874 protein-coding genes, 36 tRNA genes, 9 rRNA genes, 2 other RNA genes, 7 pseudogenes and 1 CRISPR repeat array (2 of these 929 only partly in view) are annotated in these 922746 nt (G+C 36.0%); of the genes and pseudogenes, 528 read left to right on the top strand and 400 right to left on the bottom strand.

Going from position 1 to position 922746, the window contains the following annotated elements:
• The 3 genes from QW060_RS13450 to QW060_RS13440 form a co-directional block, all read left to right on the top strand.
• Positions 1-310, top strand: the final stretch of a protein-coding gene (locus QW060_RS13450; protein ID WP_290363993.1) for a histidine kinase. It extends 410 nt beyond the left edge of the window; 310 of the gene's 720 nt are visible here — the last part of the coding sequence; the start codon falls outside the window, past its left edge; it ends in the stop codon at positions 308-310.
• Positions 294-1007, top strand: a complete 714-nt coding sequence (locus QW060_RS13445) for a LytR/AlgR family response regulator transcription factor (protein WP_290363992.1) — start codon at positions 294-296, stop codon at positions 1005-1007. Before QW060_RS13450 ends, QW060_RS13445 begins: the two co-directional genes overlap by 17 nt.
• Positions 1008-1129: 122 nt before the next feature.
• Positions 1130-3394, top strand: a complete 2265-nt coding sequence (locus QW060_RS13440) for a cation:proton antiporter (protein WP_290363991.1) — start codon at positions 1130-1132, stop codon at positions 3392-3394.
• A 184-nt stretch (positions 3395-3578) separates the two neighbouring features.
• Here the strand turns inward: QW060_RS13440 and QW060_RS13435 are convergent, their stop codons facing one another.
• Entirely contained in the window at positions 3579-3968 is a 390-nt protein-coding gene (locus QW060_RS13435; RefSeq protein WP_290363990.1) for an SPOR domain-containing protein, read from the bottom strand.
• A 219-nt stretch (positions 3969-4187) separates the two neighbouring features.
• Here QW060_RS13435 and QW060_RS13430 point away from each other — a divergent pair, with 219 nt between their 5' ends.
• From QW060_RS13430 to tsaB, 27 genes are all read left to right on the top strand, one after another.
• Positions 4188-5462, top strand: coding sequence for a c-type cytochrome (locus QW060_RS13430; protein WP_290364765.1), 1275 nt, complete (start codon positions 4188-4190; stop codon positions 5460-5462).
• A 31-nt stretch (positions 5463-5493) separates the two neighbouring features.
• Positions 5494-8541, top strand: coding sequence for a TAT-variant-translocated molybdopterin oxidoreductase (locus QW060_RS13425; protein WP_290363989.1), 3048 nt, complete (start codon positions 5494-5496; stop codon positions 8539-8541).
• A gap of 35 nt (positions 8542-8576) precedes the next feature.
• Positions 8577-9980 (top strand): NrfD/PsrC family molybdoenzyme membrane anchor subunit, encoded by a 1404-nt coding sequence (gene nrfD, locus QW060_RS13420; RefSeq protein ID WP_290363988.1) that lies wholly within the window; start codon positions 8577-8579, stop codon positions 9978-9980.
• Between the two features lie 6 nt (positions 9981-9986).
• The gene (locus tag QW060_RS13415) at positions 9987-10511 is read left to right on the top strand and encodes a DUF3341 domain-containing protein (protein WP_290363987.1); all 525 of its coding nucleotides are present in this window, start codon (positions 9987-9989) and stop codon (positions 10509-10511) included.
• Between the two features lie 7 nt (positions 10512-10518).
• Positions 10519-11067 carry a c-type cytochrome gene (locus QW060_RS13410; protein WP_290363986.1) on the top strand — a complete coding sequence of 183 codons (549 nt, stop codon included), beginning with the start codon at positions 10519-10521 and terminating at the stop codon, positions 11065-11067.
• A 27-nt stretch (positions 11068-11094) separates the two neighbouring features.
• Positions 11095-12438 (top strand): quinol:cytochrome C oxidoreductase, encoded by a 1344-nt coding sequence (locus QW060_RS13405; protein ID WP_290363985.1) that lies wholly within the window; start codon positions 11095-11097, stop codon positions 12436-12438.
• A gap of 18 nt (positions 12439-12456) precedes the next feature.
• On the top strand, positions 12457-13665 hold the full coding sequence (locus QW060_RS13400) for a cytochrome c oxidase subunit II (protein WP_290363984.1): 1209 nt from the start codon (positions 12457-12459) through the stop codon (positions 13663-13665).
• Between the two features lie 40 nt (positions 13666-13705).
• The gene (locus QW060_RS13395) at positions 13706-15514 is read left to right on the top strand and encodes a cytochrome c oxidase subunit I (protein ID WP_290363983.1); all 1809 of its coding nucleotides are present in this window, start codon (positions 13706-13708) and stop codon (positions 15512-15514) included.
• A 52-nt stretch (positions 15515-15566) separates the two neighbouring features.
• Positions 15567-16592, top strand: a complete 1026-nt coding sequence (ruvB, locus tag QW060_RS13390) for a Holliday junction branch migration DNA helicase RuvB (RefSeq protein WP_290363982.1) — start codon at positions 15567-15569, stop codon at positions 16590-16592.
• Between the two features lie 25 nt (positions 16593-16617).
• Positions 16618-17514 carry a tRNA epoxyqueuosine(34) reductase QueG gene (gene queG, locus QW060_RS13385; RefSeq protein WP_290363981.1) on the top strand — a complete coding sequence of 299 codons (897 nt, stop codon included), beginning with the start codon at positions 16618-16620 and terminating at the stop codon, positions 17512-17514.
• A gap of 78 nt (positions 17515-17592) precedes the next feature.
• Positions 17593-19878: an NADP-dependent malic enzyme gene (locus tag QW060_RS13380; RefSeq protein WP_290363980.1), complete on the top strand. Its 2286-nt coding sequence runs from the start codon at positions 17593-17595 to the stop codon at positions 19876-19878.
• Between the two features lie 89 nt (positions 19879-19967).
• On the top strand, positions 19968-20549 hold the full coding sequence (ruvA, locus tag QW060_RS13375) for a Holliday junction branch migration protein RuvA (RefSeq protein ID WP_290363979.1): 582 nt from the start codon (positions 19968-19970) through the stop codon (positions 20547-20549).
• Position 20550: 1 nt separating this feature from the next.
• The gene (gene sov, locus QW060_RS13370) at positions 20551-27894 is read left to right on the top strand and encodes a T9SS outer membrane translocon Sov/SprA (RefSeq protein ID WP_290363978.1); all 7344 of its coding nucleotides are present in this window, start codon (positions 20551-20553) and stop codon (positions 27892-27894) included.
• Between the two features lie 58 nt (positions 27895-27952).
• The gene (gcvH, locus tag QW060_RS13365) at positions 27953-28333 is read left to right on the top strand and encodes a glycine cleavage system protein GcvH (protein WP_290363977.1); all 381 of its coding nucleotides are present in this window, start codon (positions 27953-27955) and stop codon (positions 28331-28333) included.
• Positions 28326-28706, top strand: coding sequence for a VanZ family protein (locus tag QW060_RS13360; RefSeq protein WP_290363976.1), 381 nt, complete (start codon positions 28326-28328; stop codon positions 28704-28706). Before gcvH (QW060_RS13365) ends, QW060_RS13360 begins: the two co-directional genes overlap by 8 nt.
• A gap of 25 nt (positions 28707-28731) precedes the next feature.
• On the top strand, positions 28732-29478 hold the full coding sequence (gene deoC, locus QW060_RS13355) for a deoxyribose-phosphate aldolase (RefSeq protein WP_290363975.1): 747 nt from the start codon (positions 28732-28734) through the stop codon (positions 29476-29478).
• Between the two features lie 93 nt (positions 29479-29571).
• Entirely contained in the window at positions 29572-30474 is a 903-nt protein-coding gene (gene cyoE, locus QW060_RS13350) for a heme o synthase (protein ID WP_290363974.1), read from the top strand.
• An 8-nt stretch (positions 30475-30482) separates the two neighbouring features.
• On the top strand, positions 30483-31058 hold the full coding sequence (locus tag QW060_RS13345; protein ID WP_290363973.1) for a cytochrome c oxidase subunit 3: 576 nt from the start codon (positions 30483-30485) through the stop codon (positions 31056-31058).
• A gap of 64 nt (positions 31059-31122) precedes the next feature.
• Complete coding sequence (locus QW060_RS13340; protein ID WP_290363972.1) at positions 31123-32106, top strand: cytochrome c oxidase subunit 3; 984 nt, start codon at positions 31123-31125, stop codon at positions 32104-32106.
• Between the two features lie 18 nt (positions 32107-32124).
• On the top strand, positions 32125-32478 hold the full coding sequence (locus QW060_RS13335; RefSeq protein WP_290363971.1) for a cytochrome C oxidase subunit IV family protein: 354 nt from the start codon (positions 32125-32127) through the stop codon (positions 32476-32478).
• Between the two features lie 68 nt (positions 32479-32546).
• Positions 32547-33209, top strand: coding sequence for a hypothetical protein (locus QW060_RS13330; protein WP_290363970.1), 663 nt, complete (start codon positions 32547-32549; stop codon positions 33207-33209).
• A 16-nt stretch (positions 33210-33225) separates the two neighbouring features.
• A complete protein-coding gene (locus QW060_RS13325) occupies positions 33226-33888 on the top strand; it encodes an SCO family protein (protein WP_290363969.1) in 663 nt (220 codons plus the stop codon).
• The gene (locus QW060_RS13320) at positions 33888-34433 is read left to right on the top strand and encodes a DUF420 domain-containing protein (protein ID WP_290363968.1); all 546 of its coding nucleotides are present in this window, start codon (positions 33888-33890) and stop codon (positions 34431-34433) included. Before QW060_RS13325 ends, QW060_RS13320 begins: the two co-directional genes overlap by 1 nt.
• 15 nt (positions 34434-34448) lie before the next feature.
• On the top strand, positions 34449-34679 hold the full coding sequence (locus QW060_RS13315; RefSeq protein WP_290363967.1) for a hypothetical protein: 231 nt from the start codon (positions 34449-34451) through the stop codon (positions 34677-34679).
• Between the two features lie 87 nt (positions 34680-34766).
• Positions 34767-36203, top strand: a complete 1437-nt coding sequence (locus tag QW060_RS13310; protein ID WP_290363966.1) for a TolC family protein — start codon at positions 34767-34769, stop codon at positions 36201-36203.
• Position 36204: 1 nt separating this feature from the next.
• Positions 36205-37500, top strand: a complete 1296-nt coding sequence (locus QW060_RS13305; protein WP_290363965.1) for an efflux RND transporter periplasmic adaptor subunit — start codon at positions 36205-36207, stop codon at positions 37498-37500.
• A complete protein-coding gene (tsaB, locus tag QW060_RS13300) occupies positions 37501-38163 on the top strand; it encodes a tRNA (adenosine(37)-N6)-threonylcarbamoyltransferase complex dimerization subunit type 1 TsaB (protein ID WP_290363964.1) in 663 nt (220 codons plus the stop codon).
• A 6-nt stretch (positions 38164-38169) separates the two neighbouring features.
• Here the strand turns inward: tsaB and QW060_RS13295 are convergent, their stop codons facing one another.
• Genes QW060_RS13295 through QW060_RS13285 form a run of 3 tightly spaced genes read right to left on the bottom strand, consistent with a single transcriptional unit; the run spans position 38170 to position 41828 of the window.
• Positions 38170-38853, bottom strand: coding sequence for a hypothetical protein (locus QW060_RS13295; protein ID WP_290363963.1), 684 nt, complete (start codon positions 38851-38853; stop codon positions 38170-38172).
• A gap of 43 nt (positions 38854-38896) precedes the next feature.
• Positions 38897-40870, bottom strand: a complete 1974-nt coding sequence (locus QW060_RS13290; RefSeq protein WP_290363962.1) for a thioredoxin domain-containing protein — start codon at positions 40868-40870, stop codon at positions 38897-38899.
• A gap of 55 nt (positions 40871-40925) precedes the next feature.
• The gene (locus QW060_RS13285) at positions 40926-41828 is read right to left on the bottom strand and encodes a NifU family protein (protein ID WP_290363961.1); all 903 of its coding nucleotides are present in this window, start codon (positions 41826-41828) and stop codon (positions 40926-40928) included.
• A 118-nt stretch (positions 41829-41946) separates the two neighbouring features.
• Here QW060_RS13285 and QW060_RS13280 point away from each other — a divergent pair, with 118 nt between their 5' ends.
• Genes QW060_RS13280 through QW060_RS13270 form a run of 3 tightly spaced genes read left to right on the top strand, consistent with a single transcriptional unit; the run spans position 41947 to position 48900 of the window.
• The gene (locus QW060_RS13280) at positions 41947-47298 is read left to right on the top strand and encodes a T9SS type B sorting domain-containing protein (RefSeq protein ID WP_290363960.1); all 5352 of its coding nucleotides are present in this window, start codon (positions 41947-41949) and stop codon (positions 47296-47298) included.
• Positions 47299-47301: 3 nt separating this feature from the next.
• A complete protein-coding gene (locus QW060_RS13275; RefSeq protein WP_290363959.1) occupies positions 47302-48339 on the top strand; it encodes a PorP/SprF family type IX secretion system membrane protein in 1038 nt (345 codons plus the stop codon).
• 48 nt (positions 48340-48387) lie between these two features.
• The gene (locus QW060_RS13270; RefSeq protein WP_290363958.1) at positions 48388-48900 is read left to right on the top strand and encodes a gamma carbonic anhydrase family protein; all 513 of its coding nucleotides are present in this window, start codon (positions 48388-48390) and stop codon (positions 48898-48900) included.
• A 29-nt stretch (positions 48901-48929) separates the two neighbouring features.
• Here the strand turns inward: QW060_RS13270 and murI are convergent, their stop codons facing one another.
• The 8 genes from murI to QW060_RS13230 form a co-directional block, all read right to left on the bottom strand.
• Positions 48930-49715: a glutamate racemase gene (murI, locus tag QW060_RS13265; protein WP_290363957.1), complete on the bottom strand. Its 786-nt coding sequence runs from the start codon at positions 49713-49715 to the stop codon at positions 48930-48932.
• 65 nt (positions 49716-49780) lie between these two features.
• A complete protein-coding gene (locus tag QW060_RS13260; protein ID WP_290363956.1) occupies positions 49781-50290 on the bottom strand; it encodes an OmpH family outer membrane protein in 510 nt (169 codons plus the stop codon).
• A gap of 38 nt (positions 50291-50328) precedes the next feature.
• On the bottom strand, positions 50329-51492 hold the full coding sequence (locus tag QW060_RS13255; RefSeq protein WP_290363955.1) for an OmpH family outer membrane protein: 1164 nt from the start codon (positions 51490-51492) through the stop codon (positions 50329-50331).
• A gap of 27 nt (positions 51493-51519) precedes the next feature.
• Positions 51520-54234: a BamA/OMP85 family outer membrane protein gene (locus QW060_RS13250; RefSeq protein ID WP_290363954.1), complete on the bottom strand. Its 2715-nt coding sequence runs from the start codon at positions 54232-54234 to the stop codon at positions 51520-51522.
• Between the two features lie 9 nt (positions 54235-54243).
• Positions 54244-54984, bottom strand: coding sequence for an isoprenyl transferase (locus tag QW060_RS13245; protein ID WP_290364764.1), 741 nt, complete (start codon positions 54982-54984; stop codon positions 54244-54246).
• The gene (gene porG, locus QW060_RS13240) at positions 54984-55670 is read right to left on the bottom strand and encodes a type IX secretion system protein PorG (RefSeq protein ID WP_290363953.1); all 687 of its coding nucleotides are present in this window, start codon (positions 55668-55670) and stop codon (positions 54984-54986) included. Before porG ends, QW060_RS13245 begins: the two co-directional genes overlap by 1 nt.
• Positions 55671-55794: 124 nt before the next feature.
• On the bottom strand, positions 55795-56679 hold the full coding sequence (locus QW060_RS13235; RefSeq protein WP_290363952.1) for an NAD kinase: 885 nt from the start codon (positions 56677-56679) through the stop codon (positions 55795-55797).
• Between the two features lies 1 nt (position 56680).
• The gene (locus tag QW060_RS13230; protein ID WP_290363951.1) at positions 56681-57340 is read right to left on the bottom strand and encodes a CBS domain-containing protein; all 660 of its coding nucleotides are present in this window, start codon (positions 57338-57340) and stop codon (positions 56681-56683) included.
• 94 nt (positions 57341-57434) lie between these two features.
• Between QW060_RS13230 and QW060_RS13225 the strand changes: the two genes are divergently transcribed.
• The 8 genes from QW060_RS13225 to clpX all read left to right on the top strand — a co-directional run bounded on the left by QW060_RS13225 (position 57435) and on the right by clpX (position 65669).
• Positions 57435-58148 carry a pyridoxine 5'-phosphate synthase gene (locus tag QW060_RS13225; protein WP_290363950.1) on the top strand — a complete coding sequence of 238 codons (714 nt, stop codon included), beginning with the start codon at positions 57435-57437 and terminating at the stop codon, positions 58146-58148.
• Between the two features lie 5 nt (positions 58149-58153).
• Positions 58154-58921 (top strand): alpha/beta fold hydrolase, encoded by a 768-nt coding sequence (locus QW060_RS13220; RefSeq protein WP_290364763.1) that lies wholly within the window; start codon positions 58154-58156, stop codon positions 58919-58921.
• A gap of 120 nt (positions 58922-59041) precedes the next feature.
• Positions 59042-60292 carry an OmpP1/FadL family transporter gene (locus QW060_RS13215; protein WP_290363949.1) on the top strand — a complete coding sequence of 417 codons (1251 nt, stop codon included), beginning with the start codon at positions 59042-59044 and terminating at the stop codon, positions 60290-60292.
• An 11-nt stretch (positions 60293-60303) separates the two neighbouring features.
• Positions 60304-61875, top strand: a complete 1572-nt coding sequence (locus QW060_RS13210) for an SGNH/GDSL hydrolase family protein (protein ID WP_290363948.1) — start codon at positions 60304-60306, stop codon at positions 61873-61875.
• A gap of 28 nt (positions 61876-61903) precedes the next feature.
• Complete coding sequence (locus QW060_RS13205; RefSeq protein ID WP_290363947.1) at positions 61904-62245, top strand: phage holin family protein; 342 nt, start codon at positions 61904-61906, stop codon at positions 62243-62245.
• A gap of 107 nt (positions 62246-62352) precedes the next feature.
• A complete protein-coding gene (gene tig / locus QW060_RS13200) occupies positions 62353-63675 on the top strand; it encodes a trigger factor (RefSeq protein ID WP_290363946.1) in 1323 nt (440 codons plus the stop codon).
• Between the two features lie 84 nt (positions 63676-63759).
• Entirely contained in the window at positions 63760-64419 is a 660-nt protein-coding gene (gene clpP / locus QW060_RS13195; protein ID WP_290363945.1) for an ATP-dependent Clp endopeptidase proteolytic subunit ClpP, read from the top strand.
• A 17-nt stretch (positions 64420-64436) separates the two neighbouring features.
• Positions 64437-65669, top strand: a complete 1233-nt coding sequence (gene clpX / locus QW060_RS13190) for an ATP-dependent Clp protease ATP-binding subunit ClpX (RefSeq protein WP_290363944.1) — start codon at positions 64437-64439, stop codon at positions 65667-65669.
• A 79-nt stretch (positions 65670-65748) separates the two neighbouring features.
• Here the strand turns inward: clpX and QW060_RS13185 are convergent, their stop codons facing one another.
• The 10 genes from QW060_RS13185 to tamL (QW060_RS13140) form a co-directional block, all read right to left on the bottom strand.
• Positions 65749-66462, bottom strand: coding sequence for a head GIN domain-containing protein (locus tag QW060_RS13185; RefSeq protein ID WP_290363943.1), 714 nt, complete (start codon positions 66460-66462; stop codon positions 65749-65751).
• Between the two features lies 1 nt (position 66463).
• Positions 66464-66832, bottom strand: coding sequence for a hypothetical protein (locus QW060_RS13180; protein WP_290363942.1), 369 nt, complete (start codon positions 66830-66832; stop codon positions 66464-66466).
• A 66-nt stretch (positions 66833-66898) separates the two neighbouring features.
• Complete coding sequence (locus tag QW060_RS13175) at positions 66899-67624, bottom strand: GIN domain-containing protein (RefSeq protein ID WP_290363941.1); 726 nt, start codon at positions 67622-67624, stop codon at positions 66899-66901.
• A gap of 104 nt (positions 67625-67728) precedes the next feature.
• A tRNA-Leu gene (locus QW060_RS13170) sits at positions 67729-67814 on the bottom strand.
• 61 nt (positions 67815-67875) lie between these two features.
• A tRNA-Leu gene (locus QW060_RS13165) sits at positions 67876-67961 on the bottom strand.
• Between the two features lie 9 nt (positions 67962-67970).
• Positions 67971-68043, bottom strand: a tRNA-Gly gene (locus tag QW060_RS13160).
• Positions 68044-68121: 78 nt separating this feature from the next.
• Positions 68122-68207: transfer RNA gene (locus tag QW060_RS13155), tRNA-Leu, on the bottom strand.
• 182 nt (positions 68208-68389) lie between these two features.
• On the bottom strand, positions 68390-69244 hold the full coding sequence (gene accD, locus QW060_RS13150; protein ID WP_290363940.1) for an acetyl-CoA carboxylase, carboxyltransferase subunit beta: 855 nt from the start codon (positions 69242-69244) through the stop codon (positions 68390-68392).
• A gap of 25 nt (positions 69245-69269) precedes the next feature.
• Complete coding sequence (gene fbaA / locus QW060_RS13145; RefSeq protein WP_290363939.1) at positions 69270-70337, bottom strand: class II fructose-bisphosphate aldolase; 1068 nt, start codon at positions 70335-70337, stop codon at positions 69270-69272.
• 52 nt (positions 70338-70389) lie between these two features.
• Entirely contained in the window at positions 70390-72942 is a 2553-nt protein-coding gene (gene tamL / locus QW060_RS13140; protein ID WP_290363938.1) for a translocation and assembly module lipoprotein TamL, read from the bottom strand.
• 37 nt (positions 72943-72979) lie between these two features.
• Here tamL (QW060_RS13140) and QW060_RS13135 point away from each other — a divergent pair, with 37 nt between their 5' ends.
• Positions 72980-73714, top strand: coding sequence for a TrmH family RNA methyltransferase (locus tag QW060_RS13135; RefSeq protein ID WP_290363937.1), 735 nt, complete (start codon positions 72980-72982; stop codon positions 73712-73714).
• On the opposite strand, the gene porT is transcribed toward QW060_RS13135, so the two are convergent.
• Together porT and ubiE are read right to left on the bottom strand one after the other, a co-directional pair.
• Positions 73711-74424 carry a type IX secretion/gliding motility protein PorT/SprT gene (gene porT, locus QW060_RS13130; RefSeq protein WP_290363936.1) on the bottom strand — a complete coding sequence of 238 codons (714 nt, stop codon included), beginning with the start codon at positions 74422-74424 and terminating at the stop codon, positions 73711-73713. The two genes, QW060_RS13135 and porT, sit on opposite strands and share 4 nt — an antisense overlap.
• Before the next feature lie 2 nt (positions 74425-74426).
• Positions 74427-75155, bottom strand: a complete 729-nt coding sequence (gene ubiE, locus QW060_RS13125) for a bifunctional demethylmenaquinone methyltransferase/2-methoxy-6-polyprenyl-1,4-benzoquinol methylase UbiE (RefSeq protein WP_290363935.1) — start codon at positions 75153-75155, stop codon at positions 74427-74429.
• Between the two features lie 163 nt (positions 75156-75318).
• On the opposite strand from ubiE, the gene QW060_RS13120 reads away from it, so the two are divergent.
• A complete protein-coding gene (locus QW060_RS13120) occupies positions 75319-76056 on the top strand; it encodes a YoaK family protein (protein ID WP_290363934.1) in 738 nt (245 codons plus the stop codon).
• A gap of 25 nt (positions 76057-76081) precedes the next feature.
• On the opposite strand, the gene QW060_RS13115 is transcribed toward QW060_RS13120, so the two are convergent.
• From QW060_RS13115 to QW060_RS13100, 4 genes are all read right to left on the bottom strand, one after another.
• Positions 76082-76606 carry an inorganic diphosphatase gene (locus QW060_RS13115; protein ID WP_290363933.1) on the bottom strand — a complete coding sequence of 175 codons (525 nt, stop codon included), beginning with the start codon at positions 76604-76606 and terminating at the stop codon, positions 76082-76084.
• A 90-nt stretch (positions 76607-76696) separates the two neighbouring features.
• On the bottom strand, positions 76697-79186 hold the full coding sequence (locus QW060_RS13110) for a DUF5686 and carboxypeptidase-like regulatory domain-containing protein (RefSeq protein WP_290363932.1): 2490 nt from the start codon (positions 79184-79186) through the stop codon (positions 76697-76699).
• 52 nt (positions 79187-79238) lie between these two features.
• Positions 79239-80216 carry a pyruvate dehydrogenase complex E1 component subunit beta gene (locus tag QW060_RS13105; RefSeq protein WP_290363931.1) on the bottom strand — a complete coding sequence of 326 codons (978 nt, stop codon included), beginning with the start codon at positions 80214-80216 and terminating at the stop codon, positions 79239-79241.
• Positions 80217-80335: 119 nt separating this feature from the next.
• Positions 80336-80458, bottom strand: coding sequence for a hypothetical protein (locus QW060_RS13100; RefSeq protein ID WP_290363930.1), 123 nt, complete (start codon positions 80456-80458; stop codon positions 80336-80338).
• Positions 80459-80625: 167 nt separating this feature from the next.
• Between QW060_RS13100 and QW060_RS13095 the strand changes: the two genes are divergently transcribed.
• The 9 genes from QW060_RS13095 (at position 80626) to QW060_RS13055 (ending at position 87717) form a co-directional block, all read left to right on the top strand.
• Positions 80626-81375, top strand: coding sequence for an electron transfer flavoprotein subunit beta/FixA family protein (locus QW060_RS13095; RefSeq protein ID WP_290363929.1), 750 nt, complete (start codon positions 80626-80628; stop codon positions 81373-81375).
• 36 nt (positions 81376-81411) lie between these two features.
• Entirely contained in the window at positions 81412-82380 is a 969-nt protein-coding gene (locus tag QW060_RS13090) for an electron transfer flavoprotein subunit alpha/FixB family protein (protein ID WP_290363928.1), read from the top strand.
• Positions 82381-82470: 90 nt separating this feature from the next.
• The gene (locus QW060_RS13085) at positions 82471-83106 is read left to right on the top strand and encodes a bifunctional nuclease family protein (RefSeq protein WP_290363927.1); all 636 of its coding nucleotides are present in this window, start codon (positions 82471-82473) and stop codon (positions 83104-83106) included.
• Positions 83107-83116: 10 nt separating this feature from the next.
• Positions 83117-83941 carry a thymidylate synthase gene (locus QW060_RS13080; RefSeq protein WP_290363926.1) on the top strand — a complete coding sequence of 275 codons (825 nt, stop codon included), beginning with the start codon at positions 83117-83119 and terminating at the stop codon, positions 83939-83941.
• Between the two features lie 2 nt (positions 83942-83943).
• A complete protein-coding gene (locus QW060_RS13075; RefSeq protein ID WP_290363925.1) occupies positions 83944-84438 on the top strand; it encodes a dihydrofolate reductase in 495 nt (164 codons plus the stop codon).
• A gap of 1 nt (position 84439) precedes the next feature.
• Entirely contained in the window at positions 84440-85231 is a 792-nt protein-coding gene (locus QW060_RS13070) for a hypothetical protein (RefSeq protein WP_290363924.1), read from the top strand.
• Entirely contained in the window at positions 85232-85846 is a 615-nt protein-coding gene (locus tag QW060_RS13065) for a deoxynucleoside kinase (RefSeq protein WP_290363923.1), read from the top strand.
• Positions 85847-86980 (top strand): acyloxyacyl hydrolase, encoded by a 1134-nt coding sequence (locus tag QW060_RS13060; protein WP_290363922.1) that lies wholly within the window; start codon positions 85847-85849, stop codon positions 86978-86980.
• Positions 86977-87717 carry a head GIN domain-containing protein gene (locus QW060_RS13055; RefSeq protein WP_290363921.1) on the top strand — a complete coding sequence of 247 codons (741 nt, stop codon included), beginning with the start codon at positions 86977-86979 and terminating at the stop codon, positions 87715-87717. The genes QW060_RS13060 and QW060_RS13055 overlap by 4 nt, the downstream gene beginning before the upstream one ends.
• A 28-nt stretch (positions 87718-87745) precedes the next feature.
• Here QW060_RS13055 and QW060_RS13050 read toward each other — a convergent pair whose 3' ends face one another.
• Positions 87746-88774, bottom strand: coding sequence for a hypothetical protein (locus tag QW060_RS13050; RefSeq protein WP_290363920.1), 1029 nt, complete (start codon positions 88772-88774; stop codon positions 87746-87748).
• Between the two features lie 110 nt (positions 88775-88884).
• Between QW060_RS13050 and idi the strand changes: the two genes are divergently transcribed.
• From idi to QW060_RS13020, 6 genes are all read left to right on the top strand, one after another.
• Positions 88885-89412: an isopentenyl-diphosphate Delta-isomerase gene (gene idi / locus QW060_RS13045; protein ID WP_290363919.1), complete on the top strand. Its 528-nt coding sequence runs from the start codon at positions 88885-88887 to the stop codon at positions 89410-89412.
• Positions 89413-89414: 2 nt separating this feature from the next.
• A complete protein-coding gene (locus tag QW060_RS13040) occupies positions 89415-89825 on the top strand; it encodes a 6-pyruvoyl trahydropterin synthase family protein (protein ID WP_290363918.1) in 411 nt (136 codons plus the stop codon).
• A 122-nt stretch (positions 89826-89947) separates the two neighbouring features.
• Complete coding sequence (locus QW060_RS13035) at positions 89948-90949, top strand: type I phosphomannose isomerase catalytic subunit (protein WP_290363917.1); 1002 nt, start codon at positions 89948-89950, stop codon at positions 90947-90949.
• Positions 90950-90969: 20 nt separating this feature from the next.
• Entirely contained in the window at positions 90970-91236 is a 267-nt protein-coding gene (locus QW060_RS13030; protein WP_290363916.1) for a hypothetical protein, read from the top strand.
• Positions 91237-91316: 80 nt separating this feature from the next.
• Positions 91317-91393: transfer RNA gene (locus QW060_RS13025), tRNA-Thr, on the top strand.
• Positions 91394-91419: 26 nt separating this feature from the next.
• Positions 91420-91493: transfer RNA gene (locus QW060_RS13020), tRNA-Thr, on the top strand.
• Positions 91494-91618: 125 nt separating this feature from the next.
• Here QW060_RS13020 and QW060_RS13015 read toward each other — a convergent pair.
• Entirely contained in the window at positions 91619-93190 is a 1572-nt protein-coding gene (locus QW060_RS13015) for a tetratricopeptide repeat protein (RefSeq protein WP_290363915.1), read from the bottom strand.
• 208 nt (positions 93191-93398) lie between these two features.
• On the opposite strand from QW060_RS13015, the gene QW060_RS13010 reads away from it, so the two are divergent.
• Complete coding sequence (locus tag QW060_RS13010) at positions 93399-94517, top strand: T9SS type A sorting domain-containing protein (RefSeq protein ID WP_290363914.1); 1119 nt, start codon at positions 93399-93401, stop codon at positions 94515-94517.
• Here QW060_RS13010 and QW060_RS13005 read toward each other — a convergent pair.
• The gene (locus tag QW060_RS13005; RefSeq protein ID WP_290363913.1) at positions 94462-94689 is read right to left on the bottom strand and encodes a hypothetical protein; all 228 of its coding nucleotides are present in this window, start codon (positions 94687-94689) and stop codon (positions 94462-94464) included. The two genes, QW060_RS13010 and QW060_RS13005, sit on opposite strands and share 56 nt — an antisense overlap.
• A 13-nt stretch (positions 94690-94702) precedes the next feature.
• On the opposite strand from QW060_RS13005, the gene QW060_RS13000 reads away from it, so the two are divergent.
• Positions 94703-97381: a choice-of-anchor L domain-containing protein gene (locus tag QW060_RS13000; protein WP_290363912.1), complete on the top strand. Its 2679-nt coding sequence runs from the start codon at positions 94703-94705 to the stop codon at positions 97379-97381.
• A 108-nt stretch (positions 97382-97489) separates the two neighbouring features.
• Here QW060_RS13000 and QW060_RS12995 read toward each other — a convergent pair whose 3' ends face one another.
• Positions 97490-98002: a YceI family protein gene (locus QW060_RS12995; protein ID WP_290364762.1), complete on the bottom strand. Its 513-nt coding sequence runs from the start codon at positions 98000-98002 to the stop codon at positions 97490-97492.
• On the opposite strand from QW060_RS12995, the gene QW060_RS12990 reads away from it, so the two are divergent.
• The 7 genes from QW060_RS12990 to QW060_RS12960 all read left to right on the top strand — a co-directional run bounded on the left by QW060_RS12990 (position 97962) and on the right by QW060_RS12960 (position 104206).
• Positions 97962-98192, top strand: coding sequence for a hypothetical protein (locus QW060_RS12990; protein WP_290364803.1), 231 nt, complete (start codon positions 97962-97964; stop codon positions 98190-98192). The two genes, QW060_RS12995 and QW060_RS12990, sit on opposite strands and share 41 nt — an antisense overlap.
• 141 nt (positions 98193-98333) lie before the next feature.
• Complete coding sequence (locus QW060_RS12985; RefSeq protein WP_290364761.1) at positions 98334-98873, top strand: nucleotide exchange factor GrpE; 540 nt, start codon at positions 98334-98336, stop codon at positions 98871-98873.
• A 24-nt stretch (positions 98874-98897) separates the two neighbouring features.
• Complete coding sequence (gene dnaJ / locus QW060_RS12980; RefSeq protein WP_290363911.1) at positions 98898-100016, top strand: molecular chaperone DnaJ; 1119 nt, start codon at positions 98898-98900, stop codon at positions 100014-100016.
• 170 nt (positions 100017-100186) lie between these two features.
• On the top strand, positions 100187-101107 hold the full coding sequence (locus QW060_RS12975) for an ABC transporter ATP-binding protein (protein ID WP_290363910.1): 921 nt from the start codon (positions 100187-100189) through the stop codon (positions 101105-101107).
• Positions 101107-102402: an ABC transporter permease gene (locus QW060_RS12970; RefSeq protein ID WP_290363909.1), complete on the top strand. Its 1296-nt coding sequence runs from the start codon at positions 101107-101109 to the stop codon at positions 102400-102402. Before QW060_RS12975 ends, QW060_RS12970 begins: the two co-directional genes overlap by 1 nt.
• A gap of 6 nt (positions 102403-102408) precedes the next feature.
• Positions 102409-103572, top strand: coding sequence for a sigma-54-dependent transcriptional regulator (locus tag QW060_RS12965; RefSeq protein ID WP_290363908.1), 1164 nt, complete (start codon positions 102409-102411; stop codon positions 103570-103572).
• A gap of 1 nt (position 103573) precedes the next feature.
• Positions 103574-104206: a DEAD/DEAH box helicase gene (locus QW060_RS12960; RefSeq protein ID WP_290363907.1), complete on the top strand. Its 633-nt coding sequence runs from the start codon at positions 103574-103576 to the stop codon at positions 104204-104206.
• Positions 104207-104240: 34 nt separating this feature from the next.
• Here QW060_RS12960 and QW060_RS12955 read toward each other — a convergent pair whose 3' ends face one another.
• The 6 genes from QW060_RS12955 to QW060_RS12930 all read right to left on the bottom strand — a co-directional run bounded on the left by QW060_RS12955 (position 104241) and on the right by QW060_RS12930 (position 111552).
• On the bottom strand, positions 104241-104615 hold the full coding sequence (locus tag QW060_RS12955; RefSeq protein ID WP_290363906.1) for a hypothetical protein: 375 nt from the start codon (positions 104613-104615) through the stop codon (positions 104241-104243).
• A 3-nt stretch (positions 104616-104618) separates the two neighbouring features.
• Entirely contained in the window at positions 104619-105689 is a 1071-nt protein-coding gene (locus QW060_RS12950) for a hypothetical protein (protein WP_290363905.1), read from the bottom strand.
• 11 nt (positions 105690-105700) lie between these two features.
• Positions 105701-107494, bottom strand: a complete 1794-nt coding sequence (locus QW060_RS12945; protein WP_290363904.1) for an HSP90 family protein — start codon at positions 107492-107494, stop codon at positions 105701-105703.
• Positions 107495-107497: 3 nt separating this feature from the next.
• Positions 107498-110008 carry an SEL1-like repeat protein gene (locus QW060_RS12940; protein ID WP_290363903.1) on the bottom strand — a complete coding sequence of 837 codons (2511 nt, stop codon included), beginning with the start codon at positions 110006-110008 and terminating at the stop codon, positions 107498-107500.
• 136 nt (positions 110009-110144) lie between these two features.
• Positions 110145-110552, bottom strand: a complete 408-nt coding sequence (locus tag QW060_RS12935; RefSeq protein WP_290363902.1) for a hypothetical protein — start codon at positions 110550-110552, stop codon at positions 110145-110147.
• Positions 110553-110721: 169 nt separating this feature from the next.
• Positions 110722-111552, bottom strand: coding sequence for a hypothetical protein (locus QW060_RS12930; protein WP_290363901.1), 831 nt, complete (start codon positions 111550-111552; stop codon positions 110722-110724).
• Between the two features lie 261 nt (positions 111553-111813).
• Here QW060_RS12930 and QW060_RS12925 point away from each other — a divergent pair, with 261 nt between their 5' ends.
• The 5 genes from QW060_RS12925 to QW060_RS12905 all read left to right on the top strand — a co-directional run bounded on the left by QW060_RS12925 (position 111814) and on the right by QW060_RS12905 (position 121352).
• Positions 111814-112560 (top strand): hypothetical protein, encoded by a 747-nt coding sequence (locus QW060_RS12925; protein ID WP_290363900.1) that lies wholly within the window; start codon positions 111814-111816, stop codon positions 112558-112560.
• A gap of 301 nt (positions 112561-112861) precedes the next feature.
• Complete coding sequence (gene cas9, locus QW060_RS12920; RefSeq protein ID WP_290363899.1) at positions 112862-117277, top strand: type II CRISPR RNA-guided endonuclease Cas9; 4416 nt, start codon at positions 112862-112864, stop codon at positions 117275-117277.
• Positions 117278-117280: 3 nt separating this feature from the next.
• A complete protein-coding gene (gene cas1, locus QW060_RS12915) occupies positions 117281-118168 on the top strand; it encodes a type II CRISPR-associated endonuclease Cas1 (protein WP_290363898.1) in 888 nt (295 codons plus the stop codon).
• Positions 118165-118503, top strand: a complete 339-nt coding sequence (cas2, locus tag QW060_RS12910; RefSeq protein ID WP_290363897.1) for a CRISPR-associated endonuclease Cas2 — start codon at positions 118165-118167, stop codon at positions 118501-118503. Before cas1 ends, cas2 begins: the two co-directional genes overlap by 4 nt.
• Positions 118504-118609: 106 nt before the next feature.
• Positions 118610-119219: a CRISPR direct-repeat array (repeat unit 50 nt; unit sequence GTTGTAACTCTATACTGTAAATCTACAAAAATTTGAAAGGAATTCACAAC).
• 123 nt (positions 119220-119342) lie between these two features.
• Complete coding sequence (locus QW060_RS12905) at positions 119343-121352, top strand: BCCT family transporter (protein WP_290363896.1); 2010 nt, start codon at positions 119343-119345, stop codon at positions 121350-121352.
• A gap of 71 nt (positions 121353-121423) precedes the next feature.
• On the opposite strand, the gene QW060_RS12900 is transcribed toward QW060_RS12905, so the two are convergent.
• The 3 genes from QW060_RS12900 to QW060_RS12890 all read right to left on the bottom strand — a co-directional run bounded on the left by QW060_RS12900 (position 121424) and on the right by QW060_RS12890 (position 123594).
• Complete coding sequence (locus QW060_RS12900) at positions 121424-121762, bottom strand: hypothetical protein (protein ID WP_290363895.1); 339 nt, start codon at positions 121760-121762, stop codon at positions 121424-121426.
• 199 nt (positions 121763-121961) lie between these two features.
• Complete coding sequence (locus tag QW060_RS12895; protein WP_290363894.1) at positions 121962-122936, bottom strand: catalase family protein; 975 nt, start codon at positions 122934-122936, stop codon at positions 121962-121964.
• Between the two features lie 106 nt (positions 122937-123042).
• A complete protein-coding gene (locus QW060_RS12890) occupies positions 123043-123594 on the bottom strand; it encodes a type 1 glutamine amidotransferase domain-containing protein (protein ID WP_290363893.1) in 552 nt (183 codons plus the stop codon).
• A gap of 467 nt (positions 123595-124061) precedes the next feature.
• Here QW060_RS12890 and QW060_RS12885 point away from each other — a divergent pair, with 467 nt between their 5' ends.
• Positions 124062-125108 (top strand): hypothetical protein, encoded by a 1047-nt coding sequence (locus QW060_RS12885; RefSeq protein ID WP_290363892.1) that lies wholly within the window; start codon positions 124062-124064, stop codon positions 125106-125108.
• Between the two features lie 248 nt (positions 125109-125356).
• Here the strand turns inward: QW060_RS12885 and QW060_RS12880 are convergent.
• Positions 125357-125430 (bottom strand) — tRNA-Met (locus QW060_RS12880).
• A gap of 206 nt (positions 125431-125636) precedes the next feature.
• Here QW060_RS12880 and QW060_RS12875 point away from each other — a divergent pair.
• Together QW060_RS12875 and QW060_RS12870 are read left to right on the top strand one after the other, a co-directional pair.
• Positions 125637-126023, top strand: coding sequence for an START-like domain-containing protein (locus QW060_RS12875; RefSeq protein WP_290363891.1), 387 nt, complete (start codon positions 125637-125639; stop codon positions 126021-126023).
• A 51-nt stretch (positions 126024-126074) separates the two neighbouring features.
• Positions 126075-126917 (top strand): aminotransferase class IV, encoded by an 843-nt coding sequence (locus QW060_RS12870; protein WP_290363890.1) that lies wholly within the window; start codon positions 126075-126077, stop codon positions 126915-126917.
• Here the strand turns inward: QW060_RS12870 and QW060_RS12865 are convergent.
• The 5 genes from QW060_RS12865 to QW060_RS12845 form a co-directional block, all read right to left on the bottom strand.
• Positions 126914-127471, bottom strand: a complete 558-nt coding sequence (locus QW060_RS12865) for a YqgE/AlgH family protein (protein ID WP_290363889.1) — start codon at positions 127469-127471, stop codon at positions 126914-126916. The genes QW060_RS12870 and QW060_RS12865 overlap by 4 nt on opposite strands.
• A gap of 68 nt (positions 127472-127539) precedes the next feature.
• The gene (locus tag QW060_RS12860) at positions 127540-127830 is read right to left on the bottom strand and encodes an HU family DNA-binding protein (RefSeq protein WP_290363888.1); all 291 of its coding nucleotides are present in this window, start codon (positions 127828-127830) and stop codon (positions 127540-127542) included.
• Positions 127831-127973: 143 nt separating this feature from the next.
• Positions 127974-128918, bottom strand: a complete 945-nt coding sequence (gene fmt / locus QW060_RS12855) for a methionyl-tRNA formyltransferase (RefSeq protein ID WP_290363887.1) — start codon at positions 128916-128918, stop codon at positions 127974-127976.
• On the bottom strand, positions 128915-130822 hold the full coding sequence (locus QW060_RS12850) for a RecQ family ATP-dependent DNA helicase (RefSeq protein WP_290363886.1): 1908 nt from the start codon (positions 130820-130822) through the stop codon (positions 128915-128917). Before QW060_RS12850 ends, fmt begins: the two co-directional genes overlap by 4 nt.
• 42 nt (positions 130823-130864) lie before the next feature.
• Positions 130865-131398: an ATP-binding protein gene (locus tag QW060_RS12845; protein ID WP_290364760.1), complete on the bottom strand. Its 534-nt coding sequence runs from the start codon at positions 131396-131398 to the stop codon at positions 130865-130867.
• Between the two features lie 115 nt (positions 131399-131513).
• Between QW060_RS12845 and QW060_RS12840 the strand changes: the two genes are divergently transcribed.
• From QW060_RS12840 to murA, 3 genes are read left to right on the top strand one after another with little or no spacing between them, the layout of a single operon-like run.
• Entirely contained in the window at positions 131514-131801 is a 288-nt protein-coding gene (locus QW060_RS12840) for a DUF493 family protein (protein WP_290363885.1), read from the top strand.
• Position 131802: 1 nt separating this feature from the next.
• Positions 131803-132519: a DUF4290 domain-containing protein gene (locus QW060_RS12835; RefSeq protein WP_290363884.1), complete on the top strand. Its 717-nt coding sequence runs from the start codon at positions 131803-131805 to the stop codon at positions 132517-132519.
• Between the two features lie 6 nt (positions 132520-132525).
• Complete coding sequence (murA, locus tag QW060_RS12830; RefSeq protein ID WP_290363883.1) at positions 132526-133842, top strand: UDP-N-acetylglucosamine 1-carboxyvinyltransferase; 1317 nt, start codon at positions 132526-132528, stop codon at positions 133840-133842.
• Between the two features lie 32 nt (positions 133843-133874).
• Here murA and QW060_RS12825 read toward each other — a convergent pair whose 3' ends face one another.
• Together QW060_RS12825 and aroQ are read right to left on the bottom strand one after the other, a co-directional pair.
• Positions 133875-136364: a DUF5686 and carboxypeptidase regulatory-like domain-containing protein gene (locus tag QW060_RS12825; protein ID WP_290363882.1), complete on the bottom strand. Its 2490-nt coding sequence runs from the start codon at positions 136362-136364 to the stop codon at positions 133875-133877.
• Position 136365: 1 nt separating this feature from the next.
• Positions 136366-136782 (bottom strand): type II 3-dehydroquinate dehydratase, encoded by a 417-nt coding sequence (gene aroQ, locus QW060_RS12820; protein ID WP_290363881.1) that lies wholly within the window; start codon positions 136780-136782, stop codon positions 136366-136368.
• A 254-nt stretch (positions 136783-137036) separates the two neighbouring features.
• Between aroQ and QW060_RS12815 the strand changes: the two genes are divergently transcribed.
• The 3 genes from QW060_RS12815 to xerD all read left to right on the top strand — a co-directional run bounded on the left by QW060_RS12815 (position 137037) and on the right by xerD (position 139553).
• Positions 137037-137648 carry an outer membrane beta-barrel protein gene (locus QW060_RS12815; RefSeq protein ID WP_290363880.1) on the top strand — a complete coding sequence of 204 codons (612 nt, stop codon included), beginning with the start codon at positions 137037-137039 and terminating at the stop codon, positions 137646-137648.
• Between the two features lie 125 nt (positions 137649-137773).
• Positions 137774-138577, top strand: coding sequence for a porin family protein (locus tag QW060_RS12810; protein WP_290363879.1), 804 nt, complete (start codon positions 137774-137776; stop codon positions 138575-138577).
• Positions 138578-138626: 49 nt separating this feature from the next.
• Positions 138627-139553, top strand: a complete 927-nt coding sequence (gene xerD / locus QW060_RS12805; RefSeq protein ID WP_290363878.1) for a site-specific tyrosine recombinase XerD — start codon at positions 138627-138629, stop codon at positions 139551-139553.
• A 50-nt stretch (positions 139554-139603) separates the two neighbouring features.
• On the opposite strand, the gene rny is transcribed toward xerD, so the two are convergent.
• From rny to QW060_RS12785, 4 genes are all read right to left on the bottom strand, one after another.
• Positions 139604-141169: a ribonuclease Y gene (gene rny / locus QW060_RS12800; RefSeq protein WP_290363877.1), complete on the bottom strand. Its 1566-nt coding sequence runs from the start codon at positions 141167-141169 to the stop codon at positions 139604-139606.
• A 46-nt stretch (positions 141170-141215) separates the two neighbouring features.
• A non-coding RNA gene (gene ssrS, locus QW060_RS12795) (6S RNA) lies at positions 141216-141325 on the bottom strand.
• Positions 141326-141411: 86 nt separating this feature from the next.
• On the bottom strand, positions 141412-141702 hold the full coding sequence (locus QW060_RS12790) for a cell division protein ZapA (RefSeq protein WP_290363876.1): 291 nt from the start codon (positions 141700-141702) through the stop codon (positions 141412-141414).
• An 8-nt stretch (positions 141703-141710) separates the two neighbouring features.
• A complete protein-coding gene (locus QW060_RS12785) occupies positions 141711-142013 on the bottom strand; it encodes a hypothetical protein (RefSeq protein ID WP_290363875.1) in 303 nt (100 codons plus the stop codon).
• Between the two features lie 150 nt (positions 142014-142163).
• Here QW060_RS12785 and QW060_RS12780 point away from each other — a divergent pair, with 150 nt between their 5' ends.
• The 3 genes from QW060_RS12780 to QW060_RS12770 are packed head-to-tail and all read left to right on the top strand — an operon-like array spanning position 142164 to position 147095.
• A complete protein-coding gene (locus QW060_RS12780; protein WP_290363874.1) occupies positions 142164-143846 on the top strand; it encodes a M23 family metallopeptidase in 1683 nt (560 codons plus the stop codon).
• 9 nt (positions 143847-143855) lie between these two features.
• A complete protein-coding gene (locus QW060_RS12775; protein WP_397386094.1) occupies positions 143856-146318 on the top strand; it encodes a TonB-dependent receptor in 2463 nt (820 codons plus the stop codon).
• A 54-nt stretch (positions 146319-146372) separates the two neighbouring features.
• The gene (locus tag QW060_RS12770; RefSeq protein WP_290363872.1) at positions 146373-147095 is read left to right on the top strand and encodes a hypothetical protein; all 723 of its coding nucleotides are present in this window, start codon (positions 146373-146375) and stop codon (positions 147093-147095) included.
• 51 nt (positions 147096-147146) lie between these two features.
• On the opposite strand, the pseudogene QW060_RS28480 reads toward QW060_RS12770, so the two are convergent.
• Together QW060_RS28480 and QW060_RS12750 are read right to left on the bottom strand one after the other, a co-directional pair.
• Positions 147147-148509 (bottom strand): annotated as a pseudogene (locus QW060_RS28480) (IS3 family transposase).
• A gap of 61 nt (positions 148510-148570) precedes the next feature.
• Positions 148571-150076 (bottom strand): sodium:solute symporter, encoded by a 1506-nt coding sequence (locus QW060_RS12750; RefSeq protein WP_290363869.1) that lies wholly within the window; start codon positions 150074-150076, stop codon positions 148571-148573.
• An 81-nt stretch (positions 150077-150157) separates the two neighbouring features.
• On the opposite strand from QW060_RS12750, the gene recR reads away from it, so the two are divergent.
• Entirely contained in the window at positions 150158-150778 is a 621-nt protein-coding gene (gene recR / locus QW060_RS12745) for a recombination mediator RecR (protein WP_290363868.1), read from the top strand.
• Between the two features lie 319 nt (positions 150779-151097).
• Here the strand turns inward: recR and QW060_RS12740 are convergent, their stop codons facing one another.
• A complete protein-coding gene (locus tag QW060_RS12740; RefSeq protein ID WP_290363867.1) occupies positions 151098-151229 on the bottom strand; it encodes a hypothetical protein in 132 nt (43 codons plus the stop codon).
• 223 nt (positions 151230-151452) lie between these two features.
• On the opposite strand from QW060_RS12740, the gene QW060_RS12735 reads away from it, so the two are divergent.
• The 8 genes from QW060_RS12735 (at position 151453) to QW060_RS12700 (ending at position 163734) form a co-directional block, all read left to right on the top strand.
• Positions 151453-152298, top strand: coding sequence for an RteC domain-containing protein (locus QW060_RS12735; RefSeq protein ID WP_002996078.1), 846 nt, complete (start codon positions 151453-151455; stop codon positions 152296-152298).
• Between the two features lie 248 nt (positions 152299-152546).
• The gene (locus QW060_RS12730; protein WP_002996076.1) at positions 152547-152900 is read left to right on the top strand and encodes a helix-turn-helix domain-containing protein; all 354 of its coding nucleotides are present in this window, start codon (positions 152547-152549) and stop codon (positions 152898-152900) included.
• 11 nt (positions 152901-152911) lie between these two features.
• Complete coding sequence (locus QW060_RS12725; protein WP_002996071.1) at positions 152912-153220, top strand: helix-turn-helix domain-containing protein; 309 nt, start codon at positions 152912-152914, stop codon at positions 153218-153220.
• 85 nt (positions 153221-153305) lie between these two features.
• A complete protein-coding gene (locus QW060_RS12720; RefSeq protein ID WP_002996066.1) occupies positions 153306-154769 on the top strand; it encodes a DUF3945 domain-containing protein in 1464 nt (487 codons plus the stop codon).
• Between the two features lie 6 nt (positions 154770-154775).
• Positions 154776-156860, top strand: coding sequence for a type IA DNA topoisomerase (locus QW060_RS12715; protein WP_002996062.1), 2085 nt, complete (start codon positions 154776-154778; stop codon positions 156858-156860).
• Positions 156860-157738, top strand: coding sequence for an ORF6N domain-containing protein (locus QW060_RS12710; RefSeq protein ID WP_002996058.1), 879 nt, complete (start codon positions 156860-156862; stop codon positions 157736-157738). Before QW060_RS12715 ends, QW060_RS12710 begins: the two co-directional genes overlap by 1 nt.
• Positions 157739-157769: 31 nt before the next feature.
• Complete coding sequence (locus tag QW060_RS12705; RefSeq protein ID WP_450091476.1) at positions 157770-158321, top strand: DUF1896 domain-containing protein; 552 nt, start codon at positions 157770-157772, stop codon at positions 158319-158321.
• On the top strand, positions 158308-163734 hold the full coding sequence (locus tag QW060_RS12700) for an N-6 DNA methylase (RefSeq protein ID WP_024567728.1): 5427 nt from the start codon (positions 158308-158310) through the stop codon (positions 163732-163734). The genes QW060_RS12705 and QW060_RS12700 overlap by 14 nt, the downstream gene beginning before the upstream one ends.
• Positions 163735-163780: 46 nt before the next feature.
• Here the strand turns inward: QW060_RS12700 and QW060_RS12695 are convergent, their stop codons facing one another.
• From QW060_RS12695 to QW060_RS12610, 18 genes are all read right to left on the bottom strand, one after another.
• Positions 163781-164608 carry an RteC domain-containing protein gene (locus QW060_RS12695; RefSeq protein ID WP_024567729.1) on the bottom strand — a complete coding sequence of 276 codons (828 nt, stop codon included), beginning with the start codon at positions 164606-164608 and terminating at the stop codon, positions 163781-163783.
• 75 nt (positions 164609-164683) lie between these two features.
• Positions 164684-165931 (bottom strand): MFS transporter, encoded by a 1248-nt coding sequence (locus QW060_RS12690; RefSeq protein WP_024567730.1) that lies wholly within the window; start codon positions 165929-165931, stop codon positions 164684-164686.
• 83 nt (positions 165932-166014) lie between these two features.
• Positions 166015-168417, bottom strand: coding sequence for a TonB-dependent receptor (locus tag QW060_RS12685; protein ID WP_024567731.1), 2403 nt, complete (start codon positions 168415-168417; stop codon positions 166015-166017).
• 72 nt (positions 168418-168489) lie between these two features.
• Positions 168490-168858, bottom strand: coding sequence for a hypothetical protein (locus tag QW060_RS12680; protein ID WP_024567732.1), 369 nt, complete (start codon positions 168856-168858; stop codon positions 168490-168492).
• 57 nt (positions 168859-168915) lie between these two features.
• Positions 168916-169239: a DUF6122 family protein gene (locus QW060_RS12675; protein ID WP_024567733.1), complete on the bottom strand. Its 324-nt coding sequence runs from the start codon at positions 169237-169239 to the stop codon at positions 168916-168918.
• A gap of 25 nt (positions 169240-169264) precedes the next feature.
• A complete protein-coding gene (locus QW060_RS12670) occupies positions 169265-169423 on the bottom strand; it encodes a hypothetical protein (protein ID WP_290363866.1) in 159 nt (52 codons plus the stop codon).
• Positions 169380-169802: a hypothetical protein gene (locus QW060_RS12665; protein WP_024567734.1), complete on the bottom strand. Its 423-nt coding sequence runs from the start codon at positions 169800-169802 to the stop codon at positions 169380-169382. The genes QW060_RS12670 and QW060_RS12665 overlap by 44 nt, the downstream gene beginning before the upstream one ends.
• 34 nt (positions 169803-169836) lie before the next feature.
• The gene (locus QW060_RS12660; protein WP_024567735.1) at positions 169837-171675 is read right to left on the bottom strand and encodes a heavy metal translocating P-type ATPase; all 1839 of its coding nucleotides are present in this window, start codon (positions 171673-171675) and stop codon (positions 169837-169839) included.
• Between the two features lie 12 nt (positions 171676-171687).
• On the bottom strand, positions 171688-171897 hold the full coding sequence (locus tag QW060_RS12655) for a hypothetical protein (protein WP_290363865.1): 210 nt from the start codon (positions 171895-171897) through the stop codon (positions 171688-171690).
• A gap of 18 nt (positions 171898-171915) precedes the next feature.
• Positions 171916-173106, bottom strand: a complete 1191-nt coding sequence (locus QW060_RS12650; protein WP_024567736.1) for an efflux RND transporter periplasmic adaptor subunit — start codon at positions 173104-173106, stop codon at positions 171916-171918.
• Between the two features lie 21 nt (positions 173107-173127).
• Positions 173128-177522: a CusA/CzcA family heavy metal efflux RND transporter gene (locus QW060_RS12645; RefSeq protein ID WP_024567737.1), complete on the bottom strand. Its 4395-nt coding sequence runs from the start codon at positions 177520-177522 to the stop codon at positions 173128-173130.
• 21 nt (positions 177523-177543) lie between these two features.
• Positions 177544-178152, bottom strand: a complete 609-nt coding sequence (locus QW060_RS12640) for a hypothetical protein (RefSeq protein WP_024567738.1) — start codon at positions 178150-178152, stop codon at positions 177544-177546.
• Between the two features lie 11 nt (positions 178153-178163).
• Positions 178164-178847, bottom strand: coding sequence for a HupE/UreJ family protein (locus tag QW060_RS12635; RefSeq protein ID WP_024567739.1), 684 nt, complete (start codon positions 178845-178847; stop codon positions 178164-178166).
• Between the two features lie 124 nt (positions 178848-178971).
• Positions 178972-179235 carry a hypothetical protein gene (locus tag QW060_RS12630; protein ID WP_024567740.1) on the bottom strand — a complete coding sequence of 88 codons (264 nt, stop codon included), beginning with the start codon at positions 179233-179235 and terminating at the stop codon, positions 178972-178974.
• An 86-nt stretch (positions 179236-179321) separates the two neighbouring features.
• Positions 179322-179729, bottom strand: coding sequence for a hypothetical protein (locus QW060_RS12625; protein ID WP_024567741.1), 408 nt, complete (start codon positions 179727-179729; stop codon positions 179322-179324).
• Positions 179730-179839: 110 nt separating this feature from the next.
• Positions 179840-180718 carry a helix-turn-helix domain-containing protein gene (locus QW060_RS12620; protein ID WP_024567742.1) on the bottom strand — a complete coding sequence of 293 codons (879 nt, stop codon included), beginning with the start codon at positions 180716-180718 and terminating at the stop codon, positions 179840-179842.
• Between the two features lie 27 nt (positions 180719-180745).
• Complete coding sequence (locus tag QW060_RS12615; protein WP_133147453.1) at positions 180746-180994, bottom strand: hypothetical protein; 249 nt, start codon at positions 180992-180994, stop codon at positions 180746-180748.
• A 79-nt stretch (positions 180995-181073) separates the two neighbouring features.
• Positions 181074-181256, bottom strand: a complete 183-nt coding sequence (locus QW060_RS12610; RefSeq protein WP_048498773.1) for a hypothetical protein — start codon at positions 181254-181256, stop codon at positions 181074-181076.
• An 80-nt stretch (positions 181257-181336) separates the two neighbouring features.
• Here QW060_RS12610 and QW060_RS12605 point away from each other — a divergent pair, with 80 nt between their 5' ends.
• Positions 181337-181477: a hypothetical protein gene (locus QW060_RS12605; protein WP_290363864.1), complete on the top strand. Its 141-nt coding sequence runs from the start codon at positions 181337-181339 to the stop codon at positions 181475-181477.
• On the opposite strand, the gene mobC (QW060_RS12600) is transcribed toward QW060_RS12605, so the two are convergent.
• On the bottom strand, positions 181434-183434 hold the full coding sequence (gene mobC, locus QW060_RS12600) for a conjugal transfer protein MobC (RefSeq protein WP_024567744.1): 2001 nt from the start codon (positions 183432-183434) through the stop codon (positions 181434-181436). The genes QW060_RS12605 and mobC (QW060_RS12600) overlap by 44 nt on opposite strands.
• Before the next feature lie 213 nt (positions 183435-183647).
• On the opposite strand from mobC (QW060_RS12600), the gene QW060_RS12595 reads away from it, so the two are divergent.
• Positions 183648-184205 carry a hypothetical protein gene (locus tag QW060_RS12595; RefSeq protein WP_024567745.1) on the top strand — a complete coding sequence of 186 codons (558 nt, stop codon included), beginning with the start codon at positions 183648-183650 and terminating at the stop codon, positions 184203-184205.
• 18 nt (positions 184206-184223) lie between these two features.
• On the opposite strand, the gene mobB (QW060_RS12590) is transcribed toward QW060_RS12595, so the two are convergent.
• Positions 184224-185510, bottom strand: coding sequence for a conjugal transfer protein MobB (gene mobB / locus QW060_RS12590; protein ID WP_024567746.1), 1287 nt, complete (start codon positions 185508-185510; stop codon positions 184224-184226).
• Complete coding sequence (mobA, locus tag QW060_RS12585) at positions 185507-185953, bottom strand: conjugal transfer protein MobA (protein ID WP_002996037.1); 447 nt, start codon at positions 185951-185953, stop codon at positions 185507-185509. The genes mobB (QW060_RS12590) and mobA (QW060_RS12585) overlap by 4 nt, the downstream gene beginning before the upstream one ends.
• A gap of 186 nt (positions 185954-186139) precedes the next feature.
• On the opposite strand from mobA (QW060_RS12585), the gene QW060_RS12580 reads away from it, so the two are divergent.
• The 5 genes from QW060_RS12580 to QW060_RS12560 all read left to right on the top strand — a co-directional run bounded on the left by QW060_RS12580 (position 186140) and on the right by QW060_RS12560 (position 188528).
• Positions 186140-186292: a hypothetical protein gene (locus tag QW060_RS12580; RefSeq protein ID WP_290363863.1), complete on the top strand. Its 153-nt coding sequence runs from the start codon at positions 186140-186142 to the stop codon at positions 186290-186292.
• 105 nt (positions 186293-186397) lie between these two features.
• Positions 186398-186604 (top strand): hypothetical protein, encoded by a 207-nt coding sequence (locus tag QW060_RS12575; RefSeq protein WP_002996033.1) that lies wholly within the window; start codon positions 186398-186400, stop codon positions 186602-186604.
• Positions 186605-186674: 70 nt separating this feature from the next.
• The gene (locus QW060_RS12570) at positions 186675-187442 is read left to right on the top strand and encodes a ParA family protein (RefSeq protein WP_024567747.1); all 768 of its coding nucleotides are present in this window, start codon (positions 186675-186677) and stop codon (positions 187440-187442) included.
• Between the two features lie 4 nt (positions 187443-187446).
• Positions 187447-187881 (top strand): DUF3408 domain-containing protein, encoded by a 435-nt coding sequence (locus QW060_RS12565; RefSeq protein WP_002996029.1) that lies wholly within the window; start codon positions 187447-187449, stop codon positions 187879-187881.
• Between the two features lie 11 nt (positions 187882-187892).
• Complete coding sequence (locus tag QW060_RS12560; RefSeq protein ID WP_002996027.1) at positions 187893-188528, top strand: hypothetical protein; 636 nt, start codon at positions 187893-187895, stop codon at positions 188526-188528.
• A gap of 16 nt (positions 188529-188544) precedes the next feature.
• On the opposite strand, the gene QW060_RS12555 is transcribed toward QW060_RS12560, so the two are convergent.
• Genes QW060_RS12555 through QW060_RS12535 form a run of 5 tightly spaced genes read right to left on the bottom strand, consistent with a single transcriptional unit; the run spans position 188545 to position 192670 of the window.
• Positions 188545-189357, bottom strand: a complete 813-nt coding sequence (locus QW060_RS12555) for a hypothetical protein (protein ID WP_002996025.1) — start codon at positions 189355-189357, stop codon at positions 188545-188547.
• Complete coding sequence (locus tag QW060_RS12550; RefSeq protein WP_002996024.1) at positions 189358-191133, bottom strand: DUF2326 domain-containing protein; 1776 nt, start codon at positions 191131-191133, stop codon at positions 189358-189360. It abuts the gene before it with no gap.
• A complete protein-coding gene (locus tag QW060_RS12545; protein WP_002996022.1) occupies positions 191123-191413 on the bottom strand; it encodes a hypothetical protein in 291 nt (96 codons plus the stop codon). Before QW060_RS12545 ends, QW060_RS12550 begins: the two co-directional genes overlap by 11 nt.
• Entirely contained in the window at positions 191410-192348 is a 939-nt protein-coding gene (locus QW060_RS12540; RefSeq protein WP_035576162.1) for a hypothetical protein, read from the bottom strand. The genes QW060_RS12545 and QW060_RS12540 overlap by 4 nt, the downstream gene beginning before the upstream one ends.
• The gene (locus QW060_RS12535; RefSeq protein WP_227533391.1) at positions 192314-192670 is read right to left on the bottom strand and encodes a helix-turn-helix domain-containing protein; all 357 of its coding nucleotides are present in this window, start codon (positions 192668-192670) and stop codon (positions 192314-192316) included. Before QW060_RS12535 ends, QW060_RS12540 begins: the two co-directional genes overlap by 35 nt.
• Positions 192671-192786: 116 nt before the next feature.
• Here QW060_RS12535 and QW060_RS12530 point away from each other — a divergent pair, with 116 nt between their 5' ends.
• From QW060_RS12530 to QW060_RS12475, 12 genes are read left to right on the top strand one after another with little or no spacing between them, the layout of a single operon-like run.
• Positions 192787-193092, top strand: coding sequence for a DUF4134 domain-containing protein (locus QW060_RS12530; protein ID WP_002979435.1), 306 nt, complete (start codon positions 192787-192789; stop codon positions 193090-193092).
• 10 nt (positions 193093-193102) lie between these two features.
• Entirely contained in the window at positions 193103-193435 is a 333-nt protein-coding gene (locus tag QW060_RS12525; RefSeq protein ID WP_002996016.1) for a DUF4133 domain-containing protein, read from the top strand.
• Entirely contained in the window at positions 193432-195936 is a 2505-nt protein-coding gene (locus QW060_RS12520) for a TraG family conjugative transposon ATPase (RefSeq protein WP_290363862.1), read from the top strand. Before QW060_RS12525 ends, QW060_RS12520 begins: the two co-directional genes overlap by 4 nt.
• Before the next feature lie 27 nt (positions 195937-195963).
• Complete coding sequence (locus tag QW060_RS12515; RefSeq protein WP_002996013.1) at positions 195964-196596, top strand: DUF4141 domain-containing protein; 633 nt, start codon at positions 195964-195966, stop codon at positions 196594-196596.
• A 2-nt stretch (positions 196597-196598) separates the two neighbouring features.
• Positions 196599-197594 (top strand): conjugative transposon protein TraJ, encoded by a 996-nt coding sequence (gene traJ / locus QW060_RS12510; protein ID WP_002996010.1) that lies wholly within the window; start codon positions 196599-196601, stop codon positions 197592-197594.
• A gap of 25 nt (positions 197595-197619) precedes the next feature.
• Positions 197620-198243 (top strand): conjugative transposon protein TraK, encoded by a 624-nt coding sequence (gene traK / locus QW060_RS12505; protein WP_002996009.1) that lies wholly within the window; start codon positions 197620-197622, stop codon positions 198241-198243.
• Positions 198244-198254: 11 nt separating this feature from the next.
• A complete protein-coding gene (locus tag QW060_RS12500) occupies positions 198255-198689 on the top strand; it encodes a hypothetical protein (RefSeq protein WP_002996007.1) in 435 nt (144 codons plus the stop codon).
• A gap of 38 nt (positions 198690-198727) precedes the next feature.
• Complete coding sequence (locus tag QW060_RS12495) at positions 198728-198991, top strand: nitrogen regulatory IIA protein (RefSeq protein WP_450091475.1); 264 nt, start codon at positions 198728-198730, stop codon at positions 198989-198991.
• Entirely contained in the window at positions 198978-200318 is a 1341-nt protein-coding gene (gene traM, locus QW060_RS12490) for a conjugative transposon protein TraM (RefSeq protein ID WP_002996003.1), read from the top strand. Before QW060_RS12495 ends, traM (QW060_RS12490) begins: the two co-directional genes overlap by 14 nt.
• A gap of 23 nt (positions 200319-200341) precedes the next feature.
• Complete coding sequence (gene traN / locus QW060_RS12485; protein WP_002996001.1) at positions 200342-201235, top strand: conjugative transposon protein TraN; 894 nt, start codon at positions 200342-200344, stop codon at positions 201233-201235.
• A gap of 27 nt (positions 201236-201262) precedes the next feature.
• Positions 201263-201823, top strand: coding sequence for a conjugal transfer protein TraO (locus QW060_RS12480; RefSeq protein ID WP_002995999.1), 561 nt, complete (start codon positions 201263-201265; stop codon positions 201821-201823).
• Positions 201824-201836: 13 nt separating this feature from the next.
• Positions 201837-202286, top strand: a complete 450-nt coding sequence (locus QW060_RS12475) for a DUF3872 domain-containing protein (protein ID WP_002995997.1) — start codon at positions 201837-201839, stop codon at positions 202284-202286.
• Positions 202287-202359: 73 nt separating this feature from the next.
• Here QW060_RS12475 and QW060_RS12470 read toward each other — a convergent pair whose 3' ends face one another.
• Positions 202360-202491: a hypothetical protein gene (locus QW060_RS12470; protein WP_290363861.1), complete on the bottom strand. Its 132-nt coding sequence runs from the start codon at positions 202489-202491 to the stop codon at positions 202360-202362.
• 27 nt (positions 202492-202518) lie between these two features.
• On the opposite strand from QW060_RS12470, the gene QW060_RS12465 reads away from it, so the two are divergent.
• The 5 genes from QW060_RS12465 to QW060_RS12445 all read left to right on the top strand — a co-directional run bounded on the left by QW060_RS12465 (position 202519) and on the right by QW060_RS12445 (position 205152).
• Positions 202519-203055 carry a GNAT family N-acetyltransferase gene (locus tag QW060_RS12465; RefSeq protein ID WP_002995995.1) on the top strand — a complete coding sequence of 179 codons (537 nt, stop codon included), beginning with the start codon at positions 202519-202521 and terminating at the stop codon, positions 203053-203055.
• A gap of 52 nt (positions 203056-203107) precedes the next feature.
• Complete coding sequence (locus tag QW060_RS12460) at positions 203108-203389, top strand: hypothetical protein (protein ID WP_002995992.1); 282 nt, start codon at positions 203108-203110, stop codon at positions 203387-203389.
• Between the two features lie 174 nt (positions 203390-203563).
• The gene (locus QW060_RS12455; RefSeq protein ID WP_002995989.1) at positions 203564-203875 is read left to right on the top strand and encodes a helix-turn-helix domain-containing protein; all 312 of its coding nucleotides are present in this window, start codon (positions 203564-203566) and stop codon (positions 203873-203875) included.
• 28 nt (positions 203876-203903) lie between these two features.
• A complete protein-coding gene (locus tag QW060_RS12450; protein ID WP_430827366.1) occupies positions 203904-204149 on the top strand; it encodes a helix-turn-helix domain-containing protein in 246 nt (81 codons plus the stop codon).
• 280 nt (positions 204150-204429) lie between these two features.
• Positions 204430-205152, top strand: coding sequence for a response regulator (locus QW060_RS12445; protein WP_002995984.1), 723 nt, complete (start codon positions 204430-204432; stop codon positions 205150-205152).
• Between the two features lie 250 nt (positions 205153-205402).
• On the opposite strand, the gene QW060_RS12440 is transcribed toward QW060_RS12445, so the two are convergent.
• The 8 genes from QW060_RS12440 to QW060_RS12405 form a co-directional block, all read right to left on the bottom strand.
• Positions 205403-205798 carry a penicillin-binding protein gene (locus tag QW060_RS12440; protein ID WP_290363860.1) on the bottom strand — a complete coding sequence of 132 codons (396 nt, stop codon included), beginning with the start codon at positions 205796-205798 and terminating at the stop codon, positions 205403-205405.
• Positions 205759-206196, bottom strand: coding sequence for a hypothetical protein (locus tag QW060_RS12435; protein ID WP_002995976.1), 438 nt, complete (start codon positions 206194-206196; stop codon positions 205759-205761). Before QW060_RS12435 ends, QW060_RS12440 begins: the two co-directional genes overlap by 40 nt.
• 4 nt (positions 206197-206200) lie before the next feature.
• Complete coding sequence (locus QW060_RS12430) at positions 206201-206689, bottom strand: DUF1281 family ferredoxin-like fold protein (RefSeq protein WP_002995973.1); 489 nt, start codon at positions 206687-206689, stop codon at positions 206201-206203.
• Between the two features lie 2 nt (positions 206690-206691).
• A complete protein-coding gene (locus tag QW060_RS12425; RefSeq protein WP_002995970.1) occupies positions 206692-207102 on the bottom strand; it encodes a hypothetical protein in 411 nt (136 codons plus the stop codon).
• Positions 207103-207154: 52 nt separating this feature from the next.
• Positions 207155-208228, bottom strand: a complete 1074-nt coding sequence (locus tag QW060_RS12420; protein WP_002995967.1) for a DUF932 domain-containing protein — start codon at positions 208226-208228, stop codon at positions 207155-207157.
• Between the two features lie 42 nt (positions 208229-208270).
• On the bottom strand, positions 208271-208663 hold the full coding sequence (locus QW060_RS12415) for a single-stranded DNA-binding protein (RefSeq protein ID WP_002995963.1): 393 nt from the start codon (positions 208661-208663) through the stop codon (positions 208271-208273).
• Between the two features lie 31 nt (positions 208664-208694).
• The gene (locus QW060_RS12410) at positions 208695-208817 is read right to left on the bottom strand and encodes a hypothetical protein (protein WP_290363859.1); all 123 of its coding nucleotides are present in this window, start codon (positions 208815-208817) and stop codon (positions 208695-208697) included.
• 260 nt (positions 208818-209077) lie between these two features.
• Positions 209078-210328 (bottom strand): site-specific integrase, encoded by a 1251-nt coding sequence (locus tag QW060_RS12405; protein ID WP_002995959.1) that lies wholly within the window; start codon positions 210326-210328, stop codon positions 209078-209080.
• Between the two features lie 501 nt (positions 210329-210829).
• On the opposite strand from QW060_RS12405, the gene QW060_RS12400 reads away from it, so the two are divergent.
• The 7 genes and pseudogenes from QW060_RS12400 to QW060_RS12370 all read left to right on the top strand — a co-directional run bounded on the left by QW060_RS12400 (position 210830) and on the right by QW060_RS12370 (position 218662).
• Positions 210830-213880, top strand: a complete 3051-nt coding sequence (locus QW060_RS12400) for a sensor histidine kinase (protein ID WP_290363858.1) — start codon at positions 210830-210832, stop codon at positions 213878-213880.
• Positions 213881-213997: 117 nt separating this feature from the next.
• On the top strand, positions 213998-214762 hold the full coding sequence (locus tag QW060_RS12395; protein ID WP_290363857.1) for a LytR/AlgR family response regulator transcription factor: 765 nt from the start codon (positions 213998-214000) through the stop codon (positions 214760-214762).
• A gap of 434 nt (positions 214763-215196) precedes the next feature.
• A pseudogene (locus tag QW060_RS28475) lies at positions 215197-215349 on the top strand (T9SS type B sorting domain-containing protein); the annotation flags it as partial.
• Between the two features lie 135 nt (positions 215350-215484).
• Positions 215485-216417, top strand: coding sequence for a PorP/SprF family type IX secretion system membrane protein (locus QW060_RS12385; protein WP_290363855.1), 933 nt, complete (start codon positions 215485-215487; stop codon positions 216415-216417).
• Between the two features lie 11 nt (positions 216418-216428).
• Positions 216429-217820 carry a tetratricopeptide repeat protein gene (locus QW060_RS12380; RefSeq protein ID WP_290363854.1) on the top strand — a complete coding sequence of 464 codons (1392 nt, stop codon included), beginning with the start codon at positions 216429-216431 and terminating at the stop codon, positions 217818-217820.
• An 82-nt stretch (positions 217821-217902) separates the two neighbouring features.
• Positions 217903-218328, top strand: a complete 426-nt coding sequence (locus QW060_RS12375; protein WP_290363853.1) for a transposase — start codon at positions 217903-217905, stop codon at positions 218326-218328.
• A gap of 4 nt (positions 218329-218332) precedes the next feature.
• The gene (locus QW060_RS12370) at positions 218333-218662 is read left to right on the top strand and encodes a helix-turn-helix domain-containing protein (RefSeq protein ID WP_290363852.1); all 330 of its coding nucleotides are present in this window, start codon (positions 218333-218335) and stop codon (positions 218660-218662) included.
• Between the two features lie 47 nt (positions 218663-218709).
• Here the strand turns inward: QW060_RS12370 and QW060_RS12365 are convergent, their stop codons facing one another.
• Complete coding sequence (locus QW060_RS12365) at positions 218710-220302, bottom strand: peptide chain release factor 3 (RefSeq protein ID WP_290363851.1); 1593 nt, start codon at positions 220300-220302, stop codon at positions 218710-218712.
• 161 nt (positions 220303-220463) lie between these two features.
• Between QW060_RS12365 and QW060_RS12360 the strand changes: the two genes are divergently transcribed.
• From QW060_RS12360 to QW060_RS12335, 6 genes are all read left to right on the top strand, one after another.
• A complete protein-coding gene (locus QW060_RS12360) occupies positions 220464-222413 on the top strand; it encodes a peptidylprolyl isomerase (protein WP_290363850.1) in 1950 nt (649 codons plus the stop codon).
• Positions 222414-222503: 90 nt separating this feature from the next.
• Positions 222504-223868: a peptidylprolyl isomerase gene (locus QW060_RS12355; protein WP_290363849.1), complete on the top strand. Its 1365-nt coding sequence runs from the start codon at positions 222504-222506 to the stop codon at positions 223866-223868.
• A 285-nt stretch (positions 223869-224153) separates the two neighbouring features.
• On the top strand, positions 224154-226427 hold the full coding sequence (locus QW060_RS12350; protein ID WP_290363848.1) for an aconitate hydratase: 2274 nt from the start codon (positions 224154-224156) through the stop codon (positions 226425-226427).
• Positions 226428-226525: 98 nt separating this feature from the next.
• The gene (locus QW060_RS12345; RefSeq protein ID WP_290363847.1) at positions 226526-226864 is read left to right on the top strand and encodes a hypothetical protein; all 339 of its coding nucleotides are present in this window, start codon (positions 226526-226528) and stop codon (positions 226862-226864) included.
• A 5-nt stretch (positions 226865-226869) separates the two neighbouring features.
• Positions 226870-227436 (top strand): hypothetical protein, encoded by a 567-nt coding sequence (locus QW060_RS12340; protein WP_290363846.1) that lies wholly within the window; start codon positions 226870-226872, stop codon positions 227434-227436.
• Positions 227437-227868 carry a hypothetical protein gene (locus QW060_RS12335; protein ID WP_290363845.1) on the top strand — a complete coding sequence of 144 codons (432 nt, stop codon included), beginning with the start codon at positions 227437-227439 and terminating at the stop codon, positions 227866-227868.
• A gap of 37 nt (positions 227869-227905) precedes the next feature.
• On the opposite strand, the gene QW060_RS12330 is transcribed toward QW060_RS12335, so the two are convergent.
• Both QW060_RS12330 and QW060_RS12325 read right to left on the bottom strand, forming a co-directional pair.
• Positions 227906-229354: a glyceraldehyde-3-phosphate dehydrogenase gene (locus QW060_RS12330; RefSeq protein ID WP_290363844.1), complete on the bottom strand. Its 1449-nt coding sequence runs from the start codon at positions 229352-229354 to the stop codon at positions 227906-227908.
• Between the two features lie 128 nt (positions 229355-229482).
• Complete coding sequence (locus QW060_RS12325; RefSeq protein ID WP_290363843.1) at positions 229483-230877, bottom strand: trypsin-like peptidase domain-containing protein; 1395 nt, start codon at positions 230875-230877, stop codon at positions 229483-229485.
• Positions 230878-231018: 141 nt separating this feature from the next.
• On the opposite strand from QW060_RS12325, the gene dapF reads away from it, so the two are divergent.
• Genes dapF through mltG form a run of 3 tightly spaced genes read left to right on the top strand, consistent with a single transcriptional unit; the run spans position 231019 to position 233371 of the window.
• Positions 231019-231810: a diaminopimelate epimerase gene (gene dapF / locus QW060_RS12320; protein ID WP_290364759.1), complete on the top strand. Its 792-nt coding sequence runs from the start codon at positions 231019-231021 to the stop codon at positions 231808-231810.
• A complete protein-coding gene (locus tag QW060_RS12315; protein ID WP_290363842.1) occupies positions 231810-232337 on the top strand; it encodes a GNAT family N-acetyltransferase in 528 nt (175 codons plus the stop codon). The genes dapF and QW060_RS12315 overlap by 1 nt, the downstream gene beginning before the upstream one ends.
• Positions 232334-233371, top strand: coding sequence for an endolytic transglycosylase MltG (mltG, locus tag QW060_RS12310; protein WP_290363841.1), 1038 nt, complete (start codon positions 232334-232336; stop codon positions 233369-233371). Before QW060_RS12315 ends, mltG begins: the two co-directional genes overlap by 4 nt.
• Positions 233372-233403: 32 nt before the next feature.
• Here mltG and QW060_RS12305 read toward each other — a convergent pair whose 3' ends face one another.
• Entirely contained in the window at positions 233404-234099 is a 696-nt protein-coding gene (locus QW060_RS12305; RefSeq protein ID WP_290363840.1) for a hypothetical protein, read from the bottom strand.
• A gap of 39 nt (positions 234100-234138) precedes the next feature.
• Between QW060_RS12305 and QW060_RS12300 the strand changes: the two genes are divergently transcribed.
• The 4 genes from QW060_RS12300 to QW060_RS12285 all read left to right on the top strand — a co-directional run bounded on the left by QW060_RS12300 (position 234139) and on the right by QW060_RS12285 (position 237516).
• Entirely contained in the window at positions 234139-234738 is a 600-nt protein-coding gene (locus tag QW060_RS12300) for a DUF1684 domain-containing protein (RefSeq protein ID WP_290363839.1), read from the top strand.
• The gene (locus tag QW060_RS12295) at positions 234728-235390 is read left to right on the top strand and encodes a TatD family hydrolase (protein WP_290363838.1); all 663 of its coding nucleotides are present in this window, start codon (positions 234728-234730) and stop codon (positions 235388-235390) included. Before QW060_RS12300 ends, QW060_RS12295 begins: the two co-directional genes overlap by 11 nt.
• A 24-nt stretch (positions 235391-235414) precedes the next feature.
• Entirely contained in the window at positions 235415-236137 is a 723-nt protein-coding gene (locus tag QW060_RS12290; protein ID WP_290364758.1) for a tRNA threonylcarbamoyladenosine dehydratase, read from the top strand.
• Between the two features lie 119 nt (positions 236138-236256).
• A complete protein-coding gene (locus QW060_RS12285) occupies positions 236257-237516 on the top strand; it encodes an Nramp family divalent metal transporter (RefSeq protein WP_290363837.1) in 1260 nt (419 codons plus the stop codon).
• A 168-nt stretch (positions 237517-237684) separates the two neighbouring features.
• Here QW060_RS12285 and QW060_RS12280 read toward each other — a convergent pair whose 3' ends face one another.
• Both QW060_RS12280 and QW060_RS12275 read right to left on the bottom strand, forming a co-directional pair.
• Entirely contained in the window at positions 237685-238356 is a 672-nt protein-coding gene (locus QW060_RS12280; RefSeq protein ID WP_290363836.1) for a thioredoxin family protein, read from the bottom strand.
• Between the two features lies 1 nt (position 238357).
• Entirely contained in the window at positions 238358-238882 is a 525-nt protein-coding gene (locus tag QW060_RS12275; protein WP_290363835.1) for a TlpA family protein disulfide reductase, read from the bottom strand.
• A 195-nt stretch (positions 238883-239077) separates the two neighbouring features.
• On the opposite strand from QW060_RS12275, the gene QW060_RS12270 reads away from it, so the two are divergent.
• The 3 genes from QW060_RS12270 to QW060_RS12260 all read left to right on the top strand — a co-directional run bounded on the left by QW060_RS12270 (position 239078) and on the right by QW060_RS12260 (position 242501).
• Positions 239078-241045: an endonuclease gene (locus QW060_RS12270; RefSeq protein WP_290363834.1), complete on the top strand. Its 1968-nt coding sequence runs from the start codon at positions 239078-239080 to the stop codon at positions 241043-241045.
• Positions 241046-241076: 31 nt separating this feature from the next.
• Positions 241077-241634 carry a hypothetical protein gene (locus tag QW060_RS12265; protein WP_290363833.1) on the top strand — a complete coding sequence of 186 codons (558 nt, stop codon included), beginning with the start codon at positions 241077-241079 and terminating at the stop codon, positions 241632-241634.
• Positions 241635-241847: 213 nt separating this feature from the next.
• Complete coding sequence (locus tag QW060_RS12260; RefSeq protein ID WP_290363832.1) at positions 241848-242501, top strand: lysozyme family protein; 654 nt, start codon at positions 241848-241850, stop codon at positions 242499-242501.
• A gap of 270 nt (positions 242502-242771) precedes the next feature.
• Here the strand turns inward: QW060_RS12260 and fumC are convergent, their stop codons facing one another.
• Positions 242772-244172, bottom strand: a complete 1401-nt coding sequence (gene fumC / locus QW060_RS12255; RefSeq protein WP_290363831.1) for a class II fumarate hydratase — start codon at positions 244170-244172, stop codon at positions 242772-242774.
• Positions 244173-244318: 146 nt separating this feature from the next.
• On the opposite strand from fumC, the gene QW060_RS12250 reads away from it, so the two are divergent.
• Complete coding sequence (locus QW060_RS12250) at positions 244319-244477, top strand: hypothetical protein (RefSeq protein ID WP_290363830.1); 159 nt, start codon at positions 244319-244321, stop codon at positions 244475-244477.
• 270 nt (positions 244478-244747) lie between these two features.
• Here the strand turns inward: QW060_RS12250 and QW060_RS12245 are convergent, their stop codons facing one another.
• Both QW060_RS12245 and QW060_RS12240 read right to left on the bottom strand, forming a co-directional pair.
• Positions 244748-246298: a PspC domain-containing protein gene (locus QW060_RS12245; protein WP_290363829.1), complete on the bottom strand. Its 1551-nt coding sequence runs from the start codon at positions 246296-246298 to the stop codon at positions 244748-244750.
• A gap of 3 nt (positions 246299-246301) precedes the next feature.
• Positions 246302-246631 carry a PadR family transcriptional regulator gene (locus tag QW060_RS12240; protein ID WP_290363828.1) on the bottom strand — a complete coding sequence of 110 codons (330 nt, stop codon included), beginning with the start codon at positions 246629-246631 and terminating at the stop codon, positions 246302-246304.
• A 165-nt stretch (positions 246632-246796) separates the two neighbouring features.
• Between QW060_RS12240 and QW060_RS12235 the strand changes: the two genes are divergently transcribed.
• Positions 246797-247249 carry a DUF4442 domain-containing protein gene (locus QW060_RS12235; protein ID WP_290363827.1) on the top strand — a complete coding sequence of 151 codons (453 nt, stop codon included), beginning with the start codon at positions 246797-246799 and terminating at the stop codon, positions 247247-247249.
• A 1-nt stretch (position 247250) separates the two neighbouring features.
• Complete coding sequence (locus QW060_RS12230; RefSeq protein WP_290363826.1) at positions 247251-248162, top strand: TIGR01777 family oxidoreductase; 912 nt, start codon at positions 247251-247253, stop codon at positions 248160-248162.
• On the opposite strand, the gene QW060_RS12225 is transcribed toward QW060_RS12230, so the two are convergent.
• On the bottom strand, positions 248159-248878 hold the full coding sequence (locus QW060_RS12225; protein WP_290363825.1) for a Crp/Fnr family transcriptional regulator: 720 nt from the start codon (positions 248876-248878) through the stop codon (positions 248159-248161). The two genes, QW060_RS12230 and QW060_RS12225, sit on opposite strands and share 4 nt — an antisense overlap.
• Before the next feature lie 75 nt (positions 248879-248953).
• Between QW060_RS12225 and QW060_RS12220 the strand changes: the two genes are divergently transcribed.
• From QW060_RS12220 to QW060_RS12185, 8 genes are all read left to right on the top strand, one after another.
• Positions 248954-251326 carry a heavy metal translocating P-type ATPase gene (locus QW060_RS12220; protein WP_290363824.1) on the top strand — a complete coding sequence of 791 codons (2373 nt, stop codon included), beginning with the start codon at positions 248954-248956 and terminating at the stop codon, positions 251324-251326.
• Between the two features lie 87 nt (positions 251327-251413).
• Positions 251414-251596 carry a cbb3-type cytochrome oxidase assembly protein CcoS gene (gene ccoS, locus QW060_RS12215; protein WP_290363823.1) on the top strand — a complete coding sequence of 61 codons (183 nt, stop codon included), beginning with the start codon at positions 251414-251416 and terminating at the stop codon, positions 251594-251596.
• Between the two features lie 6 nt (positions 251597-251602).
• Entirely contained in the window at positions 251603-253792 is a 2190-nt protein-coding gene (gene ccoN, locus QW060_RS12210) for a cytochrome-c oxidase, cbb3-type subunit I (protein ID WP_290363822.1), read from the top strand.
• Between the two features lie 6 nt (positions 253793-253798).
• Positions 253799-254002: a CcoQ/FixQ family Cbb3-type cytochrome c oxidase assembly chaperone gene (locus QW060_RS12205; protein ID WP_290363821.1), complete on the top strand. Its 204-nt coding sequence runs from the start codon at positions 253799-253801 to the stop codon at positions 254000-254002.
• Positions 253999-254949: a cbb3-type cytochrome c oxidase N-terminal domain-containing protein gene (locus tag QW060_RS12200; RefSeq protein ID WP_290363820.1), complete on the top strand. Its 951-nt coding sequence runs from the start codon at positions 253999-254001 to the stop codon at positions 254947-254949. Before QW060_RS12205 ends, QW060_RS12200 begins: the two co-directional genes overlap by 4 nt.
• Before the next feature lie 131 nt (positions 254950-255080).
• Entirely contained in the window at positions 255081-256499 is a 1419-nt protein-coding gene (gene ccoG / locus QW060_RS12195; RefSeq protein ID WP_290363819.1) for a cytochrome c oxidase accessory protein CcoG, read from the top strand.
• A gap of 12 nt (positions 256500-256511) precedes the next feature.
• Entirely contained in the window at positions 256512-256961 is a 450-nt protein-coding gene (locus QW060_RS12190; protein WP_290363818.1) for a FixH family protein, read from the top strand.
• Positions 256962-256968: 7 nt separating this feature from the next.
• Complete coding sequence (locus tag QW060_RS12185) at positions 256969-257664, top strand: sulfite exporter TauE/SafE family protein (protein WP_290363817.1); 696 nt, start codon at positions 256969-256971, stop codon at positions 257662-257664.
• 35 nt (positions 257665-257699) lie between these two features.
• Here the strand turns inward: QW060_RS12185 and rsmG are convergent, their stop codons facing one another.
• Positions 257700-258332, bottom strand: coding sequence for a 16S rRNA (guanine(527)-N(7))-methyltransferase RsmG (gene rsmG, locus QW060_RS12180; protein ID WP_290364757.1), 633 nt, complete (start codon positions 258330-258332; stop codon positions 257700-257702).
• Positions 258333-258442: 110 nt separating this feature from the next.
• On the opposite strand from rsmG, the gene QW060_RS12175 reads away from it, so the two are divergent.
• Positions 258443-259633: a pyridoxal phosphate-dependent aminotransferase gene (locus tag QW060_RS12175; RefSeq protein ID WP_290363816.1), complete on the top strand. Its 1191-nt coding sequence runs from the start codon at positions 258443-258445 to the stop codon at positions 259631-259633.
• A 51-nt stretch (positions 259634-259684) separates the two neighbouring features.
• Here QW060_RS12175 and QW060_RS12170 read toward each other — a convergent pair whose 3' ends face one another.
• From QW060_RS12170 to QW060_RS12145, 6 genes are read right to left on the bottom strand one after another with little or no spacing between them, the layout of a single operon-like run.
• Positions 259685-260338: a DUF6705 family protein gene (locus QW060_RS12170; RefSeq protein WP_290363815.1), complete on the bottom strand. Its 654-nt coding sequence runs from the start codon at positions 260336-260338 to the stop codon at positions 259685-259687.
• A gap of 35 nt (positions 260339-260373) precedes the next feature.
• Complete coding sequence (locus QW060_RS12165) at positions 260374-261027, bottom strand: DUF6705 family protein (RefSeq protein WP_290363814.1); 654 nt, start codon at positions 261025-261027, stop codon at positions 260374-260376.
• A 35-nt stretch (positions 261028-261062) separates the two neighbouring features.
• Positions 261063-261722: a DUF6705 family protein gene (locus QW060_RS12160; protein ID WP_290363813.1), complete on the bottom strand. Its 660-nt coding sequence runs from the start codon at positions 261720-261722 to the stop codon at positions 261063-261065.
• A 35-nt stretch (positions 261723-261757) separates the two neighbouring features.
• Positions 261758-262414, bottom strand: a complete 657-nt coding sequence (locus QW060_RS12155) for a DUF6705 family protein (protein ID WP_290363812.1) — start codon at positions 262412-262414, stop codon at positions 261758-261760.
• 35 nt (positions 262415-262449) lie between these two features.
• Positions 262450-263109: a DUF6705 family protein gene (locus QW060_RS12150; protein ID WP_290363811.1), complete on the bottom strand. Its 660-nt coding sequence runs from the start codon at positions 263107-263109 to the stop codon at positions 262450-262452.
• 1 nt (position 263110) lies between these two features.
• Entirely contained in the window at positions 263111-264802 is a 1692-nt protein-coding gene (locus QW060_RS12145) for a hypothetical protein (RefSeq protein ID WP_290363810.1), read from the bottom strand.
• Positions 264803-265223: 421 nt separating this feature from the next.
• On the opposite strand from QW060_RS12145, the gene QW060_RS12140 reads away from it, so the two are divergent.
• A complete protein-coding gene (locus QW060_RS12140; RefSeq protein ID WP_290363809.1) occupies positions 265224-267080 on the top strand; it encodes a TonB-dependent receptor plug domain-containing protein in 1857 nt (618 codons plus the stop codon).
• 139 nt (positions 267081-267219) lie between these two features.
• Here the strand turns inward: QW060_RS12140 and rodA are convergent, their stop codons facing one another.
• The 6 genes from rodA to purH are packed head-to-tail and all read right to left on the bottom strand — an operon-like array spanning position 267220 to position 274329.
• Positions 267220-268494 carry a rod shape-determining protein RodA gene (gene rodA / locus QW060_RS12135; protein WP_290363808.1) on the bottom strand — a complete coding sequence of 425 codons (1275 nt, stop codon included), beginning with the start codon at positions 268492-268494 and terminating at the stop codon, positions 267220-267222.
• 2 nt (positions 268495-268496) lie between these two features.
• Positions 268497-270374, bottom strand: coding sequence for a penicillin-binding protein 2 (gene mrdA, locus QW060_RS12130; protein ID WP_290363807.1), 1878 nt, complete (start codon positions 270372-270374; stop codon positions 268497-268499).
• Positions 270371-270877 carry a rod shape-determining protein MreD gene (locus QW060_RS12125; protein WP_290363806.1) on the bottom strand — a complete coding sequence of 169 codons (507 nt, stop codon included), beginning with the start codon at positions 270875-270877 and terminating at the stop codon, positions 270371-270373. The genes mrdA and QW060_RS12125 overlap by 4 nt, the downstream gene beginning before the upstream one ends.
• Complete coding sequence (gene mreC / locus QW060_RS12120; protein WP_290363805.1) at positions 270877-271704, bottom strand: rod shape-determining protein MreC; 828 nt, start codon at positions 271702-271704, stop codon at positions 270877-270879. Before mreC ends, QW060_RS12125 begins: the two co-directional genes overlap by 1 nt.
• Before the next feature lie 15 nt (positions 271705-271719).
• Positions 271720-272748, bottom strand: a complete 1029-nt coding sequence (locus tag QW060_RS12115; protein WP_290363804.1) for a rod shape-determining protein — start codon at positions 272746-272748, stop codon at positions 271720-271722.
• Positions 272749-272802: 54 nt separating this feature from the next.
• Entirely contained in the window at positions 272803-274329 is a 1527-nt protein-coding gene (gene purH / locus QW060_RS12110) for a bifunctional phosphoribosylaminoimidazolecarboxamide formyltransferase/IMP cyclohydrolase (RefSeq protein ID WP_290363803.1), read from the bottom strand.
• Positions 274330-274499: 170 nt separating this feature from the next.
• Between purH and QW060_RS12105 the strand changes: the two genes are divergently transcribed.
• Complete coding sequence (locus QW060_RS12105; protein WP_290363802.1) at positions 274500-275747, top strand: ABC transporter permease; 1248 nt, start codon at positions 274500-274502, stop codon at positions 275745-275747.
• 75 nt (positions 275748-275822) lie between these two features.
• Here the strand turns inward: QW060_RS12105 and QW060_RS12100 are convergent, their stop codons facing one another.
• On the bottom strand, positions 275823-277046 hold the full coding sequence (locus QW060_RS12100) for a 3-deoxy-D-manno-octulosonic acid transferase (protein WP_290363801.1): 1224 nt from the start codon (positions 277044-277046) through the stop codon (positions 275823-275825).
• Positions 277047-277164: 118 nt separating this feature from the next.
• Here QW060_RS12100 and QW060_RS12095 point away from each other — a divergent pair, with 118 nt between their 5' ends.
• Positions 277165-278295 carry a DegT/DnrJ/EryC1/StrS family aminotransferase gene (locus QW060_RS12095; protein WP_290363800.1) on the top strand — a complete coding sequence of 377 codons (1131 nt, stop codon included), beginning with the start codon at positions 277165-277167 and terminating at the stop codon, positions 278293-278295.
• 114 nt (positions 278296-278409) lie between these two features.
• On the opposite strand, the gene QW060_RS12090 is transcribed toward QW060_RS12095, so the two are convergent.
• The 9 genes from QW060_RS12090 to QW060_RS12050 form a co-directional block, all read right to left on the bottom strand.
• Positions 278410-278793, bottom strand: a complete 384-nt coding sequence (locus QW060_RS12090; RefSeq protein ID WP_290363799.1) for a DUF3037 domain-containing protein — start codon at positions 278791-278793, stop codon at positions 278410-278412.
• Positions 278771-279556: a HipA family kinase gene (locus QW060_RS12085; RefSeq protein WP_290363798.1), complete on the bottom strand. Its 786-nt coding sequence runs from the start codon at positions 279554-279556 to the stop codon at positions 278771-278773. The genes QW060_RS12090 and QW060_RS12085 overlap by 23 nt, the downstream gene beginning before the upstream one ends.
• A 43-nt stretch (positions 279557-279599) precedes the next feature.
• Positions 279600-280472 carry an ACP S-malonyltransferase gene (gene fabD, locus QW060_RS12080; RefSeq protein ID WP_290363797.1) on the bottom strand — a complete coding sequence of 291 codons (873 nt, stop codon included), beginning with the start codon at positions 280470-280472 and terminating at the stop codon, positions 279600-279602.
• A gap of 127 nt (positions 280473-280599) precedes the next feature.
• Positions 280600-282711: a peptidylprolyl isomerase gene (locus QW060_RS12075; protein WP_290363796.1), complete on the bottom strand. Its 2112-nt coding sequence runs from the start codon at positions 282709-282711 to the stop codon at positions 280600-280602.
• A gap of 93 nt (positions 282712-282804) precedes the next feature.
• Positions 282805-284061, bottom strand: a complete 1257-nt coding sequence (locus QW060_RS12070; RefSeq protein WP_290363795.1) for a hemolysin family protein — start codon at positions 284059-284061, stop codon at positions 282805-282807.
• A gap of 2 nt (positions 284062-284063) precedes the next feature.
• Positions 284064-284261, bottom strand: coding sequence for a hypothetical protein (locus tag QW060_RS12065; RefSeq protein ID WP_290363794.1), 198 nt, complete (start codon positions 284259-284261; stop codon positions 284064-284066).
• Positions 284258-284809: an LPS export ABC transporter periplasmic protein LptC gene (gene lptC / locus QW060_RS12060; protein ID WP_290363793.1), complete on the bottom strand. Its 552-nt coding sequence runs from the start codon at positions 284807-284809 to the stop codon at positions 284258-284260. Before lptC ends, QW060_RS12065 begins: the two co-directional genes overlap by 4 nt.
• Before the next feature lie 4 nt (positions 284810-284813).
• Positions 284814-286073 (bottom strand): hypothetical protein, encoded by a 1260-nt coding sequence (locus QW060_RS12055; RefSeq protein WP_290363792.1) that lies wholly within the window; start codon positions 286071-286073, stop codon positions 284814-284816.
• Positions 286045-286800, bottom strand: a complete 756-nt coding sequence (locus QW060_RS12050) for a type III pantothenate kinase (protein WP_290363791.1) — start codon at positions 286798-286800, stop codon at positions 286045-286047. Before QW060_RS12050 ends, QW060_RS12055 begins: the two co-directional genes overlap by 29 nt.
• Before the next feature lie 118 nt (positions 286801-286918).
• Between QW060_RS12050 and QW060_RS12045 the strand changes: the two genes are divergently transcribed.
• From QW060_RS12045 to QW060_RS12030, 4 genes are all read left to right on the top strand, one after another.
• Positions 286919-286991: transfer RNA gene (locus tag QW060_RS12045), tRNA-Phe, on the top strand.
• Between the two features lie 27 nt (positions 286992-287018).
• Positions 287019-287091, top strand: a tRNA-Phe gene (locus QW060_RS12040).
• A gap of 26 nt (positions 287092-287117) precedes the next feature.
• Positions 287118-287190: transfer RNA gene (locus QW060_RS12035), tRNA-Phe, on the top strand.
• Positions 287191-287217: 27 nt separating this feature from the next.
• A tRNA-Phe gene (locus tag QW060_RS12030) sits at positions 287218-287290 on the top strand.
• Positions 287291-287344: 54 nt separating this feature from the next.
• Here QW060_RS12030 and trxB read toward each other — a convergent pair.
• Positions 287345-288292, bottom strand: coding sequence for a thioredoxin-disulfide reductase (trxB, locus tag QW060_RS12025; RefSeq protein ID WP_290363790.1), 948 nt, complete (start codon positions 288290-288292; stop codon positions 287345-287347).
• Between the two features lie 159 nt (positions 288293-288451).
• Here trxB and QW060_RS12020 point away from each other — a divergent pair.
• Together QW060_RS12020 and QW060_RS12015 are read left to right on the top strand one after the other, a co-directional pair.
• Positions 288452-288529: transfer RNA gene (locus tag QW060_RS12020), tRNA-Pro, on the top strand.
• A gap of 27 nt (positions 288530-288556) precedes the next feature.
• Positions 288557-288631, top strand: a tRNA-Pro gene (locus tag QW060_RS12015).
• Positions 288632-288713: 82 nt separating this feature from the next.
• On the opposite strand, the gene QW060_RS12010 is transcribed toward QW060_RS12015, so the two are convergent.
• The 4 genes from QW060_RS12010 to QW060_RS11995 form a co-directional block, all read right to left on the bottom strand.
• Positions 288714-289019, bottom strand: a complete 306-nt coding sequence (locus QW060_RS12010; protein WP_290363789.1) for a hypothetical protein — start codon at positions 289017-289019, stop codon at positions 288714-288716.
• A 306-nt stretch (positions 289020-289325) separates the two neighbouring features.
• Positions 289326-289775, bottom strand: a complete 450-nt coding sequence (locus QW060_RS12005; protein ID WP_290363788.1) for a hypothetical protein — start codon at positions 289773-289775, stop codon at positions 289326-289328.
• A gap of 4 nt (positions 289776-289779) precedes the next feature.
• Positions 289780-290469 (bottom strand): response regulator transcription factor, encoded by a 690-nt coding sequence (locus tag QW060_RS12000; protein WP_290363787.1) that lies wholly within the window; start codon positions 290467-290469, stop codon positions 289780-289782.
• The gene (locus QW060_RS11995; protein WP_290363786.1) at positions 290466-291830 is read right to left on the bottom strand and encodes a sensor histidine kinase; all 1365 of its coding nucleotides are present in this window, start codon (positions 291828-291830) and stop codon (positions 290466-290468) included. Before QW060_RS11995 ends, QW060_RS12000 begins: the two co-directional genes overlap by 4 nt.
• Before the next feature lie 208 nt (positions 291831-292038).
• On the opposite strand from QW060_RS11995, the gene QW060_RS11990 reads away from it, so the two are divergent.
• Positions 292039-294441: an outer membrane beta-barrel family protein gene (locus tag QW060_RS11990; protein WP_290363785.1), complete on the top strand. Its 2403-nt coding sequence runs from the start codon at positions 292039-292041 to the stop codon at positions 294439-294441.
• A 261-nt stretch (positions 294442-294702) separates the two neighbouring features.
• Here QW060_RS11990 and QW060_RS11985 read toward each other — a convergent pair whose 3' ends face one another.
• The 7 genes from QW060_RS11985 to rsfS all read right to left on the bottom strand — a co-directional run bounded on the left by QW060_RS11985 (position 294703) and on the right by rsfS (position 300218).
• Entirely contained in the window at positions 294703-295467 is a 765-nt protein-coding gene (locus QW060_RS11985) for a superoxide dismutase (RefSeq protein ID WP_290363784.1), read from the bottom strand.
• Positions 295464-295724: an acyl-CoA-binding protein gene (locus QW060_RS11980; protein WP_290363783.1), complete on the bottom strand. Its 261-nt coding sequence runs from the start codon at positions 295722-295724 to the stop codon at positions 295464-295466. Before QW060_RS11980 ends, QW060_RS11985 begins: the two co-directional genes overlap by 4 nt.
• On the bottom strand, positions 295724-296383 hold the full coding sequence (locus tag QW060_RS11975) for a phosphatidylserine decarboxylase family protein (protein WP_290363782.1): 660 nt from the start codon (positions 296381-296383) through the stop codon (positions 295724-295726). The genes QW060_RS11980 and QW060_RS11975 overlap by 1 nt, the downstream gene beginning before the upstream one ends.
• A complete protein-coding gene (locus QW060_RS11970) occupies positions 296383-297243 on the bottom strand; it encodes a phosphatidate cytidylyltransferase (protein WP_317623177.1) in 861 nt (286 codons plus the stop codon). Before QW060_RS11970 ends, QW060_RS11975 begins: the two co-directional genes overlap by 1 nt.
• Complete coding sequence (locus QW060_RS11965) at positions 297179-297781, bottom strand: LUD domain-containing protein (protein ID WP_290363781.1); 603 nt, start codon at positions 297779-297781, stop codon at positions 297179-297181. The genes QW060_RS11970 and QW060_RS11965 overlap by 65 nt, the downstream gene beginning before the upstream one ends.
• Positions 297782-297887: 106 nt before the next feature.
• Positions 297888-299834 (bottom strand): ATP-dependent zinc metalloprotease FtsH, encoded by a 1947-nt coding sequence (gene ftsH / locus QW060_RS11960; RefSeq protein ID WP_290363780.1) that lies wholly within the window; start codon positions 299832-299834, stop codon positions 297888-297890.
• Positions 299835-299837: 3 nt separating this feature from the next.
• Positions 299838-300218, bottom strand: a complete 381-nt coding sequence (gene rsfS, locus QW060_RS11955; RefSeq protein WP_290363779.1) for a ribosome silencing factor — start codon at positions 300216-300218, stop codon at positions 299838-299840.
• A 95-nt stretch (positions 300219-300313) separates the two neighbouring features.
• On the opposite strand from rsfS, the gene QW060_RS11950 reads away from it, so the two are divergent.
• Positions 300314-301042: a biotin--[acetyl-CoA-carboxylase] ligase gene (locus tag QW060_RS11950; protein ID WP_290363778.1), complete on the top strand. Its 729-nt coding sequence runs from the start codon at positions 300314-300316 to the stop codon at positions 301040-301042.
• On the opposite strand, the gene msrB is transcribed toward QW060_RS11950, so the two are convergent.
• Positions 301039-301425: a peptide-methionine (R)-S-oxide reductase MsrB gene (gene msrB, locus QW060_RS11945; protein WP_290363777.1), complete on the bottom strand. Its 387-nt coding sequence runs from the start codon at positions 301423-301425 to the stop codon at positions 301039-301041. The two genes, QW060_RS11950 and msrB, sit on opposite strands and share 4 nt — an antisense overlap.
• Before the next feature lie 85 nt (positions 301426-301510).
• On the bottom strand, positions 301511-302413 hold the full coding sequence (locus QW060_RS11940; RefSeq protein WP_290363776.1) for an alpha/beta hydrolase: 903 nt from the start codon (positions 302411-302413) through the stop codon (positions 301511-301513).
• Positions 302414-302510: 97 nt separating this feature from the next.
• On the opposite strand from QW060_RS11940, the gene QW060_RS11935 reads away from it, so the two are divergent.
• The 7 genes from QW060_RS11935 (at position 302511) to QW060_RS11905 (ending at position 311298) form a co-directional block, all read left to right on the top strand.
• Complete coding sequence (locus tag QW060_RS11935; protein ID WP_290363775.1) at positions 302511-303320, top strand: M48 family metallopeptidase; 810 nt, start codon at positions 302511-302513, stop codon at positions 303318-303320.
• 47 nt (positions 303321-303367) lie between these two features.
• The gene (locus tag QW060_RS11930; protein ID WP_290363774.1) at positions 303368-304684 is read left to right on the top strand and encodes an MFS transporter; all 1317 of its coding nucleotides are present in this window, start codon (positions 303368-303370) and stop codon (positions 304682-304684) included.
• 74 nt (positions 304685-304758) lie between these two features.
• Positions 304759-305355, top strand: coding sequence for a hypothetical protein (locus QW060_RS11925; protein ID WP_290363773.1), 597 nt, complete (start codon positions 304759-304761; stop codon positions 305353-305355).
• A gap of 193 nt (positions 305356-305548) precedes the next feature.
• Positions 305549-308002 (top strand): endopeptidase La, encoded by a 2454-nt coding sequence (gene lon, locus QW060_RS11920; RefSeq protein ID WP_290363772.1) that lies wholly within the window; start codon positions 305549-305551, stop codon positions 308000-308002.
• A gap of 109 nt (positions 308003-308111) precedes the next feature.
• Positions 308112-309125, top strand: coding sequence for a type IX secretion system protein PorQ (porQ, locus tag QW060_RS11915; RefSeq protein WP_290363771.1), 1014 nt, complete (start codon positions 308112-308114; stop codon positions 309123-309125).
• 19 nt (positions 309126-309144) lie between these two features.
• Positions 309145-309831 (top strand): (d)CMP kinase, encoded by a 687-nt coding sequence (cmk, locus tag QW060_RS11910; RefSeq protein ID WP_290363770.1) that lies wholly within the window; start codon positions 309145-309147, stop codon positions 309829-309831.
• Positions 309832-309921: 90 nt separating this feature from the next.
• Entirely contained in the window at positions 309922-311298 is a 1377-nt protein-coding gene (locus QW060_RS11905; RefSeq protein ID WP_290363769.1) for a nucleoside permease, read from the top strand.
• A 76-nt stretch (positions 311299-311374) separates the two neighbouring features.
• On the opposite strand, the gene QW060_RS11900 is transcribed toward QW060_RS11905, so the two are convergent.
• The 10 genes from QW060_RS11900 to ccsA form a co-directional block, all read right to left on the bottom strand.
• Positions 311375-313111 (bottom strand): amidohydrolase, encoded by a 1737-nt coding sequence (locus QW060_RS11900; protein ID WP_290363768.1) that lies wholly within the window; start codon positions 313109-313111, stop codon positions 311375-311377.
• A gap of 132 nt (positions 313112-313243) precedes the next feature.
• Complete coding sequence (locus QW060_RS11895) at positions 313244-314485, bottom strand: DUF445 domain-containing protein (RefSeq protein WP_290363767.1); 1242 nt, start codon at positions 314483-314485, stop codon at positions 313244-313246.
• A 48-nt stretch (positions 314486-314533) separates the two neighbouring features.
• A complete protein-coding gene (gene fabV / locus QW060_RS11890) occupies positions 314534-315730 on the bottom strand; it encodes an enoyl-ACP reductase FabV (protein ID WP_290363766.1) in 1197 nt (398 codons plus the stop codon).
• A 121-nt stretch (positions 315731-315851) separates the two neighbouring features.
• Positions 315852-316094, bottom strand: coding sequence for a putative signal transducing protein (locus QW060_RS11885; RefSeq protein WP_290363765.1), 243 nt, complete (start codon positions 316092-316094; stop codon positions 315852-315854).
• Positions 316095-316250: 156 nt separating this feature from the next.
• Positions 316251-316391 carry a hypothetical protein gene (locus QW060_RS11880; protein WP_290363764.1) on the bottom strand — a complete coding sequence of 47 codons (141 nt, stop codon included), beginning with the start codon at positions 316389-316391 and terminating at the stop codon, positions 316251-316253.
• A 92-nt stretch (positions 316392-316483) separates the two neighbouring features.
• Positions 316484-317200 (bottom strand): DUF4197 domain-containing protein, encoded by a 717-nt coding sequence (locus QW060_RS11875; RefSeq protein ID WP_290363763.1) that lies wholly within the window; start codon positions 317198-317200, stop codon positions 316484-316486.
• 59 nt (positions 317201-317259) lie between these two features.
• A complete protein-coding gene (locus tag QW060_RS11870) occupies positions 317260-317607 on the bottom strand; it encodes a DUF2853 family protein (protein WP_290363762.1) in 348 nt (115 codons plus the stop codon).
• 50 nt (positions 317608-317657) lie between these two features.
• Entirely contained in the window at positions 317658-319313 is a 1656-nt protein-coding gene (menD, locus tag QW060_RS11865) for a 2-succinyl-5-enolpyruvyl-6-hydroxy-3-cyclohexene-1-carboxylic-acid synthase (protein WP_290364755.1), read from the bottom strand.
• Between the two features lie 61 nt (positions 319314-319374).
• Positions 319375-319965: a glutathione peroxidase gene (locus QW060_RS11860; protein WP_290363761.1), complete on the bottom strand. Its 591-nt coding sequence runs from the start codon at positions 319963-319965 to the stop codon at positions 319375-319377.
• 202 nt (positions 319966-320167) lie between these two features.
• Positions 320168-323326: a cytochrome c biogenesis protein CcsA gene (gene ccsA, locus QW060_RS11855; protein WP_290363760.1), complete on the bottom strand. Its 3159-nt coding sequence runs from the start codon at positions 323324-323326 to the stop codon at positions 320168-320170.
• Positions 323327-323522: 196 nt separating this feature from the next.
• Here ccsA and QW060_RS11850 point away from each other — a divergent pair, with 196 nt between their 5' ends.
• Positions 323523-324713 (top strand): pyridoxal phosphate-dependent aminotransferase, encoded by a 1191-nt coding sequence (locus tag QW060_RS11850; RefSeq protein WP_290363759.1) that lies wholly within the window; start codon positions 323523-323525, stop codon positions 324711-324713.
• Positions 324714-324753: 40 nt separating this feature from the next.
• Here QW060_RS11850 and QW060_RS11845 read toward each other — a convergent pair whose 3' ends face one another.
• Positions 324754-325560, bottom strand: coding sequence for a ZIP family metal transporter (locus tag QW060_RS11845; RefSeq protein WP_290363758.1), 807 nt, complete (start codon positions 325558-325560; stop codon positions 324754-324756).
• Complete coding sequence (locus QW060_RS11840; RefSeq protein ID WP_290363757.1) at positions 325561-326292, bottom strand: SAM-dependent methyltransferase; 732 nt, start codon at positions 326290-326292, stop codon at positions 325561-325563.
• Between the two features lie 98 nt (positions 326293-326390).
• On the opposite strand from QW060_RS11840, the gene QW060_RS11835 reads away from it, so the two are divergent.
• From QW060_RS11835 to QW060_RS11825, 3 genes are all read left to right on the top strand, one after another.
• Positions 326391-327560: a THUMP domain-containing class I SAM-dependent RNA methyltransferase gene (locus QW060_RS11835; RefSeq protein WP_290363756.1), complete on the top strand. Its 1170-nt coding sequence runs from the start codon at positions 326391-326393 to the stop codon at positions 327558-327560.
• Entirely contained in the window at positions 327511-327789 is a 279-nt protein-coding gene (locus tag QW060_RS11830; protein WP_290363755.1) for a hypothetical protein, read from the top strand. The genes QW060_RS11835 and QW060_RS11830 overlap by 50 nt, the downstream gene beginning before the upstream one ends.
• A 62-nt stretch (positions 327790-327851) precedes the next feature.
• On the top strand, positions 327852-328406 hold the full coding sequence (locus QW060_RS11825; RefSeq protein ID WP_290363754.1) for a hypothetical protein: 555 nt from the start codon (positions 327852-327854) through the stop codon (positions 328404-328406).
• Here QW060_RS11825 and QW060_RS11820 read toward each other — a convergent pair.
• Positions 328394-329323, bottom strand: a complete 930-nt coding sequence (locus tag QW060_RS11820; RefSeq protein ID WP_290363753.1) for a DnaJ domain-containing protein — start codon at positions 329321-329323, stop codon at positions 328394-328396. The genes QW060_RS11825 and QW060_RS11820 overlap by 13 nt on opposite strands.
• Before the next feature lie 74 nt (positions 329324-329397).
• Here QW060_RS11820 and QW060_RS11815 point away from each other — a divergent pair, with 74 nt between their 5' ends.
• On the top strand, positions 329398-329958 hold the full coding sequence (locus QW060_RS11815; RefSeq protein WP_290363752.1) for a hypothetical protein: 561 nt from the start codon (positions 329398-329400) through the stop codon (positions 329956-329958).
• Positions 329959-329967: 9 nt separating this feature from the next.
• On the opposite strand, the gene QW060_RS11810 is transcribed toward QW060_RS11815, so the two are convergent.
• The 4 genes from QW060_RS11810 to QW060_RS11795 form a co-directional block, all read right to left on the bottom strand.
• A complete protein-coding gene (locus QW060_RS11810; protein ID WP_290363751.1) occupies positions 329968-330681 on the bottom strand; it encodes a DUF6048 family protein in 714 nt (237 codons plus the stop codon).
• The gene (locus QW060_RS11805; protein WP_290363750.1) at positions 330656-331159 is read right to left on the bottom strand and encodes a DUF6452 family protein; all 504 of its coding nucleotides are present in this window, start codon (positions 331157-331159) and stop codon (positions 330656-330658) included. Before QW060_RS11805 ends, QW060_RS11810 begins: the two co-directional genes overlap by 26 nt.
• A gap of 96 nt (positions 331160-331255) precedes the next feature.
• On the bottom strand, positions 331256-332659 hold the full coding sequence (lpdA, locus tag QW060_RS11800; protein ID WP_290363749.1) for a dihydrolipoyl dehydrogenase: 1404 nt from the start codon (positions 332657-332659) through the stop codon (positions 331256-331258).
• 91 nt (positions 332660-332750) lie between these two features.
• A complete protein-coding gene (locus QW060_RS11795) occupies positions 332751-333212 on the bottom strand; it encodes an Lrp/AsnC family transcriptional regulator (protein ID WP_290363748.1) in 462 nt (153 codons plus the stop codon).
• A gap of 160 nt (positions 333213-333372) precedes the next feature.
• On the opposite strand from QW060_RS11795, the gene QW060_RS11790 reads away from it, so the two are divergent.
• Entirely contained in the window at positions 333373-334569 is a 1197-nt protein-coding gene (locus tag QW060_RS11790) for an aminotransferase class I/II-fold pyridoxal phosphate-dependent enzyme (protein ID WP_290363747.1), read from the top strand.
• Positions 334570-334643: 74 nt separating this feature from the next.
• On the opposite strand, the gene QW060_RS11785 is transcribed toward QW060_RS11790, so the two are convergent.
• The 4 genes from QW060_RS11785 to gldJ form a co-directional block, all read right to left on the bottom strand.
• Positions 334644-335435 carry a hypothetical protein gene (locus tag QW060_RS11785; RefSeq protein WP_290363746.1) on the bottom strand — a complete coding sequence of 264 codons (792 nt, stop codon included), beginning with the start codon at positions 335433-335435 and terminating at the stop codon, positions 334644-334646.
• 257 nt (positions 335436-335692) lie between these two features.
• Entirely contained in the window at positions 335693-337435 is a 1743-nt protein-coding gene (locus tag QW060_RS11780; protein ID WP_290363745.1) for a mechanosensitive ion channel family protein, read from the bottom strand.
• A 46-nt stretch (positions 337436-337481) separates the two neighbouring features.
• Positions 337482-338759 (bottom strand): UDP-N-acetylmuramoyl-tripeptide--D-alanyl-D-alanine ligase, encoded by a 1278-nt coding sequence (locus tag QW060_RS11775; RefSeq protein ID WP_290363744.1) that lies wholly within the window; start codon positions 338757-338759, stop codon positions 337482-337484.
• Positions 338760-338816: 57 nt separating this feature from the next.
• On the bottom strand, positions 338817-340424 hold the full coding sequence (gene gldJ, locus QW060_RS11770; RefSeq protein WP_290363743.1) for a gliding motility lipoprotein GldJ: 1608 nt from the start codon (positions 340422-340424) through the stop codon (positions 338817-338819).
• 193 nt (positions 340425-340617) lie between these two features.
• On the opposite strand from gldJ, the gene porU reads away from it, so the two are divergent.
• The 18 genes from porU to QW060_RS11680 all read left to right on the top strand — a co-directional run bounded on the left by porU (position 340618) and on the right by QW060_RS11680 (position 364064).
• Positions 340618-344472, top strand: a complete 3855-nt coding sequence (gene porU / locus QW060_RS11765; protein WP_450091474.1) for a type IX secretion system sortase PorU — start codon at positions 340618-340620, stop codon at positions 344470-344472.
• 53 nt (positions 344473-344525) lie between these two features.
• Positions 344526-345737, top strand: a complete 1212-nt coding sequence (porV, locus tag QW060_RS11760) for a type IX secretion system outer membrane channel protein PorV (protein ID WP_290363741.1) — start codon at positions 344526-344528, stop codon at positions 345735-345737.
• Positions 345738-345821: 84 nt separating this feature from the next.
• Positions 345822-346304 carry a cytidine deaminase gene (cdd, locus tag QW060_RS11755; protein ID WP_290363740.1) on the top strand — a complete coding sequence of 161 codons (483 nt, stop codon included), beginning with the start codon at positions 345822-345824 and terminating at the stop codon, positions 346302-346304.
• An 86-nt stretch (positions 346305-346390) separates the two neighbouring features.
• On the top strand, positions 346391-346816 hold the full coding sequence (locus QW060_RS11750) for an adenylyltransferase/cytidyltransferase family protein (RefSeq protein WP_290363739.1): 426 nt from the start codon (positions 346391-346393) through the stop codon (positions 346814-346816).
• Between the two features lie 64 nt (positions 346817-346880).
• Positions 346881-348221 (top strand): nucleotide sugar dehydrogenase, encoded by a 1341-nt coding sequence (locus tag QW060_RS11745; RefSeq protein WP_397386093.1) that lies wholly within the window; start codon positions 346881-346883, stop codon positions 348219-348221.
• A 1-nt stretch (position 348222) separates the two neighbouring features.
• The gene (rfbB, locus tag QW060_RS11740) at positions 348223-349272 is read left to right on the top strand and encodes a dTDP-glucose 4,6-dehydratase (protein ID WP_290363737.1); all 1050 of its coding nucleotides are present in this window, start codon (positions 348223-348225) and stop codon (positions 349270-349272) included.
• 135 nt (positions 349273-349407) lie between these two features.
• On the top strand, positions 349408-349956 hold the full coding sequence (gene rfbC / locus QW060_RS11735; RefSeq protein WP_290363736.1) for a dTDP-4-dehydrorhamnose 3,5-epimerase: 549 nt from the start codon (positions 349408-349410) through the stop codon (positions 349954-349956).
• A gap of 2 nt (positions 349957-349958) precedes the next feature.
• The gene (rfbD, locus tag QW060_RS11730) at positions 349959-350819 is read left to right on the top strand and encodes a dTDP-4-dehydrorhamnose reductase (protein WP_290363735.1); all 861 of its coding nucleotides are present in this window, start codon (positions 349959-349961) and stop codon (positions 350817-350819) included.
• Between the two features lie 46 nt (positions 350820-350865).
• Complete coding sequence (gene rfbA, locus QW060_RS11725; RefSeq protein ID WP_290363734.1) at positions 350866-351723, top strand: glucose-1-phosphate thymidylyltransferase RfbA; 858 nt, start codon at positions 350866-350868, stop codon at positions 351721-351723.
• 102 nt (positions 351724-351825) lie between these two features.
• A complete protein-coding gene (locus tag QW060_RS11720; protein ID WP_290363733.1) occupies positions 351826-352587 on the top strand; it encodes a polysaccharide biosynthesis/export family protein in 762 nt (253 codons plus the stop codon).
• A 1-nt stretch (position 352588) separates the two neighbouring features.
• Positions 352589-354973: a GumC family protein gene (locus QW060_RS11715; protein ID WP_290363732.1), complete on the top strand. Its 2385-nt coding sequence runs from the start codon at positions 352589-352591 to the stop codon at positions 354971-354973.
• Positions 354974-355151: 178 nt separating this feature from the next.
• Complete coding sequence (locus QW060_RS11710; protein WP_290363731.1) at positions 355152-355562, top strand: 5-fold beta-flower protein; 411 nt, start codon at positions 355152-355154, stop codon at positions 355560-355562.
• Between the two features lie 676 nt (positions 355563-356238).
• A complete protein-coding gene (locus QW060_RS11705; protein ID WP_290363730.1) occupies positions 356239-357207 on the top strand; it encodes an SDR family oxidoreductase in 969 nt (322 codons plus the stop codon).
• 28 nt (positions 357208-357235) lie between these two features.
• Positions 357236-358534, top strand: coding sequence for a nucleotide sugar dehydrogenase (locus tag QW060_RS11700; RefSeq protein WP_290363729.1), 1299 nt, complete (start codon positions 357236-357238; stop codon positions 358532-358534).
• Positions 358535-358541: 7 nt separating this feature from the next.
• Positions 358542-360059 (top strand): MATE family efflux transporter, encoded by a 1518-nt coding sequence (locus QW060_RS11695; RefSeq protein WP_290363728.1) that lies wholly within the window; start codon positions 358542-358544, stop codon positions 360057-360059.
• 8 nt (positions 360060-360067) lie between these two features.
• Entirely contained in the window at positions 360068-361057 is a 990-nt protein-coding gene (locus QW060_RS11690) for a glycosyltransferase family 2 protein (RefSeq protein WP_290363727.1), read from the top strand.
• A complete protein-coding gene (asnB, locus tag QW060_RS11685; protein ID WP_290363726.1) occupies positions 361057-362871 on the top strand; it encodes an asparagine synthase (glutamine-hydrolyzing) in 1815 nt (604 codons plus the stop codon). The genes QW060_RS11690 and asnB overlap by 1 nt, the downstream gene beginning before the upstream one ends.
• Positions 362872-362906: 35 nt before the next feature.
• Positions 362907-364064, top strand: a complete 1158-nt coding sequence (locus tag QW060_RS11680; protein ID WP_290363725.1) for an EpsG family protein — start codon at positions 362907-362909, stop codon at positions 364062-364064.
• A 77-nt stretch (positions 364065-364141) separates the two neighbouring features.
• On the opposite strand, the gene QW060_RS11675 is transcribed toward QW060_RS11680, so the two are convergent.
• Entirely contained in the window at positions 364142-364360 is a 219-nt protein-coding gene (locus tag QW060_RS11675; protein ID WP_290364802.1) for a hypothetical protein, read from the bottom strand.
• A gap of 84 nt (positions 364361-364444) precedes the next feature.
• Positions 364445-364627, bottom strand: coding sequence for a hypothetical protein (locus QW060_RS11670; RefSeq protein WP_290364801.1), 183 nt, complete (start codon positions 364625-364627; stop codon positions 364445-364447).
• Here QW060_RS11670 and QW060_RS11665 point away from each other — a divergent pair.
• The 5 genes from QW060_RS11665 to QW060_RS11645 are packed head-to-tail and all read left to right on the top strand — an operon-like array spanning position 364539 to position 369422.
• Positions 364539-365150 (top strand): glycosyltransferase, encoded by a 612-nt coding sequence (locus QW060_RS11665; protein WP_290364754.1) that lies wholly within the window; start codon positions 364539-364541, stop codon positions 365148-365150. The genes QW060_RS11670 and QW060_RS11665 overlap by 89 nt on opposite strands.
• Positions 365151-366308: a glycosyltransferase gene (locus tag QW060_RS11660; RefSeq protein WP_290363724.1), complete on the top strand. Its 1158-nt coding sequence runs from the start codon at positions 365151-365153 to the stop codon at positions 366306-366308.
• Positions 366305-367684: a right-handed parallel beta-helix repeat-containing protein gene (locus tag QW060_RS11655; protein WP_290363723.1), complete on the top strand. Its 1380-nt coding sequence runs from the start codon at positions 366305-366307 to the stop codon at positions 367682-367684. The genes QW060_RS11660 and QW060_RS11655 overlap by 4 nt, the downstream gene beginning before the upstream one ends.
• On the top strand, positions 367685-368818 hold the full coding sequence (locus QW060_RS11650; protein ID WP_290363722.1) for a glycosyltransferase family 4 protein: 1134 nt from the start codon (positions 367685-367687) through the stop codon (positions 368816-368818).
• Positions 368811-369422 (top strand): sugar transferase, encoded by a 612-nt coding sequence (locus tag QW060_RS11645; RefSeq protein WP_290363721.1) that lies wholly within the window; start codon positions 368811-368813, stop codon positions 369420-369422. The genes QW060_RS11650 and QW060_RS11645 overlap by 8 nt, the downstream gene beginning before the upstream one ends.
• On the opposite strand, the gene QW060_RS11640 is transcribed toward QW060_RS11645, so the two are convergent.
• Positions 369399-369527, bottom strand: a complete 129-nt coding sequence (locus tag QW060_RS11640) for a hypothetical protein (protein ID WP_290364800.1) — start codon at positions 369525-369527, stop codon at positions 369399-369401. The two genes, QW060_RS11645 and QW060_RS11640, sit on opposite strands and share 24 nt — an antisense overlap.
• Between QW060_RS11640 and QW060_RS11635 the strand changes: the two genes are divergently transcribed.
• The 15 genes from QW060_RS11635 (at position 369466) to QW060_RS11565 (ending at position 389141) form a co-directional block, all read left to right on the top strand.
• Positions 369466-370164 (top strand): GNAT family N-acetyltransferase, encoded by a 699-nt coding sequence (locus tag QW060_RS11635; RefSeq protein WP_290364753.1) that lies wholly within the window; start codon positions 369466-369468, stop codon positions 370162-370164. The genes QW060_RS11640 and QW060_RS11635 overlap by 62 nt on opposite strands.
• A 1-nt stretch (position 370165) precedes the next feature.
• Positions 370166-370774, top strand: a complete 609-nt coding sequence (locus QW060_RS11630) for a DegT/DnrJ/EryC1/StrS family aminotransferase (protein ID WP_290363720.1) — start codon at positions 370166-370168, stop codon at positions 370772-370774.
• A gap of 143 nt (positions 370775-370917) precedes the next feature.
• Entirely contained in the window at positions 370918-371082 is a 165-nt protein-coding gene (locus QW060_RS11625) for a hypothetical protein (protein ID WP_290363719.1), read from the top strand.
• Positions 371075-372136: a GNAT family N-acetyltransferase gene (locus QW060_RS11620; protein ID WP_290363718.1), complete on the top strand. Its 1062-nt coding sequence runs from the start codon at positions 371075-371077 to the stop codon at positions 372134-372136. The genes QW060_RS11625 and QW060_RS11620 overlap by 8 nt, the downstream gene beginning before the upstream one ends.
• 2 nt (positions 372137-372138) lie before the next feature.
• On the top strand, positions 372139-373275 hold the full coding sequence (locus QW060_RS11615) for a DegT/DnrJ/EryC1/StrS family aminotransferase (RefSeq protein WP_290363717.1): 1137 nt from the start codon (positions 372139-372141) through the stop codon (positions 373273-373275).
• A 143-nt stretch (positions 373276-373418) separates the two neighbouring features.
• Positions 373419-374444 carry a UDP-glucose 4-epimerase GalE gene (gene galE, locus QW060_RS11610; RefSeq protein WP_290363716.1) on the top strand — a complete coding sequence of 342 codons (1026 nt, stop codon included), beginning with the start codon at positions 373419-373421 and terminating at the stop codon, positions 374442-374444.
• Complete coding sequence (locus QW060_RS11605) at positions 374444-374647, top strand: hypothetical protein (protein WP_290363715.1); 204 nt, start codon at positions 374444-374446, stop codon at positions 374645-374647. Before galE ends, QW060_RS11605 begins: the two co-directional genes overlap by 1 nt.
• A gap of 491 nt (positions 374648-375138) precedes the next feature.
• A 16S ribosomal RNA gene (locus QW060_RS11600) occupies positions 375139-376654 on the top strand.
• Positions 376655-376717: 63 nt separating this feature from the next.
• A tRNA-Ile gene (locus QW060_RS11595) sits at positions 376718-376791 on the top strand.
• 97 nt (positions 376792-376888) lie between these two features.
• Positions 376889-376962, top strand: a tRNA-Ala gene (locus QW060_RS11590).
• Between the two features lie 124 nt (positions 376963-377086).
• Positions 377087-379968: ribosomal RNA gene (locus QW060_RS11585) — 23S ribosomal RNA — on the top strand.
• A gap of 82 nt (positions 379969-380050) precedes the next feature.
• Positions 380051-380162, top strand: a 5S ribosomal RNA gene (rrf, locus tag QW060_RS11580).
• Together the 16S, 23S and 5S rRNA genes with 2 tRNA genes alongside form the textbook arrangement of a ribosomal RNA operon.
• Positions 380163-380330: 168 nt before the next feature.
• A complete protein-coding gene (locus QW060_RS11575; protein WP_290364752.1) occupies positions 380331-385364 on the top strand; it encodes a translocation/assembly module TamB in 5034 nt (1677 codons plus the stop codon).
• Positions 385345-387654: a translocation and assembly module lipoprotein TamL gene (gene tamL, locus QW060_RS11570; RefSeq protein WP_290364751.1), complete on the top strand. Its 2310-nt coding sequence runs from the start codon at positions 385345-385347 to the stop codon at positions 387652-387654. Before QW060_RS11575 ends, tamL (QW060_RS11570) begins: the two co-directional genes overlap by 20 nt.
• A gap of 86 nt (positions 387655-387740) precedes the next feature.
• The gene (locus QW060_RS11565) at positions 387741-389141 is read left to right on the top strand and encodes a sigma-54-dependent transcriptional regulator (RefSeq protein ID WP_290363714.1); all 1401 of its coding nucleotides are present in this window, start codon (positions 387741-387743) and stop codon (positions 389139-389141) included.
• Here the strand turns inward: QW060_RS11565 and QW060_RS11560 are convergent.
• Both QW060_RS11560 and QW060_RS11555 read right to left on the bottom strand, forming a co-directional pair.
• A complete protein-coding gene (locus QW060_RS11560) occupies positions 389138-391600 on the bottom strand; it encodes an ATP-binding protein (RefSeq protein ID WP_290363713.1) in 2463 nt (820 codons plus the stop codon). The genes QW060_RS11565 and QW060_RS11560 overlap by 4 nt on opposite strands.
• Before the next feature lie 77 nt (positions 391601-391677).
• Positions 391678-392817: an acyl-CoA dehydrogenase gene (locus QW060_RS11555; protein ID WP_290363712.1), complete on the bottom strand. Its 1140-nt coding sequence runs from the start codon at positions 392815-392817 to the stop codon at positions 391678-391680.
• A 107-nt stretch (positions 392818-392924) separates the two neighbouring features.
• Between QW060_RS11555 and QW060_RS11550 the strand changes: the two genes are divergently transcribed.
• From QW060_RS11550 to QW060_RS11540, 3 genes are all read left to right on the top strand, one after another.
• Positions 392925-393983 (top strand): anhydro-N-acetylmuramic acid kinase, encoded by a 1059-nt coding sequence (locus QW060_RS11550; protein ID WP_290363711.1) that lies wholly within the window; start codon positions 392925-392927, stop codon positions 393981-393983.
• Positions 393984-394077: 94 nt separating this feature from the next.
• Complete coding sequence (locus tag QW060_RS11545; protein WP_290363710.1) at positions 394078-395304, top strand: Glu/Leu/Phe/Val dehydrogenase dimerization domain-containing protein; 1227 nt, start codon at positions 394078-394080, stop codon at positions 395302-395304.
• 34 nt (positions 395305-395338) lie between these two features.
• The gene (locus tag QW060_RS11540) at positions 395339-396220 is read left to right on the top strand and encodes an energy transducer TonB (RefSeq protein WP_290363709.1); all 882 of its coding nucleotides are present in this window, start codon (positions 395339-395341) and stop codon (positions 396218-396220) included.
• Between the two features lie 57 nt (positions 396221-396277).
• Here the strand turns inward: QW060_RS11540 and QW060_RS11535 are convergent, their stop codons facing one another.
• The 3 genes from QW060_RS11535 to QW060_RS11525 form a co-directional block, all read right to left on the bottom strand.
• Positions 396278-396925, bottom strand: coding sequence for a hypothetical protein (locus tag QW060_RS11535; RefSeq protein ID WP_290363708.1), 648 nt, complete (start codon positions 396923-396925; stop codon positions 396278-396280).
• A 118-nt stretch (positions 396926-397043) separates the two neighbouring features.
• Positions 397044-397403, bottom strand: a complete 360-nt coding sequence (locus tag QW060_RS11530) for a PUR family DNA/RNA-binding protein (protein ID WP_290363707.1) — start codon at positions 397401-397403, stop codon at positions 397044-397046.
• Positions 397404-397468: 65 nt separating this feature from the next.
• Positions 397469-399226: an ABC transporter ATP-binding protein gene (locus tag QW060_RS11525; protein WP_290363706.1), complete on the bottom strand. Its 1758-nt coding sequence runs from the start codon at positions 399224-399226 to the stop codon at positions 397469-397471.
• Positions 399227-399400: 174 nt separating this feature from the next.
• On the opposite strand from QW060_RS11525, the gene QW060_RS11520 reads away from it, so the two are divergent.
• The 4 genes from QW060_RS11520 (at position 399401) to yajC (ending at position 402378) form a co-directional block, all read left to right on the top strand.
• Positions 399401-400501 carry a Glu/Leu/Phe/Val dehydrogenase dimerization domain-containing protein gene (locus tag QW060_RS11520; RefSeq protein ID WP_290363705.1) on the top strand — a complete coding sequence of 367 codons (1101 nt, stop codon included), beginning with the start codon at positions 399401-399403 and terminating at the stop codon, positions 400499-400501.
• A gap of 94 nt (positions 400502-400595) precedes the next feature.
• A complete protein-coding gene (gene nusB / locus QW060_RS11515; RefSeq protein WP_290363704.1) occupies positions 400596-401540 on the top strand; it encodes a transcription antitermination factor NusB in 945 nt (314 codons plus the stop codon).
• Positions 401541-401565: 25 nt separating this feature from the next.
• A complete protein-coding gene (locus QW060_RS11510; protein WP_290363703.1) occupies positions 401566-402072 on the top strand; it encodes a DUF1573 domain-containing protein in 507 nt (168 codons plus the stop codon).
• Between the two features lie 21 nt (positions 402073-402093).
• Positions 402094-402378: a preprotein translocase subunit YajC gene (yajC, locus tag QW060_RS11505; protein ID WP_290363702.1), complete on the top strand. Its 285-nt coding sequence runs from the start codon at positions 402094-402096 to the stop codon at positions 402376-402378.
• Between the two features lie 38 nt (positions 402379-402416).
• Here the strand turns inward: yajC and QW060_RS11500 are convergent, their stop codons facing one another.
• Together QW060_RS11500 and pepT are read right to left on the bottom strand one after the other, a co-directional pair.
• A complete protein-coding gene (locus QW060_RS11500) occupies positions 402417-402875 on the bottom strand; it encodes an energy transducer TonB (protein ID WP_290363701.1) in 459 nt (152 codons plus the stop codon).
• An 11-nt stretch (positions 402876-402886) separates the two neighbouring features.
• Positions 402887-404143 (bottom strand): peptidase T, encoded by a 1257-nt coding sequence (gene pepT, locus QW060_RS11495; RefSeq protein ID WP_290363700.1) that lies wholly within the window; start codon positions 404141-404143, stop codon positions 402887-402889.
• A gap of 853 nt (positions 404144-404996) precedes the next feature.
• Between pepT and QW060_RS11490 the strand changes: the two genes are divergently transcribed.
• The 6 genes from QW060_RS11490 (at position 404997) to kynU (ending at position 411464) form a co-directional block, all read left to right on the top strand.
• Positions 404997-406512: ribosomal RNA gene (locus tag QW060_RS11490) — 16S ribosomal RNA — on the top strand.
• A 60-nt stretch (positions 406513-406572) separates the two neighbouring features.
• Positions 406573-406646, top strand: a tRNA-Ile gene (locus tag QW060_RS11485).
• Between the two features lie 96 nt (positions 406647-406742).
• Positions 406743-406816, top strand: a tRNA-Ala gene (locus QW060_RS11480).
• A 124-nt stretch (positions 406817-406940) separates the two neighbouring features.
• A 23S ribosomal RNA gene (locus QW060_RS11475) occupies positions 406941-409822 on the top strand.
• An 82-nt stretch (positions 409823-409904) separates the two neighbouring features.
• A 5S ribosomal RNA gene (rrf, locus tag QW060_RS11470) occupies positions 409905-410016 on the top strand.
• Between the two features lie 167 nt (positions 410017-410183).
• Positions 410184-411464, top strand: a complete 1281-nt coding sequence (gene kynU, locus QW060_RS11465) for a kynureninase (protein ID WP_290363699.1) — start codon at positions 410184-410186, stop codon at positions 411462-411464.
• A 29-nt stretch (positions 411465-411493) separates the two neighbouring features.
• Here kynU and QW060_RS11460 read toward each other — a convergent pair whose 3' ends face one another.
• The 3 genes from QW060_RS11460 to QW060_RS11450 form a co-directional block, all read right to left on the bottom strand.
• Entirely contained in the window at positions 411494-412312 is an 819-nt protein-coding gene (locus QW060_RS11460) for a DUF4249 domain-containing protein (RefSeq protein ID WP_290363698.1), read from the bottom strand.
• Between the two features lie 3 nt (positions 412313-412315).
• A complete protein-coding gene (locus QW060_RS11455) occupies positions 412316-414709 on the bottom strand; it encodes a TonB-dependent receptor (protein ID WP_290363697.1) in 2394 nt (797 codons plus the stop codon).
• Positions 414710-415001: 292 nt separating this feature from the next.
• Positions 415002-417473, bottom strand: a complete 2472-nt coding sequence (locus QW060_RS11450) for a TonB-dependent receptor domain-containing protein (RefSeq protein ID WP_290363696.1) — start codon at positions 417471-417473, stop codon at positions 415002-415004.
• Positions 417474-417554: 81 nt separating this feature from the next.
• Here QW060_RS11450 and QW060_RS11445 point away from each other — a divergent pair, with 81 nt between their 5' ends.
• Both QW060_RS11445 and QW060_RS11440 read left to right on the top strand, forming a co-directional pair.
• Entirely contained in the window at positions 417555-418598 is a 1044-nt protein-coding gene (locus tag QW060_RS11445) for a sensor histidine kinase (RefSeq protein WP_290363695.1), read from the top strand.
• Positions 418595-419314, top strand: a complete 720-nt coding sequence (locus tag QW060_RS11440) for a LytR/AlgR family response regulator transcription factor (RefSeq protein WP_290363694.1) — start codon at positions 418595-418597, stop codon at positions 419312-419314. Before QW060_RS11445 ends, QW060_RS11440 begins: the two co-directional genes overlap by 4 nt.
• Positions 419315-419489: 175 nt before the next feature.
• Here QW060_RS11440 and QW060_RS11435 read toward each other — a convergent pair whose 3' ends face one another.
• Positions 419490-421712 carry an NADP-dependent isocitrate dehydrogenase gene (locus QW060_RS11435; RefSeq protein ID WP_290364750.1) on the bottom strand — a complete coding sequence of 741 codons (2223 nt, stop codon included), beginning with the start codon at positions 421710-421712 and terminating at the stop codon, positions 419490-419492.
• Between the two features lie 111 nt (positions 421713-421823).
• Here QW060_RS11435 and QW060_RS11430 point away from each other — a divergent pair, with 111 nt between their 5' ends.
• Positions 421824-421961, top strand: coding sequence for a hypothetical protein (locus QW060_RS11430; RefSeq protein ID WP_290363693.1), 138 nt, complete (start codon positions 421824-421826; stop codon positions 421959-421961).
• A gap of 14 nt (positions 421962-421975) precedes the next feature.
• Here the strand turns inward: QW060_RS11430 and QW060_RS11425 are convergent, their stop codons facing one another.
• A complete protein-coding gene (locus QW060_RS11425) occupies positions 421976-422368 on the bottom strand; it encodes a DUF1573 domain-containing protein (RefSeq protein ID WP_290363692.1) in 393 nt (130 codons plus the stop codon).
• Between the two features lie 205 nt (positions 422369-422573).
• On the opposite strand from QW060_RS11425, the gene QW060_RS11420 reads away from it, so the two are divergent.
• The 3 genes from QW060_RS11420 to QW060_RS11410 all read left to right on the top strand — a co-directional run bounded on the left by QW060_RS11420 (position 422574) and on the right by QW060_RS11410 (position 426991).
• Positions 422574-425207 (top strand): valine--tRNA ligase, encoded by a 2634-nt coding sequence (locus tag QW060_RS11420; protein WP_290363691.1) that lies wholly within the window; start codon positions 422574-422576, stop codon positions 425205-425207.
• Between the two features lie 104 nt (positions 425208-425311).
• Positions 425312-425824: a ClbS/DfsB family four-helix bundle protein gene (locus QW060_RS11415; protein WP_290363690.1), complete on the top strand. Its 513-nt coding sequence runs from the start codon at positions 425312-425314 to the stop codon at positions 425822-425824.
• A 132-nt stretch (positions 425825-425956) separates the two neighbouring features.
• A complete protein-coding gene (locus tag QW060_RS11410) occupies positions 425957-426991 on the top strand; it encodes an NAD(P)/FAD-dependent oxidoreductase (RefSeq protein ID WP_290363689.1) in 1035 nt (344 codons plus the stop codon).
• Positions 426992-427072: 81 nt separating this feature from the next.
• Here QW060_RS11410 and QW060_RS11405 read toward each other — a convergent pair whose 3' ends face one another.
• A complete protein-coding gene (locus tag QW060_RS11405) occupies positions 427073-428128 on the bottom strand; it encodes a helix-turn-helix transcriptional regulator (protein WP_290363688.1) in 1056 nt (351 codons plus the stop codon).
• An 89-nt stretch (positions 428129-428217) separates the two neighbouring features.
• Here QW060_RS11405 and QW060_RS11400 point away from each other — a divergent pair, with 89 nt between their 5' ends.
• Both QW060_RS11400 and QW060_RS11395 read left to right on the top strand, forming a co-directional pair.
• The gene (locus QW060_RS11400; RefSeq protein WP_290363687.1) at positions 428218-429582 is read left to right on the top strand and encodes an MATE family efflux transporter; all 1365 of its coding nucleotides are present in this window, start codon (positions 428218-428220) and stop codon (positions 429580-429582) included.
• 136 nt (positions 429583-429718) lie between these two features.
• Complete coding sequence (locus tag QW060_RS11395) at positions 429719-429853, top strand: hypothetical protein (RefSeq protein ID WP_290363686.1); 135 nt, start codon at positions 429719-429721, stop codon at positions 429851-429853.
• A 95-nt stretch (positions 429854-429948) separates the two neighbouring features.
• Here QW060_RS11395 and QW060_RS11390 read toward each other — a convergent pair whose 3' ends face one another.
• Complete coding sequence (locus QW060_RS11390; RefSeq protein WP_290363685.1) at positions 429949-432399, bottom strand: outer membrane beta-barrel family protein; 2451 nt, start codon at positions 432397-432399, stop codon at positions 429949-429951.
• 94 nt (positions 432400-432493) lie between these two features.
• Positions 432494-432832: an arsenate reductase (glutaredoxin) gene (gene arsC, locus QW060_RS11385; protein WP_290363684.1), complete on the bottom strand. Its 339-nt coding sequence runs from the start codon at positions 432830-432832 to the stop codon at positions 432494-432496.
• A gap of 54 nt (positions 432833-432886) precedes the next feature.
• On the opposite strand from arsC, the gene QW060_RS11380 reads away from it, so the two are divergent.
• Together QW060_RS11380 and QW060_RS11375 are read left to right on the top strand one after the other, a co-directional pair.
• Positions 432887-433777, top strand: coding sequence for a CPBP family intramembrane glutamic endopeptidase (locus QW060_RS11380; protein ID WP_290363683.1), 891 nt, complete (start codon positions 432887-432889; stop codon positions 433775-433777).
• Positions 433778-433784: 7 nt separating this feature from the next.
• Entirely contained in the window at positions 433785-434816 is a 1032-nt protein-coding gene (locus tag QW060_RS11375; RefSeq protein ID WP_317623175.1) for an AMP-binding protein, read from the top strand.
• Between the two features lie 31 nt (positions 434817-434847).
• Here QW060_RS11375 and QW060_RS11370 read toward each other — a convergent pair whose 3' ends face one another.
• The 6 genes from QW060_RS11370 to QW060_RS11345 all read right to left on the bottom strand — a co-directional run bounded on the left by QW060_RS11370 (position 434848) and on the right by QW060_RS11345 (position 441753).
• Positions 434848-435759 carry an AEC family transporter gene (locus QW060_RS11370; RefSeq protein ID WP_290363681.1) on the bottom strand — a complete coding sequence of 304 codons (912 nt, stop codon included), beginning with the start codon at positions 435757-435759 and terminating at the stop codon, positions 434848-434850.
• Positions 435760-435802: 43 nt separating this feature from the next.
• Entirely contained in the window at positions 435803-437116 is a 1314-nt protein-coding gene (gene rimO, locus QW060_RS11365) for a 30S ribosomal protein S12 methylthiotransferase RimO (protein WP_290364749.1), read from the bottom strand.
• Between the two features lie 59 nt (positions 437117-437175).
• Positions 437176-438009 (bottom strand): hypothetical protein, encoded by an 834-nt coding sequence (locus QW060_RS11360; RefSeq protein WP_290363680.1) that lies wholly within the window; start codon positions 438007-438009, stop codon positions 437176-437178.
• Positions 438010-438099: 90 nt separating this feature from the next.
• Positions 438100-439269 (bottom strand): formate-dependent phosphoribosylglycinamide formyltransferase, encoded by a 1170-nt coding sequence (purT, locus tag QW060_RS11355; protein WP_290363679.1) that lies wholly within the window; start codon positions 439267-439269, stop codon positions 438100-438102.
• A 131-nt stretch (positions 439270-439400) separates the two neighbouring features.
• Positions 439401-440930, bottom strand: coding sequence for an OmpP1/FadL family transporter (locus tag QW060_RS11350; RefSeq protein ID WP_290363678.1), 1530 nt, complete (start codon positions 440928-440930; stop codon positions 439401-439403).
• 10 nt (positions 440931-440940) lie between these two features.
• On the bottom strand, positions 440941-441753 hold the full coding sequence (locus QW060_RS11345) for a hypothetical protein (RefSeq protein WP_290363677.1): 813 nt from the start codon (positions 441751-441753) through the stop codon (positions 440941-440943).
• Positions 441754-441854: 101 nt separating this feature from the next.
• On the opposite strand from QW060_RS11345, the gene proS reads away from it, so the two are divergent.
• The 7 genes from proS (at position 441855) to typA (ending at position 446101) form a co-directional block, all read left to right on the top strand.
• On the top strand, positions 441855-443333 hold the full coding sequence (gene proS / locus QW060_RS11340) for a proline--tRNA ligase (RefSeq protein ID WP_290363676.1): 1479 nt from the start codon (positions 441855-441857) through the stop codon (positions 443331-443333).
• A gap of 203 nt (positions 443334-443536) precedes the next feature.
• Positions 443537-443608 (top strand) — tRNA-Glu (locus QW060_RS11335).
• A 33-nt stretch (positions 443609-443641) separates the two neighbouring features.
• Positions 443642-443713, top strand: a tRNA-Glu gene (locus QW060_RS11330).
• Positions 443714-443746: 33 nt separating this feature from the next.
• Positions 443747-443818 (top strand) — tRNA-Glu (locus QW060_RS11325).
• A 33-nt stretch (positions 443819-443851) separates the two neighbouring features.
• Positions 443852-443923: transfer RNA gene (locus QW060_RS11320), tRNA-Glu, on the top strand.
• Between the two features lie 42 nt (positions 443924-443965).
• Positions 443966-444217 (top strand): 30S ribosomal protein S20, encoded by a 252-nt coding sequence (rpsT, locus tag QW060_RS11315; protein ID WP_290363675.1) that lies wholly within the window; start codon positions 443966-443968, stop codon positions 444215-444217.
• Between the two features lie 84 nt (positions 444218-444301).
• Positions 444302-446101 carry a translational GTPase TypA gene (gene typA / locus QW060_RS11310; protein ID WP_290363674.1) on the top strand — a complete coding sequence of 600 codons (1800 nt, stop codon included), beginning with the start codon at positions 444302-444304 and terminating at the stop codon, positions 446099-446101.
• Between the two features lie 76 nt (positions 446102-446177).
• Here typA and QW060_RS11305 read toward each other — a convergent pair whose 3' ends face one another.
• On the bottom strand, positions 446178-447806 hold the full coding sequence (locus QW060_RS11305; protein WP_290363673.1) for an acyl-CoA carboxylase subunit beta: 1629 nt from the start codon (positions 447804-447806) through the stop codon (positions 446178-446180).
• Between the two features lie 191 nt (positions 447807-447997).
• Between QW060_RS11305 and QW060_RS11300 the strand changes: the two genes are divergently transcribed.
• The 6 genes from QW060_RS11300 to QW060_RS11275 all read left to right on the top strand — a co-directional run bounded on the left by QW060_RS11300 (position 447998) and on the right by QW060_RS11275 (position 456125).
• A complete protein-coding gene (locus QW060_RS11300) occupies positions 447998-448642 on the top strand; it encodes a DUF47 domain-containing protein (protein ID WP_290363672.1) in 645 nt (214 codons plus the stop codon).
• A gap of 19 nt (positions 448643-448661) precedes the next feature.
• On the top strand, positions 448662-449756 hold the full coding sequence (locus QW060_RS11295) for an inorganic phosphate transporter (protein WP_290363671.1): 1095 nt from the start codon (positions 448662-448664) through the stop codon (positions 449754-449756).
• 133 nt (positions 449757-449889) lie between these two features.
• Entirely contained in the window at positions 449890-450288 is a 399-nt protein-coding gene (locus tag QW060_RS11290; protein WP_290363670.1) for a hypothetical protein, read from the top strand.
• Between the two features lie 133 nt (positions 450289-450421).
• Positions 450422-451504: an efflux RND transporter periplasmic adaptor subunit gene (locus tag QW060_RS11285; RefSeq protein ID WP_290363669.1), complete on the top strand. Its 1083-nt coding sequence runs from the start codon at positions 450422-450424 to the stop codon at positions 451502-451504.
• Positions 451505-451531: 27 nt separating this feature from the next.
• On the top strand, positions 451532-454696 hold the full coding sequence (locus QW060_RS11280; RefSeq protein WP_290363668.1) for an efflux RND transporter permease subunit: 3165 nt from the start codon (positions 451532-451534) through the stop codon (positions 454694-454696).
• Positions 454689-456125, top strand: a complete 1437-nt coding sequence (locus QW060_RS11275; RefSeq protein WP_290363667.1) for a TolC family protein — start codon at positions 454689-454691, stop codon at positions 456123-456125. The genes QW060_RS11280 and QW060_RS11275 overlap by 8 nt, the downstream gene beginning before the upstream one ends.
• A gap of 25 nt (positions 456126-456150) precedes the next feature.
• Here the strand turns inward: QW060_RS11275 and prfB are convergent.
• A protein-coding gene (gene prfB, locus QW060_RS11270; protein ID WP_290363666.1) for a peptide chain release factor 2 occupies positions 456151-457246 on the bottom strand; the annotation gives its coding sequence in 2 pieces (ribosomal slippage) (positions 456151-457182 and positions 457184-457246; 1095 coding nt in all).
• 77 nt (positions 457247-457323) lie between these two features.
• Between prfB and QW060_RS11265 the strand changes: the two genes are divergently transcribed.
• Both QW060_RS11265 and QW060_RS11260 read left to right on the top strand, forming a co-directional pair.
• Entirely contained in the window at positions 457324-457719 is a 396-nt protein-coding gene (locus QW060_RS11265) for a DUF6146 family protein (RefSeq protein WP_290363665.1), read from the top strand.
• Positions 457720-457750: 31 nt separating this feature from the next.
• Entirely contained in the window at positions 457751-458074 is a 324-nt protein-coding gene (locus tag QW060_RS11260; RefSeq protein WP_290363664.1) for a DUF6787 family protein, read from the top strand.
• 5 nt (positions 458075-458079) lie between these two features.
• Here QW060_RS11260 and QW060_RS11255 read toward each other — a convergent pair whose 3' ends face one another.
• Genes QW060_RS11255 through dnaA form a run of 3 tightly spaced genes read right to left on the bottom strand, consistent with a single transcriptional unit; the run spans position 458080 to position 460720 of the window.
• Positions 458080-458790: an SAM-dependent methyltransferase gene (locus tag QW060_RS11255; RefSeq protein WP_290364748.1), complete on the bottom strand. Its 711-nt coding sequence runs from the start codon at positions 458788-458790 to the stop codon at positions 458080-458082.
• A gap of 28 nt (positions 458791-458818) precedes the next feature.
• Positions 458819-459265: a low molecular weight protein-tyrosine-phosphatase gene (locus QW060_RS11250; RefSeq protein ID WP_397386079.1), complete on the bottom strand. Its 447-nt coding sequence runs from the start codon at positions 459263-459265 to the stop codon at positions 458819-458821.
• A gap of 12 nt (positions 459266-459277) precedes the next feature.
• Entirely contained in the window at positions 459278-460720 is a 1443-nt protein-coding gene (dnaA, locus tag QW060_RS11245) for a chromosomal replication initiator protein DnaA (RefSeq protein WP_290363662.1), read from the bottom strand.
• Between the two features lie 181 nt (positions 460721-460901).
• On the opposite strand from dnaA, the gene QW060_RS11240 reads away from it, so the two are divergent.
• Both QW060_RS11240 and QW060_RS11235 read left to right on the top strand, forming a co-directional pair.
• Positions 460902-461303, top strand: coding sequence for an acyl-CoA thioesterase (locus QW060_RS11240; protein WP_290363661.1), 402 nt, complete (start codon positions 460902-460904; stop codon positions 461301-461303).
• Between the two features lie 76 nt (positions 461304-461379).
• Positions 461380-462099, top strand: a complete 720-nt coding sequence (locus QW060_RS11235) for a hypothetical protein (protein ID WP_290363660.1) — start codon at positions 461380-461382, stop codon at positions 462097-462099.
• Here QW060_RS11235 and QW060_RS11230 read toward each other — a convergent pair whose 3' ends face one another.
• Positions 462100-462714: an IMPACT family protein gene (locus tag QW060_RS11230; protein WP_290363659.1), complete on the bottom strand. Its 615-nt coding sequence runs from the start codon at positions 462712-462714 to the stop codon at positions 462100-462102. It lies immediately after the preceding gene.
• 1 nt (position 462715) lies between these two features.
• On the bottom strand, positions 462716-463756 hold the full coding sequence (gene ribD / locus QW060_RS11225) for a bifunctional diaminohydroxyphosphoribosylaminopyrimidine deaminase/5-amino-6-(5-phosphoribosylamino)uracil reductase RibD (protein WP_290363658.1): 1041 nt from the start codon (positions 463754-463756) through the stop codon (positions 462716-462718).
• A gap of 39 nt (positions 463757-463795) precedes the next feature.
• On the opposite strand from ribD, the gene prmC reads away from it, so the two are divergent.
• Positions 463796-464644, top strand: a complete 849-nt coding sequence (prmC, locus tag QW060_RS11220; RefSeq protein WP_290363657.1) for a peptide chain release factor N(5)-glutamine methyltransferase — start codon at positions 463796-463798, stop codon at positions 464642-464644.
• 112 nt (positions 464645-464756) lie between these two features.
• A complete protein-coding gene (locus tag QW060_RS11215) occupies positions 464757-465371 on the top strand; it encodes a hypothetical protein (protein WP_290363656.1) in 615 nt (204 codons plus the stop codon).
• 79 nt (positions 465372-465450) lie between these two features.
• Here the strand turns inward: QW060_RS11215 and QW060_RS11210 are convergent, their stop codons facing one another.
• Positions 465451-466692, bottom strand: a complete 1242-nt coding sequence (locus QW060_RS11210) for an ABC transporter permease (protein ID WP_290363655.1) — start codon at positions 466690-466692, stop codon at positions 465451-465453.
• A gap of 132 nt (positions 466693-466824) precedes the next feature.
• On the opposite strand from QW060_RS11210, the gene hisS reads away from it, so the two are divergent.
• The 3 genes from hisS to QW060_RS11195 all read left to right on the top strand — a co-directional run bounded on the left by hisS (position 466825) and on the right by QW060_RS11195 (position 469408).
• Positions 466825-468195 carry a histidine--tRNA ligase gene (hisS, locus tag QW060_RS11205; protein WP_290363654.1) on the top strand — a complete coding sequence of 457 codons (1371 nt, stop codon included), beginning with the start codon at positions 466825-466827 and terminating at the stop codon, positions 468193-468195.
• Between the two features lie 172 nt (positions 468196-468367).
• Positions 468368-468805 (top strand): hypothetical protein, encoded by a 438-nt coding sequence (locus QW060_RS11200; RefSeq protein WP_290363653.1) that lies wholly within the window; start codon positions 468368-468370, stop codon positions 468803-468805.
• An 18-nt stretch (positions 468806-468823) separates the two neighbouring features.
• Entirely contained in the window at positions 468824-469408 is a 585-nt protein-coding gene (locus tag QW060_RS11195) for a globin family protein (protein WP_290363652.1), read from the top strand.
• A gap of 110 nt (positions 469409-469518) precedes the next feature.
• Here QW060_RS11195 and QW060_RS11190 read toward each other — a convergent pair whose 3' ends face one another.
• From QW060_RS11190 to recF, 4 genes are all read right to left on the bottom strand, one after another.
• A complete protein-coding gene (locus QW060_RS11190; RefSeq protein ID WP_290363651.1) occupies positions 469519-470082 on the bottom strand; it encodes an RNA polymerase sigma factor in 564 nt (187 codons plus the stop codon).
• Positions 470083-470086: 4 nt separating this feature from the next.
• Complete coding sequence (locus QW060_RS11185; protein ID WP_290363650.1) at positions 470087-471178, bottom strand: glycosyltransferase; 1092 nt, start codon at positions 471176-471178, stop codon at positions 470087-470089.
• 65 nt (positions 471179-471243) lie between these two features.
• The gene (gene murB, locus QW060_RS11180) at positions 471244-472263 is read right to left on the bottom strand and encodes a UDP-N-acetylmuramate dehydrogenase (protein WP_290363649.1); all 1020 of its coding nucleotides are present in this window, start codon (positions 472261-472263) and stop codon (positions 471244-471246) included.
• 35 nt (positions 472264-472298) lie between these two features.
• Positions 472299-473378, bottom strand: coding sequence for a DNA replication/repair protein RecF (gene recF / locus QW060_RS11175; protein WP_290363648.1), 1080 nt, complete (start codon positions 473376-473378; stop codon positions 472299-472301).
• 130 nt (positions 473379-473508) lie between these two features.
• Between recF and QW060_RS11170 the strand changes: the two genes are divergently transcribed.
• The 7 genes from QW060_RS11170 to QW060_RS11140 all read left to right on the top strand — a co-directional run bounded on the left by QW060_RS11170 (position 473509) and on the right by QW060_RS11140 (position 480198).
• Entirely contained in the window at positions 473509-474279 is a 771-nt protein-coding gene (locus QW060_RS11170; RefSeq protein ID WP_290363647.1) for a tetratricopeptide repeat protein, read from the top strand.
• 7 nt (positions 474280-474286) lie between these two features.
• A complete protein-coding gene (gene ribH / locus QW060_RS11165) occupies positions 474287-474772 on the top strand; it encodes a 6,7-dimethyl-8-ribityllumazine synthase (protein WP_290363646.1) in 486 nt (161 codons plus the stop codon).
• 135 nt (positions 474773-474907) lie between these two features.
• The gene (mutL, locus tag QW060_RS11160; RefSeq protein WP_290363645.1) at positions 474908-476809 is read left to right on the top strand and encodes a DNA mismatch repair endonuclease MutL; all 1902 of its coding nucleotides are present in this window, start codon (positions 474908-474910) and stop codon (positions 476807-476809) included.
• Positions 476809-477552: a rhomboid family intramembrane serine protease gene (locus QW060_RS11155; RefSeq protein WP_290364747.1), complete on the top strand. Its 744-nt coding sequence runs from the start codon at positions 476809-476811 to the stop codon at positions 477550-477552. The genes mutL and QW060_RS11155 overlap by 1 nt, the downstream gene beginning before the upstream one ends.
• A complete protein-coding gene (locus QW060_RS11150) occupies positions 477552-478403 on the top strand; it encodes a rhomboid family protein (RefSeq protein WP_290363644.1) in 852 nt (283 codons plus the stop codon). The genes QW060_RS11155 and QW060_RS11150 overlap by 1 nt, the downstream gene beginning before the upstream one ends.
• 1 nt (position 478404) lies before the next feature.
• Positions 478405-479442 carry an endonuclease/exonuclease/phosphatase family protein gene (locus QW060_RS11145; RefSeq protein WP_290364746.1) on the top strand — a complete coding sequence of 346 codons (1038 nt, stop codon included), beginning with the start codon at positions 478405-478407 and terminating at the stop codon, positions 479440-479442.
• A 63-nt stretch (positions 479443-479505) separates the two neighbouring features.
• Complete coding sequence (locus QW060_RS11140) at positions 479506-480198, top strand: GNAT family N-acetyltransferase (protein WP_290363643.1); 693 nt, start codon at positions 479506-479508, stop codon at positions 480196-480198.
• A gap of 55 nt (positions 480199-480253) precedes the next feature.
• Here QW060_RS11140 and QW060_RS11135 read toward each other — a convergent pair whose 3' ends face one another.
• The 8 genes from QW060_RS11135 to bshC all read right to left on the bottom strand — a co-directional run bounded on the left by QW060_RS11135 (position 480254) and on the right by bshC (position 488097).
• Positions 480254-480871 carry a WbqC family protein gene (locus QW060_RS11135; RefSeq protein WP_290363642.1) on the bottom strand — a complete coding sequence of 206 codons (618 nt, stop codon included), beginning with the start codon at positions 480869-480871 and terminating at the stop codon, positions 480254-480256.
• An 11-nt stretch (positions 480872-480882) separates the two neighbouring features.
• Positions 480883-482436 carry a signal peptidase I gene (gene lepB / locus QW060_RS11130; protein WP_290363641.1) on the bottom strand — a complete coding sequence of 518 codons (1554 nt, stop codon included), beginning with the start codon at positions 482434-482436 and terminating at the stop codon, positions 480883-480885.
• A 38-nt stretch (positions 482437-482474) separates the two neighbouring features.
• Positions 482475-483179, bottom strand: coding sequence for a 4-hydroxy-tetrahydrodipicolinate reductase (dapB, locus tag QW060_RS11125; RefSeq protein WP_290363640.1), 705 nt, complete (start codon positions 483177-483179; stop codon positions 482475-482477).
• 3 nt (positions 483180-483182) lie between these two features.
• Entirely contained in the window at positions 483183-483761 is a 579-nt protein-coding gene (locus QW060_RS11120; RefSeq protein WP_290363639.1) for a DUF5683 domain-containing protein, read from the bottom strand.
• Positions 483761-484663 carry a ParB/RepB/Spo0J family partition protein gene (locus tag QW060_RS11115; protein WP_290363638.1) on the bottom strand — a complete coding sequence of 301 codons (903 nt, stop codon included), beginning with the start codon at positions 484661-484663 and terminating at the stop codon, positions 483761-483763. The genes QW060_RS11120 and QW060_RS11115 overlap by 1 nt, the downstream gene beginning before the upstream one ends.
• A 3-nt stretch (positions 484664-484666) precedes the next feature.
• Positions 484667-485434 carry a ParA family protein gene (locus QW060_RS11110; RefSeq protein WP_290363637.1) on the bottom strand — a complete coding sequence of 256 codons (768 nt, stop codon included), beginning with the start codon at positions 485432-485434 and terminating at the stop codon, positions 484667-484669.
• A gap of 82 nt (positions 485435-485516) precedes the next feature.
• The gene (locus QW060_RS11105; RefSeq protein ID WP_290363636.1) at positions 485517-486404 is read right to left on the bottom strand and encodes an SDR family oxidoreductase; all 888 of its coding nucleotides are present in this window, start codon (positions 486402-486404) and stop codon (positions 485517-485519) included.
• Positions 486405-486507: 103 nt separating this feature from the next.
• Positions 486508-488097 (bottom strand): bacillithiol biosynthesis cysteine-adding enzyme BshC, encoded by a 1590-nt coding sequence (bshC, locus tag QW060_RS11100; RefSeq protein WP_290363635.1) that lies wholly within the window; start codon positions 488095-488097, stop codon positions 486508-486510.
• A 119-nt stretch (positions 488098-488216) separates the two neighbouring features.
• Here bshC and QW060_RS11095 point away from each other — a divergent pair, with 119 nt between their 5' ends.
• On the top strand, positions 488217-490415 hold the full coding sequence (locus QW060_RS11095) for a B12-binding domain-containing radical SAM protein (protein WP_290363634.1): 2199 nt from the start codon (positions 488217-488219) through the stop codon (positions 490413-490415).
• A 53-nt stretch (positions 490416-490468) separates the two neighbouring features.
• Here QW060_RS11095 and QW060_RS11090 read toward each other — a convergent pair whose 3' ends face one another.
• From QW060_RS11090 to htpG, 12 genes are all read right to left on the bottom strand, one after another.
• Positions 490469-491785, bottom strand: coding sequence for a serine hydrolase domain-containing protein (locus QW060_RS11090; RefSeq protein ID WP_290363633.1), 1317 nt, complete (start codon positions 491783-491785; stop codon positions 490469-490471).
• 129 nt (positions 491786-491914) lie between these two features.
• A complete protein-coding gene (locus QW060_RS11085) occupies positions 491915-492457 on the bottom strand; it encodes a pyridoxamine 5'-phosphate oxidase family protein (protein ID WP_290363632.1) in 543 nt (180 codons plus the stop codon).
• 93 nt (positions 492458-492550) lie between these two features.
• The gene (locus tag QW060_RS11080; RefSeq protein WP_290363631.1) at positions 492551-492895 is read right to left on the bottom strand and encodes an SdpI family protein; all 345 of its coding nucleotides are present in this window, start codon (positions 492893-492895) and stop codon (positions 492551-492553) included.
• Between the two features lie 3 nt (positions 492896-492898).
• Complete coding sequence (locus tag QW060_RS11075) at positions 492899-493324, bottom strand: DUF3784 domain-containing protein (RefSeq protein WP_290363630.1); 426 nt, start codon at positions 493322-493324, stop codon at positions 492899-492901.
• Positions 493321-493812, bottom strand: a complete 492-nt coding sequence (locus tag QW060_RS11070) for a hypothetical protein (RefSeq protein ID WP_290363629.1) — start codon at positions 493810-493812, stop codon at positions 493321-493323. Before QW060_RS11070 ends, QW060_RS11075 begins: the two co-directional genes overlap by 4 nt.
• A 130-nt stretch (positions 493813-493942) precedes the next feature.
• Positions 493943-494872, bottom strand: coding sequence for an alpha/beta hydrolase (locus QW060_RS11065; protein ID WP_290363628.1), 930 nt, complete (start codon positions 494870-494872; stop codon positions 493943-493945).
• Between the two features lie 3 nt (positions 494873-494875).
• Positions 494876-495448: a YIP1 family protein gene (locus tag QW060_RS11060; RefSeq protein WP_290363627.1), complete on the bottom strand. Its 573-nt coding sequence runs from the start codon at positions 495446-495448 to the stop codon at positions 494876-494878.
• 5 nt (positions 495449-495453) lie between these two features.
• Positions 495454-495723 carry a DUF2089 family protein gene (locus QW060_RS11055; RefSeq protein WP_290363626.1) on the bottom strand — a complete coding sequence of 90 codons (270 nt, stop codon included), beginning with the start codon at positions 495721-495723 and terminating at the stop codon, positions 495454-495456.
• 51 nt (positions 495724-495774) lie between these two features.
• Entirely contained in the window at positions 495775-498357 is a 2583-nt protein-coding gene (locus QW060_RS11050; protein ID WP_290363625.1) for a toxin-antitoxin system YwqK family antitoxin, read from the bottom strand.
• Between the two features lie 42 nt (positions 498358-498399).
• The gene (locus QW060_RS11045; protein ID WP_317623174.1) at positions 498400-498723 is read right to left on the bottom strand and encodes a DUF2805 domain-containing protein; all 324 of its coding nucleotides are present in this window, start codon (positions 498721-498723) and stop codon (positions 498400-498402) included.
• Between the two features lie 56 nt (positions 498724-498779).
• The gene (locus QW060_RS11040; RefSeq protein ID WP_290364744.1) at positions 498780-499733 is read right to left on the bottom strand and encodes an EamA family transporter; all 954 of its coding nucleotides are present in this window, start codon (positions 499731-499733) and stop codon (positions 498780-498782) included.
• A 109-nt stretch (positions 499734-499842) separates the two neighbouring features.
• Positions 499843-501726, bottom strand: coding sequence for a molecular chaperone HtpG (htpG, locus tag QW060_RS11035; protein WP_290363624.1), 1884 nt, complete (start codon positions 501724-501726; stop codon positions 499843-499845).
• A gap of 165 nt (positions 501727-501891) precedes the next feature.
• On the opposite strand from htpG, the gene QW060_RS11030 reads away from it, so the two are divergent.
• Together QW060_RS11030 and QW060_RS11025 are read left to right on the top strand one after the other, a co-directional pair.
• The gene (locus tag QW060_RS11030) at positions 501892-502329 is read left to right on the top strand and encodes a lipocalin family protein (protein WP_290363623.1); all 438 of its coding nucleotides are present in this window, start codon (positions 501892-501894) and stop codon (positions 502327-502329) included.
• Positions 502330-502371: 42 nt separating this feature from the next.
• The gene (locus QW060_RS11025) at positions 502372-503070 is read left to right on the top strand and encodes an OmpA family protein (RefSeq protein WP_290363622.1); all 699 of its coding nucleotides are present in this window, start codon (positions 502372-502374) and stop codon (positions 503068-503070) included.
• A 47-nt stretch (positions 503071-503117) separates the two neighbouring features.
• On the opposite strand, the gene QW060_RS11020 is transcribed toward QW060_RS11025, so the two are convergent.
• On the bottom strand, positions 503118-503357 hold the full coding sequence (locus QW060_RS11020; protein WP_290363621.1) for a hypothetical protein: 240 nt from the start codon (positions 503355-503357) through the stop codon (positions 503118-503120).
• A gap of 91 nt (positions 503358-503448) precedes the next feature.
• On the opposite strand from QW060_RS11020, the gene QW060_RS11015 reads away from it, so the two are divergent.
• The 12 genes from QW060_RS11015 to QW060_RS10960 all read left to right on the top strand — a co-directional run bounded on the left by QW060_RS11015 (position 503449) and on the right by QW060_RS10960 (position 512333).
• Positions 503449-505014, top strand: a complete 1566-nt coding sequence (locus tag QW060_RS11015) for an NAD(P)/FAD-dependent oxidoreductase (protein WP_290363620.1) — start codon at positions 503449-503451, stop codon at positions 505012-505014.
• A gap of 76 nt (positions 505015-505090) precedes the next feature.
• Complete coding sequence (locus tag QW060_RS11010) at positions 505091-505864, top strand: 3'-5' exonuclease (RefSeq protein ID WP_290363619.1); 774 nt, start codon at positions 505091-505093, stop codon at positions 505862-505864.
• Positions 505865-505882: 18 nt separating this feature from the next.
• Positions 505883-506494, top strand: coding sequence for a fumarylacetoacetate hydrolase family protein (locus tag QW060_RS11005; protein WP_290363618.1), 612 nt, complete (start codon positions 505883-505885; stop codon positions 506492-506494).
• A complete protein-coding gene (locus QW060_RS11000) occupies positions 506495-506839 on the top strand; it encodes a hypothetical protein (RefSeq protein ID WP_290363617.1) in 345 nt (114 codons plus the stop codon).
• Positions 506839-508092 (top strand): CinA family nicotinamide mononucleotide deamidase-related protein, encoded by a 1254-nt coding sequence (locus QW060_RS10995; protein ID WP_290363616.1) that lies wholly within the window; start codon positions 506839-506841, stop codon positions 508090-508092. The genes QW060_RS11000 and QW060_RS10995 overlap by 1 nt, the downstream gene beginning before the upstream one ends.
• Before the next feature lie 74 nt (positions 508093-508166).
• Positions 508167-508403, top strand: coding sequence for a 50S ribosomal protein L28 (gene rpmB, locus QW060_RS10990; protein ID WP_290363615.1), 237 nt, complete (start codon positions 508167-508169; stop codon positions 508401-508403).
• Between the two features lie 28 nt (positions 508404-508431).
• Positions 508432-508614 carry a 50S ribosomal protein L33 gene (gene rpmG / locus QW060_RS10985; RefSeq protein WP_026981158.1) on the top strand — a complete coding sequence of 61 codons (183 nt, stop codon included), beginning with the start codon at positions 508432-508434 and terminating at the stop codon, positions 508612-508614.
• Positions 508615-508624: 10 nt separating this feature from the next.
• Positions 508625-508777, top strand: a complete 153-nt coding sequence (locus tag QW060_RS10980; RefSeq protein ID WP_290363614.1) for a DUF4295 domain-containing protein — start codon at positions 508625-508627, stop codon at positions 508775-508777.
• A 176-nt stretch (positions 508778-508953) separates the two neighbouring features.
• The gene (ftsY, locus tag QW060_RS10975; protein ID WP_290363613.1) at positions 508954-509907 is read left to right on the top strand and encodes a signal recognition particle-docking protein FtsY; all 954 of its coding nucleotides are present in this window, start codon (positions 508954-508956) and stop codon (positions 509905-509907) included.
• 1 nt (position 509908) lies between these two features.
• Positions 509909-510334 carry a lipocalin family protein gene (locus QW060_RS10970; protein ID WP_290363612.1) on the top strand — a complete coding sequence of 142 codons (426 nt, stop codon included), beginning with the start codon at positions 509909-509911 and terminating at the stop codon, positions 510332-510334.
• The gene (locus QW060_RS10965; protein ID WP_290363611.1) at positions 510327-510641 is read left to right on the top strand and encodes a DUF721 domain-containing protein; all 315 of its coding nucleotides are present in this window, start codon (positions 510327-510329) and stop codon (positions 510639-510641) included. The genes QW060_RS10970 and QW060_RS10965 overlap by 8 nt, the downstream gene beginning before the upstream one ends.
• 108 nt (positions 510642-510749) lie before the next feature.
• Entirely contained in the window at positions 510750-512333 is a 1584-nt protein-coding gene (locus QW060_RS10960; RefSeq protein WP_290363610.1) for a T9SS type A sorting domain-containing protein, read from the top strand.
• Positions 512334-512446: 113 nt separating this feature from the next.
• Here the strand turns inward: QW060_RS10960 and QW060_RS10955 are convergent, their stop codons facing one another.
• Positions 512447-513523: a glutaminyl-peptide cyclotransferase gene (locus tag QW060_RS10955; RefSeq protein ID WP_290363609.1), complete on the bottom strand. Its 1077-nt coding sequence runs from the start codon at positions 513521-513523 to the stop codon at positions 512447-512449.
• A gap of 88 nt (positions 513524-513611) precedes the next feature.
• Between QW060_RS10955 and ffs the strand changes: the two genes are divergently transcribed.
• From ffs to QW060_RS10925, 6 genes are all read left to right on the top strand, one after another.
• Positions 513612-513710: signal recognition particle sRNA small type (gene ffs / locus QW060_RS10950), an RNA gene on the top strand.
• A 23-nt stretch (positions 513711-513733) separates the two neighbouring features.
• Positions 513734-513889: a hypothetical protein gene (locus QW060_RS10945; protein ID WP_290363608.1), complete on the top strand. Its 156-nt coding sequence runs from the start codon at positions 513734-513736 to the stop codon at positions 513887-513889.
• Between the two features lie 106 nt (positions 513890-513995).
• A complete protein-coding gene (locus tag QW060_RS10940; RefSeq protein ID WP_290363607.1) occupies positions 513996-515585 on the top strand; it encodes a hypothetical protein in 1590 nt (529 codons plus the stop codon).
• A 21-nt stretch (positions 515586-515606) separates the two neighbouring features.
• Positions 515607-516239 carry a DUF6705 family protein gene (locus QW060_RS10935; protein ID WP_290363606.1) on the top strand — a complete coding sequence of 211 codons (633 nt, stop codon included), beginning with the start codon at positions 515607-515609 and terminating at the stop codon, positions 516237-516239.
• Positions 516240-516352: 113 nt separating this feature from the next.
• Positions 516353-516985, top strand: a complete 633-nt coding sequence (locus QW060_RS10930) for a DUF6705 family protein (protein ID WP_290363605.1) — start codon at positions 516353-516355, stop codon at positions 516983-516985.
• Between the two features lie 114 nt (positions 516986-517099).
• Complete coding sequence (locus QW060_RS10925) at positions 517100-517732, top strand: DUF6705 family protein (RefSeq protein ID WP_290363604.1); 633 nt, start codon at positions 517100-517102, stop codon at positions 517730-517732.
• 65 nt (positions 517733-517797) lie between these two features.
• On the opposite strand, the gene QW060_RS10920 is transcribed toward QW060_RS10925, so the two are convergent.
• A tRNA-Arg gene (locus QW060_RS10920) sits at positions 517798-517871 on the bottom strand.
• Between the two features lie 24 nt (positions 517872-517895).
• A tRNA-Arg gene (locus QW060_RS10915) sits at positions 517896-517969 on the bottom strand.
• Positions 517970-518176: 207 nt separating this feature from the next.
• On the opposite strand from QW060_RS10915, the gene QW060_RS10910 reads away from it, so the two are divergent.
• From QW060_RS10910 to secA, 5 genes are all read left to right on the top strand, one after another.
• Positions 518177-518680 (top strand): hypothetical protein, encoded by a 504-nt coding sequence (locus QW060_RS10910; protein ID WP_290363603.1) that lies wholly within the window; start codon positions 518177-518179, stop codon positions 518678-518680.
• Positions 518681-518720: 40 nt separating this feature from the next.
• Positions 518721-519410, top strand: coding sequence for an ABC transporter ATP-binding protein (locus QW060_RS10905; RefSeq protein WP_290363602.1), 690 nt, complete (start codon positions 518721-518723; stop codon positions 519408-519410).
• A 6-nt stretch (positions 519411-519416) separates the two neighbouring features.
• Positions 519417-520001 (top strand): cob(I)yrinic acid a,c-diamide adenosyltransferase, encoded by a 585-nt coding sequence (locus QW060_RS10900; RefSeq protein WP_290363601.1) that lies wholly within the window; start codon positions 519417-519419, stop codon positions 519999-520001.
• A 101-nt stretch (positions 520002-520102) separates the two neighbouring features.
• Positions 520103-520324 carry a DUF2795 domain-containing protein gene (locus QW060_RS10895; RefSeq protein ID WP_014166495.1) on the top strand — a complete coding sequence of 74 codons (222 nt, stop codon included), beginning with the start codon at positions 520103-520105 and terminating at the stop codon, positions 520322-520324.
• Positions 520325-520408: 84 nt separating this feature from the next.
• The gene (gene secA, locus QW060_RS10890) at positions 520409-523498 is read left to right on the top strand and encodes a preprotein translocase subunit SecA (RefSeq protein ID WP_290363600.1); all 3090 of its coding nucleotides are present in this window, start codon (positions 520409-520411) and stop codon (positions 523496-523498) included.
• A 250-nt stretch (positions 523499-523748) separates the two neighbouring features.
• Here the strand turns inward: secA and QW060_RS10885 are convergent, their stop codons facing one another.
• Genes QW060_RS10885 through QW060_RS10875 form a run of 3 tightly spaced genes read right to left on the bottom strand, consistent with a single transcriptional unit; the run spans position 523749 to position 527285 of the window.
• On the bottom strand, positions 523749-524798 hold the full coding sequence (locus QW060_RS10885) for an SRPBCC family protein (protein WP_290363599.1): 1050 nt from the start codon (positions 524796-524798) through the stop codon (positions 523749-523751).
• A 36-nt stretch (positions 524799-524834) separates the two neighbouring features.
• Entirely contained in the window at positions 524835-525023 is a 189-nt protein-coding gene (locus QW060_RS10880; protein ID WP_290363598.1) for a hypothetical protein, read from the bottom strand.
• 24 nt (positions 525024-525047) lie between these two features.
• On the bottom strand, positions 525048-527285 hold the full coding sequence (locus QW060_RS10875; RefSeq protein WP_290363597.1) for an FUSC family protein: 2238 nt from the start codon (positions 527283-527285) through the stop codon (positions 525048-525050).
• A 148-nt stretch (positions 527286-527433) separates the two neighbouring features.
• On the opposite strand from QW060_RS10875, the gene def reads away from it, so the two are divergent.
• The 3 genes from def to mazG all read left to right on the top strand — a co-directional run bounded on the left by def (position 527434) and on the right by mazG (position 529560).
• The gene (gene def / locus QW060_RS10870; RefSeq protein WP_290363596.1) at positions 527434-528021 is read left to right on the top strand and encodes a peptide deformylase; all 588 of its coding nucleotides are present in this window, start codon (positions 527434-527436) and stop codon (positions 528019-528021) included.
• A gap of 57 nt (positions 528022-528078) precedes the next feature.
• A complete protein-coding gene (locus tag QW060_RS10865) occupies positions 528079-528630 on the top strand; it encodes a DUF5606 family protein (RefSeq protein WP_290363595.1) in 552 nt (183 codons plus the stop codon).
• A 144-nt stretch (positions 528631-528774) separates the two neighbouring features.
• Positions 528775-529560: a nucleoside triphosphate pyrophosphohydrolase gene (mazG, locus tag QW060_RS10860; RefSeq protein WP_290363594.1), complete on the top strand. Its 786-nt coding sequence runs from the start codon at positions 528775-528777 to the stop codon at positions 529558-529560.
• Between the two features lie 82 nt (positions 529561-529642).
• Here mazG and frr read toward each other — a convergent pair whose 3' ends face one another.
• From frr to QW060_RS10845, 3 genes are read right to left on the bottom strand one after another with little or no spacing between them, the layout of a single operon-like run.
• The gene (gene frr, locus QW060_RS10855; RefSeq protein WP_290363593.1) at positions 529643-530206 is read right to left on the bottom strand and encodes a ribosome recycling factor; all 564 of its coding nucleotides are present in this window, start codon (positions 530204-530206) and stop codon (positions 529643-529645) included.
• 24 nt (positions 530207-530230) lie between these two features.
• Positions 530231-530935 (bottom strand): UMP kinase, encoded by a 705-nt coding sequence (gene pyrH / locus QW060_RS10850; RefSeq protein ID WP_290363592.1) that lies wholly within the window; start codon positions 530933-530935, stop codon positions 530231-530233.
• A 52-nt stretch (positions 530936-530987) separates the two neighbouring features.
• Complete coding sequence (locus tag QW060_RS10845; protein ID WP_290363591.1) at positions 530988-531776, bottom strand: patatin-like phospholipase family protein; 789 nt, start codon at positions 531774-531776, stop codon at positions 530988-530990.
• Between the two features lie 58 nt (positions 531777-531834).
• Between QW060_RS10845 and QW060_RS10840 the strand changes: the two genes are divergently transcribed.
• Complete coding sequence (locus QW060_RS10840; RefSeq protein ID WP_290363590.1) at positions 531835-532428, top strand: thioredoxin family protein; 594 nt, start codon at positions 531835-531837, stop codon at positions 532426-532428.
• Positions 532429-532458: 30 nt separating this feature from the next.
• Here the strand turns inward: QW060_RS10840 and QW060_RS10835 are convergent, their stop codons facing one another.
• On the bottom strand, positions 532459-533190 hold the full coding sequence (locus QW060_RS10835) for an SIMPL domain-containing protein (RefSeq protein ID WP_290363589.1): 732 nt from the start codon (positions 533188-533190) through the stop codon (positions 532459-532461).
• A 233-nt stretch (positions 533191-533423) separates the two neighbouring features.
• Between QW060_RS10835 and QW060_RS10830 the strand changes: the two genes are divergently transcribed.
• From QW060_RS10830 to QW060_RS10790, 9 genes are all read left to right on the top strand, one after another.
• On the top strand, positions 533424-534758 hold the full coding sequence (locus QW060_RS10830) for a peptide-N-glycosidase F-related protein (RefSeq protein ID WP_290363588.1): 1335 nt from the start codon (positions 533424-533426) through the stop codon (positions 534756-534758).
• 40 nt (positions 534759-534798) lie between these two features.
• Positions 534799-534972, top strand: coding sequence for a hypothetical protein (locus QW060_RS10825; protein WP_290363587.1), 174 nt, complete (start codon positions 534799-534801; stop codon positions 534970-534972).
• A gap of 518 nt (positions 534973-535490) precedes the next feature.
• Positions 535491-537006 (top strand): 16S ribosomal RNA (locus tag QW060_RS10820).
• Positions 537007-537069: 63 nt separating this feature from the next.
• Positions 537070-537143: transfer RNA gene (locus QW060_RS10815), tRNA-Ile, on the top strand.
• 97 nt (positions 537144-537240) lie between these two features.
• A tRNA-Ala gene (locus QW060_RS10810) sits at positions 537241-537314 on the top strand.
• Between the two features lie 124 nt (positions 537315-537438).
• A 23S ribosomal RNA gene (locus QW060_RS10805) occupies positions 537439-540320 on the top strand.
• A gap of 82 nt (positions 540321-540402) precedes the next feature.
• A 5S ribosomal RNA gene (rrf, locus tag QW060_RS10800) occupies positions 540403-540514 on the top strand.
• A 171-nt stretch (positions 540515-540685) separates the two neighbouring features.
• Positions 540686-541042, top strand: a complete 357-nt coding sequence (locus QW060_RS10795) for a CoA-binding protein (RefSeq protein ID WP_290363586.1) — start codon at positions 540686-540688, stop codon at positions 541040-541042.
• Positions 541043-541046: 4 nt separating this feature from the next.
• Positions 541047-541586, top strand: coding sequence for a DUF3828 domain-containing protein (locus QW060_RS10790; protein WP_290363585.1), 540 nt, complete (start codon positions 541047-541049; stop codon positions 541584-541586).
• Between the two features lie 24 nt (positions 541587-541610).
• On the opposite strand, the gene QW060_RS10785 is transcribed toward QW060_RS10790, so the two are convergent.
• The gene (locus QW060_RS10785; protein ID WP_290363584.1) at positions 541611-542003 is read right to left on the bottom strand and encodes an ExbD/TolR family protein; all 393 of its coding nucleotides are present in this window, start codon (positions 542001-542003) and stop codon (positions 541611-541613) included.
• On the bottom strand, positions 541984-542697 hold the full coding sequence (locus QW060_RS10780; RefSeq protein WP_290363583.1) for a MotA/TolQ/ExbB proton channel family protein: 714 nt from the start codon (positions 542695-542697) through the stop codon (positions 541984-541986). The genes QW060_RS10785 and QW060_RS10780 overlap by 20 nt, the downstream gene beginning before the upstream one ends.
• Before the next feature lie 147 nt (positions 542698-542844).
• Between QW060_RS10780 and QW060_RS10775 the strand changes: the two genes are divergently transcribed.
• From QW060_RS10775 to QW060_RS10740, 8 genes and pseudogenes are all read left to right on the top strand, one after another.
• Entirely contained in the window at positions 542845-544035 is a 1191-nt protein-coding gene (locus QW060_RS10775; protein ID WP_317623186.1) for a bifunctional folylpolyglutamate synthase/dihydrofolate synthase, read from the top strand.
• 85 nt (positions 544036-544120) lie between these two features.
• Positions 544121-544195 (top strand) — tRNA-Val (locus QW060_RS10770).
• Between the two features lie 152 nt (positions 544196-544347).
• Positions 544348-544422: transfer RNA gene (locus tag QW060_RS10765), tRNA-Val, on the top strand.
• A gap of 137 nt (positions 544423-544559) precedes the next feature.
• A tRNA-Val gene (locus QW060_RS10760) sits at positions 544560-544634 on the top strand.
• A 247-nt stretch (positions 544635-544881) separates the two neighbouring features.
• A tRNA-Val gene (locus QW060_RS10755) sits at positions 544882-544956 on the top strand.
• A 59-nt stretch (positions 544957-545015) separates the two neighbouring features.
• A pseudogene (locus QW060_RS10750) lies at positions 545016-545087 on the top strand (GIY-YIG nuclease family protein); the annotation flags it as partial.
• Between the two features lie 10 nt (positions 545088-545097).
• On the top strand, positions 545098-545268 hold the full coding sequence (locus tag QW060_RS10745) for a GIY-YIG nuclease family protein (RefSeq protein WP_290364799.1): 171 nt from the start codon (positions 545098-545100) through the stop codon (positions 545266-545268).
• 448 nt (positions 545269-545716) lie between these two features.
• Positions 545717-545869, top strand: a complete 153-nt coding sequence (locus tag QW060_RS10740; protein ID WP_290363582.1) for a hypothetical protein — start codon at positions 545717-545719, stop codon at positions 545867-545869.
• Positions 545870-545977: 108 nt separating this feature from the next.
• Here QW060_RS10740 and QW060_RS10735 read toward each other — a convergent pair whose 3' ends face one another.
• The 4 genes from QW060_RS10735 to QW060_RS10720 all read right to left on the bottom strand — a co-directional run bounded on the left by QW060_RS10735 (position 545978) and on the right by QW060_RS10720 (position 550768).
• Positions 545978-546730 carry a hypothetical protein gene (locus QW060_RS10735; protein WP_290363581.1) on the bottom strand — a complete coding sequence of 251 codons (753 nt, stop codon included), beginning with the start codon at positions 546728-546730 and terminating at the stop codon, positions 545978-545980.
• Between the two features lie 453 nt (positions 546731-547183).
• Positions 547184-548140 (bottom strand): hypothetical protein, encoded by a 957-nt coding sequence (locus QW060_RS10730; protein WP_290363580.1) that lies wholly within the window; start codon positions 548138-548140, stop codon positions 547184-547186.
• Between the two features lie 85 nt (positions 548141-548225).
• Positions 548226-550544, bottom strand: coding sequence for an AAA domain-containing protein (locus tag QW060_RS10725; protein ID WP_290363579.1), 2319 nt, complete (start codon positions 550542-550544; stop codon positions 548226-548228).
• A gap of 86 nt (positions 550545-550630) precedes the next feature.
• Entirely contained in the window at positions 550631-550768 is a 138-nt protein-coding gene (locus QW060_RS10720; RefSeq protein WP_290363578.1) for a hypothetical protein, read from the bottom strand.
• Positions 550769-550926: 158 nt separating this feature from the next.
• On the opposite strand from QW060_RS10720, the gene QW060_RS10715 reads away from it, so the two are divergent.
• Positions 550927-551124 (top strand): hypothetical protein, encoded by a 198-nt coding sequence (locus QW060_RS10715; RefSeq protein ID WP_290363577.1) that lies wholly within the window; start codon positions 550927-550929, stop codon positions 551122-551124.
• Positions 551125-551257: 133 nt separating this feature from the next.
• On the opposite strand, the gene QW060_RS10710 is transcribed toward QW060_RS10715, so the two are convergent.
• The 9 genes from QW060_RS10710 to QW060_RS10670 form a co-directional block, all read right to left on the bottom strand.
• The gene (locus QW060_RS10710) at positions 551258-552520 is read right to left on the bottom strand and encodes an McrC family protein (RefSeq protein WP_290363576.1); all 1263 of its coding nucleotides are present in this window, start codon (positions 552518-552520) and stop codon (positions 551258-551260) included.
• On the bottom strand, positions 552521-554569 hold the full coding sequence (locus tag QW060_RS10705; protein ID WP_290363575.1) for an McrB family protein: 2049 nt from the start codon (positions 554567-554569) through the stop codon (positions 552521-552523).
• 3 nt (positions 554570-554572) lie between these two features.
• Positions 554573-554743 carry a hypothetical protein gene (locus tag QW060_RS10700; protein WP_290363574.1) on the bottom strand — a complete coding sequence of 57 codons (171 nt, stop codon included), beginning with the start codon at positions 554741-554743 and terminating at the stop codon, positions 554573-554575.
• 102 nt (positions 554744-554845) lie between these two features.
• On the bottom strand, positions 554846-555244 hold the full coding sequence (locus tag QW060_RS10695) for a hypothetical protein (RefSeq protein WP_290363573.1): 399 nt from the start codon (positions 555242-555244) through the stop codon (positions 554846-554848).
• A gap of 82 nt (positions 555245-555326) precedes the next feature.
• Positions 555327-557276 (bottom strand): ATP-dependent nuclease, encoded by a 1950-nt coding sequence (locus QW060_RS10690; RefSeq protein ID WP_290363572.1) that lies wholly within the window; start codon positions 557274-557276, stop codon positions 555327-555329.
• Position 557277: 1 nt separating this feature from the next.
• Positions 557278-557496 carry a hypothetical protein gene (locus QW060_RS10685; protein WP_290363571.1) on the bottom strand — a complete coding sequence of 73 codons (219 nt, stop codon included), beginning with the start codon at positions 557494-557496 and terminating at the stop codon, positions 557278-557280.
• Positions 557497-557508: 12 nt separating this feature from the next.
• Entirely contained in the window at positions 557509-557799 is a 291-nt protein-coding gene (locus QW060_RS10680) for a WYL domain-containing protein (protein ID WP_290363570.1), read from the bottom strand.
• Positions 557800-557956: 157 nt separating this feature from the next.
• Positions 557957-561691 (bottom strand): AAA family ATPase, encoded by a 3735-nt coding sequence (locus tag QW060_RS10675; protein WP_290363569.1) that lies wholly within the window; start codon positions 561689-561691, stop codon positions 557957-557959.
• 1 nt (position 561692) lies between these two features.
• Positions 561693-562928 (bottom strand): exonuclease SbcCD subunit D C-terminal domain-containing protein, encoded by a 1236-nt coding sequence (locus QW060_RS10670; protein WP_290363568.1) that lies wholly within the window; start codon positions 562926-562928, stop codon positions 561693-561695.
• 904 nt (positions 562929-563832) lie between these two features.
• Between QW060_RS10670 and QW060_RS10665 the strand changes: the two genes are divergently transcribed.
• The 3 genes from QW060_RS10665 (at position 563833) to QW060_RS10655 (ending at position 566944) form a co-directional block, all read left to right on the top strand.
• The gene (locus QW060_RS10665; protein ID WP_290363567.1) at positions 563833-564108 is read left to right on the top strand and encodes a hypothetical protein; all 276 of its coding nucleotides are present in this window, start codon (positions 563833-563835) and stop codon (positions 564106-564108) included.
• 29 nt (positions 564109-564137) lie between these two features.
• Entirely contained in the window at positions 564138-564608 is a 471-nt protein-coding gene (locus QW060_RS10660) for a hypothetical protein (RefSeq protein WP_290363566.1), read from the top strand.
• A 167-nt stretch (positions 564609-564775) separates the two neighbouring features.
• Positions 564776-566944 (top strand): S9 family peptidase, encoded by a 2169-nt coding sequence (locus tag QW060_RS10655; protein WP_290363565.1) that lies wholly within the window; start codon positions 564776-564778, stop codon positions 566942-566944.
• A 72-nt stretch (positions 566945-567016) separates the two neighbouring features.
• On the opposite strand, the gene QW060_RS10650 is transcribed toward QW060_RS10655, so the two are convergent.
• The 7 genes from QW060_RS10650 to QW060_RS10620 all read right to left on the bottom strand — a co-directional run bounded on the left by QW060_RS10650 (position 567017) and on the right by QW060_RS10620 (position 571914).
• Entirely contained in the window at positions 567017-567436 is a 420-nt protein-coding gene (locus QW060_RS10650; RefSeq protein WP_290363564.1) for a nucleoside-diphosphate kinase, read from the bottom strand.
• A 103-nt stretch (positions 567437-567539) separates the two neighbouring features.
• Positions 567540-567899 carry a VOC family protein gene (locus QW060_RS10645; protein WP_290363563.1) on the bottom strand — a complete coding sequence of 120 codons (360 nt, stop codon included), beginning with the start codon at positions 567897-567899 and terminating at the stop codon, positions 567540-567542.
• Complete coding sequence (locus QW060_RS10640; protein ID WP_290363562.1) at positions 567896-568360, bottom strand: hypothetical protein; 465 nt, start codon at positions 568358-568360, stop codon at positions 567896-567898. The genes QW060_RS10645 and QW060_RS10640 overlap by 4 nt, the downstream gene beginning before the upstream one ends.
• A gap of 2 nt (positions 568361-568362) precedes the next feature.
• Positions 568363-569058 carry a DUF2971 domain-containing protein gene (locus QW060_RS10635; protein WP_290363561.1) on the bottom strand — a complete coding sequence of 232 codons (696 nt, stop codon included), beginning with the start codon at positions 569056-569058 and terminating at the stop codon, positions 568363-568365.
• Position 569059: 1 nt separating this feature from the next.
• Positions 569060-570244, bottom strand: coding sequence for a nicotinate phosphoribosyltransferase (pncB, locus tag QW060_RS10630; protein WP_290363560.1), 1185 nt, complete (start codon positions 570242-570244; stop codon positions 569060-569062).
• Positions 570245-570334: 90 nt separating this feature from the next.
• Positions 570335-571369 (bottom strand): AI-2E family transporter, encoded by a 1035-nt coding sequence (locus QW060_RS10625; protein ID WP_290363559.1) that lies wholly within the window; start codon positions 571367-571369, stop codon positions 570335-570337.
• Positions 571370-571488: 119 nt separating this feature from the next.
• The gene (locus QW060_RS10620; protein ID WP_290363558.1) at positions 571489-571914 is read right to left on the bottom strand and encodes a hypothetical protein; all 426 of its coding nucleotides are present in this window, start codon (positions 571912-571914) and stop codon (positions 571489-571491) included.
• 100 nt (positions 571915-572014) lie between these two features.
• Between QW060_RS10620 and QW060_RS10615 the strand changes: the two genes are divergently transcribed.
• The 3 genes from QW060_RS10615 to QW060_RS10605 are packed head-to-tail and all read left to right on the top strand — an operon-like array spanning position 572015 to position 575605.
• Entirely contained in the window at positions 572015-573991 is a 1977-nt protein-coding gene (locus QW060_RS10615) for an alpha-ketoacid dehydrogenase subunit alpha/beta (protein WP_290363557.1), read from the top strand.
• A gap of 18 nt (positions 573992-574009) precedes the next feature.
• The gene (locus tag QW060_RS10610) at positions 574010-574966 is read left to right on the top strand and encodes a phosphoribosylaminoimidazolesuccinocarboxamide synthase (protein WP_290363556.1); all 957 of its coding nucleotides are present in this window, start codon (positions 574010-574012) and stop codon (positions 574964-574966) included.
• Between the two features lie 6 nt (positions 574967-574972).
• A complete protein-coding gene (locus QW060_RS10605; RefSeq protein ID WP_290363555.1) occupies positions 574973-575605 on the top strand; it encodes a nitroreductase family protein in 633 nt (210 codons plus the stop codon).
• A 36-nt stretch (positions 575606-575641) separates the two neighbouring features.
• On the opposite strand, the gene QW060_RS10600 is transcribed toward QW060_RS10605, so the two are convergent.
• The 3 genes from QW060_RS10600 to QW060_RS10590 form a co-directional block, all read right to left on the bottom strand.
• The gene (locus tag QW060_RS10600) at positions 575642-576433 is read right to left on the bottom strand and encodes a glucose 1-dehydrogenase (RefSeq protein WP_290363554.1); all 792 of its coding nucleotides are present in this window, start codon (positions 576431-576433) and stop codon (positions 575642-575644) included.
• Between the two features lie 83 nt (positions 576434-576516).
• Positions 576517-577578 (bottom strand): nucleoid-associated protein, encoded by a 1062-nt coding sequence (locus QW060_RS10595; RefSeq protein WP_290363553.1) that lies wholly within the window; start codon positions 577576-577578, stop codon positions 576517-576519.
• An 84-nt stretch (positions 577579-577662) separates the two neighbouring features.
• A complete protein-coding gene (locus QW060_RS10590; RefSeq protein WP_290363552.1) occupies positions 577663-578208 on the bottom strand; it encodes an IS1096 element passenger TnpR family protein in 546 nt (181 codons plus the stop codon).
• Positions 578209-578424: 216 nt separating this feature from the next.
• Between QW060_RS10590 and QW060_RS10585 the strand changes: the two genes are divergently transcribed.
• The 4 genes from QW060_RS10585 (at position 578425) to QW060_RS10570 (ending at position 581345) form a co-directional block, all read left to right on the top strand.
• Complete coding sequence (locus tag QW060_RS10585) at positions 578425-579741, top strand: histidine kinase (RefSeq protein ID WP_290363551.1); 1317 nt, start codon at positions 578425-578427, stop codon at positions 579739-579741.
• A 5-nt stretch (positions 579742-579746) separates the two neighbouring features.
• Entirely contained in the window at positions 579747-580040 is a 294-nt protein-coding gene (locus tag QW060_RS10580) for a 2TM domain-containing protein (RefSeq protein ID WP_290363550.1), read from the top strand.
• Positions 580037-580771, top strand: a complete 735-nt coding sequence (locus QW060_RS10575) for a LytR/AlgR family response regulator transcription factor (protein WP_290363549.1) — start codon at positions 580037-580039, stop codon at positions 580769-580771. The genes QW060_RS10580 and QW060_RS10575 overlap by 4 nt, the downstream gene beginning before the upstream one ends.
• A 76-nt stretch (positions 580772-580847) precedes the next feature.
• Entirely contained in the window at positions 580848-581345 is a 498-nt protein-coding gene (locus QW060_RS10570; RefSeq protein ID WP_290363548.1) for a thioredoxin family protein, read from the top strand.
• A gap of 54 nt (positions 581346-581399) precedes the next feature.
• Here QW060_RS10570 and QW060_RS10565 read toward each other — a convergent pair whose 3' ends face one another.
• Complete coding sequence (locus QW060_RS10565; protein WP_290363547.1) at positions 581400-583232, bottom strand: ABC transporter ATP-binding protein; 1833 nt, start codon at positions 583230-583232, stop codon at positions 581400-581402.
• Complete coding sequence (locus tag QW060_RS10560; RefSeq protein WP_290363546.1) at positions 583232-584959, bottom strand: phospho-sugar mutase; 1728 nt, start codon at positions 584957-584959, stop codon at positions 583232-583234. Before QW060_RS10560 ends, QW060_RS10565 begins: the two co-directional genes overlap by 1 nt.
• Positions 584960-585020: 61 nt before the next feature.
• Here QW060_RS10560 and QW060_RS10555 point away from each other — a divergent pair, with 61 nt between their 5' ends.
• Positions 585021-585170: an SsrA-binding protein gene (locus tag QW060_RS10555; protein ID WP_290363545.1), complete on the top strand. Its 150-nt coding sequence runs from the start codon at positions 585021-585023 to the stop codon at positions 585168-585170.
• Positions 585171-585184: 14 nt separating this feature from the next.
• Here QW060_RS10555 and QW060_RS10550 read toward each other — a convergent pair whose 3' ends face one another.
• Both QW060_RS10550 and QW060_RS10545 read right to left on the bottom strand, forming a co-directional pair.
• A complete protein-coding gene (locus QW060_RS10550) occupies positions 585185-586135 on the bottom strand; it encodes a glycosyltransferase family 2 protein (RefSeq protein WP_290364742.1) in 951 nt (316 codons plus the stop codon).
• A gap of 2 nt (positions 586136-586137) precedes the next feature.
• A complete protein-coding gene (locus tag QW060_RS10545) occupies positions 586138-586680 on the bottom strand; it encodes a DUF4199 domain-containing protein (protein WP_290363544.1) in 543 nt (180 codons plus the stop codon).
• Between the two features lie 490 nt (positions 586681-587170).
• Between QW060_RS10545 and QW060_RS10540 the strand changes: the two genes are divergently transcribed.
• On the top strand, positions 587171-587422 hold the full coding sequence (locus QW060_RS10540; RefSeq protein WP_290363543.1) for a type B 50S ribosomal protein L31: 252 nt from the start codon (positions 587171-587173) through the stop codon (positions 587420-587422).
• Between the two features lie 89 nt (positions 587423-587511).
• Entirely contained in the window at positions 587512-588696 is a 1185-nt protein-coding gene (locus tag QW060_RS10535) for a GlmU family protein (protein ID WP_290363542.1), read from the top strand.
• A gap of 54 nt (positions 588697-588750) precedes the next feature.
• Here QW060_RS10535 and QW060_RS10530 read toward each other — a convergent pair whose 3' ends face one another.
• The 3 genes from QW060_RS10530 to QW060_RS10520 form a co-directional block, all read right to left on the bottom strand.
• On the bottom strand, positions 588751-591030 hold the full coding sequence (locus tag QW060_RS10530) for a choice-of-anchor L domain-containing protein (RefSeq protein WP_290363541.1): 2280 nt from the start codon (positions 591028-591030) through the stop codon (positions 588751-588753).
• 62 nt (positions 591031-591092) lie between these two features.
• Positions 591093-592952 (bottom strand): hypothetical protein, encoded by a 1860-nt coding sequence (locus QW060_RS10525; protein ID WP_290363540.1) that lies wholly within the window; start codon positions 592950-592952, stop codon positions 591093-591095.
• Positions 592953-592985: 33 nt separating this feature from the next.
• Positions 592986-593429: a DUF4268 domain-containing protein gene (locus tag QW060_RS10520; RefSeq protein ID WP_290363539.1), complete on the bottom strand. Its 444-nt coding sequence runs from the start codon at positions 593427-593429 to the stop codon at positions 592986-592988.
• A gap of 59 nt (positions 593430-593488) precedes the next feature.
• On the opposite strand from QW060_RS10520, the gene QW060_RS10515 reads away from it, so the two are divergent.
• A complete protein-coding gene (locus tag QW060_RS10515; protein ID WP_290363538.1) occupies positions 593489-594136 on the top strand; it encodes an NUDIX hydrolase in 648 nt (215 codons plus the stop codon).
• Positions 594137-594172: 36 nt separating this feature from the next.
• On the top strand, positions 594173-595006 hold the full coding sequence (locus tag QW060_RS10510; RefSeq protein ID WP_290363537.1) for a lysophospholipid acyltransferase family protein: 834 nt from the start codon (positions 594173-594175) through the stop codon (positions 595004-595006).
• A 10-nt stretch (positions 595007-595016) separates the two neighbouring features.
• On the opposite strand, the gene tpiA is transcribed toward QW060_RS10510, so the two are convergent.
• The 5 genes from tpiA to QW060_RS10485 are packed head-to-tail and all read right to left on the bottom strand — an operon-like array spanning position 595017 to position 599107.
• On the bottom strand, positions 595017-595769 hold the full coding sequence (gene tpiA, locus QW060_RS10505) for a triose-phosphate isomerase (protein WP_290363536.1): 753 nt from the start codon (positions 595767-595769) through the stop codon (positions 595017-595019).
• A 3-nt stretch (positions 595770-595772) separates the two neighbouring features.
• Positions 595773-596366 (bottom strand): TlpA family protein disulfide reductase, encoded by a 594-nt coding sequence (locus tag QW060_RS10500; RefSeq protein ID WP_290363535.1) that lies wholly within the window; start codon positions 596364-596366, stop codon positions 595773-595775.
• Between the two features lies 1 nt (position 596367).
• The gene (locus QW060_RS10495) at positions 596368-597444 is read right to left on the bottom strand and encodes an ABC transporter permease (RefSeq protein ID WP_290363534.1); all 1077 of its coding nucleotides are present in this window, start codon (positions 597442-597444) and stop codon (positions 596368-596370) included.
• A gap of 1 nt (position 597445) precedes the next feature.
• Complete coding sequence (locus QW060_RS10490) at positions 597446-598549, bottom strand: BT_3928 family protein (protein WP_290363533.1); 1104 nt, start codon at positions 598547-598549, stop codon at positions 597446-597448.
• A gap of 12 nt (positions 598550-598561) precedes the next feature.
• Complete coding sequence (locus QW060_RS10485; RefSeq protein WP_290363532.1) at positions 598562-599107, bottom strand: DUF1599 domain-containing protein; 546 nt, start codon at positions 599105-599107, stop codon at positions 598562-598564.
• Between the two features lie 107 nt (positions 599108-599214).
• On the opposite strand from QW060_RS10485, the gene folP reads away from it, so the two are divergent.
• On the top strand, positions 599215-600042 hold the full coding sequence (folP, locus tag QW060_RS10480; RefSeq protein ID WP_290363531.1) for a dihydropteroate synthase: 828 nt from the start codon (positions 599215-599217) through the stop codon (positions 600040-600042).
• Positions 600032-600631: a hypothetical protein gene (locus QW060_RS10475; RefSeq protein ID WP_290363530.1), complete on the top strand. Its 600-nt coding sequence runs from the start codon at positions 600032-600034 to the stop codon at positions 600629-600631. Before folP ends, QW060_RS10475 begins: the two co-directional genes overlap by 11 nt.
• On the opposite strand, the gene rlmH is transcribed toward QW060_RS10475, so the two are convergent.
• The 3 genes from rlmH to QW060_RS10460 form a co-directional block, all read right to left on the bottom strand.
• Positions 600632-601105: a 23S rRNA (pseudouridine(1915)-N(3))-methyltransferase RlmH gene (gene rlmH / locus QW060_RS10470; protein WP_290363529.1), complete on the bottom strand. Its 474-nt coding sequence runs from the start codon at positions 601103-601105 to the stop codon at positions 600632-600634.
• 336 nt (positions 601106-601441) lie between these two features.
• Positions 601442-601606, bottom strand: a complete 165-nt coding sequence (locus QW060_RS10465) for a hypothetical protein (protein WP_290363528.1) — start codon at positions 601604-601606, stop codon at positions 601442-601444.
• 64 nt (positions 601607-601670) lie between these two features.
• On the bottom strand, positions 601671-602030 hold the full coding sequence (locus QW060_RS10460; RefSeq protein WP_290363527.1) for a helix-turn-helix domain-containing protein: 360 nt from the start codon (positions 602028-602030) through the stop codon (positions 601671-601673).
• Between the two features lie 784 nt (positions 602031-602814).
• On the opposite strand from QW060_RS10460, the gene QW060_RS10455 reads away from it, so the two are divergent.
• The 16 genes from QW060_RS10455 to ligA all read left to right on the top strand — a co-directional run bounded on the left by QW060_RS10455 (position 602815) and on the right by ligA (position 622374).
• Positions 602815-604773: a hypothetical protein gene (locus QW060_RS10455; protein WP_290363526.1), complete on the top strand. Its 1959-nt coding sequence runs from the start codon at positions 602815-602817 to the stop codon at positions 604771-604773.
• Between the two features lie 99 nt (positions 604774-604872).
• The gene (locus tag QW060_RS10450; protein ID WP_290363525.1) at positions 604873-605532 is read left to right on the top strand and encodes a hypothetical protein; all 660 of its coding nucleotides are present in this window, start codon (positions 604873-604875) and stop codon (positions 605530-605532) included.
• A 20-nt stretch (positions 605533-605552) separates the two neighbouring features.
• The gene (locus QW060_RS10445) at positions 605553-608645 is read left to right on the top strand and encodes a hypothetical protein (RefSeq protein ID WP_290363524.1); all 3093 of its coding nucleotides are present in this window, start codon (positions 605553-605555) and stop codon (positions 608643-608645) included.
• 11 nt (positions 608646-608656) lie between these two features.
• Positions 608657-609940: a gliding motility-associated C-terminal domain-containing protein gene (locus QW060_RS10440; protein ID WP_290363523.1), complete on the top strand. Its 1284-nt coding sequence runs from the start codon at positions 608657-608659 to the stop codon at positions 609938-609940.
• A 15-nt stretch (positions 609941-609955) separates the two neighbouring features.
• Positions 609956-610888, top strand: coding sequence for a PorP/SprF family type IX secretion system membrane protein (locus QW060_RS10435; protein WP_290363522.1), 933 nt, complete (start codon positions 609956-609958; stop codon positions 610886-610888).
• Between the two features lie 11 nt (positions 610889-610899).
• Complete coding sequence (locus tag QW060_RS10430) at positions 610900-612855, top strand: OmpA family protein (protein WP_290363521.1); 1956 nt, start codon at positions 610900-610902, stop codon at positions 612853-612855.
• A 225-nt stretch (positions 612856-613080) separates the two neighbouring features.
• Complete coding sequence (locus QW060_RS10425; protein ID WP_290363520.1) at positions 613081-613656, top strand: DJ-1/PfpI family protein; 576 nt, start codon at positions 613081-613083, stop codon at positions 613654-613656.
• Positions 613657-613742: 86 nt separating this feature from the next.
• Positions 613743-614603: a carboxylating nicotinate-nucleotide diphosphorylase gene (nadC, locus tag QW060_RS10420; protein WP_290363519.1), complete on the top strand. Its 861-nt coding sequence runs from the start codon at positions 613743-613745 to the stop codon at positions 614601-614603.
• Between the two features lies 1 nt (position 614604).
• Entirely contained in the window at positions 614605-615519 is a 915-nt protein-coding gene (locus QW060_RS10415) for a YihY/virulence factor BrkB family protein (RefSeq protein ID WP_290363518.1), read from the top strand.
• Positions 615520-615529: 10 nt separating this feature from the next.
• Entirely contained in the window at positions 615530-615949 is a 420-nt protein-coding gene (locus QW060_RS10410; RefSeq protein WP_290363517.1) for a DUF2147 domain-containing protein, read from the top strand.
• A gap of 86 nt (positions 615950-616035) precedes the next feature.
• The gene (priA, locus tag QW060_RS10405; protein WP_290363516.1) at positions 616036-618486 is read left to right on the top strand and encodes a replication restart helicase PriA; all 2451 of its coding nucleotides are present in this window, start codon (positions 616036-616038) and stop codon (positions 618484-618486) included.
• 192 nt (positions 618487-618678) lie between these two features.
• Complete coding sequence (rpsF, locus tag QW060_RS10400; RefSeq protein WP_290363515.1) at positions 618679-619020, top strand: 30S ribosomal protein S6; 342 nt, start codon at positions 618679-618681, stop codon at positions 619018-619020.
• A 5-nt stretch (positions 619021-619025) separates the two neighbouring features.
• The gene (gene rpsR, locus QW060_RS10395) at positions 619026-619322 is read left to right on the top strand and encodes a 30S ribosomal protein S18 (protein WP_290363514.1); all 297 of its coding nucleotides are present in this window, start codon (positions 619026-619028) and stop codon (positions 619320-619322) included.
• A gap of 15 nt (positions 619323-619337) precedes the next feature.
• Positions 619338-619778: a 50S ribosomal protein L9 gene (rplI, locus tag QW060_RS10390; protein ID WP_290363513.1), complete on the top strand. Its 441-nt coding sequence runs from the start codon at positions 619338-619340 to the stop codon at positions 619776-619778.
• 103 nt (positions 619779-619881) lie between these two features.
• A complete protein-coding gene (locus QW060_RS10385) occupies positions 619882-620355 on the top strand; it encodes a DUF6495 family protein (RefSeq protein WP_290363512.1) in 474 nt (157 codons plus the stop codon).
• 9 nt (positions 620356-620364) lie between these two features.
• A complete protein-coding gene (ligA, locus tag QW060_RS10380) occupies positions 620365-622374 on the top strand; it encodes an NAD-dependent DNA ligase LigA (protein ID WP_290363511.1) in 2010 nt (669 codons plus the stop codon).
• 51 nt (positions 622375-622425) lie between these two features.
• Here ligA and QW060_RS10375 read toward each other — a convergent pair whose 3' ends face one another.
• The 5 genes from QW060_RS10375 to QW060_RS10355 all read right to left on the bottom strand — a co-directional run bounded on the left by QW060_RS10375 (position 622426) and on the right by QW060_RS10355 (position 628477).
• Complete coding sequence (locus QW060_RS10375; RefSeq protein ID WP_290363510.1) at positions 622426-624222, bottom strand: acyl-CoA dehydrogenase family protein; 1797 nt, start codon at positions 624220-624222, stop codon at positions 622426-622428.
• Positions 624223-624236: 14 nt separating this feature from the next.
• Complete coding sequence (locus QW060_RS10370; RefSeq protein WP_290363509.1) at positions 624237-624374, bottom strand: hypothetical protein; 138 nt, start codon at positions 624372-624374, stop codon at positions 624237-624239.
• Between the two features lie 4 nt (positions 624375-624378).
• Positions 624379-625560: an acetyl-CoA C-acyltransferase gene (locus tag QW060_RS10365; RefSeq protein WP_290363508.1), complete on the bottom strand. Its 1182-nt coding sequence runs from the start codon at positions 625558-625560 to the stop codon at positions 624379-624381.
• Between the two features lie 71 nt (positions 625561-625631).
• Positions 625632-628022, bottom strand: a complete 2391-nt coding sequence (locus QW060_RS10360; protein ID WP_290363507.1) for a 3-hydroxyacyl-CoA dehydrogenase/enoyl-CoA hydratase family protein — start codon at positions 628020-628022, stop codon at positions 625632-625634.
• Between the two features lie 14 nt (positions 628023-628036).
• A complete protein-coding gene (locus QW060_RS10355) occupies positions 628037-628477 on the bottom strand; it encodes a MarR family winged helix-turn-helix transcriptional regulator (protein WP_290363506.1) in 441 nt (146 codons plus the stop codon).
• Between the two features lie 236 nt (positions 628478-628713).
• Between QW060_RS10355 and QW060_RS10350 the strand changes: the two genes are divergently transcribed.
• The gene (locus QW060_RS10350) at positions 628714-629286 is read left to right on the top strand and encodes a hypothetical protein (protein WP_290363505.1); all 573 of its coding nucleotides are present in this window, start codon (positions 628714-628716) and stop codon (positions 629284-629286) included.
• A 38-nt stretch (positions 629287-629324) separates the two neighbouring features.
• On the opposite strand, the gene QW060_RS10345 is transcribed toward QW060_RS10350, so the two are convergent.
• On the bottom strand, positions 629325-631100 hold the full coding sequence (locus QW060_RS10345) for an AMP-dependent synthetase/ligase (protein WP_290363504.1): 1776 nt from the start codon (positions 631098-631100) through the stop codon (positions 629325-629327).
• A 307-nt stretch (positions 631101-631407) separates the two neighbouring features.
• On the opposite strand from QW060_RS10345, the gene QW060_RS10340 reads away from it, so the two are divergent.
• From QW060_RS10340 to QW060_RS10330, 3 genes are all read left to right on the top strand, one after another.
• The gene (locus tag QW060_RS10340; RefSeq protein ID WP_290363503.1) at positions 631408-631728 is read left to right on the top strand and encodes a DUF3892 domain-containing protein; all 321 of its coding nucleotides are present in this window, start codon (positions 631408-631410) and stop codon (positions 631726-631728) included.
• A gap of 49 nt (positions 631729-631777) precedes the next feature.
• On the top strand, positions 631778-632302 hold the full coding sequence (locus tag QW060_RS10335) for a DUF4269 domain-containing protein (protein WP_290363502.1): 525 nt from the start codon (positions 631778-631780) through the stop codon (positions 632300-632302).
• A 199-nt stretch (positions 632303-632501) separates the two neighbouring features.
• Positions 632502-633380, top strand: coding sequence for a hypothetical protein (locus QW060_RS10330; RefSeq protein ID WP_290363501.1), 879 nt, complete (start codon positions 632502-632504; stop codon positions 633378-633380).
• Here QW060_RS10330 and QW060_RS10325 read toward each other — a convergent pair.
• Positions 633363-637067, bottom strand: coding sequence for a metallophosphoesterase (locus QW060_RS10325; protein WP_290363500.1), 3705 nt, complete (start codon positions 637065-637067; stop codon positions 633363-633365). The two genes, QW060_RS10330 and QW060_RS10325, sit on opposite strands and share 18 nt — an antisense overlap.
• A 24-nt stretch (positions 637068-637091) precedes the next feature.
• Here QW060_RS10325 and QW060_RS10320 point away from each other — a divergent pair, with 24 nt between their 5' ends.
• Positions 637092-638279, top strand: a complete 1188-nt coding sequence (locus tag QW060_RS10320; protein WP_290363499.1) for a Pycsar system effector family protein — start codon at positions 637092-637094, stop codon at positions 638277-638279.
• Here QW060_RS10320 and QW060_RS10315 read toward each other — a convergent pair.
• Entirely contained in the window at positions 638244-640640 is a 2397-nt protein-coding gene (locus QW060_RS10315) for a GAF domain-containing protein (RefSeq protein ID WP_290363498.1), read from the bottom strand. The two genes, QW060_RS10320 and QW060_RS10315, sit on opposite strands and share 36 nt — an antisense overlap.
• 113 nt (positions 640641-640753) lie before the next feature.
• Here QW060_RS10315 and serC point away from each other — a divergent pair, with 113 nt between their 5' ends.
• The gene (gene serC / locus QW060_RS10310) at positions 640754-641827 is read left to right on the top strand and encodes a 3-phosphoserine/phosphohydroxythreonine transaminase (RefSeq protein ID WP_290363497.1); all 1074 of its coding nucleotides are present in this window, start codon (positions 640754-640756) and stop codon (positions 641825-641827) included.
• Between the two features lie 102 nt (positions 641828-641929).
• Here serC and QW060_RS10305 read toward each other — a convergent pair whose 3' ends face one another.
• On the bottom strand, positions 641930-642844 hold the full coding sequence (locus tag QW060_RS10305; protein WP_290363496.1) for a helix-turn-helix domain-containing protein: 915 nt from the start codon (positions 642842-642844) through the stop codon (positions 641930-641932).
• A gap of 224 nt (positions 642845-643068) precedes the next feature.
• On the opposite strand from QW060_RS10305, the gene QW060_RS10300 reads away from it, so the two are divergent.
• Positions 643069-644700 carry a gliding motility-associated C-terminal domain-containing protein gene (locus QW060_RS10300; protein WP_290363495.1) on the top strand — a complete coding sequence of 544 codons (1632 nt, stop codon included), beginning with the start codon at positions 643069-643071 and terminating at the stop codon, positions 644698-644700.
• Positions 644670-644948: a hypothetical protein gene (locus QW060_RS10295; RefSeq protein ID WP_290363494.1), complete on the top strand. Its 279-nt coding sequence runs from the start codon at positions 644670-644672 to the stop codon at positions 644946-644948. The genes QW060_RS10300 and QW060_RS10295 overlap by 31 nt, the downstream gene beginning before the upstream one ends.
• Here QW060_RS10295 and QW060_RS10290 read toward each other — a convergent pair.
• On the bottom strand, positions 644904-645944 hold the full coding sequence (locus QW060_RS10290; protein WP_290363493.1) for a formimidoylglutamase: 1041 nt from the start codon (positions 645942-645944) through the stop codon (positions 644904-644906). The two genes, QW060_RS10295 and QW060_RS10290, sit on opposite strands and share 45 nt — an antisense overlap.
• A gap of 202 nt (positions 645945-646146) precedes the next feature.
• On the bottom strand, positions 646147-647385 hold the full coding sequence (gene hutI, locus QW060_RS10285; protein ID WP_290363492.1) for an imidazolonepropionase: 1239 nt from the start codon (positions 647383-647385) through the stop codon (positions 646147-646149).
• Positions 647386-647450: 65 nt separating this feature from the next.
• Between hutI and corA the strand changes: the two genes are divergently transcribed.
• Both corA and QW060_RS10275 read left to right on the top strand, forming a co-directional pair.
• Entirely contained in the window at positions 647451-648533 is a 1083-nt protein-coding gene (gene corA, locus QW060_RS10280; RefSeq protein ID WP_290363491.1) for a magnesium/cobalt transporter CorA, read from the top strand.
• 212 nt (positions 648534-648745) lie between these two features.
• On the top strand, positions 648746-651157 hold the full coding sequence (locus tag QW060_RS10275) for an alpha-ketoacid dehydrogenase subunit alpha/beta (RefSeq protein ID WP_290363490.1): 2412 nt from the start codon (positions 648746-648748) through the stop codon (positions 651155-651157).
• Positions 651158-651219: 62 nt separating this feature from the next.
• Here QW060_RS10275 and QW060_RS10270 read toward each other — a convergent pair whose 3' ends face one another.
• Positions 651220-651459: a hypothetical protein gene (locus QW060_RS10270; protein ID WP_290363489.1), complete on the bottom strand. Its 240-nt coding sequence runs from the start codon at positions 651457-651459 to the stop codon at positions 651220-651222.
• A gap of 380 nt (positions 651460-651839) precedes the next feature.
• On the opposite strand from QW060_RS10270, the gene QW060_RS10265 reads away from it, so the two are divergent.
• A complete protein-coding gene (locus QW060_RS10265; protein WP_290363488.1) occupies positions 651840-653105 on the top strand; it encodes an aminotransferase class I/II-fold pyridoxal phosphate-dependent enzyme in 1266 nt (421 codons plus the stop codon).
• A gap of 52 nt (positions 653106-653157) precedes the next feature.
• On the opposite strand, the gene QW060_RS10260 is transcribed toward QW060_RS10265, so the two are convergent.
• From QW060_RS10260 to QW060_RS10250, 3 genes are read right to left on the bottom strand one after another with little or no spacing between them, the layout of a single operon-like run.
• Positions 653158-654042 carry a transporter gene (locus QW060_RS10260; protein WP_290363487.1) on the bottom strand — a complete coding sequence of 295 codons (885 nt, stop codon included), beginning with the start codon at positions 654040-654042 and terminating at the stop codon, positions 653158-653160.
• 33 nt (positions 654043-654075) lie between these two features.
• On the bottom strand, positions 654076-654738 hold the full coding sequence (locus QW060_RS10255; protein ID WP_290363486.1) for a fused MFS/spermidine synthase: 663 nt from the start codon (positions 654736-654738) through the stop codon (positions 654076-654078).
• Between the two features lie 28 nt (positions 654739-654766).
• Positions 654767-655261, bottom strand: a complete 495-nt coding sequence (locus QW060_RS10250; RefSeq protein ID WP_290363485.1) for a helix-turn-helix domain-containing protein — start codon at positions 655259-655261, stop codon at positions 654767-654769.
• A 342-nt stretch (positions 655262-655603) separates the two neighbouring features.
• Between QW060_RS10250 and QW060_RS10245 the strand changes: the two genes are divergently transcribed.
• The 3 genes from QW060_RS10245 to QW060_RS10235 all read left to right on the top strand — a co-directional run bounded on the left by QW060_RS10245 (position 655604) and on the right by QW060_RS10235 (position 657961).
• Complete coding sequence (locus QW060_RS10245; RefSeq protein WP_290363484.1) at positions 655604-656206, top strand: NDR1/HIN1-like protein; 603 nt, start codon at positions 655604-655606, stop codon at positions 656204-656206.
• Between the two features lie 64 nt (positions 656207-656270).
• Positions 656271-657404, top strand: coding sequence for a M14 family zinc carboxypeptidase (locus tag QW060_RS10240; protein ID WP_290363483.1), 1134 nt, complete (start codon positions 656271-656273; stop codon positions 657402-657404).
• Between the two features lie 77 nt (positions 657405-657481).
• A complete protein-coding gene (locus QW060_RS10235; protein WP_290363482.1) occupies positions 657482-657961 on the top strand; it encodes an Lrp/AsnC family transcriptional regulator in 480 nt (159 codons plus the stop codon).
• Positions 657962-658009: 48 nt separating this feature from the next.
• On the opposite strand, the gene QW060_RS10230 is transcribed toward QW060_RS10235, so the two are convergent.
• From QW060_RS10230 to porX, 4 genes are read right to left on the bottom strand one after another with little or no spacing between them, the layout of a single operon-like run.
• Positions 658010-658384 carry a DUF4258 domain-containing protein gene (locus tag QW060_RS10230; protein ID WP_290363481.1) on the bottom strand — a complete coding sequence of 125 codons (375 nt, stop codon included), beginning with the start codon at positions 658382-658384 and terminating at the stop codon, positions 658010-658012.
• A 42-nt stretch (positions 658385-658426) separates the two neighbouring features.
• A complete protein-coding gene (locus QW060_RS10225) occupies positions 658427-659623 on the bottom strand; it encodes an alanine dehydrogenase (RefSeq protein ID WP_290363480.1) in 1197 nt (398 codons plus the stop codon).
• Positions 659624-659630: 7 nt separating this feature from the next.
• A complete protein-coding gene (gene tsaE / locus QW060_RS10220; RefSeq protein WP_290363479.1) occupies positions 659631-660038 on the bottom strand; it encodes a tRNA (adenosine(37)-N6)-threonylcarbamoyltransferase complex ATPase subunit type 1 TsaE in 408 nt (135 codons plus the stop codon).
• Position 660039: 1 nt separating this feature from the next.
• Positions 660040-661590: a T9SS response regulator signal transducer PorX gene (gene porX, locus QW060_RS10215; RefSeq protein ID WP_290363478.1), complete on the bottom strand. Its 1551-nt coding sequence runs from the start codon at positions 661588-661590 to the stop codon at positions 660040-660042.
• A gap of 253 nt (positions 661591-661843) precedes the next feature.
• On the opposite strand from porX, the gene QW060_RS10210 reads away from it, so the two are divergent.
• The 4 genes from QW060_RS10210 to QW060_RS10195 all read left to right on the top strand — a co-directional run bounded on the left by QW060_RS10210 (position 661844) and on the right by QW060_RS10195 (position 665847).
• Entirely contained in the window at positions 661844-662839 is a 996-nt protein-coding gene (locus QW060_RS10210; protein WP_290363477.1) for a glycosyltransferase, read from the top strand.
• Positions 662839-663423, top strand: coding sequence for a dephospho-CoA kinase (coaE, locus tag QW060_RS10205; RefSeq protein ID WP_290363476.1), 585 nt, complete (start codon positions 662839-662841; stop codon positions 663421-663423). Before QW060_RS10210 ends, coaE begins: the two co-directional genes overlap by 1 nt.
• A 70-nt stretch (positions 663424-663493) precedes the next feature.
• The gene (locus tag QW060_RS10200; protein WP_290363475.1) at positions 663494-665104 is read left to right on the top strand and encodes a sensor histidine kinase; all 1611 of its coding nucleotides are present in this window, start codon (positions 663494-663496) and stop codon (positions 665102-665104) included.
• Between the two features lie 26 nt (positions 665105-665130).
• The gene (locus QW060_RS10195; RefSeq protein ID WP_290363474.1) at positions 665131-665847 is read left to right on the top strand and encodes a response regulator transcription factor; all 717 of its coding nucleotides are present in this window, start codon (positions 665131-665133) and stop codon (positions 665845-665847) included.
• A 32-nt stretch (positions 665848-665879) separates the two neighbouring features.
• Here the strand turns inward: QW060_RS10195 and QW060_RS10190 are convergent, their stop codons facing one another.
• The gene (locus QW060_RS10190) at positions 665880-666974 is read right to left on the bottom strand and encodes a M42 family metallopeptidase (protein WP_290363473.1); all 1095 of its coding nucleotides are present in this window, start codon (positions 666972-666974) and stop codon (positions 665880-665882) included.
• A gap of 80 nt (positions 666975-667054) precedes the next feature.
• On the opposite strand from QW060_RS10190, the gene QW060_RS10185 reads away from it, so the two are divergent.
• The 3 genes from QW060_RS10185 to QW060_RS10175 all read left to right on the top strand — a co-directional run bounded on the left by QW060_RS10185 (position 667055) and on the right by QW060_RS10175 (position 669522).
• The gene (locus QW060_RS10185) at positions 667055-667750 is read left to right on the top strand and encodes a DUF4294 domain-containing protein (protein WP_290363472.1); all 696 of its coding nucleotides are present in this window, start codon (positions 667055-667057) and stop codon (positions 667748-667750) included.
• A gap of 48 nt (positions 667751-667798) precedes the next feature.
• A complete protein-coding gene (dnaX, locus tag QW060_RS10180; protein ID WP_290363471.1) occupies positions 667799-668884 on the top strand; it encodes a DNA polymerase III subunit gamma/tau in 1086 nt (361 codons plus the stop codon).
• Between the two features lie 80 nt (positions 668885-668964).
• Positions 668965-669522, top strand: coding sequence for a DNA polymerase III subunit gamma/tau (locus QW060_RS10175; RefSeq protein WP_290363470.1), 558 nt, complete (start codon positions 668965-668967; stop codon positions 669520-669522).
• 12 nt (positions 669523-669534) lie between these two features.
• Here QW060_RS10175 and QW060_RS10170 read toward each other — a convergent pair whose 3' ends face one another.
• The gene (locus QW060_RS10170) at positions 669535-669843 is read right to left on the bottom strand and encodes a hypothetical protein (RefSeq protein WP_290363469.1); all 309 of its coding nucleotides are present in this window, start codon (positions 669841-669843) and stop codon (positions 669535-669537) included.
• 139 nt (positions 669844-669982) lie between these two features.
• Here QW060_RS10170 and QW060_RS10165 point away from each other — a divergent pair, with 139 nt between their 5' ends.
• Both QW060_RS10165 and QW060_RS10160 read left to right on the top strand, forming a co-directional pair.
• The gene (locus tag QW060_RS10165; protein ID WP_290363468.1) at positions 669983-670810 is read left to right on the top strand and encodes a CvfB family protein; all 828 of its coding nucleotides are present in this window, start codon (positions 669983-669985) and stop codon (positions 670808-670810) included.
• A gap of 54 nt (positions 670811-670864) precedes the next feature.
• Positions 670865-671710 carry a hypothetical protein gene (locus tag QW060_RS10160; RefSeq protein WP_290363467.1) on the top strand — a complete coding sequence of 282 codons (846 nt, stop codon included), beginning with the start codon at positions 670865-670867 and terminating at the stop codon, positions 671708-671710.
• 101 nt (positions 671711-671811) lie between these two features.
• On the opposite strand, the gene QW060_RS10155 is transcribed toward QW060_RS10160, so the two are convergent.
• Together QW060_RS10155 and QW060_RS10150 are read right to left on the bottom strand one after the other, a co-directional pair.
• A complete protein-coding gene (locus QW060_RS10155) occupies positions 671812-672603 on the bottom strand; it encodes a DUF4261 domain-containing protein (RefSeq protein WP_290363466.1) in 792 nt (263 codons plus the stop codon).
• A 156-nt stretch (positions 672604-672759) separates the two neighbouring features.
• Positions 672760-673359 carry an NAD(P)H-dependent oxidoreductase gene (locus tag QW060_RS10150; protein ID WP_290363465.1) on the bottom strand — a complete coding sequence of 200 codons (600 nt, stop codon included), beginning with the start codon at positions 673357-673359 and terminating at the stop codon, positions 672760-672762.
• A gap of 96 nt (positions 673360-673455) precedes the next feature.
• Between QW060_RS10150 and QW060_RS10145 the strand changes: the two genes are divergently transcribed.
• The gene (locus tag QW060_RS10145; protein ID WP_290363464.1) at positions 673456-673803 is read left to right on the top strand and encodes a winged helix-turn-helix transcriptional regulator; all 348 of its coding nucleotides are present in this window, start codon (positions 673456-673458) and stop codon (positions 673801-673803) included.
• A 20-nt stretch (positions 673804-673823) separates the two neighbouring features.
• Positions 673824-674423 carry a Crp/Fnr family transcriptional regulator gene (locus QW060_RS10140; protein WP_290363463.1) on the top strand — a complete coding sequence of 200 codons (600 nt, stop codon included), beginning with the start codon at positions 673824-673826 and terminating at the stop codon, positions 674421-674423.
• 256 nt (positions 674424-674679) lie between these two features.
• Here the strand turns inward: QW060_RS10140 and QW060_RS10135 are convergent, their stop codons facing one another.
• Positions 674680-675189, bottom strand: coding sequence for a nuclear transport factor 2 family protein (locus tag QW060_RS10135; RefSeq protein ID WP_290363462.1), 510 nt, complete (start codon positions 675187-675189; stop codon positions 674680-674682).
• A gap of 199 nt (positions 675190-675388) precedes the next feature.
• On the opposite strand from QW060_RS10135, the gene QW060_RS10130 reads away from it, so the two are divergent.
• The 3 genes from QW060_RS10130 to QW060_RS10120 all read left to right on the top strand — a co-directional run bounded on the left by QW060_RS10130 (position 675389) and on the right by QW060_RS10120 (position 677206).
• Positions 675389-675826, top strand: a complete 438-nt coding sequence (locus QW060_RS10130; protein WP_290363461.1) for a bleomycin resistance protein — start codon at positions 675389-675391, stop codon at positions 675824-675826.
• A gap of 92 nt (positions 675827-675918) precedes the next feature.
• The gene (locus QW060_RS10125) at positions 675919-676491 is read left to right on the top strand and encodes a Crp/Fnr family transcriptional regulator (protein ID WP_290363460.1); all 573 of its coding nucleotides are present in this window, start codon (positions 675919-675921) and stop codon (positions 676489-676491) included.
• Between the two features lie 43 nt (positions 676492-676534).
• Positions 676535-677206: a hypothetical protein gene (locus QW060_RS10120; RefSeq protein WP_290363459.1), complete on the top strand. Its 672-nt coding sequence runs from the start codon at positions 676535-676537 to the stop codon at positions 677204-677206.
• Between the two features lie 158 nt (positions 677207-677364).
• Here the strand turns inward: QW060_RS10120 and QW060_RS10115 are convergent, their stop codons facing one another.
• Positions 677365-677889, bottom strand: coding sequence for an NAD(P)H-dependent oxidoreductase (locus tag QW060_RS10115; RefSeq protein WP_290363458.1), 525 nt, complete (start codon positions 677887-677889; stop codon positions 677365-677367).
• An 89-nt stretch (positions 677890-677978) separates the two neighbouring features.
• Between QW060_RS10115 and QW060_RS10110 the strand changes: the two genes are divergently transcribed.
• The 5 genes from QW060_RS10110 (at position 677979) to QW060_RS10090 (ending at position 680542) form a co-directional block, all read left to right on the top strand.
• Positions 677979-678335 carry a winged helix-turn-helix transcriptional regulator gene (locus QW060_RS10110; RefSeq protein ID WP_290363457.1) on the top strand — a complete coding sequence of 119 codons (357 nt, stop codon included), beginning with the start codon at positions 677979-677981 and terminating at the stop codon, positions 678333-678335.
• A gap of 477 nt (positions 678336-678812) precedes the next feature.
• Positions 678813-679550: a DUF6597 domain-containing transcriptional factor gene (locus QW060_RS10105; protein ID WP_290363456.1), complete on the top strand. Its 738-nt coding sequence runs from the start codon at positions 678813-678815 to the stop codon at positions 679548-679550.
• A gap of 36 nt (positions 679551-679586) precedes the next feature.
• The gene (locus QW060_RS10100; RefSeq protein WP_290363455.1) at positions 679587-680009 is read left to right on the top strand and encodes a VOC family protein; all 423 of its coding nucleotides are present in this window, start codon (positions 679587-679589) and stop codon (positions 680007-680009) included.
• 2 nt (positions 680010-680011) lie between these two features.
• The gene (locus QW060_RS10095; protein WP_290363454.1) at positions 680012-680365 is read left to right on the top strand and encodes an MmcQ/YjbR family DNA-binding protein; all 354 of its coding nucleotides are present in this window, start codon (positions 680012-680014) and stop codon (positions 680363-680365) included.
• A gap of 12 nt (positions 680366-680377) precedes the next feature.
• Positions 680378-680542: a hypothetical protein gene (locus tag QW060_RS10090; protein ID WP_290363453.1), complete on the top strand. Its 165-nt coding sequence runs from the start codon at positions 680378-680380 to the stop codon at positions 680540-680542.
• 52 nt (positions 680543-680594) lie between these two features.
• On the opposite strand, the gene QW060_RS10085 is transcribed toward QW060_RS10090, so the two are convergent.
• A complete protein-coding gene (locus QW060_RS10085) occupies positions 680595-681383 on the bottom strand; it encodes an alpha/beta fold hydrolase (RefSeq protein ID WP_290363452.1) in 789 nt (262 codons plus the stop codon).
• 173 nt (positions 681384-681556) lie between these two features.
• On the opposite strand from QW060_RS10085, the gene QW060_RS10080 reads away from it, so the two are divergent.
• From QW060_RS10080 to budA, 6 genes are all read left to right on the top strand, one after another.
• Positions 681557-682465 (top strand): helix-turn-helix domain-containing protein, encoded by a 909-nt coding sequence (locus tag QW060_RS10080; protein ID WP_290363451.1) that lies wholly within the window; start codon positions 681557-681559, stop codon positions 682463-682465.
• A 31-nt stretch (positions 682466-682496) separates the two neighbouring features.
• Positions 682497-683081 (top strand): Crp/Fnr family transcriptional regulator, encoded by a 585-nt coding sequence (locus QW060_RS10075; protein ID WP_290363450.1) that lies wholly within the window; start codon positions 682497-682499, stop codon positions 683079-683081.
• 75 nt (positions 683082-683156) lie between these two features.
• Positions 683157-684047, top strand: coding sequence for an MBL fold metallo-hydrolase (locus QW060_RS10070; RefSeq protein WP_290363449.1), 891 nt, complete (start codon positions 683157-683159; stop codon positions 684045-684047).
• Entirely contained in the window at positions 684016-684513 is a 498-nt protein-coding gene (locus QW060_RS10065; protein ID WP_290363448.1) for a hypothetical protein, read from the top strand. Before QW060_RS10070 ends, QW060_RS10065 begins: the two co-directional genes overlap by 32 nt.
• Before the next feature lie 69 nt (positions 684514-684582).
• Entirely contained in the window at positions 684583-685590 is a 1008-nt protein-coding gene (locus QW060_RS10060; RefSeq protein ID WP_290363447.1) for a zinc-dependent alcohol dehydrogenase family protein, read from the top strand.
• A gap of 4 nt (positions 685591-685594) precedes the next feature.
• Positions 685595-687178, top strand: a complete 1584-nt coding sequence (budA, locus tag QW060_RS10055) for an acetolactate decarboxylase (protein WP_290363446.1) — start codon at positions 685595-685597, stop codon at positions 687176-687178.
• Positions 687179-687280: 102 nt separating this feature from the next.
• Here the strand turns inward: budA and QW060_RS10050 are convergent, their stop codons facing one another.
• The 4 genes from QW060_RS10050 to QW060_RS10035 all read right to left on the bottom strand — a co-directional run bounded on the left by QW060_RS10050 (position 687281) and on the right by QW060_RS10035 (position 689932).
• A complete protein-coding gene (locus QW060_RS10050; RefSeq protein WP_290363445.1) occupies positions 687281-687670 on the bottom strand; it encodes a hypothetical protein in 390 nt (129 codons plus the stop codon).
• Between the two features lie 144 nt (positions 687671-687814).
• Complete coding sequence (locus QW060_RS10045; protein WP_290363444.1) at positions 687815-688231, bottom strand: DUF5367 domain-containing protein; 417 nt, start codon at positions 688229-688231, stop codon at positions 687815-687817.
• Positions 688232-688358: 127 nt separating this feature from the next.
• A complete protein-coding gene (locus QW060_RS10040) occupies positions 688359-689216 on the bottom strand; it encodes a nuclear transport factor 2 family protein (RefSeq protein ID WP_290363443.1) in 858 nt (285 codons plus the stop codon).
• A 137-nt stretch (positions 689217-689353) separates the two neighbouring features.
• A complete protein-coding gene (locus QW060_RS10035; protein WP_290363442.1) occupies positions 689354-689932 on the bottom strand; it encodes a TetR/AcrR family transcriptional regulator in 579 nt (192 codons plus the stop codon).
• A 102-nt stretch (positions 689933-690034) separates the two neighbouring features.
• On the opposite strand from QW060_RS10035, the gene QW060_RS10030 reads away from it, so the two are divergent.
• Positions 690035-690157, top strand: coding sequence for a hypothetical protein (locus QW060_RS10030; protein ID WP_290363441.1), 123 nt, complete (start codon positions 690035-690037; stop codon positions 690155-690157).
• A gap of 4 nt (positions 690158-690161) precedes the next feature.
• On the opposite strand, the gene QW060_RS10025 is transcribed toward QW060_RS10030, so the two are convergent.
• The 8 genes from QW060_RS10025 to QW060_RS09990 form a co-directional block, all read right to left on the bottom strand.
• Complete coding sequence (locus tag QW060_RS10025; RefSeq protein WP_290363440.1) at positions 690162-692426, bottom strand: multicopper oxidase family protein; 2265 nt, start codon at positions 692424-692426, stop codon at positions 690162-690164.
• Positions 692427-692444: 18 nt separating this feature from the next.
• Positions 692445-692894 carry a heme-binding domain-containing protein gene (locus QW060_RS10020; RefSeq protein WP_290363439.1) on the bottom strand — a complete coding sequence of 150 codons (450 nt, stop codon included), beginning with the start codon at positions 692892-692894 and terminating at the stop codon, positions 692445-692447.
• Between the two features lies 1 nt (position 692895).
• Entirely contained in the window at positions 692896-693468 is a 573-nt protein-coding gene (locus QW060_RS10015; RefSeq protein ID WP_290363438.1) for a DUF3347 domain-containing protein, read from the bottom strand.
• Between the two features lie 63 nt (positions 693469-693531).
• Positions 693532-694392 (bottom strand): DUF3347 domain-containing protein, encoded by an 861-nt coding sequence (locus QW060_RS10010; protein ID WP_290363437.1) that lies wholly within the window; start codon positions 694390-694392, stop codon positions 693532-693534.
• A gap of 90 nt (positions 694393-694482) precedes the next feature.
• Positions 694483-694851, bottom strand: a complete 369-nt coding sequence (locus QW060_RS10005) for a hypothetical protein (RefSeq protein ID WP_290363436.1) — start codon at positions 694849-694851, stop codon at positions 694483-694485.
• 253 nt (positions 694852-695104) lie between these two features.
• Positions 695105-695851: a hypothetical protein gene (locus tag QW060_RS10000; RefSeq protein WP_290363435.1), complete on the bottom strand. Its 747-nt coding sequence runs from the start codon at positions 695849-695851 to the stop codon at positions 695105-695107.
• 88 nt (positions 695852-695939) lie between these two features.
• Positions 695940-697124, bottom strand: coding sequence for an MFS transporter (locus tag QW060_RS09995; protein ID WP_290363434.1), 1185 nt, complete (start codon positions 697122-697124; stop codon positions 695940-695942).
• A gap of 169 nt (positions 697125-697293) precedes the next feature.
• Positions 697294-697545 (bottom strand): hypothetical protein, encoded by a 252-nt coding sequence (locus tag QW060_RS09990; protein WP_290363433.1) that lies wholly within the window; start codon positions 697543-697545, stop codon positions 697294-697296.
• Between the two features lie 67 nt (positions 697546-697612).
• Here QW060_RS09990 and QW060_RS09985 point away from each other — a divergent pair, with 67 nt between their 5' ends.
• The 3 genes from QW060_RS09985 to QW060_RS09975 are packed head-to-tail and all read left to right on the top strand — an operon-like array spanning position 697613 to position 698735.
• Positions 697613-698134, top strand: a complete 522-nt coding sequence (locus QW060_RS09985; protein WP_290363432.1) for a GNAT family N-acetyltransferase — start codon at positions 697613-697615, stop codon at positions 698132-698134.
• Positions 698135-698157: 23 nt separating this feature from the next.
• A complete protein-coding gene (locus QW060_RS09980; protein WP_290363431.1) occupies positions 698158-698511 on the top strand; it encodes an SH3 domain-containing protein in 354 nt (117 codons plus the stop codon).
• Positions 698508-698735 carry a hypothetical protein gene (locus QW060_RS09975; RefSeq protein WP_290363430.1) on the top strand — a complete coding sequence of 76 codons (228 nt, stop codon included), beginning with the start codon at positions 698508-698510 and terminating at the stop codon, positions 698733-698735. Before QW060_RS09980 ends, QW060_RS09975 begins: the two co-directional genes overlap by 4 nt.
• Here the strand turns inward: QW060_RS09975 and QW060_RS09970 are convergent.
• The 3 genes from QW060_RS09970 to QW060_RS09960 all read right to left on the bottom strand — a co-directional run bounded on the left by QW060_RS09970 (position 698714) and on the right by QW060_RS09960 (position 701381).
• The gene (locus tag QW060_RS09970; RefSeq protein WP_290363429.1) at positions 698714-700132 is read right to left on the bottom strand and encodes an MFS transporter; all 1419 of its coding nucleotides are present in this window, start codon (positions 700130-700132) and stop codon (positions 698714-698716) included. The two genes, QW060_RS09975 and QW060_RS09970, sit on opposite strands and share 22 nt — an antisense overlap.
• A gap of 425 nt (positions 700133-700557) precedes the next feature.
• Positions 700558-700878, bottom strand: coding sequence for a MerR family transcriptional regulator (locus tag QW060_RS09965; protein ID WP_290363428.1), 321 nt, complete (start codon positions 700876-700878; stop codon positions 700558-700560).
• A 14-nt stretch (positions 700879-700892) separates the two neighbouring features.
• The gene (locus tag QW060_RS09960; protein ID WP_290363427.1) at positions 700893-701381 is read right to left on the bottom strand and encodes a GNAT family N-acetyltransferase; all 489 of its coding nucleotides are present in this window, start codon (positions 701379-701381) and stop codon (positions 700893-700895) included.
• Between the two features lie 102 nt (positions 701382-701483).
• On the opposite strand from QW060_RS09960, the gene QW060_RS09955 reads away from it, so the two are divergent.
• Together QW060_RS09955 and QW060_RS09950 are read left to right on the top strand one after the other, a co-directional pair.
• Positions 701484-701957, top strand: a complete 474-nt coding sequence (locus QW060_RS09955; RefSeq protein WP_290363426.1) for a nuclear transport factor 2 family protein — start codon at positions 701484-701486, stop codon at positions 701955-701957.
• Positions 701958-701967: 10 nt separating this feature from the next.
• On the top strand, positions 701968-702618 hold the full coding sequence (locus QW060_RS09950) for a cysteine hydrolase (protein WP_290363425.1): 651 nt from the start codon (positions 701968-701970) through the stop codon (positions 702616-702618).
• Positions 702619-702751: 133 nt separating this feature from the next.
• On the opposite strand, the gene coaD is transcribed toward QW060_RS09950, so the two are convergent.
• Both coaD and QW060_RS09940 read right to left on the bottom strand, forming a co-directional pair.
• Positions 702752-703210 carry a pantetheine-phosphate adenylyltransferase gene (gene coaD, locus QW060_RS09945; protein ID WP_290363424.1) on the bottom strand — a complete coding sequence of 153 codons (459 nt, stop codon included), beginning with the start codon at positions 703208-703210 and terminating at the stop codon, positions 702752-702754.
• Positions 703207-704187 carry a D-alanine--D-alanine ligase gene (locus QW060_RS09940; RefSeq protein ID WP_290363423.1) on the bottom strand — a complete coding sequence of 327 codons (981 nt, stop codon included), beginning with the start codon at positions 704185-704187 and terminating at the stop codon, positions 703207-703209. The genes coaD and QW060_RS09940 overlap by 4 nt, the downstream gene beginning before the upstream one ends.
• Before the next feature lie 113 nt (positions 704188-704300).
• Between QW060_RS09940 and QW060_RS09935 the strand changes: the two genes are divergently transcribed.
• The 13 genes from QW060_RS09935 to QW060_RS09875 all read left to right on the top strand — a co-directional run bounded on the left by QW060_RS09935 (position 704301) and on the right by QW060_RS09875 (position 718668).
• On the top strand, positions 704301-704927 hold the full coding sequence (locus QW060_RS09935) for a PASTA domain-containing protein (RefSeq protein WP_290363422.1): 627 nt from the start codon (positions 704301-704303) through the stop codon (positions 704925-704927).
• Positions 704928-704935: 8 nt separating this feature from the next.
• On the top strand, positions 704936-705982 hold the full coding sequence (locus tag QW060_RS09930; protein ID WP_290363421.1) for an RluA family pseudouridine synthase: 1047 nt from the start codon (positions 704936-704938) through the stop codon (positions 705980-705982).
• Positions 705972-706508 (top strand): NADPH-dependent FMN reductase, encoded by a 537-nt coding sequence (locus QW060_RS09925; RefSeq protein WP_290363420.1) that lies wholly within the window; start codon positions 705972-705974, stop codon positions 706506-706508. Before QW060_RS09930 ends, QW060_RS09925 begins: the two co-directional genes overlap by 11 nt.
• Complete coding sequence (locus QW060_RS09920) at positions 706509-707801, top strand: anthranilate synthase component I family protein (RefSeq protein ID WP_290363419.1); 1293 nt, start codon at positions 706509-706511, stop codon at positions 707799-707801.
• Positions 707802-707835: 34 nt separating this feature from the next.
• Complete coding sequence (tilS, locus tag QW060_RS09915; RefSeq protein ID WP_290363418.1) at positions 707836-709167, top strand: tRNA lysidine(34) synthetase TilS; 1332 nt, start codon at positions 707836-707838, stop codon at positions 709165-709167.
• Entirely contained in the window at positions 709167-711137 is a 1971-nt protein-coding gene (locus QW060_RS09910; RefSeq protein ID WP_290363417.1) for a protein-disulfide reductase DsbD family protein, read from the top strand. Before tilS ends, QW060_RS09910 begins: the two co-directional genes overlap by 1 nt.
• A 6-nt stretch (positions 711138-711143) precedes the next feature.
• Positions 711144-711989, top strand: coding sequence for a DUF2911 domain-containing protein (locus QW060_RS09905; RefSeq protein WP_290363416.1), 846 nt, complete (start codon positions 711144-711146; stop codon positions 711987-711989).
• A gap of 131 nt (positions 711990-712120) precedes the next feature.
• Positions 712121-713461, top strand: a complete 1341-nt coding sequence (gene purB, locus QW060_RS09900) for an adenylosuccinate lyase (protein WP_290363415.1) — start codon at positions 712121-712123, stop codon at positions 713459-713461.
• Positions 713462-713813: 352 nt separating this feature from the next.
• Positions 713814-715511, top strand: a complete 1698-nt coding sequence (locus QW060_RS09895; RefSeq protein WP_290363414.1) for a hypothetical protein — start codon at positions 713814-713816, stop codon at positions 715509-715511.
• Positions 715512-715517: 6 nt separating this feature from the next.
• Positions 715518-716174 carry a DUF6705 family protein gene (locus QW060_RS09890; RefSeq protein ID WP_290363413.1) on the top strand — a complete coding sequence of 219 codons (657 nt, stop codon included), beginning with the start codon at positions 715518-715520 and terminating at the stop codon, positions 716172-716174.
• A gap of 92 nt (positions 716175-716266) precedes the next feature.
• Positions 716267-716899 (top strand): DUF6705 family protein, encoded by a 633-nt coding sequence (locus QW060_RS09885; protein ID WP_290363412.1) that lies wholly within the window; start codon positions 716267-716269, stop codon positions 716897-716899.
• Positions 716900-717014: 115 nt separating this feature from the next.
• Positions 717015-717650, top strand: a complete 636-nt coding sequence (locus tag QW060_RS09880) for a DUF6705 family protein (RefSeq protein WP_290363411.1) — start codon at positions 717015-717017, stop codon at positions 717648-717650.
• A gap of 253 nt (positions 717651-717903) precedes the next feature.
• On the top strand, positions 717904-718668 hold the full coding sequence (locus tag QW060_RS09875; protein WP_290363410.1) for a TIGR02757 family protein: 765 nt from the start codon (positions 717904-717906) through the stop codon (positions 718666-718668).
• A gap of 144 nt (positions 718669-718812) precedes the next feature.
• Here QW060_RS09875 and QW060_RS09870 read toward each other — a convergent pair whose 3' ends face one another.
• From QW060_RS09870 to QW060_RS09860, 3 genes are all read right to left on the bottom strand, one after another.
• The gene (locus QW060_RS09870) at positions 718813-719790 is read right to left on the bottom strand and encodes a cation diffusion facilitator family transporter (RefSeq protein ID WP_290363409.1); all 978 of its coding nucleotides are present in this window, start codon (positions 719788-719790) and stop codon (positions 718813-718815) included.
• A 63-nt stretch (positions 719791-719853) separates the two neighbouring features.
• Positions 719854-720648: a porin family protein gene (locus QW060_RS09865; protein ID WP_290363408.1), complete on the bottom strand. Its 795-nt coding sequence runs from the start codon at positions 720646-720648 to the stop codon at positions 719854-719856.
• Between the two features lie 503 nt (positions 720649-721151).
• Positions 721152-722279: a DEAD/DEAH box helicase gene (locus QW060_RS09860; RefSeq protein WP_290363407.1), complete on the bottom strand. Its 1128-nt coding sequence runs from the start codon at positions 722277-722279 to the stop codon at positions 721152-721154.
• A 216-nt stretch (positions 722280-722495) separates the two neighbouring features.
• On the opposite strand from QW060_RS09860, the gene QW060_RS09855 reads away from it, so the two are divergent.
• The gene (locus tag QW060_RS09855) at positions 722496-723164 is read left to right on the top strand and encodes an alpha/beta fold hydrolase (protein WP_290363406.1); all 669 of its coding nucleotides are present in this window, start codon (positions 722496-722498) and stop codon (positions 723162-723164) included.
• 52 nt (positions 723165-723216) lie between these two features.
• On the opposite strand, the gene QW060_RS09850 is transcribed toward QW060_RS09855, so the two are convergent.
• The 4 genes from QW060_RS09850 to QW060_RS09835 form a co-directional block, all read right to left on the bottom strand.
• Complete coding sequence (locus QW060_RS09850; protein ID WP_290363405.1) at positions 723217-724593, bottom strand: hypothetical protein; 1377 nt, start codon at positions 724591-724593, stop codon at positions 723217-723219.
• Between the two features lie 359 nt (positions 724594-724952).
• Positions 724953-725954, bottom strand: a complete 1002-nt coding sequence (locus QW060_RS09845; RefSeq protein ID WP_290363404.1) for a glycosyltransferase family 2 protein — start codon at positions 725952-725954, stop codon at positions 724953-724955.
• 1 nt (position 725955) lies between these two features.
• Positions 725956-726861, bottom strand: coding sequence for a hypothetical protein (locus QW060_RS09840; protein ID WP_290363403.1), 906 nt, complete (start codon positions 726859-726861; stop codon positions 725956-725958).
• Positions 726862-726871: 10 nt separating this feature from the next.
• On the bottom strand, positions 726872-727306 hold the full coding sequence (locus QW060_RS09835) for a type I restriction enzyme HsdR N-terminal domain-containing protein (RefSeq protein WP_290363402.1): 435 nt from the start codon (positions 727304-727306) through the stop codon (positions 726872-726874).
• Between the two features lie 59 nt (positions 727307-727365).
• Here QW060_RS09835 and holA point away from each other — a divergent pair, with 59 nt between their 5' ends.
• Together holA and QW060_RS09825 are read left to right on the top strand one after the other, a co-directional pair.
• Positions 727366-728382 carry a DNA polymerase III subunit delta gene (gene holA / locus QW060_RS09830; protein ID WP_290363401.1) on the top strand — a complete coding sequence of 339 codons (1017 nt, stop codon included), beginning with the start codon at positions 727366-727368 and terminating at the stop codon, positions 728380-728382.
• Between the two features lie 13 nt (positions 728383-728395).
• A complete protein-coding gene (locus QW060_RS09825) occupies positions 728396-728578 on the top strand; it encodes a CAL67264 family membrane protein (RefSeq protein ID WP_290363400.1) in 183 nt (60 codons plus the stop codon).
• Positions 728579-728635: 57 nt separating this feature from the next.
• On the opposite strand, the gene QW060_RS09820 is transcribed toward QW060_RS09825, so the two are convergent.
• From QW060_RS09820 to QW060_RS09800, 5 genes are all read right to left on the bottom strand, one after another.
• The gene (locus QW060_RS09820) at positions 728636-730411 is read right to left on the bottom strand and encodes an AMP-dependent synthetase/ligase (RefSeq protein ID WP_290363399.1); all 1776 of its coding nucleotides are present in this window, start codon (positions 730409-730411) and stop codon (positions 728636-728638) included.
• Between the two features lie 114 nt (positions 730412-730525).
• On the bottom strand, positions 730526-730978 hold the full coding sequence (gene smpB, locus QW060_RS09815; RefSeq protein ID WP_290363398.1) for an SsrA-binding protein SmpB: 453 nt from the start codon (positions 730976-730978) through the stop codon (positions 730526-730528).
• Between the two features lie 41 nt (positions 730979-731019).
• The gene (locus QW060_RS09810; protein ID WP_290363397.1) at positions 731020-732675 is read right to left on the bottom strand and encodes an ABC1 kinase family protein; all 1656 of its coding nucleotides are present in this window, start codon (positions 732673-732675) and stop codon (positions 731020-731022) included.
• Positions 732676-732731: 56 nt separating this feature from the next.
• Positions 732732-735278: an ATP-dependent Clp protease ATP-binding subunit gene (locus QW060_RS09805; RefSeq protein ID WP_290363396.1), complete on the bottom strand. Its 2547-nt coding sequence runs from the start codon at positions 735276-735278 to the stop codon at positions 732732-732734.
• A gap of 276 nt (positions 735279-735554) precedes the next feature.
• On the bottom strand, positions 735555-736037 hold the full coding sequence (locus QW060_RS09800; RefSeq protein WP_290363395.1) for a hypothetical protein: 483 nt from the start codon (positions 736035-736037) through the stop codon (positions 735555-735557).
• Positions 736038-736256: 219 nt separating this feature from the next.
• Between QW060_RS09800 and fabG the strand changes: the two genes are divergently transcribed.
• Genes fabG through QW060_RS09785 form a run of 3 tightly spaced genes read left to right on the top strand, consistent with a single transcriptional unit; the run spans position 736257 to position 738284 of the window.
• The gene (fabG, locus tag QW060_RS09795) at positions 736257-737003 is read left to right on the top strand and encodes a 3-oxoacyl-[acyl-carrier-protein] reductase (RefSeq protein ID WP_290363394.1); all 747 of its coding nucleotides are present in this window, start codon (positions 736257-736259) and stop codon (positions 737001-737003) included.
• A 48-nt stretch (positions 737004-737051) separates the two neighbouring features.
• Positions 737052-737447 (top strand): acyl-CoA thioesterase, encoded by a 396-nt coding sequence (locus tag QW060_RS09790; RefSeq protein ID WP_290364741.1) that lies wholly within the window; start codon positions 737052-737054, stop codon positions 737445-737447.
• 3 nt (positions 737448-737450) lie between these two features.
• The gene (locus QW060_RS09785; protein WP_290363393.1) at positions 737451-738284 is read left to right on the top strand and encodes a restriction endonuclease; all 834 of its coding nucleotides are present in this window, start codon (positions 737451-737453) and stop codon (positions 738282-738284) included.
• Positions 738285-738313: 29 nt separating this feature from the next.
• Here the strand turns inward: QW060_RS09785 and QW060_RS09780 are convergent, their stop codons facing one another.
• From QW060_RS09780 to QW060_RS09730, 11 genes are all read right to left on the bottom strand, one after another.
• A complete protein-coding gene (locus QW060_RS09780; RefSeq protein ID WP_290363392.1) occupies positions 738314-739060 on the bottom strand; it encodes an SDR family NAD(P)-dependent oxidoreductase in 747 nt (248 codons plus the stop codon).
• Positions 739061-739084: 24 nt separating this feature from the next.
• Positions 739085-741382, bottom strand: coding sequence for an AsmA family protein (locus QW060_RS09775; RefSeq protein WP_290363391.1), 2298 nt, complete (start codon positions 741380-741382; stop codon positions 739085-739087).
• A 72-nt stretch (positions 741383-741454) separates the two neighbouring features.
• Positions 741455-741802, bottom strand: a complete 348-nt coding sequence (locus tag QW060_RS09770; RefSeq protein WP_290363390.1) for a hypothetical protein — start codon at positions 741800-741802, stop codon at positions 741455-741457.
• A gap of 287 nt (positions 741803-742089) precedes the next feature.
• Positions 742090-742779 carry a LytR/AlgR family response regulator transcription factor gene (locus tag QW060_RS09765; RefSeq protein WP_290363389.1) on the bottom strand — a complete coding sequence of 230 codons (690 nt, stop codon included), beginning with the start codon at positions 742777-742779 and terminating at the stop codon, positions 742090-742092.
• Positions 742779-743813, bottom strand: a complete 1035-nt coding sequence (locus tag QW060_RS09760; protein WP_290363388.1) for a sensor histidine kinase — start codon at positions 743811-743813, stop codon at positions 742779-742781. Before QW060_RS09760 ends, QW060_RS09765 begins: the two co-directional genes overlap by 1 nt.
• 116 nt (positions 743814-743929) lie before the next feature.
• Positions 743930-744880, bottom strand: a complete 951-nt coding sequence (locus QW060_RS09755) for an isopenicillin N synthase family dioxygenase (protein ID WP_290363387.1) — start codon at positions 744878-744880, stop codon at positions 743930-743932.
• A gap of 124 nt (positions 744881-745004) precedes the next feature.
• Positions 745005-745928, bottom strand: a complete 924-nt coding sequence (locus QW060_RS09750) for a T9SS-dependent choice-of-anchor J family protein (protein WP_290363386.1) — start codon at positions 745926-745928, stop codon at positions 745005-745007.
• Between the two features lie 113 nt (positions 745929-746041).
• The gene (locus tag QW060_RS09745) at positions 746042-746188 is read right to left on the bottom strand and encodes a hypothetical protein (protein ID WP_290363385.1); all 147 of its coding nucleotides are present in this window, start codon (positions 746186-746188) and stop codon (positions 746042-746044) included.
• Between the two features lie 21 nt (positions 746189-746209).
• Positions 746210-746437, bottom strand: a complete 228-nt coding sequence (locus tag QW060_RS09740; protein WP_290363384.1) for a hypothetical protein — start codon at positions 746435-746437, stop codon at positions 746210-746212.
• Between the two features lie 312 nt (positions 746438-746749).
• Positions 746750-747322: a DinB family protein gene (locus QW060_RS09735; RefSeq protein WP_290363383.1), complete on the bottom strand. Its 573-nt coding sequence runs from the start codon at positions 747320-747322 to the stop codon at positions 746750-746752.
• A 30-nt stretch (positions 747323-747352) separates the two neighbouring features.
• Complete coding sequence (locus tag QW060_RS09730) at positions 747353-747883, bottom strand: Crp/Fnr family transcriptional regulator (RefSeq protein ID WP_290363382.1); 531 nt, start codon at positions 747881-747883, stop codon at positions 747353-747355.
• A gap of 440 nt (positions 747884-748323) precedes the next feature.
• On the opposite strand from QW060_RS09730, the gene QW060_RS09725 reads away from it, so the two are divergent.
• Positions 748324-748836: a hypothetical protein gene (locus QW060_RS09725; protein WP_290363381.1), complete on the top strand. Its 513-nt coding sequence runs from the start codon at positions 748324-748326 to the stop codon at positions 748834-748836.
• 220 nt (positions 748837-749056) lie between these two features.
• On the opposite strand, the gene QW060_RS09720 is transcribed toward QW060_RS09725, so the two are convergent.
• The gene (locus QW060_RS09720) at positions 749057-749971 is read right to left on the bottom strand and encodes a helix-turn-helix domain-containing protein (RefSeq protein ID WP_290363380.1); all 915 of its coding nucleotides are present in this window, start codon (positions 749969-749971) and stop codon (positions 749057-749059) included.
• Positions 749972-750018: 47 nt separating this feature from the next.
• Positions 750019-750858, bottom strand: coding sequence for an SDR family NAD(P)-dependent oxidoreductase (locus QW060_RS09715; protein ID WP_290363379.1), 840 nt, complete (start codon positions 750856-750858; stop codon positions 750019-750021).
• 291 nt (positions 750859-751149) lie between these two features.
• Between QW060_RS09715 and QW060_RS09710 the strand changes: the two genes are divergently transcribed.
• Together QW060_RS09710 and QW060_RS09705 are read left to right on the top strand one after the other, a co-directional pair.
• A complete protein-coding gene (locus tag QW060_RS09710; RefSeq protein WP_290363378.1) occupies positions 751150-751671 on the top strand; it encodes a hypothetical protein in 522 nt (173 codons plus the stop codon).
• 647 nt (positions 751672-752318) lie between these two features.
• On the top strand, positions 752319-752825 hold the full coding sequence (locus tag QW060_RS09705) for a lipocalin family protein (RefSeq protein WP_290363377.1): 507 nt from the start codon (positions 752319-752321) through the stop codon (positions 752823-752825).
• Between the two features lie 184 nt (positions 752826-753009).
• On the opposite strand, the gene QW060_RS09700 is transcribed toward QW060_RS09705, so the two are convergent.
• The 7 genes from QW060_RS09700 to QW060_RS09670 form a co-directional block, all read right to left on the bottom strand.
• On the bottom strand, positions 753010-753402 hold the full coding sequence (locus tag QW060_RS09700; RefSeq protein WP_290363376.1) for a hypothetical protein: 393 nt from the start codon (positions 753400-753402) through the stop codon (positions 753010-753012).
• Between the two features lie 106 nt (positions 753403-753508).
• A complete protein-coding gene (locus QW060_RS09695) occupies positions 753509-754123 on the bottom strand; it encodes an alpha-ketoglutarate-dependent dioxygenase AlkB family protein (protein ID WP_290363375.1) in 615 nt (204 codons plus the stop codon).
• 11 nt (positions 754124-754134) lie between these two features.
• Positions 754135-754986: a bifunctional helix-turn-helix domain-containing protein/methylated-DNA--[protein]-cysteine S-methyltransferase gene (locus QW060_RS09690; RefSeq protein WP_290363374.1), complete on the bottom strand. Its 852-nt coding sequence runs from the start codon at positions 754984-754986 to the stop codon at positions 754135-754137.
• Positions 754987-755109: 123 nt separating this feature from the next.
• Positions 755110-755778: a DUF2490 domain-containing protein gene (locus QW060_RS09685; protein WP_290363373.1), complete on the bottom strand. Its 669-nt coding sequence runs from the start codon at positions 755776-755778 to the stop codon at positions 755110-755112.
• A gap of 38 nt (positions 755779-755816) precedes the next feature.
• Entirely contained in the window at positions 755817-756836 is a 1020-nt protein-coding gene (locus QW060_RS09680; protein ID WP_290363372.1) for a COX15/CtaA family protein, read from the bottom strand.
• 50 nt (positions 756837-756886) lie between these two features.
• Entirely contained in the window at positions 756887-758314 is a 1428-nt protein-coding gene (locus tag QW060_RS09675; protein WP_290363371.1) for a CCA tRNA nucleotidyltransferase, read from the bottom strand.
• Between the two features lie 19 nt (positions 758315-758333).
• Entirely contained in the window at positions 758334-758903 is a 570-nt protein-coding gene (locus tag QW060_RS09670; RefSeq protein WP_290364740.1) for an L-threonylcarbamoyladenylate synthase, read from the bottom strand.
• A 138-nt stretch (positions 758904-759041) separates the two neighbouring features.
• On the opposite strand from QW060_RS09670, the gene QW060_RS09665 reads away from it, so the two are divergent.
• The 5 genes from QW060_RS09665 (at position 759042) to QW060_RS09645 (ending at position 761534) form a co-directional block, all read left to right on the top strand.
• Positions 759042-759467, top strand: a complete 426-nt coding sequence (locus QW060_RS09665) for a PaaI family thioesterase (protein WP_290363370.1) — start codon at positions 759042-759044, stop codon at positions 759465-759467.
• Between the two features lie 2 nt (positions 759468-759469).
• Entirely contained in the window at positions 759470-760534 is a 1065-nt protein-coding gene (locus QW060_RS09660; RefSeq protein ID WP_290363369.1) for an isochorismate synthase, read from the top strand.
• A gap of 7 nt (positions 760535-760541) precedes the next feature.
• Positions 760542-761258, top strand: coding sequence for a bacillithiol biosynthesis deacetylase BshB1 (gene bshB1, locus QW060_RS09655; RefSeq protein ID WP_290363368.1), 717 nt, complete (start codon positions 760542-760544; stop codon positions 761256-761258).
• Positions 761259-761344: 86 nt separating this feature from the next.
• Positions 761345-761420, top strand: a tRNA-His gene (locus tag QW060_RS09650).
• 38 nt (positions 761421-761458) lie between these two features.
• Positions 761459-761534: transfer RNA gene (locus tag QW060_RS09645), tRNA-His, on the top strand.
• A 137-nt stretch (positions 761535-761671) separates the two neighbouring features.
• Here the strand turns inward: QW060_RS09645 and QW060_RS09640 are convergent.
• Entirely contained in the window at positions 761672-762634 is a 963-nt protein-coding gene (locus QW060_RS09640; RefSeq protein WP_290363367.1) for a TolB-like translocation protein, read from the bottom strand.
• A 426-nt stretch (positions 762635-763060) separates the two neighbouring features.
• Here QW060_RS09640 and QW060_RS09635 point away from each other — a divergent pair, with 426 nt between their 5' ends.
• From QW060_RS09635 to QW060_RS09620, 4 genes are read left to right on the top strand one after another with little or no spacing between them, the layout of a single operon-like run.
• On the top strand, positions 763061-766975 hold the full coding sequence (locus QW060_RS09635) for a response regulator (protein WP_290363366.1): 3915 nt from the start codon (positions 763061-763063) through the stop codon (positions 766973-766975).
• 4 nt (positions 766976-766979) lie between these two features.
• Positions 766980-767339: a response regulator transcription factor gene (locus QW060_RS09630; protein ID WP_290363365.1), complete on the top strand. Its 360-nt coding sequence runs from the start codon at positions 766980-766982 to the stop codon at positions 767337-767339.
• A 3-nt stretch (positions 767340-767342) separates the two neighbouring features.
• A complete protein-coding gene (locus QW060_RS09625; RefSeq protein ID WP_290363364.1) occupies positions 767343-768413 on the top strand; it encodes a HEAT repeat domain-containing protein in 1071 nt (356 codons plus the stop codon).
• The gene (locus QW060_RS09620; protein ID WP_290363363.1) at positions 768410-771832 is read left to right on the top strand and encodes a sulfatase-like hydrolase/transferase; all 3423 of its coding nucleotides are present in this window, start codon (positions 768410-768412) and stop codon (positions 771830-771832) included. The genes QW060_RS09625 and QW060_RS09620 overlap by 4 nt, the downstream gene beginning before the upstream one ends.
• A gap of 88 nt (positions 771833-771920) precedes the next feature.
• On the opposite strand, the gene QW060_RS09615 is transcribed toward QW060_RS09620, so the two are convergent.
• Entirely contained in the window at positions 771921-773150 is a 1230-nt protein-coding gene (locus QW060_RS09615; protein WP_290363362.1) for a YaiO family outer membrane beta-barrel protein, read from the bottom strand.
• Positions 773151-773405: 255 nt separating this feature from the next.
• Here QW060_RS09615 and QW060_RS09610 point away from each other — a divergent pair, with 255 nt between their 5' ends.
• Entirely contained in the window at positions 773406-775025 is a 1620-nt protein-coding gene (locus QW060_RS09610; RefSeq protein WP_290363361.1) for an LVIVD repeat-containing protein, read from the top strand.
• A gap of 159 nt (positions 775026-775184) precedes the next feature.
• On the opposite strand, the gene QW060_RS09605 is transcribed toward QW060_RS09610, so the two are convergent.
• The 8 genes from QW060_RS09605 to QW060_RS09570 all read right to left on the bottom strand — a co-directional run bounded on the left by QW060_RS09605 (position 775185) and on the right by QW060_RS09570 (position 780999).
• Positions 775185-775880 (bottom strand): lycopene cyclase domain-containing protein, encoded by a 696-nt coding sequence (locus QW060_RS09605; protein WP_290363360.1) that lies wholly within the window; start codon positions 775878-775880, stop codon positions 775185-775187.
• Positions 775877-776335, bottom strand: coding sequence for a sterol desaturase family protein (locus QW060_RS09600; protein ID WP_290363359.1), 459 nt, complete (start codon positions 776333-776335; stop codon positions 775877-775879). The genes QW060_RS09605 and QW060_RS09600 overlap by 4 nt, the downstream gene beginning before the upstream one ends.
• Before the next feature lie 34 nt (positions 776336-776369).
• Complete coding sequence (locus QW060_RS09595; RefSeq protein ID WP_290363358.1) at positions 776370-777206, bottom strand: phytoene/squalene synthase family protein; 837 nt, start codon at positions 777204-777206, stop codon at positions 776370-776372.
• 3 nt (positions 777207-777209) lie between these two features.
• Positions 777210-778682 (bottom strand): phytoene desaturase family protein, encoded by a 1473-nt coding sequence (locus QW060_RS09590; protein WP_290363357.1) that lies wholly within the window; start codon positions 778680-778682, stop codon positions 777210-777212.
• Positions 778682-779344, bottom strand: a complete 663-nt coding sequence (locus QW060_RS09585) for a MarR family winged helix-turn-helix transcriptional regulator (RefSeq protein WP_290363356.1) — start codon at positions 779342-779344, stop codon at positions 778682-778684. Before QW060_RS09585 ends, QW060_RS09590 begins: the two co-directional genes overlap by 1 nt.
• 101 nt (positions 779345-779445) lie before the next feature.
• Positions 779446-780000, bottom strand: coding sequence for an HD domain-containing protein (locus QW060_RS09580; protein WP_290363355.1), 555 nt, complete (start codon positions 779998-780000; stop codon positions 779446-779448).
• 122 nt (positions 780001-780122) lie between these two features.
• Complete coding sequence (locus QW060_RS09575) at positions 780123-780668, bottom strand: DUF4142 domain-containing protein (RefSeq protein ID WP_290363354.1); 546 nt, start codon at positions 780666-780668, stop codon at positions 780123-780125.
• Positions 780669-780696: 28 nt separating this feature from the next.
• A complete protein-coding gene (locus QW060_RS09570; RefSeq protein ID WP_290363353.1) occupies positions 780697-780999 on the bottom strand; it encodes a hypothetical protein in 303 nt (100 codons plus the stop codon).
• 532 nt (positions 781000-781531) lie between these two features.
• On the opposite strand from QW060_RS09570, the gene QW060_RS09565 reads away from it, so the two are divergent.
• The 25 genes from QW060_RS09565 (at position 781532) to sucD (ending at position 806555) form a co-directional block, all read left to right on the top strand.
• A complete protein-coding gene (locus tag QW060_RS09565; RefSeq protein ID WP_290363352.1) occupies positions 781532-781675 on the top strand; it encodes a hypothetical protein in 144 nt (47 codons plus the stop codon).
• Entirely contained in the window at positions 781650-781853 is a 204-nt protein-coding gene (locus QW060_RS09560) for a hypothetical protein (protein ID WP_290363351.1), read from the top strand. Before QW060_RS09565 ends, QW060_RS09560 begins: the two co-directional genes overlap by 26 nt.
• 113 nt (positions 781854-781966) lie before the next feature.
• Entirely contained in the window at positions 781967-782743 is a 777-nt protein-coding gene (gene ku, locus QW060_RS09555; protein WP_290363350.1) for a non-homologous end joining protein Ku, read from the top strand.
• Between the two features lie 69 nt (positions 782744-782812).
• Positions 782813-783424, top strand: coding sequence for a DNA polymerase ligase N-terminal domain-containing protein (locus tag QW060_RS09550; RefSeq protein ID WP_290363349.1), 612 nt, complete (start codon positions 782813-782815; stop codon positions 783422-783424).
• Between the two features lie 77 nt (positions 783425-783501).
• Positions 783502-785349 carry a DNA ligase D gene (ligD, locus tag QW060_RS09545; RefSeq protein WP_290363348.1) on the top strand — a complete coding sequence of 616 codons (1848 nt, stop codon included), beginning with the start codon at positions 783502-783504 and terminating at the stop codon, positions 785347-785349.
• A gap of 64 nt (positions 785350-785413) precedes the next feature.
• Positions 785414-785638, top strand: coding sequence for a hypothetical protein (locus QW060_RS09540; RefSeq protein ID WP_290363347.1), 225 nt, complete (start codon positions 785414-785416; stop codon positions 785636-785638).
• Between the two features lie 110 nt (positions 785639-785748).
• Positions 785749-786480: a DNA-formamidopyrimidine glycosylase family protein gene (locus tag QW060_RS09535; protein ID WP_290363346.1), complete on the top strand. Its 732-nt coding sequence runs from the start codon at positions 785749-785751 to the stop codon at positions 786478-786480.
• Positions 786481-786482: 2 nt separating this feature from the next.
• Positions 786483-787202 (top strand): DUF72 domain-containing protein, encoded by a 720-nt coding sequence (locus tag QW060_RS09530; RefSeq protein ID WP_290363345.1) that lies wholly within the window; start codon positions 786483-786485, stop codon positions 787200-787202.
• A gap of 285 nt (positions 787203-787487) precedes the next feature.
• Positions 787488-787958: a hypothetical protein gene (locus tag QW060_RS09525; protein WP_290363344.1), complete on the top strand. Its 471-nt coding sequence runs from the start codon at positions 787488-787490 to the stop codon at positions 787956-787958.
• 243 nt (positions 787959-788201) lie between these two features.
• Positions 788202-788603 carry a hypothetical protein gene (locus tag QW060_RS09520; RefSeq protein WP_290363343.1) on the top strand — a complete coding sequence of 134 codons (402 nt, stop codon included), beginning with the start codon at positions 788202-788204 and terminating at the stop codon, positions 788601-788603.
• Positions 788604-788727: 124 nt separating this feature from the next.
• Positions 788728-791277: a DNA gyrase subunit A gene (gyrA, locus tag QW060_RS09515; RefSeq protein WP_290363342.1), complete on the top strand. Its 2550-nt coding sequence runs from the start codon at positions 788728-788730 to the stop codon at positions 791275-791277.
• 3 nt (positions 791278-791280) lie between these two features.
• Positions 791281-792519 (top strand): tetratricopeptide repeat protein, encoded by a 1239-nt coding sequence (locus tag QW060_RS09510; protein WP_290363341.1) that lies wholly within the window; start codon positions 791281-791283, stop codon positions 792517-792519.
• A 104-nt stretch (positions 792520-792623) separates the two neighbouring features.
• The gene (locus QW060_RS09505) at positions 792624-793148 is read left to right on the top strand and encodes a hypothetical protein (protein WP_290363340.1); all 525 of its coding nucleotides are present in this window, start codon (positions 792624-792626) and stop codon (positions 793146-793148) included.
• Positions 793149-793360: 212 nt separating this feature from the next.
• The gene (locus QW060_RS09500) at positions 793361-795550 is read left to right on the top strand and encodes a glutamine synthetase III family protein (protein WP_290363339.1); all 2190 of its coding nucleotides are present in this window, start codon (positions 793361-793363) and stop codon (positions 795548-795550) included.
• Positions 795551-795719: 169 nt separating this feature from the next.
• Entirely contained in the window at positions 795720-796727 is a 1008-nt protein-coding gene (locus QW060_RS09495) for a metal-dependent hydrolase (RefSeq protein WP_290363338.1), read from the top strand.
• A 3-nt stretch (positions 796728-796730) separates the two neighbouring features.
• Positions 796731-797495 carry a peroxide stress protein YaaA gene (yaaA, locus tag QW060_RS09490; RefSeq protein WP_290363337.1) on the top strand — a complete coding sequence of 255 codons (765 nt, stop codon included), beginning with the start codon at positions 796731-796733 and terminating at the stop codon, positions 797493-797495.
• Between the two features lie 111 nt (positions 797496-797606).
• Positions 797607-799100, top strand: a complete 1494-nt coding sequence (hutH, locus tag QW060_RS09485) for a histidine ammonia-lyase (protein ID WP_290363336.1) — start codon at positions 797607-797609, stop codon at positions 799098-799100.
• A gap of 97 nt (positions 799101-799197) precedes the next feature.
• Complete coding sequence (locus QW060_RS09480; RefSeq protein ID WP_290363335.1) at positions 799198-800439, top strand: HD domain-containing protein; 1242 nt, start codon at positions 799198-799200, stop codon at positions 800437-800439.
• A 20-nt stretch (positions 800440-800459) separates the two neighbouring features.
• Positions 800460-801473, top strand: coding sequence for a UDP-3-O-(3-hydroxymyristoyl)glucosamine N-acyltransferase (gene lpxD / locus QW060_RS09475; protein ID WP_290363334.1), 1014 nt, complete (start codon positions 800460-800462; stop codon positions 801471-801473).
• Between the two features lie 37 nt (positions 801474-801510).
• The gene (locus tag QW060_RS09470; RefSeq protein WP_290363333.1) at positions 801511-802899 is read left to right on the top strand and encodes a bifunctional UDP-3-O-[3-hydroxymyristoyl] N-acetylglucosamine deacetylase/3-hydroxyacyl-ACP dehydratase; all 1389 of its coding nucleotides are present in this window, start codon (positions 801511-801513) and stop codon (positions 802897-802899) included.
• A gap of 23 nt (positions 802900-802922) precedes the next feature.
• Positions 802923-803708: an acyl-ACP--UDP-N-acetylglucosamine O-acyltransferase gene (gene lpxA / locus QW060_RS09465; RefSeq protein WP_290363332.1), complete on the top strand. Its 786-nt coding sequence runs from the start codon at positions 802923-802925 to the stop codon at positions 803706-803708.
• A gap of 23 nt (positions 803709-803731) precedes the next feature.
• Positions 803732-804298: an elongation factor P gene (gene efp / locus QW060_RS09460; protein WP_290363331.1), complete on the top strand. Its 567-nt coding sequence runs from the start codon at positions 803732-803734 to the stop codon at positions 804296-804298.
• 12 nt (positions 804299-804310) lie between these two features.
• Positions 804311-805231: a UDP-3-O-(3-hydroxymyristoyl)glucosamine N-acyltransferase gene (locus tag QW060_RS09455; protein ID WP_290363330.1), complete on the top strand. Its 921-nt coding sequence runs from the start codon at positions 804311-804313 to the stop codon at positions 805229-805231.
• A gap of 2 nt (positions 805232-805233) precedes the next feature.
• Positions 805234-805599 (top strand): nuclear transport factor 2 family protein, encoded by a 366-nt coding sequence (locus QW060_RS09450; RefSeq protein WP_290363329.1) that lies wholly within the window; start codon positions 805234-805236, stop codon positions 805597-805599.
• Between the two features lie 83 nt (positions 805600-805682).
• Positions 805683-806555 (top strand): succinate--CoA ligase subunit alpha, encoded by an 873-nt coding sequence (gene sucD, locus QW060_RS09445; RefSeq protein WP_290363328.1) that lies wholly within the window; start codon positions 805683-805685, stop codon positions 806553-806555.
• Between the two features lie 102 nt (positions 806556-806657).
• Here the strand turns inward: sucD and pheT are convergent, their stop codons facing one another.
• The 3 genes from pheT to QW060_RS09430 all read right to left on the bottom strand — a co-directional run bounded on the left by pheT (position 806658) and on the right by QW060_RS09430 (position 811768).
• Positions 806658-809096, bottom strand: a complete 2439-nt coding sequence (pheT, locus tag QW060_RS09440) for a phenylalanine--tRNA ligase subunit beta (protein ID WP_290363327.1) — start codon at positions 809094-809096, stop codon at positions 806658-806660.
• Positions 809097-809177: 81 nt separating this feature from the next.
• Positions 809178-809588, bottom strand: coding sequence for a thiol-disulfide oxidoreductase DCC family protein (locus tag QW060_RS09435; protein WP_290364739.1), 411 nt, complete (start codon positions 809586-809588; stop codon positions 809178-809180).
• A 5-nt stretch (positions 809589-809593) separates the two neighbouring features.
• Entirely contained in the window at positions 809594-811768 is a 2175-nt protein-coding gene (locus QW060_RS09430) for an endonuclease MutS2 (RefSeq protein WP_290363326.1), read from the bottom strand.
• 80 nt (positions 811769-811848) lie between these two features.
• On the opposite strand from QW060_RS09430, the gene ung reads away from it, so the two are divergent.
• Positions 811849-812496 carry a uracil-DNA glycosylase gene (gene ung / locus QW060_RS09425; RefSeq protein ID WP_290363325.1) on the top strand — a complete coding sequence of 216 codons (648 nt, stop codon included), beginning with the start codon at positions 811849-811851 and terminating at the stop codon, positions 812494-812496.
• 1 nt (position 812497) lies between these two features.
• On the opposite strand, the gene QW060_RS09420 is transcribed toward ung, so the two are convergent.
• The 3 genes from QW060_RS09420 to QW060_RS09410 form a co-directional block, all read right to left on the bottom strand.
• Positions 812498-813844: a DEAD/DEAH box helicase gene (locus tag QW060_RS09420; protein ID WP_290363324.1), complete on the bottom strand. Its 1347-nt coding sequence runs from the start codon at positions 813842-813844 to the stop codon at positions 812498-812500.
• A gap of 55 nt (positions 813845-813899) precedes the next feature.
• The gene (locus tag QW060_RS09415; protein WP_290363323.1) at positions 813900-814661 is read right to left on the bottom strand and encodes a C40 family peptidase; all 762 of its coding nucleotides are present in this window, start codon (positions 814659-814661) and stop codon (positions 813900-813902) included.
• Between the two features lie 73 nt (positions 814662-814734).
• On the bottom strand, positions 814735-815913 hold the full coding sequence (locus QW060_RS09410) for an acetyl-CoA C-acyltransferase (protein ID WP_290363322.1): 1179 nt from the start codon (positions 815911-815913) through the stop codon (positions 814735-814737).
• 258 nt (positions 815914-816171) lie between these two features.
• On the opposite strand from QW060_RS09410, the gene QW060_RS09405 reads away from it, so the two are divergent.
• The 6 genes from QW060_RS09405 (at position 816172) to QW060_RS09380 (ending at position 817252) form a co-directional block, all read left to right on the top strand.
• Positions 816172-816258: transfer RNA gene (locus tag QW060_RS09405), tRNA-Ser, on the top strand.
• A gap of 2 nt (positions 816259-816260) precedes the next feature.
• Positions 816261-816335: transfer RNA gene (locus tag QW060_RS09400), tRNA-Pro, on the top strand.
• Between the two features lie 26 nt (positions 816336-816361).
• A tRNA-Arg gene (locus tag QW060_RS09395) sits at positions 816362-816438 on the top strand.
• Positions 816439-816469: 31 nt separating this feature from the next.
• Positions 816470-816556, top strand: a tRNA-Ser gene (locus tag QW060_RS09390).
• Positions 816557-816558: 2 nt separating this feature from the next.
• Positions 816559-816633, top strand: a tRNA-Pro gene (locus QW060_RS09385).
• A gap of 445 nt (positions 816634-817078) precedes the next feature.
• A complete protein-coding gene (locus QW060_RS09380; RefSeq protein WP_290363321.1) occupies positions 817079-817252 on the top strand; it encodes a hypothetical protein in 174 nt (57 codons plus the stop codon).
• Here the strand turns inward: QW060_RS09380 and QW060_RS09375 are convergent.
• A pseudogene (locus QW060_RS09375) lies at positions 817211-817549 on the bottom strand (recombinase family protein); the annotation flags it as partial. The gene QW060_RS09380 and the pseudogene QW060_RS09375 overlap by 42 nt on opposite strands.
• On the opposite strand from QW060_RS09375, the gene QW060_RS09370 reads away from it, so the two are divergent.
• On the top strand, positions 817464-817691 hold the full coding sequence (locus QW060_RS09370) for a hypothetical protein (RefSeq protein ID WP_290363320.1): 228 nt from the start codon (positions 817464-817466) through the stop codon (positions 817689-817691). The pseudogene QW060_RS09375 and the gene QW060_RS09370 overlap by 86 nt on opposite strands.
• Before the next feature lie 56 nt (positions 817692-817747).
• Here QW060_RS09370 and QW060_RS09365 read toward each other — a convergent pair.
• From QW060_RS09365 to QW060_RS09355, 3 genes and pseudogenes are all read right to left on the bottom strand, one after another.
• Positions 817748-818149: pseudogene (locus QW060_RS09365) on the bottom strand (recombinase family protein); the annotation flags it as partial.
• Between the two features lie 253 nt (positions 818150-818402).
• Positions 818403-819884, bottom strand: coding sequence for a recombinase family protein (locus QW060_RS09360; protein WP_290363319.1), 1482 nt, complete (start codon positions 819882-819884; stop codon positions 818403-818405).
• Positions 819874-820041, bottom strand: a complete 168-nt coding sequence (locus QW060_RS09355) for a hypothetical protein (RefSeq protein WP_290363318.1) — start codon at positions 820039-820041, stop codon at positions 819874-819876. Before QW060_RS09355 ends, QW060_RS09360 begins: the two co-directional genes overlap by 11 nt.
• 367 nt (positions 820042-820408) lie before the next feature.
• Between QW060_RS09355 and QW060_RS09350 the strand changes: the two genes are divergently transcribed.
• From QW060_RS09350 to arsB, 16 genes are all read left to right on the top strand, one after another.
• A complete protein-coding gene (locus tag QW060_RS09350; protein ID WP_290363317.1) occupies positions 820409-820591 on the top strand; it encodes a hypothetical protein in 183 nt (60 codons plus the stop codon).
• Between the two features lie 268 nt (positions 820592-820859).
• Positions 820860-821252 carry a single-stranded DNA-binding protein gene (locus tag QW060_RS09345; RefSeq protein ID WP_290363316.1) on the top strand — a complete coding sequence of 131 codons (393 nt, stop codon included), beginning with the start codon at positions 820860-820862 and terminating at the stop codon, positions 821250-821252.
• 43 nt (positions 821253-821295) lie between these two features.
• Positions 821296-822369 carry a DUF932 domain-containing protein gene (locus QW060_RS09340; RefSeq protein ID WP_290363315.1) on the top strand — a complete coding sequence of 358 codons (1074 nt, stop codon included), beginning with the start codon at positions 821296-821298 and terminating at the stop codon, positions 822367-822369.
• Positions 822370-822424: 55 nt separating this feature from the next.
• Positions 822425-823036: a PRTRC system protein E gene (locus QW060_RS09335; RefSeq protein ID WP_290363314.1), complete on the top strand. Its 612-nt coding sequence runs from the start codon at positions 822425-822427 to the stop codon at positions 823034-823036.
• Positions 823037-823054: 18 nt separating this feature from the next.
• Entirely contained in the window at positions 823055-823273 is a 219-nt protein-coding gene (locus QW060_RS09330) for a PRTRC system protein C (protein ID WP_290363313.1), read from the top strand.
• Between the two features lie 18 nt (positions 823274-823291).
• Complete coding sequence (locus QW060_RS09325) at positions 823292-824461, top strand: hypothetical protein (RefSeq protein ID WP_290363312.1); 1170 nt, start codon at positions 823292-823294, stop codon at positions 824459-824461.
• Positions 824433-825173 (top strand): PRTRC system protein B, encoded by a 741-nt coding sequence (locus tag QW060_RS09320; RefSeq protein WP_290363311.1) that lies wholly within the window; start codon positions 824433-824435, stop codon positions 825171-825173. Before QW060_RS09325 ends, QW060_RS09320 begins: the two co-directional genes overlap by 29 nt.
• A complete protein-coding gene (locus QW060_RS09315; protein WP_290363310.1) occupies positions 825173-825979 on the top strand; it encodes a PRTRC system ThiF family protein in 807 nt (268 codons plus the stop codon). Before QW060_RS09320 ends, QW060_RS09315 begins: the two co-directional genes overlap by 1 nt.
• A 476-nt stretch (positions 825980-826455) precedes the next feature.
• Positions 826456-827991 (top strand): SulP family inorganic anion transporter, encoded by a 1536-nt coding sequence (locus tag QW060_RS09310; protein WP_002978310.1) that lies wholly within the window; start codon positions 826456-826458, stop codon positions 827989-827991.
• 111 nt (positions 827992-828102) lie between these two features.
• Positions 828103-828432, top strand: coding sequence for an ArsR/SmtB family transcription factor (locus tag QW060_RS09305; protein ID WP_002978307.1), 330 nt, complete (start codon positions 828103-828105; stop codon positions 828430-828432).
• 66 nt (positions 828433-828498) lie between these two features.
• The gene (locus QW060_RS09300) at positions 828499-828972 is read left to right on the top strand and encodes a DUF6428 family protein (RefSeq protein ID WP_002978305.1); all 474 of its coding nucleotides are present in this window, start codon (positions 828499-828501) and stop codon (positions 828970-828972) included.
• Positions 828973-828984: 12 nt separating this feature from the next.
• Positions 828985-829416 carry a DoxX family protein gene (locus tag QW060_RS09295; protein WP_002978304.1) on the top strand — a complete coding sequence of 144 codons (432 nt, stop codon included), beginning with the start codon at positions 828985-828987 and terminating at the stop codon, positions 829414-829416.
• Positions 829406-830533, top strand: coding sequence for a chromate efflux transporter (gene chrA / locus QW060_RS09290; RefSeq protein WP_002978301.1), 1128 nt, complete (start codon positions 829406-829408; stop codon positions 830531-830533). The genes QW060_RS09295 and chrA overlap by 11 nt, the downstream gene beginning before the upstream one ends.
• A gap of 43 nt (positions 830534-830576) precedes the next feature.
• Positions 830577-831350 carry a metallophosphoesterase family protein gene (locus QW060_RS09285; protein ID WP_002978299.1) on the top strand — a complete coding sequence of 258 codons (774 nt, stop codon included), beginning with the start codon at positions 830577-830579 and terminating at the stop codon, positions 831348-831350.
• Positions 831351-831366: 16 nt separating this feature from the next.
• On the top strand, positions 831367-831744 hold the full coding sequence (gcvH, locus tag QW060_RS09280) for a glycine cleavage system protein GcvH (RefSeq protein ID WP_002978297.1): 378 nt from the start codon (positions 831367-831369) through the stop codon (positions 831742-831744).
• Between the two features lie 2 nt (positions 831745-831746).
• Entirely contained in the window at positions 831747-832787 is a 1041-nt protein-coding gene (gene arsB / locus QW060_RS09275) for an ACR3 family arsenite efflux transporter (protein WP_002978295.1), read from the top strand.
• A gap of 2 nt (positions 832788-832789) precedes the next feature.
• Here the strand turns inward: arsB and nhaA are convergent, their stop codons facing one another.
• The 8 genes from nhaA to QW060_RS28040 form a co-directional block, all read right to left on the bottom strand.
• Positions 832790-833977 (bottom strand): Na+/H+ antiporter NhaA, encoded by a 1188-nt coding sequence (gene nhaA / locus QW060_RS09270; RefSeq protein WP_002978293.1) that lies wholly within the window; start codon positions 833975-833977, stop codon positions 832790-832792.
• A 221-nt stretch (positions 833978-834198) separates the two neighbouring features.
• Positions 834199-835278 carry an IS110 family RNA-guided transposase gene (locus QW060_RS09265; RefSeq protein WP_002978291.1) on the bottom strand — a complete coding sequence of 360 codons (1080 nt, stop codon included), beginning with the start codon at positions 835276-835278 and terminating at the stop codon, positions 834199-834201.
• A gap of 246 nt (positions 835279-835524) precedes the next feature.
• Positions 835525-835971 carry a response regulator gene (locus QW060_RS09260; protein ID WP_290363309.1) on the bottom strand — a complete coding sequence of 149 codons (447 nt, stop codon included), beginning with the start codon at positions 835969-835971 and terminating at the stop codon, positions 835525-835527.
• Between the two features lie 283 nt (positions 835972-836254).
• Complete coding sequence (locus QW060_RS09255) at positions 836255-836548, bottom strand: helix-turn-helix domain-containing protein (RefSeq protein ID WP_290363308.1); 294 nt, start codon at positions 836546-836548, stop codon at positions 836255-836257.
• Positions 836529-836873, bottom strand: coding sequence for a helix-turn-helix domain-containing protein (locus QW060_RS09250; RefSeq protein WP_290363307.1), 345 nt, complete (start codon positions 836871-836873; stop codon positions 836529-836531). The genes QW060_RS09255 and QW060_RS09250 overlap by 20 nt, the downstream gene beginning before the upstream one ends.
• Before the next feature lies 1 nt (position 836874).
• Complete coding sequence (locus tag QW060_RS09245) at positions 836875-837024, bottom strand: hypothetical protein (RefSeq protein ID WP_290363306.1); 150 nt, start codon at positions 837022-837024, stop codon at positions 836875-836877.
• Between the two features lie 20 nt (positions 837025-837044).
• Complete coding sequence (locus tag QW060_RS09240) at positions 837045-838595, bottom strand: hypothetical protein (protein WP_290363305.1); 1551 nt, start codon at positions 838593-838595, stop codon at positions 837045-837047.
• A 52-nt stretch (positions 838596-838647) separates the two neighbouring features.
• Positions 838648-838806 carry a hypothetical protein gene (locus QW060_RS28040; RefSeq protein WP_317623173.1) on the bottom strand — a complete coding sequence of 53 codons (159 nt, stop codon included), beginning with the start codon at positions 838804-838806 and terminating at the stop codon, positions 838648-838650.
• 96 nt (positions 838807-838902) lie between these two features.
• Here QW060_RS28040 and QW060_RS09230 point away from each other — a divergent pair, with 96 nt between their 5' ends.
• Positions 838903-839040, top strand: coding sequence for a hypothetical protein (locus tag QW060_RS09230; RefSeq protein WP_290364798.1), 138 nt, complete (start codon positions 838903-838905; stop codon positions 839038-839040).
• Here QW060_RS09230 and QW060_RS09225 read toward each other — a convergent pair.
• The 13 genes from QW060_RS09225 to QW060_RS09165 are packed head-to-tail and all read right to left on the bottom strand — an operon-like array spanning position 839037 to position 848808.
• Positions 839037-839486 carry a DUF3872 domain-containing protein gene (locus tag QW060_RS09225; protein WP_185213532.1) on the bottom strand — a complete coding sequence of 150 codons (450 nt, stop codon included), beginning with the start codon at positions 839484-839486 and terminating at the stop codon, positions 839037-839039. The genes QW060_RS09230 and QW060_RS09225 overlap by 4 nt on opposite strands.
• Positions 839487-839498: 12 nt before the next feature.
• Positions 839499-840059, bottom strand: coding sequence for a conjugal transfer protein TraO (locus tag QW060_RS09220; protein ID WP_185213533.1), 561 nt, complete (start codon positions 840057-840059; stop codon positions 839499-839501).
• A gap of 21 nt (positions 840060-840080) precedes the next feature.
• Positions 840081-840983, bottom strand: coding sequence for a conjugative transposon protein TraN (gene traN / locus QW060_RS09215; RefSeq protein ID WP_185213534.1), 903 nt, complete (start codon positions 840981-840983; stop codon positions 840081-840083).
• A gap of 25 nt (positions 840984-841008) precedes the next feature.
• Positions 841009-842349 carry a conjugative transposon protein TraM gene (traM, locus tag QW060_RS09210; RefSeq protein ID WP_290363303.1) on the bottom strand — a complete coding sequence of 447 codons (1341 nt, stop codon included), beginning with the start codon at positions 842347-842349 and terminating at the stop codon, positions 841009-841011.
• Entirely contained in the window at positions 842336-842623 is a 288-nt protein-coding gene (locus QW060_RS09205) for a nitrogen regulatory IIA protein (RefSeq protein WP_091100957.1), read from the bottom strand. Before QW060_RS09205 ends, traM (QW060_RS09210) begins: the two co-directional genes overlap by 14 nt.
• A gap of 20 nt (positions 842624-842643) precedes the next feature.
• Positions 842644-843075 (bottom strand): hypothetical protein, encoded by a 432-nt coding sequence (locus QW060_RS09200; protein ID WP_185213536.1) that lies wholly within the window; start codon positions 843073-843075, stop codon positions 842644-842646.
• A 10-nt stretch (positions 843076-843085) separates the two neighbouring features.
• Positions 843086-843709 carry a conjugative transposon protein TraK gene (traK, locus tag QW060_RS09195; RefSeq protein ID WP_091100950.1) on the bottom strand — a complete coding sequence of 208 codons (624 nt, stop codon included), beginning with the start codon at positions 843707-843709 and terminating at the stop codon, positions 843086-843088.
• A gap of 26 nt (positions 843710-843735) precedes the next feature.
• Entirely contained in the window at positions 843736-844731 is a 996-nt protein-coding gene (gene traJ, locus QW060_RS09190) for a conjugative transposon protein TraJ (RefSeq protein ID WP_091100947.1), read from the bottom strand.
• A gap of 3 nt (positions 844732-844734) precedes the next feature.
• Positions 844735-845367, bottom strand: coding sequence for a DUF4141 domain-containing protein (locus tag QW060_RS09185; protein ID WP_290363302.1), 633 nt, complete (start codon positions 845365-845367; stop codon positions 844735-844737).
• Positions 845368-845387: 20 nt separating this feature from the next.
• Complete coding sequence (locus QW060_RS09180; RefSeq protein WP_290363301.1) at positions 845388-847916, bottom strand: TraG family conjugative transposon ATPase; 2529 nt, start codon at positions 847914-847916, stop codon at positions 845388-845390.
• Positions 847913-848245 (bottom strand): DUF4133 domain-containing protein, encoded by a 333-nt coding sequence (locus QW060_RS09175; RefSeq protein ID WP_091100936.1) that lies wholly within the window; start codon positions 848243-848245, stop codon positions 847913-847915. Before QW060_RS09175 ends, QW060_RS09180 begins: the two co-directional genes overlap by 4 nt.
• Before the next feature lie 11 nt (positions 848246-848256).
• Entirely contained in the window at positions 848257-848562 is a 306-nt protein-coding gene (locus QW060_RS09170) for a DUF4134 domain-containing protein (RefSeq protein ID WP_002993181.1), read from the bottom strand.
• Positions 848563-848574: 12 nt separating this feature from the next.
• Positions 848575-848808 (bottom strand): hypothetical protein, encoded by a 234-nt coding sequence (locus QW060_RS09165; RefSeq protein ID WP_290363300.1) that lies wholly within the window; start codon positions 848806-848808, stop codon positions 848575-848577.
• A 77-nt stretch (positions 848809-848885) separates the two neighbouring features.
• Between QW060_RS09165 and QW060_RS09160 the strand changes: the two genes are divergently transcribed.
• The 3 genes from QW060_RS09160 to QW060_RS09150 all read left to right on the top strand — a co-directional run bounded on the left by QW060_RS09160 (position 848886) and on the right by QW060_RS09150 (position 852121).
• Positions 848886-849062: a hypothetical protein gene (locus QW060_RS09160; RefSeq protein ID WP_290363299.1), complete on the top strand. Its 177-nt coding sequence runs from the start codon at positions 848886-848888 to the stop codon at positions 849060-849062.
• Positions 849063-849149: 87 nt separating this feature from the next.
• Positions 849150-851321 carry a TonB-dependent receptor gene (locus tag QW060_RS09155; protein ID WP_091100932.1) on the top strand — a complete coding sequence of 724 codons (2172 nt, stop codon included), beginning with the start codon at positions 849150-849152 and terminating at the stop codon, positions 851319-851321.
• 5 nt (positions 851322-851326) lie between these two features.
• Positions 851327-852121: a cation transporter gene (locus QW060_RS09150; RefSeq protein ID WP_091100928.1), complete on the top strand. Its 795-nt coding sequence runs from the start codon at positions 851327-851329 to the stop codon at positions 852119-852121.
• Positions 852122-852181: 60 nt separating this feature from the next.
• On the opposite strand, the gene QW060_RS09145 is transcribed toward QW060_RS09150, so the two are convergent.
• The 3 genes from QW060_RS09145 to QW060_RS09135 are packed head-to-tail and all read right to left on the bottom strand — an operon-like array spanning position 852182 to position 854010.
• On the bottom strand, positions 852182-852817 hold the full coding sequence (locus QW060_RS09145) for a conjugal transfer protein TraD (RefSeq protein WP_091100925.1): 636 nt from the start codon (positions 852815-852817) through the stop codon (positions 852182-852184).
• Positions 852818-852819: 2 nt separating this feature from the next.
• A complete protein-coding gene (locus tag QW060_RS09140; RefSeq protein ID WP_091100921.1) occupies positions 852820-853230 on the bottom strand; it encodes a DUF3408 domain-containing protein in 411 nt (136 codons plus the stop codon).
• A gap of 12 nt (positions 853231-853242) precedes the next feature.
• A complete protein-coding gene (locus tag QW060_RS09135; RefSeq protein WP_091100917.1) occupies positions 853243-854010 on the bottom strand; it encodes a ParA family protein in 768 nt (255 codons plus the stop codon).
• Between the two features lie 43 nt (positions 854011-854053).
• On the opposite strand from QW060_RS09135, the gene QW060_RS09130 reads away from it, so the two are divergent.
• Positions 854054-854194: a hypothetical protein gene (locus QW060_RS09130; protein ID WP_290363298.1), complete on the top strand. Its 141-nt coding sequence runs from the start codon at positions 854054-854056 to the stop codon at positions 854192-854194.
• Between the two features lie 55 nt (positions 854195-854249).
• Here QW060_RS09130 and QW060_RS09125 read toward each other — a convergent pair whose 3' ends face one another.
• Positions 854250-854426 (bottom strand): hypothetical protein, encoded by a 177-nt coding sequence (locus tag QW060_RS09125; protein WP_290363297.1) that lies wholly within the window; start codon positions 854424-854426, stop codon positions 854250-854252.
• Between QW060_RS09125 and QW060_RS09120 the strand changes: the two genes are divergently transcribed.
• The 19 genes and pseudogenes from QW060_RS09120 to QW060_RS09030 form a co-directional block, all read left to right on the top strand.
• Positions 854421-854618, top strand: a complete 198-nt coding sequence (locus QW060_RS09120; protein WP_290363296.1) for a hypothetical protein — start codon at positions 854421-854423, stop codon at positions 854616-854618. The two genes, QW060_RS09125 and QW060_RS09120, sit on opposite strands and share 6 nt — an antisense overlap.
• An 89-nt stretch (positions 854619-854707) precedes the next feature.
• Positions 854708-855151: a conjugal transfer protein MobA gene (gene mobA / locus QW060_RS09115; protein WP_091100914.1), complete on the top strand. Its 444-nt coding sequence runs from the start codon at positions 854708-854710 to the stop codon at positions 855149-855151.
• Positions 855148-856428: a conjugal transfer protein MobB gene (gene mobB, locus QW060_RS09110; protein WP_290363295.1), complete on the top strand. Its 1281-nt coding sequence runs from the start codon at positions 855148-855150 to the stop codon at positions 856426-856428. The genes mobA (QW060_RS09115) and mobB (QW060_RS09110) overlap by 4 nt, the downstream gene beginning before the upstream one ends.
• Before the next feature lie 96 nt (positions 856429-856524).
• Positions 856525-856899, top strand: coding sequence for an ArsR/SmtB family transcription factor (locus QW060_RS09105; RefSeq protein ID WP_290363294.1), 375 nt, complete (start codon positions 856525-856527; stop codon positions 856897-856899).
• Positions 856896-857489: a mercuric transport protein MerTP gene (gene merTP / locus QW060_RS09100; protein WP_002993200.1), complete on the top strand. Its 594-nt coding sequence runs from the start codon at positions 856896-856898 to the stop codon at positions 857487-857489. The genes QW060_RS09105 and merTP overlap by 4 nt, the downstream gene beginning before the upstream one ends.
• Positions 857490-857496: 7 nt before the next feature.
• Positions 857497-857703, top strand: coding sequence for a GDCCVxC domain-containing (seleno)protein (locus QW060_RS09095; protein ID WP_002993202.1), 207 nt, complete (start codon positions 857497-857499; stop codon positions 857701-857703).
• A gap of 201 nt (positions 857704-857904) precedes the next feature.
• On the top strand, positions 857905-859905 hold the full coding sequence (gene mobC, locus QW060_RS09090) for a conjugal transfer protein MobC (RefSeq protein ID WP_290363293.1): 2001 nt from the start codon (positions 857905-857907) through the stop codon (positions 859903-859905).
• A 205-nt stretch (positions 859906-860110) separates the two neighbouring features.
• On the top strand, positions 860111-860446 hold the full coding sequence (locus QW060_RS09085) for a DUF6660 family protein (RefSeq protein WP_209023052.1): 336 nt from the start codon (positions 860111-860113) through the stop codon (positions 860444-860446).
• Between the two features lie 129 nt (positions 860447-860575).
• Complete coding sequence (locus QW060_RS09080) at positions 860576-864934, top strand: CusA/CzcA family heavy metal efflux RND transporter (RefSeq protein WP_094258246.1); 4359 nt, start codon at positions 860576-860578, stop codon at positions 864932-864934.
• Positions 864935-864942: 8 nt separating this feature from the next.
• Positions 864943-866202, top strand: a complete 1260-nt coding sequence (locus QW060_RS09075) for an efflux RND transporter periplasmic adaptor subunit (protein WP_094258247.1) — start codon at positions 864943-864945, stop codon at positions 866200-866202.
• An 11-nt stretch (positions 866203-866213) separates the two neighbouring features.
• The gene (locus QW060_RS09070; protein WP_290363292.1) at positions 866214-866636 is read left to right on the top strand and encodes a Fur family transcriptional regulator; all 423 of its coding nucleotides are present in this window, start codon (positions 866214-866216) and stop codon (positions 866634-866636) included.
• Positions 866603-867403: a transglutaminase-like domain-containing protein gene (locus tag QW060_RS09065; RefSeq protein WP_237219449.1), complete on the top strand. Its 801-nt coding sequence runs from the start codon at positions 866603-866605 to the stop codon at positions 867401-867403. Before QW060_RS09070 ends, QW060_RS09065 begins: the two co-directional genes overlap by 34 nt.
• 5 nt (positions 867404-867408) lie before the next feature.
• Complete coding sequence (locus QW060_RS09060) at positions 867409-869442, top strand: heavy metal translocating P-type ATPase (protein WP_094258249.1); 2034 nt, start codon at positions 867409-867411, stop codon at positions 869440-869442.
• 481 nt (positions 869443-869923) lie between these two features.
• Positions 869924-870235 carry a hypothetical protein gene (locus tag QW060_RS09055; protein WP_002993211.1) on the top strand — a complete coding sequence of 104 codons (312 nt, stop codon included), beginning with the start codon at positions 869924-869926 and terminating at the stop codon, positions 870233-870235.
• 132 nt (positions 870236-870367) lie between these two features.
• Complete coding sequence (locus QW060_RS09050) at positions 870368-870934, top strand: DUF3347 domain-containing protein (protein WP_232046363.1); 567 nt, start codon at positions 870368-870370, stop codon at positions 870932-870934.
• Between the two features lie 9 nt (positions 870935-870943).
• Complete coding sequence (locus QW060_RS09045; protein ID WP_002993214.1) at positions 870944-871369, top strand: hypothetical protein; 426 nt, start codon at positions 870944-870946, stop codon at positions 871367-871369.
• An 18-nt stretch (positions 871370-871387) separates the two neighbouring features.
• Entirely contained in the window at positions 871388-871966 is a 579-nt protein-coding gene (locus QW060_RS09040; RefSeq protein ID WP_290363291.1) for a DUF3347 domain-containing protein, read from the top strand.
• A gap of 93 nt (positions 871967-872059) precedes the next feature.
• Complete coding sequence (locus tag QW060_RS09035; protein WP_290363290.1) at positions 872060-875911, top strand: efflux RND transporter permease subunit; 3852 nt, start codon at positions 872060-872062, stop codon at positions 875909-875911.
• Positions 875898-876350: pseudogene (locus QW060_RS09030) on the top strand (TolC family protein); the annotation flags it as partial. The gene QW060_RS09035 and the pseudogene QW060_RS09030, both read left to right, overlap by 14 nt.
• Here QW060_RS09030 and QW060_RS09025 read toward each other — a convergent pair.
• Positions 876350-876526 carry a hypothetical protein gene (locus tag QW060_RS09025; protein ID WP_290364797.1) on the bottom strand — a complete coding sequence of 59 codons (177 nt, stop codon included), beginning with the start codon at positions 876524-876526 and terminating at the stop codon, positions 876350-876352. The pseudogene QW060_RS09030 and the gene QW060_RS09025 sit on opposite strands and share 1 nt — an antisense overlap.
• A gap of 31 nt (positions 876527-876557) precedes the next feature.
• Between QW060_RS09025 and QW060_RS09020 the strand changes: the two genes are divergently transcribed.
• The 10 genes from QW060_RS09020 (at position 876558) to QW060_RS08975 (ending at position 888704) form a co-directional block, all read left to right on the top strand.
• Entirely contained in the window at positions 876558-877364 is an 807-nt protein-coding gene (locus QW060_RS09020; protein WP_290364738.1) for a TolC family protein, read from the top strand.
• Positions 877365-877389: 25 nt separating this feature from the next.
• Positions 877390-878973 (top strand): efflux RND transporter periplasmic adaptor subunit, encoded by a 1584-nt coding sequence (locus tag QW060_RS09015; protein WP_290363289.1) that lies wholly within the window; start codon positions 877390-877392, stop codon positions 878971-878973.
• A 23-nt stretch (positions 878974-878996) separates the two neighbouring features.
• Entirely contained in the window at positions 878997-879470 is a 474-nt protein-coding gene (locus QW060_RS09010; protein ID WP_290363288.1) for a heme-binding domain-containing protein, read from the top strand.
• Positions 879471-879472: 2 nt separating this feature from the next.
• Positions 879473-880039: a DUF305 domain-containing protein gene (locus tag QW060_RS09005; protein ID WP_214649527.1), complete on the top strand. Its 567-nt coding sequence runs from the start codon at positions 879473-879475 to the stop codon at positions 880037-880039.
• 68 nt (positions 880040-880107) lie between these two features.
• Positions 880108-881121, top strand: coding sequence for a type II glyceraldehyde-3-phosphate dehydrogenase (locus tag QW060_RS09000; protein ID WP_091097028.1), 1014 nt, complete (start codon positions 880108-880110; stop codon positions 881119-881121).
• Between the two features lie 12 nt (positions 881122-881133).
• Positions 881134-882195 carry a class I fructose-bisphosphate aldolase gene (locus QW060_RS08995; RefSeq protein ID WP_290363287.1) on the top strand — a complete coding sequence of 354 codons (1062 nt, stop codon included), beginning with the start codon at positions 881134-881136 and terminating at the stop codon, positions 882193-882195.
• A 45-nt stretch (positions 882196-882240) separates the two neighbouring features.
• The gene (locus QW060_RS08990) at positions 882241-883095 is read left to right on the top strand and encodes a restriction endonuclease (protein ID WP_091097024.1); all 855 of its coding nucleotides are present in this window, start codon (positions 882241-882243) and stop codon (positions 883093-883095) included.
• A gap of 36 nt (positions 883096-883131) precedes the next feature.
• Positions 883132-885285: a heavy metal translocating P-type ATPase gene (locus QW060_RS08985; protein ID WP_091097022.1), complete on the top strand. Its 2154-nt coding sequence runs from the start codon at positions 883132-883134 to the stop codon at positions 885283-885285.
• A gap of 129 nt (positions 885286-885414) precedes the next feature.
• A complete protein-coding gene (locus tag QW060_RS08980; RefSeq protein WP_290363286.1) occupies positions 885415-887817 on the top strand; it encodes a multicopper oxidase domain-containing protein in 2403 nt (800 codons plus the stop codon).
• A gap of 65 nt (positions 887818-887882) precedes the next feature.
• The gene (locus QW060_RS08975; protein ID WP_286651219.1) at positions 887883-888704 is read left to right on the top strand and encodes an RteC domain-containing protein; all 822 of its coding nucleotides are present in this window, start codon (positions 887883-887885) and stop codon (positions 888702-888704) included.
• A gap of 9 nt (positions 888705-888713) precedes the next feature.
• Here QW060_RS08975 and QW060_RS08970 read toward each other — a convergent pair whose 3' ends face one another.
• From QW060_RS08970 to QW060_RS08955, 4 genes are read right to left on the bottom strand one after another with little or no spacing between them, the layout of a single operon-like run.
• On the bottom strand, positions 888714-894149 hold the full coding sequence (locus QW060_RS08970; RefSeq protein ID WP_290363285.1) for an N-6 DNA methylase: 5436 nt from the start codon (positions 894147-894149) through the stop codon (positions 888714-888716).
• The gene (locus tag QW060_RS08965) at positions 894136-894573 is read right to left on the bottom strand and encodes a DUF1896 domain-containing protein (RefSeq protein ID WP_290363284.1); all 438 of its coding nucleotides are present in this window, start codon (positions 894571-894573) and stop codon (positions 894136-894138) included. The genes QW060_RS08970 and QW060_RS08965 overlap by 14 nt, the downstream gene beginning before the upstream one ends.
• Before the next feature lie 9 nt (positions 894574-894582).
• Positions 894583-894723: a hypothetical protein gene (locus tag QW060_RS08960; RefSeq protein ID WP_290363283.1), complete on the bottom strand. Its 141-nt coding sequence runs from the start codon at positions 894721-894723 to the stop codon at positions 894583-894585.
• Complete coding sequence (locus tag QW060_RS08955; RefSeq protein ID WP_290363282.1) at positions 894689-895276, bottom strand: MT-A70 family methyltransferase; 588 nt, start codon at positions 895274-895276, stop codon at positions 894689-894691. Before QW060_RS08955 ends, QW060_RS08960 begins: the two co-directional genes overlap by 35 nt.
• A 177-nt stretch (positions 895277-895453) precedes the next feature.
• On the opposite strand from QW060_RS08955, the gene QW060_RS08950 reads away from it, so the two are divergent.
• Positions 895454-895630 carry a histone H1 gene (locus QW060_RS08950; protein ID WP_034727134.1) on the top strand — a complete coding sequence of 59 codons (177 nt, stop codon included), beginning with the start codon at positions 895454-895456 and terminating at the stop codon, positions 895628-895630.
• Between the two features lie 27 nt (positions 895631-895657).
• On the opposite strand, the gene QW060_RS08945 is transcribed toward QW060_RS08950, so the two are convergent.
• From QW060_RS08945 to QW060_RS08925, 5 genes are all read right to left on the bottom strand, one after another.
• The gene (locus QW060_RS08945; RefSeq protein WP_450091473.1) at positions 895658-896566 is read right to left on the bottom strand and encodes an ORF6N domain-containing protein; all 909 of its coding nucleotides are present in this window, start codon (positions 896564-896566) and stop codon (positions 895658-895660) included.
• 12 nt (positions 896567-896578) lie between these two features.
• Complete coding sequence (locus QW060_RS08940) at positions 896579-898657, bottom strand: type IA DNA topoisomerase (RefSeq protein ID WP_290363281.1); 2079 nt, start codon at positions 898655-898657, stop codon at positions 896579-896581.
• A gap of 2 nt (positions 898658-898659) precedes the next feature.
• Positions 898660-900120 carry a DUF3945 domain-containing protein gene (locus tag QW060_RS08935; protein WP_290363280.1) on the bottom strand — a complete coding sequence of 487 codons (1461 nt, stop codon included), beginning with the start codon at positions 900118-900120 and terminating at the stop codon, positions 898660-898662.
• 97 nt (positions 900121-900217) lie between these two features.
• A complete protein-coding gene (locus tag QW060_RS08930) occupies positions 900218-900511 on the bottom strand; it encodes a helix-turn-helix domain-containing protein (protein ID WP_290363279.1) in 294 nt (97 codons plus the stop codon).
• Between the two features lie 260 nt (positions 900512-900771).
• Positions 900772-901617: an RteC domain-containing protein gene (locus tag QW060_RS08925; RefSeq protein WP_290363278.1), complete on the bottom strand. Its 846-nt coding sequence runs from the start codon at positions 901615-901617 to the stop codon at positions 900772-900774.
• A gap of 634 nt (positions 901618-902251) precedes the next feature.
• Here QW060_RS08925 and QW060_RS08920 point away from each other — a divergent pair.
• From QW060_RS08920 to QW060_RS08850, 14 genes and pseudogenes are all read left to right on the top strand, one after another.
• The gene (locus tag QW060_RS08920) at positions 902252-902779 is read left to right on the top strand and encodes a restriction endonuclease subunit S (protein ID WP_290364736.1); all 528 of its coding nucleotides are present in this window, start codon (positions 902252-902254) and stop codon (positions 902777-902779) included.
• A gap of 1 nt (position 902780) precedes the next feature.
• The gene (locus tag QW060_RS08915; protein WP_290363277.1) at positions 902781-904310 is read left to right on the top strand and encodes a type I restriction-modification system subunit M; all 1530 of its coding nucleotides are present in this window, start codon (positions 902781-902783) and stop codon (positions 904308-904310) included.
• Positions 904311-904312: 2 nt separating this feature from the next.
• The gene (locus tag QW060_RS08910; RefSeq protein WP_290363276.1) at positions 904313-905590 is read left to right on the top strand and encodes a nucleotidyltransferase domain-containing protein; all 1278 of its coding nucleotides are present in this window, start codon (positions 904313-904315) and stop codon (positions 905588-905590) included.
• Positions 905583-906044: a hypothetical protein gene (locus QW060_RS08905; protein WP_290363275.1), complete on the top strand. Its 462-nt coding sequence runs from the start codon at positions 905583-905585 to the stop codon at positions 906042-906044. Before QW060_RS08910 ends, QW060_RS08905 begins: the two co-directional genes overlap by 8 nt.
• A pseudogene (locus QW060_RS28470) lies at positions 906022-906528 on the top strand (restriction endonuclease subunit S); the annotation flags it as partial. The gene QW060_RS08905 and the pseudogene QW060_RS28470, both read left to right, overlap by 23 nt.
• A 105-nt stretch (positions 906529-906633) precedes the next feature.
• Positions 906634-907248, top strand: a complete 615-nt coding sequence (locus QW060_RS08890; protein WP_290363272.1) for a restriction endonuclease subunit S — start codon at positions 906634-906636, stop codon at positions 907246-907248.
• Positions 907245-908267, top strand: coding sequence for a CBASS cGAMP-activated phospholipase (locus tag QW060_RS08885; protein ID WP_290363271.1), 1023 nt, complete (start codon positions 907245-907247; stop codon positions 908265-908267). The genes QW060_RS08890 and QW060_RS08885 overlap by 4 nt, the downstream gene beginning before the upstream one ends.
• A 91-nt stretch (positions 908268-908358) precedes the next feature.
• On the top strand, positions 908359-909138 hold the full coding sequence (locus QW060_RS08880) for a DUF1883 domain-containing protein (RefSeq protein WP_290363270.1): 780 nt from the start codon (positions 908359-908361) through the stop codon (positions 909136-909138).
• 9 nt (positions 909139-909147) lie between these two features.
• Positions 909148-909387, top strand: coding sequence for a DUF2188 domain-containing protein (locus tag QW060_RS08875; protein WP_250067040.1), 240 nt, complete (start codon positions 909148-909150; stop codon positions 909385-909387).
• 96 nt (positions 909388-909483) lie between these two features.
• Positions 909484-911775, top strand: a complete 2292-nt coding sequence (locus QW060_RS08870; RefSeq protein WP_290363269.1) for a Piwi domain-containing protein — start codon at positions 909484-909486, stop codon at positions 911773-911775.
• Entirely contained in the window at positions 911763-912647 is an 885-nt protein-coding gene (locus QW060_RS08865; RefSeq protein ID WP_290363268.1) for a hypothetical protein, read from the top strand. The genes QW060_RS08870 and QW060_RS08865 overlap by 13 nt, the downstream gene beginning before the upstream one ends.
• A 4-nt stretch (positions 912648-912651) precedes the next feature.
• A complete protein-coding gene (locus QW060_RS08860; protein ID WP_290363267.1) occupies positions 912652-915942 on the top strand; it encodes a type I restriction endonuclease subunit R in 3291 nt (1096 codons plus the stop codon).
• Between the two features lie 20 nt (positions 915943-915962).
• Positions 915963-916646: a M48 family metallopeptidase gene (locus tag QW060_RS08855; RefSeq protein WP_290363266.1), complete on the top strand. Its 684-nt coding sequence runs from the start codon at positions 915963-915965 to the stop codon at positions 916644-916646.
• A gap of 45 nt (positions 916647-916691) precedes the next feature.
• The gene (locus tag QW060_RS08850) at positions 916692-916910 is read left to right on the top strand and encodes a hypothetical protein (RefSeq protein WP_290363265.1); all 219 of its coding nucleotides are present in this window, start codon (positions 916692-916694) and stop codon (positions 916908-916910) included.
• A 5-nt stretch (positions 916911-916915) separates the two neighbouring features.
• On the opposite strand, the gene QW060_RS08845 is transcribed toward QW060_RS08850, so the two are convergent.
• Positions 916916-917491, bottom strand: a complete 576-nt coding sequence (locus QW060_RS08845) for an NAD(P)H-dependent oxidoreductase (RefSeq protein ID WP_290363264.1) — start codon at positions 917489-917491, stop codon at positions 916916-916918.
• A gap of 86 nt (positions 917492-917577) precedes the next feature.
• On the opposite strand from QW060_RS08845, the gene QW060_RS08840 reads away from it, so the two are divergent.
• The gene (locus QW060_RS08840) at positions 917578-917952 is read left to right on the top strand and encodes a winged helix-turn-helix transcriptional regulator (RefSeq protein WP_290363263.1); all 375 of its coding nucleotides are present in this window, start codon (positions 917578-917580) and stop codon (positions 917950-917952) included.
• Positions 917953-917975: 23 nt separating this feature from the next.
• On the opposite strand, the gene QW060_RS08835 is transcribed toward QW060_RS08840, so the two are convergent.
• Positions 917976-918356, bottom strand: a complete 381-nt coding sequence (locus QW060_RS08835; protein WP_290363262.1) for a winged helix-turn-helix transcriptional regulator — start codon at positions 918354-918356, stop codon at positions 917976-917978.
• A 91-nt stretch (positions 918357-918447) separates the two neighbouring features.
• Here QW060_RS08835 and QW060_RS08830 point away from each other — a divergent pair, with 91 nt between their 5' ends.
• The 3 genes from QW060_RS08830 to QW060_RS08820 all read left to right on the top strand — a co-directional run bounded on the left by QW060_RS08830 (position 918448) and on the right by QW060_RS08820 (position 921421).
• Positions 918448-919455, top strand: coding sequence for an alpha/beta hydrolase (locus tag QW060_RS08830; RefSeq protein WP_290363261.1), 1008 nt, complete (start codon positions 918448-918450; stop codon positions 919453-919455).
• An 18-nt stretch (positions 919456-919473) separates the two neighbouring features.
• Complete coding sequence (locus QW060_RS08825) at positions 919474-920616, top strand: MFS transporter (protein ID WP_290363260.1); 1143 nt, start codon at positions 919474-919476, stop codon at positions 920614-920616.
• A 319-nt stretch (positions 920617-920935) separates the two neighbouring features.
• Positions 920936-921421, top strand: coding sequence for a DNA alkylation repair protein (locus QW060_RS08820; protein WP_290364735.1), 486 nt, complete (start codon positions 920936-920938; stop codon positions 921419-921421).
• A gap of 11 nt (positions 921422-921432) precedes the next feature.
• Here QW060_RS08820 and QW060_RS08815 read toward each other — a convergent pair whose 3' ends face one another.
• Both QW060_RS08815 and QW060_RS08810 read right to left on the bottom strand, forming a co-directional pair.
• Positions 921433-921765 carry a hypothetical protein gene (locus QW060_RS08815; protein ID WP_290363259.1) on the bottom strand — a complete coding sequence of 111 codons (333 nt, stop codon included), beginning with the start codon at positions 921763-921765 and terminating at the stop codon, positions 921433-921435.
• Positions 921710-921913 (bottom strand): hypothetical protein, encoded by a 204-nt coding sequence (locus tag QW060_RS08810; RefSeq protein WP_290363258.1) that lies wholly within the window; start codon positions 921911-921913, stop codon positions 921710-921712. Before QW060_RS08810 ends, QW060_RS08815 begins: the two co-directional genes overlap by 56 nt.
• 305 nt (positions 921914-922218) lie before the next feature.
• Between QW060_RS08810 and QW060_RS08805 the strand changes: the two genes are divergently transcribed.
• Positions 922219-922461 carry a hypothetical protein gene (locus QW060_RS08805; RefSeq protein ID WP_290363257.1) on the top strand — a complete coding sequence of 81 codons (243 nt, stop codon included), beginning with the start codon at positions 922219-922221 and terminating at the stop codon, positions 922459-922461.
• 7 nt (positions 922462-922468) lie between these two features.
• Positions 922469-922746: the start of a GLPGLI family protein gene (locus QW060_RS08800; protein WP_290363256.1), read on the top strand. Its footprint extends 466 nt past the window's final position; 278 of the gene's 744 nt are visible here — the first part of the coding sequence; it begins with the start codon at positions 922469-922471; its stop codon lies beyond the right edge, outside the window.

Raw genomic sequence — 922746 nt, 5'->3', positions numbered from 1 at the left:
TAAAAGAATTTTAGCGCCGCTTATATCAGTAGATTTAATTGAAAATGCCTTTAAACATGCTGATATTCTAAGTCCTGACTCTTTTATCTCCATTCTGATTGAATTAAAAAATGGTGTGTTTTCGCTTACTGTATCCAACAAAACTTATGAAAGGAAACCAATGAGGAAAAAGAAAGGTGGTTTCGGAGCTAATAGTCTGGAAACCCGTTTGGGAATCTTATATAAAGACCAGTACAAGCTGGAGAAATTTATAGAAAATGATGTTCATATTGCTTATCTAAAAATTAAATTACTTGAAAACAACGATTAAATGTATTTTGCTTGATGATGAATTGCTGGGGCTGCGGTATCTGAAAATGCTGTGTGAGCAGATTCCGGAAATTGAAGTAGTCAAGTCTTTCGATAATCCTGAGAAATTATTAAAAGAAGCTCCTGATCTGGATTTTGATCTGTGCATACTTGATATTGAAATGCCGGGAATAAATGGTTTAAGTGTTGCCAATCTTTTAAATGATAAACCTGTAATTTTTACTACAGCATATAAGGAATTTGCAGTTGAAGCTTTTGAACTGGATGCGATTGACTATATCACGAAACCCGTAAAAAAAGAACGGCTTCAAAAAGCAATTGATAAAGCAGTACGTTTTGTTGAAAAGCAAAAACCTAAGAAAGAATTTTTTAAAGTAAATACAGACAAAGGAAAAACCTTGTTGTATTTTAATAATATTACTTATATCAAAGTGTCTGATGTAGATAGTAGAGATAAAGTTACTTTTTTGCAGGATGGTACAAAAGTATTGCTCAAAAACATTTCTTTTGAGAAGCTACAGGAGATACTTCCTAAACAGCAGTTTTGCAGAATTAATAAAGGGGAACTTATTTCGATGGGTATCGTAAATTTCTTTTCTCATGACGAAATTGTGACGACTATTGTCAATGAAAATCAAAAACCGATTTCTTTGGTTTTAAGTACTAATTACCGAACTGAATTTCTGAACAGGATGTAAGTTTTTTTGTTACAAAAAAACAGGGCTTCATTACAAAACGGTTCCTGTTTTATTACACTACAACTGATGGAATCGAATTAATCTTCAAATTTGCAGCATTATTAAAGTAATTATCAGAATTCATGAAAAAATATAAAAATACTATTTTTTATACCACTATCATTCTTGTGTTTTCATACATTATGTATTGGGCTGCTGTTGAAGGAAAGCAATTAGAGAAAGATGTGGTAGAAGCTACTTCAGATAAAACGAGTTGGTTTGAATTTATCGATTCTCTACAGATCAATTTGCACCATCCATTAGCGATCTTATTATTACAAATTATAACGATTGTGATTGTTGCCCGTTTTTTTGGCTGGTTTTTTAATAAGATTGGTCAGCCTTCTGTTATTGGAGAAATCATTGCGGGTATAGTCTTAGGACCTTCTTTATTCGGGATGTATTTTCCTGAAGCATCCGCTGCCTTATTTCCGGCAGCATCTTTAGGAAATCTCCAGTTCTTTAGTCAGATAGGACTTATTCTGTTTATGTTTGTTATCGGGATGGAGCTCGATCTTAAGGTGTTGAAAAGTAAAGCGCATGATGCTATTGTAATCAGTCATGCGAGTATTATTATTCCTTTTGCCTTGGGAATGGTACTGGCATATTTTATATACGATTCGTTTGCTCCGGAAGGAATTAATTTTCTTTCGTTTTCCCTCTTTATGGGAATTGCAATGAGTATTACTGCATTTCCGGTATTGGCAAGAATTGTTCAGGAACGCGGTATTCATAAAACCAAATTGGGAACGGTAGTATTGACTTCTGCAGCAGCAGATGATATTACGGCTTGGTGTATACTGGCAGTAGTAATTGCTATAGTGAAAGCGGGCTCATTTGTGAGTGCCTTGTATGTAGTGGGAATGGCTTTGGTGTATGTTTTTTTAATGATGAAGCTTGTACGACCTTTTTTAAAAAGGATAGGGCAGTTGAATGCCAATAAAACTACTTTGAGTAAGCCTGTAGTGGCCATCTTTCTTTTGGTTTTGGTTTTATCGTCTTATGCTACCGAAGTAATAGGGATCCATGCTTTATTCGGTGCATTTATGACCGGTGCCATTATGCCCGATAATAATCGTTTCAGACATATGTTTGTGGAAAAAGTAGAGGATGTCGCTGTTGTTTTGTTCTTACCCCTGTTTTTTGTCTATACAGGTTTACGTACAGAAATTGGATTGCTGAATGATATCTATCTGTGGAAAATTGCCGGATTAATCATTTTAGTGGCAGTTACGGGTAAATTTATCGGAAGTGCACTCGCTGCGAAATATGTAGGGCAGTCATGGAAAGACAGTTTAACAATTGGTGCCTTAATGAATACCCGTGGATTAATGGAGTTGATTGCGCTGAACATCGGTTTTGAACTGGGAGTGCTTACTCCGGAAGTATTTGCTATGATGGTTATTATGGCACTTGCAACAACTTTTATGACAGGACCTGCTATTGATTTTATCAATAAAGTATTTAAAAATGATAAAGGTGAAAGCGTTGCGGAAGAGATTGTCAATGACAGCAAGTATAAAATTTTGTTTTCATTTGGTAATCCGGATCGCGGAAAAAAGATGTTAAAGATTGCTAACAGTCTTTCAAAGAAACAACAGGATAATTCAATCGTTACTGCATTACATTTAGGTTCGAGTGATCAGATATATGCTTTTGATCCTGATTATGAGCAAAAGCAGTTTTTACCAATTGTCGAAGAATCTAAAATGCTTCATCAGAAAGTATCAGCACTATACAAAGTCTCTATCGATATTGATTCTGATATTGTGGAAGTAGCTAATAAAGGCGAATATGATTTACTGCTTATCGGACTCGGAGAATCTATTTATGAGGGCACCCTCTTAGGGAAACTTTTAGGATATACTACCCGATTTATCAATCCGGATGTTATCGTCGATAAAGTAATGGGTAAAGAGAAATTTTTCGAAAACTCACCGTTTGACGATCGTACCCGTCATATTATTGCAAACAGTAAATTGCCGTTAGGCATATTTATAGATAAAGGAATGCAGGCAGTAGATAAAATATTCATTCCGTTCATGCGCAAGGAAGATGTCTTTCTGATTGAATACATTCAAAAGTTTATTCATAACAATGACAGCCAGATTGTGATCATGGATTTTAATGGTGTAATTAAAAAGCATTCTTTTATTCGCGAAAGTATTCGGGCTATTGAACAAATGAAACCTAATAATATTTCTATCATACCGGAGCGGGAAATTCAGAAAGATTTTCTGGAGCAAAAAGATCTGATGATGATCAGCCTCGGAAGCTGGAAAAAAATCATAGATAATCGAAAGGAATGGATTAAATACTCACCTTCCATTTTGGTGATGAAGCCATAAACCGAAACAGTGAGATCATGCAATTTTGGATATTCATAAACAGTTTTTAGATTGCTATTGTATATGCGTTATAATATTCTCTATTTGTTTATTGAAGGTTAGTGTATGCCTATTGTTTCCTACTTCAATTATTATATTTTCTAAAATTTTGCAATAAAAAAAACGGCTAATCAAGCCGTTTTTTTTATTTTTTTAGACGTACCAGAAAAGCTCCCGGATATTTTTTTGAAAATATTTTTAAATTTCTTTCTGCGTCAATTTTGTTCTTGTAGTTTCCAACCACTACTTTGTAATTGGGATTGCTGTAAATAATAGTAGCATCTACAGCAGGGTACATTTTTTTAAATTCATAATAATGTTCCTCTCCGACACTTTTCTCTCCGTGAAATATCTGAATAGAAAAATTTTTATAAATAGAAAATGAATTATTGATCTTTCTTTTTTCTAAAAGGAGTTTCTCAAAATTGTTATCTTGAATTATTTTAAATTTGGACTCCTGAGCATATCCATTATTACTGATGGTAAATGTTAAAATTGTGATAAAAACGAAGATTGAATTTCTTAAATTATTCATAATGAATGTTATTTGAAACAAAAGTATAAAATCTTTTAAAAATCCTCGCTATAACGATTTATTTAGAATTGATATAAATTGCATTTTGGACTTCATAAGGGTTTTGTTAGTGCTTCTTATGTTGTATTTTTGTCGGAGTTTATAAAAAAGATAAGTGTTTTTAGTAGTCATACCGAGCATTTATCTCTTAGAAAATTAGATGATAATCATTCTTTAACTATGAAAAAAGTGGGTAACCATAATTCGTTTTCAAGGATTCTTTTCTTGTGTTTAGCATTTATGCTAACATTCTCTACGCTATCTTATGCGCAAGATGCGGCAAAAGGTAAGGAGTTGTTTAATTCTCAGTGTGCGGCTTGTCATAAGTTAGATGCTAATTCAACGGGACCTGCACTTCGTGGTGTTGTTGAAAGACACTCTACAGAGTGGTTGCACAAGTGGATTAGAAATAGTTCTGCATTAATTAAGTCAGGAGATGCAGAAGCTGTAAAATTATTTAATGAATGGAAGCAGGTTCCTATGAACTCTTTTCCTAACTTGTCTGATGAGGATATTGATAATATTTTAGCGTATACTTCAGAAGAGAAGGCAGCACCGCCTGCTGGTGGGCCGGGAGCAGCAAATGCTACTGCAGCTGCATCAGGAGACGGGATTTCTAATACGGTAATTTTAGGAGCTTTGGCGATCGTTTTGGTAATGCTTGTTGTGATGCTTTTCTTTGTTAAGAAAGTGTTAGATAAAGTAATTGATAAAAACGATTTGACAGTAAGAGAGAAAAAATCTCTTCCGTTGTGGAAAGCATTTGTTAAAAATCAATTCGCAGTTATTGCTTCTGTTATTGTTTTGATGTTGCTTGGAGCTTACTTTGCATTTGGTTATATGATGCAGATAGGTGTTGATAAGGGTTACGAGCCAATTCAGCCAATTCACTTTTCACATAAAATTCACGCAGGTGAAAATGGTATTGACTGTAAGTATTGTCACTCTTCTGCAAGAACAAGTAAGACTTCAGGTATCCCTTCTTTGAATGTTTGTATGAACTGTCATAAAAATATTTCAGAGTTTACAGGAAGTGCAGATTCTACTTATGTAGATTATTCAAAAGAATTTTATACAGCTGAGATCCAAAAAATATACAATGCTGTAGGTTGGGATCCGGCAACACAATCATATACAGGTGAGGAGAAGCCGGTTAAATGGGTTCGTATTCACAATTTACCAGATTTTGTGTACTTTAATCACTCACAACACGTTTCTGTTGCAGGTTTAGAATGTCAGACTTGTCACGGTCCGGTGGAAGAAATGGAAATCATGAGACAGCACTCTCCGTTAACAATGGGATGGTGTGTTGATTGTCACCGTACAACAGAAGTTAAGGTTCAAGACAATGAGTATTATGCGAAAATTCATGAAGAATTATCAAAGAAATACGGTGTTGAGAAATTGACTGTGGCTCATTTAGGTGGGTTAGAGTGTGGAAAATGTCACTATTAATAATAATTTAAGAAGCTAATATATATATACAATGGCATCAAACAAAAAATACTGGAAAAGTGTTGAGGAGCTTAACGAGAACAGTTCTATTGTTGAGAGGCTAAGAAACAATGAGTTTGTTGAAGAAATTCCTACAGAAGATTTTCTTGGGGATAAAAACGCCTTGTCTTCGTCATCAACTTCTCGTAGGGACTTTTTGAAATACGTTGGTTTTTCAACTGCAGCTGCATCGTTGGTTGCTTGTGAGGGACCTTTGAAAAAATCTATTCCATATGTAATTCAGCCAGAAGAAATTATCCCTGGAGTTGCAGATTATTATGCAACGACTATCGCTGATGGTTTTGATTTTACAAATGTTTTAATCAAAACACGTGAGGGTCGTCCTATTCAGATTCAAAATAACTTTATGGAAGGTGCTTTGAGCGGAGCAAATGCTCGTGTTCATGCTTCTGTATTGTCTCTATATGACAGTTTACGTTTAAAGCAGCCTAAGATCGACGGTAAAGCAGCGTCCTGGTCTGAGGTTGAACAAAAAATTAAAGCAAGTATAGATACCGCAACAGGTCAGATCGTTTTACTGACTAATTCTATGGCTTCTCCTTCTACTGATAAGTTGATCGCAGAATTTGTTGCAGCTTATCCTAAGGCTAAGCATATTGTGTATGATGCTGTTTCTTGTGATACAGCTATTGATGCATACCAACAGGCTTATGGAGAAAGAGCTTTGCCGGATTACGATTTTGGTCAGGCAGATGTAATTGTTTCTGTTGGAGCAGATTTTCTGGGTGACTGGAATGGTGGTGGTTATGAAGGTAACTATGCAAAAGGACGTATTCCTAAAAACGGAAAAATGTCTAAACATATCCAGTTTGAATCAAACATGACTTTATCAGGAGCTAATGCTGACAGACGTGTGCCAATGACAGGTGCTGATCAGAAGCTGGCTTTAGTAAAATTATATAATATTATTACAGGTTCAAATGTAAGTGTTGCCAATACTGCTGCAGATGCAGAAGTTGTAAAAGCGGCTCAACAATTGAAATCTGCTGGTTCTACTGGAGTTTTAGTTTCAGGTATTGATGATGTAAACGCTCAGTTATTAGTGTTTGCAATCAATCAGGCTTTAGGTTCTGCAGCTTTTCAACCGGCAAAACCTAAATATACCAGAACAGGTAATAATAAAGAGGTTACTCAACTGATAAAAGATATGAATGCAGGAGCTGTTTCCACATTGATTATGTCTGGAATCAACCCTGTATATACTTTATCTGATGCTGCTGCTTTTGCAGAAGGATTGAAAAAAGTAAAATTATCTGTTTCATATGCTCTTAAAGAAGATGAAACTGCCGGACTGACAACTATTGCAGCTGCAGCTCCTCATTATTTAGAGTCATGGGGTGATGTTCAAATGAAAAAAGGACATTATTCAGTAACACAACCAACTATACGTCCATTATTCAATACCAAACAGTTTCAGGAAGGTTTGATGGCTTTATTAGGTAAAACGGAGTCTTACTACGATTACTTAAGAGCTGTTGGTACCTCGATTGCTGCAGGAACTACATGGAATCAATTAGTTCATAATGGTTTCTATACATACGAAGCGTCAAATACAGGTTCAGGTTCAGCTGACTTCAACGGTGCTGCTGCTCAGGTAGCTGCTGCTAAAAAAGCAAACGGACTTGAATTGGTTCTTTATACTAAAACAGGTATGGGAGACGGACAACAGGCAAACAATCCTTGGTTGCAAGAATTTCCTGATCCTATTACTCGAGTATCGTGGGATAATTATGTAACGATTTCACGAAAAGATGCTGAACAGTTTGGTCTTAAAAATTATCATGTTGCCAATGGAGGTCTTAACGGAAGCTATGCAACGATAAAGGTAGGAGACAAAACCTTAGAAAATGTTCCTGTTTACATTCAGCCAGGTCAGGCTGTAGGAACAATGGGGTTAGCTTTAGGTTACGGACGTAAAGCAGCCTTAAAAGAAGAAATGCAGGTAGGTGTTAACGCTTACTCATTATATAAAGATTTCAATAATACACAGGTAGCAACTATTGAGAAAGGAAGTGGAGATCACGAATTTGCTTGTGTTCAGTTGCACAATACCTTAATGGGTAGAGGAGATATCTTAAAAGAAACTACTTTAAAAGTATTTAACAGTCAGGATGCAAAAGAGTGGAACATCACTCCGATGGTTTCCTTAGACCACCAGTCTGTTCCTGCTAAGTCAGTGGACATCTGGGAATCTTTTGATAGAAAAGTAGGACATCACTTCAATTTATCTATCGATTTAAATGCATGTACAGGTTGTGGAGCTTGTGTGATTGCTTGTCATGCTGAAAATAACGTACCGGTAGTTGGAAAATCAGAAGTAAGAAGAAGTCGTGATATGCACTGGTTGCGTATTGACAGATACTATTCTTCTCAGGATGATTTTGCAGCTGATATTGAGAAAAAAGAATCTGCTAAAGGTTTGATGGACAATATCGATACGTTCCAGGGATTAGAAAATCCATCTGACAATCCTCAGGTTGCATTCCAGCCTGTAATGTGTCAGCACTGTAATCATGCACCATGTGAAACAGTTTGTCCGGTTGCGGCAACTTCTCATGGTCGTCAGGGACAAAACCATATGGCATACAACCGTTGTGTGGGTACCCGTTACTGTGCGAATAACTGTCCTTACAAAGTACGTCGTTTCAACTGGTTCCTATACAATCAAAATGATGCGTTTGATTATCATATGAATGATGATTTAGGACGTATGGTATTGAATCCGGATGTAGTTGTACGTTCTCGAGGAGTTATGGAAAAATGTTCATTCTGTATACAATCTACTCAGGCTGTAATTTTGAAAGCTAAGAAAGAAGGTAGAAGAGTGGCTAAAAACGAATTCAATGATGCATGTGCATGTTCGGCAGCTTGTTCTACAGGAGCAATGGTTTTTGGAGATGTTAACGAGCCGGAAGATGCAATTGTTGAATTAACTCAGGATCCAAGAGCTTATCATTTGTTAGAGCATTTAGGAGTAAAGCCTAATGTTGTATATCAGGTAAAAGTAAGAAACGTATAAAAGTATTTTATTAATTAGAAACATTATAAAGGATTATGTCGTCACATTACGAAGCACCCATTAGAAAACCTTTAGTTGTCGGAGATAAATCATATCACGATGTAACTGTGGATGTGGCTAGACCTGTAGAAGGGAGAGCTAATAAACAATGGTGGATTGCGTTCTCAATAGCATTAGTTGCATTCCTTTGGGGAGCTGGTTGTATGGTTTATACAATCAGTACAGGTATTGGTACTTGGGGATTAAATAAAACCGTAGGCTGGGCTTGGGATATTACCAACTTTGTATGGTGGGTAGGTATTGGTCACGCGGGAACACTTATTTCAGCCGTATTATTATTATTCAGACAAAAATGGAGAATGGCGATCAACCGTTCTGCAGAGGCAATGACTATTTTCTCTGTAGTTCAGGCGGGATTGTTCCCAATCATTCACATGGGACGTCCTTGGTTAGCTTTCTGGGTATTGCCAATGCCTAACCAGTTTGGTTCGTTATGGGTTAACTTTAACTCGCCACTTCTTTGGGACGTATTTGCAATTTCTACGTATTTATCTGTATCATTGGTTTTCTGGTGGACAGGTCTTTTACCGGATTTTGCTATGTTACGCGATAGAGCTATTACACCTTTTACAAAGAGAATTTATTCTATATTATCATTTGGTTGGTCAGGTAGAGCTAAAGACTGGCAACGTTTTGAGGAGGTTTCTTTGGTGTTGGCAGGTCTTGCTACTCCATTAGTACTCTCTGTACACACGATTGTATCTTTTGACTTTGCTACATCGGTGATCCCGGGATGGCATACAACGATCTTACCACCTTACTTCGTGGCAGGAGCTATCTTCTCAGGATTTGCAATGGTTAATACACTGCTTATCATCATGAGAAAAGTATCGAATCTTGAAGATTATATCACAATTCAGCATATCGAATTAATGAATATTATTGTAATGATTACAGGTTCTGTTGTAGGTATCGCTTATATTACAGAGTTGTGGGTTGCATGGTATTCAGGTGTAGAGTATGAACAATATGCATTCTTAAACCGTGCTACGGGACCTTACTGGTGGTCATACTGGTTGATGATGACATGTAACGTAATTTCTCCACAGGTAATGTGGTTCAAAAAAGTACGTACAAGTATCATGGCATCATTCATCATTTCCATCATTGTAAACATCGGTATGTGGTTTGAACGTTTTGTAATCATCGTTACATCACTTCACAGAGATTACTTACCATCATCATGGACAATGTTCCAGCCAACATTTGTTGATGCGGGTATTTATATAGGAACAATCGGATTCTTCTTTGTATTATTCTTGTTATATTCAAGAAGTTTCCCTGTAATTGCTCAGGCAGAGGTTAAAACAATTTTGAAATCTTCAGGAGACAATTACAAGAGAGCGAGAGAAAACGGGAACCATTCACATAATCATTAATAAGATATGAGTACAAAAGTTATACATGCACTATACAATGATGATGATATTTTAATGGACGCTGTTAAAACAACACGTGCAGCACATCATCATATTGAGGAAGTTTATACTCCTTTTCCAGTTCACGGATTAGATAAAGCCATGGGATTAGCTCCAACGCGTCTTGCGATTTGTTCTTTTATCTATGGATTATGCGGTTTGTCTTTTGCAACCTATATGATGAACTACATCATGATTCAGGACTGGCCACAGGATATTGGTGGTAAACCAAGTTTTAGTTATATTCAGAATATGCCTTCATTTGTGCCTATTATGTTTGAATTAACAGTGTTTTTTGCAGCCCATTTAATGGTTATCACCTTCTTCTTGAGAAGTAGATTATGGCCTTTTAAACAAGCTGAAAATCCGGATGTAAGAACAACAGATGACCATTTCTTAATGGAAGTTGCTTTACACGGAAGCGAAGATGACGCAGTAGAATTCTTTAAAAATACTGGTGCAGTAGAAGTTAAAGTAATTGAAAAACAATAATAGTAGAATGAAGACTTTATATAAAATAGTAGCATTAGCAGGAGTTTCAGCACTAACTACTTCTTGTTTTCATAAGGAAAAACCTAACTTTCAGTTATTTCCTAATATGTACGAGTCAGTAGCTTACGAAACGTACTCTGAGTCAAGTGCTTTTAACAACGGAAAAGAAGGTCAATTACCAGCAAAAGGTTCTATACCTCGTGGTTTTGATCCTTACGAGTATGAAAATACTCCTGAAGGGCTTGCTTTGGCAAAAGCTAATTTGAAATCACCATTAGATTCTTTAACAGACAGCGATCATGCAGAGGCAAAACAATTGTTTACGATCTATTGCGCTATCTGTCATGGTGATAAAGGAGACGGAAAAGGTAATTTAGTAAAAAGAGAAAAATTCTTGGGAGTTCCTAACTATGCTGAGAGAGAATTAACCGAAGGGGGAGTCTTTCACGTGATAACTTACGGACTAAATTCAATGGGATCGCACAAAAATCAGTTAACACAACATGAACGTTGGTTAGTTACAGATTACGTGTTGAAATTGAAATCAGAATTATAATTGTAAAACTTATTTGAAAGTTTAGATATGTACACATTTTCGAAAAAATTAAAAACCTTTGCCTTTATTCTTATGATTCTTGGAATTGTTGGTATCGCATACGGTTTTTTAACTGCTCCAAAAACAGTCCAGGATGTTGAGACTCTTTTAGCAAATGATCATCATGGTGATCACGGCGATGCCCATGCTACTCCTGATCATAATGCTCATGCAGAACACGCAGCTGCTGGTTCTCATGAAAAAGTTGATGCTCATCAGGAACATCAAAAACATTTAGAGCATGTTTTACATCAATTACAAAACAAGCCTTGGGCAGCAGTTTATGTAGCATGTATATTTTTCATGTTGATTTCTTTAGGAATCTTGACATTTAATGCTATCCAATACGCTGCTTCTGCAGGTTGGTCTCCGGTACTTTTTAGAGTTATGGAAGGTTTATCTGCTTATTTATTACCAGGTTCTATTATCTTCTTTGGACTATTGGTATTGAGTTCAGCTCATATCAATCACTTGTTCATTTGGATGGATGATGCTGTAGTTGCAGAAGATACAATTATTCAGGGTAAAACAGGTTTTTTAAACATCCCTTTTTTCCTTATCAGAGCGGTAATATTCATTGGAGGTTGGAATTTATACAGATACTTATCCCGTAAGAATTCTATTGCATTAGATGAAACCAATGATATTTCGTATTATAAAAAGAACTTTAAATATTCGGCTGGTTATTTAGTGTTTTTTATCATTACTGAATCAATTATGTCTTGGGACTGGATTATGTCAATTGACACACACTGGTACAGTACATTATTCGGATGGTATGTTTTTGCAAGTTTCTTCGTATCTGCTATAACCGTTATAGCACTTACAACAATATATCTGAAATCAAGAGGATTTTTAGAATATGTAAATACAAGCCATATCCACGATTTAGCTAAATTCATGTTTGGTTTATCTATTTTCTGGACTTATTTATGGTTCTCACAATTCATGTTGATGTGGTATGCTAACATTCCTGAGGAGGTTACATATTTTATCTTTAGAATTCAGGAATATAATTTACCATTCTTCGGTATGCTGGTATTAAACTTTGTATTACCACTTCTATTATTAATCAATACAGATTTCAAACGTTTGTCTTGGATAATCATAATGGCAGGTACATGTATTTTAGTAGGTCACTATTTAGACTTCTTCAATATGATTATGCCAGGTACAGTAGGTGGTTCATGGTTCATCGGTATTGCTGAAATAGGTTCAGTTATGTTCTTTGCAGGATTGTTTATTTTTGTTGGTTTCAACGCTTTAACTAAAGCACCGTTATTAGCTAAGAATAATCCAATGATTGGAGAGAGTAAACATTTTCATTATTAATATTTAAATAATAAACAAATGACGAGTTTATTAATTTTTGTTATCGTAGCATTATTAGGAATTGCAATATGGCAGTTAACTAAAATATTTGATTTGACCAACTCAACTAAAGTATATAGTGAAGATGGCGAGTATAAATCTGAAGTTGCTACTGATAAAGACAATAATATCAATGGTTATTTATTATTTGGTTTCTTAGCCTTTATTTATATCCTTACTATTTATTGTTGTGTGAAATGGGGGTATATGCCTCTATTGGATAATGCTGCATCTGAACACGGAAAAGATGTTGATAATTTGATGTGGATCTCTTTAGGATTAATCCTTTTTGTACAGGCATTTACTCAATTTTTATTGCACTACTTTTCTTTTGTTAACAGAGGTCGTAAAGATAAGAAAGCACTGTATTTCTCAGATAATGATAAATTAGAGATGATCTGGACGATTATCCCGGTAATTGTTTTATCAGGTTTAATCTTGTACGGATTATTTACATGGAACAGTATTATGAACGTCAAAGAAGACGAAGATGTAATATATGTAGAGGTTTATGCTAAACAATTTGGTTGGGATATCCGTTATTCAGGAGATGATAACACCTTAGGAAAAGCTAACGTTCGTTTTATTGAAGGTGTAAATGCAACGGGTGTTGATATGTCAGATCCGAATGCTCAAGATGATAAATTATCAAAAGAATTACACTTGCCGGTAGGTAAAAAAGTAGTTTTCAAAATGCGTTCACAAGACGTATTACACTCTGCTTATTTCCCTCACTTCAGAGCTCAGATGAACTGTGTTCCTGGAATGGTAACTCAATTTGCAATGACACCTACGATTACTACCGAAGAAATGCGTGAACGCCCTGAAATCGTTAGTAAAGTAAATAAGATCAATAAATTGCGTTCTGAAAGAAGCGTTGATTTGGTAGCAAAAGGTGAAGAAGCATTATCACCATACGTTTTTGATTACGTACTATTATGTAACAAAATATGTGGTCGTTCTCACTACAACATGCAGGCAAAAATCGTAGTTCAGTCAGAAAAGGAATTTAAAAAATGGTTGAATGGTTTACCTACATTAGGACAACAGGTAGCGGAAGAAAAAGCTCCTAAAGCAGAACCTGCTGCGGAAACTCCGGCTGCTCCGGCTCCTGATGCAGGGGTTGAAAGCAAACTAGATACAAACCAGATGAAAGCAGATTCAACGAAAGTTGTGGCTGCAAAATAAATTGAACCAGTAAAAATTTGTTTACACAAAAATTATAATTATGTCAGCAGTAGGACACGATTTAGCACACGGCCATGACCAAGAGCATGAGCATCATCATAAAGAAACTTTTGTAACGAAGTATATCTTTAGTACAGACCATAAAATGATTGCCAAACAGTTCCTTATTACAGGAATCTTTATGGGAATCATTGGAATAGGGATGTCCTTATTATTTCGTATGCAAATTGCATGGCCGGAAGAATCCTTTAAAGTTTTTTCCTGGTTATTAGGAGATGAATTTGCTCCGGGAGGAGTAATGAGAAACGATATTTATCTGGCTTTAGTTACAATTCACGGAACCATTATGGTATTCTTTGTTTTGACTGCCGGATTGAGTGGTACATTTTCAAATTTATTAATTCCATTACAGATTGGGGCAAGAGATATGGCGTCAGGTTTTATGAACATGTTGTCTTATTGGATTTTTGCTTTATCATCAGTAATCATGTTGTCTTCTTTATTCGTGGAATCAGGACCGGCATCAGCAGGTTGGACTATTTATCCTCCGCTATCGGCAGTTCCTGAAGCAATTCCGGGTTCTGGTACAGGAATGACTTTATGGTTGATTGCAATGGCTTTGTTTATTGCACAGTCATTAATGGGATCATTAAACTATATTGTAACGGTTTTGAATTTGAGAACAGAAGGTATGACAATGACGCGTCTGCCTCTAACGATCTGGGCTTTATTTGTGACAGCAATCATTGGGGTAGTTTCATTCCCGGTATTATTATCTGCTGCTTTATTATTAATCATGGATAGAAGTTTTGGTACATCTTTCTTCTTATCAGATATCTATTTAGCAGGAGAAGTATTGCACTATCAAGGAGGATCACCGGTATTATTTGAACACTTGTTCTGGTTCTTGGGACACCCTGAGGTATATATCGTAATCTTGCCTGCGATGGGTATTGCTTCTGAAGTTATTGCTGCTAATGCAAGAAAACCTATCTTCGGATACCGTGCGATGATCACATCAATTCTTGCTATCGCATTTTTATCTACAATCGTTTGGGGTCACCATATGTTCGTTTCGGGAATGAATCCTTTCTTAGGGTCTGTATTTACCTTTACAACCTTATTAATCGCAATTCCTTCTGCTGTAAAAGCATTTAACTATATCACTACCATCTGGAAAGGAAACTTACAGTTAAACCCTTCTATGTTGTTCTGTATTGGTTTCGTATCAACTTTCATTTCAGGAGGTCTTACAGGAATCATCTTAGGAGATTCAACATTGGATATCAACGTACACGATACATATTTCGTTATTGCTCACTTCCACTTAGTAATGGGTATTTCTGCTCTTTATGGAATGTTTGCTGGTATCTACCACTGGTTCCCTAAAATGTTTGGTAGAATGATGAATAAAAACTTAGGATATATTCACTTCTGGGTTACTGCAATCTGTGCTTATGGTGTTTTCTTACCAATGCACTTTATCGGATTAGCTGGTTTACCACGTCGTTATTATACAAATAGTGCATTCCCTATGTTTGACGATATGGTTGATGTAAACATTATCATTACCATGTTCGCATTAGTAGGAGCAGCCTTTCAATTGGTGTTTTTCTGGAACTTCTTTTACAGTATTTTCTACGGTAAAAAAGCTTCTCAAAATCCATGGAGAGCTACTACATTGGAGTGGACTACACCAGTGGAACATATTCATGGAAACTGGCCTGGTAAAATACCAACAGTTCACAGATGGCCTTACGATTATAGTAAGCCAGGTTATGAAGAAGATTTCGTTCCTCAGACAGTTCCTTTACGAGAAGGAGAAAAAGACGGAGGACATCACGCATAAATATTTAAAGCCACTTTTTTTAAAGTGGCTTTTTTAATTTTATCTTTGTAAGATGAATGAGAATTTAAATCCGACAAATCAACATTTTTCTTCTGAAGAAATGGAAGCAGAAAAAAAACTGCGGCCCTTGAGTTTTGATGATTTTTCGGGGCAGGCACAGGTTTTGGAAAACCTTCAAGTCTTTGTTAAAGCCGCTAATTTGCGGAATGAAGCTTTGGATCATACCTTGTTTCACGGACCTCCGGGACTTGGAAAAACAACATTGGCAAATATCCTTGCCAATGAGTTGAACGTCGGTATTAAAATTACATCGGGTCCGGTTTTGGATAAACCCGGAGATTTGGCAGGTTTACTGACCAATCTCGAAGAGAGAGATGTATTATTTATTGATGAAATACACCGATTGAGTCCTGTTGTTGAAGAGTATCTCTATTCAGCTATGGAAGATTTCAAAATTGATATCATGATTGAATCCGGACCTAATGCCCGTTCCGTTCAGATTCATCTGAATCCATTTACATTGGTTGGGGCAACAACCCGTTCAGGATTACTTACCTCTCCGATGCGTGCTCGTTTTGGAATACAAAGCCGCTTGCAATACTACAATGTTGAACTTTTAAGTACAATAGTTGAGAGAAGTTCGGGTATACTTAAGGTACCTATTACTATGGAAGCGGCGATCGAAATTGCTGGTCGTAGCAGAGGTACACCGCGTATTGCCAATGCACTTTTACGCAGAGTACGCGATTTTGCACAGATAAAAGGTAATGGTAGTATCGATATTGAAATCGCAAAATTTGCACTCAATGCACTTAATGTAGATAAGCATGGATTGGATGAAATGGATAACCGTATTCTTTCCACTATTATTGATAAATTTAAAGGAGGTCCTGTAGGACTTTCAACACTGGCAACTGCCGTATCTGAAAATGCAGAAACCATAGAAGAAGTTTACGAGCCGTTTCTGATACAGGAAGGATTTATATACAGAACTCCGAGAGGTAGAGAGGTAACGGAAAAAGCATATATTCATTTAGGTAAAATAAAACCCGGATTAGGAGGTTTGTTTAATGAATGAAACAATAAAACATAAGTATACACAAATGATAAAAAAGGAGGCTCAGCGACTGGGCTTCCTTTCTTGTGGTATATCAGAAGCAACTTTTCTGGAGGAAGAGGCACCGAGATTAGAAAAATGGCTTAATAATAATATGCATGGAAAAATGCAGTATATGGAAAACCATTTTGATAAAAGATTAGATCCGCGACTTCTGGTTGATGGTGCTAAATCAGTAATATCTCTTACATTGAATTACTTTCCTTCCGAGCTTCAGATAGAAGGTAGCTATAAAATTTCTAAATACGCTTATGGTTCAGATTATCATTCTGTAATCAAAGAAAAACTGCGACATCTGTTTGAATTCATAAATGAAGAGATAGGAGAAATCAACGGCCGTGTTTTCGTGGATTCTGCTCCTGTTTTAGATAAAGCATGGGCTGCAAAAAGCGGTCTTGGCTGGGTCGGTAAAAACAACAATCTCATTTCTAAGAAAAATGGATCCTTCTTTTTTATTGCAGAACTTATTTGTGATATAGAGCTTGAATATGATCATCCTGCAACGGATCATTGTGGTACATGTACAGCATGTATTGATGCATGTCCCACACAGGCAATTGAAAGTCCTAATGTAGTCAATGGTAGTAAATGTATTTCTTATTTTACCATTGAATTAAAAGACAATATCCCTGAAGAAATGAAAGGTAAATTTGATGACTGGATGTTTGGATGTGATGTTTGTCAGGATGTATGTCCGTGGAATAGATTCTCTGCTCCTCATTCAGAACCTTTACTTAAACCGAGGGAAAATCTGCTGACAATGACAAAAAAAGACTGGGAAGAAATCACCAAAGAAACATTTGATAAAGTCTTTAAAAATTCTGCTGTTAAAAGAACCAAATACGATGGACTTCTTAGAAATATCCGCTTTTTAAACACGTAAATTCCAAAAAAATAACAAATCTTTATTCTCAGAAAACGATCTTAGTGGTATATTTGTCTCTTACATAAAACATAAATTATGCATAAAGATAGCAAACGAAGAGAAGCATTACTGTATCACGCAAAACCAAAACCGGGTAAAATAGAAGTTGTGCCAACAAAGGCATATGCTTCTCAAAGAGACTTATCATTAGCTTATTCACCGGGTGTAGCAGAACCTTGTCTGGAAATTGCAAAAAATGTAAAGAATGTCTATAAATATACCGCCAAAGGCAATCTTGTGGCTGTTATTTCTAACGGAACAGCAGTTTTAGGATTAGGTGACATCGGTCCCGAAGCATCTAAACCTGTAATGGAAGGAAAAGGACTCCTGTTTAAAATCTTTGCAGATATAGATGTATTCGATATTGAAGTTGATACTAAAGACATTGATAAATTTGTAGAAACTGTAAAAAATATAGCGCCAACTTTTGGAGGAATCAATTTAGAGGATATCAAAGCCCCTGAATCATTTGAAATCGAACGCCGTCTAAAGGAAGAATTAGACATACCAGTAATGCATGATGACCAGCATGGAACGGCAATAATTTCTGCTGCTGCTCTGTTAAATGCTCTTTTATTGGCCAATAAAAAAATAGAAGACATTAAAGTGGTGGTTTCCGGTGCAGGATCTGCTGCTTTGGCTTGTTCTAACCTTTATTTACAATTAGGGGTAAGACTTGAAAATATTATCATGTTCGATAAAGACGGGGTATTGCATACCAGAAGAACTGATTTGTTGCCTATTCAGATGCATTATGCAAAAGAAGTGCAGGGTATGAGTCTGGCTGATGCAGTAAAAGGAAGCGATATGTTTCTGGGACTGTCTGCTCCGAATGTATTGACCCCGGATATGCTCTTGTCTATGAATGAAAATCCGATTGTGTTTGCAATGGCAAATCCGGTACCGGAAATTGATTATGATTTGGCAATAGCGACCAGAAATGATATCATCATGGCAACAGGTCGTTCAGATAAACCCAACCAGGTAAATAATGTGTTAGGATTTCCTTTCATTTTCAGAGGTGCGCTTGATGTAAGAGCAACCAAAATAAATGAAGAAATGAAAATGGCTGCCGTATATGCTTTGGCAAATCTCGCAAAAGAAACGGTACCTGAGCAGGTAAATATTGCTTATGGTGAGAAAAAGCTTGTATTTGGTAAAGATTACATCTTGCCAAAACCTTTTGATCCCCGATTAATGACTGAAATTCCGCCTGCAATCGCTAAAGCAGCAATGGAATCAGGAGTAGCAACAGAACCTATACTTGACTGGGAAAAATATAAAAACGAATTATTTGATCGCATGGGGTCGGATAATAAAATGGTTCGTTTACTCATCAACAGAGCTAAAACCGATCCTAAAAGAGTTATCTATACAGAAGCAGATCAGCTGAATGTACTAAAAGCAGCCCAGATTGTTCATGAAGAAGGAATTGGAGTTCCAATTTTGCTGGGAAATAAAGAAATAATTTTAGAACTCAAAGAAGAAATCGGATTTGATGCTGATGTAGAGATCATCGATCCAAAAACTTCCGAAGAAAAAGAACGAAGAAATCGTTTCGCTCAAAAATTCTGGAAAGCAAGAGAACGAAGAGGGGTTACATTATTAGACGCGCAGAAAATCATGAGAGACAGAAGTTATTTTGCCTCCATGATGGTATTAGAAGGTGAAGCAGATGTTATGTTATCCGGATATTCGAGAAACTATCCTTCCTCCCTGAAACCAATTTTGCAGATGATTCCGAGAGCTAACGGAGTTTCTAAAGTCTCTACTACCAATTTAATGATGACGCAGCGTGGCCCTTTATTTTTGGCAGATACAGCAGTAAATCCTAATCCGACAGCAGAAGAATTAGCTAAAATCGCCTTAATGACCAGCTATACAGTCAAAATGTTTGGTTTAGATCCGGTGATGGCCATGGTGTCTTTCGGTAATTTTGGGTCTTCAAGTGAAGAATCTCCCGTAAAATTGAGAAAAGCGGTTCAGATTCTTCATGACCAACATCCTGAAATGATTGTGGATGGTGAAGTACAAATGGATTTTGCCTTAAATCAGGAAATGCTGAAAGAAAAATTTCCTTTTTCAAGATTAGTAGGTAAAAAAGTAAACACATTATTATTTCCTAATTTAGATACTGCAAATACAACGTATAAAATGCTTAAGGAGCTAAACGGTGCTACCTCAATCGGACCAATTATATTGGGACTGGATGAAGCAGTTCACGTATTTCAGTTAGGAGCAAGTGTTGACGAAATGGTAAATATGTCAGCAGTAGCTGTGATTGATGCACAGGAAAAACAAAAAAGAAAGAAAAAAGCATAAATATTTAATAAAATTTTTACCAATCTCTTTTGGACAAATGAAGTGAATAACGTTAATTTTTTTGTTACTTTTGGAGAAAATATACAAAAATGATTTCGTTTGTAAAAGGGAGATTGGTAGAAAAATCACCAACAGAATTAATTGTCGACTGTAATGGAATAGGATATTCACTCCATATTTCTTTACATACTTATACCTCATTACCAGACTCAGAAAATATACTGCTTTATACCTACCTTCAAATCAAAGAAGATTCTCATACCCTATACGGTTTTCTGGAAAAAATAGAACGTGAAATTTTTAAATTGCTCATTTCTGTTTCCGGAGTTGGAGGAAATACTGCACGTAATATGCTGTCTTATATACCTCCTCAGGAACTATTACACGCCATTTCAAACAATGATGTCAAAACCATCCAGTCTATTAAAGGAATTGGTTTAAAAACAGCACAGCGTATCGTAATAGATCTGCAGGAAAAAGTCATTAAATTATATAATTTAGAAGATTTAACTTATACAATCCACAATACAAACGCAGAAGAAGCGTTATCTGCTTTAGAGGTTTTAGGATTTTTAAGAAAATCTTCAGAAAAAATTGTTAAAAAAATCGTTGAATTATCCCCAGATGCAACGGTTGAAATGATTATAAAACAAGCATTAAAAAACTTATAAATTGAACGTATATCGTATATTTAATTTTTTAAATAAATATGTTTTAGCAATACTATGTCTGTTTATTGCGCCATTAGCTTTTGGTCAGATAGATGAAAATGAGCAGGTACAGGATACTTTAAATAATGTTTTTAAAGGAAAGATAGAGCTTAAGGATATAGATGCAATTATTGCTGGTTACGAGTATGATGCTGTAACCGATACCTACGTATACACAAAATCAATTGAAGGGTTTGATATTGAGTTTCCTTTAGTTTTAAACCGTGAGCAATATGAAGATTTATTACTCAAAAGGAATATGCGTGATTATTATCGGGCAAAAATGAGTGCTGTTGATGGTCGGGCGAGTGAAGAAGAACAGAAAGATTTGCTGCCGCGATACCGGGTTAATTCAGGTTTATTCAAGTCCATTTTTGGTAGTAATACGATTGATATTAAACCTACAGGTTCTGTTGAAGTTGACTTAGGTATGCGCTATACCAAACAGGATAATCCTATGATTTCTCCAAGAAACCGTTCTACTTTGGCTATGGATTTTAATCCACGGATCAGCATGAGTATGCAGGGAAAGGTAGGAACCAATATGGATGTGAATATCAATTATGATACACAGGCAACTTTTGGTTTTCAGCAGCAAATGATAAAATTGAATTATCAGCCTGATGAAGATGATATTCTACAAGCTATTGAAGTAGGTAATGTAAGTATGCCTATCAATAACTCATTGATTCGTGGTGCACAAAATCTTTTTGGTGTAAAAACGCAGCTTCAATTTGGAGCAACAACAATTACAGGCGTTTTTTCCAAACAAAATTCAGAAAGAAAAACCATTGTTTCAGAAGGCGGTGGTACCGTTCAGAATTTTGAATTATTCGCGTTGGATTATGATGCCAACAGACACTTTTTTCTTTCCCAGTATTTTAGAAATAAATATGACAATGCGTTAAGAAACTATCCATATATTGATAGCCGTGTGCGCATTACCCGTGTAGAAGTCTGGATTACCAACCGTCAAAACAGGGTTGCGCAAAGAGATAACAATACAAGAAATATTGTGGCAATTCAGGATTTGGGAGAAGCCCGTTTAAGTAATGTTCCGGCAGAACAAATTATCGGTATCGATTTAGGTGCGTTTCCTGATTTCGTTCTCACTACTCCTATAGATGCTCCTACCAGTAACAAAAATAATAAGTTTGATCCTGGACAGATAGGTTCCAATTTTTTAAACAATACCATAAGACAGATCAATACTGCTTTAGGCGGGTTTAATATTCCGGTTACGGAAGGAAGGGATTTTGTAAAATTGGAAAATGCAAGAAAACTGACTGAACAGGAGTTTAAGTTTCATCCTCAGTTAGGATATATCTCATTAAACCAGCCGATGAATAATGATGAAATTGTAGCTGTTGCTTATGAATATACGATTGGTGATCAGGTATACCGGGTGGGAGAATTTGGTACGGATGGAGTAGATTCAACGGTCATAGGAAATGACGCTGATGATAATGAAATACCAACAACACAGAGTTTGATTGTAAAGCTTTTGAAGAGTTCCTTGACTTCTACTGAAGAACCGGTCTGGGACTTGATGATGAAAAACATCTATCAGTTACCAGGGGCTTATCAATTAGCGCAGGATGGTTTTAGATTCAATATACTTTATACCGATCCACAACCTTTAAATTACATACAGCCGGTTGCCGGAACAACATTACCGGCAGGAGTAGCCAATACACCACTTTTAAATGTATTCAACCTGGACCGTTTGAATAATACGAATGATCCACAGGAAGGCGGAGACGGATATTTTGACTTTGTGTCATCAGCATTGAATACAGATCCTTTTCAATCTGGCAATCAGTCCCAAACAGGCGGTGGTGGTTTTGGAAATAATAATTCCAATCAGGGAATGCAAAGCAATAATAAACTGACGGGTATTACAGTTGATGCTCAGACAGGTAGAATTATATTTACTACTGTTGAGCCTTTCGGGGAGCACCTGTTTAAAAAATTATCGGATAATCCGAGTCAGAACTATGAAATAGATGCTTCTTACAACGAAAACCAAAAAAAATACGTATTCAAAACCATGTACCGTAGTACCTATGCGCGGGCATTACAGGAAAGTGACAAAAATAAATTTCAATTAAAAGGGCGTTTTAAGAGTGAAGGAGGAGATGGTATTCCAATTCCGGGTTTCAATCTGCAACCAGGCTCTGTAGTGGTAACTACAAGTGGAAGAACATTAGTAGAAGGACAGGATTATACAGTCGATTATCAGCGCGGAAGAGTCAATATACTTGATCCGGGATTGGCTGCATCAAATGCTCAGATTGAAGTGTCTGTAGAAAGCAATAATAATTTTGCTCAAAAACAGCGTACATTCTTTGGAACTCATATAGAGCACAAATTCAGTGAAAACTTTGTATTAGGAGGTACCTATTTAAGATTGTCGGAAAGACCTATGACGGTAAAGTCTAACTTTAATGATGAATCGGTTAACAATACCATTGTAGGTTTAAATGCCAATTTCAGTTCAGAAGCGCCGTTTCTTACGCGTTTAGTAAACAAACTGCCTAATATAGATACCGATGTTCCTTCAACCATCAGTTTTAAAGGTGAGTTTGCTTATCTTATGCCGGGAGCTTCTAAAATTGATCAACTCAATGGAGAAGCTACTTCTTACATAGACGATTTTGAAGGTACCAGTACCAATATGGATATTTCTGCACCAAATTCATGGTTTCTTTCCAGTGTACCGGTTGGTTATGGAGAAATGAATACAGATGTCAGTTCCGGTTACAGACGGGCGAAACTTTCATGGTATAAAATTGATCAGGTATTTTACTCGCCATCCAGAAGACCAAATGGAATCAATGAATCCGATTTGTCATCAAACCGTACACGTCGTATCTATAAAGAAGAATTATTTCCTTCAATGGATATCGCTGCGGGTGAATTACTTACGTTGAATACTTTAGATCTTACGTACTATCCAAAAGAGCGAGGTCCGTATAATTACAACCCTCAGTTTGTAGCGACAAATGAACTGCCTAATCCGCAAAACAACTGGGCAGGTATTATGAGGTCTATACAATCAACGAATTTTGAACAATCTAACGTAGAGTATGTTGAATTCTGGATGATGGATCCGTATACAGGAAATCCGGGAGATACTTTTAACCCGAGTAATCAGGGAGAAGTCTATCTGAATTTTGGATATATATCAGAAGATATTCTTCAGGATGGTATGAAACAGTATGAAAACGGTTTGCCGGGAGCAGATGGAAACGGACCTACCATAAGCACTATTTGGGGAAAAGTACCCGCTTCAACAGCTCTTATCTATGCATTTGATAATAATGCTAACAATCGTATCTATCAGGATGCCGGTTTGGACGGTATTCTGGATGAAGAAGAAGCTGCAAAATTCCCTGATTTTGCTTACTTACAAGATCCGGCAGCTGATAACTATGAATTTTTCCTTACAGCTTCCGGGAACGTTGTAGAACGCTATAAAAATTATAATGGATTACAGGGAAATACACCTGTGGAATTTTCTGACAGCAACCGTGCTTCAAGAAATTTACCGGATGTAGAAGATATTGATGGCGACAATACTATGAATACCATTAACGCATATTTTCAATACAAGGTTCCGGTAAAACCAAATCCGATCATTGGTGAAAATTATGTTGTAGATGTTCGTACGACTACTGCAACCATGCAAAACGGTGAAACAACACCTGTAAAATGGGTACAATATAAAGTTCCGATTACACCAAATCCGGCCAATGCCATCGGAGCAATTTCCGATTTACAATCCGTTCGTTTTATGCGTATTTTCCTGACAGGTTTTACAGAAGAAGTAACACTGCGTCTGGCAACTTTAGATCTTGTAAGAAGTGAATGGAGAAAATATGAAAAGACACTGGTTGAAGATCCTTCTGTTATTATCGCTGGAACAAATACAGGTTTTGATGTACGTACCTTAAATATCATAGATAATTTCTCAAGAGAGCCAATTCCGTATATTATGCCACCGGGTATAGAACGAGAGCGTGTCAATCAGAATAATACCATTATCAATCAGAATGAGCAGTCCTTATCATTAACTGTTTATAAACAAAACTCAAGCATTGCAGCTCCATCAGGATTAGAGCCTGGAGATTCAAGAGCTGTATTTAAAAATGTAAGTGTTGATATGAGGCAATACAAAAAACTTCGTATGTTTTTACATGCTGAAGCATTAGAGCCTCAGGGAGATTCAGAACGATTGCGGGATGATGAACTCGTTGCCTTTATTCGATTTGGTAACGATTTTACACAAAACTTCTATCAGGTAGAGATTCCGCTAAAATTAACAGAATGGGATGAGAGAACTGCAGAACAAGTGTGGAAAATACAAAACGAAATAGAATTATCTTTAGACTTATTGACAAAACTAAAGTTAAGTAAAAATAGCGATCCTGCTTTTAATCCGAATCTCATCTACTTTAAAAATGAAGATGAAATTGATCCGGCTCTTGCAGGAAAAATTAATAAACTGCGTTTAGGAATTAAAGGAAATCCAAATTTTGGAATGGTGCGTACCATCATGCTTGGTATTCGTAACCAGACCGATGTATTATATGCTTCTACGAGCCAGCGTCCAAGAGATCTTAGGGGAGAAGTGTGGTTCAATGAATTGCGTGTTTCAGATATGAGCAACAAAGGCGGTTGGGCAGCTGTTGCGGCTTTGGATACCAAAATAGCCGACTTTGCCAACCTATCTGTTACGGGAAACAAATCAACAATTGGATTCGGAGCTTTAGAACAGGGACCGCAGGAAAGAAGCAGAGAAGATATTTTTCAATACAATGTCTCTACAGCAGTTAATGCAAATCAGTTGCTTCCTAAAAAATGGAACCTAACCATTCCGATAAGTTACTCCATATCTGAAGAAACAATTACGCCGGAATATGATCCGAACAACCCGGATGTAAAACTGAAAGTGGCTATGGATTATGCAAATTCAGAATCGGAGAAAAAAGCGATCAAAAGCCGTGCAATTGATTACACCAAACGGACAAGTATCAACTTTATCGGTGTAAAAAAACAACGAAGTGAGGGACAAAAAGAGCGTTTTTATGATGTAGAAAACCTTACGTTTTCCCACTCCTATAACAGAGTTGTTCAGCATAATTTTGAGATAGAAAATATGGAAGATCAACAGGCACGCTCTTCTGTAGATTATAATTACAGCTTTAAACCATGGTCAATAGAACCCTTTAAAAAAGCAGAAAAATTCAAAAAGAACAGCTATCTTAAGCTGATCAGCGATATTAATCTGAATATAATGCCAACAAACGTTATGTTCAATACCAATATTTTGCGCCAGCTCAACCAGCAGCAATTCCGTTTAATGGATGTTCAGGGAATAGAGATCAGTCCGCTGTACAGAAGAAACTACTTCTTCAATTATAATTACGGAGCTAATTTTAATCTTACAAAAAAATTAAACATTACCTATTCCGTATCCAATAACAATATTGTGAGAAATTATATTGATAATTTCAACAGAGTAGATAACAGTATGGGTATCTGGGACGGATATTTTGATCCGGGTGAAGCAAATACACGCACACAGCAATTTTCATTGAATTATCAGTTACCGTTTGATAAAATACCATTTTTATCTTTTGTAAACTCTACCTATTCTTATACCGGAGATTACAGTTGGCAGCGTTCTTCAGATGCTTTTTCTTCCATTGATTATGAAGGTCAGAATTATGCATTAGGAAATACCGTACAGAATGCGAATACCCATCGTTTAAACACGAGTTTTTCAATGGATAAGTTCTACAAATATGTAGGATTGGTACCGAGTAGCCAGCGAAAAAAGACAACAGATAAAAATAAAAAACCGGTAGAAAAGCCGCAACCGGGGCAGCGTATTGAACGCAATAAAGAAAATGCAGCCAATAAAAAAGAAGATGAAAAAGATCATGCGTTTACCGATGCTTTAATTGGAGTAGCGACTTCGTTAAAAACGGTTAGAATAAACTATAATGAAACTAATGGTACGGTTCTTCCGGGGTATTTGCCGGGCTTAGGTTTTTTTGGATCTTCAAAGCCTACTTTGGGGTTTGTATTCGGAAGTCAGGCTGATATCCGTTATGAAGCAGCAAGAAACGGCTGGCTTACCAACTACCCGGAATACAACCAGCAATTCAGCAGAGTCAAGACACAGAATTTAGATTTTTCTGCAGAACTGCGTCCTATTACCGATTTGGTTATAGAGTTGAGCGCAAACAGACAATATTCCAATAATATGTCTGAACAGTTTGATGTATCAGCTGATGGAATGTATAACTCACGTTCCCCTTATGAATATGGAAATTTTTCTATATCAACCATTATGATAAATACAGCTTTTGGCACAAGTGATATCAACGGTTCAGCGGCATTTGATGCTTTCAGAGAGAATAGGCTCGTTATTGCAAATCGTCTGGCAACTGAACGTGGAATAGACATCAACGACCCTTCTAATCTGGATCAGTACGGTTATCCGAAAGGATACGGAAGAACCAGTCAGCAGGTTTTGATTCCGGCTTTTCTGGCAGCTTATACAGGTGGTGATGCCGGATCTGTGTCAAAAGGATTCATGAGAAAGATTCCGCTTCCGGGTTGGTCACTAAAATATACAGGTTTAATGAAGATAGGTTGGTTCAAAGAACGTTTCAATAAATTTTCAATAAACCATATGTACCGTTCTTCCTATACGGTAAATGCATTTCAGACGAACTATGATTATTATCAGAATCCGGATGGATTGAATGCGGCAGGTGATTACGTATCTGATATTGTAGCAAGTAATATAAATATGATTGAGCAATTCAATCCGCTTATCCGTGTAGAGTTTGAAATGAAAAATGCGATGAGCATCAGAGGAGAGGTCAAAAAAGACCGTGCGCTTTCCATGAGTTTTGATAATAACCTGTTGACAGAAGTGACGGGTAACGAATATATTTTCGGTGTGGGATTCCGTATAAAAGATGTCGCTTTTGAAACCGATTTTGAAGGTGTTGCAGGAGGTAGAATCGTGAGTGACATCAATGTAAAAGCTGATTTTAGCTGGAGAAAAAACAATACACTCATCCGTTATCTGGATTATAATAATAATCAGATCGGAGCAGGTCAGGATATATGGTCTTTCGGTTTAAAGGCTGATTATACTTTCAGTAAGAATTTTATGGGTATTTTTTATTACGAACATAGTTTTTCAAAAGCCGTTATTTCTACCATGTATCCGATTACCACTGTCCGATCAGGATTTACGTTACGCTATAATTTCGGAAATTAAAGCCCAATTATTTTAGAATCATCAATAAAGTTATACATTTGCTAAAAACAAATTAAAAATGAATATACCAGCTAATTTAAAGTACACTAAAGATCACGAATGGGTAAGTGTTGACGGAGACGTTGCAACTGTAGGAATCACAGATTTTGCTCAGAAAGAATTGGGAGACATCGTTTATGTTGAAGTAGATACATTGGATCAGACTCTTGATCAGGATGAAGTATTTGGTACTGTTGAAGCCGTAAAAACTGTTTCTGATTTATTTTTGCCTGTATCAGGTGAAATTATTGAATTCAATGAAGAGTTAGAATCACAACCTGAATTGGTAAACTCAGATGCTTATGGTGCTGGTTGGATGGTAAAGGTAAAAATGGCTGATGCTGCTCAGATTGAAGGTTTAATGACCAGCGAGCAATACAAAGAACTAATCGGTGCCTGATAAAAAAATAGGTGTTGCTGTCTTTTGGGCTGTATTTATATCCGTGGTTTGCTTAATGAATTTTAATGAGGTACCTCAGGTAAATAAAATAAACATTCCGCATTTGGATAAAATGGTTCATTTTGTTTTATATTCCATATTTGCCATTTTGTGTTTATGGAGCATTAATTCAAATCAGCAATTTCTAAAAAAAGCTGTTGGGGTCTTTTTGTTTTGCGTTGCATTTGGTATTCTTATTGAATGTTTACAAGACTATTTTACAACCACCCGTTCAGCAGAATTATTAGATGTTCTGGCAAATACATTCGGAGTAGTCTGCGGTATCTTGCTGACGGCATTGTTTAAAAATAAAAACAAAACCTCACCTTTATAAGTGAGGTTTTTTTATACCACAAAAAATGACAAATCTTAGTAAATATATCGATGCTACTTTTTTAAAGACAACTGCTAATTCTGATCTTAGTGCCAAAGAAGTAGAAAAGGAAGTGCTTTCTCTCATCGAAGAATCTATACTGGAAAAGTATAAACTGGTAATGATTCCGTTGGAATATGTAAGTACAGCAAGAAAACAGATATCTGCTTCAGTCTCTAAAGTTCTTGTGGGCACAGTAATAGACTTTCCGGATGGAGACGGCGGTATGGAAAAAAAGCGTGTGGAAGCGACAAAAGCTATTGAAGATGGAGCTGATGAATTAGATTTCGTGATTGATTACAAAGCCTTTTTACGGGGAGAAACTAAAAAGGTTAAAGAAGAAGTCGTTGACTTATCGGAAATGGTATTGGAGCAGGGAAAAACCATTAAATGGATTATTGAAACCGCAGCCTTAAATGTGCAACAGATTGTACAGCTTACAGCACTGATAAAGAATTGTATTGTTAGTAATTTTGAAGAAGATGTATATCAGCGTGTATTTGTGAAATCATCTACGGGATTTTATAAAACGGCTGATGGAGTGCCCAACGGAGCTACAATAGCTTCAGTTGTTTTGATGCTCGAAAATGCGACTCCGTTACAGGTCAAAGCTTCTGGAGGCATAAAGAATTACGAAGATGCTTTGAAAATGATTGCATTAGGAGTAAAAAGAATTGGTACATCATCTCAGAAAGCTATTCTGAATCAAAAAATTGCAGAAAATGATTATTAAAGAAGTTTAACAAATAGTTTTTTGTAAAGAATTATTAATCTACTTTTTTAAAGTATATTTGCAAATCGAGTATTCTTACCAAATTGTAACATTTTGGAGACAATAAAACAAAACAATAAAACATTTTCTGTTTTTAGTGAATTTAAACAACTTACCAAATCTGGTCTGGCAATCAGTGTTGTTTTTTCTACCATTGCCGGGTATATTTTAGCAGTAAACGATTGGAGTGATATTGATTTTTCTGTATTGGTAATGCTGGCTATTGGCGGTTACTGTATGGTTGGAGCATCCAATACCTATAATCAGATCATAGAAAAAGATTTTGATGCCAAAATGGACCGTACTAAAAACCGGCCTATTGCATCGGGCAGAGTAGCGCCAAAAACAGCTTTTATTCTGGCTACTTTCCTGACCGTTATCGGACTCACAATTTTGTATATAGTAAGTCCAAAGACAGCAATGTTCGGTGCTATTTCCATCTTTTTATATACAAGCGTTTATACCCCTTTGAAATTAAAAACGCCCTTATCTGTATTTGTAGGGGCTTTTCCGGGAGCAATTCCCTTTATGTTGGGATGGGTGGCGCAAACCAATGAATTTGGTATCGAGGCGGGAACCTTATTTTTAATCCAGTTTTTTTGGCAATTCCCTCATTTTTGGGCAATTGGGTGGTTTTTGTTTGATGATTACAAAAAAGCCGGCTTCTCTATGTTGCCAACAGGAAGAAAAGATACTAAAACGGCCTTACAGACCATTTTATATACCATCTGGCTGACTATTGTTTCTGTTTTTCCAGTTTTGGGGCTTACAGGAAGACTTTACTTAAGTCCCGTTTCAGCTGTAATAGTATTTATATGCGGTATGTGGATGCTATGGGCGGCAATTCAGCTTTATAAAACTAGAACAGCAAAAGCAGCTCGATCATTAATGCTGGTTAGTGTAAGTTATATTTCGCTTATACAGATTATATATATATTGGATAAATTTTTGAGATAGTTAATTACATGGATTTAGTAAAAGAAAGAGAGAAAAAAGATAAAGCCTATAAAACCATGCTGATTTTTGGTATGGCAAGTATAGTAATGATCTTTGCTGGACTTACCAGTGCTTATGTTATCAGTAAATCAAGACCAGACTGGTTGAAAGATTTTGTTTTGCCTCAGGCATTTCTATGGAGCACAATAACCATTGTTGTTAGTAGTGTTACCTTTCATTTGGCAAAAACAGCTATCAAAAAAGACAACCGTTCCAAAACGAGTCTGTTTCTGTTTCTTACCTTATTACTTGGAGTAGCTTTTGTAATGCTTCAGTTTTATGGTTTTGATCAGGTAATTCAGGCAGGTTATTATTTTACGGGTAGTGAAAGTACTATCACAACTTCATTTTTATACGTTGTAGTTTTAGTGCATATAGCCCATCTTGCAGGTGGCTTGATTTCATTGTTGATTATAATTTATAATCATTATAAACAAAAGTATAATTCTTCTCAAAGTCTTGGAATTGAATTAGGTGCGATGTACTGGCACTTTCTCGACTTTCTTTGGATTTACTTATTTTTATTTTTTACATTTTACAAATAACCTTTTTGCTTTTCTTGAAAAGAAAAAAGGTGTAAATTTGGGAACTTTTTAACTTAAAATTTTTATGGGAGCGACAGTTATTACATCGACGACTAAAGAGAAAGTCTGGGGTGGTGGTGACAAATCACCGTTTGGTGCAAGTTATGGGAAAATGATGATGTGGTATTTCATACTATCAGATTCTTTGACATTTTGTGGATTTCTTGTAGCCTATGGTATGACAAGATTTAAATTCATCGATTCTTGGCCAATTGCAGATGAGGTATTCAATCACTTTCCATTTTTACATGGTGTTAACGCACCAATGTATTATGTGGCATTGATGACCTTTATTTTGATTTTTTCTTCTGTTACTATGGTTTTGGCTGTAGATGCAGGTCATCAGATGAAAAAAAATAAAGTAGCTGTATATATGTTTTTAACCATTATCGGTGGTATGGTATTCGTTGGATGTCAGGCATGGGAATGGAAAAACTTTATCACAGGTACTTATGGTGCAGTTGAAACAAAAGGAGGAGAGATTCTTCAGTTTGTAGGTAAAGACGGAAAGCAGGTAGCTTTGGCTGACTTTGCTGATACTTCAGTTGCGCGTCAGGATGAAAAATTGACAAGAAGTAGCGGTTCCTGGTTCTTAGGTAATTCTACACCAACAAAATATTCATTAGAGCAGGTTAAAAAAGGACTTGAAAAACATCCTGAAATACAAATCCGTACTCAGTTTGATGTAAAAAGACATCATAAACAAATTTTGTCAAGAGAAGAATCTTTAGCACGTATTGATGATTTTAAATATGTGGTAGAAGGAGCTAATCTGGTAAGAAACGAGTTTGGTCATAAAGTATTTGCAGATTTGTTCTTCTTCATTACCGGTTTCCACGGATTTCACGTTTCAGTAGGGATTCTATTAAATATCATTATTTTCTTTAATGTTCTTATGGGAACTTATGAAAGAAGAGGGAGTTATGAGATGGTTGAAAAAGTTGGATTGTACTGGCACTTTGTCGATTTGGTATGGGTGTTTGTATTCACATTCTTCTATTTAGTTTAATATTTAAAAGTTTAAAAAATGGCAGCAGATACACATGGGTCAAACGTAAAAAGAATTTGGACCGTTTTCGTTATACTCTCCTTGATTACAATTGTTGAAGTTGTATTGGGAATTTTTAAACCTGACTTTTTATTTCATCCGACTTTCTTACATTTAAGTCTTTTAAACTGGATTTTTATCTTGTTGACTATATGGAAAGCATATTACATTATGTGGGCATTTATGCACTTAGAAGGTGAAAAAGCAAACTTTAGATGGTCAATTGTTGGTACAATGATTTTCTTAATGTTATATATGGCAGCGTTGATTCTGATTGAAGGAGATTACATATATGATGTATTCCATAATTCAAGCTACAGATGGATATTTTAATATATAAATAAGAGTTAAAAAGGCGGTTATTCAACCGCCTTTTTTTATTTTTGTAAAAATTTTTTCTAATGAAAAAAACACTACTTTTTATTGCACTGTTTGTAGTTCCTATTATGGTGTATCTATTCTTTGCCTCCGGCGTTAATTCGTTTGTGAAATTACCCACTTTGACAAAAAATGTTCCCGAAATCTCTTCTGCATGGACAACATCAGCAAATCATAATATCCAATTAAAAGATAAGATTACTGTACTTGGATTTTCAGGAGATCTTACCAGAGAAGCAAAAGTAAATATTGCAAATCTGTGCCATGAAATCTATACCAAAAATAAAAAATATGCTGACTTTCAGGTCGTTTATGTTGTTCCTCACGGAAATGAGGCGGAAGTAGCTGAACTTATAAAAACACTTAGTCGAGATGCTGATTTGTCAAGTTGGTTTTTTGTTTTTGCAGATAAAGAAGATATTAAAGAATACTATAATAAACTTCAGTTAAAAGGGAGTTTAAACGCGAATACAGGTACACCTTATGCTTATCTGATAGATAAAGAGCTTAATTTACGAGGCAGAAAAGGAAAGAACAAAAAAGGCGACGAAGAGTATAAAGAAGGGTATTATACCATTTCTCCTGCTGATTTGCATAACGAAATGGAAGACGATGTAAAAGTAATACTGGCGGAATATCGTTTTGCTCTCAAGAAAAATTATAAAATAGAAAATGCAGCTAATTAATACAATATTATAAAACATGAAAAATAAATCTTATATCTGGATCTCGTTTATCATATTGGTTTTCGGAATCTATTTTATCCCTAAGATTGTAAATAGGTTCAAGGATGGGGCAGTAGTAGAAGCCGATCGCTTAAATAAAACCAATAATGCTCTTATTGAGATTGCAAAAGTGCCTTCGTTTGAGTTTATCAATCAAAACCGGGACACCATAAATCAGGATTTTTATAAAGGAAAAGTATATTTAGTAGAGTTCTTCTTTACTTCATGCCCTACAATTTGTCCGATTATGAATGAAAATATGGTTAAGATTCAAAATGAATTTAAATTCGAAAACAACTTCGGAATAGCATCCTTTACTATTGATTCTGTAACGGATACTCCGGAAGTGTTAAAAGAACATGCGGCAGAAATTGGTGCTGTAAGTAAAAACTGGAATTTTCTTACGGGAAATCAGGATGATATTTTCAGTGTGGCTAAAAAATTCAATATGTATGTGGGAAAAAATGATGATGCTCCGGGCGGTTTCGAACATTCAGGCTTGTTTGCAATCATAGATAAAAATGGAAAAATACGTTCAAGACTTGACGAATCCGGTAATCCTGTAATTTACTATGATGGTACTGAAGAAGCCGGTGTTGAAATGATAAAAGAAGATATTAAAAAATTATTAGCGGAATAATGGAATATAATCAGACTTTAGAAAAAAAATATAACTTTTGGATCAAAGTTTTATCAATTGCAATTCCTTTAGTTGTTGCAATTCTCTTTGGAGTGAAGCTTAAAGATTTTGGTATTGATGTAGAACCTCTGTCCTTTTTACCACCAATTTATGCGACTATTAATGGTATCACTGCTCTGTTGTTGATCAGTGCTGTAATAGCTGTAAAAAACGGTAACAGAAAACTGCATGAGATGCTGATGAAAACAGCTGTAGTATGTTCGTGCTTATTTTTAGCCATGTATGTAGCGTATCACATGACGGCTGATTCTACCAAATTTGGTGGTGAAGGAATCATTGCTTATGTATATTATTTCATTTTAATAACACATATTGTTCTGTCAGTTATTATCATTCCTATCGTATTGGTTACGTATGTAAGAGGTATTTTAGGGAAATATGAATTACATAAAAAAATTGCTCGTTACGCATATCCGTTATGGTTGTATGTAGCGGTAACAGGAGTAGTGGTATACTGTATGATTTCTCCTTACTATAACTATTAATTAATATACAGAGAAATGGTAAAATATTCTAAATACCTTTTAGTAGTATCTTTGCTGTTAATTGCAAATTCGACAAGTGCTCAATGTGCAATGTGCAGAGCTGTTTTGGAATCTGAAGAGTCGGGAGTGCCTGCAGCAGCAATAAATGATGGAATTGTGTATTTGATGGCTTTTCCGTATCTGTTGTTGATTGTTGTAGGATGGGCTGTATATCGGATATATAAAAAGAAAAAAGCAATTGCTTAAAAAATTTAAACCGCTTTTGCGGTTTTTTTTATGGAACAGTGTAACATAATACCTGTCTTAGCTACTTATTTGTAAATAACATTAAACATGAATGTGAAGTTTTTTATAATTACCAGCTTTTGCCTGTTAGGAATAAAAGGATTTTCTCAGAACAGTCATTGGACATTGGAAGCATGTGTTCAATATGCGAGAGAACATAATATTTCTATCAAAAAAGCTGAGCTTGATGAGAAATTGGCGGTTGTTGATAAAACAGGAGCTAAGGGAGCTTTTATGCCAACAGTAAATGCTTCCGGGTCACATTCTTGGACAATAGGTTTGAATCAAAATATTACAACCGGACTTTTGCAAAACCAAACTACTCAGTTTACTTCTGCCGGATTGGACGTAGGGTTGGATATTTTCAAAGGAGGTCAGAATCTAAACAGATTACGCAGAGCAGATCTGGCTGTTTTAGCAGCGCGTTATCAGTCAGAAAAGATAACTGATGATATTTCACTTAATGTGGTAAATGCCTATCTCCAGGTTATTTTTAATAAAGAATACTTAAAAGTAAATAAGGCGCAATTGATCTATGATTTACAACAGGAAGAGCGTATACAGGCGTTAGTTGATGCGGGATCTGTTCCTGCAGGAGATTTGTTGGATATACAGGCTACAGTGGCAACAACCAATCAGAATGTAATCCTTGCTGACAATAATCTTAAAATAGCGAAACTCAATTTAGCTCAGATATTACAAATTGAAGATTATAATAACTTCGATGTGGCTGATGAAACATTTGATACCGCTAATTCAATGCTTCTGTTAGAAAATCCACAAACATTTATAGATAATTCTAAAGATGTATTATTAGATTATAAGATATTAGAAACTCAGGTTAATCTTGCTGAAAAAGACATTGCTATTGCTAAAGCAGCTTACTATCCTACGATAAGAGGTTTTTATAGTTTTGCAACCCGTGCAGCCTATGCACAGGTAGTGAAAGGTTACGAATTGAATGCAGCAGAACCTACGAAAGAAATAGGATTTGTAGAAGGAACAAACCAAAAAGTGGTTACTCCAAATTTTACAAGTATATGGGGATCGCCGGAGTCTTTATGGAATCAGTTCGATATGAATAAAGGACACAATTTTGGTATCGGTTTGTCTATTCCGGTATTCAACGGTTTTACTACAAGAAATAATGTTCAGAAAAGTAAAATTGCTTATGAAACCGCAAAATTGAATTTAGAGGAATCAACATTGCAGTTAGAACAAAAAGTGTTTACGGCCTATACAGATACCAAAGGTGCATTAGAAACGCATGAAGCAGCTAAGAAAGCTTTTAGAGCAAGACAACAATCTCTTGAGTATGCAAGACAGAGATATGAGGTAGGATTGATTAACATTTTTGATTTAAATCAAAATCAAAATCTTTTTATTGCCGCACAGTCAGAAGTATTAAGAACCAAATACGATTATATTTTCAAAACTAAAATACTGGAATATTATTTCGGATTACCTATTTTTAAAGCAGAATAAAATGAAAAGAAAAAAACTTTATATCATTCTATCCATAATTGTAGTTGCATTGTTAGCCATTGTTTTTTTTATTCAAAAAATGGGTAAAAAACAAGAAGGAATAGAAATTGAAACAACAAAATTGACAAAGAATACAATTGTTGAAAAAGTTTCTGCAACCGGAAAAATTCAACCTGAAGTGGAAGTGAAAATATCTTCAGAAGTTTCAGGAGAAATTATTGAATTGAGAGTAGTAGAAGGGCAGGTAGTAAGCAAAGGAGATTTATTGGTGCGCATAAATCCGGACCTTTACCAGTCCAGCATCGATAGATCTGTAGCTACTTTATCAACATCAAAAGCCAGTATGAATCAGGCCGATGCACAATTAAAAGAAGCAAAGCTGAATTATGACAGAAATAAAGTCCTTCTTGAAAAAGGAGTCATCTCAAAATCGGAATGGGATAAAATTGTTTCTGCTTATGAAGTTGCTGTAGCTTCTAAGAATTCAGCTTATTATAATGTTCAGGCATCAGAAGCGACTGTAAAAGAAGCAAAAGATAACATGAACAGAACCTCAATTTTTGCACCTGTTGCAGGAACCATTTCGCGATTAGATGTTGAATTGGGAGAGCGTGTTTTGGGAACTCAGCAAATGGCAGGAACAGATATGATGCGAGTGGCCAACCTTAATAACATGGAGGTTGAAGTTGATGTGAATGAAAATGATATTGTAAAAATTGCTGTAGGAAATGAAGCAATAATTGAGGTTGATGCTTATCTGAAAAAAGAGTTTAAAGGAATTGTAACTTCTATATCTAATTCTGCGGATGATAAATTAACAGCCGATCAGGTAACAAATTTTAAAGTAAAAGTACGTTTATTAAAAGAATCATACGCAGATTTATTATTGGGAAAACCAGATACATATTCTCCTTTTCGTCCGGGTATGACCGCTACTGTTGATATCATTTCCAGTAAAAAGGAAAATGTTTATACCGTGCCTATTAGTGCGGTTGTTATGAAAAGTAAGTCAGAGGCTGCTACTAAGAATAAACAGGAAAAAGAGAAAAATTCAATTGCTGAAAAAAATAAAGAAAGCGACAAAACAGATAAAAAATTCGAAGCTGTTTTCGTGAAGAATGGAGAAGTAGCGGAGATTCGTTTTGTTACTACAGGAATTCAGGATGATGAAAATATAGAAATAATCAGTGGTCTGAAAGAAGGAGATGAAATTATTTCAGGACCATACTCTACAGTCAGTAAAGAATTAAAACAGGGAGACAAGGTTTTTACAAAATCTGAAAAGAATAAAAAATAAATGGCACTTATTTTAAATATTGAAACAGCTACAAAAAAGTGTTCTGTTGCTCTTGCTAAAAGCGGGAAGTTAATAGCTATAAAAGAAATTGCAGAAGAAAACTTCAGTCATGCAGAAAAGTTGCATGTCTTTATAGAAAGTTTATTAAAAGAAAATGCTATTGATATAAAAGAATTAAACGCAGTTGCTGTAAGTAAAGGTCCTGGGTCTTATACTGGTCTGCGAATAGGTGTTTCTGCTGCGAAAGGCCTTTGTTATGCTTTAGAGATTCCTTTAATAGCTATCGATACATTAGAGGTTATAGCCCGTCAATTGGTTATAGAGCATGATGCTTTAATTGTTCCGATGATTGATGCCCGGAGAATGGAAGTATTTGCCCGTTTTTATGATGCCGACTATAAAGCTGTTTCTGAAACCAAAGCAATAATAATTGACAAAGACACTTTTAATCATATCGATAAAAAAATGTACCTAATTGGTGATGGAGCTCCTAAATGCAAAGAAATTTTAAATACTTCTAAGTTCTTATATTGTGAAGAAATCATTTTTCCTTCAGCGAATGAAATGACAGCTATTAGCTATGAGAAATATCAAAAAAGCGACATCGAAGATGTCGCCTATTTTGAACCTTTCTATTTGAAAGATTTTATGCTGAATAAGTAAATAGTATTATAGAATAGAAGTAATATATCTTCCTAATTTAATTAAATCGGCATCATCCGTAAAGTTTACTTTATTGGATTTAAAATACTCTTTTAATTCTTTTTCCTTTCCAGGAAAAAGTTTGATGATATCTTTAGATTTAGTAGGGGCTACAAAAGTATTTTCTCCTAATTTCATAAAATATTCATCTTTTGCTCTTCTGTATTCAGCCGGAGCTGCCTGATCATAACTGTTAGTAGGAACTTTAGCAGGAATTAAATCCACTTTTTCTAACTTATAAAAACCAACTTCTGGAGTATCATAGATAGATTTCATATAATCTTCTTTACTTCTCGAATTTTTATCTTTATAAGTTAATAATTTATATGTAGCACCATTTAGAAACTCTACTAATGTGTTTTTATCTTTTGTCAATACAACTTCCTGATTGTCATTGTTGTATTCCATTGTATTGTTATAAGGGTTAAATCGGATCATAAAAGTTTGGGTTCCGCCATTAACTCTTGCCGTGCTGTATTTTTCATTGATATACATGCTTCCGCTGATATTAGCTTTGCTGAAGTCATCTTTTCTGGAAAAAGTGAGCATGCCCAAATTACCGCTCTGTCCACCCTGTAAATTAACTTGTGCATTGGCGTCAACTATCGAAAATAATGCTAATCCTATAATTGACAGAACTGTTTTTTTCATTTTAATTGTTTTTATTTTAGATAAATTATTTCACTAAATTATATTATTTAATTGAGATCATGTCTAATAATTCGTTAAAATCATTCAACAAGATGCATTTATTACTTGAACATACCTCTATTTTAGGTGAATTCTCTAATTCTTTATATAAAAGTAACGTATTTGGTAAATATTTATTTCTTAAAGTCTCCATGTTTTTTTTGTACAAATTACTCCCAACAGTTATCATTTTAAACGTATCTTTTGTCTTAAGATAAGCCAGTAGCCAATGTGAAAAAGCGGAAGCATAGTCAATAGTATGAATAATATTCTCCAACATTTTAAGAGCTGATTTGTGATAGTGAGGATTATAGTCTATACTGTTCAATAGGAGCAGATTGTTAGTCATAATAGAATTAGAAGCTGGAATTACATTATCTTCTATGTCAAAATGATCCATTATTAAAGCAGGATTTTTTTGATGTGCTCTGAAGCAGTTCTGACTTTCATCATAAAAAAGATCAAACGCTATGTTTGAAAACTTTTTTGCATTCAATAGATATTCTTCTTTTCCATAATAGCTATAAAGATCAATATTAGCCTGAATCACAAAAGCATAATCTTCCATAAGTCCATCAATGTATACCTTGTTATTTTTATATGCATGCCCTAATTCAAAGTTTTCATTTGTAAGTACATTATGAATGAAATGTTCTAACTTGAAAATGGTTTTTTCTATGGCCTCATTTTTTAAAACCGAATTTGCATGAATCATTCCTGATAATAATAGTGCATTCCAGGAAGTTAAAATCTTATCATCTAAGCGGGGATAAGCTCTTTTTTTTCTTTCTGAAAAAAGTTTCTGTTCCCATTTTCTCTTCTTTATTTCCAGTTCTTCTACTGGTATGCTGTAATGCTGTGCGAGATCTTTTAGAGGTTTGTTTTGAATTAATACATATTCACCATCTTCCCAATGACCAAACTCATTAATATTATAAACCTTACTAAATAGTTCAAAGTCTTCTTTTAAAAGATCTTTTAATGCATCTTTTCGCCACGTATAATAAGCTCCTTCTTTTAAAATATTTTTTTTATCAAGGCTGTCAGCATCTAACGCACTGTAAAAACCACCTGATGAGTCTTGAAATTCATCTGTTATAAAGGAAATTGTTTTTTGCAGTACTTGTTTATATAATGGATAGTTTGTTCGTTTATAGGCATCGGCATATGTTTTTAAAAGTTGCGCATTGTCGTATAACATTTTTTCAAAATGGGGAATATGCCATTTTTCATCTACTGAATAACGGCTAAAACCGCCATGTAGAGTATCGAACAAGCCTCCCCATGCCATTCTTGTAAGTGTTGTATCTATGTGATTTAGTAATTCGTTATTATTCGTGAGTGTTCCATAAGCTTGCAAAAAATCAAGATTAGTTGGCATCATGAATTTTGGAGATCTGGCATAACCACCATATTCAAGGTCAAAGCTTCTCTGCCATTTTGAAACCAGTTGCTCTATGCTAAAAGATAAGTCGGGTTCAACATGAGCATTTACATTGCCCAATACTTTCATACCTTCGTGGAGTCGGTCTGCATATTCATACATTTTAGCAGTATCACTCTTATATAATTGTTGCAGCTGAGTAAGCACTTCTGTCCATTGTCGTTTGTTTACATAAGTAGCTCCCCATACAGGCCTCCCGTCCGGAAGAGCAACTATATTTAATGGCCATCCACCCTGACCGGTCATAATCTGTAAGGCTTTCATGTATATAGCATCTACTTCGGGTTGCTCCTCTCTGTCTATTTTTATAGAAATATAGTCAGTATTCATAACTGAAGCTACATCATCATTTTCAAAACATTCTTTTTCCATTACATGACACCAGTGACAGGCAGCATAACCGATGCTGATAATGAGTAATTTATCGGATTTTTTAGCTTCTTCCAATACCTCTGTACGCCACATTTTCCAATGAACAGGATTTTCTGAATGTTGAAGCAGATAAGGAGAATTAGCATTTATTAATTCATTCATAATAATCTATATTAATAACGAGAAATAAAAAAGAGCTTAAAAAGCTCTTTTTTGATTATGCATTGTGTGCCTCAACCATAATTTCATTATCATTGAGCATTTGCCTTAGCATGTTTTCAATTCCGTTTTTAAGGGTAAAAGTTGATGATGGACATCCGCTGCATGCTCCTTGAAGTGTTACACTAACCTTTTTACTTTCGGCATCAAAATTCTCAAAAGCAATATTTCCTCCGTCACTTGCAACGGCTGGTTTTATATATTCTTCCAGAATATTGATGATCTGTTGGGAGGTAACATCCAGTTTGTCAAAATATTCATCTTGTTTTTTCTCATGAGCAGTAGTAGTAACTATTTTGGAATCATCAATTACAGTACCGCCATTCTCAATATAATTCTTAATAAAACTACGTATTTCTACCGTTATTTCATTCCAATCATACGATTCGTATTTGCTTACCGAAACATAATTTTCATCAATAAACACTTCTTTTACATAAGGTAATTTAAAAAGTTCCTTTGCAAGTGGTGAAGCATCTGTTTCATCTATGTTTTTAAATTCGATAGAGGTTTTTGTAAATAGCTTATTAGATACAAATTTTAGGACACCAGGATTAGGTGTAGATTCACCATATACGGTTACCGGTATCTTTTTGTTAGTACTTTCTTCAGTTTCAATCAATACTTTTCCTCCATCCTGAATAAATTGTTCGATCTGATTTTTTACCTCCTCCTGAACATCAGACCATTCCACAATAGAGAAACGCTCAATAGCAACGAAATTTCCTGAAATATAAACCGTTTTTACAAAGGGTAAATAGAATAATTTCTTTGCGAGAGGAGAGTTTTTTGTTTCGTCTATATTTTTATATTCAAAATTAGATCCGTAGCTTATAAAATCTGGAAATTCAAACTTCAGTATAGCAGGGTTTTGGGTCTCTTTTATTATGATATTAAACATTTTTTTAGTTTTTTTTCAAAATTAACAAAGAAATATCGATTGATTATTTATATTTGGAATTTAAACGTAAAATTAACATTTGTTTAGGTTTATTAATTCCAAAAGGATCTATATTTTTATGAAAAAACATTTACTGATAGTTTTTCTCCTCGTCCCGTTTTTACATGTATTGGCACAACCAATTACTGTAAATACAACGCAATATACCGTGCCGCAATTAGTGGAAGATATTCTTGTTGATACACCTTGTGCTGAAATATCAAATATTACTTGGACTACGGGTACCACTTTCGGAGGAACTAACCAGATCAATAATGGTATTGGCTATTTTCAGAATACCAATCCTAATTTCCCGATGAGTGCCGGCGTTGTATTAAGTACAGGAAGAGCTACAGCTGCTCCTGGTCCAAAAGTAGGGACGCAGGGTAACGGAAATAATTTATGGTTAGGAGATACACAGTTACAAGATTATATGAATAATATTCTGAATCGGAATGACAACTATCTTAATGCTACTATTTTAGAATTTGATTTCAAGCCTTTTACAAATGAAATGAGTTTTAATTTCTTATTCGCTTCAGAAGAGTATGGGCAGTATCAATGTACTTTTCCAGATGCTTTTGCTTTTTTTCTTACGAATACAGTAACAGGTGATGTTGTTAATCTCGCATTGGTGCCGGGTACTACAGATCCGGTTTCTGTACTGACTATTAGAGATCAGCAGTGGAACCCAGTAGGATCTACAGATTGTCCTTCAGTAAATCCGGAATATTTCGGGAGTTATAATATAGCAAATGCAACGATTGCTGCTCAGTCAGCAATTAATTTTCGAGGACAGACTGTAAAGTTGACTGCACAATCTGATGTTATTCCTAATACAACTTACCATATAAAATTAGTTATTGCAGACAGACAGGATAGTAGTTTTGATTCCGCAGTATTTATTGAGGCTGGTAGTTTCAATATCGGGGAATTTAAAATTGGGGAAGATAAACTTTTGGTAGATGATACCGCTCTTTGTGATGAGCAGTCTTATTTATTAGATACAGGATTAAGCCCGGATGAGTATGTTTTTGTATGGAAAAAAGACGGTGTTATTATACCGGGTGCTACAGGGCCTTCTTATGAAGTAACGGAACCTGGTGTATACAGTGTAGAAATTGATGTACTTACCGGATCTTGTGCATTTAACCCTGAACCGGTTACTATAGAGTTTTATAATGATATTACCATTATACAGGATCCTGCTAATTTAGAACTCTGTAAAATGCAGGGTGGAGAAACTACTTTTGATCTTACGCAGGCTGTTGAAGGTATTACTTTTGATCAGGTAATGTATACCTATCATTTGTCAGAAGATGATGCAGAAAACGAAACAGGGGCTATTGATGAATTTTATTCTATTCCAAATGATTCTAATCCGGTAACAATCTGGGTACGCATTCAATCATTAAACAATCCATGCTATAAAATAAAATCTTTTACAATCTCAGTTATTGATTGTCCATTGAACTTGGTGTATTTGCCAAATTTAGCAATATGTGCAGATCAGCCAAATTCATTTGATTTAACTGTTCAGTCCGCTATTGTATATCATGGAGCATTAGGATATACGGTAACATATCATCATTCAGAAGATGACGCTAACTCGAATACAGGAGCGATTCAGGAACCTGAATTATCCAATTATCAGGCAACAGATGGTGAAACCATTTGGGTGCGTGTTGAAAATGATCAGAATGTAGATGAGTTTGGTGTAACCTCTTTCCGTTTGTTTATCCATCCGCTACCGGTAGCGAATACCAATCGCCTGCCTATGTACGGTTGCGAGATCAACGGTTCCGGTTTTGCTAACTTTAATTTAGCGCTAAATCAGTCTAATATCATCGGCACGGCTACAGGTATTAACCTGAGCTATTATCAGACCGAGGCAGAAGCGGAAAACGGAGGACCTTCTCTTCCATTGAACTATACAGGACCTCAGGGTACTTTATATGTGAGAGTAGAATATGCAGCTACAGGGTGTTTTATAGTTGTAGAACAGCAATTACTCATCAGAAATACACCAATTGCGAATCCTGTTGGACCTGTTACGTATTGTGATCCTAACAATGATGGTTTTGGTATTTTCAACCTTGAAGCCTTAAAAATCCAGATAGCAGGTAATCCTATTCCAGCGGGTATCCAGGTAAGTTACCATGAGACACTTAGCGATGCTCAAAACAACGTATTACCGATCAATCAGGTGGTGAACTATGTAAACATCACACCAAATGCACAAACCATCTATGCAAGAGTAGGATATATTAACTCTTCCTGTTCGAGTATTGTTCCGGTAACTCTCATAGTAAACCCAACACCAGATGTTATAGGTAATTTAGAATATTCGATTTGTGACGACAACAACGACGGACTGGCTGTTTTTGATCTTACAAGTCAGGCAGGAGTTATTCTGAACGGATTGAATCCGGCAGATTATACCCTGAGCTATCATACCACTTTCGACAATGCGACTTTTGACGTATTCCCAATCAGTAACCCAACAGCTTTCTCTAACCTTACTTCAGAAACTGTTTATGTACGTGTAGAAAATAATACAACGGGATGTTTCCGTGTGGTAACGCTTCATTTAGTAGTGAATGCGAAACCGGTTGTCCCTAATCCGGTACCTACTTACCAGTTGTGTGATGATAACCATGATGGTTTTATGATCTTCAACCTGGCGAGCCGAATACCTGCGATCACCAACAACCAAAGCAACCTCCTGGTTACATTCCACTATACAGCAGCAGATGCACAGAATGATGTTGCCCCTCTGCCAATGAACTACCAGAATGCGGTACAAAACGTACAGACATTACATGTTCGTGTAGAAGATGCACGTACGGGATGCTTCACCCTAACCACAATGGACATCCGTGTAAGCCCGGCGCCTGTGCTTCATATTCCTGCAGCTCCAATTGCAGTTTGTGCTTCAGGACAAGGTGGATTCGGAACCATTGATTTAACCTCTTATGCTGCTTTATTGCTGCAGGGAGAAAACTATACGCTTACGTTCTTTGAAACCGAGAGCAACGCTTTGAACAACCAGGCTCCTATTCAGAACCCTGCGCAGTACAACAACCTTCAGGCGAACAATCCTGTGGTATGGGTACGTGCTACAAACCCTGTAACGAACTGTTTTTCAGTATATGCTCTTGCGTTCAAATTAGAGATAGCGCCTATTATGCCGTTGACACTTCCAAACTATGTATCGTGTGATACGGTAGGGGATTTATTTGATGGGTTAACGAGTTTTGATCTTACCCAGCAAAGTGCAGCGATCATCGCTTTCCAGCCACAGCCTGGTAACTATACGGTTCGTTATTATACGAGTTTGGCATCTGCTACGGCAGGTACGGGATGGATTGCAGATCCTACTGCCTTTGTCAATACCACTAATCCACAAACAATCTGGGTTCGTATCGACAATGCGAATGTCTTATCAGGCGGTTGTTTTGCATTAGGCAGCTTTACCATAGAAGGAAAAACGGCATTGCCATTAGGTACACCTACACCAATTGTATTGTGTAACGAAGCCTTGCCAAACGATTTCCAAACGGTATTTGACCTTACCATCCGTGAATTACAGATCTTACAGGGAGAGGTTTTTGAAGCGGTAGTTACCTACCACTTAACAGAAGCAGAAGCGCGCTCCGGTTCTAATGCGATCGGTAACCCTACAGCATATACCAATACCTCTGCTACACAAACGATCTGGGTTTCTGTTATCAACCAATACGGATGTAGAAGTGTAGTGCCGCTTACCCTTCGTGTGCTTCCTTTACCGGAGCCGAACATGACCCCTGCACCTTTAACAGAGTGTGAGATAGAAGACGGAGAAGCAGAGTTTAACCTTAGAGATGCAGAAGCAGATATCAGTAACTTTGATAACAACCTAAGCTACGAATACTATTTAACCTTTGGAGATGCCCAATTGGGTAACACAGCTGCAGCGTTAACATTGGAAGAAGCGGAAGCGTTTACCAGTGCGAGTACAACCGTTTATGTACGTGTTTCTACCAAAACCGGAATTCCAAGTGAAAGCTGTTCAGTAGTAGTACCATTAGACTTGATCGTAATCCCTACTCCTGCAGTAGGACCTATGACGCCTTTGTTTGTTTGTATCGAGAATGCCCCTGAATACTATAAATTCAATCTGCACGATAAAGACGCTCAGGCGTTGGCGGGACAAGATGCTTCCTTATTCAGTGTACGTTATTACCTTACTGAAGAAGATGCTACGGATGCAATCAATCCATTGCCTTATCTGTATACGAACGTTACCCCAACCGAACAAACGATTTGGGTACGAGTAGAGAATATCGAACACGGATGTTTTGCTATCGCTTCTTTCAACCTTAAAATAGAAGAAGCTGTAAAAGCCTTTACTCCAACTGATGTTACTTTCTGTGATATCGATGGTGTAAACGACGGATTAACGGTAGTGGATCTAACCGTTATGAGTGCAGATATCATCGGTACTCAACCGGTAACAGGGTTACAGGTACGTTACTATGCCTCTGTACAAAACTATCAGATGGGTATTGTGATCGGTACGCCGACCGCTTACCAGACGGTGAGCAACCCTCAGACGATCATTGCTGAAGTATACAACAATGATTCAGATGAACTGTGTACTGCAACCATCCAATTCGATATCAATGTTATCGACGGTCCAATCATGAAAGATATTCCAGACGGATTCATCTGTATTGATTACCGTACACAGGAACGTACGGGTTACTTAATGGATACGGGGTTACCAGCAGCGGGTCATACTTTTGTATGGACAAGAAACGGTACGGTAGTAGGAGGTAATACTCCAACTTTCACGGCAACAGAAGCCGGTACTTACACAGTAGAAGTAACAGTAAACGCTACAGGTTGTAAAGCGATACAAACCATCATTGTACAGGATGCACCTGCATTGACTATTGATGTTGTAAACCTTACAGATGGATTCAGTGATACCAATGCCATCGAAGTGATCGTAAGTGGCCCTGCGGGTTACCAATACGAATATGCTTTGGATGAAGGACCTTACCAGGAAGAAAACATCTTTATGAATGTTTCACCAGGAGATCACACAGTTTGGGTACGTGTTAAAAATCAGGCTGGAAACGAGGCTTGTCCTGCGAGTTTAGTAGTAACAGTTTTGAATTACCCTAAATATTTTACACCAAACGGAGATGGTTATAACGATACATGGAATATTCCTGCGTTAAAGAACCAACCAAAGTCAAAAATTTATATCTTTGACCGTCAAGGAAAATTATTAAAACAGATCAGTCCTGCAGGAGCAGGGTGGGATGGAACGTTAAACGGGAAACCACTGCCATCGACTGATTACTGGTTCAAAGTAGAATACATAGAACCAAACACCGGATTACAAAAAGAAGCAACAGGTCACTTTACATTAAAAAGATAACGTATGAATATTTTTAAAAAGCCTTTATTACTATTAGTGTCATCACTTTTTATATCACAATTTAGTGTTGCACAGGAAGGAATGTCTGTTTACTCAGACTATCTGACAGATAATTATTATTTAATACATCCTTCTATGGCAGGTGCTGCTAATTGTGCCAAAGTACGTTTAACTGCGAGACAGCAATGGACAGATGAGAATAATTCACCGGCTTTACAAACTTTAAGTTTCAACACCCGAATTGGAGAGAAATCAGGGATTGGTTTTATCGCTTATAATGATAGAAACGGGTATCATAAACAAATGGGAGGAAAAATTACATATGCACACCATTTAAATTTTTCAAGAACAGACTATGATTTGAATCAATTGTCATTTGGTTTAAGTGCCGGTTTGGGACAAACAACGCTGGATGAAAGTGATTTCTTAACAGGAGGTAATTTTGACCCGAATGTGCATGGTGGGATGGAAGTAAAAGATTCCTTTTTCAATATCGATGCCGGAGTTTCTTACCACTATCTTGATTTTTATACGCATGTTACAGTTAAAAATCTTATTGGTTCTAAAAGTGATATATATTCTGATGTAGAAAGTGATAACAGAAGAAAATATTTAGCATCTGTTGGTTATGTTTTTGGAAATTCAAGAAGTATTTATGCAAATGATAATGGATTTACATGGGAGCCTTCTGTTATGTTCCAGTATACAGAAGAGACAGAGGAGAAAATTCTGGATGTAAATATGAAAATGTATAAAGAATTCACAAACGGACAATTATTTGCCGGAGTTTCTTACAGAACAGCATTTGATGGTGCTGAATATATGAAGGGAACAAATGGTAAAGTGAATAAGCAATACTATCATTCTGTATCTCCTATATTAGGTGTAAAATATAAGAGTATTATGGTGGGCTACACCTACTCTCATCAGTTTGGTGATGTAACATTTGCCAACGGAGGATTTCACCAGATTACTTTAGGATTTAATTTCCTATGTAGAAATACAAGTTATAAGTGTAACTGTCCATCCGTAAACTTTTAATAAAAAAAATCCCGATATTTGTCGGGATTTTTTATTTAATAATAACATATGGCTTTAATAAAAGAACTTAATAATAAGCAACCTAAAATACCTCAGAGTTGTTATCTGGCCGAAACTGCAACTCTTATAGGAGATGTTGTTTTAGGCGAAGAATGCAGTATTTGGTTTAATGCCGTTATCCGTGGAGATGTCAATAAAATCACTATTGGTAACAAGGTGAATATTCAGGATAATGCTATGGTACATTGTACCTACTTAAAACATCCTACTGTAATTGGTAATAATGTTTCAGTGGGGCATAATGCTATTGTCCATGGTTGTATAATTGAAGATAATGTGCTTATTGGGATGGGAGCTATTGTTATGGATAATTGTGTCGTTAAATCAAATGTTATTGTGGCGGCAGGAGCTGTAGTAACTCAGAATACCGTATTAGAATCAAATGCTATTTATGCCGGTATTCCCGCTAAAAAGGTGAAGGATTTAAATGCATCAGATTTTAAAGGAGAAATAGAGCGCATTGCTAATAATTATGTGCTATATTCCAGTTGGTATAAATAAAAATATAGGGGTTTGAAACCCCTATATTTTTAAAAATTCATTCGTTGAATGATATAATTTTCCTTATTGGAAATAAGGCTTTTGAGTACTGTTTCATCTGCATTTATGTAAAATTCTTTAATTCCGGTGGTTTTCTGACTATTGAGTAATCCACATCTTTCTAATAAAAGTTTTCCATGTTTTGCTACTGGTATACCCGAATCAATGATCTGTATATGATCAGGAATCATCGTCTTGATTAAATCGGTTAAAAACGGGTAGTGGGTACATCCGAGAACCAGATAATCAATATCTTGTTGTACCATTACAGAAAGATACTCTTTTAAAAGGCTTTTAATCTCTTCTGAATCAATTTTTCCAGCTTCTATAAGTGGAACTAACCCAAATCCGATTTGATCGATTATTTCTACGTTATTGTATGATTTTACTGCCTTGTGGAATAATTTACTTGTAAGCGTTCCCTTTGTTGCTAAGACACCTATTTTTCCAGTTTTTGAGTTCAATGCAGCAGGTTTTATTGCGGGTTCGATACCAATAAAAGGAACTTTATATTTTTCTCTTAAGTAATCAATTGCATTTGTGGTAGCTGTGTTGCACGCTACTACAACCATCTTGGAATTTCTGTTGAGTAAATATTCCGTATTTTTTTCTGATAGAAAAATAATTTCTTCAGGTGTTTTTTGTCCATAAGGAGCATTTCTGCTGTCTGCTAAATAAATTGTATTTTCATGAGGCAGAATTTTATCAAATTCTTTCCAAATGGTAATTCCTCCAATTCCGGAATCAAAAAAGCCAATGGGATTTTCATTTTTCATAAAAACAAATTTAAAAAAAAACTGCCTATTATGAGGCAGTTAGTCGTTTGAGAAATAAGGTTTTCTTATTTTATCGCTAATTCTTTTTTTACATCATCCATTAAGTTAGGACCATCTGCCAAGATAACTCCAGAACCAACAGTAGAATCTAATACATATTCATAACCTTTTGCTCTTGCTACTTTATGAATTGCTTTTTGAGCTTTTTCTAAAATAGGAGTTTTAAGGGTTTCGTCTTTTTTCGCTAACTCATTTTGTGCATTTTGTTGAAATTGCATAATTCTGTCCTGAGACTGTTGCAATTCAGCTTCACGTGTTGCATTTACAGCATCACCTGCAGTAGGAGCCTCTGTCTGATATTTCTGAGCTTTAGTCTGTAATTCTGTTACCATAGTCTGGTAATCTTTTTCAAACTTATCTTTAGCTTTTTTTACTTCATCATTTGCTGTTTTCATTTCAGGCATTGCAGAAAGCAATTCATACACATTAATATGAGCTATTTTTTGAGCATTTCCAGATACATTAGCTCCTATAACAAATAATGCAGCGATAAATAGTTTTTTTAAATTTTTCATTAGATCTGATTTTGTTTTAATATTTATTTGTTTTCGATTTATTTATTTTTAAGTGCCTCTTCACGTTTTTTCAGACTTTCCTGACGACGTATTTCAGCTTCTTTTCTTCTTTCCTCTTTCAGGCGCTCAATTTCTTTTTTACGATCTTCAACTTCTTTTCTGCGTTTATCAAGTTCTTCCTTTTTCTTTCTTTGAATTTCCTCCTTTTTACGTTGAATTTCTTTTTGGGCGTCCGTCAGATTTTGTGAAGAAGTGTTTGAAGCTGCTGTATCATTTTTGGCATTTTCAATTTTTCTCTGACGATCAGCCAATATTTTTTCTTTGCGGGCTTCAGCTTCTTTTTGTGCTTTTTCTCTCGCTAATTTTACTTCTTCCTGCTTGCGCTCGATCTCTTTTTTGCGTTCTTCAATTTGTTTCAGTTTGGCAGCTTTGATCTCTTCCTGCTTCGCTTTAATGGCTTCCAGGCGTTCTTCTGCTTCTTTTTTTCTTCGGTCGGCTTCAGAATAAATAGGAGTTGTACTTGCGTGGTTATCACCGGAAGCTAACCCTTCGTTTTCCTCTTCAAGCAATCTTTGTCTTTCTGCTAATTCCTCTCTTTTAGTTCTTTGTCTTTCTTTTATTTCCAGTTGTTTTTCCTGCTCCTCCATCTGTGCAATTTCCTTTTTGGACAATTTGCCTCTGTTGCGCGTTTTCTCAAGTTCTCTGAGTATAAGATCCGTGATATCACTATTCTTTTTAGCGTATAACATAGAATTTGAGGTATCGTTTTTATCAAGCACCATCGTATATCTCTTTTTTTCTGCTATATCATTGACGATTGTGTAAATCTGATCTTGTATAGGCTTTGCGAGATTAATTTTTTGTGCAAAATAATCACCATCAACACCAAATTTTGATTGTTGATAGTTGAGCAATTCAACTTCTAAAAGCTGTATTTCTTCATCTTTTTCGTCAATCAATTGTTGTGTCAACAGAGGTCTTTCAACAGATAATTGATCTCTTAATTTTTTTATCTCAGCTTTTCTTTTTTGAACTGCCAGTTCCCATTCTTTTGCTCTTTTCTGAAGTTCTTTATTTGCTTCGACATATTCCGGAGATTTCTTTAAAATAAAATCCATATCCACAACAGCAACCTTATTGCTCGTTTGAGCAAATAAAAACGAATTACTGATTAAAAAAAGTGAAACAAATAATTTCTTCATATATGATATGGTTCAAATTTTATGCCATTAAAACTGTTGCCCCAAGATGAAATGGTATTGAACACCACCTTTGCGATTGGTACCTGGAATATTGTCAAAACCGTATCCAACGTCCATCCCAAGGAGACCAAACATAGGCATACTTACTCTAATTCCTGCTCCTGCAGATCTTTGAAGCTTGAACGGATTATAGTCTTTGAATGAGCTATAAGCAGCACCTGCATCAGCAAAAGTAAGCACATATGCTTTCATCTGAGCTTTTAAACTAATAGGATAACGTAATTCTACCGAGAATTTATTGTACACGGTACCACCAATTTCAAAACCGGCATCGCTTCGAGGTGATAATGAGTTGTCTTCATATCCTCTTAAAGCTATATTTTCTCTACCATCCATCGAGTAATTCATCATTCCGCTTCCTCCTAAATAAAAACGTTCAAACGGAATTACACCACGATCATTATTGTAAGCTCCGAGAAAACCAAACTGTCCTGTAGTTCTTAATACAAGATTGCCTGCAATAGCGGTATACCAGTCTCCTTTAAAATTAATTTTATAATACTCTAACCAATTGAATCTTTTCTGATCAATTTTTTCCTGATCTGGAGCGGCATCTCTATAATCCGAAACCGGCAATCCGTTTGCATCAAGATAACTTCCAATTGGAATATCAGCTCCAGTCTGAGGATTGGTCATAAGTTCAGTGGTCTTTGTCTTATACGCTTCCAGATTACCTAAATTAGCATAATCTACATTATTAAACAAAGAATAAGGTACTGTAAATTTACCTGAAATACTGAACATTGATCCATAAGTAGGATAGATAGGGTCATTACCTCTGTTATCTCTGGTAAGATCAATGGTGTAATTTAAGTTTCTAGCAGTACCGTTGCTGAAATTAAACAGTCCGGTTGTATAGTTTCTTAAATCATAATACTGAAACTCTAAAGAGTGTGATAAGGTAAATTTATCATCTGGTGCAGCCAATCGTTTCGCAATACCAATTCTTGCAGAAGTAATTCTTAAACCTTGACTTCTGTCCGTTTCAAATGTTCTGAAGTTGTAAGCACTTTGTCTACTGTGGGAAATACTACCGAATAAAGAGGTTGGTTTTTTTCCTCCAAACCATGGTTCCTGAAAACTCAAACTGTAGGTCTGAAAATACGTACTTGCCTGAATACGTAAAGACATTTTTTGAGCATCGCCCATTGGAAATGGTTTATAAGCATTTTTGTTAAACAGATTTCGCACAGAGAAATTATTAAAAGAAAGTGCAACTGTACCAATGATGGTACCACCTCCGTAACCTCCCTGAAGTTCAACCTGACTTTGTCCGTTTTCAACTACTTCCCATTCAACATCAACTGTTCCGTTTTCCGGATCAGCATTTTTTACATTAGGGTTGATGGATTGGGCGTCAAATATTTGCATGCTTCCCAGACGTCGGATACTTTCAATTACTTCAGACTTTCTCCATATTTTTCCGGGAACCGTATATACTTCTCTTAAGATGATATCATCGCGTGTTTTCTCATTTCCGGTTACTGTAATGTAATTATAACGGGCCTGAGGACCTTCCATAATACGAACATCAAAATCGATGATATCATTGGTAGTTTTAGTTTCGACTAAAGTAACACGTGACCATAAATAACCATTGTTTTGATACAAGTTGGTAAGGTCATAAGCATCCGGATTTTTTACATCCTGAATACGTTTGTCAAGCAATACACCATTGTATACCTCACCTTTGCTTATACCTAAAAGGTTTCTTAAATCACGATCACTGTAGGTTTTATTACCGATAAATCGAATATCACCGATATAATATTTTCTACCTTCTTCTAATGCAATGTCTATTTTCATTGCATTCTTTTTCTCATTATAAACGACAGTATCCGATGTTATTCTGGCATCTCTGTACCCTTTTTCTTTATATTTATCAATGATACTGGATAAATCTTCTTTATAGTTTGTCTCAATATATTTGGAAGGCTTGAAAATTCTGAGCGGATTTAAAGGACTTTTTTGCTTGGTGTTTTTCATGGCTTTTCTCAGTTTTGCATTTGAGAATTGCTTGTTACCTGAAAAATTAATAGAAGAAATACGAACCTTTTTTCCTTTATCAAAACTGATAATCATATTTTTCGTCTCTTTTCCTTCCACAGGAACCACATCAATATTAACTTTAGTTTTGTAATAACCTTCCTTTCTATATTTATTAGCAATATAGTTTTTAGTAGTGGTAATTAAGTTCTCATTAATGATTCTGTTCGGTTTTATACTGAGTTCTTTTAAAAGCGTTTCTTTTTTCGCTTTCTTTAAACCTGTAATCTGTATTTCGTTTAAGCGGGGTAATTCTTTAAGATTTAATTCTAAGTTGATTACATTTCCTACAATTGAGTCTTCGTAGAAATTTACATCACTAAAATATTCTGTATTCCATAGTTTACGAACAGCATCTGCAATATCTTCTCCGGGTATAGCAACGGTTTGTCCTTTTTCTAAACCGGTAAAAGTAAGAATGGTAAGCTCGTTGTATTTTACATTTCCGGTGATTTTAATATCACCTAAAATATACCTCTTTACACCTTTTGAATCTGCTACAACTTCACTTGGGGTTTCTCTTTTAATAGTATCGGTTGCTGTAGCCGGAATAGGATTAACAGGTTCTTGAGCGTTAGCAAGACTTACAAATCCTAAACACAAAGGAAACAGATATTTTATGCTTTTTATAAACATATCTTGATTTTAATTTTTTACTTGTTCACTTGTTTTACCAAATCTTCGTTCACGGCTTTGATAATTAAGCAAAGCTTCTATTAAATGTTGTTCAGAAAAATCAGGCCATAATATATCAGTAAAGTAAAATTCTGCATAGGCAATCTGCCATAATAAAAAATTACTGATTCTTTGCTCTCCGCTCGTTCTGATAACTAAGTCGACATCTGGTAAATTTCGGGTGTAAAGATGATTATTTATAACGGATTCGTCAATATCCTCAATTGAAATTATATTATTTTTAACTTTATCACATAGCTGTTTTGTCGCAGAAATCAGTTCCTCACGTGAACCATAGCTCAATGCTAATGATAATGTCATTTGACTGTTTTCTTTGGTTTTTTCTAAAACTTCTGTTAATTCTTTGCGAACAGATTCAGGTAGGTGATTCAGTGAGCCAATTGCATTGAGACGAATATTATGCTTCATCAATGTTTTTAGTTCTTTCTTCAAAGCTTTAACCAAGATGCGCATTAAAGTTTGTACTTCTACTTTAGGACGGTTCCAGTTTTCTGTTGAAAAGGCATAAAGAGTGAGGTATTTAATGCCCATTTTAGTACAGGACTCAATCGTTTTTTTTACGGTTTTGGCACCATTTTCATGCCCTAAAGTCCGTAAAAAACCTTTCTGTTTAGCCCAACGTCCGTTACCATCCATAATAATTGCTAAATGGGTAGGCAGCAATTCTTTTTTTAATTCTTGATCATTCATTAATTCGGTGCGCAATAACAAGGGTTTTTACCAAAAGTATAGGAAAGTGTAAGGCCAGTAAATACATACCAGTCATTACTATTTGTATTTCCAAATCTCGAACCCGCATATTTATTTGAAGATGGATTGTTTCCGTCCAGATTATCTGTAAATGTATATCTCAATCCTATTTCAGTGCTTAATACAATGCGTTTGTTTATCTGAGCTTTAAATCCTGCAGATAAAGGAATCGCCAGTGAATAGGTATCTTCTGTTTTTTCTTGTTTCTTTTTGTCAAAATATGTTTCATCATATTTTAAACCTGTAATTCCTGTATATAAATAAGGTGTAAAAGAGAACCATTCATTGTGTAAATCGAATTCAAAAAAATTGAACTCAATACCAACAGATAGTTCATGTATATTATTTTTAAAGGATAAATTTCTGGCTTTGCGCATCATCATATCTGATTTTGCATCATCTCCGGATAATTTCAGATAATTGTAAGAAGCCCTCCAGGAATGTCTCGGACTCCTGTTCCAGCGATACTGAATTCCATAACCAAGATCTTTCGGAGAAATATAATTGGTAGCCCCGATGTCTCCGATAAAATTCGAAGCACCTATGGTAACACCTATTTCGTTGATCTGAGCGTTTGAAACGCTGCATATCGACAGAAGGAATATGGTTAATAGATTTCTAAACATAGTTCTTAATAATTTGCAAATATACTAATGTAAATGAATAAATGGTTCTCTCAAAATTTAAAATAACGAATTAAAATTCCTTGTATTTGATATATCTAACGCTAAAATGTAGCAATTATTATCTTTAGTTTCTTCTGTCTTCAGCCCAGTATAATTTGTTTCTGAGCGTTTTTATAAAGGTAATTTCAGGGAATTCTACCATGTTTACAGTATGCGATGCAAGAGCTACTTCAATGATTGTTTCATTGTCCATAGCGCGTGTTTCCGAGTCAACAGATAACAGAAACTGCGGCTCTCGTCCGTCGATCTTCATTTTTATGGTACTACGGTCATTTATAATAAGTGGCCGTGTAGTAAGATTATGTGGCGCAATCGGTGTTATTACCAGACAATTTGAATCCGGTGTGATAATTGGACCGCCACAGCTCAGTGAATAACCGGTAGAGCCTGTCGGAGTTGAAATGATGATACCATCTGCCCAATAGGTTGCAAGAAATTCTTCGTTTATATGCGTAACTATTGAAATCATCGAAGCGGTATTTTTTCGTGAAATCGTAATTTCATTCAATGCAAAATTGATATCAAATGGTGAGGTTTCCTGCGCTGGGTTTTTTAGTTCCAAAAGAGTTCTTCTGGAAAGAGTATAGGCATTTGAAAACAAAGAAGGGATAAGGGCTTCAATTTCCTGTTGTTGCACATTGGCTAAATACCCCAGCCGCCCGGCATTAATTCCGATAATGGGAATATTTTTACTTTTTACAAAATTGGCTGCCCTGAGCATTGTTCCGTCACCACCAATGCTTACAAAAAAATTAATATTTTCCTCAAGGTCATTATGATTTGTAAATGTGTTATATTGTTGCTCAATAACACTTTCCTTTAGCAAAATATCATAATAATCCTTTTCAAATATCAGAGTACCGGAATTTTGTTCAATTACATGAATCAATTGTTCAATTATGTCCCTGTTCTCAGGTTTGTAAGTCTGAGCGTAAATAGCAAATTTCATACTATATATTTAAATATTTATCTAAATAAGCCGAACGTGATTTTAGTTCGCTTAGATAATTGTCTTCTGTGTGTTCGGAAATGATCTCATATCCGTATCTTCTGAAAGTTTGTATGATTTCATTAATATTGGATGCAGTAGATTTTACTGTTATTTGTACTTTGTCATCCTCTATTTTAGAAAGAATAACCCCGATAAGTTTTGCATTATTGGTCTCTACAATTTGAGCAATCTGACTAATACTGTAATCATGAATATTTTTTTCGATAACAAAAATGTTTCCCGGTTCTTTTAGGAAAGGAGTATCATTAAAATAACCTGCTACTTCGTTATAAATATAAAATCCCTTATACGAATTATTTTCTCCCAAAACTGGTACAATATTCGTCTCGTTTTTAGAAAAAATTTCCAATACTTCCAGCCAGTTCATTGACTCACGTGCGAAGAAGGGTTCAAATACCATTCGGTAATCCCCTAAAGAATGAAAATTTTCAATTGTTTCTGCATCTTCTAAAGCTATATTTCCTAAAAAAACAGTTTCCTCAACAATCGGAAAGTGTGAAAAATGCTTTTTAGTTAAAAAAGTTTTCGCATCTTCAAAAGAAGTGCTTAATTGAAAAGGCTTGATACGATGTTTGATATGCTGTGGGAGAGAATTCATAGCTTGGTATTAAATCTTACTTTGCAAAATAATTAAAATTATATCAATTATACTTAATCTTTACTTTGTATTTTTGTCTTAAATCAAGAAAAAAATGACAAAATTATCTGTAAATATAAATAAAATTGCAACGTTACGTAATTCAAGAGGCGGGAATGTTCCTGATTTATTGAAAGTTGCTGCTGATGTTCAGCGATTCGGTGCTCAAGGTATTACCATACATCCGAGACCTGACGAAAGACACATACGTTATCAGGATGCGCGTGATTTGAAAAGTGTGGTGTATACAGAGTATAATATTGAAGGGAATCCGATGGATAATTTCATTGACCTTGTATTGGAATGTAAGCCTACTCAGGTAACACTCGTACCAGATGCTGTAAATGCACTAACTTCTAATGCAGGATGGGATACTGTAAAGAACGAAAGTTATTTAAAAGAGGTCGTATCAGAATTTCATAAAAACCATATCAGAGTTTCTGTTTTCGTAGATCCTGTATTGGAAATGATCGAGGGAGCTAAAAAAACAGGAGCAGATCGTATTGAATTGTATACAGAGATGTTTGCTCATGAATATGGTCTTGGAAATGAAAAAGCAATTGTCCCTTATACTAATGCTGCGGTTTTGGCTAATGAATTAGGATTAGGTGTCAATGCAGGGCATGATCTGAGTCTTCAGAATATTACTTTTTTTAAAAAAAACATTCCGGATCTCTTGGAAGTTTCTATTGGACATGCTTTAATAGCGGAGTCTATCTATCTCGGAATAGAAAATGTGGTTAATATGTATCTTAATAAATTGAAATAATGGAAATGCTGTATTCAAAAGTTATAGGTGAAGGAAAACCATTGATTATTTTACATGGTTTTTTAGGAATGTCAGATAACTGGAAAACCCTCTCCGGGAAATATGCTGAATCCTCACTTCAGGTACATGTGTTGGATTTGAGGAATCATGGAAGAAGTTTTCATGCAGATGAGTTTAACTATGAGGTAATGATGGAAGATGTAGTGCGCTATTGTCAACACAATGAGTTGACAGATGTTTTTCTTATGGGGCATTCTATGGGTGGAAAAGTGGCAATGAAAGTGGCGTGTCATCATTCTGATCTGGTAAGTAAGCTGATTGTTGCTGATATGTCACCGAAAGGATATAAACCCCATCACCAGTCCATTATGCAAGCACTTAATGCAGTAGACTTTACAGTTCAGACTACTCGTACTGAAATTGAAGATAAGGTACGGGAGTATATTGATGATGAAGGAGTGGTGCAATTTCTTATGAAAAATGTTTACAGACAAACACCTGATAAATTAGCGTTTCGATTTAATTTGGCTGCTTTTAATGCGGATGACCGGGCTATTGGTGAAGCTTTAAAAGAAGATGAGAGGTATGATGGTCCAACCTTGTTTCTCAAAGGTGAACAATCTAATTATATCACAAAAGAGGATGAAACTCTTATACCGAAGCATTTTAAAAATGCAACGATACAAACAGTTAGCAATGCAGGGCATTGGCTGCATGCCGAAAATCCGGATGAATTTTACCAATTAACCATTGATTTTATAGAAAAGTCTTAAATAGGAGTTAAGTGGTTTAGTATTAGTTTGTTGTCGTAATTAGTTGTATATTTTAACTATAAATTGTTTAAAAAATCATAATTTTTTTTAAATTTGAGTATGAACGTTAAAATGTAGGACATGAAAAAACTTTTATCTATATCTGTAATGTCTTTGATGGCATCTACCGCCATTGCAGGTGGTTATCGGATAAGTATGCAGGGACAGCGACAGCTTGCTATGGGACATACGGGTGTTGCTGTGATTGGTCAGAATGCAGAAAGTATCTTTTTTAACCCGGCCAGTGGTGTTTTTCTTAATGACCGTTTTAGTTTTGCTGCAGGAGCAACGGCATTATTCTCGAATACAAAATTCCAGAATACTACTTTTAATTGGCAAAATAAATCAGAGAATATGGGTACGCCGTTTTATGTGTATGCCAATTACAAATTCTCAGACCGTTTTGCTTTTGGTGTAGCGGTGTATTCACCTTATGGAAGTGCTGTTGACTGGGATCAAGACTGGGAAGGATCACACTTGGTCAATAATATTGATTTAAAAGCTATTTTTGTTCAACCTACATTATCTTTTAAATTAACTGAAGATGTAAGTATCGGAGCTGGATTAATCTATGTAAATGGTGGGGTGGAGTTCAATAGAAACCTTAGCCGTAGTTTAACTGATGAAAACGGAAATCGTTCTGATATTACTGTAAAAGCAGCAGGCGTTTCTGCTTGGGGATATAACCTTGGTTTGACTGCTAAATTAGATGATTATGTCACTTTTGGTGTCAATTATCGCTCTCAGATCGATGTTGAAGCTAAAAACGGAGATGCAACTTTTCATGATCTTCCCGCATTTGCACAAGCGATATATAAAGACGGAAAATTTGATGCTACGATGCCATTACCGGCAGAGTTAACGGTAGGTTTTTCTTATAAAATAAATGAAAAATGGCTTGCAGCAGTAGATTACAATCTTGCCTACTGGAATGCCTATAAATCGTTGAATATCTATTTTGCAGATCCGAACATCCCTGCTTCAATTAATCCGAGAAACTATAAAAATTCCAGTACTTATCGAGTAGGAATGCAGTTTACGCCCAATGATAAACTCTCTGTAAGAGCAGGTGCTTATTATGATGAGAGCCCTGTGCAAAATGGATATTTTGCTCCTGAAACTCCGCGGAATGATTCTATGGCAGGAACTTTCGGATTTACGTACCGCATCACTCCCAAATTGGGAATTGACTTTGCTGCCACCTATTTGCATTTTCAGGAAATCGATAATTCATATGACCACTATAAAGAAGACGGCAATGATGTTTCTTTTGGAGGTACTTATAAATCAAATGCCTATTCATTCGGATTGGGATTATCTTATAACTTTTAAAACCCCGCAAAATGAAAAATAAATTTTTATATATACCTTTTTTAGCCTTAGGTTTAGGCTTGGTAGCATGTGAACCGGAGTTTAAAGATGAAATCAATGCCGGAACGTATACAAACGGAGAAGCAGATTTTACCACCTATGTCGCTATCGGAAATTCTCTTACAGCCGGATATATGGATGGTACTGTTTTCAGATCCGGGCAAAATAATTCTTATCCGAATATTTTAGCAAAACAATTTAAATTAGTTGGAGGAGGAACATTTACACAACCTTCATACGAAGATGACGTAAATGATTTAGGTGGATTAATATTAATGGGAACTCCACAGACACTTACCAGAATGGTCATTAATATGTCTACCGGAGGGCCTCAAAATTTAGCAGGAACACCAACAATAGAAATTTCAAAACTACAGCAAAAAGCCTATAACAATATGGGAATTCCCGGAGCAAAATCTTTTCATTTGCTGGCTGCCGGTTATGGAAATTTACAGGGATTGGCTACAAAAACAGCAAATCCGTATTTTGTACGGCATGCAACAACTCCTACAACAACTGTTTTAGCAGATGCGATGTCTATGAATCCTACCTTTTTTACTAACTGGATCGGATCAAATGATGTACTCGCTTATGCGTTGTCTGGTGGGACGGGAGTAGATCAAAAAGGGAATACTAATCCGGCCACCTATGGTTCAGATGATATTACTGACCCGAATGTGTTCGCACAGGTGTATGCCACTATCATGAACACACTCACGGCCAACGGTGCAAAAGGAGTGGTAGCAACTATACCGTCAGTAACTTCTATTCCATATTTTACAACTGTTAAGTATAATCCTTTATCAGTTGCAGCTTTAGGAGAAACAGCAGGGATTAATACCATCAATCAGAGTTTATATGGCCCTATGAAAGCGATCTTAACAGCTGTTGGAGCCGGAGACAGAATTGAACTTTTAAGTACAACTTCTGCTAACCCGGTTATTATTGTTGATAAAACATTACCTAATCTTTCTGCACAGATAACAGCTGTAGCCTCTCAGGTACCGGAATTGGCTCCCTTAGCAGGTTACCTCGGAGCTACTTTCGGTCAGGTAAGACAAGCGAATAAAAATGATTTAATTTTACTTACAGCAAGTAGTGCTATAGGTAAAACCACTACTTTACCAACAGGTGTGCCGGAAACTTTGGGAGTTGTTGGAGTGACATATCCTTTAGGAGATGCTTTGGTACTATTGCCTTCAGAGCAACAGGCTATTACAGAAGCTACAACAGCTTTTAATCAGATCATACGTCAGATTGCCGCTTCAAAAAACATTCCGGTGGCGGATATGAACAGAATAATGAATGATCTGGTTGCCGGTTTGAGAAATTCTGATGGTCAGATATATACAGCTGACTATTTTAAAGGAACAGGAAATTTGAATACTGTAATGTTTTCATTAGATGGTGTACATCCAAACTCAAGAGGATATGCTTTTGTCGCTAATGAGATTATTAAAGTAATCAATCAAAATTATAAAGCAAGAATTCCGTTTGTGAATGTTGCCGATTATCAGGGACCGAAATTGGTTCCTTCCAATTAATGAATGTTTAACCCAATAAAAAAATGTTATGAGAATTTTAATCAGTTTATTAGTAACCGCTATTATCGTTTATGTATTAGCTAATTTTTTACCCGGAGTAAGTGTGGATGGATTTGGATCATCTATTATTGTAGTTATTGTTCTGGCAATACTCAATATTTTTGTGAGTCCAATCCTTAAGATTATTTCTTTGCCGATTACCATTTTAACCTTAGGGTTGTTTTCTTTTGTAATCAATGCTATTATCATCATGCTTTGTGCTTATTTTGTTAATGGTTTTCATGTAGAAAGTTTTTGGTACGCATTACTCTTTAGTTTGATTCTGTCATTTGTACAGTCATTAGTAGGAGGTTTGTCTGCTCAAAGCTAAAAAACACTTTTTTATTAATATTTGAATTACAAATACTTAAAAAGTTGGTTGGCTTGCAAAAATGATTTATTTTTGCAAGCCAATTTTAGTATGTAAATTATCCAAAAATGAATATTACAAGAAATAATGTTGATGCTCAAAATGCCATCATCACAATTGAGTTAGCAAAAGAAGATTTTCAGGGAAATGTTGAAGCAGTTTTAAAAAACTATAAAAAAAGTGCTACTATTCCCGGGTTCCGTAAAGGAGCAGTACCAATGTCATTGGTGAAAAAACAGTACGGAACAGCTGTAATGTTTGAAGAAGTAAATAAATTACTTCAAGATAATTTGAATAAATATCTTACAGAAGAAAAAATCGATATTTTAGGAAATCCATTACCAGTTGCAAAAGATATTAATTGGGATGCAGACACCCTAAGCTTTGAATTTGAATTAGGTTTAGCACCTGATTTCACAGTTGATTTGGGAGCAAAAAATAAGATAACTAAATTTAATATTGTTGCTGATGATGCTATGTTGGAGGAGCAGGTTGAATTTATTCAGAAACAATATGGTAAGGTTACAGCAAAAGACAAAGTTGAAGAAGGAGATGCAGTACGTGTAAAAGCTGTAAACGAAGCAGAAGGAATCAATGCTGAATTCAATTTGAATTTAGAAGATATCCGTACTAAAACCAATCAAAAGAAATTTATTGGAAAAAAAGTAGGGGATGTTGTTACTCTAAATACAAAAGGATTATTTGAAGATGATCATAAATTAATGGATACATTAAAAGTTGATCATGATAAGGTTCATGGATTGGAAGTTGATGTAGATTTTACAATTGAAGAAGTAACGTCTACTGAAAAAGCAGAATTAAATCAGGAATTTTTTGATAAATTATTTGGAGAAGGAAAGGTAACTTCAGTTGAAGAATTAAAAGAAAAAATCAAAGAAGATGCTGAAAAACAGTTTGCTCAACAGGCAGATCAAAAATTTACAAATGATGTAGTTGAATTTTTAGTAGAAGAAACAAAGTTTGATTTACCTGAAACATTCCTTAAAAAATGGTTACAAACAGTAGGTGAAACTCCTTTAACGGAAGAACAGGCAGCTGAAGAATATGAAAAATCAGAAAAAGGACTTCGTTATCAGCTGATTGAAGGTAAAATCATTACTGAAAATGAATTACAGATTACTTTTGACGAAATAAAAGACTATACTTCAAACCTGATCAAAGATCAAATGGCTCAGTTTGGACAAATGGAGCCTTCCGAAGAAGATGTAGAAAACATTGTTTCAAGAGTATTATCTAATCAGGAAGAAGTAAAACGTATTTCTGAGCAATTAATGAACGAAAAAATGGTGAAATTATTTGCTGAAAAAGTAAACGTAAAAACGAAAGATGTAAATTATAAAGATTTCATAAAGGAATCTTACGGGGAATAATATCTCGAAAAAAATAATTAAATTTGAGTGTCGGAATTTGCTTTCGGCACTCATTTTTTTTAACATATAAAAAATAAAAATTTTATGGATTTCGGAAAAGAATTTAAAAAATACGCGACTCAGCATCAGGGAATAAATAGTATGTATTATGACAAGATAGTGAGTAGCATGACGCCTTATATTATTGAAGAACGTCCTATGAATATTGCATCAATGGACGTTTTTTCACGTCTGATGATGGATAGAATCATTTTTTTAGGAACAGGAGTAGATGATTACGTAGCTAATATCATTCAGGCTCAGTTATTATTTCTGGAAAGTGTTGATGCATCAAAAGACATCAGTATCTATATCAACTCGCCTGGAGGAAGTGTTTATGCAGGATTGGGAATATATGATACCATGCAATTTGTAAAACCAGATGTTGCTACTATCTGTACAGGTATGGCTGCTTCTATGGGAGCTGTATTATTGTGTGCAGGAGCAGACGGAAAACGTTCTGCTTTACCGCATTCGCGAGTAATGATCCACCAGCCTTCAGGAGGTGCTCAGGGAGTTGCTACTGATATGGAAATCAACCTGAAAGAAATGTTGAAATTAAAAGAAGAATTATATCAGATTATCGCGAAACACTCTAAACAACCTTATGAGAAGGTATATAAAGACTCTGAGCGTGACTATTGGTTACGGGCAGATGAAGCTAAGGAGTACGGTATGATTGATGAAGTATTAATAAGAGAATAATCCGAAAGGAAAAGAGAATGAAAAATGAAGGTTACGAATGTTCATTTTGTGGACGTACAAAAGCAGATACGCAAATACTGATTGCAGGTATTGATGCTCATATTTGTGATCGTTGTGTAGAACAGGCACATGGAATTGTGATTGAGGAAATCAAGAACAACCATGGTAAAGCTTTTGCAGACGAAGTATTGCTTGAAAAACCAGTAAAAATAAGAGCTTTTCTCGATCAGTATGTAATTGGTCAGGAGCAAACTAAAAAAGTAATGTCAGTTGCTGTTTATAACCATTACAAACGATTGTTACAGCAAGAAAGCAATGATGATGTTGAAATTGAAAAAAGTAACATTATTGTTGTGGGGCAAACCGGTACCGGAAAAACATTGGTAGCAAAAACAATTGCTCGTATGCTTAATGTTCCGTTAGCGATTGTAGATGCAACAGTACTGACTGAAGCGGGGTATGTAGGGGAAGATGTAGAAGGAATTCTGACTAAACTTTTACAGGCTGCAGATTATGATGTAGAAAAAGCAGAACGTGGTATTATTTTTATAGACGAGATTGATAAGATCGCTCGTAAGAGTGATAATCCGTCTATAACCAGAGATGTTTCCGGTGAAGGTGTTCAGCAGGCTTTATTGAAGCTGTTGGAAGGGTCTGTGGTAAATGTTCCGCCAAAAGGAGGACGTAAACATCCTGACCAGAAATTTATCGAGGTAAATACTCAGAATATTTTATTCATTGCAGGGGGTGCTTTTGATGGTATTGAAAAAATCATTTCTAAACGAATGAACTTTCAGGCTGTCGGATACGGTACTTCAAGAGATATGAGTAAAGTAGATCAGGCAAATCTGTTGCAATATATCATTCCTAAAGACATAAAGGATTTTGGGCTTATTCCTGAAATCATCGGTCGTTTGCCGGTATTAACTCATATGGATCCGCTTGATAAATCTACTTTGCGTTCTATTCTTACTGAGCCTAAAAATGCTTTAGTAAAACAATATCAGAAGTTATTCGAGATGGATGATGTAAAGTTGAGTTTCACTGAAGATGCGCTTGATTTTATTGTTGATAAGGCATTGGAATATAAATTAGGGGCTCGTGGTCTTCGTTCTCTTTGTGAAGCTATTCTGACTGATCCCATGTATGAATTGCCTGGAACGGGAATTGATGTGTTGGAAGTAGATCGAGAATTTGCAGAAAATGCATTGAACAGAAATCTGATGAACCGTTTAGAATTTACCGTCTGATTGCTTACTGTTTGATAAAAATAAAAGAACCGAAATATTCATTTCGGTTCTTTTATTTTTGATCTGTTAAAAAAGAAGATTAATACTTCAGTATTTGTCCGCTTCCGTTTTGTTTTACATTAATGGTTTTGGTGTGTTTTAGATACAGATTCCCTGAACCGTTTATTGATCCGTCAATACCGTTAATGGTATTAGAGTAAATATTTCCGGAACCCTTTGCCTCAACTTCGGTATAAAAGGCAGATAAATCTTTAGCGTCAATATTACCGGAACTGTTTTGGTTGATTTTTACGGTATTCGAGTTGCCTGATAAAACAATGTTTCCGCTTCCTTGCTGATCTATGCTCAGTTCATCCGTTTTTAATCGTAAAACCACTTCAGCACTTCCCTTATTGATGAATTTAAAATTAAGAATTTCTATAGCTCCTAAATTGTAAAACTTTCCGCTACCTTCTACAGAGATTTCTTTAATCGTTTTGCTTGTAATAGAAACTTTTAGCGGTGCATTAGAAGAAAGAATTTCAAAGCCTGGTTTTTTGTTGATAATCAGAGTTCCGTCTACAACTTTTGTCTCAATCAATTGATGCAGATTGGCATCTCCGCTCACCGAAATCGTTTTGTTATAGTCGTTAGTTAACAAAGCTACTTCAAAGTCACTGTTAATGGCTACTTTGTCGTATACAGGTACTCTGCGCGCTTTTTTAATTACATTTCCATTTCCCTTGACTTTTCTCTGAGCAATTGTGTTTTGGGTTGAAATTACTGCTAAAAACAATAATAAAATATATTTCATATTATAGAGTTTGTGGGTTATCAAATGGTATTTCTTCAAAGATATTATCTGTGAAATCTAATACTTCCGAATTTACAAAATTCTTTTTAAAATCGGCAATACCTTTCTCAATTAATAAAGGAGTGGTAAATTTTCTGCTGTTTCCTAAAATAAACCCATTGAGTTCCAGTTTGAAAAACATTTTTCCGGAAGGTGTTTTAAATTTCATGAAATTCAATACGGCAAAATGATTTTTAATAACGTTTATATCACTAAAACATTGAGATTTATGTGTAAAACTGTTGCTTGTAAATATCGTATTCCCCTTTCTGTTGTTGTAGGTATATTTATATTTTCCGTTTTCTTTAATGCTTATAACAAGTGTTCCCATGGCTATTTTGATGGATCAAAACTAACGAAAACATAGTCGTTAAACTATTTTTAAATTTGTAAATAATTATTTACGTTCCTTTACTTTTCCTAGGCCGTCAATAGAAGAGGTAATGATGAGGTTAGGTTCTGGTTTGTATTCTAAATTGCCAATACCTGTGATGGTCACATTGATCTTTTGTGTAGACCAAATAGAAGCATTCCCGATGCCGGAAATATCGTTCAGGCTTGTGTTGGACTGTAATTCTTCAGCGTTAAGATTACCAGTACCATTAATTTTTGTCGATAAATGATTTGTTTTTCCGGTAAGCGTAATGCTGCCGATACCATCGATCACAATATCGGTATTTTCATTGTTAAGTGGTAATTCAATACTTCCGGTACCATTAACTTTGATTCTCAATACAGGACTTGTCTGATCTTTCATTCCTTTGATTGATCCTATTCCGTCCAATATAATCGATTTTAAATGACTGTGATTGATTTTTACAACCAGATAGTCAGCGTTGTCAATATTTACGATGCCTCTTGAATTTTCAAGATATAAGGTGTTAATATCTACAGTTTTGTTTAAAGATTCAATAAGTCTTTTACTCCCGATCAGATGAATTTCATCTTCGGGTACTTCGTCGGATATCTCAATATTTGCAAATGATTTATTGACAATATTTTCAAAAGACTGCATTTTATAAATAATAATCTCAGTAGGAGAATTATTGCGGTTGTTTTTTGAGTTACAACTTATTACAACGAGTAGAATAGAAGGAAGCATCAGGTGTAATAATTTTTTCATATTGTTTTTTGTGCAATTTATTAATATAAAATGAGATGAATGAAAAAAAATAGTGAGATTCTAAATAAAAAAAGAGAGATTTTTAATTAAAAATCTCTCTTTAGTACTCAAGGCGGGACTTGAACCCGCACGGGCATTACTACCCACTGGATTTTAAGTCCAGCGTGTCTACCAATTCCACCACTCGAGCGAATGAGGATTAAATTAACGTTTTATAAAATAAAGCCTTATTAAAATAAGGCTTTATTTAGTACTCAAGGCGGGACTTGAACCCGCACGAACATTACTGCTCACTGGATTTTAAGTCCAGCGTGTCTACCAATTCCACCACTCGAGCGTTAATTTGAGCGAAAAACGGGGTTCGAACCCGCGACCTCAACCTTGGCAAGGTTGCGCTCTACCAACTGAGCTATTTTCGCATTTTTTTAAAGAACTTTTGTGAGTGCAAATATAAAATGTAATTTTTGTATTTGCAATAATAATTTTTATTTTTTTTGTACTCAAGGCGGGACTTGAACCCGCACGAACATTACTGCTCACTGGATTTTAAGTCCAGCGTGTCTACCAATTCCACCACTCAAGCATATTGACAGTTTAGGGTCAACGTTTTGTGCTAACTTTCGTATTGCGAGTGCAAATATAAAAGGATTTTTTAATTAATCAACCTGTAAGCCATGATAAATGACGAACTATTTTTTAACTTATTGATAATGAAGAAAGGGAGTATGTAAAAAAAAGCATCTCTTTTACGGAGATGCTCTGTTATTAACGTACTGGTCGATTGAGAATAAGATCGAGGTACATATTGATATTGTTTTTTAGTTTTTTTCTGTGTGTAATAAAATCTAAAAAGCCGTGTTCTAATAAAAATTCTGACGTCTGAAAACCTTCCGGTAATTCTTTTCCTGTAGTGTCTTTTACAATACGCGGACCTGCAAAACCAATAAGAGCTCCTGGTTCAGCTATATTAATGTCTCCCAACATAGCATAAGAAGCAGTTGTACCTCCTGTAGTAGGGTCTGTACATAAAGAGATATAAGGAATTTTTGCTTTAGCCAGTTGCGCTAATTTAGCAGATGTTTTAGCCATTTGCATAAGAGAAAAAGCAGCTTCCATCATTCGGGCACCTCCGGATTTTGAAATCATCACGAAAGGAATATTGTTCTGTATAGAATAGTCAATACCTCGGGCAATTTTTTCACCCACAACAGCTCCCATTGAACCTCCGATAAAGGCAAAATCCATACATGCTACCACCAAATCTTCACCTTTAGATTTTCCTACAGCTACACGTACCGCATCTTTCAATTTGGTTTTTTCCCGAGCTTCTTTTAATCGGTCACTATATTTTTTTGTGTCAAAAAATTCCAAAGGATCTTTAGATACAATCTTTTCAAATAATTCTTTATACTTATTGTCGTCAAAAAGAATTTGGAAATATTCTTTACTACCGATACGAACATGATAATCATCTTCCGGGCTTACCCATAGATTTTCTGCTAATTCGTCTGCTTCAATTACCTTTCCAGTAGGAGTTTTGTACCATAAACCTTTTGGAGTATCTTTTTTCTCTTCTGTTGGTGTCTGAATACCTTTTTGTGTTCTTTTAAACCACGCCATATGTACTGTTTTACGCTTTTTAGTGTTATAATGTATTCACATTATTTAAATCGGAAAAAGCTTGTTCTAATCTTTTATTAAATGTTAATTCTGCTTCACGAAGCCATTTACGGGGATCGTAATATTTTTTATTAGGAACTTCTTCTCCTTCCGGATTTCCTATTTGTGTTTTTAAATATTCAATGTTATTTACAACATAATCTCTTGCGCCTTCTGTAAAGGCAAACTGAAGATCGGTATCGATATTCATTTTGATTACTCCGTATGAAATGGCCTCTCTGATTTCTTCCAGAGTAGAACCAGATCCGCCATGGAATACAAAATCAATAGGGTTGGAGATTGTATTGTATTTTTTCTCAATGAATTTTTGAGAATTATCAAGAATTTTAGGAGTAAGTTTTACATTACCAGGTTTGTAAACCCCATGTACATTTCCAAAAGCTGCTGCGATTGTAAATCTTGGAGAAACTTTCATAAGCTCTTCATAAGCATAGGCAACTTCTTCCGGTTGAGTATATAATTTAGAGCTGTCAACATCCGAATTGTCAACACCGTCTTCTTCACCACCTGTAATTCCTAATTCAATTTCCAGTGTCATACCTATTTTGCTCATTCTCTCTAAATATTTTTTAGAGATCGCAATGTTTTCTTCAATAGGTTCTTCTGATAAATCGATCATATGAGAAGAAAAAAGAGGTTTTCCTTTTTCTTTATAAAAGGCTTCGCTGGCATCAAGAAGTCCATCAATCCATGGCAAAAGTTTTTTAGCACAATGGTCTGTGTGTAAAATAACTGTTGCTCCATATAACTCCGCTAATTCATGGATATGTTTTGCTCCTGAAATACTTCCCGCGATTGCTGCACGCTCATTTTCATTTGACAAACCTTTACCAGCCATAAACAATCCGCCTCCGTTAGAGAATTGGATGATTACCGGAGCATTCAATCGTGCTGCAGTCTCCATAACACCATTGATAGTGCTTGAACTTGTAACATTTACTGCAGGTAATGCAAAACCTTTTTCTTTTGCATATTTAAAGATTTCTTGAACTTGATCACCTGTTGCTACTCCAGGTTTGATATTATGACTCATAACTGTTGTGTGTTTTCAATAATTAAAAATTGATACAAAAATAATAATTTTATTAAAAAGGATAATTAATTCCAACGTTAAATACCGCTTTACTGAAATTGAGCTCTCTGAACCATTGGCTGCCTTGTTTAATTCCTGGATTATATGTTTTAAATCCGGTATCAAGACGGATAACAAAGAAACTGAAATCATAACGGATTCCAATACCTGTACCCAATGCCATATCTTTTAAAGAGCTTAAACCGTTAAAAGTCATTTCTTTATCTTCTACGTTATCGAGTGCATTCCATATATTTCCGGCATCGGCGAAAAGAGCCATATTCCATGGGCCTGTAACATTGAAGCGATACTCTGCTGAAAGTGCGATTTTCATATTGGCTTCATTGAAATCATTGATACCGCCGCTTCTCCCCGGTCCAAGTCGGTATGACTGCCAGGCACGGTTATCGTTTGATCCTCCAGCAAAATAACTGCGCGAAAAAGGAATACTTCGAGAGTTTCCGTAAGGAATGGCAATTCCTCCGAAAGCACGGAGTGCAATTACATTTTTATTCCCTAAATCGAAATACTTGATAAAGTCAATTTCTGTTTTTATATACTGTGAGTAAGCTACATCTAAAAAAGTCCGCGTACCATCTTCTCTGCGGTTGTTTTGTGTTTGCGCGATAAGCCCCATCACATTTCCTGCTGTTTCAATTTTTGTTCTGAAGGTGTAAAAATCATTATCGTTAAGATTGAAACGGGATGATTTGGTATAGGTTACATTACTGGCAAGAATTAAGTTGTTTTCAGACAACCTGTTTTTTCGCTCCGCGATACTTCTTACTACTCTGTAATTATCTTCATTAGGCTGCAAATCCGTATTTCCGGTTAATACATCTTTGATAAATGATTCTCCTCCTTCCGGAATGGTGAGATTACCATTGGTGTCAAAATACTCAGGATTGGTATTGGTTTCATCGGCTATTTCATTTAGCCTGTCATAAGATGATTTATACACTCTGAAATAATTGGCAGGATTCATATTTCTTACGTATTGAAGATTCATAATGTCAACGCTGATATTGTTTCTTCTCTGCGGAGTCCAGTTGTAATTAAATACTGCCGTAAGATTTTGCTTGTCGAGCCCTATATTTTGCTGACTTGAGTACCCAATACTAAGATTCGTGGTAGGGAACATTCTGCGAGGTATAATGCGATCTGTCTGAGTGAAAAATACAAAACGTGGAAATGATAATTTGATATCAGCACCATATTCCAGAATGTCAAAAAACATGTTTTCCTGATTACGGTATTTAGAGGTAGATGATCCTATATTACCCCGTACACTTACATCAAGTGTTTCAGCACCTTTAAAAACATTTCGGAAAGACATTCCTATTGTTGCCTGGGTTCCGACTTGTTGTATGTTGGAGTGGGTAATGTCAAAAGATGGATTAAAAGAATATTTTTTCTTCGAAATCAGATATACATTTGCATTTAAAGTGGTACCAGTTGAGTCTGCCGAATCTTTAATATACTCTATTGAAGGGTAATTAAACACCTTTAAATTACCTATTGATCGTGAAGTAAGGGTTCTTCTGAAATCGCTGAAAACGCCTCCGGGTTCAATAAAGTTAGCGTTAGCAATCGTTTTAGGCCGATAATTTAGCGGACCCTTACTGTGGATGGTAATACCATTGTATCGAACGCTGTCTGTAAGTTCGCTTTTTGAACTAACAGCGTCTGAAACATAATAGTTTACATTTTTTACCCGATATATTCGAAAAGGTTCTTTAATCAGTGAATCTCCTTTTTTTATTGTTTTATCATCAATCAGTACCGTGATATCTGCTCTTTGTGGAGTGTTGAGTGTATCTACTTCATAATTAATGTATGTTTTCTGAAAGTCATAACCGCCATTGTTTCGGAAATAAGTAGTAATACGGTCTCTTTCAAGATCCAGATTGGTAGCATTATATTGTTCTCCCGATTTCAAGAGTGAAGCCCTAATACTTTTAGTATAGAGGTTTCGGAACTCTTCAGAGGCTACCTGAGCATAAATACTATCGAGATAATATGGATGTCCCGTATTGATAACATATTCTACTGCGGCTTTTTTGTATTCGGCAGAATCTATTTTATAGGATATTTTAGTATTGAAATATCCCTGATTGAAAAAGTAATTTTTTAAGCGTAAAACTGCTTTTTGAGTTCGGCTTTCATCTAAGATAACGGGTGCTTCCCCTAAACTTTTAAAAATTTCACTATATCCTGCAACAATAAATGAGTTTCCCAATCTGTTTACCTGTTTGGCGGAAAGAAGTGCAGTCAGTGATTTTTCCGTCTTGGGATGTCTTTTAAGCCATTCCTGATAAGAAGAGTCGGCATCTACTTTTGCTAAGTTGTAAAGATTCAGACGTATTCTGTACCCTAAAAGATTGCTGTTGGGGTGTTGGTATAATAACTTGGATAATTCTTCAGAATTATCTTTTTTATCGTTTTTTATAATTTCATTTTTCATTAATAGCCGTTCACCATCCTTTACTCTTTTGGTTATAGAACAGGAGTATAAAACAATGCTTATTACAAGAATAAATGCTATTTTTGATAAAATATTTTTCAAAAGTTAATTTCTAAAAGTCTGTAAAAATACAAATTTAATGCTAAGTAAAAACCAAATCAAATTTATAACCAATTTAAAGCAAAAAAAACATAGAGAAGTAAATAAAATGTTTTTTGCTGAGGGCGTTAAAGTTGTTCCCGAATTAATACAGTCATCTCTGAAATTAGTACATATTTACACGACAGAAAAAAATGATTTTGGTGTATCAGAAAATCTTGTAACGATTATTACAGAAGCAGAGCTAAAAAAAATAAGTTCGTTGACAACACCAAATCGCTGTTTGGCGATTTTTGAAATGCCTGAAGAGCAACTTCCGGCTGATAAAGGTCTTATTTTAGTATTGGATGACGTTCGTGATCCTGGTAATTTAGGTACTATTATTCGTTTATGTGACTGGTTTGGAATTGAATCACTGGTATGTTCTTCAAATACAGTAGATGTATATAATCCTAAAGTTGTTCAGGCTACTATGGGTTCGATTACCAGGGTTGGGATTCATTATGTAGACCTATCACATTATTTGCAGAAAACCTCTCTGCCCGTGTATGGTACTTTTATGGATGGAAGTAATATATATCAGGAAAAATTGCCTCAGAATGCCATTATCATAATGGGTAATGAAGCAAATGGTATTTCGTTTGAAACTGAAAAAAGAGTTACTCACAAAATTACAATTCCACGTTTTGGAGCTTTACAGCAGACCGAAAGCCTGAATGTAGCTACTGCCACTTCAATTGTATTAAGTGAATTTAAAAGGATACTGATTTCTTAATGGAATGTAAAGTTAATTAATATCGCACGGGTTTTCATAGATTCAATATTACCTGTCCATGGGCTTGATGCGTTATTGTCTCTGATGAGTTCATCCTGTAATCCGAATACTCCTCTGATAGAAGGGGTGAACTTAAAGTGTTGGAAATAAAAATCAATTCCTAAACCGATTTCATAGTTTGTAGTCCATTTTTTCATACGAAATGTTCCCTCATAATTATCTTCCCGAGAAGTAGCATTACTGCTTAAATTTAAAGATTGAGATAGACCTCCAACCACATACGGTCTGATATTACCGGTACGCAGTGCAGAAAATTTCAGCAATAAAGGAAAGTTGATATAAGTAGAGGCTACATCTCTATTGGCTAAATTAGGGTTTGTAATATGTGGATAAAAAAGCGTTCGTTTATTGTAGTACAAACCAGGCTCAAAACGCAGATCTATATATTCCATGATGCGCAGGTTACCTACCAATCCAACATTAAATCCGGTTTCAGAATTTACAATTATCTCATTACTGCCGTGTAATTTTAAGTACTCTTCTGTATAATTGATCTTGAAATTATAGGAACTGAATCCGATAAAATAGCCATAATGGATTCTTTGTTTATCCCAGTCTTGTTGATTTTTAAAAGGATTTTTTCCAAATAAATTCTGTGCAACACTTGAGATAGAAGTGGTTAATAGTACTATTACAAACAGTTTTTTCATACTTATTTTGATGATGTATAAATTGTTGCCACTCCCATGGTTTGTGGTAAGTGCTTTACATTTTTAAACCCGATTTTCTTTAAAATATTGTTTAATTCTTCACCAAAAGGAAAGTTTTTTGCAGATTCTGATAAATATGCATAGGCTTTCTGGTCTTTGGAAAATAATTTGCCCATGAAGGGAACAATTGATTTTGTGTAAAAATTATACCCTTGTTTAAACGGAAATTTCGTTGGAACCGAGGTTTCTAATATAATAAAAATTCCGTTTGGTTTTAATACTCTTAAAATTTCTGAAAGACCTTTTTCTAAATCTTCAAAATTTCGTATACCAAAGCCTACAGTAATTGCATCAAACGAATTGTCTTCAAACGGTAAATTTTCTGAATCCCCTAATACCATTTCAATTTGGTGGTCGAGTTTCAATGCTTTGATTTTTTCTATACCTACATCAAGCATTCCCTGAGAAAGATCGAGTCCTACAATTTTTTTAGCATTGGTTTTAGACAGATAGATAGCCATATCGCCGGTTCCGGTAGCAATGTCTAAAATAGAAGAAGGATTTGTTTCTGATACCATTCGCAATACTTTTCTCCTCCATCCCTGATCAGTACCTAAAGAGATCATTCGGTTGAGGTTGTCATAATTGCCGGAAATGGTATTAAACATTTGGGCAACCTGTTCTTTTTTGCTTAAATCGGAATCTTTATACGGGTTGACGTTTTTAGACATATTGTATTACTTTTTGCAAATATAAGGAAGTTGCTTCTATTGATGATTTATTAGTTTGAAAATATAAATCAGTCTATTAATGGTTATTGTTTTATTCTGATTGTTGTTGTATATTTCGTAAGTGCAGTTATAAAATAATAAATTTGCATCATACCATACAGCGATGTTACGACATATAGGAAAACTCAGAACATTTGAGCACAATTTAAAGCTGGCTTCTATGCTTTCATTTGTTGCAGGCATTGTTAATGTAAGCGGTTTACTTGCTTTAAGAGTATTGACAACAAATGTTACAGGACATTTTGCCTACTTTTCTGAAGAGATGACTTTTAAAAATTATGCAGCAGCTCTTGTTTATCTTTTATACATTATTTCTTTTCTTATAGGTGCATTTATGTGTAATGTAATGATACAGCTGGTGTACAGAAAAAATAAGAAATTTACATTTGCAGTACCTATGCTGGTAGAAGTATTAATTTTAGTTGCAGTAGGTTTTATTGTAACTAAGACAGACGGGTTACAGCTTAAAGAAATCACGGCTTGTGTGTTACTCTTTGCTATGGGATTACAGAATGCTTTGGTTACTCAGGTTTCCAAATCAGTAGTAAGGACAACGCATTTAACAGGATTGTTTACAGATTTAGGTATTGACCTTTCTCAGCTGATTTGGGTACAGAAAGGAATGGAGCAAAAAAAGGTTGTAAAAAGCATTTATCTGAAACTTGCCATCATTCTTTGTTTCTTTCTCGGTTGTACTACAAGTGGGATACTGTTCAATCAGTTTTATTTGAAAACATTGTTTATTGGTGCTTTGGTTCTTTTAGCAGCTCTTTATTATGATTATATATTATTTCAATACTACCTTCTTAAGAGAATGTTAGGGCATCGCTTAAAAAAATAAATCCACCCTAAGGTGGATTTATTTTTTAGCAAATGCTATATTCTGTTTGTTGTTCTTCTGTCAATGTTTTGAAACGATCCTGACATTCCTGAATCATTTTTAAAGCAGCGGCTTTATCTCCGAAACCGTTTGTCTCTACTTTTTTGTTTTCTAAATCTTTATAAACTTTAAAGAAGTGCTCGATTTCTTTTAATAAATGTTCGTTAATGTCTTTCAGATCATTCAGTTTGTTCATCAAAGGATCACCTGTAGGAACACAAATGATTTTTTCATCATTTCCTTTATCATCAGACATATAAAAAATTCCAATTGGTTTTACTTCCATTACAAGTCCCGGAATAGTAGGTTCTGTTACTAAAACAAGGGCATCCAGCGGATCATTGTCTAATGCATACGTATTAGGAATGAATCCGTAATCAGTCGGATATTTCATAGATGAAAATAGTAAACGGTCGAAACGCATTTTTTTTAATTCAAAATCGTATTCGTATTTGTTTCTGCTCCCTGTTGGTATTTCGATAAAAACATCGAATTTTTCTAAACTTGTCATATTAAATATATCTTTATTTTAATTGTCAAAAAAATTGGATGCAAAAGTAAGTAAAATAGGTCTTATTACCAACATATTATATTAATTACATTAGAAATGAAAACCAAAAACAGCTTTTACTCCAAATTTTCTGGCATTAGGAGTATCAAGATAGTTGCCACGCCATGTAGCATCTATTCTTAAACATTTAAAAATATTGCCTATACCAACAAAATATTCATAATAAATATCATCTTGCGGTGCATTGTATTGGATATTAGATGCATTTAATGCCCTGTTTTCATCAGAAATTCTCCCATATACTCCTCTGATTCCTACAATTTCGCGTAAGTTTAAATCCCTTAAATAGGGAATCCTTGAAAATAAGCGACCATTAAAATTATGTTCTAAATGCAGTGCGGCATATTCATCTGTTACAAACTCATAATAATCCAGTTGACTGAAAGCATTTTCAATAATAAAATAAGATTGGTTACCGGGAATTACATTCAATAATCCCAACGGTACATTTCCAAAAGTTTTTCCTATTTCCAGAGTAGGCGTCAGTCTGCCGAAACCTCCAACCAGAATCGGATGTCTGTAAAGCAGTTGTAATTTTTTATAATCAAAATCACTTCCAAGCATACCTTTGACTCCCAAACCATAATTTACAAAAATCCTTGCGTAGTTGAAATCAACATCAGTTCTGTCTACTCCGTAGCCCACCGTTTTTCTTCCGGGCGTATAATCAAAGGATAGATTGATTTCTGCTTGTTTCAGATCTCCTTTTACAACCTGATTTTCTATATCTGTATAGTAATCTAAATTAAAGGTAGGTGAGCCTGATTTTAATGTCTTGTAATTAACAGCAGCCGTTAATTTTAAATTTTTTAGAGGCTCAATTTCCAAACCTGCTGTAGTAAGATTTATTGATGATAGTTTAGAGTTGTCACCACTTGCCAGTAAGGAGCTTGAAGCAAAACTTCTTCCTAACACATCGGTTATAGGGGAGAGGCTTGCGGCAATCTGTTCAATGTCTCTTCTGTTTCCGGCAAAGGCAATAAGTCTTCTTTCTTTGTCGAGCATCAGCTTTCCGGAAATTCCATACTTAATCTGGTCATCTTTAAATCCGTATGCCATGTATCCTTCCAGTCGCCAAGGGTCATTTTGTCCAAAATATGTTCTGCCTCCTACGCGAATTCGTGTTCCTTCCACATCATTAAATCCAAAGGAAGAAAAAATAGGTCCGTAGTCAAAATTACCGATTTGCCAGTATCCGCTTGCGAGAACCGTACCGAGATTCATGTAAGATTTAAATGTTTTATTCGTTTGCAGAGAATCCAGCATTTTATAAATCCCTATTTCTTCTGTTGTAAGGGGCTCATATCGATATGTGTTCCAGAATTCATCTGAGCGGTTCATGATGTCCTGATTAAAGGTATTGACTTCACTTGTATAGAAACCTTCCGGCTTTTTTACGTCAAATTTATGATTGCTGAAATAGGTAGTTCGTTTTCCGTATATTCCTTTTGAATCCTCCTTATTTCGTATGCTGAAATCCGTCATCATATGATCTTTAGTCAAAAGAAAAACAGAATCGTTCAACACATTGAATTCCTGTTCAATGTAAATGTCTTTTACCCAGTTAATATTGGCGCCTTTACTGGCGGTCATGTTTATTTTTTTGATGGCCCACGTTGAATCATTTACCCAGAAGTCTCCTTTAAAGGTAAGTTCTCCTTTTCTCCTTGGGTAAAATATGATATTGTAACACCATTTATTGTCAATATACGTGCTGTCAGCCAATACATAATTATATACATTAATTCCGGTGCGGGATAAGGGGCTTACAAAATCTTTGTCAAAAAACTTGAGGTAATTGTTGTAAATATTGTATTCTACATACAGGTCATTGATAAAAGCTTTGATGTGTTGGTTGTCATTGAAACCAGAGTTTTTATTTCCTTTAATGAGCTCTTTCTTACGGTTAAGTTTGTTATCTCCGTATACTTCAGAGGCTTGTTCGTTAATAAAAATAGGCAGGTACGTTTTTCCTGTAACACTGGATGTATCTACGTGATCAAAAATAAACTCCATTCCTTTGAATATTCTCTTTTTCATAAAGGCACTATCAATGGAATTCATATCGAATTCTACTTTCTCATATTTATCGTATTTGTACTGATCAAATTTGTAGAGACCGTTTTTCTTTTTGTTCTCCCATATTTTTCGAAGGATATCGAGGGCGGGGTTATTTTTTTTAGAAGTCTTTCCTGTGTAAATTTTCAGTTCCTCCATCAGATTGTCTTCCTTCATCTGAATGTTCATATCCAGAGTAGTTCTGCTTGATAGTGGAATAAGAATATCTTCATAGCCCGTAAGAGAAATAACTAATGTATCATAGGAAGATTTAGATTCAAGATAGAATTTTCCTAATTCATTAGTGATAATTCCTTCTGAAGAGTTTTTAAAATAAACGCTTGCATAAGCAAGGGGTTGTTTGGTTTCATCTTTTACAATACCGGATACTTTGGTTTGCGCCAATAAGGAGAGAGGCAGGAGAAAACCAATAACTATAAAAAGTATTTTTTTCGCTTTCATATAAAAAAAACTCCAACAATAAAGTTGGAGTTTCAAAGATATTAGATATTTTCTATTTATACGTTACTTTTTTTACTGCTTTGATGACATCCTGCGCATTAGGAAGCCATTCTTTTAATAAAGCAGGTGAGTAAGGTGCCGGAGTATCGGCTGTAGTAATGCGTTGTACAGGAGCATCGAGATAGTCAAATGCTCTCTCCTGTACCATATAGGTTATTTCAGAAGCTACTGACGCAAAAGGCCATGCTTCTTCCAATACGACCAAGCGGTTGGTTTTCTTTACAGAATTTATGATTGCATCGTAATCCATCGGGCGTACGGTTCTCAAATCAATAATTTCACAAGAAATACCTTCTTTTTCTAATTCCTCAGCAGCAATTAAAGCTTCTTTGATGATCTTTCCGAAAGAAACAATTGTTACATCTTTTCCCTCTCTTTTGATATCAGCAACTCCTAATGGTATTAAATATTCACCATCCGGCACTTCACCTTTATCGCCATACATTTGCTCAGATTCCATGAAAATAACAGGGTCATTGTCACGTATTGCTGATTTTAATAAACCTTTTGCATCGTATGGATTAGAAGGCACCACTACTTTCAGACCCGGAGTATTTGCAAACCAGTTTTCAAAAGCCTGCGAGTGAGTTGCTCCCAATTGTCCTGCAGAAGCGGTTGGTCCGCGGAAAACAATAGGCATTGAAAATTGCCCGCCAGACATCTGTCGCATTTTTGCTGCATTGTTGATGATTTGGTCAATACCAACCAAAGAGAAATTGAAAGTCATGAACTCTACGATAGGACGTAAACCATTCATGGCAGAACCAGCAGCAATTCCTGCAAAACCAAGCTCGGCGATCGGAGTGTCGATAACGCGTTTTGCGCCAAATTCATCCAGCATGCCTTTTGAGGCTTTATAAGCACCATTATATTCTGCTACTTCTTCACCCATTAAGTATATTTTATCGTCGCGACGCATTTCTTCGCTCATCGCTTCACAAATAGCTTCTCTAAACTGTATTGATCTCATAATTTTTACATAAAAATGATAGTTGACAAAAATAGAAAAAAATAAATTAATTATTCCTACATTAACTGATTATTACATGATATATCTATGAAAAAAGTACAATATAAATTGTAAAGTGTTCATGATTTTCCTGTAATGCTTCTCTGATAAATCGTGCTATTGTAGAATTTTTTTTGGTTAGAGGAATTAATAAAGTATTTCAGAGCATTACTGAATTTGAAGTATCCCGTATCTAAGCGCAAATTTTTTATTTAATCTTCATGATTGCCTTATTAATGATAGATTAAATTTAAAAACTGTCCAAAAACAGAGGTTAAAAATTTGTTTATTTTATATGCTTGCATAGTATTTATTTTAATTTTTTTTTTATCTTCGTTGCTAATTAAGAATAATTCTAAAAACGGATAAAATGAAAATATTAGTTTGCATCAGTCATGTACCTGATACTACTTCAAAGATCAATTTTACGAACGGAGATACAGAGTTCGATACTAATGGTGTGCAGTTTGTTATAAATCCTAATGATGAATTTGGTTTAACAAGAGCAATTTGGTTCAAAGAAAAGCAAGGAGCACATGTTACGGTAGTAAATGTTGGTGGACCGGAAACTGAAGCTACCATCCGCAAAGCGCTTGCAATCGGAGCTGATGAAGCAATTCGTGTTAATGCTGCACCTGTAGATGGTTTTTTTGTGGCAAAACAATTGGCTGAAGTAATAAAAAACGGAAGTTACGATTTGGTAATTGCAGGTAAAGAATCATTAGATTATAATGGAGGTATGGTACCTGGTATGATTGCAGCAATTCTTGGATATAATTTTGTGAATTCATGTATTGGAATTGAAGTAGATGGTACAAATGCGAAACTAGTTAGAGAAATAGACGGAGGTAAAGAAACATTAAGTGCTTCATTGCCATTGATTATTGGGGGACAAAAAGGAGTTGTTGAAGAAAAAGACTTGAGAATTCCGAATATGCGTGGTATTATGACAGCACGTACAAAAGCTTTAACAATTCTTGAGCCTGTGGCTGGAGCAGCTGCGAAAACGAAAGCAGTGAAATTTGAAAAACCAGCTCCAAAATCAGCAGTAAAACTGATAAGTCCTGATAATATAGATGAATTGGTAAACTTGTTGCACAACGAAGCTAAAGTAATCTAATTGTAAATTATTGATCTCAATTTAAAAAGTAAGAATATGTCTATCTTAATATATGCTGAATCAGCAGAAGGAAAATTTAAAAAAGTAGCGTTCGAATTGGCTTCTTATGCGAAAAAAGTAGCTGAATCAATGGGTACTACAGTGACGGCAGTAACTGTAAATGCTTCAGATGTTTCTGAGTTAGGGAAATATGGTGTTGATAAAGTTTTAAAAGTATCAGATGACCGTTTGACTAAATTTAATGCAAAAGCGTATGCAGATGTAGTAAAACAAGCAGCTCAGAAAGAAGGTACAACTTTAGTGGTTCTATCATCAACTACAGATTCTTTATACCTTGCGCCAATGGTAGCTGTTAGTTTAGAAGCAGGTTATGCTTCAAACGTAGTGGCATTACCGGTTTCAACTTCACCGTTTCAGGTAAAAAGAAATGCCTTTTCAAGTAAAGGATTTAACGTTACAGAAATATCATCTGATGTTAAAGTAATTGCGGTTGCAAAAAACTCTTTTGGATTGGTAGAAGCATCCGGAGCCGCAGCAGCAGAAGATTTTGCACCATCATTAAATGATGCGGATTTTTCTATCAAAGTAGAAAATGTAGAAAAAGTATCCGGTAAAGTAGCTATTGCGGACGCTGAAATTGTTGTTTCAGGAGGACGTGGATTAAAAGGTCCGGAAAACTGGGGAATGGTAGAAGAATTAGCGAGTGTTTTGGGAGCAGCAACTGCTTGTTCAAAACCTGTATCTGATTTAGACTGGAGACCTCACTCTGAGCACGTTGGGCAAACGGGAAAACCGGTAGCAGCGAATTTGTATATTGCAATCGGTATTTCGGGAGCTATCCAGCATATTGCAGGAATCAATGCGTCTAAAGTAAAAGTAGTTATCAATTCTGATCCGGAAGCACCTTTCTTTAAAGTAGCTGACTACGGAATCGTAGGTGATGCTTTTGAAGTTGTTCCAAAATTGATCGAAAAATTAAAAGAATTTAAAGCACACAATTCGTAGTACTTTTTTTCAGATAATAATAAATTAAGGCAATTAAATAAAGAATTACTATCTTTGTTTTAATTGCCTTTTTTGGCGTTTTAAAGATTTATGAGTTTAGTCAGATTAACAATAAAAGGAATATCATACAGCCATACTCAGAATGGCGCTTACGCACTAATTTTGAACGAAGTGGAAGGAGAACGAAAGCTGCCGATTGTTATCGGTGCTTTTGAAGCGCAGTCAATTGCCATTGCCATTGAAAAAGAACTCAAACCACAGCGGCCTTTGACCCATGATTTGTTTAAAAATTTTGCAGACAGATTTGATATCATCATCAAACAGGTCATCATTCATAAATTGGTAGACGGTGTCTTTTTTTCCAGTATTATTTGTGAAAGAGATGGTATAGAAGAAATCATTGATGCACGTACTTCAGATGCTATCTCATTGGCAATAAGGTTTAATGCGCCTATTTTTACCTATAAAAATATTCTGGATAAAGCAGGAATTTATTTAAAAGAGCAGTCAGAAAGTGAAGACCATCCATCAGAGGAAGAAACAGAAGAAGATTTTGATGAGGTTTTGGAAGAATTTCTCAGTGCTGCTCCGAAAACAGACGCTACAAACGAATATGCTCAATATACTTTAGAGGAGCTGTACAATCTTCTGGAAGCAGCCGTATTGAGTGAAGATTATGAAAAAGCGGCCCGTTTACGGGATGAAATTTCAAAAAAGAACCTTTAAAATTCAGCAAATGAAACAATACTTAGATCTCGTAAAACACGTGATAAAGGAAGGTGTTCAAAAAGGAGACAGAACCGGAACCGGAACAAAAAGCGTTTTTGGCTATCAGATGCGTTTCGATCTAAATCAGGGGTTTCCTCTTGTTACTACTAAAAAAGTACACTTAAAATCCATTATATATGAGTTGTTATGGTTCTTAAAAGGAGATACCAATATCGCATATCTCAAAGAAAATGGTGTAAAAATATGGGATGAATGGGCAGATCCGCAAGGCAATCTCGGACCTGTTTACGGGGCGCAGTGGCGCAACTGGAACAGTCAGGAAATAGATCAGATTACAGAGCTTATCGATACCTTAAAAACCAATCCAAACAGCAGACGTATGCTTATTTCTGCATGGAATCCTGGTGTACTTCCTGATACAAAAGCTTCGTTTGAAGAGAATGTTGCAAACGGAAAAGTAGCTTTACCACCTTGTCATGCTTTCTTTCAGTTTTATGTAGCAGAGGGTAAACTATCATGTCAGTTATATCAGAGAAGTGCAGATATATTTTTAGGAGTTCCTTTCAATATTGCTTCTTATGCTTTATTGACGATGATGATTGCACAAGTATGTGGGTTGCAGTATGGTGACTTTATTCATACCTTTGGTGATGCACATATTTATAATAACCATATCGAACAGCTTGAGTTACAGCTTTCACGAGAACCAAAGCCATTACCATTGATGAAATTGAATCCTGAGATAAAAAACATCTTTGATTTTACATATGATGATTTTACTCTGGAAAATTATGATCCGCATCCTGCCATAAGAGGACAGGTGTCTGTATAGCTATGGAAATTCTATTGATTGCTGCCATTGCAAAAAATAATGCGATAGGAAAAGACAATAAATTATTATGGCATCTGCCCGATGATTTTAAATATTTTAAAGCACAGACAACCGGACATTATATTATCATGGGTAGGAAAACATTTGAAACTTTTCCAAAACCTCTGCCCAACAGAACACATATCATTATTACAAATCAAAAAGACTATGTCGTTCCGGAAAATTGTTATATAGTCAATTCTGTTGCAGATGCTTTACACCTTTGTGAAGAGCATCAACAGCAAAAAGTATATGTAATAGGTGGAGGACAGATCTATGAACAGATGATGAATGTTGCCACAGGGCTTGAGATAACACATGTTGATGTCACTCCGGATGCTGATGCTTTTTTTCCGCAAATTGATCCGGAAAAATGGCAACCCGTATCGGTAGTTACACATGCCATTGACGAAAAGCATTTATATGCTTTTAATATCACCGTTTATAAGAAAAAATAATATGCAAAAACTCATCGTCCTTGTGTTTTTCTTTTTAGTAAATAACCTGGTAAATGCACAAGGCGATAAGTATATACTGCTCTCCGAAAAACCTCAAAAAGACGGTTTCTGCTATTATACCATTGATCATCTTGGTGATGAATACCAGATCGTCAACAATGAAGTTGTAAAGCTGAGTAATAACCGTCAGAAAAGATCTTATAAAAACGTTTTATTAGGAACCTTATCGTCGATGGATGTCAGAAACCCGTTACAGATTGTATTGTTCTATAAAAACTTTAACAGCGTTGTCTTGTTGGATAATCAGTTGTCAGAAGTAGCTGTATATAATCTATCTGATTTTTTTCCACAGCTGGATGTGAAAACGGTAAGCAGTGCCCAAAAAAACAGCGTTTGGATTTTTGACAGTCTCACTAAAAGAATCTATTTATTAGATTTGGCACAGATGACTCTGAATTCTGTGAGTGTTCCATTGGAACAGGAAGTTGTTGTGTGGAACTCTGATGCCAATTTTTACTATTGGACAGATAACACGTCCTTTAATCGCTGCGACCGCTATGGAAAAGTTATGACTACTCCGATTTCTTTTTCGTTTGATTCGATAATTGCTATTGACCAGAATACCATCTTTTACCAGCAAAAACAAAAGTTTTATGTATGGAAAGTGAAAGAGCAAAAAAAAGAAGAGATTATTATTTCTGAGGATTCTGTTGAAAGAGGTTTTTTAAACAACCAGATTTTAACTATTTTTACAAAAGAAAGCGTTTATATATTCACCCAAAACCACCTTTAAATGCAAGTTGCGATCGCAGGAAATATCGGAGCCGGTAAAACAACACTTACCAGATTATTGGCGAAACACTATAAATGGGAACCTCATTTTGAAGATGTGGTAGACAATCCGTATCTCGATGATTTTTACCATCAAATGGAAAGATGGTCATTTAACCTTCAGGTTTATTTCCTGAACAGCAGATTCCGTCAGATTTTAAAAATGCGTGAATGCGGTAAAAATACCATTCAGGACAGAACTATTTATGAAGATGCCTATATCTTTGCACCCAATCTGCATGCGATGGGGTTGATGAGTAATAGAGATTATGAAAATTACCGGTCATTATTTGATTTGATGGAGCAACTGGTAGGGCCACCTGATTTGCTGATTTACCTGAGAAGTTCAATATCTAATTTAGTAGGTCAGATTCATAAGCGTGGACGTGAATATGAGAGCTCAATCTCTATTGATTATCTTAATAAACTCAATGAGAAGTATGAAGAATGGATTAAAACGTATGACAAAGGAAAACTGCTTATTATTGATGTAGATAATGTGAATTTTGTTGATATTCCCGAAGATTTAGGAGCCATCATTCATAAAATTGATGCAGAAATAAACGGTTTGTTCTAAATGGCAGGATATAAAATTCCTTTTAATCAGAAAAAGAAGGGCAAGATAAATTTAAAGTATTACCTGCTTTTATTCTTTTTCAATCTTTACGGTTCATTGTTTTCTCAGAACAACCCTTGGTATTTTGAAGCGAATTACTATCAGGGATCTATCCTTCCGCATAGTTCACAGATAGCGCATCTGTTGACGAATAAACCCGAAGGTTTTTTGTTTTCTGCTAATCTTAAAACGGATGGTAGTCAATACTGGCACAGGCATTACAATTTTCCTGATATCGGTTTTTCATTACACTACCAGAATAATAATAATCCTGTTTTAGGTGATTTATACGGTGCTTTTGCACACTATAACTTTTATTTTTTGAACAGAAACCTGCAATTCAGAGTAGCACAAGGTATTGCCTATGCAACCAATCCGTATGATAAGGAAAAGAATTTCAGAAACTTGGCGTATGGTACCCATTGGATGCCATCTACCTACTTTATGCTTTCCTATACAAAAGAAAATCTTTGGAATAACTTAGGTGTAAATGCGGGGGTTTTCTTTATTCACCATTCCAATGCTACAATAAAATCACCTAATACAAGCACTAATACACTGGCACTTACAGCAGGTTTAACTTATTCTCTTGATGAAAATTTCAGACGTTCTGCCAATGCTTCTCCGGAATCGTATGATACCGATATGAAATATTCATTTGTATTCAGAACTGGTGTCAATGAAAGCCATATTTTGGGAATGGGACAAAAACCGTTTTATCATTTGAGTTTTTTAGCTGATAAAAGGATTGGTAGATCGGGCTCCATACAATTGGGAACGGAACTCTTTCTGTCCAATACTTTAAAAGAACTGATACCATTTATTGCAGAATCTTTTGAAGAAACGGGTATCAAAAAAGAAGCAGATTGGAAAAGAATAGGCCTTTTTGCGGGATATGAAATGTATATGAATAAATTATCAGTTGAAGGTCAGCTAGGATATTATATATATGATCAGTACAAGCAAAACGGCAATCTGTACCAAAGATTGGGAATGAAGTATTATATTACAGAACAGATTTTTGGCTTAATGTCTTTAAAAACACACTACGCAAAAGCAGAAGCTTTTGAAGTGGGATTAGGAATAAAATTATGATGAAGCACTATTTCTTGTATATTGTTTGTTGTATTTCGCTTATTGCGTGTCAGGAGGACGGCTCTTGTCTGAAATCTGCCGGAAAAGCAGCTGAAAAAAGTATATTGGTCAATTCGTTTAAGAACATAAAAATCGATGCTGGGCTTTCTGTAGAAATCATACCGGACGATGTTTATAAAGTTGAGATCTTTTCCTATGAAAATCGCATAGATCATATCGATGCTGTTGTAGCAAATGAAGAACTCATACTTACTAATAACAACAATTGCAATCTTATACATCGCTACAAAGCAGCAACCATAAAAGTTTATACACCAACTTTGGAAAAAATTTTTTCCAATACCCAGTTTGAAGTCTATTCGGAAAAAGTGCTCACCTATCCTGAACTGTATCTCATCAGCAGTATGAGCGAGAAAAATGCCTCATCATCCTATCGTTTCAAAATAGACAACCAAAAGCTGATTATAGAAGATAATCAGATAGCCTATTATCAACTATCAGGAAAAACACGATTGTTTAATGCAAGACTATACGGAGGTAATGGCAGGGTAGAAGCACAAAATTTAATTGCAGATGATGTTGAAATTTTTCACAGAAGCAATAATGACATGCTGTTAAAACCGCTTAATTCATTAAAGGGAACACTTTATGCTACTGGAAATGTGATTTTATACAGTAATCCTAAGGAAATATATGTCGTTCAGAAATATACGGGTAAAATCATCTATAATAAATAAAAAAAACCACCGATAAGTGGTTTTTTATTTATTCAGAAATTACTTCTACTGAAGATGTTTCCTGTATATCTCTGTTTTGCAAATCGTATTCTTTCTTATAGTTTTCGTGTCTCGGATCAAATTCATCAATGGCTCTGGTATTACAGTTCTTTTCATACGTTTGAATGATTTTATTCAAATCAAACAAATACGTGCTCATAAATAAATCTACAGTCGCATTTTTTCTTTTGCTGGCAATGGCCTGTTTGAATTTTTTACGGTTCAGAAGTAACTTTTTATTATAAGCTTTTGCCATTTCTTTTCTTTTTGATTTGTCTTCTATACGTTTTATATAAAACTCATCAATAAGTTTTTGAGATTCGGGACAATCACCAAATAGGACTTCCAGACTGTTATGATTTAAATGATTGTTTTTCTCCTTGCGTTTTTTTGCTTTTCGGGCGCTCAACGCTTTTTCTTTTATAATGTAGTTGTATGAGATCACCGTATTCTTTTCTTTGTTTTCCAGGTAAATAATTCCAGCTGCATCCGGAACCGTAAGTTCAAAAATAAACGGACCTACTAATAGAAGATTGCGTAACGGGATGAGAACTCCGTACGTATTAATCATTTTACCCTGTGTGGCGATAGGAAGTAAAGCCTTGTCCTGAACGTTTTTTCCTGCTTTTTTTCTTTTATATAGGTTTTCGCCTACAATTGCTTTATAAGTAACTTCTTCATTTTTCAGTACAGTATATTTTTTCTTAGAAGCGTGTACGATTACCTTGTCGAGTTCTTCAATAGGTATTTTGGTAGCTTTTGTTTCATTATCCAATTTGATCTTTAAATTATTTTTTAAAAAACCGCTATTGTCAAACGGATTTGAATACTCTCCGTTAAAAAGACTGATGAAATAGTAAAAAGGAGATATTTTTGCGAAATCAGGTTGCTGGTTCATTCTGTTAATTCTGCCTTTTGCAACTCTTCCGTCATTATATATCGCTGTAGCCTCTATTTTTTGAGCACTGAGATTAAACGCTATAACGAATGATAGTAATAGTGTAATTTTTAGTTTCATGTGTTTTTATTTATGTTAATGCAGGCAAATATAACGCAAAACTTTTATAAAATAATTGTCTAATACCGCTGAAAAGTAGTAATTTTGGTATTCTTTGAAATGAAATTTTGATGAAAGAAGAACTCGTAGTTTTAGTAGATGAAAAGGATGTGCAGATTGGCTTAATGCCAAAGTTAGAGGCTCACGAGAAAGCCCTTTTGCATCGGGCATTTTCTGTTTTTATTTTAAATGATAAAAATGAAATTATGCTCCAGCAACGTGCAGCCGGTAAATATCATTCTCCTTTGTTGTGGACTAATACCTGCTGTAGCCATCAAAGAGAAAACGAAACAAATATTGAAGCCGGTAAGAGAAGATTACAGGAAGAAATGGGATTTTCGGTGCCTCTGAAAGAATTGTTTTCTTTTATATATAAAGCTCCTTTTGATAATGGATTGACGGAACATGAGTTTGATCATGTCATGATTGGTTACTATAATGAAGCTCCCGTTGTCAATTCAGAAGAAGTTGAAAGCTGGAAATGGATGACTATTGAGGCTATAAAAGAAGATATGCAAAAGCATAAACAGTTGTATACAGAATGGTTTAAAATTATCTTTGATAAATTTTATCATTATATCGAAGCACAAAAAAAATAATTATGCGAGTAACGGTCAGTAGAAAAGCGCATTTTAATGCAGCCCATCGTCTCTTTAGAAAGGAGTGGTCGGAAATACAGAATGAAACTGTTTTTGGAAAATGCAATAATCCCAATTTTCACGGACATAATTATGATGTAATTGTCAATGTTACCGGTGAAGTAGATCCGGAGACGGGTTATGTCATCGATATGAAAATATTAAAAGATATTATTTACGAACAGGTAGAACTGCCCTTTGATCATAAAAACCTGAATCTGGATGTTCCGGAGTTTGCAAATCTTATTCCTACTGCAGAACATATCGCTTATGTAATTTGGCATAAGATAAAAAAATGCCTCTCTGAGGAATTAGAACTCAGTGTGGTTTTATACGAAACTCCTCGCAATTTCGTGAGCTATAGCGGAGAATAATTCTCTGTTTTTTAGAATTTTTTATGAGATAGTATTATAAAAAGTATAATTGTTTTTAGCGAATATTAAACATTCAAAAGCTTTTTGTAACTTGCAGCGCATTTTGTCATAAAATAAAAAACTTGGATTCTAAAGATATAAACATAAGCCCAACAAAAACAACCAATTTTATAGCCTATCCTTTGCAATTTACTCCTATTCTGAAAGATAGAATATGGGGGGGTAAAAAGTTAGCGACGCTTGGCAAACAGCTTCCTTCAGATACTATCGGAGAAAGTTGGGAAATTGCTATGGTTGGAGATGACTTAAGTTATATATCAAATGGGGTATATGCAAATCTTGATATAGAAAAGCTTATCACTGCATTTCCTGAAGAAATTTTAGGGACAAAAATTTACGAAACGTATGGAAAGCAATTTCCACTTTTGTTTAAATTTTTAGATGCAAAAACAGATTTATCCATTCAATTGCATCCAAACGATGTACTGGCAAAAAAACGACATAACACATTCGGAAAAACTGAAATGTGGTATATCATGCAGGCAGATGAGGGAGCAAGAATTATTTTAGGATTTAAGGAAAACAGTTCTGCAGAAGAATATCTATTACATTTAGATAATAAAACTCTTCCTACCATTCTCAAAGAATATCGCGTAAAAGCAGGGGATGTATTTTTTATTGAAACAGGAACAATTCATGCAATAGGTGGCGGAATCGTACTGGCAGAAATTCAGCAAACTTCTGATATCACGTATCGCGTATACGACTGGGATCGTGTTGATGAATCCGGTAATCAGAGAGAACTACATGTAGATATGGCTTTAGAAGCTATTAATTATAAGGTTAAGCAAACTAAAATAGACTACTCAAAAGATACCAATGAAGCTAATTTACTGGTAAAAAGTCCGTTTTTCGTTACCAATTATATTCCCTTACAAGGAACAAAAGAAATCATCACAGACGGCAGCTGTTTCAGAGTTTATATCTGTACGTCAGGAACGTGTGATATTATAGCAGACGGACTTGTTTATACCCTTAAAATGGGTGAAACCGTATTGATGCCTGCAATCATTCGCGAATTTGATTTAAAGGGTAATGCAGAAATTTTAGAAGTATATATATAATAATTATAAAAAAGGAAGTTATGGCAAATGTAAGAAACTTGAAAAAAGATATCAATTATGTTTTAGGGGATATTATTGAAGCAGTGTATATCTGGGAAATGTCTACTACAGGAAAACCAACTGAGCAATCATCAGCTATCATTGATGAAGCTATCGAAAAATTCGACGGATTGATCGAAAGAGTGAATCAAAGAAACGTAGAAAATAAAAAAGAACATTTTAAGAAAATTTATTCTGATTTAGAAGAATCTGCTAATCAATTAGTTGATAAAATCAACGCTTTGTAGTAGAAAAAAAAGCTAAAAAAAATTACGAGTGCTATTGTAGATATTAAAAACTGTACTATATTTGCACTCGTAAATGAGTCGCCGGTGTAGCTCAGCTGGCTAGAGCAGCTGATTTGTAATCAGCAGGTCGTGGGTTCGAGTCCCTCCATCGGCTCCATTTTTTTAGAAAATTCAATACACCTTGCCGGTGTAGCTCAGCTGGCTAGAGCAGCTGATTTGTAATCAGCAGGTCGTGGGTTCGAGTCCCTCCATCGGCTCAAAAAAACTCCTAATTTAGGAGTTTTTTTATTTTAATCTATGTGGTATTGACGAAATTTTTCTCAAAAGAATAAGAGTATGCTATCTGTCACCACTTTCAGATAAAATGATTAAATTCTTAATCTTATTTTCCCAACCTTATCAGATAGTGAATAATATTTTCATCATTATTAATTCCTAACTTCTTGCGTAATCGTGATCTCGCAACAGTAATACTATGCGGTGTTTGTTGAGTTATGGCCGAGATTTCCTTTGAAGTTAAATTTAATTTTAAAAATGCGGAGAGTCTCAATTCATTCTTTGTAAGATCAGGATGTTTGTTCAATAGATTTTTGTAAAACTCATTGTCGATTTCCAGAAAAAGCTTTTCAAACTCTTGTTTATTGAAAGCCTGTGTTCCGTTTTTCAGATCGTTAAGTATTTTTGAAAAATCAGTATCTGAAGTTTTACCTGGATTGTCTCTTAAAACTTCTAATTTTTTTTGTGCCGATTTGATAATCTCTGTGTTCTGAATAATCTGTAAGGTATTACTTCTTATTTCCTTATTCTTCTTTTCAATTTCTCTGGCTAATAGTTCTTTCTCTATCTTTCTTTTTTGTGCTTTGCTTTTTTGTAGTTTAAACATTAAAAAAACGATAGATGACAAAAGCAAAAGCAGAAGAATACCGGCGGTAAGATACATTTCTCTTTTTTGCTGTTGTGTTGTCAATTCATACTGATGTATTTTTTCCTGTTGCTCGAGTTCGAGCATATTTACTTTTTTCTTATTTTCATTCAGCGTTATCTCTTCTGATAATCCTTTTGCAATACGCAAGTATTCATAAGCTTTTTGGTATTCTTTATTCTTTTCATATAGCAGAGCTATTCCTTCAGAGCTTTCCAAGCTCATCTTTATAAATCCTTTTTCTTTACTTAATTGAAAGGCTTTAACTAAATAGTGTAAAGATGAATCTGTTGAAACGGGATGATGTTTTAAATATAACAACCCCGATTTTAATGATAAACTGGCTATATCAAAGTCAGAATCCAGTTTTTTTGCCAGCATCAACCCCCTGTGAATATTTTTTAGAGCTTTTGAATGGTTTCCCATTTCAGAATATACATCGGAGATGTTTTCTTCTGCCATAATAATGTTTAAGGTGTCTTTTAGTAATTCATTCTTAGTTTTGAATTTATTAAGAATTTCGAGGGCTTTTTGATAATTGCCTTCTGTTTTTTCTAATACTCCTAAATTATTATAGATTAATGTACCTTCAAGATTTTGGTCGTTTTTTGGGTTGTTTTTAAAAAAAAGCTCATATGCAGAAAGCGATTTTTCCCAAAAAAGCCTTGCCTTTTTATAATCTTCGAGAAAAAAATAACATGCTCCTATATTGTTCTCTATGAAGAACGTCTTCTTAGGATCTATTTTTTTCTGAATTTCTAATTCTTTATAGTAATAATTCAAAGCCATATAATGTGCACCACCTTCTTTATAAAACAAAGCGGTTGCATTATAAATATCCATATAGGCAGAGTCAGATAAGTTTTGTGTTTTTACAGCTTCCTGCAAAAGATGTAGAGATTCAGCACGATTAGTATTTACCAGTTTCTTACTTTTCTCAATAAGCTGTTTGTGGGATTCTTTAGTCTGACCGATAAGAAGAGCAGGGGAAAAAAGAAGTATTAACAGTAATAGGCAAATAGGTGTTTTCATTATGGTAAATAATTATTTTTTAAAGGTAATAAAAAATAATGCAATAAAAAAAATGTTAAAATATTAATACTTGTTGGATTAATGTATAATTGTATATAAAATGTTACTACTATTTTATTTGATTGTATATGTATTGTTATTCAAAAAAATAATGATTTAATAAAGAGGAGGGTAATTTAGTGTTGTTTAATTAATACTATAATTTACTATGACAAAAATTTACCCTTTCATTGCTTCATTACTGATAAGTACTGTTGCATTATCACAAGAAAATGAGTTATCATGTACTATTAACTGTCCTGAAAATATCAGTGAAACAGTAGATTCAGGGGTTACATCAAAGATGATTAACTATGCTATTGATTTCGATTGTGCCAATCTTACCACAGATTGTCAGATTCAATATACAATAGATAGCATTAACGCTCAAGATGATGTTAACCATGCCATAAATACCAACTGGGCGGGCCTTGAGTGGATTGTTGCAAATGACTTTGATGTACCTGCAGGAGAAACGCTGAAATTCACAGCATTTATTCCAACTTTGCTACAGTATGCAATGGAAGGAGATGTTTACTTTTTTGAAGATAATAACGGGCAGCCCGGAAATCTGATTACTTCTTTCCAAAATATAAACATGAGTAATATCAATTTACTGGGTACAACTTCTTTGGGAGGTCCGGTTTATGAAGCAACATATGAGTTGCCAACTGAGGTTATATTAACAGAAGGAAAATATTGGGTTGGTCTCCATGCAGAAATGCTTAATCCGCCTTCTATTTATTCATCTGTTTACTGGGCAACAACTGGAGTTGGTAATATTGCTGAAAATGGAGTAAGAGCATATAAATCAAGTAATGGTGGAACCAGCTGGAATACATCAGGATCAATGCAAAACTCTGACGGAGCTTTTAAATTAAAATATGAATGTGAAGAACCAATGTTGGTAATGACTGAAGGATTCAATTCTGGAGATGCTTTTCCAGTAGGAGAGACAACAGTTACTCATCAATTGGTTTTAGGCGATGAAATATTAGATACATGTACTTTTACAATAACAGTGCAAGAAACATTAGGAACTTTAGAAATTGAAAAAGAAAAATCTTTATTATATCCAAATCCTGTGATCGATTATCTGAATATTGAAAGTATTGATCAGATTACACAAATAGCGGTATATAGTTTAGAAGGAAAAATGATACGTACTTATGAGATCAATAGCAAATCTGCTCGAATTGATTTTGCTTCGTATGCAAGCGGTATCTATATCATTAAAGAGATATCCGAAAACCATCAAAACAGAATTTATAAGGTAACCAAGAAATAGACATTTTACCTTTGCATGAGATCAGGAAATAACTCTTTTGTTTCTTGATCTCTATGTTTACCATAGGAGTACATGATTGAAGACTGATGTTGATTTTATCAATCGGCCTGTACACTATTATATGCTGTTTTCTATCAAAACGGTATGGAAAGAAATTTTCTTCCAAAATCAATAATTCGTTTTATATGAAAAAAATAATCTATTTCTTCTTTTGTTTTTTCTTGTTCTATCCGATAATTGTAGACGCACATAATATTGAGAGAGAAAAAGAAAAACCTTATATATCGGACAATAAAAGAGATTTCTCTTTTTATGCTCCATTAAATGATGATTGTCCGGAAGCAGTTACCTTAACTGTGAATACCTCTCATGAATGTGTTATTTCTTTTTCTTCCAATTTTCAGGGAGCAACGCCTTCAGGATTGCCTAATACTTGTGCAGGTGTGCCAAATGATGACATCTGGTTTGAATTTACTGCTTTATCATCAGTACAGGTTATTACCCTTTCAAATGTTACAGGAAATGCGCCAATAGTTTCCGGAACGCTATATTCAGGAACTTGTAATAGTTTGACACAGGTTAGCTGTTTATCATCAGCGGGTACGGGCGCAAACCGGATAGATAATCTCATCATGGGAGAAACATACCGTATAAGACTTTTTTCTATGGTGTCTCAAATAAATACGGTATCCTCTTTTGATATATGTATTACAACACTAAGCCCGCCTATCAAAGTTTCTACTGTAACTACTAATACTCAGATAAGGGAAAATCTTATCAAACATCCCGGATGTATAGAGATCTCAAATATTCAGACAAAATCAGGAAAAGATTACGATGAATATATTTTATATCCTGCAAATGCTGTTGAGGGAATAGGATTGTTTGAAAAAAATAACTCTTTGTTTCCTTTCGAGAAAGGAGTTGTGTTGTCTACGGGTAATGTTTTATCGGCCCCTGGACCAAAAACAACTCAGGACCAGTCATCAGGCAGTACTTTCTGGACAGGTGACAATGATTTGAATAATTTATTAACGGCTCAGAATATTGGCGGAGCAACTTTACACGCGTCAAGTATAGAGTTTGATTTCATTTCTTCTACAGATTATTTTAGATTGGACTACTTACTGGCATCAGATGAATATGGCAATCGCTGTGATAATTATGATCTGGTTGCTTTCTTTCTGACAGATCCAAATACCGGAGTAACGACAAATCTTGCTACTGTTCCGAACACAAATACGATTGTTTCTCCGGTAACGATTAAAGATGGTCAATACCAGCAATTTCCTATCAATTGTACTTCTCTGAATGCAGTATATTTTGGAAATTATTACAACGGAGTCAGTTTTGAATCTCAAAGTGCACCGGTTAATTTCAGAGGAACTACGATACCGATGAAGGCAACAGCTACTGTATTGCCTAATCAGATTTATCATTTAAAAATTGTCATTGCGGAACAGAAAAACAACTTTAGCGCCGGACCCGGAGGTGTTATTTATTATGATAGTTATGATACTGCTGTATTTATTGACGGTTTAAGTTCAATACCTGATGTCTTGGATCTCGGGCCTGATTATCTTATCGAATCAAATACTGCTTTATGCAACGGAGACAGCGCTGTATTGAATACCGATTTAAATCCTCAGATATATACTTTCCAATGGTATAAAAATGATCTGCTCATTTCAGGAGCCAACCAGCCTTCATTAACAGTATCAACACCCGGGATTTACAGATTAGATGCCCGTTATGGTTCTGCATGTATTATTTCTGATGAAGTAACAATAGAAATGTATCCGAGTATATATTCCGGTGCCGATATACCAACCCTCGAAACTTGTGTTTTTGGTACAACTGTAACACCTTTAGACATTACCATAAACAAACAGTTTATTGAATCACAACTCCTTATTGATGTGGATCAGACTGAACTATATTTTTATGAATCGGAAAATGATGCGATTGATGGGGTTGACCCTATTACGGATATAACCAATTATACGCCTGCTCAATTGCCACAAAATATATATGTAAGTTTGTTAAATAAAACAACCGGCTGTGTCGAACTAATTACTTTTATGATCATTAGTAAGACAACAGATTTTGTAAAAGGACCTGAAAGTATTAAACTCTGTGTGTATGATGGACTTGTGGATCGAACAGATCTGACAATTATTGAATCTGAACTTCGGGCACAAACAGAATCAGATATTCATATCTCTTATTACATATCAGAACAGCAGGCTCAAACTCAAAGTAATTCTATAGATAATCCAAAAGAGTTTTATCCAATGGCATTGCCGGTTACTATTTATGTGTTGATTATTGATGAAACTACAGGCTGTAAAACAATTACAAGTTTTCAATTAATCGAATCAGAAGTAGTGCTGCCTGTTTCTTTTGGCGATGTTGTAATCTGTACACAATATATTTTACCAGCTTTACCGGAAAATCAATTTTATAGTACGGAAGAATACGGAAAAGGAACCGTTTTAAGTACAGGAAGTATTTTGAAATATGGTACACACTTATATTATATCAATTCTGTAAACAATGAGGGATGTATTGCCAGTACAGAACAAAGAGTTGAGGTGATCAATTGCTCTGTACAGAAAGGGATTTCTCCTAACGGAGATGGACTAAATGATGCTTTTGATCTGACAAATTACCATCCTTTGGAGGTAAGTATTTATAACAGATACGGTAAACAGGTATACCATCATGCTAACGGATATAACAATCAATGGACAGGACAGGATTCTGCCGGGAAATCATTACCTGATGGTACTTACTACTATCGTATAGTTACAGTAAGTGAAGAATTAACGGGTTATGTATATTTGTTACGGGAAGTAAAATAATTATAAAGCAGATCTTCATACTACTTTATTGATCTGTATCTTATATCTGTTTTAAAAAGAAAAGCCGGAGTTACACTCCGGCTTTTTTATAAATAATAATCTTGATTATTATTTAGTAGCTTTTACGCTTAATTTGATCGTGATTTCATCTTTGATTACTTTATCACCAGCAAGGTCTTTTACAACAGATCCTGAGTTAAAGTTCACACCCCATTTTGTTCTGTCGATGTTGAATGCGTCTGATACAACAGTTACATCATTATCCGTAACAGTGATTGTTGCAGGAAATTTAATTGAATGACTAACTTCTTTCAATGTTAGATTCCCTTCAACCATTTGTTTTCCGTTTTCTTCTGTTACATTAGTAATTTCAAAAGTTCCGTTTGGATATTTTTTAGTATTGAAGAAGTGGTCTGCATTCTCATCAGTAGCACCTTTTAAGTGACCTTCTAATCCTGCTTTCTCTTCAGCGTCAGTTAAATCTGTAACATTGATAGAGTTCATATCAATAACAAATTTACCATTTGTTACTTTTCCGTCTTTTACAAACACTTCACCTTCTTTAAGGTTGATTGTTCCCATGTGTTTACCACCAGATACTTTACCACCTTCCCATTCGATTTTAGAATCTGCTGCCTGTGCAGTGTATTTTACTGCTTCAGTAGATGGAGTTGTTGTTTCAACTGCATCACCAGTTTCTACAGAACTTTCTTTTTTACAAGCAGTTAAAGATAATGCTGCAATAGCAAATACAGCTAATACATTTTTTTTCATAATTATATTACATTTTTTATTTAATGCAAATTTATAACAAAAACCAGTACATATTTCTAATTACTGTTAAAATTTAAATTTCTTAATCTATGTTAATTAAGTGACATCTTGACAGAACAGCATTAAATGGCAATGAATTTGTTATAACGTGTGTAATTATAATTATGTACTGAAAATTATGGCAACTGAAAATAATGAAAACATCCAGGATGTTAATGATAAAGAAATGGATATCAATCCGGTAGAGGCACAGGAGCAAAATACTGAGGCTGTTGAAGAAAATAGTTTTGAAGCGGAATTAGAAAAAGAAAAGGATAAATTTTTGAGACTTTTTGCTGAATTTGAAAATTTCCGAAGACGTACTGCTAAAGAAAGATTAGAGTTAATGTCTACTGCCAGTGAAGGTGTTATCACCTCTTTATTACCGGTCTTAGATGATTTTGATCGTGCGTTGGAACAAATAGAAGCCAGAGACCTGGAAACGGATCTTAAAGGTTTTTCTCTGATTTCAAGTAAGCTGCGTGACACATTGTCTTCAAAAGGTCTTATGTTAGTGGATATTGCTAAAGGAGATGTATTCAATGCTGATTTGGCTGAAGCGGTAACTCAGGTTCCTGCGGGTGATGAAATGAAAGGAAAAATAGTAGATATTATTGAAAAAGGTTACAAATTGGGTGATAAAATTATCCGTTTCCCTAAGGTAGTTATCGGACAATAATATATAAGGTACTTACTTACAACGATGAAAAAAGATTATTACGAAATATTAGGAATTGATAAAGGAGCTGATGCTGCTGCTATAAAGAAAGCTTACAGAAAAAAAGCAATCGAATTCCATCCGGATAAAAATCCAGGAAATAAAGAAGCAGAAGAAAACTTTAAGCTGGCTGCTGAGGCATATGAAATATTGAGTGATCCTGACAAAAAGGCCAAATATGATCAGTATGGTCATGCCGCATTTGATGGTGCCGGTGGTTTTGGCGGAGGTGGTTTCAATAATATGGAAGACATCTTCAGTCAGTTTGGAGACATTTTCGGTGGCGGAGGTTTTGGTGGTTTTGGCGGCTTCGGCGGTGGCGGAGGTGTTCGCAGAGTCAAAGGAACTAATTTGCGTATCAAAGTAAAACTTACCATTGAAGACATTGCCAAAGGAGTTGAGAAAAAAGTCAAAGTAAAAAGAAAGGTACAGGCTGCAGGAGTTACCTATAAAAGTTGTACTACCTGTAATGGTACGGGTCAGGTAACTAAGATTGCCAATACTATTTTAGGTAGAATGCAGACATCTTCTCCATGTCCGACATGTGGTGGTGCAGGACAGATGATTGATTCAAGACCGGCAGGCGCTGACAGTGACGGGATGGTTTTTGCAGAAGAAACCGTTTCGATCAAAATTCCGGCTGGAGTAACAGAAGGTATTCAGTTAAAAGTTTCCGGTAAAGGTAATGATGCTCCTGGTGCTAATAGCATTCCCGGAGATCTGATTGTGGTGATTGAAGAAATTGAACATGATACATTAAAAAGAGAAGGAGAAAACATCCATTTCGATTTATACATAAGTTTCTCAGAAGCTGCTTTAGGCGGTTCGAAAGAAATTGATACTGTAAATGGAAAAGTACGCATCAATCTCGAAGAAGGTATACAGTCTGGTAAAATTTTAAGATTAAAAGGAAAAGGTTTACCAAGCATAAATGGTTATGGAACGGGAGATTTTCTCATACATGTAAACGTCTGGACACCTAAAAAATTAACAAAAGAACAAAAAGAATTTTTCGAAAAAATGAAGGATGAGGAAAATTTTAAACCAAATCCACAGAAAAATGATAAATCTTTTTTTGAAAAAGTAAAAGAAATGTTTTCTTAATTAAAAAATAATTTATAATTTTGAAACACACTTATAAAACGGTGGATTTTCTTTTTCATAGCAATTTTTCCCATCCCTGTGTAAACAGGGATGGGTTTTTTTATGAAATACCGTTATTTAGCAATTAATAACAAGACATTATTATTACATTTACAAAAAATATACTTTTCATGGAAAACATTCTTGAAGTACATAATGTAACAAAGAAATACAGCGAAAAAGTAGCTTTAAACGGAGTTTCTTTAAATATAGCTAAAGGAAGTATCTTTGGTCTTTTAGGACCAAACGGCGCCGGAAAAACTTCTCTGATTCGCATCATCAATCAAATTACTTACCCGGACAGCGGACAGGTTTTGTTAGATGGAGAAAAATTATCTCCGCATCATGTAAGACACATCGGATATATGCCGGAAGAGCGCGGATTGTATAAAACCATGAAGGTAGGTGAGCAGGCTATGTACCTTGCTCAGCTGAAAGGTTTGAGCAAAGCGGAAGCAAAAAAGCAATTGCAGTATTGGTTCGATAAACTCGAAATAAGTGATTGGTGGAATAAAAAAATACAGGAATTATCAAAAGGAATGGCACAAAAAATTCAATTTGTCGTTACTGTATTACATCAACCAAAACTACTCATATTTGATGAGCCGTTTTCCGGTTTTGATCCTGTAAACGCCAATATTATCAAAGATGAAATCCTGGAGTTAAAGCAAAAAGGAAGCACTATAATCTTTTCTACCCATCGTATGGAAAGTGTGGAAGAATTATGTGATGAAATTGCATTAATTCATAAGTCCAATAAACTGCTCGATGGAAAATTACTCGATGTAAAGAGAGCTTATCGTAGCAACACCTATCAGGTTGGGATAAAAACATCACAGCCAGATCTTTTACAAGCATCATTACGTGATTTTGACTATAAACAAACGAGTTTTAAGAGTCTTGACAATGAAGTACAGCTCAATGTGTCTTTAGGAAATTTCTCTACAAATGAACTTATGCAGCGTTTGGTACAGCATGGTGAAATCACACATTTTGTAGAACACATTCCGAGTGTAAATGATATTTTTATTCAAACAGTAAGTGAAAAATAATGGGAGTACTATCATTGATTATTAAAAGGGAATTTATTGCGAAAGTGCGCAACAAATCTTTTATTGTAATGACTTTTGTGAGTCCGCTTATATTTGTCGGTATTGCCGTTCTTATCGGTTATTTAGGCAGCATACGTTCAGAAGTCAAAAATATAGGTGTTCATGATGAAAGTGGGCTCTTTGTAAAAGAATTCAAAAGTAATAAAGAATATAAATACTATGATGTTTCTTTGGTTCCAAAGGAAATTCTTACAGACAGTATTTCCCGTAAGGCTTATGAAGGTGTGTTGTATATTCCTAAATATGACAGTATCGGAAAATACGAAAACGGCATACAGTATATTTCTGAAGATAGTCCGAGTTTAGGTTTCGTTTCACAGGTAGAAAATACCATGAACCGTAAACTGACCAAATACAATCTGAGCAATCAGGGGTTTGATACCCTGGTTATTGATAAAGCTAAAACGAATGTTACGATCAATCTGGTAAAATCGAGTGGTGAAGAGACTGTTAAAGGACTCAATGAAATAAAAATTGCCATAGGAACCGTTTTTGGATATCTGATCATGATGTTTATCATCATCTATGGAAATCTTGTGATGCGTAGCGTAATAGAAGAAAAAACAAATCGAATTATAGAGATTATCGTTTCTTCTGTAAAACCGTTTCAATTAATGTTGGGCAAAATCATAGGCACCACATTTGCCGGAATTCTCCAATTTGCAATTTGGGCAATTGTTGGCGGAATATTGATATTTGTGGTAAACAGTATGTTTGGTTTGAGTACTACAGCTACCAATACAGAATTGGCAGCCCTCAATTCAGGTGAGCTTTTGGATAAAGTACAGATGTATTATAAAGAAATAATGATGTTGCCATTAGGAAGCCTGTTTTTTTACTTCATCTTTTATTTTATCGGAGGCTATTTTCTTTACAGCTCATTATATGCTGCTATCGGGGCTGCTGTTGACAATGAAACAGATTCTCAGCAATTTTTATTTCCGGTCATCATGCCGCTGATGCTTGGCGTTTATGTGGGATTTTTCGCAGTAATGAATGAACCACACGGAACAGTAGCAACTGTTTTCTCAATGATACCACTCACTTCACCAATAGTAATGCTGATGAGAATACCGTTTGGCGTGCCTACCTCACAAATTATCATTTCGTTAGTTATATTATTTGTTACCTTTATTGGCATAGTATGGGTAGCAGCAAAAATATACCGTGTAGGAATTTTAATGTATGGTAAGAAACCTACATGGAAAGAATTATTAAAATGGTTAAAATATTAAATAAGAATGTCGAGAATATTAATAATAGAAGATGAAGCAGCCATCAGAAGAGTTTTATCTAAAATTCTCTCTGAAGAAAGCGATTCTTATGTAGTAGATGAAGCGGAGAATGGAGAAGAAGGAATCGAAAAAATTAAAAGTGAAGAATATGATCTCATTATCTGTGATATCAAAATGCCAAGAAAAGATGGTGAAGAAGTAATACAGGAAGCCAAAAAAATAAAACCGGAAATTCCTTTTATCATGATATCAGGTCATGGTGATCTGGAAACAGCTGTCAACACCATGCGGTTAGGGGCTTTCGATTATATATCTAAACCGCCGGATTTGAATCGTTTACTGACAACAGTGAGAAATGCACTCGATAAAAAATCACTTGTGGTAGAAAACAAAAGGCTTAAGAAAAAAGTCGGAAAAAATTATCAGATGATTGGAGAAAGTGAACCTATTCAGCATATCAAACAAATGATTGATAAAGTTGCTGAAACCGATGCCCGTGTGTTGATTACAGGTCCGAATGGAACCGGAAAAGAACTGGTGGCGCATAATTTACATGAAAAAAGTAACAGGTCTGCTTACCCTCTGATTGAAGTAAACTGTGCGGCTATCCCTTCAGAACTCATTGAAAGCGAATTATTCGGACACGTGCGCGGTGCTTTTACCTCTGCTGTAAAAGATCGTGCAGGAAAATTCGAAGCTGCTGACAAAGGAACTATTTTTCTGGATGAAATAGGGGATATGAGTCTTTCTGCCCAAGCAAAAGTATTACGCGCCTTACAGGAAAATATCATTACCCGGGTTGGAGCGGATAAAGATATAAAGATTGATGTGCGGGTTATAGCTGCTACAAATAAAGATTTGCGAAAAGAAATTGAAGAAGGTCGTTTCAGAGAAGATCTTTACCATCGCTTGGCTGTAATTCTGATCAATGTACCTTCACTAAATGACAGACGCAGTGACATTCCTATGCTTATTGAACATTTTATTCAAAAAATTGCAACAGAAAACGGTAATACCCCTAAGCGTATTTCTGCTGATGCTTTAGAATTGCTTCAGGAATACAACTGGACAGGGAACATCCGGGAACTGAGAAATGTAGTAGAGAGACTGATAATTTTAGGAGGACAGGAGATTACTAAATCTGATGTCCAAATGTTTGCATCAAAATAATATGAAGTTAAAAAAGATAAACGAAAATTTAAAAGAAGGATTAATCAGCAGCCAATTACTGGAGCCTACACCTTTATTAAAAGCCTGTTTCGGAACTATTAAAAGTGGAAATGATGTTGTAATCGTTTCAGAAGACGTTGCTGAGAGAGAAGATATTATTGTTATTACAACGATACAACGATTAGAAAAAGCCGTTTTAGAATCTCCGAGAGCATTGATAATGGTTAAAGATAAGCCTGAAGTACTGTCGCTATTAGATAAATTCAGAGCATACGGAAAATATACCGATTTGCGTTTCTATGGAGTACATGAAAAAACCAATTTAGACGAAGATAAAAACATGATTTCTCTGGGGCTTGATGTATTGATCGGTACCCCTGAGCGCCTGAATCTGATGTTTGGCTCTGCAGGATTTGACATTAATCAGTTAAAAATGTTTGTGATTAATGATGTAGATCAGTTACTGCGTTTACGGCTTGAACCAAAATTATACCGCTTGTCTGAAAGCATTGGAAAAACGCAAAGGCTTTATGTATCCGGTGATTATTATGAACGTCTCGATGCTTTCGTGGATAAAACCATGCTCGATTCATTCTGGTTTGATAAGGAAGAAGAAACAGAAGAAGATATTTGAAAATAAAAAAAGATTAGCTTTAGCTAATCTTTTTTTATATCCTCTTCTCAAGAAGCAATAAACATGAAAGGATTTCTTGCTCATTGTGTGATGTTGTTACCAAATCAATTAATTGTTGGGTATCTTTTTTATCCAAAGCAAGAGTTCTTTTTTTTTCAACTTCATTGACCTCTCTGTCTGATACTTTTTTGTAATGATTCAGAAGCTTATATAATTCTACTGTACTTATTTTCTCATCCTTTTTAAAGTCAAAGAATAGTTTGTTCTTTAAGAAATCCAGATCATTTTCAACACTTATAATTTTCTCAACATTGATAGATTCTGAAGGAAAGTCATCTGTATGCGTTTTTATGATGGAATCCGGCGTTTTGTTTTTTTTGCCGAAAAGCTGGCGAATCAAGGTAAACATAAACTAAGAAATAAGTTCTTGATATTGCCGCATAAAATTGCTATTGCTGTTTCTTTCATCAAATTGCTGCGCAATATTTTTTGCAAGTGGCATATAATGGGCGAGCAATTCTTCTTTTGTAAACTGATTCTTATGAGACTGGTACAAGCTGTGCTGTTCCGGAAGATCAACCACAAATATCAGCCCGTCTTCAAGCAGCTGTAAAGCTTCAATCAGATACATTGAAAAAGAAAACAGTAGTCTGTTCTGAGGACCGTCAGCCAAAGGAAGATATTTTTCAATCCATTTATGAGCTTCTTGCGGATATTTTGCAGCCATATAAACGCTTAGTTTGATTGCTGATAACAAAACGGATGTGTCGTTGGCCAGTTTGGCAATTTCATCCTGACATTTCGGATACAGAGAGGCAGCAACTTCTTCTCTGTTATTCTTATAAGCGGCATAGCACAGGTTAACCAGGGTACGCATTGGTACATGCAGACAGGTATATTGTTTGTCGAGCAATGGCAATGCTTTTTTATAGGCTTCATCAAACCCTCTTGTATATAAGAAAGCAGTTACTTCAGCATCCATCTCACAAGCTTCACAATCACTCATTCCATCACGTGGAACCTTGTTTACTTCTTGCATTGCATGATCTAATGCTGTTATGTTTTTCTGCACAATACAATCATTAAATAACTCGTTGTAATAAGCTCTGATGCCATACCCGTTTCTCTGAAGGCGCATTTTAAAGTCTTCCAATGCATTTTCTATCTGTTCTCTGCTTACTTTAGGATTGTCATATAATTCCGACATCATCCATTTGTATTGCCATAAGAAATCATTTTCGTCAAAAACATCCGGATGTTGTTCGTAGGCTTGCAATAACCAGGCAAAAGCAGGGATTGATTCGTTTGAAAATGCCAAATCGCGTTCCGTATCAATAAGAATCAGACGCAAGTCATATCCCCATTCAATATCTTCATTTTCGTCTGCAATTGCAATAGCCTTTTTCAATAATTTTACTTTTTCGGCAGGAATATTTAATCGGTTGATTTCATTTAATATTTTCTGTATTTTCAGCGTGTACATACTTCTTGTTATTATAAATTTACAAAATTGGTGAGTCCCATCACCATCAGATTATTAAGAGCTTCATTAAATAAGGCCATTTCTTTTTCACTTACGGTATATTTTCCCATAATGATAGCTTGCACATACAAAACCTCAATAACGGATTGAAATAAGAAATCATCGTTAATAGAAGTAATGTTTTTTACCAGTTGATTGTCAATGTTAAGACAAAAAGTCGCCTTTTTAGAAGCTGTATTTCCAAAAGAAGAAAGAGCTCCTGCAAACGGATTCGACGATTGCTTTACTTGCCGTATAGTAGCGGTATGACTGTTTTCTTCCGGACGTGTATAGATGGCTGTTGTGTCTGTAGGTTTAAAGTGTTTTAACTGGCATTCACAATTAAAATCTTTTAAAGTTTCTTCTACTCTGTTTAGAAAGGAAAGATGTTTTATTTCTTCTTCAACATCCAGTGAAATAAAAGAATTCAACAGTCTTGAAGGCGTCATTTCCTCCAGTTTCAATTGTGGTCGCATACGGGCTATTTTTTTTAACAGCTCTTCGTCAAATGTATAAGAAGCATTGATAAGCAAAGTCCCCTGAGATTGGGCAATGCGTTGCAACTGTTTAAAATCTTCATAATCGGATGCATAATACAGCGTTTGGGTTTCATCCGTCAGATGCTTAAAACTTCTGAACCCTTTGTTGGTTTCAAAAGGAAGATCATCAGCCAGCAATTCCAGAAATTCCGCATCTTCAATAGCAATAGCTTTCAGATGTAGAAAATGAATCTGAATTATTTTGAAATAGATTGCCTGATCTACTTTCCGGATGCTTTTTAGATACTCTTTTAGTACTTGTCCGATTTCTTTTCGTGTAGCGCGCAACTCATCATTCTGCATAAAAGATTCTCTCGATGCAGTAGCACTGAGTTCATTACTGTTCATCAGTATCCTTACAAAAAATGCCCAGGGAGGCAACAGACTGTTATCCGTATCAGATAAGAACATTCTTTTGAGGTAAAGACGATGATTTTGCTTGGCAGAAAATTGCGTTTTATAAGGCAGTATATACATTACACCCTGACACTTTCCGGCTTCAGTCTCAAAAGGAACAGCATCTAAAAAAGGAACATTAAACAACTCTCTTCCGGATTGCAGCAAAGCTTCTTTATCACTGCCTTTCTGTAACCACTGTGGCTGCTCTTCATTGAGTATGGTCTGTTTGCTTTCATGTAAGATGACAATTTTTTCAGAAAGAGCATCTCCGTAATATTTTATCTGAGGAATAAAATGAGCATAACTGAATAAATGCGCATATTTGTCTTTAGGAGTAAGATATACTTTCGTACCAATAGGCATGGACGAGGTCAATGCCTCAATTTCATAATTTCCATCACTGAACGCTGTCCAGCGAAATCCTTTATCATCATAAGCAGACCGTGTTTCAATAATTATTTTTTCACTGACTACAAAACAGGAAAGCATTCCTATTCCGAATTTACCTATAAAGTCACGGGCATCATCGGCATCTTTTCTTTTAGAACTTTCACCGATAACAGAGAGAAACTGGTGAATTTCACTTTCTTTGAGTCCGATACCGTTGTCTTCAAAAACAAATAGCTTATTCGTAGTATCCGGTAATGTAATTTGTATGGTTCCCTTAAGGTCATTATCAAGATGGCGCAGAGCTGTAATTGCGTCTACAGCATTTTGCAGCAATTCCCGAATATACGTATTCGGGTTGCTGTACAAGTGTTCTGATAATAGAGAGATCATTCCCTGAAGGTTGACCTGAAAGGAAAACGATTCGTTTAAAGGATTCATTTATTATCTTCTTTTTTTCTTTGTTAATTTTATTGCTTCTTCATGACCATTTTCAGCTGCTTTTTCAAACCAGTAAACAGCCTGTGCTTCATTTTCATCCACACCTTCTCCCATGAGATAGCAATTGGCAAGGCTATACTGTGCATCTGCATAACCTGCTTCTGATGCTTCTGTAAAATAACTTACTGCCTGTTGCGGATTAGGAACGGTTCCCTGACCTTCAAGCAGTTGTATACCTGCATAATATTGTGCATAAATATTACCTTGTTGTGCCGCTTCATTAAACCAGCGGAAAGCGGTTGCTTCGTCTTTTTCAGTACCTATTCCGAAATAATAGGCTCTTCCTAAACGGAATTTTGCAGCTACATTTCCGTACTCAGCTGCTTTTAAGTATTCTGTATAGGCACGTGAAAGATTTTCTTCTGTACCGATTCCAAATTCAAAGCACATACCATATCCTTCTGTCAGTACGTTTTGTTGTGCTGCCTGTTCATAATACGGAAATGCTTTATCGTATGTGTCTAAACGGTCATAATCATAAAAATAATAATCTCCAAGTTCTAATAAAGCGTACGGATATCCTGTTTCGGCAACTTTGTTTAGCCATTGCAGCCCTTTTTGAGAGTCTTGTTCTACAAATCCGTGCAGATAATATCGACCTACAACATACTCGGCATAGAAATAGCCCATTTCAGCAGCCTGAGTCATGAGATCAACTGCTTTCTGTCGGTCTTCAGCGACTCCATATCCTGATTCGTAACACAATGCCAGTTCAGTTAAAGCTTTGGCATGATTCGCATCTGCAGCCTGTTGGAGATAGTGTATCGCCATATCTGGGTTTTCATCAATGCCGATACCATATTTATAACATCTTCCGGTTTCGTACAAAGCATTCACATCATTATACTGTGCGGCATAATTATAACATTCAAATGCCGTCTGCTCATCGCGTTCACCGGATTGATGGTAATCATTTTCGAGATAAAGTCCTTTTAAATAGTTGGCATAAGGGTATCCGATAGCAGCGGCTTTATCAAAATATTCAAATGCCTTGGCATAATCAGGCGTTTCTTTAGTTTCTTCTATAAGTCCCATTTCAGTTAGCGCCTGTGCATTGTCATATTCTGCAGCTTTCTGCAGATAGGGTAGTGAAGCTTCTACATCAGGAGCTATTTCATTATAGCCGTATTTCAGATAACGTCCTACCTGATATAATGCCTGTGGAAGATTTTTGTCAGCAGCTATTTTATAATATTCAAAAGCTTTATTCAAATCAAATTCGGTAGCCTGAGCATTAACACCATATTCTGCAAAATTACCCAGTCGGTATGAAGCATAGGCAATACCGTCTTCATGCATTTCAGTAAATAACTGCAAGGCTTTGATTTCGTTTGGTTCGGTAACTTTACCTTCCAGATATAGTTCTGCTAATTCTATTTTAGCATCTATACTACTTCCTTTTGCAGCTTCTTCCATAAGAGATAAACCGGTTGGAATATTTTCCAATAGCGGGTTGTATAGATACAGATAGGCCAAACGGTATCCTGCATAATCACTGCCATATTTCCATGCATATTCAAACCATTTCAGCGAAGCGGAGAATTCTTCTTTTGAAGGTTCCTGATGTTTAGGTAGCAGATGCAATGCGAGACTTACTGCTGCGTCTATGATGCCGTATTCAAAAGCATTTTGAAGTTCCTGTAATTCTTCAGAAATGGAAGCATCCGGACCAGCTTCAGCAATTTTAATGTCTGCTAAAATAAACCGGGCATACGAAGAATTGTACTTTTCAATTGTTTCTTCCAGTATTTCACGTTGTTTTTCTGTATTTTGTGCTCTGCGGTAATAGCCTTGAGCAATCTGTAAATAGTGCTTTCTGATTTTATCATCAGGATGATTTTGTAGCGGGGCGGCATCATCTAAAATTGTTTCCCATTCATCCGTCCAGATTCTCAGATAACAGCTGTAAATAAGTCCCCAGTGGTTGCCCTGAGCTGCCAATTGTTCTAAATTCTTCTTGGCAGTCTCCTTATCAGTATCTTTTAATAAGCCAATATAGTTATAATAATTAGTGATAGCGTCTGCTATCTCCAATCCAGCTATTTTTGCTTTTGAGAACTGTTCGTTTGTTTTTTCAGCATCGCGGTATCCTCTTCGGCATACTACATGCTGAATACCGTTTTCTATATAGGCTTCCGGATAATAAACTCCGAACCGTTCTGACAATTCACTTACCTTTCGGATAAAAAAAGCATAATCTTCTTCTTCCAGATATACGCTCGCTTTAAAATCGGCACCGTCATAGGTTAGCAATTCAAACAATTCTATGGCTCTTTTCAGATAATTGACATCTGTAAGATCAAAATGATGCAAAATAAACTCAAAATGACTCAGACCCTCAAACCATTTTTCAGGGTCGGAAATATTGTCACGGGTCAGGCTTTCAATAATGAATAATACATTTTCTGTGTCGGTGGATTTTAGATAAGCATCGTACTTTTCGCTGATTTTCATTCTTTTTCGTATTAAATTTTATTACATGTTTAGGCTTATAAAAAGCAATTTCTGAAACAATTTAACTGCAATTTACTAAATAAACGAAATGCAAGAAAATACGAGAAGATAATTTTAACTTAAAAATGGAGAGATACTACCGAAAGCGAAATCCGATTCCAGCTCCCATTTTCCAGTTCCCATTGGTAACTGTGGTTTTAGGGTTGTAGTAAAAAGGAATTTGGACTACTAATTTTTTGTAAGCATAGGTTAATCCGATTCCTAAAGTAGGGGTTACCAAAGCATTTTTGATTTCAGAGCGGTCTTGTTTAAAACGTAAAGAAGGAAGCATTCCAAGAAGTATTTTTGAATCGTGAAAAGTGTAATTCAGATTCGGTCCTGTAAAATTTAAAAAAGCACCCTGATCTACATATCCGGTTGCGACAGTTCCATCATAAAAGTCTAATGATAATTTAGTGTGAGTGCTTGTTTCTTTTTCCTGTGCCGTAATTGCTAAAGAACATAAAAGTAGTATACTGGCTGTAGTGATCATTTTTATAGTCATTTTTACAAATCTTGATTAAATAAGAATGCAAAAATGCTATTGAATAAGTCAGATTACAGGCGTTCTGCGGCAATCGTGCGGAAAATTGTTATGAGAAAAGTAAAAAATGTAATAAAAGCGAAAAAAATACCTCTACATTTTTTGTAGAGGTAGCTTCTTACGTATGATATCAATCGGTTGTTATTTCTCGGTAGATAATTCTATACATAATCGGTTTTTCCGTTTCTACGTCTTTCCATTTTACTTCTATCGTTTCAGGATATCCGTTTTCATTATAGGTATGGATCCATTTTGATCCGTTTACAAATTCGATGAGGTTGTTTTTTGACAGATTCTTTTCGAGTAAAGCTTCTTCTCCATATCCCGGCATAGGTTCAAACTGAAACACACTTGCTGTTCCAAAGTAAGGTTTAGGATGATTATCATATACAAAATTGCGATATATCTCTCTGTATTCTGTATTTGCAATTTCATCACCACCCTTCATCAATAATTTTACCTGCATGATATTGTCTGTATTTTGATAATCCATAAAATAGTTTTCTATATCATTCAAAAATACAATGCTCATTATTTTTCCGTTATCGTAATATTTATAATCCCTTCTGTTGATACGATTTCCATATTGATAGGTTTCGTCAGCGGTTATTCTCCCCTGAGCATCATAGATGATTTTAATATCATGACTGAATTGCGGATGGGTATAGTTGATACTCTTAATGAGACTTATCCTGTTGTTTTCATATTCAAATTCGTAATCCTGAATTTTTTGTCCGGGATAATTTTGAGGATCATAAGTACTTCGTTTCATCAGTTGATTATTGGAGTTGTAAAAATAGTCCGCCATCAACTCGTGGTCATAATTATAGATCTTATCTACTAAAAAACGAGGTTTTTCCTCCACAGTAGCTTGCCCGTCATCATTGCTATTACAACTGCTAAGGGTGAGTGATAATATAGTTCCAAAGAACAGATACAGCAATAGTATTCTTTTTTTCATTGAGTAGAAGGTATTAGTTGTTGATTTTAATTATTTGTAAAAATAAATATAAAATTGTAAATTAAGATTGTTTTAGGAGTTAATTTATTGAAATATGATTTCTAATAGGTGTTGTTAGGTGTGATATTCTTATCTTGGTCTTTAGGGGGATTTCATTGCATATTTTTTTGTTTTGGTTACATTCTTTGGCAAACAGGTAAGAAGTAAGGTAATCGTTTTTCGATTTTTTTAGAAATTTGTATTATCTTAAAATAAAAAGCCATGGAGATTGACCATAATAAAATATCGTTTTGGGAAGAAAATGATCCAAGGGAAAATTTTTTTAAGCGTTTGTTTTTTCGAAAAGACAAGAGTAAAAAAAAATTGAGTACTCCGGAAACCATCCGAAAAGTTTGTTGTGGAGTTTCCTTTAAAGAGACCGCTGTAAAGTCTATTTTATTTTCTACCGATCTTGCTCTGATTGAAAATAATGATTGTGATGCCGTTCTGGCAGTATATCCTTTTCCTCCTTCAGCTAAAATAATGAAGGCACTGATTGATTTCTCTGAAAAACCCGTTATCTGTGGAATCGGTGGAGGTCTTACCCAGGGCAAAGTAGCGCTTGATATGGCGATAGAAGCTGAAAAACTCGGAGCTGCAGCCGTAATTGTCAACCAGCCGTTTAAAAACAGAGATCTTATTAAAATACGGGAGGCCATTCGTATTCCTATCGTTTCGAGCATTTCTACGCTGGACTTTGATTTTGAGGAACGCATCAAGGCAGGGGTTGATATTTTTCATATTACAGGAGGTGCAAATACAGGAGCTATTATCGAACATATTACGACACACTATCCAAACCATGCTATGATTGCCACAGGAGGAAAAACATTAGTAAATATTGAATCGGTAATCAACAGCGGGGCACATGCTATTGTATTAACGCCACCTTCTAATGCTGATTTGTTTAAAAGCATTATGGCGGGATACAGAGAAGGTTTTAATAAGATAAAAAAGAAGTTTTTATAAAACCTCTTATTTATTTTTCAAAGAATTTACTTTATTTTTTTAAGACCAAAATACAATTGACGGATTGTGAAGTAATTCATTATCTCCAACTTATATCTTCAATTTGTATATACTTAATCGGGGTTATCAGCAATAAAAAAGCCCCGAAGATAGTCGAGGCGCTAAATGTTTTCACAACGGAATAATCCTTATTGTGAATTCCTTTCATGACAAATATAATTACAAAATTTAGAACAGCATTACTGAAACCCGTAAAATTTAACAAAAAAAAATTCCTATATTTCCCATCAAAAGCATAAATATGACTAAAAATATACTTGGATTAGACTTAGGCACCAATTCTATAGGATGGGCTTTGATAAAGCAGGACTTTGAAAATAAACAGGGAGAAATCCTTGGAATGGGAAGTAGGATCATTCCGATGAGTCAGGATATTTTAGGGGATTTTGGAAAAGGAAATTCCGTTTCCCAAACTGCTGAACGTACCAAATACAGAGGTGTAAGGAGATTGCGTGAGCGGTTTCTGTTGCGAAGGGAAAGACTTCACCGGGTTTTGAATGTTTTAGATTTTCTGCCTGAGCATTATGCTTCACAAATTGATTTTACTAAGAAGTTTGGAAAGTTTAAAGAAGAAACGGAACCTAAATTAGCTTATAACAATGATGGCTTTATTTTCAAAAAATCTTTTGAAGAAATGATTTTGGATTTTAAAACTCATCAGCCACAACTATTAGAAAATAACAAAAAAATTCCTTACGACTGGACTATTTATTACCTGCGCAAAAAGGCACTTTCTCAAAAAATAGAAAAAGAAGAACTGGCATGGATTCTTTTGAATTTTAATCAGAAGCGTGGGTATTATCAATTGCGTGGAGAAGATTTTGAAGAAGAGAAAGATAAAGTGTTTGTCAGACTGAAAGTAGACAGAGTTGTAGATTCTGGAGAAAATGTTAAAGGAAGGATTCTTTATGATGTATATTTTGAAAATGGATGGAAATATGAAAAACAGATTGTAAAAACTGAAGATTGGATAGGACGTACAAAAGAGTTCATCGTTACAGAATCTATTCTAAAAAATGGTGATACAAAGAGAACCTTTAAAACTGTGGATTCTGAAAAAGATTGGATTGCAATAAAAACAAAGACCGAACAGGAAATAGATAACTCCGATAAAACTGTCGGAACTTATATCTACGAAACCTTTCTTCAAAATCCAAAACAAAAAATCAAAGGAAAGCTGGTTCGTACCATTGAGCGGAAATTTTATAAAGCGGAGCTGAAACAAATTCTGGAAAAACAAATGGAGTTTCATCCGGAACTGAGACAAGATGATGTATACAGCGATTGCATTCGCGAACTCTATAAAAATAATGAAGCTCATCAACTGACATTGAGTAAAAAAGATTTTGTACATCTTTTTATGGAGGACATTATTTTTTATCAGCGACCATTAAGGAGCCAGAAATCATCCATTTCCAACTGTACTCTGGAGTTTAGAAAATATAAAGATGAAAATGGAACAGAGCATACGCAATACCTGAAAGCTATTCCAAAATCCAATCCATATTATCAGGAATTCCGTATCTGGCAATGGATGTATAACCTGAATATTTACAAAAAAGAGGATGATACGAATGTTACGAAGGAGTTTTTGAATAGCAAAGCCGATTTTGAAAGTCTGTTTGAATTTTTAAACAATAAAAAAGAAGTTGACCAAAAAGTATTGCTTAAATTTCTTTTAGAACAGAAAAATTTTAGAGAGAAATTACTCACCGCTGAAATTGAAAAATACAGATGGAATTATGTAGACAAAAAATATCCATGTAACGAGACGAAGACAATGATTTCATCGAAATTGGATAAGGTTGAAAATGTGCCTAATGATTTCCTGACAAGGGAAATGGAGCAGAAAATCTGGCATATCATCTATTCTGTAAATGATAAATTTGAATATGAAAAGGCATTGAAATCTTTTGCTGAGAAAAATAATCTGGATGAAAGCTCTTTCTTCGAAGCTTTCAAAAAGTTTCCTCCTTTTAAAAGTGAATACGGTGCTTTTTCCGAAAAAGCTATTAAGAAATTGTTGCCATTGATGAGGTTAGGGAAATATTGGGATGACGATGAAATTCTAAAATATAGTAATATTTATTTTAAAAATATTGAATATTTATTGGGTGTTCTCAAACAAAAAGATGAAAATATTTCTGATGATGATCGCCAAAATTGGAACAAATCAATAAACAATAAGTTACGAGAAGAGTTAGAGATTTTTCAAAATGCGGAAATAGAATCTTTTCAAGGACTAAGATTGCACATTGCTCAGTATATTCTTTATGGAAGACATTCAGAAGCAGCAATGTTGGGCAAATGGAACTCCGCTGACGATCTGGAAGAGTTTCTAAAAGAATTTAAACAACATTCGCTTCGCAACCCAATTGTAGAGCAGGTAATTACAGAAACACTTCGTGTGGTAAAAGATATCTGGGTGAAATATGGAAAGGGTGCAAAAGATTTCTTTAATGAAATTCATATTGAACTGGGTAGAGAAATGAAACTTCCTGCTAAGGATCGGAAGAAAATTACCAACCAGATTTCTGAAAACGAGAATACAAATCTCCGCATCAAGGCATTATTAGCCGAGATGATGGCTGATAGTTCTGTTGAAAACGTTCGCCCTTTTTCGCCTATGCAGCAAGAGATTTTGAAAATCTATGAAGATGGTGTTTTAAATTCTGATATCGAAATTGAAGATGATATTCTTAAAATCAGCAAGACAGCCCAACCGTCTCCATCCGATTTAAAAAGATACAAACTCTGGCTGGAGCAGAAATACAAATCACCCTATACAGGACAGATAATACCATTAAATAAGTTATTTACGCCGGCATATGAAATTGAGCATATTATTCCGCAAAGCCGTTATTTTGATGATAGTTTTAGTAATAAAGTGATTTGTGAATCTGCTGTGAATAAATTGAAAGATAATTGTATAGGTTTAGAGTTTATTAAAAAACTGGGCGGTAGTATTGTGGAGTGTGGAAACGGAAAATCAGTTTCCATTTTAAAACAGGATGCTTACGAAGATTTTGTAAAGAAACATTATGCTAACAACCGAAGTAAAAGAAATAAACTGCTTTTGGAAGATATTCCTGAAAAGATGATTGAGCGGCAGATGAATGATACTCGCTATATCAGTAAATATATTTCTGGTGTTCTTTCCAACATAGTAAGAACAGAAGACGGAACAGATGATGGCGTAAACTCTAAAAATATAGTGCCAGGGAACGGAAAGATAACAAATACCTTAAAACAAGACTGGGGACTAAATGATGTTTGGAATGATTTAATCTTACCACGTTTTGAACGAATGAATCAACTGACTAATTCTACAGATTTTACTGCCTGGAATGAAAATTATCAGAAATTTTTACCAACTGTTCCGGTAGAATTTTCAAAAGGATTTTCAAAGAAAAGGATAGATCACAGACATCATGCCTTAGATGCTTTGGTGATCGCTTGTGCTACAAAAGACCATGTCAATTTATTGAACAATCAATCTGCTAAATCAGATACGAAACGATATGATTTGAAAAAGAAACTGATGAAGTTTGAAAAAGTAGTCTACAAAAATCCGCATACTGGCGAAAAAATAGAGCGGGAAGTTCCAAAACAGTTTCTGAAACCTTGGGGAACTTTTACAATTGATGCTAAGAGTCGTTTGGAAACAATAATTGTGAGTTTTAAACAGAATTTGCGTGTTATCAATAAAGCGACCAACTACTATGAAAAATATGTAGAGAAAGACGGTGCAAAAGTAAAAGAAAGAGTAGAGCAGACCGGAACAAACTGGGCGATAAGAAAACCGATGCATAAAGAATTTGTTTATGCAAAAGTGAATTTACCATGGGTGAAAGTTGGTGGGAAAGAGATATTAACTGCAATCAGAAAACCATTGGATATAAGTTTTGATGAGAAAAAAATTAGAAGTTCAATAACAGATAGAGGTACACAAAAAATACTTTTAGCACATTTAGAAAAATATAAAGGTATTTTGGATGAAAAAGGAAAAATAATTCCTTCCGAAATTTTAGCATTCACGCCTGAAGCTATCGAAGAGATGAATAGAAACATTATTGAATTAAATGATGGAGTATTTCATCAGCCAATTTTTAAAGTAAGGGTATTTGAAAAAGGGACAGGAAGGTTTCCGGTTGGACAATCCGGAAACAAAAAGGATAAATATGTAGAAGCAGCCAAAGGAACCAATTTGTTTTTTGCCGTATATCAAGATAAAAATGGAAAAAGAAGCTACGAAACGATTCCTTTTAATGAGGTTATTGAAAGACAAAAACAAGGATTAAACCCAGTGCCATTAGAAAACAAAAAGGGGTATAAATTATTATTTCATTTGTCACCAAATGATTTAGTCTATGTGCCTGAAGAAGGCGAATTTACAGAGAGGATTTTTAATTTTAATGATTTAAACAAAGAACAAGTTAAAAGAATTTATAAAGTTGAAAAAACTTCGGGTTCTGAATGTTACTTTGTTCGTCAAGATATTGCTTATCTAATAAAGCAATATGATGCGAAAACTAAAATGGGAGAATTGGAAAGCCAAAATAAGCTTCAAGTTACAATGACTGAAGATAGAATGAAAATTGCAGATGTTTGTGATAAACTCAAGATTGATCGTTTAGGAAATATCGCAACAGTATAATATATGTTAAAACGGAGTATCTATATTGGTAATCCTGCTTATTTAAAGCTTAAAGACCAGCAGTTAAAAATTGAAGATCCGGTAACAAAAGAAATAAAAGGATCTGTTGCCGTTGAAGATATGGGTTTTTTAATTTTAGATCATGCACAGATTACATTGTCTCATCCGGTTATTTTGTCATTACAGCAACAAAATGTAGCCATAATCAGTTGTGATGATTCCCATTTGCCCTTAGGTTTAATGTTGCCACTTACAGGGCATGTAGAACATAGTGAGCGCTTAAAGCACCAGATCAATTGCTCAGAGCCGTTGCGTAAACAACTGTGGAAACAAACAGTAGAAGCAAAAATTTTTCAACAGAAAGAGTTGCTACGAAAGTTAAATTTGCCTTATAATATTATGGTTGACTATATGAATGCTGTTAAATCCGGTGATACTACAAACATGGAAGGCATTGCTGCACAATATTATTGGAAACAATTGTTTGAGGATTTTACAAGAGAAAGAAAAGGTGATGCTCCAAATAATTTTTTAAATTTCGGCTATGCTGTTTTGAGGAGTATGGTTGCCAGAGCATTGGTAAGTAGTGGGCTGCATCCTACAATTGGTATTTTTCATAGAAATAAATACAATGCCTATTGTTTGGCGGATGATATTATGGAACCCTACCGCCCTTATGTAGATGCTTTAGTCGTTAATTGGATGGATAAATCACCTGCATCTCTTATTTTGGATAAGGAAGCAAAAAAACATTTACTACGATTAGCTACACAGGATGTTTACATCAATGGATTGCAACGTCCTTTAATGACCGCTTTAAGTATTACTACCAGCTCTTTGTGTAAATGTTTTATGGGAGAAACCAGAATAGTGCATTATCCTATGTTATGAGTTTTAGTAGATATAATGCTTATAGAATTATGTGGGTTTTGGTGTTTTTTGATTTACCGACAGAAACAAAGAAGCAGCGAAGTTATGCAACTAATTTCCGGAAGTTCTTGTTAGATGATGGTTTTAATATGTTTCAGTTTTCTATTTATCTGCGGCATTGTCCAAGTAAAGAAAATGCTGAGGTCCACATCAAAAGAGTTAAAAAAAGATTGCCTGCTGAAGGAAAAGTAGGGATACTATGTGTGACGGATAAGCAATTCGGACAAATGGAACTCTTTTTTTCAAAAAAAGAAGCAGATTTACCCAGTATGCCACAACAATTAGAACTTTTTTGATAGAAATAAAAAAATGCCCGATACTATAATTAGTATCAGGCATTTTTTACATTTTTTATTTATAGATTTTTTTGAATATCCCTTATTACTCGGGACATTAATAGAGGTTGTAACTCTATACTGTAAATCTACAAAAATTTGAAAGGAATTCACAACTATAATCACGTTTTAATACAGAGTCCTTCCGTTGTAACTCTATACTGTAAATCTACAAAAATTTGAAAGGAATTCACAACAGAGAACAATATCTACATAGTTCATCTGAAGTTGTAACTCTATACTGTAAATCTACAAAAATTTGAAAGGAATTCACAACCGATTTCAGTAGATTTAGTTGGATCATGCAGTTGTAACTCTATACTGTAAATCTACAAAAATTTGAAAGGAATTCACAACAGATATTTAAACGGTAAATATTTTAATAACGTTGTAACTCTATACTGTAAATCTACAAAAATTTGAAAGGAATTCACAACACGCTTTTCAGCTCTTTTTTGGTCCTCTTTGTTGTAACTCTATACTGTAAATCTACAAAAATTTGAAAGGAATTCACAACTTCTTCCCATAGGGTCAGATATCCACTTTAGTTGTAACTCTATACTGTAAATCTACAAAAATTTGAAAGGAATTCACAACGGCAGCCTTTACCAAAAATAAATGACAAAAGTTGTAACTCTATACTGTAAATCTACAAAAATTTGAAAGGAATTCACAATCCATAGATTCTAACTATGATGGGAGTATCAATTATCAGACAGCCATCACTTTATAATTAATTCGTAACTTCGTTTGTTTTTTAACGCTTATGCGTTATTGATACTAATTATAATACACCGACAATGAAAAGCATTTCTACCCCAACTACTCTTAATAAACACATCACCATACCCAGTCTGATCTTTATCATCGGAGTATGCGTCGGTACTATATTGTTCCCGGATGTTACCAATACTTTATTAAATACAGTAAAAGAATTCCTTTTTGTAAATCTTAACTGGATATATGTATGGGCAGTAACCTTATTTGTGCTTTTTCTCCTATACCTCATGTTTAGTAAGTTTGGCAGTATAAGACTTGGCTCAAATGACAGCAAACCCGAATATTCTTTCTTTTCCTGGTTGTCCATGCTTTTTGCTGCAGGTATGGGAATCGGATTGATGTTTTTTAGTGTAGCAGAACCCATTTCTCATTATTCGAGTTCCGTTTTTGGAGAAAATGATTTTGTTAATCAGGCCAAAGGAGCTCAATTATATACCTTTTTTCATTGGGGTATTCATGCATGGGCCATATATGGAGTGGTAGGATTGGCCCTCGCTTATTTTGCTTATCGTTATAAATTACCACTCTCACTCAGAAGCTGTTTTTATCCGTTGCTAAAAGACAGAATAAATGGCAAGTGGGGAGATGCAGTAGACGTTTTTGCCTTGTGCAGTACTTTTTTTGGGATTACAACCACGTTGGGATTTGGAGTTGTGCAAATCAATTCAGGATTAGAAACGCTCCATATAGTGTCAGAAGGAGGATTCTCTAATCAATTGGTTATTGTTGCGGTGCTCACATCACTGGCGATTCTTTCTGCAACTTCAGGCGTCAATAAAGGTGTGAAACTACTCAGTAAAATCAATATTATCAGTGTAGTATTATTACTGCTTTTTGTTCTATTCTTTGGACCAACGGTTTTTTTAATCAGCAGTTTTACAGAAGGATTGGGAAATTATCTCAGTAATTTTTTTGAATTGACTTTTAATACGCATATTTATGAGAGTGATACCTTACCCTGGTTTTACAACTGGACAATTCTATACTGGGCATGGTGGATTTCTTGGTCACCGTATGTAGGCTTGTTTATTGCAAGAATCTCAAAAGGACGTACGATCAAAGAGTTTATTGCAGCTGTACTCATCATTCCCGCACTTTTTAATTTTATCTGGATGTCAGTTTTTGGCAACAGTGCCATCTGGTTTGATGCGAATGAGGCAGGAGGTATGCTCAGCGCGTTAGCAGACAATGCAGACCAGCTTATGTTTCAGTTTTTAGAATATTTACCATTGACAGAAACGATAAGCTTTGTAGTAATTGCCATTATCATCATATTTTTTGTAACATCTGCTGATTCCGGAATATTGGTCATGAACGGTATAGCGACAAAAAATGCTGAAAATTCGCCTAAATGGCAGATGATATTCTGGGGAGTTTTGCTGGCTGTACTGGCTTTATTATTGCTCAATGCCGGTGGTTTGCAGGCATTACAGACCATGACCTTAATCACAGCGCTTCCGTTTGCTTTGATCATGCTGTTGTTTTGTGTCAGTCTGATGAAAGGTCTTACCATTGATCAAAAATATTATGACCGCAATTTTTCAGTAGCTACAGTTCCATGGTCTGGTGAATTCTGGCAGGAACGGTTAAAAAAGATTGTATCGTTTAAAGATAGTAAGACAGTAGATGCCTATCTAAAAACGACTGTAAAAGAAGCTTTTGAAGAGTTGTGTCAGGAATTTGAAAAAAATGGTATTGAAGCCAGAATAAATACTGCAGAACAACCCGTAAAAACAGAAATTGAAATAAAGCATGACGTGATTAATAATTTCATTTATGGTGTAAAAAATCAGCCTAAGACCGTATCTGAATTTATGATACAGGAAGAGAATTTACCGGATCTCGATCACAGTAAAACTTTTTATCCGAAAGCATATTTCGGAGATTCCAGAGAGGGATATGATGTTCAGTATTTTACAAAAAATGAATTGATAAGTGATGTTTTAAAACACTATGAACGCTTTATAGAAATTATTTCCGACCAGCAGAATGAAATGTTTGTGAGTAGTAACTATAATCAAAAAAAATAAAGACATGGTTCTTATATATAAATAAAAAGCGGGTTATAAACCCGCTTTCTGATATCTGTAAAATCTCATGTTTAGAGAGGAACAGAGCACGAACCGGCAACTCTTTCTACTTTAAAAGTTATGGTGTCGTTCGGTCTTGACTGTTGATATTGCTGTACTTTATTTTTTATATCCAATAAGGTCATACAACCTGTCTCATCATATAGAATGATAATATAATGTTCGCCAAACTGACTGTTATAGCCCTGAGCAAAAATGGTTACGTGGTAATTTCGGAGTACTTCTTCATGCGGATTGATCTCCAATGCAATTTTCTCCATTTTCGATTGTTCGATTGCTTTATCTCCATTTCCTGCAAAAGTTGTCAGGGAACTAAAAGCAATAATGCTCATAATAATTAATTTTTTCATAATGCACATAATTTATATGGTTAATATACTGTAAGTTAATAAAATATTTTTTAATATAAAAACGGCAGGATGTATTAAGTGATTGAAATGTTTCTAAAAAGCGTTTTATTCTTTTATTTTTAAAATTAACCACATGGTTATTATGTGACCCAATCTGTAAAGAGAACTGTTTAAATCACGGTCTTTTTTGGAATTGGAATTAAGGTTCCGATCTGGCTTTAAAGGAAGCTTCGTATGCTCTTTTTCTTAACTGCTGTATTTTTCCTACCGGTTGTAAGGCATCAATATTTTCAAACGGATTAAAAGATAAAAGTTCCTGTTTTAGATCTTTTTTATTTGCGATTGAATCGAAGTGCAATAATCCGATGGAAACATATGGAGTGTCTTTCCATTCCCGATGGAGTTGATTGACGGGCTGATTCTTAAGATCATAAGCATACTGTGCAAAAAGTTCAGCTTTAAAGAATCTATTCTGCGCCATATATTCTTCGACAGATACGTCTGGTGATGTTTGGGAGTAAGGTTGGGAAGCCATTTCCGGAACGAGTTTTAGTTTTACCAGATGATTGCCAAAACGGTAAACACCTATAGAATGGTATGAAAAAGATAGGATGAAATTATTTCTACTCTTTATAAACCGTACAGCATTTTTTATAAAAGAAGGATGGAGAATTTCTGGGAACATCCCCGTACTATTCCAGATGAGATGTAAGCCGTTGCTTATTTTTTTGAAAAAGTTTCCGGTATAATATTGATTAATTGCTGTAAACAGACGTAAAAATTTAGTAACATTGTTAAAAGGGAAGAGCGGGAAATTGACAAGCGGAAAATTAGCAACTGTTTGTGCGTCATGTTTGAGCTTTAAAGAAAAGCCATACGCCGGAATCCACTTTCCTTTCACAATTTTCAGGTGGGCATTGGAAATTCTCAGGGTTACGTCCATGATTTTCTCTGGAAATATTGAAAGGTGTTCACTGTTTTCATGCAGCATGAATTTACCTTCTAACACATTGTACGTTGTTGCATGTGCATCACGTGTTTTATAAAATACCTTACTAATTGTAGGAGACTTTAATACAAATTCCCGTATTGAAACAGTCAATTTTTCCAATAATTTTTTTTCTTTGGGATGTAATGCGTCGTATTCAGAGTTGTAACGTAATCTTGCTCGCATTGTTGTCAGGCTGTTTGTGGTTAAATTTTCAAAGATTTATTGTGTCAAATAAAAACGCAGGAAAATGACCTGCGTTTTTATTAATCCCGTAATACGGTTTCGTATATTATGAGTTGTGTTTGCTTTGGGCAATCAACTCAATGGTTGACTGGTTAAAAGCCGGTAAATCATCAGGGGTTCTGCTTGTAACCAAATTACCGTCTACAACAACCTCTTTGTCTTCCCAGACAGCTCCGGCGTTTTTCAAATCGACTTCAATAGCCTTTACTGAAGTTATTTTTTTATTGCGTATGGTATCTGCATTGATTAGCAATTGCGGTCCATGACAGATAGCAGCAACAGGTTTGTTGTCTTTAAAAAAAGTCTGTATAAACTTTACTGCTTCCTTATTTGTTCGCAATTTATCAGGATTGATAACACCTCCCGGTAATACCAATGCATCAAATTCTGATACACCTGCTTCTGAAAGTGGAATATCAACTTTGTACTCCTTTGACCAGTCATCTCCTGATTTTGCCTTAACATGATTGCTTTTTGGTGATACAATAAATACTTCGGCTCCCGCATTTATAAGAGCTTCCCGCGGACTGGTAAGTTCTACTTCTTCAAAACCATCCTCTGTAAGTATTGCAATTTTCTTTCCTTTTAATGTGTTCATAGCTTTGGGTTTTTAAAGATTTACTACAAGTTAAGAAAAAAAATGCAGAATTTAAAATAAAGAGAGCTACGCTGTTAAACCTGATATAGTATGAGTTATGTATGGCTCCAGCTTGAAGGGAATAAAAAAGTGTGACAATTGATTTCAACCTTACACTTTATCTGTGGTGAATCCGAACAAATTTTGAAACAATTTTTTGAAAGATTTGGAACTTGGTTTCATAAGCTTTATAAATTGGATCAATACTTCTGAAACATCCCTAATAAAAGGTAATGGGTATCGGTTTTAGCTTAGAAAACGGAATGAATTTGACGTCATTATTCCTACCCGGTCACAGGATTTACAATCTTTTTAGTGCTGGCATGATTTTTATTCTATAAAATAGTAAAAACAAATTATAAAAACAATGTTTTTTTGTAAAATTTATATATTATTTTAGATCTATTAACACAAAACTATGTATTTTTATGAAAAAACTTCTATTAACTGTAGCAGTTGCCGCATTTTTTTTCTCATGTGAAAACGATGCAAATGATTACAACCAAACCGGTGCAACCAGCAACGAACAAACTCAAAATTTTGCTTCTAAACCAACGAAAGAATTAGAACGCTTGCGAAAAGAAGCCTTTGACAAGATGAATTTAGGCGGAATGTACCGTTATTCATCTCAGAAAGGACTAACAATTTCGGGAGACATGCTCAAAGGACAAACTACATCAAGCATTGTAATTCCGCCCAACGCTCTTACTTATGAAGACGGAGGTCTGATTGACGGATATATTTATGTAGATTATGTGGAATTATTTACTATTGAAAAAATGGTTTCATTAAACAAGCCGACAATGGGTTTTAATCCACAGACTGGAGAGAGAGAACTTTTAGTTTCGGGTGGAGAATTTTATCTGATGATTAGAGATGCAAACGGCACTCAGGTAACATTGAACCAACCTATACAGGTTAATATAGCAACTAATAATTCTCAGGCAAATCCTAACGGAATGCTTTTGTGGAATGGTATTACTGATCCGGATGGTTCTTTTTGGTGGAATAATGCAGCTGTTTCAGATGTTTCTTTTGCTAACGGATCCCCTGTATTTCAAGAGGGAACAGTTTACAATATACTTATAAATAATTCAAGCACTTTTGGTTGGTATAACTGCGATAAATTCTACAGTGATCCAAGACCTAAAACAAATATGAGTATTAAGATACCAGCTGGTTTTAACCAATCGAATTCCAGTGTGTATGTTGCATTTGAGAATGAAAAAAATGCACTGATGCATTTGTACTCTTTTGATGCAGCATTCAATATGTTTGGAACCCCACAACCGGCTATACCGGACGGTATAAATGCACATATAATTTTTGTTGGCGAGCAGAACGGACAATATAGATATGAAATTATTTCTACTGTAATAACAGGAGGTAACCCTGTATTTAACGTTAATCCGGGTAACCTGATTACTACCAGTAATTTTCAACAAATAGAAAATCATATTCTTACACTTCCATAGGAAGTACGATCGTTAAAGGCGGGCATTTTGCCCGCTTTTTTATTGCCCGTTAAAAAGCCTGTTTTTTATTAGTGAATGCTCTCTATCACGACTCATTATCAGTTAGATGGAAATGAAGTGCTGATGGAAACTTTAGAGAAATAAATTTTTAATACAACTTTGAGTTTGTAAATTCTGTCAACACTTCTGATGCGTTAGCCAAAAAAAGAACAGGACAAACGAAAATATATTTCATTTGTCCTGTTTAGTAGCGAAGACGGGAGTTGAACCCGTGACCTCAGGGTTATGAATCCTGCGCTCTAACCAACTGAGCTACCTCGCCGTATTGTTGATTTTTCGAGTGCAAATATATGTATATTTAATCATACCAAACAAGTGTTTTTCGAGGAAATTATGAATAAAAATAAAAAAAACATGGGGTTGTATTTTAAGTTATTGTAAATGAATGGGCTATGTTGCATAAAGAAAATTATTTTAATAAGTTTTTTTTAGTGACTATTTTTTTCTATATTTCCAAAAAAATTAACTATGAAAGTAAAGTTTGAACTGGAGTTTGCAATTAATTCTTCTCCTCAATTGCTTTATCAATACATCGCCACTCCTTCAGGCTTATCGGAGTGGTTTGCAGATAATGTAAACTCAAGAGGTGAATTCTATACCTTTATATGGGGTGATTCTGAAGAGAAAGCAAAATTAGCGACTAAAAAGACAGATGAAAAAATAAAATTCCGTTGGCTGGATGAAGACGACAGCGATACCGATTATTTCTTTGAGATTAAAATCGTAAGAGATGAACTTACTAAAGGAGTAACACTTTTAGTAACAGATTTTGCAGAAGAAGATGAAATCGAAGATCAGAAATTGTTGTGGGAAAATCAAATTACGGATTTAAAAAAAGTAATAGGTTCTGTTTAGAATTTTAAAAACCTTTATATTTGCTCTGTTTTACGACAGAGCATTTTTTTTATGGTAAATTTTAACGGAGAGCTTACAGCGTCCACTTCAGAACAATTAGAGCATAACAGAGCTTTTTTATACGGTGATGCCGTTTTCGAGACATGTAAGGTCTTAGATGATAAAGTTTTATTTTTAGAAGATCATTATTTTAGATTGATGGCTTCTATGCGTATTGTAAGAATGGAAATTCCAATGAATTTTACTATGGAATATCTGGAAGAGCAAATTCTCAACTTATTACAAGCGTTATCTGAAAAAAGTCCTGCCTACCGCGTAAGAATCACCTGTTACAGAGCGGGCGACGGTTTATACCTGCCTAAAGACAGAACAATTTCTTTTCTGATTACGGCTCAGGCGCATCATGAAACGGTTTATGTCAATAATCCTCAGCCGTATGAGGTAGAACTTTTTAAAGATTTCTATGTTACGAAACACCTGTTGTCTACTTTAAAAACAACAAATAAGCTGGTAAGCATTACGGCTGCTATTTTTGCTGAGGAAAACGGCTATGATAACTGTTTGCTTATCAATGATGAAAAAAACATCATAGAAGCGACAAATGCGAATGTCTTTATTGTAAACGGAAATACCATTTCAACGCCACCAATTGCAGATGGCTGTTTAAATGGTATCATGCGTAAACAAATAATTGAATTGATCAGAAAATCTACGGACTTAACAATTGAAGAACGTTCTGTTTCTCCGTTCGAATTACAAAAAGCAGAAGAAATATTTCTTACCAATACTATTATTGGCATTCAGTCTGTAACAAAATATCGCAAAAAAGAATTTACCCGTACAGTCGCAGATCAGTTATTGGTGAAACTAAATGCAAAAATACGTTTGGATTAATTCATAATTGGATCTTCAGGGGCATTTGCCCAGATAACATATTTTTCACCTAAATTCATCAATAAGTCTTTCCATATTGTGGCACCTGCTATATGAAACAATGGGAGTTTCTCGCTGTTTTCAGATACTACCCAAAAATCAATGTCTATTTCTTCTTCTAATTGGTCAGCTTCCCATCCGCTATATCCTAAGAAAAACTTGATGTTTGTTTTATTTATTTCATCATTTTTTAATAGATCAACGAGTATATTAAAATCACCACCCCAGAAAATACCATCAGATATTTCAATACTGTTCTTAATGATATGAGGGATATTATGAATAAAATACAGATTTTCATTTTCTACAGGACCTCCGAGATAAATTGGGAAATCTTTCGTGATCTCCGGCAGTATATCACTGATTGTAAGATCTGAAGGTTTGTTGAGAATAAAACCTACAGACCCTTTTTCTGAGTGTTCGGTTAGTAATACTACGCTTCGGCTGAAATCAGCATCGTTTAAAGCGTTGGGTGCGGCAATGAGAAGGTTTCCTTTGTGAGGAGTTACATTCATAGTTTTTTATTAAAAATAATAAAAAAACCGTTCGTAAAGAACGGTTTTTAAATATTTTTTAAGCTAAATTATTTCTTTTTAGCTGGCGTGTTTACTGAACCATCCAATTCAGCACCCGCTTTAAATTTAACTACATTTTTAGCAGCAATTTTGATTGTCTTTCCAGTTTGTGGATTTCTACCATCTCTTGCAGCTCTTTGGCTTACTGACCAAGAACCAAATCCTACTAATGATACTTTATCTCCTTTTTTTAATGTACCTGCTACATTTGTTAAAAAAGATTCTAATGCTTTTTTTGCAGATGCTTTAGTGATTCCAGCATCTTCTGCGATTGCGTCGATTAAGTCTGTTTTGTTCATAATAATTTTTTTAAATAAAGGTTAATCTTTTAACTATTACAAATTTAAAAGTTAAATCCAATAAAACAAGTAAATTGGAAGAAAAAATGAGGAAAAAGTTGTTTTTTTCAAAAAAACAACTTTTGGTTTTCCAAATTTGCTTTCTAATTACAGAATGCCTTGTCTGATAACGAGATACCGTTTAGCAGATCTGCCGTTGCCATTCGTTTTTTTCCGGGAAATTGTAAACTGAGAATTTCTATAAAGCCATCTTTTGTAGCGATCTTCAGCTTCTTCTTTTCTGTAATAATGGAACCTGGGGCATGGTTATGTTTTTCTTTCGTATAGATAACATCGAATATTTTTACATTCCATTGGTGTGCTCCGTCATTAAAATAGGTCCATGCGGCAGGATAAGGGTGCAATCCTCTGATGTGATTGTATATGGCACTGCCATCCAGCTCCCAATTGATCTTACAGTTATCCTTATTCAGCTTATAGGCTGTTTTTGTTTCCTGTTCGGGCTGTATTTCAGTTGTTACTTTATTGTTTTCTATTAAATGCAATGTTTCTATTACGGCTTCGCTTCCTAAATGCATCAGCTTATCATGTAGAGTTCCTGCTGTTTCATCTGGAGTAATAGCAATTTCTTTTCTGAGGATAACAGCTCCGGTATCTATTTTTTCATCGATGAAAAATGTTGAAACACCTGTTTTTGTTTCACCATTCATAATGGCCCAGTTGATGGGAGCTGCTCCTCTGTAATCAGGTAAGAGGGAAGCGTGCAGATTAAAGGTACCCAGTTCCGGCATTTTCCATACCAATTCCGGCAGCATACGGAAAGCCACCACAATCTGAAGATTGGCATTAAGAGAACGGAGTTCTTCTAAAAATTCAGGAGCCTTTAAGTTTACAGGTTGTAAAATAGGGAGTTGGTGTTGCAAAGCATAGGTTTTAACAGCAGACTGAGAAAGTTTTTGCCCGCGTCCTGCCGGTTTATCAGGTGCTGTAATAACACCAACTATTTCAAAATTATTTTTTAAAATGGTATCGAGAATTCCTACGGCAAAGTCCGGAGTTCCCATAAATAGGATGCGTAATTTTTTCATTGTATCTGTCTTGCTATGTATTTATGATGTTGTACTTCTAATTTATCCTCTTCCAGCAGTTCTCTGATAAAGCCAATAAGAAAAGCTGATTCCAGCGATAGCTGCTGTGCCAGTTCTTCAAGGTCAAGAGGTTTGGATTGTGTGAGATAAAGTATTTTGTTTTTTATTATCAATGGATTTTTGCTGATTTCTTTTTGTTGTAATTTGTTTCTGCAAGTCGAACATTGACCACAGGTTTCGGATACAAATTCGTCAAAGTATTTCAGAATGAGTTGGTTTTTACAGGTTTCTGTATCCGTTATATAATTCAGCATGGCTTCAAACTGCTGTGTTTTTATCTGATTTTGCTGTTTCAGATAGCTGATAGAACGGTTGATGGTGATGGCATCTTCTCTAATTTCATTAAATTGTACGGTAGTGTCACTATTGCTGTTATTGAAAGTACAAAACCCTTTATTTTGCCATTTATGAATAATTTCCAGTAACTTGTCAGGAGATATATTTTCACTTGCAGCAATTTTTTGAAGATCTATTTTAGTTTCTATTTCGTCAGTACCTTTATAGTGATGGATGATGTTTAAAAAAATACGGCTTTCTCTAGGCTCATTTTTGAAATAATCGAGTATGGCTTCATTGGAAATAAGAAAATGTATTGTACTGATATAAGAGAATTCCGTTTGGAGATGAATGATAGCCTGTCTGTCAAGAAACTGAAATGCCTGAAAAGTTTTGTTTTGAGGCAGTTGATATTTAAGACAAAAGTCGTTGAAATTGAAGTGAAAGACCTCTGCATATCCTTCTCCGTAAGCGATTTGGTGGTAATTGACAAAATTTTTATAAACTTTTAAAAGAAATGCTTTATCAAGAAGTGAATTGTAAAACAGCTCTTTTGCTTTTTCAATATCTTGGGATTTTAGTAAAATTGTAGCAAATGATCGGGAACCGTTTCTTCCTGCCCTTCCTGCTTCCTGATAGTAACTATCTATATTTTCAGGAATCTGAATATGTATGACATTTTTTACATCGGGTTTATCAATTCCCATTCCAAAAGCATTGGTAGCCACCATAACCTGATTTTCATTGTTGAGCCAGCGTTGCAGTTTTTCTTTTTTTTCTTTAAAATTGAGTCCTCCGTGAAAAAAATCAGCCTGAATGCCGTAACTGATCAGGTTCTGAGCCACCTGAAAAGTTTTGCGTCTGTTACGTACATAAATAATTGCTGATTCCGGATGTTTCTGTACAATACGGTGCATCAGATTTTCCGTGTCATCCGCTATGTAGACACTATATACAATTTCTTTTCTTTCAAAACTCTTTTTAAAGACAGCCGGATTATTGAGTTTTAGTTGTTGTATGATATCTTCCTGTACACGTTTGTTTGCTGATGCAGTAAGAGCAATAAATGGCGTATTAAAAAAATAATCTTTCAGTTTGTTTATTTCGAGATATGCCGGGCGAAAATCGTGTCCCCATTGTGAGATACAATGAGCCTCATCAATTGCAATAAGATGGATTGGTAAGGACAGAATCCTTTCAAAAATCCATTCCTGTTTAAGCCGTTCCGGAGAGAGGTATAAAAATTTGTAATTGCCATACAGGCAATTGTCCAAAATATCGGATATCTCTTCTTGTTTAAGTTGACCTGCAAGGGAAGTTGCTTTGATGTTTTTATTCTTAAGGCTTTCTACCTGATCCTGAATGAGGGCGATCAGAGGAGATATTACCAGACATATTCCTTCAGACATCATAGCAGGTACCTGAAAGCAGATGCTTTTTCCAGCTCCTGTTGGGAGCAGGGCAAAGGTGTCTTTTCCTTCCACAACCGACTCTATGATTTCCTCCTGAGGCGATCTGAAGTTTTCATAATTCCAATATTTGCGAAGAATATGTGCTGCTTCTGACAACTTTAAATTTTTTATTTAAAAGTAGTGAAATATCGGGAATTATTAAAGATTACTAAGAATGAAGTTAATTCTGGTGTCTAAATCAGCTTTGGGAACCTCAATAAGGTCATAACCATAACTTTTATAGGTTTCTACTAAATGCGTATGGATGATTTGCGCCTGTTCAAAACTTTCATAACGTTCGTTATCGCTTATATAAATTTCTTCCCAGGGTGGTAAAATAAATATTTTGGAATAGGTATGTTCTTTTCCTGCTGCTGAAAACAATTCAGGATAATCATTTCCAATATAATGCAGGTAAGCAACAACATCAGGAATTCCTCTGTCAATAAATACAATCTCATCGTTTTCAGTCAGAGCATTTTTGAATTGTTTGATACGACCTTTTAGCAGCAATTCACTAAAAAGTAAAGGTTCTTTGAGAAAGAGTTGATCGATTCCTGATTTTTGAGCTTCTGCTGTAACTTCTCTTGAAATTTCAGGGTAACAGGTATATCCAAGTTTTTCCAAACCGTTTAAAACCGTCGTTTTTCCTGATCCGGGACCCCCTATGAGTAAAACAATTTTTTTATCCACTTTTACTAATAAAGGTGCAAAAATAAGTATTTTATGCATACTAAAAAATTGATTTATTAATTACCTCATAAAAATGATTTTTCTAACGTATATTTGTATCTATTAAATAAGTTTTATGGATCAGAAGACAGAAGAATTTTATAAAAGATTAAAGCAGGAACTTGAAAATACAACTGATAAATGGCCTTTGGAATATCTCTATAAATTTATAGTTCCGTCTGGAGGTGAGCAGGTTAATGAGATTCAAAAAGTTTTTGACGGAATGGGAGCAGTTATTAAAACGACTTCTTCTAAAAACGGAAATTATATCAGTGTTTCAATAAATGTAGTGATGGAGAGTTCAGATGCTATTATTAAAAAGTATTTAGAAGTATCTACGATTAATGGCATAATTTCTTTCTAAAATGAATAAGAATTTTAATCCGACAGAAGCGGTAAAAGAATTAGAATATAATGCGGCAAGAAAGGATCTTATCATTCCTGAATACGGAAGACATTTGCATAAACTGATTGATGCAGTAAAGGAAATCAAAGATAAAGAGGAACTTAATAAGGCTGCAAATTACGTCATAAAAATTATGGGGAATATGAATCCGCATTTGAGGGACGTGCCTGATTTTCAGCATAAGCTGTGGGATCAGTTATTTCGCATGGCCGATTTTGATTTAGATGTAGATTCTCCCTATCCGATACCTGATGCAGCTTCTGCTCAGATACAACCCATTAAAATTGATTATCCTCAAAATTTTCCTAAATATCGTTTTTATGGAAATAATATCGGATTTATGATAGAAGAAGCAATTAAATGGGAAGAGAGCGAACTTAAAGACGCACTGATCATGGTTATTGCCAATCACATGAAGAAAAGTTACCTGAGTTGGAATAAAGAAACGGTTAAAGACGAAGTGATTTTTGAACATTTACTTGAAATGTCACATGGAAAAATCAATCTTCTGAAGAAAGATGAAGAACTGTCTAATACTTCTGATCTGATGCGGGTAAATAAAAAACAGTCAAACAAGGCTCATTACAACAATCAGGGAAATAACAACAACAATAATCAGGGACAAAAACGTTTTACAAAAAATAACCAAAATAAAAATAATAACAGAAAATCTTAAGTTTTAATGAGTGTTTTTAAAATAGAAGGCGGCATTTCTCTAAAAGGAGAAGTACATCCACAAGGAGCAAAAAATGAAGCTTTGCAGATATTGTGTGCTGTGTTGCTAACGGCTGAAAAAGTTACCATATCAAACATTCCTGACATTATTGATGTGAATAAACTCATAGAATTGTTAAGGAGTTTAAAAGTAAAAATTGAACAGTTAGATAAAAATACTTATACATTTCAGGCAGATGCGCTTGATTTGGATTACTTAGAATCAGAAGATTTCAGAAAAGACGGTAAATCACTAAGAGGTTCTATCATGATTGTGGGTCCTTTGCTGGCTCGTTTTGGAAAAGGATATATTCCAAAACCTGGTGGGGATAAAATCGGAAGAAGAAGACTGGATACACACTTCGAGGGATTTATTAATCTTGGAGCTACTTTCCGTTATAATAAAGAAGAATATTTTTATGGAGTTGAAGCTCCTGACGGATTAAAGGGTGCTTATATGCTACTGGATGAAGCTTCCGTAACCGGTACAGCAAACATAGTAATGGCAGCTGTGCTGGCAGAAGGTGAAACCACTATTTACAATGCAGCTTGTGAGCCTTATCTTCAGCAATTATGCAATATGTTGAATTTAATGGGGGCAAAGATAGATGGAGTTGGTTCTAATCTTTTACGCATACAGGGAGTCAAAGAACTTAAAGGTTGTGAACATAGACTGTTACCTGATATGATTGAGATTGGTTCATGGATTGGGTTGGCCGCTATGACTAAAAGTGAAATTACGATTAAAAATGTAGCCTGGGATTCATTGGGGATAATTCCGAATGCTTTTAGAAGACTCGGAATTCATATAGAAAAAAGAAACGATGATATTTTTATTCCGGCACATATTGACGGATATGAAATTCAAAGCTATATCGACGGTTCTATATTAACGCTTGCAGATGCTCCATGGCCGGGATTAACACCGGATTTATTAAGTGTATTGCTGGTAGTGGCAACTCAGGCTAAAGGCGAAGTACTTATTCACCAGAAAATGTTTGAAAGCCGTTTGTTTTTTGTCGATAAACTCATTGATATGGGGGCTAAGATTATTTTATGTGATCCGCACCGGGCTATTATTATAGGACATGATTTCAAATCACAACTAAAGGCTACACAAATGTCATCTCCGGATATCAGAGCAGGTATGTCATTATTAATCGCTGCTTTATCTGCAAAAGGAACCAGTGTCATTCAGAATATTGACCAGATCGATCGTGGATATGAAAATTTAGATAAACGTTTACAGGCACTTGGAGCCAGAATAGAACGATCAGAAAATTAAAAAGAGAAGCTTTAAGCTTCTCTTTTTGTTTGTTATAACATGCCGTCCAGAAATTTAATGCCGATGACGATTCCGTCTCTGCTAACACCAGACTCATAAGAGCGTACATAATCTATGCGAAACGGACGGAATTTTCCGAATCCGAAGTTCTCCAGTCCAATGCTGTATTCATAATAAGTACTATAACTTTTTGTCTGTAAGGAATGAAATCCAAGTACTAAATTCCATTGAAATTTATTGATAAGCGGAACTTTATTCAGTATAAATCCTTTAAAATTGTGTTCAAAATGGCTTTCTAAAAAGGTGTTGTTTGTACTGTGACTGTAATAGGGTAGTAAATTAAAGTTTTGAAGGTAATCTTTAGTTGTACCTACAAAGGTTTCATTTCCATAAAAATGCTTGTAATCCATAAAAGCGATGTTGCTGGCATTAATGAAAAAACCTCCGTTAATAAATCCGCCAAAATTACCGATATAGCCCAGAGAGGTATTGTATTTAAGTGAGGCTCCCAACAATTCATAATTATAGCTTTTTTCTGACGAAGCAAAGCCTTTTTCATAATTCAGATTTAGTAAAGGATATTTAGTATTCTTGTAGTTTTCCTTTTTATAAGGATACATAATGTATTTCTGGTCAAAACTGATGGTAGCATTCAATTTCAATTTTACAATATGGTTTTCGATAAATCCTGCATCGGTAAAGTTATCCGGATCGACAGGATTATTGGATGAAAAGGATTTGTTCTTTACAAACGGAGAGTTTTTTACCTGATTAAACAAAGGTGTACGATTTGCATATTCTATGTCAGCCTTGGTAAAAATACCATTATAAACTTCCTGTTCATACTGTACACGGATAAAATCTTTGTGGTAAAATTTTGCATAGTTTTTTCCAAACCAGGAAGAGCTGATGGAGTTGATGATTTTTTTTATGGGATAATCTTCTCCAAACTGATGTACAGTTGAACCTCCGGTAATATCAAGTTTTGAGTAATACACACGATCAAATAACTGTGAGTAAAATCCGGAAAAACGAGGCTTGTTTTCTGCGATACCATAATTTATAAGTCCGCCTACTTCATAAAATGTTTTCTTGGTAGGGTTTTCTTTGAGATAAGACAGTCCGGTAGTGACATTAAAACCTTGAACGGCATTAAAGGCAAAAGTAGATAAAAGTCCGTTGTATTTATAGGTGCGGTTGTTGTAGCTGTTTCGGTATTTATAGCCCTGTACCAACTTAAACAGATTGAATTTATTATGGACCTTGTCTAAAGAATCCTGATAAGCCCTTGTACTGCTTTCCGCAAGTTTTTTATCATTTTCGTTATAATCTCTATATTCAAGATTTGTCAACGGTATGGGTCTGTTTTCTTGCCAAAATTCTTTAGAGCGATTGTTAGAACCCGGTTGAAAAGTAATGATTTCATTTGAAAATGTCTTAGCCGGGAAAGAAGGAATTTCTTCTAAATTATTATAGATATAATTAAAGTTTCCTTTGAATTTAAATACAAGTATCTTACCGTTGAAATCAATAATCTGGCTATTTTTAATCCATGCATTATGGTCTTTTATATAAGAGAACGTCTGCCTGATAAAGAAATCATCAATCTGGGGTACTTCTACTTGTTTTCCTTTCACAGTTGCATCGATAGCATATATTTCCCATGAACCATCAACGATGTATATATATCCATCAAGTACAGGTTCGCTGGTACGTTTTGGCTTTACTTCAATTTTGTATATAAGCTGTTCGGTCTGGTCGTCTGTAAAGGCTTCCATAAGCTTAAAATTATAATAACTCGGAGCAATCGGAGCTAATGGTGAAACAAGTTTCCATGAATAATAAGCAATATTCTGATAAAAATCAAAATTAGCACTAAGGCCGGAATTAAAGCTAAATCCGTTATCGTTACCGCTGATTTTTGAAGCTTTTATCTCTTCTTTATAATGATTCGGTTTTTCTACAGCTATTTTAGAGAAAGTTTCAGACAAGTAAATGAATTTATTCTTGAGCGAATCAATTTTGAGGTTAGGATCGAGTTCTTCAATATTATAGCCTAAAAACTTTTTGGGATAATCTATAACCTGAATGGACCCTTTTGAATAAAAATCAGAGGTATACTTTTTTATACGAGCATCATTCTTTTTTCGATGTTCACTGGCTTTTTTTATGATCCATGTTGCTTTATCTTTTCCCTTCGGAGTTTCGATCAGCATTTCATCCAAGACAGAAGCTTCTTCTTCCATTGATACATTAATTTCAAAAGGAAATTTGTCTGCTGTTACTTTTTTTATCAGTGTTTTATAACCTAATTGTTGAAAAACAAGCTGGTATTTCCCTTTTTTAGGAACATCAAGGTCAAATAAACCATTTTCATTGGCAATTGTAGAAAAAAAGGTGTTTTCAACCGAAACATTTACATACGATATTGGAGTACCATCTTTGGTAGTTACTTTTCCTGTTATTTGAGCATGAGACAAATATGGGAAAAAGAAGAGCACTATAAGAACCAATATTTTCATTCTATAAAAAAGATTGAATGGCCAATTTATAGGAATTTAACCCAAATCCGATAATGATTCCCTGGCAGACCGGTGCGATGAATGATTGATGTCTGTATATTTCTCTACTATACGTATTGGATATATGTACTTCTATCACAGGTGTGGTAATTGCCTTTACAGCATCTGCAATAGCAATGGATGTATGGGTATAGGCAGCAGCATTTAATACAATTCCGTCATAATCATAACCTGCTTCCTGAATTTTATTAATGAGTTCACCCTCTACATTACTTTGAAAATAATCGATTGCAACCTGAGGAAATTCTTCTTGTAAATGAGACAGGAACTCGTCAAAGGAATCCGAACCATAAATGGCTGGTTCTCTTTTTCCAAGAAGGTTGAGATTAGGACCGTTAATAATCAAAATTTTTTTCATCAAACAAATTTAAAGGTAAAAATAGTTTTAAATGTATATAGAACTCTTAAAAATTATGAAAATTTTAATAATAAGAGTTTTGTTAATGAAAATTACTTTAGTTGTTGCTTATTGTTTGATATTGATTATAATAATGTTGTTTTTTTTGAATATATTATTTTATAAATTTAAAATAGTTGACATTTTAATAAAAAAAACTGTTTTAACAAATGTTATTTTAGTATTAAATTTGCGGCAACAAAAAATAATTTGAAATGAAAAAATTAGTATTAAGTTTAGCAGTTGTTGCATTAGGTTATAGTGCACAGGCTCAGGATCAAGAATTTGGATTTAAAGAAGGAGATGTTATTTTAGAAGGAAATGTATCTTTTAACTCAACTAACGACAAGAATACAGATGTAAAAGAAAATTCTTTCAACTTCGCACCTAAAGCAGGATTATTTGTTTCTGATAAATTTGCAGTTGGAGTTCAACTTGGTATCGGTACTGATAAGACTAAAGCAGGATCTACAGTTACTTCTAAGCAAAACGATATGTTCATCGGAGCATTTGGTCGTTACTATTTCTTGGAATTAGGTAGAAGATTTAAAACGTATACAGAAGTTGGTTTAGGATATGCTTCTACTAAAACTGAAACTGCAGGGGTTAAAAATCCAGATGTAACTGGTTTTTCTGCTGGAGCTGGTTTAGGGATCAACTATTTTGTAACTCCTAAAATCGCTATTAACTTCGGATTGTCTGACGTATTGTCTTACAGATCAGGAAAAGTTAAAGGTGGTGAAAATGTATCTGAATTTAATGGAAACATCAATGTTTTCAATAATTTCTTTGATGCAGCTACATTTGGTTTGACTTACAAATTCTAATTATTATAGAAGAATCTTTAAGCCTTTCGGAATTCCGAAAGGCTTTTTTTGTTTATATATTTATGTAGATTTCTAATTTTTTTGTATAATTGTTATATTATTCTATAAAATAAATCATTGTTTACATGAAAAAATTTATACTGTCACTCGGAGCCATAGCATTTCTGTCATTGACTGCAACAGCTCAGCGTAATCCCAATAACCCGGTTGAAACGGGAATGAAAATAGGAGGAAACATGTCAACGTTATCCGGTGAAAACGGACAGGATTATAAGCCTGGTGTTCATGTAGGTGCTTTTGTTGAGTATCCGTTATCCTACTACAAAAAGTTCGCATTACAGTTGGAATTAATGTACTCAATGCAAGGGTATAAAGGAATTGAATATGATCAGTATGATCTGACAACTTATAAAATCAATGGTACTGAGAGGCTGGAGGATGTAACACATCATTATCTGTATCTGCCATTACAGGTAAAATATTATGTGAGTGATAATTTTTCTGTAGAATTGGGAGGTCAGGTTGGTTATATGGTAGCAGCAAGTGGTCAATATGATATGAACAGATATAATCCTGTGCGTAATTTGGTAAATCCTTCAAGCGGTTTGGAAGAGGCATTATTTGAAGCCGGATACCGAAGCAATAAGCCAAAAGATTTTTATGAAATGTTGGATTATGGTGTTACTGCGGGTTTTTCCGTTTATCTTAACAATGGTTTTTTTATCAGCGGAAGGTACTATTACGGACTTCAGGATGTTTACAAACTTGATAATGACGATAAGAAAGTGCCAATTCCGGCAAAAACTCCCGGTATGACAGACGAGATGTATCAACAGCTTATAGGTCAGGTAAATTTCATCAACAAACATATCAAAACAGATCCGTTAAATAATTCTGTTATTCAGGTTTCTGTAGGATACCGTTTTTAAAAAAAAATAAAAATCGTAAATTGAACCATCTTTATAGATGGTTTTTTTTATGAGACAAAATTCGATTTCCTGGAAAAATTACAGAAAACTTTTTAATGATTATCTAAAACTTGAAAGAGGTCTTTCTAAGAATACCATTTTGAGTTATGATTTTGACCTGACAAAATTTCAACAGTATATTAATAATTCCTATCCTGCAATAAAAATAGAAGATATTGATGAGGAAATCGTAAGGAGCTTTATTTATGAGATTTCAGAATTTATAGCTCCCAGTACCCAATCACGTATACTTTCTTCCTTAAAAAGTTTTTTTGACTTTTTACTACTGGAAAAATATATAGTGAAGCATCCGGTTATTTTTATCGAATTACCACGTCAGGGAAGAAAGCTTCCTGATGTATTGTCGATGGAAGAAATAGACGCTATGATTGCGTGTATTGATATGTCTAAGGACGAAGGAATGCGGAATAAAGCAATGCTGGAAACGCTATATAGCTGTGGCCTTCGGGTTTCAGAATTAATCAATCTTAAAATTTCTGATTTGTATTTTGAAGAAGGTTTTATTGTAATAACAGGTAAAGGAAACAAACAACGATTTGTACCAATATCAGAATCAGCGGTTAAATGGATTATCCTGTATAAAGATGAAATAAGAAAACATTTAAAAATAGATTCTTCTTATGAGGATGTTCTTTTTTTAAACAGAAGAGGTACGCAGCTTTCAAGAGCTATGGTTTTTACAATAGTAAAAGAGCTGAGTATCTTGGCTGGAGTTCGCAAAAAGGTAAGTCCGCATACTTTCAGGCATTCCTTTGCTACTCATTTGTTGGAGAACGGCGCAGATCTTCGATCTATCCAACTCATGTTGGGGCATGAATCTATCACTACTACAGAAATATATATGCATATAGATCGTAAACGCCTTCGGGAGGTCGTAAATCAGTATCATCCTTGGGCTGTCAAGGATAAGGCATAAAAAAAGAGACGAAACGTCTCTTTTTTATTTCTGAATAGTATTTTGTTTTCTTATTTTGCAATATTTACCACTCTGGTTTCTCGGATTACAGTAACCTTAACTTGTCCGGGATAGGTCATTTCTGTCTGTATTTTTTGTGAAATTTCAAAAGAGAGGCTTGCTGCCATATCATCAGTTACTTTTTCACAATCAACAATTACCCGTAATTCTCTACCTGCCTGAATGGCATAAGCGTTTTTAACACCTGTAAATCCGTATGCAATACCTTCAAGATCTTTTAATCTTTGAATGTATGAATCAAGCACCTGTCTTCTTGCTCCCGGTCTTGCTCCGGATATAGCATCACATACCTGAATAATCGGTGAAATAAGAGAAGTCATTTCTATCTCATCATGGTGAGCTCCGATAGCATTGCATACTTCTGGTTTTTCACCATATTTTTCTGCCCATTGCATTCCCAGTAAAGCATGCGGAAGTTCACTTTCGGTTTCCGGTACTTTTCCTATATCGTGTAGTAATCCTGCTCTTTTTGCCAGTTTTACATTTAACCCTAATTCGGCTGCCATAATACCACATAGTTTAGCAACTTCTCTGGAGTGGTGTAAAAGATTTTGTCCATAAGAAGAACGGTATTTCATACGACCCACTGTTTTGATCAATTCAGGGTGTAATCCGTGAATTCCTAAGTCAATTACTGTACGTTTTCCGGTTTCAATAATTTCTTCATCAATTTGTTTAGCTGTTTTGGCTACTACTTCTTCAATTCTTGCCGGGTGAATACGACCATCTGTTACCAATCGGTGCAATGCAAGGCGTGCAATTTCTCTTCTTACCGGGTCAAAACAAGAAAGGATAATAGCCTCCGGAGTATCATCAACGATGATTTCTACACCGGTAGCTGCTTCCAGAGCACGAATGTTTCTTCCTTCTCTACCAATAATTCTTCCTTTCACATCGTCAGATTCAATATTGAAAACAGAAACACAGTTTTCTACAGCTTCTTCGGTTCCAACACGTTGAATGGTGTTGATGATTATTTTTTTAGCTTCCTGCTGAGCAGTAAGTTTTGCTTCTTCAATAGTGTCCTGAATGTGAGACATTGCAGAGGTTTTTGCTTCTGCTTTTAAACTCTCTACCAATTGATTTTTAGCTTCATCAGCAGATAAACCAGCTATTGTTTCAAGTTTTTCTACCTGAATACGGTGCAGCTTTTCGATTTCCTCTGTCTTTCTTTCTAAAATTTCAGTTTTGGCATCATATTCCTGAATCTTTTTTTCACTTTCTTCTGCTGCTTTTTTAGCACGTGCAAGTTCATTAGAGATTTGTGACTCTTTGTCTCTTGTTCGTTTTTCAGCTTCCGCTATTTTTTTGTCTCGGGAAAGGATGATCTGTTCGTGTTCAGATTTAAGCTCAATGAACTTTTCTTTAGCCTGTAGAATTTTGTCTTTTTTGAGAGCTTCTCCTTCAGCTCTTGCATCTTTTAAGATGGTTTTAGATTCGCTTTTAGCGTTCTTGATAATTGAGGAAGCGTTGTTTTTTTCCAGGTATTTTGCAATACCAAAACCAAAACCGGCTCCTACAATTACTCCGCAAATAATAAATATTAATGTGTCCATTTTTAAATTGAATGATTATAAAAAGCCCACATTAGTTGAGTTGCATAAACTCTGAATAAACAAGTTTTGAACTATCTTGCTCTTCAAGGATCTACTATAAAAAGTAGCATGCTTTAGTAGCAACGCTTCGTTCATTTTAATTTGTTAGCGTTGAGTTTATCAAACGGTTTCTAATGTGGGCAGTCTTTATACTTCTTTAGCGTATCCTTGGATCGGTAAAAAAGTGCAAAATGCTAAATATTTTATTTTAAAAAACGATCTAATGAATCATTAATAGCGGTTAATCTGTCAATAGCTTCTTCATAATCTTCATTGGTCTGAATTTTTTTTTGCTCTGTCATTGCTGCAAATTGTAAAGCACACATGGCCAATACATCCTGTTTGTCTCTGACGGCATAGTTTTCTTCAAACTGTTTGATCATCACATCAATTTTTTTTGAAGCCGTTCTCAATCCCTCTTCCTGAGCGTACTCAACTGTTAAAGGGTAAACCCGATCGGCAATTGATATTTTTATTTTCAATTTCTCCTCCATAAATTATACTATTGGGATAGTTGAGAAATACAATGATCGATTTCGCGTACTAATGAATTTATTTTTAGTTTCGTTTCTTTTTTAAATTCTTCACTGCCCAGTAATGAATTGGTTATCTTTAATGATTCATATTGCTTTGTTAAGCGTTCTAATGATTCACTAAATTTATTTTTTTCTTGAATTTCCAGCTTAATTTTCTCTTCCAATGCTGCTTTTTCTGTTTCCAGAAATTCAATTTTCTGCATAAGCAATGCAAACTTTTTTTCAATGTTTTCTATTAAAATACTAAGTTCACTCATTGTGTATGCCATCTCATTACGCTATACAAAGTTAATATTAGTTATCCGAATATAAAAAAAAATGTTTGATTAAAACTAAAAAATCTTAATAATAATGTTCATTTGGTAAAAAATTGTATATTTAATTACGTATAATTTTTTGATTTTGAGAAAATTGTAAGCATGAAGAGATTTTTGATCTTATTTTTGTTACTTTCCAACCAAAGTTTTGCACAGGAATATCCGCAAAATTATTTTGGATCTCCGTTGCAGAATGATTTGCTTTTAAACGGAACTTTTGGTGAACTCAGAAGAAATCATTTCCATTCCGGACTTGATATAATGACTCAAAGAAAAACCGGATTGCCGGTATTGGCAGCTGCAGACGGAGTAGTAAACAGAATTAAAACGGGTACTTTCGGATATGGTAAAGCACTATATGTGCGACACGATAATGGTTTTACAACGGTTTATGCTCATTTGGAAAAATTTGCCTCTCCTATTGAAGAATATGTGAAAGTGGCACATTATGAACAGGAAAGTTTTGAGATGGAGCTTTATCCAACAATGGAAGTGCTCAGGGTAAAAAAAGGTGATGTTATAGCCTATTCAGGAAATACGGGGAGTTCCGGTGGGCCTCATCTTCATTTTGAAATTAGGGATACTGATACGGAAGAAGTCATTAATCCTCTTTTGTTCGGTTTTAATAACAGTATACGGGATACAGAAAGACCTGTTTTAAATGAAGTACTGGTGTATCCACTTAATGATACAACTGTTATTAATCAGAGACAGCAGGTGCTTCCCCTGCATCTGGTAAAACAAAAAGAAGGTTCTTATCGCTCCGATACAATATATGTAGATGGAACTGTTGGTTTTTCTGTGAATAGTTACGATACATCTGACAAGAGTTATGGTAAAAATGGTGTTTACAGAGTAGTGCAAAATGTAAACGGCACAAAAACGTATGAAATGATTTTTGACCGATTTAGTTTTGATGACACGCGTATGGTTAATTATTATATAGATTATGCGCGATATCAGGAAATCAATAAACAATTTCAACGCTTATTTTCCGTGTCAGAAATTATTTTGCCCCTTTTGAAAAATCATAAAAATTTCGGAAAAGTAAAGGTGCTGCCTGAAAATTCGTATGATGTAAAAATTGATATAATAGATTTTCATCACAATGTCACTTCAGTATACATACCTGTTGTTTATAAAGAACAGTCATCTGTTGTGAATGCTCAAAAAGAGGGTACTGTGAGAATTGACTGCCGTAGAGATTATATTTTTGAAGAAGGACCGGTTTCAGTGGAGTGGGATGCTCAAACCTTTTATGAAGATACAGCTTTAATAATCGAATTTCTCGATCATGGAATAAAACTACATAAGGATACAGCACCTCTCAATAAAAAAATAGCGTTGCGTATCGATGTTTCATCCATGTCTATCAATAAAGAAAAAGCGTTTATCGGATTAGAACAGGGAAATAAAGTACGCTATTTTTCAACATGGAAGAAGTCAGACGATTTCAGAATACGTACGAACCTATTGGGAACCTATAAAATTTTTGTAGATGAAGAAAATCCGATTATCAAGCATCCGAGTTTTAAAGAAAATCAGTTGTTGAAAACTCAGGACATGATCAGTTTTGAAATTGAAGATATGTTATCAGGTATTAAAGAATATACTGTAATGATAAATGACAAATGGGCTTTATTCGAATATGATTATAAAACAAAAAAAATTGTTCATCAATTATCAGATAATATTGCAGTAAAAGGTAATAATAAAGTATTGGTCAGCGTTATCGATAATGTTGGAAATAATGTTAAATTTGAAACATCATTTCATCTAAATTAAAATATATTCATTTTGAAATTCAACTATATCTATCTCATCCTGCTACTTCTTACTGGAATCACAGGGTTTTCCCAATCGGCGAAAGTTAAGGGAGTTATTCTCAATGCTTATGATCAGGCCGTTTCTGATGTAACGGTTTCGGCTGGAAATGTATCAACAACGAGCAACAGTAATGGGTTTTATATATTAGACGTAAAGGCAGATCAGGTAATTGTGATCAGTTATATGCATGTGGGATACCAAACCATTAAAGTACAGGAACGTTTGGAAGTAAATGAAGATAAAGAAATAAACATCCGTCTTACCGATACTTCTGAGCAGATGGCAGAATTGATTATTGATAATTCTGATAATGAGAGAGCATCAGGACAGGTAATGATATCACCAACAGTTATCAGAAGAATTCCGGGAGCTAATGCGGGAGTTGAAAATATTCTTAAAACACTTCCTGGAGTGTATTCTAATAATGAATTAAGTACCCAATATGCTGTTCGAGGAGGGAACTATGATGAAAATCTGGTGTATGTAAATGAGATAGAAGTGTACCGGCCTTTTTTAATTCGTTCGGGGCAACAGGAAGGATTGAGTTTTACAAATACCTCTATGTTACAAAGTGTAAACTTCTCAGCAGGAGGATTTCAAGCCAAATATGGCGATAAGTTATCATCTGTACTGGATATGCAATATAGAAACCCGACTAAATTTAAGGCTCAGCTTGAAGCGAGTATGTTGGGAGGCGGTGCTACTGTAGATTTGGTTTCTCCCAATCAGAAATGGAGTGCAATTGCAGGTATCCGTTATCGAAATAATGCTTTATTAGTAAAAACTCAGGATGTAGACATTGATTACCGACCTCAATATCTCGATTTTCAATCTATTATAAATTTCAATGCTTCTTCTAAATGGCAGTGGAGCTTTTTAGGTAGCGTATCCGGTAACATATACGATTATAAACCTGTTTTTGGCCGCACCGATTTCGGAACCGCAGCTAATCCATTGAGTATGGTTATTCAATATGATGGAAGAGAACTGGATAAATACCAAACGTATTTCGGTGCTCTAAAATCAACCTTTAAAGCCAGTGAAAACAATACATATAAGTTTATTGCTTCTGCTTATCATGCTAAAGAGCAGGAATATTATGACATACTCGGGCAATACAGTATTGGAGAGGTAGATAATAATCTGGGATCTGATACATACGGACAGGTTTTGTATCCGAGAGGAGTAGCATCACAGTTGAATCACGGTAGAAATGATTATGATGCATTGATTGTAAGTGGTGAGATTAAAGCACAGCACAAAATAAAAGACAATGAAATAGAATGGGGAGTACGCTATGTGTCTGAAGATATCCGTGATCGGTTGGTTGAATGGGAAGTTGTGGATTCTGCAGGCTTTGCTATTACACCTCCGATTGGTGGCTCCAAGAACAACCAGCCTTATGATCCGTATTATGGACCTTTGGCACCCTATCAGAATGTTCGGGCTACCAATAATGCTACAATTAACCGCGCCAATGCTTATCTTCAATGGAGCAGAAGAACTAATATTGGTGAAAATGAAATTTGGCTTAATGCCGGATTGAGAGCACATCAATGGATTGTGACTGCTAATGATGAAAAAGGAAAAGCGCAGATGGTGGTTAGTCCGCGTTTTCAGGTAGCCATCAAACCGAATTGGGAAAAAGATATGATTTTCAGATTGTCAGGCGGTTGGTACCATCAGCCTCCGACGTATAGAGAAATCCGTGCTATGGATGGTACTCTGAACAAAGATGTAAAAGCACAGGAATCAATTCATCTGGTGCTGAGTAATGATTACAGTTTTAAAATAAAATCGACCCCATTTAAGCTTACTACTGATGTATATTATAAAGATTTGAGTAATGTAAATGTTTATACATTGGAAAATGTACGCATTCGTTATATGGCGGATAACAATGCTGAAGCGTATGTTTATGGCGCCGATATACGGTTAAACGGTGAAATTGTACCCGGAACAGAATCCTGGCTTTCCTTTGGTTATTTAAAAACGGAAGAGAATTATAATGATAGGGGGTATATTGCCCGGCCAACAGATCAACGACTCAAATTCGGATTAATGTTTCAGGATTATATGCCTGCTATACCCAATCTGAAAATGTATTTGAATCTGGTTTATAATACAGGTTTGCCCGGAGGTTCTCCTTCTTATGCAGATCCGTATGATTATCAGTTAAGATTGAATGATTACAAGAGAGCCGACGCGGGATTCTCTTATGTCTTTAAAGATGAAAGCATACAGACGGAAAGAAACTGGCTTAAAAATTTTGAGGAAGTCTCTTTAGGGTTTGAAATTTTTAACTTGTTTAACAATGCCAACGCTATTACAAATACATGGGTAAGAGATGTATACTCAAAATCAATGTATGGTATTCCTAACAGAATGACGATGCGTACTTTTAATGTTAAATTAAACTTTAGAATGTAATTAGATTGTGATACACTTATTTTATTTTTATATTTGATTAGAAAAAACAACGATATGACATCTCATAAATTAATAGCTTTTGCTTTGTTTTCCATGATTTTAGTTTCGTGTAACAAAGAGGAAAAGCCAAAAGTTATTTACGAAAATAAGGTGGATCAGCAGGAAGTAGAATATCAGAAGATTGATTCTACTGAAATTAAGATTGCAGATCTTCCTATTCATATTACCGGAACTAATTATATCGTACATCCGATAGGCGATGTGCGTGTGTATAATTCTTCTTCAGGAAAATCAGGAAGTTCAAAAACAAATCGTATTAGCTATACAATTTCAAATTACAGTTATCCTGAGATTACAGGTTATCTGAATAATCTTATGTTTCAGCATAAAGATTCCCTTTCTATGCATTCTCTCACAGATAACCGTATGCAGATTAATACTGTTACATATCTTGATAAACTGAGCAATCCTGATAAGAAAATTCTTGTCTATACTTTGGTAGATAAAGATACCAACAGAGATGGTAAATATGATAGTAATGATATTCAGTCCCTCTATATATCAAACATAGACGGTTCTAAATTTACTAAGCTTACAGAAGAATTACATGAACTGGTAGATTGGAATGTTATTGATGTTAAAAACAGACTATACTTCAGATCAATTGAGGATATCAATAAGAATGGTGCTTTTGACAGTGATGACAGCATCAATTATTTTTATGTAGATCTTTTATCGGATGATTGGAAACCACAACCATACAATCCAATGCAATAAAAAAAGGTTCCGATTATTAGAGTGCACCCAAAAGTTTAGACAAATTTATAATTAAATTTGATAATAATGAGCTCGGTATATTACCGGGCTCATTCCTTTTAAATTCAGTTTAATTCTATCGTTGTTATAGTATGTAATGTACTTTCTTATCTCTTGTTTCAATTGATTTATGGAGCTAAACTTTTCAAGATAAAATAACTCTGATTTAATGATTCCAAAGAAGTTTTCAATAACTGCATTATCCAGGCAATTTCCTTTTCTTGACATACTTTGTTTGATTCCTTTATCTTTTAGGAGCCTTTGGTACTGTTTCATCTGATATTGCCATCCCTGATCAGAGTGTAATATAAGATTGGTATTATTGCTTATTTTCTTAAATGCCTTTTTAAGCATATTAATGATTTGTTCAAAGTTTGGTCTTTCTGATAATTCATAGCTTATTATTTCTCCATTGAATAAGTCAATAATAGGAGACAAGTATAGTTTGTTTCCTTTTACATTAAATTCTGTTATATCAGTTGCCCATTTTTGATTAGGTTGCTCTGCTTTAAAATTCCGTTGCAATATATCAGGCAAGATTTTGCCATGTTCTCCTTTGTAGGATTTATATTTTTTTACCCTTATCAAGCTTTTTAAACCAAGAACTTTCATTAATCTGAGTACGGTTTTATGATTGATTATAGTGCCTTTATTTCTAATCTCAAGAGTGATACGGCGATAACCTAATCTTCCTTTATGGCGATGATAAATTGTCTTGATCCACTCTTTAACCTCATGGTATTTATCTTTAACCTGATTACTCTTTTGATAGTAATAATAACTGCTTCGTGCCATACCCGTATAATCCAATAGAGCAGTTAAATCATACCTATGCCTTAATTCATATATGGCTTGTGCTTTTTGTTTTGCTTGGCTTCTTCGGCTTGAATTAAGGCTTGTAACTTTTTTAGGTAGTCAACCTGCATACGTAAAGATTCATTTTCAAGTAAAAGTTCCTCTTCTCGGGTAAGAGGTTTAGTGGATTTTTTTTTAGCTCTTTTGTAAGTCATAGATTTTGGCCGGCCTTTGGGTTTATGTTGTAAGCCTGCGGATCCTTGTGCTTTAAATTTTCGTTGCCAATTAATAATTACTCCATCATTGGGAATATTAAAGAACAAACAGGCTTCACCCAAAGATAAAGACTTCTCTTCAATGGTACGTATAACTTTTAGCTTAAATCGGAACTGTAATTCTGATTTTTACGAGATAACAGTCCTTGCTTCCCATATTTTACATAAAAGTTCAACCACCTCCCAAGATTAGTTGGGCTGATTCCATTTTCAACAGCAACCGATTCTTTTGACCTGTTTTTATTCAAAACCTCACCTATGCAGCGAAGTTTAAACTCATAATTGTACTTGACTTTTCTTTCCATAAAAATGCCCCCAAATAGTGTCTAACTTTTTGGGGGCAGTTCATATTATCGGAACCTTTTTTTATAAAATTATTCTTTTATCGGTATGGCTGATAGAGAGTAGCAGCAAAAAGGTAATAAGCCCGTTTACAATGATAAGTTCATTATCAAATACATAATTTCCAAACAGTAGAGATGAATTGTTGCTTATAAGTAAAGTAATAAACGGAGCTGCAATACATATTATTGGTACCCATTTATCCATTACCTGCCTTTTTTTCATAATTATTCCAAAAGCAAACAGTCCCAGTAATGGACCATAGGTATAAGAAGCAATTTTAAAAATCATGCTTACCACTGAAGCATCATTAATGGCATTAAACAGAATAATAACACCAAACATGATGACAGAAAATGTAAAATGAATCCATTTTCGAGTACGTACATTATTGGTTTTTTCTCTGTTATCAGGTTTATCCATATTAAGGAAATCAATACAGAAAGAAGTTGTTAATGCGGTTAAAGCAGAGTCAGTGGTTGCAAACGTAGCGGCAATAAGACCTAATAAAAATATAACTGAAGGAATAATCGTCAAATGGTTGAAAGCAATTTCCGGAAATAATAAATCAGTTCTGGGTTTTCCAGTGATAGCGTCTAAAGGAACCGAAATTCCGTTATTTTCAGCATAAATATATAGCAGTGCTCCTACACCCAAAAAGAATAAATTAATGACAACAAAAATACCTGTAAATGTAAACATGTTTTTTTGTGCTTCTTTAATATTGACCAAACTCAGATTCTTCTGCATCAGGTCTTGGTCCAGTCCGGTCATGGCTATAGTTACGAACATACCTCCTAAGATTTGTTTTACAAAGTGAAATTTGCTGGATACAAAGTCTTCAAAAAAGAAAATTTTTGAATAGTTACTTTCCTTCACTACTTCAAAGGCTTGTATCACAGAATAATCCAGTGTATTACATATAAAGTAAATCGTAAGTATGACAGAACTGACCAAAAATAAAGTTTGTAGCGTATCTGTAATGATGATGGCTTTTAATCCGGACTTATAAGTATAGGCATAAATCAAGGCAAGAGAAATAAGACCTGTTACAGCAAATGGAATTCCAAAATAGTCAAATACATACCTCTGAAATACGATAACTACCAGATATAAACGAAAAGCAGATCCTATCGTTCTGCTTATTAGGAAAATACTGGCAGCTGATTTATAACTGTAAAATCCCAATCTTTTTTCAAAATATTCATAAATAGATACAAGATTGAGGCGATAATATAGTGGTAATAGTATTGTAGCAGTTACAATAAATCCCAATGCATTACCGATTACGAACTGAAAATATTTAAACTGTTCTCCACTCGGAGCCCCGACTTCACCAGGTACTGAAATAAAGGTTACACCCGACAGGGCAGTACCAATCATTCCAAAAGCGACAAGATACCACTTTGAATTTTTATTTGCCTGAAAAAAAGCTGCATTACTACTGTCTTTTCTACTAACCCAACGGGAAATACCTATTAATACTCCGAAATAAATAATCAGGATCGATAAAATAAGAATTGGAGACATATGTTTAAAATATTAAGCGTTCAAAAATAACGAAATAAAAATGTATCCTGCTTTTTAGATAACATTTTTTATCTTTGCTTTATGGATTTTCCTTCGAAATTATTAGAAAACGCAGTCAATGAAGTGGCACAATTACCAGGTATTGGTAAGCGTACAGCATTGCGTCTGGTTTTATTTTTATTGCAACAGCCTTCAGATCAGACTATGGCTTTGAGTAATTCTTTACTGGCATTGCGCAATGATATTAAATATTGCAGAAGCTGTCATACCATCTCAGACAATGAATTGTGTGAGATATGTAGTAACCCATCTCGAGATCATGCAACTATTTGTGTGGTAGAAGATATCAGAGATGTCATGGCGTTGGAAAATACACAATTATACAAGGGCATTTATCATGTATTGGGAGGCAAAATTTCTCCTATAGATGGTATCGGACCAGGTCAGTTAAACATTAAAAGTCTTGTAGAAAAAGTCAGAAACAGCAAGGTAAATGAACTTATTTTTGCCTTGAGTTCTACTATGGAAGGTGATACGACAAATTTTTATATTTACAGACAAATAAAAGATTGTGAGATTATTACATCTACTATTGCAAGAGGTATTGCTGTCGGGGATGAATTGCAATATGCAGATGAGGTAACGTTAGGAAGAAGTTTGCTGCATAGGGTTCCTTTTGATAAGGAATTTAAAGACTTGTAATTTTTCTGAGAGCAACAATTTAGCACGTTGTTTTAATTGACTATTTTTCTTCTCGGCAGATTAACCCAAAAGTATTGATCTTTAAACAGGCATCCTAGATGCATTTCGGGGGTCAATGTGTTTTTTCCATCTTATTAAAACAAAAAACTTGGAGCTTTTTGTAACATGCCCTTTAAACAAAGTTGTTGACCAAACTGCCGATCAGAAAAAGAGTAATTATCCATTTATTATTAGTGAATCAGTTCATATTTTTTCGATTTTTTAGGATCAAAATGAAAAAGATTCAGATACTTCCATGTAAGTATTGTTAAAAAGGGTATTACAAATATGGAATTGTTTTTAAATTAAAAAGATTAATATAGCCCAAAGTGGCTAATAAAGAGTAGTTTACAAGAGTGGGAAATCCAATCGGTAACGATTTAGTAATGGTGCTTACTGCACTCGCTTTCATCTGATTACCTTGTAAATCAATACTGCAAATATAAAAAAATAAAGGGTAAAGTACATAGGTGCTTTACCCTTTTTTTCTTTCCTCTCATACAAAAATTATGAAAAAAAATTCCCCCACTGTGGGGAACCTGTGATATTTATTCCAGTATATTTTCCAAATTTTGGTTCATCATCAATAGATGTAATTCCGAAACAGATAGTGATAACTTTTAAAAGACTAAGCTATGGAAATCCTGTTGAGTAAAATATTATCGCAAATAAGGTATCAAGAAGATAAACTCGCTTCCGATTTGATGCCAACGGCGGAAAAGGCGTATCAAATGACCTTATTCCTGAATGAAATGCTTCTTAAAGTAAAAGCCAAGATTGTGCAAAGTGGGTTTAAGAACGAACAGCAGGAAATTAACTTTTTTAAGAACATCAAACCCCAAATCTTAGGAAAGCTCATCTACTACAATAAAGTATTTCGATTTGAAACGACCTGTCCGGTCAGCACAGGGAAAATACATCAGAGTTATTACGAGAATGAATTAAAATCTCTCAAATCAGAATATAAGGAGAGTATTTGCAATACCTATTTTTACAGGTACTACCGTGCAGGAAGAACAGACCGTGACCACAGCTATTTTATGCTCGGAAAAATTAATTACCACGATGGTTTAAATAGCGGAGTTTTTGAAATAGACCTTAGCTTTTCCACTTATTACGATAACAAAATAGCCCATATTATTGCCAATGAACTACTCTATACTTATTTGCTAAACAAAATCAATCCCGAAGAAAATCCTGACTTCGTTTTACTAAATGACGATGTGAATAAGGATATTTCGTGGACTAATTCGCAAAACGCACTTATCGAACTGATATATGCCCTGTATGCTTCCAGTTCTATCTCACACGGAAGTATCGGTATCAGAAAACTGGCTTTGATTTTTCAAATCCTGTTCCGAACTCCTGTAAATGATATACATCACGCTTTCCACAGAATGAAAACCCGTGCAGGTTCCCGAACGGCATTTTTAGACCAGCTTAAAGTTTCATTGGAAGAATATATGGATAAAGACCTTTGACTATTAAAAGGCATTGGTTCAAAGCAGTACATTTATGTGTACTGCTTTTTTTTACCCATATCTGCCAATTGGCAAATGAAGGCAAAATAACGTAGTTAATAATTCAAAAGCCCTCGAAACCCTTATTAAACAAGGGTTTTTCCCGATTGCAAAAATTTTCAAAAAACCGTCAAACCAATTGGCAGACATTGGCAGACAAACTTTGCCACCCTTAGCAATTTTGCATTGTGAACATTAATAGCAATGCAATGAAAATAATCACTATCGAAGAAGAAGCGTGGCAACAGCTCAACAGCCGTATCAATGCGATTGCCGATTATCTCAAAAGGTTAAATGATACAAGCTACGATGACTTGTGGCTGAACAACCACGAGGTATGCCAATACCTGCACATCAGCGAAAAGACTTTGTGGCGTATGCGTACCAAAGGCGAAATAGCTTATTCAAAACTTTACGGGCAATACTTCTATACGATTGGAGCAATCAAGGATATGCTCAATGCCAATGCTATACAAAGCAATGATGAATTTGTACAGGAGCTTATGGCAAAAGGCAAAAGCTATATCAAGAAAGGTAGAAAGCTGAAATCAGGTAAATCTTAAAACGTGCGGTTATGAACATTGACAGAATGGAATTTTTGGCGTGGATGGAACGCCTAATGGAACGCCTCGATATGCTGGGCGACAATATAGACAGCTTACAAAAGAAACGCAACAGCATTGACGGAGAGGAATTGCTCGACAATCAGGATTTACTGCAAATGCTGAAAATCAGCAACCGTTCCCTGCAACGGTATCGCTCCATCGGCAAGTTGCCCTATTACACCATAAGTGGCAAACTGTATTACAAACTGTCTGACGTGCATCAGTTCATCAGGGAAAGTTTTAATCCGCCTTTACCCAAACTGAACGCCAATGGATGACAAACACTGCCTTTGACTGCCATATCAGGCAAGTGAGCAAACGCTTCATATACATTCGGCATTTGAACTTTAAAATATTCAGATTATGAGCGAAGAAACAGAAAACAAACAGCAAACTCCCGAACAGTTATCGGATATATTACTGGTATTGGATAAGCAAAAGAATAAAATACAGGCGGTTACCGGCATAGACGAAAACGGCAAATTGAAGACTACTGACCCCACAAAGGAAAACCAAAGCCAGTTTATGCGTGTGGATAAGCACGGCGATTTGTTCTCCAACTTCTTCTCTAACTTTTGGAGGCAGTTAAAAAATCCGACCAATTTTTCATTCTTCAAAGTATCGGCTGATGAAGCCGTAGATAAGGCTAAGGAAATGCAAAAGCAGGTAGATAATCCTACACCCGAAGGCGAAAAGGAAATGAAAAAGAACGAGGTAAAAGCCGAACCCGAAAATGAACAAAAACAAGAAAATAAAAATGATATGGCAACAACACAGACAACACCGGATACCAGCGAATACCGCTACAAGCCGGAACAGATTGATTGGGAAACAATGAACAATCTCGGAATAGGCAAAGAACGCCTTGAAAAAATGAACCTTTTAGACCCGTTGCTAAGAGGTTACAAGACCAATGACCTTGTACCTGTAAGCGTAAACCTCGGCGGGGCTATTGTTCGCACAGATGCCCGTTTGTCTTTACAGACTGCACCGGACGGAACCGTAGTGGCAGCGATACACGGTATCAGGAAAGAGCCTAACCTGAACTTTGAGTTTTTCGGACACAAGTTTACCGATGAGGATAAGAAAAACCTGCTCGAAACGGGGAATATGGGTCGTGTGGTTGACTTGACCAATTCCAAGACAGGCGAATTGATGCCGTCAATTATCAGCGTGGACAGGCTAACCAATGAGCTGATTGCCCTGAAGACCGAATTTGTCAAAATTCCCGATGAGATTAAGGGTGTAAAATTGAACGATGAGCAAAAACAAACCTTGATGGAAGGCAAATCGCTTTATTTGGAAGGAATGATTTCTAAAAAGGGCGATGAGTTTAGTGCCAATGTACAGTTTAATGCGGATAAAAGATATGTTGAGTTTCTGTTTGATAGAAGTAACAATAATCAGCAAACACAAGAAAACCGGCAGAACAATCAGCAAAGCCAACCGCAGGAAGCTCCGAGAACTTTTAGAGGTAAGGAACTTGATGATGAACAATACAATAAGTTCAAAGCTGGACAAACTGTTTATATAGATGGTCTGATAGATAAAAAAGGACAAAAATATCAGGGCTACATCACGCTCAACAAAGAAACTGGCAAAACAGATTTCTCGTTCCAAAATCCCGACAAGCTCAAAGCCCAAGCGAAACCAACCGAAGCCCACAAAACGCAGACTGCGGTTAATTCCGAGGGAAAAACCAACGAAGCAACCAAGAATATCAAAGAGCCTTTGAAATCGGGGCAGCAAACACCCAAAAATGAAAAACAGCAGGAACAACAGAACAAACCCAAAGCACCTGCAAAATCCAAAGGCGTAAAAAGATAGTGAATAATGAAAACAATTATTGCAGAAAAACCAAGCGTAGCAAGGGAAATAGCCGGACTTGTGGGAGCATCCGATAAAAAGGACGGCTACCTTACGGGTAACGGCTATTTTGTTACGTGGGCATTCGGACATCTGATAGGATTGGGAATGCCCGAAGATTACGGCATTTCGGGGTTTGACAAAGCATCCTTGCCGATACTTCCAAACCCTTTTATGCTGACCGTTCGCAAAGTCAAAAAAGACAAAGGCTATCAAGCCGATGCTGGTGCATTGAAACAGCTAAAAGTGATTGAAAAACTGTTTAACCAAAGTGAAAGCCTCATCGTGGCAACCGATGCAGGTCGTGAGGGCGAACTCATCTTTCGGTACATTTATGAGTATCTGAAATGCTGTAAGCCCTTTAAACGGCTTTGGATAAGCTCGCTGACCGAAAAAGCCATTAAACAGGGCTTTGACAACCTAAAAGACGGAAAGGAATTTGACGGATTATATCAGGCGGCACAAGGCAGAAGCCGTGCCGATTGGCTCGTAGGCATCAATGCTACACAGGCATTGAGCATTGCCGCAGGCAACGGTATTTATTCGCTCGGAAGAGTGCAAACGCCTACACTGGCTTTGATTTGCAAACGGTATATAGATAACAAGAATTTCGCCGTACAGAAATATTGGCAGATACAATTATCCCACTCCAAAGAGCAAATTGATTTTAAAAGTATTTCTGCTACCAAATGGCAGGATAAAAAGCTGGCAGATGATACATTAAAATCTATTGAAAGGAATGGTAATACTGTAACAGTTACTTCCGTAGAAAATAAGAATATAACGGAGCAGCCGCCTTTGCTTTTTGACCTCACAGGCTTGCAAAAGGAAGCCAACAAAAAGCTGAACCTCTCTGCTGAAAAAACTTTGAATATTGCTCAAAGCCTGTACGAAAAGAAATTCATTACCTATCCACGTACCGGGAGCAAATACATCCCCGAAGATATGTGGGCTGAAATTCCCAACCTCGTGAGGGCATTGCAGAACAGGGAAACCTGCAAAGCTGCTTTATCCAAAATTAAATGGGGGCGTTTCAATAAGCGTATTGTAAATGATTTGCGTGTTACCGACCACCACGGATTGTTGATTACAGATAAAGTCCCGTCCGTTTTGAGTGCAGACGAAAATGCGGTGTATGATATGATTGCCTTTCGCCTGCTCGAAGCCATTTCGCAAGCCTGCATCAAAGAAATAACCGATGTTTCCTTACAGGCAATGCACTATGATTTCACCGTAAAAGGCTGTAAAATTTTGGAAGCAGGCTGGCGTATGATTAAGGGTAATTTTTCGGAAGATGATGCAGAACCTATACAGGATTTGCCCGAATTGAAAAAAGGCGATGAACTTAAAATAAAAGAAGCTGCCATTCTCGAAAAGAAAACCAAACCTCCTGTGCTTTATACCGAAGCTGGGCTTTTGTCGGCTATGGAAACCGCAGGTAAGGAAATCGAAAACGAAGAAGAACGGAAAGCCCTGCAAAACATCGGTATCGGTACTCCGGCTACAAGAGCCGCCATTATCGAAACACTGTTTACCCGTAACTATATCCAACGAGAAAAAAAATCTTTAATACCAACCGAAAAAGGATTGCAGGTTTACGAATTGGTTAAAGACCGAAAAATTGCGGACGTGGCTATGACCGCAGAATGGGAACTCGCTTTGCAGAAAATTGAGAACAACGAAGCGAATGCCGGAAGTTTTCAAAAGGAAACGGAAACCTTTGCAAAGTCCATTACCGATGAATTGCTGCAAACCTCCATTGCTCAAAACAGCCTCCCTAAATTGGTTTGTCCGAAATGTAAAAGCCAACAGCTTATTATCCGTGATAAGATTGTTAAATGCTCCGATGAAGTTTGCGGCTGGATACAGTTTCGCAATGTGTGCGAAGTGCAAATCAGTATTTCCGATATTGAAAACCTTGTGAATAAAGGGAAAACCAATCTTATCAAAGGAATGAAAAGCAAGGCAGGAAAGAAATTCGATGCTTATATCGTATTGGATGCCGATTGCAAAACCTCTTTTGAGTTTGATAATAAAAAGCCAAAAAGATAATGACCGATATTACCATATCCCAAAAGGAAATAGCACCGCTTATCCATACCATTAGGGATAAGCAAGTTATTCTTGATGCTGATTTAGCAATGCTCTATCAGGTAGAAACAAAAGCCCTAAACAGGGTTGTAAAGAGAAACCAAAACCGCTTTCCCGAAACTTTTTGCTTTCAGCTTAGCGAACAGGAAGTAAAATCTTTGAAGTACCAATTTGGCACTTCAAACGTTGGACGGGGCGGGAGGCGTACGCTACCCTTTGCATTTTGTGAGCAAGGAGTGGCAATGATGTCCGCATTGTTGCGAAGTGATATAGCGGTAAAGGTCAGCATTGAGATTATGAATGCCTTTGTAGAAATGCGGAAAATGCTTATCAGCAATGCTTCGCTGTTTCATCGTTTGAATAATATAGAACTGAAACAACTACAAGCCGACCAAAAATTTGAGGAAATCTTTAAGGCATTGGAAAGCGACAAGCTCCACAGCGAAAATGGCATCTTCTACAACGGTCAGGTTTTCGATGCTTACGCCTTTGTGTCGGATATTGTACGAAGTGCCAAAAGCTCCATTATCCTGCTGGATAACTACGTGGACGATACAGTGCTGACTTTGCTGGGCAAGCGCAAGGAAAATGTAACCGCTACAATCTATACCAAAACTATCAGCAATCAGCTACGGCTGGATGTACAACGGTACAACAGCCAGTATGCTCCGATTGAAATTGAGGTTTTCTCCGATGCTCACGACCGCTTTTTGATTATTGATAATGCAGAACTATACCACATCGGGGCATCTCTCAAAGACCTGGGCAAAAAATGGTTTGCCTTTTCGAGAATGGATATTGAGGTCGGCAGGATGCTCCAAATTCTAAACAATCCATAAAATGAACCTCTGAATTTTCAGAGGTTTTTTATTGCTCATTGCGACAAATCCTGCCACACAAAGCCAAACCCTGCCACTTCTTCAAAGGCACTTATCTACCGCTATAATTTTAGGCTTCAAGCAAAATTCTAAACAAAATTATAGTATGAGTACACAGCAAAAAGACTTGTCGTATTACAGATTACGACTACAAGAACATCTTAATTCAGGCTTTCCTGAAAAAGCCAGCGACCACAAATTTATCGACCAGCGTTCTTCGTGGGCTGCCAATGCTTACGAGGGTGCTTTCAGTTCGGGAAACGCTATTGAGCAGTGCAACGAAATAGCCAATTACATTCTCTTTGAGGGCTTACATTTTTCAAGGTTCGATACCATTTTTCAGGTGGTCTGCAATGAGTTCGATACCCTAATGGCAGACGAGGAACTTCGACCATTTGCCCTGAAAATGTTCCGTGTTTGCGAGCCTGTTTTTGCCAAATATAAACTGACCGATGATTTCGCCTACGGTTATGAGTTTGATGTACTCTACACCGAAATAACGGGAACCATCGCAATATGGATAACCGAAAATGGGCTTCAGTAAAAAGCAACATCTCCAACAGAATATTGATGCCCTGCGAATTGCTTTTAAACTGGAAAAGGAGAACCGACAAGCCACCGTAGGCGAAAGACTGCTAATGATGCAATACAGCGGATTTGGCGGTCTTAAATTCGTTCTGAACCCCGTTGAATATGAGATGGACATCAACAATTGGAGAAAGACCGAACACGACCTTTTCTCTATTACGCAGGAGCTGCATCAGGTTTTAAAAGAAAATGCCACAGACGAAAAGCAATACAAACGATTTGTGGACAGTATGCGAAGCTCCGTACTCACAGCATTCTACACACCGCCGGAGGTTATAGATGCCGTTTCTTCCGTATTGCGTGATAGCGGTTTGAAGATTGATAAATTCCTCGAACCCTCCGCAGGTATCGGCTCATTTATACAATCCTTTTCGGAAAATCAAAAAGCCAATGTTACTGCTTACGAAAAAGATTTGCTAACGGGCAAAATCCTAAAGCAGCTTTATCCCGCAAATAATATCCGCATAAGCGGTTTTGAGGAAATCCCCGAAAAGGAACAAAGCAGTTACGATGTTGTTGCCAGCAATATCCCGTTCGGTGATACCTCTGTATTTGACCTTTCATACTCCCGAAGTAGAAACCCCGCAAAGGAGCAAGCTGCCCGAAGCATTCATAACTATTTCTTTTTGAAAGGAAATGATATGCTCCGAGAAGGTGGTTTGCAGGCTTTCATTACCTCACAGGGGATTTTGAACAGCCCGAATAATGAGCCGATACGCAGGGCATTAATGGAAAACAACAATTTGGTTTCAGCTATCCGCTTACCCAACAATCTGTTTACAGATTATGCAGGTACAGAGGTTGGCTCTGACCTGATAATCCTGCAAAAGAATACAGCAAAACCAAATTTGACCGAAGCGGAAGAATTGTTTTGCCAAAGCAACAAAACAGGATATGGTACACCCAGCAATGCTTTATTTGAGGACGGTACAAGAATTATACATACGCATTGGAAAGTAGATACTGACCCTTACGGGCAACCTGCATTAATCTATACACACAAAGACGGCGTTGAGGGCATTGCAAATGCCCTCAAAGAGATGCTTTCCGAAGATTTTGGTAACCACCTGAATTTGTCTTTATACAAAGGCGAACAACACGATGAACCTTTTATACAAATTCCAACGCCGGTAATTCCGCCTCCCATTGTTGAGCGTGAAATCATTCAGCCCCAGCAACAGCTTTTTACGACACCTGTGATAAGACAGGAAAGTCCGCAGGAATTAAAACAGCTAAGCATTTTCGACCTATTTGAAAATACAGGTGAAACTGTGGCTGTCCTTGCTCCGCCAAAAAAAGCAACATCAGCCAAAAGACAGACCAGCCAGAGAAAACGAATGCCTATCAGTCGCCAGCCCGACCTGTTCAGTTCTGCAATGCAGCAACCTTACACGCTTCCTGTTTCAAATGGCAATAAAACATTTAATGGCAAAGAACAGGAAGTAATCGGCGATTTGTTTTCGCAACAAAACGGGAATGGCCAAGCTGATAAGCCAGCCATTCCCGTAGCCGTTCTTGCCGCCATTCCCGAACCTGCGCCGTTTAGTAACGAACTGCAATCGTTCCACCGAAACGATTGCCTTGTGGTAGATAATGGCTGGGTGGGTTATCTGCAAAGTGTAGATACCGCAGACGGTACGGCTGTCTTCCACCCGTTGCAATTACCTCCTACGCAAAAAGCAAGAGCCGAAGCGTATATACAGGTACGTGATGTTTACCAACAGCTTTATACCAAAGAAGCACAGCACCAAACTGAACACAAAGAAGAAAGGGAAAACCTTAACCGATTGTACGATGCCTTTATCAAAAGGTATGGCAATCTGAATAGCGCCGATAATATCAAGCTCATTAAAACGGACAGTGCCGGAAAGGAAATGCCTTATCTGGAGCGTGTGGTGGGCGGCGTGGTACACAAAGCGGATATATTCAGCCGTCCGGTCAGCTTTTCCATCACAACATTAGCTACCGACAATCCCGATGAAGCGTTGGCGGCATCGCTGAACAAATACGGAAGTGTGGATTTGGACTATATGTCCGAAGTGAGCAATATGACTGCCGATGTGCTGAAAGAAGCCTTACACGGCAGGATTTTCTATAACCCTTTGCAACAGGAATATGAAATCGCCGAACGCTGGATTGCAGGTAACGTGGTAGAAAAAGCGGCGGATGTAAGAAACTACCTCGAAAACAATCCCGATGATGCCCAAGCCAAAGAAAGCCTTACTGCTTTGGAAGAAGCCCGCCCAAGACGAATTGAATTTGAAGAGCTGGACTTTAACCTCGGCGAACGCTGGATACCGACTGGCGTTTATGCCCGTTTTGCTTCGCATCTTTTCGATACGGATGTGCGTGTACATTATTCCGAAAGCTCCGATGACTTTTCTGTAACCTGTGGACAGAAGAATGTGCATATATGGGACAAATATGCTGTTAAGGCAGAGAGCAGAACGTTTGACGGGATTAACCTGCTGAGGCACGCCCTTGTCAATACTACGCCTGATATTACCAAGAAAATCACAATAGATGATAAGGAAGTAAAGGTTAGGGATATGGAAGCCATTCAAATGGCAAACACCAAGATTGACGAAATCCGAACTGCCTTTACAGAGTGGCTCCACGCCCAAAACAATGAGTTTAAAAACAGGCTGACCGACCAATACAATGATACCTTTAACTGTTTCGTCCGACCGAATTATAACGGAACACATCAGGAGTTTCCGGGATTAGACCGCAAGGGGTTAAAAATCCAAGACCTGTATGATAGCCAAAAGGACACCGTTTGGATGATTAAGCTCAACAACGGTGCTATCTGCGACCACGAAGTAGGTGCAGGAAAAACGCTGGTAATGTGTACGGCAGCACAGGAAATGAAGCGGTTGGGGCTGGCTCACAAACCAATGATTATCGGGCTGAAAGCGAACGTACCCGAAATTGCCGAAGCATATAGAACCGCCTATCCGCACGCTAAAATACTCTATCCGGGCATTGACGATTTTACGCCTAAAAAACGCTTGCGGATTTTTGGTGATATTAAAAACAACGATTGGGATTGCGTGATACTCACACACGACCAATTTTCTATGATACCGCAATCGCCCGAAATGCAAAAGGAAATTCTCGAAATAGAACTGGACAGTGTGGAGCGTAACCTCGATGTGCTGCAATCGCAAGGAAATGAAGTTACCAGAGGGATGCTTGCCGGAGCGATAAAGCAAAAAGAAAATCTCGAAGTAAAGCTGAAAACCCTGCAACACGATATTGAGAACCGTAAAGATGATGTGGTGGACTTCAAAATGATGGGCATAGACCATTTGTTTGTGGATGAAAGCCACCAGTTTAAAAACCTCATTTTTAATACACGCCATTCAAGGGTTGCCGGATTGGGAAATATGGACGGAAGCCTAAAGGCTTTGAACCTGCTCTTTGCCATTCGCACTATCCAAGACCGTATTGATGCGGATATGGGTGCTACTTTTCTTTCGGGTACAACCATCAGCAATTCACTGACAGAGTTGTATCTGCTGTTTAAATACCTACGCCCAAGAGCATTGGCAAAGCAAGGCATTCATTCTTTTGATGCGTGGGCGGCTATTTACGCCCGTAAGACCACCGATTATGAATTTTCGGTGGCTAATAATATCGTGGCGAAAGAACGTTTCCGCTATTTTATCAAAGTACCGGAACTGGCTCAATTCTATTCCGAAATCACGGATTACCGTACAGCGAAAGATATTGGAATTGACCGCCCCGAAAAGAATGAGGTGTTATACAACATACCGCCAACTCCCGACCAGGAAGCATTTATCCAAAGCCTGATGCAGTTTGCCAAAACGGGCAATGCCACTTTATTAGGAAGAGAGCCGCTTTCTCAACGGGAAGAAAAAGCAAAAATGCTGATTGCTACGGACTACGCCCGTAAAATGTCGTTGGATATGCGAATGGTAAGCGATATTTATGAAGACCACCCCGACAACAAGGCTTCTCATTGTGCCGCTAACATTGCGAAGTATTACCACCAATACAATGCGCAAAAAGGAACGCAGTTCATTTTCTCGGATTTAGGTACTTATAAACCGGGTGAATGGAATGTATATTCTGAAATTAAACGCAAGCTCGTGGAAGACCACAACATACCTCCACACGAAGTCCGGTTTATACAGGAAGCTAAGAATGATAAGCAGCGTAAGGAACTTATCAAAGGAATGAACGAGGGCAAAATCCGTGTGCTGTTCGGTTCAACAAGTATGCTCGGCACTGGCGTAAACGCACAGAAAAGAGCCGTTGCCGTACACCATTTGGATACACCGTGGCGACCGAGCGACCTTGCCCAAAGGGACGGGCGGGCTATCCGAAAAGGCAATGAAATTGCAAAGCATTTTGCGGACAACAAAGTACAAGTAATTATCTATGCCGTAGAAAAATCACTGGACAGCTATAAGTTCAACCTGCTATTCAACAAACAGCTTTTTATCGACCAGCTAAAGAATAATAATCTCGGTAAGCGTACCCTTGACGAGGGTAGTATGGACGAAAAATCGGGTATGAACTTCTCGGAATATGTAGCAATTCTCTCAGGAAATACCGACTTGCTGGATAAAGCCAAAATAGAAAAGCAGATTGCCGGACTGGAAAGCGAAAAGCAGGCTTACAGTCGTTCTAAATACAGTGCCAAATATAAATTGGAAGACTATACAGCCGAACTTGACAAAGCCCAATCACGCTTTGACCGTATGAGCCTTGATTGGGGAAACTTAGAGCAACGGTTACAAAAACGGCAGGACGGTACGGTTGTAAATGCTCTTGTGCTGGACGGTTTATCGCCGAATGCCGATGTAAAACAGACGGGTGCAAAACTTAACCAGCTTGCGGACAAAGCACGTACAGGAGGCGATTATGAAGAAATCGGTAGCCTGTATGGTTTTCAGCTATTGGTAAAAACCGAAGTTTCCCAAAAAGAGGGCGTGGATATTCGTGTGAACCGATTTTTTGTACAGGGCGAGGGCAATATCAAATACACGTTCAATAACGGTGTTATGGCAAAAGACCCCGAAACGGCATCACTGAATTTTTTAAGGGCTTTGGAAAAGCTGCCTGTCTATATTAAAAAGGAACAGGAGAATATTGCCGAGTTCCAAAAAGATTTGCCTGTGCTTCAGGAAGTGGTTAACGGTACGTGGTCTAAAGAAACCCGTTTAAGCGAACTTAAAACTGAACTGGCTGCCGTAGAAAGGAAAATACAGCTTTCCATAGAACCTGTTAAACAAGTAGAAGAACCTGCGGAACAAACTGAAAAAAAGCAGCAAGCTCCAAAGGTGTCAGAAAGCATTATCAGAACTAAAGGTATCCATTTGCCACGAGGCGTACTATGAAAAGAAAACGGGGATCTGCAAGTCCCCGTTCCTTTTTTATCAATTTCTAATATTCATCTTCTTCCAGCTCATCCATCCGTTTTATCAGCGCATCACGCAGGCTGTCAAGAAACTTCGTCCGGTTTATTTTTCGGGCTTTCAGCTCCATAAATGTATGGTAAAAGTCGCCTAAATCAACATTAAAGATGCTTTCAAATGTTTTGGCGATTACTTTAATATCCGTATTGTCAAATACACCCTGAGCGTGAAGGGCATATATCAATTCTGTCAATGCAGTTTTACTGCCTCGCCAATTTAAGTTAGGTAATTCTATTGATTTGCTTTTATGTATCGGGCTGTGAAGCTGGTCTTCAAGATATACTTGTATCAGGTCATTGGCGATGATTTTTGCAGCCTTATAATCGTGGGAAGTGGAAAAATTATGGTCCGCTTCAAAATAATAGGTGTCCAGACTTAGTTTAATGTCATACTTTCCCCGTACAAATAGCTTATCATCTATAAAAGTATTATTGGTTCTGTAATATTTATAAAATTCGAGGTTATTGTCAAAATATCTTTTGAGTTTTTCCAATTCATCATTATAGTATTTCTTCACTGCCTTACCGCCATAAGGTTTCTTTGTTTCGATTTTATAGATAGCGTTATAATAGATGAGCTTTGAAACAATAGCGGGCTTTTGATGCTTGAAAAAACGAATTTCTTCCTCTACATTTTTAAATCCTCTGTTCAATACATATTCTTTCACATTAGACAGGCATTTGATGATAAGTTTTATTATCACTTCAATCTGTTGTATGGAGCAATCCGTTTCAGTTTCTAATTCTTTGATTGCGGCTTCCAGATTATTCAACGTTTCGTTATAAAATTTATCCATCCTGTTTATTTTGAAATTTCTATTGGACACCTACATTGAATTAGTTGATGTCATTACATAGGGTTAGCTAATCGGTCAAAGTGCCTTTTTACGATTTCCTTTCGATGATTTAAAGGTTAAAACAGCAATTACCGCCAAAGCCAACGTAAGCATACCTCCATACAAGAACTCTTTTTCGGGAAACCGTGTGCCTAAAAAACCTGCTATCGGGTATGCTATTGCCCACCACAAATGAGAAAACGCAAAGTGAGAACCGTACACCTTACCTTGATTTTCTGATGCAATGTTTTCGCCTATTAATGTTTCTGACGGCATATCGGCAAGCGTTTGACCTATACCTGCCAAAACCCATAAGAACAGCAAGCCGTTGTACGGAACAAAATTGGCAAAGCTGATAGCTAAACCTATCAGGACAGCCCCGCTTATCAGCGATATGCTCCGTGTTTTGGTTTTATCAAGGCTGCCTAACAGAAAAGCCGTGATAGCTGCGCCTACTCCGAAAATTGCCATTATCCAGCCGTAATGCTTATCATCTAAAGCTAAAGATGTTTTTACCAAACCAACGGTATTTACCAATACCATAGCTCCGGCAATAGCAGATATAAATTCAATACTTAAAGAGAACCTTAAAATCTTGTTTCCAAACAATAAGCGAATACCTTTTATTACTTCGCTCCACGTATTGCCGGGCGGTGTACTATCGGTATTCACTCCTTTTTGCAGTGCTGCCACCGGTATAGTCAATATCAGTAGTATGGCAATGAATAATGTTGCTCCATTGACAAAGAAAATCTGCTTGGCTCCTAACCATACCGCAAATATCCCCGCCAATGCAGGACCAAATACGCTTAACAACTGAAAAGTTGCCATTGATAAGCCGTTGGCTTCCCTGTATATTTCTTTGTCTACTATCTGTGGGATAATAGCCCTGTATGTTGGCGTGAAGAATGCAGCGAATACGTTCAATGCAAATATCAACCCATACACCTGCCACTCGGCATTTACAAACGGCAGCATACACACAATTGCCATTCTTGCCAGTTGCGTTATCAGCAATATGTTTTTTCGCTTTAATTTTTCAGACACTACGCCTGCAAAGGGCGAAAAAATGATATACGCCGTTACCCGCAAAGTGAGAGCCGATGCCAATATAGCTGCCGCATTATCGGGGCTGATTTCATAGGTAAGCAATGCCAATCCTAACCACGTAAAGGCATCCCCGAACAAACTTGCGATTTGGGCAAAATAAAGCCTTGCGAAAGTCGAGTTCCGTAATGTTTTAAATGGTTCTGTAAACGCTTTTTTTAATAATTGTAATTCCATTTTACATTTTTAAATTATTCTTATTAAGCGGATAAGCACCGCCGTCAGACGGTGCTTTTTTCTATCCGCTTCGTTATGGTTTCTTAAAAATTCATTATCAGTTTCACACTGATATTACGTCCCATATTGAAAACGCCCATTCTTCCCGTTGCCGGATTTTCAGGAGCATATTTCAGTCTGCTTAAATGACTTTGATAAGCCACATCAGCAAGATTTTCTCCACTAATGAACAAAGACATAAAGTCGCTCCGGTTGAACGCCTTAATATTTGTTCCGATACCTGCACTCAATAAAGTGTATGCGGGTGTTGCTGTTTCTGTTCCGTAAGCACTGAAAAACTTATCCTGCTGAAAGAAGTGGTTAATCCCAAATTTGATGTAAGCGTTGGAAAACGTTCTATTTACATTCCTTAATTCGGCTTTGATTTCGCCCCTGTATCTCGGGGCTGGGATAAACGGCAAGTATTTCGAGCTTTCGGGTTGGCTGCTTTGGGTAGCCTGTACATACGAAAATGAGTTTTCCAAATGCAGCCATTCTATCGGTTGCGGGTGTATGTCCAAATAAATTTCGCCACCAACTAAGGTAGCGTTGCCCGCTGTATATTGAAAGGCTGGCGCACCATCAACAGGGTCGGGAATAATTTCCGTTCCGTCTTCCGCAACAAGTTTTTCGAGATAGATATAATTTTGAATGAAGTTTACAAATGGCGTAAGCTCCAACGTAATGTGTTTGGAGTTCAGAAAATAGGCAACATCTATCTGGTGACTGATTTCTGATTTTAAATCAGGTGTTCCGAACAGATAACGAAACGTTCCCTCGTGTCTTCCGTTCGCTGACAGTTCCGTACTGTTCGGCGCTCTGAAACCTCTCGATACATTGAATTTTAACGTAGAATTTTTATCGACTTGATAAGACAATCCTAAGCTACCGGAAACGCCATTGTAGTTTTTATTAAAGGCACTGAACTTTAATTCCGCATCGGGGTCTGTACTTTGCACAGGCTCTTCGTCTTCATTAAGATAGAGTTCTTTTGAGTTCATAGACCTGTTGTCAAATCTAAGTCCTCCGGCTAAAGTGAGTTTGCCAAAAGTTTTCTGTGTAAAAAGAAATGCTCCGGCATCAAACAGATTATAGGCAGGTATCAAAAATTCTTCCCCTCTGTTGGTGTTGGATTGCCACATACCACCGATACCAACCGAAGTTTCCCAGCCTCTTGATTTTTCAAAATTATACCGCACATTATAATTAAGTGTGTTCAAATCAAAGAACAATGCCGGTTCATTGGGAGCGGCGGGGTTTTCATACTCTCTTCGTTTATTGTTCTGAAAACCGAAATCGGCATTAATTGTACCTTTATTCAATATGAAATAATTGTTGGAAGAAACGCCCAAATGGTTGATGGTCTGATGTGGAAAACCGACCTTATACCCTTTATAATCATTTCCGCTTGCAACTACTTCATCGCCATTGGCATTTTCATAGATAAATCTTCCTAACTCGTCCCTTTCGCCCTCTACAAGATTAAGCGTGTTGTTATAAGAGCTGACGGTGAGGTGCGAGTGTCCCCACCTTTTGTTTATTCCCAAGAACAAGCTGCCGTTAAGTTCCTTAAAACCCGAATTGAAGACTTTCCCATCGTAGGCATTTTGATAGTTGCCCGCAAATTTATTACTAAACCTGCCCAACCATTGTAAACCATCCTTATTGCCTGCATTGGAAAGGGAGTAGCCTATCAGGTTATTATTGCTTTGGTAATTCGTAGAAACCTGCGTTTTTATCTCACCTATTGGCAAGGCTTTAGGAGCAAGAAAGTTAAGCACTCCGGCAATACCGTCCGAGCCGTACATCAGGCTGCCGGGACCTTTCACTACTTCCACTCTGTCCACCGCATTCTCATCTATTTCAATACCGTGTTCATCTCCCCATTGCTGCCCTTCTTGACGAATACCGTTATTCAATGTAATCACCCTGTTGTATCCCAATCCTCTTATGGTAGGTTTTGAAATTCCCGTACCCGTTGTTATCTGGTTTACGCCCGGTATGTTTCTCAAACCGTCAATCAGGTTGGTAGCACTGTTTTGTTTTAAGGTGTTGCCGTCAACCGCTTTGACAATAACAGGGCTTAATCTTAGTTCTGTCGAGCGGGTTACACCTGTGATGATTAACTCGTTCAGCTCCGTAATGGCAGGACTTAATACAAAGTCCATAACCGTATCTTGTGCTATCGTTATTTTCTCGATTATTGGTTCATAACCTGTAAAACTTATCTCTAAAAGATATGTTCCCCGTTTCAGGTTTTTGATTTCATAATTACCGTTTACATCCGTTGTGGTTCCGGCTTTTAAATCAGCAATATAGACTGATACCCCGGCTAAATTTTTATTATTTTCCTGGTCTTTTACTGTACCGGAAATTCTGTTTTGTGCAAATATGTTTAAGGTTGCTGAAACAAAGGCAACCAATAGCAATACGCTTTTTAAATTCATAAATCTGATTTTTTAATTCTTATAATTTGAGCTGGATAAACAGACGCTCCGGCTGCTTACCTCTATAAAAAATCAAATTATTGGCGGACCTCTGTTTTGGGTTTCAGGAAGTGTGGCTTCGTAAAAATTTGCCTTATATAATGTATATTCCGAACGATGTTCAACATTAATGCAAACAAACTGTATAGCGGTAAAAAGATGAACAGATACACAATGATTGTCACAAAGAAAACACTTCTTTAATACTTTGCTAAGGTGGGCTTTATGTTCGCAGAAACTATTGCTGCCATCTGAATAGTAAACAGTTTTTTCACATTTGGTTGCTTTTTCAAATGCAATAATTTCATCGTGGTGGTGAAACATAAGTGCAGGGCTGTTGCCGAACAGGTATAACAGCAACAGAAAAAGTCCTGCAAATTTTATGTTTCTTTTATCTTTCAATTTTAGCTACGATATGGTTAAAAATGTTTTGGATTTTCCTGTAAACTCAACGGGTATCTACCAAAGACAATCCTGAAAATCGGTTGCCATATGTAACAATAAGCCCAGCGCAACAATCCTGACTATTTTGTTGCCGAACAGCAAGAGCAAGAAATACACTGCTATTGCATAATACGAATGCAGGTAGTGAAAGCCAACGCTGCATCTGTTCGGGTCGAATATCGGTTCTGCAAACAGGTGGTCTATATCAACAAGCATTGTTGCTAACAAAATTATCCAGACCATCTTCCATTCCTTTCTGAAAAACACGAAGGCAACCAATCCCGGAAAGAGAAGGTGCAAAGCGTAGTGGATAATATTTTGCAGTACGAATAAGGACATTTAGTTATTTTTCTTTGGTCGTTTTTTAGTCGGGTATGAAGCCTATTAATAGTTTATGTTGATTTGTTATGGAAATAAAGCCTTGCGGAAGTCTTATTCCACAAAGCCTTATTATTTCACCGCCAATTTTAGATGAAAAATTAGTGTTGATGTCCGTGTGCTTTGTCAGCAGCAGAAACCTCATTTTTAAATTTTCCAACCAACTTTTTGCCCTCATAGGTAATCGTAACGGTGCAATTCGTATGGATGCCATTTTTAGGCAATGCCACTGTCAATGCTCCATTTTTACCTGCGATAAGATTAGCTGTTGATTTACTGCCATTTTCAAAAGCAAATTCTACCGAGCCGGTAGCCGTTTTGGTTAACGTTTTAGCATTGGCATCCAGCACATAAAAAGTAAGCGCATTGTTGGCTTTTACCATTTCGATATGGTAGTTGTCAATATCTACCATTTTACCCCCGTGTGGAGCTGCACCGTGTCCGCTTTGAGCCATTGCAGGGCTAATTGCTAAAGTTGCAATAGCAACCACTAAAGCCATTCCGATTGATTTGATTTTTCTCATTTTTTTTGATTTTTAAAAAGTGAATAATTAAGAATTAAATTTTTACCCTAAGTAATTTGATTGAATTAAGAAACACCAGCGTATCAGGTAACAGGTGGATGATGGCTGCCTGCACCGGTCCTAAAACTCCCGTTAACACCAATGTGATACCTACAACGTGTACCACACCCACACCGCCGATGATATTTTCCTTAATTGTCCTGAATGCTTTTTTACTGATGGCTTTGGAACGGGCTATTTTTTCCAGCTTATCTTCCACCAATACAATATCAGCCGCTTCCATTGCAGCTTGTGTACCCACTATGCCCATAGAAATACCTACATTCGCCTGTACCAAAGCAGGTGCATCGTTAATGCCGTCACCAACCATTGCTACTTTTTCGCCTTTGGATTGTAGTTCCTGTATCGCCTTGATTTTGTCTTCAGGCAGCATATCTGCCCTGAATGATGTAATACCTAATTGTCCTGATACGTGTGCTGCCGTCTGTGGATTGTCGCCTGTGAGCATAATGATGTTTTCTACACCGCTTCTTTTCAATTCCTCAATCATTTCCTTTGCTCCCGGACGTATCGCATCTGACACATAAAACACAGATGCCGCATTGCCATCCACCGCCATATAGATAGCCGTATCGGTGAGGTTTTCGCTATTGACGGTTACGGAAATAGTATGGTCGTCCATCAGCGTTTTGTTACCTATCAGCACTTTTTTATTGTTGATGGTAGCACTGATACCTTTCCCTTTGAATACCTCAAAATCCGTAGGCTCTGATAACGAAGCACCCATATTGTCCGCATACATCAGTATAGCATTGGCAAGGGGGTGGCTGGAACGGTTTTCCGCTGATGCCGCTAATTGCACCAATTCTTTTTCAGTAAAGCTGTCATCGAGTATTTCAACTCTGTTTACGGTAGGCTTACCTATGGTCAATGTGCCTGTTTTGTCAAAAACAATGGTTTTTATCTTCGCCAATTCTTCCAAAAACTTACCGCCTTTTACAAGTATTCCTTCTCTTGCGGCTCTTGCTATGGCAGAAATGGTTACTAAAGGCGTAGCTAAGCCTAATTCGGCAGGCGAAGTGAAAATAAGCAGGGCTATCACGAGCTTTACATCTTTAGTTAGTAGGTAAACACCCAATACAAAAACGAAAACAACGGGTATCAGCCACGCCGCTACCTTATCCGTTAATTTTTCAATAGGGGCTTTACTGCTTTCTGCTTCTTCTACCAAAGCGATAATGCGTGAAAACACCGTATCTTTTCCCGCTTTGGTCATTTCTACGTCCAAAGCCCCTAACTCCAGTATTGTACCTGCAAATACTTCTGTACCGGAATTTTTTTCTACGGGTACGCTTTCTCCTGTTATGGGGGCTTGGTTTACAGACCCCGAACCCGCCACTATCTTACCGTCAACGGGTATTTTTTCGCCAGCCTTTACCACCACAATATCACCCACCGTCAGTGATGCAATAGATACGGGCTGCTCGTTACCGTCCTTTTTCAATATGGCTGTCTGTGGCACAGAACCGATGAGTTCCTTTATAGATGCTCTTGCTCTTTCACCGCTTGCACTGGCAATGTATTCGGCAATCAGGATAATCATCAGCACCACAGAACCCGCTAAATATTCTTTACCAACGACCGATACGATTACGGCAATGGAAATAAATAACTCCGTACCTATTTTCCGTTCCCTGATTAATTCGAGAATGGCAGTTTTTAGCAATGCGTATAAACCAAAAGCCGTAGCTGCCAGCAAGACGGGAAGTGGTATAATTTCTAAATAAAACAACAGGCTGGCAATACCCACTGTAATAATGCGTATGATTTCCCAAAAAAATTGCCGGGAAAAAAAGGTTTGTAAATAGTTCATATTGTTATGATATTAATGGGTATGCCCTTTGGATATACCCAAGTTTGAAATAACTACCGATAATATGAGCAATGCTATAAACAATACTACCCCAAGGGCAATCAAACCATACTTCATCTTTTTAGATAGGGGTCTGTTATTTGTACCTCCTTTTCTTTTCGGAGGAGGTACAAATTTTTTCCTCTTTCTTGTTTTCCGACTTCTATTTGTTCTTGATTTCATACAGTAGATAGCATTGTCTTATTCTTCCTCTTCAGCGTTTTTAATTGCCGAAAGAATGGTATAAGCATTTTTAGTAACTACCTTTAATGATTGCTGATTAACACTTTGAGGCAATTCGATAGCCGTATAGCCTTCCTGTTCCATACCTTTGGCAACTTGTACCAACTGGAAGGTATAGCCGTCTTTACTATCCGCTGTTTGAATAATGATGTAATCCAAACCGTCCAACTGAACAATGGCATCATTCGGTACTGCACTCTTTTGTTCCGTTCCTGTTTCTACCCACGCCTTTACATACATTCCCGGTAAAAGTTTTGCATCTTTGGTAAAGCGGCAAAGCACAGGTATCATTTTTTTGTCATCGGCTGCCTGACCTACCAAGTACACTTTTGCTGTGTGGCGGTAATCATTCTCATTAGATAATGAAAACTTAACCGTTTGCCCAACCTGAATTTTTCCCAAGTCTTTTTCAAAGGCATTTAAGGCAAGATGCAGGGCATCTGTACCTGTTATCTCAAACAGCACATCGGTAGGGGCAGCATATTTACCAATGTTGGTATTGCTGCTTTTGATATAACCTGAAATGGGTGCATAAATGCCCGCAGTTCTGGAAATTTTATTGCTGCTTTTTAAACTTGCGCTGCTGATGCCAATGAGTGCCATTTGCTGTTCTAATCCGGCAATACGGGCTTTCATTACATTATAATCTGAACTTACCTGTTGAAAAGTCTTTGCTGCATTCACATCCTCGTTTCTCAATTCCTGCTGCCTTTTGTATTCCTGCGATAAATATTCCAACCTGCCGATACTTTCCAGATATTCCTGCTGAATGGTAATAAATTCCGGGTTTTCAATGGTGGCTAATTGCTGTCCTTTTTTTACAGCTTGCCCCGGTAGCAGCCCTGCTGTTTTTATATAACCTCCCAATGGTGCTGACACTGTGGCTATACTGTTAGGGTCAGCTTCGATAGCTCCCGTCAGCTTGATGATATTACTTAGGTTTCTTAATTCGATAGCACCTGTTTGTATCTCTGATAGCTTATACTGGTCAGGAGTAAACGTAATTTGTCTGACCGAAGAAGCTGTGTCCGCCTTGCTTTCTGCGGTAGTCTGCTCCCCGGCAGCTTGCTCTTTTTTATCCTTACAGGATACTACCACTATTGCTGATAGCAGTAGGAGCGGTATATATTTTTTAAATGACCTATTCATTATTTTAATTTTTTTGAATGATTAATTTTTACCTGAAATTGCTTCTATGGAAATAACGACCCTGTTGAAATTATACAGGTTGTCTATATACTCCGAATGGATGTTATTGGATAGCGTAAGGTTTTGCAAATATTGTGTATAGGAAATATCACCGCTTCTAAAACCTTTATCCGAGTTGTTGATAATCAGGTCTGCCTGCGGCAATGCCTGTGTCTGATAATAGTTTATTGACTTCTGATATTTCACATACTCCTGCGCCAGCTCTTTTAATTGTCCGTTCAGGTTCATCGTTGTCAGTTCCACCTGTTTTTGTGCAATCTGCTCGTTGATTTTAGCCGCATTGATTTTGGATTTATAACCTCCGGGGAAAAGAGGAATAGCAACACCAATCTGGAAAAAATTAAACCGGTCTTTTCCGGTATAGGTTCTGTCTATACCGTTTATTGTTTGCAAGCCTTTGTAGGTTTGACCGTTATAACCTAAAATAATATCCGGTAGCATCTTGCTTCTCTCCAAAGAGATTTCTCTTTGGCTTACATTGATTTCCTGTTGCAGATATTGAATGATGGGATTATTGGCAGTAGATGCGTTATCCATAGGCAATAATATATCTCTTGGAACTAATGCGGTATCTGCTATACTGATATCATCGGTTGTGTTGAGCAATGTCTGTAAAAGCTGCTTGGCAATTTTTATATCGGCTTCGTTCTTTTCCAGCTCATTTTGAATTTGCCGGTACTGTACAGATGAAGTAGCATTTTCAAGGCTTGTACTTTCTCCTGTCCGGTATCTCACGTCGCTTGCTTTGCTTAGCTTACTAAAAATGGTGTCCTGCTCTAACAACAGCTTCCTTTTTTCCAAAATGTACTGGTATTGCAGGTAAGCCAGCTTCACGTCTTCTACAAGGTCGTTTTCGGTCACAGCTTTGTATTTTTCGCTGCTTTGTATTCTTTCCTGCGCCAGCTTTGACTGGTTGCCGTAAACCGTTGGAAAATCAAAACGCTGTGTAACACTGATTAAATTATCATTAATGGTAGGATTACTCACTACGCCCTGCGTATAGGAAATTTCTGTCTTAGGAATAGTAACGCTTCCTTTTTTTAAAGCCTGCTGGACATTGATGTTATACTCCGCTATCTTGATGCTGTTGTTGTTTTTTAACGCCTCGTCAATAGATTGCTGCAAGGTCAGCACTCTCGTTCCCGAATTGGATGGTACTTGCGCCTGCATTACAGATGGGAAACAGAAAAATCCCAATAGCAATATGGCGGTAGGTAAGGCTTTGTTTTTACGCATTTTGAAAGATGATTTAGTGAAGTAGATATACAGTACCGGCAGCACTACAAGGGTTAAAGCGGTTGCCGTTATCAGCCCTCCAATAACTACCGTAGCCAACGGGCGTTGTACTTCTGCACCTGATGAGCTGGACAAAGCCATTGGTAAAAAGCCTAAAGAGGCTACGGCGGCTGTCATCAATACAGGTCTTAACCTTACCCGAGTGCCAATACGCACCCTTTCGTAAATATCTTCTACACCGTCTTTTGCCAATCGGTTAAATTCCGCTATCAATACAATCCCGTTCAGAACCGCAACCCCAAACAACGCAATAAAACCTACACCTGCAGAAATACTGAAAGGCATATCCCTGATAAGTAGAGCAAATACACCGCCTATTGCAGACAATGGAATAGCTGTGAATATTAATAAGCCCTGCTTTACCGAACGGAATGTAAAGTATAAAAGCAATAGGATGAGCAATAGTGCGACAGGCAAAGCTACTGCCAGCCTTGCGTTGGCTTCTTCGAGATTTTTAAATTGCCCGCCATAGGTGATATAATAGCCTGATGGCATCTTAACCTTAGCATTCACAATATCCTGAATATCGTTTACGATGCTTTTTACATCTCGGTTTCTTACGTTGAAACCAAGTGTAATCCGTCTTTTCGCATTATCTCGCTGTATTTGTACCGGACCGGGTTTGTAAGCAATATTCGCCACCTCGCTTAAAGGGATTTGCTGACCTGTGGGCGTACTTACAAATAGATTTTGAACATCTGTAATGTCTGCTCTTGAAGCATTATCCAATCGTACTACCAAATCAAAACGTCTTTCTCCCTCGTACACCAAACCTGCTGCTTTACCGGCAAAGCCTGTTTCGATGGCACTGTTCACGTCCTCAACGTTCATTCCGTATTGGGCTATCTTATCTCGGTCAAACTGTATGCTGATTTGTGGTAAACCCGTAATTTCTTCCACATACAAATCTTCTACACCCTCAACATTTCTTATTTTCCGACCTACATCTGAAGCAAGGTCAGAAAGCACATCTAAATCTTCACCGTATATTTTTAAAACCACATCCTGCTTAGCACCGGTAAGCAATTCGTTAAAACGCATCTGTATGGGTTGCTGGAAACTGAATGTTGCATTGGGGATTACAGATAGAGATTGTTGCATTTTTTCAATCAGTTCTTCTCTGTCGCCTGCACTTGTCCATTCTTTTTTAGGCTTTAGCTTAACAACCATATCTCCCGCTTCAATAGGCATTGGGTCTGTCGGAATTTCACCCGAACCTATTTTGTTTACTACCTGTTCTACTTCGGGATAGTTCTTCAATAAAATGGTTTGTGCTTTTTGGGAAACGTCTATCATTTGGGTGATGGAGCTTCCCACGGGAACCCTTGTTTCCACTGCAAAATCGCCCTCGTCCAACTGCGGGATAAATTCACCGCCCATTCTGTTGAATGTGATAAGTGTGATGATGAACAATACCACTGCAACCGATACTACCAAAAGTTTTCGCTTCATCGCACCATTAATGATAGGTGTATAAACTTTCTGTATGGCTTTCATCATCCTGTCCGAAAAGTTTTCTTTGTGCGTTGTCTTTTTACTCAACACCAATGCAGACATCATCGGAACGTAAGTGAACGATAACAGGAATGCGCCTAAAATGGCAAAAGAAACTGTTTGTGCCATTGGTCCAAACATTTTACCCTCAACGCCTACCAATGCTAATAAAGGCAGGTACACGATTAAGATAATAATCTCGCCAAATGCTGCTGCGGAACGTATCTTACGGGACGACTGATAAACTTCTTCGTCCATTTGGTCTTGTGTCAGTTTAGCCACGCCACCGTACCGTTCCTTGCTACCTGTAATCCTATGCAACACCGCCTCAACTATAATGACCGTTCCGTCAACGATTATCCCGAAGTCAATTGCCCCCAAGCTCATCAGGTTTCCTGAAACTCCAAAAACCCGCATCATTGCTATTGCAAACAACATTGCCAGTGGAATTACAGAAGCCACTACCAATCCGCCTCGCAGGTTTCCTAAGAAAAGTATCAATACAAAAATTACAATTAATGCCCCTTCAATAAGGTTGGTTGAAACGGTTGAAATAGCTCCGTCCACCAATTTTTTACGGTCGAGGAAAGGCTCTATTTCTACACCTTCGGGTAAACCTTTCTGAATTTCCGCAATCTTTTCTTTTACATTGGTAATAACCTCCGATGAGTTAGCTCCTTTCAACATCATAACGATACCTGTAACGGTTTCGCCCTCACCGTTACGTGTGGCTGCTCCGTATCTTGGACCGTTGCCAAAACGAACTTCGGCTACATCTCTTAACAAAACGGGTACGCCTCCCTCGGTTTTTATAACAATTTTTTTGATTTCCTCAATGTTCTTTACCAAGCCTTCGCTTCGGATAAAGAAAGCATTCGGACCTTTATCAATATATGCACCTCCCGTATTTTGGTTGTTTTTTTCCAGTGCTGTGAAAATATCGGAGATATTAATGTTCTGGCTGGCAAGCCTGTCAGGTTCAATGGCGATTTCGTATTGCTTTACAAACCCTCCGAAGCCACTTACTTCCGCCACGCCGGGCGTACCTAATAGCTGCCGTTTAATAATCCAGTCCTGAATGGTTCTTAACTCTGTGGCATCGTACTTATCTTCATAGCCTTTTTTGGGATGGATAACGTATTGGTAGATTTCGCCCAAACCGGTGGTTACAGGAGCCATTTCAGGCGTACCCACCCCTTCGGGGATATTTTTAGCTGCAATAGTCAGCCTTTCCTGTACCTGTTGCCTGCCCCAATAGATGTCTACCTTTTCTTCAAATACAATGGTAACAATAGAAAGCCCAAAACGGGAAAAGGAACGCATATCCTTTATACCCGGAATGCTGACCATTGTCTGCTCCACGGGAAAGGTTACGAGCTGTTCCACTTCCTGCGCCGCCAGTGTAGGCGATACAGTAATGACCATCACCTGATTATCCGTGATGTCAGGTGTGGCATCAATAGGAAGTTTGGTAAGCGAATAGGAACCCCAGCAAATTAATGCCAGGGTAAATAATCCTATTACCAACTTATTCTTGATTGAAAAATGAATGATGTTATTTAACATATCATAATGTTATTAGAATATTTATTGTTTAAGAAGATACTGTCCTTTCATTTTGATTTTAACAGTAATGTTCTCATTGGAATTGTTTTTGAAATACCAGCCCTGCGGACCTTCAAACGGAGCGACTAAAGAGCCGACCATATTATTGGAATAGGCAATAGTATAGCTTTCAAAGTAGTTGCTGTTGTTCTTTACTTCGCCGTGAAAGTCAAAGTATAGCTCACCTTTATCGGTAATCCATTCATATTTCATCTGACCGTATTTCAACATATTTACTTTGTATTCCAATCCTTCGCCTGCCGGAATAACCACGCTTACCTCGTCTGTACGTTCTGCCAGTTGAGTGGCTGGTGGCGGGTTATCTGCCGCCGCTGGTTTGGCAACATCTGCCGGAGAGCCAACATTTTCCAGTTTTAGTATCTTGTGCGGTCCCGAAGCCAACGCTTCCGTACCTGCATCACCAACATACAGCTTGCTAAAGCCTGTTGCCTTGCCAATACCCAAAGGGTCTATCCCGTATTCAGCCGGGAGTACGGCACTTACCAAGAGTACCGCTCCAATAACCAAAGCAATAATGACCTGCTTTACAATGGATTTCTTATCTAAGATTTGATGTGCTATTTCTGCCATTTTGATATTTGTTAAGAGTTAAAATAACCGACTAACTGATAGCCGAATAATAAAAAGCCTGCTGCCATCAGCAACATATTTGTAACTGTTGAGAATTTTAGAAAACTCGGTGACCTTCTCCAATTAGTGATGATAAACAATACAAGGGCTAAGGCTATGAACTGACCTATCTCTACACCGATATTGAAGCCAAGCAGGTTGGTCAATAAGCCGGTTCGGTCAAAGCTCAATTCCTGTAACTTACTGGCTAAACCAAACCCGTGAAAAAGTCCAAAGATTAAGACTGCCGCTTTGGTATTGGGCTGACGTCCTAAAAACCTTTGAAAGCCTCCTAAATTATCGAAGCCTTTATACACGATAGACAATGCAATAATGGCATCAATCAGATAGGCATTGATTGCCATATCTGCCAATACACCCAGCAATAGGGTAATACTGTGACCAATGGTAAAAAAACTCACATAAAGCAGTACTTCTTTTGGGCGATACAGAAAAAAGATAACGCCTACAAGAAAGAGCAGGTGGTCATACCCGGTGAGCATATGCTTTGCCCCGATATACAGAAAAGGAACGAAAGCTACTCCCGAATTGCCGCTTAAAAATGTCTGGGTATCCTCATCTACTCCGTGAGCATACGCCGCCCCTGAAACCAATATCAGTAGGGCTATTGATAGAAAAATTTTGATATACTTCATTTCCGGATTTTTTGTTAATTGAAAGCATAGCATCGAGGATGTGCATAGGTGAATACACACATCTCACGATGTACAGTTTGTGAAATCAATTATGCACACGGATTAAGCGTAATCCCCAAAAGGATTAATGCTTGTGTCCGTGAGCTTTGTCTATGCTGTCCTGATTAACTTTAGGCTGCGCAGCAGATTTATCTGTGCTGTCAGCAGGTGTATGATTACCCGCAGGGTCGTGGGAATGACCGTGAGCCTTGTCAATGCTGTCCTGATTGACTGCCGGAGCTGTTAGTTCCTGTTCTGAATTTGAATTATCCGAAGAAGATTTTTCGCTGTTATTGCAAGCTGTAAACGCAAGTGCAGCAAATGCCGCTATAATGAATGATTTTTTCATCGTTAAAATAAATTTGATATTAAAAAAGAAATAATTCGCCCGTAGGATTGGGCGTAACTCAAATTTTAACTTTCAGAGAATGAAAGTTAAGCAACGATGAAAGAGGGAGGTCCCCGAAGGGTGTATGCTCCGAGGAGCGGTGGTAAATAAATAAAGTGTCCATCAGGTGGAAACGTGTGTTTCTGATAGACAACTATATATTCAACAGGCGGAATGAAATCAATCGGTAAAGCCTTGATTGATTTTACATCATCCTTTGAAATAACAATTCTGGTTTCGCTTGAATTAGTAAAAGATACGTGTTCGCCAGCGTGTATAAAACCCGAAAAGGCAAGCTCTAAAGGTGTTTCTTTACTATTGTTATGATGATTGTTGCCATTCTGATGCCCGTCATTGGCAATATCTGCGTGGTGGTGGTGCGATACAATGCCGTGCCCCAAAATAACTAATTGGGCAGCAATTAAAAACAATATGGCAATATATTTACGCAACATTATGGCAAAGATATACAAATAAGTTCATTTGGTAATAATTCGGTGCAAAAAAATGAATTTAGCCCCCAATAAAATATTACAATGGCAGATGCTTAAATTTAAAAAGCCTTTTACACAGGCTCAACAGGAATATGGATTGCTCTCTCCATATTTTCGTAAGGATTTGTCAGCGGGCTTTGCGGTAAAATCTCAAATGCAAAAGGTTGTTTAATCCTGTAAGGGCTTTGATGCAGCCATTCGTATAAGCTGTGAAAAGTATGGAATATTTGTTTTGTATCGCCTGTAATGCCACATACGGCAAACTTTCCGCCGTCAATGTTTAGTATATCAATGCCTTTGGGTATCTCCTGATGTGCCTGTAACGTTATTCCTGCCTGATATATGCCTGCGTGTGGATTGACAATGCCGACAAATTGCGTGTTCACAGTCAGTAAATCCCTTGCCTCTGCAAACTGAATAACTCTTTTGAAACTCTTATGAATTTCTCCGATGTCTGTTAAAGGTGCATTTACAAAAATGACTTTAAGCGATTGGGCTTTTTTTATTTCAATGCTCAAATCCTTTTCCCTGCCGTTATTATCATTTACGAAAAAGTTCCCATTGATTTTTATATGCTTCAGGTACTTTGTAATAGTCGTGTGGTCTTTTGACGGAATGTTCCGCAATTCCTCTGCCGAAATACCAAAGAAATTCCTAAAGCTCCTTGCAAATGTAGAAGATGAAGCAAAACCGTTATCCAGTGCAATTTCGGTAATGGATTTGTGCGTATGTGTGAGCAAATAATGGGCAACATTTATCATTCTTACCTTTATGATAAACTGTTTCGGGCTTTCGCCAGTTACCTGCTTAAATATTTTTTGGAAATGAAAAGGCGAATAATTAGCGATGCCCGCAAGTTGTGCTAACGAAAGCTCCTCTTGCGGGTTTTGCTGAATGAAGTTGATAACTGCATTGATTTTCTTTTTATGTTCCGTTGAAATATCAAACATCGCTTACAAAGGTAATCAAAATACAGGCTAATGGTTTGAGTGCTGCTCCATTCCGTTGTGGTGTGGCGGTGTATGATGCCCTGAATGAAAATGATGAATAATGCCGTGAACAATGGTTGCAACAAGGATGAGGTGAAGCATCACAAGAACGACTTTACTGAAATGGCGATACCATTTTCCAAGCGAATGCCTGTCTATGTAAATCCTCAAAAAAACGGCTGCAATCAACGTCAATAATTCAAAGGTCAAAAGACCTGCTAAATGTAAGTGAAACATAATTTTATATGTAAGCTGATTAAATTAAAAAAAGCAAAGAGCAACCTTATATTGTTACTCTTTGCTGTAACTGCGTTCATCATTTTTTAACAACAAGTTTTTCAGTTGCGGCATTAAACTCAATCGCCTTTTTGTTGCTTTCGGCAACTCTCGATTGTTTGCCGTGAATGATTTTTCCCAAAGGGCAAATACCGTCAGCAGGTGGTTGGTGTCCTACGTGCAATGCCGCTCCAAGTGTAAGAACAGAAGCCGCACTTAACATTACAATTTTACCTTTCATATTATTTTCGACAGTGATTATAGTGCTGTCCCCGCACTTCTAATAATTTACTAAGGCAAAGATTGAATGTTTACATTGCATACACTTTACAAAACGAGGGAAGTAGTTTGCATTTCTTGCGATTGTTGCCAAAACATTTAAAGAACTTTCACTATTCGGCTATTGTTCCTGCACCAAATGCTGTAAGTTCGGGTCGTTCTTGATACGCTCCATTTCGCTGACTACAATATTCAGTATATCAGATTTTATCTGTTTGTAATTGCTTTCAATTTCCTGCTTCATTTTATCCTCGCCCTGCTCATTTACAAAAGATAAGATTTGCGGTATCTTTTGATAGGCTTTGCTTTCTGCTGCTACCTTTTCATTATCTACCACAATTTCGGCGTGAAAAATCTTTTGCTCGATACGTTCATCAAAGTTATCTGATACAGAACCGACAAACATCCCTTGCGTTAAAGTTGAGATTTTGGAAGCGGGAATAAGGCTGTCTAACTGTGTGGAGATAGAGGTAGATTTATCGTTGCGGTTAATCGTCATACTTTGGCGTTTCTGCAACACTTTACCAAAGCGTTCTGATAGGCTCTTTGCCGTTTCTCCAACCACCTGACCACTAAAAATATTGCCTACGGTATTCTGTATTACCTTGCTTTCTTTATCGCCGTAATCCCTCGTCAATTGCGAAAAATCCTGAAAGCCCAAGCAAACCGCTACCTTATTACTTCTCGCCGTTGCGATAAGATTGTCCAGTCCCCGAAAATAAATGGTGGGCAATTCGTCTATGATAACCGAACTTTTAAGCTGTCCTTTTTTGTTGATGAGCTTTACAATTCTTGAATTGTATAAGCCCAATGCTGCGGAGTAGATATTTTGACGGTCGGGGTTATTGCCTACACATAAAATTTTCGGCTCTTTCGGATTGTTGATGTCGAGCGTGAAATCATCGCCTGTCATCACCCAATAAAGGCTCGGCGAAATCATTCTTGATAAAGGAATTTTTGCCGATGCAATTTGTCCCTGTAACTGGTCTTGTGCGCCGCCTTGCCACGCATCCATAAAGGGCGACAAATAATTTTCCAAATCGGGGTAAGAGGTTAAAATCGTGAACACGTCCGAATACTTTTTATTCAGCAATTCAATGGCGTGTGGGAACGTACAATACTTACCATTCTCGTAGATTTTCAGATACCAAATAATGGCAGCCAATAAGATAATTGGGCTTTCTACGAAGAAATCGCCCTGCTTCTGTATCCAGCTTCGGTTGAGGTTTAGCATTATGGTATAAGCCGCTTCGTAAGCATCGGATATGTCGGTCATAAAATCGGGATTGAGTGGATTGCAACGATGGCTCTTGCGTGGGTCGTCAAAATTTATCACGTAAAATTTTGGCTGTACTTTGTACTTGTCCCTGTGCTTCAGTAAATGATTGTAGGCAATGGTAGAAAGGTCGTCAAACTTGAAATCGTATATGTACATACTGAAACCTTTCTCTATCTGCTGCTTGATGTAGTTATTTACAATCGCATACGATTTACCCGAACCCGGAGTGCCTAACACAATTGATGCCCTGAATGGATTGACGATGTTAATCCAGCCGTTGTTCCATTTTCCTTTGTAATAAAACTTCGTGGGAAGATTGACAGAGTATTCGTTTTCCATCAACTTGGTTTCCTGCTGAAAGCTCTCGTTCTCGTTGTTGAAAACATCGTCCATCAGGTTGTTGCGAAGCAAACGGCTCATCCAAACGCCAGCGACCATTAAGGCGATATACCCTAAACCTGTGGTTAAGATATACAGAAATGTAGCGATTAATAACGGTAGCTTTAGTAAAGGGAAATTCAGAAAGAACAGGATAATACCGATTGCTAAAGCCACATAGATTTTAGACCAGGTTATCTTCTCATCTTTAACGCCCTTTGTTCCCAAACAGCTCAAAGCCAACAAAACCAAAGCGAAGACTTTGGTATATAAGGTATGCGAAAACAGCCCTGCCGTTCGCTGAAAGTTGCCTAATATTTTATTGATTAACTCCAATGTCCAGCCACGCTCTATAAAGAAACCGTAGCAGAACCAATAAAGGTGCATCAGCACTATGATGATGCTTACTGCCCGCATAAAAGCCATTATCTTGGCAAGTCCTCTTAAATCGTCTTCTCCCTGCATTTTTGTAAAATTTTAAATGTTCGGGCGTGAATTTAGAAGCTGTGTTGTGTGGCTATAAGAATGTGGCAGTGAATGGCAGTGTTTGGCATTAAGAGGCTATAAAGCCTTCAATACCGTTCAGGTAATCCAATGATTTTTTTTAAATTTATACTCGTGAAAACCATTTTGCTATTCTCGTCTGTTGGAACAAGCAAGATTTAAAAGAGGAATGCTATGAATTGGAATAATCCTGATGCTTATCCCGGAGAAACTGAAGAAGAATATGAAATTCGGAAAAGAGGTGAAAGCCAAGCTGCCACCGGATTAATGTCTGGGATAATAAAGTTTTTTCTTTTCGGCTTAAAAATAGCGGCTATTTTCGGCGTGTTCTTTTACGCCGGGTTTTTGCTGTCGCAAAAATTGTGGGGCAAAGAAACTGATAACTTTAAGATTTGGGCATTCTCCCTATTATTTGCCTACCTCATCTTCTGCATCGTTTATTTTTTGAAAGGAACTATTATAGGATTACGGAGAAAGAACCAGAGGCTATGGATATTACCGTGGGCTATCTGTGTTTTATTATGCTGCATTGTTCCTGCATTCATTATAAAATCAATAGTAGCTGGTATGTTCAGCGTGACAGAACGAGATAGTATATGGTGTATCGGGCTAAGCTGGGGAGCGTTTGTACTTTCCGCATTATACATCTACGGTATTTATCAATTCAAAACACCTACTGCACCTAAGATTTTGCATTGGAGCTATGCGTTGGGGCTGAAAGTTTCTACATAATAGGCAAAGAAAAACCTGTTACTGACCTCGTTTGCGCTTCCTTTTCTTTTTCATTCTATTGGCAAAATCCTGTTCCTCGTAATCCTCGCCCTGTGCTTCGGGAATGAGCAAACCGCCCAACGCTTCAACCAACCCGTCTTCATTTTTATCGGTAGTAACAAAATCAAACAAATGGTGGGGTTCTTCCGCAGGAAGATCTGCATCATTTGTCCTTGCTATTTTCGGTATTAGCTTATCAGGCTCTTTTATCTCCGGCTTAATGTTGTTATTCCAGTAATCATTAAAGGTATTGGCAGAAAGCTCTGTTGCTAAACGTGAACCGTTCCAAACCGTTTTGGAATTGTGGTCAATAAAAGTGATACCGTAAATACGTCCTGTATCATTCCGGCGCACTACTATGTTAATGCCCTGTTCTCCTAACTGCTTTTTAAATGCCTGTTCATCGCTTGTGGTTTTCAGGGCTATGGTAACGGCAGATTTTAGGGTCTGCTTGGTAGGATTGTCTTTCAATGCCGTTTTGCATTTCGCAAAATGCAATTCCAAAGCCGGAAGCCCTGCGCTCTTGCCAAACAAGGAAGCCTTGAACGGATGCCCGGCTCTTTCGCCTTTTTCATTCAACGGAATATATAATAAGCCCTGCTGCATTTTTCCTTGTAATTCGCCCTCTATTTTCTCGGTGGTAATATTGAACAGGGAAAGCAGGGCATTGTATTCGCCCAAAGTTTGGTATTGGTAGTAGTTCGGCAGGTGGCGAACGACCGAAGCTATTTGGCTTTTTACATCGCCCGCCCGATAATCTACCGGACGGAAAACCTTATCAGTCTGGTTACGTTCTTTGTCCGTAGCCGGTATTAAATGATATTGTTTTTCCAGTTCCCGGCATACATTCATCGACCGCATTTTCTCAAATTTGTCCGAAATCTTTTTGCCCTGCTCGTCCACACATACCGATACGATGTGAATGTGGCTGCGGTCAATATCAGTATGCTTGAATACAATAAAAGGCTGCTCGCCGTAACCCATTTCCCGCATATACTGCTGTGCCATTTCCCGAAATTTATCATCATTTACGATGTCTTTCGGGTCGGGATTGAGCGAAATATGCAGCGTATGTTTCTCGGTATTGCGGTTGGCTATCAGATAAGGAGCGAAAGATTGGGCTAATTGCGCAACCGTATATTGACCGCTTGCGGTTTCAATCATCTTATTGGCAAACAGAATTTGTCCGTTTTCTTTTTCAATTTTCAGGTTATTGTATGCCAATGCACCATATAAATTTCCGCTCCTACCGATTTTTGCTATCACTTTTTAGAATGGTTTTTGAGGTATTTTGCTTCAAATTCTTCGGTCAGTTCAATGATTTTTCTACATAACATCGCCATTTCAGCCGTCTGTTTTTCCAGCTTAAAGAGGTAAGCCGATGCTTTTTTCTGTGAAAAATTCTTGTAAAGCAGCTTAATAATCTGGTTGTAATTCACGCCAACGTTGCGGAACTGGCTGTGAAAAGAGGTCAGCCGCATATAAAAATCAACCGTTCCTTTGTCAATCTGAATGGTCTTTATCGTCTTGTCAAAGATGCGGGATTTGATAAAGTGTGCCTTTACATCCATATTCGACTGGTCAAACAGGGCAAGAAACTTGGCGTTTTCCTCTTCGTTAAGAGAAAGCGAATACCTGAATATCGCTGGGTCTGTTTTAAGTGGACGACCAATGGGTTTTCTCACTTGTCTTTTGTTGTTCTCGTTCATAATAAATCCATTTTTAACCTATACAAAACCCTGACTTCGGAAGGTGTTTTCCAGCCCCCTGCAAGGGCAAGTTGTTCTGCATCGGAAAATACTTTTGAGATGCTGAGAACACAACTTGCCGTGTTCTGTTGAACACAAAAATCCGCCCTGCGGGACGGATTGAATGTAACAGGGAAAAACGGCTCGATGCCGTTCCCCATTTTTTCCGATTTGTCAAAATATGCTTGCATAAATCCGTTAATAAAAATCATTCTACAAAGTAACTACCTCTTATTAAGAGTATTGCAATGCGATACCCGGACAAATACTGCCTTTGAACGCCAAACACTGCCACAATGAAATAAGCACCTATCTATCTGCATTTCTTTGTACATAGAAACAGAGATAAGGGCGCAGATAAGTATGCAGGTAACAACATAAGTACCTGATTAAAAAAGTAGCTAAGTGCAATTGTACGGAGATAGAAAAATACCTGCCGACATACCTGAACAGATAGTTGAGCAAGTAAAAATGCAGGTACGCATATCGGCAGATATGCAGATGCAAACCTGCATATCTGCATACAATCCTAAAGAAGTATTCAGGTACATCGCTAATGGAGCGCATACCTGCCTAAGTAATTACATACCTATATGCCTATGTACAGGATGATATAGGTAGAAGCCTGCGGAGATACGGACATAAGTAATTGAGTATATAAATAAGTAAAAACAGTTGTAATATGAACGAAAAACAAAAACCAGTATTTATCGCCTTTTCATCCCAAAAAGGCGGTGTAGGTAAAAGCACCTTTACTACGCTTGTTGCAAGTACAATGCACTACCGGTTAGGCTACAATGTTGCCGTATTCGATGCGGATTTTCCACAGCACAGCCTGATGAAAATGAAAGACCGTGATTTGAAAATGATAATGGAAAACGAGGCTTTGAAAAAGCTGGCGTACAAACAATTTACCACTATCAACAAAAAAGCCTATCCAATAATACAGCACAAGGCAAACAGCGTACTGGAAGAAGCCCACGAATTTGTAAGCAGCTCTTCAGTGCCACTTGATGTGGTATTCTTTGACCTGCCCGGAACGGTGAACACACCCGGCATCCTGAAAGCACTGGCAGGAATGCACCACATTTTTACGCCCATTACGGCAGACCGTGTGGTAATGGAAAGTACGCTCATTTTCACACAGCTTTTGCAGGACGTGATTATGAAGAAAGGAGAAACCGATATAAAAACCATTAACCTGTTTTGGAACCAAGTGGATGGAAGGGAAAGTACCCCGCTATACGGTATATATAATCAGCTTATCGAACAGTTAGGGTTAAGCCTGATGCAAAGCCAAATCAAAAACAGCACACGCTTCCGCAAGGAAAGCGAAGTAAACAGCAAAACCATATTTCGCTCAACCCTGATGCCGCCCGATGAGCGGCTGATGAAAGCCTGCCAGTTGGACGAGTTTATGAGCGAATTTTTAAAAATCATTCAATTATAGTCCTATGGAGAAAGACAATAAGAAAAAAGTAACGCCCGATATTAACGAGGAGCTGATGATGAACCTGATGGTAGATGGTGTAAAAAAAGAGGGCTTACAGCTTCCGCCAGAAACCGCCGATGAACCGGAGCAGAAAGTAAGTGTGCGGGAAGAACCGACAAGGGAAAAGCCTGCGGTTAAAGAGAAGAGCAGGACCAAAAAGGCAACCGAAGCCGATTACGAAAGTATCTTTTTCAAAAAGTCGGAAACCAATGCCCGTGATGGGAAAACGGTCTATATCCGACCAGAGTTTCACGAAAAGCTGACACGTATTATACAAGTAATTGGTGAAGACAAGATTAGTATTTACGCTTATTTGGATAACCTGTTGGATTATCACTTTCAGGAATTTGGCGAACAGATTACCAAGAGCTATAACGATAAGTATAAACCCATTTAATAATTGGAGCTATGGAGATTGTAATTGTAATATGCCTGCTGATAGTCATTGCCTTGCTTTTGCAGGACAAGATTGTCATTAAGAAAAGGTCGGAGCAAAAGCCGACAAAGGGAAAAATCAATCCGCACCTTCCCGATATTATGGGGCAGCCTAAACCGAAATTAAGCCATTCAGTGCCAAACACTGCCAATGAAAGCCAAATAGAGGAAGTGGAGATAAACCTTGATAATTTAGACATTGAATATGACGAAAACGAAAACGTCAGCATTCAAATTCCGCAGGAAGAACTGGACGAAGTTTTCAGCAATATACCTGATTTGGAAGATGAGGAAGAAGACTGGAACAGGTACGGAATACCCAATGGCGATGACGGTTTTGCCCAAGGGGTTACCTTCGAAGAACTAAGCTCCGTGGGGGTATTGCTCCAAAAAGAAAAATTGGAAACAGCCCAAAAGGAAACAGCGGTAGCCATAGTTCAGAAATTACAGGGAACCGAACTATTCAGCCTATTGGAAAATTCTGTGGCGGATGCTTCCCGAAAGATAGCCGAGCTTTTGGATAGTAGCCTTTCAACTGAAACAGAACCCGGTTCTTCCACCTTGCGGAAAAATGATTTGGGGAATTTTGACATTGGGGAGTTCTTATAGACTTCCCTTTGTCTTTTTAAATTCCGTTTTCCGAGAACTCTTCAAACGCAGAATAGTTTTTTATTCCTTTAGACTTGTTCACTTTTCCCATAATTGTGCAATCAATCCGGCTTTTTAGATAGGATGCTAAATCATCAAAATGCCGAACATCAATATAATTAATTCCTGATGCTTTATATCTTTTAGATAATGAAATAGTAAAAGCAGCCCAGTTGAATTTTTCTCCCTTTTTACTTAGTTCAATTTGTTTCCAATCGCCATATCTTTTTTTTAAATAATCAATATAGTTCTTCTTAGAAAGCTCTTTCCCCAATGCTCCGTCAGGTAATTCAATTTTTGCTTTTACAGGCTTGGATTTTTTTACAAACTTTGGAAAATACTTATGTAGCAAAGCCTCTGATTGTTCAATATGCTTTGTAACGGTGTCCCATCCCCAATAATATAAATGAAATGGAAGTTCCTTTTCTTTTCTGATTTGATTGAGGTATTCCTGTATTTGCACATCGTCACGGAAGGTAGAAACAAAAACAAATTTGTCGAAATCAATAGCTAAGTCCCTCGATTTTTCTAAATCGGTGTTTATATCCTGAATTAGATTTTTCCTGATAGTTTCATCCTTTCTTCCAATGCTCTTCAATTTGCATTGAATAACCGTTTTGGTTTTAGTAGAAAAGACATCAATTCCTTTCTGATTTTGTCCTTTTACACCAAACGTCTGAAAGTCTGTATTCTCATATGACGAAGTATTCTCTACAAAATTGAATAAATCACAAGTAAGTTCCTCAAATAACCTTTCATCTTTTAAAGGAGGTAGTTGATAGTTCGCCATCTAAAAAAATCGTTTAAAAATTGTTTCCTGTTCGGTATCTGAATATTCAGCAATCACTTGTTTTGACCAATCAAAATCAAACTTTCCAAACTTATTTTCATCGCCGTTTAAATCAATTTCATCTTCATTGAAAGTAAGTATATATTGAAAGTTATGCAGCTCGTTCGATTTGTGGTACATATAGTTCAGGACATTGGATATTGTTTTGTATGATATGGCGTGAAATACACCATCGTGTACAAGAAAATCAGGGATATTGCGTTTATCAATCCTGCTTTTTAAGAATACCATTAAATCATACGCTACAATTTTCAAACGTTCCTGTCCCAAAGCATCTGCTTTTGGAATTTCCAGACTTATTTTAAATGGCAACTGATTTCTTGGCGAAGTAGAGTTTAATGTGATATTAAAATAAGAATTATCAAATTCTTCATCCAAATAGATAGCATTTTCAAGAATTTGCTGAAATAATAATCTCAACTCATCAAGATAGGTTTGTTGCTTATTTAGTTCACTAACAATATCTCTCTTTAATTCTGCAATGACAATATTGGAATTTCCTAATATTTCCTCTATTTCGTCAATTTCCCTTACAATTGAGGTGTTCCGTTCTAAAAGTGTTTTTTCATTCACTAATCTTTCGTAGGTACTCTCAATCCTGTCCAATGCACCTCTCTCTTTTAGCAATGAAAATAATTGGCTCCTGTTCTTTTCTAATTTTTCAAGCTGTGTTAAACTTTGGTCTATTGATGATTGTAATTTCTTTTCTTCTTCCAATAAATATTTATTTCTATTCGCCAGAAGTTGTTTTTTAAAGTCTATAACTTCATCTAAACTCTTTTTTACAAAGTTGCCAAATGTAGATACGGTTTCATTGTAGAGCTTACGAATTTTGTCCAGGTCGATAGATGTTACATCATTGTAAGAGGATTTGAGTTTTTCTAATTTACGGTTTGTATTATGATAGATGACAGATTGCTCGTTAATTTCAGATATAACCTGATTTAGCTTTTGCTCTATCTCTTTGTGATTAGCAAGAAAGTTGTACTCTTTCAGGCTATTCTCAAGTGCTACAATATCTTTTTCGATTTTTAGCCGCTCGGTTCTAAACTCCTGAATATCTTTCCCTGTATCTGCCTTAACCTTTTCTGATAATGATTTTACTGTATTATTGTATCTTTCATATTCAGAAGAAACTTCGTTATATTTTAAAAGTGTTTTAGTCGGGAGATTAAGCAAATAAAAATTATACAACGCCTTTTCTCTTGCATTGGCGTTATAAGAAACAAAATTTAAAGGGTCAACTCTCTGCTGACTTTGCAAGTCATCCTTAACAAAAAATTCCATCAACGTTCCATATCTTTTTCCCTCAAAGAATACTTCGTTGTTCTCTGTCGGAAAAAATATCCCTTCCAGCAATTTCGGCATTTCAGATTTTTCATATTCATCGAGAGCATCCGGTCGCTTCCCGAAAAATATTTTTTTTGTATCGGCAAAGCCCCTCTTGAGAAAATATTTTTGTTCCTGTACTTCAATTTCTAAAGTAATCGTGTGTTCATCCTCACGTAAAAAGTCATACTTTTTTTGAGCAAATCTTTTTTCTGCTTTACCGCTTAGTAAGGTAAAATCAACAAGCCTGACCAACGTAGATTTGCCAATACCATTAATCCCTCGTGCTTCTTTATCCCCAGAGTATTTGCCCAATATGATGTTTATTCCATTGTGAAATGGAACAGCATCTATAAGGTTGGTTTCTGAATATATTCTAATTAACATTGTCGAATAAACTTGTTTGATTTTCTTCTTGGCTTTCTTTCTTTACCAATTTAATTTTATATCCTTTTTTCTCAATACTGCCAATTGTATGCAAAAAGGTTAAAGCATACAGAAAAAGGTCGGGTGTTCTATCTTTATCCCTGTTTAAAAACTTATTCATTATATCATCCACGATGGTATATTTGTTTTTAAAAGGGGAATTGCCCATAATACTAATAATATCTGCTCCCAATACCATAAGATTGGTTTTAAGATTGCTTTCTGGCTGCGGTAATATCATAGTTCATTTTCTGTTTTTCTGCCTATTAAACACTGCTCAAACATATAAAGCAATATAGATTTTACACACTTCACATATTCATCATCTTTAATGTTTCCATATGCTGTTGTATATTGGTCGGTTAGATTATATAATCTATCCTTGAAATTTCCTGAAAGTTTATTGTAATCATTTATAACTCTTCTTTTCAGGGTATTAATCTCATCATCGTTATATCCCGAAAGTATATTGGTAATCGTGTTAAATTCTGCCATAACCAGTACCATTTCCGAGTTCATTCCATCCCAATCTTCCTGCTCAAAGTTGAGTTCGATTTTCTTTTGGGGAGGGACTAATGATTTCCTGTCGAAATGCAGAGCCTTATCTTCTTCGCTTGAAGCATTCAATAAGTCATTAATAATTTCCTGAATATAGTCCTGTATAAAAAAGTTCTCAATCCCCAAATAAGCTGCAAGTTTTCTTTTTTTACTTGATACAAGTTCATCAACAATAGAAAGAATTTGGTCTATACCCTTAATCGAAGTATCGCCGTCCAAACTCTGAATTAGCGTAAATTGTTCCGGTGATACTTCGTGGTTTACGTACATTTCCCAATTTGGAAATTTGTCTTTCCAGTTTTTCTGGTATTTTTCGAAATCTCCTTCTTTGTTTGTTGCCCCTAAAACTTTCGTTTCAAAATCAGTTTTGCTATATTTTCTTGGTGCGTAACAAGCCAATATTTTTTGTTCGGGTAAAATAGTACCGTCATTGCCTTTATCCTTATTCCTTCTAATGGGCGTATAGTTATCAACGCCATATTTCAAAAGAAACAGTTCATCAATAAATTCTTCGAACTCAAATCCTTCTTTGGATTGAATTTGCATTTTAAAAGCGTTCTTCAATAATTTATCCATATACAAATCAGAGTTCCAAATTAATTTTAACTGTACCGTCAAATCCCTTTTCTACTATCTCTTTAAGGGTTTGAAGTTTGATATTATTGCCATAATCAGTTTCAACCTTAGAAATGTAACTCCTTTTCTTACCCACTTTTTGGGCTAATTGTTCTTGAGTTAGCTGTCTTTGTTCTCTGGCTTCCTTCAGCATTTCTCCAATATGTCTGCCTGATATTTTCATCTCAAAAAGGATTAAAATTGACTTTATTACGAATGTACAAATGTAATTTAAAAGTTGCATTGAACCAACTGTAAATTGTATAAAAAGCATTTGAAAATTTCCACTCTCGTTCTGAAAATTCCCACCAACAAAGCCACTCACAGCCAAACACTTCCTTTGACTGCCACTTTCTTATAACGCCTCTTTTTCCACAAGACATTTGTCCCGAAAGCTCGCAAGGTGCGGGATAAAATGTAACAAATAAATGTGTTTCAATTATGGAAAAACAGAGAAAAAAAGTTTTGCTGGCAGCCGTGGCGATGCTGTCAGGAATTGGTGCGTTCGCACAGGGAAACGGTTCGGCAGGTATCAACGAAGCTACTCAAATGGTAACAAGCTATTTCGACCCCGCCACCCAATTAATCTACGCCATCGGTGCGGTGGTTGGGCTCATCGGAGGCGTTAAGGTGTATAACAAATTCAGCTCCGGCGACCCTGACACGAGCAAGACTGCGGCAAGCTGGTTTGGTGCGTGTATCTTCCTGATTGTTGCCGCTACCATCCTGCGTTCATTCTTCCTGTAATCCTTTGCTTATGAATAGTTACAATATTAACAAAGGCATTGGGCGTACAGTAGAGTTCAAAGGATTGAAAGCGCAATACCTGTTCATTTTCGCAGGCGGACTGCTCGGTACGCTTATTCTCGTGATGATACTGTATATGGCAGGCGTAAACTCTTACATCTGCCTGTTCATCGGAGCAGGGGGTGCTTCGCTCATCGTATGGCAGACCTTTTCACTGAACCAAAAGTACGGCGAACACGGGCTGATGAAAGTGGGTGCAAGAAAACGGCATCCTCGATACATCATCTGCCGCAAGCCTGTACACAGGTATTTAAAATTCACTTCTAAACCAAAAGCCGTATGAGAAATGTAGCAAAGACCTCCACTTTGGAAAGCAAATTTCCATTGCTGGCAGTAGAGAACAACTGCATACTTTCCAAAGATGCGGACATTACCGCCTGTTTTGAAGTGCGTTTACCGGAACTGTTCACGGTAGCTTCTGCGGAATATGAAGCCATTCACTCCGCTTGGCACAAGGCGATTAAGACCTTACCCGATTTTACGGTCATTCACAAACAGGATTGGTACATCAAAGAAAGCTACGCCCCCGATTTGGCACAGGAAGATCAGAGTTTTTTATCGAAATCTTATCAACGCCATTTCAACGAGCGACCATTCCTGAACCACTATTGCTACCTGTTCCTGACAAAAACCACCAAAGAGCGTATGCCTTTGCAAAGCAACTTCAGTTCGCTTTGCAAAGGCACACTCATACCAAAGGAAATCAGGGATAAGGAAGCGATACATCGCTTTATGGAAGCCGTAGCACAGTTTGAGCGTATTGTGAACGATAGCGGTTTTGTGAGCCTGCAACGATTGAGCGAAGAAGACATCATCGGTACAAATGAAAAGCAAGGATTGCTGGAACAGTATTTTACCCTTTCGAGGGAAGCAGGAACGCCGATGCAGGACATCGCACTCGGTGCTGAAGAAGTCCGTATCGGAAACAAAAGGTTGTCTTTGCACACCCTGTCCGATACGGACGATTTGCCCGGAACGGTATCGGCAGATACACGTTTTGAAAAGCTATCTACCGACCGTAGCGACTGCCGTTTGTCGTTCGCTGCACCTGTGGGGTTGTTGTTGAGCTGCAACCATATCTACAACCAGTATTTGTTTTTGGATAACAGCGAAGCGAACCTGCAAAAGTTTGAAAAATCAGCAAGGAATATGCACTCATTGGCTCGGTACAGCCGTGCCAACCAAATCAACAAAGAGTGGATAGAAAAGTACCTGAACGAAGCACATTCGTTCGGGCTTTCCTCTGTTCGTGCGCATTTTAATATTATGGCGTGGTCGGAAGACCCTGCCGAACTCAAACAGCTAAAGAATGATTGCGGTAGTGCGTTAGCACTGATGGAGTGTAAGCCACGCCACAACACTACGGATGTTGCCACGTTGTATTGGGCTGGAATGCCGGGCAATGCCGGCGACTTTCCGGCAGAGGAAAGTTTTTACACGTTCATAGAGCCAGCCTTATGCTTCTTTACCGAAGAAACCAATTACCACAATTCGCCGTCCCCATTCGGGGTAAAAATGGCGGACAGGCTTACAGGCAAGCCTATCCATTTGGATATATCAGATTTGCCAATGAAGCGTGGCATTATCACGAACCGGAACAAATTCATTCTTGGTCCGTCAGGTTCGGGTAAATCGTTCTTCACAAACCATATGGTAAGGCAGTATTTCGAGCAGGGCGCACACGTACTGTTGGTAGATACGGGTAATTCCTATCAGGGTTTGTGCGAATTGATTAAGGGGAAAACCAAAGGCGAAGACGGGGTTTATTTTACCTATACCGAAGACAATCCCATTGCCTTTAACCCTTTTTATACCGATGACGGCGTGTTCGATATTGAAAAGCGTGAAAGTATCAAAACTTTGATACTAACGCTTTGGAAAAGGGACGATGAACCGCCGACCCGTTCGGAAGAAGTGGCATTATCCAATGCCGTTAGCGGTTATATCGAGCGTATCAAAACGGAAAACGTGTACCCATCATTTAACGGCTTCTACGAGTATGTAAAAGGCGATTACCGCAAGGTATTGGAGCAAAAGCAGGTAAGGGAAAAAGACTTTGACATTGCCAATTTCCTCAACGTATTAGAGCCTTATTACAAAGGCGGCGAATACGATTACCTGCTGAACTCAAACAAGCAGTTAGACCTGCTTTCCAAACGCTTTATCGTGTTTGAAATTGATGCCATCAAAGACCACAAAATCCTCTTTCCCATAGTCACGATTATCATTATGGAGGTGTTCATCAACAAGATGCGCCGACTGAAAGGTATCCGTAAGCTCATCCTGATTGAAGAGGCTTGGAAAGCGATTGCCAAAGAGGGAATGGCGGAATACATCAAGTACCTCTTTAAGACCGTTCGCAAATTCTTCGGAGAAGCGATTGTCGTAACGCAAGAGGTCGATGATATTATCCAGTCGCCCATTGTGAAAGAAAGTATCATCAACAACTCCGATTGTAAAATCCTCTTAGACCAGCGCAAGTATATGAATAAGTTTGACGATATACAGGCAATGCTGGGGCTTACCGATAAGGAGAAAGGGCAGGTACTTTCTATCAATATGAACAACGACCCATCAAGGCTTTACAAAGAAGTCTGGATTGGTTTAGGTGGTACGCACTCGGCAGTCTATGCCACCGAAGTTAGTTTGGAGGAATACCTCGCCTATACCACCGAAGAAACCGAAAAAATGGAAGTAATGCAGCTCGCTGCTGAACTGGACGGAAACGTGGAACTCGCCATTAAGCATATCGCTATGCAACGGCGTGACAATTCAAATCAATAGTCATTAACAATTTAAAATTTCAAGAAAATGAAAAAAATCCTTTTTATGGTGTGTACGGCACTAATGCTTGCCGTTGCACCGTCCGCAAAAGCCCAATGGGTAGTAACCGACCCCGCAAACCTTGCATCGGGCATTCTCAACAGTGCGAATGAAATCGTACAGACTTCTTCCACCGTAAGCAATGTGGTTAAGAACTTCAACGAAGTGAAGAAAGTGTACGAACAGGGCAAGGAATATTACGACAAGCTGAAAGCCGTCAACAACCTTGTGAAAGATGCCCGTAAGGTGCAGCAAACGGTTTTGCTGGTAGGCGATGTTTCGGAAATGTACGTGCAGAATTTCGGCAAGATGATGAACGACCCCAATTTCTCGCCGCAAGAGCTGACCGCTATCGGTAACGGCTACTCCGCATTGCTCAATGAAAGTACCGAACTGCTGAAAGAACTGAAGCAAATCGTAACCTCATCCAGCCTTTCGCTGAACGACAAAGAGCGTATGGACATCATCGACCGTGTGTACAAAGAAGTAAAAGACTACCACAGTCTTGTACGCTATTACACCAACAAAAATATTTCTGTAAGCTACCTGAGAGCGAAAAAGAAAAACGATGCCAAAAGGGTGCTTGACCTATACGGAACTGCTAACCAAAAATACTGGTAACAATGGAATGGGATAATCTTCACGAACTCCTGCGTTCGCTTTATGACGATATGATGCCGCTTGCAGGCGATATGGCGGCAGTGGCTAAAGGTCTTGCGGGATTGGGTGCATTATTCTATGTGGCATTAAAGGTTTGGCAGGCTTTAAGCCGTGCCGAACCTATTGATATGTTCCCATTGTTACGCCCGTTTGCTTTGGGGCTTTGCATTATGTTTTTCCCAACCATTGTATTGGGAACTATCAATGCAGTGCTAAGCCCCGTTGTAACGGGAACACATTCCATACTCGAAGACCAGGTGCTTGACCTGAACAAGCTGCAACAGCAGAAAGACCAACTGGAATATGAAGCAATGGTCAGAAATCCCGAAACCGCCTATATGGTATCGGACGAAGAGTTTGACAAGAAGCTGGATGAATTGGGCTGGTCGCCCTCCGACATCGGCACGATGGCGGGTATGTATATGGACAGGGGTGCTTATCAAATAGAAAAAGCCATAAAGGATTGGTTTCGCAATCTACTGGAGATACTCTTTCAGGCGGCGGCTTTGGTTATTGATACCATAAGAACATTTTTCCTGATAGTCCTCTCCATACTCGGACCGATTGCCTTTGCAATTTCCGTATGGGACGGCTTTCAGTCCACGCTCACGCAGTGGCTCACGAGGTATGTGAGCGTTTACCTGTGGTTGCCTGTTTCCGATTTGTTCAGTTCGATGCTGGCAAGGATACAATCGCTGATACTGGAAAAGGATATAGCAATGCTTTCAGACCCGACCTATATACCCGACACCTCCAATACGGTGTACATCATCTTTATGATTATCGGCATCATCGGGTACTTCACTATCCCGACAGTAACAGGCTGGGTAATCCAAGCTGGAGGCGCAGGAAACTTTACCCGCAATGTAAACTCAACAGCAATGAAAGCAGGAAACCTTGCCGGAGCCGGAGCTGGTTCAACGGTTGGAAACATCGGCGGTCAGTTACTTAAAAAATAATGTAAAACAATAATCATTCTTAAAAATGGAATTTAAAACGCTAAGAAATATAGAAAACAGCTTTCGGCAGATACGTTTATATGCCATCGTGTTTGCCGTTCTCTGCATAGGCGTAGTAGGATTTGCCGTGTGGAAATCGTACAGCTTTGCAAATGAACAAAGGCAAAAAATCTATGTGCTGGATAATGGCAAATCACTGATGCTTGCCTTGTCGCAGGATGCCAGTATTAACCGACCTGTGGAAGCAAGGGAACACGTCAGGAGATTTCACGAATTGTTCTTCACGCTTGCACCCGATAAGAACGCTATTGAAAGCAATATGAGCAGGGCGTTCAACCTTGCCGATAAATCAGCTTTCGACTATTACAAAGACCTGTCTGAAAAGGGCTATTACAGCCGTATCATTTCGGGTAATGTTCAGCAACGAATTGAGGTAGATAGTGTGGTGTGCAATTTCGACAATTACCCCTATGCAGTGCGCACCTATGCCAAACAGTTCATCATCCGTTCGAGCAACGTAACACGCCGTAACCTGATTACTTCCTGCTATCTCGTCAACTCCGTTCGTTCGGATAACAACCCGCAGGGATTTAACATCGAAAAGTTTGCGGTAGTAGAAAACAAAGACATCGAAGTTATCGAACGCTAAAAATTAAGGATATGAAACAGTTACTTGATTTAGACGCATTCGCAAAAACGCTGACCGATAAAGGGTATGACGGTTATTTCCAAACGGAGGCAGCTTATGCCGACAAAATCAAAGACAGCATCAGCAGGTTTTTAGAGGCTTGTAAAAATGGGATGGATAAACCGATGTTGCCCAACATTATGATGCTGACAACTTACCTGCAATGGAATGGCGATGATAAGCCAAAGGTTGAATGCAATATGTGGGTAAAGTATGAAGACGGTCTTTTTGATGTACAGAAGATGAATATTGAAAGGATAGACCAATACGGGCAATTATTGAAACAATCCAAACTGACAGACCTCTCTACAAGCTCGGTTCCGACAAGGAAAGAAGCCATTGCCCAAGTGTCTGACAAACCTAAAGAACAGTTGTCTTCCCCGAAAAGGCGGTTTAAAATGCGATAACCGAAAATCATTAAAGTATGAAAAAATTAAGAGCAACTATGGACAGGTTTTTTGATAAGCTCGATGAGCGTTGGCGGGCTTTGCCAGTGCGCAAGCAGCATCAATACACGTTGTACTTTTTTGTGGGTTATCTCTTGCTTACGGCAGGGGTTATTGGCAAAGTAGTGTACGATACGGGCAAGCCGAATGATACCATCAACATCAGGCATATCGAGAACCCTGTCCTCAAAAGTAAAAATCCTGCAAGGTTGCAGGATAGTGTATCAACAATTTTAAAAAATCAGTTTTATGAAAGAAAATGAAAAAAGGGTCAGCATTCTCGTTGAGGAAGGCGACCAAAGTAAAGCATCCAATCTGCTGGATGATAAAAAGAACAGCAAAGACCGCCTTAAAAAGCCCTTGATATTCGGTTTGATGGCGATTGTCTTCTTAGGCTGTATGTACCTCATCTTTAAACCGTCAAAGGATAAAAAAGAGGTCGAAAACATCGGGCTGAACGATGCTGTTCCACAAGCTACCGGGGCAGGAATGCCCGACAGCAAAGGCAAAGCGTATGAGCAGGAAATGCTGGAACAAAAAGACCAGGAGAAACGCAATGCCCTTACCACGCTATCCGATTATTGGAATGAGGACAGCTCATCTGCCAACGCCAAGAGCGAAGAAGATTTTGTAGAAGAGGAAGAAAGCAACGGCTATGGCAGTGGCAGAAATTCGGGACGTTATGGCAATCCTGCCTTGAACAGCTACCGAAATACACAAAGCACGTTAGGCTCATTCTATAATAACGACAATGCAGAAACAATGGAACTCCGCAGGCAATTGGATGAGCTAAAAGAAAAACTGGCTGATAAAGATGTACCTAAAGCAACAACAGTAGATGACCAGCTTGCCCTGATGGAGAAATCCTATCAAATGGCTGCAAAATATCTTCCGCAAGGTAATAGCAGCAATGGAGAAGCCACACCCACAAACGGTACAGCTTCGGGAGCTTCGACTGCCAGCCAAAAAGAGCATTTTGTATCATTTACGCCCACAAGGAAAAACACCGTATCAGCCTTGTATCGTGAGCCAACAGACAGCGAATTTTTGAACGATTTAAACCAGACCAAAAACAGGGGCTTCTATACCGCAGGTTCTACTGAACAGGTGGTACAGCCGAAAAACAGCATCAAAGCCTGCGTACACGATGCACAAACCGTTGTTGGGGAAACGGGCGTAAGGCTTCGTTTATTAGAGCCTGCCAAAACGCCTAATCGTACCATTCCCAAAGGAACTATCGTAACGGCGAATGCCAAGTTTCAGGGCGGTCGTTTACAGCTAAAGGTTACTTCGGTAGAACTGGAGGGTAATATCATTCCCGTAGATATTACCATTTACGATTTGGACGGGCAGCAAGGCTTGTACGTTCCGTATTCGCCCGAAATGAACGCACTTACCGAAATGGCGGGCAATATGAGCCAGACAGGAGGAACGAGCGTGATGCTTACGCAGAATGCCGGACAACAGGTTGCTGCCGATTTAAGCAGAGGCATTGTACAAGGAATTTCGGGCTATTTCGCAAAGAAAGTACGTACACCAAAGGTTACGCTCAAAGCAGGGCATCAGGTCTTCCTTGTATCAAAACAATAATGTTAAACTAAAATAATTTTATAATGAAAAATCTTTTTAAAACACTTTGGGCATTTGCTCTGACTATCGGCTTAGCCGTAAATTCTTTTGCGCAGGACAGCATCAGAACTCCGCTTGCATTGGGCAAGATAGAACCATACAAAATGGAAGTAACCTACGATAAAACTTCGCACTTGATTTTCCCGACTGCCATTCGTTACGTGGATTTGGGAAGCGAATACCTGATTGCAGGTAAAGCCGAAGATGCGGAAAACGTACTACGAGTAAAAGCATCGGTAAGGAACTTTGAACCGGAAACGAATTTTTCAGTAATTACCAATGATGGACGTTTTTACAGTTTCAGTGTGTATTACAGTTCCTACCCTGAAGCAACAAGCTATGACCTGCTAACAATGCAAAAATCAGTAGATAGAACCAACGGAAACGATGTGCTTTTTGAAGAATTGGGCAACAATTCGCCCTCACTGGCAGGCTTGTTACTGGAAACCATTTACAAGAAAGACAAGCGCATTGTAAAGCATATCGGGGCTAAGAGTTTCGGCATTCAGTTTATCCTCAAAGGCATTTACATACACAACGGCAAATACTATTTCCATACCGAACTGCGTAACAAAACCAATGTTCCGTTTGAGATTGATTTTATCAATTTCAAAGTGGTGGATAAAAAGGTTGCCAAACGTACCGTAGTGCAGGAAATTCCTTTGACACCGCTTAGGACTTACAAACCATTGGACGGCATAAAAGGAAAATCTACCGAGCAAAATGTATTCCTCTTAGACCAATTTACCATTGCCGATGATAAGATACTTCTGATTGAGATTTTCGAGAAGAACGGCGGCAGGCATCAAACATTGCAGGTGGAAAATTCGGATTTAATCAAGGCTCGTTTGATTGACGATATGCACCTGAAATTTTAATAACCCATTTAAAACAACAGTAATAAAATGAAAAAGTATATCTATACCGTGATGCTCGTTTTAATGGGTATCACAACGACACAGGCACAGCGAATGCTGCCGAAACAGAAAGGGTTGGAAGTAAATGTTGGTGTGCTGTCCGATGATAAAATCGGCAACGATTATTATATCAATATCGGTATGACCGTGAACGGTAAGAACGGCAATTACCAGCTTTGGGCGTTGGAATATACGCACCAATACCACGATTATAAAGACCTCCGCATCCCGCAGGAAACTTTTACAGCCGAGGGCGGTTACAGCTTCTTCCTTTTGGGCGATGCCCGGAAGAACATCACGCTGAATGCCGGAATAACCGCCGTAGCAGGTTATGAAAGCATCAACCGTGGCGAACCGATGTTGTATGACGGAGCGAAGATATTGGACGAGGACAATTTCATTTACGGAGCTGGCGGACGACTGACCTTTGAAACGTACCTTTCTGACCGATTTGTATTAGTCCTGCAAGGGCGTACAAAAGTCTTTTGGGGTACGGATTTACGACAGTTCCGACCGTCGGCAGGTGTGGGATTAAGGTTTAACTTTTAAAACGTAAAAAACGATGATAGCAATATTCAATAAATTCAGAACAGGGCTACTGCCATTATATATATTCCTGGCAATCCTCACAGCTTCGGTTACGTTGGTATCTTGCAGCAAAGATGATGAACTCGAAATACAGAACAATTTTCCTTTCGAGGTCAATGTAATGCCAGTGCCTAAAGATGTTGCCAACGGACAAACCGTAGAAATACGCATTACCATACAGCGTACAGGCAATTACAGCAACACGCAGTATTTTCTTCGCTACTTCCAGTTTGATGGTCAGGGAACGTTGCAATACTACAATGAGCCGCCGTATCAGCCCAACGACCTGTACCAGTTACCAACGGAGCAGTTCAGGCTGTATTACACGTCAACGTCTGCCGTATCACAATCTTTTGATGTTTGGATTTCGGACAGCTTCGGGAACGAAAAGCAGATAACTTTTCAGTTTAACAGCAGCGATTAAGAGCAGTATTCCAATTCATAAATAACGGCTTATCTGATGGGTAAGCCGTTTTTAATTTTAAATTCGATAGTTGCTAAAGAAATAATTTCTTATCCATGCAATAATGAAAAAGGGTATTATCCTTTCGGTTTACCAAATTTGAGTAAGTTATTATTTCCATAAACAATGAAAGCGGCTTGCCTTTTTGGGTAAGCCGTTTTCGCATTTTATAAAACTGCTGATTTTACAGACTATGGAAATAAAAATTAGAAAGGAAGAAAAGGAAGATTTCAAAAAAGTTTTTGAACTCATTCGCCTGGCTTTTGAAAACGAGGAATTGAGCGACCATAAAGAACAGTTCTTGGTGGAACGGTTACGCAATTCTGATGCGTTTGTCCCCGAATTATCACTTATTGCCGAAGTAGATAATCAAATTGCGGGATATATATTGCTCACAAAAATTAATATTGAAGACAAGGATAAAAACACTTACACCTCGCTTGCGTTAGCCCCTGTTGCTGTGTTGCCGAATTATCAGGGAAAAGGTATTGGCGGCAAACTCATACAAGCTGCCCACGATATAGCAAAAAAAATGGGCTTTGGCTCTGTGATGCTGTTAGGACACGAAAACTATTACCCTAAGTTTGGCTATAAGCTGACCAAAGAATTTGGGATAAAGCTGCCATTTGAAGTTCCTGAAGAAAACTGTATGGCAATAGAACTATCGCAAAATGCGCTGCAAAATGTAAGCGGTGTAGTTCGGTATCCGAAAGAGTTTGAAATTGAATAATGCCACGGATATTTTTCGTAAATTCAAACAGTGGAAATAAAGTATTTTTGGTATGGTTGCATCATTGGTAATAGGTATTATATTTTTGGTTGCAGGACTGGGACTTCGCTACTGGATTAACCGGAGAAAGTTTTACAGGCGCAGCCCTATGGGAGCAGAGGGCTTCTCATCTTATGAAAGTTCGGTTTTCATTAAATTCGTGGAAAGGGTCGGTAAATGGATAGCTTACGGGCTGATTATTTTCGGTCTGTTGTCGCTGTGGGTTTATTGGCGTGAGAAAAAAGAAAAACAACAACCTGAAGTAAAAATAGAACAACCTGCCGAACGCAGATAGTTATTACAGCATACATTTTTTAAGCAAATCGGATAGCCCAAAAGCTATCCGATTTTTTTATTTACGGCTTAGTAAATCGCCAAACGCTACCTCTCAAAGCCAAACCCTGCAACTTTCCCCAATGCCGTACTAAGCCTTTATAAATTCAACTTCCATAGCAAAATTGAGCAAACAATGGAAGTAATCGCAATACAAAAATCCGCACTGGACGGAATGAAGAATGAGCTGAAAGCACTTTTGGAACTTACCGAAAATGCCACGCAGAAATACACGCCAATTTTTGCGCAAGAGCAATGGCTCGATAACCAGGAAGTGTGTTTGATGATGAACATTACCAAGCGGACTTTGCAGACGTATAAGGACAAAGGGTTATTGCCTTATTCCAGACTGAACCGTAAAAATTATTATAAACGCTCGGATGTACAGGCTTTGCTCGAAGCCGGACAACCGTACAATACTGCCGAAAATGGATTTATTCACGAATGACAATGAAGAAATCATTGCCCATCAGGAAATGATAACACAGCTAAGAACCCGTATCGAAAGCATATTGAAAAACTACCGCCCTGTAATGAACGGAGAAATTTACCTTTCGGGCGAAGATGTGTGCAAGCTGCTCCATATCAGCAAACGCACTTTACAGCAGTACCGTGATGATAATATACTGCCGTATATACAAATAGGCGGTAAGATTATTTATAAGGAAAGCGATATCCTGACTATACTGGAGCAAAATTACATTTCACAAAAAATTGTTTGACTGTAATCTTTTTTGTATTATATGCTGTCAAAAAAGGACGAGTTTAGTATCTTTGTTGTCGAAAATATAGAAAATACTTAAAGTTGTTTTTGCTTTAAGTTCCGCATTAGAAACTGGTAATTTTTAAAACCCCGGAACGAATAAGTAAGAACGCTCACGTTATGGCGTGGGCGCTCGCTTATTTGGGGGTCAGGCGTACCAGTGCCTTAATGCCAGTAAGTGTGGTTGCCTGCGCCTCTTTTTTTTGCAGGTTCCACTAACTTGATAAACATTAAGAGTTATGGACGGCAAGGATATTTTTTACCCCGAATTTGACCACCCTGCTACGCAATTATCAGCGTTCTCTCTCTGCATTGATGTTTTTATCATATCCCTTAAAAACGGGGAAATTGTACATTTTAAACCTAACGAGATAGCACACTTTAAAGATTGGCTTGACCGTTTTAAAGTCAGGGACATTGAGGTCGATAAAGGAATACCTTACGTTACTCGAACTCCGAATTTATCTAAAGCTCCCAACGGATTTTTTAACCTCATCAAACTAAGCAAAAAGAAAATGAGCAAAGAACAAATAATAAAGGTAGGGATGATAGATGACCACGATATGCTTAGAAAGGGTATTTGTGATTTTCTAATGGGTTTCGGTTTTGAAATACTTTTTGAAGCCGAGAATGGAAAAATGGCAATGAAAAAAATGGAGGAAATCGAAGTTGTTCCCGATGTAATGGTTGTTGATATAAATATGCCGGTAATGAATGGTTTTGAAACCGCTAAAGCATTGAATGAAAAATATCCGCAAACCAAAGTCCTGGCTTTTAGCATTAATGATGATGTACAGGATGTAGTAAAGATGCTTCAGCGTGGCGTAAAAGGGTATATACTGAAAGGCGCAGACCCCGAAGAACTTAAAAAAGCCATAACCGTTATAAATGATGGAGGACATTATTTTAGTGCTGGCGTAGCCGAAATTGCAAAAGAATACTATAAACAGTTTCCGCAATAACAGGTTTCTTTGTTACTTTCTTTTCCGCAGAACTCACGAAAGAAAGTAATCCCCCAATAATAAATTATGGGATAATGAATATCCCAAGCAATAATGTCGCAACCTGTTTGGTAAAATGGAAAAGAAAGGATTTGTGTAAGGGCGCATTTTGCTAAAGGGGATTGCACCAATTTAAAGCAAAAAGACTGCCCAACCATCGGGAGGATCTGTCTTTTTGCCGCCCGACTTTTCGGGTCAGGCGGCTGCTATTTTAGCTTATGGTTTTTAAATACTCGTCATAACGTTCCGTTATATCCTTGCCTTTCCTGAACGTGTCTTTTGTGTAGCTGTAATGCTCTTCAAAGAACTTTACTTCTTTGGTGGTAAGGTCTATTAAATAGCGGTAGTCTGCGTTTATCCGCCTTTCATCCATTGTACAATGCTCCGTAAGCATTTCGAGTTCTTGCTCACTGTTGTCAAGGGATAACAAAGGCAAAAAAAGCCTTTCAACGATATATCCCTGTTCGGGTGCGCTGCTGCTGTCGGCAACGCAAATAAGAGATTTGCCGTTGCTCAATTTGATATGAAGATTTGAACGTGTCATAAATTGAAATTGGGGTTTATTGATTAAGCCGTTAATTGGATTAATGAAAATTCTTCCGTCCAAAATTCCTCGCTGGTGTGCTTGCCGTATGCTGTATAGTAGCCTGTACCGTTTGCACGCAATACAAGCCTGTAACAGTCCAATCGGTTTTCGGGTGCGGTAAACATTTCCTGCTCCCCCTCGTCAAGCTCCACAAATGCCCATTCTTTATCGTTTAGCATTTCTTCAATGTTCGGGGTATCGTCTTCGCCTGTGCAATAAAAATCTACTGCCGTATCATAGTAGTTCATTGAGCAGAAATAATGATTGCCCTCTAACGGCTTAACCAATGCAAGCCGTTTTGCCTGTTCCTGTTTCCATTCTTCGGATAGATGGATAATTGCAAACTCGCAATTATCCCATTCGCTATTGGTGTTGGCTTTAACCAAAATATGTGCTGTCGCTTTATCGGATAGTTTCATCGTTCTAAATTTTAATGGTGTTTAACTGATTTTCGATTTTACGTTCTAATAGAGTGTCGAGTATTTCCCATTCGCTGTCGTACTCCTTGCCCTCAAAATGGTAGGTGTCTGTTTCCTTGTCTAATTCGTAGCTGTCAAAATCTTCGTCTTCCAGATAAATATCTATGAGTAGCTTGTCAGAAAACATTGTCCTGCCATATACCAAACAACCTAATTCCTCATAATCCAATTGGAAATCTATGTTGTAATGCTCGGCTATCTGCTTAACTGCTTCCGCATTTGGCGACCATTTTGTTTGATAATTGAATATTCCCGTATCGCTTTCGTAAACCTCAAAGAAATATCCGCCGTTACTGTCGTCTATGAAATCGGGCAGTTGTCCGCAATTCTCTTTCCTTTCTCTTTCAGCCATTGATTTGAATAGCTGTGTTACCTGTTCGATTGCTTCAGGCTTCCCCTCGAAGACAACCGTATTGTTGCACCAATTTGGCATAATTATTTATCGTTTAAGGTTATTTTTAATAAAGGCTCACTTCCGAATATTAGGTGTATAGCCTGTTTTAGATTGGGTTTACAGTCCTCTGTCTGTGCATATTCGATAAGGCAGTGCATCGCAAATATTGCGTTGTATCCGTCAAAAAAATGGTCTGCAAACCAGCGTGGTTTTTTGAGAAGTTTGTCCTCGTTCTTCTCGATTATCCTGTGTGCATCCTGCACAAGCCTGTACCAAAATTCTGCGGTAAAAAAGCCCTTTTGATACCAACCCTCACGAATGGTAATTTCATTTTTCAGAAAGTATTCGCACTGCTTTTTTACGGCGTTCTGAATGTTCGCCATTTCTTCGGGGAATAGCCTGCAAAGCAATTCGCCTTTATCTAAGTTGTCCATTTTATGTAATGCTTTCATATTGTTGTTTTATAGTAGGCTACCACCATTTAAGGCGGTAGCCTGTTGTTATCTAATTAAGGTTTAGGATTTCCGCACCGTCCAAAGCAAATGCGGTACACAATTCAAATGCTTTCTGTGATTTGAGTTGGGCAGTACCACCCAATACAATGCTCTGTAATTTGGCTTCATCATCTTTGTAATTGCGTACATTCTGAAAGTAGCCTGTAACAGCGTTGTATGCTCCGAACAAAGTCCCTTTGGTCGTGTTCATCTGTTGTGCATCATCTGTCATAGCATATAGAAGCGCATTATCAACCACGTTTTTGAACACGGTGGAAACTTCATCGTCAGCCCCTTTGTTGATAAGGTCAAGTGTTTCTTTGTTCGGGCAAAGTGCCAACTGGATTAGCTTTCTTACTTCTCGGTCTGATACTTTTACCTTTGTCCAATTATTGAAAATGCCCTCTAATTGGTTGCTCAATGTGTTGGCAAGCCCCATAATCTTGTGGGCGTTCTCGATACGTTGTTTTGCTCCCGAAGTATGTTTGATACGGACTACATTGGTCATACTGCGTAGTGAGGCATTCAGCGTGTTTTGGCATACGATACGGATAGGCGTAAATGCTGCGGTAATACTTCCGCTACCATCGTGCGAAGTGGTTAGAAAAATGTACTTTTCCGTTACATCATCGCCATTGCCTACACGGATATAATCGGGCAGTTTGGCAGTGATAAAGATGCGTTCCCCTTTGCCCAATGCCCCTGCGGTTTCGTACAGGATACCTTCGCCACCACCTACAATAGCATCAAAAAAATTAAAGGCTTCCCGATTTTGTACAATGTGGTAATCCTTACCGACTACACCCAATACTGCATTGTTATCGGTGCGTATGTTAGCGAAATAGTTAGGTACTTCTAATTCGGTGCTACCTATTTCTATACCGTTGGCAGTTTCGATAATGCCCGAACCTTTGGTAAACAGTGGGGATTTTACGACATCGTAATCTAACCCTGCGTATTTGATAGCTTCCTCGCTCGTTGGGTATTGCTCTACGATTTGCCCCAAACCGTGCCACGCTTTTTGCTGTACTGAAAAGAAACTGTGCTTTCCTGTTTGCTCGTTGAAATGAATGTTATGTGCCATTTTGATAAATTTTGATGTTAAAAAATGATTGAATACTCGTTGTTAGAATGGGAGGTCGTCATCTGCTCCCTGTGCTGTAACCTTGTTGTTCTCGGCTTGTGCAGTAGCTTGTATGGTTTCGGCTCTCCTGCTACCTCCGTGCAGTTTGATTTGTGAGGTATGAAAGTTCAGCCCCGAATGTGCTTCGCCGTCTTTGCCTATCCACGCTCGTGTATTCACTCGCCCTGTGAGTTCTACCAATGTGCCTTTTGTCAGCAGTCTTGCCACGTTTGCAGATAGCCAGTAGGCACAATCGAAGTAGGTCGTTTGCTCTACACGCTCGCCTTGTTTGTTCTTGTAGCTTTCGTTGCTCGCTACCGAAAAGTTTACTACTTGCTTGTCGTTGTTAAGGGTTCTTACTTCCGCATCCCTTGTTAGTCGTCCGATGATGTTCATAATCGTTCTGTTTTAAAAGTTTGACATTTTGTTACGTTCGCTTTTCTCGCTTCCTGCTTCCTGTTGTGGTCTGCTCCGCTTCGCATAATATTTTCCAAAAGAAAAACCGGAAAAAAGAAAGCAGATAATCCAAGCGGGCAACAGCGATGACCAAGAAAAAAAATGATTTAATGGGGGTTCCTTTAGGGGGAAACCGTTCATTCGTTTTTTTTATTGGTGGGTGTGTGCGATGGCTGCCCGCTATAACTTAGCTGCCTTTTTACCGGTTGATTGTGGAAATTTTCTATTCCTAATTTTTATGTCAATTATGAACAGGCTTCAATAGTCTGAAACAAAGGAGGAGTAATAAAAAAGTATGGGCATAAAAAAAGCAGAACCGTTAAGTTCTGCTTCTTGTGGTTAGATAAAAGCGGATTAGATTGCCATCATAAATGCCTCTTCCATTGCTTTGAATTTCGGTGTAACCAAATCCATATCCTTGCTGATTTTTTGGCTTGTGATTTTAGCATAAATTTGTGTGGTGGAAATGTTTTTATGCCCCATCATTTTGCTAAGGCTTTCAAGCGGTACGCCCTCGGTCAGAAACATTGTTCCAAAAGTATGTCTTGCGGTGTGAAAGGTTACTTTTTGCTCCGTGATAATCTCTGCCTTTTCAACCAATTTACCTATGTGCGTATTGCAGGTTGCATTGGTAGGAACCGGAAAGATAAATTCATTCCTTGTTGTACCCTGATATTTCTCAATGATACGTTTAGGGATTTCCATTAACCGAACATTGGAAGCAACATCAGATTTCTTTCTCCGGCTGATAATCCATTGATGACCGTCAAAGAATGATTGAATATTGCTTCTTGTCAATTTCTTAATATCAGCGTAAGCCAATCCTGTAAAGCAACTGAAAATAAAAATATCTTTTACAAGTTCATATCTTTTATGCGGAACCTGACACATCATCAGCTTTTCAACGTCTTCTTTCAGTATGTACCCTCTGTCGGTTTCTTCCATACTTATTTCGTAATCCTCAAAAGGATTATCACGTATCAGCCCTTTTTTGATAGCCAGTTCAGCCAAAGCAATAACAGGCATTGTGTAAATCCAAACCGTGTTATGGGCGCATTGCTTATCGTAGCGGAGGTAAAAGTCAAACTCACGGATAAAATCTGCCGTCAGTTCCCGAAATGCCATATCTTCCCTGTGATAACGCTCTTTTATAAATTCCGTAAGATGATTGTAAACAGTGATGTATTTGTTGTAAGTTCCTTGTGAACGCTCCTCTTTATCAACCAATCTTTTAAATTCAACATTCTGGTCGTTAAAAACTTTCAATATGGCATCATCCATTACACCAACACCGAGAAAAGAGAGCTTTACTTTTTGGGCAGTTGCAAAGCCCTCGTGCTTCAGCATATCTTCATAAATCTTGTCGATACGTCCCCGTATATTGTCCAGCTTTTGGTTGATGCTCAAAGCTGTGGCACTTTTGCCCTGAACCCGTCCGTGTTTTAAATCCCAACTATTAGGGTTAATTTCTAACTTTGTCCCGAAAGTTTTCGGTGTTCCATCAATGGTAATACGTGCCATAACCGGGGCATTACCGTTCTTTTTCAGTTCGTTCTTTTTCAAATAGAAAAGCAGTTTGAACGTCGATTTTTTTGTCTGCTCCATAACTCAAATGTTTAACGTTTAAAATTAAATTACATTGAGTTACAAGGGAATATAAAAAAGGGTGCAAAAGACTGAAATATAATCAGTTAAGCTATATAGTTGCCTTTATCAATCGGTAACGAATTAGTAACCTAACCTTGTCAATTTAAGCCCAAAACCTATCAGACACCGAGTTCCAAACTAAGACTACACATTTATAAAGCATTGTATAGTAGCGGTTTTAATCGCTTTGCGTACTTTTGCTTTTTATTAATCTTTTTATAATGAAAGTAGTGAAAAGTAGTATTTGATTGTTTTTGTGGAGTAAGTGTAAGATATAAAACATAACTGTTTTAAGATGAGTGTAAATAATGCGTTTTAAAACTGAAAATATACTATTGACTAAGTCGATCAGATCAATTTTTCATGAATATTAGTGTGATAAAAAGAGCTAACTTTTTAATAATTAAAGCTTTATTTTATACTTTTATGTAATATATTGATACTAACAATCTTTTTAGAATGAACATCAGGTTATTCTTGTTTTTTTTAATGTTCACAACTCGGCTTTTCTCGCAAAATTATACGCTGAGAGAAGCTCCTATCCGAGATGAATATAATACTTATCTCATCTGTAGTGCTCCTTTTGTTGATAACAATAAATTTGTTTGGTATTCTACCAACAGAGAGGGTGATTTTTATAGATTTGATGGTAAAAATAAATTGCGTTTTAGTTATTATACAGGAAAGAATGATCATTATGATAGTTCTTATATTTCTAATTATAGTTGGCTTCAGGACAGCGAAAATAATATTTGGGCCCTTAAGCAAAATCGCGTTTACATCATCAAAAGAAAACCTCCGGGCTATGTGGTGGAAAGAATCCTTCTTGAAAGAGAATCCATAGATAGAACGGTTGGGATTGGGATGGATAAGCTTAAGAATATATGGATCAGCAATGGTTCCAGATATCTTATCAGAATAGACGGGAAACAGCAAATTACTAAAGTAAGTCACCCCAGATTAAAGCAAGGCAAAAAAAGTATTCAGATATTTAAAACATTACAGGATGGAAGACTGTTGGCAAAGTCTGGATATGATATTTATTTTATTGATGAAAACGGACTTAATTATTTTGGAAATCTTCAATCTATTGATAAAGAAATGAATGCTGAGTTTCAATTTATTGAAAATGGTAAGATATTTAAGGAAAATGACAGTGGGGTTTATAGATATAATGGTAAACCTTTTAGATACCTCTACATAAAGGAACTCAATATTCAGGTTTTTAACAGACCCTATGCAAATATTGCCCCGTCTTATGGTTATTCAGATAATAAAACGGTTATGTATAATGACGCAACAGTATTTATTGTAAATCGTAATGACATATACATCAATAGATTTAATAAACAAAAAGGAGAAATAACAACAACTGATACCTTAAGTTTTAAAACACCGGTTGCTATAAATTTTAGTAGACAAAATCCTGATTTTATATGGATTTCAACCCATGATAAGCTTTACAAAATGTTGGTAAGTCCTAACAATTTTGATAAAATTCTCCAATTTAAAAATAGTCAACTCAGCACGCGGACGATGGTGTCTGATACAAAAAAAAACCTTTATATAGGCACTTATGAAGGTTTATATGTAGTGAGAAACACAAACAAAAAAGCTGAAGAAGTATTTATAAAAAATGATAAGAAAGGTGTTTTTGATGCAATGTATCTGGAAAAAAATGATCATATTTTATGGGGATATGATGAGTATGGTTCCTTAAAGAGAGTAGATTTAAGTACCCGTATAAAAACATCTTTTAAAATGCCTGATGAAACGGGACAGGTAACGTTTGTCAAAGAAAAAGGCGATAGTGAATTATGGGTTGGTACCACACACGGGCTTTATGTTTTTAATACCAAAACAGAACAATTTCATGAATTGAAAGGTACTAATAATGAGCTCAAAGGAATTCAGTTCCAGCATATTTTACAAGCAAGAGACGGACGATGGTGGCTAGCAACAAACAAAGGTCTTTTTTTTAGAGATAAAAGAGGAGATTTTCTTAATTATAGTGTTACAAACCCGGACTTTAAAAATAAAAACATACTTACATTGCTTGAGGATGAGAAGGGAAATTTATGGATTGGTACTGATGGTGACGGTGTGTTGTTTTTGGACTTAAAAACGGGACATCTGAAAAATTATAACGTTAGGGATGGTTTGTCCAATGCTATTATATGCGGTATATTGGAAAGTAAAAATGCTTTCTGGTTTTCTACTTATTATGGTCTTTCGCGCCTTGATAAGAAGACCGATACTTTTACAGTGTATTTCAAAGAAGACGGACTTCCTGACAACGAGTTTAATCTTCGCTCTTATTATAAAGCTGAAGATGGTATTTTTTATTTTGGAGGACTTAATGGAGTAGTGGCCTTTGATCCGGAAAAAATACAACTTCCTAAAGAAAATCCGTATAAGATTTTTCTGATAGAAGCAACTTATTTCTCTGAAAAAAAGAATAAGAATATAAAAGACTGCTTGTGCGAAAGTGAAAGTACGGATGTAATAAATCTTCCCTATAATAGAAACTATTTTTCTGCCACCTTTACTATAAATGAATTGTTTTATCAGGAAAGTAATACCTATTATTATAAAATAGATGGTCTTACAAATGGTTGGAACGATGCCGGAACATCTGGCAAAATTGAATTATACAGTTTACCACCCGGAGATTATGTGGTACAGGTTAGAGGTAAGGATTTTAAAGGAACGGTAACAGTTAATGAGAAAAGGATATATCTCCATGTGCGGCAAATTTTTTATAAAACACCTCTTTTTATTGGAAGTATTACAGTTCTCATCCTTTTTCTTATTATATATTTCTTCTTGCGAAAGATTAATACGCAACGTAAAGTATTTGAACGTGAAAAAGAAATTGCTGAACTGAAGTCAAGTGCTTTGAGAGCTCAGATGAATCCACATTTCTTATTCAATATTTTGAGTAACCTGCAAAGTGTTTTAATTCTAAAAGGGGAGATGGAAGCCAATAAATATTTTGGAGCATTTTCAAAGTTACTACGCCTTACCATTGAAATGTCAAGACAAGAGCTGGTAGCGCTTGAAACTGAAATTGAATATATCAAGAACTATATATTGTTGAATAATCTTCAGCTAAATGAAACAATTGATTATACTGTTGAAGTAGATAGCAGTATTAAAAATAAAGCTGAAATTTTACTTCCGGTAATGATTGTTCAACCTTTTGTAGAAAATGCTATCATTCATGGACTCTCTTCAAAAAAGGATAAGAAACTTGAAATTCGCTTTTCTGTTGAAAATGATTATCTTATCATATCTGTTCAAGATAACGGTATCGGAAGAGACGCTTCAGCCTTGTTAAAGAAAAATAGCAAACGAGTTTATAAGTCACTTGCTACAGAAATTGTAAATGAACGTATGAAAATAATAAATGATTCTTATAAAAATACGATGTCAATAGAAATTATTGATCTTTTTGAAAGTGGTATCTCTCTGGGAACCAAGGTGATAATAAAGTTTAAAATGTTGTAATATATGCAATGTTAATTTACAGTATATCCTCATATTTTTAAATTAATTTTGTTGTATATTGTTTTGGCAGGTTTTTTGTTTTTTTATCATTAAAGGATCATTTAATTAATAAAATTTATGAATAGTTATAAAGCATTAATAATAGAAGACGAAATTAATAACGTTGCTATTCTAAAATATTTTCTTACAAAATATTGTATAAACATAGAGGTAGTAGGTCATGCATCTACTATTAATGAAGCTGTATCTGCAATAGACTTGTTAGAACCGGATATTCTTTTTTTAGATATTCATTTAAATGAAGGAGATGCTTTTGATGTACTCGACAGATTAAAGCATATCAATGCTCAGATTATATTTGTTACTTCTTATAATGAGTATGCTATAAAAGCATTCAAATATAATGCTATTGATTATTTGTTAAAACCAGTCGTTATAGAAGAACTAATTCTCGCTGTAAATAAGGCAGTGAAAAATATACACCAACAACGATATTTTGATTTTAATAAGTTGGCCATGTTGTCCAAAACTGAAATGCCAGTTCTTGAGAATAATGAATATATTGCTATCGCTTCTATTGATAAAATTGATCTGTTAAAAGCAAGTGATGTATTATATCTTGAATCTGACAGTAAATATGCTATTTTTCATTCTGTAGATGGAAAAAAATATACTTCTTCTAAAAATCTTTTGCATTTTGAAAAGATTATTGATAGCAGCCGCTTTTTTAGGGTACATCATTCCTATATTATTAATATTGAGCATGTGGTACGTATTATAAAAAAAGACGGCAGTTATTGTGAGTTGTCTAATGGAATGCTTATCCCTATTGCAAAAAGAAAACAAAATGATTTTAATCGCTTTTTAAAAATCAAAAGTTGAATTAATTTTACTTCTATCTTCCTATAAGAGATTAAAATCATGAGTTACAATTGTTGTTTTTAAAACATCAAATACCTTTTGGTTGATCAATTCTTTCACTTATACCGTTTTTGGTGCCATTTACTACTTTTGGTTTTTTTTATTTGAACAAAACGCTAATATTTGTACATAGATTGTTGTCTTTTTATTGTTATTAATAAGGAAAATATATGTTTCCGATTTGTATATTAAAGGATAGTATATTTTCCTTTACTTAATAGTAGGTTAAAAAAGCTCTTTCTATACTATTCATTGTTTGTAAACAGATTACTTTAAACATCCCTTTACGGATTATTTATTGATAAGGTACCCTTTAGATATTATAAACTTTTAAAAAGATTATATTTTTTTAGTATGAAGTTTCTGCACAAGTCGGCATTGAATAATAGAAAAAGATTGATAATACTATAATTGACAACATCCAGTGTTATCCGAACAACAGTGTTCGTATATATAACCGCTGGGGTCGTGAGATCTTTAAAACCACCAATTACGATTCCAACGAAAACGTATTCAGAGGGTATTCAGAAAACAGTGCCAACTTCAAAAACGGAAAAAAAACTTTCAAGGGAACGTATTACTACATTTTGGAATACGAATATACCGATACAGAAACTCCCCCCGTACGATCAAGAAAAGTGGCCGATTTCATTATAGAAATGACTAACCCCGAAATAAACATCATGAAAAAAGTAACAATCAACCTACATCTTTCGCTCTTGTTAGGCTTGCTTTCCCTGAGCGGATTCGCGCAACAAGACCCGCAGTTTACCCATTATATGTACAATACCACCAACATCAACCCTGCCTATGCCGGCAGCCGTGGTTCTTTAAGTATGTTTGGTCTGCACCGCAGCCAATGGGTTGGCCTTGACGGAGCTCCTACCACGAATGCTTTTTCTGTAAACACCCCTTTACAGAACTCTAAACTGGGACTTGGAGTCTCTTTTATCAACGATAAAATCGGAGTGATGAGTGAAAATACTCTTGCAGTAGATTTGTCTTACACCCTTGATCTGGCCGGTCGCAACAACAACAAATTGTCTTTCGGTATCAAAGGATCAGCCAATCTGTTGGATGTAAGCTACAGCAAACTGAACCTTCACAATCCTACCGATCCGCAGTTTTCAGAAGACATCGCCAATGAGTTTACTCCTAACATCGGAGCGGGTATCTATTACCACAACGACAAAAGTTATCTGGGATTCTCGGTACCGAACTTTTTGGAAACCAAACGCTATAATGACAATGTGAAATCTACCATGCGTACCAAAATGCACTATTATCTGATGGGAGGTTATGTATTTGACCTTAACCCGGGCTTGAAATTCAAACCAGCCTTTCTGGTAAAAGCAGTTGAAGGAGCTCCTGTACAGGTAGACCTTACTGCGAATTTCCTGATTCAGGACAAGCTGACCCTTGGCGCAGCCTACCGTTGGGATGCTGCTTTTAGTGGCCTCATAGGTTTTCAGGTTACCGATGGTCTTATGGTGGGGTATTCCTATGATGGAGAAACCACCAAACTGGCCAATTACAATTCAGGTTCCCATGAGATTTTTCTGCGTTTTGAACTGTTTAACAAATACAAACGAATCGTATCACCTCGATTCTTCTAAAGCGATCTTCTATGAAAAATATCTATAAAACGTTATCGCTTTGTCTCTTTGGTCTTCTGAGTCCGGTTGTTCTGGCTCAGCCCGGAGTAAAGAGAGCAGCGAAGGACTTTGATCAGTATGCGTATATTGATGCGATCAAAATCTATGAAAAAGTAGTCAAACGCGGTCACAGCAGTGCTCAAATCTATAGTGAACTGGGAGATGCGAACTATTTCAATGGTAACTATAATGAAGCAGCCCGCTGGTATGGCGAACTGTTTTCTCAGTATCCGGATCAGGTTACTCAGAGTGCTTACTATTACCGTTATGCGCAGAGTTTAAAGAGTACGGGAGCGGATGCATCAGCAGAGCAGTATCTGGAGCAGTTTGTTCAAAAAGCGGGAAGTGAATCAACGTCTGCCGCTTTGATTCAAAAAGAGCGGGACTACAAAAAGGGCATTGAGAAGAACTCCGGCCGCTATACCATTGAAAACCTTTCCATCAACAGTCCTTATTCCGATTATGGAAGCAGTATTCACAACGGAAAGCTGCTTTTTACCACGGCAAGAGATACGGGAAGTTTGTCTAAAAAAGTACACAGCTGGACGGATAAGGCATTTACAAGTATTTACAAAGCAGAGGTTGATACTGACGGATCTGTAACGGATGCCACTCGTTTTGACAAAGGCATCTGCAGCAAGTTCAATGAAGCGACACCTGTGGTTACCAAAGACGGGAAAACGATGTATTTTACCCGTAACAACTACAATGGTAAACGCGGATATGATGAGCATAAAACCACTTTACTAAAAATCTATAAAGCTACCTTTAGAGATGGTAAATGGGGTGATGTAGAAGAACTGCCTTTTAACAGTAATGCTTTCAACACGGCACATCCGGTGCTTAACGATAAAGAAGACATGATGTATTTTGCATCTGATCGTCCCGGAGGCTTCGGAGGGTCTGATATCTGGCGTATTGCGCTGCACCCGAACGGTACTTTTGGCGGTCCTGAAAACTTAGGTCCTCATATCAATACCGAAGGCAGAGAGAATTTTCCTTTTGTAACAGCGAACGATGAACTGTACTTCAGCAGTGACGGTCGTCCCGGACTTGGAGGACTGGATGTTTTTGGAGTAAAAATCAAAGACGGCGGAGCATTTGGAGAAGTGATGAATGTAGGAACCCCGGTCAACAGTGCGTACGATGATTTTGCTTATATGATTGACATGAGTACTCAGAGAGGCTTTTTCAGCAGTAACCGTCCCGGAGGTAAGGGCAGTGATGATATCTATGGCTTTACACAGACACGAGCACTGGAATTGGACTGTACACAGCAACTAACAGTACGGGTGATAGATGCAGCTACACAAGAAGTGATCACAATGGTTGCTGGAGACTCAACAGTATCTAACCAAAGATGATAAGAGCTTATTATCAGAAGCTTTTTTCAAGATGGTGTATACTTTATAATTTGTTAAAATAAAGAACTTAATAATTACAGCAATGTTTTTGAAAGATATACATATTGGTAAATTATTAAAGCAACGGGTTGAAGAATTGGAAATGGACCCTGCCAGAATAACTGCTTTTATGCGTTGTACAGAACAAGAGATTCTTACTACGTATAAAGAAAAAATGATCTCTACAGATCGCTTACTACGTTGGTCAAAATTGTTGGGATATGATTTTTTTAGATTATACAGTGGACATTTGGTTTTATATCACCGCGATACTTCTATTAAGATAAATAATAAAGACAAATCAAGCAGTTTGCCTGTATTTAGAAAGAATATTTACACAAAAGAAATTATTGACTATATAGTAGATCAGATCTCTACAAAGAAAAAAACAATTAAAGAGGTGATAACTGATTATCAGATTCCGACAAATACCTTATACCGTTGGTTAAAGAAACACACTAAACAATAATCATATGAATACAATGCCTAACTACAACCGGATATATGAAGATCTTATAAAAGATATGTTTCCGGATAAATCAAACGAACTGTTATTATTAGTTACAAAAAAGATAGAGAACAGTTTAGATGTAATAGAGTTAAATGAGCAGTTGTTTAAAAAAAACAACCGTGAAAAGATGGAATATAATCAAAGATTAAAAGCTTATGATGTGGAAAGTATCAAAGCGATATTAAAATATCAGGAAGATAATTTCTTGACAAATTCCGAATTAGCAAGCTTGTTCCGTCTTAGTAGAAATACAGTTACAAAATGGAAAAAAATGACGTTTCATACCTCTTGACAGGAGTAGAAATAATAAAAGAGAAGGTGAAAAACCTTCTCTTTTTATTATAAAATGCGTTCAGAAACATAATCGAGTTTTACAGACGGATATTTACTTTCTGTCATTTGAATCGAAAATTCCGAATCTGCTAAGAATACCAATTGTCCTGATTTATCTTTGGCTAAAAATTTTTGTTTAACACGTTTGAATTCTGCAAATTCTTCATTTTTGGGATCCAGCGGCCGTACCCAACAGGCTTTAAAAGCAGAAAAATTCTCATACGTACACTTAGCACCATATTCATGTTCAAGACGGTACTGAATAACTTCATACTGTAGCGCTCCTACTGTACCAATGACTTTACGACCATTTAATTCTAACGTGAATAACTGCGCTACCCCTTCATCCATCAGCTGATCAATTCCTTTCTCCAATTGTTTTGATTTCATCGGATCTGCATTATTGATATATCGGAAATGTTCCGGTGAGAAACTTGGAATTCCTTTAAAAGTCATCAATTCCCCCTCGGTTAGAGTATCACCTATTTTGAAGTTTCCGGTATCATGTAACCCTACAATATCTCCGGCATAAGAGATATCAACAATTTCTTTTTTCTCAGCAAAGAAAGCATTCGGGCTTGAAAATTTTAGATTTTTACCGAGTCTTACGTGGGTATAAGGTTTGTTTCTTTCAAAAACGCCTGATACTATTTTTACGAAAGCCAAACGATCTCTGTGTTTCGGATCCATATTGGCATGTATTTTAAAAACAAAGCCCGAAAACTTGTTTTCATCAGGTTCAACCAAACGGGTGTCTGACTGCTTTGCTCGAGGTGACGGAGCAATTTCTATAAAGCAGTCTAAAAGCTCACGAACTCCGAAGTTGTTAAGAGCAGAACCGAAAAATACGGGTTGAAGATCCCCATTGATATAAGCATCTCTGTCAAATGGCGGATATACTTCATGAACGAGTTCTAATTCCTCTCTCAATCTGTTCGCAGGTTTTTCACCTATCAGTTGGTCCAGTTCATTACTTTGTATGTCGCTTACTGTAATTACATCTTCTATATTTTTACGGCTGTCTTCTGAGAAAAGGTTGATATTGTTTTCCCATATATTATAGATTCCCTTAAAATCGTATCCCATACCAATTGGAAAGGAGAGTGGTGTAACGGTTAGATTGAGTTTTTGTTCTACTTCATCTAATAGTTCAAAAGCATCTTTTCCTTCGCGATCCAGCTTGTTGATAAATACAATCATAGGAATGTTTCTCATTCTGCAGACTTCTACAAGCTTTATCGTTTGCTCTTCAACCCCTTTAGCAACATCGACCACTACAATAACAGAATCTACAGCAGTAAGAGTTCGAAAGGTATCTTCTGCAAAGTCTTTGTGACCTGGAGTATCTAATATGTTTATTTTTTTATCTTTATAATTAAATGCCAGAACCGATGTAGCTACCGAGATTCCTCTTTGACGTTCAATCTCCATAAAATCGGAAGTAGCTCCCTTTTTTATTTTGTTGCTTTTTACTGCTCCGGCTTCCTGAATTGCTCCACCGAATAAAAGTAGTTTTTCTGTCAGAGTTGTTTTACCGGCATCAGGGTGTGCAATAACGCCAAAAGTTCTTCTACGTAAAATTTCGTCTTTAAAACTCATTTTTTAAATTTATTTTCCGCTGCAAAAATACTATTTATTTATAGATAATGCCTTTTAATATGATATTGGCCACTAATATTTTGTTAAGACTGATTTTTTGATAGTGAAATACTCTTACTTATTGCTATTTTTGTTTTTCTTTATTTAAATCGCTACAAGAAATGAAATTACAACCATTTGCATTTAGCTTACTTACAGCCTTGTTGTACTGCAATACTTATGCACAGAAACCAACAGATGAATTGGTGAAAATCAATAATCACTCCTATAATGTTGAGGAATTTGAAAGGGTATATACAAAGAATCTGGATTTATTAAAAGACGAAGAACAAAAAAGGATTGATAATTATATGGATTTGTTCGTGCTTTATAAATTAAAAGTAGATAAGGCATACGAACTTGGGTTGGACAAAGATAAAAACTACATTAGTGAGTTTAATCAGCACAGAAGTCAACTGGCAGAAAAATATTTTGTTGATGAAAAGGCAATTGATAAATTAGTAGAAGAAGCCTATGAACGTTCAAAAAAAGAAATTAACGCTTCACATATTCTGTTTTTGGTAAATGATTATGCTTTGCCGACAGATACACTAAAAGCGTATAATAAAGCTATGGAAGTGCGTAAGGAAATTCTCAATGGAAAAGATTTTTCTGAAGCTGCTCTTGAATATTCAGAAGATCCTTCGGCAAAGGCAAACAGAGGAGAGTTAGGTTACTTTACAGTATTCAGAATGGTATACCCATTCGAATCCGGTGCTTATAAAACAGAAAAAGGAGCTGTTTCATTGCCGGTACGCTCACAGTTTGGCTATCATCTGATCAAAGTGAATGATATAAGAGAGGTGCGTTCTGCAAGAGATGTTTCTCATATATTCATAAGTAAGGAAGCCCATACAGAAGAAGAAGCTCAGCAAATCGCCGATAAAGTATATGCTTTGTTAAAAAGTGGTACTGCGTTTGAAGATCTTGCTGCTGAATATTCAGATGATCTTACGAATAAAAATGAAGGTGGGAAAATCAATAAATATTTTCCGAATAAACTGGCTATTGATTCCTTTGATGATATGGTATACGGACTTACTGAAGTGAACACCTTTTCTGTACCTTTCAAAAGCCAGTTTGGATGGCACATTGTACAATTAGATAAGATTTACCCTATTCCAGGTTTTGAAGAAAGTAAATCGAATCTCATCAATAGAGTTAAAGGGGATGCAAGAGGTCAGATCATGAAAAAAGATTTGCAGAATCATTTAAAAGAACGTTTTCATTATAAAGAAAACAAAACTGCTCTTGCAACAGCTCAGAAATACATAACTAAAGACATCTATACAAAAGCGTTTAACAAGCCTGAATTAAAAAAACCGGCTACTATTGCAACTTTTGCAGATGTAAAAATTACAGATGCTCAGTATCTCGACTATGTAAATATCAATTATGACCGTTTGTTGTATATAACTCCTGAAGACGCTCTTGCAAGAATTTTATATGATAACTTTATATCAAAAGAACTTGAAAGTTATTATGACAGCCGTTTGGAGACTGATTTTCCGGAATTTAGAAATACGGCTCAGGAATACAGAGAAGGTTTGTTATTATTTGACCTTATGGAAAAAGAAGTTTGGGGTAAGGTAAAAAAAGATACTTTAGGTTATACCGGTTATTATCAAAACCATGCTGATGAATACCTTCAAAAGGAAATAGTTGAGGGAACTATTTTTACGTTTGATAAAAAGAAGGCCGCAACAAAATACCTCAGCTATCTTGAGAAAATCAAAAAAACAAAAGACATTGCTTCTGTAAAAACACCCAAAGTGGAATACAGTGCTTATAAAGGAGAAATGGAGTTAACCGACAGCCGTTTGCCTCACGATTTTACACCAAAGGAAGGATCTGTTTCCTTATATGAAAAAGGAGGTAAATATCTTGTGATCGATATAGAGAAGCACCGCCCGCAACAAATGATACCATTAGAAGAAATACGTTCAAAAGTAATACAGGATTATCAGGAGTTATATGAGCAGCAATGGTTAGATGCATTGAAAAGTAAAGCAGATATCCGTATCAATGCAAAAGTACTCAGTGAACTGAAAGCCAAATATTCTCAGAAATAATCTTAATAAAAACAAAATACGTATTCATATTAAAAAACTGAACGTATATTTGCCCGAAGATCTTTTATTTTAAGAAGAAATAACCATTTTATGAAAGTAATTTTTAAAAATACCCTCTTATTATTTGCTTTACTGGCTACTTTTTGTTCAGGATTTGCACAGCAGAGTAAAAAAAGAATTGATGGAGTGGTAGCCATTGTAGGAGAACACATTATTTTGGATTCGGATATTGATATCGGTTTTGTCGAAGCAAAAGCAGTAGGATATGATGTTTCCAATGCCTCCAGATGTGAGATTTTAGGAACACTTTTAGAAAACAAATTATTCATGCATCAGGCAGTGCAGGATAGTATTGTTGTTACAAAAGAAGAAGTTAACTATGAATTTGACAGTCAGCTTGATCGTATGGTTGAAAGTGCAGGGTCTTTGAGCAATGTATTGGATTTCTATAAGAAAAAGAGTGTTGATGAAGTAAGAGAATCTCTTTCAACTCTGATTGAAAATAATATGCTTGCATCCCGTATGCAGCAAAAAATCGTAGAACATGTGCAAATTACTCCCGAGGAAGTGCGTCAGTACTATATGACAATTCCAAAAGAGCAATTGCCAATGATCGGAGAAGAAGTAGAACTTGCTGAAATAGTAGTGAAACCGGAGATTACCAAAGAGCAGAGACAAGCTGTAATTGATAAGCTTAACGAAATACGCCAGGATGTAATGGAAGGAGACAGCTTTCAGAACAAAGTTTATATGTACACAGAAGATCCGGGATCTATCAGCACCGGAGGTTTTTATGTAGTTGATAAAAAATCACAATTTGCAAAAGAATTTAAGGATACTGCCTTTTCACTGAAAGTAGGGGAAATTTCAGAGCCTTTCCTGACAGAGTTCGGATACCACATCATTCTGTTAGAAGATATCAAAGATAATAAATTGCAGGTGCGTCATATATTAATGGCACCTAAGCCAACTGAAGCGGCTATTGAGGCTGCTAAAGAGAAAATTGCAAAAATCAGAAGTGAAATTGTAAACAACCAAATCTCTTTTGGAGATGCTGCCCGAAAATATTCCGATGCAGAAGATTCTAAAAACAGTGGAGGTATTTATCTGAACCCGATGACAAGAGATACGCGTTTTGAAGTAAACCGCATACAAGATAAGTATTTGTACAGTATGGTAAGCGGTTTGGGATTAAACGAAATTTCCCAACCGGTATTTGTAAATGACATGTATACAAGACAGAATTTCTATCGTATGGTTCAGGTTACCAAAAAAATTGACGAACATTTGGCTGATTATGATCATGATTATTTGAAAATTAAAGACAATGCATTAAATGTAAAACAATCCAAAATTATTGGTGAGTGGATTACAAAAAAAATAAAAGATACGTATGTACAATTAAGTCCTGATTATAAAGACTGTACCTTCAAAAGTAACTGGTCTAAAAAATAGAGAATATCACATATTGTTTAAAGTCATTTCAAGAAATTGGAATGACTTTTTTCATTTTATCATTTTGATTATATTTCTCTGTTTATATAAGTAAAAAAAATCATAAAAGAATCAGAATTCTTTAATTGACCTTGTTGAACTGTTGAAAGATAATTACTAAAATAGAATAATTATAAATAATAATTCCTTGAAATTAAGGTTTTATTAAAAATTTTTAAATTTCAATTACTTTTCATAAATTTGTGCCACTTAACGATTAATTATAACTAACTCAATTTATAAAGTATGGCTTTTGATATTGAAATGATTAAAAAAGTGTACGAGAATATGCCTGCTCGTGTTGACAAAGCGCGTGAAATAGTAGGACATCCATTGACACTTTCTGAAAAGATTTTGTACTCCCACTTATGGGAGAATATGCCTTCTCAAAAATTTGAACGTTCTAAAGATTATGTAGACTTTGCACCAGACAGAGTTGCTTGTCAGGATGCAACGGCTCAAATGGCGTTGTTACAGTTCATGCATGCAGGTAAATCTAAAGTAGCTGTACCTACAACAGTACACTGTGATCACTTAATTCAGGCAAAAGTAGGGGCAGAGAAAGATTTGGCAGTAGCTAACACACAATCGAGAGAGGTTTTTGATTTTCTTTCTTCTGTATCTAATAAATACGGTATCGGATTCTGGAAACCGGGAGCAGGTATTATTCACCAGATCGTGTTAGAGAACTATGCATTTCCTGGAGGTATGATGATTGGTACAGATTCACATACAGTAAACGCAGGTGGTTTAGGTATGCTTGCTATTGGTGTTGGTGGAGCTGATGCAGTTGACGTAATGTCCGGTATGGCTTGGGAACTGAAATTTCCTAAACTAATCGGTGTGAAATTGACAGGTAAATTAAGCGGATGGACTGCGCCAAAAGACGTTATTCTGAAAGTAGCTGATATTCTTACCGTAAAAGGAGGTACAGGAGCTATTGTAGAATATTTCGGTGAAGGAGCTACCTCTATGTCATGTACAGGAAAAGGAACCATTTGTAATATGGGAGCAGAAATCGGAGCAACGACTTCTACTTTTGGTTACGATGATTCTATGAGAAGATATTTGGCAGCAACAGGTCGTAAAGATGTAGTTGAAGCAGCTGATAAAGTAGCAGATTATCTTACAGCAGATGCTGAGGTATATGCAAATCCTGAAAAATATTTTGATGAATTAATTGAAATTAATTTATCTGAATTAGAACCGCATATCAACGGTCCGTTTACTCCGGACAGAGGAACACCGGTTTCTAAAATGAAAGAAGAAGCTATCGCTAACGAATGGCCATTAAAAGTAGAGTGGGGATTGATCGGGTCTTGTACTAACTCTTCTTATGAAGATATGTCCCGTGCGGCTTCCATTGTTGAACAGGCAGTAGCACACTGTATAACACCTAAAGCTGAATTTGGTATCAATCCGGGTTCTGAGCAGATTCGTTATACTATTGAACGAGATGGTATCATTGAAACGTTTGAGAAAATGGGAACAAAAGTATTTACCAATGCTTGTGGACCATGTATCGGACAATGGGATCGTGAAGGAGCTGAAAAAAATGAAAAAAATACCATTGTTCACTCGTTTAACAGAAACTTCTCAAAACGTGCTGATGGTAACCCTAATACACATGCTTTTGTAACTTCACCTGAAATGGTTGCTGCTTTAGCAATATCAGGACGTTTAGATTTCAACCCGCTTACAGATACTTTATTAAATGATAAAGGAGAAGAGGTAAAATTGGTAGCTCCTACAGGAGATGAATTGCCAAAAAGAGGTTTTGATGTTGATGATCCGGGTTATCAGGCACCGGCAGCTGATGGTTCTGGTATCGAGGTAGTTGTATCTCCGGATTCACAGCGTTTACAGTTGTTAGATCCTTTCCAGCCATGGGACGGTAAAAACATTACAGGTGCTAAATTGTTGATTAAAGCTGAAGGAAAATGTACAACGGATCATATTTCTATGGCTGGTCCATGGTTGCGTTTCCGAGGACATTTAGATAATATTTCTAATAACATGCTTATTGGAGCTGTTAACTTCTTCAACAAAGAAACCAACAAAGTTAAAAACCAATTGACAGGTACTTATGGAGAGGTTCCTGCAGTACAAAGAGAATACAAAGCTGCTGGTATCCCGTCTATAGTAGTAGGGGATCAGAACTACGGAGAAGGTTCTTCACGTGAGCATGCGGCAATGGAGCCTCGTCACTTAGGTGTAAGAGCTGTATTGGTGAAATCTTTTGCACGTATTCACGAAACAAACCTTAAAAAACAAGGAATGTTAGGATTAACGTTTGCTAATGAGGCAGATTATGATAAAATTCAGGAAGATGATACCATCAACTTCTTAGATCTTACAGAATTTGCACCGGGTAAACCTTTGTCTTTAGAATTTGTTCATTCAGATGGAAGTAAAGACATTATCTTGGCAAACCATACTTATAATGATAGCCAGATTGCATGGTTCAAAGCCGGTTCAGCGTTAAACCTGATCGCAGCAGATGCAGAAGGTCATGCATAAACAGTAGTTATAAAACTTTAAAAATCCAATCAGAAATGATTGGATTTTTTTTAATTCAAAATTTAGAAGTTATGTATCTTTGTATAAAGATTTAAAAAATGCTGATAGCAATTGCTGTAATATTATTTGTTCTGGGAGCTTTGTTTTTCTCTACAATTATTCTATTGGCCAGCGAGCGCGATTTTTTTAAGATCATTACCATTAATACGCTGCTGCTTTTAGGATACTTATTTGTGGCTCAGAAGTATTCTGCTCAACTTTCAGAGGACAATCTCTTTGGCGTAGGAAAATTATGGTTTCTGGTAATCTGTCTTTCTATTCAGGTAGTAGTGGGGTTCATTCATGCCATCAAACGAAAGCGCAAACACTTGGAAGCAAAAAGAAAAAAGATTCTTGAACCACCGCATCCGGAACAAACCGGAGAACCCTTAAATTAACATCCATGAATTTTGAAAAGAAGAGTCGTTATCTATTAATTACTCTTATGCTATTGTTGTACCTCATTTTTATGGTAACAATTCTGATGGATTACAATCATTCTGTAGTACTCATGCTGTTTGCAACTGTCATTACATTCTGTGTACTCATTGCCTGTTATCGATTACCCATTCATTATGATCATTATACAACGGATAAAAGAGAAAGTATTTTATTGTCATTATGGATTCCGGTAGTGGCAGTATTTACCTTTTTTATAAACAATAACACAGAATTAGGAATTGTTCTCATTGCCTCAATGATAGGTACTATAGCAGCTTTCCTTCCTCTGGTTTTGAGAAAGTCCGGTTTTGTCAGACAAATGCCTGAAGCCATTTATTGTGGTGCTTTTGTAGGGATGACCAGTTATGAAACAGCACAGTCCTATTTGTTTATTCTTATTGCAGGATTATGTGCTGCTGTATTGTATTTTATGTTAAGAGTGTTTTTTAAAGGAGTAGGAGGTAAACTGGGAAGTATTGCCTTTGGAGGTGTTTTCTTTGCTTCTTTGCTTTATTTTATATCTTACTAAATGGAAATTTTTGCAATAATCTTATCAGCTGTAACAGGAGCATTGGCTACGTATGTAATCAATAGAAAATGGCAGTGGGGAGCAGTAAAAACATCTGCCTTACTTTCCTTACTGGTTGCTCTGTTTTTCAAAATGTTTCCTGACGTACTGAATGCTTATCTGACTCAGAATATTCCTTTTGTATTCATTGGAGCGAGTTTTATAGGAATGGTATCTGTCCGACTGGTAGCCCGTTACTGGATTTTACTAATTGCAGGTGTTGTTTTTGGAATTCTATACCTGCATTTAGGCAAACACTTTGTAGGTTACGGAGGTCTACTGGGACTTTCGGCTTCCATTTCCCTTTTATCCGTTATGGGATTGAACCTCCTTATTGTAAAATACCTCAAAGCATTCAGAAAGATTACCCTAAAAAAAAGAGGAACTGATTGAACAATTCCTCTTCTATATTTATTTCTGTAACAATCTACTAATAGTAAACGTATCTTCTTACTTTTGCAATGTGTTTTGCAAGGCGAATTACCTGATGACTGTATCCGTATTCATTATCATACCAGATGTAAAGCACAAGGTTTTTTCCGTCTGCAGAAACAATAGTTGCATTACTGTCATAAATAGCTGGAGCAGAAGTTCCCACAATGTCAGAAGAAACTAGCTCATTGTTTAGCGAATATTTAATTTGCTCAACCAATTCACCTTCTAATGCATATTGTTTCATGATTTTATTAATACCTTCAATAGAAGTTTCTTTACCTACTTCTAAATTCAATACAACCAATGATCCGTTTGGAACCGGAACGCGAATTGCATTAGAGGTAAGTTTTCCTGCCAATGAAGGCAATGCTTTAGCAACTGCACTACCAGCACCGGTTTCGGTAATTACCATGTTTAGAGCAGCAGCTCTTCCACGACGGTATTTTTTGTGCATATTATCTACAAGATTCTGGTCATTGGTATAGGCATGAATAGTTTCCAAATGTCCTTTGATAACGCCTAAAGATTCTTCAACAGCTGCTAATACAGGTGTGATAGCATTAGTAGTACAAGAAGCTGCAGACCATATCTTAGTAGTAGCTACATCGTAGTTATTATGGTTTACACCATAAACGATATTTGGCACTCCTTTGCCCGGAGCCGTAAGCAATACCTGAGCTGCTCCGATTGATTTTAAGTGACGTGATAAAGCTTCTTCATCTTTAAAAGCACCTGTATTGTCAATAATCAGTGCATCTTCAATGCCATATTTTGTATAATCAATATCTTCAGGTTGTGCAGCACTGATCATGTGAACAGTAGTTCCGTTGATCAATAAAGCTTCGTTTTCCAAATCAGCCGAAACAGATCCTTCAAAATCGCCATGTACGGAATCATATCTTAATAAAGATGCACGCTTTTCTAAAGAAATTTCATCATTTTTATCTCTGGTAACAATTGCTTTTAATCTCAATTGTTGTCCTTTTCCAATTTTAGCCATTAATTCTCTGGCCAATAAACGTCCGATTCTACCAAAACCGTAAAGAACTACATCTTTAGGTTTGATTTCAACATAGTTTTTTGCATCTTTCAGTTTATCTACTACAAAAGATAAGGCATCATTGTACTTATTATCTTCTAAGTGATATTCATACGTTAATTTTCCAATATCAATACGTGCAGGAGGTAAATCTGATGTTAAAATAGCTCTTGCTATTTCTACACTGTCAAATACATTGATTGGTTTTTCAACAAACTTTGCAGCATACTCATGTAAGTTGATGATGTCACTTACATTTCTGTCCAGTAATTGATTTCTGAAAAGAACCAGCTCAATTGATTTGTCATACCATAAATCATGTACGATTTTGATGAATTCCACACAAGCTTTTCTTCGATCTGCTTGAAATGCTAACTCCTTTTCGTATAATTTGTTATTTTCCATTTGTGAAATATTGTAAAATTGTGTTGTTATAAAAAGTGCCACAAAAGTATTAAAAAATCTGAATATATTTTTTAAAAACAAAAAAAGAACCTCATCAAATAAGGTTCCTTTAAAATATTTTTATTATTTTATAATATCAGACGTATTCTTTCTCTTTTTCGGGTGATAATATCGAGCCTTATATTTTTCTGGCCTCCTGATTTATTCAACAAGGATTGAGCGGTTTCAATATCAGTCGCTTCGTTTCCGTCAATACCAATAATAATGGCCTCTTTTAGTTCATTTTCATACGCTTTGAATTGAGGATTTTCAATGTCTTTAATTTTTACACCATATCGGATACCCAGCGCCGCTTTTTCCTGATCAGACAGATTCTCTATTTCAAAGCCATTATATTGAAGGCGGGCAATTTCTTTTTTAGAGAGGGCAACTTCTACTGTCATCTCTTTGCCTGCGCGTTGCAAATTTACTTTTACAACATCGTCCGGGCGTTTGGTAGCAATGATTGCATTCAATTCTAAGAAATTATTGATGGTACGATTGTCTATCTGAGTAATGATATCGCCTTTTTTGATACCGGCTTTTTCTGCTCCGGAGTTAGAAGTAACCTGATCTACATAAAATCCCTGCGTAAGTTTTAACTGTTTTTCCTGAGCAATCTGACGGTTGAGCTCAAATCCTTGCACTCCCAAAATGCCCTGTTGTACTTTTCCAAACTCCATAAAGTCCTGAATAATTTTACGGGTCATATTGGATGGTACAGCGAAAGAATAACCGACGTATGAACCGGTCATGGATGAAATCATCGTGTTGATTCCAATAAGTTCTCCGCGACTGTTTACAAGGGCACCTCCTGAGTTTCCTGGATTCACTGCTGCATCTGTCTGAATAAAAGACTGAATTCCGGTATTGGATAAATTTCTTGCTTTTGCGGAAACAATTCCGGCTGTTACAGTAGAGTTGAGGTTATAAGGATTACCAACAGCCAAAACCCATTCACCGACATTGATGGCGTCTGAATCACCAAATACGGCAAATGGCAGCTTCTCGTCTGTTTTTATTTTCAATAAGGCGATATCGGTTTTGGAATCCGTTCCGATTAAATCTGCTTTGAAGGTACGGTTATCATTCAATGTAATTTCCAGATCATTTGCTCCCTGAATAACATGGTTGTTGGTTACGATGTAGCCATCCGGTGAAATAATTACACCTGAACCTGTACCGATCTGAGCCTGGGTTTGCCCTCCCTGATATCCGTAAATAAATTCATATACAGGATTACGGGGAGCCGTTCGGTACGATACGTTTTTTACGTGGACCACGGTATGAATGGTTTTTTCAGCCGCTTGTGTGAAATCCGGAGCTTCATACGTATTGGCTACAGTTCTCAGAGGTGCTGCAGTAGTAATATCGTTGCTCATAACAGGCAGAAGTGGACTGTCTTCAATAAATAGTTTATAAGCACCTAAGGTGATAACGCCACTTAACAGAGAAGTTAAGAATATGGCTGGTATTTGTTTCATGTTCTAAATATATTTTATTGTTTTTCACAATAAAGTTATTTAATAAAAATAAAAGCAAATAGCTGTTTAACTACTGGTTAACAGATTTTAACTTGTTATTAAATATTGCTAACTTTGTATAGTACAAACCGATACCACACCATGCAGAAAATAACTTTTTATAAGTATCAGGGAACCGGAAATGACTTTGTTATGATTGATAACAGAGCATTATTTTTTCCTAAGGAAAATCAAGAAGCAATTGCATTATTATGCGACCGCAGATTTGGAATTGGTGCAGACGGACTCATTTTGCTTGAAAATGATGCAATTACTGATTTCCGAATGGTATATTATAATTCTGATGGTAGTGAAAGCACTATGTGTGGAAATGGCGGCCGTTGTATCGTTGCTTTTGCAAAACAGCTTGAAATTATAAAAACACAATGTACATTTATGGCTGTAGACGGACTTCATCACGCTACTATTAAAGAAGATGAAGTTGCTTTACAAATGATTGATGTAAACGAAGTGCGTGTAAATGAACATCAGATTTTTGTCCATACAGGTTCTCCGCATCATATTGTAGAAGTAAATAATCTTGAGAGTTATAAAGTATTTGAAGAAGGCAAAAAAATACGCTATGCTGCTTTATATACTCCCGGCGGAACTAATGTAAATTTTGTAGAAGCCATTGATACCAATCATTATAAAGTTCGTACTTATGAGCGTGGAGTAGAAGATGAAACATTTTCCTGTGGTACAGGTGCGACGGCAGTGGCTATTGCTATGCATCATTTAGGAAAAGCTACAAAGGAAGAAATTGGTATAGTAGTTCCGGGAGGAAGTCTTACAATCTCTTTTTCCTGCGTTGCTCCAGGCATCTATGAAAATGTAATTTTAAAAGGTCCTGCAAAAAAAGTTTTCAGTGGCGAAATTTCAATAAACAGTTAATGAATTTAGTTGGCGAATCTGTATATCTCAGAGCTTTGGAACCCGAAGATCTGGATTTTATCTACGAGATAGAAAACAATCAGGCTCTTTGGGAAGTAAGCCATACGCAAACACCCTACAGCCGGTTTTTAATACGTCAATATTTAGAAAATGCCCATCAGGATATCTATGAAGCAAAGCAGCTGCGTTTGGTTATCGTTGCAAAAAAAGAAAATAAGGCTATCGGTCTGATTGATTTGTTTGATTTTGATCCGAAAAATGAACGTGTTGGTCTTGGTATCGTTATAGTGGAAAATCAGGATCGCAATACAGGCTATGGAACTGAGGCAGTCGCTCTATTGATATCGTATGTATTTGAGTTCTTAAATGTCTACCAAATTTATGTTAATATTAGTTCCGATAATGAACCAAGTATCAAGCTTTTTTCTAAATTTGGCTTCGAATATATCGGTACTAAAAAAGCATGGAATAAAGTAGGAATGATTCGCAAAGATGAACTTCTCTTTCAATTAATTAACAACAAATGAATTTAAAAAAAACGGTTAGTATACTCGCGGTAATTATCTTATTTGCTGCATTGGGGTATGGAGTTATTCTGTACAAAAAAGCTTTTACGGGCAATACTAAATTTGAGGAAAGAGAAGTATATGTACACATTCCTACAGACAGTAATTTTGAAGAAGCAAAAGCAATTCTTGGTAAATATATCAAAGATATGGATGCCTTTCAATCTATTGCAGGACAGTTTGGATATGAAAACAATGTCATTCCCGGGCGTTTTTTACTGAAAAAAGGAATGGGTAATTATGAGCTTTATCAGGCCTTACGTCAGAACCTTCCTTTAAATGTCACATTCAATAATCAGGAAACCATTCAAAAACTGGCAGGCAGGCTTGCTTCTCAGATAGAACCGGATTCTGTGGAAATACTAAAAGCATTTACAGATGAAAAGTTTTTAAAAGAGGCTGGCTTTACGAAAGATGATGTATTAGCTATGTTTTTGCCGAATACATTTGAATTTTATTGGAATACGACTCCTTTAAAAGTACGCAATACCTTACATAGAGAATATATCAAATTCTGGAACGAAGACAGAATTGCAAAAGCTGAAAAACTCGGACTTACACCAAATCAGGTGTCTATTCTGGCGGCGATTGTTCAGAAAGAAACGGCTAAGGTAGATGAGCGGCCAAAAGTAGCCGGAGCGTATTTAAACCGCCTTAACAGAGACATGCTTTTACAGGCCGATCCGACAGTAGTATATACAAAAAAATTATTATCCAATGATTTTGATCAGGTCATAAAAAGAGTATACCTGAAAGATTTACAGTTAGATTCTCCGTATAATACCTATATGTACAAAGGACTTCCAAAAGGAATGATTGCTATGCCTGATGTTACCTCTATTGATGCTGTACTGAACCCTGAAAAACATGATTATATTTATTTTTGTGCCAGTGTAGAGAATATAGGCTATCATGCATTTGCAAAAACTCTTGAAGAGCATAACCAAAACAGACAAAAGTATGTGGAATGGCTCAATAAAAATAATATAGAGTAAATAAAAAAGAAGGTTTTTTAAAACCTTCTTTTTTATTTACTCATACGGGAATCAGATGAAGAACTGCTTTTAGAGAGAATGGTAGTGGTGTTGCCATTTTCATCTGTAAAAGTTTCCTTTTTTACTTCAGGATCATTCTCCAGCTTTTTGAACATTTCTGTCATCTCCTCCTGCATTTGATTCATCTGATTAAATACATCTCCAAACCCCGTTGTAAAGGACTCAAAGAGATCAGAACCAAATCCATTGTTAAGGTTTTGGAAAGGAGAAATAGCTTCAGTGTCTCCAGCTTCAAAAGGAGCATTCATCAGATCACTAAAAGAAAACATATTCATTCCCGAATCAGATCCTTTAACGTTATTAATGCTGACAGAATAGAAGCCGTTGTTTTCGGTGACAGCTATTTCAAAAGGAGCAATCGCACCGGTGTTCTGACGGATAGATCGGCTGAGTTGCTGGTTTTTGTTTTTAATTTCTACTCTGACAGATTGAATCAGGCTGTTTTGAATAGATACATCGGTAAACTCTGCGTTGATGTTGTATCTTTCATTAAGCATGGTCTCGATTTCTTTTAATTCATCAAGACTGGTTTGAGCATTTACCTCATACGTAAATGTTTTTTTAACAACTTTGTTGGATCCGGGGTCGGTAGGTTGAGAAAATGCTCCAGTACTGCACAAACAACCTAAACCTAAAAATGTCATTAACAATAGCTTATTCGTTTTCATACTTTTATTTTAATACTTATTTTTGCATAAAAATTTGAGATGGTAAAATTAAGAATTCTGTTGCTGATATTTCCTCTTTTAACTTTTTGTCAACAAAAAAAAACGGAGGCTCAATTGTTTCAGGAAGAGTTGGTTAAGAGTTATGAAGATAAGGATACAAGTCCTTTGGATGCGAAAGAAAAGAGAGAATTCAAAGGTATTCATTTCTTTCCCATAAGCGAAAAATACATGGTTATGGCGCATCTGGAAAAACTGGAAAATGAAAAACCTTTTTTAATGCCTTCAACAGGTAAAAAACAAAACTGGTATAAAAAGTATGGAAAAATAACCTTTGTCATTGATGGAGTAACTTATTCTTTATACGTATATCAAAATCAGGATTTGTTAAGAAGCCCTCAGCATAAGAATCATTTGTTTTTACCTTTTAATGATCTCACGAACGGAAATACTACCTATGGAGGTGGGCGTTATATTGATTTGTCAATTCCTGAAGCTGATACACTTATAGTAGATTTTAATCAGGCGTATAATCCATATTGTGCTTATTCGCCAAGATATTCATGTCCCATAACTCCTGAAGAAAATTTTATTGATGTAGCGATTCTGGCTGGCGTAACCTATACAACAGATGAAAATTAATCTTCATACACATCATTATGCGCCGCTTACAGATACAACAGAAGTAGTCAATCAGTATCCGGAAGCGTTTAACCCGGCTATACCTTACTACAGTATTGGTATTCATCCGTGGTATATTGATGAAGATAAGGTAAAAGAGCGCCTTTTATTAATGGATATACAACTGTCTGGTAAAGGAGCACTGGCAATAGGGGAGTGCGGATTGGATAAGCGGATTGAAACCGGTCTGGATTTACAAATTGAAGTTTACAAACAGCAGGTATTGTTGGCAGAAAAACATAAAAAGCCCATCATACTGCATTGCGTAGCCGCTTATCAGGAAATAGTTGAACTTAAGAAAAAATGGAATATATCTGTTCCTATGATTATTCATGGTTTTTCAAAAAACCGTCAAACTGCAGAGATGTTGATTTCTAATGGATTTTATATCTCATTAGGGAAATATCTGATGCGAAATCCACAGATGGAAGAGGTTCTGAAGAGTACTCCTCCGGATCGGTTGTTTTTAGAAACAGACAGTATGGAAGAATCTATTGCTACAGTATATAAAAAAGCAACAGATATTCTGGGAAGGAACATTGAACAAGAAATTGAACATAATTTTAATAGAGTTTTTAACCGTGATTGTGAGTTCTCTAATGAACATGTATAGCGATCACCTAATTTTTTAATGTATATGGCTGTTTGGCAGGAAAGAGCAGAATTACTATTTAAAACAGAAGGTATTGCAGCCTTAAAAAGTGCAAAGGTATTAGTAGTAGGATTAGGAGGAGTCGGTTCATTTGCCGCTGAGTTTTTAGCCAGAGCCGGTGTTGGAAATATGACCATTGTTGATGGTGATGTGGTGGATATAACCAATATCAACCGCCAGCTACCTGCTTTGCATTCTACTGTAAATGAGCCAAAGATAAAAATTGTTGGAGACCGACTTATGGATATTAACCCTGAATTGAATCTGGAACGCATTCAGGAATTTATCTCTCCGGAGCGCGCTTATGAAATTGTTACAGAAGATTTTGATTATGTACTGGACTGTATTGATAGTATAACTCCGAAACTCAACCTTATTAAGGCAGCCAAACAAAAAAAAGTTAAGGTAATCAGCAATATGGGAGCCGGCGGAAAAATGCTGTCCAGTAAAGTTGTGGTAAAAGACATTAGTAAAACCAATGTCTGCCCTTTGGCAAAAGTAATCAGAAAACGATTGCGAAAAGAAGGAATCAGTTCTGGTGTAAAAGCTGTTTTCTCGCTTGAAAAACCAGATGAAACCAGCCTGAAAATGACGGATGGTAAAAATTTTAAAAAGTCATTTTTTGGAACAAACAGCTGGATGCCGGCTTTATTCGGATTGCATGCTGCAGAAACCGTAATAGTATACTTATTGAAAAAGAATAAATAAAGAAAAAGTGAAATGGAAACATTTCACTTTTTTTACAAAAAAATAATTTAGGTTTGCCTAAAAATGGTTAATTTTAATTTTTGAAAAGTTGCTATAGACTTTATACCTAAATTAACCCTATGAACGAAAAAATACCGCATTCAGAAAAAATAGATAATGTATTAGATGGCAAAACAAAAGGCTTTAAGCAGATACTGCCTTTTTTGGGACCTGCGTTTATAGCAGCAGTAGCTTATATTGATCCCGGTAATTTTGCAACAAATATAGCTGCCGGATCTGAATATGGTTATCTGTTGTTGTGGGTAGTTGCCGCATCTAATCTACTGGCTGTTCTCATCCAGTCTTTGGCAGCAAAACTTGGGATTGCAACAGGAAAGAATTTACCTGAAGTAGCCCGTGAACGGTTTCCTAAAAAAGTTTCATTCTTTTTGTGGATTCAGGCAGAGCTTGTCATAATGGCTACAGATCTAGCAGAATTTATCGGAGCAGCTTTGGGACTCTATCTGTTGTTTAATATTCCGATGATTCCGGCTGCTATTATTACCGCTATTGTTTCCTTTGCAATTCTTGAATTTCAGCGTTATGGATATAAGACCTTTGAAGCTATCATATCCGGTCTTGTGGTAATGGTAGTGTTGGCGTTTGCTTTTCAGACTTTTTTAGCAGATCCTGAAATGCATAGTGTTGCTATGGGGGTGTTTTACCCAGCTTTTGAAGATGCACAGTCCATTATGCTGGCAACGGGAATTTTGGGAGCAACAGTAATGCCCCATGCCATATATTTACATTCTTCGCTGATACAGCATCGTATCATTCCTAAAAACGAAAAACAAAAGAAAAAGCTATTCCGTATGGAATTTATTGACATTCTTTTTGCCATGTTTGTAGCCGGGGTTATCAATATGTGTATGCTTATTATTGCTGCCGCCGTATTTCATACACAGGGACTTGATATTACGGATTTAAAAGATGCTTACCATCAATTGGATATCTCTTTAGGTTCTTTTGCTGCTATATCTTTTGGGTTGGGACTTCTGATTGCAGGTTTGGCAAGCTCTTCTGTCGGCACTATGTCGGGAGATGTAGTGATGCAAGGGTTCATTAAACAGCATATTCCTATTTATCTCAGAAGATTTGTTACCATGATTCCTCCTTTGACCATTATTATTTTCGGAATTAATGCTACTGAAGCACTCATCGTAAGTCAGGTGATTTTATCGTTTGGAATTGCGTTTGCACTGATTCCTTTAATTATGTTTACCAGTGATAAGAAACTGATGGGGAATCTTGTCAATCATAAGATCACTACGGTAGTCAGTTGGCTGGTAGCGCTGTTGATCATCACACTGAATGTGTATATTATCTTTTATTCATTTTGATGCATATTATAAAAAATTGTAATCGTAACTGGAACGGATTATTATCGTTATAAAAAAAGGTGATACGTTAATATCACCTTTTTTAAAATTTAGTTTTTTTGATAAAAAACAATTATTATTTTGATAAGACTACTTCATTCGTTACTATAAAATACTGATGAGATGGTTTTATTCTTTTACTTTAATAGTACAACCAATTGCTACAGTTGAGGTCGTTTTTATCTCCTGTCCTGCAATCAATGCATTTACGGCATCTTCTACATAGCGCTCGCTTACATCATCAGCATTTTCATAATTGTTGTCGATGGCTCCAATATATCGGACAATGTTTTTACCTTTTTCTTTTTGCAAAACAAAAACATGAGGGGTTTTAGTAGCTCCATATTGTGGATATACATGTTGTCCTTCATCAAATAAATACGGAAAAGTAAATCCTTTTTCTTTATACCGTTCCTGCATTTTCTGGAAACTGTCTTCTGGTTGTACTGCCGGATCGTTTGGATTGATAGCGATTACAGGATATCCCTGAGAGGCGTATTTTTTATTCAAATCGAGAATACGATCCTCATAAGCCTTAGCATAAGGACAATGGTTACAGGTAAAAATCACGATGAAACCTTTTGCATCTTTATAATCTGCTAAGGATACTTTCTTATTATCGATGTTTTCAAGAGAGAAATCAGCTGCTTCATCTCCGACCTTGTATCCTTTTGGTAAGGCTTGCTCTGCATTTTTCAGAGAATCTTCAGTTGTAAGTTGTTCTTTGTTGTCTGTAGTTGCTTCTTTTTTACAGGATGCAAAAGCCAATAGAATACAGGCAAGAAAAGCGAATTTTTTCATACTATAAATACTTTTTAATTAATTGTTCAAGTTCATTTTTATTCAGTGATGCTTCTTTAAAATCTAATTTTTGACCGTTTTTATAAAATGAGGTCGCAGGTATTGCTCCTGTCCAATGCGGATCAAAAGAAGGTATCCATTCATTCATTCTTTTGTTGTCATCTAATAAGTATACAGAAGTAGTAATGTTATGAGAAGATAAAAAAGGTTTCATTTTTGTTTCAAAATCTGCTGCGCGATCGAGACTTACGAGAATCATTTCATAGTTACCCTTGTTTTTATACATTTCATTTACTTCCATAAAGTCCGGTAACTCTTCAATACACGGTTTGCACCAGGTAGCCCAAAAATTCACGACATATAACTTGTCATCTTTGCGGTTGATGATCGCCTGAAGGTCTTCATATTGGGTAATGACTGCTACTTTTTGAGTTTGAAGTTCCTGTGTAGCTTCTGTATTTGTATTTTTTTCCTTATTACAACTGACCACAAATAATGTTAATAAAAACAAGCTGAGGTATTTCATTTTTGATGGATTTGAATATTAAAAAGCTCAATTTACACTTTTTTTATTTTTCAGTACCTCAAAAAACATGGTTTTGTTATTTTTTTAAGAAATTTTCATCTTTCCTATGGGAGGAATTCTTTGTTAAGTAAAAAAGACATTTTCAAATTTCGTATGTTTGTCTACAGTTAAAATCCACTTCAAATCTACTTGTATATGAAATACTTATACTTACTGATATTATTGCTGACAGCAACTTATTCTTCAGCTCAGGTTTTAGTTATTAATGAAATAGATTCTGATACACCCAGTACGGATGTTTTGGAATTTGTAGAAATAAAATCGGAAACTCCTCATTTTTCTTTAGACGGATATGTTTTAGCTTTTCTAAATGGAAATACAATAGGCGGAACTGCTTTAAAAATTTATTATTCAGTTGATCTTAGTGGTCTTGTGACCGATGCAAACGGATTACTCTTAGTAGGTAATGTTCAGGTAGCTCCGGTACCGGCATTTATCATCCCTAACAATACCATTCAGAACGGACCGGATGCAGTGGCTATTTATCAGGGTGATATCAGCGCTTATCAAATGTATATGCCTGCTACTACCAACGGACTTATTCATGCGATAGGTCATGGAGTGGCCAATACACCTCCTGCGGCATTATTGACTGCTTTAGGTATTACAGAATATTATTCAGAAAATGCAAACAATCAAAAAGATCAGCATTCAATTCAACGCAATACCGACGGAACTTATTTTGTTGGAACTCCAACAGCCGGTTATCCGAATAACGGTTCAGGTATAACGTACAATGGTATTAGTATTCTGGTTGATACTACCGATAAAAATGAAGGTGAGTCATTTGATATTACTTTTAGTACCCAACAGCCTGTAATACAGGATTTATCATTTAATTACAGCCTTATAAATGATCATTTCACAGAAGATGATTATCTGGCTGATCTTGAAGTATTCATTCCTGCCGGGAATAGTTCAGTAACAAAAACGGTACAGCTTTTAAACGACGGTATTACGGAGGGAGATGAAACCTTATTAATTCAATTTGGAAGCCTTCCGGATGCTTATATGCGCATGAATGATTTTATTGCCATTAATATTATTGATGCCAACTACATCGTTTCTGATTTCGGAACTCCGCTAAATCCTACTTATGGCAATGTATTGCCTACTTATGAAGCAGCATACTATACTTCATTAAACGGTAAATCAGGAATGGAATTACGTCAGGCATTGCAGGATATTATTGCAGATGAAAATACGGTACGGAAACACAGCTATGGAGATAGTGTTGATATTTTAAAGACAGCCGACCAGAATCCGGAAAACAGTAACGAAGTCTGGCTGATGTATGTGGAAGCACCAAGACGTAAAAATCTCTATCAATTGGGAAGTGTGACTACGGGTTTCTGGAACCGCGAACATATATTTCCTCAATCAAGAGGTGGTTTTGCCAATGCAACAAGTTCTGTTGCTGATGGTATTGAAATTTGGGAACCTACCAATGCTGACGATATTGCAGCAGGACATTCGGATGCTCATCATTTACGGGCAGAAGACGGACCTACAAACAGTTCCAGAGGAAATAAAGACTACGGATTAGACGATTATAACGGACCGGTAAACAATCAGGGAAGCTGGAAAGGGGATGTTGCACGGGCTTTGTTTTATATGGATGTTCGGTATAACCTGTTGCATGTGGTTGAAGGTAATCTTCCGGATGCTACCAATTATCAGATAGGCGATCTGAATACTTTAATGCAATGGCATGTTCAGGATCCAAGTGATGATTTTGAAATGAACCGTAACAATTATATTTACACCTGGCAGTACAACAGAAATCCATTTATAGATTTACCGGAATTGGCAGATTATATTTTCGGGGATAAACAGGATGAAATATGGCAGTGGACTGCTTCTACTGAAGTGGCGGATAAATTATTCTTTAAAATGTACCCAAATCCTGCACAGTCTTCTGTTTATATTGAAGGACTTAAAGGGGATGCCATTGTTGAAGTATATGATATGAACGGCAGAAAACTCACTGAGCAGCATTTTTACCAGAGTACAACATTGCCTCTTAATATGAGTACAGGTATTTATTTGGTAAAGATATTGTCTGATAATAAAACCGCAACTCAAAAGCTAATTGTAAAATAATCATTATTTTTATCCTTCGAAAAATAAACCAATGATTATAACCGGATATATTGAATCTGTAACGCCATTTTCATACACAAAAGCTTCTAAAACCATTTATAAAAAGCATGTTTTAGTTACGTATCCTTTTTATAGTCTGATGAATAAAATTTTATTTACCGTTTCTGATCAGGTACAAATTCCGGAAGACTGGTCAACGGCTTATCAGTTTAATTTTGAACCTGTAACCAAATATCTGCATGAAAAAATCTTTACGGATTTTTATTTGCATGAAATTTCCGAAGTACAAGAACTCTCAGAAGGACTTATACTGACTATTGTAGAAACTCATATTGAAAAAAAAGAAATCCATATTTTATCAAGAGAACAAGTAAAGGGAAGAACTAAGAACACTGTTGAAATTGATACGGACGATAATAAAAAACTCCATGTTTTCTATTGGGAAGACAATCATTATCTGACCGAAATAAGCGATATTTCTACTTTACAGCTCAATTGTCGCTGTCTTCAATATAAAAACAAATGGATCAATAATATTGAAATCTGGCGTACCGGAATGCAGGAAAATTTCATTGGAAGCATACTATGAGAATGTTAAACTTTATGTTTCCAAAAAGTAAATAAATCGTCGGGATATCTACTGTTTTTTAAGGACTTAACGCCATCTTTATACGCTTTGAAACACGTTTTAAAAACCGTTAAAAAAGCTAAAATGTTGAATTTTAATATTTTATTAAAAATAATAGTCGTAAATTTGCGTCGCTAATATCAGTTTGTGACAGGGGCTGAGAAAACAAATTTAATGATTAAAAAATGTTCTTATCTTATTGGTTTAACAGTACTTGTTTTAATTACTGCTTCTGCTTTTAAGTCGTACGAAACAGAATTAATGTTCAATGAGCATTACAAAGTTTCTGAAAATTTAGCGTATCATGTGGCTACGGCTGATGAACATGAACAACAGACAGAAATGGTTCTTGATGAAGTTGTTTTACCAATGACAGGTAAATCTTTTATTGGATTTAAAGAGGCTTTAGCCGTTCGTGAATCTGCCGGAAATTATAAAGCGATTAACGATTACGGATATTTAGGCAAATTTCAATTCGGAAAAGAAACCTTAAAAATTATGGGAATTAAAAACACTAAAGAGTTTTTAGCCAATCCGGAGCTACAAGAAAAAGCGTTTGTTCTATTACTACAAAAAAACAAATGGATTTTACGAAAAGAGATTAAAAAGTACGAAGGAAAGGTTATTGGAGGTGTTTTAATTACAGAATCTGGTTTATTAGCTGCAGCACACTTAGGTGGGGCAGGAGCTGTTCAAAAATTTTTGAAGACCAAAGGTTCAGAAAGTTTTAGCGATGGATTTGGTACTAATATTAAAACGTATCTGAAAAAATTCGCTGGTTATGATATGTCATTCGTTACCCCGGAAAAAAATCCAAAAGTGATTTAGTAACGAAAAGGTAAAAAGAAAAAGTCGACCCGAAGGTCGACTTTTCTTTTTCATAGGAATTTTTTTTTACGTATTCTGCAGTACCTGCAATAAAATAAAGTCATCCGTTGTAGGAATTTGAACTTCACATTATTTAGACAGCCTTTTTAAAAAAAGTCACATCTTTTTGACACATAAATTTTATTATATTCTTTTTGAAATAACAAAAGATGCTTTACTACGTATTTGGTGTCAAATGCAAAATGGAAAAATCTGCTGAAAAGTTCCTTATTATAAATTTATCTTTCCAACCATGTCTTCTGGTTTCACCCATGCATCAAAATCTTCAGCAGTCACATATCCCAAACGAACGGCTTCTTCTTTTAAGGTTGTTCCATTTTTGTGTGCTGTTTGTGCGATTTCAGCTGCCTTATAATAACCAATCTTTGTATTTAGGGCTGTAACCAGCATTAACGAATTAGAAACTAATTCTTCAATACGTTGGTAATTTGGTTCAATTCCCTGAGCACAATGCTCATCAAATGATACACAGGCATCACCGAGTAAAATAGCTGATTGAAGAAAATTAGCGGCCATCAGCGGTTTAAATACATTCAGTTCATAATGCCCCTGAGTACCACCGATAGTGATGGCTACATCGTTCCCCATTACCTGTGCCGCTACCATGGTAAGAGCTTCACATTGAGTAGGATTTACTTTTCCGGGCATAATAGAGGATCCCGGTTCATTTTCAGGGATCAGAATTTCTCCGATACCGGAACGTGGTCCGGAAGCAAGCATGCGTATATCATTGGCAATTTTGTTCAGAGAAACAGCAAGTTGTTTAAGTGCGCCATGTGTTTCTACAATAGCATCATGAGCTGCTAATGCCTCAAATTTGTTTTCGGCTGTTACAAAAGGATGCCCGGTAAATTGGGCAATATATTTTGCTACGGTTACATCATAATGTTCTGGTGTATTCAACCCTGTTCCTACAGCTGTACCGCCCAGCGCCAGTTCAGAAAGATGGTCAAGCGTATTGTTCAGTGCTTTTAATCCGTGTTTAAGCTGCGCTACATAACCTGAAAGTTCTTGTCCGAGTGTGAGAGGCGTTGCGTCCATTAGATGAGTACGACCGATCTTGACTACATTTTTAAATTCCTTAGCTTTTCTCTCCAAAGTGCTTTTGAGTTGTTCAACGCCGGGAATCGTTTTTTCAACAACAGCTTTATAAGCGGCTATATGCATTCCGGTTGGGTAAGTATCATTCGATGACTGTGATTTGTTTACATCATCATTTGCTTTTAATACCGGCTCACCCTGACCGATTTCGAATCCTGCCAATACATGCGCCCGGTTGGCGATAACTTCATTGAGGTTCATATTCGATTGTGTTCCTGAACCTGTCTGCCAAATAACCAAAGGAAACTGATCTGCCAGTTTGCCTGCCAGAATCTCATCACATACCTGTGCGATGGCATCTCTTTTTTCAATCGATAAAACACCCAATTCATGATTGGCATATGCGGCTGCTTTTTTCAGATAAGCAAATCCGTCAATAATCTCTACAGGCATTGATGCTGCCGGACCGATTTTGAAGTTGTTTCTTGAACGTTCTGTCTGAGCTCCCCAATATTTATCTGCGGGAACTTTTACTTCCCCCATTGTATCTTTTTCAATTCTGAATTCCATTATTATATTATTTAAAATAAGTTTAAATAAAGTTATAGCTTTTAAAGAGAAACTGCAACGAATTTTTTAGTTATTTTTTAACTTATTGTTGTAATATTGTGAGTAATGTCATACCTTTGAAACGTATACAAAAAAATTCGGAAAACATGTTTGAGTTTCAACAGTACATAGCTTTTTTAATAGGATTAACCATTATGACAATGGGATTTTGGTTAATGATTTTCTTGATTAATTTTGTTTTCTACTGGGTAACTGGTGCGGTGAAAGAGCTAGTCAAGGAGAAAAAGGCTAAAAAAGAATCATAAGCAATCGTTTTGTTTATCATAAAAGGGAATCAATAATTGGTTTCCTTTTTTTTGTACATTTTGGTAACGGTATACTTTTGAACCCAGTGAAGCAGAAAAAAAGTTTATTCTATATAAAAAAGGATCTGTTTCTATTAAGAAAAAGACCCCTTTTAAAAATAAAGTAAACATTTAATACATTAGAATAAACTCATTATCAGATTTATAATGTAATCAATTATAAATTTCATTAAGGAAATAAGAATTGCCATGCGTATTAGTTTTTTTTAGTTAATTACAGGTTGTACATTTTAGTTTCCCATTAGTATATACATAATAATGTGTGCCGTCGTAAATTTTTTCGTTTTCAAAGTAATCTTCGTCTAAATAACGACCTACTTCACTATTCAGCTTAATTTTATAATTATCAGGTAAATATAGTGAAATTTTTATTTGGTTATCAAGTGCATAGTCTTTATTTGTCGTCAAAACTGCATTTGCCAGCAATATTTCATTTCCTTTTATTTCAGAATAATAATCTACCCAGTTTGAACGATCGTTTTTATTCGTAGAAATACGTACTCCATTTTTAGTGATATTGATATCTGATCTAAAATTGTGGGAATATTCACTGTCTATTTCAAGATACCCTTCTTTTTGATTGGTAGAGCGAATCACCATTTCCACATTGTCATTTTCATGATATACAACTGAATCATTTGTATTAAAAATTCTTGGATCTCTTATAAACTCTAAAGACAATGTATCATTTTTGATATGATCCAGTGATTTTTTTACTACATGATGTTCTTCCTGTTCTCGGATGAGTTTTCTAAAAGCATCCTGTTTATAGTCAACCTGAATCATCAGATAGGAGAAAAAGAAGATTGCTGCTGCCCAGAAAAAAGCAAGAATAATAGAAACGATACCAACGTATTTGATGTTTTTATAGTAAATTTTTAATCCTACAAAAAGCAATATGATAAACGGAATTGCACACATCAGGAATAAAGATACTGAAAACCACCATATAGGAACGTTTAGGTCTGCCTGAAGAATCTGTGTGATATGTCTTGCTTCTGTAAAGTTACTGGATTGAAAAGCAAAAGGTACTATCAGCGTTCCCATAATACTGAGTATGGAAAAGATGATAAGAAACATTCCGATAATCTTTTTTACGATTTCTGCAGAATTACCCGATCTGTTTCTGTAGGCGTCATAAGCGTTGATTCGTTCTCCTGATTCATTGTAGTTTTCTTTATTTTTTTTTTCAATATTCTCTACTGTTACCGGTTCTCCATACATTTCAAGAATTTCTGATGTCGTTTTCGCTTTTGGAATGATGATCCATAAAATAGGGTAGATCAGAAAACTCAATCCATACAGAAAAAGCAATAAAATGAAAATAATTCTGAACCAAACCGGATCAACATTAAAATAATGCCCTAATCCTGATAAAACACCCCCTAATACTCTTTTATTACCATCGCGGTATAATTTTTTGGAACGGTTGCCAGAATAATTCGTATGGGTATAAGATTCCTTTTTTTCTGCCTGTGTATTGTTTTCTGAATTCTCATCGTCTAAACGGTAATCTTCAGGTTTCCCCATCAAGCGTTCTACATAATCAACATCATTTAAACCTACAACGCCTGCAGAGCCATTAATACGCTCATTGAATATTTCTGCAATCCGGCTTTCGATATCGCTTAGAATTTCTTCTTTACCTTCTGTATTCAGCGAGTTTTTAATCGCATCAAGATAGAGACTCAATTTATTGAAAGCGTCTTCATCAATATGGAAGACAAGTCCTGAGATATTTATAGTTACTGTTTTGTTCATGGTTTAATTTTTTTGAGTGATTTGTTCCACTGCTAATGCTAATTCGCTCCAGGTTTTGGCGAGCTCATCTAAAAAATCTTCGCCCTTTTCTGTTAATTTATAATATTTTCTCGGTGGTCCGGAAGTTGATTCTTCCCAACGATAGCTCAAAAAATCATCGTTTTTTAAGCGGGTCAATAAAGGATAAACTGTACCCTCTACCACTAATAATTTTGCTTCTTTCAACATTTCGAGAATTTCAGATGTATAATAATCTTTGTCTCTTAATAAAGAAAGAATACAAAATTCTAAAATGCCTTTTCGCATTTGTGCTTTTGTGTTTTCGATATTCATAGAACGTGTGTTGTGTTAATAATCTCTCTTATTTACATGACAAAGATATGGATAAAAGATTGTACTATGCATTGCAAAGTAGTAATAATTAACAATAAATTAACATTTTTTATCTTTTTGATTCTTGAATAAAAAGTGGTAGATTTACTATAAAACAAGCAATACATGGAGTTTAACAGCCAAAATATCAACAGATTTCTATTTTTCAAATTGCCATCGGCCTATTGGTCCGGTGTACGTGTAAAAACAATAGACGAAAAAAGTTGTCAAGTCACAGTAAGATTTAAATGGTTTAATCAAAATCCTTTTAAGTCTATGTATTTTGCAGTGCAGGCAATGGCAGCAGAATTATCTACCGGCGCATTAGTGATGAGAGAAATCCAGAGGAGCGGCAAAAAAGTTTCCATGCTTGTAGCAAACAATAATGGTACTTATACGAAAAAAGCGGTAGGTACAATCACTTTTACATGTGAGGAAGCCCACAAGGTAAAAGAAGCCATAGAAAAAACCATCCATACAGGCGAAAGTCAACAATTCTGGTTGAAATCAACAGGTATTGATGAACATGGAGATCAGGTTTCTGTAATGAATTTTGAATGGACTGTAAAAGCGAAATAACATGAAAATATTGATAACAGGTGCAACAGGTTTTGTAGGATCAGCTTTGACAAAAAAACTTTTAGAAAAAGGCCATCAGATTCATTATTTAACTACTTCTGAAAAGAAAATAGAAAATCATTCTAACTACAAAGGTTTTTTATGGAATGTGGCAAAACAGGAGATTGACAACAACTGTTTTGAAGGGGTGGATATTATAGTGAATCTGGCCGGAAAATCAATCAACTCAAGGTGGAATGCAAAGAATAAGAAAGAAATCATGGAGAGCAGGGTTCAGGCTTCTCATTTGTTGTTTCGTTCCCTTTCGGTAATTGATCATACTGTAGTTCAGGTCATAAGTGCTTCTGCAATTGGATTTTATCCATCTGATTATGAGGTTTGCTATACCGAGAAGCAACAACAGGCCAATCCTGAATTTTTAGGTCAGGTATGTAAATTATGGGAAGCACATAATCTCAAATTTTCAGAATTAGGTATTCAGTCTACCATTTTCAGATTTGGTCTTATATTGTCTGCGGATGAAGGCGCCTTGCCCCAGTTTACAAAATTAATACGACTGAATCTGGGCAGTTGCCTCGGTTCGGGTAAACAGTGGTATTCATGGATTCACTATGAAGATGTGATCGGTATGCTTATCTACGGAATCGAACAGCAGTTGTCAGGAATCTATAATTGTGTAGCTCCGCATCCGTTACGGCAAAAAGAGTTTTTAAATACCATAGCAAAACAGCTTCATAAAGTGAACTGGTTACCGAGAGTTCCGGAACTATTTCTTAAAATTGTTTTAGGAGAAAAGCACCAGCTTGTGACGGACAGTCAGCAGGTATCCAGCGAAAAAATAGTGAATAAAGGATTTGAATTTAAATTTCCTGTACTTAAAAAAGCATTAGCGGATATCTATAAAGAAGATTAATTGGCCAATTTTCTAAGCTCATTATGATGCACTATTTTGATGCGCTTTCCTGTCAGTTCAATAAGATCTGCCTTTTTTAACTCTGCCAGAAGTCGGATGCAACTTTCTGTTGCCGTACCTACTGTACTTGCAATCTCCTCTCTGCTCAACTGAATATTTAAAAACCCGTCTGTATCAGCTCCGGCTAACTCATACAGATGTAAAAGGGTAAATGCGAGACGCTCTTTGACTGTTCTGTGGGTATGATTGGAAGAAAACTCGTTTGCTTCTTTTAGCTGGTGACAGATGTCTTTCGTTACCTCTAAGGAAAACTTATTATTTTCATTGAAAAATGTCATCAATTCCTTTTTTGGTATAAAGCATACTTTCATATCTTCAACAGCAACGGCACTCAGATTTGAAACTTCTTCACTCAATACAGAGCGCTGTCCGAGTAATTCTCCTTTTTTTATGAATTTTAAAATAGTGCTTTTTCCTTTAGAATTCATCTTTACGATTTTACAGGTTCCTTCTTTAATACAGTAAACACCGTTCATCGTATCTCCTTCACTGAAAATTGTCTCTCCTTTTTTTACTTCATAAGAATCTTTACAATTAGATAGGTGAATAATTTCGTCTTTATTCAAAGCCTTAAGCGAACTTAATTCTCTTACAATACATTGTTCACATTTTGCACTCATACCTAACAATTTTAATTCTACTGCAAAGATACGCATAATATGATAATTATCATTTTTTAAGGAATTCTTTACACGGAAATTTGTAGCAGGTAAAGCAAATAAATAAGAAGTATGTTAAATTGTTTTCATTGCGGAAATGAAATCATTGAGAAAGAACGTATTTTTTTTGATGATAAGGATTTTTGTTGTAATGGATGCAAAACGGTATATGAGATTTTCTCAGAAAACGATTTGCAGGCCTATTACGATTTCGAGAAAATGCCCGGAGCAACACCTTCTCAGGTTTCCGGTAAGTTCGATTTTTTAAACAATACAGATATTGTTACAAGGTTGTTAGACTTTGAAGAAGACAATCTTCATATTGTCCGTCTGTATATTCCACAGATTCATTGCAGTTCGTGTATCTGGATTTTAGAGAATCTGAATAAGCTTAATAAAGGCGTACTGACATCTCAGGTTAATTTCTCACAAAAAAAGGTAAGCATTTCTTTTCTGCCTGAAACCGTTTCTTTAAAAGAAATCGTTTTATTGTTAACCCGGATAGGATACGAACCCTATATCAGCCTTGAAAATTATAATGAAAAGCCTAAAATGGTTGATCGGAGCCTTATCTATAAAATAGGTGTTGCTTTTTTCGGTTTTGGAAATATCATGTTGCTGTCTTTTCCGGAGTATTTCAACGTTGATGATTATTGGATGCAGGAATATAAAAACTTCTTCAGATACCTGATTTTAGGTTTGTCTCTGCCGGTTTTTTTATACTCAGCCACTCCATATTATAAATCTGCCTGGAACAGTATTAAAACGAGAACATACAATATAGATATTCCAATGGCCTTAGGAATTATTGTAATGTTTGTAAGAAGTGTGGTAGATATTTTCTTTCAGGACGGGCAAGGCTTTTTAGATAGTATGTGTGCATTGGTGTTTTTTATGCTCTCCGGTAAATTAATCCAGCAGACTACTTTTAATTTCCTGTCTTTTGAACGGGATTATAAATCTTATTTTCCAATAGCCGTTACAAAAATTATTGATCGTAAAGAAGTACCGGTTCAGGTATATGAAGTAGAAAAAGGAGATGAGCTGTTGATAAGAAATCAGGAACTAATACCGGTTGACAGTGTTCTTTTATCTGAAACTGCTTTTATTGATTATAGTTTTGTGACGGGTGAAGCCATCCCGGTTGAAAAAAAATCAGGAGATAAGATTTTCGCAGGCGGAAAACAAGTGGGGAATGTAATTCGTATTCAATCCATAAGTACGGTTTCTCAAAGTTATCTGACACAGTTATGGAGCAATGAAGTGTTTCAGAAAAAAACCGATCAGAAATATAAAACGATTACGGACAGAGCCAGCCGTATTTTTACTCCAGTATTGCTCAGCATTTCCATCGCAGGTTTTATTTTCTGGAGTTTTATAAATCTCAACACCGCTTTTAATGTTTTTACGGCTGTACTCATTATCGCCTGTCCGTGTGCTCTGGCACTTACAGCACCTTATACATGGGGAAATGTAATACGTATAATGGGACGTAAAAAACTATACCTCAAAAATACCGTGGTAATTGAGCAGCTTTCAAAAGCCAATACTATTGTTTTTGATAAAACAGGTACTCTGACTTCTCATACTTCTGAGCAGATATTTTATGAAGGAGTAACACTTTCTTCAGAAGAGACGGCACACATAAGAAGTATTGTCAGAGGATCTAATCATCCGTTGAGTAGAAGACTCTATAATTTTTTACCACAAAATCTGATTGTTAAACCTGATTCATTTGAAGAAATGACAGGAAATGGTATGATCGGAATTATAGATGGAAAAGTATACAAAATCGGTTCTCAAAGTTTTATAAATGTTCATAAAAAACAATCTGATCAGAAGACACGGGTATTTATTCAGATTGATAATGTTTACAAAGGTTGTTTCGTATTTAATAATCACTATAGAGAAGGTGTGGCAGATTTGTTCAGGATATTGGAAGCCCGTCATTATGATCTGCATGTGTTGTCTGGAGATAATGAGGGAGAAAAAAGACATTTAGTGAGAATTCTGCCTCCATCCACCCATTTGGTGTTTAACCAGAAGCCCGAAGAAAAACTGTTGTATATAGCCAATCTGCAGCAACAGGGTAAAAACGTATTGATGGTAGGAGACGGACTTAATGATGCCGGAGCACTCGCACAAAGTAATATCGGTATTTCTATTTCTGAAAATGTCAATGTATTTACCCCTGCGAGCGATGCTATTCTCGATGCCACACAATTCAAAAACATCCCCGTTTTTTTACAGTATGCGAAGAATGCAATGAAAACAATACGCATGAGCTATTGTCTTGCTATTGCGTATAATGTCGTAGGTATTTCATTTGCTTTGACCAATCATTTATCTCCTTTGGTTGCGGCAGTAATCATGCCGTTGAGTACCGCTTCCATCATCAGTTTTGTAACGATAATGAGTAATTATTTCGGAAAGAAAAAAAGTTAATAAAATCTAAAAAGTATTTAGCCAAAGCTGATAATTATCATTTTTTAGAGGGTGCGGTAGTGGTACTTTTGATAAAAGTTTTAAGGTATGAGTGTCATGTATGTATTAATCAGTATCAGCATTTTTGTCGCCATTATTTTCCTGATTCTTTTTGTGAAATCAGTAAAAAACGGACAATTTGATGATGGCTATACCCCATCAATAAGAATGCTCTTTGAAGATGAGGTTAAAAAACAATCAAAAACAAATAAAAACAACAATTCAAATTAAGTAACTATGGAAATGCAACAATTTTACTACGATAACAAAATAGTAAAAAAATTCCTCTACGCTTCTCTCTTGTATGGAGTTATAGGTATGTTGGTTGGCTTGCTATTGGCTCTGATGTTTATTTTTCCGAATATAACGGATAATATTCCGTGGCTGAGTTTCGGACGTCTGAGACCTTTGCACACCAACGCCGTAATTTTTGCCTTTGTAGGGAACGCTATTTTTGGAGGTGTATATTATTCCCTGCAACGACTTTTAAAAACAAGAATGTATAGCAATGTCTTGAGCAGTATCAACTTTTGGGGCTGGCAGCTGGTCATTATTTCAGCGGTATTGACATTACCGTTAGGCTATACTTCATCAAAAGAATATGCTGAACTGGAGTGGCCTATTGATATTCTGATTGCCATTGTATGGGTTGTTTTCGGGATTAATATGATTATGACCATTCTTCGCAGACGGGAACGCCATTTGTATGTAGCCATATGGTTTTATCTTGCCACTTTTGTAACAGTTGCCGTATTGCATATTTTTAACAGTCTTGAATTACCGGTAAGTGCTTTTAAATCCTATTCAGTATATGCAGGTGTACAGGATGCTTTAGTACAATGGTGGTACGGACATAATGCGGTAGCTTTCTTTTTGACAACACCTTTCCTTGGGTTGATGTATTACTACTTGCCTAAAATAGCGAACCGTCCTGTATATTCATACCGACTTTCGATTGTTCACTTTTGGTCTTTGATTTTCCTGTATATATGGGCAGGACCTCACCATCTGCTGTATTCTGCATTACCGGAATGGGCACAAAATTTAGGAGTTGTCTTTTCAATAATGCTTATCGCTCCGTCTTGGGGAGGTATGATCAACGGATTACTGACCTTGCGTGGAGCATGGGATAAAGTACGTACTGAACCTATTTTGAAATTTTTTGTAGTAGCGATTACAGGTTATGGTATGGCCACGTTTGAAGGACCTATGCTTTCCTTAAAAAATGTAAATGCTATTGCGCACTATACGGATTGGATTGTAGCACACGTACACGTTGGAGCGTTGGCATGGAATGGATTTATGACCTTTGCAATCATTTACTGGTTACTGCCAAAAATGACCAAAACACAGCTTTATTCTAAAGGCCTGGCAAATTTCCACTTCTGGATCGGTACTCTGGGGATTATTCTTTATACCATTCCTTTATATGTAGCCGGATTCAACCAGCATTTAATGTGGAAAGACTTTAATCCGGATGGAACTCTGAAATATGGTAACTTTCTGGAAACTGTAACTGCAATCATGCCGATGTATTATATGCGTGCTATTGGTGGAGCCTTATATGTAACAGGTGTTTTAATTATGGTGTACAACATCTATAAAACAGTAAAAGCGGGACAGAAAGTAGAAGACGAACTGGCAGAAGCACCGGCTTTAATAAAAATGGCTTCAAACCGGGTACGTGGTGAAAAATTCCACTCATGGCTTGAGCGCAAACCTATTCAGCTAACAGTATTGGCTACAGTAGCAATTTTAATAGGAGGTATCGTGCAGATTGTACCTACAATTGTAGTTAAATCAAACATTCCAACCATCACAAGTGTAAAACCTTATACACCATTAGAGCTTGAAGGAAGAGATTTGTATATACGCGAAGGCTGTGTAGGGTGTCACTCTCAAATGATACGTCCGTTCCGCTCAGAAGTAGAACGATATGGTGAGTACTCCAAATCAGGTGAATATGTATATGACCACCCGTTTTTATGGGGATCCAAAAGAACAGGTCCTGATTTAATGAGGGTAGGAGGTAAATATTCTGACAATTGGCATTTTAACCATATGTACGACCCTCAGAGTACTTCTCCGGGATCTATTATGCCGGGTTATAAATGGCTGTTCGAGAACAAACGTTTAGACATCTCCCATATAGAAGATAAGATGCGTGTGATGGCAAAACTGGGAGTTCCATATACTGACGAAGAGATTGCAGACGCTAAGAAAAATATGGAAGCACAGGCAAAACAGATTGAAGAAAACCTTAAAAACGATCCTGATTTTGTAAAATCTTATGAAGAAAGTAAGAAAAATGCTGCTGTAAGAGGAGAGGAGTTTGTACCGATGAGCGACAGAGAAATCACAGCATTGATTGCTTATCTTCAACGTCTCGGGACTGATATTAAAGTAAAAGAAACCGTTCAAAAATAATCGATTATGTTGAAGTTTATTAAACACAATATGGAAACCATTATGGGCATCGAAATTTATCCGATCATCTCATTACTGATTTTCTTCATCTTTTTTTTAGGCTTATACATTTGGGTTTTTACTTATAAAAAAGAAGCTATAAAAGAATTGAGTAACCTTCCTTTTGAGGAAGGTACTCTATCCACTGAAAAAACAGATCATACGTTATGAAAAAATATTTTCCTGTATATGTAAGAGTTCCATTGCTGTTTGGATTGTTTTATGGAGCGATAGAATTTTTTGTTGATTCCGGAGATAAACCGGCGTTTATTGAATATCCTTCTTTAGGCATTTTGCTGATGCTGTTTTTGTTTGTCATCATCGCTTTGGAGATTGTAGGCAATGCAGCAACCCAGATTGTTGACAGATTGATGTCTCCTGAAGAGAGAGAAGAGAAAGAACGTTTAGAAAATCTTCCGGTGACAGAAGCGGCATGGTATAAAAAACTGATGACCAGGCTTACGAAATCCAAACCGATGGAAGCCGAGCAAGAACTTGAACTGAACCATGAATATGATGGTATAAAAGAGTTAGATAATGATTTACCGCCTTGGTGGGTCTATCTGTTCTACGGAACTATTATTTTCGGTGTGGTATATCTTGGTAAATACCATCTGTTTGGTGGGGATAATCAGGATGCTGAGTTCAAAAAAGAAATGGCAAGTGCACAATTGCAAATTGAAGAGTATAAAAAGACGGCTCCTGATTTATTGACTGCCGAGCAGGTAACTTTGCTGACAGAACCAGCAGATTTAGCAGCCGGAAAAACAATCTTTGATAATAATTGTGTTGCGTGTCACCGTGCAGATGGCGGTGGTGGTATCGGTCCGAATTTAACGGATGAATACTGGATTTTGGGAGGCGATATCAAAAGTGTTTTCAATACCATTATGGAAGGTGGGAGAGATGGTAAAGGGATGGTATCCTGGAAACAGCAAATCAAACCGAGTGATATTCAAAAAGTAGCCAGTTATATTTTAAGTCTTCAGGGAACTAATCCGGCAGATGCAAAGGCAGCAGAAGGAGATAAGTATGAAGCTGTTGAGGCAGATGCTCCGCAAACTTCCGCAGAGGAAGCTCCGGCGGCAGAAACAGCCCCTGAAGAAAGCACAAAATAAGTATTCCATAATTCATTTGGAGAGTTTAGTTTTTATTTTTTTGCGACCACAGTTCAGTAGTGGGTTGTGGTCGTTTTTTCAAAACTAACAGCACCGTTAACGGGATTGTTAACACCATAAACAACAACAAAATGGAACATATACCTGATGAAGGATTTAGAGATTCTATAGGAACTATAAATGAAGAAGGTAAAAGAGTATGGATTTATCCTAAAAAGCCTTCAGGTAACTATTACAACAAAAGAAAAGTAGTCAGCTATTTATTGATTTTATTTCTGATAGCCGCTCCTTTTATAAAAATAAATAACAATCAGTTCTTACTATTTAATGTTATAGACCGCAAATTTAATATTTTCGGAATACCGTTCTGGCCTCAGGATTTTTATCTTATTGTGATTTCAATGATTATTGCAGTTGTTTTTATTTCATTGTTTACAGTTGCTTTCGGACGCGTATTTTGCGGATGGATATGCCCTCAGACTATTTTCCTTGAAATGGTTTTCAGAAGAATAGAATATTGGATTGATGGAGACAGAGGAGCACAGATGCGCTTAGATAAGCAGGCATGGAATGCAGAAAAAATAAGAAAGAGAGTACTGAAGTGGATGATCTTTTTTATGATTTCGTTTGTGATAGCCAACGTATTTCTCTCTTATATCATCAGCAGCGATGAGGTACTGAAAATGATTACGGAAGGACCTGCTCATAATATTTCTACCCTTATTGCTTTGTTAATCTTTACAGGGGTTTTTTACTTCATTTTTGTATGGTTCAGAGAACAGGTATGTATTATTGCCTGTCCGTATGGAAGATTACAGGGAGCGTTGCTCGACGAGAAAACGATTGTAGTTGCCTATGATTATGTTAGAGGTGAAGGAGTTAATGGGAGAGCAAAATTTAAAAAGAATATAGATCGCAAACAAAGCGGATTTGGCGACTGTATCGATTGCAGACAATGTGTAAATGTATGTCCAACAGGAATTGATATCAGAAATGGTACGCAGCTTGAATGTGTTAACTGTACAGCCTGTATTGATGAATGTGATCATATAATGGAATCAGTACAATTACCGAAAGGACTTATCCGCTATGCTTCTGAATCTGAAATAACAGAAAAGCAGAAATTCCGTTTCACAGCGCGTATGAAAGGTTACAGTGCGGTTTTGTTTGTGTTGATAGGTATTCTGGCAGGTCTCATGTTTCTCAGAGGAGAAGTGGAAGCCAAAATATTGCGGTTGCCGGGCCAGTTGTTTGAACATAAGGGAGATTTTATCAGTAATGTATATACATATAAAATTGTCAATAAAACGGCAAAGGATTTTAATGATGTAACCATCAGAATAAAAAATCCTGAAGGAAAAATTGTAATGGTGGGTACACCAAAAATAAAAATTGAAAAAGAAGGCGTGGTACAGGGTACCTTGTTTATTGAAATTCATCCTGCTTTCCTCGAAGGCGATAAAACCAAAGTAAAACTGGAAGTATATAATGGAGATGAATTAATTGATACGGCCACGACAAATTTTTTAGGACCAAGAAGTTTTAACTAAAAAGAAAAGAAGATGAAGTTTAATTGGGGCACAGCAATCGTAATATGTTTCATACTTTTTATGGGATTTATATTACAATATGTATTTAAAGTACAATTCAACTCCCGTTACGATAATGAATTGGTAACGGAAGATTATTACCAGCAGGAGATAGAAGTGGACGGAGAATTTGAAAGAGAAACCAATGGCAATATCTTAGGATCTACTTTTGTAATCTCTTCCAATGAAGAAGGGATCATAGTTTCTTTTCCGCAGGATTTTGATTATCATAAAATAAAAGGAAATATATCCCTATACCGACCGTCTAACCAAAAACTCGATCAGACACTTCCTTTGAAATTGTCATCGACACATTTGCTTATACCTAAAAACCAGTTGGAAGACGGTCGCTGGGATATTACGATAGACTGGGAATATGAAGGTAAAGGGTATTTAAAAAAGCAGTCGGTTAATCTAATGTAAAAGCAGTATGTTATCAGCTTTCTTATTCGGACTTCTCTCAAGTCTGCATTGTATCGGTATGTGCGGACCTATCGCGATGATGCTGCCTGTACACCGCAGCAACCAGTCTGTGAAAGCAGTTCAGATACTGTTGTACCATTCGGGAAGAATACTTACTTACAGCCTGTTCGGATTCGTTTTCGGAGTTTTAGGCAAAGGACTTTTTATTGCCGGATTACAACAACGATTATCCATCATCATTGGCGTTGCGATGATTGTTTATATACTGCTGCCCAAACGCATGTTTACAGAGGTAAGTTTTTTACAACCTTTATATGCATTAATTGCGAGAATAAAAGCAAAAATGGGCACTCAGCTGAGAGAGAAAAAGAAGCGTACATTTTTTACAATTGGTTTTTTCAATGGTTTTTTGCCTTGTGCCATGGTTTATGTTGCGCTCTTTGGTGCTACAGCTACTCAGTCGCCTGTTACGGGAGCTTTTTATATGGCTCTGTTCGGATTAGGTACTGTGCCTATGATGTCTTTAGTAGTTTATTTTTCTAATGCTGTTTCGCTTTCTTTGCGAAACAGATTACTGCAGTACATTCCTATTTTCGTTGTTGTTTTAGGAATGCTGTTTGTGATTAGAGGATTAGGGTTAAGTATTCCTTTTTTGTCTCCGGGAAAACTGCAATTATTTGTTTCTTCTAACCCTAATTGTTAAAAAGGCTGTCATTTGACAGCCTTTTTTATTATGATTTACAGTTTATATTTTAGAGGCAGATGTACCACCTGTTTTGTTTCATAAAACGGATCATCAAAATGATCGGATAAATGATAAAGAGTTGCTTTTGGAAAATCTTTTAATTCTTCGGTCAGATCACCTCCTTTTAAATATAAAATTCCATTTTCAAATGGCATATGCTCATTTTTTTTCTTGGTTTTTCCCTTAACCCATTTTACGAAATCAGGCATGTTGGTCACTGCTCTGCTGACAATAAAGTCAAAGGAATCCGTTACCGTTTCTGCTCTTTTCTGTTCTGCTTTTAAATTCTGAAGACCAAGGGCTGTAGCAACTTCATTTACTACTTTTATCTTTTTTGCAATCACATCAATGGCATAAAAGTGGGTTTCAGGAAATAAGATCGCCAACGGTATAGCGGGAAAACCGCCTCCGGTACCTACATCCATTATTTGAGTGCCGGGTTTGAAAGAAATGATCTTTGCTATACCAAGAGAATGCAGCACATGTTTGGTATACAATTCATCAATATCCTTTCGTGAAATTACGTTGATTTTCGCATTCCAATCCTTGTATAAATCATTGAGCATTTCAAACTGTTTGATTTGTTGTGCGGTCAGATCAGGAAAAAAACGGATAATATCATTCATATAAATTACTTTGTGCAAAAATACATATTTTTGGCCTTTAAAAACATGGATTTTTTTGTCTTAAATAGCCAATGATTATTTACCTTTGAGTTTATAAATACACCCATAAAATGAGTACAAATCATTTATCAGACAGAATTGTTAATCTGTCTGTTTCGCAAACGCTGGCAATGGCAGCAAAAGCAAGAGAACTCAAAGCTTTAGGTAAAGACATTATCAGTCTGAGTCTTGGAGAACCCGATTTTACTACTCCGGATTTTATAAAAGAAGCAGCGAAGAAAGCGATTGATGAAAACTGGAGTACCTATCCGCCTGTTGATGGCTATCCGGAGTTGAAACAAGCTATTATTACCAAATTTAAAAGAGATAATGGTCTGAGTTATGGTCCGCAGAATATTGTAGTTTCTACCGGAGCAAAACAGTCTTTATATAATATTGCCCAATCGATGATCAATGAAGGAGATGAGGTTATTTTACCGGCTCCGTATTGGGTTAGTTATTTTGAAATCATCCGGTTTTCAGGTGGGGTTCCCGTTGAAGTACCTACTTCAGTAGCAACTGATTTTAAAATAACTCCGGAACAGTTAGAAAAAGCGATTACGCCTAAAACCAAAATGATATGGTTTAGTTCTCCATGTAATCCTTCCGGATCTGTTTATAATAAAGAAGAGCTACAGGCACTTGCCAAAGTGTTGCAACAGTACCCGGATATATTTGTGGTATCAGATGAAATTTATGAACACATCAATTTTTCAGGTAAAAACTGCAGTATTGCTTCGATTGAAGGGATGTTTGACAGAACCATCACAGTAAACGGAGTGGCAAAAGCTTTTGCTATGACAGGGTGGAGAATAGGTTATATCGGGGCTCCGGAATTTATTGCAAAAGCGTGTACCAAATTACAGGGGCAGGTAACGAGTGGAGCCAATTCTATTGCACAGCGGGCAACCATTGCTGCTTTAGAAGCCGACCCTAAAGAAATTAAATATATGGCAGATGCTTTTCATAAACGCAGGGATTTGGTGATAGGGTTTATTAATGGAATTGACGGCATGGAAGTAAATGTTCCCGAAGGAGCTTTTTATGTATTTCCGGATGTTTCTTCCTTTTTCGGAAAAACACTGAATGGATATCTTATAAAAGATGCTACGGATCTGTCAATGTATCTATTAGAAGTTGCAAATGTGGCTACAGTAACCGGAGATGCTTTTGGAAATCCGAACTGTATACGATTATCTTACGCTACAAGTGAGGAGCTATTGACAGAAGCTTTTAATAGAATAAAAAAGGCACTGAGTTAATAAACAGATATAAAAAAAACCTGATACATCACGGTCAGGTTTTTTAATTTCTCAATTCACTTTTTTAAAATCATATTTTCCAAATGGTAAAATTACCTGAGTTTTAGTAGGCGCATTTTCTACTTCAGGATCGTATTGTGTAGGATCTCCTATGACTGCCTCTTCAGGAAATACGACTCTAAGGATAGAAGCCGATCCGTTTTTGTAGATGTGCATTAAAAAATACATAGAAGCCAGATGATTGTTGTCATTATCCGGCTCATTATAATACATATACAGTCTTTGATTCGGAATCGTACACCCCAGACAATCTATGGTATTTCTAACTTTATATCCATCATAAATAAAATAATCTACAACTGAATTTTTATTTTCATTCAGTGTATTGAGTGTATTAAGCACTTCTATCCCGTTTTTAACAATACGCATACCGCCAATCAAAGCGTCTGTTCTATATATATTATCTATAGTGTTTTTAGTAAATGTTTTTTTTACAAATCGCAATTGAATGGTGATGTTATTGCCTGTATATTGCCAGGTACCTGCTTCTGTAAACTGATTAAAATAACCCTGCGTATCTTTAAAATAATAACCGTTTTCACCATAAGAAACGTCTGGATAATTATATAAATCAACTATAACAAATTGCTGTGCTGTACTGATTTGAGTTATCAATAAGGTTACTATAAAAAATATTGTTTTCATACTACAGGTTATAAAAAATCATTAATCTTAAAAACCTAATTCACTTTTTTAAAATCATATTTACCAAACGGTAGAATTACCTGTGTTTTAGTTGGCGCATTCTCTATTTCAGGCTCGTATTGCGTAGGATCTCCTATGACTGCATCTTCAGGAAATACTACTCTTAGAATAGAAGCTGATCCGTTTTTATAGACGTGCATTAAAAAATACATAGAAGCCAGATGATTGTTGTCATTATCCGGCTCTTTATAAAACATATACAGTCTTTGATTCGGAATTGTACACCCCAGACAATCTATTGTATTTCTAACTCTGGGTCCATCAAAAATAAGGTACTCTGTTTTACAGTTTTTATTTTCATTCAGCGTATTGAATGTATTAAGCACTTCTATCCCGTTTTTAACAATACGGATACCACCTACCAAAGCATCTTCTTTATAGGTATTATTTATTGTATTTTTAACAAAAGTCTTTTTTACAAACCGTAATTGAATAATGATGGTATTGCCTGTATATTGCCAGATATCAACACCTGTAAACTGATCAAAATATCCCTGCGTATCTTTAAAATAATAACCATTATCGCCATATAGAATTTCTGGATGGTAAAAATTATCAACTTCTTGAAATGTTTGTGAATAAATACATCCTGCTAATAAGCTAAATAATATTGATAAAATCTTTTTCATACGCGAGAGGTATATATTAAAAGAAGTTTAAAAGCTTAATTCACTTTTTTAAAATCATATTTTCCAAATGGTAAAATTACCTGTGTTTTAGTAGGCGCATTCTCTACTTCAGGATCGTATTGTGTAGGATCTCCTATTACTGCATCTTCAGGAAATACGACTCTGAGAATAGAAGCCGGTCCATTTTTATAGATGTGCATTAAAAAATACATAGAAGCCAGATGATTGTTGTCATTATCCGGCTCTTTATAATACATATACAGTCTTTGATTCGGTATTGTACAGCCCAGACAATCTATAGTATTTCTTACTCTATGCCCATTAAAAATATAATAATTAACACTTGAATTTTTATTTTCATTCAGCGTATTGAGTGTATTAAGCACCTCAACTCCGTTTTTAACAATACGGATACCACCTACTAAAGCATCTTCTTTATAGGATTCATTAACAGTATTCTCAATAAAAGTCTTTTTTCTAAATCGTAATTGTATGATAATATTGTTTCCGGTATATTGCCAGATACCAGCGCCCGTAAACTGATCAAAAAAACCCTGGGTATCTTTAAAATAATAACCATTATCACCATATAGGATTTCTGTTCCTACTCTGTTAAAACGGTCTATCTCCTGAAACGTTTGCGAAACAGTTAATTGAACTATTAAACAAACAAATAATGTAAGTATGTTTTTCATACTAAATAATTATTTGATAAAAGAACTTAAAAAACCTAATTCACTTTTTTAAAATCATATTTTCCAAATGGTAAAATTACTTGTGTTTTAGTTGGCGCATTCTCTACTTCAGGATCGTATTGTGTAGGATCTCCTATGACTGCATCTTCAGGAAATACTACTCTAAGAATAGAAGCTGATCCGTTTTTATAAACGTGCATTAAAAAATACATTTCTGTCAAACGCTGATTATCATTGTCAGGTTCCCTATAATACATATACAGTCTTTGATCCGGAATTGTACACCCCAGACAATCTATAGTGTTTCTAACTCTATATCCGTCATAAATAAAATAACTGGTATTAGAAATTCTATTTTCATTCAGCGTATTGAATGTATTAAGCACTTCTACTCCGTTTTTAACAATACGCATACCGCCAATCAAAGCGTCTGTTTTATATATATTATCTATAGTGTTTTTAGTAAATGTTTTTTTTACAAACCGCAATTGAATGGTGATGTTATTTGCTGTATATTGCCAGGTACCCGCTTCTGTAAACTGATCAAAAAAACCTTTTGTATCCTTATAATAATAGCCATTTTCACCATACGAATTCATTCCGGAATAATTATGCATATCTATAATGGTGAATTGCTGTGCTGTACTGATTTGAGTTATCAATAAGGTAACTATAAAAAATATTGTTTTCATACTACAGGTTATAAAAAATCATTAATCTTAAAAACCTAATTCACTTTTTTAAAATCATATTTTCCAAATGGTAAAATTACCTGTGTTTTAGTTGGCGCATTCTCTACTTCAGGATCGTATTGTGTGGGATCTCCTGTGACTGCATCTTCAGGAAATACTACTCTGAGAATAGAAGCCGATCCGTTTTTATAAACGTGCATTAAAAAATACATATCTGTCAAACGCTGATTATCATTATCCGGCTCTTTATAATACATATACAGTCTTTGATTCGGAATTGTACAGCCCAGACAATCTATGGTATTTCTTACTCTATACCCATTAAAAATATAATATTCAGTATTTGATTCTTTATTTTCATTCAGCGTATTAAATGTATTAAGCACCTCTATCCCGTTTTTAACAATACGGATACCACCTACCAAAGCATCAACTTTAAAGCTCCCAATCAAATCCGTTCTTATAAATGTTTTCTTTACCAACCGTAATTGTATAGTAATATTATTCCCAGTATATTGCCACATACCAGCACTCGTAAACTGATTAAAATAACCCTGGGTATCTTTAAAATAATAACCATTATCACCATAAGAAATTTCTGTTCCTACTCTGTTAAAACGGTCTATCTCCTGAAACGTTTGCGAAACAGTTAATTGAACTATTAAACAAACAAATAATGTAAGTATGTTTTTCATATTAATTGATATTTGTATATTGTACCTGACTATTGCTGTTTAAAGAAAGTTGTTGCCAGTTACCGTTAAAACTACCTTCATTGGCGTCTAAAAAATAAATATTCATTTCTAATTTATATTTTTTCATTACCAGTAACAAAGCCCTTTCGTGTTTTTTCTTTTTTATATGTTCAGGATCGTTTGAGTATTCAATTTCAGAATACTTATCTCTTAATTCTTCTTCAAATTTAATCCACTTTTGTTTTGTACGATCAGCTACTGTTCTTTTACTGCTGCCAAACTGTATGATTTTGGTAAAATCACTGTATTTGGTGTTTATATTCTCTGAAGTCACATCATTGGGCAGCATCACCATATACATGCCGTATTTATTGACAACTCCGACAAAGGCTTCTGCCGGTTGGCGAAAAGGATCTTCTACGGATTTGTTCGTAAATTTAAATACGGCTCCAAGATCCGGAGGAGAAAACAAGGGAGTGCCTACTTCAGTAGCAGTAACTCCGAGATTATCGGTATGAACGTGTACTGCTCCGCTAAACCTCCCCGAAACATTTCCTAATTCTATTTTGCGGTTGGTATAGTTAGGACTTGTAAGTATAAGCCTTCCACCCGATACATTATAGGTATAGCTTCCGTTTATAATACCAAATTGATAGGCAAAACCCGATTCTCTGGTATCGTTTATTCTGCCATACAGCGTTTGTATGTCTTGTTTTAAAAATGAAGATACGGCTTTTAATACTTTTGCATTGGTGTTACCGGAGCCCATATTTACCTGTCCGATAAGGATTTTTGATTTTACCAGACCTCCGATGTTTTTGATGGGTTTTACCCCAGAAATAGGTGGATTGCCACCTCCTGCAGCCGGTGGTCCGCCGGGACTGCCCGGCCCCGGTGTGGAACCGCCTCCGCCTCCGCCACCCGGATAACCACCTCCACCTCCCGAACCACCACCGGAATCTTTACCACAATCTGAAAAATCCATATACGTATAACCCGGTGTGGCTCTTTTATTTCCAGTCATTCCACACGAAGAGTCACCATACTCATGTTTTGGATTTCCAGAACCTTTACAAGGCGTACCTGCTACGCTTACTTCTTTCATACAATCGCCGGGTGGTATTATTTCATAAACGAAAATAGGGCTTACTGACGATATCGCATATTGAATATTTTTGTCTGTATCTCTGTCTTCTTCCAACGGATACAGGTACAGAACCTCAGCTGTCGGTTTTTTGAGATACTGCTCTATTGAAATTCTTGAAAAATCATATTTCAACAGGGTTACATAATACTCCTTACGGTCGGTGGAATAATACACCAGATTATAAACCGCTTTTGACTCGGGTTCTTTTTCATCGGTTACCTGTACCCGATACGTAATCACATGCACTCTATCTGCTTCCAGTACCTGGATATGCTCCAGGTCAAGTGTAGCCGTTCGGTTGCTTCCGCCTTTAGCCGCGCTAAGGGAAGATACTGCTTTTTTAAAATCTTTTTCAAACAAATGTTCTAAACTTGTATTGCCTGCATATCTTTCTTCAAGAGTTGTCTGATCCATTATCAGGGTTTGGGCGTTTAAAGGATCTTCTTGTGTGGCTTCGCGCAGTACCGGAGTACGCAGATCGTCCTGCAGACAAGACTGTAACAAAATCAGAACGCATAGTAGTGATAAATAATGTAGTATTCTCATAAACAATTAATTACAAGGTTATTTTTTTTCTCAATGATAAGCATAAAAAACATAACTACCAACTATTTTACAGATAAATTGCAAAAAAAAGTATGGTTTTGTTATTTTATGTCACAAAATTGTTGTTTTTTACATTAAAAATATAAGAAGGCTGCAGAAAAAGTGTAACGTATTAGAATGTAAGCAAATAACTATTTCTCATTATACACGGGTAAATAAGAGTATTTAAATAAGCCCATCAGAGAAATAGTAGTTGTTTTTATTGCGCTACGAAATATGCAGGTGAAAATAAGTGACCGTGTTGTGATTTCGGGGATTCATAAATAACCAGCCGTTTTAGTTGGTGGTTTTATATTTTTTTAGGCAAAAGCAAAAAATATTTAATAATAATTTATCTTTACCGCGAAAATTACAACTTACTATGAGAAAACAATTACTCTTTATGATGCTGTTGGCGATACAGGCAAATGCACAGCAGGAACCGGAACCATCATCTGCGTTAGAGGAGATGGTTATCCAGAGCAATCGTTTGCACATTCCCATAACCGAGCAGAATAGAAATATAACCGTTATTACAGCGGATGAGATTCAAAAACTACCGGCAAAAACCCTGAATGAAGTATTGAGTTATGTAGCAGGAGTTGATTTACGGCAAAGAGGTCCGTTTGGTACACAGGCAGATATCAGCATTGACGGCGGCAGTTTTGAGCAGACGCTTGTACTCATCAACGGTATTCGGGTAACTGATGCACAAACCGCGCATAATACACTGAATCTTCCGATCCCGCCTGAAGCCATTGAGCGAATAGAAATTTTAAGAGGACCGGCTGCGAGAATTTATGGAATTAACAGTCTTACCGGAGCTGTAAATATTGTTACCAGACAACCCAAAAACAATGGAATTTTTGCACATGCTTTTGCAGGGTCCAATTTTAAGAAAGATAAAGAAGGTAATGGAGAATTGTTTAACGGAAGAGGTATTCAGTTAGGGGGGAGTTATACGGCTGCCAAACATACCCATCAGCTTTATGGTTCTCATGAATCGGGAAGCGGTTATCGTTATAACACCGCTTATCACAACAATAAACTGTTTTATCAGGGTGAAATAATACCTAATGAGTTTAACAAAATTGATGTATTGGCAGGCTGGGCAAATAATTCTTTCGGAGCCAATGGATTTTATGCAGCACCCGGTGATAAAGAATCACAGGAAATAGTAAATACTACTCTTGTTTCAGTTCGTTCCAGACACAGGTTATCTGATCGTTTTACATTATCTCCTCAAATCGGATATCGCTATAATTATGATGACTATCGCTATTTCAGATACGATTTGTCTAAAGCAAGAAGCCAACACTATTCCAATTCTGTTACAGCCGAAATCAGCGGGAATTACCAGGTTAATTTCGGAGAATTCGGTTTTGGTACAGAGGCCAGATATGAACAGATCAGTTCCAGTAATATAGGCGATCATGAGCGTGAAAATTATGGTTTGTACGGAGAATTCAGAACGCGCCAGATCCCAAGAGTTGACCTGACTTTAGGAGCTTATATCAACTATAATTCTGTTTTTGGATGGCAGGTATTTCCGGGGATTGATGTTAGCTATGCCTTACAGCAGGATTTGAAAATAGTATTCAATACCGGAACAAGCCAGAGAATACCTTCTTTTACAGATTTATATTTAGACCAGCGTCCCGGAAATATAGGAAATGCTGCTTTAAGTCCCGAAACTGCCTATCAGGTAGAAGGTGGAATTAAGTTTAACAGAAATGCGTGGGAAACCAAAGCAATTGTTTTTTACAGAGGTATTCAGGATTTTATTGACTGGACAAGAGAAACTACAGATGTACCCTGGCAGGCGAATAATGTAGGAAAACTGAAAACAACAGGTTTAAACGCATCTGTAGTCTATACGCTTGAGCAGGAAACCAGTCGTTGGAAGATTGGAGTAAGCTATACCTATCTGAACCCTGAAATGGAAACCAATCATGAAAAATCTTCAAAATACCGGTTGGAAAATTTTAAACATCAGCTGGTAAATACGATTGGATTTACAAAGAACAACTGGTCGTTGTTACTTGCAAACCGTTTTAATCAGCGTATTTCCAGTAAAGATTATTTTATTTCTGACGTGCGTGCTTCGTATCAACATAAACAGTTTAACTATTATATCGATTTTCAGAATATTTTTGATAAGACTTTTATTGAGGCAGGAGCCGTACCCATGCCGGGAAGATGGTTTAGTGCCGGAATTAAGTTCAACACTATATTATAAAAAAAAGAGATGCTTGCATCTCTTTTTTTATGTTTGTATATGATAATCTTTTAGTATGGAATCAGAGGTATATAAGAATCCAGCGGGTATTTTTCTTCAGAGATCATATCGTTTTTCTGTAAAAACAACTGTTGTCTGGCTACCACTCATTAACCTTGTTGGCATCTAATTTTAAAAAGATAAACAATAAAATGGTAAAAGCGATGAGACTGGAACCTCCGTATGAAAAGAACGGTAACGGAACTCCGATAGTAGGAAATATTCCGATCAGCATGGCAATATTTACAAAAAAATGAATGAATAAAAATCCGGCGACGGAATAGCCATATACTCTGGGGAATGTGGTTTTCTGATGTTCTGCCAGATATAAAATCCTTAAAAATAACGTCACAAAAAGACCAATGACAACGATACATCCCACAAAGCCCCATTCTTCTCCTACAGTAGTAAAAATATAATCGGTATGCTGTTCCGGTACAAAACTGCCTTTGGTTTGTGTACCTTCCAGAAATCCTTTTCCAAACCAGTTACCGGATCCGATGGCGATGATGGATTGATTGAGGTTGTATCCTTCTTTTTGTAAATCAACATCTTTTCCGAACAATACATTGATCCGGTCTTTTTGATGCGGTTCTAATACTTTGTCATATACATAATCAACAGAAAACACGAAAATACTCATGAAGGCTCCGAGAATAAGATAAATAAGCGGATTTCGATTGATTTTCTTATTCAGGACAAAATGAATAATCATTGCAATAATAATAAAACCGATCAATACAAAAGGTTTGATGATCAATGCTCCTAAAAAGATGACAATAGTAAGAAAGCCTGTCCATAAATACCAGGAAGGCAAGCCTTCTCTATAGAGAACGAGAAAGAAAGACATAAAAAGAATAGCACTTCCTGTATCATTTTTTAAAATCAACAGTACCGGAAACATAAAAATTCCGATGGCAATAAGCTGTTCTTTGAAAGTAGCAAAAGTTGTTTGGCTGTCCGAAACATATTTGGCAAGAAACAGAGCTGTAGATATTTTTACAAATTCTGATGGCTGTAATCCGAATCCACCGAACTGATACCAGTTGGTCTGACCTTTGACTGTTTTACCAAAAACAAAAAGACCGAGCAGCGATAGAATACCAATACCATAGAAAATAACGGAGTACTTTTCATAGAATTTAGCATCCAGAGATAGCAAAACAACAATAAGTGGAATACACAATAACATAAAGATGATCTGCTTTCCGTAAATCTGACTCAGGTCAAATACAGCTTCTCCCGTGTCTAATGGTAAAGAAGCGGAATAAATATTTACCCAACCGGCTATTACCAGCATGATGTAGATAAATACACATAACCAATCGATGTTACTGATGACGCTTTGATTTGCTAAATGCTGAGTTTTTGCCACTTTTAATTTGTTCTGTTTTTGAGTTTCTTTTGTTCTGCCAATGCTTTTTCAATCTGATCTTTCAATTTATAGTCAGCAGAGAGATTACCGTTTAGTACTTTTGTTTCCAGATCAGTACGTGTAATTTCACCTTTTAGATATTTTTCAATCATTAAACTTGCTATAGGTCCTGCCCAGCTTGCTCCCCAGCCTCCGTTTTCAATAAAAACAGCAACCACAATTTTCGGGTTTTCTTTAGGGGCAAACGCAAGGAATACAGAGTGATCTTTAAAATCGATCTTTTTACCTTCAAACATAGCGGAGTTTTGTACAGTTCCCGTTTTCCCACAAATATCAATATCTTTTACCTGTAATCTGCTTGCCGTTCCTGATTTATATACTTCATGCAAGCCTTCAATAACAGGAATGAAATGTTGTCGGTCAATAGTAGTAATGCGTTTTTCAACAAAACTTTTATCAATTACCTCATTTTCAATTTTTTTAATAATGTGAGGTGTAAAGTAATACCCCTGATTGGCTACGGCACACATCACATTGGCAAGCTGTATGGGTGTCAGCGAAACCTCACCCTGACCAATTGAATTTGAAATGGTCATGTTACTTGTCCAGTTGGCATTCGGATACCATCGGTTATAGTAATCAGAATTCGGAATACGTCCTTTGAGACCTACTGGTAAATCATAGCCGAGGAAATTGCCCAGACCAAAACTTCTGAGATGGTTATACCAGACATCCATCCCTAATTTAGGGTTTTTATATTTATCAATGATTTTTTTATACGTTTGTGCAAAATAAGTGTTGCAGGAATGTGAAATTGCAGGATGCAGATTCCAGCTACCCGCATCGTGGCATTTCATAAAGGCTCCTCTTGCATAGTAAAAGCCATGACTACAGGCAAAACGTGTTTGTGTATCGATAACTTCTTCCTGTAAACCGATAAGGCCTGTTAAAATCTTAAAAGGTGAACCCGGAGAATATTCCGCCTGAAGAACTTTATCCAAAAAGGGTTTTCCCGGAATGGTATCAATTGCCTGATAGTTTTTGGAGCGATTTCTTCCTACCAGTAGGGCAGGGTCATAGGTCGGAGCGGATACCAATGCTAATATCTCACCTGATTTAGGCTCAATGGCGATGATACCACCGCGTTTGTTAATCATCAGCTGTTCTCCGTATTCCTGTAATAAACCGTCTATGGTTACATTGATATCTTTTCCCTTAACTGCCAGCGTATCATAAATACCTTCTTTAAACGCACCGATATCTCTGTTGTATTTATCCTTTTGGATGTACCGTACTCCTTTTACTCCTCTGAGTTCTTTTTCATAGGCCTGTTCTACACCCTGAATTCCGATAAGATCTCCACTTTTATAATACGGATTTCTTTTTAATTCAAATTCATTGACCTGACGGATATATCCATAGACATTGGAACCATAAGTTGCCTGATAATCTCTCAGATTTCGTTTGGTGATATAGAACCCTTTGTAATGGCGTATTTTTTCCTGAAAGGCAGCAAATTCTCTTTTAGTCAGCTGCGATAAGAAAATAGACGGTAGTCGTGGGCTGTAAATGGTTGCTTTTTCTATTTTAGAGATGAATTCTTCTGTGGTGATATTGAGAATTTTACAAAACTCAAGAGTATCAATATTTTTAATCTCTCTCGGAACCACCATAATGTCATAACTGGGCTGATTGGCAACCAGCAATTTCCCGTTTCTGTCATAAATGTATCCGCGTTCGGGATACTCATAAACAATTTTCAGTGCGTTGTTTTCTGATTTTTTGATATAAGAATCATCAATAATCTGTAAGTAAAACAATCTGGCGATGATGAGCAGCGCACCGGTAATGATCAGAATAGGAAATAATAATTTTCTCATTTTTTTGAAGGTTTTATTAATGAGATCATTATGAGTATGATGATGATTGTGAATACTGAAGACGTGAGTATTCTAAGCAATATTTCAAAAATAAATCCGAAACTGAATATCTCCAGAAAAAGTAAGACAATATGATGTAATATCACTGAAATAGCCACATAGGTAATGAGTTCAGATGATATCTTATTGGTAATTCTGAGCATGTGGTATTCATAACTTACTCCAAAAGAAATTTTTAAAAAGCTTTCTCTGAAATAAGCGAGCATAACACAGGCAGCTGCGTGTACTCCTCCCGAATTATTGAATATATCCAGTATCAGTCCTAAAAAAAAGCTGATGGTAATCAAGCCTGCTTTGTTGGTATTAAGCGGGTAAAGAATAATAAACAAAATATACGGGTACGGAGTTATAAAACCGAATAACTCAATATTGTTGAATAAAACAACCTGTAATAAAATCAATATTACAAAGCGAAAAATATTTATGAGTAGGGTATTATTCATTAATGTTCGGTTTCTTCTTCAAGTTTTTTAATTTCATCATAATTCACATTTTCTATGATATAAATAGACTGTAAATTGGTCATATCATTGAACAGTCGTACATTGATGGTGTAAAAATTAGATGATTTGGATGTAAATACCTTATCTACAACACCAATAGGAATGTTTTCCGGAAAAATAGTGGATTCTCCCCCGGTAACTATACTGTCTCCCTTGTGAAGTTTTGCCAGTTTTGGAATGTCGATCAACTGTACATATCCGGCATTTTTTCCGTCCCATGTAATGGTTCCGAAATGATTGGTATTACTGATTTTAGCATCAATCTTTGTTTTGGTATTTAAAATGCTTTGCACTGTAGCAAAATTTTCCGATACTTTTTCTACTATACCGATAATGCCCAAAGAATTCAGTACTCCCATATCTTTTGAAACACCATTTTTTGATCCTGCTCTGATGGTTAAATAATTCTCTTTCTTGGAATAAGAGTTTTTAATGATTTTGCTTTGAAATACTTTATATCCGTTTGCAATCCGAACATTCGGATTGATCGTAAAGGCAGAATCTATGATAATTTGGTTGTTATATAAGATTTGCTTTAAATAGGCGTTTTCTTCTGCCAAAGCAGTATTTTCCTTTTTTAAATGCAGATATTCTTTTATACTGTTGGTTTTCTCATAGATAGAACCCGAAACAAAATTGGCTGAATGCAAAAATTTACTTCTGTGGTAAGCATGTGATTGAACGGTTAAGTACAATGAGATTACTAAAAGCAGCAAAAACAGTAGCTTTGTACTGTTTTTAGTGATAAAATATATGATTTGCTGCATGCTATAAAATCATTTTTATTTGATAAGAATACTCTTGAATTTGTTGATATTTTTGATAACCATTCCGGTTCCTCTTACAACGGCTCTTAGCGGATCTTCAGCGATGTAAACAGGTAAATCTGTTTTTTGAGAGATACGTTTGTCCAGACCTCTCAACATAGAACCACCACCTGCTAAATAAATACCGGTATTGTATATATCCGCTGCTAATTCCGGAGGTGTCTGAGATAGAGTTTCCATAACGGCATCTTCGATACGCTGAATCGATTTGTCTAATGCTTTTGCTATTTCACGGTATGATACATTGATTTGCTTTGGTTTTCCTGTCAGCAAATCACGTCCTTGTACCAACAGGTCTTCCGGTCCGATTTCTAAATCCTCAATTGCAGCACCGATTTCAATCTTTATTTTTTCTGCTGTTCCTTCTCCGATAAAAAGGTTGTGTTGCGTTCTCATATAATAAATGATGTCATTCGTGAAAACATCTCCTGCAATTTTTACAGATTTATCACAAACAATACCTCCGAGGGCAAGAACCGCAATTTCTGTTGTTCCTCCACCTATATCAACGATCATATTACCTTTTGGCTGCATGATATCTACACCGATTCCGATTGCTGCTGCCATTGGTTCATGAATCAGATATACTTCTTTTCCGTTTACGCGTTCGCATGATTCTTTTACCGCACGCATCTCTACTTCGGTAATTCCGGAAGGAATACAAACTACCATTCGCAGGGCAGGAGTAAACATTTTCTTTTTTAAAGCCGGTATGCTTTTGATAAGCATGCTGATCATTTTTTCAGAAGCATCGAAATCTGCAATAACACCATCTTTTAAAGGACGAATGGTTTTGATGTTGTCATGGGTTTTTCCTTGCATCAAACTGGCTTCTTTTCCCACAGCAATTATTTTACCGCTTACCCTGTCACGGGCAACAATTGACGGACTGTCCACTACAACTTTTCCGTTGTGTATAATTAAAGTATTTGCTGTACCAAGGTCCATTGCAATCTCCTCGGTCATGAAATCAAAAAATCCCATATGTATTTAAAGGGTGTTAAATGTTATAAAAAATAATATACAAAAATATAAAAATTAATGTTTGAAATGACGAATTCCTGTAGTAACCATTGCCATATTGTTTTGATTGCAATAATCGATACTTAAATTGTCTTTTATAGAACCGCCTGGCTGTATAACAGCAGTGATTCCTGCTTTGTCAGCAATTTCAACACAATCAGGGAAAGGGAAAAAAGCATCACTCGCCATAACAGATCCTTTCAGATCAAAATGGAATGAAGTAGCTTTTTCTATCGCCTGTTTTAAGGCATCAACACGGGACGTCTGTCCTGTACCTGATGCACATAATTGTTTGTTTTTTGCTAAAACAATAGTGTTTGACTTAGTATGTTTACAAATTTTGGAAGCGAATAATAAATCTTCAATTTGTTGTTCGCTTGGCGATAAAGTAGTAACGGTATTCAGATGCTCTTTAGTATCTGTTACCAAATCTTTATCCTGAACCAAATATCCGTTTAAACAGGTACGTACTTGTTTTTCAGATACTTTTGTTTCATTTATAGTCAATAATATTCTGTTTTTCTTTTCTTTTAGTATTTCAACAGCTTCTTCATCAAAAGCAGGAGCAATAATTACCTCACAGAACAATTGATTTATTTCAGTAGCAGTTTCTTTGTCAATTGTACCGTTCGCAATCAGGACACCGCCAAAAGCCGAAGTAGGATCTCCTGCCAGAGCAGCCAGATAAGCTTCTTTCATGGTCGGTTTCTGAGCCACACCACATGCATTATTATGCTTTAAAATAGCAAATGTCGGTGCTTCTCCTTTAAATTCTTTCATAAGAGATACGGCAGCATCTACATCCAGTAAATTGTTGTAAGATAACTCTTTTCCGTTTAATTTGGTAAACATTTCATCAAAATTTCCAAAGAAATAACCTTTCTGATGCGGGTTTTCTCCATAACGTAAAATCTGACCGTTCGCTTCACTTATTTTTAATACGCTTTCATCCGTATTAAAGTAATTGAAAATAGCACTGTCATAATTTGAGCTTACATGAAAAGCACGGGTTGCCAAAAGTCTTCTTTGTGCCAGTGTCGTTGCGCCGTTTCCTTCTGTAATCATATCTAAAAATACACTGTATTCTTCTACAGAGGCAACGATAACGGTGTCTTTAAAGTTTTTTGCAGCTGCACGGATCAACGAAATACCGCCGATATCTATTTTTTCAATTATGGCAGATTCTTCAGCTCCTGAAGCAACTGTTTTTTCAAAAGGATATAAGTCAACAATTACTAAATCGATCTGAGGAATTGCATATTCTTCCATCTGTTGCACATCAGTTTCATTGTCTTGACGGTTAAGAATACCTCCGAAAATTTTCGGGTGCAGTGTTTTTACACGACCACCTAAAATTGATGGGTAAGAAGTTACATCCTCTACAGGCACTACAGGAATTCCCAATTCTTTAATAAACGTTTCTGTACCACCTGTTGAGTAAATAGTTACATTATTTTCATGCAATTTTTTTACAATGGGTTCCAGACCATTTTTATCGAATACGGAAATAAGTGCTGATTGAATCTGTTTAGTTGTGTTCATTGTTGAAATTTAGTTTAGCTACAAAATTAGTATTGTTATTTATTAATTAAAAATTATTTGCCCTCAAAAAAGACATCGTTTGAAATTTTTTTTTATTAGTATTTTAAAACTGTAACTTTTTACCCGAATTGACAACTTATAGAGAGTAATCTTTGCTCAAAATAAAATAGATGCTTTATTTACGATTATTAAAAGAAAGTTTGTTTTTTGCTTTAAATGCTTTGAAAAACAATAAGTTAAGAACATTGCTTTCTTTGTTAGGTGTTACCGTTGGTATCTTTTCCATCATTGCTGTTTTGGCGGCAGTTGACTCTATGGATAAAGGAATCCGAAAAGAACTCGACGGTATGGATAATAATATGCTGTTTGTGGCTCAGTTTTCATTCGGACCCTCAGAAGTTCCGAGATGGAAAATTGAGCAATTCCCTGCTTTAAAATATGATGAATACGACTTTTTGAAACGCAATGTAGCGGGTATAGATAAAATCTCGTTCAATTATTTTGTAGGAAGTACTAACATAAAATCTGAATCCAGTACAGCCAACGGTATTAATATTACACCATGTAGTTATGATTATAGTTTTATTGATAATGTAAAAATCGATAAAGGACGTTTTTTTAATGAAAGTGAAGACGCTTCAGGAGCAGCCGTTATTGTCATTGGTTATGAGGTGGCTCAGACGCTGTTTCCAAATACTGATCCGGTAGGTAAAAATGTGAGATTATACGGTAAAAGATTTACCGTTGTCGGAGTTATTCAGAAGCAGGGAGCAAGTACTTTTGGGCAATCTAAAGATGTGGTTGCCTTTATTCCTTCCAATTTTATCCGTCAGTTATACGGTGATAATTCATCCGGTATTACGCCCGCTATTGTAATAAGACCTTTAAAAGGCTTTGATCAGAATGAATTTAAAGATAATGTAACGCAGAAGTTGCGTGCTTACCGCGGATTGAAACCAAGTGATATTGATAATTTCTTTTTGAATGAATTTGCTGGAATGACTGGTTTCATAGATCAGATCATCGGAAGTTTAAATATTGTAGGATGGATTATCAGTGCTTTTTCTCTTTTAGTAGGCGGATTCGGAATTGCAAATATCATGTTTGTTTCTGTTAAAGAAAGAACCAATATCATCGGAATACAAAAATCTTTAGGAGCCAAAAATCATTTTATCCTGTTTCAGTTTCTTTTTGAAGCTATCATTCTTTCTGTCATTGGAGGATTGGTAGGATTGCTTTTGGTGTGGCTGATAGCTGTTGTCGTAAGTCAGTTTGTAAGCTTTGAATTTGTACTGAGTTTCGGTAATATCGTGATAGGTCTGATTCTTGCCGCCATAATCGGATTGATTTCGGGAATTCTGCCGGCTATTTCTGCATCAAAACTGGATCCGGTAGAAGCCATTCGAACAGGAATGTAATAAATGAGATGTGATAACGAAAGATTACATTTAACTCTTTACAATAAAAAAGACCTGGAAAAAATCAGGTCTTTTTTAATGCAGATAATCCATGATTGCTTGTGTGGCATTTTTATTTTTTAGAACAAAACTTTTGCTTATCATTCCTTTTTCTTTAAGAATATCGTCATCAGAGAGTAGAGAAGTGAAGGTCTGTTGAAGACTTTTCTGATCTGTGATAACCATACAGCCTCCTAAAGCGACTAAATCTTTTGCTTCCTGAAACTTCTTAAAATTGGGACCGATGACAACAGGGATACCAAAAGTAGCCGGTTCCAGAATATTGTGAATTCCGTTTCCAAAGCCTCCACCAACATAGGCAATATCTGCATAGCTGTATATCTTTGTGAGAATGCCGATGCAGTCAACAATAAGTACATCAAAATCTCCGGTGTCTGCTCCGTCTGATTCTGAATATAATAGTGTTTTTTTTAGAATCTGATTTTTTAGGTTTAAAATGGCTTCTGGTTTGATATTGTGCGGAGCAATGATGAATTTTATATGTTCAGATTGATTGATATAAGGAACAAGCAGCGCTTCGTCCTGAGGCCAGGAACTGCCGATAACAATTGTTTTCTTCCCATTTTTAAATTGACTGATGATCTCTATTGTATTGTCTTTTTCTAAGATTTGGGAAACCCGGTCAAAACGTGTATCACCATTGACGGTAACGTTATAGAAACCAATACTGTTCAATAATTTTTCAGAGACGGTGTTCTGTACAAAGAAATGTGTGAAAGTATGCAGTAAATTTCTGTAAAAGCCTCCGTATTTTTTGAAAAAAAGCTGATTTTCACGGACAATACCCGAAACTAAAAAGGTTGGAATATGGCGTTTGCGAATTTCTATCAGATAATTGGGCCAAAACTCATATTTTATAAAAAAGATCTTTGACGGATGCACAGCGTTTAAAAACTGCCGTACGTTTTTTCGGGTATCCAGAGGTAAATAAACGGTGATATCAGCTATTGTATTGTTTTTGCGTATCTCATATCCGGAAGGTGAAAAAAAGCTCAGAACAATTTTGTAAAACGGGTATTCTTTTTTAAAGGCTTCCATTACGGGCAGTCCCTGCTCATATTCTCCCAAAGAAGAAACATGAAACCATACTACCGTATCATTTGGCTGTATTTTTTGAGACAGACTACTGATGACGTTTTTTCTTCCACGTACAAAGAACCGCATCTTTTTATTGAACAAAGCAACGATAGGGAGTAGGAATTGTACGAGATGAAGAATAAGATTATATATAAAGCGCATATATTTAGTTTGTAAAGCAAAAATACATTCTTTTTAATTACAAATTTATACTCATTTAATTAGTATTTTTGTGGGGCTTATGATAAGAGATTATCACAAGATTTAATACAGGTACAAAATGAGAAAATTACAAATGGTTGACTTAAAAAGTCAATACGATAAAATTAAAGAAACGGTTGATGCATCTATTCAGGAAGTTTTAGATACAACAACTTATATAAACGGACCAAAGGTTCATGAATTTCAAAAGAATTTAGAAGCCTATTTAGGTGTCAAACATGTAATTCCATGTGCCAATGGTACAGATGCTCTTCAGATTGCCATGATGGGGTTAGGATTACAACCTGGTGATGAAGTGATCACCGCAGATTTTACATTTGCTGCCACAGTAGAAGTTATCGGTTTGTTGCAGCTTACGCCGGTTTTAGTAGATGTAGAACCTGATACCATGAATATTTCTATTGATGCCGTTAAAGCAGCTATTACTTCTAAGACAAAAGCAATAGTGCCGGTTCACTTATTCGGAAGAGCGGCCAATATGGATGCCATTATGAAATTGGCAAAAGAACATAATTTGTTTGTTATCGAAGATAATGCACAGGCAATAGGAGCAAACCATACATCAGAAGATGGTACGAAATCAAAAGTAGGTACAATGGGGCATGTAGGTGCTACTTCTTTTTTTCCTTCAAAAAACTTAGGATGTTATGGTGATGGCGGAGCTATTTTTACCAATGATGATGCTTTAGCTCATATGTTAAGAGGAATCGTAAATCATGGTATGTACGAGCGTTATCATCATGATGTTATTGGTGTTAATTCCCGCTTAGACAGTATTCAGGCAGCGGTTCTGAATACAAAGTTACCGGAGTTAGATGCTTATAATGCAGCAAGAAGAAAAGCAGCATCTTACTATAATAATGCTTTTGCTTCTAATCCGCATATTATCGTTCCTGCTTTTGATGAAAAAGGTGATGATCATGTTTTTCATCAGTATGTCATCCGGATCACTAACGGGAAGAGAGATGAATTGTTGACACATTTACAGGCACAGTCAATTCCGTGTGCTATTTATTACCCGATTCCTTTACACAGTCAAAAAGCGTATGCAGATGATCGTTATAGAGAAGAAGATTTTCCTGTAACCAATCAATTGGTAAAAGAAGTGATTGCATTGCCAATGCATACAGAGCTGGATGCTGAGCAATTGTCATTCATCACAGAAACTGTCAATCAATTTGTAAAATAAGAAGATTATAGATTTTCATGTAGTATAAAAAAACCGAAGGAATTGATTCCCTCGGTTTTTTATTTTTTATCTGTAGCTCTTTAGAACAGAAATATCTTTTTAAGAAGCACCTTTTTATAATACAAGTTCCTGATATAATCTCTCAAAAGAGGCTTCTAAATCATTTGAAAAGCCCGGATGTGGTCTTGAGGTCTGTATACTGGAACTCTTTACTGCTGTAAGCCATCTAAACCGTTCTGCGGTGTCCAGTAAAGCAATTGGACCGGCTGTTTTATTTCCTTCACATATTTTTTGAAAAGAAGAAAGATTAATGGTCAACTGTTCAATATCAAATTCAGTACAGAATGATTTTATCTTGTCTTCAGGTATATGATATTTCATCTTGAGAAAACGTTGTTTCTTAGAGAATAAGATAAGCCCTACATTTATAAATTCTTCGCGTTCTACCTTAGGTACTACACGAACTACTGCATATTCATATAAGTGTTTTTCGTGCATCTTCAGCTTGTTTTACAAATATTTGCGAATGATCTCTGCGAGTCTTTAAAAATTCAAAATAGGTATTTTTTATTTCTTCAGGAGTTATGTCTGCAGTTTCCCATTGTAACCATTCTTCCGGGATGAGATTTACGATTTTTTTTAAGCGCTCATCAGTTAAAAGGGCTTTCAGTTCTTCATCTACAGTTGTCAGAAAGGCAGCTTTGGGTAGTAAGACATGATCTTTTATCAATGAAAAAGGAGTTTTGGATGTTTGCTCCCAGTTGTTCCATGAATGATGAAAGTAGAAGGCTGCTCCGTGATCAATGAGCCACAATTCTTTGTGCCAGATCAATAGATTGGTATTTCTGAAAGTCCGGTCTACATTTGTTATATAGGCATCCAGCCATACAATTTTAGAGGCTAAGAGCGCTTCACAATCGTTTACAGCCATATCGTAGGTAACGGCTCCTGAGAGATAGTGCAGGGCGAGGTTAAGTCCCTGGCTGAACTGTAATAAATCCTGTATTTCTTCATCGGCTTCAGTTCTTCCAAAGGCTTCATCTAAATGAGCAAATACGAGTTCCGGTACGTTTAGCTTTAGCGTTCGTGCAATTTCTCCTCCCAGCAATTCAGCAATCAGAGCTTTGACACCATGTCCGGCGCCTTTGAATTTTAATACATATTTAAAGTCGTCATCCGCTTCTGCCAAAGCAGGTAATGATCCGCCTTCACGAAGTGGCGTAATATAGCGGGTGACATTTACCGTTCTTAATTTTCTCATTACTTAAAATAAAAAACTTCAGACAAGTCCGAAGTTTATGAATTTATACTTTTAAAGCTTCTACAGTTTTGTCAATTTTATTGATAAGACCTGTCAATACTTTTCCGGGACCTACTTCGTTAAACTGAGTAGCACCGTCAGCAATCATTTGCTGTACTGACTGCGTCCAGCGAACAGGAGCTGTTAGTTGCGTGATAAGGTTCTTTTTAATCTCATTTGGATCTGAAACTGCTTTAGCCGTTACATTCTGGTATACGGGACAAATAGGTGTGTGAAATTCAGTTGCTTCAATAGCGGCGGCAAGTTCTTCGCGAGCCGGTTCCATCATAGGGGAGTGGAAGGCCCCGCCAACCGGTAAAATTAATGCTCGTTTTGCACCTGCTTCCAATAATTGTTTACAAGCGGTTTCTACAGCCTGTGTTTCTCCTGAAATTACCAATTGTCCGGGACAGTTGTAGTTTGCTGCTACAACCACTCCGTCGATAGTAGCACAGATATCTTCTACAATTTTATCTTCTAAATTTAATACGGCAGCCATTGTTGATGGAGTGATTTCGCATGCTTTCTGCATTGCCATTGCTCTCTTTGATACAAGATTAAGTGCATCTTCAAAAGCTAAAGTACCATTGGCTACCAAAGCTGAAAATTCACCTAATGAATGTCCTGCCACCATATCCGGTTTGAAATTTTCAATTGTTTTTGCCGAAATTACGGAGTGAAGAAAAACGGCAGGTTGTGTTACTTTTGTTTCTTTTAATTGTTCATCGGTTCCGTTAAACATGATATCGGTGATTCTGAATCCCAATACCTCATTGGCCTGTTCAAAAAGCTCTTTTGCAATTTCAGAGTTTTCATAAAGGTCTTTACCCATTCCTGAGAACTGAGCTCCCTGACCCGGAAAAACGTATGCTTTCATAGTAGTTTGCGTTTGTTTTTTAATGTGAAACAAAAATACATATTTATAGAGATATATGGAATATATGAAACGATAAATAAAAAAAGTCCGTTTAAAAACGGACTTTTTTTATGAAATCAGAAAATGCTTATTGTAAAACACTTGTTCTGTTATCTTTTATTGTTGCATTTTGGTATAGTGCATTATAAACTGCTCCCTGTACTGCATTGCGGTTGTTGTTTACAACTTTAGATTTATAGTCGTTATAGTTTGGTAAATCAGGTGCTTTTGTCACCGTTCTTGCTTTGATCATGAATACCCCTCCGTTACCATCTATTAATTTAGATACCTGATTTGGTTGCGATCCTAAAGCTTTACCAATTACTAATGGTTCCGGTGCAGCACCTAAGAATGTATTTACTCCGTTTACATCTGTAGCTGTCTGTACTCCAACACCTGCATTTTTAGCAACTTCTTCTAAAGTAGCTCCTGTCATCTTTTTGCGGATGATAGCTGCTTTCTTTTCGTTTTTAAGGATAGGTTCTACAGTTGGTCTTGCCTCTACAGCACTCATTAAACCACTGTCATTTGTAGCTACTAATTTAATGATCAAGTGTCCTTCTGCACTGTCAAATTTCTTAGTATCTCCAACACTTGTTTTTTTATTGTATGCCCAAGCTATAGCCTGACGTTGGTTACCAACACCTGGTAACTGATCATCAAATGCACCTACTTTTGTTTCAGGATGAGCAACTAATCCTAATTCTGTTGCCAGTTTACTGAAATCTTTTGTTGCGATTCCTTCTTCAAATTTAGTTGCTTTTAAATAGATTTCATCTTCTGTCTTGTCAGATACTTCCAATGCTTTTGCAACAGTCGCTAAGCGAACGGCTTCTTTTTCATTCTTTTTGTCAACTTTGATGACATGGAATCCGAAATCAGTTTCAACTATTCCTAACTTTCCAACCGGGTTGTTGAAGATATATTGGTCAAAAGCAGGTACCATCTGACCTCTTGGTATATTTTCATATTTACCACCTTTGTCTTTAGATCCCGGATCAGTTGAGTTTTGTGAAGCAAGGTCTGCAAAAAGAGCAGGATTACTTTGCAATTGTTTTAATAACTCTTCTGCTTTTGCTTTTGCCTGTTCTTTTGTAAGGGTAACAGTTGGGGTAGCGGATTGTGCACCTGTATAAGCAATCAAGATATGAGAAGCATCTACAGATTCCGTTACTACTGATTTGCTGATCAATTTTGAAAGACAGTAATGGTTATTGAACAGGTAAGGTCCGAAAACTTCTCCTGCCGATAAGTTATATAATTGTTCCTGATATTCTGCCGGTAAATCTGCTTTAGCATAATAAGTAGAATCATAAGGTACATCAGAGTTTGCATTTACAAACGCAATGACGTCTGGATTTGTTCTGAATCCGGCAATTGTATCGTTTTTATTTGTTTTGGCATTAAAAACAACAGAAGAGTTCAATAATTCAGATACTTTTTCTTTTGTAGCTTTTTCGTCTTCAGCAGAAGGCTTGTTTTCTACAAATACGTATTCTACCAATCTTGAGTTTTCTGATTTGAATTGCTTTTCGTTCTTCTTGATATAACTTTCAATTTCTGCATCTGTAATTTTTACTTCATCATCATTGATTGTAGAGTAAGGAACGGTTACATAATCAAATGTAGCTTTGTCATTTTCTTTTTTATAAGCATATTTTGCTTCTAATCCGGTTGTGATCACAGCTGATTTTATCATGTTGTAATACATTTGCTCTTTTGCAAATTTTTCTAACTGACCTTCAAAATCAATCCATGCATACCATTGTGCACCACCAGCTGCTTTAATCTGAGCAACGAATGCATTGAATTTACCCATGTCAAAAACACCTGCATCATTTAAAAATTGCGGGTTTTGTCCAAAATTAGGATGATTTTTAATAACGTTTATCAATTGATCTTTTCCCAATCGTAAACCAGCTTTGTCAAACTGTTCGCTTAATAAAATGTTACGCACTTCGCTGTTCCAGACTGTATTGTTTGCCTGACCGCCTTCTGCTTGTCCGCTTTTTTCAGCATTTTGCACTTTATTTAAAAAGTCTTGTGTTGCAATATCAACTCCGTTAATGGTTCCCACATTGCGCGAGGAGAAATTGATACCGCCTTCTAAAAGACCTCCGATGATAAAAGCAAATAAACTCAATCCTATTACTGCAATAAGTAATACTGATTTCTCTCTAATTTTCTGTAAAACTGCCATTTTTATGTAGTGTGAATTTTTTTCAGTGAGCGAAAATACAATTATCTCCCAAATAATAAAAGAGTTAACGTGTTTTTTGTTCTTTTTTTCTTATTATCCTAAAGTAACTTCTATTATTTCTAATCTTTTGTCAGAAGAAGCCAGTACTTTGAATTGATTGTTTTCAATATGAATGATTTCATTTTTTTGCGGGATAGTATGTCTGTTTGAGATGATATAGCCTGCAAGTGTATTGTAGTCATTGCTTTCTTCAAGGTTGAGTTTGTACTTTTCATTGAGATAGCTTACTTCTAAGCGAGCAGAAAAAATATATTTATTCTCTTTTACCTGTTTTTCTACCCATTCAACTAAATCATCATGTTCATCATCAATTTCACCGAAAAGCTCTTCAATAATATCTTCAATGGTAACCATTCCTGTAAGACCTCCATACTCATCTACGACAATTGCTGTTGATTTTCTGTTTACAGAAAGATTCTGAAATAATTCTTTGATGTAGGTAGAATCTGCAACAATTTCTATCGGATACAGAATATTTTTAATGCTATCGGGGTTTTGCAACATTCCAAAGATATGAATATAACCAACAATATTGTCAGAATTGGTGTCATATACCAAAAGTTTTGAATAGCCGGTACTGATAAATCGTTCTTTTACAACCTGCAATGGACTGTTGATTTCTACAGCTTCTATTTCTACTCTGGGGGTCATGATTTCTTTTACTTTAACGTCTGTAAAAGCCAGTGCATTTTTGAGAATTTGTAGTTCTGTGTCCAGATTTTCCTGCTCTTCCGAAGCTTCCATCTGTTTGGTTATATATGAGCCCAGATCACCGATACTCAACAATTGGATGTCTTTGCTTGGATGAAGATTGAAAAATTTTTTAAGAATAAAATCCGCTAATAGTAATAGAGGTTTAGTGAAAGGCGATAGTAGCTTCAGTAGAATGCGTATCAACAGGTCACAATTGGTGATTATTTGTGTAGCAAAAGGTTTAACAAATGTCTGTGGCAGAAATTTTGAAAAAAGATATACCAGCAGTATTCCTGCAATTAGAAACACAGACAGGTATACACCATATCCATATTGATAAGCGGTATACTCATAATATTCTTCAAAGAACATATACAGATAATAACAAAAAATGGCGAGACACAGGGTGTTGCCAAATTTTAAAGAGGTAATGTATAGTCTTGGATTTTCTGCTAATACTTTTAAAGTATAGGAAGAAACACTTTCCTTCTTGGACTCTAAATTCAAATAAATTTTATTGGAATAATTATACGCTACAATTAAACTTGAAAAAACAAGTATTAAAAGCAACGTGATTATTAACAGAAAAATAGTCATCCTTATTTGTTATTGTTTTGTCTTTCTTCGATCTTTTTGATACTTCTCAGTCGAAAATAGAACATAAATATTGCTAATACGGCAAATACAAGACTCAATATATAGTTTTCGTCTCCATTGATGTATTTATTGATGGTATCGTAAACGAAAAACAATCCAAAAATTAAATATAAATATACGGTAAATCTGTAAACTTTCATTCTTTTATGTCGTTTAATTCTGCCCGGTTTTGTTGGGCATTGATAATATTAAATTTGTTGTCAAAATCAATTCCGATTCCTTCAAAATAGCTTTTGTTCGGATCGGTAATCTTAAAATAGGCTTCTGTAAAAAACCAGTTATGTTTCTGGTCATAATACAATTGCTGTGTCTGCATTATCTTTCCATCACTGGTGGTGATTTTTACATTGCCTTTAAGATCAATGATATTTGTTTTGTTATAAGTAGTAGCTTTATCAGCCTCTATATAATGTTTTTTTTTATGCTCGTCAAAAACGGTTACGTGTACTTTGTTCGGGAAATAGTTGAAAGGATATTTCGCATTTGAATAATCCAGCATTTTTTTAGAAACCAGAATGGCTTTTATTTTTGCTGAATCGGTGTATTTTACGTTGATGTTTTCTGTTTCTCCAGCCGGATATAATTTTACAGCATTCAAATTTTGAATGTCTTTCATATCGTTATCACACCCAATGAGATTTAAGGAGACGATAGCACAGAAAAAAATATGTGAATACTTATTTTTCAAAGTTTTATTCAAATCTTCGTTTTGTAAACCACTTGTCGTTGAAAGAAAGACCTATGGATAAATTGAAATAGTTTTCGCGAATCAACCCTGCTGATTTTGTACCTCTTTGTCCGTATTCCAATCCGATATTAAGGTTTGAAATATTTCTTGAGATTGGTAATCCAACTCCGATATTTACAGAAAAATCATTTACTTCCTGATTGTTGATTGCCAAACCTGTTTTTTCATATTTTCCTCCGGCGCGGTAAGTAACGCGGCTCAGGTAATTAGTAAAAGAAATATGATGCGGAGTATAAAAACCTCCAAAGCTCACTTTGTGTCCGTTGCTAAATGAAGAAGTTGCCGTCTGAAGATGATTGTTTAATTTTGAGTTTTGTGTTGCCGTATATTCGACCCCGACAAACCATTTGTTCGGATCACCGATTCCGGTTCCTACAGAGTATTTCATAGGAAATACAAGTTTGTTTTCGTAGTTTGTAGATGATTCTTCATCAATTACACTTCCGTTTGAAGCATTGACAGTAGCAATATTTACTTCCTGGTTGTTTTTTAAGGAGGATTGTGGACTGAATGTAGCCCCGATTTGCAGTTTTATTTTGTCTTGTAATGGTTGTGTATAGTTTACTGATGTATTGACCGTCATACCCGAGTAATTGTTTCGCAATAATTTTCGGCTTCCTCGGTCAATAGCGAATCCTGTTCCGTCGTCAATAATGAACTTGGTATTGCTTAACTCTGTATCTCCAAAATTATAAGCAAATTCAGCTCCGATGTTCAATTGTTTGTTCACTTCATATCCGATTCCGAAGAAGGCACGGTTGATACCTCCATCTCCCAGATATTGTCTTGAAACTGTAAATTCATTTTCCTGTGCTTTATTCTGAATGTTATAACCTACAAATGAATAAGGCATGATTCCGAATGCCATTCCGAATTTTCCTGCAGGAAAGGCTAATGCAAAATAATCAAAAGAATTTCGTGTGGCTTTAGAAGAGCTGTTTTGAGATGCGATATTGGTTGAAGTATTGGTAAAACCAATGGTAAAAGCAGTCGATTGCAGTTTTGCATATGAAGCCGGGTTTAGTGTGTTTATATGCAAACTGTCCTGATATATGGCAAGTCCGCCCATACTCTTTACTTCGTGAGTACCTTTGAACTTTACGTCACCTACGCCAAAAGCAGAATAAGGTGAAGCTGTTCCCTGCTGAGCAAATGTAGTGATACCTGCCAATAAGCTAAAGCTTAATATGATTTTCTTTATCATTTTCAATTATATATTGATGATGTAATATTAAACTTTCTAATAAAAAGTTTGAATGGGCAAAGATGGTATTTTTTAATCTTTTAGCCAAAAAATCCGCATCGCCGCCTGTTAAAATTACTGTTAAATTGTTATATTTTAGCCTGTACTGATCGATAAATCCGTCTATTTCATTAATTGTGCCGTTAATAATTCCTGACTGAATAGACTGTTCCGTACTGTTTCCGATAAGAGGATGAAACTCCTGAAGGTTCAGTAAGGGGAGCCGAGCCGTATAGTCATTAAGGCTTTTATACTTTAAGAGAAATCCCGGAGTTATAGCTCCTCCTAAATAATCGTTGTCTTTAGTGATGAAATCATACGTTATACAGGTTCCTGCGTCGATTACCAACCGGTTTTGTTGAGGATATTTTAAAGTAGCACCGCTTGCTAAAACCATACGGTCGATGCCTAATGTGAGTGGAGTAGCGTATAGGTTGTTAAACGGGCTGGGTGATACAGCGCTAATCGTCGTTAGATGACTTATTTCTTCGAGCCAGATCACATCATCTTCCTTCAATTTTCCAACATTTGACAATACAATTTGAGCTTTTTCAGGATTGTCATTTAAAATTTCTGTAATTTTTTTTCTGAAATCTTCTTGAGGAAATATGTGAATGTGTTGGATAGTATTGTTTTCATATACAGCAACTTTGGTTCTTGTGTTGCCTATGTCAATGGCTATATTCATTTATTCTTATTCGAATTGAAGACAAAGTTAAGCAAACATTTTTTAGTAAATATTAGGTATTCATAAAAAAAACCTACTATATTTGCAATCGCTTTTAAAAAGTGAAAGCCTTGTAAAAGGTACCTTAGCTCAGTTGGTAGAGCAACGGACTGAAAATCCGTGTGTCCCTGGTTCGATTCCTGGAGGTACCACAAAAAATAAAACAAGTAGCAATACTTGGTACCTTAGCTCAGTTGGTAGAGCAACGGACTGAAAATCCGTGTGTCCCTGGTTCGATTCCTGGAGGTACCACAAGAATAAAACAAGTAGTAATACTTGGTACCTTAGCTCAGTTGGTAGAGCAACGGACTGAAAATCCGTGTGTCCCTGGTTCGATTCCTGGAGGTACCACAAAGAACAAAACAAGTAGTAATACTTGGTACCTTAGCTCAGTTGGTAGAGCAACGGACTGAAAATCCGTGTGTCCCTGGTTCGATTCCTGGAGGTACCACAAAAAAAGACGGTTTGTAAACCGTCTTTTTTTATTTTATCATCCTTGAAAACCTTATGAAAGGTTTCCTAAGTAACGTTCTGCATCAAGTGCTGCGATACAACCTGATCCTGCTGCAGTAACAGCCTGTCTGTATTCGCTGTCCTGTACATCTCCACAGGCAAAAACACCGTCTACATTTGTCTTAGAAGTTTTTCCTTTTGTAATAAGATATCCGACACTGTCCATTTCTAAATAATCTTTAAAAATATCCGTATTCGGTTTGTGTCCGATAGCTACAAAAAATCCGGTAGCAGGAATTTCTGTAATTTCATTAGTAACAATATTTTTTACCTTGATAGCAGTTACGAGCTGGCCGTCACCAATGACTTCTTCTGTTACTGTATTCATCAATATTTCGATGTTTGGTGTTTTGCGTACACGTTCTTCCATAATTTTAGAAGCTCTGAATTTATCAGAACGCACAATCATTGTTACTTTTTTACAAAGATTAGACAAATAATGCGCTTCTTCACATGCGCTGTCTCCGGCACCTACAATTACTACTTCCTGATTTCTGTAGAAGAATCCGTCGCATACTGCACAGGCAGAGACACCGCCACCCATCTGAAGGTAATGCTGTTCTGAAGGTAGTCCTAAATATTTTGCTGTAGCTCCTGTACTGATGATTACAGTATCTGCATGAATTTCAATTGTATCGTTGATCCATACTTTTTTGATTCTTTCAGAAAAATCAACTTTTGTAGCCCAGCCATCTCTTACCTGTGAACCGAAACGTTCAGCCTGTGCTTTCAATTGAATCATCATTTCAGGGCCTGTAACACCATCCGGATATCCAGGGAAATTTTCTACTTCATTTGTTGTGGTTAGTTGGCCTCCCGGTTGCATTCCCTGATAAAGTACAGGAGCCATGTTGGCACGTGCAGCATAAATGGCAGCTGTATATCCTGCCGGACCGGAACCAATGATTAAGCATTTTACATGCTCTATATTTGTTGACATAAATAGATGTTTTAATTTTTCAGTTACAAAAATAGCTTTTTTGACTGATATAATAAAGGAGATTCTATATCAGTATCTTATCCTGTTATAGAAATTTTTTTTACTTTTTTATTTGGTGGGAATAAAATTAGCATTACATTTGCAAACGAAATAAAAAGACGGGGTGTAGCGTAGCCCGGTTATCGCGCCTGCTTTGGGAGCAGGAGGCCGCAGGTTCGAATCCTGCCACCCCGACCAATTTATTTCAAAAATACAGATAACCTTCGGGGTGTAGCGTAGCCCGGTTATCGCGCCTGCTTTGGGAGCAGGAGGCCGCAGGTTCGAATCCTGCCACCCCGACAAAAAAAGCCAGAATAGATTCTATTCTGGCTTTTTGTTTTAAATGATTAGACTTCTTTCTTAGAAGATTTTATAACAGTCATTACGGACAACAAACAGGAGGTGTAACCACCATATAACACATTACAGTTGCTCCACCACTTGGGACATTTGGTAAATGTACCGGCGGATAAGTCTGTATGATATAACTCGATGCATCTTCTAATGAGTTAAAGTAATAATAAGGCCCGTAATAGGTTTTTTCACCTGCCCAGAAATTGGTGTAAAAAAAATGACGTATAGAAGCATTACCTCCGCAAGGAGTACTTCCACTTCCAATCGGTGAAGCCGCCAAAGCATTTAAAGACATAAAGAAGCTTAATGCCATAAGGAATAATAATTTTTTCATAATATATAATTTTAGGTTATTAATGTTAAATTTAATAAATTTATTTTAAAATAATGTTAATTTTTTTTGTTTTTTATTGTATAGGTATGGATTTATATTTTTTATATGGGATATTTAAATGATAATCCCGGTAAGAATTACGATAAACTTCGGCTAAATACTCCAGTGTATTCATTAATTAGGGTAGATTTATTCTTTTTTAATGGAGGGGTATAAAGAAAAAATCCCCTAAGTATTTTAGGGGATTAAACACTATTTCCTGATGCTTAGCTGTAAGTCTGTATTGAACTATTTAATAAAGCCGGATTACTGATTACTGATAAGATCTGAAATTTTTTCTCCGAGCAGTACCATTTTTTCAGAAAATGATGATGAGTTTAACTCTTTGTCAACATTAATTTTTAATCTGTTTTCCTGTAATAGTACTTCGTACGCTGTTTTACCTTTTTCTTCTTTTTTCCATTCTTGTTTTTTGGAATCTGACAGGAGATATTCATTCTCCAGATACTGCTGCAATAACTTTTTAAGCGCTTCCTTTTTATGAGCGTCAAAAGAAGCCTTTAATTGATAGCGACTGTCTGAATTTGAGATTGATACTGAACTGTTGGTTTGAGAATTTTTTACTACAACCTTGTCTTTTGATTTTGGGTCACTATGAGTACTTGTACTACTTGAAAACTGCGTAGTAACCGTTGTTGTCTGTGCGTTTGCTAAAAAGGAAAGCAATATAAACGCTAAAAGATACATTATTTTCATGATATTAGTTTTTAATATTAAATTCAAGTCCTATTCCACGGATGCTGGTAATTGATATGGTTGGGTCATTGCTAAAATATTTACGAAGACGGCTGATAAAAACATCCATACTTCTTCCGGAGAAGAAATCATCAGCTCCCCAGACTTCTTTAAGAATATCTTCTCTTCTGATGAGTGTGTTTTTATGTTGGTATAAAAACTGCAGAAGCAGAGCTTCCTTTTCGGTAATGCGATATCGATCGTCTTTATGGGAGATGACGTAATTTTTAGGATCGTAACTGTAACTTCCGATTAAAATTTTCTCTTCAAGATCTACAGTTGCCGTTGCTTTTTGAGAGCGCTTAATAATATTCCGGATGCGCAATATAAGCTCATTCACTTCAAATGGTTTTACTACATAATCATCTGCTCCAAGCTTTAGTCCCCTTATTTTATCTTCCTTTAGTCCTTTTGCGGTTAAAAAAAGAAACGGAATACCGGGGTTTTTGCTTATAATATTTTCGGCAAGAGTAAATCCGTCCATTTCGGGCATCATCACATCCAATATACAGATATCAGGTGACAAATCTTTTAAGATATTCAGTGCCTCCTTGCCATCTTTTGCCCAGGTAACCTTAAAACCTGAGATTTCTAAATACTGCTGTAAGATTGAAGCATAGTCACCATCATCTTCTGTTAATAAAATATGTTTCATAATAAGGGAATTGATATACTAAAAAGAGCTCCTTTTCCAGCTTCGCTCTTCACGGTTATGCTGCCTCCGTAGGCTATAATAAGTTGTTTAACATAAAACAGACCTAATCCAAGCCCCTTTGTTGTATGAATGTTGCCTTTTTCTATTCTGTAAAATTTTTCAAAAATCAACTTATGATGCTTTTCAGATATACCGCGACCGTCATCTTTTATAGAAAACGTAAAATGATTTTCACTGATAGTTAAGGTCGTTTCTATATGTCGAGCTCCGTATTTTACTGCATTATCCAACAGGTTCACAATAATCGTATTCAAATGAAAATGATCCATCTTTAACAAGATATTTTCAGCAGACGCGATATGGTGAATGGTAATATTGGGTTTTGATATTTGAAAATCATATATGATGGCATCTATCTCATTGCTCATTACGGTTTTTTCCTGTTTAAAGGCAACTATCTCTGATGCAAAAGAAGCTTCTGTAATCTGTATGAATAATTTTTGCAAACGTTCATTCTGCCGTTTGATGATTGATAAAGTATTTTGATGATGCTCAGGACTCAACTGTTTCTCTTTCTGTTGTAATGTCTTTATAGCAATATCTATGGTTGCAAGAGGTGTTTGGAATTCATGTGTGATATTATTAATAAAATCGGTCTTTACTGAGGATATCTTTTTTTCAGTAATCAAATTCTTGATGGATAAATAAAACAAACCCACTACAAAAGACAATAACAGTAAGGAGAATAAAAGCAAGCCAATCATTTTTCCCATGACAATTTTTTCCCAGTTTTCAATGCTGTAATATCGCTGTGTTCTTATTTCAAGCGAATAATCTTCTAAGGATTTTTTGTTTGATAGCTCTTCGCGTTTTATTGAACTCGTTTGCCATTTACCGGAAGCAAAAGAAATTTCATTTTTACTTTTCACCGTGTTCCCTAATGTCCGGATTTTTCCATTGAATATAGTATCGGTTTTGCCGTTTTGGGTAACAGTAGCCGACGTCATATAAATTGCATACCCTATTTTATATTTTTGATAAATTTCCTGAGTCTGCATAAACTGATGTAAAACGGCAGAGAGTGAGTCAGCTGTTTGTGTAATAAGCTTTTTATAGACTTCCCGGTTTATTGTTTTGTCTTTATAATCTTTAAGAAACCCGGCTGCTTTTTCCATCCATTCATCATCTAGTGCTGTATATTCGGGTGTATCTTCTAATTCAAAAAGTTGCTTTTTAACTTCTGCGTTAATCTCTTTCTCTTTAAGAGCATACGTGTTGTAAATAAAATATCCCTGTATGGCTGCAAGAGCTACAACGGTAAAAATACAGCCAACAATAAGGAAAGCAATTTTTCTTTTCATATAACAAAACTACGAATCTTATTAAGATACAATACAGATAGATAAGGTATTAACCTTGCATTAACCTAAAATAGGTTATTCTGTAGAATGCCTCAATAATCTTTGCCTAAAACTTCTTTTTTTTCTTTAAGGATTAACCTCTCATTAACCCATTCTTAACCCATAATACCAGACAAGTTACAGAGATTTGCTCCAAAACCATATAATGATGAAAAAGTACATTCTATTCATTTTGATAATGCCTTTTATGAGCTTTGCTCAGCCGGTAATCAAACTTTCAGGATCTGTTCAGAACTCAAAAAAAGAGTTGCTTTCGTTTGCTGATATAGCCATAATAAACATGGCAGATTCATTAGATTATAAAAACTCTGTAACAGATGAAAAAGGATTTTTTGAAATCGATAAGTTGCAAAAAGGAATGTATGTTCTGAAGATCGCAGCTTTCGGTTACACGGATTATGAACAACATATTATTCTGGAATCTGATCAGGTACTCCCGGTAGTTATCCTTGAAGAAGAAACTACTTTGATGGAGGATATGATCATACATTATAAAAAACCAGTAATAAAGCGGAAAATAGATCGATTGGAGTTTACTATTGAAGGTTCCGTTTTGGCTGCAGACAATGCATGGGAAATTCTTAAGAAAACGCCAGGTGTAATGGTCTCTGCCGGAGAATCTCTATCCGTAAGAGGAAGCAGTTCCATTCTGATTACAATAAATGATAAAAAAGTGTATCTGACAGGAGAAGAGTTAAAACAGCTTTTAGAAAATACTCAGGGAGAAAATATTTATTCCATAGAAGTAATTACGAATCCGCCAGCAAAATATGAAGCCCAGGGAGGTGCAATTCTTAACATCAGCATGAAAAAGAATATAATGGAAGGCTATAAAGCTTCTGTTAGCGGAGCTTATGTACAATCGATGTATCCAAAAGGCGTAGTGAGTACTTCTCAAAATTATAAAACAAAAAAACTTACTTTGTCTGGTGGTTATAGTCGTGGCACAGGTACTTATTACAGACAGAGTAAAGACGTAATCCGCTATATGGATGATGAAAAGAAAACTACATCTGAATGGATAAGTTTTCTGAACCGAAAAAATAAATCATTGTCTCAGAATGCATACAGACTTTCAGCAGAGTATGCCATAGATAGTCTTCAATCGGTAACCTTAGGCACCAACGGTTTTATTAGCACTAATAATTACGGAACCTATAATGTTCCTACCTATATCTATAATGGAAATAGTGTATTGGATTCTCTCTATACCACGCGTAATGATAGAAAAGATCCTCAAAAGACAAGTGCCTATAATCTGGGATATGAATATAAACTGGGGGAAAAAGAAAAACTATCTTTTTTATCTGATTATACAAGATATTTTAATAAGGAATATCAGGATATCACATCCTTATTTTCTTTGCCGGATGATGAGCCTTATCGTAAAATGCGGTTTGTAAGTGACAATATACAGAACATCAGACTTTTTTCTGTACAAGGTGATTATATGCGTGAAAAGAACGATGAAACCTGGGAAGCAGGAGTGAAATGGGGACGTGTAAAAGCGGATAATACATTAGATTTTAAAGATGAAAAAGCAGGAATGCTTGTAGGAAATGCTGAGAGAACAAGCCGCTTTCTGTACAAGGAAATGATTTATGCCGGGTATGTAAGCTATGCAAAAGAAATAGATAAATGGAGTTTTAAAGCAGGGCTCAGAGGAGAATATACATCATTGGAAGGAAATTCAGAAACAATTGATGAAATCAATAAGCAAAACTATTTCAAGCTTTTTCCTTCTGTTTATGGTTTATATAAACCAACTGAAGGACATGAGATTGGTATATCTTACAGTAAGCGCATAAGCAGACCACAATACAGCTGGCTTAATCCATTCCGGTCTTATTATAACCGGTATTCTTACTTCACGGGAGATCCGGATTTAAAACCGGCAATCATTAACAATATCAGTTTGTTGTACACTCTGGCTGGTAACTATAATTTTGATCTGTATTATCGAAATGAAAGCAACCCGGCTATGGAGATATCGTATCAGGATTATGAAACAAATACGCTGGTATATAAATTTACCAATATAAAAAGGAAAACAGGTTACGGACTCGATTTTAATACCAGTATTGATTTTTTTTCATGGTGGCAATCGGGTATTCAGACCAGCCTCAATTATGTACAGGATACTTTTCAGGGATTGGACGGTCAGTTTTATAAAAATGAGCGGCTGCAATTTAGTTCAAGTATCAACAATCGGTTTAATCTGAATGCAAAAAAAGATTTTACAGCTGAGGTCAATGGGTTTTATACGTCACCTTCTGTGCAGGGAACTTTTACAATAAGCTCTTTTTCCAGTTTGTCTGTCAGTTTCAGAAAACTGCTTTTTGATGGAAAAGGGGAGTTCTCTGTGATATTCTCAGATATTTACAGAGGAGAAAAACAAACTGTATCTACCAACTATGCCAATCAGTTTAATTATTTTAATGACTACAGCGACAGTCAAAGTTTTCGGATTGGTTTTAAATACAATATAGGAAATCAGAAAATAAAGAATGTTGAGAGCCGGAATAAAACAGAAGAACAGCAAAGGTTATAAAATAAAAAATAGGCGGTTCATAAGAAACGCCTATTTTTAAAAAACTACATTAACTACTACTATTCACTTAATAAACTTTTCTGTGGTATAAGTAAATTCTTTTTCTAACTATTTGTAATAATAAATTCAAATTTTATACCACTATAAAAAAATAAGGAAAATAGGTCCCTAATACTCTTTCTAATGTGAAACCTTGTGTAATGTTTCTACATTTTGTTGAATAAAAAAGAGGAATTTATATAAATTCCTCTTTTTTATCTTTTATTTTCTGTGTAAATCGATTCTGTAATTTACTTTATCCCAATCTATCAGTTTAAAGTAATTATCTATATACTCCGCTCTTTTGTTCGTATACTTTAAATAATAAGCATGCTCCCAAACATCAAGATTCAAGATAGGATAACCTTTAATCTCCTGAAAGCCCATTAATGGATTGTCCTGATTAGCCGTTGTAATGATTTTTAACGCTCCGTTATCTGTCATAATCAACCATGCCCATCCTGATCCGAATACGCCAGTTCCGGCTTTTTTAAACTGCTCTTTAAAGGCATCGTATGAACCAAAATCTCTCGTGATCAGTTCTGCAGCTTTACCTGTTGGTTTTCCACCTTTTTTAGGACCTAATATCTCCCAAAAGATGTTGTGGTTATAATATCCTCCAGCATTATTTCTTAAAAAGCTGTCTTTTCCATCGATTCCGATTAGTATTTCTTCTATAGATTTAGATTCTAACTCGGTTCCTTTTACAGCTTCATTAAGGTTATTTGTGTATCCTACATGGTGTTTTGCGTAGTGTGTTTCCACTGTTTTCGCATCCATATAAGGCTCAAGATCAGCATACCCGTAATTCAGTCCTAACATTTTGAAAGCTCCTTCGTTTGCTTTTACATCGTTCGGATTTGAGGTAGTTTCACTTGTTGTAGTTGTTGATGTAGCCTGAGGTACATCTACTTCTTCTAAAGTTGACTTTTTGTTACAACTAATAAAAGCGGCAATTATAATACTTGCAATAAAGACTTTTTTCATAATTCTAAAGATTTTATCAGGTTAATATATTCTATTTTTGCTTGTTCACTAGTCAAATGGCTTATCTGCATCCATGCATTGAATTTAAAAGCTTTTACAAGATCATCCTGTTGGTTATCATGCATTTGTAGGGTGTCTGATGTAGCCTGTTTATAATAGGCGTAAATTCTCAGTTTTACATCTGACGGTATTTTAGAATCTGTAGAAGAGGCTTTCTTATATGCTTCTAAAAATTCTTTATTGAGCTGATCGTCCATTATTTTATGGCAATAACTGTTTTATTTCCTTTTGCTTTTTGTTTCAGTTCTACATTTAATTTTGTTCCTAAAGGCAGATATAAATCTACCCGAGAACCAAATTTGATAAAACCTGCATCTTCACCTTGTATAGCTCTTTGTCCTTCTTTCGCGTAATTTACGATTCGTTTGGCCAGTGCTCCTGCAATCTGACGGTACATAACCTCTCCGAAAACAGGATTGTCTATAACAACCGTTGTGCGTTCATTTTCTTCGCTGGCTTTCGGATGCCATGCTACTAAATATTTTCCCGGGTGGTATTTACTATATTTTACCATACCGTTTAAGGCATATCTTGTAACATGGACATTGATGGGTGACATAAATATGGACACCATCAACCTTTTGTCTTTGAAATATTCTGGTTCGAACACTTCTTCTATTACAACAACTTTGCCATCTACCGGTGCAAGGATTAAATGATCTTCTATAGCATCAACATTTCGCTTCGGATTTCTGAAAAACTGAAGTACAATAATCAAAAATACAAGCATTACTACCTGAACAAATGTTTTTAGCCAATGTAGCTGAGCCGGAATGATATAATCTGCGAGTAAAATAAGTGCTACAGTAACGATTACAGATCCTAAAATTATTTTTGCGCCTTCTTTATGAAACATTATAATAAAATTTGATACATTAAAAATATAAATGGAGCAGCGAATAATACACTGTCCAAACGATCCAGAATACCGCCATGTCCCGGCATAATATTACCACTGTCTTTGACCTGTGCCTGTCGTTTGAATTTTGATTCAACAAGATCACCTATAGTGCCAAATAAGCTTAATATTAGAGCGCTTATAATCCCCGTTGTGACTGTGAAATACTGAAAGTAAATACTCAGTATGCATGCTGCACAGACAGAGGCTATAAACCCCCCGATAAATCCTTCAATTGTTTTTTTGGGAGAAATCTTTTCATATAATTTATGCTTGCCAAACGCCCTGCCACAAATATAAGCAAAAGTATCGTTAACCCATATTAAGATAAAAATACCAATGATGATAAATGGATTATAAGTATTGCTAAGAAACGGCAGTTGCAACAGTATTAAAAACGGTATAAGTATATAACCTGACAAAAACAGGATTTTTATATAAGATGCTTCTTTTATTTCCAGTTTATTTTTAAACAGGTCTGCAATCAGATAGGCAGAAAAGGGGAGTCCAATCAATAATAATCCGGATAAATCTGAATTTGTACGGATCAAATAAAACACTAATAAGCTGAAAACAGTTGCTATAACGGCTGTTTTAAGAGGAATTCTATAGAGTTTAGAAAATTCGTAGACACCCGTAAGTAAAAAGAAAAGAAATAATAATTGAAAAGTCCAGTCGCTGTATAATGTTGCTCCTATTAGGAGAAGTATATATACAATGCCGGATAGGGAACGTATAACATTTTCAGACATTCTATAAATCTTCAAGAAGTAATAAATAGAGATTTTTTGGTTCGATTCCGTATTGAAGGAAATCATCCGATACTCTTTCTTTGAAACACTGCAGCGTGGTAATATTGGAAGGAATATTAGAACCGTATTTGTATTTTATTTTTCTGAGTCCGTCACTTTTGGTACGTGTTATCTGACTTGTTCTGCCAATTACAATAATGTTTTTAGGCAGTTCGTTAGATTTATAGTGTAAGAACTGTTTAGATGAAAATAAGATAGATCCATCCTGAGAAATCAAACCCTCACAGTTGCAGAGAAAAAACAAAGGATTTACCGGGTTTTTATAAAGTAACCGATTCTCAATCAGATAAGATTGTAAAGGTAATTCGAAAGTCTGTGCCTCTATTTCAAACCAATCATTTTCCTGTAGAATGCTGATAAATGTTTCGTTTAGATCTTCTTCATTCTCACAGTACAAAAATTTTCCTCCGTTATTTTTAAAATTTAAAGTAAATTCTTCATCAAGGGGTACGATTTTATCAGGCAAATACTTGCTTTCCTTTTCTTCATCGTTCTCCCGTAAGGAAGGTACAATGTTTCCCAGTATCTTTTTAAAAATATTCATAGCTTAATTTTAGTTTCAGCCGAAACATATACATTATTCAAAGATAAAAAAAATCCCAGTTTAACAAAATGTTAAACCGGGGATTTTTAGTATGTTCAAAATTAGCTTATTGAGCTGTATTATCAGGTGATATTTCCGTTGTATCTTCAATGATTTCCTTGTCAAAAGGTCTTTTTCCGAAAATTGTTTCTAAATCTTCTTTAAAAATGACTTCTTTTTCACATAATAAATCAGCCAATTTAATCAATTTATCTTTGTTCTCAGTCAATATCTGAATCGCTCTCTGATACTGTCCTTCGATCATCTGTGATATCTCCTTATCAATAAGTTTTGCCGTCTCTTCTGAATACGGTTTTGAGAAGTTGTATTCGCTTTGACCTGAAGAATCATAATAGGTTATGTTACCTAATTTATCATTAAGTCCGTAAACGGTAACCATTGCTTTTGCCTGTTTGGTTACTTTCTCAAGATCGCTTAAAGCGCCTGTAGATATTTTGTCAAATACTACTTTCTCTGCTGCTCTTCCGCCCATCGTAGCACACATTTCATCCAACATTTGTTCTGTTCTCACAATCTGGCGCTCAGTTGGTAAATACCAAGCTGCTCCGAGGCTGATGCCTCTTGGTACAATGGTGACTTTAACCAAAGGAGAGGCGTGTTCTGTAAGCCAGCTCACAGTAGCATGACCTGCTTCGTGGATAGCAATCGCATATTTTTCTTCCGGGCTGATGATTTTGTTTTTCTTTTCCAATCCACCTACAATCCTGTCTACGGCATCCAGAAAATCTTGTTTATCAACCTGTTTTTTATCTTTTCTTGCAGCAGTAAGAGCAGCTTCATTACATACATTGGCAATATCTGCTCCTGAGAATCCCGGAGTTTGTTTTGCTAAGAAGTCAATATCAAGATTGTCAACTTTTTTAATTTTACGCAAGTGTACTTCAAAGATTTGTTTTCTTTCACGAACATCTGGTAAGTCAACATAAATCTGTCTGTCAAATCGACCTGCACGCATCAGGGCACTGTCGAGTATCTCTGCACGGTTGGTAGCGGCCAATACAATAACATTGGTATTGGTTCCAAAACCATCCATTTCTGTTAAAAGCTGATTCAGAGTGTTTTCGCGTTCGTCGTTAGAACCCGAAAAATTACTTTTTCCTCTTGCACGACCGATAGCATCTATTTCATCAATAAAGATGATAGCAGGTGATTTTTCTTTTGCCTGTTTGAACAGATCTCTTACGCGGGATGCTCCGACACCTACAAACATTTCTACGAAATCAGAACCTGAAAGAGAAAAGAAAGGTACTCTTGCTTCACCTGCTACAGCTTTCGCCAAAAGAGTTTTTCCTGTCCCCGGAGGTCCTACCAACAAAGCTCCTTTCGGTATTTTTCCCCCGATAGAAGTATATTTCTCAGGATTTTTAAGAAATTCAACGATTTCAACAATTTCTTCTTTTGCTCCTTCAAGACCTGCAACATCCTGAAAAGTGATTTTTACATCATTTTTCTCATCAAACAGTTTTGCTTTAGATTTTCCTATAGAAAAAATCTGACCACCTCCACCGCCACCTGCTCCTCCGGTCATACGACGCATCATAAATAACCAGAATCCGATGATGATGATTAAAGGCAGAAAACTGAAAAAGATATCACTCCAGTTACTGTCTTTTTCCGGTGTATATTCTTTAATTTTTCCTTCAGCACGTGCTTCCTCAAGTTTCTTTTCAAATAATTCAGGGTTGGCAATATCTACAAGATATTCCGGTCCTCTCTCGGACATTTGACCGATGATGTTATTTGATTTTTTGTTGTCTTCTGTAGCTTTTTGAGCTGCTTCTGTCAGATAAATTTTTGCGGATGTTCTGCTGAAAAGTACTTTTTCAACATCTCCTTTATCTAAAAAATCATAAAATTTAGAAATAGAAATGGTTTTAGAACTTCCAAAACCGGAACTATTAGAGAAAAAATTGAATCCAATAATAACCAGTATTATTGTCCCATATAAAAACCAAGGATTAAACCTCGGTTTGTTAGACTTTATCTTAGACATGCATTATTGTGTTTTAGAGTTAGTTTGAACCTGGACAAATTTAGCATCACCCCATAAATCTTCAATATTATAATACTCTCTGGTTTCTTTCTGAAAGATGTGAACAACTATGTTTACATAGTCCATTAAAACCCAATTCGCCTGTTCTGTACCTTCTACATGCCAGGGTTTATCTTTTAATTCTTTGGAAACAGTTTTTTGAATGGATCCGGAGATGGCATTTACCTGAGTGTTTGAATTTCCATCGCAGATAACAAAGTAATCACATACCGTGTTTTCAATTTCGCGTAAATCCAATATAGCAATATTTTCTCCTTTTACGTTGTCTATTCCTTCAATTATTAGGGCTAATAATTCTTCGTTGTTAATTTTGTTTTTTGTCATCTATCTATTTTCTGAAACTTATCATCTGCAAATTTATCAAATATGAATGATTAATAAAATGTAAATTTGTCGTGTAAATTGTTTTATTTATATAAATGAATATAATCAAACTCAATGCCATACCCTCTACCAACGATTATTTAAAAGAATTGTCAGTACGTTTGGAAATAGAAGATTTTACTGTTGTTATAGCAGATTTTCAAACCAAAGGAAAAGGGCAAATGGGAACTCAATGGTTGACTGAGCCTAATACCAATCTAACTTTTAGCTTGTTACTGAATGGTGATTACCTAAAGATAGAGTCTATTTTTTCTTTGAATATTATGGTGGCTAACAGTGTTATTTATGCCTTGAAAAAGTTTGGCTTACAGCATATAGCGGTCAAATGGCCAAACGACATTTTGTCATATAATAAAAAACTATGTGGTATACTGATCGAAAATAACATCAAATCTGACGGATCGATACAGTCTGTTGTCGGTATTGGAATTAATCTTTTGCAAAAAGATTTTAGCGGATTGCCAAAAGCAACTTCTGTTCTTGAATGTTCAGGTCTTGTGATCGATAAAATCGAACTGATGAAAACAATTGTGTACAGTTTAAAAGAAAAAATGCAGCACTTTTTGGAAATAGTTGAGTTTGAGTGGCAATATTATCATGAAAATCTCTACAAGAAAGGTACGGCCATGATGTTCGAAGACGAAAAAAAACACCGTTTTCCGGGAATTATTCAAAAAGTCAACAAAAATGGACAGTTAGAAGTAATGTTGGAAAACGATGTTGTTGCATCATTTAACCTCAAAGAGATTAAAATGCTGTATTAATCTTCCGGAACAAATTTTAAAGAAATAGAGTTCATACAATATCTGTTACCGGTAGTTTCCTTCGGCCCGTCTTCAAAGATATGACCAAGATGGCCCTCACATTGAGAACAAACTACTTCTGTGCGGATCATTCCGTGAGATACATCTCTTACATATTTTACGGAACCTTCGATAGACTGATCAAAAGAAGGCCATCCGCAGTGTGAATCAAATTTCGCATCCGATGTAAATAGCTTGTTTCCACAGGCAGCACATACATAATATCCTTTCTCAAAAAAATCATTGTATTTGCCTGTGTGTGGCCGTTCGGTTCCTTTTTCTCTGAGAACATAGTATTCTTCAGGAGTTAATTTTTCTTTCCATTTTTGATCTTCTGTGTTCATGGTACTGGGTTTAGAGATTGCTGATTCATACTTGTTTTGTTTGCAGTTTATGAAAAAGAGCGTGTAAAAGATAATCATCAGTGGACTAATCTTTTTCAATAAATTCTTTAATTTTTTGTAATACATTTCCATTTCCTAATATTTTCCTATGCCCTAATTTTTCGGTGAGGTACAATTCTGCATTGGGTGCTTTACTGTATATATGCTCGGCAGCTGTGTAAGGGACATCCAGATCATTTCTGTCATGAATGATAAGAACAGGTATTTTTACTTTTTGTATTTGATTACTGATGGTATAGTTGTCAATGTTTTCATTATATGTTTTTTCAAAAAGCTCTTTGAGTTTAATCCCAATCTTTGGTTTAAGACCTATTCTTTTGATAAAATCATCCATAATATCCTGTATAATATCTCCACTTCCAATAATAACAGCTTTTCGCGCTTGAAATCCTCTGCTTAACACATTAATTGCCGTCATTCCTCCGAGAGAGTGACCTATGACAATGTCAAAACCGTCATATTTACGTTCCAAAACAAAGGCAGCTTCCATAAATTCGGTCATTACTGATGTGTTTTTTGAAGCTTTTCCATGACCCGGTGCATCAAAACTAATTACTGTATATCCGGACTGTGTCAATTCTTTTGCGATAGAAAAAAGCTGAGTACCTCTGCCATTCCAGCCATGGATGAGCAATGCTTTTTTTGTTCCGTTTCCGTTTTCATATACCAGAATATCTTTTTTAGCCTTTGGTAATTCTAAAGGATATTTTACTGAAAAAGTATCCATATGTATTTCACGTTTTGGAAGTGGAAATTTAAATGGGGTAATAAAAAGCTTCATAGCCAGTTTCGTAGCCCACTTATTCGATAAAAACGATAAAGCTTTAACGGAGGATCTAATATATTGAGGTATCTGAACTGTACTTGTATTCTTATTTTTCATTGCGAATCCAAAAAAACTTACTAAAAAGTTATAAGTGAATACCAAATTTACAAAATGTTAGCTGGTTTAAGGTTTTTTAGTATTTTGTTTAACATAAGTTTTTGAGCAAAAAAAAAATAATTAATTTTGAAAAAAGTATGTTATGAAAACGAAAAACATTTTTATTCTAAGCAGTGCCGCAGCATTAGTGATGGCATGTGCTACAAACCCGTTGACAGGGAAGAAAACCTTAGCCCTGACGAATGAAGACACGGAACTTATTCCGGCGGCCTATCAGCAGTACTCAACATTTCTGAAGGAAAATAAGGTAATAAAAAATACCGCTGATGCAAAAATGGTAAACACCGTTGGCCAGAATATAAAGATGGCAGCTGAAAAATGGATGCGTTCAAAAGGGTATGAGAGCCAGATTGCCAACTATAAATGGGAATATAATCTTGTACAAAGTAACGAAATCAATGCATGGTGCATGCCCGGAGGGAAAATTGCTGTTTACACAGGAATTATGAAAGTAACACAGAATGAAACGGGATTAGCCACTGTAATGGGACATGAGGTAGCTCATGCTCTTTTAAGTCACAGCCGTCAGAGGGTAGATAAGGCAATATTGCAGTCTGGTATCGGTAAAGCATTGGGAGCTGCAACTGCTAACAGTACTGAGGTGTTGCAACAAGGGCTTGGTATGGTGTATGGAATCGGATCTAACCTGACAATGATGGCATATAGTAGAAGTAATGAATCAGAAGCTGACCGTCTGGGATTAATACTTATGGCTATTGCAGGGTACAATCCGGATCAGGCAGTATCTTTCTGGGATCGCATGGAAAAAGTGAGCTCAGGCAGCACTCCTGAATTTTTAAGCACGCATCCGAGTAATCAAACCCGAATAAATGATATTAAAAAGCTGATTCCGGAAGCCAAAGCAGAAGCCGCTAAATTTGGTAAGAAATAATAGTATATTTGAAGCAGCCAATCCTGGCTGCTTTTTAATTTTTTAGTATGAAAAACTTTATCAAAGGAGATAAAAAAGTTCTGAATTCATGGGCTTTTTATGACTGGGCAAATTCGGTATATGCTTTGGTCATTTCATCTTCCATATTTCCATTGTTTTACGGAGCCTTATTTCGCATTGAAGGAATAGATTCTTATTCTTTTTTCGGAGTAGATACTCCGAGTGAATCCATCATAAGCTATGTTACTGCCATTGGTTTTTTAATTATTGCTTTTATTTCTCCAATACTTTCAGGTGTAGCTGATTACCTTGGTAATAAAAAGTTTTTTCTCAAACTCTTTTGCTTAATAGGTTCTCTGTCATGTATGATGCTTTTCTTTTTTAGTTTAGAATCTTTTACATTCGGGCTCCTTTTTTATGGATTGGCATTAATTGGTTTTTGGGGAAGTCTGGTTTTTTATAACTCCTATCTTCCGGACATTGCTTATGAAGAACAACAGGATAAAATTAGTGCCAAAGGATATTCCTTAGGATATATAGGCAGTGTTATCTTACTCCTTATCAATCTGGCAATGTTACTGAAATATGAATCTTTTGGATTTGAGAATGAATTACAAGCCATGCGCTGGTCTTTTCTGCTCGTTGGTATCTGGTGGTTGGGATTCAGTCAGATTTCCTATCGCAACCTTCCGGATTTAAGAAACGACAAAAAGATTTCAAAAGCAGTGTTTTTTTCAGGTGGCAAAGAATTATCAAAAGTATGGGAATTGCTTAAAAATCTTCCTGTATTGAAAGGTTACTTGCTCGCTTTTTTCGTATATAGTATGGCCGTTCAAACCGTTATGATTATTGCTGCCTATTTTGGTGAAAAAGAAGTAGCGTGGGAAACGGATTCTCAACGTACTTCCGGACTTATCATCAGCATATTGCTTATTCAGATTATTGCGGTAATCGGCGCCATCCTAACTTCAAAACTATCTTCAAAGATTGGTAATATCAAAACATTAATTTTTATAAACCTGTTTTGGATAGCCATTTGTGTTATAGCCTATTTTGTGGTCACTCCGGTTCAGTTTTATGTTACAGCGGGTCTGGTAGGTTTTGTGATGGGAGGTATTCAGTCTTTATCCAGATCGACTTATTCCAAATTATTGCCTAAGACATCAGATACAACCTCTTTTTTTAGTTTTTATGACGTAACGGAAAAAATAGGAATTGTAATAGGTATGTTTATGTATGGATTTGTAACTCAGATTACAGGCAGAGTACAAAATGCCATCTTATTTTTAGTTGTTTTTTTCATAATCGGTGTCATCTTACTCATCCGTTTAAATAAATTAGACAGCAGATTAGTTAAAAAATGATATTAAAAGTCTTTTGCATTTCTCTTTTTAAAAAATAATTTTATATTTGGAAAAATTTAACATTCAAGTCCGTTATGAGAAAAATAAAACAACTTGTTCTAATATTGATAGCCACTGCAGGATTACTGTCTTGTGAAGCTGAGAAAATTGATGAAGTAGTAAAAGACGATAGCTTACCGGGTAAAGCCATATTAAGGTTTCAATTAAACGGTATTACGCGGATTGCAAAAGGGGACGATGTTAAAGTATTTCTGGAAGGAAATTTTATTACGCTTCAGGCAACAATTAAAGATGTAAATACTGATTTCTCACCTGTTGTTTTAAAGATTAAAATGACAAAACTGGCTACAGGGTTTTATCCTACCAACTATACATCTTTGATAGATCCTCAAAATCCGGTGCCTATCAATCAATTGCAATATACCTATGCTACATTTAAGGATAGAGATCTTACATGGGAATACAGTACACAAAATGTTGAAACCATAACAGATATGGGTTCATTGGTAGTCAATACTATTAATGTCAATGCACAATATTTTGAAGGTACTTTTTCATACACCATGAATCCTCCAAAAGAAGTTAACGGATTGCCATTGAATCCCGTTCCGTCACCTATCAAAATTGAAAACGGATATTTTGAATATGTGAAATATCAAACATCCAATTAGATCATCAAAAAATAATATAATGTAGAAATCCCGATAGAATGTCGGGATTTTTTTATGGCACAAAGATTGACTTATTTGTTATGTTATACATAAGTATATCTTTTAAAACATTTAAAATCAATTTGTTGTAGAATTACAAGGTGTTTTTATAAATCATGTAAGCAAAGATTATGACAAATTGTCCGAAAACAATATGGCACAAGAAAAAATAATTTCACTTGACAATTTATCTTTACAGGAATTAGATGGTAATTCTGAATTTATTCCTCTTTTATCTGCTCAGGATGAGGAAGATATGAATAAGGAAAAATTACCTGTTGATATAGCAATACTGCCTTTGCGCAATATGGTTTTATTTCCGGGAGTTGTTATTCCGATTACCGCAGGAAGAGATAAATCAATAAAATTAATCAATGATGCAAATGCTTCCAATAAAGTTATTGGTGTAGTAGCACAAATCAATGAAAATACTGAAAATCCGGAACTTGAAGATATTCATAAAATCGGAACAGTAGCAAAAATTCTCAAAGTACTGAAACTGCCTGATGGGAATATCACAGTCATTCTTCAGGGACAAAAGCGTTTTCAGGTAGAAGAAATTACACAATCAGAACCCTACCTCAAAGCAACTATTTCTGAAGTTCCGGAAACAAGGGCAGATAAAGATGATAAGGAGTTTAAAATTATTGTCGAATCACTGAAAGATGTTTCTTTACAGATTATTAATGAAAATCCTTCTCTGCCTTCAGAAGCTGGATTTGCTATTAAAAATATAGAGAGTGATTGGTTTCTGATCAATTTTGTTTCCTCAAATATGAATCTCACAGTTGAGGAAAAGCAACAATTGTTAGAAATTAATGATTTGAAAACACGCGCACTGAATACTCTTCAGAAACTCAATCTGGAATATCAGAAACTGGTATTGAAAAATGATATTCAAACAAAAGTTCGTGTAGATTTAGATCAACAGCAAAGGGAATACTTCTTAAACCAACAGATAAAAACCATTCAGGAAGAACTTGGAGGTGTTTCTAATGAGCAGGAAATAGAAGAGCTAAAAAACAAAGGAGCTAAGAAAAAATGGGATGCCAAAGTGAAAGAACAATTTGAAAAAGAATTGTCAAAGTTGCAACGTATGAACCCGCAATCCCCTGACTTTTCAATTCAGAGAAATTATCTGGAACTTTTGCTTGAATTGCCATGGAATGAATATTCCAAAGATAAATTTGATTTAAAGTCTGCTCAGAAGATATTAGACAAAGATCATTTTGGGTTAGAAGATGTCAAAAAAAGAATTATTGAGCATATGGCTGTTCTCAAACTGCGAAATGACATGAAAGCACCTATTTTGTGTTTATACGGACCTCCCGGTGTAGGTAAAACCTCAATCGGAAAGTCGATAGCACAATCATTAGGAAGAGAATATGTGAGAATTTCTTTGGGAGGACTTCGCGATGAAGCAGAAATCAGAGGACATAGAAAAACGTACATTGGAGCTATGCCGGGAAGAATAATACAGTCCATTAAAAAAGCAAAAACATCGAATCCGGTGTTTCTTTTAGATGAGATTGATAAACTTTCCAGTTCGCATAACGGTGATCCGTCTTCTGCGATGCTTGAAGTATTGGATCCGGAGCAAAACCATGAGTTTTATGATAACTTTTTGGAAATGGGGTACGATCTTTCCAAAGTTATGTTTATTGCAACTTCTAACAGTCTTAACACCATACAGCCGGCACTTTTGGATCGTATGGAAGTGATTGAAATGAATGGCTATACCATAGAAGAAAAAGTTGAAATCGGAAGAAAACACTTATTGCCTAAACAATTAAAAGAACACGGACTGGATTCAAAGGCGATCAGTATTGATAAAAAGCAAATGGAATTCATCATTGCCAATTACACCCGTGAATCCGGTGTCCGCAGGCTTGATAAACAGCTCGCTACTCTTGTCAGGGGGATTGCGAAGGCAGTGGTGATGGAAGAATCCTATAATGAAAAAATAACAGAAGCCGATATCATAAAAATTCTGGGTACACCCCGTTTTGAGTATGACAAATATGAGAATAATGAAACCGCAGGCGTAGTTACAGGTCTGGCATGGACACGTGTAGGAGGGGATATTCTTTATATAGAGTCAATTATTTCGAAAGGAAAGGGAGCACTTACCATGACAGGAAACCTCGGAACGGTAATGAAAGAATCTGCAACCATTGCATTGGAATACATCAGAGCAAATTCAGAACAATTCGGGTTGAATGCAGAAATATTTGAAAATTATAAAGTGCATGTACACGTGCCGGAAGGAGCAACTCCTAAAGACGGACCGTCTGCAGGTATTGCCATGCTAACCTCTATATTATCGAGTTTTACACAACGAAAAGTAAAGAAAAATCTTGCTATGACAGGAGAGATAACGTTAAGGGGGAAAGTACTGCCGGTAGGAGGAATTAAAGAAAAAATACTGGCAGCCAAAAGAGCTAATATTAAGGAAATCATCCTGTGTAAAGAAAATAAAAAAGATGTTGACGAAATAAAACCGGCTTATTTAACCGGATTGACATTCCATTATGTTGATCGGATGAGTGAAGTAATTGAACTGGCATTGACTCCACAGAAAGTTAAAAATGCTAAAAAGCTGGTCTAACACCTTACAGCAAAGTTTTTTAAAAAGATACATTTGAAATAATGTATCTTTTTTGTTTTTCAGACAATATAAAAATTAATATATTCGTTACGGAATAAAACACCTCTTCATGCGCAAAATATTATTATCGGTTTCTGCTCTTTTCGTTGCACAATTTGGATGGACTCAAGTAGGGGGAAATCATGCTTATCAGTTTCTGACATTGATAGGAGCTCCGCGTCAGGCAGCGTTGGGAGGAAACAATATTACGAATTATGACGGTGATGTAAACCAACCTCTATACAATCCGGCTGCCATTAACAGTGAAATGGATAACAGCTTCTCATTAAACTACGGTAAATATTACGGAGATGTAAATTTTGGTACAGCATCTTATTCCAAAACTTTTAACAATGAAAGAAGTTTTCATGTAGGAGTAACATATCTTAATTACGGTTCTATTGAAGGCTATGATGAAAACGGGTTTCAGACAGGAAGTTTTTCAGGAAATGATGTAGCCCTGTCTGTCGGATATGCGTATCATATTGACGGAACGAATTTTCATATCGGAACCAATCTTAAATTAATTTCTTCAACCTTGGAATCTTATAATTCTCTCGGGGCAGCTGCTGATATAGGCGGATTATATGTTGATCCTGACACCGGTTGGAATATAGGAATCTCTTTCCGAAATATAGGGACTCAAATAACAACTTATAACGAACTGCGGGAATCACTGCCGTTTGAAGTTATTGCAGGAATTTCTAAAAAGTTAGAAAATGTACCCATTCGCTGGCATCTGACGCTGGATAACCTTCAGAAATGGGATGTGTCATTCTCTAACCCCAACAGATCTGAAACAGATCTGGATGGAAATGTAACAGAAGAGAATGTGAGTTTCTTTAATAACCTGATCCGGCACGTAACCATAGGAACAGAATTTTTTCCGGATAAAAATTTCAATCTGAGACTTTCGTATAACTTTAGAAAAGGAGAAGAAATGAAAGTATTGGAAAACAGACATTTTTCCGGATTTTCTGCAGGTTTCGGAATTCGTGTCAAACGCTTCAGATTTGATTATTCCTATTCGAGATATACCATTGCAGCCAATACAAGCCTTTTTGGCGTTACAGTAAAATTGTAATATAATAAACACTACTACTTTGAAAAAAATAACGATTGCTATTGACGGTTTTTCATCAACCGGAAAAAGTACGCTTGCAAAACAATTAGCTGCCTATCTGGGCTATACCTATGTTGACACAGGAGCCATGTACAGAGCTGTTACTTACTATGCCATGCAGCATGACTTCATCAATACCACTTCTTTTGATAAAGAAAAACTCATTGATTCTTTAAAAGACATCCGTTTACATTTCGTTTTCAATCCTGAAATTGGCTATGCAGAAATGTATTTGAATGGACAAAATGTTGAACGGGAAATCCGGACTATAGAAGTTTCTCAGTTTGTAAGTCAGATTGCTGAAGTATCTGAAGTGCGTTCAAAGCTCGTAGAACAGCAACAGGAATTTGGCAATACAAAAGGAGTAGTGATGGATGGAAGAGATATTGGAACGGTTGTGTTTCCTAATGCAGAATTAAAATTATTTATGACTGCTTCACCTCAAATAAGAGCTGAAAGACGCTATCAGGAATTAATCGCAAAAGGAGAGAATGTTTCTTTTGAGGCTGTTTTTGAAAATGTTGTCACAAGAGATGCTATTGATACCACCAGATCAGATTCTCCTCTTATAAAAGCGGATGATGCCATAGAATTGGATAATTCTCACCTAACACGAGAGGAACAATTTATGCGCGTACTGGATTTAGTTAATCAACACTTAAAATAACCTTTTAGGAAGCTTTTTTCAAAGCTTCTTTTTTTGTTTGAAAACATCAATTAATATTGATATTTTTACACTCTTTTTAAAATTACCTAGATGGATATTAAGAATAAATTAAAAGTAACCGTTTTTCTTCAGTTTTTTGTTTGGGGAGCCTGGTTAACAACCATTGCCAATTTTTGGTTCAATACAAAACATTGGGACGGTACTCAATTCGGTTTGGTGTTCAGCACTATGGGAATTGCTTCCATTTTTATGCCTACCATTATGGGAATTATTGCCGACCGTTGGGTCAATGCAGAAAAATTATATGCACTTTTACACATACTTTATGCTGTAACTCTGTTTAGTTTGGGCAGTATCGGAACTCCAACTTCTTTTATTTCTGTTATGTTACTGGCCATGTGTTTTTATATGCCTACTATGTCTTTAAATAATTCTATTTCTTATTATTCTCTAAAAGTTAACGGCAAGGATGTTATTAAAGACTTTCCTCCGATCAGAGTCTGGGGAACTATTGGTTTCATTGTAGCGATGTGGACAACAAATCTCAGTGGAAGTAAGGCCACCGAATATCAGTTTTATATCGCAGGAACAGCAGCTATTTTACTGGCTTTGTTTTCTCTGACGTTACCTAAATGTCCACCTCAGAAAGTTCAAAAATCAACCAAAACATTTGTAGAAACGTTCGGACTTGAAGCTTTTAAATTATTCGGTAATTATAAAATGGCTTTGTTTTTTATTTTTTCCATGTTTTTAGGAGGGGCATTACAGTTGACAAATGCTTATGGAGATGTGTTTCTGGATGAATTTAAGCACTTTCCAAAATATGCAGATTCTTTTGTAGTGGAGTATTCGGGTATTATTTTGTCAATTTCTCAGATATCAGAAACCTTATTCATTTTAGCAATTCCTTTTTTCTTAAAGAAATTTGGAATCAAACAGGTTATGCTCATCAGTATGCTGGCATGGGTTCTTCGTTTTGGACTGTTTGCATATGGCGATCCTATGGGGGGATTATGGATGATTGTATTATCCTGCATCGTTTATGGAATGGCATTTGACTTTTTTAATATTTCTGGTTCTCTGTTTGTGGAGACCAATACCGACTCCAAAATCAGAGCTTCTGCGCAGGGACTTTTTATGATGATGACGAATGGTTTCGGAGCTATATTCGGAAGCATGACTGCCGGATGGGCTATTGATAAGTATTTTATTAAAACGTTTAATAATACAACAGATCTTGCTCAATATCTTGATACAGATACTACTAATAATGTATTTTTAGAGTTTTTGAAAAATAACAATATCACTGTAAATGCTGACGGTATATTCAGCAAAGAAATTTTTATGAAAGACTGGCATAATATATGGCTTACCTTCGCTGCTTATGCTCTCGTTATAGCAATATTATTTGCTTTTATGTTCAAGCATAAACACAATCCGGAAGACGTAAAAAATATCTCACATTAAAATATAAAAACCGAAAACTATGTTTTCGGTTTTTTTTTAGCTTCATCGGTTTAGATTTTAAAAAAATATGGATTTACTATTTTCTTTTATAGACTGATTTTCCTTCTTTAATCGTTTCCAGAACGAGAATATCTTTAATGTTTTCCGGAGCTATGGTCAAAGGATTTTTGTCAAGAATCACCATGTCTGCTAATTTGCCTGCTTTGAGAGAGCCTTTTCGGTCTTCTTCATGATATTGATAGGCAGCATTGATTGTAATTGCCTTAAGCGCGTCAAGAGGTGTAATTCTTTCATCAGGTCCAAGAATCTTACCACTGCGTGTTTTTCTATTAACTGCAGCGTAAATGCCTGTGAGCAGATCGGGTGGTGTTACAGGAGCATCATGATGCATGGTAAATAGTATTCCGGCTTTTTTAGCTGAATTTGCCGGGCTTATAAAGGCTGCACGTTCAGGACCAAATACGCTGGTGAGATGCCAGTCTCCCCATAGATAGACATGACTTGAAAAATAAGAAGGGATTACTCCTAAGTTTTTAATTTTCTGTATGTGATCAGGGCGACTGTTTTGAACGTGTATGAGAGTTGCCCTTAACTCAGGTTTATATATACCCTCATCTTTAAGTTTTTGTATCACGCGTATGGCCTGATCAATAGCAGCATCTCCATTTACATGTAGTTGAGCGGTAATATTATTCTCAAACAGTGTTTTTAGATCAGCATATAATACGTCATCAGTGAATATAGGAAATCCTTTATAATCTTTTGTTTGTCCTTCCGGAGGAATCAAATAGGGTATGGTGAGCCAGGCAGTTTTGCCTTGCGGAGATCCATCGTCAGAAAATTTAAACCCTCCGAGTTTCAAACGCTTATGATAGCGCATATAATCCGGTTTAAGATTTTCGAATTCGGATTTGAAGTTTTCAAAATCAGGAAAATAAATAACATCGGCTATCAACAAGTCTTTCGCCGCTGCTTCTTTTAATAAGGCGACATTTTCGCCCATCGTTCTTCCATCACAGATGGTTGTTTGCCCATAACTCAACCATTCTTCCTGTGCTTTCATCAGGTTTTTGAGAGCTTGGGTACTATCTTTTTTATCTCTTTCTTTTTCTGGGGCTATCTTTTTCATCAATACTAACAATGCTGAAAAATTGGCATTTTCTTCCAGTTTACCATTGAGTTTTCCAGTGTTTTTATCTCTGCCATAATGACCTCCTTCCGGATCTTTTACATCTTCATTGATTCCTAATAAACGAAGCATAGCTGTATTCACAACACTGGCATGACCTGAAGCGTGTAGCACAATTATCGGATTTGTAGTACTCACCGCATCTAATTCATCCCGTGTAGGATGTTTATGTTCAATCATAATCGCATCATCATAACCATTCCCGATAAGAGGCTGTTCTGCCGGTATTTTATAATCTGTAATATATTTTTTTAAAGTTTGTTGTAAATCCGGAATTGAATTTACGGTTCCGTATGGACTTGGGGAAAGATCAATAGCCATTTCCATACCTGCTTTGGAAGTAAGATGGCCGTGAGCATCTATAAAACCAGGCAGTAATGTTTTTCCTTGAAGATGGTGTTTTACCGTATTGTTATCCGTGTATTTTTCTGCTTCAGATTGAGTTCCGGTATAGAGAATTTTTCCATCTTTTATTACCAAAGCTTCAACAGACGGAACATCATCCTCCATTGTAAGAATAGGACCACCATAATATATAGCATCTGCTGTCAATTGATTTTGTGTATGCTTACAGCTGAAAACAAATGCGAGAACGAAAGCTAATGTTATCTTTTTTATGTTCATAGTATCTTTATTTAAAAGTACATATGACATAAATATACGTAATATTAGCCAGATATTAACATTTTTTGTGTTTGACTATGGTGGTTTTTTTTTGACTTTTACAGATGTTTTTATGAGACAGGAAGCTTCCTTTTAGGAAAAGATAAACTCGGTAACAATATAAATAATAAGACCTACCAAACCACCAACGATAGTTCCGTTAATACGTATGTACTGAAGATCTTTTCCTACTTCGAGTTCGAGTTTTTCACTCAATTCCTTACCATCCCAATTTTCTACAGTAGTACTGATAATAGTTCCTACTTCTTTACTGTTTCGCAATGCTAATTTATAAACGAATTGTTTTACAAAACTGTTTATTTTATCTTTCCATTGCTGATCAGTGGACAAGTTATGAGCAAGTTCATCGATGTTTTTTTCAATATAGGTATTGAGTACGGATGTTTTGTTTTCCAAATTGAGAATGATCTCTTTTTTTAGATTAAGCCAGGCGTCATTAGCATAATTTTGAATTTTTTCCATAGAAATAAATTCATTTTTAAGAGAGGTGAATTTCTGTTTCCATTCGTCGCTTGTTCGTAATTCCTCAGAAACTTCAAATAGTTTACGGGTAATTTCATTCCGTATCTCATGAGCTTCATTTTCTTCTACATCATTTAAAAAAGAAGTAATTCCTGAAATTAATTGATTGGTGACAGATTTTCCTCCGATTAATCCCAAAAGCGGTTGTTTTTCAACTACTTTATCATAGATGGCTCCTCGGTTGTTCTCTATATAGCCTTTTGCTTCAGGTATGATAAGGTTGATAAGCTTATTGTGTTCGTTATTTTCTATTATATATTCAAGGCCTTTTGAGGCAAAAACTTCAAATGGAAGATTGTCAATAGCTTCTTTACCTTTTTTTGCAAATAGGTTGCTGATCATTTCATCATCCATTTTATATAAAATACCTGATAGGAGACGGTTGATTTCCGTTGTAATCAATAGCTTATTTTTGGGCTGATTGAGCCAGTCAGAAATGAAATCCGCAACATTTAATTTGTTGATATAAGGGCGGATAGTACCTGGCGTAAGAAAATTTTCAGTAACAAAAGTTCCGAGATTATCTCCGATAGCATTTTTACTGTTTTCAATCAGGTTGGTATGGGGTATTTTTATTCCCATCGGATATCTGAATAATGCAGTAACCGCAAACCAGTCTGCAAGAGCACCTACCATTCCGGCTTCAGAAAAAGCTTTTACATAATGCATCCACGCAGCATCTGAGTATTTGATTCCATATACCATTAAAAAATAGGTAATTACCATTACTACAAATAACCCTGTTGCTATAAATTTATGTTTCCTTAATTGCTGCCTTTTGTCTATTGCCATTTTTTCCGTTTCATGAAGTTAAAAAAAGCACCGTAAAGGTGCTTTATATTATTGTATGCTATCGACATTGACTAATTCGTTGGTGTCTTTGTCATAATCAATTTCTTCAAAGTTAAAACCGAATAAATTAAAGAAATCATTTCTGTACCCTTCAATATCCGATATTGCTTCAAGGTTTTCAGTTGTTGCCTGCTCCCATAAAGCAGCTACTTCTTTCTGTACATCTTCACGCATTTCAAGATCATCTATGCGGATTCTGCCTTTTTCATCAAGAGATATTTTTTCACCACTGTATAGGGATTCTGCAAACAGACGCTGCATTTGTTCGATACAACCTTCGTGAATGCCTTTTTGTTTCATTACTTTATATAAAAGAGAAATATACAATGGCACTACCGGTATTGCAGAGCTGGATTGTGTTACCAATGCCTTGTTTACCGATACGTAAGAAATTCCGTTCAAATCTTTTAGCAGCTTATTGATCGTTGTAACAGTAGCCTCCAAATCATCTTTTGCCTTACCAATAGTACCGTTTCTGTAAATTGGATAAGTAAGTTCAGGTCCTATGTAAGAATAAGCTACCGTTTTTACACCTTCTGCTAAAACACCAGCTTCTTTCAAATCTTCCATCCAGAATTTCCAGTCTTCACCCCCCATAACGGCAATAGTGTTTTGGATATCTTCATCATTGTCTACAGGATTAATGGTGATGTCAGAAACAACACCCGTATGGAAATCTACTGTCTTATTTGTGAAAGGTTGTCCGATTGGTTTTAGTACAGATGCATAATTTACTCCTGTTTTAGGGTGTGTTCTACGCGGTGAAGCCAGACTGTAAACGACCAGATCAATCTGTCCAAGATCTTTTTTTATTAAATCAATAGTTTGTTTTTTTATCTCATCAGAGAATGCATCTCCATTGATTGATTTTGCATATAAACCGCTTGCATGTGCTTCTTTTTCAAAAGCAGCAGAATTATACCAGCCAGCTGTTCCCGGTTTGCCTTCAGCAGCAGGTTTTTCAAAAAACACACCAATAGTGGCTGCATCAGAACCAAAAGCGGCTGTGATACGCGAAGCAATACCAAAACCTGTTGATGCACCGATTACTAATACTTTTTTCGGTCCATTTTTAATTTTCCCTTTTGATTTTACGTAATCGATTTGATTTTTGATGTTTTGTAATGTTCCTTCAGGATGTGAAGTTAAACATATAAAACCTCTGGTTCTCGGTTTAATAATCATTGTTGTTACTTTTATTAATATTTTTTGAATTGTGTAAATATCAGATCAAGCTTCAAAATTACTGATTTCTCTTGTTATTGTAAAATTATTTCACATGTTCTGCTTCTATCTAAGCGCTTTGCTATTCTTCGTCTTCCTCACTTTCAAAGATCAATTCAAAGTCAGACAGTAAAATGCGTGATTTTTCTAAATCTTTTTCCAAAACAAAGATGTGTACAGCCTGATCTGCCGAACCGAATCCGGAGCGTATGGCGGACTGAATGTCATTTCTTTCAATGTACTCAACATTGTTTTCTTCCAAAATATTTTTAACTGCCAAAGCAGTAATTTCGCTACCTGAGAATATTTTTTTGTGTGTATCCATAACTTATTTTTTATTTTAAAGATAGTAAAATTATTCCACTAAGCCAATATCCGGTGTATTAACTGTTGTCTATATAATTAGGTAGGAGAGCAAAAATGTTACACACTTTACTAAAGAGATTGTCTCAGAAGAAGTTATGTCTCTTAATGGAGTTATTCATAGTAGTTTTTTGTGTCCGTAGTGTATTTCTTTTGCCGTTTTACAATATGGGATTCTATGAATGTACTGTAAAAAGGCGTTGAAAGAGAACAGAGAAGTGTATAAAAAATGATGGCTGTCTATACTATAGACAGCCATTTTTTTAAAATTTCATAACTAACCCTAAATAATAATGAAATCTTTATTTCTTATAAAATTAATATAAAATATTGAGAGTCAATGTTAAAATTTTATTTTTTATCCTGCAGTGCAAATACCGATTTCAATACATCGGTTGATCGGGCAGAAACATTATTTCGAATGTTTAATTCTTCTTTTTCAATCATCATAAAAACACCGTTTAATGCTTCTTTGGTAACATAATCTGTCAGATCTGGATTAACTTTTTTTACCATAGGTAAGGTGTTGTAATTATTAATAAGATTTTTCCATATTTTATCAGCACCCACTTTATTGAAAGATTGTTTAATAACCGGATTAAATTTTGTATACAAAGATGTACTGGTGTTTTTTTCTAAGTATTGAGTTGCAGCATTTTTATTGCCCATCAGTATGTTGCTTGCATCAGCTATGGTCATACTGGTTATGGCATTAATAAAAATAGGTGTTGCTTCTTTTACAGCATCTTCTGCTGCTCTGTTAAGTGCTTTTATACCTTCGTCAGCCAGATTGCCCAAGCCTGCTGTACGAAGTCCCTTTTCTACTTTTTCTAGCTCTGGCGGCAATCCTATTTTTACAAGAGGGTTACCAAAAAAACCATCTGTTTTAGTAAGCTTACTCACTTGTTTATCGACACCCTGCTTTAAGGCTTCTTTGAGTCCGTTTGCGATTTGTGTTTGTCCGGCACCTGTTGCTGACGACAATTCCGGTATCTGATTTGCTATTTGTTGAAGACCTGTACAGCTAAACAATGTGATAAATACTAAAGGCAATACTATTTTTTTCATATAAAATTTTTTACAGCGATATTGAAGATGAAAAGACTGTGTTTAACAGCCTTTTAAAATTATTTCTTATTATAAATATGTTCTTTTTTAAAGTGTTTTGTCAGCAGGTAATAAACAACTGCCCGATGTTTGTTTTTGTTGGAATGGCCATATTGTTCCATAACTTTAGACAGACCTTCTTCCAGAGTTTTATCATCTTTGAGTCCTAATTTTTTTATGAGAAAATTATTTTTTACGGTTTGTAATTCCTCTTTACTGGAACCGGAAACAACGGATGAATCTTTGTTATAGATCGACGGACCGCAACCAATGGTTACTTTTTCCAATAATTCCATATCTGCTGTTACACCACACTTATCTTTTAAGTCAGCTGCATATTTTTCAATTAATCCGGTTCTTTTACTCATAACAAAATATTTTTTATTTAAAGATAGAAAAAATCCTTGTTCAGGTAATATTAAATAACTTTAAAATACTCTTTGAGAATGTCCTGATTTATTTTAGTGGGAGTAAAAATTTCCAATATAGCAGGGCGTTCGTTTTGTTCTGAAAAGAGTCTGGAAAGTGATTTTTCCAGTGTTTGCTCATCTGTAGCCGTATAATATTCATAGCCAAACATTTTTGCAAGATGCGAAGCATCCAATTGGTGCTCGGTTTCGAAATAAGTATTGAAAACAGCCTGTTCCTGATGACCCGGAAGTATTCTAAAGATACCACCGCCACCATTGTTGATGAGAATAATTTTAAAATCCTTTGGCGTATAATTGTTCCAGAGTGCGTTGCTGTCATATAAAAAACCAATATCTCCTGTAATGAGTACGGTAGGCTCTTTACTCACCACAGCAGCTCCTATTGCTGTAGAAGTACTTCCGTCAATACCGCTGGTTCCACGGTTACAAAATACACGGATTGAGGGTTTTGTGTCAAAAAGTTGTGCATAACGGATAGAAGCACTGTTGCTTATTTGCAGTTGCAGATGGCCCGGAAGGTGTTTCCAAATGATATCAAATGCTTTAAAATCAGAGAAAACGATGTTTTCTAAATATTTTTGGTGTCCTTTTTTTCTGCTTTCCATAAGGGTAAGTACCCAGGATTGGTAGGGGCTGTTAATCTCTTCTGATGAGGCATACATTGCTTTAAAAAACAGATTGGGATCTGCTTTAATATGCGCATTGAGCGCCTGAAAAGTATCATAAGCTCTCAATTCATCAACATGCCAATGTGCTTTTGGTTTATATTTTCTCAGGAACGCTTTAATGCGCTTTGAAACCACCATTCCACCTGTTGTGATCAGCAAATCAGGTTGTAGTTTTTTGAAATCATCTTCATTAAAAGACGTAATCAATGTGTCAATGGTAGATACAAAGTTAGGATGATGTAGGTTGGAAGTTACTTCTGTCATTACAACCACTGAAGGGTCATTGCCAAGAAGGTTAATTATTTCTACATCCATAAAGCCCGGATTCTCAACACCAATGAGAACTAATTTTTTAGGAGTGTTGTTCCACAACTCTTTGAAAGATGTAAAATCAACAGCAGGCAAAGAGGGTTTTTCTATATGAACAAGAGCAGGTGTGTAAGTATTTTCTGCTAAAGTGTTGTATAAAGGTTCCTCGAATGGTGCATTGATGTGCACCGGTCCTTTTTTATTGATCGCTACAGATATGGCATTCTGAATAAGCAAGTCATTGGAAGCTGATGCTTCTTCTGTAAGGTTGGCGTTATACAGGCTGTGATTGTCATAAACATTTCGCTGACGAATCGTTTGTCCGTCTCCGATATCAATTTTATCAGTCGGGCGATCAGCAGAAATAACAATCAAGGGAATCTGGCTGTAAAAAGCTTCTGCGACTGCCGGATAATAATTTAAGAGAGCAGAACCTGACGTGCAAACTAAAATGGCCGGGGTAAGAGTTTGTTGTGCTATGCCCAAACCAAAAAAAGCAGCACATCTTTCATCTGCTATACTATAACAATTAAAAAAAGGATCGGAAGAAAACCCTATGGTTAATGGGGCATTTCTCGATCCTGGTGATATGATTATAGTGTTGAGTCCTTTTGCTTTAGCAATCTGAATAATGCTTTGCGCTAAAGGGATTTCGGGATGTATCATTTGAAGTACCATTTGTTACTCAAAGGTACGAACAAAGCTTGTAAAATGAAATGATAAAATATTATTTTGCTTTGATCCAATCTTTAATTTCCGCATCTGTCGGTAAAGTTCTCGGACTGATTACTTTTTCTAACTGACCTTTTTCATTGATTAAAAATTTCTGAAAATTCCACTCTACCGTAAAGTCACCTAAACCATTTTCTGATTTGGTTGTTAAGTATTTAAATAGAGGATGTATGTCTTTACCTTTTACTTTAATTTTAGCCATCATAGGAAATGTAACTCCGTAATTGGCCTGACAAAAAGCAGCGATTTCCTGATTACTTCCGGGATCCTGTCCCATAAAGTCATTGGATGGAAAACCGATGATGACAAAATTTTTGTCTTTGTATTCTGTATACAAACTTTGCAATTGTTCAAATTGAGGAGTGAGTCCGCATTCGGAAGCCGTATTGACGATCATCACTTTTTTTCCTTTTAAGGAGTTCAGATCAAAAGTATTTCCCTGAATATCTTCAACTTTAAAGTTGTAAATAGTGTTTTCGTTAGACACCATTTCTGAATCATTTGTTTTGTCTTTGTTCATCTTTGTCTGATTTGCATCGTAACAGTTAAATAAGAATAAGCTGCCGATAATTAATAGATATTTCATCTCTTACTTTTTTATAAAATTACAAAACAAGAAACGATGCATCTTAAAAAATAATGTTAAGATTCTATGCCTGTTTTTCTATTACTATAGAACGCTCTTTTATGATTTTAAAGTATTGAGAAAAAAGATAAAATCTGTAACAATGAGATTGTTAATGGTGTCAAATAAAAAAGCTTTCCATTCGGAAAGCTTTTTTATTGTTTTATTTTTTATAATATTTTCGGTATTTAAAGAAAGCGATAAAGGCTATCAGAAAAATACTTCCTACAGACCACCATATAAATGATGGCGTTACTACCTGATCACCGCTTGCATAAGAGTGTAATCCGGACAGATAGAAGTTAACGCCGAAATAGGTCATTAAAATAGCATAGAAAGCGAGGATAGAAAAAAAGTTGTAAATCCATGTACCGCGTAATGCCGGAACAAAACGCATATGTATTACAAATGCATAGACCATGATGCTGATCAATGCCCATGTTTCTTTAGGATCCCATCCCCAATAACGCCCCCAACTTTCATTAGCCCACTGTCCGCCAAGGAAGTTACCAATTGTGAGCAGAACTAAGCCCACTGTCAGTGCCATTTCGTTGATATAAGTGATTTCCTTAATGCTCAAATCCAGTTTCGATTTATTGTCTTTTGTAGTGAAAATCATGAGTAATAATGCTACTATTCCCAATATCATTCCCAAAGCAAACGGACCGTAGCTGGCAACAATAACGGCTACGTGAATCATAAGCCAGTAGGAATCCAATACCGGTTGCAAATTGGCAATGGCCGGGTCTAACCAGTTCCAGTGTGCTACCATCAATATCATTCCGGCAACAAAGGCTGTGGAAGCAATTGTAAGTTCGGATTTTCTTCCAAAAATTAATCCGAACAGCATGGTTGCCCAACTCACATAGATCATCGATTCATACGCGTCTGACCAAGGTGCGTGACCCGAAATATACCAACGGGCTGCAAGACCTAAGGTATGTAGTACAAAAAGAAGTACCGTGAGGCCAATAAATACTTTTGTAGTGATGTTTAAAAATCTGTTTACTTTGAATATACGGATGATAACGACCAAAAATAGTAATACGGAAGCATACATATATAAGGAAAACAAGTTTTTGAAGATATCATATTTGTTGTATAGTACTTCCGCTTTGATATGCGTATCAGAAGGCATTACCTCTTTTCCGAATTTGTGCTGATAGTTATTGATCGATTCTAATAATTCGTCTGCACCTTTATAATTATTGTTGTCAGTTGCCTGAAGTAATGCAGAAATATATAATGGGAGTACATTTTTGGTGTACAGTGAATCCATTCCCTTAAGATTGGCATCGTTTAATTCAAGATATGAAATCCATTTGTTGTTAGGGTCTCCTGGAATTGGGAATATTTTTAAAATGCTTCCTGAAAGTGCCTGATGAAGTAATATAACACGTTTATCTACTTCAATAAAATCTTTTTGAAATTGATTTTTTACCGCAGCGTGATTGGCTTCATCTAAATATTTGCCTAATTTATAATTTCCTTTTTCATCAAAGAAATTGATTAATGACGCAAATTTTGCATCTACAGGAACTCCGATTACCTTTCGGAGACTGTCATTCCCTTTTTTAAGATTAATGATCGGTACATTATACCAGAGCGTAGGGTATTGAACCATTGACAGCATAACCTGATCAGAGTCAAAGTCTTTGTAATGGTCTGCTTTACTTACTTTTCTTAATAATTCAGAAGAAAACGTATTGATCGGTTTCATACGTCCGCCTGCATCCTGTATGATTATTTTTCCAAAAGCATCGGCATGTGCCTGTGAAATTTTAATCTTTGATAATAAAGAATCAATTTGTTCAGGGGTTGGAGCGTTGTGTGAATGCTGAGCAAAACCTGAGAAAGAGATCAGCAGCAGCAGCAAAGTCATAAGTGCTGCTTTTTTCTTTCTTACTTTATTCAGTTTATTTTTTAATTCGCTAAAACGCGTGTTTTTAGTAAATAAAATAGCTAACATCGCAATATATAATAAGGTATAACCAATATATGTAGTCCATGTTCCGTAAAAATCGTGGTTTACGGATAGAATAGTTCCTTTTTCATCCGGATCAAACATTGCCTGAAAAAAGCGATAGCCTTCGTAATCTAAAACATTGTTCATATAAATACGGGCATCAAATGTTTCAGAAGGAGCAATTACCGTTACCTGGCTCTCAAAAGATTTATAACTTTTTTCTGTTCCGGGATATCTTTCTGCAATAAAATCATTTAGTTTTATCTGGAAAGGTGTGGTGTATATTTTAGAACCATACATTAAAGTAAACTCAAGTTGTCCTAATTTGAAAGATTGAGGAACGCCCATTTTACCTTTACTTCCCATCAATACGACTTCCTGTTCTTTACCATCTGTACGTACCGATAATACCAAAGCATCATCAGTTTGCTGATCTTTGTAGTTGTTGTTTGATTTTAATACTTTTTTTCCTGTGATCGGATGATCGGCTACAAATTGTGCCCCGCCGAGATTATACATAGAACGGAAGTTAAATTCCTGTTCTGTATCTTTTGCCACTTCACCCTGATGCTGATCAATCATACGCATATAATTACCTTCAAAAGGGGTATTGATATAAAACTTGCCGTCTTTTGAGGTTATGTTGATAGCTCCGTTAGTAGGTTGGTTATAGGAAAACAGAGTTCCGTGAATGCTTTCTACAGTACCCTCTTCAATAAAGTGTTCATGACGTTCTCCGTGTTCTGATTCTACGATTTTCAATAAACTTTTTCCGTTGGGATCTTCTACTATTTCTTCCGTAGCGTTCATTATAAATTCTTTGAATTCTACTTCAAAAGGAATCTTGTTGAAATCGTTTTTGATTTTGAAGTGATTGCTGGCAAATGAACTGATGAGATTGTCTTTTTCAAGCGCACCCGAAAACAAATGCTGATCTTCAAAAGTAAGTCTTTTCATTTCTCCATCGATTTCTCCATCGACCAATACGGTAAGAAATGTTCTGTCAGAATAAATCTGTGATGCTGTTTCTCCTTCTCTGATAGGCATTACACCTTCAAAGCTGATGTATCTTGTGATAAAGGCACCTGCAATGATAAGAATAAAGGAAAGGTGCAGTATCAGGGTTGCCCATTTTTCTTTTTTATGAAGCTGATAGCGTTTAATATTACCGATAAAATTAAAAACGAATATCAGCATAATAAATTCAAACCATTTGGTGTTATATACTAATATTCGTGCAGTATCTGTATTGTATTCGTTTTCAATGAATGTGGCTATACCCATTGCGGCTGCAAAAACAATGAATAAAACCGCCATCAAACGAGTGGAGGACAAAAAAGAGAAAATCTTACTCATAAAATACTTTATTTTAGTAGTGTACTAGATATTAAAATTCCACAAAAATACTTATTTATAGGTGTAGTGTGGGTATTTTAACGAATAATTAATGATTGCAAGTCCATAGGAATTTTATAAATTTGTAACTGAAATTTTAGAAAGTTTTCTTTTTAAAATTGAATACGTAACAATTGTGTAAAAACATCAATTAATTATGCCGAAAATATCTAAAAAAGGGCAACAAATGCCTGAGTCTCCTATCCGTAAGCTTGTTCCTTTAGCAGAGGCAGCTAAGAAGAGAGGAACAAAAGTTTACCATCTTAATATCGGTCAACCCGATATCAAAACGCCTGAAGTTGCTTTAAATGCGGTAAAGAATGCCGATATTGAAGTTCTTGAATACAGTCATTCTGCGGGTTTTGAATCGTATAGAAATAAATTGGCTGCTTATTATCAAAAGCAGGGATTACCTGTAAATACTGAAGATATTATCATTACTACGGGAGGATCAGAAGCTTTGATGTTTGCCATGGGTAGTACAATGGATCAGGGTGATGAAATTATTATTCCGGAGCCATTTTATGCCAATTACAATGGTTTTTCAACGGCATCAGGGGTAAAAGTAGTTCCGGTTATTTCAGGAATTGAAACAGGCTTTGCTTTACCTCCTATAGCGGATTTTGAAAAATTGATTACAGATAAAACAAAAGCTATTCTGATCTGTAATCCCGGAAATCCTACAGGATATTTATATTCTAAAGAAGAGTTATCTCAATTGGCTTCATTGGTAAAAAAACATGATTTGTTTTTGATTGCTGATGAAGTGTATCGTGAGTTTGCTTATGACGGATACCAACATTTTTCAGTAATGAACGAACCTGAAATCGCTGAAAATGCGATCATGATAGATTCTGTTTCCAAACGTTTTAGTATGTGTGGTGCCCGTATCGGATGTGTAGTGTCTAAAAACAAAGATTTTATGGCAGCAGCAATGAAATTTGCACAGGCACGATTATCACCGCCTACTTATGCACAAATAGCTTCTGAAGCAGCTTTAGATACTCCACAATCTTATTTTGATGATGTCATCACGGAGTATAAAGACAGAAGAGATACGCTTGTACATGCATTGAATGCTATTGAAGGTGTTACAGTGGCAAATCCTAAGGGAGCTTTTTACTGTATTGCCAAACTGCCTGTTGAGAATGCAGATGATTTTGCAAAATGGCTTTTGGAATCTTTTGATTTGAATGGAGAAACAGTAATGCTGGCACCTGCTTCAGGATTCTATTCAACTCCGAATGTTGGTTTGGATGAAGTACGTCTTGCCTATGTATTGAAGAAAGAAGATCTTATAACATCTGCCCGTATTATAGAAGCAGCATTGAAGGTATATAAAAAATAGTCTTTAAAAAAAAACTCTGATCAAAAGATCAGAGTTTTTTTTATATAAAATAAGCAAGTACAATACCCGTTATGATGGCGATGAGTTTGGCAAGGTTGAACTTATGTCCTTCACTGCTTTCAAAAATAATAGTCGAAGAAATGTGGAATAAAATTCCTACGACAACAGCTGATATCTCTGTGTAATAATCAGATAGGAAAGACAAATGCTGTGAGGCAAAAGTTCCTAAAGGAGTCATAAACGCAAAGCAAATCATAAAAAAGAAGATCGCTTTCTTAGCCATTTCTGCCTGTAAGAAAAACAGAGTGAGAATGATCGCTATAGGGAAATGGTGAATGGCAATTCCATACGCCAGATTATGGTGATGGCTCAACGGCATTCCTTCCAGTAAGGCATGCAGACACAAACTAAGAAATAATGCCCAGGGTATTTTTTTAAACTTTTCATGAACGTGTACATGTCCATGTTCAGCCCCTTTGGAGAAAAACTCTAAAAGAATCTGAAATACAATTCCGAGCATGAGAAATAATCCGATCTTTTTCATAGAACCATGATCGTGATGGTCGTGTTCATCAGCAGTATGTTGAACAGCTGATTCGGTGTGTATATGCGCTTCCTGAGAAACTGTTTCTGAGTGTGCTGCATGATGATCTGTTATCTGAATTGTTTTTTCAATTTCATGATAGTAGATTTCAGGTAACAGATGTGTCACGGTAAGTGTCAATAAGAAAGAACCGCTGAAAGCCAGCAGCAATTTAATATTTCGTCTGTTAGCCGGTTTTATTACAACAGCTAATACATACCCTAAAAGTACCGCGATAAGCGGAATACTGTATATTGTTATCATTTATTTAAAAAGCATGATTAAACGGTCAGATTCTTTTTCATAGTATCGATTCAGTTTATAATCGCCAAAAACTTCCAATAAATAGATGCCGGATTGTTCCATCAATTCTTCAAAATCCTGTAAGGTCAATGCTTTTACTTTTTCTGTGAAATCAAAATCCTGACCATTGTCGTTGAATTTGATGTTTTTTAAAATAAAACCATCCTGATAGGAACGGGTAATATGAAAAACAATGCCGTCTACTGTTTTTGTTTCTGTCGGATTCAGCTGCCCGATCACTTTGTGTACATTCATAAAGTCTAATACAGCAAAACCATATTCTGTAAGGCTTTCATGAATTGCTTTTAATGTGGTAAGATTGTCTTTTTCCTCAGGAAAATATCCAAAACTGGTGAACAGGTTAAAGATAGCGTCAAACTTTTCTTCCAAAGGCTGTCGCATATCGTGTTCTATGAATTTTAAATGGTCATTTTCGAATTGAGAGGCATATTCAATACTATTTTTAGATAAATCAGCTCCTACAACATCATATCCCAATTTGTTCAGATAAATCGAATGACGTCCGCGACCGCAAGCAAGGTCAAGTACTTTAGCGTTTTCCGGCAGGTTTAAATATTTGGTTATATTGTCAATAAATACCTGTGCTTCTTCATAATCTCTGTCTTTATATAATATATGATAGTAAGGAGTATCAAACCAGGATGCATACCAGGTGTTTGTATCTTTTTGCATGGGAGTGTTTAAAATTTTTATAGCTAACAAAATTAATCTATTTTTGTTGAAATTTCGATATTAAAAAATACGATCCTCCGAAATACGGAAATAATTATATGGAAAACTTTAAAATGATTGCGAAAACTTTTTTCGGATTTGAAGAAATTTTGGCAAAAGAATTATATCAGTTAGGAGCACAAAATGTTGAGCAGGGTGTACGTATGGTAAGCTTTTATGGTGATAAGGGTTTTATGTATAAAGCTAATCTTGCGCTTAGAAGTGCTTTGAAAATACTTAAACCTATCAAACAGTTTAAGGCTTATAATGAACAAAGCCTGTATAAAGGTATTCAAAGTATTGACTGGAGTACTATTTTTAATGTAAATCAAAGTTTTGTTGTAGATGTAACGGTTAATTCGGATCATTTCAATCATTCGCAATTTGTGGCATTGAAAAGTAAAGATGCTATTGTAGATCAGTTTCGGGAAGCATTTGGCAAACGACCAAATATTGATAAAGATTATCCGGATGTAAGAATCAATGTTCATATTCAGAAAGATGACTGTTCTGTTTCACTGGACACTTCAGGAGCTTCATTACACCACAGAGGGTATCGCACCGCGACTAATATTGCACCTATAAATGAAGTTTTGGCAGCAGGTATTTTGTTATTATCCGGATGGGATGGAAGTACTCATTTTCTTGACCCGATGTGCGGTTCAGGTACATTTTTAGTAGAAGCTGCTATGATTGCCTGTAATATACCCGCAAATATCAACCGTAAAGAATTTGCTTTCGAAAGATGGAATGACTGGGATAACGACCTTTTTGATCAGATTGAAGCTTCTTTACTTAAAAAGATAAAGGAATTTCATTATGACATTATTGGGTATGACAAAGCACCTTCTGCTGTAATCAAAGCGAAAGACAATGCAAAGAATGCCAATCTGGATGAGTATATAAAAGTTTCTCAACAGAACTTTTTTGATACCCAAAAAGAAACGGAAGGTCCGCTTCATATGGTTTTCAATCCGCCATACGGTGAACGTCTTGATATTGATCTGGAACGATTTTATCGGGAAATAGGCGATACACTCAAGCAGAGTTATCCGAACACCAATGCATGGTTTATTACCGGAAATCTGGAAGCGCTGAAATTTGTAGGACTGAAACCTTCAAGAAAAATAAAGTTGTTTAATGGAAAACTCGAAGCACGTCTTGTAAAATATGAAATGTATGAAGGTAGCAAACGAACAAAATTCCAAAACAGAGAGAATAATGAGTAAGAAAAATAAAGTTTTTATCGTGATGTTTTTGTGCTTTGCTGCTATTTTTACAGTAACGCGTATCGGTCTGGGATATTTTTTTGAAATCCAGTCATTATACTGTTCATTAATCAGTGCTTTAGTAGCTACTTTTTTCTCTCCACAATTTAAGGTCTTTCAGACTAACGAAGGAGAAAAAGTATATATGCGATGGCTCTTCAGTAAAAAGGTAAAAGAGTTGAACTGGTAAAAAAATATTGTGAGCACCTTTGTTATACTAAAAAATCTTTAGGAATTTTTAGTATAAATCCTTTGCTGTCATGGATCAATATTGAAATGAAAGACTATTTCTTTAATAAACTCGATTTGCTTAAGTTCTCTTCCCTATTTGTTCTAAGTATTGGGGTATTACTTTCTATAGATTATTATTTATTAGATCAAAATGAAGTTATCTATACCATTACAGATAAAAAGAGAAGTCATGAAGTAGTGTCGATAATGACCAGCAGGTATGGATCCAGAAATGAGAGTAAAGGTATATATGTTGTAGATATCGGGCTTAATAATACGTATAAAGTAAGTGAGGAGACTTTTAAGCAAGTTGCTGTTGGAGATAGGGTATTTTTAGGAGTTAACAATATTACAAAGCAAGAATCTTATCTTAAATTTTATAATAACGGAAAGTCTTACAAACATTTTTATGGTGGATATTACTTTATGAATGGGTTTGAACTTTTTTTTATGCTTTTTTTCTTTCCATTTCAAATATATCATTTAGTTTATCGCGGAAAAATTGAGCATATTGGTTTTTTTATTGTTTTCACGATGGTTATGGAAATAGGATATTTATTTTATTATTTGTTCTGATAACGATTAGGAATCACTCCGAACCTGTTTATTTTTGCATCTCCTTTTTGGTAACATAAGGTGAGTATAAAGAAAATATTGACAACGGGAATAAATAAAAGAACCGCTTTTTGGGCAGATTGTCCCGTATCATGTAATCGCTTAATGGTATTTATAATAAGGCCGGTAAACAGTAATCCAAATGTAATCATAAATAACATACTGTCAGTACGTTGATGAACATTCCCTATTTTGGCTATACAATATCCAAAAAAAAGTATTGATAAAACTCTTCCAATATAGTCTCTCGCACTGATTCTTCCGTAAATACTCAACAAACGTTCACGTTGAAAATGTCGGATGTCGACTCCCGGAAACTGTTGGTTAAGAGATTCATAATGGTGTTGGTCATCTGCGGTCATTTCTGGTCTCCGTTGTTTCTCAGACGTATTATTTATCTGGATGGAGCTCATTGCATACCGTCTGGAAATGGTATTTAAAGCCACCAGTTCTACCATAATGAAATCAGCAGCATGAGTGATTCTGAATTTTTTAATGCCTTCAGATGGTACCTTGCCAAAAGGACGAATCTCAACAGTATCTGCAAAATGGGTTTTCCATCTGAATTCTATAACATCACCAATTTTAAATGTATTGGTATTGATATAAAAAAAATCAATAACCGGCTGTACAAACTCTTCTTCTTTTTGATGAGGTTGCCGGATGAGAATGTCTAATGCAGCATCATAGTTTTTTCTTCTGATGTCATCACTTAAAACTTCATAGGCTTCTTTGATTTGAATAAATAAATCATTGAAATATGGCTGTCCTTGATTTTTATCAGGATGATACTGAAGAGAGAGCTTTCTGTAAGCTCTTTTTATATCTTGAGGAGTAGCTGTTCTTTGAATTTCCAGCAGTTGGTAATAATTTTTCATCTGAATGGAAAGTTACATTATTTTCTTTTGTTAAAAAAGTCCATAAATATTTTTATCTTTAAGAATTATAAATCATGATGAGTTACACCCTTTCTGATTTCATTCGTTTTTATCAACGATTGGATAAAATAGCGAAAATATCTTTACTATCCAGTGCTTTTTTTATTGGGTGGCTTCTTTTATCCCCTTTAGTACCTTCAAGAGAGATACCGGATACTGTTACAAAGATGGTCCCGATTGGCGCTGATAAAAATCAACGCTATTTTTTACTGATTACGGAATATCTGTACGTCTATATTGATGAACCTACATACGATGGCTTATCAGCTCATAAAAACAAACCTATATTTTTAGGACTCAGTTATCTGAATTCTGATGTAAAATATATTGCGTACAAAAAAAATGGTTTTGTAGAAAAGGTAAATGTTTCCGGAGTGGTAAACACGGATTCAGGCTTTTTGGTAATGATTTTTATTATGCTGTTACAACTGTATACGGTTTTAAGGATTAATCCCGTTCGCGAACATTTATTCTATAATTTTGTTTTGATATTTGCAGTAGCTGCACAGTTTTTATATCTTTTGAAAATAAATTTTCTGACAAATCTGTATGAACAGTTTAAACCGTTTCCATAAAAAAAAGAGCTATTGAAGCTCTTTTTTTACAGGTTGTTTTTTGTATAGTGGTATAAAATACGATAGACCATAATTGAAATTGGCTCCGATATTTCCACTGTATTTTCTTCCAAAGCCGGGCAGGTATAGGTTCTCAAAACCTTCCGGTTGTTTTTGAGTAATCAGGTAGTTTAAACGCACGGAAAAACTTAAAAACAGATTGTTTAATACTTCAACCTTGATACCACCTACAAGTTCTACAAAATGAGCTGAAAGCCCCTTACTGAGCAATTCAGGATATACTTCAGATTCTCCGAAATACGGATTCTGGGTATAGATTTTATAGGAATGAAGTTGTTGCGAATGAAGACTTAATCCGAAACGTCCACCGACAAAAATAATGTTTTCCATATCCAGCCAGTTTTTGTGCAGGTTATAATCAACACCTATTTTTATATAGTTTCCTTTTGTCGTGAATGTCAGCTGATCTTCTTCTTTGAATTTCTTTTCCATGCCAATTTCTACTACACCATATAGATTTTCCTTGAGACGGTAGTCTGCATTTACTTCAAAACCGGTGTAATCTTTATCCCAGATGTTTCTGCTTGCCTTAAAAACATCCGTTCCGATCCGGATGCCATATCTTTGCGGATATTTGGTGATTTTAGGAATACTGTCCTGAGCATAAATATGCAATCCGGAGAAAAGCAGAAGGATACTAATATAATATCGTAACATGTTCATTGGTTTCGTTCACGATTTGGTTGACTGATTCCTGAGAAGTAATCCAATGCCCTGGGTTACCATTATTGAGTGTCGTATTTACATTCATAAAGATGGTTTTGTACCCGCATGCTTTTGAAACATACTCAGAAGTTGTGGCATAATTAAACCGGATGGTGTCGTTTATGGCAGTAGTTACATTTCCTGTTGTCTGTTTCAGTTTCAGAACCCATACACTTTCAGAACCGTTTATTTTTAGGGGGAGTTTGATGCTTGAGGCATTCGAAAAAGCAATGGAATCATTGGAAGGTCTTCCCGCTTCATAGCATACAATATTCTGAAACACTTTTCTTTCGGCAACATTGCTTTGATTGTAAAATCCGAAAACTACCAATGGCGTAGCATTATCCTGTCCGGAACATAAATCATCTTTTTCACAACCGGAAAGAAAAAGTATGCTAAAAAATAATGCACCGATAATGTGCCGTTTTTGTGCCATAAAAATTTATATTATTGGTTCAAAAATACTAAAGTTATTTCATAAAAAAAGCAATGTTTGAGGTAAACATTGCTTTAGAAAATATTTTCGTTTTTTTTATACGTGTAATGCGCGATTATCGGTTGCTGCTAATGCTGCTTCTTTCATCGCTTCTGCAAAGGTTGGGTGTGCGTGTGACATTCTTGAGATGTCTTCAGCAGATGCTCTGTATTCCATAGCTACTACTGCTTCTGCAATAAGATCTGCAGCACGGGCACCAACAATGTGAAATCCTAAAATCTCATCAGTTTTTTTATCTGCCAGTATTTTTACAAAACCATCTGTATCAGCGCTGGCTCTTGCGCGGCCCAATGCTTTGAAAGGAAATTGTCCCGCTTTATATTCTCTGCCTTCCTGCTTCAATTGCTCTTCGGTTTTTCCAACAGCAGCTACTTCAGGCCAGGTATATACTACTCCCGGAATCAGGTTGTAGTCGATGTGTGGTTTTTGTCCAGCCAATTGCTCAGCTACGAGAACCCCTTCTTCTTCTGCTTTATGTGCAAGCATAGCACCGCGAACTACATCTCCGATCGCATAAATATTGGAAGCAGTAGTCTGTAAATGATCATTTACTTCTATCTGTCCTCTGTCTGTTAATTTTACCCCTGCTTTTTCAGCATTAAGACCTTCTGTGTACGGACGGCGTCCTACACAAACTAATGAATAATCGCCTTCCAAAGTGATGATTTCTCCTTTTGCGCTTTCAGCTTTTACTACTACAGTGTCTCCGTTTCTGTTTACGCCCTGTACTTTGTGAGAGGTGTAAAACTTCATACCCTGTTTCTTTAAAACTTTAGTAAGTTCTTTAGAAACGGCTGCATCCATTGTAGGTAAAATTCTATCTGCAAATTCTACTACTGAAACCTGAGCTCCTAATCTTAAATATACTTGTCCTAATTCTAAACCGATTACACCACCGCCGATGATGATCAGGTGTTTAGGGACTTCTTTTAATTTTAATGCTTCCGTAGAAGTGATGATTCTATCTTTGTCAATGGTAATGAACGGTAGAGTAGAAGGCTTGGAACCCGTAGCAATAATGGTGTTTTTAGCTTCAATTTTTTCTACAGATCCGTCATTTTTAGTAATATTAATGGTGGTAGCATTTTCAAAAGATCCGATTCCTTCAAAAACTTCAATCTTATTTTTATCCATTAAATATTTTACACCACCAGAAGTTTGATCTACAACAGCTTGTTTACGCTCGATCATTTTGGCAAGATTCACTTTTACATCTCCTGGCACTTCAATTCCGTGATCCGCAAAATGTTGTAACTCTTCGTAATGATGAGAAGAAGCTAATAATGCTTTTGAAGGTATACAGCCTACATTCAAGCAGGTACCGCCCAATGTAGAATATTTTTCTACGATAGCTGTTTTCATTCCCAATTGTGCACAACGGATTGCTGCTACATATCCGCCGGGACCAGAACCGATAACAACTACATCAAATGAACTCATAATATACTATTTAAGTTGTGATTACTATTTTATACAAAAATAATATTTTTCAAGCGCATAGGTAAAAAAAAACGTATGAATTTTGACAGTTTTAAATGAAGCTGTAGGAGGTAGTGCTTTTTACTTCATTAATCATAAACATACTCTGAGTACTGGATACTTCATCTAATGACGTAAGCTTAGAAATCATGAATTCACGGTAGGTTTCCATATCTTTTAAACATATTTTCAGAATATAATCGTACTCGCCACTGATGTGAAAACATTCTAAAACTTCCGGCATGGCAGATATTTTATTTTCAAACTGGATAATAGCTTCTTTAGAATGCGTTTTTATTTTGACAAGTGACATAATTACAAAAGGCCTGTTAATTTTATTGCGATCAATCAGGGCTACATATTTGGAAATTATTTCTTGTTTTTCTAACTTCTTAACACGTTCATAAACAGCAGTAGTAGAAAGATCAAGTTGTTCTGCAAGTTCTTTTGTCGTTTGCTTGCTATTTTCCTGTAACAACTCAATTAATTTATAGTCGATATTGTCTAATTTCATTTTTGAATAAATTGGTTTTTATGTAATACTGGTTTATAAATACCTGAAAATATCAGTAATTATAGGTATTTTTTTTATTTTCAAACAAAATTATAAAAAACTTTTGTATATGCTTGTTTTTTAGTTGTTTTGTAATAACAAACTAAATATAAACTAAAAAATGTTTAATCCAGCAGACAAAATTCAAGATTTACAGTATTTTGGTGAATTCGGAGGTGTAAATCCATCTATTTCAGATTCATCTACATATACTTTCTTATCAGCAAAAACAATGTTTGATACCTTTGAAGGTAATGCAGACGGTTGTTATTTATATTCAAGACATTCATCTCCAAGTAATCTGTATTTGTCGCAGGCATTAGCCGCTATGGAAAATACAGAGTCAGCAAATGTGACGGCTTCGGGTATGGGGGCTATTACGGCTACTATTATGCAATTATGTAAAGGGGGCGGGCATGTTGTTTCCAGCAGAACTATTTACGGTGGAACTTATGCTTTTCTTAAAAACCTTTTGCCTCAGTTTGGTTCCCATACAACTTTTGTTGACATCACAAAGATGGAAGCGATTGAGCAGGCTGTTACTTCAAAAACAAAAATAATATATCTGGAATCGGTAAGTAATCCTTTATTGGAAGTAGCAGATATTAAGAAAATTGCAGATTTTGCTCATAGCAGAGGTCTTAAATTGGTAGTGGATAATACTTTTTCTCCTTTATCCGTAACACCAAAAAACTTAGGAGCTGATGTTGTGATTCACAGTCTTACCAAATATATTAACGGTAGTAGTGATACTGTTGGAGGTGTTATTTGTTCAACTCTGGATTTTATTAATGAATTGAAAGATGTAAACAGTGGTGCTTGTATGTTGCTCGGATCTACGATGGACAGTTTTCGTTCGGCAAGTATTCTGAAAAATCTTAGAACCCTTCATTTAAGAATGAAGCAACATAGTGTAAATGCGCAGTATTTAGCTGAAAAATTTGAACAGGCAGGTATCAAAACGGTATATCCTGGATTGAAATCACATCCAAGTCATGAATTGTTTAAACAAATGTGGAACGAGGAATATGGTTTCGGAGGTATGCTTACCATTGATGCAGGCAGCCTTGAAAAAGCAAATGCCCTTATGGAATTGATGCAAAACCGTAATCTGGGATATCTTGCTGTTAGTCTTGGGTTTTATAAAACGTTGTTTAGCGCTCCGGGCACCTCTACTTCATCTGAAATACCAGCAGATGAACAACTTGAAATGGGATTAAGTGACGGACTGATTCGTTTTTCTATTGGTTTGGATAATGATATTGAAAGAACATATCAGGAAATGCTTAAATGTATTAAAGAAATAGGTGTTATATAGCATACGCTTATTTTAGTTATATAAAAAAAGCCGGAAGAAATTATTCTTCCGGCTTTTTGCTTTATCATTTTTTATTATAGATTGTCATCAACCATAAATTGAACACCTCCTGAAGCAGCAGCTGCTCCGATATATGCTCCGGCTACAGTACCTGCAGGACCCGCTACAAGTGTTCCTGCTCCAGCACCTAAAACGGCACCGATAACATCACTTACTACCGCTCCAAAGATTCGTGCAAACCAGCGTATTCTTGCCTGTGGAGCTCCTTCACCATTGTTTGGCTCACTTCCGTCTTCAGCAATGTTATAAAAGTCTAACCAATACTGAGTACTTGATTTTGCAACAGCAATAGTTGAAAGTAAATATGCTTTATCTGTTTCTGAAAATTTACCTGTTAGATAAGAATTTTCTAAAGCCGTAAGGTCATTTAATAACTCTGTTGGAGTTTGTACGTCCTGATTGTTCAGAACGTCTGAAAGTTTGTTTAAATTGTTTACAACATTTGATGATAAGTTGTATTTAGCTGCAAAACCTTCTATGTCTGAATATTCAAAAGAAGAATCCATCGCCTGATTCGCTATTGCAACCATGTCATCTTTACTCAATGCAGCGGTTTCATATTCTCTTTCTTCTGCGTAAGTAAAAGCATTTTCTACTAATTGCTCCATAGTATTGGTTCCGTTTGCACGTTGCTCAGCCAAAAAGGTATTGTGATCTTTTCCTACATAGCTGTATGGATTTTTATCACCTTCAGCAGCTGCTCTCGTAGAAACATTATTTCCACTTTCTACAGATGAATCATTAGTTGTACAAGAAAATGCTAAGAATAGCACAGTACCCATCGATAATAATTTAATTTTTTTCATTATTTATGATTTTTTTAAAAGTTATGGCAAACCTAATCTTTTATCTAATTACTCCAAAAAAAAACTTAATATTTTTTTAAAATATAGTTAATTTTTTTTAAATAAATAAGTTTCTTGTTTTTTATAATTATTTTTTTAATTAAAGCTTTTCTTTTTTGTTAAAATATTATAGGTTGATATGTTTTTTTATCCGGCTTGATATCCAAAAAAAACTCCCTTATAAGGGAGTTTTTTATACACTTAAAAAAGTTTGAAAATTATTTTTTGAGTAGTGGATTTTCCTTTATCTCTACATATTGAATAGAAGATAATGGAATTTCAGCATCTTTAAATTCTTTTTTGATGTTTTTGATGAGATCCGATTTGATAAAGTACATATTTTGAGGTTCAAATGTCAGTGCATTGATTTCATAAGTAGCATTGATTTCGTTTAGATCCAGTTGAAATACGTATGGAGATAATCGTTTGGAGACTCCCACAGTTTTTAAAGCAGCTGAAATCAAAAGATTGGTTACAATGCGTTCGTCAAATTCATATCGTATTTTTACCTGAGCTGTCAGTGCCAGACCGTCGGTTTTGCCAATAGATGAAAAGTTGATGGTTGGTCCGGAAAGAATAGCAGAATTAGGAACTGTCACGTCTTCATTATTGATGGTTTTCAACCGCGTTACCAAGCTGTTCTTTTCAATCACTACACCAATTACATTGCCTGTTTTTATCCAATCGTTGGTTTGAAACGGGCGCATATAAGTGATGACAATTCCTGCAACTGCATTCGCAATAGCAGAGGAAGATCCAATAGAAATAAGAATACCTAAAAAGACTGATACTCCCTGAAAGGCTACAGTATCAAAGCCCGGTAGATAAGGAAATACGATAATCAATGTAAGGCATATAAACAGAAACCGTATGATCAGATAGGTAGGTTTTGCCCATTCTTTGTGGAAGCCGTTAAGGGTTAAGTTTTCTCTTTCGATTTCTAAAGTAAAATACCGTAACAAACGTAGGATAAAACGGATGGCAATAATGATAAAAATGATCTTTACGAGATTTGGTAGATAGTCTATGATGGAGTCGCTCAACGATCTTAATGGTTCCAAAAATATTTTTTGCATTTCTTCGGCCCACACCTGAGTGGCAGGAAATAATTTCAAAGCAATTGGAATACTTGAAATGAAAATGATGATGAAAAAAATATATTTAAGTAATATTAAAAATTTTGATATAAGGCTATTTAATTGATTTTTCTTAATCAGCTCGTAGTTTTTAACTTTAAGTCCTTTCTTTAAAAAGGAGGAATGATGTAAGATAAAAGAATCCATTTTTCTGAATAGAAAATTGAGAAAATAGATTAAAATTCCTACAGCAAAAATAATCAGCACTAATTCTATCAAACGGTATATTTTGTTTTGCAGGCTGTTTTCTTTTCGCAGGTTGAGTACGGAATTATTTATTTTTTCAATATTGCTTAATGCGAGTTCTTCTACAGTAGATCCATCCCATAAGGCATCAAGTTCACTTACCCCCATAATGATCTCATTTTCATAAGATATTGTGGTGCTATTGTAAAAGTGTTTGATTTTTAATGAATCTTTATGGTAAAAGGCTTTCTCATAAAGATTTTTGATTTTATTGGAAGAAGTTTGTGCTCTCTCAAGTGCTGTATAAGGACCAAGATTAGCATAGATTCTGAATAAAGTGTCAAATTGCAATACCACTGGTGCACCTTCAGTTCGGGCTTTAATTCTGTTTATCTCTTCTAATTGCTGTTTGATTCTTAAAGAATCTTTGTTTTCCTTTTCTGTACTCTTACCATTGCTGTCAGTATAAGATGTTCTGGTAAGCAATTCTTTGAGTTCATGCGTCAGTACATCAATTTTTAAAGAATCCTTGGTGCGAAGCGCTTTAAGTTCCTTTAATTGTTTGTTGATTAAATGCAAGGTTGAATCGCTGCTTTTTTCCTGAGCGGACAAACAGAATGGAAGTAGTAACAGACACAAATAGAGCGTTTTTTTCACAGCTGTTTTTTTACAATTTACTTATTATTTACAGAATAGGCAAGATTCTTTCAAGAGACATGCCTCTTGAACCTTTTATAAGAATAGTGCTTTTTTGGATAGCGTGTTCCGATAGATAAGCAGAAAGCGACGCATAATCTTTGAAAAAATGGTTGTGGTTGTCCTTTAATTCATAGAACTCTTTTCCTACAAAGAAGGTAGTAATATGCTGTTTCTCTGCTAATTCTTTAATTGTTTTGTGTTCTCCAGAGCTTTCGTTCCCCAATTCAAACATATCTCCGAGAATCATAATTTTGTTTGATTCCTTTAATTGAGCAAAGTTTTCGATAGCCACTTTCATACTGCTTGGATTGGCATTGTATGCATCCAATAGAATTTTATTGTTTTGAGTTACTGTCCACTGTGAGCGGTTGTTTTGCGGCATGTATTCTTCAATAGCCTTTTTTATATCTTCGAGTTCGATATTAAAATAGATACCAATACTAACAGCAGCACATATATTCGGGATGTTATATAGTCCTGTAAGATTGGAGTCTATTTTTGTATTTTTTATAGTAACACTGGCCATTGGTTGTGCCTCAGTTTCACGGAAATATACATTAGCCTGTTCTGATTTTGCTGAAAATGAATAAGAAAGTATTGTTTCTGATTTTTCAATTTGCAATGGATCATCTAAGTTGATAAAAGCTGTTTTTTGATGTTCTCTCAGGTAGTTGTAAAGTTCAGATTTTCCTTTGATCACACCTTCAAATCCTCCGAAGCCTTCGAGGTGAGCTCTTCCAAAATTGGTAATATAGCCGAAGTCAGGCATGGCTATTTCTGATAGTTGCGCAATTTCTTTTTGATGGTTGGCTCCCATTTCTACAATTCCAATATCAGTATCTTCATCAAAAGAGAGCAGGGTAAGGGGTACGCCTATATGATTGTTGAGGTTGCCTTTGGTTGCTTTTGTTTGATATTTTTTACTGAGAACCTGATGGATGAGTTCCTTAGTAGTTGTTTTTCCGTTACTACCTGTTAAAGCAATAATGGGTAACCCTAAATGTGCCCGGTGAAACTGTGCCAGATCCTGTAATGCTTTAAGTGTGTCATCTACTAAAAACATTTTATCTTCATCTGTCAGATATTTTTTTTCGTCTATGACTACGTATTGGGCTCCTTTGTTTAAAGCTTCTTCTGCAAAGGTATTGGCATTAAAATGTTCTCCTTTCAAGGCAAAGAAGATGGAGTTTTCAGAAATGTTTCTCGTGTCAGTGCTGATGCCGTCACAAGTTAAAAAGTAGCGGTATAATTCGTCTGTTTTCATATTTCAAAAATAAAAAAAAGCCCTAAATAAATTAGGACTTTCTTTTTGTTATTCATTTTAGCCTCTTGGCTTTTTCTTTGGGTTAGGAGCAGAACCGATTTTTGTCATTGCGTTTCTGAATCCGATGAAGTCTGAACCTGTGTATTGGTCAGCGTATCTTCTGGTTGCAGGGTCTAACCAATAAGCACGGTCTTTCCATGAACCTCCTTTTATAACTCTTGAGTTATTGTTGATTAAAGTGGTTTTTCCTGATGCAGTATCATATTGACCAACAAATTCTCCGTTTTCATTATATCTTCCTTTGTTTTCAGGAGCATTGTACATATCACGGTTTAGGTTGTAGTCACCATCTTTATAGGTGATGCTGTTATTGGAATTGAAGTTTCTTCGTAAGAAAGTATCTTCTTCACTAACAGTTGTTTTTGCGACTTGTCCAGGTAATGCTTTAGGGTGTAATTTTCCATTTGGCAACGTATCGTATTGAATAGTTGAATCAACAATCTGTACGCTACCATCAGGATTGATTACGTTTTTATTGTAAACATTTCCTCTGAAATAGTTCATATCGCTTTCTTCAGAAGCTATCGCAGGACGGTAAACATCGGCTACCCATTCTGCTACGTTTCCTGACATATCATATAATCCCCAATCGTTTGGAGGGAATGATTTTACAGCGGTAGTAAGACCACCCGGATCTGTAGCCCATCCGGCTACACCACCATAATCTCCACGATTTTGTTTGTAGTTTGCTAAATGATCTCCTTTTTTACTTCTTGATGATGTTCTTGTGTCGTCTGATCCCCAAGGATATTTTTTTCTTCCTTTGATATTGTTATATTCTCTGTCAGCTTTTCTTGTACCTGCAGCATATTCCCACTCTGCTTCAGTAGGTAGTCTGTACTCAGCAGTAAAAAGACCAAATTCCTGTTTAGCATAAACATTTTTTTGTCCTGGTTTTGCTTTGTTTTTTACTCCCTTGAAAACAATAGTATCATTTCCTCCGTATGCTCTGCTTGGCGCATTCAAATAAGCGTCTGTAGAAAATGACTGTTCACCGTATGCTTTTTGTGTTTTAGCATTTTTCTTAAGGTAACCTGCTTTTTCCAGATTTAACTCATTTACACGGTCTGTTCTCCATTTAGAGAAGTCATTTGCCTGAACCCAAGAAACACCAACTACCGGATAATTTGCATAAGATGGATGTCTCAAATAAGTGTTTGTTAGCGTCTCGCTAAATCCTAATTTGTTTCTCCAAACCAATGTGTCTGGTAATGCAGATTGATAAATATTTCTATACTGAGCTTCCGATGGAGGATAAACTTGTTTTAACCAATATAAGTATTCTCCATACATTAAATTGGTAACTTCAGTTTCATCCATATAAAAGGACTGTACAAATTGCTGAGTAGGATTGTTATTCCACTCACCCATAACATCACTTTGAATTCTTCCCATAGTGAAAGTACCTCCTTCTACAGCAACCATTCCATATGGAGTTTGCGTGCCGTCATAAGCTGTATTGTATTGAAAACCACCTCTGTTATCGTTGAGTTTCCAACCCGTAACTGAAGAGGTCCCAACAGCACTGTTGTTACAACTCGTCAAGCTAATTGATGCTGCTATTGCTGCTATCAATTGAAAAGTCATAAGTTTATTAATCTTCATCATTTAAAAGTAAGTAATAAATTTCGTTGCAATATAATAATTAAGCTTTGAATAGCAATATATATTTTAAAAATATTTAAAAAAAACTTAAAATTGAAAATAATCCATACTATAATAGGTTGTTATATAGTTATAATGTTGTTTTTAAGGTTTTTTTTTTATCTATTTGTATGGTTTTAATCTTATTGGTTTTATGAGAATTTATATATCTTTATTTATGTTATTACTATGGTCTGCAGCTTTCAGCCAGAATAATAATACCATTAGTTTGCAATGGTCAGATGCGAATTATCAGATATCATCTTCAACAGCTTTTTTACTGCCCCAGTTTCAAATAGATAATTTTTCTTATAATAGTGCAGATAAAACAATTCTATACCGAAACATCTATAAAGATAATGCTCTCTCTAATGAGAAGTCTCTTCAGGTGTCGAACATCCAATACCAGACGATTGACATAAATAAATACCGGAATCTTGATAAAAATAACATACCTTCTACTCTGAATGCTACCGTTATTTCAAATAAATCAAGAGGGCAGATTTATACTACTTTATCGTTTAATCCGATTATCAGAGAAGGAAGCACGTATAAAAAGGTAATTTCTCTTACTTATTCTTATATCTATAATAATATACAGTCAAGAGCAGTTGCGAATATAGCAAGAACTAATTCTGTTTTATCTTCAGGTGATTGGTATAAATTTAAAATTGGGGAAACCGGGATTTATAAAATCGATAAAAACTTTTTGGTTCGTTTGGGGATTCCTGCGAATGTAGATCCAAGAACCATAAAAATTTATGGTCAGGGAGGTAAAATGCTGCCTTTGAAAAACAGTGATAATACAGTATTTGATCTTCCTGAAATAGCTATTCAGATTAGTGGAGAAAGCGATGGACAGTTTAATGATTCAGATTATATCCTTTTTTATGGAATCGGTACAAAAGGATGGGATCCTGTACATGCTTCCCATAATAATTTATACGATGACAACTCCTATTATTATATAACATACGGAAATGGAAATGGGAAACGCGTAACGACTATGAATCAGCCTAATGCCGGTGCTACCGTTAACTACTCTTCTTTTGATGAACGTGTTTTTCATGAGCAGGATCTTGTGAATATTGCACAATTGAGTAGAAAATGGTTTGGGGAAACTTTTGCCGCTACCAATCAACGTACTATCAATTTAAGTTTAGATCAGATTGATACAGCTGTACCTGTACGTGTAGAGATTAATGCTGCGGCGAGTTCAGTAGAGGTTTCATCTTTAGCGGTGAACCTTAACAATCAGAATATTGGAACAATTGAGTTAGCAAAAAAAGATGCTTTTTCAGTAGCTGCAGAGCGTTTTTTTCGTTATGAGACTACTCTCTCATCTGCAACAGCCAATATTTCACTTGCTTTCAATAACAACGGTATACCATCCGCAGTCGGGTATCTGGATTTTGTAGCAATAGAATATACCAAACAACTCAGAGGATACGGAAAGCAATTCGGATTTCGCGTAAAAGATGCTGCTACACAGGTAGGTGTTGCGAATTATACCATCTCAAATGCTTCTTCCATTGCTCAGGTTTGGGATGTCACAGATCCTTACAATGCACAAAATATTGCTAATACATCTGCTAATCTTACTTTTAAAGCTCAGTTAGGAGAAGTAAAAGAATACCGCGCAATAGATATGAGTAATCTTTTTACACCTGAAGTAATTACCAATTCAAGAGTTACCAATCAAAATCTAAAAGGGAATATTTTTAATGACGGTGATGTGGACTATTTAATTATTTGTCCGGATTTTTTAGTTACGAGTGCCAATAAACTGGCTAACTTTCATAGAACTTCCAGTAATTTAAATACAAAGGTAGTACCGCTTTCTCTTATATACGAAGAATTTTCTTCCGGTAAACAAGATGTAGCGGCGATACGAAATTTCATCCGGTATGTGTATATGAATGCATCGAGTGAAAATTCGCGTGTAAAATATGTTAATTTATTTGGAGATGGTTCACACGATTATAAAAACAGAATACAAAATAATACGAATGTAGTTCCGGTATTTCAGGCAATGGATAATAATCTGAATCATAATGATACAAGACGTTTCAATTTCAATGATCAGATTTGTTATATGACAGATGATTTTTATGGGTTAATGGATGATAATGAAGGACAGCTTACCAATAATCAAAATTATACAGGAGTCGATATTGCTTTGGGAAGAATGTTGGTAAGTACTGTGGAGCAGGCTAATAATGCAGTAGACAAGGTTGTTCAGTATCATCAGAAAGACAATTCGGGAAGATGGAAAAATGTTTATCTGGCATTGGCAGATGATGTAGATGCATTAAGCGATGTTAATCTGCAGGTGACTTTAGAAGAAATGGTTACAAAATTAGTAGAGGCAAAAGGAGCTTTTAATGTTCGAAAAGTATATACAGATTCTTATGTACAGGAAGTTGTTTCCGGAGGACCGCGTTATCCGAAAGCAAAGGAAGATTTTCTGAATGCTTTTAATTCAGGAGCTTTGATGATTAATTATTTGGGACACGGGGGAATCAACGGACTTGCAGCTGAGCGTCTGTTGGAGATGTACGATATCGATAATCTTGCCAACACAGGTAAGTATCCGTTATTCGCAATTGTTACCTGTGAATATACCCAATTTGACAAAGTGACTGAAATTTCGGGAGGTCAGCGATTATTCCTTAAAAAAGATGCAGGAGTTATCAGTTTATTAGCTACTACCCGAAAAATTGGTATTGGAAATGCAGAGAATTTTACCAAACGTGTTTCTGAATACCTCTTTAATATTGATGGTATTTCATCTGATAATCTGACAATTTCAGAAGCATTGCGTTTAACAAAAAATTCATATGCAAGTAATGAAAAGGCAGTCGTTTTTTATATAGGAGATCCTGCGTTAAAATTGGGAATTCCAAAGCCGAAAGTAGAATTAACGCATGTAAATGGTTCTTTAGTGCAGGATTTTACAGGAAGTCTGAGAGCACTTGATTTAGTGAAAATTGGCGGTTCGGTAACCGATGCAAGTGGATCATTAATGTCAGGTTTTAATGGAGAATTGGCAATTCAGATTTTTGATAAAGAAATAGAACGTACTACTTTAGGTAACGATGGTGTTACTAATGGACAGGGATTGATTACTATGGATTTCAAAACTTTGGGAGAAACTATTTTCAGGGGTAATGCTACTGTAACAAATGGGAAGTTTGAAATCGAATTTGTAGTTCCTAAAGATATTAAAATTGCAATTGGGGAAGGAAAAGCAAGTTTTTATGCTGTAAAAGAAGGACAGATTTTAGATGATTATACGGGGTATAATAATGTGCTTAAAATAGGTGGGGTAAATGAAAATGCAGCCGAGGACAATAAAGCGCCGCAAATGAAGTTATATATGAATGATGAGTCGTTTATTTCAGGAAATGTAACGAATGAATCTCCTCTGTTTCTGGCTTATTTAGAAGATGAAAACGGAATAAATACAGCAAGCGGAATTGGCCATGATATGGTTGCAATTCTCGACGGGGATGATAATAATCCTTATGTAATGAACGATTATTATGAAACAGAACCCAATAATTTCAGAAAGGGAATTGTGAAGTTTCCTTTCAAAGATCTGGAAGATGGGTTACACACACTTACGTTTAAAGCATGGGATGTATATAACAACCTTGCAACGTCAGAAATTCAGTTTATTGTTGCAAAAAATGAAAATATTACATTAGAAAAAGTATTGAATTACCCTAATCCGTTCGTAGACTATACTGAATTCTGGTTCCAGCACAATCGTCCGAGTGAAACTTTACAGGTGCAGGTACAAATCTTAACGATTACCGGTAAAATTGTAAAAACAATTAATCAAACCATTGTAACAGAAGGAAATCTCTCGAGAGAAATCATTTGGAACGGAAGAGATGATTTCGGAGATAAAATAGGAAAAGGTGTTTATATTTATAAACTAAAAGTAAAATCATTAGCAACAGGGCATCAGGCGGAAAAAATCGAGAAACTCGTGATTTTATAAAATATTTGTAATTAAATTAAAATAGTATCTTTGTTTCACTAACATAATAATAAATGAAAAAAGTAACCTTATTAGCAATAAGTGCATTTTTAACGCATCAAGCATATTCTCAGGCAGAATTGCCACCACCGGCAAACTACACCCGATCAAGAGCCATTACAACGGGCGTACCTTTTTTATTGATTAGTGCTGATGCCCGATCTGCTGCTTTAGGAGATCAGGGAGTTGCCACTAGTCCGGATGCTTATTCTCAGCAATACAACCCTGCAAAATATGCATTTGCAGAAAAACAACAAGGTTTTGCAATCAGTTATACGCCATATATGGCTAAAATAGCAAGTGATATTTCTCTTGCCCAATTAAATTATTATAACAAGATAACCGAGAGAAGTGCCTTAGCCGCAAGTTTCCGTTATTTCGGATTAGGAGAGATTCAAAAGACAAATGATTTCGGTAATCCGATGGGTATTGAAAAACCGAATGAATTCGCATTTGATGTATCATATAGTATAAAATTGAGTGATAATTTTTCGGGAGGTGTTGCTGCCCGATACATCAGTTCTAATCTTCAATTAAATGAGGAACGCGAAAGTAAGGCAAATACTTTTGCTGTTGACGTTGCAGGTTACTATGAATCTGACCGTATGAGTTTTGATTCTTTTGACGGTATATTCCGTGCCGGTTTCAATTTTCAGAATTTAGGACCAAAAATCAGTTATACTGAAGATTCCGGTTCTGAAAGCTTTATTCCTTCTAATTTGCGTTTAGGAGCAGGATTTGATTTTATACTTGATGAATTTAATAAAGTTTCTGTGTATGGTGAAACAACAAAATTATTAGTACCAACACCACAGGAACCTAAATTTCTTGATTTGAATGGTGACGGTGAATTAAGTTCACAGGAAGCAAATACCGCAATAAGTAAAAATAATGAAGAGTACCGAAAAATTGGGTGGGCTTCCGGAATTTTTAAATCATTCGGAGATGCTCCGGGGGGTATGAGTGAAGAAATAAAAGAATTTACATGGGCTTTAGGTGCAGAGTACTGGTATCAGGACTCGTTTGCTTTCCGTTTAGGATATTTTAATGAAGCGGAAGAAAAAGGAGCCCGTAAATATGCTACTTTAGGAGCCGGGTTTAAATACAATATCATCAATGTAGATATTTCTTACCTGTTCTCAACCAGTAAAGTTCAGAACCCATTAGATAATACATTGCGTTTTTCTTTGACGTTTAATTTTGGACAGAATTACGCTAAATATTAAAATAACTTAATACTATAAGCTATTTAAAAATCCAGACTGATTCAGTTTGGATTTTTTTTCCTGCTTTAATTAAGGTCATTGTTTATGAGAGAAATAAAAATTGATACTTCTTTTATTGAATACGATTCATTAGAAGAAATGGAGACAGATGTACAGGATTTGATGCTTCGGGCTGTTGAAATAAGAAAAAAGGCCTATGCTCCATATTCTAAATTCAGAGTAGGCGCAGCAATACTTTTGGAAAATAATAAAATCATTTTAGGCTCTAATCAGGAGAATGCTGCTTATCCTTCAGGATTATGTGCAGAGCGTACGGCTGTTTTTTCTGCAGGAGCTCTATTTCCGGATGTTGCTATCAAAGCTATTGCCATATCTGCTTCTTCTGATATAAAATGTACAGATCAGCCAATACCGCCTTGTGGTGCTTGCAGGCAATCATTATTTGAGTACGAAGTAAAGCAGAGTCAGCCTATTGCGATGTATTGCATGGGGAGTGAAGGAAAAGTTATCAAAACAGCATCTATTACCAATATACTCCCTTTTTATTTTGATAAAAATGTATTATAAACTTTTAATAATCTTATTGATAACATAAAAAATACGTTTTTATAAAGAATTATTATAAATTTGTAAAAATCCTTGCTTAGAAGTTTATGAAAATAGGAATTACATTTAGCGCATTCGATTTATTGCATGCCGGACATATAAAAATGCTTGAGGAAGCAAAAAGACAATGCGATTATCTGATCGTAGGTCTTCAAACAGATCCGACCCTCGATCGACCAGAAAAAAACAAACCAACACAGACTGTTGTAGAAAGATATATACAGTTAAAAGGATGCAAGTTTGTAGATGAGATTGTACCTTATGCAACTGAACAGGATTTGGAAGATATCCTGCGTTCTTTTAAAATTGATGTAAGAATTTTAGGAGATGAATATCAGAATAAGAAATTTACCGGTAGAGAATATTGTGAGGGAAAAGGCATTGAATTATACTTCAATCGCAGAGATCACCGTTTTTCAAGCAGCAGTTTGAGAAAAGTGGTTGCAGAAAAAGAAATTAAAAAAATCAGTTAATACGATATTGAAAAAGATACAGAAAATCTGTTGTATTGGTGCCGGTTATGTGGGCGGACCAACAATGGCTGTAATCGCTGATAAATGCAGAGATATACAAGTAACTGTTGTTGATGTAAATCAGGACAGAATTAACGAATGGAACAGTGAAGATCTTTCCCAGCTGCCGGTTTATGAACCAGGTTTAGATGAATTGATCCTTCGGAACAGAAACAATAATTTGTTTTTTTCTACAGATATAGATAAAGCCATTGATGAAGCTGATATGATCTTTATTTCTGTAAATACTCCTACAAAGACATATGGTATAGGTAAAGGGAAAGCAGCAGATCTCAAGTATATAGAGTTATGTGCCCGTCAGATTGCTAAAGTGGCAAAATCTGATAAAATAGTAATTGAAAAATCAACCTTACCTGTACGAACAGCGAGTGCTATTAAAAATATACTTCAAAACACAAATAATGGCGTATCATTTCAGATACTATCCAATCCGGAATTTCTGGCAGAAGGTACTGCAATAAATGATTTAACATATCCTGATCGGGTATTGATAGGAGGTGATATTCATACAGAAGAAGGAAAACAAGCAATAGATTTACTGTCGCAAATCTATCAGAGTTGGGTTCCTCAGGAAAAAATTCTTACTACTAATATATGGTCTTCAGAGTTGTCTAAACTCACAGCAAATGCTTTTTTGGCGCAACGGATTTCTTCTATAAATGCTATTTCTGCTCTGTGTGAAGCTACAGAAGCTGATGTTACTGAAGTGTCCAGAGCTATTGGATTTGATTCGCGAATCGGACCAAAATTTTTAAATGCATCTGTAGGATTCGGTGGTTCTTGTTTTCAAAAAGATATTTTGAATCTGGTATATATTTCCAGAAGTTATCATTTGGATGAAGTAGCGGATTACTGGGAACATGTCATTCTTATGAATGATTATCAAAAAAGGCGTTTTGCTGAAAAAATAATAAAAACCCTTTACAATACTGTAAACGATAAAAAAATCGCCCTGTTGGGATGGGCGTTTAAAAAGGATACTAACGATACAAGGGAGTCTGCTGCTATATACGTTGCAGATTATTTGCTGAATGAACAGGCCCTGTTAAGTGTCTATGATCCTAAAGTTACTGAGGGACAGATTTTTACCGATGTCAATAGATTGGGAACCCGAACCGAGAAGGAAAATGAACAACGATTACAGGTTCATAATGAAATTTATGATACAGTAAAAGGAACTCATGCAATTGCTGTTTTGACAGAGTGGGATGAATTTATAGATTTTGACTGGAAGAGAATATATGAGAGTATGGAGAAGCCGGCTTTTGTATTTGACGGAAGAAATATATTGAATGCTTCCAAAATGAAAGCATTAGGTTTTATATATCACGGAATTGGTAAGTAAGATGAAAAAAAAAATTATTATTACCGGAGGAGCGGGGTTTATTGGTTCACATGTAGTACGAAGATTTGTAAACAGATACCCGGACTATACCATAATTAATATAGATGCATTGACCTATGCAGGGAATTTAGAAAACCTCAAAGATATTGAAAATGCAGCTAACTATATTTTTGAAAAGATTGATATTACCGATGCAAAATCTGTAACGGCCATAATTGAAAAATATAAGCCGGAAGGCGTTATACATTTGGCTGCTGAATCTCATGTAGATCGCTCCATTTCTAATCCGCTTGATTTTGTGATGACCAATGTAATCGGTACTGTAAATTTACTCAATGCTGTAAGAACAGTTTGGAACGGCAATTTTGAAGGTAAAAAATTTCATCATATATCTACAGATGAGGTATATGGTACCTTAGGGGAAGAGGGCTTTTTTCTTGAGACTACTTCCTACGATCCTCATTCACCTTATTCTGCTTCAAAAGCTTCTTCTGATCATTTTGTAAGAGCGTATGGAGATACCTATGGTCTGCCGATTGTAATCACTAATTGTTCGAATAATTACGGACCGAATCATTTTCCTGAAAAACTCATTCCACTTTGTATAAACAATATTTTGAACAAACAACCATTACCGATTTACGGAAATGGAGATTATACCAGAGATTGGTTATATGTGATTGATCATGCCATTGCAATTGATTTGGTGTTCCATGAAGGAAAATTAGGAGAGAGTTATAATGTGGGAGGGTTTAATGAGTGGAAGAATATTGATCTTGTAAAAGAACTCTGTCGTCAGATGGATGAAAAATTGTCAAACCCTGCGGGGACCAGTGAACAACTGATCACATTTGTCAAAGACCGTCCGGGACATGATCTCAGATATGCGATCGATGCCGGTAAAATACATAAAGAGTTGGGGTGGAAACCTACAGTTACATTTGAAGAAGGTTTAAGTGCCACAATAGACTGGTATCTCAATAACAAGTCATGGTTAGAAAATGTGACTTCAGGAGCCTATAATGCGTACTATAAAGAACACTATAATTGATCTATTGTGAATTCTTTATTCATATAAAAAAGTCTTCGAATCAAAAGAAATGTACGGATAGCTTCTCAGTTGTATTTCAAAAGTGTAATTATTGAGTATATTTGTTATCGTATTTCTTAATCGTCATAACAAATAATGAAAATTCACACAACAGATTTATCAGATTGCTTTATCATAGAGCCAACGGTTTTTGAAGACCAGAGAGGATTCTTTTATGAGAGTTTTAATGAAAGAAAATTTAACGATCTGATAGGTAGGGAAATACATTTTGTTCAGGATAATCAATCTTTCTCCGAATATGGAGTTATCAGAGGTCTGCATGCTCAAACCGGAGATTTTGCACAGGCAAAATTAGTAAGGGTATTGGAAGGAGAAGTGTTAGATGTAATTGTAGATGCCAGACCTGACTCAGCGACATTCGGAAAACATATTGCTGTAAAATTATCAGCAGAAAATAGGTTACAGTTATTCATTCCAAGAGGGTTTCTTCATGGATTTTCCGTTTTATCTCCTACTGCTGTATTTTTCTATAAATGTGATAACTATTATCATAAAGATTCAGAAACAGGTGTGTTTTATAAGGATTCACAGTTGAATATTGATTGGCTTGTACCGGATGAAAAAAGAATTGTATCAGAAAAAGATCTGATTTTACCGGAATTCAGACAGGTTTTTAATCAGTAAACATGAAGAAAATTTTAATAACCGGTGAGAATGGGCAGTTAGGCTCAGAAATGAAAAACCTTTCAGATCAATATAAAAATTATGAATGGATATTTGCCAACCGATCTACATTAGACTTTTTACAGCCAGACACAATCGCTGATTTTTTGAACAGTATAAATCCGGATATCATTGTAAATACGGTTGCCTATACAGCTGTTGATAAAGCAGAGCATGAGAAAGATGAGGCTATGCTTGTAAACTGTGTTTCTGTAAAAGAAATAGCAAAATGGGCTAAAAGGAATGATTGCAGATTCATCCATATTTCTACTGATTATGTTTTTGACGGAACACATGAAATTCCACTAAAAGAAACGGATGAAACACATCCTATTAATGTTTATGGTGAAACCAAATATTTAGGAGAACAGGCCATTATTGAAGCCGGTTGCTCATCTGTAATAATAAGAACTTCCTGGGTTTATTCTGTTTACGGTCAGAATTTTGTTAAAACAATGCTTCGTCTTATGGCTGAAAAACAAGCCATTCAGGTGGTCGATGATCAGATAGGCGGTCCTACTTATGCAAAGGATTTAGCAGAGGTTATAATGGCAGTGATACAGCATAGAAATTGGAAGCCCGGTATTTACCATTTTTCAAATAAAGGAAACATCAGCTGGTATGAGTTTGCTACCGTTATAAAGGTAATGAGTGGTTTTAAGTGTAGAATAGATCCCGTTCCAAGTTCTTCTTATCCAACTATTGCAAAACGCCCTCATTTTTCTTTACTTAACAGTTCCAAAATCAGTGAAACATTTGGCGTCGAAATAAAAGATTGGAAATATAGTTTACAGAAAATGTTAGCAAATATTAATAAAAAATAATAGAGACAGATGTAGTATCTTACATCATTTAAATTACAATACAGTTATGAAAGGTATCATATTAGCCGGAGGATCAGGAACGAGATTACATCCTTTGACATTAGCGGTAAGCAAGCAGTTAATGCCTGTTTATGATAAGCCTATGATCTATTATCCTTTATCAACACTTATGCTGGCAGGAATTCGGGAGATACTGATTATTTCCACACCTCATGACCTTCCTCATTTCGAAAGATTATTGGGTGACGGCCGTCAGCTTGGATGTGAGTTCTCGTATGCTGTACAGGAGCAACCTAATGGATTGGCGCAGGCATTTGTCATTGGTGAAGAATTTATCGGTAATGATAAGGTTGCATTGATATTAGGAGATAATATATTTTACGGCAGCGGTTTGTCTAAACTTTTGCAAAGTTGTACACAAGAGCAGGGCGGAGTAGTCTTTGCTTATCAGGTAAATGATCCGGAACGCTATGGAGTTGTTGCATTTGACAAAGATAAAAACGTAGTAAGTATTGAAGAGAAACCTGAGGTGCCTCAATCAAATTATGCCATTCCGGGACTGTATTTTTATGATAATCATGTAGTTGAGATTGCAAAAAATATCCAGCCTTCTGCTCGTGGTGAATATGAAATAACGGATGTTAATAAAGAATATTTAAAGAGAAATAAATTAAGGGTAGGTGTTTTTGACCGTGGAACAGCATGGTTAGATACCGGAACTTTTGCTTCTTTGATGCAGGCAGGACAATTTGTTCAGGTTATAGAAGAACGACAAGGAATGAAAATAGGAGCCATAGAAGAAGTGGCCTATCGTATGGGATATATCACGAAAGAACAATTACATCAAGTGGCCATGCCATTATGTAAAAGCGGATATGGTCAATATTTGCTGAATATTGTTTAAAAAAAGCTCTTTTTATGGTCTGATAAGTTGTATCATTTTTTGGACTGTTAAAACGAAAAAATATTCCTATTTTTGCCAACAAAAGAAAATTAAAAAAACGCAATGAAAAAAATAGTGCAGGTTTTTTATATGATGACAGCAGTTACGGTGATGTCATCCTGTGCTTCCAAAGAAAAGATAGTTTATTTTCAGGGAGATACAGAACTAAATACCATTTATGAACAGAGTGTTCCAAAAATAAGACCGAATGATATGTTATCCATTACGGTTTCTGCAGCTGATATGAAAGCTACGCAGCCTTTTAATCAGCAAAATGTATATCAGGTAGTCCAAAATGGAGGTCAGCCAAATATGGCACAAAATGTATATACCGTATCTGATCAAGGATATATAGATTTCCCTGTATTAGGCAGTATCAAAATAGCTGGTTTGACCCGAAATCAGGCCATTTTACTTTTTAAAGAAAAACTGAGTGAATATATTGTGAATCCTGGGGTTAATATCAATTTTACGAATTTTAAAGTTAGTGTAATGGGGGAGGTAAACAGTCCTGGAACTTTTACTTTACCAAATGAAAGAATTACAATTCTGGAAGCTTTGACGCTGGCTGGTGATCTCACTATTACTGCTGTGCGTAATAATGTAATGGTCATAAGAGAACAGGATGGAAAAAAACAAACCTATTCGATCGATCTTACATCAAGAGCTGCTTTAGACTCACCGGTTTATTACCTCAATCAAAATGATGTGGTATATGTAGAGCCGAATAAAACCAGAATGAGACAATCAACAGAATTTAATTATCCATTGATCATATCTGTGGCAGGGATAATCATATCTGTAATCGCAATTTTAATACGTTAGTATGCAGAACAAGAATAAAAATAATGATTATAATCAATTTGAAGACGAACAATTTGATTTAAGAAAGTTAGTTGAACAATATGCATATTATTGGAAATGGTTTGTCTTTTCTGTTATTACCGCTTTATTACTGGCTGTTGTCTATCTTAAATTTACGACAAAACAATATGAAGTTAACGCTCAGATTCTATTAAGTGAAAAAGGATCTAAATCATCTCAATTAGATGCCGTTACGGATGTTGCTTTAGGAAACATTTCAGGTAATTCAAATTCTGCGGTACTGGATCAGATTACCATTCTCAAGTCACGCCGCTTTTTATTAAAAGTAGTCAATCAAAACAAACTTTATATAAAATATAACATTAATAAAGGCTTTGGCAGTGAAGAAAAACTTGAAAAAGATGCTCCATTAAAATTGGTGATGTTAAATGACAGTATTAAGTACAGTGAATCTTTTAAAGATAAAATAAAAATAGAGATTCTTTCAAATACTCAGTTTAAGGTTTTAGCTTCTGAGCACATTAAACCACAAACGTATCAGTTCGGGCAAAAGATTACTACAAAAATGTTAGGAGATATTTTGTTTTTACCGAATACTAAGATTGATAAATCTAAAGGTTCTCAGGTTGTAGTCTCAGTAAATCCTATCATGAGTAGTGTTAATGGATTACGGAGCAGTATAAAAATTGTATCTGCCGATGATAAAAGATCCATGATTGTCAATTTTTCTTTAGTTGATAACTTAAAAGAACGTGCTACACTTATTATTGATAACCTTATTGACGTATATAATGAAGATATAGATGAAGACAACTCAAAATTAGCAGAAGTAACTACTGTTTTTATCAATGAAAGATTAAAGGTTGTTTCCGGAGATTTAGCTTCTGTAGATCAGAATCTTGAAAAATTTAAAAAAGAAAATCAGTTGACAAATGCAGAGGCAGAAGCAGAAATATTTCTCAAAGACGCCTCAGTAATTGATAAAACTATACTGGATAATACTACGCAACTGCAAATTGCTAAACATTTAAGGCAAAACTTGGCAAGTCCGGAGCATAGATTGTTGCCAACAAATATTGGTATTCAGGATATTTCTTTAAATCAATCTATTAATGCATATAATGAATTGGTTTTAGAAAAGGAGGAGTATAAAAAGTCTATGACAGGAAATAATCCTGTTATGGAGAGTTTAAATAAAAATATAGCGGATTTAAAGAATAGTATTCAATCCAGTTTGAGTATTTATCAGAATAATATCCAAACCAGCTTAGATGCGGTACAAGGTAAAAAAGAACAGATTACCTCAAGGTTAAGCACCTTGCCACAACAGGAAAGAGGCTTTAGAGACATATCCCGTCAACAGCAGATTGTTGAATCTATCTATTTGTTCTTATTACAGAAAAGAGAAGAAGCAGAGATAAAATCAGCTGCCAAACCAGATGCAATTAAGGTAATTGATCATGCCTATGCAGAAAGTAATCCTGTAAAACCGAAAGGTATGATAGTTGTGCTCATAGCTTTAATTTTAGGTTTTCTGTTTCCATTTGCCACTATTTATTTAAAAATGCTTTTAGATAATAAAATCAAGGATAAGGAAGACTTTAAGAAATCTTTTGATGGACCTATATTGGGAGAAATACCTAAAAGCTCACAAGCTATTATTGAGCATAATGATCGCTCTTCTACGGCTGAAGCCTTCAGAATTTTAAGATCCAACCTTAATTTCTTATTGCCTAAAAATGCAGCTACTGCAAAAGTGGTGTTTGTGACCTCCACAATAGCAGGTGAAGGAAAGTCCTTTATATCGGTTAATCTTTCTCAGATTTTATCAATGACCAATAAAAAAGTATTATTGATAGGAGCTGATATACGTGCGCCAAAATTGTTGAGCTATTTAAATTTATCAAACCAAGGATATACTCCTTTGGGATTATCAAACTATCTAGCAGATGAGAGTCTTACAGTAGAAAACATTCTCATTTCTCAGCCTGGTAATTATAAGTTTGATTTGATTCATTCAGGAGTTATTCCACCGAATCCTTCTGAACTATTATTAAACAATCGTTTTAGTGAGGTTATTGATTATGCGAATGAAAACTATGATTTTATAATTGTGGATAGTGCTCCGGTGAGTCTGGTAGATGATACATTAGCAATAGCAAAATTAGCAGATGTTACCTTATACGTTGCCCGTTCAAATTATTTAGATAAGCGTTTTTTACCATTTATCAACGAGATGCGCCATTCTAAAAAATTATATAATATGGCTGTTATTATAAACGATGTGAATTATGATAAAGGATATGGCTACGGAAGAGGTTATGGATATGGATATGGCGAGTCACATGTGAAGAAAAATAAATGGAATATATTTAAAAAAGATTAATAAACTGCAGCTCTTAAACTATTTAAGAGCTGTTGTTTTTTTAGTAAATTTTGGTTTTCTGTTTTGTCTGATTAATAATAAGGAGTTATACTGGACGACCTATATGAACGGATGTTGTAATAATCAAATACTTCATCATACACAATACACGATAGATAATGAATAATTTTAAAAAATTATGAAAAATAAACTATTGCTTTTTTTTCTATTTAATATTTCCATTTCAGGCGCTCAAACTATAGAATCAGTAAGCCGTAATACAACAGTTTATATCAAAAGTGATGGAACTATAGAAAACAGCAGCCATCAAACGGTGGGGTATATTAAAACTGATGGCACTATTGAGAACAAAAATCGAAGCACTATTGGTTATATTAAAAGTGACGGAACTGTAGAAAATAAAAGTCGTTTTACAGTAGGGTATGTTAAAAGCAACGGAACCGTTGAAAGTAGCAATCGCTCAACCATTGGCTATATTAAAGACGATGGAACGGTAGAAAACAGTAGTCACAGTACTATTGGTTATGCTAAAGGAATTAAAAAAGAATGGGCAGCAGTTGTATATTTCTTCTTTAAATGTGATGAATGATGTAGTTGTAACAGAATTCGGTTATAAAAATACGTTTAAGAGTAAGCTTGGATGATTAATCCAGACTTTGATTATTATAGCTGTAGTAAATAAATTTGCTACAGCTATAATGTTTTGGGATAAAAGCTTATATAAATCAACCGTTTTGAGGTGTCTTTCATATAGATAGTATAATGATAAGACAATTTTGAAAAGCTGATTACGACAGTAAAGAGCCCTGATTAAAAGGATAACCGCCTTTTTAAATTTAAACATATACTCTTAAAAATACGGTGAACAATAAAATTTATCTATAAAATTGTAATATTGGTATGTATCATTAACAAATTTATTTCAACTATTCCTTTTGGTTCTAATCCTCTAATTTTTGTAACTTTTGTAACTGACTTAGCCTTTTTATAAGTACTTTTGTAGCTCAAAAATAAGAGCTTGTTTTTAAACTTGTTCTTTACATCAAAGACAATAGAATAAGCTTGTCAGCTTATTTGATGTATTCTGTAAGTATTATTATTTAACAGATATTTTTTGAATTTAAAAGAAAAACAATTTATTCTTATCATAGCGGTTATCATAACCGTTTTTTAATTTAAGCTTAATGAAAGTTTAGTGTGGTAAGAAGAGTTAAAGTACGAATAAAGTTACGTATGTGACAATTTTTAGCATATAATAAATAAAGATGAGTAAAATATTAATTACTGGAGGAGCAGGCTTTATCGGATCAAATTTAACAGAATACTTTTTGTCAAAAGGTCATCAGGTTGTGGTTTTGGATAATTTTGCGACTGGGCATCGACATAATTTAGAACAGCATGCTCACAATACCAATTTTGAATTGATTGAAGGAGATATCCGAAATGTTTCTGACTGTGAAAAGGCAGTCAAAGGTGTTGATTATGTTTTGCATCAGGCAGCGTTAGGATCAGTACCTCGTTCTATTAAAGACCCTCAGACATCCAATGAAGTCAATGTTTCAGGCTTTTTGAATATGCTTGTTGCAGCCCGTGATGCGAACGTAAAACGTTTTATTTATGCAGCTTCATCCTCTACCTATGGAGATTCAGAAGCATTGCCTAAGATAGAAGAAAAAATAGGAAAACCTCTTTCGCCTTATGCCATAACGAAATATGTTAATGAGCTTTATGCAGAAATTTTTTCTAAAACATACGGATTAGAAACGATCGGATTACGGTACTTTAATGTATTCGGACGTCGTCAGGATCCAAATGGAGCGTATGCCGCAGTTATTCCATTATTTGTGAAGCAACTTATGAAACATGAAAGTCCGGTTATTAATGGCACTGGAGATTATTCAAGGGACTTTACCTATATTGATAATGTCATTCAGATGAATGAATTAGCTATAAATACGGTTAACAGTGAAGCGGTGAATACAGTTTATAATACCGCTGTTGGTGACCGTACTACTTTAAACCAATTGTTAGCCTATTTGAAAGACGCTCTAAGTGAATATGATAGTGAAATAGCAAATGTAGAAGTTATTCACGGACCTAATCGTCAGGGAGATATACCTCATTCTCTCGCTTCTGTAGAAAAGGCTCGTCGTTTATTAGGATATGAACCAAGTCATACCATACGTTCAGGTCTCAAAGAGGCTGTAAAATGGTACTGGCAAAATCTGAAATAATTATTCTCAACTTCCATAAAATATAAAAATGAAAAAAATAGCTGTAATAGGTTTAGGATATGTAGGCTTACCATTAGCTCGTTTGTTCGCCACAAAATATCCTGTAGTGGGTTTTGATATTAATCAAAAACGCATTACAGAACTGATGAGTGGAAAAGATGTAACTTTAGAAGTTGCAGATGATACCTTACAAGGTGTTTTGCAAGATAAGAACCCTTATACGACGAATACTAATGGTCTTTATTGCTCCGATAATCTGAGTGATATTGCAGAAGCAAATTTCTATATTATAACGGTTCCTACCCCGGTAGATAAACATAACAGACCTGATCTGACTCCATTATATAAATCCTCAGAGACTGTAGGTAAAGTATTGAAAAAAGGAGATATCGTGGTTTATGAATCAACAGTTTATCCAGGTGTTACAGAGGAAGAATGTATTCCTGTATTAGAAAGAATATCGGGCTTAAAGTTTAATGTCGATTTCTATGCTGGTTATTCACCGGAGAGGATCAATCCGGGAGATAAAGAACATACCGTAGAAAAAATATTAAAAGTTACATCCGGATCTACTCCCGAAATTGGTATAGAAGTAGATAATGTTTATAAGTCTGTTATCACTGCCGGTACGCATTTAGCACCGACAATAAAAGTAGCTGAAGCTGCAAAGGTTATCGAGAACTCACAACGCGATATCAATATTGCCTTTGTAAATGAGCTTGCGAAGATTTTCAACATCTTAGAGATCGATACTCATGCGGTTCTGGAAGCTGCAGGAACAAAATGGAATTTTTTACCATTCAAACCGGGATTGGTAGGTGGTCATTGCATAGGTGTTGATCCCTATTATTTGGCGCAGAAAGCACAGGAACACGGTTATCATCCTGAGATTATTTTAGCAGGACGCCGTCTCAATGATTCCATGGGAGAATATGTAGCTTCGCAAGTAGTAAAAACGATGATTAAGAATAACATCAAGGTAAACGGTGCGAAGGTATTATTGTTGGGTATTACTTTTAAAGAGAATTGTCCTGATGTTCGCAATACCAAAATTGTAGATGTCATCAAGGCTCTTAAAGAGTATAGTGTAAACGTGACGATATATGATCCTTGGGCAAGTCCGGAAGAGGTAATGCATGAATATGGTTTTTCAACCGTAAATAATATAGACAATGCTATGATTAAGAAAAATGGTTTTGATGCGATTGTATTAGGGGTAGCCCATAAAGAATTTTTAGATTTAGATCTTAACGAGTTTTTAGAAAAAGAAAACGGAGTTATTTATGACGTAAAAGGTATTTTGAAAAATTCAACAGTAAAGTTATAGTTGTTGTATGTCTCAGGTAACTAAAAACTTATTATATAATCTAATTTCTTTATTAATAAATGTATTAATAGCAATATTGTATACTCCTTATCTTGTAAAGTCACTTGGTATTATAGCATATGGGGTTTTACCTTTAGCATTGTTAATAAATCAATATATATCTATATTAGCCACATCATTAACAGGTTCCCTAACCCGGTTTTATTCTATTTCAATTAAGGAAAATAATATACCTCAGGCATCATCTTATCTAAGTGGTGCTTTAATGGTTATTATAGGTATTATCGTTTTTGCGTTGCCAATTTGCTTCTTTATTGTAGTTTATGTCGATAAAGTTTTCAATATCTCAGATTTACTTATTCAAAGTGCAAAAGTGCTTTTTATTTTTACTTTCCTGAGTTTTATATGTTCTTTAATTACAAATTTTTTTTCTATTATCTTTTATGCGAATAATAGATTGGATTTATTGAATAAGATAAACATTCTAAGGCAATTCTCTAAAGTACTTTTTAATGTTATTTTATTTGAATGCATTGCAGTGGATTTGAAATATGTAGGAATAGGAAATTTTTTAGGAGAGCTCATTGTTTTGTTTTTTTCATACCTACTTTTCAGGTCTTTGCTAACCAAAGGATTGGTTATTAGCTTTAAAAAGGTTGACAGGGTCATCTTTTCTTCTTTATTGATTATGACGTTTTGGGTTATTGTACATCAATTGGGAGATATGGCAATATTTAAAACTGATATTCTGTTTGTGAATAAAATATGGGGTACTAAAGAATCTGGTGTTTTAGGTGTAGTGTCAGACCTTGGAGCCTATATAATTATGGTTATTGGTGTTGTCAGTTCACTATTTGGACCTTTAATATTGATTGCATACTCTAATAAAGATCATGAAGAAGTAAAAAAGCTTGCACTTAATAATTCTCTAATAATTGGCTTAATTACGGCTATATTATGTGCCATATTGATAGGTTATTCAGCTAATTTTTTACACTTATGGATAGGAGAAGATTTATCAAGCTTTAGTTTATGGTTAGATATAAAATTATTTAATTTGCCATTTTATGCGGCAGCTGGAGTTTTTGCATTTGTTTACAGATCATGGAATAAAGTAAAAATACCGGCATTATTTACTGTTTTAATAGGTATCATTAATTTAGTGGTTTGTTATATTTTGAGTATTAATAGTAAGCTTTCGTATGATTATATAATTTATATATTAGGAGTAAATTTCTTCTTATGTTTACTCCAGACTTTTGTTTTAGGAAGTTATATGCTAAGATCAGTATACCCGGAAATAAAAGTTAGAACTTTGTTTGGAATCTTTCTCAAAATCCTGTCATTACTAATTACAATAATAATAATTTCTAAAATGATTAATAAGTTTTATTCTATTTCAAACTGGTTTGATTTGATTCTTTGCTTTAGCTTTTCTGGTTGTATTGGGCTTATGATTACCTACACAGGTTTTTTGAACATAAAACAAAGACAGTACTTATTTCAAATGATTAAAAGAAAGTAAAATAGAGTATGGATTTTAGTGTGATTGTACCGGTTTATAATGTTCAAAAGTATTTAAGTAGATGTTTAGATTCTATTTTTAATCAAGACTTTGAAGGTAGTTTCGAAGTAATTGCTGTTAATGATGGATCAACTGATAATAGTATTGAAATATTAAAAGAATATAAGGAAAAGTATCCTAATTTAAAAATAATTGAGCAAACCACTAACAAAAGTTTGGCTATTGCGAGAGCTACAGGAATGGAAAATGCCATAGGTGAGTATATTTTGCATATTGATTCAGATGACTGGATAAAACCGGCAATGTTTTCAAATTTGCTAAAGTGCGTAACAGAATATAATAATCCTGATGTAATTGTCTTTGATTATGAAAGACATAATGGAAACAATCCCATTATTAATATTAAAAATATAGTCGTTAAGGAATTTTATGAGAATGAAAATAAAATTGCTGTTCAACGTCTTTTTATGGGAACATGTTGTACTAAAATGGTTAAAAATACATTGCTTAAAGATTTGGTCTACGGAAATGATTACATGAATACTACAGAAGATCTGATTTATTCTTTTGAAGTATTTCTAAAAGCAAAAAGTATTCTTCTTTTGCCAGAAGTTTATTATTGTTATTTTGTAAATATAAAATCTCTTACATCAAGAATAACACCTTCAAAATATATACATTCACAAATTTTGGTTTATAAATTACTTAATATTATTAAAAACAAATATAAACCTTCATCTGATTTTTTAAATAAGGTAATTACATACTTGGATAATAGCCTTGTAGTAGAATTTTTTAAAAATAATTTATTATATTCTAAATCTGATAACTTATCTCATGAATTTTTAGAACAATATCTCAACTTTAACGGAGAAGGTAAAAAAGACTTTATCAATAGAAATTATTATAATAAGATTTATTCATTTAAAGAAATGGTATATAGATTTGGCTTTCTTGCTACATTAAAAATTATTATAAAAATGAAAATTATAAACTAATGTGTGGTATCTATTTAACTAATTTTATTTACAGAAAAGAGGAAGTACAAAATAAGTTAAATTCCATTTCTTTTCGCGGTCCTGATAACTTACAAATCAATAAAGTTAATGAAATAACTTTGGGACACCTTCGTTTAGCCATATTAGATTTAGATAAAAGATCTAATCAGCCTTATTCTTTTGGGCAATTGCATATTGTTTTTAATGGAGAAATATATAATTTTAAAGACATAAGAGAAGAATTAGTAAAAGTTGGATTTATTTTTGAAACGACGAGTGATACTGAAGTCCTTATAAAAGCATATGCATATTGGGGTAAGAAATTCGTTTCCCGTCTTAACGGAATGTTTGCTTTTGCGATTTATGATGAGGTCAAAGGAGAAATATTTTGCGCAAGAGATAGGTTAGGAGTAAAACCCTTTTTCTATTATTGGAAAGACGGTGCTTATGAGATTTGTAGTCAGTTAAGACCTTTGGTAAATAAAAACCTTCATATATCTAAAGAAGCAGTTTCCATTTATCTGGATTGTGGATATATTCCGAGTCCATTAACAATCTTTGAAGATGTCTTCAAACTTCAGCCCGGTCATACTTTATCTATTGATTTAAATAATAAAACAAAAAAAACAGAAAAATATTGGGATTTAAAAGAGGTTGAAACAACAGTTCTTACATACGGAGAAGCAAAAGAACAATTACATGCATTAATAATTGATGCTGTAAAAATAAGAATGCAGGCAGACGTACCCTTAGGTTCTTTTTTATCAGGAGGTATTGATTCGGCTTTAGTTTCTGCCATTGCTGCGAAGCACTCACCAGTTCCAATCAATACATTTACGATTGCTTTTGAAGATCCTAAATATGATGAAAGTAAAGTAGCTCAACAATATGCAAGTATTATCGGCAGCAAACATAAAGAAACGCTATGTAGTCCGGAGCAGATTTTACAAATGTTAAAAGACTTTACTAAAGTCTATGATGAACCTTTTGCAGATAGTTCTGCTTTGCCATCTTTACTGTTAAATAAAATAACCAAACAAGATGTTACTGTAGCGCTTTCTGGGGATGGTGGAGATGAAAGCTTTATTGGTTACTGGCATTTGATGTTAGTGGATAAATTCAAAAAAGTTGCTGGAATCCCTTTCTCAATCAGAAAAGTATTAAGCAAAATACCTTATCATATTATTCTGGGAACAAGACCAGAAACGTTGAAAGGTTTTTTGTCTTCCAAAGACGAGAATGAGCTTATAGTGAAAATATTTACTTCATTTGATTCTCTAAATCTTAAAAAAGATTATACATGGGTTGACAAATATTATCCACAATTTCGAAAACTATCAAAAGAACCTTTACAACGAGCAGCAGATTTCAATATAAAATTATGGCTTGAAAATGATAGCAATGTAAAGGTAGACAGAGCAAGTATGGCTTTCTCTGTCGAATCAAGAAGTCCGTTTTTAGATTATAGGATTATTGAGTTTGCCCGCACATTACCCATTTCTTACCGGTTTAAAAATGGAGTTACTAAAAGAATCATTAGAGATATTTTAAAAGAGTATATTCCTGAGGAAGTCTTTACACAACCTAAAAAAGGATTTGCTATTCCGTTGAATGGATGGATTCGAGGAGAATTGAAAAATGATATTTTATCTAAACTAAATGACAAATTCTTACATTCCGTTCCGAATTTAGATGTATTAAAGTTTAAGAAACAGCTAAATGAGCATTTAGAAAATAAATATGATTATTCTTTTAGTATATGGAAACTATATGTTTTAGCTTTGTGGTGTGAAGAATTTAATATATCATTATAGAGATGCCAATTAATATTATAAATATTTTAATTTTTTTGATATCTCCTTTTTTGGCTTTGCCTACTATACTCTTGGGGATCATCAGGAAATCAAAGTTTGCTCTAACACTGTTTGTTGTATTTATTGGTTTACTCAGTTATTTATACATTCCTAACCTATCAGATGATAAGTCACGATATGTTGAAATTTATGAAGATTTCAAAAGTTGGGATTATATACCTTTTATTCTTTATAATTTATCTAATAGCCAGGATTTTATTCTACAGTTGTTGTTTAAGGCCGCTGCAGATATCGGTATTAAGGTTCAAATTGTTTTCTTTATTATTACAGTTATATCGGTAGGGATATTACTAAAAATTTGGTCTCATATTGTTATTTTCTTAAATCTCAATAAAAGAGAATCCTTACTGTCTCTTTTTCTGTTTATTACATCAATTTCTTTTTTAGATTTATTTTCCGGAACCCGTTTTATGTTGGCTGCAAGTATTGCTTTGTATGCCTACTTTCAAGGTTTCTTTCTCAACAAAAATAAAACAGCTATATTACTCCTTCTATTATCGATAAATATCCATTTTGGACTGCTCGTTTTTGCTTTTAGTTATTTGTTATTAAGATTAATAATTAATAAGCATTATCTAATAAAGTCAATATTTTTAATTTCTTTTTTCTTTTTATTATTACCCAAAGATTTTCTGGTAACTATATTCAGTTCAATTGGTATGGGAGGTGCTTTAGCATCAAAGAGTGAGGCGTATATAAATGCGGATAATGATTTGACACAAGGTGGGCAACATGGCGGATTTGGTGGAATGGTCATATATCTCGTACAAAATGTATGGATTTATGCAATGTATTTTTATCTTTTATTAAAAATAAAAACTAAAGAACGATATCATCTTATCTGTTTTTTCTTAATTGCGCTTTTAAATATTTTCTCCTCGATACCTACTGTATATTTCCGATACAGTTTATTTATAAAAATGTTCTTTGTAATTGTTCTTATGTTTGATATTCAGAAATATAAAACAAAAAAAGAGCCTGTGTTTTTTATCGTCTCTTTTGTTTGTGTTTTAATTACTCAGATTATTATTACGAGATACAACATAGAAGAGAGTTATATGAATGGAGATAGTTTTTTATTTTTCGACATTCTTTTTAAAAAACCAATGTCAAGTGGTGATTTAATATATTAATTTATGAAAGTACTGTTTATCATAAATGATTTAAATTCCGGAGGAATAGAAAATTATTTGTTACGATTTTTAAAGCACTATAATAAAAAACTAAAACCTGTTGTACTTTGCAAAAGTGGTAATAAAGGAGTTTTAGAAACAGAATACCAAAAAATTGACAATATTGAAATCGTTCCTTTAAAAATGGGCTTTTTAGATTTAAAAGGAATTAGAAACTTTAATAAATTTCTAAAAGATAATAATTTCGTCACCGTTGTTGATTTTACCGGTAATTTTGCCGGTATACCAATGTTCATTTCTTACTATTCAGGAATAAAGAAAAGAATTACCTTTTATCGAGGAGCAACCAATCATTTTAAAGAAAATAATATAAGATTGGTTTATAATGCTTTGGTAAATAAATTGGTTTTGAAGTATTCTACCTCAATTTTATCTAATTCTGAAGCTGCATTTAAGTTTTTCTTTGAAGATAAAATTGACCATCGTTTTGACGTAATATACAATGGAATAGATGCTGAAAAATTTCTTAATTGTGATGAAAATATAAGGAAAGAATTAAACATTCCGGAAGAAGCTTTTGTTATTGGCCATGTTGGTCGTTATGCAAGAGAAAAAAATCATAATGCTGTGTTTGAAGTGGCCCAGAAAATATGCTCTCAACATAAAGATGTATATTTTATTTTATGTGGAAAAGGAGTAGATGTGGCGTTCTCTGAAAAGATAAAAGATTTAAAATTAAGCAACCAAATTATAGCTTTGGGATATCGAAAGGATGTGGTTAAAATACTTAATTCAATGAACGCATTTTATTTCCCTTCTTTTTCCGAAGGGCAACCGAATGCTTTGATAGAGGCTTTAATAGCAGGTCTACCTTTTGTAGCATCTGATATTGATCCTATTTTAGAGACGATTCCCAAATCGCATTACAGCTATTTAGTCGCACCAGAAGATACTCAGAAAGCAATAACTATTTTAACGACTTTTTATAACAACAAAAATTCAGGAAATTTACCTGATTTAAAAAATTGGGCGATCAAAAATTATAATCCGAATATTCTGTTTCAGAAATTTTACAATAAACTATAGATGAAATTATTTTTTATTACAGATGCCCGGTTTTTTCAAACATCGGATGGTAAATTTTATGCAGGTGAGTTCTCCTTTTCAAATATATTATGGGAGAGATATTTATCTGAATTTGAAGAGGTGTATGTCATAGGACGTGTTTTTCAGATTGATAATTTTGAAAATTTGAATCATTTGGTATCAAATGTTATAATATTACCAATCATTTCTTTTGATTCACCTTTAAGCTATTTGCTCAATAAAAGAACAATTTCTCAAAGCATTAAAAAATATTTTCAAAAACATACCCCTGATGCAGTTATTATTAGAGGGGCAGGCTCATTAGGCTATCATGTAGCAAAATTTTGTATAAAAAGAAAAATGGCTTACGGTATAGAAATAATTGGTGATCCTTATGATGTTTTCGCAAAAGGAGTTATTAAGCACCCCCTTCGACCTATACTCAGATACTTATTTACAAAATTTCAAAAGGAAGCGGTATACAATGCACAATCGGTGATATATGTTACAAAACATACACTACAGAAAAGATATCCGGCAAATGATAAAGCATTCAGCACATTTGCTTCAGATGTATTTATAGAAAATCGTATTAATTCAGTAAAAAAATATCCTCAAAATAAAACCATTAAATTACTTTGTATAGGATCTTTAGAGCAAATGTATAAAGCTCCTGACATTGTATTAAAAGCCGTCAGCAAATTAATAAAAGAAGGAAAGGATGTTCAATTAACGTGGTTGGGACATGGGAAGTTCAGAGAAGAAATGATCTCTTTGGCAGAAAGTTTTCAAATTGATTCAAATGTAAATTTTCTCGGTTCTGTTTCAGGTAAAGAAGTAATAGATTATTTAGATAAGTCGGATGTTTTTTTATTGGTTTCCCGTACAGAAGGATTACCAAGAGCAATTGTTGAAGCAATGGCTCGTGCTGTGCCTTGTATTGGCAGTAATGTCGGTGGAATACCGGAACTAATACATGCTGATTTATTAGTTCAAGTTGAAAATGAAGATGATTTGTCAGACAAAATAGAGCTCGTAATGAGTTCAGAAGCAGCCTATTCAAAATATTCAGAATACAGCATACAGCGAGCTTCGGAATTCGATTTTTCAACATTAGAAAACAGAAGGAAATTATTTTTTAAATCGGTAAAAAAATGAGTAATAAACTTTTTTATTTATTAATACTGATCATCAATTTTCCTGTGATGCTATGTTGTAAAGGACAGAACTCAAAAAATGAAGAATATGTTGATGTCAGAAATTATGGCGCAGTAGGTGATGGCAAAACAGACGATACACAAGCTTTTCAAAAAGCGGCTGATTTAAAAAAACCTTTATTAGTAAAAAATACAGGTAAAGAGTATCTTATTTCTGCAAGAATTCGTTTATATAACTCTATAAAAGGAGAAGGTAATCCTGTTATTAAAATGACTGATTGTGTAAATGAGTTTGTCATACCTGATAAATATACATATGGAAAATATTCCTTATTTCATATTGGAAATTATCAGTCAGATACACCTTTAGTCATTGAAGGCCTGACATTAGACGGAGGCTGGAACAATATGAGTAAGGGTTCAGAATTTGAAGCTGGAATTTATATTGCTGGTTCAAAAAATATAACAATAAGAAAGAATATTATAAAAAATAATTTAGGAGATAATATTCTTGTATATTGGTATAATTCCGGTTTTGAAAAGAGCGTTTCATTAGTAAATGAGAATATTCTTATAGAAGACAATATATTGTCTCATCCTTATCGATGTAATATTGCCTTGATATCAGGTAGAAACGTTAAAATAATGAACAATACCATTTACAAATTCAATGATCATGTGGCTCCTGTAGATTTAGAAATGGATCTTTGGGAGGAGGATGGACAAGTAATACGAGATGTTGAAATTACAGGAAATACAATTAAATCTACGAAAACCTTATATTCAATTTCTATGTTAGGAATGCTTGATGGTGTAAATGGTATAAAGGTCAGCAATAACATTATCCAATGTGGTTTCGAAAAAGATTCCTTTGGTATTAATTTAGAGGCGGCATATGGCCCTATAAAAAATGTAGAAATAAAAAACAACAAAATAGATGCTGTAGGTTTTGTAAGAATTTCTGGAACAAAAGGAAATAAGAAGATAACCATCGAATCAAATCAGGTATATACCAAAGGTACCGAAAGTGTTGTTGTTAATGGAAGTTATATCGATGGGCTAAAAGTACTGAAAAATAAAAGTCTTGTATCTAAAAATTTTTATTCGAATATAATACTTGGTAGAGAAGTAAAAAATGTTTCTATTTTTTCTAATGATTTTGAATCCTTGAAATGGAGTTCTTTATTTTTTGTATCAGATATTGATGGCTTGGACATTGATGATAATATTTTAAAGAGTAAAAATACGCCAATCTATTTTGAACCTGAAAGGGATTATTCTATTAGAAATGTTCGTATCTCAAACAATACTATAAATACTAATTTTTTAGAAATTTATAAGAGCACCAAGAAAATTAAAAACATTTCTACGAAATAAATGAAACCTAAATTCTTTATAATTACAACTGTTTCAGACTCACTGCCTTTTTTTAAAGGACAGTTAAATGTTCTGAAAAAAGATTTTACCGTTAGCTTGGTATCAAGCCCTGGAGTTCACCTCGAAGAAATGGGCCAGGAATATGATGTGAGTAAATTTCCGATAAAAATGGAGAGAGAAATTTCTCTTTTAAAAGATTTAAAAAGTTTCTTTAAGCTCCTTGTTTTATTTCTCAAAGAAAAACCTAAATTGGTCCATGCAAATACTCCCAAGGCTTCATTATTAGCAATAATGGCAGCTTGGTTTTCGCGTGTCCCTGCAAGAGTATACTATGTGCATGGCTTAAGGTATCAGAGTATTCTTGGAAAAAAGAAAATCTTATTGATGCTTATGGAGCGGATGACATGTTGGTTTGCAACAGAAGTTATAGCTGTCAGTAATGGTATAAAAGAAACCTTAATATCTGATAATATAACATCAAAAAATATTATTATTATTGGAAATGGAAGTATTAACGGAATTGATACTTCTTATTTTAATCCGGATAAAGTAATAGAGATTAAGGACGATAAATTAAAACCAAGCGATTTTGTATTTGGATTTGTAGGCAGATTGGTAAAAGATAAAGGATTAGAGGAACTGATTTTAGCTTTTCAAAAACTTTCAAAAACTTCTAAAAATATAAAATTGCTTATAGTGGGAGCTTTTGAAGAAAATATGACATTATCGAAAGAAATCATAGATACCCTTTATAAAAATCCGAATATTCTGTATGTAGGACCTCAAAAAGATGTTCGTCCTTTCTTTAAAGCGATGGATGTTTTTGTATTACCGAGTTATAGAGAAGGATTCGGAATTGTACTTATCGAAGCAGGAGCAATGAAAATACCATCTATTACAACAGATATTGCAGGATGTAATGAGGTAATAATTGATAATAAAACCGGATTTTTGATAAAAAGGAAGGATGTAAAAGATTTATTTGAAAAGATGAAATATGTAGTTGAGAATAAACAGCAAATAAAAATGATGAAAGAGAATGCCAGAGATAGAGTTCATGATAGATATAGTCAGGATACTGTATGGAAAAATGCAAAAGAAACTTATTTAAAAATAATAAAGAACCATGTATAAACATTTTTTTAAAAGAGTATTGGATATTATCGTTTCAGCAGGTGTTTTACTATTAGCTTCTCCTGTTTTCTTCCTTGTTTTGATATCTTTATTTATTGCAAATCAGGGAAAACCGTTTTTTTTTCAGGACAGACCCGGTAAACATGAAAAATTGTTTCGAATAATAAAATTCAAAACGATGAATGATAAAAAGGATGAAAAAGGAAACCTATTGCCAGACGCTAAACGTTTAACCAAGGTTGGTAGTTTTGTAAGAAAAACATCCTTAGATGAGTTGCCTCAGTTAATCAATGTTGTATTGGGAGATATGAGTCTGATTGGTCCAAGACCATTATTGATAAGATATCTGCCTTTTTACAGAGAAGATGAACGTATTAGACATTCTGTTCGACCCGGAATTACAGGATGGGCTCAGGTAAACGGCAGAAATACAGCAAAATGGGATGATCGGTTGGCTTTAGATGTCGTATATGTCAAAAACATTAGTTTTGCTTTAGATATGAAAATTGTATATAAGACAATTTTAAAAGTTATAAAATCAGAAAATATAGTTATTGATCCTGAATCGATAATGCAAAATTTAGATGATGAAAGAAGAAATTAAAATAGATGTTGCAGTTGTTGATGATATCGGTTGCATAATTGATCTGGTAAGGAGTTCTTTTGATAAAGCATACTTAACAAGCTCTATATATAGATGTAAAGGCATAGCAAATTTTATCTATACAGAATTAAATAATCCATATTCACCATATAAATATTTTGCTGCAAAAAAGGACAACAAAATAGTCGGTTTTGCAGAATTTAAAATGTTTCCGCAAACCTCCACTGCTTTTCTTAATATGATCGCTACAGATAATACTTATAAAGGACTCGGTATTGCCAAAAAAATATTCAGTTATTCTGAGAAGTATTTCCGAGAACAAGTGTATAGCAATATACAATTGGATGTATTCCAGTCTAATGAAGTTGCCCGAAAATGGTATGAAAATATGGGATTTGTAAAAGAGGAATCAAGCTGTTTTTATGAGCGAAATATGGAAGAAACATCAAAATATAATCCAGATATAATGATTCTCAATTTATCACAATTCAATTGTCTATATGCGAAATTTGGTTTTTCCTTTCTTCAAATATCTGCTGGTGAACAGTCTTTTACACTTGGAATTATAGATGAAAATATAATCATAAGAGAAGATAAAATTTCAGAAGAAATACTGGTGGCGGTCAAATCTTTTTTTAAGGATTACAATTTTAAAAAGATATATTACAAAGGGCAGGAGAACAACCTTGAGAAATATAAGTATATAGATGAAATTCAAAGAATGAAATTAACACTACAATAAAATGGGAATAACAAAAATTGCTACAAAAAAAAATATTGCTCAAAGAGAGTGGAAGTACACCAATTCAGCTCGTGAGGCCTGGAGTACTATATTGGATATCCTTAAAAAAGAAAATCCTCAATATAAAGTATTGTTGCCAGCTTATATCGGTTGGTCTCCAAACGAAGGGAGTGGTATATTCGATTCTGTTAAAAACTCTTCCTTGGATTTCGACTTTTATAATTTAGATAGAAATTTAAAAATTGATTTTAACCATTTTAAGAATAAAATAAAGGATACAAAAGACTGTATTGTTTTATTAGTGCATTATTTTGGATTTCCAGATGTTCAGTATCAGGAAATTATAAATTGGTTAGATCAAAATAACATTTTATATATAGAGGATTGTGCCCATTCATGGTTAACAGATCTCATTGGCGGTATATGTGGTAGAAACGGACGATTTGCTTTCTATTCTCTACACAAGATGTTGCCTGTTAGCGGGGGGGGATTATGGTTGATAATGTGCCAAATAAAGATAATAAATCAGAAATACTTCAGCCCCATTTTAATTTGGGATATGATTTATTCACTATCTATAATAAACGAAGAGAAAATTATGATTACCTAGTTGAGGAATTAAAAAAAATCACGGATATTGAGATTATATATCCAAATATAGAAAATGGTATTTGTCCTCAAACATTACCTGTCATACTTCATAATTTTGATAGAAATAAACTATACAAAGAAATGAATGATTTAGAAATCGGTATGGTTAGTTTGTATCATACAATGATAGAAGAACTAAAAGATTCAACATCTGAGGCGGCAATTTTTACTTCCAAACATATAATCAATTTTCCTGTACACCAGGATATTGATATCAAGGATTTAGATAATCTTATTGTTAAATTAAAGATCGTTTTAAATGCTTAAAATATTAAACTTTAATTCTAAAGAAGATCAGGATTTTTATAAGTCAGTCATAGCTCATAATACTTTTCAAAGTGCGTATAACCGCTTAGAATATTTTAATGTTTTTTGTGGAGGTTTAGATAATTTGATTTGTTTTTACTTTCAATCCGAAACGAAGATTATTTTAATGCCGGGATACCTTAAAAAAATTAAAATTTATGATTCTTTAAAAGTGAACTTCGATTTTAGTACACCTTATGGTTATACAGGTCCTTTTTATTCAAATAATGTAAATCAAGACACTTTATTAATCTTTTGGAATGAAGTTCAAAAGTGGCAACTCAATAATAATGTGGTTTCAGAATTTATACGTTTTAATCTTTTTAATAATTCAAAAGGTTATGATGGTATTTTACATAAAACAATGCTGAATATAAAAGGACAAATTCAGCCAGAAGAACAACAATGGAATGATTTCGATGCAAAAGTTCGTAAAAACGTTAAAAGAGCACAACGGGAAAATTTAATAGCAAAAATTCATTATGGTATTATAGAACAGATATACATTAATGAATTCTATGATATTTATATAGATACAATGGAAAGAACAAATGCAAAAGAATTTTTCTTTTATAGTTTGAACTCATTTAATGAATTTATAATAAATAACTTAGACGTGTGTGCAATCTGTACAATATATGACAATAATAAACCGGTATCTACAGAGTTATTATTGATTTCAGATAATTCAGTGTTTTCATTTTTAGGAGGAACATTAAGTGAATATTTTGATAAACGACCGAATGATTTTCTTAAATTTGAAGTAATTAATTGGGCAAGAAAGATGCAGTTTAAAAATTACGTTTTAGGCGGAGGATACGGTTATGAAGACGGAATATTTAAATATAAAAAAGCTTTTTTTCCTAATGATGTTGTTGAATATGTGACAGGTAGAAAAATTATTAATAAAGATTTATATTTAAGCTTTGTTGAAGAAGTAAATAATAAAAAAGAAAATGAAGATCAGTTAAGTTTAGATGATACTTCTTTTTTTCCGTTATACAATAAACAATAATTATGGACGACAAAATATGGTTATCCTCTCCGCATATGGGAGGGAATGAATTAAAATATATACATGAAGCATTTGATGCCAATTGGGTTGCACCGTTAGGACCGAATGTTAATGGGTTTGAATCAGATCTGGAAAAATATTTAAAACAAAACATTAAAGTAGCTGCGCTTTCCTCAGGTACTGCAGCTTTACATTTAGCTCTAATTGAATGTGGTGTTGTAGCGGGAGACGAAGTAATTTGTCAGTCAATGACCTTTTCTGCATCTGCAAATCCGATAACTTATCAGGGAGCAATACCCGTATTTGTAGATTCTGAATCAGATACCTGGAATATATGCCCGATAGCACTTGAAGAAGCAATCACGGATAGAATGACAAATGGTAAAAAGCCTAAAGCAATTATTGTTGTCCACTTATATGGTATGCCTGCAAAAATGGATGAAATTATTGCAATTGCTAAAAAATATGACATCGCTATAATAGAAGATGCCGCAGAAGCATTAGGATCTACTTATAAAGGTAAAAATTGTGGTACTTTTGGGAAATTTGGAATACTTTCATTCAATGGAAACAAAATTATCACCACTTCCGGAGGAGGAGCTCTGGTTTGTCATACAGAGGAAGATAAACAAAAAGCGGTCTTTTTATCTACTCAGGCAAGAGATAATGCACCTCATTACCAACATACACATATAGGTTACAATTATCGCATGAGTAATATTGTAGCGGGAATAGGACGCGGACAGATGGAAGTTTTGGATAGTAGAATTCAATCCAGACGCGCAATGAATAGTTTTTATCAGCACATTTTTGCAGACATTGAAGGGGTTACAGTTTTTAAAGAACCTTCTGATGACTATTTTTCCAACCATTGGTTAAGTGCTATACTTATAGACGAAAAAATAACAGGCAAAAACAGAGAAGATTTACGTTTGGCACTATTGGATCATAATATTGAATCTCGTCCGTTATGGAAACCGATGCATTTGCAACCCGTTTTTAAAGACAGTCCTTATTATGGAAATAAAGTGGCTGAAAATCTTTTTGATAAAGGATTGTGTTTACCTTCGGGGTCTAACCTCACAACAGAAGATCAGAATAGAATTGCTGGAGTCATAAAAAACTTTTTTGCAAAATAAATAAACGGCCACTTTAAACAAGTGGCTTTTTTATTGTTTTATAGAATTATAAACAGAAAGTTCTTAACAATTCTCATGTCAAAGCATTTATAAGCAAATTTTTTCATTTATTTATAATAATTTAGCCCTCAAAAATCATCACTATGCAAATACTCGTTACAGGCGGATTAGGATTTATCGGTTCGCATACCGTAGTTGAATTAATAGAAAAGGGATATGAGCCTGTCATAATAGACAATTTATCTAACTCAAATATTGAAGTACTACAAAGAATAAAGAATATAGTAGGAGAGGTTAACATTCCTTTTGAACAAATAGATTTAAAAGATAAAAATGCGGTAAGGGATTTTTTCAAGAAATATACTGAAATAAAAGGTGTAATACACTTTGCGGCTTCAAAAGCAGTAGGAGAAAGTGTTCAGAATCCATTGATGTACTATGATAATAATCTTACGTCATTAATATATATACTGCAAAACATCAGTTCGAAAAAGAATATAAAGTTTATCTTTAGTTCCTCTTGTACTGTTTACGGGCAGGCAGAAAAAATGCCTATAACAGAAGATGCTCCAAGACAAAAAGCAACCTCACCTTATGGTAATACCAAGATAATAGCAGAAGACATCATCAATGAAACAACCATGGTTACAGATTTACAGGCAATCTTATTGCGATACTTCAATCCTGTTGGAGCACATCCTTCAGGAGAAATAGGGGAGCTGCCTTTAGGTGTGCCACAAAACCTTATACCTTTCATAACGCAAACTGCAGTTGGAATACGTAAAGAATTATCTGTCTTCGGTAATGATTATCCAACATCTGATGGAACTTGTATCAGAGATTATATCCATGTTATGGATTTAGCCGAAGCACATGTTGTTGCCTTAGAGAGGCTTATAAATGAAAACTCTTCTCAGAAAGTAGAAATTTTCAATGTGGGAACTGGAAAGGGAACTTCGGTTTTAGAAATAATTCAAACATTTGAAAAAATAACCGGACAAAAACTCAATTATAAATACGCACCAAGACGCGAAGGAGACACAACTATTGCTTATGCTGATACTACTAAAGTAAATGAAACTTTAGGATGGAAAGCAACCCGCACTTTAGAAGAAGCTTTATCCAGTGCCTGGAACTGGCAAGAAAACCAAAAACAGCATACTATATAGTGTGCTGTTTTTGGTTTGTATGGTTTATATTGTATAATAATATTCTTTGCGGACACGTATATATAATAAGAGGTAAAAAAATAAAAGCTGCTTTATTATGGATTTTTAAGCTAAAAAACGGATGGCTTCAGATTTATTTATTGAACTTTTGGATTTCAAAAAGTGGTTTTAAGCTTTTTTTGTTTGAAAAGAGTTGGGTTTAAAAAAGGGAATGCTGTTTTTTTTGAGGGTTTGAGTATTGTGAAAGAAAAAAAAGGATGTTGTAAAATTAAGGTTACCAGCATATTAAAATAAAGTTTAAAAAAGGTTTTAAAAAAATTAGGAAAGGATAAAAAAAGGGTAGTATATTTGCCCTCGCAATCCGCAAGAAGTTCTTTAAATATAAGTAAGCCTTAAAAAAAATAACAGAAATAAATTTTGTTAGAAATAAAAAAAGGTTGTAGCTTTGCAACCCCAATCAAATAGATAGGGATTGAGAAAGTTCTTAGAAAGTTACCGAATATTTTTTTTTAAAAAAAAACTTTAGAAAAAGTTTGGTGAAAAGAAAAAGAGTTTCTATTTTCGCACTCGCTTAGAAAAACAAGCGCAACAAGAGAAGACACGTTCATAGACATATTGGATTTACAGCATAAAAAGAGAGTAAGGAATTCGCAAGAATTGTTTTAACGCAACATCAAAAAATATTAAAAATTATACGATGAAGAGTTTGATCCTGGCTCAGGATGAACGCTAGCGGCAGGCCTAACACATGCAAGTCGAGGGGTAGAAGTCTTCGGACTTTGAGACCGGCGCACGGGTGCGTAACGCGTATGCAATCTACCTTGTACAGAGGGATAGCCCAGAGAAATTTGGATTAATACCTCATAGTATATTTGAATGGCATCATTTAGATATTAAAGTTCCAACGGTACAAGATGAGCATGCGTCCCATTAGTTAGTTGGTGTGGTAACGGCATACCAAGACGATGATGGGTAGGGGTCCTGAGAGGGAGATCCCCCACACTGGTACTGAGACACGGACCAGACTCCTACGGGAGGCAGCAGTGAGGAATATTGGTCAATGGAGGCAACTCTGAACCAGCCATGCCGCGTGCAGGATGACGGTCCTATGGATTGTAAGCTGCTTTTATACGGGAAGAAAACGAGTTACGTGTAACTAACTGACGGTACCGTAAGAATAAGGATCGGCTAACTCCGTGCCAGCAGCCGCGGTAATACGGAGGATCCAAGCGTTATCCGGAATCATTGGGTTTAAAGGGTCCGTAGGCGGTCTTATAAGTCAGTGGTGAAAGTTTTTAGCTTAACTAAAAAATTGCCATTGATACTGTTAGACTTGAATTACTTGGAAGTAACTAGAATATGTAGTGTAGCGGTGAAATGCTTAGATATTACATGGAATACCAATTGCGAAGGCAGGTTACTATGAGTTAATTGACGCTGATGGACGAAAGCGTGGGTAGCGAACAGGATTAGATACCCTGGTAGTCCACGCCGTAAACGATGGATACTAGTTGTTTGGCCGTAAGGTTGAGTGACTAAGCGAAAGTGATAAGTATCCCACCTGGGGAGTACGAACGCAAGTTTGAAACTCAAAGGAATTGACGGGGGCCCGCACAAGCGGTGGAGCATGTGGTTTAATTCGATGATACGCGAGGAACCTTACCAGGGCTTAAATGTAGTTTGACCGCTTTGGAAACAGAGCTTTCGCAAGACAGATTACAAGGTGCTGCATGGTTGTCGTCAGCTCGTGCCGTGAGGTGTCAGGTTAAGTCCTATAACGAGCGCAACCCCTGTTGTTAGTTGCCAGCGAGTAATGTCGGGAACTCTAGCAAGACTGCCAGTGTAAACTGAGAGGAAGGTGGGGATGACGTCAAATCATCACGGCCCTTACGTCCTGGGCCACACACGTGCTACAATGGCCGGTACAGAGAGCAGCCACCTAGCGATAGGGCGCGAATCTATAAAGCCGGTCACAGTTCGGATCGGAGTCTGCAACTCGACTCCGTGAAGCTGGAATCGCTAGTAATCGGATATCAGCCATGATCCGGTGAATACGTTCCCGGGCCTTGTACACACCGCCCGTCAAGCCATGGAAGCTGGGGGTACCTGAAGTCGGTGACCGCAAGGAGCTGCCTAGGGTAAAACTGGTAACTGGGGCTAAGTCGTAACAAGGTAGCCGTACCGGAAGGTGCGGCTGGAACACCTCCTTTCTAGAGATGGTTAAAACATTACTCTCGCTGTTAATTCAAAAAAAAAAGAAGTAAAAATTACAGAGTCTCGTAGCTCAGCTGGTTAGAGTACTACACTGATAATGTAGGGGTCGGCAGTTCGAGTCTGCCCGGGACTACAATTTTACTTAAAAAAAGGAAATTTTAGAAGATGAGTATGAATTACACATTCATTCAAAATTCAACATTCATAATTTAAAAGTTCAAAATTATAATGGGGGATTAGCTCAGCTGGCTAGAGCGCCTGCCTTGCACGCAGGAGGCCATCGGTTCGACTCCGATATTCTCCACTATTTCTGTTAGCTCAGAAAAACCGTTCATTGACATATTGGAAAACAAACAAAAGTAGAAAATATTTAAAAAATAAAGCACATTTAATATTTTTTCGAAAGAAAAGGTATTAGATATAGAGCACAATAAGCAAAATAAGGGCGTATGGGGGATGCCTAGGCTCTCAGAGGCGAAGAAGGACGTGATAAGCTGCGAAAAGCTGCGGGGATTTGCACACAAGAATTGATCCGCAGATATCCGAATGGGGCAACCCAATACATTGAAGATGTATTACTCCGATAGGAGGGCAAACCCGCTGAACTGAAACATCTAAGTAGGCGGAGGAGAAGAAAACAAAAGTGATTCCGTAAGTAGTGGCGAGCGAACGCGGATTAGCCCAAACCAATGTTGTTTCGGCAATATTGGGGTTGTAGGACCACGATATTTTATGCAAAGCGAATTAGAACAACCTGGAAAGGTTGACCGAAGAAGGTGATAGTCCTGTATAGGTAAGCGATGTAATAGATAGTGGTATCCTGAGTAGGTCGGGGCACGTGAAACCTTGATTGAATCTGGCGGGACCATCCGCTAAGGCTAAATACTCCTGAGAGACCGATAGTGAACCAGTACCGTGAGGGAAAGGTGAAAAGAACCGTGAATAACGGAGTGAAATAGATCCTGAAACCATACGCTTACAAGCGGTCGGAGCCCATTCGTTGGGTGACGGCGTGCCTTTTGCATAATGAGCCTACGAGTTACCGTTGCTGGCGAGGATAAGCACTTCAGGTGTGGATTCGAAGCGAAAGCGAGTCTTAATAGGGCGCTATAGTCAGTAATGGTAGACGCGAAACCGTGTGATCTACCCATGGGCAGGTTGAAGTTTGGGTAACACTAAATGGAGGACCGAACCGGTTGACGTTGAAAAGTCTTCGGATGACCTGTGGGTAGGGGTGAAAGGCCAATCAAACTCGGAAATAGCTCGTACTCCCCGAAATGCATTTAGGTGCAGCGCTGATAGAGTTTATTAGAGGTAGAGCTACTGATTGGATGCGGGGGATTCACCTCCTACCAATTCCTGACAAACTCCGAATGCTAATAAATGCTTATCAGCAGTGAGGGCATGGGTGCTAAGGTCCATGTCCGAGAGGGAAAGAACCCAGACCATCAGCTAAGGTCCCCAAATGTATGCTAAGTTGAAAAAACGCGGTTTGTCTGCACAGACAGCTAGGATGTTGGCTTGGAAGCAGCCATTCATTTAAAGAGTGCGTAACAGCTCACTAGTCGAGCGGACGAGCATGGATAATAATCGGGCATAAGCATACTACCGAAGCTATGGATTGTATATTTATATACAGTGGTAGGGGAGCATTCTAAACTGGGTAGAAGGTGATATGTGAGTATTGCTGGACTGTTTAGAAAAGAAAATGTAGGCATAAGTAACGATAATGCGGGCGAGAAACCCGCACACCGTAAGACTAAGGTTTCCTCAGCTATGCTAATCAGCTGAGGGTTAGTCGGGACCTAAGGCACACCCGAAGGGGGACGTCGATGGCCAACGGGTTAATATTCCCGTACTTCTTATAATTGTGATGGAGCGACGGAGTGATGAAAGTACCGCGAACTGACGGAATAGTTCGTTGAAGCACCTAACTATAGGTTTGATAGTCAAATGCGTCAGACTTGGTGAAATGCGATAGTACTCGGAGCCTTCGGGCAAAGAGATAGTGTACCTAAGGGCTTCCAAGAAAACCTTCTAAACATAGATTATAAGAACCCGTACCGTAAACCGACACAGGTAGTCGAGGAGAGTATCCTCAGGTGCTCGAGAGATTCATGGCTAAGGAACTAGGCAAAATAGACCTGTAACTTCGGGAGAAAGGTCGCCAGCAGCAATGCTGGCCGCAGTGAAAAGGTCCAGGCGACTGTTTATCAAAAACACAGGGCTCTGCCAAATCGTAAGATGAAGTATAGGGCCTGACACCTGCCCGGTGCTGGAAGGTTAAGAGGAGATGTTATCTTCGGAGAAGCATTGAATTGAAGCCCCAGTAAACGGCGGCCGTAACTATAACGGTCCTAAGGTAGCGAAATTCCTTGTCGGGTAAGTTCCGACCTGCACGAATGGTGTAACGATCTGGACACTGTCTCAGCCATGAGCTCGGTGAAATTGTAGTATCGGTGAAGATGCCGATTACCCGCAGTGGGACGAAAAGACCCTGTGCACCTTTACTATAGCTTAGTATTGTTCTTGGATAAGTGATGTGTAGGATAGGTGGGAGACTATGAAGTGGCGTCGCCAGGCGTTGTGGAGTCATTGTTGAAATACCACCCTTTGCTTATTTGAGATCTAACTCGACGTTGTTGAGGACATTGCTTGGTGGGTAGTTTGACTGGGGTGGTCGCCTCCAAAAGAGTAACGGAGGCTTCTAAAGGTTCCCTCAGCACGCTTGGTAACCGTGCGTAGAGTGCAATGGTATAAGGGAGCTTGACTGAGAGACATACAGGTCGATCAGGTACGAAAGTAGAGCATAGTGATCCGGTGGTTCCGTATGGAAGGGCCATCGCTCAAAGGATAAAAGGTACGCCGGGGATAACAGGCTGATCTCCCCCAAGAGCTCATATCGACGGGGGGGTTTGGCACCTCGATGTCGGCTCGTCACATCCTGGGGCTGGAGAAGGTCCCAAGGGTTGGGCTGTTCGCCCATTAAAGTGGCACGCGAGCTGGGTTCAGAACGTCGTGAGACAGTTCGGTCTCTATCTACTGTGGGCGTTAGAAATTTGAGTGGATCTGATTCTAGTACGAGAGGACCGAATTGGACAAACCGCTGGTGTATCTGTTGTTCCGCCAGGAGCATCGCAGAGTAGCTACGTTTGGAAGGGATAAGCGCTGAAAGCATATAAGCGCGAAACCCACCACAAGATGAGATTTCTTTAAAGGGTCGTGGAAGATGACCACGTTGATAGGCTACAGATGTAAAGGCAGTAATGTCATAGTCGAGTAGTACTAATAGCCCGTAAGCTTATGTGCTCTGGGAGTTGCTTTATAATATAAAAGTCTTTTGTTTTGAATTTCATATATGTTAACTTATAGTGACGCAAGTCATACCGATTTAAGGTGGTTATTGCATCGGGGCTCACCTCTTTCCATTCCGAACAGAGTAGTTAAGCCCGATAGCGCAGATGGTACTGCATTTTAATGTGGGAGAGTATGTCGCTGCCTTTCTTTTGAATCCTCAATCATAATCTGATTGAGGATTTTTTTTTGGAATTAAATAGACGAAATTTTTTATCGATAATAGAATTTAATTGATTTTTTTACACATCAACTCAATAAATATCTTTAAAAATTGGTCAGCCCAAAAGTTTATTTATCTTTGCTATAATCAAATAAATTGCTTTGAAAATTAGACTTAAAAAGATACTTAAATATGCAGGAATCGTTTTATTGTCAATAATCTTATTGGTTATTGGCTTAATAGTGAGTTTGAGATTTCCTGCTGTTCAGAATTTTGTAAAAGACAAATTAATCATCTATTTGCAGGATAAAATCAAGACAAAAGTCAGTCTTGAAAGTGTTTATATCGGCTTTCCCAATACCATTACCTTAAATGAACTTTATCTACAAGGACAACAGGTAGATACATTATTGTATGTTAGCTCACTGGATGTTGGGCTAAACCTTCCAAAATTACTAAACAACACGGCTGATTTGACTTCTGTCGATTTAGAAGGAGTACGGGCAAATGTCGTTAGAGATTCTTTAGGGAAGTTTAATTTTGATTATATTATTGATGCCTTCGCAACAAAGGACGAAGAAGAGAGTGAATCCAAACCTTTTATTATTTCCTTAGATAAGATAGCGATTAAAAAAATCGATGTTACTTTTATTGATGCACTATCCAGTAATGATATTCGTGTAAAATTCAATGAATTTAATACCCGTGTCAAAACGTTTGATCTTGATAAAAACAATTATGCAATCGATGATATTGCATTAGATGGTTTACGATTAAAATTAAAACAGGGCCTTGTAAAAGAAGTAGCTGAGAAGGTTGAGGAAAAGACAGATTCACTTGCTCAAAAAAATCCTTTCAGCATTGCTTTGAATACACTTGCTTTGACGGATATTATGATTGATTATGGAGACGACAATTCGAAAACCTATGCATCTATTGTATTTGATGAGCTAAGAACGAAAATTAAGAGCATTGATTTAGGAAAAAATGAATATGTTGTAGATAAGATTGCACTGAAAAATTCTACTATCAAAGCTTCTTTATTCTTACCCAGCGAAAAGAAAACAGAAGATGAGCAACAGAAAGCGAAGACAAACGGAAATCCTATAGCATTAAAATTGAATCAATTAAACTTAGAGGATATTGCTGTTGTATATGATAATACGGCTGAAAAGCCTTCAGATAAAGGAATTGATTTTAACCATCTTGATTTTAGTAAAATAGATGTCGATTTACGTGATTTTAGTTTCACAGATCAAAATATATCGGGCTCCTTAAAAAATACTTTTATAGCTGAGAAAAGTGGCTTACAGGTCAATAAATTACAAACAGATTTCAGTTATGGTAGTTCTGAAGCCTTTCTAAAAGACTTATATCTTGAAACTCCTAAAACAGTTATTCAGGATGAAGTTATTCTACAATATACTTCAATAGAACAACTAACTAATGATTTAGGAAATGTTGAAATACAGGCGAATCTGCAAAAAACAAAGATTGCATTTTCAGATATACTCATACTGGCACCTGATCTGAAAAATACACCTCCTTTCATTACAAACAGAGAAGCTGTTCTTTTATTAAATACCAGTGTGAATGGTAAAATTGATGATTTATTTATTGAGGAATTTCAACTTTCTGGTTTGGATAAAACAATAGTAAATCTTTCAGGACAGATAAAAAATGCCACTGATCCAGATAAGCTTTGGTTTGATCTAAATGTAAAACAATTAGAAACTTCCTCCAAAACAATTCAGTCTTTAGTACCAAAAGGGACAATTCCAAATACCATTCAAATACCATCCTTTTTATCTTTAAACGGAAAGGCAAAAGGAAGTGTAAATAACTTTGTAGCTGATTTAAATCTTAAAACTTCGGATGGAAATGCAAAGCTGAAAGCAGTATTAGATCAGAGAATAAAAGACAAAGAAAAATATGTTGTTGATGCTGTAATTCAGAATTTAAATGTAGGGAAAATCATTAAAAATGATTCATTGGGGCGGATTTCTGCCACTATAAAAGCGAATGGCACCAGCTTCAATCCTGAGAAAGCCCAGACAAAAGTAAACGGTTATATCAGTTCAGCAGAATTCAATTCTTATACCTATAAAGACATTGCACTCGATGCAAAAATAAACCAGGGTAATTTTGAGGCAACTATAGTCTCAAAAGATGAAAATGCTAAAATCGATTTATTGGCATCAGGATATTATTCAAAAGATAATCCAAGCATAAAAATAGACGGAACTGTTGAGAAATTAGATTTGTATAAACTTAGACTGTATCAAAAACCATTTGCCATAGCTGGAAAAATTAATGGTGATTTTTCTAATCTGTCACCTGATGCACTGAATGGAAATCTTTATTTGCAGGATTTTGCTTTATCTGACGGTAAAGAAATCTATCCGTTATCAGAAATAAAATTAGAAGCAGTATCCAATGAAAATGAAAATAGAATCAGTTTACACTCCCAAATTGCCGATGCAGAATTGACAGGAAGGTACAAACTCACTCAGATTTTAGGATCTGTTCAACAAACGATAGATCAGTATTATCATTTCATGTCAGAAAAAGATAAGGTCGCAGAAATTGAGCCTAATCAATATTTCGACTTTAATGTAAAAATAAAGAACGATGATTTAATTCAAAAATTTGTTCCTGATTTAAAAGAATTTCAGACCATAACACTCGATGGTAGTTATCAGGCAGATGCACGTAAGCTTATAATAAACGGAAGTATTCCTCAACTGACTTACGGAACAATAAAAGTGGATAGTGTAGCGCTTAATATTGCCAATAATGATGCTGCTTTACAATACGGGTTGAGTGTGTATTCTATTGAAAATGAAAATATGGCAGTAGATCGTTTAGGACTTACCGGAGCAGTTTCTGATAATAAAATCACCTATGACCTGAGACTTTTGGATCAGGAAGATAATGTTCAGTATGGAATTGCAGGTAATGTAGAGTCAATAAATGACGTCACTAAAATTGCACTGAATCAAAACGGATTAAAGTTAAATTATGAAGATTGGAATGTAAATCCGGATAATAATATTCAAATAAGCGATGCAGGTATTCTTGCCCATCAATTCTTTATTCAAAATGCAAACAGCCAGCTTGGTATTCAGTCTGAGAACGAAATACCTAATAGTCCATTAAATATTACAATAAAAGGATTTGAAATAGAAACCATTACAGAAATTATTAAGAAAGACTCACTTTTGGCTCAAGGTACAATAGATGGAACTGTGCAGCTTAGAGACTTGAAAAATAATATGACATTTACTTCAGATATTAATGTAAATGAATTGAAGGTTTATGGAAGTGAAATAGGAAATCTGGCTGTTAAAGTAGATAATAATCAACAGGAAGTTTTAAACGCTGATGTAACATTGACAGGTTTTGAAAATGACCTGAAAGTAGCTGGAAACTACAACATACAGCAAAAACAATTTGATCTATCGGTGAATATCAATAAACTACAGATGAAAAGTGTTCAGGGATTTTCAATGAAAGCTATTGATAATGCTGTAGGATACATTTCCGGAGCTTTGAAAGTAACTGGTACAGCTGATGATCCGAGTATTTTGGGAGATGTTAAGTTCAATGGAGTAGGAATGGATATTGCCTCTTTAAACACTACTTTTAAGAACATAGATGATACTATTGCTTTTACTTCCGAAGGAATACAGTTCAGAAGATTCAAGATAGATGATGCAGACGGCAATTCGTTAACAATAAACGGTAAAATTCTAACTAAAACGTATCGCGATTTTGCATTTGGACTCAATGTCAATGCAAGCGACTTTAAAGTTGTAAATTCTACCAAGAAAGAAAACAACATTATGTATGGTATAATGGCTATTGATGCCAATCTTAACATTCGAGGAAATCTGGATCTGCCAAAAGTTGACGGACAGTTGACAGTTAGCGATAAAACTGATTTTACTTTTGTATTACCTCAGTCGAGTCCGGCATTACAGGATCGGGAAGGAATCGTAGAATTCATTGATCAGGATCAGATTGCTTTACAAGGTACGCTTGAACCTGAAAAAGAAATATCTGAGGCAACAGTTAAAGGACTCGATGTATCTGTCAATATTGAAGTTAAAAAAGAAGCCAAGCTTTCTGTAGTAATTGATAAGTCTAACGGAGATTTTGTTAAGTTACAGGGAGAAGCTGAATTAACTGGTGGAGTAGATCCTTCAGGTAAAATAACTTTAGTCGGAAGATATGAAGTAAACAAAGGAAGTTACGAAATGTCTGTAAACTTGCTTAAGAGAAAATTTGATATTAAAGAAGGCAGCAGCATTACCTGGACAGGAGAACCAACAAAAGCGGATACAGATATAACGGCAGTCTATAAAACCAATACGGCGCCTTTAGATCTGGTACAACAACAGTTATCAAGAGATGATAATCCTGCAGAATACAATATGTATAAGCAACGTATTCCTTTTGAAACACTTCTTATGATGAAAGGAGAATTATTAAAGCCTGAAATCACTTTTGATATCACTGTGGATGAAGATAATGCTTCTGTTTCAAGTGAAGTCATCAGTGTAGTGAAAACTAAACTGGATCAGTTGCGTACAGAAGAGTCTGAAATGAATAAACAGGTATTTGCTTTATTGTTATTAAACCGGTTTATAGGAGAAAATCCTTTTGAGAGTAGTGCAGGGATGTCAGCTGAATCTATGGCTCGTCAGAGTGTTAGTAAAATACTATCTCAACAACTCAATAATCTCGCTTCTGATCTCATTGCCGGTGTAGAATTAAATTTCGATCTGGAATCCACTGAAGACTATTCTACCGGAGAGCAAAATACAAGAACAGATTTAAATGTTGGGTTGTCTAAAAAACTGTTAAACGATCGCTTGAAAGTTAATATCGGAAGCAATTTCGGACTTGAAGGTGAACAGAGACAAAATGAGCAAATGACCAATATTGCAGGTGATATTTCTTTGGATTATATGCTCTCTAAAGATGGAAGATATACCTTAAGAGCGTATCGTAAAAATGAATATCAGGTAGCTTTACAAGGACAGATTATCGAAACCGGTGTTGGCTTCATCATCACAATAGATTATAATGAATTCAGAGAAATCTATAGAAAAAACAAACGTAATCAACAACAGAGACGTAACGCAAAAAAACAACAAAATCAATATGAAAAGACCTCTAAATAAACTTCTTTTATTTATTGCCTTTGCTTTTTTAGTGTCCTGTAGCAATACAAAATATTTAAAAAAAGGTGAGTTACTTTATGTAGGTGCTAAAATTAACCTTCAGAGAGACTCACTATCCAAAAAACAGGCAAACCTTTTAGAGACAAATCTGAAAGAGCAACTGATGCCCAAACCAAACAAATCATTTTTAGGTTTACGTCCAAAATTGTATTTCTATAATATCACATCAGAGCCCAAAAAGGAGAAAGGATTCAAATATTGGTTAAAATACAAAGTTGGTGAAAAGCCAGTACTTTTAAGCGATGTTGATATTGACTTTAATCGCAAGATTATTGAAAACTATTCTGAAAATCTTGGATATTTCAATGTCTCTACGAGCTATGATACAGTTACGAAAAATAAAAAGACTAAAGTAATTTATAATGTCAAGCCACGTCAACAATATCTTATTGAAAAAGTAACGTTTCAAAAAGACAGTACGTTGATCAATAGCGAAATACAAAAAATAGCAGCAAAATCATTGCTCAAAGTCGGAGCTCCATTTAATCTGAATGTAATTAAAGCGGAACGTGAGCGTATAGACAGCTACCTGAAAGAAAATGGATTTTACTATTTTCATCCTGATAATATAATAGTACAGGCAGATAGTACCGTCAATAATCATAAAGTTGATCTGATTGTAAAATTAAAAGAATCAACACCTGCAATGGCAACTAAACAGTTTACAATCGATAAAATTGTAGTGATACCAGATTATAATCTGCGTAATTTAGGAAGAAGGAGCCGTGTTGTTTCACAGACACCCATTGATTCCCTAACACCTTACAAAGGTATTTATATCATTGATCGAGAAGAAAAGTTCAAGCCACAGATTTATGACCGTACACTCTATTTTAAGAAAGGAGATTTATATAATCGTACTGATCATAATCTGTCTCTCAACCGTTTAATCAATTTGGGAACCTTTAAGTTCGTCAAAAATCAATTTGTTATTTCAGATTCCCTTAATAACAAATTTGATGTATATTATATGTTGACTCCCAATGAATTTAAATCATTGCGTTTAGAAACATTGGGTAAAACGAATTCTGCAAGTTATGCGGGTGGAGAGGTTAATTTCAACTGGCGCCACCGTAATTTCTTAAAAGGAGCTGAGTTATTTACTGCCTCATTATACGGAGCAATGGATTATCAGGTTGGAGGTCGTGGTAACGGAAATAACATTTATCGTGTCGGATCAAAATTCAGTTTGGCATTCCCAAGGATTATTGCACCGTTTAAGTTTACTTCATCCAGTGCTTTTGTACCTCGGACTAAAATTGGTTTGGGGTATGAATACCAAAGCCGTACGCAACTATATACATTACATAACTTCAATGCATCATTTGGATATCTCTGGAAAGAAGATGTCAAAAAAGAACATGAATTAAATGTACTCGAAGTCACTTATGTTTTTCCTGAAAAGATAACGGATAAATACAAAGAGCAGATGGCAGATAATCCTTCATTGGCAAGAATCGTTGAAAAACAGCTGATTTTCGGACCAACCTATTCGTATACATTTACCAATACAATGCTACCGCTCAAACATACCGTTTATTATAAAGGACAGCTTGATTTGTCTGCCAATCTTACAGGACTTATTTCAGGAGCAAATTATGAAAAAGGACAGCAAAAAGAAATTTTAGGAGTAGCATACAGTCAATATGTAAAAACAGAACATGATATAAGATACTATTTAAAACTAAATGAAAAAAGTCAGTTTGCTGCCCGCTTTATAGCCGGATATGCACTTCCGTATGGAAATTCAGAGTACATGCCTTTCTCAAAACAGTTTTTTGTTGGAGGAAGTAACAGTATTCGTGCTTTCAGAGCTCGTACATTAGGTCCCGGTAGTTATGATCCAAGAACCCAGACAAGCTCTTTCTTAATGGATCAGGCCGGAGATATCAAATTAGAGTTCAATGCTGAATACAGAGCTAACCTGTTCAGCTTCTTAAACGCAGCACTATTTGTTGATGCCGGGAATGTTTGGTTGATGAGAGATGATCCTACTAAACCGGGAGGGAAATTTTCTAATGAATTTTTGAGTGAAGTAGCTGTAGGGGTAGGAGCTGGTCTACGATTTGATTTTTCAATATTGGTCTTACGGACAGATCTTTCCATTCCTGTACGGGTACCTTATTATGAAAAAAATGATCGTTGGCGTTTTGATCATATAGAATTTGGTGACAGAGCATGGAGAAAAGATAATTTAATCTTGAATATTGCCATTGGCTATCCGTTTTAGAATAGGAATAAATTATTACCTTTATACTTTTAATTATAATTATTACCTTTAGTAGACATTGCCTAATTTATAAAAACACTACTTGAATGAGCCAGAGAATATTAGTAATTGATGATGATGTATCATTCTGCATGATGTTGAAAACATTCTTAACCAAAAAAGGTTTCGAAGTGAGTAGCGCATTTACTTTTAAAGAAGCAGAGCAACTAATACTAAATCAATCTTTTGATTTAGTCCTTACCGATGTAAGGTTACCGGATGATGATGGGGTATCAGTACTAAAATTTATCAGGGATACAAACAAAACCACACAGGTTATTTTGATGACGGGATATACTGATATAAAAACCGCTGTCAGTGTAATGAAATTAGGCGCCTTTGATTATGTTTCAAAGCCGATAAATTCTGAGGAAATTTTATTGACCATTCATCAGGCATTAAAGAAAAAAGCAAATTATTCAATTGTAGAGTCGGATAATGGTGATGGAGAAAAAAGCCGGAAAAAATCGGGAGATGAAGATAATAACTATCATCTTTCAGTTATAAAAGGCAAGAGTGAAAAATCATTAGAATTGCATAATTTTATCGATGTGGTAGCTCCGACGAATATCTCTGTTTTGATCATCGGAGATAGTGGAACAGGAAAAGAAAATGTTGCCTATTCTATTCATGAACAAAGCAAACGATCAGATAAACCATACATAGCGGTTGACTGTGGCGCCATACCAAAAGATTTAGCTGCAAGCGAATTTTTTGGTCACATTAAAGGATCTTTTACCGGGGCAACTACAGACAAGACTGGTCATTTTGAAGCAGCTAACGGTGGTACTATATTTTTAGATGAAGTAGGGAATCTCTCATACGAAGTACAGGTACAATTACTACGCGCCTTACAGGAGCGAAAAGTAAAGCCAGTAGGAAGCAGTAAAGAAATAGATGTTGATATACGCGTAATTGCAGCTACAAATGAAGATCTTCAAAAGGCAGTAAGAGAAGGTAATTTCAGAGAAGATCTTTACCATCGTTTGAATGAATTTTCTATTAAAACACCACGACTTTCTGAAAGAGGAGATGATATCCTATTATTTGCCGATTTCTTTTTAAAACAGTCAAATACGGATCTTGAAAAACAGATTTTGGATTTTTCTGAAGAAGTAAAAGAAATTTTTCTGAGATACGATTGGCCGGGAAATCTGAGAGAGATGCGGAACATTATTAAGAGAGCAGTATTACTGACTCAGACGGACATTATCCAAAAAAACGTATTGCCGTGTGAAGTAATCGAACACGAAAATTATTCATCTGATGAAATTATTCATAAGAGAGATGAAGATGATTTAAAATTGTTTTCTTCTAAAAATGAAGAGAATACCATCAGGGTAGCTTTAGAAAAAGCAAAATATAACAAGACAAAAGCAGCCCAGATTTTAGGAATAGATCGCAAAACCTTATATAATAAAATAAAACTATATGAAATCGAGCTTTAAAAAAGCTCGATTTTTTTTAGTTCTTCTATAATTTTCTGAATCTTACCAACTGCTGTTACAACATCTTCTTTTAATTCTTCTGCATTACCATTATATTCATAACGTTCAAGTTTTTCCAGATCAGCAATAACCATATCAGCACTTAACTGTCGAAACATTGGTAACATTCTGTGTGTGATCTCCGCTATTTTTTTTCGATCATTTATCCCAACAGATGCTGATAATTCGTCACAGTTTTTTATGGAAGAGTCAATAAAAACATTTAATATATCCTGTGTAGCATCCAAATCATCCTGGGTAAAACTCAATAATTGTTCTAAGTCAAAATATTCATTTTTTATCTGCATTTTGCTTGTAGGATTAACAGGCTTTTGTTCTCTGTTTATTTCTAACAGCCTGTGTATCGTATTCATTAATATAGGAATATTAATTGGTTTTTGCAGCAACGCATTGAATCCTAATTTAGAAATTTCATTTTCATCCAAATCAATCTTTCCTGTAAATGCAATAACAGGTGTGTTTTTATATTCGGGATTTGAACGTATTGCCTGAATGATTTTATATCCGCTGTAATTAGGCATTTGAATATCTGTAATGATTAAATTATATTTATTTTCATTTAAATATTCTTCAATCAGTTCTCCTTTTTTAAGTGTGGTAATCAGATTCACTTTGTCTTTGATCACTTCATTCATAAGTCGTAATTGCAACATATCGTCATCTACCACTAAAATGTTTTTATGGATAAGTTTTTTTTCATTATCAAAGACGATATCCATATTTTTAAACTGATTATTTTCTCCTTTCTCTACAGGTATTCTAATCGTAAAGATTGATCCTTTGTCCAGACGGCTTTCAAATGTTAATTCTCCTTTCAGTAATTTGATAAGTCTTTTTGAAATATTGAGTCCAAGACCGGTTCCTCCATATACTTTTTCAATATCACCATGTGCCTGTTTAAATTCCATAAAGATATCTTTATGGTACTTTTCATCAATTCCAATACCTGTATCGGTTATTTTTAAAACAGCTTCATTACCATTAAGTACAGCTTCCAATGTTACGCTTCCTTTATCTGTAAATTTAATTCCGTTGGAAAGAATATTTGTAAGAATCTGTTTGATACGATATGGGTCTGAAAAAAAATAGTCATCCAGTTTCGGATCTACGTTGGCAATAAGTTCAATTCCTTTTTTATCAGCATCATTTTTTAATGGAGTTGTAATGCTCAATAACAATTCATTAAAATTAAAAGACTCTTTCTTTAAGACCATTTTATTGTATTCCAGCTTAGAGAAATCTACCAGATCATTTACCAGATTACGGATGTACTGACTGGAATAATTAATATTTTTAATATATTCTTTTTGTGTTTTAGTCTTTAATGTCTCATCTAATAATTCAGAAAATCCTATTAATGAATTAAGCGGAGAATTGATATCATGTGTAACAGAAGCCAGAAAATATGATTTTTGTTCCATAAGATTTTGTAAATCCTTATTTAACCGTTCCAATTGTTTCTTATAAGCACGGCTTTTGTTAAGATCTCTTAGTACTACACCTCCTAAAATAATTACCATTAAAAAGCCAATACCGCCAATCCATGCCAGATTTATAGCTGTTTTATCAATGATCTCATTAGAAAAGTTTATTCTGGAATAGGAGTTTTCCAATACACTTTTCTCCACTTCAATCATAAGACTTTTTATTTTTTCTGAGATATGGCGGTTTTCATTTATCAGTTGTTCCTCTTTCTGATAAAACTCTTTCGCCAGTTTATTTTCACTGTCAATAGCCTGAGAAAAAATATTTTCAGTCATTTTTGCCAGACTGTCTCGTTTACTCTGGTGAATCTTATTCAGTTGTTGCTGTTGTCTCAACTGACGTTCTCTGTCTTCTTTTTCTTTCTTCTCAGAATCGACTACATTTCGGATTCTTTTCCAGAAACCTTCCTTACTTTCCGAAGTAGAATCTTTCGATACATTTACAGCTATATTTTCAATATCATCTTTTGCGGCTCTTACCTTTTTAAACGCTTCATCAAAATATTGTGAATTCATGAATTTCTTTCTGGCCGCAACAATTTCATCAAAACTTTTTTCCTTTTCTCTGATAAGAGACTGAATGGTATCGAGTTTTAAAATCATCTCATCATCCGTAACATTAGTCTTAAAATTGACAATTTGACTTTGTATGGTGTCTACCAATTGATGATATTTCTGAATGTCTTTTTTATCTGTAGAAATCATTGCTACCCTGCCGGATGAATCAGCAGTATAAATATTGGTAATGATACTTCCGAGATTGAGTACTTTATTGTTTTCACTTATTAACTCTTCTTTCGGTTCATTCATGACCTTTACTTCATTGAAAATATACCAGACCGAAAGAATAGCGGTGATACCCAGTATCAGATATCCCAGTGTTAGTTTGAGTTTGATTGCTTTATCGTTATTCATAGCTTTAATAAAAGGAGATGAAAGATATAAAAAAAGTCTGACGTAAGGTCAGACTTTAATTTTATAATAAGTCAATATTATTTAGAGATACCTCTGGAAATAACCACTTTCTGAATTTCTGAAGTACCTTCATAAATTTGAGTAATTTTAGCATCACGCATCATACGTTCAACATGGTATTCTCTTACATACCCGTTACCACCATGAATTTGTACCGCTTCAATCGTTGTATCCATAGCTGTTTGGGAAGAGAATAATTTTGCCATAGCACCAGAAATAGAAATATCTTCTCCGTTATCTTTTTCAGCAGCTGCTTTGAAACACAACATACGGGCAGCAGAAATTTGCGTTGCCATATCCGCCAGTTTAAAAGCTATTGCCTGATGATTGATGATTTCTGTTTTAAATGCTTTACGTTCTTTCGCATATTTTAATGACAATTCATAAGCTCCCTGAGCAATTCCTAATGCCTGTGAAGCAATACCGATACGACCACCGTTCAATACATTCATAGCAAAAGCAAAACCAAAGCCATCTTCACCAATTCTATTCTCTTTAGGTACTTTTACATCTGTAAACATTAAAGAGTGTGTATCAGATCCTCTGATCCCCATTTTTTGTTCTTTCGCGCCGATTTCAAAACCTTCCCATCCTTTTTCAACAATAAAAGCATTGATTCCTTTATGTCCTTTTTCAGGATGTGTATGTGCAATTACAATATATGTTGAAGCTGTTGATCCGTTTGTAATCCAGTTCTTCGTTCCGTTCAACAGATAATAATCACCTTTGTCAATTGCTGTTGTTTTTTGTGAAGTAGCATCCGAACCTGCTTCCGGTTCAGATAAACAAAAAGCTCCGATTACCTGACCTGATGCAAGTGGAGTCAGATATTTTTGCTTTTGCTCTTCATTACAATATTTTTCTAAACCGGCACAAACCAGAGAATTGTTTACAGACATTACCACAGCAGCGGAAGCATCAACTTTTGCAATTTCTTCCATTGCTAAAACATAAGAAACGCTGTCTAATCCGGAACCACCGTATTTAGGGTCTACCATCATTCCTAAAAAACCTAATTCTCCCATTTTTTTCACTGCATCTGCAGGAAATTTGGAATGTTCATCTCTTTCGATTACACCTGGTAATAATTCAGTTTGAGCAAAGTCTCTAGCTGCCTGCTGAATCATTAATTGCTCTTCGGTTAATTTAAAATTCATTATGTATATATTGTTTTTTTTCTAACAAAATTTGCTTTATATAATTAAAGCTTCCAAAGATACCTTTATTTTAAGAAATATTCAAAATATATAAGTAAATTTAGCGTATGAAAAGTGAAAAATACACGGTAATAGGCGTCATGTCTGGTACTTCTCTCGATGGAATAGATATAGCTGAAATAGTATTTACGGTGAAGGATGATACATGGAAATTTAATCTTTTAAATGTAGAGACCATTCCGTATTCAGATGCTTGGTTTGATAGACTAAAATGGGCAGCATTAAAAACGGAACAGGAAATAGACGAGCTCAACCAATCGTATACAAAACTTCTGGGTACTGTAATTCTTGATTTTATACAGAAAAATAAATGTGAGCCAGATCTCGTGGCATCACATGGACATACTATACTGCATCAGCCTCAAAGAGGACTGACTTTACAGATAGGAAATCTTCCTTTGCTAAAAGAGACCCTCGGTTTACCTGTTGTTTGCGATTTCAGAGTACAGGATGTAGCTATGGGTGGGCAAGGAGCTCCTTTGGTTCCTATAGGTGATAAAATACTTTTTTCAAAGTATGATTACTGTATCAATCTTGGTGGATTTTCGAATATATCTTTTGACTTAAACAACAGAAGGCTTGCTTATGATATTTGTCCGGTCAATACTGTATTGAATCACTATGCCAATAAAGCAGGCGCAGACTATGATGATAAAGGAAATTGTGCAAGAAGCGGAAAAATAAATACCTCATTGTTACAAAAGCTAAACGCAAATGTTTTTTTTACAAAAGAAGCGCCTAAATCATTGGGAATCGAATTTGTGTTTAAAGAAGTAATACCATTGATCGATGCTTTTGATTGTACAATCGCTGATATTTTGGCAACCTATGTAGAGCACATTGCTTTTCAGATATCTGAAAACATAATAATAAAAGGGAGTACTGTCTTACTCACAGGAGGAGGAGCCTTTAACGATTTTCTTATAGAACGTTTGCAACATTACCTTCCGGGGCATAAGTTGGTGATTCCGGAACCAAAGACAATTAACTTTAAAGAAGCTTTAATATTTGGTTTATTAGGGATTTTAAAATATGAAAATCAAATAAATGTACTTTCAAGTGTAACAGGCGCATCACAAGATCACAGTTCAGGTGTTGTATTATAATTATTTCTTTTTTTGTCTCTTTAATAAATGGTAAATATGAAGTTTACCTTTATATTTGCGTTTATCAAAAGTAAACTAAAAATAATTTTTGTTAATGAAAGATTTATTAAAAAAATTTGAAAATAAAACTCCGGAAGTTGTTTTCCATTGGAGTGATTCAGAAACGGAAGCTGAAGGTTGGGCAGTTATTAATTCATTACGCGGAGGAGCTGCCGGAGGTGGTACCCGTATGAGAAAAGGATTGGATATGAATGAAGTACTTTCACTGGCTAAAACTATGGAAGTGAAATTTTCTGTAGCCGGTCCGCCAATCGGAGGTGCTAAATCTGGAATTAATTTTGATCCGAATGACCCACGTAAAAAAGGCGTGTTAGAGCGTTGGTACAAAGCAGTTTTTCCTTTGCTGAAAAACTATTACGGTACAGGTGGTGATTTAAACGTAGATGAAATTCACGAAGTAATACCGATGACAGAAGCTTGTGGTTTATGGCATCCTCAGGAAGGTGTGTTCAACGGACACTTTAAACCAACAGAAGCACAAAAAATTCAGGGCGTTGGTCAATTGCGTCAGGGAGTTGTAAAACAGGTAGAAGATGCTAAATATACACCATCGGTTGATAAAAAATATATGGTAGCTGACCTTATTACAGGTTATGGTGTGGCATATGCTGTAAAACATTATTACGATATTTTCGGAGGATCAGTAAAAGATAAAAAAGTAATCATTCAGGGATTTGGAAATGTAGGAGCTGCGGCGGCATACTATTTTGCTGAAATGGGCGCTAAAATCATTGGTATAATTGACCGTGATGGAGGAGTAATCAATGAAAACGGATATAGCTTTGACGAAGTGAAAAACTTCTATTTAAATAAAAAAGGAAACACATTAGTTGCGTCTGATATGATTCCTTTTGATCAAATTAATACAAGAATCTGGTCCGTTGGGGCTGATGTATTTGCTCCGTGTGCCGCTTCAAGACTTGTAACACAAGATCAGGTAGATCAAATGATAGCATCAGGATTAGAAGTAATTTCTTGTGGTGCCAATGTGCCTTTTGCAGATAAGGAAATCTTTTTCGGACCAATTATGGAACATGTAGATAGTAAAGTAAGTCTGATCCCTGATTTTATATCAAACTGTGGTATGGCTCGCGTATTTGCTTACTTAATGCAACCTAATGCAGTGTTGGAAGATGCGGCTATTTTTGATGATGCGTCGAATACGATAAAACAAGCATTGGAAAATGTACATAAATTAAATAAAGAAAAGAAAAATATATCAGCTGCAGCATTTGAAATAGCTTTAAAACAGTTGGTATAATTTTTGTGTTATCATATTAAATAAATAGACTTCAATGACCCTTAATTTTTCCAAGGAAGAAAAAAAATCAGTTCTGTTCACTACAATTATTTGTGCTGTACTGGTTTTACTATTGTTTTTTATACGTTTTATAGAAACAACTTCTTTAGATCAGCTTGCTGGTGGCGGTGGCGGTGGCGTAGAAATCAACTTTGGTGACAGTGAATTTGGTGCCGGAGAAGATTATACAAGCCAGGTTCTGAATGTTACGGATGTTCAGAAAAATAGAACACCCCCTCCTAATAATGCTGATGAGGAAAATATTTTAGCTCAGGAAAATACAACTGCAACAGATGTAACTGTGCTAAAAAAGGAAAAAGAGAAAGAAAAGGAAAAAAAGAACAATACTTCTGAAGTTCGAAAAAACAATAATCAGAATAAAGTTTCCAATACGACTAATGATGCCTTGGCTAACTTTATGAAAGGCAATAACAAAGGTGGTGATGGTGATGATCAGACTGCCGGAAACAAAGGTAGAAAAGACGGATCGCTTTCTTCTAATAATTATTATGGAGATGGTGGATCCGGTGGTGGTACCGGAGGAGGACATGGGACTGGTAACGGAACAGGAATAGGTGCCGGATCTGGTTCTGGTACAGGAGGCGGAAGAGGCTACTCTCTGTCTGGCAGAAAAGCTCTTGTAAAACCATTACCAAAAGATGGGTGTAATGAAGCAGGTACAGTTGTAGTAGAAGTTTCAGTAGATCGTTCTGGTAATGTCATATCGGCTACACCGGGAATACGGGGTACAACCAATAACAGTAGTTGTTTGTTACAGCGTGCAAAAGCCGCTGCTTTAGCAACCAAATGGGAATCCAGTACTACTGCTCCCTCAAAACAAGTGGGAAGTATTGTTTATGAATTCCAGTTAAGATAAAATATTACCTTTTTAGAAGTATATAAAATAAAAGAGATTCACATTAGTTGAATCTCTTTATTTTTTAAGAAAGTTTCGTTTGCTGTAAAATAAAATGTGATAGTAAATATGATTTTCAATATCTTCTTCTGGTATCCCGGTACGTAACATTTTTTTATATAATTTGGTATAGTCTTCTGAATAACGGAAACGCTCCCACTGGTAATCTTTAAAACGTTTGTATTGTTTGTACGTGAAATTATTTGTTCTTATGATAGTGCCACGTTCTATTTCAAAAATATAATAATTGTTAAAAACAGGGTTTAGAGTGTCAGCAGGTGATGTAATAATCGGATCTCCAAGCCCGACATCATACAGACCATTTACCCAATACATTTTCATCGTTTTGTTGTCCTGAAAAACAGTATTAGTATTACTTACGAGTTGTTTATAATCACCATCAACGGGTATTTTTATATCCTTTAAATAAAGTACCTGATCTTTTATCTCATATTCAGCAATATAACCTCTTGAAATAATGGTAGAATCTTTATTGATCACAGGCCTTTTTTCGGGATAGTGATTAAAATAAACTTCTAAATGATGGTAGCGGTAATCGTAAGTAATACCATCAATAATGATTTTATCAGGGTGGTAATTTTGAGCAGTAAGAAATTGAACTGTGAATAGTAATAATAAATAAAGATGTTTCATGTAAGGCATCATGTTATATAAGCACAGCAAATATAGAAGATAAATGTCATTCTTTAAAATAGGAATTCAGTAAACATGTATCCAAAAAAATACCGGCAGAAATGCCGGTATTTTTATATAGGATCATTTTTTATATATCGTCAAAACTAATATCCGTAAAGCTGTTTTTATTTTCTACAGCCGCATATTCGTTTTTAAAATCTTTCTGATGTCTTTCAGAAATTACTTCTTCTCCTTTTTGATCTAAAACAAAATCAGTCATTTCGTTTAAGATTTCTTTAAAAGAAGTAAAATCTTCTTTATAAAGATATATTTTATGCTTTTTGAAATGGAAAGAACCGTCTTCTTCTGTAAATTTTTTACTTTCTGTGATTGTGATATAATAATCATCAGCTTTTGTTGATCTTACGTCGAAAAAGTAAGTTCTTCTTCCGGCACGTAATACTTTCGAAAAGATTTCTTCTTTTTCTAATAGTTCATTTTCTCTCATAATCCTTCTTGTCAGATAATTTATACTGCATCCAAAAGTCTTAAAAAAAAATCAAAAAAACAAGACTAATTCAATTCTTTTTCGGCAAGCTGTTTAAAAAACAAATCTTTGTAGTAACCATCTAAGGTTATTAAGTCCTGATGAGTTCCTTGTTCTACTATTTTTCCATCATCAAGGATCAGAATATAATCGGCATTTTTGGCTGATGAAACCCTATGAGTTACAATGATTGTCGTTTTATTTTCTGCCACTTGTTTTAAATTATTTAAAATGCGTTCTTCTGTTTCAGTGTCAACAGCAGATAAACAATCGTCAAGCAATAATATCGGAGCATCCTTTATCAAGGCACGTGCAATGGATACGCGTTGTTTTTGTCCACCGGATAATGTTAGTCCTCGTTCTCCCAAAACGGTATCATATCCTTTTTCAAAAGTGATAATATTTCGGTGTACATCTGCTAACTTCGCATAGTGTATGATATCTTCATCAGTTGCTTCTTCATTTCCAAATCGGATATTATTTTTTATAGAATCAGAAAACAGAAAAGCATCCTGAGGCACCATTGCTATATGATTTCTTAAATCAAATAAGTTAACCTCCTTTATTGGTTTATTATCGATATATATATCACCCGAAGTAACGTCATGAAGGCGAACAATCAAATTCAGTAAACTTGATTTACCCGATCCTGTTTTTCCTAATATAGCCAGAGTTTTTCCTTTGTCTAAATTAAAGCTGATATTTTTAAGAGCATGTATACCTGTATCTTCGTATATAAAATTCACTTTTTCAAAGCGGATATTTCCTTCAATAGTAGTTCGCTGAGGTTGCAGATTGCTTATAGAAGGTACTTCATTCAGAAACTCGTTAATTCTCTTTTGTGAAGAATCAGCTTCCTGAATCATTGTAGAAACCCATCCTAATGAAGCTATAGGCCATGTAAGCATATTAATATATAAGATAAACTGAGCAATAACCCCTATGTTTTCTATTGTTCCGCTGATGAACATCTGAGCTCCAATATAGATAATAATAATGTTACACAGACCGATAAGAAAAATCATCAAAGGACCTATTAAAGCACTTGATACAGCAAGCTTCATATAGATTTTTCTACTGTCATCTGTGAGTTCCGTGTATTCCTTATTCTTATATTTTTCAAGAGCATAGGCTTTAATAACTCGGATTCCGGAAAACATTTCCTGAGAAAAAGATGATAATCTCGAGAGATTCTGTTGATATAAGAAGCTGCGCTGATTGATCTGCTTACTTAACACAAACATAAAATAGGCCAGCAGCGGTACCGGAATCAGAGAATACCAGGTAAGCTTTGGAGATATAATATACATCTGTACAATAACCACAGTCATCCGTATAATGGTATTGATAGAGTACATGACTGCTGGTCCAACGTATTGTCTTACTTTGCTGACATCTTCAGATATCCGGCTCATCAAATCTCCGGTTCGGTTTCTTTTATAAAAATCCAAAGAAAGGCGTTCGTAATGTTGGAAAATCTCATTCTTTAAGTCAAATTCTACATGACGTGACATCACTATAATGGTCTGGCGCATTAAAAAAGTCAGAAAACCTGCTATAAGTGTCGTTGCAATAATCCAGATGATATTTTTGATCAGTTCTGATTTTACTTCTTCTTTTCCCAGCGTGTTTTGCATAAACCCTTGTAAAGCCGTAATAGAGTCCCCTATATACTTCGGAGCATATACGGTAAATATCTGTGAAGCAATGGTAATAATAATACCCGCGAGAAAATGATACTTATATTTAATGAAATATTTGTTGAGCTTTTTGAGATCTTTCATTTATTTAAAATCTGTAATACAATACGTTATAAAATTCAATTTGTCATTGATAAAAAAACACTATTCATGCTAAATTGGTAGCAATAAAATAAAAATAATTTAATTGATTAAGAATAATTAAAAATATAATTATATTTGGGTTTTACCAAACTATTTAATTAACCAAATATTAATATGACTACAAATTCATACTCTCCTGAAGAGTTAAAAAAAGTTGATCCGGTTTTTGGACAGATATCATTTGATAATCATGAACAAGTTGTTTTTTGCCATGACAAAGATACTGGTTTAAAAGCAATAATAGGAATACATAATACAGTTTTAGGACCTGCTTTAGGAGGTACGAGAATGTGGAATTATACATCAGAGTGGGAAGCACTGAACGATGTATTGCGTTTATCACGAGGAATGACTTATAAATCAGCTATTTCCGGACTTGATTTAGGAGGAGGTAAAGCCGTAATCATCGGAGATTCAAAAAAAGATAAAAATCCGGAACTTATAAAGGCTTTTGCACGATATGTTGATTCATTAAGCGGAAGATATATAACGGCAGAAGATGTAGGAAGTACTACAGCTGATATGGATTTGATTCATACGATTACTCCACACGTAACCGGAATTTCACAAAGTTTAGGTGGTTCAGGAAACCCTTCTCCGGTAACTGCGTATGGTGTTTTCATGGGATTAAAGGCAGCAGCAAAATTCCAGTTTGGAACGGATAATTTGGCAGGGAAAAAAGTATTTGTTCAGGGAATCGGAAATGTAGGAGAAACACTTGTTAAACATTTAACGGAAAATGGAGCTAATGTAATCATTACCGATCTAAGTGAAGAAAGAGTAGCTGAAGTAGCAAATAAATACGGTGCAACAATATATACAGGAAATGATTTGTACAGTGAAGAAGTTGATATCTATGCACCATGTGCATTGGGGGCAACCATCAACGATGATACAATTGAAAAAATAAAAGCAAAAGTTATTGCCGGAGCTGCTAATAATCAGTTAGCAGTAGAAGCAGTACACGGTAAACGTTTACAGGAAAGAGGAATTGTGTATGCTCCGGATTTTCTGATAAATGCAGGAGGTATTATTAATGTATTCGGAGAAATCGCTAAATACGGTTCTGATGAAGCGATCAGAAGAACTGAAAATATTTATAATACGACCTTAGATATATTGAATTATGCTAAAGAACAAAACATTACACCTAATCAGGCTGCAATGAGATTAGCGGAACAACGTATCGAAGCGAAAAAAAATGAAAAAAAATAAATTTAGCTATTAATAATTACTAAATTTGCGGAGCGAAAATCATTTGATTTTCGCTCCTTTTAATTTTTTTAAAATATAAGTTCTTTTAACAGTTATGATTAACAGAAGACACATCCGCATAAAAGTAATGCAAACCATTTATGCTATGCAGCAAAACAGCTCTGATTTAATGGATAGCAATGAGAAGTTTTTAATGTATAGTATAGAGAATATCAGAGATCTGTATCTCCTTATGCTATCTTCCTTAATCGAAATCCAAAAGCAGGAGGAAAATTTTTTAGAAGTGTCTTCCCGAAAACATTTGGCAACTGCTCAGGAACGTACTCCTAATAAAAAGTTTATCAATAATCATGTTTTACAGTTGTTAGTTAACTCTAATCAGCTAAACGAAATGATTCACCAGGAAAAAATCAACCACTTTGAAGTAAACGATCATTATATTAAAAATTTATTGGATGAAATTAAAAAATCTGATATTTATAAAAAATATATGATCAATAACCGTAATACATTCGAAGAAGATCGTGAACTGGTATCTTATATATTTACAGAGATTGTAGCTCCAAGTGAAAAAATATATGAGTTTTTGGAAGATACAAAATTGACATGGATTGACGATATTCCATTGGTTAATACAGCGATTCAGAAAGAATTAAAACAAATTAAAGAGGATACAGTCGAATACAGAGTAGCAAAGATTTACAAAGACATGGAAGATAAAGAATTTGCAAGACAATTGTTTCGTAAGACAATGTTGAATGCAAAAGAACTCTCCCTGGCATATTATGATAAAACTAAAAACTGGGATATTGATCGTATTGCAGAACTTGATGCTATTTTATTGAATATGTCTGTTTGTGAATTATTAAAATTTCCTTCAATACCGGTAAAAGTAACAATTAACGAATATTTAGAAATTGCAAAAGAATATTCTACTCCTAAAAGTAGTATCTTTATCAACGGAATACTTGACGCTTTGGTTAAAGAATACAAGCAAGAAGATAAATTAAACAAAGTAGGTAGAGGATTAATAGAGTAAAATCAACAAAATAATATATTTAAGAATGAAAAAAATAACTTTATTAGCATTTGCAGTTGCATTAACTGTTGCTTCATGTAAAAAAGAAGAAGCTTCTTCCCGTATTCAGGATGAAAACGTAAAAACAACTGAAGCTGCAAACGGTCAAACGGTAAACACACCTGCAGCAGATCCTAATGTTGCAAATACTCCATCAACAGATGCTGCTGTTTCACAAAATGGAACTGCAATTGCAACTTTTGATAAAACAGTTCACGATTTTGGAAATTTGAAAAAAGGAACAAAAGGAGAAACGGAATTCACTGTTAAAAATACAGGAGATGTTGATTTGGTTATTATTGATGCAAAAGCTTCATGCGGATGTACAGTTCCTGAATATCCTAAAACACCGATCAAGCCAGGACAGAGTGAGAAAATAAAAGTAGTTTTCTCTGCAAATTCTCCTGGAACGCAAAGTAAAACAGTTACCTTGACTACAAACACACAGGCGAAACAAGAATTGTTGACCATCAAGGCTAACGTATCAGAATAATAAAACAGAAAAAACACTCTTATGGATCAAAATTTAATTATGATATTTGTCTTTGTTGCGTTTATTATATTTTTTATGATATTGCCACAAAGAAAAAGAATGAAACAAGAAAAAGCTTTTGAAGCAAGTTTAAAAGTAGGTGACAAAATTATCACAAAATCAGGTATCCATGGAAGAATTTCAGAAATGGGAACGGATGGTACTGTGATTGTTGAAACAATGGCTGGAAAACTTAAGATGGAAAAAGCAGCTATTTCGATTGAATTAACGCAAAAGCTTAACCAACCGGAAAAAGTATCTAAATAAGAATAAAAAAAATCCAGCTGAAAAGCTGGGTTTTTATTTTATAGATCATCATCTATATAATCACTCCTTTTTACTTTGATCAAAATAGGAAGTTGAATAGAAGTTTTGCTGACAATACCATCAATCTTTCCTGGAACCCATGTGGGAGATTTTAGCAAAATCTTTTTGATTTGTTTTCCAAATTTAAAATTGCTCTTGTCTACATCTTTAACAATTTCTACATCAGTTACTTTTCCATCGGTATCAATAGAAAATTTCACAATAACAATATCTGAAATAGATTCGCTTACATGTCCGTATTTGAGATGTGTATAAACATATTCATAAAATTTATTTATACCTGTCTGATAATAGGGAGGGGTAACATTCTCATCTGAAATAACATTAATATGATAAGAAGTTTCATTTTTTTCTTTTTCCTGTGCTTTGGCAGGGAAAAAGGTCATCAAAAAAAGAACCAGTAGAATGCTTTCTACTGGTTTATGAAAAAAATGCATAAACTTGGTTTTTATATTTTTCCGTTTTTTGCTCTTTCAGCTGTTATCTCTGCTATTTTTACAATAACTTCAGTAGCTTTAACCATACTTTCAACCGGTACGTATTCATACTTTCCATGGAAATTGTGTCCTCCGGCAAAAATATTAGGACAAGGTAATCCCATATAAGAAAGTTGAGATCCGTCTGTACCGCCTCTGATCGCTTTGATAAGAGGTTTTATATTCAATTCTTTCATTGCTTTTTCGGCAATATCTACAATATGCATTACCGGTTCTACTTTTTCACGCATATTATAGTATTGATCGTCAATCGTACATTGTACTATATCTGAACCGAATTTTTCTGCGTATTTTTTATTGAATTTCTTAGCGAGTGATTTGATGAACTTCTTACGTTTTTTAAATTTCTTCATACTATGATCTCTAATGATCATTTGTACTTCTGTTGCCTCAATGCTTCCTGTAATGTGGTTTACGTGGAAAAAACCTTCATAACCGGTAGTTTTTTCAGGTACTTCTTTTTGAGGTAATTTGCTGATAAACTTATTGGCCAATAATACAGAGTTGATCATCTTTCCTTTTGCATAACCCGGATGTACACTTTTTCCATTAAAAGTAAGTTTAACCCCTGCAGCATTGAAATTTTCATATTCCAATTCACCTATTTGACTTCCGTCCATAGTATATGCCCAATCAGCATTAAATTTTGCTACGTCAAATTTATGAGCGCCTCTGCCGATTTCCTCATCCGGTGTAAAACCGATGCGGATTCTACCATGTTTAATATCAGGATTCTTTATAAGGTGTTCCATTGCCGAAACAATTTCCGTGATTCCGGCTTTGTCATCTGCACCTAATAGAGTGGTTCCGTCAGTAGTAATAATTGTCTGACCTTTATATTGTAATAAATCGTCAAAATAAGCAGGCGATAAAACTATATTCAATTCTTTATTGAGAACAATATCCTTTCCATCATAGTCCTTTACAATTTGAGGTTTTACATTTGCTCCAGAAAAGTCAGGACTCGTGTCAAAATGAGATACAAAACCAATAGTTGGAACTTCAAAGTCAACATTACTTGGAAGGGTGGCCATTATATAGGCATTTTCATCAATTGTTACTTCTTCCAGACCAATTTGTTTTAATTCTTCAACAAGCTTGTTTGCAAGGTCCCATTGTTTTTTTGTACTTGGTGTGGATTCCGAATTCGGATCAGACTCAGTGTCTACAGTAACATAGCTGATAAAGCGATCTATTATATGTTGCATGATTTTTAAATTTGTTTTTGCAAAGTTAACAAAAAAAGAAAGTTTGCATGATATTTACCTTTAAATATAAGGATGATCATATAGAAGCTATTCGCAGAATTATATAAAAGTCATGGTCTGAAGTTTAAATTTTTTAAGAACTCATTATTTTATGGATGCATTTTTTTATTTATACTATTATTATATATACATTATGCTGTAGTGTAAATTGTAGATACAATATTATATATAGAGGTAAAAAAATAAAAGCTGCTTTAATCTGGATTTTTTAAGCTAAAAAAGGGATGACTTCAGATTTATTTATTGAACTTTTGGATTTCAAAAAGTGGTTTTAAGCTTTTTTTGTTTGAAAAGTGCTGGGTTTAAAAAAGGGAATGCTGTTTTTTTTGAGGGTTTGAGTATTGTGAGAGAAAAAAAAGAGTGTTGTAAAATTAAGGTTACCAGCGTATTAAAATAAAGTTTAAAAAAGGTTTTAAAAAAATTAGGAAAGGATAAAAAAAGGGTAGTATATTTGCCCTCGCAATCCGCAAGAAGTTCTTTAAATATAAGTAAGCCTTAAAAAAATTAACAAAAATAAATTTTGTTAGAAATAAAAAAAGGTTGTAGCTTTGCAACCCCAATCAAGTAGATAGGGATTGAGAAAGTTCTTAGAAAAGCCGTCAAAATATTTTAAAAAAAACTTTAGAAAAAGTTTGGTGGAAATAAAAAGAGTTTCTATTTTTGCACTCGCTTAGAAAAACAAGCGCAACAAGATAAGACACGTTCATAGACATATTGGATTTACAGCATAAAAAGAGAGTAAGGAATTCGTAAGAATTGTTTTAACGCAACATCAAAAAATATTAAAAATTATACGATGAAGAGTTTGATCCTGGCTCAGGATGAACGCTAGCGGCAGGCCTAACACATGCAAGTCGAGGGGTAGAAGTCTTCGGACTTTGAGACCGGCGCACGGGTGCGTAACGCGTATGCAATCTACCTTGTACAGAGGGATAGCCCAGAGAAATTTGGATTAATACCTCATAGTATATTTGAATGGCATCATTTAAATATTAAAGTTCCAACGGTACAAGATGAGCATGCGTCCCATTAGTTAGTTGGTGTGGTAACGGCATACCAAGACGATGATGGGTAGGGGTCCTGAGAGGGAGATCCCCCACACTGGTACTGAGACACGGACCAGACTCCTACGGGAGGCAGCAGTGAGGAATATTGGTCAATGGAGGCAACTCTGAACCAGCCATGCCGCGTGCAGGATGACGGTCCTATGGATTGTAAACTGCTTTTATACGGGAAGAAAACGAGTTACGTGTAACTAACTGACGGTACCGTAAGAATAAGGATCGGCTAACTCCGTGCCAGCAGCCGCGGTAATACGGAGGATCCAAGCGTTATCCGGAATCATTGGGTTTAAAGGGTCCGTAGGCGGTCTTATAAGTCAGTGGTGAAAGTTTTTAGCTTAACTAAAAAATTGCCATTGATACTGTTAGACTTGAATTACTTGGAAGTAACTAGAATATGTAGTGTAGCGGTGAAATGCTTAGATATTACATGGAATACCAATTGCGAAGGCAGGTTACTATGAGTTAATTGACGCTGATGGACGAAAGCGTGGGTAGCGAACAGGATTAGATACCCTGGTAGTCCACGCCGTAAACGATGGATACTAGTTGTTTGGCCGCAAGGTTGAGTGACTAAGCGAAAGTGATAAGTATCCCACCTGGGGAGTACGAACGCAAGTTTGAAACTCAAAGGAATTGACGGGGGCCCGCACAAGCGGTGGAGCATGTGGTTTAATTCGATGATACGCGAGGAACCTTACCAGGGCTTAAATGTAGTTTGACCGCTTTGGAAACAGAGCTTTCGCAAGACAGATTACAAGGTGCTGCATGGTTGTCGTCAGCTCGTGCCGTGAGGTGTCAGGTTAAGTCCTATAACGAGCGCAACCCCTGTTGTTAGTTGCCAGCGAGTAATGTCGGGAACTCTAGCAAGACTGCCAGTGTAAACTGTGAGGAAGGTGGGGATGACGTCAAATCATCACGGCCCTTACGTCCTGGGCCACACACGTGCTACAATGGCCGGTACAGAGAGCAGCCACCTAGCGATAGGGCGCGAATCTATAAAGCCGGTCACAGTTCGGATCGGAGTCTGCAACTCGACTCCGTGAAGCTGGAATCGCTAGTAATCGGATATCAGCCATGATCCGGTGAATACGTTCCCGGGCCTTGTACACACCGCCCGTCAAGCCATGGAAGCTGGGGGTACCTGAAGTCGGTGACCGCAAGGAGCTGCCTAGGGTAAAACTGGTAACTGGGGCTAAGTCGTAACAAGGTAGCCGTACCGGAAGGTGCGGCTGGAACACCTCCTTTCTAGAGATGGTTAAAACATTACTCTCGCTGTTAATTCAAAAAAAGAAGTAAAAATTACAGAGTCTCGTAGCTCAGCTGGTTAGAGTACTACACTGATAATGTAGGGGTCGGCAGTTCGAGTCTGCCCGGGACTACAATTTTACTTAAAAAAGGAAATTTTAGAAGATGAGTATGAATTACACATTCATTCAAAATTCAACATTCATAATTTAAAAGTTCAAAATTATAATGGGGGATTAGCTCAGCTGGCTAGAGCGCCTGCCTTGCACGCAGGAGGCCATCGGTTCGACTCCGATATTCTCCACTATTTCTGTTAGCTCAGAAAAACCGTTCATTGACATATTGGAAAACAAACAAAAGTAGAAAATATTTAAAAAATAAAGCACATTTAATGTTTTTTCGAAAGAAAAGGTATTAGATATAGAGCACAATAAGCAAAATAAGGGCGTATGGGGGATGCCTAGGCTCTCAGAGGCGAAGAAGGACGTGATAAGCTGCGAAAAGCTGCGGGGATTTGCACACAAGAATTGATCCGCAGATATCCGAATGGGGCAACCCAATACATTGAAGATGTATTACTCCGATAGGAGGGCAAACCCGCTGAACTGAAACATCTAAGTAGGCGGAGGAGAAGAAAACAAAAGTGATTCCGTAAGTAGTGGCGAGCGAACGCGGATTAGCCCAAACCAATGTTGTTTCGGCAATATTGGGGTTGTAGGACCACGATATTTTATGCAAAGCGAATTAGAACAACCTGGAAAGGTTGACCGAAGAAGGTGATAGTCCTGTATAGGTAAGCGATGTAATAGATAGTGGTATCCTGAGTAGGTCGGGGCACGTGAAACCTTGATTGAATCTGGCGGGACCATCCGCTAAGGCTAAATACTCCTGAGAGACCGATAGTGAACCAGTACCGTGAGGGAAAGGTGAAAAGAACCGTGAATAACGGAGTGAAATAGATCCTGAAACCATACGCTTACAAGCGGTCGGAGCCCATTCGTTGGGTGACGGCGTGCCTTTTGCATAATGAGCCTACGAGTTACCGTTGCTGGCGAGGATAAGCACTTCAGGTGTGGATTCGAAGCGAAAGCGAGTCTTAATAGGGCGCTATAGTCAGTAATGGTAGACGCGAAACCGTGTGATCTACCCATGGGCAGGTTGAAGTTTGGGTAACACTAAATGGAGGACCGAACCGGTTGACGTTGAAAAGTCTTCGGATGACCTGTGGGTAGGGGTGAAAGGCCAATCAAACTCGGAAATAGCTCGTACTCCCCGAAATGCATTTAGGTGCAGCGCTGATAGAGTTTATTAGAGGTAGAGCTACTGATTGGATGCGGGGGATTCACCTCCTACCAATTCCTGACAAACTCCGAATGCTAATAAATGCTTATCAGCAGTGAGGGCATGGGTGCTAAGGTCCATGTCCGAGAGGGAAAGAACCCAGACCATCAGCTAAGGTCCCCAAATGTATGCTAAGTTGAAAAAACGCGGTTTGTCTGCACAGACAGCTAGGATGTTGGCTTGGAAGCAGCCATTCATTTAAAGAGTGCGTAACAGCTCACTAGTCGAGCGGACGAGCATGGATAATAATCGGGCATAAGCATACTACCGAAGCTATGGATTGTATATTTATATACAGTGGTAGGGGAGCATTCTAAACTGGGTAGAAGGTGATATGTGAGTATTGCTGGACTGTTTAGAAAAGAAAATGTAGGCATAAGTAACGATAATGCGGGCGAGAAACCCGCACACCGTAAGACTAAGGTTTCCTCAGCTATGCTAATCAGCTGAGGGTTAGTCGGGACCTAAGGCACACCCGAAGGGGGACGTCGATGGCCAACGGGTTAATATTCCCGTACTTCTTATAATTGTGATGGAGCGACGGAGTGATGAAAGTACCGCGAACTGACGGAATAGTTCGTTGAAGCACCTAACTATAGGTTTGATAGTCAAATGCGTCAGACTTGGTGAAATGCGATAGTACTCGGAGCCTTCGGGCAAAGAGATAGTGTACCTAAGGGCTTCCAAGAAAACCTTCTAAACATAGATTATAAGAACCCGTACCGTAAACCGACACAGGTAGTCGAGGAGAGTATCCTCAGGTGCTCGAGAGATTCATGGCTAAGGAACTAGGCAAAATAGACCTGTAACTTCGGGAGAAAGGTCGCCAGCAGCAATGCTGGCCGCAGTGAAAAGGTCCAGGCGACTGTTTATCAAAAACACAGGGCTCTGCCAAATCGTAAGATGAAGTATAGGGCCTGACACCTGCCCGGTGCTGGAAGGTTAAGAGGAGATGTTATCTTCGGAGAAGCATTGAATTGAAGCCCCAGTAAACGGCGGCCGTAACTATAACGGTCCTAAGGTAGCGAAATTCCTTGTCGGGTAAGTTCCGACCTGCACGAATGGTGTAACGATCTGGACACTGTCTCAGCCATGAGCTCGGTGAAATTGTAGTATCGGTGAAGATGCCGATTACCCGCAGTGGGACGAAAAGACCCTGTGCACCTTTACTATAGCTTAGTATTGTTCTTGGATAAGTGATGTGTAGGATAGGTGGGAGACTATGAAGTGGCGTCGCCAGGCGTTGTGGAGTCATTGTTGAAATACCACCCTTTGCTTATTTGAGATCTAACTCGACGTTGTTGAGGACATTGCTTGGTGGGTAGTTTGACTGGGGTGGTCGCCTCCAAAAGAGTAACGGAGGCTTCTAAAGGTTCCCTCAGCACGCTTGGTAACCGTGCGTAGAGTGCAATGGTATAAGGGAGCTTGACTGAGAGACATACAGGTCGATCAGGTACGAAAGTAGAGCATAGTGATCCGGTGGTTCCGTATGGAAGGGCCATCGCTCAAAGGATAAAAGGTACGCCGGGGATAACAGGCTGATCTCCCCCAAGAGCTCATATCGACGGGGGGGTTTGGCACCTCGATGTCGGCTCGTCACATCCTGGGGCTGGAGAAGGTCCCAAGGGTTGGGCTGTTCGCCCATTAAAGTGGCACGCGAGCTGGGTTCAGAACGTCGTGAGACAGTTCGGTCTCTATCTACTGTGGGCGTTAGAAATTTGAGTGGATCTGATTCTAGTACGAGAGGACCGAATTGGACAAACCGCTGGTGTATCTGTTGTTCCGCCAGGAGCATCGCAGAGTAGCTACGTTTGGAAGGGATAAGCGCTGAAAGCATATAAGCGCGAAACCCACCACAAGATGAGATTTCTTTAAAGGGTCGTGGAAGATGACCACGTTGATAGGCTACAGATGTAAAGGCAGTAATGTCATAGTCGAGTAGTACTAATAGCCCGTAAGCTTATGTGCTCTGGGAGTTGCTTTATAGTATAAAAGTCTTTTGTTTTGAATTTCATATATGTTAACTTATAGTGACGCAAGTCATACCGATTTAAGGTGGTTATTGCATCGGGGCTCACCTCTTTCCATTCCGAACAGAGTAGTTAAGCCCGATAGCGCAGATGGTACTGCATTTTAATGTGGGAGAGTATGTCGCTGCCTTTCTTTTGAATCCTCAATCATAATCTGATTGAGGATTTTTTTTTGGAATAAACTTAAAATCGTTATTCAGGATTATATAACTCCATTTTTATTATCAAATTTTTATTATTTTTTTGATTTACTCATTGTGTCACTGTATCTTTACATCAATCAATTTAAATTATAAATTCATGTTATTTGAAAATACCAGAGAATTTGCTAAAAAAATGGATGCCCGTGATCCACTGGCTTCTTATAGAAGTGAATTTCAGTTTCCTAAAGTAAATGATAAAGAGGTAATCTATTTTACCGGAAATTCATTAGGATTACTTCCCAAAGCAGCTAAAAAATATGTAGATGATGTAATGAAAGACTGGGGAGAAATGGCTGTAGAAGGTCATTTTTACGCAGAAAAACCATGGTGGGATTATCATGAGCGTTTTTCTAAACCCTTATCGAAAATTGTAGGTGCTCTTCCTTCAGAAGTAACCGTTATGAATACCCTGACAGTAAATCTTCATATGTTAATGGTATCATTTTATAATCCAACTCCGCAGCGTTTTAAAATTATTTGTGAAGAAAAAGCTTTTCCGAGTGATCAGTATATGCTGCAGACTCAGGTAAAATTTCATGGTTTAGATCCAAAGGATGCTATTGTTGAAGTAAAACGCAGAGAAGGAGAACATAACCTTAGAAACGAGGATATCATTGCTAAAATCAATGAAGTGGGAGATCTGTTAGCATTGGTATTGATTGGCGGTATCAACTATTATACTGGTCAGGTATTGGATATGAAAGCCATTACAGAAGCCGGACATAAAGTAGGCGCTTATGTAGGATGGGATTTGGCACATGCTGCAGGAAATATTGAACTTTCATTACACGAATGGAATGCAGATTTTGCTGCATGGTGTAGTTATAAATATATGAATGCAGGACCGGGTAGTGTTTCAGGATGTTTTATCCATGAAAAGCATCATAATAACAAAGAGATGAAACGTTTTGGCGGTTGGTATGGTCATAACAAACAGCGCAGATTTTTAATGGAACCGGAATATGATCCGAATGAAGGAGCACTTGGATGGCAAAGTTCCTGTACAGGAGTTTTGGCAATGGCTCCTTATCTGGCATCAGTAGAGATGTTTGATGCTATAGGCATGAAAGCAATTTCAGAAAAAAGAGATCTGATTACAGCTTATCTGGAATTTGTGATAAAGGAAATCGCTACAGAAATCGGAGGTAATTTTGAAGTCATTACTCCGGAAAATAAAAAAGAGCGTGGTTCTCAACTCTCAGTATTATTACACGGAGAAGGCAGAAAACTTTTTGATTACTTAATGAAAGAAGGAGTAATAGTTGACTGGCGTGAGCCGGCAGTCATACGTATGGCACCTGTACCTTTATATACCAGATATGAAGATATGTATGAATTTGGTCAGATTCTTAAAAAAGGAATTTTAAGTTTACAGTAATAAAAAAGAGAGGCCATTGCCTCTCTTTTTTATTGGATTGTATAAGATTTTTCAGATCTTTCGGATACATTAAAGTATCCTAAAGGATAATTATCAGGATTAGTGATATTAATAATGTTACCACGTATAGCACCAATTGGACTTGAAAATGGTCCGGAATCGCCTGATTGAAAAACTTTAGAAAGATAATTATAGCTTTTCTTTGATATCGATGATAAACTCATTTTTACCACATTTCCACTTACCAGTTTATTATTTTTTTGCGAATTGATAAAAGTACTGGACATATTATTACCGTTATAGAATTCATCGCTGACAATTTCATAGTCAGGGCGGCTCGCTCCATACATCCATTGAACAAAGTAATAATCATCTGTGGATGCATTATCCTGAAAATAGGCATCTAATCGGATATAATCTTCATCGAGCCCTTCAAAAACGCTTTGAGTAATATTATTTACAGTAGGTACGCTTTTCAGTGTTTCTGTACCTTCATAAACTTCATTGTTGTATTCTACATGTATTTTGTAAGTTTCATTCAGTAAGAAAGGGATATTGGCAGCATAATAACCGTTTCCAGTTTCATTAAAAGTAATTATCTGGTTGGTGGAACCTATTGAAACCCAGACAACAGCAATGGTAACAGGTGGTATGTCCTGATCATAAAATCCGGTAGTAGTACTGAGTCTTATGGTCTGATTTGTTTCATTACTGTTTTGAAGCCAGTTAAGGTTGGCTTCAATTACTAATTTTGGTTCTGATTTCTCCAGATCAATTGTTACAACTTCTTCACACGATTGTAAAAATACGAAGCTGAATAATATAAGGAGGTATTGATAGTTTTTCATAAATTAAAATTTAAAATTGTACGTAACACTTGGAATAACTCCGAAAATGGATAGTTTTACAGCCTCAGTCTGACCTCTGTAATCTTCATTTTCTCTGAAACTGATAGAAGCAGCATTCTTTCTGTTATAAACATTATAAATACCAAAAACCCACTCGCTTTTCCAACCTTTTGTCTTATCAGGCTTTGGGGTATATGTAGCAGAAATATCCAGGTGATGTAATGCCGGCAGGCTGTAATTGTTTCTTTCATCATATACCGGTACTCGAATTCCTAAGTATTCGTATTGCCCTGTTGGATAAGTAACAGGTCTTCCCGATTGTAAAATAAAGTTAGCACTGAAAGACCATTTTTTTGTCAATTCGTAGCTTGCTACAACAGACAAATCATGCGTTCTGTCATGTGGTGTTCTGTACCATTTTCCGTAATTGATCCCATTCTCATTTTCATTACGTCCCGGAGTTTGCTGTTCTGATCTTGAAATTGTATAGGCAATCCATCCGGTAAGTCTTCCTGTATTCTTTCTCAGGAGAATTTCTAAACCATATGCCTGTGTACGTCCGTTGAGCAATACCTGTTCAATATTTCTATTACCGATCAGGTTTGCGCCGTCTATGTAATCTAAGCGATTTTGTCCAATCTTAAAGTATGACTCAATCTCTAAGGAGTATTTGTTGTCACTAAGGTTTTGAAAATATCCAACAGCTACCTGATCTACTATTTGTGGTTTAATATACTGCCCACTTGGAGCCCATACATCTAAAGGAGTGGCTGAAGTTGTATTCGAAATAAGGTGAATATACTGTGTCATCCTGTTATAACTTGCTTTTAAAGATCTGTTTTCATCTAAGGCAAGTGATATGGCAAAACGAGGCTCAAAATTCCCGAAACTGGCAATTTTTTTGTTTTTTCCATAGTATCGGGTACCAATCGGAGTCGCTTCAGAATAAGTATGGGTATCATAATCATACAATACAGCCTGATCGTTTTCATATTGGTTTATCATTTCTTCTCCTAAGCGGTAAAACATACTGTAACGCAGTCCGTAATTCACAGTGATAATATCAGACAACTCATGTTCAGCTTCAAGATACAGTGCATTTTCCATCGCATATTTATTCGGTATTTTGTAATAATTGATAGCTGAAGCTTCTGAAGTAGGAGAAATTACTCCGGGATTGAAATCATAATAGATGCTGCTCAATCCGTAGCGCAGTTCCAGTTTATTATTTACATAATGGGTAAAATCATACTTAAAATTATAGTTTTTTATACCTGAATCCCAGTTAAAGTCCACAACGCCTAAATCTAAACCATAATAATAATCACTATAAATCAGGGAAGCATTACTGAATATTTTTTCATTAAATACATGGTTCCATCGTAGATTTACCATTGTATTTCCATATTGGTTATTAAAGATATCTTTAAATTTAAAAACATCTCTTCCAAAGTATCCTGATAAGAATAAACTATTGTTATCATTTACGGTATAATTTATTTTTGTATTCAGATCATAAAAATAAGCAGCACTTTCAATATCTGTAGCTTTTAGAAATAAGTGTGCATAAGAAGCTCTGCCTGCCACAAGGAATGACATCTTATCTTTGATAATCGGACCTTCCAATAATAATCTGCTCGATAGCAATCCGATACCGCCGCTCGATTTGAATTCTTTACTATTACCATTTCTCTGATAAATATCGAGCACAGAAGATGCTCTTCCACCAAAACGGGCAGGAATACCTCCTTTATAGAGTTTTAAATCTTTGATGACATCCGAATTAAAAACTGAGAAAAAACCGTAGAGATGAGAGGAATTATAAACAATAGATTCGTCTAATTGTAATAAATTCTGATCAGAACCACCACCGCGGACATTAAATCCCGCTGTTCCTTCTCCTGAATTTGTAACACCCGGTAATTGCAAGATAGATTTCAGTACATCTACTTCACCCATTACAGCAGGCATCTTTTTGATTTCTTCAGCCGTCAGTTTATTGACGCTCATTTCCGGTTTGCGGATATTAATTTTCTTGCTGTTGGCATTAATAACCAGTTCTTCAAGTGTATTATCCTGTGATTGCAGCTGTATATTCTTCTTTAATGAAGAAGTTACCGTAATTGTTTCTGAATAGTCATCATATCCCATATAACCGACATAGAGAGTATAGGTACCTTGCGGAACCGACAGTACATAGTAGCCGTATGAGTTTGTAGTAGCTTCAAGATCTAATTCCTGAATGTAAACGGTTGCACCAATTAGAGATTCATTACTATCCTTTGCATTAATATTTCCGCTGATAGTAAAATTTTTTTGTGCACTTGCATACGAAGAGACGAGAAAGAATAAGAAGAACAGGCCTTTCTCTAACCAATGTTTTTTGTTATTTGACATAAGTGTTTGATTGTTTTAATAGCCAATGTTTTTAATGTTTAAAATATTTTCCGCATTACGGATTTGTCTTTTGTAGCTACTTACTATTAATTGATAATGGAAGATATTTGTAAGCTTTAATACAACGCAATAGTATTAGTATTAATTGTCTCTTAAATGTTACAAAATAAAAAAAATAATATTCATTTTATATATAATAGGTATTAGTTGTTGATTGCCAGGATATTTCAATTTAAAAACGATAAAAAAACCGTCAGCTGGTAGTGACGGTTTTTAATAACTAAAATGAAGACTACATTCTTTTTAATTCATCAGAATTACCTGATTGGCGTTCATTGGCGTTTAAATTTTTATTGCCAAAGCGGTAGGTAAGGGAGAATCGTATGCGTTGTGTATCCCATATATTTTTAAACTCTTGCGTAATTCCACTAATATACTGATAAGAATATTCTCTTCCGTTAAAAATATCTGCTCCGCTGATACTCATTTCAAGTTTTTTATCCAACATAAGGTATTTGACAGTAGCATAAAATTTCGCATAAGGTTTCATTCGGAAATTTTGAAAAGTTTCTCCAAAATTTTGAAAATAACTGACACTTAAAAAGAGCGTTTTGTTGGAATTCAAAGTAAAATCATTGTTTGTAAAAAAGGAAGCAGATTTCCCTTCATACTTTTTGTCTGAAATGGCAATATTCGATAAAGAATAATTGAAATCAAACGTATTGACACTTGTCCACCATGCAGTAGGTTTATACGTAAAAGTCTCCGTAATACCAAAGGAATCCGAATCCACATAGTTCATCCATATATAGTTGTTTTCCTTTGTTTCCGGATTTAATATTGAAGCCTGATTTACACCATTTCGCTCACTTGAAAAATAAATACGGCTGTCCAGCTTCTTATACGTATAGGTAAGTTCTACGTTATGGGTAAACGACGGTAGTAAAAAAGGATTTCCCTCGTTATAACTGAATTCGTTGTTGATGGTGCGGAAAGGATTCAGACTCTCATAACTCGGGCGTCTGATTCTGCGTGAATAGTTAAGTCCAATGCTTGTATCTTCTGTAAACTGACGTAATATATATAATGTCGGAAAGAGTTTCAGATAATCTTTTGTATGTGTGTTATTTGTTTCTCTGGAAAATCCTTTAGTTTGAGTAGCTTCTAATCGCAAACCAGCCTGAATATCCCATTTTTCATTGATCTTTTTATTAGCAGAAACATATATAGCCTCATTTTTTTCTGTATATTCAAAATAGTTGGAAAGATTGGTATCATAAATAAATTCTCCAGCTTCATTTTTATTGAGTGCAATGATAGTGTTTTTTGATTGCGACTGTGAAAAACGTGTACCTGCGCTTAAATTTAAAAAGGGTAGTGGTAATTCTATATCTGCTTTTGCTGAGAAATTTTGAATTTTGATATTTACATCATTTTTTCCGGTATGTCTGCTATTCTCAATCAAATCATTGGATGGTGTAAATTGTGCATAGCTGAAATTGCGTTGTGTGGGAGAGTGATAATTCACAAGATCAATATCCATAGATATTTTCTTTCCAAGTGTATCCAATCGGTATTCTGAATATAAATTGTAAACCTGTTGGTTGGTTTTATCTTTAGAAAAAGCTTCATTTTTTAAGAGTTGCTGAATTTGCCCTCCCTTTTTATCAAAAATGCTCGTATTTTGCGGACCTATATCAGAAAAATCAGAGTCGCTTGCAGATATTTTAGTACCTATTTTCCATGCTTTAGAGATCTGATAGTCAAATGCTATTTTTCCGTTTACATACTTATTATTGGCATCAGAATAACTTTCATTTTGCCAAAAAGCATCTTTGTAATAAATATCATTATTCCAATTAATTAGGGAACGTCTCAAACCATAATTCATTGAAGTTTGTAAGGTTATTTTATTTTTTTGCAGATTATAGGAGGCGTTATATTGCTGGGTATTGCGTCTGCTTCTTTGATAAGTGGCGCCTAACGAGGCATTCCAGCTGTTTTGCTTTATTTGTTTCGTTACTATATTAATAATACCGCTATTGCCTTCCGCTTCATATTTAGCTGGCGGTGTGGTAATCACTTCTATTTTTGACAGATTAACCACACTCAAACTTTCTAAGTAATTCATTAACTCAGAAGAACTCAGATAAGTTGGCTTATCGTCAATAAGAACCAATACTGAACTCTTTCCGGAAATACTGATGGCATCATTACTTACCCTAACTCCCGGAGTTGTTTTTAAGGCATCCAGTGCAGTACCTCCGGCAGATGAAGTGGCATTTTCAATATAAAAAATGAAACGATCCGGAGTTCGTTCCGTTAATTTTTTTGAGGTTTCAATCACCATTTCACTCAATTGATTTGAAGTTTCTACAACAATAGTTCCTAAATCGATATCATGAGAGAGTAATACGTTTTGTTCATATACAGTAGTGTCAAAATACAAGACCTGTAATTGATAAGTACCTTCTGTTGCGGTTATATAAAACAAACCTTTTTCATCGGTCTGAGACTGTATAACGGTATCAGAAGCAATAAGCTGTACGTCAAAATAAGAAGCAGGCTCATTATTTTCTGTCAGCAGTCCCTGCAATACATGAGTTTGTGCTGTAGAGGTTACTGAAAATAATACTGTGGTTAAAAACAGAATAAGTAAAGAAGTTTTCATGTGATTTTTATTTTTGAGCAAATTTTGTATTTCCTGTTCAATCAAAAATTTTATTTCGACCAATACCAGAAAACATACGATGAAACGGTTCATCGGAAAAAAATATACTTTTGTCGAAAAAATAGCAGGATAGAAATAGAATCATCTACTTTTACTGCTCAAATCAAATAGCAGATGAAAAAAAAGTACATCATATTACTTCATATTCTTTTTTGGGGATATTATTTTATACAGGAGTTGGTTATTGTTAATAATAAAACCTACGCATTACATATTCCTATTTTTTCTTTTGACATAAAAAATCCGGAAATTGCCTTTTTATATTCTTTTGATTTTTTATTTCTGTTTATCTTTTATCTGAATTATCTGTTTGTGTTGCCCAGATTTTTTGATGCTACTAAACTTGGTCGCATGCTTTTGGTCTTATGTATGCTTTTTGGGTTGTTTATACTTTTGAGATATACATTGGAAGAAGTGCTCTACTACCAGATTTTCGGATATCGGAATTATAATGAAGGTACTACATTGATCTATTATGTATATGATAATCTGCATTATGGAAGCCGTCCTATTGTAGCCTCATCTGTTTTGTGGTTCATTGTCAATCACTCCCGGTTACAGGCAGAAAAAATAGAACTTATTGAAAGCAAACGGGAAACAGAAATTAATTTTTTAAAATCGCAGATCAACCCTCATTTTATATTCAATACGTTAAATAATATCTATTATCTCGTATTTGAAAAATCCGATAAATCTTTAAAGGCCATCGAACAACTGAGCAGCCTGATGCGCTATATGACGTATGAAAGCCAGAACAATACTATTGCCATTCAACGAGAAATTGATTACATTGAAAACTTTATAGCATTGGAAAGTATGCGTATTTCAGGAACAACAAATATTCTGTTTCATATAGAGATTCAGAATCCGGAATTCAGAATTCCGCCTTTACTGCTCATTCCCTTTATTGAAAACGGTTTCAAGCATGGTGTAGTAAACAATCCGAATCAAGCCTTTGAAATAAAACTGATACAAACTGAAAGCCAGTTAGAACTACAAACCACTAATCTCATCAATGATTATAAAAAAGACAGTCAGTCCGGTGTGGGAATTGAAAACGTGAAAAAACGTTTGCAATTATATTATCCTGACAAACACATATTAGAAATTACTACATCCCAACCTGTCTATAAGACACTATTGAGAATTGATTTATGAAAAAAATAAGCTGTATTATTTTAGATGACGAACCCATGGCGGTTTCATTATTGAGTAAATATGTTGAGAAAACAGCAACTTTAGAATTGGTAAAAGCAACCACCAATCCGTTTGAAGTTTTAGAAACTATTGCTACAGTACCTGTTGATGTTATTTTTATTGACATTCAAATGCCGGAATTAACCGGAATACAGATGATGGAAATGATCGGGAACAAAGCAAAATTTATTATCACTTCTGCTTATAGTGAATATGCTTTAAAAGGATATGAACATAATGTAGTAGATTATCTATTAAAGCCCATTTCATTTGATCGCTTTTATAAAAGCATTGTCAAATTGCAGGATATTTCTTCTCTGCCTAAAACGATGGAAACACCTGTAAAGGTTGAAGAGGAGCAGGAAGGTTTCCTTTTTGTCAAAACGGACGGACGCTTAGTCAAAATTAACCTGAATGATTTATTTTTTGTAGAAGGACTCAAGGATTATTTATACCTCCACCTCAGAAATGAAAAACTTATCGTTTTAGATACACTAAAAGATTTTGAAGCCAAACTCCCTCAGAATTCCTATATGAGAGTACATAAATCTTACATCATACGACTGGATAAAATAGAAACCATAGAAAGAAACCGGATTTTTATTCAGGATAAGATAATACCGGTTGGTGATACCTATAAAGCAAAATTTCAGTACTGGATGAAAAGCTTTACATAATGCTATAATAAATGGTATAAGAATATTATATCGTTTGTATGAGCAATACAATATTACTTTAGAGAAAATTTAATGGAAGTCTCTTCAATAAAAAAAAATTAAACATCTTTTTGAATTAGTTAATAAAAATGCTCCCTGATAGAGGGAGCATTTTTTATAAATAAAAGGTACATTATTATACCAGTTTGTCTAAAATTGTATTCAATGTTTCAGATGGACGCATTGCTTTTGAAGTAGCTTCATAATTTGGTTGATAATACCCTCCGATTTCTTGTCTTTTTCCTTGAGCTCCGATCAACTCTTCATTGATTTTAGCCTCATTAGATTGGAATGCTTCATAAACCGGAGCAAAAGTAGCTGCTAATTCAGTATCCTTTGTCTGAGCTGCTAAAGCTTCTGCCCAATAGTACGCAAGATAAAAATGAGAACCGCGGTTATCAATCTGTCCAACTTTACGTGCAGGAGATTTATCATTAGCTAAGAATTTTTCTGTAGCGACATCCAGAGCATCTGCTAAAACCTGTGCTTTAGGATTGTTTTGTGTTTGTGATAAATGTTCTAACGAAGCCCCTAATGCTAAGAACTCTCCTAATGAATCCCAACGTAAATAGCCCTCTTCAATAAATTGCTCTATATGCTTCGGAGCAGATCCACCGGCACCGGTTTCGAACAATCCTCCTCCGTTCATCAACGGAACAATTGATAACATTTTTGCAGAAGTACCTACTTCTAAAATAGGAAATAAATCGGTTAAATAATCACGCAATACATTTCCTGTCACAGAAATGGTATCCAATCCTTTTCGGATTCTTTCCAACGAAAGCTTTGTCGCTTCAACCGGACTTAAAATCTGAATGTCTAATCCTGTAGTATCGTAATCAGGTAGATATTTTTCTACTTTTTTAATGATTTCTCTGTCATGTGCTCTGTTTTTGTCTAACCAGAAAATGGCTGGTGTATCAGATAAACGTGAACGGTTAACAGCAAGTTTTACCCAATCCTGAATCGGAGCGTCTTTGGTTTGACACATACGGAAAATATCTCCGGCTTCAACAGCCTGTTCCATAAATACATTACCCTGAGCATCAGACACACGAATAGTTCCTGCTGATTCTGCCTGAAATGTTTTATCATGCGAACCGTATTCTTCTGCTTTTTGAGCCATAAGACCTACGTTTGGTACTGAACCCATTGTTTTTGGATCTAAAGCTCCGTTTGTTTTACAGTCTTCTATTGTTGCTTCATAAACACCTGCATATGATCGGTCTGGTATCAAAGCGAAAGTATCCTGAGATTTTCCTTCTTTATTCCACATCTGACCTGAAGTACGGATCATGGCTGGCATTGAAGCATCTACAATAACATCAGACGGAACGTGAAGGTTGGTAATTCCTTTATCAGAGTTTACCATTGCCAAATCAGGACCGTTTGCAATAGCTGCATCAATAGCTGCTTTTACTTCTGACTCCTGTGCATTTCCGGCAATTTTAGAATATAATTCTCCTAAACCGTTATTAGGATTAATGTTTAATTGTTTGAATAAATCAGCGAATTTTTCAAATACATCTTTAAAGTATACTTCAACGATAGCTCCGAAAATAATAGGATCAGAAACTTTCATCATTGTTGCTTTTAAGTGAGCAGACAATAAAACTCCTGCTGCCTTTGCTTCAGCTACTGCTGCAGAAACAAAACCTTTCAAAGCATTAAGGCTCATCACTGAAGAATCAATGATTTCTCCGGCTTTTAAAGAAGTAAGTCCTTTTAATTCTTTTACACTACCATCCTTACCAAGAAATTCGATTTTGAATTGTGTGTCATTTTCAACTGTTACTGATTTTTCAGTAGCATAAAAATCACCATGAGACATGGATACGACTTTTGTTTTAGAATCTTTACTCCAAACTCCCATAGAGTGTGGATTCGCTTTTGCATAGTTTTTTACTGCTTTAGGAGCACGACGATCTGAATTTCCCTCTCGTAATACCGGGTTTACAGCCGATCCTAATACTTTTGCATATTTTGCTTTGATCTCTTTTTCCTCTTCCGTTGCAGGATCTGAAGGATAATTCGGTACTGCAAAACCATGTGCCTGTAATTCTGCGATTGCCGCATATAACTGCGGAATAGAGGCAGAAATGTTAGGTAATTTAATGATGTTGGCTTCTGGTGTATTGGCTAATTGACCCAATTCAGCTAAAGCATCACCGATTTTTTGATCGTCTTTTAAATATTCAGTAAAATTTGCAAGTATTCTTCCTGCCAAAGAAATATCTCTTGTTTCCACTTCAATTCCTGAAGTAGCTGTAAAAGCTTTTACAATAGGTAAGAAAGAATAAGTTGCGAGCATTGGAGCTTCGTCCGTAAGCGTGTAAATAATCTTAGATTTTGACATTATTTTTAAGATTTATAAATATCGTTATTAATAATCTTTTATTGGTAAGCAAATATACTACTTTTAAAGACAAAATGGCATCATTTATAGTGGTGCTGTAGTAAAATTAGCAATTTGATAATTAGAGAATTGCTGATGGCAAAATTCAAAAAAAAGCACTTTAAAAATCATCAAATCACTAATAAAGAAGTTAAAATAAAGAAATCGTATTCCATAAAAAAAGCCGGTATCTTACCGGCTTTAAAGTTTTAAAAACTATTCAAATATTATTTTTTTTCAACAACGTCCCCTTTGATTCTCAAAGCAACGGTTCCGTTTGTAACGTTTGTTGCATTAGATTCAACCGTAACTGTTTTGCTGATTTTACCTGGATTCATGTTGTATTTTACATCAATTTTTCCAGTTTTTCCTGGCATAATCGGTGCTTCTGGTTTTGAAGGAACTGTACATCCACAAGTAGATTTTACACTTGTAATCACTAAAGGCTGGTCTCCGGTATTAGTGAATTCAAATGTCCTGATTCCATTGTCTTCACCTCTTACAACAGTACCATAATCAATAGTATTGTCTTTTGCTTTGAACTCAATTTTTGGTCCTGATTGTGCAAATGAAGCAGCGCTTACTAATAGCATTACAACTAATCCTAGAAATTTTTTCATTTTTTAAAATTTTTATTGTTATAAAGTTAAATATTTTGGTGTATTTATAAAAGCTAAATTAAATAAAAAACGTTTAACTTATGTTAAATATCAACTAAACTTTGTATTCCAAATTGTGTGCCACCAATCAAATATTTTTTCTTTTTATTCAAAGCCTTAAATTTTCTATTTTTGTAAACTATAATAATTACTTAAAATATAGTATATGACAATTCCAGCGCAATTTGATGCTAAACAGGTAGAAGAGAAATGGTATGACTACTGGATGAAGAATAATTATTTTCATTCCACTCCGGATCATAGAACACCGTACACAATCGTTATTCCTCCACCGAATGTCACCGGCGTCTTGCACATGGGTCATATGCTCAACAATACCATACAGGATGTACTCATACGTCGTGCCCGTTTAAAAGGGTTTAATGCGTGTTGGGTTCCGGGTACGGATCATGCCTCAATTGCTACAGAAGCTAAAGTGGTTGCAAAACTTAAGGAAGAAGGTATCAGTAAAGATGATCTGACGCGTGACGAATTCTTAAAACATGCTTGGGACTGGACTGAAAAATATGGAGGTACTATACTTGGACAATTAAAAAAATTAGGAGCATCCTGTGATTGGGAACGTACCAAATTTACAATGGATGAAGAATTGTCTGCTGCCGTAATCAAATCCTTTGTCGATCTGTATAATAAAGGTATGATTTACCGTGGTTACCGCATGGTAAACTGGGATCCGGAAGCAAAAACGACTCTGTCTGATGAAGAAGTAATTTATGAAGAACGCCAGGGAAAACTATACCATTTGAAATACCAGATAGAAGGTACAGGTGATTATCTTACAATTGCTACGACAAGACCTGAAACGATTTTGGGGGATACCGCTATATGTATTCACCCGGAAGATGAGCGTTATCAGCATCTGAAAGGCAAAAAGGCAATTGTCCCTATTGCCAACAGAAGCATACCCATCATCTTTGATGAATATGTTGACAGAGAATTTGGAACCGGATGTTTAAAAGTAACACCTGCTCATGATGTAAATGACCGTGCATTAGGAGAACGTCACAATCTGGAAATCATCGATATCTTTAATGAAGATGCGACTTTGAATGAATTAGGTCTGCATTATAAAGGAAAAGATCGGTTTGTGGTACGTGAAGAGATTGCAGACGAACTGAAAACATTAGGTGCTTTAGAGAAAGTCGAAAACCACATCAATAATGTAGGAACTTCTGAACGTACAAAAGCAGTTATTGAACCGCGATTATCAGATCAGTGGTTCCTGAAAATGGAAGATTTGGTAAAGCCTGCTATTAAAGCAGTGTTAGAAACAGAAGAGATAAAATTATATCCCAACCGTTTCAATAATACCTATCGTCATTGGATGGAAAACATCCACGATTGGAATATTTCCCGTCAGTTATGGTGGGGGCATCAGATACCGGCATACTATTACGGAGCTGGAAAAGAAGATTTCGTAGTTGCGGAAACCATCGAAAAAGCAGTTGAGCTGGCTAAACAACGAACCGGAAATAATGAATTGACAGCAACAGATCTTAAGCAGGATAAAGATGCTTTGGACACGTGGTTTTCTTCATGGTTATGGCCAATGTCTGTTTTTGATGGTATTGTACATCCTGAAAATGAAGAATTTAAATATTATTACCCTACCAACGATTTGGTAACAGGTCCGGATATTCTGTTTTTCTGGGTAGCCAGAATGATTATCGCTGGGTATGAATATACGAGACAGAAACCGTTTTCAAATGTATATCTAACGGGAATTGTACGTGATTCCCAACGCAGAAAAATGTCTAAATCTCTCGGTAATTCTCCGGATCCGTTAGATCTTATTGATAAATTTGGTGCCGATGGGGTTCGTTGCGGATTATTGTTGTCAGCATCTGCCGGTAATGATATTCTTTTTGATGAAGAAATGTGTAATCAGGGGAAATCTTTTGCCAATAAAATATGGAATGCCTTCCGTCTTATTAAAGGATGGGAAGTATCAGAAACGATTCCTCAACCGGAATCTTCTAAAATTGCTTTACAGTGGTATGAAGCAAAACTTCAGAAAACATTGGCAGAAATCGAAGACCATTTTGAAAAGTATCGTATTTCAGATGCGCTGATGGCTATTTATAAACTGGTTTGGGATGATTTCTGTTCCTGGTTCCTTGAAATGATCAAACCGGGATATCAGCAGCCAATAGATGCTGTTACATACGCTAAAACCATTGAATTGCTTGAAGCAAATTTAAAAATATTACATCCATATATGCCTTTCCTTACAGAGGAAATCTGGCAACATATAACAGAGCGCACATCTGAAGAGGCCCTGATCATATCGTCCTGGCCACAGCTAACTGCATATGATGAAAAAATCATTACAGATTTTGAGTTTGCAACAGAAGTAATTGCGGGAATACGTACCATCCGTAAAGACAAGAATATCTCTTTTAAAGAAACCATTGACTTAAAAGTCCTGAATCAGGAAAATGCTTCATTGGCATTTGATGCTGTAATTTCTAAATTAGGGAATGTTGTTACGATAGATTATGTGAAGGAACAAGTTTCCGGAGCTTTGTCATACAGAGTAAAGTCTAATGAATATTTTATTCCTGTTTCCGGTTCTGTAGATATTGAAGCTGAGATTAAAAAAATGGAAGAAGAACTCAAATATTTACAAGGTTTCTTAAAATCCGTACAGGCTAAACTATCTAATGAAAAATTTGTAAGTGGTGCCCCGGAGCAGGTAATTGCAAATGAACGCAAAAAAGAAGCAGATGCATTTTCAAAAATAGCTGCTTTGGAAAAAAGCCTCGCAGGTTTGAAATAATTATAAAAATTAAATGGGGTTTAAACCCCATTTAATTTTTATAATAGTTAAACCACTAAAAAGATTCTGAAAATAATCTGAAGGAACAATCTAAAAAGTATTATATGGCTATTCCTGAAAATAAAGAAGCTTTGCAAAAGGCGATTCTTACTCATTATAAAAAACTAAAAGTAACCTTATCCGAGATAAAGGAGGAAGATGCATGGCGCTTTGAATTGCCGGGACATGCCAAAGGAACGTTGATGAGTATACATAATTTAATTGCTTATCTGACAGGTTGGGGACAACTGGTATTGAAATGGAACAGAAAGAAAGACAACAATGAGGAATTTGAATGGCCGGAAACAGGCTATAAATGGAATGAATTGGGCAAACTCGCTCAAAAGTTCTATAAAGATTATGCATACTGCGATTATAGGACATTAAAGGAAAAGCTGGACGAAACAGTACAGAATATACTACAGCTTACAGAAAGTAAATCTAATGAGGAACTGTATGAAGTACTTTGGTATGGCAAATGGACTCTGGGAAGAATGATTCAGTTTAATACTTCTTCTCCTTATCAAAATGCAAGAACAAGAATCCGTAAATGGCAAAAAGAAAAGAAGCTTATATAAGCTTCTTTTCTTTTGTATAATAAATTCTGATCAATATTTAACTATTGATAATTAGGTTTAATTCTTATTATTTACTGAAATTTAAAAAATAAATAAACGCAATTTAGTTGCATTTATTTATTTTAATTATCTTTGTGCAATATTATAAAGAAAACATTAGTGGTATTGACAAGAAGAAAATTTATGAAGCTTTCATTAGTAACATCTTTAGCTGTCAGTCTGCCTGATACATTATTTTCTTTATTAAAAAATAAATCTATGGAAGATAAACAGTATTTCGATGTAATTATTGTCGGAGGAAGTTACGCGGGACTTTCTGCAGCGATGGCGCTTGGCAGAGCCTTAAAAAAAGTTTTGATAATTGATGCCGGAAAGCCCTGTAACCGTCAGACACCCCATTCCCATAATTTTATTACTCAGGATGGAGTTGCGCCCAATGAAATAGCGAATCTGGCAAAACAGCAGGTGTTGAAATACGAGACAGTTCATTTTAGAGAAGATTCCGTTGTTACTGCACGTAGAAAAGCTGACAAATTTGAAATCACGACACACCAGCAGCAAGTTCTGTTTGCTGATAAAATTATTCTGGCTACGGGTATTAAAGATATAATGCCCGATATACCGGGGTTTTCAGAATGCTGGGGGATTTCTGTAATACATTGTCCGTATTGTCACGGATACGAAGTAAGACATCGAAAAACGGGTATTTTAGCCAATGGTGAAACTGCTTTTGAAATGAGTAAAATGATCCGAAACTGGACAGATGATCTCATACTGTTTACCAACGGAAGATCTATATTAACAGTAGAACAGCAAACAAAACTAATCGACCATGGAATACAGATTGTGGAAGATGAGATTGAAGAGATTGTTCATAAAGAGGGTAAACTGCAGAGTCTGGCTCTCAAAGATGGTATCCATCTGCCGTTGGATGCTTTATATGCAAGGGTTCCTTTCGCACATCACAATGAAGTAGCGCAACAGCTTGGCTGTGAATTGACAGAACAGGGCTATATCAAAACGGATCTTATGCAGAAAACCACTCAAAGCGGAGTTTTTGCCTGCGGAGACAACAGTACTATGATGAGGTCTGTAGCATCTGCTGTATATACAGGTTCTATGGCAGGAGCAGCATGTAACAGAGAAATAATTGAGGAGAATTTCTGATATTTTAAGAAATTTTATAAGCATAAAAAAAGCCTGTATTTCAATTAAAGCGAATTGAAGTGCAGCTTTTTTCTCTATCATCTAATCCCGTTTAAGATGGCTTGGAACAATGCCAAATTTTCTTTTGAATGCTGTTGTAAAATGCTGTGGATTTTTATAACCCACTGCATCAGACACTTCGGAAACACTCATACCATTATCCTGAAGCATTTTACGGGCTTCGTCCATCTTCAAATCATTCCAGAATCCAAAAACCGTAGTATTAAAGAGTTCTCTAAAGCCCTTTTTAAGAGTCTGTTCATTAGTACCAACTTGATGCGCCAGATCATTCAATGTGTGTGGAGCAGCCATATTCTGAATGATAAATTCTCTTACAGCATATAATTTATCAATATCTTTTTTTCTCAGTTTGCTGCTTGTTGCAGAGGTGTTTATATCCTGTATCTGCTCCAGTTGTAACAGTAAGAGTTCAATTACCTTAGCCTCAAGATACATTTTTTTGTAAATACCTGTACGGTTACAGTGAATAATAGCATGAATGATCTCATACATTTCATTAGTAATCCAGTTGTTTTCATTTTGAATGAGACAGGAGGAACCTTTTTCAATAGCCTTTTTAAAAGATTGAAAGAAATGATCTTCAGGTAAATATTTTGCGAAAAAAGCAGGCTGTAAATTGATTTCAAATATTTGTAAACCATCGTCATTCCATTCCATTGTTCCTTTGAGATGATTTGCGTAAATGATATTATGCTGGCACGGACTAAAATCTATCTTCTGTGCCATGTTGTGATTATTCGATCTGCTGAATCCCTTAAGAGAAAAATGCATTTCAACTGTTTCATACTGACTGTCAAAATCCACTAAAGTCTGTTGAGACAATGAGGCATTACCATGTCCGATATGGATTCCGTCAAAATAGATTTCTTTATAATAACCTCTTCCCAAACGGTTATTTAAAGTGACACTGTGTTCCTTAAAAAGACCGTTTGTTGGATAAAACATTCTTGGATCGTCTCTTTCAATAACCAGCTCAGGAAAATCAGATGTATGGATTCGTAACCTCATTTCATTAATGTTATTCGTTAAACAATTTCTTTTTGCGGTGATTATATTCCGCTCTGCGTAGCTAAACAAAATCTGCTATAAAGTACATTTGCAAAAATAAACTTTATTTAGAATAAATCTTAATAATAAGGATGGTAAAATAACGTTGATGGAAAAAAATGGATAAACAGAAACAGCTTATATTAAATGAAAACCTTACGAGAGTTATGTGGCAACTTTCATGGCCGGCTGTTGTTGCAATGGTTTTGTATGGGATGAATAATTTTCTGGATGGAATTTTTGTAGGGCATCTGATCAGTAACACTGCTTTGGCAGCAGTAGGTGTAGCGTATCCTTTGGCACAATTGGCGCAGGCAATGGGAAGCCTTATCGGAACAGGAATAGGTACTTCGTTAAGTATCTGGATAGGTGAGAATCAGACGCGAAAATTAAAGAAAATGTTTGGAACAGTTCATTTTCTATCATTGATATCATCAGTATTGTTGAGCTTACCTGCTTATATATATGCAGAAGAATTGATTTATATGATGGGTGGCAGGGGAGAAATAGCTGTTTTGGGAACCGAATACTTTAAAGTGACTTTGCTGAGCAATTTCTTTTGGATTCATGGATTAGCACTGAATATGATGATCCGTGCTGAAGGGAAAATGAAAACAGCTGCATGGATGATCGCAATAGGACTTGTCATCGATGTATTGCTTAAACCTGTATTCATTGATACTTTTGGCTGGGGGGTAAGCGGTGCTGCCTGGGCAACCAATGTTTCTATGATTATTTACACTTTATCAGGTATCTGGTACTATTCAAAAGGAAAAGCATCTTTTGTAACCAAATTCTGGTCTTTACTACCGAACAGGCAAATCATAAAAGAAACTTTTGCACTGGGAATGCCTGCCTTTATAATGATGGCAATGATTGTAGTTCAGAATATAGTAGTATTCAACGCACTTGCAAAATATGGTACTGCAGCGGATATCACTTTTTATACGGCGGTTAATCGTTTTTTTATACTCCTAAATACCCCTTTATGGGGATTGATGCGGGCTTTGCAACCAGTAACAGGAATGAATTTTGGAGCTGGAAACTATGAAAGAGCAAAAAAATCATATGTATTATTTTCTTTTACAGGACTCATTATTCTATTGCCTTTCTGGGCTATTGTCATGTTTTTTCCTTCTGATATGCTTTCAATAATGATTCCGAATGTAACATTTAGTATGAACCAATTAACCAATTTCAGAATATACATGAGTGTGTTGCTTACATTACCTTTTATTTTTATGGCTATGGTTTGGTTTCCTTCAGTAAAAAATGGAAAACCTGCAAGTATTGTTGGAATTCTGCGACAACTTGTTTTTTATGTTCCCGTTATGCTCATTATACCTTCATTTTTTGGAGTCGATAGTGTGTATTGGGCAAGTGCTATAATTGACTGGAGCATTTTTCTGTTGGTTATTTTTCTCGTAAGAATCAATTTCAATAGATTAACCAAATCGGAAAAGAAATTAAATGTTTATCAATAACAAGTAAAAACGAATGATGAAAACTATAAAACAAGATAGATATCTGTTAGAAGACACTATTTATAACAATATTAAAGCTTCTAGGGAGGATGCTGATATACATGAAATACTGGATGCGGCTGAAAAAGCTGAGGTATTGGACTTTGCCTGGGAGTTTACTATGGGTATGGATACTCTTATCGGTAAAGCAGGGATGTCACTTTCAGAGGCTCAAAAAGAAAAGATTCTGAAAGCACGAATTCTATTGGCCGCTACAATCTCTAATGAGTAATACTCAAAAAAACATCACCTACTTTTTACTACAAATGCTGTAAAATAAAAAGCAGGTGATGTGTTGTATATAAGCGGTATCAAAATCCTAAAAGATTACATATACTCTTCTCCGCCGTTTTCTTCATTCCCGTTTCTTCCCGGTTTTTCTGCTTTCTTTTGATTGAAACGATACGTAAATGATAAATTAATCGTACGTTCTCTCCATTGTCTTTCTGAGTAACTGTTTGCCGTATCCAGATAAATTTCACTTCTCATTTTACGGCTGTTAAAAACGTCCTGAACATTTAGAGCAATAGTTGCTTTATCTTTCCAGATATCCTTACTGAAAGCCAGATTGAGGTTTGGTTCACCTAATATTTTTCCCTGAGCTGTATTTCTCGGACCTCTGTACATAAAAGTCGTCTGCCAATCTATACCACCTGGTAAATTAACCGTGGAAGCCACTCTTGAACTCCAGGTAAACGTATCATTGTCAAAATTCTGAGTGATACTGTTTCCTTCTGTATCTGTGTAAGTATAATCCCCTCTTGTTTGCTCCTGAAATAAGTTGATGTTTCCGTTTAATCTCCACCATTTAAATGGATTGTAATTTACATTGAATTCCAATCCGTAACGGTATTCTGTATTCAGGTTAATAGGAGAACTGATGGTAATCGGAATACCTTCCTCATTTACACCGTCTACAATTCTTATAAATTGAGTAGCATCAGTCGTACGGTTATAATATACCGAAGTATTCAACGTCAGTTTATACCAGCGTTTCATAAAGCCTAAATCAAAGGCATCTGTAAAAGATGGATCTAAATCAGGATTTCCTCTGTAAAAGTTGATAGAACTCGAATAATTTGAGATTGGATTTAAGGACCACCCACGAGGACGTCTTACTCTTTTACTGTAGCTGATCGATGCAGTAGATGAATCTGTCAGTTCATAATTTAAGAAAGCACTTGGGAAAAAATTGTTATATTTTTTCTTATTGTAATCGTTGGTTACCAACTGATTTACATCAATTTCACTTGCTTCCCATCTCAAGCCAACCATATAGCTGAATTTCTTGTATTTATTACCATACTGAGCATATAAGGCATTAACTTTCTCAAGATATTCCAAATTGTTCTTAAACTGCTCGTTTTCAATGTATTCACCATTTTCTAAGGTTGTTACATTATATTTTGTATTCAATTCATTAAAATTTCCTAAATATCCTGCTTCAAATTGTCCTTCTCCAATCGGTAATACATAGTCTAAACGTAAAATATTCCGCAATTCGTTTTCCCTTGAATTGGTTAAATCGCTTGTAAGAACTGTACCTGCATTACTTGTAGAAATGTCAGAATCTTCTCTGTCAAAGTTTTTTGAAACGGTTCCGGATACGAACAACTGGTGACCTTTATCATTGAATTTATATGTAAAATCAGTTGAGTAGTCTACATTTTCTTTAAAATCATCTTCGGCAGTATAGCGTCTGTTGCTATATAATAAATTTCTGCCTGCATCATAATAATCATAATTTACATCATTCGGATTATCACCGTCACTTCTTCTCCATGTAAAATTATTATTCCATGTCAGTTTATCTGTCAGATAATATTCGAAACCGAAGTTGGCATTATAGCCTTTTCTTTTACGTTCTCTTTTGCTGTACTCATTCACAAAACTCTTTGACAAACCAGTATTTTGATCAATATATTCTGTTTCGTTAAGAGAGTTTCCTTTTGTAAAATCATTTCTGTAACCTAAATTGGCAAAAAGATTGAATTTTTCTTCTTTATAATTGATATTGGCACCAACGCTGTACCCGAAAGGGTTGCTTACATTGGCAGTAACACTACCGTTAACGCCCTGGTTGCTTCCCTTTTTCAGAATGATGTTAATAATTCCGGCACCCCCTTCTGCTTCATATCTTGCAGACGGATTTGTTATGATCTCTACCTGTTCGATTGATTCTGAAGAAAGCATTTTTAGTGCATCTGCAATATTGGAAGCCATTCCTGAAGGTTTTCCGTCAATGAGAACGCGAACACTTTCATTACCTCTCAAACTTACATTTCCATCAGCATCTACCGCTACAGAAGGGATGTTATCCAAAACATCACTGGCAGTTCCACCTTTATTGATATTGTCATTGGAAACATTATATACTTTTTTGTCGAGTTTGAACTCTACATCTGCCCGTTTTGTTTCTATCACAAGACCTTCAAGCACTTCAGAATCACTTTCAACCTTAATCATACCAAGACTCATAGAAGAGGTGATTTCTTTATTGGAAATCGTCAGGGTCTGGTAGCCCAAAAATTCTATTTTAATTTCATAGGTATCCGGAAGAATAGGAATATTAAATTGTCCACTGGCATCTGTCATATCGCCTGTGACATAGCTCGGATTCGTAGTACTTACAAGCGTAATACTCGCATATTCTAATGGTTGATTAGTCTTTGCTTCAACTACCGTACCTTTAACATAGATTTCAGCAGCTTGCTGACTGAAACCCAATGTGGTAATGAAAAGCATGGACAGTATAGGTAATATTCTAAAAATTTTCATAAATTATATGAATTTTGAGTATAGATTTTATGCAAAAATAGTGCAGTAAATCGGGTTTAATAATAATATATTGTTAAATAAAACGGCTGTATTCCTATAGTATATCTTCAATTTTGGAAAAGGGACGTGCTATAACTGCTTTATTACCATTTACCACAATAGGTCTTTCTATCAGTTTTGGATGTTTTACCATTGCTTCAATTATAGCATCATCACTGAGTTGTTGGTTTTTATAATCAGCCCATTCCGCTTCTTTTGTGCGAACCAATTCTATAGGTTTTATATTTAGTAATGCAATCAGATGCTTTAGCGTTTCTTTTGAAATAGGTTCGTCAAGATATTTTATTACATCTACTTCAACTTTTTTATCTTCTAAATATGCCAGACCTTCTCTGGATTTGCTGCATCGTGGATTGTGGTAAATAGTAATCATTTTATTTGTTATTTTTGATAATTATAAAAAGAATAAACCTCAAAAACCAAACCAATGTATATAGAACAGTTAAAAAACAATAAAGACAGTCTTTTAAAATACCTTCCGTTTAGTCTGGCTTTTTTCATATTCATGGCTTTTAATCTTATTGCCAGTTCATTAGCCGAGACCAATACTCAGGAAGCATTGGATTTGATGGTAGAACAAATGGGAAAAAATATGACATTGGTTATGGTGACGGCTCCTCTTGCGTTTTTATTGTTGTTATTGTTATTATGGGTAAGGTTTTTTCACGGACAAAGCATTCGAAGTCTCACAACCGCACGACCTAAAACCGACTGGAAAAGGATTTTGTTTTCATTTGCCTTATGGTCCTTGTTTTTGATTATTTCAACAGGTATCAGTTACTATATAAATCCTTCTGATTATGAAATCAATTTTAAACCTGTACCTTTTATTTTTCTTATTATTATAAGCATCATTTTTGTACCCTTACAAACAAGTTTTGAGGAATATTTCTTTCGCGGATATCTTATGCAGGGATTGGGATTGGCTACAAAAACGCGTTGGTTTCCCTTAGTTTTTACCTCTGTAATGTTTGGATTGATTCATGTTTCAAATCCGGAAGTATTGCAGCTGGGACCTTCTATCATGATTTTTTACATCGGTACCGGTTTTTTTCTTGGTATTATCACACTCATGGATGATGGAATGGAACTTGCATTAGGATTTCATGCTGCAAATAATGTAATGCTTTCACTCTTAGTTACTTCTAAAACTTCAGCATTGCAGTCAGAAGCTCTTCTGATAGATATCAGTGATTCTTCTAATAGTTTAACAGAAATTATACTTCAGGTTTTTTTGATTTTTCCTATCTTGTTATTCATTTTTGCTAAGAAATATGGCTGGAATGATTGGAAAAGAAAATTAACACAATTCAATTGAAATGATTATGAAGTGTAACGAAGTGCATCCTTTTTTTAAGCTTAACGGGCAATCATTTCAAGGTGATGCCTTATGCGAAATGGCTATTTCGCTTATTAAAGACGGTGAACCACATGAAAAAGAACTGGGACAGCTGATTTTGCAATGGTTTGATGATAATGACCATGTGATTTTACTTACTTCGGGAACTACCGGAAATCCCAAAGAAATAAAATTGTCTAAACAGGCGATGATCAATTCTGCTAAGGCAACAGCAGATTTTTTTAAATTAGAAAGAGGCGATAAAGCATTACTGTGTTTACCAACGCGATATATCGCCGGAAAAATGATGTTTGTCAGAGCGGTTGTATTAGGTCTTGATTTAGATTTTGTAGTACCAAGTTCTTTTCCGATGGAAAATAATGATACTTGCTATGACTTTGTTGCTATGGTTCCCTTACAGGTTCAGGGATCTCTTAGTAAACTCAATAATATCAAAAAACTCATTGTTGGTGGAGCGAAGCTCAGTAGTTCACTAAAGGAACTTTTGCTGGAGAAGAAGTGTGAAACCTATGAAACATATGGAATGACAGAGACGGTTACCCATATAGCGGCAAAACGTATTGAAGATGACTATTTTACTGCACTGCCGAATGTAACCTTAAGTGTTGACGATCGTAACTGTCTGGTTATTGATGCTCCTTTGGTTGCTGATAAACAGGTAGTGACCAATGACTTGGTAGAATTGAAAGACCATCATACGTTTAAGTGGATCGGACGCATAGATAATGTCATCAACAGCGGTGGAATTAAACTATTTCCTGAGCAGATAGAAGAGAAGCTGGCACATTATATATCAGATCGTTTTTTTGTTATCGGTAAAACAGATGAGGCTTTGGGGAACAAGTTGGTATTGGTTATAGAAAGTGAGCCTTATGATTTAACAGAAGAAACTTTTTCGGAACTCACAGTTTATGAAAAACCTAAGGAAATACAATTTGTAGCTCAGTTTAAAGAAACACCCACAGGGAAAATAATAAGACGAGAAAACTTAAAATAAGTTTATAAAACGCAGGAGTAATTCCTGCGTTTTACATTATATATTCAATCAGAAGATACCATAAACCGATCGTTACAAAAGATATCGGAATACCGAAACCGACCATCATATTGCTGAGTTGTGGTTTTAATCCGTGTGTATTTGCGAGTATAGCTGCCGTAATCATTGGAGCCATAGCGGCTTCAATAATACAGACTTTAGTTGCTGTGTCATTCAAATGGAATACACCATAATACACCATAAATATAACCAAAGGAACAAAAATGAGTTGGAACATCAAGCCGAGTATTAAATACGGATAATGTTTACTGTCTTTTTGAAATTTTAGCTGATATCCTACAGAAAGTAAAGCAATGGGAGATATAGTCGCTGCAAGCATTTTGAATGTTTCACTCAAAGGTTCCGGAAAGTCTACTTTAAAAAGTGCCAGAAGCAATCCAAATAAAAAGGCAATAAGAGGAGGGAAGCTGAACATTTTTTTTAATAAGGAGGCGGAGTTTTTCGTATGTGCGTAAGAATTTGCCACTAAAATTCCTACGGTTGACAAAACGACAAAAGTACCCGGAAGATCAACTACGATTAAAGTTTCCAGTCCCTCAGAACCGTAGAGTGCCTGTATCACCGGAATACCGACAAAAGATGTATTTCCGAGTCCGGCAGTTAAGATCAGACAGCCTGTAAGCTTATTTGACCAGCCAAGCCTTTTTCCTAAAAAATGAAAAAATACAAAGGCCATTCCAAAGCTGATCCAGGCTACAGCTGCAGGAAATAATAATTCATAACGGAGCTGTATCTTTGGAATATAAAAGAGTGCCATGGCTGGTAAAGCAATATACAGTACATATTGATTCAGGACTACAGCCGTATTTTTAGGAAAAGCTTTTAGTCTTTGAAGAGCTGTTCCTGCCAGCAGACATATAAAAATTAGAAGAATATTACTCATAATTTGTAATAAAAAAACCGAAAGGATTACTTTCGGTTAAGAATTATAAGGCTGGTGTTCCGTATAGATCAAATTCTGTAGCTTCATCTATTGTTACTTCTACGAATTCACCTGTTTTTAAATAATGTTTAGAAGCATCAATCAGCACTTCGTTGTCCACATCAGGGCTATCAAATTCTGTTCTTCCTACAAAATATTTCCCTTCTTTACGATCAATGATACAACGATAGGTTTTCCCTATTTTTTCTTGATTGAGTTCCCATGAAATCTGAGCCTGAATTTCCATAATTTCATTTGCTCTTGCCTGTTTTACATCATCAGGAACGTCATCTTCCAGAGTATAAGCGTGTGTGTTTTCTTCATGAGAATAAGCAAAACAACCTAAACGTTCAAAGCGCATTTCCTGAACCCAGTTTTTCAGAATTTCAAAATCTTCTTCAGTTTCACCCGGATAACCTACAATTAAAGTAGTACGGATGGCCATTCCCGGTACAGCTGCTCTGAAGTCTTTTAAAAGTTGCGTTGTTTTGGCATAAGTAGTACCTCTGCGCATTGATTTAAGGATATTGTCAGAAATATGCTGTAGAGGAATGTCTATATAATTACAGATTTTAGGTTCTTTTTTCATCAGTTCCAAAACATCCATCGGAAAACCTGTAGGAAAAGCATAGTGCAGACGAATCCATTCTATTCCTTCTACTTTTACCAGGTTTTCAAGCAATTCTGCCAGATTGCGTTTTTTGTATAAATCCAAACCATAATAAGTAAGATCCTGTGCAATGAGTATAAGTTCTTTTACACCATCTTTTGCAAGACCTTCTGCTTCTTTAACCAGTTTCTCAATAGATTGTGAAACATGCTTACCACGCATAATCGGAATGGCACAGAAACTACAAGGTCGGTCACAACCTTCAGCGATTTTTAAATAGGCATAATTTTTTGGAGTTGTTGTTAACCGTTCTCCTAATAATTCATGCTTATAATCTGCTCCAAGCGCTTTTAATAAAAGAGGAAGTTCAGTAGTTCCGAAGTATTGATCCACATTGGGTATTTCTGCTTCCAGATCAGGTCTGTAACGCTCAGACAGACATCCGGTTACAAAAACCTTGTCTACGATACCCTGTTCTTTCTTGTCTACATATTCCAAAATGGTATTTACCGATTCTGCCTTTGCATTATTGATAAAACCACAGGTGTTTATTACAATAATGTTGCCTTCGTTTTCAGTCGCTTCATGAGTTACCTCTTTCCCGCTCGCACGAAGTTGTCCCATTAAAACTTCACTGTCGTAAACGTTTTTTGAACAACCTAATGTAATAACATTGATTTTATTTTTCTTTAAAGATTTCGTTCTCATACCTAAAAAATTGGTTTGCAAAAGTACGCTTTTTTATCCATATTAGATAAATGCTGATTTTATAATCTGAAAATACCGCCTACTACGATGATACTTTCAAAAAAAGTGAAATTATGAGACGCTTTATCAGTCTTATCGTGTGTAGTACGCACATCATTCATATTGATATAACCTACCTTAGCTTCATATTGTACAAAGAAATGTTTGAAAAAGGTAAGATTAAGTCCTCCTTTTGCAGAAACTCCGAAACCGGATACGTGGAAATTGTCATACCGCTCTTTACCTAACAATGTGGTATTGGTTTTTGGGTATAAAACACCGGCACCTACACCATAAGTAGTATTGAACTGGACTCTGTCTGTATCGTAAAAGCCTAATACATCCGAGAAATCATCCATACGGTTGATTTCTGCATTTACATAATTTAAACCGTCAGTATGCTCAAACTGAAGAAATTCCTCAGTCATTTTTAAATTTCCGTTCGGGAGGGTTTCACCGTAAGACCCCTGATTTGGATAACTTCCGTTATAAGATACTTCCTGATTCTGAGTCATCACATATTTCATGTGATCTACACCGAGAGAAACATTATACTTATCTGTAATAAAATATCCGATTCTTAAATTTGTCTGTGGGATAGTCATTTTTGTAGGATTGATATAATCAACATGCCATCCTTTTGGTTTATCGTGTGCTTTAACGTTGTTTAAAGTAAAATCATAATCAGCTCCCTGAAAGCGAATGTCTGATCCGGAATAATATCCGCGGTTTCCACCCCAATAAATATAAAATTTGCCTTTGTTTGAAGAAGTATAAGGAGTAGTGATTTCCTGTGCGTTACCTGAAAGAGTGAAAAGAACGCTGATGACTAAAAAGTATTTTATTAGTTTCATTATGAAATAATTTTCTGCAAAATTACGACAAAAAAAGTACAGACTTTATGGGTCTGTACTAAATCTTTTCTAAAATAGAATTATACTGTTTTAAAAATCATTGACTTCGATTTTTCCTGCCAATTCTTTTGCCCGGACTACTATATCCTCAATTGAGCTGTTTACAGCATCATAAGTCAATACAACACCCATTCTTCTATATGGACGTGAAGTGGGCTTGCTGAAAATTCTAAGATCTGTTTTTGATTTACCCGCAACTTCTTCTATACCGTTATAGGAAACCTTGTTACTTTCTTTTTGAGCAAGTATAACGGCACTAGCACCGTTTCTTTCCAGAGTGATTTCATCTATCGGCAAGCTTAAAATTGCTCTTAAATGAAGTTCAAATTCATTGAAGTTTTGAGTATTGGCCAAAGTTACCATTCCTGTATCATGAGGGCGTGGTGAAAGTTCAGAAAAATAAACACCATCATCTGCAAGGAAAAATTCGACCCCAAAAATACCGGCACCACCAAGTGCTTCCGTTACTTTTTTTGCCATTTCACAAGCTGTGGCTAACTGTTCTGAAGACACATGTGCAGGTTGCCAGCTTTCCTGATAATCGCCGCGTTCCTGACGGTGACCAATAGGCGGGCAAAACAAAGTTGGTAATTGGTTGTTTTGTGTAACGGTAAGCAGGGTGATCTCAGAATTAAAGCTCACAAAAGCTTCAGCAATTACTTCTATAATATCGCCTCTTGATCCTTCAACCGCATAATTCCATGCTTTTTGTATATCTGCTGTTTCTTTTATAACAGATTGACCTTTTCCTGAAGAAGACATCAATGGTTTTACCACACAGGGCATACCTATTTCTTGTACAGCTCTTTGCAATTCTTCTGCTGAGGTAGCATATCGGTAATCAGCTGTTTTTAGTCCCAGTTCTTTTGCTGCCAAATCTCTTATGGCTTTACGGTTCATGGTGTAGTTGGCCGCTTTTGCTGAAGGTACTACAGTAATACCTTGTTTTTCATAGGTATAAAATCGTTCAGTTCGTATGGCCTCAATTTCGGGTACAATAAAATCGGGTTGATGTTTTTCTACGATGGCATCCAGCGCTTCACCATCGAGCATATTAATGACTTCAAATGATTGAGCTACCTGCATGGCAGGTGCATTTTCATAACTGTCTACAGCAACGACATACTGACCGAGACGCTGAGCAGCAATAACAAATTCTTTTCCGAGTTCGCCGGAACCCAAAAGTAAGATTTTTTTCATGGTTGTGGTGGTGTTTAGTAAGCGATAAAATTAAAGAGAAATTCAGTGGTAAACAATGAATGTCAAATAAAAACCTTCCTTAATTGCGTAAGGAAGGTTTTTTATCTTTCAGATTTATGGGCTGGCTCTCTTTAAAAATGAACTGTATAGGTCAAAGAGATATTGTTTAATTTTGTTTTTATCTGTGCATTATCAGATAATCCCGATGTGATAAGTTGTGATTGCATAGGCTGGTGGGTAAATGTATATCCCAGGTCTAAACGGGCAGTTCCGAAACTATATCCGAGACCTCCGGAAATACTGTTGATGTCTCCAACGATAGAAGTATCTTTATAAGGACTTTCAACAAAACGATACCCAGCTCTGAGGCTCACACGTTGTATGCGGTATTCTCCTCCGACTCTGATTTCGTTTGATGCTTTCAGCTGATCGTTGTAGAAAGTATTGAGATTATCAAAACCACCGCCTTTATACTCGGTTTTACTATAATCTTTACGGGTATAATCTATATTGAGTAAAGCTGATTTTCCAAAAACATAGGATAAACTTCCTGTAAATGAAGCAGGTGTTTTGATGGTATATTTCTCATAGATCGTAACCACGTCAGGATAAACGTTTGCGGTACTTTGTACGCTGTTTACACGATAATTGGTGCTCACATTTTGCTGAAATTCGTCATTTACTCGATACCATGTAGGAGATTCATACGATAATCCGGCACGCAGTTCATTGGTAATATTTACCAGACCTCCTATATTAAAAGAAAACCCGGAACCATACGTATAAGTATTGTTGTTGAAAAGAATTTCAGTAACTCCGTTTTCAATAGCATTACTGGTATTTCTTTCATAAACACTCGCATTTTTGAGAAAATCCAGATAGTGATAATTAATATTAGCTCCCAGATAAAAGCGGTCGTTAAAGTCAAAACCGGCATTTGCGGTTAATTTTCCGTTATATCCGGAAGTGATGACTGAAGCTGACTGGTTATATGTGCCAGGAGCTACATTACTTACATATCCATTGGAACCGTTTTCATTAAGAATATAAGATTGATAACCTAACATCGCCTGTTGTGCAGAAAAGCCATTAGCAACACTGTTGAGATAGGCATATAAATCGGTAATAGTTTCGCCTTGTTGGGTTTTTACCAGGTCAGTAGGCACAGCCTGACCATTGAAGCCGGTATTGGCATGCCCTAAAAAGTAATTTCCGATACTTTGATTGTTTACTCCGCTTATATACTGACTGTTGTCATAAACTGCATCAGTTCCTATAACAACACCAAAAGTAACTTTTTTCAAAGCGTTTTTAGCACTTGTATTGTCAAATACAAATATACCTCCGGCATTGGTAGCCTGTAAATCACCATCTTTGTCTGAGCTTTTAGAGCCTAAAAATGTAGCATCATTTTTGAACCAGCGGTAACTTCCTGTAAAGGAAGCCGTATTATAATTGCTTAAAGCACTTCCTGCCGGATTGATCTGAATACCTGATACGTCACCTCCTAAAGCTCCGAATGATCCACCCATAGCATTAAATCTCGCTGTACCATTAAGCTGTTTGGTTCCGAAAAGAACTGCATCTGAAGGAGTGATTTCCTGTGCCGACATAAAATTTATGGCAAATAATAAACCGGCGGTTACAATTATTTTTTTCATGTTTTGTGTTTTATCTTCTACCTGTGCTTATTCTTCCGCCTCCGCCTCCGGTACTCATTCTCGGAGATCCGGTACTCATTCTCGGTGAAGAACTGCTGGAATTGAAACGGGTATTATTACTTCTGTTGTTGTTAAAAGAGTCGTTTCTGTAAGAACTTCTGCTTCTGGAAGTATTGTCAAATCTTGAGCTGCTGTTGTTTCTTGAGATTCGGTCACTGACTACAGCAGGAGTAGAGATGGTTCTTCTTGGTGTTACGCTTCTCGTATTTCTTACATCGGAAACATTTCTGCTGCTTCTGTAAGAGTTGTTGGTTACATAACGGTTGTCATTATATAATCTTCTGTTGCTTGAGTACGAAACATTTCTATACCTGTGTCCGTAATATGGATAGCCCCAGCCGCCATATCCCCATCCCCAGTAAGGACTTCCATACCAGCCCGGATATCCCCATCCGTACCATCCTCCGAATCCCATACCGAATCCGAATCCAAAACTGCCATATCCCCAATACGAATTGTCATACAGATATATGTTGGTTTCTGAGGTGTTGTCTCCCCATCCGGCATATCCCTGATTGTCATAAGAAGAATAGTTTTCAATATCTGTTACATACTCCTGAGCATCAGCTGCTCTTTCTTTAAAGTACTGTTGGTAATATTCGGTGTGGTTGTACGTTGGTGGTTCTTTATAACGCTCTTTGTTATAAATACCGTCTGTGTCAATATAGGTTTGCTGTAAACTACAAGATGAAGTACTGAATAGTACGGCTCCTAAGAGACCTGCAATGCTGCTTATGCGGAATATTTTGGAAGATGTGTTCATATTAGATGTAGTTTTATAGTTGAACTTTTTACAAAAATAGTTAGTTTTGTCTCAAATTGTGTTAATTTTTATTAAACAAAATTTATACCAAAATATTTATAATGAGCAAGAATATTACCACACGCGCAGAAGATTATTCCAAATGGTATAATGAACTGGTAGTGAAAGCCGATCTGGCTGAAAATTCAGGAGTTAGAGGATGTATGGTTATTAAGCCTTACGGTTATGCCATCTGGGAAAAATTACAGGCTGAATTAGATAAGAAATTTAAAGAAACAGGTCATCAGAACGCTTATTTTCCCCTTTTTATCCCCAAAAGCTTATTTGAAGCAGAAGAAAAAAATGCGGAAGGTTTTGCGAAAGAATGTGCTATTGTAACTCATTATAGATTGAAGAATGATCCGGATAATCCGGGTAAATTAATGGTAGATCCGGATGCTAAACTGGAGGAAGAACTTATTGTTCGGCCAACTTCTGAAGCTATTATCTGGAATACCTATAAAAATTGGATTCAGTCCTATCGAGATTTACCTATATTAATCAACCAATGGGCAAACGTGGTACGTTGGGAGATGAGAACCCGTTTGTTTTTACGTACAGCAGAGTTTCTATGGCAAGAAGGGCATACAGCTCATGAAACCAAGCAGGAAGCAGTTGCGGAAGCAAAACAAATGCAGGATGTGTATGCTGATGTTGTGGAAAACTTTATGGCTATTCCGGTAGTAAAAGGTTTTAAGACAGAGACGGAGCGTTTTGCAGGTGCGGATGATACCTATACAATTGAAGCGCTGATGCAGGATGGTAAAGCATTACAGGCTGGAACTTCTCATTTTCTGGGTCAGAATTTTGCAAAAGCATTTGATGTGAAATTTGTGAATAAGGAAGGGAAGCAGGAATATGTATGGGCAACTTCATGGGGCGTTTCAACACGTCTTATGGGGGCTTTGATTATGACGCATTCTGATGATAACGGATTGGTACTGCCTCCTAAGCTGGCTCCGATACAAGTAGTTATTGTGCCTATTCATAAAACAGATGAACAGTTGCAGCAAATTACAGATCAGGTAGATGTTTTGGTTGCAGAACTTAAAAAAATAGGAATATCGGTTAAGTTTGATGACCGTACCAACTTAAAGCCGGGCTGGAAGTTTAATGAGTATGAATTGAAAGGAGTGCCGGTTCGGATTGCTGTAGGGCCTAAAGACATGGAGAACGGTACTTATGAGATTGCACGTCGCGATACCCTAACGAAAGAGGTTGTTTCTAAAGAAGCTGCTTTGGACTATATCTCAGGACTTCTGGAGGATATTCAGGCAAATTTATTCAACCGTGCTTTAACGTATCGAGATGAGCATATCACAGAGGTAAATTCTTTTGATGAGTTTAAGGAAGTTTTAGACACAAAAGGAGGTTTTATATCTGCGCATTGGGATGGGACGCCGGAAACGGAAGAAAAAATCAAAGAACTTACAAAAGCAACGATCCGATGTATTCCATTAAATCGTGTTGCTGAAGAAGGAAAATGTGTGTACACTGGAGCTGTGTCTGCGGGTAGGGTATTATTTGCGAAAGCCTACTAGTTTGATACCGAGTGTACTAAAAACTTTTTTTATTTTTTTTTGAGTCAAAGTGAAATTTTGATTTGTAAATTTGAGAAATATTAAGATATTTGCACACTCCAAAATAAAACGACATAGTTTTTTATTAGGAAAAAGATTAAAAAAATCTTGCACGTTCAAATAAGTTTCGTAATTTTGCAACCGCAAATGAGATAAATAAAGTTGGTCCGTTCGTCTAGGGGTTAGGACGCCAGGTTTTCATCCTGGTAACAGGGGTTCGATTCCCCTACGGACTACAAAAAAAGTTATCAATCTTTTTAAAAATTGAAGGTCCGTTCGTCTAGGGGTTAGGACGCCAGGTTTTCATCCTGGTAACAGGGGTTCGATTCCCCTACGGACTACGAAAAAAGTTATCAATCTTTTTAAAAATTGAAGGTCCGTTCGTCTAGGGGTTAGGACGCCAGGTTTTCATCCTGGTAACAGGGGTTCGATTCCCCTACGGACTACAAAAAAAGTTATCAATCTTTTTAAAAATTGAAGGTCCGTTCGTCTAGGGGTTAGGACGCCAGGTTTTCATCCTGGTAACAGGGGTTCGATTCCCCTACGGACTACGAAAGAGAAAGATTAAAAATATTATATATAAATAAAAGAAAATGGCAAATCATAAGTCAGCTTTAAAAAGAATCAGAAGCAACGAAAAGAGAAGAGTATTGAACAAATACCAACACAAAACAACTCGTAATGCGATTAAAGCTTTACGTTTGGTTGAAGATAAATCAGAGGCAGGAGAGAAATTAGTTGTTGTGACTTCAATGATTGATAAATTAGCTAAGAAAAACATCATTCATGCTAATAAAGCTTCTAACTTAAAATCAAAATTAACAAAACACGTTGCTGCTTTATAATAAAGCCAAGGTGATTGTATAGATATTTTAAGCTCTCAAGTAAACGAGGGCTTTTTCTGTTGAATACAAACAGTATCCTATTTTATGACACAAATTAGAAATATTGCAATTATTGCACACGTTGACCATGGTAAGACTACGATGGTAGATAAGATTATGTATCACTGTCAATTATTTAGAGAGAATGAAAATACTGGTGATTTGATTCTTGATAATAATGATATTGAACGAGAGAGAGGAATTACCATTGTATCTAAAAACGTTTCCGTACAATATAAGGGTACGAAAATTAATATTATAGATACTCCTGGTCACGCGGATTTCGGTGGAGAAGTAGAACGTGTATTAAACATGGCAGACGGGGTACTTTTGATTGTGGATGCTTTTGAAGGACCAATGCCTCAGACGCGTTTCGTTTTACAAAAAGCAATTCAGTTAGGATTAAAACCTTGTGTGGTTATCAATAAAGTAGACAAAGAAAACTGTACACCGGAAGAAGTTCATGAAAAGGTTTTTGACCTTATGTTTGAATTAGGTGCTGAGGAGTGGCAGTTAGATTTCCCTGCAGTTTACGGTTCAGCTAAAAATAACTGGATGTCTACTGACTGGAGAAAGCAAACCGATTCGATGGAGCCCTTGTTAGAAATGGTGATAGACCATATCAAACCAGCAGAAGAAAAAGAAGGTACACCACAAATGCTGATTACTTCTTTAGACTACTCAAGTTTTACAGGACGTATTGCAATCGGACGTTTACAGAGAGGTGTTTTAAAAGAAGGAATGAATATCTCTTTGATTAAAAGAGAAGGCGGTATTGTTAAATCAAGAATAAAAGAGCTTTATACATTTGAAGGTTTAGGCCGTAAAAAAGTAGAATTTGTAAAAGCTGGTGATATCTGTGCCATCGTAGGTATTGAAGGTTTTGAAATCGGTGACGTAGTAGCAGATGCAGAAAATCCGGAAGCATTACCAACCATTACAATTGATGAGCCTACAATGAGTATGTTGTTTACCATCAATGATTCTCCGTTTTTCGGAAAAGAAGGTAAGTTTGTAACGTCTCGTCACATCAAAGACCGTTTGACAAAAGAATTAGAGAAAAACCTTGCATTGCGTGTAAACGAAACAGATTCAGCTGATAAGTTTATGGTTTTCGGTAGAGGTGTATTACACTTATCTGTATTGATCGAAACCATGCGTCGTGAAGGATATGAATTACAAATCGGTCAGCCGCAGGTAATCATAAAAGAAATTGACGGTGTTAAATGTGAGCCTGTAGAGGAACTAACTATTGACATTCCTGAAAGTTTATCAGGTAGAGCAGTAGAGTTTGTTACTTTGCGTAAAGGTGAAATGTTGTCAATGGAACCAAGAGGAGAACGTATGATCATTGTATTCAACATTCCTTCAAGAGGTATTATCGGTTTGCGTAACCAATTATTAACTGCAACAGCTGGTGAGGCGATCATGTCACACCGTTTCCTTGAATATCAGCCTTACAAAGGAGAAATAGCAGGGCGTAACAACGGATCGTTAATCTCTATGGAAAACGGAAAAGCTATTCCTTATTCTATTGATAAGCTTCAGGACCGTGGTAAGTTTTTCGTAGATCCGAATGAGGATATCTATGAAGGTCAGGTAATCGGTGAAAACTCCCGTAGTGATGATATGACCGTAAACGTAACAAAAACTAAAAAGTTGACCAACGTTCGTTCTTCTGGAGCAGATGATAAAGCGAGAATTATTCCTGCGATCAAGTTCTCTTTAGAAGAAGCTTTGGAATATATTCAAAAGGATGAATATGTTGAGGTAACTCCAAAATCACTTCGTTTGAGAAAAATTTACTTAAACGAAAACGATCGTAAACGTTATAAAATTGACTAACTCTCTTGATTAGTCTTATATAAAAAAAGGAACTCTAATTTGAGTTCCTTTTTTTTGTTATATAGAAGTAAAGTAATTAAACTTGTATAACACCGAGGTTAAATGGTTTTTCGATAGGAGCGTGGTTCGCTGCCTCTATTCCCATAGAAATCCATTTGCGGGTATCTAACGGATCGATAATCGCATCAGTCCATAATCGGGCTGCCGAGTAATAGGGAGAGATCTGTTTATCGTATCTCGCTTTAATCTTATCAAACAATTCTGCTTCTTTTTCAGGAGTTAATTCTTCTCCTTTTGCTTTTAAGGAAGAAGCTTCTATCTGAAGCAATACCTTTGCTGCCTGTGCACCACCCATTACGGCTAACTCTGCACTTGGCCATGCAAAAATAAGTCTTGGATCGTATGCTTTTCCACACATAGCATAGTTACCGGCTCCATAAGAGTTTCCAATGACAACTGTAAATTTAGGCACTACGGAATTAGAAACGGCATTTACCATCTTTGCACCGTCTTTGATAATGCCTCCGTGTTCAGATTTGGATCCAACCATAAATCCGGTTACATCCTGTAAGAAAACCAAAGGAATTTTCTTTTGATTACAGTTGGCAATAAAACGGGTTGCTTTATCAGCAGAATCGGAATAAATAACTCCTCCAAATTGCATTTCACTTTTTTTTGTCTTTACCACTTTACGCTGGTTCGCTACAATACCCACTGCCCAACCGTCAATTCTTGCGTAAGCAGTGATGATAGACTGGCCGTATCCTTCTTTGTATTCATCAAATTCTGAATTATCAACCAAACGTTTGATAATTTCTTTCATATCATATTGTTCTGCTCTTGATTTTGGCAGAATACCATAAATATCTTCAGGATTTTCCGCAGGTTTTACGGCATCGATTCTGTTATATCCTGCTTTATCATAATCACCTATTTTATCTACGATATTTTTGATGGTATCCAAAGCATCTTTATCATCTTTCGCTTTGTAATCTGTAACACCGGAAATCTCGCAATGAGTGGTAGCACCACCTAACGTTTCATTGTCAATGCTTTCACCAATAGCGGCTTTTACAAGATAGCTTCCTGCTAAGAAAATACTCCCTGTTTTATCTACAATCAGGGCTTCATCGCTCATAATTGGCAGATAAGCACCTCCAGCAACACAACTCCCCATAACTGCTGCAATCTGGGTAATACCTGAGCTGCTCATGATGGCATTGTTTCTGAAAATTCTTCCGAAATGCTCCTTGTCCGGAAATATTTCATCCTGTAAAGGCAGGTAAACTCCGGCACTGTCAACCAGATAAATGATAGGCAGTCTGTTTTCCATCGCAATTTCCTGTGCGCGCAGATTTTTCTTGGCAGTTATTGGAAACCAGGCACCCGCTTTTACAGTGGCATCATTTGCTACAACAATACATTGTTTTCCTTTGATATACCCTATTTTTACGACAACTCCACCGGAAGGACATCCTCCGTGCTCTTCATACATCTCATCTCCGACAAAGGCTCCGATTTCAATGGTTTTAGCATTTTTATCGAGAAGATAATCAATGCGTTCACGTGCCGTCATCTTTCCTTCTCCATGCAGTTTTGCTATTCTTTTTTCTCCTCCCCCTAATTTTACTTTGGCCAATCTTTGTTTCAGATCAGACAGTAAAAGCTTATTGTAGTCTTCATTCTTATTGAAGTTAATATCCATCTTGAATATGATTAAATACGTTATTTTTCGTTTTTTGCTAAAATACGAATTAGAATTTATTTTTAATGAAATATTAGTGTATTATATAGATGAGAAAGATCTGAAATATATTTTTTGCAATTTCAGCGCTTCTTAATGTTAAGTTAACATTGCGATAATATATTTGCACAGAAATTATAACTTTAAATAGAATGTCTTTAAATTCAATTTTTCAATTTTTAGTTCCAAAGGATAAAGTTTTTCATCCATTGTTTGACACAGCTGCAGGTAAACTAAAAACACTGGCAGAAACGCTTCACGAAGCATTAAATTTGCCAAGTAAAGATAGAGAAAATTTACTGAAAGAAGTAGAAATACTAAAATCAGAAATCGAAACAATTGCACAAAAAACACGTGTTGAATTAGGAAAAAGCTTTATAACTCCTTTTGACAGAGAAGATATTCACGCACTTATTACGGCTATTGATGAAGTAGCAGATAATATGAGTGATGCGGCAAGCCGTATGCGTTTATATCAGATTGATAAAGTAACAAAGCCATTGAGAAAACTGACGGAAGCAAATCTGGAAGCAACAACCGAAATCGCTTTTGCAATTACACAGATCAAAGATTTTAAAAATCTTGCTAAGATATCGGAAAGCTGTAAAAACATCAATCGTCTTGAGAGAAAAGCAGACAAAGTATTTGATAAAGCAGTAGCAGACATCTTTGAAAACGAAACCAATATTTTAGACATCATACGTTATAAAGAAGTAATGATGGCATTAGAATTAGGAACGGACAGTTGTAGAAAAGTAGCAAATGTACTTGAAACAATTACCGTTAAATATTCATAATTTAAATAAATAGTTCATTATGGATATGTTTATGGACATTATAAGCAGACCTCAGGGGATACTGCTTATAATTACGATTGTATTGGCTCTGGGATTTGACTATATCAACGGATTCCACGATGCAGCCAATTCAATTGCAACAATTGTGACTACCAAAGTTCTTACGCCTTTTCAGGCAGTAGTTTGGGCCGCTTTCTTTAACTTTATTGCTTATTTTATTTCACTTTATGTTATTGGCGAATTTAAAATTGGTAATACCATCGCAAAATCGGTTAATGAAAACTTCATTAATCTGGAAGTAATATTAGCCGGATTAGTAGCCGCTATTTTGTGGAACTTAGCAACCTGGAAATTAGGAATTCCTTCTTCATCATCGCATACCCTTTTAGGCGGTTTTATGGGAGCAGCGGTAGCGCATGCAGGTGCTTTAATGGTAGACGGTCAGGACGTTATCAACTATGCAAAAGTAGTACCTACATTCCTTTTTATATTCGGAGCACCGCTTTTAGGAATGTTTGTAGCCTATCTTATTACAGTATCCATCCTTTGGATTTGCAGAAAAGCCAATCCGCACAGAGCTGAAGTTTGGTTTAAGAGATTACAGCTTGTTTCATCAGCACTGTTCAGTTTAGGACATGGTGGAAATGACGCACAGAAAGTAATGGGTATCATTGGTGCAGCCGTTATTTTTTACCACGTAAATGTGGATTTTGACCCACAATATTTGGCTGAAGGAGTAAATAAGTTTGATGTTTTCGTAGAACATTGGTGGTGGGTACCATTAGCGTCTTTCTTATTCATTGGTTTAGGAACCCTGAGCGGTGGATGGAAAATTGTAAAAACGATGGGTTCAAAAATTACCAAAGTAACACCATTAGAAGGTGTAGCTGCTGAAACAGCAGGTGCAGTTACTCTATATGTTACAGAACATTTAGGTATTCCGGTATCTACAACACATACCATCACAGGATCTATCATCGGAGTAGGGATCACTAAAAGGATTTCTGCTGTAAGATGGGGAGTAACTATCAGCCTTTTATGGGCATGGATATTGACCATTCCGGTATCAGCATTAATTGCAATGGGTGTGTATCATATTGTAATGTTATTCTAAATCAATTTCAAATAAACATAAACCACCAATAATCTTGGTGGTTTTTTTATGTAAAAAACTTATCAACATAGAAAAAAAGTGGTCGCGTTAAAAAATGTTAATAAACTTTTACGTTTCAATTTAAGAAGTAAATTTGGTTCGAATTATGAAACGTATTCTGACGCATATTTTAGCCTTTTTTTTCCTGCTTTTCTTTGCAGGTTTCCGGTTATTAGACATATCTCAGAATAATGATGCTTCTTATGCAACTGCAAAAATAGTTAAGACACATCGTCATTCCGTAAAAGCTGTTGAACACAAAATTACGAAAGAAAGCCACACAGAATATGCCTTTCCAAGTATAGAAACAGATTTAAATGATTTTGATTTTTCAGATCAGGTGGTCTTGTTGGCAACTTTTACAAAACTTGTGGTTTTTGCTTTCATTGCTTGCTATTTACTAAAGCGCTTAAATAAGCGCCGTTTTTTCTATGAAGCCTATATACGGATATTTAGCCATAAATATCTTGTGCTTCGTACTCTAAGAATTTGATTTCTTATACTTCTACACCATTTTTTATGTAACTGTAACGCTATTATTGTTAATAGATGTTACCGTAAGTCATTTTTTGCTTTAATTTCAAAAGCAGCCATTTACCATATAAATTAATTAGCATTCATATTGTATGAGAAGAGTAGCATTTTTTGTTTCTCTAAGTACTGTCGTGGCGATGATCAGCTGTACATCGCATAAACAGGAAAAAGAAGAGGTTAAGGATTATCCTGTTACAAATCCTATCACATTAGACACCATTGTTATGAAAGATTATGTGTCTCAGGTAAAATCCATTCAAAACATCGAAATAAGAGCGCAGGAAAAAGGTTTTCTGCAGGATATTTTTGTTGATGAAGGACAATTCGTTAAAAAAGGGCAGTTACTGTTCCGTATCAAACCGCAAATGTATCAGGCAGAATTACTCAAAGCCAAAGCAGAGGTAAAAGAAGCGCAGATTGAGCTTCAGAACGCCAAAACATTAGCGGATAATAATGTGGTTTCAAAAAATGAGCAGGCAGTAGCTACAGCACGATTGGAAAAAGCGAAAGCAGAAATGCAGTTGGCTCAAATTCACTTGTCTTTTACTGATATACGGGCTCCGTTTTCAGGTGTTATTGATCGCATTCCTAAACGTTTAGGGAGCCTTATTGATGAAGGTGAACTTTTGACAACGCTTTCTGACAACTCCCAGATGTACGTATATTTTAATGTTTCTGAGCAGGAATATCTGAATTACGAAACTCATACTAAAGACCGCGGTGGTGATCAGGTAGATTTGGTTTTAGCGAACAATATGACGCTTCCTTACAAAGGTAAAATAGAAACGATTGAAGGGGAGTTTAATAATGAAACAGGTAATATTGCTTTTCGTGCCAAATTTCCAAATCCAGATCATTTGCTTAGAAATGGAGAAACAGGAAAAGTGCGTATGACAGTGCCGTTGACGCATGCCATGATCATCCCACAAAAAGCGACTTATGAAATTCAGGATAAAAAATATGCTTTTATTGTTGATGACAAAGGAATTATCCACTCCAAAAATATCATTGTCAGCAGTGAAATTCCGGATCTGTATGTCATTGCAAGTGGTCTGACAGCCAAAGATAAGATTTTGCTGGAAGGTACTCAAAGTGTAAAAGAAGGAGATAAGATACGGTCAAAATATCTGAATCCTAAAAAAGTGATGGCTTCTTTACGCTTAAAAGCCGAATAATCAATTGTAAAATAATAAGCACAAAGTATGTTTAAAAGATTTATTCGCAGACCCGTTCTGTCGATAGTAATTTCGTTGATTATTGTTTTTCTCGGCGTATTATCCTTAGTAAAATTACCTGTAACACAGTTTCCGTCTATTTCTCCTCCAAAGGTAAATATTACTGCAGAGTATCCCGGAGCCAATGGAGAACTGATGATTAAGTCGGTCATCATTCCGCTGGAAAGAGCTTTGAACGGCGTTCCGGGAATGAAATACATGACCTCAGATGCCGGGAATGATGGAGAGGCTTCTATTCAGGTTATTTTTGATTTGGGAACAGACCCCAATCTTGCTGCTGTAAATGTACAGAACAGGGTTTCATCTGTTGTAAATAAGTTGCCTCCTTTAGTTGTGAGAGAAGGTGTGAAAATCACACGGGAAGAATCCAATATGCTGATGTATATCAACTTATACAGTGATGATGTACATTCTGATCAGAAGTTTCTGTATAACTATGCCGATATCAATGTGTTATCAGAGTTAAAACGTGTTAATGGAGTAGGTGTGGCTACAATCCTCGGAAACAGAGAATATGCGATGCGTATCTGGCTTAAACCAGATCGTATGAACGCTTATAAGATCTCTGCAGAAGATGTTATGAAGTCTCTGGAGGAACAAAGTTTGGAGGCTTCACCCGGAAGAACTGGGGAGAGCTCCGGAAAACGGTCTGAAGCTTTTGAGTATGTTTTAAAATATTCAGGACGTTACAATTCTGAAGAGCAATACGGCAACATCATATTACGGTCTAATCCTGATGGAGAAATTCTCCGGCTGAAAGATGTAGCTGATATTGAATTTGGGAGTGCCATGTATGACATTTATTCCAATCTGAATGGAAAACCATCTGCAGCAATTGTTGTAAAACAATCATTTGGTAGTAATGCCAGTGATGTAATCAAGAATGTAAAAACGCTTATGGAAGATTTAAAAACAGATTTTCCTAAAGGGATGCATTATGAAATCAGTTATGATGTTTCCAAATTCCTTGATGCCTCAATGGAAAAAGTAGTTCATACGCTTATAGAAGCTTTTATATTGGTAAGTATAGTCGTATATCTGTTTTTAGGGGACTGGCGTTCAACACTGATTCCAACCTTGGCGGTTCCGGTGTCTCTGATAGGTACATTTGCTCTCATGCAGTTTTTTGGTATTACACTTAACCTGATTTCCCTTTTCGCGTTGGTTATGGCTATCGGAGTAGTAGTAGATGATGCGATTGTGGTAATTGAGGCTGTACATGCCAAGATGGAAGAAAAACATTTATCTCCTTATAAGGCAACTCAGGAAGCAATGCACGAAATTAGCGGAGCCATTGTAGCAATAACCTTTGTAATGGCAGCTGTATTCATTCCCGTTGCTTTTATGTCAGGACCTGTAGGTATTTTTTACCGTCAGTTTTCCATTACTATGGCTACCGCCATCATATTGTCAGGATTGGTAGCATTAACGCTGACACCGGCTTTGTGTGCTATGATTCTGAAAAATAACCATGGCAAATCGCGTAAGCAGACTCCTGTGAGCAGATTTTTGGATCGTTTCAACAATTTGTTCAATAAAGGAGCAGGCAGATATGAAAAACTTTTAAATAAAACGGTTAACAAACGCACTGTCACTTTTGCATTACTGGCGGCTTTCTGTGCCGGTATCTTCTTCTTAAATAATAACTTGCCTACGGGCTTTATTCCTAATGAAGATCAGGGAATGTTTTATGCCATCATCCAGACGCCACCGGGATCAACACTGGAACGTACTAATGAAGTGGCAGAAAAACTTCAAAAAATAGCAGAAGGTATTGATGGGGTACAGTCTGTTTCTTCCTTAGCCGGATATGAGATATTGACAGAAGGTACAAGTGCCAATACCGGAACCTGTCTGATCAACTTGAAAAGCTGGGAAGAGCGCGGTAAATCTGCTCAGGAAATTATTGAAGAAATAGAAGAGAAAACCGAAGAACTGACCGGAGCCAATATAGAATTTTTTCAGCCCCCAGCTGTTCCCGGATATGGTGCTGCCGGAGGATTTGAACTGCGGTTACTGGATAAATCCGGAAGTGGAGATTATCAGAAAATGGAACAGGTAAGTAAGGATTTTGTCAAAGACTTAAGCAAAAGACCTGAATTGGGTTCTGTTTTTACTTTTTACAGTGCCAGCTTTCCTCAGTATTTACTAAAAATTGATAATGACATTGCAGAGCAGAAAGGCGTTTCTATAGCGAACGCAATGGAGAATTTATCTACTCTTATCGGTAGTAATTACGAAACAAGTTTTATTAAATACGACCGTCCTTATAAGGTAATGGTACAGTCATCTCCGGAATACAGAGCATTGCCACAGGATGTTTTAAATCTGTATGCAAAAAATGATCAGGGGGAGATGGTACCGTATTCTGCTTTTATGAAAATTGAAAAAGTATATGGTTTATCTGAGATTACAAGACATAATATGTATAATTCCGCAGAAATCAGCGGGGCTCCGGCTCCGGGCTACAGTAGCGGAGCCGTGATCAAAGCGATTAGTGAAGTAGCTAAAGAAAAATTGCCGAGAGGCTATGGTATTGACTGGGCGGGAATTTCAAAAGATGAGGTAGCTCGTGGCAATGAAGCCATCTACATTTTTGCTATTTGTTTAGGATTTGTATATCTGATTCTGGCAGCTCAATATGAAAGTTTTATTTTGCCCCTTCCCGTTATTTTATCCCTGCCGGCAGGAATTTTCGGAGCTTTCTTATGTCTGAAATTTTCAGGGCTTGAAAACAATATTTATGCTCAGGTAGCCATGGTCATGCTTATTGGCTTACTCGGAAAAAATGCTGTACTGATTACGGAATTTGCCGTGCAGAAACACCTGGAAGGTAATTCTATTTTAAAATCTGCTATTGAAGGAGCAGCCATTCGTTTTCGTCCGATTCTGATGACTTCATTTGCCTTCATTGCCGGATTGATACCTTTAGTACTGGCATCAGGTCCGGGAGCCATTGGAAATAAGACAATCGGGACTGCTGCTGCAGGAGGAATGCTTATAGGTACTGTTTTCGGACTAATTATCGTACCCGGATTGTATTATATTTTTGGAACCATTGCTGATAAGCGCAAACTGGTTCGTTATGAAGAAGAAAACCCATTAACTGAAGATTTAAATTTTGATGAATAAGTTAGTTTTAAAACAACTGGTATGTGCCGTTGTTATTGGTTGTAGTCTGTGGAGCTGCAAAGCTCCGCAAGCTGCCCAAGATCCGGAAAACAGAAGTAAAATGCCCGAAAATTTCGTACTGCATACTGATACTGTAAATTCAGGCATTACTCCGTGGCGTCAGTTTTTTACAGATCCTGAATTAGTATCTTTGATTGATACTGCCTTGCAAAACAATCAGGAACTCATGATTACCTTACAGGAAATAGAGATTGCCAAAAACGAAGTAATGTATAAAAACGGTAAACTGAAACCTGCGGTCTCTGCAAGGTTAGGAGCAGGGGTAGAGAAAGTAGGCCGCTATACAAGTCAGGGAGCGGGTGATGCTTCTACAGAGATTGAGCCTGGAAAAGAGATGCCCGATCCATTGGGCGATTTTTCAGGTACTCTTAATGCGCATTGGGAGGCAGATATCTGGAAAAAATTGCGAAATTCTAAACAAGCGGCTATAAAAAGATATTTGGGTACTGTAGAAGGGAAAAATTTTGTCTTATCAAGCCTCATTGCTGAAGTAGCAGATTCCTATTATGAACTGTTAGCTTTAGACAACCAGCTTGAACTTACTTTACAGTACATAGATCTGCAAAAACATGCTTTGGAAGTGGTTAAAATTCAGAAACAGGCAGCAAGAGGAACTGAATTGGCAGTTAAGAAATTTGAGGCAGAGTTACTGAAATCTCAAAGCTTAGAATTCAGCATCCGTCAGGAAATTACAGAAAAAGAGAATCGGATCAATGCTTTGTTAGGGCGTTATCCTCAGCCTATTCTTAAGGCAAAAAATGATTTTCTGGATTTAGTGCCTGCAACAGTTTATTCGGGTATACCAGCTCAATTACTCGGAAACAGACCTGATATCAAACAAGCCGAATTAGAACTTGAAGCAGCAAAACTTGATGTTAAAGCGGCAAGGGCAGAGTTTTATCCTTCATTAGATATTTCTGCTGCTATAGGATTGCAGGCTTTTAAGCCGTCTTATCTGGCCAAATTACCGGAGTCTCTTCTGTTTTCAGTAGCGGGTGATCTGGCAGCACCATTGATTAATAAAAGTGCTATTAAAGCGGAGTTCAATACCGCCAATGCACATCAGATTCAGGCTTTATATGAATATGATAAGGTGGTTTTGAATGCCTATCTTGATATTGTCAACCAGATGGCAAAAATAGAGAACATGCAGAAAGTATATGAGTATAAAGCAAAAGAAACGGATACGCTGGTTCAATCGGTGAATATAGCGAATGAATTATTCAAATCTTCCAGAGCAGATTATCTGGAAGTATTGATGACACAGCGCGATGCAATGGATGCTAAACTGGAACTTATTGAGGCAAAAGCACAACAACTCAATGCAGTGGTTGATATCTATAAAAGCCTGGGTGGTGGATGGCAATAAAAAAAGGAGCATTTGCTCCTTTTTTTTATTCTTCTTTCTGTCCCATCATCATCAGATAAGCTTTTAAGAACGGGTCGATTCCGCCGTTCATAACCGCTTCCACATCACTGGTTTCATGCTGAGTACGGACATCTTTTACAAGTTTATAAGGATGCATGACATAATTTCTGATCTGCGATCCCCATTCAATCTTCATTTTATTGGCTTCAATCTCATCTCTTTTTGCCTGTCGTTTCTTGAGCTCAATCTCATAAAGCTGCGATTTTAATAATTGCATCGCTTTTGTTTTATTGTCAAGTTGTGAGCGCGTTTCAGAGTTTTCAATAATAATGCCTGTCGGATGGTGACGTAAACGTACCGCCGTTTCTACCTTATTTACATTTTGTCCGCCGGCTCCTGATGAACGCATGGTTTCCCAGGAAATATCCGAAGCACTGATTTCAATTTCGATGGTGTCATCTGCTAACGGATATACATATACCGATGCAAAAGAAGTGTGCCTTTTGGCATTGCTGTCAAAAGGAGAAATACGAACCAAACGGTGTACTCCGTTTTCACCTTTGAGATAGCCGAATGCATATTCGCCTTCGAGCTCAAGGGTAACCGTTTTTACTCCGGCTACGTCTCCTTCCTGAAAATTGAGTTCTTTGATCTTGTATCCGTTTTTCTCGCCCCACATAAGATACATCCTCATCAGCATAGCTGCCCAGTCATTACTTTCGGTACCACCGGCTCCGGCAGTAATCTGTAAAACAGCACTGAGGCTATCACCTTCATCAGAAAGCATATTTCTGAATTCAATGTTTTCTATATGCGACAATGTGGTCTCATACTGCTCTTGCAGTTCTTCTTCGGAAAGTCCGTCTTCTTTAAAAAAATCATACGCTAATTGCAATTCTTCCGATAGGGCGACTGCTTTCTGATAATCTTCTACCCATTTTTTCTGGGAACGGATGTTTCTGACAATCTGCTCTGCTTCTTTGGCATTATTCCAAAAATCGGGAGCATATGTTTTTTCTTCTTCGTTTGTTATTTCAATAATTTTCTTATCGATGTCAAAGATACCTCCTTAACGCACCAAGGCGATCAATAAGATCTTTTATCTGATCTGTAGTTACCATAATTTTTTTTACAAATTTAGTTTAAAAAAGTCAAATGGATTAATATTTGATACCTTTAAACTATCAAATTTTTGATTATGAGAAATTGTTTTGTAATTATGATGCTGCTGTTGATAAACAGCATGATATATGGGCAGAATCCTAAAACGGATAAAGGAACTTCTACCATTGAAAAGGGGAAAATAACCATTTCGAATCCTGAAGTCGCCTATGAGGTAATCATTTTTGATACGGGATTTGAAAACTGGCTTGCGAAAAATGCCCGCCCGAGAAAATACTATGATCAGACTTTTTTAGAGAATCATAACAGGCAGTGGGTAGCCACATGGAATGCCCGTGCGACAGCAGGAAACAGAGGGTATGATTATACTATTGACTACAGAAACGGAATTGATTACGGATATGAAGTGAATTATATGCTGTATAATTATTTGTTATATTATCAGCAGACCAATGGAATAAAGTTGAATTAATAAGTATATTTGTACCGGTAAAATTTAAGGTATGGCAAGTTTAAAAGAACGTTGGGGGGTAAAATCCAATGTACAGTTTACAATTATTCTGGTTGTTTTTGCAATAACCGGTTCTACATCAGCATACATCACAAAACCAATTATGGAATTTTTGGGAATAACCAAAGATGTATTGCCTTTATTTTTTTACTATATCCTTAAAATTGTACTCATACTTCCGGTTTATAAAGTACTGCTTATTCTGATAGGTACTATTTTTGGTCAGCATCAGTTTTTCTGGAATTTCATCAAGAAGATGCTTACACGTATGGGAATGGGATTCTTATACGGAACTAAGAGCACTCCTAATCAATAGGTCTTTCAGTCTTTGTGTATGATAAAAATACACGGACGTTTATGCAGGTCTGGTTTTGATTTTTTCCACAGAGCAATAGGTTTGGTTTGTATGAATTCAGTAGGTAAACTGATATCACAGGCAATGCACAAACGTGTCTGAGGGTTCAGAATCTGCAACATATCCTCTACAATCTGATTATTTCTATAAGGAGTTTCAATAAACAGCTGAGACTGATTTCTTTCAAAAGACCATTTTTCCAGATTTTTTAAGGCATTCTTTTTTTCTGACTTATCAATAGGCAGATATCCGTTGAATGTAAAAGACTGACCGTTCATTCCGGATGCCATCATAGACATAAGAATAGAAGACGGGCCAACTAACGGAATTACTTTAATTCCTTTTTCATGTGCCATTTTTACTACAACAGCACCAGGATCGGCTACGCCCGGACACCCGGCATCACTCATTAAACCCATATCTTTCCCTTCGAGCATAGGCTGTATAAAACTGCTAATTTCTTTTGTGTCAGTATGTTTGTTGAGCTCAAATAATACCAGTTCTGACTGCTTTTTTTCAGGGTTTACCGCTTTGATGAATTTGCGGGCATCTTTGCTGTTTTCTACAACAAACACAGAGAGTAGTTCAATACTTCTGTAAACGGTCTGCGGTAATACATCTGCAGGATTAGAATCTCCTAATGTAACGGGTATAAGATATAAATTTCCTTTTGTCATTTCTCTCAAAATAAAAAACGCTTATGCGTTAATAAGCGTTTTGTTTTATACGTTCGGCAATCACTGTACAGGCATTGTCTAAAAGCTCAAATACATGACTGAAGCCGTCATTTTCTCCATAATAAGGATCCGGAACTTCTGAAACAGGTGAGTTTTGAACCTCTTCTAAGATTAGTTTTACTTTTTGACGGGCTTTTTCATCAGGCGCCAATTCCAAAACGTTTGCATAATTTGATCGATCCATTACATAAATAAGATCAAAATCGGAATAATCCTGAACAGTAAACTGACGGGCACGTTGTGTAGAAATATCAATGCCTTTTCTTCGGGCAATTTCTATAGAACGTTTATCCGGTTGCTGCCCGGCATGCCAGGCACCGGTTCCGGCAGAATCAATGGTAACCGAAGCATCTGTTTTAGATCGCAAAATGCCTTCAGCCAGAGGCGAACGGCAGATATTGCCTAAACAGACCATTACTATTTTCATTTATATAGAAAGTTTGTTGTTGATATCTTCAAAGAAAGCTTTGAATTGTTTGTCTGTTTCTAACAGATTATCTACAGTTTTGCAAGCATGTAAAACAGTAGCATGGTCACGATCACCTATTTGTGAACCGATATTCGCAAGAGAGGCTTTGGTATATTTTTTAGCAAAAAACATAGCCAATTGTCTCGCCTGTACAATATTTCTTTTGCGTGATTTTGAACGCAGAGTATCTAAATCTAACTTAAAGTAATCAGAAACTACTTTTTGTATATAATCAATAGAAATTTCGCGTTTCACATTTTTAACAAATTTGTCAACAACGCTTTTTGCAAGTTCTAAAGTAATTTCTCTTTTGTTAAAAGAAGATTGTGCAATAAGGGAAATGATTGCGCCCTCCAGTTCCCGGATGTTACTCTTAATACTTTTTGCTACATACTCAATGACTTCCTGAGGCATTTCTACCCCATCACGGTATAAAATATTTTTCAAAATATTTACACGGGTTTCAAAATCAGGATGCTGGATTTCTGCTGATAATCCCCATTTAAAACGCGACAAGAGACGTTGCTCTATATCCTGCATATCTACAGGGGCTTTATCAGAAGTCAGGATAACCTGCTTCCCGTTCTGATGCAAATAATTGAAAATATGAAAGAAAACATCCTGTGTACCCGATTTGCCGGATAAAAACTGGATATCATCTACAATAAGAATATCTATAAGCTGATAGAAATAGATAAAATCATTTCTGGTTTGTTTTCTTACCGAGTCTACATATTGTTGTGTAAATACTTCCGCTGAAATATACAAAACTGTTTTATCAGGGTGTTTGTCTTTGATCTCTACTCCGATTGCATGCGCTAAGTGAGTTTTCCCCAGACCCACACCTCCGTAGATCATTAAAGGATTAAAAGCAGTTCCTCCGGGTTTGTTGGCAACTGCCATACCTGCACTACGACCTAAGCGATTCGATTCCCCCTCCAGAAAATTATCAAAGCTGTAGTTGGAATTGAGTTGTGATTCTATTTTTACGTTGCGGATACCCGGAATCACAAAAGGATTTTTGATTTCCGGATTTTTTGTTTGTATGGGTACGTCGAGCTCCTGAGTCTTTACAGGTTCACGCTGACTGCTTGGTAGTTGTTCCGTAAAAGGCTGCTTGTTGCCCTGCGTATTTTCCATACGAATCTTATAAAGAAGCCGGGCATTATGTCCCAGTTCCTTTATCAAAGCTGATTTTAATATCTTTACATAATGTTCTTCCAGCCATTCATAAAAAAACTTACTGGGTACCTGAATATACAATGCATTTTCTGTAGTCAGTTCAATTGCAACAATCGGTTCAAACCATGTTTTGAAAGCTTGCTCATCTATATTGTCTTTTATGAATTGAAGACAACGAGTCCATACAGATTCTGCAGTTTTATTCGTATAATCAAGCATTTTTTGTGAATATTATTTTGTTAATTTGGTCATGAAAGAAAAATAGATAATTCTCTTCTTTTAGTATGACAAATATGTGAACAAAATTTGTTTAAAAAAAACTATTTGCTGTTTGATTTTTAAAAAAAAAATTGTAAGTAATATTTAATTCAATATCAACCTAAAAATAAGATAAAAAATAATGAAAAAATTCGATGTCAGTCTGCGTGTTCGTTATGCAGAAACCGATCAGATGGGAGTAGTGTATCACGGAAATTATGCACAGTATTTTGAAATAGGAAGAGTGGAATGGCTTAGAAATCAAGGTGTTTCCTATAAGTGGATGGAAGAAAATGGTATCATGCTGCCTGTAGTTTCTTTGAGTATGGATTATAAAAAACCTGCCCGGTATGATGACCTGCTTACCATCACAACCATCTTTAAAAAACAGTCTTCTGTGAAGATAGAATTTGACTATGAAATACATAATGAAAAAGGGGAGTTGTTAACAACCGGATACTCCATGTTGGTCTTTGTTGATATGAAAACAGGCCGTCCGGTAGCACCACCGGATTATATTCTGGATAAGCTGAAAAACATCTGAATTGGACCCTATGTTTAACTAAATGTTAATACGTGTTTTGATTCGCGTAAGAAAATGTATTTTTACAAGAAAACGTATGAGAGCAATTTTATTTTTACTATTCGTTACTTCGGTTTGTTTTGGTCAGGATCGGAAGTTGTTAAAGGGGACAGTGAGTACACAGCATGAAATAACTGATCCGGTGCGCGTGGTCAATGTTACTTCAGGTGAAGAAGTGTATACGGGAAGAAAAGGAAGTTATCAGATAAAAGCAAAATTAAATGATGTACTGTCTTTTTCTCATATAGAGTTTATCGAGCAGAAGATCACTATTTCTGATCCGATATTAAAACGCAACCGACTCGATATTTTTTTATCAAGTAATATGACGGTGCTTAAAGAACTTTATATTGATAAAACAGATACTTTGAATGCTTCTTTAGGGTTTGGTAAAATGGATATGACACCAGCTGAGAAATCATTATATGCAAGCAATCAGTTTTCTCCCGGAGAAGGAGTTACAGGTGTAAAGCTGGATGGATTGCTAAACCGCCTTTCCGGACGTCACAAAATGCTGAAAAACTGGTTGAAATTAGAGACTAACGAAACTAATGTAAAGAAATTTAAACAGATTTTTCCTGAAGAATATTTACAGGAAGAGCTCAAAATCAAACCTGAAGATTTTAATTTATTCATCTATACAATAGTTGAACAGGAGGGATTTGATATTCATATGGTACAAAAGTCGATTACCTATATCCAGTTTTTACAGGAGCATGCCAGAAATTTTAGAAAATCGATGGAATATGAAAACTGATCATTTTTCGTCTTTATAACGGATTTCCACTTCATATACCTGATCAAAAGCATCATGTACAGCTGCTGCTTCCTGTAGACGGACAGCTAATTCAAACTCACAGCTCAGCTCCATTTTTTGGCGTATGAGCTGTATGTTTTTTTCCTTTATAATGCGCATTACCTTATTCATATTTTTATAATCAAATGAAACGATAAAGTGTACATCTATGGTTCGTTCCTCAATTTCTGCCACTTCCAGAGCCATTTGTGCTGCTGTTTTATAAGCCTGTACCAGACCGCCAACACCTAATTTTATTCCGCCAAAGTAGCGCACAACCACTACAAGAACGTTGGTGACATCAAAAGACTGAATCTGTCCGTATATAGGCATTCCCGCACTATTATTAGGTTCGCCATCGTCATTGGCACGGAAATATATCTGTTGAGTTCCTAATTGAAAAGCATAACACCAGTGGCGTGCTGTGTAATGCTCTTTTTTTAATTTTTCCAACAGTTCTTTTACTTCATCTTCCGTTGTTACCGGATACGCATAACCATAAAACTTACTGTTTTTTTCTTTAAAAAGGATTTCTTCTGAGGCGGTTACCAGTGTTTTATAAGTATCTTTTTCCAAATCAGTTGTTTTTTAGAAGGAGCAGACGGTCTTCTGCAACAGATTCAACAGTCCGGCTTTTATAAGTTCTTATCAAAGGAGCTTTTATACCATTATTAAGTACGATATTGCTTTCAAAAATACGTGCTTCATCCCATATATTAGCTTGAATAAAAGCCTGTAATGTTTGGAGTCCGCCTTCAATGATAATGGATTGAATCTGACGCTTGTAACAAATGTCCATAATCTGCGGTATGACAGCTGTTTCAAAATCTATTTTTTCATAGGAAACGGTGTCTATAGGTGTTTCAGATTGCGCGGTAATACAAATGGTTGAAGCGAAATCATCAGTGATAGCATACGCTGAGGAGATTTTTAAATCCCGGTCTATATACATTCTTATGGGGTTTCTCCCTTTCCAGCTTCTGACGGTCAGAGACGGATTATCATCAATGATGGTTTGTGTTCCCACCAGAATAGCTTGCTCTTCACTTCGCCATTTATGAGTGAGTTGTCGGGAATATATATTAGAAATCCAAACGGGTTTGAGTTCTTCTTTATGTAAGGGTGCGATAAAACCATCAGCTGAAGCTGCCCATTTTAAAATTACATACGGACGCTTTTTTTCGTGGTAAGCAAAAAACCTTTTATGAGATTCCCGGCATTGTTCTTCCAGAACGCCTAATGTCACTTCTATACCGTGATCCTGAAGTTTTTTGATTCCCTTACCGGAAACTTCAGCAAAAGTATCGATACATCCTATTACTACCCGTGGTATTTTTTTTGTGATAATCAAATCGCTACAGGGAGGTGTCTTGCCATGATGACTACAGGGTTCCAATGAAACATACAGAGTAGATTGCTGTAACAACTCCTGATCTTCTACACTGTTAATGGCGTTGACTTCTGCATGAGCTCCCCCATAAGCAGATGTGAATCCTTCACCAATAATCGTATCTTTGTACACAATAACAGCACCTACCGAAGGGTTAGGCATTGCAGCTGCCAAACCAATCCGGGCAAGTTGTAAACAGCGATCCATGTATTTTTCGTGTGTGGTCATGAGCAGTTTTTTGCAAATTTAAAAGTTTAAAACGAATAGATGAATTTAAAAGACTATAAAACACAATTTATAAATGCTTTACTTACCGTTGTAGAAGAAGAAGAGGCCAACAGCTTTTTTTATATAGCACTGGATGAGTTGATGCATATGCGCAGGGTAGATCTGGTACTGCAAGAGGTTGTGCTGAGTGCTGAACAGCTTGCGCAATGGCAGGGGGTACTGGAACAATTGCTTACAGAAAAGCCGATACAGTATGTATTTAGTAAAGCTTATTTCTATGGATTGGAATTCTCAGTAAATGAACATACCCTCATACCGAGACCCGAAACGGAAGAACTGGTGGAATGGATTATACATACGGTAAAACAGCAACCTTTAAAGCAATGGCGTATTCTGGATATCGGTACCGGGAGTGGATGCATACCGGTTACACTTGCAAAAAATATTTCCAATGCTGTTGTTACATCTATGGATGTATCTGAAAAAGCATTGGAAGTTGCGAAAAGAAATGCAGATCATAATGGCGTATCGGTGCGTTTTTTACATCAGGATGTTCTCAAAACTGTTTCTATCGAAGAATATGATCTTATTGTTTCGAATCCACCGTATGTACGCCATCTTGAAAAAATTGAAATTCAGAAAAATGTCCTGGGATATGAGCCTCATCTCGCTTTGTTTGTAGATGATAGTAATCCGTTACTGTTTTATCGTAAGATTACGGAACTGGCAGATGCGTTTCTGGCTCCTGGCGGACACTTGTTTTTTGAAATCAATCAGTATCTGGCTAATGAAACATTAGCGCTGTTTGAAAATACACGCTTGAAAACTACTGAACTCAGAAAAGATATGAGAGGAAATGATCGTATGGTTCATGCTGAGAAAAAGTAACAAAAGACGATTTTATCTTAAAACCATAGGGTAGATTTACTAAAATGTATAACAGGTTTGTAGGGTATATGCTTTATAAAAAGTACTTTTGTGATTCATTAAAAAATAAATTATGAAAATAGTATGGGCTGTTTCTGCTTTATTTTTGCTGGTTTCATGCAAAAAAGAGCTTACTCAGAAACAATTAGAAAAAGACTTCGCTACTGAATATTGCGATTGTCTGAGCAAACAATCTGATAAAACTCCTGAACAATTGATAGGAGAGGAAACTATTAAATGTGTAGAAGACTTTTTTAAGAAAAGAGAAAAAGATGAGGCTGCTTTCAGAGCGCTTATCGCTACGAAAGGATATGATGCTTCCCTTTCAGAATTCGATAAAGGAAAGTTGTTCGGCAGAGAAATTGTTGTAAATGCAGCAGAAGATTTGGTTAATAACTGTGATATTTATGTAAAATCTCTGAACACGATTAAAGACAATATGAAAAAGCAGATATTGGCACAAGGTGGAGAGAATGCTATTGCTACTGCTATCGAGAATTTAAAATCTATGGAATCTTCTATTGTTTCTATGGGCAAAACAGATCAGTCTAATTACTATCTGAGTTTGGGAATTCTGCATGAATTTTTGAACGATACTAAACAGGCAGTTGTTTTCTACGAAAAGTCATTAGCGGCTGACCCGACAACTGAAGCCCGAGCTTATAAAATGTTGCTTGAGAAAAAATAAAAATTCTTTTTAAAAATCATGAGACATCATTACCTGTAAGGTGTGTATGTCTCATTTTTTTATCTGTGAGTTGTCGTATTTATTCATAACGCAAAGCCTCTACCGGATCCAGTTTTGAAGCTTTTATTGCCGGGTATAGGCCGGAAATAATGGCAACTACAAAAGAAGTGATGATAGCAGCTATTATTGCCATCCACGGAATTACAAATGCAAAACCAATGATTTTTGTAAAAATATAACCGGTAAGCAATCCCAGAATCATTCCTACCAATCCACCTAATTGACTGATGACAATAGTTTCTGTAAAAAACTGAAATAAAATGGTGTTTTTCTTAGCGCCGAGTGATTTGCGGATTCCGATCTCTTTAGTTCGTTCCGTTACAGAAACCAACATAATATTCATAAGAGCAATGGAAGAGCCGAAAATGGTAATAACCCCTATCATCCAGGCAATAGCGGTAAGCATTACCGTCTGATTCTTAAGAGATTCTATTAAATCATCACTTCTGCGGATTCCGAAGTTGCTTTCCTGAGACGGATTTAGGCCTCTTATCTGACGCATTTTGAGAGTAGCTTCGTCAATTGTGGTATTGAGCAACTCATTCTGAGTGACCAGTGTCTGTATCTCATAATCAATATTGGCTAAAGTAAAAATACCACGGGCAATATTCAGAGGGATAAAAGCTCTTAAATCCTGCTTATTGCCAAAGATGGATCCTTTTTCTTTTAAAATTCCGATGACTTTGAATTTCGTTCCGCGAATGGATACTATTTTATCAATAGGATTAGTGTCCTTAAAAAGGCCTTTTGCAAAATCAGCTCCTAAAATACAGACAGCATTGTTGTTTTTTACATCGAATTCATTAAACGGTCTTCCGTTTTCAAATTCAAGTCCGCTATTCGTAAAATAATATTCGTCCGCTCCGATAATCGATACTTCCGGATCTGTCTTTTTAGATTCGTATTTTACCTCTGTAGTACTTGATGCTGTGAAAGAAATTGACGTTGTAATATATGATTTATCAAGGCTTTCTTTAAAAGCTTTTGCCTGATTATAATTAATAACCGGATTTATTTTTACATCATTATTTCCTGAACTGATCTGTGATGAATAATCATATCGGCTGATGTTAAAGGTGTTGGCGCCCATTGAGGCGAAATTGCTAAACAAAGTATTTTCCAGTGCGCTAACAGCAGATAAAATACCTACCAACGCCCATATACCAGACGCTATGATAAATACCGTAAGTATGGTACGCAATAATTGGCTTCGGATAGCGCCTAATGCAATTTTTGTATTTTCAAAAAGCAGTTTCAACATATATCTATTGGTAGTTACAGTACTAAAAATGTTACAATAAAATCAAAATTATTTTATTCCGAAAAAATAAAGTAGGATATTTGTTGACCGATCTTTTTATAAGGTTATAAATAAAAATAAAATAGTTTAAAAATGGCACAAAAACCAAGTATTCCAAAAGGTACAAGAGATTTTTCTCCAAATGAAGTAACAAAACGTCAGTATATAATTGCTACGATTAAAAAACATTTTGAGCATTTTGGTTTTCAGCCTATCGAAACACCTTCTTTTGAAAATTTAGATACTTTGATGGGTAAATACGGGGAAGAAGGTGACCGGTTGATTTTTAAAATATTGAATTCAGGAGATAAAGTAAAGAAAGCCAATATACAGGCACTGGAAGAGAATAATCTGGCACTTTTTTCTAATTCATTGTCAGAGAAAGCACTTCGGTATGATTTAACAGTTCCTTTTGCCCGTTATGTTGTACAACATCAGAATGAGATTGATTTTCCATTCAGACGCTATCAGATACAACCAGTGTGGCGGGCAGATAATCCTCAAAAAGGAAGATTCAGAGAGTTTTATCAGTGTGATGCTGATGTTGTAGGCTCAAAATCTCTTTGGCAGGAAGTAGAACTTATACAACTATACGATGCAGTATTTACAGATTTGAAAGTAGAAGGTGTAACGATAAAAGTAAACAACCGAAAAATTTTATCAGGTATTGCTGAAGTTATTGGTGCAAAAGATAAATTGATTGATTTTACAGTAGCTTTGGATAAGTTAGATAAAATAGGAGAAGACGGTGTTAAAAAAGAAATGCTGGCTAAAGGAATTTCTGAACAGGCATTAGAGAAAGTGCAACCACTGTTTGCATTTTCAGGAACTTTTTCAGAGAAAATTACTCAGCTTTCTGCTCTTTTAGAAAGTTCAGAAGAAGGTCGTAAAGGTGTAGAAGAATTACGATTTATCTGCGATGCTATTGATAAAATCGGTCTGCAGTCGGCTGTGCTCAATCTGGATGTCACACTCGCAAGAGGATTAAATTATTACACAGGAGCGATTTTTGAAGTGGCGGCTCCTGAAACTGTAAAATTAGGTTCTATTGGCGGTGGTGGAAGGTATGACGATCTTACCGGGATTTTCGGGCTTAAAAATGTAGGAGGTGTTGGGATTTCTTTTGGATTAGATCGTATATATCTTGTTTTGGAAGAGTTGAATGCATTTCCTGAAACGGTATCTTCGACCTCAAAAGTATTATTTCTGAATTATGGCGATGATGAAATCTTATATGTACTGCCTGCTTTGAAGAAACTCAGAGAAGCCGGAATCAAATCTGAGTTATATCCTGACAAAGCTAAAATGGACAAGCAATATAAGTACGCTGATAAAAAAGGCATACAGTATGTGGTAATTGCAGGAGAAACAGAGAAAAATAATAATATATTCATTTTGAAAAATCTGGTAACCGGAGATCAAAAACAGTTGACAACGGCGCAGCTTATTTCGGAGTTGTCATAAAATATTTGTTCCTTATTCTATTATCCAAAAGCGGTTCTTAAATTAAGAACCGCTTTTTTTATTTAAAATCAGAACATTATATTTTTTTTGTTAAAAATTAGGTAATACTAAATCCAAATTTATGATTCTATCGTACATACTATAAAAGGTAATCTATAAAAATACAAAAGCTATGAATTTAAAAAAGACTCTTAAAATTGTTGGTGGAAGTGTAGGGGGGATTATATTGATATTATTTGTTATTCTCGTTGTGCATATTGCTACCGCAAAATCTGTTGAATTAGATAATAATACGCTTCAAATCAGTCGTATGGATTTTAATAAGCCATTGGACAGTTTGGAAAGAAAACAAATTTTATCGGATTTAAAGTCAATACCCGGAGTAAAGAAAGAACATCTCAATATGGAAACCGGAGTGCTTGTCTATTATCATGATAACACCATCATTAGTGCAAAAGAGGTTTGGGAACAGATGGTTGCCAAAAGGAATTATTCTGTTGCTCAATATGTAGTTTCAGCAGAAGCGGCAAGCAAGCAGGTATGTCCTGTTGGAAATTCAGATAGTTTTAGTTATAAGTTTTCGAGAGGGGTACAACGTCTCTTTAATTAATTTTTAAATATAAATAGTATGAAGACAAAATTTACAAAAATTGCAGTTTTAGTTGTTTTATTAGCCACAGCAGGTGGTATGATCTCCTGTGGGGATGATGATAATGTGACGCCACAGGAGAAGTCGCTTTATCAAAAATTGGGTGGATTTGAAAAAGTCCCTGATCCTAATAATCCCGGACAGATGATTGAAAAAGGACGTTTAAGTTATCGCTCAGTAGTCGATAGTACTATTATGCTTATTGTGAGTGATATAGGTACAGGTGCATCCGGAAATCTTGGAATGCACTTTGCTCCGATAGTTGCTGAGGTAGGTTCCGGAAATACAACCAAAGTAGCTGTTCTGAGTAAAAATTTGACCGACTTCTTTTCAGCAAATACTGGAGGTGGAGCAACAAATACATATTCAGGACTCAACATGGTTGAGGCTCATAATCCCGCAACTAATCCAAGAATGGGGAAAAAAGCAAACAATGCTGATTATGATAAATTTATTGGATATGTAGGTGCAGCAGCAGGACTGAATGGTGTTACTGATCCTAAGATTATTGGGGAAGTTGTTAGCGTTTTAGAATCTTTGAGAGCTCCTATTGTACAGGAATAATTGAGTTCATATCTTATGTTTTTTAATATTACAAAAGACCTTTCCAAAAAGAAGGTCTTTTGTTTTTATACGTTTTTACCCAACATTAAAATACTATATGTTGATGAATATTATTTTTTTTGTATCAATTCTGTCAGTAGTTTTTTTGCTCTAAGCAATTTTACCTTAACATTTCCTATGGGTTCTTCTAACTTTTCTGAGATTTCGTTATAAGAAAGCTCCTGAAAGAAACGCAGCTGTATGATCTCCTGATAATGAGGCTTTAGCTGTTTTATATATTGTTTTAACGTAAGCAGTTTCTGTTCCTGTATCAGCTGGTCTTCTATAGAAGGAGAATCATCAATGATGTCAAAAAAGAAATTTTTATTGTTTTCATCAATTTCAACAAAATGGGTGGATTTTCTCTTGCGGATCATGTCTATATGTACATTTTTGGCAATGGAGATGAGCCAGGTGTTAAACTTGAATTGTTCGTTGTATGTATTAATTTTGTCAAATGCTTTTGAAAATGTTTCGATGGTTATGTCTTCAGCATCGGTTTCATTTGCAGTTTGTTTAAACATAAAGCCATATACTTCATTCCAGAAGTGATTGAGTAAAGCGGTAAAAGCTGCCTGATCACCGGTTTTTGCTTTCTGAATAACGCTTTGTATGTTAGCCGGAGTTATTTCCACAGATTTATTTTGAATTAAAAACAGACTTTAAAGATACATTTATTAATGTGATTAATTGTGCAATTTCTATTAAAGGAAATGTTAAAGCTAAATCAGGCTGTTGAAATTTTTTGACTGCTTTTGATGCAATCAGCCATACAAACAGAAAGCGGAAAATAAGAAGTGCCACTACAATTTCCCACTCTATCTGAAGGATTAAAAGCACAATTGCCATAAGATAAAAGCACAGTTGTGATATATTAAAAAGTTTGATCTTGAATCTTGTAGCAAACTTAAAGGTATTCAGTAGCTGAGAATGTTCTTTTTTTAACGATACAAACTGGCGGTAATTTTTTAGCACAGGTACAATTAACGTCGCAGAAGATTGTTCGCATAAGGTGGTGTTTTTACCTGTTGCAGCCTGATTGACAAAAAGATCATTTTCATATTTAGGGTTCTGCATATGATCAATAAAACCTTTCACCTTATAAAATTCCTCTTTCTTATAGGCGATGTTTTTAAGATTGACCGTAAAAGGATTTCCTGTTCGCGTCCATGCAAAACTGTGTAGTTGATTCCAGATCATATCATAACGAATGATCTTATTGAAAAAGCCTTTCTTTTTCTCATACATGCTTGTTCCTAATACAATGGTTTTATTAAGCGTAAAATGAGAACTCATCTGCATAAGCCATGTTTCTGATGAAGGTCTGTTTTCAGCATCGATAAATAATAAATATTCGTGTTTTGAAGCTTTTATGCCCAGTGTAAGAGCATATTTTTTACTTCCCCAAAATGCCTGATTATTTTCTACGTCAACAATGCGGATGTTCGGATACATAGAAGCATATTCTTTAAAGATGTCAAGGGTTTCGTCAAATGAAGCATTGTTGACCAGTACCAGTTCAAATTCATGGTAATTTTGGTTCAGTAGTAATGGCATTATTTTTCGTACCTCTTCAGCATTATTTTTTGCATAAAGAATAACGGATACCGGTATGCGTTTCGGGTTGTTTTCAGCAGGTTGGGAAAATACAAATTCTCTGAAAATACCTAAGTAATAAAATAATTGAACAATAACGATACCAATAAAGATATAGAGTAATGTTAGCAGCATGTTTTATATGTTTCAATTTGGTAGGCAAAAATACCGTTAACTTAACAGATGTACAACTATAAACGTTAAATTATATTGACTTCAGGGCTTATTTCGATGCCAAAAACTTCTTTTACTTTTGACTGAATTTCATAAGCCAGTGTAATTAATTCATTTCCTGTTGCATTTCCATAATTTACCAATACCAATGCCTGTCTTTGATGTACTCCGGCATCGCCTCTTCGAAATCCTTTATAGCCTGCCTTTTCAATCAACCAGCCTGCAGGTATCTTTACTTCATTTTCACTGACACTATAATAAGGAGCTTCCGGAAAACGTAGAATGAATTCATCAAAAGCGGTTTTTGAAATGATCGGATTTTTGAAAAAACTTCCACTGTTTCCAATTTCAGCAGGATTAGGTAGTTTGGATGAACGGATGGCAATAACCGCATCACTGATGTCTTTTATAGTCGGTACGGTAATATTTCGCTTGGTCAGTTCATTCTGTATATCACCATAAGCGGTTTTTAGAATGTGATTTTTCTTGGTAAGCCTGAAACGCACTGATAAGATGACATGTTTGTTTTTGGCTTCGTTTTTAAAAATACTTTCCCGATATCCGAATTTACATTCGGCATTAGAAAATTGTTCCGTTTCTAAGGTTTCAATATTCAATGTGGTACATGAAATAAAAATATCTTTAATTTCCACTCCATAGGCTCCTACATTTTGCATTGGAGCAGTACCGACATTTCCATATATCAAAGATAAATTTTCGAGTCCTCCATATCCGTGCGCAATAGACCACAGTACCAGTTCATGCAATATTTCTCCTGATTGTACCTCAATGATAACATGGTCTTCAGTTTCATCTTTAATTTCAATTCCCTTTAAATCTACTTTTATGACCAGTGCATCAAAAAAATCTTTTGTGAAAAGCAAATTACTTCCTCCTCCTAAGAAGAATAAGTTTTCTTTGTCTTTGTACGTCTCAATCAGATTTTTTAGAACAGTGGTATCTGTTACAGAAGCAAACCATTTTGCTTTGGTGTCAATACCAAATGTATTATAGTTTTTTAAAGAATAGTTGGGAATTAGCGTCATATTTTATAGGTATTGCGAACAAAATGAGTTAAGAGTTATAACGGAAATATTTCATAATCAAGATGGGTTGATTTTACAATCAGTTCCGTACGGTCTTCATGCGTATCAGTTATAAAAAGCTGACCAAAGGTTTCATCATTCACCATGTCAACAATTTGCTGTACCCGCTGTGCATCTAATTTGTCAAAAATATCATCAAATAATAAAATAGGCAATACACCACTCTGCTTTTTTATAAAATCAAATTGCGCCAGTTTTAAAGCGATCAAAAAAGATTTCTGCTGACCTTGTGAGCCATATTTTTTTATAGGATGGTGGGCTATCTCAAAAGAGAGATCATCTTTGTGAATGCCAACAGATGTATATTGTAAAACACGGTCTTTGCTTAAGAACTCTTCAAAAAGTATTGCTAGAGGCTGTTCAGAGAGCTGACTGGTATAGACCAGTTGTACTTCTTCCGCATTTCCGGTAATCTTTTCATGGTATTTTTTGAATATGGGAACAAAAATTTCCATAAAGTCTTTTCGCTTTTGGTATATAGAAGTTCCTAATGAGGAGAGTTGTTCATTATATATACTCAGCGTTTCCGGATCAAAAACCCGGTTCAGGGCAAAATATTTAAGTAGCGCATTGCGTTGTGACAATACCTTTTGATAGTGGATTAACTCTTGCAGATAAACAGCATCTAACTGTGAAATAACTGTATCAATAAATTTTCTGCGGGTATCACTCCCTTCGGAGATCAAATCCTGATCTGAAGGGGAAATGATTACTAAAGGGATGAGTCCGATATGCTCCGATAATTTGTCATAAATCTTTCCATTGCGTTTAACTACTTTCTTTTGTCCCTTTTTAAGGCTGCAGACAATTTGTTCCTTACGTTCCTTTTTATCAAATAACCCATCAATCACAAAAAAATCTTCGTTGTGCTGAATATTCTGAGAGGCTATCGGGTTGAAATAACTTTTGCCATACGCCAGATAGTAAATGGCATCCAGAATATTGGTCTTTCCAATGCCATTTTTTCCTACGAAACAATTTATCTTTTTATCGAAAGCAAATTGCTTGTCGGTAATGTTTTTGAAGTTAACAATGGAAAGTTTTGATAAATACACGAATACGATTTTCGATTAAAAATAATGCCCGATTTTTAAAGCTGTACAAATTTCCGAAAAAATATCGACAAAAAGGGCTTTCATATATGAATAAAAATCCTATTTTTGCCCAATAAAATTTAAAAATATTATGGCAACTTATAATAAAAGAGGTTATAAAGCTCCGAAACCAGTTGATGAAAACGGCGCAGAAACAGAATTTGTAAACGGACAGGAAAGTGAAACCGCTGAGGTTTTTAATACGTTGGATTCTAAAGCGGCTAAAATTGGTGGTTGGTTTACAAGAAATCAAAAAGGTATATTTGCTGTTATTGGTGTCTTGGCTGTAGCTGCTGTAGGATATTTGGGATACCAGCATTTTATTTTAGAGCCAAAAGAAGATAAAGCTGCAAATGAGATGTTCCAGGCACAGGAATATTTCAATCAGGCAATCAATGGAACTTCAAATGATTCTTTGTTCAATTTAGCATTGAATGGAGGAGAAGGTAAATTAGGATTTTTAGGAATAGCTGAGGCGTATTCAGGAACACAATCTGCTTCTCTGGCAAATTATTATGCGGGGATTTCTTACCTGAATATGGGTAAATATAAAGAAGCGATTCAGTATCTGGAGAAATTTTCTTCTAAAGATCTGATTTTACAATCTATGGCGTACGGAGCAATCGGTGATGCTTTTTCAGAATTAAACCAAAAAGAAGACGCTTTGGATTATTATAAAAAAGCGGCTACTCATAAACAAAATGATTTCTCTACACCGCGTTATGCATTTAAAGCTGGATTGGTAGCTTTAGACTTAGGGAAAAAAGATGAAGCATTGAAATTATTCAATGATATCAAAACAAATTATAAAACTACGGTAGAAGGATCTAATATTGATTTTTATATTGGTTTAGCAGAATAACGTATTTATGGCTACTGCAAATAAAAACTTATCAGAATACGATAAATCAACCCTCCCAAACGCGAAAGATCTTCGGTTTGGGATTGTTGTTTCTGAATGGAATGACAAAATTACTAATGGACTGTATCAGGGAGCTTATGATGTTTTAATCGATGTAGGAGCTCTTCCCGAAAATATCATAAGATGGAATGTCCCGGGTAGTTTTGAGCTTATTTTCGGTTCAAAAAAAATGATAGAAACCCAGAATGTAGATGTGGTCATCGCTATTGGTTGTGTTATTAAGGGAGAAACAATGCACTTTGAATTTGTATGCGAAGGGGTTACTCAGGGTATCAAAGATTTGAATGTGGCCTATAACATTCCTACCATTTTTTGTCTGTTGACAGATAACAATGAACAGCAATCTATTGACAGAAGCGGAGGTGTTCACGGAAACAAAGGAACAGAAGCTGCTGTTGCTGCTTTAAAAATGATTGAATTAAACAAAAGATAATGGTTTACCAACGATATCAAAAAATCTGTAATGTGAATTACAGATTTTTTTTATGACTTTTTTAAAGCATCCGGAGTCTTAAAACCTCATTTAAAAATCTTATTTTTGTGTTTAAATTTTTCAAAAAAAACATGCATGTCAAGTATTATTCGTTTGCTTCCCGATCATGTGGCCAATCAGATAGCTGCAGGCGAAGTAGTTCAAAGACCTGCTTCGGTAGTTAAAGAGCTGGTCGAAAATGCAGTTGATGCCGGAGCAACTTCCATTCAATTGCTGGTAAAAGATGCCGGCAAAACGCTTATCCAGGTAATGGATAATGGGAAAGGAATGAATGAAACGGATGCAAGGCTTTGCTTTGAGCGTCATGCTACTTCAAAAATTGCTTTGGCAGAAGATTTATTCAGATTGAAGACTAAAGGCTTCAGAGGTGAGGCTTTAGCGTCTATTGCGGCAATTGCTCACGTAGAACTTAAAACAAAACAAGCAGATGCTGAATTGGGTACTCATCTGATTATTGAAGGCAGCAAAGTAGTATCTCAGGAAGTAGCTGTGGTGCCACAGGGAACTTCTTTTTCTGTAAAGAATCTTTTTTTTAATATCCCTGCACGCCGTAATTTCTTAAAGTCTGATACGGTTGAAATGCGCCATGTAGTGGATGAATTTGAACGTGTAGCACTGGCACATCCTGATATTCACTTTACGCTGATTAACAATGGTAGTGAAATGTTTAATCTGCCGGCAACCAATCTGAGACAGCGTATTGTCGGAGTTTTTGGTAGCAAGACAAATGAAAAGCTTGTGCCTGTGCAGGAAACTACTGAAATTGTAGAAGTAGTTGGCTTTGTGGCAAAACCTGAATTTGCTAAAAAGAGCAGGGGAGAGCAGTTTTTCTTTGTCAACGACCGGTTTATCAAAAGCGGTTATTTGCATCATGCTATTTCTGCTGCTTTTGAGGGATTGCTGAAAGAAGGAACCCATCCGAGTTATTTTTTATACCTGCAGGTTCCTGAAAACAGTATTGATATCAATATACATCCTACCAAAACAGAAATAAAGTTTGATGATGAGCAGGCATTGTATGCCATTTTACGTGCAACGGTAAAACACAGTCTGGGGCAGTTTAATGTGGCTCCCGTTCTCGACTTTCAGAGAGATCAGTCTTTAGATACACCGTACCATCTCGAAGGTACAAAATCAGTTGATCCGACGATTGAGATAAATACGGGCTTCAATCCGTTTGATGCTATAAAAGAACGTCCGGCCTCTTCATCTGCAAGTTTCTCTTCAAAGATGAATACAGGAGGCAGCGGATTGTCTCCTGCTCCTTTTCGAAAAGAAGTACTATCGCAATGGGAAACACTGTATGAGGGAATTCCACAGGAAAAAGAAACCATATTGGCTTCACAGCATATTTTTGAGCAGGAGGTGGTTACAGGATCTCTTTTTGATGCAGATGAAACAGAGTCTAATGCTCAGAATAAAACCTATCAGATTCACAAAAAATATATTGTGAGTCCGATTAAGTCAGGAATGGTGATTATTGATCAGAGAAGAGCCCATCAGAGAGTTTTGTATGAACAATATCTGAATGATTTGCATTCGAATAAAAATTCGAGCCAGCAGTTGTTATTTCCCTTATCTTTATATTATGCAACCTATGAGATGGAACTATTGCAGCAGATGCAGGATTATTTACAGCAGATAGGTTTTGTATTTGATGCTTTTGATACCGAAAAGGTTGTCATCTCAGGGATTCCCGTAGCTATTACTGAAAGTGAAGTTTCGATCATATTAGAAGATTTACTCAGTGATATGCAGAGTGCATTCCCGACAGATAAAGATGTATTGAAAGATCGCATAGCCAAGTCATTTGCACAGAGTCTGGCGGTAAAGACAGGGACTTTTTTAAATGAAAAAGAACAGGAGCATATTGTAAATTCTTTATTTGCATGTACAGAACCCAATGTATCTCCTTTTTTAAAACCTACTTTTATTACGATGAAAGTAGAAGATATTGATAAAAAATTTATATTATGATGAAAATTACTGAAGTTGTTAAACAACTTTTGATCGTAAATATTATCTTCTTTGTAGGAAGTTATTTTGTACCGGTAATCAACCAGTATTTTGCGCTATATTATTTTGAAAATTCCATGTTTTATCCATGGCAGCCTCTGACGCATATGTTTATGCATGGCGGCGTAGCTCATATTTTCTTTAATATGTTTGCTTTATATTCTTTCGGATCTACTCTGGAATATTCCTGGGGAGGAAAAAAGTTTCTACTGTTTTATCTTGCCTGCGGTTTAGGTGCAGCATTATTGCATACCGGTGTCAACTACTTTATGATACATGACGGAGTTGCAACGCTGGTGAGCAATGGGTTTAAAGAAAGTGACATATATCCTGTTTTAGAACAACAAATGTATGATACCCGCTGGACAAATTACCTGTCTACAACACATATCGAAGCAATGGTATCTGGTTTTAGCATACCGGCTGTTGGGGCGTCAGGCGCAATATACGGACTATTGGTTGCTTTTGCCTGTATGTATCCGAATGCTTCTCTGGCATTAATGTTCATACCCGTACCTATTAAGGCTAAATATTTTGTACCCGGAATATTAGCACTGGATTTAATTTTAGGATTTAAGGGTTCTGCTATCTTTGGGGGCGGAACAGGGATTGCCCATTTTGCTCATATCGGTGGAGCGATTATGGGATTTATACTTATGCGCATCTGGACAAAAAATCAGTTTAATAAAAATCGTTGGGATTAATGAATCACTATTTAAAGCAATTAAAAACGGCCTATGAGTCGGGTAATACCATCAATAAATTAATTTATTGGAACATAGCAATTGCTGTGGTTACTTTTATTTTAAGTGCTTTTTTTAAAGATGTATATTTTGATTTTATCAATATTTTCAGCCTGAATTCTCAATTTTCAGTAGCCGTTACCAAAATTTGGTCTTTTTTTACCTATAGTTTTATTCATGCCGGACTGATCCATTTAATATTCAATATGATCATGCTGTTTTATCTGGGGCAGCTGTTTACCACTTTTTTCACCCAGATACAATTGTTGGGCGTATATATTGTAGGAGCCGTTTTTTCAGGCTTGTTTTACGTTGCTATAGCTGCATTTTTTCCTTTAGGAGGAAATGTGGTAGGAGCTTCAGGCGCCATCATGGCTCTTCTCTTTGCGGTTACTGCATATGCTCCGTATATGAATGTAAGGCTTATGCTCATCGGAAATGTAAAAATATGGCATATAGCCGTTGTCTTTATTTTTCTTGACGTGGTGCAGATTCCTTTTGGCAATGCTGGCGGACATATTACCCATCTTGGAGGGGCTCTTTTCGGTGCATTGTATATACTTCTCCTGAAAAAGGGGATTGATCTTTCTTCTTTTATCATCTTTTTCCAAAAATTGTTTAAAAGACAGAAAAATCAAAAAAAGCATTTCAAAAATGTTTATAAAAATACTACTGCAACCAATAGTAGCGTTAGTAACAATAAAGATCAGGTTCAAAAAAGAATAGATGAAATATTAGACAAGATAAAAAAGTCTGGCTATGAAAGTCTTTCAAAAGAAGAAAAGACCTTTTTATTTCAACAGAAAGAATAATATGAAGAAACTTTCAGGATTCAACAAATTCATGTACGTGGTAAACATCACATTGGCAGTTCTTACACTGATGGGATATGTATTGCCGTATCTGGCTCCTAAGTTGTTTCCGTTTTTGTCTGTTTTGACGTTGTTTCTTCCCTTGTTTTTAATTATTAATCTTATTTTCTGTGTTTATTGGATTATTCAGTTCAAACGGCAGTTTCTATTATCAGCTCTGATGTTTGTACTCGGATATACTTTTTTTACGCAGTTTTATAAAATATCCGCAACGCATAAACCCGTTGAAGAAGAAGATTTTACGGTTTTGAGCTACAATGTGCGTCTCTTTAATTTATTTGATTGGATAAAAGATGAAAATGTTTCTGAAAACATTAAACGGTTTGTGGAAGAAAAACAACCGGATATTATTTGTTTTCAGGAGTATTCCAAATCAGCTGATTTTGAGTTTGATGATTATAAGTTTCGTCATATAGTGATGCAAGGCAATAAAATAAAGACAGGAAATGCTATTTTTTCCAAATTCAGAATCATTGATCAGGGAGAGATCATGCTGCCCCAATCGGATAATAATGTGGTATATGCAGATATTGTGAAGGGTAAAGATACCATACGCGTTTACAGCATCCATTTACAGTCGATCAATATAAGTCCTGATATTAATGAGAAAATTGATGAAAACAGATCTAAACTGATTTTTAACCGCATCAGCAAGGCTTTCAAAGAACAGCAGGTACAGTCTGAGCTCATAGAATCTCATATGAGAGATTTTAAAGGTAGAAAAATTATTTGCGGTGATATGAATAATTCTGCTTTTTCGTATGTTTACCGCAATGTAAGAGGCGATCTCAACGATGCTTTTGTAGAGGCAGGCAAAGGTTTTGGAAAAACGTATAATTACCCTTACTATCCGGCGCGAATCGATTATATACTCGTAGATGAAATCTTTGAAGTAAAACAGTTTACTACTTTTAGTCAGTTTAAAAATTCTGACCATTTCCCTATCATGGCACGACTGAAGATTGTTAAAAATAAATAAGGTTTTCGTGTTAGTGATTGCAAGAAATATAAGCTGATTCAGTAATCTTTTCTAATAATTTCAATGGAAACTTCTATGAATGTTAAACATCCAGAATTAGACAATCCCGTATGGTATTCCTTACAGGAAACCCATCAGGCTTTTTGTACTGAACATGCCGGAATGAAATTTTATCTGCCTGAAATGGCTCCTTTTGGTGCTTTCTCTGATGTCGAAACTACTTTTGAAGGTACTGTTTCGTATGCCCATTTGTGTCATGATTTCTATGTGGTAGGGGAGCGTCCTGATGTTGGAAATGGACTCATATTAAAAAAGGAATTGGTTTGTGATCAGATGATTTTAGAGAATCCGTGCGAAATACTATTTAGTGAAGAGATTGTATTACTTGACAGAAATAGAAGACGAGATTTGGCGGCATTGGTTAATAGAGTACAACCGGGTTATTTTAAAGATGAAACAGCGGTATTAGGCAATTATTATGGTATCTATGTTAACGGAATACTCGTTGCGGTGACAGGAGAAAGAATGCAGATGAATGCCTATAAAGAAATCAGTGCAGTGGTTACCCATCCTGATTATACCGGAAAAGGATATGCGGGACAATTGGTTGCTTTTGTGGCCAATGCTATTATAGCAGAAAATAAAATGCCTTTTCTTCACGTAGCAGCCAGTAACAGCAGAGCAATACAACTCTACGAAAAGCTGGGTTTTGTCAAAAGGAGAAGCATGAGCTTTTGGAATCTTTCTCTTACATAAGAGAGACAGTATATTTGGGATAGAATAAGATATTACTCAAAAAGCAAAAGATCAGCTATAAGCTGATCTTTTGTTTTTTGAGATAGTCAACAGCATATCTTCCTTCATTAAAAAGCAGATCCAATATACTGAGGTTATTGATAAATCCATGTTTTTCTTCAAAAACCTGAGGATAAGGTTCAAATTGGTGCATGTCTTTTTTTCCATTGGCCAGAAAGCGAAAATCTGATTGTTCCTTTACTTCCTTGTGATACTCTTCTGTTTTGAAATAATCAGCCTGAATTCCCAGACAATTACAAACCAGATCATACGTTTCTAAGTCAAGATCCATCATAAAACGGTGTTTCTTTTCAAACAGGCTTCGGATATCATCTTCAAAATATTCGAAAAAAGGTGATGTTCTATAAGCGGCTTCTAACGATTTAAAATGTTGTTTCTGCCAGTTAAAAGCAGTTTCCAATTGTACGTCTCTGAATTTTTGATGTACAGTGTTCGAATGTTTTATCGGTATATTTAACAGCTGTATTCCATTGGCACTGTAAATATACATACGGTTTCTATTGGTCTGCTTCTGAAAGTTATCATCGGTTTCAAATGTAATACTCTTAGCCTGTACTATTGCTGCAAAATGGCTGATAGACGGGAAATAAGTTGGATGTATTAAAATATCCATTCAACAAAGGATTAATAATTGTATTTTTTCTTTTTTCTTTTCTTGATAAAGGCATATATTCCCCATCCGATCATAATGATTACGAAATACAGGAAAAACGAATGTGGCTTTCCGGTACCATGAACGGTTGTAAACAAACGATCCCAACGGATTTTGTCAATCAGTTTAGAGGTTGGTACTGTTGGGTCAATACTCATCCAGATAAATACAGGCTTTCCAACAATATGATCTTCAGGTACAAACCCCCAATAACGGCTGTCTTCGGAATTATGACGGTTATCTCCCATCATAAAATAATAGTCCTGCTGAATGGTATAACTATTTGCTACCGCTCCATTGATATAAATCTGACCGTCTTTTACTTCAAGTTTATTATGCTCATAATCTTTTATGATCATTTGGTACATGGGAAGGTTATCCAATGTTAAAGTTACTTTTTCTCCTTTTGCAGGTATGTGTATAGGTCCCAGGTTGTCTCCTGTCCAGTTTTGGTTATGTGGAAATATTCGCTTATCCGCTCCTCTTTCTATGATGCGGATTACATCTTTTACATTTGAAAGCTGTTTTAGTTTTTCTGCTCCCTCAAAAGTTAAAGCATGGATGATAATGGTGTCATTGGCAACTGCATAAGCACCATCTGTTACATTCAGATCTTTGTATAAATAATTAGGATCTAAAGGTGTACCGTCAGTTACCACTTTGTAGGCATACTGTACTCTTGCGCGGTCACCCAAATCAAGAACTTTGTTATTTACATATACAATTCCTTCTTTTACTTCTAAGTTATCTCCCGGAAGACCTACGGTTCTTTTTACATAGTTAGACTTTTTGTCTACCGGCTTGTCTGCTCTTCTCCCTGATTTGTCAAAGAATTGATAAACCGTATCAATAGGCCAGTTGAATACCATGATGTCATTGTGTTCCGGTTTTTCAAATCCTGGAAAGCGAAAAGAGGGTAATTGTGGAAATTTAGTATATGATTTTGTTTTTATAAAAGGGATGGTATCATGAACCATCGGTAAGGCAATAGCTGTCTGTGGTGTTCTCGCCCCATAATTTACTTTACTTACAAATAAAAAATCACCTACTAAAAGAGTCTTTTCCAAAGAAGATGTTGGTATGGTAAACGGTTGTATGACATACGTGTGGATAATAGTTGCTACTACAACTGCAAACAAAATAGAACTTACGGTTTCACCTGATTCTGTTTTTGCTTTTGTACTGCGGTCTTTTATATGTGTTACATCCTGTGTATAGTTGATATAATAAATATAAAGGCCTAAGGTAAGTACACCTAAAATAGTATCTGTGGTAGAATTCTTACCAAAACTTCTCAGTGTTTCTACCCATACTACCGGAAACATGATGAGGTTTACGATAGGTACAAATAATAAGATAACCCACCAGACCGGGCGGTTAATGATTTTCATGAGCACTACTGCGTTATATACCGGTATTGCTGCTTCCCAGGCTTTACGCCCTGCTTTTACATATAATTTCCATGTACCCAAAAAGTGAATCAGTTGGATGACAAAGAAGAATATTAACCATTGAGTAATTGTCATAATTCAATATATTTTAAACGAAAGTAATTTTTTATTTGTTATTTTCCTATAGAAAGTACGTCTTTCATGGAGAAAACGCCTTTTTTATGCTCAATCCACTCTGCTGCTATAACAGCTCCCAGAGCAAAACCCTGACGTGAAAAAGCAGTGTGTTTTATTTCTATTTCATCAACTTCTGAACGATAATATACACTGTGTGTTCCAGGTACATTTTCAATTCTTTTTGCCTCTATCGGGATCTGATCTGAAAGAGGAGTTTCCATAGTCCAGCCTGTATACGGAGTATGTTCTATAATTCCTTTGGCAAGTGAAATAGCAGTACCGCTTGGCGCATCAAGTTTTTGTGTATGATGTATTTCTTCCATAGAAACACGATACTCAGAAAGTTGTGCCATCATTTTGGCCAAATAATTGTTAAGTTCAAAAAACAGATTTACGCCTACACTGAAGTTGGAACCGTAAAGAAAAGCGCCTTGTTTTTCATAACATAATGAAACCATTTGCTCATATTGATCCAGCCATCCGGTAGTGCCGGAAATTACCGGTATATTTTGCTGTAAACAAGTGGTTATATTCTCAATAGCAGTCGTAGGAATACTGAAATCAATGGCTACATCTGCCTTGGAAAGACCTTCAAAAGAATCCTGACTTCCTTTTTTTAAGACTATTATATGTCCGCGTTGTAAAGCAATTTTTTCAATTTCTTTACCCATTTTTCCGTATCCTAATAGAGCTATGTTCATTTTTTAAAATTTATATCGCATGGTCATTCCAAACTGATAGCTTTGGTTGACTTCGTTGAATTGAAATGAAGGTTCAAAAGAGAGATCGTCATCCACATTAAATTGTTGAAGATGGGCATCTACATTGGCATCTACAATGTTAAGTATATAAATACCCAACGTGATGACAAGACATAAATCACGGCTTTTCTGAAACTGTCGCTGCGCTCTGATAATGCGGTCGTCATCCAGTTGTCCAAACCGTTCGTTTGCCCTGTCATAAGCACTTCCTAATTTTAGACGTCTTTTGTAATCATCACGCAAAAGTTGATATTGCTTTTGGTTGTGAAAGTAAAAATACATACTGGTGCCCATACCACCGTAAACCAAAGGAAGTTTCCAATAGCTGCGATTATATATTTGTCCCAGACCCGGTACAATTGCCGAATAGAAAGCGGCTCTTGAAGGAGCTAACGGATCAGTGGCTCTGTCCAGTAATTCTTTATTCTTTAGAATTGTTTTTTCGGTTGTAAGCGTATCTTGCTGGGCAAAAATTGCCGTATGAAAAAAGCACAAAAAGACAATATATAAGATGTTTTTCACTACTCTTTCAATAATTTGATAATACGTTCCAGGTCTTCTGAGGAATGAAAAGGAATAGCTATTTTTCCTTTGCCGTTTGCTGCAATTTTTACATCAACTTTTGCTCCGAAAAAATCTGTAAAAACTCGTTTTTGTTGATCGGAAATGGTGTAAGAAATCTTTTTTGCCGGTAGGCTTGGCGTATCATTATGTAGGTTTTCCTGATAGGCTTTTACCAAAGCTTCGGTTTCACGGACAGATAAATTTTCCATAATGATTTTATGGTAAATTTCAGTTTGTGCTTCATGATCGGCAATGTTTATGATGGCTCTTCCGTGTCCCATGGATATAAAACCATCGCGAATACCGGTTTGTATGATAGGATCCAGTCTTAACAAACGCAGATAGTTGGTAATGGTAGACCTTTTTTTTCCTACGCGATCACTCATTTGCTCCTGTGTCAGTTGAATTTCATCAATCAGACGCTGATAAGAAAGAGCAATTTCAATAGGATCTAAGTCATGTCGCTGTATGTTTTCTACTAACGCCATAACAAGAGAATCATTGTCATTTGCGATGCGTATATACGCAGGAATGGTAGTAAGGCCGGCTAATTTGGATGCTCTTAAACGTCGCTCACCTGAAATCAGCTGGTATTTATTAAAATCTGTTTTTCGTACTGTAATAGGTTGAATAACACCGAGTTCTCTGATTGAAGTAGAGAGTTCTTTTAATGTTTCTTCATTAAAATTGGTTCTTGGCTGAAATGGGTTGATTTCAATGGCATCAATTTCGAGTTCAATGATATTACCGACAACTTTATCTGCATTTACATCTTCTACTGATTTGATATCATTTTCAGGATCTTTCAGTAAAGCTGAAAGACCTCTTCCCAATGCTTGCTTTTTTATTGCTTTCGCCATATTTTAATGCGTATTTTTTTTGATGATTTCTTCTGCCAGATTCAAATAGTTGGCAGCACCTTTACTTGTTGCATCGTAATTGATGATGCTTTCTCCAAAACTCGGAGCTTCACTCAATTTTACATTGCGCTGGATGATGGTTTCAAAAACCATATCATTAAAATGTTTTTGAACTTCTTCTACAACCTGATTTGATAAACGCAGGCGGGAATCGTACATCGTGAGCAGTAATCCTTCAATATCCAATTTTGGATTGTGAATTTTCTGTACGCTTTTTATGGTATTTAGTAATTTTCCTAAACCTTCTAAAGCAAAGTATTCACACTGAATAGGAATTACAACAGAATCTGCTGCTGTCAGTGCATTTAAAGTAAGCAACCCTAAAGACGGAGCACAGTCAATGATGATGTAGTCATAATCATCTTTAACCGATGCCAATGTTTGCTTTAACATATATTCCCGGTTTTCCTTATCTACCAGTTCTATTTCAATGGCAACCAAATCAATGTGAGCAGGAATTAAATCTACATTTGGGGCAGAACTTTCTAAAATAGCTTCTTTTGGTGTCACAGAGTGTTCTAATATCTGATAGGTACCTGTTTCAACACTCTCTACATCAATGCCTAAACCAGACGTAGCATTAGCCTGTGGATCGGCATCGATCAACAAAACTTTTTTCTCTAAAGCCCCCAAAGATGCAGCTAAATTGACAGATGTAGTCGTTTTTCCAACACCTCCTTTTTGATTAGCAACCGCGATTATTTTCCCCATTTGTTACATAGAAATTTTGAAAGGTAAAAATACGATATTTTATGGGTTTACGAAATCTAAATTATTAACAATTTGCTAAAACTTATTTTTGTGAATTGTTTTTCTTTTTTACCATCGTTTCCAGCATATCCCACATTTCCTGAGGAATAGATTCCAACATGTTAAATTCACCTGCTCCCTGCAGCCATTCGCCTCCATCAATCGTAACTACTTCACCGTTTACATAGGCAGAAAAATCAGATACAAGATAAGCGGCTAAATTTGCTAACTCCTGATGGTCGCCAACCCTTTTTAGGGGTACTTTTTTTGTAATGTCAAATTTATCTTTGAGATCTCCCGGAAGCAGACGGTCCCAGGCACCTTTTGTAGGAAACGGACCCGGTGCAATAGCATTGCTTCGGATGCCGTATTTTGCCCATTCTACAGCCAGACTGCGCGTCATGGCAAGAACACCTGCTTTTGCCGTTGCAGAAGGTACTACATATCCCGAACCGGTCCATGCATATGTGGTGGTGATATTTAAAATTGTTTTATTCGTTTGTTTTGTATCAATCCAATGTTTTCCAAATGCGAGTGTACAGTTTTTACTTCCCTTCAGCACAATATCAATGATGGTATCGAAAGCATTGGCAGAGAGGCGCTCTGTAGGGGAAATAAAGTTTCCGGCGGCATTGTTGACCAATACATCTACTTTTCCAAATGCATCAAGTGTTTGCTGCAGCATTTTTTCTACCTGATCGTAATGGCGTACATCGCAGCTGAGCGGTAAACAGATACCGTTTGTTTGTTCTTGTAGTTCTGTAGCCGTGTTTTGTAATTTTTCTATATCGCGGGAAGTAATGACTACTTTTGCGCCTAATTCTAAAAAATAGGTTGTCATGGATTTGCCCAGACCACTGCCACCTCCTGTAACTACAATAACTTTATCTGCAAGAGCATTGTCTCTAAGCATTTTGGTAGAATAATTCATTGAAATTTTATTTTTTGATTGAAAATAAATGTACTAAAAACTAATGGTATAATCAATAGAAATGTAGGTAGTACATAAAAAAAAACCTTCTGAAAGAAGGTTATTATAGAATTACGATGTTAAATTTTTGTTCCAGCGGATGAAGTTCATCAATGAGTTTTGGAATCAGTTGATTTCCGACTTCTTTATAAAACTGAGAAAAATTGACGATGCGTTCCTGAAGATTTCCCGAAGGAAAAAGTTCAGCCTGTAAATCTGTGATGCGTTCTAAAGCATCACGGTGTATTTTCTTCTCCGCAGTGAGGAGTCTTTTTTCAAGATTTTTTAAACCTTTGAGCTGCTTTTTCTCCTGAGCTTCAACGGCACCAATAAACGAAGCATCCGTTTTTTTTGCAAGCTGTTTTAAATCACTGAATTGTTTTTCTAAAATTGCTGTTTGCTGTTGAAAATCAAACGTGTTTTCAGATCTTTTTTGTGTCTGGCTGTCTAAAAGAGCTTGTTTTTTCATAAATAAATCGCTCCATTTCAAACCGAGTCTGTCTGCTTTATTTGCCTGTTTTTCAGTTGCCAGTAAAACTGAATTTCGAAGCAGTAATATCGGAAACGGAACTTTAAAATCAGCAAAAACTTCTTTTAGTTCCAGCCAATAGGCAAGTTCACCTCCGCCACCTACATAGCAGAGATTGGGAAGTATTATTTCCTGATACAACGGTCGCAGAATAACATTCGGGCTTATTTTTTCAGGATGCGAATCTATGAGATTTTCTATTTCTTCCTGTGAGAATGAATAGTCCGTATTATTGACCTGATAACGCTCATTTTCATAGACAATGCGCTCTCTGATACCGTTTTCAATATAGAAAAGATTGATTTCTCTTGGATTTACCTGTATGTTATAATTGCTGAGAATATCAAAACTTTTGGAAACATTTTTGATGGAACACTGTTGTTCCAATTCTTTCTTTGCATAAGGTGCAAATAAATGTTTTAGGTTTTTGTCATCGCCATCCAAAATTACCAATCCGTATTCTTTAAAAAGTTCATTTGCCAGATATCGGGTTGCTGAAGCCAGATCAGGATGTTTTATATAGCTTTTTTCAAACCATTCTCGTAGCTGATCAGCGTTTTTTCCGATACCTGTTTGAGAAGAAAAAGCCTCAAAGACTTTATCTAATCCCTGAGTATCCAGACGTCCAACCGGACCACAAGCATGTTTATTCCATTGAAATTTCAGATCTTCATAGTTAAAATAATGAATTTCTTCAAAATCATGATCTTCGGTCGCCATCCAGTAAACCGGAACAAAATCATATTCGGGATATTCTTTTTTGAGTTCTTTTGAAAGATTGATTACGGAGATGATTTTGTACAGAAAATAGAGCGGACCTGTAAAGAGATTTAACTGATGGCCAGTGGTCACAGTAAAAGTGGTCGTCTTTTGTAATAAGGCCAGATTGTTTTTGGTAGCTGTAGAAACTGAAAAATTTACATACTGATCCGTCAGAGCTTCTACAAGTGTCATTCTGTTCTGTAATCTGAAATCAGCCTGTTTCTCCAGTATCTGATCTTTAAAATTTTCTATGCGTGGAAACCGATGGTACAAAGGTTTTAGCGTATCTACTTCATTTAAATAATCGATCATTAATTTTGAGAAATATCCTGATTCCTGATAAGAGATACAGTCTGATGGCATAGTTCTATTTTTTTGCTAAAATACTAATTATTATTATAGATTGTTTTGGGTTTAACAAGTAGTTAATACTTGTTTTCTTTATTATAAATAAACGTATTTTTGCATTTAAAATCATTTCCTTGAAGACGCAGATATTATTAATAACACCTCCCTTTACACAATTAAACACCCCGTATCCCGGGACTGTTTATTTAAAAGGTTTTTTGAATACGAAAGCAATAAGTTCGTATCAGGCAGATCTTGGTATAGAGGTTATTTTAGAGATTTTTTCTAAAAAGGGCTTGCAGAATTTGTTTGCTGAAATAGATCATCGTGGCCTTGAACTTAGTGAGAATGCAGAACGTATGCAGTCCATTAAAGAAGATTATATTCATACGATTGATGCTGTTATTTCTTTTCTTCAGGGAAAAAACCCGACTCTGGCAAATGCGATTGTTCAGGATGATTTTTTACCTAAAGCCTCCCGGTTTTCTCAAACAGAAGAACTCGATTGGGCATTTGGTTCTATGGGATTTCAGGATAAAGCCAAACATTTTGCTACTTTGTACCTGGAAGATATTTCTGATTTAATCATTGAAGGTGTTGACAGTAATTTTGGTTTCAGCCGTTATGCAGAACGCCTCGGACGGTCTGCTAACAGTTTTGATGAATTATATTCATTACTGCATCATAAGCCGACCTATATTGATACGATCACTTTAGACCTTCTGGAAAAACTGATTGAGAAAACAAATCCGGAAATTATTGGTTTTTCAGTTCCTTTTCCGGGCAATTTATACAGTGCTTTTCGTTGTGCTCAGTGGATCAAAAACAGGTATCCGCACATCAAAACTAAAATGGGTGGTGGTTTTCCCAATACGGAATTACGGTCACTATCTGATAAAAGGGTTTTTGAATTTTTTGATTTCATTACCCTTGATGATGGAGAGGCCCCAGTAGAAAATGTTGTAAAGTACATTAATCAAGAAATTGAAGACAGGGATCTCAAAAGAACATTTCTTTTGAAAGACGATAAGGTAGTCTATATAAATAATCCGCTGGTAAAGGATTACAAACAGAGCGAGGTCGGCTGCCCTGATTATACAGATTTGCAGTTAGATCGTTATATCTCTGTTATTGAAGTAGCAAATCCGATGCACCGCTTGTGGAGTGACGGCCGATGGAATAAATTGACTATGGCCCATGGTTGTTATTGGGGAAAATGTACTTTTTGTGATATTTCTCTCGATTATATAAAAATATACGAACCCGTTGCGGCAAGACAAATTGTTGATCGTATGGAGCAACTGATACTTACGACAGGTACTTCAGGATTTCATTTCGTTGATGAGGCTGCTCCTCCGGCACTGATGCGTGAAGTGGCTTTAGAGATTATTAAAAGGAAACTGGCTGTTTCATGGTGGACGAATATTCGCTTTGAAAAGAGTTTTACTCTGGATTTGTGCCGATTGCTCAAAGCATCAGGCTGTATCGCGGTTTCAGGAGGACTCGAAGTTGCTTCTGACAGATTGTTAAAGCTTATCGATAAAGGGGTTACAGTAGAACAGGTGGCAAGAGTAAACCGTAATTTTACAGAAGCCGGTATTATGGTTCATGCTTATCTGATGTATGGATTTCCTACACAAACGGCTCAGGAAACCATTGATAGTTTGGAGATGGTACGTCAGATGTTTGAATCGGGAATTATGCAGTCCGGTTTCTGGCATCAATTTGCCATGACTGCCCATAGCCCCGTTGGAATAGATCCCGAAGCTTTTGATGTAATTAATTTATCTGTAGAAACGGGAAGTTTTGCGAATAATGATTTAGTTCATAAAGAAAAGAGTGGCGCCGTTCATGATAAATTTTCATTTGGACTCAAAAAGTCACTGTTTAATTATATGCATGGTCTTTGTTTTGATTTTCCGTTACAGGAATGGTTTGATTTCAAAGTACCCAAAACAAAGATACCTCCTGATTATATCGACAGGGTTTTAGAAAATGAGCCTTTTCCGATATATAAACCCAATCAGAAAATGATTTGGCTCGGAAGCATTCCACAGGTAACTTATTTTGTGAAGACTAAAAAAGGTAGAACTTATGAAAAAGCATATATGAAGTTTCATACCAAAAGTGAGATAATTGATATTGAAACCGATAAGGTCATAGCAGATTGGTTTGTAACTTTTATTAAAGATGTAAAAGAAAATAAAGGATCAGTGACTATCTATCAGGTGATGAAAAATAGTTTTGAGGAAATAACATCTGAAGATTTTGAACCTTTTTTATTTTCTAAACCGGCACAGGAATTAAAAGACTATGCTTTGTTGATTTTATAAAGCGGATGAAAAATTAGTAAAAAGCAATAAAAAAAGGATTGTAAATCCTTTTTTTATTGCTTTTTATATTGAAATGACATTCCGCTTTGCTTCATTGTCATTGTTCCTTCTTTTGCATTGAATATTATTTCCACTCCCGCCATATCGAATTTAAAATTAGTTTCGCTAACAGCATCCAATGGAAAAGCGGATTGACCGCTTGCCTGAGCCATTAATACGCCATTTTCTACAAATATGGTAACGTCTAAAGGCATTTGAATGCTCTTGTATAATCCTTCATATTGTTTTAAAATAGATGCATCTACTTTTACTGTTTTGAAATCCGGAATAGAGAAATCATGCCCGTAAGCTGCAGTGAGCAATATGATTGATATGTCATTAATGTTCATATTGACTCCGTTTGAGGTAACAGCAAATCCTATTTTGTCATTGGTTTCATATCCAAATACCGATGCAAATCCGTCAATCCCTCCAGTATGTCCATATAGTTTTTTTGTTCCGAATGGAAATTGAAATAATCCGTATCCGTAATCTCCCTGAATTGTTTTCATTTTATTCAGGCTTTCCTGTGAAAGTATTTTTCCATTGAATAAAGCGTCTGCAAATTTCAATATATCGGATGGAGTTGCTTCAATTCCGCCGGCTCCTAAAGGAATAGACGTATTGGTTTCAGTAGTTTTACTCCATTTGGTTGTATAAAGATAAGAATTAGCTTCATCTTTAGCGTTATCTATAAAATCTCCTAAATAAGTGTCTTTTAGTTTAAGAGGAGTAATAATTTTTTCCTGTAAAAGTTTTTTATAGGGCTTTTTATAAATCTTTTCAAGAATATAAGATAGTAAGACATAGTTGGAGTTGCTGTATTGAGCATCTGAACCCGGTTCAAAATCACTGCCTGCTTTTGTAATAAGAGCAACCATCTGCTCTTCATTTCGGAATTCTTTATGCCATTCAAGATATTCTTTATCATCAGTAAAATTATGAATTCCGCTGTGATGGTTGAGTAAATTGTCAATGGTAATCTTCTCTGCATTTTGTATTCCGGGAAAATAATTGCTAAGCGGATCGGTAAGCTTTAATTTGGATTCTTCTACTGCCTTAAGCACCATTGCTGCAGTATAAGTCTTAGAAATAGAGCCAATTCTGTACTTTGTCTGTGTAGTAGCTTTCTTTTGCGTTTCAATATCTAAAAAACCAGTCGCACGGGAGTATATTTCTTTTCCGTCTTTAATAATGCTGACACTTCCCATAAAACGGTCATTTTTTTCCAAAGCATCAAAGTATTGATTCAGTTTTTCCGTATTTATTTTCTGGGCTGTCAATAGTTGTACACAACTTAGAAAAAGCAGTAGATAAAAATTATTTTTCATGAAATTGATAATTATGCATTTATGGAGTTCATTTTATTACAAATATAAATCTTATGGAAATAAAACGGAAGAAAATAAAAAGCACTTTTATTTGAAAGTGCTTTGGTATGTTTTTATAAATGAGAAAAATTATTTTTCGCTTTTATCGCCATGTCCTACTTCATTTCTGTGCTCTAATACTTCTAAAGCTTCATTTACAAAATAAGCACTTCCGAAACCGTTTACGTACGCTCCTTTTACAGGCTGTAAAGCAATTAGGATAAAATCGCCCATATTAGAAATAACATCAACAACTTTTCCGTGAGTTTCTTTTAATTTACCCACAATAGTATTCCATGTTTCACTTCCGCTTTCGATCTGCTCAGCTTCTGCATCAATTGTCAATCTCTCACGTGCAAAAAGTTGTTTTGATGTCGTTTCATCTTCGATAAACATCATAGAAACTTTTTTTCTGTCACGCAGGTTTTTGGTATGGCGTGCCATGAAAGAAACAAGAATATAGAATTTACCGTCCACTTGTACAAAAGGAGCATAACTTGCATTTGGATTACCTTCTGCATCTACGGTTCCTAAAATAATGGATTTACTTCTCTCAACCAATTCTTTTACTTTTGGTGCAATAGGTTTTACCTCTTTTTGGTTGGATGCCGGTGTTGAGTGATTATGATTCATTATGATTTTTATTAGATTAATAAATGACTGCAAATTTAACTTATTGAAATTAAAAAACATAACATATACACGCCTTTATTTTTGTAAAAAGAATTAAGATTGTTGTTTCTTTATCTCTTTTTCAACTTTCCAAAACATACATCCTATTCCGGATAGTAAGACAATAAATTCAATAATCATTCTTACAGGTTCCGGAACAGAAAGGATAATATTGATCGTTGCAATCAATAAAAAGACAATACTCAATAAGAGCATAAACTTAGTACTATATTTTTGTGCAAAATCCCAGTTATTTTGATTTTTCATAGAGTTTGTAGTCCTGTATCCGTAAAGACTGTTGATTTTTTTGGGAGGGAAAAAGAGCATTGCAAGTCCGGCGAGAATAAAAGAAACTCCACAAAGGGAAAGAACTCCTATATAATTTTCAATATCTGTCATATTTTAAAAATGTAAATTACCATAATCTTCCTGTATAAATACCTGAAAAACTATAAAAAAAGCTATCGTCATCAGTATAATCAAAACCATTATCGACATTACTTTTTCAAATCGAGTAGGTATGTTTTTGTTGTACTTTTTACTGTATAAAAGTATAATGATAGCACCAATAATCGGAAATAAAGCTAAAGCCGAGATATATAATTTTTCATTTTTTATGAAATAAGCGAAAGTTCCGGTTATAAGTATGATAAGACCAATGGTCTTAAAACTTCGGTTTAAAAAAGGAATTAATTGCTCAATTTCAATGTTTCTGCGTTTTTCGTCTGACATGGTATTGTAACCAGATAGTAAACTATCAGCATTTTTTGTAGTTAAAATAGTGCCGAGTACCACAAAAATAATAGCCAGGATAACAACCGCTGTCATGAGGTTTTATGGAGCTGTTGAAGTATTTTTTCTATTTGCTCAGGTTTTTGGCTACCAATAACAATTCTTCTGCCATTATACAATTCCAATGATAAACCATAGCGGCCTTTGGTATTGTATACTGTACCGTATCTCGTGCCAATACGTACTCCGTAACCTCCTACAAAGCCATAATTGATCACTTCCGCTTTTTCAATTTCATCCCAGTAAAAAGTCTTTCTGATCATGGGACGGTAACGCATCACTATTTTTTCAGAATCAATTGTTGTTTCTAATTGGAGTCGACATACAAATACAAACAATGAAATAAGAAATAGTGTAGAAAATATTAAAAAAACGTCAGGAGCCGGTCGGGTACCAACTGGTTGCCCAAACAGTATCTGTCGAACGAAAATATAAAGCTCAAACCCTAAGGTGAGAATTAAGATAGCCCACACCCACCATTGCGTAAATTTTTGTTTTTCGTAGAAGAGTATATTATTGTTCATATTTATAATCTATTTTTTGAATTAAATCTTGTAATGATCTTTTATAGCAGCAGTGTAAGGCTTTTTTGAAATTTTCTCAATGTAATAAGTAACACGGAATGAAATTTTAAGTCCTGAAAATAGGAGAGTGCTATAATTTATGTTTTCGTAGAAAAGTTACAATACCTTTTACCAGATCCGGATGCAGAGGCATGTTTATATCGTTGTAGGATTTCATGTTGTCAGCATCTTTTATGATGTTTTTAAACACATGATTCATATCGGCAATCAGTAGTAATTCAGATGATGGTAAGGCTTTATGAAGTAACTCTGCTTCGGTTGTTGATACCTGAAGGTCTTTTGTCCCATTAATGATTAATACTGGTATCTTTAATTTTTTGATTTCATCTGTGGGCGTATACTGCATCCATTCTATCAGAAAAGGTTGATTTTGAGGAGAAAAAAGAGAAGCCAGCAACGGATTTACTTTTTCTACTTTATTACCAGCCTTTAATTCTTTCAGTATGTTATTGATGTCGTCACTTAAAAAAGGCGCCTGTTTTATAAGCTGCTCTTTTAAAACAGCATCTATAGAATTGCCTGCTCCGGCAAGTGAAATAAAAGCACTTCCAGTTGTTTTTCCTGCAACCATACCTACTAAAGAGCCTTCACTATGACCAGCGATAATCACGTTTTTGTAATGGAGTGTGTTCTTTAAATAGTTTATGACTATTTGTGCATCTGTAATCATATGGTTAAAGTCAGGATTCTCTTCAAAAGGAATTTTTTGATTGATCATTGCGACTACACGTTTGTCATAAGAAAATATACTGTAATCATCAGCGGCAAGACCTTCTGCTAAAAATTTAAGGGCATTGTTTTGAGTAAGACTACTGTTGCCATTTCTGTCTGTAGGTCCCGATCCGGCAATTAATAAAATAACTGTTTCCGTATTTTTTGTTTGATAAAGATCACCCGTCAACCCTTCATTAATATTAATTTCCCGGATTGTATACGATTTTTCCTGTGCAATTACTGCTTGTGCACAAATAAAGATAAAAAGAAATAGAATTTTTTTCATAGTTTAAATAGAATTAATGATCATAGAAACAATAAGATCTATTACCACAAGCGTGGCGAAGAATAATACATAATGCCATATTTTTTTGGAATGGGTAGCTGTTTTAAATCCGATAAAAAGCAGGTAGATATAATAGATAAAAAATAACAATCCAACAAGCGTAACCATAATAAAAAGGAAGGAAGGCGTATGGTTCAATATAGTACCTTGTCTAAGTGCATCCATTACCTTTTCTGTTTCATTGGTGAGATAACCATTTATATTTTGGAATAAAGAAATATAGTAGGGAATAAAGGCAATGAATACAGTATTGAGAATATCGATAAAGCGTGTTTTCTTATTGATGATTTTTCCGATACCGAAAAAAGCAAGTGATAAACATATGGTGATGACGCTATGATTCAATAAAATTTTTGGAAGATCGATGGTACTCAAAGGATTGATTCTTAAAATCTGCAGCTCCATTTTCATTGAAAAAGCAATAAAAATACCTATAATATAAGCAATGAGCCCAAGTGTCAATAGTTTCTTATCTTCAATTTTGGCAAAAGGATTTAATAACACATTTTTCTTCATAAGAATTAAGGATTTTGAAGTTGTTTTATATGAGAGATCATATCATCGAGTTGATTTCGAACTGTTGGGTAACTAACCCCTACTTGCGCAGCCATTTCTTTAAGACTACCACTATTCAAAAAAAATTGCAGAATGAATTCCTGTTCTTTTGGAGTGAGTTTTAGAAAAACGGGTAACGGATAGTTACCGTTTACCCTTGTATTACAAGTCTCACAGGTCAACTGAGAGACTTGTAATAAGTTTTCACAACTGGGACATTGTGTAGGTAATTTCATATTTTCTTTAATAAAGTTTATTTTGAGTTTAATTTTATTAAAGCAAATATATTAAAAATTCAATATTAATTCTGTATTAGTTGATTTTTTTAATAGTAATGGTTCATAAGAATCGATATACTTATACACTAAAGGATAAATAGTATATATTCTCGGTACTACTTTGGCATAATTTCTTCTTTGATCTGATAGGGCAATATTATATTCTTTTTTATTGAATAGAATTTGATTTTGAGAATAGTTTTCAACCATTACATGATCTTTATTAAAGGTATGGGTACTAAGGATAAAAGTAGAAGTACCGTATTCATTAGGAACCCATAAAGATGTTTTTATAATTCCTTTTTTAGGAACTCCATATTCAAATCTGTGTTCTTGTTCTAATACTCCAAAAGAATTGTATTGTAAAAGCTTACCATGAAATAGTTGACCATAAGAGGTAAATGAGTAATATGGTTGTCCGTTTGGATGGTAGATTTCATATTTTTGAACAGGACCATTTTCAGGTATTTTTTTTAAAAGTGTTATACCTTTGCTGTTGGTAATTTCTACAAGTTTTATATTTCCGTTTTTGTATACTTCTTTTACATTCAGATTATTTTCGGTATATTCGATTGTACCATTATATACCATACCTTCTTTAAAATCAATCATTGATTTTACATCCCCATTTTTGTCATACATAGTTGCATTTCCGGAAAATACATCATTGACTACCGGAATGCTTAAGAAGAGCTGGTTGTTTTTGTACAGCTCTCTAAACTCAAGGATACCTTTGTGGTAAAAGTTTCTGTAAACCAATTCATTTGTGAATTTCGAATAAAATAATTCTTCTCCTTCTTTTAGATAGTCTTCATAATTATTATAGATATAGTAATTTGGATCTTGGTTGTGAAAAATTTTACCATTTTTTATTTTACCATTTTCGAGTTCCGCTTCTGCAACTATTTCATTGTTAAAATAAAATGCAGCTTTAGAATTTAATTTCATCTCAATTTTTGGACGGAGTGCTTTACTGTATGGAGAATGCTCATATTCATGATATTCTAAAAGCATCTTATTCAACCATTTTACCTTTATATGGATATCAGTATTTTCGGGAAAGTATTTTATATACGTTCCGTTTCGTTTCAAAGCATCGTATTTTCCTATTTGATTCCCATTTTCATCATAATAAATACCGGCTAAGAGATTTTGTCCTGAAAAAGTTTCGAATGATTGAATAGCACTATTCGGAAAATATTGTCTTTTTCGTACCAGTTGTCCCTCTTTGTATAAAAATTCATTTAGCAGTACGCGTTCATCATTTATAAAGGAAAACTCATACCTTTTTTCTAATTTTCCGTTTTTGTAGGTTTCTTCCGTTTTTATATACTGTTTATTTTCATCCAGTATATAGATTGTACCATTGGCAATTTTTTTATCAAATGTGGTTTTTTCAGATATTGTTTTATGTTCTTCAAAAATGTTACCCTGCTGATCATAATAAGTGTATTTATAAGTAGCATTGTCATACGTACAAAATAATTTTTTGTCACTGTAAAATTCATCAATCCTGATTATTTTTTTATTGTTATACGTTATTTCTTCAAAGCGATCTACAACAGTTCCATCAATAGGATACCCTTCTTTGTCGAAAGTTACAGAAGAAAAAAGGGTGTTGTTTTTATAATAGGCAATGGTATCTAAAACCTCATCTGACAAATGCATTATGAAAAGTATTTCATTGTCTTCATAATAAGTAATATGAGTTAATTTACCCTTTTTATAAGTATAAGCTGTTTTTAATTTTTCATTATCAGATTCTGAGAAATTACACTGGGTGCCATCGAAGTAAGTAGGGAGATTGTCTTCATCTAATTTATAAGTGACTTTACTGATTTCTTCTGATTTTAGATTGTAATAAATATTGGTATATAATTTATTTTCTAAAAGAGTTTGTACTTTTATTTTGCCGTTATTGTAAAAAGTCTTTTGTTCCATTAAAACGGCATCCTTGTATAAAGAGGTTATATTGATTCCTTTAAATTCATTACTCAGATCATTAAAATATCCATTGTAATGGATTCCATTTTTGTATTCACCTGAATTTATTAATTTGTCCTGGATAAAATACTTTTGAGAAATAATAATATTGTCTTTGAATTCAAGGACTATTTTTTCTGAATCATTGATTTGTATTACCTGTTTTATATATTTTCCACCTTCAGCATGACCTGTTTTCAGATAATTATTCTGTTCAAAAATATAAGTTCCCTCATATAGCAGATCATCTCTGAATTCCGAAACAAATGACTCACCACTTGGGGTATAGCTGACCATTTCACCATTGTATTTATTATTGGTGATATTCCCTGCATTAAGTAGAATACCTTTTTCACTGTAGCTATAAAGTTTATCAGTATACACTAAATGTTGATAATCATTATTAAATGTAGTCCCTTTCAATACAGCAATGTGATCTTTAGTATACTTCCCAATTTTGTAGAGATTTTTATTTTGTATTTTTTCGAATGTAAAATAGTGGGTTGCCTTTTCTTTGACAGAAATTTCATGATTGTTGATCCAGATAGTGTCATTTTGGCTTTTAACAGTAGAAAAAGTAAATAAGGCAAGCAGGTATAAGTGTTTCATAAGTAAAAAAAATCTCCTGTAAATTACAGAAGATTCGGTAGATTAATCAAATTTATTTTTTATATAGTATTTAGAGTCCAGTTCATCGAAATCGTCATCCATCACTTTAGGTTTTGGCTTTTTTGCCCCAATTTTCTTTTTCCACATTTCATACTCATCAGCAGGAAATTTGCTTTTTATTAATTCGGTTATTTCTTTTTCAGCATATCCGAACTCATTCTTAATTGCAAGTAAAGGTTTTTTTTCCTCACGTGCCATAGCTACAATTCTTTCAATTGTTTCGTAGTCTAATTCTGAAATTTTTTTCTTTTTCATTTTAGAAGAAAACTTAATATTATAATCTTTTGTTTGAGTTTTATGATTCAATATTAATAAAAAAAAATAAATAATAGCATATTCTAAGGAAAAAAACTTTTAAATAATTAAAGGTTTGATTTTCTGCTGAGTAAATTATAATTCATTAAAACGATGGCTGAAAGAATAATTAAGATACCCGACCACTGAATCCAGCTTACCTGTTCATTCAGTAAAAAGAAAGCAAAGGTTACTGAAACGGGTAATTCTAAAGAGGAAATAATACTCCCCAAACCAACACCGGTAAGTGGAAAGCCTTTGTTCAGCAATATAGGAGGGATAACTGTTCCGAATAAAGATAAGATGATACCCCAGGTAATAAAAATATTAAAATTAAAATCCCTGATAACAGTAGTATCCGATACCATTTCTTTCATGAAGTTAAAATTGTTGGGTCCAATCTGTGTTATAAACGAAAAAAGGATTACCACTATAGCTCCTCCAAATAGCATGAATAAACTGCGTCTGATTGCTTTGAGATGTGTTGCCACACTATTGGTAGTGAGTAAGGTCATACTGAAAGAAATAGCAGCCAGAAAACCAAAAATCAATCCCCGAATATCCAACTCAAAAGAACTGTTAAACGTATTTGTTGCGATTAGTGTTCCGGTGAGAATAAGTATTACTGAAATAATTTTTTGAATAGAAGGTGCTTTTTTGGTTTGTATAACTTCAAAAACAACACCGATCCATACGGATTGCATAAGTAAAACAACCGCTATCGAAGCATTGATATAGCGAACACATAAATAGTAAAGAACGCTTGTAAAACCCATTGAGGTACCTGACAGGATAAGTTTAGTGATGTCTTTTTTAGATGCTTTTTGATGCTGTATTTTTTCTTTTGAAGGTATAAGGTTTAAGAGTATTAAAAACAGTATTCCGAAAGCGAATTGTGAAGAAGTAACTTCAGCTGTGGTATAACCTTCTTTATAAGCAAGTTTTACAATTGTCGCAAGCATTCCAAAACTGGAAGCTCCAAGTGCTACAAAAAGTACTCCTTTAGCAAGATTTTTATGCATGGTATTTTTAAATTTTTTGCAAAGATAAGTCAACAATACATGCGAACCTATTCTATAAAAGAAATGCTCCCTTCGTAAAGAGAGCATTTTTATTCCTATAAAACTAAAATTATTTTAAGGTGTTGAAATTTCTTTTAACAAAGGCAGTCAACTCTTCTCCTTTTAATAATCCCTGAGATAACTTAGCCAGATCAAGTGCCTGCTTAATCAAACCTTGTTGTGAATCTTTATCACTCATATTAAGAATTGAAGAAGCGAGTTCGCTGTTCGTATTTACCACGAGATTATACATTTCAGGAAAATTACCCATACCAAACATACCTCCGCCTGTAGACTGCATCTCTTTCATACGGCGCATAAATTCAGGTTGAGTTATCATAAATGGAGCGCTGTTGCTGTCTAAAGCCTCTGTTTGAATAGTAAAAGTAGTTGCTGGAATTACTGTTTCTAAAACTTCTTTCAGTTTAGTCTGCTCTTCATCTGTTAATTTAGATATTTTAGTGTCTTCTTTTCTTATCAGATTGTCTACATGATCAGCATCTACCCTTACGAAAGTAAGAGATTCATTATCCATTTCCAGCTTTTGGATAAGATGTGAAACAATAGGTGAGTCTAATAATAAGACTTCATAACCCTTTGCTTTCGCCTCTTCAATATAGCTGTGTTGCGTCTCTTTATTTGAGGCATAAATAACCACTAATTTACCATCCTTATCGGTCTGTTTATCTTTTATCGCTTCTTTTAATTCAGTAAGCGTGTAGTATTTTTCATCAGTAGTCGGATACAGAACAAAATCTGCCGACTTCTCATAGAATTTAGCTTCCGACAACATTCCATACTCAATTACTACTTTAATATCGTTCCATTTTTGTTCAAAATCTTCACGATTTTCATTAAAAAGACTTTTTAGTTTATCCGCTACTTTTCTTGTAATATAGTTAGAAATCTTTTTTACATTTCCGTCAGCCTGCAAATACGATCGCGATACATTCAGCGGAATATCCGGTGAATCGATTACTCCTCTCAGCATTGTAAGGAATTCCGGAACAATACCTTCTACGTTATCCGTTACGAATACCTGATTCTGATAAAGCTGGATTTTATCTTTTTGAATATTCAAATCACCCGAAAGTTTTGGGAAATATAATATACCTGTAAGATTAAAAGGATAGTCAACATTCAGATGGATGTGAAATAAAGGTTCTTCAAATTGCATAGGATACAATTCGTTATAGAACTTTTTATAATCAGCGTCGGAGAGTTCTGAAGGTTGTTTGGTCCATGCCGGAGTAGGATTGTTGATGATATTATCTACCTCAGTATATTCCGTTTTATAATCTTCAGGAGCATTTTCAGGTTGAGGTAACGCTTCTTGTCTGGTTCCGAATTTAATCGGAATTGGCATAAATTTATTATACTTGCGCAATAACTCACTGATTTTATTTTCTTCTAAAAATTCTGTCGAATCTTCAGCAATATGTAAGATAATTTCAGTTCCTCTTTCTGTTTTAGAACTTTCAGTCATCGTAAATTCAGGAGATCCGTCACATACCCAGTGCGCTGCGGGTGTATCTTTATAGGACTTTGTAATTATTTCTACCTTGTCTGCTACCATAAAAGCAGAATAAAATCCTAATCCGAAATGACCTATAATTCCAGTGTCTTTTGCAGAATCTTTATATTTTTCCAGAAACTCTTCTGCACCTGAAAAAGCAACCTGATTTATATATTTCTCTACTTCCTCTGCACTCATACCAATACCCTGATCAATGATATGAAGTGTTTTATTCTCTTTATCAATCTTTACTTCAATGATAGGATTGCCGTATTCCACTTTAGCTTCACCTATTGAAGTAAGATGTTTTAATTTTGAAGTAGCATCGGTAGCATTTGAAATTAATTCTCTCAAAAAGATTTCATGATCACTGTATAAAAACTTTTTTATCAGTGGAAAAATGTTTTCTACTGTTACATTAATTTTACCTGTACTCATATTTTATATATGTTTTTTTATTAATTTTATGTGGATATATGTTCAAAAAAAATACCATTGTCCAATAGAGTGACAAAAAGTCACCTGTAAATACACAAATCATAAACAGTGTGATAAAAAAGGTACAATATTTGTTATATTTGTTAATAATAAAAAAAGAGAACTATGAAAAAAGTATTAGGTTTAAGTTTATTGGCGTTGACCATGTTGGCATGTAAACCAACAAAAGATGTCAAAGCACAAAGTGGGTTAAAAGGAGAATGGACACTTACAAAAGTTTCTTATCCATCAGGCTATAAAGTAACTTCATTCTATATTGCAGATGCTAAATGCTTTGAGGGTAGTCAGTGGAAATTTGTTTCCAACAACAATACCGGAACAGTAAATCTGAATGGTGGCGGTAATTGTCCTGCATACAGTGATAAAATTGTGTGGACAATCGGTAAAGATCAATCCTTTAACCTTAAATTTATCGGAAACGAAAAAGCTAAAAAAGTAGTAGAAGGATTTAGATTAGAAATTGCGAATCAAACCGAAACTTCATTTCAGCTGATAGATAATTCTACCGGTACTCAGGTTGTATATCAATTTAGCGCTAACTAATTAGAAAGCTTAAAATAAAAACAAAATAAATAAAAAGTAATTATGAGAAAATTAAATGTATACTTATTATCCGGAGCTCTGTTGACCGGAGCTTTATTTACAAGTTGTAACTCTGTAAAAAATGCCAATAACAAACAGAAAGGTGCTGCTGCAGGAGCTGCAGCTGGTGCTGTTTTAGGAGGTGTTTTGGGAAATAATGTAGGAAGTAAAAATAATAGTGCACTTGGAGCCGTTTTAGGTGGAGTAGTCGGTGGGGCTGCGGGAGCTATTATCGGAAACAGAATGGATAAACAGGCTCAGGAAATTGAGCAGACTTTACCAGGTGCTCAGGTTGAGAGAGTTGGAGAAGGAATTAAAGTTACCTTAGGTGAAAATACTGTAAACTTTGAATTTGATAAATCTGATTTAACTTCTAAGGCAAAATCTAATTTAGATAAATTGGTAAAAGTGTTGAAAGATCACCCTGATACAAAAATTTCTATCTACGGATATACAGACAGTGTAGGTAAAGATGAGTATAATGTAAAATTATCCAGAAACAGAGCCAATGCGGTTAAAGCATATATAGTTAGCAAAGGTATCGGAACTAAACGTATGACTACTGAAGGTATGGGTAAAGCAGATCCGGTAGCTTCAAATGATACGGATGCAGGAAGAGCTAAAAACCGTAGAGTAGAATTTGGTATTACTGCAAATGAAGATATGATTAATTCAGCTCAAAAAGAAGCAAACAGATATTAATCACTATCATGTTCATACATCAAGAGCGGCTCTATCAGCCGCTCTTTTTATTTTTCATATACTTCTCCGCGGTGAGGTCGTAACCGATCTCTCACGGCAATCATTTGAGATTCATTTACTACAAGATAAGCTGTTGCATAAAATTCATCAATAATATCGTAACCCGTAATATCAACAGAGAGTTTTTCCATTTGTATAAATTCCTTTAAATGTATTTCATGGTGTTTGGCAGTAGGTAAAGCAGCCGGACCCCTAAAATCCCATATCAGTTTTATCAATCGTTCCATATATTTCGTTTGTATTAGACAGGTTCAAATTTAAACATATATTTTTTTAATGTAATTTTGCAACCAGAATCTTTATTTGCTTTATAAAAAAATGCCACAGGAATTACAATTACAGGTATTGCCGGAAGTAGCGGCTTCTATGGATCTGTTAACAGAAAATATCGCTAAAATGGTAAAAACTTCTGTTGTGGATATCAAAAAGATAACCGTACTGAAACGCTCCATTGATGCCCGACAAAAACAGGTGAAAATCAATTTGAAAGTAAAAATATTTTTTAGTGATGAAGAACTCATTGTCGAAAAAATAGATTTTCCTGATTATAAGAATGTAACAAATGCGGAAACTGTCATTGTTGTCGGAGCAGGTCCTGCCGGCTACTTTGCAGCACTGCAACTCATAGAATTAGGTGTAAAGCCTGTTGTGGTTGATAGAGGTAAAGATGTAAGGGGCAGGCGACGTGATTTAAAATCCATAAACCGAGATCACATTGTAAATCCTGATTCTAACTATTGTTTCGGAGAAGGTGGTGCCGGAACATATTCTGATGGTAAACTTTATACACGCTCTAAAAAGAGAGGAGATGTACACCGGATTCTGGAACTTTTGGTTGCTTTTGGAGCTCCACAAGATATTCTGGTAGATGCACATCCGCATATAGGTACTAATAAGTTACCCAAAATTATGCAGGATATGCGCGAAAAAATTATTGAATACGGAGGTGAGGTTCATTTTGAAACCCGTGTTGATGATTTTTTAATTACAAACAATGAGATAAAGGGAGTGAAGATACAGGATGGAACTATCATCAGTGCCAGAAAAGTGATTTTAGCGACCGGTCATTCTGCAAGAGATATTTTTGAGTTATTGCATAAAAAGGACATTTTTATTGAAGCAAAACCTTTTGCATTAGGGGTACGGGCAGAGCATCCTCAGTCTTTAATAGATACAATTCAATATTCTTGTGATTACCGAGGAGAATTTCTACCTCCGGCGCCTTATTCTATCGTGAAGCAGGTTAATGGTCGTGGAATGTATTCATTCTGTATGTGTCCGGGAGGAGTAATTGCTCCCTGTGCTACAGCACCCGGAGAAGTAGTTACCAATGGCTGGTCTCCATCAAAGCGGGACCAGCCAACAGCCAACTCCGGTATTGTGGTGGAATTAAGACTCGAAGATTTTAAACCTTTTGAGAAATTTGGCCCTTTGGCAGGAATGGAGTTTCAGAAAACTATAGAGCAGAAAGCCTGGCATCTGGCAGGTGAAACTCAAAAAGTACCCGCACAGCGTATGGTAGATTTTTGTAATAGAAAAGTATCTGCTGATATTCCTAAAACATCATATGTGCCGGGAACAACTTCAGTAGAATTAGGAGAAGTTTTTCCGGATTTTCTGACTCAGATCATGCGACAGGGATTTCTTGATTTCGGAAAATCAATGCGCGGATATTACACCAACGAAGCTATTCTGCATGCACCTGAAAGCCGTACATCATCACCGGTAAGAATTCCAAGAGAAAATGATTCGTTAGAGCACGTACAGATTAAAGGACTGTATCCGTGTGGAGAAGGAGCCGGATATGCAGGAGGAATTATTTCAGCTGCTATTGATGGGGAAAAATGCGCCATCAAATGTGTTGAAAGTTTAATACATCAATAAAGTAAGAGATTTTATAGTAAAATAAAACCTTTAAAAATCAAAGTTGCTATATTTGTGTAGTAACGACAAACGATATATGGAACTAAAATTAAACAGACCTATTTGTTTTTTCGATTTAGAAACAACAGGAATAGATGTTGCCAGAGACAGAATTGTTGAAATTTCAATTTTGAAAGTTTTTCCAAACGGAAATAAAGAAAGTAAAACATGGTTGGTAAACCCAACGATTTCTATACCGCCTCAATCTACAGAAATACATGGTATTACGAATGAAAAAGTTGCCGGAGAGCCTACTTTTAAAGAGTTGGCTTCTCAGATTTATAATATGATAAAAGATTCTGATCTGGCGGGGTTTAACTCTGACAGGTTTGATATTCCTTTACTTGCAGAAGAGTTACTGCGTGCTGAAGTAGATTTTGATATGAAAAATAGGGTAGCAGTTGATATTCAAACTATTTTTCATAAGAAAGAAGAACGCACATTAAGTGCAGCTTATAAATTTTATTGTAATGCCAGTCTGGAAAACGCACATTCCGCAGCTGCAGATACGAATGCAACATATGAAATTCTAAAAGCACAACTCGATCGTTATGAAGATCTGGAAAATGATATAAAAGCACTGGCGGAATATACTACCCGAAAGAAATCAGCTGATTTTGCAGGTTTTATTGCCTTCAATAATGACGGAAAGGAAATTTTTACTTTTGGAAAACACAAAGGAGCATTGGTGGATGAAGTGCTTGAAAAAGAACCGGGTTATTTCGGATGGATACAAAATGCTGATTTCCCTCTATATACTAAAAAAGTATTAACGGCCATCAAGTTGAGAAAACTGACAAATAAGTTTTAATAATAAACCTGTATTGAAATGAAAATTATCTGTATCGGAAGAAATTATCATGAACATATTTCAGAACTCAATAACGAAAGACCTGAGGAACCTGTAGTATTTATGAAGCCAGACTCTTCAGTTCTACTGAAAACATTTCCGTTTGTTATACCTGAATTCACCAGCGAAGTACACCATGAAATAGAACTTGTGGTCAAAATTAATAAAATAGGAAAATACATCAGTCCTAAGTTTGCTCATAAGTATTATGACGAAATCGGTATCGGTATTGATTTTACTGCGCGTGATATACAGGCAAAATTAAAAGCAAAAGGACTTCCATGGGAGATTGCTAAATCTTTTGACGGAGCAACAGTTGTAGGCGATTTTATGAAAAAAGAAGCTATTTCAGATTTGAATCAGATCTCATTTCATCTGACTAAAGACGGAGAAACCGTTCAAAAAGGCAATAGCAGTCAGATGATGTGGACTATTGATGAACTTATTGCATATGTCTCACAATATTTTACCTTAAAGATCGGCGATTTGATTTTTACTGGAACTCCTGCGGGAGTCGGTAAAGTGGAAAGTGGGCAATTATTGGAAGGATTTCTCGAAGAAAAAAAGATGTTTAGTATTAATATTCTCTAAATGGCTCTTCATTATAACATTAAAGAATTGATTGCTCAGACAATGGAAGAAGAATATGATCTCAAAGATCAGATTTTAGCTTACAGGAGCGAACTAATTTTCAGAATTGAAAAAATAGAGAAAGCAATAAAGAAAAAAAACTACGAAAAAGTAGTAAAACATACAGATAAAAGTACCAAAATACTCTTTTCACTGGGTATGGAAGAAGCAATTGATTGGAACAATGAAATGAAAGAGTGGGCCTTAAAGCAGGGAAAGAAGTCTGAGATAATTGAAATATTCAGTGCTTTTAAGAAATCAGTTAACCGGGCTATTAAAGAATTAAGCAGAGATTATAAATTGTAATGAAAGCGGTAGTAATAACCATCGGAGATGAAATTTTAATAGGTCAGATTGTTGATACCAATTCTCAGTTTATCGCTAAAAGCCTGGATGAGATTGGATATGAGGTAACCGAGACGGTTTCTATTTCTGACAAGAAAAAAGCGATAAGAAAAGCATTAAAGCGCTATCAGAACAAAGTTGATCTGGTAGTCATAACAGGTGGTCTTGGACCAACGAAAGACGATGTAACCAAAAAAGCATTTTGTGATTATTTTGAAGATGAACTGGTTTTAAATGATCAGGTATATTTACATGTAAAAAAAATCATTGAAGATTTTTATAAGCGTCCCATCAGTTCGGAAAATAAAAATCAGGCGCTTGTACCGACAAGAGCTGCAATTTTATTTAATGAAGTCGGTACTGCTCCTGGAATGCTTATGCAAAAAGAGCAGACCATATATGTTTCTCTGCCCGGAGTACCATTTGAGATGAAATACCTGGTAAAAGAAAAGCTTATGCCTTACCTGATCCGGGAAGGGCAATTGGATTTTAATGTTCACAGAACTATCATCACTCAGGGAGTAGGAGAGAGTCTGCTGGCAGAACGTATTGCCTATTGGGAAGATCATTTGCCGGAAAAAGTACATCTTTCCTATCTTCCGGGACCCGGTATGGTAAGATTGCGTTTATCTGTTAGTGGTCAGGATAAAAATGCCCTTACAGAAATGATAGATACTGAAGTTGCTAAACTTCAGCAGATCATTGCAGATTGTATTATAAGTCTGGATGATTCTGAACCAATAGAATTTGTGTTGAGCCAAAATCTGACCCGTAATAGACAAACCATCGCATGTGCTGAAAGTTGCACAGGCGGTAAAATTGCAGGTTTGCTTACAGCTATTGAAGGGGCTTCTAAATATTTTAAGGGTGGAGTAGTTACTTATGCCACCGAATCCAAAATAGATGTTTTAGGAGTTTGCCGAGAATCAATTGAAAAGTATTCTGTGGTTTCTGAACAGGTAGCAATTGAAATGGCAGTGGGAGCAAAGAAAGTTTTTGGATCTGATTATGCAGTGTCTACAACAGGTAATGCGGGACCACTAAAAGGAGATTCTGAAGCCGAAGTAGGTACGGTCTGTATTGCTGTAGCAGGTCCGGATGAGGTTATTGTAAAGACTTTTAACTTTGGACAGCCCCGTGAAAAGGTATTAAATGCGGCAGTAAATTCGGCAATTGATATGGTATTAAAAGAAATCTTAAAAAACAACAAATAAAATTTGTATAAGGCGATAAAAATTCTTTACTTTGCACCCTGATTTTAAATAATTCAAATTAAACGTAAGAAATAATGTCAAGAGTTTGTGAAATTACAGGTAAAAGAGCTATGGTTGGAAACAACGTATCTCACGCAATGAACAAAACTAAGAGAAAGTTTTCTGTAAACTTAGTTAAAAAACGTTTCTATATTGCTGAAGAAGACAGATGGGTAACCTTAAAAATATCTACATCTGCATTAAAAACTATTAACAAAAAAGGGATTGCTGCTGTGTTGAAAGATGCAAAAGCAAAAGGTTTGGTAAAATAAGCTGTAGTCCTGCAAAATATATATTACAATGGCAAAAAAAGGAAATAGAATTCAGGTAATTTTAGAATGTACAGAGCACAAAGCATCTGGTGTACCAGGAACTTCTCGTTACATTACAACAAAAAATAAAAAAAATACTCCAGACAGATTAGAGATTAAAAAATTTAATCCAATCTTAAAAAGAGTTACAGTTCATAAAGAAATTAAATAATTTAGTAGTCATGGCAAAGAAAACCGTTGCAACATTACAAGGAGCTTCTAAAAAATTAACCAAAGCAATTAAAATGGTTAAATCTCCAAAAACAGGAGCTTACACATTCGTTGAAGGAGTTATGGCTCCTGAGTTAGTAGATGAATTTTTGAAAAAGAAATAATTCTTCTCACAAGAACAAGTATATTAAAGCTATCCTTAACCATAGGATAGCTTTTTTATTTTGGGTATCATCCAAAAAATATAATTTATACTGCTTATTCCTCATAAATAAGTAAAAGAGGATAACGGTTTAATTTAGATAATATTCCTATATTTGTCTGTAAATTATATCAAATTATGAGTTTTTTTAAACGCTTGTTTTCTTCTGAAAAGAAAGAAACTTTAGATAAAGGTTTAGAGACGAGCAAGACATCGTTCTTCTCAAAGTTAAGCAAAGCTGTAGCCGGAAAATCTAAAGTAGATGATGATGTATTAGATAATTTAGAAGATGTATTGATATCTTCTGATGTAGGCGTAAATACTACACTGAAAATTATCGAAAGAATTGAAGGCAGAGTTGCCAAAGATAAATATCTTGGCACAGAAGAGCTCAATGGTATTCTGAGAGAAGAAATTTCAGGTTTACTTTCAGAAACAAAATCCGGAGAAGCAGTAGAGTTTGAAGTTCCGGCTGATAAGAAACCCTATGTGATTATGGTGGTTGGTGTAAATGGAGTAGGTAAAACAACAACGATAGGAAAACTGGCACATCAATTTAAAAAATCGGGTTATAAGGTTGTTTTAGGAGCGGCAGATACTTTTAGAGCTGCTGCTATTGATCAGTTGCAAATATGGGCAGATCGTGTAGATGTGCCTATTGTACGACAGCAAATGGGAAGCGATCCTGCATCTGTAGCTTTTGATACTTTGGAGTCAGCCGTGGCACAAAACGCAGATGTGGTTATTATTGACACTGCAGGGCGATTGCATAATAAAGTCGGCTTGATGAATGAGCTCTCAAAAGTAAAAAGAGTAATGCAGAAAGTAATAGGGGATGCCCCGCATGATGTTTTACTGGTTCTGGACGGATCTACCGGGCAAAATGCTTTTGAACAGGCAAAACAGTTTACTGCTGCAACAGAAGTTACATCGCTTGCGGTAACCAAATTAGACGGAACTGCAAAAGGAGGCGTTGTAATCGGTATATCAGATCAGTTCCGTATTCCTGTAAAATATATCGGAGTGGGAGAAGGTATAGAAGATTTACAGGTATTCAATAAATACGAATTTGTAGATTCCTTTTTTAAATAAGATGAAAAAAATAATATTTTTATTGCCAATAGTACTTTTGTTTGTCAATTGTCAATCAAAAATTGATAAAAGTACGCTGCCAAAAATAAATGGTTACTGGGAGATAACTTCGGTAAAAACACCCTCAGGAGAAAATAAAGAATATACAGTCAATACAACTATCGATTATTTTGAAATTAAAGATAATAAAGGGTTTCGTCAAAAAGTAGTTCCTCAGCTTGATGGTACTTACCTTACCAACGGTCTCAAAGAAGAACTTACACTGGATGAAACAAAAGATCAAGTTATGTTTAAATGCAAAACCAATTACGCTGAGTGGGATGAAGAAGTAATAAAGCTCACTGATGAAGAATTGGTAATTGAAAACGATCAGAATATTATTTATCATTATAAAAGATATACTCCCATAAAAATTACAAATGAGTAAAAAGTTTAACCCTAAAGATCGGCTTAATACAGAAAATGATATTCAGAGTATTTTGAATGTTGTGCTTCAGGGGTATAATCTTACTTCAGGAATCGATAAAATCAATGTAAAAGACATTTGGAAACAGGTTATGGGATCCGGAGTGGCAAACTATACACTTGATGTTGTATTAAAAAAAGATGTTTTATATGTTGCGCTTTCATCAGCTGTTTTAAGAGAAGAGCTGTCTTACGGTAAAGACAAAATCATAAAAATACTCAATGAAGAGTTGCAAAAAGACTTAATCCGGGAGATCATTCTTCGCTGAAACATAAAAGCATTCTACATAGAATGCTTTTTTTTGTTATTAAATTAAAGATCAGGAAGTTGTTTTATTCGTAAAAAGGTGTATTTTTATCTTAAAAAATATAATATGATGAAAAAAATACTTTTGATTTCCGGTTTTATGTTAGGAACTGTAACAATGCTGGCTCAGACCGGCAGCTTATCAGATAAAATAGGCGTTTGGTATAAGACAGATAAGAAGCAATCCGGTGCCGGATCCCTCAACGGATTTCTTCCTCTTGATCTGCAAAAAAGTACCCTGAATTCAATACATAATTTGCAGCACGATAAAAATAATTTTTATGTGGTTTTTAATTCTGCTGATGCAGAGTCTGTTGAATTAGTGAATTTGCAAATACGATGCTTTTCTTTTGGAATTGAAAGCCGTCCTGAAAAGATGAATATCCCGTATACAGATTTGTTGCATAAAAAAATCAATACGGGAGCCATTTATAAGTATGAATTTGAAACCTCTGTTGACCTGAAAGACCCGTCTTCAAATATCTTTACCATTAATGATTCCAAAGAAGACCGTACCAATATTTATGAAGTATTGTACTTCAAAGGGGGCTTGAATCAGCCGGATCATCAGCAGATACAAACATATCTTTCTCTTAAATATGGTGTAACATTGCTGAATTTAGGAAATTATGTAGATGCTTCCGGAAAAAGTATATGGAACCAGACTTTGAATAGTCTGACCAATCAGGAAATCATTGGATTAGGACATCAGGCTTCTTTTAATTTTACTCAGACAGAGAGCAGCAGTTCTTTGAATGGCTTTATGAAGATTAAATTATCTGCTTCTTCCCCTAAAATAAAAACAGATGATTTTATTTTAATGGGAGGGACTGAGCACAAAACGATCCAATTTCAGAGAACTACTGATCATGCACAATTGTTAAACAAAAACTGGCTGGTTCAGGTAAATAGCAACAGTAGATATGTTACGGATCTTGCGTTTGATACAAAGGATATCGCCGGATTTGATGCTAAAGAAACCTATTATTTGCTAATCGATCGCAATAACAGTCATTTTGATATCAATAGTGCTACCGATCGAATTCAAGGTAAGATGATAAATAAGCAGCTTGTATTTGAGAATATACAGTGGGATACGGATCATAATGGTTATGATTCTTTTACAATAGCTCAGGGAATCGATAAAAAAGCAGCTGTTGAAGTTGAATTAGTAGATCGCTGGTATATGGAAGATCATAAAGCTGTTGCCTTAATACCTGTTATAAAAAATCCTGCTCAGCAAACCCTTAAAACAATCTGGTATTTTGAAGGAAAACAAGTAAGCGATCAGATGAGTTTTATGGCAAATAGAACAGGTAACTACCAACTGGCAGTAACCACTGAAAATGGAGTTACAGAGACGTATGAGACACAGGTAATCAAAATGGATAATGTAGGAGTGGTAACGCCTGACTGGACTATTTATCCGAATCCGGTAGCTATCAATGAATCTTTTCAGATAGATTTCGGATTCAAAGAAGCAAAAAATGTAGAAGTATATATTTATCAACAAAATGGTAAATTTGTGTCCCGTGAAACATTAGGGAGTGTTCTTCAGCATAGTATACGTACACAGTTAAATACTTCAGGAGTATACTTTATTGTAGCGGTTATCAACGGTAAGTCTGAAATTAAGAGAATTGCTGTTAAGTAATCAAGAAGAATAAATATACAGTAAATACCTTCGGAGTCATTTCCGGAGGTATTTTTATATAAAAAAGAGCCCGATTAAAGGGCTCTTTATAATGAGTACAAGAATAGAAAAAACTATTTCTTGTTGATCTTTATTTCAAACATTTTATCCCAGTTTTTACCGGTTACAAAAAAAGTATCGGTTTTCTTGTTATACGCAATACCATTCAGTACATCCAGATCTTCGTGCTGAGTTACTTTTGAACGCAGGTCACTGAGGTTGATAACCGCGTCAACAGCTCCGTTTTTAGGATCAAATACACCTATAGCATCCTGACCGTAAAAATTAGCGTAAATCTTTCCGTTTACCCATTCCAGCTCATTGACGTTATAAACCGTTCCTCTGTTAGTAGATACGGTAAAATAATCGATCTTTGAAAAATCAGCAGGATTCAGTATGTAAACCTTATCCGATCCGTCTGTCATATACAAATGAGTGCCGTCATTGGTAAGACCCCAACCTTCCATTTTTTGAAAATAAGGCAGTGTTTTTTCTTTTTCCAGGGTATGTATGTTGTAGACATACCCCTCATTATTTTTATAGGTAAGCTGATAGAGCTTATCATTGAGTACCGTAGCGCCTTCTCCGAAAATACGGTCTTCCAATTCCACTTTTTTAAGGGCTTCTCCGGTTTTTGGGTTTACAATGCGAACGCTTGATTTACCTCTTTTGCCGCTTCTTCCTTCTCCATTACCCGTACTTTCAACCAGATTGTCTCCGTAAAACTCTAATCCCTGTGTGTAAGCACCGATATCATGCGGATAGGTATTTACGATGGTATAGTCCCATATAACGGGCTGTATGTCTGAAAAAACATCTATTTTTATGGTGTTTTCAGAAGATGATCCACCGGAATATACAATCGCTTTGATTTCTTTTGATCCAAATTTTTCTTTTGAAAGGTCATAGTTCAATACAGCATTTCCTTTGCTGGTTCCTATTTTTACATCATTGATAAAGTAAGCAACAGAATCAATCGCTTTATTTTCGGTATTTTTAATGCTTAACGGAAGAGCTTCGTTTAATGAATACGTCTGTTTTAGGGTGCTTGAGTCTATGCTAAAAGAAGAATTTTCATTTTTTTTATCTTTATTACATCCCACTGATAAGATAGCCAATGCAAAGACAGCTAAATATTTACGGTTTTTCATTATGCTTATTTTTTATACTACAATAATACAAATACATTTTAAAATATCAAATCTATTGCGATTAATTAAAATGTTTGTATATTTGCAACGGCAAGTCCTACACGACCAGCTCCTGCAGACTCCTCCAGGGTGGGAACGCAGCAAAGGTATGCGGTTGTAGCGGTGCGATGTAGGTCGCTTGCCATTTTTTATAAAACAGACGATCTTCCTTTGGAAGATTTTTTTTTGCCTTTTCTGAACCATTCTTGCTTCTTGTTTTCTTCATCTGTAACTAAATACAGTTATTCCGTTGAAGTCTGGTACGTTACACTTTTTCTGCAGCCTTCTTATACTTTTAATGTAAAAAACAACAATTTTGTGACATAAAATAACAAAACCATACTTTTTTTTACAATTTATCTGTAAAATAGTTGGTAGATATGTTTTTTATGCTTATCATTGAGAAAAAAAATAACCTTATAATTAATTGTTTATGAGAATACTACATTATTTATCACTACTATGTGTTCTGATTTTGTTACAGTCTTGTCTGCAGGACGATCTGTGTACTCCGGTACTGCGCGAAGCCACACAAGAAGATCCTTTAAACGCCCAAACCCTGATAATGGATCAGACAACTCTTGAAGAAAGATATGCAGGCAATACAAGTTTAGAACATTTGTTTGAAAAAGATTTTAAAAAAGCAGTATCTTCCCTTAGCGCGGCTAAAGGCGGAAGCAACCGAACGGCTACACTTGACCTGGAACATATTCAGGTACTGGAAGCAGATAAAGTGCATGTGATTACGTATCGGGTACAGGTAACCGATGAAAAAGAACCCGAGTCAAAAGCGGTTTATAATCTGGTGTATTATTCCACCGACCGTAAGGAGTATTATGTAACCCTGTTGAAATATGATTTTTCAAGAATTTCAATAGAGCAGTATCTCAAAAAACCGACGGCAGAGGTTCTGTATCTGTATCCGTTGGAAGAAGACAGAGATACAGACAAGAATATTCAATATGCGATATCGTCAGTAAGTCCTATTTTCGTTTATGAAATAATACCACCCGGCGATTGTATGAAAGAAGTAAGCGTAGCGGGTACGCCTTGTAAAGGTTCTGGAAATCCAAAACACGAATATGGAGACAACTCCTGTAGTATGACAGGTAACAAACGTGCCACACCGGGTTATACGTATATGGATTTTTCAGATTGTGGTAAGAATTCCGGTGGTGGTTCGGGAGGTGGAGGTTATCCGGGTGGCGGAGGCGGAGGCGGTTCCACACCGGGTCCGGGCAGTCCCGGCGGACCACCGGCTGCAGGAGGCGGTAACCCGCCCATTTCGGTGGTAAAACCCATCAAAAACATCGGAGATCTGATAAAATCAAATATCCTTATCGGACAGGTAAATATCGGACAGAAACTGACGAATGCAGATTGGATAAAAAAAATGGATGAAAATCCTGAATTTGAAAAAAGATTAAAAGAACTAAAAAATGCGTCTATCTCAAATTATGAATCGGCATATACGATATTTAACAATGCAGGTAGCGGTATACAATTTTCACCTAAATATACAGGTAACCCAAATGATGTAGCATCAGGGGGACAAGTTGAACTTTCTACTACTATATCGTCCACATTGGTTTCTGTAAATTGTGTTGGTTTTGCGCATTGTCATAAAAATGATGGTAGCACTTATAAAACATTTTCTTTTTCTGATATTTTTGCTTTTAGCACGTTAGCATATTTATCAAATCAGAATACAGAACAATTAAGCTTATATTTAACAACTCTTAATGGAGGCACATATGTCATGAAAATGACAAATAGAATAGAAATGCGTAATTTCTATATGAAGTTATTAATACCTAAAGAGTTTAAATATTATGACAATAGTCTCAATGAGAAAATAAATAAAACCCAAACAGGTGAAGAGCAAACCTTAGTGTTCTTACAATTTTTAAGAAGAGAACTGAAAAATATGGGAATAGAAATCTATGAAAAGAACGATTCTGGAGTTTGGCAAAAACTGACCTTGTCTTCTAATGGAAAAACGATTATAAAAACCAATATTTAGTTATCAAGTAAAACATATACTATGAAAAATATAAAGCGATTTATACACTGTACCACAATTTTATTTGTATTACAGACATATGCCCAACAGTACCCTGTTTTGTCAACCACTAATCAGGCAAATACCATCACTGATGATAATTACATGGAAACAGGTAATTATGCCAAAGATATAGGAAATATTCGGAATCAGGTAATCGGGAACTGGCGATATCAGACTCCGAATCTCCTATTGGAATTAAAAATTGAAAAAAGAGATAAAGAATTTAGTGGTATTAGCGCTACTCAATATAGATTTAAAGACATTATTATTATAAAATACAAACTGGTTAAAAACGGAATGGTATTGCATGATAATTTAAATGCTACCATTCCTACTAATAGTATACAAAATCAAGCTTATGATATCAACTATGTTTCTGATGGATATTATTATAATACTACTTATACTTTTAAAGGCTTTATAAATGATTATTACCGTCAGGTATTATGCAGTTATGAAATGCAGAAAACAAATGTAAATGGCCAGGAAAAGTTATTGTTAAACATCAGCAACGGTAACTATCGGATATATGGAAATGCTTCGATGTACACCCCTTCTCAGAAACTCTTTAGTTTACCGTTAGGGCCTATTCTTTTAGACAGAGTACCTTAAATTTTATTTTAAAGTTGCAGGGAACAGATATAAAAACCTGATCGTGATGTATCAGGTTTTTATCTTCATACGCTACAAAGGCTAAAAGATGAGTCAATATGTAAATAGAAATCATGAAAAATATTAAACAGATCATACATCTTATCATACTATGTTGTATGTTACAGGCATATAGCCAGCAGTATCCTGTACTGTCTGTTACAAATCAGGTTTTATCAACTACAGATGATAATTATAGTATGAGAGGTAATTATGCTAAAGATGTAGGAAATATTCGGAATCAGGTGGTTGGCAGCTGGCGATACCAGACTCCGGATCTCCTATTGGAATTAAAAATTGAAAAAAGAGATAAAGAACTCTATAGAATGGGAGAAACTTTTTATGACTATAAAGATATTATTATTATAAAATACAAACTGGTTAAAAACGGGGTGGTATTGCATGATAATTTAAATTCAATTATTTCTCAGAACAATACCGGTTATCATAACTACGATCTTAATTTTGTTTCTTATGGTTTTTATTATGATGCGACCTATACCTTTAAAGGCTTTATAAATGATTATTACCGTCAGGTTTTATGTTCTTATAAATTACAAAAAACAAATTTAAATGGTCAGGAAAAGTTATTGTTAAACATCAGCAATGGTAACTATCGGATATATGGAGATGCTTCGATGTACACCCCTTCTCAGAAACTCTTTAGTTTGCCGTTAGGACCTATTCTTTTAGACAGAGTACCTTAAATTTTATTTTGAAGTTGACGGAAACAGATATAAAAACCTGATCGTGATGTATCAGTTTTTTTATCTTCATACGCGACAAAGGCTAAAAGATGAGTCAATATGTAAATAGAAATCATGAAAAATATTAAACAGATCATACATCTTATCATACTCTGTTGTATGCTACAGGCACATAGTCAGCAGTATCCTGTTTTGTCTATTACGAATCAAACTTTTGCCGCCAATGATATTAATTATTTAAAAAAAGTTAATTATGCTAAAGATACAGAAGGTATTCGAGATCAGATAATGGGTTCTTGGCGATATGCAACCTCGAATTTGTTGTTAGAAATAGTAATTGAAAAACAGAACAAAAAATTATATAGAGTAGGAAATACATCTTATGATTATAAGGACATAATTGTAATGAAATACAAACTGGTTAAAAACGGAGTGGTATTGCATGATAATTTAAATTCAATTATTCCTCAAAACAATACCGGTTACCATAACTACGATCTTAATTTTGTTTCTTATGGTTTTTATTATGATGCGACCTATACCTTTAAAGGCTTTATAAATGATTATTACCGTCAGGTATTATGCAGTTATGAAATGCAGAAAACAAATTTGAATGGTCAGGAAAAGTTATTGTTAAACATCAGCAATGGTAACTATCGCATATATGGAGATGCTTCGATGTACACGCCTTCTCAGAAACTTTTTAGTTTACCGTTAGGACCTATTCTTTTAGACAGAGTACCTTAAATTTTATTTTGAAGTTAACGGAAACAGACATAAAAAAAACCTGATAGAACTATCAGGTTTTTTTGTGACCTCGACTGGATTCAAACCAGTAACCTTCTGAGCCGTAATCAGATGCGCTATTCAGTTGCGCCACGAGGCCGGTAATTATTTTATTTTAGTATAGTGACCTCGACTGGATTCAAACCAGTAACCTTCTGAGCCGTAATCAGATGCGCTATTCAGTTGCGCCACGAGGCCGTTTTGTTTTTAAACGAGTGCAAATATAGAATGTTTTTATCTTTCAGACAAGCCTTTTGCCTGTAAAAAATGTCTTTTTTTTAAAGTTCCTAAATGCAGGTATATTAATTGCTTGTCATTGAATGTATTGTAAAAAAAGAAAAAATGGTTTTTTAGTTGTCATCCGGTATGCGTTTATTATTTTTGCAGATATACTCAAAAACAACGATGAATTATTTTCGTTTTTTAATAAAGTCTACAAATCAGCATGGAGTGCATTCTCCTTTTGTATTTAATTACCTTACTAAAGGTATTTATCAACGGAAGAAGTACCTAAACAAAAGGTTGGGCAAAACCGATCTTTTTTTATTAAAAACGCTGGACTATTTTCACCCGTCTTCTATTTGTTTTTTAGAAAATACGGACGCTGTAAAAAAACTTGTCAGGGATTCGGATTTTAATAAGGTCATTGATAAGCAGCAGCATTTATATGATCTGGTCGTTGCAGATGCGAAATCCGTTACACCGGAAAAACTGGAGTCTTTTCTGCGTTTTTTTCATAATGATTCTATAGGGATTATTGATAAAAGGAATAAGAACTTTTGTTCTACGTCTTTAGATACGCTATTGGAAAATCATGCAGACATCACTTTGGTACTCAACTTTTATTGGTTTAGTCTTATTTGTATACGGAAAGAGCAACTCAAAGAAAACTTTTTTTTAAGGATGTAACATTGTCTATATTTGTTCTACCTATAACTAAACGTAGATTATGAGCGAAACGATTATCGAAATAAAAGAAATCAAGCGAAATTTTGCTTTAGGAGCGGAAACGGTATATGTATTGAAGGGAGTGGATCTTGAAATCGCCAAAGGAGACTATGTAGCTTTAATGGGACCTTCAGGTTCCGGAAAATCGACTCTGATGAATATTTTAGGCTGTTTAGATACTCCGTCTTCCGGTTCGTATGTGCTAAATGGTAAAGACGTGAGCAAGATGAATGATGGTGAACTGGCAGAAATTCGAAATAAAGAAATAGGATTTGTTTTTCAGACGTTTAATCTATTGCCTCGTACTACTGCTTTGGACAATGTTGCTCTGCCTATGATATACTCCGGAAAATCGAAATCGGAACGCAATAAACGCGCTGAAGAGGTGCTGACACAGGTAGGGTTGAGCGATCGTATGGATCATCAGCCTAATCAATTGTCAGGAGGTCAGCGGCAACGTGTGGCAATTGCCCGTGCCTTGGTCAATCATCCGTCTATTATTTTAGCAGATGAACCTACAGGGAATCTGGATACCAAAACATCAGTAGAAATCATGGCGTTGTTTGATGAAATACACCGTAAAGGAAATACCGTTATTTTAGTAACACACGAAGAAGATATTGCAGAACATGCTCACCGGATCATTCGATTACGGGATGGAGTGGTGGAAAGCGATGTCCGACAAAAATAAAATTTTATGAAAGTATATACAAAAACAGGAGATAAAGGAACAACAGCCTTATTTGGCGGTACCCGTGTACCTAAATTTCATATCCGAATTGAAAGCTATGGTACTGTTGATGAATTGAATTCCTATATAGGACTTATTCGTGATCAGGAAATGAATACGCATTATAAAGACGTGTTGATAGAGATACAGGATCGGTTGTTTACAGTAGGTGCTATTCTGGCAACTGATCCGGAAAAAGCCATTTTAAAAAACGGAAAAGAACGGTTGAATATTCCTAAAATTTCTGAAAAGGATCTTGATTATTTAGAAAAAGAGATTGATAGTATGGAGACGGAACTGCCACCCATGACGCACTTTGTTTTGCCGGGCGGTCATACAACGGTGTCATATTGTCATATTGCACGTTGTGTATGCAGAAGGGCAGAGCGTCTGGCAGCTCATTTAAATGACATTGAACCGACAGATGAGATGGTTTTAAAGTATTTAAACCGACTTTCTGACTACCTTTTTGTATTGGCACGGAAGTTGACTTTCGATCTGAAAGCAAATGAGGTTAAATGGATTCCTAAAAAGGAAGATTCTCATCTGTAAAATAGTCGTTCTTAAAAAATATTAGAATAATAAACAAAAAAACACTTGGTTTTTTAAGTTTAAAATTTATTTTTGCAATTAAATTAAAATCAGAATTAAAGATGTATTGGACCCTAGAATTAGCATCCTATTTAAGCGATGCCCCATGGCCGGCTACAAAAGATGAGCTTATCGATTATGCCATCAGAACTGGTGCACCTTTAGAAGTAGTAGAAAACCTTCAGTCTATTGAAGATGAGGGTGAAATCTACGAATCTATGGAGGAAATTTGGCCAGATTATCCATCAGACGAAGATTACCTTTGGAACGAGGATGAGTATTAAAAAATAGAAACTGCAAAAAGTCTCAAATGTTAGAGGCTTTTTTTGTTGAAATATAACGGATTTATTAATAAAAAAAATGTATTTATGAGTGTCATAAATAGTTTACTGAAGGCGTTTGTCGGAGACAAATCTCAAAAAGATGTAAAAGCACTGCGCCCGATAGTAGAAAAAATTAATAGTCATCAATTATCATATGAAACTTTGTCAAATGATGAATTGAGAGCTAAAACCATTTACTTCAAAGAAAAAATCAAACAGGCGCGTTCTAATCAGGATGTAAAAATTGCTTCTTATCGAGATGAGTTGGAAAAAACTACTGATATCGACAAAAGAGAAACAATTTATTCTTCTATTGATACCTTAGAGAAAGAAGCGTATGATTTATCAGAAAAAACTCTGCTTGAAATTTTACCGGAAGCATTTGCAGTAGTAAAAGAAACAGCACGTCGTTTTACAAATCATTCTCAAATTGAAGTAACAGCTACAGAAGAGGATCGTATGTTTGCTCAGACAAAACCTTATGTAACGATCGAAGGCGACAAAGCCATCTGGTCTAATACATGGGAGGTTGCAGGTAAGCAATTGTCATGGGCGATGATTCATTATGATGTACAGATGATCGGTGGTATTGTACTGCATCAGGGTAAAATTGCAGAAATGCAGACTGGAGAAGGTAAAACATTGGTTTCTACTTCGCCATTGTATCTTAATGCTTTGACAGGAAACGGTGTACATTTGGTAACGGTGAATGATTATCTGGCACGACGTGACAGCGCATGGAAAGCTCCTCTTTTTGAGTTTCATGGGTTAACGGTAGATTGTATTGACAACCACCAACCTAACTCACCTGAGCGTAGAAAAGCATATCAGGCAGATATTACGTATGGTACCAACAACGAATTTGGTTTTGATTACCTGCGTGACAACATGGTACATACACCGGAGGAATTGGTACAACGCAAACATAATTATGCGATTGTCGATGAGGTGGATTCTGTTTTGGTAGATGATGCCCGTACTCCATTGATCATTTCAGGACCTGTTCCACAGGGAGACCGTCATGAATTTTTAGAATTGAAACCTAAAGTAGATAATCTGGTAAATTTACAACGTCAGTTGTCAAATAACTTTTTAACGGAAGCTAAAAAGTTAATCAAAGCCGGAGATACTAAAAAAGGTGGTTTTAGTTTGTTGAGAGCTTATAGAGCTTTACCTAAAAATAAAGCACTGATTAAATTCCTTTCAGAAGAAGGAATCAAACAATTGCTTCAAAAAACAGAAAACCATTTTATGCAGGACAACAACCGTGAAATGCCTAAGGTAGATGAAGCGTTGTATTTTGTTATAAATGAAAAAAATAATCAGGTAGAATTAACGGATAACGGAGTAAAATATCTTTCTCAGGGAGTAGATGATAATTTCTTTATATTACCGGATATAGGAACTGAGATTGCTGCAATTGAAAAACAAAATCTTTCAAGTGAAGAGACCACTTTGAAAAAAGAAGCTCTTTTTCAGGATTTTGGAATAAAAAGTGAGCGTATCCATACGCTAACTCAATTATTAAAAGCTTATACATTATTTGAAAAAGATTCAGAATATGTAGTGGTTGACAATAAAGTACTGATTGTTGATGAGCAAACAGGGCGTATCATGGACGGACGCCGTTATTCTGACGGACTGCACCAGGCAATTGAGGCGAAAGAAAATGTAAAAATTGAAGCAGCCACTCAAACATTTGCAACGATTACATTACAAAACTACTTCAGAATGTATAGCAAACTGTCAGGTATGACAGGTACTGCGATCACTGAAGCAGGAGAGCTTTGGGAAATTTATAAATTGGATGTCGTTGAAATTCCAACCAACCGTCCGATTGCACGTGAAGACAGAGAAGACTTAATTTTCCGTTCGATCCGTGAAAAATTCAATGCTGTTATTGAAGATGTTACTGAGTTATCAAAAGCAGGAAGACCGGTATTGATCGGTACAACCTCTGTAGAGAATTCGGAATTGTTGAGCCGTATGTTAAAAATGCGTGGTGTAAACCATAACGTATTGAATGCGAAATTGCATAAACAAGAGGCACAAATTGTTGAAGAGGCTGGGAAACCAGGTGTTGTAACCATTGCTACCAATATGGCAGGTCGTGGTACGGATATCAAATTAACTGATGAAGTTAAAAAAGCAGGTGGTTTAGCCATTATTGGTACTGAACGTCATGATTCACGTCGTGTAGACCGTCAGTTGAGAGGTCGTGCAGGACGTCAGGGAGATGTGGGAAGTTCACAGTTTTATGTTTCGCTCGAAGATCCGTTGATGCGTTTATTCGGTTCAGAACGGGTAGCGAAAATCATGGATACGATGGGCTTGAAAGAAGGAGAAGTTATTCAACACAAATGGATGACCAAATCGATAGAAAAAGCGCAAAAAAGAGTAGAGGAGAACAACTTCGGTACCCGTAAGCGTCTTTTGGAATATGATGATGTAATGAATGCTCAGCGTGAAGTAGTTTACAAACGCCGTCGTCATGCTCTTCACGGAGATCGCCTTAAAGTGGATATCGCGGATATGATGTTTGATGTATGCGATAATCTTGTAGAGATCAATAAAGCGAATGCTGATTATAAAAATTTTGAGTTTGATATCATTCGTTTGTTAGGAATTGAAGTACCTTTTACAGAAGATGAATTCTCAAGAGGAACGGCAAATGAACTCGTAGATAAACTGTACGAATACGTGTATAAAAAGTATCAGCAAAAAATAGAATTCAGTTCTATGGAAGCTTTTAAAGTGATCAAAAATGTATATGAAAACAATTCAGGTCAATTTGAGCGTATCGTAGTTCCGTTTTCAGATGGTATCAAAAGCGTAAATGTAGTTACGAACTTAGAAAAAGCATATACTTCTGAAGGGAAAACCCTCATTAATGATTTTGAAAAGAACATTACGCTGTCTATTTTGGATGAAGCCTGGAAAAAGCATTTACGCAAAATGGATGAATTGAAACAATCTGTACAGTTAGCGGTTCACGAACAGAAAGATCCTTTATTGATTTATAAGTTTGAAGCCTTTAATTTGTTTAAAGCGACTATGGAGGCTATCAATAAAGATGTCATTTCATTCTTAATGAAAGGAGATCTGCCAATACAGGAAGAAAATAAACAAGCATAAATCTAAAAGCGATAGAATATTCTATCGCTTTTTTTATACTCATAAACAGAAGTTTCGTGTACGTTATTCAATAATATGTAATTATGGTTTCTTTAATGATGTATTTCAGAACGTATTCTGTTTGTTATTGGAACCTATAAAATGATTATTCAAATATTCGGATTAATAAATTGTATGAAAGATTGCGGTTAAAGATATAGTAATCTATTGATATAAAAAAAGCTCTTGAATTTTCAAGAGCTTTTTTATGTTAACGGATTTTAGTTGAATCATTTTCAACTTCGAGTTCCGGAACTACATATTTTTCAAATACCGGAGTGAGTATTTCTGTTTCCCATTCAGATGGTTTGTTGGTATCCAAAATTGATTTTTTGTAGATGGCTACCGGTTTGATGGTTTTGTTCTCTGTAAGTTTATATTTAGTGATAGCATTTCTGTTTTCCTGCCATGCTTTATCACTATGGGAGTAATCACCTCTCAATACTGTTTTAAAAGCAAAAAAGCTATCCGATTTTCCACTGATGATATCACTGCCTTCAGAAGTATGTATCTCTGTAGTAATCGGTAAGCAAACCGCATAATTTACATATCCTAAATTGACATTTATGTCTTCAAAAACAGTAAATGGAGCCCCATTTGCTACCAGGTTATTTTCTTTTACAAAAACCTGCATTGACTCCATAGATTGAAAAATTTTACTGCCCAGTTCATCAATGCGTGAACGCACATTTTGCTTGATGTAATATACCTGAGGAATTTCAATAATTCCTATGCTTTGAACATTATAGTCTGACAATTCTTTTACCAGATAATGATTGATATTATTCAGCCCTTTTTCATAGTTGCCACCCAATATTTTTTCAGCTCCACCAAAGAAAAATACTTTTACTTTTTCCAGAAAATTCATTTTGCCTTTTACTTTCCAGGTGATTTGAGTACCGGTTTCCGTTTTTTTCAGGTAAAAGGTAGAAGTTGTCATTTCTTTATTGATCATGGCAGTTTGCGATAAGCTGTCGTTAGGGTAGAACCCTGTATTTTTATAATAATTATGGTTCCATTTCAATCCGGAATTTTTGCCTTTAGAAATGGAATCATAAATAATATTGTTTTTATTTTCTAATTCTGGATTCCAGGTATTCCAGTTTTTATAATCACTGAGGTAATTGAAAATAGTAGATCGGTTCAGTTCAATCTCTCTTGATTTACTGAACTCATATGCTCCGTTGGATGTTGCTATAAATACGGTAAGAGAGATGATTCCGAGCACCAACAGCAGAATAACATATTTAAAAATTTTCATAAGTGTTTTTTTTAAAATTATCCAAATGTATAAAATTTATTCTTTCCATAAATACTTAATAAGATAGAGAAATCCTACAAATGCAAAAAAGGAAACCAGTATCCATATACTGCCTTTGTAATACATTCTGTGCATTTTCAAGTCTTTTCTATAAACATAAATCATTGCAATGGTAAAGACAATGATAAATAAAGCGGCAAATAGTAGCTGACCGTTTGAAAACATAATTTTATAAACCGTATTAAATGATTATTTTATTTTTTTTGCTTTAAGCTTTTTTGAGCTTTTCAGAATCTGTTTTGATAAATTGACCATCCAGATGAGCTGGTCAATAATGAGCTGGGATTCTTCTAATTTCTGTATTTTTTCATCAAATGGCAGTAATTCATTTTCAATTTCATTACGGCGCATCTGCTTTAATTTTGTGAAACTGATTTCTACTTCAGTGTTTTCGGTATCGTCCACATCGGAATCTGTATTTTCAGAGTCTGTTTTTTTATTTTCATAAATTGCCAGACTGTGATCCAGATTTTCGATGATATTGTTCATTACAATGTTAAAAGCTTCTGAAGCTTCTGTTGTAGGATGCCATTGAATATATGTTCCTATTCCGGCTGCTGCGGATATCAGTGTTTGGTTCAGTACTGTAAGTTCATACAATTCTGCTTTATTGCGCTGTTTTGACTTAGGCTCCTGTATCATGCGTTGAAAGGATGCCATCAGATTACCTACTTCTATATATGCATACTTACGCGCTATTTTGTAAGTAGTGGTAAGCTCACCTTTTGTATTATAGTATTGCTGAATTTCTTTGACATATTCTTTATTGGCTTCCAAAGACTTTTTCAAATGGGTTTTTATCTTTAAAAATTCCCATGATGGCCATAACAGATGCGTAGTGGCAAAAGCAAGAAAAGCACCTATAGCGGTATCAATAATTCTGTATTTGAGAAGATCAGCATAGTTAGGAGTCAGCATACCATATATAAACACTACATAAATGGTTACAAATGTTACTCCGATTTTATAGTCGGAGTAAGACAGCCAGTAACCCAATATCATAGTAAGTATGGTCAGACATACGAGTAAAGCTGTATTGTGTATAAAAAATAAAAAGCTAAAAGCGATCAACCCGCCGAGAATGGTACCAATAACCCTTTCTTTTGAACGTTGCTTGGTAAGACCATAACCGGGACGCATAATTACGACTACCGTCATCAATATCCAGTATTCCTTTTGTAAAGGCAATATTTGCCCTAAAATAAAGCCCAGCACAATAGTAATTGTAAGACGTAGGGAATGTCTGAAAATCATAGAATCAAAAGTGAGATTTTCAATCAATGTAGAAAATCGGTAATGCTGGGGAGTCAAAAACTTTTCCAGATCTTTATATTTCCCTCTGAGTTGATCTGCATTTACACGTCCTTTGAAAACGCGTTCAAGTCCTTTTATTTTTTCTAACTGTTTATTTGCGTATTGCATGACGTTAGAAAAAACAACCATTTCTTCCTGTGTATTCAACCAGTTTTTTTCTTTCTGAAAAGAATCTAAAGCTGTTTTAATTGCTTTTATTTCTGTAGTAAGAGATACAGGCGAATGATACTTTTTATTGGCTTTGATATGATAAGATAAGGAATGAAGGGTTAGGGCAAAGTTTTCTGCGAGTCGTTGATATGCTTTAACAATCTCCATACGATCCTTAAACATGTCTCTTATCAGAGCATGATCAAATGCATTGGAACTTGACAGTTCCATGATTTCCAAAAGAAGCGAGTGGGAAACAAGTAATTTGCGATTACTGCTTGAATTGCTTGTATTGGCTTTATTTCTTATCAGATATTCGCGAATGCTTTCATGCAGTTCATTTAATTTGATTTGAAGTGTAAGCTGATCCTGAATAATTTTATTTTTGTCAACTCCTTCACTCCATAATTGTGCTCTTAAGTCTAAATATTCCGCTGTTTTTTCAATACAATTCGCTACTTCAAGCGTTATATATCTGCTCGGTTTTATAAAATAAAAAATAAGAGAAATAAGCGTATATATAATACCACCACCTAATAAATACAAACAATTGATAAGTAATTCCTGACCTTGATAGTCATGTATAAATGCAAGGCTTATACATAAAAGACCTGTAAAAGAGAGCAGATTCGCACGATGACCATATACTGCTATCATACTGATAAAAAACAGGATAAAGATAAAAATAGGGTAAAAAAGCCAGGGAATATGGTAGGTAGAACCCAGCAAAAGGGTTATTGCAGCAATCATAAAACTACCTGAAGTCAGACCTACTATTTTATGTTTAAGACTACTGGGAATATCAACCGGAGCCGTCAACAATGCTCCCATAGCAAAGGTAAAGGCTATACTGAAAGTGTCTTCAGTGTGAAAAAAAAGAAAAGGTATGGAAGCGGCAAAAGTAGTTTTGACGGCATCATACAAATGGTTGTCTCCAATTTTCTTGATTATTTTTCTATACATAGCCTGAAAATATAACTACAAAGCTACTAATAATAGTGATTGGTTTATCTTATTTTAAAGACATATTTAAGATGGATTTTCTATGAGGCAATTCGCTGAAATTGTTTAATTTTGCAGCGTTATATCCTAACAAATTAAATTCAAAAGAATGATATTACCTATAGTGGGCTATGGAGACCCTGTTTTACGAAAAAAGGGAGAAGAGGTTAGCAAAGATTATCCTGATTTACAAAAATTAATTGAAAATATGAACGAAACTATGGAAAACTCCTATGGTGTAGGATTGGCTGCACCTCAGATAGGACTTCCAATTCGTTTGTTTGTTGTAGACTGTTCAGCTTTTAGTGATGATGAAGATCTGACAAAAGAAGAACAAGATTACCTAAGAGATTTTCAAAAGGTTTTCATCAATGCAAAAATCATAAAAGAAGAAGGAGAGGAATGGGCTTTTAATGAAGGTTGTTTAAGTATTCCGGGAGTAAGAGAAGATGTTTACAGAAAACCGGTTATTACCATTGAATACCACGATGAGAATTTCAATAAACATACAGATGTATTTGACGGATATGCAGCACGTGTTATTCAACATGAGTATGATCATATAGAAGGCATTCTGTTTACGGATAAAATATCATCATTAAAAAAGAAATTAAATGCCAAACGTTTGCAGAATATTATGGACGGAAAAGTAAATGCAGACTATAAAATGAAATTTATAAATAAAAGAGGACGATAATTTTTTGGATATTAGTTTCAAATTATGATATTTGTGTCCTTGAAAAAATAAGTAACAATGAGTGTAGAAAAAGTTTTATCAATTTCTGGAAAACCAGGATTATATGAGCTAAAAATCCAAACGAGATCTGGGTTTATTGCAGAATCTTTAGTAGACGGTAAAAAACTAACCGTAGGATTAAAAAGCAATGTAAGTTTATTATCAGAAATATCTATTTATACCCAAACCGGAGAGATCAAATTGTTTGAAGTTTTCGCTAACATAGCAAAAAAAGAAAACAAAGGAGAAGCTATATCTCATAAATCGGATAACAGTACATTAGAAAATTATTTTGCAGAAATAGTTCCGGATTATGATACTGAAAGAGTATATGCTTCTGATATTAAAAAAGTATTAAACTGGTATAACATTTTACATAAAGCAGGTTTTATTGAGCAATTTAATGCAGTTGTTGAAGAGCCTGTTGCAGAAGAGAAACCAAAAGCTAAAAAAACGGCTGAGCCAAAAGCTGAGGGAGAAGAAAAACCAAAAGCTAAAAAAGCTGCTCCGAAAACAAAAGCTGAAGGAGAAGAAAAGCCTAAAGCTAAGAAAGCTAAAAAAGAAGAATAGTTTCTATATAAATCCTGTCAATTGGCAGGATTTATTTTTTAGAACTCATATACTGCTCAAAATTTAATCTACTTATTTTTATCCCTTAAAAGATGTTTCATTAGATTTGAACAATTATAAGTACAAACAAGATCACTTTTTAACATGAATACAAGAGAATCACAACTATCCGCTTTCAATAGACTATTAGAGATTATGGATGATCTGAGAGAAAAATGTCCGTGGGACAAAAAACAGACATTTGAAACGTTGCGACATCTGACTATTGAAGAAACGTATGAACTTACAGATGCCATCTTTGATAGGGATTTGGAAGAAATTAAAAAAGAGCTCGGAGATGTATTGTTGCATATCGTATTTTATGCAAAATTAGGAAGTGAGGAAAATGCTTTTGATATAGCAGATGTATGTAATGCCATTAGTGACAAGTTGGTAATGAGGCATCCACACATCTATGCAGATGTACACGTAGATAATGAAGAAGATGTCAAAAAAAACTGGGAGAAATTAAAACTTAAAGAAGGCAACACATCGGTTTTAAGTGGCGTTCCTAAAAGCCTTCCGGCAATGATAAAAGCCATGCGAATACAGGAAAAAGCAAAAGGAGTAGGTTTTGATTGGGATAACGCTGATCAGGTATGGGATAAGGTAGAAGAGGAGATGAATGAATTTCAGGCTGAAGTTCAGAAAGATGATGTGCAAAAAATGGAAGAGGAATTTGGAGATGTGTTATTTTCTATGATTAATTACGCCCGTTTTAAAAACATCAATCCGGAAGATGCATTAGAAAAAACCAATAAAAAGTTCATTTATAGATTTCAATATTTGGAACAGGAAGTACAAAAAGACGGAAAACAACTGTCTGATCTCACACTGGAAGAAATGGATGTGTACTGGAACAGAGCAAAGATAGAAAAACAGAAAAAGTAAAAAATAGAGATAAAAAAAGAGTCCGATTATTACAATCGGACTTTTTTTTATAATATAACTATCATTTTTTAATGAAGTGAATTTATACTTTCATGATTTCAGCTTCTTTTACAGCTAAAATATCATCAATTCTTTTGATATAGGCATCTGTTAATTTTTGAATATCATCTTCTGCGCCTTTACAGATATCCTCAGAAGTACCTTCTTTTTCCTGTTTTTTAATATCGTTGTTGGCATCTTTTCGGGCATTTCTAACTCCTATTTTTGCATCTTCAGCTTCTCCTTTCGATTGTTTTACCAGATCACGTCGGCGCTCCTCTGTTAATGCAGGAATATTGATGATGATCATATCTCCGTTGTTCATCGGATTTAAACCAAGATTAGCAATCATAATGGCTTTTTCGATAGGCTGCAACATGTTTTTTTCCCAAGGTGTAACCGTTAATGTTCTCGGATCAGGAACATTGATGTTCGCTACTTGCGAAAGTGCAGTTTGTGAACCGTAATAATCAACAAATACACTGCCAAGCATTTGTGGTGAAGCCTTACCGGCTCTGATATTTAGCAAGGATTTTTCTAAATGAGCAATTGCTCCTTCCATTGCTTCTTTTGCTTCGTCTATGATGAAATTAATTTCTTCTGTCATGACTTTAGTTTTTTATTTTTGTTATTAGTATACTGTTGTTCCAATAGATTCTCCTTTACAAACTTTCAGAAGATTATCTTCTTTATTCATATCAAACACTACAATCGGAAGTTTGTTTTCATGGCTTAAAGTAAAAGCAGTGGTATCCATCACATTTAAATTTTTCTGTAAAACATCAGAAAAAGTAATGGTTTCAAATTTTACAGCTGAAGGATCTTTTTCCGGATCAGCAGTATAAACACCGTCTACTCTTGTACCTTTTAAAATCACATCTGCATTTATCTCTACCCCTCTCAATACTGCTGCTGTATCGGTTGTGAAATAGGGATTACCAGTACCGGCACCAAAAATTACAATTCTGTTTTTTTCAAGATGGCGTACTGCGCGTCTTTTGATGTAAGGCTCAGCAATAGCTTCAATTTTTAAAGCAGTTTGCAGTCTTGTTAAAAGACCAATATCTTCCAGAGCACCTTGCAGTGCCATTCCGTTGATTACTGTCGCAAGCATTCCCATATAATCTCCCTGTACGCGATCCATACCGTTGCTGGCTCCCGAAACACCTCTGAAAATATTTCCTCCTCCGATTACGATAGCTACTTCAACACCTAATTCATGCACTTTTTTTATCTCTGCAGCATATTCAGCCAAACGTTTTGGATCAATACCATATTGATTATCTCCCATTAAAGCTTCTCCGCTTAGTTTTAAAAGTATTCTTTTGTATTTCATCGAATCAGGATTTTTATGCAAATATAATCATATTATGATTGTATAAAATAGCTTATCTTATTTTATCCTTTAAATTTTTGTAGGTTTTCTTAGCTTCCTGATAGCCAATATTAAAAATCTCTTCCATTCTTTTTTTATTGGTTTCAAACGTATTGTACGCTGCCAGTGCCTGAGGTTCTATGTACCAGTCACAAAGTTCATTTGAAGCATTCGAATTATGCATTGTCATAATTTCGTAAGCGCGTATTGCTACAGATTTGATGCTGGTAAATTTTGAAACTTCTGTATCAACCATCGGACAAACATTAACTCCTATAATAAAGTCACATCGGCCCTGAATCGTATTTACAGGAAAATTGTTTAAAATACCACCATCACTATACAACTTTCCATTTACAATGACAGGAGAGAATACTCCGGGAAAAGCGCTCGATGCTAAAACGGCATCCGTAATCTTCGTTTGCTGGTTAAATATTTTTAATTTTCCTCTGCTAATGTCTGTGGCAGTAATAAAAAGATCCTTTTCTAATTCGCCTAAAGTCTTTTCTTCGAAAATTTCTTTCAGATAAGTTCCAAAGGAATTGGCATCCAGAAATCCAGCTTTTTTAAAAGTTATATGACTCCAGCTAAAAAAACTGACCGACTGAAAAAAAGCAAGAATCTGATCAGGATTTAAACCTTGTGCGTATAAACTACCCACAATCGATCCGGCACTCGTACCTGCGATTACCTGAGGATGAATTCCTACTTCATTTAGAAACTTTAGAACCCCAGCATGTGCTAATCCTTTGTGTCCGCCACCAGAAAGTACAATACCGAATTCTAATGTGTGTTTTTCCATATACTAATTTTTGAAATTTAAGATTTGGGTTTATCTTTGAATCTATAAAATTAATATAATGAAACAACTTTACGAACAAAGCATAACAAAATCTTATACATACAAAGCTTATAGAGATTTAGTTGATACCTTAATTACAGAAAGTAAATCAACGGGTGACACTCAATCAGATGAAATTCTTGCTTATAGTAAGTTAAACGCACAGCGGATGAATCGATTGGATAAGACAGTCGTTGTCACAGATGAAGTTAAGGAGAGCTTAAAAAATATTTCTAAAAAATACATTTGGTTAGTATTATCGGAAGGATGGTGTGGTGATGCAGCTCAAATATTACCTGTGATGAATAAAATGGCTGAAGTAACTCCATTCGTAGAACTTAAAATTGTATTGAGAGATGAAAATAAAGAACTGATGGATCATTATCTTACTAATGGAGGTCGGTCAATACCTAAAATGATAATTCTTGAAGCTGATACGATGGAAGAAGTTTCAAACTGGGGACCCAGACCATCAGGTGCAGTGGCTTTAGTAGAAGATTTAAAGAACAAATATGGCGGTATTAATGAAGAATTAAAAACAGCTCTTCAAAAGTGGTATAATGATGATAAAGGGGTTTCTATTCAGAAAGAGATTCTTGAATTACACCCATAAAAAAAGCAAATCATAGATTTGCTTTTTTGTTTATTTAATATTGTATACCAGTTTTATAGTAATAGTTGCTGTCTTATTTTTGGAAGAGGTATTAAAAGAGCCTCCCCATGAATAGTCTTCTGAAGAATTTTGAGCAATAATCTGAAAAATACCCATATCTGATTTTTTAAGATGCCCTAATTTAGCGCCTGCATTATCCGCAATCTGCTCTGCTCTGGATCTTGCGTCTTTTGTTGCTTCAGCAATCATCTTTAATTTAAGTTCCGATAATTTAGTGTAATAATATTCCGGTGGATTAGAATAAAGCTCAACACCCGAATTAATCAGCTCCGTAACCTCTCTGGATACATTTTCTACTTTTGTAATTTCTTTGCTTTCTACATTTACATTTTGAGTTAGTGTATATCCGGCAAATGTTTGTGAATGTACATTGTTATTTGAATCAAAAGTGGTGGTAAATTCTTTGTTAATATTTACAGAAGAAAAAATAATGTCACTCTCTTTGATTCCTTTTGATAATAAATAGGTTTTAATAGTGTTGCGGTCAGTATCTAAACCTGCATACGCTTCTTTTAAATCAAAACTTCTTTTTGAGAAAGAACTGTTCCATACAATTAAATCGGAAACAAAATCCTGAGAACCAAGACCTGTAACACTAATTGTGTCGTTGCTGTTATTTCTGTTTTTAAAAGCATTTGTCAGCATAAAAGCTCCTATTAATATAGAAGCAGCAATAATAAGGGTCACTGCATAATTTTTCATAAAGGCAATTTTTACTGTAAATATAAATAAGTATTTACGATTAAGAAAATTTCTCTCTAAAGTTCTGCAAATCTATATATGTGTTATTGCATTTGTGCTATTATAGATAATAAATTTGTGATAACTGAAAGTAATATTTTTACCTATGTGTTAAAAAAATATAATAGTTGTATATTTTAGTTGTTTTTTTTATGCTAAATGTTATTTTTGTTGCAACAACTTAATTGATTACTATGAATAAAATTACTTTAAAAGCATTTTTTATAGCATTAATGCTTTCTCCTTTATTAATGAGTGCTCAGGAGTATAGTGTCACTTTATTTAATAACATTGTTTTTTACGATGGATATGCTACACCTTCTACATTACCTACACCTGAAGGAATTGTAAGAATCGATAATTCAAGATATGCAAAAAAATTATCTGATCAGGAAATGGATGGGTTGCTTAAAACTTTTGAAGTTCAGGTGAAGATAGGCGCCTTATGTGATAATTATGACCGTATTGGAGGTGTTTTTGTTTCTTTGGTACCAAAAGGACAACCAGTGACATCTGCTGATAAGCAAACTATTGAAGTGGGGAGGTTCATCACACCTTTTATGAATAAAAATAAAATGCCTGACGAGGTACCGTATCAATTTGAGTTACATCATTTATTAGGTTTATTTAAAGACCAGGCTATAAGACAGGAGTATGATATATGGTTTGAATTGTATGTATTCGGAGTTCCTTATGCTGCTAATACACAAGTTGCAGGTTGTGCAGGTAGAAATGATGTTTTTGAAGGGACTTTAATTCTTAATTCTTCCAATACCGGATATGATCGCGGACAATTTTTTATCAAACCTTTAGCGAATAATATCAATTTTAATAATTATAATGCTACAGATGTACCCGGGACAACAACTAGAATTATCAATTTTGAATTGGATAATCCTATAAGTGAAGGTGCACTTCATTTGATTACTTCCAATCACGGAGCAAATGCCGGAGGAGAAGAGTATGTAAGAAGACAGCATTATGTGTATTTTGATGATCAGGAAGTGTTGACCTATAAACCGGGTGGTAAAAGTTGTGAGCCGTACCGTTATTATAATACACAAGGAAATATGATTTATGGAACTTCACCAAAAACAGAAGCGCAATGGACTTCATGGAATAACTGGTGTCCGGGTGATGTAATTCCAAACAGAATTATTGATTTGGGAGATGTTGATGCGGGATCCCATACCTTTAAAATAAATGTTCCGGCAGCAGTTTTTACTGGTGGCGAAGGTAATTTTCCTTTATCGCTTTTCTTCTTCTCGCAAGACGTTGAAGGTACAGTTTCTATAGAAGACATAAAATATGTTGATTACAGTCTTTATCCAAATCCATCATCAGATTTTATAACGGTGAATGCTTCTGAAAAATTACGTGAGATTCTTTTGTATGATTTATCTGGAAAACAGGTTTTACAGAGTACTGCGAATACTTTAGATATCTCAATATTGGCATCGGGGATGTATGTAGCTAAGATAAAATTCGAAAATGGGGTTGAGACCACAGAAAAGATTGTCAAAAAATAATACAGACTTATTTTAATAACCAAAAACAGCATACTATATAGTGTGCTGTTTTTGGTTTGTATGGTTTATATTGTATAATAGTATTCTTTGCGGACACGTATATATAATAAGAGGTAAAAAAATAAAAGCTGCTTTAATCTGGAGTTTTGAAGCTAAAAAAGGGATGACTTCAGATTTATTTATTGAACTTTTGGATTTCAAAAAGTGGTTTTAAGCTTTTTTTGTTTGAAAAGAGTTGGGTTTAAAAAAGGGAATGCTGTTTTTTTTGAGGGTTTAAGTATTGTGAAAGAAAAAAAAGAGTGTTGTAAAAATAAGGTTACCAGCGTATTAAAATAAAGTTTAAAAAAGGTTTTAAAAAAATTAGGAAAGGATAAAAAAAGGGTAGTATATTTGCCCTCGCAATCCGCAAGAAGTTCTTTAAATATTAAGTAAGCCTTAAAAAAAATAACAAAAATAAATTTTGTTAGAAATAAAAAAAGGTTGTAGCTTTGCAACCCCAGTCAAGTAGATAGGGATTGAGAAAGTTCTTAGAAAAGCCGTCAAAATATTTTAAAAAAAACTTTAGAAAAAGTTTGGTGGAAATAAAAAGAGTTTCTATTTTTGCACTCGCTTACAAAAACAAGCGAAGAGATAAAAAGACACGTTCATAGACATATTGGATTTACAGCATAAAGAGAGTAAGTAATTCGTAAGAATTGTTTTAACGCAACATCAAAAAATATTAAAAATTATACGATGAAGAGTTTGATCCTGGCTCAGGATGAACGCTAGCGGCAGGCCTAACACATGCAAGTCGAGGGGTAGAAGTCTTCGGACTTTGAGACCGGCGCACGGGTGCGTAACGCGTATGCAATCTACCTTGTACAGAGGGATAGCCCAGAGAAATTTGGATTAATACCTCATAGTATATTTGAATGGCATCATTTAGATATTAAAGTTCCAACGGTACAAGATGAGCATGCGTCCCATTAGTTAGTTGGTGTGGTAACGGCATACCAAGACGATGATGGGTAGGGGTCCTGAGAGGGAGATCCCCCACACTGGTACTGAGACACGGACCAGACTCCTACGGGAGGCAGCAGTGAGGAATATTGGTCAATGGAGGCAACTCTGAACCAGCCATGCCGCGTGCAGGATGACGGTCCTATGGATTGTAAACTGCTTTTATACGGGAAGAAAACGAGTTACGTGTAACTAACTGACGGTACCGTAAGAATAAGGATCGGCTAACTCCGTGCCAGCAGCCGCGGTAATACGGAGGATCCAAGCGTTATCCGGAATCATTGGGTTTAAAGGGTCCGTAGGCGGTCTTATAAGTCAGTGGTGAAAGTTTTTAGCTTAACTAAAAAATTGCCATTGATACTGTTAGACTTGAATTACTTGGAAGTAACTAGAATATGTAGTGTAGCGGTGAAATGCTTAGATATTACATGGAATACCAATTGCGAAGGCAGGTTACTATGAGTTAATTGACGCTGATGGACGAAAGCGTGGGTAGCGAACAGGATTAGATACCCTGGTAGTCCACGCCGTAAACGATGGATACTAGTTGTTTGGCCGCAAGGTTGAGTGACTAAGCGAAAGTGATAAGTATCCCACCTGGGGAGTACGAACGCAAGTTTGAAACTCAAAGGAATTGACGGGGGCCCGCACAAGCGGTGGAGCATGTGGTTTAATTCGATGATACGCGAGGAACCTTACCAGGGCTTAAATGTATTCTGACCGCTTTGGAAACAGAGCTTTCGCAAGACAGATTACAAGGTGCTGCATGGTTGTCGTCAGCTCGTGCCGTGAGGTGTCAGGTTAAGTCCTATAACGAGCGCAACCCCTGTTGTTAGTTGCCAGCGAGTAATGTCGGGAACTCTAGCAAGACTGCCAGTGTAAACTGAGAGGAAGGTGGGGATGACGTCAAATCATCACGGCCCTTACGTCCTGGGCCACACACGTGCTACAATGGCCGGTACAGAGAGCAGCCACCTAGCGATAGGGCGCGAATCTATAAAGCCGGTCACAGTTCGGATCGGAGTCTGCAACTCGACTCCGTGAAGCTGGAATCGCTAGTAATCGGATATCAGCCATGATCCGGTGAATACGTTCCCGGGCCTTGTACACACCGCCCGTCAAGCCATGGAAGCTGGGGGTACCTGAAGTCGGTGACCGCAAGGAGCTGCCTAGGGTAAAACTGGTAACTGGGGCTAAGTCGTAACAAGGTAGCCGTACCGGAAGGTGCGGCTGGAACACCTCCTTTCTAGAGATGGTTAAAACATTACTCTCGCTGTTAATTCAAAAAAAAAAGAAGTAAAAATTACAGAGTCTCGTAGCTCAGCTGGTTAGAGTACTACACTGATAATGTAGGGGTCGGCAGTTCGAGTCTGCCCGGGACTACAATTTTACTTAAAAAAAGGAAATTTTAGAAGATGAGTATGAATTACACATTCATTCAAAATTCAACATTCATAATTTAAAAGTTCAAAATTATAATGGGGGATTAGCTCAGCTGGCTAGAGCGCCTGCCTTGCACGCAGGAGGCCATCGGTTCGACTCCGATATTCTCCACTATTTCTGTTAGCTCAGAAAAACCGTTCATTGACATATTGGAAAACAAACAAAAGTAGAAAATATTTAAAAAATAAAGCACATTTAATATTTTTTCGAAAGAAAAGGTATTAGATATAGAGCACAATAAGCAAAATAAGGGCGTATGGGGGATGCCTAGGCTCTCAGAGGCGAAGAAGGACGTGATAAGCTGCGAAAAGCTGCGGGGATTTGCACACAAGAATTGATCCGCAGATATCCGAATGGGGCAACCCAATACATTGAAGATGTATTACTCCGATAGGAGGGCAAACCCGCTGAACTGAAACATCTAAGTAGGCGGAGGAGAAGAAAACAAAAGTGATTCCGTAAGTAGTGGCGAGCGAACGCGGATTAGCCCAAACCAATGTTGTTTCGGCAATATTGGGGTTGTAGGACCACAATATTTTATGCAAAGCGAATTAGAACAACCTGGAAAGGTTGACCGAAGAAGGTGATAGTCCTGTATAGGTAAGCGATGTAATAGATAGTGGTATCCTGAGTAGGTCGGGGCACGTGAAACCTTGATTGAATCTGGCGGGACCATCCGCTAAGGCTAAATACTCCTGAGAGACCGATAGTGAACCAGTACCGTGAGGGAAAGGTGAAAAGAACCGTGAATAACGGAGTGAAATAGATCCTGAAACCATACGCTTACAAGCGGTCGGAGCCCATTCGTTGGGTGACGGCGTGCCTTTTGCATAATGAGCCTACGAGTTACCGTTGCTGGCGAGGATAAGCACTTCAGGTGTGGATTCGAAGCGAAAGCGAGTCTTAATAGGGCGCTATAGTCAGTAATGGTAGACGCGAAACCGTGTGATCTACCCATGGGCAGGTTGAAGTTTGGGTAACACTAAATGGAGGACCGAACCGGTTGACGTTGAAAAGTCTTCGGATGACCTGTGGGTAGGGGTGAAAGGCCAATCAAACTCGGAAATAGCTCGTACTCCCCGAAATGCATTTAGGTGCAGCGCTGATAGAGTTTATTAGAGGTAGAGCTACTGATTGGATGCGGGGGATTCACCTCCTACCAATTCCTGACAAACTCCGAATGCTAATAAATGCTTATCAGCAGTGAGGGCATGGGTGCTAAGGTCCATGTCCGAGAGGGAAAGAACCCAGACCATCAGCTAAGGTCCCCAAATGTATGCTAAGTTGAAAAAACGCGGTTTGTCTGCACAGACAGCTAGGATGTTGGCTTGGAAGCAGCCATTCATTTAAAGAGTGCGTAACAGCTCACTAGTCGAGCGGACGAGCATGGATAATAATCGGGCATAAGCATACTACCGAAGCTATGGATTGTATATTTATATACAGTGGTAGGGGAGCATTCTAAACTGGGTAGAAGGTGATATGTGAGTATTGCTGGACTGTTTAGAAAAGAAAATGTAGGCATAAGTAACGATAATGCGGGCGAGAAACCCGCACACCGTAAGACTAAGGTTTCCTCAGCTATGCTAATCAGCTGAGGGTTAGTCGGGACCTAAGGCACACCCGAAGGGGGACGTCGATGGCCAACGGGTTAATATTCCCGTACTTCTTATAATTGTGATGGAGCGACGGAGTGATGAAAGTACCGCGAACTGACGGAATAGTTCGTTGAAGCACCTAACTATAGGTTTGATAGTCAAATGCGTCAGACTTGGTGAAATGCGATAGTACTCGGAGCCTTCGGGCAAAGAGATAGTGTACCTAAGGGCTTCCAAGAAAACCTTCTAAACATAGATTATAAGAACCCGTACCGTAAACCGACACAGGTAGTCGAGGAGAGTATCCTCAGGTGCTCGAGAGATTCATGGCTAAGGAACTAGGCAAAATAGACCTGTAACTTCGGGAGAAAGGTCGCCAGCAGCAATGCTGGCCGCAGTGAAAAGGTCCAGGCGACTGTTTATCAAAAACACAGGGCTCTGCCAAATCGTAAGATGAAGTATAGGGCCTGACACCTGCCCGGTGCTGGAAGGTTAAGAGGAGATGTTATCTTCGGAGAAGCATTGAATTGAAGCCCCAGTAAACGGCGGCCGTAACTATAACGGTCCTAAGGTAGCGAAATTCCTTGTCGGGTAAGTTCCGACCTGCACGAATGGTGTAACGATCTGGACACTGTCTCAGCCATGAGCTCGGTGAAATTGTAGTATCGGTGAAGATGCCGATTACCCGCAGTGGGACGAAAAGACCCTGTGCACCTTTACTATAGCTTAGTATTGTTCTTGGATAAGTGATGTGTAGGATAGGTGGGAGACTATGAAGTGGCGTCGCCAGGCGTTGTGGAGTCATTGTTGAAATACCACCCTTTGCTTATTTGAGATCTAACTCGACGTTGTTGAGGACATTGCTTGGTGGGTAGTTTGACTGGGGTGGTCGCCTCCAAAAGAGTAACGGAGGCTTCTAAAGGTTCCCTCAGCACGCTTGGTAACCGTGCGTAGAGTGCAATGGTATAAGGGAGCTTGACTGAGAGACATACAGGTCGATCAGGTACGAAAGTAGAGCATAGTGATCCGGTGGTTCCGTATGGAAGGGCCATCGCTCAAAGGATAAAAGGTACGCCGGGGATAACAGGCTGATCTCCCCCAAGAGCTCATATCGACGGGGGGGTTTGGCACCTCGATGTCGGCTCGTCACATCCTGGGGCTGGAGAAGGTCCCAAGGGTTGGGCTGTTCGCCCATTAAAGTGGCACGCGAGCTGGGTTCAGAACGTCGTGAGACAGTTCGGTCTCTATCTACTGTGGGCGTTAGAAATTTGAGTGGATCTGATTCTAGTACGAGAGGACCGAATTGGACAAACCGCTGGTGTATCTGTTGTTCCGCCAGGAGCATCGCAGAGTAGCTACGTTTGGAAGGGATAAGCGCTGAAAGCATATAAGCGCGAAACCCACCACAAGATGAGATTTCTTTAAAGGGTCGTGGAAGATGACCACGTTGATAGGCTACAGATGTAAAGGCAGTAATGTCATAGTCGAGTAGTACTAATAGCCCGTAAGCTTATGTGCTCTGGGAGTTGCTTTATAATATAAAAGTCTTTTGTTTTGAATTTCATATATGTTAACTTATAGTGACGCAAGTCATACCGATTTAAGGTGGTTATTGCATCGGGGCTCACCTCTTTCCATTCCGAACAGAGTAGTTAAGCCCGATAGCGCAGATGGTACTGCATTTTAATGTGGGAGAGTATGTCGCTGCCTTTCTTTTGAATCCTCAATCATAATCTGATTGAGGATTTTTTTTTTGGAATTAAATAGACGAAATTTTTTATCGATAATAGAGTTTAATCCGATTTATTCAGCTTACTATATCTTTAAATTTGTTTAAAATTATTTCTTTAATTGTATATTTGATATAACTAAAAAATAAAAGTTATGAAAACATTGGTTATAGGTGCTTCAGAAAATGTACAAAGATATTCTAACATGGCTATTAGAAAGCTATTGAACTATAATCATGAAGTGGTAGCTATTGGAGCTAAAGAGGGAGAAGTGAATGGTATAAAAATTAATAAAGAGCAAGTGGCTTTTGATGATATACATACCATCACATTATATTTAAATCCGCAAAGACAGGAAGCATATTTTGATTATGTTGTAGGATTACATCCTAAACGCGTTATTTTTAATCCCGGAACCGAAAATCCGGAGTTTTATAAATTGTTGAGAGATCATAATATCCCTTATGAAGAGGCTTGTACATTAGTTTTATTAAGTACTAATCAATACTAACTTTATGAAAAGAAAATCCCTGCTGAAATTGTTTTTAGTGCTATTTTTTCCAATTCTATTTGTCAATTGTTCTAATCCAGAATCTAAAGTTACAAGAGTTGTAAATAAATTTTATTCTGAGTATCAACATGATTTTAGAGAGGTAAATAAACGCTATATAACGCATAATTTGTATGAACTTATTATTAAAGCGGAGCAAATAGAGGAAGAAGATGAAATCCTTGTTAAAAATAGTGCTTATCCTACAGATAAACCTTTGCTAATTGAAGGTGATATTTTTACAAGTCTCTATGAAGGGCATACATCATTTACAATTAAGAAAATAAATATTGTAGGAGATAAGGCGAATGTGAGAGTGGTCTTTGAAAATAAGAAATATGATGAAATATGGGAAGACGAAGTATTACTTGTAAAAGAGAAAAATCGTTGGAAGATTGACAATGTTCTTTTTAAAAAAGAGAGTAATACTTTTGGTTCTACACAGCAGTATCTTAAGCAGTTTATAAATTACAGTTTTGAACTAAACAGAAAAAGCACTTATTAATAAGTGCTTTTTCTGTTTAAATAATTATTTATTGGTTGCAATTACAAACTTCAGATTATTTTTTACTCCTATTTGTAAAACATTTACCAAATCTTGAACCTGTAAATTATAAGGAATTCTTACTACAACTGTCTGTTCTTTATTGGAATCAATTTTTGAAAGCAGCATAGCTTCCAGATTTTCAGGTGCTACTTCCTCTTTGTCAATAAAGAAACGTTTTTCTTCTGTTACAGAAATACTTATTAATTGTTTGCTTGTTTTTTCAGTAGTTTCTGCTTTCGGTAACGTCATTTTTATCACATTCGGATTAGCTAATGTCGAAATAATGATAAAGAAGAGCAATAGAAAAAACATAATATCACTCAAAGATGAAGTGGCAATTTCAGCCTGAAAGCGCTTATTTCTCTTTAATGCCATTTGGACGTTGTATTACATTAACAAAATCTAAAATATTTTTTTGAGTATTTAATGAGAAGTTATCAATAAGTCCGTTAAGTAAATGATAGGCTGCATAAGCGATAATACCTACAATTAAACCTGCACCACTACTAATCATTTTCTCATATAAACCACCAGATATATTAGCGATACTAATATTTTCAGTGATTGAGATATTATAAAAAATCTTAATTACCCCTGAAATAGTCCCGATAAAACCAAGTGTTGGAGCTATACCAGCAATGATACCCAAATGTCCTAATTTCTTTTCCATATGAGCAATTTCAATATTTGCCACTTTTTCCATGTTTGATTCTACTTCAGCAATTGGTCTTCCAATAGTTAATAAACCTTCTTGTAAAACACGAGCTTCAGAAGTCTGGTCTCTCTGAATAGAAGCAACAGCTAAATCTAAATTTCCCGTATTTAACTGGGCAGCAATATTGTTCATTAAGTGACTGCTTGTTTTTGATGTCTTTTTGATAAATAAATAACGCTCAATCGTCAGATAGATGGTATAAATAAATAAAATGACAATAGGAATCAAAAATACCCCACCTTTGAAGGCAAATTCTAAAATAGACAGTTCTTTTTGAGTAGTCACATTTTCAACAACAGCCCCTGTGGCTTGTGTTAGTGAATCAATTGGAGCTTGTAAAAAAAAAGTAAGCATAAAGTTTTATTTATTTTTAATAAAGTTTCATTTTTGCAATAAAGATAGTTTTATTACAGCAAAAATGATGCTAAATAATAAAATTTTTTGTCTAACACAAAAAAATATCATTTCATTGTGTCACATTACCAAAATACTTTAGATTGGATGTTTGCTCAACTGCCTATGTACCATAAAGTTGGAGCCGCTGCTTATAAGAAAGATCTTAACAATACTTGGTTATTGTCTGAACATTTAAGTCATCCTGAGCGAAAAATCAAAACCATTCATATTGGTGGAACCAATGGAAAAGGTTCTACATCTTCGATGATTTCTTCCATATTGCAGGAGGCTGGATATAAGGTAGGGCTTTATACATCACCTCATTTAATAGATTTTAGAGAGCGTATCAAAATTAATAACGAGATGATTCCGGAAAAAACAGTCATAGAATTTATCGAAAAAAATAAAGCATTTCTTCAGGAAAAGCAATTGAGTTTTTTTGAAATGACAGTAGGACTTGCGTTTGATTATTTTGCTAAAGAACAAGTTGATGTAGCGGTTATTGAGGTAGGTTTAGGAGGGCGATTAGATTCTACTAATATTATTTCACCTTTAGTATCTGTTATTACCAATATTGGATGGGATCATATGGCAATGTTGGGAAACAGTCTGGAAGAGATAGCTTTTGAAAAAGCAGGTATTATAAAAAAAGAGACCCCCGTTATTATAGGAGAATATACCGCAACTACTAAAAATGTATTTTTAGAAAAGGCCAAAGAAATGCAGGCTCCTTTGTATTTTGCATCCGATATGGATAATTATAAATCGGTCGAATCAGATTTAAAAGGAAACTATCAGCAATATAATAAACGTACCGTGCAAGTTGTAATAGATCAATTGCGCAGCTTTTTTTCTATTTCCAGAGAGAATGAGATTGAAGGGTTTAGAAATGTCGTAAAAAATACGGGATTACAGGGAAGATGGCAGCAGTTGTCAGATCAGCCATTGATTATTGCTGATACAGCACATAATAAAGACGGTCTCAAGCAAACCATGCAGCAGGTTCGTGAACAGAAATATGATAAATTGTACTTTGTTTTTGGTATTGTTAATGACAAAGATGTGGAAGCAATTTTACTTTTATTGCCTTTGGAAGCAAAATATTTTATAGCAAAACCAAATATTCCGAGAGGAATGGAAACCGATATACTTGCTGAAAAAATGACTGCATTTGGTTTTGATTTTGAAATATGTAATTCTATACCAGTTGCTTATGAAAAGGCAAAAGTAAAGGCTCAGGCAAATGATATGATTTACGTGGGAGGAAGCACTTTTGTTGTTGCAGAAATTTTATAGAAAACTCCTGTTTTTGTTTGCAAATTAAAAAAAGCGTTCTATATTTGCACTCGCAATAAGCAACAAGCTTACTTGATGAAAGTAAGGGCGATTAGCTCAGCTGGTTCAGAGCACCTCGTTTACACCGAGGGGGTCGGGGGTTCGAACCCCTCATCGCCCACAATAAGTTCATTAAAATATAGGAAACTAAAAATATTATTAGGGCGATTAGCTCAGCTGGTTCAGATCATTCCGATTTTTATCGGAAGTTGTCGGGATTCGAGCTCATCCTATTTAAGTTCATTAAAATACAGGAAACTAAAAATATTATTAGGGCGATTAGCTCAGCTGGTTCAGAGCACCTCGTTTACACCGAGGGGGTCGGGGGTTCGAACCCCTCATCGCCCACAATTTTATTTTAATAAACCTAAAATATTTACTGTTGATTAGCTCAGCTGATTCAGAGCATTCCGATTTTCATCGTAAGTGATCGGGATTCGAGTAAATCAAGTTCATTAAAATACAGAAAACTAAAAATATTATTAGGGCGATTAGCTCAGCTGGTTCAGAGCACCTCGTTTACACCGAGGGGGTCGGGGGTTCGAACCCCTCATCGCCCACAATTTTATTTTAATAAACCTAAAATATTTACTGTTGATTAGCTCAGCTGATTCAGAGCATTCCGATTTTCATCGTAAGTGATCGGGATTCGAGTAAATCAAGTTCATTAAAATACAGAAAACTAAAAATATTATTAGGCGATTAGCTCAGCTGGTTCAGAGCATTCCGATTTTTATCGGAAGTTGTCGGGATTCGAGCTCATCCTATCTAAGTTCATTAAAATACAGGAAACTAAAAATATTATTAGGGCGATTAGCTCAGCTGGTTCAGAGCACCTCGTTTACACCGAGGGGGTCGGGGGTTCGAACCCCTCATCGCCCACAAAATTTAAAAACTCCAAATTTCTTTGATTTTGGAGTTTTTTGCTTTATATAGATTCTATGGCTTTTATTGTTTACATCTTATTTAGCGAAAGCAAAAATAAATTCTATGTAGGGTTTACTTCTAATTTAGAGGAAAGACTTGTCCGACATAATCAGAAAAGTAAAGGTTTTACGGGAAAATGTAAACGATTGGCAAATAGTTTATACCGAACACTACTCAACCAAGGAACTTGCCCATAAAAGAGAGCTCCAGATTAAATCATGGAAAAGCAGGATTAAAATTCAAGAGTTAATCAATAATAAAGAGTAGAAGAGATGATTCAGAGCATTCCGATTTTCATCGGAAGAGGTCGGGGGTTAAACCCCTCATCGCCTACAAAATTTAAAAACTCCAAATTTCTTTAATTTTGGAGTTTTTTGCTTTATATAGATTTTATGACTTTTATTGTTTACATCTTATTTAGCGAAAGCAAAAATAAATTCTATGTAGGGTTTACTTCTAATTGAGATGAAAGACTTGTTCGACATAATCAGAAAAGTAAAGGTTTGTCGGACGTGATATTGGTATATAAGACTAATATACAAAATTAGCTCATACGAACGCGGATTAGCCTTTAGCATTTTTAAAATGGCTGCAACTATTGTAACTGCATTTCTATTTCGAAATCGCTATATTATTTGTTCGAAAAGACATATCTAACTTTTAACTTTAGTACTTGAATATTGGCAATTTTCTAGCGGCCAATCCAGTCGTTCGCTTGTCATGGTTATATTACGAATATTCAGGTTTCTTAGCGTATAAATTTTTCTTCTTCTTGTTTGTGTGGCCTTTAACTTATCCAGTTCAGGAATCAAAAATGGTCAAGGTCAACGTACTCTTCATTGGAATTGGAGTCAAACAGTTTAATTAGTTTTTCGCACTTTTGCTTGCAGGCTTGTTTAATAATGGTAAGGTGGTGTTTTGTATATACAAGTGATTAATATGAATGCTGGATGGATAAGAATGAGCGTCTTCAAATTTATTTTTTTCTTCTTTTAGTTTTGAAAGTGGGATTCTTTCTTCCTCTATTTTTAAAAAGTTGTATTAGCTGATTTTTATTTTGTAATAGTCCTTTGTCTTTTTCTTCTTGAAATATTTCTGCTTTTAGGGAGTATATAATTTCATTATTTTTTGTTGACTTGAGTGATAAACGACTTTCCGATAGGTCTTTGTTTAATGTGATATATTGAATTTCCAGTTCGTTACTGTAGTTTAAATCCATACTTTTTATTATTCCCAAAATATCACTATCAGCGTTAGGATATGAGTTTTCGACATAGATGTAATCTCCCAATTGAATCGCTAATGCCTCACATTTCTCCCTGATAATCATCTCTTTTTTTATTACGGTATTTTCTTTGCTTTTTATCAGGTTAAGGATTGCAGCAGGTTTTAGGGTAGAGTATGAGTCAGCTATATGGTTGGTTGTTTTTTCTTTAAGGGTTGAAATATCAATCTGGATATTATCGATTACGTCTGTATAATAACCAACGGAAAATGGTATGTCATTTTCCAGGACAAATCTCCTGATGTCTGATACATTGCCTCCGCCAGCATTATGGAGTTCTTCATCTGTCACTACATTTTCTCTACTTGTTAATTCTTTGACAGCAGCGTTAATCAAATCCTTGTGATAATGACGATCAAAATCAAATTCTCTGTTAGTAACTTTCAGGTATTCTTTTTTAAATGGAAGTTTGTTGTCTTCATTGGAATACCTGGATAGCCTCAAGAAATGTGATATATAGTTAAAGAAAGGCTCTTGTTCTAAAGGAGTTATTTTTAAAACACAATCAGGGGGAAGTATATTCTTTATAAATCCCTCAAAGATATGTTGGGCAAACTGATAATGATAAATAAAGGACTTCACCACTTCGATATCTATATGGTAATCTCTTTGAGATTTGTAAATGAAAGATACAAATTTGCTTCCTGTTGCATTTTGAGAATTGTAGAAAAATTGGTTGGCATTTCTTTTATCTTCATCGGAAAAACTTTTATAATCAATAAAATCAACGTCTATATAGAATCGACATGCATGATTTGAAAAAGCTTCGGCGAGCCCAAAGTAAACCGATATTTTTTCAATTTTATCTTTTAACTGCACTATACCGCAGCAATGCCTGTTTAGGTAAGAGGTGAATTCGGAATCAATATAATCGTTATGCCACATTATTTTTATGTTTTAAAATTCATAAGTTCTAATAAAAAATACAGGGGTGTCCCAATCTTCATCATTGCCAAGAGAAACAGATTCCCATTCTTCACCGCTATCAAATTCCAGTTCGCAATATTCCTGGTAACAGATTTCCGCATCGAATATTTGCATCATTGTGATAACTGCAATGGGGTAAAGGGCTACATTATCTATTTTACAGGCTAAATCTATAATATCACCAATATCATCATAGCATTCCATGTAAACCTGAAACTGTCGCCATGATTTTTCTTTCATTTCATCAAGATGTGCTGTTTTCCCAACTGTTTCTTTCACTTTTTGGTATTCAGTAGTCCAATATTTTTCCCATTCATTAAGCATTTCTGGCAGGAAAACATGTTTTTCAATACCGGCATCAATATAAATTTCGCTCCATATGCTTTCGTTGGTCATGGTATATATCTCTTCGTAAGATCGCTGTTCAATTATAGATTTCAGGAAGGCAGTTTTTCCTTCGTAAGTATCTATTTCATAGACCTCCTTATCTGTATGAAAGTGCATTAGTCCGCCAACAGCTTCGGCTGTATAATTTCCTTTTTTAAGATTGCTGTATTTTTCAAATGCTAAAAGGAAATCATTATATTTTGGCAAGCCATTTTTCTCATTTTCAAAGTCAAACATTTTCCGGGCAATTCCTTCAATGCCTGAATCGTCAAGATATGTAGCTGCTTCGTTTTTTAGTATAGTCAAAATATTCTCTTTTCCTTCTGACTTTAGTTCATGATATCTGTTGGTGAGATATTTTTTGAAGTTCAACAATGTAAAATAATAAACATCTTCATGCTTTACTTCTTCCTTTTTAGCATTCCATTCTTTTGGGTCAATGGTGTGCTCCAGACTGAACGTTACTCTTTCTGCTCCATCATTAATACGGCAATATAAGTTTTTCTTTCTGCCCTCGTTTAAGTAGTATGCTATTTTCATATAAATGTGTGTAAAATAATAATCATTAATATTTGTATAGCCCTGTTTATTTAGTTGTATATGAAAAAATATTATATGAAATAAATTAAGTAACAGATATCTTATTCTCAATATACCTATACAACTGCCCAGATGGAGTTGTAGCGTTTTGTGATAGTATTTCTTTACAGCCGAATAGAATAAAAACATCTTTTGCACGAGATACGGCTACATTCAGCATGTTGACTCCTCTGTCGTAGAAATAGCTTTTGCCTAAATCGTTGGTGCCATAGGTGGAGGAGAACAGGACTACGGGACGTTCTGCTCCTTGTAGGGCATGTACGGTACCTATGGTCAATCCTGAGAGGTTGATTCCTGCACGGCGTAATGTGAGGGCCAGCTCGTGTTTTTGTCCCGTAAAGGGGGTGATTATGCCTACTATGTCTGCGAGGCGAAGCGTCTTTTGCGATCTTTTTTCTTTTGCTGCGGTGCTGTTTTCTATGTCCTGATAATGGTTAAGTAATTGCTGCTGATTGGTGAGTATCCATTGGGCTATGGCGGTGGCTTCTTCTGTATTTGCCCGACTGCTACCGCCCCTGATTACGGAGATGCCGCTGACTGCATGAAATTGCATTGGGGCAAACGGGCTGTTTTTTGCCGAACCTTTTTTGGGTTCCAACAGGCCATGATAGGCCAGGCGGTTGCAATATTCAATGATTTCATCAAAACAGCGTCGGTGTTCGGTGAGCATCATGCCGCGTTCCATTTCGGGATATAATTGATATGGGGTGGTTTTCTGGGCGAGTTGCATTATGCTACAGGCGCTGCTGAGAAAACCTTTGCTCTGCAGATCGGCTATTGATTTCTGGTCATCAACGTTGGTTATTACTTTGTATCGATGCAGGTTGGCATGGTCTACTTTGGCGGGGACATTCCATACGGGTTCTATTTGTAATGTGTCGCCTACTACCAAGGCTTTTTTGGCTAATGCAAATGTGGCTGCGCCTACTTCTGGCGAAACTTGCCCGGCTTCGTCTACGATTAGCAGGTCTATGTAGTCCAGCAGGGGTGGTGTATCCCAGACGCTTCCTGTTTCTGTGTTTCTGACAAGTTTTGAGTAGGAAAAGAATTTGGGTGCCATGAAGAATGTGGAAACAAAGCAGGGGCTCAGCATGGCAAAGCGTTGCCAGCGTTTGCGGGCATCTCTTTCTCCGTTTTTGTACACCCTATCTTCCAGTATGAGGTCTTTGGTGGCCATGATCCAGCGTCCTTCCCAATAGTGGATGGCGAGGTAAAACAGGTCGTGTTTTAATCCCATTTCCAACTCATCATAGAAGTAGGTTTCTTTTTTGTGTTCGGCCATTTTAAATCCTTCGTCGTCTATGGGTGGATTGGATGTAATGTTGTTGTTTTGTTTCCAGTTTTTCCAGGCTTGTGAAAGCTTTTTGATTTGCTGGATTACTTGCAGTTTTTCATCAAAAAAATGGTGGAAGGAGCTGATTTTATAAAAGTTTACGGTGTCATAGTTTACCAAACAATCACGGAATAGTTGTTTTAGTCGGATGGCTCTTTTTTCTTTTACGAAACGTAGGAATGAAAAGAGTTTTATCCAGAATGATTCCTGATCCAGATAGTCGCTGAGTTTTCGCTCTATGTCTTTAATGTTTGTTTCTATCTGGTCAAGTGTCTTTTCGTCTAATTTTTGTCCTGAGAATAAACTGCTGGTGGTTGTGGCACCTAATTTTTGAAGGAGTACGGGTATTGTTTTGTATTGTTGCCACAATTTGATGCCTTCCTGAAGCTCTTTTTGTTTCTGTTGTAGTGTGGCTTGTAGTTGTTTGGTGATGTTCGATACAGTCAGTCCTTCCTGCTGGAGGTAACGTTGCGATTTTTCAATATAGGTTTGCTCTGCAATGTCCAGATAGTTATAATTTTCTTTATCTGTATGTGCTCCGCTCAATCTGCCTTCTACACGTTTTAGATGGGGTATGTCTCCTGATACTATTTTGCTTTGTGCAGGCAGGTAGAGGCCAAAGCCTTTTAGATTTGGCAACCAGCGTTCATACAACAGCCCTGGTTTTTGGGTTACGCTGAAAAAACTGTCTATGATATTGGTTACTGCCTGATTGTTCGTAGAACAGGCTACGATTACGGCGGGGTCATGTCCTTTTACGGCACTTTGTACTACTTCGTTTGCTACTATGCTTTGGAGGAGGGTTGTCTTTCCAGTTCCAGGTGGGCCATTTACGGCTAGTACTTCTCCTTTTTGTAGGGTTTGGAAATGGTAAAGCGATTTTCTCTGTGAGATGGAGAGGGGATAGGTATGCGCCATCTGGCCAAGGTGGGTGGCAGATGTGTCTTCAAAGTGGTTGGTGGTTAATAGGGATTTTAGTTGTGTGTTGGATCTGTCTGCCAGTTTTTCCAATAAGGACGGTACTTTTTTTTCACGGATGAGGTAGTCGTATAGTCTGATGATGCCATCTGCTGCGGCTGTAAGGTTTTCATGGGCGACTATGGTGTTTGAGAAACTGACGGTATGATTTTCTGAAACATATTCCTGTAGTTGTATTCCGGTAATCCGTTGGAAACAGTCTTGAATATAGGTCCAATATTCAGCCCATTTTTCTTCGCCTGCAAAGGGTCTGGCAAATGCGTTGTCTATTTTGTCTACGTCTGAAAAAATAAAGTTTACGGCTTCATTTACCTGTGGTTCCAGATGTGTACGTGGTATGTAGGGGAAGGTGTCTTCATCGGGTTTTAAAAATCCGCTTCTGTTGAGCAGGGCTCTGATCCAGAACGGATAGCTGATGCCTGTTTCTCCCGAGTATTTGGTGTATTCGGGATCGGGGCTTACTCTGAATGGGGTTATCAGGATGCTGGTCTCTTCTAATTTTTCCCAATCGGGATCATTTTGGTTTGACCGCCCTTTTGCTTCGTTTTGTTTTTTCTCCACGGCATCGAGTAATATTGTTGCAGCTGCTGAAGGTACATGGCCTTTGGCATAGTCAATAGGCAGATTGTGCAGGTGTATGGTTTTGTCTACCTTTATTTCTACCCGTGAGCCATCGGCCAGGGTATTGCGCCAGTATTCTAATAATTGTATTTGATCTTTGTGTGCCATTGTTTTCTAAAAAGAAATTACTTTATTCCAAACCATTTTAAGATTTCATTACCTATGTCATGATTTAGTTTGTTTGTGTCTGGTAAAAAAATGGATAGTTGGGCAATACCGCATTTGTGATGCTCAGTTTTGCCAGCAATGGGATTGAATTCTGCAAATCCGTCAAATTTTGAATGAATTGCCGGATAAAGGAGCATTGCATCTGTTGATGACCAATAGTCATTGTAGGCATACATTTGTCTGAGGTCTTGAATGGAGGGGTTTGAACCGGATATATTCTTCCATTTGGTGTCTATAATAAAATATTTCTGGTTTTCATCTCCTGATTTTTTCTCAATTACTATATCAGGCTTGTTTTTATTTGTTTTCCAAAAAGGTTTCCCCCATTGATGGTGTATAATCAGGTTTTTATTTGCGGCAGCAGTTTTTAGCTTTGCTAATATGTATTGTTCCCACAGCATGTTCATATCAAACAAGAGGGCCAACATATTTTCATTTCCGTTTTTTATGTTGGGTGCATATTGCAGTATAATGAATTTAGCGATTTCCAGAGCTGTGCTGTATGGTGCTGCTTTCCTGTTTTCTTTTAGTTTGTTAAATGTGTCAGGTGTAACCGTAATACGAGAAACTTCTGGAAAAGATGCCTTTACTGTTTTGCAAAGACTATAGATATAACTGTTTTTAGAAAAGTGTTCAATTATATCCAGTGCTTTGCTGATGATTTGGTGTATATGGTGGTCTGTGCCGTATACTTGATGTGTGGTGTAAAAACGTTCTTTATGAACTGCATTTCTGCTGAGGTGTCCGGCAAATTCCAGTTTTCCTTTTAATGCTTTTACATTGGCTGTTTGCTGATAATATTGTTTGATAAGCCCGCCATGAATTAAGGCTTTAACTTCGTTGAGATACCATTCAAAATAAATGTCGAGCAGATGTCTGTTTTGTTTTTCGACATTTGCATTGTCTGTATTTTGGACCTTGATTTTTCGAGCCACACGCAGCATGTCTATCAACACTTCCTGCCATAGATTTGTGTCGGTAGAGGCTTTGTCTATTTTAGGTAATATTTCTATTGTTAGCCCTTCTACTTGTATGACACCTACATATTGTTTGAAATAAATACTTCCGGGTAATGGGCGGAAATATTTGTCATTATGCAGTTCATTTAGCTTAAAGAGTGCATCATAGTGTTTTTTACTAAATAGCACACCATCATATTGACGGCCAATGATGAGTTTGTTGTGCTCAAAAACCTGTATCCTGTTTTTCAACCTGGTCATTTATACGGTTTTTATTTTAAGTGCTTCGATAGCACCTACTATGTTATTTTCGTTCAGTTCCGGAAATACATATTTAGGTTTGTCCGCATAGCCTGGGTATGGGTTGTTTCCTGCAAATTCTATGTTGCTGTTTTCATTGATACGGATAAATCCATCGCCAAGTACAAGGTTTATTTTTTCGTAATCGCCATAAAAATATTCTTGTAATAGTGGAATGATGCAGTTTTTGAATGTGTGCGCCAGAGCTGCTTTGTCCTTAACCTTGAGAAAGTAGGAGTGTCCTATGGTATGGTCTCTGTCCAATAGGGCTTCGATTCTGTCATTGATGGTTTCCAGCAGCAAGCCCAGATTGATTCCTTCTATGTCTGTTTTATCAATACGGCTATAGTCGGGTATGATTTCTACAAAGCTGAACCTGCGGCGGAGTGCCGTATCCAGCGCTTCTACGCTACGGTCTGCCGTATTCATGGTGCCAATGATGTAGATATTGGCAGGTACGCCAAAATCATTTTTTGAATAGGGTAGTTTTAATTTGATTTCTTCAGTAGCTCCTATGCGTTTATCGGGTTCAAGTAATGTGATTAGTTCTCCAAATATAGCCGATACATTACCACGGTTTATTTCGTCGATTATTAGTACATGGTTTTTATCGGGCGATTCAGAAACAGTATTGTATTTAATGAGGCCGTATTTTTCATACAGATGGTTTACAATACCTCTGATATAGCTCGGGTTATAAATTCCTTCTATTGATTCTGTCTGATAGAATTTCAGCAGATTTTCTATACTTGCTGGGTAGTTGGGGTTGTCATTCGTTGATTCGTGCGGGTTTATCCTGAATGTTACTCCTCCAAGATAGGATACATCAAATTTACTCCTGTTTGTATGTATGGTAAAGGGTTGATTGTTTGTAACGTCGTCTTTGAACCGTTTTAGTACTTCTTCAAAGTTAGAATTGCTTTTTATTCCTGCTTTTTCACATAGCAGTTTGAACAGGCCTGGTTGTGTGCTGTATACGACATCGTTGTTTAATGTTTCAGGTTTTATGCCTTCTACAAAATCTTCATAGCTCATGCTTTGATGAAAGGTAGTAAATACTATCTGCCCTGTTTCAGTAAGTCGTTTGTATTCGTCTGTGATTTTTTTGCGCTGCTCTTCGTCTGTCAACGTCTTATCGAATTTAAAATCCGGATTGGCAATTTTTATGGCCAATTCTTTGGTAGCATAGGTTTTACCGGTGCCGGGAGGACCATAAAGGATTTGATTTAGGGGATGTTTTTTATCGGTAGGAGTAGTGTTCATAGTTGTTATTGTGTTTGTTTCGGGATTATTTCTTACATCGACATTATAGTATTTACTAAAAAGGATGTCATTGGCTTCCTGCAAATTGAAGATTTGCTTGATTGTTGTATTTGCACTGGGAAGCCATGCTTTTTTGTGCTTTACAAGGTCTAAAGTGTTAGGCTGTACAGGTTGGGCTATGATTTCTATTTTTCTCCCTTTGTAGCCTTCGTCTAGATCATTTTTTATGTCTGATGGCAATTCTATAACATCGCTCGTGATTTTGGCAATACAGCCTAGTTTGTCTTTTCCATAGGTTATGTATACGTAATCGCCTATTCCCAAAGTGTTTTTAAATAGTTGTGCCTGACTTTTTCCCGTGTTTTCATGCATGGAAATTAAATTTTCTTTTTCGAGCCTTTCTACTATATTGACTTTGTAGTATCTGGGAGTTTTATAGAATACGCCCATTGAAAATTTGAATATGCGGTGTCCGTTCAGATTAATAAATGTTTTTCCTTTTTCACGAACTTCAAACCCCAGCTTGGTCAAATAGTCATTGGTTGGAGGTCCCCCACCATTAGGCCAGTCTAATGAGCCATCGTATTGTTTACGGGCATACCGCATTATTTCTTTGGGTGGGTATGGTTTGCCATTTACGATAACTTCCCAACGTGTGCCTGTGGTTAGGTTTATGTTTTCCTGATCGATTTCGTGTACGGCCGAGAGTATGTGTTCTTTGGTAATGTCTGAAGGTTTGAATTTCATTAATTATTCTTTTAAAAGGTTTGAACAATTGTTTAGGGTATAATTTTTTTGGTACAAAGCAAGCAGTATCAGCCCATCCTCCCGATTTGGAATGAGCTGATAGTAGCGTGGTTTTGCTTCGGAGTAGAGATCGAGTTCTTTCATGGTGAAGATAATGTCTATTTTATTATACAAAGCTTTTCTCGGATTTTTTATTTATAACTATTGAAATTTTACATTCATTGTTTTTATCTTTTTGAGATACCAATATTAATAAGGACGTAGGGTTAAAATCCGTTAATTAATCTTTCTTCCGTAAACGGTGATTTTTATATTAGGAATGATGTGAAGTGTAATTCCTTTACCTAAACTTATGCTGAAGCTGGCTTTGTCTACTACTTTTCCATTCGAATCATAAAATTTTCCAGAGGAAGAATAGGCTACTTTACCATTGTCATGATACGCTATTCCTGATGAGCTATATGCTGTCTTACCATTCGCATGATATACCGTGCCAGATGAAGATAGAGCGGTTTTGCCATTATCATGATAAGCGATGCCCGAAGAACTGTAAGCCGTCTTGCCATTCGCATGATATGCTATGCCAGAGGAAGAGAAAGCAGTTTTACCATTGTCATGATAAGCTACGCCAGAATCGCTCCATTTTGTCTTTTTGTTGTCGTGATATGTTGCCATTTTTTATTTTTTAATTAATTGAATAGAAGCTTCCAATGCTTCATAGTGTAAAGTTTTTTTATGATTTATTACAATTGACTTGTTATCCTGGATTAAAAATAAATCTTGGATCCTTTATTTCATTTAAAGCAACCCACTCAGCAAATTTTTCATTCAGAATTTCAGAAAAAGGTTTATCGAATGGTTCTTCGTTACATTCACAATCAATGAGATCGTCCAACACCTTCTCTACTGATTTTTTAATTTCATTATTATCTTTAACTTTTTGATACATTAACCAAGGTTTATCTTTTGATGTACCAGAAAGATAATTGCCTTGTTCATCCAATTCAATTTTGTCATGAGCAACTTCAAATGTTGAAATTGAAGTTCTATGTACAACACGTATCCCTTGTTCTCTTGCAGTTTGAATTTCCTTGTAGATATTTTGATTACCAGTCCAAACATTATTGACGTGACCTTTTTTGTTCTTAGGGTAATCTGAATCATGCAATACTGAAAAGTTTACTTTAAAGTGTGCCAGCATTTTAATCAACGGAACCATAGTAAATTTTCCTCTAGCTCTGATAAGTATTGGCTTGTAATTGATGTGATATTTTTCGTTTTCCATCCGCATCACTTTGTCAAAAGCCGCATACTCTGTATCGCCTTCAACTATTATTGGGTATTGGCCAAAAAACATTTCAGAAAGGTTCTGATCAAAACTATTCAATAATTTCAAATTGTCAATTTCATCCTCTGTAAAGGTTATTTCGTCTGATCTGTATGTACTCGGATTTGGATTTCCTTTATTTCTTGATAATCGAACTATTGTTGTATGATCTTCAAATGGATTAATAAAAAGAGGACTATGAGTCGTAAGCATAACCTGCCAAGATGGATCATTAGCTAGTTCATATAGGTATTTTGATGCTGCTCTGATACCGTTAGGATGAAGTGCTATCTCTGGTTCGTCAATTAATAGCATGTAACCTGGTAGCGATATCTCTCCATCTCTTTCGTCCATCGCTTTTTCTACTTCAATTTCTTTAGCCTGCTGTAATTCTTTTGATTTGTCATCAATAGCTGCTTGTTTGGTTTCTCTAGTTGCATCTGTTTTTGCTCTATCTCTTTCTCCCTCTAATTTTTTAATATCTTTCTCAAGTGCTTTTAATTTCTTTTCATTATCGACTTTAAAACTCTTCACCGCCTGTAGTCTTGAACGAACTTGTAATAATGACCAAAACAATGCTCGTTGAGAACCGCTTCCTTGCTGATCCCAATCTATATTTTCTTCAAATTCCCGTATGCTTAATTTAGACCCTTTAATTAATGCATCGAGAGGGTCAACTTTCAAGTCTGACATTCCTATATTTAAATCAACAGAAAGATTTGGGAAGATTTTGTTATGGCTATTAGTCATTCTTTGACTGATTTTTTCAATAATCTCTTTATGTTCTTCCACTGGCTTTTGAGCATGCTCAGTAAATATTTCTAATGCTTTGCTTAATTCAGATTCTTTATTATCTAAATGTGAACGTAGATTCTCCGCAATAGGATCAACTATAAGTTTTAGTAGGTTCTTTAATTCTACTTGTGGATTCTCTAATGCACCTATTCTAAAAGGAACAGGCAATCTGCTATTAAAAACACTATCTAACCCCGCAGCATTGCCGTCCTCTGAATAGCTCTCTAATTCGGGGTCATATGTTTTTCTTGTCTTAGAACCATTTTTATCCCATTCCCATCTGCTTTTTACAACTAATAAATCTCCTTGCTTCTCTTTCCACTTCTCAGCTATATTAGCCGTTCCTTCGGGTATATGGACAGAGATTTCCACATATGTATTTTCTTCTTTGGATTTTTTACAATAGTCCTTATCATATGAGTATATCTGAGTACCAACAGCTAATTCATAAGCTCTTAATATAGTTGATTTTCCTGTGTTGTTATCACCAACAAGACATAAAATATTATCAAGACTAACCGTTAAACCTTCGTTGCCAATACATCCAAGATTTCCAATAGATATTTTTAATAATTTTGATCTCATATTAATCGTATAAATTTTTCACATATCGGTTAATGTAACTATTCAAACCGCTGCCACTTCGGGCTAATCCTTTCATGGTTTCTACATGGCTACTTCCAGCTTTTCTGTAGCTATAAGTATAGGTGCGGGATGTTCCTGAAAATTTTACTTTAATGTAATCAGCTCCTATTTCATAAGCGGATACTCCTGAATCTCCTCTTGTATTTCTATATCTTTCCATTGTTTTTAGTTTTTATAATTCAACATAAATTTCTGACATTCCTTTATCGTCTCTTTGATAACCAGGGCGTGGTCCGTCAAAATGGTCTTCGGTAACTGTGATATCGTCGGCTTTACTAAGGTCATACATTCTCCAACCAAATTTTCCTGTAGAGCTATATCCATCAATTTGAAATGCACGTAGCCCTTCGTTCCCTGCTGTTGTTTCTCCATAGCAATGGGGTTCAACAACTCTTAATTCTTCATCATAGTAAAATTCTATTACTTTCTGATTTTCAATTGCTTCAATAATTTTTTTGTTCATGATTTTGTTTTTTATTTAAATGGTTACTTATAATTGATTGTTGGTGTGTACTCTGCGTGAGGGATAGTAGCGTAAAGCCCGCAGCGTAGCGAGGACTTGTAGCGGATAGCCCGACCCGAAGGGGCACGCCCATATACATAATATATCAATGTTGTTTTCATACGCTTATTACTTCTACTTTACTCTTCCCGCTCTGCTGCTTACTCACCTTAATCTGCACAGGAATCCTTTCCGTCATTTCCTGTACGTGGGAGATGACGCCTACTTTGCGGCCCTGATTGTGCAGCCTTTCCAGGGCATCCATGGCGATATTGAGCGTGGTGGGGTCTAACGAGCCAAAGCCTTCGTCAATAAAGAGGGATTCTACTTTCATACGGCTGGAGGATAGGGAGGCGAGGCCGAGGGCGAGGGCAAGCGACACGAGGAATGATTCTCCGCCCGAAAGGGAGTAAACCGTACGCACTTCATCGCCCATGTCCTGATCGACGACCTGCAGGCCAAGTGATGCGGGGATGCGCTCGATTTTGTAGCGGCTGGTGAGTGCCTGTAAATGGATGTTGGCATAGCCCAACAATACGTCGAGGGTGTATTCTTGTGCAATCTGGCGGAACTTTTTACCGTCGGCCGAGCCTATGATTTCGTTGAGTTTGCTCCAGTTTTCTGTAATGGCGGCTTGTGCTGCGATGGTTTTTAGCAGGTCGCCTATTTTGTTTTTATTGGCTTCGTTTTGTTGCAGTTGGTAGTGGTTTTGTCCTTTTTTATGCTTTTTTTGTTCTGCTTCTGATTTTGCGACGGTGTGAAGGGTGTTGAGTTCCTCAAGTGACCGTTCGGATAAACGATTTTGTTTGTGGGAGTCGAAGGTTTGTTTGCGTTCTGCAAGGATGTTGCTGGCTTTGGCTACTTCTTCTTCAATGGTTTGTAGTGCTGTTTGTTCGGTAGTGATCCATTCGTTGCTATGGGTTAATAGTTGGTGTAATGCGTCAATGTTCAGCGATTGGTTGTTTTTTTGGTTGTATTGGTTGAGCCAGTCCTGCATTTTTTGCAATGCATTTTGGACCTCGGTTTCTAAGGTTGTTAGTGTGTTTGTTAGTTCTTCTTTTTGGGTATGGGCTTTGGTGCTGTGTATGTTGAGTTGCTGCTGATTTTCTTTTAGTTGTTCGAGCTGTTGCTGGGCCTGGGTTTGGGCTTGTTTTAGGTTTGCTTCGACTGCATCAGCGGGTTGTCCTTCGAACAGGGTATTGCGCTGTTGGATGAGGTTTTGATGGATGTTGTGTTGCGCCAGGTGGGCTTCTGCTTTTTTGCTGACTTCGGTGGTCAGGTTTTTGGCCTGGTTTTCAAGCTGTTTTAGTGTTGCTTCGATTGCTGCTTTTTGGTGTGTGTGTTGCTCTAGTTTTAGGGTGTTTTCTTTCCACTGGCGGGCAAAGGTGTCTATATGTTGTATGAATGGGGCTGGGGCTGCTTTCCAGTTTTCCATCCAGTCGGGTGCGGTAAAATAGGGTGTGAGGTGCTGTTCTACACTGCTGAGGTCGGCGGTAGCTTTGTTTTGTTCTTTTGTGTTGCTGTTTTGCTGTTCGTGATGGACGGATAGTTTGTTTTGTATGTCTTTTATTTGGCTGGCAAGGTTGTCTGTGTTGTCTTTGAGCTGGTCTAGTTGGTTTTTTGCGGTTTCCAGTTGTTGCTTTTTGTGGGTATAAGTCTGTATTTGTGCCAGCAAATCGGCTTGTTTGGATTTAAGGGCTTGTAATTTTTCTTGTATCCAGTCTGCTTTTTTTGCATCGGCTACGGCCTGGCTTTCTTGAGCACTATCACATTGTTGCCATGCTTGTTTTTTGGTTGCTAATGCTAATTGTTTTGCTTTAATGTCTTCACTCTGGCGCTGGATGGTTTGCTGCAGGGTGTTGCTTTCTTGTTCTAAGGTATTGTGCTGGCTATGGCTTGCGAGATAGTTTTGTTCTTTTTCCTGATAGGATTTTTCGAGTTGTGCCAGTACGTTTTCTAATTGCGGATTATGCAGGGTATAGGGGTGGCTGATGCTGCCGCATACGGGGCATGGTTCGTCGTGAATTAATGTTTGTCTGAGGGTTTCTACATTTTCTGCGGATGCGAGGCGTGCTTGCTGCAGGAGCTGGTAGGCGGTGTCTTTTTGCGCCTTTTCCAGAGGGAGTTGCTGGGCTATTTTTTGTAGGGCTTGTTGTTTTGTTTGATGATCTGCCTGGTCTTTTAGTTGTTTTTGGTTTAGGGTTTCTAATTCTGTGAGGGCATTATAAAGCAGTTGCCAATGGGCTTGTGCCTGTATGGTGTTTTCTACCTGACGGTCTGTTTCGGTTTTATCGAGGTTTAGGGTTTCGATAGGGGTTAATAGCAGTTCTTTGGACTGGATGTCGTAGTTTTTCTTTACTTTTTCGAGGGTTTCCAGTTGTTGTTTCCACTGGTTTTCGAGGTTTGTTTTTTGGGCTTCGCTGGTCTGGATTTTGTCTTGTAATTGGGCCAGATTTGTAGCCGTGGTTTGCAGGGTTTCTAAAAGTTTTTGGGCATCCTGTAGTTTGGACAGGATGAGGTCTTTGTTTTCGGCAATCGGACTACGGTCTGCGTGTTCTGTTTTCCAGTTGGTAATGGTTTTTATTTGGGTAACAAGGTTGTTGAATTCTTGTTGTTTGGCGGTTAGTTCTGCTTGCTGTTTTTGGTTTGCCTGGGTAGCGTTTTCGGCTTCTTCTTTGAGTTTTTGTACTTGTTCTTTTTTTTCTTCTAAGAGGGTGTCGAGTTTTCTTGCCTGCTCTAATAGGGGGAGGGCATCGGTAAGGGTTTTGTTTTTTTCTGAAAGATGGTTTTGTGCCTGTTCTAATTGTTTTTCGAGATTTTGTTTTTGTTCTTGTTGGGTGGCTAGGGTTGCTTTTAGTGCTGTAAGGGCTGCTGTTTTGTCGGTATGTTGCTGTTGGGCATGTTTGAGGGCATCTGCCCAGCTTCTGGTTTGCTGTGCTTGTTGTATGGTTTGCAGTTTTTGTTTGCGTGGCGAGGCTAGTATTTTAGCTTCGGTGGCTTGTTGTAGTGCTGTTTGGGCTTCGTGGTGGCTGGTTTGCAGTTTGGAGAGCTGTTGGTGCCAGTTGATTTCTGCGGTTAGTTTTTCGATGTCTTTTTCGAGATTTTTGATTTCAGTTTCGAGGGTTTGTTGTTCGTCTGACAGGGTTTTTAGTTCGTCATCGGTAAGGGTAATGATGCCTTCTTTGCGCAGATTGAGTTCGCGTAGCAGGAGGTCTTCTGCTTTGTATTTTTCGTAAATCTTTTTGGATATTTCGGAATAGATGTGGGTTCCTGTCAGCTTTTCGAGCAGGGATGATTTTTCGTCTCTGTTGGCTTTCATAAAGGCCGTAAAGTCGCCTTGGGCTAATAGTACGGAGCGGGTGAATTGTTCGAAGTTGAGGCCGACAAGGCGTGCTATTTCGTTTAGGGTTTCTGGTTTTCTGCCTGGTATGTCGGTGTTGGTGTTGATGTTTTTTAGGGAGACGTTGTCGGATTGCATGTTGCCATCGGCCATATTGCGGGCTCGTCTTACGCTCCATGTGGCTCGGTAGTGTTGTGTGTCTGTGCCTACAAAATCTACTTCGGCGTATCCGTCAGCCGTTCCGTCACGGAGGATACTGCGGACATCTCCCTGGTTTAGGGTGCTGCCTTGTACGTCACGGATTTCTATTCCTATTTCTTTTGCCTGCAGGTATCGGGGTGTTTTGCTGTAAAGGGCAAGGCAAAGGGCGTCTAATATGGTGGATTTGCCTGCGCCTGTGGCACCGGTAATGGCAAATATTCCTGCGGAGCATAGTGGTTCGGCCGTAAAGTCGATTTCGGTGGTGCCTTCGAGTGAAGCGAGGTTTTTGATACGTATGGCTAGTATTTTCATTTTATTCGGCTGCTTGATTTATTTCCTGTTCTACTTGCTGAAAAAGCTGCAGGATTTCGGTGGGTACTTCGCTATTGTATCTGGATTGGTATGTTTTGCCGAATACGTCGACGGGTTGCAGTTCGTTGAGTTTTTCGGGTGTGATAAATTCTGGCGCTTCTTGTGTGGAAGCGGGATATTTTACATCGATTTTGGCTAGTTTGACTTTTTTGCCTGCGAGTGCGGTTTCTATTTTATGGCGCAAGGCGGGTTCGGGTCCTTCGAGCAGTACGCGTACTTCGAGGTAAGGGGTTGTTTCTGGTGTTGAATCTTTCTTGGGCAGTTGTTCTAATAGCGCTATGACTTCATGTAATGGCTGATGGCTTAGGGGAACTCTTTGCAGGGGTACAAATAGCGGGATTTCTACGCTTTGGAGATTGCTGATTTCCTGATCGAGTTCGAAGATGATGACCTGATGTTTGTAATTGAGTTCTGAAAAGGACATGGGTAACGGGCTGCCTGAGTAGCGGATGTGTTCTTTGCCGCCTATTTTCTGGGCTTTGTGGATGTGCCCGAGGGCTACGTATTTGATGTCGGGATGGAAGGCGGTGGCGGGTATGCATTCTACTCCTCCCATGATGAGGCGCTCGGTTTTGTCGAGGTCGGTTATTTCGGCATGATGGGTGTGCAGGTGTCCCATGGCGATGATGGTTTGTCCGTCTTGTTTTTTCTGTTCGGCATGTTTGTATGTTTCGTTGTATAATGCCGTTACGCCTTCTGTGTAGGGGTTGGCACTGTCTGGCAGGGCTGGATAGTCACCCATGCGCAGGAATGGTATGGCAAGGCAGTGTATTTTGATGTTTCCAGCTGTGTCGTGTATGGGTATGATTAGTTTTTCGTAATCAATGTTGCCTTCTGGGTCTTTTTCAACGAGTCCTATGATGTGGACGTTGGAGGATTGCAGCAATGGTTTTGGTGCTTCGAGTCGTGAGGCGGAATCGTGATTGCCTGCCGTTATGATGATTTGTAAACTGGGATTTGCTGTTGTGGCCTGGTTCAGGAAGGTGTAGAACATTCTGATGGATTGGGCGGATGGATTGGATATGTCGAATATGTCTCCGCTGACGAGCAGGACATCAATTTGTTTGGTTTGTAATAGCTGTACGAGCCAGTTTAGGAATTGCTGGTGTTCGTAGCTGCGGTCGTATTCGTGAAATAGCTGGCCTATGTGCCAGTCTGCTGTATGGAGGATTTTCATAATTTCTTGTTTGGCATGGTTTTTTATTTTTAAATATGCAGGATAAAATAAATCCGCGGCCTCAAGATAAAAAGTTAATACAAAGTGGTATGTTCTTTATTTTGATATAAAGAAGGAGTTTGTAGTGTGCTTTTTACTGTATATCTGTAAGTTTGAGATATACTTTGTGGGGGATTTAATTTAAATCTAGCTTGTTTATTTAGAGCAATTTAGTAATTATTTATTAAAAGTTAGAATAGTTTTTTAACATGATTTTATTTTCTTCTTTTTAGTGTCGGATTATGCTTAAAGTTTTGTTTAAAATCCGAATGTAGGGTTATTGAGGATTGTGTTTTTACGGGAATCCGTAATTTGGTGGGAATTTTTTGGATTAGGAATGCATATCATATGCTTGGTGTGTTAAGTGTTTCAATATCAAAATTATTACCGTTGACCAAACAATTGATTTTGATGTGCCGGAAAGTATAGTTATTTTGGAAGAATAAAAATCAATGCTATAAAAGATGAGGATACTCAGTTGTAGAAGATATTAATATCTATCAATCTTATGAAGCTCAGGACTTCGTTGGAAAGAGGCACATTGCCAGCTTATTTACGCCTTTGGAAATAAGCATATCCCAAAGAAATTTCGAGCCTGTTCAAATTGATCCGGTTATAAGAAAAATAATAGTCCATGAATGTATAGTCAAAAACAGAACAGATAAACCATTAAAAATTAAAGGTAAAAGTGATAGTATGATTTCAAAATCTTTTTCAACAAGAAAAGTTTCAATTAATCAGGTTCTAAAAATAATAAAAGGAAGTGTTATAAGTGTTAATGAAGATGAAGCGGTTTTTATCTTGGATTTTCTATATATGTTGGCAAACTCTTTCAAGAAAGATGAAAGTGTTTATAAGGTACTATATGGAAACGTTAAAGAAACTTCGAACCCCTCATCGTCCACAAAATTTAAAAACTCCAAATTCCCTTGATTTTAGAGTTTTTACTTTATATAGATTCTATGACTTTTATTGTTTACATCTCATAAATCCTGTAGATTTAAATTTTATAGGATTTAATATTTTTAAATTATCTAAATTTTTGGCAATGGAGTTCAATATTAGTTTAGTATTGTTAGATTTAGAAAAAAGTATTAAAGAAAATTTAAAAGAAGTCCTACTAAACTTTAAAAAACAATAGAATTAAATTACATTCAATATTTTTGAAATATGCCAACAGTTGATTTTTTTAAAGAGAAAGCTAAAATGCCTCAATTTCTTTTAGTAGTATTTATATTGGAATTTTTTTTAGTATTAATATTGGGAAATTTGGATAAATATGAAATGATATATCTGACTTTATTCAACGTTTTTTTTTGTGGTATCATTTTCTTTAGTTCGTTTTCTCTACAACTTAATAAATTTGGTGTTTCCTATTCTTTTTTATTGATTAGGAATAAAATTCCATGGCATGAAATTAAATATATTGAATTAAAAAATACCCTTATGGACGATTTTCCATTGGGTTATGGAGTTCGATATTCAAGGAAATTAGGATGGGCGTATGTTTTTGGTTCAGATACTGCTCTGTATATAGAATTAAAAAACCAGAAGAGATATGTTTTAAACGTGAAAAATAAAGAGCATTTAATCTGTTTTATAAAAGAAAATAGATTGACAGAGTTTTTTATTAATATATGATAGCATTAACTTATCTTTTCTGTTACAGATTAAATTTATATAAGTAGCTTATCCATTCAAATACATAATTTATAGTATAGTAAGGAAAATGGGACTTCCATTTTTTTTAAAATTAATTTTTATTATATCTGCCCAATAATTACCTTTAGCTCCAAATCAATTATTTCATGAAAAAAATAACACTTTTTGCCTTTTTACTGGCAAGTCCCTTAGTATTTTCTCAACGAAATTTAACTATACAGGAGGCTACTTCTGGTGCTTACACCTCTTTTGCTCCAAAACAATTTGTAGCTCCTCAATTCAGGGGAGAGAATGCTATTACTTATCTGGAAAGTACATATCAGAATCTGGTACAAAGATCGAAAACGGATAAATGGAGTGAGAAAGCGTTGATGTCTAAAAATGACATCATTGAAGCTTTAAAAGAGAAAATAGCGGATGATGAATTTCAGTTATATATCTTTCCTTATGATTACACCTGGAAAACAGCTGATATAATAGCATTTAATGTTGAAGGCACTAAGCAAAAATATTATGTTGAGTTAGATGCTAATACCAAAAAAATCACCAAAGCAATTCCGTATAAAAGCCAAGGTAAAAATGAAACATTAACTTCAAAGGGGAATTATCTGGCATGGTTAGAGGATAATAATATATTCTTAACGGATGAAAATGGTAAAACAGTACAAATCACCAATGATAAGGAGGGTATTGTAAACGGAAGTGATTATACACACCGTCAGGAATTTGGTATTGATAAAGGAATGTGGTTCAGTGAAGATGGTAACAATTTGTTGTATTATCGAAAAGATGAATCAATGGTAACAGACTATCCTCTGATTGATTTTGCCAGCAGAGTAGCCGAAGTAAAGGATATTAAGTATCCAATGGCAGGTATGAAAAGTGAAGAAGTAACCTTGGTTGTATATAATATAGCTAACGGAAAAAAGGTAAGTTTACAAACAGGAGAACCAAAAGAACAATTTTTGACGATGGTTACCTGGGATCCTTCCAATGAATTTGTGTATGTTGGTGTACTAAACCGTGGTCAGGATCATTTAAAACTAAATAAATACAAGGCAGCAGACGGATCATTCGTAACAACTCTTTTTGAGCAAAAGTCAAAAACATATGTAGAGCCATCTCATCCGCTATTTTTTAATCCTAATAATCCGAAAGAATTTATTTATGTGACAGATATTGATGGATACCGTCAGATGTATTTGTATAACACATCGGGTAAATTGGTGAGAAAATTAGGATATAATCAGGTAGTATTTAAAGAATTGTCCGGATTTGACAAACAGCATGTTTACTATTTAGGAACAGCTAATAAAGGTTTGGACAAACAATTGTATCAGGTTAACCTTAAAAACGGTAAAACTCAGAAATTAACAGATGTTACCGGAACCCATACCGTTGCTTTTAATGACAGCAAAACAGCTTTTTACGATCAGTATAGCAATACAGCTGTACCAAGAGTTGTAAATATAGTGGATGTAAAGAGCAGAAAAAAAGAAGAATTATTAAAAGCCGAAAATCCGTATGAAGGAAAAGTAACTTTACCTAAAATGGAGATGGTAACAATTAAGTCAGCGGATGGAAAGACAGATCTTAACGGACGCCTGATTTACCCTTCTGATTTTGATGCTGCTAAAAAATATCCTGTAATGGTATATGTATATGGAGGGCCGCATGCACAATTGGTAACCAATACGTGGTTGGGAGGAGCTTCTTTATTCGATTTTTATATGGCACAACAAGGTTTTGTAGTGTTTACATTAGATAACAGAGGAAGTGATAACAGAGGAAGAGATTTTGAACACATTGTACACCGTAAATTGGGTCAGGCAGAAATGGCAGATCAGATGAAAGGAATAGACTTTTTAAAATCAAAAAGTTTTGTTGATAAAGATAAAATCGGTGTATATGGTTGGTCTTTCGGAGGTTTTATGACTACTTCTCTTATGTTAAATCATCCGGAAACCTTTAAAGTAGGTGTAGCAGGTGGTCCGGTAATCGACTGGAAATGGTATGAAGTTATGTATGGAGAGCGTTATATGGATACTCCTGAAGAGAATCCTGAAGGCTATAAGCTTACAAGTACATTAGATAAAGTAAGTAATCTTCAGGGACGTTTGCTGATGATACACGGAGCACAAGATCCAGTAGTGGTGCAACAACACAGTATGGAGTTTATTGAAGCCTGTATTAAGGCTGGTAAACAGGTAGATTACTTTCTGTATCCTACTCATGAACACAATGTATCGGGTAAAGACCGAATTCACTTAAATGCTAAGATTGCCGATTATTTTATGACGCATTTAAAAAAGTAGAACGTACTTAAATAATAATACATAAAAAGAGCCACTTGATTAAGTGGCTCTTTCTTTTTTATATGACTTAGATTAGAATTGCTCTCTTCCTGCAAAGTGGAAAGCAGCTTCAATTTCTGCATTTTCATCACTGTCAGATCCGTGAACAGCATTCTCACCAATTGATTTTGCATATTTTTTACGGATAGTTCCTTCAGCAGCATCAGCAGGATTTGTAGCTCCGATTAATGTTCTGAAATCTTCTACTGCGTTGTCTTTTTCTAAAATAGCAGCCACGATTGGTCCTCTTGACATGAATTCTACCAATTCTCCGTAAAAAGGTCTTTCTGCGTGAACAGCATAGAATTTTTGAGCGTCAGCTACAGTTAACTGTGTCAATTTTAAAGATACGATTCTGAAACCACCTTCAGTAATCATGTTTAATATTCCTCCGATATTACCAGCTTCTACAGCATCTGGTTTAATCATTGTAAAGGTTCTTTTACCTGCCATTGTATTTTAATTTATTTTTATGCAAAATTAGTGTTTTTATTTTAAAAGTTTAAAAAGTATTTTGGGCTAACTGATATTTTTATGCTCTTGAAACAGGCAATTTTTACTGCTCTTCTCCGAATTGTAACAGATAGCCATTATTGTCATAAATAGCAAATTCTTTCATATTCCATTCAAATAGTTCCAATTCATAGGCAACTCTTGTTTTGTCTTTTAACTCTTCCCAAAGGGTTTCAACCGTTTCCACTTCAAAATAAAACGATCCCGTAAATCCAATGTTGCGATAAGGAGTATGGTCATTTGGTTTTGCGATCATAATTTCGATACCATCTTTATTCAATGAAGCCCATTGCCATTCCTGATTTTGTTCTTGACACGTAAAACCTAATATTTTTGTGTAAAATATGATGGTTTCCTCAATGTCCTCTGTCCACAGTACAGGTGTTAATCGTTTAATGATCATATCGCATGATTTTTATGTTTTTTCAAATACAGATAAATGTAAATAAAACCTATCAAAATACCGTAAAAAACAGCCAGTAAGTAGCTGTTAAAAAGGAGATTGCTCAACATCAGAAAAGGTTTGTTCGATATATAATAGCCGGTGAGGGGTCTGTTTAAAGGTAAGATTTTGTCTGACAAATATACAATTACAAAAAATACATCCCAAAAAACATAGTATCGTAATAATGGATACTTGGATATTGAAAAGCCTAAAATGGCGATTTTAAACAAAGTAAAAAGTACCATAAACAAATAGGTTTTGATTACAACAGGTGTTGCAACCCCGCAATTGAAACCATATAAAAGGATTTCGTAATGATTAAAAAGAAGCAGCGATAAAAGATTAGCGACTAAGTTGTTTAGCAAAAAAAATACGAGACCTCCAATAATGAGTTTACTTATCCCTGTTATTAATTTCATTACTATATCAGAATATCACTTTCTAAATCAGACTTTTCAATCTCAAATTCAAATCCCAGTTTTGTAACGATTTCAATAACCAGTTTTTTATACCAATTTTCAGATTTTGGATGTATATATAATTTTTCAATCATGGTATGTACGTCAACCTGTATTTTTACGCCTTCGTTTACATTGATATCGAGAGGCGTTACGTCAGCAAGAATCCGTAATTCATTTTCATACTGAAAGCTCTTTCGCTTGAACAAAAAAGGGAAAAAATCATCGTCAAAAGGAATGTGTTCCTTTTTATAGTCGATATAATTTACTTCTCCGATATTTTGAGGGATACGTTCTTCAATAAGTGACTGTTTGAGTTTACCAATGGTTGACTGTATAGCCAAGCCTTCGTTATTTTTTGTAAAAACCTGCCACATAGCATAACTCTCGTAATAATTGGTGTGCCAACTGCTGATGACAATATTCTTTCTTTTAGATTTATAAGCATCCAGATATTCCGGATTGTCTTTTAATAATTTCTTGATTTCTTCATAGGTAGGTTCGCTAAAAGTACCCTCATACTGGTCTTCAAATTTATCAGAACGTGACATAAACATCTTTTCGGATAGCAATAAATCCAGAAATTTTGATAAATCCATATATTTCCATACCAAGGTATCGTCAGAAGGAATGTGAAGTTTATTATTTTGCTGAAACATGTTAAGATGTAATTTGTAATAACCGCATGGAAAGTTCTATATCATTTTCGGTGCCGGTATGCTTTTTAGGTTCATCAGATAATTTGACTACTCCCGTCCAGTGCGCATTTTCGGGTAATGCTTCCGTCATTTTGAGTACAATATTCATTGCAGGCAATCCCACATCATTGGTTAAATCTGTTCCGATTCCAAAAGACATTCCGATTTTATTCTTGCAATAATGCACAATACGTTCTACCTTATCATAATTCAATCCGTCTGAGAAAATGATGGTTTTAGTCATCGGATCGATTCCAAATTGCTTATAGTGTGCGATGGTTTTATCCGCAAACTCGATCGGATCACCACTGTCGTGTCTAACCCCATCAAATAATTTGGCAAATTTTTTATCAAACTGTTCAAAAAACTTTTCTGTTGTATAAGTGTCTGTAAGAGCGATTCCCAAATCTCCACGGTAAACATCTACCCAATGTTCCAATCCCATAACATTTGCCATTTTATAACCGTATTTTGCTGCGTGAAACATAAACCACTCATGTGCATGAGTTCCAATAGGCTTTACATGGTACTTCATTGCCAAATGCACATTGCTCGTACCTATAAACAAACCATTTCCATGTTCTTTAAGCGTATTCACAACTAAATCCTGTACAGCAAATGAATGTCTTCTCCGGGTACCAAATTCAGCGAGCTGTATGCCTAATTTTTTAAAATTATTCATCTTTGTACGTGTTGTGGCAATCACTTGTTCATCTGTATCTCTTGTGAGATTATTTTCTGTGTAATACAGTTCACAAATCAGCGCCATAATCGGAACTTCCCATAGAATGGTTCGGTACCAGTATCCTTCAATAGAAACTTGTAAATCATCTCCGTCTTGCTGAACAGTTACTTCATTAGGATCGAATCGATATCCCTGAAGAAAATCAAGATACGTAGGATCCAGATATGGGCAATGAATGCGTAGAAATTCTTTCTCTTTATAGTCAAGCCGCAGTTTGGCCATTTGATCAAGAGCTTCTTTCAGTCTTTCAGCAAAATGAGGTGGAAATTTATGTTTTCCACGATTGATAAACTGATAACGCGCTTTGGCATAAGGAAAAAGCTTTATAACCGCATGCTGCATGGTCAGTTTATAAAAATCATTATCCAGAATCGAAGGAAGTATAGGAATATTAGGATTCATTTATTTTCTATTTCATTTTATTAAATGTACAAATTTATGCAGTACCCGTTGATGTTTTAGGAGATCTTAATTATAAAAAGATTATCGTTATTATTCAGGATTAGGGTTTACAAATTCATATTTATAAAGCTTAATCAGCCATAAAAACAAAGAAAACAGAATAGGCCCGAAGATGATCCCAATAAAGCCGAACAAATTAATACCTACAATTACACCAAGAATGGTTACCAGCGGGTGTACATCAGCCATTTTTTTCTGTAACAGGAACCGGATAAAGTTATCTGCAAGACCAACAATAATTAAGCTATAGGCCAATAATCCAAACGCATTACCCGTATCTCCCTTTGCTAATAATATCACGACTAACGGGATATATATAATCGCAGCACCCAATACCGGAAGCATGGCTGCAAAAATAGTAAGGATGAAATACACAAAAGAATCTTCCACACCAAAAACAATATATCCGATATAAGCTACTACTGCTTGCAAAAAAGCCGTGAGCGGAACACCGACAGCATTAGAGATAACCAGTTCTTTTAAATCGGTATTCATACGTTTCAGATTCGTTTTCTTTAAAGGAACATAATCGTAGAATCCTTTTTCAAGTTTTTGATGATTCAGCAGCATAAAATACAACAGAAAATACGCTACAGCGAGTTGCATAGAGCTGTTTACAGAAGCATTTAGTACAGATTCAAGCAGTTTAATACCGAGTTCAGTCATTTTTCCGATATTATTATCATTAAAAAGATCAATATTAAACTTTGTCTGCAAATTCTCTATTGCCTTGTCAATATTTCCCTGAATTCCCTGTTTGTCATCCAGCAATACCATTATTTTTTTGGTAAGTGTCTGAATCAGCAAATATAGAGGACCAATGATAACAATAGCACTCGAAAGCATAAGTAATATGATACTGGCTATTTTATTCCAGTTTTTTTTCTCTACTAACCACCGGTATGGGGTCAAAAGTAAAACGAATAAACAAATGGCTCCCAAAAATCCGGGCAATAATATCATCATGCTTTTCGCCATCAAGATGAAAAGAAATATGATAATGGCTAAAAATCCCAATTGTAATAATACGTTATTGGAGATAAATTGTTTGTGGTGGGGTTTCATAAAAGCTATTTTTTATGAAAATAAAAAAATAATTTCTCAAAAACAATTATTTCATAAAGTGATTTATATGCGTGTTTGTATAAAAAATACAATTGAATGCAGAGGTATTTGCAACTCAGTTATTTGCATTTTTTGCGGAATGTTTTTAAATGTTTAGAATCAAAATGGATAGGAATCAGGCTGTCTTGTGCTACATTGTATTCATATAGCATACCTTCTTGGGGATCAAACTCAAACCAGGCAACAGTATGATTATACTCAGGATGTTTTTCATTAATGCGAAAACTGTAATTTTCTCTATTCATACTTTCCTTTGGATCATTCAGTATTTCAATTCCGTATTGTAGTGTAGCATCTGTTTCCTGAGCTTTTTCGATATGGGTAATGTAATATTGATATTCAGGTGAACTCAAAAGTAATTTTACAACAATTTCCAGGCATTGCTCCTTATTTAAATTAGCTTTATCGGCTTGCGGTGACACTACTCCTAATACAGACATATACAACCATAAAAAAGACCAGTTACAGTAAAATGCAATACTCATTATTTTGTTGTGATTAAAAACGTTTGATAAATCAAAAATACGTAATTCATTTTAAAATAATTCTTAATTTTAACCCCCAACAAACAAGACAAACAATACCATGGAACTCGATAAAAAAAACGTGTCAGACGAAACGTTAATTGAACTATATAAAAAAATATTAAAACCTCGTTTAATCGAAGAAAAGATGCTTATTCTGATCCGTCAGGGAAAAGTTTCTAAATGGTTTTCAGGAATAGGACAGGAGGCTATTGCTGTCGGAGTAACCTCAATTCTTCATACAGACGAATATATACTGCCTATGCACCGAAATCTTGGTGTATTTACTTCCAGAAACATTCCTTTACACCGGTTGTTTTCACAATGGCAGGGTAAAGCCAATGGTTTTACTAAAGGTCGTGACCGCTCTTTCCATTTCGGTACGCAGGAATATAAAATTATAGGTATGATTTCCCATTTGGGACCTCAGTTAGGAATTGCCGATGGTATTGCTCTGGCACATAAGCTACGCGAAGAGAAAAAAATCACCGCTGTTTTTACCGGTGAAGGAGCTACTTCTGAAGGAGATTTCCATGAAGCACTTAACGTAGCATCTGTATGGGATCTACCGGTATTATTCATCATTGAAAATAACGGTTACGGACTTTCTACACCAACCAATGAGCAGTACCGTTGCGAAAATCTTGCGGATAAAGGAGTAGGATATGGAATGGAAAGCCATATAATAGATGGTAATAATATACTGGAAGTGTATACCCGACTTTCGGAAATAGCGGCAGATATGCGCGAAAATCCGCGTCCGGTTCTGATTGAAATGAAAACATTCAGAATGCGTGGTCATGAAGAAGCCAGCGGTACCAAATATATTCCACAGGAATTATTTGATATGTGGAAAGTAAAAGATCCGGTTGAAAATTATAAAAATTACCTTTTACAAACAGGTGTCTTGTCAGAACATAAAGATGCTGAAATCCGTGCTGAAATCAAAAAAGAAATCGATACTGACTGGGCAAAAGTTCAGGAAGAGCCAGCAATAGAAGCACGTCTTGAAGATGAAATAAATGATGTTTATAAAGCGTATGATTTTGAAGAAATATCAGCTGGAGATAAAACAGAAAATATCCGTTTTATAGATGCCATTACGCAATCATTAAGACAATCCATGCAACGCCATGATAATTTAGTCATTATGGGGCAGGACATTGCAGAATACGGAGGTGCTTTTAAAGTAACAGATGGTTTTGTAGCAGAGTTCGGTAAAGGTCGTGTACGAAATACGCCTATATGTGAAAGCATTATTGTATCTGCCGGGATGGGACTTTCTATCAATAAACAAAAAGCAATTGTAGAAATGCAATTTGCAGATTTTGTTTCTACAGGTTTCAATCCGATTGTCAATTTATTGGCAAAATCTCACTATCGCTGGTTAGAAAATGCCGATGTAGTGGTGCGTATGCCATGTGGTGGTGGTACTCAGGCAGGACCTTATCATTCGCAAACCAATGAAGCCTGGTTTACTAAAACTCCAGGTCTTAAAGTAGTTTATCCTGCATTTCCTGCAGATGCGAAAGGTTTATTGAACACAGCCATTAACGATCCGAATCCGGTAATGTTTTTTGAACACAAATTACTGTACAGAAGTATCTATCAGGATGTACCTACAGATTACTATACCCTTCCCTTAGGAAAGGCTGCTTTGCTTAGAGAAGGAAAGGATGTTACTGTGATTTCGTTTGGAGCAGGAGTACATTGGGCATTAGAAATTTTAGATAAAAACCCGTCTGTATCTGCTGATCTGATTGATTTGAGAACATTACAGCCATTGGATTATGAAACAATTTTTGCGTCTGTTAAGAAAACCAATAAAGTAATCATCCTTCAGGAAGACAGCCTTTTCGGAGGAATTGCAAGTGATGTATCTGCTGAAATTATGGAAAATTGTTTTGAACATCTGGATGCTCCGGTAAAAAGAGTTGCCAGTCTTGAAACACCAATTCCGTTTATGAAAAATTTAGAAGATCAATACCTTCCGAAAGAACGCTTTGAAAAAGAATTATTAGTACTTTTGCAGTATTAAACACACAACGAATAATTAATGAAAACAATCATCTCTTCCCATTTCAATTTTCCGGGGCAAAAATCTGTTTATAAAGGAAAAGTGCGTGAAGTTTACAACATCAACGACTCTATTTTAGTGATGATCGCCACAGATCGTTTATCAGCATTTGATGTGGTAATGCCAAAAGGTATTCCTTATAAAGGTCAGATTCTGAATCAGATTGCGACTAAGTTCATGCAACTAACAGCAGATATTGTTCCCAACTGGTTAATAGCTACTCCGGATCCGAATGCAGCTGTGGGACATTTATGTGAACCTTTTAAAGTAGAAATGGTAATTCGTGGTTATCTTTCAGGGCATGCAGCAAGAGAATATGCTTTGGGCAAAAGAGTTCTTTGTGGTGTTACCTTACCGGAAGGCTTAAAAGAAAACGACCGTTTTCCGGAACCGATCATTACACCGACAACTAAAGCAGATTTAGGAGTTCATGACGAAGATATTTCTCGTGAAGAAATCCTTTCTAAAGGAATTGTATCGGAAGAAGATTATGTAGTACTTGAAAACTATACGCGTGCGCTTTTTGAAAGAGGAACGGCAATTGCGAAAGAAAAAGGCTTGATTTTGGTCGATACAAAATATGAATTTGGAAAAACCAAAGACGGTAAAATTGTTCTAATTGACGAAATTCATACACCGGATTCTTCGCGCTATTTTTACGCAGAGGGGTATCAGGAACGTCAGGACAAAGGAGAAGCTCAGAAGCAATTATCGAAAGAGTTTGTTCGTCAATGGCTCATATCAAATGGATTTCAGGGTAAAGATGGACAGCAGATTCCTGAAATGACTGATGAGTACATAGAATCGGTTTCTGAACGTTATATTGAATTATATGAAAACATTCTGGGCGAAAAATTCGTCAAAGCAGATGTTACAAATATTGAAGAAAGAATTGAAAAAAATGTAACTGATTTTCTTTCAAACTATTCAAAATAAAAAAAAATGTCAATTTTAGAATCTTTAAATTGGAGATACGCCGCAAAAAAATTAAACGGTTCTGTAGTCTCTGATGAGAAAGTAGAAAAAATAATAGAAGCAGCCCGTTTGGCACCAACTTCTTCGGGTTTACAGCCCTTTGAAATTTTTGTGGTCACCAATACGGCTTTACGCGAAAAAATAAAGAGTGTGGCCTATAACCAGTCACAAATTACAGACGGATCTCATCTGATTGTATTTGCTGCCTGGAATAACTATACCACAGACCGTATCAATCACTATTTTGATCATTATGAGCAGGAGCGCGATTTACCAAAAGGATTTTCTGACGGGTATAAAAACGGGGTAACCAAACAGTTGACGTCGCTGACTGAAGAACAGCAGTTTGAGCATGCGGCGCGACAGGTTTACATTGCTTTTTCTTTTGCTATGGCAGAAGCTGCGGTTCTCAGAGTAGATGCATCACCCATGGAAGGTTTTGTGGCTGCTGAGCTTGATAAACTCATGCGGTTTGAAGAAAAAGGATTGAGAAGCGTATTAATTATGCCTCTGGGCTATAGAGATGAAGAAAACGATTGGCAGGCAAACCTTAAAAAGGTTCGTAAATTTCCAAAAGATATGATTCATTATATAAAATAAAAAACGGCGTTCATCTATATGAACGCCGTTTTAGTATTATACATTTCCGTACGAGTTCGATTCTCCTCCGTCAATAGCAATCGTTTGTCCGCTTACATAAGAAGCATCTTCACTTAACAGAAAAACGACTACTTTTGCAACCTCTTCAGGTTGCCCGAGTCTCTTGGAAGGATTTGCCTGAGCATATTCTGTTTCCGCTGCTTTAGGATCAGCCGGATTTACCTGTTTAAAAGCTTCTGCTACCATTGGCGTAAGTATAGCACCCGGAGCAATAGCGTTTGTGGTAATGCCATATCTGCTGTATTCCAACGCTGCATTTTTGGTCATACCCGATACTGCATGTTTACTTGCTACATACGGTGTCTGATTCATAACACCTCTGATACCACCAACTGAAGCTACATTAACAATACGGCCATAATTATTTTTCTTCATAACAGGAATCACATATCTGAGTCCATAATAAACCCCCATTAAATTTATGTCAATTACTTTTTTAAAGATTTCAAGATCATACGTTTCAATAGACGCTTGTTTTCCTTCTATTCCGGCGTTGTTATAAAAACCATCAATAGTACCATAGGCTTCAAGTGTTTTATTTACATACTCTTTCACCTTCGTTTCATCCGATACATCTGCAACAAGCGTGATAACGGCTGTATCAGGAGTTGACTCCTTAATCGTTTTTACCGCTTTTGCTAATGCTTCAGCATTATAATCTACCAGACTTAAACGGGCTCCCTGTTTAGCAGCTTCAACTGCCGTTGCAAGTCCTAAGCCCATTCCGGCTCCGGTGATAACTATTACTTTGTTTTCTAATCTTCCCATGGTTTACTTGTTTTTAGTCTTCTATAAATATAAGTCTATCCAAGTCAATACAACATAATGTAGATTAAGTAACGCTGTTTTTGTTAGTTGGTTTTCTCTTCTTTGTTGAAATATACCAGATAGTAATACATCTGTTTTTCTTCATCCCAACCTTTTTCAATGAATTTTTCAGCTGATTCCGGATTGATAAAATCCAGTTTTATCTGCACATTGGTATCCAGATTGATCACATTTTTCATTTTTTTACGCGCATCGGTTACCGCGTTGTTGGCAATCGGGAAATTGCTGATGTCTTCAATGCTGTATTTTTCTCCGCGGTCTACTTTGTAATTTTTAAATTCAGCCTGTAAATCCGGATTGTCAATAACTTCATTCAGGAAATTAGTTTCTTCAAATTCATCATTTTTAGCAAAATAGTTTACAGAGCGGTTCATAAACATTACCTCTTCCTTTTTATCTTCTGCCGGTAGCACTACATCTTTTGCAAAATCCTGAACAAATTTTAAATATTTTTTGGTCATGTAGTTTTCATCCTGAAAAGCATCCACTGATAAGAAATGTTCCAACCAGTAACGCGCATCATAGCGGTTGCTGTCAACCGTCAGTATTTTATATCCTTCTTCTTTTTTATAGTTGAAAATCAGACACCCTTTATCTAATTTGTTTAAACTGATTCCTTGCTGTAAAATCATCTCCAGATTTGAACCGTTTTCTTCAAATTGAAGAAAATCTGCCTGTAATTCACTTTTGAAAATTCCGATTGCATCTACTACATTATTGTCAATAGAAACATTGCTGAGGTAAGCAACATACACTTCTCCATTTTTAATATGAGGGTGATTTGACTGATCAAACAAGTGTTTTGTTATTTTTTTTGATATTTCGTGTACATTACTCGGATTCAGAAAAAGTTCTGAAGCAAAATTGTACATATCATTGTATTCCAGATCAACATCATGAGCAAATTGAAAATAATTTTCTTCTTTTTCTCTAAATGGTTTGAAGAAGAATTCTTTCAAAAGAGGCGTGATCTCATCGTTTAGATTAAAAACATTTTCAGAAAGAAAAATAGCTTCGTTGCGGCTTTTATTACCTACGCGGTGAATAGACAGGGATTCAATCTGCGTGTTAAATAAGTTGATCATTTTTATATAGAATTTTTTATTAGGTAAAAAAAAGAAAACCTTTTGAGTTTTCTTTAAATTGTTTTTTGGTTTGTGATAAGGATCTTAATATTCGTCTTCATATCCGAAATCCGAAAAGTTATCGTCTCCCTCAAACATATCTAAATCATCATCGTCATAATCGTCATCAAAATCACCAAACATATCGTCTTTAGATATAGGAGCATTAAAGTCTTTTACGGGAGCTTCACTTGGCAGCGTTCCATGGGCAAACATCAATACCGGAAATTCTTTTTCGTCAGATTCATCTTCTTCTTCAGTAGCAGCCAATTCTACAAAGAAAGTCCACATACTGAACGGGTCATAAATATAGAGAATCTTAGTATTCTGCTCATCAAGAATAGAAGAGAGAGGATAATCTGCCATCGTTTTTTGTTCTCCTGGCACATCACCCATATCAAACAAAGGAATTTCTTCATCCTGAGTCCAGTTTTCGTCACAGGTATAAAATGAACCGCCTTCTGAACCATCAAAACCGAAAGCATTGACAATGGTATTGTGTAAGTCTTCTAATGAGTTATCATCTTTTATGGCAATATCTCTGAATACATCTTCTTCTGCATCAAGAATTACCCTGAATTTATAAATCATAATTTTAGTATTTGATCCTACAAATGTATTATTTAAATATTACTTTAAACATGATTGGAATCGGATTTTATAAACAATAAAGTTTTTTTTACAATTCATCCTTGAAAATCAACAGTTCAGTAAAATTAAATTTTTCTTACACTTCAGTTGCCTTACTTTTGGTTTATAATTTAGAAATAATCCTATAGCTATATCTGTTTCTGTAAATCTAAAAATATGAAAACGTTATTAAAAAACCTTATAAAAGCGGTTGTTGTAAGCTTATTGATATGTACCGTTATTACCCTTATCAATTTTATATCAAAAAGAGAAATGGTATGGAATGAAGCCTATCTGAGGAATAATATCATAGGTTTTATATATGGAATTGTACTCTATTTTGTAAATGCTTATCTGTTTCATTTTATCAAAAGGATAGTAAAAGATGATAACTCTTATAAGAAACGCATATTGTTATTTCTGCCTCTGAGCGTTGCAGCTACATCATTGTCCGTATTTTTAATCAATATGGGATTGAAAACAGGATATGAAGGCCTTTCGTTTGATCAGTTCATTGCCGGACAGAGAATGAGTAATTATATAGTAATCATCATTATCTCGCTTATCATAGCTCTTAGTATTTTTAGTTTTTATTTCTATCGGGCATATAAAGAGGGGCAGCTAAAAAATCAGACTACTATTGCCAGCAATGCGACTGCAACTTTTGAGAGTCTAAAGAATCAGCTTGATCCGCATTTTCTGTTTAACTCCCTGAATGTGTTAAGTGCTCTTATTGAAGAAAATCCTAAAAAGGCACAGGAATTTACAGTTTCCCTGTCAAAAGTTTACCGTTATGTATTGGAACAGAAAGATAAGAATCTCGTATATGTGGAAGAAGAAATGGACTTTGCTCGTTTGTATGTAAGTCTGCTTCAGATGCGGTTTGAAAATGCTTTAGAAATCAGTTTTCCCGATGTGCAGCCTTATGTTCATTTAAAAATGATTCCGCTAAGTCTGCAACTGTTATTAGAAAATGCCATAAAACATAATATTGTAAGTGAAACAAAGCCTTTAAAAATTCAATTGTATTTTAAAGATAATAGCTTAATAGTACGAAACAACTATCAGAAAAAGGAAACTTTCACAAAAGAAAAGGGTATTGGACTCAATAACATCATCAACCGCTATGCACTGGTTTCTAATGAGCACATCCATATTGACAATGATGAAAACCATTTCAGCGTTTCATTGCCTCTCATTTCAGAAGATATGACTTTCCGGTTTGGAGTTCAGTTAAAAGAAGAAGAACTCTTCCAGAGAGCGTATGAGCGCATGAATAGATTGAAAGAATGGTATGTAAGTATTTATTTTGTAATCTTCGGATTTCCACTTTTTTTACTCATCAATAAACTGTGGTTTCCCGATTATAAATGGTGGCCTTATATCATTTTGTTCTTCATGGTATTTAATATGCTGATAAACGGATTCAGAGCATTGGATATTCTGGGAAAATGGGAGCGAAATATGATCATCAAACAAATTAATAAAAAATAAAAGTTATGGAAAAGAATAAGCATGTAGAGCTATTAAAAGCAAAAAAAAGAGTAAAACAAATAAAAGAGTTTTATTCTCATCTGTTCACCTATATTTTGGTAAATTCTATCTTAATTATACTCAATCTGTTCAATTCAAAAGGAGGGTATTGGTTTATTTACCCGCTATTGGGCTGGGGAATCGGTTTGTTTTCTCATGCTGCAAATACCTTTCACTTTATTCCTTTTTTAGGAAAAAACTGGGAAGACAGAAAAATACAACAATTTATGGACGAAGAACGCAATAAATTCAGACAATGAGAATCGTTATAATTGAAGATGAAAAACCGGCTGCCCGTTTGCTGAAGCGAAAAATAGAGGCTTTGGGGTATACAATTCAGCAACAATTGTCTTCTGTAGAAGAAGGACTCGATTGGTTTGGTAAAAATGAACATCCGGATTTAATTTTTGTTGATATCCAATTATCTGACGGACTCTCTTTTGAAATTTTTGAAAGCATTACTATTCAGAGTGCCGTTATTTTTACTACTGCTTATGACGAATATGCATTAAAAGCATTCAAACTCAATAGTGTGGATTATCTTTTAAAACCCATTGATGAACATGAATTGGAAATGGCTTTGCTGAAATTTAAAAGCAGATATGAAAAGAAATATGTAGATGTAGAATTGATGAAAAATCTACTGAAAAGACAAAATAAGGAACGTTATACGGTAAAAGTCGGAAATACATTGAAAATTATTGAAAGTGATTATATACAGTGCTTTTACAGTGCCAATAAAATCAGTTATCTCTCTACTCTCGAAGGACGAAATTATTTTTTGGATGACACCCTTGATACTCTTGAAAGTGAATGTGATAATAAAAAATTTTTCCGGGTCAACCGGCAGTTTATCATCAATATTAATGCGGTAAAAGAAATCAGTATTTATACTAATTCCCGTTTAAAAATCACATTACAAAACTTTAAAGAAGAGGAAATAATTGTGAGCAGAGAAAAAGTAGCTGCTTTTAAAAACTGGATAAGCTGATGAGTTTGTTGTTTATGAAATTAGGAATGTTTCTGGTCTTTTTTTTAGTATTTTTGTTGGTATAGCAATTAGAAAAATGAAAAAAGCAGCACAACTGATATTGGTGTTTTGTCTGGTTTTCTGTACCAATAGTATAGTGGCCCAAACAGTCAGAAAATCAGATAAGGAAATTTTAGAGAAACCGTACAAGCCGGAAGAAGATGCACAGGCAAAAATCGATGCTTTGTTTGTACAGGCAAAAAAACAACATAAAAACATTATCATTCAGGCAGGTGGTAATTGGTGTGTGTGGTGTCTCAGATTTAATGACTATATTAAAAAGACGCCTGAAATAAAGAAAGTCGTAGACAATAATTTTCTTTATTATCATTTGAATTTTTCATCTGAAAATAAGAATGAAAAAGTATTTAAAAAATATGCCCCGGATGGCGCACAGCTTGGCTATCCGTTTTTCATTGTTTTAGATGCTAGTGGTAAAGTACTTAAACTTCAGGAAAGCGGAAGTATGGAAAGCGGAAAAGGATATGACAAAGAAAAAGTACTGGCTTTTTTTAAACAATGGAAAGCCAAATAAAGTTCAAATAAAAAATCACTCTGTAAAGAGTGATTTTTTTATATATATGACTGATTAACTTTCAAAAGATTGCAGTGCAACCAGCTTGGAATAGGTACCTCCCTGTGATAATAATTGTTCATGAGTTCCCTGTTCTACGATTTCCCCTTTCTGCATCACTACAATAAGATCGGCTTTTTGAATGGTAGACAATCGGTGGGCTATGACTACTGATGTTCTGTTTTGCATCATTTTGTCGAGAGCATCCTGTACCAAGCGTTCACTTTCTGTATCTAAAGCAGAAGTCGCTTCATCAAGAATCATAACAGGAGGATTTTTTAAGACTGCTCTGGCAATGGAGAGACGTTGTTTCTGACCGCCTGAAACTTTATTTCCGGCATCTCCGATATTAGTGTCCAGACCTTCTGGCAGATCCATTACAAAATCGTAAGCATTCGCTATTTTTAAAGCAGCAATGATTTCTTCGTCTGTAGCATCTAATTTACCGATTCGGATATTGTCTTTAATGCTGCCGTTAAACATAATACTGTCCTGAGTTACCAATCCTGTCAGATCACGAAGAGATTTCATGGTTACGTCTTTTATATTATGACCGTCAATCCGGATTTCTCCTTTGTTTACATCGTAAAAACGCGTCAACAAATTGGCAATGGTACTTTTTCCACTACCGGATTGTCCAACAAGTGCAATAGTTTTACCCTTTGGAATTTCAAGAGAAAAATTCTTTAATACGGCATCCTCTCCATAGGCAAAAGTAATATTCTTAAGACTGATTTTATCATTAAATTCTTTAATATCAATAGCATTCGGAGTATCTTCAATAGTATTCTCTACCTCCAGTACCTCAAAAACGCGTTCTGCTGCTGCCAAACCATTTTTTACCTGATAAGAAGCTCTTGAAATTGCTTTTGCAGGGGTAAGAATATTATATGCCAAACCGATAAAAGCAATAAATAATGAACCGCTTAGGGTTTTATCTACCAGTACAAGGTTACCACCGTAAAACAATAATACTGCTATGACGATAATACCCATAAATTCACTCATGGGAGATGATAGATTGTTTTTCTTACCTATTTTATTGGACAATTTGTATAATCTGTTCAGTGAATCATTAAAAATCTTGTTGAAGAAATTTTCTGCATTGTAACTTTTTACCACTTTTAAACCGGTAAGACTTTCATCCACGATAGAAATAAGATACCCGTTTTCCTGTTGAGCCCGCGTTGACTGAGATTTAAGCGATTTTCCTATTTTTGAAATGATGAAACCTGAAATCGGGATAAAAATAAATACAAATAAAGTAAGCTTAACGCTGAAATTCAACATCATAAGAATAGAGAAAATAATGGTAAGCGGTTCTTTCACAATAAGTTCCAATACCATGAAAAAGGAATTCTGTACTTCATTTACATCGCCAAGCATACGTGACATTACATCTCCTTTGCGTTTTTCAGAATAATAAGAGATGGGTAGCTCTGTAATTTTTTTATACATTTTGGCACGTAAATCTCTTAAAACGCCATTTTTTAATTTCATCAAATGCTGTAAAGCCGCATAATTAAAAAGGTTCTTAAGAAGAAAAGTCGTTAATACGAGACCTACTGTAAATAAAAGAGCATAATTGGCACCATATTCATTTGAAAAATGCGTTACATAATAAAAAATATATTCTTTTAGATAAGTACTGATATTTTCTATTCCGGTATAAACAGGAATTTCATATATTTTTATATCATTATTAAACAATACTTCTAATACAGGATACATCGCTGCAAACCCCAGTGTACCAAATAATGCATACAGAATATTGAATACAATATTCCAAACCACATGGAATTTGTAGTTTTTTACAAAAGGTATTATTTTTTTTAAATTTTCATCCATTAGTTCAAGCCTAAATCAGTAATAAAATGTTTGATTTTTTCAGTCAGATACGCATCAGTATCTTCAATTTCATCTGTATGCTCTATCGGAGCATTACAGCTGAAATAAAATTTTATTTTGGGTTCTGTACCACTTGGTCGGGCACATATTTTACTTCCGTCTTCCAGATAATAGATTAATACATCTGACTTTGGCAGATAAAGCGGTTCTTCTTCACCTGAAAACATGTTTTTTGCTTTTGAACTTTGATAATCTTCAACAAAGACTACACGTTCTCCGTTTAATTCTTTAACAGGATTTTCTCTGAAATTAGTCATCATTTGTTTAATTTCAGTAGCACCTTCCATTCCCTTTTTGGTAATTGAAATCAGGTGTTCTTTATAGTAACCGAAGTCGGCATACAGATTTTGCAATTCCTGATAAATAGAACTACCAGCTGCTTTTGCCAAGGCTGCGATTTCACAGATCAACAGGGTAGAAGCAACAGCATCTTTATCGCGTACGGCATCTCCTACCATATAACCAAAACTTTCTTCTCCACCTCCAATGAATGTTTTTTCCGGAAAATCTTTAATCATTTTTGCAATCCATTTAAAGCCAGTAAGCCCTACTTTACATTCTACTCCGTAATATTCGCCTAAAGCCAGCATCATCGGAGTTGAAACAATAGTGGAACCAATGAATTCTTTTCCCGTAATTTTTCCTGCTCTTTTCCATTGTTCTAATAAAAAGGCTGTCATTACGATCATGGTTTGATTGCCGTTTAGCAATACCATTTTATCTTCGTTATCCCGCACTGCAATTCCTAAGCGGTCAGCATCAGGATCAGTTCCGATTACAATATCTGCTCCGGTTTCATCAGCCAGTGCCAGAGCCATTGCCAGTGCTTCAGGTTCTTCCGGATTAGGTGATTTTACCGTAGGAAAATTACCGTCAGGCAGCGCCTGTTCCTTGACAATCTGTACCTTTGTATAGCCCGCTTTATCCAAAACGTTTGGTATTGCTTTTATGGATGTTCCGTGAAGGGAAGTAAATACGATTTTTAAATTTTCTTTTGCAGATACCGGAATGTTGAATCCTGCATTTTCTAAGGCAGAAGCTGCGAAAGCGTCGTCAATTTCCTTATCGATATATTGGATAAGGTTTTCATTTGCCTGAAAATTAATATCTTCATAGGCAAGTTTTTCTATTTCCTCAATGATTTCTTTATCCTGTGGTGGGACAATCTGTCCTCCATCCTGCCAGTAAACTTTGTAGCCGTTATATTCAGGCGGATTGTGAGAAGCTGTAAGCACTACTCCTGTATGGCAGTTCAGATATTTTACCGCAAAAGATAATTCCGGAGTTGGACGAAGGTCTGAAAATAAAAAAACCTGAATACCATTTGCAGAGAAAACATCGGCTACTACTTTTGCCAGTGTATTACTGTTATGTCGGCAATCATAAGCAATTGCTACACGAAGTTGCTCTCCCGGAAAAGATTTCTTTAAATAATCAGAAAGACCCTGTGTATTTTTCCCCAGTGTATATTTATTGATTCTGTTTGTTCCCACCCCCATAATACCTCGCATACCTCCCGTGCCAAATTCAAGGTTTTTGTAAAAGGCATCTTCAAGTTCTTTTGGAGATGAAGTCATGAGTTCTTTGATCTCTTGCTGCGTGATTTCATCAAAAGCAGGTGAGAGCCATTGATGTACTTTATCTAAAATATTTTGAGCTATGTGCATTTTTTTCTTTATATTTATTTAAACGAAAGACCTTAAAAAGTCTTTTCCTAATTGTTGACTTATGAAAAAAGCATTTTTTAAGTCCCTGGCTAAAATCAATCATTTGATATTACCCAATTATACTAAAAAACAACTTGATTTAAGTAAAGCAACAAAATTACAGAAAGCGCTTGTTGCCTGGAAATATTACGTAACCATAAACAGTCTTTAAAAGAATGATTGAGATCAGGTTGTTTCTGAAACTTTGTATCGTTTAGACTTGTTTTTGGTTCTGAGAATAATCTCTCCTAAAAATCCGGCTAAAAAAAGTTGTGTCCCGATAACCATTGCTGTCAGCGAAATATAAAACCAAGGATTGTTTGTAATGAGTATAGCGGTATGTCCAGTATATATTTTATAGAGTTTTACGATGCCGATATAGGCTGCCGAAATAAATCCGACTCCAAACATCAGAGCTCCTAAAGCACCAAAAAGGTGCATAGGTCTTTTTCCGAATTTAGATAAGAACCAAATCGTAATCAGATCCAGAAAACCGTTAACAAAGCGGCTCATACCAAATTTTGAATGTCCGTATTTTCTTGCCTGATGTATTACCGTTTTTTCTCCGATTTTGTCATAACCTTCATTTTTGGCTAAAACAGGGATATAGCGGTGCATTTCACCATAAACATCAATATTTTTTATTACGTCTTTTTTATAGGCCTTGAGACCACAGTTAAAATCATTTAATTGTACACCAGAAGTTTTTCGGGCTGCCCAGTTAAATAACTTGGATGGAATATTTTTAGCCAAAACGGAATCATATCTTTTTTTCTTCCATCCCGAAACCAGATCATAGTGTTGATCTGTAATCATTGTGTAAAGTTCTGGAATTTCATCCGGACTGTCCTGTAAATCGGCATCCATTGTAATGACAACATTCCCTGATGCTTTTTTAAAGCCGATATTCAGTGCCTGAGATTTGCCATAATTTTTTTGAAAACGAACTCCCTTTACACAAGGATTTGTTTGTGCCAGTTGCCTGATGGTAACCCATGATGTATCAGTGCTTCCGTCATCTATAAATAAAATTTCATAGGAAAAACCATGGTTATTCATTACTCTTACGATCCAATCGTGTAGTTCCGGCAGGGATTCCTTCTCATTGAGCAAGGGTATGACAACAGAAATATCGATCATTAGGCTTGTGGTTTGGCAGAAAACTCTGTTTTATTTCTAAAGATCAAAGCTGCGATCAAACCGGCAACGGATAACATCGCAATTCGGATAGCACCTGAAGTTAATAAAGTGCCTATCGCATACGGATTAGATGCTTTCACGGCTTCTATGGATACCTGAGCCTGTTCAGCAGGAACATTAAATTTATTTAATTGTTCAGCAGTTAAAGCAATATAATGCTGTTTTAAAGCCTCACCCGTAGCAGTATCAAAAACACCGTATATTAAAAATTGAAGAAGAGTAGGCACAAGAACACCAATTGTAATTACTAAAATGTAAGGGGTAAAAGCTTCACGAAATGTAATGTAGCCTCCAATTTTCTTTTTTGATGTAACCATACTGATGATTCCGAAAATAAGAATTAAAAAAATTAATCCAAATCCGTTGATAATGGAATTCATCAGCGTATAATCGTAAAAATAGATAAACAGATTAATGATGACCAGTATAATGGCTAATAAAACACCATACCTGATGCCAATATTTTTGATTGTTTGATTCATTATAATACTATATAATATAAGTTTACAAATATAGAAAAATGTAAGGAATACACTTACATTATATAAGAGTAAATTAAGAGTAGAATATGTAGGAATAGTTATTAAACTCTGGTTATTAGCACAAGCTTAATAGAATGTAATCCCGGTTGTGATAAAATAAATTTATAGATATTGGCGCTGAATAAAGTAAACTTCAATCATTTTTTGTGCTATCGTAAAGTATAGAAATGTAGAAATAGTATTTGTTTTTTATTTAAACATTTGATATTTAGTTTTTTATAGTTGAAGTGTTTTGTATGTTGATTTTATAAAGAAAGAATGGTCAAAGTTGTCTTTTTTAGATAAAAAAATGTTTGTAAATTGAAATTTAATTGTAAATTTGCCATCTGAAATAAATAATTAAAAACAAAAAGTTATACAACGTTTATACCTTTTTTGAAAATAAAAGCATCAGAACGGAGTATAGCCATAATATTAAAGACGATTTATCATGAAAAAAGGTATTCACCCAGAAAATTACAGATTAGTAGCATTTAAAGATATGTCTAACGAAGACGTATTCATCACAAAATCAACAGTAGAGACAAAAGAAACCATCGAAGTTGACGGAGTAGAATACCCGGTTTATAAAATGGAGATCTCCAGAACATCTCACCCTTTTTATACTGGTAAATCTAAACTTATCGATACTGCAGGACGTATTGATAAATTCAAAACTAAATATGCTAAATTCAACAAATAAGAAGTTGAAAAATATAGGAAAGCCGTTCGTAACGAACGGCTTTTTTTATATATGAATGTTTATATTTGTAACTCAATAAAAATTTAGGTATGAACTACATCTTATTTGACGGAAGTGTTAGAAATGCATTATTGCCTTTTACTTTTACCAGACCGGTAGGAGATATTCGCGTTGGTATTCTGACCATTCGTGAGAAATGGGAAAAATATCTCGGCAATACCACTACAACCATTACAGAAGATTATTTGTCTGATAAATATCCGATGGTAGAGATGGATGAAAATATTCTTATTAATGCAGCGTATCTGCCTAATGAGATATTGGTTGAACTTATTACTAATCTTCATGACCGGCAAGCAGTAGTAAAAGAAGATGAGATAATTGCTTTTTATACTACTGACGCACAGGAAGAAATTGATTTTGATGATTATGAGTTCATTGAATATACAGATGATTGTTTAAAAATTGAGCATACCTGGGATATCTTTCAGAAAAATGATGCCGCAATCCGTGAAGATTTTGAGCTGCTTACTCAAGACCGTAAGTCACAGCCCATCCCTTCAACCGTACAGGTTTTGAATCCGGAAAATATTTTTATCGAAGAAGGTGCAGTTCTTAATTTTGTAACGCTCAATGCCTCTACAGGTCCGATATACATCGGTAAAAATGCAGAAATTATGGAAGGATCTGTTATCAGAGGACCTTTCGCTTTGTGTGAAGAAGCACAGGTAAAACTGGGTACCAAAATCTACGGGGCTACTACGGTAGGGCCGCATTGTCGTGTAGGAGGAGAAATAAACAATTCGGTTTTGTTTGCGTATTCTAACAAAGGACATGATGGTTTTTTAGGAAATGCTGTATTGGGGGAGTGGTGTAATATTGGAGCAGACAGCAACAATTCAAATTTAAAGAACAACTATGAACCTGTAAAATTATGGAATTACGAAACAGCACGTTTTGAAAACACGGGATTGCAATTTTGCGGCTTAATGATGGGCGATCACAGCAAATGCGGTATCAATACTATGTTTAATACAGGTACAGTAGTGGGGGTGTGTGCCAATATATTCGGAGCCGGTTTTCCTCGAAATTACATCGCTAATTTTACATGGGGCGGTGCTCAGGGAGTGCAGGTATACCTGCCTAAAAAAGCATTTGAAACAGCAAAAATTGTTATGCAGCGCCGCCATATAGAATTTTCTTCTATGGAAGAAGCTATTTTACAGCATGTCTTTGATGAAACAGCTGAATGGCAAAAAACTGATACCATATAGAAAACAAAAGGATAATGAAACTTCATTATCCTTTTTTATTTATCATTGTAGTTTTTAACGTACCAAAGAGAAATGACCTTTTAATACTTTTTTATCTGAAAAAGTAATGGTAAACCAATAATCTGTAGAGGGCATTGGATGGTTATTGTGCATTCCGTCCCAATAATACTGAGCAGAAAATTCATATAATAATTTTCCGTAGCGGTCAAAAATCCGGATAATCGCTTTACTGTCCATCCAACTGAGGTTTTCAATCCGCCATACATCATTCCTGCCATCCCCATTAGGTGAAAAAAACCTTGGATAATCAAGCAGATATACTTTTTCCTGATAAGATCCGCAGCCATTTTTATCGCGTATATAAACGGTATAAACACCCGGAGAAAGATTGGTAAATGATGCGTTGTTTTGGAAATTTTCTCCGTCAAGAGAATATTCATAGTCACCACTTCCCGAGGCATAAATTGTGATTGAATTAGAAGTAGCAGAGAAGTCCTGTATGTCAAACCTTACAGCATCCGGACCGGCTGAAACGATAATTGTAAATTGTTCTGTCACCTCACAGCCATCTTCAGTAGTATAAGTAACGGTATATAATCCGGCTTCCGATACCGTTATAGTACGGGTAACTTCATTTGTGTTCCATGTGTAAGTAGTACTTTCTCCCAATGCTTTTAGTTCTACAGAATCACCCTTGCACAATTTTATTTCTTTTTTGGGAAATAGCACACTTGTAAAAATGGTTAACTCAACCGGGATAATGGCATAACAGCTACCATTCAGGCTGATTTGTGCATATATCGTCTGTTGGTTCGGAACGGTATTGTTAAAGGTGTTGGTAAAACCATTCTGACCTGATAAGGCATCATTTGCTGTCAGATAATAAGTAACCTGATACTGATTGTTCAAACTATTTTGTTGAAGTATTTCTTGTGAAATAACGCTTAGTGAAAAACTTGTAAGTCCATCCTGTGTTTCATCAGAATCACATTTTGCATATAAATGGGTAGGTAAATTTTCATTATTAATGAGCAATTTAACTTTTACAGTATACTCACAGCCATTTTCAGATTGTATGATGGCATATAAAGTTGTATTATTTGCCGCCTGATAGTTAGTAGTATTAGCAATTACACCTGAAGGGATGTTATTATTTATACTCTGATAAAAGAATATTTCTTCATATTCATTTTGGGTAATCAGCGGTATCGCATCATTCAGATTGAAAAATGATGTTGTAGTTCCTGTGAGACCGCAAACCTGTAAGGAAACTTCAGAAGTATAAGTGAAATTATCATATTCTATCGTAATCTCACCATACGTAACACAATTGTTGCTTTTGGTTATTTCTACCTTATAGACGCCTGCTTGCATAACATTATAAGTAGCATTTGTAGCACCCGCAATTAGTTGATTGTTACGGTACCATTTATAAGAAGCTGCATTGGGTATAGCGGCGTTTAAAGAAAGGGTTTCTCCGGCACATAAAGCATTAAATGTACTCAATAAACGGTCATTCCCTAACGATATGGAAGCATCAAAGCTATTGGCACGTAAAAAAACAGCGGAATCATACAAATTATTTCCCTGATCGGCAATCACAATTTTTATATGATATGTGTGGCCGGGAACTACATTGGCCTCAACCATTAGCGGAACAGTATTTCCGTTGTATGCAATTGGAGAATTAATGTTGTTATAACTTGCAAAATACTGTGCATTGGCCGGTGGACACAAACCCCCTGCACCTCTGATGGTACTTGATGTTACAGGAATAGTTGTGTTGGGTACTAAAGCCAGATTTTGCGGAGTTCCATTATTGGTTACATCTGTCAGTATAAAAGCAAAACCATCTGTATAACCGCATTGTGAAGGTGTACCGGACAACAAATATTGCTCTGAAGCAAAGATGTATTCAAAACGCATGGTATTGGCATCCGGAATGAAATTAAATTCTAAACTCGTAGCGTTATAGGTATTGTTGATATTAACAGAATTTTCAAGATCAATATCACCTCCCCAGGAAGAAGGACCGTCGCTAAGAGTTCCGCTGTTAGGTCCCGGAGCAGCATTTAATTTACCTGTAGTAAGGATAATTCCTTCATCAAACGGGAAGTTGGATTGTCCTTTGTTAAAATATCCCCAGCTCTTAATACCATCCTGAAAAGTATACCCTTTTACCTGAATGGCACTCACTTCTGTACATGTACCGTTTAAAAAAACATTGTTAACAAGATCATTGTTGGTATAAGTATTATTCACTGTAATATTCTGAGAATAGCTTATAATACTTGAAATTAAGGCAATTGAGAGTAATAGTAGGCGTTTTTTCATAATGCGCAAAGATACATCGAAAAAAAAATATCTGAAGTTATCTCTATGCTAAATTTTTAAATCTATTGAAAAGGTACTGTTGTTGGTTTTCCAAAATTGAAATTCTGCAGGTCAAAATTAGAATTTCGAAGGTTATTGGTTTTAATAATATTGCTTCCATCTCCGGGAATACGAGGGTAAAAAGCGATAGAAAGCTGTATATTATTAAAAACAAGGTAATCGTTTGTGATTAAAATTCCCAATCCGATTTTTGAATACATATCTTTCTTTACAAACGCATTGTTTTCATCCCCCATAAAAGCCATAGTCGCTGACAAGAAAGGACTGAAACGAAAACCTAAAACTTCAGTAGGAGCATAGGACTGTAATTGAAAATTCAATACTACTTTTTTGGTTCCCCAGAGTGTATAGCTGTCAAATCCATTGATTCCGTTACTTCCATTTAAAGAAATTCTGTCTTTTGCATAGTTTAAACGGTTATAACCATATACGATTTCAGGATTAATAAACTGTCTGAACTTCCAATTGCCCCACTCCCATAAGCGGGAGAAATAAATTCCTTCAAGCCGTATAACGCTTTGTTCCAGATTGTTTCCGTTAAAATAAGTTCCCCATTGAATTTCTCCTCCAAAATAACCTGATCTGGTATATTTTCCGATAGATACCTTAGAACCGAGATACGGACGTCTGATTCCATTTTTATAGTGCAATCCTCCAACAACAGAGATGATTTTCCCTACAGCAACGTCTTCAATCCGATCATAATTAAAAATATATTTATCCTGAACATAGTTAATTGAACTGACTCCTATGGTTGCCAAAACCATTTGCTGATCACTGTAGAATTGTTCAGGATCAAATTCAATCTGAGGTGTTTGCTTGTAATTCTGGTTGTAATAGCGTATTGAAGTGATCAGATTGGTACGTATTTTTACATCTTTATATTTGTCAAAAAGATGGAACGAGCGTCCTGCCCAGATATCATAATAGGTGTATTTAATGTCTTGCTTATCTTTCTCTATTATCAGATTCGGAATGGAGTCTTTATAATAGGTATCATTGATACTGATACCTCCTGCCCATTTTGCGAGAGGAGAATAAAAATTTCGTTCGGCATAAATACCTTTTGACACATTTTTGTCTAAATCACGGTTATAATACAAACCTGTATTGATAAAGGTATTGGAAATATTGTTTATTTGATATTGTGAATTATAACCATGACGCCCTTCTTTAAAGCGGGTTGTATATTGATTCGAAAAATAGTGTCCTAATCCGGCAAAATTCTGAGATGTAACTCTCAATCGGGCAGTAGAAGTAGATAATGAACCATTAGGATAAATACTCCACGTGTCTAAAACCCGAATGCTTACGTCAATGGAATCATTGCTACCTTCGATGGGAATGGGCTTTACAATAACGCTTCGAATATAACGCTGCTGACGTATCAAACGTTCAGATTCTTTGAGCTTTAAAGAATCTAAAGGCTGATTTTTTTTAAAGAGCAATATGTTACGTATGGTAAACTGTTTGGTCTTCAGATGTAATTTATTCCCTATGATCTCCGCTCTTTTTGTTGGGGTACGGGTACTGTCAATAACCGAATGACCAAAAGGATCCATAGTTACAATTTTGATGTTTCGAATGATTTTTCCCTGATGTTTGTCGTAATCATAGTCAATTTCTTTTTGGCGTACTGCCTGAAGCCGTGTCTGACTTTCAGAAGATCTTTTCCGAAAAAGGGTTTTATGGATAAATTTTCCGAATTTACTTTTGTTGGATTTAGAATAATCCTGTAAAATTTTGATATCTGTCTTTTTTTCGAGTTCCGTTTTTTCAGGTACAGAGTCGTTCTGTTGGGCATACATTCCCAAACAAAACAACATGGTAAAACACCATAAAAAAAGTTTTCTTTTACTCAATGAAAAAAAAATTACAAGATGATTGTTATATGATCAGGTATTTACTTCTAAATCTTTGATGTATGCTTCGTATTCATAAAAAAACAACTCAAATTGAGTCATGTGTTCTGCAAAAAAATCAAAAATTGTTTCCCATGTATTTCTGTTATTGATGCTTACACCATGCATTTCTACCCAGATACGGCTGATACATTTTCCGTTTTCAAGATAAAAATGACGTTCAAATATTGCTTCAGGCAAATATTCTTCGTGTAAAATAGATTTCAGTGATTCTATCTTTTCAAAATAAATTTTACGCTTTTCTTCATCCTTAGGTTCAATATCAAGCAAAACCTGTGCCTTTTTATTATCAACATAAAATTTGAACGCAAAGTCTTTGATTTTCGTATTATGCAGTAGCCATTTCCTCGGGTAGGTATTGGCAAAAGCAATCCAAAAATCTTTCTTTAGCTGTAAGGCCTCTTCTTTACTGTACATTTAACTTTTTATTTTAGATGATTGCAAATATTATGTTTTAAATTTAATTAAAAAAGTATATGCAGTTTAATACCTTTTTGAATTTAATACCTAAAATTAAACAAATTCCTTTAATGGCTTCAGAAGCCCATCTAAAAATGGCTCCTTTAGAACGAATAAAATATTACGATAAGGATTATGATTTTAGTGTACATAATCCCAGAGAATCCGCTGTACTTTCTTTATTTTATCCGAAACAGGATGAAACACACCTGCTTTTAATTGTTCGGGCCACCTATCCGGGTATTCATTCTTCTCAAATTGCTTTTCCAGGAGGAAAAAGAGAAGTTGAAGATTTTGATTTGATGGCAACTGCTTTGCGGGAAACAAATGAAGAGGTTGGTATACAGCCAAATGAAATAGAAGTAGTGCGAAAATTCAGCGATTTATATATACCTCCCAGCAATTTTCTCGTTTCTCCGTATATGGGAGTGCACCATCAAGAGATTGAAATTCATATTGACCCCAGAGAAGTAGCTTCTTATATTGAAGTGCCACTGAAAGAGCTCTTGAATGATGCGTTGATATCAGACATTAAAATGTCTACTTCATATGCAAACGAAATCATGGTCCCTGCTTTTGTTATTGAAGATCATGTAGTCTGGGGAGCTACAGCAATGATTTTGAGTGAAATAAAAGATACTATTAATAATGTACTGATAAAATAAGCTTTTGTTACCTTTACAGGGACGAAAATTTCTTATATGATATTATTTAAAAAAGATCCGTTTGGATATAATTTGCTTTTAAAGAAATGGTTGATAAGAAGCTTTGGTTTTTTAACACATCAGCGGTATAAAGGTTTTAATCAGCTAAAAATAGAAGGTTCGGAGATCATAAAGAAATTACCAGACAGTAATGTTTTATTCATCTCTAATCATCAGACCTATTTTGCCGATGTGGTGGCCATGTTTCATGTGTTTAATGCCAGTTTGAAAGGAAGGGTTGACAATATCAATAATGTGATGTATATCTGGAATCCCAAACTCAATATTTATTTTGTTTCAGCTAAAGAAACGATGAAATCAGGTATTCTACCCCGTATTATGGGATATACAGGAGCTATAACTGTTGAGAGAACATGGCGTGAGAAGGGAAAGGATATTTCTGAGAAAAAGGCAGTAAAACCCGAAGATACCGAAAATATAAGAAAAGCATTGAATGACGGTTGGGTAATAACATTTCCGCAAGGTACAACCAAATCTTTCAAACCTGTAAGAAAGGGGACAGCCCATATCATAAAACAGCATAGACCCATTGTTGTACCCATTGTAATTGACGGATTCAGAAGGTCTTTTGATAAAAAAGGATTATGGCTTAAAAAGAAAGGAATTTTACAGTCTTTTGTCATAAAGGAACCTTTGGAAATCGATTATGAAAATGAAACGATTGATGAAATTGTAGAAAAAATTGAGTATGCTATTGAACAGCATCCGTCATTTCTAAAGGTTATTCCTCCGGAGATTTTAGAAAATGAAGAAAAATTAAATTTAGAAAGAACTTACGATTATCACCCCAAAAAAAATGAACCTGAATAGGTTCATTTTTTTATACTGCATTTATGATGGCAATAAAATCATCAGGATGTAAGGCTGCTCCGCCGATCAACCCGCCGTCAACATCAGGTTTTGAAAAAATTTCACGTGCATTTTCAGGTTTTACACTACCTCCATACAGTATAGAGACGCTTTCAGCTGTATCTCTATCATATTGATATTCAATTTGTTCTCTGATGAATTTATGCATTTCCTGCGCCTGTTCTGCAGTTGCCGTTTCACCCGTACCAATAGCCCATACAGGTTCATAAGCAATCACGATATTTTCCCAGGCAGCTTTTGGCAAATGAAATAAGGCATCTTTTAACTGATAATATACTACATTTTGATATTGTTTATTCTGACGGTCTTTTAACTCTTCACCAACGCAAAAAATAATACGCATATTATGTTTTAGTGCTGTATCTGCTTTTGCTGCCAGAATACTGTCTGTTTCTTTAAAATACTGACGTCTTTCAGAATGTCCTAACAGTACGATATGAGTTCCTATACTCGTAAGCATATCTGCTGAAATCTCTCCGGTAAAAGCTCCGCCTTCAGCCTGATGCATGTTCTGAGCAGCGACACCTATATTTGTGTGTTCAAGGTGTTTGGCTGCAATCAGTAAGTTGGTAAAAGAAGGAGCAACAATGATTTCTACTTCTTTGTCTGATGGGAGTTTTTCAATTAGTTCGTTTAAAAAATCTGTTGTTTCCTGTGCATTTTTATGCATTTTCCAGTTACCTGCTACTATTGAATGTCTCATAAGTTATTTTTCTAAATGTTTAATTGTATTTATAAATAGCGTGTCAGTTGCAATTGTAGTTTTATAATTGGCAATTGTTCCCTCTTTATCGATAATCATGTAACGTGGAATCCAGTCTAATTTTATAGATTGTCCGAATTCACCTTTCATACTTTCCTGTAAATAATAATGATCTCCGGGAAGATTATATTTTTTGAGCGCTTCTTTCCATTTATCCTCAGTCTTATCCAATGAGATATACACATAGGCTACTTTTGGATATTCTTTCTGAATCTGAGTATAAGCAGGGAATCCTTTGATACAGTCGGGACACCATGAAGCCCATATATCCAGTACAATGGTTTTTCCTTTGTGTTTTTCAAGAATAGATTGGAATGTAATCTTATTTCCTTTGATATCTGTCATTTCTTTATTCAGTGTTATGTTACTGAATTCATTTTGTGACAGTTGTTTCAATGAATCGTTTGGTGTTTCAATCTTAAGAGAATCTTTAAGACTGTTAATTTCAGATGAGATTTCTTTATCTATTTTTTTAGTATCACAACTATAAAAACTTAGTCCCAGTATAGCTGTGAGGATAGCAAATTTTTTTTTCATATTATTTTAGTTTAATTCGTGGATCCAGATAAGCATAAATGATATCAACGAGAATCGTTATAAGTACAAAGGTAGTAGCTATTACCAATACTGCACCCATAATAACGGGTAAATCGAGATTATTTAACGCATCAACCACTTCTTTTCCCAATCCGTTCCAACCGAAGATAAATTCTACAAAAACGGCTCCTGCCAACAGGGAAGCAAACCATCCGGAAAGGGCTGTTACTACAGGATTTAAAGCATTTTTAAGAGCATGTCTTGTCACAATTTTATATACGGATAAGCCTTTTGCCTGTGCTGTTCGAATATAGTCCTGATTCAGAACTTCTAATAGTGAGTTGCGCATCAGCTGAATGACTACACCAAGGGGTCTGATTCCCAAAACAAAAGCGGGGAGTATGCTGTTTTTTAATTGTAAATGTACGCCTTCACCAAAATCATCTACTTCATATAAGCTTCCGGTCATATTCAGATGTGTATATTCATGCAGCACAAAACCAAATATCCAGGCAAATAGGATGGCACTGAAAAAGGAAGGAATACTCATGCCAATGGTACTGACAAAAGCTGTAAGCCGGTCAAAAAGTGTGTCTTTGTATAAAGCAGAAAATATTCCGAAAATAAGTCCGATAACGATAGCGATAGTGATGGCAAAAACAGCTAAAAAAGCAGTGCTTGGCAGTGTGTTGGCTATGATATCACTTACTTTTTTACCATTCTTCTGAAAGCTTTCTCTGAGGTATGGCTTTTTTAATACAATGTGTTTATTATTGATTTCTCCTAACAGATAACCTCCATACTTTTCAGGGGTATAAAAAGTATATTCCTGAGGATTTGTGCCATGTAATGATACTGGAGACAGATCGTTGAGATAATAGACGTACTGAATGGATAAGGGTTGGTCAAAACCATATTTTTTTTTAATAATGGCAAGCTGTTCGGAATTTTCATTCTGATCCAGCATCATTCGGGCAGGATCTCCCGGCAGAACATTGAATAATAAAAATACCACCGTAATTACTCCGAAAAGAGTAAGAAAAGCATAAGCGAGTTTATTAAAAAAATAGCGAAGCAAATTATTTTAAAGTTACTTTATCTGCGTTGTTCCAATGTTCTTTCTCAACAATAGTTCCGTATTCCAGTACTACAATACTTGGATTGGCCCTTTCTATTGTTTTTAATGTAGTGGCGTCACAAAAGTAAAAATCAAATGTGAAATGGTATTTGGAATTTTTAGTTTCAATAACATTATTACTCGAAGCTGTCATTCCGATTACTTTATACCCTTTTGCTTTTGCTTTTTCGGCAACAGCATTTAATTTTTTAAGTCCTTCTACATCAGATTTTTCCAGATCATAAGCTACAAACATCACTAATTTTGGTTCTTCAAGAAAATCTTCTATATAATTTGCCCCGTCTTTCTCTATAAAGAAATCATGTATTGGCGGTTCATATCCCTGTTCTACCAATATTTCTTCACGACTGATAAATTCTGCGCCTTCCGGAACATTTGCTATTTCATCCATCGTGTATTGTTTTTCTGCTCCGTTTACTTTATAGGTAAAAATAATGTTATATTTAGATTGTGGAGCTCCTTCCGGTACTTCCATTCCTTTTTTAATGTTCGTACCTACTTTATATGCTCTGAAGTCCACAAATGGTAAATAATTTAATACAGAATACCCCATGATTCCACATAAAATCAAAGCAATTGCTACAATTGCATAATTTGTAGAGTCTTTTTTTACGATAGGTCTAATGTGTTTTTGATTCAGCATCAAAATAAGAATGAGTACCAATAATGCTACATCTTTATAAAAAGATTGCCAAGGGGTCAATTTTAAAGCATCTCCAAAACATCCACAATCGGTCACTTTATTAAAATAAGCTGAATAAAAAGTAAGAAAAGAAAAGAAGACAATCATAAGGAATAAACTCCAAAGAGTAAACTTCTTTTTAAAACCTAATAAGAGTAAAACACCTAAAAATACTTCAGCGATGACTAAAAAAACTGCTAATCCAAGTGTATAAGGTTGTAGAAAAGGCATATTGAATACAGCCTCAGAAAAATATTCGTCGAGTTTAAAAGAAAATCCGACAGGATCGTTCAGTTTTATCAATCCGGAGATGATAAACAGAAATCCAACAATAAATCGTGACAAATGTGTAAGAGCTTTCATTTTTTTTATTTTTTAGTTAGGAGCAAATCCCATGAGTATCAAAGCAAAAATAGCATAATTAATCATATCCTGATAATTTGCTTCAATGCCTTCAGATACAAGAGTTTTACCCTGATTATTCTCAATTTGTTTCACGCGCAATAACTTTTGTAAGATAATATCGGTTAAGGAGCTTACGCGCATATCTCTCCATGCTTCTCCGTAATCGTGATTCTTATTTTCCATAAGAGTTTTGGTAATCAATACATTTCTGTCATATAGAGCAGTGGCTTCTTCATTGGTCAGATCGGGATGCTGCGCCACTCCTTTTTCAATCTGAATAAGGGCCATAATACAATAATTAATGATTCCGATAAATTCTGACGATTCGTCTTCATCTACTTTTCGTTCGCTATTTTCCTGTAAACTTCTTATTCTTTGTGCTTTGATAAAAATTTGATCTGTAAGTGACGGCAATCTTAGAATCCGCCAGGCACAACCATAATCCTGCATTTTTTTGATATATAATGAACGACAGATGTTAATAATTTTGTCGTATTGCTCAGAAGTGCTACTCATATAAAGTATATTTGTATAAATTTTAAATCCAAAAATAAGCATTCTGTTGCTGAGGTGAAAATTATGAGTAAAGTATTTGACAGAATACTATAAAAAATAATGTATTTATGACAATCAATTGCAATGGTCGGTTACTGGATCTTACGGTTCCTAAAGTAATGGGAATCCTTAACTGTACGCCTAATTCTTTTTTTGACGGAGGTAAATATGGTTCTCAGAATGAACTCCTTAAACAAGTAGAAAAAATGCTTGCAGAAGGTGCTGCTATTATTGATATTGGAGCATACTCTTCACAGCCTCAGGCAGATTTTGTTTCTGAAGCGCAGGAGTTGGAACGTTTAATGACCACTTTAATAATGGTACGAAAGCACTTTCCTGATGCAATACTGTCTGTTGATACCTTTAGAGCTGAAGTGGCCAGAATCAGTATTGAAAACGGAGCTGATATTATTAATGATATTGCTGCTGGCAAATTAGATGAAAAAATGCTGCCGGTTGTAGGTCATTATAAAGTACCTTATATAATGATGCACATGCAGGGAACACCACAAACCATGCAGCAGTTTACAAATTATGATGACATTCTGCACGAGATGATTTATTATTTTTCAGAGAGGGTAGCATCCGCAAGAGAGCAAGGTATTACAGATATTATTATTGATCCGGGCTTTGGTTTTTCAAAAACGATGGAGCAAAATTATCATATATTAAACAATCTTCATCTTTTGAAAATATTGGAATTACCTGTATTATCAGCATTATCCAGAAAATCTATGATTTATAAAATGCTGAATATAACTCCTGATATGGCATTAAATGGTACCAGTGTTTTAAATACCGTCTCTTTGCAAAACGGTGCTCATTTACTCAGAGTTCATGATGTAAAAGAAGCTGTGGAATGTATAAAACTAACACGAGCACTATATGAAAATTAAAACAGTAAGTTTATTAACTTTAGGTATAATGACTTCATGCGGAAAACAGTATGAGATGAAAATTCCTCGTTCAGATTTTTCAATTGTGAGTAGTATGGAAAACCATTCGCCGATATACCTGTCCGATGATAACGGAACCCTTTCTGTAAATCGTACCAGCTCTATAGGATCAACCAATTGGGTTTTTTCTGTAGAAAAGGATATGAATGCACAGAAAGTGCTGAAAGAAGTGAAAAAGTTAAAAGACAAAAAGTATTCAGCAACTATTCATCCCGATGATGAAGGAGTCTATTTTTCTTATATGGATACGATACATAAAAATATTGCCTTTCTTCCATTTACAGAAGTACTTTATACTACAAAACCCATTTCTTCAGAACAGTCTTTTATATATTATAAAAAGAATCAGTTATTTGAATTTCAAGGGGATACGGGGTTGTTGGAGTCATTTGACTGGACAAAAGCACCACATCCGGTTTTTAAGGTAACGCCGGATCTTACTTTTGAAGATTATGTACAGGCTAAAATACTACTTACTAAAAATGCAGAAATTAGAAAATATATCAGTACAATTGAGGTAATAGAATAATTATTGATGATGATAAGGTTCATTTTTTAGTATCGTAAATCCTCTGTAGAGTTGTTCTATGAAAAACAGGCGGATCATCTGATGAGAAAAGGTCATTTCGGAAAGTGATATCTTTCCGTTAGCTTTTTTATACACCTCTTCAGAAAAGCCATAAGGACCTCCGATAACAAAAACAAGTGTTTTAATACCTGAATTCATCTTTTTTTGTAATTCTTCTGAAAAACCCATGCTGGTAAAACTTTTTCCGTTCTCATCCAATAAAATCAACTGATCAGTAGTATTGATTTTAGACAAAATCATTTCTCCCTCTTTTTCTTTTTGCTGATTTTCAGATAAATTTTTAGCGTTTTTGATATCCGGAATGATTTCCATATCAAATTTGATATAAAAAGACAAGCGTTTCGTATAATCGTCAATCAGGGCCTGTAAAGACTTGTTGTCGGTTTTACCAATGGCTAAAAGCTTTATGTTCATATAGTTTTTATGTTATGCGGTCTTATGCTTATCTAAATTGCCTACAAAAATATACTTTTTTTCTGATGCACGGGGCAGCTTATTCTGTGAGTAGATCAAAATCAATCTTCTTTAAGTCTTTTATTTTGTATGGATGGTATCATTTAATTGCAACAATTGATAAGTTCTCCTTTTATGTAAGTTTTGGGTTAAAGGATATTATTTAAACAAACATCAAAAAATTAACATATTAGTGTCATAATTACATGACATTAAATTTTATTGTCAGCAGAATAATTTGTGCATAAAAGGAGTCAGAGTAACCTTTTTTGTTTAAATGTGAATTTTTTGAGTAAATTATGAATAATTTGTTCTTTTTTTGCTATAAAAGTGTTTTAAATAAAAAATGTCCAAATGTATTGCAGTTGCAGATACGATTCGGACATTCTTATTTTGCTGTACTACTTTTTGAGAATGATGTTTATAAACATATTTTTTTGCTCTTCTCAATTGTTGGTTCATAATAAAGTTTTTTAATACATCTATGATGTTTTTTGAATTATTTTAAAGACAAACTTGTTTCGAGTTAGTTTTTCATCTTTTCAATAATACTCATCAAAACCCTGTTTTGCTCTTTTAGAAAAGCAATGGTTTCCTCATACTGACTGATCATTTTATCAGAATAGTTAACGAGGTTATACCCGTTGTTGCCCGTTGAGTTCTGTATGTTGAAAATATTTTTTTCATTGAACCCAAGGATTTCTATGGGACTTACATTTAGAATTTCACTTATCTCATTCAATCTGCTAATGGTTAATTGTGTTTCTCCTGATTCGATTTTTGAATATGCTCTTACAGACAGCTTTAATTGACTGGCCATATAATCTTGAGTTAAGTTTTTTAACTCTCGAATGTTTTTAACTTTTGTTTCGGGGTTTTTAATCATAAAAAAGAACTTTTTAATGTAATATGTCTGTTTCGGTTCATAAAAAGAATAATAAGTTCATTAAATGGAACTAATTGTTCTTATGTTGCCTTTTTTTTAACCTTAAATTTGTATTAATCGATATAATGTAAATGTTCTGTTAATATGTTTGTATTACAAAATGTAATTAGCTTATTTTTTGATTTAATCTTTTTTTATTCATAAAAAAAAATAAAAAGTTCAAATATAAACCGAATATTTCTATTAAATCCTATTGCTCTCAATATAATGTGCATATATTATGCCAAAGAGTATTATTACTATAACCTTTAAAATAATACAATTTATGAAAAAAATTACAATTATCACAGCATTATCAGTTAGCACTTATTTTTATAATGCACAAGTAGGGATCTGAGATACCTTGCTTTCTACAGTATCAACAGGATGCTATAAAACCAAACACACAGATGTGGATTAGCTCTGTTTTTCTTATGATGAGAGCAGATACATTCCATGTATGTATTGCACAAAAGATTCAAATTTATTAACCATTGTAACCTTTAATCTTATTTGTTACTTGTTATGCTTATGACTTTTATTATTTAGAATTATCAATTGTAGAAAAACTTTTTACATTATAAAAAAGACTTTTTATCATTTTTTATCTCTAAACATAGGTTTGTAATCTAAATTTTCTTTTTTATTTATTGATAGCCATTCATAAGTAATTCAATGTTATAAGTGCTGTGATTTAATTCACATGACATATAAGTAGCATTTATGATATTTTAAATTATATTTTATGAAAAAAATTACAATTATTGCAGCATTGTTGGGAGCTACTTATTTTTCTAATGCACAGGTTGGGATAGGTACTTCTGAGCCGTCATCTTCATCACAATTGGATGTAGTTTCAGCAGATAAAGGGGTTTTAATTCCACGTATTGCTTTACGTTCTACAACAGAATTTGGTCCTTTAGTCGGAGATCCCGTAGAGAGTTTATTGGTATATAATACTCAATCGGTAGCAGATGTAACTCCGGGATTTTATTTCTGGCAGGCTGCTAAATGGGAACGTGTTGTAAATCAATCGCAATTGACAGATCTTGTTGGAGATATGGCTAACCTGAGAAATCTGGTTAACTACATAGTGCCAACTAATCCGGAAGCCCCTACGACAGGAGGTCCTGTGCATACGTCAGTAGTTTACAACCCCACTACGCAGGAGTTTTCTTTTGTTACCTATGAAAACGGAGCGTATACTTCTACACCGATAGATTTGAGTGGTTTAGTAGCTGCCGCAGAAACAAAAACATTTGTAAGAAAAGTTGAAGATGCTGCTACTGGTGTCGTTACGTATCATTATTTTAATGAAGAAGCAATTGCCGACTGGTTAGCAGCAAACAGTGCCAATACAATAAATAATATACCAAATGCAGATGGGCTGGGAATTGAAGTAACAGCAGACATCGTTAACAACTTTGAGCAAATCCTTAGCTTGTCAACGACTTATGAGGGTAATTCTACCACTATTCAGGAAATAATTCAACAAATAGCTTCTGAAGCTGAAGGAAATGTAATCTATACCAATCTGGGAGATTCCACTAATCCAAACTGGGTTTTTCAATATTGGAACGGAACACAGTATCAAACCATCTCATTAAATGATATAGTGGCAGCAGCAGAATCCAAAACCAGTATCGTAAGATTTCAGAATCAACATTATTATTTGTCTGAGGCCTATATTCAGGGCGGAGGCTCTACAGATGTTTCTACATGGACAACAGCACCTGCCGGAACTATTCTTATTGATGTAGTAGCAGATGTAGCTTTCAACATCCAGGAAATTTTAGATACTGTAATTAACATTACAGAGGGCACGCGTACATTTACTACGGTTGAACAATACCTGCAATATATCGCTACTTTATCAGAAGGTAATGTGATCTACACCAATATCGGTGATGCAGCTACACCAAACTGGGTTTTTCAATATTGGGATGGAACGCAATACCAAACCATCACGATAAGTGATTTAGTAACTGCTTCTGAAACCAAAACTACTATGGAAAGAAAAGGTACAGCGGGTACCTATGCTCAGGTGATAGCAGAACCAACTGTAGATGCTGATGTAGTTTACCGATATAATGCTGAAAACGTTACCAACTATATCAATGTAACAGCTGATATTTTGGAATCTATAACAAATAATGAAAACATTCAGAATGTCATTTCAAACATTTTAAATGCAGGCGGAAATGTGTATTACGGTGATCATGATGCCAATGCTGCTACTGAAAATGTTTTTTATACGATTGATCCGGCTACACAAGTAAAAACGCCTATTGATATTTCTGGTGTAGTAGTGAATGCAATAGTTAATGCTTCTACAACTCAGTTACAGGAAGTGAAAAATGTATTAGGAGATACCTACAGCGAAACTACTGTTGTAAACACGGGAGATACCTGGATTGACGGAGGTAAAGTGTATAAAGGAATATATGCCGCGACAGTTACAGGAGGTACGGCTAATGTAAGTGCAATTACTATAACACCGCCGACCGGTACTACGCTTGGTGATGTAATCAGTATCAAGATCTTAAATGCAGCCACAAATTCTATCATCAATACTTCAACAACAGATGTGGCAGTTGCAGGAACGAGTTTGACATTCAAAATCGGAACCGGAAACATGTACAATGTTTTAAGCGCTGCCAATCTCAATATTAAGGTGCTTGTAGAATTTTCAGCGGTGAATTAATTAACAACAAATAACCATAAACTGCCTATACTAAAGTGATTAAGAATTTAATTGTTGCACTGTGTTTAGGCGGTTTTTTCTTTTTAAAAAATAAAAACTATGAACAAAAAAATTATCTATTTATCAGTAATGTTATTTAGTGCAATGTCTTTTGCACAAGTAAAAATCGGAGGTACTGATGGTACCCCAAACAAAGATGCAATGTTAGAAATACAGTCTGACAATAAGGGAATGTTGCTACCAAGAGTGGCATTAACCTCTTTGACGAGTCCGGCTCCGCTTGCAGAGCATGTTTCTGGTATGGTTGTCTATAATACGGCAACGGGAACCGGCATCACTCCCGGATTATATCATAATAACGGAGTGAGTTGGGCAAAACTTGTGAATGAAAACTATGGTTCAGTAAAATTCTTTTATATGCCATCTATTGTTTTCAATACAACAACTGTTGCCACAGCACAAAAAAGAAATCTTTATGCAGAATATAAGGCGCAATTTACAAACAAAGTATTTATAGCAAATCCTGTTACAGGTGGGGCTGTAGGTACTGCTGTGAGACCAACATTTGTAAAAAGTACCAACGCACCGGATACTATTCCGAATCTACCTTTAGCCACTGATTTATATTATTATGTGACAGATTATGATACAACTGCTTTGGCAAATCTGAGCATTGACGCAAATGGAATATTAACCTATGACATCATCGGAACCGGAACACCATATTCTTTTGTAAACATTGTTTTCGTTGTTAAATAATTAACCTAAAACTGATAACAATGAAAAAGAATATATTTAATTTTTTTAGCAAGGCAATTCCGATTGGAGTCTTTTTGTTAGGAGTGGGAACGTATACAGCTCATGCACAGACAAAAGTGTATGCAACCAATACTACGGGCAGTAATACGCACGTAGATACTCCAAACGAAGCACTCAATGGAAATGAAACATTTGCCAAATTAAACTCCTATGGAGGAGTTGCTGTAGGTATTGGTAGTTACACAGGAGATCTGACACTTAATTATACGACACCCATTCCTGCAGCTGATGAGTACTATCTCAGGCTAACTACCACAGGGAATAATTTGCTTGGTGGTTTATTAGGTGGTGGATTAGGACAATTACTCTCAACCGTTGTTGGAGGATTAGTATTAGGAAATCACTATATGCAGGTAGACGTATACAACACCAGTGTAAGTACTACAACACCTTTGTTGACTGCTTTGACCAATACTACCTATAGCAATACATTAGACAGAATGCGTATTGTACAGGATAAAGCAGGACATTATTATATGCGTATCAAATCCCCTTCTGCTTATAACAGAGTAGTACTAAAAGATGTAACCAATGCGGTACTTTTAGGGGTAAGCAATAGTACTAATGTGTACAATGGTTTCTATTTTACGGGTAGTACTAATTGTGTCGATATGATGACCTATTATGATGTAAGTAGCAACTTATTGACATTAGGCGTTGCCGGTCTGGGAACTACAGGTGTTACAAATGCTCAGAATGCTATTGATGACAGTACTACAACCGCCTCAAATATCAGCATGGGGGTTTTGTCTGTAGCAGGTAGTATTTCGCAATCTTTTATTTTACCAACAACAACTGCTAACACCAAAGATATTCAGGTGATGTTGCAGATGGCAAACCCGGCTCTATTAAGCGTTGGTGTTGCTGAAGGTGTTTTTATTGAAGCTTACAACAACGGAACTTTAGTGTCATCGCAACAGGTAAACAGTGCCTTTTTAGGAGCAGATTTGCTGGGATTGGTCAATCAGGGACAGAAAATACTGGTACGGTACAAACCAACCGGATCATATGATGAAGTGAAAATTACTGTTAAAGGTTTAGCCAATGTAGGTATAGCTAAAACAGTAGATATTTATGATGTTGCTATAGTAAATTCTCAACCAGATTTAAATCAGACAGTTTGTACAGTAAACGGAACATTTAATTTAAATACAATCATACCGGGCTATTCAGCGTCAAATACCTATAAGTACTATACGTATCAAGGGGCAGAGGTTACAACTCCGACCGCAGTAAAACCAGGTTCTTATTTAGTAAAAGGAGTTACTGCAACAGGATATTGTGCCAATCAGTATGTATATATTACCGCTACACAGACAAGCCAATATACCATCACAGGAAGAGCCAATCATACCGTAGCTCAGGGAGCAAGTTTTACATTTCCGCAGTATACCACAGATTTGCCTAATGTTACTGCTTCTAACATCAGAATTTATGATATTAATGGGGTTCAGGTAACCGGTCCGGTTACATTCCCGCAGCTTGGAACGTATTATTATACCGTAAGAGCGATTAATAATGCAGGAACCTGTGAAGTAGTGAAAAGGCTGACGGTATATGTATATGATCAGGCAACCTGTGGTTTCAGATATGAAAAATACCATGCCACCAATACAACAGATTGGGGGACTGTTTCCTTATTAGGAATTCCTCTTGGTGCTATAAGCGATCGGGCAAAAGCAGGTGACGGCGATCTGTCAACCTTTGCTACGATATCCAATATAGTATCTTTAGTCGGTATCGGTACTACTTATCAGGATTTGAAATTTGCAGCACCAGTAACAGCAGGTACACCGGTTACGATAAAAATAGGACAAACTTTCAGTCTCGCTCAGGTAATAGGTGGTATTACAGTGGTTGGTTTGGATGCCAGTGGAAATCCCATAGGTAATTTACAATCAGTTGGCGATGCTGCTTTGCTACATTTATTGGTAGGAGATAATGTGTTTGAATATACTTTCACACCTACTGCTGCTAATGGTTCGCAACCTGCCTATCAGGGGGTAAGAGTATTATTGGGAAGTGTTTTAGGTCTCGCTAATAATATGAATGTTTATGGAGCCTACATCAATAGAAATGTTCCGGTTCAGGACAATACCGGAAACTGTACAATTGATCCGAATGTTGTAGTAAATGGAGCAGTTATTCCAGGAAATACTCAAGCCACCTTAACCCTAAACAGTACGGCTCAGGATGTATTATGGGGCGTTCAGGACCCTGGACTGGGAGTGGCTACTTCATTATCATCGGTCTTATATCCTTATCAGGCAGTGGACAATAATCTGGATACCTATGCGGTGTTTAATACAGCGGTCTCCGTATTAAATAAACAAACGCTTACAGCAAAATTCAAACAGGTTGCAAGACCGGGCGATGAGGTTCGTATCATCATTGGCAGTGAAAACATTGGAATATTGAATCTTAATTTACTGGCTGATTTTAAAATTCAGCGTTACATGGGAAATGCTCCTGTGGGAGATCTGTTAACCAATCAGGATTTTGGTCTGGTTGACTTAAATGTCTTAGGTCTTTTGGGAAGCAATCCTTCAAGAAAAGCGATTATTGTATCAGCAATCGATGTACCATTTGATCGTGTAGAAATTAGTCATACAAAACTGGCTGCTGTACAATTGCTTGGAGAGTATACCTATATCTATGATGTAGCGGTAATACCAAATTTGGAGTTTGATAATATCATAAGTACAGGTGGTAGAGTGGATCTTTGTTTATCACAACCACTGGCTATCGAAAAATTAGATAATTGTACTGGCTATATAGTTTCATTTGCACACAAAGTGACAACAGGTGGAGTCGATAGCTATGTAGACATACCGGGTTCAACCTTAACAGTTATTTCTGATCAGAATGGAATTATCAGATATGCCTTGACACAAACTTATTCCAACTATGGAAATGCTCTCTATCTGAAAATTCAGTCAACACGTAGCGGATGTCTGTTTGGTGAAACGCAATATTTTAATGTAAAAGTTGAAGCTTGTGAATCTAAGACTATTGTAAATCCTATGATTAGAAGCCGAATGATTCATAATTAATAGCCAGAAACATGAAAAGAAAAAATATAAATATTCGAAAAGACCTTCTTTATGTTTCCATGTGCTGTATGGTGACGTATTCACTGTCGGCACAAGAAAATATTACCGTAAATAAAGGAGGACTCTATATAAAACCAAATACCGTTATTGCTACCTATTTTGACTTTTCCAACAAAGGTACAGGTAATGTAATCAACGACGGAGAGTTTTATTTCTATGGAGACTATAACAACGAAGGGCTGTTTAGTTTTACTACCAATCAGCGTACGGGTTATGTCGTTTTTGAAGGCAGCAACAAAACCATTCAAAGCATCAGCGGAGATTCTCCGAGTATGTTTTACGATGTGTTGTTCAATAAAGCTGGAGGTGCGTATTCCTTTGATCTTACCAATGACATCTCTTCTCAGGGTAAGGTTAACCTTCTTAACGGAGTAGTATTGATGAACAAAGAACAGGGAGGTGCCTTTATTTTCCTTAAAGGAGCCACTCATATCAATACTTCCGATAAAAGCCATGTAGACGGAGAAGTAAGTAAGCAAGGAAACGATAATTTCCGTTATCCAATCGGAAACGGTGGCTATTATCGTTATGCTCAAATATCGGCTCCTGCAGCAGAAGCCGATCACTATACAGGAGAATATTTTCTAAAAAACTCTAATCCTTTATATCCGCATACTAATAAAGCGCCGGGTATTGAACTCATCGATACTCAGGAATATTGGGCAGTAGAGCAGAAAGAAAATACTCAGGGATCAGTATTGCTTACCCTGTCATGGGATGAGCGTACCACCCCTTCAGCATTACTTGCCAATGAAGCCAAAGATCTGCGTATTGTACGCTGGGATGCTTCTCAAAACCTATGGGTAAATGAAGGAGGAATCATTAACAGAGCAGACAAGACGGTAACTACTCCTGCAGTAGTGAATGGCTTTGGTATCTTCACATTGGCTAAGCTTACCCCGGATATGGATACACCTACCGAAATCGTTATCTACAACGGTGTAACGCCAAACGGGGATGGTTCCAATGATTATTTCATTATCGACAACATCCAGCGTTATCCGAACAACAGTGTTCGTATATATAACCGCTGGGGTCGTGAGATCTTTAAGACCACTAACTACGATTCCAACGGAAACGTGTTCAGAGGGTATTCAGAAAACAGTGCCAACTTCAAAGACGGAGAAAAACTGCCAACGGGAACGTATTACTACATTTTGGAATACGAATATACCGATGCAGAAACTCCCCGTATGATCAAGAAAAGCGGCTTCCTTCATTTAGAAAACGACTAACCTGACAAGAACATCATGAAAAAAGTAACAATCAACCTACATCTTTGGCTCTTGTTAGGCTTGCTTTCCCTGAGCGGATTCGCGCAACAAGACCCACAGTTTACCCATTATATGTACAATACCACCAACATCAACCCTGCCTATGCCGGCAGCCGTGGTTCTTTGAGCATGTTTGGTCTGCACCGCAGCCAATGGGTAGGCCTTGACGGAGCTCCTACCACCAATGCATTTTCTGTAAACACCCCTTTACAGAACTCCAAACTGGGACTTGGAGTCTCTTTTATCAACGATAAAATCGGAGTGATGAGTGAAAACACTCTTGCAGTAGATTTGTCTTACACCCTTGATTTGGCCGGTCGCAACAACAACAAATTGTCTTTCGGTATCAAAGGATCAGCCAATCTGCTGGATGTAAGCTACAGCAAACTGAACCTTCACAATCCTACCGATCCGCAGTTTTCAGAAGACATCGCCAATGAATTCACTCCCAACATCGGAGCGGGTATCTATTACCACAATGATAAAAGTTATCTGGGATTCTCGGTACCGAACTTTTTGGAAACCAAACGCTATAATGACAATGTGCAATCTACCATGCGTACCAAAATGCACTATTATCTGATGGGAGGTTATGTATTTGACCTTAATCCGAGCTTGAAATTCAAACCAGCCTTTCTGGTAAAAGCAGTTGAAGGAGCTCCTGTACAGGTAGACCTTACTGCGAATTTCCTGATTCAGGACAAGCTGACCCTTGGAGCCGCCTACCGTTGGGATGCTGCCTTTAGTGGCCTCATAGGTTTTCAGGTTACCGATGGTCTTATGGTGGGGTATTCCTATGATGGAGAAACCACCAAACTGGCCAATTACAATTCAGGTTCCCATGAGATTTTTCTGCGTTTTGAACTGTTTAACAAATACAAACGAATCGTATCACCTCGATTCTTCTAAAGCGATCTTCTATGAAAAATATCTATAAAACGTTATCGCTTTGTCTCTTTGGTCTTCTGAGTCCGGTTGTTCTGGCTCAGCCCGGAGTAAAGAGAGCAGCGAAGGACTTTGATCAGTATGCGTATATTGATGCGATCAAAATCTATGAAAAAGTAGTCAAACGCGGTCACAGCAGTGCTCAAATCTATAGTGAACTGGGAGATGCGAACTATTTCAATGGTAACTATAACGAAGCAGCCCGCTGGTATGGCGAACTGTTTTCTCAGTATCCGGATCAGGTTACTCAGAGCGCTTACTATTACCGTTATGCGCAGAGTTTAAAGAGTACGGGAGCGGATGCATCAGCAGAGCAGTATCTGGAGCAGTTTGTGCAAAAGGCGGGAAGTGAATCAGCGTCTGCCGCTTTGATTCAAAAAGAGCGGGACTACAAAAAGGGCATTGAGAAAAACTCCGGCCGCTATACGATTGAAAACCTTTCCATCAACAGTCCTTATTCCGATTATGGTAGCAGTATTCACAATGGAAAACTGCTTTTTACCACGGCAAGAGATACGGGAAGTTTGTCTAAAAAAGTACACAGTTGGACGGATAAGGCATTTACAAGTATTTACAAAGCAGAGGTTGATACTGACGGATCTGTGACGGATGCCACTCGTTTTGACAAAGGCATCTGCAGCAAGTTCAATGAAGCGACACCTGTGGTTACCAAAGACGGGAAAACGATGTATTTTACCCGTAACAACTACAATGGTAAACGCGGATATGATGAGCATAAAACCACCTTACTGAAAATCTATAAAGCCACGTTTAGAGATGGTAAATGGGGTGATGTAGAAGAACTGCCTTTTAACAGTGATGCGTTCAACACGGCACATCCGGTGCTTAACGATAAAGAAGACATGATGTATTTTGCATCTGATCGTCCCGGAGGCTTCGGAGGGTCTGATATCTGGAAAGTAAGAATAGGTACAGGGAACGGATGGGGTACTCCTGAAAACTTAGGTCCTCATATCAATACCGAAGGCAGAGAGAACTTTCCTTTTGTAACAGCGAACGATGAACTGTACTTCAGCAGTGATGGTCGTCCCGGACTTGGAGGACTGGATGTGTTTGGAGTAAAAATCAAAGACGGCGGAGCATTTGGAGAAGTGATGAATGTAGGAACCCCGGTCAACAGTGCGTACGATGATTTTGCTTATATGATAGAGCAGAAGAGTCAGAAAGGTTTTTTCAGCAGCAACCGTCCCGGAGGTAAGGGCAGTGATGATATCTATGGCTTTACACAGACACGGGCACTGGAATTGGACTGTACCCAGCAACTCAGAGTACGGGTGATGGATGCAGCTACACAAGAAGTGATCACAACGGCTCTTGTGGACTTATACAGCAGTACATATAAGGAATATGGCAGCGGTAAAGCATCTCAAAACGGAGTGTACACCTTCACACATGAATTTGAATGCGGCATGTCATATCGTATAAAAGCGGCAGCTAAAGGGTATGTCACCAAAGAAGATTTGGTGGTATTACCACAAACTTCATCTGAGACGGTACACACCATTGCCTTGTCAAAAGAGAAAGTAAAGGTAGAAAAAGGAGATGATTTATTTAAAATCTTCAAATTAAACCCGATTTATTTTGATTTGAATAAACACGATATCCGTTCGGATGCAGCCATAGAACTTGCCAAGATTGTGGAAGTAATGAAAGAATATCCTCAGATGAAGATTGATGTACGTTCGCATACCGACAGCAGAGGTTCTGACAGTTACAACATGCAACTCTCACAACGCAGAGCACAGTCTACAGCAAACTGGATTGTATCTCAGGGCATCAGCAGAAACCGTATTACCTACAAAGGATATGGAGAAACGCAACTGATCAATTCCTGTGTAAACGGTGCCAAATGTACAGATGCTGAGCATGAAGAAAACAGAAGAAGTGAATTTATTGTTGTTGAGCTATAATTTCACTTTTTATGAGTGGCTCACATCCTTTTAAAAAAATACTTTCAGACAAAAATTTGCCAAAGGATTTGAAAACAAAATTGCTCAAAAGTATTGAAAAGCTAAAAAAGGATGCAAAACGGAAAAAGTAACACTTTAATAAAAAGAGATGGATTAAAAAAGTCCATCTCTTTATTTTTTTTATGCATTTAAAGAAGTAATTTTAGAAGTCTAAAAAATAAAAAAATGAACAAAAGAATTTTAATGCTTGTAGGTGATTTTGTGGAAGATTATGAAGTGATGGTTCCTTTTCAGGCAATGTTATCAATTGGTTTGGAAGTAGATGCTGTATGTCCGGGGAAAAAGAAAGGAGAAATAATTGCAACTGCCATTCATGATTTTGTAGGTTATCAGACCTATGCAGAACTCAGAGGACATAACTTTCAAATAAACAAAACTTTTGATGAAGTAAATCCGGAAGATTATGCTGGTTTATATGTCTGCGGAGGAAGGGCTCCTGAATACATTCGCCTGAACAATAAAGTATTGGAATTTACCCGGCATTTTTTTGAAACCAATAAACCTGTAGCAGCTATTTGTCATGGTATTCAGATTCTTACAGCAGCTGAAGTCGTTCAGGGAAGAACATTGACAGCTTATCCGGCTGTGGCACCGGAAATTAAACTTGCTGGTGGTACATATAAAGAAATCAATGCAGATGAAGCCTTCACAGATGGAAATCTTACAACATCTCCGGCATGGCCGGGTCATCCTGCCATTCTCAGAGAATTCTATAAATTGTTAGGAATAATCATTTCATAAAAAATCATGGAATACAACCTCTATCTGATGGATTGAGGTTTTTTTTATTTACAACATAATCGTATTTTAGCCTTAAATTTCTAAAAATGATTTCAAAAGAACAATTCGATACAGAACTGGAATTAATAATAAAAAATGCCATACGGGAAGATGTAGGGGAAGGAGATCATAGCTCATTGGCTTGTATTCCTGCTGATGCTATAGGAAAAGCAAAATTATTGGTAAAGGATGAAGGGATTTTGGCAGGAGTAGATTTTGCTAAAATGGTTTTTCAATATGTTGATCCGGAACTGACAATAGAAGTTTTAATGAAAGACGGTGAGCCGATACAATACGGAGATGTGGTCTTTTATGTAGAAGGTAAGTCGCAATCTATACTAAAAGCAGAACGGGTAGTGCTGAATGCTATGCAGCGAATGAGTGCCATTGCTACAAAAACCCATTATTACACAAAGTTGTTGGAAGGTACCAAAGCTAAAATATTAGATACGCGTAAAACAACTCCGGGAATCAGAGCTATTGAAAAATGGGCTGTAAAAATCGGAGGGGGAGAAAACCATCGTTTTGCATTGTATGATATGATCATGTTGAAAGATAATCATATTGATTTTGCAGGCGGTATTACACAGGCAATTAATAAGACCAAGCAATATCTAAAAGAGAAAAATAAAGATTTAAAAATTGTAGTTGAAGCAAGAAATTTAAAAGAAATTGAAGAAATTCTCAGCAATGACGGAGTCTATCAGATTTTAATAGATAATTTTAATTATGAAGACACCAAAAAAGCTGTACAGCTCATTAATGGTAAGTGTTTAGCCGAATCATCCGGAAATATTAACGAGAAAACAATTGCTCAATATGCACAATGTGGTGTAGATTTCATTTCATCAGGAGCATTGACGCATTCTGTATACAATTTAGATTTAAGTTTAAAAGCCGTTATATAATTTGTCTGAAAGCAAAGAAAATAAATTAGCAAAAATTCCAATAATAAACAAATTGGTTGCTTTTTCTAAAACCATAAAACTACCGGGTTTGGAAGGATTGAGTCTGTATGATTTGTTAGAACTCTATATCTATGGCATAGTTGAAGGGGCATTTTCATACAGAGCAGGATCCATTGCGTTTAGTTTTTTTATGGCTCTTTTTCCCTTTGCCTTGTTTATTCTGAATCTCATTCCGTATATACCTCTTGAAAACTTTCAGCAGGATTTTTTGACGTTTGTTGAAGAAAGTGTACCTCCTAATACATATGGAGCTATTGAACTTATACTGCTTGATATCATGAACAACAGTTATAAGAGTTTACTTTCTACCGGGGTTATCATGTCTATGATTTTGATGTCCAACGGCGTTAATGCTATTATTGGAGGTTTTACCTCTTCGTATCATATTACTATTTCACGCAATTTTTTCAGGCAGTATTTTGTAGCACTTGTTTTGTCTGTATTGCTATCTATTTTATTATTGTTGGCTGTGGCTGTCTTTTTATCGGTAGAAATTTTTATGCATGTTTCTGATTATCCTTTATTAGCCATCATCGGACGAAATATTTTTATGGTAATCATGATATTGGTTATTGTTTCTATTCTTTTCAAATTCGGAGCCAAAGAAACCAAAAAAATGGCTTTTATCTCGTATGGGTCTGTTTTTACGACTTTACTGATAGCACTAACCTCTTATGGATTCGGTATTTATGTTGTAAGATTTGCCAAATATAATGAGCTATATGGCTCAATTGGTACATTACTTGTTATCATGATCTATATATGGATTAATTGCATGATTCTGTTGTTAGGTTTTGAATTAAATGCAACCATTTATCAATTAAAAAGAAAAAAAACGTATATTAGTGATAAATAAATTAAGTTGTATGAAAAAAATTGCAGTTTTATTATTAGTCTTTTGTGCAACGCTTACAGCTTCAGCACAAAGTGTTACAGGAAAATGGAAAACTATTGATGATGAAACGGGAAAACCAAAATCGATAGTAGAAATTACTGAAAAAGATGGTAAAATTTATGGAAAAATCATTGAAATCCTTTCTGATAAAAAAGATGCCAAATGTGAGAAATGTCCTGGTTCTGACAAAGGAAAGCCGATAAAAGGACTTACAATTATTAAAGGTCTAAAAAAAGATGGTAATGAATGGTCATCAGGTAAAATTCTGGACCCGGTTTCAGGTAAAGAATATAAATGTGTAATCAAGCTCAACGGCTCTTCTAAATTAGATGTACGCGGATATTTAGGAATTCAGGCTTTAGGCAGAACACAAACGTGGGTGAGAATGTAATTCATTCCTGATCCTATACCAATTTATAGAATAACATCTCATTTATTTTGAGATGTTTTTTTATGATTAAACAGTATCTTTGTTATATGAAGTTTTTTATTGATGTAATTGTTCCGCTGGCAGTTTCCAATACTTTTACTTATGAAGTATCGGAAGCGGAATTTCAATTCATTCAGGTCGGTTTTCGGGTAGCCGTACCCTTTGGTAAAAATAAAATCTATACGGCGCTTACAGTCAAAAAACATCATGAAGCTCCAGCTTTATACCGCGCAAAGGAAATACATGAAATTATTGATATAACTCCGATTGTAACTTTAAGCCAGATAGAACACTGGCAGTGGATTGCCGATTATTATATGTGTCATCTCGGAGAAGTATACCGCGCAGCTTTTCCTTCCATCCTTCTTTTGGAAAGTGAAACACTTATCGTGTATAATCAGAATGCTACAATCCGCATTGAAAGTCTTTCGGATGAAGAATATTTACTCTATGAAGCATTTCAGAAACAAGCCGTTTTAAAAATAGATGAGATTGTCGGGATTCTAAATAAAAAAACCGTTTTTCCTGTTATTCAAAAATTGCTGGACAAACAGATCATCTCCTTAAATGAAGAAATCAAAGAAAGCTATAAACCTAAACTGACAAAATACATACGACTGCAGTCAAAATATGACGCTCCAGAAAAACTGAAATACATTATGGAAATGTTGTCCCGCTCTGAAAAGCAGCGGATGCTGGTATTGAGTTATTTTCAGTTAAAGGCCTTGGAAAATAAACCGGTTTCACTAAAAAAACTTTTAGAAAAAGCACAAGTGTCATCCGCTGTTCTAAAGAGCCTGACAGATAAAAATATCTTTGAAAGCTATACGCTGGCAGAAGATAGAGTGCGGTTTGAAGATGCGGTTGTTAAAGACATTCACTTAAATGAAGCACAGCAAGAATCTTTTAACGCCATTAAAGAGTCCTTTTCATCATTTGATGTGTCTCTTTTGCAAGGTGTTACTGCATCAGGAAAAACGGAGATATATATAAGGCTTATAGAAGAATATATAAAAAAAGAACAGCAGGTTTTATATTTGCTTCCGGAAATAGCACTTACCACTCAATTGGTACAAAGACTGGTTGCTTACTTTGGAAATCAGGTTGCGGTATATCATTCAAAATATTCACAAAATGAAAGGGTAGAGGTATGGCAACAGGTATTACAGCAATCGCCTAAAGCCAAAGTGATTATCGGGGCAAGGTCAGCAGTTTTTCTTCCCTTTTCAGATCTGAAATTTATAGTGATAGACGAGGAACATGAAGCTACCTATAAGCAACAGGATCCGGCTCCGAGGTATCATGCGCGGGATGCAGCCATTGTACTGGCTAAAATTCATGGAGCTAAAGTCTTGTTGGGTTCAGCAACACCAAGTCTGGAGAGTTATTATAATGCCTATCAGAATAAGTATGGTTTAATAAAGCTGACCAAGAGATATGGAAATGTAGTATTACCGGAAATTCTTTTAGTCGATCTAAAAGAAAAGTACAAGCGCAAAGAGATTAACGGACATTTTAGCAATATACTACTTGATGAAATGAATGAAGTATTAGCTAATGGAGAGCAGGTAATATTGTTTCAGAACCGCCGTGGTTTTTCACCGGTATTAGAATGCCTTACCTGTGGTAATGTACCACAATGTCCTTCTTGTGATGTAAGTCTGACGTATTATAAATTTAAAGATCAGCTCAAATGTCACTATTGTGGTTATACTATTGCTAAGCCAACGCATTGTCATGCATGTCATAGTATTGATATTACTACAAAAGGTTTTGGAACAGAGCAGATAGAGATAGAGTTAAGAACTTTATTTCCGGATAAAAATATTGCGCGTATGGATCAGGATACCATGCGGGGGAAATTTGCTTTTGAAAAAATACTTGATGCCTTAAAAAATCAGGAAATAGATATTTTAGTCGGAACTCAGATGCTTGCTAAAGGACTGCATTTTGACAAAGTCACACTGGTAGGTATTTTAAATGCTGACAATGCTTTGTACCATCCTGATTTCAGGGCTCATGAAAAAGCATTTCAGATGATGGTACAGGTTGCGGGCCGTGCCGGCAGAAAGGATACCAAAGGAAAAGTAGTCATACAGACCTATAATCCGTATCATAACACCATACAACAGGTAACTGCAAATGACTATCAGTCCATGTTTAAAGAGCAAATGTATGACAGGCTTAATTTTAAATATCCGCCTTTCTACAGGATTATAAGACTGCAACTTAAGCATGTTGATTATCAGAAATTAAAAGAAGGATCTTTCTGGCTGTATGATGTGTTGATAAAAGAGCTCAATGTCCCGGTTTTAGGGCCTGAGGAGCCAGCAATCAGCAGAATCAGGAATCAGTACATACGTACGATTTTGATTAAAATACCGATTAACATCCCTTTAGCAGCCACAAAGAAACAGCTGCAAAAAATGTTAAAAAGTTTTGAAGCCATTGCGATCTACCGTGCAATAAAGGTTACCATTAATGTGGATTATTATTAAGTTGTTTTTATTATATCGTTTTAATATAATCTGAAAAATATCTTTTTGGATTCACCCAAGATGAAAGATAGATGACAAAATTAGGAAACATCCATATTTAGTAATATTAAAAAAGAGAGTTCAAAATTTTGTATATATAATATAAAGTCTTATTTTTGCACCCAATTTTATAACAATAAAAATTTATTTAGTATGAATCATTATGAAACTGTTTTCATCTTGAATCCCGTTTTATCTGAAACTCAGATAAAGGAAACAGTAGTGAAATTCGAGGAATTTCTTACTTCTAGAGGGGCTCAAATGATATCGAAAGAAGATTGGGGCTTAAAAAAATTAGCTTACGAAATTCAAAACAAAAAAAGTGGTTTTTATCACTTATTTGAGTACACAGTACCTGGAGATGTTATTATTGGTCTTGAGACAGAATTCCGTCGTGACGAAAGAGTTATGCGTTTCTTGACAGTATCTTTAGACAAACATGCTGTATCTTGGGCAGAAAGAAGAAGAGAGAAATTAAAAACTAAAAAAGCTTAATTGTCATGGCAAATATTGAGCAATCTGCAAAAGGAAAAAAAGACGGAGATATCAGATATCTAACGCCTTTAAACATAGAAACTAACAAGACTAAAAAATATTGTCGTTTCAAAAAATCCGGAATCAAATACATCGATTATAAAGATCCGGACTTCTTATTAAAATTCGTAAATGAGCAAGGTAAAATTTTACCTCGCCGTTTAACAGGAACTTCTTTGAAATTCCAAAGAAAAGTTTCTGTAGCTGTTAAAAGAGCTCGTCATTTAGCGTTAATGCCATATGTGGCTGATTTATTAAAATAAAAAGGAGCAGAAACTATGGAACTTATTTTAAAACAAGACGTACAAAAATTAGGATTTAAAGATGATGTCGTTACTGTAAAACCAGGATACGGACGTAACTTTTTAATTCCTCAGGGGATTGCTGTTTTAGCAACACCTTCTGCTAAAAAAGTTTTAGCTGAAAACTTGAGACAAAGAGCTCATAAAGAAGCTAAATTAATCGCTGATGCAAATGTAACTGCTGAAGCATTAAAAGCTTTAGATATCAAAATCGCTGTAAAAGCAGGTGGAGAAAAATTATTTGGTTCTGTTACCAATGCCGATATTGCTGCTGCATTAGAAGCAAACGGACAAGCTATTGATAAAAAATTCATCACTTCAGGTACTATCAAACGTGTAGGTAAATATACTGCTAACGTTCGTTTACACCGTGAAGTATATGTTGAGTTACCGTACGAAGTTGTTGCAGCTGAGTAATTAATTCAACAAGCAAATAAATTAAAAGTCCTTTCAACTGAAAGGACTTTTTTATTTTCTATTCTTTTCTAAATGTAGTAAATTCGCTTTAAACATTATTTTAATGAAGTATTCAAGACTAACAAAAGAACAATTTGAAGAGTTGCATGTAGAGTTCACCAACTTTTTGGCTTCTCAGCAAATTGATAAAGCGGAATGGGATGTTTTAAAAACTCAGAAACCTGAATTAGCAGAACAGGAATTAGACATTTTTTCTGATTTGGTATGGGAAGGTGTTTTACAGACCGCTAAATATCTGGAACATTTTTCTAAAAGCCATATTTTCCTCTTCCAGTTTGATGATAACAACATAGATACTATTGTCATAAAGGCATTGGATAATACAGTTGATTTCTTAAATAAAGATGGCTTACAGTGGCTTTCTGACCATATTTTTACCGATCAGGTAGAAATTAAACGAGGTAATAAAAAATTTGGCGCAGACCGAAATGCAGAATTATTTGAAATTATTGAGCAGGGAGGAATTTTAAGCCAGGGAGAATTGTATAATCAGATAAACGAAATTTTAAATCAATAATAAGTTTGTATGGATGTTTTACAGCAGATAACCGATCTGAGAAAGGAGCTAAACGAGCATAATTATAATTACTATGTTTTGGATAATCCTACCATCAGCGATTTAGAGTTTGATAAAAAACTGAAACAATTACAAGATCTGGAAGTAAAACATCCTGAATATTTTGATGAAGATTCGCCTACTCAAAGGGTGGGAGGAGCTGTTACGAAGAATTTTGAAACAGTAGTTCATCAAAACAGAATGTATTCTCTGGAAAATTCTTATTCCAAACAAGACGTTCTGGACTGGGAGCAGCGCTTACAGCGGGTATTGGGCAATGTACCATTGCAGTATACCTGTGAGCTGAAGTATGATGGTGCTTCTATCAGTATAACCTATGAAAGGGGAAAACTGGTCAGAGCGGTAACCCGTGGTGATGGTTTTCAGGGAGATGATGTCACGGCTAATATCAAGACCATTAAATCAGTACCGGTTCGTTTAAAAGGAAATTACCCGGAAAAATTTGAGATCAGGGGAGAAATTATACTGCCTTTTTCAGGTTTTGAAAAAATGAATCAGGAGCTTATAGAAATAGGAGAAACGCCCTATTCTAATCCTCGTAATACTGCTTCAGGAAGTCTAAAGCTGCAAGACAGTAGTCTCGTAGCTAAACGTCCATTAGTCTGTTTATTATACAATATTGTAGGCGCTAATGATATTTTGAAAAATCAGTTCAATGCTTTACAAAAAGCCCGCGAATTTGGATTTAAAGTTCCTGAGCAATCTATATTGGCTACTTCTATGGAAGAAGTATTTGCATTTATTGATTTTTGGGATACGGAACGATTTACACTTCCTTATGAGACAGATGGCGTTGTTATCAAGGTAAATGATTTTTATCAGCAGGAAGAATTGGGTTATACAGCAAAAAATCCGCGTTGGGCAATTGCCTATAAATTTAAAACCGAACAGGCAGAAACAAAACTCCTCGATATTACGTATCAGGTTGGACGTACGGGAGCCATTACTCCAGTAGCAAATTTAGAGCCGGTTCAACTCGCAGGAACAATTGTAAAAAGAGCTTCCTTACACAATGCAGACCAAATTCAAAAACTGGATATAAGAGTAGGAGATCAGGTATATGTAGAAAAAGGAGGAGAAATCATTCCTAAAATAGTAGGTGTTGATCTCTCACAGCGGTCTTCGTCGTCTGAACCTACGCACTATATAGAAAATTGCCCTGAATGTGGAACTGCGTTAGTTCGAAAAGAAGGGGAAGCACAACATTACTGTCCTAATTTTTATGGCTGTCCACCACAGATTATTGGAAGAGTGCAGCACTATATAAGCCGTAAAGCAATGGATATTGATGGGCTGGGAGGTGAGACGGTTGCTTTATTATACAACAACGGTCTACTTCAGAATTATGCTGATCTGTATGAATTGAAAAAAGAACAGATTGTTCCTTTGGAACGTATGGCTGAAAAATCGGCCACTAATCTCATAAAAGGAATTGAAGCTTCTAAAAATATTCCTTTTGAAAGAGTATTGTATGCTTTAGGAATTCGTTTTGTAGGAGAAACAGTGGCAAAAAAACTGGCCGCTCATTATAAATCCATTGAAAATTTACAATTAGCCACTTACGAAGAGTTAGTTATGGTAGATGAGATTGGAGGCAAAATAGCGGAGAGTTTAAGGCTGTTTTTTCAAAATGAAGAGAATCAACGCATAATTGAACGATTGAAAAATTATGGCATACAATTAGCAAGTATAGAAAAAGAGCGTACGCAGGTGTCAAACCGGTTTGAGGGACAGACTTTTGTTATTTCAGGCGTTTTTTCTCATTTTACAAGAGATGGTTTAAAGCAGACTATTGAAGATCACGGAGGTAAAATAGCAAGCTCTATTTCTTCAAAAACGCATGTAGTAGTGGCTGGAGAAAATATGGGACCGGCAAAACTGGAAAAAGCTACAAAACTTGGAATTAAAATCTGGACTGAAGCGGACTTTATCAAACAGCTTGAAAATAATGAAGGATAATAAAAAATAGGGAGGCAATTGCCTCCCTGTTTTTATTTACCTGAATGAATATTAAAAGCAATAGCTGTTTTCCTGAATTACTTTTTCTGCAATAGTTTCTCTCAGAGTGACTACGTTTGGCATATTGTCATATTTCGTGAAACGTCGTAATCCCATAAGCATCATGCGTTGCTCATCTCCTTCAGCAAAAGAAGCAATGCCTTCTTTTCCTTTTTGAGAAATGATATCTACTGCGTGGTATAAATACAGACGTGCCATTGCAATCTGAACTTTTGCAGCCTCTTCTCCGATAGATTTAGCTAATTTTTCAGTTCTTAGGATACCGGATTCTGCCATGTATATTTCAATAAGCATGTCAGATGCAGCCATTAACAGCTGTTGATGCTGGTCTAATTCGGTTCCGTATTTTTGTACGGCAGAACCAGCCACCATTAAAAACGCTTTTTTCAGTTTTGCAATAAGCGCTTTTTCCTCTGCAAATAATTCTGAATAATCTGGTGTTTCAAAATCAGGAATACCCATTAATTCATTGGCAACTGCCATAGCAGGGCCTAATAAATCTACATGCCCTTTCATTGCCTTTTTTACCAGCATACCTACAGAAAGCATACGATTGATCTCGTTGGTTCCTTCATAAATTCTTGAAATTCGCGCATCCCGCCATGCAGATTCCATAGGAGTGTCTTCAGAAAATCCCATACCTCCGAAAATCTGGATTCCTTCATCACTACAAGCCTGTACATCTTCAGAAACGGCTACCTTAAGTATGGAACATTCGATAGCAAATTCTTCTACTCCTTTCAATTCGGCATCCTGATGTGAGTTTCCATCAGCCAATCGGGCATTTATTCTCTTTTCAATATCTCCCGCTGCGCGATAAGAAGCTGATTCTCCGATATAGGCATTGGTAGCCATTTCTGCCAGTTTGGAACGGATGGCTCCAAAGTTTGCAATTGGTGTTTTGAACTGAATACGTTCATTGGCATACTTGACCGAATTGGTGATGAGTCTTCGTTGCGAGTCTAAACACGCAGCAGCCAGTTTAATCCGTCCTACATTTAACGCATTCATGGCAATTTTAAACCCCTCTCCACGTCCGGCAAGCATATTCTCTACAGGTACTACAGTGTCGTTGAAAAACACCTGTCTTGTAGAACTCGCACGTATACCGAGTTTATGTTCTTCTTCTCCAAGAGTAATACCGTTCGGGTTGTTATGGTCATATTCCACAATAAATCCGGTAATATTTTTATCATCTTCGATACGTGCAAATACAATCATAAGATTACAGAAGCCAGCATTGGAAATCCACATTTTCTGTCCGTTGATTTTATATGCCTTTCCATCAGCGGTCAGTTCTGCTTTAGTTTTACCGGAATTGGCATCAGAACCCGCTCCTGGTTCTGTAAGGCAATAAGCTCCGAACCACTCACCTGAAGCGAGTTTAGGAACATATTTTTGCTTTTGCTCTTCATTTCCATACAGGGTGATAGGCATAGTACCAATTCCTGTATGTGCTCCAAAAGCAGTGGAAAATGAACCCGTTGCTCCCGAGATATAATCGCAGGTAAGCATAGTTGAAACAAAGCCCATTCCAAGTCCACCATAAGCTTCCGGCACCGCTACGCCAAGAAAACCAAGCTCTCCGGCCTTGCGCATCACTTCTTCTGTCAGAGCATAATCTTTTTTCTCAAAACGTTCTTTATTCGGCCATATTTCACGGTCTACAAATTCTTTTACAGAATCACGCATCATTTTTTGTTCTTCCGAGAAATCTTCCGGTGTAAAAATATTTTCAGCTAAAGTTTCTTTTACTAAAAATTGACCTCCTCTTGTTATATTTTCCATATTATGCAGTTTGTTTAGGTTGTTAAAACAGAAACTTTATAATAAGCTTTTATTGTTTTAAAGTCCTGTTTTAACGTTTGTTGGTTAAAAAGCAATTTTACTACTCTGTTTTTTATTTGTTTGTTGTTTTCTGTATTGTAATAGAATATCAACTTTTTATAAAAGTTCAAATATTCCCGCGCTGCCCTGACCGGTTCCTACACACATCGTTACCATACCGTATTTATTGTTACGTCGTTTCATTTCATCTAACAACTGAACCGTAAGTTTGGCGCCTGTACAGCCCAATGGATGTCCTAATGCAATAGCACCGCCATTGACATTAATAATTTCAGGATTCAGTTTTAGCTCACGGATAACCGCTAATGATTGTGATGAAAAGGCCTCGTTCAATTCAATCAGTTCAATATCGTTTTGTCCTAATCCGGCCTGCGCTAATGCTTTTGGAATTGCTTTAACGGGACCTATTCCCATAATTCTTGGCTCAACACCTGCTGATGCAAAGGTTACAAGACGTGCTATTGGCTCAAGATTGAGCTCTTTTACCATTTCTTCTGACATAACCAATACAAAGGCAGCACCGTCTGACATCTGAGATGAATTACCGGCTGTTACCGAACCATCGGCAGCAAATACCGGTTTTAAACGTGCCAGTGCTTCTAAACTGGTTTCGGCTCTTGGTCCTTCATCTTTTGTAACGGTATATTGCTTTGTTTCTTTTTTTCCGTTTTCATTTACAAAAGTTTGTTCTACAGTTATTGGAACTATCTGTTGGTCAAATTTACCTTCAGCCTGAGCTTTCAAAGCCTTTTTATGCGAGTTAAATGCAAATTCATCCTGATCTTCACGAGAAACGTTAAATTGTTTTGCTACTGCTTCTGCTGTTAATCCCATTCCCCAGTAATAATCTTCGTGACCGGCAGCTGCAATTTTATAATCAGGTGTAGGCTTATAACCACCCATAGGTATGAAACTCATACTTTCTGCACCTCCGGCAATAATACATTGCGCCATTCCCGATTGTATTTTAGCCGTGGCCATACCAATTGTTTCAAGACCGGAAGCACAATATCTGTTGACGGTAACTCCTGGAACATCTGTGATTTTTAATCCCATCAGCGAAATTAAGCGGCCCATATTCAAGCCCTGTTCGGCTTCCGGCATTGCATTTCCTACCATGACATCATCAATACGGGTTTTGTCTAACTGAGGAATTTCTTTCATGAGAAACTCAATTGTTTCCGCAGCTAATTCGTCCGGTCTTTTGAAGCGAAAAACGCCTTTTGGGGCTTTTCCAACCGCTGTTCTGTATCCTTTTACTATATAGGCTGTTTTCATTGTTCTCTTTAATTTTAAATTATAAATTTTGAAGAGCAGATAGTAGAGCTGCTTTCAATCTTTAAAAAAAGTTAGTTTCTTAGTGGTTTTCCTTTTGTCAGCATAAACTGAATACGCTCCAGCGTTTTCTTTTCTGCACACAGAGAAAGAAAAGCTTCTCTTTCCAGATCCAGTAAATATTGCTCGGTTACAAAAGTCGGTTCTGAAAGATCACCACCAGCCATCACATAAGCAAGCTTATTGGCAATTTTCCGATCGTGTTCAGAAATATATTTTCCAGCCTGCATACTGTCGGTTCCCACCAAGAACATTCCCAATGCCTGTTTACCTAAAACCTTTACATCTTTCCGTTTCGAGGGTTGTGTATATCCGGCTTCAGCGAGTAATAACGCCTGTTTTTTTGCTTCTGCAATCTGTCTGTCTTTATTGACAACTACAATATCTTTTCCGGGTTGTAAAATACCCAGATCATAAGCTTCATACGCAGAAGTCGATACTTTTGCCATTCCCACTGTTAAAAAATATTCCTGTAAAACATTGAGTTCTACATCGTTTTTTCTAAAAGTATCAGAAGCTCTCAAAGCCATCTCTTTAGAGCCACCGCCTCCAGGAATTACACCAACACCAAACTCTACTAAACCTATGTAGGTTTCTGCAGCAGCTACTACTTTATCGGCATGCATACTCATTTCGCATCCGCCGCCTAAAGTCATTCCGTGCGGAGCTACTACAACAGGAATTCCTGAATATCGGACACGCATCATGGTGTCCTGAAATTGTTTTATGGCAAAATTGAGTTCATCATATTCCTGCTCAACTGCCATCATAAAAATCATAGCAAGATTGGCTCCTACAGAGAAATTAGCGGCCTGATTTCCTATGACAAGTCCCTGAAAATCTTTTTCAGCAAGTTCAATCCCTTTATTGATACCTTGTAGCACACCACTGCCTATGGTATTCATTTTGGAATGAAATTCTAAATTAACAATTCCATCTCCGAGATCAATGAGAGTGGCATCTGAATTTCCCCATACTTTCTTACTTTCCCGAATATTATTTAAGATAATAAATGCGTCCTGACCCGGAATTTTTTTATAAGATTTTGAAGGAATGTCATAATAATAAGTAGCTCCGTCTTTTACAGTATAAAAAGAATTCTTTCCGGAAGAAAGCATTTCCTGTACCCAGTCCGCAGGTTGTTGTCCCGCTTCTTTTATCAATTCGAGAGCATTTTCGATTCCAATGGCATCCCATATTTCAAAAGGACCATTTTCCCATCCGAAACCAGCTTTCATTGCATCGTCTATTTTATAGAGATCATCAGTTATTTCAGGGATACGGTTGGAAACATAGGCAAACAGATCTGCAAAAGATTTTCTGTAAAATTCTCCGGCTTTATCTTTCCCCTTTATCAGTACTTTAAAGCGGTCAATAGGTTTTTCGATAGTTTTAGTCAGTTCTAGAGTACTGAAAGAGGTTTTTTTCTGAGCACGGTATTCGAGCGTGTCTAAATCTAATGCTAAAATATCTTTATCAACCTTTTTATAAAAGCCTTGTTTAGTTTTGCTTCCCAGCCACTTATTATCCATCATTTTATTGATGAAATCAGGAAGTTTAAAAAGATCATGAGCTTCGTCTTCCGGACAGTTTTCGTACAGTCCGTTTGCAACATGTACCAGCGTATCAAGCCCTACAACATCTACAGTACGGAATGTGGCTGACTTTGGACGACCAATAACCGGACCAGTTAGTTTATCTACTTCTTCAATAGTAAGTCCCATTTCTTTAACCAAGTGGAATAAACTCATAATACCAAAGATTCCGATACGGTTTCCAATAAAAGCAGGAGTATCTTTTGCAACAACCGAAGTTTTGCCTAAAAATTTTGATCCATATTCATTTAAAAACGAAAGTACTTCAGGAGACGTCTTAGGTCCCGGGATAATTTCAAACAATTTTAAATACCGTACAGGGTTAAAAAAGTGAGTACCACAAAAATGTTTTTGGAAATCTTCACTGCGTCCTTCACTCATGAAATGGATAGGAATTCCGGATGTATTTGACGTAATGAGAGTTCCGGGCTTTCTGAATTTTTCAATCTGTTCATACACGGCTTTTTTGATATCGAGACGCTCAACGACTACTTCAATAATCCAATCAACATCCTTTATTTTTTCCAGATCATCTGTTGTATTCCCTGTCGTAATTCTATTGGCAAACTTTTGATGATATATGGGAGAAGGACTTGATTTTAAGGCTGCTGTAAGGTTATCGTTAACCAATCTGTTGCGAACAGATTTATTCTCGATTGTCAATCCCTTTTTTTGTTCCGCCTCATTGGGTTCTTTCGGGATAATATCGAGAAGTAAAACTTCAACCCCTATGTTGGCGAAGTGGCTTGCAATACCGGATCCCATAATTCCGGAACCGATGACGGCTACTTTTTTGATAATTCTTTTCATATTCTATAGGTTGTTTAATCTTTTTTAAATATTTTCTTTTCACTAATGAGTTCCTGAATGATGTCTGAAACTTCAATGAAATTTTTTAATTGCTCTTCTGTGATATGTTGCAGAACAGAATTATTAAATTTAAGAACCGTCTCTTTTGATAATTCTCTCTTCTCTTTTCCTAATTTTGTAAGATAAATATTTACCCCTCTTCCGTCTTTAGGATTTTTCCTTCGTTCAATCAGACCTTTTTCTTCCATCGAACGCAAAGTTCTTGTCAGACTTGTGGGTTCCATTCCCATGTTAGGCCCTAAAGCTGTTGATGGCGTGCCTTTTTGTTTATCGATGCTTAAAAGAGCATATCCCAACGCCATGGTGGCACCATACTTTGAAGCCTCTTCATTATACATTCTTGAAACTGCCTGCCAGGTAGATTTCAGGATATAATCAATGGTTTTATCTTTCATAAACTTTTATTGATGTATCTCAAAGATAAAAAAAAATTAGTATGCATGCATAATAATTGATTGTTAAATTTATTCTTTTCTTATTACTATCTAATTTACAAATAAAAAAAGACTTTTTGTAATGAAATGATTTTTAATGTATTATAAAATAATTATAAGAAGATTACCACTATATTAAAAGTTTGGCAAAGCTTTTGAAATGCCGAAAGTATATAAATGATAAAAAATAAAAAATTATGAAAAACTGTATTTTAACTATGACATTGCTATTAAGTATAACTGTAGGTTTTGCTCAGGATGGCGTTAATAATAATCGTGAAGGGATCACAATTTCCGGAAACCTGAGTGCTTCTGAACCGGGTATGTTGGGAGTAAGTATGGAATGGGAAAATGCATTTATGAATCACAAAAGAAATGGTTCTTCTTTGATTAATATATCGGCTACAGGATTGAAATATAAAGACGGTCCGATCAATGTTGACGGTACTGGTTTTGCCATTGAACTGGGAAGACGGACTTATTTTAAAAAAGGTACTTATTCCGGATTCTACAGTCAGTCATTTCTGACCTATTCCAGTACAAGTTTCAATGAGAATACTCCTATAGGGAAATTTGACGGAAAGTATAGTTACTGGAGTTTAATAAACGGAGATTTAGGATATAAGATAAACATCGGTAAAAGTTTTAGTATAGATCCTTCAATAGGTTTTAACTGGAAATGGGAGGTAAAAGGTAAAGGCGATGTAGATAACAAACAGTTTGATAATTTTGTCTTCAGGGCAGGTATTAAAGCCGGATACAGATTTTAAGATAATCAAAAGGTTGTTCATCACTGAACAACCTTTTTTTATTTTTTATAGATTTTGTCGTATAGTTTCTGATATTTAGCAAGTATTACTTTGCGTTTCAATTTCAGAGTCGGTGTAAGTTCTGTACCTTCAATAGACCATATTTCAGGTGTGAGTTCAAATTTTTTGATTTGTTCCCAATTTCCAAACTTTTTATTGATTTCATTGACTTCTTCCTGAATACGTTCGATTACGAGATTGTTTTTTACAACTTCATCATAGGAGAATCCAAGATTAACACCTTTTCTGTTGGCCCATTCTTTAAGGAATTCAAAATTAGGCTGTATGAGTGCTGCGGGCATTCTTTCTCCTTCTCCAATTACCATAATCTGCTCAATAAAACGAGATTGCTTCATGGCATTTTCTATGATTTGCGGAGCAACATATTTACCTCCTGATGTTTTAAACATTTCCTTTTTGCGATCGGTTATCTTTAAAAAGCCCTGTGTATCAATTTCTCCAATATCACCGGTATGAAAATATCCGTCTATATAGGCCTCAGCTGTTTTTTCTTGTTCTTTATAATATCCTTGTGCAATACTCGGACCTTTGCATAAAATTTCACCGTCATCGGCTATTTTTACTTCTATATTATGCAATATTTTTCCAACAGTTCCAATCTTCCAGCCGTGATTTCTCTGATCATTTACTGCAATAACCGGTGATGTTTCGGTAAGTCCGTAACCTTCCATAACGGGAATTCCTGCTGCACCAAATACTCTTGCCAGGCGTGGTTGAAGAGGGGCAGACCCCGATACTAAAAGCTTGAGATTACCGCCGAGTGCAGCGTGCCATTTGCTGAATATTAATTTTCTGGCTATTTTTAGTTTAAATTCATACCAACCGCCATTGGCACCATAAGGCTCAAATTTATGCCCCAATTTAAGTGCCCAAAAGAAAAGTGTTTTCTTAATGCCGGATAATTCGGTTCCTTTATGATAAATTTTGTCATATACTTTTTCTAACACTCTTGGTACGACCGTCATTACATCCGGTTTTACTTCCTGTAAATTGTCACTTATTTTTTCAATTGACTCTGCAAAGTGTATAGAAACACCTAAATACTGATAGAGGTATAGAATCATTCGTTCAAAAATATGGCAACATGGTAAAAAACTCAGACTGATATATTTGCCTTTCTCAAAAGGTACTCTGGGTTCACTTCCTAAAATATTGGATACAATGTTTTCATGGGTGAGTAAAACTCCTTTAGGTCTTCCGGTAGTTCCTGAAGTGTAGATGATAGAAGCCAGTTCTTTAGGATCTATGTAATATTTAATTTGTTCTATTTCCTGTTGGTTTCTTGCTTCGTATCCGGCCTCAAGTATTTTTTTCCAGTTAGCGCAACCCGGAATTTCATCAAATGAAAAAATACCGCGCAATTTTGGAATATTAAATTTAATGCTATCCAGTTTTGCTAATATTTCTTTATCAGAAACAAATACATAAGTACTTTCAGAATGTTTAATGATGTATTCGTAATCTTCAGCTGAAATAGTCGGATATATGGGAACAGTTACAGCCCCGATTTGAAGAGCCCCGATATCAAGTATATGCCACTCTGTTCTGTTTGCGGAAGTGATCACAGCTATTTTATCTCCTTTTCTTATTCCCATGGCATGGAGAGCTCTGGAGACCGCATTTGCTTTATCAATGTATTCATCCGTAGAAGTAGCAACCCACTGATTACCATATTTAGTTACAAAAGACTTCTTTAGCGGATAATTTTTCTGCTGATAGTAAGGAATATCGAATAATCTTAAAATAGTACTCATAGATTTGATGTTTGTTTGATAAAGCGCATTGCAAAATAAAGATATTTTATGAAAAATAATGCTATTTTATGAAAATTGCAAGTTTATTATAAATGCTATAAGGAAAATTATTAGTTTGAAGATTATTTTTTTTTCATAAAAATTAAGTTTTTTTTTGTAAAAATCCTTTAATTCCATAAGTTTGGATTTGATATTGCAGAATAAAGGAATGAGCTGTTCAAAATTTCTCTACCAAACCTCTTGTTTTATCCGGCTATTCTCACTTTTTTGCAGTCAAATAACTTACTACTACTAAATATTACTAATTATGGCATTATTCAGAATTTCAGGAATTTGGACAGATTCCAACAAATTGATTACTCACTATGGGTTTCATACGGTAGATGTTGAAAAAAATACCGCAACCCGTTTAGAAAAAATCTCTAAAGCAGAAGCTATTTTACTTTTGGGAATAAAAGAAAACAGAGCTACGACCTGGATCTGGGATTACAATGTATCTGCTTGGATTGTAGGGGAAGAGGTTGAATTGGTCACTACCACAGAAGGAAGCTATTTGCGTTCTAATGCAGAACGAAATGAAACCAATAATTTAGCACATCTCATAGATTATGACTGGATCAGACGCTAAGTAAGACGTTGGAAAAAAGGATAGTATTTAAAACTTAAATGGAATATAATTGAACAGTAAATTTTGTACTATTGACTATTTAAAAGAAGGCTCGTTAAAGCAAAAGAGGGCATATCAGGTATTGACCGAAAATAATATTATGGAAATACTGAATGCCTATGATCCCATACTCACGGGTACCATACCCATTGCTGTTGATATTGACAGCAGTGATCTGGATATTATCTGCTGTTTTCAGCATGCAGCCTATTTTGAAGAAATACTGTATAAAAATTTTTCAAAATATAATGGATTTACAATTCGGAACAGAAAAACCGATATTGCAGAAACCGTTATTTGCTCTTTTTATACGGAGCATTTTGAAATAGAAATTTTTGGACAGACTATCCCTACAATGAAGCAGAATGCCTACCGGCATTTGCTTGTTGAGCAGCGTATTTTAGAGCAAAAAGGTGAAGCATTCAGGCAAAAGGTAATCTACTTAAAAAAGCAGGGCTATAAAACAGAGCCGGCATTTTGCTTACTTCTTGGTTTGACAGGTGATCCTTATGAGGCATTACTGAAGTATTCTTAATAAAAAAGACATTTCTGAAATTAAAAATGTAACTTGTAGAAAGACAAAAAATAATATTATATTGTTTTTACGGGTATAATAAACCCTTGTTTTAGTAGTTATATAATTGATATTTATTACTTGATTTTTCCCTAACTCATCGGGTTATAGCAAGAAATAGATGTTTTTTAAACATAATTTGTCTTTAAAGAATTTCAGCATGAAAAATAGCATTATTACAATATGTTTTTTATCCCTTCTATCCTGTAAGAGTCAGACAGAAAAAAAACTGCAGGAGGTTTATTCGTTTCCAAACGAACTGAAAGAAGTTTCGGGAATGATGTATGACAGCAATAGTAACTTACTTTTTGTACTCGAAGACAGCGGAAATAAAAATATTTTATTCGGACTGGACTCAACCGGAGAAATCAAATCTCAGGTTCTTATAAAAGAGGTTCATAATCACGATTGGGAAGCACTGACAAAAGATGAAAAAGGAGATTTTTATATTGGTGATTTTGGCAATAATAAAAATGAAAGAACGGATCTGAGTATTTATAAAATTGCAAATTCAGATCTGCAAAAAAAAGAGGCTGCTGTTCTGCAAACCACATCTTTTTTCTATCCGGAACAGAAAAAATTTCCTCCCAAGAATACGGAACTATTTTTTGATGCGGAGTCTTTTATTGTACATAAAGAGTACTTTTATGTTTTTACAAAAAACAGAAGTAAAGGATTTGACGGTACATTTTATGTATATAAAATACCTAATAAGCCCGGAAAGTTCGAAGCCAAACGCATTGCGACACTCAAAAGCTGCAATCACTACCGCCATTGTGCTATAACCGATGCTGCCTTGAGTCCTGATGGGAAAACAATTGCTTTATTGTCCAGTTCCAGAGTGTGGCTGATAAGCGATTTTGAAAATGACGTTTTTACTGAAAAAAACATACAGATGTATGATTTGAATCATACCTCACAAAAAGAATCCATAGTATTCAGAGATGAACAAACACTATGGATTTCTGATGAGGTTAAAAAGAAAGAAGGTGGAAAGCTGTATCGTATTACACTTACAGATTTAAAAGGCAAACCCTAAACCAAAAGTAATGATATCGTCTTCACTGCTTCTGAAATAATTCAGATTAAAAGTAAGGGTTTCAATAGCACTGAGCCATATTCCGGCTCCGTAGCTATTGTGCCACTTATTCGAATTTTCTACAGCCCAGACTTTACCATAATCAAATCCTGCCAGCATACCATATTTCATTGGAACAATTCCCTGACGAATGTCTCCTATATGCCAACGGATATCCGAACTGTGTACAAAAGATTGTTTACCTATAAACCGTTGCTCTCTGAAACCTCTCAAACTTTTAGCGCCACCAATGGCCGCTCCCTGATAAAATTCATAGGTATTACCCATAATTATTTTTGAAAGGAAGGTAGAGGAAAATGCAAAGCTTTCCTTTTGATTGAGAGGAACAACAAAATTAAGTCTGCTGTCTATATAATTGTGGTTAACATTTGCTTCTTTGAGATTCGCTTTAAACCCGTATTCCAAATCAAAGCCGAAGCCGAGAGTAGGATAACTTTTATTGTTGTAATTTTTAAAAGTATAGTGTAGTTTTCCAAAACCAAACTGTTGTGCCTTATACAGATTTTCATTATGAGCGTAAGCTGTGTCAATTTCGCGATGTTTCGTGTCTTCTATCTTAATGGATTCTGCCCCACCGGAAATTTCAAAACTGCCTCCGTTTCGGCCTTCATATTTATAACCGGGTTCTACTTTATACGTTTCCATACGCACACGGTTATGATTTTTTCCCAATACTTTATCATTGTTAACCGTTTCATTACCTATACCAAAATAATTTTGAGTAAAATTGCTATCTGTCAAATCTGCTTTGATGGTGAACATCCAGTTATTAGTTGCATTTTTAAAGGCTCCTTCATACCCCAATTCAATTCCGTTTGTAGCAAAAGCAAAATTACCTTTCAGATGATGTTTTTGTGAATACGGATTCTGAACAAAATTGTTTACAGTGTAAGTAGCGTTAAATCCGATTTTTAAACCATTATCAGGGTTGTAACCTGCATTGGGCAATACGCTCAAAATGTTTAAAGGTACCTTGCGGTAATCATATTGATTGACATTGTACATATTGCTTAAAAAAAGATTGCTTTTTCGGGCATCAGTATAAGTATTGTTTTTTGAAGCATAATCATAAACTTTTACATTTTTTGTATCGTTTATATCGTAAATATCATTGTTAGGGCCGCCAATCAATCTGATTTTTATCGCATTATTCTTTCCTTTTACAATAAAATGGTCGTTGTCATCCAAGCCGTAAATCCATATTTCTCTCGTGTTTTTAGCATCGTATGTGTTGACTGACTGTACTTCATCTCCATTCTTTTTAGAACGTATATAGGTGACTTTTACCGTATTATCATCATTCTTGTCAATAAGAAACGTATCTTTTTTATCAGTACCGGTCAGAATGATCGTTTTTGATAATTCTTTATAAAAATCCCCAACATAGGCTACCAGTTTGGAACGGCGTATTTTTAATATTTCTTTGATTTCTTCATTTGTTTTTGCAGGAATTTCTTTTGGAAGCAGCGCAAAACTTCTTTCGATATTTTCATCAGATATTCCATCAACCACCTGTTGTGCCATGTTTTGCCACTCCTCTAAAGATTTTTCCTGAAGAAATTTTACATCAAGAGGAAAAGCAGATTTATTCATCCAGCGCGGATTTGGAAATTCTTTTTTGAAACTTTGCATATGACGCAGTGGAGGTAATTTTTTGATAAGTGATAATAAGGCACCGTCAATTTTTGCAAATACCTGATCGCGGTCACGCGGAATAGGCTGATAGATGATTTTTCCATCTTTTCTGTATTCAGACCATCTCCATTGATCAGCATGACGATCCCAGTCGCCAATAAGCATGTCAAAGATTCTTACCTTTAGAAACTCATCGGCATCAACTTCATATTTTTCATCTTTCATCAGGTTTTTGATAACATCATCAGTACTTATGATAGCATCCGGATTTCCAAAATTATCAGCATCTAACTGAGAATCACTTGGCCGTTCTTCAATCATATATAAAGCATCGCCATATAAGGCATTATATTTACCCAGTGCATTTTGTTTGGGAACATAGAACAAAATGGGATTTGTACGTTTAATAGTTAAGTTATCTGAAAGATTACCCACAATAAACGGTGTGTAGGGATTTGAAGTGGTATAAAAATCATTTATAAATGTTTCTGCAAAGGTATCTTCAAAAGATTCTTTTACCCGCTGATCTTTAAAAAGTGCGGTTTGTAAAAACTGTGTAGCACTTTTCTTTAATCCTCTCATTACAAATTCTTTTCCGTCCGGATTTTTTAATCTAAGGGACATTGACTGATTGCCACCGCCTGAGATGGTAGGAGTAAGGCCACCATAAAGGGTATCTAAATTTACGGAGTTTGCTTCAATAGCAAGGCCATAAAGTTCCCGGTAATGATCTCCGAACAGGAATTTATAAAGTTTACTTTTTTGAGTCACTTTTTCAGGATATATAGAAGCCTTTATCGTTTTGGATTTGTTTTCTGGAATGGTGTAGATTTCCTTTTGGGGTGCCGGCAAAACTTCATGTGAAAACAACAGCTGGTCTTCATTTTCCTCCACACCGTAGTAGGCAACCTGAAGGCTTCCGTCTTTATAAGCTCTTAAAATACTGTATCCTGATTTTCCCGAAGAGAAACTTACAGGCTGGATAGCCCTTGCTTCTTCATTTTTTGAAGCCGAGCCGGAAATGATTTGTTTGATACCGTCTTTTTCGATGTACTGAAGATTGTGTTCATGACCTGATACGTAAACAACATTTTCATTGGTTTGTGTCAATGCTTTTAAACGGTTTACCAATTGGGAATAATAAGAATTCTGAATGTCAGCCGGACTGCCACCGCTCGTTTTTCTCAGATAGTTGATGAGCGTCCCAAAAACCGGAGCCGGGATATTATAAGCCGGGAATAAATGCGAGCGTAAAGAGAAATATCCTCCATGAGGACCGTTAGAAACGAGAGGGTGGTGAATGAAAACCAAAATTGTTTTATTTTGATTTTTGTTAATGAGGCTTCGAAATTCTTCAAAAAAATCTTCCCGTGTTTTATATGTGCTTAATGCATTGATATTCGGATGCCGGTTCCAGTTTTGTATGAACCATTCACTATCAATAAAAACCAATGTTAAATCATCATTCAGATTAACCTTATCTATTGGATTGTTCTTTTTGGGATAAAATGCATTTTTGGTATTCAAATACTTATTTACATACTCTTTTTGAGCTGCTAATCCGTCGAGTCCGTGATACCAGTCATGATTTCCGGGTATTACGTAGGTAGAACCTTTGTAATTACTGGTGATGCTTAACTGATAATCGAGTTTTTGTTCTGCTTTTTTGCGTTCTTCTATCTCCTTAACCGGCATTCCTTTCGGATAGATATTATCTCCTAAAATAATCAGGGAACTGTTTTTCTCTGCGTTATTCAATCTTTTCTCCAATGATCGCAATACGTTTTGAGACTGTAGTTCTTCCGAATTTCCAGCATCACCAACCAGATAGAATTCATGCAATATTTCACTTTTTTTCTCGTTATCAGAAAACAGTTTTTGGGTTTGAGTTCCATAACTTTCTTTATAAGTAGCACAGGAATTCAAACACAGAATGCCCGCCATTAAAGAAAGTTTAAGGAATCTTTTGATGGTTCTATTAAAATAAATCATAATTTAGTAACTAATTTAATGATTATGAATATACTGCAAAAAGCAGAGGAATATATCTTTCAGTTATTCAAAGATACACCAAATAAAGGGTATTTTTATCACGATTTTACCCATACCATCCGTGTAGTCAGAGGAGTGGAAGAGTTGGTTGCCGGAGAAAAAGTAACGGAACAGGAAGCTTTATTGCTTAAGCTTGCCGCATGGTTTCATGATGCGGGATATATCAATGGTTGTGAGCAGCACGAAGAAAGGGGTGCTCAGATAGCAGAAAGTTTTTTAAAGGAAAATGATTTTGATGCAGAAGATACTGCTACGGTAAAACGGTTGATTTTATCAACACAACTCAGCCATGAACCTGTAGATAATCTGGAAATGATTATGCGGGATGCTGATTTTTATCATTTTGCAGAAGATAATTATATAGAAATAAGTAATCTGTTGAAAAAAGAGCTCGAATTTTGTTCTAATTCCTGTATTACAGACTTAATGTGGAATAAAGGGAACTGGAATATTATGTCACGGCTTCATCGGTATTACACAGATTATGCAAAGAAAAACTGGCAGCCCAAAAAAGAAGATAATCTCCTCAAAGTTGCTGATAAACTGGAAAAAATGATTGAGGAAGATACCTCAAAAGATAAAGCTAAAGAAAAAAAGAAAAAAGCAAAAGAAGAACGTCCGGAAAGAGGTATCGATACCGTTTTCCGTGTTACCTTAAACAATCATACCCGCTTGAGCGGTATTGCAGACAGTAAAGCCAATATTCTATTATCGGTCAATGCCATTATCATTTCAATTTCCCTTTCGGCATTGATCCCTAAGTTAGATAGCCCGAGTAATGCTCATTTGATCATTCCTACCTTTATTTTACTGTTATCAAGCGTAATTACGATCATTTTTGCCATTTTATCTACGAAGCCAAAGGTTACTTCAGGATCTTTTACAAGAGATGATATCAATAACAGAAAAGTGAATCTGTTATTTTTCGGAAATTTTTATGAAATGCCGTTAGAAGAATATACCTGGGCAATGAACGAAATGATGAAAGACAGAGAATATCTGTATAACTCCATGATTAAGGATTTATATTATCTGGGTATTGTTTTAGACCGTAAATACAAATTACTCCGTATTACTTATAATGTTTTTATGTTTGGGCTTATCGCTTCAGTAATTTCATTTATTCTCGCTTTTAAAGGCATCGGTTTTTAATTGTATCAAATCTTTTGACGTATAGTAATGAGAAGATTCCTCAAAAGGATTTTGTGCTATGTTTACGCGCAACGCTTTCAAACCGGATACACCTGCGAGATCTTCAATGTCAAATTGCTGAATTTCGGTATCTAAGATAGCTTTTGAAGCTAAGAAAGTAAGATAATCTGTATATTCATTTTTTTGCTCTTCGTTCATGTAAACGATAGTCAGCATGTTGGATTGAACGATACGTTCATCAGAGTTTTTAATAAAAGCTTTATCAATTCGCTTTTTAATTACCTCATATTTAATGTTGTGATTTCCATCTATATCAAAGCGTTTTTCGTCCATTCTGAAACGTATGGAAACCGGTGTATCATACACTAAGATAAGGGAAGTCATCTCAAATATAAAAGGCATTTCATGCTGTGAATTTTGCTGTATGAAATTTTGCATTTTGCATAAGGTCTGTATCTGCCATAAGCGAAGATTCTGTAAATAAATCTGATCAAATATTTTGGATGGTGTTATAGAACTGCCAATATAAATATTATGTTCTACCCCATCTGTCACAAACCGTTCGTAATAATGCGGAAATATATTTTGTGCCCTTATCTGTGCAGCATCGAGTATTTCTGCAAGTCTTTTATTGATATGATTCAGAGCAGTATCAAACCGTTTACGTTCCTGATAAAAACTCTGCGATTCTTCATCAAACAGGGATAGATAGGCAGCTACTTTTTCCCGTATAACCTCTTCGTCTGTAATATTTTTCAGTAACGGATGTATTTTCTGATTAATATATTTGTTTATTTCCTGTTCGATTCCGGATGACAAGCCTTCTTCAAGCAGGTTTTGGAATTCCTTTAATTCAAAAATCCTTTGGTCAAAAAGGAGTTTATTATTTTCATCATCAATCAGATAAAAAATGGAGAGTAACCAGTGCAGTTGATCCTGAAGATCTTTTGTAATGGCACGGTTTCTCAAAATTGTTGAACTTTTGATATCTGATGCTCCATACAATGGAAACACCTTATCGAAAACAATTTCTTTATAGATATAATTGGTTTCAGATAATTCAAAAAAATATTTTCGGGCTTCTTCGAGAAATTTCCAGTAAACACTCGGATGTATAGTGGTATATTCTTTTTGGATGAAAGCTTCCAGTTGATTGCGGATATCATTTTGTATGCGTTCAAATGTATCGGTAATAAATGGTGTTACATCATTTAACTTTTGTGCATTGATCGTATTTAGAGCATATTTTGTACCGGAGACTAATTCAATAATACCGCTGATCTGCTCTACTGTAAATACCGGAGTAAAAATAAAGCTTTCAATCCCTTTTTGTTTAAAATAGTATCCCAACTCTTTAAAATTTTCATCTTCAATTAATACATCAATATCAGAAATAATCAAGTTTTCTTTAGTGAGTACCAAATAGTCAAAAATTTCGTTGAATAATGAAATGAGTTTTTTCTGATCGATTTCAAGCGTAGAAATAAAACTCTTGATATGCAGTTTGTTGGGTACTTTGATAATATGATTTTCTACTGAACTGAAAAATGAAAAACCAACCTGAATATCAGGTAGTTTAAATACCGATTTAAAAGTCTCATCCAACTCACTGTTTTCAAAAGAGGTATTTTCCGAATCCGCTTTGAGCAGTTTACTCTTGAGATTCGAAATAGCGCTTTCTACTGTTACATCGAATAATGATATAATACCGAAACCTTTTAAAATCCAACTATGCGGTGGAAATTTTTCTTTCCAGAGATCCAGATTATTATAGCTGTTTTTGAGTTCGTTGATTTCTTCCTGACTTAGTTTTTTTGCATGAACGGTAGGAATGACTTCTACAAAATCAGCATTATACATAATTTTATAATGCTTGATAATACCATGTGCATCAGGTATATCATAAAAAAGCGGGCGCATGAGATCGATGTTTTCATTATAATGAACACTCAATATCAGGCAACAGTTCATGATATAAAAATTATCTTCAGTAAGGTCTCGGATTGACATTTCAAAATCACTTCCTGCTTCACGGATGATCTTTTTGAAACGATTCGTAAAATTGAACGTAAAATTCTGAAAAGGAAAGCTTACAGCTTTTATTTCATTATTGTTGAGCGCTGTTGGAAACAAATCAGCCAAAAGATTCTTGATGAGGTTTTCATTTTCATAGATCATTTCCTCTGTAGTGATTCCGGTACGCAATTCCGGTAGTTTTTCAACCTCTTTCAGCAATGCCTTTGCATAATCAACCCGATACGAAACCTCATCATTTTCAGCAATATCTTCAAGTGTTTCAATAACTTTATGAAATGAAATAACGGTCGTAAACGGGCTGTTTTCAAACTGATCTATTGGCATGGCAGTGGCTGGTTTGTTGAATTACAAATATCGCGAATATCTGATTATTTTTATATAAGAATCATACAAATGATTGCATTTATATTTCTAACTTTATCTTTTAATTTCAAGACATGAAAGTACATAATTTTAGTGCAGGGCCAAGTATTTTACCTGAAGAAGTGATGCAACAGGCAGCAAAAGCTGTTTTAAATCTGAATGAGACAGGATTGTCTATTTTAGAAATTTCACACCGAAGCCCTGAATTCTTAGCCATTTTAGCAGAAGCTAAAAGTCTTGTTCTTGAATTGCTTGATTTACCTCAGAATGAGTACAAGGTACTGTTTCTTCAAGGCGGAGCCAGTATGGAGTTCTTGCGTATTCCTATGAATTTAATGCAAAAAGGAGGGAAGGCTGCCTATCTCAATACCGGAACATGGGCAGACAATGCAGTAAAGGAAGCTAAGGCATTCGGAGAAGTTATCGAAGTAGCGTCTTCAAAAGATATGCATTATAGTTATATTCCTAAAGCCTATACCATCCCTGATGATGCTGATTATTTTCACTGTACCAGCAATAATACCATTTATGGTACTCAGATGCGGTCATTTCCGGAAACAGCCATACCGTTTGTTTGCGATATGAGCTCTGATATTTTTTCAAGAAAGTTAGATTTTTCCCAATTTGATCTTATCTATGCCGGAGCTCAGAAAAATATTGGTCCCGCAGGAACCACTCTTATCGTTATCAGAGAACGTATACTTGGTAATCCAAAAAATGGCCTTCCAAATATTATGAATTATCAGATGCATATAGAACGCGAGAGTATGTATAATACACCCGCTGTTTTTGCTATCTATACCTCAATGTTAACGCTAAGATGGATTAAAAAAGCCGGAGGGATAGCAGCAATGGAAGCAAGAAATAATAAAAAGGCGGCTTTGTTGTACGAAGAAATAGATCATAACCCGCTTTTTGAAGGAACAGCAGCAAAAGAGGATCGATCCCTAATGAATGTCACTTTCAGACTTAAAGATGCAAACCATACAGAAGCATTTGATACTCTTTGCAAGACATATCATATAAGCGGTCTTAAAGGTCACCGCACTGTCGGTGGATACAGAGCTTCACTTTATAATGCATTACCTGTTGAAAGTGTACAGATGCTTATTGAGGTAATGCAACAATTTCAGAGATCACATTCTTGATATAATTATTTACAGTATCATTGAGAATTTTATTTTATGCTAATAAAATCCCTGTCAATACTAAATTAACAGGGATAATATTTTTATATAGATTCCTAAAAATTATTTATTTCCATTAAGTTTAGAATCTGTACGTACTTCCTTAGGTGTTTTTCCCAAGTGTTTTTTTATGAAAGTTCCGAAATTTCCCTCATCATTAAAATCGAGCTCATAAGATATTTCAGCAATGCTTGCTGTAGAATGTTTTAAAAGTCTTATACTTTCCTGCAGCAATCGCTCTGTAATAATCTGTTTTGGGGTTTTGCCTAAAACATGTTCAGTCATTTCAGTTAACCGTCTCGGGGTAATATTTAATTTATCGGCATAGTATTTTACAATTTTATGTTTTTTAAAATCAGTATGCAACAGCACACGGAATTTATTTACGAGATCTATGTTTTGTAGATTTTTACGCGTTATATGCAAACTTTTTTCTTCAATATTCAGCAAGCCGTCCAGCAGCAACGCTTCAATTGTATTATGTGCAATAGAAACATAGAGTCCACTGTCTTTATGCTCATAAAGAGCAAGCCGGTCAATGGCGAATCTCTTGATGTCATATTGCGTTGCTTTTGTAGGGGAAATAAAAACATCCTGATTAAAATTATAAAACAGCTCTGAATTTAAAAACATACTGTCTTTGGCAGACCTTTCATAAAACGAAGCAGAAAAAGCAATTACATAGGTGTTGTCTTCTTCCGGATTTTTTTGATAGACAATACTTTTCGACGGTCCGATAAAAACAATATGGGGTCCTATTATTTCATATTCTTCCCCTTCAACAATTATAGTAGCATAATTAAATACAATATATATACAATAATAGTCAAGCGTATTGAACGCCCGGTTGCCATTATTTCTGTCAATGACTTTTTTGAGGGTATTTATACTAAAACCATTTATCTTTAATTGTTTTGATAATTCGTAAATCTCCATAAAATACAAAGTCAGTGTTGTGTTAATGAATAGTTGCTGCAATTAAGTTCAATATAAAGAAAATCAAACATATAAACTAATCCCTACCTGTACTTATGACTTTTTCTAAGAGATATAATAAACTTATTAAAGCATTTGCATCAGATAAAAAATAAATATTAATACGATATATTATAATTTTAAATTTATGTATTTTTCTAAACTTCTTTTAGTATATTGTCGAAAATATAAATTTATCATTGAATATTTAAAATATATGAAGAAATATGTTGGATAAAAAATATTTTTTTCTTCTGTTGATGTTGACAACAATTGTGAGCAAGGCACAGGAAAATTTAGTGCTTAATCCTGGTTTTGAAGATGTTAATCTGGATAATTTATTGTGTACTATTTATCCATTAGGTCCTGAATTTGAAAATGCAGTCAACTACTGGAGTTATCCGAACTGGGGAACAAGTGATATCTATCATACCAGCCTTTCACCATCATGTATTACCCATCCTCTTTCTACAAATACAATAGTCCTTAGCAGTCATTTACCTCATACTGGAAATTCTATGGCAGGATTTATTATGTCAGTGCCGGATGTTACCTACAGAGAATATCTTCAGGGAACATTAAGTGCTTCTTTGGAAATAGGTTCGGTGTATGAAGTCCAGTTTTACGTGCTTAAATCAGCCCAAAGTGCTGTGTCAATAAATAATTTTGGAATTAAATTTCTTGACGCTCCCATGTTGCAAAATTCGAGTGAATTAATTGATATTGTACCCGATGTAAATTATTCTGGTACACCTGTTACCGAAAGTGAAAACTGGCAATTATTGTCTTTTGAGTTTACCCCTACAGAAAATAACCTTAACCGTTTTGTACTTGGTAATTTTTTTACTAATGAAAATAGTCAAATAAGTTATTTATTTATTCCGGGAGAAATGATGAACAATTATGCCTATTATTTTATAGATGATGTTTCTGTGAGATTTTTGCGCCATACTGATTCTGCTGATTTTGAGCAGATGGGACCGTTTTGTGAAGGCGAAGATTTTGAATTACCGACCACTTCAGTAAACGGAATTTCCGGTAGCTGGTCACCGGCAATCAATACCACTCAGACTACTACCTACACTTTTACCCCGGATGAGGTTATCTATTTACCGGTTCAGATGACTGTTGAGATAACCCCTAAAACAATTCCTGTTTTTGATTCTTTTATGCCATTGTGTTTTAATGATCAAAATTTTGTGTTGCCAACTATTTCATTAAATGGGATTTCCGGTAACTGGTCGCCTTCATTTGATTCTGAAAAAACGACTACTTATATTTTTACTCCATTTGAGGGACAATGTGCAACCCAACAATCGGTTGAAGTTGTAGTATGGGATGATTTTGATTTTAATTTTATGTATTTCTGCGAAAGTGGTCAACTATATCTTGAAGTAGTTGACAATCCTTCTTTTATAAGTAATGCATCTATTTTTGAATGGAAAGTGAATGGTACGAAAATAAATGAAAATAACCGCATGCTTAATCTAAGCAGCTTTATCAATACATCCAACCATCAGCTGGCTGTTGAGGTTACGGTGACGAATGAGAACGGCTGCCACAAGAAAAAAAATATAGAGATAGCTGCTGATAATTTTTGTATGATTCCCAAAGGAATTTCACCAAATGGAGATGGGCTGAACGATTTTCTCTCATTAGAACATTTCAATGTTGAAAATCTGGCTATATACAACCGTTATGGAGAAATTGTATATGAAAAAAGGGATTATACAAATGAGTGGAACGGACAATCAAAAAATGGGAAACGATTGCCAACGGCTACTTATTATTACCATATAACAACTAAAAAAGGAGAACGTTTTACGGGATGGATCTATCTTCTTCAGGAAGTGAATTAAAAATATGGATGAATGTTACCTATAGTTATACGGTACGTTTTTGTACAAAATTGAATTCATTGAAGACCGGCTTTTATAGCAGGTCTTTTTTGTCTATTATAAAAGAAATCAAACAGAAGAAAGCTCTTTCATGGATAATAGAGCATCTACAAATAAATTTTTTTGCTAATAAAGCATACATTGGAATATGCTGTACACCTGAGTTATTGAACAATACTCTCTCTTGCTTTAATGAAATCAGTAATTAGATAAGCCGTGAGTTTACCTACAAGATGACTGTTTTTTTCTTCATCTAAAACAGGAGCGCCTTCACAGATATGAAGATAAGAAGCGTTTCGGTTTTTAGCCATATAATGAATAAATTGTCTTGCTTCTATAGTAGAAAAGCCAGAGGGTGTAATGGCGCTTGAAGCCACTTTTTCAATGCTGTCCAAATCAAGTTCAATACCGTATGGATCGGCTTTTATATGCTGTTGAGCCTGATTTAATTCTGATAAGAATTCTTTTTCAAACCGTACTCTAATTTGCTCAAATGTATTGTATTTGACAAATGCCGTTACTTCTTTTATTCGGTGAAAGACCGCTTTGGAAGTATAGTTTTCATGCAAACCAAAAATAAAATAATTTTTCAGAAAGTTTTCTTCAAACGCATATGAAAAACCATTACCACTATGTCGGCCTTCCAATGGTCTGAAATCTGTATGGGCATCAAAATTGATTACATTTACCGGATTTCCTTTAGCTAAAGCAAGTCCTTTAATATTTCCATAGGCATTATTGTGTCCGCCACCGATAATGATGGGGATTTTGCCGGATTTTATAATTTGTGAAACTAAAAAAGTAACTTCTTTATCAATCTTTTCTACGAGTTTGAAAAGTTCTTTTCGTTCTTCAATATTGTCAACATTGAGGGTGTCCGCAATTTTTGTCAGAGAGCTAAAATCAAATGCTCCCAATACGCCCACTGAATTCCCTTTACAGGTTTTATTATGCTGGATATTCAGCAGTGATTTTAAGGTGCTTTCCCAGGCTGTTGAAGTACCTTTTCTTCCGAAATTGGCGCGAACACCAATGTCTTCCGGAATTCCGAATAAAATATAAGTAGCTGTTGTTGTTGTAAGAAAGGATTCGATACTTTCATTTTCATTTGGTAATTGCACTCTTTCTCCAAATTTTATCTCGCTTGAACGCAGTTGAACGATTTTATTTTTATTTGATATGTTAAATATTGAAAAATTATCCATTAAAATATGATTGAAATCCTTAATAAAATATGCTGGTATAGTTAAAATCTATTGTTGTTTAGATTTTGTACGATAAAAAGCCTATTGATTATCACAACTATTATTTATAATTTTGTTTATGGTAAATATAAATCGATTTAATCGATTAAAATTCTTTTTCATAACTATTTTTTCACACCAAAAGCAATTTTGGTGTGTTTTTTTAAGACCATTTTTTACCGTTGAGATATACTGACTCTATAAGGTTACTGCCAAATGCATAAGGTATCTGATAATAGGAACTCAAAGGCTGCGTAATGATAAAGCTCGCTTTTTTTCCTTTTGTCACAGATCCATAACTCTCAAGTAAATCCATGGCATATGCAGCATTGATAGTTGCAGCGTTAATAGCTTCTTCCGGTGTCATTTTCATTTTTATACATGCAGTAGCTACCACAAAATTCATATTACCTGATGGTGTAGTTCCTGGGTTAAAATCAGATGCCAATGCCAACGGTAAGCCCGCATTAAGCATTTTACGGGCGGGTGTATAAGGAATAGAGATAAAATAAGAACAGGTAGGCAAAGCTACGGGCATAGTCTTGCTGTTTTTCAAAACTTCTATGTCTTCATCAGTTACCACTTCTAAATGATCTACAGACAGTGCATTGTTTTCTACACAACTCTTGATTCCTCCAATAGCCGTAAACTGGTTGACATGGATTTTAGATCTCAATCCGTACTGAAGACCAGTCTGCATGATTTTTTCTGTTTCAGCAACTGAAAAATACCCCGTTTCTAAAAAGGCATCTATATAATCCGCTAAATTTTCCTGAGCTACAGCCGGAATCATTTCATTACAGATCAGATCTATATAGGCTTCATGATTATCTTTATATTCTGCAGGAAAGGCATGTGCTCCTAAAAAAGTGGACTTTATAGCTACGGGATACGTTTCTTTGAGTTTCTTTATCACACGAAGCATTTTTAATTCTGCTTCTAATGTGAGGCCATAGCCGGATTTAATCTCCAGTGCACCAGTACCCTGAAGCATTACTTCTTCCAGTCTCTTTTTGGATTCTTCAAATAAATCACTTTCTGAAATCTGCTGTAATTTCTTAGCTGAATTCAAAATACCACCACCGCGGTTAAAAATTTCTTCATAACTCAAACCGTTGATGCGGTCCACAAATTCCTGTTCTCTGTTACCGGCATAAACAATATGGGTATGGCTGTCAATCCATGTTGGTAATATGGTCTTGCCTTCAGCATCAATAGTAACGTCTGCAGTACTATCTGTAAGGTCTTCCATCACTCCGTAATCCTTGATAAGATCATCTTCTATACGGAGAAAAGCATTTTTAAGAACAGGTAGTGTTTTCATTTCATCTCCGGCTAAGAAATGTGGTGTCTGTTCTCTTACCTGCAAAAGCTCTTTTATGTTGATAAATAGTGTTGTCATAATTAAAGTTTAGGTAAAAATACTATGGATATTTTAAAATATGGTATATTTAAAATAAAAATTACATGTCAAAAAGAGTAAAAACCAAAACCATAAAAACGGTACAGCCTTATACGTGGGAATATAACGGAGTGTATGTAGATGAACCAACAGATTTACAGGTGTTCATTTATAACGAAGAGCGTTATATTGAAAAAACCGCTCAACGTTTTGAAGATATTCTGCCATTACTGCAATCAGTTAATGAAAATGATATGGTTTGGTTTAATATTCATGGATTAAATGATCCGTCTATTTTTCCGAAAATAGCTGCTTTTTTTGATGTTCCTTTATCAACTCTCAACGAAGTATTGATTATTTCGAGAAGATCAAGAGTAGAAACTCAGGAAGGGCTATTGTTTTTTAATTTAAAAACAACTGTATCTCAACTGTTTGAAGATAAAATTGAAATTATTCCGATAAGCTTTATCATAAAGGATAATCTGCTATTATCTTTTCAGGACAAAAAGAATGCTTTGTTTGAGCACATCAGAGAGCGTATACGCACGAAAGTAGGATCAGTGAGAAGAAAGCAGGAAGATTTTCTTCTCTATTTACTGTTAGAAGCCATTACTGAAAATACCTTTTTATCATTAGATGAAATAGAAGACAAAGTAGATATTATACTAAACGATACCAAAAAATCTCATAACATTGCTATTTTAAATGCTATACAATACCAGTCTAACAATCTTAATGAAATGAAGCGGGCGATGTTGCCTTTGAAAGATGTAGTATTCAATATCCGCAATATCAATATCAATGAAGAAGTCAAATTTTTAGATCCGGTTAATCAGGTTTATTTTAACCGTATGTACCACAAAGTATTAGAAATTCTTGACCAGATAGATTATGATATTAAACAGCTTGACAATGCTTCTAATTATTATTTTTCCATGCAAAGTCATAGAATGAATAATATTATGAAAGTACTCACCATTGTATCTGTCATTTTTATGCCTTTAACTTTTATTGTTGGTGTTTATGGGATGAATTTTGATGTAATGCCAGAATTGCGTTATAAATATGGTTATTATACCGTTATGATTGTGATGTTTTTACTCGTTGTCATCATGGTATATTATTTTAAAAGAAAGCGATGGTTTTAGAGAATAACTATTGATATATTATTTAAAAAATGGGCTTTTTAGGCTTTTTTTGATTAATTATTCTTTGTTTTTTTAGATATAAATATATAATCTATAATTTTTTTCAATACCCAAAACAGATATTAGTAGGTTAAAAATTAGCAAAATACATTCATATTTTTTAAATTCGTGCCATATTTAAAAATTAAAGTAAATTTTCGTCTATATATATTATGAGTGAAAAAGCTAAAACAAAAGAAACTTTAACCTTTGAAGATTTTAAGAAAGAGGTGCTAAACGACTATAAGATTGCGCGTATCAGTAGAGAGTGTAGTTTATTGGGGCGTAGAGAAGTTTTAACAGGAAAGGCAAAGTTTGGAATTTTCGGAGACGGAAAGGAAGTGCCTCAGCTGGCAATGGCTAAAGCATTTAAAAACGGAGATTTCCGCTCAGGTTATTACCGTGATCAAACCTTTATGATGGCAATAGGAGCATTGAATATCCAACAGTTTTTCGCAGGACTTTACGGACATGCTGATCTGAACCATGATCCGATGTCAGGTGGACGCCAGATGGGAGGACATTTTTCAACACATAGTTTAGATGAAAATGGTAATTGGAAAAAGCTGACGGAACAAAAAAATTCCAGTGCTGATATTTCTCCCACAGCGGGTCAAATGCCTCGTTTGTTGGGATTGGCTCAGGCATCTAAAATATACCGTGAATTTTCACAAACGATAGATACAGAACATAAATTTTCTGTTGAAGGGAATGAAGTAGCATGGGGTACTATTGGAAATGCTTCCACTTCTGAAGGATTGTTTTTTGAAACAATTAATGCAGCCGGAGTATTACAGGTACCAATGGTAATGAGTGTATGGGATGATATGTACGGAATTTCTGTGCATGCAAAATATCAGACTACTAAAGAAAGTATTTCAGAGATCCTTAAAGGCTTTCAGAAAGAAGAAAATACTAATGGTTATGAAATCTTTACGGTAAAAGGATGGGATTACCCTGCGTTGGTAGATACGTATGCCCGTGCTTCAGAAATAGCACGTAAAAATCATATTCCTGTATTAATTCATGTTCAGGAACTGACACAGCCTCAGGGGCATTCAACATCGGGTTCGCATGAACGTTATAAATCGACCGACCGTCTGGCATGGGAAACAGATTTTGACTGTTTGACAAAAATGCGTCAATGGATCATCGAAAACGGAATTGCAGCTACAGAAGATTTAGATACTCTTGATGCGGAACTTAAAAAAGAAGTATTAGAAGGGAAAAAAGCGGCATGGAACGCTTATCTGGATCCTATAAAAGCAGAACGTGAACAATTGGTTGCTATCCTTGCTAATCTTGCTGCCGGTTCTTCCAATAAAGTTTTTATTGAAAAGTACAGCAATGAACTTACAGCAATTAAAGAGCCTATCAGAAAAGATCTTTTAGTAGCTGCAAGAAAAGTATTGCGCTTATTGGTTCATGAAGCTAATAAAACTATTTTATCAGCATGGATTAAAGACTATACGGCTAAAATTCAACCTTCTTTTAGTTCAAATCTCTATTCTGAATCAGACAAAAAAATTACGTCAATAGCAGAAGTACTTCCGGTATATAATGATGGGAATGAAGAGGTTGATGCAAGACTTATCATAAGAGATAATTTTGATACCATTTTTAAAAACAGACCTGAAGTATTGATTTTCGGAGAAGATTCCGGAAATATTGGAGATGTTAATCAGGGATTAGAGGGACTACAGGAAAAATATGGCGAAAGCAGAGTAGGTGATGCGGGAATCCGTGAAGCTACTATATTAGGCCAAGGAATCGGAATGGCAATGAGAGGACTTCGCCCGATTGCTGAAATTCAATATCTGGACTATTTACTGTACGCCATTCAGATTATGAGTGATGACCTTGCTACTTTACAATATCGTACTTCAGGGCGTCAAAAGGCTCCGTTGATCGTACGAACGCGTGGACATCGCTTAGAAGGAATCTGGCATTCGGGTTCACCAATGGGAATGATCATCAACGCAATTCGTGGTATGCATGTTCTGGTGCCAAGAAATATGACTAAAGCTGCAGGTTTTTATAACACGTTATTGGAAACAGATGAACCAGCCTTGGTTGTTGAGTGTCTTAACGGTTACCGCTTAAAAGAAAAAATGCCGTCTAATTTAGGGGCTTTCAGAACTCCGGTAGGTGTGGTGGAAACCATTAAAGAAGGAAATGACCTTACCATTATTTCTTATGGTTCTACCTTAAGAATTATTGAACAGGCTGCAAAAGAGCTTATGGAAATTGGAATTGATGTAGAAATTATTGATGCGCAATCTTTACTGCCATTTGATATTAACCATGATACGGTAAAATCATTACAGAAAACCAACAGATTACTTGTAATTGACGAAGATGTTCCGGGAGGAGCCTCAGCTTATCTGTTACAGCAGATTATTGAAGAACAAAAAGGATATAAGTTCCTGGATAGCGAACCGCAAACTCTGACTGCGAAAGAACACCGTCCGGCTTATGGTACGGATGGCGATTATTTTTCAAAGCCAAGTGTAGAAGATGTAGTAGAAAAAGTATATGAAATGATGCATGAAGTAAATCCTGCAAAATTCCCGAGTTTATACTAATTCTACTTTGATATAAACAAAAAATCCAGCCTTGTGCTGGATTTTTTCGTTTCTACTTAAAGCTATTGAGTAATTCTCTTGCTATACTCATCCCAATCAAATTCAAATCCCAAATTTTGAGTAATATAATTAAAAATATCATCAAATTCTGGCTCATGCACCTTTGCGAAATCATACCATTTTTTAGAAAATTCAGAATATGGATCTGCAAAAGACTCTGCCTGCAACCTCATTCCTTTATGCGTACTACTCAGCCAATATTCTTTTTTTTCTTGAATATTCATCTTTGGGTATATATCCAACCAAAATTTTTTACGCTCATCCAATATTTTCTGCAAAAATTCTTTATCATCCATACTTAAATTTTATTGAATTAATCTGATAAAAATTATTCCGAATAATTTCTATACTTTTTAAGTAAATGTTTCCACTTCTCAAAATTAATAATTCTTTCACTTCTATAATTTTTTAAATTTTGATGCCACAAAATTGGAAATATTAAAGTGTTAAAAGAAGGTATTTTTGCTTTCGTTACTAAAAAAGGTAGCTCTTTTTTCACGTAGTTACCTTTTTCTGTATTCTTTTCTCTGAATGCGGTTATTACAGATTAAAAAGAGGTGAAATATTATGATAAGATTTTAATATTAGTTACTTTTGTTGCGTTTTTAAACTATCAATAAAAATGGTAAAAGATTTATTTGAAAGAATTCATAATAATAAAGGTCCTTTAGGAAAATGGGCTTCACAGGCAGAAGGTTACTATGTGTTTCCAAAACTGGAAGGGGAATTAGGACCAAGAATGAAATTTCATGGAAAAGACATTCTTAACTGGAGTTTAAATGACTACCTGGGGTTGGCAAATCATCCGGAAGTTCGTAAAGCAGATGCGGATGCAGCTTTACAATACGGAGCTGCTTATCCGATGGGGGCTCGTATGATGTCTGGTCATACTACAATTCACGAACAATTACAAGATGAATTGGCTGCTTTTGTTAAAAAAGAAGCTGCTTATTTATTGAATTTTGGTTATCAGGGAATGGTATCTACAATTGATGCTTTGGTAACTAAAAATGATGTTATTGTGTATGATGTAGATTCGCATGCCTGTATCATTGATGGAGTTCGTCTGCATATGGGAAAACGTTTTACGTATAAACATAATGATATTGAAAGCTTAGAGAAAAACCTTGAAAGAGCTACTAAAATGGCTAACGAGCAGGGTGGAGGAATTTTAGTGATTACAGAAGGTGTTTTCGGAATGAGAGGACAGCAGGGTAAACTAAAAGAAATCGTAGCTTTAAAAGAAAAATACAACTTCCGCTTATTGGTAGATGATGCTCATGGTTTTGGTACTTTGGGAGCAACAGGAGCAGGAGCAGGAGAAGAGCAGGGGTGTCAGGATGGAATTGATGTTTATTTCTCTACATTCGCAAAATCAATGGCTTCTATCGGTGCTTTCCTTGCTGCAGATAAAGATATTATTGATTATCTGAAGTATAATTTGCGTTCTCAGATGTTTGCCAAAGCATTACCGATGATTTTAACCGTAGGAGCTTTAAAACGTTTAGAGTTATTGCGTAACAATCCAGGATTAAAAGATAAATTGTGGGTAAACGTAAATGCACTTCAAAATGGATTAAAAGAAAGAGGATTTAATATTGGTGATACAAATACCTGTGTAACACCTGTATATCTTGAAGGTTCTATTCCTGAAGCAATGGTGATGGTAAATGACCTGAGAGAAAACTACGGAATTTTCTTGTCGATTGTAGTATATCCTGTAATTCCTAAAGGAATTATTTTGTTGAGAATTATACCGACTGCATCACATTCACTTGAAGATATTGAAGAAACGCTTACTGCTTTTGAAGCTATCAGAGAAAAATTAACAGATGGTACTTATAAAAGAATTGCAGCAGAAACTACGGTTGACGTAAGTGCTGAATAAGTAAAGTCATAAATAAACAAAAAAATCCATTCATTTGAATGGATTTTTTTATTTATAGTTCGTAAGGATCTTTAAAAATAATTTTCTTGTGATTTCTCCATGAAACACCAATTTGTCCCAGATACTTTTGCGGATTATCACCTATACCTGTTCCGCCTGAAATATCGAGTTGCAAATTGCGGTGTACTAAAAACGTAAAACCAGCTCTGAATATACAGTCATCTTTAAACGGAATCTTTTCGCCTTCATATTCTCGGAAATAACCTTGATTTTCTGCAAATACAGACCATCTTTGGTTAAATCCATACGATAAGGTTGCGATATAGCCATAACTTCTGAAATCGTCATTTTCTGCATTTTCAATAATCAGATTGGTAACAAATGATAAGTGATTGGAAATATGTTGTTGGGTGATGATCATACCTTTTATGGAGGCTGCCGGCATATTCGGATGCCAGTACTTGTCAGACTTAAAATCAGCTCCGACAAATACTGATACGGCAGGTACCAATCTTCTCCATTTATATCTCTGGTTGGCTCTCCAGCTCAAAACATTGACCTTGTCAACATAATTTTTATAAGAATCATATAAAAGATACTTGGCACCAATTGTTGCGTTTCTGAAACCACTGAATTTATTTTCTGTCGCATACACCGTCTGATTTGTAGCGTCATATTTAAAATCCGCTATCAATTCTAAATTCTCGTTCATTACGCCAAAACGCAGCTGTACATCTGCCCCGATCCGGTCGTTGTATGTTTCACTGTCATAGCTGTCTTTCTGCATTCCCAATCCGGTCTCAATCTGAATAATACCTTTGCTGACGGAATAGGCTCCCATTGACAGGCTTGGTCTGTTTGTATTTATTTCAGTTGTATACTGACCATAAGACTGAAAACAAATGAGAAAAAGGGTTATAATAAGACTGTGTTTCATAATGTGGAACAATTATATTTTCAAATATAGGTATCATTTTTTTTGTATGATAATTAATTCATTTTTTTCTTCAATTTCAGGGAAACTATATATTTTATAGTCATTTTGATGAAAATGATGCTTATAAAAAGCAATTTTTTCCTGAATTTGATGATTGTATACGATAGTATTAAAAAGCAGGGTTCCTGATAAACTCATACTTTTTTTTACATGGTCAATAAATGGTTTTTCAAAAAGAAAATCGGGCATGATGATATCTTGAAAAATATCAATAATGATAAGATCAAACTGCTCATTATTTTTCATAATAAAATTCAAAGCATCCTGCTGATACAGCTTCAGTTGTTCATCTTCTTTGAGATCAAAATACTTTTTGGCAATTTGTAATACAACAGGATCCAAATCAACTCCTGTTAACATTCCTTCAAATTTTATTTCTTCAAGTAAGGTTTTTATTACACTGCCTCCGCCAACGCCTAATATTAAAATGTTTTGCATCTCCCGGATGTTATCAAAACCAATTTGCTGTAATCCATAGTGCAAAATCTTTTGTAAGCTGCCATAGGAGTAATTGGCATGTTTGGTATCAAGGATCAGTTTTCCATTCAGCCATGTGATCTCGAGTTGTTCGCTTACAGGTGACTTTACTACTTTATGAGGAATAGGAAAGAAATAACTCAAAAGACGCTTTATCATAAGATGTAATTTTTTCAAAGATAAATTTTTATCTGGAACGAAAGCTTTTGAAAGTTCCGTCTTTATAAAATAGAATGATTTCTTCAGGAGCATCTCTGGAAGTAGGGTAAGACAGGTCTTCGCGTTTTGCTGATTCAGAAGGCAGGTCAATGTCAGGTGCATGAATTTCTTTTACATTTTCTAAGGGTTTGCTTCCTTCTGTAATAATAAATTCCTGATTATGTTGCTCTGTTTCTATTGTCTCTTTTTGGGGTTCTGAAGCAGTGGGCGGTAGGGCTGAAATTGTCTTTTCAGTAGTAGACTTTTGTTGGAACATACTTCCTTTTCCGAGTAGTAACCAATACAAATTCAGAGTAGGAAAGGTTTCGATTATCTTTAAAACAAAGTCAAGACTGGGCTTATTTCGTTCAGAAATAATATGTGAAAAATTTGAACGTTGAATCCCGGTTAGGTCTGCAAACTGAGATGGCGTAAGTTCAAAATGTACTAAAATATCATTGAGGCGGATGTTGAAATCAGTCATAAAAAACAAGTTTTAGGATGCTAAAATAAGCAATTTACAATTGTAAAGCAATTGAAATGTAGTGTGTTTAAAATTGTAAACATATTAAATTTTTACTTTAGTTAATGTTATTTATTTATCTGGAATTTAATAATATAAATATTAATTAATATACACTTATTTAGCTTGTTTACATTTGTAAATAATAAAAATATTACAAATGTAAACTTATGGTTTGTCTGAAATTGTATCGTTTTGGATTATAATTGCTAAAGTGTTTTTCTGAAATGTGTTTATGTATATTTTATCATTAGATTAACCAGTTTTTTTATACTTAAAATGTATCTTCGCAGAAAAAAAAGAATGAAAAACGGATGGATTCTATCATTGCTTTTTTTGTTTTTATTATCTGCTTGTGGATTTGGAGAACAGAAAAAAGAATTGGAAAATTTAGCGGAATGTAAATTTTCAGTAGCATCAATTGATGAGTTTAAAATAGCAGGTGTTGCTGTTGATGAGATGATTGCTACAAAGAATTATGATATCTCGAAAATGCCAAAATTCATTGCAGGGTTTTTGAGTAAAAGATTACCCTTAAATGCTCTTATTAATGTGAAAATTGAAAATCCTACTTCAAGTAAAGCCTCGGTAAACGAGTTTGATTATATCATTTTATTTGAAGGTACTGAAATCGCTAACGGAGTAGTTGATCAGCCTATAAAAATTGAAGGAGGAGGTTCTACAGTGGTACCTGTAAATTTGAAAGGTAATGTGTATGAATTGCTGGCGAATAATGAGCAGGTTTTTCTGCAGTTTTTAAAAGGAGATAAAGATGCAAAAGCAACAGTGACTTTTAAAGTTAAGCCTACGGTAATAGTAGCGGGTAAATCGGTTAAATCACCGGGTTATTTTTCTTTTGAGAAACAGATAACTCCTGAAACGTTGTTAAGATTACAGCAGAAATAAACTGGAGATGGGCAATTTTTTAAAATTAAGTTCATCCCTGATAAATCTTTAATTGAATTAAGATATGCGAACATTTGATATAGCTGATGATTTCTTACAGCAGGAAATATCGGGGAGGTATGTTACAAACGAAAATGTTTTCGCCTTATTGAAAAAGCTTCCGGAACATTTTGAGGTAAATATAGCTGGTAAGTCTGTACTGGATAAGCCTATTTATTCGGTTAGAGTTGGAAATGGAAAGCAGAGATTATACCTCTGGTCTCAGATGCATGGAAATGAAACTACCACTACAAAAGGTCTTATTGATTTTTTATTTTTCCTTGCTTCTGAAAATAGGGATGCGACCTCTTTTTTAGGGCATTTTTCATTTCTTATAATACCTCAGTTAAATCCGGATGGAGCTGAACTGTATACAAGGTCTAACGCCAATGAAATAGATCTGAACAGAGATTCTGTTACGCAATCGCAGCCGGAAACAAAAGTATTGCACAGGCTTTTCGATGAATTTCAGCCTCATTTTGCTTTCAATCTTCATGATCAGCGTACCATTTTCGGCGTAGGTAACAAATCAGCTACTATGTCTTTTTTAGCGCCTTCTTATAATGAAAACAGGGATGTTAATGAGGTTAGAGCGCAGGTGATGAAATTGATAGTGGCAATTAATGAAAAATTGCAGTACTATATTCCTGATCAGGTTGGAAGATTTGATGATGCGTTTAATGTTAACTGCATCGGGGACTATTTTATGCAGAAAGGAATTCCTACAGTATTATTTGAAGCGGGACATTATTCAGGAGATTATGAAAGAGAAATTACTCGAAAATTAGTCTTTGTATCTCTTTTTGAAAGTCTGGCTTATTTGCTTAATAAATCAGATGATAATGATTTTTTATGTAAATATTTGCAAATACCAGAAAATATTAAGATATTTAACGATGTTGTTTTTGTTAATCCGATAAATGGTGAGCGCACTGGTGTGCAATATAAAGAGGTCTTAAGAGATCATGAGATTTTTTTTGAAGCGAATGTTGATCATGAATTGATTTTACCTACTCAAAAGGGTCATCTGGAAGTTTTGGCAGCGTTAGAAAAAGATGCTACTGTAGATGATATTTATCATGTTTCTCGTATAAATAAGTTTGATCTTCTAAAAAATGGATTAATTAGTGTTAATGATTTACTAAAAGAACAAAAATAACATTAAAAAATGCAAAATATTTAAAGATAATATATTATTTTTGACCTCAAATTTTAGAAGTAGATAAAAATTGTTTTATGAGTAAATTTCGATTAGATGAAATTGATCATCAGATATTAGATATGCTGATTGATAATACGAGAGTTCCTTTTACAGATATTGCAAAAAAATTGCTGATTTCTGCAGGAACAGTACATGTACGTGTTAAGAAAATGGAAGATGCGGGAATTATTCAGGGTTCATCTTTAACGTTGGATTATGAAAAATTAGGATATTCATTCATCGCTTACGTAGGAATTTTCTTGCATAATACCTCTCAGACAAAATTTGTTTTAGAGCGTATCAATAATATTCCTTTTGTAACAGTAGCACACGTAACTACAGGTAAATTTAATATTTTCTGTAAAATCCGTGCAAAAAACACACGTCATGCAAAAGAAGTTATTTTCTTAATTGATGATATTGAAGGGGTTTACAGAACCGAATCAATGATTTCTTTAGAAGAAAGCATCAATGATAAGAAACGTTTAATGCATACGATCTTCAAAGATTTGTAGAAAATCGTAATGATGTAAATAAAAAAACAGCTCATATGAGCTGTTTTTTTATTTCTTAGTATATTCAACTTTTTCCAATACTACTTTGTCGGAGTAATTGACCATGTAAATGGTGATATCTTTCATATTCTGGTCTTTTCCTTCAATTATATAGAGCTTTCCGTTACCTTTGGATACATTACTTTTAGAAAAATCAACATCGCCGTAGGTCAGACTTTTTTTAATGTCATCTATGGTAAAGGTGTTCATGTTTTCCTCAGCTTCTTTTGTGAAATGCAAAGGTTTGGATCTTAATTCTTTTAAAACACGGCAATTGGGTAAATAGCAAAAACGGGTATCTTTTGCATCGAGAAAATAATATAAAAACATTCCCCCGATCAATAAACCGAGCAGGTAATAAGCTAATCTTTGTGAGAACTTCATTTAAAATAAATTTGAGCAAAGATAAGGTATTTATATCCTTATTTAAAGGACAAAAAGGTTAATATCTTTATAATCCAATCCATACCATTCTCCAATTTGCTGATTTACTAAAATTCCCTGATACATATATACTCCTGATCGGATTGCTTTATCATATTCTAAAGCATTTTCCAATCCGCCGTTTTCACTTAATTCTAATAAGTAGGGAGAAATAATGTTGCTTATGGCTAATGTCGCTGTTTTAGAGTAGCGGGATGTGATATTGGGTACGCCATAATGTACTACATTATATTTGGTCTTTATTGGATTTTCATGAGTTGTAGCTTCTGAAGTTTCAAAACAGCCTCCATTATCAATGCATACATCAATCACAACTGCCCCACCTTTCATGCGCTCTACCATTGTTTCAGAAACAATAATCGGAGAACGGCTCGCTCCTCTGATGGCTCCAATAGCGACATCACAGCGCATCAATGATTTTAGTAAGACTTTTTCCTGAATGGTTGATGTAAAAATACGATACGGCAATACTCTTTGCAGATTTTTTAATTTATGGATAGAGTTATCAAATACTTTTACATTAGCTCCAAGACCCAAAGCGGTTCTTGCCGCAAATTCGGCCACCGTGCCAGCTCCGATAATTACTACTTCTGTAGGAGGTACACCCGTGATGTTTCCAAATAATAAGCCTTTACCATCGTTGCATTTGGTCATATATTCAGCTGCAATGTGTATAGAAGCAATTCCGGCAATTTCGCTGATCGCCTGCAGAAAAGGGTAGGCACCTTCCCGGTCTTTAATAAATTCATAACACAGTGCGGTAATTTTCTTTTTTGCCAATGCCTGAAAATACTCCTTTTTCTGTGTTTTGAGTTGAATGGCAGAAAAAAGATATGTTTTTGCTTTCATGAGAGCAATTTCTTCCAGTGTCGGAGGTTCCACTTTTAAAATAATGGGGCATGAAAATACTTTTTTAGGATCCTGTGTTATCTGAGCACCTGCTTCACTATATTCTTTATCAGTATAACTCGCATGTGTTCCGGCACCGGATTCGATGAGAACTTTATGACCATACGTCACAAGCATATTGACAGCTTCAGGCGTCAGACAGATACGTTGCTCTATTTTAAAATTCTCTTTTGGAATCCCAATAAAAAGTTTACCCCTTTTTTTACGGATATCTAATTTTTCTTCCTGCGGCATCAATTCTCTTTTGGAAAAAGGTGTTGTAATTCCCATAATTTATTTAGATAAACGTTATCCTTCTTGTGTTTTCATCTATTATTTCAAAGTCGATAGTGTGATACTGTTCCGGTATAATGTGCGATGCTTTTTCAGGCCATTCTATAAAACAATAGTTTCCGGAATAAAAATATTCATCTAATCCTATATCATATGCTTCTTCTTCATTTTTTAACCGATACAGATCAAAATGATATAGGGGCTGTCCTTCATTTGTATGGTATTCGTTTACAATAGAAAAGGTAGGACTGTTTGCTATATCATTTATCCCCATTTGTTTTGCTAATGCTTTTATGAAAGTGGTTTTTCCGGCTCCCATAGCTCCGTTAAACAAAAATATTTTTGAGGAACTTAAATGTACTATTTTTTCTGCAATATTATCAATTTCCTGAAGTGAAAAAGTAAATTTCATTTTATCTCGGATTTAAAATAATAAATGGAACAATCATTTCTTCTAAAGAGATACCACCGTGCTGGTAGGTGTTTTTAAAATAACTTACGTAATGGTTATAGTTATTGATGTAAGCCAGAAAATAATCACTTTTTGCAAAAATATAGGAACTGCTGATGTTGATTGTCGGTAGTTGGATTCTTTTAGGATCTTTGACAGCATAAACGTCTTTTTCTTCATAAGTAAGAGATTTACCTGTCTTGTAACGCAGATTGAGACTGGTGTTTCTATCGCCAATTACTTTTGAAGGGTTTTTACAGTTGATCGTTCCATGATCTGTTGTAATAATAAGCTTGAATCCTAAGGTTTGTGCTTGTTGTATGATTTCAAACAGAGGAGAATTTTTAAACCAACTTTGAGTTAAAGACCGATAAGCTTTATCATTAGCCGCCAATTCTTTAATTACCTCCATTTCTGTTTTTGCATGAGAAATCATATCAACGAAATTATATACCAGAGCCACAAGTTTATTGTCTTTCATTGATTTAAAATTCTCAGCAAATTTTTTACCGTCTCTAAGGTTGGTTATTTTATGATATTCGTGTTTTATATTCAATCTCAACCTGTGTAATTGTTCTTTCAGAAACTCTGCTTCATACAAATTTTTACCGCCTTCATCAACATCATTTTTCCAATATTGAGGCAACTGTTTTTCCATTTGTAACGGAGTAAGTCCTGAAAAAATAGCATTTCGGGCATATTGTGTTGCCGTTGGTAGAATAGAGTAAAAGTAATCTTCTTTCTCTATTTTATAATGGTTGGTAATACTGTTTTCAAATGCCTTCCATTGATCATAGCGCAAATTGTCTATAACAATAAATAATACGTTTTCGTCTTTTCGCAATTCTGGAACTACCCGTTTAAAAAAGACTTTATGTGAAAACATGGGTGCTTCTTCATCATCATTAATCCAATCTTCATAGTTTTTCTCAACAAATTTTCCGAATTGAATATTCGCTTCCAGTTTTTGACTTTCCAGAATTTGTGTTAGATTCTGGTCATCGATGGTTTCGAGTTCCATTTCCCAGAAAATAAGGCGTTTATATAAATCAGCCCATCCCTCATGAGAATTGACGCTCATCATATCCATTGCAATTTTTCGAAATTCTTTTTGGTAATCCAAAGATGTTTTTTCTGATATCAATCTTGAGTGATCCAGATTTTTCTTTAAGCTCAAAAGGATTTGATTCGGATTTACGGGTTTTATAAGATAATCAGCTATTTTAGAACCAATAGCTTCTTCCATAATATATTCTTCTTCACTTTTGGTAATCATAATTACCGGAACAGAAGATCTTTTTTCTTTTATTTCAGACAATGTTTCCAGTCCGCTGAGTCCCGGCATATTTTCATCGAGAAAAACAATGTCAAAATTTTCTTTTTCAAAAAGATCCAGCGCATCCTGCCCGTTATTAGCTGTTATTACTGTATAGTTCTTTTTTTCTAAGAAAATGATATGCGGTTTAAGTAAATCAATTTCATCATCTACCCAAAGTATCTTTATAGTGCTCATAGTTCTTTTTTTTGTTATTTAAATTTCAATCTGTTCATGTACAAACAATAGAAAACAGAAAGGAAATGCTAAAATATTAAGGAACTAAATTACATATTCGTCAATTAATATGGTAATAAACTTTTACTAAATTTTTATAAATTGATGGTATTGGGATTCTATTTAATAAAAATGGAAAATATTTTATTTATTAAGTGTTAATAAACTTTACACTTATAAGTTTTCCTTATAAATTTGCTTTTTATGTAAAAAAATGATCTATTCTTTTATTATTCCTGTATACAACAGACCAGACGAAATTGAAGAGCTGCTGGAAAGTCTGTCGCAGCAAACCTATCAAAATGATTTTGAAGTTGTTGTTGTAGAGGATGGTTCTTCATTATCATGTGAAAATGTCGTAAATAAATACCGTGACCTGCTTTCTGTTTCTTATTATTATAAAGAAAATTCGGGACCTGGAGCTTCACGTAACTATGGAATGCAAAAAGCAAAAGGGTCTTATTTTATTATCCTTGATTCAGACTGTTTGCTGCCTGATTCTTATTTACAAAAAGTAGATGAATGTCTGAAAAACGATTATGTAGATTGTTTTGGAGGTCCTGATAATGCTGCGGCTTCTTTTTCCGATATACAAAAGGCAATTAATTTTGCTATGACATCTTTTATTACCACTGGCGGAATCAGAGGAGGGTCTGAACAGATAGGTAAATTTCAACCCAGAAGCTTCAATATGGGACTTTCTAAAAAGGCTTTTGAGGCAACTCAGGGATTTGGTAAAATACATCCCGGCGAAGATCCTGATCTGGTCATACGCTTATGGAAAATGGGGTATGAAACCCGCTTATTTGAACCCGCTTATGTTTACCATAAAAGGCGTATTGATTGGCAAAAGTTTTACAGACAGGTTAATAAATTTGGAAAAGCGAGACCAATTCTTAACCAACGCTATCCCGAGTATTCCAAAATTACTTTTTGGTTTCCTACTTTGTTTTGTCTGTTCTTTATTTTAGCTGTTAGTAGTGCTGTATTGGGAAATTTTTATATGGGAGCATTGTTTGTTCTCTATTTTATAGTGTTGTATATTAGTGCTTTGTTGCGAACGAAAGATTTTAAAATTGCTGCATACGCAATTATTGCTACTTTAATTCAGTTCTATGGGTATGGATCAGGTTTTCTAAAATCAAATTTCAAATTATTTGTTTTAAATCAAAAGGCAGAGGAAGCAATGCCTGAAATGTTTTTTAAATAATGGCTATAATAGTAGGTTTAACAGGTGGTATCGGAAGTGGGAAAACGACTGTGATGAAACATATAGAAACTTTAGGGTATAAAGTATATTATGCTGATGAAGCCGGCAAAAGAATTATGGAGCAGCCTGAAATGATTCGTCAGGTTCAAAACATATTCGATGAAGATGTAGTGGACGAATCCGGTTATCTTGACCGAAAAAGAATAGCTTCGATTGTTTTTAATAATCCTGATAAGCTTACAGAATTAAATGCTGTCATTCATCCTGCGGTTGCCCGTGACTTTGATAAATGTATTGCTGAGCTGGGAAAAAATGAAATTGTTGTGAAAGAAAGTGCCATTTTATTTGAGTCAGGCGCTTATAAAAATTGTGATTTTACTGTTCTGATAACTGCTCCGGAACCCGTACGTATCAAAAGGGTTGTAGAAAGAGATGGTATTTCTGAAGAAGAGGTTAAAAACAGAATAAATAATCAGTTTTCAGATGCAAAAAAAATAAAATTATCAAATTTTGTTGTGAATAATGTTGACTTAACACAGACCTTTTTTGAAATAGAGATGATTTTGAAAGGTATTTTAAGATAAAAAATTAATGTTAATTTTCAGTTAACGAAATTTTTATGTTAAAAATTTAATGTTAAATTTGTGTAATAAAATGAATAAATATAAGTTTAAATTTTTAGTAGTATTGATGAGTTTATCACTTATCGGTATTATTCTTGTTCAATTATATTGGATTAATACATCGTATATTAACAACGATAACCAATTTAAGCTGCATGTAACACAAATTATTGGTAAAGTTGCAGATCAGATTAAAGATAGGGAACGTTATGATTATGATAAGAAATTTAACGAGTTTATTAATAAAACCGGTAAAATCCCCGGTAAAAAAGATATAAAAGAAATCTTCTACTTTGAAAAAGATAAACAAACCAATCGTGAAATTGTTTATTCCAATACTATTTCATTCGAAGATTACAATTTAAAAGGATCGTTCTTTGACAGTAAGAAAGAAAGTATTTCTTTAAGAAATTATACTTCTAAACGCCGCACAGAAATTTATCACGGAGATAAGCAGAGCTTTGATGATGCTTTTGATACAGAATCCAGTCGTTCATTTCGATCTGAAAGTGTACCGGACGAAATAATTGAAAAGGAAGGAGAGATCGATGAAATCAATAGAATAACTTATAATATGTTATTCAACGATATGGTTGCTTCTTATCCTATAGAGAAACGTATAACAAATGATCAGTTAAAAGAAATTTTGACAGAACAATTTTTGGAAAATGGCATAAATACACATTTTGAATACGGTATATACAGTAATGGACTTTCAACAACCATTAAGTCCAGCAATTTTGTATATGATGAAAATAAAACCTATTCTGTACCTATTTTACAGGATCTGGAAAATAATACAAAATATCAGTTATATATCAGTTTTCCTGAAAAATCAAAATATTTGTTTTCAGATTTATTACCTTTTGTATTAATCTCATTATTATTCACTTTTGTTATTATTGCTGCTTATATCAGTGCGATCAATCAATTGATAAAACAACGTCAGATATCCGAAATAAAGACGGATTTTATCAATAATATGACCCATGAGTTTAAAACTCCGATAGCAACCATTAACTTAGCTTTAGACGCTATAAAGAACCCGAAAATTATAGACGATAATGAAAAAGTAATGCGCTATCTGCAAATGATCCGTGACGAAAATAAAAGAATGCATGCACAGATTGAGAACATTCTGAGAATCTCCAAGCTTGAAAAGCGGGAATTGGATATTCAAAAAGAAAAAACCGAAATCAATGAATTGGTTGAAATAGCTCTTGATCACGTAATGCTGATTATTGAAGACAGGGAAGGAGAAGCAAGATTACATTTAAACGCTGTTCGTGATACCGCTTTGGTAAGTCCTATGCATTTTACAAATGTATTGGTAAACATACTGGACAATGCTATAAAATATTCCATACAGGCTCCGCAAATTGACATTTATACGGAGAATGTAAAAGATTTTATACTGATTCGAATTCAGGATCAGGGTGCAGGAATGAGCAAAGTAGCTCAAAAGCGGATTTTTGAAAAATTTTACAGAGAGCATACAGGCGATCTGCATAATGTAAAAGGACATGGATTAGGTTTGGCTTATGTGAAGCAAATCATTGATGATCATAATGCCCATATATATGTAGAAAGCGAAAAAGGAAAAGGAAGTACGTTTGTTATAAAACTCCCTTTGATAAATTAAGTAAACAACAACAGATATATTTAAATATGGAAACAACAATTGGAAAAAAAATCCTTTTAGTCGAAGATGACCCGAACTTCGGTGCTATACTTAAGGATTATCTTACCTTGAATGAATTTGAGGTAACACTTGCAAAAAACGGAATGGAAGGATTTGAAAAATTCAAAAGAGAAACATTCGATTTATGTATTTTAGATGTAATGATGCCTTATAAAGATGGATTTACATTAGCAAGAGAAATCAGAGACAAAAACAAAGAAATCCCAATTATCTTTTTGACAGCAAAAACTATGAAAGAAGATGTTTTAAAAGGATACAAGGTTGGAGCTGATGATTATTTAAACAAGCCTTTTGATTCAGAAGTTTTATTGATGAAAATCAGAGCGATTATGCAACGTAAAACGTCTGAAGTAAAAGCAGAAAATACACAATTTGAATTCAAAATCGGTAAGTTTCATCTTAATTCAAAATTGAGATTCCTGACTTTCGAAAATGAAGAACCAATCAAATTATCACCTAAAGAGAACGAATTGCTGAAAATGCTGGCTCTTTATGAAAATGATTTAATGCCTCGTGAAGTAGCATTGACTAAAATATGGAGAGATGATAATTATTTCACTTCTCGTAGTATGGATGTGTACATTGCAAAACTTCGTAAATATTTGAAACTTGACGAAGAAGTTGAAATTCTGAATATACACGGAGAAGGTTTTAGATTGGTTATCAAAAACAAAGACGAATAAAAAAATCCCGAATGGCAGCATTCGGGATTTTTTTATTCAAAATAAGAAAATGAATGATCGTTTCTGATATTTAATAAAGTCTCATAAATAAGCTTTATAGTATTTTCTACATCGGTCTGATCTATCATCTCTACTGTAGTATGCATATAGCGCAGTGGTAATGAAATCAGTGCAGAAGCTACTCCGCCATTGCTGTAGGCAAAAGCATCCGTATCGGTTCCGGTGACTCTCGATTTAGCACTTCTCTGAAAAGGAATTTTGCGTTGCTCAGCAGTGTCAATAATCAATTCTCTCAGATTATTCTGTACTGCAGGAGCATATACAATGATCGGTCCCTTTCCAATTTTTATATCTCCTTCAATACGCTTCTCAATCATTGGGGTTGTGGTGTCATGCCCAACATCAGTAACTATAGCCACATTTGGCTTAATGGTTTTCGCGATCATTTCAGCCCCTCTTAATCCGACTTCTTCCTGAACGGAATTTGTAATATATAAACCAAATGGCAGTGAAATATTGTTTTCTTTTAATAAGCGGGCTACTTCGGCTATAATAAAGCCACCAATTCTATTGTCTAAGGCACGGCAAATCCACTTATTTCCATTCAGGATTTCAAAGGTATCCGGATAAGTGACTACACAACCTACATGAACACCTAATGCTTCAACTTCTTCTTTAGAAGAGCATCCGCAGTCGATAAAAATAGTTTCTATTTTAGGGATTGTTTCCGTTGCCTGATTGCGCAGTCTGGTATGAATGGCTGGCCAGCCAAATACCCCTTTTACTATTCCCTTTTTAGTATGAATTGCGACTCTTTTAGAAGGAGCAATAACCTGATCACTGCCACCGTTTCGGATTACATAGATAAATCCGTCATCAGTAATATAATTTACATACCAGGAAATTTCATCTGCATGACCTTCAATAACTACTTTAAAGGAAGCTGATGGATTGATAATACCAACACAGGTACCGTAAGTGTCAGTTTGAAATTTGTCAACATAAGGCTGTATGTATTCCATCCATATTTTCTGACCGTCTTTTTCAAAGCTGGTAGGAGCAGCATTGTTTAAATATTTTTCAAGAAATTTGATGGAAGATGTATTGAGTATTGATTCTGTGTTCATCCTGTAATTTTTTGTAAAATTAATTATTTAGGTTAAAGCGTATTAAAATAATCAATAAATTTGATTGTTATTTTTATGCAATGAAAAAGATTTTAATATTTATAGTCGGAATTTTTTTTAGTAACTGTTTACAGGCTCAGGTTGTAAACGACTGGGAAAAATATGCAGATACAATATCCAGTACTCTTCTTGATAACGGAGATATAGAACAGGAATTCCTGTTACCAGAAATGATGATTAATTTCTCTAAAGAAGAAATGGAACGCGTCAAAACAATGAATGTTTTGAAGAGACGTATTCTCAGAGTCTATCCGTATGTAGTGGCTACTTCTGATAATTTGCTTATTCTTAATGAAAATCTGGCAAAGATGGATACGAAAAAACGTAGAAATGCCTATATCAAGCGTTCTGAAGATTATTTGGAGAAACAATTTAAAGACCGTTTGAAAAAACTTTCACGAAAAGACGGTCAGATTCTTGTAAAACTAATCAACCGTCAGACAGGGCAGACTACATTTGATCTTGTAAAAGAATTTAAAAGCGGCTGGACTGCATTTTGGTCTAATCAGACAGCAAAACTGTTTGACATTAATCTTAAAACAAAGTATAATCCAAAAGAAACACTGGAAGATTTTTACATAGAATTACTCCTTTTAGAACTTACGGCCGAACGAAAAATTGATTACAGAAATCCGGCTAAGAATATTAACCTTTCACAATTGCGAACCGATTGGAAGATTAAACTCGGAGATTCGGGCTATTATCCGGAAGAATAGTTTTAAAAGAAAAATTACTTCGTATATTTGTAGGAAGCAAAAGTGAATATGGAACAATTTGTAGTATCTGCCCGTAAATACCGACCTCAAACTTTTAAAGATGTTGTAGGACAACAAACGATTACCAATACATTAATCAATGCTATTGATAATAATCATTTGGCGCAGGCACTCTTATTTACCGGACCAAGAGGTGTTGGAAAAACAACTTGTGCCCGAATTCTTGCCCGAAAAATTAATCAGGAAGGGTATGACGATCCTAACGAAGATTTTGCTTTCAATGTGTTTGAATTGGATGCTGCTTCCAACAACTCGGTAGATGATATCCGAAATCTCATCGATCAGGTAAGAATACCACCACAGACGGGTAAATATAAAGTTTATATCATTGATGAGGTACATATGCTCTCAGCTGCTGCTTTTAATGCATTTCTGAAAACATTGGAAGAGCCGCCAAGACATGCCATTTTTATATTGGCTACCACAGAAAAACACAAAATCATTCCAACGATATTATCACGTTGTCAGATCTTTGATTTTAAGCGTATTACTATTAATGATGCCAAAAATCATCTGGCAGAAGTAGCTACAAGTCAGGGAGTGAGTTTCGAGGAAGATGCTTTACAGATTATCGCTCAGAAAGCAGATGGAGCAATGCGTGATGCCTTGTCTATTTTTGATCGTGTTGTCTCTTATTGCGGCAATAATCTTACAAGACAGGCAGTTGCAGAAAATTTAAGTGTACTCGATTTTGATTATTACTTAAAAGTAACTGATCTAATCATTCAGAATGATATTCCGAATCTTCTTTTAGCTTACAATGATATTTTGGCAAAAGGCTTTGATGGACAACATTTTGTAACCGGACTGGCTTCTCACTTCAGAAATCTTATGGTCTGCAAAAATCCGGCTACGGTTCAGCTATTAGAAGTGAGTGAAGAGAGTAAAAATCTTTTTTACCAACAAGCTTTAAAGTTGGATCAATATGTGCTTATTGAAGCAATCGGCATTGCCAATGAATGTGACCTAAAGTTTAAAAACAGTCAAAATCAGCGTTTATTAGTCGAACTATGTTTGATGCAACTGGCATCATTAACGCAAAATACTGAAAAAAAAAATCCGGTTCATTCATAATTCCGCCTGACTTTTTTAATAATTCTGTTAAAAATATCCCGGTTTATATAGAAACATCTGCTTCAACGGCAGTACCTCCTGTGTCTGAAAACAAAGTACAGGAAGATGTTGTAGCTTATGAAAAAGATGAGGAATTAGCTACTCAAAAAATTATTTTGCCAAAGGCAACTAATGAGCCACAAATATCAGCACTTTCTCTAAAAAGTATAAAAAAGAAAAAAGATTTAGAAGCGAGTCTGAGTAAAGTTCATGTAAATCCTGATGACCTTCCCAAGGAAACATTTACTCTTGAGAAGCTTATGGAATATTGGACATTTACTTCAGAAAAGTTTTTTAAAACCGGCAGAATGCTTATGTCTTCAACCATGAATATGGCTACTCCGGTAATTGAAGGCTCTTTGATAAAAATTGAGTTACCAAATGAAGGATCAAAAATTAGTTTTGAAGAGAATAAATATGATCTGGTAAACTTTCTCAGAAAAAAACTGAATAATTATGATCTTGAAATTCATATTGAAGTAAATGAATCAATCAAAATAAAAAAAGCATTTACCATAGAGGATAAATACAATTTATTGAAAGAGAAAAATCCTGATATCGATATATTGTTTAAAACATTCGATTTAGATTTAAAATAAAAAAAGTGAAGGTTAACCTTCACTTTTTTTATCGTTAATTTCAATGTTTAAAAGAACTCTTGCAGCTCCATCTTCATTAAATGAAAGGTCACCGGCTACAAAAACACCTTTTTCTCCATTACTTATCTGCTCAATTCCATAAACAGTTGATTCATCTCCGGGATTAGACATACCTTCATATCTGTAAATATGATTGATTCGAAAATCATCCGGATTAACTATAATACGGGTTTCTTCAACGTTAAAATCAACATTATACCCTTTTTCTTCCAGTTCTCGCAATGCTTTTTCGGCTGTTGCGTAATGATGCATTTTTTTCATAGCTTTTTGTTTTTAATTAAATGATATTTCAAATTACAAAAATCCGATTGAAAGATTTGTTAAGAGGATGTTATTTAATTTATTTAAATTTTAAGGATTAGCTGATTTAAGTTTGTATTTTTGTGGAAACAACGATTTTATGATAGCAATAGGCGAATACAATACATTAAAAATAGCAAGAAATACTGTTGTCGGATTATTTTTAACAGATGGAGAAACAGATGTTTTATTACCCAAAAAATATGTTCCGAGTCAATTTGAGTTTGATGAAGAGATTACAGTATTTGTATATTTAGATCACGAAGAACGAATTGTAGCCACTACACTTGAACCGAAAATATATTTAAACGAGTTTGCACTGCTGAAAGTAAATTTTGTAAATGAGTTTGGTGCTTTTATGGATTGGGGGTTGGAAAAAGATTTGTTTGTACCTTTTAAAGAGCAAGCACGTCCTATGGAAGTTGGAAAACGATATCTTACCTATATGTATTTAGATGAAAAAACAAATCGTCTGGTAGGATCATCAAAATTAAATCAATTTTTAAATAACGAGTCAACAGATCTGGAACCGGGACAGGAGGTAGATTTGATTGTTTCACACATTACCGATTTAGGAATCAATGTTATTATCAATGAAAAACATAAAGGACTTCTTTACAAAAATGAAGTGTATGAAGATCTCAGAACAGGTGATCGTATTATCGGGTATATCAAACATATTCGTCCTGATGGAAAAATAGATGTCTCAAGAGCAAAATTAGGATTCGAGAAAGTAGAAAAATCAGCTCAAATGATTTTAGATGAGCTTGAGTATAATAATGGTTTTCTCGGATTGACCGATAATAGTCATCCGGAAGAAATAAAAACCATTTTAAATATGAGTAAAAAAACGTTTAAAAAATCAATCGGAAGTTTGTACAAGCAAAAGCTTATTGAAATAAAGGAAGACGGGATTTATTTGGTATAAATCTATTTTGTGGTACTAATATTGTATTATTACAATACAATTATCTGATTGAGAATGAAAAACATATTATATATAGTATTATTTCTGTTTTGTTCGTCGACTGTTTTTGCACAGATTGAAGATACTGAAATGGAAGAAATGGTGATCGAACGTGTTTCTAAAAAAAACATGCTGGATATCATCAATAATGTAAAACAACAAACCTATAAAAATTATACGAGATCAAATTATAAGTATGTAGTAATACAAAGAGCTTTTATTGAAAAAAGAGATTCTGTTAAGAAGACTGATTTTTATGATACATTGGTCAATTCCAGACTTGATTATGATGTTTCAATTAATTTACCCAGCAAAAAAATAAATAAGTCAAAAATAAATACCAATCTCAATAAAAGTCAACTCAACGAAAAATTTTTTGAACGTTATTCAGGGAATGATTCTCCGTTATATTGGCTGACTGAGATAGTGCTGAGAAAATATGTAAACATCCCCGAATTAGACTTTTTTAATAATATTACCGATTATCAGTTCGACAGAATGGTAAAAGGAAAAGTAACTACGGTAAGTTTTTTTTCTGAGAATTTTTATGAAGGAGAGTTTGTTTATGATGAAAAATATAATTTAAAATCCATCACCTTTCATCTTAACGTCCCTTATCCGATTGACCATTCTCAAATGAAAAACGGTAAGTATATGTTCGATAAAAACTGGGTATATAAAACGGAAACTGTAAAAATAAAATTTAAGCTCGATGCTCAGCAAAAAATATATATAGACACATTGGAGGCTTATGAAGAAATCCAGAATTACAATTTTAAACGTTATGATTCTACCGGTAAAATAACGATTGAGGATAAAGGACTAAATTTCAGATCATTTTTAAATCTGGAAAGAAAATAATAAATGCCCCAAAATAAACTTCTTTTTGGGGCATTTTCATCATTTATCAATGTCAGGCATAAAATTGAAATGTCCTATCAATTTCGCGTGTGTATTCCTATTTATATCTCTAATTTTAAAGTTTGTCCATCGATGAATTGTCCTTTTGACAGTGTTATTTTTATTTTTTGGTCAGCCGTATAGCCCAATGTTTCTCCATGATTGAACGACACATTGCTACCTATGACATAAGCGCAAATATTAGAAATAAAGTCGTACAATTCTTCGAGATTAAGTTTTGAATTAATGATTTCCATTTCATGTTTCCCAAACTCTTTTAACCCATAGCTGTAAATTGAATTGCCTTCTTCGGATGTTCTTAACCCAAGATAGACCCAAAGACTTATGGGGTTTGCTCCATCTTTCAGACTTTGAGCACTTTCAACATATTGATCTTTAGGGATCAGAAGTGTCTGACTTCCCTGATAAATTCCAATCGCATCAGAAGTCACTAAAATAGTGTGTAATACTTTGCTTAAAAGTTTATAGCGCTCAACAGTAGTTTTTGAACCGGACATAACAGAAACAATAGCATGTCCTGTCATATTGGTGATATCATCCAAGATAGTTGGCCAATTATATGCATATCGGGCTGTTTCTTCAATATCATGAGAAGGAATAGGAGCGGGTATAAAGGCAATAGCAACTTTTTCTCCATCAATGTCCAGAATAGCTGTATCATTGTCTCCATCCATGCTTGTTACAGATAGGTTCCAATTTTTTTTTAAATAATCTGTGATTTTGTTGATATCGTATCTATTGCCTCCACCAAACATAGGCATTGCGAGTAATATTTTATTTTCCTGATTTTGTATTGGCTGTTCTTTTTTCTTAAAAAGGTTAAATAGTCCCATAGATATTTATTGTATTTCTTTATTTGATTGAATATTCATCTAAATATACAAAAGTTTTTTTTGTATTACTGAACACATAAGATTTCATTATTTATGATGATGTACATAGTGACTATCTGCTCAGTTTACTTTTTAAGATTATTGTTGAATAGTGTTTTAGATAGACTGAATGATTTCACTCTGTTCAAAACGGGATTTTGGCAATACATCCGGATGCATGGTATCACTTGCGTCTGCATAACCTACAGTAACGGCAAACAACGGATTGTATCCGTTCTGCGGTAATAACTCTTTGTAGGCTTTCCGGTCAATACCTTCCATAGGAGTAGCATCTAAACCCATACTTATACAGGCGCTCAGAAAATACCCTAAAGAAAGATAGACCTGGTTTTCCATCCATGATTTTGTTGCGGCATCTCCATTTGATTTTACCATTTGTTCATAAAAAGCAATCCAGCCTTCCGGCAAAACAGAAATATTGCGTTTTTCAAAATCTGCAATATCTTCCATCACACTGAACACAACAAGCAGTCCTACATCATTAATTGAGTTCTCATTCATATAAGATTGTGCTGCCAGTTGTTTTTTTAACGATTCGTCTGTAACGAAAGTAAATTTCCAGGGCTGACTGTTGATTGAGGATGGGCTTAGTCGTATGATTTCTTTCAGTGTCTCAATTTTTTCTGTTGAAATTTTTTGTGCAGCATCGTACTTTTTGGTTGCGTATCTGCGTTTTGCAAGGTCTAAAAAATTCATAATTTTTAAAAGTTTAATTATACTATACTTTTTATGGTTGCAAACATAAGTATAGTATATTATCTTTGCAATAACGGTTAAAAAGGATAGTAACAGATGTATAGTATAGACAATAAACAATATCCCTGCAGTACAAGCTTGACAATGAAGTATATAGGAGGTAAATGGAAAGCGGTAATTCTTATTCATTTAATTGAAAAAAAACGATATAGTGAACTAAGAAAGCAATGCAAAGTAATTACAGAGCGAACTTTGAGTCTGCAGTTGAAGGAAATGGAAGAGGATGGATTGGTAAAACGTACTGTACACACTACAAAACCTCCGCTAAAAGTTGATTATGAGCTGACACCATTCGGCAGAACACTTATTCCGCTATTAAAATCCATCGCTGAATGGGGAAAGAAGACGGCTGAAAATAACAATTTTATACAGGTGGTCGAATAATACATTAATGCATACAAGATATGAATGAAGAAGTCAGAATTTACTTACACCATATCAAAACCGTATGTCCTGAATTGCCAGAAGATCAACTTTTGATATTCAGTGAGAAACTTACGGTAACAATGCTCAATAAAAATGATGTTTATATTGCTGCCGGACATATTCAACAACATGGTGGTTTTTTGGTAAAAGGACTGCTCAGGGCTTTTCATACAGATGATTTGGGTAATGAAAAAAACATTTATTTCATTCCTGAAGGGGAATATGCCTTTCATTACGCTTCTTTTATGGACAATATACCGAGCCCACTCACTTTTCAGTGTCTGGAACGCTCCGCTATTGTAAATTTTACTGCTGATCATTTGCAAAATATGTACAATGAAATTCCGGAATTTCAGAAATACGGTCGTATGATTGTGGAAGCAAAGCTCAAAATACAGCAGCAAAGACTGGAAAGTTTTCTTTTTCAAAATGCAGAACAACGTTATGTTGATTTCATTTCTCAGTACCCTCAGTTGTTCAATCGCATAAGTATATCGCAACTATGCAGTTACCTTGGCGTAGAAAGGCAAACACTTACGAGAATTCGCAATAAGCTATCGAAATCAACAAAAATTTGAGTCAGATCATCTTAGTTTTTTTCAGAATAAAATCAAAAAGCGCTATAATCGTTATTATATTAAGAATACTGACTCTATAGATCCCTTTCATATAATAGGGAAGATGCAATTTAAGATTTAGTATATACTATTATTGATACTTGACGGATCTCAAGAGAGTTCTGAACTTCAGACAAAATATTTCCGGACATAACAATTCAAAAAGTATTGGGCTTCGATATACTCGTAACAACAAAAAATACTATAAAAAAACCGCTCACTTAAGCGGTTTTTTATTTTGAAAATCCGTCCGAACTTTTACTTCATCCGGAGTTTTTTGCTTTGTAACATCATCAGCAAGATCATTCGGAACTGTCATAGAAAGTACATATTGTACAATTTGCCATTTTCCGTTGTCTTTAATCAGTACACCAGAACCTCTGCAAAGACTCATATTTTTAGTATCCAGAATTTCATCTACCCACGCAGTATTTCCATCTTTAGAAAAAGAGATATGGCGGTCTACAGCTGTAAAGTCCCAAGCTATGCCACGATCAAAATAAGGTTTAGCAAAATTTATAAATTCTGATTTTGTCCAGCGTTCGGTAGCATCAGTCCCCATATAAATGGACTTGTTATGTAATAATCCAAAATAGCCATTAAAGTCAGCTTTAGCCGCTGCCTGATGCCAGCTGGTCATTAATTTGTCAATTTGTTGTTCTGCTTTTTGTGCTTTAGCAATAGAGAAGCAAAGCATAAAAGCCAAAAGGAAAGTTAGTTTTTTCATAGTTAGAAGATTCAATTCAAATATATCAAATTCTATCCTAATTTGTTTAATAGTATTTTAGATTAACTTCTGTAGTTAAGCTTTTACTTGATATTTTTCGTATCAATTGCGTGATACTCATACTTTTTATATTTTAGAGGCTTGCTTGTCAAAGCTGAAAGCTTAGCTACTTTACTCTAAATTCAATAAATATTTTACTTTGAGCAACGATAAAACTATAAAATTTAACAGATTAATCCCCGAATTGCTGGTAAGCAGTATTGAAGCTTCTAAAGTATTCTATGTAGAACAATTAGGTTTTACAATAGAATATGAGAGAAGGGAAGATGATTTTGCTTTGATTTCATACGAAGGTTCCCAGTTTATGTTAGAACAGGATCATGCTACAGCATGGATTACTGGTGAGCTCGGTTCCATAAGAGGCAGGGGAATCAATTTTCAGATTGAGGTAGATTGTCTCGATGCTGTTATTGCTAAAATTGAAACCAATGATCTTCCTTATTTCAGAAAACCAGAAGAACAATGGTATAGAATAAATACAATAGAAGAAGGTGTAAAAGAATTGCTTATTCAGGACCCGGACGGATATCTGTTACGGTTTCAGCAATATCTTGGAGAGCGGGAGATCTTGGAATAGTAAGACACTATATTAATTACAGTCTAAAATGGATTTTCCTTCTTTTATGCTATATATTGCAGGTAATAATTTTTTTGATAACCGGATGTATTATGAATTTATTATATGAGTATATCTGTGGAGTGGAGCCAACTTTTACCTCTGCCGATTTTGATTTTCTGACAAAAGATTTCCGGACGAAGCACTTCAAAAAAGGTGATCACATTGTACGCGAAGGCGATATACAACGCAATATCTACTTTGTTGAGAAAGGTATCCAGATGTATAACTTTGATACACTGGGTAAAACCAATATTCTGGGCTTTGCCTATCCGCCAAACCTTTGTGTGGTAATGGAATCGTTTATTTTTCAGAAACCATCAGCGTATAACGTTACGTGCATCACAGACAGTACGTTAAGCTATCTAAGCTATGCTGCTTTACAGGAAATCTTTGAAAAGTCCCGGCAAGTAGAGCGGTTATTCAGAAAACTATCCGAAAATTTGTCCATAGGTCTTATCAACAGACAGATAGAACTTCGTTCCACTACTATTGAAGAGCGTTTTAAGATATTCTGCCAAAGAAGTCCGCATTTGCTGCAACAAGTACCCCAAAAATACATCGCCGCTTATCTGGCAATAGACCCGACCAATTTTAGCAAGCTGATGAATAGCGTGCGTTTCTGATGTTGGTGCAGACCAATTTTTTTACCGAAAAAATAACTGTTCTTTGAGGTGTTCATTAAACGGTAAAAATTATAAGGTTATGACTTTTCAACACCTATTTTATATACCCACAATTTTTTTGCTGGGTCTTATTTTTGGAATACTTCTGACTACTAATACAAGTACTGCATCTGCAGAGGGGAAAATGAGTGGAAAAAAGCTGGGGCTCGTCTTTCTGATTTTTATTATTGTATTTATCATTACACATTCATTCAATGTTCCCGCAGGCTCCAAACAGGTAAGTATGTTATTGGGCGGACTGGAAATATTCGACAAAAAGCCAATATTTGGTAGCGATGCTGTATATCACTACATGCAGTCATTCACCGAGATAGGAATACGGGTATACAAACGTTTTACATATACTATTGATTTTATTTTTCCATTATCTATGCTGCTATTTCTGCATACTTTTTCCAAATTCACTCTGCAACGGGTAGCACTTACAAAATATTTCTTTAAAACAGTAAAGCTGCTTCCGTGGATATGGTTTGGATTTGATATGCTCGAAAATGCCACTGTATTTTATCTCCTTACGGAATTTCCAAAGCAACATATATTTGTAGCCGGTTCATTGGCATGGATTACCGTGGTAAAATTTGCTTTACTCTTTCTTTCGCTTTTAGTACCAGCCTTGTTACTTTTATTTGCAAAAAAGCAACGGCACCAACATTAACTTTCATTAAATGGTAAGAGTTGTTTCTTTATAGCGTTTTTTTGGAATAGTTACTTACCAAATAGCTAAAGAGTACAAATACAACATGAGAATTGATCGCTGAATGTTGAATATTGGAATGGATAATTATTACTAATATTTTTATTTATCACGTTGGATTACAAATTATCGATAAACGCTAAATATTGTTTGGTCTCATCTTCTAATCGTTTTCTGATAACGTTAAATTGAGAGCCATAAAACGCAAAGAAAGATTGATAATCAGCTTGGATATAACTAAAGGATGCAATGAAAGAATTAGTCAATTCAGCAAGTGTAAATTTGTGTTTTCCGTTTGGCAGATAATCCTCTTCATTTCCATTGGTTGATAGACATAAGCCAATTCTTTTTCCTTTTAATTTATAGGCACTTCCGTATGCCCAACCATAAACCAAAACTTCATCAAACCATTTTTTAAGTAGTGGAGGACAATTATACCAATATACAGGAAACTGAAACACGATTTTATCGAATTTTTCAATCAATTTCTGTTCTTCATCTACATTGATAATTCCTGTCGGATATAATTCGTATAATTTATGGATTTGGTATTTATCCGAATATTTTTCTAGTTCTCCGACAAATCTCTTATTGACCTTTGAAGTATTGAGATTGGGGTGTATAACGATGATTAATGTCTTCATTTTAACTGTTTTATTGTGCAAAAGTAAATGAATATCTGTAATTTCGTAGATTGGCAACCCATTGTATGATACTAACAAAAATGTAAGTAATGTCAAAAATAAAAGAAACATCGACCAATTTTGCTAACAAACAGGCTTTATCTAATGAATGTCCTGAAGTATATGCTTCCAACATTATTGGTGGGCAATGGTCTTTGCCTGTCTGTTGCTATCTTATGAACGGAAAGCTACGTTTCGGGGAGTTGAAAAAATATTTGCCAAACATAACGGAACGAATGCTGACTTTACAACTGCGAAAATTAGAAGAAAATAAAATCATCAAACGCACAGTTTATGCAGAAGTACCTCCACGAGTAGAATACGAGCTAACTGAAATCGGATATGAGCTGAAGCCAATCATTACTGAACTGGGAAATTGGGGGAAGAAGCGTAAGAAGCTGAAATAAACAAAGAAAAGATTATAATATTAGAAACTCTGACGGGGTATTAAAAATTAAATATTGAAAAATTCAAAGAGAAAAACGTGAAAGTCATATTTCTTTTTGAAAGAGCCAACCTGATGGCTGAAACATTAACATATCCTGAAATTGTAAAACAATTTTTTTAGGACCAAATTAATAACCAGTTGGAAAGTTGGAAACAACATAGTTTTTCAAGAAGAATGGGAAGGACTGAGATACAAAGACTCAGGTAAAGTGCCTGGATACTCTCATCATGAAAAATTAGCATATTCTTATTGGTATAATTGGAGTGGCAAAGAATACACCAGAAAGTTATTTGTGGACTTGCCATGAAGTATATCTGCCGTTAATATGTATGGGTAAAATACGGGTTAGAATAGCTTCTATTGAATATTTGAATTAAAAATCTTATCCCATCTCCAAACCACAAACCCTTATAGGAGATTTAATACTACACTGCAAATGAAATACAGAGAAATTGAACCAAATGGATTTTTGAACAACTTTGTGAAGTGTTTTTGGTTTTATGAAACCACTAACACAGAGGTACAGCATACTATTCTACCAGACGGTTACTTTGACTTAATTGCAGAGTTTGAGAACGAAATACTTACAAATGTTAAACTTACAGGAATTTGGACAAAACCGAAAGACATAAAAATCCCTAAGAACACTAAATTTTTTGCCATCAGATTTAAACTTTTAGCCATTGAATATATCTTCCAAAAAGAGATAAAATCAATTCTGGACTCAACGGTAAGTTTGCCTTTTTTATTCTGGAGCATTGAGAAATACAAAAGCGATGAGTTTGAAAAATTTGCTTCTGAAGTCTCGAATAATTTAGAAACATCAATAAAACATTTAAAGCAAATGGATGGCAGAAAACTAAAACTGTTCGACTTCGTCTATGAACAGAACATTAAAACAGTTGCCGAAATTTCAAAAAAAATTTTTTGGAGTAGCAGACAAATAAACAGATATTTTCAGACACGATTTGGAATTACGCTAAAAGAATTTTTAAATATTGTTCGTTGCAACGCTACATACGAAGAAATTTCAAATGGCAATCTAAATCCCAATTCCGATTATTTTGACCAGCCCCATTTCATAAAAGAAATTAAGAGATATACGGGTGTAACGCCAAAAGAACTAAATCAAAACAAAGACGACCGATTTTTACAATTATCAAAGATGGATTAAAAGTAGCTTTGTGACTTAATTTTAAACTAAAACAAAATGAAGATAAGCAAACTTTCACCAAACTTTGAAGTAACTGATATAAGAAAAACCGTTGCTTTCTATGTAGAAAATTTCGGATTTAACCTTATTATGGCAGTTCCCGAAACACAAGACGGAATTGACCAGATTTTTGCAGAAAACAAAGAGTATGTCTACGCAATGATGCAAAAAGACAATGTAGAATTTATGTTTCAGCGTTCAGACACATTTAAAAATGATGTTGTCTTTTCAAAAGGACAGAATATTGGCGCAACCGTTTCATTTTATATGGATGTTGAGGGCATACGAGAATTTTATCAGGACCTGAAAAGTAAAAACCTTGAATTAACCGAATTAAAAACGACTTGGTACGGAATGCAAGAGTTTTATGTAAAGGACCTGAACGGTTATATTCTTGGATTTGCAGAAAAAGCCGATTAATTATGAATATAGAAGACGTAAGGAATTTTTGTTTGTCATTAAAAGGAGCAGAAGAAAAAATGCCTTTTGACGACAAAACACTTGTATTTTCGGTTAAAGGAAAGATGTTTTGTGCAACTGACATAACCACTTTCAAGTTTCTAAACTTAAAATGTGACCCGGAAGAAGCCATAATTTTAAGAGAAAAATATAGTGACGTAATGCCGGGTTATTATATGAACAAGAAACTGTGGAACAGCGTAAAAACAACAGGAAAAATTACCGACAAACAAATGAAAGACTGGATATTAAATTCATATGACTTAGTTGTCGCAGGGCTTCCGAAGAAAACGCAAAAGGAATTAGGCGATGAATAACAGCTTAGTAAAGTGCATTTTTTAATTGTCATAATAAGGTGTTTTCAAGATGTCTTTCAAAGTAAGATAAACCAAAGCGTTCAATTTTCCATACAAATGGCAGTTTTAAAAGAACAATACGGAAATGTTTTGTCTGATGTAGTATATACTAAAAATAAAACCGTTACTGATTTTTAGCCGTAAAGTAAAATACTATAATAGTAAAATCTGTCTGTGTTATACAACCATTTTAGTTGTTAGCAAGCGTCTCGTCAATTAATTTATCCAATATTAGATTGAATTCATTCGGTTTTTCGAGCATTGGATAATGTCCTGTATCTGATATAACTTTATAATTATAGTTTTTAAAATATTTTGTATTGCTTTCCATATTTGTGGGTGCAGCATCAGAATTAATAGCTCTTACAGGAACATTAATTTGTTGTGCAAATTTTTGAATATCCATTTCATATAGCGGACGAAGAGTGTTTATTGCTAAGTCAGGCTCATTTTGAAGAAATTCGTTTTGAAGTTGTTTTTTTATCTTTTCAGGCGTTTTTTCTACAAAAAGGTATTGAGGAAGTATATTTTCAACAGCAGATTTAAAATCAGTACGATAATGACTGAACATAAATTCTTCTGCTTGTTCAGTAGTTAAATTTTGTTCTAAATCTCTTAAAGTATCTACTAAAATAATGGCTTTAATCTTAGGTATATCAATACTTGCTTCAACTACATAGGCTCCTGACATAGAATGTCCTACAAGAATAATTTCAGAGGATTTGATGTGTTGAACAACAGTTTTTATATCATCTGCATATTGTTTACTTGTCCAGTTTTGTCTTGATTTATCAGACCTGCCATGTCCCCCTAAATCTATCCGGACAATTTTATATTTATCATTGAAATACTTTTCCTGATCGTTCCACCAATTGGTATTGCCAAGCCAACCATGTACAAAGACTAAAGCAATGTTGCCATTTCCGGTTTCAGTATAGTGAATGTTTACTTTATCAGTTGACCTGCTGTATTTTTCCATTTTTTTAATTTTAATATTTATTGAATACTTCCATTTCAAAAGGGGATGCTATCCTTTAATAAATATACAAAGGATTCAGGATTATACAAAACAATAAAAGAGCATCACCGAGAAGATAGAGTAATATTATAATTTATAATGTTATATAAGTTTGAATTTCATAACTTTATAAAATGAAACATAAAGAAACCATCAGAGAGTTTTATACCCATCACGGACAGGAATATCCCAAATCAGGACAATTCAATGTATACCGCAGAGAGGAATTTGCCTGTGACAGCACATCGTTGCCACCTAATCGTAGGGATTTTTACAAAATTTCGATGATTACAAAAGGTACAGGAATCATTGGCTATTCTGATAAAGCAATTAATATTGACAGGCCCACTCTAACGTTTCTCAATCCGCTTATTCCCTACTCATGGCAGCCCACATCAGAAGATCAGACGGGTTATTTCTGCCTTTTTACAGAAGATTTTGTAAATACCGCATTGAAAAACGAAAGCCTTTCGCAATCGCCATTATTTAAAGTTGGCGGCAACCACCTGTTTTTTCCCAATGAAGAAAGTCTGAAACTTTTGCAGGGTGTTTTTGAAAATATGGTGCATGAAATAAATTCGGAATACCCCCATAAGTACGATTTATTGCGAAATTATATACAGATTGTAATGCACGAAGCCATGAAAATGCAACCGCCCGAAACCTTTTATCAGCCAGCCAATGCCTCGGAGCGTATCAGTAGCTTGTTTCTTGAACTACTGGAAAGACAGTTTCCTATAGATACGCCAAGCCAAATACTGAAATTAAAAACAGCCAACGAATTTGCGGTACAGCTCAATATACATACCAATACACTCAACAGAGCCCTGAAAGAAAGCACGGGCAAAACAACTACCGAATGGATAGCCGAAAGAATGCTTAAAGAAGCAAAAGCGTTATTGCAATTCAGCAATTGTGATGTTGCACAGATAGCCTACAGCTTAGGCTTTGAACATTCGTCCAACTTTATCATCTTTTTTAAGAAACATAAAGAAGTTACACCATTGCAATACAGAAAAGAGATTGTTAGTAATAATTCCTAAAAGGCTAATATAAATGTTATTAAATAAATAAATGCAGGCACAACAAGAACAAATAAAAGAATTTTTGAAAAGGTCGGGTATCACAAACGAAGAAGATATTCAGCACTTTTTGGAAAACGGCAAAACAGAGCAAATTTCAAAAGGCGATTATCTAATTCGGGAGGGGCAAATATGTAAAAAACTATATTTTCTTCATCACGGAGCTATCAGCGTTTTTGTTTTAATGGACGGAAACGAACATATAAAAGACTTTTCGCTCAACAACAAATTCATTACTTCTTATACGAGTTTCCAAACCGAAAGACTGTCTTTGATATATTTACGGGCAGAGCAAGACTGCGCACTCACATCGTGGAACAAGTCTTTTTTAATTCCATTGATGAAGAATAACATTCATTGGACTGAATTTGCAAAGAATATGGCTGATTACTTGTTTATGCGAAAGGAGAAAAGAGAAATCAGCTTGTTGTTGGATAGTGCTGAAACTCGTTATACCAACTTTTTGAAAGAATACCCACAAGCGTTTCAGGCATTTCCACAATACCTTATTGCCAGCTATTTAGGAATAAGACCACAATCGCTAAGCCGGATACGGAAAGTTTTGGGAACGAAATAGCGTTTATTAACCTATGTGAACGGAATAGCTTTTTTTCGTTCAGACCTTTGCTTTATAATTCTAATTCAGATAAATATGAAGCATATTAAAATCCCATTTGCTATTGGAATAGCATTCTTTTTACATAGTTGCTCCGCTACATCAAAACTAACCGTTCCCTCTGTAAGAGAAGCCGATTTACAGAAAAAGTATAATTATGAAACAGGCTTTAACAATGCCGATACTATAAATTTTATACGCATAGGACACGCAACAACACTTATTAATATAGGTGGAAAAACCATCCTTACAGACCCGTGGTTTAGTGAGAAAAAAGGATATTATCGTGGTGAGCCTATCGCATTTCTGCAGGACAAACTTCCTCTACTTTCAATGATTGTAGTATCCCACCATCACTATGACCATTTCGATATCGAAACCTTTAAGACGTATCCCGACAAAAATGTTCCTTTCATCGTTCCTGTCGGGGTGGGCAAAAAAGTAAAATCCGCAGGATTTTCTAACGTATATGAAATTGACCCTTGGCAATCTGTTACTATCGACGGAGTAAAAGTAACAGCTTGTCCTGCAAAGCATAAAGTAAAGGAAATAACCTTTATGATAGAAGCAGGAAATAGAGCGGTTTATTTTGGTGGTGATACAAAACTGATACCTGAATTGAATGAAATCAAAACCCGTTTTCCAAAAATTGATTTAGCTATCCTGTCGGTAAACGGTTTAAAAATCCGTCCGATGTTTAACAAACAAATGGTGATGAGTGCAGTACAGGCAGCCGAATTCTGTGCTTTCATTAATCCTAAGGTGGCAGTTCCAATCCATTACAATTTTTCAGGTGGAAAATTTAAAGACCTGTTTATATTAAAGTATGATGGAAATGCACAGGAATTTGCCAACGCCACAACTGTAAATGCCCCAAAAACCAAAACATTTATTCTTGAAACAGGCGATACGCTTTCCATACATTAAGAAAATCATCAAAATGAAAAATTTTAGCCCACGTTTCAAATATACTTTTACATTCATTTCGGTTTTCACCATCATCATCACTTCCGTAATGGATCTGAATGATTCCCATATGACCAATCCTTTATGGACACCACACGCAAGGTTTCATTGGGCTTGTCAATACTTTGCAACTATCGTTATGAGTGTGCTTTCGCTTTATTGCCTTTATGGAAAATACAAGGATAAAGGAAGTGTGTTTTCAAAGTTATTTATAGGATTAAGTCCTTTGTGTTTTTGGGGAATGTTCATTCCCGCATTACTAATGCCTGGCACAAGTACAGCACCAGACGGCATTACATTGCCACCAGACTTTCCCGAAATATTTACCATTATACACCCGAATTTTATTATCGCTTGTATCATTAGTGTTATTTCGATTGCATTGACTTTAAAAGAACCTAAAAGAAAGATAGAATCTATCTCATAACCATCCGTTTGAATGGCATAATTTTAAAAAAATAGGTCTGTCTAATTTAGCTTCATAAAAATGTGATTTATGCAAGCAATACAATTAGACAATTACGGTATAGACAATCTGAAACTAACCGAAGTGCCAACTCCCGAAGTTGGCGAAAATGAAGTATTGGTAAGAACTACCGCCGTTTCGCTGCAATATCTCGACCTGCTTACGGTAGAAAACACACTTGGGCTTAATATTCCACTGCCTTTTATTCCTGTTTCGGAAGGAGTGGGCGTAGTAGAAAGCGTGGGTAAAAACGTAACACGCTGGAAAAAAGGCGACCGTGTGCTCATTCCGTTCATCACACGTTGGGAAGCAGGGAGAACAACGCCTTTTCACAATGCCCTACGAACAGGCATACAAACGTCGGGAACATTGGCAGAATTTACCATACAACCCGAAAACACATTGGTTCGTAGCCCTCAAAACCTTAGCGATGAAGAAGCAACCTCGCTTTCTGTGGCTGGGTTGACCGCTTGGGCAATGCTCGTAAACCAAGCCAACATCAGAGCCGGACAAAGCATACTGATACAAGGAAGCGGCGGAGTTTCCTTATCTGCCTTGCAAATCGCAAAGATGTCGGGGCTGAAAGTCATCGCCACCACAGGAAGTCGTGAGAAAGAGCAAAAACTGAAAGATTTGGGTGCTGATGATGTTATCAATTATAAGGACTTTCCCGATTGGAGCAATGAAGTAAAACGGCTGAACAACGGCACAGGCGTAGATGTAACCCTCGATGTGGCGGGAAATGAAACCATAAATCAAAGTATCCTTTCCGTTAAAGAACAAGGTTTTGTGGGCTTGGTAGGCTTTATGTCTGGGAGTAAGCTCACTTTCGATGTATTTCCGCTCATTATGAATTATATCCGTCTGCAAGGCTATTCCGTAGGCAATGCGCAAGAGTTGAACGAGCTGGTAAACGCCATTGAAGTAAACAACTTTAAACCCGTTATAGACAGCATTTACAACATAAACGAAACGCAGGAAGCATTTTTAAAACTGAAATCGGGTAATGCTTTTGGAAAAGTAGTCATCAAATTTTAAGGCAATGAAAATAAGAAGCATATTAACCGCAGTCTTTATCTGCATAGCATTAAACAGTTTTGCGCAACAAAGCATCAACGGATTTTCGATGCCCGAGAGTGTCACTTCAGACGGCAGCAGATTTTTTGTTTCCAGTCAGGGACAAGATGTTTTCAGTAAAGACGGAGACGGATTTATAAGTGAAATTTCCGCAGACGGGAAATTGATTGAATTGAAATTTGCTCCCACGAAAGGCGTTCTGCACGCTCCCAAAGGGATGACGATTGAAAACGGCATCTTATACGTAGCAGACCTTGAACGCATTGTAGGATTTGACATCAATACCCGAAAAACAGTTTTTGAACTAACTATTCCCGAAGCAAAGATACTGAATGACATCTGCCGTATGGAAAATGGGTTTATTGCCGTTACAGAAACCCTTTCGGGAAATATCTACAAAGTGAATACCCAAACAAAATCGGTTGAAACCATTGGAAATATCCCGACCATAAACGGCATTTCGTTCAATAAAAGCACCAACCAGATTGCGGTTTGTACCAATGGCGACACTTTGGGCGAGGGTTCGGTTTACATCAAAACAGGCAACGAAGATTTTAAAGAACTTCCCAATATTTCCAACGGTTTTTTTGATGGCATCGAATGGATAGATGATACTCATTTGCTGATTTCGGACTGGGTAACATTTCCCACCAAAGGTTATGGAAAACTTTGGATTTACGATTTGGACAACCAACACCCCGAAATGCTATTAACCGAAGAAAGCATTGCGGATATTTATTACCACCCTGCCACCAAAAAAATCTATATGCCCCAGATGCTGAAAAACAAAGTAATCATCACGGATAAAAAAGAATTGGAAATGAACCATAAACAACAATACAACAAACTCTATCAATACGGTGTAGCAGATGCTTTTGTGGGTGGGCTGTACAGAGGTACTTTGCCCCTGAAAGAACTGAAGCTTAAAGGAGATTTTGGTTTGGGAGCTCCCGATATGCTGGACGGCGAATTGACGATGTTGGACGGGAAAGTATACCAAACCAAAGCCACAGGCGAAACCTTAGAGCCTGACAATGATTTTAAAAGTTCGATGTTTTTTACCACATTCTTTAAAGCGGATACGGTTTTCAACATTCAAAATCCGATTGGCGAAAAGGTACTTTGGGAGCAGATAAGCAAAGAACTGAAAAATAAAAATGCGATGTATGCCATTAGAATAACGGGAAAGTTCGACCATATAAAAACAAGAGCATTTCCGCCTGTAAAAAGTGAGCCATTTCCCGTTATTACTTCAATTTTTGACACGCAAAAGTTTTTTGAATTTTCAAATACACAAGGCACATTAATCGGTTTTCATTTGCCCGAATATTTGAACGGTATTAATAGCAAAGGTTTCCATTTTCATTTTCTTTCTACTGATAGAACACAGGGTGGACACGTCTTGGATTTCAATGGTAAAAATCTGAAAATCGAAATAGCCGAATTGAAAAGTTTTGAACTGGATATACCTACAGACAAAGATTTTCAAAATTTCAGGTTTGACGGCAAAGATAATGAAGCTTTAAAACGTGTAGAGCAGGGGGAATAGAAACATCCCTTTTCGGGAAACGGAGTGAGACATATTGATTTTAAAAAAATGGTGTGAGCAATTAATTGTTCGCACCATTTTTTTAAATATTTTGATAACGTTTTACTCTGAATTTTGGTTGATAAAAATATAATCGCCTTCAATTTTCATCGAGTCATTAAGTTGCAGAAAGTTCATACCTGTTATTACAACAGTTGTGTCATGTGTTTTCATGTGCCAACTTACCCTTAGCGTATTGTGGTTTTCGCAGTAGTGAGTACATTCTGTAACGAGCCCGTTTTCGATAGTGAGCCGCTGATTAACTTTTGTAATGTTTTCATAAATTCTATCCATACCATGATGCATTACAGTATCATCGCCCGGTTCGTTTGCATAAAATGTTGCCGAAGCTGAATAAACTTTTTCCATAAGCTGTTTCCTTTTACCGGCATCCGTTGTACTCCACGCTTGGATGTAATTCTTCACGAATTGTTCTAATTCTGATTTTGTCATGTTTATTAATTTTTAATCTTCAGCAAAATTGGAGATTAACAAACAATTGCTACTGACACATTTGTGCCATAGTCAAAAAGATTCAGATAGTGCGTGTTGCAGACAGCAAAATAGAAATGGAGATTTGTTTACAATCCAAAGTCTTTATTTGATGGTTTGTTTTGCTGACTGGCGCAATCCTATGATTAATGAAGTGATTAAGACAATAGTGTATGCCCACATCAACCAGGAACCAAATGTTGCAGCTCTGTTTGTTGGCATATTCGGAAATACATCGCCAAAAAATTGAATCACAAAAGTATCTATCAACATTCCCGGCAATACTAAAAGTACACCTGCAACTACGTTTTCAAGTCCTTTTAATCTGAATTTTCTGCATGTAAGCACAGTCACCAATCCCAATACGGGTACGACTATGATGTATAAAATGCTAAGTATAACAGGCGAATCGGTAATAAAAAAGAATTGCCCTGCTGCTCTGAAAGCAATAGTTGCGAGCAGCCAGATGAGAAATCCTATGCCGAGTATCGGAATAAGATAGCGCTTGTAGGATAATGTCATGTTTTTTTACGTTTTTTAGTTTTGTAAAAATACTAAATTATACTACATAATATAGGGTTTGATAACCTGTAAAAAAGGAAGTTAAACAATAATCTAAGGGTAAGTTATAAGCTGAATCCCTTTTTTACTATTGCATTTCTTCATTAAGTTTATAGCTGTCTTCTAAAAAATGGTATTTTACTATTTTTCCATTCATAACTTTAAAAATTACTACAAATTCTGTGTCAAATACTTTATCATATTTCAATATTTTAGAGGATAATCTGCCTGCAGCTGTAGCATTTTGTCCATTGACTGAAATAAAGTCAATTTCAAATTTTTTGGATTCTACATTTTTGCTGAGCTCCTGAAAAAACGCTGCTACTTCATTTTTTGTATGCCTTTTACCTGTCCACGGAAATTTTTCCTTGTTACCCGGTAGATCCCAATCTACAGTATCCGCAAATAGTTCTGCAATATTTCCTTCTTTTTTTCCGAATTGAATATCATAAAACATTTTTATGATCATTTCAGTTTGATTTGTGTAGAACTGATGGTTTTTATTAGTCTCTTTATTTAGTAATAGAATTTTGTCAATGTCTTCTGAAGCAACATCGGGATCGACATAAATGTGCATTCGTTTGATAAGGTCCTTTTCAAACTCAAATACACTACAGAATTTTCCAAAAGCAATAGTATGGTCTGGCCATTCTTTACCTGATTGTAGTGTCCCTTTTTCTGTACCCTCGATCACTACATAATTTTCTGAAACTATATAATTGAAAGTTTCTATATCATGGCTTATATTTTTAAGAAATCCAGCCATAGTTTCGCCAAATTGCCTGATGCCTTCTTTACCATGACTAAAGCCAAATTTTGGAAAGTATAGTTCAGTATCTTCCGTGAAGAGATTGTAATAATCCACATCAAATTTACCGTTATCTACTTTTTCGAAATAGTTTTTAACCTTTTTCTTTCTTCTTTCAAATACATCTGAATTTTCCATTTCCTTTTGTTTTATCATTGTTTTTATTTTTTTGTTGCGCACAAATATTATTAGTCTGTAGCAGACACAGAATAATCATAACTGCTTTTTTCATTGTAATTATATTAAACCGTTCGTTCCAAAATGGGATAAAAAAATTATTTTTTGAGCTGTTCTATTAAAAAATCAACCATTTCATTCACTTCTTCTTTATTTTGTGTTAAGATATAATGGCTCCAGAAACTACTGAAAGAAGAAAGTACATATCGTGCTATTACAGTAGAATTGCTACTGCTTTTAATACTGTTGTCTTTTTGTGCCTGGACAATATATTTTTCCAGGATAGATTGCAACACCTCACCTTTTTTTATGAGAAAGTTTTTTATTTCTTTATCTGCTGCTGCTACCTCAAAAATAGTTTTTACTATAAGACATGCTTTATTATCTGTTAATGTCTGACGTACCACATCACGTATTATATATTCCAATGTATCAATTGCTGTTTCTTTTGCTGACGCAGCTTTTAAATATTGATTTTCTTTAAGAGTTGCATAGTTAGATAAAGATTGTAAAAAGAGATTGTGCTTATTACCATACGTGTCATAAATACTGCTTCTGTTTATGCCCAGAGCAGCTACTATATCATGCATAGAAGTAGCATTATATCCTTTTTCCCAAAACATATTGCGGGCTATTTCTAATTTTTCTGTATAATCAAATTCTTTATTTCTTGCCATAAAAGCAAATATACAAATTAAACCGATCGTTCCATATTTAATTGTAAGTTTTTATGTTTGTATTATTGTTTAAGGCCTTGCAGTCTATGAGCTGTACTTCTTTTGCTTATTTGGTACATAATTGAAAAAGCTATCGAACAGGAAATTGTATACACGGATGATATCCGTAAAATAGTAAAACCGATAGTATTCACTATCGGTTTTACTTCTTTAGGATTGTTTTGAGATTTTAGTAATTTAATGAAAGTCCTACACCAAATCCCATATCACTATCATAATGGGTACGTATTCCAAGATTCTTTGTGATTATATACCGTAATTCTAACATATATTCCAAATCGGAGTTTACCATAAAGCCTCCCCGTAATCTTCTTGATAATGGAATATCTTCCCGCATAAGCTGTAAGCGAACGATTCCGTCGTGATAAATTTCAGCCTGAAAATCAATAAGCATGGGTAGCGTATAAATGATACCTACACTGACGGCTCTTCTGGTGTCTTTTTTATTAACTTGTCCAAAGATGTTTTTCTCATGTTCATCTTTTCCCATTCTACGATAACGCCAGTCAAACCCTATAAATGGCATAATCCATTGCATTTTCCCAAGATATCTTCCAAGATGTGTTTCCACTTCATACCCATGCATGTCATTGTATCCCAGTCTCCATTCAGAATTAAGTCTCCATCTTGCTGTCTGCAACATGGCTTCACCATCGTTTCCATTGCTGGCAAAGTCATTTTGTATCATAAAATGAGGCATGTTGCTTTCTCTTTGCAACGCACGATATGCTTTCTTTTTATCGGGCAATAATGGATTTTTATAGTCTCCTACTTCAAAAACTCTGTTCATTCCGGCCATCATATGATATAAGATATGACAGTGAAAAAACCAGTCACCTTCTTCATTTGCCAGAAATTCGATGGTATCAGTTTCCATCGGCATTATGTCAATTACATTTTTCAACGGTGATTTTTCTCCTTTTCCGTTGATTACTCTGAAGTCGAATCCATGTAAGTGAATAGGGTGTCGCATCATAGAATTGTTATAGATTTTTATGCGTAGTATTTCCCCTTTTTTAACCGGAATTTTATCTGTTTCAGCTAATACCTTGTTATCCATACTCCATACATAACGGTTCATGTTTCCGGTTAGGACAAACTCTAATTCCCGTACCGGCGCATCATCGGGTAGTTCGGTATTGTGTGGCGATTGTAACATGGCGTAATTGAGCGTTACAATATCACTTAATGCATTGGCATTGTAACGATCCGGGTTTTCATCTGCATTATGTTTGTCATGTTTCTGTTTTTTTGTGTTTTCCCCTGTTATTTCAGGATACATTACCACATTCATATCCATTTGATTCAGACTCATTTTCATTCCCATATCATCCAGATCCCCATTCATTTTCATCATATCGTTCATCATTTTCATACCATCAAAATATTTTAGGCGGGGCAGGGGAGAGATCAATTGTTTTACACCATCTCCGATGAAGTAACTCGAGGAATTGGTCCGATCTTCAGTAGTAGCCATAAATTCATATGCAATACCATCTTGAGGGATGGTAACAACTACATCATAAGTTTCAGAGACTGCAATCATCAGCCTGTCAACTTCTACAGGTTCGACATCGTTTCCGTCATTTGCCACAACAGTCATTTTACCTCCGGCATAACGCAGCCAGAAATAGGATGAAGCGCCACCGTTTGAAACCCGTAATCTGACTTTATCGCCTGCTTTGAGTTTTTTTCCATCTATTGATTTTAAATCCGTTAAAGCATTTCCATTCATTAGTATTTTGTCATAATAAACATCACTTACATCCATAGCGAGCATGCGCTTCCATTCGTTTTTGAGTTTGGTTTTCAGATGCCCTTCTTTAATAGCTTCAATATAAGATTGTGTGGCTCCTTTCTTTATTGCTGACCAGTCATTGGCATTGTGCAACATACGGTGCACATTATCAGGATTGTAATTGGTCCATTCGCTTAATATAACCGGTACAGATGGCAAATCGTCAATTCCTTTTCTAAAAGTCTTGTCGTCTGGTTTCTTGAGCATTATAAAACTCCCGTACATTCCAATTTGTTCTTGTAAACCAAAATGCGAGTGGTACCAGTGCGTTCCATTCTGGATAATGGGAAAACGATAGGTATGGGTTGCTCCTGGTTCTATCGGCATTTGTGTGAGAAAAGGAACACCATCTTCTTTATTGGGCAGAAACAGACCATGCCAGTGCAGTGCAGTGCCTTCTTTGAGTTGGTTATGGACTACTATTTCTGCAGTATCTCCCTCGGTAAAGGTAAGAGTAGGCATGGGTATTTGCCCGTTTACTGCTATTGCTCTTTTGGATTTTCCTGCATAATTTACCAAAGTATCTTTTACATACAGATCATATCGGACTACTTTTTGCGACCATAATGCAGGTATACAAAAAAACAAAATGGCTATTTGTAATAATCGTATAGAGCTATTTTTATATGTGTTCATCTTTTATTGCTATTTTTTCTATTCGGGATTTTTTAGCCAATTTGTAAGCACTTTTATCTGTATGTCACTTAACTTTTTTTCTCTGTGTATAAAGACATAAGAGGGTATCGGCATTTCTTTGTTCTCTATTTGTGTTATCATAGAGGTCAATAACCGTTCTTGCTTTCGGTTGGAATAAGTTCCCCATTCATTAAAATTCAATTCTTTTTTAGCGTTGTTAATATGTTTTTCTACTAAAGTTCTTGCTGGTTGTATGTAATCATACCAAACATAATTGGTGTTATTACTATGGCAGTCATAACATGATGTTTGTAGTATTTCTTTTACGTCTTCCGGAACTTTATAAGAAGACGTAAAATCAGAAGTATAATTTTTTCCGCTATCACTATTGCGTTCCGGCTGATAAAACTGTATGATAATTAGTACCAGTAGTATTGTCCCAAAAGTTACCTTTAGTATTTTTCTCATATTAAAAAGTTTTCTTTACGCTACCACATGAAAACATTTTATTTCCATTGCCATAATAAGGATTTTTGATGCTATCGGTTTCGCTGATCCAGATGGCTCCTTTTCCGTTATTATACATCGGACAATGGATTTGATATAATTTTTGCGAAGTACCAAACAACACAATTAAATCATTAATGTCTTTGCTTAAAGCTACTAAATGTTCTCTTTGATGCGTAATATTACCTTCATTTTTCGCAATATGTTCTGCATTTTCTTTAGCATCATCTGTAATATCTTTGTATTCCTGTTTCTTGTCTTCCGGAACAATCGCTATATCTACCGCATTGAGTGTTTCAAATAGTCGTTTTCCTGCTTTAGCTGCTGCTTCGCTGTTATCAGCTACCAATCCATTTTTTAAAGTTAGATAGTCTGATACCATTTCTTGTATAGAAAATTTAGCCACCTTGTTTTCAGATGAGGTGTTTTCTACCTTTTCATTTGCTTCATCTGCTTTTTTAGATTTTTGATTACAGGATAGGGTACTGAATAGCAATGTTGCCCCTACAAAAAGATAAAGAAGTATATTTTTCATTTTTTTTTAATTTAGAATTGATTAAAAATCTCTTTAGCTCTATTTTTTTGATAATGAGCTTTATTAGTTCAATGTTTCAGTTGTACTGCCACAATTCATCATTTTAGATCCATAATACGGGTTTTTTATAGTACTCTCTTTACTTAACCAGTCCGCTCCTTTTCCACTATTATACATCGGACAGTGTTGATAATAGATAGGAAAACCTGATTTTGCTGCTTTTGCCAGTTGATAGATTTCAATACTGAGTAATGCAAATAGTTCTCTTTGTTTATTAATATCTTTAGTTTTAGCCATGTTTTCTGAATATGTAGTTACGTTATTTGAAATTTTGCTCCAAACATTTTGTTCAGTAGTATTGAGTTTACTTCTATCTACTGCTTTTACAACAGTATTCAGATCTGCAGCTTTTTTACCAGCACTGGTTGCATCTGTCTTTACCAAAGCATCTTTAATGTCAAAATAGCTGTTCAGAATCTTCTGAATTATGGCATCTTCTGATTTTTTATTATTTTTTTCATTACCATGATGTGCATTTATTGTCATCGATTCATGCCTTTTTGTTTCCATGGTTAAAGGTTTCAATTCTCTTTCATAATGACAACATTCAGGTAGTTTGTTATATATATCATCAGGTGCTAAAAAGGCTTCATTATCATAACCGGCTAAAGCTATTCGTTTTAATATTTTTTCACGATTTGTTTTTGTTTTATCATAGCTGATGACAGCCATCTGACTTTTTTGGTCCCATCGTACGCTTGCTGTTTTCTTTTTATTACCAGCTTGTTCAATTTTATTTTTACAGATATCACATTTGCCGTATATTTTAACGGATTCTGTTATTTCATTTTTTATTTGTCCATAATTCGTAACTGATGATAGAAATATGCTTACTATTATGAACATCTTTACAATTGATTTCATATTGTTTCTTTTTAATTATAATAAAGTATGTTTTTAAAGCTACTATATATTTAAGCCCATACATAAACAGGGCTGTTCATATCTTAAAAATCAGCTTATTTTAGGAGGGAACCGTGGTGAGATAAAGCCAGAGCTATATTCTAACTGAATAAAGTGAAATTTTTCTTTTTTAGTGATCTCATCAAATGGATTCTCTATATGGATTTCCAAACTAATGGATATGGTTGGGAATTGGAAGAAATTACTACAGACGCAAGCATTGTATTTACAAATGGAATGATTATCAGTAGTGTTATCATCCAACCTATCTGATTCAGTTCTTTTGTTGTCTTGTATGGAACAATGATTTTCTTTAAACGATGTATCATCTGCTACACAGGCAGAGCTTGTATATGGTAGTAGTAAAGAGCTGATGCTTATCAGAAAAATAAGGATAATATGTTTACTGAAATTTTTCACACACTATATAATATGTAACTCTGTTCGATAGTTTCTTCATATAAAATTGTTGTGATCAGAGTTAAGTTTATTCATTTTATAAAGTTCAGAAATCAACCGCAGTAACATTTATATTATTTTCTATTTTATTTGTAAAATTTACTGTTTTGAATAATAGATTTACAACATATCTATTTAGCTATAAGTGAATTATGGTATCCTATAGCTAAACAGACTAAACTGAATTGTATCTGTAAAAAAATCTTTTGAGAGCTTAATGGTGAGCACCATGACTTTCATGAATTCCTTTATTAGCTTCTCCTTCCGAAATTATTACGGTAAAATCTACTGTATGTATTTCTCCTTCTATTTTGAACTGTACCCACATTCTGTACAAACCGGTTTTTTTAATATAGGTTTTCGCATAAATCGGAAAAGGATCTTGAGACATCGGATGAATATGTAAAAAGTCTTTATCAGCCTGACTGATCATCACAATATGGGCATTTGCTCCCAGATACGGTTCTATATCTTTTTCTTCCAATCTTTTGCCTTCTTGTTCTATAGAAAACTCCAAACTTTGAGCGGTATTGGTTTTTAGGTCATTTCCATTAAGTAAGCTTATTGTATAGCCATCAACAACAGCTGTTAACTTAGGTTTGGTTTCAGGTATTTGCTTCAGTAGATTACCTTCAACCTCAATAGATTTCATGCTCACACTTGCCGGATGATCTACAGGTTTGTAATCAATAAAAAAGAGATATTTTCCTGCTGATGGGAAAGTCTCTGCTACATAATAGGTTTCATCTGCCTGTTTTTCAGGATGAATATGGTCAAACCAAGTTAATTCCTCATTTACTACAAGAAGATGCATCTTCATCGTATGAACTACTTCCAGAGGAATATTTTCACCACTTTCAGTAACCGATATGATAAATAATGCCGGATAATTTGCTATAATGTTTTTAGGTTCGGAAGTAACGTGTACATCCACCGATTCTGTATGCTGATGTGTATTCATAATTGATATATTTATATGTTATTGCTATACAAATTTCCGCAAATCAGGTTTTTTTGTGTTACGGTATTTTCGAATAGATTTATAAAATTTACTGATTACTATTATTTCTGATTATTTTCATCACTACTGCAAATGTTAAGATGAGTAATGGCAATAATATCAGATTTACGCCCATCCAGCCCCAATGATTAAACAGACTGCCTGCAAAAAAACTTGTAATACTGATAACTGTAAAGACGGTAAAATCATGAAAGGCCTGAGTTTTTTCTTTTTCTTCAGGTCTATATACTTTTGTAAGTACAGAGGATCCGCCAATAAACAGGAAATTCCAACCTAAACCGACAATAAATAAACCGGCAATAAAATTGCTAAATTCTGTTCCTGAAAGTGCAACAATGAGATATACAAACAAAATAAGTATTCCTGCGATAATGATGCGATGTACTCCAAACTTCTGAATCAGCGTTCCTGTAAAAAAAGAAGGTAAAAACATGCCTAATACATGCCACTGGATAACCATTGCCGTATCACCGGATGAATGCCCGAAATCATGCATAGCAATTGGTGTTGCGGTCATTGACATTCCCATCACAGCAAAAGCGGTGGCTGAGGAGAACAAGGCGAGAACTGTATTTTTATTTTTAATAATTTCCTTTAATGACCGTCCTGCTTTTGTAGGTTTATTGGTTTGTACTACAGCTGTATGTCCGATTTTAAGAAGTGATACTGCTCCCAGAGCAACAATACTTAGCAGAATAGTAGAAAGATAAGAATAGGCATAAGGTATTGCACCCATATCTTGTGTAAACCTTGCCAGATTTGGTCCGGCAACAGCTGCAACAATACCTCCACCAATTACCCATGAGATGGCTTTGCTTTTTGCTTTTTCAGGAACAGAATCCGCCGCTGCAAAACGATAGTACTGTGTAAATCCCTGATAAGCACCCAGCAGCATATTACCGATAGAAAATATCCAAAAGGAATGGTTGATAATACCATACCAGGAAACTACTCCGGATAAAGCACCAATAAGAGTACCTATCATAAATGCTTTGCGTTGCCCAATTTTCTTCATAAGCATAGAAGCCGGTATCATCATTACTGCTGCACCAATGGTAGTCATGGCTACAGGTAATGTTGCCAGATTTTTATCAGGTGCCATCTGCATACCAATAACTCCTGATAATGTAATAACGAGTATGGAGACCGTCTGATATAGAGCCTGAGATACAAACAAGATGTACACATTACTCCATTTGAATTTTGCATTCATGTTTTTGTTGCTATTAGAGTGCAAATTTGCAACGTTATATTCGTCAAAATGTTACGTTATTTCTTATTTATTATGTAAAGTTTACAGATTGAGCTCATCATCATAAGAGGTTATGATTCTTAATACTATACATATTACAATTCCGTCTTATGGTCTTAACTAGAAAATTTTACAGCATGTTATCAATAATAAAACTAAAACATAATAGTTTGTAAATCAGATTGATAATTGAATTTAAAAAATCGTATATTGAGGAATTAAATCTTGAATGAAGAATTGTTGCTAAAAGTAAAGCAGATGTACTTTTTGATATAATATAAGTAAAAATAATAACTCTAATAGATGATTTACAGACTCTATTGTAAAAGTTGAACGTGATTTTCAGCGTTTCTGATACTACTGAACACAAAGATGAATGCAATATTTTTGCAAAATAAAATCAACAAAACAATAAATGGAATATGAATTTTCAAATAAAAAACAGCAGTATGAACGATATAGACGAAATTTTCCGTCTGTATAAAATCGCAACCGATTTTCAGAAGACTAAATTTACTGTTTGCTGGCCGGAATTTGAGAGAAAACTGATTGAAACTGAAATTACTGAAAACAGGCAGTGGAAAATTGTTGCAAGCGACAAGATTATTTGTGTCTGGGCAACGACTTTTAACGATCCTCAAATTTGGGAAGAACGAAATAACGATCCATCTGTTTACATTCACCGAATTGCTACAAATCCTGATTTTCGTGGACAAAATCTGGTTAGAGAGATCGTAAAATGGGCTACAATCTACGCAAGGGAAAATCAAAAACAGTTCGTTAGAATGGACACTGTTGGCAACAATCCGGGACTTATTAATTACTATACAAAATGTGGGTTTGACTTTTTGGGATTATTGAAACTTAAAAATACAAAAGGATTACCTGCACATTATAACAACGCAACAGTAAGCTTATTTCAAATAAGTATCAGTTCTGAAAGAGAAAGTAATAAATCGCTGACATTTTAAAAGCTAACTAAAATTTATGAATTATGGAAATATGGAAAAGTATTTCATCGCATACAAGTGAGTACGAAAACCCAATTAAACTATTAAAAGGAGAAATTGTAAAGTTAGGAAACCGGGCACCCGAAGAAAACTGGAAAGACTGGATTTGGGCAGAAAATGACAAAGAGCAGGGAGGATGGGTACCGATTCAGATAATTGAAAATTTGGAAAGCAACAAGCAAGGACTCATTTTAGAAGATTACAGCGCAAAAGAACTGAATATAGATAAAGACGAAATAGTTGTTAAAGTAAAATCCCTGAATGGTTGGAGTTGGTGCAGAAAAATCAAAGATAATGACGAAGGCTGGATTCCTGATGAAGTGATCGACATGCAATGATTAAGAAGAATTTATTTCTCAATATCAACCCTTTCATTGTTGACAAACCATGGCTATATGTATTTATTACTCTGACAATATCTGCTTTATTTGTAGTTTTTATTAGCCGTAAACACATACCACAAAACCCGCCTATAAAGCGGGTTTTACAGCTGACATTAAAATCATTAATGTTCAGAATATATAGAGAGCAGTACCAGTTTTACTTTATTGTACGGATATAAACTCCTGCGATAATGGCTGCGATAATACATATCATTCCTGCTGAAAAAAATGCGGTTTGAAAACCAGCATTAAGTGCTGTCAGTTCTGTATCACCAACCATTTTCAGAGTATTTGTTTTAGCAGCAGAAATAGCCACAATAATTGCCAGTCCCAAAGCTGATCCTACCTGATAGCTTGTATTAACCAGTCCTGATGCAAGTCCTGTTTCTTCGGGTTTTGCACCTGACATCGAAGCAATGGTTCCGGGTATATAAGTAAGCGACATACCCACAGCCCCCAATAGTGAGGCAGGTAATACATTCGCAACAAATGTTCCGTCTTCCGGTACTGCACTAAAAAGAATCAATGATGCCGCAAGGATCAGAAGACCAACAATCATATTAGATTTAAAGCCAAACTTTGCTACCAGTTTTCCAGTAACTCCTACCATCAGAAACATAATAGCTAATGTCATGGGTAACAAAGCAAGTCCGCTGTTGAAAGCTGAATAATGTAAGGTTTGTTGCAAATAAAGATTCAGAAAAAACCATAAGGGTATCCATGCTGCTGCGAGTAAAGCCATGACAATGTTACCTGCAGAAAGATTGGGTACTTTAAAAATGGATATTGGCATTAATGGTTCGCTTTTCTGCTTTTGAAGAATATAAAAAGCAATCAACAATGCAAATGACAATAACAAAAGACCAATTGTGTGAACTGATCCCCAGCCTTCTGTTTCTGATGAAACGATAGCATACACCATAAGGATCAAAGAGGCTGTTGCCAGAATAGCCCCTGCCATATCTACTTTTCCTTTTCGGGTTTCACCGGTAAGCAACAGGCTACGACTTCTAAGCAATACTATAATACCAACCGGAATATTGATCAGGAATATCCAGTGCCATGAAAGCCATTCGGTAATAGCACCTCCAAGAAAAACTCCTGCAGAACCTCCTGCAGCGGCAGATGCTCCCCAAAAGCCAAGTGCTTTATTTAGTTCGTTAGGATCTGTAAATTTGGACAAAACCAATGTAAGGGCTGCAGGAGCAATAAATGCAGAGCCTATACCTTGAAGAGCTCTTCCAATATTAAGTGACGCTTCAGACCAGGCAACACCTGCCAATAAAGAGGCTAAGGTAAGGATAACAAATCCCCACATAAAAATTTTTCGCGCTCCGAATAAGTCTGATAACCTGCCTCCGAGAAGTAAGAACCCTCCGAATAAGATGACATAAGCATTAAAAATCCATTGTAGTCCGGTTTGTGAGTAACCTAAATCTGTTTTTATTGCCGGTAACGCCACGCCAATAATTGAAGTGTCCATTATTACTAAAAACTGGGCAGTACATAATAAGAATAATGCGGCCCATCGTTTGCTATAAGGTGTTGATTGTGCTGTTGAAATGGTATTTTCCATATTTACTGTTAGTTTGTATTTATTTTAATTTCTATCAATTACTTTTATTTTTTGGATATTAGTGATCCGTTTGTACTAAACAATCAATTGTTTGATACAAATTTATAAATGCCTATATGTAAGGTTTTTACATAATTACGGCTATGTATTGTAAGATTATCAAAAAAAATACACTGCTTTAACGGTGTTTATTTTGCGTTTTTAGTATATAACAGGGATAGGATTGTAAATAGCTTATGATGCGCTATGTGAAAGCAAAGCTTTGAAGGTGGAAAATATGTATTAAATATTGTGCCATTATATTTTTTGATATAATATGCCTTTCAATATTGAAAATAAAAATACTTCTAAAAAAAAAAATTAGATTTCTAAAAAAAATTCGTTTACAGATATTATATGCAAAGAAAAAGTACACAAAATGTACGTCAGGTATATTTTTTTAATTGATTCAAGGTTTTTTCGATCATATTCATGCGATCTTTAACCTTTTCAGCTGATGCATCTAACGTAAAACCTTCATCCATTAATTCTTTTATAAGCAACATTTTTTTTATATTTTCATAATTATATCGCCTGTTTTTACCCTCTTCTTCAGTAAGGCTTGCAATGATGCCTTTTTCTTCCCAATAGCGTATTTGCCTTGCTGGAATGCCCGTGATTTGAGACACTTCACCGATGCCCACTACTAATTTATCTAAAAAATCTGAATCAAAAGACAGATTCTTGTTGGAAGCCTTTTTTGTCATAGTTGCGTTTTTTATTATCTCAAGTTAAGTTCAAGTATTTCGCCTGGTAATCCATCAAAATCAATGAACTCTCTTGTTCTGAATTCGTTGTTGATTAATATTTTTCTTGAAGCAGCGTTTTTTGGATCTATAATCGCAACAAGTTTTGTAAGTTGTTGCTGTTTTTTAGCAGTCTCAACAAGCGATGCACTGACTTGACCCGCAATACCTTGACCCCAGTATTCAGGTAGAATCATATAGCCAAGTTCGGCTTCTTCACTGTTTGTTTCTTTTATTTCCAGCTTGGCAAATCCGATGTATGTATTCGTTTCTGCAGATAAAATTTTATAGCTTCCAAAACACTCATGCAGTCTATTATTTTCGAGGATTTTTATAAAGTCATCTTGTGCTTCATTAGGTTCCAATATTCTCTCTGTTATCATCTGCATCACCCTTATATCATTAACCAAAAGAAAATATAAGGCAAAATCTTTTGGACAAAATTTTTCAAGCTTCAAATTCATTTTGTAAATTATTTACAATTAATGTTGTAAATATAAAATATTTACTTTTATTTTGCAATTGTAGTTTATTTACAATTAATGATAATTTTAAACAATTTAAGTATGAAAACAACAATTTTATTGATCTTCATTTTGGGAATGAATATAAAAGCCATGTCACAAACAGGTGATATAGAGAAACTGAAGATAGAACAGCTTGTAGAGGAAACATTTGCAAATGCAGCTTTAAATAAACTAAACACATACGAAATGACACGAGGTTTTCATCGGGATTTTGCCATTCTGATTCCACAAGGAAATGATCTTTTCCGACTTTCGCTAAATGATTGGATAGAAGTGATAGAATCTTACAAAAACAATCCTGAAAAAATGAAATCCGGAATCAGAGATCTCGATTATATTATTGACGTATTGGAAGTCACAGGCAACACAGCCGTTGTGAAAACACAATTTTTCAGAAATAAAAAATTAATTATTACGGATTACTTATCCTATATAAAATATCCTGAAGGATGGAAAGCAGTGGCAAAGGTATCTAATGAACATATAATAAATCCGTTACACCTCACGCTTTAAATTAGATACTATGAGAACAACAGTTTTAATCTTGCTATTTTTAAACATGAATTACCTACACGGACAAACAAAAGAAAAATCTGCATTAATTCTTATCGAAACTCAAAATGAGTGGATGCATACAGAAGGTAAACTGTACCAGGCATTGGTACAGGATAAAGAAATGTTACACAATTCAATCACAAACATTGAAAAAGTATTGGATTATGCAAGGAAAAACGATATTGAGATCGTTCACGTCGGGCTGCGTTTTCAAAAGGGATATCCTGAATTGGCTAATGGAAAAAGCGGTTTACGAAAAGCCATACCCAAGGCCAGAACTTTCCCTATTGAGGAGTTTGGTTCACAATTTTATGAGACGGTAAAACCGATGGACGGGGAGTTTGTCGTTACGGGTAGAGTAGGCGCAAGCGGATTTACAGGGTCTAATCTGGATGTGTATCTGCGCAACAATAAAATTGAAAATCTGTATTTGGTGGGCTATGCTACCCATGTTTGTGTTGAAAGTACATTACGTGATGCTCATGAAAAAGGTTACAATACTTTTTTGATTTCAGATGCAACTTCCGCATTCAATCGTATGCAACAGGATTATGTTTTAAGTGAAGTTGTGCATCATTTTGGTGAATATATTTCCACAAAAGAATTTATAAATGAGTAAATCGTTATTAAAGAAATAACAGCCCCGGATATTTTTTTAGTGAGACGATGTATTTATTGAAGAGGAAAATGTTTCTGTATGAATCACTTTTAAAAAAACAGATAAATACAGAAACATTCTTTTATCTAATGAATTATAATTCTTTGCGTACTGCTTTTGGTACCAGTACTTTATAGTCTCCGTTATTTCTGAGTACATCTCTTACAATACTTGAGCTGATGTAAGAAGTACTTGCTGCTGTGAGCAGAAATACCGTTTCAATCTTCGATAGTACCCGATTGGTATGCGCAATAGCTTTCTCAAATTCAAAATCGGCCGGATTTCTAAGACCTCTCAGAATAAACTGCGCATTGTTTTGCTTGCAGAAATCAATTGTAAGCCCTTTATACGTCGCTACTTTTATCTTGGGTTCGTCCTTAAATGTTTCTTCCATAAATTCTTTTCTCTTCTCCAAAGGAAACATGTATTTCTTCTCTGCATTGATACCAATAGCGATGATGATTTCATCAAACAGAGGCAAAGCACGTCTGATAATATCTTCATGACCATTAGTTATCGGATCAAATGATCCTGGGAAAACAGCTTTTCTCATATCGAATCTTTTAAGCCAAGTTGCAGTGCATTATCAAAAAGTTGTGTCAGCGAAATACCGGCAACAGCTGCCTGTTGGGGCAAAATGCTTTCTTCCGTAAGTCCTGGTATCGTGTTCATTTCTAATAAGAAAGGCTCTCCGCTGACCAATATAAACTCACTTCTGGAAAAACCACTCATGTTTAGTATTGTATAAATACGTTTGGCGGCATCTTCAATTTTCATTTTTTCCTCTTCAGTAATGCGGGCAGGTGTTATTTCTTTAGATTTACCCTGATATTTAGCTTCAAAATCGAAAAACTCATTGTCAGAAACGATTTCAGTAATCGGTAATACTACGGTTTCTCCTTTATAATTGATAACACCAACCGATACTTCAGTTCCTTTGAGGTAACTTTCTATAATGATTTCGTTATCTTCTTTATAGGCTTTTTCAATAGCGTCTGCCAGATCTTTAGTGTTTTTAACCATAGAAATTCCAAAGCTTGAACCGGATCTGTTTGGTTTTACAAAACATGGTAAACCTACACGCTGAATAATGCTTTCTTCATTGACTACATCGCCTTGATTTAAATAGTAAGAAATGGCTGTTTTTATACCGTATGGTTTTAGAACAGACAACATATCTCTTTTATTCATAGTTAACGCTGCCTGATAATAATCACATGAAGTGTGTTTCATCTTGATGAGTTTAAAATACGCCTGTAATAATCCGTCTTCACCAGGAGTACCGTGAATAGCGTTAAAAACAATGTCAAAAGTAATTTTTATACCGTTAACAACTGCTGAAAAATCATTCTTGTCAATCGCAAATTCTTCATTCTTTTCATTAACCAATACCCACTTGTCTTTGAGAATGTGAACTTTATAAGGCTGGTATATTTTTCGGTCTAAATTTTCATAGACTACGTTTCCGCTTTTTATTGAAATAGGGTATTCGCTGGAATAACCGCCCATAACGATGGCAACATTTATCATAAATGTTTATATTTATTAAGTTTGTATTTCGATTTAAAGAATTCTTTGTGTTGAAACAAATTTATGAAAAAACCCCAAAGAATTAATTTATATCTTTGTCAAAATTTATATCTATGAGTTTTAAGAATTTTATTAAAAGCAAACAGTTTATTTTGTCTTTTGTTTTGGCGTTTTTTATCTTCATTTCTTTGGGTTTTCTAAGCCTTAAGTTTTTGAATTTTTATACCCGTCACGGAAAAGAAATTAAAGTACCTAATTTGGGGAAATTAAAATCAGAACAGGCAGCTCAGAAATTAGAGGAGTTTGATTTGGAATTGATTGTCATTGATACTGTTGATTTTGATAAAAACTTTCCACCTTTTAGTATCGTTTCCCAGGATCCTGTTGCCAATTCGAGTGTAAAAGGAGGACGTAAAATTTATGTAAAAATTAATGCAGCTGGGTATTCATCTCTCCGTCTGCCGGAAGATTTGACGGATAAAACATTCCGTTATGCAGAAAGACGCATTCAGTCTTTGGGGCTTGAAGTAGGCAAAGTTACTTATGAACCTCATTTGGCTAAAGATGTTGTCATACAAATAGAGCAGGGCGGAAGAATTTTGAGAAAAGGAGATAAAGTGACCAAAGGTTCTACTATTGACATTGTTCTCGGAGATGGTAGTTTAGGATTTAAACAACAAAATGATTCACTGAAAGATGCATTTGAAGATGTAGCGCCTTCTTTAGATTCCATTTTTTAATAGTAGATATGAATACAGAAGATTTTTCAGTACCAGCAGACGAAGATTTATTTGAACATTACCGTTTTGAAGCGGGTAAAGGTCAGCAGCCATTACGCGTAGATAAATTTTTAATGAATCTGGTAGAGAATGCTACACGTAATAAAATACAACAGGCAGCAGCAAACGGAAATATTTTTGTAAATGATGTTCCTGTAAAATCCAACCATAAAGTAAAATCCAATGATGTTGTTCGGGTATTGATGGAACAACCACCATTTGAAAATGTAATCATTCCTGAAAATATTCCTTTGAATATTGTCTATGAAGATGATGATTTACTCGTTATCAATAAACCAGCAGGACTGGTCGTACATCCGGGACATGGTAATTATACGGGAACACTGGTAAATGCTTTAGCGTACCATTTTGAAAACCTTCCGTTAAACAGTTCAGAGCGACCTGGATTGGTGCATAGAATCGATAAAGATACTTCAGGGCTTCTTGTTATTGCAAAGACAGAATGGACAATGAGCGAGCTGCAAAAACAGTTTGCTGAAAAAACCACACAGCGTGAATATGTTGCTTTAGTGTGGGGGAATGTAACTGAAGATGAAGGCAGAATTGAAAGCTATATAGGAAGACATGTAAAAGATCGTATGCAGATGGCATCTTTTCCTGATGATACCACCGGGGCAAAACATGCTGTTACGCATTATAAAGTAATTGAGCGTTTTGGCTATGTAACGCTTGTTAGTTGTCGTTTAGAAACAGGAAGAACCCATCAGATCCGTGTACATATGAAATCAATAGGGCATACCCTTTTCAATGATGAAAGATATGGAGGGCATCTGATCCTTAAAGGCACTACTTTTACCAAATACAAGCAATTTGTAGACAACTGTTTTCAGATTTTACCAAGACAGGCATTGCATGCAAAAACATTAGGTTTCATGCATCCCATTAAAAAAGAAGAAATGCTGTTTACTTCTGATTTACCGTCAGATATGGTTAATTGTATAGAAAAGTGGCGAAATTATTCAAACAGTAACGAAATTCCTGAAGATGAATCATAACATAATTTGCTTTGTGGGAAGTAATTCTTCCAAATCCATCAACGTACAGTTAGTAAAATCACTGCTTAAGCATAATATGCAGAACCAAACTGTAGAATATATTGACATTAGAGAATGGCAGCTGCCAATTTTCAGTCAGGATATTGAAACTAATGAAGGATATCCAAAACATATTAAAGAACTTGCTGAAAAAATCAAAAATGCTACGCATGTATTGGTAGGAACTAATGAGCACAACGCAGCTCTTTCAGCCTTTTTTAAAAATATTTTGGATTGGTTGTCCCGATATGATAAGTTGGTATTGGAAGACAAAAAATATTTTGTAGTATCGACTTCTGAAGGAGGGCGCGGAGCCCTTTCCGCAAATGAATATGCACAATCTTTCTTCCATAAATTCAAAGCAAAAGAGGTATTGAGTTTTGCTTTTCCAAATTTTAGTAAGAATTTCTCTGTTGAAAATCAAGTTGTTGTTAGCGATGAGTTAAATAGTAAATTTAATGATATAGTAAAGGAATTTATTAAATAAATGAAACGAACCTCATTAATATTTGAAGTAAAAGATATAGCGGCTTTCAGAAAGAAAGCCCTTTTGTTTTCACAACAATTTAGAGAAGTAGTTCATCTCAATAGCAACGATCATCATCAAAAATATTCGAGTATTGATGAGCTATTGGCTTTTGATGCTTTTACAAGCCTTCAGACCGATGCTCAAAATAGCTTTGCAGAACTTGAAGCGTATCAGCATAACAGTAAAGATTGGCTTTTTGGTTTTTTTACGTATGATGTAAAAAATGCAGTAGAGCCCAAATTAACATCTACCCGTTATGACGGTTTAGAGTTTCCCGATCTTTATTTTTTTCAACCCAAAAAAATACTCTTTTTTAAAGATAATCAGATCGAATTTTCTTATTTGCCTCTGTGTGAAGATGAGATAGAATCTGATTTTGAAGAAATTAATGATACGGTTCTTTATGAGCATACTAAGCCATTGTCAATTGATATAGAAGCCCGTATAACGAAAGCTGATTATATTGCCAAAGTAAATAAAATGAAAGAGTTTATTTACAAAGGCGATATTTATGAAGCTAATTTTTGTATGGAGTTTTTTGCAGAAGAAGCATTCATAGATCCTTTAGATGTTTATCAGAAACTCAATGCTATTTCAAGACCGCCTTTTGCTGCATTTTTTAAAATGAATAAGCATTTTGTGATGAGTGCATCACCGGAACGCTATCTTAAGAAAAAAGGAAACACCGTTGTTTCACAGCCCATCAAAGGAACGGCAAAGAGAGGAAAAGATGTAGAGGAAGACACTATATTGAAATCACAATTAGAATTCAGTGAAAAAGAACGTTCCGAAAATATCATGATTGTAGATCTGGTCAGGAACGACCTGTCAAAAACAGCAAGTCGAGGTACGGTAAAAGTAGAAGAATTATGTGGGATTTATACCTTTGATCAGGTACATCAGATGATTTCTACTGTAGTTTCTGAGGTTGACCCGACTGTAAATGCTGTAGAGGTAATCAAAACAACTTTTCCTATGGGAAGCATGACCGGTGCCCCAAAATTTTCTGCTATGCAAATCATCGAGTTTCTGGAAGAAACGAAAAGAGGTTTGTACAGCGGAGCAATAGGGTATTTTTCACCAGATTCAGATTTTGACTTTAATGTGGTCATTCGTAGTATTTTATATAATCAGGCTACCCGTTATGTTTCTTTCTCAGTTGGGAGTGCTATTACTGCCAAAGCAGATCCTGTTGCGGAGTACCAGGAATGTCTGTTGAAAGCAAAAGCAATGCAGCAAGTTTTAAGATAAATTTATTTAGGAATTATTTTTAAATAGCTTACATTTGATTTTTTCCGTCAAAATGTTACAACGCTTAAAAAATAATTTAGAAAACCAATTTAAAATTCCTTTAGATGCCCGATTTTTACTCGCTGTGAGTGGTGGGGTGGATAGTATGGTTTTACTTCATTTATTCAGGCAGTTTTCCGATCATTTGGCAGTAGCCCATTGTAATTTTAACCTTAGAGGAGAAGAAAGTGATGCTGATGAACAGCTTGTTCGTGATTTTTGTATAAAACATCATATTCCTTTTTATTCAAATTCCTTTGATACAAATAATTATGTTGATTTACATAAAGTATCTGTTCAGGTTGCTGCACGGGAACTTCGCTATAGCTGGTTTAAAGACATTTTAGAAAAAGAATCCTATGACTATCTCGTGACAGCCCATCATGCAGATGATGCGGTTGAAACTTTCCTTATTAATTTTAATCGTGGTACCGGTATTGATGGTCTGTTGGGAATTCCTGATAGAAATGAACATATCATTCGTCCGTTGCTTATTTTCTCAAGAGAAGATGTTTACGGGTATGCTTTAGAACACTCTGTAGCATGGAGAGAAGATGCGTCTAATCAATCAACAAAGTATCTCAGAAATGCTTTCCGGCACAAAGTAATTCCGGTTTTTAAGGAAAACAATCCTCATTTTTTGTCCTCATTTCAGCAAACCCTGCAAAACTTACAACAAGTTTCAGATTTGGCACATGATGCTGCTGAGATGATTTGGAAAAAAGTGGTCATACAGGAAAAAGAGATATATAAAATAAGCATACCTCTATTACTCGAATACAAAAACCATAAGGCCTATCTGTACCAATGGCTCAAAGAGTATCATTTTACTGCATGGAATGATATCTATGAGCTGTTACGGGCTGTATCCGGGAAAATGGTTTATTCTGCCACCCATATTTTGCTCAAAGATCGCGATGCGCTACTCTTAAAGCCCAAAGCCATTGCAACGGCTGAAAAATATTATATTAATTCTGATGAAGACTTAGAAAGATTGCCAATAAAACTTAAATTTGAACTTTCTGAGACAACAGCTGAAAAAAATTATAATAAGCATCATCTATATGCCGATGCTGAGAAAGTGTATTATCCGCTGATTATCAGAAAATGGGAGCAGGGAGATTTTTTTTATCCAGTTGGAATGATGGGTAAAAAGAAAGTCAGCAAATTTTTTAAGGATGAGAAATTTTCTATGTTTGAAAAACAGCAGACCTGGATATTGACCACCGAAAAAAATGATATTATATGGATCATCGGTCATCGTGCGGATGAGCGGTTCATTCATAAAAACAGTAAAAATCAAATTTTAAAAATCATATTTAATTAATGAAAAATCAATTCTATACTTTTTTGTTTTTTATGATTTCATTCATCGGATTCTCGCAGATTCAGGATCCGGTAAAGTGGAAATCTAAAATAGAGAAAATTTCCGATACGGAATATATGATAACCCTTGACGGTACCATCGAGAAAGGATGGCATATGTATTCTCAGTTCACACCTGAAGGCGGAGCCTTACCAACAGAGTTTAAATTTAATAATTTATCGGGTAACTATGAAGTTACTGAAAAAACCATTGAAAGCGAATATAAGCAACAGTATAATGATGTTTTTGAAATAGATGAATACTTCTTTGAAGATACAGTTCAGTTCAAACAAAAAGTTACGGTTACCAATAAAGATCTTTCTAAAATAGAACTTAACCTATTTTATCAGGTTTGTACAGATGTTTGTATCAGTCAGGATAAATTTTTTGAATTCAATCTAAAAGATCTTACCACTAAAGAAGTAAAAGCTTTTGAAGAAGCTGCGGCTGATACCAAAACAGATTCTAAAGGAAGTACACCAGCCGGAAATCCTGCTTCTAAACAAGAGCAAAAAGGCTTGTGGACTATCTTTTTTATATCTTTTCTGTCAGGATTTGCAGCCTTGCTCACGCCTTGTGTGTTTCCGATGATTCCGATGACTGTAAGCTTTTTTACGAAACAAAGTAAATCAAGAGCTAAAGGAATTAAAAATGCTGTGATTTATGGACTTTCCATCATCATTATCTATGTCGTTTTAGGAACCATAGTTACCAAAATTTTCGGTGCTGATTCTTTGAACGCATTATCAACCAATGTTTGGTTCAATGTAATCTTCTTTGTACTACTTGTTGTATTTGCTTCTTCGTTCTTAGGAGCTTTTGAAATCATGTTGCCAAATTCATGGGCAAATAAAGTAGATCGTCAGGCAGACAGAGGTGGTCTTATCGGTATCTTTTTTATGGCTTTAGCCTTAGCGGTAGTTTCTTTCTCCTGTACAGGACCAATTGTAGGAACATTGCTTGTTGAAGCGGCTGCAAAAGGTGGTATCGCTCCGATTATCGGAATGTTCGGATTCTCATTGGCATTGGCGTTGCCATTTATGTTATTTGCAATGTTTCCGGGTTGGTTAAATTCTATGCCGCGTTCGGGTGGATGGATGAACACTGTAAAAGTATCTTTAGGATTTCTGGAACTGGCTTTGGCATTTAAATTCTTATCCAATGCAGATTTGGTATTACAGACACATTATCTGGAACGTGAAATATTCCTTGCGATCTGGATTACAATTTTCGGAACCTGGGCATTGTATTTATTAGGTAAGATACGATTACCACATGATTCTGTTATGGAAAAATTATCTGTAGGACGTTTGTATATGGCTCTATTTGTTACGGTATTTACTATCTATCTTGTACCTGGATTATGGGGAGCACCTTTAAAGATTATTTCAGGATTTCCCCCACCGATGACCTATTCTGAAAGTCCGTATGGAGTAGGAAACTCTCAGGGAGGAGGAGCTGTAATAAGTGAAATTCCTGACGGAGCAAAAGAAGGTCCTCATAGTATTGTAGCATTTGTAGACTATGAAAAAGGAATGAAATATGCGAAGGAAAACAACAAACCTGTTTTACTTGATTTTACCGGATTTGCCTGTGTAAATTGTAGAAAAATGGAAGATTATGTATGGTCTAAGCCAGAAGTATTATCGAAATTACAGAATGATGTAGTGCTGATCTCATTATATGTAGACGATAAAAAAGAATTGCCTGAAAATGAACAATATATATCACCGACTACCGGACAAAAAATAAAAACCATAGGAAATAAATGGAGTGATTTTCAGATTGAAAAATATCAGGCAAATGCACAGCCTTACTATATTATTTTAGATAATGAAGGAAATAATCTAAATAATCCTGTAGGGTATACTCCTGATGCTCAGGAATATCTCAACTGGATGCAAGAAGGAATAAATAAATATAAAAACTAATTTGATATGAAAAAAATCTTATTAATAGCGGCATTTGCTTTTACTGTAATGAGTGCAGGTGCTCAGGTAACTGCCCCGCAAGCAAGTCCGAAATCAGAGATAGAACAAGTTATCGGACTCACCAAAGTAGAAGTGGATTATGCACGTCCTGCCAAAAAAGGAAGATTAGTATTCGGAGATTTGGTTCCTTACGGAAAAGTATGGAGAACCGGAGCAAATGAGAATACTATTGTGAGTTTCAGCGATGATATCATAATTGACGGCCAGAAATTACCAAAAGGAGAATATGCTTTATATACATTGCCAAAAGCAGATGCATGGGAAGTGATGTTTTATAATGAGACTAAAAATTGGGGATTACCTGCTGCATGGGATGATTCCAAAGTTGTTTTGAGAACAAAAGTAACTCCGGTAACTTTAGCTAAAGATGTCGAATACTTTACTATTGATGTTAACCCAATAGATGCAAATAACGGAGAGTTATTAATAAAATGGGAAAAAACAGCAGTTCCGTTGAAATTTGGTGTTCCTACACATGAAAAAGCAATGAACAGCATTAAAACATCTCTTACAGAAAATGCCAAAGCATCTGATTATTATGCAGCAGGTCAATATATATTCCAATCAGACGGTGATATGAAGCAAGCGTTGGAATACATCAATAAGAGTATCAGTATGCAACCGGAAGCACCTTTTTATATGCTACGTCAGAAATCATTAGTACAGGCAAAATTAGGAGATAAAAAAGGCGCTATAGAAACAGCAAAACTTTCTCTTAAAGCTGCTGAGCAGGCAAAAAATGATGACTATATCAAAATGAATAAAGATTCCATTTTACAGTGGTCAAAATAACAGGAAAGCCAACCCGACAGGGTTGGTTTTTTTTATTAAAAGTATTGGAATAAAGCCTATTTATGAGCTAAATATATTTTTAAACCTACATAAATCTCGTTATATTTGCATCTTAACAACACAAAATTATTATGTTAACAGAATTGAATGCTATTTCTCCGGTTGATGGACGATATAGAAGTAAAACACATTCCCTCGCTCCTTACTTTTCTGAAGAAGCTTTAATCAAATATCGGGTTTTAGTTGAAATAGAATATTTTATAGCCCTTTGTGAATTTCCTCTACCACAATTACAGACAATAGATAAAAATGTATATTCAGAATTGAGAGATATTTATCAAAACTTTTCAACGGAAGATGCATTAAAAATTAAAGAAACAGAGAAAGTTACCAATCATGACGTAAAAGCCGTTGAATACTTTATCAAAGATGCTTTTGATGTTTTGGGACTTCAACCTTATAAAGAATTCATCCATTTCGGACTTACGTCTCAGGATATTAATAATACTGCGATACCTTTATCTACCAAAGAAGCATTTTCCAATGTTTATATGCCGGTTTTTATCAATCTGGTAAACAAACTTAAAGAACTCAGCATTGAGTGGAAAGATGTTCCTATGTTGGCAAGAACACACGGACAACCAGCTTCACCAACCCGTTTAGGAAAGGAAATCCAGGTATTTGTTGTGCGTTTGGAAGAGCAATTACGTTTGTTAAACAACATTCCGTTTGCTGCTAAATTCGGAGGTGCAACAGGAAATTTTAATGCCCATAAAGTAGCGTATCCGAACAATGACTGGAAACAGTTTGGTGAAAACTTCGTAGAAGGAGTTTTAGGCATGAAACATTCATTTCCTACTACACAAATAGAACATTATGATCACTTTGCTGCCTTTTTCGATGCCTTAAAAAGAATCAACACCATTATCATTGATTTAGACCGTGATATCTGGACGTATGTTTCTATGGAATATTTTAAGCAAAAGATCAAAGCAGGCGAGATTGGTTCTTCAGCAATGCCACATAAAGTAAATCCGATTGATTTTGAAAACTCAGAAGGTAATCTGGGAATCGCCAATGCTGTTTTTGAACATTTATCGGCAAAATTGCCTTTATCAAGATTGCAAAGAGATTTAACAGACAGTACCGTACTTAGAAATGTAGGAGTACCGTTTGGACACACTCTTATTGCTTTTGAAGCAACGTTGAAAGGATTGAATAAGCTGTTGCTGAATTCCTCTAAATTTGAAGAGGATTTAGAAAACAACTGGGCTGTAGTAGCAGAAGCCATTCAAACGATTTTAAGACGCGAAGGCTATCCGAATCCATACGAGGCATTAAAAGATCTTACGAGAACCAATACAACCATCAATAAGGAATCTATGCATACGTTTATTGAACAGCTCAAGGTATCAGATTCCGTTAAACAAGAACTCAAAAATATTACCCCAAGCAATTACTTGGGTATATAAATAAAAAAATCGCCTCAGGCGATTTTTTTTATAGGGTTGATTTACTTCTTTTTTCAGCCTTTATTCTACTATTTTTAACCCCTGTTTCGGAGCTTTTTTCGCATCAGTAGCAACGGTATCTTTTACTGAATTTTATTTTTTTCACATTTACTACAGATGGTTGTATTTTTCTGAAACTTAAATCATTATCTCTTTTCTTGTTATACTTCTGTATTTGATGTAAAAAACAACAATTTTGTGACATAAAACAACAAAACCATTCTTTTTTTTGCAATTTATCTGTAAAATAGTTGGCAGATATGTTTTTTATGCTTATCATTGAGAAAAAAAATAACCTTATAATTAATTGTTTATGAGAATACTACATTATTTATCACTACTATGTGTTCTGATTTTGTTACAGTCTTGTCTTCAAGACGATCTGCGTACTCCGGTAGTGCGCGAAGCCACACAAGAAGATCCTTTAAACGCCCAAACCCTGATAATGGATCAGACAACTCTTGAAGAAAGATATGCAGGCAATACAAGTTTGGAACATTTGTTTGAAAAAGATTTTAAAAAAGCAGTATCTTCCCTTAGCGCGGCTAAAGGCGGAAGCAATCGAACGGCTACACTTGATCTGGAGCATATTCAAGTACTGGAAGCAGATAAAGTGCATGTGATTACGTATCGGGTACAGGTAACCGATGAAAAAGAACCCGAGTCAAAAGCCGTTTATAATCTGGTGTATTATTCCACCGACCGTAAGGAGTATTATGTAACCCTGTTGAAATATGATTTTTCAAGAATTTCAATAGAGCAGTATCTCAAAAAACCGACAGCTGAGGTTCTGTACCTGTATCCGTTGGAAGAAGACAGAGATACAGACAAAAATATTCAATATGCGATATCGTCAGTAAGTCCTATTTTCGTTTATGAAATAATACCACCCGGCGATTGTATGAAAGAAGTAAGCGTAGCAGGTACACCTTGTAAAGGCTCTGGAAATCCAAAACACGAATATGGAGACAACTCCTGTAGTATGACAGGTAACAAACGCGCCACACCGGGTTATACGTATATGGATTTTTCAGATTGTGGTAAGAATTCCGGTGGTGGTTCGGGAGGTGGAGGTGGTTATCCGGGTGGCGGAGGCGGAGGCGGTTCCACACCGGGGCCGGGCAGTCCCGGCGGACCACCGGCTGCAGGAGGCGGTAACCCACCGATTTCGGTGGTAAAACCCATCAAAAACATCGGAGATCTGGTAAAATCAAAAATCCTTATCGGACAGGTAAATATGGGCTCCGGTAATACCAATGCAAAAGTATTAAAAGCCGTATCTTCATTTTTAAAAGAAGACATACAAACGCTGTATGGCAGAATAAACGATACCAGAGAATCAGGTTTTGCCTATCAATTTGGTATTCAGAACGGAAATTATACCTATAATCCATTAGGAGGCAGGTTGGTTTTTACCAGTACAAATGGAAACAAAAAACAATTGGATGCCGGAAATGCTTCCTGGACTTTTTTCGGAGTCATACACCTTCATCCTTTAAATCTGGGGATTACTTCAACGGGAGTAGGAACACCATTGTTTTCAGCCGGAGATTTGGGGGCTATATTTAAATATGTCAACAAATCATCTGAACAGCCGAATCGTAAACCGTCAGAAGCCTTTATCGGAGTCGTCAATAAATATGGAATGTATATGATGATGCTGCCCAATAATGTGACTTCAGAGAATATTGCTACAGAATATAAGGGTTTTATAAAAGAAAAAGAAGTAGATTTCGTTACCAATAAACGATACGTCATAGATAAAAAAACAGAAAAATGGAGTAAACTCGAAAAAGAGTTAGAAAGAGAATATCTAATAGTAGAAAAAACAAATGATGCGGAAGATATCAAAAAGAAAAAATACGAAAGGGCGTTGTTATTGGTTTTAAAAAAATATGGCTTAAAGATGAATATTTATTTTTTAGAGGCGAATGAAGGCAGTTTTAACAGTAGTTGGCAACAGCTTACTTTAAACAATAATAGTCAGGTTCAATACACAACAATAAATTAAAAAAAGATGAAAACAATATTTTTTATAGTTACCTTATTGATAACCCAAGTAAGCATAGCACAGCAATTTACCGTTATGGATGTGCATAACTATTCCGGAATGAATTCGTATGGTGAAAATGGTTATTATTATAAAGATACTCAGGGATATTTTGATCAGTTTACAGGGGCAGATATCTGGCAATATACAGCAAATAACATCATCATACAGTTACGGTTTGTAAAAAAAACATTTATTGAAAAAACTATAGGTAATACTTATAAAGAAGATGCCTTAATCGGTGGCATGCGGATTATCGAAAACGGAGTAGAAGTGCTTAATACACTTAATACGCTGAATGAAAATAAGAATTCAAGTGTTAATTATTTTATTTATGACGGATATAGAGTTAGAAATACCATAGATTGTCTGGGGTGTACAATTCCGGATCAAAGACTGTATATGCATTATAAAGAGCCGGATAATGACAATAATCATCTGGCTTCTATGTATTTTTTAATGCACGTCTATAAAAACGGATCGTCCTCTATTCTTAGAGTAGTGTTTCCTGAAGATGCAGTCATAGGAGATCCCACACAATACGATCCTGAAGTAGAGAATGCGCCAACTAAAACCCAGGTAATTTTTCCATTTGGAAAATATGATTTTAAAAAAGTGAATTGAGAAATTAAAAAAACCTGATCGTGATGGATCAGGTTTTTTATCTTCATACGCTACAAAGGCTAAAAGATGAGTCAAAATGCAAATAGAATACCATGAAAAATACAAAACAGTTCATACATCTTATCATACTCTGTTGTATGTTACAGGCATACAGCCAGCAGTACCCTGTTTTGTCAACCACTAATCAGGCAAATACCATCACTGATGATAATTATATGGAAACAGGTAATTATGCCAAAGATGTAGGAAATATTCGGAATCAGGTGGTTGGCAGCTGGCGATATCAGACTCCGGATCTCCTATTGGAATTAAAAATTGAAAAAAGAGATAAAGAATTAGAAGGAGTCGGAACCGCAGGGTATTATTTTATGGATATTATTATTATGAAATACAAACTGGTTAAAAACGGATTGGTATTACATGATAACATAAATACAACTCTTCCTCAGAACAATACCGGTTACCATACCTATGGTATTGATTTTATATCATATGGCTTTTATTATGATACGTCCTATAAGTTTAAAGGTTTTATAAATGATTATTACCGTCAAGTTTTATGCAGTTATGAAATGCAGAAAACAAATTTAAATGGTCAGGAAAAGTTACTATTAAACATCAGCAATGGTAACTATCGCATATATGGAGATGCTTCAATGTACACGCCTTCTCAGAAACTTTTTAGTTTACCGTTAGGACCTATTCTTTTAGACAGAATACCTTAAATTTTATTTTGAAGTTGCCGGAAACAGATATAAAAACCTGATCGTGATGGATCAGGTTTTTTATCTTCATACGCTACAAAGGCTAAAAGATGAGTCAAAATGCAAATAGAATACCATGAAAAATACAAAACAGTTCATACATCTTATCATACTCTGTTGTATGTTACAGGCATACAGCCAGCAGTATCCTGTTTTGTCTGTTACAAATCAGATTTTATCAACTACGGATAAAAATTATGGGGTTAAAACAGGTAATTATGCCAAAGATATAGGAAATATTCGGAATCAGGTGGTCGGCAACTGGCGATATCAGACTCCGGATCTCCTATTGGAATTAAAAATTGAAAAAAGAGATAAAGAATTTAGTGGTATTAGCGCTACTCAATATAGATTTAAAGACATTATTATTATAAAATACAAACTGGTTAAAAACGGAGTAGTATTGCATGATAATTTAAATTCAATTATTCCTCAGAATAATACCGGTTATCATAACTACGATCTTAATTTTGTTTCTTATGGTTTTTATTATGATGCGACCTATACCTTTAAAGGTTTTATAAATGATTATTACCGTCAGGTATTATGCAATTATGAAATGCAGAAAACAAATTTAAATGGTCAGGAAAAGTTATTGTTAAACATCAGCAATGGTAACTATCGGATATATGGAGATGCTTCAATGTACACACCTTCTCAGAAACTTTTTAGTTTACCGTTAGGACCTATTCTTTTAGACAGAGTACCTTAAATTTTATTTAGAAGTTGCCGGGAAGATATATAAAAAAACCTGATCGTGATGTATCAGTTTTTTTATCTTCATACGCTACAAAGGCTAAAAAAAAAAAATAAAGAATTTAATGACATTATCGTTACTCCATATAAAATGGTATATTTTTATACTACCTGACATATTTTTAAATATTATTTTTTCTATTATACTTTACAGTATCAATTCTAATTAGATATAAAAAACCTTATTTTGTATTGTTTATCTTTGTATTATGAATGTTGAAGAATTAAAAGAATATTTGGATTTTAAATCCGATCAGTATAATAATCCCAATTTTATAGACAGTGATCCCATTCAGATTCCGCACCGTTTTTCTATTAAGGAAGATATCGAAATCAGTGGTTTTTTAGCAGCAACTATTGCCTGGGGAAACAGAAAAATGATTATTAACAGTGCTACGCGTATGATGGATCTTATGGGAAACAGTCCGTATGACTTTGTCATGAGTGCTACAGATCACCATATTGCCTGTATTGATAAAATGGTGCACCGTACTTTTAATACAGATGATTTCCGTTTTTTTATAAAATCTCTAAAAAATATTTATACAGCTCATAACGGACTTGAAAGTATTTTTTCAAATACAGTACCCGGAGAGATGCAACAACGTATTTCAGCTTTTAAAAAGGTATTTTTTGAAATCGATCATCAGCAACGTACTACCAAACATATATCTGATCCGCTTAAAGGATCATCCTCAAAAAGAATCAATATGTTTTTGAGGTGGATGTGCAGAAAAGATCAGAAAGGAGTGGACTTCGGCATCTGGAAAAATATAGCTCCGGCAGAATTATCCTGTCCTTTGGATGTACATTCCGGAAATGTAGCCCGTACATTGGGAATTTTAAAACGGACACAAAACGATCAAAAAGCATTACAGGAGTTAGACACTTCTTTGCGAGGATTTGATTCTGCGGATCCAGTAAAATATGACTTTGCTTTGTTTGGCCTCGGAGTATTTGAAGGTATTAAATAAAACACAACAAACAACCGATAAACTTGATCAGAAATTAAAGTATAAAAAATGAAGTTATTAATGATGAATATCGCATCATTAATAACCTCATTTTTATATTGACAGACAGATCTTTTTATTTATCACTTTATCTGATAGTATTTTCTAACACTGCTCTAAACCACAATTATTGTCAGCTATTTCTATCTGGACAGTTGGGTGGTGGATATTATGTTGTTTCATTAATGTGACGATTTGATGATGGAGCATTTGCTGAGCGTCCATATTTTTCTTGTCTATTACGACGTGTAATGTACCTACGTTATAGTTGCCATCAAGACTCCAGATATGTACATCATGAATTTTGATAATATCGTTTAAAGCAGTAAGTTCTTTTTCTAACTTACCGATATCTACATTCTCAGGAACAGATTGCAACATTATCTTTGCTATTCCTAAAAGGTTTTTACCTGCATTATATCCGATATAGGCTGCGATACCTATTGTAAGAACTCCGTCAATCCAGCTCCAACCTGTAAAGTAGATCAGAATAGCTCCTATCAAAACAGCAATCCAGCCCAATACATCTTCCAATAGATGCAGCATGATGGAACGGCTGTTATGATTACGGTTATTGTTATGGTTGTGGGAATGTTCATTTGGCGTATTATTACTTTTTTTAATTTTCAAAAAAGCGAATCCATTTACCATAACTCCCAATATGGCGAGCCCCAGCATACCCAAGCTATTTACCTCTTTCGGTTCAAGAAACGATTTGTAAGCACTGATGACCATACCTGTGACACCGATCAATAAAAAGACAGATAATCCTAAAGCTGATAACATTGAAAAACGTTTATAACCATAAGAAAAAGAAGACGTGCGTTTTTTATTGGAAAATTTTTCAAGCAAAATAGCAATTCCAATGGCAATAGCATCCATTGAGTCGTGAAAAGCATCTGCAATGATAGCGGTAGAATTTGTAAGCAGACCACCTATGAGTTCAATAATCGAAAACAGTACATTCATCCAAAATGCTAAGGACAATGCTGTGTTTTTCTTGCCGACCTCTTCATGCAAATGATCAACTGAAGTATTGGTATCGGGGTTGCTGTTTTCAGAATGGTTGTGATTCTGTGTCATTTTTTATAAAATAAATTACTATTCTCAACATTCACATGAGAATAAAAATATCCTCATGTGTTATTACAGACTGTAGGCATAACCCAGCATTATTGTTGCTGCTCCGGATTTATTTTTCCCGTTTGCTGTACCCTTTTGTATGTTGATAAGACCATAGTTAGCACCACCTTCAATAAAAATAGCATTGCGTTTCATTTTAAATGTAAGACCTATATTACCTGAAAGTCCAAAATTAAAGGAACGGATGCGATCTTCGATGTTTTGCGTATTATCAAAAGGCAAAGTTAGAATTCCGGCAGATGGATTAGTAGGGTTGGCAGGAACAGGCTTGGTTTTATCTTCATCAAAATATACCTGGCTGTTACCACTCGTTACTTGTTTTGCACTTAACAGTAAACCTGCAAACGGACCTGCGCCTGCATAAATTCTCCATTTTTTTTGCGCTCCTAAGTCCCAGCCAAATTTAGCTAATATCGGAACCATCAAATAATTGAGTTTAGCTTTACTGTCAAGATCTGCATACAAATAACGAGGTCCCTGTGCACCAAGTAAAGGTGCAATCTGTTTTGGAACCGGAATAGCCTGAAAGCCATTTTTTTGACCTCCTTGTTGCGAATATTCTACCATTGCCTGTAAGGAGAAAAGTTTACTGGTCTGAACTTCTACAAAAACACCAAATCCTGCGCCAACACGCGAGCTGTATCCTTTGTTTAACGGATTAACTTCAGATCCGCTGCCTGCACTAAGATTAGGAATGGCAAGCCCTCCGCGGGCTCCTATGCTCCATGGTTGAGCTGTTGTTTTATGTGCATATAGTAAAACTATTGCTACTGCTATTGAAAATATAATTTTTTTCATTTTTTTATTTTTTTAAGTTGTTATTTTACCTTTGTTTATACAGTATTGTTTTGTTGATTGATCTTGAACCCTTTGAATAGCGTTATTTTTTGAGATAATATTTAAATAGGTGAATGGGACATGTTTCTAAAACTACCATAGTAAAGTTTATATAACAAAATCAATTTTAATGTACCCACATTATGTATATCCCTGATTTCTCAATATTTTACTGTTATTAAACATTACAAATTTCCACCATATTGTAAGCTAACGTATTGCAATTTTCCTGATTTAATTTGTAATATTCACAGCTCATTGATAGCAATTCAGTTATCAAAAGCCAATCTTGATCATTGCAATGAGGAGAGTATGGATGTTGATATAATAAAGCCTTAGATAGTATGAGCTCTTATAAGGTTTTAAAATAAAAAAAACACCCAAATAACTTTTAAAATATAATGTTATTTGAGTGTAATATTTAATATTGGTTTATTCTAATTAAAAAACTAATATCCATGAAGCTAAATGTTGTCCGTATCTAAAACAGATACCTGACGTCCCATTTTCTTCTGAATGATTTTAAAGTGGTGCTCATCTTCTGTAGTAATAAGGGAAATTGCTTTTCCTTTTTCATGAGCACGCCCTGTACGCCCGATACGGTGTACATAATCTTGTGGAGATCGGGGCAATTCATAATTAATAACATAAGGAAGATGGTCAATATGTATTCCGCGGCCAATAAGATCGGTAGCGACCAATACATCTGCTTCTCCTGATTTAAAGTCTTCCAGGTTAACCCTACGGGCACCCTGAGATTTATTTCCGTGGACAGCCAAAGCATTGATACCATTTTTCCTGAGTTTTTCAATGAGATTTTCTGCTGTTCGTGTTGACGATACAAATATTAAGACGGGAGAAATATGTTCGTGTTTGATAAGATAGCGCAGGAAAGGTCCTTTTTTTTCTGCATTGACACGATATGCCAATTGCTCAATAGATTCCAGATCTGTAACTTCTTCCTTTACTTCAATTACTTCAGGATTAATATTCAGAGTCGTTTTGATATGTTCTACTTTCTCATTTAAGGTGGCTGAGAATAGAATGGTCTGCTTTTTTTCAGGAACCATTTTTAAAATACGGTTCATTTCATCTTCAAATCCTAATTGAAACATTTTGTCGGCCTCATCTATCACCAGATATTCTATCTCCTTAATGGATAATGCATTTTGATCGATTAAATCAAGCAAACGTCCCGGAGTAGCGATTACTATTTCGGTTCCGTACATTTTTTTCATTTGAGGATTAATAGAGGTTCCTCCGTAAACAGCCATTGATTGAACCGGACGTCTGAGTGCTGGCTGTAAATCTTCATAACTATTTTCGATTTGCACCGCAAGTTCACGTGTAGGTACCAAAACCAGAACTTTAATATTACGGCTTTTTTCATAGCTTTGGTGCTGAATGTTTTGAAGTAATGGGGCCACAAAGCAAAGTGTTTTTCCCGATCCTGTTTTTGCAATTCCCATCACATCTTTTCCTTTCAGAATAAGAGGAATGGTTTGCGTTTGTATTTCAAAAGGTTTTAATAAACCTAAGTTGTTAATAGTTTTGCAAATATGTGACGATAAGCCTAATGATTGAAATGACATAGATTGATTTAAAAGGCAAAGATAGGCATTGTTATGGAATAATTTGCTTTGACTAATGAAGGAATCATTTGAATATATAAGATTGTAAATTGATAAAGCTCATTTATTTTTTAATAAATTAGCATTTGTATGGAGAAGTGTGTCTGATAGAGGAATATTTTTTACTTATGAGTATAAGGTATATAAGTAAATGGTTCCTTCCTAATTGAAATAAAATTGACAAAAGAAATTTATATTTTTAGTGGCCTTGGTGCGGATGAAAGAGTTTTTAAAAATCTTGACTTTTCAGGTTTTCATCCAGTTTTTATTAAGTGGATAATTCCTCAGAAAACAGAAAAAATAGAAGAATATGCTAAACGTCTTTTGGATCAAATAAAAACAACCAAACCAATTTTAATTGGATTGTCTTTTGGCGGAATTATTGCTGTTGAAGTAGCAAAACAAATCAAAACGAAAAATATAATTTTACTAGCTTCTGCTAAAATAAAAAATGAAATACCTTTCTATTATCGTTATTTTGGAATGTTTGGGATTCATAAATTTTTGCCTGTAAAACTTTTAAAAACATCTAATTTTATTACAAACTGGATTTTTGGAACTAAATCAATTTCTGAGAAACAACTTTTAAAAGAAATTCTTATTGATACAGACGAAGTATTTTTGGAATGGGCAATTGATAAAATTATCTGTTGGCAAAACAAGACTGAGCCAACAAATATATTTCATATTCACGGTACAGCAGATTATATACTTCCATTATGTTTTATTAGGACTGACGCTGTCATTAAAGATGGAGGCCATTTAATGACATTAAATAAAGCAGATGAGATAAATAAAATACTACAGGAAAAATTAGGTAATGAATTTATTTCATTTTCAAAATAAAATAATAAAAAAAAGGAAAAACTTAAATGCTCTCTAAAAATTAGCGGTATTATTATATTTTATAAAAGTACAATTGTAACCATCCAAGGTTTCTCCTTAAGATAATTGTACCCTTATTAGTTTTCCATTCTCTAATTGTCCAAATATCATCTTCTAGAAATTCGTCAAACTCAAATAATCCTCTATTATTTATATCGTTTCCTATTTCATGAATAAATAAGTTTATTAAGAATTGTATTTCTTTTATAAATGTAATAGTTGGAAATGATGCATTATTTCTACTCAACACAAAAACTGAGTCACTATATTCAGGTTCAAATAAAGATATTTTATTGAAATAATTAAAAAAGTATTCACATGTTATTTTTTCAGCACCAATTACAATTTTTTCTTTATTAATCAGAGAATAAAAGTTTTCTCCTTTACAAATAGTTGATATTATGTCTGAAAAATGCTCATTTACTGTATTTCTATTTAAGTAAGTTTTATAATATTCAACAAATTCAGTAGGCTTTAATACTTTAGTGAAAACTTTATTTTTATTATACACAGCTTGTGATTTTTTAATACTTTTATTATCTAGGGTGATATAAAAATCAAACCTGGATGCAAATGCAGTATGTGACGAATCTTCAAGCGTATTTCTAAAAGTTTTCTTATGTCTATCTTGTACTTCTATTTTATCCTCTTTATATCCATGTATATCTAATATTATATAATCATTTGTAAGATTATTGAACCACTCAGGAATATATGTACAAGGTTTTATGTTATCATAAGGCGTCATTCCGTATTTCTTATATGCTTTTTCAATCAAATCAAATGGATTTTTATTATCATTAAAATATCCACTATTTAATCCAATTTCTTGTACTATTTTTTTTACATATTTAAATGATTCTGTTTTCATTGAATCATTAAACATTTTATTATAACTTTTGAAAAATCCACCAATTGTTGGATTAGTGTTTAAATCAGGAAATAACTTATCTAAATACTGAGAATTGTTTTGATCATCTAATGCTTGTTTAAAATCATCATCAAGAGGTAGTTCTTTTAATGTTTTAATAAAATCTTCACCATAAATATTATAGTCCAGCAGATTATCTATTGAAAAATCAGACAATAACTTTTTGTTTTCAAATTCCTCCTCAAATAATTCATTTGGGTCATAATAATCAACTGTAAAACTTTGTGGTATTGTTACGATACAAAGGTTATTTGTAAGATAAGTAATATATTCTAAATCAGATTTTATTTCTTCTTTATTATCATTTCCTTCTTTTATACTTGCAAAAATATCACTTATGTGAGAGGTTGAATAAACGAGTAAAAACTTATTCTTATTTGTTATTATATTTGTGAACTCTTCCAATTTTCCATTTCTCATACCAGACATCACATTCCAGTCGATATAAACCTTTATCATATTTACTATATTTTAATCGCAATACCTATCTAAGATAAAAGCTTAAAAATTATTTAATTAAATTTAATTAAAAATCTTATAAACAGAATATTAACAAAATACAATAAACTAGCAAAATACATATATGAGAATATAAGAGGAACTTTTATAGAAGAATTTTATAAGAAGCATTTTAAAGAGTAAAGAAAAGTTAATGCAATTTGTAGAAATATGATTGCAAACCTACACAAGTCAGATAGAACTATAAAACACATTAAAATTGTTCTTATCAAAGACGAAAAGGGCTTATATAATCGAAGTGAAGGTATTGTTATTACTTGGTATTAAATTGCCCATAGGCATTTATAATGATAAAGAGATTATACCCGTTTAATGTCAGCAAAATATTTTTTCTTCCGGATAAAATACTCCCATATAATGCTATTTGTGTAGTAGTAATTCGCTTTGCTGTTATTTTGAATGTTCTTTTTATAGGATGAAATCAACCCGTAAAATGCAAAATGAGATCTTATAATCGCAAAGCAGTGTAGGGGGCGGAGTTGTAACATAAGACGAACTCCTGATATACCGTCCAGGCATAAGCGTTTAAAAAGAATACCAAATTTTTTATTGTTGGGCAGATTTTTATACAGCATTAAAAGCGAATTGCGGTAATTTAAAAAAGTCTTCTGTGGATTAGAAACTTTTAAAGTTGCTCCTCCTACATGATATACTGTGGATTTTCCGCAATAATATGTTTTAATATTCTGGTTATAGGCGCGCCAGCACAGATCAATTTCTTCCTGATGAGCAAAAAAAACGGAATCAAATCCTTCTAATTGGTTAAAAACAGTTTGTCGTATGAAAAAGCAGGCACCGGATGCCCAGAATATAGGAGCTATATCATTATATTGCTGTTGGTCTTTTTCAATGGTATCAAATAGGCGTCCCCGGCAAAAAGGAAAACCGTAACGGTCTATAAAACCGCCAGCCGCTCCTGCATATTCAAAATTTACTTTATTCTTGTAATCTAATATTTTAGGTTGTATGATTCCGATTTTTTCATCGGAAGCAAAGAGTTGCTGTATTGGTTTCAACCAGTTTTCTGTGACTTCAATATCCGAATTAATGAGGCAGTAAAGAGGTTCTTTGATGTATTTCAATGCTTCATTATATCCTTTTGCGTAGCCATAATTAGCCATGTTGGATATAATGGTAACAGTGGGATGAAATTCAGCAATGTATTCTAATGAATTGTCTGTAGAAGCATTGTCAGCTACATAAATAGCAGCATCTTCAGATAATTCAATAAGTGTGGGAAGAAACTGCTCTAATAATTGTTTACCATTCCAATTCAAAATAACGACCGCTATTTCTTTCATTTTACTTTAAATAATTTTCAGAAATGGTCTTTACGTGTTCTTTTGCTTTTGTAAACAACTCATCAGACTTATATGCTTTAGTATTGGTATACAAAAAGTCTAAATATTCTTTTGTAATTTTTCCTGATATTGTTTTAGGATTTTTCCGAACCATCAAAAGATATTCCTGCTCTCTTTCAGGTAAGATCTTTTTAGAAGAATTTTCAAAAGTTGGCATTGTTGTAGTGCCGAATAAATAAACATTCAGATAATCAAGATAAGTCTTTTTTGCCTTATCCATATATTTTGAATCCGGATATTTACGTATAAAATTTTCCCATACAATAAGCCTTTCCCGTATTTTATCCCATGAAACTTCTACTTTATCATTTACCATAAACGGATTTTTCTTATCCTCAGCTTTAAGTTTCAAAAAGGCATTGAGATCTGAAGTAACTCTATATTTAAAGATACCATAAAAATATCCTGCTTTAAAAGAAAGTGAATAATGAGTACTGTCTTCATTTTTAAAATAAATACCTAACTTATCGTATAATTTTTCTTTCTTTTTTATACTGTCCGGCAGATTATTATCCGACCATAAGTGATATTCATTGAGTGCCTTCGATTCAGACATATTAAGTGAATCTAAAAGCTCTTTAAGAATTTTATGGTATTCATTAAATAATTTATTGGCTTCTTCACCTCTGGCACTGCGTAATTTCTTTTTGAGATCTTTTTGTTTGCGCTCCAGGATAGAAATATATTCCTGTGCATCTTTATTGGATAATTGGTATTCAGGATTATCAGAATAACTTATTTCTGATAGAGAATCGTTAAATGCGTCTTCATTAGGCGTAATTGTGTCTTTCTTACATGAAATTAACACAATGGATAGTAATAGTGGGTATATATATATAATTTTCATTTGCTTTGTGTTAGGGCAAATCATTTAAAAATTGATATTTTTTATTTTCGTGGTCTAATTTACAATAATAATGGCTGACTCCGTTGGTAATCATTAAAAAATTAGCATTCATGCTCAAATTGTACCGGGCAATCTGATCAAAGGTTGCCTGTGAAATTATTACTTTAGGTTCCTTACATTCCACCAGCAAAAAAATGCTGCCGTCAGGATTAAACACCACAATATCATATCGTTTATTCTGTCCGTTTACTTTTACAAGTTTTTCAACATTTATATAAGACTTCGGATAGTGTTTTACCTGAATCAAATGCTGTACCACATGTTGTCTCACCCATTCTTCAGGAGTGAGTAGTACAAATTTTTTCCTGATTTCATCGAAGACAAACAGCTTATTTTCACTATTTTTGAAGCGGAACTGAAAAGATGGGAAATTTAATGTCTGCATGTGACAAAAATAATTATAAATGCCATTAAAACCAACTGCTGTTTTGTAGGATAACGATTATGGAAGAAGTAAAAAAAATCATTGCCGATATTAAAATGAAGAATTTCAAGCCTGTTTATTTTTTAATGGGTGAAGAAACATACTACATTGATAAAATAACGGATTATATAGCCGATCATGTATTAACAGAAGAAGAAAAAAGTTTTAATCAGATGGTTTTGTATGGAAAAGATGTAACCATACATGATATCGTATCCCATGCCAGACGATTTCCTCTTATGGCTGATCATCAGGTCATAATTGTAAAAGAAGCACAGGATCTTATCAAGACTATTGATCAGTTTGATGCCTATTTTGATGCAATACAGCCTACAACCATTCTGGTCTTTTGTTATAAATACAAAACACTTGATAAGCGAAAAAAGGTATATAAAAGTCTGCAGAAACACGGATTGATTTTTGAAAGTAAAAAACTCAGAGATTACCAGATTGAAGGCTGGCTGAAACAGGTATTAGCTTCTAAAAAATATACGATCGATTCTAAGGCTGCCGCTATGCTGGTAGAGTTTTTAGGAACAGATCTCAATAAAATCGCGAATGAACTGAACAAGCTTCAGATTATTTTGCCATCGGGAACGATGATTACACCCGATCATATTGAAGAAAATATAGGGATCAGTAAAGAATTCAACAATTTTGAATTAATCAAAGCAATTGCGGAAAAAAATACTACAGCAGCGTATAAGATTGCCTATTATTTCTCTCAGAATACCAAAAACAATCCTTTTGTACTTACGATGGGGTTAACCTACAATTATTTTTCTAAATTACTTCAGTATCATGGGATGATTTATAAAAATGCTCAGGTAAACCCGAAAATGATTGCCGGAGAACTCAAAATAAGTGAATATGCGTTGAAAGATTATCAGTCTGGGGTACGAAACTACCCGATGAAAACAGCCAGCAGAAACATCTCTTATTTAAGAGAGTTTGATTTAAAGAGTAAGGGAGTAGGCGCTACGGCACTACCTCATTATGATTTGCTAAGCGAGATGCTGGCAAAAATTTTTAATTAAATAAAAAAAGACCATGGGACTCAACAAAAATAAAATACTTGGATATGCTGCTATTATTATGATAATAATGGGATGCCTGCTAATAGGGCTCGCCATTTATAAGTATGCCGATATAGCCGGGTATGGATTTGGTGCTACCGGTGTTGGATTTTTGGCTATTGCCTGGGTATTCAACGCTTTAAAAGGCAGGGTTTAGTAAAAGGATTTAAAGTAATAAAAAAGTCAATAGCTTGCTATTGACTTTTTTATTGCGTTATTTCTGAAACATCTTTGCGTATAAATCTTTATATTTTTCTTTGATGATTTTTCTTTTCAGTTTTAGAGTAGGGGTGAGAAGTCCATTGTCAACTCCCCATACATCCGGTGTAAGTTCAAATTTTTTAATTTGTTCCCAATGTCCAAAACTTGGATTGATGCTGTCAAGTACCTTCTTATAGCGTTCTATTACTTTTTCGTTCGTAACAATTTCCTCATTGGTAGTGCCGATAGCTATATTTTTACGTTTTGCCCATTCCTTAAGAAAATTAAAGTCGGGTTGTATAAAGGCAGCCGGCATTTTTTCTCCTTCCCCAACCACCATAATCTGTTCAATAAAACGGGATTCTTTCATTTTATTCTCAATGCTCTGTGGCGTAATATATTTACCTCCGGAGGTTTTGAACATCTCTTTCTTACGGTCCGTAATCTTCAGGAAGCCGTCTTTATCCAGTTCCCCAATATCTTCCGTATAAAAGAAACCATCTTTGAGTACCTCTCCGGTTTTTTCTTCATCTTTGTAATATCCTAACATTATGGAGTCTCCTTTTACAAGTATTTCTCCATCTGCCGCAATTTTTACTTCCAGATTAGAAAGCGGTTTCCCTACAGTACCATATTTGAATCCGTGGTTGGCCATACTATTTACAGATATTACAGGAGAAGTTTCTGTAAGTCCGTAACCTTCCATCACGAGCATACCTGCAGCAGAAAATATTTTACCCAATCTTTGCTGTAATGGAGCGCTGCCCGATACTATAAGGTCAAGATTACCTCCAAGTCCTTCTTTCCATTTACTGAGAACAAGTTTTTGGGCCATCTTAAGTTTTTGATTATACCACCAGCCGTTTCGGTGGTAGGGTTCATATTTTTCTCCAACACCCACTGCCCAAAAGAAAATTTTCTTTTTAAGCCCTGACAGAGCTGTACCTTTTGCAATAATCGCATCATATACTTTTTCAAGTAATCTGGGAACCACACACATTACATTAGGCTTTATTTCTACAATATTAGCCGCTATTTTGTCTATGGATTCGGCAAAGTAAATGGCGATTCCATTGTACTGATACAGATACAAAAGCATACGTTCATAAACATGGCAGCAGGGTAAAAAACTCATAGCCCGGTCTTTTCCTATTTTTAAAGGAACTCTGTCCTGACAACCCAGAAAATTAGAGATGATATTTTTATGTGAAAGCATCACACCTTTGGGTTTACCTGTAGTTCCTGAGGTGTAGATTATGGTAGCAAGATCCTCCGTTTTAACAGCTGATTTTCTTTTTTCAAGTTCTTCTTCATTCTGCAAACTTTTCCCTAATTCGATCAATTCAGAAAGATTTTTAGCACCTTTGATCGTATCAAATGTGTAAATATCTTTTATCAACGGAATTTTATTTTTGATGGATGTAATTTTATCGAATAACATCTGATCCGATAAAAAGCAATAGGTGACTTCTGAATGATTAAAAATATATTCAAATTCATCTTCTGAAATGGTTGGATAGATAGGTACTGTTTGAGCTCCTATTTGTAAAACAGCAGTATCCATAATATTCCACTCTGTACGGTTGTTAGTGGATATCAATGCTATTTTATCATTAGGCTGTATTCCTAAGTGGATAAGGGCTTTGGAAACAGCAACTGCCTTTTCTATAAATTCTGAATTGGATGTTTTGATCCATTTGTTATTTTGTTTGGTAACAAATAAATCCTCCAGATTATAAGTATCCATTGCATAATAAGGTACGTCAAATAGTCTGTTTACTGTATTCATTAGAGCGGAATTTTAGCCTGATATTAGTTGGTGAAAAATTGATAAAGTTTTTTATTTTTTTTATAGTAATTAAGATACAATTTTTAATTCAATTTCAAATAAAAAGCATACTTTTTAGTATGCTTTTTTTAATCTGTCGAGGTTGACTTTATTTTCACGATCCTTGATCGTTTCGCGTTTATCGTAATTTTTCTTTCCTTTGCACAAGGCAATATCCAGTTTTGCCAATCCTTTTTCATTGGTAAACAGGCGCAGCGGAATAATAGTTAATCCTTTGTTCTGTACGCTTTTCAAAAGTGATTTTAATTCTTTTTTATTCAGAAGTAGTTTTCTTTCACTTTTTGCTTTATGGTTGTAATGTGTTCCAAAGCTATATTCTTCAATATGCGTATTGATGGCAAATAATTCACCATTCTGAAATTCGCAAAAGCTATCGGCAATATTTGCTTTTCCTAAACGAATTGATTTGATTTCCGTTCCTGTCAAAACAATACCCGCAGTATATCTTTCGAGAATCTCGTACTCGTATTTCGCACGTTTATTAAGTATGTTTACTGTTTTTAGCATAGTACAAAAATACGCTATTTCCTATATTAAGCAATATTTTGTTATTTGTCTTTTTTCCAGATGGAATAAATAATGATGAGTCCTAAAAAGCCGCTTACAAGGAATCCTAATAATCCTAAAACGGAATTGCCAAACAACAATGGTGGTATATGGGCCATAAGCAGTATAGAAGAACCTATGGAAAGTGCTGCAATGATAATGGCATACGTTAGTCGGTTGGCTACATTCTGCAAGGTTTTACGGATATCTTCCAGACCTTTTACTTCATGATTAATCAGTAATTTATCATCTTTTATTTTTTCAAAAAGCCGATTGGTTTCTTCGGGAAGCTCCTGCAAAGTATCTGCTATCAACCGAATGTTTTTAAACGCTTTTTGAGCTACTTTATCCGGAGAAAATCTCTTTCCTGCTGTTTTTATTATGTAAGGCTGAATGCTGTCACTGATGTTCAGTTCGGGATTCAGCTGTTTACCTATACCTTCAATCAGCGTAATACCGCGCATCAAAAGATAAATATATTCCGGCATGAGTACATTATTATTGGCAAGAATGGACTTTAATCGGTTTAGGATTGCTCCGGCATTGATTTCTTTCAATGAAGAACTGTTCAGATGGGTAAAAATTTCATGAATATCTCTTTCAAGCGCTTTTTCATCTTTTATATTATAAGAGATGGCTAATTTTTTTACATTTTTAATAATGCGTCTGGCATCTTTCAATAAAAAATTGATGATAAGATTTTCAAGTTCTTCTTTTTCAGACACCATCATCTGACCTACGGAGCCAAAGTCTATAAATACAATTTGTTTGTTTTCGAGTAATAAGATATTTCCGGGATGCGGATCAGCATGAAAAAAACCGTCTTCCAGAATTTGTTTGAGATAAGCATTGAGTCCTATTTGGGCAATTTCATCCGGATTCCAGCCCAAAGAAAGAATTTTTTGTTTGTCATTGATCTTAAAACCATCGATGAACTCCATACACAAAAGGCGATCATTCGAATATTCTTTATATGTTTTCGGAACAGTTACCTGCTGGCTTTGTGAAAAATTTCTGCGAAACTGCTCAATATTCTGAAATTCATTTTTGAACGAAAGTTCTTTGAGAATGGCATTTTCAAAAGAGGAAATGATTTGTAGCAAATTCATTTTTTTGGCTGCCTCATAATAATTCTCAAGCAGTTGTGCCAGATCTTTCATGATAAGCAGATCAGAATGGATTACAGTATCGATACCACTTCTTTTTACTTTAATTACGACCTCTTGGCCATTGAGAAGCTTTCCCTTATAAACCTGAGAAATAGAGGCAGAGGCAATTGGCTGTAGATCGATATATTCAAAATGATCGCTGACCTGTATAGAAAGTTCTTCTTCAATTTTTTGTATCAGATCCATCTTTTCAGCCGGTACCTTGTCCTGTAACTTTTCGAGTTCTGTCAAAAGTTCTTTAGGAATCAGATCTTCACGGTTGCTGAATGTCTGACCGAATTTGATATAGGTAGGACCAAGTTCTTCCAATACCAGACGTATCCGTTCGTAAATACTTAATTGAAAAATCTGCTCTCCGCGTTTGCTCTTTACGAAACCGTCCGGAAGGTATTTTTCGCTGGCAATTCTGGAAATAACATCATCAAATCCGTATTTCCACAAAATACTAAAAATGTTACCGAGCCTTTTTATTTTTCTGATATGATTCATTGTGTTCGTTTAAAAGGATAAAAAAAGTAGTAAGTTTCTTACTACTTTTTTATTCTTTATTCTTCAACCGAAGGTTTAGAATTTTTAATTTTTACTTTCAGAAGCTGATTTTTAGGATCGAGATCCATTACAATGGTATCATTTTGGGCAACATTACCATTAATAATTTCTTCTGCTAAGGCATCCTCTACATATTTTTGAATTGCCCGTTTAAGTGGTCTCGCTCCATATTGTTTGTCAAATCCCTTTTCAGCAATGAAATCAAGCGCTTTTTCTGTGAGCTTCAGATCGTATCCAAGATCTTTTACACGTTTATATACTTTCTCGATTTCAATATTGATGATTTCATGTATATGCTCTTTTTCTAAAGCGTTAAATACAATTACATCATCTATACGGTTAAGAAATTCAGGGGCAAATGCTTTTTTCAAGGCATTCTCGATTACAGATTTAGCATTGTCATCGATTTGATCCTGTTTTGCTTTTGTACCAAAACCAACTCCCTGACCGAAATCTTTTAATTGACGAGCTCCTACATTTGATGTCATTACAATAATGGTATTTCGGAAATCAATTTTACGACCTAAGCTGTCTGTAAGATGTCCGTCATCTAATACCTGCAATAACATATTAAATACATCCGGATGGGCTTTTTCAATCTCATCTAACAAGATCACAGAATACGGTTTTCTTCTTACTTTTTCTGTCAATTGTCCGCCTTCTTCGTACCCGACATATCCCGGAGGTGCACCTACTAATCTTGAAATTGCAAATTTTTCCATGTATTCACTCATGTCAATACGGATGAGTGCGTCTTCGGAGTCAAAAATTTCTTTAGCAATTACTTTTGCTAATTGGGTTTTTCCGACACCTGTTTGTCCAAGGAAAATAAATGAACCAATAGGTTTATTCGGATCTTTGAGACCTGCTCTGTTTCTCTGGATGGATTTCGCAATTTTAGCAACAGCTTCTTCCTGACCGATTACATTGTTTTTGATAGCTGCAGGCAGTTGAGCTAATTTTTTACTTTCTGCCTGTGCGATTTTGTTAACCGGTATTCCGGTCATCATAGAAACCACATCTGCTACATTTTCTTCTGTAACGGTAATTTTATTGTTTTTTGCATCATCTTCCCAACGCTCCTGTGCAATAGCCAAATCTTTTTCGATTCGCTTTTCGTCATCTCTTAAAGAAGCAGCTTCTTCGTATTTCTGGCGTTTTACTGCATTTGATTTTTTTTCGCGTACTTCTTCCAGTTCTTTTTCAAGATCCAGTATATCCTGAGGTACATGAATGTTGGTAATGTGTACTCTTGAACCAGCCTCGTCTAAGGCATCAATTGCCTTGTCCGGTAAAAAGCGGTCAGACATATATCTGTTGGTGAGCTTTACACAGGCTTCAACAGCTTCAGGAGTGTAAATTACATTATGATGATCTTCATATTTTGCTTTGATGTTGTTTAAAATCGTAATAGTTTCATCTACAGAAGTAGGTTCTACAATTACTTTTTGAAAACGACGTTCCAAAGCTCCGTCTTTTTCAATATATTGACGGTATTCATCAAGTGTAGTTGCACCTACACATTGAATTTCGCCACGCGCTAACGCAGGTTTAAACATATTGGATGCATCAAGAGATCCTGTAGCGCCACCGGCACCTACAATGGTATGAATTTCATCGATAAAAAGAATGATATCAGTGTTTTTTTCTAATTCATTCATTACCGCTTTCATACGTTCTTCAAACTGTCCTCTGTATTTTGTTCCGGCTACAAGACTTGCGAGATCTAAAGTTACAACGCGCTTGTTAAACAGAATACGGGATACTTTTTTCTGAATGATACGCAGTGCAAGTCCTTCTGCAATAGCAGATTTACCCACTCCGGGTTCACCGATCAGCAGCGGATTATTTTTCTTTCTTCTGCTCAGAATTTGTGAAACACGTTCAATTTCTTTCTCACGTCCCACCACCGGATCTAATTTTCCCTGTTCTGCCAGTTCTGTTAAATCCCGTCCAAAATTATCAAGAACAGGTGTTCTTGAATTCTTTTTGGTTTTATTTCCCTGTGGTGTATTATAACCGTCTGACATATTGTCATCATTTCCTTCGTCATAAGCTTCATTTTTCGGATTGTTGTCACTTTCGCCCATCATTCCGTTGTTGCCTATGATAGCAGTAAACTGTTCTTTGCAGATTTCATAGTCAATACGCGACCTGTTTAGAAGTATCGTTGTAGGATCTTCCGTATTTCTCAGGATAGACATCAGTATATGCCCAGTATTGATAACATCTGTTTTGTATAATTTCTTTTCTAAAAAGGCTCTTTTTAAAGCATTTTCAGCTTGCTTTGTAAGATGAATATTCTTTTTTTCTGCATTGAAAATCTTATTCGGATTTTCCGGAATCAGTGCTTCAAAGCGATTTCGTAAAAAATCCAAATCAATTTCCAAATTGTTTAATATAGTGATTGCCTCGCCCTGGTTTTCTCTGAGAATACCCAGCATTATATGTTCTGTACCTATATAATCGTGCCCTAATCGCAAAGCTTCATCTCTACTAAAAGTAATGACTTCTCTTACTCTTGGTGAAAAATTATCGTCCATTTTAATTTATTTAGGGTGAATACTTTTTTATAATATTATAGCAAATTTTATTCCTTAATTAAAAATGTCAGTTTTTAAATCTTTGAATATGTTACAAGACATTTGTAAAGATGATATAACGTATTATTGAATTTAAGAAAATATTATTTAATTACAGAATATTTGATTTAGAACTTTTCAAATAAGTTTTGATTTTTTTTCCCGGTTATCCGGAACGATTGGTTATCTCCCTGAAATAAAAAAGGTTTAGCAGTATTTACTAAACCTTTTTTATTTTTAAAATTTGAATCGTGCTCCTAATCCGAAATCAGGACCAAAATTGTTGTCTTTGTAATAATCGGTTAAATAAATTTCCGGGCGAAAGTCTACAAATACCTGTAGAGGTATGTTGAAATGATACTCAACTCCTATCTGTCCTGCAAGAGCCAGTATAGCACCACTTTTATCTCTATGATCATCGTTCCAGCTACCAACACTTGCACCAACACCTGCATACCAGTTAAACCCTCCCTCAATATTCCATAACCACTGATAGACTCCACTTAATTTAAAAGCATCTACATGTTTTGTCTGTTTCCAGCCCAAACCAAGTTCCAATCGGTTTTTATCAGATAGGAGACGTTGGTAATTGATTTCAGGACCTACTGTTTCATTAAGACTCAGTCTTAAACCAATAGCGTTCTGTGATACCGGTCTTTGTGCATTTGCCTGTAGCAATCCGGCTAATAAAATTCCTGTGGTAATGATTAATTTTTTCATATTCTTATTTTTACGTAAAAATACTAAATTGTATGTAATGCATAGGGTATTTTACTAAATAAAATGTGTTAAAATCCTACAAAGCAAAGGCATTAACTTCAACCGATTTGAGTAATATATTTATTCATAGCATTTTAGGGTTGATTTTAAATTGTTCTTTAAAATGCCGTCAAAATAATTATATTTGCCTGACAGATGAAAAGTTAAATTTATATAAGAATGAAATTACTTGAAGGAAAAACAGCCATAATTACAGGAGCAACCAGAGGTATCGGTAGAGGAGTAGCATTAGTCTTTGCTCAGCAAGGAGCAAATGTTGCTTTTACTTATAGTTCGTCTGAAGAAGCGGCAAAATCGCTTGAAGCAGAACTTACCGGATTAGGTGTTCAGGCAAAAGGATATAAATCAAATGCAGCAGATTTTAATGAAGCACAGCTTTTTGTTGATCAGGTATTGGAAACGTTCGGTAATATCGATATTCTGATAAATAATGCCGGAATAACTAAAGATAATCTCTTAATGCGTTTGTCAGAAGATGATTTTGATACCGTAATTGATGTTAATTTGAAATCGGTTTTTAACATGACAAAAGCGGTACAGAAAACTATGTTAAAAAACAGAAAAGGATCTATTATTAATATGAGTTCTGTTGTTGGGGTTAAAGGAAATGCAGGGCAGACCAATTATGCAGCTTCTAAAGCGGGTGTAATAGGATTTTCTAAATCAGTAGCTTTGGAATTAGGATCAAGAAATATCCGTTGTAATGTGATTGCGCCTGGGTTTATTGAAACCGAAATGACAGCAAAACTGGCAGAAGATGTTGTTAAAGGTTGGGCAAATGCGATCCCATTGAAAAGAGGAGGAACTCCTGAAGATGTAGCCAACGCCTGTGTGTTTTTAGCATCTGATTTATCTGCATATATCACTGGTCAGGTTTTAAATGTTGACGGTGGGATGCTGACTTAATATATAATCAAGGCTCTTTTAGAGCCTTTTTTAATCTTTAGTATTATGATGAATTTTCATACAAGAAAATGGGTAAAACCGGAAGATTTAAACTCTAATAATACCTTATTTGGTGGGCGCTTGTTAGCATGGATTGATGAAGAAGCTGCGCTATACAGCATCATACAGTTAGAAAATGCACATGTAGTTACCAAATACATGTCTGAAATTAACTTTATGAGCTCAGCAAGACAGGGCGATATTATAGAAATTGGTATTGAGGTAGTGAAATTTGGTACAACGTCTATTGTATTAAGAAGTGAAGTAAGAAATAAAATGACACATGAAATGATTCTTACTGTAAGCAATATTACTATGGTGAATCTCGATGAAAACGGCAAACCAAAGCCCCACCATAAGAAAGAGGTAGAATATGTTAAAAACAGAATCAACCTAAAGAAATAAACTATGAATGTACGAAAGTATTCAGGAGATCTGGTGCCTTTTAATCCGGATAGTTTACTGTATTCTCTTAAAAATTCAGGTGCAAATGAAAATGAATCACAGTCGATCTTTAAAGTCGTAGAAAGAGAAATGTTTGATGGTATTTCTACTAAAAAGTTATATGAAATTGCTTTTGCAGAATTAAAAAAACTCCGTCATTCTTTTGCTGCGCGTTATAGTCTTAAAAATGCAATAAAAGCGTTGGGACCTGAGGGATATTATTTTGAAAAATGGATGGCTAAGATATTGCAAACGCAGGGTTATGATGCTATTACCAGTCAAACGTTGCAGGGAAGTGCTGTAACTCATGAAATAGATGTGCTGGCTTCGCGCAAAAGTGAGTTGCTGATTTGTGAATGCAAGTTCAGGAACGATCTGGATGCCAAAATCAGTGTCACAACTCCTATGTATTTTCTATCCCGATTTAATGATCTGAAAGAACATACCTTTGATTTTTTTGGTAAAAAATTGCAACCTACAAAAGGTTTTCTTATTACCAATGCTTTTTTTACGATTGACAGTATTGCTTTTGCGGAGTATTATGATATTGAACTAATATCGTGGAACTACCCACCAAAGCGAAACATAAAATCATTAACAGATGATTTTACAATGTATCCTATCACTTGTCTTACTACACTGACAGATGAAGAAGAACGACTCCTTTTGGAGAAAAACTGCTTGTTGGTTAAAGAGATTGTCAGGAATCCTGTACTGCTGGATCATTTTAAATTTTCTGAAGAAAAGAAAATTCAGGTACTTGAAGAAGCCCGTGACTTATGCGGTGATCAGGAATAAAAAAAGACTGCCAAAGCAGTCTTTTTTCACTATTTTCTTAATATAGTAGAAATATCAGCCTGTGCTTTAGGCAAAATGGTAATGTCAGCGAGCTGTATATGTTCGGGTTGAGTTACAGTAAAGGCAATTGTAGAAGCAACATCTTCTGCTGTAAGCGGAGTGTATCCTTCATATACTTTAGCTGCACGTTCTTTATCTCCTTTAAACCGCACGAGCGAAAAATCAGTTTCTACGGCACCGGGTGCGATAGACGTAACTTTTATTCCAAGAGGTAAAAAGTCGAGACGCATTCCTTTTGTCAATGCTTCAACAGCCCATTTAGAGGCACAATAGGTAGTACCGTTCGCATATGCCTGTTTTCCTGCTATAGAAGAAATATTAATAATATGAGGATTAGCTGATTTCGTTAATTGTGGCAGACATGCTTTAGTTACAAATATAATCCCTTTCACATTGATATCAATCATATTTTCCAGATCTTCGAGGTCAGCATCCTGAAAACTTGCCAATCCGTGTGCATTCCCGGCATTGTTGATCAGTACATCAATAGTTCTAAAGGGTTCAGGTAGGTTTTCAAAAGCTTTGAATACTTCTTTTTTATCCGTTACGTCAAAGCTTGCAATATGTACTTCGGCGATTCCTTCTAATTCAGCCGCCAGAGTATGCAGCTTTTCAGTTCGTCTTCCACAGATGATTAACCGATTGTTTGGTGCCAATGCTTTTGCAGTAGCATATCCTATTCCGGAAGTAGCTCCGGTAATAACAATTGTTTTCATTTAATAAATGTAATTTTTAAAGTACTAAAGTACGGTTTGTTTCAGACCCTGCATTACACAAAGCCATAAATAATTAAAAAAAGAAGAGTCTTTGCGTCTGTTTACAGGTTTTATTTCTACAGCCATAACATCTCCTTTTGTATCGTTTCTGATGAACCAATTTCCTAATTTATTTAAAAATTTACGCTCACTCACACCGTCTTTTTTATACAGTGTCATTTTCAGATCATCAAACTGCATTCCGTATAATCCGGTTGCTGAATCGTTATTTCCTGTAAAGTTAAATTGCATTTTCTCAATAGTTCCTTTTGCCGTAGCATTCAGATAGGGTTTTAAAAACGGATTCATACCTTCTGCCGGAAAATGCTGTATTTCACCATTGATATTGAAGACATCATATTTATTGAGAATATTAAAACTCCAGTTGGCTTTTAAGTTTGATTTATTCATAAATACAGTATGCACATCAATGATGGTTTTAGGACCCGAAGTTTTATTATGACCGCTGTATATATTTTTTGCGGTAAGGTTAAAATTCGCAAATGAAATTTTACCCGGAGCTGTACTTGTCTGGCTGTCTTCTTCATAGACGATTTTTGAATTCACAATTTTTAAAACGCCTATTTCCAGACCAATATCCAATTGTCTCAGCTTTTTACTGTACAAGGTATTTTCTTTTGGGTTATTGGGTATCGATGCGTCACGGTATATATTGGCATCTACCTGATTAAGAATTACATTTTTAAATTTCAGAAAAAAGGTTTCAGTATTATCAAAACCGTATGAAAGCCCGTTGAGTTCGATTTTTCCTGAAGTTATATTGTATAAATCTTCTCCATATTTGAGTGCATTTGCATGTGCTCTTCTGGATACTTTAGGTTTCATCTGAATGTTTTTGATGACAGCATTATGATCTTTAATTGTAATTCCGTTTGTATATATATTATAATTTTTACCACTGTCAAAATGAACTTTTCCTGTAGATAGGTAAGGATTTTGGTAGGTAAACGGAATTTTTTGTTTTACCGTTTCATCATCTATTTTTATATCAAACAACGAAAGATTGAAGTCATTAACGGTCAGTGTATTTTTTGTTCCTGTTTTATCTTTAAGAATATAACGGGCATCTTTTACATTGAGCTTATTGATAACGATCAGATCGTTTAGCTGGCTTTTTTGACTGGTGTTATGATCTTTTTTTGCTTTATTCGGAAAGTGAATCAATTGAGGATTGATCAGGTTAAATTCTTCAATATAAAGGCGTTCTTCTACACGATTAGAGATTTTTTTAATGTTAATGTTTACATTATTGACATCTAAAACGTTTAGTGAATTAAAGGATGATCGCTTGATGTTTATCTCTTCTACATCTACCCTGAACGGAATCAAGGGTTGGATTACTTTTTCGGCATCTTTTTTTGCCTGTTGAAAAACCGTTTGTTTTTTCTGATCCAGTATGTTAAAATTGATGGAGTCAATATTGATCTGACCTATACTTAAATAAAAATCGTTATTTTGATCATATCCCCAGTCGGTTTTTTTTAGATTTACCAAAGGCACCTGCAGATTTAAACGCGTATTGGATTCTGTTTCCGTATTTTTGAACTGACTTGAAGTTATGGCAGGATAAATACGGAAATTATTCATATCAAAATTCTCCTTATCAATTGCAATTGCTCCTGATTTTATGTACTGAAAATCGTTCATTTTACTGTAAACGGAATCAATCTTGAAATGATAATTTTCATAGGTAAAAGGGATATCCTTTTTTTGTGTATATTTTCCCATATGTACTCCGTCAACTTCTACATTCATATTGTGAAGCTGATTGAGAAGGGTATCACCTCCTGAAGTCATGATTTTGAGATTAGCTCTTCTCACCGCAATTTTGTCAATGTCAACAGAAGAAGCTAAAGTAGATTCTGTCTTTAGAGTATCTCTTTGTGCCGGTTTTAAGACGGTAATATCTGCATCATCCACATAAATGGTAAATGCTTTGAGGTTTTTATGTTTAATGAGTTCAATAAAATTAACGCCTGTAACACTTATCTTTCCCACTTTTCCATAGAAGTCAATATCTTTTCGGATGTTGGCATTTTTTTTAGGGGTCACCTTTATATTTTCTACGGACAGACTGTTGTCAAATATAGAAAAACTCAAATCTTCATAAACGAAATCGTAGGCAGAGTCATTTTTTTCTTCTATAATCTTCGGCAGTTTGATTTTGATAAGATAATTGATACCAAAGTTACCAATCAATCCTAAACCAAGAAGAGACATGAGTACAATACCGATTATTTTAAACGGTTTATTTACTTTCATTCGGGTAGCTATTTTATATAAATATAACTAATTTCCCTAAAAAAAGCTCTGATATTATCAGAGCTTTTTAAATTATTTTTTGGTTCTCATTTTTGAACGTTCTTTTTTGTTTTGTTCAAATTTTTTATACTGTTCTTCATTCAGAATGTTTTTTAATTCAGCATTCATCTTTTCACGTTTTGCCATCATTTCTTCTTTCGAAGGTTTGGCTTCATCCTTCTTAGCAATCGCAGCTTTTCTTTCTGCTTTTTTATTTTTGTATAATTGCAGTACTTTTTGTTCCTGTTCTTTTGAAAGATTTAAATCTTTAAAGCGTTCCAGTACTTTTTGTTCCTGATCTGCTGATTGTTCTTTCTTTCCCTCCTGTGCGAATGCAGAAATTCCAATTGCTAATAATGCTATTGTCCATAACTTTTTCATGATCTTTTTATTTAACTGTTAGTAGAATAAAGGTAGCAAACTTCATTCCTATAAAGAAATAAAGAGTTATAATTGAGGTGTATAAGTTAATTTTGTAGGTAAAAAAAAAGCGAGACTTTTGCAAGTCTCGCTATAACCAAAAAAAACACTTATGAAAAACTCAAATTATCACATTATAACTCCTTATGAAAGTTATTTTGTTTGTTGAGTATAACAAATCTACAATAATATTTTTAATCGCAAAGAAACTAAAAGTTAAAAAGAGGTGAAATATGTTAATTTATCGGTTAATTTATTTTTAGCTTTGTAAATACCTCATTTTTATACGTTTCTCCAATAGGAAATATTTTATTTTCAAGCTCTATTTGTTTGTTTTGTATCGCGCTGATGCAGGGTATAGATACAATATAGGAGCGGTGAATTCTCAAAAAATATTTTTCAGGAAGTTTTTCCATGACGGACTTCATAGACATTCTTGCAACAATTTTAGGTTTGTTGACCAGATAGATTTGTATATAATCATCCAGACCTTCTATATAGAGAATATCTTTAAAATCAATTTTGTTGAGTTTATAGTCAGCTCTGATCAGCAAATGGTCCTGCTGGCTTGTATTGGTTTTATATTTATATTGTTGTACTGCTTTTTCTACAGCTTTTTCAAAGCGCGAAAATCCAATAGGTTTCATGATGTAGTCTATCGCATTTACGTTGAAACCTTCTACAGCATAGGTATCATAAGCTGTTGTAAAAATAACCAGCAGGTCTTTATTAAGGTTCTTATAAAAATCAATTCCGCTATTTTGAGGCATCTGTATATCAAGAAAAAGCAAATCAACAGGAAACTTATTTATGTATTTAATAGCTTCAGTCTGATTGGTAAATGTTTTTTCCAGAGATATACTTTCTATTTTGGAACAATGGTGCTCAATTATTTTTAATGCCAGAGGTTCATCGTCTATCGCTATTGCTTTTATCACTATAAATCTATTTTTAAGGTTACTTTATAGTCATTATCAGTATCAGAAATTGTAAGTTCATGTTTGTCGGGATAATTGTATTGAAGCCTTTTTAACGTGTTATCCAAACCTTTTTCGCTTTTTTCTGATGGAAAAATTTCTACGGATTTACTATTCTCTACTATTAAATATAAAACTTTTTTTTCAATATTAATTTTGATATGAATGTAGCAGTTTTTATCGGGATTGAGTCCGTGTTTAAATGCATTTTCAATGAAAGGGATGAGTAGCAGAGGAGCTATTTTCTGTTGATCTATAGTACCTGTAATGGTAAAACTAAAAACGGTATCTTCTACCATTCTCAGTTTTTGAAGGTCGATATAGTCTTTTACGTATTCTATTTCATCTTTAAGCAGCACCATTTCTTTAGAGCTTTCCGTTACAATATACCGCATAATGGTAGATAGTTTTAAGATTGCTTCCGGAGCTTCATCTGATTTTTCCAAGGTTAAGGCATATAAGCTATTAAGAGTGTTAAATAAGAAATGTGGATTGATTTGGGCTTTGAGATAGGAAACTTCAGATTTTAATTTTTCACTTTCCATTTCGTTCATTTGTAAATTCAACCTTAATAAAAAGGAAATAAAAATACAGATAATGAACTGATACAGTGTTTTATCAAAAAAGAGTCGTTGCCAGAAATTGGGTTCAAATCTTCTCTGAGTTCTGTCTGGTCCTAAAGCTTTGAAAGATTCTCTTATCATTTCTTCATTGAAGATGAGATGGGGAATTTTTAGGATTAAAACAAAACAGACGATGATTAAAACGATATAGAGAATATATTTTTTAGAAAAGTACAGTTTAGGAATTAAATAAAAGTAATTCAGATAAAAAAACAAAACAACCAAAATCGTCCCTAAAAAGCGTTTCTGAAATTTTAGTGAATAGAATAGGGAAGTGGACTCATTAAATTCAGGAGAACCAATAATAGGAATACAGATCAGAATGATGGAAACTAATATGATTAAAGCATATTGTCTTACTTTGATGTTCATTTTAAGAAATTTATATAAAAATAAGGGAATTGTTTCCAAGCGGAAAAAAATAGAGGTAAACTGAGGAATACTATGGAGGAAAATAAAAGACCGGTTTATAAACCGGCCTTTAATCCTTATTTTTTTATCAAACCTAACTCAATGAGTCGCTCAGTGAGAAATTCACCGGCTGTGATATCGTCATAAAGTTTGGGATGCTCCTTATCAATACAATTTTCCAATACATTTAACGGCATTTCGCTGATCGGATGCATAAAAAAAGGTATCGAGTATCGGGATGCTCCCCACAGTTCTCTTGGCGGATTGACAACCTGATGAATAGTGGACTTCAATTTATTGTTGGAGTGTCTTGATAGCATATCTCCTACATTGATTACCAATTCATCATCTTCTGCGATAGCATCGATCCATTCTCCCTGATGGTTCTGTACCTGTAAGCCTTTTCCCTGAGCTCCCATCAAGAGGGTAATAAGGTTAATATCTCCATGAGCGGCTGCACGGATAGCATCTTTCGGCTCTTCTGTAATAGGCGGATAGTGTATGGGTCTTAAAATTGAATTACCGTTTTTGACATACGGATCAAAATAAAACTCGTCTAAGCCCAAATAAATAGCCAAAGCTCTCAAAACATACACTCCGGTCTTTTCAAGCATTTGGTAGGTTTCTTTTCCAACTTTATTGAATTCCGGTAATTCTTCTACCATAACATTTTTTGGATATTCAGCTTCCAGTTTCGGATTGTTTTCCACATACTGACCAAAATGCCAGAATTCTTTTAAATCTCCTGTTTTTCTTCCTTTTGCTGATTCTTTGCCAAAAGAAACATAGCCTCTTTGACCTCCAATACCCGGAATTTCGTATTTTTCTTTGGTCTGCAGCGGCAAACTGAAGAAATTACGAACCTCTTTGTACAGATTTTCTACTAAAGTCTCATTTAAAAAATGTCCTTTTAATGCTACGAAGCCAATATCTTCGTATGCTTTTCCGATTTCATTTACAAATTTTTGTTTACGTACCGGGTCGTCCGATAGGAAATCACGCAAGTCTACACTGGGAATGTTTTGCATATTCTTTGCTTTAATAAAAAGTAGCACTAAATTACAGTTTTTTGACAGAAAAAGGCATTTTATTTAAAACAAAAAAACTTCCGCTTTAGAAGTGGAAGTCTTTAGAAAAATAACTGATTAATAATTATTTTTTTATGATTTTTGAAGCTCCTGAGCCTAAATCGGTTTGAATATTTAGGAAATACATACCTGCTGTGAGGTCTGTAATATCAATTTGGGTCTCTTGTACACCTTTCATATCAAGATTTTTAATTATTCTTCCATTTACATCTGTAATCTGAATGGAGTTTATAGCAGCATTATTCTTACCGATTATATTGACAATTCCATTGGTTGGATTAGGATAGATGGAAAAATTATTCACTAAGAAGTTATCTGTTGACAAAGTTGTAGCCGTAACTTTATAATCATCTATCAACAATGCAAACTGGTCGTTTGATATACAATTAATTGACAGATATACAGCTTGTCCGGCATAGGCGTCTAAATTATAAGTATATTGTGTCCATGTTGCCGTAGTTTGAACATATTCACCTGTTGAAATAACAGTAAAATCTCCTACTGCTGTTCCTGTGGTCGAAACTCCTACTTTGAATCTTTCATTCGGGTAATTCGATGCCGCTGATTTTGCCCAGAATGTCAAGGTATTTCCTGAACCTCCAAGCTGTAGTTGTGGAGAAATCAACCAATCATTATTGGGTCCCTTTTTTGGTAATTGAGGATTGACTAATGCATTAAAACAGGCAATGACTTTATTACCGGTTTTTGCTGCCCATGCATCATCTACAGCAGGATTTGTAGCACTTTTATTAAAAATGATAAAAGAACCTGTATAACCTGAATTTTGATACTGTACAGGGGTTGTGTTTGGCGGAGTTCCTACCTCAATTCCATAAGTTGGTGCCTCATCAACATCTATCTGTTTCCACGAACCGATATTGGTAATAATAAAATTGTCATACAATTCAAATCCATCTTCAAAGATTGTGACTTGAGCACTTAATCCCATTGAAGATAAAAACAAAAAAGAAAATAACATTTTTTTCATAATATATAAATTTAAAATTAGATAAATTCACTTTAAACTTAAGTGAGAAGTATTATTGAATAGATTTATAATAATTAACATTCTAAAATGCTGATCATTTATTTGTTCAATTACTACAACCTAAACGATACTATAATTTCTACTGAGGTATGAATTAATGTATCCGTTGTTATTGTAATAATGACTCTCTGTGGTTTATTTTTTCTGTTGAATGTTTCCAGTTTCTGATACTCATGATAAAAACGGATGCTACTCACCAAAAAAATACAGTCAGTTGACCATTATGTGAAGATTCTCGGTACTACTTCTTTTCCTGATTTAGCTATTAAATCTTCATCAGAAATAGTAATGATTGGGGTTAATTTTTGTTTTAAACTAAGCCACAACTGTACTTTAATCCTGTATTCCGTAATGAGCTTGGGCTTGTTTTGTAAGTGAAGTCGTCTTTTTATATACAGGAGACGACGGCTATTAAAAAGCCAGTCAATGTGTAATCTTTTAGGGTACACTCTCCATTTGTACTCTCCGATTTATTCATCATAAGTTGGATTAGTATCAACTTATTTCAGGACGGAATATATAAAACTATCTAAATGCTAACGTTCTGTTTTAAAGTCAAATAGATACCGTTAGCTTTTACCTATGCAATATATGAAAAATATTTATCTCACAACACAGATTTTATTTTTTTTTATAATAAAATAACAATGAAATATATTTTGTTAACATCTTTTTAATCAAAGAGTTATACGGTCTGTGTTTACTTTGATAAAGTAATGCTTAGTAGTATAGAAAGAGTATTTTTTGATTTATGTTTAAAATTATTCTATTGTTTTGTGATGAAGTACATTTTCAGCCTGAAGAATGTGTCGTACATTATGATAGATAACAATTCGGAAAGTGTCTCCTAATCTTAATTTTATCCATTTTGAGATAGAAACTGAGGTTTTTACTTTTGATAAATCCGTTTTGGCAGATGCTTCGAGGAGTTTTAGAATTTGTTTCTGCTGGTTTAGAAAAAGAGTTAAAACATTTTTATCCAATGAACAATTTAGCGGATTCATAGATGTAAAGGTTTTCATTTTGTTCTGCTTTTCTTTGGGCAGCATACTTTTTGCAAAATAGTTTCCTAACCAACTGCTGTCAAATGTTTTTGATTCAGTGTATGTTGATGTTGTAATCCGATTGCTGATTTCAGGAATATAAAATTTACCATATCTGTTTAAATGTTCTATACACTCTAAAACACTCCAGCTTTCCGGAGTTCGTCTTTCGGTTAGTTTATCAATTGGTAACTGTTGAAAGGCACTGACTTTCATTATGTTTTCCTGAGTTAGTTGTATCAGTTCTTCTCTTAATTGTTGTGCATTCATGTTTTTTATTGCAAATGTCATGATTTTAAAAATTGAAAAGATTGATTGAAATCAAGATCTTTTTAATCTGGAAAATGTTTCGGGTGACATTCTTAAATATGAAGCAATGTATTTACTCGGAATCTCCTGAAATAACTGAGGGCTTCTCAATAAAACCCTGTGATACCTTTTTTGTGGTGATGTGATGAGAATGTCTTTTTCACGTTCTATTTGTTGTAAAAGAAGTTGTTGTAACAGTAAGTCCCAAATTATTTTGAGTTCTTGGTTTTCATTGATGAGTTTTAAGTATCTTTCTTTAGAAATCACTTTCAACTGCGTCTTTTTGATTGCTTGAATATAAAATTCAGATGGCTCTCCTGTAATAAAACTATCCAAAGCAGTAATAAAATTGTTTTTATATCCAAAACGGATGATATGTTCTTCAGCCTCATCTATTATAGAAATTTTCAGACTGCCTGAAACGATATAGAAAAGATTGGTATCAATAGTTCCGGCAATTTTTAGATAAGCATTTCTTTCTATTGTGATGGTTTTATCCCAAAGTCCTTGCTCTTCTATGCGTTTATACAATTCATGAATCATGTTAGACACTTTTATATGAAATAAAATTAGAGAATATTTAATTTATAACCCTTTTGTGTTGTGAATATTTAATAAAATTTTTTGTCGGGATAAAATATTTGTTTTTTGGCATACTTTTAGACGTAAATATATTTGATATAATAAAGTTAGGTTTAAATTCACAATATCTAACTAAAAAAACATCTTACAATCAACATCAGATGATTTAGATATGTCTGATATCGATTTTGTAGAACCTGTTGTTACTGGTAAATATATTTTTGACCAGTTTTTATAGATATTTATACTTAAACAGTCATTCAACAGGAACAATTGATGTTAGTTTGACTTCTAAACGTATAAAACAATAAATTTCTTGAAAAGACTCCCTTTCAGAATTACCATATTGAAATGAGTATCAAATATTATGATATGTTTCCAACTTTTAAAAATATAATACAATGAAAAAAATGTTTATTATTCTATCTATGAATCTCTTACTGACAAGCTGCTCCCCAAACGATGATATTATACAGGAACAACACAATAGAGGTTTTATTGAAATGGAATACAATGGCGAAAAACTTTCTTTTGGAAAAAATGCCTACAATGGATGGGTGCTTAACAATCAAAAAGATACTATAGGACGTTTCTATACTGCAAGGATAACTAAAGACGCAAAAAACTTTTATGATGTAAAGCTTTTTGCTTATTTAAGCAAGGAGAATCAGTTAAACGGATTAGAAATGGAGTTTACACCAATGGTAAATGGTAAAGGTTGGACTTATCTGTATACAACGGAAGAAAAGCCAATGGTTTATAAAAATACCCAATTTGATGGAGTATTATTAAAGAGTGATTTTGAAGGATATCTGTTTTATCATCCAAAAGAAGATAAAAATCCTGTACATTTAATAAACGGAAAAATAAATATTCCTGTTAAAGGCTTAGGAATAGATTGGTCGCAATGGTAATTGGTCAAATTATTTATTCTTATTACAATTAATCTGTTCAATTATAAAGTAGACAATACAGCAGGTCTTGTCATTAGCTATCGGGATTAACGATTGAATGTGGAACACTTCAACAAATAATCATTCGCTGATTCCCGATTGCTTAACTTGTGGTTACTGAGGATTCTAAGGTAAAAACTTCCTAATTCCCATCAAAAATTATAAAATTACAGATCTGCCATCAGTTAAATGACTTTCGAAACTCCAAAGGTGAAATGTCCGTTTTGGCTTTAAACAATTTGCTGAAAGATTGTGAGTGTTCAAATCCTAATTCGTAAGCAATCTCACTTACAGAAAGTTCTGTAGTTGAAAGTTTTTCTTTCGCTTTTTCAATAAGCTTCTCGTGAATGTGTTGTTGCGTGGTTTGTCCGGTCAAAGATTTCAAGAGACTTCCTAAATAATTGGTTGAAATATTCAGAGATGCTGCGATGTAATTAGCAGTCGGTAAGCCCTTGTCAATCATATTACCATTGAAATAATCTTCCAGAATGTTTTCTAATTTATCCAATATATGATGATTGGTTTTCTTTCTGGTAATAAATTGTCGCTGATAAAATCGTTCACAGTAATTCAGAATTACTTCAATTTGGGAAATGATAATATTCTGAGTAAATTCATCAATTCCCGACTGATATTCTTTTTCTATTCCCTTAAAAAGTCCTATTAAAGTTTCCTCTTCTTTCTCGGAAAGGAACAGTGCTTCATTCACATCATAACCAAAAAAATTATAATTGTTAATGGTCTTTGCCAAAGGTGTATTCCAAATAAAGTCGGGATGAAATGCCAAAAGGTATCCGGAAGGCTTAATGCCCGATTTGTCTATAATCATCTTGACCAATTGTCTCGGTGCTATAAAGCACATCAGTCCTTCATCAAAATCATACTGACTTTGCCCGTAATGCAATTTTCCTTGCAGGTCACGCTTGAATCCCATAAAATACAACTCTTGCATCCAGCTGATTTCCGATTCTTCAATCTGATATTCTACCAAACTGTAATCCACCAGACTTATCAAAGGATGCTGAGGTTTTGGTAATCCGCAGATTTTGTGAAATTCAGAAATGGTATCAACAGTATATAATTTTCTGTTAGTCATAACTTTAAAATTAAAAGCAACAGCAGCAAACTGTTGCTTTTACAAATTTAGTAATCTGTAGAAATACTTAAGTTTTTATATTCCAAAATTTCATTTTTAAGTGCATCAAGTTTGTTTGCTGCAATCTCAAAGGCATCGGAACCTAAAACCAAATGTACAGGCGGGTTCTCCATTTCTGCCAATTCTATCAATGCCAATGCGCCTTTTTCCGGGTCTCCGGGCTGGTTTCCGTTGATGTGTTGTTCGTGTGCAGCCTGAAGCTGTCTCGCAGTTGTGTACGCATCAATTTGAGTTTTGGGAGTTCTAAGTGAGCCGCCGGTCAGGAAATCGGTTCTGAAATAACCGGGATATACAACCGTTGCATTCACACCAAATTCTTTTACTTCTGCTGCCAAAGCTTCGGTAAAACCTACTACGGCAAATTTCGTGGCACAATAAACACCCCAGCCTGCAAATTCTCCCGTCAATCCCCCGATAGAAGCAATGTTGATTATGAAACCACTTTTCTGTGCTCGGAGATAAGGCATTGTTTTTCTAATAATATTCAAAGAACCAAAAACATTGGTGTCAAAGTTCTTACGGCTTTCTTCATCTGTCAATTCTTCCAAAGTTCCTAATTGTCCGTAGCCTGCATTGTTCACAATAACATCTAATTTGCCAAATTTCTCCATCGATTTTGAAACGGCTGCTGCAACAGATTTTTCATTCAATAAATCTACTTCCAACGGCAGAAAATTTGAATTTTCTTCACTGATGACTTTCTCAAGTTCTGTAATATTTCTTGATGTTGCTGCAACAGAATAGCCTCCTGCCAATAACTTTTTCACTAAGTTCAAACCTAAACCTTTTGACGCTCCGGTCACGAACCATACTTTTTTTGTATTCATTTCTTATTGTTTTAATTAATTATTATTTACAATACAAAGTTGAGCAGGATTGAAATTGTTTGCGTGACCAAATCAATGATTTTTGTAGCCAAAACTAATATAGGTTAATTCTTAGGGTATTATTTTTCGTATAGCCTTGGTGTGGAATAATATGCAAATAGTTATAATACTGCTAATCCGGGTCAGTTCACTCTCATTACCCTCATTCATTCCAATTCAGGAGTTATATTTAGGGCTCCTAATGAGTGAATGTTTTATTTTTTGTATTTTAGAGGTATAAAAATAAGCTATATGAAAAGAAAATTTTTTTTAACGGGAGTTTTGCTGATGGGTAATCTTCTCCTTAATTCGTGCAGTAACGATGATTCTGTAGTAGGACCGGTCACTAACAATTATCTGGAGGTAAAAATTGACGGAACAGCTAAAACATTTTCAAACGTTAAGGGACGCTGGGTAGATGGAGGTGCATATCTGGAACTTACCGGAAACAACAACGGTACTGAATGGATTTCAATCACAGTACTATCTGAAACTAACCGGGTACCGGTTGGTATGTATACATTGGACGATGGAACTCCTTATACTATTTTATCAACTTATGGAACAGTTTCCGGAAATTCACAGCAGAATTTCACCGCTACAAAAGGAACAGCAGCACCGGAAGATGCATTTATGCTAAATATTGATAACATATCGTCTACGGCTACCTCTGGAACTTTTTCGGGTACGTTGGTTAAAGTAGAAGGTCTTACAACTTTAGGTACCGTTACGCTGACCGACGGAAAATTCAGTGCCGTAATCAGTCCTAATTAACTATTTATAGTTAAATCAGGTTTTAATTTTATAAATTTTTTGTCATCAAAAAGGTTGAAGTTTTTAAAATTTCAACCTTTCCTAATATAAACCATCATAGCATATGAACTTCAATATATCTTTGCTGTTAGCGTATGTATACTTCCGTATTTTAATTAAATAAATCTTTTTTGTGCAGGTTATCGATTGAGTTTTTTCTTGCATACTAATAAAAAAGTTAGTGAACAAATAACGGTTAGAGATCCATTATCATTTGCTTACCATAATCATACTTAAAGTGGCTCTTCATACACGATTCGTGCTATTCGCATGGTGCTGCCAAAATTTATAATATCCACCTACAGATAAAGTAAGATGTTTCCATGACGTATCGAAAACCTTACCCACAGAAACATGAAATAGATTTGCTACGATGTAAGATTAATGAATAAACAACATTAAAAAAGTAATAAATAAAAAACAGTAAACAACATCTGTAGCTTCTTATTACAGAGCTTTCAGATTTTTTTTAAGAAATAAAATTACATAAATATTTGATTTATAGTATTTTGATGTTACTGATATTGAGCAGTATTTTTTGTTTAGACCAATTGATTTATTTTTTGGCACACTTTTAGTTTAGCAGAGGAAAAATAAATTAACCCATTATGAAAAAAACATTCAACTACACTATTTTGGCTATAACATTAAGCCTGGCTTTTGCATCATGTACTTCTGACGACAGCTCTTCATCCGTTCCGATAGTTGTTATTGATCCTAATAATCCTAATAACCCAAACAACCCTACAAATCCGGAGAATCCTACAAATCCAGAAACTCCAACCAATAAATTACTTGGAAAGTGGAAGAAGGTTAGCATATCAGATGAGTCAGGAGCCAATCTTCAATTACATGACCATGAGTGTGCAACGGCTTTTGATTATATTCAGTTTTTTGGTGACGCAACATTTAAGGATATCAGTTACACTGATGGCTGTATTGCTGAGATTGACGAACAGGGTACTTACAATTTAAATGGTAACATTTTAAGTTTTTTAGTTACTGATGAAGGAAATACGAATACGGTTCAGGTGAAAGTGATTTCTGTGACGAATACGACTTTAAAAGTACTTGTTCAGGAGGTTGGTATCATTATGAATTTTGAATTGATATAATTAAACATTACTTACACTACTACTATTAAGCCCGTTATGTAAAATATAACGGGTTTTTTATTTGAAAAAGAATGTATGCAAAATAAACGGAATTAAATACCTGTAAGAAATAAAGTAAGTAAATACGTTTTTCAGATAGCAATAGTAAGAACTAAAAATAGTTGTGAATTGTTCCTGTTCTTATTTACTCACATAACATGGTATCAAATTCAAGATAGAGTTCTGATGTCCCGTCGTGATCAATTGTAATCCATCGGTAGTTTGTAAGTACATAAGCATTACCTCCGTCAATTTGTACCCATTCATCGATTCCCTGAGCTCCGTTTCTAAGATCACTTTTAAGCGTTAGTCCTACAGGAGCAACATAGTTTCGTCCTCTGACCAAATAGTAACATTCGTTATTTCTGACAGCTTCTTGAGCATCCTTTTGAGAAATCAATTTGGAACGGGTCAAAGTAGGTAATGTATTGTATACGTTGGCAGGTGACATAGAAGTAGCACAGGAATAAAATAAGAGTAGTCCTGTAATTACTAAATGTACTTTGATGAGCCTGTTTAGTTTTTTTGGAATTTTCATTTTATAAATAATTATATTAATGATTACAATTTGATATCGTCGAAGTACAATAAAAAAGGCAATATTTTTGTACGTGTGGAATTGGTTTTAAATACTATTTTATAAATCACTTAAAGTTCTCTATGGTTCTGAATGTGAGATTGATTCGTGGCTTTGTCACAACTTTTGTTGGCGGTAGTCTATGTAACCAGTGTGTTTGGGTAACATCTTTCATGACCAGTAAGCTGCCGTGTTGTAATATGAGCTGTACTTTTTCTCCACTTTTTTTATGCTTAAAAGCAAATTTGCGTTCTGCTCCGAAAGTAAGAGAACCAATAGCACCGTCTTTTTTGAGATCTTTTTCTCCATCACTATGCCAAGCCATACCTTCATTTCCGTTATGATAAAGATTCAGCAGACAGGAATTAAAGGTTTCGCCGGTTTTCGTTTCAATAATATGTTTTAAATCTATTAATTCTTTAGTCCATGGCAATGCTTTTTTAGTAGTATTAGAATACGTATATTCAAAAGGATGTTCCCCATACCAGGCAACTTTTCGTTTAGTGATTATTTTTTTTCCAAAAATAACAGCTTCGTCATTTCTCCACTCTATGGTATGCAGCAGGATTTCAAAATAACGGTCTGCTTCTTCTTTAGAAAATAATGGTCCGTAATAATTAACTGTTCCGTCTTTAGGGAGCCAATTGAAATTTTCTTCTGGTGAATTGTTAAATAAATCCATTCGGAGTGGTTTTAGAGTTTCAAATTATTTTTTACAGCTTCGCATCCAATGATAGCTGTTTTTCTTGTTGTTCCCCACATATAACCACCAAATTTACCGCTCGACTGTATGACGCGGTGGCATGGAATCAGATAAGCCACAGGATTTTTTCCAATAGCAGTGCCAACAGCTCTTGAAGCTTTTGAATGTCCAATTTTTTCTGCTAACACTCCGTATGTTGAGAGGTTTCCTTCAGGAATTTTTAATAAACTTTCCCAAACTTTTAATTGAAAATCAGTTCCTTTGAGATGCAGTTTTATTTCAGAAAATCCATTTATATCTTTTTGAAAGAAAGCCAATGCATTTTGTTGAAGAGAATCTGTTCGTAAACGAAATGTTGCATTCGGGAAATTTTTTTGCAATGTGGTAAATGCTTCTTTTGTCTTATCTTCAAAAGCCATATAGCAAATACCTTTGGTAGTCGAAGCTATCAGGAGTTTTCCAAACTGTGTTTCTGAATAACTGTAATTAATGATCAGATTCTTTCCACCGTTTTTATACTCAGCAGGGGTCATTCCTTCAATATTTATGAATAGATCATGTAAACGACTTGTACCGGATAATCCCGTTTGATAAGCTGCATCTGACAAGGACGTTTTTTCGGATTGTTTTAAAATTTCTTTTGCATACTGAACACTGATGTATTGCAGAAATTTTTTAGGACTTGTACCAGCCCATTTGGTAAATAAGCGCTGAAAATGTGCCGGACTCAAATGTACTTCTGTTGCTATTTCATTTAAATCAGGTTGCTTTCGGAAGTTTTTGACAATATAATCAATTGCCGAAGCAATTCTGTTATAATCTATATTTTCTTGTGTATGCATTTCTTTATGATTTAACAGGTCAAAAATCGTTTGTTATTTTATTTTATAAAATCCGAAACATGCTCAATTTTATTTGTTGAGTTTTCAAAAAGGCTATTATTTTTAAGATACTCTAATAAAAAACTACATTTTGATGTTGTGATGAATAGACAGCATAATTTGCTGGTTCGAAATATCTTCTGTCATCTGATTCATCCATCCAAGCTGGATGTTAAGGTTGTTTTTTATTTTATAACCTGCTCCAAAATATAACCGGTTTCTGTCAAACAGATTATCAGATGGTTCTAATTTTTCACCATTGATGAATACTTCATTGTAAAAGGAGGCATAAAAATCGCGTTGATTTTCTCTGTTGGTAAGCGGAATATCAATTCCCAGCTGATAGCGGAAACGTGTTTTGAATTCGGTATCTTCTATGAAACGCTGTTCATATCTGAAGCGGTGTTTAAGTACTGAAAAACCGAAATTCTGTTGTGTGAATGCTTCCTGATAAATTCTATTTTCCTTAAATGAAACCGGATTTTCTCCTGCCGTTTCTGTATAGACAAATCCGTACCCGGTACTCAGTAAGATCTGGTCATGAATTTTGTATTGTAAAGAGGTTCTTAAGAGCAGTTGATTCAGATCAGAAATCAACTCCCGGTTACGGTGCTGTACCTCATAGTGAATTTTAAAATTAGAATTTTTGATTTCGGCATTTCCAAAATACATATACCAGCCGCCAAGCGGGTTATTAGCAACTGAAAAAAAGCTCGTAAGAAGCAAAAACGTAAGGGTAAAAGCGTGTTTCATGATATATCGTGTTTTATAAACTACGATATTATCAAAGTTTATGCCTTATTTTCTTTTTTTGCTTCTAAAATCATATAGAACTGTAAACCAAACATAAGAGCTGCAAGTACCAAATGAGCTGCTTGTGTGCCAAACGGGAAATGAGCATAGTACATAAGAATACCGGTAGCCAGCTCTAATAGTAAGAGACCGAAAACCCAATTCATTTTACGGAATCCGAGTCCAAGTCTTTTGTTTCGTAATACGAGATACAGATTAGTAAAAAAGATAACAAATGAGAAGGTTCTGTGTATGTAAAATGTAATATCCGGATGCTGCAGCCACAGGTATTCATTACCAATACCGGATTTAACCTGATGGTCAATAAATTCGCGCACCTGAGTACCCAGACCTACCTGAATAAGTGTAAAAAGCATGGATATCCATAAAAAGGTTTTAAAGACAGCATCGTATTTCTTATAGTGGTGCTGGTCTTTTGCCAGATGAATAACATATAATAAAGCTGCTACATTCAGCAGAGCAGCAATCATGTGAGTGGTAATTTTTATAGGATTCAGCACAGAGAATACAACTGTAGCTCCAAGCCAGGCATTAAAGCCTAAAAGGAATACGACAATCCATGACCACAGAACAACAGCTTTTTTTGTTTTCCAGAATCGGAAAGAAGCAATTGCCATCACAAAACAGGCAATCCCTGCCAACGCCCCGCAAAGACGGTTTATATATTCTGTCCAGGTATGATACACATTGAATACCGCATAGTCATGTTTGGTATACGCATTCCAGTTAGCATCGTTATAGGTTTCTGAAGAAGTAAAGGTGGTTTTGGCAACCCAAAGTTTTTCGTCTTTGATGATGACCTGTCCCTTTTCATATTCATGATGAGGTTCCCATAATAATTCCTGTTCATCAGTAGGTGGTATGTAATAACCGAAACATTTTGGCCAATCCGGGCAGCCCATTCCAGAGCCTGTCATACGAACAGTAGCTCCTGCAATGATTACTAAGTACACTAACACCAAAGCCACTTTGGCTATTCTGATAAACGATTGGTTCATTTTTATGCTGTTTTATTCATTTTTTGTTTGGTATACGTAAAAAGAGAAAATCATCCTTTTTTTAACCCCATTTTTTGTGCCTTGTTGAGTACAAATTCATAAGCTGCTTCGTATTCGTTTGGAATTTCACCTTCCAGTATGGCTTCTTTTACGGCTTCTTTCAATTGTCCTATTTCTCGGGAAGGAGGAAGGTTGAAAAGGGTCATAATCTCTTCACCCGTAATAGGAGGCTGAAAATTACGGACCTGATCCCGTTCTTCAACTTCAACGATTTTTTGACGTACCTGTTGAAAGTTTTGATGGTATTTTTTAAATTTTTTAGGATTTTTGGTGGTAATATCTGCTTCACACAGTGTCATAAGGCTTTCTAAATCTTCTCCGGCATCAAAAACCAAACGACGTACAGCAGAATCAGTTACAATATCTTCTGATAAAATAATGGGTCTTGAACTCATCATGACCATTTTTTGAACAAATTTCATTTTTTGATTCAAAGGCATGTGCAATCTGTGAAAAATGGTTTTTACCATCTTACTTCCCAAAAATTCATGACCATGAAAGGTCCAGCCTATCTTTTTATGATATTTTTTTGTAGGAGCTTTTCCAATATCATGTAACAGTGCTGCCCAGCGAAGCCATAGATCATCTGTATTTCTACTGATATTGTCTACAACTTCCAAAGTGTGATAAAAGTTATTTTTATGGGTTTGCCCTTCTATTTCTTCCACCTGATTCAGAACCGTCAGTTCCGGTAAAATCATGGGGAGTAAGCCTGTTTTATTTAATAGTAAAAATCCTTTGGATGGTTTTTCAGAAAGTAATATTTTATGGAGTTCTTCTACAATACGCTCTCCCGAAATAATCTTAATGCGTTCTGCATTTTTTGTAATAGAACTTAAGGAATTTTCTTCAATGAGAAAATCAAGTTGTGTCGCAAACCGTATGGCACGCATCATGCGTAGCGGGTCATCGGAATAAGTTATATCCGGATCTAACGGGGTTCTGATGATTTTGTGAGACAAATCTTCTATGCCGTTAAAAGGATCTATAAGTGCTCCGAAATTATCTTCATTTAAAGAAATTGCCAGTGCATTGATGGTGAAATCACGACGGTTCTGATCGTCTTCAAGACTTCCGTTTTCAACTACCGGGTTTCTGCTTTCAAAATGATAGGATTCTTTTCGCGCTCCGACAAATTCAATATCCATATCTTCAAAACGGAGCATGGCTGTACCGTAATTTTTAAAAACCTGAACTTTTGGACGGTGCGGAATCAATTCGGAAACTTTTAAGGCCAACTCAATACCGCTGCCAACAGCAACAATGTCAATGTCTTTTTTGCTATCGCGTTCCAGAATATAATCTCTGACAAAACCACCGATAACATAGCAGGAAATGTTAAGTTCTTTTGCTGCTGTTTTAATAATGTTGAATATAGGATGATGCAGCGCATCTTTATAATTTTCGGATACTATCATTTCTGTTATTCTATGAGAACTATTTTCTGATTATAGTTACTTTACTGTCTGACGTTAGCTTAATAATAGTGGAAGATTTTTCAGATTTTCTTTCCTGATCCAGTCCAACAATATAATCTACTCCGTTTTTTATTTCATCACTGATGTCTTTGAACTGAACAGGTGTGGGCATTCCGCTTATATTTGCTGATGTAGATACCAGAGGCCTTTTCATTCGCTCAATAAGATTGTAGCAAAAAGGAGTGTTTACGATTCTTATGCCTAACGAATCATCTGATGCTATGAGGTTTTTAGCCACTTTGGCCGGATGATCTAATATCAGAGTAGTCGGTTTGTCTGAGCAATCCAGAATGTCAAACGCTACCTGAGGTATATTTTTGAAAACCTGATACAGTAAACGATCATTATTAACCAGAATAATCATACTTTTTGATTCAGCCCGTTTTTTTAATTCAAAAATGCGTTTTACTGCTTCTTCATTTGTAGCATCACATCCGATTCCCCATACCGTATCTGTAGGATACAGGATAATTCCTCCATTTTTAATAACTTCATAAGCATTAAAAACTTCTTTATTTACATCACTCATACTTGTCATAAAACTTCGTGGCAAAAATACGAATTAATGCGGTATATACCGATTAAATCTAAAAAGCTTTTGAGGTGCAATTAGAATTTATTTGGAAATAAAACCGTAATTTTATCTTTTTAAAAAAAGAGTTCTTTTATGAAAAATTATACAAAAGAAGAAGTTTTGGAGATGTGTAAAAACTTTAGTAAAAATACATTGATGCAAACTTTAGAAATTGAATATATAGATGCAGGACCTAATTTTTTGAAGGCAAAAATGCCCGTTAATGAAAGAGTACATCAACCTATGGGGTTATTACATGGCGGAGCATCTGTAGCTTTAGCAGAAAGTGTAGGAAGTGCAGCTTCCATTTTTTTTATTGATCCGGAAAAATTTGAAGTAAGGGGAATTGAAATATCAGCGAACCATCTCAAAAGCAAAAGAGCAGGAACTGTATATGCAACAGCTACCCTAATCCATAAAGGTAGAACGATTCATTTATGGGAAATCAGAATTACAGACGAAAATGAAGAATTGGTTTCGCTGTGTAAGTTGACTAATATGGTAATTCCACGACGATAGATATGCGATCTGTTTTTGATAGAGCTGCAGCAGCTTTAGATACAAAAAAGCCTTTTGTTTTATATGCAAAACCTGAATCGGATATTTTAACAGCTTTTTTTCAGCAAACTACTGAAGTTTATTATACCAATGATCTAACGGAAAAAGGATTTGTTTTTTCTTCTTTTCTGGATGATCGCGGTATATTGTTTCCTGAAAATAGATGTGATATATTTACAGAGAATGTACCTAATGAATTCGTAGACTTGCCTTATTTCTCTGATAATGAACCCGATGTTGATGTGGCAGATTTTCATAAAAGGTTAGTTCAAAACGGGGTTAATGCTATTTTATACGGTAAGATGGATAAAGTGGTTTTGTCCCGAAGAGAGCAAGTGAAAATTGATGAAGACAAAATACTTGTTTATTACAAACGTATTTTACAAAATTATCCCACAGCATTTCGTTATTTGTTTTATCATCCTGAAGTAGGGTTGTGGATGGGCGCTACTCCTGAGCAGTTATTGAAAAAAACAAAAGATATAATTGAAACCGTTGCTTTAGCCGGTACTCAAGTCTATGATAAGAATAAGGAAGCCCACTGGCAGCCAAAAGAACAATTGGAGCAGCAGATTGTGACGGATTTTATTGAAGAGAGTATACTGCCTTATGTGTCTGATGTATCTAAATCTTTGCCTTACACATATAGGGCCGGTTCACTGGTACATATAAAAACAGATATTAAAGGCCGACTTCTTTCGGATAGCAACTTTGTCAAGGTTGTAAAAGCACTACATCCGACTCCTGCTTTATGTGGTTTTCCAAAGGCTGAAGCCCGTAATTTTATCGTGCAAAATGAAGGATATCCACGGGAATTTTATTCAGGTTTTTTGGGAGAGATCAATTATGACTATGCAAAAAAGACTTCAGGAAATTCTAATTTGTTTGTAAATTTACGTTGCATGCAATTTAAGAAGAATAGTGCCTATTTGTATATAGGTGGCGGTATTACAAAGGACAGCGATCCTGAAAAAGAATTTATAGAAACCATTAATAAATCTAAAATCATGAAAAGGGTTTTAGGCTGATAGCAATATGAAATTAGATATTTTAGCTTTTGGAGCACATCCTGACGATGTAGAATTGGGTTGTGGCGCAACGATAGCAAAAGAGGTAAGTTTAGGAAAAAAGGTAGGGGTGGTCGATCTGACACGTGGTGAATTGGGTACCCGTGGTTCTGCTGAAATCAGAGATGCAGAAGCTAAGGCGGCTGCATCAATTTTAGGACTTACAGTTCGTGAAAATCTGGAGTTCAGAGATGGTTTTTTTATAAATGATGAAAAACATCAGATAGAGATTATTAAAATGATTCGTAAATACAGACCTAAAATTGTTTTGTGCAATGCAATTGATGATCGGCATATCGATCACGGAAAAGGTAGTAAGCTTGTGTCTGATGCCTGTTTTTTATCCGGTTTGCGAAAGATAGAAACGGATCTCGATGGTCAAACTCAGGATGCCTACCGCCCTGAGGTGGTGTATCATTATATTCAATGGAAAAATATAGAGCCTGATTTCGTAGTAGATGTCAGTGATTTTATACATATTAAAAAGCAAGCAGTATTGGCATATTCTTCACAGTTTTATGATCCAAATTCTACTGAGCCTGTTTCGCCAATCGCTACAAAAACCTTTTTGGAAAGCATCGATTACAGGGCAAGAGATTTAGGAAGGTTAATTTTTAAAGATTTTGCGGAAGGCTTTACTGTTGAAAGGACTTTAGCAATCAATAGTTTAGATGATATCATCTGATTTTTGTGAAAAAAAATAAAATGAAATAGTATGAAAAGTTTGCAAATATTGTCTGATGTTGTATATTTGCACTCACAAAATTAAACGGTGATTGTAGCTCAGTTGGTTAGAGCGTCGGATTGTGGTTCCGAAGGTCGGGGGTTCGAGACCCCTCATTCACCCTAAGCTCAGAGTTGGCTTTTAAAACAAAACTCCTAAACGGTGATTGTAGCTCAGTTGGTTAGAGCGTCGGATTGTGGTTCCGAAGGTCGGGGGTTCGAGACCCCTCATTCACCCAAAAAGCGATTCAAATTTGAATCGCTTTTTTTATTCTATTTAATGATTATGATAATTTAAAAATTATACACAATTCAGCTTTATAAATTGGCAGATAGCCCGTCCGATATTGATTTTTGAAAAACATGGTAAGACTGTTATTTCCAAATAACATCACCGCTACCGATAACAATTCTATCCTGACCCTTCCAAATGACCGGTAGAACACCCGGAGAATTAGCTTCTACAGGATCAACATTATAGGTGTTTCCATCATTAGGTATAATTTTCATATCCCACGAATAGCCCATAACTGAGCTTTGCCGATAATTACTTCCGATCATCAGATATTTACTGTCAGGTGAATAAACAGGTTTACTTTCTTTAAAGTTGCTTGTGGTTACCTGCCTCATATTGTTGCTGTCAATACCCATTGTGTAAACGTGATTGTCGATGCGTACAGCCAATTGTGTGCCCTGATGGTTGACGGTGAGGTCTCCCCAGTCAGCATAGTTCATTTCCTTTACAAGACTGCCTGAATTGTATGGAGGAGGTACACGGATGATGCTATTGCCATGTGTAAGCAATAGTTCATTACCGGGTAGCCACATAGCCAGATCGTGCATACTGAATGGTATATTGTTTAATCCTTCAAGGCGAATCACAAATTCACCGTCCGTTTTAAGAATGGTAATACCGTCTTCTTCATCGTTGGATGTTACAAGTATGAGACTATTGTCAGGAGATAGTTGTCCTTTGCAGTAGCTGTTTCCCGCCGGACTGGTATAGTTGAACTCTTTGACGATCGATCCGTTATTCATATTGCTCAGGGTGAATTTTACAACGTAGTTTCCCAGAGTACTCGCATTCGTGGCTGTAAGTCGGTATTTACCGTCTCTTGACACATCAAAACTGTTGAGTTTGGTATCGTCCTGAATAAACGATCCACCGGTAGCCGATGGTAAAGAAACCTTCAGTATGCCATCTGTAGCCCATTTGTAATAAATAGTACCTTCCAGATCAGCCGGATAGCCGCTGGGAGCAGTATCTATGTCCGAACCATTGTCGCTGGAACATGAAACAAGCAGCACGATGCATAAAATAGTAAATAGATTTTTCATAAATATAATTTTATACTGTTATAAAAAACTGTTTTACTGTATGATAGGCAATTTATGTGCCATGCAAAGCAAAGATGGATAAAGGTATAGAACACTGATGACAAATGAATGAACAAGCATTATATTGATCATTAAAGAAAAAACAGGTTCAGGTAATAGGGTATATTTTGAGTGTAGAGCAGGTAAAATCCTGATTTTTTGTTCCTTTTCTCTATTGTACTTCTGATCCTTTTAATTTTTACTTTATTCTATTTTTATGCTTCATAACAGTTTTGGTAATTGTGGGAAATATAGGGTATAAATTGATTTTTTTGGTTGGTTTTAGATTTTTGATTTGTAAGGGCAATATTTATTTTTCCATTCATTAAAATAGTATAAATTTACAATAGATATTTCTAATTTTTGGAATACATTAATATTAAGTATATGTCCATATATCCTGTGCCATCTGATGAAAAAGAAAGACTTGAAAGTTTAAGGCTTCATGAACTCCTTAACCTGCAAAAAGACCCTGAATTGGACATTTTTGCCGAAGCAGCATGTTTAATTACAGATTGTCCGGTAGCAATAATTGGGGTAATGGAGGCAGAGCATCAGCGCATTCAAAGCTGTGTTGGTATGTCTGTTGACTTGGTTCCACGCCAAGAAACAGTTTGCCAGTATACTATTATGAGCCAAGATCTGCTGATTATTGAAGATACCCTCAATGATGAACGTACATCATCCAAAAGCATGATAATAGACGGGAACATCAGGTTTTATGCCGGAGTTCCTCTGGCTGACGAAAACGGACGTGTTCTGGCAACGATTTGTGTTGTAGATTTCGTTCCTAAATCACTGTCGGACAAGCAGATTCAATCTTTAAAAAATCTTGGTAAGGCTGTAACTAAAACACTACTTCGTAGAAGACATAATATTCAGGCAGAATATTTTTCTGAAATTTTTAATGTTACCAATAATCTTATTTGTGTTTTAACGAATGATCAGCTGTTTAAAGACGTAAATTCTGCATTTGAAGTTTTGTTTCATAAAGACAAAGTTGATCTTCTTTATCTTAAGTTGACAGATGTCGTGGATAATAATACTGAGTTACAACAAAAATTAGAAGATCTTTCCTTCGATTCAGAAGGCTTTACTTATACTACAGTAACGAGAATAGATAATGAGCAAGAGGTTGTTGTAGAATGGTTTTTTAAGAGAAACAGCGAAAAGACAGAAATAATATGTTTCGGTCGTAATATAACGCATGATATCGAAGAGCGCAGAAAATTGGAAAGTTCAGAACGCCGTTTTAGAAATTTTTTTGAAAATGCGATCGGACTTATGAGTATGCACGATTTAAAAGGAAATATTCTTGCCGTAAATGAAAAAGGACGTGAAGTACTTAATTTCTCAAAAGATGAAGTCCGCAATTTAACACTGCAGCAATTAGTACCGGTACAGCATCTGCCCAATTTAAACAATTATATGCAACGTATTATCGAAAAGGGTGAAGACAGCGGAACAATGATATTGCGTACAAAAAACGGAAAAGATATTTACTGGATGTACAATAACCTACTGGAAACCGATGAAAACGGAAAACAATATGTAGTAAGTACAGCATTGAACATGACGGAGCGGATTCAACTTGAAAGGGATCTCATTTATACTCAGAAAATATTGGAACAGACGAACACCGTAGCGAGTGTTGGCGGTTGGGAGATGAACCTAAAAACAAATAAAATCTTCTGGTCTGAATCAACAAAAAAGATTCACAGGGTTCCCCAAAATTATGTACCTGATTTTGATAGTGCCATAAACTTCTATGAAGAAAAAAGTAAACCAAAAATACAGCAACTGTTCACGCAGGCAGTACAAAAAGGAGTACCTTATGATGATGAGTTGAGGTTGAAAAGGTATGATGGAACATTGATATGGGTTCGTGTAAAAGGAGTTCCTGAATTTGAAGATGGCGTATGTGTGCGAGTGTTTGGTATCATTCAGGATATAGATCATACAAAGAAAACATATCTTGAGCTGGAAAAGAAACAGGCAATGCTGCGATCTTTTGTAAATTATGTACCGGCTGCCGTAGCCATGCTCGACAATGATTTAAATTACATATCAGTAAGTAAAAGATGGTTACAGGAATTTCATTTCAATCGTTCCGATATTATCGGACAGAATCTGTATGAAGTAAATCAGAATATTCCGGAGGAAAGAAAATCCATTTATGCTAAGGCACTTCAGGGAGAAGCTTATAAAAATGAAAATCAGATATTTGAAATCCCAGGTATACAAACTCCACAACACTTTAACTGGGAAGTGATTCCGTGGCATTTATCAGACGGTAAGGTTGGAGGATTAGTGATATCTGCTCAGAATATAACCAATTCTGTAAAAACAAATCAGGAATTAAAGGACGCAAAAAGGTTGGCAGATCTTGCAAGCACGGCAAAATCTGAATTTCTCGCCAATATGAGCCATGAAATACGTACACCTCTGAATGGTGTTATCGGTTTTTCGGATTTGTTACTTAAAACCCCTTTAACAGAGATGCAGATGCAGTATCTTAATTATATCAGTGATTCCGGAAACAGCTTGTTAAGTATCATAAATGATATTTTGGATTTTTCTAAAATTGAATCAGGGAAACTCGAATTGTTTATTGACCGTTACAATATCTACGATCTGGCGAGCCATGTAGTTAATATCATCCTGTATCAGGCACAGAGTAAAGATTTGGAATTACTGCTCAATATTGAACAAGGCCTTCCCACTACAGTTTGGATTGATGAAGCCCGTGTAAAGCAGGTACTGATAAATCTATTAGGAAATGCAGTGAAGTTTACAGAGGTAGGGGAAATTGAATTTGCTGTTCGCAGGTTAAAACAAGACGAAGAAAAAATAACCTTGCGTTTTTCTGTAAGGGATACCGGTATCGGAATACCTAAGGAAAAGCAAAAACGTATTTTCGATGCCTTTACACAGGAAGACAGTTCGGTAAGCAAAAAATATGGAGGTACCGGACTTGGATTGACCATTTCAAATAACCTGCTCAAATATATGGGTACAAATCTTATGCTGGAAAGTGAAATGGAAAAAGGATCGGTATTTTATTTTGATATTGAAGTTCCGTATGATAAGGATGCTCAACTTGACAATGAGGACGATATGTCAGAAATAGGAAGGGTGTTGGTTGTTGACGATAATCAGAACAACAGAACCATTTTACAGCACATGCTGGCCTATAAGAATATCACATCAGAAGTAGCTGCAAACGGACTGGAAGCGATTCAGCTTTTAATGAATGGTGAACGGTTTGATATGATTTTGATGGATTACCATATGCCGGTTTTATCGGGACTGGAGACAATTGAAAAAATAAAAGAATTGTTTAAAATTCAGGACGAAATGATTCCGCTCATCGTACTGCATACTTCGTCTGAAGAAAATGAATTTATATCGGCGTTCAGAAAAGACAAAAAATCATACTGCCTGTTAAAGCCTATCAAAGCTGATGAGCTATACAGAACACTGAAATATGCGGTAAAAGATTCGAAACAAAATGCCGCTAAAAAGAATAGAGAAATTACTGCGGATGAAGTGAATCTTGAACAGCCTCTATATGTCCTTTTAGCAGATGATAATCCCGTAAACAGGACACTTAATAACAAAATGATGCAGCTTATTGCACCAAATGCCGTTCTGGTAGAAGTTAGTGATGGAAAACAGGCATTGTTGAAATGCAGGGAAACCGTTTTTGATTTGATTTTGATGGACGTACAGATGCCGGTGATGGATGGGATAGAAGCTACAAAATCGATCCGTACACTTCCTGATTATAAGGATGTGCCTGTTATAGGAATCAGCGCGGGTAATTCAGTAGGTGAAAAGGAAAGATGCTTGTCTGCAGGTATGTCTGATTTTCTCCCAAAACCCATAAGACAAGCTGACTTGTTAGCTGTAATTAAAAAGAATATTTTTGCAGGTAATAGCACAGCTTGGGATTTGAACGAAGATATAGCTGATTATCTCGATAAAAAAATGATTGAAGAGCAGATTGGTGATGATGAAGATTTTAAGGAGTTCTTTATAAATTTAGTCATTCAGGAGCTGACCAATACCAAAGAAGAACTACAAAAAATCATTTCTGATTACGAAACGAATGCTGCTAAAGGTTTTCTTCATAAGCTTAAGGGCACTTCAGGCACTTCAGGGTTGGTAAAGTTAACCGATAGAGCTGCTTTCTGGGAACAGGAAATAGAATCGAATCCTGATTTGTTCAGGATGGAGCAAGAAATAACAAACGAAATTAATAAGGGAATAGAAATTTTCCGGCAAATTATAAAAAAATAAAGACATGTTGATTTTAATAGCTGAAGACGACGAACTGATATTAAAAACTGTAGAGCATAAGCTTAAAAAAGAAGGATACGAAGTTTTAATTGCGCGCAACGGTAAAGAAGCGATTGATTTGATTGAAGTAACCGATATTGATTTGGTAATATCAGACATTATGATGCCTTTTGCTTCAGGTACTGAAATATTATCTGCCATCAGGTCTTTTGGCAAAAATATTCCGGTTATAATGCTTTCGGGTCTTGGTCAGGAAGAAGTAGTTTTAGATGCTTTTAATCTTGGAGCAGCAGATTTTATGGTGAAGCCTTTTAGTCCAACCGAACTGATACTGCGTATTAAGCGTTTAACCGCACAAAAGTAAACTATGGGAACATTTCATTTGAATGTTGTGATTCATGACCTGTTACTGATTTTCTTATCAGTGCTTATCATGATCCTGCTGATGACCGGGGCGGTCCTATTTTATGGTTTTTATCAGTACAGGGCACTGAAAAATAAAAGGGAATGGGAATCTCTGATTGATTCAAGGGTTAGTGATGCTATAGTATTTTCTGAAGAAGTACCGGAAAGTGAATTCTTTCACACTCACTCTCAGGAAGGCTCTTTCAGAAATTTGCTGTTGGAAAGACTGGTTTCATCTAAGAAAAAATTCTCTGGAATGGCTCAGGAAGAAATTCAAAGACTCTTTATTAATTATGGTTTGTATAAAGAGGCTGTTCAGAATTTAAATAGTACTAAACCTTATGTAATTGCAGGTGGTATACAAGAGGTAACGGCAATGAAAATGACAGACAGTCTGGATAAAATACAAAAATACCTTCAGCATCCGGCTTCCCAAGTGTATAATGAGGCTCAATATGCCATGGTTGTATTTAAAGGCTTTACCGGTTTGGATTTTTTGGATACGCTAGATACGCCACTTTCTGATTGGCAACAATTACGCCTTTTGGGATCACTGCAAAAAGTTCCTGATGATCGTGATGTACCCGTAGAATTATGGCTAAAAAGCAGTAATTTATCTGTTGTAGTGTTTACATTGAAGCTTATTAAAAAATTTCAGTTACTTACCTTCTATGATCAGGTTAAAGATTTGCTGTATCACACATCCGAAAAAGTACGTGTCAATGCAGTACAAACTCTTCAAGTGCTTGAAAATGATCACACAATGGATGATTTTATGGATGCCTATTCTTTACAGCCTGTAAAGGTACAACTTGCGATACTCAGAGCTATGAAACATTCGAATGATAAGCGTTATCATGACTTTTTTAAGTCGCAATTAAACGACCATCCTGTGATTGCTTTAAAGATGGAAGCGGCTCAGGCATTGTTTGCTTTGGGATTTTGTGAAACTTTAAATGAAATAGCTCAAAGTGACACCGTACCGGAACACATACGGGAAATTGTAAAACACGTATTACAGGATAAAATATGATTGACTTTGCACACACTATATATGTAATTGTTATCTGGCTGTTTGTAGTATATTCCGCTGCCGTTTTTCTTGTTTATGTATGGATAGGTATTTATGCGTTTGGAGCCGTAAGGCGCTACAAAAAAGAAAATACATTCACCGATTACGGTATTATAGCATCAAATCCCAATGCACCTACATTCAGCGTTATAGCACCTGCATATAATGAAGGGTTGACTATTGTTGACAATGTTCGTTCGTTGCTTTCCCTTTATTATCACAATCTGGAAATTATTATCGTTAACGACGGAAGTAAAGACGATTCTATTGCTAAGCTTATTGATGCCTATAGTCTGGAACGTGTGTCTTTTTTTGTACAGGGTTCTATTGAAACAAAACCGATAAAAGCCATCTATAAAAGTAAAAATCCCGCTTTTAAAAAATTGTTGGTAGTAGATAAAGAAAACGGTGGAAAGGCAGATGCATTAAATGTGGGTATAAATGTTTCATCAGGTGACTATATAGTCTGTATTGATGTGGACTGTATTTTGGAACAGGATGCCATTCTAAAACTGGCCAAACCTTTCTTGGAACAAACTGAAAAAAAGGTTATTGCTTGTGGCGGAGTAATACGTCTGGCCAATAACTGTAAAGTAGAAAATGGAAAAGTAGTAGGCGTCAACCTTCCTAAATCAAGGTTGGGCAGAGCACAGGCATTGGAATATATAAGAGCGTTTGTACTGGGACGTATGGCATGGTCAAGGGCGTCCGGTCTTATTTTGATATCGGGAGCCTTTGGTGCTTTTGACAGAGAAGTGGTGTTGAAGTGTGGCGGATATGATACCTCTACCGTAGGAGAAGATATGGAGCTGGTAGTACGCATGCGTCGCTTTATGGAAGAAGCAAAGGAAGCCTATGAAGTAGTAAATATTCCGGAGCCTCTTTGCTGGACTGAGGTTCCTGAAAGCAAAGACATACTGTCCAGGCAAAGAAACCGATGGATGCGCGGAACTATGGAAACGCTTTGGAAGCATCGTAAACTGATGTTCAACCCAAAATACGGTAAGTTGGGGATGATAAGTTTGCCGTATTGGTTTCTATTTGAATTTCTTGGTCCTTTGGTAGAATTTTCCGGATATGTTATTTTCCTGATATTTTTATTGTTGGGTATCGTTAACTGGCCTTTCTTTTTCGTTTTGTTTGCCTTAATAATTTCTACCGGTATTTTGTATTCGGTGTATGCCGTTTTGGTTGATTTGGTTGGACGACAGGTGTACACTAAAAGAAAAGATTTTCTTACATTGATTGTAACCGCTGTTGCAGAACCGTTTTATTTTCACCCTCTTACAGTCAGGGCTGCCGTGAGCGGTTTCATAGATTACTTTAAAAAATCTCACAGTTGGGGTGAGATGACCAGACAGGGATTTAGTGAGTCTGCAAAAAAACAGTCTCCAAAAGATAAAGCCGTTCAATTTTTTACTTCAGGTCTGCGAAAATGGGGACTGATTGCAACTACTTTTTCAGTACTATACCTTTTAGGCGTTTTTGTAGAATGGATATGGTATTATAAAAGTTTTAATGATATTGACACAGTTGCTATTTTGCAATATCTTTTTATATCCAATACCATATTCTTATTCAAATTATTATCTGTTTTAGGAGTTTTATATTTAATTCTTCGATTGATAAAGGAAAAAATAGCAAACTTCTTTATTATAGTAGCGTCCACAATCATAATAGTGAGTCAGTATGGCTTGTTTCTCTATTTCGCTGAAACAAAGAATATTCTTGGCGCAGATTTACTCTATTACACCTCTGAAGAGATAACGCAGATCTTAAAATCGAGCGGCATGCTGAATGTAAAGAATGTTGCTTTACTTTTATTATTGGCTGCGGTTACGGCAATTCCATTATTCATAGTAACAAAATCTTCCCTTAAATCAGGGTATCTTGGAGGAGTACTCATTGTTTTCGGTTGTATTTTGATGGTTGTTCCGATTGATAAAATTGAAAATCGTTTCAAAAGTAATGAATTCCAACAGAATGCGGCTAAAAGTAAAGTTTCTTATTTTATAGCATCTAATGCTGAAGATTATATAAGCGGGCATACAGAAATGTTTAAATGGTTTTATCCTACTGCTGAATCCCAGATGGGTAAAGAGAATTTAGATAATCAATATCCATTTTTTAGAGATGAGGATACCCAAGACTTTCTGGGAAGCTATTTTCATACGTCTGAGAAGATACCCAATGTAGTTGTTATTATTGTTGAAGGACTGGGACATGCATACAGCTCTCCAAATGGTTATGTAGGTAATTTCACGCCGTTTATAGATTCTTTGAGCAGTAAAAGTTTGTATTGGGATTTTAATTTAAGTTCTTCAGGACGAACTTTTGCAGCATTGCCAACCCTTACAGGATCACTTCCTTTCGGAAAAAACGGTTTTCTGGAAATTGAAAAGATACCCCAGCATTTTAACCTCTTTAATGTTTTAAAGAAAAATGGTTTTGAAACAGGTTTCTTTTATGGTGGTAATATTTCCTTTGACCGAATGGACAAATTTTTGGAATATAGCAAAGTAGATCATATTATAGATCAGGCTTCTTTTGGAGATAAATATCAGAAACTTCCGCAAAATAATGGAGAAAGCTGGGGTTATGAAGATCAGGCAGTGTTTACAAAGATGCTTGAGGTACAAAAGGAGGCAAACAAACCTTACTTTAACATGATTCTTACCTTGTCAACCCACAATCCGTTTTTAATCAATAATGCGGATTACTATGAGAAAAGATTTGATCAACAGGTACAATCGGATCGTATATCCAACAGTCAAAAAACCTGGGCATTACAATATAAAAAGCAATTGGTTACGGTCATGAATCTGGATGATGCGCTTGAGCAATTTTTTAAGACATATAAAAAGAGGACTGATTTTGTGAATACAATTTTTATAATTACCGGAGATCACAGTATGCCGGAAATTCCTCTTCAGGAGAAAATTGACAGGTATCATGTCCCTTTAATCATTTATTCTCCACTGCTGAAAGAACCCCACCGGTTTGACAATATCGTGAGCCATTTTGATATAGCTCCATCTCTGCTGGCTTATTATCGAAAAAATTATAATTTAAAAACGCCGTCAAAGGTAGCGTGGATCGGTAATGGTCTCAAGGGAACTACAGAAGTCATCAATAAAAGTTTTCCTATGATGCAAAGCAAGGATCTAATTACTGACTTCATATCTGATAGTTATCATTTAAATCAAGACAATTTATATTTACTAAAAAACAAGAATGAAGCGTTGATTGACAATGAAGCTGTGAATAAGAATGTAAAAAGACAGTTCAACTATTTTAAGCAGAAGAACAATACGTTCTATTCATCTCAAAAATTGATTCCGGATTCTTTGGTCATAGATTTTTTAAAGACTGCTGAATAGCATCAAGTTCACAAGATTAGTTTAAAACTCAAAAAATATGGAGCACAAAAATGTGCTCCATATTTTTGTATGTACCTTATCGCTGCTCTTAAAAGTTTCTGGTATATCCTACACTGAAATCGAACTGATTACCGGTTTGGTTGATGCGATATTCTTGATTGGAGTAGAGAAATGAGACGGTAAAAATATTTAGTTTTTGTACCGAGAACGTATATTCACAACCTGCTTTAAAGGTTTTTAGTTTAAAATTTTCATTAGCTAAAAGGTTGTTTGTACTTTGTTCAGGACTTATTCCTGATCCTATCTGTATACCGATATAATCATTGGCACCTTTGGTGTAATAACGTACAGTACCGGTATAGGAATGCGATATATTCTTATGGTTTGGTGTAAGATAGGTTCGCAGGTTGAACCAGTAATTTTTATAATATTTTCCGATTGAGGCAGTATACATCCAGATGTTACTACTGAAATAGAGCTGGCGGTATCCTAATTCGCCCTCAAAACTTTTTGGCAGGTTGGCAAACAACGAAACACCGGTTCTATATTTTGGAAAAATACCAACATCACCAGAATAGCCTGCACCTATATATAGATAAAAAGTTTTCGAAATACGCGGATAAGCTTCCAATTCAATCTGCTTTCCGTCCTCACCAAATTTATTCGCATAATTACCTCTTAAAATTACCGAACCAAAACGGGTTACCCGTTTATAACTTATGCCTACAATATGCCAGTCATCATCAAATTGCTTATCAAAGTGCGTAAGATTGTAAACCACACTTAATGCATTTTTAGCATTAAGTTCTTTAATTCTATTGTACATCGCTCTGGCTTCAGCATTTTTAGGATTGAGTTCCAATACATGCAGGATAGCTTCTTCGGCTTTAGCAGGTTCATTTGTTGAATATATTTTGGCTTTTAGTAATAATAGATCTTCCGATTTTGGATGATACTCAAGTCCCTTGTCAGCGATGCTTAATCCTTTTTCATTATTATTGTTCCAAAACTCTAAATAACCATACGCAAGAAAAAAATCCTCGTCCTCTATTCCTTTTTTTTCTAAGCCTTCAAACACTAACCGTGCAGAATGGATATCGTCACTCCATGTATAAAGCCTTCCCAAAAAAATGGATATTTCGGTATAGTCCGGTGCCTTTTCTAATGCTTCTTTTGCCAATTCTATAGCTTTAGAATAATCTTTCTCTTCAAAAGCAGTATTTCTTGCTTTTACATATAGTTCGTCTGTAGTTAAAGACTCCTGACTGTAAAAAGCCATAGGGATTAAAAATGCGAGAATTAAAGAAAAATATCTCATTTCAGTTTATTTGGGTTAACACTTCTTCACTATACCGAAGGTATAAAAAATTAAAGTGTATAAAAAATATTTATGCAGGGTGAAATTTTCGATTTAAAAGTAAAAGAAAAAATAATTATAAGGATTCATGTACCATCAGATATTAGATTTTATAGTACTATTTATATAAAATTAATAAGATAAAAAATAGTTATGCACAACTTGGTATAGATTATATATTTACTATACATTTGTCGCATATTTAAATTATTAATCATGAAAATGAAATCTTTATTAGGCTGTACTTTAGTAGCCATGCTTATCTTAACTTCTTGTAACAGTGACGATAATGTTAGTGTGGAAAATGAGAATGGAAAAATCATTATCAATAATGATGTACAGTCATTAAATAAAAGAATTAAATATAATAATTCAGGTGTTTTAGATATTATTACGCCTTTGGCTGGAAAAAATACACCAGCACAGGCAACCAGTATGCCGTTAGTATTGGTTGCTGAAGTAAATCCGCCTGTGTATGCAGGAAGAACGCTGAAAGCAACTCATGTGGCAATTAATGGTGACTATGCTTACGTTTCTTATAATACAGAGGGAGAAGCTTATGGTGGTGCGGTTGATGTTATCAATATTTCTAATCCAAATACTCCTCAATTGGTTGTTCAGGCAATTTTTCCCAATACTGATATAAGCGCTGTGAGTTATGAAAACGGTAAACTATATATTGCAGGTGCTGCCAGTGTTGATGCATTTCCAACTTTAAGCTCTCCGGGATTTGTTTCTGCAATGACGCTTAATAACGGGCTGCTAACTACCAACTATGTGCAGACACAGCTGAGAGGTAATGTAGGAACTTCTGTTACCTCTACAGGCAATAAATATTATGCAGTATCCGGTGGTGCTGGTGATTTGGTGGCATTCGACAAAAATACCAATCAGATTCAGGCAACTATTCCCGTAGCTGATTTACGTGCAGTAGGTCAGAATAGCAATAAGATTGTAGTACTTAGTGGAACAAACGGCGTTAAGGTATATGATGCCGTAACTATGGCGCTTCAGAATTCATTTTCTACTTCTGTTGATGTTCCGGGTGCAAAAAGAACAATAGATTTTCTTGGAAATAATTTGCTGGTCTCAGAAGGATATGCCGGTTTAGGAGTTTATAATTCTGCTACAGGCAGTAAATTACAGACCATAGCAGTACCTACCAATGTTACCGGTGTAGATAACTCAGACATAACAACCAATGCCGTTTCTGTAAATAATCAAAATTTATTTTTAGCAAATGGTGGTGCAGGGCTTTACATTTATAAAAATGAAAACCAATCTTTAAGCCTTATAGGCTCAATTGCAATGAATGGTTCTTGTAATTATACCATGAGTAAGGGAGACTATATTTTTGCAGCAATGGGTAACGGCGGACTTAAAATTGCAAAAATGGTCACGAATACCCCAACGCTTAATTGCTCACAATTTCCTACATACAACGGTTCAGCATGGTTAAATATTAATTCTAACGAAACTAAGGAATATCAGGGTTCTGCATCTTTAATGGGTCTGAACGTAAATGCCAATCTTACCTTTTGTGGCTCTTTGTCGGTCTCTCAATCCCTTAATATTAACAGTGGCGGGGTATTTTACATGAAGGGGTCGCTTGCGCAAGGACAACAAAGTAATCCATGGTTGTCTTTGAATATTAATAATAATGCAGTGATGCGTGTTGAAGGAAATGTGGTGATATATGGTAATCTAGTATTAAACAGTGGAGCTAAATTAGAATTTATAGGTAATAATTCTACGATTACAATTCATGGTACGGTAAGTAAATCGAATAATGTAACCATAACCGGGACTTTTACAGATACGTTTAATAAATTGTAAGTAAAAAATATAAAGTAGAGAAACGTGTATCAATATCCGATTGATGATGAATAAAACACCTGGACAAGGTAACGAACCAGATAAATTTCAGAGCGATTCAATTTTGAATCGCTTTTTTGTTAGTGATAGCTGAACGTATCAAGCCAAACGAAGACTAAACTAATCTTTATTAGTGTTCCTCTTAAAACGTTTAAAAAAGTAAAGTACAAGCAGAAACTGTGTATATCCGTATACCGCATCTTCCACTGGTATAGTAAGCATTCTTATCCCCAGAAAATCACCGGGATTGTAATTTACAATAGGAGATTCTAATCCGGTTCCGGTTAAAATTCCGTTTACGGGAAAAAAACCCAACATCAGTATGGTATATACCACAGATGCTTTCCCAATCCATGCTACACGTGCCACGAAATGCAGATAAATAAGGGATAAAATGGTAGCTATACAGGTTACGAGTGTGTAAATTTTATCGTGATGAAGCAGCGCAACCAATGAGCAGCCTACAATGCTTATAAATACAATAATGTTATTCAAACTGCTGATTTTGTTCCACTTAAAAAACAGATCAAAGCAAAAATACGTAAACACACAAGAAAACGGAATGCAAATAAAAAAAAGCCATTCTTCAAGCGGAAGCCCCGCTATTATTAATCCAAGCGTATAATCAGTATTGAACCACCAGACACCTTTTGACGTAAACCATACATCCCATGCAATAAAAGGTATCGCTACAAGAATTGCTGCTTTTAAAAACGGAATAAAATAGCGGTTAAATTTAATTCTGTGATCAAATGAAGCAATAAAGCATATAATTACGGTAAAAAATAAAATGGCGGAGTAGGTATATGAAATCATTTGTCAGAAGTTTTGAGATACATTTTAAAATACTTGAGGGGTACGTATAAAAAGCCGAAACATTCGCCATGTTCTTTACCAATATGTTTGTGATGCTGTTTGTGTGCGCGACGCAATGCTAAAAAATAAGGGTTTTTTGTTCGGGTAAGAAATTTAAAACGTTGGTGTATGAATATATCGTGCACAAAAAAATAAGTCATGCCATATAGCATAATACCCAACCCTATATAAAAAACGTAATTAAAATGGGCAAGTGAACCGTAATACATTAAAGCAATGGTAGGTACTGCAAATATCACGAAAAAATAGTCGTTTCTTTCAAAACCGTCTCCATTACTATGGTCATGATGATCTTTGTGTAAAGTCCACAGAAAACCATGCATAATATATTTGTGAATCAGCCACGTTGCTCCTTCCATCAAAATAAATGTGATCATCACAATTAAAAAATTCATAACAGTTCTCTTTTTTAATGATTTATTTGTAATCTTACAAAACAGCAACTTTATAACGCAGATAGCTTTTAAAGGCTACGTATGCTTTTTGTGCATTGGGAACACGGGTTCTGTTTGCCATTATTTCAATAGGTGATTTCTTCTTTATTTTAGAAAAAAGCAGCAGATAATATTTATATGCCAGATACACTCCAAATTTTGATGAGTTTGGCAGTTTTTTTATTCCGATGAGAGCTTCTGCAAATTCTTTCTCAATTTCTTTTTCGATTTGATACTTGATATCGCGGTCAAAAAGTTCCATATCTACATTCGGAAAGTAGCTACGACCTAATGTCTGATAATCTTCTTTGATATCTCTCAAAAAATTTATTTTCTGAAAAGCCGACCCCAGTTTCATGGCATAAGGTTTCAGTTCTTCAAACTGTTTTTTGTTTCCTTCGGTAAATACCTGCAGGCACATTAAACCAACTACCTCCGCAGATCCGTAAATATACTCATTATAAAGCTCAGAATTATAATCTACCTCATGCAGATCCATAGACATACTGTGCAGAAATTGCGCAATAAGCGAACGGTCAATATCGTATTGGTGTACAGTTTCCTGAAAGGATTGTATAATAGGGTTCAGCGAGATGTTTTCCTTAAGAGCAGTTTCAGTTTCAATTGTCAGCCTGTTCAGCAGTTTTTCTTTATCGTAACCATGAAAACTGTCAACGATTTCATCGGCAAGACGCACGTAGCCGTAGATGGCATAAATACTTTTGCGTATTCCAGGTTTTAGTGCCAGAATACCTAAGGAAAAACTGGTACTGTATTTTTCGGTGGTTTTCTTGCTTACTTCGTAAGCCAGTTCATCAAACAATTTTTTCATAGCTTATATTTTTAGTTTGTTGACTTCGTTAGCTGCTATTTTTCCGGAAATAATAGCGGGAGGAACACCAGGACCGGGTACAGTCAGCTGTCCGGTGTAAAATAGGTTTTGTACTTTTTTGTTGCGTATTTTTGGTTTCAGTACTGCCGTTTGATTCAGCGTATTTGCCAACCCGTATGCATTTCCGCCGTATGCATTATAATCTGCTGTAAAATCCGATACACAGTAACTTTTTTTATATTCAATTTTCTCGTATAGATTTTTTATTCCGGTATGTTTTTTAATTCTTTCCAGCATCTCCTTCAAATAATGTTCCCTGACTGATTCATCATCATGAATTCCGGTTGCAACAGGCATTAACAGAAATAGGTTTTCACAATTTTCAGGGGCTGTTCCGGCATCGGTTTTAGAAGGACAACAGGCGTAGAATAAGGGCTTTTCGGGCCATTTTTTTTCACCGTAAATACAGTCGATATGTTCATCTAAATCATTTTCAAAAAATAAAGTGTGATGCGTAAGGTTGGGAATACGCTCGTTAATTCCTAAATAAAAAATAAGGCTTGATGGAGCAAACGTTTTATTTTTCCAGTAGTCATCATCATAATTTTTATATTTTGTATCCAAAAGACTTTCGGTATGGTGATAGTCAGATGAAGCAATGATGCTGTCAAACTCCAATAATTTTCCGTTTATCAGAAGAGAAACTGCACGGTCATTTTCTATATGGATCTTTTCAACTGAATGATTAAAATGAAATTGTACACCCTGTTTTTCTGCGACCTTTTTCATTGCCAATACCAGACTGTAAAAGCCACCGGTTGGATATTTAGTGCCCAATACATAGCCACCATAATTCATAAGGCTGTATAAAGCCGGAATATTTTTAGGTGATGCACCAAGAAAAATAACTGGGAATTCCATAAGTGCCCTTAATTTGCGATTTTTGAAGTACTTTGAAACATACTTTCTGAAATTGGTAAGCAAATCAAGTTTTAATGCACTCGTGGCAATTTTTGGCGATGCAAATTCTAACCAGCTGTAACATGGTTTATTCACGAATTCCTGCATTCCCACCTGATACTTGTATTTTGCGGATTTCATAAAACGATCAAGTTGAAGGGCTGCTCCGGTTTCAATACTCTCCACTGTTTTTTTTAGTTCTTCATAATTTTCGGGAACAGCAATTTTAGCATCAGAAAAGATCATTTCGAACTGAGGATTCAGTGAAATAAGCTCATAAAAATCTGATGAATGAAAGCCGAAATCAGCAAAGAAATTCTCAATGATATCAGGCATCCAATACCAACTTGGTCCCATATCAAAAACATAACCGTTTTTGGTTGTAAATTGTCTTGCTCTTCCTCCAGGCTGATCGTGTTTTTCAAATACGTGAACTTCATTGCCTTCTTTTGCGGCATAAGCAGCAGCCGACAATCCTGAGAAACCACAACCAATAACAGCTATTTTCTTTTTCATTATACGATTTGTTTTTTGTACTGATCGGCTTCTTCCAAAAGCTTTTCTACATCGGTATTGTTTTTATAAATCGGAACGTGGAATTCGTTGAGTTTAGTAAGCAGTTTTATAAGTTCTAATTTTTCAGATTCTGTGAGATTACCACATACAAGTGTTGTGGCCGCACGAATTTTTTCCATTTGCTGCTCAAGAACCTCTAATCCTTTTTCAGTAATACTTATGATTTTACTGCGTTTGTCTGTTTTCGAATCTTTTTGTACAATCCAGCCTTTATGCATCAATCTGTTGATGATTAAAATACCTGCAGGTTTTTCGTGTACATTTTTTTTAATAAGATCCATCTTTGTCATTTCGCCGGATGCCTTCAGGTTGATCAGATAGATGAAATCTTCCTGAGTAGAAAAATCCGACCCTGAAATCGCCGCTCTCGAATAATTTTTACCAAATCTGTTCATGTGAACGAGAAGAGTGCTGATAACACTTTCTGCACTTCGTCCATTTTTTTTACCTTCCCAGTCAGGAGCTTGGAGAAGTGATGGTTGATAATTATCTGCGACCCATTTTTTAAATCCGGCAATAGTATCAGTATATCGGTTGTCCGCGTTAGACAATTCGAATTCTTCTACAAGATCTACCGTTTTTTTAATAAGATTATACTGCATATATAAAAAATATAGTATACAAATATACTATATTTTTTGAATTATTGGTTTTAAAAGTACTTTAATTGTACAAGATAATACAACCAATCTTTAAGGTACTATTATTTTCTTAAGTTATGTAATTTGCTCTGTATTACATCATAAACTGTTGTGTATAATTCTTTATTACCTTTAGTTGCTATTTTTAAAATGGTCATACATTCATTCAGAAACCGAGGGGCGAAATTGGGGTCTGATGCTGTTATCTCTTTAGAGTTGTCTAAAATATCTGCATATTTGATAGTCTGTGCATCTTTACTGGTTTGTTCAATCCGTATGGTTTCTTTTTCTTTACGCTGTTTACGGTTTAGATGCGGATATGCTTCTTTGGTGTAAACATCAGTAAGTTCCACGACCAGTTTCAGGGTTTGTTCTGCATCGTCTCTGTTCATTACTGTTTTTAAAAAGGATAATAATTCTACTTCAGTAACCGGAGTATCTTCCAGAACATCATGGAGTAGGGCAGCAGCCAATACAGCTGTCTTGTTTGTATATGCTGCACAGATTTCAAGAACTCTTACAGGATGAACAATGTAACGCTCGTTGCTGTATTTACGTTTTTGTTCACCATGGGCAAGGTCAGCAAATTGCTGTACTTTATTGAGAATTAGATTCATGCGTATTTTTGATTTATTGTAATAAAGAGATAAAATTAAAAAATATAAGTAATGCTTATCATTCTGATAAGCATTACCGGAAAAAAAGGTGAGTAAGTTCTGATATTTTAATACAATATGTATTAATTAGGTTTTTTACGATTCATATTGTTTTGTAAACGTTCAATTTCCTTAAGATGTATTTCAAGAACCGGTAGAGCAGATGAAGCCAGATCTTTTAATTCCTGATCGGTACCATTGGCAACCTGCTCTTTAAAAAGTTCTATTGCCTGAAGGTGGTCAGCAATCATCTGATTTACAAATTCTCTATCAAAAGCATCACCATCCATCTTGTTTAAACTATTGTACATTTGCTGTGCTTCTGTGCTAAGAATGTCTGAAACTTTATACCCTTTTTGCTGCGCAACCTGTTTAAGTTTTCCATTTACAGAATGATGGTCGTTTTCCATCATCTCCGCGTATTTTACAATTTCAGGATTCTTACTTTTTGATCGGGCTAACGAGCCTTTTTTAATCTCTGCATTTCCTCCTTCCAATGCTTTCATCACAAATTGTATATCCTGCTCCGTTCCCGTTTGTTCAGTCTTAGCTTTTTGAGTGACTGTTTTTTGTGCGAATACAGTCGTTGTTGCCAACATTAATGCTGCGATTAAAATCAACTTTTTCATAATTCAATAGATTTGTGTTAATGATAGGTTAGTTTCCGTTAGGTCTTTTGTTTGAACTGGACTGATTTGTTCTTGTAGTATCATCAGGCGAACCTGAATTCTGGCTTCCCGATTGGTTATTTTGCTGGGAGTTATGGCTGTTATTCATACCTTCATCATGGTGCAATGTATCATTACTGTATGCATCATTGTGATAGTCTGTGTCATCTGCCGGAGGATAAGTTTCACGGTTCTCATCATTGTTTTTTCGCTGATCCTTACATCCCATAAAGATTACGGCAAGGAACCCTATAGCTAAGATTCCACTGCTTTTTAATAAAAGGTTTTTCATAATTTATAGTTTATGAGGCATTGCCTCGGTTAAAATAATCAAAATGTTAATAGTGATAATAAATTACGAAAGAGGAATTGTAATTTTTTGGTAATAAGAAAGATATTAATGTAGAGTCAAACACAATGCCATCTTTTAGATATTATTTGTAAACGTATACTGTCTGCAAGTTTATAGCTAATACTTTAAGGTGTATGTTAATGCGTATATTGGGGAAAAAATATACATTTTGTGAAATTGTAGTGTAATGTTGTTTATTTTAAAACAAATAAAGAATTAATATTTAAAATATTAACTATTTTTATTAAAAAAATCAATTTTTAACAGTTGTATTTTTATTCCTTCTACAAAAAGTGTGTTTCAAAACATTAATGTAAAATATTTAGACTATTCATGATTAAAATTTAATTTTTTTATAATTTATATGTAGGGTTAATGTAAAATACAGACTGCTCATAAATGTTAAATTATATACATCCTTTATCAGTACAGTTTTTGAACTGATGGTAGCTGTTTAAAATTAAAACAGCGCATGTCATCTTTAATTTCTCTATTGGTCAGTGGATCAACATTTGTTCTTATTCTGTTGGTAATAATGATAAACAAAGAGGAATTTAATCATTGGAAATTAACATTAAACAATAACCATTATGAAAAAGAAAAAGGAAACAGTTGATAATAACAAAAGCATCGACGAGATAGTAAAAAAGCAGCAGAAGAATGTGGATGATGATTCTAAAACTTCTGAGGGAATTGATCCTATGGGAACCGAGGTAATGCAGGAAGATGAATATCAGAAAAATCAACACGGCAAACTGCCAAAAGAAGATCAAAAGAAAAATACTGAAAAATAAAGATTGTTTTGATATCATTTTTTAAAATGATCAGATTGTATAATGTTATAGTATGTAATGCGATATATTAGGATTATTGGAAAGATAATTGTGATATAATTAAAAAAGAGATTATGAGAGCAATTTGGAATGGAGCATTAGGATTCGGTTTAGTAAATATTCCTATTAAACTATACAGCGCTACAGATTCAAGTACGTTGGATCTTGATATGCTTGACAGTAAAGATTTAAGCAATATAAGATTTAAAAGGATTAACGAGAATACAGGAAAGGAAGTACTTTGGGAAGATATTGTCAAAGGATATAAACTCAAAGATAAATATATCGTATTAGAAGATCAGGATTTTGAAGCAGCAAGTCCTGAAAAATCTAAAATACTGGCAATTTCACAATTTGTAAAAGAAGCCGATATCGATTCAGCATATTTTGAAACGCCTTATTTTCTGGAACCTCAAAAAAACGGTGAAGGTGCCTATAATCTACTGCTTAAGGCATTGATGAAAACCAAAATGGCAGGTATTGGCTCATTCGTTTTACGCGAAAGGGAAATTTTATGTTTAATACGCCCGTACGCTGATAAAATTCTTATGGTAAACCGTATGCGTTATCCGGAGGAATTAAGAGATTTTGACGATTTAAATCTTCCTGCCAAAGCACCTAAAGCTACTGAATTAAAAATGGCGGAACAGCTTATAAAATCACTTTCAGCAGACTTCAATCCGGAAGATTTTAAAGATACATACAATGCCGATCTGCTTAAAATCATCAGGCAGAAGGCTAAAGGAAAAAAGGTAAAGTTAACAGTAGTAAAAGAACCGGAAGGCAAGGCAACTGATTTAATGGCAATGCTTAAAGAAAGTCTCAAAAAAGGAAAGAAGAAGGCAGGGTAGCTCTGACTTCTGTCAATATGTAAAGCTTGTTGTGTGATTGGGTCATGTATTTCTCTAAAATGTATAGTTATGCCTTTAGAAGATTATAATAAAAAACGAAATTTTAAAAAAACCTCCGAACCGGAAGGAAAAGAAAAAACCAGTGGAAATAAATTGCGGTTTGTTGTACAGCGACATGCAGCCACGAGGTTACACTATGACTTTCGGTTAGAAATGGATGGCGTATTAAAAAGCTGGGCAGTTCCGAAAGGTCCGTCATTAAATCCGGCAGACAAAAGACTGGCAATGATGGTAGAAGACCATCCCTATTCATACAAAACCTTTGAAGGCACTATACCTAAAGGAAATTATGGAGCTGGTGAAGTTGAAATATGGGATGAAGGAACATATGAACCCATTGAGAAAATCAAAGGAAAAACGGATGATCTGGTCATGCGGGCAGATTTGCATAAACAATCATTAAAATTCATTCTTCACGGTAAAAAGTTAAAAGGAGAGTTTGCATTGGTTAAAATCAAGAATCCCAAAGACGATAATGCATGGCTGTTGATAAAGCACAAAGATCACTTTGCCGTTGATAAAGATTATGACGCTGAAGAGCATACGCCTAAAAATTCTAAAGTAACCGCTTATCTCAAAGAGAAAGGCAGTAAAAAAAAAATGATTCCACCAACGGAATAAAACATTTTAAAAATTATGCTACTGCGTTATCTGGTGCTAAAAAGCATACCGAATTTATTGAACCCATGTTGTGTAAAGTGGCAGATAAACCTTTTGATGACAGAGAATGGGCATTCGAAATAAAATGGGATGGCTACAGAGCAATTGCTGATTTAAGCAAAGATGCTATCCGTCTGTACTCCAGAAACGGCATCGATTTTTCAGAAAAATTTAAAAAAATAGTCAATTCGTTGAAACTGCAGGAACACCAAATGGTACTCGACGGAGAGATTGTCGCTTATGATGATGCTGGTAAGCCAAATTTTCAATGGCTACAGAGAATTGGGGATAATCCAAATCTGGTACTCAGCTATCAGGTTTTCGATATACTGTGGCTGAACGGTCACTCAACAGAAAATTTATCTTATCTGCAACGCAAAGAATTACTCAAAAATGCTTTAGTGGAAAATGAAATTATAAAATTCAGCGATCATATACTTGAGAATGGAATAACATTCTTTCAGGCTGCAAAAGATATGGGACTGGAAGGAATCATAGCCAAAAAGACAGACAGTATTTATAAGGAAAATGTACGGAGTTCTGAATGGCTTAAAATAAAAATCCATAAAAGCGACGAAGCCATTGTCTGCGGCTTTACCGAACCAAAAGGTTCCAGAAAGAAATTCGGAGCTCTGATACTTGGAAAATACTTCAAAGGAGAAATGGTTTTTTGTGGTCATACCGGGGGAGGTTTTAACGATACATCACTTTCAGAAATATATGAAAAACTAAAGCCATTGATTACTAAAAAATCTGTATTTAAAGTCACGCCCAAAACCAATACGAAACCCACCTGGGTAAAACCAGAATTGGTCGCTGAAGTTAAATATACCGAACTAACCAAAGATCATATTTACCGACATCCCATTTTTCTGAGACTTCGTGATGATATCGAATCTGATGATGTAGCCTTCGGTACGGAAAAACAATTAAAAAATGAAACTATGAAAAAAGCAGAACCTCAGAAAAGAAGCGGAAAGGATGATGTGGTAAAGAAAATTGGAAATAAGGAGCTGAAACTTACCAATCAAAATAAAATCTATTTTCCTCATGATGATATAACTAAGGGAGATGTTATTACGTTTTATCAGAGTATTTCACAATATATTCTTCCGCATCTTAGAGCACGACCGCAATCTATGAACCGCTATCCGAACGGAATTGAAGGGCTTAGTTTTTTTCAGAAAGATGCTTCCGAAGAAACACCTGAATGGATAGAGACACAAAAGGTGTTTTCTGAAAGTTCCGACAAATATATCAATTACATCATCTGTAATGATAAGGCAACTTTAGCCTATCTCAACAATTTAGGCTGTATTGAGTTAAATGTTTGGACCAGCAAAATCCAGAAGGCAGACCATCCGGATTATCTGGTTTTAGATCTAGATCCGTCAGAGAAAAATTCATTTGAAGACGTAATAGAAACCGCACAGACCGTAAAAGAAGTATTGGATCTGGCAGGAGTAGAAGGATATCCGAAGACATCGGGAAGTTCCGGTATTCATATTTATATCCCGATGAATGCTAAATATTCTTATGAACAGGTAAAAGATTTCGGACATTTACTTATGCAGATGGTTCACCAGAAACTACCAGATTTGACAACATTAGAAAGGAGCCTTCAAAAAAGAGATAAAAACAAAATATATCTCGATTATCTGCAAAACAGATCTGGGCAGACGTTGGCAAGTGTTTACAGCTTGCGTCCGAAAGACGGTGCTCCGGTTTCAATGCCATTGGAATGGAACGAAATTAAAAATGGGCTTAAGCCAACCGATTTCAATATTTATAATGCATTGGATCGGATAAAAGAAAAAGGAGATATTTTTAAACCCACTTTAGGAAAAGGCATTGATATGCTCAAAGCTATAAAAAAACTTTCGTGAAAAAACAGATTAAAAGAAGGAATAAAAATTGTATTAAAATTATATCAATTTAAAATTTAGAGCTATGAATAAGGATAGAAAAAAAATTCCGGGAAATGACAAAAATAAAAATACAAGTCCAACCGATATCAAAGGAAAAGATAGTAATGAAGCTAACCAGACCAACTCAGGTGCAGGTGGTTCTCCAATAAAAGAAGGAAGTAATTTACTGCCGGAAGATACTGATAAAGTCGATGATCAGAATACAAAAAAGGAGAACGCAAAAAGAAAGGATAACTCTGAAAAATAAGTTATTATCAGATGCTTATGGCATTTTAAAAAAATAAAGAAGATTGTGTTCAGTTGTTTTAGATCTCTGGACTTAATTTTCAATAATCACAAAACTAAACAACTCAACTCATGCCAGAAGGACCAAGTATTGTTATTGCAAGAGAAGAAATGACTGTTTTTATCGGTAATAAAGTTGTCGAAGCAACCGGTAATGCTAAAATTGACATGGACAGAATACAAGGAAAGATGCTGACAGATGTTAAATCATGGGGTAAGCATCTGCTACTTTGTTTTGATGATGTTACAGTCCGCATTCATTTTTTGCTTTTTGGCAGTTACCTCATAAATGAAACAAAATCTGCAACAGTGCGCCTTGGACTTCTTTTCAGAAACGGACACATTAATTTTTATGCAGCTTCGGTAATGGTATTGGATGAGAGTGCAGATGCTCTGTATGATTGGTCTGCTGATGTTATGAGTGACAAATGGAATTCTACTGCAGCTCTCAGAAAACTTGCAGATAATAAAGAAGAGCTCATATGTGATGCATTACTTGATCAGGATATATTTTCGGGTGTAGGTAATATCATCAAAAATGAAGTTTTGTATAGGGTAAACGTACATCCAAAGTCATTAGTTGGAAAAATGCCATTAGAAAAGCTGAAAGAAACTATAAAACAGGCAAAAATATATAGTTTTGACTTTTTGAAATGGAAGAAAAAAAATGAACTTAAAAAACATTGGCTGGTACATACAAAAAAAGAATGCTTGCAATGCGGTCAGCCGTTAATTAAGGAGTATACAGGAAAGAAAAAACGCAGAAGTTTCTTTTGTAAAACTTGCCAAAAACTATATAAATGAGTATGACAAAATTTTACGTAGGATGTTCAAGTTTTGCTACATCATCTTGGAAATCGGTGTTTTATCCGGATGATCTTCCCAAGAAAGATTGGTTTGCGTACTATTGCAATTATTTTAATACTTATGAATTCAACGGTTCCTTTTACCGGTTTCCTGCTGTTTCCGATTTACAAAAATGGTATGACAAAACACCCGTCGATTTTACTTTCAGCATTAAAGCTCCAAAAATAATAACACATATAAAAAAGTTAGTAGCTTGTGAACAAGAAATAGATGATTTTTATACCATAATTTCTGAAGGATTATCTGATAAACTGGGATGTGTGCTTTGGCAGTTTCCACCTGGTTTTGTTTACAGCGAAGATAATTTGAACAAGGTTGTAAATGCTTTAAATCATCAGTTTAAGAATGTAGTAGAATTTAGACATAAGAGCTGGTGGAATCATTTAGTAATAGAAAAATTGCAAAGTAAAAATGCAGTATTTTGCAATCCAAGTTTACCGGGACTTTTCGAACAAACTATTAAAAATAACAACTGTGGATACTTTCGGCAACATGGCGTACCAAAATTATTTTACTCTGAATATTCATTAACAGAAATAGAAAAACTTTATAATCAGATCCTTACAAAAGGGTATGACGAAGTATATGTTTATTTCAACAATACTGCCTCTACGGCAGGTATTATTAATGCTTTACAGTTTATAAAATTGATAAAGTAATAATACTTCTGTTGCTGTATTTAATACATTATCTTCAAAGATGGTATTGCATTACTTTCTTTTGAAATCAAATGTGCTGGGGTAGACTTTACTTCGCGGTGAATGTCTTATATTTTAGATTGAATGACCTGATTATGCATTTATGTTTTTTTTATTTCGGTGTTACTGTATAGAATATGTTTATATTCACAAATTGTTTAACAAACTGAAATATAAAATAGCTTTAGGTAGGCTTCCTCTGTTTGACCACAATAAAACATTTAACGAAAATATTAAATAAATTGTATGGAAAAAGCATTCAAAGAAATACAGAAATATCCAGGAAGTTCTTATATCCTGATCGTACCCTTATTAATCGTTCTGATGCTTTTCGTTTTTTCAGTAGATGTTTGGTTTCAATTATTTTTAGGATCGATTGTATTGGTATTAGCTTTATCATTACTCTACGTTTTTACAGCTCGTTTTATAATTGAAATAAACAGTTCAGGGGTTTCTTATCAGGTAACACCATTAGGTAAAAAACAGTATATTTCCAAAAACGATATCACAAACATAGAAGTAATTAATCTTGATTTTATTGGAACATTTGGGGGTTGGGGAGCAAGAAAAAGAAAAGGTAAAAAAGCATATATTTTTAACGATGGGGATTTTATATTTATCAAAACATCAGAAATGAGTTATTATTTCTCAATTAAAGACAGCACTGTCTTTTTTGAAAGGATTCCACACTATTTTGTTGATCATACTGCTCAATAATCTGATGGTTTAAAGCCTCTCCTTAGGAGAGGTTTTTTATTTGATAGTAATCACGATAAAATTATTGATTAAATAACTCATCTGAAATGAGTATCTTTGCAGTTGATTTCTATTGAATAGGAGATAAAGCATTATTTAGCATAAGCAAATTTCATGTAAAAGAGATGGATTTTTTACTATTGCTGCCTCAAAAGACATGTAGCTGAAACACGTTTAAAGAAATCGTATTATATACAAAAAGAAATGAATACTTTGGTTAAAGAGATACATCAATATCACTTTGAAGTGTGTGAAGAGTTGCAGTTTGAACTGCAGGAAAGAGTGAGTGAAGAGCGACAGGTTATTATTCATTTTTCTGTTTTGGCAACAGATGAAGAAGATGCTGCCAGAATATGGAAATCTACTTTTTTGATAGATTCCGTTACAGGCATTCGTTATCCGATGTTGTTCGCGGAAGGGATTTCAATAGCGCCTGAGTGGACGATTATTCCTAAAAACCGTCCGCTCCATTTTACTTTAATTTTTAAAGGATTGCCGCAACGCTGTAAACGATTTGATTTGTTGGAAATGATTCCCGAACCCGGCGGATTCGAAATGCGCAATATCCACAGAAACACCTCTGATGTTTATTTTGTAGAGATGTAATCTCATCGTAAACATACCTCAAAATACTGTTGAAAACTAATTTATAGCGGATTAGGGAAATCGTCCCAAATAGCGTATATTAGCACGTTTAAAAAAATTTGATTCAATTTAATTAAAATATAATATGTCTGAAGGAGAAAAATTAATTCCTATTAACATAGAAGATGAGATGAAATCAGCCTACATCGATTATTCGATGTCTGTGATTGTTTCTCGTGCACTTCCTGATGTTAGGGATGGATTGAAGCCAGTACACCGTAGAGTTTTATTTGGTATGTACGAATTGGGTGTTGCAGCCAATCGACCACATAAAAAATCAGCCAGAATTGTAGGAGAAGTATTGGGTAAATACCACCCACACGGAGATTCTTCTGTATATGATGCAATGGTACGTATGGCTCAAGACTGGAGTTTAAGATATCTTTTAGTTGACGGACAGGGGAACTTTGGTTCTGTAGATGGTGACAGCCCGGCAGCAATGCGTTATACGGAAGCAAGAATGAAAAAAATTGCGGAAGAAATTTTAGCTGATATTGACAAAGAAACAGTTGATTTTCAGCTGAACTTTGATGATACGTTAGAAGAACCAAAAGTAATGCCTACTAAAATACCTACACTTTTGCTGAACGGAGCTTCCGGTATTGCAGTAGGGATGGCGACGAATATGGCGCCACATAATTTAAATGAAGTAATTGACGGTACTCTGGCTTATATCGATAACAATGATATTGAAATCGATGAACTGATTCAGCATATTAAAGCTCCTGACTTCCCTACTGGTGGTATTATTTATGGTTATGAAGGAGTTCGCGAGGCTTTTAAAACGGGTAGAGGACGTGTTGTAATGCGTGCAAAAACCAATTTTGAAGAAGTTGACGGACGTGAGTGTATTGTAGTTTCAGAAATTCCTTATCAGGTAAATAAAGCAGACATGATCAAAAAAACTGCTGATCTGGTAAACGAGCATAAAATAGAAGGTATTTCTACTATCAGAGATGAATCTGACCGTAAAGGGATGCGAATTGTCTATGTTTTAAAACGTGATGCGGTGCCAAACATCGTATTGAATATGTTGTTTAAATATACACAGTTGCAATCTTCTTTCAGCATCAACAATATTGCTTTAGTAGATGGTCGCCCTCAATTATTGAATCTAAAAGACCTGATTCATTACTTTGTAGAACACCGTCATGAAGTGGTTACCAGACGTGCTGAATACGAATTACGAAAAGCAGAAGAAAGAGCTCATATTTTAGAAGGACTTATTATTGCTTCTGATAATATTGATGAAGTAATTTCTATCATTCGCGGATCTAAAAATGCTGATGAGGCAAGAGAACGTTTGATTGAGCGTTTTGCTTTATCAGAGATACAGGCAAGAGCTATTGTTGAAATGAGATTACGTCAGCTAACAGGTCTTGAACAAGAAAAACTGAGAGCTGAATACGATGAAATCATGAAGCTGATTAATCATTTGAAAGAATTATTGGCAAGCAAAGAATTGCGAATGAATCTGATCAAAGAAGAATTAACAGAGATTAAAAATAAATATGGTGATGAACGTCGTTCGCAGATAGAGTATGCAGGTGGAGAGATGAATATTGAAGATCTTATCGCTGATGAACAGGTAGTAATTACTATTTCACATGCAGGATATATCAAACGAACTCCGCTATCAGAATATAAAACGCAAAACAGAGGCGGGGTAGGACAAAAATCTGCAGGAACCCGTGATCAGGATTTCCTCGAACATATGTATGTTGCTACGAATCACCAGTATATGTTATTCTTTACTCAGAAAGGGAAATGTTACTGGATGCGTGTTTATGAAATTCCGGAAGGAAGTAAAACGAGCAAAGGTCGTGCTATACAGAATCTTATCAACATAGAAAATGATGATAAAGTAAAAGCATTTATCTGTACGCAGGATTTAAAAGACGAAGAGTACATCAATAATCACTTTGTTATTATGTGTACCAAACAAGGACAGGTGAAGAAAACGCCATTAGAGCAGTATTCAAGACCACGTCAGAACGGAATCAACGCCATTACAATCAAAGAAGATGATGAGCTTTTAGAGGTAAAACTTACTGACGGAAACTCTAAGGTATTAATCGCGGGCAGATCCGGTAAATTAGTTCGTTTTGATGAAGCGAAAACACGCCCGATGGGAAGAACTGCTTCTGGTGTAAGAGGTATTACCCTTGCCAACGAAAAAGACGAAGTAATCGGGATGGTTTCTGTAAGCGATCTGAGCAGCGAAATATTGGTAGTTTCTGAAAACGGATATGGTAAACGTTCTTCTTTAGATGAATATCGTGAAACCAATCGCGGTGGAAAAGGAGTTAAAACAATGAACATCACCGATAAAACGGGTGAGCTTGTCTCGATTAATGCCGTAACGGATAATGATGATTTGATGATCATCAATAAATCCGGGTTGACCATACGTATGCGCATTTCAGATTTACGAGTTATGGGACGTGCTACACAAGGTGTTCGTCTGATTAACATTAAAGGTAATGATTCCATCGCTGCAGTTGCTAAAGTAATGAGAGAAGAAGATGATGAAGAAATACTTTTGGATGCAGAAGGAAATATCATCAGTCCGCAAATTCCCGAAGTTTCTCCAGAAGACGCTTCTACGGATGAATCGACAGATATAATAGAATAAAAAATGAATATACGATTTTTAACGCTGGGAATGATATTTTTATCATTCCCAGTTTTTTCACAGAAAGACGAGCTTAGAGAAGCTGAACGTCAACTTAAGAGAAATAATTTGCAGGAAACCACAGCAGCGTTAAAAAAAGCAGAAGCAGTATTGGCCTCTGCGACCGAAGATCAACAGGCACAGTACTACTTTCTGAAAGCAAAAAATGAATTGGCTCAGGCGGACAGCGGAACTGATACGGAAAAAAATATTACTGATGCTATTGATTACTTTAACAAGGTACAGGAAATTGAGAATGCTACTAAAAGCAAAAAATATTCTGTTCAGGCTGATCCATTGATGAATCAGCTTTTATCGGATATTGTTAATAATGCCATCAATGATAATAATTCCGGAAATTTTCAGACAGCTTCTAAAAAATTTGAACAGGCCTACACGCTTAGCAAAAAGGATACATCTTATCTTTTTTATTCGGCGAATGCAGCTGTAAATGCAAAAGATTATGATTTTGCAGAAAGTAAATACAAAGAACTCTTACGGTTGAATTATACAGGAAAAACAAAAATATATACAGCTGTTAACAAAGCCACAGGAAAAATTCAATCTTTTGGCGGTGATAAAAAGATGAGAGATGTTTTGCTGAGACATAATACCTATGTCAATCCCGGAGAAGTATTCGAAGAATCTAAAAAAGGAATGATCCTGAAAAACCTGGCTTTTATACTCATGGGAAAGGAAAATTATTCAGAAGCTGAAGCCTATATAATTCAGGCTTATAAAGAAAATCCGGATGATACAGATGTATTAATCAGTATGATGAATTTATATCTGGAAACAAACCGACGGGATAAGTTTGAAGAAGTTGCTTTAAAAGCTTTGCAAAAAAATCCGGAAAATGATGTGTTATTATATAATATGGGAGTAGTGCATCTTAATAAAAATGAAGATGCATCTGCAAAAGAATACTTCGAACGCACGATAGCTGTAAATCCTAAGAACATTAATGCGTATATCAATCTGGCGAATATTGTATTAAAGTCTGATGCAGAAATTACAGGACAAATGAACAGTTTAACAAATACCAGATCCAATCAGAAAAAATTTGACGAATTAAAGCAAAAGAAAAAAGAAATTTATGATGCTGCATTATCGTATCTGAAAAAAGCAGAAAGTGTTGATCCTAAGAATGAAATGATTCAGTCAAACATAAAAGAATTGAATAATTTTCTGATGAATTATTGAGCATTTTAGTAGTTTACAAGCAAAAAAAATAAAAAAAAATTTTTTTGGCACAATAAATGCTTAATGCATTTCAACAGTTATAATAAATTTTAAAAATATAGATTATGAAAAAGATAGCTTTACTTTTTTCGGCAATGGTTGGATTAGCTTCGTTACAAAGCTGTGAGTTCAATGATGAAATTGTACAACAGGATATTTTTTTAGCTGAGGTTTTTGAAGTAACAACAACATTCACTCCAGGAAATAATTATGCAAGCACCTTTAATTTCAGTAAACCAAGTTATGAAGGTGATACTGTTTTAATGTACATTTTATGGGAACAATCAAACGGAGCAGATGTATGGAGACTGGTTCCGCAAACGGTTTACCTGACAGGTACAGATCAGATCTCTTACAATTATGATTATACTCGTAATGATTTCAGAGTGTTTTTACAGGGGAATTTCAATTTATCTCAATTAACAAATGAGGAATATCAGAATTATGCCGTAAATCAAACGTTCAGAGCTGTAGTTGTTCCTGGTAAATTATTACAAGGTAAAGGAGTTTCTACTGTAGATTACTCAGATTATAATGCTACGATCAACGCTTTAGGATTGCAAAACGCAACCATTAAAAAGTTGAAGTAACAGATAATAAGATTTTAAAAAAGAGCACTATTTAGTGCTCTTTTTTGTTTGTTATAAGTTGTGTTATGGTGTAAGTAAGGGGGGGGGTATTTTATTTTGATTGCTTTTTTTTGATTTGACCCCTAAAAAAATAGGGGTGATTTGTTATTTGTTTTAAAAAATAATTAATTTTGTAGAGTTATTTATCAAAACAACACCTAAAAAAGTAGTATATGGCATCAATCCGTTTCGAAGCGCTGAAAGCAGCAAGTAATCGAACAACAGTAATGGTAGAAGAGTTACCCCGTAAATCAGAAATTTTCGGAAGTAATGTTTTTAATGATAAATCAATGCGTCAGCATTTGACCTCTGAAGCATATAAAGCCGTAAGGTCCGCAATAGATCATGGAACAAAGATTGATCGCAAACTGGCAGATTTTATTGCTTTAGGGATGAAAGAATGGGCTATTTCTAAAGGTGTAACACATTATACCCATTGGTTTCAGCCATTAACGGGTACTACTGCAGAAAAACATGATGCGTTTTTTGAAACCTCTTTTGATGGTTCTGACCCAGTAGAAAAATTCGGAGGAAGTCAGTTGGTACAGCAGGAGCCGGATGCTTCTTCATTTCCAAACGGAGGAATTAGAAATACTTTTGAAGCAAGAGGTTATACCGCATGGGATCCTACATCGCCGGCATTTATTTTTGGAACGACCCTTTGTATTCCTACAGTCTTTGTATCTTATACAGGAGAAGCTCTTGATAATAAAGCACCTCTGTTAAGAGCTCTTACAGCTATTGACAATGCGGCAACTGATGTGGCTAAATATTTTGATAAAAACGTTAAAAAAGTAACTCCAACTTTAGGATGGGAGCAGGAATATTTTTTAATCGACAGTTCACTGGCAGCTTCCCGACCTGATATTTTGCAAACAGGAAGAACGTTATTAGGGCATGTTTCTGCTAAAGGACAGCAATTGGAAGATCATTACTTCGGATCTATTCCATCTCGCGTATTAAACTATATGCGTGATCTGGAAAATGAATGTATGTTGTTAGGAATTCCGGTAAAAACCCGTCATAATGAAGTAGCTCCTAATCAATTTGAGCTGGCACCGATCTTTGAAGAAACTAATTTGGCTGTAGATCATAATTCATTATTGATGGATGTAATGCAAAAAGTAGCAGAACGCCATTATTTCAAAGTATTGTTTCATGAAAAACCATTTAAAGGTGTAAACGGTTCAGGAAAACATAATAACTGGTCATTGGCAACAGATACGGGTATTAATCTTTTATCTCCGGGAAAAACTCCGATGAGTAATTTACAGTTTCTTACCTTTTTTATCAATACGATCAAAGCAGTTTCTGAATATGAAGAGCTTTTGAGAGCCTCTATAGCATCAGCATCAAATGATCACCGTCTTGGAGCAAACGAAGCTCCGCCTGCGATTATTTCTGTATTCATAGGACAGCAACTGACCAGAGTACTCGAAGAACTGGAAGGGGTATCAAGCGGAAAATTATCTCCGGAAGAGAAAACGGACTTAAAATTAAATGTGGTTGGTAAAATTCCGGATGTATTATTAGATAATACAGATCGCAACAGAACATCGCCTTTTGCCTTTACAGGAAATAAATTTGAATTCAGAGCCGTTGGATCAACTGCCAACTGTGCTACTTCAATGACAACCTTAAATTCGATTGTTGCAAAGCAGCTGATCGATTTTAAAGCACAGGTAGATGCTTTAATCGAAAAGGAAAATCTTAAAAAAGATGAGGCCATTTTTAACGTATTAAGAGAATATATTAAAGAAACTAAAGCTATTCTGTTTGAAGGAGACGGATATAGTGATGCATGGGAAGAAGAAGCGGCTAAGCGTGGATTATCTAACCATAAGACAACTCCAGAGGCTTTAAAAGCAAAAATATCACAAAAATCATTAGATCTTTTTGAGCAGTTGAATGTAATGAGCAATACGGAAGTACATGCACGTTATGAAATTGAACTTGAAGAGTATGTGAAAAAAATTCAGATCGAGGGACGCGTTTTGGGAGATATTGCCCGTAACCATGTGATTCCTACAGCTATTAAATATCAGAATACGCTTATTGAAAATGTAAAAGGCCTTAAAGAGATTTTTGGAGCAGATTTTGAGTCTGTGGCGAAAGAACAAATCATTATTATAAAAAAGATTTCAGGTCATATAGCAGCTATTAATGAAAACGTACATGCTATGATAGATGCGCGTAAAGCAGCAAATGCTATGGATAGTATTGAAGATACTGCTTACGAATATTGTTTTAAAGTAAAACCATTTTTTGATATCATTCGCCATCATGCCGACAAGCTTGAATTGGAAGTTGATAATGAAGTGTGGACTTTGACAAAATACAGAGAATTGTTATTTACCCGATAATATTTATTTCTAAAATAAAGATTGCCTTTTCATTTGTAAATGGAAAGGCAATTTTTTTGGAATATTTTCTTTAGTTAATGCAGAAACTCCTGTTTTTAAACCGTGTAAGCCATTTTTAATCCGTATTTTTATACTTTATTAATTGAATACTGTATTTCTAACCTTGTAAATGGATTCTTTTACACAAATAGTATTAGGTGCAGCTGTTTCCAATGCCGTATTAGGAAAAAAAATAGGAAACAGGAGTTTGCTTTACGGAGCCATAATCGGAACCATTCCCGATTTGGATATTATTGCAGGTAAGTTTCTTAATGATCCTCTACAGGCTATTGAAATTCACAGAGGATTTTCCCATTCAATTGTTTTTTTTATTTTACTCTCTTTAATTTTGGCTAAAGGGATACAGTTTGCTGAGAAAAGAGTGCATATTTCTTACCGAATGGCTTTTAGTGCAGTATTTCTCATATTGTTTACCCATTCTTTATTAGATATATTTACAACGTGGGGAACCCAAATCTTTTGGCCGTTGGAAGAAAAAATAGCTTTAAAATCTATTTTTGTAATAGATCCTTTATATACATTACCCCTTTTGTTTTTTTTATATTTGTCTGCGCGTTTACCGAAATATTCCAGGAAGAGATATCGTAGAAATACAGCAGGTTTAATCTTGAGCACATCTTATCTTTTAGTGACATTAGTGTTGCAGGCTGTTGTTTCCAGTAAAGCTGCCGATCAATTGAAAAATGAAAAGACAGCTTATATAAAAATACAGGCAAAACCCGCAGCTTTTACTGCTGTTTTATGGAATATTATTGCAGAGGACGATGATTTTTTCTATTTATCGGATTATTCCTTTTTGGATACTCAGCCTATACAATTCAAAAAATATCCTAAAAACAAAGTATTGATAAAAGATATAGAAAAAGATGCTTCTGTACAGCGATTAATTCGTATTTCAGAAAATCAATATACTATAACACAGGATAGTGCAGGCGTATTGTATTTCAATGATTTGCGTTTCGGTTTATTAAAAGATGATCCGGATGACATACAGTTTGCGTTCTCTTATAAAATAATAAAGAAACAAACGGGCGTTGAAATACATGAAGTAGCGAAAAAGCGTAGAGACGGCGTACAGTTGATAAAAAAAATAATCAGTAGAATAAAAGGAAATTAATCAATGAAAATACTTATTTCACCTGCAAAATCATTGGATTTTGAAAGTACATTACCCACTCAGGAATTTACGAAAATCAAGTTCATCAAGGAGTCTAAAACGATACATACTGCATTAAAAGAGAAAACGCCTAAAGAACTCAGCGATCTCATGGCTATTTCAGATAAGTTAGGCGAGCTGAACTGGCAGCGTAATCAAGAAAGAAAGTATCGCTTTACGCAAACCGGAGCTACAGTAAGACAAGCTGTTTATGCCTTTAACGGTGATGTGTATACGGGTTTAGATGCGTATACATTACCGCTAAATAAAATAGACTTTTTACAGGAAAATGTTCGTATTTTATCGGGATTGTACGGCTTACTAAAACCTCTTGACCTTATAGAGCCTTATCGGTTAGAAATGGGGACAAAATTACCGGTTGGTACATCAAAAAACCTGTATGATTTCTGGAAACCAGCTCTTGTAAAAGAATTAAATACACAAATGAAAAGAGGTGAGGAGCTCATAAACCTCGCCAGTAAAGAATATTTTTCTGCCGTAGATACAAAGCTTTTAAAACATAACGTGATTACACCTGAATTTATGGAATATAAAGACGGTAAGCTAAAGATCATCAGTTTTTTTGCAAAAAAGGCAAGAGGTTTAATGGTTCGGTATATCATTGATCATTCAATTGACAAAGCAGAAGATATCAAATCATTTAATATAGAAGGTTATCGATTTGACAGTGCACTAAGCACTGAAAACAAATGGGTATTTACCCGATAAGAAGATAATAGTATTAATTTACTGACTATTTCGTAAAATTATTTTACAGCAGCTATTTTTATTTGCTTTTGAGGTAATCTTTGCGGAATTTTGACAAAAAAATTAAAAATCATGGATAACGTTCATTATATAAGTTCTGATATTTTTTCTATAGAAGAAATAAACACATTATTAATTGAAGATAAAAAACTCGCTTTGTCTGAAGAAGCAACTGCAAAAATTGAAAAATGCAGAAACTATTTAGATGAAAAAATGAAAGAGCATAAAGATCCGATATATGGTATTAACACAGGTTTTGGCTCACTGTATAACGTAAAAATATCGGATGAAAACTTATCAAAGCTACAGGAAAACCTGATGAAATCTCATGCCTGTGGAACAGGACCGGAAATTCCTCAGGAAATTGTGAAAATTATGCTTTTGTTGAAAATCCAATCTTTGAGTTATGGAAATTCAGGAGTTCAGCTAAAAACGGTCGAGCGTCTTATTGACTTTTATAATAATGATATACTTCCTATAGTATATGAACAAGGTTCGCTGGGGGCTTCAGGAGATTTGGCTCCTCTGGCTCATTTGTCTTTACCTTTAATCGGAGAAGGAGAAGTATATTATCAGGGATTTCGCCAGCCTGCCGGAAAAGTTTTGGAAGCAAATGGCTGGAAACCAATTGAGCTTCAGTCAAAAGAAGGATTAGCTTTGTTAAACGGTACACAGTTCATGAGCGCATACGGATGCTATGTATTGTTAAAAAGTCGTAAGCTTGTCTATCTTGCAGATGTTATCGGTGCCATTTCTTTAGAAGGTTTTGATGGAAGAATTGAACCATTCAATGAATTGATTCATTTGGTAAGACCTCATAAAGGGCAGGTTGTTACAGCAGAATTCTATAGAGATTTACTGGAAGGCAGCGAACTTATCAAACAACCTAAACAGCACGTTCAGGATCCGTATTCTTTCCGTTGTATTCCTCAGGTTCATGGAGCCTCTAAAGATGCGATCGATTATGTAAACAAAGTTTTTAAAACGGAAATTAACTCGGTGACAGATAATCCGAACGTATTTTATGATGATGATCTGATCATCTCCGGAGGCAATTTTCATGGTCAGCCTTTGGCATTAGCGTTGGATTTTCTGGCAATGGCTTTGGCAGAGATTGGTAATATATCTGAAAGAAGAACGTATCAGCTCATATCCGGATTACGAGGTTTACCACCTTTTTTAGTGAGCAATCCGGGATTGAATTCCGGTTTTATGATTCCTCAGTATACCGCTGCAAGTATTGTAAGTCAAAACAAGCAATTAACGGTTCCTGCAAGTACGGATAGTATTGTGTCCAGTAACGGACAGGAAGATCATGTAAGTATGGGAGCCAATGCGGCAACGAAAGTATTGCGTGTAGCAGATAATCTTGAACGTATTCTTGCCATTGAACTTCTCAATGCTACACAGGCTTTGGAATTCAGAAGACCATTAAAGTCAAGCCCGTTTATTGAAAGTTTTGTGAAAACATATCGGGAAGAAGTACCAGTGGTAACAGAAGATAGAATTTTACATTATGACATTGAAAAAACATTGCGATTTTTTCATTCGTTTCAGTTAGATTAAGATATTATGAAATTAAAACTGTGTATTTGAAGAAAAAAATGCACAGTTTTTTTTTATTATTCCTATATTTGTTGGCTAATTTTTTTCAAAAATAAATTTGATTACTTACAATAAACTAAAGATCCTGAATGATCCGATTTACGGATTTATTTCCATCCCCAATTCATTGTTATATGATTTGATTGAGCATCCTTATTTTCAAAGGTTAAGGAGAATAAATCAAATGGGATTATCTTATTTAGTTTATCCCGGAGCACACCATACCCGATTTCATCATGCTCTGGGCTGTATGCATATGATGCAGAAAGCAGTTCAGGTTCTTAAAAGTAAAAATGTAGAAATTTCTGCAGAAGAAGAAAATGCTTTGTATATCGCCATTTTATTACATGATATCGGACATGGACCTTTTTCGCATGCTATGGAACAAAGTATTGTAGAAAACGTTCATCACGAAGAATTATCTTTGTTGTTTATGAATGCTCTCAATGCAGAGTTTGATGGAAAGCTGTCTCTGGCAATTGAAATTTTTAAAGGAAATTATCACCGAAAGTTTTTATTACAGTTAATATCCAGTCAAATGGATATGGACCGTATGGACTATCTTAAACGCGATAGTTTTTACAGTGGTGTGGCAGAAGGAAACATCAATTCAGAACGTTTGATTCAAATGATCAATGTTCAGGATGATATTCTGGTAGTAGAAGAAAAAGGAATATATTCTGTTGAGAAATTTTTAGTAGCCCGCAGACTGATGTACTGGCAATGTTATTTACATAAAACGAGTGTGGTAGCTGAACTGATATTATCAAAGATATTGAAGAGAGCGAAGGAGCTGTCACAAAAGGGGATACAATTGCCATGTAGCCAGCCTTTATCCTTCTTTTTGAACAACAGTGTTACATTAGACGATTTTAATGAAAATGCTTTGTTCAATTTTTCATTATTAGACGATTCAGATATCATAGGAGCTATAAAGATGTGGCAATTCCACGATGATTATATTTTATCTACATTGAGTGACAGTATCATCAACCGAAAATTATTTCATATAAAAACAGTTGAAAAAGACGAACAACAACATAAAATAAAACACTATAAAAAACAATTCGGTACAGAGCTCAATATAGATGAAGATGCTTTATCTTATTTGGTTTTTGGTGGTAATTTAAAGAATCAGGCTTATGATCTTAAAGCTGAACCTATTCGTATACAAACTAAAAATAAAAAGATTATGGATGTATTGGATGCATCTGATCAGTATAATCTAAGAGCACTTTCTGAACCGGTTATGAAATATTTTGTATGTTATCCTAAGCGGATAAAGCAAAAGACGTCATAAAAATTTATATTTTTGTACGAATGGAAATAACAGCAGCACAGATAGCAGAATATTTAGAAGGAGAAATTACAGGGGATTCATCTGTGATCATATCTAAATTGTCTAAAATCGAGGAAGGTACACCCGGATCTATTTCATTTTTAGCCAATCCTAAATACAATCATTATATATACTCTACCAATGCATCCGTTGTCATTGTAAATAAAACATTTAAGCCGGAAGGTTCAATAAAAGCTACTTTAATCCGGGTGGAAGATGCTTATAAAACATTTTCAAAACTTTTGGAGTATGCCAATCAGGTAAAACTGATGAAGTCAGGAATAGAGCAACCAAGTGTTATATCTGAAGGAGTTACGTACGGAGAAAATCTTTATTTAGGTAGTTTTTGTTATATCGGAAAAAATACCAAAATAGGAAACAACGTAAAAATCTATCCGAATTCGTTCATTGGAGACAATGTTGAAATAGGGGATAACACAATTTTATTTGCCGGAGCCAGAGTTTATTCAGAAACGGTTATCGGTAAAAATTGTGTCATCCATTCAGGAACAATTGTTGGTTCTGACGGATTTGGTTTTGCTCCGTCTGAAGACGGATCTTATATGAAAGTTCCACAGATAGGTAATGTTGTTATTGAAGATGATGTAGAGATAGGTGCCTGTACTACTATAGACAGAGCTACTATGGGATCTACTATTATCCGTAAGGGAGTAAAGCTTGACAATCAGATACAGATCGCCCATAATGTTGAAATAGGCGAACATACCGTAATTGCCTCTCAGACCGGAGTTGCAGGTTCTACCAAAATTGGTCATCATTGCCAGATAGGCGGTCAGGTAGGAATTGTAGGTCATATTACTATCGGAAATAATGTACGCATTCAGGCACAGACCGGTGTGGGTAAAAATATCGCGGACAACGAAAAAATACAGGGTTCTCCTGCAATGGCATATAGTGATTTTTCAAAATCGTATGTTCATTTCAAGAACCTTCCTAAAATAGTAAAGGATATTGAGAAGCTTAAAAATAATTAAGAATTAGACAATAAAAAGATATTAAATTTTGAATATTATGGTTAAACAAAAAACCATTGCTAAAGAAGTAACCATTGAAGGAGTAGGTTTACACACCGGACAAAGTGTAAAAATGGTATTTAAACCAGCCCCTGTAAATAACGGTTTTTCTTTTACAAGAGTTGATTTAGAGGGATCACCTGTTATTCAAGCAGATGCAAATTATGTGGTTTCAACAGAAAGAGGAACCAATCTTGAGCATAAAGGTGTCAAATTGCAAACAACGGAGCATGTTTTAGCTGCTTTGGTGGGTTGTGATTTAGATAACGTGATCATTGAAATAAATGCTTCAGAGCCTCCGATAATGGATGGGTCATCTAAATTTTTTGTTGAAGCAATCGACAGTGTTGGAACTTGTGAGCAAGAAGCTGAAAGAGAAGAATATATTGTAAAAGAAGTCATTTCATATGTTGATGAGAAAACAGGAAGTGAAATTATTTTAATGCCTGCAGATGAATACCAGGTTACTACTATGGTAGACTTTGGTACTAAGGTTTTGGGCACGCAAAATGCTTCGATTAAAAATCTATCTGAATTTAGAAAAGAGATCTCTCAGGCGCGAACGTTTAGTTTTTTACATGAGTTAGAAGCATTGCTACAGCACGGGTTGATCAAAGGTGGCGATTTAAATAACGCTATCGTTTATGTAGACAAAGAGATTTCTCCTGAAACAATGGAACAGCTTAAGGTTGCATTTAACAAAGAGAAATTTACGATTAAACCAAATGGTATTCTCGATAATCTGACGTTACATTATCCAAACGAAGCAGCCCGTCATAAATTGTTGGATGTAATTGGAGATTTAGCATTAGTTGGTACCCGTATAAGAGGTAAAGTCATTGCTAATAAACCGGGACATTATGTCAATACTCAGTTTGCAAAGAAGCTTTCTAAAATCATCAAGACAGAAAAGAGAAATCAGGTACCTTCTTATGATATAAATAAAGAACCTTTGATTGATATTAAAGGAATTATGAATATCTTGCCACACAGACCACCATTTTTGCTGGTAGATAAAATTTTGGAATTATCAGACACCCATGTAGTTGGTTTGAAAAATGTGACAATGAATGAACCCTTTTTTGTGGGGCATTTTCCCGGAGCTCCGGTCATGCCGGGTGTATTGCAGATAGAAGCAATGGCGCAGGCAGGAGGAATTCTGGCTTTGAGTACCGTTCCGGATCCGGAAAATTATTTGACGTATTTTATGAAAATTGATAATGTACGATTCAAGCAACAGGTGTTACCCGGTGATACCTTGATCTTTAAATTAGACCTGATTAGTCCGATCCGTAGAGGAATATGTCATATGCAGGCATACGCATACGCAAATGGTAAGATAGCTACTGAGGCTGAATTAATGGCACAAATAGTAAAAGCAAAATAATAGTAATTACATATTATAATAAAATGAATCAACCTTTAGCGTATGTTCATCCAGGAGCTAAAATAGCTAAAAATGTAGTAATAGAGCCATTTACTACGATACATAATAATGTTGAAATTGGAGAAGGCACTTGGATAGGATCTAATGTAACCATTATGGAGGGAGCCCGTATCGGTAAGAATTGTACCATATTTCCCGGTGCAGTTATTTCAGCGATACCACAGGATTTAAAATTTAGCGGAGAAGAAACTTTGGCGATTATTGGTGATAATACTACTATCAGAGAGTGTGTTACTGTAAACAGAGGAACAGTGGCTTCAGGTAAAACTGTTGTCGGAAGTGACTGTCTAATCATGGCATATGCACATATAGCACATGACTGTGAAGTAGGACATCATGTAGTGATTGCAAATGCATGTGCATTGGCTGGTCACGTAACTGTAGGAAATTATGCAATAATCGGAGGTCTTACAGCAATTCATCAGTTTATAACTATTGGAGAGCATGCAATGATTTCGGGAGGTTCATTAGTCAGAAAAGATGTACCACCTTATACAAAAGCAGCAAAAGAACCTCTTTCGTATGTTGGTATTAATTCGGTTGGTCTCAGAAGAAGAGGTTTTTCTACAGAGAAAATCAGAGAAATTCAAAACATTTATCGCCTATTATATCAGAAAAACTACAATACTACTCAGGCTTTAAGTCTTATAGAAGCAGATTTGGAAGCTACTCCGGAACGCGATGAAATAATCTTATTCATCAGAAATTCATCCCGTGGAGTAATGAAAGGATATACAGGAGCTTATTAATCAATAAATATACACTAATAAATATGGCAACAACATCAGATATCAGAAATGGATTATGTATTAAGTTTAATCATGATATTTATAAAATAGTAGAATTCTTACACGTGAAACCAGGAAAAGGACCTGCATTTGTACGTACAAAAATGAAAAGTGTAACGAATGGAAAAATGTTGGATAATACGTTTTCTGCCGGACATAAAATTGATGTGGTTCGTGTAGAAACACATAAATTTCAATACCTGTACGCAGAAGGAACTGAATTTCATTTCATGAATACAGAAAGCTATGAACAAATTACATTAAACAGAGATGTATTAGATGCTCCGGATTTGTTGAAAGAAGGTGAAAATGTAATGATTCAGATCAATGCAGAGACTGAGATGCCATTATCAGTAGATATGCCGGCATCTGTTATCTTAGAAGTTACTTATACAGAACCGGGAGTAAAAGGAAATACGGCTACTAACGCTACAAAACCTGCTACGGTAGAAACAGGAGCTACGGTTAATGTTCCTTTATTTATCAATGAAGGAGATAAAATTAAAATAGATACAGCTACAGGAAACTATAGCGAAAGAATTAAAGAATAATTATTCTGTAATATGCGATTTCCCAAGACATATCGTTTGGATACCATAGCTCAGATACTGGGGTGTGACTATGTTGGTGCGGCTGATTTTCCTATAGTGGGAATGAATGAAATTCATGTGATTAAAACAGGGGAGATTGTGTTTGTAGATCACCCTAAATACTATGACAAAGCATTACAGTCTAATGCTTCTGTTGTACTCATTAATAAAAAGGTCGATTGTCCAGAAGGAAAGGCATTGTTAATTTCAGATGATCCATTCAGAGATTTCAATAAATTAGCAGTATATTTCAAACCGTTTCAGCCTGCAGAAAAAAGCATTGCAGATACCGCAGAGATTGGTGAAGGAACTGTTATACAGCCAAACACTTTCATTGGAAACAATGTAAAAATTGGAAAAAATTGTCTGATTCACAGCAATGTTTCCATTTATGATGATACCATTATCGGAGATAATGTAATTATTCACAGCGGTTCTGTTTTGGGAGCTGATGCTTTTTACTATAAGAAAAGACCGGATCATTTTGATCAGCTCATTTCTTCAGGTAAAGTTGTTATTGAAGATAATGTGAGTATGGGCGCCATGACAACGATTGACAGAGGAGTAACGGGTGAAACCACCATCGGTGCCGGTTCTAAGCTCGATAATCATGTGCATGTCGGACATGACAGTCAAATCGGTAAAATGTGTCTCATCGCATCTCATGTAGGAATTGCAGGATGTGTCATTATTGAAGACGAAGTAACGCTTTGGGGACAGGTAGGAATAACCAGCGGTGTGACTATCGGAAAAAAAGCAGTGGTACTGGGACAATCAGGAGTTTCAAAAAACCTTCCCGGTGATAATGTCTATTTTGGTTCACCGGCTGAAGTTGCTCGTGAGGAATATAAACAACGTGCAGCAATAAAAAATGTACTTGCAAAATTGAAATAGATATGAGTGCAAAAGAAATAGTAGAGAATTTTTACAAATCGGCAGGAATATTAAGTAAATCGTATTGTTTGGAAATTCTGCATGAAGATGTTATTTTGGAATGGTATAGTTCTAAAGGGCTTCTTACGCTTGATTTTAATGATATTTTAGCTTTATCCAAAGATTTAAAACATTCCTATTTTTCTTTAACTACACAAATTGATCAGGTACTTGCAGAAGGTGATACCGTTACCATACGCTACTCATTTTATGTAAGAACTTTTGAAAATCCTGAGGAAGAACTTATCCTTGCAGTCTTTTTTACGGTTTGGGAAGTAAAAGACGGTAAGCTCTATAAAGGCTATCAGATGAGTCAGCTATTAAATTAAATTTTTTTAAGATTAAAAAATTTTAAATTCGAATTCAAAAGGCTATTTTTGTTAAATAATATAAAAAAAACTATAAGATAATTATGAGCGTTTTAGTAAATAAAAATTCAAGAATAATTGTACAAGGATTTACAGGAAGCGAAGGTACTTTCCATGCTTCTCAAATGATTGAATACGGTACGAACGTTGTAGGTGGTGTGACTCCTGGAAAAGGAGGAAGTACACATTTAGAGCGTCCTGTTTTCAATACAGTGAGAGATGCTGTGGAGAAAGCTCAGGCAGATACCTCAATTATTTTTGTACCGCCGGCATTTGCTGCTGATGCAATAATGGAAGCTGCTGATGCGGGTATCAAAGTAATCATCTGTATCACAGAAGGTATTCCTGTTGCTGATATGGTTAAAGCTTATGATTATATTAAGGGTAAGGAATGCCGTTTAGTTGGTCCAAACTGTCCGGGTGTAATTACTCCGGGTGAAGCAAAAGTAGGAATCATGCCTGGTTTTGTTTTCAAAAAAGGAACAGTAGGAATTGTTTCAAAATCTGGAACATTAACATATGAGGCTGCAGATCAGGTTGTAAAACAAGGTTTAGGTATTACGACTGCGATCGGTATCGGTGGAGATCCAATTATCGGAACTACTACTAAAGAGGCGGTAGAATTGCTGATGAATGATGAGGAGACAGAAGCGATCATTATGATTGGTGAGATCGGAGGTCAGTTGGAAGCAGATGCTGCTCGTTGGATTAAAGAAAATGGTAACAAAAAACCAGTTATCGGATTCATTGCAGGTGAAACTGCACCTAAAGGACGTACAATGGGGCATGCCGGAGCTATCGTTGGTGGAGCAGATGATACTGCAGAAGCTAAAAAACGTATCATGAGAGAAAATGGAATCCATGTAGTTGACTCTCCTGCTGAAATCGGTAAAAAAGTAAAAGAAGTATTAGGTTAATCCTTTTTACGTATCATAATAAAAAAACAGCTTATTCATAAGCTGTTTTTTTATATCCTGAAATAATAAAAAAAACGGTTATTATTAACCGTTTTTCATTTTTTATCTTAATTGAGCCTGTACCTCTGTTTCCAGTTCTTTCTGTACCTTACTCATTATTTTTTCAATCTGAGCATCAGTAAGGGTTTTGTTTTCATCCTGTAGTTTCAGACTGATCGCGTATGATTTCTTACCTTCAGGTAGTTTATCTCCCTGATAAACATCAAATAGAGAAATATCCTTGATGGTATTTTTATCAACTAATTTTACAACTTCATAGATTTTATTAAAAGGCATTTCTGCATCTATCAATAAAGCTAAATCTCTTTTTACAACAGGGAATTTAGGAATATCGGTAAATTTTATTTTAGCAGAAACTACATTAAGAATGTTATTCCAATTGATATCTGCAAAAAACACTTCCTGTTTGATGTCAAAATGCTTTGCTATAGTTTTCTTAACCACACCAAATTCAACAATTTTACGATTTCCTAAGTGATATGATATTCCTTCAGAGAAAATATCATTTGTCAGAGGCTGGGTGTTTAGTTTGTTTATTCCTAAACGGCTCAACAAAGTGTCTATATAACCTTTGAAAAGGAAAAAGTCTACAGGCGCTGCTGTCGTATTCCAATTGCCGGCTGTTGTGTTTCCTGTAATAAATAAGGCAAGATGCTTATATTCATCATAGCTGTTACCGATGTTCTTTTCATATGTATTCCCGAATTCAAAATACTTTAAATCAGAATTTTTTCGGTTGATATTATAGGAAATAGATTCTAAACCTCCGAAAAGTAATGTTTGTCTCATAATGGATAAATCATTGCTCAGCGGATTTAAAATATGTACTTGTTTGTTTGCATCTAAAGACTCTGCCAGCTCACTATACACAGGTGTTGTAAGAGAGTTTGCCATGATTTCGTAGAATCCCTGACTCACTAACTGGTTGGCTACGATATTTTGTACCATATGATCATCAGTACGCGAACTGTTACTTATAGTAGCATTGAGTTTAGATCCGGTTTTTATGTTGTTGAAACCATATACGCGCAATATTTCTTCAATAACATCAATTTCACGTTGTACATCTACACGATAGGAAGGTACTGTAAGTCCCAATCCAAGATCCGAGATGCTGTTTACTTTGATGTCTAAGGATACCAATATTTTTTTAATGGTTTCTTTGGATATATCTTCTCCTAATATTTTATTTACGTTATTGAAGTTTAAAAAGACAGAAAAGTCATCAATCTTTTTAGGGAAAATATCAATGATATCTGAAGTAATCTCTCCACCGGCAACTTCCTGAATCAATAAGGCAGCATGCTTTAAGGCATAATCTGTAATATTAGGATCAATTCCTCTTTCAAAACGGAATGAAGCATCAGAACTTATACTATGTCTTTTTGCGGTTTTACGGATTGCAACAGAATTGAAATAAGCACTTTCTAAAAAGATTGCTGTAGTTGTTTCAGAAACGCCTGAATTCAGACCTCCTAAAACCCCGGCAATACATAATGGTCCGTGGTCATCACAAATCATGATATCTTCTTCATGTAATGTACGTTCAACACCGTCAAGAGTAGTAAATTTAGTACCCGTTGGCAGGTTTTTCGCATAAATTTTGTTTCCTTTGATGCGTGCAGAATCAAAGGCATGTAAAGGCTGACCTAATTCATGTAAAACATAATTAGTAACATCTACAATATTGTTTTTCGGATTTATCCCGATTGCTTTCAATCTGTTTTGCAACCAGGAAGGTGAAGGTTTTACTTCAATACCCGATATGGTCACACCACAATAGCGAGGCGTTTGTTTTGTGTCTTCAACGACAACATCGTATTTTAAGGTACGTTTTTCAACCTTGAATTTGCTTACTGACGGAGTGATTAATTCTGAATGATTGGTATTCGGATGGTTTTGTGTTAATCCTGCGCGTAAATCACGTGCTACTCCCCAGTGGCTCATAGCATCTGCGCGGTTGGGTGTCAATCCGATTTCAAATACACTATCGGTAGAAATTTCAAATAATTCTGCAGCAGAAGTTCCGGGTTTAATATCCTGATCCAGAACCATGATGCCTTCATGACTGTCTCCCAAACCGAGTTCATCTTCAGCACAGATCATCCCAAAACTGTCTTCTCCTCTGATTTTACCTTTTTTAATCTGAAATTCATTCCCGTCTTTATCATATAATAAGGTGCCAATAGTAGCTACTGCTACTTTTTGACCTGCTGCCACATTAGACGCTCCACAAACAATCTGTACCGGTGCTTCTCCGTTTCCTAAATCTACTTTAGTAATTTTAAGCTTATCCGCATTCGGATGCTGTTCGCAAGAAATAACATGACCAACAACCACTCCTTTAAGCCCTCCCTTCAAACTTTCAAAGGATTCGATACCTTCTACTTCGAGACCTAAATCGGTTAGTATTTTAGCGGTTTCTTCAGGTGTGGTTTCTAATTTTATAAATTGTTTTAACCAGTTATATGAAATGTGCATTAGTTTTTGTTTTTAACGGCAAATATACGCATTGCCTCTCGGATGAAAAATTATTTTTGATTGATATTTAATACGCTTTTCTTACAGAAATTTCGCTTTCATTTCTGGTGTCGGAATCATACAGGCATCTTTTTTTCCATACCATTTATACCGGTTTCTGGCAATGTAATCGTAGGTGAGATTGCGCAGTCGCCGCGGTAACAGATTTCCTATTCTCAATAAGGAATATATCCCCCCGATCTGCTTAGCGATTTCGATGGCAGCATCACTTTTAACGTAATAAGCAATACCCGGTTCGTATAAAACGATAGTGTCCAAATCATTGCTTAAACCAATGTGTTTCAATATTTTTTGTCCGATTTCTGATTGTAAGGAAGCAAATACAAAAACGTTTTTGGTGTCCTTAGCAATTATTTTATTGATGACATCGTTGCAAAAATTACAAACCCCGTCAAAAAGGATAATTTTTTTATTTTTTGGTAAATCTACTATTTCCATCATTTTTTTCTTTCAACCATTTCTAATTGTTCTAAATCTACCTTTGAGGTAAAAAAGCCATAATTCACAGTGGCCTTATTCTTTTCTATAGCATCAATCGTGCCGACAGCCTTTCCGTCAGTCATTCTCACTTTATCTCCTATTTTCAGTATAAAGTTAGTTTTATTTGGTTTATTTTCTGCCAAATTTGCAGCTTTTTTTTCTTTCTTTTCTTTTCGGATTTCTTCTACCTTCTGTTCAACTTCCTGTACTATTTTTTTCTGTTCTGTCTCTTTGGCTTTCTTTTCTTTAAGGGTTACCTTTTTGCGCTTTGAGTTTTCAATCTCCACCGTCTTTAACAATTCACCAATCAACGTTTTCTTGTCTTTATTGTTGAAATATTTTTCAGAAAGATCATCTATACGCTGTCCGAGATATATAAAGCGTTGGTTGGCATCATACAGCTCCTGATAGCGCTCCAGTTTATCCTGTATTTTTGAATTGATGGATTCCATTTTCTTACTTTCTTCCCTTGCTTTATTTTCTTCTTCTCTGAGCGTTTGAGATGTCTTTTCAAGTTTAGATCGTTCTTTCTGAAGGTTGGCTATGGTTTTATCAAAACGGACTTTGTCGGTTTCGATTTTCTTTTTTGCGCGGTTAATGAGACTGTACGGAATACCGTTTTTTTGAGCTACTTCAAATGTAAAAGAGCTTCCTGCCTGACCAAGGCTTAGTTTGTATAAGGGTTCTAATGATTTCTCATCAAACATCATGTTGGCGTTGGTCGCATAAGGCAGTTCGTTGGCAAGCATTTTCAGATTGGAGTAGTGGGTAGTGATGATTCCAAAAGCTTCCCGATCATAAAATTCTTCTAAAAATACTTCTGCGAGTGCCCCTCCGAGTTCCGGATCAGATCCGGTACCGAACTCATCAATCAGAAATAAGGTTTTTTTATTGCATTTTTTTAGAAAATAATTCATGTTTTTTAAGCGATAGCTATACGTACTCAAATGATTTTCTATAGATTGATTGTCTCCTATATCCGTAAGTATATAATCAAAAAGGAACGTTTCGCTTCTTTCATGTACGGGGATGAGAATACCGCTCTGTAACATTAACTGTAAAAGACCAATGGTTTTCAGGGTAATACTTTTACCTCCTGCATTGGGTCCTGAAATCACAATAATCCTTCCTTCTTTGGAAAGCTCAATGGTTTGCGGATGCGTTATTTTTCCTTTTTCTTTATTGGATAAATAAAGAATAGGGTGGAATGCTTCTCTGAAATACAGTCTTTTTTCCTCTGTAATATGTGGCAGAATACCCTGAATTTTTACAGCATATTTTGCTTTTCCGGAAATGACATCTATTCTCGATAAATAGTGCTGATATTCTTCAAGATCAGCTGTAAAAGGGCGAATTTCATTGGTGAGCTGTTTCAGAATGCGCATGATTTCTTCGCGTTCTTCAAATTCGAGATTGGTAAGCTCCTGTGAAAAGCGGTAGGTACTTTCAGGTTCCATATACACAATGCTTCCCGTTTTTGATTGTCCTAACGCAGTACCTTTTACTTTTCTGCGGTACATTGCCAATACAGCCAGTACACGGCGGTTGTCTACAATAGTTTCTTTGATATCGTCCAGATAACCCGCACTGTTGTATTGGGTGAGGGCTACTCCGAAACTTTGATTGATTTTGCCCCGTACCATGTTTATCTGTTGCCGGATGCTCGTCAGATCTACAGAAGCATTGTCTTTAATTTCCCCGTACTTATCAATTACCTGATCAATTTTATGAAGAATTACTTTGTTTATATCAAGTTCACTACTTGCAGCAGATAATTCCGGATAGTATTCTTCAAATTTTTTAAAAAAGAGAAGCAGTTCGTTTGTGGTATGAGTAAGTATGGCAATTTTTTTAAAACCGCTTACTTCAAGATAGCTGTCTTCAATCTTCAGATATTTCAATTCATGATCAATAGGATCAAAATAATGATTTGGAATGACGTTATTGTTTGTAAAAGAAGAAGTATATTCAGAAGTTTGCTTTAAATTGCTTAAAAGCGTTTCTTTGTCTGTAAAGGGATGTATTTCAAGAGCCGCTTCTTTTCCGGGTTCCGTAGTACAGTAATGTGCAATGGATTCTAAAACGGTAAGAAACTCTAAATCTTGTAAGGTTTTTTTATGAATGGATTTCATAGAAATTTTATTTGTTGCAAATTTACGAAGATATATCAAATAAATATTAATGCTTATTTTTGGATAACAAAACGATTATTATGACGTGGAAACAATTTATTGAAGCCGAACAACAAAAAGAATATTATCAGCAGTTAAAAAGATTTGTAGAACATGAATATGCTACACAAACTGTTTTTCCTCCCAAAGAATTCATTTTTAATGCCTTTCGCTGGTGTAAACTGGATGATGTCAAGGTAGTTATTTTAGGTCAGGATCCGTATCATGGTTATGGTCAGGCAAACGGACTCAGTTTTTCTGTGAATGATGGTATTCCTTTTCCGCCTTCTCTGCGAAATATATTTGCAGAAGTATCAAACGATGTGGGAGCACCAATTCCTCCTTCCGGAAATCTTGAGCGCTGGGCTAAACAAGGTGTGTTATTGCTGAATGATGTACTCACCGTACGTCAGGCATCACCGGGAAGTCACCAAAAACAAGGGTGGGAAATTTTTACTGAGGCTGCGATTGAAAAAATATCTTCGGAAAAAGAAGGCGTTGTTTTTATGCTTTGGGGCAATTATGCGCAAAAGAAAGGTAAAATAGTAGATCGCAATAAGCATCTGGTATTAAACTCCGGGCATCCATCGCCTATGAGTGCCAATCAGGGAAAGTGGTTTGGAAACAAACACTTTAGCCAGGCCAATCAATATTTATCAGCAAATGGAAAAGAGCCTATCTTCTGGTAGGCTATTTCTTTTTGCGTTTTTCATCTCTTTTTCTTTCTACGCCGCGGTTTCTGGACTCAGTCTTTCTTGGGTTTCTTTTTCCGGGACCTCCGAGATTTACTTTCTTATTTTTATCTTTTTTCTCATGAAATGCTTCACCACGAACAATTTTTTTGATCTTATTACCCGTTCTTAATTTTGACTGGTCTTTTTCAAATTCCAAAAGTTGTTCTTCTGTTTTTACTGCTGATGGTATTGGAAGAATTTCTATTTCCTTTTCCATGAGTACTTCAACAGCAAATTGTTTTTCCTCTTCTTTAGGATCAATTAAACTGATGGCAATTCCTTCTTTATCGGCTCTTCCTGTTCTTCCGATTCTGTGGATATATTGTTCTGCTATTTCCGAGAATTGAAGGTTTACCACATGCGTAATATCAGAGATATCCAATCCACGTGCCATAATATCGGTTGTAACAATACCTCTTACTTCATTGTTACGGAAAGATTCCATCGTATTTAAACGGTAATTCTGTGTTTTATTGGAATGGATGACTCCGAATTGTTCTGGAAATTCTGCTTCAAGAGCTTCGAGTACATAGTCGGCAATGCGTTTGTTGTTTACGAATATCAAGATACGCGACATGCTTTCATCTTTTGAAAGCAAGTCTTTTAGGACATTGATTTTGGTCAGAAAATTAGGTACGTGATAACCGTATTGTTGTATCTTTTCAAGCGGTGTTCCTGATGGAGCCAGAGATATTTCTTCCGGATAGTCAAAAAAATCTTCGAGTAAGGCATCTACTTCTTCTGTCATGGTAGCAGAAAATAAGATGTTCTGACGTTTCTTTTTCATCATTGATAAGATAGAAGTGAGCTGATGACGGAATCCCATGTTGAGGATTTCATCAAATTCATCGATGATTAATTTCTGCATATCATCAAATCTCAAATCGCTGTCCAGTGCCAGATCCATCATTCTACCCGGTGTTCCTACAAGGATGTCTACACCCAATTCAAGACTGTTTCTTTGTGTATTTATGTTTACCCCGCCATAGACTCCAACGGTACGTACTGACATGTATTTTGTCAGCTTTTCTATTTCGTTTACTACCTGAACAACTAATTCTCTTGTAGGAACGAGAATGGTTACTTTAGGATTATACGAATGTGAAAATTTCCACTGTTTTAAAATAGGTAATAAATAGGCAAATGTTTTTCCGGTACCTGTCTGAGCGATTCCCATGATATCTCTCCCGGACATGATCACATTGAATGTTTTTTCCTGAATAGGAGTAGGGGTAGTTATCCCTAATTCATTAAGTGCTTTGTCTAAGGATTTGGGTAAATTGAATTGCTCGAATGTTGCCATGAAAAATATTTTTTGGCAAAGATACGTTATTTAGCGTTTTGTGAAAAGATTAGTTTCAGATGATTTTACGAATCACCCGAAGTTTGTGGGTATGTCTGCCCGAGTCAATATTAAGTATTCCCAAATGATCAAGACGGTCTATACGCACTTTTCCATGCGCATGGATGATGTAGTTGTTTTCCATAATCATTCCTACATGAATGATGTTACCCTCTTCATTGTCAAAAAATGCCAGATCACCGACTTCGCTTTCTTCAATAAAGCTAAGAGGTTCGCCAATAAGTGCCTGTTGAGAAGCGTCACGCGGAATCATATAGCCGTTTAATCGGTATACCATTTGAGAAAAACCGGAACAGTCTATTCCGAAAGGTGTTTTACCGCCCCACAGATAAGGCGCATTAAGGTAAAGAAAAGCCGTTTTCAGTAAGTTGACTTTAGCCTGTATTCCGCTGTTCAGATTGCCTTCAAATACAAATCCGTCGATATTGATTGAAGGAAAAGTAAGAAAAGAAAGATCGCTGCCCAATGTAATTGGAAGCAGGTTATTTTTTTTGTCTGTAATGTATTCAATAAGATCTCCGGCAACTTTGCGCGGAGCATTTTTGAGCTGTAAAAAATCAGAAGCGCTGACTGTCTGATATTGCTTATTGTCAATCCACCCTTGATAATTATCAAAAGCAAGTTCTATTTTAGACCAATTTTTTTGTTGTTCCAGAATCGTGAAAGGCTCTCCAAAAAGCACCTGAGTTACTAATTCACTACGGTCAGATGGCTCCGATCTTAGGGGTACGATAGCAAGATTACAAATAGCAAACATTCAATATCAATTTGAAAAAGGAAGATGAGTTTTGACGATGCAAAACTCATCTGTAGAATTTTTTGTATATAAATTAAGCGCGTTCAATCACAATAGCAGAAGCACCACCACCACCATTACAGATCGCAGCAGCTCCGATTTTACCATTGTTTTGTTCTAATACGTTTAATAAAGTAACTACGATACGTGCACCCGAACAACCCAGAGGATGTCCTAATGAAACGGCACCACCATTTACATTGATTTTGCTGTTGTCAATTTTTAAGATATTGGCATTTGCGATTCCGACTACAGAGAAAGCTTCGTTAAATTCGAAGAAATCAACATCACCAATTGCAACACCTGCTTTGTCAAGTGCTTTTGGCAATGCTTTAGAAGGAGCTGTAGTAAACCATTTAGGCTCCTGAGCTGCATCTGCATATCCTTTGATGTATGCCAATGGTTTTAATCCCAGTTCATTTGCTTTTTCTTCGCTCATTAATACCACAGCTGCTGCACCGTCATTAATGGTAGAAGCATTGGCAGCAGTTACTGTTCCTTCTTTGGTAAATACCGCATTTAATGAAGGTATTTTATCTAATTTTACATTGCTGTATTCTTCGTCTTTTGAAACAATGATCGGATCTCCTTTTCTTTGAGGTACTGCTACCGGTACAATCTCGTTATCAAATTTTCCTGCATTCCAGGCGTCTGCTGATTTTTGGTACGACTGAATAGCGAAGTTATCCTGATCTTCACGAGAAATTTTGTATTCGCTGGCACATAAGTCAGCAAAAACTCCCATAGCGTTGTTGTCATATGCATCTGATAAACCGTCTTTTTGCATACCGTCAACAAAAGTTGCAGGACCAAATTTAGCTCCTACACGCAGATTAGCATAATGAGGAATTAAACTCATGTTTTCCATTCCACCAGCTACTACAACTTCAGCATCACCTGCCATAATTGCCTGAGCTCCCTGCATAATCGCTTTCATTCCTGAAGCACATACTTTATTTACAGTAGTTGCCGCTACTTCATTTGGTAAACCAGCAAATAAAGCCGCTTGTCTTGCAGGTGCCTGACCTTCACCAGCCTGAACAACGTTACCCATCAGAACCTCGTCCACCAATTCAGGTTTCAGATTGATTTTATCAAGAGCACCTTTTATAGCCGTTGCTCCTAATTTAGTAGCAGGAACAGTAGATAATGCTCCCATAAAGCTTCCAATCGGAGTTCTGGCTGCTGATACAATTACAACTTTTTTATTCATTTCTCGAAATTTTATAGAATTTGTTTTAATACTGCGAATTTACTAAAAAATGCTTACATATCAATAGCTGCACAGAAAGTTTCATCGGTAAAAAGAAGTATGAAATCTAAAATATTCAAAGATTTAGATGTTTGATAATAAGAAAGTTTAGGATTTTAAAGGGATAAATATTAAAAAATATCCTCAAAACATTTGCTAAGAATAAAAACTCGTGTTACATTTGCAACCTCAAAATGGTACAAAATACCGTATTGAACAGGAGAGGTGCCGGAGTGGTAACGGAGCAGATTGCTAATCTGTCGACGGGTAACCGTCGCCAGGGTTCGAGTCCCTGTCTCTCCGCCATTCGGGGTGTAGCGTAGCCCGGTTATCGCGCCTGCTTTGGGAGCAGGAGGCCGCAGGTTCGAATCCTGCCACCCCGACAAGTTGATGTTTCTTCAACTGGTCAGGTCCAATAGCTCAGCTGGATAGAGCAACTGCCTTCTAAGCAGTAGGTCTCAGGTTCGAATCCTGATTGGATCACCAAATATTCGTTCTTTATCAGAAAAAAAATTTAGGAGAGGTGCCGGAGTGGTAACGGAGCAGATTGCTAATCTGTCGACGGGTAACCGTCGCCAGGGTTCGAGTCCCTGTCTCTCCGCCATTCGGGGTGTAGCGTAGCCCGGTTATCGCGCCTGCTTTGGGAGCAGGAGGCCGCAGGTTCGAATCCTGCCACCCCGACTTGACGGGACAAAGTAGAAAAATCTACTTTTGCCCCGTTTTTTTTAGCTCCTAACTTTTTGTTAATCAAGTTGATATACTGAATAAAATCATTCCGTCTTGCGGTTCGAACTCCGTTATTTTTAAATTGCATTTTTTCAGGGTAAATCGAACCAATCTCATTTCTGATCTCCATTATGTTCCCATTTTCAAGGTTATGGCTGATTTCCATGATTTTTGATATCCCTTGTTCTATTAGGCTCTGTATGTTGCCAACATCGTTATTGAGCGTTGTCAGCTGAGATTCAAATGCAGCAATTTTCATATTATACTGTGATTTGATCTCACGATAGTCTTCCGCATCAATCTGTCGTGTGGCCAAAAGATCCCTCATATGTGAAAGCCTATCTTCAAAGTCTTTAATCTGGATAAGGATTTCTTTTTGCTCTAATTGCATTTGGTTTGTTTGCTCCAAATATGCTTTACAAATTTCTTCCTGATAAAACTCCTTGTTTTCTATTTTGGGTATGAATTGCAACAAATCTTCTTTGATGACATCATTGACCTTTTCTGCATTTACCCGATGCTTACAACCGCCTACACAATGGTAGTATGCATAATATCTATTTCTTCCTTTTGATTTACTTCCTGTGAGCAATTTTTCACAATCCGGACAGATCAAAAAGCCTCGCATAGGAAACTCATCAAGTGTTTTAATTTTCGTACGGTAACTCCTACCCCTGTCATCAAGAACATCCTGTACTTCATAATAAAGTGATTCGGAGATTATCGCCTCGTGCTGTCCTTGAACAAAACGGCTTTCCTCATCCTTATATTGAGGAAGGAAAATCTTGCCGCAGTATAACGGGTTTCTGATAACTTGCCAAAAAGCATTCTTACTGCACTTTAAGCCTTTTAACCTGGCTTGCTTCCATATCTGTTCGGTATTAAAACCTCCCTTCGCAATCTCTTCGAAGCTCCAGCGTAAAATTGAAGCATCAGGCTCTTTTGGTGCAATATATTTTTTGCCATTTTCCTCTGTTTTGTTTACATATCCAACAGGTGCCAATCCCATATAACGTCCCTCCTTCTTAGCACGTCGCATCCCATAGAAAACGTTCAATGCCCTACGGTCATTCTCCACTTCTGGTGCTGCCAGATAAAACGCCAGCATCATTTTGTTTTCCGGAATAGAAAGATCCAAAGGTTGTTCTATTGCTTGGGGTTCTGCACCAAGTTTTCTCAATATATTTATCATTTGATAAGCATCTCCGGCATTTCGACTGAAACGATCCCATTTTGTGAACAGGATTAGGTTAACGTTATTCTTGCGCTTTTTTAAGCTTTGGAGTAACTCCTTCCATCGTGGACGATTAAAAGATTTGGCAGAATGGTCTTCATAGATCACATTGCGAATTCGAACCTGATGGGAAACACAATACTTCCGCAATACCTCTTCTTGATTTCGTTGAGAATATCCCTTGTCTGCTTGCTCATCCGTGCTAACACGTATGTATAAATCTGCTATATGTCCCATAAAAGTGCCTGTTTTTAGTGAGAGAGCAGCCGACTAATTATTGTATCCTGATGATTTTTCGTGCCTTGACCGCTTCTGATTTTTAACGACACTAATTTACAGATTTTGTTCGAGCAAAGGGAGTTTGGGATCCTAAAATCGAATGAATTTACTTAACGGTATTGTTTTATTGGGATGGTTATAAAACAAAAAAACACTTGTCGATAGAGTGTTAGACTTAAAAAACGAAGTCGATTTTAAGACACTTTATTTGTTATTCAATATTTTTATCATAATCATACACACTTTTTATGATCTTATTTACCTCTGCTCTTTCTATCAACGTTCCATAAAACATTAGTTTTTGGGGATAAATAGTTTGAATAAGTGAACGGATATCCTCGATATTCCCTGTCGAAAAGATTTTGTCGAAGGTCATAAGCCTATTTATATCTTTTTTCAACAATGTTTCGATAGGTGGAATACTGCCACAAACGGCTTCTAATCTTTTATTCAGGTCATCAACGGTTGAACTATATTGATTTTTGATTTCTAGATAATCCAATGGATCTATTTTCTGTGTTGCCAATAGATTTCGAATATGGGATATCCTTTTTTCGTACTCCTTTAATTGTTTTGATATCTGCCTCTTTGAAACTTGTGAACTGTGCGTAAGTTCATAGTAGGTTTCAGCTAATACGTTTCGATAAATAGGGTAAATTTCTTTTCGGGGTATATATCTCCTTAATTCATGTTCGAAAGCTTCGTGTAATTTTTCTACCCTGATCCTGTAAGTGCACCCCTTACGACAATGGTAATAACTATAATATCCATTTCTGCCCTTCGATTTACTTGCCGTCAGGAGATTTCCACATATTGGACAAATAAGGAAGCCCCTTAAAGGAAAATCGTTTCGGGTTTGTATTTTAGAACGGTATATTCTTCCTCTACCATCCAGTATCTCTTGGACCCTGTCAAATAATGCTTCTGAAATGACAGGTTGATGTTGCCCTCGAACAAAATAGCTCTCCTCATCTTTAAACTTCGGAATAAAGATCTTTCCGCAGTATAATGGATTTCGGATGAGTTGCCAGAAAGCATTTTTACTACATTTCAATCCTTTTTTCTTTGCTTCTTTCCAAACCTGCTCTGTATTGAAGGTACCGTTTGATAGTTCTTGGAATACCCAATGGAGGGTTGTAGCATCAGGCTCCTTTAGGGCAATGTACTTATTGCCGCTTCCATCAATTTTATTTTTGTACCCTACCGGTGCCAGCCCCATATAGCGCCCTTCTTTTTTTGCCCTTCTCATCCCATAAAACACATTTAATGCCCGACGATCATTTTCTACCTCTGGAGCAGCCAGATAAAAAGCAAGCATCATCTTATTTTCGGGTATGGATAAATCTAAGGGTTGCTCCATTGCTTGTGGTTCCACACCAAATTCGCGAAGTACGTTTATCATTTGGTACGCATCGCCTGCATTGCGACTAAATCGGTCCCATTTGGTAAATAATACCAAATCAATTTTATTTCTATGCTTTTTGAGATTGGACAGTAGTTTTTTCCATTCAGGTCGGTTGAACGATTTAGCGGAATGGTCTTCATAGATCACATTTCTTATCTCTATACAGTGGTTGCTACAATATTTTCGCAGCATTTCTTCTTGGTTCCGTTGCGAGTAACCTTTATCTGCCTGTTCATCTGTACTTACACGGATATATAGGTCTGCTACCTTCTCCCTTTTAAGACCCATTTCTTTCTAAGTATTTGGTCACGGTTATTCGTGCTATCTTTTTTAAGAACACCCATAATTGGGTTGCTTCCTCTTCGCTCAATATGACACCTTCCATTTGAAGCATTTTGACTATTTTTTCGGGCGTTATCCTGATATTTTGTGATACCTTTTCCATAGCATATTCCATCTAAGTATTCCTTGACCTGAAAGTTATTCAAAGTGGATTGGAGCGGTAGGTTGTTTGTAGTTCTTGGCCTTGAAAGGAATTGTTTGGCTGAATAGTAGGAATAGAATGTGAGATTAATATAAGTTAACTTCAATTACTGGAAGATTTTTTATCTGTGACTTTCACGTCAGTTCAATTGGATAATATTTAGATAATGCTACTTTTATGCCCCTACTTTTTGTAGCCAAAGCACATTTACTTCCCCTCCGCATTTCCAGTGCTGTAAAAGAGCTTTTTGCCTACTTCTGAAACAGGAATTTGAAAAACACCCCTCCGCTCATTTCACTTTCCGGCATTTTTAAAATCCCTGTTAGATGTGGCTTTCAGAGCCACACAACTAAAAAAACATTTATCAATTCAGGGAAATAGAAGTGTTATTTCAATTCACAGCAGAGCATTTTCTAATACAATTTTCTCGGCTTCCACATTTTTTTTATTCAAAGAAGCCTGTATGCTTTTTTGTCCCATTTCAAGAGCAAAGGTATTTCCGTGTTCTTAACGCCGCCAAAAGGTCACGCAAGTTTGAAAAAAAATCTCCACCCCTTGGGTAGTATTTGTTTTTCAAAACCTTGTGTCGGCTAAACACGAACCTTTTATGCTCGTGAAACGAAACATAGCATACTCCGGCTCTTTGGACGAATAAAAAAAATGTCAGTTATGAAAATTATAAGCATTGAAAATGGTAATGAAACGAAACAGCACCTCCTCTCATTACCGAATAAATCAAAAAAAATTAAATCAAAATCAATCACTAAAAATCAGCAAATATGAACATCACAGGAAGACTGACAAGAAATGCGGAAGTACGCATCTTGTCGAACGAAAAACAAGTAGTAAACTTTTCCGTAGCGGTAAACGACAGCTACCGTAATAAGCAGGGCGAACGAGTAGAGCAAACGACCTACTTCGATTGTGCCTATTGGATAACCCCGAACGTGGCAATACTACTGACCAAAGGCACTTTGGTAGAACTCATAGGACGTGTAAGCACAAGAGCGTGGGTAAACAAAGAGGGAGAGCCGAGAGCAGGGCTAAACTTCCATACCTCACAAATCAAACTGCACGGAGGTAGCAGGAGAGCCGAAACCGTACAGGCTATTGAACAATCAGAAAACAGCGGATTTACAGCACAGGGAATAGAGGACGACCTCCCATTTTAATAACGAGTATTCAATCATTTTTTAACATCAAAATTTTATCAAAATGGCACATAACATTTATTTCAACGAGAGAACAGGAAAGCACAGTTTCTTTTCAGTACAGCAAAAAGCGTGGCACGGTTTAGGTCAAATCGTGGAGCAATACCCGACAAGTGCGGAAGCTATCAAACACGCAGGGTTAGATTATGAGGTTATCAAATCCCCACTATTTACACAGGGAAGAACAATGAGCATAGGCGACAGCGGAGAGCTGATTGAAGCCAACGACATTTTAGTCCCTAACAATTTCGCCACAGTCCGAGCAGACAACAACACACCATTGGGCGTAGTCGGTAAGGATTACCACATTGTACAAAACCGTGAAGCCTTTAATTTCTTTGATGCTATCGTAGGTGGTGGCGAGGGTATTCTGTACGAAACCGCAGGAGCGTTGGGCAACGGAGAACGCATTTTTATCACAGCCAAACTGCCCGACTATATCCGTGTAGGCAATGGCGATGATGTTACGGAAAAGTACATCTTCCTAACCACTTCGCACGATGGTAGCGGAAGTATTACCGCAGCGTTTACGCCTATCCGTATCGTTTGCCAAAACACTCTTAACGCTTCATTGCGTAGTATGACCAATGTAGTTCGTATCAAACATACTTCGGGAGCGAAACAGCGTATCGAGAATGCTCACAAGATTATGGGGTTAGCCAACACATTGAGCAACCAATTAGAGGGCATTTTCAACCAATGGACAAAGGTTAAGGTAACAGACCGAGAAGTCAGAAAGCTAATCCAAATGGCACTTTGCCCGAACAAGGAAACGCTTGAGCTAATCAAAAAAGGTGCGGAAGATGAAGTTTCTACCGTGTTCAAAAACACCGTTGATGATGCTTTTGGCTATGCAATGATGAGCGATACACAGTTAATGGACACCACAAAAGGTACATTGTTCGGGGCGTACAATGCTGTTACAGGCTACTTTCAGAATGTACGTAAATACAGGAATGACGAAGCCAAGTTACAGAGTATTGTATTGGGTGGTACTGCACAAATGAAATCACAAAAAGCATTTGACTTGTGTACTGCCTTTGCAACAGAGGGTGCGGAAATCCTAAACTTTAATTAAATAACCACAGGCTACCGCCTTAATCGGTGGTAGTCTACTATAAAACTTTAGAACGATGAACACAATTTTTTTTAGTCAGATAGCACAGTTGGATTTTACAGGCAATTTACAACTGACCATAACAAAAGGAGCAGAAAGTAACCTAATTGTATCGGTATTGCTTCTCAATGAAGAATGCGGAGATAGTGCCAAAAATCTTATTTCCCCATTGACCTTTAACGCCACCGCACAGGAGTTTGACGAGGGATTTATTCAGCAGATAACCGCACCTGTACAAAAGGTATCGGGGTTAATGGTGGATATGGAGAAATTCCAAAAGCAATTGGACGAAGCCAAAGCACAATCGGCAATTGAGAAAGCCAAAGCCGAGAAAGAGAAAAAGGAACAGGACGTCAAAGACAAGAAGTTTAAACAGGCTATTGATAAGGTGGACGAATTGGAAAAAGAGGGCAAGTTCCGTGAAGCGTGGATAAAAGTACCCGACATAGCGGAGTACCCCGAAAAAGCGGACGAACTACGCAAACGCAAAACGTCATTGTCCGACAAGTTCGCAACACCGAGCCTATTCGGAGCAACGGAAGAAACCGCACCCGAACCGCCACAGGTGGCTGAAGCTACTGCCGATTGCCCGACAGACTTAACGGACGAAGATGAAAACGAATATTAACGATTAAAAACGAGCATTATGTTATTAGCAACGCAATTAGAGAGAGTTTTCATACTCAAAGATAAAGGACAGGACATCAGATTGACCGACCCAGAGCCACGTTGGAGCGTGGAAGCCGTAATGAATTATTACGCCAATATGTACCCCATTTTGACGACTGCAAAAGCATCTGCACCGCAAATCAAAGATGATGCGGTAGAATACAGATTTGAGAGCGTAATGGGTACGAAAGGTTAAACCAAAAATTGTAAAACGATGAATTATGCAGAAACATATCATATCGGGAACAATCCGCATACCCGAACAGAACAGGCAAAAGCGGTTGCACCAACAGTTGGGCGAGTTCGCAAATTGGTTACAAAGACCAAAGGACACAAGCCAAGTGCAGAAAGACAAGCAGAAATCCGTACCAATAGCAATGCTACCAATGGTATTCTAAAGTGTATGTTTCTGCCTAAACTGACAACGGCACATTCCGTACAGGCTTGTCAGAAAACGGAAAGGGATTTTTATAAGTCCCTTTCCAAACTTGCCGAGCATTACAGCGTTGAGCCGATGACGACACAGGCATATAATTTCCCTTACAATATTGTATTGGATATGTGGGATATAGATACCAAACTAAAACGAACCCACAGGAATTGGGATGGTTTGCATTTGTTACAGGATAGTAAGAAAACCTTTTTGAAAAGTGAGGAACGGTACGATACAGGCACAACCTTGTATTACATTCCTATTGTGCCACTCTTTAAAATGCTCAAAGACCCGAAACGGAAAAAGACCGCACAGTTACTTATTTCAGTTTGCAGTTATCTCTACCATATTGCAGACATTCCCTACTACCGACAGGAAGACAGCTATTTGTATTGGATTTATGAAATGCACAAAGATTGGATTGAAGATGATTACGAAACGGAAGAAAGCGAAATGCAAAAAAGTGAGTTGAGGAAAGCGGAGCAAATTGGCGACAAAATAGAGCAAAAACTGTTTAACCGTATCAATTTAAAGGTATTTGAACAGCGATTAAACACCTTTAAAAGTAATAACACATTCGACCACGAATGTTGGAAAATTTCTTGTAATGCCTTTGCCCTTTACACGGAATACCCGAATGCAAGTGTATTCGGAAATGCACCATTTCCCGAGCAAAACCCTTACGAAGATGATTACGAAAACCAAACCATTGGAATAGAAAAATACATTTCCTTTTGTGCTGAAACCAAAGGTTGGTTGTACAACAGTGTTACGGACTGTATTAACAATGAATTTAACGAGTATGGAAAAATGGACGAACCGACCATTTGCAAAATATTTGACGAAAATGAATTAAATCAAAGCAGTCTTGATTTTGAAAATCGCTTGTTTGATGTATTGAACGATTTAAGCGGACTTTTATATGATTACGAACGGCAAGAAAACAAATAATATGAACGATATAACCGACAAATTTGGAACATTGTATTATCCTAAATCCGCTTTGGTTTTCTACGAAACCATAGGAACGGAAACCGATATGTATGTAGAGCATTTTGATATGGACAGCAACGGAACACCTGTAAATGCCCACCCATTGACCGTAAAGGAAGCCGAAATATTGGCAAAGGCATTGCAGACCGATGAAGAAAGAAGCAAGGCGTTTTTAAAGCCAAAAGGAATTTTACCGACCAACATTCTGCATATCAATCCGAGCGAAAAAGGTGCTGTACTTTGGTACACCAAAGCACAGCAAAGGCAGTTGTATTTTGTCAATAGTCTGGGCATACCCAACGGAATGGCACAAGTACCGCCAATGCTTTGGATAGCGGACAAAGGCAGTCTTTCAGTTTTTGCCCTCGCCACCAACCGCAGACCCACCGAGAAAACGCCTTTGCATTATGCACCCTTTTTTAACATCTATGAAAAGGGCAACGTATGTATGGGAACGGTAAGCGTTGATATTAAAAATTCGGCTTCAGTAGAGGAATTTATACAGGCTTGGGAAGATTATTTTTTCAACAGCTATTTCAGTCATTCATTGAGTGCAAACCTCACCAAAACAAACATTGTAAGCCTGTGGAAAGACCTTATCGGTACAGATAAACCTTTTCCGAAAGAAGTATTAAAAAAGAACAACAAAACCCTTAAAAATCTATTGTGATGAATACAGAGAAAGAAAAAGTACATTTTACGGATAACTACCTGCTCAGTCCGACCAACCCGATAACCGTCAATGTGGTTGGTGCAGGTGGAACAGGCAGTAAAGTTTTGACCGCCTTAATGGAAATGAACCACAGCTTAATCGCATTGGGACACGCAGGATTGCAGGTGCGTTTGTGGGATGATGATATTATCACGAGTGCCAATTTGGGCAGACAGCGTTTTTTTGAATGTGAAACAGGATTGTACAAATCCGTAGCATTGATAAACCGTATCAATCGCTGTATCGGTACGAATTGGAAAGCCGAGAGCCGAAAATTTGAAAAGGACAGTTTGGGCAGAATACCCGAAGAAGCAAGGGCAATCATTACCATTACCTGTGTGGATAACGTACAGGCAAGGTTTGGCGTTGCGGAAATACTGAAAGAAGTCAGCTACCGCAGACACTACCACAACCAGCCTAAATATTGGTTGGACTTTGGCAACAGCCAACACACAGGACAGGTTATACTATCTACTATCGGAGAGATAAAGCAACCCAATTCAGAGAAATACCAAGCGGTTGGAAACCTGCCGTTTGTTACCGAAGAGTTTGGCGAATTGTTGAAGCAATCCGAAGCGGAGGAAAACACGCCAAGCTGTTCACTTGCCCAGGCGTTGCAACAGCAGGGTTTGTTTATCAATTCATCATTGACCCAAATGGGTTGCTCCCTGTTATGGGACTTGTTCCGCAACGGTATGACACCATACAGGGGATTTTTTCACAATCTGAAAGACTTCGCTACCCACCCGATTAAGGTCGCTTAAACGCCAGAATTGGCGAGCAAAAATGCAATTCCTCGCTACGGTCGGAAACGCATTTTTGCGGTTTAAAATAGGTGCAACCCCTTTGTCAAAATGCACCGCTCTACAATTCCCTTTCCCTACATTTTACCAAACAGGTTGCGAGTTTTTTTGCGTGGGATATTCATTATCCCATTTTTTAATTTGGTAATGACTTCTTTTCTTTTCACACAGCGACCAAAGAAAAGATTCTGTGTTGTAAAACAATTTTTTTTAGTTTTTTTGGTGTTAAATTGTGTACAATAACTATAAATTGTACTTTTGCACCACTCAATGAAAAGAACAGTACAAATATCATCCCAAGTTACTCCGCCTTGATCTTAGGCTAACTGTTATATTTCCCAATTTTAATTTATTGGCTTTTTTATCGTACCCAAAGGTTTTTTCTTTTGGTGCATCTCTTTTTTATTTACATTTTTAATATTTAAACATACTTTTTTATGCAGAAAGTTATTAATCTGTTTGATTTCAAACAGAAAATTAATTACAAAAACGAAATTCTTGCGGGTCTTGCGGTGGCTATGACCATGATACCTGAGTCTTTATCCTTTGCTATTCTGGCAGGGCTTTCGCCTTTGACAGGGCTTTATGCAGCTTTTTTAATGGGTATTGTTACTGCAATTTTGGGAGGCAGACCCGGAATGGTTTCTGGGGGAGCCGGAGCAACGGTAGTAGTACTTATCGCATTGGCAGCATCACACGGTGTGGAATATCTTTTTGCTGCGGTTATATTAGCAGGTGTACTGCAATTTTCAGTAGGAATTTTTAAACTGGGTAAATTTGTCCGCCTGATCCCACAACCAGTAATGTATGGTTTTTTAAACGGCCTTGCAGTAATCATTTTCATGGCACAGGTAGCTCAATTTAAAGTTGTAGAAAACGGGATAGAAGGTTGGATGCAGGGGCCGGCGCTTTATCTAATGGCTGGATTGACATTATTAACTATAGCCATCGTATTTATATTGCCAAAATTTACAAAAGCGGTTCCTGCATCTTTAGTAGCAATAATAGTTGTCTTTGGTATTGTATATTTTTTCGGCATCGATACTAAAAAAGTTATTGATATCGCCTCTGTAGGAGGCTCTTTACCTTCATTTCACATCCCTGCTATTCCTTTTACTCTGGAAACATTGAAAATTATTTTCCCTTATGCCTTGGTAATGGCAGGGGTTGGATTGATTGAAAGTCTGTTAACGCTTAATATGGTTGATGAAATAACCGGCACAAAAGGACAATCTAACCGTGAGGCTGCCGCACAAGGTATAGCCAATATCACCAACGGTTTCTTCGGAGGAATGGGTGGATGTGCAATGGTTGCCCAGACTTTAGTGAATGTAGGAGCTGGAGGAAGAGCCAGACTTTCTTCAATAGTTGCAGCCATAGCAATCTTATTGATCATTCTTGTTGCTGGTCCTGTAATCGAGCAAATTCCAATGGCGGCATTAGTCGGGGTGATGATGATGGTAGCTATAGGTACATTTGAGTGGGTCAGCTTTCGAATTATTAATAAAATGCCTCGACACGATATTTTTATTGGCATGTTGGTAGCAGTTATAACCATAGTATTGCACAACTTAGCTTTAGCGGTTTTGATTGGTGTAGTCATTTCGGCTCTAGTATTTGCCTGGGAGAGTGCTAAAAGAATACGTGCAAGAAAATATGTAGATGAAGATGGTGTAAAGCATTACGAAATTTTTGGGCCGCTCTTCTTTGGTTCTACTGCCGCATTTATTGAAAAATTTGACGTACTAAATGACCCGAATGAAGTTGTAATTGATTTTAAGGAAAGTAAAGTAGTTGATATGTCTGCTATTGAAGCTTTAAATAAAATTACGGAGAAGTATCACAAGGAAGGTAAAAAACTACATTTACGTCATTTAAGCCAAGATTGCAGGCAATTACTTAAAAATGCAGAAACAGTTATTGATGTGAATATTATTGAAGATCCTACCTACAAAGTAATGACTAATAAATAGCATCGGAATACCCAAGTTTAATATTACAACTACAGCAATAATTTTAAAAAAAATTATTGCTGTTTAAATTTATTATCGTAATATTGCGATATATTTATTTTTATAAAACTGATGGGTGTCACAAAAACCGAAATTTTTACAGAACAGCAGAACCATTTAGCTAGTATTTTAAAGGCACTGGCTCATCCTGCTCGTATAGCTATACTGCAACATATCATTAAACAAAATGCCTGCATCTGTAATGATCTTGTAGAAGAATTGGGATTGGCACAAGCGACAATTTCACAACACTTGAAAGAGCTGAAAAATATTGGTATCATTAAAGGAAATATAGAAGGAACTAGTGTATGTTACTGTATTAATGAAACAGTCTGGAATGAGATTAAGAAGGAACTCAATAGCTTTTTTGTCGAGAATGTAAATAGTAAAGAATGCTGTTAAGCTTTTTTTTAACACCAAATCATCGTAACATTGCAATATAACATTTATTGAGTTAATATCAGAAATATGAAGCTATCAAAAATTAAAGAAATCCTGCCAACATTAGTAAATGTTGGATTTCAATTAGAAAACGGAACCTTAGTTCCAGAACATTTCCACGTTACCGAAGTGGGACAAATTACTAAAAACTTTATAGACTGTGGTGGCGTAATCCGTTCGGAAAAAGTTGTAAACTTCCAATTATGGAATGCAGACGATTTCGAGCACAAATTAAAGCCAGCTAAGCTATTAAACATCATCAAGCTATCCGAAGAAAAATTGGGCATAGAAGATGCGGAAATTGAAGTGGAATACCAAAGCGAAACGATTGGTAAGTATGATTTGGATTTCAACGGAGATACATTTGTACTGAAAAATAAAACAACAGCTTGTTTGGCTCAAGATGCCTGCGGTATTCCTTCCGAAAAAGTAAAGAAAAATTTGGCAGAACTGCCTGTAAATAATGCTAATGCTTGTACTCCAGGTGGCGGATGTTGTTAAAATTGAATTTTTATGTTTTCAAAAATCATTCATACAGATAATTCAAAGACAACAATCATAATCCGACTGATTGTTGGAGGTGTTTTTTTATCGGAGGGCATTCAAAAATTGCTGTTTCCTGCCATTCGTGGAGCGGGACGGTTTGAAAAAATTGGCTTGCCATCGCCTGAATTTTTTGGAAGTTTTGTAGGCATATTTGAAATCCTTTGCGGAGCGTTTATTTTGCTGGGGTTGCTTACAAGGTTAGCAAGTATTCCGCTCATCATCATTATGCTGGTTGCCATTGCCACGACCAAAACATCTATTTTGGCTAGCGAGGGTATTTGGGAATTGCTGCACGGCAGCCGTACGGATTGGGCGATGCTTTTGGGAAGTATGTTTTTGTTAATCAAAGGCGGAGGTAATTGGTCTATTGATAAAATCGTAATGAGAAATGGAGCGTGATATTCAAATAAAGGAAATTGCCAAACTCTTTCTAAAGCTCGGTTTTATTGGTTTTGGAGGTCCCGCGGCTCATATTGCTATGATGCAGCAGGAGGTAGTAGTGAAAAGAAAATGGATGAGCGAACAGCATTTTTTGGATTTGTTGGGAGCTACTAATCTCATTCCTGGCCCCAACAGTACAGAAATGGCGATACACATCGGCTATGACAAAGGCGGTTGGAAAGGATTAATCTTTGCAGGGTTATGCTTTATTTTACCTGCGGTTTTCATTACCGGGATATTTGCATGGTTGTATCAGCAATACGGACAATTGCCCGAAGTACAGCCCTTTATTTACGGTATCAAACCTGCAATCATCGCTATTATCATAGGAGCTGTTTTTCCATTAGCAAAGAAATCAGTAAAGTCCACATTCTTGGCGGTTGTAGGTATTCTTGTTTTGGTACTGTCATTATTCGGCATTAGTGAAATCTATTTGATGTTTGGAGCGGGATTGCTGGCAATGGCCTTGTATTACCTTCAGGATACAAAAAATACGCTCCAAAGTTTTATCCCGCTCGCATTCTTACAAATCGCACAAAGCCCCTTACTGTCTGAAACAAATACCAAATTATTTTGGATATTCCTGAAAATTGGTGCTATCCTCTACGGAAGCGGTTATGTTCTTTTCGCCTTTTTAGATACGGAATTAGTTGCAACGGGCTTACTCACCCGGCAGCAATTAATGGATGCTATTGCTGTTGGACAGTTTACCCCAGGTCCTGTTTTTTCTTCAGTTACGTTTATTGGCTATCAAATCAACGGACTATCCGGAGCAGTTATTTCTACGATTGCTATTTTTCTGCCGTCGTTTATTTTAGTAGCATTGCTAAATCCCTTGATGAAAAAAATGCGCCAATCTAAAGGACTGTCCATTTTTCTCGATGCGGTCAATGTGGCATCTGTTGCAATCATAGCCGCTATTTGTCTTACAATGGGCAAAGAAACTATTACTGATTGGCGGACGATATTAATTGCAATGATAAGTGCGATCGTAGTTTTCAAATTCAAAAAAATAAATAGTGCCTTTGTGGTTATTGGAGGAGCATTATTAGGGTATTTATTTAATCTTATCTAAAGTTATCTTAAACAAAATATTTAAACAATAAAAATTAGACAAAATGAAAATAGCATTATTCAGTGATATTCACGCCAATTTACCTGCATTAGAAGCATTTTTTGAAGATGTTGAAAAAAGAAAACCAGACAGTATTTATTGTTTGGGCGATTTGGTGGGCTATAATATTTGGCCAAACGAAGTGGTAAACGAAATCCGTAAAAGGAGAATACCAACCATTGCCGGAAATTACGATTTTGGCATTGGCAGAATGAGCAACGAATGCGGTTGTGCCTACAAAACAGACAGTGAAAAAGATAACGGAAATATTTCTATTTCATTCACAAATTCTTTGATGAAAGATGAAGAAAGAGCGTATTTGCGTACACTTCCAGCCCATATCAAAGTAGAATTTCAACTGAATGAAGATAAATTGAATTTGCTTTTGGTACACGGAAGTCCGAGAAAAATAAACGAATATCTTTTTGAAGACCGTGAGGAAAAAAGTATGCTTCGCATTATGGAGCAAGCCGATGCAGACATTATGTGCTTCGGACACACACACAAACCTTATCACAGAGTTTTAAATTCGGGTATTGACGGTCAAAATCATTTCAGACACGCCATTAATATCGGTTCGGTTGGTAAACCGAAGGACAGCGATGTAAGAGGCGGTTATGTAATGTTTACGATTAATGAAAACAGTTCTGTGTTGGACAAAGATAGTATCAGTGTAGAATTTATACGCTTTGATTATGATATTGAAAGGGCTGCAAAAGCAGTTGAAGAAAGCATTTTACCAAACGAATACGCAGAAAATTTAAGAAGAGGTTACTAATCTAAAATTTATAAAAATGGAATTTCCAACCGAAAGAAAGTATTCAAAAGAACATACCTGGATAAGCATACAGGACAACACAGGTACAATAGGCATTACAGAATTTGCGCAAAGTGAATTGGGCGAAATCGTATATGCGGATTTACCAAACGTTGGATATAGTTTTCAGCAGGACGAAGTATTCGGCTCTGTTGAAGCAGTTAAAACGGTCAGTGATTTATTTATGCCTGTATCGGGTAAAATCACTGAAACGAACGAACTACTTTTGAAAGCACCAACACTCATAAACGACCATCCTTATAAAGACGGTTGGTTGATTAAAATTGAAATAAAAGACATTACAGAATTAGAAGACTTATTGACATCAAACCAATATAAAGAACTTACAAATTAGCAATGCAACCAAAATTAAAATTCTTAGACAGATACCTTACTTTATGGATATTCCTTGCAATGGCAATTGGCGTGGGTTTGGGTCATTTCTTTCCCAATATTTCTAATGTTACCAACAGCTTATCTGTTGGCACTACCAATATTCCATTGGCAATAGGATTGATATTAATGATGTACCCCCCCTTGGCAAAGGTTGATTATTCCTTATTGCCCAAAGCATTTAGAGATAAAAAAGTAATTGGCATATCCTTATTGCTCAATTGGGTAATCGGCACGCTATTGATGTTTGGATTAGCGGTTTTGTTTTTACGTAACGAACCCGATTATATGACAGGCTTAATTCTTATCGGTTTGGCAAGATGTATTGCCATGGTCATCGTCTGGAGTGACTTAGCTAAAGCAAACAGAGAATATACAGCTATGTTAGTTGCATTAAACAGCATCTTCCAGATATTTACTTACAGCTTTTTAGTTTGGTTATTCATCAACGTATTACCTGCAAAATTAGGATTAGCCAATTTCAATGTAAGCGTATCCATGAAAGATGTTACCGAAAGCGTATTGATATATTTAGGTATTCCATTCCTAGCAGGTTTTTTAAGCCGTTACTTCCTTATAAAATCAAAAGGTATAGAATGGTATAACCGAAAATTCGTCCCCGCAATATCGCCAATTACCTTGTACGCTTTACTGTTTACGATAGTATTAATGTTCAGCTTGAAAGGCGATAAAATATTGGAATTACCAATGGATGTAGTAAAAGTAGCCATACCGCTAATCATCTATTTTGTGTTGATGTTTTTCGTGAGCTTCTTTATCAATAAATCTCTTAAAGTTCCTTACGACAAAAACGCATCCATCGCATTTACAGCCACAGGAAACAATTTTGAATTAGCAATAGCCGTAGCAATATCGATTTTCGGCATTCATTCGCCACAGGCATTTGTGGGTGTTATCGGCCCACTGGTAGAAGTTCCGGTACTGATATTATTGGTAAAGGCAAGTTTATGGCTAAAGGAGAAATATTATAGTAAAAAAGACTGAATTTAAATTTCAGTCTTCTTACTCTTTCTTCTACTTGATAAATTCAAAATCACATATCCTATTATACCCGCAATGAGTGATGTTATTAAAACAGATAGCTTGGCCTCTTCAATGAAAACCTGATTGTCAAATGAAAGCATAGATATAAATATGGACATTGTAAAACCTATTCCAGCTAATAATCCTAAGCCAATAATGTGAATAAAGTTACTGTTTGCAGGAAGTTGACCTATCCCTAATTTAGAGCATATCAAAGAGGTTACAACAATGCCAATGGGCTTACCAAAAATCAATCCCAGTGAAATACCTAAACCTAAAGGGGAAGTCAGTCCTTCTATCATTTCCTGATGAATTGTAATATTTGTATTGGCGAATGCAAAAATGGGAATAATTAGAAAGTTAACAGGTTTTACAAGTGCATGTTCTAGTTTCTCTAACGGAGATTCAACTTCTGTATCATTGGTTGGCAAGGTCATCGCTACCAGTACACCTGCTATAGTGGCATGAATGCCAGAATGATGCACAAAATACCATATAAACACTCCTGGTATTAGATATAGATAGGGATTCTTAATATTGAATCGGTTCATCAAAATCAGTACTAGTATTCCAATTCCGGCATAGCCTAGATAGCCTAACTCAATTCCGGATGAATAGAAAATGGCAATTACTAAAATAGCTATGAGGTCATCCACTATCGCCAAAGCCGCTAAAAATATTTTTAAACTGGTTGGTACTCTTTTGTCTAACAGCGAAATTACGGCCAATGCAAAAGCAATATCGGTAGCCATGGGAATACCCCAGCCGGAAGCTGTCGGGGTTCCTGAATTAAAATATAAATAAATCAATGCGGGGACAACTGCTCCACCGATAGCAGCAAGGATAGGCAAGATTGCTTTTTTAGGAGAAGAGAGTTCTCCTTCAACAATTTCTCTCTTAATTTCCAGACCTACCAACAGAAAAAAGATTGCCATCAATCCGTCGTTGATCCACATACTTACGGAATAATTGAGGTGTATGGCTTCATTTTCATACCCCAGCTTTGTGTCCAATAAATTTTGTAGCGGAACGGCCATTGATGTATTTGCCACTATCATTGAAATCACTACGCATAAAAAAAGGAGGAAACCTCCAAAATTACTTGATTGAACAAAGTCTTTGAAAATATTTAAATTGATCTTATCCTTCATGTTTTAAATGTAAAAGTTAAATATCGCAATTTACCAATATTAACTTACTCTGCCTAATAGATGGGTTCTAAATCTATGAAATAAGCTTAATTTGGGTAATAAATCCGTGTCACTTTGTAGTGAAGATCTATTAAAATTATGCATGTAAAATCCTGACATAATAGCTAGTAAGCTAATACACTTTAAAATTGTAAGGAACTGTGTTGGGGCTATTTCCTTAATTATGGTAATGTTATAACTTCTGATGAGATTATTTTGCGTTCATATTCTGAATCATAATAGGCATTACTTTTCCATAATATGTATGTCAATTCCAATAATTTCCTTTGGATGGCAACTATAGCCTTCATTTTAATCCCATGCCTTGAAACTATTCTTAAGAAAATATCTCTGAATCTTTCATCAGTCCTGATTGCAGCCAGTGCCGGAAAGTGCATTACTTTCCTTAAATTCCGATTACCCCGCTTGGATATTCGGGGTTTGGATTTCACTGAGGTTCCAGATGTTTTTTCTCTTACATCTAATCCTGCATAACTGACCAATTGTCTTTTATTCTTTATTAACTCGAATCCGTTAGTTTCGGCTATAATGGTTACAGCGGTTAAGTTTCCAATTCCAGGAATAGAAGATACCATATTCATCTTTTCTAGTAGAACTTCGTCTCCTTTGATAAGTATAGCAATTTCTTCTCTTATCTCTTTTTCCTGCGAATCAATAAGAGCTATTCTTTTTTTTGTTCGTTTCACTGAGCTTTCACTTGATGTTTCAGAAGTACGTTCTGCATGCAGTTGATTTTTTAACATTGTACGCTCATGTACCAACTGCTCTCGTTCCCGACAAAGCTGTCTCAAATCATTGAATATTTTTAAAGGAGGTTGCCAAACTTCCAATTGCCTTTCCAAACCGAATCTCGAAATGGCTTGTGAAGCGCTCTTGTCAGTTATGGTTTTTATGTCAAGTGTTCTCGCATAATTACTAATCTTGTTTGGCAGAACGATACTGACTTGTTTTTTAATACTGCATAGGTAATAGGCTAAGGATTCATGATAAACGCCTGTTGCTTCCATTACGTACCGTACTTCTGTTGTAATTGATGTCTGCTTATTTACCCATGACACAAGGCTTGAAAAACCCTTTCGAGTATTGGGAAATACTTTGTATGCATAAACTTCTATGCTGATTTGTTCATCCATTCGACCAAGCGATACAACTAATTCATTTTGTGCTACATCAATTCCTACTGTCTGCTTTAATAATACCTTCATCTTATCTGGTTTAGGTAAGTGATAACCTTTCTTCATCTTTTCTCCTGACTGGATATACTGGCTATAAGACTCATCATAATGAGCAAATTCCTTACATTCTGTTCAGATTCTAAAAGGTTAAAGAAGAGGAGGCAGTTTCTTTTCTTGAATATACCATATAGGCTATTTAAAGCAAAATCTGCTCTCGCCCTTCTTCACTTAGATTATATTATACAAACATAGGAGAAGCAAAAGAACGTCTTTTGATTAGAATAGGTATTTTATACTGATTAGATTGGACGGTTATTTATTTCCGAAATATTCCTGTGCAATATCCGCTACACCTGCGCTAAAATATCTTCGGTCATTGGTAACAGCTTCAATGGCTTTTTTAAAATCGTCCGTATCGCTTCCGATGAGTAAATAACCAGTAAAACCAATATCCAAAAGAGGTTTTACTGCTTTTTCGGTATCCCTGTCGCTATGGGCAATCAAGTTGATATTTGGATATTTCGTCCACAGTTTCTGAAGTTCTGCCAAAATATCCCTGTCATAAAAATCGAGATCTACGACACAGACTTTTGGCAATTTTTCTAATGTTGATAATTTGGATAATCCGTCCTCAATATTCTCCGAACGGAACACCACCTCAATTCCTGAAGCAATAAGGTCATTGCAGATAGCATCTACAATCGGGTTTTTATCGTTAATAAAAGCGAGGGTTTGTTGGGGCTTGTTTGTCGTTTCCATAATGCCATTTTTTTTTAATTTTTTGTGAACCCTACGCAAAAAAGAAAGCGTAGGCAATCACACTTACCGGCATTAAGGCACTGGTACGCCATCCCCCAAATAAGCGGACGCCCACGCCTATGACGTGAGCGTTCTTACTTATCTGTTCCGGGGATTTAAAAATTACCAGTTTCTAATGCGGAACCTAAAGTAAAAACACTTTAAGTATTTTTATATTTTCTAAAAGCAAAGATACTAAAGTCATTTCTATATGAATGTATAATCAGAAATAAAAAGGTTACAATCAGTCGATTTTGTTGGAGGTGTAATTTTGCTCCAATATGCTCAATATGTCCGTTTCCTTATAAATAATCTTACAACCAATCTGAATATACGGCAGAATATTATCATCACGGTATTGCTGTAAAGTACGCTTGCTGATATGTAACAGCTTGCATACGTCGTCCCCCGACAGGTATATTTCTCCGTTCATTACAGGACGGTAGTTTTTCAGTATTTGTTCGATACGGCTTCGCAACCGTGTTATCATCTCTTTTTGTGCGATGATTTCTTTAGCTTCATTCGTCAGTAGATCCATTGTCATTGATGCTGTACGGTTGTCCGGCTTCAAGTAAAGCCTGTACGTCCGAGTGTTTATAATAATTCTTACGGTTCAGTTTGGAATAAGGTAATAAGCCCTTATCCTTATAGGTCTGTAAAGTCCGCTTGGTAATGTTCATCATCAAACAAACCTCCTGATTATCGAGCCACTTTTCCCCTTTGAAAATCGGGTCATATTTCCGAGTAGCATTTTCGGTCAGTTCCAAAAGCTCTTTTATATCATTCTTCATTCCGTCCAATGCGGACTTTTGTATTGCGATAACTTCCATAGTTTGCTCATTTTTGCTGTGGAAGTCGAACATATTAAGGCTTGTTACAGAGGTGTGGATTGTTGCACCCTTTGGCTTTGAAAGGCAGTGTTTGGCGTTTTATGTTTGCCACAGACGAAAAATCGGATAAACTTTTAGGGCTATCCGATTTTTTCAATACCGTTATTACAATTATTATATTCATAGATTTGCTGTACTTAGACTTTACTTTTTTCCGTACTTTCTGAAAGCGGCAATGAATTGGTAGATTAAAAATCCAACAAGGATTTTATTAAAATAGTCAATAATCAGAGAAAAACCATTGAGTTCAGTTTTGCTAACCAAGAAGTCTGACCTATGTGTTATGTCCAAAAATGAGAAATAATAACCAATTAAATTCCAATCAACATCATTGCAATTAAAAATTCTCCCCAAGCTCCATAAATACAGAATGTAAAAGAGAACTGAAATCGCTATTGTCGCAATAAATGGTTCTTTTATTGATAATCCGTGATTGTTTGATAAGCTGTTAACTTTTAAGATTATCCTATCCCAGTATGGCAAATTCTCAACGTTTTTAAGGGCTTCGTTAGATATAGCTTGAAATTTTTGAGCTTCGTAGAAGTTTCCTGACACCTCAAGTTGTTTTTTTAATTGAACAAAAATTTCATAGCGTGTCTTGAAATAATTATTATCCTTTTTATCTGGATAATGAATGTTTTCAATAGTCTGTATTTTTTCAAACCCCTTATATGTGGTTGGAAAATCACAGGCAGTTAATGTAGTTTGTCCAAATTTATTTCTGTATAGAGATATAGTAGAATATTCGTCAAACGATACGTTATCAAACCAAACTTTATCAAGGTTGGATTTATGTATCTCTAATTTGGTTTCTTCTGTTTCTTTTCTGAATGGTTTTATATCATAAAAATTACTTCCTAACTGTGCGGAAAAGTTTCTGATATACCAACTATCTATTTTGCAATTTTCAACTAATACTTCTCCGGTTGAATATCCACTCATAGATAATGCTAATAGTTTGGCATTAATGACTTTTGTTATTTTATGTTCTTTATCCGCAGAATATTGAATATTTAAACTGACCTTGAAATTTTTCTTTTCTGTTTCGTTCAGAAAATAGCCAATTTTGTTTTCAATGTTATTAGAATATGGTCTTTTATAAAGTCCAATCTTATCCGTTGAATTTTCATTGAAATTGAAGACTATTTCTTTGCAGTCATAAATATAAAATGACTGTTTTTCCAAAAGTAAATTTTCAAGTGTAACTTTGACTGATTTAAGTAGCTTCTTCCACCTTACGGGATATACATTTTCCTCAGTAAATGAAACTACAGCTCTCTTTAAGTCAAGCAGAAATAACGAATTTCTCAAAAAGCAATTATTAACTGTGGCGCTTAATAAATTACTATTTTTCAGGCGTCCTTGTAATATGGAACTTCCAAAGAATATTGAAAGATTTGTTGTAACAATGTTTTCTACTGTTATTTCGCCAATATAACAATTTATAAATTGAATGCTTATATCTTTAAAATCAATAGTTTCTGTGTTTTCAATTTCTAACTTTCTAAATCGACAGTTAATAAAGCTAAACGTTATTTTTCCATCTTGAAATAAGACATTTTCAAAGTCTGATGCTCTAATGATAATTTTACAATCAGTCGGATAGTCGTTATTCTCAATTAATGTATAAGGTGTCGGGAAAATTGTATTCATTTCTTTTTCGTCGCTATTTGACTTTGTATCTTTACCAATCACATTAATATTAAAAGTTTGGCTTTTTAATTTTGTTGATACAAAAAGATTAGTATTAGTTTTTTATCTCTATGCCTTGTTTCTCCTTATCCTTTTTCATTTGGCTATAAGTCCAGATACAGACAATGCCGAGAATAATCAAAGCGTAAGCAATCCATTTGCCGACACGCTCTAAAAAACGTACAAATACGGCGGTAGAATACCTCGAAAACATTTCTACACCAGCAGCACTACGCCTGTAAAACTTCCTGCGGTTTATCCAATAGATAAGCCCAATCGCAACAACGATAACAAAAATACCAAACACTAATTGAGCTGTAACCGTATCCATAGCTATATGATTTATAATGAAGTAAATTTAAACAAAAACGCCTTACAATGGATGCTAAAAAGTAAAAAACCGACCTGTTTCAAGTCGGTTTTGCTTTTATGTTTCGGTATCGCTTAATCACTACTGTTAAACTGAAAACTTATTTGTTTCTCATTTCCGAAGCTGTCCGAAATCCAAACCTCAAAGGATTGTGATACGGCAGACGAGGAAGTATAATACAACCTGAATTGCTGTGTGGGCAAAGGGTACAAATCGTTCGGCAGGTATGGAGGTTCATCGTAATACCTCAATGTTCCCTGTCCGTCAAATTGGAAGTAACGGAGATAGTATTGTGTATTTTGGTAGTTACCGCTACGCTGTATGGTTATCCTGATTTCTACGGTCTGCCCATTGGCAACCTCTTTAGGTACGGGCATTACATTGACCTCAAAAGGAAAATCGTTCTGTATTTCCAGCTCATCATCTTTGCTACAAGATACCAGCGAAATAGAACCTGTCAGGATTGCCAACATTAGATATATTGGCAACATTCCTATTCTAAAATTATTAAATATTGCTATCATTGTTTTCTGTTTTTAAAAGTTAAACCTTAATCCCACGCCTGCGGATGGTCGGAACTGTCGCAAATCCGTACCCCACAAGACCTTTGTACGCCCTTGCAGGACCAATACAAATCGGTCTGACAAGTACGTTTCAAAGGTCAGCCGACCTCCAGCTCCGTAAACGAAATTATCCTCGCTCATTATCTTTGCACCGTCATACAACATCGCTTCGCCACGGTTAATGCTTTCATAACCGACTACGCCTGTTATTCCTGCATTTAGTGTAATGTTCTTACGGGTATCGCCCAATAAGAAGAAACTGTAACCACCCTCTGCGGTGTAGGTTTCCTGCGGTATTTGGAGGGTTTTGTAATCGTGGTATTGGTGCGTGTATTCCAATGCCCAAATCTGATAATTCCCGTTTTTGCCGTTTACGGTCATACCGATATTGATGTAATAATCGTTACCGATTTTATCATCGGACAGGATGCCCGTACTCACTTCCAATCCTTTTTGCTTTGGTAACATTCGTTGTGCCTGTGTAACCGTGATGGCCACAAAGAGTAGCATCACGGTATAGATATACTTTTTCATTGTTTTTGCTTTAAAAGGTTATTAAAATTTCAGGTGCATATCATTGATTACACGGGCTTTGATTAAGTCCGAATTTTCGACCTGAAGTGTTTGATGTCTGCCTCCGTTTTTCTCAAAAATCTCAATCAGCAATACCTTGTCATCGGTAATCGTGAATTTGTCTAACAGGAAAACATTTTGTTCGGTAGATTTTCCGCTTATTCCGTCCTCCAATGGCTTGTAAGTTCGTAACGGTATCATCGGGCGTTCCTGCACTACGGTACGCTTAGCGACCTTTTTATCCACGACTTTGAAATTGATAAAGTCTATATCAAACGGCACATTGCTTTTGTTTCTTAATTCCGTATGGAAATAATATTTGCCGTTGTGAATGTAGATACCTTTCAGAATGAACTGTATTCCGAAGCTCTTAGCCCCGATATGCTTCACGATACGCTTGTCTTTCTTATAAATGGTTTCCAATAACAAGCCTGCCAAAGACGGAGAATTGTTGCCCAATTCCTCAAACAGCACATCATTTCCGTTGGTTTTATCTACTGCCTTTTGCATTGTCAGCAGGTCATAGCTCAACGCATCGGGATACCGACTGTAATACACGTCAAAGGAGTAATAACGTCCGTCATTTGTGATAACGGAAAAGTTTGTTTCAGGTTCAAAATCCCTAACGGCTGCCTTTACACGCAGGACGTTCTCTGCATCTTCCGCTTTTCCGGCAATCAGGTACTCACTGCCCAAATCCACATATCTTATACCACTTGGAAAAATCAAATGCGAAGTTTTGTCGTAGGTAACGTCCATTTTGTATGGCTCAATCTTGCCTAATGCAAGTGGAGCTTTGATTTTCGCACTATCTTGTGCAAAAGAAGTTACAGCAAAGCCGATGGTCAGGGCAACCGCCCAAAAGGTTTTAAAAAGATTTTTCATTTGTTTAAATATTTGAGTTATACAATTATTGTTTTGATACCAGAAAGACCTGATGTCCTGCCTTTAGCGTGACTTTTGGTGTGCGTACTTTCTTGGCGAAATAGCCCGAAATTCCTTGTACTACGCCACGACTTAAATCGGCAGCAACTTGTTGTCCGGCATTTTGTGTGAGCATCACACTCGTTCCTCCTGTTTGGCTCATATTGCCAGCCATTTCGGTTAGGGCGTTCATTTCAGGAGAGTAAGGAACATAAAGACCTTGCTGTCCGTCCAAATCGTAAATGGTAATATCCACAGGGATAATATTTCCCTCTAATTCGATAGAGGTAATTTTGAGCTGTAAACGTCCTCCCTGAAACTTGGCATTGGCAGTTACAATCGTTCCTTGTGGGATTGTACGGATTGGGGTTTTGGCAGGCTCTAATAATCGTAATCTTACACCCGTTTCGCCGACAACCGTTTGTGCATCGTGTACACAGGCTTTGATACTGTTTTTTGGTTGTACAATTTGCTCGGTAGCACCAGCAGTATAGAAGCCTCGATTTCGGGTTTCGCTCCAATTTTCCAAAAACTCGCTGTCTGATGGCTCACGATACAAAGCAGATACGGTGTTTTTTCTTGTAGGAGTAAACGCTACAAAATGCTCTTTTTGGTTAGCTCCCGTTGTTCCTGTTGCCGTACCGCTTGCAGGTGCATTTTCTGCGGTGCTTGTGTTCGTATTGGCAGGAAGATACTTTGCCGCCATTTCGTAGGACTTCTCCATTAAAGCAAGCTGGTCATCTACGGTTACAGGCTTGGGTAGATTTTGCTCCGCTAATTGCTCTTTGAGTTCGTCCAACTGTCTGCGAAGTTCCATTGTTTCCGAATTGTCGTCATTATAGAATGACCCCAATGTACTTTGCATATTGCGGTAGCTGTTCAGTGCAGGATTGCCGTTTCTCCCCGAATTTCTGCCACTACCATAGCCGTAGCTTTCTTCTTCGTCGGCAAATTCGTCAATCGGTTCATCGCTGTTGTCTGTGTTCCAATAATCTGAAAGCGTAGCCAAAGCATTACGTTTCTCTTGGTCTTTCTGTTCGAGCATTTCAAGCTCATAAGCCTTGCCCTTATTGTCGGGCAGTCCGGCTTCGGTAGCTTGTGGAACGGCATCGTTCAGACCAATGTTCTCGATTTCGTTTTTGTCTTCCGACGGTTTAAAAATCAAATACATACAACCCACGAAAACAATAGCCATTAAACCAAAAATCAATGGCTTTTTGAGTTTTTCCGTTTTGTTCTCTGTACCGTTTTGCAGTACATCAGCGGTTTCGTTCGGGTTTCCCTCAGTTACCCGAACAACCGACTTTTTGTTTTCATTTTCTTTCATAAATCCTATTTTTTAAAATTGTTGATAATGTGTCCTGCAATCTTGCAGGGCTTTCGTTCTTTTTGAGGACGGGGTTTTCAATATGCTCTATGTGCATATCGTTTTTTGACTGTTTGGTATCGTACCATACTTTGGCGACCACCCCTACGGTCAGGAGCAGATAACCGACAAAGAAGTAAAGCGTATAAAGGTGCTGTTTGCCTACGGGCAAAGACCGCCAACGGTCGTCCAGCCTGTCAAAATACCTATCCATTTTCTCCCTTAATTTTTTCATACTTTAATGATTATGGGTTATCACATTCTAAACCCTCTTTTTGGGGAGGGAATTTTTTGTTTAGGCGTGTCGGACACCAAAGCGATAGCTTCTTTTCGGGTCGGAACTGTTCCTGTTGTAAGGTTTATTAATTCCGTTTTTTTCATTAAATGCCCGTAACGGTCTTTCCTTTCAATCTCCATTTTCCGCACATCGAATTTGTTGTCTTCGTACTTCAAGTACATATGACATTGGGTGTAAGGTTTATCTTCTCCATTCCATTCGAGGTAAGTGTTCAGTAAAAATCTATCAGGGTTATATAGTTTGTCCGTACCGTTCTCACAAGCCTCCAAAAACCTACTGATGCTGTTTTTGATTTTGTCGGGATAATCAGCCTGTGTATGAAAATAACCGTCATAACCTTTATCGGTCAGCGTTTTTGCGAATGTATCCAAATCAAGTAACTGTTTCATAGCCTTAATTTTATCGGTTAATGACTTCTATATCCCGATTTTCAACTACTGCGAACTTTTCGATATTAAACCCTTGTGGGTTATTATCCGACCTTACAGAGTTCACTAAATAGCAGGAAGTAATCAGGTTACGGCGTGTTACGTTGCTTGACCGTATGATAAACTGTTTGGCATACGTCCTCACCGAATAGGGATAATTGTCGAAATTGCACACGACACTATCGACTTCAATGCGTTGCTGTACGTTCCCTGATATGATACGGGAGTAATACCCTTTCTCCGACAAGTCTTTGTAATAGTCAAAAGCTGATTTGTCGGCAAGGTTGAATGCCCTTGCCATATTGCTCTCGATAGCATTTTTATCGGGTGCAAGCGTAAAGAAAAGCTCGTGAAAACGTCTGACGTGTTCCCTTGCTTCCACAGGTCGGTTGATGCTCGCATCTTGTGACAAAGCAAGCATCAAAGATTTGCCATTGTCAAGGACATAGATTTTTTGGCGTTGCTCATTGGCAAAGCTGTACGATTTCCATACGGCAAATCCTACTACACCAATACAGAGAACGGCAAACACTATTGCGTACAGACGTATCTGCCGGAAGCTATTCTCTATATTTCTTAAAGTTTTAAATTCCATTTTTTTAAATGATTATTCGTTTTACATTATTTTTTGAGTAGCTGACCTCCGATATTTCCGGCAGCAGAACCAGCTCCGGCACTTGCCACGTTTCCGGCTTTCATAGCGGCTTGGTTCACGTTTCGGGTAAAGTTTCCAGCACCACCAGCCTGAATTACCCAGCCTGTAACGGTTGGTACAGTAAAGTATCCCACGATACCGATAATCATAAAGATGATGTACACCGTATTACCCGTATCGGGTATATAGGTCGGGTCAGCAAGCATCTGTATATCCTTTTCGATAATCAGGGATTGGATTTTGGCAAGCATTGAGCTGAACAGGTCGGCGACGGGCAACCACAGGTAAACGCTCACATATCGGGTCAGCCATTGCGTGAGTGTGGACTGAAAACCGTCCCACACGGAAATCGCAAAGGCTATCGGCCCCAATATGCTCAACACGATTAGGAAAAATGTTCGTATCGTATCCACGACCAACGCAGCGGCCTGAAAAAGCACTTCGAGCAGGTTGCGAAACCAATTCTTAATGGCTTGCTCGGTTTGGTAGGCAAACCTATCCATATACATTCCCGACATCGTAATCAGGTCGCCCGGCGACCAGCCCAATTCTTCGAGCTTGTTATCAAATTCCTCGTTGGACACCAAATAAGCAGTTTCGGGATTTCGCAACATTGCTTCACGTTCCAAGAGGTCTTTTTTAGCCTGCAAATCATTGAGGTCAAGCACTTGGTTTTCGAGGATAGCGTGCGTACCCTGTACCACCGGACTTAACACCGCATTGATGGTTCCCAAAACGATAGTCGGAAAGAACATAATGCAGATGCCTAATGCGAACGGACGGAGCAACGGGTACATATCAATGGGTTCGGCTCTACTCAATGCCTGCCATACTTTTATAGCGACATAGAACAAAGCACCCAATCCGGCTACTCCTTTAGCCACTGCCGCCATATCGGCGGACAGTGGGAGCATCTCATCATACAATGAGCGTAGGACTTCGTGCAAATTTTGAAATTCCATAGCTTACCAATATTTTTGGTTAGGAGTTCCGTACAAGTCAAGCACTCGTTTGGTATTGTTCTGTTTCTTTGCCCGTAGGATACTTACAGAGATATTTTTATTCGTGTAGTATCTTACCAAGCTGTGGTATTCCTTGACCTCTTTGTACACACGGTCGATAATATCCATACGCTCCTTATCATTCAATGACAGGCTTGTAGAGGTTACAATCTGTTTCAACTCTTTGAGAAGCTCGGTACTTTCATTCAGCAATGCCGAATAGCCGTTGGCAATAGCTGCCAATTCCTGTGCGGAGAAGTTGGGATCATTCATCATTTTGCCGAAATTCTGCACGTACATTTCAGACACATCGCCTACGAGTAGTACCGTTTGTTGCACTTTTCGGGCATCTTTAACTAGGTTGTTTACAGCTTTCAATTTGTCGTAGTATTCCTTGCCCTGTTCATATACTTTCTTTACCTCGTTGAAATTCTTTACCACGTTGGACACGGTGGATGAGGTTTGCACGATTTCATTGGCGGAGTTGATGATACCCGATGCCAAATTCGCAGGGTCAGTTACTACAAATTGAGCTTTTGCACTCGGTGAAACGGCAAACAGCATTGCCGTAAGCACCATTAAAAACAGTTTTTTCATTGTCTTAAAATTTTTGATTGTTAATTACTACCTGCCTGACGGTAGGCAGGTTGATTTACATTATCACGCCGTTGCATAGCGATATGCTTAATGGCGAGTTCCACGTTTCCGTCCAATTCGGAAGCTAATTGCATCACTTCCATTTTTTCGGTTTCCTCTGTCGTGTAAGCCAAATATTCTTCGAGGCTTACTTCCGTTGCGTACACTGCCGAGTGTGTTCCGCCCAATCCTATCCAAACCTCCTTGTAAAGTCGGCTGACATCGTTGTTCATATTGATAGATAATACCTGCCCTTTTTCTTTGTCGGTAAGCCCGAGCATCGCCTGTATATCGTCGAACTTATTCATATACTTACGCTGGTCGAGCAGGATTTTACAGTCGGAGTTATTGATGATACTTTCTTTCACAATGGGAGATTGAATTATATCATCGACCTCCTGCGTTACAACAATGGCTTCTCCAAAAAATTTCCTTACCGTTTTAAAGAGATATTTTATATATTCTGCCATTCCCTCTTTGGCAATCGCTTTCCAAGCCTCCTCGATTAGAATGAGCTTACGGACACCTTTCAGCCGTCTCATTTTGTTGATGAACACTTCCATAATGATGATTGTGACAATGGGAAAGAGGATTTTGTGGTCTTTAATCGCATCAATCTCAAACACGATAAAGCGTTTGGATAACAAGTCTAATTGCTTATCCGAGTTCAGCAGATAGTCATACTCGCCGCCTTTGTAATACGGCTCTAAAACGTTCAGGAAATTGGCAATGTCAAAGTCTTTTTCCCTTACCTGTTTTTCCTCCAATACTTTGCGGTAGCCGCCTTTTACATACTCATAGAAGCCGTTAAATGACGGATAAGTATCATCTTGTTTGATACGTTCGATGTAACCGGAAACAGCATTGGACAATGCTACTTCTTCCGACCTTGTCGGCGGTTCATCGTCCCGTTTCCAAAGAGTGAGTATCAGAGTTTTGATACTTTCCCGCTTTTCGATGTCGAACACGCCGTCATCGGTATAAAAGGGATTGAACGCAATCGGGTTATCTTCGGTGTACGTGAAGTAAACACCGTCTTCGCCTTTGGTTTTTCCTTTGATGAGTTCGCATAATCCCTGATAACTGTTACCCGTATCTACGAGTAGAACGTGAGCACCCTGTTCGTGATATTGGCGTACCATATGGTTAGTGAAGAAAGATTTTCCCGAACCTGACGGACCAAGTATGAACTTGTTTCTGTTCGTGATAATCCCACGTTTCATCGGCAAATCGGAAATATCCAAATGGATTGGTTTTCCTGTAAGCCTGTCCGCCATTTTGATACCGAACGGAGAGGGCGAATTGTGGTAATTCGTTTCTTCTCCAAAGAAGCACAAGGCAGGTTCTATAAACGTATAGAAACTTTCCTCACTCGGAAAATCGCCAGCATTGCCTGGCATTGCAGCCCAATACAATGTGGCAACGTCTGTCGTGTTGTGGCGGGGCTTACACTCCATTAGTGCCAACGCACTACCGCAATCGTTCTTTAGCTGTTTGAGTTCCGCAGGGTCTTCCGACCAAGCCATAATATTGAAGTGTGCTCTTACAGAAGATAGCCCGAAGCTGTGTGCTTCGTTCAGATACTTCTCAATCCACTCCTTATTGATTTGGTTCGCCCGACTATAACGGGCTAAAGAGTGCATATTACGGGCAGATTTCTCAAACTTTTGCAGGTTGTCCTCGCTGTTATCCAAGAATAGGTACTGATTGTAAATGTGGTTACAGCTCAATAACAACCCTACGGGTGCAGCAAACGACAAACGGCAGTCGCTCCGGTCGGTAGATAGCTTTTCAAAGTGGGTATCAGCCGAAACAGTTGCAGGCAGGTCGTCCGTATCGGACAAGGTGTGCAAAGACAGCCTTTTGTTGCCGATACGCACTTCTTCCGCTCCTAATGCGATGTCCTGCATTGGTGTTCCGGCTTCTCTCGAAAGTGTAAGGTATTGTTCCAGCAATCCCTGTTTTTCGTCTGTTCCGATGATGTCGTCTTCGGTCAAACGTCGCAGGTTTACAAAACCGCTATCATTCACGATACGTTCAAACTGTGCGACCGCTTCCATAAATTGATGTATCGTTTCCTTATTGATTTCCTTTGGAATAAGCGTACCCTTGCAAAGCGAACTGAAATTGCTTTGCATACGCATTCTGTTCTTGGTCGTTTTTGTCAGGAACAGGTAGCAATAATGGTTCAGGAATGGTCGTTCGTTGAAATGCCGTTGATAGCTTTTGGAAAGAAAACTCTGGTCTTCCTGTGCCAAATCGGGAGTGTAGCTTTCTTTGATATACCAATCTTGCTTGTGAATGACTGTAAAATCGGGTAATGTCTTAATCGCCTTATGCCAGGCGGAGTGAATAGCTTCGTATTCAGCCGATGCTACCGTAAACAGCTCAGGCAATCGTACTTCAAAACAGGCGGTTATGTCCGCATCTTTGGACAGGATACAGTTGTTTTCTACTGCCAAGAGTGGAAACTTATGTTCCAATGTGGTTGTTTTGGCTACATTTCTCATACGGCTTTCGGTTTAGGAGTGAATTTTAAATACCTGCGTACAGGCTTACGACAAATAATGTAGCGAGGGTGTCGTTTTCTCGCACCTACTTTCATTAGTCCGTGTTCTCCGTACTTTCGGTTCAGCGAAAAGGTCTGCCATACAATGAGCGAAGCACCGCCAGCTCCGAGAAACAGGCAGACGTAATTACTTACGCCAGCCATATACAATATCATCACGAAGATGAGCGTACCGAGCAGACCACCAGCGAATATGAACAGGTATTGGGCTTTCAGCCCTTTAAATTCCACTGTCCTGCCAATGCCTTTGTTAATGTTATAACTGTTCATAAGGCAGAGGTTTACAGGAAGAATGAACGCAGGATAGTAGCCGCAACAATCAGGAAGATACACGCACCGAACCACGAAGCCGCCGTCTTCGATGTGTCGGGGTCGCCCGAGCTGAATTTGTTGTACACCTTAACACCTCCGATTAAGCCGACAACCGCCCCAATCGCATAAATGAGTTGGGTGGCAGGGTCGAAATAAGACGTTACCATTTGGGTAGCCTCGTTGATACCTGCCGACCCGTTTCCCTGTGCGAACGCACCCATTCCTGACAGCATTGCTACGGCTGCCAGCAAAACTTTTTTACTTTGTTTTTTCATAATTGAAACACATTAATTTGTTACTGTTATCCCGCACCTTGCGGACTTTCGGGACAAAGGTGTTTTAGAAATCAAGGCGTGATAACAAAGTGGCAGTGAGAGGAATTGTTTGGCTGTGGGTGGCTGAATTGCTAAAGAAAATAGAGAGGTGTTGACAGGAAGAGAGAGGTTTTTACTATCTTCGTAAAATGAAATCCTTGTCGTACATATTAGCATTAATGGTTTTGGTCTTATCGACCTTGCCAAGCTTTATGGAAGATAAATGTTTTGACCTAGTGAATCAAACAACAAATAGTCAAGAACAAGATAGCGACGATTGCGGTATGGAATGTTGCTCGCCTTTTTCTAAATGCAATACCTGTACTGGATTTGTAATTACTTCCTTTTATGCTTTAACATCCAATTATGTCCAACAACCTAAAAAGAAATTAGGTGTAATAACAGCGTCAGCTGTTTCAGACTTCCTCTCTTCCATTTGGCAACCCCCTAAGATTAATTAATGTTTTTAGTGTCTTCGGCACAATAACAGATTACGGTGCTACAAACCGTCAATTCTCATTTTTCAAACATTAATGTTTTTTTATACAATGAAAAAAATAGTCTTTGTGTCATTTTTTATGACACTAAATCTCTGTGTATTTGCACAAAACACTTTAAATGCTGTTATTAGAAACAGTGAAAACAAAAATCTTTTGATTGGAGTGACAGCATCTATAAAAGGAACCTCGCTTGCCGCTACATCAAACGAAAACGGTCTCATCATAATAGAAAATATTCCTGATGGGATACAGGAAATACATTTTAGCTATATCGGTTTTAACGACTATATAGATACATTGGAATTTCCATTAGCTGACAACAGTCCTATTGAAATCTTACTCAAAGAAAGTTCAGAGGAGTTAGAGGAAGTTGTCATTTCATCCACAAGAAGCACAAGGAGTATACAAAATATCCCTACCCGTATTGAATTTATTGGAAGTGAAGAACTGGGCGAAAAAGGGAACATGAAACCGGGAGATATTCGTATGCTTTTAGCGGAAAGCACAGGTATTCACGTACAAACCACTTCGCCTACCAGTGCCAATGCAAGTATTCGTATTCAGGGACTTGATGGAAGATATACACAAATCCTGAAAGACGGTTTCCCCATTTATTCAGGTGCTTCAAGTGGATTGGGTTTGTTACAGATACCACCACTTGACCTCAAACAAGTAGAAGTCATCAAAGGCTCTACATCTACACTATATGGAGGCGGAGCAATAGCTGGACTGGTCAATCTGATTTCCAAAACGCCGACCTATGAGAGAGATTTAGGTTTTCACCTCAATGGAACATCCGGCAGGGGTTTGGATATAAACGGCTTTTATGGACAAAGGTTTAATAAAATTGGAACAACTATATTTGCTTCCCATAACCGTAACGCAGCTTATGATCCTGCTAAGAACGGGCTATCCGCTATTCCACAATTCGAACGCTATGTACTGAATCCGAAGCTCTTCGTTTATTTCAATGAAAAGACGAAACTGAACTTCGGTATCAACACAACGATCGAGAGCCGTTTGGGAGGTGATATGCTTTACATCAAAGGAAATGGAGATAATACAAACCAATATTTTGAGGAAAATAAAACACAACGCTATTCCACACAATTTGTTTTCGACCATATCATCAATGAAAACAGTACTGTTCAAGTCAAAAATAGTGTAAGTTATTTTAACCGAAATACTACCATTCCAAACTATCAGTTTGAGGGAACACAAACAGCAAGTTTTACCGAAGCCAACTACACCAACAGTACTGAAAAATCGGAATGGGTCACAGGTATTAATATTTGGACGGATAATTTCAAAGAAAAGCAGATTATGGCATCTCCGTTGAGAGATTATAATCAGACTACATTCGGTGCTTTTGTACAAAATTCTTTTAATGCTACGGATTGGTTTCAATTGGAAACAGGTTTTAGAACGGATTATGTTGTGGATTATGGGGTGGTATTCTTACCGAGAGTTTCGGCTCTATTCCACATTGCCGAGGGCTTAACTTCACGAGTTGGTGGTGGATTTGGCTATAAAACACCTACCATTTTTACGGAAGAAAGCGAACGCCTACAATATCAAAATGTAATGCCCATTGACGACAAGACCAATAAATTGGAAAAAAGTTATGGAGCAAATGCAGACATCAATTACCGCACCTACATTGGGGAAGATTGGTCATTTAGCATAAATCAATTGTTCTTTTACACCTATTTGGATAATCCCTTGTTACTTGAAAACTCCTCGGCAAATCTGTATCAGTTTGTTAATTCTCCTGGCTACATCCATACCAAAGGAACAGAAACCAATATTAAAATTGGTTATGATGACCTGAAATTGTTTTTGGGTTATACCTATACAGATGCCCGATTACACCAAAATGGAACGACTGTAGAAAGCCCTTTAACACCAAAACACCGCATTAATTCCATCCTGATGTATGAAATAGAAGACAAATGGAAAATTGGTCTGGAAGCCTATTATTTCAGTCGCCAAAAACTGAATAATGGAACTACGGGCAAAGATTACTTTATTACTGGATTTATGGCTGAAAAGATTTGGGAAAGATTTTCTCTGTACATCAACTTTGAAAACTTCCTCGACACCCGACAAACACGCTTTGACAGCATTTATACAGGAACAATAACCAATCCAGTTTTTAAAGACATTTATGCACCTTTGGACGGATTTGTGATTAACGGAGGAATAAAATTTAAGCTTTAAAATAAATGGAAAAAACCATATTCAATATAACTAAAATGGATTGCCCAAGCGAGGAGCAATTAATCCGTATGAAACTGCAAGACTTTGATACGGTAAAAGGATTGGAATTCGATATAGCCAATAGAAAATTAGACGTTTATCACGATGGAAACCCAGAGCCAATTTTTTTGGCTCTGGGAACACTGAATCTAAATACGACATTGGTTTCAACCGAAAAAAGTAATTTCGTTGTTGAAACAGATACAAGCAACAAGCAACGGAAATTACTTTGGATCGTATTGATTATCAACTTCCTGTTCTTTGGATTGGAAATGTTATTCGGTGTTTTTTCAGGCTCAATGGGGTTGGTAGCCGATAGTTTGGATATGCTTGCCGACAGTGTCGTTTACGCATTGGCATTAATCGCCGTGGGTGGAACAATCGCTTTAAAAAACAACATCGCCAGATTTGCAGGATACTTCCAAGTCTTACTGGCTATTATAGGTTTCGTTGAAGTAATCAGACGTTTTATGGGAATTGAAGCTATGCCCGATTTCAAGACAATGATTGTCGTTTCAGTTTTAGCATTGATTGCAAACGTATTTTGCCTTTATCTTTTACAAAAGAACAAAAGTAAAGAAGCGCATATGCAGGCTTCGATGATATTCACATCAAATGATGTCATTATCAATTCGGGAGTTATTGTTGCTGGTCTTTTAGTTAATTGGCTCAATTCAAGTTATCCAGATTTGATTATTGGAGCTATTGTATTTGTAATTGTAGCAAGAGGGGCTTACAGAATATTGAAGTTGGCAAAGTAAATGTAAAAATAAGTTGAGCCTGAAATTTAGTTTTTCAGGCTCAATTAAAATAATTCCGTTTCAGACAAACTCCCCAATATCAAAATCATCTAAATCATTGTTCCGCAAAGTGGAAGAACTGATTTCCGTTTCAGATGAGAGTGAGCTATCCAATAGCTTGGCAATTTTACTGGATGCACCCGCTATAGAATTTTCCAGCAGACTAAATAATTCGGTTCCCTGTATTTTCTGAACGATTGCTATCGCTGTTTCCTTTTGAGATGACTCCAGTTTTTCTTGCTGAAGCAACATCCCCACGGAGCTTAGTTCTTCAAAGGTAACCCCTTGGGCAAAACCGTCGTCGCCACCAGATATTCCGTACCTGTTCCATTCTTCTTCCTCTTCTTCAAAATCAGGTTGATTGCTAAAAACTTCATCCAGCTCTTCCTGCGGAATCTGAATACTCCTGTTTTCATTTTCGTCGTATTCAATGTCTAAATTATCGGGATTTACCTCTGGTTCCTCAATCTGGCGTTCATTGGCAGTGTTTGGCACTGAAAGGCGTTCTACGGGTTTGGGCTGTCCCATAATATCGGGCAGATCCGGATTGACTTTCTTTTGCGGAGGTTTTTGTTTTGACCTTTTCTTAATGATAATCTTATCCTGCAAAAGCAGGACAATGACGATCAGCAGGCATATTACTATTACAATTTCCATAACTATAAAATTGGTTTAAAACGTTCGTTGAAATAATCTGTAATATCGTCCCCGTACTCTCTAAAATGGTGTTCAAGAATGTTGTCGATATAAGAATAGAGTGTAGTCTTTTCTTCTCTTGTTAATTGTACTATACGTAACAACCTTTCGTGATATTCTGGACGAATGTAAACGACCTTTCCGTTTCGACCTGAAGGAAAACGATTGACCAGAAATGTTTCCTCATAATCTGCTTTTTTGGATGGGCTGTTTCGGGCTTTTTCTTTGGGTTTGGGCTTTGTTGCCTTAGATGTTTCGGGTTGTTGATTATTTTGAGGCGGAACAACAGGCTCATCGCCACTTATGATGTTCATCAAATAATCCTCATCAACATCGGGCTTTTTAAAATCGTTGTTTTTGTTGTCTGAACTCATTGTCTAATTCTTTTATAGATGCGTTATTTTTAAAAATTCCTCTACAAACAGATCCATTCTCGTTGCCTTCAACAGTTGTGTTTCGGCAGGCAGCAAACTTGATCTGAACACGTAGTTGCTTGTGTCGTCCGTTTCCTTACGAAAACGCTTGCTATCCATTATTCTTGTTTCCATAATAGGCAGGTTAAGTTCTTTGATAACACTTTGATACGCCTCATACAAACCAGTTTTTTCTCTGCCATCCACTTGGTTCCAGAACAGCCAAAGCTCCTGGTTATCGTTGCCCTCAACAGTTTTTGGAAGTTCAAGAAAGGCTTTGGTGAAGCCCAACGTACTTTCCACGACCAAACGGTCGGCGGTTATGGGTGAGAATATAAAATCCATCATTTTCAAGGTCGTCAATACACCTTTGGTATTGGCTGTTCCCGGCAGGTCGAAGAAAATAACATCCGGTACAACTGCCGACTGTTCTACATATTCCGAAGCTCTTTCCAACGCATTTTCAGCCTTGCTTTTGATAATTGGATATGCCTTTTTGTTAATAGTCTGAAATTGCTTCATTGCCACCTTTTTGTGGTACTCATTCTGCATTATGGTTTTCTTGTCCCGCTCACGCATATTGGTCAGGCTGTGTTGCGGAAAGTCACAATCCATTACCAAGACATTATAACCTAACCGGTAGTGCAACACACTCGCCAGTAAGGTGGTCATCGTAGATTTTCCCACACCGCCTTTTTGGGTGGAGAAGCTGATTTTTAAAGTTTTCCTTGTTGTTTCCATTATTTAAAAATTTATTGTTATATACTTTACTTATTTAGCAGGTTTGTATAGTCCTGTATTTGAATATGCCCGCATTACCAAATTCCCGCATTACTTCTTTGGTGTTTTCCTGTACGGCTTTTTGCTTTCCTTACAGCCTTGTCGGGTAAATTCTTTGGCAAGTGGTAAGGCTTACAAAAGGTAAAATGCTTTACCGCTTTTATGCTTTTACACTTTTATAGTTGTATGCCTTTAAAACTTTATGCTTTTACGCCAAATTGACTGTTTGCAAACCTGTTTTTCTTCTTTGTTGTAATACAATTTTTACTGCCTGCACTAAAACCGTACGGCAAATAAAACGAATAACTTATCCGCTCTTTGATGCGTGGCAGTGTTTGGCGTTCAAAGGCAGTGTTTGGCACTGTTGAACAGTGCAATCCTTTCGTAAAGAGGCTTTACTTTGTGTAATGAATTTTATTAACGGATTTATGCAAAAGTATCTCGACAAAATGGACACGACACAGGACGGCATCGAGCCGTTTTTCCCTGTTAAATTTAATCCGTCCCGCAGGGCGGATTTTTGTGTTCATCAGAACACGGCAAGTTGTGTTTTGAGGCACTCTAAATAGAATTTAGTGCCTCAAAACAACTTGCCCTTTGCAGGGGGCAGGAAAACCTCCGAAGTCGGCTTTTCGTGTAGATTATAAATGGATTAGTGATGAATGAGAACAATAACAGAAAACAGAATAAAGGCGGTCGCAAGCCAAAGCTTAACCCAAGCGTACACCGCCACGTTTTCCGTCTTACGGACGAGGAAAACGCCAAACTTTTATCGCTTTTTGAAGCATCGGGAATGCCCAATAAAGCAAAGTTTATCATTTCGCAGGTGTTTGGAAAAGAAATGAAATCGGTCAAGATTGATAAAGGAACGGTCGATTATTATATGCGACTGACTTCATTTCACAGTCAGTTTCGGGCAATAGGTGTCAATTATAATCAGATTGTAAAGCTGTTGTACCGTCATTTTTCGGAGAAAAAAGCCGCTGCATTTCTTTACAAATTGGAAAAACAGACGGCAGAAATGGCAATTTTATGTCAAAAAGTTATTCAGCTAACCGAAGAATTTGAAGCCAAACACCTGAAAAAACAGCGTGAAAAATGATAGCGAAAATCGGAAGAAGCGAGAATCTGTACGGTGCCTTGGCATATAATAATCTGAAAGTGGAAAAGGAAAACGGACAAATTCTGTTTACCAATAAGATAATTGAAACGCCAAGCGGAGCATATACCGTTTCTCAATTAACCCAATCTTTTGAGCCGTACCTTATCGCAAATCGCAATACGCAATATCACACCTTGCATATTTCGCTCAATCCCGACCCGAAAGATAAAGTTAGCGATGACAAGTATCGGGAAATGGCACAAGAATATATGCGGGAAATGGGTTACGGCGAACAGCCTTTTGTGGTCTTCAAACATACCGATATTGACCGTAGTCATATCCATATCGTATCGGTCTGCGTGGACGAACAGGGCGTGAAAATTTCGGATAGTTTTGAGAAAATGCGGTCTATGAGTGTATGCCGTGAACTGGAAAGAAAACACGGTCTGATACCCGCAACGGACAAAGAACGTAATCACAATGATAAGGTTTTTCGTCCGGTGGATTATCGGGCAAGTGATATAAAAAGTCAGATTGCTTCGGTCATTCGCCACTTGCCGAACTATTATCAATACCAAACTTTGGGAGAATACAATGCTTTGCTTTCCCTGTTCAATATTACCACCGAGAAAGTGGAGGGAGAATTACACGGAAAGGCACAGCAGGGTTTATTGTACATTCCATTGAATGAGAAAGGCGAAAAAGCAGGACATCCGTTCAAGGCTTCGTTTTTCGGAAAGAACGCAGGGCTTCCGGCTTTGGAATTGCATTTTGCGAAATGCAAAACAACCCTGAAAGATACCGCAACCAAACAGACTTTAAAATCAGCCGTTACCATTGCCCTGCAATCAACGGTTGACGAATTGAGCTTTAAAAAACAGTTAGGCGAGCAAGGTATCAATGTAGTGATACGCAGAAACGATACCGGACGAATTTACGGTATGTCGTTCATTGACCACAACTCTAAAAGCGTTTGGAACGGTTCACGATTGGCAAAAGAACTTTCTGCCAATACCTTTAATGATTATTGGAACAATAATATCAAAGCGGAGATTAAAGAGCCAGTTGCACCCCTACCAAAATTGTCCAAACCAACTGATACGGAGGATTTACCTGCGGAAGAACCACATCATTTGTTCGACTTCTTAAATACTGAAAAACACGAAGACGGTTTGATAGAAGCCTTTGGAGGTTTGCTCATACCTGAAGCACAGGGGGAAGATTACGAGGAACAGGATTTTGCTAATAGGATGAAGAAAAAGAAAAGAAGACTATAGTAAGTCATCTTTTGGAATTAAAATCTGCTTTTAAAACGATTTGTTAAATTGTATTTTAGCATTTGCTTAAATAAACGAATTAACTATATTTGCACTATGGGTAATAATTCTTGTATACGTCAACAAGCAGACATTGAACAAATAAACCGCTGTAAAGACCGGGTTTTAGAGCTTAACGATTCGTTTGATTATTTATCGAATGGGCTTGAATTGGCAGGAAATACCGTAAGACTTAAAATTCTCTTCCTACTTTACGAAGAAAAACGACTTTGTGTTTGCGATATAAGCGACGTTCTTGGAATGACAATCTCGGCAGTTTCACAACATTTACGAAAACTTAAAGACCGTAATCTAGTAGAAACAGACAGGGAGGCCCAAACTATTTTTTATTCATTGACCAAGGAATATGAAAAATTGCTAAAACCGTTTTTTAAAATACTTGACGAAAACAAAATTTTAGAAACATTATGAAAACAAACAACAAACTTATCGGCGCAGGACTTTTGACTGCAATTGCAGCTTCACTTTGTTGCGTTACACCAGTTTTGGCTCTCATTGCAGGAACAAGCGGACTTGCCTCCACTTTTTCTTGGCTTGAATCTTTCAGACCGTATTTTATCGGTTTGACAATTTTGGTTCTTGGTTTTGCTTGGTATCAAAAGTTAAAGCCTAAAAAGCAAATTGATTGCAATTGTGAAACAGCAGAAAAACCAAAATTCATTCAGTCGAAAACGTTTTTAGGAATTGTAACATCATTTGCAATAGTAATGCTTGCTTTTCCATATTATTCAAGTGTTTTCTACCCAAAGACAGAAAAGCAAATCATAATAGTGGACAAATCCAATATTGAAAAAGTAGAATTTACGATTAGCGGAATGACTTGTGCAAGTTGTGAAGAACACATAAATCACGAAGTGAATAAATTGATAGGGATTGTCAATCTAAAAGCTTCTTATGAAAATGGAAATACAATCGTAGAGTTTGACAACTCGAAAACAAATATTTCTGAAATTGAAAAAGCAATAAACTCAACAGGGTATTCTGTAACCGCGAAAAATTAAAATTAAAATGGAAATCAAATTGCAATCAATAATCACTTGCCCCAACTGCGGACACAAGAAAGAAGAAACAATGCCGACAGATGCTTGCCAATATTTTTACGAATGTGAAAAGTGCAAACATGTTCTTAAACCAAAGCAAGGCGACTGTTGTGTTTATTGTAGTTATGGAAATGTTCCTTGTCCACCTATTCAGCAAAACAAAAAATGTTGCTAACGGGTATAAAACAAAAGAAGGTCGATATAACTAAAGTATTTTTATTTTACTACCTATAAATATTACTATATAAAAGGGGTATAGAAGCTATACCTCTTATGACCCAGCCGAACCCTGCCACTCACCGCCATCCACTACCACTTTTCCAAAGCCAATCTTTATAGTCTTTAAATTCACGCCCGAACATTAAAATTAAAAATAATGCAAGGAGAAGACGATTTAAGAGGCTTAGCCAAGATTATGGCTTTTATGCGAGCAGTAAGCATCATTATAGTATTGATGCACTTGTATTGGTTCTGTTATGGGTTCTTTATACACCGTGGTTGGACATTGGAAATCATCAACAAAATATTAGGGAATTTCAATCGAACGGCAGGATTGTTTGAACACACTTTATACACCAAAATTTTCGCTATGGTATTGCTGGCTTTGAGCTGTTTGGGAACCAAAGGCGTTAAGAATGAGAAGATAACCTGGACTAAAATTTATCTGGCTTTAGGGATTGGCTTTGTTCTGTTTTTCCTAAACACACCTTTATTAAAGCTATCACTATATACCGCCACATTTCTGTATATCCTTACCACAGGATTAGGCTATATCGCCTTAATGGTCGCAGGCGTTTGGATTAGCCGTTTGCTCCGCACCAACTTGATGGACGACGTTTTTAACAATGAAAACGAGAGCTTCCAACAGGAAACCAAACTAATGGAAAACGAGTATTCTGTCAACCTGCCCACAAAGTTTTACTACAAAAATAAATGGAATGACGGTTGGATAAATATTGTAAACCCATTTCGGGCGACGATTGTGTTGGGGACTCCGGGTTCTGGTAAATCGTATGCCGTCGTTAACAATTATATCAAGCAACAAATTGAAAAAGGTTTTTCGATGTATATCTACGATTTCAAGTTTGACGACCTTTCTACTATTGCTTATAATCATTTATTGAAACATCAGGATAAGTACGAAATAAAACCAAAGTTCTACGTCATCAACTTTGACGATCCACGCAAGAGCCATCGTTGCAATCCGCTCAATCCAGATTTTATGACTGACATATCCGATGCTTATGAAGCCGCTTACACGATTATGTTGAACCTCAACAGAAGCTGGATACAAAAACAAGGAGATTTCTTTGTCGAATCTCCAATTATTCTTTTAGCGGCTATCATCTGGTTTTTAAAAATTTACGAGAATGGTAAGTATTGCACCTTTCCACACGCCATTGAATTGCTGAATAAAAAGTATTCGGATGTATTTACCATTTTAACTTCGTATCCTGATTTGGAAAACTATCTTTCACCATTTATGGATGCTTGGCAAGGCGGAGCACAAGACCAGTTGCAGGGACAAATTGCATCGGCTAAAATCCCTTTGTCACGAATGATATCACCGCAGTTGTATTGGGTTATGACAGGCGATGATTTTTCATTGGACATCAACAACCCGAACGAGCCGAAGATTTTGTGCGTGGGTAACAATCCCGACCGTCAAAATATCTACTCCGCAGCTTTGGGCTTGTACAACTCCCGAATTGTCAAGCTCATCAATAAGAAAGGACAATTAAAGAGTTCGGTTATTATAGATGAGTTGCCCACGATTTATTTTAGAGGGTTGGACAATCTTATCGCAACGGCGAGAAGTAATAAGGTGGCTGTGTGCTTGGGCTTTCAGGACTTTTCGCAGTTGATACGTGATTACGGCGATAAAGAAGCTAAAGTTATTCAAAACACCGTAGGTAATGTATTCAGTGGACAGGTTGTAGGAGAAACGGCAAAAAGCCTTTCGGAACGTTTTGGAAAAGTATTACAGAAACGTCAAAGTATGACGATAAACCGTAATGATAAATCAACTTCTATTTCTACACAATTAGACAGCCTTATTCCGGCTTCCAAAATTTCAACCTTAACGCAGGGTATGTTTGTCGGTTCTGTATCGGATAATTTTGACGATCGTATCGAACAAAAGATATTTCACGCAGAAATCGTGGTCGATAATGAAAAGGTAGCCGCCGAAACAAAAGCCTATCAAAAGATACCGCAAATCCTATCCTTTGTAGATGAGCAAGGCGAGGATAAAATGAAGCAGGAAATTGAAAGCAATTACCGTCAGATAAAATCAGATATTCTGCATATCGTCGAAAGTGAAATGGAACGGATTAAGAATGACCCGAACTTACAGCATTTGATACAGCAAGAGTAATAAAGGTACAAGTGGAAATTTTTAGTATAGACTAAAAAATATTGGCGATACTTCTTCTTAAATTTAGTATGGAGTGTCGCCAATATTGTTTTGAACAGTATGTAAAACAAATATTCAGAATGAAAAAGGATATTATATAAAATAGTAATTATTCAAAACAATGCAATGCCATTGCATTACTTTTTTACTAACTTTGCAAAAGAATATGAAAGTCTTTTTTTCCATATTGGCAATTTATATGATGGCGGTATTTTTAATGCCTTGTACCGATATGTATGAAAAGGAGAGTTTTCAAAACCATAACCATTCAGAAGAATTAGCCCATAAAGCAAGCCACGACCATCAGGAAAAACCTGATATGTGCAGTCCGTTTTGTTTATGCGGTTGTTGTGGAATGGTGTCGGGCATAGTGCTTCAATGGAATGTATATAACTTAGTTAAGAAGACCTTTGACTTGTCTAAGGCCAAAGTTTACTATAAATCTATCTTTATATCCCTCTATCTGGGAGAAATTTGGCAACCGCCAAAGATTAATGCATAATTTTTAATGTTTAAATGATTACAGCTTAATGCTAACAGCGTTAGCTTGGTTTTTAGGGTATTTATATTCCCTAAAAACATAATCATTATGATTTTATCATTATTTATCCATCATTAATCATCACAAAAAGTGTTAAATAACATTATAAAATTCTCTATAAAGAATAAGTTCATTATAGGATTAATGACCTTATTACTCATCATTTGGGGGGTATGGAGTGCCACGAAAATCCCCATTGATGCCCAACCTGACATTACAAACAATCAGGTTCAGATTATTACCCTGTCACCAACATTAGCAGGACAGGAGGTGGAGCAACTGGTTACATTTCCTGTAGAGCAAAGTATTGTCAATCTTCCCAAAGTAGAAGAAATAAGAAGTGTTTCGAGGTTTGGACTATCTGTTGTAACCGTAGTGTTTCAAGACAATGTCGATATTTATTTTGCAAGACAGTTGGTAAGCCAACAGCTGAAAGAAGCACAAGACCAGATACCTGATGGAGTTGGAACGCCTGAACTTGCTCCTGTCAGTACAGGTCTTGGCGAAGTGTACCAATACATTCTCCATCCCAAACAAGGAAGCGAAGATAAATATTCTGCAATGGATTTACGGACAATGCAGGATTGGATTGTCGCCAGACAACTTTACGGTACTCCGGGAATTGCAGAAGTTAATAGTTTCGGCGGTCTGCTCAAACAATACGAGGTATCCGTTGACCCTAACCGCATCAAAGCGATGGACGTCAGTATCTCCGATATTTTTACTGCACTCGAAAACAACAACCAAAATACCGGAGGCGCTTATATTGATAAGAAACCCAATGCATACTTCATTCGGGGAATTGGTTTAGTCACTTCACTGGAAGATGTAGGTAATATTGTTGTTAAAAATACGGAAAGTGTTCCGGTATTCATCAAAGATGTAGCAAAAGTACAATTTGGTCACGCTACCCGATACGGAGCAATGACCTATAACGGCGAAGTAGATGCTGTGGGAGGTATTGTAATGATGCTCAAGGGAGAAAACACTGCTACGGTCGTAAAAAACATCAAAGAAAAAATACCGGTTATCCAACAATCTCTACCCGATGATGTGGTCATAGAACCTTATTTGGATAGAATGAACCTGGTAGATAGAGCGATAAGTACTGTCGAAAAAAACCTAATTGAAGGTGCATTAATCGTAATATTTGTATTGATTATCTTCTTAGGGAATTTCAGGGCAGGTTTAATCGTCGCATCAGCTATACCGTTATCAATGCTTTTTGCATTGGGAATGATGAGGTTATTTGGCGTAAGTGCCAACCTGATGAGTTTGGGAGCTATTGATTTCGGATTGATAGTGGACGGTTCGCTGATCGTTGTTGAAGCCACAATGCACCATTTGGGCTTACGGAAATCCACTCAAAAACTTACGCAGGCAGAAATGGACGAGGAGGTGTATGAATCTGCAAGAAAAATCCGTACGAGTGCAGCATTTGGAGAAATCATTATCCTCATTGTTTATATTCCTATCCTTACTTTGGTCGGCATAGAAGGAAAAATGTTTACGCCAATGGCGCAGACCGTAAGTTTCGCCATTTTGGGAGCTTTGATTTTGTCCTTTACCTATATCCCGATGATGAGTGCCTTGTGTCTGTCTAAAAAACCGATTACCAAAAGGAATTTTTCAGACAAAATGATGGACTATCTTCAAGGGGTTTATAAGCCTTTGTTAGAAAAAGCCATTCGGATAAAATATGTGATTATTGCGGTTGCCGTCGGACTTTTTACCATTAGTATATTCCTTTTTTCACGGATGGGCGGAGAGTTCCTGCCAACATTGGGCGAGGGCGATTTTGCTTTCCATTGTATTTTGCCGCAAGGAACATCCTTAAGCCAAAGTCTGGAAACCTCTATGCAGGCATCTAAGATAATCAAGGAGTTTGACGAAGTAAAAATGGTTGTAGGAAAAACGGGGGCTGCCGAAGTACCGACAGACCCGATGCCGCCCGAAGCGACCGACCTGATGATTATTCTTAAACCACAGGACGAATGGAAAACAAAGAAATCGTATGACGAACTTTCCAATGAAATGATGGAGAAACTCGAAGTTATTCCCGGTGTATTCTTTGAAGCCAACCAGCCGATACAGATGAGGTTTAATGAACTGATGACGGGTATCAGGCAAGATGTAGCTGTGAAAATATTCGGAGAGAACCTCGACAGTTTGTTGATTTATGCCAATAAAGCCAATGCCATTATTCAAACGGTAGAGGGTGCAACCGCTCCGCAGGTAGAACGGATAGCAGGTCTTCCACAGATTAATATCGAATACGACCGTACCCGAATAGCCAACTATGGCTTGAATGTACAGGAGATAAACGATATTGTCAGTACTGCGTTTGCAGGTAAATCAGCAGGCGTGGTTTATGAAAATGAGCGTAGATTTGATTTGGTGGTACGGCTTGATGAAGAACACCGCAGTTCTATTGAGGATGTGAGCAATCTGTTTATTCCACTTCCAAACGGAGAGCAGGTTCCACTTTCGCAGGTTGCCAACATTGACTATAAATTAGGTCCTGCACAAATCAGCCGTGAAGGAGGAAAACGAAGGATATATGTCGGATTTAATGTACAAGGGCGGGATGTAGCAAGTGTTGTAGAAGAAATTCAGGATAAGTTGGCTGAACAGGTTAAGCTACCGACAGGATATTATTTTACCTATGGCGGTCAGTTTGAGAACCTCCAAAAAGCTACTGACAGATTACTGATTGCAGTACCTATCGCCCTGCTTTTGATTTTTATCTTATTGTACTTCACGTTTCATTCGTTCAAGGAAGCCGTTTTGGTCTATACAGCTATCCCGATGAGTGCCATTGGAGGTGTGTTTGCCCTATTGTTGAGGGATATGCCATTCAGCATATCAGCAGGTGTAGGGTTTATCGCTTTGTTTGGTGTTGCTGTTCTGAACGGGATTGTACTGATTTCCACATTCAACAGATTGGAAAAAGAGGGTTGGAACGAGATTATCCCGAGAATTATCGAGGGGGCTAAAACAAGACTAAGACCCGTATTAATGACAGCGTCGGTAGCAAGTTTAGGTTTCTTACCGATGGCATTGAGTACAAGTGCGGGTGCAGAAGTACAAAAACCGTTGGCAACGGTCGTTATCGGCGGATTGATGTCAGCAACGGCATTGACGTTATTCGTACTGCCTTTACTATACCTCGTATTTATGAGAAATCATAAGCCTACAAAAAATAATAAAATGAAAGCCATAACACCTATATTGTTACTGTTTACGTTCTTAGGCTTTTCTCAAACCAGTAATGCACAAAATCCTGTAAACGTAGATAGAGCTATCGAAATAGCTATGGAAAATAACCCTCAGCTCCGTTCCAAAAAATTGGAGATTCAATCTACCCAAAGTTTGAGTAAGACAGCATATGAGCTACCGAAAACCGATTTAAATTTCCAATATGGGAATACAGATGGATTTGAGTACAATGACGGTTTCCAAATTTCGCAGACTATACCCTTTCCAACACTTTTTGGGGTAAAGAAAAACCTTGTCAAAGAGCAAGTCAAAGGGCAGGAATGGTCAAAGGCTCTGACAGAAAATGAGCTAAGAAAGCAGGTAAGAACATATTATTATCAGTTAGCGTATCTGGAACATAATGCTTCGGTATTGAAGTATTTGGATAGTATTTATGCAGACTTTATCCGTGTGGCGGAGCTGCGTTATAAAACAGGAGATATAGGGCGGATAGAAGTCAGTACGGCTGTTACCAAAAAGGGGGAAATCAATATATTGCTCCAGCAAAATGAGGTCTTCAGGCAAAATGCCTATCAGAATCTTAAAAACCTGATGCAGACAAAGGAAGATTTTGCCATTGAACCCAAATCAGACTATGAACCATTACTTTTGACTTCTTTCATAGACAGTTCAGCTATTGAAAACCACCCAAGCATCCAGCTATTGTATCAGGAGGCTAAAATCGCTGAACAGAACAAGAAGTTGGAACGGGCAAACAGCCTGCCTGATTTTACGTTCGGTTATAATAATATATCGCTGATAGGAATGCACAGTAGAAACGGCGTGGAACAATTTTACGGCAGAGGACAGCGGTTCAGTTTTGTTGATGTAGGCATAACCATTCCACTCTTTACTACGACCAGAGCGAAAATCCGTTCCCTTGATTATCAAAAACAATCATTGGAACTGAATGCCCAATGGCAACAACAGCAGCTAAAAACGGAGTTGGCAAATGCCCTGAAACAATATGAACAGAATGTTTCACAGTTTACCTATTTCAAGGAGCAGGCACTTCCGAATGCTGATGAAATCATCAATGCGGCAAAGTTAGGGTACAGTACCGGAGATATTTCTTATGTGGAGTACCTCTTTGCCTTGCAGACAACAACCGATATTCAGCTTAATTATCTAAAGAGCATACAGCAAATCAATGAGGCTGTAACGCTTATTCATTCATTAATCAGCAAATAATACAAAATATGAAACGTATCATCAATAATATAGTTTTCAGCGTTTTTGTCCTCGTAGCAATCTTTGCTTTGAACGCCTGTACAAATAAACATACGGAGGACGACGGACATAATCACGGTAGCGAAGCAGCAGCAACAACGGACGAACACGAAGAAGAAAACGTTGCGGTACTGACCGATGAACAGATAAAAGCTGTAGGTATCGAAATCGGGATGATTGAACAGAAACAATTGTCCGCAACATTGAAAGCCAACGGTGGATTGAGAGTACCCAACAGCAACAAGGCAAATGCAACTTCAATGTTTGGCGGCGTTATCAAATCCCTCAATGTGGAGATAGGCGATTTCGTAAAAAAAGGTCAGGTCATCGCCACTATTTCCAATCCGGAATTCATACAATTACAGGAAGAATACCTAAGCATCAATAGCAGGATAGAATTTGCAGAGCAGGAAGTTGCAAGACAAAGAGAGCTGAACGAGGGAAATGCAGGTGCAAAGAAAAACCTGCAAAGTGCCACATCTGAATTGAACACGTTGAGAACACGAAAAGCATCGTTACAACAACAAATCCAAATGATGGGCATTAATCCGGCTTCCCTGTCAAATTCCAGCCTTAAATCCTCGTTGGTCGTTACAAGTCCGATAGGCGGTACGGTAAGTAACGTTTTTGCCAAAATCGGAAGCTATGTAGATGTGTCTTCGCCTATTGCCGAAATAATAGAGAACACAGCATTGCACTTGGACTTACAGGTTTATGAAAAAGATATTCCCCTAATCAAAATAGGTCAGAAAATAGATTTTGTCGTAACCAACAACCCCAATAAGACCCATTCTGCCGAAGTTTATAGTATAGGTTCATCTTTTAGCGGAGAGAGCAAAACCATTGCCGTTCACAGCAGAATTACCGGAGATAAAACAGGATTGATTGACGGAATGAGCATAACCGGAAATGTAAGTTTAGATGATGTATTAAGTACGGCTGTACCCAACGAAGCGGTTGTCAATGCAGACGGGAAATATTACATCTTTTTGGTCAAGGAGCAGGAAGAAGAACCGCACGACCATAAAGAAGATGAGGCTCACGACCACGGTTCGGAAAATGGAACTCAATTTACAAGAATGGAGGTCGTTAAAGGTGCTTCTCAATTGGGTTACACGGCGATAACGCCTGTAAATGAAATTCCACACGGTACACATATCGTGATAAAAGGTGCGTTTTTTGTGAATGCAAAAATGAATGATACCGGAGAACACGGTCACGCTCACTAAAATGGTATATAATGAAAAAAAGCATTGAACAAAAGCTGTTGTCAAAGAACACCAATCCGACCAGTATGCGGATATTGGTATATGATTTCTTGGAGCAACAGCAGACAGCGATGTCCTTATCTGAAATCGAAAGTCATTTCTATAAAGCAGACAGGGTTACGATTTACAGGACTTTGAAAACTTTCGAGGAAAAAGGCATTGTACACAGTATTCAGGAGAACACTACCGTTAAGTATATTTTGTGTCACGATGGGGGTGATGAAGAAACACACAAAGATTGGCACTTACATTTCTATTGTAAAATCTGTAAACAGACAACCTGTAAGGAGGATTTTATAATACCGCAGAATGGAAACCAAAATTACCGTATTGACGAAATAAAACTATTTGGTAAAGGTATTTGCGAGAACTGTTTAAAGGAGAGTTTGCAATAGCATTGCAGGCTCTTCCTGTGTATCTTTGTCATAAATATAAATGTGTTATGGATAACTATCTTAAAGAAACAAAAATCCTTGACTACTCAAACGTTTCTATACAAGAGCTATTGGAACAAAGAGGGTGGAAAGATTTGGGCAATGTTTCAAGAGTTAAAGCCATTTACAATTTTGTCAGGGATGAAATAAAATTTGGCTACAATGTTTCGGACGATATACCTGCATCAGAAATATTGCAGGATGGCTATGGACAGTGCAATACCAAAGCGACTTTGCTAATGACGTTATTAAGAGCAACGGGAATACCTAACCGCATTCACGGTTTTACCATTGACAAAGCCTTGCAAAAAGGAGCTATTACGGGTATTTGGTACAAACTTTCGCCTCAAAACATCTTACATAGCTGGGTAGAAGTATGGGTAAATGAACAGTGGTATTTTTTAGAAGGTGTGATTTTGGATAAACCCTATCTCACCAAATTGCAGGAGCAGAACAGCGATTGCAAAACCACATTTTGTGGTTTCGGGGTTTATACCGATAATTTTGAGAACCCACCGATTGAATGGAACCTCAACAATACGTTTATTCAGGATAAGGGCATCAATCAGGACTTTGGCGTTTTTGATACACCCGATGAATTTTATTCTAAGCATCAGCAAAAGCTAAATGCGTTAAAGCGATTTGTTTTTCAGTATATCGTGAGGTATATAATGAATAATAACGTAGAAATAATAAGAAATAAAAGTGTAACGAACCTAAAAAATTAAAGGCTATGACAAATACAGACAAAAATCATAAGCATACGTATGATGCACAAGGCAAAATGACTTGTTGCACGCTGGAAGAAAAAATTTACACCGAAGCAGGTGCAAAAGAGCTGGTAAATGAAAAGCATCAACACGACCACGGCGATGATGAAGGACACGACCACAGTCATAGTGAGAGTAGTCCAATTAAAATGTTTTTGCCGAGTATAATATCATTGGTATTGTTGCTTGCTGCCATAGCATTTGATCATTGGCTTCCACAGCAATGGTTTACGGGTTGGGTAAGGATTATTTGGTATGTGGTTGCGTATGCTCCCGTTGGGTTTCCTGTATTGACAGATGCCGTGAAAAGCATCAGAAAAGGGGAAATCTTTTCAGAGTTCTTTTTAATGGGCATTGCCACCATCGGGGCATTTGCCATTGGCGAATATCCCGAGGGCGTTGCCGTGATGTTGTTTTATGCTGTTGGAGAAGTTTTTCAGACAATGGCGGTTTCCAGAGCCAAAGCAAATATCAAATCATTGCTCGACCAAAGACCTGATGAGGTAACGGTTTTAAGAAACGACCAACCCCTAACTGTAAAGGCGGAAACCGTGAATATCGGCGAAATAATACAATTGAAACCGGGAGAAAAATTAGGTTTGGACGGAGAATTATTGTCTGAAACGGCATCGTTCAACACCTCAGCACTCACAGGCGAAAGCAAACCCGACACCAAAGCCAAAGGCGAAACGGTTTTGGCAGGTATGATAAACCTTAATACCGTTGCACAAGTGCAGGTCACAACCGCATATATGGATAGTAAGTTGAGTAAAATTTTGGAATTGGTACAAAATGCTACTTCACAAAAAGCACCAACGGAATTATTTATCCGCAAGTTTGCGAAAATATATACCCCTATAGTGGTACTGTTAGCGGTCGCTATCTGTGTGCTGCCTTACTTTTTCGTAGCTGATTATGAGTTTAGGGATTGGTTGTACAGGGCTTTGGTATTCTTAGTTATTTCTTGTCCTTGTGCCTTAGTAATCAGTATTCCATTGGGTTATTTCGGTGGCATTGGAGCAGCGAGCAAAAACGGAATACTGTTCAAAGGAAGTAACTTTTTAGATAGCCTTTCCAATATCCAAAATGTGGTAATGGATAAAACGGGTACAATGACAGAGGGTGTTTTCAAGGTTCAAGAAGTGGTATTTGACAAAGCGTTCAATCAAGATGAAATTTTGCAATTGGTCAATGTATTGGAAAGCCACAGTACGCACCCCGTAGCGACAGCTATTCACGAATACGTGGGGGAACTGGATAATACAATCCGCTTAGAAAATACAGAGGAAATTGCTGGACACGGGCTGAAATCAACCGTAAATGGTAAAGACTTGTTGGTTGGAAATTTCAAGCTGATGAACAAGTTTGGAATACAATACGACTTAGATCCGAACAGCATCGTTTATACGACCATTGCCGTTGCTTACGATAACAAATTTGTCGGTTACATTACGATTGCCGACAGTATCAAAGAAGATGCAGAGAAAACCATCCGTTTATTGCATAAACTCAATGTGAAAGCAACTATGCTTAGCGGAGATAAAAGTACAGTGGTAAAGTATGTAGCGGAGCAGTTGGGGATAGATAATGCTTTTGGGGATTTATTGCCCGAAGATAAAGTAAACAGGGTTAAAGAAATTAAAGCCAAAGGCGAAAGCGTTGCTTTCGTCGGCGACGGCGTGAACGATGCTCCCGTTGTGGCGTTGAGCGACGTAGGTATCGCAATGGGCGGTTTGGGAAGCGATGCCACTATTGAAACGGCAGATGTGGTCATACAAGACGATAAGCCGAGCAAAATCCCAATGGCAATCAATATTGGAAAAAAGACAAAGAAAATCGTTTGGCAAAATATCACATTGGCATTTGTGGTAAAAGGAATTGTATTGGTGCTTGGTGCAGGTGGATTGGCTACAATGTGGGAAGCCGTTTTTGCTGATGTGGGCGTGGCGTTATTGGCTATTCTTAATGCGGTACGAATACAGCGGATGAAATTTTAAAGGACGTCAATTTATAAGTATTGAAAAGAAAACAGAAAATACGCAAAAAGAAATATATAAAGGTATTCAACCGAAGCGACTTAATGTCTTTGGACATCAGTGACGACAACCTTGTTGATGTAAGAACCATTTAAGTAGGTTGAAGTATGCTTCTGAAAACCCCGTAACCGGGCGTATGGGTGTATTCAATATGGGACGAAATATCAGTGTTAAATTAATAATGAATTTCTGATTCGATATTATTGAGTGAAAGATTTAAAAGAACGCTAGCAGGAAATGTAACTGACACTATAATGCTCATGGAATAAAAATAAATGGCGGATAAGAGAAACTTATCTGCCATTTATTTCAAAAAAAACGAACCGGTTTGAAAAATACCATTATCTTTGCAATAGTTTTTTTGTTTTTTACATGTTAAAAAGGATAAACATATTAATGATTATATGCTTATTGGGCTTTTTTATAATCCCAATGCAATCCTATGCGTGTAAATCGCATTCCAAAGAAATTGTTATCAAGGAGAAGTCATGTTGCAGTGCCAACAAGCAGCATCATTCAGAAGATCAATGTGAGAAAGACTGCTGTAAGTCTAAGGATGACACGAGCAATGAATGCTCTGGAAATTGTGGACCTACGTCCTGCCACAGCTCTTCTAATAGTTTTTCTGCAACACCCCCATTTTTTAGGAACGCTCAAAATCCTGTTTTTTCTAAAAGTAAAAAATCATACCCTTTATACAAAGAACCCTTTTATTCTACAGGGGAATCTTCCATTTGGCAACCGCCTAAAATAAGTTAAATTAGTACTGTATAGCCATAGGTGTGCGAAATCGGTTGATTTTGCACCTATCCGCAATACATGTTTTATTAAAAGCCAGATCTGGCTTTTGATTATTTACCATTTTTAATACTTAATAAGGTTCCAAATGAAATCAATATCAAAAATATTGATGGTAATCACCGTATTACTATCCGCAGCAAACAGCTTTGCGCAAAACCAGAACGAGCAACATCACAACCATGGTGGAACAGCTCAAGCAAAGAATATTCCATCACAAAATTTATCACAATTACATGCCGTATTTGACAAGTATTTTTCCATAAAAGATGCTTTGGTAAACGCAGATGTAAATATAGCATCTTCAAATGCTACTGAATTAGCCACAGTTATTAAAACAGTGGATATGGGTGAACTTTCTCCCAAAGAGCATACCGTATGGATGAAGGTCATGAAGGAACTGTCTTTAAACACAGAAAACATCTCGAAATCGAAAGACGTCGTAAAGCAACGGAGGGCATTTGCCCTACTTTCTAAGAATGTCTATGAATTGGCAAACGCATCAAAGCAAAAAACAACTATGTACTACCAAAACTGCCCGATGTACAACGATGGCAAAGGTGCAACTTGGTTAAGTAAAAGTACGGATATCAAAAACCCGTATTACGGTTCAAAAATGCTGACCTGCGGTAGTACTATTGAAAAATTAAATTAGTCAGCCATTATGAGATGTCTATTGATTGGGATCGTTACTTCTATTGTAGTCATATTTAGTTCATGCAACAATAACCCTACACTAAAGGTGCAAGACAATACATATACTTCAAAAAGCTCAAATACAAATACCCGTGACCACAATGCCTTTGAAATGGGCGATGTAGTTCCGTCGGAAGAGGTATGCATGGTCAACAATGAATACATGGGCAAAAAACAATTTGAGGTAAATTTTGAAGGAAAAATATATTACGGATGTTGCCAGATGTGTAAAGAACGTATTCCAAAAGATCCTTCTACACGCGTTGCCATAGATCCATTTTCCAAAAAGCAGATAGATAAAGCGACTGCTATAATAGCAATTACGGGCAACAACGGGGAAGTATCATATTTTGAAAATAATACTACATATACAAATTACATAAATCAATTTTAATTATTAAAAACAGAAATCATGACAATGAAACATTTATTTGTAGGCTTACTAGCCTCATCCGTATTGACCTTGGCAGCATGCAATGGCGCTTCTGAGAAAAAATCAGAAAGCGACGTCCATACTGAAACAACGGTATCCAACGAAAGCAACGCTGCAAGCGACCAGGGAACTTTTTCGGAACTTTTTTCCCATTACGAGCACCTGACTTTTGCTTTGTCTTCCAATAATGATAAAGAAGCCGCAAATGCAGCTAAAGGCATGCTGGAAGCACTCCCCAAGATTAATACCGAGGGCTTTAGTGCAGAACAGAAAAGCACCTTCGATGACATCGCTGCTGATATTCAGGAACATTCGGAGCACATAGGTGATAACATAGGCAATATCGCTCATCAAAGAGAACATTTAGTGATCCTGAGCAAGGATTTTTACGATATCGCAAAAGAATTCGGCACCGAAAAGCCCATGTACAAGATTTTTTGCTCGATGTACGATGACAACAAAGGAGCATACTGGCTAAGCGACAGCAAAGAGGTCAAAAACCCTTACTATGGTGAAGATATGCTAACATGTGGTGAAGTTCAGGAAGAACTGAAGTAAAAACTCTGATTAAGATTTGAAATTCAAATATCAGGTACCGGTCGATTTCTGTAGGCTGGTATCTGATATTAAAATGTAAACAATGTATATGTTATGCTTAACAAAATTATCAAATATTTTTTGGAGAACCGAGTAATAACACTGTTATTACTTGTGGTTGTCCTTATATGGGGGCTGATTACAGCGCCCTTTAATTGGCATCAAAATGCGTTGCCGAGCGATCCTGTGCCGGTCGATGCGATTCCGAACATTGGGGAGAACCAGCAAATTGTGGCGACCGAATGGATGGGGAGGTCTCCCAAAGATATACAGGAACAGATTACCTATCCACTCACGACCTCCTTACTGGGCATCCCCGGCGTAAAAACAATCCGGAGCAGTTCGATGTTCGGCATGTCCTTCCTCTATGTCATTTTTGAAGAGGATGTTGAGTTTTATTGGAGCCGTTCCCGTATTCTGGAAAAACTGAATTCATTGCCTGCCGGCACATTACCATCCGATGTAACGCCCACGCTCGGGCCGGATGCCACTGCTTTGGGGCAGGTCTTTTGGTATACACTGGAGGGACGCAATCCCGAAACCGGAAAACCTACAGGAGGCTGGGACCCCGATGAGCTGCGCACGATTCAAGATTTCTATGCCAAATATAATTTGGCAGCATCGGAAGGGGTTTCCGAAGTGGCTTCCATCGGAGGTTTCGTAAAAGAATACCAAGTCGATATCAATCCAGATGCGATGCGCGCATACAATGTATCCGTAATGGATATCATGTCGGCTATCCAAAACAGCAACCTGGATATCGGTGCAGAGACGATCGAAATAAACAAAGCGGAATATCTGGTGCGTGGATTGGGCTACCTTAAAAGTGTCCAGGATCTGGAAGATGCCGTAGTGGCTGTGCGCAATAATGTTCCCGTAAAGATAAAAGACGTTGGGTTTGTCAATTTGGGACCCTCCACCCGACGCGGTGGATTGGATAAGGAAGGCGTGGAAGCAGTTGGCGGTGTAGTAGTTGCCCGGCATGGAACCAACCCCATGGAGGTCATCAATAATGTCAAGGCGAAGATCAAAGACATGGAGGCAGGTCTCCCCCAAAAAACATTAGAGGATGGGACTATTTCAAAAGTCACCGTCGTTCCCTTCTATGACCGTTCGGGTTTGATCCAGGAAACCATCGGAACGCTGGAAAATGCTTTAGCACACGAAATACTGATCTCTATTATCGTTGTCATCGTTTTGGTAATCAACCTGCGTGCATCGATTCTTATATCCAGTATCTTGCCCATTGGCGTATTGGCGACCTTTATCATCATGAAACAAATGGGGGTCGAGGCGAATATTGTTGCCCTTTCGGGTATCGCCATTGCCATTGGGGTTATGGTGGATGTGGGGATCGTCTTTATCGAAAGCATACTACGCCATATGGATGAAGAAAAAGCCAAGGGTGTTGAGAGTCGGGGGAAAGCCTTTGTAAACTTGATTTCCACCGCTGTTGCGGAAGTGTCGGGTGCTTTGTCAACGGCAATGCTCACCACGATCATCAGCTTTTTACCTGTTTTTATGATGGAAGCACAAGAAGGTAAGTTGTTCGGTCCCTTGGCATACACCAAAACCTTTGCTTTGGTTTCAGCCTTTGTGTTAGGCATTATTATCTTGCCAACACTGGCTTATTATATATTTTCAATCCGTATCAATGGGAGTAAAGTTCGCCGGATAGCCAACTACGTTTTGGTAGTTGCCGGTATCGCTCTTTGGATCTATACAGGTGTTTTTGTCGCGTTCGCATTGACTTTGATCGGAGTCAACAACCTGTTTACACCAAGATGGAAAGGAGAAAAAATTGCCAACTACGTTAATGTAGCTATCACACTTTTTGTAGCGATGTATTACCTGACGGTTGAGTGGCTGCCACTCGGCACGCAGGCAAGCACCACACTTAACTTTGTGTTCGTATTCTTTGCCATTGGTTCCATCCTGGGAATGTTATGGGCATTGGTGATCTATTATGAACAGATCCTGCGTTGGTCACTTTCCAACCGGTGGAAATTCATGGCCATCCCTATCATTACTTTATTATTCGGAATGTTAGCATGGATGGGCGTAGAGAAGAGTTTTGGTTTTGTTGCAAATGGCTTCGAAAAGACAGGTTGGAAATCATTTCGGGAGACTGCCTTCTGGCAAAAATCCACCGAAACATTTCCCGGTATCGGGGAGGAATTTATGCCAAGCCTCAATGAAGGTTCTTTCCTTTTGATGCCCACCAGTATGCCGCATACTGGGATTGAACAAAACCTGCAATTGATCAGAACACTTGATAAACGTATTCAAAACATACCGGAAGTCGAACTTATCGTAGGAAAATGGGGCCGTGTGAATTCTGCACTTGATCCGGCTCCTACACAGATGTTTGAAAATACGATCAATTATATCCCGGAATTTTATCTGGATGAAGACGGGCATCGTGAAAGGTTCAAGGTAAACAGTTCCGGAGAATTCGTGTTGAAAGGTGACAAGACCTATGCTGTTTCCGATGGTTTCCGTTCCATACCACGGGACAGTCTGATTGAAGATAAAAGCGGAAAATTTTTCCGCAGATGGCGTCCTGAAATTAAAAAGGCCGACGATATATGGCAAGAGATCGTCAATGTTTCCCATCTGCCCGGATTGACTTCCGCTCCTAAGTTGCAACCGATAGAAGCGAGAATGGTAATGCTTTCTACGGGAATGAGGGCTCCGATGGGGCTAAAGGTTTCGGGTCCGGATCTGGAGTCGATTGAAATCGGTGGCAAGGCCTTGGAAGCAGCCTTAAAGGATGTTCCATCTGTTATGCCATCGACCGTTTTCTACGACAGGGCTGTTGGCGCACCCTATATCGAAATCCATCTGAACCGGGATAGAATGGCCAGATACGGTATTACCGTTGCCGAGCTTCAGGAAGTAATCAGTGCGGCAGTCGGCGGTATGACGTTGACCACTACAGTCGAAGGCCGGGAACGGTTTCCCGTTCGCCTGCGCTACCCACGAGAATTACGGGATGACCCGGATGCGTTGCGAAAAATAATCATTCCGACAGCTACAGGAGCTCAGATTCCATTGGGGGATGTGGTGGATGTTGAATATGCCAAGGGCGCTCAGATGATCCAAAGTGAAAATACCTTTTTGTTGGGTTATGTAATCTTTGATAAAAAAAGTGGCATAGCGGAAGTCGACGTAGTATACGAAGCGGATCAACTCCTAAAGGAAAAAATAGCGTCTGGAGAACTGGATTTACCCAACGGGGTGACGTATAAGTTTGCCGGAAATTATGAACAGCAAGAACGTGCCGCAAAAAGGCTAATGCTTATTATACCACTGAGTTTGTTAGCCATTTTAGTAATTCTCTACTTTCAGTTCCGAACGGTTACAGCATCGTTAATTCATTTTTCCGGTGTTTTTGTAGCACTTGCAGGTGGCTTTATTTTATTATGGCTTTACGGGCAGCCCTGGTTTATGGACTTCTCTGTCGGAGGGACAAATATGAGGGATCTGTTCCAGATGCACAGCATCAATCTCAGCATTGCCGTTTGGGTAGGATTTATCGCCCTGTTCGGACTGGCGACGAGTGATGGTGTATTAATGGGAACATACATCCACGATACATTTGAAGCACGGAACCCCAGAACAAAAGATGAAATACGGGAAGCAGTCATATACGCAGGCTTAAAGCGTGTCAGACCGGCAGCGATGACCACTGCTACAGCACTGATCGCCTTACTGCCTGTCCTGACCTCTACCGGTAAAGGTGCGGAAATCATGGTACCAATGGCCATCCCGACTTTCGGCGGCATGCTGATCCAATCCATGACCATGTTTGTGGTTCCAGTATTCCAGTGCTGGTGGAGGGAATCTGCCACTAAAAAAGAAAATAGAAAAAATAATAAAAATATAGCGAATGAAAACGAATAAGATAAATCGGTATATAACCGTGGCTGTATTAACAAGCTTAAGCATTTTTTCGCAAGCTTTAGCCCAAGACTACCCCACCGATTCGCTGTCCTATTATATACAAGTCGCAATCGAAAATAATCCGGGTGTAAAATCACAAAAGTATGCGCATGAGGCATACCTTGAAAAAATTCCGCAAGCCGGAGCATACCAAGACCCCGAATTGTCCATGGAAGCATATACGATGCCTATGGAAATTATAGGAGGGCGTTCTATTGGAAATGTGAGCTTGATGCAAATGTTTCCATGGTTCGGCACGAGAAAAGCAGCTCGCACAGAGGCTACACATATGGCCAATATGCAAGATCAACAGTATCGGGAAGCCATAAATAATCTGATCCTTCAGGTCAGCACACAGTGGTACACGATGCAAAAATTGAACGAGCAACTCAAGAATAATCAGGAAAACCAAGTGTTTCTAAAACAATTGGAACAATTGGCAATACGGAAATTCTCTGCGCCCTCAAGCACCTCACAATCAAGTGTAGCACCCGTCGTAAGCAGTAATACGCCTTCCTCACCAACCAGATCTAGTGCTTCATCGGGTATGGGAGGGATGAGTATGGGAGGAGGCAATTCAGCTCCTGCTACTAATCAGAATATGAGTATGCCGTCCGGTGGTGGCATGGGAGCAATGGAAGGTGGCTCCGGATCGGGTATGTCAGAGGTGCTTCGTATCCAATTGGAAATTGTCGAAATTGAAAATAACATTGAAAGTTTACATGCTCAGATTAAAGCCGAAAAAGCAAAATTCAATGCATTGTTGAATCGGGAAGCAACTGAAAAGGTCATGCTGGGACAAGAGATCCACAAGCTGAATTTTTTATATAGCGAGGAAGAGGCACTAAGGGTTATTGAGGCAAACAACCCCATGCTTGAAATGATTGCCGAAGAAGGCTTGGCATTTAAGGCAAAAGCGGAAATGGATCGGAAAATGAGTTATCCCATGATTGGTATCGGTGTGGAATACATGGTTGTGGGAAGGACGAATAATTCAATGCTGGCCATGGACGGGATGAACGGTAAGGATATGGTCATGCCTATGGTTTCAGTGAGCCTGCCACTCTTCCGTAAAAAATACAATGCCCAGCAAAACGAAAGCAGGCTATGGCGAAAATCAAGCGAAGAGAACTTTAAAAACACCTTCAACACTTTGAAAAGCGAGTTTTACAGTCTCAAAAGCCAACTGGATGATGCTCAGCGTGCCATCGAGCTGTACGAAAAACAAACTACGCTCGCCCAAACGACATATAACCTGATCGTAAAAGAGTTCGTTACAGGCAAAAGTGACTTGACCAACGTTATTCAGGTGCAGCGGCAATTATTGGATTATCAGCTTAGGAAAGCTGAGGCCCTTGCAAACTATAATACGATGGTTGTGTCAATAAAAAAATTATTGGCAGACCATAAATAATGCAATTATTTTAAAATTATTAGCAATGAATAAACTGAAAAATATTTTTAGAAATAAGGCGGTAACTTACGGGGTTATATTATTGTCCGGATTACTGCTTGGCTGGACGATATTTGGCGGGAATTCGTCCCATGATCATGGGCATGATCTTGAAATGGAAGTGACCGAGGAAGGTGAAACCGTTTGGACATGCTCTATGCACCCCCAGATCAGAATGGACAAACCGGGTAAATGCCCTTTATGTGCAATGGATTTAATCCCATTGAAATCTTCCGGAGGAGGTGATGACGTGATTGACGATGACGCTATCCTGATGTCCGAAGAGGCCATCGCATTAGCGAATATACAGACTTCGGTTGTCGGTCATCAAGATGCTGTCAAAGATGTGCAGCTATACGGAACCGTTCAGGTAGATGAGCGTTTACAACAATCCCAAACATCGCATGTTAATGGACGTATTGAAAACCTCTACGTAACTTTTACTGGCGAATCCGTGAAAGAAGGTCAACTGATAGCCAAGATTTATTCGCCTGATCTGTTGACCGCACAACAGGAATTATTGGAAGCCGCAAAATTGCAGGATATCCAACCGGTATTGCTTGATGCTGCAAAAGAAAAGCTGCGTTTATGGAAGGTGTCAGAAAATCAGATAAGTGAAATCCTTGCATCTAACAGCGTTTCACCTTATGTAAATATATACGCAAATACAAGCGGTGTTGTCACATCAAAAAATGTAAACCAAGGAGATTATATCAACCAAGGAAGCGTATTATACACTATTTCAAACCTTTCAAAGTTATGGGTGATTTTTGATGCTTATGAAACCGACTTACCTTTTTTGAAAGTTGGGGATCAATTGGAATATACTTTACAGAGTGTGCCCGGAAAAGTATATAAAGGGCGGATAGCCTTTATTAATCCAATCATTGATGCTAGCTCGAGAACTGCAAAGGTTAGGGTTGAAGCCGATAATATAGACCGTAATCTAAAACCAGAGATGTATGCTACAGGACGTACTTCAGCTCCTTTGAAAGGAAAGGGTAAAGAGATAGTCATTCCCAAGTCGGCGGTTTTATGGACAGGGAAGCGCTCCATAGTTTACGTAAAACAGCCAAATACATCCACGCCTGCTTTTAAACTTCGGGAGATCGTCTTGGGCCCCTCATTGGGCGACCAATATGTTGTTATGTCGGGGCTGGAAAATGGCGAGGAAATCGTGACCAAGGGAGCTTTCACCGTTGATGCAAGTGCCCAGCTGGAAGGTAAAATCAGTATGATGAATAACGATGGCGCAGCATCGGCTGCCGGACATCAGCATGGCGATGCTCAAACCAATGTCAATAAGACCCATGATATGTTGAAAGTATCAGGAAATTGTGAAATGTGCAAAAGCCGGATTGAGAAAGCGGCGAAAAGTGTCAAGGGGGTGATTTCCGCAAACTGGGATGTTAATGCCAAAGTTATCCATTTGGATTTCGATTCAAAAGTAACCTCAAAAAGTGCCATAAGCAAAGCTATTGCTAATGTTGGTCACGATACAGAGCTGGACAAGGCTCCCAAGGCGGTTTATGACGGACTGCCGAGCTGTTGTCTGTATGACCGGAGATAATGGTACTTGATTAATATTAGATCATGAAAAAAAACCGAAAACGAACGAAAGCATACAAAGTAATTTTAACAGTTCTGTTAAGTGTGTTTGTGTTAATGCAATTTATAACCCCCCAAAGGAACCTATCGCCGGTTCCTGCGGGTCAGGTTTTCGTTGATTCATTTAAGGTCGATGCAAAAGTTAATGCAATCCTGTCGGTATCATGCTATGACTGCCATAGCAACAATACCCAATACCCTTGGTACACCAATGTTCAGCCTTTGGGTTGGTTCATGGCAGATCATATAACCAAAGGAAAAGAGAAATTGAACTTTGATGATTTGCCAAATTATAGCCCGAGAAGGATAAACTCAAAGTTCGCGCAGATTGTTGAGCAGATCGAGAAAGGTAAAATGCCGTTGAGGTCATATATGTGGATGCACAATGGTGCACGATTAAACAAAGAGGAGCAACAACTGTTGATTAATTACTTTGATAAGCAATTAAATATAAAATAGTTATGAAAACGCCATCACACCAGCCGGAGAATCATGAGAGCATGAACAACGGATCAACAACTCCAAAAATAGAACATAAGAATTCACATCATTCAGGGAGCTATAAAAAACTTTTATGGATGATGCTTATTTCTTTTGTACTCATGTTTTTCCTTATGTACGCGATGATAGATCAGTTGACAAACATGGTTTTTAATATCAATCAATTTTACATGGCAGGACTAATGGCTTCTCCGATGCTTATTGTGGAGTTGGTTTTGATGGCTAAGATGTATCCTGACAAGAAGCTTAATTCAATTCTAATTTTAGTAGGATTCGGCACCGCATTAGCATTCTTTGTCAGTATAAGAAAACAAACCGCTGTGGGGGATATACAGTTTCTTAAATCAATGATCCCACATCATGCTGGAGCTATTTTAATGGTCGAAGAAAGCAAACTGGAAGATCCGGAAGTAAAAAAACTGGCAGAAGAAATAATTTCTGCTCAAAATCGAGAGATTGAATTCATGAAAGCTAAAATTAAACAGCTGGAAAACAACGAATATCAAAAAGATGGAGCTTTGAAATAAAGCAATCGATATCCATTATAATCAAAAATTTTCAGCAATTTAAAATACTAACTCAAAAGAGAAGAGAAATGAAGAAAATAGCAGTAATAGGATATGGAGTCATCGGCAAAAGGATAGCCGATGCTATAGTAAAACAAAATGATATGACCTTAGTAGGGGTATGCGATGTCGTTAGTGATTGGCGAATTCAAAATGCTGTAAACAAAGGCTATGCTATTTATGCATCGACACCAGAAGCCGAAAAAGAAATGAACGCCTGCGGAATTTCAGTAAAAGGTAGAATTGCTGAACTTCTCACCAAAGTAGATTTGGTGGTAGATTGCACCCCTAAAAAGGTGGCAGCCAAAAATGTGCAGGCCTATAAGGAAAGAGGAATAAAGTTTATCGTTCAGGGTGGTGAAAAGCATGAAGTAACCCGACATTCTTTCAGTGCCGAAAATAATTACCAATCGGCATTAAATTTAGATGCTACGAGGGTGGTTTCCTGTAATACCACCTCGATCTTAAGAACACTCACCGCCTTAAAGAAAGCGGGTTTACTTGATTATGCCAGAGGAACACTCTTAAGACGAGCCACCGATCCTTGGGAAAGTCATTTGGGCGGTATCATGAACACTATGGTACCCGAAAGAGAAATTCCAAGTCATCAGGGACCGGATGCACAAAGTGTAGATCCTGACCTGAATGTTATTACCTCAGCTATAAAGGTTCCGCAAACCCTTAGCCATCTGCACTACTGGAACATAAAAATGACCAAAGCAGCTTGCAAAGAAGAGGTTTTGGAAGCTTTTAGAACATCATCTCGAATTAGACTGATCCAATACGATCAGGGATTGGTTTCAAACAACACGATAAAAGAGATGTTCCTGGATATGGGAAGACCTTGGGGCGATATGTATGAGGTCGCCCTCTGGGAAGATATGCTGAAGGTGCAGGGTGATGAACTTTTTTATGCCTATGTGGTAGATAATCAGGCTATCGTAATTCCTGAAACCATTGATGCGATAAGAGCACTGACAGGGATTGAACCCAGTGCTGAACAGTCGATTATCAGGACAAACAAAAGCCTTGGAATTAATTAAAGAACAGGTATTATGGACATGTATAAAAATATTGTTGGTCATTTAGGCGACAACGCCTCTTATTATTTAGATCATATTAGTAAAAAGATTACGAAGGATAAATTGCATTTACCTGATAATAGTTCCATTGATAAGGTATTTGTGAATAGTAACCGTAACTTACAGGTATTACGAAGTCTCTCTCAACTTTATAACCACGGAAATCTTGGCGGAACTGGATACCTGAGTATCCTTCCTGTTGATCAAGGTATTGAACATAGCGCAGCTTTTTCGTTTCATAAAAACCCCGATTATTTTGATCCTGAAAATATCATCAGGCTCGCCGTTGAATCAGGATGCAATGCCGTAGCATCAACCTTCGGTGGACTTGGTCTTTACGCCAGAAAGTACGCACATAAAATCCCTTTTATTGTCAAGATCAATCATAACGAGCTCTTGACCTATCCGAACACTTATAATCAGACCTTGTTTGGAACGGTTAAGGAAGCGTGGGATATGGGTGTCGTGGCGATTGGCACTACAATTTATTTTGGCTCTCATGAAAGTGATCGGCAAATAAAGGAAATAGCAGAAACCTTTGCGGAAGCACATGGTTTAGGAATGGCAACTATCCTTTGGTGTTATACCCGCAACGAAGCATTCGAAACCGATGAAAATGATTATCACAGTTCAGCGGATCTGACCGGGCAGGCCAACCATTTAGGGGTAACAATACAAGCAGATATCATAAAACAAAAATTACCGGACGCTAATTATGGTTTTAAGAACCTGCAATTTGGCAAATATAACGATGAGATGTACGATATTCTTACAACGGATCACCCTATTGATCTTTGCAGATTTCAGGTTACCAACTGTTATATGGGAAAAATTGGACTCGTCAATTCCGGGGGTGGTTCAAAAGGAGCATCAGATATCGTTGACGCTGTCACGACATCAGTAATTAACAAACGTGCAGGAGGTTCGGGATTGATATTGGGAAGAAAAGCTTTTCAAAGACCTTTTAGTGAGGGGGTCGAACTATTACAAACTGTCCAGCAAGTATATTTGGAAGATAAGATTACGGTTGCATAAGTTTTGACCCAAATGCTCATCTTCATCCAGAAAACCTAAACAGGAATGATGAAAACAGTAAAAATAAAAAAATACTCAGGGGAATTGCAGGATTTCGATATGAACAAGCTTATTAATTCTCTTCGGCGATCGCAAGCAGATGAGAATCTCGTCCAGCATGTGGCTCGTAATATCGTGGATCAAGTTGAAGAAGGGATGACCACCAAAAAGATCTATCAGATGGCTTTTAATATGCTGAAAAGCAGATCCCGGATAAGTGCTTCAAAATATAATCTGAAGAAGTCCCTGATGGAATTAGGTTCAACGGGCTTTCCTTTTGAAAAATTGGTAGGTAAACTGATGGAATTCGAAGGTTTTAATACTCAGGTTGGTGTTATTGTTCAGGGGGACTGTGTTTCACACGAAATAGATGTGATCGCAGAAAAGGAGAACAACCATTATATGATTGAATGTAAATATCACAATAGTCAAGGACGATTCTGTAATGTAAAGACCCCGCTATATGTTCAATCGAGGTTCGTGGACGTAAAGCAACGATGGAAGAGTCAAGTTGGACATGACACTAAACTCCACCGGGGAGGGCTTTATACCAATACCCGTTTCACCACCGATGCAATTCAGTATGGAACCTGCGTTGATTTAATGCTTGTTAGCTGGGATTATCCCCCGCAAAATTCATTGAAGGCGAGAATTGATAAAGCTGGTCTGTATCCTCTAACAGCATTGGCTACTCTCACTAAAACTGAAAAAAGACAGCTGTTGGACAAAGGAATCGTACTTTGCAAAGAAGTATACGAAAATCCAATCTTGTTAGAGCAATTGGGGATAAATGAGTCAAGGCAGAGGAAAATCTTAGATGATTCCCTAAAATTATGTAGCGCCATTAACACTTTAATATAATGTACAACTGTTATTTTAAACTCTAAATCATATAATATGAAAAGATACACATGTCCCATGCACCCGCAGGTGATGAAGGACGAACCAGGGAAATGTCCGCTTTGCGGAATGGATTTAGTTCCGATGGGAGGAGCAAAAAAAGAAGCTCACAGCCATCACGGACACCACCAACATCACGACCACAAAGAACATTCGCATCATAGTGAAAACCATAATCATCATTCCGATAGTGGCTACGACAAACACGAAGGACATCACACCCACGATTTCCTCAAACGTTTTTGGGTAAGTTTAATCATTACCGTTCCCGTTTTACTCTTATCGGAAATGATACAGCATTGGTTCGGTTTTACGATTGCTTTTCCGGGAGATAAATATGTACTGCTGACATTGGGAACTATCATTTACATCTATGGCGGAATGCCTTTCCTGAAAGGAATGGTAGGCGAAATCAAAGCCAAAGCCATCGGTATGATGACCTTGGTAGCCATCGCTATTTCGGTTGCTTACATCTATTCAGTTGCCGTTGTTTTTGGATTGCCCGGTATGGATTTCTTTTGGGAATTGGCAACCCTTATCGTGATTATGCTTTTGGGGCATTGGTTAGAAATGCGTTCTACAATGGCGGCTTCAAAAGCCTTACAGTCTTTAGTCGCTCTATTACCAAACGATGTTACGGTGGAACGACACGGAGAAGCTTTGAAAATAAAACTCGAAGACCTAAAAAACGGTGAAACCATTATCATCAAACCCGGTGAAAAAATTCCTGCCGATGGAACCATTGTCGATGGAGTTTCTTATGTGAACGAAAGTATGCTCACAGGCGAAAGTGTTCCGGTGAAGAAAGAAAAGGACGGAAAAGTAATTGCAGGTTCTATCAATGGTGAAGGTGCTTTGCGGGTTACGGCAACCGGAGTGGGCAAAGACAGTTACCTCAATAAGGTAATCAATTTAGTTCAGGATGCACAAGCAGCAAAATCGAATACGCAAAACCTTGCCGATAAAGTAGCCAAATGGCTCACTTATATCGCTATTGCGGTTGGGGTTATCACCTTTATTTATTGGTTTGGCAGTAGCGGAGATATTGCGTTTGCATTGGAAAGAATGGTTACGGTAATGGTTACGGCTTGTCCCCACGCCTTGGGTGTGGCTATTCCGCTGGTGGTTGCCATTTCTACAACGCTTTCGGCAACCAATGGTTTACTTATTCGCAACCGCACCGCATTTGAGACCACACGCAACTTATCCACCATTATTTTTGACAAAACAGGAACGCTTACCAAAGGTTCTCACGCAGTGGAAAAAGTTATCCCATTAACCGATAAATATGCTGCCGATGAAATGATACAATATGCAGCAGCCGTTCAGCAATATTCCGAACACCACATTGCAAAAGGTATTTTAAAAACGTTGAAAGAAAGAAACCTTGAACTATGGAAGTCGGAAAACTTCAGCTATATGGCAGGTATAGGTGTAAAAGCAGTTGTAAACGGAAAAGAAGTTGTAGCGGCAGGACCTAATTATTTCAAGCAGAACAACCTTACAGAACCCGAAACTCCAAAAGAAATCAATCAAAGCATTGAAACAGTCAATTATGTTTTTATTGACGGTGAAGTCATCGGTATTATCACGTTGGCAGACAGTATTCGTGAGGGTTCGCAAGAAGCCATTGACCAGTTAAAAAAGATGAACATCAAATCCATTTTGCTTACAGGCGACAATGAGAAAATTGCAAAAGCGGTTTCTGAACAATTAGGAATGGACGGTTATATCGCCAATGTATTGCCTCACGAAAAACAGGAAAAAGTAAAGGAATATCAAGCCAAAGGTGAAGTGGTTGCGATGACCGGCGATGGCGTGAATGATGCACCTGCATTAGCACAGGCAGATGTAGGTATAGCAGTAGGTTCGGGTACGGATGTAGCAGCCGAAACAGCCGATATTATTCTGGTAAACAGCGACCCAAGAGATGTAGTAAAAATGATTGACTTCGGTAAACGGACATATAAAAAGATGGTGCAAAATCTGCTTTGGGCAGTTGGCTACAATGTGATAGCCATTCCGCTTGCAGCAGGTGTGCTTTATCCGGATTTCGTTCTAAGTCCTGCAATGGGTGCGGTTTTGATGAGTGTAAGTACAATTGTGGTTGCGATTAATGCAAGCCTCTTAAAATTAAAACCGCTAAAATGATGGAGGTAATCAATCTCTTGTCGAATATAACAAAAACAATATGTTATGAGATATAATTTAATAATGCTACTTATGCTTATTACGATAAGCAGTAGCGCGCAGTCAGCACATTCAACCCATAAGCATAAAATGGATAATCCACAAGTAAATGTAAATGAGGAGGAAAAGGAACAACAAAAGGTATACACCTGTCCAATGCATCCAGAAATACTCTCCGATAAACCGGGAAACTGTCCCAAATGCGGGATGAAACTTGTCCCTAAAAAAATGGAGGGTAACGAAAGCCACGGAGAGATGAATATGAACAAGCAAGCTCATGAAAATGTTCCAATGCTTCCAGAGAAGATAATTGGTGGCGGGAAGGTTGTAAAATACCACTTATATGTAAAAGACACCATTGTTACCTATGGCGGAAAATCCAAAAGAGCTATTGCAGTTAATGGACAGATACCGATGCCCACATTGACGTTTACTGAAGGGGACACGGCAGAGATTATGGTGCACAACCTGATGGACGAAGCCACATCCCTGCATTGGCATGGTGTAATGCTGCCCAACAAAGAAGATGGTGTTCCTTGGTTGACCCAAAAGCCCATTGAGCCAAATTCTACCTATACGTATCACTTTCCGATAATCCAACATGGTACGCATTGGTACCATTCGCATTCCGGCATGCAGGAACAGATAGGTATGTATGGTTCTTTCATAATGAATAAACGTGAGGATGATCCCACATTCAGGAAAGGTATTGATGATCTACCTACAGTTCCTTTGATTTTAAGTGAGTGGACCAATTTAAATCCAGATAACGTCCACCGGATGCTTCATAATGCCAATGACTGGTTTGCAATTAAGAAAGGGACAACCCAAAGTTATCTGGAAGCTATAAAAGAAGGACATTTTAAAACGAAAGTTACAAACGAGTGGAAACGTATGCTTGCGATGGATGTCAGTGATGTTTATTATGATAAATTTTTGATCAACGGCGCAGATGGGCAGCAACTCTCACAATTTAAGGCGGGAGACAAAGTTCGGTTGAGGATCGCTAATGGTGGTGCTTCATCCTATTTTTGGATCAATTACGCAGGTGGAAAGATTACCGTCGTTGCCAGTGACGGGAATGATGTCGAACCGGTTGAAGTGGATAGGCTAATCGTGGGTGTTTCGGAAACTTACGATATCATAGTTACCATTCCTGAGCTAAATAATTCCTATGAGCTATTGGTTACCCCTGAAGATCGCACCGAATCTGCATCGATTTATATCGGAGAAGGAACGAAAGTACCACATCCCCCACTTCCGAAACTTAAATACTTTGAGGGCATGAAGATGATGAATGACATGATGAAAATGAACGGGGACATGAAGGACATGGGGATGAAAATGAGTCTCCAAAAGATGGACATGAATTCGGTAATGTATCCCGAGATCACAGGTGATAAAAATGGTAATAAAGCGATGGATAAAATGGAAATGGACTCCTCAATGGATCACTCAGCTCATGATATGTCAAGTTCTGACATCGTTACATTAAATTACGACATGCTTAAATCACCATACAATACCGAACTGTTAAAAGATCAACCGGTAAAAGAAGTGACCTTTACGCTCACAGGGAACATGAACAGGTATGTCTGGAGCATGGACAACAAGGTTCTTTCCGAAGTGGATAAGATTCCTGTCAAGAAAGGAGAAATTCTCAGGATTAAACTGTTCAACAATTCCATGATGCGGCATCCAATGCATCTCCACGGATTTGATTTCCGTGTCCTAAATAGTAATGGAATACAGTCCCCGCTAAAGAATGTCATTGACATCATGCCTATGGAAACGAATATCATTGAGTTTGCTGCCAATACCGAAGGTGACTGGTTCTTCCATTGTCATATTATGTATCATATGATGGCAGGTATGAACCGAGTTTTTGCAGTAGGTGATTATCAAAACCCAAACCTGCCTAACAAAGAAAAAGCATATAAAAAACTGCAAAAAGAGAGCAATGGATGGCATTTTATGGCTGAGAACGACTTTGCTACAAATGGTAACGACGGACAGGCAATGCTTCAAAATACACGCTGGAAACTTAGTACCGAATGGAGATTAGGTTATAATAATCGCCATGGATATGAAACTGAAACGCACTTCGGTCGATATATCGGAAAGATGCAGTGGTTTATGCCTTTTGTAGGTTTCGATTGGAGATATCGGGAATTTGGCAGCCATGAGATTGAAAAGAATATGTTCGGACAGAAAAACACGAAAAATAAAAGAGCCAAACTAAGTGCAGGTTTCGTTTACACTTTACCTATGCTGGTCGATTTTCAAGCCGAGGTATATACAGATGGCATTGTTCGTCTCCAATTAGGAAGAGAGGACATCCCATTGACACCCAGATTGAGAGGGGCATTTATGGTAAATACAGACAAAGAGTATATGGGCGGTCTGAAATACATATTGACCAGAAATATTGCGGCGACTACCCATTATGATAGCGATATGGGTTGGGGATTTGGATTGAATTTGTCCTATTAAGTCTGACTTTCTATGAGGTCGGATTTAGAATCCGACCCCTTTTAATGAATTAAAAATGTTGTTTAATGAACAATTATTACAAGGAAATAATAAAGAAACTAGAAAATGAAATAAAAGAGGTGTCTCTTGAACTGGATGGTTCCATAGCTTTGTATGAAGTTATTATTGAATTGATATTATCGATACTTTCGGAAATAAAGGAATATATACTAAAAAATGGCTTTGAAAGTATAGATGGAGAGATCCACTTTTTCAAATATCAAAAACCAGTCATTGTTGCAAAACTCATTTACTATAACGCTATCTATAAAATAGAGACAAAAAAACCTTATGGAGAGAAGCAAGTAAAGAAATACCTTAACAAGGAACAGAAAAAACTCAAAAAGTTCTTTGACAACAATATTGATTTTTACAAGTATTACCGTAGTGGCAACTCTTTTCTCGATGAGAATTTCTTTGTACGTGGAAAACACGATATAAGGTTGTGGTTGGATACGTTTTATTTTGAAGCAGACCACCGTTTTTGTACTTCTCATGATTATAAAGTCGCCAAAATAATCGCCAATGATTTGATACAGGTTTACCTTGAAGACCAGCTCAATAGCAATCAGGAAAAAGCGTTTGATAACTCTTCGCTCAATTGGACAGGAAGTAAAACGGCATTGACCGAACTGATTTATGCCCTGAATTCCCACGGTGTATTCAATAATGGAAATGCAGACATAAGATTGATTGCCAAAACATTTGAAAGCACCCTTAATATTGACTTGGGCGATTTCTATCATACATTTATGGAACTAAAATCCCGAAAAATAAACCAAACTAAATTCCTTGATAGTCTGCGGGATGCCCTGATAAAGAAAATGGACGAACAGGACGAAAGATAATGAACACAATTACAGTACTCCCCGTGGGATATGTACACTTTTAGTCCGAACGATACTTTCAGACACCTTTGGAGTTTCTGTATGCTTTTCCGCTTGTTCTTCGGGTTCTTCTTTCGCTTTTGTCATAGACAGCTGTATCTTCCGCTCCACGGAAGCCAGCTCCGTTTTGAGTTCACTCAACCGGTGTTCTTTGCTCCACGTACCATTCAGCACTTCCTGAAGAACAGGTACATCTTTTTGTATTTCAGTAATTTTCTTTTGCTCCTGCTCAATATAGACAGGTAGCTTTTCCAATGCATTGAGGAAATTCATAGATGCCAGTTTCTCATCTTTGGCGATGATACCGTTGTTATAGGTGTATTTGATATTGCCCTCACCTTGTATCAAAAAACGGTTTACCCGAATATCCACGCCCTCTTTTTGCGACATTTCCGTTTTGACCAAAAGCTGAAAACCGTAAAGACTGCCGATTTCTTCATAATCCCCGCCTGTGCGGGATTTATCCGCAAGCTGACCCAGCTTTGCACCGATTTGTTTGGTGTCCGCATTGGGCGATAAGCCCTCCAATTTAATAAGGTTGGCAACAGTGCCGTCAGACCGTTTTTGGATACGCCCTTGCAGGTTGTTCCAATCAAGACTCATACGGTCAAAGCGGGACTGGGCTTTTTCCAGTTCTGCCGTATATTCTCCCAATTTATATTTCGCACCTGATTTGGAGCGGTAGAACGATTGGCGTTCGCTTTCCAGTCCGGCAATCTGCTTTTCTATTTTAGCTTTGTCCAGCAGGTCGGTGTTTCCCATCAGGATAGCCACGTACTCCGAAAAGTTCATTCCCGATTTTTCGTCCATACTGCCCTCGTCAATCGTCCGTTTGCCAAGATTGTTGGATTTTAGTTGGTTGATGAATAGCTGTTTGTTGTACAGCAGGTTGAACTTGTAGCTGTCCAACGATTTTTCTACTGCGTATATGATGACGTCCACTTTGTTGTTGTTAAAATGTTTAGCGATTTCATTACCTTTTCGGATAGCCCGACCGTCCCTTTGTGCAAGGTCGGACGGTCGCCACGGCGTATCCAGATGATGCACGACAACAGCCCTTTTCTGTGCGTTTACGCCTGTACCTAACATACTCGTTGAGCCGAACAGCACACGGATGGTACCGTCGTTCATTCCCTTGATGAGTGCCTTGCGTTGCTTGTCGTTTTTTGCTTCCTGTATAAAGCGGATTTCGTGTGCAGGTATGCCGTGGTCTTCCACGAGCTTGCGTTTGATTTCGGAATAGATGTTCCATTGGTTAGGTTTGTACGTTCCCAAATCCGAAAAAACGAACTGCGTTCCTTTCTGTGCATTGAATTTGTTGTAATACTTGGCGATATTATTGGCACAGTGCGTAGCCTTGTTGTCGGAGTGGTCTTCGTAATGTGGGCTTACCATCCGCATATCGAGCGACATCTTGCGGGCGTAGTCCGTAGCGATAAGCATCTTTGCTTTTTCCTCCCTTTGGGATAACGGTGCTCTGCCCAACAATTCGCCCTTGCCTGTTTCGGCAAACTGCATCAGACTTTGGATAAAATCTTCCTGATCGGGCGTGGGTGGTATGTTATAAAATATCTCGTTCTTTTCGGGGCGGTCGATGCCAATCATTTCGGCAGTACGGTAGTCCGTGATTTCGGAGTAGAACTGGGCAAGCTCCGGCACTTTGATAAAGTAGCGGAAACGTTCTTTTGCCACGATATTGTTAGCCACCGAAAATTCATAATCGGTTGTTTTCTTCGCATAAATCGCCGCCCACGCATCAAAGGAGTTGATGCCCTGTTTTGCCAATGCCCGTGGTCGCAGGTATTTAAAGAGCAGGTACAGTTCGGTAAGCGAATTACTGATAGTTGTACCCGAAAGGAAAGTTGCTCCCATATCTGCATCAATGCGTTCCTGTATGGTACGGATAGCGAAGAGCAGGTTCATTGCCTTTTGGCTTCCCTCTTGATTGCCCAATCCGGCAACCCTCGAATGCCTTGTTTGGAACATAAGGTTCTTGAACTGGTGGCTTTCGTCCACAAACAAGTGGTCTATGCCCATCATCTTAAAATCCACTACATCATCTTTGCGGTTTTCAATATCGTGTTGTAACGTTTTCAGTTTTACTTCGAGGTTTTCCTTTTGTTTTTCCGCTCCTTTTAGCATCCATCTGGTTACTTCATCGCCCTGGCTTCGCATAACATCAAGGTTTTCCTCTACAGTGTCCAACTCTGCTTGCAGGATGTCCTTTTGTATTTCGGACGACTGGGGTATCATTCCGAACTGGTCGTGCGTGAGGATTACGCAATCCCAATCATTATTTTTGATGTCCCCGAAAATCCGCTGGCGTTTTTCGGGCGTAAAATCATCAATGCCGGGATAGAGGATTTTTGCGTGGGGATAAGCGGTGCGGTAGGCTTCGGCTATTTCGGGTATATTGGCTTTCAACCCGATAATCATCGGTTTGTGGGCTAATCCCAAACGCTTCATTTCCTGTGCCCCTGTACACATTATCAACGTCTTTCCTGCACCTACTTCGTGGTCGCAGATAGCACCGTTGTTGAGCTTTATCATCCATACGGCATCCTTTTGGCTACTGTACAGGTCTTCAATCCCTAAACCCTTGCGGTCTAATCCCGGAAATTCCTGATGGGAGCCGTCATAGTCCGGTCGGACGAAACAGTTAAAGGTATTGTTGTATCGGTCGGTCAGCCGTGTTTTGAATTCATCGTTCTGGGCGTAAAGCCACTCGGTAAAGGCGATACGGATTTCGTCAATCTTGGTGTTCGCCATCTGTATGGCTTCCATATCCCGCACCTTGACATCTTTGCCATCGACCTGTACCGTTTTGGAAATATCAGGCGTGGTATTGACAAGGGCGTGTTTGAGCAGGGCAATTCCGTCAAACGTCCGGCTTTGGGCTTTGACCGCATATTTATCCCATATATGGACGTTCTTTTGTTTACAGGTCACGGAGAAATCATCCGCACTTTCAGCATAATGTATATGGACTTCCGCCTCGAACAGGTGCGAGGCAAACCGGGCATAAATCCCCGTAGGTATCCACCGTTCGCCCAGATTAAAATCGAGCTCCTCAAATTCGATACGTCTTGGTCGGGCTTCCTCCAATACCGTAAGACTTTGTTTTGCTTCCTCATCATCGGGATTTTGCTCAACGTAGGCTTTAATTGCTTGAGCTTTCTCCACCACATTGCCAGCAATCCAGCGTTCGGCTATTTCGTATTCCTTTTGCAGTGGATTGTAATAAATACGACCGTGTAAAGCTTCTTTCAACGTATCGGCAGGCATACCGCTGATTTCGGACATATAGTCCAAATCCACCTTTCCCGTTTTGTTCAGCGAAGCTGACAAGGCTTCTTCGGGATTGTCGGTTGCTATGGTGGCGGTGGAAAAACTTACAGGACGGCTGAATATGTCCGCTTTATGTACCACACCGCCAACGACACGCTCCAGGTACCGGATTTCCTTGCCCGCACTGTCCGTTTTGACAAGTTCAATGTTCTTGGCATCGTTGAGATTACCGTACTTTTTGACAAAGGCATCGTACAGGCGGTTAATATTTTCCCTTTCTTCCTTGTGTTCTGTTTGAAGTTCCGCTTCTTTGATATAAAGTTGTTGATAAACATCACGCACCCCGATATAGGCTTCGGCTCTTGCTTTCTGCAATGACGACAGTTTCAAGGGGTGGAACACAGCCGTACCTTCCTCTGTATCCACGTCTTGCAGATGACCCACCCAACCGTTATCTGTGACAAGGCAGTCGTTCCGGTGGAACGTTTGCAGTTCGCCACTGTACGGAGCAGGTTTGGGAATGGTGTTGATGGCGATATTGGGAACGACCGGCGTGTCCGCTTGGTCATTCCCATTTTCTTGTGAAAACAAATCGCCAATAGCTTCCTGTTTTTTACTGTTTATTTGAATTGTACCGTTCGTAGTTCCGTTCGGTTTATGCGGTGTATAAGGTTGTTGCATCGCACTGCCGAACAGATTGGTCTGGCGAGCCGTTGTACTTCTTCTTTTTTTAGCAGTCTGTCTTTTGGCTTGTGTGCTTCTTTTGGGTGGAGCAACCACCATTACAGGTTCGCCCACATTTTCAAACAGGTCGAAAATGCTCAACTGTTTCAGCTCCTGCGGACTTTCCCGATGGATTTCGGGTTGTGGCTTTTGGGAAATGATTACAGGAGGTACATCTGCGACCGGAGGTGTAACCGTTGGCGTTGGTGTAACAGGGGTTTGTACCAATGGCTCATCGTTCCGTTCGCCCTTGTATAAGTTTAAGTCTAAACGGTTTCCAAAATCCTCGGAAAGCATTTGCTTCAAATCTTTGGCAATTCCGCTGGCACCACCTTGATGTGTATAGATTATTGCAGGTTTGCCGTAAGGATCGGTGTCAATCTTACGGTCGGTATGTATGACCCTTGAACCGTTCTGAAAGAAAGCATTGCTTGGTGTATCGTATTTGGTTTGTCTGCTTTGGCAAAACAGCTCTTCCGTTTCGGTCAGGCTTTGTTTCACTGTATTCTTTTGCAGGATAATCAGGTCGCTGCCGACTTCTGTACCTGCATATTCTGTAAAAAGGTCGTTGGGCAATCTTACAACCGAAACCAAATTATTATCCTGCATCAACGCCCTGCGTATGGGTTCATTCTTCGGGCTGTTGAGAACACCTTGCGAGGTAATAAACGCTTGTATGCCTCCCTCACGGAGCATATCATTTCCTTTCAGAAAGAAGTAATTATGTATGTTTCGGGAAGCCTGTACTTTTGCAGGGTCTTTACTTCGGGAAAAGGACAAATCGAATACGGAAGTATCGCCAAACGGGATATTGCTGGCAACAACATCATAGCTGTTTTGTTCCTTTTCGGGAATTTCCTCAAAACCACTTACACGGATTTTGCTTTCGGGATAAAGGTGCTTTAGGATTTTGCCTGTCAGCAAATCCTTTTCGTATGCGGTTACATTGGTTTGTTGGTTTTCGGAAAAGGATTGTATAAACGAGCCGATACCTGCGGACGGCTCTAAAAATTTTTGAATATTCACACCGCTTTCACGCAAGGTTTCAGAAATCGCATCAATGACCTGTGGAGGCGTATAAAAAGCCGTCAGTACAGAGCTTTTCATACTGTCCACATATCGGCGGTACTGTTTTTCATCTTCAGAATTTTCTTTGAGCAGCCTGTGGAGTTCCTGCGTAATGGGGAATAAATCGTGTTCAGTTTTCCGCCAATTATTGATGTCTGTTTTGCTGGCTATGGGGTTCAATACGAATTTAAGACCGCCAAATCCGCTGTAATGCATCAATGACAGTCTTTCGTCTGCGGTGGCTTGCCGTTTCTCCTTTTCCAATGTAAAAGCAATCCGCAGGGCATCAATATTCTGCCTAAGATGTTGCTTTTTACTGAAGCCCATTTTCCTCTATCCATATAGCGATTGCTCCGGTCAGTTCGGTGTAGAGCAGGTCAAAGGCATAGCCGTAAGCAAAATCATCGGTTAGCTCATATCTTACAAAAACAGGGGCACAGACAGGAAACATTTTAAGGGCGAACGGTCGCAGTTCTTCGTCTGCCATCAGGGTATCAAACTCATTGCATACCACTTGAAAAACCGTATCGAACTTGGAGAAATGCAGACCTTCAAAGAGGATGTAATTAGCTATTTCATCACATTGCTCAATAGCGTTGCCGGAGCGGAATGCTCCCTCATAGGCACTGGCAGCCCACGAGGAACGTTGCTCAATAAATTTTTGGTCGTGTGCCTTTTCGGGGAAGCTGCTGTTTAGCAGTTCTTGCAACCGTAATCTGAAATAAGACAGGTCTTTTTGCTGTGTATTCATACTATAATTTTATTTAGAATTTTGCTGAAAGCCTAAAATTATAGTGGTAGATAAGAGCTTTTGCAGAAGTGGCAGGGTTTGGCGTTGGGAGGCGGGATTTGGCGTACAGTAGATCCTATCCCGGTATCTCAATGGAGTTGTCCACTTCATTGCCGAATACATCCCACCCCTCAAAAGTATTGTTGTTATCTTCCGCCGGACTTTGCCGTGCAAAAAGCTCCACTCTGTCCACTTCTCCAAATAGGCGTACAATACGTTTCCTGATTTCGTCCGGTTTCTCCGAGTGCCTGCTCCGGGGAGATACAAGCACCTGCGGAACGTCTTTTGCATGGCGGACAAGTGGTTTACCTTTAGTAAACAACAGGACTATTTCCGCATTGGCACGGGTATAATAGCCCATTCCTGTAAAAATCCTGTCATTGTTCTTGTTGGTTTTTATCCACGTAAATGCAACCGTCTTGTAAGTAAATCCCCAGGCTTTTCCCAGTTCCAGTGCCTGTTCCAGACAGGGAAAAGTTGTCCACATCAATAGCACACAATCAGGCTTGGCAATAGCCTGTATATTCATTTCCTTTAAAAATTCGGGGCTTTGGGTCGGATAGTGGCTTTCCGCACTTCGTCCGGCTCCTTTCTTGCTCCATACTTTAAAATGCCAAGGAGGGTCAGCGTAGATGACATCGTATGTTTTAACTTTTGCATTCATTGCTGTTCAATTTTAATAGATACATTTTTATTTGTCACGGCCAAAGTATTAAAGGGAAGAACGGGAGCTGTGAACGTGGCAGGGTTTGGCGCTGAGAGGCAGGATTTGGCGTATTGGTATCTCCTAATAAGGCAGAAAAATGTACTTTTGTGCTTTAAATTTTAATTTATTGCCATAATGAACGAACTGATCGAAAAAATCAACGCAAGCTACGAAGCATTGAAAGCTGATGCAGAATTGCAAGCTGAAAAAGGAAACAAGGCAGCCGGGACAAGAGCACGCAAGGCTTCCCTTGAATTGGAGAAACTTTTAAAAGAGTTTAGAAAAGCATCTTTAGAAGCATCTAAGGGCTAAAATAAACCCTCTGAAAATTCGGAGGGTTTATTTGTTATTCAATATTTGAAGCATCCTGCCGACTTCAATATCCATTCTCGAAAAGGCAAACCACTTTTTGCCCAGGTCTTTGAGCGAAGCTCCGATATGATATAGTTCTGCACCGTCAATAATCAAAAATCGGTCGTGGGCATCGGAGAACGTCTTAATCTGAATCGGAGGATATTGGCTGTTGTAGCGTTGCTGGTCCAGCCGTAGCTGACTGCTGATGCTTTTGGTGTAGATTTTTGCGGTTACATTGTCCTTACGTTTTCCCAATAAGGTCAGTATCGTATCGTCTACATAATTATCCAATAGAATAATGGAGGTTTTTGCACTTCGGATAATATCCGATACAAAGGTATAGGCATCAAAAACCTGTCCGTTGTAAAAGATACCCTTTTCGCTATGGAGCTTGTCGCTTTCCAGAGCCTTAAATATTTCCTCAAATTTTTGGTCGGCTTGCAGTTGTTTCAGTTCAATTTTATCCAAACGATGAAACAGCGAAGCATTGCCGATAAGGATTTTCCGCATTTCTACAAAGGCGTTCATTATCTCAATGCTGACCTTTATGGCTGTTTCTGAACGAAGTACAGTCGATAATTGAGCTATGCCCTGTTCACTGAAAACATAGGGCAAATAACGCCTTCCGCCGTAATTCAAACTTGAGGTGCCAATTTGGAACCTCAAGTTTTCGACCTCATCTTCAGTCAGTTGAAAGCAGAATGATGTCGGAAACCGCTCAATATTCCGTTTTACAGCTCGGTTAAGATTCTTCGTTTCCACTTGAAATAGCGAAGCGAGGTCACTGTCCAACATCACTTGTTTACCTCTTACCGTATATATCAGGTTTTCAATTTCCTTTTGTGCTATTATAGGTTTGTCTGACATTAGTGCATTACAAATAGGTTTTTCCAAAAACTATGATAACTATTTCTTCCTTCTCTTTTCAAACTCAAAGGAAGTTTTGCAATCGGCATCCAACACGATATACGCATCGAATTTCTTGCCTGCCTTGCTTTTCATTCCTTTGATAAGTGAAGTTTTACCCTTATTGACGAGGTTTTCAATATCGGCATTGCCGATTTGTACCCCGCACACGTTACGGAACTGTATCCAATCACAAACCTCATCAGGACATTTGACAATCCTGTCACGGATAATGAGTTGCCGGCTTTTGCATTTTGGACAGATCAATTTCGGCAGGTTGCTTTGGGCAATGGAGGTCTGCAACAGTTCATTCGTAATGGTTGAGGCGTATTGCTCCATTTCTTTTTTAAACGCACCTGCATCTGCTTCGTTGTTTTCGATTTTCTGCAAAGCCACTTCCCATTCGGCGGTCATTGCCACATCTGCAATTTTTTGGTCTTTGACCAATCCGTATACCTGCAGTCCTTTTTCCGTCGGGATTAAGGATTTCTTTTCCCTTTTGATATAATTACGGGTAAACAGCGTTTCAATGATGGATGCCCTTGTGGCAGGCGTACCGATACCGATGCTTTGCAGGGCTTTCCGTTCTTCCTCGTTTTCGATTTCCTTGCCTGCGGTTTCCATTGCCGATAAAAGTCCGGCTTCGGTATACAGCACAGGCGGTTTGGTTTTCTTTTCCAAAACCGTAGCTTCCCTGATTTTCAGCTCATCGCCTTTTTTCAAATCGGGTAAATCCTGTATTGGCTCTGTATCTTCGTCAGAGAAAGTACCTTTTATAGAACGCCAGCCAGCTTCGATAATCTTACAGCCTTTCAGCGTAAAATCATAGTGCGACACTTCCAAAGAAACATCGGTCAGCTCTTTGATACAGGCTTGTGAAACGGCTTCGAGCAGGCGAAAGGCAATCATATCATACACTGCATTTTCCTTTGCGTTGAGTGCGGACGGTACTTTGCCTGTAACCAACAATCCGTGGTGGTCCGTTACCCGCAGATCGTTTACGATACGTTTGTTGAAACGTCCCCATTTCATTTTGGCTACGGCCCGCTTACAGGTTTCCCTGTCCTGCAAAGCTCTCACGAGGTCGGGGATTTCAGCCCACATATCTTCGGGAATGTATTTGCTTCCGGTACGTGGATATGTGATAAACTTCTTTTCGTAGAGGCTTTGGGCAATGTTGAGGGTTTCTTCGGCAGAGAGGTTGAGCTTTTTGTTCGCTTCCTTTTGTAGTCCTGTGAGGTCGAACAGTAGGGGCGGTTGCTCCGTGGTATTCTTGCTTTCCACAGATACAACCGTAGCCGTTCCGGTACGCTGGACGGACTTCAGCGTATCACCGGCAAGTTTTTGGTCTTCCCATTTGCTTTTTGAAATGCTTTTGAACGCAATATCCTCTTTGTGGTGCAATAACTGTATCTGCCAATACTTTTTGACCTGGAAATTTTTGTTTTCGAGATAGCGTTTGCATATCAAAGCCAATGTTGGCGTCTGTACCCGTCCGAGCGAGTAAACCCCATTTCCTGCGGCAATGCTCAACGCCTGTGTGGCATTGATGCCCACCAGCCAATCGGCACGGCTTCTACTTTGTGCGGATTGGTACAGTCCCTCAAACGCCTTTCCGTCTTTGAGGTTTTCAAAACCTTGCTTTATGGCCTTTTCGGTAAGCGAACTAATCCAAAGACGTTCAAAAGGTTTGTTGCATTTCAGGTATTCATAAATGTACCGAAAGATGAGTTCGCCCTCACGCCCTGCATCGGTAGCAACGATAATGCTTTCACTTTTACCGAACAGTTCTTTGATGATTTTCAGCTGTTTTAACGCTCCTGCATCGGCTTGATAGCCTTTGTCCTTTTTGACCTTGCGGACGGTCAATAAAAAAGGGTCCGGCAATATCGGCAGTGATGCCCTGTCAAACCCCGAAATGCCGTAATCTTCGGGCATTCCCAGCCCGATAAGGTGTCCGAATGCCCACGTAACAAAATAACCGTTGCCTGTCAGGTAGCCGTCCTTTTTATCGGATGCTCCCAACAGGCTTGCTATTTCCCTTGCTACGCTTGGTTTTTCTGCAATGACTGTTTTCATAATCAGCTTACTTTTCTACCTCTTGATTTTGCAGGATTTTTTGGCTTGTTCTGTTGCTCCTGCTGCTTTTCATTCTTCGGTCTTTGCTGCCCGGACTTCAAAGGCTCTTTGATGTTCTTGGTCGCTTCATTGGTTTTACCGTGTGAATTGACGGCGATCTGCGTTTTGTGGGCCTCGGTGGGTTTTATTCTTTCCTTGTATTGGTTGGGAAATTCAAAGCCTGTTTTTCCGGTTTCTTTGTTGAACGTGATGTAACCGTTGTACGTTTGCCCTTTCTTATCCACCAAACCTGCCATATAGACGGTTTGTCCCGCTTTGAAATCCTTGTACTGCTTATCGGTCAGCTCTTTGCCACGAAATATTTTCGAAGCCTCCTGTGGTTGGCTTTGCTGATTGTTCTGCCTGTTATTCTGCTGTTGTCTGTTGGAGTTGCTACGGTCAAACAAAAATTCGGGATAACGTTTTTCGGCATTGTACTGTATCGTTGCCGAGAACTCCGTTCCTTTTGTGGAAATCATACCGTCTAATTTGAGCGGTTTGCCCTCCATTAAGGTTTGCTTTTGCTCGTCATTCAGCTTTACGCCCTTAATTTCATCGGGAATTTTAATGAAGTCCGTCCGCAATGCAATTACATCATTGGTGAGCCTGTCAATACTGATGATAGACGGCATTAGTTCGCCTGTTTTAGAATTGATCAGATTAACCACACGCCCCATATTGCCTGTTTCGAGCAGATTTTTCTTATCTTCATCTGTAAACTTGTGTCCAAAGAACTCAAAGTGCAGATTAGGTTCTTTTTTTATACCGTGTATAGCCACAATGGCGTTTCCGTCTTCGCCTTGCTGTAAAGACAGACGAGCATCAGTACGGAGGATAGAACCGCCGAGATTAATGCCTATCGGTACAAGCTCATTGGTTTTGTAACCTTTCAGCAAAGGTTCGAGCAGGTTTCTTTTTTCAAGGTATTCCTTGCTCAATCCGAGATTTTTCATGGTATCCCAATCGATCTGTTCCGGTCTGAAGCGGTATTCGCCTGTTTCCGGTGTTGTCTGTGCTGTTGCCATATCGCTTTTATTTTCCTGTTTATTATTTGCTTGTGTGTCGGGTTTTATTTCGTGTTCTTTCATTACTTTTTCACCCTCCGGAGTGGGCTTATCAACCTGTTTCTGCATTTCCTTGGCTTTTTCGATCGCTTCGGGTTCGCCTACCCTGAAAAATGAAAAGTTGGTCGGGTTTTTCAGCTGGCTGAAAAAGTTGGAGAAGAAATTGGAAAAGAAATCGCCGTGCTTGTCCACACGCATAAACTGATTTTGGTTCTTTTTCGTGGGGTCAACGGTTTCCATTTTTCCGTTTTCGTCAATGCTCTTTACGGCTTGGATCTTCATTTTTTCTTTATCCAATACCAGCAATATGTCCGATAGCTGTTCGGGCATTTCCTGTTTGATTGTTGTTTCTTCGCTCATAAGATTAAAAATTTACGTTCATCGACGAAAGTAAAATAAGCGTTTACTGTCTCGCCCAATGTGGCACTCAAAGGCAGTGTTTGGCGTTCATTGGCTTTCATTTCTTTGGAGGAGGGTTAAAGCTCTCTCTTATGAACTGGTGTACGTCGGACAGTTTGTAATACAGTTTCCCGCTTATCGTATAATAGGGTAGCTTGCCGATGGAGCGATACCGTTGCAGGGAGCGGTTGCTGATTTTCAGCATTTGCAATAAGTCTTGATTATCCAATAATTCTTCGCCGTCTATACTGTTGCGTTTTTTCTGTGCGTTGTCTATCTGTTCGCCGAGAATATCAAAGCGGTCCATGATACGCTCCATCCATGCAATAAATTCTGATCTGTCAATGTTCATAGTTAAAGTCTTTAAGTAGTCACTATGCAAAATTGGTAAGGGTGGTAGGGATTGTCTGCCAAGACTTGCCAATTGGATTGAAGGTTTTTTGAATATTTTTTCAGTTTGTATAAGTTCTTAATTCATAAAGTTTTGAGGGTTTTGGGCGATATTTTATGTCAAAATGGAAAGGTTTTGCCAATTGACAGATATGGGCAAAGAAAAAAGCAGCACATGGGGGTGTACTGCTTAGGATAGAATTATTTCAGATCAATACCTTATTAGAGATCTTTATCCATATATTCTTCAAGGGAAAATTTGAGTTGGTCTAAAAAAGCCGTTCGTGAACCTGATCTTGTTTTCATTCGGTGGAATGCGTGATGTATATCGTTTAGTGGCGTTCGGAACAGTATCCGGAAAATCAATGCTAATTTTCTAATGCCTATTTTACCATGGGCAACTGAATTAGATGCATAGAGGGCGTAAATTAGCTCTATCAGTGCATTTTGTGAATTAGTCCAGGTAATGTCTTTATTGATATCCCCATTTATTAAAATTGTATCGGGGTTTTCATCAGGATTGATTTTGGTAAGCAGATAAGTATAGAGCAGTTCGTTGGCGATTATATGGGCTACTTTGTTATCATAGTAGGTAGAAAAACTAAGGTCAATTTCAAATACACCACTCTTTAATCCGTCGTGGTAATTGATTTGCCCGAGCCTGAAATACTTATGGTCACGGTCAGTTCTTCCCGCTCTATAGTACCTATAGAAATCTTCGTTGGATATACTTTCTTTATATTCCGATTTGAGTACCTTCAGCTGGTTTTCAAAGTAATTTTGATGTAATCTGCCATTGCTCACAGGACAGGTGGTTTCGATGCGGAATACCTTGTTGTAGTAAATGAGCTTTCCCAAAACTTGAGGCTTTATATTCTTAAAAAAATCAATCTCTTGCTGTTCATTTATAAAGTTGCCTTGTAATACTTTAGCTTTTATTATGCACAGCATGTCATTTAAGAACAAAGTCATTTGGTATGCTTCATCCACCGTCTGTACCATTTGAGAAGATAGTTTGGCTTCCTGATGCCGGATTTCCGATAATATTTTGCTCAAAACGATTTCCATAGTATAGTCTTATTAGGGGTTATTACTATTTGTTTCGGGAAATACAATTAACACCGATAAAACAAAGCTTGGAAGTAATATTGAACGCAATACCACAGATCACCCCAACTGGGGTGTTTTTTAGCTCATAACATGACTGCCGACACTAATGAACAAGGCTTATTTTTCAATTAAGATTAAAAAATGCACGTAAGTTCGAACCATTTATTTTTCTACTTTTCGTTTTGCATAAGCTGCTCAAAATAAATATGCTTATTGTTGGGCTAGAGCTGTCGGAATATTTAAATCTTCGAAAATTTTCAATAATTTCTCGAAAAAACGACGAAGTAATCCAAACGGCACCATTTAAAGACAAGTCATTCAATTTATTATTATTTTCAGATTGAGAGTACACTCTTGCGAGTTTATATAGTCTACACTGACGGGCAGTTATAGACGAAAACGCTTTTATACTATACCTGTTGACGTATTAAGGCATTTTTAACTGGAACTCCATACCCTAAAATCGATCGTCTTTTTAATTTGAAATCATCTACAATAAAATAAATATGAATAATTAAATAAAAACATCTATATTTGCATAAGTTTGAAACGATATACAAAATTGAAAAAGCAATTAAAAGATATTTCTGATATGCAATTTGGTTTCTATGAGAAACCGAAAGAGGAAGGAGAACTACTCTATCTTCAAGCCAAGAATTTTAATAGTTACGGTTTGTTTGAAGATAGAATAGATGGATGGATTGATATTTCCGAAAAGTCTAAAAGTCATATTTTAGAAGATGGGGATATTTTGTTTGTGGGAAAGGGGATGCGCAATTTTGCTTGGAAATATAGTGCCGATATAGGAAAAGCAATTGCTTCTTCTATATTCTATGTAATCAAACCTAAGTCTGAATTGGTAGATGCTGATTATTTAGTAGCCATTTTTAATTCTTCTAAATATCAATCGTTCTTTCAGACCTTAGGAGCGGGCAGTTCCATTCCGTCCATTCGTAAAAATGAATTGGAAGCAGTGGAAATTCCATTACCCCCCTTAGAAATCCAAAAAAAGATAGCAGATTTAAGTTTACTGCATCAAAAGCAACTTTTGCTAACCGAAAAATTAATAGAAGAAAAGAATAAATTATTTCAAGCAGTTATAAACGATATTTTAAAATAGGATGGAAAAGAAACTTACTCAAGCAGAGATCAACAATATAGTATGGAAGGCATGCGACTCATTCAGGGGCGTGCTGAGCAGCGGACAGTATAAGGATTATATATTGACAATGCTTTTCGTTAAATATGTTTCTGATGTGTGGAAAGACAAAAAAGCATTCTACACCGAAAGATATAAAGGAGATCGTACTCGTATAGAGCGTGCTTTGGCAAATGAACGATTTAAGCTCCCTGAAAATGCGACATTTGATTATTTATTTGAGAATCGGAACGATGTACAATTAGGGGATTTGATCGATCGTGTTTTGGAGCAAATCGAGGACTCTAACCGATTAAAATTGGCGGGGGTTTTTAGAAATATTACGTTCAACTCAGAGTCCAATTTAGGCCAAACAAAAGACCGTAATAGAAGATTAAAGAATTTGTTGGTCGATTTTTCAGAAATGGACTTGCAACCTTCACACTTAGAGGGCAATGATGTTATCGGCGATGCATATGAATACCTAATATCCATGTTTGCAGGTGATGAAGGCAAAAAATCAGGAGAGTTTTATACACCGAGCGAAGTATCATCCTTACTGGCTAAACTTTTAGCACCTGAACCTGGAAATCGATTAAATGACCCTACTTGTGGTTCTGGTTCGCTATTGATTAAGTTAGCCAAAGAAGTAGGTTCTGATAATTTTTCTTTATACGGTCAGGAAGTAAACGGCAGCACCTGGGCTTTGGCTAGGATGAATATGTTTTTGCACGAAATTGATAATGCCACCATTGAATGGGGAGATACTATAAACAATCCTAGGCTTTTGGAAGGTGATGAGTTAATGAAATTCCATATTGTGGCCGCAAACCCTCCGTTTTCATTGGATAAATGGGGTGCAGAAAATGCAGTAGCCGACCAATACAATCGTTTCCATCGGGGCGTTCCTCCTAAAAGCAAAGGTGATTACGCTTTTATTAGCCACATGATAGAAACTACTTATGAGGATATTGGCCGAGTGGGCGTGATTATGCCACATGGCGTTTTATTTAGAGGAAGTAGTGAGGGGAAAATTCGTCAGCAATTGATTGAAGAAAATTTATTGGAAGCCGTGATTGGTTTGCCTGCCAACTTATTTTTCGGCACAGGTATTCCGGCTGCCATCTTGATTTTTAATAAAGCCAAAGGTACGAATACTGATGTCTTATTTATCGATGCCAGCAAAGGTTTTGAAACTGGGAAAAATCAAAATAAATTAAGAGACGAGGATATAAAACGCATTGTTGAAACCTATAAAGCGTTTAAAATTAACGCTCCTCTGACGACGGATGAAGGACATGTCATTGAAGATAAATATGCTTACAGAGCAACGTTTAGCGAGATTAAGGAAAATGACTTCAACCTTAATATCCCCCGTTATGTAGATACATTTGAAGAAGAACCAGAAGTGGATATTAAGGCCGTTCAATTGGAAATAACGAAAATTGAAAAGGAACTTAAAGAAGTGCAATTGGAGATGAATAAATACTTAAAGGATCTAAACTTTTTATAATTATGATAACAACCGAACAGAAAACTGAATTAGAGGACATATTAGATGTTTTAGGAGAAAACCTAAGTATTACCGAATCTCAGCATGAAGCTGCTGTCCGTAGTTATAAAGCGGTGGGCAGTTGGCTTACGAATAATGAATCAAAACTGGCTCCTTACAGTCCCGTAATTAGCCCGCAAGGTTCATTTATTATTGGAACAATTATTCAGACGATTGACCCTGATGGAGATATGGATCTTGATATTGTATGTGAACTGAATGGGAAAAAACAGGACTGGACTCAGAAAGATGTAAAAGAAATTGTTGGAGAGCAATTGGCAAAACACAAGAAATATGAATCTATACTGGATGAAGAAGGACGTAGATGTTGGACCTTGAAATACAGGGAAAATGGCTCGCCTAATGAGCGATACCATATGGATATCTTACCAGCAATTAATACTAATGGACATTCCATTATTCTTGAAAAGGCATACTCGAATCTTAAAGACCAAAAGATTGAAGACTTGGTTCTTAGTATAACCGATAATGAAAGATTACCAGAGTATGAAATTTCTACAGATCCTAATGAATGGCTTCAAAGTAATCCGTTTGGTTATGCTAAGTGGTTTATGGGTATCGCAGACGATATTAAAGGAGAACGTACAAAAATGTTTTCTCTTAATGAGTCAGTAAACCCAACACCAAAGTATCAGAAAGACAGATTGCCTCTCCAAAGGGCTGTGCAGCTGTTAAAGAGACATCGTGATATAATGTTTAAAGACTATAGTGATGATGATAAAAAGCAAAAACCGATTTCATGTATCATCACAACCTTAGCGGCAAAGTCATACAACGGAGAAGATAATATTACCGATGCTTTACTAAGTATTGTTAATAATATGGGGAATCATATTGAGGAAAAGTACGATTATGAATTGAATAGATATGTAAAATGGGTTTCAAATCCAGTTAATGAAACTGAAAATTTTGCAGATCGCTGGGCATTGCAAGGATCAAAAAGAGAAGCATTTTTCAATGATTGGTTAGAGCAGTTAAAAGTGGACTTTGGAATTTTTCAATCTCCTTTTAATCGAATCAATCTTTCAGAATCTTTGAAAAAATCTTTTGGTAGTGAGCCTGTAACTAAAACTTTTTCGGATGTTGGTAATAGAATGAGGTTGCTCACAGAATCTGGCAATAATCACGTAGATCGTAAAGCAGGTGTTGTTGGTTCGGCAATAGCTGGACTTACAAATGTTGCAAAAGTGAGTGCACATAATTTTCACGGGAATGATTAAAAAGAAAAAGTTAACACTTTATAATCAATTGGGTGGATTGAAAAGAGATTTTGCGTTTGGTGAATCCAAAATTATTAATGGTAAAACACTCCAATGGCTTGGGACTTTAAAATCTTCGCCCATAGGAGATGAATATAAAGTGAAACTTATTTATGAAGTAGGTAATTCTCCAAAAGTGTTCGTTTTAGAGCCATCACTTTTAAAATTAGCTGATGGAGAGACAAAACTACCACATGTGTATGATCAAAAAAAACAACGCTTGTGTTTGTTTTACCCAGATTGGAAGGAATGGAATAGTTCTAAATCAATAGCTCAAACAGTAATGGTTTGGGCTATTGAATGGCTTTATCATTACGAATTATGGTTAATTACAGGTGAATGGTTAGGTGGAGGTACAGTTCACGGTGAAACAAAAAAAGATACTATTAAAAATGAAGCAGACAACTCAATATAAAAATACGGCCATCGGAAAAATCCCAATTGATTGGGAAGTGAAAAAGTTGAGGGAGTTGGGTGATACATTTTCAGGTTTATCTGGAAAAAATAAAGAAGACTTTGGCAAAGGCTATCCATATATACCCTATAAAAACATATTCCAAAACAGTAAGATTGACATCAATTTTATGGATTATGTAGATATTAAGGAAAGTGAAAAACAGCATAAAGTAAAATATGGAGATATTTTTTTTACAACTTCATCGGAAACAGCGGAAGAAGTAGGAATGTCATCAGTGTTGTTAGATGAAGTAGACATTATGTATTTGAATAGCTTCTGCTTTGGATTTAGATTAAAGAATAACAATGTTTTGGATCCTTTATTTTCAAGCTATTTATTAAGAGGTGAGAACATAAGAAAAGAATTAAATGTTTTGGCTCAAGGATCAACAAGATTTAATTTATCTAAATCTCAATTGGTAAAACTAATCATACCAATTCCACCACTTCTTGAACAACAAAAAATAGCCAAAGTATTATCTACGTGGGATAAAGCTATTCAAGAAACCGATGTCGTCATCAAAAAATTGAAAAAAAGGAATAAAGCATTGGCGAATAAGTTGTTTTTGGATAACGATAAGAAATCAAATCAAAAACAAATGATGCAGATTGTAGATCGAATTAAAAATTCATTTATTCCTGAAAAAAACACATTATATAAACAAATTGGAATCCGATCTCACTCCAAAGGACTATTCTATAAAGAAGCTGTAACTGGGGAAAGTTTGGGAAATAAATCTGTTTTCTGGATTGAGCCCGATTGTTTCATTGTTAATATTGTATTCGCATGGGAACAAGCAATTGGTAAAACAACGGATAAAGATATAGGGTTTATAGCTTCACATAGATTTCCTATGTATAAGCCAAAAGAAGGAGTTCTAAATTTAGATTATTTACTATATTTTTTCAAGTCTCTCAAAGGAAAATATTTATTAGAACTAGCTTCACCAGGAGGAGCTGGCAGAAATAAAACATTAGGACAGACCGAGTTCCTAAAACTAAAAATCCCTGTACCATCAATGGAGGAGCAAATTAGATTAGTAGATATTCTGAATACAGCTACTAAAGAACTACAACATTATCAGCAAAAACTTAATAACCTAAAATTGCAGAAAAAAGGATTGATGCAACAATTATTAACAGGAAAAACCAGAATTAAATGAGTGAAGAGAAATTCAAAGTTCTGAGTTTAGATGGAGGTGGTATCAGAGGAATCTTCCCCGCTGTTATCTTAACAGAAATAGAACGAGATTTAAAAAATAAAGGAAGTGAAAAATGGCAGATTTACCAAAATGTAGATTTGATCTTTGGCACCTCTACTGGCGGAATACTAGCATTGGCTTTATCTTTAGGTATTCCTGCGGAAGAAATCAAAAAACTATATTTTGAAAATGCTTACAGTATTTTTGGTAAAGGTAAAAATCTGTTTTTTTCTTTGTTTGGTTCAACGCACAAAAGAGAGACTTTAGAAAGGTTGCTTATTGATATCTATAAAAAATATAATGGAAATAAAATCCCTTTGTTGAAGGATTGCAAAATTCCCGTTGGTGTTTCAGTGTACGATCTTCATAAAGGATGTCCTTCAGTCTTAAAGAGTATGTACCATGAACGCTTCAAAAGAGATCCAAATTTACCTCTATTTAAAGCTGCCTTATCAACATCATCTGCACCAACATATTTCGACCCCTATTCTTCTGAAGATTATGAGGATTTAGACGGAACAAGTATTGAGTTTAAGTATAAAGTTGATGGAGGTGTATGGGCAAACAATCCATCCCTAATAGCACTGGTTGAAGCTCAAAAAGCCTTTAATAAAGAATTACAGGAAATCAATCTTCTATCTATTGGGACTGGACAAAGTGTGTTTTTAGAAAATAAGAGAACTAAGGGATTCGGTATCTTCTATTGGATTTTAAATAACAAGAAAAGAATTATTGAACTTTTTATGCAAGGACAATCTCAACAGGCTGAAAATCTTATCAGCCTATTGAAGAATGGTATAGACAAGCAAGAACCCGATAATTTTGGTTATCTCAGATTGAATACAATCTTTGAAAACGAAGTAGATTCTATTCAAATGGATGAAACTAACCAAATTAAATTGAAGGATTTAGAAGTAAGAGCCATGAATGCTTACAAAAGAAACAAAGGTGAAATACTCAGAATGTTGAATATCTGTTAACAAGATTGGATTTTCAAGAAATCAATAAAAAGTTGATGATTTCAATTGAATAGCTAATGGGATTCTATAATAATATAAAAAAAGCAGTACAATGAAATACTTAGTGTGGGATCTAAAGCAACTTAAACGAGGAGAGCGAGTTAAAGTGACTTTAACAGGCAATGCGGCAAATGTCCGTTTGATGGACAGTTCTAATTTTCAGAACTATAAAAATGGGAGACGGCATCGGTACACTGGCGGTTTGGTCAAAAGGTCGCCTGTTGTTTTAGGTGTTCCCAGTTCAGGGCATTGGTATGTAACCGTAGATATGCAAGGTTTGAGAGGTTCAACAAATGCAAGTGTACAAGTTCTTCCTTCCGCACTACCAACATATCAGGACACACCACTTTCGGATGTGCCTTCTTTAGTTCAGGGTAGAGAGAACTCTCCATTCGGAAATCAAGAGGAAGATTATAGAGCGCACGATGTATTTATATCCCATGCATCTGAAGACAAAGATGATATAGTACGACCTTTAGCCTTAGCTCTAATGAACGAAGGGCTGTCAGTATGGTATGACGAATTTGAATTGAAAATTGGTGATAGTCTGCGACGAAAGATTGACAAAGGATTGGCTAAAAGCAGATTTGGTATTGTTGTATTATCAAGAAGTTTTATCAAAAAGGGATGGACTAACTATGAGCTAGACGGCATGATTACACGGGTTGTCGGAGGTGAACAAGTATTATTACCCATATGGCATGATATTACTAAACAGGAAGTTGTTGATTATTCTCCATCAATTGCAGATAAGGTAGCAAGAAATACAGCGAATTTCACTGTAGAGGAGATTGCGCAAGAAATAGCAGAGTTAATTAATAATACAAAATAGCAAAAAAAGATGGCACGTAAAGAAAGACACGTAGTACCTAACTCTGAAAAAGGTGGTTGGGATTCTAAAAGAGAAAATGCGGAAAGGGCATCCAAACATTTCGACACCAAAAAGGAAGCGATGGATTGGAGTCGTGAAAAGGCTAAACAAGAAAAATCTGAGTTGATTCCACATGGCAAGGATGGGAAAATTCAAAATCCAAATAGTTATGGTAATGACCCAAATCCACCAAAGGATAAAAAACTATAGATTCTAAGAAAAGCTTGAGAAAGAATTAGAAATAAAACTTATCCATTTAGATAGATCAGGCACATTAGTGATTAACCAATAAAATTTAAAAAGAATATGCAGCTTAACTACTTTCCGATAAATATTGAGTTTGAACAATATCAAATCAGTACTGAACTGTATAGCGATGAACGTCTTACTGAATTAAGGAACTTGCACAATGCTACACATTCGTTTTTTAGAAACGGTGAGTCGATATACATCTCTAACAAAGATGGTGATGAAAATACTACTATTGGTTTGACATCAAAACGAAGCACATTTGGCGATCATCAGATTACTTCTTCATTAATAAAGCATGTCTTTTTCAGAACTTTTAAAGATCGTTTTCCTAAATATACACCTGTTGATTTTTATCCTTTTCGATTTTTTTCTGGCCAGCAAAAAGACGATATTATCTATGATGCTCTGCCTGATAATTTAAAAGATCGAATTGCTTATAAAAAACTAATAGAAGTTCAATTACGATTAACTGAAATAAACGGCAAAAAGAAATTTGGATTTTTAATTAATATAAAACGCAATTGGATTTTTACAAAATCGTGTTCAGACTTGCACGCTGAAGGTTATAATTTAATCGGTGTAGAAGTTCTATATGCCGAAACCTTGCCAGGACTTGATAACATACTTGCACCCAATGAAGAATTTGTTGGTGAGATTATAGAAATTACAGGAAAGAAAGCCGTCGTAAACACTAATGAAGGAGAAAAAGAATATTCATTGAATGAATTGTTTATTCGTAAAACAAAACACAATATTAGAAACTACTTAACCTTTGCGACTTCACAACAAAAAAGTGATGAAGTATTAAGTGTAATTGAGCGAAAGCGTTCAGACATTTACAATCCTAAAAAACTTTATAAAGAAATAGCTAATATTGCGAAAGCACTATTTAATGATAAAGGAAGTCCGATTTTATTTCAAAATAAGGAAGGTTTTTGTTTTACAGTAGACAGTAACCCTCTGGTTGTTTCAAATACCATCGAGCTAAAAAATCCCACTTTTATTTTTGATCCCGCAGCTATTAAAACAACGAATACTAACCCTCACAATGGATTGAATAATTTCGGACCTTACGATAGTAGTATTTTTGATATTAAGTCTCCCAATGTGCTTTGTATTTGCAACAAAACGACAAGAGGAAGTTTTACAAAATTTCTTTCAAACCTAAAAGAAGGTTTACCACAGTCAAAGTATTTTCAAAAAGGATTACAGAAAAAATACGATTTACACAACGTTACTTTTAACATAAAAGAAGTTCAAAATAATATGTTAAGTGACTATCTGATGGTAATTCGAGATTATGACGACAATAAACCACATTTAGCAATTATTGAAATCCCTGAAAATTTCAAATTGCTAAAAGACGAAGATAATCCATACTATCAAATTAAAGCAAAGCTACTAGCACTTGAAATTCCAGTTCAGTTTGTTACCTCACGAATTGTGAATAATCACAATGAATATATTTTAAATAATATTGGATTACAGATTTATGCTAAATTAGGAGGTACACCTTGGGTCTTACCAACACAACGTTCTGTTGATAGAGAATTGGTCATTGGTATTGGTCATAGCTGGCTTAGGAAAAATCAATATGTAGGTGCAGATAGTAGTCGTGTCGTAGGTATTACCACATTTTTTTCAGGTGATGGACAATACCTACTTGGTGGTAAAGTAAAAGATGTATCATTTGAACATTATTTTGAAGAACTTTTAAAGAGCCTTAAACAATCTATTGAACACCTTTCTTCCACACAAGGTTGGAGTGACGGAGATACCGTGCGTTTGATTTTTCATATTTTCAAACCAATCAAAAATGTCGAGTTTGATGTAATCAGCCAGCTTATTAAAGATATTCCTCAATATAAAATCAAGTTTGCTTTTGTTACTATTGGAAATACGCACCCAACCATTTTATTTGACCCTAATCAGCAAGGAATAACATCTTATAGAAATAGCATCTCGAAAGGTGAGTTTATACCAAAAAGAGGAAGTAATGTTTTTCTTGATTCGGAAACCTGCATTGTACAAATGTTAGGGGCTAATGAATTAAAAACATCAAAACATGGAATGAGTAAGCCTATTCAAATAAAAATTAGGACACCCCAAGGAAACTACGATAATAATGAATTAAGCGATATGTTGTTTTATGATTTAAGTTACATCACCCAGCAAATCTTTTCATTCACTTATTTATCGTGGCGTAGTTTCTTACCAGGTGAGGAACCTGCTACTATGAAGTATTCTAATCTTATTTCACGCTTGCTCGGCAAAATGAGAAGTGTTCCCGGTTGGGATGCAGATAAATTAAATTATGGCTTAAAACAGACGAAATGGTTCCTTTAGAAGAAAGAATAGATTATCTATCAAGAGTCAACAAAAGTCAAAAACTCACAGCATTTAATAATTTGTTGTTAGATAAGCTTATTGTTGTCCCAAAGGATCAGGATTTGAATGAACCTGAGGAATATTATTTGGGGATTGTAAAGGCTATCCAAGAACACAATAGTGCAGATTTTGAAAAGCATTTTGAAAAAAAGTGCAAAAGTAAACCAGGTAAAGATTCACCGGCTCCTTTTGTAAATGATGATTTTCTGATATTTTCATTTATAGTTGGGGTTGTGCAATTTAACATAGATAAAAACTGGATAAATCACATTATTTCCATCAGAAATAGAAATGATATAACAATTACTTTTGAGAATATCTTGAAGGAAAACTATGCAAGTACTAGCAATTTGCCAGAAATAGTGTTGATGTTTTTGAAATTCATAAATCAAAGTCTCATTACAAATGACCTTCTTAATTTTACATTTCGAAAGATAAATGAAAACACTATTTTGTTTGACGACAAAAGCGACTTTCGGATTTTGTGTGCTATTAGAGCATACGATTTAATAATTGAACGAAAAGAAGCCACCGAAGGGAATGAAATTACCTTACTAAAAAAATTTAATCAAAACTTCAAAAAACGCATTAAAATTTTATCTTGGATTTTACAATCAGCACTTTTTTTTGGCTTGATTTTCGGATTGCTTAAACTCCCAATTTATTCTCCTGAGACTATTGCGTTTCTTGATAAATACGATTTTATGTTTTCCGTTTTTGGTTTTTTGGGTTTTACAATTGTTGGAAACCAAATTCCATTCGTTAAAAACAAATCACAAGAATTACTAATGAGATTATTTGGTTATCCCAAGCAACTAATCAAAAACTAAGATTATGCAAACACCCTCATTCATAGAAGATCATATATCCCAAATTCCAGCACTCAAATTACTGATGAATATGGGTTGGAAATACTTGTCCCCAGACGAGGCCTTGGCAGCCCGTGGCGGGAGAAGTTCTAATGTGTTGTTAGAGGATATTCTAAAAGATCAATTAGAGAAAATCAATAAGATTGATTATAAGCAAAAGGAATTTAGGTTTTCTGAATCGAATATCAACAATGCTATTCTGGCGATTCGTGATTTACCCATACAGGACGGATTTTTGGCAGCAAATAAAGCATATTATGAACTTATTACTTTAGGAAAAAGTTTTGACCAAACGATTTTAGGGGATAAAAAAAGTTTTTCTTTTCAATATGTGGACTGGAAAAATCCAGAAAACAATGCTTATCATATCACAGAAGAATATAGTGTACTGCGTACAGATAGAACAGATCATTACCGACCGGATATTGTACTATTTATCAACGGCATACCTATGGTGGCTATTGAGTGTAAATCGCCAAAAATAAAAGAACCGGTCGAAAAGGCAATTGAACAGCATTTACGCAATCAGCAAGAAGATGGTATCCGAAGTTTATATCTATATTCCAATCTTACATTGGCATTGGCGACACACCAAGCTAAATATGGAACTACGGCAACTAGCAAAGAGTTTTGGGGCGTGTGGAAAGAAATGTTCCGCACCAGGGAAGAAGAACGTTTGTGGGAAGCTGAAATCAGCATTTTAAAACACAAACCCTTACCCGATAATGAGCGCACAGTGCTGTTTAAAGAGCGTTTTAATAAAGTATGGCAGTATTTTGAAGATTTAGAACAAGAGAAACAGGTTATTACCACTCAGGATAAATTACTTTTTAGTCTTTGTCATCCCAAACGGTTATTAGAAATCATCTATGATTTTATTTTGTATGACGATGGCATCAAAAAAGTAGCCCGTTACCAACAGTATTTTGCAATTAAAAATACGTTAACCAAAATCCTGAAAACCGACGCAAAAGGCAATCACGAAGGCGGCGTAATCTGGCATACACAAGGAAGTGGTAAGTCATTGACTATGGTAATGCTGGCGCAATTAATTGCATCACATCCGAGGATCAAAAACCCAAAAATAATTTTGGTAACCGATCGAATTGATTTAGATGATCAGATTACAGAAACATTCCAAAAATGTCATGTTCCAGTTGTTAATGCGGATAAAGGAGCATCTAAAGAAATAGCTAAAAAACTGAGAGGCGAAACACTGGATGATAACGAACTGGAAAAGCTGAAGAAAGACACCAGCCTTTTAACATTGATTACAGATTCTGGCGACGCAGTGATCACCACTTTGATCCACAAATTTGAAGCGGCTGTTAACGCTGCGCCGCAATCATTTGATAGTCCGGAAATTTATATTTTAATCGATGAAGGACATCGTTCGCAATACGGTTCTTTTAACGTCAAAATGCAGCGGGTATTTCCAAACGCCTGTTTCATTGCATTCACGGGTACGCCATTGATGAAAAAAGAAAAAAGTACCGCCAATAAATTCGGAGGGGTGATTGATGTGTATTCTATCACCGATGCCGTAGCCGATGGTGCCGTAGTCCCGTTATTGTATGAAGGAAGACATAATCTAATTGAAGTAAATGAAAAACCATTAGACAATTATTTTGATAAGGTTTCAGAACCTTTAACACCTTATGGGAAAGCAGCTTTGAAGCGAAAATTTAGTTCGAAAAATATACTCAACAAAGCGGATCAAGTGATTTACGCCAGAGCCTGGGATATTACAGAACATTATGTGGACAATTTTCAAGGCACCGGTTTCAAGGGACAGTTGGTAACGCCAAACAAAGTGACGGCGATTAAATACAAAGAGTATTTTGATGAAATTGGCAAAGTAAGTTCTGAAGTGATTATGTCAGCCCCTGATATGAGAGAAGGAGAAGAAGATGCGTTTGATGTGTCGGATGACAAAGTGAAAAAATTCTGGAATGCCCGAATGGACAAATATGGCACACAAGAGAAATATGAAAAGTCTGTCATAGGTGCATTTAAGAAACAAGACTTCCCTGAACTTATTATTGTTGTGGACAAACTACTGACCGGATTTGATGCGCCCAGAAACATTGTGCTGTATTTGACCCGTCAACTAAAAGAACATACATTATTACAGGCTATTGCGCGTGTAAACCGTGTTTATCTCGGAAAGGATTATGGATATATTATAGATTATTTTGGGAATTTAGAGAACCTGGATCAGGCCATTCAAACGTATTCGGGTGAGAATTTATTTGACGCTGAAGATTTAGAAGGGAGCTGGACGAATATTGCTGAAGAAATTAAAAAATTGCCTCAGGCACATTCCGAAGTTTGGGATATTTTCAAAACCATTAAGAACAAATATGACGAGCCCGCTTATGAAGAGTTGTTGAGCGATGAAGCTATTCGGCATCAATTTTATGAGAAGGTATCTGCCTTTGCACGTTTGTTGAAATTGGCATTATCAAGTATCGACTTTGCCAATAAAACGCCCGAAAAACAAGTTGACAAATATAAGTCTGATTTGAAATTCTTTTTGGCATTGCGTATTTCTGTCAAGAGAAGATTTTCTGATGATATCGATTATAAGGAGTATGAACCACAAGTGCAGAAATTAATTGACAAGCATATTACTACAGAGGGTGAGGTACTCAGGATTACTGAATTGGTAGATATTTTTGATAAAGAACAGCGGGAAGCTGAAGTAGAAAAACTAAGCAGTAAAGCTGCTAAAGCCGATCATATTGCCAGCCGAACAATCAGGGCCATCAATATTAAAATGAACGAAGATCCTATCTTTTATAAAAAGTTATCTAAGCTCATCCGTGAAGTCATTGAAGAATACCATCAGCAACGAATTAACGAAGCTGAATTCCTGAAAAAAGCCAGAGAATATGAAGAAACATTTTTAAAAGGTGATCGGGGGAATATTCCGGATCAATTAATTGGAAATGACACCGGTATTGCTATTTATAATTTGGTTACCGATATTTTTAAAGATTTGCTTTCCGATAAACTGGAGGTCGCAACCGAACTTGCCGTTGGTATAGATGGGGTCATCCGTTCGGTTGTTTATCAAGGTGGACAATTAATGGTAGATTGGCAAAATAATCTGGATATGGAAGGGAAAATTCGCATTGCCGTTGATGATTATATTTTCGACTTAAAAAGTAAATACGACATCGAATTGTCTTTTGATGCTATTGATGAAACGGTAGAAGAAGCTTTAAAAGTGGCTAAAATTAAATTTGTATGATGGTAGATGATATTCATATCATGCAATTTGGCTCTGCCATTATTGAATATAAATTAGATTTTAAGGACAGAAAAAACTTGACAATTAAAGTCTATCCGGATTGTACGGTAAAAATAATAGCTCCCTATGATTCACCGATAGAAAAGATTGAAAAACATATAAAAAAGAAAGCTCCTTGGATTATCAAACAGCAACATGAATTTTTATCCTACCAACCCTACACTCCAGAGCGACTGTATGTCAATGGGGAGACACATTTATATTTGGGAAGGCAATATAAACTACGAATTGAAAAAGGTAATAAAAATGATGTAAAATTATACAGAGGTCGTATTACCGTCTTTTGTATAGATGAAAATGATGTAAAAAAAGTTCTAAATAAGTGGTATCGTGAGAAAGCTTTTATTCATTTTGAAGAAGTATTGACTAAAGTATTACCACTATTTAAGAAGTACAAAATTACAAACCCCAAATTGCATATTCGATCTATGGAAAAACGTTGGGGCAGTTGTACACCAAATGGGAGAATTATATTAAACCCTGAATTAATAAAAGCGCCTAAAGGCAGTATTGAGTATGTAATTATTCATGAATTATGTCATTTGGTACATCACAACCACACGAAGAGTTTTTATGATTTACAAGAGTTTATGATGCCCGACTGGAAGAAATGGAAAGAGAGATTGGAACATAGCCTTTGTTAAAGATACAATAGTTCGAACCACTGCGGATTTTAACTTTAGTCTCAAATGCCCAAAGCACTAGCTGTATTGCTTAATACTGCTATTTATCAGATGTTTATGGCCTTGTTGTTAGATGCTAATTTCTTCAAATCTTCCAAAAAATGGTTCGAAAATTGTACTGAGAGGACGACAACACTTACACTAAGTAACGTCGAAAACCCGCAAATTCTATGGATTTGCGGGTTTTTTGTTTTTATTCATAATTATTGCAAAGAACATCAATAAATAAGCTATATCACTTCGATATCCAACACACCATCTTTTTCTAATTCCTGAATTTGTTGTATTATTTTTTCAGCGTGTTGTTTTGCATTGGTTTTTATTTCCTCTTTTGCATAACCTGCGGTTAAGGATGTACCGTAAAAATACATAGGTTCTATATAATTCATCTGACTGTGGTAGGCTGTCTGTTCTAGAGGCTTACAAAATTCATATACACGGAAATGCTGAAACCCCAAAGGCGTATAGCTGTCTTGTGATGAACCTACCGTAAAGCTGGGCAAGAAGTTTTTTCCCTTTAGTTTATCACCTTGTGAACCATACGCAAACTGATATTCAAACACTACATCAAACCAATGTTTTAAAATTGCAGGCATATTATACCAATAGAACGGATATTGGAAAACAATAGTTTTATGCCGTAAAAGAGCTTGCTGTTCTGCTTTTACATCAATATTGTAGTCAGGGTATAACTCATGTATATTCCGGATCTCAATATCGCTATTGCTGTTTTTCAATTCTTCGATAATGATTTTGTTTGCAAAAGATTTGTCATACGTCGGGTGTGCTAAAATTATTAAGGACATACTATATTTATTTTAGTAACAAAATTATCTTTAGTATATTGCTTATGCAATAACTATCAAAAGCGATAGGTTTAAAAAAATATAGAATGAAGACGGAATGTATTGGTGATTATGTAAAATTTAATGGAAAAGATTATCCATGTACGGTCAGCCTGACCATGAATATGATGGGAGGAAAGTGGAAAGCAGTTATTCTGTATCATTTAAAAGATACGTCAAAGAGATACAGTGAACTTAGGAAAGAAATGCCCTTTATCACTGAGATGACGTTAAGCCTGCAATTAAAACAGCTGGAAAAAGACAGTTTAATCGTAAGAAAAGTATATGGCAAAAAGCCACCTGTAAAAGTGGTTTACAGTTTAACTGATTTTGGAAAAAGTCTTATTCCTGTTTTAGAAGCTATTACAAAATGGGGCAATCAAGTTGTGCATGAAAAGGGTGAATTTATTAATAAAATATAGCTTTTTACCACTTATTTTTTGGCTCATCCATTCTCACTGAGTGTTTCTTGCTGAGTCAGATTTTTATGTTTATTGCCCCAATTGCTCAATTGTTTCCAGATCGGAATCAATTCACTTGCAATTTCTGTCAACTCATAATCTACTCTCGGAGGGACTTCAGCATATACAGTTCTCTTTACCAAACCTGCTTTTTCCAATTCGCGCAGTTGCAGTGTCAGCATTCTTTCTGTAATTCCCTTAATCTGATTTCTGATCTCACTAAATCTCAGTTTTCCATATTCAAGTTTGCAGAGAATCAGCAATTTCCATCTTCCTCCGATTTTACACACGGCATAGGTGAGATCACATTCCGTAATATACTGCTCATTGATGCTATTCGTTGAATTTTCCTTTCTTTTTCCCATTACTTACAAATTTGTTAGTACCATACATTTAGCTGCGTACTATGCAAATGTAGCACTTATCTTTAGTTTTGTGTAAAACTTTAAATATAATATGAAAAAGTATATTGGAATAATCATGATGGCAGGATTAATTTCCTGTAAAACCCTCCATAATAATTCAAATATGAATACCAATCAATATAGTCCGGAAATAGTAAAAGTTATAGAAAACCTTCAACAGATTCATGTTTTTGATGGCAAAGACGCATTAGATATAAGCCGGAAAGGATACGAAACGATGGCCCTTCAATTGGGAGGTAAAAAAGAAATGATCAGGATGATAGAAGAATATAGTATTCTTCAAAATGACCATCAGATTCCGGTGAGAATTTACAGACCAAACGGTATTGAAAATGAAAAATCACCAGCTATCCTTTATATTCACGGTGGTTGGTTTATTTCGGGAAGTTTTGAAACGCATGATGCTCTTGTTCGTCAACTGGCCAACGCTACTGATGCAGTTATCGTTTTTGTTGATTATCGTTTGGCACCTGAACATCCATTTCCTGCAGGTTTTGATGATGTTCAATCGGCTGGTGAATGGATTATCCGCCATGCAGATGCTTTGCATTTAGATAAGAATAAGATTGGAATTATAGGAGATAGTGCAGGAGCGGCTCTGGCAGCAAGTGTTTCTACACAACTCGGTCCCCAACTGAAGTTTCAGGTACTCATTTATCCTGCGGCTACCAATACATTCAATACCCAATCATGGAAAGACTATGAAAATGGTCCGATCATTAATAAAGAAGAAGGAATCAGAGCCTGGAAATGGTATCTAAATAGTAGTGTCAGTGATCAAAAGAATCCTTTGGCAATTCCTTTATTAATAAAAGATTTTAAAAATACCCCTTCAACATTTATTTTATTATCAGAACACGATCCGTTGCGGGATGAAGGACAACAACTGGCAGAAAATATGAAAGCATCCGGAGTTAAGGTTACAGTTTCGGTATATAAAGACATGGTTCATGGTTTTATGCATATGGGAGCTATAGTAAAAGAAACGAAAGAAGCTATTGAGGAAATCTCAGTATTTACAAAAGAAAATTTGAACTAATCTCAAAAGGATTACAATATGAAGAAATATGCGTATATCGGTTGTTTGGGATTTATTGCAGTTATCACTACTGAATTCGGGATTATTGGTATTTTACCTCAAATTGCAGAACATTATAAAATAAGTATCGATAAGGCCGGTTACTTGTTAAGTGCTTTTGCCTTAATCATTGCTCTTACCGGACCATTTATGACATTATTGGTCTCTGGTTACGACCGGAAGAAAATTATGCTGACCTCTATAGCTATATTCCTTATTACAGGTTTGGTTTCATCATTTTCACCTCCTTTTTGGCTATTAATGGTCGTCCGGGTTCTTCCTGCTTTTTTGCAGCCGGTATATATTGCTACAGCTTTGTCTGTTGCTGTGTCTGATGCTACCGATAATAAAAATGAATTAATGAGTATTGTATTCAGTGGGGTAGCGCTTGCAATGGTCACCACAGTTCCTTTTGCAACATGGATCTCAAGTTTGTGGTCGTGGGAGTATTCATTTATGATTCAGACACTTGTTTGTTTTATCGCCTTTCTAATGATTTACTTTATGCTGCCTTCCATACCTGTAAAGGAGAAAAAATCTTACGGATCGCAGCTCAAAATTCTGACGCAACCATCGTTTATGTTAAGTACGGCAGCGAACTTTTTTATGATTACTGCATGGTTTTCCACTTATAGTTATTTTGCAGATTATTTGAATAAAGCAAAAGGTATGAACGAAACGATGATAAGTTATATGCTGTTTGTGTTCGGGATCATTGGCGTTTTATCGACATGGATTGCGGGAAAAATGCTTAAGCATGATGTGACCAAAACAATGGCCTTTTTCCTTTCTGGCACTTTAGTCGTTCCCATTTTGTTATACGTATCCCATGATGATCTGTTTTCAACCATTATGGTAATCGGAATTTGGGGTTTTATGTATTCGCCAAGTTTTCTGAACGCCTCTACCTATATGATTTCATCGGCTCCGGATTCTTTAGAGTTTGCGAATAGTCTGGCTACGTCTTTTGGAAATTTGGGAGTTACACTGGGAACAACTTTAGGCGGATGGATGATTGTCAGCAAAGGATTAGCAAATAATATATGGATTTGTTTTGCATTTGGACTGTTGGCTCTTCTGATGATGCTGCTTCGCAGTGTTTATGATAGCAAGAGTAAATAAGTTACAGTTGCTGAGAAATAGTTTTATCAAATAGAGTGTTGACAAATATTGAGGGACAACATTGTGTAATTAAGTGTTACACAACCACACTTTTTGATGTTTAGTGGAATAATAATTTTCAGCTGTAAGGAAAGACAATTATTGTTGGTTTTCCTATTCTTCCTACACTTTATATTCGTAAATTGCTTATAAAAAATAGATGGATGCGCTCATAACAAAATTAACAGCTGTAGAACACGGCTTTAAGCCCTTTGAGCTCGAAGCTCATAAAATAGTTAAGGATCATACGTTGTCCGAAGCAAAAGCATTTGCTGTCGATATGCTTCAAAGTGAATGGTATCAGTTACGGTGTTGCGCTGTGTTCATATTAGGATTTATTGCTGTTAAGGATAGTTCCGTTTTACCTTTATTGAAACAAATTGCCCGCTCCGATCAAAGTTGGCAGGTGCAGGAAATAATAGCAAAGGCATTTGATCAATATTGTAAAGATCATGGCTATGAAAATTCCTTACACGAGATAAGAACATGGCTTAATGATGAGCATGCAAACGTTTGCCGTGCCGTCACTGAAGGTTTGCGCATCTGGACGGGGCGCCCGTATTTTAAAACGCATCCTCAAGAGGCGATACAACTCATTAGTCAGCATAAAGCAAACGAAAGTGAGTACCTCCGCAAGTCAGTAGGGAATTCATTAAGAGATATCCGTAAAAAACATGCAGATCTGGTTAGCATAGAAACGGCAACCTGGGACCTAAATGATAAGAATACAGCTTTCACTTATGATTATGTGCTGAAAAAGCATTGATATAGCCCACTTTAAGAGCGAATCTTTCCATAATAATTATCAAAACCTCGCGTGAGATACTTATCTGTGAGTTCCTGTAATTTTTCAATGATGATTTGTTCATTTCTACAAGAAGTATAATATACCATACTTCGGGTAAAACAAATAATGCTACAAGCCACGGTGATACTTATACGCTCTTGAGAGAGGATCTCCAAAACAAGATTTTTTCTCTCACAGGGTTTTAGCTTTTTTCTATAACATCTTTGAGAATATGGTGATATAAACTGAAATCTGCATACATACGTTTTAAGCGTATTTTCCTCTTGTAACGATTTTAGTTCTTTGAGTTGAGACGAACTCATTCCTGAATATTTTTTTTCCAGGAGTAAAAAGTAGGTGCAGCGATTCCATATTCACGACAAATAATCTGAGTAGATTTACTAAATCATACTCTTGTAAAATCTTTACGATCTGAGCTACATTAAATTTCGATTTTTCATGACAGAACATTTTTTAAAGTTAATACTTTTAAGCTGTCTAAAAAACGGGAAAGTTTACCGTCAAGAAGTTTCAATTCGAATAGTTCAGGATCAAAATATCCTACTTAAATGAAATTAACAAAAATTTAACAAATCTTGTTTTTGTGAATAATTATAAGGTATAAGGGCTAATTTTTTCTAATGTTTTGTTTCTTAAATATTTGAACATATTTTTTTATTTAAAATTAAGTTATATTAGCATAAATTAACATAACCAAACATTTATTTATGAAAAACTTTCTTTTTTGTGCGACTGCATTTCTGGCATGCTCAGCTATGGCGCGAGCAAATGTAAATAGCAAGGAAAAACAGGATAACAATAGACGTAAACCTATTAAAAGCTGTATCATCCACATAATCATTGTAGATGAAAATAATGTGGCGGTTGGAAGCGCAACTGTTGATATCGCAAACCCTAAAAGTTATACAGATTGTCTGAACAAAGGCATAGAAGAAGCCAATAAATTAAAGGATGCAGGTGTCATTACTGAGAAAGTGTTGGTACAATCTTACTCATAAAAACTGCATGAAATCAATTTTTCATGTATTTTTTCTTTTTTTTCTGACTAATCTCTCATCACAAAATATAAGTGTCAAGTATACCAATATTTATGATTTAAGTGTTCCCATGACCAGAGAAAGCAGGATAATTATTAATCCGCTCACGTTATCTGTTGTGTATCACGAAGATTTTAATTCTACCAAACGAATAGGTAAAAATGGTAATGAAGAAAGCAATGCCGCTATTGCATCAGTCAAAAGATCTTTAGATAAATATTTCGTCACAGATTCTGATTGTAAAAG

The sequence above is a fragment of the Paenimyroides ceti genome (assembly GCF_030409925.1).
Note: the sequence above shows the minus strand (reverse complement) of the source record. Positions and strands in the feature narration are given on the sequence as shown.

Coding starts and splice junctions, on each gene's coding strand:
- QW060_RS13440 (WP_290363991.1), top strand. CDS start 1,130: ATGAAAAAATATAAAAATACTATTTTTTATACCACTATCATTCTTGTG.
- QW060_RS13435 (WP_290363990.1), bottom strand. CDS start 3,968: ATGAATAATTTAAGAAATTCAATCTTCGTTTTTATCACAATTTTAACA.
- QW060_RS13430 (WP_290364765.1), top strand. CDS start 4,188: ATGAAAAAAGTGGGTAACCATAATTCGTTTTCAAGGATTCTTTTCTTG.
- QW060_RS13425 (WP_290363989.1), top strand. CDS start 5,494: ATGGCATCAAACAAAAAATACTGGAAAAGTGTTGAGGAGCTTAACGAG.
- nrfD (WP_290363988.1), top strand. CDS start 8,577: ATGTCGTCACATTACGAAGCACCCATTAGAAAACCTTTAGTTGTCGGA.
- QW060_RS13415 (WP_290363987.1), top strand. CDS start 9,987: ATGAGTACAAAAGTTATACATGCACTATACAATGATGATGATATTTTA.
- QW060_RS13410 (WP_290363986.1), top strand. CDS start 10,519: ATGAAGACTTTATATAAAATAGTAGCATTAGCAGGAGTTTCAGCACTA.
- QW060_RS13405 (WP_290363985.1), top strand. CDS start 11,095: ATGTACACATTTTCGAAAAAATTAAAAACCTTTGCCTTTATTCTTATG.
- QW060_RS13400 (WP_290363984.1), top strand. CDS start 12,457: ATGACGAGTTTATTAATTTTTGTTATCGTAGCATTATTAGGAATTGCA.
- QW060_RS13395 (WP_290363983.1), top strand. CDS start 13,706: ATGTCAGCAGTAGGACACGATTTAGCACACGGCCATGACCAAGAGCAT.
- ruvB (WP_290363982.1), top strand. CDS start 15,567: ATGAATGAGAATTTAAATCCGACAAATCAACATTTTTCTTCTGAAGAA.
- queG (WP_290363981.1), top strand. CDS start 16,618: ATGATAAAAAAGGAGGCTCAGCGACTGGGCTTCCTTTCTTGTGGTATA.
- QW060_RS13380 (WP_290363980.1), top strand. CDS start 17,593: ATGCATAAAGATAGCAAACGAAGAGAAGCATTACTGTATCACGCAAAA.
- ruvA (WP_290363979.1), top strand. CDS start 19,968: ATGATTTCGTTTGTAAAAGGGAGATTGGTAGAAAAATCACCAACAGAA.
- gcvH (WP_290363977.1), top strand. CDS start 27,953: ATGAATATACCAGCTAATTTAAAGTACACTAAAGATCACGAATGGGTA.
- deoC (WP_290363975.1), top strand. CDS start 28,732: ATGACAAATCTTAGTAAATATATCGATGCTACTTTTTTAAAGACAACT.
- QW060_RS13345 (WP_290363973.1), top strand. CDS start 30,483: ATGGATTTAGTAAAAGAAAGAGAGAAAAAAGATAAAGCCTATAAAACC.
- QW060_RS13340 (WP_290363972.1), top strand. CDS start 31,123: ATGGGAGCGACAGTTATTACATCGACGACTAAAGAGAAAGTCTGGGGT.
- QW060_RS13335 (WP_290363971.1), top strand. CDS start 32,125: ATGGCAGCAGATACACATGGGTCAAACGTAAAAAGAATTTGGACCGTT.
- QW060_RS13330 (WP_290363970.1), top strand. CDS start 32,547: ATGAAAAAAACACTACTTTTTATTGCACTGTTTGTAGTTCCTATTATG.
- QW060_RS13325 (WP_290363969.1), top strand. CDS start 33,226: ATGAAAAATAAATCTTATATCTGGATCTCGTTTATCATATTGGTTTTC.
- QW060_RS13320 (WP_290363968.1), top strand. CDS start 33,888: ATGGAATATAATCAGACTTTAGAAAAAAAATATAACTTTTGGATCAAA.
- QW060_RS13315 (WP_290363967.1), top strand. CDS start 34,449: ATGGTAAAATATTCTAAATACCTTTTAGTAGTATCTTTGCTGTTAATT.
- QW060_RS13310 (WP_290363966.1), top strand. CDS start 34,767: ATGAATGTGAAGTTTTTTATAATTACCAGCTTTTGCCTGTTAGGAATA.
- QW060_RS13305 (WP_290363965.1), top strand. CDS start 36,205: ATGAAAAGAAAAAAACTTTATATCATTCTATCCATAATTGTAGTTGCA.
- tsaB (WP_290363964.1), top strand. CDS start 37,501: ATGGCACTTATTTTAAATATTGAAACAGCTACAAAAAAGTGTTCTGTT.
- QW060_RS13295 (WP_290363963.1), bottom strand. CDS start 38,853: ATGAAAAAAACAGTTCTGTCAATTATAGGATTAGCATTATTTTCGATA.
- QW060_RS13290 (WP_290363962.1), bottom strand. CDS start 40,870: ATGAATGAATTAATAAATGCTAATTCTCCTTATCTGCTTCAACATTCA.
- QW060_RS13285 (WP_290363961.1), bottom strand. CDS start 41,828: ATGTTTAATATCATAATAAAAGAGACCCAAAACCCTGCTATACTGAAG.
- QW060_RS13280 (WP_290363960.1), top strand. CDS start 41,947: ATGAAAAAACATTTACTGATAGTTTTTCTCCTCGTCCCGTTTTTACAT.
- QW060_RS13275 (WP_290363959.1), top strand. CDS start 47,302: ATGAATATTTTTAAAAAGCCTTTATTACTATTAGTGTCATCACTTTTT.
- QW060_RS13270 (WP_290363958.1), top strand. CDS start 48,388: ATGGCTTTAATAAAAGAACTTAATAATAAGCAACCTAAAATACCTCAG.
- murI (WP_290363957.1), bottom strand. CDS start 49,715: ATGAAAAATGAAAATCCCATTGGCTTTTTTGATTCCGGAATTGGAGGA.
- QW060_RS13260 (WP_290363956.1), bottom strand. CDS start 50,290: ATGAAAAATTTAAAAAAACTATTTATCGCTGCATTATTTGTTATAGGA.
- QW060_RS13255 (WP_290363955.1), bottom strand. CDS start 51,492: ATGAAGAAATTATTTGTTTCACTTTTTTTAATCAGTAATTCGTTTTTA.
- QW060_RS13250 (WP_290363954.1), bottom strand. CDS start 54,234: ATGTTTATAAAAAGCATAAAATATCTGTTTCCTTTGTGTTTAGGATTT.
- QW060_RS13245 (WP_290364764.1), bottom strand. CDS start 54,984: ATGAATGATCAAGAATTAAAAAAAGAATTGCTGCCTACCCATTTAGCA.
- porG (WP_290363953.1), bottom strand. CDS start 55,670: ATGTTTAGAAATCTATTAACCATATTCCTTCTGTCGATATGCAGCGTT.
- QW060_RS13235 (WP_290363952.1), bottom strand. CDS start 56,679: ATGAAATTTGCTATTTACGCTCAGACTTACAAACCTGAGAACAGGGAC.
- QW060_RS13230 (WP_290363951.1), bottom strand. CDS start 57,340: ATGAATTCTCTCCCACAGCATATCAAACATCGTATCAAGCCTTTTCAA.
- QW060_RS13225 (WP_290363950.1), top strand. CDS start 57,435: ATGACAAAATTATCTGTAAATATAAATAAAATTGCAACGTTACGTAAT.
- QW060_RS13220 (WP_290364763.1), top strand. CDS start 58,154: ATGCTGTATTCAAAAGTTATAGGTGAAGGAAAACCATTGATTATTTTA.
- QW060_RS13215 (WP_290363949.1), top strand. CDS start 59,042: ATGAAAAAACTTTTATCTATATCTGTAATGTCTTTGATGGCATCTACC.
- QW060_RS13210 (WP_290363948.1), top strand. CDS start 60,304: ATGAAAAATAAATTTTTATATATACCTTTTTTAGCCTTAGGTTTAGGC.
- QW060_RS13205 (WP_290363947.1), top strand. CDS start 61,904: ATGAGAATTTTAATCAGTTTATTAGTAACCGCTATTATCGTTTATGTA.
- tig (WP_290363946.1), top strand. CDS start 62,353: ATGAATATTACAAGAAATAATGTTGATGCTCAAAATGCCATCATCACA.
- clpP (WP_290363945.1), top strand. CDS start 63,760: ATGGATTTCGGAAAAGAATTTAAAAAATACGCGACTCAGCATCAGGGA.
- clpX (WP_290363944.1), top strand. CDS start 64,437: ATGAAAAATGAAGGTTACGAATGTTCATTTTGTGGACGTACAAAAGCA.
- QW060_RS13185 (WP_290363943.1), bottom strand. CDS start 66,462: ATGAAATATATTTTATTATTGTTTTTAGCAGTAATTTCAACCCAAAAC.
- QW060_RS13180 (WP_290363942.1), bottom strand. CDS start 66,832: ATGGGAACACTTGTTATAAGCATTAAAGAAAACGGAAAATATAAATAT.
- QW060_RS13175 (WP_290363941.1), bottom strand. CDS start 67,624: ATGAAAAAATTATTACACCTGATGCTTCCTTCTATTCTACTCGTTGTA.
- accD (WP_290363940.1), bottom strand. CDS start 69,244: ATGGCGTGGTTTAAAAGAACACAAAAAGGTATTCAGACACCAACAGAA.
- fbaA (WP_290363939.1), bottom strand. CDS start 70,337: ATGAGTCATAATATCAAACCTGGAGTAGCAACAGGTGATCAAGTTCAA.
- QW060_RS13135 (WP_290363937.1), top strand. CDS start 72,980: ATGCTAAGTAAAAACCAAATCAAATTTATAACCAATTTAAAGCAAAAA.
- porT (WP_290363936.1), bottom strand. CDS start 74,424: ATGAAAAAACTGTTTGTAATAGTACTATTAACCACTTCTATCTCAAGT.
- ubiE (WP_290363935.1), bottom strand. CDS start 75,155: ATGTCTAAAAACGTCAACCCGTATAAAGATTCCGATTTAAGCAAAAAA.
- QW060_RS13120 (WP_290363934.1), top strand. CDS start 75,319: ATGTTACGACATATAGGAAAACTCAGAACATTTGAGCACAATTTAAAG.
- QW060_RS13115 (WP_290363933.1), bottom strand. CDS start 76,606: ATGACAAGTTTAGAAAAATTCGATGTTTTTATCGAAATACCAACAGGG.
- QW060_RS13110 (WP_290363932.1), bottom strand. CDS start 79,186: ATGAAAGCGAAAAAAATACTTTTTATAGTTATTGGTTTTCTCCTGCCT.
- QW060_RS13105 (WP_290363931.1), bottom strand. CDS start 80,216: ATGAGATCAATACAGTTTAGAGAAGCTATTTGTGAAGCGATGAGCGAA.
- QW060_RS13095 (WP_290363929.1), top strand. CDS start 80,626: ATGAAAATATTAGTTTGCATCAGTCATGTACCTGATACTACTTCAAAG.
- QW060_RS13090 (WP_290363928.1), top strand. CDS start 81,412: ATGTCTATCTTAATATATGCTGAATCAGCAGAAGGAAAATTTAAAAAA.
- QW060_RS13085 (WP_290363927.1), top strand. CDS start 82,471: ATGAGTTTAGTCAGATTAACAATAAAAGGAATATCATACAGCCATACT.
- QW060_RS13080 (WP_290363926.1), top strand. CDS start 83,117: ATGAAACAATACTTAGATCTCGTAAAACACGTGATAAAGGAAGGTGTT.
- QW060_RS13075 (WP_290363925.1), top strand. CDS start 83,944: ATGGAAATTCTATTGATTGCTGCCATTGCAAAAAATAATGCGATAGGA.
- QW060_RS13070 (WP_290363924.1), top strand. CDS start 84,440: ATGCAAAAACTCATCGTCCTTGTGTTTTTCTTTTTAGTAAATAACCTG.
- QW060_RS13065 (WP_290363923.1), top strand. CDS start 85,232: ATGCAAGTTGCGATCGCAGGAAATATCGGAGCCGGTAAAACAACACTT.
- QW060_RS13060 (WP_290363922.1), top strand. CDS start 85,847: ATGGCAGGATATAAAATTCCTTTTAATCAGAAAAAGAAGGGCAAGATA.
- QW060_RS13055 (WP_290363921.1), top strand. CDS start 86,977: ATGATGAAGCACTATTTCTTGTATATTGTTTGTTGTATTTCGCTTATT.
- QW060_RS13050 (WP_290363920.1), bottom strand. CDS start 88,774: ATGAAACTAAAAATTACACTATTACTATCATTCGTTATAGCGTTTAAT.
- idi (WP_290363919.1), top strand. CDS start 88,885: ATGAAAGAAGAACTCGTAGTTTTAGTAGATGAAAAGGATGTGCAGATT.
- QW060_RS13040 (WP_290363918.1), top strand. CDS start 89,415: ATGCGAGTAACGGTCAGTAGAAAAGCGCATTTTAATGCAGCCCATCGT.
- QW060_RS13030 (WP_290363916.1), top strand. CDS start 90,970: ATGGCAAATGTAAGAAACTTGAAAAAAGATATCAATTATGTTTTAGGG.
- QW060_RS13015 (WP_290363915.1), bottom strand. CDS start 93,190: ATGAAAACACCTATTTGCCTATTACTGTTAATACTTCTTTTTTCCCCT.
- QW060_RS13010 (WP_290363914.1), top strand. CDS start 93,399: ATGACAAAAATTTACCCTTTCATTGCTTCATTACTGATAAGTACTGTT.
- QW060_RS13000 (WP_290363912.1), top strand. CDS start 94,703: ATGAAAAAAATAATCTATTTCTTCTTTTGTTTTTTCTTGTTCTATCCG.
- QW060_RS12990 (WP_290364803.1), top strand. CDS start 97,962: ATGTGTTTACCACCAGATACTTTACCACCTTCCCATTCGATTTTAGAA.
- QW060_RS12985 (WP_290364761.1), top strand. CDS start 98,334: ATGGCAACTGAAAATAATGAAAACATCCAGGATGTTAATGATAAAGAA.
- dnaJ (WP_290363911.1), top strand. CDS start 98,898: ATGAAAAAAGATTATTACGAAATATTAGGAATTGATAAAGGAGCTGAT.
- QW060_RS12975 (WP_290363910.1), top strand. CDS start 100,187: ATGGAAAACATTCTTGAAGTACATAATGTAACAAAGAAATACAGCGAA.
- QW060_RS12970 (WP_290363909.1), top strand. CDS start 101,107: ATGGGAGTACTATCATTGATTATTAAAAGGGAATTTATTGCGAAAGTG.
- QW060_RS12965 (WP_290363908.1), top strand. CDS start 102,409: ATGTCGAGAATATTAATAATAGAAGATGAAGCAGCCATCAGAAGAGTT.
- QW060_RS12960 (WP_290363907.1), top strand. CDS start 103,574: ATGAAGTTAAAAAAGATAAACGAAAATTTAAAAGAAGGATTAATCAGC.
- QW060_RS12955 (WP_290363906.1), bottom strand. CDS start 104,615: ATGTTTACCTTGATTCGCCAGCTTTTCGGCAAAAAAAACAAAACGCCG.
- QW060_RS12950 (WP_290363905.1), bottom strand. CDS start 105,689: ATGTACACGCTGAAAATACAGAAAATATTAAATGAAATCAACCGATTA.
- QW060_RS12945 (WP_290363904.1), bottom strand. CDS start 107,494: ATGAATCCTTTAAACGAATCGTTTTCCTTTCAGGTCAACCTTCAGGGA.
- QW060_RS12940 (WP_290363903.1), bottom strand. CDS start 110,008: ATGAAAATCAGCGAAAAGTACGATGCTTATCTAAAATCCACCGACACA.
- QW060_RS12935 (WP_290363902.1), bottom strand. CDS start 110,552: ATGACTATAAAAATGATCACTACAGCCAGTATACTACTTTTATGTTCT.
- QW060_RS12930 (WP_290363901.1), bottom strand. CDS start 111,552: ATGAAAAAAAGAATACTATTGCTGTATCTGTTCTTTGGAACTATATTA.
- QW060_RS12925 (WP_290363900.1), top strand. CDS start 111,814: ATGGAGATTGACCATAATAAAATATCGTTTTGGGAAGAAAATGATCCA.
- cas9 (WP_290363899.1), top strand. CDS start 112,862: ATGACTAAAAATATACTTGGATTAGACTTAGGCACCAATTCTATAGGA.
- cas1 (WP_290363898.1), top strand. CDS start 117,281: ATGTTAAAACGGAGTATCTATATTGGTAATCCTGCTTATTTAAAGCTT.
- cas2 (WP_290363897.1), top strand. CDS start 118,165: ATGAGTTTTAGTAGATATAATGCTTATAGAATTATGTGGGTTTTGGTG.
- QW060_RS12905 (WP_290363896.1), top strand. CDS start 119,343: ATGAAAAGCATTTCTACCCCAACTACTCTTAATAAACACATCACCATA.
- QW060_RS12900 (WP_290363895.1), bottom strand. CDS start 121,762: ATGAAAAAATTAATTATTATGAGCATTATTGCTTTTAGTTCCCTGACA.
- QW060_RS12895 (WP_290363894.1), bottom strand. CDS start 122,936: ATGCGAGCAAGATTACGTTACAACTCTGAATACGACGCATTACATCCC.
- QW060_RS12890 (WP_290363893.1), bottom strand. CDS start 123,594: ATGAACACATTAAAAGGAAAGAAAATTGCAATACTTACAGAGGATGGT.
- QW060_RS12885 (WP_290363892.1), top strand. CDS start 124,062: ATGAAAAAACTTCTATTAACTGTAGCAGTTGCCGCATTTTTTTTCTCA.
- QW060_RS12875 (WP_290363891.1), top strand. CDS start 125,637: ATGAAAGTAAAGTTTGAACTGGAGTTTGCAATTAATTCTTCTCCTCAA.
- QW060_RS12870 (WP_290363890.1), top strand. CDS start 126,075: ATGGTAAATTTTAACGGAGAGCTTACAGCGTCCACTTCAGAACAATTA.
- QW060_RS12865 (WP_290363889.1), bottom strand. CDS start 127,471: ATGAATGTAACTCCTCACAAAGGAAACCTTCTCATTGCCGCACCCAAC.
- QW060_RS12860 (WP_290363888.1), bottom strand. CDS start 127,830: ATGAACAAAACAGACTTAATCGACGCAATCGCAGAAGATGCTGGAATC.
- fmt (WP_290363887.1), bottom strand. CDS start 128,918: ATGAAAAAATTACGCATCCTATTTATGGGAACTCCGGACTTTGCCGTA.
- QW060_RS12840 (WP_290363885.1), top strand. CDS start 131,514: ATGGATCAGAAGACAGAAGAATTTTATAAAAGATTAAAGCAGGAACTT.
- QW060_RS12835 (WP_290363884.1), top strand. CDS start 131,803: ATGAATAAGAATTTTAATCCGACAGAAGCGGTAAAAGAATTAGAATAT.
- murA (WP_290363883.1), top strand. CDS start 132,526: ATGAGTGTTTTTAAAATAGAAGGCGGCATTTCTCTAAAAGGAGAAGTA.
- QW060_RS12825 (WP_290363882.1), bottom strand. CDS start 136,364: ATGAAAATATTGGTTCTTATAGTGCTCTTCTTTTTCCCATATTTGTCT.
- aroQ (WP_290363881.1), bottom strand. CDS start 136,782: ATGAAAAAAATTTTGATTATTAACGGTCCTAATCTCAACCTTCTTGGA.
- QW060_RS12815 (WP_290363880.1), top strand. CDS start 137,037: ATGAAAAAATTAGTATTAAGTTTAGCAGTTGTTGCATTAGGTTATAGT.
- QW060_RS12810 (WP_290363879.1), top strand. CDS start 137,774: ATGAAAAAATTTATACTGTCACTCGGAGCCATAGCATTTCTGTCATTG.
- xerD (WP_290363878.1), top strand. CDS start 138,627: ATGAGACAAAATTCGATTTCCTGGAAAAATTACAGAAAACTTTTTAAT.
- rny (WP_290363877.1), bottom strand. CDS start 141,169: ATGGACACATTAATATTTATTATTTGCGGAGTAATTGTAGGAGCCGGT.
- QW060_RS12790 (WP_290363876.1), bottom strand. CDS start 141,702: ATGGAGGAGAAATTGAAAATAAAAATATCAATTGCCGATCGGGTTTAC.
- QW060_RS12785 (WP_290363875.1), bottom strand. CDS start 142,013: ATGGCATACACAATGAGTGAACTTAGTATTTTAATAGAAAACATTGAA.
- QW060_RS12780 (WP_290363874.1), top strand. CDS start 142,164: ATGAAGAGATTTTTGATCTTATTTTTGTTACTTTCCAACCAAAGTTTT.
- QW060_RS12770 (WP_290363872.1), top strand. CDS start 146,373: ATGACATCTCATAAATTAATAGCTTTTGCTTTGTTTTCCATGATTTTA.
- QW060_RS12750 (WP_290363869.1), bottom strand. CDS start 150,076: ATGTCTCCAATTCTTATTTTATCGATCCTGATTATTTATTTCGGAGTA.
- recR (WP_290363868.1), top strand. CDS start 150,158: ATGGATTTTCCTTCGAAATTATTAGAAAACGCAGTCAATGAAGTGGCA.
- QW060_RS12740 (WP_290363867.1), bottom strand. CDS start 151,229: ATGAAAGCGAGTGCAGTAAGCACCATTACTAAATCGTTACCGATTGGA.
- QW060_RS12735 (WP_002996078.1), top strand. CDS start 151,453: ATGGAAATCCTGTTGAGTAAAATATTATCGCAAATAAGGTATCAAGAA.
- QW060_RS12730 (WP_002996076.1), top strand. CDS start 152,547: ATGAAAATAATCACTATCGAAGAAGAAGCGTGGCAACAGCTCAACAGC.
- QW060_RS12725 (WP_002996071.1), top strand. CDS start 152,912: ATGAACATTGACAGAATGGAATTTTTGGCGTGGATGGAACGCCTAATG.
- QW060_RS12720 (WP_002996066.1), top strand. CDS start 153,306: ATGAGCGAAGAAACAGAAAACAAACAGCAAACTCCCGAACAGTTATCG.
- QW060_RS12715 (WP_002996062.1), top strand. CDS start 154,776: ATGAAAACAATTATTGCAGAAAAACCAAGCGTAGCAAGGGAAATAGCC.
- QW060_RS12710 (WP_002996058.1), top strand. CDS start 156,860: ATGACCGATATTACCATATCCCAAAAGGAAATAGCACCGCTTATCCAT.
- QW060_RS12700 (WP_024567728.1), top strand. CDS start 158,308: ATGGGCTTCAGTAAAAAGCAACATCTCCAACAGAATATTGATGCCCTG.
- QW060_RS12695 (WP_024567729.1), bottom strand. CDS start 164,608: ATGGATAAATTTTATAACGAAACGTTGAATAATCTGGAAGCCGCAATC.
- QW060_RS12690 (WP_024567730.1), bottom strand. CDS start 165,931: ATGGAATTACAATTATTAAAAAAAGCGTTTACAGAACCATTTAAAACA.
- QW060_RS12685 (WP_024567731.1), bottom strand. CDS start 168,417: ATGAATTTAAAAAGCGTATTGCTATTGGTTGCCTTTGTTTCAGCAACC.
- QW060_RS12675 (WP_024567733.1), bottom strand. CDS start 169,239: ATGTCCTTATTCGTACTGCAAAATATTATCCACTACGCTTTGCACCTT.
- QW060_RS12670 (WP_290363866.1), bottom strand. CDS start 169,423: ATGAGGTTTCTGCTGCTGACAAAGCACACGGACATCAACACTAATTTT.
- QW060_RS12665 (WP_024567734.1), bottom strand. CDS start 169,802: ATGAGAAAAATCAAATCAATCGGAATGGCTTTAGTGGTTGCTATTGCA.
- QW060_RS12660 (WP_024567735.1), bottom strand. CDS start 171,675: ATGAACTATTTACAAACCTTTTTTTCCCGGCAATTTTTTTGGGAAATC.
- QW060_RS12655 (WP_290363865.1), bottom strand. CDS start 171,897: ATGAAATCAAGAACAAATAGAAGTCGGAAAACAAGAAAGAGGAAAAAA.
- QW060_RS12650 (WP_024567736.1), bottom strand. CDS start 173,106: ATGAATAGGTCATTTAAAAAATATATACCGCTCCTACTGCTATCAGCA.
- QW060_RS12645 (WP_024567737.1), bottom strand. CDS start 177,522: ATGTTAAATAACATCATTCATTTTTCAATCAAGAATAAGTTGGTAATA.
- QW060_RS12640 (WP_024567738.1), bottom strand. CDS start 178,152: ATGGCAGAAATAGCACATCAAATCTTAGATAAGAAATCCATTGTAAAG.
- QW060_RS12635 (WP_024567739.1), bottom strand. CDS start 178,847: ATGAAGTATATCAAAATTTTTCTATCAATAGCCCTACTGATATTGGTT.
- QW060_RS12630 (WP_024567740.1), bottom strand. CDS start 179,235: ATGAAAAAATCATTCATTATAGCGGCATTTGCTGCACTTGCGTTTACA.
- QW060_RS12625 (WP_024567741.1), bottom strand. CDS start 179,729: ATGTTGCGTAAATATATTGCCATATTGTTTTTAATTGCTGCCCAATTA.
- QW060_RS12620 (WP_024567742.1), bottom strand. CDS start 180,718: ATGTTTGATATTTCAACGGAACATAAAAAGAAAATCAATGCAGTTATC.
- QW060_RS12615 (WP_133147453.1), bottom strand. CDS start 180,994: ATGTTTCACTTACATTTAGCAGGTCTTTTGACCTTTGAATTATTGACG.
- QW060_RS12610 (WP_048498773.1), bottom strand. CDS start 181,256: ATGTTAAGTGCGGCTTCTGTTCTTACACTTGGAGCGGCATTGCACGTA.
- mobC (WP_024567744.1), bottom strand. CDS start 183,434: ATGCAGGGAGAAGACGATTTAAGAGGACTTGCCAAGATAATGGCTTTT.
- QW060_RS12595 (WP_024567745.1), top strand. CDS start 183,648: ATGAATTGGAATAATCCTGATGCTTATCCCGGAGAAACTGAAGAAGAA.
- mobA (WP_002996037.1), bottom strand. CDS start 185,953: ATGAACGAGAACAACAAAAGACAAGTGAGAAAACCCATTGGTCGTCCA.
- QW060_RS12580 (WP_290363863.1), top strand. CDS start 186,140: ATGCCGTTCCCCATTTTTTCCGATTTGTCAAAATATGCTTGCATAAAT.
- QW060_RS12570 (WP_024567747.1), top strand. CDS start 186,675: ATGAACGAAAAACAAAAACCAGTATTTATCGCCTTTTCATCCCAAAAA.
- QW060_RS12565 (WP_002996029.1), top strand. CDS start 187,447: ATGGAGAAAGACAATAAGAAAAAAGTAACGCCCGATATTAACGAGGAG.
- QW060_RS12560 (WP_002996027.1), top strand. CDS start 187,893: ATGGAGATTGTAATTGTAATATGCCTGCTGATAGTCATTGCCTTGCTT.
- QW060_RS12555 (WP_002996025.1), bottom strand. CDS start 189,357: ATGGCGAACTATCAACTACCTCCTTTAAAAGATGAAAGGTTATTTGAG.
- QW060_RS12550 (WP_002996024.1), bottom strand. CDS start 191,133: ATGTTAATTAGAATATATTCAGAAACCAACCTTATAGATGCTGTTCCA.
- QW060_RS12545 (WP_002996022.1), bottom strand. CDS start 191,413: ATGATATTACCGCAGCCAGAAAGCAATCTTAAAACCAATCTTATGGTA.
- QW060_RS12530 (WP_002979435.1), top strand. CDS start 192,787: ATGGAAAAACAGAGAAAAAAAGTTTTGCTGGCAGCCGTGGCGATGCTG.
- QW060_RS12525 (WP_002996016.1), top strand. CDS start 193,103: ATGAATAGTTACAATATTAACAAAGGCATTGGGCGTACAGTAGAGTTC.
- QW060_RS12520 (WP_290363862.1), top strand. CDS start 193,432: ATGAGAAATGTAGCAAAGACCTCCACTTTGGAAAGCAAATTTCCATTG.
- QW060_RS12515 (WP_002996013.1), top strand. CDS start 195,964: ATGAAAAAAATCCTTTTTATGGTGTGTACGGCACTAATGCTTGCCGTT.
- traJ (WP_002996010.1), top strand. CDS start 196,599: ATGGAATGGGATAATCTTCACGAACTCCTGCGTTCGCTTTATGACGAT.
- traK (WP_002996009.1), top strand. CDS start 197,620: ATGGAATTTAAAACGCTAAGAAATATAGAAAACAGCTTTCGGCAGATA.
- QW060_RS12500 (WP_002996007.1), top strand. CDS start 198,255: ATGAAACAGTTACTTGATTTAGACGCATTCGCAAAAACGCTGACCGAT.
- QW060_RS12495 (WP_450091475.1), top strand. CDS start 198,728: ATGGACAGGTTTTTTGATAAGCTCGATGAGCGTTGGCGGGCTTTGCCA.
- traM (WP_002996003.1), top strand. CDS start 198,978: ATGAAAGAAAATGAAAAAAGGGTCAGCATTCTCGTTGAGGAAGGCGAC.
- traN (WP_002996001.1), top strand. CDS start 200,342: ATGAAAAATCTTTTTAAAACACTTTGGGCATTTGCTCTGACTATCGGC.
- QW060_RS12480 (WP_002995999.1), top strand. CDS start 201,263: ATGAAAAAGTATATCTATACCGTGATGCTCGTTTTAATGGGTATCACA.
- QW060_RS12475 (WP_002995997.1), top strand. CDS start 201,837: ATGATAGCAATATTCAATAAATTCAGAACAGGGCTACTGCCATTATAT.
- QW060_RS12470 (WP_290363861.1), bottom strand. CDS start 202,491: ATGCGAAAACGGCTTACCCAAAAAGGCAAGCCGCTTTCATTGTTTATG.
- QW060_RS12465 (WP_002995995.1), top strand. CDS start 202,519: ATGGAAATAAAAATTAGAAAGGAAGAAAAGGAAGATTTCAAAAAAGTT.
- QW060_RS12460 (WP_002995992.1), top strand. CDS start 203,108: ATGGTTGCATCATTGGTAATAGGTATTATATTTTTGGTTGCAGGACTG.
- QW060_RS12455 (WP_002995989.1), top strand. CDS start 203,564: ATGGAAGTAATCGCAATACAAAAATCCGCACTGGACGGAATGAAGAAT.
- QW060_RS12450 (WP_430827366.1), top strand. CDS start 203,904: ATGATAACACAGCTAAGAACCCGTATCGAAAGCATATTGAAAAACTAC.
- QW060_RS12445 (WP_002995984.1), top strand. CDS start 204,430: ATGGACGGCAAGGATATTTTTTACCCCGAATTTGACCACCCTGCTACG.
- QW060_RS12435 (WP_002995976.1), bottom strand. CDS start 206,196: ATGAAACTATCCGATAAAGCGACAGCACATATTTTGGTTAAAGCCAAC.
- QW060_RS12430 (WP_002995973.1), bottom strand. CDS start 206,689: ATGCCAAATTGGTGCAACAATACGGTTGTCTTCGAGGGGAAGCCTGAA.
- QW060_RS12425 (WP_002995970.1), bottom strand. CDS start 207,102: ATGAAAGCATTACATAAAATGGACAACTTAGATAAAGGCGAATTGCTT.
- QW060_RS12420 (WP_002995967.1), bottom strand. CDS start 208,228: ATGGCACATAACATTCATTTCAACGAGCAAACAGGAAAGCACAGTTTC.
- QW060_RS12415 (WP_002995963.1), bottom strand. CDS start 208,663: ATGAACATCATCGGACGACTAACAAGGGATGCGGAAGTAAGAACCCTT.
- QW060_RS12405 (WP_002995959.1), bottom strand. CDS start 210,328: ATGGAGCAGACAAAAAAATCGACGTTCAAACTGCTTTTCTATTTGAAA.
- QW060_RS12400 (WP_290363858.1), top strand. CDS start 210,830: ATGAACATCAGGTTATTCTTGTTTTTTTTAATGTTCACAACTCGGCTT.
- QW060_RS12395 (WP_290363857.1), top strand. CDS start 213,998: ATGAATAGTTATAAAGCATTAATAATAGAAGACGAAATTAATAACGTT.
- QW060_RS12385 (WP_290363855.1), top strand. CDS start 215,485: ATGAAAAAAGTAACAATCAACCTACATCTTTCGCTCTTGTTAGGCTTG.
- QW060_RS12380 (WP_290363854.1), top strand. CDS start 216,429: ATGAAAAATATCTATAAAACGTTATCGCTTTGTCTCTTTGGTCTTCTG.
- QW060_RS12375 (WP_290363853.1), top strand. CDS start 217,903: ATGTTTTTGAAAGATATACATATTGGTAAATTATTAAAGCAACGGGTT.
- QW060_RS12370 (WP_290363852.1), top strand. CDS start 218,333: ATGAATACAATGCCTAACTACAACCGGATATATGAAGATCTTATAAAA.
- QW060_RS12365 (WP_290363851.1), bottom strand. CDS start 220,302: ATGAGTTTTAAAGACGAAATTTTACGTAGAAGAACTTTTGGCGTTATT.
- QW060_RS12360 (WP_290363850.1), top strand. CDS start 220,464: ATGAAATTACAACCATTTGCATTTAGCTTACTTACAGCCTTGTTGTAC.
- QW060_RS12355 (WP_290363849.1), top strand. CDS start 222,504: ATGAAAGTAATTTTTAAAAATACCCTCTTATTATTTGCTTTACTGGCT.
- QW060_RS12350 (WP_290363848.1), top strand. CDS start 224,154: ATGGCTTTTGATATTGAAATGATTAAAAAAGTGTACGAGAATATGCCT.
- QW060_RS12345 (WP_290363847.1), top strand. CDS start 226,526: ATGCTGATAGCAATTGCTGTAATATTATTTGTTCTGGGAGCTTTGTTT.
- QW060_RS12340 (WP_290363846.1), top strand. CDS start 226,870: ATGAATTTTGAAAAGAAGAGTCGTTATCTATTAATTACTCTTATGCTA.
- QW060_RS12335 (WP_290363845.1), top strand. CDS start 227,437: ATGGAAATTTTTGCAATAATCTTATCAGCTGTAACAGGAGCATTGGCT.
- QW060_RS12330 (WP_290363844.1), bottom strand. CDS start 229,354: ATGGAAAATAACAAATTATACGAAAAGGAGTTAGCATTTCAAGCAGAT.
- QW060_RS12325 (WP_290363843.1), bottom strand. CDS start 230,877: ATGAAACAAATACCAGCCATATTCTTAACTTCTCTGTTAAGTGGCGTT.
- dapF (WP_290364759.1), top strand. CDS start 231,019: ATGCAGAAAATAACTTTTTATAAGTATCAGGGAACCGGAAATGACTTT.
- QW060_RS12315 (WP_290363842.1), top strand. CDS start 231,810: ATGAATTTAGTTGGCGAATCTGTATATCTCAGAGCTTTGGAACCCGAA.
- mltG (WP_290363841.1), top strand. CDS start 232,334: ATGAATTTAAAAAAAACGGTTAGTATACTCGCGGTAATTATCTTATTT.
- QW060_RS12305 (WP_290363840.1), bottom strand. CDS start 234,099: ATGAAAACGAATAAGCTATTGTTAATGACATTTTTAGGTTTAGGTTGT.
- QW060_RS12300 (WP_290363839.1), top strand. CDS start 234,139: ATGGTAAAATTAAGAATTCTGTTGCTGATATTTCCTCTTTTAACTTTT.
- QW060_RS12295 (WP_290363838.1), top strand. CDS start 234,728: ATGAAAATTAATCTTCATACACATCATTATGCGCCGCTTACAGATACA.
- QW060_RS12290 (WP_290364758.1), top strand. CDS start 235,415: ATGGCTGTTTGGCAGGAAAGAGCAGAATTACTATTTAAAACAGAAGGT.
- QW060_RS12285 (WP_290363837.1), top strand. CDS start 236,257: ATGAACGAAAAAATACCGCATTCAGAAAAAATAGATAATGTATTAGAT.
- QW060_RS12280 (WP_290363836.1), bottom strand. CDS start 238,356: ATGAAAAAATTCGCTTTTCTTGCCTGTATTCTATTGGCTTTTGCATCC.
- QW060_RS12275 (WP_290363835.1), bottom strand. CDS start 238,882: ATGAAATACCTCAGCTTGTTTTTATTAACATTATTTGTGGTCAGTTGT.
- QW060_RS12270 (WP_290363834.1), top strand. CDS start 239,078: ATGAAATACTTATACTTACTGATATTATTGCTGACAGCAACTTATTCT.
- QW060_RS12265 (WP_290363833.1), top strand. CDS start 241,077: ATGATTATAACCGGATATATTGAATCTGTAACGCCATTTTCATACACA.
- QW060_RS12260 (WP_290363832.1), top strand. CDS start 241,848: ATGATTAAAAAATGTTCTTATCTTATTGGTTTAACAGTACTTGTTTTA.
- fumC (WP_290363831.1), bottom strand. CDS start 244,172: ATGGAATTCAGAATTGAAAAAGATACAATGGGGGAAGTAAAAGTTCCC.
- QW060_RS12250 (WP_290363830.1), top strand. CDS start 244,319: ATGTTTGAGTTTCAACAGTACATAGCTTTTTTAATAGGATTAACCATT.
- QW060_RS12245 (WP_290363829.1), bottom strand. CDS start 246,298: ATGAACAAAACAGTAACTATAAATATCTCAGGACTTGTCTTCCATATT.
- QW060_RS12240 (WP_290363828.1), bottom strand. CDS start 246,631: ATGAATATCGAAAACACAAAAGCACAAATGCGAAAAGGCATTTTAGAA.
- QW060_RS12235 (WP_290363827.1), top strand. CDS start 246,797: ATGGAGTTTAACAGCCAAAATATCAACAGATTTCTATTTTTCAAATTG.
- QW060_RS12230 (WP_290363826.1), top strand. CDS start 247,251: ATGAAAATATTGATAACAGGTGCAACAGGTTTTGTAGGATCAGCTTTG.
- QW060_RS12225 (WP_290363825.1), bottom strand. CDS start 248,878: ATGCGTATCTTTGCAGTAGAATTAAAATTGTTAGGTATGAGTGCAAAA.
- QW060_RS12220 (WP_290363824.1), top strand. CDS start 248,954: ATGTTAAATTGTTTTCATTGCGGAAATGAAATCATTGAGAAAGAACGT.
- ccoS (WP_290363823.1), top strand. CDS start 251,414: ATGAGTGTCATGTATGTATTAATCAGTATCAGCATTTTTGTCGCCATT.
- ccoN (WP_290363822.1), top strand. CDS start 251,603: ATGGAAATGCAACAATTTTACTACGATAACAAAATAGTAAAAAAATTC.
- QW060_RS12205 (WP_290363821.1), top strand. CDS start 253,799: ATGTTGAAGTTTATTAAACACAATATGGAAACCATTATGGGCATCGAA.
- QW060_RS12200 (WP_290363820.1), top strand. CDS start 253,999: ATGAAAAAATATTTTCCTGTATATGTAAGAGTTCCATTGCTGTTTGGA.
- ccoG (WP_290363819.1), top strand. CDS start 255,081: ATGGAACATATACCTGATGAAGGATTTAGAGATTCTATAGGAACTATA.
- QW060_RS12190 (WP_290363818.1), top strand. CDS start 256,512: ATGAAGTTTAATTGGGGCACAGCAATCGTAATATGTTTCATACTTTTT.
- QW060_RS12185 (WP_290363817.1), top strand. CDS start 256,969: ATGTTATCAGCTTTCTTATTCGGACTTCTCTCAAGTCTGCATTGTATC.
- rsmG (WP_290364757.1), bottom strand. CDS start 258,332: ATGAATGATATTATCCGTTTTTTTCCTGATCTGACCGCACAACAAATC.
- QW060_RS12175 (WP_290363816.1), top strand. CDS start 258,443: ATGAGTACAAATCATTTATCAGACAGAATTGTTAATCTGTCTGTTTCG.
- QW060_RS12170 (WP_290363815.1), bottom strand. CDS start 260,338: ATGAAAACAATATTTTTTATAGTAACCTTATTGATAACTCAAATCAGT.
- QW060_RS12165 (WP_290363814.1), bottom strand. CDS start 261,027: ATGAAAAAGATTTTATCAATATTATTTAGCTTATTAGCAGGATGTATT.
- QW060_RS12160 (WP_290363813.1), bottom strand. CDS start 261,722: ATGAAAAACATACTTACATTATTTGTTTGTTTAATAGTTCAATTAACT.
- QW060_RS12155 (WP_290363812.1), bottom strand. CDS start 262,414: ATGAAAACAATATTTTTTATAGTTACCTTATTGATAACTCAAATCAGT.
- QW060_RS12150 (WP_290363811.1), bottom strand. CDS start 263,109: ATGAAAAACATACTTACATTATTTGTTTGTTTAATAGTTCAATTAACT.
- QW060_RS12145 (WP_290363810.1), bottom strand. CDS start 264,802: ATGAGAATACTACATTATTTATCACTACTATGCGTTCTGATTTTGTTA.
- QW060_RS12140 (WP_290363809.1), top strand. CDS start 265,224: ATGAGAAAACAATTACTCTTTATGATGCTGTTGGCGATACAGGCAAAT.
- mrdA (WP_290363807.1), bottom strand. CDS start 270,374: ATGAGAAAATTATTATTTCCTATTCTGATCATTACCGGTGCGCTGCTC.
- QW060_RS12125 (WP_290363806.1), bottom strand. CDS start 270,877: ATGAATAATACCCTACTCATAAATATTTTTCGCTTTGTAATATTGATT.
- mreC (WP_290363805.1), bottom strand. CDS start 271,704: ATGCAGCAAATCATATATTTTATCACTAAAAACAGTACAAAGCTACTG.
- QW060_RS12115 (WP_290363804.1), bottom strand. CDS start 272,748: ATGGGATTTTTTGATTTCATGACCGAGGAGATTGCAATGGACCTTGGT.
- purH (WP_290363803.1), bottom strand. CDS start 274,329: ATGAACACAACTAAACAGATTCAATCAGCACTTATTTCCGTATTCGAT.
- QW060_RS12105 (WP_290363802.1), top strand. CDS start 274,500: ATGCTTTATTTACGATTATTAAAAGAAAGTTTGTTTTTTGCTTTAAAT.
- QW060_RS12100 (WP_290363801.1), bottom strand. CDS start 277,046: ATGCGCTTTATATATAATCTTATTCTTCATCTCGTACAATTCCTACTC.
- QW060_RS12095 (WP_290363800.1), top strand. CDS start 277,165: ATGAGAAAATTACAAATGGTTGACTTAAAAAGTCAATACGATAAAATT.
- QW060_RS12090 (WP_290363799.1), bottom strand. CDS start 278,793: ATGCACGAAAAACACTTATATGAATATGCAGTAGTTCGTGTAGTACCT.
- QW060_RS12085 (WP_290363798.1), bottom strand. CDS start 279,556: ATGAGAAAATTAAGAACGGTAAATGTCACCCGCTATATTACGCCACTT.
- fabD (WP_290363797.1), bottom strand. CDS start 280,472: ATGAAAGCATACGTTTTTCCGGGTCAGGGAGCTCAGTTCTCAGGAATG.
- QW060_RS12075 (WP_290363796.1), bottom strand. CDS start 282,711: ATGGCAGTTTTACAGAAAATTAGAGAGAAATCAGTATTACTTATTGCA.
- QW060_RS12070 (WP_290363795.1), bottom strand. CDS start 284,061: ATGACTATTTTTCTGTTAATAATCACGTTGCTTTTAATACTTGTTTTT.
- QW060_RS12065 (WP_290363794.1), bottom strand. CDS start 284,261: ATGAAAGTTTACAGATTTACCGTATATTTATATTTAATTTTTGGATTG.
- QW060_RS12055 (WP_290363792.1), bottom strand. CDS start 286,073: ATGATAAAGAAAATCATATTAAGCTTTAGCTTATTGGCAGGTATCACT.
- QW060_RS12050 (WP_290363791.1), bottom strand. CDS start 286,800: ATGAATATAGCCATTGACATAGGCAACACAAGAACCAAAGTTGCTGTA.
- trxB (WP_290363790.1), bottom strand. CDS start 288,292: ATGTCAACAAATATAGAGCATGTAAAATGCTTAATCATTGGTTCCGGT.
- QW060_RS12010 (WP_290363789.1), bottom strand. CDS start 289,019: ATGAAAAAATTATTATTCCTTATGGCATTAAGCTTCTTTATGTCTTTA.
- QW060_RS12005 (WP_290363788.1), bottom strand. CDS start 289,775: ATGAAAATAATGTATCTTTTAGCGTTTATATTGCTTTCCTTTTTAGCA.
- QW060_RS12000 (WP_290363787.1), bottom strand. CDS start 290,469: ATGAAACATATTTTATTAACAGAAGATGATGGTGACTATGCTTCAATC.
- QW060_RS11995 (WP_290363786.1), bottom strand. CDS start 291,830: ATGAAAAGAAAAATTGCTTTCCTTATTGTTGGCTGTATTTTTACCGTT.
- QW060_RS11990 (WP_290363785.1), top strand. CDS start 292,039: ATGAAAAAGTACATTCTATTCATTTTGATAATGCCTTTTATGAGCTTT.
- QW060_RS11985 (WP_290363784.1), bottom strand. CDS start 295,467: ATGAAAAAAGTCTTTATTGCAAGTATTATAATTGCCGCTTTTATTAGT.
- QW060_RS11980 (WP_290363783.1), bottom strand. CDS start 295,724: ATGGACGATCAGCTCAATAAAGAATTTTTAGAAGCATATAAGAAAGCC.
- QW060_RS11975 (WP_290363782.1), bottom strand. CDS start 296,383: ATGTTTCATAAAGAAGGCGCAAAAATAATTTTAGGATCTGTAATCGTT.
- QW060_RS11970 (WP_317623177.1), bottom strand. CDS start 297,243: ATGATTTCCTTCAATACGGAATCGAACCAAAAAATCTCTATTTATTAC.
- QW060_RS11965 (WP_290363781.1), bottom strand. CDS start 297,781: ATGAATATTTTTAAAAAGATACTGGGAAACATTGTACCTTCCTTACGG.
- ftsH (WP_290363780.1), bottom strand. CDS start 299,834: ATGTCTAAGATAAAGTCTAACAAACCGAGGTTTAATCCTTGGTTTTTA.
- rsfS (WP_290363779.1), bottom strand. CDS start 300,218: ATGACAAAAAACAAAATTAACAACGAAGAATTATTAGCCCTAATAATT.
- QW060_RS11950 (WP_290363778.1), top strand. CDS start 300,314: ATGAATATAATCAAACTCAATGCCATACCCTCTACCAACGATTATTTA.
- msrB (WP_290363777.1), bottom strand. CDS start 301,425: ATGAACACAGAAGATCAAAAATGGAAAGAAAAATTAACTCCTGAAGAA.
- QW060_RS11935 (WP_290363775.1), top strand. CDS start 302,511: ATGAAAACGAAAAACATTTTTATTCTAAGCAGTGCCGCAGCATTAGTG.
- QW060_RS11930 (WP_290363774.1), top strand. CDS start 303,368: ATGAAAAACTTTATCAAAGGAGATAAAAAAGTTCTGAATTCATGGGCT.
- QW060_RS11925 (WP_290363773.1), top strand. CDS start 304,759: ATGAGAAAAATAAAACAACTTGTTCTAATATTGATAGCCACTGCAGGA.
- lon (WP_290363772.1), top strand. CDS start 305,549: ATGGCACAAGAAAAAATAATTTCACTTGACAATTTATCTTTACAGGAA.
- porQ (WP_290363771.1), top strand. CDS start 308,112: ATGCGCAAAATATTATTATCGGTTTCTGCTCTTTTCGTTGCACAATTT.
- QW060_RS11905 (WP_290363769.1), top strand. CDS start 309,922: ATGGATATTAAGAATAAATTAAAAGTAACCGTTTTTCTTCAGTTTTTT.
- QW060_RS11900 (WP_290363768.1), bottom strand. CDS start 313,111: ATGAACATAAAAAAGATAACATTAGCTTTCGTTCTCGCATTTGTTTTC.
- QW060_RS11895 (WP_290363767.1), bottom strand. CDS start 314,485: ATGGCAATAGACAAAAGGCAGCAATTAAGGAAACATAAATTTATAGCA.
- fabV (WP_290363766.1), bottom strand. CDS start 315,730: ATGATTATTAAACCGAGAACCAGAGGTTTTATATGTTTAACTTCACAT.
- QW060_RS11885 (WP_290363765.1), bottom strand. CDS start 316,094: ATGGATACACACAAAAAAATATTCTCAGGTAGCGAAATTACTGCTTTG.
- QW060_RS11880 (WP_290363764.1), bottom strand. CDS start 316,391: ATGGCTGTCTATAGTATAGACAGCCATCATTTTTTATACACTTCTCTG.
- QW060_RS11875 (WP_290363763.1), bottom strand. CDS start 317,200: ATGAAAAAAATAGTATTGCCTTTAGTATTTATCACATTGTTTAGCTGT.
- QW060_RS11870 (WP_290363762.1), bottom strand. CDS start 317,607: ATGAGTAAAAGAACCGGATTAATTGAAAAATATGCAGCTGACTTAAAA.
- menD (WP_290364755.1), bottom strand. CDS start 319,313: ATGATACATCCCGAAATCCCTTTAGCGCAAAGCATTATTCAGATTGCT.
- QW060_RS11860 (WP_290363761.1), bottom strand. CDS start 319,965: ATGAAATATCTATTAATTATCGGCAGCTTATTCTTATTTAACTGTTAC.
- ccsA (WP_290363760.1), bottom strand. CDS start 323,326: ATGAGTAAGATTTTCTCTTTTTTGTCCTCCACTCGTTTGATGGCGGTT.
- QW060_RS11850 (WP_290363759.1), top strand. CDS start 323,523: ATGCCGAAAATATCTAAAAAAGGGCAACAAATGCCTGAGTCTCCTATC.
- QW060_RS11845 (WP_290363758.1), bottom strand. CDS start 325,560: ATGATAACAATATACAGTATTCCGCTTATCGCGGTACTTTTAGGGTAT.
- QW060_RS11840 (WP_290363757.1), bottom strand. CDS start 326,292: ATGCAAAAAGATACAAACACCTGGTATGCATCCTGGTTTGATACTCCT.
- QW060_RS11835 (WP_290363756.1), top strand. CDS start 326,391: ATGGAAAACTTTAAAATGATTGCGAAAACTTTTTTCGGATTTGAAGAA.
- QW060_RS11830 (WP_290363755.1), top strand. CDS start 327,511: ATGAAGGTAGCAAACGAACAAAATTCCAAAACAGAGAGAATAATGAGT.
- QW060_RS11820 (WP_290363753.1), bottom strand. CDS start 329,323: ATGAAAAATTATTACCAACTGCTGGAAATTCAAAGAACAGCTACTCCT.
- QW060_RS11815 (WP_290363752.1), top strand. CDS start 329,398: ATGATGAGTTACACCCTTTCTGATTTCATTCGTTTTTATCAACGATTG.
- QW060_RS11810 (WP_290363751.1), bottom strand. CDS start 330,681: ATGAACATGTTACGATATTATATTAGTATCCTTCTGCTTTTCTCCGGA.
- QW060_RS11805 (WP_290363750.1), bottom strand. CDS start 331,159: ATGGCACAAAAACGGCACATTATCGGTGCATTATTTTTTAGCATACTT.
- lpdA (WP_290363749.1), bottom strand. CDS start 332,659: ATGAGTTCATTTGATGTAGTTGTTATCGGTTCTGGTCCCGGCGGATAT.
- QW060_RS11795 (WP_290363748.1), bottom strand. CDS start 333,212: ATGAAATTAGACAATATCGACTATAAATTAATTGAGTTGTTACAGGAA.
- QW060_RS11790 (WP_290363747.1), top strand. CDS start 333,373: ATGTTTAATCCAGCAGACAAAATTCAAGATTTACAGTATTTTGGTGAA.
- QW060_RS11785 (WP_290363746.1), bottom strand. CDS start 335,435: ATGAAAAAAATTAAATTATTATCGATGGGTACTGTGCTATTCTTAGCA.
- QW060_RS11775 (WP_290363744.1), bottom strand. CDS start 338,759: ATGAAAACAGACGAATTATACCGCTACTTTTTAACTTGTGACGGCATC.
- gldJ (WP_290363743.1), bottom strand. CDS start 340,424: ATGAAGATTAATAAACTTATGACTTTTCAATTGATAGCAGCAATAGCA.
- porU (WP_450091474.1), top strand. CDS start 340,618: ATGAGAATTTATATATCTTTATTTATGTTATTACTATGGTCTGCAGCT.
- porV (WP_290363741.1), top strand. CDS start 344,526: ATGAAAAAAGTAACCTTATTAGCAATAAGTGCATTTTTAACGCATCAA.
- cdd (WP_290363740.1), top strand. CDS start 345,822: ATGAGAGAAATAAAAATTGATACTTCTTTTATTGAATACGATTCATTA.
- QW060_RS11750 (WP_290363739.1), top strand. CDS start 346,391: ATGAAAATAGGAATTACATTTAGCGCATTCGATTTATTGCATGCCGGA.
- QW060_RS11745 (WP_397386093.1), top strand. CDS start 346,881: ATGGCTGTAATCGCTGATAAATGCAGAGATATACAAGTAACTGTTGTT.
- rfbB (WP_290363737.1), top strand. CDS start 348,223: ATGAAAAAAAAAATTATTATTACCGGAGGAGCGGGGTTTATTGGTTCA.
- rfbC (WP_290363736.1), top strand. CDS start 349,408: ATGAAAATTCACACAACAGATTTATCAGATTGCTTTATCATAGAGCCA.
- rfbD (WP_290363735.1), top strand. CDS start 349,959: ATGAAGAAAATTTTAATAACCGGTGAGAATGGGCAGTTAGGCTCAGAA.
- rfbA (WP_290363734.1), top strand. CDS start 350,866: ATGAAAGGTATCATATTAGCCGGAGGATCAGGAACGAGATTACATCCT.
- QW060_RS11720 (WP_290363733.1), top strand. CDS start 351,826: ATGAAAAAAATAGTGCAGGTTTTTTATATGATGACAGCAGTTACGGTG.
- QW060_RS11715 (WP_290363732.1), top strand. CDS start 352,589: ATGCAGAACAAGAATAAAAATAATGATTATAATCAATTTGAAGACGAA.
- QW060_RS11710 (WP_290363731.1), top strand. CDS start 355,152: ATGAAAAATAAACTATTGCTTTTTTTTCTATTTAATATTTCCATTTCA.
- QW060_RS11705 (WP_290363730.1), top strand. CDS start 356,239: ATGAGTAAAATATTAATTACTGGAGGAGCAGGCTTTATCGGATCAAAT.
- QW060_RS11700 (WP_290363729.1), top strand. CDS start 357,236: ATGAAAAAAATAGCTGTAATAGGTTTAGGATATGTAGGCTTACCATTA.
- QW060_RS11695 (WP_290363728.1), top strand. CDS start 358,542: ATGTCTCAGGTAACTAAAAACTTATTATATAATCTAATTTCTTTATTA.
- QW060_RS11690 (WP_290363727.1), top strand. CDS start 360,068: ATGGATTTTAGTGTGATTGTACCGGTTTATAATGTTCAAAAGTATTTA.
- asnB (WP_290363726.1), top strand. CDS start 361,057: ATGTGTGGTATCTATTTAACTAATTTTATTTACAGAAAAGAGGAAGTA.
- QW060_RS11675 (WP_290364802.1), bottom strand. CDS start 364,360: ATGAACATTGGTATACCGGCAAAATTACCGGTAAAATCAACAACGGTG.
- QW060_RS11670 (WP_290364801.1), bottom strand. CDS start 364,627: ATGTTTAATTCTTTCCTTATATTTTCATCACAATTAAGAAATTTTTCA.
- QW060_RS11660 (WP_290363724.1), top strand. CDS start 365,151: ATGAAATTATTTTTTATTACAGATGCCCGGTTTTTTCAAACATCGGAT.
- QW060_RS11655 (WP_290363723.1), top strand. CDS start 366,305: ATGAGTAATAAACTTTTTTATTTATTAATACTGATCATCAATTTTCCT.
- QW060_RS11650 (WP_290363722.1), top strand. CDS start 367,685: ATGAAACCTAAATTCTTTATAATTACAACTGTTTCAGACTCACTGCCT.
- QW060_RS11645 (WP_290363721.1), top strand. CDS start 368,811: ATGTATAAACATTTTTTTAAAAGAGTATTGGATATTATCGTTTCAGCA.
- QW060_RS11640 (WP_290364800.1), bottom strand. CDS start 369,527: ATGCCTTTACATCTATATATAGAGCTTGTTAAGTATGCTTTATCAAAA.
- QW060_RS11630 (WP_290363720.1), top strand. CDS start 370,166: ATGGGAATAACAAAAATTGCTACAAAAAAAAATATTGCTCAAAGAGAG.
- QW060_RS11625 (WP_290363719.1), top strand. CDS start 370,918: ATGGTTAGTTTGTATCATACAATGATAGAAGAACTAAAAGATTCAACA.
- QW060_RS11620 (WP_290363718.1), top strand. CDS start 371,075: ATGCTTAAAATATTAAACTTTAATTCTAAAGAAGATCAGGATTTTTAT.
- QW060_RS11615 (WP_290363717.1), top strand. CDS start 372,139: ATGGACGACAAAATATGGTTATCCTCTCCGCATATGGGAGGGAATGAA.
- galE (WP_290363716.1), top strand. CDS start 373,419: ATGCAAATACTCGTTACAGGCGGATTAGGATTTATCGGTTCGCATACC.
- tamL (WP_290364751.1), top strand. CDS start 385,345: ATGAAAAGACCTCTAAATAAACTTCTTTTATTTATTGCCTTTGCTTTT.
- QW060_RS11565 (WP_290363714.1), top strand. CDS start 387,741: ATGAGCCAGAGAATATTAGTAATTGATGATGATGTATCATTCTGCATG.
- QW060_RS11560 (WP_290363713.1), bottom strand. CDS start 391,600: ATGAATAACGATAAAGCAATCAAACTCAAACTAACACTGGGATATCTG.
- QW060_RS11555 (WP_290363712.1), bottom strand. CDS start 392,817: ATGAATTTTAAATTAACCGAAGAGCAATTAATGATTCAGCAGGCAGCT.
- QW060_RS11550 (WP_290363711.1), top strand. CDS start 392,925: ATGAAAAGTGAAAAATACACGGTAATAGGCGTCATGTCTGGTACTTCT.
- QW060_RS11545 (WP_290363710.1), top strand. CDS start 394,078: ATGAAAGATTTATTAAAAAAATTTGAAAATAAAACTCCGGAAGTTGTT.
- QW060_RS11540 (WP_290363709.1), top strand. CDS start 395,339: ATGACCCTTAATTTTTCCAAGGAAGAAAAAAAATCAGTTCTGTTCACT.
- QW060_RS11535 (WP_290363708.1), bottom strand. CDS start 396,925: ATGATGCCTTACATGAAACATCTTTATTTATTATTACTATTCACAGTT.
- QW060_RS11530 (WP_290363707.1), bottom strand. CDS start 397,403: ATGAGAGAAAATGAACTATTAGAAAAAGAAGAAATCTTTTCGAAAGTA.
- QW060_RS11525 (WP_290363706.1), bottom strand. CDS start 399,226: ATGAAAGATCTCAAAAAGCTCAACAAATATTTCATTAAATATAAGTAT.
- QW060_RS11520 (WP_290363705.1), top strand. CDS start 399,401: ATGACTACAAATTCATACTCTCCTGAAGAGTTAAAAAAAGTTGATCCG.
- nusB (WP_290363704.1), top strand. CDS start 400,596: ATGATTAACAGAAGACACATCCGCATAAAAGTAATGCAAACCATTTAT.
- QW060_RS11510 (WP_290363703.1), top strand. CDS start 401,566: ATGAAAAAAATAACTTTATTAGCATTTGCAGTTGCATTAACTGTTGCT.
- yajC (WP_290363702.1), top strand. CDS start 402,094: ATGGATCAAAATTTAATTATGATATTTGTCTTTGTTGCGTTTATTATA.
- QW060_RS11500 (WP_290363701.1), bottom strand. CDS start 402,875: ATGCATTTTTTTCATAAACCAGTAGAAAGCATTCTACTGGTTCTTTTT.
- pepT (WP_290363700.1), bottom strand. CDS start 404,143: ATGCAACATATAATAGATCGCTTTATCAGCTATGTTACTGTAGACACT.
- kynU (WP_290363699.1), top strand. CDS start 410,184: ATGTTATTTGAAAATACCAGAGAATTTGCTAAAAAAATGGATGCCCGT.
- QW060_RS11460 (WP_290363698.1), bottom strand. CDS start 412,312: ATGAAAAACTATCAATACCTCCTTATATTATTCAGCTTCGTATTTTTA.
- QW060_RS11455 (WP_290363697.1), bottom strand. CDS start 414,709: ATGTCAAATAACAAAAAACATTGGTTAGAGAAAGGCCTGTTCTTCTTA.
- QW060_RS11450 (WP_290363696.1), bottom strand. CDS start 417,473: ATGAACCGTTTCATCGTATGTTTTCTGGTATTGGTCGAAATAAAATTT.
- QW060_RS11445 (WP_290363695.1), top strand. CDS start 417,555: ATGAAAAAAAAGTACATCATATTACTTCATATTCTTTTTTGGGGATAT.
- QW060_RS11440 (WP_290363694.1), top strand. CDS start 418,595: ATGAAAAAAATAAGCTGTATTATTTTAGATGACGAACCCATGGCGGTT.
- QW060_RS11425 (WP_290363692.1), bottom strand. CDS start 422,368: ATGAAAAAATTTCTAGGATTAGTTGTAATGCTATTAGTAAGCGCTGCT.
- QW060_RS11420 (WP_290363691.1), top strand. CDS start 422,574: ATGACAATTCCAGCGCAATTTGATGCTAAACAGGTAGAAGAGAAATGG.
- QW060_RS11415 (WP_290363690.1), top strand. CDS start 425,312: ATGGCTATTCCTGAAAATAAAGAAGCTTTGCAAAAGGCGATTCTTACT.
- QW060_RS11400 (WP_290363687.1), top strand. CDS start 428,218: ATGGATAAACAGAAACAGCTTATATTAAATGAAAACCTTACGAGAGTT.
- QW060_RS11390 (WP_290363685.1), bottom strand. CDS start 432,399: ATGAAAATTTTTAGAATATTACCTATACTGTCCATGCTTTTCATTACC.
- arsC (WP_290363684.1), bottom strand. CDS start 432,832: ATGATTACTATTTACCACAATCCACGATGCAGCAAATCCAGAGAAGGT.
- QW060_RS11380 (WP_290363683.1), top strand. CDS start 432,887: ATGTATATAGAACAGTTAAAAAACAATAAAGACAGTCTTTTAAAATAC.
- QW060_RS11375 (WP_317623175.1), top strand. CDS start 433,785: ATGAAGTGTAACGAAGTGCATCCTTTTTTTAAGCTTAACGGGCAATCA.
- QW060_RS11370 (WP_290363681.1), bottom strand. CDS start 435,759: ATGAGTAATATTCTTCTAATTTTTATATGTCTGCTGGCAGGAACAGCT.
- rimO (WP_290364749.1), bottom strand. CDS start 437,116: ATGAGAACGAAATCTTTAAAGAAAAATAAAATCAATGTTATTACATTA.
- QW060_RS11360 (WP_290363680.1), bottom strand. CDS start 438,009: ATGAAACTAATAAAATACTTTTTAGTCATCAGCGTTCTTTTCACTCTT.
- purT (WP_290363679.1), bottom strand. CDS start 439,269: ATGAAAAAAATCTTACTTTTGGGTTCCGGCGAACTCGGAAAAGAATTT.
- QW060_RS11350 (WP_290363678.1), bottom strand. CDS start 440,930: ATGAAAAAAATAATTGTAACCGCCGGTTTATTATTTGCCATAAATTTT.
- QW060_RS11345 (WP_290363677.1), bottom strand. CDS start 441,753: ATGAACACATCTTCCAAAATATTCCGCATAAGCAGCATTGCAGGTCTC.
- proS (WP_290363676.1), top strand. CDS start 441,855: ATGAGCAAGAATATTACCACACGCGCAGAAGATTATTCCAAATGGTAT.
- rpsT (WP_290363675.1), top strand. CDS start 443,966: ATGGCAAATCATAAGTCAGCTTTAAAAAGAATCAGAAGCAACGAAAAG.
- typA (WP_290363674.1), top strand. CDS start 444,302: ATGACACAAATTAGAAATATTGCAATTATTGCACACGTTGACCATGGT.
- QW060_RS11305 (WP_290363673.1), bottom strand. CDS start 447,806: ATGGATATTAACTTCAATAAGAATGAAGACTACAATAAGCTTTTACTG.
- QW060_RS11300 (WP_290363672.1), top strand. CDS start 447,998: ATGTCTTTAAATTCAATTTTTCAATTTTTAGTTCCAAAGGATAAAGTT.
- QW060_RS11295 (WP_290363671.1), top strand. CDS start 448,662: ATGGATATGTTTATGGACATTATAAGCAGACCTCAGGGGATACTGCTT.
- QW060_RS11285 (WP_290363669.1), top strand. CDS start 450,422: ATGAGAAGAGTAGCATTTTTTGTTTCTCTAAGTACTGTCGTGGCGATG.
- QW060_RS11280 (WP_290363668.1), top strand. CDS start 451,532: ATGTTTAAAAGATTTATTCGCAGACCCGTTCTGTCGATAGTAATTTCG.
- QW060_RS11275 (WP_290363667.1), top strand. CDS start 454,689: ATGAATAAGTTAGTTTTAAAACAACTGGTATGTGCCGTTGTTATTGGT.
- QW060_RS11265 (WP_290363665.1), top strand. CDS start 457,324: ATGAGAAATTGTTTTGTAATTATGATGCTGCTGTTGATAAACAGCATG.
- QW060_RS11260 (WP_290363664.1), top strand. CDS start 457,751: ATGGCAAGTTTAAAAGAACGTTGGGGGGTAAAATCCAATGTACAGTTT.
- QW060_RS11255 (WP_290364748.1), bottom strand. CDS start 458,790: ATGACAAAAGGAAATTTATATCTTATACCCGTTACATTAGGAGATTCT.
- QW060_RS11250 (WP_397386079.1), bottom strand. CDS start 459,265: ATGGTCTGTTTAGGCAATATCTGCCGTTCGCCTCTGGCTGAAGGCATT.
- dnaA (WP_290363662.1), bottom strand. CDS start 460,720: ATGCTTGATTATACGAATAAAACTGCAGAATCTGTATGGACTCGTTGT.
- QW060_RS11240 (WP_290363661.1), top strand. CDS start 460,902: ATGAAAAAATTCGATGTCAGTCTGCGTGTTCGTTATGCAGAAACCGAT.
- QW060_RS11235 (WP_290363660.1), top strand. CDS start 461,380: ATGAGAGCAATTTTATTTTTACTATTCGTTACTTCGGTTTGTTTTGGT.
- ribD (WP_290363658.1), bottom strand. CDS start 463,756: ATGACCACACACGAAAAATACATGGATCGCTGTTTACAACTTGCCCGG.
- prmC (WP_290363657.1), top strand. CDS start 463,796: ATGAATTTAAAAGACTATAAAACACAATTTATAAATGCTTTACTTACC.
- QW060_RS11215 (WP_290363656.1), top strand. CDS start 464,757: ATGAAAATAGTATGGGCTGTTTCTGCTTTATTTTTGCTGGTTTCATGC.
- QW060_RS11210 (WP_290363655.1), bottom strand. CDS start 466,692: ATGTTGAAACTGCTTTTTGAAAATACAAAAATTGCATTAGGCGCTATC.
- hisS (WP_290363654.1), top strand. CDS start 466,825: ATGGCACAAAAACCAAGTATTCCAAAAGGTACAAGAGATTTTTCTCCA.
- QW060_RS11200 (WP_290363653.1), top strand. CDS start 468,368: ATGAATTTAAAAAAGACTCTTAAAATTGTTGGTGGAAGTGTAGGGGGG.
- QW060_RS11195 (WP_290363652.1), top strand. CDS start 468,824: ATGAAGACAAAATTTACAAAAATTGCAGTTTTAGTTGTTTTATTAGCC.
- QW060_RS11185 (WP_290363650.1), bottom strand. CDS start 471,178: ATGCTGCTAACATTACTCTATATCTTTATTGGTATCGTTATTGTTCAA.
- murB (WP_290363649.1), bottom strand. CDS start 472,263: ATGACGCTAATTCCCAACTATTCTTTAAAAAACTATAATACATTTGGT.
- QW060_RS11170 (WP_290363647.1), top strand. CDS start 473,509: ATGGCAACTTATAATAAAAGAGGTTATAAAGCTCCGAAACCAGTTGAT.
- ribH (WP_290363646.1), top strand. CDS start 474,287: ATGGCTACTGCAAATAAAAACTTATCAGAATACGATAAATCAACCCTC.
- mutL (WP_290363645.1), top strand. CDS start 474,908: ATGTCAAGTATTATTCGTTTGCTTCCCGATCATGTGGCCAATCAGATA.
- QW060_RS11155 (WP_290364747.1), top strand. CDS start 476,809: ATGAAAATTACTGAAGTTGTTAAACAACTTTTGATCGTAAATATTATC.
- QW060_RS11150 (WP_290363644.1), top strand. CDS start 477,552: ATGAATCACTATTTAAAGCAATTAAAAACGGCCTATGAGTCGGGTAAT.
- QW060_RS11145 (WP_290364746.1), top strand. CDS start 478,405: ATGAAGAAACTTTCAGGATTCAACAAATTCATGTACGTGGTAAACATC.
- QW060_RS11140 (WP_290363643.1), top strand. CDS start 479,506: ATGGAAACTTCTATGAATGTTAAACATCCAGAATTAGACAATCCCGTA.
- QW060_RS11135 (WP_290363642.1), bottom strand. CDS start 480,871: ATGGATATTTTAATACATCCAACTTATTTCCCGTCTATCAGCCATTTT.
- lepB (WP_290363641.1), bottom strand. CDS start 482,436: ATGACAATTACTCAATGGTTAATATTCTTCTTTGTCATCCAACTGATT.
- dapB (WP_290363640.1), bottom strand. CDS start 483,179: ATGAACATAGCTCTATTAGGATACGGAAAAATGGGTAAAGAAATTGAA.
- QW060_RS11115 (WP_290363638.1), bottom strand. CDS start 484,663: ATGGCGAAAGCAATAAAAAAGCAAGCATTGGGAAGAGGTCTTTCAGCT.
- QW060_RS11110 (WP_290363637.1), bottom strand. CDS start 485,434: ATGGGGAAAATAATCGCGGTTGCTAATCAAAAAGGAGGTGTTGGAAAA.
- QW060_RS11105 (WP_290363636.1), bottom strand. CDS start 486,404: ATGAATTATTCTACCAAAATGCTTAGAGACAATGCTCTTGCAGATAAA.
- bshC (WP_290363635.1), bottom strand. CDS start 488,097: ATGCCATCAGACTGTATCTCTTATCAGGAATCAGGATATTTCTCAAAA.
- QW060_RS11090 (WP_290363633.1), bottom strand. CDS start 491,785: ATGAAAAATAATTTTTATCTACTGCTTTTTCTAAGTTGTGTACAACTA.
- QW060_RS11085 (WP_290363632.1), bottom strand. CDS start 492,457: ATGAATCATAATCACTCAACACCGGCATCCAACCAAAAAGAGGTAAAA.
- QW060_RS11080 (WP_290363631.1), bottom strand. CDS start 492,895: ATGACAGATATTGAAAATTATATAGGAGTTCTTTCCCTTTGTGGAGTT.
- QW060_RS11075 (WP_290363630.1), bottom strand. CDS start 493,324: ATGACAGCGGTTGTTATCCTGGCTATTATTTTTGTGGTACTCGGCACT.
- QW060_RS11070 (WP_290363629.1), bottom strand. CDS start 493,812: ATGAACAATAATATACTCTTCTACGAAAAACAAAAATTTACGCAATGG.
- QW060_RS11065 (WP_290363628.1), bottom strand. CDS start 494,872: ATGAAAAAAATTCTATTTCTTTTTATCTTTATTTGTGCACAAGCAGTA.
- QW060_RS11060 (WP_290363627.1), bottom strand. CDS start 495,448: ATGAAGAAAAATGTGTTATTAAATCCTTTTGCCAAAATTGAAGATAAG.
- QW060_RS11055 (WP_290363626.1), bottom strand. CDS start 495,723: ATGAAATTACCTACACAATGTCCCAGTTGTGAAAACTTATTACAAGTC.
- QW060_RS11050 (WP_290363625.1), bottom strand. CDS start 498,357: ATGAAACACTTATACCTGCTTGCCTTATTTACTTTTTCTACTGTTAAA.
- QW060_RS11040 (WP_290364744.1), bottom strand. CDS start 499,733: ATGCATAAAAATCTTGCTAAAGGAGTACTTTTTGTAGCACTTGGAGCT.
- htpG (WP_290363624.1), bottom strand. CDS start 501,726: ATGAGTACAGGTAAAATTAATGTAACAGTAGAAAACATTTTTCCACTG.
- QW060_RS11030 (WP_290363623.1), top strand. CDS start 501,892: ATGAAAAAAGTATTAGGTTTAAGTTTATTGGCGTTGACCATGTTGGCA.
- QW060_RS11025 (WP_290363622.1), top strand. CDS start 502,372: ATGAGAAAATTAAATGTATACTTATTATCCGGAGCTCTGTTGACCGGA.
- QW060_RS11020 (WP_290363621.1), bottom strand. CDS start 503,357: ATGGAACGATTGATAAAACTGATATGGGATTTTAGGGGTCCGGCTGCT.
- QW060_RS11015 (WP_290363620.1), top strand. CDS start 503,449: ATGCCACAGGAATTACAATTACAGGTATTGCCGGAAGTAGCGGCTTCT.
- QW060_RS11010 (WP_290363619.1), top strand. CDS start 505,091: ATGGAACTAAAATTAAACAGACCTATTTGTTTTTTCGATTTAGAAACA.
- QW060_RS11005 (WP_290363618.1), top strand. CDS start 505,883: ATGAAAATTATCTGTATCGGAAGAAATTATCATGAACATATTTCAGAA.
- QW060_RS11000 (WP_290363617.1), top strand. CDS start 506,495: ATGGCTCTTCATTATAACATTAAAGAATTGATTGCTCAGACAATGGAA.
- QW060_RS10995 (WP_290363616.1), top strand. CDS start 506,839: ATGAAAGCGGTAGTAATAACCATCGGAGATGAAATTTTAATAGGTCAG.
- rpmB (WP_290363615.1), top strand. CDS start 508,167: ATGTCAAGAGTTTGTGAAATTACAGGTAAAAGAGCTATGGTTGGAAAC.
- rpmG (WP_026981158.1), top strand. CDS start 508,432: ATGGCAAAAAAAGGAAATAGAATTCAGGTAATTTTAGAATGTACAGAG.
- QW060_RS10980 (WP_290363614.1), top strand. CDS start 508,625: ATGGCAAAGAAAACCGTTGCAACATTACAAGGAGCTTCTAAAAAATTA.
- ftsY (WP_290363613.1), top strand. CDS start 508,954: ATGAGTTTTTTTAAACGCTTGTTTTCTTCTGAAAAGAAAGAAACTTTA.
- QW060_RS10970 (WP_290363612.1), top strand. CDS start 509,909: ATGAAAAAAATAATATTTTTATTGCCAATAGTACTTTTGTTTGTCAAT.
- QW060_RS10965 (WP_290363611.1), top strand. CDS start 510,327: ATGAGTAAAAAGTTTAACCCTAAAGATCGGCTTAATACAGAAAATGAT.
- QW060_RS10960 (WP_290363610.1), top strand. CDS start 510,750: ATGAAAAAAATACTTTTGATTTCCGGTTTTATGTTAGGAACTGTAACA.
- QW060_RS10955 (WP_290363609.1), bottom strand. CDS start 513,523: ATGAAAAACCGTAAATATTTAGCTGTCTTTGCATTGGCTATCTTATCA.
- QW060_RS10940 (WP_290363607.1), top strand. CDS start 513,996: ATGAGAATACTACATTATTTATCACTACTATGTGTTCTGATTTTGTTA.
- QW060_RS10935 (WP_290363606.1), top strand. CDS start 515,607: ATGAAAAATATAAAGCGATTTATACACTGTACCACAATTTTATTTGTA.
- QW060_RS10930 (WP_290363605.1), top strand. CDS start 516,353: ATGAAAAATATTAAACAGATCATACATCTTATCATACTATGTTGTATG.
- QW060_RS10925 (WP_290363604.1), top strand. CDS start 517,100: ATGAAAAATATTAAACAGATCATACATCTTATCATACTCTGTTGTATG.
- QW060_RS10910 (WP_290363603.1), top strand. CDS start 518,177: ATGAATTATTTTCGTTTTTTAATAAAGTCTACAAATCAGCATGGAGTG.
- QW060_RS10905 (WP_290363602.1), top strand. CDS start 518,721: ATGAGCGAAACGATTATCGAAATAAAAGAAATCAAGCGAAATTTTGCT.
- QW060_RS10900 (WP_290363601.1), top strand. CDS start 519,417: ATGAAAGTATATACAAAAACAGGAGATAAAGGAACAACAGCCTTATTT.
- QW060_RS10895 (WP_014166495.1), top strand. CDS start 520,103: ATGTATTGGACCCTAGAATTAGCATCCTATTTAAGCGATGCCCCATGG.
- secA (WP_290363600.1), top strand. CDS start 520,409: ATGAGTGTCATAAATAGTTTACTGAAGGCGTTTGTCGGAGACAAATCT.
- QW060_RS10885 (WP_290363599.1), bottom strand. CDS start 524,798: ATGAAAATTTTTAAATATGTTATTCTGCTGTTGGTGCTCGGAATCATC.
- QW060_RS10880 (WP_290363598.1), bottom strand. CDS start 525,023: ATGTTTTCAAACGGTCAGCTACTATTTGCCGCTTTATTTATCATTGTC.
- QW060_RS10875 (WP_290363597.1), bottom strand. CDS start 527,285: ATGTATAGAAAAATAATCAAGAAAATTGGAGACAACCATTTGTATGAT.
- def (WP_290363596.1), top strand. CDS start 527,434: ATGATATTACCTATAGTGGGCTATGGAGACCCTGTTTTACGAAAAAAG.
- QW060_RS10865 (WP_290363595.1), top strand. CDS start 528,079: ATGAGTGTAGAAAAAGTTTTATCAATTTCTGGAAAACCAGGATTATAT.
- mazG (WP_290363594.1), top strand. CDS start 528,775: ATGAATACAAGAGAATCACAACTATCCGCTTTCAATAGACTATTAGAG.
- frr (WP_290363593.1), bottom strand. CDS start 530,206: ATGACAGAAGAAATTAATTTCATCATAGACGAAGCAAAAGAAGCAATG.
- pyrH (WP_290363592.1), bottom strand. CDS start 530,935: ATGAAATACAAAAGAATACTTTTAAAACTAAGCGGAGAAGCTTTAATG.
- QW060_RS10845 (WP_290363591.1), bottom strand. CDS start 531,776: ATGGAAAAACACACATTAGAATTCGGTATTGTACTTTCTGGTGGCGGA.
- QW060_RS10840 (WP_290363590.1), top strand. CDS start 531,835: ATGAAACAACTTTACGAACAAAGCATAACAAAATCTTATACATACAAA.
- QW060_RS10835 (WP_290363589.1), bottom strand. CDS start 533,190: ATGAAAAATTATGCAGTGACCCTTATTATTGCTGCTTCTATATTAATA.
- QW060_RS10830 (WP_290363588.1), top strand. CDS start 533,424: ATGAATAAAATTACTTTAAAAGCATTTTTTATAGCATTAATGCTTTCT.
- QW060_RS10795 (WP_290363586.1), top strand. CDS start 540,686: ATGAAAACATTGGTTATAGGTGCTTCAGAAAATGTACAAAGATATTCT.
- QW060_RS10790 (WP_290363585.1), top strand. CDS start 541,047: ATGAAAAGAAAATCCCTGCTGAAATTGTTTTTAGTGCTATTTTTTCCA.
- QW060_RS10785 (WP_290363584.1), bottom strand. CDS start 542,003: ATGGCATTAAAGAGAAATAAGCGCTTTCAGGCTGAAATTGCCACTTCA.
- QW060_RS10780 (WP_290363583.1), bottom strand. CDS start 542,697: ATGCTTACTTTTTTTTTACAAGCTCCAATTGATTCACTAACACAAGCC.
- QW060_RS10775 (WP_317623186.1), top strand. CDS start 542,845: ATGTTTGCTCAACTGCCTATGTACCATAAAGTTGGAGCCGCTGCTTAT.
- QW060_RS10730 (WP_290363580.1), bottom strand. CDS start 548,140: ATGAAAATAGCATACTACTTAAACGAGGGCAGAAAGAAAAACTTATAT.
- QW060_RS10715 (WP_290363577.1), top strand. CDS start 550,927: ATGCCTGTTTCTCCCGAGTATTTGGTGTATTCGGGATCGGGGCTTACT.
- QW060_RS10710 (WP_290363576.1), bottom strand. CDS start 552,520: ATGACCAGGTTGAAAAACAGGATACAGGTTTTTGAGCACAACAAACTC.
- QW060_RS10705 (WP_290363575.1), bottom strand. CDS start 554,569: ATGAAATTCAAACCTTCAGACATTACCAAAGAACACATACTCTCGGCC.
- QW060_RS10695 (WP_290363573.1), bottom strand. CDS start 555,244: ATGGCAACATATCACGACAACAAAAAGACAAAATGGAGCGATTCTGGC.
- QW060_RS10690 (WP_290363572.1), bottom strand. CDS start 557,276: ATGAGATCAAAATTATTAAAAATATCTATTGGAAATCTTGGATGTATT.
- QW060_RS10685 (WP_290363571.1), bottom strand. CDS start 557,496: ATGGAAAGATATAGAAATACAAGAGGAGATTCAGGAGTATCCGCTTAT.
- QW060_RS10680 (WP_290363570.1), bottom strand. CDS start 557,799: ATGAACAAAAAAATTATTGAAGCAATTGAAAATCAGAAAGTAATAGAA.
- QW060_RS10675 (WP_290363569.1), bottom strand. CDS start 561,691: ATGAAAATACTAGCCATACGTATCAAAAACCTCGCTTCACTCGAAGGC.
- QW060_RS10670 (WP_290363568.1), bottom strand. CDS start 562,928: ATGAAAATCCTCCATACAGCAGACTGGCACATAGGCCAGCTATTTCAC.
- QW060_RS10665 (WP_290363567.1), top strand. CDS start 563,833: ATGGAAACGTTAAAGAAACTTCGAACCCCTCATCGTCCACAAAATTTA.
- QW060_RS10660 (WP_290363566.1), top strand. CDS start 564,138: ATGCCAACAGTTGATTTTTTTAAAGAGAAAGCTAAAATGCCTCAATTT.
- QW060_RS10655 (WP_290363565.1), top strand. CDS start 564,776: ATGAAAAAAATAACACTTTTTGCCTTTTTACTGGCAAGTCCCTTAGTA.
- QW060_RS10650 (WP_290363564.1), bottom strand. CDS start 567,436: ATGGCAGGTAAAAGAACCTTTACAATGATTAAACCAGATGCTGTAGAA.
- QW060_RS10645 (WP_290363563.1), bottom strand. CDS start 567,899: ATGATCATTAAACGATTAACACCTGTACTGTGGACAGAGGACATTGAG.
- QW060_RS10640 (WP_290363562.1), bottom strand. CDS start 568,360: ATGAAATTAATAACAGGGATAAGTAAACTCATTATTGGAGGTCTCGTA.
- QW060_RS10635 (WP_290363561.1), bottom strand. CDS start 569,058: ATGTTTCAGCAAAATAATAAACTTCACATTCCTTCTGACGATACCTTG.
- pncB (WP_290363560.1), bottom strand. CDS start 570,244: ATGAATCCTAATATTCCTATACTTCCTTCGATTCTGGATAATGATTTT.
- QW060_RS10625 (WP_290363559.1), bottom strand. CDS start 571,369: ATGAAACCCCACCACAAACAATTTATCTCCAATAACGTATTATTACAA.
- QW060_RS10620 (WP_290363558.1), bottom strand. CDS start 571,914: ATGAGTATTGCATTTTACTGTAACTGGTCTTTTTTATGGTTGTATATG.
- QW060_RS10615 (WP_290363557.1), top strand. CDS start 572,015: ATGGAACTCGATAAAAAAAACGTGTCAGACGAAACGTTAATTGAACTA.
- QW060_RS10610 (WP_290363556.1), top strand. CDS start 574,010: ATGAAAACAATCATCTCTTCCCATTTCAATTTTCCGGGGCAAAAATCT.
- QW060_RS10605 (WP_290363555.1), top strand. CDS start 574,973: ATGTCAATTTTAGAATCTTTAAATTGGAGATACGCCGCAAAAAAATTA.
- QW060_RS10600 (WP_290363554.1), bottom strand. CDS start 576,433: ATGGGAAGATTAGAAAACAAAGTAATAGTTATCACCGGAGCCGGAATG.
- QW060_RS10595 (WP_290363553.1), bottom strand. CDS start 577,578: ATGATCAACTTATTTAACACGCAGATTGAATCCCTGTCTATTCACCGC.
- QW060_RS10590 (WP_290363552.1), bottom strand. CDS start 578,208: ATGATTTATAAATTCAGGGTAATTCTTGATGCAGAAGAAGATGTATTC.
- QW060_RS10585 (WP_290363551.1), top strand. CDS start 578,425: ATGAAAACGTTATTAAAAAACCTTATAAAAGCGGTTGTTGTAAGCTTA.
- QW060_RS10580 (WP_290363550.1), top strand. CDS start 579,747: ATGGAAAAGAATAAGCATGTAGAGCTATTAAAAGCAAAAAAAAGAGTA.
- QW060_RS10575 (WP_290363549.1), top strand. CDS start 580,037: ATGAGAATCGTTATAATTGAAGATGAAAAACCGGCTGCCCGTTTGCTG.
- QW060_RS10570 (WP_290363548.1), top strand. CDS start 580,848: ATGAAAAAAGCAGCACAACTGATATTGGTGTTTTGTCTGGTTTTCTGT.
- QW060_RS10565 (WP_290363547.1), bottom strand. CDS start 583,232: ATGGATGAAAATTTAAAAAAAATAATACCTTTTGTAAAAAACTACAAA.
- QW060_RS10560 (WP_290363546.1), bottom strand. CDS start 584,959: ATGCACATAGCTCAAAATATTTTAGATAAAGTACATCAATGGCTCTCA.
- QW060_RS10555 (WP_290363545.1), top strand. CDS start 585,021: ATGAAAAAAGCATTTTTTAAGTCCCTGGCTAAAATCAATCATTTGATA.
- QW060_RS10545 (WP_290363544.1), bottom strand. CDS start 586,680: ATGAATCAAACAATCAAAAATATTGGCATCAGGTATGGTGTTTTATTA.
- QW060_RS10540 (WP_290363543.1), top strand. CDS start 587,171: ATGAAAAAAGGTATTCACCCAGAAAATTACAGATTAGTAGCATTTAAA.
- QW060_RS10535 (WP_290363542.1), top strand. CDS start 587,512: ATGAACTACATCTTATTTGACGGAAGTGTTAGAAATGCATTATTGCCT.
- QW060_RS10530 (WP_290363541.1), bottom strand. CDS start 591,030: ATGAAAAAACGCCTACTATTACTCTCAATTGCCTTAATTTCAAGTATT.
- QW060_RS10520 (WP_290363539.1), bottom strand. CDS start 593,429: ATGTACAGTAAAGAAGAGGCCTTACAGCTAAAGAAAGATTTTTGGATT.
- QW060_RS10515 (WP_290363538.1), top strand. CDS start 593,489: ATGCAGTTTAATACCTTTTTGAATTTAATACCTAAAATTAAACAAATT.
- QW060_RS10510 (WP_290363537.1), top strand. CDS start 594,173: ATGATATTATTTAAAAAAGATCCGTTTGGATATAATTTGCTTTTAAAG.
- tpiA (WP_290363536.1), bottom strand. CDS start 595,769: ATGAGACATTCAATAGTAGCAGGTAACTGGAAAATGCATAAAAATGCA.
- QW060_RS10500 (WP_290363535.1), bottom strand. CDS start 596,366: ATGAAAAAAAAATTTGCTATCCTCACAGCTATACTGGGACTAAGTTTT.
- QW060_RS10490 (WP_290363533.1), bottom strand. CDS start 598,549: ATGAAAGCTCTTACACATTTGTCACGATTTATTGTTGGATTTCTGTTT.
- QW060_RS10485 (WP_290363532.1), bottom strand. CDS start 599,107: ATGAGTAGCACTTCTGAGCAATACGACAAAATTATTAACATCTGTCGT.
- folP (WP_290363531.1), top strand. CDS start 599,215: ATGACAATCAATTGCAATGGTCGGTTACTGGATCTTACGGTTCCTAAA.
- QW060_RS10475 (WP_290363530.1), top strand. CDS start 600,032: ATGAAAATTAAAACAGTAAGTTTATTAACTTTAGGTATAATGACTTCA.
- rlmH (WP_290363529.1), bottom strand. CDS start 601,105: ATGAACATAAAGCTTTTAGCCATTGGTAAAACCGACAACAAGTCTTTA.
- QW060_RS10465 (WP_290363528.1), bottom strand. CDS start 601,606: ATGAACCAACAATTGAGAAGAGCAAAAAAATATGTTTATAAACATCAT.
- QW060_RS10460 (WP_290363527.1), bottom strand. CDS start 602,030: ATGATTAAAAACCCCGAAACAAAAGTTAAAAACATTCGAGAGTTAAAA.
- QW060_RS10455 (WP_290363526.1), top strand. CDS start 602,815: ATGAAAAAAATTACAATTATTGCAGCATTGTTGGGAGCTACTTATTTT.
- QW060_RS10450 (WP_290363525.1), top strand. CDS start 604,873: ATGAACAAAAAAATTATCTATTTATCAGTAATGTTATTTAGTGCAATG.
- QW060_RS10445 (WP_290363524.1), top strand. CDS start 605,553: ATGAAAAAGAATATATTTAATTTTTTTAGCAAGGCAATTCCGATTGGA.
- QW060_RS10440 (WP_290363523.1), top strand. CDS start 608,657: ATGAAAAGAAAAAATATAAATATTCGAAAAGACCTTCTTTATGTTTCC.
- QW060_RS10435 (WP_290363522.1), top strand. CDS start 609,956: ATGAAAAAAGTAACAATCAACCTACATCTTTGGCTCTTGTTAGGCTTG.
- QW060_RS10430 (WP_290363521.1), top strand. CDS start 610,900: ATGAAAAATATCTATAAAACGTTATCGCTTTGTCTCTTTGGTCTTCTG.
- QW060_RS10425 (WP_290363520.1), top strand. CDS start 613,081: ATGAACAAAAGAATTTTAATGCTTGTAGGTGATTTTGTGGAAGATTAT.
- nadC (WP_290363519.1), top strand. CDS start 613,743: ATGATTTCAAAAGAACAATTCGATACAGAACTGGAATTAATAATAAAA.
- QW060_RS10410 (WP_290363517.1), top strand. CDS start 615,530: ATGAAAAAAATTGCAGTTTTATTATTAGTCTTTTGTGCAACGCTTACA.
- priA (WP_290363516.1), top strand. CDS start 616,036: ATGAAGTTTTTTATTGATGTAATTGTTCCGCTGGCAGTTTCCAATACT.
- rpsF (WP_290363515.1), top strand. CDS start 618,679: ATGAATCATTATGAAACTGTTTTCATCTTGAATCCCGTTTTATCTGAA.
- rpsR (WP_290363514.1), top strand. CDS start 619,026: ATGGCAAATATTGAGCAATCTGCAAAAGGAAAAAAAGACGGAGATATC.
- rplI (WP_290363513.1), top strand. CDS start 619,338: ATGGAACTTATTTTAAAACAAGACGTACAAAAATTAGGATTTAAAGAT.
- QW060_RS10385 (WP_290363512.1), top strand. CDS start 619,882: ATGAAGTATTCAAGACTAACAAAAGAACAATTTGAAGAGTTGCATGTA.
- ligA (WP_290363511.1), top strand. CDS start 620,365: ATGGATGTTTTACAGCAGATAACCGATCTGAGAAAGGAGCTAAACGAG.
- QW060_RS10375 (WP_290363510.1), bottom strand. CDS start 624,222: ATGGAAAATATAACAAGAGGAGGTCAATTTTTAGTAAAAGAAACTTTA.
- QW060_RS10365 (WP_290363508.1), bottom strand. CDS start 625,560: ATGAAAACAGCCTATATAGTAAAAGGATACAGAACAGCGGTTGGAAAA.
- QW060_RS10360 (WP_290363507.1), bottom strand. CDS start 628,022: ATGAAAAGAATTATCAAAAAAGTAGCCGTCATCGGTTCCGGAATTATG.
- QW060_RS10355 (WP_290363506.1), bottom strand. CDS start 628,477: ATGAAAGATAAAACCATTGATTATATCCTGAAATCTACCTGGCAGGCA.
- QW060_RS10350 (WP_290363505.1), top strand. CDS start 628,714: ATGAAAAACTGTATTTTAACTATGACATTGCTATTAAGTATAACTGTA.
- QW060_RS10345 (WP_290363504.1), bottom strand. CDS start 631,100: ATGAGTACTATTTTAAGATTATTCGATATTCCTTACTATCAGCAGAAA.
- QW060_RS10340 (WP_290363503.1), top strand. CDS start 631,408: ATGGCATTATTCAGAATTTCAGGAATTTGGACAGATTCCAACAAATTG.
- QW060_RS10330 (WP_290363501.1), top strand. CDS start 632,502: ATGAAAAATAGCATTATTACAATATGTTTTTTATCCCTTCTATCCTGT.
- QW060_RS10325 (WP_290363500.1), bottom strand. CDS start 637,067: ATGATTTATTTTAATAGAACCATCAAAAGATTCCTTAAACTTTCTTTA.
- QW060_RS10320 (WP_290363499.1), top strand. CDS start 637,092: ATGAATATACTGCAAAAAGCAGAGGAATATATCTTTCAGTTATTCAAA.
- QW060_RS10315 (WP_290363498.1), bottom strand. CDS start 640,640: ATGCCAATAGATCAGTTTGAAAACAGCCCGTTTACGACCGTTATTTCA.
- serC (WP_290363497.1), top strand. CDS start 640,754: ATGAAAGTACATAATTTTAGTGCAGGGCCAAGTATTTTACCTGAAGAA.
- QW060_RS10300 (WP_290363495.1), top strand. CDS start 643,069: ATGTTGGATAAAAAATATTTTTTTCTTCTGTTGATGTTGACAACAATT.
- QW060_RS10295 (WP_290363494.1), top strand. CDS start 644,670: ATGGATCTATCTTCTTCAGGAAGTGAATTAAAAATATGGATGAATGTT.
- QW060_RS10290 (WP_290363493.1), bottom strand. CDS start 645,944: ATGGATAATTTTTCAATATTTAACATATCAAATAAAAATAAAATCGTT.
- hutI (WP_290363492.1), bottom strand. CDS start 647,385: ATGACAACACTATTTATCAACATAAAAGAGCTTTTGCAGGTAAGAGAA.
- corA (WP_290363491.1), top strand. CDS start 647,451: ATGTCAAAAAGAGTAAAAACCAAAACCATAAAAACGGTACAGCCTTAT.
- QW060_RS10275 (WP_290363490.1), top strand. CDS start 648,746: ATGAGTGAAAAAGCTAAAACAAAAGAAACTTTAACCTTTGAAGATTTT.
- QW060_RS10265 (WP_290363488.1), top strand. CDS start 651,840: ATGGTAAAAGATTTATTTGAAAGAATTCATAATAATAAAGGTCCTTTA.
- QW060_RS10260 (WP_290363487.1), bottom strand. CDS start 654,042: ATGAAACACAGTCTTATTATAACCCTTTTTCTCATTTGTTTTCAGTCT.
- QW060_RS10255 (WP_290363486.1), bottom strand. CDS start 654,738: ATGATAAAGCGTCTTTTGAGTTATTTCTTTCCTATTCCTCATAAAGTA.
- QW060_RS10250 (WP_290363485.1), bottom strand. CDS start 655,261: ATGACTGATTTCAACATCCGCCTCAATGATATTTTAGTACATTTTGAA.
- QW060_RS10245 (WP_290363484.1), top strand. CDS start 655,604: ATGAAAAACGGATGGATTCTATCATTGCTTTTTTTGTTTTTATTATCT.
- QW060_RS10240 (WP_290363483.1), top strand. CDS start 656,271: ATGCGAACATTTGATATAGCTGATGATTTCTTACAGCAGGAAATATCG.
- QW060_RS10235 (WP_290363482.1), top strand. CDS start 657,482: ATGAGTAAATTTCGATTAGATGAAATTGATCATCAGATATTAGATATG.
- QW060_RS10230 (WP_290363481.1), bottom strand. CDS start 658,384: ATGAAGTTCTCACAAAGATTAGCTTATTACCTGCTCGGTTTATTGATC.
- QW060_RS10225 (WP_290363480.1), bottom strand. CDS start 659,623: ATGGGAATTACAACACCTTTTTCCAAAAGAGAATTGATGCCGCAGGAA.
- tsaE (WP_290363479.1), bottom strand. CDS start 660,038: ATGAAATTTACTTTTTCACTTCAGGAAATTGATAATATTGCAGAAAAA.
- porX (WP_290363478.1), bottom strand. CDS start 661,590: ATGAGCACTATAAAGATACTTTGGGTAGATGATGAAATTGATTTACTT.
- QW060_RS10210 (WP_290363477.1), top strand. CDS start 661,844: ATGATCTATTCTTTTATTATTCCTGTATACAACAGACCAGACGAAATT.
- coaE (WP_290363476.1), top strand. CDS start 662,839: ATGGCTATAATAGTAGGTTTAACAGGTGGTATCGGAAGTGGGAAAACG.
- QW060_RS10200 (WP_290363475.1), top strand. CDS start 663,494: ATGAATAAATATAAGTTTAAATTTTTAGTAGTATTGATGAGTTTATCA.
- QW060_RS10195 (WP_290363474.1), top strand. CDS start 665,131: ATGGAAACAACAATTGGAAAAAAAATCCTTTTAGTCGAAGATGACCCG.
- QW060_RS10190 (WP_290363473.1), bottom strand. CDS start 666,974: ATGAACACAGAATCAATACTCAATACATCTTCCATCAAATTTCTTGAA.
- QW060_RS10185 (WP_290363472.1), top strand. CDS start 667,055: ATGAAAAAGATTTTAATATTTATAGTCGGAATTTTTTTTAGTAACTGT.
- dnaX (WP_290363471.1), top strand. CDS start 667,799: ATGGAACAATTTGTAGTATCTGCCCGTAAATACCGACCTCAAACTTTT.
- QW060_RS10170 (WP_290363469.1), bottom strand. CDS start 669,843: ATGAAAAAAATGCATCATTACGCAACAGCCGAAAAAGCATTGCGAGAA.
- QW060_RS10165 (WP_290363468.1), top strand. CDS start 669,983: ATGATAGCAATAGGCGAATACAATACATTAAAAATAGCAAGAAATACT.
- QW060_RS10160 (WP_290363467.1), top strand. CDS start 670,865: ATGAAAAACATATTATATATAGTATTATTTCTGTTTTGTTCGTCGACT.
- QW060_RS10155 (WP_290363466.1), bottom strand. CDS start 672,603: ATGGGACTATTTAACCTTTTTAAGAAAAAAGAACAGCCAATACAAAAT.
- QW060_RS10150 (WP_290363465.1), bottom strand. CDS start 673,359: ATGAATTTTTTAGACCTTGCAAAACGCAGATACGCAACCAAAAAGTAC.
- QW060_RS10145 (WP_290363464.1), top strand. CDS start 673,456: ATGTATAGTATAGACAATAAACAATATCCCTGCAGTACAAGCTTGACA.
- QW060_RS10140 (WP_290363463.1), top strand. CDS start 673,824: ATGAATGAAGAAGTCAGAATTTACTTACACCATATCAAAACCGTATGT.
- QW060_RS10135 (WP_290363462.1), bottom strand. CDS start 675,189: ATGAAAAAACTAACTTTCCTTTTGGCTTTTATGCTTTGCTTCTCTATT.
- QW060_RS10125 (WP_290363460.1), top strand. CDS start 675,919: ATGAATTTATTATATGAGTATATCTGTGGAGTGGAGCCAACTTTTACC.
- QW060_RS10115 (WP_290363458.1), bottom strand. CDS start 677,889: ATGAAGACATTAATCATCGTTATACACCCCAATCTCAATACTTCAAAG.
- QW060_RS10110 (WP_290363457.1), top strand. CDS start 677,979: ATGTCAAAAATAAAAGAAACATCGACCAATTTTGCTAACAAACAGGCT.
- QW060_RS10105 (WP_290363456.1), top strand. CDS start 678,813: ATGAAATACAGAGAAATTGAACCAAATGGATTTTTGAACAACTTTGTG.
- QW060_RS10100 (WP_290363455.1), top strand. CDS start 679,587: ATGAAGATAAGCAAACTTTCACCAAACTTTGAAGTAACTGATATAAGA.
- QW060_RS10095 (WP_290363454.1), top strand. CDS start 680,012: ATGAATATAGAAGACGTAAGGAATTTTTGTTTGTCATTAAAAGGAGCA.
- QW060_RS10085 (WP_290363452.1), bottom strand. CDS start 681,383: ATGGAAAAATACAGCAGGTCAACTGATAAAGTAAACATTCACTATACT.
- QW060_RS10080 (WP_290363451.1), top strand. CDS start 681,557: ATGAAACATAAAGAAACCATCAGAGAGTTTTATACCCATCACGGACAG.
- QW060_RS10075 (WP_290363450.1), top strand. CDS start 682,497: ATGCAGGCACAACAAGAACAAATAAAAGAATTTTTGAAAAGGTCGGGT.
- QW060_RS10070 (WP_290363449.1), top strand. CDS start 683,157: ATGAAGCATATTAAAATCCCATTTGCTATTGGAATAGCATTCTTTTTA.
- QW060_RS10060 (WP_290363447.1), top strand. CDS start 684,583: ATGCAAGCAATACAATTAGACAATTACGGTATAGACAATCTGAAACTA.
- budA (WP_290363446.1), top strand. CDS start 685,595: ATGAAAATAAGAAGCATATTAACCGCAGTCTTTATCTGCATAGCATTA.
- QW060_RS10050 (WP_290363445.1), bottom strand. CDS start 687,670: ATGACAAAATCAGAATTAGAACAATTCGTGAAGAATTACATCCAAGCG.
- QW060_RS10045 (WP_290363444.1), bottom strand. CDS start 688,231: ATGACATTATCCTACAAGCGCTATCTTATTCCGATACTCGGCATAGGA.
- QW060_RS10040 (WP_290363443.1), bottom strand. CDS start 689,216: ATGGAAAATTCAGATGTATTTGAAAGAAGAAAGAAAAAGGTTAAAAAC.
- QW060_RS10035 (WP_290363442.1), bottom strand. CDS start 689,932: ATGGCAAGAAATAAAGAATTTGATTATACAGAAAAATTAGAAATAGCC.
- QW060_RS10025 (WP_290363440.1), bottom strand. CDS start 692,426: ATGAACACATATAAAAATAGCTCTATACGATTATTACAAATAGCCATT.
- QW060_RS10020 (WP_290363439.1), bottom strand. CDS start 692,894: ATGAGAAAAATACTAAAGGTAACTTTTGGGACAATACTACTGGTACTA.
- QW060_RS10015 (WP_290363438.1), bottom strand. CDS start 693,468: ATGAAAAATATACTTCTTTATCTTTTTGTAGGGGCAACATTGCTATTC.
- QW060_RS10010 (WP_290363437.1), bottom strand. CDS start 694,392: ATGAAATCAATTGTAAAGATGTTCATAATAGTAAGCATATTTCTATCA.
- QW060_RS10000 (WP_290363435.1), bottom strand. CDS start 695,851: ATGAATACACATCAGCATACAGAATCGGTGGATGTACACGTTACTTCC.
- QW060_RS09995 (WP_290363434.1), bottom strand. CDS start 697,124: ATGAATGCAAAATTCAAATGGAGTAATGTGTACATCTTGTTTGTATCT.
- QW060_RS09985 (WP_290363432.1), top strand. CDS start 697,613: ATGAACGATATAGACGAAATTTTCCGTCTGTATAAAATCGCAACCGAT.
- QW060_RS09980 (WP_290363431.1), top strand. CDS start 698,158: ATGGAAATATGGAAAAGTATTTCATCGCATACAAGTGAGTACGAAAAC.
- QW060_RS09975 (WP_290363430.1), top strand. CDS start 698,508: ATGATTAAGAAGAATTTATTTCTCAATATCAACCCTTTCATTGTTGAC.
- QW060_RS09970 (WP_290363429.1), bottom strand. CDS start 700,132: ATGGAAAATACCATTTCAACAGCACAATCAACACCTTATAGCAAACGA.
- QW060_RS09965 (WP_290363428.1), bottom strand. CDS start 700,878: ATGACAAAAAAGGCTTCCAACAAGAATCTGTCTTTTGATTCAGATTTT.
- QW060_RS09960 (WP_290363427.1), bottom strand. CDS start 701,381: ATGAATTTGAAGCTTGAAAAATTTTGTCCAAAAGATTTTGCCTTATAT.
- QW060_RS09955 (WP_290363426.1), top strand. CDS start 701,484: ATGAAAACAACAATTTTATTGATCTTCATTTTGGGAATGAATATAAAA.
- QW060_RS09950 (WP_290363425.1), top strand. CDS start 701,968: ATGAGAACAACAGTTTTAATCTTGCTATTTTTAAACATGAATTACCTA.
- coaD (WP_290363424.1), bottom strand. CDS start 703,210: ATGAGAAAAGCTGTTTTCCCAGGATCATTTGATCCGATAACTAATGGT.
- QW060_RS09940 (WP_290363423.1), bottom strand. CDS start 704,187: ATGATAAATGTTGCCATCGTTATGGGCGGTTATTCCAGCGAATACCCT.
- QW060_RS09935 (WP_290363422.1), top strand. CDS start 704,301: ATGAGTTTTAAGAATTTTATTAAAAGCAAACAGTTTATTTTGTCTTTT.
- QW060_RS09930 (WP_290363421.1), top strand. CDS start 704,936: ATGAATACAGAAGATTTTTCAGTACCAGCAGACGAAGATTTATTTGAA.
- QW060_RS09925 (WP_290363420.1), top strand. CDS start 705,972: ATGAATCATAACATAATTTGCTTTGTGGGAAGTAATTCTTCCAAATCC.
- QW060_RS09920 (WP_290363419.1), top strand. CDS start 706,509: ATGAAACGAACCTCATTAATATTTGAAGTAAAAGATATAGCGGCTTTC.
- QW060_RS09910 (WP_290363417.1), top strand. CDS start 709,167: ATGAAAAATCAATTCTATACTTTTTTGTTTTTTATGATTTCATTCATC.
- QW060_RS09905 (WP_290363416.1), top strand. CDS start 711,144: ATGAAAAAAATCTTATTAATAGCGGCATTTGCTTTTACTGTAATGAGT.
- purB (WP_290363415.1), top strand. CDS start 712,121: ATGTTAACAGAATTGAATGCTATTTCTCCGGTTGATGGACGATATAGA.
- QW060_RS09895 (WP_290363414.1), top strand. CDS start 713,814: ATGAGAATACTACATTATTTATCACTACTATGTGTTCTGATTTTGTTA.
- QW060_RS09890 (WP_290363413.1), top strand. CDS start 715,518: ATGAAAACAATATTTTTTATAGTTACCTTATTGATAACCCAAGTAAGC.
- QW060_RS09885 (WP_290363412.1), top strand. CDS start 716,267: ATGAAAAATACAAAACAGTTCATACATCTTATCATACTCTGTTGTATG.
- QW060_RS09880 (WP_290363411.1), top strand. CDS start 717,015: ATGAAAAATACAAAACAGTTCATACATCTTATCATACTCTGTTGTATG.
- QW060_RS09875 (WP_290363410.1), top strand. CDS start 717,904: ATGAATGTTGAAGAATTAAAAGAATATTTGGATTTTAAATCCGATCAG.
- QW060_RS09870 (WP_290363409.1), bottom strand. CDS start 719,790: ATGACACAGAATCACAACCATTCTGAAAACAGCAACCCCGATACCAAT.
- QW060_RS09865 (WP_290363408.1), bottom strand. CDS start 720,648: ATGAAAAAAATTATATTTTCAATAGCAGTAGCAATAGTTTTACTATAT.
- QW060_RS09860 (WP_290363407.1), bottom strand. CDS start 722,279: ATGTCATTTCAATCATTAGGCTTATCGTCACATATTTGCAAAACTATT.
- QW060_RS09850 (WP_290363405.1), bottom strand. CDS start 724,593: ATGATAAAGGTTTATATCGACTGGAATGTGATGTCTGGTATGAGAAAT.
- QW060_RS09845 (WP_290363404.1), bottom strand. CDS start 725,954: ATGAAAGAAATAGCGGTCGTTATTTTGAATTGGAATGGTAAACAATTA.
- QW060_RS09840 (WP_290363403.1), bottom strand. CDS start 726,861: ATGAAAATTATATATATATACCCACTATTACTATCCATTGTGTTAATT.
- QW060_RS09835 (WP_290363402.1), bottom strand. CDS start 727,306: ATGCAGACATTAAATTTCCCATCTTTTCAGTTCCGCTTCAAAAATAGT.
- holA (WP_290363401.1), top strand. CDS start 727,366: ATGGAAGAAGTAAAAAAAATCATTGCCGATATTAAAATGAAGAATTTC.
- QW060_RS09825 (WP_290363400.1), top strand. CDS start 728,396: ATGGGACTCAACAAAAATAAAATACTTGGATATGCTGCTATTATTATG.
- QW060_RS09820 (WP_290363399.1), bottom strand. CDS start 730,411: ATGAATACAGTAAACAGACTATTTGACGTACCTTATTATGCAATGGAT.
- smpB (WP_290363398.1), bottom strand. CDS start 730,978: ATGCTAAAAACAGTAAACATACTTAATAAACGTGCGAAATACGAGTAC.
- QW060_RS09810 (WP_290363397.1), bottom strand. CDS start 732,675: ATGAATCATATCAGAAAAATAAAAAGGCTCGGTAACATTTTTAGTATT.
- QW060_RS09805 (WP_290363396.1), bottom strand. CDS start 735,278: ATGGACGATAATTTTTCACCAAGAGTAAGAGAAGTCATTACTTTTAGT.
- QW060_RS09800 (WP_290363395.1), bottom strand. CDS start 736,037: ATGAAAAAATTAATCATTACCACAGGAATTTTATTAGCCGGATTGCTA.
- fabG (WP_290363394.1), top strand. CDS start 736,257: ATGAAATTACTTGAAGGAAAAACAGCCATAATTACAGGAGCAACCAGA.
- QW060_RS09790 (WP_290364741.1), top strand. CDS start 737,052: ATGAATTTTCATACAAGAAAATGGGTAAAACCGGAAGATTTAAACTCT.
- QW060_RS09785 (WP_290363393.1), top strand. CDS start 737,451: ATGAATGTACGAAAGTATTCAGGAGATCTGGTGCCTTTTAATCCGGAT.
- QW060_RS09780 (WP_290363392.1), bottom strand. CDS start 739,060: ATGAAAACAATTGTTATTACCGGAGCTACTTCCGGAATAGGATATGCT.
- QW060_RS09775 (WP_290363391.1), bottom strand. CDS start 741,382: ATGAAAGTAAATAAACCGTTTAAAATAATCGGTATTGTACTCATGTCT.
- QW060_RS09770 (WP_290363390.1), bottom strand. CDS start 741,802: ATGAAAAAGTTATGGACAATAGCATTATTAGCAATTGGAATTTCTGCA.
- QW060_RS09760 (WP_290363388.1), bottom strand. CDS start 743,813: ATGAACATCAAAGTAAGACAATATGCTTTAATCATATTAGTTTCCATC.
- QW060_RS09755 (WP_290363387.1), bottom strand. CDS start 744,880: ATGCAAAACATTCCCAGTGTAGACTTGCGTGATTTCCTATCGGACGAC.
- QW060_RS09750 (WP_290363386.1), bottom strand. CDS start 745,928: ATGAAAAAAATGTTATTTTCTTTTTTGTTTTTATCTTCAATGGGATTA.
- QW060_RS09735 (WP_290363383.1), bottom strand. CDS start 747,322: ATGACATTTGCAATAAAAAACATGAATGCACAACAATTAAGAGAAGAA.
- QW060_RS09730 (WP_290363382.1), bottom strand. CDS start 747,883: ATGATTCATGAATTGTATAAACGCATAGAAGAGCAAGGACTTTGGGAT.
- QW060_RS09725 (WP_290363381.1), top strand. CDS start 748,324: ATGAAAAAAATGTTTATTATTCTATCTATGAATCTCTTACTGACAAGC.
- QW060_RS09720 (WP_290363380.1), bottom strand. CDS start 749,971: ATGACTAACAGAAAATTATATACTGTTGATACCATTTCTGAATTTCAC.
- QW060_RS09715 (WP_290363379.1), bottom strand. CDS start 750,858: ATGAATACAAAAAAAGTATGGTTCGTGACCGGAGCGTCAAAAGGTTTA.
- QW060_RS09710 (WP_290363378.1), top strand. CDS start 751,150: ATGAAAAGAAAATTTTTTTTAACGGGAGTTTTGCTGATGGGTAATCTT.
- QW060_RS09705 (WP_290363377.1), top strand. CDS start 752,319: ATGAAAAAAACATTCAACTACACTATTTTGGCTATAACATTAAGCCTG.
- QW060_RS09700 (WP_290363376.1), bottom strand. CDS start 753,402: ATGAAAATTCCAAAAAAACTAAACAGGCTCATCAAAGTACATTTAGTA.
- QW060_RS09695 (WP_290363375.1), bottom strand. CDS start 754,123: ATGGATTTATTTAACAATTCACCAGAAGAAAATTTCAATTGGCTCCCT.
- QW060_RS09690 (WP_290363374.1), bottom strand. CDS start 754,986: ATGCATACACAAGAAAATATAGATTATAACAGAATTGCTTCGGCAATT.
- QW060_RS09685 (WP_290363373.1), bottom strand. CDS start 755,778: ATGAAACACGCTTTTACCCTTACGTTTTTGCTTCTTACGAGCTTTTTT.
- QW060_RS09680 (WP_290363372.1), bottom strand. CDS start 756,836: ATGAACCAATCGTTTATCAGAATAGCCAAAGTGGCTTTGGTGTTAGTG.
- QW060_RS09675 (WP_290363371.1), bottom strand. CDS start 758,314: ATGATAGTATCCGAAAATTATAAAGATGCGCTGCATCATCCTATATTC.
- QW060_RS09670 (WP_290364740.1), bottom strand. CDS start 758,903: ATGAGTGATGTAAATAAAGAAGTTTTTAATGCTTATGAAGTTATTAAA.
- QW060_RS09665 (WP_290363370.1), top strand. CDS start 759,042: ATGAAAAATTATACAAAAGAAGAAGTTTTGGAGATGTGTAAAAACTTT.
- QW060_RS09660 (WP_290363369.1), top strand. CDS start 759,470: ATGCGATCTGTTTTTGATAGAGCTGCAGCAGCTTTAGATACAAAAAAG.
- bshB1 (WP_290363368.1), top strand. CDS start 760,542: ATGAAATTAGATATTTTAGCTTTTGGAGCACATCCTGACGATGTAGAA.
- QW060_RS09640 (WP_290363367.1), bottom strand. CDS start 762,634: ATGAAAAATCTATTTACTATTTTATGCATCGTGCTGCTTGTTTCATGT.
- QW060_RS09635 (WP_290363366.1), top strand. CDS start 763,061: ATGTCCATATATCCTGTGCCATCTGATGAAAAAGAAAGACTTGAAAGT.
- QW060_RS09630 (WP_290363365.1), top strand. CDS start 766,980: ATGTTGATTTTAATAGCTGAAGACGACGAACTGATATTAAAAACTGTA.
- QW060_RS09625 (WP_290363364.1), top strand. CDS start 767,343: ATGGGAACATTTCATTTGAATGTTGTGATTCATGACCTGTTACTGATT.
- QW060_RS09620 (WP_290363363.1), top strand. CDS start 768,410: ATGATTGACTTTGCACACACTATATATGTAATTGTTATCTGGCTGTTT.
- QW060_RS09615 (WP_290363362.1), bottom strand. CDS start 773,150: ATGAGATATTTTTCTTTAATTCTCGCATTTTTAATCCCTATGGCTTTT.
- QW060_RS09610 (WP_290363361.1), top strand. CDS start 773,406: ATGAAAATGAAATCTTTATTAGGCTGTACTTTAGTAGCCATGCTTATC.
- QW060_RS09605 (WP_290363360.1), bottom strand. CDS start 775,880: ATGATTTCATATACCTACTCCGCCATTTTATTTTTTACCGTAATTATA.
- QW060_RS09600 (WP_290363359.1), bottom strand. CDS start 776,335: ATGAATTTTTTAATTGTGATGATCACATTTATTTTGATGGAAGGAGCA.
- QW060_RS09595 (WP_290363358.1), bottom strand. CDS start 777,206: ATGAAAAAATTGTTTGATGAACTGGCTTACGAAGTAAGCAAGAAAACC.
- QW060_RS09590 (WP_290363357.1), bottom strand. CDS start 778,682: ATGAAAAAGAAAATAGCTGTTATTGGTTGTGGTTTCTCAGGATTGTCG.
- QW060_RS09585 (WP_290363356.1), bottom strand. CDS start 779,344: ATGCAGTATAATCTTATTAAAAAAACGGTAGATCTTGTAGAAGAATTC.
- QW060_RS09580 (WP_290363355.1), bottom strand. CDS start 780,000: ATGAATCTAATTCTCAATAAAGTACAGCAATTTGCTGACCTTGCCCAT.
- QW060_RS09575 (WP_290363354.1), bottom strand. CDS start 780,668: ATGAAAAAGTTGATTTTAATCGCAGCATTAATGTTGGCAACAACGACT.
- QW060_RS09570 (WP_290363353.1), bottom strand. CDS start 780,999: ATGAAAAACCTTTTATTAAAAAGCAGTGGAATCTTAGCTATAGGGTTC.
- QW060_RS09565 (WP_290363352.1), top strand. CDS start 781,532: ATGTCATCTTTAATTTCTCTATTGGTCAGTGGATCAACATTTGTTCTT.
- QW060_RS09560 (WP_290363351.1), top strand. CDS start 781,650: ATGAAAAAGAAAAAGGAAACAGTTGATAATAACAAAAGCATCGACGAG.
- ku (WP_290363350.1), top strand. CDS start 781,967: ATGAGAGCAATTTGGAATGGAGCATTAGGATTCGGTTTAGTAAATATT.
- QW060_RS09550 (WP_290363349.1), top strand. CDS start 782,813: ATGCCTTTAGAAGATTATAATAAAAAACGAAATTTTAAAAAAACCTCC.
- QW060_RS09540 (WP_290363347.1), top strand. CDS start 785,414: ATGAATAAGGATAGAAAAAAAATTCCGGGAAATGACAAAAATAAAAAT.
- QW060_RS09535 (WP_290363346.1), top strand. CDS start 785,749: ATGCCAGAAGGACCAAGTATTGTTATTGCAAGAGAAGAAATGACTGTT.
- QW060_RS09530 (WP_290363345.1), top strand. CDS start 786,483: ATGACAAAATTTTACGTAGGATGTTCAAGTTTTGCTACATCATCTTGG.
- QW060_RS09525 (WP_290363344.1), top strand. CDS start 787,488: ATGGAAAAAGCATTCAAAGAAATACAGAAATATCCAGGAAGTTCTTAT.
- QW060_RS09520 (WP_290363343.1), top strand. CDS start 788,202: ATGAATACTTTGGTTAAAGAGATACATCAATATCACTTTGAAGTGTGT.
- gyrA (WP_290363342.1), top strand. CDS start 788,728: ATGTCTGAAGGAGAAAAATTAATTCCTATTAACATAGAAGATGAGATG.
- QW060_RS09510 (WP_290363341.1), top strand. CDS start 791,281: ATGAATATACGATTTTTAACGCTGGGAATGATATTTTTATCATTCCCA.
- QW060_RS09505 (WP_290363340.1), top strand. CDS start 792,624: ATGAAAAAGATAGCTTTACTTTTTTCGGCAATGGTTGGATTAGCTTCG.
- QW060_RS09500 (WP_290363339.1), top strand. CDS start 793,361: ATGGCATCAATCCGTTTCGAAGCGCTGAAAGCAGCAAGTAATCGAACA.
- QW060_RS09495 (WP_290363338.1), top strand. CDS start 795,720: ATGGATTCTTTTACACAAATAGTATTAGGTGCAGCTGTTTCCAATGCC.
- yaaA (WP_290363337.1), top strand. CDS start 796,731: ATGAAAATACTTATTTCACCTGCAAAATCATTGGATTTTGAAAGTACA.
- hutH (WP_290363336.1), top strand. CDS start 797,607: ATGGATAACGTTCATTATATAAGTTCTGATATTTTTTCTATAGAAGAA.
- lpxD (WP_290363334.1), top strand. CDS start 800,460: ATGGAAATAACAGCAGCACAGATAGCAGAATATTTAGAAGGAGAAATT.
- QW060_RS09470 (WP_290363333.1), top strand. CDS start 801,511: ATGGTTAAACAAAAAACCATTGCTAAAGAAGTAACCATTGAAGGAGTA.
- lpxA (WP_290363332.1), top strand. CDS start 802,923: ATGAATCAACCTTTAGCGTATGTTCATCCAGGAGCTAAAATAGCTAAA.
- efp (WP_290363331.1), top strand. CDS start 803,732: ATGGCAACAACATCAGATATCAGAAATGGATTATGTATTAAGTTTAAT.
- QW060_RS09455 (WP_290363330.1), top strand. CDS start 804,311: ATGCGATTTCCCAAGACATATCGTTTGGATACCATAGCTCAGATACTG.
- QW060_RS09450 (WP_290363329.1), top strand. CDS start 805,234: ATGAGTGCAAAAGAAATAGTAGAGAATTTTTACAAATCGGCAGGAATA.
- sucD (WP_290363328.1), top strand. CDS start 805,683: ATGAGCGTTTTAGTAAATAAAAATTCAAGAATAATTGTACAAGGATTT.
- pheT (WP_290363327.1), bottom strand. CDS start 809,096: ATGCACATTTCATATAACTGGTTAAAACAATTTATAAAATTAGAAACC.
- QW060_RS09430 (WP_290363326.1), bottom strand. CDS start 811,768: ATGAAATCCATTCATAAAAAAACCTTACAAGATTTAGAGTTTCTTACC.
- ung (WP_290363325.1), top strand. CDS start 811,849: ATGACGTGGAAACAATTTATTGAAGCCGAACAACAAAAAGAATATTAT.
- QW060_RS09420 (WP_290363324.1), bottom strand. CDS start 813,844: ATGGCAACATTCGAGCAATTCAATTTACCCAAATCCTTAGACAAAGCA.
- QW060_RS09415 (WP_290363323.1), bottom strand. CDS start 814,661: ATGTTTGCTATTTGTAATCTTGCTATCGTACCCCTAAGATCGGAGCCA.
- QW060_RS09410 (WP_290363322.1), bottom strand. CDS start 815,913: ATGAATAAAAAAGTTGTAATTGTATCAGCAGCCAGAACTCCGATTGGA.
- QW060_RS09360 (WP_290363319.1), bottom strand. CDS start 819,884: ATGGGTCTTAAAAGGGAGAAGGTAGCAGACCTATATATCCGTGTAAGT.
- QW060_RS09355 (WP_290363318.1), bottom strand. CDS start 820,041: ATGGAAAAGGTATCACAAAATATCAGGATAACGCCCGAAAAAATAGTC.
- QW060_RS09345 (WP_290363316.1), top strand. CDS start 820,860: ATGAACATCACAGGAAGACTGACAAGAAATGCGGAAGTACGCATCTTG.
- QW060_RS09340 (WP_290363315.1), top strand. CDS start 821,296: ATGGCACATAACATTTATTTCAACGAGAGAACAGGAAAGCACAGTTTC.
- QW060_RS09335 (WP_290363314.1), top strand. CDS start 822,425: ATGAACACAATTTTTTTTAGTCAGATAGCACAGTTGGATTTTACAGGC.
- QW060_RS09330 (WP_290363313.1), top strand. CDS start 823,055: ATGTTATTAGCAACGCAATTAGAGAGAGTTTTCATACTCAAAGATAAA.
- QW060_RS09325 (WP_290363312.1), top strand. CDS start 823,292: ATGAATTATGCAGAAACATATCATATCGGGAACAATCCGCATACCCGA.
- QW060_RS09320 (WP_290363311.1), top strand. CDS start 824,433: ATGATTACGAACGGCAAGAAAACAAATAATATGAACGATATAACCGAC.
- QW060_RS09315 (WP_290363310.1), top strand. CDS start 825,173: ATGAATACAGAGAAAGAAAAAGTACATTTTACGGATAACTACCTGCTC.
- QW060_RS09310 (WP_002978310.1), top strand. CDS start 826,456: ATGCAGAAAGTTATTAATCTGTTTGATTTCAAACAGAAAATTAATTAC.
- QW060_RS09305 (WP_002978307.1), top strand. CDS start 828,103: ATGGGTGTCACAAAAACCGAAATTTTTACAGAACAGCAGAACCATTTA.
- QW060_RS09300 (WP_002978305.1), top strand. CDS start 828,499: ATGAAGCTATCAAAAATTAAAGAAATCCTGCCAACATTAGTAAATGTT.
- QW060_RS09295 (WP_002978304.1), top strand. CDS start 828,985: ATGTTTTCAAAAATCATTCATACAGATAATTCAAAGACAACAATCATA.
- chrA (WP_002978301.1), top strand. CDS start 829,406: ATGGAGCGTGATATTCAAATAAAGGAAATTGCCAAACTCTTTCTAAAG.
- QW060_RS09285 (WP_002978299.1), top strand. CDS start 830,577: ATGAAAATAGCATTATTCAGTGATATTCACGCCAATTTACCTGCATTA.
- gcvH (WP_002978297.1), top strand. CDS start 831,367: ATGGAATTTCCAACCGAAAGAAAGTATTCAAAAGAACATACCTGGATA.
- arsB (WP_002978295.1), top strand. CDS start 831,747: ATGCAACCAAAATTAAAATTCTTAGACAGATACCTTACTTTATGGATA.
- nhaA (WP_002978293.1), bottom strand. CDS start 833,977: ATGAAGGATAAGATCAATTTAAATATTTTCAAAGACTTTGTTCAATCA.
- QW060_RS09265 (WP_002978291.1), bottom strand. CDS start 835,278: ATGAAGAAAGGTTATCACTTACCTAAACCAGATAAGATGAAGGTATTA.
- QW060_RS09260 (WP_290363309.1), bottom strand. CDS start 835,971: ATGGAAACGACAAACAAGCCCCAACAAACCCTCGCTTTTATTAACGAT.
- QW060_RS09255 (WP_290363308.1), bottom strand. CDS start 836,548: ATGGATCTACTGACGAATGAAGCTAAAGAAATCATCGCACAAAAAGAG.
- QW060_RS09250 (WP_290363307.1), bottom strand. CDS start 836,873: ATGTTCGACTTCCACAGCAAAAATGAGCAAACTATGGAAGTTATCGCA.
- QW060_RS09245 (WP_290363306.1), bottom strand. CDS start 837,024: ATGAATATAATAATTGTAATAACGGTATTGAAAAAATCGGATAGCCCT.
- QW060_RS28040 (WP_317623173.1), bottom strand. CDS start 838,806: ATGTTTTCGAGGTATTCTACCGCCGTATTTGTACGTTTTTTAGAGCGT.
- QW060_RS09225 (WP_185213532.1), bottom strand. CDS start 839,486: ATGATAGCAATATTTAATAATTTTAGAATAGGAATGTTGCCAATATAT.
- QW060_RS09220 (WP_185213533.1), bottom strand. CDS start 840,059: ATGAAAAAGTATATCTATACCGTGATGCTACTCTTTGTGGCCATCACG.
- traN (WP_185213534.1), bottom strand. CDS start 840,983: ATGAAAAATCTTTTTAAAACCTTTTGGGCGGTTGCCCTGACCATCGGC.
- traM (WP_290363303.1), bottom strand. CDS start 842,349: ATGAAAGAAAATGAAAACAAAAAGTCGGTTGTTCGGGTAACTGAGGGA.
- QW060_RS09205 (WP_091100957.1), bottom strand. CDS start 842,623: ATGAAAAAATTAAGGGAGAAAATGGATAGGTATTTTGACAGGCTGGAC.
- QW060_RS09200 (WP_185213536.1), bottom strand. CDS start 843,075: ATGAAACAGTTACTTGATTTGGATACATTCGCAAAAACGCTGACCGAT.
- traK (WP_091100950.1), bottom strand. CDS start 843,709: ATGGAATTTAAAACTTTAAGAAATATAGAGAATAGCTTCCGGCAGATA.
- traJ (WP_091100947.1), bottom strand. CDS start 844,731: ATGGAATTTCAAAATTTGCACGAAGTCCTACGCTCATTGTATGATGAG.
- QW060_RS09185 (WP_290363302.1), bottom strand. CDS start 845,367: ATGAAAAAACTGTTTTTAATGGTGCTTACGGCAATGCTGTTTGCCGTT.
- QW060_RS09180 (WP_290363301.1), bottom strand. CDS start 847,916: ATGAGAAATGTAGCCAAAACAACCACATTGGAACATAAGTTTCCACTC.
- QW060_RS09175 (WP_091100936.1), bottom strand. CDS start 848,245: ATGAACAGTTATAACATTAACAAAGGCATTGGCAGGACAGTGGAATTT.
- QW060_RS09170 (WP_002993181.1), bottom strand. CDS start 848,562: ATGAAAAAACAAAGTAAAAAAGTTTTGCTGGCAGCCGTAGCAATGCTG.
- QW060_RS09160 (WP_290363299.1), top strand. CDS start 848,886: ATGGAATGTTGCTCGCCTTTTTCTAAATGCAATACCTGTACTGGATTT.
- QW060_RS09155 (WP_091100932.1), top strand. CDS start 849,150: ATGAAAAAAATAGTCTTTGTGTCATTTTTTATGACACTAAATCTCTGT.
- QW060_RS09150 (WP_091100928.1), top strand. CDS start 851,327: ATGGAAAAAACCATATTCAATATAACTAAAATGGATTGCCCAAGCGAG.
- QW060_RS09145 (WP_091100925.1), bottom strand. CDS start 852,817: ATGGAAATTGTAATAGTAATATGCCTGCTGATCGTCATTGTCCTGCTT.
- QW060_RS09140 (WP_091100921.1), bottom strand. CDS start 853,230: ATGAGTTCAGACAACAAAAACAACGATTTTAAAAAGCCCGATGTTGAT.
- QW060_RS09135 (WP_091100917.1), bottom strand. CDS start 854,010: ATGGAAACAACAAGGAAAACTTTAAAAATCAGCTTCTCCACCCAAAAA.
- mobA (WP_091100914.1), top strand. CDS start 854,708: ATGAATGAGAACAATAACAGAAAACAGAATAAAGGCGGTCGCAAGCCA.
- mobB (WP_290363295.1), top strand. CDS start 855,148: ATGATAGCGAAAATCGGAAGAAGCGAGAATCTGTACGGTGCCTTGGCA.
- QW060_RS09105 (WP_290363294.1), top strand. CDS start 856,525: ATGGGTAATAATTCTTGTATACGTCAACAAGCAGACATTGAACAAATA.
- merTP (WP_002993200.1), top strand. CDS start 856,896: ATGAAAACAAACAACAAACTTATCGGCGCAGGACTTTTGACTGCAATT.
- QW060_RS09095 (WP_002993202.1), top strand. CDS start 857,497: ATGGAAATCAAATTGCAATCAATAATCACTTGCCCCAACTGCGGACAC.
- mobC (WP_290363293.1), top strand. CDS start 857,905: ATGCAAGGAGAAGACGATTTAAGAGGCTTAGCCAAGATTATGGCTTTT.
- QW060_RS09085 (WP_209023052.1), top strand. CDS start 860,111: ATGAAAGTCTTTTTTTCCATATTGGCAATTTATATGATGGCGGTATTT.
- QW060_RS09075 (WP_094258247.1), top strand. CDS start 864,943: ATGAAACGTATCATCAATAATATAGTTTTCAGCGTTTTTGTCCTCGTA.
- QW060_RS09070 (WP_290363292.1), top strand. CDS start 866,214: ATGAAAAAAAGCATTGAACAAAAGCTGTTGTCAAAGAACACCAATCCG.
- QW060_RS09060 (WP_094258249.1), top strand. CDS start 867,409: ATGACAAATACAGACAAAAATCATAAGCATACGTATGATGCACAAGGC.
- QW060_RS09055 (WP_002993211.1), top strand. CDS start 869,924: ATGCGTGTAAATCGCATTCCAAAGAAATTGTTATCAAGGAGAAGTCAT.
- QW060_RS09050 (WP_232046363.1), top strand. CDS start 870,368: ATGAAATCAATATCAAAAATATTGATGGTAATCACCGTATTACTATCC.
- QW060_RS09045 (WP_002993214.1), top strand. CDS start 870,944: ATGAGATGTCTATTGATTGGGATCGTTACTTCTATTGTAGTCATATTT.
- QW060_RS09040 (WP_290363291.1), top strand. CDS start 871,388: ATGACAATGAAACATTTATTTGTAGGCTTACTAGCCTCATCCGTATTG.
- QW060_RS09035 (WP_290363290.1), top strand. CDS start 872,060: ATGCTTAACAAAATTATCAAATATTTTTTGGAGAACCGAGTAATAACA.
- QW060_RS09020 (WP_290364738.1), top strand. CDS start 876,558: ATGCCGTCCGGTGGTGGCATGGGAGCAATGGAAGGTGGCTCCGGATCG.
- QW060_RS09015 (WP_290363289.1), top strand. CDS start 877,390: ATGAATAAACTGAAAAATATTTTTAGAAATAAGGCGGTAACTTACGGG.
- QW060_RS09010 (WP_290363288.1), top strand. CDS start 878,997: ATGAAAAAAAACCGAAAACGAACGAAAGCATACAAAGTAATTTTAACA.
- QW060_RS09005 (WP_214649527.1), top strand. CDS start 879,473: ATGAAAACGCCATCACACCAGCCGGAGAATCATGAGAGCATGAACAAC.
- QW060_RS09000 (WP_091097028.1), top strand. CDS start 880,108: ATGAAGAAAATAGCAGTAATAGGATATGGAGTCATCGGCAAAAGGATA.
- QW060_RS08995 (WP_290363287.1), top strand. CDS start 881,134: ATGGACATGTATAAAAATATTGTTGGTCATTTAGGCGACAACGCCTCT.
- QW060_RS08990 (WP_091097024.1), top strand. CDS start 882,241: ATGATGAAAACAGTAAAAATAAAAAAATACTCAGGGGAATTGCAGGAT.
- QW060_RS08985 (WP_091097022.1), top strand. CDS start 883,132: ATGAAAAGATACACATGTCCCATGCACCCGCAGGTGATGAAGGACGAA.
- QW060_RS08980 (WP_290363286.1), top strand. CDS start 885,415: ATGGATAATCCACAAGTAAATGTAAATGAGGAGGAAAAGGAACAACAA.
- QW060_RS08975 (WP_286651219.1), top strand. CDS start 887,883: ATGAACAATTATTACAAGGAAATAATAAAGAAACTAGAAAATGAAATA.
- QW060_RS08970 (WP_290363285.1), bottom strand. CDS start 894,149: ATGGGCTTCAGTAAAAAGCAACATCTTAGGCAGAATATTGATGCCCTG.
- QW060_RS08965 (WP_290363284.1), bottom strand. CDS start 894,573: ATGAATACACAGCAAAAAGACCTGTCTTATTTCAGATTACGGTTGCAA.
- QW060_RS08960 (WP_290363283.1), bottom strand. CDS start 894,723: ATGAAGTGGACAACTCCATTGAGATACCGGGATAGGATCTACTGTACG.
- QW060_RS08955 (WP_290363282.1), bottom strand. CDS start 895,276: ATGAATGCAAAAGTTAAAACATACGATGTCATCTACGCTGACCCTCCT.
- QW060_RS08950 (WP_034727134.1), top strand. CDS start 895,454: ATGAACGAACTGATCGAAAAAATCAACGCAAGCTACGAAGCATTGAAA.
- QW060_RS08940 (WP_290363281.1), bottom strand. CDS start 898,657: ATGAAAACAGTCATTGCAGAAAAACCAAGCGTAGCAAGGGAAATAGCA.
- QW060_RS08935 (WP_290363280.1), bottom strand. CDS start 900,120: ATGAGCGAAGAAACAACAATCAAACAGGAAATGCCCGAACAGCTATCG.
- QW060_RS08930 (WP_290363279.1), bottom strand. CDS start 900,511: ATGAACATTGACAGATCAGAATTTATTGCATGGATGGAGCGTATCATG.
- QW060_RS08925 (WP_290363278.1), bottom strand. CDS start 901,617: ATGGAAATCGTTTTGAGCAAAATATTATCGGAAATCCGGCATCAGGAA.
- QW060_RS08920 (WP_290364736.1), top strand. CDS start 902,252: ATGCAATTTGGTTTCTATGAGAAACCGAAAGAGGAAGGAGAACTACTC.
- QW060_RS08915 (WP_290363277.1), top strand. CDS start 902,781: ATGGAAAAGAAACTTACTCAAGCAGAGATCAACAATATAGTATGGAAG.
- QW060_RS08910 (WP_290363276.1), top strand. CDS start 904,313: ATGATAACAACCGAACAGAAAACTGAATTAGAGGACATATTAGATGTT.
- QW060_RS08905 (WP_290363275.1), top strand. CDS start 905,583: ATGATTAAAAAGAAAAAGTTAACACTTTATAATCAATTGGGTGGATTG.
- QW060_RS08885 (WP_290363271.1), top strand. CDS start 907,245: ATGAGTGAAGAGAAATTCAAAGTTCTGAGTTTAGATGGAGGTGGTATC.
- QW060_RS08880 (WP_290363270.1), top strand. CDS start 908,359: ATGAAATACTTAGTGTGGGATCTAAAGCAACTTAAACGAGGAGAGCGA.
- QW060_RS08875 (WP_250067040.1), top strand. CDS start 909,148: ATGGCACGTAAAGAAAGACACGTAGTACCTAACTCTGAAAAAGGTGGT.
- QW060_RS08870 (WP_290363269.1), top strand. CDS start 909,484: ATGCAGCTTAACTACTTTCCGATAAATATTGAGTTTGAACAATATCAA.
- QW060_RS08865 (WP_290363268.1), top strand. CDS start 911,763: ATGGTTCCTTTAGAAGAAAGAATAGATTATCTATCAAGAGTCAACAAA.
- QW060_RS08860 (WP_290363267.1), top strand. CDS start 912,652: ATGCAAACACCCTCATTCATAGAAGATCATATATCCCAAATTCCAGCA.
- QW060_RS08855 (WP_290363266.1), top strand. CDS start 915,963: ATGCAATTTGGCTCTGCCATTATTGAATATAAATTAGATTTTAAGGAC.
- QW060_RS08850 (WP_290363265.1), top strand. CDS start 916,692: ATGCCCAAAGCACTAGCTGTATTGCTTAATACTGCTATTTATCAGATG.
- QW060_RS08845 (WP_290363264.1), bottom strand. CDS start 917,491: ATGTCCTTAATAATTTTAGCACACCCGACGTATGACAAATCTTTTGCA.
- QW060_RS08840 (WP_290363263.1), top strand. CDS start 917,578: ATGAAGACGGAATGTATTGGTGATTATGTAAAATTTAATGGAAAAGAT.
- QW060_RS08835 (WP_290363262.1), bottom strand. CDS start 918,356: ATGGGAAAAAGAAAGGAAAATTCAACGAATAGCATCAATGAGCAGTAT.
- QW060_RS08830 (WP_290363261.1), top strand. CDS start 918,448: ATGAAAAAGTATATTGGAATAATCATGATGGCAGGATTAATTTCCTGT.
- QW060_RS08825 (WP_290363260.1), top strand. CDS start 919,474: ATGAAGAAATATGCGTATATCGGTTGTTTGGGATTTATTGCAGTTATC.
- QW060_RS08820 (WP_290364735.1), top strand. CDS start 920,936: ATGCTTCAAAGTGAATGGTATCAGTTACGGTGTTGCGCTGTGTTCATA.
- QW060_RS08815 (WP_290363259.1), bottom strand. CDS start 921,765: ATGAGTTCGTCTCAACTCAAAGAACTAAAATCGTTACAAGAGGAAAAT.
- QW060_RS08810 (WP_290363258.1), bottom strand. CDS start 921,913: ATGTTCTGTCATGAAAAATCGAAATTTAATGTAGCTCAGATCGTAAAG.
- QW060_RS08805 (WP_290363257.1), top strand. CDS start 922,219: ATGGCGCGAGCAAATGTAAATAGCAAGGAAAAACAGGATAACAATAGA.